The sequence below is a fragment of the Chitinophaga sp. SVR4-12A genome (assembly GCF_056754765.1).
The window spans coordinates 115,344-1,038,089 of sequence record NZ_JBPGWP010000002.1 but is presented as its reverse complement, the minus strand read 5'-3'; the positions used below and the strand labels follow the sequence as shown (position 1 = coordinate 1,038,089).

Genomic DNA, 922,746 nt, shown 5'->3' with positions numbered 1-922,746 from the left:
CCTGTACGGTGTATGTTTTGTTATCTGTTGTTTGCAGGTTGGAGACGGTCGCATTAGTCAGCGTAAAGTCTGTGAGGGCCAGCTGTGTTACTGCTTCATTAAATGTAAGCGTTACGGTGAACGGCGCGTTCAAGCGTGCAGCTGCAGCAGCGCTAAGTGTAACAGACGGACGCGCCGTATGTACGAATACGCCGCTGCTATTGGCTACGTTATTGAGCGTGAGGTTGGCGACGTTGCCTGACAGGTCAGTGAAGCTTTCAACAGCGTTGTTCAGTGACAGCGCTGTGCCCAGCTGGATACCATCCAGGTCCATCTGGCCTGCCTGTACGGTATAGGCAAAAGTAACGCGTTTGGAATTGAAGCCACCGGTGTAGGCAGCCTGCACGGTGGTGCTGCCAATGATCACCGGCAACGTGAGTGAGCTGGGTGAGCGATTATTTCTTACTGTTTCGTTCCAGTTCACAGCAAAGTTCAGCACATCGCCTTGTTTGTAATAACCGTTTGCAGGCACTTCTACGGAAGTGATCACTGGCGGGTTAGGATCATAATAGTAAGAAAGGCGGTTGGAAAATAAGTTCTGATTGCCCGCAGCATCCTGCGCAACACTGGATGGTACTTCTATGGACACCCCTCCTTCTATTACCGGTGAGACCAGGGCGGTATAGGTAATGTTATCTGTAGTTTGCAGGTTGCTCGCCGAAGCGTTCGTCAGCGTGATGTCTGTCAGTGCGAAGCCTGTTACGGCATGGCTGAAGGTAATGGTAGCGGTCCAGGGCTGGTTTACTTCTACCGCTCCGCTGATATTTACCGTAGGACGGTTAGCCAGCACAAACACATTGCTGGTGCTACCTACATTGTTCAGGGTGAGGGTAGCATTGTTACCGGCTGCGTCTCTTAAGGCAAGACCACCAGGAACGAGCGTATTGCCTACTGTGATACCATCCAGATCCACTTCTCCTGCCTGTACTACATAACGGAAGATGATGGAATTAGTGGTGGGGGCACTGTATATCGTAGCCTGTACGGTGGTAGTACCAATGGTGACCGGTAATGTAGCCGTTGAACCAGCGTATACGATCGGCTCACTGAACTGTACGGTAAAGTTCACTGCATCGCCGGCTTTATAGTAGCCGTTGGCAGGCACTGTTACGGAGGTGATCACCGGTGCAAGCGCATCTACGAGTACGGCACTGGTGTTGCCTACCCCGTTTAGCGTCAGTACGGCGTTGTTGGTAGCCGCGTCTTTTATAGTACCGCCGTTGAGAGCAATCGAAGCACCAAGGCCGATACCGTCGTTATCTTGCTGACCGCTCAATACGGTGTAGCTGAAATTCAGGGCAGTGGTGCCGCTGCCGCCGGTATAGGTGGCCTGAACAACTGTAGTGCCAATCTGCACTGGTAATGAAGGGGTACCGGTAACGGTTACACCCTCATTGAAGTTAGCGCTGAAAGTAAGTACATCGCCGCTGTTATAAGTGCCATTCGCAGGTACAGTCACTGAGGTGATAGCCGGTGCTGTGCCGTCGTGCGTATAGGTAATTATATTGGAAGCACTGTTGCCGTTGCCGCCTATATTTAAGGCGCCATTGGCTGGTACGCTAAGCGTTACTGTACCATTGCCGCCCGCTGTTACCAGCACTGTGTAGACGCTGGGGCCTGATTGGTTCAGATTACTTACTGTTGCATTCGTAGCTGTTATATCTGCCAGCGCAAAGTTGGTCACCACTTCGCTGAAGGTGATGGTCATGGTCCAGGGGCTGTTCAGCACCGGCGTACCAGATATGGTTACGGTGGGTATAACGGTGTTTACGAACACATGATCGGTGTTGCCTACACTGTTAAGCGCCAGCGCGGCATCGTTACCCAATCCATCTTTCACAGTACCGCCATTGAGCGCTAAGGTGCTGCCCACGGCGATACCGTCCATATCATTATTACCTGCTACTACTGTGTAGCTGAAGGTGAGCGCATTTGTACCGGAACCGGAAACGTAATTAGCCTGTACCGTTGTAGCACCGATAATTACCGGCACGGAGGGTGTGCCCGTTACCGTTACATTCTCGTTGAAATCTACTGTAAAGGTGAGCACATTACCCGCTTTATAGTAGCCATCGGCCGGTACATTCACAGAGGTGATGGCCGGTGGTACGGCGTCTACCAGGACAGCGCTGGTATTGCCTACACCGTTGAGGGTTAATGTGGCGTTATTAGTCACATCATCCTTTATAGTACCGCCGTTCAGCCCAAGCGCGGCAGCTACAGTGATACCGTCGGCATCATAGTCGCCGTTCTGTATGGCATAGCTGAAGTTCAGCGCGTTTGTACCGGAACCGCCTGTATAAGTAGCCTGTACGGTAGTAGCGCCTATTGTAACCGGGACAGAAGGTGTGCCGGTCACCGTTACGTTCTCACTGAAATTAACGATGAAGTTAATCACATCGCTGTTGGTATAAGTACCATTGGGAGGTACAGCTACCGACGTGATGGTGGGCGCTGTAGCGTCATAAGTATATGTAATCGTGTTGGAAGCGGAATTACCGTTGTTACCGAAGTTCACCGCAGCGTTAGCGGGCACACTAAGTGTTACCGTGCCATCTGCCTGCGGGACCACATCTACCGTATAGGTCTTATTATCCGAAGTACTCAGATTGATGACGTTAGCGTTCGTTTTGCTGATATCAGTCAACGTAAGGCCGGTTACCGCTTCGCTGAAGGCGATGGTCATGGTCCAGCGGCTGTTGAACACTGTTGGAGCTGACAATGTTACCGTTGGTATCACTGTATTCACAAATACACCTGCGGTGGACGCTACACTATTGAGCGCCAGGTTCATGTTATTACCAACGGCATCCTGCAGGGTACCGCCTGCTGCATTGATAGCGCTACCTACGGCGATGCCATCCGCATCGTTATCGCCTGCCACTACGGTATAGGCGAAGCTGAGCGTATTGCTACCGCTGCCGCCGGTAAGGGTGGCTTTGCGGGTAGTAGTGCCAATTGTTACATCGATGGAGGGGGTACCTGTTATCGTTACATTTTCGCTGGTGTGTACCCTAAAGTCGAGCACATCGCCTTCCCTGTAGATGCCGTTCATAGGCACATCCACGGAAGTGACAACAGGAACGACCCCATCTACCAGGATACCGGGGTAGCTGTTGGCTACTCCCAACGCTGCATCGTGGCCAACGGCATCCTTGATGGCGCCGCCGTTCAATGCGATATTAGCGCCCAGGGCAATGCCATCTGCGTCTTCGTCGCCATTTACGATGGTATAGCTGAAGGTCAGCGAGGTGGTAGTGCTACCGGTGAGCGCTGCATTCCGTGTATTGCTGCCGATGATAACAGGCAGTGCAGGCGCACCGGACACTGTAAAGTCATCATTGTAGTTGATGGTAAAAGTGAGCGTCTGGCCGGCTTTATAGGTTCCATCTGTTGGTGGGGTGATGGAAGTGATGGCCGGAGACTTGGTATCGTAGTTAAAGTTAAAGACAGCGGATGCCTGGTTGCCGTTGGTGGCAATATTATGCACCACATCGGCAGGGAGCTGGATAGTGCCAGCGCCCTCGGCGTTGGCAGTTGGCGTGATGAGGCCTGTCCAGCTGATATTATCTGTTGTGCTCAGGGCACTGATCGTGCAGCCGGTAAGGTTGAAATCTGCCAGGGCCAGGGCGTCCGTAGTTTTTTCACTGAAAGTGACGGTGATCAAAAACGGCGCCACAACTGTTGCAGGCTGCGGCGGTGTGATGGTCACGGTTGGATGATTGGTATTGATCCGTATGGCGCTGCCATCGCCTATGCCATTCAGCGTCGCTACCAGGTTGTTGGCCGCAGCATCCCTGATGGAGCTTCCGCCGGGGAAGTTGATCTGGGAGCCTAAGGTAATGCCATCTTCATCATTATCTCCGTCTACTATATTATATATGAAGGTGAGCTGGTTGCCTACGTTGTTCACATAAGTTGCCTGGCGCGTAGTGGAACCGATGATCACATCAAAGGTTGGTGTGCCGGATACCGTTACGGTCTCGCTGGTGGTTACTGTGAAGACAAGCGTAGTGCCGGTATTATAGTAACCGCTGGGGGTTGGGCCGGCACCAGGCATGGCAACGGCAGTAACAGTGGGCGCGCGGCCATCTACCAGGATACCCGGATAATTGGTGGTGGCTACTCCTGTTGGCGCGTCGTTGCCGGCTATATCTTTGATAGTGCCGCCATTCAATGCGATATTGGCGGCCAGGTCGATACCATCCAGGTCTTGTTCACCGGCGGCTACTGTATAGCTGAAGATCAGCGTGCGGGCATCTCCGCCCGCTGCATATGTTGCCTGGCGGGTATTGCCGTTTATTGTTATCGGCAGCGTAGGCGCTCCCGTTACTACTACATCTTCATCATAGCTGACGGTAAAGCTGATGGCCTCCGCTTCCTTGTAATATTTATTGGCAGGCGGGGTGACACTGATCACCGGCGCCCTGGTATCCCAGGAGATATTATAGGGAGCGGAAGGGATGTTCGGGTTGCCGAGGGTGTTATGTACCGCATTGCCCGCCACAGATACTGTTCTGCTGACATTTTGCTGGCCACCCGGCGGCGTAAGCAGGACGGTAAAGGTCCTTGCATCCACCCTTTGCGCATTGCTGACAGTGACGCCTATAACGTTAAGATCTGACACCGTCAACATGTCAGCAATATCCTCATCAAAGGTGATGGTGATGGTAAACGCGCCAGCTACCGGGAAAGTTGCGGTACTGGTGATGGTAGGAACAGGCTGTTTGGTATTTACCAGTACAGCGCTGGTATTACCGATGCTGTTCAAGGTAAGGGTTGCATTGTTGCCCAGTACGTCTTTGAGCGTGCCGCCGTTGAGGGCGATGGCGCTGCCTACTGCAATGCCGTCGTTATCGTTGTCGCCGCCCTGCACGGTATAGCGGAAGATAAGCGCATTTGAACCTGTGCCGGAAACGTACGTTGCCTGTACAGTGTTTGTGCCGATGGTGACAGGGAAAGAAGGCGTGCCGGTCACGGTTACGTTCTCATCGAAGTTCACCGTGAAGTTCAACTGGTTGCCGATGATGTAGGTGCCGTTAGCAGGCGGCGTTACGGAAGTTACCACTGGTCCGACTGCGTCAACTTTCACCTGGGTAGTATTGCCGATACTGTTAAGCGTGAGATTGGCGTTGTTGGTGGCTGCATCTTTTATAGTACCGCCGGACAGTGTGATCACGCTGCCAACAGCGATACCGTCAATATCCAGCTCACCGGCTCCAACCGTGTAACGGAAGAGCAGGTTAGCGGTGCCGCTGCCGGATAAGTAGCCGGCGTGGACCACGGTGCTGCCGATGGTGATGGACAGATAAGGAACACCGCCGGTTTGATCTACCGTAACGGCCTCATTGTATACCACGGTAAAGTTCAGGGCCTGGCCCATTGTGTAAGTGCCGTTTGCTGGCACGGTCACAGAAGATACCACAGGCGCTGTCTGATCGATGAACCAGGTGTAGGACTCGGGAGAAGGATCCCTGTTCCCGGCGGCGTCTACTGCACGAACGTTGATGGTATGTGAACCTGCGGCAAGGCCGGTGAGGGTAATGGGATTGGCCACAGGCGCATAAGTACCGGTAGGTGGATCGAGCGCTAACTCAAAGGTAGCAGCAGGATCATCGGACAAGAACTGGAAGGGTGCAGCGCTGCTATTGGTAGGATCCGTGGGGCCAGAGACAATGCCTGTCTCGGGCGCCGTCATATCCAGTGTGATCTGGTCCTGGAAAGTGGCAACATTGCCGGCCGCATCCCGAAGGCGCATGTACACTGTTTTCAGTCCGTCTCCGTTGGGGAGGGTAAATGCTTTGGTAGTAGCGAATGTCTCATCAGCACTGTAGCTGATGCCGTCATTGGAAAACGCCATTTGTAATCCACCACTGCCGCCTGTTTCGATACCGGTAAGGTTGAGGGTAACGGCTGTGGCAGTGGCATACGGAGCGCCATTGCTGATGGCTATGGTGCCGGTTGGGGCTGTTTTATCAATGAGGATGGTTTGGCCGAGCTGATACGGCATGGCGGTGGCAACAGCGGGAGCAATACCTGTGTTGTTCACCATGTCGAGGCGTAGGACGCCATTACCAGAGCCGGTGTTAACGGTTACTGTACGTGTGTTGCCGGAGCCTGTTACAGCAGTAACACTGGCAGTGGTGATACTGCCGGAGACAACGGTGACGCCAAAGTTCGAAGTGGTTACGCCTGCGGCGGAACCGTCGAAGGTAACGGTGAACTGTACGGACGTAGCATTGCTGGGTGTAGGGGTTACGCGGGTAATGCCTGTGACATTGATCGGAGGAGGAGTAAGCTTTACCATCCTGCCGCCTCCGGCGGCGAAGCCGTCATTCACGTATATGTCTCCTGCATCGCTTATCGCAAGACCCCATGGGTACTGATTCGTTGCGCTGGTAAACGTAGTAGCGGGGGTAGTTGGTATAGCGGCACCAGTTTGACCAGCCGTTGTAGGCGCTGTATACTTTACTACCTGGTAGTTGGTAGTGGCGCCGATAGCCTCCAGTGTATACACATTATTTTGTGCATCTACCGCAACGGAAGTAAAGTTCTTACCGCTTGCTACGATGACTGGTGTATTGTAGTTCGGAGGCGACAGTTTTACGAGCTTACCCCCGCTATTTGCGGGACGGTCGAGGATGTAGATATTATCCAGCCCATCCACCGCAATGCCCCAGGGATAGGTAAATTGTTGTGTGGTAGTGGGATAAGCAAAGCCGTCATACACCTGCGTCCCCGTGAGGTTTTCCGAACCTGCCGGATATCGCATCAGCCTGTAGCTATCATTGGTCTTATCAGCATCTCCATGATTGTAAAACTCCATTGCCAGCAGATTATTGCTGTTATCTACTGCCAGGGCGGTATAATAGGCGCCGCTTCGTATCTGGGTCATGGCATAGGTACCGGCGTCGAACTTCAGGATCTTCCAGCCGCTACCATCTTCTTTCGTGGCAAATACATCTCCGTTATCATTAACGGTAACACCCCAGGAATAATCGGGGGCGGTGGCGTGCAGCTGGTTATAGATCGTAACAACGTTGGACGGATCTCCGTTCACGTATTTAACCAGCTCGAAAACCAAGGGGGTTCCGGTAGCGCGGATTACATAAATATTACCCGCGTTGTCTCTTGCCATGCCGGTGTACTGTTTACCGGTTTCCAGGGTGGAGACAGTATACGACTGCGCATTAACGTGAAAGCCCGCCAGCAGGCAGGTAATCATTAGCAGTAGTATGTTAAGTGTTTTGGTAAAAGTTTGCTTCATATGAAACTATTAAATACAGAGTAAGGGGTTTTGCCAGCCCGAAACACTTTCCTGGTGGATCGCCTCAAGCTCTTTCGCATCGAACCGCATTCCCATACCCTGGTCAAGAATGATTTTATGTATCTTATTGGAGGATGTTGTGATCTTTAAAATATTGGCAGCCGGCATTGCAAAGCCGGAGGACGGGTAAAAATTCTTTTCTCCACGGGGGCCGTTGATGATACCTTCGCGCAACTGCTGTTTTACTGCTCCCCAGTCGTTCCTGAGTGCATGGGGCAGCAGTTCTCTCCACACCAGTCCTGCTTCATATCCCATCAGGGAATAGATATTAGCGGGCTGTTTCGCGATGTTCTCAAATGATTTTACAAACAATTGGTTGGCCTTATTCTCATCTTCCCGCATCCATAGCTGCGCGGAGTATATTTCGAGGTGGACGTTCTTTATATCTTCCAGGATGTCGTCATAGGCCATCGTTTCAAATACCAGCAGCGGTATTTTTTTATGGAAGCCACTCTGTACCCATTTTTCAAGAAAGCGAATACCCATGCTGCCACAGAGGATGACGTGCACATAGGGAGGCGGTTCTTTGGCCAGTTGCGCAAAGAAACTGTCAAGCTCCATCCTGTGAGGATCGTTTGGATCAAAGGGCAATACTGTTAGCTGCAACTCATTGCCGCCCGCAGCAGCAACGCCCTGCTGGAAAGAGTTGTTGAGGTGGTAGCCCGCTTCGTATACCGCGGTGAGGATGTGACCGCCGGCGCCCCATTTACCCTGTGCCCAGCGGCCAAGCGCATACTGGGACTGCCATACCTGCTGGGAGGCATAAAAGATATCGGGGCTGAGATAGGGAAAATAAGGGACATATTCCCCCATATCAAAAAAGAAGGCGGGACGTTTATCGTTCTCTATCAGCGAGACCATGCCTGGTACTGACTTGTAGCTTACCAGACCGGAAAGAATATCAACACGGTTAAAAAACAGCAGCTTACGGGCTGCAGTTTCACAAGCGCTCAGACTTCCCATGTGAGTGTATTCCTGCACAAATTCGATGGTATTCTGCTGCATTGGATCGAGGCCCATGCCCAGCAGCCACCCGGTAAACAGGTGCTGCGAGTAGTAAGGATAGATACCCGAATAGGGTGTCAGGAATCCAATCTTGAGGGAGGTTTTCATTTCTTCTATTGTTCCTTAACTATATTTTAGTTCCTGGAAGGGAAAACGCCTTCCATAGCAATCAGCCAGGTCATGGCCAGGTAGGGGTTCTGGATGCTGAAAGGCTGGGTGCCACCTGATGGATTTATTATCAGATTACCACCAACTTTACCCGGAGCCATTTGTGCAGTATTATCCTGCTTGGCATAAGCGGTGATCGGTTGAGCTGAGGGACCAGTACCCTGGCTGGGCAAGGTAGCAGGCACCATGGTGCTATCTGGCGTAGCGGCAGTACCTGCAGCGCTGCTGGCAGAAGGAATGGAAGTAACCTGGCTCAGATCAGCGCTGTGCGTATGCGCAGGCATGTTGTTGATCGTAAGCGTAGTAGAAACGGTACCTGCCAGCTGACCGAGATTGTAATTTCCTAATCCAGGAGCGTTACCAGTACCTATGGGCGCACGGCCTCTCAGATCAGGTAAAGCAAAAGTAGTTTGGCCGTTACCGCCGTAGGTAGTACCCAGCAAAGAGAATAACGCAGAATTCTGTGCAATGGAAATGATCTGTCCGTAACACATCTGATAGCCTCTGATGGCGAAGTTGCCACCGAACAGTAAAAGGGACGCTAAATAAGGTTCCATGAGCATTTAAATGTTTAGGTGATAACGAGTGGTTTATTGAATCGGTCTTGTGAAAACAGTCTGTAGGAGATAGACACTGTACGGCAGAACATTACATGACAACAGCTGCGGTAACTATAATTAACCGGCGAGGGTAACGGCATCCCAGATACGAGGGTAATACAGGGCACGTTCATAGATACATTATGTGCTTCTCTATTCGTTTAAATTACAACGTTAGTAACTAACGCCAGGTTCTCAAAACAAAAAGGACAAAAGAAAGTAATAAGGTTTTCTCAACAATAGGGCTAAAATCGCGGAGCCACAAATCTATCTTGCGTTCAGTTCAAAGGTAAATGTTAATATCCAAATATCCTAATACATCACCTGGGCCTACAATCATCGAGTAACACATGTAATTTTTTCTTTAAAAAACAGAGTGATTCTACTCTTTTTTGGAAGGCTAAACTGAGTAATTTTACTCTCTTTTTAAAAACATACTATACACTATGAGATCATCCTTTCTTTTGACAACCCTTGCGGTTGTATGTTTTTTCTGTTCCTGTAGCAAAGAAGACAGTCCTGCCACTCCTGAAAAGACGCCCGAAAAAACCTCGATGGAGAAACGGCCTATCGAATTCAGATTACCCGGCTTCAGCCAGGAAGTAGGCGACTTCCGCAAAGCGCCTACAGCCGGCGCACAAAGGGATTCACTGCTGGAAACCCAGATCGACCAGCTGCTTTACTTTGCCTACGACGCGGCCGGCAACGAGGTCAGCGCATTTACGCAAACGTTGTCGAACCCCGGCTTTGGGCTCATTAAAGACTCCCTGGCGCCTGGCGGCTACACGATCGTTATCCTCGCCACAAAGGGATGGAACCCCCTGATGGGCGACAATCCGCATTTACCGCTTGCTGATGCGGGTCTGCGGCTGAACTGGTCAATGGGACTTGCACAGGCGAATAACACTTACTTCACCAAGTTTCCGATCACCATTAACAGCACAGACACAGCGGTAAGCACCAACGTTTCACTTGAGCGTGCAGTAGCTAAACTGGAGGTGAATATCCTGGATATGCCCGGCGCCGGTTCAAATGACCAGGTAGTAGTGGAAGTATCCCCCGAGAGCAGCACCTTCAGCTTTGCCACCGGCGCCTGTGTTATGGCTGATAGCATCGTACGGATAATGTCCCGGACCCCTGAGATCCAAAACCAGTTCAGTGAATTTATCCTCAACACGGAAACCTCCTTCACTGTAACGGTACGCTATATCCATTACTATAGCGGCGAGGTGAATGTAAAAACGATTCCCAACGTACGTTGCTATAAAAACAAACGTACCATACTAACGGGCAACGCATTGGACGGAACACCCAATAATCCGCCTGCAAATGGCAGCGGTTTTAAAGTAAGCGTAAATGATGTGTGGGATTTGAATGATGAAGTGATAGATTTCTAATAGTTGACAGTTGATAGTTGTCAGTTATCAGTGTTTGAATAATGGGCTATCTTCGCACCAAACACTAACAACTGATAACTGATAACTGACAACTTTTTATGGACGGCCAATACAGAAAAGACATTTACCCGGGCCTTGAAGTAGGGATCATCCTGAAAAAAGACCAACGCAGCGGCAAGATTACCTATGGCATTGTAAAAGATATACTCACCTCCGCTGCTTATCACTCAAGAGGCATTAAAGTGAGGCTGGAAGACGGGCAGATAGGCCGGGTGGCGGTGATTGAAGGATAAAAGAAGTGTGTCATTTTAACAATTCTTTTACCGGATAATGTAGTAATTTTATAATTCACCAAAGAAAAGGAGGTATTCATGCTATCTACAGTATATTCATGGAAACCTTCGGTTAGTATCGCCTAACCGGGTTGCTCCATACAAGAAGACTGTGACGCAGACGCGTCGAAAGGCCGCCGGTATACCGGCGGTCTTTTTTTATTCCAATTGCAGGGCACGGCAATATTTCTTTCTATAATCCTGCGGCGTAAGGCCGGTGATCCTTTTAAACACTTTGCGGAAGGTCTTCATATCGTTATAGCCTACATCATACATGAGGTTGGTGATGCTGTGCGCCTCCCGCTCCAGCGCTTTCTTGGCGGATTCTATCTTCACCCGCTGCAGGTATTCCAGCGGTGTATTTTTGGTAGCATGCTTGAAACGGCGGATAAAATTACGCTTGCTCATATTGATCTGCTCGGCCACTTCCTCCACCGACACCACAGAATTGTAGTTTTCTTCGATGTATGCCTGTGCCCGGCGGATCTCCTCATCTTCATGCTGACGCTGACCGTTAAATACGGCGAAATGCGCCTGGCTGATACGATCCATATCAATGGAAAAGGTCTTGCTGAGCCAGATACCTACATCCCGTCCGTAGAATTTCTCCACCAGGTACAGCAGGAGGTTCAGGGAGGAAAATGCTCCGCCGCTGGTATAGATGCCGTCCTGGTCGGTCACTACCATGTCTGGCAGGACTTTAATATCCGGGTAGCGCCGCTGCATGTCGGCAATATTGTTCCAGTGTGAGGTGCAGGCTTTGCCGGACAGCAGCCCTGCTTCCGCCAGTAAATAGCTGCCTACACAAAGGCTGGCTACCTCCGCTCCTCTCCTGCTCATGGCGGAGATGAAACTGATCATGGCCTGCTTATTTTCCAGGGATGTATCCGGCGGACTATAAAACGCCGGAGCGATGACAAGGTGCGTGTCTTTTATCTCTTTCAGGGTACGGTAGCGGAAACCGGGATGCGGCAAGGGGAAGGGCTCAAAACCTTCCTTTTCAACCGCCAGGGTAACGCGGAAGGCAGGAGGCCTGGCAGCAGCCTCCATGTACCGGTTGGCCCCTGCCAGGAGATCGAGCGCACCGGCAACGGCAGACAGGATGGCGTCTTCGTAGACAAGCAATGCTACTTCTTTCATGACTTTATTCAGCGGTTAGTTGTCAGTTGTCAGTTGTCAGTTGTCAGTGATTGAAGCGAATATATCCGCGCTAAAACTGTCAACTGACAACTGTCAACTGACAACAAATATAACTTAAGTACATGGCACAAACACACCCCCATTATGGCGCTTCCACACATCATAAAAGCGGGTTTTCTTACTGAGATTTGTATGGTACCAAAAATATACCCGCTTATGAACACTGTCGTATCTTCCGCCGAATGGCTAGCCGCCCGCAAACAGTTCCTGGAAAAGGAGAAAGAACTGAACCGGCTCCGCGACGAAGTAGCCCGCGAACGCCTCACCCTGCCCTGGGAGCGGGTAGAAAAAAAATATGTTTTTGAAGGGCCTGATGGCAAAGAAACACTGGCAGACCTGTTCGATGGCCGCAGTCAGCTGATCGTATATCATTTCATGCTGGGGCCAGACTGGGAAGAAGGCTGTCCCAGCTGCTCTTTCCTCACCGACCATATAGACGGTACCCTGGTACACTTAGCCAACCGGGATATTACCCTGCTGCTGGTATCCCGGGCGCCCTACGACCAGATCAAAGCTTTTAAGGAGCGCATGGGCTGGCAGGTAAGATGGTACTCCTCCTATGGCAATGATTTTAACTACGATTACCACGTGTCTTTCAGACCGGAGGAGATTGCCAAGGGAGAAGTATACTACAATTACGGCAACATTCCGTTCATGGCGGAAGACCTGCACGGGGCCAGCGCGTTTTATAAAAATGAAAAGGACGACATCTTCCACACCTATTCTACCTACATGCGGGGCTGTGACATCATGGTGAACACTTACAATTTCATGGATATTGCGCCACTGGGCCGTAATGAGGACGACCTGGGCTTTACCATGTCGTGGGTACGACACCATGACCGCTACGACCAAAGCTATATTGTTGATAAAAAAGCCACCTATCAGCCTCCAAAGGTCATGGGGCACGACTGCTGTGGCGGAGGGGCGCACTCATGAAACCGCATTGCTGCTGCGGGCCTGTAAAAACTACAGCGCCTGCAGCCGGTCATCCACCTGCCGCGGAGGGGCCGCAGCAAAGGCCGTCACTGATCAAACGCATCGTCAGCGGTATCCGCTGGATGCTGCCAGGGGCCGTACTGATCCTCATCCCCAAATGCCCCATGTGCCTGGCGGCATATGTGGCCCTGGGTACGGGTATCGGCCTTTCCGTGACCACTGCCCGTTACCTGCGTATAGCGCTGATCGTGCTGTGTGTGGTGTCGCTGGTGTATATGATCATCAAAAAGTTAAGGAAAGGTTTGAGGTTTGAGGTTTGAGGTTTGAAGTTTGAGGTTTGAGGTTCGTTAAAGGTTGGAAGTTAAGGATAAGTATGCCGATACAGCATACTTGTTCGGAACATGCAACTTCCAACGAACCTCAAACCTCAAACTTCAAACTTCAAACCTTAAACAGCTATCTTGATCACTACCTTCTTTACCTGCGCCGGCTGACCGATACGGATATTGGGCATATGAAGGTCTGAAGGGAAGAAAATGGCGAAATAGTTTTGCTCCATACGGGAGAAGAATGCCGGCTTTTCTGAGAAGAGCATATAGTCGGCCTCTTCATCATAGGCTTTGGAGGGGGATTTCTCCAGGAGCAGGTCATGCCCGATCAGCTCTGCACCGCTGACAATATACTGTACATCGATATATTTCCTGTGCGACTCCATCCGTTCGCCGGAAGGGTCTACCGTTTCGTATTCGTTGATGATGGCGATGATTTCCTTGCCGTCGATCTCATACTTTCCTTTCTCCAGGGAGGCAAGGTCAGTGGTCTTCAGGTATTCAAATGCTTTGATGAATTTCGGACCAAGGCCGTAGTACAAATGGGCATTCTCCAGGGTGTCCAGTATCATAACAAATTAAAGTAGTTAGGGCAGAAAGATATAGTATTTAAAAATAAATTACTTTAATATTTCTATGAATTTCCTTAAACTATCCTGGACCATTTTTTGTACTATTAGGTAGTTGCTATACACCGATGCTCAAAATGCCAACTATCTATGCCCAGAATATTGCTTATTGAAGATGACCCGATAGAGCGTTACGTGCTGGCGACCTATCTGAAGCGGTACTGTACAGCTGAAGTCATTACTACCACTGCTGAAGACTGTATCAAATACCTGCCCACCATGCCGATGGTAGATATGGTGATCATGGACTGGTGTATTGTTCCCGGACACAACGGGATACCAGTGATACAGAGTATCCGGAACGTGGATCCGCAGGCGAAGATCGTAGTATATACTTCCTCTCTTGAAAGAAGCGACGAGATCACAGCCCTGCACGCAGGGGCAGACAAATTCCTCAAAAAGACAGGGAACATGGAAGAGCTGCGGTCTTACATACAGATGTGGTTTGGCTATGCACAAACGGCCTGGAAAAAGTAAAACCCGCGGCCAGCGCGGGTCATACTTGTCATTACACATTCTCAGTCACAAAATGCTGTGGTGTATCCGGTCAATAAAAAGTCTCGTTTTAGTCTTTATATAACAGGAGCACTTCATTGTGCTCATGCCCGGGTATTACTTCGAACACCCCGGGAGATGTTTCCTGTACGTCATCTGCCGTGTAGATTTTGCCACATTCTGTTGGCCCCGTTTTGCATCCTGTGATGAGGATCTCTCCATCGTTAGCGCCTGCAAAGATGGTGGGATTACCGCTTTCGTCCAAGTAGTACTGGTAATACATGTCTTCAATAACAGCTGCTTTTACGGTCAGTGTGCCTGCAATGGCGATCACAAAGGCTATCAGGCCTGGTAAGATCTTTTTCATGGGATAAGGTTATTATTATTACAAGTTTTACCTACTCTTTTGCTACAGGTTTTCGGTGTCCCCTGCTGTTGCAACAGTATCTCAAGCCTCAGCAGCGCTGAAGCGGCCTATCTTTTCCTCTTGTGTTGACAACAGTTGTAAGAGGAAGCCTAACAATGCTATGAGCATGAAGATCAGGTTAAATTTCAGCTGGGTAGGCCAGGAAGAGAATCCCAGCAATGCCTGACAGGCACAGGGCGCACTGGCATCAGACCCGAGCAGATAGATGATGTAGCCGGAGAGTATTGCCATCAGGCCCAGTGAAAGCGAGAGGCCAAGCGTACGGGTACGCGCGGATACCAGCAAGGCGGCAGTGGCCATTTCTATGGCGGGGAACAGCCAGGCGATCACGCCCGCAAAAGGTGACAGTAAGGGATAAGCAGACAGCTGCGCTCTAAAGGTGGAATAGTCCAGCCATTTAATCAGGCCTGCATGTACAAAGAGAATGATCAGCATCACGGCAATCACCTGGATCGTTATTTTCTTCATAGATAATAGGAATTTAGTAATTGTTAGAAGATCTCAATTTTAATATTATTTACAACGGTGTTATTGTTCTCTGTATCGTAGAAGGTAAGTACGTAGAGGCCTGCCGGTAAGCCCGGACGTGATATGTGATCGTTGCCGCTCAGCAGCCAGCTGCCCTGTTCGCGGCCCGTCATGTCATACATCACCATTCTCAGCTTGTGCGCGATACCGTAAAGGGTCACGTTAAAGTTGCCATTGCTCGGGTTGGGAAAGGCTTTGATCTCCATGAGCCAGGGCACTTTGCGGACATCCGAATAGGTAATGCTACCGTCACGCCCCAGGATCTTAAGACGATAGTAGGTCCAGTTCCAGTACTCGTTATCATCATTGTAATGATACTGCTGCAGCGTGTTGCTGTTACCGTAGAAGTTATGCGGAGCGATCCGGGCTACGGTATAAAAAGTGTCTTCCGTTTCTCTTCTGCGTTGCAGCTCGAAGCGCAGCAAATTCTTTTCCTTCGTGGTGCGCCAATGTACATCCACCCAGCGCCTGCTTTGACGTTGCGCATCGAAGAAGAGGCTGACGGCAGCGCCGGGATCAGTATGTGCGGTGACAGACAGGTAGGCATTTGTTGCCAGGCCATTGCTGAAGGTGCGGCGGTTCATATAAGCAGCAGGCGATGTTGCCGCGGTAGTTAACGTACCCTTGCCCAGCAGGCGCGAAGGCGGCAGTGTATCCCAGCCCATAAGGGAGAAATGTGATACAAAGCTGCTGTCGCGCAGCACGGCGTAGCCCTCGCCTTCATCCTGGCGGTTGTATTGGAGCCACACGGTCATATCGTTCTTTACGTTGTTCTCCTGCTGAATGTTCCAGGTTTTACGCACATAGTCCACTCCATTCACCTGCCCGGAAATAGCGTTATGATATACGCTGTCAAATACCCGGGCATGAACGTCTACCGGCGTCTGGCCATTGTTTCGCAGGGCCATTGGCGAGTAGCTGTTCTCTGCGGACCCGATGGGAAATACTACCAGGCCGTCTGATGCACTCAGCTGTTCGCGGTACAGGAACCCGCCCCCAGGCTCTGTACCTGTTATCACAAAACTACGCTCAGAATAGCCGGTAATATTTCCCGGGTACCGCTCTCCGATCACAAGATTCCATCCTCTCAACGAAAGATGTCCGGATCCCAAATGCAGTGTATGGCGGATCTTCAGATCACTGAGGTCTTCCAGCTGCAGGCCGTTCTTATTCTCAACGCTCAGGTTAGGGAAGCTGGCGCCAGCTTTGGCGCTGGCGCTGTAGCCTCCGTATATCAATTGTGCCCCCATATTTATTCCTTTTAGCTGCAGGAAGCGGAATTGTCCGCCGCCATGCTGCAGGGATGTATTGTTATAGTCGTTCTCGTCCGGCAGCCGGGCGTCGTTGCCGTTCTGCCATTTCGTACCGTAGAAATTGATCACCGCTCCTTCCAGCGACCCAAAGCGGCCTTCGTTCCTTACATCGGAGAAGATAGCTACCGTATCTGCTTTGTGTACAGCGAGATCTGCACCGGGTGCAAGGTATACTCCTGTCTGCGCCCTGGCGGGCAATGCTGCTGTGAACAGGAAGAACGCGGTATGGAGTATGGCCGTTCTCATTCATCAGAGATTGATAATGGTGATGTCGAGCGTTATTGCGCCGAGCTTCTGCAGGCCTAATGTTCCAGCGCCGGTATTGGTAAAATTTATTGTTATGTTACCTGCAGAACTTACATAAGAGTACGCAATGCCCACCCCCGCGGGTAAAGGCGCCCTCGGATTGATGATCACTGATGCATTAGTTTGCGCGCCTGTTACGGCTACCGTTTTGCTAAGCGGTGTTGTATAACCGATGTTGGTATTATCCGTGAAAGAGATATTGGTCTTAACGATGTTGGTCATCACTGTTCCTGATGCGCCGAGTTTAAAGTTACCGCCTACGTCCAGCTTCGCCTGGGGATTAGTGTTCGCGACGCCTACGTCGCCGGAGGCATCTATTCTCATCACTTCGTTACTGTAGGCGGTGCCGCCATTAAAGAAGATAAGGTTCCGGTTATTGGATGCATTGCCTATCACAAGGTCAGTACCGGTACTGTACAGATAGGCTGCGTTGGTACTTCCAAGGATATCAGCCTGGCTATAGCCGCCGGAGTTGATACCCATATCAATAAAGTTCGAGTTTTCATTCCCGTTGTTAGCGGTGGCTACCACATCGGTACTTGCATTCTGACCGCCATGGTTGTTCTGAATATTGAACTGCAGATAATTATTGACGCCGCCTTTAGCATAGATAAGATTGTAGGAGCTGCTACTTCCTGCATCTATGAGCAGTCTTTCCGGATTGGTGTTATTAAAACTGTTTGTGCCAATGCCCACATTGCCAGCCGTATTGATACGCATCCTTTCTGTGTTATTCGTGATCAGCGGCAGGTCATAGTTACTGGTGGTACCAAGGTTCTGTGTGGTAAGCACGCCATTACCGCCTAATGCCCAGGAGCTGCCTGTTCCGGTTGCCGATAATGAAATCAGGCCGGTGGCGCTGTTGAAGGTGATGCCGGAGCCTGCGCTGAGCAGGCCCCTCACCTTCTGGCTAAAGTTGGCAATATCGGTAGTGTCAATGGTGGTCAGTGTTTTTCTCCAGGCGTTGCCACTGCGGATGCGCAGGCTGTTATCTCCTTTGAAGAAGAGCAGTGTGCCATCGGGCGCAGTGGTCAAGGGAGCCACTGTTGTATCTGTGATCCTGGTGAGTAAGAGTCCCTGTTTAGCGCTTTCCAGTTCCAGCACCGCTGCTTTATTGATCGTGCCGGGGTTGTTGCCCAGTTTCAGCTGCTGTGCAGCGGCGCTGAAAGACAACAGTACCGGAACGGTTATGAGCAGGGCGTAAAGTATGCGTTTCATAGCGGCAGATTGAGCAATGAGACTTAATATCGTGAGCTTATTTTTTGATCACGTACCAGTCAGTGCCATCTGTTTGCAAGGTCACAAAGGTCCAGTCGTTATAGATGATGTAATTGCTATTACCGTCTATGGTGCCGCTGGAAGGGGTAATGGTCAGTTCTTTGTCGATACCGCCGGAACCGATCTTTTTGATCGTATAGATGCGGCCACCGATACCGCTGCCACTGGGCAGGGTGATGGTCAATGCGCCGCCGGAAGCGTCTGCGAGGATGGTATTATCTCCGGCATTAGCCGTATAGTTGGTGGTTACTTTTGTAAGATTGGTAGACATGGAACCTACCAGCTGGAAGGTGGCATTGCCTTTTGTGCCTGCGGCTACGCCGATGGACAGTGAGTCGCGGAAGCCCTTATGCCCGGCAAAGGTCTGGTTCGCTATGCTTACGCCGCCTGGATTGGTTGCATCTGCTGCGTGCAGCGTAAGAGTACCATTATCTACACTGATACCGTTGGCATCCGCAGTATTGGAAAAGGCGGTATGCAGGATCTGGAAGCGGGCGGAAGAATCGAAACGCTGCCAGTCGCGATAAGAAAGCAGTCCCCTGGAGGTGGTGCCGTTACCATTCTGCGTAGGGAAATTGAATTTATGTACCCCCGCGGCTGATGTGATGGCCACATCGGTGGTAGCAGCGCTGTCTATCGCAAAGGTCTGTACGGTATCACGCAATCCATTCAGCGAGTTGATCGCATTGTTAAAAGCAGATGCGGCGATGGTACGTTGCAGCAGTGTTCCGGTAGACGGATCTATTACTACTACCTGTACCTGGTCGCTACCTGCAGGAATTGTGCCCGAAGCTACTTTAATATTACCGTTGGCCATAAAACGCAGCCGTTCTGCATTATCTGTCTTGAAGATCAGCGCCTGCTGGTCTTTGGTGCCGATAAAGTTTTTAGTGGAATCTAAACCGGCATTACCAATGGTGTTCCAGTTACCATTATTGGCCACGCTGTCTACCGACATTCTCTGCCACAGGTTGTTCTTACGGATGAAGAGACTCGCAGAATCGGTTACATAAATGATCATACCGTCGGGTGCTGCATTCAGCGGAGCAGCGGTCAGGTTGGAGCCTGGAATACGCGGCAGCAAAAGACCTTGCCGGGTGCTTTCCAGTTCGAGGATAGAAGATTTATTGATCTGGCTGGGATTGGAGCCCACTTTCAGCTGGGCCGATGCAGCCCCTGATACAAGCAGGAAAGCAATTGCTGCGAGTACACGTAATTTCATGGTGACTGATGTATTAATTGTTTATTTGGAATGGTAATAAGCAGGATATGTTCTTTTTTTAATAAGGCGGTACACAATGAGCCTGCTGCCGCCGTGGCAAACAAGGCTCATTGGACCGGCCCTCAACACAAAGTCATCATCACGGGCCTCACGCTCAAAAATTATGAAAAGAAGCAAAGCAAAAGAGGTATGGGATAGTGGACAGCCCTTCTAAGTTTGGTTACTGGTTATTCGGTTGTTCATCGTTCGTTTTCATAGTATCATAATCACGATGTAAAAGTAGGACCGTCCGGGGCGACAAACTATGATCTTTATAGGGGGGTGGGATGATTATGGTCAGGAAAAAATGATAATGTTTAAAAAAACCATATACCTTTTGTGTTAGGGGTGAGGAAGGGCGGGGGTTTTCGAGGGTTTGAAGTTTGAGGTTTGAGGTTTGAGGTTTGAGGTTTGAGGTTTGAGGTTTGAGGTTCGTTAGAGGTTTGAGGTCTGAGGTTCGTTAGAGGTTGGAGGTCAGGGACAAGGATCCGGTTATAGCTGCTTGTCTCGAACATGCAAGGTCTAACGAAGCTCAGACCTGATCTATGGGCATTTATGTGCCATTAAAACTTGTAGGCAATACTGGTCAGGAAATTAGATGTCTTCTGCGGACGGGCATAAAAGCCATCACTTACCCAATACTTTTCATTGGCGATATTATTCGCTTTTACGCTAAGGCGGAACTTAGTGGTATTATAGAACAGCGTAGCGTCAATAACGGTGTATGCAGGCAGGGTGAACGCGTTGGTGTTATCATAAAATGCGTCTGATACGTACATTACACCGCCGCCTATGCCCAGGCCTTTAACAGCGCCTTCCAGGAGGGTGTAGCTGAGCCAGATATTACCTACGTGCTTAGGTGTACCGGGCGCTCTTTTGCCTACGATTTTGCTGTCTGCCCTGGTATACTCGTTATCGTTATAGCCATATCCGCTTACAAAGTTAAAGCCAGGGAATGGATTAGCTACCACTTCCACTTCTATGCCCTTGCTTTGCTGGGTGCCATCCTGAACGGTGAAGACTTTGCCATCTCTTACTTCGGGACGGGTGCTGTTGGTTACCTGGATGTCGTAATAGCTGACAGTGGCGTTCAGCTTATGCTCCAGCAGACCCAGCTTAAGGCCTCCCTCCCATTGGTTAGCCTGCTGGGGCTTGAACTCAGACACTGTGCCATCCGGCTGGGTTACGTTGGCTACGTTCTTAAAGCCATTCATATAGTTACCGAAGAGGGCCACTTTGTTAAGCACGGGCTGGTATACGATACCGAACTTAGGTGACAAGGCGGTTTGATTATAATTGCCGGTGGTAAGCTGCGTAAGGTTGTTCTTTGTTCCTTTGTTTACAAAGTAGTCCATACGGAGGCTGGCCATCACCAGCAGATTCTCTGTCAGGTTCAGCACATCAGAGAAATAAGCGGCATAGGAATACTGGCGGCTCATGCTTTCGGCAGCGCTTTTCAGCGACATGCTGTCTTCCAGCTGCTGTATACGGATATCCTTTTGTGTACGCAGGATATTTACTGTATCCAGGTTCATGAAAGTGTATTTCAGGTTGCGGTACTGGTCCATGAAATCTACTCCTACCACCAACCTGTTTCGCATATTGCCAATCAAAAAGTCGCCTGTGAAATTCTGCTGCACATGCTTGCGGCCCATTTTGTCGGGCGCATAGGTACCGATGTTACGGGCAACGGTAGTATCAGTGGTCCAGGTGAGATTGAAGTAATATAGATCGTTATATCCGCCGGTGGCCCATGCATAATTGGTGGTGGCCGTCCATTTGTCGGAAAGCTTGTACTCTGCCTGAGCAAAGACGTTGCCAGACTGCTGTTTACCGGAGAAGGAATTATCGATCAGGGAGCGTTTGTAGTCCAGTTTCAGCTGGTCCCAGGAGGTAGCTTTCACACCGGCGCCAATGATCCAGGCGGAGCTGGAAGTACCGCTATAATGCTGGAAGTCGGCATCCAGGCGAAGCGTCAGGCGATCGTTCACTTTATAGGCAAAGGAAGGTGCGATAACAAAGGTGGTACCATGGCCCTGGTCCTGGAAAGTATTCTCTTTCTGGTAAGCGGTATTGATACGGAAGAGCAGGGATTTATCTTCATTTACCGGCGTATTGATATCAGCGGCAATGCGGCTGAGGTCATAACTGCCCTGGGTATACGTCACTTCGCCGCCCAGGTGATCGTAGGGTTTTTTGGTAATATAGTTTACCAGTCCGCCGAAAGACACCATGGTTCCGCCAAACAGGGCCGAAGAAGGGCCTTTGATGGTTTCCACGCGGTCTACCGTAGCCAGGTCTATCGTGGTACGGGTAAAGGTGGCCATCCCGTTGCGCAGGTTGTCGGTGGTATTAAAGCCACGGGAAAAGAAGGCGGGAATGCCGGCAGCTGTTTTAGCAGGTGCGGCGCCGGGTACATTACGGAAAGACTCTTCCAGGGTAACGGCCATTTGTTCTTTGATCAGCTCTTTGTCTACCACGCTGTACACCTGCGGATTCTCCAGGTTCTTTAAAGGCAGGCGGGCCACATTATCGCTCTGTTTGCGGGAGGTAATGGTATATTTATCGCCCACGACCAGGATCTCATTCAGGGCCTGCATGCTTGCTGAAAGGCTAAAATCTGCAATGGCTGTTTCACCGGCCTGCAGGGTCACGGTACGTTCCTGGGGCTCCTGGCCGGTGAAGGTAACGCTCAGTATATACGTACCTGCTTCCAGTCCGCTGAAGGTGAAGTTGCCATTCTTATCTACCCGCGTAGCGGTTTTGCCTTTGATGCGCACGGTGGCATGCTCTGCGGGCTGACCATCGGTGGTGATTACTTTTCCTTTTATGGTACCATCCTGCTGTTGGACATTAATAACGTTCACGGATAAAGGGCTTGCTGCAGCTGCAGTGCGGGGAGCGCTGCACCATCCGAAGAAGAACGCTGCTGTAATGGCAGTATGAAGGGCATGGACAGGCCTTGGTAAAATTGTACTCATTGCGGTTAGTAGTTGCATTTTTTTCGAACTGGCGCGAAGGTACATGCAGAGCGACCGCTTCCGTTTACGAGAAACGGAATAGTTTTTACCATAAACGAAAAAAGTTTGAAGTCTGAAGTTTGAAGTTGGAGGTTTGAGGTTTGAGGTTTGATGTTTGAGGTTGGTTGAATGTGAAAGGTTCAGGACAAGTATGCCGCAACCGCATAATTGTTCTGAACCTCAAACCTTTAACTAACCTCAAACCTCAAACCTCAAACCTCAAACCTCAAACTTCAAACCTCAAACCTCTTTTATCCGCAAAAACTGTTTTGTATATACCTGGTAGATAATCACCAGCCACAATATTGCACAGGGAACGGCCTTTAACGCATACGGCACCACGAAATGATGTTTAAACCAGGGCGTTACCAGGTCCGAATGCGAAAAGGAAGTGCCGATCAGCAAAAAGATGAAAAAGGCGTTCACCCATTTGGTAGGATATTGGAGTACATACCATATACAGGCGGCCGGGAAGGCAATGATGTAAGTAGGCGATTCCGAGCTGGTGGAGAATATTACGGTAAAGATCAGTGTAGTACAAAGCAGGTAGAGCTGGTAGTTGCGGTTCTCCCTGTACTTCAGGAAGAGATATTGCCCCGCAAACAGCAACATGGCAGGTCCCAACACCCAGACATTGCTCAGCTTTTTAAGGTGGAACACCCGCTGGATCACGCCTTGTACGCAGATGTTCTGCAGGAGCACCCCTTTATCGAACTGGTAGTTCTTGGTATTCTTGGCGATCAGGGCTTCGCCCCATTCCTTATAGGCATTCACGATATAGGCAGGCGTAGAAATGATCATAGGCAGGGCAAACAGTACCAGTCCCCAAAGCACCAGACTGCCAATCAGCCTCCAGCGGTTGTTGGAGAAGAAGAAAAATGCCAACCCCACCACGCCGTATAATTTGGTCAGGGTACCTATCACGATAAAGAACGCTGCCCAGAACTCCTTGCCCCGCCGTATCAGCACATAGCTCATAATGACGCAGGCGATAATGGAAGGGTTCAGCTGCCAGTAACTGCTGGCTGCCATCAGCTCATGGCTGGCGAAGATCAGCACCAGGTTCTGCTGTATGCGGTTCAGCGGCAGCTGGCGGATGGCTACGTACAGGAAAGCGGCATTGCACAGCATCCATATAAAAGCGCCCACTACATCGGGCAGCCACGTAAAGGGAGCGATGAGCATACTGAACACCGGTCCGTACATGTTTACGTCCCAATATTCGGGATAGGCTATGTACAGTGGTTGCAAAGCGCGGGTATGCAGGTATACATGCTTGAAAATGATATAGTTATTTATAGCCGGACCAGCGGAACCGCCCAGCTCTTTAAAAGCCACCAGTATAGAAAGGCCAAACCATAATGCGGGCGCAAGCCACTCTTTTTCGCCCAACCAGGCGAGTGTAAAACGTTTTTTCGACGGAAGGCCGATGTTTTGCTCCATAGATCGATTAGAATGAGGGCGGCAAGTTACAATAAAAAGTTATCAGTTGTTAGTTGTTAGTTGTCAGTGGTTGATGCGATATTTATAGGTCTGCCGGTCAACTGACAACTGACAACTCACAACTAACGACTGACGACTAACGACTGACAACTGACGACTGACAACTGACGACTAATTTTGGCGTATCCAGCCCCACAGATTGTCGTTTTTGCACCCTTTTCAAGCCATGGAAGCATTGTAAGTTTGTATTGAATACTTTTTATCACTACAACTAAACACATTACCATGCAAACAACCGCTGTACTGAAATCTTTTGATGATAGTTTCAATATCCTGCTGCAGCTGATAGCTGCTTTCCCGCAGGACCGTATCAACACGGTGCCGTTTGAAGGCAGCTGGACGGGCGCACAGGTGGCCCGCCACCTGCAGAAAGGTTCCCCGGCCGATCTGCTGTATGGCCAGGTGGGCCCTACAACACGCCAGCCGGATGTCTTCGTGGAACCGCTGCGCAAAGCGTTCCTGGATTTCAGCACTAAAATGAAGGGACCGGAGATCCTGGAGCCCGAGGATATGGAATACGATAAAGCGGAGCTGCTCAGCGCACTGGAAAATACCGCGGCCCGCATCCGCAAAGCTATTCAGACCCTGGACCTCACAGCCACCTGCCTGGATTGGGAAATGCCGCAAACCGGCTACCTCACCCGGCTGGAATGGATCTGTTTTTATACCGCTCATACCCAAAGGCATACACGACAATTGCAAAATATCTTTGAGACCGTCATTCGTAAAACCTATGCGTAAGGCAGCAGCATGCTGCGTGCCTTACGCTGAACGCTGAATGCGGGCAAACACCCGCGTTCGGCGTTTACCATTTAACCTTCAGCTTTTAGCAGCTGGCGTTTTGTATAAACGTAAAGCTTTCTCCACAATCTGTACAGCCTGGCGCCCTAATTTCCCCTCCTGGTCCCCTACTCTGGCGGCTGCCCCCCAAAATGACGGATTATTCTGCAAATTCTGCCAAATGGAATGCGGTTTGATCATATCTTGTGCTATAAAGCAGCCTGCTTTAACAAAGCACTGCCTGAAATTGTAATAGTACAGTAAGGGATCGATGCGCATACGTACAGGTAAAATTTGTTAATTTACTCTATGGATAAGCCAGTAATAACGAAGGGAATAGACAATTTCTTCATCGATGTGTATAGTATCTTCCGGTTCATCAGCCGCTTTTTCCGGCAGCTGTTCCATCCGCCGTTCGAGTTCCGGGAGTTTATGCGTCAATGTTACTTTGTGGGGAATAAATCGCTTTCGCTGATCACCCTTACAGGGTTCATCACGGGGTTGGTATTCACCAAACAATCCCGCCCTTCACTGGCCGAATTCGGGGCCACCTCCTGGCTGCCATCGCTGATCTCCATCGCTATCATCCGCGCCCTGGCGCCCCTGGTCACTTCGCTCATCTGCGCAGGGAAAGTAGGTTCGGGTATCGGAGCAGAACTGGCTTCCATGCGGGTAACAGAACAGATAGACGCCATGGAGGTATCAGCCATCAATCCATTCAAATACCTGGTGGTGACCCGTATCATGGCTACCACGGTATGCGTGCCCCTGCTGATGGCCTATACAGGCCTGGTAGGCATGGCAGGCGCCTACCTGGACATTCACCTGAATGAGCAGACCTCGCTGGCCATTTTTACGCAGAATGCCGTTACCAATATCTCGTTCCTCGACCTGGCCTCTTCCCTGCTGAAGGCAACGATGTATGGTTTTACCATCGGCGTGGTGAGCTGCTACCAGGGGTATAATGCCACGCAGGGCACACAGGGCGTGGGCAAGGCTGCGAACGTATCTGTAGTAATATCCATGTTCCTCATCTTTATAGAAGAAGTGGTCATCGTACAACTGATCAATGCAATAAGATGAAAAATTCCAGAAACCAGATTCCAAATTCCAAAAAAGGTAGCAGGATAGACATATGAAGTCATTTACACCGGATATAGACTGGAATGAAACGGTCATTTCGATCAGGGATCTCTATAAATCCTTCGGGGACAACCATGTGCTCCGCGGCGTGAACCTGGACGTGCACAAAGGCGAGAACGTAGTAGTGCTGGGCCGCTCCGGCACCGGTAAATCCGTACTGATCAAGATCATTATACGGCTGCTTGAACAGGATTCCGGGGAGGTAAGCGTCATGGGCCAGGAAGTGGACGACCTGGATGCTGAAGGCCTGCGGGACCTGCGGCTGAAAGTAGGCTTCTGCTTTCAGCACGGCGCCCTCTACGATAGCATGACCATTGGCGAGAACCTCAATTTCCCGCTGGAAAGGAACGAGCCGCATATGAGCCGGGAAGAAAGGAACCGGCGCATAGACATCGTACTGGAAGCCGTTGGGCTGAGCCAAACGAAAGACCAGATGCCTTCCGAGCTATCAGGCGGGCAGCGTAAGCGGATCGGTATTGCCCGCACACTGATCCTCCGCCCCGATATTATGCTGTATGATGAGCCTACTGCCGGGCTGGACCCCATCACCTGCACGGAGATCAATAACCTCATCAACGAGGTACAGCGGCGGTTTAAGACCAGCTCTATCATCATTACCCACGACCTTACCTGTGCCAAAGCCACAGGCGACAATATTGCTGTGATGAAAGAAGGAAAGTTCATTGTTAAGGGCACCTTTGACGAGGTATTCCGCGACAACGATGAACTGATCAGGGAATTCTATGAATATAACTTTACTGAATAGCTATGCAAACAAGAACCAAAACAAGAACCGTTGTAGTAGGCATCTTCATCTTTGTAGGTCTGGTGATCTTCTGCCTGGCCGTATTGGTACTGGGCGGACAGAAAAAAACGTTTATGTCTTCCGTACAGGTGCGCACCATCTTCCAGGACGTAGGCGGCCTGGCCAAGGGGAACAACGTATGGTATTCCGGCGTGAAAGTGGGCTCCATCAAAAAGCTCACCTTCCTGGAACCGCATAAGATAGAAGTGCTGATCAACATAGACAGGAACTACGTGGCCTTTATTCATAAGGATGTAAGGGCTAAAGTCAGCTCAGACGGCCTGATCGGCAATAAGATCATCGCCCTGAGCGGCGGCACTACGCAAACGCCTGTAATCGAGGACGGCGACGAAGTACTGGCTGAAACCAGCATCAGCAGCGATGAACTGATGAATACCCTGCAGGTTAACAACAAAAACCTGGTAGACATCACCGGCAACCTGAAAGAGATCACCAATACCATCGCCGCAGGCAAGGGCAACATTGGAAAACTGCTCAGGGACACCACCGTGTACGACCGCCTGGAACGTACCCTGGCCAGTCTTCAGCAGACCTCCGCCAATGCCCAACGGCTGACCACGAACCTGTCTGCCTATAGCGCCAGGCTGCAAACCAAAGGCGTACTGGCCAATGAGCTGGTGAGCGACACCATGGTTTTCAGCAGGCTACGCAGTACCGTGAGCAGTATGGAACAGGCAGCGCAAAGCGCCAATGAAACGGTGAAGAACCTGCAAAGCGTGAGCACAAATGTTAACCAGCAGCTCAGCAGCCCGCAGTCTGCCGCCGGCGTATTGCTGAACGACCCTGAAACTGCTGTGCACCTGAAGCAAACCATCATTAACCTGGATAGCAGCACCGGCAGGCTGAATCAGAATATGGAAGCGCTGAAGCATAATTTCTTCTTAAGAGGCTATTTCCGCAGGCAGGAAAAAGCGGCAAAGAAAGCAGCAGAACAACAACAGAAAGAACTGGAACGCCAGCAGAAAGAGGCGGAAAAAGCCAGGCAGCAATAAATAATGCTGCCTGTATCTTAATGCCCCTTAAGTGCCGCGGATCATCCGAGAATTGCTTTAGGCTCCAGGTAGGCTTCCAGTCCGTATACACCGTACTCCCTGCCAATACCGGATTGTTTAAATCCACCGAAGGGCGCCTGCGGATCATGGGAGAAACCATTGATACATACCCTGCCCGCATCAATGCGCGCGGCCACCTGCCTGGCCCTTTCGGAGCTGGATGAGCTGATATAAGCTGCCAGCCCGTAGCTGGTATCATTAGCGATCGCAATGGCCTCTTCTTCTGTTTTATAAGGGATAATGGACAGTACCGGTCCGAAGATCTCCTCCTGCGCAATACGCATATCATTCCGCACATTGGTAAAGATGGTGGCTTTTACAAAGTTGCCGTCTTCCAGTCCGTCCGGTTTACCTTCTCCACCGGCCAGCAGGGTAGCGCCTTCTTCCATTCCCAGCCTGATGTAATTTTGCACACGCTCATACTGTTTCCTGCTGACCATCGGCCCTACATTCGTTGCTTCATCGCCGGGATTGCCCACTTTCACCTGCTGTACCGCAGCGGCAGCCAATGCATTCACTTCTTCGAGCCTGTTCTCCGGCACCAGCAAACGTGTAGGCGCAATACAGGCCTGCCCGTTATTCATATAAGCGCCAAAGACGGCCATCGGTATGGTTTTCTGCAGATCAGCATCCTCCAGGATGATGTTGGGTGATTTACCGCCCAGTTCCAGCGTAACACGTTTCATGGTATCTACCGCTGAGCGGGCGATGGTTTTACCTACTACGGTAGAACCGGTGAAGGAGATCTTGGCAATATCCGGGTGCCGGGTGATCTCTGCTCCTACCACATTACCCAGGCCGGTTACGATGTTAAAAACACCTTTAGGCAAACCTGCTTCATGTAAGCATGTTGTAAGCAGCTGTGTTTGTGCAGCGCTCATTTCACTCGGTTTGATCACTGCAGTGCAACCGGCAGCAATAGCAGTGGCCAGCTTACCACAGATAAAACCGTTGCTGGCATTCCAGGGTGTAATGATACCTACTACGCCCACCGGCTCTAATCTTACTTTTGATTGGCCCATGGTTTTCTCAAAATCGAATTGTTTCAGTGTTTCGATCATAGAGGTAAAACCACTAATGGTAAACTGTACGCTCATCCTGCAGAATTGCAGGGTGCCGCCATACTCTTCCACCATCACGTTCACCAGTTCTTTTTCCCGTTTGCTCACTGCCTGCTGCAGGGCCTGCAGGTAGGCGATCCGCTCTTCCCGTGTGGTTTTCGAGAATGTAACAAATGCCTGCTTTGCTGCTGCAATCGCTGCCCGGGTGTCTTCTTCATCAGCCAGGATCACTTCTCCTGTTTTCTGATTGGTGACCGGACTAACCAGCTCAAAGGTTGCTGTTCCATGCGGCTTTACAAAAGCGCCGTTGATATACACCTGATCTATCTTTTTCATTGTTGAATAATTTAGTGATACAAAGGTCTTCACTTTGGCGCTTGCAGGCTTTGTTGAAATGCTCAAAATAGTTTGTTGAAAAGATCATCGTAAAAGCGGACAGCCCTGTATCGAAAGCGGACAGTTATTAAAATAAAAATATATGTAGTTTACTGGACACTACAAACATCTCAGGCTGGCATGCTCTTCGTGCCGCTAGCCCTGTCAACAACGTGCTATGCTTAAAAACTATATAAAGGTTGCCTGGCGTAACCTGCGGAACAGCCGGATCTACTCTATCATCAACATCGTTGGCCTGGCCACTGGAATGGCGGCGGCCCTGATCATCGGATTATGGGTATGGGATGAAGTGTCTTTCAATACTTATCACCGCAACTATAAACAGCTGGCGCGGGTAATGGTGGATGCAACAGCGGAAGGCAGGATCTTTACCGGCAGCACGGTTTCACAGCCCATGGGATATGAGCTGCATAACAAATACGCGGCCGATTTCAAACACGTATCCCTGGTGTCCTGGCGCGCGGCGCATATATTAGCCGTAGGCGAAAGGCAGTTGTCGCAAACAGGCATGTGGGCGGAGGATGCGTTCCCGGAAATGTTTTCATTAAAAATGCTGGAGGGCGACCGGCAGGCTTTGAAAGACCCGCGCTCTGTCCTCCTGTCACAATCAACAGCGAAAGCGCTCTTTGGCGATACCGACCCGCTGAATAAGCTGCTGCGCATTGATAACAGGTTCGATATGAAAGTGGGCGGCGTATACCAGGACCTACCCCATAATACCACCTTCAACGATCTGAAAGTAATATTGCCATGGACCACCTACGTGACTAATACGGAAAGCTGGATAAAAGACGCGCAAACGCAGTGGGAAAACCATATGTGCCAGCTGTATGTGCAGCTGAATGATCATGCCGATGTAAAGAAAGTAAGCGCTAAAATCAAAAGTGTTCCAACGCCACATATCTCCTTCTCAAAAGAAGAGATGCAGCTGCACCCCATGAGCCAATGGCGTTTATATAATGAATTTAAGAACGGCCAGGTGACAGGCGGCGGGATCCGCATGGTTTGGCTTACAGGCATGATCGGCGTGTTCATCTTGCTGCTGGCCTGTATTAATTTCATGAACCTTTCTACTGCGCGGAGCGAAAAGCGCAGCCGGGAAGTAGGGATCCGTAAAGCGATCGGTTCTTTCCGCGGACAACTGATCGGCCAATTCCTCAGCGAATCTATGATCGTAGTACTGGTTGGCCTGGTATTGTCTATCGTACTGGTACAGCTATCGCTGCCTTTCTTCAACGGGCTGATGGATAAGACCATGAGGATCCCCTGGAGCACTCCGCTTTTCTGGCTGTTGATATTAGGTTTTGCCTTCATCACGGGGCTTATCTCCGGCAGTTACCCGGCCTTTTACCTCTCTGCCTTTGAGCCGGTTAAAGTGCTGAAAGGCACTTTCCGTGCAGGACGTTTTGCCAGCCTGCCCCGCAAGGTACTGGTAGTAGCGCAGTTCACGATCTCTGTTGCCCTGATCACCAGCACGCTGATCGTTTACCGGCAGATCCGGCATGCACAACAGCGGCCGGTGGGCTACACCCGCGAAGGGCTGATCACTGTTGATATGAATACGCCGGACATCCAGGGGCACTACGACGCCATCCGCAACGATCTCTTAGCTACCGGCGCGGTAGCGGATATGGCGCAATCCAACAGCGCGCCTACAGAAGTATGGTCTAATAATATTCTTAGCTGGAAAGGCAAAGACCCTGGGCTGGTAGTGAGCCCCGGCACCATTGCTGTATCGCATGACTTTGGCAGTACCCTTGGCTGGAAGATCCTGGAAGGGCGCGATTTTTCGCGCAGCTTCGCTTCAGACACAGGCGCCTTTATCATGAATGAATCGGCTGTGAAGCTCACCGGCTTCAAGCATCCTGTTGGCGAGATGATACGATGGGGCGACCAGGATCATCTGGTGATAGGCGTGGTGAAAGACCTGGTGATGGAATCTCCCTATGAACCGGTGAGGCCTACCATTTTCCATCTCAACCCTAGCTGGGCACGTTTGATGACGGTACGTATAAAGCCTGGTATCCCTATGCGGGAAGGCCTGGCCAAAATAGAACCTGTATTCAAAAAATATAACCCGGGCAGTCCCTTTGTATACAAATTCGTGGATAATGAGTATGCCGCAAAATTCAGTGATGAAGAACGCGTGGGTAACCTGGCTACTATCTTTGCCATCCTGGCTATTTTCATTTCCTGCCTGGGATTATACGGGCTTGCCTCCTTCGTGGCGGAACAACGTACCAAGGAGATCGGCATCCGCAAAGTAATGGGCGCCTCTGTGTTCAACCTCTGGAAGATGCTGTCTAAAGATTTCGTAGGATTAGTGGGGATCTCCTGCGCTATTGCTATTCCGCTGGCCTGGTACCTGTTACACCAGTGGCTGCAGCACTATGAGTACCGTACGCAGTTATCCTGGTGGATCTTTGCAGCGGCTGCTGTCGGGGCGCTGATCATCACTTTGATGACGGTGAGCTACCAGGCTTTCCGGGCAGCGGTGATGGACCCGGTGAAGAGTTTGCGGGCGGAATAGATAAGGCTGTTTGAGGTTTGAGGTTTGAGGTTTGAGGTTTGAGGTTTGAGGTTTGAAGTTTGAGGTTTGAGGTTTGAAGTTTGAAGTTTGAGGTTTGAGGTTCGTTGGAAGTTGCATGTTCAGAACAAGTATGCTGTATTGGTATACTTATCCTGAACATGCAACTTCCAACCTTTAACGAACTTCAAACCTCAAACCTCAAACCTCAAACTTTTTAGAATTCTAATGGCAATACCATTTGTTTGACGATCGGTTCCAGGTTCTGGAGCGATTGCCGTAAGCGTTCTTCCATTTTGCTTTTCTCACTCAGTCCGAAGAGGAACTGGCGGACGGGATTCTTCTGGAGGTAGAAGTCGATGGTTAAGCGGGTCCTGTTTGCATTCACTTTTTCAATAGTAAAATAAGTGGAGTGCTTACGTTTTTCGTCTGTTTCGCTGAAGACGATCTTTTCTTCGGGGTTGTAGGCAAAGCTGCTGATAAACATCATTACCTGCTGCCCGTTGTCCAGCACATGACGGTGACGGCTGCCAATTCCCGGCAGGAAATGTTCTACCTCATCTATCTCTTTGATGCCTATCTGCCACAGGTGCCGGAACTCGAAATGGACTACGGTAAAGGCGAGTGTTTTAATATCCACATCATACTCTTTTGACACGGACACCATCTTTACCTTACTGGACAGTTCCTGCTGCGGGTCTGGTTCTGCAGGCAACTCGTTTTTGAGTTGTGTTAACTGGGTATAGTGAAAAGGGATCGTACCTGTTTCTGTATCTTTAGTGCTGGCATCCCATATCATCCATTTAGGCAGTTCTGCAGGCGGTGTATTCTTATCTTGCAGAAGAGGATCGGTCACCAGCCAGTATTCATGTTGGTCAATATCATTCTTCAGCAGCTGGTGTGCAACGATCACGTCCCTGCCGATCAGCTTACTGAAGTTCTTTACATTATAGGTGGTGAATTCGCCGTAGTGGGTGATGACCTTGAGCGTAAGGTCTATTGCAGATACGCAGGCCCTGCACTGGCAGATCTTGCGGTTATTGTAAGCGTTGATGTGCCGGTGGAATGCGCAGAACATCTGTTCTACCTGTTTGTAGATCGCTTCCAGTTCGAGCGGCTGCCCGAACTTGTAGAAGAGAATGGCGTCCCCTTCGATCTCGGATATTTCCAGGCCTATATTATTGGCATTGATCAGTACTTCCAGCAGCTGCTGGATGATATGCCGGCTGTGCTCGATCTCTATTTCGTTGATAAAACGGGTGAAGCCACTTATATCGGGAATAAAAAGCAGCCCTTTGTTCTCCATCTTTTTTTTGATAAAGATAGGATAAATCGATGAAGTGGGAAGAGCGGCAGGGAGAAGCACAGGTGGATGGCAACATTGCAGAACGGCAGGGAAGCATAGGTGAATGACCGTCATTGCGAGGAGCAGCAGAGCCAAGTGGGAAGGGCGACGAGGCAATCTTTTAGTACAAGCCTCTACATAATCTCCTATGTTCCGGATTGTGTTAAAAGATTGCTTCGTCGCCCCGCGCTCATTCCCTCTACTGCTCCTCGCAATGACGGAGAATGAAGACCTGTCTCTCCCTCGTAGTGTTACGGAATAATCCCGCCCTGTATCAACCCCGTCAAACTCTTTGTCACAATTGTGCCGTTATCATCAAAGGTGACCGTAGCAGTACCATTGATGGCATAGCGGCCCAATACAGACCTCACTACCGTTCCGGAAAAACTTTGCACGGTCAGCACCTGCCCTCCTATCTTGCGCTGAACAGTAATAGCCGTTAAGGGATAGGGAGAAGTAGCGGAGAGGTCTGCCCAGAAAGTATAATAATAAACAGGGTCCGTATCCTGGTAGCCTACGCCTGTTCCCGGGGGAAGGACGATCAGTTTACGGGCAACAATTTTTTCAGCCGGCACCGGCTTAAATGAAAAGAACAGGATCATGGAAAAAGTGAAACAGAGGGATGCTAATAGTTTTTTCATAGCATAGTGGGTTATGGGTTAAAGTTGAGGGTTTATCATTCTAATATACTTATAAATTCTAAACCATAAAATATTCATCACGCTGTACAAGGAATATTTTTTTCCATTCACAACACCATCATACATCGCGCTAAGCCTTTATTTACAATACATTCACAGGAAGGCGCAAAAAATACATCCCTGTAAATCAAGAGCTTCATCAGCAGCCGTTCTTCCGTTTTGCGTAAATCAATTTCCTTTTTCGATCTAACACCCATACAATTTCCGGATAGCTTTGCAGGCATTAAACCGTAAAAGACACACTAATTGCCGGTTGAAGTATCCGCCACTTCTTACCAGCTAAGAGACCTTTATTAAAAACCCTTAACACCCTTTTACACTTCCATGGAAACTCAAACAATAGTTCAGGAAGTTAACCTGAAACAGGAACAGGATATAGGGATCATGCCCCCTATGTCGCCCCCGGTCATTATCATCACGGCAGATGAGAGAGCGGAGATCACCCGCATGGGAAAAGCCCTGAAAGAAAAATACGGGAGCTACGAAAACCCGGAATACATTGCCATGTTGCATTTAAATGCATACAGGCTGTTACCGGAACGTATTGCCAGGCTGCTGATGCAGATGGGTACTGATTTTTCGCCACGCCAGTACGGCGCTATTATCCTGAAAGGCCTGGTAGCAGTAGACCAGACCGCATTAGGCCCTACGCCGCCCAGCTGGCGGGAGATGGATAAAGAACGGATGCTGGAGTACGGATTTATCTCCTCCCTGCTGCATGGCGCCGTACCTTCAAAACCGGTAGAATACTTTGCGCAGCGAAAAGGCGGTGGCCTGCTGCACGCGATCATCCCGGAAAAAGAAATGGCCTATTCACAAACCGGGTCCGGATCAAAAACAGAGCTGTTTGTACACACGGAAGACGCCTTCCTTTTTAATCCCGCAGATTTCCTGAGCTTCCTGTATGTGCGCAATGAAGAGCAGGTGCCCTCCATGTTGTATTCCATCCGTTCGCATGGCCGCCCGGGCGCTGCTTTGCAGCCGCTCTTCGCACCTATTTACAAATGCCCGAAGGACGCCAATTATGCACAGGAAGAAGCTATCGGCGAAGGTACCCTGACTTCCATATTATACGGCAACCCGGAAGCGCCTTTCATCCGTTTTGATGCTGCAGAACAGATCTATAACAAAGACGCCGGACAGAGCGAAGAAGCCATGGAACAGCTGGTGAACTTCTGGCAGGAAGCACGTACGCTGATCTACGATGGCTTTATACCCGAAGCAGGTGACCTGATCTTTGTGAACAATCATCTCTGCGCACACGGGCGCAATGCTTTCACGGCCGGTTTCAGAAATGAGAACGGTAAGATGGTGCCCTGCGAACGCCGCATGATGCTGCGCATGATGAGCAAAGCAAGCCTGCTCCATATCCAGTCAGTTGTTCACCCGAAAAATCCATACCTGGTAATGGAAGAACATTACGGAAAGATCTACCCGCAGGCCCGTTAATAAAAACAATTTTATGGGAAACATGACATTCATGACAACTCCGGTTGGCAGTGGCCCTTTTTTTCTTCGCCCGCTGCAAATGGAGGAAGACATTCCTGTGATCCATAACTGGGTGAACAGGGAATATGCCCGCTACTGGCAGATGCAGGGATCCACGCTGGAGGATGTACGCGCCGCCTATACGAAGATCACACAGGCAAAAGGTTCCAGTGTATTCATGGGCTTTTATAATCACCAGCCTGCATTCCTGCTGGAATGCTACTGGGTGATGAACGATCCGCTGGGCGCGTATTACGACGCCAGGCCAGGCGATTACGGCTTTCATATACTGGTGGCGCCTGCAGATCAGCGCATCCACAATTTCACCTGGAATGTATTTACGACGATCATCGACTTCATGCTATCAGACCAGGCGGTAGAAAGGCTGGTAGTAGAACCGGACGTGCGTAACGACAAGATCCATGTGCTGAACAAACGTGCAGGCTTTGCTTACCAGAAGATCATCGACCTGCCGCAAAAGCAGGCCTACCTGGCTTTCTGTACACGGGAGCAATATGCTGCCGCGAAAACCCTCCAGGGGTTTGAAACCCTTGAAGGGTTTTATACCAAACAGGTGCCTGCACTGGGCACTTTTTCTTTCCGCCCTTTGCAGATAGAAAAAGATATCGCCCTCATCCACAACTGGGTGAACCGCGACTATGCCAAATACTGGCAGATGCAGCATACCACCATTGCGCAGGTAAAAGCGGCCTACACCGCTATTACGCAGGGCAAACATTCGCACGCCTTCATGGGCTTCTATAACGGCAGCCCTGCTTTCTTATGGGAAAGCTACCGGGCCGTGAACGATCCTATCGGCAAATACTATGACGCACAGGAAGGCGATTACGGGCTCCACCTATTGGTAGCGCCGGTAGAAACACCTATCCATCATTTCACTTTGCATATCCTGAAAACGATCATCGATTTCATGCTCACCAATCCTGCGGTGGACAGGCTGATCGTAGAGCCGGATGTGCGCAATGAAAAAATGCATGTGCTCACCAAACGCGTAGGATTTGAATACCTGCAGGAAATACAGCTGCCGCAGAAAACAGCTTACCTGGCTTTCTGCACCCGCGAACAATATGCCGCACACGAATCATCACTTCATTCAAACAAAAGCAACTATGCAAGCAAACCTTATAGCTCCTGAAAAGAACGGTCCGGCCATTGTGGCTGCCAACCGGTATAAAGACATTTTTCATGAAGGCGCCGCGGCAGAATATCATGCCGCCATTACGGGCGCCCGCCAGGTGGTGAGCGCCTTCCTGCAAAACAACCGCCAGCCCTTCAGCGGTATTACACCTAAGGAGTTGAGAGCGCTGTTCGACCAGGTGGCATTTGATACGCCCCTGCCCGATTACGAGAGCCTCTTCCGCGAAGTGGAAACATTATACGTACATCATGCAACGGCTTTTCATCTCCCCCATTATATCGCCCATCTCAACTGCCCCGTAGTGATCCCCGCACTGGCGGCAGAAGTACTGATCGCCGCCATCAACTCCTCCCAGGATACCTGGGACCAAAGCGCAGGCGGCACGCTGATGGAACAAAAGCTGATCAGCTGGACCTGCAACGAGATCGGTTTTAACAGCGATGCAGACGGCGTATTTACTGCCGGCGGCTCACAAAGCAACCTGATGGGCCTCCTGCTGGGCAGAGACTATTACGCACGTGAATACCTGCATCACAATATCCGCAAACATGGCCTGCCGCCAGAGGCCTCCCGCTTCAGGATCTTCGCTTCCGAAATGACCCATTTCAGTATTCAGAATACCGTATCGCTGATGGGCCTGGGAGAACAATCGCTCGTGAAAGTAAAGACAGACAGCGGCTTCCGTATGGACGCTTCGCAACTGGAACAAGCGGTTAAGAAAGAGCTCGAACAGGGCAACCTGCCCATTGCCGTAGTGGCCACCGCAGGCACCACTGATTTCGGCAACATAGATCCACTGGCGGCTATTGCCAGAATAGCTTCCAGGTATAAGCTGTGGTTCCACGTAGACGCCGCGTATGGCTGCGGGCTCCTGCTCTCCGCTAAATACCGTCATCTGCTGAATGGCATTGAAAAAGCCAATTCCGTTACCACGGATTATCATAAGGCATTCTTCCAACCGATCAGCAGCAGCGCCCTGCTGGTAAAGCACCGGCAGTACCTGGACCTCATCACGCATCATGCAGATTACCTGAACCCGCAGGAGAATGATTTTGAAGGACTGAACCAGATCAACAAAACCATCACCCAAAGCACCCGTCGTTTTGATGCGCTGAAATTGTGGTGTACCCTGCGCCTGATGGGTAAGCAACAGCTGGGAGCTTATATCGACACCATCATCGAGACGACGAAGCAAACGGCTGCTATCATTGATAAAGATCCTGATTTTGAGCTGCTGACCCATTCCGATCTCAGTGCGCTGGTATTCCGCTATCTCCCGGCCGGTATTGCAGATAATGCCGCCGCGGATAAACTGAACCAGTATATCAAGAAAGAAATGTTCCAGGAAGGGAAGGCCATTGTAGCCGGCACCCGGGTGAATGAGGCTTTTTATCTGAAGTTCACCTTACTGAACCCGATCACAACGCTGCAGGATATACGCGATATACTGGGTATAATTAAACGGCACGGATCTGCCTTTACCAAATAAAAAGTAAAAAATAAAAAAGAAAAATAATGAAACCTCCTATAAACATTTCCCCGGAACAAGCCGTTGCTCACCTGCAGCCGGCAATATGGCAACAGGTGAACCGGCTGCATCTCTGCAAGATCCTTTGTGAATTTGCCCATGAACTGATCATACATCCGCAGCTGCAACACAGTGAGAACGGATGGGGTTATTACAAACTACCCGCAGACATCCCCGGCATCGAATACCGTTTCCGCGCCAGGATACTGAGCCTGGATCACTGGTATATTGACACTGCATCCATTGAGAAATACGTGAATGGTGAAAGCGTTCCGCCGGAGTCTATTCCCTTCATCATCGAGTTCCGCGAAACCATGGGTATCAGCGAAACCGTGATGCCGGTGTACCTCGAAGAGATCAACAGCACCCTTTGCGGCAGCGCTTACATGCACACCTATAACAAGCTTACTGCCAGGGAGCTGGCCATATCAGACTACCAGGTGATAGAACAAGCCATGATGGCCGGACATCCGTGCTTTGTGGCCAACAACGGCCGTATCGGTTTTGATGCCGGGGATTATCGCCAATATGCCCCTGAAGCAGCCGATCCGTTTGCACTGATCTGGGTGGCGGCACACCGCAGCAGAACAGGCTATGCAGGCGTGACGGATCTCAGTTATGATCAGTTAATCCGGGAAGAGCTGGGCGATGATACCCTGGCATCTTTTAACGGTGTACTAAACCATCTGGGCCTGCAGCCGGCAGACTATTATTTCATCCCCATTCACCCCTGGCAATGGTTCAACAAGCTGGCGCAGCTCTTTGCAGAAGATATTACCGAAAGGAAGCTGGTATACCTGGGCTACGGGGAAGATCAGTACCTGCCGCAGCAATCCATTCGTACTTTCTACAACGTAAGCTCACCGCAAAGGCGCTATACCAAAACGTCCCTGTCTATCCTCAACATGGGCTTCATGCGGGGATTACATGCGAGTTTTGTGCTCACCGCTCCACCTATCAGCGAATGGGTAAATGCCGTAGTAGAAAGCGATATCTACCTGAAGAGGAAAGGTTTTGTGTTGCTGCAGGAAGTGGCGGCTGTTGGTTATACCAATCCACATTACGCAAGCATTATTAAAGATGATAATTCCTCCTACAATGGGATGCTTTCTGCCCTTTGGCGTGAGAGCCCGAAGCACCGGCTGCAGCCCGGGCAACGATTAATGACCATGGCGGCCCTGTTGCATGTAGACAGTTATGGCAATGCCCTCCTGCCTGAGCTGATCAGCGCCTCCGGACTGAGCACCAGCGCCTGGCTGCAGCGTTACCTGGATGTGTATTTAAGCCCGCTGCTGCATTGTTACTACTATCACGACATGCGTTTTATGCCGCATGGCGAGAACCTGATCCTGATCCTGGAAGATCATATCCCCGTGGGCGCTATCATGAAAGACATTGGCGAAGAAATAGCCGTATTGAACAAAGACATTCCCATGCCGGATAACGTGAAGCAGATCTACATGAATGTAGCCGAAGAGCTGCGCATCCTTTCCATCTTCACACAGGCATTCGACTGCTTTTTCCGCTTCCTGCAAAACATCCTGGTAGAACATGCTGATTTCCCCGAAGAACAGTTCTGGCAGCTGGTAGCTCATTGCATCCTGGCTTACCAGCAACAGCACCCGGAACTACAGGATAAATTTGACCGTATCGACCTGTTCGCGCCGGAGATCACCAAAACCTGCCTGAACCGCCTGCAGATCCGCAATAACCGGAAAATGGTGGATCATATGTATAACCCGTTCAAGAGCCAGCAGTTTGCAGGAACATTGAAAAACCCGATGACCGTTTATAAACCAAGACCTGTATTGGTTTGAGGTTTGAAGTTTGAGGTTTGAAGTTTGAGGTTCGTTAAAAGTTGAAGGTTCAGGACGAGTAAACTTAAACAGCATACTTATTCTGAACTTATAACATCCAACCAACCTCAAACTTCAAACCTCAAACCCTCAAACCTCAAACATCAAACTTTAAAACTTTAAAAATGAAGACGACCAATATATTACCGATTGCCCATCTTCAACCGGCAATATGGGAAAAAGTGACCCGCCTGCATATCAGCAAAATAATCGGCGAGTTGTCGCATGAAGGGATCTTACAGCCGGCCCTGGAATCAGTGCAGGATGGATGGGGCCATTACAGCCTCCGTATCCCACTGCTTCAAACGGAGTACCGCTTTAGAGCAAAAGTGATGAGTTTACAGCATTGGGTGGTAGATCCATCATCCATAGAAAAAATAGTAGCCGGCGATACCGCCAGACTGGAAGCCGTGAGCTGTATCATCGAACTGAATGAACAGATCGGCATTGCCCCCGAGGCCCTGCCGGATTATATGGAAGAAGTGGCAGGTACCCTCTATGCCAGCGCGTATATCCATGGCAGTAAGGCATTGTCTGCCGCACAACTCGTGCTGGCGGATTATCAAACTATAGAACGCTCCATGACCGGCCACCCCCGCTTTATTATCAATAATGGCCGCATCGGTTTCGATATGGACGACTATGCGCAATATGCGCCGGAAGCGGCCAATCCGCTTAGCCTGGTATGGCTGGCAGGGCACAAAAGCAGGGCGGAGTTCAGCAGCATCGAAGGGCTGGCCTATCAGCAATTACTGGAACATGAGCTGAGCGCAGCGGATCTTGACAGCTTCAATGAGATCCTTCGTAACAAAGGACTGGAGCCTGCAGATTATTATTTCATGCCTGTACATCCTTGGCAGTGGTATAACAAACTGCTGAACATCCTTGCCCCGGACATTGCCGCCAATCGCCTGGTATGCCTGGGTTACAGCGAGGATAAATACCTGCCGCAGCAATCTATCCGGACTTTCTACAATAGCAGCCAGCCGGAGAAATATTATGTAAAGACCGCCCTGGCTATTCTGAACATGGGCTATGTGCGTATCCTCTCCCCTTACTTCATGCGGACAACGCCAGCGATTAATGCGTGGGTATATTCCGTTGTGGAGCAAGATCCTTACCTGCAGCAGCACGGCTTCTGCGTGCTGCGCGAATTAGCGGCTGTAGGCTATACCAATCAATACTACGAAGCGGCGCTGCAGGTGGATAGCCCGTATAAAAAGATGCTGGCTGCTCTCTGGCGGGAAAGCCCGGTATCTAAATTAAAAGCCGGGCAGCGGCTCAGCACTATGGCGGCATTGTTACATACCGATACCAATGGCGATGCACTGTTGCCAGAGTTGGTGAAAGCATCCGGCCTGTCTACAGTGGCATGGGTAAAGCAATACCTGCGCTGCTATATGAGCCCGCTGCTGCATTGCTTCTATCAATACGATATGGTGTTCATGCCGCATGGGGAGAATATTGTGCTGGTGCTGGAAAATAATGTGCCTGTACGCGCCATCATGAAAGACATCGGGGAAGAAGTAACGCTGATGAACACGAGTATCTCTCTTCCTGAGAACGCCCGCCGTATACAGGTGGAAGTACCCGGGGAGTTCCGCACGCGTCCCATCTTTACGCAGTTGTTTGACGGCATCTTCCGCTTTATTGCTGCTATTCTTTCAGAACAGCATGACCTGCCGGAGCAAGGGTTCTGGCAGCTGGTAGCGGAATGTATCAATGAATACCAGCAGCAGCATCCGGAACTGGCGGAGAAATTTAAACGGTATGATCTTTTTGCTGGTACCATTGCGCCTGATGCATTGAACCGCATGCAGATATTGAACAGCAGGAAATTGCGCGACAGGGCCAATCCTTTTGATGTGCCGGCGATTGGTGTGGTGGAGAATCCTGTTGCGAGGTTCAGGCAGGTGTCTACCGTCATTGAGGAGCCGCAGGACCAGCAGGCTTGATGTGCCGTCATTGCGGGGAGCCCTGGCGCCTCTGACGGGAGTGGCCACAAAACTTTCAAACTTTCTACAATGAAAATAAGCGTTTATATACTAACCATGTTGTGCGCGCTCCACGCTCACGCACAGCTATCCTCCAAAAAAAGCATCGCTGTAGACTACCCCCCAACGGAAAAGGTGAACGTTAGCGATCATTATTTTGATACTGTTATCGCCGATCCTTACCGCTGGCTGGAAAATGATACGGCTGTAAAAGTGAAGCAATGGATCACTGCACAGAACAAAGTGACCAATGCTTACCTTGACCAGGTACCCTTCCGCAGCGCTATCAAAAAACACCTGGAAGATACCTGGAACTATGCCAGGGAAACCGCGCCCATAAAGGTGGGCGACTATTATTGCTTTACCCGCAACAACGGCGTCCAGCCGCAAAACGTATGGTACCTGAAGAAAGGCAGCGATGGCCCGGAAGAGGAACTGCTGGACCCCAACAAACTATCTACCCAGGGCACTGCAGCCGTGAGCATGCTGGGCTTTTCGAAAGACAACCGCTACCTGGCCTATGCCATAGCAGCCAGCGGTTCTGACTGGAACACGATCTACATCATGGATCTGCACACCCGGCAAACACTGCCCGATGCATTGCAATGGGTGAAATTTCCCCGCGCCGCCTGGAGAGGCAACGGCTTTTACTACAGCCGCTATCCTGCACCAGCCAGTGGTACAGCGCTTTCTGCCAACAATACGTTGAACCAGGTGTTCTTTCACCGCATCGGTGAAGACCAGGCAAAAGACAGCCTGGTGTTTGAAGACCGGGAACATCCCAAGCTAAGCGTGGCCGCCTGGGTAACGGAAGATGAACGCTTCCTGCTCATCTCCGCCCTGCCCGGCTCTTTCCTGGGCTTCAAGCTGACCACCTCCACCGGTAATGCATTGTTCTACCAGGATCTTTCCCTTACAGGCAGTAAGATAGCGCCACTGATCAAAGGCTATGACTATCACAATGTCGTAGTGGATCATATCGGCGGAAAGCTGTTGCTGCAAACAGACATGGACGCTCCCAATAATCAGCTGGTACTGGTAGACCCCGCAAAACCAGGTAAACAGCACTGGCAGCGCATCATTCCCGAACAAAACGAATCACTGGAAAACATAGAAACCGGCGGCGGCTACCTCTGGGCCTTTTACCTCAAAGATGCCAGCACCCTGGTAAGACAATATGATTACCAGGGGAAGATCATCCGCGATGTAAAACTGCCAGCCATCGGCACAGCAGCCGGTTTTGCAGGCGGCAAAACAGATAAAGCGCTTTTCTACACCTTCACCAATTTCACTACGCCGGTGAACGTGTACCGCCTGGACATCGCCAGCGGCCAATCAACCCTTTACCGCAAAGCGGATTATAAAGGGCCGACCGATGGCTTTGTAACCAAAGATGTATTTATCACTTCCAAAGACGGCACACCGGTGCATATGTTCGTGGTGCACAAAGCCGGTATTACTTTGAACGGGAATAATCCCGTGTTCATACAGGGACATGGCGGTTTCAAACGCAACCTCACTCCCTTCTTCAACGTGGCGAGGATGCTGTTTTTGGAAGACGGCGGCATCTACGTACAGCCTAACCTGCGCGGTGGCAATGAATACGGAGAAGCCTGGCACAAAGGCGGCATGCGGCAGAACAGGCAGAATGCCTTCAATGATTTCATCGCTGCCACCGAATACATGATCAGGGAAAAGTATACCAATCCTTCCCGCATCGCCGTTACGGGCATCTCTACGGGAGCTATGATGGTGGGCGCCTGCATCAATCAGCGGCCGGAGCTTTTTAGGGTAGCCATTCCCGTTGCCGGACAAATGGATATGCTGCGCTATCAGAAATTCACCATCGGCAGCAGCTGGTCAGAAGAATACGGCACCAGCGACTATGCCGACCAGTTTGCCTACCTCGTGAAATATTCTCCCCTGCACAATATCAAAGCCGGCGTGCATTACCCGGCTACATTGATCCTCACCGGCGATCATGATGATACGGTGGTGCCCGCGCATTCTTACAAGTATGCCGCTACCCTTCAGGAAAAACAGGCGGGAGATCATCCGGTGCTGATCCGTATAGACAGCAACTCAGGTCACGGACCAGGCAAGCCCACCACCAAACTGATCGAAGAAGCGGCGGATGCCTGGAGCTTTATATACCAGCAGCTGGACATGGAATGGCCGCAATAATTATTAACCGTACAAACAATTATCATGCATACCCAACAAGTTTATTCTATTATCGGCATCGGCATCGGGCCTTTTAACCTGGGTCTGGCCGCCCTGCTGGAACCCGTGAAGGAAGTGAAGGCCCTGTTCTTTGACCAGACAGACGCATTTGACTGGCACCCCGGGCTGATGCTGCAGAACACCACCCTGCAGGATCCTTTCATGGGCACCGACCTGGTCACCATGGCAGATCCTACCAGCCGCTTCAGCTTTCTCAATTTTCTGAAAAAGACAGGCAGGTTGTTCCAGTTCTTTATCCGGCACGACTTTTACATGCTGCGCAGGGAATACAATGTGTATTGCAAATGGGTGGCGGAACAGCTGCCTAATTGCCGCTTCTCTCAGCGGGTGACGAAAGTGTCTTACCAGGATGGCCATTACCAGGTTACTGTGTTGCATACACGTAGCGGAGAAACGCATACCTACCAGGCAGAAAGACTGGTCATCGGTACCGGTACGCAGCCGCAGCTTCCTTCCTTCGTTAATAAGGACAAGCTGCCTGGTGTGCTCCACTCCTCCGAATATCTTTCAGCAAAAGAAAGTATTCTGCGGCAGGGATCACTGACCATTGTAGGCTCCGGACAAAGTGCCGCAGAAGTGTTCTACGATCTCCTGCCGGAGGCGCAGCGTGGTTTCCGTCTGCACTGGTTCACGCGTTCAGACCGTTTCTTTCCCATGGAGCATTCCAAGCTGACGCTGGAGATCAGCTCTCCGGATTATGTGAGCTATTTTTACCAGCTGCCTGCAGACAGACGCGCCAGCATACTGCGTACACAGCATTCGCTTTCCAAAGGCATTAATTACAGCCTGATAGACCAGATCTATGATATGCTGTATGAGATGACCGTAGGCGGTAAAAAAGTGCCGGTGCAGCTGCGCGCCAACTGCGAGCTGACGAGCATTGAACCGGCCTTGCAGGACAAACTATATACACTGCAGTTCATGCAGGTGCAGCAGCAGGAGCCTTTTTCTCACCAGGCGTCTTCCATCCTGCTGGCTACCGGTTACCGGTATAATGAGCCGGCTTTCCTGCAGGGTATTAGTGAACGGATCTGCCGTACCCGCAATGGCGCCTTCGATGTACAGCGTAATTATACTATAGATGTGAATCAGCAGGAGATCTTTCTGCAGAATGCAGAAACGCATACGCATGGATTTACCGCGCCCGATCTGAGCCTGGGGGCATATCGTAATTCATGGATCATTAATACGATTACCGGTAAGGAAATCTATCATCCGGAGGAAAGGATTGCTTACCAGGAATTTGGTGTGAAAGAATTACCGTTCTCCGTTGCGAGGTGACGAAGCAAGCGTCTCCCTCCCCGTCATTGCGCGAGGTGAAGCAAGCCTCTTCCTACCAGACGAAGCAAGCGTCTCCCTCCCCGTCATTGCGAGGAGCAGCAAGGATTAGCGCGTGGGGCGACGAAGCAATCTTTTAAGACAATCGCTGCCAAGATTATGTTTGATATTATGTTAAAAGATTGCTTCGGCCTCGCTCCCCACGACGGCTGTGCACACAGCCTCGCAATGACGGGGAGGGGGTGTCTTCCAATCTTCAAACCCATAAACTTTTAAACTTTTCAGTGTGCATTCACTCATCATAAGAACCCGTTCCATCATCCATCTCATCCGCATTGCGATGCTGGGCACGGAAAAGAATTTCACTTCCAGCAGTGTAACCAGGGCAGCTTTCCTGCTATCGCTGCCCGCTATGTTCGAGCTGCTGATAGAGTCTTTATTCGTAGTAGTAGACCTGGTATACGTAAGCCGCCTGGGCGACAACGCCGTTACCATCGCCGGCATGATCGGCTCTGTGATCCTCATCATCTACGCCGTGCCCGTGGGCCTGAACATTGCCGCCAGCGCACTGATCGCCCGCAGGATCGGTGAAAGGGACCTGGAAACAGCGGGCCTTACTGCCGTGCAGTCTATTTACACCGGCGTGGCAATAGCGCTGTTATCCGGTACAGGATGTATCCTTTTCAGTAAAGAGATCCTGCATTCCATCGGTGCATCGGAGCCGCTGATCCGCGAAGGCGATCTTTACTCAAAGATCCGTTTCGGCTGTATCATCTTCCTGATGTTGAGGATCCTGATGAACGGCATCTTCCGCGGCTCCGGCGATGCCGCGATGGCCATGCGTACATTCCTGCTGGCCTTTGTTGTAAATGCAGCAGCAGGCGGTATCCTCATCTTTGGCTGGGGACCTGTACCTGCACTGGGCCTTACAGGCGCTGCTATCGGTAATGGCATCGGTAACCTGGCGGCGGTGACTTACCAGTGCTGGTACCTGAAACAGCAAAAGACGGTGCCGGCAATAGGCCGTAAGCAGTTCATCATGGCGCCATCTATCATGAAAAAGCTGCTGAAGCTGGGCGCCGGGGGCACCCTGCAATACCTCATACCCGCCAGCAGCTGGTTGCTGATGATCACTATCGTTGCACAACTGGGGGAAGCTACGTTAACCGGCTACATTATTGCCGACCGCATTATTGTATGCGCCACCCTGCCCGCATGGGGGATTGCCAATGCCGCCGGTGTGCTGACAGGTCAGAACCTGGGCGCAAAGCAACCGGAAAGAGCGGAACAGTCTGTGTGGAAAGCGGGCCTGTTCAATATGTGCTTCCTGGGACTGATCTCGCTGATCCTGCTGTTGTTCACCGGTCCCATTGTCAGTCAGTTCAGCACTGAAGCGGCGGTAGTGAACAATGCCATCCTGTACCTGCGCTGCATGGCAGTGGCCTTTTTCTTCTTTGGCTATACCATGGTGATCTCCCGCTCGCTGAATGCTGCGGGGCATGTACATGTGGTAACGCTGCTGTATATACTGATGTTCTATATCATACAGCTGCCACTCGCTTATGTATTGGGCATCAAAGCAGGAATGGGATCGAAAGGCATTTTCGGGGCGATACTGCTGTCGGAGATCGTACTGGCAGTGTGCTGTATCCTGGTATTCAAAAAAGGTAAGTGGAAAAGCGTTAAAATTTAACTACGCAGTATAAAAACAAAGAAGGGGCGCCTGCCCCTTCTCCTTATCTCAACAATTTATAGTTCCTGTAATCAAACAAGCGTTTCCCCGTCCACTTTTCTATCCAGTACAATAGCTTCTTGGAGAAGCTCTTGAATTGTTTCTTGCTGATATCATGCTCAAACTCCCAGTTCTTACGCGCAATATGATCCTTCATCACAGCCGGATGCGTACCCTTGAACTTCGCAAGTGAATCGATGCCCGTATAGTCGAACCAGTTGGATGCGAGAATGGCATCGGTCTTCTCCTTATCATGGCCATGATACAGCAGGATGGTATTCTTCCATTTTTCAAAGCCGGCCGTTCTGTTATCCTTGACCCAGCCATAATGGTGGATCCGGGCATTCACCGGTTTTACAAACAGCTTGCGGTTATCTATGCGGAAACCCTGTGCGTCTTTATAAGAATGCAGGCCTTTTACATTACGAACAATGCGGATCTCGTGGTTGTACCAGGTACGGGAATCACCTACATAGTCGTATGTGCCGTAGAAATGGATGTAATTGAACAGGAGGCCTTCCACCCGCTGATCGTCCTTGTATTTTTCCATGGCAGCACGGATGGCAGGATAATCATCCTCATGCACGATCTCATCGGCCTGGATATAAAAGCACCAGGTGGTATCCGGGCTGATATGCTGCATGGCCTTATCGGTCTCGAGGGCCAGCACCCGGCCGCCTTCTTTCATGGAGTCATCCCAGACAGAATCAAAGATCCGGATCTTGGGAGAGTTAATAGACCTGATCAGGTCCGGCGTAGCGTCTTCTGAGTTGCCTACGAGGACGATCACTTCATCACAGAGCGGGAGAATAGAGGAGATGGCTTCCACTACCGGGTAATCCAGCTTGATGGCATTCCGCACAAAGGTAAATCCGGTTACTTTCATATAATGGCGATAAATATTTGCCTGGCAAAAACGCCGTGAAAATAGAAAAAATTCATATATTTTTACAAAGCAAGCTTAAACCTTTATCCTGCATGCAATATGCAAAGATCCCCCCGCCGGACTACCTGAAAGATTATGTCCGGTTTTTCTGGACACTGGAGCATCAGGGAACAGGCGCTGTTCCTCCCAGGACTTTCCGGACCATACCCGACGGGGGCCCTGGATTGATCTTCCAGCAACCGGCAGATGGAGGCTTGCAGTACGAAAATCATGACAAGTTGCCTGATATCTTCTTATACGGGCAGGCGACTAAGCCCCGGATCCTACACTCCTCGGGGAATTTTGGCAGCATTGGTGTATTCTTCTACCCTAACGCGGTGAAATCCATTTTCGGGCTGAATGCGCATGAAATAACGGATGATTGTATTGATGTTGTGGCTTTCAGCAACAAAGCGGGCGCTACGCTCTATGCACAGATCACGGATGCGAAGGGGACTACTGAGCAGATAGAGATCCTGTCTGCTTATCTTTTCTCGCGGATCCTGGCTAATAAAGCGGTTGCCGATGCCGGTATGCAGCATGCGGTGAGTGAGATCGTACAGTCGAGGGGCAGTATATCACTGAAGTTGCTGCAGGATCAGCTTTTTTTAACAGAAAGAAGCTTTGAGCGGAAGTTTAAGCAGTGGGTAGGTATTTCCCCTAAATTGTTTGCCCGAATCTGTAGATTCCAGTCCAGCCTGCACCAGCTGCGGCAGAATGATTTCAGCAAGCTGTCTGATATTGCATATGAGCATGATTATGCGGATCACTCTCACTATATACGCGCATTTAAGGAATTTGCAGGCGCATCTCCGAATCAGTACCAGAAAAAGACGAATGAGGTAGTGGAAAATCTGACGGAAATACTTTGAGGCAATTTCAGGATTGAATGTGTTAAAAGATTGCTTCGTCGCCCCTTACCAAAGGCCCTACAGCTCCTCGCAATGACGGAGGATGAAGACCCTGTTTCGCAATGACGGAGGATGGAGACCCCGGTATCCGCTGCGCGACTTGATGACACGAAGAGGTAGTCCCATTAGTTTGTCGGTTTTATTCTATTTCTCCCCACCCCGCCGATCTAATTTTACCTCTGCAATCAGACACGATCTCATTCCAAAGAACATTGTATGCTTAAACTTTCAAATGTACTGCTGGTGCTTACAGGCACTACTACTGCGCTGATGGCCGGCCTTTTTTTCGCCTGGTCTTATTCTGTTACCATTGGTATTGCCCGCCTGCCGGACAGCGGCTATATCGCCTCCTTTCAGGCCATGAACCGCGCGATCCAGAACGTGGTATTCCTGGGTTGCTTTATGGGCACCCTGCTGCTGTTGCCGCTGGTCACCTATATGCACTATAGCCCGCAGCCCTCCGCTCGTTTCTGGTTCCTGTTAGCTGCCACTGTACTGTATGGCTTCGGCCTATTTGGCGTGACAATGGTCTTTAATGTGCCGATGAACGAAACGCTGGATAAATTTCCCCTGGCAATGGCCAGCGCTGAGCAGATAGCTGCACAACGAGCCTGGTTTGAAAATCGCTGGAACAACCTGAACATGGTTCGGACTGTAGCCAATACACTCGCTATCGCCTGCTTTATTATCGCTTGTTTACTTCCCAATTCCAGTCAACAATGAACAGGATATTCCTGATATGCATGTTACTGTGTAGCATCTCCGTAATCAGCAAAGCCAGCCCGGATGATGACGGCAAGAAAGCGGCATTAACGGTATTGCAGCAAAAATGTAATGTATGCCACCGTTCAGCCAACCCGGGTAAAGTATTTACCATGGATAACATGGAAGGCCTGGCGCCAAAGATCTATAAACAGGTGTTTGTAAAGCGGCGTATGCCGAAAGGAAGGGATATTCAGCTGACAGAAGAAGAATCGCAGGTACTGAAGACCTGGGTAGAGACGAAGCTCCCTGGTCATTAATATTATTTTCCCTGCTTTCTCCTTGTCTTCACCTTGTCTTCTCCTTGTGTTCTCCTTGCAATATCGTTGTGGCAAAGCATTTTGTTAAAATAGTATCACCCAACCGTTGCCGGAATGGATTTTGTGCCAGAAAAGGCGAACACTTAAACCGAACCGTTATGCGATTATCATCTTCCCTTATCGGAGGGCTTGGCGGGGCTATCACCCTCACCTTGCTGCAGGAACTACTGAAGAGAACCGATCCGAATGCACCCCGTTTAGACCTATTGGGTAAACAAGCCGCTTCAAAACTGTTAAAGAAGACCAAACGGCAATTTTCCGAAAAACAGCTGTACAATGCCAGCCTGGCGGGAGATCTGCTTTTTAATACCCTGTATTACAGCCTGAGTGGGATAAAAACGAAGCAGGCAGCTGCCGCAGGTGGTTTGCTGGGTACCGGTATGGGCGTGGCCGCCATTGTGCTGCCTAAACTGATGGACCTGAACGGAGATTTCACCGGCGCCAGTACAAAGCGGAAGTATATGACCATGGGATTGTATATCGCAGGCGGACTTGTGGCTGCCGGACTAGCCTATTTGCTGGATAAAAAGCGGAAAACAAGGCATGCCTTCTCTCACAACGGGCATCATTACCGTGTGGCAGATAAGCCCACACTGGATATTACTGTATAGGCGGGTGAAATAGTCTTAATCGACGATAAAAGGCAATTTTACATTCCGGTAGGCAGGCTTCGCTATCTGCTCTTTTAATTTCCGGAAGGTTTCCAGGGGCCCTTTTGTAACGAAGAGGTTCACCAGCCAGGAAGGCAGCGAGCCGCCGGGATCGGTTTCCAGCGTGTAGTCGATCCGCACCATCCTGTTAGGCAAGGGAGTGATGATCCATTTGCCGGAGGACTTGCTGACCCGCACGATGTTCTTCTTTTCCGGCACCATTCCGTCAATGGTAGGACCGTCTATTGTCACCACCCTGGTACGGGGGTCCTGTTTTGCGGTCAAATGGGCGATGAAGTCGCGGTTGCTGCAGGGCCAGGGCAGCGCTACCTCTGAATAGTAAAATACTTCTGCGGGAGACACCTGTTTAAGTAAGGTACTGGATTTGGTGCTGTACACCCATTCTGCCCCGGTGTTGACATCCAGTACAACATAGACGAGTTGGGATAAAGTGGCGGGCAGTTCGCAACGGACCCTGATGGCTTTCAGCTTTGCATTCAGTATAGAGGGTTTGGTATAGATCTCGATCCCTTCCTTGTTTACTTTCAGCTTCCAGTCTTCCTGTCCTTTGCTTACCAGGCTTGCTAACATTGCCAGGCAAAGGCCGATGATCATTTTTCGCATATACATGATAAAATCCGGTCGGTTAATGATATCCTTTCTTTTGTATCCGTTTTCTCCAGGCTGCAATTTACAGATAATTCCGATGTTGACAGTTTCGGAGTGAGAGGTGACAGTTGTCAGTCGTTAGTCGTTAGTCGCTAGTCGTTAGTTGACAGTTGACAGTTGTCAGTCGTTAGTTGTCAGTCGTTAGTTGTCAGTTGACAGTTGTCAGTTGACAGTCAGTATGATACGTCCGTACTCGCTCCAATCACCGACAACTGACAACTGTCAACTGTCAACTAAAATAAAGACGCTAAAAGCTCCAAAGACCCCTACCAGGACTTACGACTTACGACTAACGACTTACGACTTTTAGTTGGAACAAGCGCGTCCGTTTCTGAACGGGATTGTCCGGATGTGAACAGGAAAACCTGCCCCTGAACAGCGGAACACACGCCCATAGCGGCTTATCCAAATGGCAGCCTTTTTGTGTCCGCAGTGGAACAATGCATCCACTATGCTGAAAAACTATTTCAAGGTGGCCTGGCGCAGCCTGATGAGAAACAAGGCCTATTCCATCATCAATGTTACCGGCCTGGCCGTGGGCATTACCTGCTGCGTGCTCATCTCCCTGTACGTCAAGGATGAACTGTCTTATGACCGTTACCATGCCAAGGCCGATAATATCTACCGCGTGATCCATGCCTACCGTGATGTACAGGCAGATGAAAAGCTGCCTCCTCCTTCCCCGCAGGATTTCCAGGTTTGGGGCAATGCGCCGATAGGCCCGGCGCTGGCGGCAGACTTTCCGCAGATCAGGAGCTTAGTGCAATTCACCAGTCCGACAGATTACCTGCTGGAATACAAAGACAAGCGTTTCGAGATCAGCAATATCCCTTTCATGGACTCTTCCGCCTTTGATGTATTCAGCTGGAAAATGCTGGCAGGCGATCCGCATACGGCATTGAAAGCGCCCTTCACCATTGTGCTCACCAAAAGCGTGGCAAAGAAACTTTTTGGCGACAGCAATCCTGTAGGACAAGCCCTGAGGGTGGATAATGACAAATCATACACCGTTACCGGGGTGATGGAAGATGTGCCTTCCAACTCGCAATTCACCTTCAACGGACTGATCTCCATGAACACCTTCAGGCAGCTCAGAAATGAGGTCTTTGGCTGGTGGGGCTATATTGATTTCTACACTTATTTTGCGCTGGATCCCCGGGCAGATATCAGTACCCTGCAGCGGCGGGCGAACAGCTTTATAAAACGCCACCTGCCAGATTCGAAGGATGGCTCCTACATCATTGCTTTTGAGCGTTTTACCGATGCCTACCTGCACTCTGAGGCGGGACGGCAGCCAGGTGTTACCGGCAGTTTGTCCAATGTATACATCTTTTCGATGATCGCCATCTTCATCCTGTTCATTGCCTGCATCAACTTCATGAACCTGGCCACGGCCCGTTCCATGGAAAGGGCTAAAGAAGTGGGCGTACGCAAGGCGGTAGGCGCTTATCAGCAGGGGCTTATTTCACAATTCCTCACAGAATCTGTAGTGATCTCGCTGGCAGCTACTGTGCTGGCAGCAGGATTGATCCTCATGGCGCTGCCCCCGATGCGTAACATTACGGGCAAACCTTTCCCCTATCAGGACCTGCTTTCCTGGAAAGCCTTACCAGTGCTGATCATTACGCCGCTGGCGGTGGGTATCCTGGCAGGCAGCTATCCCGCATGGGTGCTGGCCAGGTTCAAGCCTGCCCTGGTGCTAAAGGGCAAATTCGATTCATCCCGTAAAGGTGTGATGCTGAGAAAAGGCCTGGTGGTGTTGCAGTTTACGCTCTCTATCGCGCTGATCGCCAGCACGGTGATCGTATTCACCCAGCTGGACCACCTGCGGAAACACAGCCTGGGATTCAGGCAGGACCAGATGCTGGTAATTGATAATGGCGGCGACCAGGAAGTGAATAAGCGGATAGAGACCGTCAAAGCTGCTTTCCTCCGGAATCCGGCAGTGCTGAATGCTTCCGCCTCCAGGGCGGTGCCCGGCGACTTCTTCCCCAATGCCTACACGCAGATCGAATCGCGCAGTGGCGAAATGCTGCATTTTGATCCCGCTTTATATGAGATCGACTTCGACTTTATACCCGCTTATGAGATAAAAATGGCGGCAGGCAGGGCCTATTCCCGCGATTTCCCGGCAGACGCTGAACAATCCCTTTTGATCAATGAAGCCGCAGCAAAGCTCTGGGGCTATAATAACCCATCGGACATCGTAGGCAAGCGCTTTGACCAATGGGGCCGTAAGGGAACCGTGATCGGCGTTGTAAAGGATTTCAATTACCAGTCATTACACCACAAGGTGGAACCCCTGGCATTAAGGATGGCCCCGCCTCAAGTCATCAACAGGATCTCCCTTCGCGTAAAAGCAGAGCACCTGTCGCAAACCATCAAAGAGCTGGAACGCACCTGGCGTGAGCTGGTGCCTTACCGCCCGTTCCAATACAGCTTCATGGACCAGTCTTTCAACCAGCAATACCAGCAGGACCAGCGTTTCGGACAGGTGTTCACCGCCTTTGCATTCCTCACCATTTTCATTGCCTGCCTGGGCCTCTTTGGCCTGGCCACTTATGCTACCGAACAACGCGTCAAAGAGATCGGCATCCGCAAGGTGCTGGGCGCTTCTGTGACCAACATTGTAGGCCTGCTGTCCACCGGCTTTGTAAAGCTGGTGATCTTTGCGTTCCTGATCGCTACGCCGCTGGCCTGGTGGGGCATGGATAAATGGCTGCAGGGCTTTGCCTACCGGGTAAATATACATTGGTGGGTATTTGCGCTGGCAGGTGCGCTGGCAACGATGATCGCGTTGTTCACGGTAAGCTACCAGGCGGTGAGAGCGGCGTTGATGAATCCTATACGGTCGCTGAGATCGGAGTGAAGAAGTCGTAAGTCGTTAGTCGTAAGTCGTTAGTTGTAAGTCGTTAGTGATCGAAGCGACTAATGACTTACGACTTACGACTAACGACTTAGAATTTACGACTTCTTACCGTTCAGCCTGTTACCGCTGGAATGACTTTTGAAGTGCTGTTGGTATATGATCATGACCGCACAACAACATGCCGAAGCGCATGCATTTTACAGGGAAGCATTATTGCTGTTACAGGAGAGCGGGGCCAGGTTTATGTTAGGCGGTGCATTCGCCATGTTCCAATACACCGGTATCTACCGGGATACAAAGGACCTGGATGTTTTTTGCGCACCTGCTGAGTACCCGAAGATCCTGAAATATTTTGCCGCAAAAGGCTATCGCACCGAGTTAACAGATGTACGCTGGCTGGCGAAAGTATTCAAGGGCGAGTATTTTATCGACATCATCTTTTCCTCCGTCAATAGTATTTTCCATGTAGATGAGCAATGGTATACACATTCCGTTGCCGCAGAATTTGTAGGCGTGCAGGTACAGCTGCTTTCGCCGGAAGACCTGGTGCGCTGTAAAATATATGTACAGAACCGCGAGCGCTACGATGGTGCAGATGTTAACCATATCATCTTACGGCACCGCCAGCTGGACTGGAAACGGCTGCTCTCCCTGCTGGAACATCACTGGCATTTACTGCTGGCGCAGATCGTGCTCTTCCAGTTCACTTACCCGGCAGATTACAAAGACATCATTCCCAAATGGCTGTTCGATGAGCTCATCGCAAGAGCCCAGGAGCAATATGAGCTGCCGGATCCCGTAGAGCGGGTTTGCCGTGGCCCGATCATAGACCAGACACAATATCAGACGGATGTAAAGGAGTGGGATTATAAATCTTATACCATTAAAACCGTATAACCGTATGGCAGAAACGAATGGAAAAACACGCATTGCAGCGATCGGGGATATTCACACCCAGGAAACAGACAAAGGAAAGTGGCGGCCTTTCTTTGAAGAGGTATCCCGCAACGCCGATGTACTGGTGATCTGTGGCGACCTGACCGATACCGGCGATGAAACGGAGGCGCAGATACTGGTAGAAGAACTGAAGGCCTGCACCATTCCTATAGTGGCGGTGCTGGGTAATCATGACCATGAGAAAGGACGGCATAAACTGATCCGCCAGGTGATGCTGCAGCACGCCGGGTTGCACATGCTGGATGGTGAAGCGGTGGTGGTGGCCAACACCGGGTTTGCCGGCGTAAAAGGCTTTGGCGGCGGTTTTGACAATCACATGCTGTCTATGTTCGGGGAAGGCGCCATGAAAACCTTTGTACAGGAAACCGTAGATGAAACCCTGCACCTGGACCGTGCCCTTGCGCGGCTGGACCAGGAGCATAAAGAACTGAAAAAGATCGCCGTGATGCACTACGCGCCTATTAAAGCCACTGTTATCGGTGAGTCTGAAGAGATCTTTCCCTTCCTGGGCTCTTCCCGCCTGGCAGAGCCTTTGAGCCGGCGCGGTGTTATCGCCGCCTTTCATGGCCATGCGCATATGGGCACGCTGGAAGGCGAAGCGCCGGGCGGCGTAAAGGTGTTCAATGTATCGAAACCGGTATTGGCGAAGTCCGGTTATAAAACTCCTTATTATCTGCTGGAGGTGTAGGCCAGCGAATAGCTGCAAGCTACAAGCTGCAAGTAGTAGCCTTTGGAGGAAGCTGCCTGCCAAACAGTTTACTGCTTGTGGCTTGCAGCTTAGAGCTTGTAGCTATTAGAACAAACCGCTTGTTCATCAGCTCCCCTGGTTAATGAATCGCAGTATGGATAACGTGGTGAAATACAGCTGCCTTATAAGGCAGGGTTCCGGGAATAGTCTGTCCAGAGCTGGTCTACCGTTTTACCGGTAAGAGTGTTCCAGGTATTGCTGGTGTAGGTTTTGTTGCGCAGCGCAGTGTTGAGATCATCGACGATCGAGCTGCGCACGTGCAGTTCCAGCCATACCAGGAAGCGGGCGGTTACGCGATAGGCGTCGGTGTAGCGCTGTGATGATGAATAGGCAGGCAGCGACCATCCGGCAGGACCGTTATTAACGCCATATTTATAGCGGACATAATCGGCAATGCCTTCGGTGAGCCATCCGGGCGCGCCCCCGGTATAGGCCTGCACGATGTGCATGACTTCGTGGGTCACTACGTCGATGTCTTCCGGGTGGCTGTGGAACCAGGCCGCGCTGAAAGTAACGCTGGTGCCTGTTGTATAGGCGACACCGTTATAGGAAGGATCGATGGTGAAAGATACCGTTTTGGCGGCGCCGGTATAAAAGCGGCTTACCAGTTTCGGGTACACCGTAAAGAAAGTGTTGATCATCCGTTGATAAACGGCATTGTCAAACGTGGCGTCATTGTTAGTGAATCTTACCGTATAGCCGGCGCTGCTGTAGGTAACGGTACCTACGGGCGTGGTGGCGAGGGCCGATACGTCGCCGGCAGCAGCCACAGGCTGTTCATTGACATGGTTTTGCTCAGCAGGCTTTACGAGCGCAGATTTGCTACAGGCAGTAAATAAAAGAAGGCTGAGTACACCGGGTAAAATGGAATGCTTAAGAGGGTGTTTCATTTTGGTCTTGGGTTTACATGGGGAGCGGATATAACAAGCGGTTTTAGGAAATATACTTTACCTTTTTTTATACTCATAGCTCTTAAACAAATAATGACATTACCTCCATATAAGCCTATCGTTATACAGCAGGAAATGTCAATCTTATGTCAGCCGGAAAGCCGCGACTATATCGATTTTGCAACATATACATATAGTAAAAAGCCACACCCTTATACAGGGTGTGGCTTTTATCTTATAGCGGGAAAGGATCTGTTTTAGTATCTGAATTTCTCCCATCCATCAATAGTAGGCCGGGTGCAGGTCATAGGCTGCGCTCCATTCTCACTGGAAATGTATAGGCCGTTATTGCCGCGCAGCGAGAAGGTACCGTCTGTATTGGATACCCAGTCAAATTTCTCCCAATCGCCGATCGTTGCACGGTTGCAGGTGATCGCCTGTACGCCGTTCTCGGAAGAAACGTATTTACCCATGCTCTGCAGGGCTACTTTGCCGCCGCCTGCATCTACCACGGTGAACTGTTCCCACGCCTGAGCGGTAGCACGGTTACAGTTCATGGCCTGTGTGCCGTTCTCGCCGCTCACAAACAGGTTGTTGTTACCACGGATGGTGATCGTAGCGCCGATAGGTGCATTGCCGGGCGTGTTCACGATATTATAAACCCTTACATAATCTACCAGCATGCTGGCAGGCAGGGCGCCATCGTTGATGGTCTGACCGGGCAGGTTGCCGCCTACTGCCAGGTTAAAGATGATAAAGAAGGGGTTATGGAACTCGTTCGTACCATTGATATTGTTGGCGATATTGGCAATATGGTATTCTACGCCGTCCACATACCAGCGGATGGAAGAAGCATCCCATTCTACGGCATAAACATGGTAATCAGTAGGCGTGGTGTTGGTGTTACCGCTATAATATACGTAACCGTTGTTATCCCAGTGGATGGTACCTAATATGGTAGGGCCGGTATTCACGTGCTCCATTATATCTATCTCGCCGCATTTGGGCCAGCCTACGTTCGGGTCGCCGATGTTGGCGCCCAGCATCCAGAAAGCGGGCCAGAGGCCTTGTACGCCGGGTAGTTTCATACGGGCTTCAATACGGCCATAGCGTTGTGTGAACTTACCGCCGGTGTTGATCCTGCCGGAAGTGTAAGGCTGGCCGCCTACAGATTGCTTGCGGGCGGTGATCACCAGGTTGCCGCCGCTAACGCTGACGTTGGCAGTCTGGTAATACTGCTTTTCATTATTAACGCCCAGGTTACCATTCTCATAGTTCCATTTGGAGGTGTTGAGGCTGGTGCCGTCGAATTCGTCGGACCATACCAGTTCATAGGCGGCCTCTGTTTTGGCGGTACGAACATCATTCGATGCAGGAGCATTTGCTGCAGGCGTCTGGGTGTCTTTTTTACAGGATGCAGCAAACAGGCATAGTGACAGCACAATGCCTGCAGGCAATGATAAGGTGTGTTTTTTCATAGAGATATACATTGATGACATGGATAAATTAGCTGCTGATGTTGGCCATTGATGACGTGGAACAGGCTTGGTCAGCCGGGATCAAAGATCAGCATTAAATGTTTCCGGGCACATTTCAGGCATACGTCAATACTACTTCAGCAAAATATAGCTGATTGATTATCAATCGGGGTATTCTACACCAGCACTACTTCAGCCAGGAATAATACCTATTTTTAGCAACGAAACGTTATGAGAGCATGAAAAACCTCCTGGTGTTACTGCTACCCTTATGGATAGCCGTCAACGCGTCAGGCCAGCACATTATCGGCTTGCCCGCTATCGTGAATTACACGAAACAGCAATACCTGGGCGGCGGGCAAACCTGGGATGCGGATAAGGACCGGCATGGCATTCTTTATTTTGCCAACAATGAGGGCCTGCTGACTTTCAACGGCCATTTCTGGAAACTGCTGCCGGTGCCCAACAATACCCGCCTGCGCTCTGTGAGAACAGGCGCGGACGGCCGCATCTATGTAGGCGCGCAAGACGACTTTGGCTACTACCAGCCGGATGCAGACGGGGTGTTACAATACACCTCCCTCAAGCCCCTGATCCCTGCCAGCGAAAAACAATTTGCGGATATATGGGATATTGCCCTGCATGATGGTGCAGTATATTTCCGCACCAATCACAAGGTCTTCCGCTATCATAAAAATACCATCCAGGTATTCCGCGCACCGGTAGAATGGCGCTTACTATGTAATACCCGGCAGCAGCTCTTTGCCCAGGACCGGCGGGATGGCCTGCTGCAATATAAAGGTGGGAAATGGCTGGCCGTTTGTCCCGCCATTGCAGACCAGCAGCTCCTGGTAACGGCTATACTCGATTACCGCCAGGATACCCTGCTGCTTACCACCCTGAAGAACGGGCTCTTTAAACTGCACAATGGGCAATTGTACCCCTACCGCACCGCTGCAGACAGCGTATTCAGGGCCAGCGGCATTTACTGCGCCCGGGCCTACGGCAACGGGCAACTGCTGATCGGCACCGCTTACGGCGGCTGTTATATCATCCGGCCGGGCACCGGCGAAGTGGTGCAACGCTTCACCCTGGACGAAGGGCTGCAGAACAACAACGTGCTCAACATCTTTACAGACCCCGGCGGCAATATCTGGCTCACACTGGATAACGGGATAGATATGATCCGTTATAATACCGCCATCAAACAGATCCTGCCCGATAACAAACATTACCTGACCACCTATACGGCCCGGGTGTTTGACAAGCAGCTCTTCATCGGCACGGCAGACGGTTTATATGCTACCCCGCTGGACGGGCATAGCGATCTCAGTTTCCTGGAAAGCCGTTTCAGTATGGTGAACCAAACCAAAGGGCAGGTATGGAACCTCTCGCAGGTGGGCGATCACCTGCTGCTGGGACATCATGAAGGCGCTTTCGAGATCCGGCAACATACGGCGGTGCCCCTGCTGAAGAACAGCGGCTGCTGGCTGTTCCAGCCATTGTCGTCGCATATACTGGCAGGCTGCTATAACGGCTTGCGGATCATGCAGACCAATGGCAACAGCATCTCCGCCGCTAAACATATCAAAGGCCTGTTTGAATCCCTGCGCTTTCTTACAACGGAACACGATAGCATCGTATGGGCCTCGCATCCGTACAGGGGCGTTTACAGGCTGGTACTACAGCCGGATACCACCCTGCGCTATACCCTGTATACGCATACCAAAGGGCTGCCGTCTGATTATAATAATTTCGTGTTCCGCATCCGCAACCGCATGGTAGTGGCCACGCAGGCGGGCATTTATGAGTACCAGGCTGCGAAGGATACCTTCATTCCCTCCCCCTGGCTCTATCCTATATTGAAAGACGCCAACCTGCAATACCTTTCCGAGGACGCCCGGGGAAATATCTGGTTCGTATCCGATAAGATGCCCGGCGTGATCGACTTTTACAAGCCTACCGCTCAACAACCATATAGTGTGGTGTATTTCCCTGAACTGAAAGGGAAGATCGTAAGCGGCTTTGAGTTCATCTATCCCTATAATGACGAGAATATCTTTGTGGGCGCTGAACGGGGCATGTACCATATTAATTATAAGAACTACCTGCAGCTGAAGGATAAGCCACAGGTGTTGATCAGCCAGGTGAATGCGCAGGGCGGCAGCGACAGCCTGGTATTTGGCGGATATATCCCGGCGGAAAATGCCACAGTCAAACAGATGCCCAATGCCTTCTCCAATTTCCATTTCGAATATGCCTCCCCCGTGTACGGGCACTCCAGCAAGGCCGAGTACAGCTACTACCTTAAAGGTTTTGACAAAGGCTGGAGCGAGTGGACGGTGAAAACGGAGAAAGACTACACTAACCTCCCCTATGGCCATTATACCTTCCAGGTAAAGGCGCGGGATAACCTGGGAAATATTTCTGCCGCGGCCGGCTATACTTTCCGTATCCTGCCCCCCTGGTATCATACACTCCCTGCACGGGTGGGATATGTGGTTTTGCTGGTGATCCTGGCCTGGTACGGTTACCGTCTGCAGCAGAAAAAATTTGCCGCACAGCAGCGAAGGCATCAGCTGGCGCAGGACAGGCTGATACTGCAGCATGAATATGAAAAAGGGCAACGTGAAAAACAGCTGATCCATTTACAGAATGAAAAGCTCGCGGCAGAAGTACAGTTCAAGAACAAAGAGCTGGCCACCGCCACCATGTACCTCTTACAACGCGGCAAGCTGCTGTTCCATATCAAAGAAGAGCTGCTGCTGGCCATTAAAAAAGCAGAGCCCCTGCCCCCGCATATTTTTAAAAGGGTGCTGCGGCTGTTTGAAGAAGCGGAGAACAATGAAGAGGACTGGGAACAATTCTCGCGTCACTTTGATGAGGTGCATAATAATTTCCTTTCCCGGCTGAAGAAACAATACCCCGATCTCAGTCCAACAGACCTGAAGCTTTGCGCTTACCTGCGCATCAATCTTACCACGAAAGAAATAGCGCAGTCTATGGGCATTTCCGTGCGCGGCGTGGAAACCAGCCGTTACCGCTTACGTAAAAAACTGGAAGTGCCCGGAGATATGAACCTGTATGATTTCCTGATCCGGATAAATGTGGTATTTTACATCATAATCCATTTCACCATTTAAAAAACCATCTTTATGAAACGTACAGCTACTGCCCATTGGTCGGGCAATCTCAAAGAAGGAAAAGGAGAGATCTCTACACAGAGCACCGTACTGAACCAGACTCAGTATTCCTTTAACACACGTTTTGCGGATGGTGTGGGCACCAACCCCGAAGAGCTGCTCGGCGCCTCCCATGCAGGATGCTTTACCATGGCTGTAAGCGCAGCGCTTACACAGGCAGGATTTACACCCGGAGACCTGAACACTACTGCCGTAGTGGAACTGGACCCCGCTGCCGGCCCGAAGATCACCGGCATTGCGCTGGAATTAAAAGCAACTGTTATTGATGGCCTGCCCGAAGATAAATTTTTGGAGATCGCCAAAGGTGCGAAGGAGAATTGCCCGATCTCTAAAGCGCTGGCAGCAACGCCGATTACGTTAAATGTGATCTATCAATAAATAGAGTTGTCAGTTGTCAGTTGTCAGTCGTAAGTTGTCAGTTATTAGTCGTAAGTCGTTAGTCGTTAGTCGTTAGTCATAAGTGATTGGAGCGAAGACAATGCACTCGATGGTGATCACTGACAACTGACAACTGACAACTGATCACTGACAACTTACGACTTACGACTTACGACTAACAACTGACGACTTATTTTACGCAAATGTGGTGAGAAACTTCGTGTACTCGTTCAGCAGCTTTTTATCCAAAGTATACTTCACATAACGGCCTTCCTTTTCGGCTATGAGCAGGCCCGCGTCTGTCAGCTGCTTTACGTGATGGGAAATGGACGATTGGGTAAGATCGATCATGTTACAAATATCTGCGCAGGGCATACAACCCTGTTTTTTTACCGCCTGTAGTATTTTTATGCGGTGAGGGTCGCCTATTGCTTTGGAGATTCTTTCAACGCTTTTTAGGTCCATTCGCAAATGTACCGATTTAGGGCTATACCTCCAAGATAAGTAAATTGGCTAATTTAGTGGTATCCATGAGCTGTAAAACTGATGTTGATGATACCATTCAAAGTAGCTATTCAACAGTCCAGGCTGGATGACCTGAAAAAACGGATCATGCATACCCGCTGGCCGGATGTGCATAACAACCATGACTGGCAGACGGGGATGAGCCTTTCCTGGATCAAAACCATTGCCAGCTATTGGGCAGATGATTTTGACTGGCGGGCCATAGAAGCCCGGATCAATACCTACCCGAATTTTATTACCGTCATAGACGGCGTTAACATTCACTACCTGCATATAAAAAGCAATCATCCCCATGCCATTCCACTGCTTATTTCGCATGGCTGGCCCGGCTCCTTCCTGGAAATGCTGGACGTGATCCCCTTACTGACTAACGGCGAGCGGCCAACGTTTGATGTAGTGATCCCTTCCCTGCCCGGATTTGCCTTCTCCGGCGACCCACATATACCCGGCGTGAACGCCCGCTTTATCGGGGCATTATGGGTGAAGCTGATGAAGCAATTGCGCTATGAAAAGTTCATTGCCCAGGGCGGCGATTTCGGCGCCATGATCTCTACCTACATCGCCCTGCAGCACCCGGAAGTGCTGCGCGGCCTTCACCTGAACTATATTCCTTTTAACTACCGGCCCTACCTGGCGCCCGGAGAGACGCTAAGTGCTGCGGAAACAGCGGCACAGGAAAAGACGAAAAAATTCTTTGCAAGGGAAGGCGCCTATGCACAGGTACAAAGCACCAAGCCGCTCACGCTCTCCTACGGACTGAATGACGCACCGGCAGGGCTTTGCGCCTGGATCCTGCAGATCTTTCACAGCTTCTCAGACCAGGAACGGCCTTTGGAACAGCTTTTTGATAAAGACCTGCTGCTGGCCAATGTAACCCTGTACTGGCTTACCGGCACCATTTATTCCTCTATGCGCCTGTACCGTGAAAGCCAGCAATTACCACTCGCATTTGGAAAGGATGACCTGGTACGTGTACCCACGGGCGTTACCCGTTACCCTTTCCCGGACAGTTTCCCCGACCGCCGGTATATAGAAAGAGGCTATAACGTACAATACTGGAAGGAGATGCCGAAAGGTGGCCATTTTGCAGCGATGGAACAGCCGGCATTATTTGCGGAGGACATCAAGGCTTTTGCAGATAGGCTGGGATAAGGCATTAACAAAATTGCCCGCAACGGACATGAGCGCTTCAACTATTGTATGCTTCCATTAATACCCTGGTATCTATCTTCGTCATCTTCAGCATGGCTTCCATCACTTTCTGTGCCCGGACAGGATCTTCGTCCTGCATCAGCTGACCTAATAAGGAAGGGATGATCTGCCAGGAAATGCCGAAGCGGTCTTTCAGCCAGCCGCATCTTTCTTTTGAACCGCCTGCCGATAACCTGTCCCACAGCTCATCTACTTCCTCCTGCGTTTTACAGTCAACAAATAGCGAGATCGCCGGCGTGAAAGCATAATCAGGCCCGCCATTCAGCGCAATGAACTGCTGTCCTTCCAGCTCAAAGGAAGCGGAGATCAGCATTCCTTCCGGACCAGGGCCATTCTTTCCATAACGGCTGATATGGTGCACCTGAGAATGCTTGAAAACGGAAGTGTACAGCATAACGGCTTCTTCTGCATTGTTATTGAACCATAGGAATGGCGTGATCTTTTGCATGGTAAATGTTTAGCTGACAAGATAGCAAATTAGTTGTCAGTTGACAGTTGTCAGTTGACAGTTGTAAGTTGTAAGTTTAAACTATTAACTGACAACTGACAACTTACAACTGTCAACTATTAACGATCTTCGACGGCGACACCCCATACATCTTCTTAAACGCAAAAGAAAAATGCGACAGGTCTTCAAAGCCGAGCTCCAGGTAAATATTGGAGGGGGCGGCGCCCTTTTCACTGATCAGGTAATGGGCTTCCTGCAGGCGGCGGCGTTGCAGCCAGCGGCTGGGGGAGATATGAAAGATCTTTTCAAAGTCGCGCTTGAAAGTGGCCAGACTTCTGCCGGTGAGGTAGGCAAAACGTTTCAGCTCTACGTTAAAGTGAAAGTTTTCATTCATAAATGCTTCCAGGTCTATTTTACCCGGCTCGCTGAAGTCGAACAGCACATCTGCCAATGCAGGATTGGCCTGGAGCAGGATGAGCACCGCTTCTTTCAGCTTCAGGGCCAGCAGGTCTTTATTGGCAGGGTTGGTAAGGCGCTCATACGGCATGAGCGACTGCATATAGCTTTTATAGAGCGGGTCAGATTTCAGGATCATTACGGCCTCCCCATTCTCCTGCCGTTTGGCCGGCTGATAGCCGTATTCGATGGCGAAATTGCGCAGGGTTTCCTGGTCCAGGAAGATAGACACCGTAGCGCATTCGCCACCCGGGGGCGGCTGCTTGAGGAACTTCACGAGGTGGTTCCTTCTGCAGAAACGGAAGTCGCCCTCATTGAATGTATATACTTTATTGCCATCGTTAAGGGTGAGCGTGCCGCTAACCTGGTAGCTGAACACGTGCTCTGGTATGAACTGCTCTCCTTCCCTGCTCCTGGCATAGTAGCAGGAATACATGATCTGTGGTTTGTGCTCTTTCAGAACGGACATATCACCCGGTTTTAGATTCAGGCAAATTTCCGAAATATTTCGCTGCCGAGCTTTGTTAATAAGCTCAAATCTATTTTGTTAAAACGCTCAAGTTGTCAAGGCATAAAATAAATATTTGTCCACCAATTCTGTTGTAATTTCCGGTACTTAAAATCCCGCTTATTCATGAGAAAATTAACCGTATTCATGCACGTCTCCCTGGATGGCTTTACAGCCGGTCCCAACGGAGAAATGGACTGGATCCATGTGGACGAGGAAATATTTGACTATGCCGGTTATCGTACCGACGCATCAGACACTGCGCTGTACGGCCGCGTTACCTACGAGATGATGGACAGCTACTGGCCTACTGCGGGAGATCAGCCGGATGCCAGCAAGCACGACATCCAGCATTCCAACTGGTATAAGAGCGTTGAAAAAGTGGTGCTTTCCAAAAGCCTGCGGGGACAACAGCCGGAGAAAACCCGCATCATCAGCGATAATATCAGCGCAGAAATAAAAGCATTAAAAGCAGCGCCGGGGAAAGAGATCATTGTATTCGGCAGCCCTTCTGCCGTACATACGCTGACCCAGGAAGGCCTGGTAGACGACTTCTGGCTGTTTGTGAACCCGGTCCTCCTGGGAAAAGGCATTCCTTTATTCAAAGACCTGAAAGACCGGGTTGCTTTAAAGCTGGTGGACAACAAAACGTTTACATCAGGCGTAGTTGGACTGCATTATGAAAAGGTTTGAGGGCTTCGGGTTTGAGGTTTGAGGTTTGAGGTTTGAGGTTCGTTTTAAGTTAAAAGTTCAGGACAAGTATGCCGTAGCAGGATACAAATCCCGAACCTTTAACGAACTTCAAACCTCAAACCTCAAACCTCAAACTTATTTTTATAGTCATGTAAGAAATTGATAAAAGTCCGCGGCGCCCGGCCGGTGACCTTTTGTACATCGGCCGTGGTCGTGGCAGCTTCTCCCCTTGCATAGTGTGCATAATCTTCTATCAGCCCGTCTGCCTGCCAGATGGGAAATCCCACACCGATCAGGGCCTGCCGCATTTCTTCCGGCGATACATTGATAAAACGGACGTCGTGCCCCAGCACGGCGGAAAATTGTGCTGCTATTTCAGCATGCGTTAAGGCTTCGCGACCCGTGATGTTATAGATCCTGCCTTCATGTCCCTGCTCCGTCAGTGCGGCAGCTGCTACAGCAGCAATATCGCGGATATCTACCAGGCTGACCCGGGCGTCTCCGACAGCTGCAAAGAACATTCCCCTGGCAGCGATCGTTTCCCTGAAGCCCAACAGGCCCTGCATGAACAGGTTGGGGCGCAGAAAGGTATAGGCCATACCGGATGCCCTGATCCGCCCTTCTACGGCGGCGTGATAACGCAGGAAACGCACCGGCGAATCAACAGCGGCTGCCAGTTGGGAGAGCTTTACGATATGCTGCACTCCTGCCCGCTGAGCTGCCTCCACAAAACCCAGCTGCAAGGCTTCCGCCTGTTCAGAAGAGTTGGTGAGCAGGAAGGCGCGTTTGATCCCTTTGAGCGCAGCGGCCAGGCTTTCCGGCTTGCCAAGATCGCCGCTGACCAGCTCAATTCCCGGTAGTGCGGCTAGTTCGCCAGCGTTCTCTATAGATCTTACCAGGGCCCGGAAGGGCACTCCTTTTGCAGATAGTTGTTTAGCCAATTCAGTACCGGTGTTGCCGGTAGCGCCGGTGATCAGTAATGCTGGTGCTGTTGTTTGTGTCATGATCAGATAATTTTATACCTCAAAATTCCCCTTTCCCTTGTCCCTGGCATTGTAAGAAAACGAAGCGTTCGGTTTTAGCTGAAAAAGGGATATATTGGGGCTTCAAACCTTCGCAAGTACCCACATGAACAGGAGGACCTCTTACAAGCTGCGGCAACTGGGCATCATCATGGTTGTATGGCTCATAATTGGTTTTATTATTCCCTTTTACGACCGCCTGGCGCTGATCACTACGAACGCGGTGACGCCGGTGCCAAGATATTCCATGCTGGAAGCCATCATTATCAATATGGGCGCAGCCTTTACAGGCGCTTTGCTGGGCGGGAGCTTCCTGGTATTTTATGTGAACGTGCGGTTCAGGGACAAATCCTATGGGTACACTATCATGGCCGTGGCCGGGGCGTTTCTGGTGGTGATCGCGATCGTCAATATCCTGCTGCGGCTGTTCAACATCCCTTCTGAATGGACCAGGATTGCCAAGAACTGCCTGGTATGGGGCATTATAGTGACCATCACGCAACTGTTCCTCCAGATCAACAACAAGTTCGGGCAAGGGGTATTCTGGAACATCATCCGCGGAAAGTATAATACGCCCAGGGAAGAAGAACGGATCTTCATGTTCCTGGACCTGAACTCGTCTACCACTATCGCAGAGCAACTGGGAGATAAAAAATATCATGCCTTCCTGAAAGACCTCTTTACCGACATTACCAATCCTATACTGGATAATAACGGAGAGATCTACCAATACGTAGGAGATGAAGTGATTGTGGCCTGGAAGTATGGCGAAGGCATACAGAACAGCAAATGCGTACAATGTTTCTTTGATATCAAATTTCACCTGCAAGAGCTGAATAATAAATACCTGCAGCAATACGGGGTCATCCCATTATTTAAAGCAGGGATCCATTGCGGAAAGGTAGTGGCCGGTGAAGTGGGGATCATCAAAAGAGACATTACCTACTCCGGTGATGTGCTCAACACCACTTCCCGCATACAGGACATGTGCAAGGAATTTAATGAAGAGGTGATCGTTTCCGGCGACCTGGCCGCCTCTCTCCGCCTGGCCGGCAATTTTGCAGCCCAAACCCTGGGCTCTATCAAGCTGAAGGGCAAGCAAAAAGAAATGTTGCTCATCGCGCTTAAATCCATGACTGGAAATAATGGTGACATTTCTTTAACTTAGCGGCACACCATATCACAGTACCATCATCATGAAAAACGGCGCTGCACCTATTCCGGCTAACGAGATGGAAAGACTGATTAGCCTGGCTGAATTCGATATAGATTATGACAGCCTTAACGAACAGTTTAAAAGCCTGACCAAGCTGGCCGCCAAGATCGCAGGTACTGAAATTTCCCTGATCAATCTCATAGACGCCTATACGCTCTGGATCATTTCTGATTTCGGTATCAGCGTGAAGCAGGTGCCCAGGGAAGACACCGTTTGCCAGTACACCATTGCCAATAATGCTCCCCTGGAAATACCTGACCTGGCGGCAGACGAGCGCTTCAAGGATAAACCATATGTAACCGGAGGCGATCGGCTGAAGTATTACTGGGGCACTCCATTACGCACCTTCGAAGGACATAATCTCGGCGCATTATGTGTGCTGGACCGGAAGCAGAAGGCATTGAGCCCTGAGAAAAAGGAAATGCTGGGACTGATAGCGGAGGAGATCGTCAGCCGGCTGGCAACGATCAGCATTATCAATAATCTCAAGAACAGGGTATTTGAGTCTGAAGAAACACAGAAGAAGCTGTCACATGATATACGCGGCCCGGTATCCGGTATTATTACGATGGCGCAACTGATCAGCGAGCAGGGCCAGTCCAATAATATCGACGATGTTTTAAGCTTTATCTCCATGATCCAGAAAAGCGGTCATTCCCTGCTGGAACTGGCAGATGAAATACTGAGCATTGAGCGCCAGCAAAACGGCGGCTCTGGCACGGCTGCCATGAACCTGAGCATTTTCAGGGAACGGCTGCTGAAGCTCTATCTTGTACAGGCCAGCGCCAAAGGCGTTACCCTCTCCGTACGTACCAATACCGCAACAGAGACCATTCCCGTCAATTGCAATAAGCTGCTGCAGATCACCGGCAACCTGGTTTCCAACGCTATCAAATTCACGCCTGCAAAAGGCCGCGTAATGGTAGAGCTGGACCTGAAGAAAGAAGAATACAAAAGATACCTGGAAGTAAAAGTAAGCGATACCGGTGTCGGTCTTTCAGCAGACGCCGTCGATGCCATCACACGGGGAAGCGCCGGCACCACACAAGGGACCGGCGGGGAAAAAGGATTTGGTTTCGGGCTTGCGCTCGTCAAACACCTGGTAGATCAACTGAAAGGTAGCATGACCATTCACTCAGCGCCCGGTGAAGGGACCAGCTTTGTGATCAGCTTACCACAGTAGCCGCCTACCTGATACGCTGTTGTTCCGCATCTGCGCCGCCTACCGTACGGTCGCGCTTCTCGTAAGACTTCCCGAAATTGTAGGTGAAGGTGAGGCCCAACACACGTGTGTCTGCCTTATTACGATAGTTGCCCCGGGCATTGGTCAGGAAATTAATATCGCCGTAGTTAAGGCGGGAATAGAACATATCATTTAAGGCCAGTTTCAGGGAGCCTTTATTGCTCAATATCTTCTTTTCCAGCGCACAGCCCATTGTCCAATAGTCGCCGAGCACAAACTGCTGGGTGATAATATCCGAGCGATACATACCGGTGATCTCTGCGTTCCATCCCTTAGACAGTTTAGCCTGCAGCGTTATATTGGTTACATAGTTCATACCATTTACGCTCAGGGCATTTCCATAAAGATCTCCCTTGAACCAGCAGTATTCTGCGATACCGAACCAATGGATAAAGAACCATTTGAACGGCTGCAGGTCTGCATTTCCGGATAGTGACAGGTAATCGCTTTTACCTACATTGGCCGGACGGCTGTAGAAGCGGTCGCCCTGCACCTCGATGGTCTCTCCTATCTCCCCTTTATAATGGCTGTAGTTAACTTTGGCGGTGAGCATATTGCGGTAAATCCAGGAAAGGTCCAGCGAGTGTGAGATCACCGGCTGAATAAAGGGGTTGCCTACATAATACATGAATTTGTCCAGCGGCGAGATAAAAGGATTAAGATCATTGAATCCCGGGCGCTCTATACGTTTGCTGTAGGCCAAAACATACTGGTGCGTGGCGACGGAATCTGTTTTATAGGAAAAATAAAGCGTGGGGAACAGGTTGGTATAGTTACGCCTGAATGCGGAGTCTTCCTTCATAGCATTGCCTAATTGTTCTCCCCGCATAACGGTGTTCTCTACACGCAGGCCTGCCTGCAGGGAAAACTTGCCCATTTCATTGCGGAAGCTGAGGTAAGCGGCATTGATATTTTCATGGTAGATAAAGTGATTGGTTTTATCATAATCGGGACTGGTAATACCATGAACGGTCACTTCGTAATCCGCTTTGTTATCAGTGGCAATATAGCTTGTTTTCACGCCGGTCTCAAAGCGGGCGCCTGCCGACAAGGGATAGGTATAGTCTGCTTTGGCACTGTAGATGTTAATGCCGGATGGGATCCTTCCATGCAGATCATCCCGGGTTTTCAGGCTGCTATCCGGGTAGTAGCTGGCATTCTTAAAGAGCTGGACAGCTTCCGAGCTGTTGTGGATATAATCCAGGTCTACAGCCAGCTCCCGGCCGGTGGTACCGTATTGGTGGCGGTAGTTAAGGTTCACCCCTCCCCTGTCCAATGCACGTTTATCCTCATTATCGGCAGTCACCAGGGAATCCAGCCGGTGTACAGGATTGTATAAAAAGCTGTTGTTATTCACCAGTCCTGTATTTCTGCGGGAAACGCCGTTCAGCACAATACCGATCGTAGTGTACTTATCCATGTAATAATCTACGCCTATTTTCAGGGAGGGCGAGCGGTCTTTCCGGCGAATCAACGAAAACTGGCTAAAACCGGAACGGAGGCTGCCATCATCATTTAAATAGCTGCGTTCAATCAGCAAGTCGCTGAAGTTGCGGGAGTAGTTGTAGCCTGCGTTCAGAAAGAAGTTGAAGGCGTTGTTACGCACGTTCAGGTTCAGGCTGTTAAAGCTCCTGGGATAAAGGCCCTGATGATAGGAAGTGGAGAGATTACCGTTAAAACCCTGCCGCTTCAGCTTTTTAGTGCGGATGTTGATCACACCGGCATTACCGGCCGCATCGTAACGGGCAGGCGGTATGGGCATCAGTTCAATGCTTTCCAGGGAACCGGAGGGCAGCGACCGGAGATAGGCAGCCAGGTCGTTACCCGATAGATAAGTGGGCTTATCATCAATATAAATGGTTACACCCGATTTACCCAGGAGGCTGATATTACCATCCTGGTCTACCATCACGCCGGGTGATTTCTCCAGCACGTCCAGGGCGCTGGTGCCTGCGTTGGAGATCAGCGCATCCACATTCACAATGGTGCGATCAAGGCGTGTTTCCACCAGGGGTTTACGGCCGGTGACCGTTACGTCTTTCAATTGTTTGATGGCAGCAGGCGCCGTAGTGTCTTTCGGCTTGTTGCTGGAGGCTGGCGCCTGTGCATACGTGCAATAGCTTATCAGCACCATGCCGAAGGCCGGCAGGCAGTTGTTGATCTTCATAAAAGGCGGATTTAGATCCGGGCAAGGCTATGCCTGTTCACCCGGGAGTGATGCTGCTTATTAGCGGTTATTTGAAAAATGTTAGTTGTTCATCATGATAGTGGTACGGTCGTGGGACTTAAAATACTTATAGACATCCGAAGGCTGTTTGATGTATTTCTCTTTGTATTTGCGGAATACATCATCCGGCTGTTTTTTATTGTCCACAATGAATTCCGTTTGGTTCAGCTGGAAAGAGAAATTGTCTTTATTCCTGATAAGCCCATCCCGCTGCATGTCTTTCAGGATCTTTTCCGCTTCGTTGCTCAGTACCGGCCTGGGAGCAGCTACGGGATAAGGTTTGGGGGCTGGCGTAAGGGCAGGTGCAGGAGTGGCGGCCGGAGCAGGCGTCATTGGGGAGACCATGATCAGCCGGCCGTTATTGCTGGCATCTATGGAAGATAAACTCCGTTGCTCCTGCAGGGATTCGGTGCTTTTCTCTGAAGTGATCTGCGCCTGTTGCTGCAGACGTTTATCCTGCACATCAACAGCGCCTCTTACTACATTGTCGAGGATAGACTTAATGACAGGATACTTTGCAGGCAGCTGATCATCCGGCACTTTCTCACCATCTATTTCCAGTCCGGTAACCTTATTGCTATCCAGGGAGATTTTGTATTGTTTTCCGTCTACGGTGGTGGTCATCGTACCGCTCATGATGGCGTTCTCTCTTTTCAATACAGGCACTGAATCCCGCCTGGTCTGCCAGGGCTGATATTGCGGTTGATAAGGCTGATATTGCGGCTGATGCGGCATCCGGTAAATATCTGCCATTGCTTCCAGCCCGGCGGTATAGGGCGCAAGGCGCCGTCTATCCATACCCCTGGTAAACACTTCTCTTCCGTTCACTTTCAATGCTGCCAGCTCGTTGTGCCTGTCATTCCATTGCACCTGGTACACTACATCGTTGCGTTTGAACAGATAGACCCGATAAGGATCACCGGCAAAGGTTACCGCGGTTCCTTCTGTTATGCCCTTAATATCAACATCGTAATAATAGTAGGCCGCATTCAATAATTGTTTGGTATCTACTGGTGCTTCAGCGGGGGGAACATCTTCCGCAGCAGTGGCTGCCGGCTCTTCCGGTGTAGCTTCATCTATCCGTGGCTCTTCGGACGCCGGCTTCTCTACCGGGCTGATCTCCTGCGGGGCGCTTTTCTCTTCCATCTTCAGCAGCTGTTCGATGGCCGGCTTTTCAGGCAGTTTCTTTTCAGGTTGGGAGAATACAAAACCCAGCATACCGGTCAGGCTGAAGCAGAGCAGCAGGAAAGACTTTTCAGCGATGTTCAGGGTTTTGTTGTTGCTGCCCAATATGCGTTTCACGCGATCCAGCAGCTGTTTCTTTCTGCCTGGGAAAGCCATAGCATATTTGGTGCGCGGCGTGAGCTGGTATTCCTGGAAGCTGACCAGGGCCTGGATATAGCCGTTGCGGCTTTGTGTAACGCCAATGGCTATATCATCACAGCAATGTTCCCGTTCTTCCCTTATACGGGCAGATAGCCAGAGCAATGCCGGGTTAAAGAAGAAGATGGTTTCTGCAAAGTGCTGTACTACGTTCACGAGGAAATCGCGGCGGCGGATGTGCGCCAGCTCATGCAGTAAGACCGCCTCTACCTGGTCTGGCGGCAGCTGCGCCATCATGCCTAATGGCATGAGGATAACAGGCTTAAACATTCCCAGCGCCGTAGGCACTTTTACCATGGCCGATTCCAGCAGCTGTACCTTCTTGTTCAACCTTATTCGGAGGCATAGTGCTGAGAGCTGATCCAGGAAGGCGGCAGCAGGAAGAGAGGTTTTATAATGGCGGATGCGTTGTACGTATACCAGTCCACCGAACAGCCATAATGACCGGGCCACAAATACGATGAACCATAACATCACGAGCAGGGGCGCATGCTCGTTGAAATAAGCAACGAAGCGCCGGCTAAAATCAGGTTCCTCGCTGGTAGCGCCTGCTGCCTGGTTGGCTATCATTTCCAACGCGACGGAGGGCGGCGTTGCTACTACCCGGGCTGGCGTCTCCCCTGCTATTGCAGGATGGACTGCGGGCTGGCTCAGCTCATATAAGAAGGTGAGCACCGCGCTGCCTACCAGTACAAAGAACAGCAGCGTAAAAATATTATAGCGCAGGGCTGGTTTGGACTTGCGGGTAAATAATATCAGGATGCCGGCTACGAGGGCCAGTACAAGTCCCTGCCACAGGGAATGGATCAGTGTCCATCCGATGGCGCGGATAATATCATTAGATAAGAGTTGCATAATAATGCAGGTTTATGGGTTATTGCTTATCCGGGTTCATCTTATTGATCAGTGCTTTTATTTCATCCAGCTCGTCTTTCGAAGTCTTCTTGTTGCCCAGCAACTGCATGAGCAAAGTGGCGGCAGAACCGTTGAAGGTAGCGTCCAGGAAGCGGTCCAGCAGCAGTCCTTTCGTGGATCTTTCTTCCAGGAGGGGGCTGTATACGTGCTTCATGCTGCTTTCGTCACGGGCCAGCATGCCCTTGTCTGTCATGATCTGCATGATCTTCAGCGTGGATGTATATTGAACGCTGCGCTTCTCGTCATTCAGGTGGTCATTCACGAAGCGAACCGTGGAGGGGCCGTGTTTCCACAATACCTGCAATATCTCCAGCTCCGAACGGGTGGGCTCCGTTTGCGGACTATTTTTAGGATCGTCTTTCATGGAATTAAAGGTACGAATATATTCGTACGAAACAAGAGGTAGGGTAATTTTTTTTCTAATGGCGGGTAGAAATGTCTCATTTCACCATTCATGACGTCCTTTATGCGGATGATTTTTGGAGGAGCGAAAAGGTAGATTTGTATTGTTCAAAATCCATTATTATGAAAAGTACGGTGGCTGAAAATATAGATGCATACATTGCAGGTTTCCCAAAAGAGGTACAGACAGTATTAGAACAGGTGCGGGCAGCAGTTAAAAGGGCAGCGCCGGAGGCAAGGGAGGCGATTAAGTATGCGATGCCAACCTTTGTGCTGAATGGAAATTTGGTGCACTTTGCGGCGTATAAAAAGCATATCGGTTTTTATCCTGTGCCAACGGGAGATGCGGTATTTGATAAATTATTGGCGCCTTATGAGACATCGGGGAAAGGCACGGTGCAGTTTCCGCTTGATCAGCCTATGCCTGTAGCACTGATAGAGAAAATTGTGCAATACCAGGTGAAGCGGAATAAGGAGAAGGTGAAGAAAAAGAAATGATGCCATTGTAAACAATAGGAACCAGAAGGACGATAAAATAACAGGGGATCACCGCACCTTTTAAGTCACAAACCGTGGAACTGAAGCTGGATGTAACGCATGCCATTAAAGATTCACAGACGCTGATATTTGCCATCGGCATAGAAATGGGCATGCCAGGCCCGATGATAAAACTGAGGAAGTGAAACGCGCCGGTTCGGCGTGTATTCTGGCTATAGGCTAGCCATTATTCCGATCATTTTATATCAACCTGGTAACGATATAGTAACTCTTTTAAGAGTTACTTCATCGTTACTATATCGTTACTATATCGTTACTTTATCCTTGCAGTTACCTAGCCATCATTACCCATTATTAGCGTATAGCCCGGCCATTTTATTGCCTGTAGAAAATATACCCGCCATGGTGTAATGTATTATCGTCTACGAAGTCGCCATCAGCTGTAAAACCACTATCGTCCCAATATTTTATATGCGTTCCCCTTATTTCATACCTGCCGGTATAAGCGCTTTGGCGATTCCCACGTGCTTCATCGTATCTGCCCTCAGGCAGCAATTCCTGCCTGATATATCCATCGCGTGTAACCCACATGCCGATGTATTGCTGATGATCTGTGCTTTTAGTTTGCATTGTTTTAATTTTTTGACAGATCAAAATTAGCACGGGGTTTATAGACAGCGGATGCACATTCCAAACCAAAAATTGCAAATATCAAACACTGTTATCAGGATCGTGCATGATACCACTTCAGCGCCTGCTGCTCCACCTCTTTCACAAACGCATCTTTTGCCTGGTTATATTCCAGGGTATCCTTAAATTCTCCAAAAGACAATTCTTTCTTCAATGCATCATAAGCATCTCTGGTATCCGGATGCGCCCGTAAAAAATCCCTGAAAGCGATATGCCTGTCCCAATGCGGTGTATCCTTAACGAGAATATGAATGTTTGCTTTTGCTTTGAAATCTTTTCCAGTGACCAGCTCCTCTCCTATGTCTACCATAGCAGGCGGCATTTTATGCGGCAAAGGCTCCAGTTTTACAAAGAAGCGCCTGTAAGGCATCATAGGCTCATACTTCCTGAAATAGGTGTAAGCACCTTGCTGCATGGGGACAATTACTTTATCAAGATCTTGCTCACGCTGCAAACCAATGAGTATATCGATAATAGGCTTCGCGCCCAGGCCGGGCACAGATGTGCTGCCAATATGTTCTATAACGGCATTGAGACCTTCTAATATTCCTTCCAGCTTGTTCTTTTCCTCCGCAAAATCTTTTACCCATTTCCCTGTATATGGTGCTATTATAATTTTCATTTCATAAATTTAACACTAACCTATAATCAAGAAAAATGAGAAAGATCATTTTAGACCTCGCTGTAACGCTCGACTCCTTAATTGAAGGTCCTAATGGAGAATATGACTGGTGCATCTTAGATGAAGAGGCCAATTCCAGCCTGGATACGTTCCTGGATGATATCGACACGGTATTTTATGGCCGGGTAAGCTACGACCTTTGGGGTAATTATCAACCGGAAGAAAGCGCACCGGCCTTTATGAAAGATCTCTTCAAGGCCGTTCACAGCAAAGAGAAGTTCGTTTTTTCAAGAACGGAGAATGGAGATGGTAAAGCCACCTTTATCAGCGCAGATGTGGAAAAACATGTTAATGAGATCAAGCAACGCCCCGGTAAGAATATCTGGCTTTACGGCGGTGCGGGCCTGATCAAGACCTTCATGGAGCTCGGACTAATAGACGAATTCCGCCTGGCTGTGCATCCCATCATACTGGGAAAAGGGAAACCCCTGTTCTCAGATATCAGCAACAGGGTGCCATTGAAACTCAAAAGCGCGACACCTTCCAGGTCAGGCGTGATCCTGCTGGTATATGAAAAGGCTTAGCGCTGCACAGGTTTACATTACAGCTATAGTATAACGGGGATAGAATATTAAATACTGTCCTGGCAAAAATATCATTCTGTTCTCAGGCTCTTTACCGGGTTCATTAAAGATGCCCTGATCGCCTGGAAGCTCACCGTCAGCAATGTGATGAGCAGAGTGCCTGCACCTGCAGCCGGGAAGATCCACCAGGGAATAGGCGTACGATACTGGTAGTGCTGCAGCCAGCCGCTCATGGCATACCAGGCCAGCGGGAAAGCGATGGCGAGAGAGATCAGTACCAGCACCACGAAATCAGTAGATAACAGGCGCCATAAACTGAAAAGCGTTGCGCCCAACACCTTGCGTACGCCTATCTCGCGGGTACGCTGCTCTGCCATAAAAGAGGCCATTCCGAACAAACCCAGGCAGCTGATGAAGATCGCCAGTATAGAAAAGACGGCAGTAAGACGGCCAAAGCGCTGCTCGTCCCCAAACTTCCTGGCATATTCCTGGTCTACAAACTGGTAGTCAAACGGGTGGTTAGGATTATTTCTTTTAAGCACGCCGGCTATCCTGTCCAGCGCCGTTTGTACGCCCAGTCCCGGATTTAAGCGCAGCAGCATACGCGTGCCGGGATCCCTGTTCAGGTGGAAGAAAGAAGGGCGTACAGGGTCAAAAGGAGACTCTGCGATCACATCTTCTATTACGCCAATAATCGTATAGCGCTCATCATCCCACATCACTGTCTTACCTACGGGATCTTTCAAACCCATGAATTTTGCAGCGGTTTCATTGATCACAAAAGCGGCGGTATCAGTAGCAAAGTCCCTGGAAAAATCGCGTCCTTCCTTAAACTGCCAGCCCACTGTCCTCCCATAGTCGATAGAGATCCCATCGTTGGGAAAATCAACGGCCATCGACGGATCTTTTCCTTCCCAGTTAAATCCGCTGTTGGTAGACCATACACTTGTAACAGGGCTCCAGCATTCGGCCATATTCAGGATAGCGCCACTCTTCAGCAGCTCATTCCTTACGATGTCAAAATGGTCGTGGAGGTCGCGGGTATACATCGGTAGCATTACCAGGCCGTTACGGTCATATCCTATGGGACGATTACGGCCAAACTGTACCTGTCGGAACACGATCACCGTTGCAATGATCAGGATCACTGATACCGTGAACTGCAATACCACCAATACCCGGCGGGGAATGACAGCTGACCGCCCCACCCGGAAAGTGCCTTTTAACACCTTCACCGGACGGAAGGAGGATAAATAAAATGCAGGATAGCTGCCGGCTATCAAGCCGGTAATAACGCTAAAGCCTATACATATCAGCCAGAATAAAGGATCCGTCCATAAGATGCTGATGCGCTTCTGCGCAATGTCATTGAAGAAGGGTAAAGACAGCTGTACCAGCACCAGGGAAAGCATCAGCGCAATAGTGACCATCAGCATAGATTCGCTGAAGAACTGCCCGATCAGCTGACTGCGCTGCGATCCGATGGCTTTACGGATGCCCACTTCACGGGCACGCTTCTCAGACCTGGCTGTGCTCAGGTTCATGAAGTTGATACAAGCCAGCAGCAGTACAAACACACCGCTCACACCCAAGAGCCAAACATAGCGTATCAGTCCGCCGGTGTTCACACCATTCCTGAACTCTGCAAACAAATGCCAGCGCGACAATGGATACAGGAACAATTGGGGATGCAGGTCGATCTCATCCTGGTGCACATTTTTCATTTTGATGTCCCTGATCTTTTCCGATGCCTTTTCCAGGGAGACATTGTCGGCCAGTTGTACAAAACAGCGGTAGGAGTTGGACCGCCAGGGATTGTCATTCTCGTACAGGCCTTCCGTCCGCGCATACAGCTCCCACGGCATCAGGAAATCCACACCGCCAAAGGAAGAGCTGACAGGCATATCTTTATACACGCCACTCACTACAACGGCTATCTTATTATCTACCAGTAATGTTTTATTCACCGGGTCTTCGTTGCCGAAACAGGCTTTTGCCAGGGAGGCAGACAACAGGATGGAGTGAGGATCGGTCAGGCGGTCAGTACCCTCCAGCATCTTCAGGGTGAACATCTTTGTGAAGCCCTGCTCGCAATAAACGCCATTCCCGCTTAGCCGCTTGTCTTTCTGCAGTAGCACACGCGTTTGATTCCAGGTGCACATGGATACATAGCGAAAATCGCTGCCGTAGTTCTTACGTATTTCTGCGGCCAGTGGAAAAGGCTGATTCGTCCACATGTCTGTATTGCCATTGCTGGTTACGGTTTGCCATACCCCGGCAATGCCTTTGTAATTGGGGAACTGTTTGTCAAACATCCATTCGTCCTGTATCCATAGGCCGATCAGCATGGCGACGGCCATTCCCGCTGCGAGTCCGGTAATATTAATAGCCGAATGCAATTTGTTTTTCAACAGGTTTCGCCACGCGATCCGAATGTAGTTCTTGAGCATGTGCAAAGAGATGAAGGGTAAAACGTTATTGCAGCTGTCCCCAAGAACATACCAAATATTAAGTCACTACAGATCAATGGGTTAATGGGCTTGGTTTGTCCGCTTTTGGACAGTGGATGTCCGGTATTGTTTTACATACTCCGCCACTTCCACCATGGGCGCTATCCAGATGTCCTTTTCATGTTGTTGCAGGAAATGCAGTAACTCGCTGTGCGCCTGCAAAGACACATCCAGCGAATGCCCGCCGCCTACGCCATGAAAAAGGAATACCAGCAGGCGGTGATCTGCCATGGCTTGTTTCACTTCAGCGATCATTTCAGCGCCCGACTGCCCATTAACAGCATAGCAGCCGATATTATAAAGGTCAATATCGCCGATGGCGGGTTTTAAAGGCTGAGTGCCTCTTGCGCCTGCAAAGCGGTCTTTGATTGGAGAGAGGTATAGCGAGTCGTTGATCTTTTCGTCACCGCAGGGATACGCAAAGGTTCTCACCGTTTTTCCGTCGATGGCCTTCAGCAGGGTATTGGTCATATTGATCTCATCGGTGATCCGGCGGAAGGTATAACGTGAGAGGTCATAATCCGGTGTAACAAAATCCCTGCCCGGCAGGTCGCCGGCGCAGGGATGGAAAAATGTATGATTGCCCAGCTCATGTCCTTTCTTTGCAATGGCGCGCCATTCGTTGATACGCGCATCGAGCGCACCGGAGTAGGCAGAGAGGTAAAAGGTAGCTTTCAATCCAAGGGAGTCCAGCACCGGGATAGCATGGTCCAGGTCTACGTCCAGGGCATCGTCATAAGTGAGCACTACGGCGCATTTTTTATGATGCCAGGTGGTATCTGCCTGAGCCGCAGCATTGGTCACAATGAAGCAGCCGGTCAGTATCAGCAACAGTAATGATCTCATGAGTATCCTATTTATAGGCGGTCACCGGTTGAATGCTGCCGTCCTCATTATAATGCAGCTCTGTTACTTTCACATTGCGCAGGTGGGTTTTACCACTCAGCTGTACATCGTGATAGAAGAGGTATGTTTTACCATTTACTTCAACGATGGACTGGTGATTGGTCCAGCCTTCCACGGGGTTCAGGATCACACCCTGGTAGGTGAAGGGCCCATAGGGATTATCGCCGGTGGCATATACGATGAAGTGCGTGTCTCCGGTTGAATAAGAGAAGTAATATTTGCCGTTGTGCTTATGCATCCAGGAAGCTTCAAAGAAGCGTTTGTTATTATCCTTTTCAGTGAACAGGTGTCCATCTTTATCCAGGATCTTAATTTCTTTTACGGGGCCTTCGAAATGCTTCATGTCTTTTGACAGTTTGGCCACGCGTGGCAGGATCGCTTCTTCTCCGGGCTGGCGCAGCTTTCCTGCTGAATCGTATTTATTATTGTTCCAGCGCTGGAGCTGTCCGCCCCAGATGCCGCCGAAGTACATATAAAACGAACCGTCATCATCCCTGAACACGGCCGGATCGATGCTGTAGCTGCCCTTGATGGGCTCTTTTTCTGCCAGGAACGGTCCTTCGGGCTTTTTGCTGGTAGCAACACCGATGCGGAAAACATCCTGCTTATCTTTTACAGGGAAATAGAGGTAGTAGGTATTGTTGGCAAAAGCGGCATCAGGCGCCCATAGCTGGCGGCCTGCCCAGGGAATATCTTTGATATGCAGGGCTACACCATGATCAATGACTTTGCCGCCTACGGAATCCATGGAGAGGATATGATAATCCATCATATTGAAATGATCGCCGTTGTCATTCTCCGGCGTGCCGGTAGCCGTATCATGTGACGGATAGATATAGATCCGGCCATTGAACACATGGGCCGATGGATCCGCGGTATAGATATCAGATACCAGCGGTTGGGAAATGGGTTCCTTTTTAGCCGGTTGCGCCTCCGTGGCAGTACTATCTTTCTGTTCCGTACGGGTGCTTTGCCCGGTATTACAGGCGGAAGAGATGAGCACAGCAGCAGTGGCTGTGGCAATGAGGTGGAATTTTACTTTTTTCATATGGTTGTTCATAACGTTTGCTGTCTTATTGACAACTATTCAAAAGTAAAATTCCAAATCACAAATTCCAAATTACAAAATGAGCTATACGTAGATCTTCGCGCTTTGGAATTTGGGATTTGGGATCTGGAATTTGGAATTTAAAAGGTGTCTTCCAGCACCGGGCTGCCGTCAATCCGTGCTAATTTCACTGCGTTCACAGCGCCGGCGCCCTGAAAACGGTAGCTCACGCCAACAATCCGGTCGGCCGCGCTCTTGAAGGTATAGTTAAAAGCCTCTTTGCCGTTCACCAGGATCCGGAGGTGTTTATTACGCACTTCACAGCGCACTTTTACCCATTGGCTCATATCGCAGCCAAAGGCAGCGAGGTTGGCATGCTGTGCGGAAAAGCCCGTATCTACCGCCATCAGGCCCATATCTCCCACGCAGCCTGGTATGCCCAGGGGCATGATGATCGCGGAGCCTTCGCAGTGGATAAAAATATCAGCACGCTGGCAAACGGCCGTACCTTCCTTATACTCGTTCTTGACTTCTGTTTCAAAAATGAAATTATCATTCTTCAGCCCATGCATGTCTCCGATATTGTAGTAGCGCAGTTCAGGCGGTTGCGGCTGCATAGGAATGTTCTTCTTTTCCAGGAGGGCGGGCGGGATACGCAAGGCTCCCTCGCCGATGAACTCCGTTCTTGAAAAATATACCGGCACCGGTTCCTGTACCACTGTTGCCAGCCAGCCGCCGGAAGGGATGCACAGATCATGCTCTTTCACGATCCTTTTACCTACCACCAGTTTGGCCCTGAAAAAGCCGGGATAATAATAAATGGAAGTATAAGTATGACCTTTGGCCGACACGGGAAAGCGGCGGGTGGGGTCCCAGGACTGCTGGATAAATATTGAATCGTTCTTCGCCGCAGTAGCATCGTAGTTAAAGATCACGGAATTGGGAATGCCGGCAGCCAGCGGCTGACTGCTGAATGAAAAACGGGAGCTGTCTGGCAAGCCGGATACCGGCACACCGTTCTTGCCCGTCCGGTTGTACATCCATCCCGCTATGACCAGTATCACCAATACAGCAGGGGCAATATACCAGCCGATTTTACGGCGTTTAAGCGCCGGGGCGCCATAACCATTTAACTGAACGGAGTGATCTGCAGGCTCCGGAATGGGCTCGGGGGCCATCTCTGTCAGCTGCTGCTGCCTGAAATCCCGCCAGTGCTCATAACCGGCAAATATCGCAAGGGTATTTAATGTAGTGAGAGAGGGAAAATTGTCGTACTTCACTTTTCCCCACACCCTTTTCAGGGTGCTTACGCTGAGGGCCACCTGGGTACGGTCAAATATACGGGAGCTGAGCGTTTCAAAATCCTGGTTCTGCCAGTTGTCACTACTTCCCCAGCCCAGTTTTTCCTCTATCAGCCTGCAGCATTGTTGTAGTAATTCAATATTATTCATTACTGATAATCAATTAATTAAACCCTGAACAATTTTGAACAAACTTGCCTACGAGTTGAATAACTGTGCTTTAAGGTAAGGTAATAACTTTCCTGCCATATCTGCTTCCAAAATAATGCTTTTCATGAATTTAAAATCCATCACCTTCATGCGTTTCAGTTTATTATTGCTTTTATTACTGCCATATGTTGCAGGCGCGCAGGCCCTTATCCCATTCGATTCGCCCCGCTGGAAAGTAAAGGGGAAGGCGCCCTATGAGGAGCTGCACCTGGGAAAACCTGCGCTCCGGCTCCAGGAAGGCGGCCTGCTGCTGGAAGATGCCAACTTTAAGAACGGCATCATTGAATTTGACATAGCCCTGGCGCCGGACCGCTACTTTCCGGCGATAGAGTTCCGGATGCAGGACGAAAACAATTACGAGCAATATTATATACGGCCCCATCAGTCCGGCAACCCGGACGCCATGCAGTATACCCCGGTATATAACGATTTGCCAAGCTGGCAATTATACCACGGGCCCGGTTATAGCAATGCCGCCGTCCTGCCCGTTGACCGCTGGCTGCATATTAAACTGGTGATATCGGGTGACCAGGGGGAAGTATATTTTGACCGGGACACTACACCGGTGCTTTTCATCCGTCACCTGAAAAGGGATGTGGCCAGTGGCATGATCCGGTTGAACAATATGGCTCCGGTACCTGCATGGTATCGCAACTTTGCCTATATCGCGACGGATGCCGTAACAATCAAAAGCAAGGCGACACCTCCACCACCCCTTCCGCCATCAGTACTTACTTCGTGGAGCGTTTCCAGCCCTTTTGATGAAGCGCTGGTGAAAGACAAAGCCGAGCTCTCCACCACGGATACGGCTACACTCAGCTGGAAAGGATTAAAGGCAGATGACCTGGGCATTATTGATTTCTCAATGCTGGCCGGCGCAACACCGAAGAAAAATACCGTCTTTGCCAGGGTGACGATACAGGCAGACAAACCAGGGGTTAAAAAACTGACTTTCGGCTTTTCCGATCGTGCAAAAGTATATCTCAACAACCAGTTATTGTATGCGGGGGAAGACAATTTTCTGTCAAGGGATTACCGCTTCCTGGGTACCATCGGCTATTTCGACGCCGTGTACCTTCACCTGAAGAAAGGCCCTAACGAGCTGTGGATCGCCGTTTCCGAAAATTTCGGCGGCTGGGGCATCAAAGCGAAACTGGAATAGGCTTAGCGATCTTCCAGGTATTGCTGCAGTACCAGGGCCTGGTTATGCGCCTCATCCTTTGCGCCATATACCAGCGTTAGCACTTTCGTACCCTGGTGTGCTTCTATGAATTGTATCACCGCTTCGTTGTGCTTTAATTCTTCGCGGTATCTCTTTTGAAACTCCTTCCATCGTTCGGGATCATGGCCAAACCATTTTCTCAGGGCAGTGGAAGGAGCTATCTCCTTCTGCCACTCATCCACAGCGGCCGCTTCCTTTGTAATGCCCCTGGGCCATACCCGGTCTACCAGCACCCTGTAACCGTCTCCCTTCGCAGGAGCTTCATATACCCGTTTGATCTTTATCGTTCTCATCACTACAAAGCGTTTCCTATGAAGTTAAGGAAATAATAAAAGAGTTTTTAGTCTTCTATTAAATTATTGCTTACTTTTGTTCCCGTTAAAGGAGTTTGCATGTTCTCAAAGACTTGTGAATACGCCATACGGGCAGTGCTGTTCATTGCCCAGCGTTCAAAGAATGGAGATAAGGTTAGCATAAAGGAAATAGCCAGTGGGATCGGCTCACCGGAACATTTCATTGCGAAGATCCTGCAGGAGCTTGGCAAACATGGACTGGTGCAGTCTGTAAAAGGGCCCAATGGGGGCTTTTACGTAGACGCGCCTACTGCAAGATGTTCCATAGCAGATATCGTGAAAGCGGTGGATGGGGACCAGCTCTTCGCAGAATGCGGGCTTGGACTGAAACAATGCTCAGAAACGCATCCCTGCCCTATTCACCACGAATTCAAAAAAATAAGAAAAGACATTTTCAATATGCTGGAAAAAGCCAAACTGGGGACATTCAACGAACAGCTGGAGAAACAGCTGGCATTCCTGAAACGGTAAAAGGTATATTATATTCATCATGAACGAACGAAAGGATATAGCCACACTGGAAGATATACAGTTACTGGTAAACGAATTTTATCAGCAGATAAGGGAAAATACTTTACTAGGCCCCATCTTTAATGGGGTGATCCAGGACCGCTGGCCGCAACACCTGGAAAAGATGTACCGGTTCTGGCAAACCGTACTGCTGGAAGAACATACTTATTTCGGCGGCCCGTTTCCGCCGCATGCAAAACTGCCGCTGGAAAAAGAACATTTCGATACCTGGCTGCAGCTTTGGCATGCCACGGTGGACCGTTACTTCGCAGGGGAAAAAGCGGAAGAAGCAAAATGGCGCAGCGGCAAGATGGCCCTGATGTTCATGTCAAAGATCGATTACATCAGGAGCGGCGGAAAACCTATACTATGAAGACAATAAAAGTTGAACAACCGGTAGCACTTGCCTGCATCTTTAGCTGGGCGGGCTTTATCTGTGCCATCAGTTTCCTGGAAGCCTGGTTGAAGTTCAGGGCGCCGGGCGTGACGCTGCCTGTGGGACTCGGCATTGGACGGCTGGTATTCAATGCGCTGAATAAGATCGAATGGGGCTTTGCGGTGATCGTGTTAGTGAGCGCATACCTGCATAACAGATGGCGGCCGGCTCCTTTCCTCCTGCTAGCGCCGTTAACCATACTGATACTGCAAACAGGCTGGCTGCTGCCGCAACTGGATGCCAGGGCATCTGCTATCATCAGCGGACAACCGCTACCGCCCTCCTATCTGCACTTTTATTTTATAGGGACAGAACTGATCAAAACTTTTTTAATCATTCTCTATGGCATAAAACTCTTTAAACCAGCTTACAGCGCCTGAATTGCCTTACCTTTGGGATGCATCCTCTAAATGCTCATCCCCATGGATATCACCACCTCCATCGCTCCCTGGCTATCGGTCAGAAATAGTGCCGCCGCGGCAGATTTCTACAAAGCCGCCTTCAGTGCAGTTGAGCTCTTTCGCCTGGAAGATCCCGGTGGTAGTGTAGTAGCACGGCTGTCTGTAGATGGTGCTGAATTCTGGCTGAGTGATGAATCGCCGGAGCATGGCAACTATAGTCCTGCTTCATTAGGAGGAGGCACTGTGCGGATGATCCTCACGGTAGCAGACCCGGACGCGCTCTTTCGTCAGGCGCTGACCGCTGGCGCAACAGAGGTGTTTCCCGTAGGCGAACAACATGGTTGGAGATCAGGACGGCTGGCAGATCCTTTTGGTCATCATTGGGAGATCGGCCGTCCTGTGTGACTATACCTGCCCTATATAAATTCCTTTAACTTTCGTTATTCCCCTCCAGAATATCACCAAATTGATTTCTCACTTTTATGATAGTATCCTTATTCCCTTTCCATGCATCAGCATGAACTATCAAATAATCGGCGTCTTTTATTGATAACCCTAACTTCTTAATTAAAACTAAAGCAGATTGCATTTGCGTTGCCCCTGCCTCCTTTATTTTTAATAATGCCATTTCCATGTTACTGGAGTTTCCATTATAGACGGACTCAAAAAGGTCTTCAAACATTGTGTTATCTTCAAACATCGTACATGTTTTATTACTGACTATAGCTTCCCTATATACAATCTTGTATTGTAATGGAATTTGACCATGCCTTGCTGCTTATGCCGTTCAAATATTTCCTCCAGGCGATGGATCATCGGTTGATGTGAAGAATGACCTTCCTGCGGTGCATAAGAGGAAGACAGCAGCCTGCCTTTCAATCCCGAAAAATCAAACATTTGCGCATTGTGGAAAATATGCTCTTTGTAAGTGGAGGGCGAAAAGAAAGACGCCAGCTGTGCCGGGCCGATATTACGATGACCGGTCTCCTTATAATCGGTGGCGTATTGCGCGATCAGCAGTTCGTAGTCCTTTTCAAAGTCGGTATCTGTTCGCCGCTCATTCCACATCAGCGCCACATGGGCGTCTTTACGGCCAATACGGCGAAATTCCACCTTGGCAGCTCCCTGGCTGAACCAGTGAAAAGCCTGTCCGGCTACGATCAGGTCTGCACATGCATCGGGCAGCATGGTACGTTCTGCCGTACCGGCTACGGTGCTGAATTTCGGGAAGCGCTGCCGTAATTGCTCTGCTTTCTCACGCATGGGGGCATTAGGCTCTACGCCTAATACTGTATTGCCATATTCCAGGAAAAGCAGTGAAGAGATCCCGGTGCCTGCGCCAATATCTGCTACTATGCTTTCCCGTGTCAAACCTGCTTCCTGTTCCAGGCAAGGTATAATGGCTTGCGGATAATGCGGCCGGTATTTTACATAGTTTTCTACCCGGTCGCTGAAACGCTCTGTATGCTTCATAATAATTTAAAGTTAACCCGATTTTATTAACCTTCCTTAACATTAAAGCAAGGCTCGTTAACCTGCTTTTCTGGGTGCCCAGGGTACTTTCGTAGCTGTTCATTTATTAAAAGCATTACCATGCCAAAAAGTTACTTATTACTCCTGATCTGTAGCCTTGTTTGCATCCATGCCTATGCGCAAAGGAACGGCTCCATCAAAGGCACCGTGCTGGATACCATCGGCAGGCGCCCGGTAGCTTCCGCCACTATCACCCTGCTGCAAAAAAAGGATTCCTCACTGGTCAGCTTCATGATGACCGATAACAAAGGAGAATTCGAGCTGAGCGGTATTGCCGCCGGAGAATACCGCCTGCTGATCACGCACCTGAATTATCACAGTACCAGCCGTCCGGTAACTATCAGCGGCGCCAACCCGCATGTAACATTACACAACATTATACTCTATGACCTGAGCAGGACCCTGAACGAAGTAGTGGTATCCGGCGAAGCGCCTCCCGTTACCCTCATTGGCGATACGGTACAGTACAACGCAGGCTCCTTCAGAACCATTCCCAATGCCAGCGTGGAACAGCTGCTGAAAAAACTGCCCGGCCTACAGGTAGATAAAGACGGGACCGTAAAAGCGCAGGGACAAAAAGTGAATCGTGTGCTGGTAGACGGTAAGGAATTCTTTGGCACCGATCCCAAAATTGCCACCAAGAACCTTCCTGCCGATGCGATCGACAAAGTACAGGTATACGACCGCATGAGCGATGCCGCCCAGCTTACCGGTTTTGACGACGGCAACAGTGAGAAGACCATCAACCTTAAACTGAAACAGGACAAGCGAAAAGGGCTCTTTGGCAAAGCCAGCGCAGGTGTGGGTACTAAGGACCGGTATGAAGGCCGTTTCAATGTCAATTCCTTTAAAGGCGCCAGGCAGCTGTCTGCTATTGGTATGGCCAACAACACCAATGGCGAAGGTTTCTCTTTTATGGATCTCATGAACTTCAACGGTGAACTGAACCGCATGCGGCAAAGCGGCAGCGGCAATGCCAGCTTTACAATGGATGCAGACGATCCCATGGCCGCCATGATGGGCAACAACAACAGTAATGGCATTAAAACCATCTGGGGCGGAGGTCTGAACTATAGTAACATCATCGGCAATAAGACCGATCTCACCGGCAGCTATTTCTACAACCGTTATAACCCGCAACAGGAAAGCAAAGTACAGCGCCAGTATTTTCTGCCGGATTCGTCCTATTTCTATAACCAGCAATCCAGGAGCGACAATCTCAATAACAGTCACCGGCTGAATATAACGGCCGATATCAATATCGATTCCTTTCATTCCATAAAAGTCACTTCTTCCGCAGGCTACCAGGAAACCCGCAATAAGAGCTTCAATACTTACGAGACACTCTCCGGCGACCACCAGCTTGCCAACCAGGGTTTCAGTGATAACAGCTCCACCGGTCATGGCACTAATTTCCGGAACGACATCCTGTTCAGGAAGAAGTTCCATCGCAAGGGCCGCACCTTTTCACTGGGCCTCCAAACCAGCTTCAACAACAGTGAAAGTGAAGGCAGTCTTTTATCGGTCAATCATTTTTATAACCGGGATCCTTCCCTGCCCGGGTACGATTCTATCAATCAACGGAACAATGTTTCGGGTAGCCTTAACAGCTATAATGTACGCGCCGTTTATACGGAGCCACTGTTCAAACGCTCCCTGCTGGAATTCAGCCTGAGCCGCAGTAATACCACCAGCAGCTCAGAGAAGATCACATACGACTATAACGGAACGAACGGTAAGTTTGACCAGCTCAATCCCGCACTCACCAATGATTTCGAGAACACCTACGGGTATACGAATGCGGGTATACGCCTCCGTACACAGCAAAAGAAATTCAGCCTGGCCGCCGGTCTGAACTGGCAGCGGGCCGGCCTGGAAGGCAAGATCATTGCAGGGTCTAAAGATTCCGTGATCAGTAAGACTTTCTACAACCTCCTGCCTTCGCTGCGGTTCAAATATGACTTTACACGTTACCGTCACCTGAGCATTAACTATGCAGCCATTACCAATCAGCCAAATATCTCACAGCTGCAACCCGTGCCCGATATCAGCGACCCGCTGAATATCAAGGAAGGCAATCCTGATCTGCAACAGGAATTCACGCATGCAGTACAGGTTAACTTTATGTCTGTTGATCCCTTCCGCAACAAAAACCTCTTTGCTTTCTTTAACCTGCAGGAAACACAGAACAAGATCGTGAACTATGATGTAGTGGATTCGCTGGGCATTAAACGCAGCCGGCCTGTAAACGTAGATGGCGTGCTCAATATGAGCGGCACCGTGAGCCTGGGGCTTCCGCTGCGCGCGTTAAATGGAACGGTGAATTTCAGCAGCAATATGGGATACAGCAAAACCAAACAGTTTATTAATATGGCTGCCAATAATATTAATACGCTTTCGCTTGGTCCTTCACTGCGCTTTGACCTGAGCCCTTCAGATAAGCTGGACTTGTCTGTAGGTGGTAATTTTAATTTTTATAAAACTACTTATTCGCTGCAGGCGGCCAATAATACCAGTTATTTTTCTCAACAATATGAAGGAGAAATTAACTGGCAATTACCTGCTCAATTCTTTCTCAGCACTAATCTTACTTATACTATTAACAGTCAGCGTGCAGCAGGATTCAATGCACAGGTGCCGCTTTGGAATGCATCTTTCAGCCGGCAGTTCCTGCATTTTAACAGGGGCGAGTTGAAGTTGAGTGTTTTTGATCTGCTGAATCAGAATGTGGGCATCTCACGTACCAGCAATCAGAATTACCTGGAAGATACAAGGATCACGAACCTGCAGCGGTTCTTTATGCTGACGTTTACGTATAGTTTGAGTAAGAGCGGGTTGGCAGCAGCGGGAGGACCGGAGAAGGGAGGGATGAGGATTATGAGGTAAAAGTTGACAGTTGTCAGTGGTCAGTTGTCAGTAAGCAATGCGGAGATTACATACACTTTAAGCACTGACAACTGACGACTGACAACTGTCAACTAATTACCTACCCCCCAATCCTTATCGTGGCTCCTTTCCTGCCCCTATTACTTTGCATCTCCTTCATCACTTTTTCTCTTTCCTTTACAAACTCCTGCGGTGTTACTTTCTTCCCTTTAGTAGGCTCCTTAATATCTCCCAGATCTACCTGGGGCGATAATTCTACTGCCTGGTAAACCACCTGACCGTTGTTAATATCAATAGCCAGTATCAATCCTGGTAGCTGGCCTTCGTATTCTGGTCCGGCGGGTACAGGAACGGCCAATGTGAACCAGGCAGTGACATTCATAGAGTCCGGTACTTCTTTGTTCTTCAATTCGCCATTTTCCATGGCGATGCTCATACGTTTACCAATGCGCTGGGCAACGGCTTGCTGACAGGGATAGTTTAGTATGGTCCTGGTTTCGTCCGTAAGCTTCCAGTTCAATTTGCGAATGCTGTCTGCCACGATGTAATTCCTGGCGCCGAACTCGCGTTGTTCTACCGTGCGGCCGGCAGCAAAGTTGGCGTAGCTCAGATCATTGTTGCCGTCGATCATCAGGTATACATGCCTGCCGCCGCTGCTTTCGGCAGACATCTCCTCCTGCGTGTCGTCATCTACCGGGCGGCGCAGGGACTGGTCATTGCCGAACAATACTTCCAGCTTGTCTTTACGTGAGCGGGGCATCATCTGCTCCATGTCGCCTGGGCCCATGCGTAACTGTACGGTGCGTTCGTATAATACTCTTCCCTGTTTTTGCTGACCATGGGCGGCTAGCAATGCAAGCGCCATTGATAGTGTTAAAATTGCTTTCTTCATGCTACATGATTTTAAGAAGCTAAAGCTATTATGTTGGTGTTGCAACAGAGGTTAATAAGACTTGCTTTAATGTTAATTAAGGTTAATATTTCGTGGTTGGGGGCGGCGGATGTGCAACATTTGCCGTAGTATTGCCATTACAAACCATCTCAACTTCTTTGCGATACAAATTATCCATACCGGTCACAGGCTTCCTGATCATATTAACCATCCTGGTGATCACAGCTTTTCAGGCATACTGGCTGCGCAAAAATTACCGGGAGGAGAAAAGACTGTTCAGAGCCCGCACCAACATTCTTTTCCGGGAAACGATCTTCCGGCTGCAGGCTGCGAAGCTTAAACTCGATTCCACTTTCCATATCCGCATACAGGAGCGTGAAGGCGTTGTTGGCGCTGCGAACATCATCGCGGAAAGAGTAAGGGACGCATCGCCGGGCGCCCCCGGCGATGCGGGTGCGCCTGGCCCTCCGGGAAAAAGGACCATGGTGGTAGCATTTGATGATGCGCCTCCGATCAGGCGCTCACGGCGGGAAAGCGACTCGCTTAACATCGGCTATCGTGTTACCCAGGTCTCGGCTGGCGCCAAACCGGTCTTTAGCTTTATGGCAGCCATGGATTCCCTGCAGGATTCCACTACGGTAAAAGAGCTCACCGAACGTTACCATAAGGCCCTCGAGGCAAAGGGCATACACCTCGGCTTCAGTATACACGCTTTTCCTGCTGATACTACAAAAGATATATTAGACCGCTTCCCGGAAGACCCGGAAGGCAACACGGTGACAATGGGCTTTACAAAACCAATCAGCTACCAATTGCGCTTTGATGATAACAGGTGGTACCTGCTGAAACGGATCAGTCAGCCGATACTGGTTTCCGCATTCCTGCTGGGTGTCACCACGCTCTCCTTCCTGCTGCTGTACCGCAACCTCATACAACAGCAGAAGCTGGCGCGGCTCAAAAATGATTTCATCAGCAATATGACGCATGAGCTGAAAACGCCCATCGCCACGGTAAGTGTGGCCATAGAAGCCCTCAGAAGCTTTGATGCGCTGGAAGACCTGCAAAGAACAAATGAGTACCTGGATATCTCAGCCAACGAAATGCAGCGGCTCAGCATGCTGGTAGATAAAGTACTGAAGCTTTCCATGTTCGAGAACCGGGAGATCTCCCTGAACAAAGAACAGTTTGACCTGCGCGATCTGGCCAGGGGCGTACTGGTGTCCATGAAACTGCAGTTTGAGAACAAAGGAGCCAGCACCGCGCTGAAAACAACCGGGCATAATTTCATCATCACCGCGGATAAGCTGCACATGACCAGCGTGCTCTATAACCTGCTGGACAATGCCCTGAAGTATAGTATTAAACAGCCCGAGATCCTCATCCATATCATCGATCACAAACAATACCTGGAAATACGTGTAGCCGATAACGGTATCGGCATCGAGAAGGAGTATAAGAACAAGATCTTTGAAAAATTCTTCCGGGTACCCAGCGGCAACCGGCATAATATCAAAGGCTATGGCCTTGGCCTTAGCTATGTTTCTCATATCGTGCAGCGTCATATGGGCTTTATTGAGGTGGAAAGCGAAGTGAATAAAGGCAGCACTTTTTCCGTCAAGCTTCCCTTTGCAGAGGCGCCGGTGATACAATACGACAGGGGCCGCGTCATAAAGTACAAAACCATTGGCTGAGATGAACATCAGGATACTATACGTTGAAGACGAACTATCACTGGGCAAAATCGTGAAAGAGAGCCTGCAGCGGCGCGGCTTTGAAGTGGTCATGGAAAGTGATGGCGATAAGGTACTGCCGCTGTTCAAAGAGGTGAAGCCTGCCGTATGCGTGCTGGATGTAATGCTGCCCAATAAAGACGGTTTCGAAGTAGCCGAAGAGATCCGCGCCATTGACCCGCAGGTACCCATTCTTTTTCTCACTGCCAAAACACAAACAGCCGACCTGGTAAAAGGCTTTACCCTGGGCGGTAATGACTATATCCGCAAGCCTTTCAGCATGGAAGAGCTGATCGTTCGTATTGACAACGTACTGCGCTTCCAGGAAAAAATGCCGACGCCTCCTTCGGATCATATCAAAATAGGCAGGTTTAAGTTCTATACAAGCCGCCAGGTGCTGGCCAACGGTAAGGAAGAAGTAAAGCTGTCGTATAAGGAAAGCGAGCTGTTAAAGCTGCTGTACGAGCACCGTAATGGTATCATTGATCGTAAGAGTATTCTGGACCTGCTTTGGGGACATGATTCTTTCTTTAACAGCCGTAATTTGGATGTGTATATTACCAGGTTACGGGTAAGGTTAAAAGAAGATGAAAACCTGCAGATACTGACGATCAAAGGTATTGGGTATAGGTTTGTGCTCGGGTAGCTTCGTTTCAGTATTATCACCACCTTAGCGCCACTTATCCCTATATATGTCAAAAGCAACATTAGTGTTAGTACTGAGTATCCGACGCTTTAGGTCCCTTGCGATGTCCACATACGAACATCCCCTTGTGTCAAAACCGGACAATTACACCTATTTCCTATCCACATTCCATTGATTATTATCCCTCTACGAACATGGCATCCGCTTTGTACCCGCCCTGCATGCTCAACAACTACCTCAAGACCGCCGTCAGGAACCAGCTCCGGAATAAAAGCCATTCCTTCCTGAATATTTTCGGGCTGACAGTTGGATTCAGCGCCGCTTTGCTGATATTTCTCGTACTCAGCTATGAACAAAGCTTTGATAGCTACCACGCAAAAAAAGACCTCATTTACCGCGTGGTAAGAGAAGGTAAAGAGCAGGGAACAAAATCATACCGCACAGGCGTTCCTTTCCCCGTCAGCAAGGGCTTAAAAACGGACTATCCGCAGCTGCAAAACGTTGCTGCCATCTGTGGCGACTACAATGTACAGGTGATTATCCCAGGTACCAATGAAACACCTGTAAAGAAATTCAAGGAACGGCAGGGCGTCTTCTTTGCCGAGCCATCCTTCTTTGATATGTTTGACTTTCACGTTCTTGAAGGCAATGCAGCCAGCGCCCTGAGCGAGCCCAATACGGCTATGCTCACGAGGACTATGCCACCCGATATTTCGGTAGCCCTGAAAAAGCGGTGGGAAAAAGCATTAAAGCCTATGGTACTGATATAAAGATCGCCGGTATCATCGACAACCCTCCTGCCAATACCGATTTCCCTTTAGGATTGGTGATCTCGTACATCAGCGCGGGCACCAGCTCCGAAATGAGCAACTGGGTGGATATCACTGACAACAACTATTGCTTTGTACAGTTAAGGCCTGGGAACGCTCCCGCTCAATTCAATCACCTGCTATCTGCTTTTGTAGGCAAACACGTGCCGGAAGATCATGCCGGCTACAATCTCATCCTCCAGCCCCTGAAAGAGATCCATTCCGATAACCGCCTGGGTAATTTCACCAACCATACCTTCAGTAAAGACCTGGTGACAGCGCTGGGGCTTATCGGCCTGTTCCTGCTGATCGTTGCCTGTGTTAACTTCATTAACCTGTCTACAGCCAACGCCATTAACCGCGCCCGGGAGGTAGGCGTAAGAAAAGCGCTGGGCAGTAACCGCGGGCAGCTGCTGCTGCAGTTCTTCGGAGAAACCGGTATAGCCTGTCTGATCGCCATGATAGGCGGGATCCTTGTTGCTCTCATCTGCCTGCCGTTCCTGAACAACCTCCTGCAGGCACAGCTTTCACTGAATATTCTTAAAACACCTGCCGTTATTGTCTTCCTGCTGATTTCATTACTAACGGTTACCCTGCTTTCTGGTTTTTACCCGGCGCTGGTACTATCGGGCTTCAATCCCGTCAATGCTCTTAAAGGAAAAGTAGCAGCGGAGCACATAAAAGGAATTAGTCTCCGGAAAAGCCTCGTAGTTCTTCAGTTTGCAATAGCCCAGGTAATCATTACCGGCACGTTGGTAGTAGTCGCCCAAATGAACTATTTCAGCAAAGCCAACATGGGCTTCAGTAAGGAAGCGATACTGACTGCCAGCTTTCCGAACGACAGCGCCAGCCGCTTAAAAGTTGACCTGCTGCGCGAAGAGCTGCTACGCCAGACAGGCGTCAGGGAGGTGAGCTTAAGTATATTTGCACCAGCGGGTGCGGGCGATTGGTCCACAGACCTTCGCTTAGCCAGCAATCACAGTAAAAAAGCCGACCTTATTGTGAACATGAAACCTGCAGACACCGGCTATTTCAGCATATACAAATTACAGCTGGCTGCGGGACGGGTCTACTATCCCTCCGATACCATACGGGAATTCATGGTTAATGAAACGCTGTTGAGAAAACTCGGCCTTGGAACACCGGAGCAGGCTATCGGACAAGAGATCAACGTAATGGGAAGGACCGGCCCTATTGTCGGCGTAGTAAAAGACTTTCATGTAGAATCATTCCGCGATCCCATTGCCCCCGTTGTGCTCACTACCATGAAAAAGGATTATCGGACGGCCAATATCAAAATAGTGGCCGACAGGCAGCAAACAGCCGTGAAAGCGATCGAAGCCGTCTGGAACAAAGTCTTCCCGGACTATGTATTTGAATATGGGTTTATTGATCAGACGGTTGCCAACTATTACAAGCAGGAAAGCCAGCTTTCCCGCCTGTACAAAATAGCTGCTATCATTGCGATCTTTATCTCCTGTCTCGGATTATACGGATTGGTATCGTTCATGGCCATACGCAGAAGAAAAGAGATCGGCATCCGTAAAGTGCTGGGCGCACCGGTAAGCAATATTATCCTGCTGCTTTCCCGGGAATTTACCCTGCTTATCACCATTGCATTCTTCATTGCCGCGCCACTAGCATGGTATGTTATGCAACAATGGCTGCAGCAATACACTTACCGGATAACGATGGGCCCGGGCTTCTTCCTGGCCACACTGCTTGGTTCCATATTGATTGCGTGGCTAACGGTTGGACATTCTGCTATCAAGGCGGCTATTGCGGATCCGGTGAAGAGCTTACGTACAGAATGAGCAGATTGAAATTATTAAGTATAAAAAAAAACAGGATACTATGATCATGGAAGATGATCCTAGTATCCTGTTAATATATCGTTGTCTTACACTACAGGTTTCGTATCCTCGCCTGAATTATTTTCCTCTTCTGCAGCTGCTGCTTCAATAGCAGGAACTCCTTCCGTTGTAGCTGCTACTGCGTCGTTAGTTTCGTATGTTGTTGTGTCCTTCTTGCGGTTAAACAGCTTCTTAAACACACCTGCCAGGGCCGCTAAACCTAACAAGATAAATTTCCACAACACGCCAAGGTACTTCAGAATAATAGCAAAGAAACCAACTTTCGCCAGCACTTTACCTGCCACCAGGCCGCCGATGGTCCAGGCAGCTACGTTATCGATCTTTGGATCGAAATCAAAATAGGTATTGCCGTCGGTGAAGGTTGCCATCGGCAACACCTTGTCGATATTCGCCTTTACCAGGGATAGCTCCTTCATGGTACAAACGGCGTTTAATGAGAGAATACCGTGACGGCCCAGGATACGGATCTCGTAATTGAGGGTGTGTGCGCCTTCCCGGTCGCCAAACTTCAGTTCTTTAGCCCAGTGCAATACCTTCTTTTCCTTGTCGTAAAAGGGCTTCTGCGCCCAGCCCACGATGTGAATGGTAGAATAACCTGCTTTCACCCGCTCTTCATTGGTTTCCTTTTCTTCCTGCTGCATGTTTTTCAGCATTTCACCGTAATCGATCTTCTCCGCATCGTCATCCTTTACGTAGCCGATATCTTCGTATTTCACGATGAACGCATAGCTGCTGTCGGAAAACGGATCATCCTTTTCCGGGAAGATCATTCCCAATGCGTTTTCAGCGGTCGCCGGCGGGTTGCCCCAAACCTTGGTGAGCACGGAGATAGTTTGTTCTTTGTTCAGGAATTTAAACCCTGCAGGTACTTTGATCTCTGCTTTACCCCCCGGTAAATGGATCAGGCCCGTTTCGTAATGTTGGGCGTTTCTAACAGAATCAATATAATCTTCAAAATCTTCGAGGACCTGGGTAGAGTCTTCTATAGGCGTGGCGTTAACAGCCACTGTCGCCAGCAGTAAACCCGCCAGGCAGAGGTATTTCAGCATAAGGTGATAGGGATTTTTGTACGCTACAAAATGCGACAAATATTTTATAAAAAGAAATATGTGTCTAAGATACAACTTATGTGTCAGGCGGTTTGCATTTGGTGTTTTTTTGGACTATCTTATCCCCTTCCTGATGCAAATACCTAAACGAAACTATATAAATTCTACAATGAAACGACTGATTGCTTCGCCTGATAGGATCAAAGCATTGATTGTGATCACCTTACTGGCGCCGGCTGTATTGCTGCCAGGCTGCGGCCAGCCGGAAAAACCGGCTGACAGAAAGATCTACCAGATGGATACCGCGAAAACCGCCCACCTGGCGGATTCCATTGGATCCAAAGTAAAGCCTGAACTGGCGCCGGGATTGTCCCTTCAGCTCTGGGGCATCGACTCACTGGTGATCTCCCCTATCGCGATCGATATCGACGACCAGGGCAGATTGTATTACACCACTACCGACCGGCAAAAGCACTCCGAATTTGATATACGCGGGCACCGCGATTGGGAAATTCCTTCCATCGCCCTGCAAACGGTAGAAGACAGGCGTGCTTTCCTGCATAAGGAGCTCTCTCCCGAGAACAGCAAAAAGAACGGATGGCTGGAAGACCTGAATGGCGACAGCTCACGTGACTGGCGCGATCTCACCATTGAGAAAGAGCACGTATACCGCATGGAAGATATCAACGGCGACGGCGTAGCCGACCTTTCACAACACGTGGTAGAAGACTTTAATGATGAAGTGACCGATGTTGCCGGCGGCGTCCTTGCCGAAGGCGATGATCTCTATGTGTCTGTTGCACCGGATCTCTGGCGGATAAAAGATAAGAACAAGGACGGCATTGCCGACGAAAAGACATCTATCTCCCATGGTTATGGTATCCACGTAGGCTTCAGCGGCCATGGCATGTCAGGTGTTGAAATGGGCCCCGACGGGAGGATCTACTGGCAGATCGGCGACATCGGCTTTAATGGTAAAGGCCCGGATGGCACCAAATGGGAATATCCCAACTGCGGTGTGATCGCCCGCTCTAACCCTGACGGCAGCGACTTTGAAATATTCGCCTCCGGCATTCGCAATACCCACGAGTTTGTATTTGATGAATATGGGAACCTGATCAGCGAAGACAATGATGGCGATCACCCCGGCGAAAAAGAACGCCTGGTATATATTGTGAACGGCTCTGATGCCGGATGGCGCAGCAACTGGCAATACGGCAAATACCGTGACCCGGAGAACAATACCTATAAAGTGTGGATGGATGAAAAGATGTACCTGCCCCGCTTTGAAGGACAGGCAGCTTATATCACGCCCTGTATCAGCAATTTCGTAAGCGGTCCTGCCGGTATGGTATACAACCCCGGAACCGCTTTGGGCGCTGCTTATAAGAACTCCTTCTTCATCGCCGAATTTGTAGGCAATCCCTCCAATTCCGGCATTCACAGTTTTCGTTTACAACCTAAAGGCGCCACCTTTGAGCTGGGTGAACATAAGAAAGTAGTAGGCGGCATTCTCGCCACCGGCCTTGACTTCGGACCAGATGGCGCATTATACGTAGCCGACTGGATCGATGGATGGGATACCCACAACTATGGCCGCATCTGGAAACTGGACGACAGCACCGGCGCATTGGATCCTGTACGTAAGACAACCAAAGCGCTCCTGGCCGCCGATTTCTCCCAACGCAAAGAAGCCGAATTAGGCGAACTGCTGAGCAATCCTGATATGCGTGTAAGGCTGAAAGCGCAGTTTGAACTGGTGAAACGCCAGGGAAAAGGTAACGAAATCTTCCTGCAGGCGCTCAAACAAACAGCTAACCAACTGGCAAGGGTACACGCTATCTGGGGCATCAGCCAGCTGGCCCGCCAGGATAAAAAGTACGCCGCGGCACTGCTACCTGTATTGAAAGATAGCGATCCTGAGATCCGCGCACAGGCGGCCAAATGGCTTGGCGACATTAAGTACGCCGACGCCGGTTCCGCATTGATCCCCGTGTTAAAAGATACCAGCAGCCGCGCCCGTTTCTTTGCGGCAGAAGCCCTGGGAAGAATTAAATACGAGCCGGCCATTCAGCCGATCATCGCCTACCTGGAAGCCAATAATGATGCTGATGCTTACATTCGCCATGCCGGCGCCCTGGCCCTGGCCCGCATCGGCAAAGCCGATCCGCTGGTGGCATTATCTTCCAGCCCATCCCGCGCCTTGAGAATAGCCGCCGTAGTGGCACTCAGAAGAATGGCGCATCCCGGTGTGGCGCAGTTCCTGAATGATAAAGACGAATTTGTGGTAACAGAGGCCGCCCGCGCTATCAATGACGATCTTTCTATTAAAGACGCATTGCCCGCACTGGCCAATATACTTAACAGCACCAGCTTTAAAAACGAAGCTTTGCTCAGGCGCGCCATTAATGCCAATCTTCGTGTAGGCACAGACGCTACCCTGCAAAACCTGCTTCAATATGCACAGAAAGAAAGCGCTCCCGCGGCCATGAGGGCAGAAGCAATTGATGCGCTGAGCGGATGGGCCAAACCTTCTGTGGTAGACCGTGTAGACGGCCGTTACAGGGGCGTGATCGAAAGAGATCCTGCTACGCTTGTGAATAAATCCGGCGAAACGCTGACTGCATTACTGCAAAACAAAACATTGCCTGTAAGGCTCAGCGCTGCCAAAGCAATCAACAAGCTGCAGATCAAACAGGCTGCCGCGCCTTTGCTGGCCGTACTGAAAAGCGACCGCGAGCCGGCCATGCGGGTAGAAGCCCTGAAAGCGCTGGTAGCGCTGCAGGATCCGCTGGGAGAACAGGGCATCAAACTGGCCCTGGCCGATAAAGAAAAAGACGTACGTGTAGCCGGTCTCGACCTGCTGGAGAAAATGAATATCTCCAAAGCAGTAATGGTAAGCCTACTGGCAGACGTGATCAACACACGCTCTGTAGAAGAACAACAGGCGGCGGTACTTACGCTGGGTAAATTGCCCGTAGCAGAAACACAGTCCACCCTGGAAGGCTTGCTGAATAAAATGGCTAACAACCAACTCAGTTCGGGCATCCTCCTGGAACTGGGTGAAGCGATAGACAGCAGCCGTTCCCCACAGCTGATCGCCCGTTATAAAGAGATCAGCGGCAAACTGTCACCGGATGCCTTGCTGGCTTCCTATACCAGCAGCCTGGAAGGCGGTGATCCTCATAAGGGAAGACAGGTATTTTTCCAGAACCAGAATTCGCAGTGTATCCGTTGTCATACGATTGATGATAAAGGCGGTAATGCAGGCCCCAGGCTCAACGGCGTGGCAAACCGCATTTCACGCAAACAGATCCTGGAAGCGCTGATCTCTCCCAGTGCGCGGCTGGCGCCGGGCTTTGGTATGATCACGCTGAAGCTCAAAGACGGCCAGAATCTTACGGGGATCCTGGAAGGTGAAAGTAAAGAAGGGTTGAAGCTAAAGATAGGTACGGAACCTGACAAGGTGATCCCGAATGAGCAGATCGTAGAAAAGAAGTATGCGTCATCAAGCATGCCGGATATGAAGGCAATCCTGTCAAGGAAAGAGATAAGGGATGTGGTAAGCTTTCTGGCGACCTTGAAGGAGAATAATTAATTCAGCCTTAACTTTGTCATAAAATTCAAATAATGGCATCTAAAGTACCTATGAACAGGCAGATCGCATGGTTGTCTGTTATCCCGCACATGCTGATAATCGCGTTGCTGGTCTTTTTTTATGATAAGTTAGATCTTGACGACGGGAACGAAGGTATTTATGCCGGACTGACTTTTTTTGCACTGGCATACTTATCGAAGATGCTGATAGCAAAGGAACACCGGAAGGGCATAAAACTGACAAAGCAGGGAAAATTTGAAGAAGCTATTCCCCGTTTTCAAAGGAGTGCAGACTTTTTTACAAGATATGCATGGATTGACAAATGGAGGTACCTGGTGCTGCTGAGCGCTTCCAGAATGTGTTACAGGGAAATGGCGTTCTGTAACATTGCCTTCTGCCTTACACAGACGGGGAAAGGCAATGAGGCCAAAAAGATGTATGAAGATATACTGAAAAAGTATCCTGAAAATATTATTGCTACGACGGCACTGCGCATGGTGACCAGCATGCAATAAATCACTCAGAAAAATGGAGAGGCTGTCTCAAACGTACAGTAGAGACAGCCTCTTTTTATTACTTCGGCTTATTTAATGCGTACACTCATGAAACTTATCCTCTGCCGGATAGCTAAACGTATTCACCAGCTTCCAGCGCGCCTTATACAAACCCAGTGAAGTATTCTTATATACTACTGCGCCGTTAATATCCAGGATCTGATCTGTTCTCCATGTCTCCCCGCCTGCGCCGGTTGCCCTTGCCATAATGGTGTCATAACCCGCCGGACCAGATGTTACTGATTTTACACCGCTGATGGTCTTCACCAGTGTAAACGTGCCCGTTGTTACGTTGAACTTGTAAATATGCCCTGAATTGGTCAGCCACAGATCTGTTGTGCTGCCATACACCGGGAACAGCTCATGCGCATTGCCCTCCGGCATGGTATACGTGGACTTCAGGGTCAGCTTTGGAGCCGTGCAGCTGTTATTGTAGGTAAATACCTTCAGCTTGTTCAGGCCTGCAGCATACAATTGCTGGCGGGCATGATCCCAGACTACATTGTGCACGTCCTCAAAAGCGATCGGCGCCGTTTGGGCAGATTGATCGTTGATGTAGCTGTCTGTCGTAAAGATCATCAGGTAACCGCCGGTGGTAGAAGCCGTTACGATGTTGCCATTGGGCAGTAGCTCGGCGGAATGTGTGTTACCGCCTGCGTAATCATACCAGATGGCTTTCTTTGAGCTGACATTGATCAGTGCCACCCCGCCACCGGAGGCGGTAGCCAGTACATAAGCGCCATTGTACACCAGCTTGGCATCGCTGAGATTAGAGAACCAGCCTTGTGCACCGGAACGGATCATGGCATAGGAAGCCGTGGCTTTCCATTCCCAGGTAATGGCGTTGCCATTGGCCACATCTACCATGATGATACGGGCGTTCTTCTGGTCGCAGATAATGATCTCCTTCGGCGTGGCTGCGGCAGCGATGTTCGCGTTTACATCAGCAGTCTTTGTGTGGGAAGGATCAGGGTTGGAGGGACGGAGGTTTTCCTGCTTGCAGGCAAGGGCCAGCAGCAGCGATAATGCTACAAATACAGGTTTCATAGAAAGTTTTTTAGAATAAAGGATAAATGGTACAATAAGACTATCTGCCTGACAGCAGCAGCCTTATTGTAATATAATAATAAAACTTTAATATAAATAAAAAACCCGCGGCTGGCGCGGGTTTAATAATATCAACGAGTTACGTCTACTTAGCAGGCGTGATCACTACTTTCCTAAACTCTATCGGTCCGTGATCTCCCTGGAAATAGATCGGGCCGGGCGCGCCTTCATTGCTGTCTAAAGCGCCGCCGGTAATACCGGGTATTTCCTGGTTATTGATCACCGTTTTACCATTCACTACGATGGTAACCATACGGCCTACCAGTGTGATGTCATAAGACTGCCACTGGTCGGGACCGAGGGCATTGATCTCACTGGGTGTCAGGAAACCATAGATACCGCTAAACAATACGTTAGAGGGATGCGTGTCTTTATCGCTGTCCTCTATCTGGCATTCATAACGGCCTCTCAGGTACACGCCGCTGTTGCTGCCCTTCTGATACCTGAATTCTACATGCAGTTTAAAATCATCGAAGGTCTGCTCAGAGATCAGGTTAGCGCCGGAATGAGGGCTGGTCAGTATGCCATCCTTTACTACCCACTGGTTGGTATTGCCGACTGCTTTCCAGCCGGAAAGGTCCTTGCCGTTGAACAGGTTAACAGGCTTACCCCAAACCGGTGCTGCGGTCCTTTTCAGGTAGGGCGCTTTCACACCTTTCCATTTGTATTCCTTTCCTTCGCTGGTCACCATGGTGCCTTCTATGCCGCTGCCTGTCAGCTCTCCCCTGATTACAAAGTCCTGGTCGCCTTTTTCCCATTGTGGCGGAATTGTGAAGTCGAATTTCCCGTTATTGAAATTCACCTTGGCTACCGGGCGTGCGCTGCCGGAGGAAGCCACAAAATATCCTACCAGGGTACGGGTACCTGAGAGTTTCACTTCCAGCCAGGAAGGAACGCTTTTCCCGTTCTCATCAACGGTAATGTCCCAACGGCCGATCAGCTCTTTATAGTCTGCTGCAGGCGCTGTTGCGGCATGCGCAGAACGGCCTGATAACAGTACTGATCCGGCGGAGCCCATCAGTAATAAGGAGCTCATACCAAATACGAGGAATTTTTTCAGCATATGAAGTAATTATAATTGTAAGCAGCAAACAAGATAACATTTATATCCTAGTCCTCCAACCCATTCACATCCGTTGACAGCACCTCGCTCATATAATCAAAGAAGGGCCGCATGCCTTTGAAAGTGAGACCGACCTCCTTTAGGAACTGGCCGTTTACTACCTCCCTATCCGTAAACCTCCTGATCAGCAGAAACTGTTTGTATTTCAAAAGATCGGCCGCCTCATGATCTGCGGCATAGCCTCTGGGCACTTTCTTCAATTGTTCTCCCTCCAGGGAACCGAATAAAGATGTGAACGATTTACTCTTCAATATCTTCCTTAGCGGAGCCGCATCAAACGCAATATCATCCCTGATACGTTTCAGATCCTGCGCCTCCGGCCCCCAGAAGCCACCGCCTACAAAGCTGTTGCCCTGCTCTATCTGGAAATAATATCCTCCCCTCCGCTGTTTGGTAGCGCGTTTAAAGCTACCGCTCCAGTAAGTTTTATAGGGTGTTTTATCACTGGAAAAACGGGTATCCCGGTAAATACGGAACAGGCTTTTCTTACCCGAGGGAGTTTCTATCAGATCATGCGTATTGAGCTGTGTGAGCAGGGCATCTGCAAAGCGTTCCATATGCTCCAGTTCTTCCTGGTATTGTGCCTTGTGATCGTTGAACCAGTCGCGGTTATTGTTTTGTTTTAACGCACTTAAAAAATCAAAGCTGGACTGGTATATCCCAGCTGCTGTTTGCTTAGCCATTGCCTGACGTAATAATGTGAGTGTATAAATTTATTGTCCCTGCAGTGGATGCTCCCGCCTCCACATTTCTGAAAAGTACAAAGCCTTCGTCGCGGATGTATTTGTAGTACTCGTAATCGTTCTCGAACCATAACAACATCTCATAGCTGGGCCTGTACTGCAACATAAAAGTATCCAGCGCCTGCGCCTGCAGGCCGGTGATCCGTTTTACCAGGCCCCTGTTAAAACGGTAGTCAACATATTTATCGCGTTCCTGTGCTTCCAGTCGCCGCCTGAACTGCTCCATTCTTTTTGCCTTCTTCATGCCAAAGAGCAGGTCCAGGTTCACGCCTGCACCCATGCCATTGCTGGTGAGATATTCGCGCTCAAAATCGAAGACCTTGCGGTATTCATTCCGGTTTTCTATAGAATCCAGCTGATGGGTGTGCGGTTTGGAAATGACTTCCACCGTAGGCAATGTCTTGATGTCTACATGGATGCTCATATCGAAAGCGCGGCCGCGGCGGAGCTCCCTCACGGCAAATTTCTGGGTGGACTTACCCTGGTAGGAAAAACTGATAGAATCATCCAGCGGCAACCAGATGTTGTAGCGTCCGAAGGAATCGGTAACGGTGCCGGCGCCGGAATTGGTCTTCACGCTTACTCCTTCCATGCCAAAGCGGGCAGAACGGTCATATACCGTTCCGTACACTTGTACCTGGCCGCTGGCTGCCAGCCGGAACAGGAGTAAAACCATGATGATAACTGTCTTTCGTAACAGAATAGCGCGCCTCATTTCGTCTCAATCTAAGACAGGATAAAAAATTATACAAGCGCAGCAAAAATATTAACAATTCATTATATCTAAACCGCTGCAGCTACATTCTGTGCTCGATCTTGCTCTGCACGGCGGAGAGGTTGTTCACGCACTCCTCGAAGCGGCCGTATACCGCACTGCCATCTACTGCCAGGTCTTTTTTTGTCACGTCGGCGCCGCCCAGGAAAGCGTCCAGGTAAGAGATGTAGCGGGCAGGCTCACCATACAGGGCATTGTAGATCTCATCATTCAGCTTGTCGCCTTCTACGCGCAGCTCTTTGTTGGTGAGGTCCGTCACATCCCGTAAGCGGCCCATGACCGTGCTCATTTTGGTTTTAAGGGATTCCTGGTTAACAGGGTCCTTTTTGCCGGGGGCGATGTTATTCCTGAACAGGCTGTCTGACAGCTTCTTACGGGCTTTCATATAAGTGGTCAGGTCATCTTTGAGCAGGGCAACCCGCGTTTTCAGATCGGGTCCCTTTTCAGGAGTATAATATTTATCAAAATTTGCGTTGAGCTGTTTGAGCCAGTCCAGCAGGTGATTGGAGACATCGGTCACAGCCGGAGTGGATTGCGCGGATACGTTATTGGCGGCGAATAAAAGCAGCAAACAAAACACCAGCCGGGAAAATACCTTACTTGCCATCTTTTTTTCGGGAAAATTTAAGGCATTCACACTGTTAAAAAAAATAAAATATCAGTTATCAACCCCAACCATGGATAAAATGTGCGCTGTCTTCTTAAGGCATTATTACGCCACTATTCATTAGCAAAATGAAAAAGATCCTATTAAAAGTGCTACAGGCAGGCTTTAAGCTTCCTACCTTCATTGAATCCAAATTTGACAAGCGTTTCCTTGTAAAGAACATGCCGATGTCTGACCGGGTCAGTCATAAAAACTGGCAACAGTACCTTTACAACATCGGTAACAAACCCGGTACCAGGATCCTGGAGATCGGCAGCCGGGAGGTAACCGGCTCTTCCGGCGCCAGGGAGGCCTTTTCCCAGGCCGAATACATTGGCTTTGACTTTTACCCCGGGAAAAATGTAGATGTGGTAGGAGATGCGCACAAGCTTTCCTCCTATTTTAAGGGGCAGCAATTCGACATCATCTATTCTTCCGCCTGCTTTGAACATTTCGCCATGCCGTGGGTGGTAGCCACAGAGATCGCCAAACTGCTTAAGGTGGGCGGCGTTGTCTTTGTGGAGACCCATTTTTCCTTTTCCGCTCATGAGAGGCCCTGGAACTTTTTCCAGTTCAGCGATATGGGGATGAAAGCATTGTTCTCCCCTGCGCTTGGCATCGAATGTATTGAAACCGGTATGTCTAATCCTATTGTTGGCCGCTTCTCCTCGCTGGCAGATGAATACCTGCGCCTGAAGCCCGTGTACGGACTGTACTGCCACGTGGAATTCCTGGGCAGGAAGGTAAAAGAGGTAAATGATTTCGATTGGAACGGCGTTGAACTGCCGGAGCTGGTGGGAGATACCACCTATCCGGCGCCATAATTCATTGTGATAAATCAGCCAATTTATTTAACTTCGGTACAGATCTATGCCTCAAGCTAAAATAAATTGGCTGATTTATTTTAAACAGTAACCCCACAAACGTACCACGACATGAAAAAGTTCCCATGGGACTTAGTACTGTTCATTGCCGGTTCATGCGTATTCTTCATTGCGGCATGCCATCAAAAGAACAGGATCCCCACTACTGAAGCGATCAGCGCTATCGATCTGAAGAGAGGAAAGATAATACTTTGCGGGCCGCCTGATAAACGGCTGGGCGAGGTAAGCTTTAAAACATCCTGCTCGGAGAAGGTACAAAAAGACTTTAATCTCGCCGTATCATTGCTGCACTCCTTCGAATACGACGAGGCAGAGAAGGTCTTTGCAAAGATCATCGACGAAGAACCGGGATGCGCCATGGCCTACTGGGGAGTAGCTATGAGCAATTTTCATCCCCTCTGGACGCCTCCCACACAGGATGAACTGGAAAAAGGCGCCAAGGCGATCACCATCGCACAATCTCTTAAAAGCTCCACAAGAGAATCCGCCTATATCAATGCCGTGGCAGCATTCTACAACAACTGGGACATCAGCGATCACGCCACCCGCAGCCAACGTTTTGAAGAGGCCATGGAACGGGTGTATGCTGATTATCCCGATGACCCGGAAGCCGCCATTTTTTATGCCCTGGCGCTGAACGGCGCCGCCAGCCCGGCAGACACCACCTTTCGCAGGCAGCGAAAAGCCGGCGCGCTCTTATCAGCCATCTATCTATACAAACCGGATCACCCCGGCGTAGTGCACTATATCATCCACAGCTACGACTATGCAGCACTCGCAAAGCTGGCGCTGCCCGCAGCAAAGCGCTATGCCTCCATCGCGCCTTCTTCTGCGCACGCCCAGCACATGCCTTCGCATATCTTCACGCGGCTGGGGCTCTGGGATGAGGATATACAATCCAACCTGGTGGCTACCAGCGCTGCCAGGTGCTACGGAGAAAATATGGGCATTAAAGGACATTGGGATGAAGAGCTTCACGGAGTGGATTACCTGGTGTACGCCTATTTGCAAAAGGCGGATAATGTACATGCGAAGGAACAATGCGACTATCTTAAGACGATGACAGACATACATCCGGCCAGTTTCAAAGTAGCTTATTCCCTGGCCGCCGTTCCTGCCCGCTACGTACTGGAGAACCGCCTATGGAAGGAAGCAGCGGCCCTGCAAACACCGGGGCCCGCCAGTTTTCCCTGGAAAGAGCATTCCTGGGCCAAAGCTATTACCTATTACGCCCGCTCCCTGGGGAACATCCATACCGGCCGTTTTGATGCCGCCAGGGAAGAGCTGCGGCAGCTGCAGCTGATCCATGATACGCTGGTAGCGCAGAAAGACGCCTATAAGGCCAGCCAGCTGCAGATCCAGATCAAGTCCTGCCAGGCCTGGCTCTTATTCAAGGAAGGAGCAAAGAATGAGGAAGCGTTGCGGCTGATGCGCGCTGCGGCGGATATCGAAGACCATATCCAGAAGCTGCCCGTTACCCCGGGCGAGATCCTGCCCGCCAGGGAATTGCTGGGAGATCTGTTGCTGCAGATGAACAGGCCGCAGGAGGCACTCACCGCCTACGAGGCAGACCTGAAAGAGCGCCCTAATCGCTTTAACGGGCTTTACGGCGCCGGAACAGCTGCAGAGAGATCTAACAATACCGCAAAAGCAAAACAATACTATGCGCAGCTGGCCAGTATTACTGTCAATTCAGACCGCCCAGAACTGGAAAGCGCGAGGCTGTATTTAAAAAAACAACAGCATCAGCTGGCGAAGAAATAAAGACTACTCCAGCTGTGTTTCTTCATACGGTTCATTCCTTCGCGACAAACGAAACTGGTTGATGAGCCGCACGCAGGTGTTCCAGCACAGTATGGCGTCATCGTTACCGGCGGGGCGTACTGCTTCCGCTTTCTCATAATGCAGCATGGCATCGTAGAACCATTCATAGGCCAGCGATTCATCTGGCGCAGATCTGCATAATATAGCCTTACCTTTCCTTTCACTGATCACTCCTCCATAATATTCCCGCTCATATTCGCCGGGCAGGCGGTCGCACAACCTGTTTGCTTCACTCACGTCGGCCTGCTGGGAGGTATCGAATTGATCCGTGATGGCCAGCAACAGCATCAGTATCGCTTTGCTGTTCTCAGGATCTATTTCCAGTATGTCGCGGCAGATGCTTTCGGTCATCCAGGGCTCTTGCAGCAAACGATAGCGTTCGGCTTTTTCGAGCGCCAGGGGAATGCTTTCCCTGGAAATTGATTTCAGTTGAAACATGGCTCAATGTTTTAAAGATGATGTCTTGGAACGGAGAAACCGGAATATCCTCTTCAAGGGATCATAAAACCTGTCGGCTACACGCTCTTTTAGTGGAATGATGGCGTTGTCTGTAATGGTGATCTCTTCCGGACAAACCGTGCTACAGCATTTGGTGATATTACAGTAACCGATGCCATGCGCTTTTTTGAGGGCTTCGAGGCGGTCTTCCACATCCAGGGGATGCATTTCAAGGGAAGCGCTGTATACCAGCAGGCGGGGGCCGATGAAGACATTGTTCAACTGATGCTCCCGCAGCACATGGCATACATCCTGGCATAGATAGCATTCTATGCATTTGCGAAACTCCTGTACCCGGTCTATATCCACCTGGTCCATCCGCCAGGTGCCGTCTGCCGCATCCGGCCGGCGGGGCCTGAAGGGCTTGATCATTTTCTTTGCGCGATAATTCCAGGATACGTCTGTCACCAGGTCGCGTATCAGCGGGAAGGCTTTCATAGGTTCTATTAGTACTGGCTTATCCAGCGGCAGATCGCTCAGGCGGGTCATGCACATCAGCTTTGGCGTGCCGTTGATCTCTGCGGAACAGGAGCCGCATTTACCAGCCTTGCAGTTCCAGCGTACAGACAGGTCATTGGCCTGCTGCGCCTGTATTTGGTGCACGGCGTCGAGCACTACCATCCCTTCGGCAATATCGATGGTGTATTGCTCAAGCCTGCCGCCATTGGCATCTCCACGCCATATACGGAATGTAGCCTTTTTCATTATTTCATTTCTTCAATGATCTGTTGCAGGTCGGCGCGTATGGGCGGAAGCGGTTCCCGCCTGATCTGCATGGCCCCGTCTGCACCTTTGGTGGCCACCAGGTTATACTTTGCGCCGGTAGTGTCTTTTGCCGGGTAATCTTCCCGGAAATGTGCGCCGATGCTTTCCTTCCTTTCTATGGCCGACCTGGCTACTGCTTCCGACACGGTGAGCAGGTTGCGCAGATCCAGCGCCGTATGCCATCCCCCGTTATACTCTCGGTTGCCGCTTACCTTCACCTCCCGGGCGCGTGCCTGCAGCTTTTTCAGTGCTTCCATCGCCTGTTGCAGCTCATCTTCCCGCCGCACAATCCCTGCCAGGTTTTGCATCATCTCCTGCAGGTCGTACTGCAGCTGGAAGGGGTTCTCTCCGTTCGTTCTATCAAAGGGCGCCAGGGCGGCTTTAGCGGCCGCTTCCACCGCCGCCTCGCTGATACTGCCGTGTGGATGCTCCTTAGCAAATTTCGCGGCGTATTCACCTGCGCGTTTGCCAAATACCAGCAGGTCGGACAGGGAGTTCCCACCCAGCCTGTTGGCGCCGTGCAGACCCGCCGCACATTCGCCTGCGGCAAATAATCCCGGAACCGTGGTAGACATCTGCGTATCTGCATCCACGCGGATGCCGCCCATCACATAATGGGTGGTAGGCCCTACTTCCATGGGCTCTTTCGTAATATCGATATCTGCGAGTTTGATGAATTGATGGTACATGCTGGGCAGCTTCTTCCGGATATGTTCTGCGGCATTGGGCAGCTTGGTGTTGATCCAGGAGATGTCGAGGTAAACGCCATTATGCGGACTGCCTTTCCCTTCCCTGATCTGTCTGACGATGCAGCGGGCCACATGATCCCGGGTAAGCAGTTCGGGTGGCCGCCTGGCCTGGCGGTCGCCTTGTGTATATCTCCATCCTTCTTCTTCATTGTCTGCCGTTTGATTGCGGTACAGCTCCGGGATGTCCTGGAACATAAAGCGCTGCTTTTCGTTGTTCAAAAGGATGCCGCCTTCGCCGCGCACGCCTTCGGTAACAAGGATGCCCTGCACGCTGGGCGGCCATACCATCCCGGTAGGATGGAACTGTACAAACTCCATATCCATCAGTTCTGCGCCTGCATGATAAGCCAGCGAGTGGCCGTCCCCGGTATATTCCCAGCTGTTGCTGGTGATCTTATAAGCACGGCCGATGCCGCCGGTAGCCAGTACAATGGCTTTGGCGCGGAAGATAATGAACCGGCCTTTTTCGCGTTCATAGCCAAAGGCGCCGCTTATTCTTTCACCTTCTTTCAGTAAAGTGATGATGGTATGTTCCATGTGCACTTCCATGCCGCTGTGGATGCCGTGATCCTGCAAGGTGCGGATCATTTCCAACCCGGTGCGGTCGCCCACATGTGCGAGGCGGGGGTATTTATGTCCGCCGAAATTCCTTTGCAGGATGCGGCCGTCTTTTGTTCTGTCAAATAATGCGCCCCAGGCTTCCAGTTCGCGTACCCGGTCTGGCGCTTCTTTGGCGTGCAATTCGGCCATGCGCCAGTTGTTGAGATACTGGCCTCCCCGCATGGTATCGGTGAAATGCACTTTCCAGCTGTCGCGCTCATCTACATTGGCCAGTGCGGCGGCTACGCCTCCTTCTGCCATTACGGTATGTGCTTTACCAAGGAGCGATTTACAGATCAGGCCAACAGAAACGCCGTTGGCGGCTGCTTCTATCGCTGCGCGGAGACCTGCGCCACCGGCGCCGATGATCAGTACATCATAATCATATGTATCGTATGGGGTCATGTGTAAAGTTTGAGGTCTGAGGTTTGAAGTTCGTTGAAGGTTGCAAGTCTAAGGAATTTACAAGCACCTCCAACGCTACACTTCAAACCTCAGATAATTCTAATATCTGTCCAGATGTTCATCGCGCAGAGGCGTACGTATATATCTGAAAATGCAACCCAGAATAAACTCATCCAGGCCCATACCTTATGCCTGCGGTTCAAACAGCTGGCGCATTGGTATAGTCTTCGCCGTACCGGGCGGCCCGAAAGGCGGTCCATAAACCCGCCTACCAGGTGGCGGAGGGAATGACACCCCAGCGCATATCCACCCAATAGCACCACGTTAGTAGCCAGTACAAGGGTGCCTACGCCGATACCGAAGGTCTTTTGGCCGGTATTGCTATCGGTGAACCACATAGCATTCCATACGTCCATGGCAAGGAACACCAGGAAGCATAAAGCGAGATATAAAAAGTAACGGTGTACATTCTGCAGGATGAGGGGAAGAGACTGTTCGCCCCAATAGGTTTTACGCGGCTCGCCTACGGTGCACGCAGGGGGATCGGCCCAGATGGCTTTATAGTATGCCCCACGATAGTAATAACAGGTGAACCGGAACAGGCCTGGCGCCCAGAGGATCAGCAGTGCGGGAGACCATGGTAATAAATGTGGCCACCAGCCCGGCTTTCCGCCAAACCAGCTATGCGGGGAAGCGCCGAATAATTCCGGGGAATAAAGGGGCGATAGATAAGGACCGAACCAGTAGTTTTCTCCCTGGAAGGCTGCCCAGGTAACGTAGATGATAAATGAGATGAAAGCGATAGCAACAAACGTGGGGCTTACCCACCAGGCGTCGCTGCGATGGGTATTACCAAACTTGGGGGGTATGGTCCTTAAGTTAATTTCAGTCATAAAAACTGCATTTAACCGTTAAGGATAGAGCTGTATCGAAGGTAAGGGAAAAAGGGATTAGTAGAACACGTTAGGAAACAAAGAATTTGTAAGGGGTTAAGAATCATGATTTGTGCCGAAGGTTATCGGTTAGAAGCTGCGGCATAGGCAAGGCAGGCAAATATATCGTCACGTTCCAAATCTTTAAATTCTTCCAGGATGTCTTCTATGGTATCACCACCGGAAAGATATTCCAAAATGGAGGCTACTGTATATCGCGTATTTCGAATACAAGGTTTACCGTGATTAATTTGAGAGTTCAAAGTAATACGAGCCAACAGGTTTTCCATATTCATCTGTTTTGGCAAATTTACAGCTTCAAAAATTTTTAGGTATGATTAGATCTCTCATCGATAATTGCCGTTAATAATCATTTAACCTCCACCTTCCCCTCCCCTCTTTGTATATTTATACTAAACATTGCATAAACACCCATGAAAGGCACCTTCATTCTCGGCTTACTGCTGATCAGCGCCACTCTCTTTGCTCAAAAAACAAAGAACATCATCCTCATCTCCATCGACGGCTACCGCTGGCAGGAGGTCTTCCATGGCGCTGATTCCGCCATCCTTTTCAATGGCAAATACCACGTCCAGGATTCCGCTGCTTTCGTCAATAAATACTGGGCAGCCACCCAACAGGAACGCCGTGAAAAGCTGATGCCTTTCTTCTGGAAAACCGTCGCTCAAAAAGGCCAGTTATACGGCAACCGCGATCTCGGTAACAAAGTAAACGTTCGCAATAAATACTGGTTCTCCTATCCTGGCCGCAGTGAAACCCTCTGCGGTTATTACGATCCGGCTGTCAACTCCAACGAATATCCCGATAATCCCAATGAAAACGTGATGGAGTTTATCGACAAACAGCCTGGCTATCAAAAGCAGGTAGTTACCTTCGCTTCCTGGGATGCGTTGTCAAGGATACTGAACCGTAACCGCAACGGCATGCTGGTAAATATCCCCGGAGAAAAGGTTACCGGCGATAAACTCACCAGCGCGCAGGAACTGGCTAATGAGATCCAGAACTTCCTGCCCGAATACTTTGGTAAAGGCGTCCGCTTCGATGTTCACACCTACGCCATGACCAAGGCCTATATCCAGGCCAGCCATCCTAAAGTGATCCATATCGACTTCTCCGATCCGGATGATTTCGCGCATGCCGGCCAATATGACTCCTACCTGGACGCCGGCCACTACCTGGATGCCATGATCGGGAACCTCTGGGAAATGCTCCAAAAAGACCCTTTCTATAAAAACCAGACCACCATCATGGTATACCCGGATCATGGTCGGGGCCTCGGACCACAATGGACAGACCACGGCAGCAATGTGCCCCATGCCAATGAAACCTGGCTGGCGATCATTGGCCCCGGCCTGCCCTCCAACGGCGAAATGAAGGCGGAAAGCGAGATCTACCAGGACCAGTTCGCTCAGACCGCCGCCAAACTGCTGGGATTCCGTTTTACCGCTAACCACCCCGTGGGAGAACCTGTCAGTACAATTGTTAAATAGGGTAAACTAGTTCGTATCTTTACCAGGACCGCAAGGCCGCCGCTAACCGCTTACCACCTGTTTCGTTTGTCCCTTTTACCAGGAAATACGTCTGTAAAATGGTAGTATAATGAGGGTGCTTTGGTCAATTGGCCTGGTTTCTGCCGCCATCACAGCCTTTCAGCCGGCATTGATGCAGCTGCTTTCTATTGTACAAGGGCACCATTTCGCTTACATGGTGATCTCTATAGCCCTGCTGGGCTTCGGAAGCGCCGGAACCGTATTAGCCTTCTTCCGTAAAAAACTGCTGGCAAATTTATCGACCTGGCTATATTGGCTGATGATAGGCGCAGCCATCAGCATGGCCCTGGTAACAACGGCTGCACAAGTGCCGGTCAGCCGCTTTGACGCTTACCTGCTCTTCACAAATGTGAAGCCAGCCGCTCTCCTCCTGCTGACCTACCTGCTGTTCTTTATTCCTTTTTTCCTGGCCGCACTGGCTATCGGCCTCCTGTTCGTTGCTCATGCAGATCAAATCAATAAAATCTATTTTGCCAATCTCATAGGATCAGGCATCGGCGGTATACTGGCCCTGGCAGCGGCAAGCAGATTAAGCCCGCAGCAGCTTACTACGGTCACGGCTATACTACCCGTGCTGGCCGCCTGGATGATCTTACCCCGGCGCTTTATCATAGCGCTGGCAGCACTTGCCATCATTGGCCTGAAATGGATGTATCCTTCCGCCCTGGTCTTATCCCCATATAAAGACCTTAGCAAAACACTTCTCTTACCAGGAACAAAGATCTCGCAGGAAAAGAACAGCCCCTATGGGTTCATTCAAACGCTTAGCTCACCAGGCTTGCGCTACGCACCCGGTGTAAGCGGGAGCGCTACCTCCACCGGTAGCGTACAGCAAGCTGCTTTTGTAAACGGCGACTGGTTCAGTGTGGTTCTCAAACCAGCTACTGCTTTCATCCTCAACTACACGACGTTCGCACTACCTTATGTTATCAACCAACGCAAGCAGGTATTGGTACTGCATGCCGGTGCAGGTGTTGGTGTACAACAGGCCCGCAGCAAAAGCGTGGAGCAGATCACCGCAGTAGAGCCCAATGCCGCCATGCTGGCGATGTTACAAAAGGAATGGGGCGCCGGCATCACTACCCATGCATTGGAACCCCGTACATTCCTTTCAACAGGCAACGAAGAGTATGACCTGATCACACTGCCGATCGTTGGCTCCTTTAACGGATCAGGCGGCCTTTATGCCCTACAGGAGCAGCTTGTGCTTACCCGGGAAGCATTCCTTGAAATGTGGATCAGGCTGCACCACGACGGCGCTATCAGCGTAAGTGCCTGGATAGACGAGCCGCTTCGCAATCCGCTGAAGCTGCTGGCTACCATCTCCGATATGCTCTATGCTGCGGGCATAGAAGACCCTCGGCAACATATCGCCGCTGTCAGCAGCCGAAGCACGATCACTTTTACGGTTACACGTTCATCCTTAGCAGAAAAAGAGATCGCCCGCGTGCGACAGTTCTGTAAAGACATGCAGTTTGATCCTGTCATCCTGCCCGACCTGCAGGCAACAGCATACACGCAGTATAACCAGCCTCAAGACACGCTCTTCTTTCACTACCTCGACCGCATATTATCGCCAGATAGAAACAGCTTCTATGGTGAATACGATTTTAATATCCGGCCAGCTACCGACAACCAGCCTTATTTCTCCCAGTTTGTCAAACTGTCCCGGCTGCCACGCTTAGCCGGCTTTTCGGGCAAACATTCCCTGCCTTCTTCTGAAGGGGGCTATCTGCTGACAGTAGCCGCTTTTGTGCAGGTCAGCGTCCTCTCATGCATGCTCATCATATTGCCGCTTTTCAGAAAAGGATGGAAAAGCGCCAGCCTTCCGGGGATCCTGGTTTATTTCAGCGGAATAGGCATTGGATACATGTTTGTGGAAATAGTACTGGTCCAGCACTGTATACTATACATTGGTAGGCCTGTATATGCCGCTGCTGCCGCGATCACCTCCCTGCTTATCTTCTCCGGGATCGGTAGTTATTTTTCTCCTTATTTTATGCAGATGAAAAAACGGCTGATGGCAGTAATCGGATGCATCGCGGCATTCCTGCTATGTTATGCCGTTGTCTTAACCCCAGTGCTACAAAACACCATGCAACTGGCCTTGCCCTTTAAAGTTTTCATTGTGCTGGTCCTCGTAGCCCCCCTGGCTTTCCTCATGGGCATTCCTTTCCCCGCGGGCTTGTCCTATGTAGCAAAAACAGAAGCGGCTGCAGTACCCTGGGCCTGGGGCGTAAACGGCTGCTTATCTGTAGTCAGCACGGGACTGGCCAGCATCATCGCTGTAGAGCTGGGCTTTAGCTGGGTGATGATGCTGGCCGGCGTTGCCTATGCTTTGGTGATCTTACCGCTGCTGTCCGCATCCGGACAATCATCGTCCAGATCCGGACAAAGGGGCGTAGGCAGAAACCTGCACCGTGGCCATAGATAAGCCTTTGCAGGATGGCAACATTCTTGGGCGTTAGCAAAAAAAAAGCTTCATATGTTAAGCAGCTATTTCAAGATCGCCTGGCGGAATTTATCCAAGCAAAAAATGTATGCTTCTATCAAGATCGGTGGATTTGCTTTGGGTATTGCCGCCTGTTTGCTGATTGCCTTATACATCAGGCAGGAACTTAGCTACGACCGTCAATATCCCCGTGCAGAGCGTATATACAGGGTAGTGATAGACTGGCATATACCAAACGCCAGAACCACTTATCTTCCTCCCCCGCTGGCTGATGCGATGAAAAGAGATTTCCCCGAAGTGGAAGAAGCCGGCCGCTATTTAGACGGCGAGCTCTTTGGTGCAGGAAGCAGCGAGGTAAGGCGTTCCGATAAAGAACAAAATACCTACGAAGAAGGCGTCATCTTTGCCGACCAGGAACTGCTGAACATACTCAAGGTCCCATTTATTTACGGGGATCCTGCACATGCGCTTAGCAAGCCCAATACTATCGTTATCACTAAACGTAAAGCAGATAAATACTTCCCCAACGAAAACCCGGTTGGTAAAACGCTCATTTTAAATGATAATATAGCAAAGCCTTATGAAATAGGCGGCGTGATAGCTGATTTCCCCGAAACCTCCCATCTTCAGTGTGATTTCATGCTCACATTGAAAGGAGTTCAGTTCTGGCCGGGTGAACAAACCTACTGGCTGGCCACTAACTATCACACCTACTTCCTGCTTCGTCCCGGAACGGATGCAGCAAAATTCCAGAAAAAATTATCCACCGTTAAGGACAGGTACCTGCTCAAAAGCGCCCAGGCCACGGGAGATAAGGGGCTCATCGCAATCATCAATAAGGTGAGCCTGGAATTCCAGTCATTAAAAGATATTCACCTGAGATCCCAGGGAATCGAGGATGGACAAAGCCGCAGCGATATCCACACGGTATGGCTTTTTGGAGTGATTGCAGGTTTTATCCTGCTCATTGCCTGTATCAACTTTATCAACCTGTCAACCGCCAGATCTGCCACCAGGGCCAAGGAAGTAGGGCTCAGGAAAACCATCGGCTCTGACCGAAGCAGCTTGATCAAACAATTCCTCAGCGAATCTCTCTTATTCAGCTTACTTTCTTTTGCCCTGGGTATCCTGCTCGCCTGGCTGCTGCTGCCCTATTTCAATACCTTGTCAGGCAAGGCATTGAGCATTCCCTGGACCAGCTGGTGGCTGGCTCCGCTGCTGATGCTCTCCGCCGCAATTATCGGCTTGCTGGCAGGCTTGTACCCTTCCATATATCTTTCTTCCTTTCAACCCATCCATGCGTTGAAAGGAACGATCAGCCGGGGCAGCAGATCCAACATGCGTAGTGTACTCGTGGTATTCCAGTTTACCGTGTCTATCGCGCTGATCGTGGGTACATTCGTCATCTACCGCCAGATGAGATACATTCTCGACAAAAAAGTAGGGTTTGACAAAGAACAGGTATTGCTGATCCAGGGCGCCAATACGGTTGGAGACCGGATGCTTGCCTTTAAGCGCTCGCTGTTGCAGTTGCCGGGGGTGAAAAGTGTGGCTGTCAGCGATTACCTGCCAGTTAGTGGTACCAAAAGGAACGATAACCTTTTCACAGAGGAAGGAAAATCTCAGGAAGCAGAACGCATCTCAGGACAGCTCTGGGAGGTGGACCATGATTACGTTAAGACAATGGGTATGCATATCGTGGCGGGGAGGGACTTTAATATCAACCTGGCTACCGACTCGCAGGCCGTGATCATCAACCAGACCATGGCAAAGCTACTGGGGCCGGGAGACCCGATCGGTAAGCGTATTGCCAATGGAGACCGTACACGGACCATTATCGGTGTGATAGAAGATTTTCATTTCGAATCTTTCAGGGACAATATCAGGCCGCTTTGTATGGCAATAGGGAACAGCCCTTCTATTGTATCAGTTAAAGTGAGTGCTGCTGATATGCGCCAGCTGCTGCAGTCTGTCAGCTCGGTATGGAAAGACTTTGCGCCCCATCAACCTATCCGGTATACTTTCCTCGATCAACGCTTTGCCCGTATGTATACGGATGTAGAGCAAACAGGCAGCATATTCACCAGCTTTGCAGTGCTGGCCATCATTGTGGCTTGCCTGGGTCTTTTAGGGCTTTCTGCTTTCATGGCGGAACAACGCACCAAAGAAATAGGCGTCAGGAAAGTTTTGGGCGCCAGCGTAAGCAGTATCCTGGCCTTGCTGTCAAAAGATTTCCTTCGCCTCGTAGGGATTGCTGTGCTGATCGCCTCCCCCCTGGCCTGGTATATGATGCAGCGGTGGCTGGAGAATTTTGCTTACCACATTAACGTTGAATGGTGGATGTTTATATTAGCTGGCTTTATAGCGACGGGCGTTGCGTTGCTGACAGTATCTTTTCAATCGGTAAAAGCTGCGCTGATGAATCCTGTGCAATCATTGAGATCCGAGTAAATAAGAGGGCGGTACGCTTAGCAGCTAGCCGATGGCTGCAGACAACTCATCATACAGGTCTTGTGTTTCTTTTGAGCGGACCAAGAATTTTGTAAGGGCCCAGCGCTCGTTACGCTCATCGATGATCTGCTTAACGTTGCTAATGATGTCTTCTGAGCTCAATCTCATTCTATAATGTGCCAGTTGCGCTGCTATTTCATGGTATCCTTTCGCGTCTCTTGCTTTTTCTGGCGCCCTGTTTAGAATGGTTTGCAATTGTTCCACTTTCAGGTCGGCCGCAGTTTTCACCGGCGCCTGGGGTTGAGGAGCCTTTGACTTAGGCTTGGCCTTTGGCTTTGGTACCGAAGTTACGGGAGGTTTGGCCGGTGATGGCACCGGAACGCTCACGGGAACAAGGTTTGATTTGGGGACCGAAACCGGAGGTTTAACAGGCGACTGCACCGGAAGGCTTACCGGAACGGCTCCTGATTTGGGAAGGGAGACAGGCGGAGCCACCGACGCTCCCCTGCTGCCAAGGGTTTGATACTCGCTTAAATATTTTGTCCGCTCCAGCACAGCCACTTTGGGAGCGGATGGCCATTTTGCCTGCTCCATGTCTTTCACGTGGTTGTTGCCAACTTTATAGATGGTATTGTCCAGTGATCCAGACGCGTTGTTGATCCGCTCAAGCATTTGCTGACTGCGGGCAATCCGGAGCGGAACGCTCTTAAACTCAACAGCGCTAAACGTTGATTTACTATGCACGTTGCCGATAAATTCGCCTATCAGCTCGAGATCCCTTTTCACTTTTGACACCAGCACACGTCTTTCCAGCTCGTCACCCACTACTGCCGTCAATTTGTTACCTCTTAGTATTGTGCGAAGTTCTTTGAGCACTTCGATCATCGGCCCCACCTTACTTGCCTGGCTTTCCGGCGCCCTACGCAGGTCGTTGATCAATACCGGCAATAAATATTTTAATACCCAGGCGGCATCTTTAGCGCCTGATACATCAGTGCTTTTGCCGGGTTTGAAACTGGATGCCAGGTAAGGACTGATATATTCATTGAGCGCGGTATATCCAAATGCCAGCCGTAACTTAAGTGGATCCGGGGTCGTCTCCTTGCCACTGCCATCATTGAGCGGGATGGAGTCTGCTTCGTAATGCACCGTGATACCTGCCTGTCCCCATGCCCCTTGTTCTGCGTCATCCGGTATCTCACCATGCGTTTCACCTGCAATTGCTACGTTCACTTTTTTGCTATTGAGATCGTCTGCCAGGTGTAATTGAACCACTCCACGGGCAGCGGACAATCCTGTGGTTTTATTGTGATCAGCGATGGCCTGATATGCTTTTAGCTGCTTTACGCGAGGGCTGTTATTGGCGATCTCCTGGTAGGATTGCGCGGTAAGATGATGAGCAGGCAGGGATGCGGATTTTCCCTTGCGTTGGAGGGCAGGGTTTGCATTGACGCGAGGCTGGCGCTTGTCTTCCTGCTTTTTAGCGGCGTGTCTGGGCATTGTATTTTGAGGTGTGATGTACACCTAATATACTATTTTGTCTGCTATTTCGCCGCCATTTTTTTGCACAGCGTTGAAAGCCGGCATGTCTTATAGCAAGCCATTCAAACATCATAACGGTAAAACTGGTAGGAAAACCAGTAATCCGTATAAATTGAATCCACCAGACTTGCGTACTTTGCAGTACAACAATAAACTTTAGCCTATGATGAGCAAAAATACATTGCTGCAACCGGTACTTCTTTTTATGCTCACGTTAAATATGCTCAAAATGAATGCTCAGCAAAATACTATAACACATCAGCCGTTAAACGCCCGTCAGCAAAGTATCGTGGTCATTGCTGCACTGACTGCGACTGGTGACCTGGACAGTTTGAAAAAGCAATTGCATGCAGGCCTCGATGCGGGGCTGGCTGTTAATGAGATCAAAGAAATACTGGTGCAGTTGTATGCGTATTGCGGCTTTCCCAGAAGCCTAAATGCTATCAACAGCTTCAGGGCAGTGCTTGATGAACGAAAAGCCAGCGGTATCCAGGATGCGGCCGGAAAAGAGATCATCGTTTCTGATATAAAAGACAAATATGAACAGGGCAGAAAAGTATTGGAAGAGCTGACCAAAACCCCACAACCGAAACCTGCACCTGGATTTGGAGAATTTGCACCACGCATCGATGCGTTTCTAAAAGAACATTTGTTTGGAGATGTCTTTGCAAGTGATGTACTTGACTACCAGCAAAGGGAACTGACAACTATTGCTGCTTTGTCAGCAATGAGTGGAGTGGCGCCTCAACTGCAATCACACCTCGCAATAGGAAGAAACACTGGTCTTTCAGCAGCCCAGCTGGTACAGGTTGCTGAACTGATCGGTCAACATATCGGGGCTATACAGGCCAATGTACTGAGGAAATTGCTTGAACAAGCGCCTGTACCGGTTATGCAACCGGACATGATGGTGCGTATCGCAGAAATAGAAATTGTACCTGAACAGCTGAAAGCATACAATGCCATCCTGCGGGAAGAAGCGGCTGCATCTGTTGAAAAGGAGCCAGAAGTAATTGCTATTTTCCCGATGTACCAGCGGGAAAGCCCCAACCAGGTAAGAATAGTGGAAATTTATGCCAGCAAAGCAGCTTATCAGTCGCATTTAACTACACCGCATTTCCAGCATTACAAAAGCGCTACACTTGGAATGGTGAAATCATTGAAGCTGGTAGAAATGGAAAGCCTGGACAAAGAAAGTATGATACAGATATTTGAAAAACTGAAATAGTTTTTAGTATTTGCCGCTGATCTCTTTTGATAGCACTGCCAAAATAATTTCAATTTCAATAACTAATGTTGATGGATTACTTGGAATACGCCAAAGCACGGGGCTTGAAAATTCACTCCATCACCGGTGTGATTATTTACCCTGATAGTAATAGCATACCACAAGATATTTTGTTAATACCCTATGATGCAAAGCCGGGCCAAAATCTGGATGAAATTATTAAATGTGCTTTTACTCAGGACAGTGTGACAGCTATATTTAATTATTTTCAAAACGTAAGGTGGACCATGCCGGAGTTAGAAGAGGAACTTAAAGGCTGGTCTTTTAAAAAAGGGCAGAATGCGAGTTCGAAATATTTTGGCTTAGATCTCCGCCTGAGTTATGGAACGATCACCTTTGATCGGACCATGGCCGACATAATTGATGAAGAGGATGAAACTGGTACATTCAAATTATTGTATGCAGATCAGCTTTTCACAATTGGTGTTGTGGAGTATCCAAATTACGTTGGCCCCGCAAAATTGTTTAAAAAAATTAATAAGTAATAACAAAATGGATCGCGCCGCTGCTATTTCCCGCTAACTATGGGCCTTAAGCATTCCCTCAATTCCACCAGCATCTTCCCCGGCTCTTCCCAAGGTATCATGTGCGAAGAATGTTCAAACCACACGCCTTTCTTTACCGGCGCGCTGACCGTCTTTAACCATGCAGCCGTTGGCTCCGAAGGCGTCGTATAATCATGTCTGCCCATAAACATAAACACAGGAATAGGAAATCGCTTCACCGGCTTCATATCCACCTCCAGAAATTCCGGCAATACCCGCCATAAAGTGAACACGTTCCCGTCATCTATTGCCGCCACATCTTTCCGCTCATATGCTGGCGATAGTAATGGTCCATTAAAGAAATACATGGATTCGTTTCTGTAAGCCGTTAAGCCACCATAATACTGCGCCCATTTCCTGGCAGTGATGATTCGCTCACGGGTAATCGGCTGATTACCCGGATAAGGGGCAATCGCCTTTAACTCCGCCAATGCGGTATCATTCTTAAATTTCTCCGCCTGCGACATTGCATACTCAAAGCTCACCTGCTCATTCACCCGGGTATTGATCACCTGCCCAACACCGATATACGCATAGAACAGATCAGGACGTTTTAACGCTGCTTTCATTCCAATGATTGTTCCCCAGCTATGGCCCATCAAAATAAGCTTTGTGGCATGGTAACGCTGCCTGATATAAGCCGCCAGCTCTATCGCATCATCTACATAAGTATCTATCTTAATCGTATTAGCTATTGAATCGGGAGGAGTAGCCAGGAAAGTCCTGCCGGCCCCACGCTGATCGTAGTTCACCACCGTAAAATATTCTTCGATAGGCCGCTGGAACATCCACATTACGGGCGATATGGGAGAAGCCGGACCGCCATGCACAAACAGGATCACCGGGTTGTCTTTACTTTGACCGCGCACATATACCCACTGCTGAATACCTCCGATCTTCACCTGGTAGGTTTCCTGGATGCCATCAGGATTTACGATCTTATCCAGGTCGGCAATGATGCTTCTTCCTTTGGAAAGACCGGCCCTTGTACTGTCGTTTTGTGCAAAAAGTGTAATTGGCGCTATTGCCAGGTAGAGCAGCAGGATGATTTTGTTGAGCATTAGATCAGTGTTTCGGAATGGATCAACGAGAATACGACTTATATGGCACAAATGCAAGTGAGAATGGCAGAAATAGCCCCTGAATATTTCACAAATAGCCACCCCGTTTGATCAGCTTATGGGCTATCTTTGAAACTAAGTTATTAACCACAAAACCTACAGCGTATGAACACCAAAAAGATCTGGGCCAATTTCGGCGTCCAGGATTTAGCACGGACCACTAAATTCTATAAACAACTCGGGTTTAAACAAAACGGGGAGTCGGAGCAATTGACCAGCTTTTTCTTTGGCGAGAAAGACTTTATCATCCATTTCTTCTTGAAAGATGTCCTTGAGCCCGGCATGAAAGGGCAAATAGTTGATACAAAAACAGGGAATGAAATTATTTTCACCCTTTCTGCCGATACGAAGGAAGAGGTGGATAATTGGGAAAAAGAGGTGCAGAAAGCCGGAGGAACAATAGTTTCCAAGCCGGAAGAGTTTGGAAAAGGTTATTATGGGTTCGTGTTTGCTGATCCTGATGGACACAGGTTCAATGTGTTTCAGATGTAGTATCACTATTGCAACATTATTATGTACCTTTTGCTCATAAACCTAAATAATTGGAGGAATGAGCAATTTCATCTCTGATAAACTCTTCAAAAAAACCGGCATCTCCAATCTGCCGGAGATTCTCAGCTCTCAAATCACCAGCGCCGAGCTCTCCTCGCTGCTGCTCGAAGTATACCAGCGTAAATCACAAGACATCAATCCATCCGCTTTGCTCCGGCATCACAAAGAGAATATCTACGTACAGCCGTCAGGCGCAGATATGATAAATTCATTAGAGAAAGAACTAATCGTCCTGCAGTACTTAAAAACGCATGAATACACTCCATTGGAACTCTCCCCCGTTGCCCAATTTGCCAGCTGCTCTGCCGTCGGCACTGTTAGTCAGCACAAGATCATCACCGCCCTTCGCCATTGCGAAGTAGTCGCCGATGCCACAAATGCCCTGGCGCTACACATCGCCGCGCTGAAACAAGACGGCCATACAAACGACTTGTTACGCTTCTGCACCATCCATCGCCACATCAGAACCATGCAGCTGCCTCCCGGCAAAGGCTATACGCCCCATTTCAAAATAGCCTGCATGGTAACCGGCGGCACCGATACCGGCCATTTCTCCTTTGAGCTGAACAACGCAGCAGCGAATCTGCAACACATCTTCCGTATACTGGAACTGGTAGGCGGTATTAGTGACAGCTACTGCGTGATCCGCCCCCGCGGCGGCTATCCTAATGGAGATGAGCTGGTCCACTCCTTAACCAAGCATCTGCAGGCCCTTTTCCCTTCAAAGATCAATGTAGATGAACAGCAACCTGGAAACAATTACTACAAAGGATTTCAATATAAGATCTATATCCGCACATCCGGAGAGCCTATTGAGATAGCAGATGGCGGCATGGTAGATTGGACACAGCAGCTCTTGAATAACAAGAAAGAAAGATGCATGATTGCAGGCATCGGTTTGAGCTTGTTGCTCAAATTAAATGAAGGGCGCCTGCACTAGCATCAACAAGGCCTTCAGACCGCCTGATCTGAAGGCCTCGCCCGGCGTCCTGCCTCCGTGTCAGCCATTATACATGCGCTTCCATATGTTCTTCCTGCGCCGCCCTTTCCCATAATTCCAGGCCTTCTCTCAGGTCGTCCGCATTCATGCACGGAAACATTTCGACCTTGGCATTCAGCTCCAGGAAGAAGGGCTCTGCAATAGAAGGCATCATGGAGGCGTCTTTGAGGTCAAAGACCATAATACAGGTTCTGCAGCCGTCAATAGCAGTAAAATAGCTGGCTTCGGGGTTGAGCTTTTCCATGGTAGCTTTCATGATGTGACGCATGGAGCCGTTCCTGATGGCGTTGTTGGCGGCCGTTACTTCCATTGTTACCTTTAGCAATGTTCTCATTTTTTGAGGTTTTAGGTCCTAAAGGTCAAGCTTTTTACCATCGGGAAATGTTATTGAAATGTTGTTGTTGCAACACTGAAATGCCTAAAACCAACAGGCCCAAAACAAGCCATTACAAGCTTATTTTGGGCCTGATGCCTTCCTGCACCGTTCGTATCAGCAACAAAAACTCCTGCGGGTGCAATAGAAAATGCTCGGAGAAGGATCACAGGGATTCTCTGTCAGCGGGTCGGAGATCCTTTTCCCGCCCACTACGTTTTCCTGCTGTTTGTCTGTCAAACGGGCAATCCTGATCTTGTTCAGCACAAGCTTTTGTGCCTGGATCTTTTTTTTCATAAACCTAGATTTAGAAAACCAGATGAACAGGCTCAGATCAGGCAACCGGGCTGTCCGGGCTTGCTGATCGGCGGCGGGCATTTAAAGCCGAAAGTAGGTGCGTTCTCCCACTTCTGCTGTGTGCCGCCATTGCTGAGCACAGAAATTTTGATCTTGTTCAAACGAAGTTTCTTTGCGGTTTGTTTCTTCATAATGTGCTATTGATTGAAGGGTTGAAAAATGCTACAGTCTATAGGTGAAGGTACTGACAAATTCAGGGCATAACAACCCTGTAAAGCGGGGATTTCTGTTCCAATTTGTCAAGTTTCCTAAACGGGTAAAAGAAAAAGAAGACGGTATTACAAGATATTATAAGTCGATAAAGGCCGATCATCCCTTGATCGCCACCTTATCGCATGACAAAAAATGGATCGCCGCCACATTTACCAAAGAGACGGGAAACCTGTGGATCAACCCGGAACGCAGCTGTCAGCATGCCGATCCGCGATTGGCTGAAAAGCAGTGAAACGAAAACCCCTGGATTGAAGACGTTTATCGTGGAAGCGACGCCGCCGCAATTATTGGACAGGATCAAAAAGGAGATGTGAGGTGCCCGCTTCTATATACAAGCGCTCTATAAAAGCGTCAACATCCTGCATTCTCAGACAAGCGGCCTCTTCTCTCAGTTCATCCCGGCCTTCGGCAGGGAACTCAATGAGATCCAGCGCCATATCGAACAGATTAAGACTATCCAGCAGATAGATGCTTACGCCTGTCATCTGCAGGTTGGAAGTAAGGTCTGCCAGTTCAACGTGTTTGGTGATCAGTTTTTTAGCTAGCTGCTGTTTAGATTTCATATAGGTTGAATTAAAAATGGTGAGTATGTTCGGTAATTGTGTCCCTTATTTTAACCTGACATACCGTTCAATGATCTCGTGATCAACGCCTGCGCCCTCGACTTTTTCTATACCTTTTTGTGTGAGTGTGTCGTTGCTGATGCTTACCGTGAAAGTGAATGTTTTGCCCTCCCAGTTCCTATCGCCATAATAATCAAGGTGCTCTGTATAAGTATTGCCCTCCAGTGTGTAACTGCCGCCTCCTCCATCAAACTGGTTGGAAGAGTCTTTCGGAGCGTCCTCCCTGTGTTTCAAAAAAGCGAAATGGGATCCATTAATGATCTTGATCATGCTCATGCCCTTGGTGTAATCCGTAACGGCAGTATCCCCTTTGGTGATCGTAGCCCCGGAGATCAGGCGCCAGGTACCGCTAAGTGGTAAGGCAGCGGCAGGCGCTTGCTCTTCTGTTTGCTCTTTTGGCGCTTGCGCGCAGGAGAATAATAGACCTAAAACCAGTGTGACAGGTAAAATTGTAGGTTTCATCACCTGAATATAATGCTATTTTGAAAGTTTTTCAACAGCCTGACCGGCTGATCCAGGAAAATTTATTAACATTCATCCCACTATTTCGCTTTAGGCCTTCTCGGCACTACAACACAGCAGTTACCGTTCTTGTCAAGGGGATCAGGAATATATGTTTTATTCACCTTCAGATCCACTTTCTCAGTGTATGCGCCGTCAAAAGTGATCTGTCCGTTTTTGATCTCGTAAAACCTGGAAGGAACATAATACATAGAATCTGCCGCTGGATAAGGCGCGGATGCCTCGCTGCCGCCGAATTCCATAAAGCCATCCTGGTCAAGGTCTTTCACATCTGAAGCGATCGCGGTAAACAATGAATCTGCAATAGAATTATGGATGCTGAATATATAGAACTTGTTCTTCTTCGCACCATCCGTCACCTCCAGGAATAAGAAAACATTCCCTTTGTCTTCGATAATTTTGTTACGCCTGCTTTTATACACCACATTGTCTGTAGCCAGCTGGTAACTGCGCCTGCTGTTTACGATGATAGAGCCGTTATATACCGACACCATATGACCCTGGCTGCTTTTAAAGGCGATATTGTTGGCAGATGATTGCGCCAGTACCGGCGAACTGATGATGATCATTAAAAAGAGGCAGCGTACGAGCCTTAATAACATAGTTTAGTTTTTAAATCAGGGCTTAACTTAAGGATTTTTTTTTATTTTGTATGCATGGAAAAGATCACCCCCAACGACATACGCTATTCCGATCTCGCCAGCAAACGATTTAACAAGCGCTTTTCAGGAAAACCCGAATATATCCTACTGCCCACCTCCACGCAGGAAGTAGTAGCAGCCGTACAGGAAGCGGTAGACACTAAACGCCGCCCGGTAGTACGCAGCGGCGGGCATTGCCTGGAAGGCTTTGTGACAGACCCAACCGTACAGGTACTGATCGACGTATCGTTGATGGCCAACGTCTACTATGACGCTGAAAAAGCAGCCTTTGCAGTAGGGGCCGGCGCTACCGTAGGCGAAACCTATCGCAGACTGTTCCTGGGCTGGGGCGTGGTATTACCCGCCGGGGAGCATCCCGGTATAGGGATGGGCGGACATGTGCTGGGCGGCGCTTTCGGTTTCCTTTGCCGGGAATATGGCCTCGCGGCCGACTATCTCTACGGCGTAGAGCTGGTGACCGTAGATGCATCCGGCAAAGCTCACAGCGTGATCGCTACCCGGGAAGCTAATGATCCTAACCGGGAGCTCTGGTGGGCGCACACCGGTGGCGGTGGCGGCAACTTTGGCATCGTAACCCGCTACTGGCTGCGGTCTCCAGGTACCAATGGAGCTGACCCTTTCACCGCATTGCCCAAAGCGCCGGCAACTATTACCACCTTCCGCATAGCGTGGGACTGGAAAGACTTTGATGAAAGTGCATTCTCCCGCCTGGCACAAAATTTCGGTGCCTGGTGCCAACAGCACAGTGATGCTGATGATCCGCACCGGCAGCTATTCAGCACGCTATTTCTGAATCACCAGAACGTCGGCAAGCTGGAGGTAAAAGGCCTGGCTACGGGAGCAAATGCCGCCCGGCTGATAGATGAGCACCTGGCTGCCATCGCGGAGCCTATCGGTGTGAATTTTACAAAACAGATCGAGGAAACTCCCTGGCTGCGTTTTGCCCTCAATCCTTTTCCCGAATTATTTCAACCCGGTTTCGATAATATCAATGCAAAAGTGAAGGATGCTTTCTTCCGCCAGCCCTTGAATGAAAAGCAGATCACAACCGCCTATAAATATCTAAGTGCGCAGGCGCCGATACGTGGCGGCCTGGGCATGGCCACCTACGGCGGTAAAGTAAATACCATTGCACCGGATGCTACCGCATCTTCACAACGGGATTGTATCATGGACGTTGCCTGCAATACCGGCTGGACCGCCCCCGAAGGCGCCGCACCCAGCCTGGACTGGGTACGTAATTTTTACAAAGATCTCTTCCCCAACTCTGGTGGTGTGCCTGTTCCCAATGAACAGACAGATGGCTGTATGATCAATCACCCGGATACCGACCTCGCCTCTCCCGAATGGAACCAATCAGGTATTCCCTGGTATACCCTTTATTACAAAGAGAACTATCCACGCTTACAAAATGTGAAAGACAAATGGGACCCCTTAAATATTTTCTATCATGCCTTGTCTGTACAGGCCTGATCGCTATGGCAGCAATGGGCGGATACTCACTTCGTATTACCCAAACGTTCTTCCAATGGCAGCCAGACTTTATAAGGAGAAACCGTTCCCCTATTCCCTAACATAAAGAAAGGAATTGCGGTAAATGATTTCCCTGTAACAACATTAATGCCGCCTAGCAATGCCGGCTTAAAGCTTAATTGCAGCGCGGCGTTTTTACTGATGGATATATTATCCAGGTCGGCATTGTCAACACCTTCCAGCCCGTAGATCACCGGTCCGGAGGCAATGGCAGCCTTGCCTTTGATCGTTTGCACAGCGTCATTCGGGAACACCAGCCTGGGCTGCATAGGCAAACTGATCTCTATCTTATCGCCCTTCTTCCAGCGGCGCTTAATCGCTACATACCCCTGCTCCGGCGCCACCGCCATCTGCTTTCCGTTCACCCGGATGGTAACCGGCTGCTTTACCTTTGAATAGTAGAGATCCATATGGTTCTCCTTACTTTGCGCCCATCCGGGAACACGCACCCTGATCGTTAGATCACGTTCTTTCACAGGATCTACCCGGATCTGCGATTCCCCTTTCCAGGGATACTGTGTTACCTGTTTTAATTTTAGCTGTCCATCCTTATACTCGCTGCCAATAAAGAGGTTGACAAAAATGCCAGCACTGTCTTTTGAGTAAATATATTCCGGTAGTGCCGATACCAGCTTCAGGAACATGGGCGGGCAACAGGGACAGCTATGCCAGCTCCAACGCTGATGATCTGTTGCGATCAGCGGGTTCTCATAAAAGTAATGATCGCCTGAGAGCGATACACCTGAAAGGAGGTTATTATAGATCACCCGCTCAAATTCATCCATATACTTCCCATCCCCCAACAGCTGGTTCATTCGCTGGCTGAAAAATGCTGACCCTACTGCTGCGCATGTTTCCAGGTAAGCCGATTCTGGTAAAAAATAGTCAGGCCCAAACTTCTCCTGGTCTGCAATAGCGCCTTCTCCCCCGGTGATGAACATCCGCTTGCCGGTCATATTGTTCCAGTAATGGATGGCGGTGTTGATATAGGCAGGGTTCTTATTCTCCAGCGCCATAGCTGTTACGCCTGTCGCCAGCAGCGTTGCCCTTACAGCATGTCCTTCTATCGTTTGCTGCTGCAGCACAGGCATATGATCCTGGTTATAGGCGCCATCACTTTTACGCGCATGACTGCCATCGGGTTCACCATAATTGCCGCGGTGCTCGATCCAGAATTGGACGATGCTATAGTATTGATCCTCCTGTACCGGAGCGCTCATCTTTTGCTTCAGTGCAGGCTCCTGCTTAAACAACCAGTATAATTTCAGCAAGGCCTCTTCTGGTCCGCCGTGACCCGGCACAATGTTCATTTTAGGCGCCGGCCCCATTTGCGCGCACATATAATTACTGAGTTTCACCGCTACTTCCAGCAAACGTGTTTTACCAGTGGCCTGGTAATAATGTACAGCTGCTTCTACCAGCATACCGGCGTTATATACATCATGTTGCCATTTGTCATCTCCGCCATTAGTGCCCCAGCGTTGACCAGGACGATTTAAGGTGGTGTAGGTATTGATGTATCCATCCGGATCAACGGCTTGTGCAGCAGCTATCCTTTCTATATAACCGTCTATCCGTTGCTCCAATCGCGCATCCGGGTATTGTTTAAGCAGATCAGCCGCACCGCTGATAGTTTCATATACCAGCCCGTCGTACCAGGGTGGGCCATCAAACTGTTTAGTGTTCTTATCTCCCCTGGCTACCCGGTCAAAGTTTAAGAAGGCATCTCTTGTTCTGCCCAGCTTTTGCTTTTCTTCGATGAGATCTTTCCTGTCTGGTTCATATTTGCCTTCAAACTTATCGAAGACATCGTACACCGTTTTAGTGGCCCAGGTCTTGTACTTCGGGGACCAGAAGGGATCCTGTATACGGACATCTTGCGAAAAGGATACCTGGAACAAAAAAAGCATCGCCTGGCACATGACAGCCGGCAACACAAAGGACTTGCGTACACGCATTCTTAAAGACTTTATGTATAAAAAACTTAATGCAAAATTGCAGCTAATAGCTGGCCTCCCCTAGCACTAAATTAACCTGACATTGTACCGGATTGACGAATGTATTATATTACCCATTCAATATGCGCGCATGAAATTGTACAGGGAAAATATTATTCATGATCCCAACATCCTGGTGGTGAAGGAGGAACGCTTCACCGTGAACGAGTTCCCCCTGCATTACCACCCGGAATACGAGCTGATACTGATCCTGAGCGGATCGGGCAAACGCTTTGCAGGAGATAATATTTCGGAGTTTTCTTCGGGGGATCTTTGTCTTTTCGGGCCTAATCTGCCCCATACTTACAGCAACAAACACCTGGCGGGCAAGCGGGATATTCACCAGATCGTGATACAGTTCAGCGAAGATTTCCTGGGTAGGGGCTTTTTTGACAAAGCGCCTTTCAAGCAGATCAGGGCCATGCTGGACCAGTCTGCACGGGGTTGTACCTTTAGCGGCAATACATTAAAAGAAGCTGGGGCTTTGATACAATCACTGCTGCAGCTGGATGAAGCAGCCATGATCATTCAGCTGTTGTCTGTGTTGCATACCTTGTCCAGGTCTGCTGAGTATAGTTTATTGTCCAGCCGGGGCTTCAGCACGCAGCTGGACTATGTAGAATCCGAGCGTATGGGGAAAGTGCTGGATTATATCCTGAAGAATTTCCGGGAAGAGATCACCTTACACCAGATCGCTTCCGTAGCCTGCCTTTCGCCGGAAGCGTTTTGCAGGTACTTTAAGAAATATACCCGCAAAACGTTTTCAGAATTCCTGGCAGAAGTACGCATCGGTCATGCGTGCAAGCTTTTGCAGCAGCATACCATGGGCGTGAACCAGGTAAGTATTGAGTCCGGCTTTAACAACATCTCTTACTTCAACCGCAAATTCAAGTCCATGATGCAAAAGACGCCGGTAGAATACCAGAAGGCCTTTATCAGAACGGATGATGCCGCAGTCCACCATCCACAACTGCAACGGAACCGGTAATATAACGGGCGCGCGGTGATACCAGGAATACGGCCATATTGGCCATATCTTCCGGCTCACCGAAATCTCCCAGGGGAATCTCCTGTGCAGCAAATTGCTTACGTTCTTCGGCATTGAAGAAACGGCGGATGTTCTCTGTATCGATCAATCCCGGCTGCAGGCTATTCACCCGGATACCGTACTGGCCCAGTTGTCCGGCCAGCTGTTTAGACCAGCTTACGATCGCCGCCTTAGCCACTGCTGATACATTCACCGAGCGGAGCTCATAATTGCTGACCAGGTTCAGGATTACGCCCTGCCTGCGTTCCATAAAATGCGGCAGTAAAGCTTGCGTAAGCTGCCGCGGACGATCAAAATCCAGTGCCATGGAGTTTGCCCACGCATCTTCGGGCCCCACTACATCGAGCGGACAACTACGCCCTGCGTTATTAATGAGTATATCTACCTGTCCAAGCTTGTTCAATGCCGCAGTGGCGATCTGCTGCGGCCCTTCAGGCGCCACAAAATCCTGGACAAAGGTAACAGGTTCCGCGCCGCCGGCGGCAATCACTTCTTCTTTTAAACTATTCAGTAATGCTTCATTCCTGGCAGTAGCAAAAACCCGTACGCCTTCATTGGCCAGTTCCTTTACAATAGCGCGGCCAATGCCCTGGCTGGCGCCTGTTACTACAGCAGTTTTTCCTTTTAAGTACAGATCCATAAATCCGGTTTTGAAAATTTCTTTGCAAAACTAGGCAGCGGCCCCTAATTTTATGACAGTACAATTAATTGTGTGGTACATACAAATTTGTAAGTAATGGCGGCCAGGAAGAAAAATTCGACCTATACACGTAACGAACAATGCATCATTGACTGTGATCTCACCTATGCGGTTTACATGCTCGGCGGCAGATGGAAACTGCTCATACTGGATAAGCTGAAGCATAAGAAACTCCGCTTCGGCGAGCTAAAAAAGGAATTCTCCTATATGTCTGACCGGATGCTGACCCTGCAGCTAAAAGCACTGGAGCAGGATGGTCTGGTTAAAAGAACGGTATATGCAGAAGTGCCGCCAAGGGTGGAATATGAGCTGACAGAAACAGCATTGGAGCTGGGGCCTATCTTAACACAATTGAGCGAATGGGGAGGAAAGCATAGGGAAAAAATTTTCCCCCTCCCCTAATGTCATCCTTCCCGGGCATTCTTTTTACATTTGCCGCAAATCTTTCCTATGTACGCAAGAAAAATCCCGGAACTGCTGGACTGCGGCCTGGCTGTAGCGATCAAAGTGATCGGTGGTAAATGGAAGGCCTGGATCATTGATTGTATCCGGCGTGGGATCCAACGCCCCAGCGCCATCCACAAGGAAATGCATGAAGTGAGCCCGCGGATCATCAACCTGCACCTGAAAGAGCTGGAAGATTACGGGATCATCTACAAAGAAGTATATGCCGAAATTCCTGCCCGGGTGGAATACCGGTTCACCGAAGTAGGCGAAAGTGTGTTGCCGGTAGTAGATGTACTGGAAAAATGGGGAACGGAGAACAAGGAATATATCCAGGGCAACCATCCTGAATATAAGGCAGATTCCTGCGCTTATCGCCGGGAAACGGTTTAGAAGAATAACGTACGCTTACCCCTCAACTTCCTTAACCCTCCAAGGGTTTGGAACCCTTGGAGGGTTGGATTAGGTTGGGTTAGGCCGGTTTCGGTTGCGTTGATGGTAACGGCCACTCCGCACTATGCCGTTTGTCTCAGCACTTTGATCACCGCCGCATGTTCCTCCTGGCTGTAGCCCGCATCCATCGTCCGCTTGAACAGGTTAGCCGCAAACTCAGGCAGCTCGCTGTTGATACCAGCCTCCTTTGCCTGCTGTACTAATAATAAAAGATCCTCCCCGGTAGTTTTCACAGTGCTCTCAGGATCGCTGAAACGGCCATACTGGATCACTTCGCCCATATGCTTTAATTCAGCGCTCAGTATCGGTGAGATCTGATCCAGCAGCACGCCCAGGTCTGCCGGTCGCAGGCCTTCTTTTTCAGCTACCAGCGCGCCATGGCAAAAGCCGATCCAGCTACCGGCCAGGTAAGCCAGCACTGCGTGAAAGAGCCCTCCGGAAGCACCCGGCTCAGTACCCAGGTATACTACATTTCCTGCCAGCGCCCGTAGCACCGCTTCCTGCTGCTGATAAATAGCCGCATCGCCGGATACCGAAATAGTAGCAGCATCAGTACCCATCTGCCTGGGCCAGGCCATGATATCGCCATTCAGGCAATACGCGCCTTGCCCCCTTGCCCAGGCTTCCAGGTCACGGGCGTCTTTGGGAGTACCGGTGCTGAGCTGCAACAGCGTACGGCCACGCAAAGCCGCTACTGCGCCATCTGCTCCCAGCACCATACGGGTGGCTTTGTATTCTGATAAACATACTACTATTACCTCGTTGGCCGCTATAGCTTCCCTTACGTTTACAGCTGCGATAGCGCCTGCTTCTACCAATGGCTGTGCCTTTGTCATATTCCTGTTCCATACTGTCACCTTAAATCCTTTCGAAACCAGTGCCCGTGCCAGTGCTGCGCCCATAGCGCCTAAGCCGATCACTGATACGCCCCGACGGTTTGTTGTTGCTGTCATCATCTGTTGTTTTGTTTGTTTGAATAATGAGCGCAAATTAGCCACCATGGAGACAGGCGCCAATACAGGAAAAAAGATTCCCCTGGGGGAAAATTTATTCCGCATGAACGGGTTAACGAGAGAAATAATCCCTGGTTTATTTGAAAAGATTATATTTGTAGATAAGCGGGCTTTTCAATTAAAAGCCCAGCATCCAGGAGTACATGAAACACAAAACACGTTTGTCATAGCCAATAAACCGTCCCTATAATTCAGTGAAGTTCAAGATGCTTTGTAGCATTTACCGAAAATTTCATTTGTAGCTGTAGACCATCGGTTAACCTTTATTATGAAAATCAGGAATCCCAATTCTCGTTTTGACCTTGACATCAAAAGAAAAGACCACGTCCTTGAAGTGGGCAGCGGGCATGATCCGCATCCACGTGCCAATGTAATAGTAGATAAATACCTGGACGATAACACGCACCGCAGCGGCAATATAAAAACGCTGGACAGGCAGCAGTTTGTGCTGGCAGACGGAGAAGCGCTGCCCTTTGCATCGCAGGCTTTCGATTATGTCATCTCTACCCATGTCCTGGAACATGTAGAAGATCCGCATGCCTTTCTACAGGAGCAATTCCGGGTGGCCCCGAAAGGGTATCTTGAAACCCCTTCATTGCTGGGAGAGTACCTTCATCCTAAAAGAACGCACAAGTGGGTGTTGCTCGAAATACAGGACAAACTGGTGCTGGTAGAAAAAGACCGTATATTCCTTCCCGGTAGGCTGGACTTCGGTGCGCTCTTCCAGGAATATTTTCCCAGGAACTCCATCGGCTTTAAAATAATGCAGCGTACGCACCCGAATCTGCACACGATCAGAATAGAATGGGAAGATGAGCTGGAGTACATCATCAACCCGGATGATGCTACCCTTATGCAGTATTTTGAGCAGCCCTGGAATACTGATATGATACAGCATCAATTCCCCGGCCGCTCCCTGGGAGGTGAACTGGCAGCTGCTACACGGGCCTTTGCAGATATATGCGTAAGCGTTTTTAAGTCCAGGATGATGAAGTGAGACCTGCTGTGGCTTAATCCCTGCCTATACACCTTTCTTCACCTGTTCTGCTTCATCCGGCAGGTAATGTTCATGCGGCTGTACCTTTTTTGCAGCGGTTTTAGTCATTCTCATCTGGAAGACATCCACCAGCAATGCAAATGCCATTGAAAAATAAATGTAGCCTTTTGGAATATGCGCGTCTATCCCCTCGCCGATCAATGCAAATCCTATCAGCAGTAAAAAGCTCAAAGCGAGCATTTTAAACGCAGGATGCCTGTTCACAAAACCGCTCACCGGCTCAGCTGCAAATAGCATGATGCCCACACTCACCACCACGGCTATATACATTACCCATAACTGGTCCACCATTCCCACGGCCGTAATAATACTATCAACTGAAAACACCAGGTCAAGGATGAGGATCTGCCCGATAGCGCTGCTAAAGCTGGTTACCTTGATCTCCTTTGATTTATCACCCGGCTCTCCTTCCATTTTATGATAGATCTCTGAGGCGCTCTTGTACAGCAGGAACAGGCCGCCACAGATCAGTATCAGGTCTTTCCCTGAAATGCCTACTGACAGGATGGTAAACAGGTCTCCTTCCAGCTTCAGTACCCAGGAGATGACCGTCAGCAGTAACAGGCGCATCACCATTGCCAGCAAGAGGCCAACCCTTCTGCCTTTCTTTTGCTGATGTACAGGCAGGCGGGATGTAACGATGGAGATAAAGATGATATTATCTATACCCAGCACAACTTCCAGCAGGATCAGCGTTAGTAATGCGATAACTATTTCCATGTACCCCCCGCTTTTGCAATCCACTCTTTTAATAAATCACTGATAGCAGCCTGCGTATTCTCCGTCAGGGCACAAACGATCGTGAGCCGCTGGTCCTCCGGGTCCTCCCAGTGTTCCAGCAACTCCTCTCCCTCAAATGCTTCCTGTACGATCTTCATGACGTCTCCCGTCTTCAGGGATTGCGCTGAAAAAATAGGATTGCCATCCATGAATCTGGTACCGTTACTAAAAGCGGTATTATAATATGGATATTGCCAGTCCTCCGGCTTTTCACCGGCAGCTTTCAGCAGATCTGTAAAATGATCTTTCCAGTATGCTTCTAAGGAGAAATACTCCTTTTCATCTGTCAGGAAATTATCGTACATCTTTATCTTGTTTGAATGGATACTAAATTACGCCTATTAATTCACTACGCCTGCTGCGCCGCCGCCTCCATTAGCGGGCGGGTCCGGCACAAATGCTTTACCGGTTTTAACTTCGATATCTACCCTTTCATGCTTGGTGCCCTGCACCATGAAGGTCCGGCTCACAGGAGCATCTACGCCGCCTGCCTTGCCTGCATCATTGATAAATTTACGTGCTTTGGCAAATGCCTGCGCTCTTAATTTCCGCTCTGCATTTGACAGCTTGCTTTCCAGCTCATCCAGCATGGCCAGGCCTTCCGATACGGTGGGTGGTGTGTCTCTTGCCCATGGCACCGACTCTTCCAGCTTCTGGCCTTGTGCCTGTACCCTTCCCCTGCAGGCCTCGCTTGTTTTCTTCAGCCCGAATACATCCGCCCAGGCATTCGGGTCATGTACATAACTGTACAATTGATGCCCGCCATTCAGCCGGATAGGGTCCTGGCTGATGTAATTTCCTTCCTCCGGGCTATAATACCGGAAACGGTTATAGTACAAGCCCGTTTCGAGGTCCTCATACTGCCCCGGGTAGCGGAAGGGCACCAATGCACGATCTCCCTGCAACTTACGCAGCTTTCCATAGATATCCAATTCACACGCCCATATGTTCTCTCCTGCTTCATCATATACCTCTACAGGCGTGCCCAGGTGATCGGTGATAATAGAATACCGTTCACCACGGATGATCTTGGCCGCAGGCGCAAAGGTACCTTCATCAATTACCCAGGTGGCCAGCGTTTCCGGAGGCACCGGTTCGGGGTGGTTTTGCTGCACATCTCCCAGTTCGTCTATGGTGATGACCGGCCGCTGTTTTTCAGGATAGGTCCATTCATGCAGGAGCACATGCCCGTCCCATATAAAACGCGTCAGCTGGCCGTTATAAGATTTCTCAATCCGCCGCCCCAGCGCATCATAACGGAATACCACTTCTTTCCCATCAGGGCGCAGCACACTTTTGAGCGCACCATTGCCGTACCAGTTATATTCCCATACTGCGCTGCCCCCGGCTGTTATTTTTCTCGCCAGGTTTCCTTCCTCATCATAACTGAAACGGGCCTCCGGTGTTTCCAGCAAGCGGCCACCGGGAGCATATTTACGATCCCTGCCGGATTGCGTTCTGTACAGGTTACCCGCTTTATCGGGCAGGCGGTAATCATACTGTCCATCCTCATATTGTGCCCAGGCCAGGTTGCCAACATCATCATGCCTGAATGTTACCATACCGCCACTGAGCGCATTTGTAAATTGTTTCAGGCGCTGGTTGGCATCCCAGCGGTAGTGGCGGCGCCGGGTAGTTCGGTCACCGCTGTTGACGGTATGGCCGGAGGGCATGCCGGACAGCTCGTAACTCCAGCTGCTTTTAACGCCTCCGGGCAAGCTGCGCGCTATTTCCAGTCCCAGTGAATTACGTTCGATATGCACCGCCCAGGGATCCCCGATTCCCTGGGCCATGGCGGCCAGCCCCGTCACCTTGCCGGCCGCATTTCGCTGCAGGCGTATATCGGCTCCCAGGCTGCTGCTAATGTGGCTACGACGCCCGTCAGCGCCATATCTGCTGCTAACGGTGTGATCGTTCTGCCATTCCTTCACAACACGTCCCATTACATCACGCTGCAATTTGAGGGTGCAATGTTCGTTGACCGCTTCCACCAGCAGGCCGTCACGATCGTAGCTATAGGTTTCCCAGCTGCCATCGCTATGCTCCGCGCGGGTTAAGCTGCCATTGAAATCATATTCGTATTCCGTCCACCGTTTGCCCGGACGCTCTATTTTGATCACCTTACCGGCGGCATCACGCTGGTAATGACGGGAAAGGCCGTCAAAGCCTGTTTCCCGGATAATGTCGCCGCGCCCGTTACGGGTAAAACGGTACATGTCGCCATGCTCGTTCACTACACCCGTCAATTGCTCTTCCTTGTCGTATACAAAGTGTAGCTTAGCGCCGTTCTCTTCCCGCATTTTTATATTTCCCAGCGGCGTATAGTCGAAACGGATATCACGATGGTGATCTCTCAGCTTCACTATTTCCTCGTAGGCGTTATATTGCAACTGCACACGGTTACCATCCGGCAGCAGCACTTCAGTAGCGCGGCCTAGTGCATCGTAACGGAAATACTGTTCCTGCTGTAAAGGATTAACAGCTTTGGTACAATTACCCCAGGCATCGTACTGCCAGGTGGCACGTCCCGCATCCGGGAGGCTGAGTGCCGACAAATTATAGTCGTCATCATATTCCAGTACGCTGCGATGTTCCTGCTCATCTTCGACTTTACTAAGCAGGTTAAGTGCGTTGTAACGGAAGATAGTGATACGGCCGTCTGCCTCCGTAACGGTGTGCAGCTGTCCTTTATGTTGTTCTTTTTTATAGTAGATGTATGTACGGCTGCCGCCTTGCGGACTCGTGCTCAATAACAGCCGGCCATCTGCATCATAGCTGAAGGTATAGGCGCTGCCATCTGCCTGTTCTATACGGGTGCAGTTGCCCCGTTCATCGTAGGAATAACCGGTTACGTTGGCTTCCTCATCGATCTCCCGGTACACTTCAAAGTGATCGGTATATTCCGTAAAACGGGAATTACCCAGCGGGTCTTTGACCTGTGTGATAACATGATCAGGCGTATAATAGTAGGTGGTAGTTTGACCAAGGCTGTTGGTTACCAGGTTGTATCCTTCTTTGGGATGATATTCGATCCATCCTTCTAATATACCGCCGTCGCCCCAGGTATGGACGCAGCGGCCTTCATGATCGTATTCCCAGTAGAATGTTTGTCCGTTACGGTCGGTTTTGGCGGTCATCCGGTGTTGGTGGTACTGCATACTGGTAACCTGTCCTAACGGGTCTGTGATAGCCGACAGATCACCACGCTCATTGTAGGAATAACGCACCAGCAATTGTTCCTGTCCGCGATGCTTTGCTGTCACGCTGGTAATACGGCCCCCGCCGTCATTTTCCATTCGCAGTTGACGGCCAACGCTGTCGGTCAGCTGCACCAGGTGCCCCTTGCTGTTATAGTGAAAGCTGATCATAAAACCGGCTTCATTACGGATGGCATACAGGCGATATTGCTGATGGAGCTTACGAAAATGATACGACCGCCGTTCCAGGTGGTTGAACAGCACGTATTCATCCAGGTCTGTACGGGTTAATGTTAATTTCTCAGAACGATTGTATTCGCTGTTGCCCGGATAAGGCAGATAATCAAATATCACACTGCGGCCATCGCCCAATAATACACCACAGGCATCTTCGGCTGCAAATTCCAGCAGCCGCATGTCAAAGCAAAGATGCGTGCCATGGCCCAATAGGCCGTGATGGTCGCTATCGCTGCTCCAGGAGCGGGTCCATTGCAGGGGGATTGGTCCGGGTAGCTCGAAGTCGGTACCGTCATATACTACAATGCCTTGTACCAGGTCTACCGGCTCAAAACCGAGCTTACAAAGCAGCTGGCTCAGCTTGTCGCTGCCGCCTGCCTTCTCCTGCCGCGCCAGGTTGAAATCGCTGATCTTTCGTTTGGCTTTTTTACCTGCTTTTCCTACCAGCTTCAGGCCTTTGCCCAGGCCTTTCATAAGGGCGCCAAATCCAAATGACATGACAATATTAAGTAAAGCTCCCGCCCAATCCGGTACAAAAGGGCCGCCTACCATCACCGGTTTGCCATAAGACAAAGGAATGGAAAAAGAAGTAGGCAGGTACATGCTGGGCATCGGCTTGAACTTTTTGCCGGGCTCAATGGATAAGGGGATACCAATATCGTTGCAGGTCATCAGCATGTGCCCGGAGGGACTGAAGAGGTTCCCTTCCACCTTCACCGTTTTGCTGCCAAAGAAATTCACGGAGTCGTGACCGATCAGGGGCGCCAACAGGAAAGGGCCGCCCATGGGAATGTGGAAAAGGATGATAAAAATGCCGCTGGTATCGCTTTTACCGCGTGGTACATGATTCACTTTAGTGCTGGCGCCTAAGAAAGGAATATAATCCATGGGATCCACCACCAGGCCGATATACGGGTGTGGCAACGGAATGGGAAAACCGAACAATAATACAAAATGAAGATCCAGTCCGATTACCGGGATGAAATGCTTATTGCTTACGAGCATGATTCAATCTGGGTTACAGTACACAAATACCAGGTGCAGGGAAAATGGACAAGCCGTGGTTAACAAAAATTAACGGCCGCTGTAATATACAACATTTTACATTTTAGCTACCTTCAACTTATGAAACAGTTCATCCTCCCCATACTCCTTTGTTGCTTATCTGCTGCTGCCCAGGCCCAGCAACGCGACCTTCCCCCTGCCATTGACCCCTCCGGGTACTACCTGTTCTACCTGCACGGCGGTGTAGTTACCGTCAAAGGCGATAATGCCATCAATGATCCTGTGCCGCAGTTGGCAGGGCGTTTCTTATCTGTTATTGAATCATCGGATAGTCATGGTACCTGCGCCGCGATCTTCAGGGACCGTAAAGAGATTAAAGATTTTCATGAGATCAAATTAAATACCGGCTTAGATCATGGCTTTCTTTATAAGCCCTATGCTGCCTGGTTGAATCCTGTGTTGCAGTGGTTCCGGATCTATGCCACAACTTATCAAGCCAGGGAAGCAGTGGCGATTAACGGGCACTGAGGCCTGATTCAACCTGCGGTGGAGGCGATACCTGAGTTGATACGATAACACCCGGCATACTTTGTTCCGGTTCCTGCTTATTTTTTATCATTTGTAAAATTTTCCCTCCCCGCAACTCACGAACTTGCAGGCATAAAATCATTTAACCGTGAACTGGATCATTTTAATTATCGCTGGCTTGTTTGAAGTAGCATTTACCTCCAGCCTTGGAAAAGCGAAGACATCGGAAGGTATGGCAATGTATCTTTGGTATGGCGCCTTCCTGTTCTCCTTAGTTGCAAGTATGCTTTTACTGATGAAAGCAACACAGACCCTGCCACTGGGAACCGCCTATGCCGTGTGGACAGGCATAGGCGCAGTAGGGACTGCCCTGATGGGCATCCTCGTATTTAATGAGCCTGCTCATTTCTGGAGACTCTTCTTTATTATAGCATTGATAGCTTCTATCGTGGGACTGAAAGCAGTGTCTACCCATTAGGCATTCCGTTCTTTGCATACTCATCGTGACGGCGCCACCAGACACCTTTCGTCTCGTTGCGCCCTTTGGGAGCGCGGTCCAGCCACTGGTACGCGCCCCAAAGGCTATCCAGTCCGCGCGCATAGGCGGAATAAGCATGATAGACCACGCCGTCTTCGAGTACAAAGGTGCTCATGCCCGGCCTGTCACGATGATATGTAGAGGCATCCGTTCCGCACATAGCAGCAAATTTGTCTTCGGCCTCATGGCCCCCGCCGTCCTGGCCCCGGCGCCATTCAAATCCCTTTTCGTGGCGGTAATTATAATCCACTCCCGCGCGCTGCTGCTCCTCGGTGAACCACACGTTGAAGTCGGCATTGAAATCATTGCCCTGCGAGGATGCCCAGGGAAATGTCCACCCCATCCTTTCTTTATACTCCTGCAGCTTATCCAGCGATGCTCTTGACACTGCCCAAAGCATCACATCATGATTGGCCAGGTGAACGGCAATCCCGTTAAAACCATCCGCGATCATAGAGCAGGAAGGACAACCTGCCGTGTAATCCGGCCCAAACATAAAATGGTACACCAGCAGTTGTGAGCGCCCCCTGAAGAGATCAACCAGGGAGGCTGGTCCCTCATCTGTGTCAAAACGGTAATCTTTATCGATCCGTACCCAGGGCAGCTCCTGCCGCCGTAATGCGAGCTCATCGCTTTGGCGGGTAAGCTCTTTCTCCGCTCCCAGCAGCTCCAACCTCGCGGCAAGCCACTCCTGGCGTGATGCAATCTTGTGATCTGAATGTCTGTTTGCCATGGTTGTAAAATTTAACATTTATACCATGAAACAAAAATAACCCCTAATTTGTAAGTAAGCGGGGGCTAAAATAGACTTTGCAATGGGCCGGTTTAGACGTATAGATTTAAACTATTAAAAGATAGAATCAATTGATTCTGATTATATCTTGAATGTCATAATTTTATTGTTCTGCACCCAGATGCAAGGTAAATATTCACTCAACACTAAACTTATAAAAATGGGAAACGAATCAAAAGACATCAGCAAATGCCCGTTTCACAATGGGAGTATGAAAGCCAATGTTGGCGGTGGCGGTACCAGGAATCGGGACTGGTGGCCTAACCAGCTGAAGCTGAACATCCTGCGTCAGCACTCCTCCAAGTCAAACCCGATGGGTGAAGATTTTAATTACGCCGAAGCATTTAAAAGCCTCGATCTGGAAGCGGTAAAGAAAGACCTGCATGCACTCATGACAGACTCTCAGGACTGGTGGCCGGCAGACTTCGGGCACTACGGCCCTTTATTCATTCGCATGGCCTGGCACAGTGCAGGTACCTACCGCGTGTTCGATGGCCGCGGCGGCGCAGGCTCAGGACAGCAACGCTTTGCTCCGTTGAATAGCTGGCCTGACAACGTAAGCCTCGATAAAGCACGCAGGCTGCTTTGGCCCATTAAACAGAAATACGGCAACAAGATCTCCTGGGCCGACCTGCTCATCCTGACCGGTAATGTTGCACTGGAATCCATGGGCTTTAAAACATTTGGCTTTGCCGGTGGACGTGCCGACGTCTGGGAACCGGATGAAGATGTGTATTGGGGATCAGAAAACACCTGGCTGGGTGGCGACATACGGTATGCCAACGGATCTCATGGTGTAGTAGAGAATCATGGCGTATTGGTATCAGACGATGATCCTGATGGCAAGATACATTCCCGCAACCTGGAAAAACCCCTGGCCGCCGTACAAATGGGCCTGATCTACGTGAATCCCGAAGGACCTGATGGTAATCCCGACCCGATAGCTGCTGCCAAAGATATCCGCGATACGTTTGGCCGCATGGCAATGAACGACGAAGAAACAGTGGCGCTGATAGCAGGTGGCCACAGCTTCGGCAAAACCCATGGCGCCGCGCCTGCCACCCACGTAGGTAAAGAGCCTGAAGGTGCCGATATTGAACACCAGGGCCTGGGCTGGAGCAACAGCTATGGTTCCGGTAAAGGCGCCGACACCATTACCAGCGGCCTGGAAGTGATATGGACCAAAACACCCACCAAATGGAGCAATAATTTCTTTGAGAACCTCTTCGGCTTTGAATGGGAACTGACCAAAAGTCCTGCCGGAGCACACCAGTGGGTAGCTAAAAATGCAGAAGGTTTCATCCCTGATGCATATGACAGTTCAAAGAAGCACCTGCCTACCATGCTGACCACCGATCTTTCCCTGCGGTTCGACCCGGTTTATGAGAAAATATCCAGGCGCTTCCTGGAACATCCTGAAGAATTTGCAGACGCATTCGCCCGTGCCTGGTTTAAATTAACACATCGCGATATGGGGCCCCGCGAGCGCTACCTGGGACCTGATGTTCCCCAGGAAGAGCTGATCTGGCAGGATCCTATCCCGGCTGTTGATCATGAATTGATCAATGAAACTGATATCGCCTCCCTGAAGGAAAAGGTACTGGCTTCCGGCTTGAGCATCTCCGAACTGGTATCCACTGCATGGGCCTCTGCTTCTACTTTCCGTGGTACCGACAAACGCGGCGGCGCCAACGGTGCACGTATCCGCCTTGCACCGCAGAAATACTGGAAAGTAAATAACCCGGCACAGCTGCAGAAAGTACTGGATAAACTGAAAAGCATTCAGAAAGAATTTAATGCTGCGCAATCAGGCGGTAAGAAAATTTCACTGGCAGACCTGATCGTGCTGGCTGGTTGTATAGGCGTTGCAAAAGCAGCGAAAGACGCAGGCCACGACATCATCGTTCCCTTTACTCCCGGCCGCATGGATGCTTCACAGGAACAGACCGATGTGGAGTCAATGGGATACCTGGAACCTATTGCCGATGGTTTCCGCAACTATCGCAAAGCCTTCCCGGTTGCTACAGAAGCATTGCTGATAGATAAGGCACATCTGCTCACGCTTACAGCGCCTGAGTTAACAGTACTGGTAGGCGGTATGCGGGTATTGAACACCAATTATGATGGTTCAGGAGATGGTGTGCTCACCCAACGCCCCGGCCAGCTGACCAACGATTTCTTTATCAACCTGCTCGATATGAACACCGCATGGAAAGCAGTATCCGCAGATAAAGAGCTCTATGAAGGCAGCGACCGCGCCAGCGGTAAAGTAAAATGGACCGCTACCCGTGCAGACCTGGTTTTTGGTTCCAACGCAGAGCTGAGAGCCATTGCCGAAGTGTACGGAAGCGCAGACGGTAACGAGAAGTTTGTAAAAGACTTTGTAGCCGCCTGGAATAAAGTAATGAACCTTGACAGATTTGACTTAGCTTGACCATATATCCAGTAAGTATAGCCAAAAGCAGCCTCCTTCACCGGAGGCTGCTTTATTTTTGTTACTTTTACCACTGTTAACACTCCTTACCTTATGAAATACGTAGCCACCGTCTTTGCCATCGGGATCATTCCCCTGTTTTTTTCATGCAAACCATCAAACGAAAAAAAAGCTGCCATAACAAATAAGGATGACAGCACGAAGGCCTACATGAATGCTGTTCCTGCAGAATACAAAAAAATAGATGGTTATGCCTGGTTTATAGGGAAGTATTAATCCTCTTATTGCGCGTCTTCCTTTCCGTCATTGCGAGAAGCAGTAAAGCCTTTTGTGCGCGGGGCGACGAAGCAATCTTTTAAAACACTCTTCTAATCGTTAAAAGATTGCTTCGGCCTCGCTCCCCGCAAGGGCTGTGCACACAGCCTCGCAATGACGGCGATGAAGACCTGACGATGTAACATCAACGCCATCCCCGCTCGCAATGACGGGAATGGAGATCCCGACGATGCAATACCAATGCCATCCCCGCTCCCGTGGCCGATATCAAAAAATTATCAAACGCCATATCCGCAGCATGCGTCCTTATACCCGCTTTCCCACTTATTATCGGCGACGGATCCGTATAATCGATCACCGGCGTCGCCATATCATTCAGATAGATCTTGATATTAGCCCCATTCAGCACCGCACGGAGCTTATAAAACTGTCCCGCAGTAAGCGCCTGCGACTTATAGGAAAGCGAGGTCCAGTTGTAGTTCTGTTTGCCCAGCACAATACCACCTGCTTCTATACCTGCATAATACCCCTGAAAATAATCAGAGCTGATCGCCGTAGAATTACCAAATTCTGCTGCCGCCGGATTACGTACCCGGAAGATGAGCCCTCCATTCCCCGATGCAGGACATTGCACATCTGCTTCTACCGTATAATCTGTCCAGCCTACATTCCCCATGGCGCGTTTGCCAAAGCCATTAATAGTAGCCTTGCCGGATGAAATAGCATAAGCGCCGTTGTCATAATTCCATAAGGTGGAGAAAGTGCCGGAATCGAAATTATCTGAACCGCCGGGCACTGTTGTAGCGCCTGATTCAAATTTCAATGTAGCAAAATCAAACTCTCCTTCTACTGTCTCTAAACGGATGGTATGATTGCCTGCCGGGAGGTTCAGATTTTTCAATACAGCCGTACGCCAATTCGTCCAGGCCCCCGTAGCAGGAATAGACACGATCCCGGAAACAGCTGCTCCGTCGCAGTATACACGCACTTTACAGGATGTAAAAGTAGTAGCATATCGCAAGCCTAAATGATAAGCGCCCGCTGCCTGCACATTTACATTATACTGGTACCATTCACCGGTCTGGTTCCAGCCGATGTTCTCTCCACCTTCTTCACAATCGCGGATATCTACATTTTCCGCCCGGTATTTGCCACCTGTATTTCCGCTTGTCAGGTCGTGATAGCCAACACCCTCTCCGCCTTCATTATAATGCACCGCGGGGATAGTCCCCGGCACCGGTTTATAAAAGCTGAATACTCCGCTGCCATTTACCTTATTGCTGAAAGCAGTATACCCGAAATCCGCATGATCATGCCAGGTAGTAACACCGATCTTACCGCCTGCTGTGATGTTGGCAGTACGGGTAGATTTCAGCATGCCGTCTACATAGATCCTGAAAGTAGTACCTTCCTTTTCCACCCGTATCACATGCCATTTCTGGTAATCCCAGCCAGCAGGAAGGGGAATGGAATTTACGCCGATCGATGTTCCATTCACTTTGATGTCCGTTTCAAGTGTATTATTAAAACTGCTCAGCAATGCTGAACCAAAAGTATTTTCATCAATATAGGAAAACACTGCGCCAAAGCGGGCATCATCTCCTCCTCGGCCCATTTCCTTCATGTTAAATTCTGCTGTATAGTTGGCAGCGGAAGTAGCAGTAGTGATCTGCCGGTACCATTGCAAAGTGGTTTTATTATCCTGCCACATCAACTCCTGGTTATAGATCCCCCAGTTACCGCCATTGACATTGGTCCAGTTACCGCCAATAGCAGTCCGGTCAAAGCGGTCATAAAATGTAGGCAACGCAGGAGATGGCTGCGTCCAGTTAGTAGGGCCATATACCAGCAGCTTGTTACCATTAAAGCCCATGGGATCGATATTCAGCTTCCGGTTAGGCCCTACAATGCTACTGGGCCCTAAGAGATTATGATAGGCAATGAACCAGGTATCCAGGTCCGGGCCGATCACAGACCCGCTATGGCCCAAACCAAAGAAAGCGCCTTCCGTATTGAGCACAATCGGGTTATTATCACCAGCGGTATAGGCGCCTAAGGGCGCCGTGGCCGTGGCATAGTGCACGCGGTATCCCCTGCTGAAAACATGATTACCAGTATACGTCATGTAATACAATCCATTGCGTTTAAAAAGCGTAGAGCCTTCTGTCCAGCCGTTCAGCGATGTACCACCTAAGGTGGCCCCTGTACCACTGATCGATAGCGGGCCGCTCATGGTAGCGCCCTGTATACCGCTGCCGCCTGCATAGGTAAAATATAGCTGTGCATTATCGTCTATAAATACAGAACCGTCGATTGTGCGGCCCAGGTTGCCCGTTTGCACGGTAAATGGTCCTGTAGGACCGGGAGCTGAGAGGATATAATGCCCATTGCCTGCCGGTGAGGTATACATATAAAATGTACCGTTCCAATAGATCACTTCAGGGGCATAAGCGCCTTTGGATATGGTAACGGTATTGGCTACACAGAGCCCTTCATAGTTCCAGTTGGCCAGGTCCCAGCTGCTCCAGCATTTAACGCCAATTTGATCATCACGGGTACTGCAGTACAGGTAATATTTGCCCCTGAACTTGAGGATGTAAGGGTCTCCAATGCCGTATTCCCCCCACTCCTGCGGAAGGGTGCGCGGATTGGTCACCTGGCTGTAGGTTAACAGGGAGTAAATCAATAAGATAATGATCGTAGAAATGGTTTTCATAACAGTGAAATTTAGTGGCTACGCTAAATTTAACGATTACCGGGCTGGTGTGTTATTCATGGTTGATCAATATTTATTCGTTTCTTTTCAACCGCACCTTAAAATCTCCTTAAAATTAAGATAGAAAAGAGCGCCCTGGCAACGCAGCTGCGCTCCGCTGCGTATTCTCAAGCTACAGAAGTACTACATTTGCGAATGGACAACAGGTCCTCCCCAAAAAAATGATGATTGCAATAGCTTGGGATCATGCTTATTTACTCACCGCTTAACTCTGCAAAATGAAACCAACATCATCGAAAGACCTACGCCGTCTAAAGACAGGCCTGGTATGGCTATGCCTGCTACTTAGCGCGGGTTGCAAAAAAGTTGCACAGCATTTTATTCCCAATGACTACGAGCAGTTTAACCTGGTAGCCGATGTACCGGGTTATGGCGCTGCGCATATTGACTCCAATCTTGTAAATGCCTGGGGTATAGCAGCGGCGCCCAGCGGTCCGATCTGGATCTCTGCCGCCGAAACAGGCCTCAGTACCGTTTATGACGCAACCGGCCTTACCATACGGCCACCGGTGGCTATCCCCACCCCTACCGATTCAGTAGGCGGAGCGCCAACCGGCGTCATATTTAACAACACAACGGATTTTGCCATCCTCAAGGCGAAGGTGGCTACGCCCAGCCGGTTTATTTTTGCTACGGAGAATGGTACGCTGGCTGCCTGGGGAGGCGGCAATACAGCCACCATTGTAGCAGACAGATCTCCATGGGATGCCGTATATAAAGGGCTGGCCCTTGCAAAGGATGGCGGCAACAACTATCTATATGCAACGGATTTCAGAAATGGAAAAGTCGATGTGTTTGACAAAGACTTCAAGTATGTCAGCGGCAAACCTTTCCAGGATCCCGATATTCCAAAGGGATATGCACCGTTCAACATCAGGAATATAAACGGCTATCTCTACGTAACCTATGCGAAACAGCTCCTTCCGGATAAGGAGGATGACGAACCGGGCCCCGGAAATGGATATGTGGATGTTTTCTGGCCCAATGGTATGCTGGTGAAGCGTTTTGCTTCCAGGGGCGCCCTGAACGCTCCATGGGGGATCGTGATGGCTACCCCGGGGTTCTGCGCTACAAAAGATGTGATCCTGATCGGGAATTTCGGAGACGGAAAGATCAATATGTACTCCAGCTCCGGTATGTTCCTCGGTCCCTTAAAGCGGGGATGGCAACCGATTGTTATTGAAGGGTTATGGGGCCTGGAAAATCGCATTCCTATGACGGATCCAACACAGCTTTTTTTTACAGCTGGACCTCATGATGAAGAACATGGCTTGTTTGGATACCTGAAGAATAGTAATTGATGTAACAAAAAGTAAGCAGTCTTTCCCTACGGGGAGGAAGGGGAAAGACTGCTTCTGAAAAAATTGGTTAATAGTCAGCTATCAAGGGCAGCCTGCAGAGTTAACAATATAGTACTCCGCACTTGTGCTGCCATCAGACCAGCGGTAGTAGTAATAACACTTCCATTCATGTGTCGTGCTATTCCACTCGCTCCTGGAATAGATGATCTGTCCTGTTTCGCATACCCCGTTAATCAGCTTCTTATCTACGCCATCACAGCCGCGCATACTTGCCGCAGATGCTGGCTGCTGGATGAGCGACCTGGAGGGCACCACATGCTGCGCCTCGGCTGGCTGCAGACCCGGAACTGTTTTTAAGGAGATAGTCACCGCCTCACTGCTTTCTTTTGGGGCGGATGCTTTAACTGATGTACTTTGGGCCAGCGATACCTGGAGTAAGAGGAGCATGGAAGCCATGCTTAAGAATAGGTGTTTCATACGGGTTATTTTGATTGTGAATAAAAACTTACTGCTTGGGTTTACGCAAATTGGAAACAGTATCATAAGCAATCCCATATACTGACCTGCTACTAACACGATCACCATTGGCATTTATTATGCGCTGGATGGTGTCCTTTGGCGGTACGGGCGCAGTAACCGGTGAAGCAGGGTTCCACCATTCACTGGCAGCAGGCGCCACTAAAACAATGCCCACTGCGAGCGTTGCCAGCAGGCGAAATAAAAATTGCTTCATAAGTAAGGATCATTAGGGCTACTCCCTGCCTGTAACTTAAAAAACCTTTTTTTCATTTCAGCGACCGCAACCGGTATTGTTTATTAACGGTAGCTGTTTGTTTATTAACGGCCACCAAAATAAAAAAGCCGCTCCAAAATTGCTTTTGAAGCGGCCTGTTTTATTGCTGTGTACCTTACTTACACGGACAAATAAACGGATATTCCTTATTATCAATGATCGGCGGTATCCCAAAGAAATCATTCAACACTGATTCAGCAGTACAATACGCACCTTCCACCCAGGCCTGGTCATTAGAATACGCTTCTCCTACAATAAAAATATCCGCATCCGCGCCATCTATCAGCTGCGAAGGCTTACGGATCTTCTGCTGCACATCGCACACATCGTAATGCCCTGCATAAGCATGATAACCTGCATTAAACGGTGGTAATGACCAGTCCATGTATTTTGCCTCCAGCGGTTCCGGCACCATGGAATAATCTGCCTGCGGACCAAAATGCACCTGCGCCAGTTGCTTGCGTAACATCTTTACCATTACTTCCGGTACTTTACGCGGGCCTTCCAAAGGCTGATAGTTCTCTGAGATAGGCCTTTCACGCTGCTTATTGGGGCCGATCTCCAGCTCCTGCCAGAAACTGGCGAACTGCTCATCATCATAGGCTGCCAGCAGCCCGTATACCGGTTTATGGCTCTGGTCCAGCGCATTGTTCCCAAAATATACCACCTGGCGCACAGGCAGGTCCGTTACGCTGGGACCGATCGTATTACGCTCGGCGCTTGTCAGCAGCAGCTCCTCCTGTGGTACGGTCAGGCGTGCCTGGATGCAGATCTCAACAGCCTTGATAAAAGCAGGCGCCGATGCATAAGGCGTTTCCAGGATATTGGCGTCATTGCCCATGGCCGTGATATAAGCCGGCGGAAAACCATTCTTCTGCATTTGTTCCAGCACATCTTTCGTCACCTCATAGCCGCTGACCTGCGCAGGGTATGTAGGCGGATTCTTTGCATTATCTGCCCACCAGGGCTCATGAAAGAACATCCCTACTTTGTAGGAAGGCTGTAATACCGCAGATTCCAGGTACAGCTGCACTTTCCTATGATTCAGCACATCCAGTCCGTTATGGGTCTTATAGCGCGTAGCCTGCGCCACCAGCTCGATGGCATAACGGGGCATAGCCAACCAGGCGGCCGCCGTTGTTCCGCCGCCGGATTCCTTATTGGGATTTTCACGTGTGGCGGTGGTGTAGTGGATCACTTTATCGATCACCAGGATGGAATGTAAACGGGTATCCGGGTGGTAATCAAATTGTACGCCCTTTTCCTTTGCCAGCAGTAAAATCGCGTTAAAGAGAGCATTGAACATGCTGGAATACCCATGCGTAAGTGTACGGTATTCCGTGCCCGGAGTAAACTCATTATTAGCCTGGAAGGCAACGGCAGAGTTCCAGTTGATCACATTGGAAGTATAGCCGTTACCGTCAGAAGTATATTTATACCCTTCTGATCCCAGCTGATCAAACATCAGGTTCCAATAGCCGATATCTTTCAGGTGGTCGCCTTTCTTGAACACAGATGATTCAGGTAACTCAACCTTGATCTTTCCGTTACGATAAAAATCGCACCATTCCAACCTTGTCTGCGGGCCCGTATGAGCCGTTACAGACAGGCTCTCCACGATATTAAAACCGGTGTCCGGCGATACAGCCGCACCATAATTCTGCACATTGTAAGGCGCGGGGTTAGAAGAAGAAATGTCATTCAGGTACATGTTCTTCGTGCGCAGGTAGAACAAGGGATTGGTAGATTCATTGAAAGGCACGGAGAATTTCTTCAGGTCCAGCTTCTCGATAACAGTGGTCACCAAACGATGGCCGCCGCCTTTAGGCGTACCATCCCAATAGGAATAGCGCATACCGCCCAGTTCCAGGTAGGATTTTGTTTTATCGTCCTGGTAATGCCAGGTGCAGATCCGCGCGCCGGCCGCGCGGGTGCCGGGGTTCTCTTTGTTGAATTGATACTTGCCCCAGTCGTACAGTTCCAGCGTATCGCCCTGCTGCAATTGTTTGGCGGAAGCTTTTTCTGTATTGTTCAAGCTGTCGAGTAAACGCCACGCAGTATAAAGCCCTGCAGCGCCGGCTCCGAAGATGGAATACTTCTTTCCCATAGAATAGTGTTTTGAGGGTGATGATGTTAATAAGTGATTTAGCTTTCCGTACCGAGACGGTACATCTGACGGGGAAGGTCCTTTTCAGGGATCACTACTTCCACGAGCGCAGGTTGATTGGTGAGGGCCCATATCTGGGGCAATGCAGCATTCAGCTCGTCAATGGTGGTAACGCGGAAACCTGCTGCGCCAAAAGCCTGGGCAAGGGCCAGGTAATCCCATTTGGGCAGGATATCGAAGGTATCGAATTGATGTTCCGGGCCAGGCTGGAAAGAGGTGATATCTACATACACCTGTTCAATGGCATACACGGCATTGCTCATCACAAAGATCACCGCATTAATATTGTTCCTGGCCAGGGTAGAGAGCGACTGGCATACCATCATGAAGCCGCCATCACCGGCCACCGTCCAGGCACGTTTGCCACTGCCCAGCTGTGCGCCTGATGCAGCCCCGGTTTCATAACCGATGATCTGCCAGGCTGCAGAGGCAAGGAAACTGTTTTGAGCTAAACCATAGGCATTCGTGGCTACATACATAGCGGAGCTGATGCCCAAGGTCATGACAATCTGATCCAGCAGCTTATTCGTTTGCAGGAACTGCATGGAATGTTGGAAGAAACGGTTGTAGGTAATGGTTTGCGGACTGGCATCCCAATAAGGATCTGAATTAGACAGCCAGGGCTCGGGAAACTTAGGCTGCGGAGGCGCCGTTACACTCAGCGGATAGGTGTTCGCCCTTTTGAAGCGCGTTAACAGCGCGTCCATAAAATCCTCCATGGTTACATCCTTGTAGATAAAGTAGCCTGCCCTGATCTGCTCTGTAGTGGCCAGCACCATATTGGCATACTTGTTCTCAACAAACCAGAGGTAATCATCGGTGATGATCGTACCAAGTGTAAGGATACAGTCTGACTGCGCTACGATATTACGCACACTTTCAATGGAAGCCGCATCAGAATAAGTGCCGATAAACTTATCGCCTCCTTCATCCAGCACGGTTTTACCCAGGGAAGTAGTGGTGTACAGGAAACCGCTGGCGTCAATAAGGTCTTGCAGCAGACCGGATAAGCCATGACGCAGGATTTCCACCCCTGCGAAGATCAGCGGGTGCTGTGCCGTGGAGATCTGCGACCAGGCCTGATCTACCGCATTCGCCAGTGCCAGCGGATCACTGGTAAACTTCATCGGCTCCAATACTTTGTCGGGTGGCGGCAAACAAGGTTCGCCCCATACTTCTTTGTAGCATTCAATGAACACCGGTCTTTTGTACGTGATAGCAGCAATCAGCAGCTTATCGATCTTCTCTGCAGCACCGGCAGAAGTACTAAGTGTTTCCGCTGCAACAGTAACCTGCTTATACACTTCCTGGTCGGCGGCGATGTTGCCGGTTGAGTGATGGTACAATACATCGTACATCCTGGTGATCCGACGGGCATCTGCGCCGGGCGTGGCGCTGATCACCACCACGGGGCTGCGCTCCACATAAGCGCCGCCAATGCCATTGAGGGCGATGAAAGTGCTCACCCCATATTGCAGGGACACTGCCCCTAATCCTCTTGTACGCCCATAGGCATCGGCCGCGTAGCCGGCATCCAGCTCATTGATACAGCCGACCGCCGTTACGCCGTCAAAATGTTCCAGGGCCTGGGTAAAGTGCTTTACATAATCGCCGGGGATTTGAAAGACTTCCGTGACATTGAGTTGTTTTAACCGTGTAAGCAAATAGTCTGCAACGGTAAAAGATTGCTTTTGCATTTTTTTCGGTTTATGGAATTGAGGGAATACAGCGGTGTAACCGTTTTAAGATGGAAAACAGGGTATCATTATCCAGGGGATTTGTTGTGGTTGCATTCTACGTTTTCATACGGACTAGCTAGGGTCTTCTGTCTACTGGGATGAAGATAGTGCTTTTTAAACACCTGGAAAAAATAAAAGTGAAGAGGGGCAAGATTTATAAGATTAGTAGGCCAACATTTCCGTTATTAAGCAAAAACGCATTATATTATTATGTTATGATTTATTGCGTATATTTACGAGCTAACAACGATCGCATTAAATCGACATTATCCTAAATACCAATCACTTCTATTTTAGCCAATGAACTTTATAAACCGGATATTTCGTAGCAACATGGTTGACTGTCCAAGATGTTTAGGAAAAGGTAAAGTCACACCTTGGAAGATATTAAGCGGCTTAAAAAGGAATTATTCTGGAAGCCGGGAAAATGCGCATATTGCAATGGAATAGGAAAAGTGCCTCCCGACAGAATCGAAAAAATAAGTGCTGACTTCGAATATCTGACAACTGACTTACCTTCCTGGGAGAGACACAAGGTGATTAACGGGGATAGGCATGCACTGGAAAGAGCAGATGAATACAAAGAAGTAATCCCGGACATCTATGTTAGCAGTACATTGGACACCAGTCAACAAGACAAAAAACATACTAAAAGACGGAATTACAAAGTCAAAAAAAGGACTGTACTGCTTCCCTTTGACCGGGCACAAAGCCTTAGACAGGTGGTGGCTTTATTTTTTTAATCAGTGTAGAGCCAGGCAAAAGAAGAAGTACAACGGTATTGTGTTCAGGATCAAACAACAAGATTTACCTGCTTACTTCGGACACTGGATTGGCGCCACCAACCGGGATACCTTTAAAAAGGAAATCACAACCGTAAAACAGCTTAAAACAGAATTTAGGGAAACAGTCACTTGGCGGCTTGGTGAAATGCTTGCACAACAAGCCAACTTAGATAACGGCATCTATGACTATGACAAACGAATGGAACTGTATTTGAGGCTGGCAGACGAAGAGATTGCCAAATCCCCAAAGGCTTTGACAGACAAATTAAATGACCTTGGTTTCATGACTTTTGCCTTAGAAGATTACCAGGTCGTTTTGACAAACTCAATTCCTGCAAACAGGATCGTAAAACTTATCCCTCAAGGCAACGAGTTTGGACGAGTGCTGCGGCTGAAGAAGAAACACAACACATAACACCGCATAACAAACAGGGTGCCTCTTCTTTTGAGACACCCTGTTTTGTAATTATTCAAAAGGTATTCCCAGGTACTGAAGGTATTTATCCAGTACCGCTTTGTCAAACACCGGTTCCGGTATGCCGGAGCCCTGCATGAACTTATCCACGTTATCACGGTGCCATACATAGGTATCCTGGTAAAGCTCCACAGTAGAAAGGCCTTCATGCATATTATCCCTGAAAAGACTGGTCAGCGGATAAAGCCGGTTACTACTATCATCTTCCCATTGTTTGCGCCAATCTTTATAGGGCAGGGCCTGCAGGTTGAAACCATAGAGCTGTTTCAGGCGTTCAAAGAACTGCTCGAGCGTAAGGTTGGTATCCGGAGAGCAGATCAGGTTGAATTTCTGCCCGATGGCATCCTGCTTTTTGGTGATATGTACAATGGCTTTCACCATGTAATCCACCGTGATCAACCCTTCGCGCAATTCACGAAGGCTGGGATAAGAAGCATACTGCACACAGTTCTTCACAAGGCTGGCCCACCATTGGTAAGGGGCGCTGGCGCCTGATTGGCTGTGGCACATGGCATATCCCAGGCGGAACGTAATAACCGGTACCCCTGCTGCTGCAGCCAGGTCGGCAACTGCTTCCATTACCCACTTACTTCTTACATAGCCGATGTCTTTGCTCACCGCCAGCAGGTTCTGGGCAATGTCATCCGTTTCTTTCATGATGGTTTTGTGTGTAAAGACATGGCCCCAGCTATACACAGAGATGGTAGACAAGAGCGACAGGCATTTGGTTTTGCCGGTGGCGGCAAAGCGAATGATCTCGCGCAGGCCGTCCACATTGGGTTTTTTCATAAAAGAATAGGGCTCGATGAAATTTACCGAGCTGCCGGAATGATAGATCACTTCCACTTTAGCGGCCAGTTCCCCGTAAGGGCCGTCTGCAAGGCCCAGGAAAGGTTGTGCAAAATCGCCGGTGACAGGCACAATGCGGTGCCGGGTGTTTTCCGGTACAACAATATGGTAGGTAGAAAAAGCCTGGTGGATTTTTTCAAGTGCATGGTGCTCATCCCGTGCCCTGACAAGGCAATACACGGTAGCGCTGGTGTTGGCCAACAACTCCTGCAAGAGGTGAATGCCTACGAAACCGGTAGCCCCGGTAAGCAGTACGGCAGACTGACGCTCCAGCACAGCAGCATCAAAGGGTTGATCATATTGTACGCCGGGTAAGAGGTAGGCATCCTGCTGGAGCGACACATAAGGTTCCATATCTTCTTCCGGCATACCTTTTTCGCCGGTTTTGACCCGGTTGTCGATCATGGCTGCCAATGCCTGTAATTCGGGATATTGATACAGGTCGCGCAGGTACATCTTGACCTGGAAGCAGTCTTTAAGCTTTGTAATTACAGTGGCCACCAGGAGCGAGTCGCCGCCGATATCAAAGAAATTATCACTGTGATGAATAAATGGTCTTTCAAGGATCTCAGACCATATTGCTGCAACGATACGTTCTGTTTCATTGAAGGGCTCAACTGGTTCCTGGTAGTCGCGGGCTGTCTGGGCAGCGAGCGCCATCAGCGCGGCCCTGTCTGTTTTACCGTTGGCATTGACGGGCAGATCGCCGGCAACGATAAAGCGGGCAGGTACCATATACCCGGGCAGGTCTTGCCTGAGCTGTTGCCGGGCAAGGGCGATGCCCTGCTGTTCATTGGGATGGTCCTGCACAATGAAGGCCACCAGCTGTTTTTGCTGCCGGTTGTTATCTACCGCTATCACGGCTGCACGTTTTACATGCGGCGCCTGCAGTAAGGCAGCTTCTATTTCTCCCAGCTCCACGCGAAAGCCACGGATCTTTACCTGGTTATCGATACGTCCCAGGAACTGGATATTGCCATCAGGCAGACGGCGGGCCAGATCACCGGTGCGGTAAAGTCGCTGGCCGGGCAGGAAAGGATGCGGCACAAACTTGCTATCGGTGAGCACAGGGTTCTTAAAATAACCTTGCGCGATGCCGACGCCACTGATGCATAACTCGCCAACGGCGCCGGGAGCCAACAGCTGCAGGTTGCGGTCCAGTATAAATGCGCGCGTATTGGCAATGGGCTTGCCGATGGTGGGATAATACTGCCCCTCAACATCCACCACGTGATGATGGGTAGCAAACACGGTATATTCCGTAGGGCCATAATAATCGATCAGCTGATACGGAAGCCCCTTGGTAAGCACAGGCTTCAGTTGCTCACCGCCGGAAAACAGGTACTGGAGCGCCAGTCCGGGTGTCTCGCGGCTGAGGGCGATCAGTTCGGGGATCAGCACAGCCGGGCCGAATGCGTGTGTAAGCTGGTTTTTCCTATAAAATTCCATCAGCAGCCCCGCATGTGTTCTTTCCTCGTTATCGGCGATAAACAGGGTTCCCCCGGATAAAAGAGCCGACCAGCATTCCCATACGGAGATGTCGAACGCAAGGCCCGCTACGAGGGAAAGCCTGCTGCCACTGTTAACTGCATACTTTTCCTTGTGCCAGGCGATTAGGTGCTGAATGGACAGATGAGTGATCATCACTCCTTTGGGCTGCCCGGTAGAGCCTGAAGTGTAGATAATGTACGCCAGATCTGTTGGCGCAGGCATCCTGCCAGGCGCGGTAGTGGGTTGGTCCTGCAGGATAGAAAGCTTATCCAGGTAAACCACCGCCGTGTTGTGCACCTGGAAAAGCCTTGAGCCGAGCGATAACTGGGTGATGATCACCGGTGCTGCCACTTCTTCCAGGATGAAGGCCACTCTCTTGCCCGGATAGATGGCATCTACCGGAATGTAGGCGGCGCCTGTCTTAAGAATGCCCAGTACGGCAATGACCCATTCTGTTGAGCGTTCCAGGTATACAGGCACATAACTGCCGCTTGTTACGCCCTGCGCCAAAAGATAATGCGCCAGCTGGTTGCTCTTTTCATCCAATTCCGCGTACGTGAGGGAATGGTCCTTAAAAGACACCGCTATGTTATGCGGTGTGTCGCCTGCTTGTTTGACAAATGCGGAAACCAGTGTTTCGTGGGAGTTGTAATTTTCCCAGGTTGCATGCTCCAATAATTCGTTTGATTGCTGTTCACTAATGGTTGCAACGGTATCTTCCTGTTGCCCCTGCCAGTAATGATGGGTGATGTGCTCCATAAGATAGGTGTCATTTTGAGAGTTAAAAAAAGGGTTACATAAGAATGTGCCGATTCTTAGACGATGTACAGTTAATAAGTGCCCGACAGTGGAATGTGATGGTTACTCTAAAAAACACACGACCTGGGTACGCATTGAATTTACAACGTGGAGGTCCTTACTATGACTAAATTCCGATCAGCCGGCAAATTAGCTTTGTCTGTTGAAATGTGATCGCAGTGAAAAAAAAAACTTCGTTATTAAAACTGCTGTCCCGGCTTTTATTATATTATATTATTATACGTTATAATTTATTGCGTATATTGCGAATGCTGTTGCACATAACATTCTTATCCACAATTTAAACACCTGCAGATGCGCCTATACCTTCTAACGTTCTTATTCCTATCTACTTCACTCCTTTCATTTGGACAAGACAAGAATTACGAAAAAGGTTTAAAAGCTTTTGACGCTAAAGATTACGTAAAAGCGTTTAACCTCCTGAAACCATTCGCTGACGCAGGCGATTCAATGGCTGAATTTGCAATCGGCTTTTGTTATCTCAGTCCCCAACTAAACCTGAAAAACGAATCTTTAGCTGAACGTTACCTCATTAGTTCTGCTGAAAAGTATAACCCAAAATCGATGGGGCTTCTTTCTATTTACTACTTTCAAAAAGGAATAGAAAATGAAAAATTCAAAATTCAGGCATTGGTTTGGGCGGAAATAGCCGGAGCTTATGATCCTGCTTTCAACGCTACAACTACCAGGTTTCTGATCAGGCAATATCTGAATGAAGCAGAGCTGAATGACGCTAAAAAAATACTCGAGGAAAAAAAATTGAAATTTGATAAAATTAGTATTGAAACATTTCAGGAGCTCAATAAACAGGCTAAACCGGGCAATGAAAATTCTGACAGGGCCAGTATTCCCGAAAATAAGTATAACCTAATGAAAGACCCTTATTCTGATTGGGTTTACAGATGGAAGTTTGAGGGATTTGAATGCGATACAATGTATTATACTGCCCAGGTAGAAATAAGTATAATTGACTCGACGATAAATGCCATTAAACAAACCCTGTCATTTCAAAAATTTAATATAACTAAGGACGAACAAAATCATTTGATAAAAGAACTTGAACTGTTAAAAAGCCATAGATGGAAACCTAATATGTTTCCTTATTCAAGCTGTTTAGAGCAAAATGAGATTCAGGCAACTTTTAACAAGACCGAACATCTTCCAGCAGAAAAAGCGAAGAATATGTGTTCAATAGTTTACACCTTTTCAAAACCTATTTTTATTCGCAGTGGGACAATAGCATTGTATCTGGACCAAAAAAGGTATCGGACTAATTACACTCAACTGGAATTCGGTTTTTATACCCTTGAAAATAACAGATGGGAACAGGTTGCAAGCGCTTACAGATATTATGAAAGTTCAAAAAGATAATAATAATGTATATTAACGGTCGATGAATGTAGCGTATCTTCCGCCCGCTTTGAAAATTGCTGACTATGTTCAGGAAATACTCGTTATTGAAGACTACCGGGTAAGCACCTCCTTTGTGATGCCTCTGTTTGCCAATGGTAAGCCTACATTGCTTTTCCAGACGGCAAAAGGACAGATCGGCAATGCGACCAACAACCTGACGCTCTTCGGGCAAACGGTATTCCCAGCGACGCTCACTATCAGGGACGATTTTACCCTGATCGCCTATTTCTTCAAGCCATATACTCTCAACTCATTATTTGGTGTGTCGGCCCAGGAGCTGACGGACAGCCCGGTTGATCTGAACCTTTTGTCGCCGGCTATCAGGGCCAACCTCCAGGAGCAATTGCTGAACGCAGCCTCTACCAGCGAAATGATCACCCTACTGGATAATTATATCTTCAGCCTCACCACCAAGATCAAAACCGATATACAGATCATCAAATATGCGGTAGAGAAGATCGCCAGCGCACCTGCCAAAAAGAACCTGGTGGAAGTACAGCAGGACCTTCATATGACCAGCCGTACCTTCCAGCGGATGTTTGAGAAGAATATCGGCATTATTCCTACCCAGTACAGGCGGATCAGCCAGTTCGACACCGCTTTCCAGCAGCTGAGAAAGCTGCAGTTCAAAAATCTTACAGATCTTTCACTCAGCAACGGTTATTCGGACCAGAGCCATTTTATCCGTGCTTTTAAGGAATTTACCACCATCACCCCTAAAGAGTACCTCGCCCACCTCAAACCGGCCGCAAAATGAATTTTGTCACTTTTGTTCTATTTTTCCCTCCCACCCCTGAGTAATTTTGAACCATCAAACAAACACAAAAACACATCAATATGGCAAACAACATCTATCCCTGTCTCTGGTTTGACGGTCAGGCCCAGGCAGCAGCAAAGTTCTACTGTTCAATTTTCAGGAACTCAAAGATCAAGGCAGACAACCAAATGGTGGTGGAATTTGAGCTTGATGGCAAAAAGTTTATCGGTCTGAATGCAGGCCCGCAGTTCAAGTTCAATGAAGCAGTTTCTTTTGTAATAGACTGCGAAACCCAGGAAGAAATTGACTACTACTGGGAAAAGCTGACAGCCGATGGCGGCAGCGAAAGCAATTGCGGCTGGCTGAAAGACAAATTCGGCGTATCCTGGCAGGTAGTGCCTACTATTTTACCGAAACTGCTTTCCAACCCTGACAAAGCACAACAGGTAATGGAGGTTTTTATGAAAATGAAGAAGTTCGATATTAAAGCACTGGAGAACGCATAAGGGTCTTCCTCCTCCGTCATTGCGAGGAGCAGCGTAGCCAGGTGGGCGGGGCGACGAAGCAATCTTTTAACGTAATCTCTGCGAAAGATTAACTAAAAGATTGCTTCGGCCCGGCTGCGCACAAAGCCCGACGGTCCTCGCAATGACGCGAATGGTGTTACCTCCTTCGCTCCTTGCAATGAGGGGAATGAAGCCCTCGCAACTTACCTCCTGCTTTGCCCGGGTGGCATCCCAAACTTTTTACTATACGCCTTGCTGAAATGCTGCACAGATCCATACCCGAGCTGTGTGGCGATCTCCTTGATAGGCTCCCCTGTCAGCAGCTTTTCCCTGGCCTGCATCAATTTCACATCATTCAGATAGCCGTATACGGTATTATTGAATACTTCTTTAAACCCGTTCTTCAGCTTAAAGGTGTTCAACCCTACTATCTTAGACAGCTCCGTCAACGACGGCGGCTGCTCCATATGCTGCAGCAGGTAATCACGGGCCTGCCGGATACAATCCTTTTCATACTCCGATTTCAGCACCAGCCGCTGTGGCGCTTGCTGCGCCTGCTCAACCGACTGTGCCTGTAAGGCCAGCAATTCCAGGCACTTGGCCTGCAGAAAAAGCAGCTTCAGTCCGCCCTGTACCTGGCAATTCATAATATCGTTCACGCATGCCTGCATGGCCATCGTAGTGGGCAGGCTGGCGGGCGCCAGATCAGCTGGCCGCCTGGCCGCCACCTGGTCTGCAAAACGGCATAACACCTCACAGCTGTTTTTTGCCAGCTCCAGGAAATGACTGGTAGTGATATGTACTTCGAAGAATTTATACCCCCGTTTCCCCACGTGATTAAAATCAGCGATGCCGTCAAATTCAGGGACATAGCTCATATTCTGATGATGGGGAGTGAAGACATAAGTGCGGCCACTGGCCTCGTTGTGTATGCTGCTGTAACCTGCCAGGGAAAAATGTAGTTCTATGGTGTCTGGCAGGTCAACGCCGCGCATCCGGATCCGCTGTTTCCGCAGCACCAGGTCGCCGTAAACGATCAGGATATCCGGCAATATGATCTGCACCAGCTCCGCATCCCCGAAAGGAAAACTCAGCTTCTCGCGGCGCTCCGTTACCATCGGCTGCATCAGCAGCTCCCTGCTGACATGCTGGCCCAGCTCCATCCAGTGTGCAGCTTCCAGCCCATATTCGTCACAAACGATCATGCCCATAAATAACTTTTTGGCGTTCAGATCCTCTGTTAAAAATAAATCTTATTCATGGAAAAAAGAAAAACCGGCGTTGCGGTTTTTTACAGCAGCGGCTGTCAGGTAAGAAAGAGGGGGTTATATCTCAGGTATTGCCGACTTTAGCGACAACACCTGAGATGCTTATAGCAGATCATCTGCTACCTGGTATAATGGAACCACCAGGCGTCCTCAATGGTGGACGTTACCTGGTCTCCTGTATAGGACTTATAATGATCTTTTCTTGTACTGGCGTATCCGTCGTTGTCGTAAGTGTATTCCTGCGTTACTACCATCTTTCTGTCAGAGGTGTTGCCCCGGCTGACATATTGCAGCACATTGTTGGCAGAGAATGCGAAACCAATATCCTCCGGCTCTGTCAGAAAAATTTCCCCTTGCTTAGCGCCAAAGTTCACTTTGTCGTCATAGGTATAATCAATGAAGCTGCTATCCTTTGTTTCTATGTTATTTACATAGGAAACACGCGTTTCCCTGGCAAGATTTCCCTTGCTGTCCCAGGTGTATAACGTTTTGCTTCTCTGCTGCCCATTCGGGTCCTTTGCATACAAACCAGCCGGGCGGCTATCTGCGTTATAAGCGATACTATCATAACCGCTTACACTGCCTCCGGGGGAAAAATACCAGTTTACCTTCTCCAGCTTACCAGCGTTATTGTAGGCGAGCGCCATCCGCAGTTGCTGCGCACCTGTTTTATCGATGCTGATCAGCTTTGCGATTTTGTTGTTTTCATACACGAATGAATCGGTTCCCGTATAAACGCCTTTCCCATCAAATCTCACCTGCTTTACCAGCTTATAGTCTGCATCGTATACAGATGCCAGGCTATCTAAAGCGGAAACCGTGCTCTGGTGGAGCTTGGGAGTTACCTGGCCATTGGTAGGATCAATAGGATTGTTATTGTTATCATCGTCTTTGCTGCAGGCAGCAAACAATACCACAAGTGCCGTTGCACTTAAGAACAGTTTTCTCATAGGACTCGTTGTAATTCCGGTTTAAATGTTAAGAATGAGTGACGTTATTGGGTTATTATGAATTAAAAGGTTAAACATCCGCATGATTCCGGCGCAAATATATGAAATATTTTTACAATAGATCAGCCCCCGAAACTATTTTATCATTTTACCCTGCTTATCTCCTTAGGAGTGATCACCACCGGTATATTATCCGGCCAGTTAAAAGTATACTTATCATCCGTTACCGTAAGCGTGCCTGTGTAAGCCGTCAGCGGCTGCCCTACCCGGATGGTGACAGCATGCGTACCATTGGCAAACCCTCTTGTATACACGAAGCTGTGCGGCGCAGGATAAGGGCCAGGCGTACAATTGACAGCCGCCATGTTGGGCGTGCCCAGGAAGTCAATACTGACCGCTGTAGACGTGGTATTGTTCTGATACACCAACAAGGGCCAGCAGGAATAGCTTTTTTTGCCGCGGGCATGAAATACCAGCACATCATCTTTAAAGGCCAGCGGTTCCAGCGTAATAATATCATCTGCTGCCAGGCTGGAAGGCGCCTGGAAAACCGGCTGCACATAAGGGCTGTCTATTACCCGTACAGTGTCTGTATATACAGGACCATTGTCCTTTGTTTTGGCGCGAACAGTATACAGGCCTGGCTGCGTAAAGAGGATTTCAGCCCAGGGGCCCTGGGCGAAAACTTTTACCGCATCATTCGGCTCTACCGCCCACTCCCCTGTCCAGTTGGGGTCTGTAAGAACCGCTGTTAAGGCCTGGCCTCTTTTTACCACTGTATCTGAGGCATGTAATGCTTCGTTGTCAAACAGGATGCCGATTAATTCGGAGGGCCGATCGGGCTTTTTTTCTTTTTCTTTTTTACAGGCAGTCGCTATCACCAGCACTGCTGAGATAACAGTAGAAAATATAAGTGTCTTATTCATGCTGATCGCTTTTACCCTTATTAGATGCAAACAGCGGCCAAAAGGTTGGGTAAGGGGGAAATTTATGCCTTTTGTCCACCAAATGGCGTGAAAAGTGGGATTTTCCAACGTACAGATGCCGTAATTTTGTGCCGTGTTAAAATGATGGAAGATGAAGATGAACGTCAATATTCCTATATGGCAACTAAAGGAAAATATCTCCGGGGTTCGTATCGAAAAAATGAACGAAGCCTTTGTTTCCTCGCTCTTCGACGACATTAGCAGGCTGCATCGCAACGACCATTTTATATGTATCATGCTAACGGCAGGCAACGCCGAACTATTAGTTGATTTTAAAAAGGTGCCCGTTAGTCCGGGACGGATTGTTTTTCTCTTCCCCGGACAAATCCAGCGGGCAGTTAAGTTTGATAACCAGGTGGATGGCTGGATATTATTCCTGGATAATAAGCTGGTGGATGAACACGCCAGGCTGATGATAGAAGACTCCCTGTTTAAGGGACCGGTCCTGCCGCTATCGCCGCCGGATGTCCGTTGGTTTACCCAGTACTTTGAACTGCTGCTGCAAACCTATAATGATGAATCCTTGGGTAGCCTCCATAAACCAGCGGTGAATGCATTTGCTGCACCCTGCATCTATAAAATAGCATCCGCGTTCCAGGCAAATATGCAATTTGTATCAGGGCACCAGTCCCAAAGAAGCATCGAGCTTACCAAGGAATTCAAACGGCTGGTCAGGCAGCATTTCCCCGACCTGAGAAAGCCTAGTGAATATGCGGCTAAAATGCGCTATTCCATCAGTTACCTGAATGATACGGTAAAAGCGGTGACCGGTTTTACAGCGTCTTATTTTATCCAGCAGGAAATGCTGCGGGAAAGCCAAAGACTACTCTGTTATTCAGACCTCAGCATAAAGGAGATCTCGGATCGCCTGGGATACGACGACCCCAAATACTTCAACCGGATCTTTACCAAACTGGCGGGTACTCCACCGGGACGGTTCAGAATGAACTTCAAATCACTTAAAGCATAAAATCCTGACAGGACATGAAACTTCATCTAATGGGATGTACCAACATTCCCAAATGGATCCTCTTTTTATTTTTCATAGCATCGGTCTGCCGGCTTAAAGCCCAGACCGCGGATAGCAGTAACCTTCCTCTCAGCCTGGAAGCGGCTATCCGGCAAGCAAAAACGGCTAACAAGGCAGTGGCCGCGCTGAAAACAGAAGAAGATGCCGCCCAGTCAGACCTGGCCGATGCAAGAACCGGAACTTTGCCCCGCGTGTTAAGTACTGCATCCTACCAACGTTATACCAAAATAACCCTCTATGATGGTGTGCTGGGTGATCCGCACCAAATCCCCAAACCACCTGATCCCAATGCAGGCGCTTTGGGATTGGAAGCAGCTTTCAACCTGTATGCAGGCGGCAGGCAACGATCCGTGATCACCGACATGAAACATAAAAGTGAGCTGGCCGCCCTGGATACCCGGGAACAGGCATCCAATATCGCACTGCAGGTGACTTTGCAATACCTCAATATGGTCCGGCTTTATTTCCAAAGCCGTCTCATAAAAGACCAGGTAACAAGAGCCCGTTTACGCGCTAAAAATATCAACGCCTTTTATGCCAATGGCAAAGTAACCAAAAGCGATGTACTGAGGGCGGATGTTTCCCTGTCTAACGTGTTGCTAAGCGAAGCCGCCAATGACAATGACTACCGCATCAGCAACCAGCAATTAAACACGCTGTTAAACCTGGATCCATCCACAAAGATCATCCCGGTAGACACCGCCTCCCTGCTACGGCCCGACAGCCTGGAGCTGGAAAAGCTCTCAGCAGACCTTTCAGGCGCCTATGTGATTTTAAAGCTGCAGAAGAATATTGAATTACAGGAAAACCGCACAAAGCTCAGCAGGTCCTTCCAGCTTCCTTCCGTAACCTTGTTCGGCGGTTATGGCTTCAACTATCCCAATACCCTGGTATTTCCACCCAAACCACAAACCTTTGCTGTAGGCACGGCAGGGCTGCGGCTCACTTATGACATCTCATCCTTATACCAGAATAAGAACAAGGTCAGAGCATCCATGCTGAGAGCAACCAGGCTGAAACAGCAAAAGGACTGGATCAGCGATAATGTGCAGCAGGAAGCCGCCGCATTGACCATCAAATACAATGAAGCCCTGAACCGGATAGCGGTTACTAAAAAATCTATCGGACAGGCGGAAACCAACTATAACATACAAAATACCAAGTATGCCAATCAGCTCACCCTTTTAACCGATCTCCTGGAAGCCGATAACCTGTACCAGGAATCCAGGGTGAATTACATACAGGCTAATATCGCCGCCCTGACCATCTATTACCGTCTACTTTTCGTTACAGGTAAATTGTAAAGGAACATAACATGAAAACGAATAAAAATATAAAAACGGGCTTCATGAACAAGCTTATTAAATGGATCGCAGTATCAGTCATAGCGGCCGGGCTCTTTTATTTTACCTGGTATCTTGTCTACGCAGGTAATTACGAAGATACCAATGACGCACAGGTAGAGGCTTTTATCAATCCTGTTTCTGCCCGGGCCAGTGGCTTTATCAGGAATGTGCTTTTTGAAGAGCACCAGCGGATCAAACAGGGAGACACCCTGGTTATTCTCGACAACAGGGAATATATCCAGAAAGTAAAAGAAGCAGAATCCATGCTGGAAGATGCCAAAGGGCAGCTGGAAATACTATCCGCCGCTATCGCATCGGCCCAAACCTCCACGCTGGTGAATAAAGATCAGATCAATGCCGCCAGGGCGAGGCTCTGGCAACAGGAACAGGATGTGAAGAGATTCAAAAACCTGTTGCAGGATGAAGCAGTGACCTTATCTGATTTCGAACAGGTACAAACAAGGTATGACGTTTCTAAAAACGATTACAACGCTGCCATCAATAGCTTAAAAACCGGCGACAGCAAAGTGCGTGAGCTGCAGGCTAAGTACAATTCACTGTTTGCCTTCCGCAAGCGCGCCGAGGCCTTGCTGGACCTGGCAAAGCTGAACCTCAGCTATACGATCATCACTTCTCCCTACAGTGGCTATACAGGCAGAAAAACCATCCTGGAAGGTCAGCAGGTTCAGGCCGGACAGCCACTGGTATCTGTAGTGAACACTGCTGATAAATGGGTGATCGCCAATTTTAAAGAAACACAGGTATACGGCATGTATGTAGGGCAGCCGGTTAGCATTGAGGCAGATGCGGTCCCTGGTAAAATATTCCAGGGAAAAATTGAGGCGATAGCTGCATCCACCGGTTCAAAATTCTCCTTGTTGCCAGCCGATAACGCAACCGGTAATTTTGTGAAGATCATTCAACGTGTGCCCGTCAAAGTAGTATTTACTGACCCGGATGTGGAAGCGCTCAAAGCGGGTATGAACGTAACAGTGAGGGTAAAAAAAGCAGCTAAATAAACGATATGGCGCAGATGATTTATTTTAACAGGCGGCTAAGCCGGCGTCCAGGTTTGGCCCGGATTGCGCTGGTATTGATATTATTTACAGCAATCGCGCAGTTCGCGTCCTTCGGGCTGATCCAGGCGCATGTTATTTCCTTTTACGGCGCACAGCCGGAAGATATTTCTTTTGCTTTACAGATCACCTATGCAGGTATCATCACGACCCTGCCCGTACAGTTCAGGCTTCTGAGATATTTTAATACGCGGACTTACCTGCTGATAGCATTTTTAACAGGGATCCTGCTGAACATAGGATGCCTCTTCGTGCATGACCTCCTTATATTTTCTGTGCTGCGCTTCCTGGCTGGCGTTATTACCTGTATAGTGGTGGGCTGCATGCTTATTCTTATTTTCTCCACACTGCCTGAAGCAAAAAAGATGCTGGTCGGCACCTCGCTGTTCTTTTCACTGATCCTTACTGCTGGTACGATCGTTGGCCTGGGTGCATCCTGGGTAGTATTAAGAACAGACTGGACGGCGGTGTATTACGGGTTGATTGGTTTACAGCTCCTGGGAATGCTGCTCTGTATGCTGATCTTTAAGCCGGTACCTGACAGGAAGCCTTATCCGCTGTACCAGGTGGATTGGGCTGGTGCGGTGTTATTTATGTTCGCATCATCGGGAGCAGCTTTCGTCATGATATACGGGCCTAAACGCTATTGGATGAATGACCCTGTTATCCTCTATACATCCATTGCGGCTGTTGTGCTGGTAGCGCTTTTTCTCTTCAGGCAGACAACACTGAAGAGGCCCCTGATCCATCTGAGTGTTTTTAAATACAGCAAATTTATCTTCGGGCTCTTGCTGATGTTGCTCTTCTATGGGATGAGGGACAGCATTAACCTGGTCTACGGCTATTCGGCCGGTGTACTTGGCTGGAGCGTTTCAGATATAGCGAATGCCGGGCTGTTTAACGTAGCAGGGGTAATCATCGCTACCTTTATCGCGGTAAAAGTGATCCTGGCAAAAAAGCAAAACCTGCCTGTTTTACTATTAGCAGGATTTGCGGTGATGTTCTTTTATCATGTATGGGTATACCAGCGCCTTACGCCTGATTTGTCGCTCAGGGAGTTGCGTATCCCCATATTTTTGCAGGGCTTGGGCTGCGGATTGTTATTTGTTCCGATTACTGTCTTTTGCCTGGTGCAACTTCCGCCCAGCACAGGAATGACCGGGATCATCATCTGCGCCTATGCCCGTTTCCTGGCCGTGCTCAACTCCATCGCGGGTTTCTATACCTTGCAGTTACATTATAACCAGCAATTCAAAGAAGGTTTCCTGGCTAAGCTGATCCCGGAGAATGAGCTCCTTTTGCAACGAACGGAGGTCTACAAAAATCTGCTGGTGGCAAAGGGAGCCGCCCCTGGCGCAGCGGCAGGTATTTCCAATATGCTGATAGCGAAATCTACCGGTGTTCAAAGCCAGTTACTAACGATCAGGGCTATTTTTCTGTTAGGAGCGGTGTTAATGGCGATTACTTTCCTGGTATTGGTAGTTTTTGCAGGTGTCAATAAAGTAAAGGCAGCGAGGGCCAATACATGAGGTGAGTTTCTACCTGGCAGACAATCAATTATGTATGCTTTTGCATACTTTTGTACGGTTTTTGTATCTTTGATGATACATTTTGATAACATTAACCATACAAAAATTGGTAAATGTCAACTAACAAGCAAACGACTCAACAGCCAGCGTCCACATCGAAAATGTCTGCTTTCGACGAGCAGGAAAAGCTCCTGCGCGATATTTATCGTCCGGATATTGAAAAACTGCACCTTTTTACCCAAATGCTGCGGGTAAATGCATTATTTAAGAAGGCAAAAGTTACCCATAAATAAAAGGAATGGATCTTTTAGATGAAGAACTGATCAGGTTTTGGCGAATCCTAAATGAGAACGGGGTAAGATATATTATGGTTGGTGGATTTGCGACCCGTTTCCATGGTTTCAATAGAAGCACGGATGATCTTGATATTTGGTTAGAAGACACAATGGAAAATAGAAAAAAGCTGAGAGCGGCTTTTTTGCAATTAGGATATGGCGATCTCGCCCCCCTGGAAACAATGCAATTTATACCTGGCTTCTCTACCATTACTATTGGTGGAGGAATAGAATTGGATATTCTCGGCCAAATGAAAGGGCTGGAGCGGCTGTCCTTCGATGAATGTTTAAAAATGGCTTCGGTCGCTACCTTAGAAGACGTTACTATTCCTTTCCTGCATATTAATCATCTCATCGAGAATAAAAAAGTAGTAAATCGGCCTAAAGACCAGATTGACGTTATTGAATTAGAAAAAATTCGCAAAATCAGAGAAGAAAAGAATTAACTCCAACTACATATATTTCAACCGGACAATTACTACTTCCTCCTCAACGGCATACGCAAATATACTTCCATCCTTCCTTTATCCTGCAGACTGTTTTTTATAACAGGATTATTATTAATTCCCGGGGTCGTTGTTGAATTGGAGCTGCTGGGATCATATACCCGAGGCTGCCAGGCCGGTGCAGCGCTTTCATGCATCAGCAGCTGATAACTGATCCCTGTCGTTAATCCAAAGCGCCATTGATAAGCAGCTTCCAGTTCCCAGTAAAAACTATGCTTCCCCGGGGCAGCTGCTTTAGAAAAATGCTGGCTCATCATATTAGCGGATGGCGCTCCGCCCCATTTTTTGACGGAAGAACTATCTCCTGTTGAATGCAGGATATGATGATAACGTATACCTGTACCGAATGAGAATTGATGCAGCGTGTAGCCGATACGGATACCTGCATCGGCGCTCAGCACACTTTTAACGCGGTAAGTGGTCCATATGGTGTCTGTTCTGTTTATGCCACTGCTGCCGTTCACCACAGGCTGCACACCAATGTGGCGGAGCGTTTTATCGTAATTCCCCATGTAGCCGGCCCCTATATAAGGCTCCAGGTAGAAATGTTTTTTGACGGGTAAGCGGTACATGAAAGATATCCGCCCGCCGAGGCCTTCATCATCGGCTGCTATAAATCCAGCCTGGATAGCCCAGCGCGCACTAGCAGCAAGGAAACCCGGCGAAGGCGCCGCAGGTAAATTAAGCCCTGCTGCTTTAGACAAGCTAAGCCCATAGGGCTGCGGCAATGGCAATGTTTGCAGGGATAGTCCATTTGCCTTTGTACTTGCCACATGATCCGGCTCATCTTGTACCGTAAGCCTGCGCTGTTGCGGCGCAGCCGCTTGCTGCAGCACTGGTTGTTGCTGCTGCGCCAGTGCTTCCCGTGCAGTTTCCCGCGAAGGCGGTAACCCTATTCCATCACCAACAACCGCGCCTGCCACCTGTTCCGCGGGTTCCTCATACCGGGTGATCCCGGAGGGCGGCGTTGGCGCTTGCTGAGTAATACCATCGCCGCTATTACCGCGGGCGGTATCGTTTGTTTTACCAGGTGTGGCAGTTGTAAGGGCATTATTGGATGAGGACCGGGTAAGATCTGTTGAATTTTTTGCGCGGTAGAGGTAAGACATCAGCAGCGTCAGGGACAGGATCAGGGCAGCAGCACTAAAGAGCAACCAGCGCTTAGAGCGCAGGCCAAACACGGAGCTTGCGCCGCCGGCTATAATACCGGGGCGTTTTTGATCCTCGTCCAGCATAGCAGACAATCCGGCCCAGCCTTCGTCCTCGTCCCTCGGGTCTAAACCGGGGCCGGGTTGCTGGGCGGCTGATTTCAGCCAGGTGTCGATATTTCCGCGCTTTTCATTCATCTGCTTAAGATTGCATATTTAAAAAGTTCCGTTAGGCAGCATCTGCTGCAACAGCTTTTTACCTTCGGCCACATGCCATTTGGATGTGCCCACGCTGATGCCTGTCATGGCAGCGATCTCTTTATGTGTATATCCTTCTACCAGGAAAAGATTGATGACCATCCGGGTAGCCGGCGGCAAGCGCTGGAGCAGCGCCAGCAGGTCTTTATATTCCAGGGGCTGGTGCCCCTCGTATTTTGTGATGTGTTCCGGCAGTTCCGCCGTGATGACTACCTGCGGGTTGGGCCGTTTGCCCCGGAAATGCTCTGCCACGGCGTTCGTGATAATTTTGCGCAGCCAACCCTCAAAGCTGCCCTGGTAAGCATATTGTGCGATATGCTGAAAAGCTTTCAGGAACCCGTTGTTCAGGATATGTAAAGCCGTATCCCGGTCGCTGGTATAGCGTCGGATCGTGTCCATCATAGTGCCTGCATAGCGCCGGTACAGCTTTTCCTGGGAGGCACGGTCATTCCTCCGGCAGCCTTCCAAGAGGGCCGGAAGCTCGCTTTCATGACTGGGATCATCAGCATGCCCGGGTATGTGCAATGATTCGATTCGCAATAAGTATAACAGATGCAGCTACGGCAGCAAAAGGTTGGGTAAACCTAAAGATTTTTTTCCTATTTTAAATCTTATGCTGACAACAAGGAGTTAGATTGTCAGGATTAAGGCTTATCTTCATAGATTTGCATACAATTTGCGGATTCCTGCCAACTTTTTATAAATCATCCTTTCATGTGAATATGACTAGCTCTAAAACTGTATTGTGCGTTGATGATGATGAAGATGACCGTCATTTTCTTTCAGAAGCAATAAAATACCTGGCTCCGGGATTAAATGTCGTGGAAGCAAAGAATGGCGTAGAAGCCTTAAATTACCTGGAAAGCGCCCGGCAGGAGCTGCCCTGCCTTGTTGTGCTCGATATTAATATGCCGTATATGGACGGAAAGCAGACACTCGAACGGATGAAAGCGGACGAGAATTTATCACGCCTGAATGTGGTGGTCTTTACCTCCAGCGAGAACCCTAACGACCGGCTATTCTTTAAGAATAAAGGGGTCAACATGGTGGTAAAACCATTTGACAGCAGGAATCTGCACCAGATCGTAGAAAGATTTATCAGTAATACGTGTATATAAAACGATTATGAAAAAGGATATTATACAACGCAATAATGTACGGTCTTTCGGACAGGGAACGCAGGCAATGATCTTTGCACACGGTTTTGGCTGCGACCAGCATATGTGGCGGTTTATCACACCGGCCTTTGAACAGGACTACCGCATCATTCTCTTCGACTATGTAGGCGCAGGAAAATCAGATATTGCCAGCTATAACCCGGAAAGATATGCTTCCCTGCAGGGGTATGCGCTGGATATCCTTGAAATATGCGAAGCCCTGCAATTAAGGGATGCAATCTTCGTAGGCCACTCCGTAAGCAGCATGATAGGAATGCTGGCCGCCATCGAGCAGCCGGAATATTTCAGTGACATGATTATGGTAGGCCCCTCACCCTGCTATATAAATGAAGACGGCTATGTGGGCGGCTTTGAGCGCAAAGATATCGAAGGCCTTATAGAGACAATGGAGCGGAACTACATTGGCTGGGCCAATTTTCTGGCGCCGGCCATTATGGGACGTAAAGACAAGCCCGAACTGGGGGAGGAACTCACCGAAAGCTTTTGCAGCACAGACCCGGTGATCGCCAACCAGTTTGCAAAAACCACATTCTTTTCAGATAACAGGAAAGATCTTCCCAAACTGCAGGTGCCCTCCCTGATCCTCCAGTGTTCCGAAGACATTATAGCACCGCTGGAAGTGGGTAATTTTCTGCAGCAGCAGCTTCGCGGCAGTACATTACAGGTGATGAAAGCTACCGGGCATTGTCCGCATATGAGCGAACCCGAAGAAACGATCACTTTAATCAAAAACTACCTGCAGCAAAAACAGTAATGAGCAATTACCTGGATATTGCCCCCTGCGGATATCTTACCTTTAGCAGTGACGGACGCTTACAGGAAGTGAACAATACTGTTTGCTCCCTGCTCAACTATAGCAGGGAAGAGCTGCTGGGCCAGAAGTTCGAAAACATACTCAACCTGCCGGGGCGCATTTTTTACCAGACCCATTTTTTTCCTTTGCTGAAAATACAGGGCCATGCAGAAGAGATCTTCCTTACTTTGCTTACAAAAGAGAAAACAGCGCTGCCGGTATTATTGAATGCACAGAAACAGGAGGAAGCAGCTCAAGACGCTTACGCGTGTGCTTTTATTACGGTACATAACAGGAAAAAGTTTGAAGATGAGCTGGTGGCTGCACGCAAAGAGGCAGAACGTGCTTTGCAGGAAAATGTCGTGCTGCAGGCCATGCAGCTGAAACTACAGCAACACGCGGAAGAGCTGGACGAACAGCTGGCCGCCGTAAGTAAAATGAACGCCTGGCTGCATCAGTTTAACCGGGTGATCACCCATGAGCTGCAGGAGCCGCTTAGAAAAATTTCAGTTTTTGCGGGCATGCTGAAAGACACGCCGCTCCAGGACGCAGATCCCCGTTTCTACGGCAACATGGAAAAACTGTTACGCGCAAATGAGCGCCTCCGCTCGGTTGTTTCAGGCCTGCAACAGTACATGTGGCTACAGGAAGCCAAACCAGTATTCACCATCCTGAGCCCCTGTGAAGCGCTTAGCGCTGCCCTTGAAAAAGTATTAAAGGAATTTGATCCTGCATTAATAGCCCTTTCTGTTGATGCCATGCCCCCTTTGATGGCCGACCGCAAACAACTGGAGCTGCTGTTCTATCACGTCCTGTCAAATAGTGTCAAATTCCGCAAAGAAGGAGAAAAAGCCTTTATTTCCGTCAAAAGCGCCATCATTCAGAAAAACCGTTTTACAATGGTGGCTGATAAGTACCGGTACGGGGATTTCCTGAAAATAGATATCGCAGACAAAGGCAGCGGTTTCGATCCCATGTACAAAGAACAGGTATTTGAGCTCTTTAAACGGCTGCACCTGGCAACAGAAGGCAAAGGCATAGGCCTGGCCTTATGCAGGCAAATTGCAGATAACCATGATGGTTATATTACCATCAATGGCAGGCAGAACGAAGGCGCCACCCTTTCCATCATCTTACCCTTGCAACAGCCTTAGCCTGCCGTTAAAATACAAGCAGAACCCGCGTATTGCACCGGCTCTATATTCCCATAAGGAGTAGGGATGCCCATTTCAATACCAATAGCAAATACCAGGGTATGCGTATCTTTGAGAGCGCCGGGAATATCCAGTTTTAACTCATAGGTCCGCGTTTGAAAAGGCTGGTCTGCTATGTGCCATTCCGTATCCAGGCCAGTATTAGCCCATTCGTCGCCATGAACGTTATAAATGCCGTTTTCATAGGTAATATCAGGCACCAGCCCCAGGGCCATAGAAAAGCGGTATAAAGGCTGCTTCCAGGGAAGGTGCAGGTTAATACCTTTTACAAGGCCCGGAAGCTGTATAAGGGCGCCTTTCGTTTCGCGGTTAAAGGCACAGCCCACCGGACCGGTTACAATATTCAGGAACGGCTGCTTTATATGCAGCCTGAAACCCGCCAGCATGTAACGGTGCTGCGACAGGAAAATATTGCGTTCTCCCTTATCACTATGGGGGTCCAGCAGCTGGATACTTTTAAAAACGGTGGTCAGGTCGGAGCTAAAATTATACCCGGCCAGGTGCCTGACATTCGTCAGCGAGGACCTGACAGCACTAACAGCCTTTCCTACTCCCTCAAATTCCTTCATATTCTCCCGGAGACGCTCAAAATTTTTGGACCTCAATATCTGCCGTTTGGTGGGCCCTCCTTTCTTTCGGATAATAATCTTGTCGGAGCCTTTCATTCTGTAAGCCGAGAATTTTCCAAGGCTGCCGGTAAACTCAAAACCTTCTTCAAGGGTTGCCATAAGATAAATTTTAGGGGAATAACAAGCTGAACCTTATAAAGGTTCAATAAACTCATAACTTTTTTTCCAGGAACCATGCAAGATATAAGGAGGATATTAGCCATCTATAAGAGGGGCTTTTATCTCGCTTATAACTCGCAGACAACTCGCTTATATAGGGCAGATATCCTGCGTCAAAGCTGCAACCCATAAGGCTTTCAGCCGAATTACTACGGGAGAGGCAGTGGATTAGTAAAGATAAATGCAGGTAAATAGCTGACTAACAGCACCTTAAAAAGGTAAACAAACAAATTCCGGGGCGGAACAGACGGTTTTAAAACTACTGGCGCTATGACTTAACGGCAGGCTAGTGTAGCCCGTAAAACGTCATCCTGTGTATATACCACATCAACATGTGTAGCACAGCAAAAGCACACTCTCTCTGATATTTTGTATGGAACGGCCTTTGAGCGAAAATATTAAAAAAATAAAATTATGAAACCAGCCTCAACCATCGCTTTGACTATTGCCGGGCTGTCCTTGTTATGGCTATGGCCTGTCAGCAGCACCGCACAGTCAAAAACCGATAAAGACTTCGTCCTCAAAGCCGCCCAAAGCAACATGGCCGAGATCCAGGCAGGGCAGCTTGCTGCCACCCAGGGCAGCACTGATGTGGTAAAACGCTTCGGCACAATGATGGTCAACGATCATACCATCGCGCTGAACGAATTGGATTCCATTGTACGGACAGCGCTTAGGGACTCACTCCCCAAAGAAATTGACGCCGAGCACAAATTGCTCGCCCAACAGCTGCAAAATATGAAGGGAAAGGAATTTGATGACGCTTATATACAATCCCAGATAAAAGATCACCAAACAGCCATCGCGCTATTCGAAAACGAAGTAGCGCAGGGTGAACATCCTGACCTGAAAGCATATGCGACAAAGACCTTGCCCAGACTGAGAATGCATCTGGACCATGTACAGGCGCTTGCAGCTGCATCAAAACAAACGCATTGAGCAAATTGCTACAGCGCGCCTTTGTAGTACTTAGATTCCAACAGGAATGCTTTTACTGCTGAAAGGTCGGCATAATTCAGGGTAATAATTGCCTTGATCGCCTGTTTTTTATCTTTTGAATGGTGATAGTAGGAACTGCAGATAGCATATCCCATATAATAGCCGAGATCTCCCATCGTGGTTGTCTTGCTGCCATTATACAACCAGTTGGAAAAATCTTCTGTAAACAGCTCCTTTTTGAACGCTTTCTTTAACTGTTTATGGTGCTTTTTGCCATATGTGAGATAAGAATGCGTTAATGGCGCTCCAAGCACCAGTTCAGTGATAAAATCGCAGGAGCCTTCATAGATGCATTGCCCCAGCAATACTTTACCTTCTGCACTTTGCTGCGTATGTACGTACTCGTGAATGGCTACCGGTACAATATTATTTGTTTCTCTTGGCTTAAAAAAGTTTGCCAGTCTTTTGTCCGGGAACTCTGACACATCCGTATACCGGTTGCCCATAGCGATCTCGGTGCCGATCAACGCCGTTGAGTCTATCGCTACACCGGCTGCCTTTGCAGGCGTGATTGTAAAGTAAATGCTGGCCTTCCTCATTTCAGGATAAAGCACTTTGAATGCGGCCACGTACTTTTCGATCTCCGGGACTACGGGAGGCACTTTCAAGGTATTTGACCGGATGGAGCTCCAGAATCTGGGGTATTGCTGAATGCTCAACACCAGCTTTTGCGCGTCAAAATTCCTTAGCTGCATAAAGGATCTGAGACCGGCTGTGCCTTTATCTACATATAAAGACTGCATCAGCTGGACCTGCCGGTTTTTGTCCTGCGTTGTTTGCATACTGTCATATGCGATCCAGAAATTGTCAATATCGGAGGTGAAGACATTGCCTGCGCTTTGGCCGAAAAGGGTAAAGGGACCTGCAAGGCAACAAGCTGCTATGATAAAAAGATGCAGGATATACGTGCGAACGCGTCTCAATTGATAAAGATTTGAACGCTTGTAATTAACGGATTTTTACCCTAACTACAAAGACCATAGTAATCATTATTGTTAACCTGACGCTTACAGGCAAAAAAATTGGAACATACGGCTAAATGGAAAACACATTTCCGCCCAATCTTTACATCATCAACAGCGCCGGCGTGCTAACCTGAATTAAAACGAATAAAACATTCTGTTATGGGAATATCTCTTGAACAGGCTCAATCAGCTATTGAGCAGGCCAAAGCCGAAGCCGGAAAGATTGGGACTCCTGTCAATATTGTCGTGCTGGACACGGCGGGTTATTTAAAATCATTCATCCGCATGGATGATGCCTTTCTTGGCTCTATCGACATTGCCATGCAAAAAGCCAAAACGGCGATGCTTTTCCGGACCAGCTCCGAAGCAGTGGGCGAATTCCTCAAACCCGCAGCGGCAGCCTATGGCCTGGAGAACACGAACGGGGGCCTGGTAGCGTTCCCCGGCGCAATGCCTATCATGCAAGGAACAACAATTATCGGTTACATCGGCGTATCAGGCGGCGCAGTTCCGCAGGATGCAAAAATAGCCAAAGCAGGAAGCGTTATCGGGTAAAACATCCATTTATAAAAATAAAACAATACAATTATGACAGACAAAAAACGAATCCTTATTACAGGAGCCGGCTCTGGTTTTGGAGAAGGAAGCGCTATCGGCCTGGCAAAGCTGGGACATGATGTGATCGCCGGTGTGCAGATCTCCCCGCAGGTAACAGCATTGCGCAAAAAAGTGGCAGAACTTGGGCTCGAAAAAAATCTGCGGGTGGAAAAGCTGGACATTCTCGATCATTACGATGTTGCCAATGCGCTGAAATGGGATATAGATGTTTTCTTCAGCAATGCAGGCATCGGCGAAGCCGGCCCTGTTTTTGAAATCCCGGTAGACCTGGTGAGAAGGAACTTTGAAACCAATGTTTTCGCGCCGCTCGCTATTACCCAACAGTTTGTGGCCAGGTGGATCAAAGAAAAAAGAAAAGGCAAGGTGGTCTTCACTTCTTCCATGGGCGGCTTATTCACCCCGGACGGATATGGCATCTACGTATCCACTAAGCACGCGCTGGAAGCGGTAGCAGAAGCATTATCGTCTGAGCTTAAGAAGTATAATATCCAGGTACAGACCATCAATCCCGGCGCTTATCTTACCGGTTATAATGAAACGATGGCCGATAACCCCTTCCGTTGGCTGGATGACAATGTACACTTTACCAAGAGAGCAGAAATGCGTGCCGTTTTTGATTCCCTGCTGGGAACACCCCAGGGCAGATTAGATCCCGAAGAAATGATCGAAGCCATGATCAGGATCGTGCCTTCAGACAAAGGAAAATTCCGCAACGTTGTGCCCAAATTCGTGGAAGATATGTTGAAAGAGCACCAGCAAAAAGCCTGGGACGTAGAGATCTGATCCCTAAAGGAGCGCCTGCTTATGTTTTTATAGGAGACCGGTTCCCCAAAGTCAGCACAGCTGGTGGAGGGGAATCTTTTAACATCCGTGTCCGGAACACATTCAGGAAAACTGTAATCCCTTTGATTTTTGAAAATTAGGTCGCATATTCACCCTGCAAATCTATATGTAGCGACTTACTTTACTCATCATGGCGAAGAGGGGGTTTTTGTTCTTTGTTTTCATGTTCTATTGGCCACAGGTATACGCTCAGTCTAAGCTTTCCACCACAGTAGCTGCTTATACCGTGCCGCAACAGCGCCTGCTGTTAAAGAACATCGGACGTTTTTTTTATGTGGTCCACCAGGGACAGTGGGACCTTGACAGCAGCATACTATATGCCTGTAAATTATACGGATTGAACAGGATGCTTCCCTATGATGAGATCATTAACGAAGGGCAGCTAAGCCATGAAACCGGCCTGCTCCAGGAACATCGTGTTGGAGAGCTGCTCCGTGGCATCACCACCGCTGATAATGAAAAGAAGATACGCAGCTGGCTGGTTCTGGCGGCTTACTACCTGCATAAGCCAGGCGCCCGTTCTAATGACCTGGATAGCGCTTCCCGGTTTACCGGCGAGGCACGCCGCCTTGCCCTCCGTATGGGTGCTGCAAAATGGTTACGCGAATGCGATGCGCTCTGGGGTGAATATTATTACCAGCAAGGCGATGTTCCGCAAAGTGCCCGTTATTTTCAGTCAGTGCTTAACAGGGTGCCTAAATGGGAGTTTAAAAGAAAAGCGATTGCGCATCATCAGCTGGCACTGCACCTTCCGTATAATGATAGCCTGCGCCTGCGTCATCTTGAAATAGCTTTCTCCGCTTTTACCAATCTGAAGCTGGCTGAACATGCCATTGAATGCCTGTCTGACATTGTTACCTATTATTTCTACTTCGATATCACCAAAGCGGAGGCGAAGATGAAAGAGCTTATTGCATTGGAACGAAGCTCGGGGTACAAGCACGTCATGGATAGCTGGTATGTGCTTTCTTTCCTGCGGATTAAGAAGGGCGATTATATGGGGACCGCTGCATGTGCAGACAGCTGCATGGCGGCAATGGCCGAAACAGGGGATTCTTCCATACTCAGCATGACAAGTCTTCGTATCGCAGATATGTACAACGGGTTTGATGAATATGAAAGGGCCTATGAGTGGTATTTAAAGGGATTGGAAAGGAAAGACAGGGAACCGCAATTATACTGGTATACGAACGTCTATTCTATGAAGCGGACGGTCTTTAAACTTGGAAAAATAAAAGAGTTCATTCCCTTCCTGAAACAAATTTTTGAAAAATACCCGCCGGAGGGCAGAGCCGACAGCGCATATCTTATTGAAAGCCTTGCCTATTGCTTTAATGAGACAAATGAAATTGACAGCGCAAAAAAGTACTTTGACTGGTTCCTGGATCTCGTCCGGCAACTTCCGCCGGAGCACATGCATAGCTATACATTTGGCTGTATCCTCGAAGCAAGCTTGTTTTATATGCGCTTAAAGGATTACCGTTATGCAAGATCTTTAGCCACACTATCAGGGGGGCTGGCACGCACAGACCCGGGTACTCATTATCTTCAAACCTACTACCTGACCTTATACAAGCTGGATTCTGCTGAAGGGCATTTCAAGTCCGCATTTGCGAATTATCAAAAATTCCGGCGTTACGTGGATAGCACGCAAAACCGGTTGCAGCGATTCAAAAACCAGGAGTTGAATGTGCTGCATGCCACCGAACGGAAGGACCAGGATATTAAGCTTCTCAGGCAGGAAAGCCTGTTGCACCAGAGCAACCTGAAACAGGCAAGGCAAACCAGGAATATCATATTGGCAGGCGCAGGCTTCCTGGTTATTACCGTGGTGTTACTATATAGTCTCTACCGTTCGAAGCAGAAAGGCGCCCACCTGATAGAGCAGAAAAATGCGCAGCTGGTACAATTGGTGGATGAAAAAGAATGGTTGCTGAAAGAAGTGCATCACAGGGTAAAAAACAGCCTGCAAACAGTAGTGAGCCTGCTGGAGCTGCAATCCGAATACCTGAGCAACGATGCCCTGGAAGCTATACAGGCAAGCCAGCACCGGATCTATGCGACCTCTCTTCTTCATCAGAAGCTTTACCAGTTCGAGCATTCATCTTCTGTTAATATGCAATCCTATCTTCCGGAGCTCATTTGCAATTTAAAAGATGCATATAACATCGGTTATGAGATAGATTTTGATATAAATATCGCATACCTTGAGCTAGACGTTTCCCAGGCCGTACCGGTAGGGCTTATTGTGAACGAAGCGATCACCAACTCCATCAAATATGCTTTCACCAGCAAAACGGTACAACCGCAGATCAGGGTATCGTTCACTGCAGACGATGACACATGGGCCGAGCTGAGGGTGAGCGATAACGGCACAGGATTTAAACAGCCTGCGGAGACGGAAAGCACAGGGCTTGGCTTAAAGCTGATCCGCGGACTAGGAGAAGATATAGACGGGGTGGTGCGCATCGACGCGGCGAACGGCACCTGTATTCACATCCGTTTCAGACGCCGCACTCCCCTGCTATCAGCGATCAGCCAATTTAATCAGGAAAGCGCATGAAAAAGATACTTATTGTCGAGGATGAATTTATAGAGGCGAAGAACCTGGAAAGGATCCTGTTCAGGGCCGGTTATGAAGTTTGTGGCATTGCCCGTTCCGTGGAGATCGCTGAATCTATGATCCGGAGCGTACGGCCCGATTTTGTGCTGGTAGACATCTACCTGAAAGGAAGCCTTACCGGTATTGACCTGGCCGGGATCCTGAATAAGCAGGGCCTTCCCTTTGTTTACCTGTCGGCCAACTCGAACGCCACCACCCTGGAAGCAGCCAAGGCTACCCGCCCCTATGGCTTCCTGGTAAAGCCTTTCCGGGAAAAAGATGTGCTGATGATGCTGCATATTGCGATCTACCAGCATGAGGACCGGCAGCGGGTACTGGCAGGCAATAAGGAACTGGAAGCAAGCCAGGAAAAACTGAAATGCATTACGGCCGCTGATCCGCTCGCAAAGATCGTTGGTCAAAGCCAGGAGCTCACACAGACCTTTAAGTACCTGCACGTGGTGGCTCCGTCGGATACTACGGTGCTGATCCTGGGCGAGAGCGGAACTGGCAAGGAATTAATGGCGCAGGCCATCCATGCCTTATCACCCAGGAAAGATCATCCTTTTATAAAGGTGAATTGTGCAGCCATGCCTGTTTCACTGATCGAGTCTATCTTATTCGGTCATGAAAAAGGCGCATTCACAGGCGCCGTGGCGCGCCAGACCGGGAAGTTTGAACAGGCGCAAAATGGCACCCTGTTCCTGGACGAGATCGGCGAAATACCTCCCGAGGTACAGGTGAAATTACTAAGAGCCCTGCAGGAAAAAGAGATCGAACGGCTTGGCGGGAAAGAGACGATCAGGGTGAATGTACGGATAGTGGCGGCCACCAACCGGAACCTTGAAAAAGAGATTGCAGAGGGGCGCTTCCGGATGGATCTTTATTACCGCCTGAATGTTTTTCCCCTTCAGCTGTCGCCACTACGCCATCGAAAAATTGATATCATCCCCCTGGCAGAACACTTCGTTGAAAAATGCTGCGCGGATGAAGGCAAAACCCCATTTACCATCCCCACCCATCTTGCCGCCAAACTCACCGCTTATCACTGGCCGGGTAATATACGTGAGCTTGAAAATGTCATCAGGAGGCTGGTGTTATTCTATCCTGAGCTGGAGGATCACCCGATCGATGATCTCCTGTTCCCCGGCGGCGCTTCTCCTGCTGAATTTAATGTAGGCGGGGAAGACAAGATCAGAACATGGCAGCAATACGAAAAGTATTATATCCTCCATGTATTGAAAAAATGCAGGGGCAAGATCAGCGGGGAAGGCGGGGCGGCGAAAGAGCTTGACATTCCTGCTTCCACGCTGGAATCAAAAATGAAACGCCTGGGGATAAAAAAGGAAGATTACCTGCCCGGCAAGTAAGCTGCTTTTCCACGTTGCTTTGAGGGCGGACTGCCGAAATGCGATTTATATAAGCGGGAAAAATGCTGAACGCTTTCAAAGCCGAGGGTATAGCAGATCTCTGTCACGGACATATGGGTACCGGTTAACAGCTCCTGCGCTTTCTCCAGTCTTCTTTGCCGGATCCATTCAGTAGGCAATTGGTTGTAGACAGCCTGAAATTCCCTTCTGAAACTGGACAGGCTTCTGCCGGATAACCTCGCCAGGTCTTTAATGGACAGGTTGTTCAGTATATTTTCTTCTACTATAGCGCTAAGGCCTGTATGAAAATCAGTTGCGTTATCAAGCAGATGCTGAAAAATAGCCGCATCATTCTTTGAGAGCCAGTACAGCAGTTCGAGCGCTTTTATCCTGGCCAGGTTTCCCGCGATATAATCCTCTTCCTGTAAATAGGCATTCAACGATGCAATGTAGCCCAGTAATCTCGCACTTAGATCAGCGCTCAGCGCCGGCGCTCCGTCTCCGGGTCTGATAGCAGCCAGGCGGGCAGTTTGTGAGAACTCTTTCAGCCAGTCTCTTTTAAACGTTATCAGTATGCAGGTCCCCACTTCCCCGCTCAGTTCGAACCCGATCATCATATTCTTTCTGAACGAAGCAAACTGCCGCCTGCCGATGGTAAAGACGGTGCTGCCGTAACGAAAGTTAAACGTTCCTTCATTCACAAAGAGGATAACGCTTTCCTTAAAAATGATCCGGCGACGATCAGGCGGATCATTTTTAAAGAAACGTAAACATTGAATACTTCCGGCTTGTAGTTCTGTAGCAGGAGGCTGTTGATGAATGTCCGGGTAAGAGAGCGTTCGCATACAATTTGATTTTCGAAGACCTTTAGCGGTTTTCAAAGGCTGTACCGAACTCCACCTTGTTTTATATCAACGGGTTAATTAGAACTGTTTTTCTTAAAGTGCTGGTATTTCGGGAATGTCTCCGTTTTGTTCCCGATATTAAGGGATTACGTTCTCTGCCTGCTCTCCCGCTACCGCTGCTGCCGGATGCTCTTTCTTTCCCCTGGTCATTGCCTTGTTGGCGAGTATTAAGCCCAGCAACATGCACACTGCCCCGATCAGGAAATGTATGCCCGGGAAATGGAAGGGCGCTTTATCTGAAGTAAAATAAGCAAAAGTGCTGTTCATCACTACCGGACCAAAAATAGTGGTCAGGCTCATCAGGCTGGTGAGCGCGCCTTGCAATTCTCCCTGTTGATTGGACGGTACATACCCGGATATAACAGATTGTAAGGAAGGTCCGCAGATGCCGCCCAGGCAGTATACCACCAGGATTGCAAACATCATCCAGCCCTGGGTGGCGAAGGCAAATAATACCAGGCCGGCGATGTAGAACGAAAGGCCCAGGTAAGTGCTTTTCTCATTACCCAGTTTAGGATTGATCACTCTTGTTAAGCCAGCCTGCACTCCTGCGATCAAAACGCCTACAACTGTCAGGGAGATGCCGACCATGCCTTCGCTCCAGTTAAAGCGGTAAATGGTGAAAAAATTCCAGTTGCTCTGCACGGATTGGGCACCGAGATAGATGAGGAAAAAACAAAGCGCCAGTCCGCCGATCTCAGGGTGCTTTACCAGGAATTTTAATGAGCCGAAGGGATTGGCCCGTTTCCATTCAAAGGCACGCCGGTTGTCTTTAGGCAGGGACTCCGGTAAAAGAAAATATGCGATCAGGCAGTTGAGCAAACATAGTGCTGCAGCTGCATAGAAAGGCGCTCTTATCCCCCAGCCTGCCAGCGCGCCCCCCAGTGCAGGACCGAGTACGAAACCCATACCAAAAGCGGCGCCTATCAGGCCGAAATTCTTTGCTTTGGAAGTTTCATCAGGGCTTACGTCTGCAATGTAGGAAGATGCAGTAGTAAAGCTGGCGCCCGTGATACCGGCGATGATCCTGCCCACGAACAACCATTCGTAGGAAGGCGCCCATGCCAATATAAAATAGTCGATACCGAAGCCCAATAAAGAGATCAGCAGAATCGGACGGCGGCCATATCTGTCGCTCAGGTTGCCGATCACGGGCGAAAACACGAATTGCATAATGGCAAAGGCTGATAATAAGAAGGCGCCGTAGGTGCTGGCCGCGTTTACCGGGATGCCTTTCAGCTGGGCAACGAGGTCTGCCATCACCGGGATGATAAGACCAAATCCCATGGAGTCGATCAATAAAGTAACAAAAATAAGGGCCAGGGCGGTACGTCTGGACGTCTTCATAGCAGTGATATTAATAGTCAACGAATGTATCACAAAGTAAGTGGTGGCGGATGTCGGCTACAATCATCTATCGGTGAAAGGTCCTGATTTTACCTGTGAACGGCAAGCAGGAACCGGTGAAATTTCCATAAAGTTGTCATGAGGCAGAAGGATCAATGATAGATGGGGAAGATAGGCCCTTTTTTTGAGGAAAAGTTAACGCAAAATAAAATTGCGTTACCATGATCAGCACACTTCAACAACAGGTTTCCGGCCAGGTGCTCAGCAGGGAGGATACCGGGTATGATCAGATACGGCGTGGATGGGATCTGACTATTGACCATTACCCGGCCTATATCCTCATTGCACATAATGCGGCGGATATCGCTGCAGGGATCCGGTTTGCCCGTGCATCCGGTTTAGGCGTAGCCGTGCAATCCACCGGGCACGGAATGTTGTATCCTGCGAATGATGGTTTGCTGATCGTTACCTCGCGCATGAAAGCTGTGCACGTGGATACCAAAGCCCGCACTGCAAGGGTTGAAGCAGGCGTTATCTGGCAGGAAGTGCTGGATGCAGTAACACCGCATAGCCTGGCCCCGTTACTGGGCTCCTCGCCCCATGTGGGCGTGGTGGGCTACATGTTGGGCGGCGGTATCGGCTGGCTGACACGCCTCTACGGATTCGGGTCAGACAGCCTGCGGCGCATCGATATCGTGACAGCGGATGGTGAACTGCGGCGCTGCAGTGCAACGGAGAACAGCGATCTGTTCTGGGCATTGCCTGGTGGAGGCGGCAATTTCGGCGTAGTGACGGCAATGGAGTTTGATCTGTACCTGGTACCCATTGTTTACGGCGGTAGCCTGGTGTACCCGAAAGAAAGCGCAGCGGAAGCATTGCGTTTTTACCGGGAATGGATTAAAACAGTACCCGAAGAGCTGACATCTTCGGTCGCGATCATGAAATTTCCTCCCCTGGAACGGATACCGGAGGTATTTCGCGGGAAGACGCTTGTTATGCTTATGGCTGCCTTTGCGGGCGGCGCTATTGAGGGCGAACGATGGTTGCAGCCCTGGCTCAACTGGCAGGCGCCCATTGCCAATACCTTCCGGGAGATGCCTTTTTCGGAAATCTCCTCTATCACCAATGATCCTGTTGATCCGATGGCGCAATACGGTTCAAGCGATATGTTTGACGCGCTCCCCGACGAGGCCATTGACAGGATCGTTCGCTTTGCAAGCGACGATGCTTCACCGCTTACCATGAACGTGATCAGGCATGCAGGCGGCGCCATGGCGCGGACGCCTGTTAATGGCAGCGCTATTGGCAACCGCAATGCGTTGTTCTACCTGATGATGGGAGGCGCTGTACCGGATGCCGCAGCGTTTGCAAATGTAAAAGACTATGTGCAAGATTACAGGGCGGCACTTCAACCTTATGTGAACGGTGGCGTATGGATGAATTTCATGGGCGGAAATGGCGATGGTGCGCAGGAACGTATTAAAGCGGCGTACGAGCCGGGGGCGTATGAACGCTTGCTTGCGTTGAAAGCGAAGTATGACCCGGATAATCTATTCAGGTATAGTTATCAGTTGAAGCGATAAAGCCGTGGATGGATCGTCCACGGCTTGTCTGCAAATTATATCTGTTCCGTCTTCTTCTTCAATACCTCGTTAAAATTTGCCCGTAGCTTTTGCAGCTTCGGCGTAATCACGACCTGGCAATAAGCCTGATCGGGGTTGTCGCGATAGAAATTCTGATGCGCTGCTTCTGCTTTGTAGAAGGCTGTATATGGCGCTAATTCTGTTACAATGCGCTTTTCCTCATAATAAGCCTGCATTTCGTTAATAACTTCCCTGGCGGTTTGCTGTTGCGCTTCATTATGATACAAAATAATGGAGCGGTATTGCGTGCCTACATCAGCACCCTGGCGGTTGAGCGTTGTTGGGTTATGTGTAACAAAAAAGATGCGCAGCAGGTCGGCATAGGAGATCTTCTTCGGATCAAAGCGAACCTGCACCACTTCTGCATGCCCGGTATCACCTGTGGTAACCTGCTTGTAGGTAGGATCTTTTGTTTTACCACCGGCATAACCGGATACTACTTCAGCAACGCCATCCAGCTCATTGAAAAGGGCTTCTGCACACCAGAAGCAGCCGCTGCCTAAGGTAGCCGTTTCAAGCACGTCTGTTTCTTCTTTTTTCAGAGAAAGAGAGTTAATGCAAAAACGCAGTCCGGAAGGTGGCGGTCCATCCGGGAACACGTGCCCCAGGTGGGCGTCACAAACATTGCACAATACTTCTATTCGCTGCATGCCGAAGCTCTTGTCGGACCGGTACTTCAACACATTCGCCTGTGAGGGCTCAGTAAAAGATGGCCAGCCGCTGAGCGAGTTAAATTTCTGGGTGGAATCAAAAAGCTCCGTTCCACAACAAGCGCATGTATATATACCGGCGGAGTAAATTTCGCAATACTCTCCACTGAAGGGCCGTTCTGTACCGTGCTGACGGGTGACCCGGTATTGCTCCGGGCTAAGCAGCTGCTTCCATTCTTCGTCAGTTTTTTCAACACGTCTGGGGAGCGGGATTATTTTGTGCTAATTGCAACACGTCGTTCCAGTTCATAGCTTTCATTTTGTATTAAAATTAAATTTATCGACTATGGCCGACAAACAAAAACCGGTGAGGCGGTCAAAATCGGGGCCCAAGCCGCCAATTCCAGGCGCCCAGCGGACACCATTAACAAAATGGCAGGTAGCATGATCTGGAGGACTTATCAGGCCGCTTTACTGCGGCTCTTATTATTCGCTAAGCTTTTCTGCATCAGTTTCTGGATGAGCAATTGCAACCTTGACTTGTAGTCTTCCTTTAACCAGTCTGTATAATTCCTGGTTACCTTACCCAGGCATTTACCGTATTGCTTCACCCTCCAGCTGATCTCGTTGTCCAGCGCATCGGTGAGCTGCAGCGCTTCTGCTATAGATCCGCTGTTCTCTATGCACATCGCGGCGTGTTGCCGGATGGCGTCGCGGATAACGGTGATGGACTTTCTGCCCTCTGCCAGGGCCCGCTGGTAGGCTTCCTGGATATCAAATGAGAGCTGCAGGGTGTTGGGGAATTTAGCGCGAAGATCCGGGGAGATGACACGCGCCTCCTGGGCCGCATGGCTGCGCATGGTTTCGTAAAACAGCTCGGGCCTGTCAAAGATCAGCTGCCAGTCTAAAGGGTCTTGCCAGGCGCCGAAGCGCTCCGTGTTATTGCCGAGGTCAATGATCGAGAAGGTCTTTTTCTTCGGCAGACTCCTGGATCCTCTTCCGATCATCTGGTGATAAAGGGTCAGCGAGGTAGTGGCACGATTGAGGATCACTGTTTGTATAGATGGTTCATCAAAACCGGTGGTCAGGATAGAAACGGAGGTCAGGATAGCCCCCTTGGTCCGTTTGAACCATTTCAGGATCTCTGCACGTTCTGCAGCAGAATGATGATGATCCAGGTGCTTTATTGCATAACCGGCGTCTTCGAACATTTTACACACGTTCCGTGAGGTGAAGATACCATTGTTGAAGATGAGCGTCTTCTTACCCTTGCTATGCGTTTCATATGTATGCAATAAAAGGTCCAGCATCGCGGGTGATGAATAGAGCTCATCTGAGGTGCTGATGGTAAAATCACCATGGCTGCCTGTCCTCAGTGAATTGAGCTCCACATCATAGCGCCAGCAAACAGGTTTGGCCAGGTAGCCCTGCTTAACGAGACCGGCTATGCTCTCTCCTACCACCAGCTCGTGGTAGGTTTTATTCATGGGCTGTTCGATACTGGAGCTTAAAGGCGTGGCGGTCACTCCTACCACCAGGGCATCTGGAAATCTTTTTAACAGTTTCCGGAAGGAGTTGTGATGCGCTTCGTCAATGATCAGCAGCCCTATATCTTTGGTATCCATCATGCCCTGCCGGAGGCGGTTACGGAGCGTTTCTACCATTCCCACATAACAGGGATAGTGCTCCCTGGCGTTCAGGCGTTTAACCGTGCTGTTGATCACTTTATTTTTTATGCCGAGTTGCTTCAGGGTAGCGGCTGTCTGGCTGCACAGCTCAGTACGGTGCGTGAGCACCATTACCTTTTGGCTAAACGTTGTTATATACCGTTTCGCGATCTCCGAAAAGATCCGGGTTTTGCCGCCGCCTGTAGGCAGCTGGTAAAGGATCCGGTTGCCTTTGGAGGAACGGTTAATTTTGTCAAATAGGATATTCAGATCGCGTTCCTGGTAAGGATACAGTCCGGCAGATCTTCCCGCGTCAATATCGTGTCCCATAAAATATAATGCTGTTGCTACTTTAGAGGAACTTATCAAACTTGGGGCCAGTTGTATTATTTTTATATTAACTTGCTGGCGTCCACGTGAAGATTCGACCATTAATTAGAATATTTGCCGGCCTATATAAAAACAAGCTAGAGGCATGTCTTCCCAGGAGTCCGCAGAAATAGCATTAGTAGCATCATTAAAGGAGGATGATATAACGGCATTTGATGCCATTTACCAAATGTATTTTCCCGGCGTGTATGCCAATATCCTTCACCTGGTGAGGGAGGAAGCTGCTGCGCAGGATCTTGTGCAGGAAGTGTTCATCTCCCTCTGGGAAAAGCGCAAACAGCTGCAGGCGGGACAGCCTGCTGGCAACTGGCTGTTTGTAGTCAGCTATAACCGCTCGCTCAATTACCTGCGCGACAAGCTGCGCCGCAGGCTGAAAGTGGAACCCATTACCAGCGATGTGGCGGAGCCGGAAGCCGACGAATGGCAGCTGACCTCCATCCAGCTCGATATGCTGGAACGGGCCATTGAGCAATTACCGCCCCAGCGAAAGAAAGTGTTCCTGCTGTGTAAAATGCAGGGAAAAACCTACGCAGAAGCGGCCAACGAATTGCAGATATCTCACTACACTGTTAAGGAACATATCACAAAAGCCAGCCGTTTTATACGCGAATACGTTCGCCTGCAGCCCGAGTGGCAGGCCCTGATCATAACCTTCCCCTTGTTTATCAAGGCATTTGAGCAATAAAGCTCCCTTCAAAAAAAATTCCTCTACACAGCCCCCCTTTTTTGCAGCGATGGTGTATTAAGCGCAAATCGACCTTTTGAACCCATCTGAAGCATATTTACGCGAATTGCTGGCCAAGGCCCACTGGACGGACGAAGAATGCCGCTGGCTGCTTGATTACCTGGAGCACACGCCCGGTACCGAGCTAAAGGCCTACATGCTGGAACGGTTCAGGCAACAGGGCGTTGAAGCCCCTGCTCCCGGGCTGTCTGACTCGATCCTGTCACACATTCATGCACGTATACAACCGCCAGCGCCGCCTGCACGGGTGGTGCCAATGTTCCGCCGCTGGCGGAATATTGCTGTCGCCGTAGTAGTGACAGGCATCGCTGCGGCAGCTGCCCTTTTCCTCTTGCGGCAGGGGCCAACGCAAGCCACAAAAGCGCCGCTGGCCGCCGCCACTGCACACGATATTGCGCCCGGCGGCAATAAAGCCCGCCTGGTATTAGGCAATGGGCAATCGGTATTGCTTGACCAGGCTGCAGACGGGCCACTTACCGCTGGCAGCGGAGAGCAGGTAAAAAAGCAGGATGCTGAGCTGGTATACAGCCAGGGCGGCAGCAGCAGCAATACCCTTATTACGCCCAATGGCGGGCAATACCGGGTACAATTGGCAGATGGCACCAAGGTGTGGCTGAACGCCGCCAGCTCGCTCCAGTATCCCGCCAGCTTCAATGGAGCCGATCGTACGGTAACACTCAGCGGCGAAGCCTATTTTGAAGTAGCCACAGATGCCGCACGCCCTTTCTTTGTAAACGTGGGCGGCATGAGGGTACAGGTACTGGGCACGCATTTTAATATCAATGCCTATAGCGAAGAAAAGCTTTTCACTACCACGCTGGTACAAGGGGCAGTACGTGTAGTATCCGGCAAGCACGGGATCACATTAGCTGCAGGAGAGCAAACCACGATGGAGCAACAGAGCGGCCGCCTGCAACGCGCCGCAGGCGATGTGGAAGACGCCATTGCCTGGAAGAACGGCATCTTCACCTTTAAAAATGATGAGCTGTCTGCCGTGATGCGCGACATTAGCCGCTGGTACGATGTGGAGGTGGTATATGAGGGAGGCCTGGATGAAAACATTCATGTATCCGGCGCCATGCGCAGGCAGGAGTACCTGACGCAATCATTGAAAATATTGGAACTGACGGCAGATGTACATTTTGAGATACAGGGCAGAAAAGTAACTGTTAGCAAAAAATAACACGTTCACATAAGCAATACAGCTCACCTGGCAGGCGCCTACCGGGGCGGCCTACCTATGCATAAAAGTTAATTGATAAAAACGGATCAAATATGAAACGATCATTACGAACGCTGCTGCTGTTGGTGCTGGTGGCGGGGCTTCAGCTCTCCGCAAGCGCCATCAGTCAGCATAAAGGACTGGACGTGGAAGTCAGCAACGCCAGCCTGGAAACCGTATTCCGTATTGTACGCAAACAAAGCGATTATCTCTTCATCTTTAAAGACGAGAACCTCGCCAAAACTGCTTCCGGGATCACCCTGCACCTTAAAGACGCCACTATTGAGCAGGTGATGGACCGCTGCCTGGAAGGCTCTCCCCTCACCTACCGGATCGTAGACAAAACCGTTATCCTGGTTAGAAAAGAGGATGCACCTGGCACCTTACAGGAGCAGGTAGTACAGCTGAGCGGCTCCGTGCGGGATGCAGATAACGGCGACCCGCTGCCCGGTGTAACCGTGAGCGTTAAAGGCGCTACTATTGGCACCACTACCAATGGTAACGGGCAGTTTGTGCTGAACAATGTAAAGCTGCCTGCTACGCTGGTGTTCTCTTACATCGGTTTTTCCACGCAGACTATGGAAGCAGGTCAGCGCAGGGAATTTGATATCCGCCTGAAACGCGAGCGCCGTGATATGCAGCAGGTGGTAGTGATTGGATATGGTACCCAGAAGAAAACAGAACTGACCGGAGCTATCGGCACGTTTCGGCCGGATGACCTGAATGCGCGTCCGGTACTGGGCCCTGACCAGCTGCTGCAGGGCCGTGTGGCAGGTGTGAACGTATCCTCCAGCTCCGGCATGCCTGGTGGCGCAGTACGTGTAAGCGTGCGCGGTATCGGCTCCCTCAGCGCCAGCAACGAGCCGCTGTATGTAGTAGATGGAGTGCCCATCATTCCGCATGATGCAGCCATGACCAATTTCGGTAATAAAATGAATCCGCTTTCAGAGCTCAATCCTGCAGACATTGCCTCTGTGGAAGTATTGAAAGATGCGGCTTCCGCAGCCATCTATGGCTCACGCGCCACCAACGGCGTGATCCTGATCACCACCAAAAGCGGCCGTAAAGGCGGCGGCCAACTCAGCGTGAACGCCTACACAGGCGTATCTGAAGTGCCGAACCTTGGCAAGGTGGAAATGGCCGATTCCAAATTATACCTTGAAGTAGTGAACGAAGCAATAGACAACTACAACAAACAATACGGCTATACGCCGGGCAACAGCAAGTTCATTACGGGTATAGATCATCCCTACCCCGGCCTGCCGGATACAGATTGGATGGACCTGGTATTGCGCAAAGCCTGGACACAGAATATAGATCTGTCGGTATCCGGCGGCAGCGACAAAACCACCTACTATATTTCCGGTGGCTTCCTGAACCAGAAAGGAACGGTGATCTATAACGACCTGCAAAAATATACCGGCCGCATTAACCTCAGCAGCGAGCCTTTAGATTGGCTGCGTGTTGGCGTAAACGTTGGCTTCAGCTATTCAGATAACAACCGCGTGCCGGGTTCCAATCTCGGTTCTACAGTAATGGGCAGGAGCCTTCCGCAACGTCCGTTTGACAGGCCTTACAAGCCCAATGGAGACTATTACGTAGGCGGCACTGCAGACCTGGTGTATCATAATCCTATCCAGATCCTGAAGGAGGAAGTAGCTACCCTGAAAAACTACCGCCTGCTGGGCAATGCGTTTGCAGAGCTGAGGCTTACCAAAGACCTGCGCTTCAAAACGTCCTTTGGTTCAGATATTGGTTATACGCATGACTACATCTACTATAATCAAAAGCATCCCTATGGCACAGGCAACGGCCGCATTGTAGATGAACGCAGGCTGCTCACCAACCTGCTGCTGGAGAATACGCTGAATTACGCCCATACTTTCGGCGATTTGAAGCTGGACCTGCTGGGCGGCCACTCCTTTCAGCGCATGACGGTGTCTGATAATGGTATTGATGGTAACGGGTTCCCGGCGCCTTCTTTTGATGTACTGGCTGCTGCTTCCGTTATCAATAACGCTTCTACCAATTTGTATGGCAATGCCATGGAATCTTATTTCGGCAGGGCCAATCTTGCCTGGAAAAATAAATACCTGCTGGGCATGTCTATCCGTACAGATGGCTCTTCCCGCTTTTCACCGGATAGGCGCTATGGTTACTTCCCATCCGTGTCTGCAGGCTGGCAGGTGTCCCGCGAGTCCTTCTGGAATATGCCTGCTACAGATCTGAAGCTGCGCGCCAGCTATGGCTCTACCGGCAACCAGGAAGGCGTGAGCAATTATGGTTACCAGTCGCTTACCGGTGGCGGTTATAACTACGACGGTAAGAGCGGTATCGCCATCACGGGTTTTGGCAACAACCGCCTCACCTGGGAAAAAGCCAACCAGCTGGATGGAGGATTGGAACTGGGGCTGCTCAGTGGCTCGGTGAATCTTACGGTAGATTATTTCCGTAAGCATACTACGAACCTGCTGTACAATATGCCGATACAAGGCACTTCCGGCTTCACCAGCATTACCAGTAACATCGGCTCTATGCTGAACTATGGTTTGGAAACCTCTGTGAGCACTGATCTTAATTTCGGCGGATTGAACTGGAAGTCTGACTTCAATATCTCCTTTGTTAAAAACCGTATCACCTCCCTGATCGGTAATAACGATGTGCTGTCTATCGGCTCCAACCGCGCTTTACAGGTAGGACAGGATATTGGCAGTATCTGGGTCTATAAGATGACAGGGATCTTCCAGGACGATAAGGACGTGCCGAAGCCGCTGCAGGCCATCGGCGTACGGGCAGGCGATGTTCAGTACGAGGATGTGAATGGCGACGGCAACATCGACGTCAACGACCGTCAGATAGTAGGCAGCTCCAATCCTGCTTTCTACGGCGGCTGGAACAACACATTCCGCTACAGGAATTTCGATCTCTCCATCTTCCTGAATTATATGTACGGGCAGGATGTGTATGCTACTTCCCGCATTACCATAGAACGCCTGGGACAGAATGCGGTGAACTTTGTAAAGAAAGTGGCAGAGAACAGATGGACAGGCCCCGGTACCAGCAACACTGTGCCCCGTGCTATTTACAATAATGCCTACAACCTGTACAATTCCAGCCGCTGGATGGAAGACGGCTCTTTTCTGCGGGTGCGCACGGTATCCCTGGGATATGAGCTTCCCTCCTCCTGGCTGTCAAGAGCGAAGATCAAACGTCTCAGGGTGTACCTGCAGGCGGATAACCTGTGGCTGATCACCAATTATTCCGGGCTGGATCCGGAGGTAAGCTCAGACACGGATCCCCGTTTTATAGGAGAAGACAACCTGGTGCTCCCGCAGCCCCGTTCCTTTAACGCAGGCCTTAACCTGAATTTCTAAACCGATGCAACATATTGTTATGAAACGGATCGTATTACCGGTACTGTTAGCCAGCTTCTGTGCACTTGCTTCCTGCAGTAAAATGCTGGATGTAGACTCACACTCTGCCGTGGCTACCAATACCCTGACGGAGGCCGACGTAGAATCCTTCCTGGTGGGGATCTATAATCGTGTGCAGAATGCGCCCGGTGCAGAGTCTTATATTTCTTTTGACCTGACAGGCGGTAATCTCATTAACGCAGGCGCTACCAGTGACGGTGGATTGAACACTTTCATCACCAACATACTGCGGCCCGAGAACGGCCTGATGTCTGCTGCCTGGAACGGTTATTATTCCGCTCTTTACCAGGTGAACAACCTCCTGCAATCCGCAGAAGGCCTGCCGGACACGCAACGTAACAGGGAGATCTCCGGCACTGCTCATTTCTTCCGCGCTTATCTCTACTACAACCTCGTGACCCGCTGGGGCGGCGTACCGGTGCTGGAAAAGAACAACACCGAAAAAGTGAAACGGAACACAGAACAGGAAGTATGGGCCTTTATTGAACAGGAATTACAATTGGCCATTGACAAGGCTCCCGCCTATGCGGCAGGACAATATTACCTGGTATCTTCTGTAGCCGCCAAAGCGCTGATGGCCCGCGTAAAGCTGGCACAGCACAAAAAAGCGGAAGCGGCTGCGCTCGCGGAGGAAGTGATCGGCAGCGGCTTATTCCAGCTGGACGATTTTGAGAAGATCTTCCGGGCAACCGCCAATACAGAAGAGATCTTTTCTTTCAAGAACCTCACCATTGAGTCTTCCGTGCGTGTCAGCACCCTGTTCTACACATACGCCCACCCGGTAAAGGGCAGTTATGTATACCGCCCCACACAGGAAGTAATGGAGCTGTTCTCTGAAACGGATAAACGCAAGGCCATTTCCATAGATACTTATGAAGGCCTGCGTGTGATCAATAAATATCCCAGCGGGCAGTCGGGCACTGACCCGCTGGTAGTGATCCGCCTGGCTGAAATGTACCTGGTGAGCGCAGAGGCACAGGGCCTGGCAGGCTTACATCGTCTCAATGAGCTGCGGGCCAAAAGAGGACTGGCGGCCGTCAATCCTGCCGGCGAAGCCGCCTACCTGGATGCCGTATTGCTGGAAAGAAGAAAAGAGTTCCTGGGAGAAGGCTATCGCTGGTACGACCTGGTACGCACGGGTAAAACCGCGGAACTGGGCCTTGCGGCAAGGGAAGTGAAGTATCCTATTCCGATGAATGAACTGGCGCTGAACAATCTTCTTGAACAAAACGATGACTATTAAACCATGAAAAAGAACATGAAACTGATTCCCGCACTGGCATTGTTGTTCCTGGCAGCGAGCAGCTGCGAAAAGGATTCACAGGCACAGGTGTCTCCTGTAACGATAAAAAGCCCGCTCACACAAAGGATCGCTGACAGTACCGACCTGGTGGCGCAGGTGTTTTCTGATACCATTTTCCAGGTGAGTGAAGGCATCCGGGAAACAGATGTACACTATCTCAGCCGGGCCGGCTATTCCATGCATATCTTCATCCTGGAAATAGACCTCCATCATCCGCAGCTGAAAGTGGAAGCGGCAATGCCTTATAACGTTGACGGTTATGCTATGCAAACCGTGCCTGACATGGCGCGATACCTGGAGCCTGCCGAAGGCCGCGTATTGGCAGGCATCAATGCAGACTTCTTCAACACTTCTACGGGTGAGCCGCGCGGGATACTGATCCGCAACGGCAAAATACTTAAAACCACCTGGGCAAACGCCCGCAGCGCCACTTTTATGGGAGTACGGAAGAACGGTGAGGTCTTTATCGGTGACCGTAAAGACTTTGCCACTATGAAAGATGATTTTGAGGACGCCCTGGGCGGTGGCCCCATGCTGGTAAAAGACAATGTGCTACTCACCCAAACGGATCTTAGCATTGAGCCCCGTACAGGTGTGGGACTCAACAAAGACGGCAAATTGTATTTCATCGTAGTGGACGGCCGCAGCTTTTATTACTCCAACGGCATCACTATTACAGACCTGGGACGCATGCTGAAAGCCTGCGGCGCCAGTATCGCCATTAACGTGGACGGAGGCGGCTCTTCCACCTTCATGATCAAGCATCCGCAGGCGGAAGTATGGCAGGTGCGCAACCGGCCATCTGATGGCAGCAACAGGGCTGTAGGCAATGCCTGGATGATCCTTTCCAAACCTTAAATCCCTATATTAGCTGACCAGAATGTAAAAAAATGAAAGTCTTGTTATTTCTAAGTGCAGCACTGTCCTTTGTGAAACCTGTTCTTTCACAGGACAGCCTGCGCTACGTAGACGCCGCTACGCTCATGATGAGGGGCAAAGCCAAAATCACGCAGCTACCCTACCGGCGCATTGACAGTAGTGAGACCCATGAAATGCCTGCGGTGGTGCAGGGCCTTGCCAAACGCAGCGCCGGCATTGCGATCCTGTTTGAAACCAATTCGGATGTGATCCGCGCCCGGTGGAAGTTATCGGAAGAAGTGTACATGCCCAATATGACACCTATTGGCCACAGCGGCCTGGACCTCTATTGTTTACAAAATGGCAAATGGCAATTTGTGAGTGTTGCGAGGCCCGCAAAAGGTACTGAGCAGAACCAGGTGATCATACAACATATGGACAGCAGCATGAAGCAGTTTATGCTTTACCTGCCGCTGTATAATAGTGTGGATGAATTGCAGATCGGAGTAGCGGAGCGTGCGCTCCTCCGGCCGCCATCGCAGACCACTATCAGCAAGGATAAACGTATCGTTATATATGGTTCAAGTGTGGTGCAGGGCGCATCGGCCAGCAGGCCTGGCATGGCTTACCCGGCGCAGCTGCAGCGCAAAACAGGCTATAATGTGATCAACCTGGGTTTCAGCGGTAATGCAAAAATGGAAGCCGCGGTGGCCACTTACCTGGCTACTGTACCGGCGGATTGCTATGTATTGGACTGCATTCCCAATCCCTCACCGGATCAGATCAGGGAAAGATCTTATCCCTTTATAAAATACCTGCGGGAACATCAGCCGGCGGTTCCTATCATCCTGGTAGAAACGATCTTCCGGGAGAATGGATATTGGGATCAGGAGCTTGGACAAAGGGTGGCCGCACAGAACCGCGAGATCCGGAAAACGTATGAAAGGCTGTTGAAAGAAGGGTACAAAAATATTTACTACATCCGGTCTGAAGCATTGATCGGTAATGATCATGAAGCGACCGTTGACGGTATTCACCTCAGCGACCTGGGTTTTGACCGTATTGCCACTACGCTGATGCCGGTGATCAGACAGGCTTTAAAAAGCAGCCGTCACACTAAAAGGGTGACGGCTGCTTTGCTTTACATCAGCTCTATCTATAACTTAATGACCGTCTCCGAGTACATTGCTCCGTCGAGGAGGAGCCTGCAGATATAGCTTCCGCTGGGAAAATTACTTCCATCTACTGTTTCATTATACACGCCTGCCTGCATTGCTGCATCTTTCAGGTTGGCGATCTGTTTGCCTTGCATATCATACAGCTGCAAACTTACGCGCCCGGTTTTACGAACCGTATACCGTAACTGCAGCTGTTGTGTGAAGGGATTAGGAAAAGCTTTCAGCACCGTTTGCTGTTCGTTCGTTTTGTTATCCAGGGAAGGAACCGTAGCAGCAAATGTTTGCGGGTTATCTATCCGGGCCGTTGCCGGAGATCCCAGCTCAGAACAATTGTTCCCCAGTAGCTTGATCAGCCAGGCATCCTTGACGCCTTTATTCGGCTCTGTGACATCTCCATCCCCGCCTGCAGAATAGGTCAGGCCGCCGGCATACAGGCCTCCATCCGCTGCAGGCACCAAAGTATACAACTCATCCCACTGGCTGCCGCCGAGGGTCTTGTCCCACATTCTTTTCCCCTGTGTGTCTACTTTCAATACCAGGAAATCACGCTCTCCGCTACCTGCGTCTGTAATATCTCCACTGCCACCGCGTGAATCTGTAACACCGCCCAGCAGAAAACCATCATTAACAGCCAGCATGGTATGCAAATTCTCGTTCGAGAAAGCACCAAGCGTATTATCCCATAATTTGTTACCGCTGGCATCCGTTCTCACCAGCCACAAATCCGGGCCCTGCGATCCTTTGGTAACATCTCCGCCAGCCGGGCCGTTCACCGTGCCTCCCAGCAGGAAGCCTCCATCGCTGGTGCGCAATATACATTGCATCTTTTCTGATCCGCTGCCACCGTAGGTTTTATCCCATACCCTGTCTCCATTGGCCGTTATTCTCCTGAGCCAGAAATCATCCGACCCGTTGTTGCCGTCACCAATAGTGCCGTCATTGGACCCACTGGAGCCGCCAAGGAAAAATCCTCCATCGCCTGCGGGCAGCATACAGGTCAGGTAATCAAAGCCCTCGCCACCTATCATTTTTTGCCATAGCTGGTGCCCGTTTGCATCAATTTTCATAATCCAGGCATCTGCATCGTAAGGAGAAGTCAATCTTTTATTAGCATAGCCCCCGAGCAGGAATCCGCCATCGCTGGCCCGTACTACGCAGGTCACCTTAATATTGTTATAATCTAAAGTGGTGTTATTATTAATGTAATGGGCGCTATCCCACAGCTTATTACCGTTGGAGTCGATCTTCGCTACCCATGCCTGGTAGCTATAGTCGCCCTTGATATGTAACATGCCCGCCAGCAGAAATGTGCTGCTATCGATGGGTATCATGGTGGCGAGCTCCGATTCATAATTAAAGGTTCCGTATGGATTGTTGGTGAAAGTCCTGTTCCATAATATGCCGCCCAGTGCGCCCACCTTTGTTACCCAGGCCCTTCCACCGCCCTGCGGATTGGTGACTGTGCCATCCTGGGACTCGGTAGTACCTGCCAGAAAGTAGCGGCCCTTGCTGATGGGCAGCATTACCTTTATTTCATCTGCTTTAGTACCGCCATATCTTTTGTTCCATTGCTGCCTGATGCCTGGCTGCACGTTTATTGTTACGGGAGTACGTTGCGTAAGGCAGGCGCCTTTAGCTGTTGCGATATAATAAGTAACCGTATCCGTGAGCACAGGCGTGGTGTATTGCGGGCCTGTCTGGAAAGGGCATCCGCCGCTCGGCTCCGTATACCATTGCAGACTGGTACCAGGTGCACTGCCGGGTTGTATCACGGTAGCAGAACCCGAGCAGATCGTCACGGTGCTGCTGGGTAATACAGGAGCTGCGTTCCCGCGATTGGCGTAATGAATATTCACCCTCAGTAAAGGTGTGGACTGGCTGTTGGCCAGGCGCACCTCTACCCGGTCGAAGGTTTTGGAGGGCGCCCATTTTAACAGCACCTGTTCCGCAGTGAGAAAGTCTATGCGGAATGCCGGTGTGGCCACTGCCGCCCTGTCATTGTTATAGGTAGTGCCGTTGTAGGTGGCCAGCTGGATGTTCTTCAGCACATTCACGTCCGTAATAGCGCCCGGAAAAGAAAGGTACAGGTATATACTGTCCCCTGTACTGCTGGCGCCGCTGAAATGCAAGGTTTGCTGAATATAAGCGCCAGAACCAAGGGGCTGCAGGACAAGCGAGGAAGCGGAGATCATATTATCATCTACCGCATAAGCAGGATTGCTGACATCGCAGCCGGTGCAGGCGCTGCTGCCTGTATGGGTCTCAACACGCGCCGCATCACAGGGAAGGGTTTGTGATCTTGCGGGAGTCACTGAACAAATACACAATAATAAAAAGCTAAGCCAGGCCGCTGCCGGGGTGAGATGAGTGGAAGTAAAGATAGGTTGCATATAGATTTTATTGGGAAATAGGATAAATATAAGTGGAAGCGTACAAGATGACCGTTCCTTATAATAGTAGTTTTACGTAGATCTTTTCGTGTTATCTCCCTGGTATAAGGTGATAATTTAACAGCTGCGATGGTACTTAATAAGTACTTGTACGACTTCTTTCTACCTGTACTCCTGTACTTACTACAACCATATCATATGTATTCCCTCACAATCAATCCTATATATGAAAAAACAGTTACTAAAAGCCCTGTTATTCCTGGCGCTGTGCCCATTAAGCGCCAAATCGCAAACGCCACCTGCTACCTGGCAGGAACATTGGTTTGAGCATAACCAATTGCTGACCAAAGTCTATGAAGACAATGACCTGGCGCTTTATTTTGACAGTGATGTCAATACGACCGTTACCTGGCCGCGGCAGTATTTATCGTCGGTATGGCGTTATACGAAGAAAGTGTATGGCAGCTTTGGCACCGATCCGCACATGTATGCCATTTTACACACCAATAAGTACAGCGGCGGGCATCCGTCTACTTATTTTGACGCCAGCCATGACCTGCGTAATGTGATAGATGCAGGTGCGGGCCCCTGGACCGGCGCTACACAAGGTGATTACAATCTCCTTACACACGAGGTAGGCCATCTTGTGGAGCTCGCCAGTAAGAATATGCATGGCTCTCCTGCATTCGGGATCTGGGGTGACAGTAAATGGTGCGAGATCTATATTTACGATGTTTATAAAGGCCTGGGACTGGAAAGCCGTGCTACGAATGCCTATAACGAGTTTATGGGCAAAACGGATAATTTTCCGCGGGCCAATACCGCCTGGTTTAAGAACTGGTTCTACCCCATCTACAGCCAGTATGGCGGAGCGGCAGTATTGAACCGGTATTTCGTACAGCAGGCTTTATATTTCAGAAGATCCGGCACAGATTATCCCGGTATGAACATGGGAGAGTTTGTGCATTTCTGGAGCGGTGCAGCAGGTGTGAACCTTAAAGCGCAGGCTACTATCGCCTTTGGATGGACCAGCGAATATGAAGCACAGTTTGTGAAGGCGCAGCAGGATTTTCCGTTCACTTATACTACGCCTGGTGTAACGGCAGCCAGCCTTTTCCAGGATATTAATTATGGCGGATATGGGGTAACGTTACCTGCAGGAAGTTATACGCTGACACAGCTAAAGGCCTATGGCGCGCGGAATGACGATATCACAGCGATTAGAGTAACGCCCGGGTTTACAGTGACGCTTTACCAGGATGATAATTTTTCTGGTAACAGCATTACGCTGACTGCAGATAATCCACTCTTAAATGCATCCTGGAATGACAGAACATCTTCTGTTGTGATCAGCGCCCTGGCCCCTGCAGCTGCTACAATGACTAAAGCGCCCGCGGATGGATTACGGGCTTATCCGAACCCCGTGGTCGCAGGTGGTACAATGATGGTGAAGATAGATGGTTACAAGGCCAATAGTTCCTTTTGGATCTCACTGGTGGATATGAACAAGCGGGTAGTGCTTCATCAGCGTGCAGACGCTGCAGTAGAAAGCCTGTCTACTGCCAAGCTCGTCCCCGGTACGTATATACTAGTGATCACTAACGGGAACGAACAGCTCCGGAAAAAAATAATCATACAATAAACTAAAACGTAGGGGCGGCTATATCTCATACCAGATACGGCCGCCCTTTCTCTTTTGATTTGTCCTTTCTTCCCTCTTTATTGTCAGTTTGACCCCATTAAGAAAATTTTAACATAATAATGCAGTACTAATAGCTTATCTTGTTGATGATTTTTTGATTGAGCATGTAGTATCAGAACAATAATTTTTACTTTAGGTAGCAAATTCTTCTTATCTCTTAGCTTTCTCTTAAATCGTTATGATCACGTATTCCTCTATCGCCATTCCGGGAATGCAATTTTTTAAACCTACAGCTGCTTGACAGTTTAAATTTATTGGACACAATATGGCATTTATTGAGCATGTGCTTAAAGTTCCCTCCTACGGTTGGAAAAACCAGGAAGGGCAACTGAGCAAACCTACAGCGACACAGTTATTTTCCGAGTTTCTTCGCAGGATCAACATTACGGCGTCCCGTAAAAACTGGCTGCCTTTTTTCTCGTGGGGCTGCACCTTAGGCCTGGCGCCCTTTGCCATCCTGTTTATTGTGATGGAAGTGCAGGATTTTAATGTGTGGTACCTGCTGATGGGATTCGTTTACGGAATGATCCTTATGGGCACGCATGGCACCATCTGGTACCATCGCTATGGCACCCACCAGGCTTATCGCTTCAGCAATAAATTCTGGCGTTTCTTTACTGCTAACCTGGTAATAAAGCTGGTACCGGAAGAATTGTACATTGTATCGCATCATGTGCACCATTCCCTTTCTGATCAACCCGGCGATCCATATAACGCAGAAGCAGGCTTCCTGTACTGCTTTTTGGCTGATGCGAACCATCAACCCATCGCTGAGAACCTGACAGAAAAGGATTATGCCAAAGCCGCAGCGATGCTCCACCATACTGGTATAAAGCCCAACAGCTACCAGCAATATCTTAAATGGGGCTCTATTGCGCATCCTTTAAGGACTGTGGTGGCCACTTTTGCCAACTGGATATTCTGGCTGACTGTATTTTATGCTATCGGAGGCCTTTACCTGACGGCTGCGTTGCTGACCGGTGCATTTATATGGGGCCTTGGCGTAAGAACCTTCAACTACGAAGGCCATGCCAAAGGAGAAGATAAGCAGGTAGCCGGACTGGATTTTAATACAAAGGACAAGTCTATCAACCAGTGGTGGCCCGGCCTGGTAGCCGGCGAATGGCATAATAATCATCACCTTTATCCTGCAAGCGCGCGATCCGGTTTTTTAACGGGCCAGATCGACTTTGCGTGGTACTATATCAGGACGTTGAAGTTAATTGGTGGCATCAGCGCCTGTCGTGATGCAAAGAAACAGTTTATGGAAGATTACCATAAGCCGTACCTGGAAGAGAAGAAAAGGATAAAAGCTGCACAGGTAAAACCGGTCATTTCCTGATCGTCATTGATCATACAATAAGAACATCATTATAGCGCGGCGGCATGGAGATCCCATGCCGCCGCTTTTATTCTACTTTCTTATAGCTATATTTGGTATTTTTATATACATGCGCGTATCCCGCGGGTACCAGTTCCATGTTAAAATTACTGATACATGTTCATTAGAAAGAGAAGATTTAAATCAGCCGTAGCTACTATCAACCAAAAACTAGATGCACTTAACCAGGAATTAGCGGCTATTAATCAAAGAGTTAAACCTTCAGACAGCCCTGCCATCGTTCAGCTTTTCCTGCAAGCCAAAGCCTTAAACCTAATTAATTTCACCAACAGAGAGCAGATCCTGCAGGATATTAAGCTGGCTGAATACAAAGTTTTCTCTCAATGGAAAGATGATGGTATTATCCAGTTCCTGGTAGATTATTTAAACATTCCCAACAAGGTTTTTATTGAATTTGGTGTTGAAGATTATAATGAATCCAACACCCGGTTCCTGCTAATGAATAATAACTGGAAAGGCCTGATACTAGATGGTTCTGCAGCGAACATTGCGGCTATCAAACAACAGGATATTTACTGGAAATACGATCTGACAGCTGTGCATTCATTTGTGACCGCTGAAAATATCAATGATACGATCAGGGCGAATGGTTTTTCGGGGAGATCGGGCTCCTTCATATAGACATAGATGGAAACGATTATTGGACCTGGAAAGCGATCAATTGCGTGGATCCGGTGATCGTTATCATGGAGTATAACAGTGTATTTGGCAAAGAAATGCCCTGGACAACGCCTTACAATGCATCATTCAACCGCACTGCAGCACACTATAGTAACCTGTATTTCGGCGCATCTATCACTTCTTTAACAGACCTGGCAGCAGAAAAGGGATATCAATTCATTGGGTGTAACAGTAATGGTAACAACGCTTATTTTGTAAGAAACGATCACATCGGCGGGTTAAAGGCGCTGTCGGCTGAAGAAGGATATGTGTTATCCAGATTCCGCGAGAGCCGTGATGATAAAGGGAATTTGACATATCTCTCCGGTGAGGACAGGAAGAAGATACTTCACGGGATGGAGATATTTAATACGCGGAGCAATAGTATTGAAAGCATTAGCTGATCATCAGGGCGAAATATTTTTTTTATTTATAAAAAGTTATTTACTTTGGGGCGCGAACTACCCCAAATAGTGGCGTCTACATCAAGAAACGGCTTTATTCGAATCTCCGAAAGCAAATACCAGGGAACCAGCTAAGGGCTTCAATACATTCATCATACTTGTAATCAGGTATTACTTAATTGGGCTTATTGTATTCCGGCAGGACCTATTCTACCGGCTTAACTCTCCTTTTTGACGATCAGGTCTCTTCGTCTTCGGTATCCGATTTTCTCACTATTAAATTATTCGTTATGCAATTGCCAATAAGGAATAATTACAACTTAAAGCCGTTGATCATTGTGATCATTTTCGGCTTGCTGTATGGTTGTAAGAAAAACGATCACTGGCCGCCAAGGGCAAGCGAAGAAAGTGCAGATGTAGTGTACGACTGGTATAAATTTATAGCGAAGATTCAACGGCCTTTAAACCCGCAACCAGTTATCATCCTGAACAACCGGAACTTTGGTTACATAGGAGTGGGCCTGTATGAAACGGTTCGTCCGGGCATTAAAGGGTCTGTAAGCCTGTCCTCCAAACTCTATCAAATGCCCGATATGCCCGAAACGGCGGCTCACCAACATTATTTATGGGGCGCGGCCGCCAATGCAGCCTTGGCTAGCATGTTTAAACAGTTTTTAACCGGCCTGACCGATGCTGATAAAGCCAGTATTGATTCACTGGAAAACGCTAATCGCAAGCGGTTCAGGCTATCTGCTGCTGAGGATGTTCTTTCCCGCTCAGAATCCTTTGGCCGTGCCATTGCTAACGCCATCTACAACTGGTCTACCAGTGATAATTTCAACCTTTCTGACCAAGGATATGTGCCGCCTGTTTTCCCGGGAGCCTGGGTGCGCACTCCTCCCGCTTTTGCCAACCCGGTAGGGCCTTTTCTAAAGGACTCCAGGCCTTTCCTCGAGTATAGCTTAACAGCTGTTGCGCCTGCGCTGCCTGTACCTTATTCGGCAGATCCAAAATCGGATTTCTACCAGGCGGCAAAAGAAGTATATGATGTAGGGAAAAATCTGACCACTGAGCAAAAAACAATGGCGGATTGGTTTAATGATTCCGGTGGCCCAGGAGTAGGCGTTCCGGCGCCCTATCACCTGCTTTCTGTTATAACAGACATACTGGAAAAGCAACATGCAAAACTGGGAAAGGCCGCTGAAGTGTATGCTAAAACAGGTATAGCACAAAAGGACGGTCCTATTATTACATTTAGGTCAAAATATAAGTATAACCTGATCCGGCCGGTTAGCTACATTCAGCAACACATCGATCCAAACTGGCAATCTTATCTCACTAATCCTCCTTACCCGGAGTATACTTCCGGGCTTGTTGGAATATATGGGCCTGTTATACAGGTGTTGATAAGAGTGTTTGGTGACATTCCTATAACAGACAACGCCAATGATTGGAAAGGGGTAGCGCCCCGGCACTATCCTTCTCTTTCCAAATATGTAGAAGAAGCGGCCGTTTCCAGGATCTACGGGGGATTGCATTACCGGTTCACACAGAACGCCAGTCTGGTAATAGGCAAAGCACTAGGCGATAAAATAGCTGATATTGATTTTTCTACTTACAAAGGCGATTATAAATAAGCAAAAGGCCGCTTCCTGCAGGGGAAGCGGCCTTATATCGTACCTGATTATATATCAGGGATTCATTACAAGCATTAAGTCCTCATAATCGTGTGCCGAAGCAAATACAGGAACCGATGCCCAGGCGGCTTTCCCTTTCTCTGCGGTGACCGCATGCATTACCAGTTCCTGCATACGTAATATTACCAGCTGCTCATGCAGTTCACAAGCCTGCCGCAGATCATCGTTGCGGTACCCTTCTGATTGCATATAGCGTTGGTTGGCCTCCTGCAGCGCTTCGTACCCGGTGATAGTGATGCTTTTCTCGGATTCTGCGCTGAAATCTGCCAGCCAGTCGAGATTTTCCCGGCTGTGTGGCGAATCGTAAGCCAGCAAATGAAGGAACCAGCGTTCGTACTGGGTGGTGAAGCTGTTCATTTCCACGTAGATCGCCTTGATGTTTACCTCTTCTTCTTCCGTTGTCACTTCATAAAAGTTGCTGAGCATTTTCCGCAGGGAAGGTTCCAGGTGAAGCAGGTCTTTACCGATGACCTGGTGAAAATCTGTCTGCGGTAGCTGGCTGAGCCTGGTTTCTGTCTCGCGGATGGCTTGTTCAATATGTCCTGCCCGTATCAAATCCAGAATATGTTCCATATGTTTCAACGCTGTTTTGCAAAGAAAACAAAGATAGTTCGATCTTTATTCGTTTTAAAGGCCTATCTTTAATAAATATCGGCTCCTGCCACAGCTTCTTCTGATCTCAGTCTTCGCTTTTCCAGCTGCCATATTTCTCACATTCTAAAATTTTAACTCATGAACATCTTTGTTGGCAATTTAAGCAGCCAGACAACCGGGCAACAGTTATCTGGTCTTTTTTCGCGTTTCGGCAGGATAAGTTCTATTAAAATAATGTTTGACGCCTATACCGGACGTTCAAAAGGTTTTGCGTTTGTGGAAATGCCGGAAACAAGCCATGCTGAGCGTGCTATAAAAACACTTAACAGAAGCAGACTGGACTACCAGTACCTGGTGGTTAACGAAGCAGGGTTCAGGGAGTAAAAGCACTGGTTCCCCTCGCAGCGATACCGGTGGGCCGGATATCTAAAATGAATTAAATCCCCGCAAAGGTTGCGGGTGGCAATATTGCCGTATAAACTGAAATATTACACTATGGGTGATTCTTTTTCAAAAAAAGAACAGAAAAACAGAAAAGCAAAAGCAAAACAAGAAAAAGCAGAGCGTAAGCAAGAGCGGAAAACCAATAATAATAAAGGCAAGGGCCTGGAGGAAATGCTCGCTTACGTAGATGAAAATGGAAATCTCAGCGCTGTGCCTCCCAAAGCGGAAAACAGACATGATATCGCTTTAGAAGACATCAGGATTGATGCAAAACCGAGGCCCGGAGACGTATCGGAACCAACCCTCAACAGCGGATCCGTCTCTTATTTCAACACTTCGAAGGGTTTTGGGTTCATAACAGATGATAAATCAAAAGAAAGAGTATTCTTTCACATTAATCAGCTATCGCAACCCGTAAAAGAAGGTGATAAGGTCACCTTTTCACTGGAAAGGACCCCACGGGGATACAATGCGGTGGATGTAAACCGAAAAGTTTAGATAACACCTGAAATTATGGCGGGCATGCCTTTCTACTCAAAGAAAGGCATACCCGGTATGGCATATTTTTTCATGCCGGCCTCATTGATCTCCACGCCTATGCCTGGCTTGTCGGAGACCGTGATAAAGCTGTCTTTTACCCAATCGCCTTCATAGGTAACGATCTCTTTGAACATGGGATCTGTATGAAAATAAGATTGCCATTCCATGATCATGAAATTGGGCACGGATGCACAAACGTGCGCGCAGGCCATTGCGCCCAGGAAGGAAGCCACCATATGCGGCGCAAAAGGCACGTAGTACAGGTTAGCGAGATTGGCGATGCGTTGCCCCTCTCCCAGCCCACCGCATTTTTGCAGGTCGGGCATAATGATATCAACAGCTCCCATCTCCAACAGTCTGCGGAAACCATAGGCCAGGTAATGGTTCTCACCGGCGCAGATGGGGGTGCTGGTTGATTCCGTGATCAATTTATAGGCTTCTGGGTTTTCGGCCGGTATGGGTTCTTCCAGCCACATCAGGTTCAGCGGCTCCACTCTTTTCGCAATGGCCTGTGCCGTTACGGCGTCATAACGGCCGTGCATATCTGCACAGATGTCGACCGTGGGGCCAACTGCTTCGCGTGCGGCAGCCAGCTGGTCGTACATACGTTGCAGCTCAGCCGGACTGGCCGTCCAGTTATAGCGGTCGTATTTATTAGGGTCATTGGCCTGGTCCAGGTCAAATTTGATCGCGTTAAAGCCCATGCTTTTGGCCTTTTTCGCTGCTTCCGCAAAATCTGCGGGCGTAGGTAGATTGCGCTGATACAAAGCAGTATCGCAGTACACGCGGATCTTATCGCGGAACTTGCCGCCCAGCAGCTGGTATACGGGCAATCCCAGGGCTTTGCCTGCCAGGTCCCAGAGGGCCGCTTCTATGGCCGACAATACGGCCACGTACATACCGGATTGCGCTCCCTGGAAGAAGCCTGATTTCCGGATATCTTCAAACAGGCGATGTACATTCAGCGGACTTTTCCCTTTGATACGTTCCCCAAAATTCTTCACCAGGTAATAGGTGCCGGGAATGGCGTCCACACCTTCGCCGCATCCATGGATATTCTGATTAGTATATATTTTAACGAAAAGGCTGCCTTTGATATAACCGCATTTCACATCGGTGATCTTCAGGTCAGAAGGAGCAGATGCTTTGGGCCTGTGGTCTATCGCCTGTTCATATTGCTGTCCGAAGGCGGAGAAAGCGGCCATTGGCGTCATGGCAGCCATTACAGCAGCCTTGGAGATGAATGATCTGCGAGAGGAGTGGTTTGTCATTGTATGGGTTGTTTTGGGTTTACCATGTTCTTTCTTTCAATAATTCCTGTATCTGGCTTTTGGATACAGGCAGTTCGTTGATATGCTCATTGAGCCATTTAGAGAAATCCCTTTCTATCTCATCGCTCCAGCGGGAGTCGATCTGGCCGGGAGTATATTTCCCTTCACGCAGGCGCTGATGGCCGAACATATCACGCAGGCGCACGATCTCGGAGGTCCTGACCACTTTCTCTGCCAGTTGCGGAGGAATAAAGATCACGCCACCATCACGCCCCAGCACCACATCGCCGGGCAGGACGGTCGCCTTGCCGATGCGGGTAGGCTGATTGATACCAATTAACGTGGTGTTCAATTCACCTTCGGGATTATTGAGGTGATGTGAAGGATGATAGCTGCGGAAAAAAGAGGTAAAAGATCCGATCTCCTTTAATCCTGCAATATCGCGAATAGCGCCGTCGTACACAATGCCGTTACCTGTTTTGGCATAAATGGAATTACCGAGGTTGTCGCCAATGGTAGGCCCATCTTCATAGGCATCGAACTGATCTACCACATACACATCACGCTGCACCAGGAGATCGATGGGCCAGGAGTTTTGCGATTTTACTCTTTTATCGCGTACGCCAAAGCGGTCGATCACCCGGTGGATGTCCGGCCGGCCAGGCATAAAGATAGCCGTGACTGCACGGCCTACCAGCACACTATCAGGGTTAATGGTTTTCCAATCGCCATCAAACTGGTGTTTGTAATGCTCATTGCGTAGCACGGCCCATGCTTCTTCCAGTGTAACGGCTTTCATGCGGTTCAGGATGCTGTCGGGCACCTTGGGGCGACCGTCGGCAAAGCGCTCGCCTTTCCATTCAGGCGTCAGCGCGATGAGCTGTTCGCGGCTGATCTGCTGGCTGTGTACGGAATAGTATGTTAAAAACAACAATACTGTCAGTAGCCAATATTTAACTCTTTGCATCTGCATATATTGAATGGGTTAAGAAAATGCTTTTGTTACGGTGTGCTTATGCTGCAGGTTGCTGATCGTTTCAAATTCATCGGACAGTTTAGTGCTCAGCTTTTCAAATACGCCGAAATAATCCGCATATATGGCGTGGTGCTGTTTGTCCGGTTTATACACATCGGGCAGCTCAACGGTTCTGGCGGCCTGGTCCAGTGTTTCGTAAATACCCATTTCGGTAGCGCTTAGTAGCCAGGCGCCAAAGCTTACGCTATGAAATTTACGCCGCAGGCGTACGGGCTTATTGAACATATCGGCGATCAGCTGGGTACAGAAAGGGATGGTGCCAAAGCTGCCATTTACGGAAAGGCTTTTGATGTTGCGCTGTTCGCTGAGCGTTTTACCGATGCTGTATATTTCGTATAAGATGCCTTCTATGGCAGCGCGCACAAAATGTTTGCGTTCGTGTTTGATGTTCAGCCCAAAATAGGCGCCCCGGGCATTGGCATTCCAGAGCGGCGCGCGTTCGCCCAGCAGGTAAGGCAGGAAGAGGAGCCCATCTGAGCCCACCGGTACCTGTGATGCTTCTTCTATCAGCTGCTGCATGCTCTGTTCTACGTCGAATGGGTTTGTGAAATCGCCGAACTGCCGGGTGAACCATTCAAAAATATTTCCGCCGTTGTTGGTAGGGCCGCCGGATACATAGCATTCCTCTGTCAGTATGTAATTGAAGAAGCGCATTTGTTCATCTTTCAATACAGCGGGGCCCATTACCCGCACGGCGCCGCTGTCTTCAATGGTGATGGTCGCTTTGCCTTCGCCCTTCACGCCGTCGCCTAAAGTAGCGAGGCAGCCGTCGCTTGAACCAATGAGTATTTTCGTATCTGCCCGTAGTCCTAAAGATTGCTGATAGGCTTTTTTCAACTTACCCGCGCTGGCAAATATGGGTGCGAGGCCAGGGAGCTGGGCGGCTGTAATACCGGCATACTGCAGGGCATCGGCTTCCCAGTTAAAGGTATGAATGTTGAGCAGGCCGGTGGCGGAGGCGATGCTGTAATCCATCAGGTACTCGCCTGTCAGCTGCTGAACGATGTAGCTTTTAATAGACAGGAATTTACTGGTTTGCCGGAAGCGCTCTTTATCATGGTTCCGCATCCAGGCAATTTTCAGCATGGGCGACATGGGATGAATAGGCGTACCGGTGGCGGCATACAGGCTTCTGCCCGGCGCGGAGCTTCGCAGTTCCTGCGCTTCTTTTTTGGCCCGGTTGTCTGACCAGGTAATGGCATTGCCCAGGGGGTTGCCGTTCTTATCTACGGCCAGCACACTATGCATGGCGGCGCTGAAGCACACGCTGACCACTTTATATTTTTTAGGATGTATATGTTCATTGAGCAGGTTCTTCATCACGTATAAGGTCGTAATGAATATCTGCTCGGGGTCTTGCTCGGTGCGGTCCGGCTCCGTGTGAAATGAGGGATAATAGCCTTTCATCGAGCCGATCACACGGCCTTCGAGATCGAAGGCAAAGATCCTTACCCCGTTTGTTCCTAACTCAATGGTGACGATGCATTTCATGTTTATAGTCATTATTCATTACGCAAATGATTTTTTCTGAATTCACTCGGCCGATAACCGGTGAGCTTTTTAAAGGTAGTAGCAAAATGCTGCGATGAATAGAACCCGGTATCCAGTGCGATGTCTGTTACACTGATGTCTGGCCGTTTCAATAATTTAATTGCTTCTGAAATACGAATATTGATCAGGTAATTGATAGGCGAAAAGCCCGAATAGCTTTTTACCTTTTCTGTGAACAGCGTAGTGCCCATTCCCACGAGCGCGGCCATTTCTTCCACGGTCCACTGGTGCGAGAGGTCCTGGCGCAGCAATGCTTCCAGGCGCATAAAGGTTTGAGGAAAATCCCGGCCGGATTGCCCTACCTGCTGCGTCATGTGCCGGATCATTTTGATGAGCAGCTCATCTACCTGGTGGTTGACGCGTGTCTGGTAACCGATCTCATGGCCGAGCAATTCGCTGTGGATACATTTGAGGATCTTACCCGCTTCGCTGAACCTGGACAGCACCGGTGAGCTGGTTAACGATAACATCTTGCCGATAGTAGCGCCTTCGCTATCTGATAGACCGCTCCATTTGCCGGGTATGATATAACCGTTGTCCAGCTTCTGCATATCGAGGTGGATCCAGGTAAAGGAACCGATCTCCAGCGTACCGTTATCGCTGCCGAATGGAACGCCGGGCAATATGAGGGCCACATCTCCTGGATAAAAGAAATAGGGTTGATGATTGATGCGCCATTCAAACTTTCCTTCAATGATGTAGTAGATCCTGATGCATGCGGTGACGGTTGTAAGAAATGTATTGAGCAGCATAGCGCCATTCTTCTTCATGCCCAATTCCAGCACGTGCGGAAAGAGCCGCAGTTCTGCTGATTTGCCGTGTTGGAGCACAAATTGGTTCATATGGGTTTATCTATGCTTTTAACAAAGGGCTCCTTTCCGGGAGCGCATATAAAGAAAGGAAATTTATTTATCCGCCGTGTACAAAATCCAACGCCGTGCTATTTTGGAAGTTTTTCAGTGGAATACCGGATAATTTGTCGAAATAACAATAATTCCACGGTATGAAAAAGTATCCCGGCATGCTTTGCATGCTCTTCCTACTTATATCTGCTGCTCATGCGCAAACAATAACAGGGACTGTATCGGATGAACAAGGTACAAAGCTTCCTGGTATCTCCGTGGTGGTAAAGGGCAGCGCCCAGGGAACGACCACCGGCGAGGAGGGCCAGTTCCGCATTAATGCCGCAGGCAATGCTACGCTTGTTTTCAGCTCAATTGGCTTCCAGACCCAGGAGGTGGCCGTTGCAGGCCGCTCCGTGGTAAATGTAACGCTTACAGCCGGGAAACAGGAGCTGGGAGAAGTGGTGGTAACGGCGCTGGGTATAAAAAAGCAGGCCCGTGGATTGGGCTACTCCGTTACTGCCGTTAAACCGGAGGAATTGAGCGTGAACCGCACCAGCAATGTTATGAACGCGCTGCAGGGCAAGGTGGCCGGTTTGAATATTTCCTCCCTGGGCACAGGGCCTGGTGGAACTTCCAAGGTCCGCATCCGTGGACAATCGTCCTTGTCCGGACAAAACAACCCGCTGATCGTTATCAACGGCGTACCGGTTGACAATACCAACTTCAACGACAACACTATCACCGTAAAGGGAGGCGGCGTATTTGCGGACGGTGGCGATGGTTTATCGAGCATCAATCCTGATGACATTGAGAGCATGACCGTATTGAAGGGCGCCCCTGCATCAGCGCTGTATGGCTCCCGCGCGAAGGATGGCGTGATCATGATCACCACCAAAACAAAAGGGACGACCAAGGGCATCGGAGTGAGCTATAACCTGAACTATACCAATGATACGCCGCTGGATTTTACAGATTACCAGAACGAATACGGACAGGGCGAGAATGGTGTTCGTCCAACCGCGCCCAATCCTACTTCGGGAGAATGGTCGTTTGGTGAAAAGTTTGCACCAGGCATGACGCAGATCCTCTTTGATAACCTGAGTGTTCCGTACCAGCCGCAGGGAAGCCGTATCAAGGAATTTTACCGCCATGGCCAGAACGTGTCTAATACCGTAGCTTTTGACGTTAGCAATGACAAAGGCGGCCTGAGATTGTCACTTAATAATACAGATAATAAGGGCATCATGCCTAATAATTCGTTTAACCGAAAGACCATGAACCTGGGCTTCAGCTATAATCTTACGGAGCAATTCCAGGTATCGGGCAACATCAACTATTCGCATGAGGTCAATAAGAACCCACCGAATATTGCTAACCAGGACAATTCCATTCCTACCACTTTGATGGCGCTGTCAACCTCTATGCCACTGAGTGTGTTGGATGCCAACAAGTACAATGCGGCGGGCAATGAAAATCCCTGGTCCAGGTTTACCAACCGGACCAACCCTTACTGGGTGCTGGCAGAACAGTTCCACAACATTAAGCGTGACCGCCTCTTTGGCAACGTCACATTGAAATACAACCTGCTACCCTGGCTGAGTGTACAGGGCAGGTTTGGACAGGATTACTGGTCGCGCGATGAAGATGTCAATAACTTCCCCACGGGCCAGGCTTCCCGGGCAGCAGCGCCTTTCGGCTTTGTGAACGGCGTATACACGCAGGAATCACGCCGCTTCCGGGAAACGAACCTGGATTTCCTGGTGAATGCCAATAAAACCTTTGGCAACCTGGGTGTAAATGTCAATGCAGGAGGCAACCGGATGCGTAAGCGTTCTGACATTAACAATGTAGTGGTGACCGATTTTATCATCAGGGATTTGTATACCGTTCAGAACGGGCGGGCCAAAGACCCGGTGTATACACTGAACGAGCAGGGCGTGAACTCCATATACGGCGCCGCTGAACTGAATTGGAAGCAGACCTTCTACCTGAGTGGTACGGTGCGCAATGACCGGTTCTCTACCCTGTCACCGTCCAACAGAAGCATAGTATATCCTTCTGTTTCCGGCAGCTATGTATTTTCGGAACATCTGCCGCATCTAAGCTGGCTGAATTTCGGCAAGGTGCGGGCGGGCTATGCAGAAGTAGGCAGCGATGGCGATGTGGCGCCTTATTCTGATCAGCTGTTCTATACGGTGAACGCTAATTTCATCACGAATCCCAATGGAACACCGGTGCCCGTGGGCACCAGTAATATCAGCAACAACGCGACAGGCACTACCCTGCCCAACCCTAATCTGAAACCCAGCCGCGTAGCGGAAACAGAAGTAGGCCTGGAACTGAAGATGTTTGACAGCCGTGTAAACCTGGACCTGGCAGCCTACCGGAAGATCACCAGCGACCAGATCGTGCTGGTGCAGATCTCCGATGCATCGGGTTATCTTAATACGCCTATCAACAGTGGAAAAAGCCGCAATAAAGGGTTTGAAGCAATGCTCAACCTGGCGCCTGTAAGGAACCGCAGCTTCAGCTGGGAATTCACCGCCAATACCTCCTACAATATCACAAAAGTGCTGAGCATCATTACCGACAAACCGGGCGAGCGCATTACTACGGGCACGCATGTATTTAACGGAGAGACGCGGCAGGTGGTAGGCCAGGAGATCGGGCAGATAGCCGGTTACGCCTATGCGCGCAATGACAAGGGGCAGCGGATCTTCCAGTCCAACGGTTTGCCACAGCGTACGCCCGATTTCGTGTTGTTTGGCAGCGCCTTGCCGAAATGGGTAGGCGGTTTCCTGAATACTTTCAACTATAAGGGAATTACGCTCAATGTATTCATTGACTATAAGCTTGGCAATAAGATGCTGTCGGGCACCAACTTCAATGCCGTACGGCATGGACTGCACAAGATGACGCTGGAAGGTCGGCAAGGCGGTGTGAAAGGAGAAGGTGTGGATGCAGGCGGTAATCCCAACAATGCCGTAGCGGCTGTGCAAACCTACTGGGAGCATCTTCGCACGCAGCAGATCGTGGAAGCGGTGGTCTACAACGGCGGCTACTGGAAGCTGCGGCAGGTGTCGCTCGGTTATGATTTCACTAAACATATTCCGGCCAGCTGGCCTGTCAAAGGTCTGAAGCTTGACTTTGTAGCCAACAATGTACTGCTCATCAAGAAATGGGTAGATAATATCGATCCTGAAACATTTGGCTTTGGCTCGGATAACCAGGTAGGGCTTGAATCCCCCGGCCTGCCTACCACCCGTAGCCTTGGATTGAACCTGAACGTTAAATTCTAACAACCAGTATCATGAAAAAAATATTCAGCTATAGCTTATTTGTTTTGTTGTTATCGGCTGTTGCCTGTGAAAATGGATTGTCGGATCTTAATGTCAGCAAAACAAATCCCACTGCGCTTGACCCGGCGCTCCTGTTGAACCAGGCGGTGATCAATACCTCCTTCCCGGTAAAATCGCTGGTATTTGATGTGGGCATTGTGCAGCAGATGGTGACGCCGAATGGTGGTGTACTGGCTGGGGCCAATTTCAACCAGGACAGCCGCGATGTAACCACGCAACCTTTGTGGACGGCCTATTATCAAAGCGTGATCAAGAACACGCATGATGCGCTGGTGCGTTCAAAGGATAACCCCGCCAGGAGTAATATGTACAATATGGCGCGCATTTATCAGTCGTATGTATTCATGATATTGACGGATGAATATGGCGACATTCCGTATACTGAAGGCGGCGCCGGCTTTTCAGATAGGATCCTGCTTCCGCAATATGACCGCCAGCAGGATATTTATCCGAAGATCATCCAGGAACTGACAGATGCGGCAGCGGCACTGAACCCTGCAGGCACGATTGAAAACGGGGATGTGTTGTACGCAGGGGATATAGCGAAATGGAAAAAGTTTGCCTATTCTTTGTTGCTGCGCGCTGGTATGCGACTGGGGAAGGTAGATGCAGCCAAAGCGCAAAGTACGGTACAGGCGGCGGTTAACGGCGGTGTGATCACTGTTAATGCAGATAATGCCTATATACGTCACGATGCGAATTTCACGCAGCCTATTGGCAGTACGCTGAACGGCAGTGAAGCGGCCAATTTCTATCTGGCCAAGCCATTTGTAGACCAGCTGAAAAATACGAACGATCCACGTCTTCAATCTATTGCCATCAGATATGTTGGCGCTGCGAGCGGTGCGGACCAGACCGTTGCTGTTGGCAGCACCGATCCTGCAAAGCAAATAGGTATGCCCATTGGAAAAGATAATGGCACCATCGTGGCTGCTGCTACTGCTGATGGCCTGAAGAGCTTTTATGATTACAGCCAGGTGGATCGGCGCAGGATAGTAAAAATAAATTCGCCGGTGTTCCTGGTGACGGCTGCACAGACTAATTTACTGCTGGCGGAAGCGCGCTTCAGGGGATGGATTGCTACCGGTTCGGCTGCACAATATTTTGCGGATGGCATCAATGCGCATATGGACCAGATGGCGGTGTACGATCCTAATTCAGCTGTTCCTGCGGCAGCGCGGGATGCTTATGTAGCTGCGAATCCACTCGTAGCTGGTAAAGAGCTGGAGCAGATCAATACGCAGTACTGGATCGCTTCCTTTTTGAATGGTCCCGAAGCATTCGCTAATTTCAGGAGGAGCGGTTTTCCGGCGCTTACGCCTAATCCTTATGGGCAGCCGAGTAACCCGGATGTGCCGAATGGGACGTTTATCAGGAGACTGACGTATCCAACCTCGGAGCTGAGTGTGAATACGGCAAATGTGAATGCGGCGATTGAACGGCAGGGCGCGGATAAGTTGAGTACGAGGGTGTGGTGGGATAAGTAACAGCAGAAAGAGCCAGGCATTTCCCTTAGCGGAGGAATGCCTGGCTGTTTTCCTGCCTGTTATCTGATCAGCCTTCAAGCGCTTCGGCGTGCAGGTCCAGTTCCACCCAGTCTGCTACAGACACCACCAGGTCGTGGTTGGTGGGCAGCTTCAGCGTTGTTTGTTTGTTAACCGGCTTGTTAACCTTCTGGTCTATTGAAAAGGCTTTTACCTCTACATTTTTCAATGTTCCTTTGTTACCGAGCCTGAACAGGCTGAGATCCGGGCTTACGGTAATGTCGCATTCCTTACCGGGTCCGCTGCTGATGCCACTGATGGATAATGAGCGGGCCTGTTCGCCTACCAGTCTTGAGAATACAAGCGTAAAGCTCTTCTCCACCTGTGGCACAAAGCGTACCTGCGATGCGTCTGCGTTCATGATCAGGGTATCTGTTTGCCCGGGTTGGGTCTGTACGTTTTGAAGCGCCACCGCAGTACCATCGGGCATAATGCTGTTGTAGGAGTATACGCCTTTACCGCTGCCAACGATCTTGCGTGTAAAGGCTTTCCCTTCAGGCAGCAGGTATGCGCCGGGGCCCAGGTAAACCGGATGTGCATCGTCGGTTTCGCTATAGATCTTATTGTTGAAATTGCCGGTCTTTTTTCCGTTTTCATCTGTGATCTGCAGATCCGCGGGGCTCAGCAAAAAATCTATTACGAAGCGGGTAAGCCCTAAAGGCCCGCTGAAAGGAAGATCGTGGTCCGATAAGAGGTAGTCGCCATTGCTGATGTGTCCCAATGTAATGTTATTCGCGCTGCTGAAACGAATGCCTGCACCATCAACATAGTAGTCGAAATGCAGCACCTTATTCACTTTTTTAAACTCCAGCCAGCACTTCTCATTATTGGGATAATTACAATCCCAGCAGTACAATTTCACGCCTTCCAGGCTGTTGGTGGTTGTAGTGCCGTCAGGGCTCAGCTTTGTGCCCGGGTGTTTATAAGGGTATTCGATCTTGTAGGGCATGATACAATGGGTGGACTTGATGCTGTCAATGTATCCGGCATCCCACACGGCGCCTGCAGGAATGAAGAAAAGCAGCGGCGCCTTGTTACGGTCGCAACCTGTGTAGAATACCGTCTCGATCTCCCGCGCAGTGCGTTCAATCCGCGCTAGACCTACCCTGCTCTGATCATGGAAGTGGATAAGGCTTTGACGGCTCAGCAGTCTGCCGTGCACATAGGTGAGCTGGTGATGCACCTGTGCTTTGGTTGTAGTAAAAGCATTAGTATCTCCTTTCCAGAACTTATCGGCCACCAGGCTGCTCATAGCGGTGCAAAAGCCTGTGGCGAGGCCGCCGTTCTTTGTTCCTTTCAGGTACTTTTTATAGAACTCGAAAAAGAGGCCGGTAAACAGCGGATGCCCTAATCCCACAATGGATTCAAAGCGTATCTCTGTCTTGCCGAAAGTTGCCTCATAGGCTTTCATGTCGGGAATGCCATCGTCTGGGTTCTTAAAAGCAAAGTTGTGCACACCGTATTTAAAAGGTATTTCCAGGATGGTTCCCGTTCCTGTATAACAGGTGTTGCTAACCATGCCATCGGGATTACGTACCTGTATGGAGCGTTCGCCGCCTTTGGCGCCGCCACCGCCGGTGCCGGGCATTTTAAAAGTGATCTTGGTGGTTGTGACATTCTCAGCAGCTACTGCCTCGCCATCAACCAGCACGCTGGCTTCTGGCAGAAACGCCTTGCCGGTGAGCGTGTATGATTCACCGTAGGAAATGGTACCGGGCACCTTGTCCAGCTGGGGCTTTACCCTAATGGACCAATGATTGCTTTCTGTGTTATCAGCGGCACGTTTTACACTTACCTGGTAAGTGCCGCCGCCTGTTTTGGCGGGAATGGTCACCGTTATGCTTTCATCTGCGTTTATAACGGGAGTGAGCGCCCCAATACCAGCTATCATCACTTTATCATTTTTTACGAATTTAGTGCCGCTGATGGTGATAGTGCCACCGGGAAATACTGCGGTAGGCTCAATCTCTGTGATGTAAGGGCGGGTAAGCAGTTCATCCCACATTTCTTCCGTAAAGGGCACGATATCAATGCCCGCTTGTTTTCCTGCCTGTACCCCGTTTTTGCCTGTTGCGCCGGGCTGACCTTTTGCGCCGTCTTTCCCATCGATGCCGCTTCTGCATCCATCACGATTACCGCTGCGGCCTGCATCGCCGCCGTTACCGCCTTGGCCTCCATCGCCGCCACTGCCGGGTTGTCCGCCATCATTGGAAATTTTAAGGTTTGCAGCCCAGCCCGTTTTTACCTTGAGCCCTTCCGGTACGCCGATGACGATGTAGCCGCCATCGCCGCCGTTGCCACCGCGTCCTCCATCTCCACCCCGGCCGCCGTCGCCGCCATGGCCACCGCTGCCTGCAAGGTTCTTCCTTCCCACCTTGCATAGTTTTCTTCCGTGCTTGTATGGATCCCCGGGCTTGCCGTCTGCTCCACAGCCACCCTTGCCACCGCGCTGTCCCGTACCGCCTTTGATGCCGTTTTCGCCATCCAGGTCTATGTTGGGGATATTAGAGAGGTCTTTTGTCCATATTTCTATGGAAGGAGCACGCCGTCCATCTGCCCCTTTCCTGCCCATGGCGCCAGACCAGCCGTCTTCACCGTCCAGTCCGTGAATAGTGCCGGGTTTCAGGTGCACACCGCTATATCCTCTGCCGTTAAGGTCCGGATCATCTGCCATTGCGGGTGTTGAACCACCGGGGGCCTTCCAGGTGATGAGCGCATTATCGCCACATGTGATCTTATCGGCAATAATGATCAGCTCATCCACATCAGGATCGATATACAGTGTGGTATTGGTAAGATCCAGCTCTTTGCACATGATCAGCGAAGTGCCTACGGGCAGGAAGCTTTTCCTCATCACCGGCTGCGGTTCTGCAGACAGCATGGTCAGCGATCCTGGTACCAGGGAAACGGTTTTTACCGTGCTGCTGTTGGGCAGGTAACGCTTCAGCTGTTCTTTCTTATGCGTAGGGTTAGTTTCTGTTTTAAAGTCCATCGCTATTTTCTTCCAGTCTGGCGCAGTATTCTTTTTCTTTACCGGCGCGATCCACATCTCCGCCTTCCGGATCTTTTTGGGTGTGTCGAAATGGTAGTCTTCGAGGTCAGTAAGCTTCACGCCCTGGGCTTTCAGCAATTGTTTTATCGGCTCCATTCGCTCGCGTGTGATCTCGAGATCAGGATCTACCCTGACGATGCCTTTGTTCCCGATCTTTGACTGGAACAGCTGCTGCAGCTTTTCAGCGGCTTTCGTTCTCTCGGGGGAAATAATGTTGTCGTTACCCGCCAGCTGTATTCCATTTGCCGGGGGAATAAATTTGACTTCGGTGGTCTTTTCCATAGGATGTTATTTTTGGTGTGATTTAAATGTTGTTAACAATGTTCCTTTGATCAGCATTTTCATCGTATTGGGTTTTGGGGTGAAAATCTAACGCGGCAAAGATGAGGCAAAGCACATAGGGAGGTGTGGAGCATTTAACAGATGAGGCGATTGGGTTAACGGATATTTTTTCTATTGCCAGCCTCTCTGCCGGCGATGTTACCGGGCATTGTTTGTTCACTTTGCATTTTTTATATATATTAGCAGCATAATCAGCTATTTAAATGCAATTTGATCCATCTCCTATATTCATAAAACACTAAATGTTCTATACTATACCTACAAAAGGGGGACTAGGTATCGAACTTTGGGGAACCTATGATGACCTTAACATGCTTTATGGTATCATTGGCAAATTCTCGAATAATGACCGGCTTACACCAGTTCCTGGCTCGAAAAACAGAGATAAGATAATCAGTGGATTTTCCTATGAGCTCCGTCATGCATTGCAGGGCAGCAGGCTTTTACGTGAATCGGCCCTTTTTACCGGAGAAGCCATCCCGCAATTTGGTTGCGAGATCTCGTGGCCGCATATGCTCCTTTCCCTTGCTGTGTTGAGATATAACATGCACTTTATTCCGCCGGAGAAACTGGAGCTGGGCGTCCTCCTGATGCTGGAGCACTGGTTACAGAAATCCATGGAAGAATTTGACCAGCAGGGAGCCATCCTTTTAAAACCATTCCTGGAAGGCGCGATCCATGCAGCCAATCCCTGCCTGTATCAATTCATGAGAAGCATTAATATGGAATACTTTCTGCTGGGTGGCGGAAAAGAATCTTTCAGGAAACTACCTAAATTATTGAAACGAACACAATACCCGGGATCGGCTTATGACAACTATATGGAGTTTTTAAGCAACGAAGCCGCCAGGTTAAAATGTGATGCTTCAGAATTGGAATTTGAAGAAGAGAATTCCCTTTATGAAATAGAGTGGTAGCATAATGTCAGCGCTGGTTCATGATGTTTGTCCGGCTCCAGTCTGATAGTAAAAACATTACCTCCCGCAGAGATTCCCCCTTCTCGCTGAGTGAATACTCCACCCTGGGAGGGATTTCAGGATATGCCTTCCGAATAATGATGCCATCGGCCTCGAGCTCTTTCAGGCATCTTGACAGCACCTTCAGCGCCATGTTGGGCATTATTTTGCTGAATTCTCCAAAGCGCATCGGGCCTTTCAACAACAACCAGATAATAGGCGGTTTCCATTTGCCGCCAATCACATCAATAGTGGCGGTTATTGGACAGTCTTCCGCGCTGTGATATGTTTCCAGATTTTTTTTTATCTCCATCATTCAATACTGTTGACAATTACAACCATTTGGTAATTACTTGACATCCGGGTAACTACTTGACAAAAGTACAGTATTGGAATAAGTTTGCACAATAAATCTTCAACAATGAAAATCATACTTATTGGTGCCACGGGCACTATCGGCAAACATATAGCCGCCGCATTGGAGAAAGACCACCAGGTCATTAAGGCGGGAAGCAAAAGCGGTGATGTACAGGTTAATATCGACGACCCTGGCTCCATCAAAGCGATGTTTGAAAAGACAGGCGCTTTTGATGCCCTGATTTGTGCAGCCGGCCATGGTCATTTCGGGCCCCTGGAAAAAATGACGGATGCGGATTTCCGGGTAAGTATAAACAGTAAATTACTGGGCCAGGTGAACCTTGTTCTGATCGGACAACATTATGTCAACCCGAATGGTTCTTTCACGCTGACTTCCGGAAGCCTGGCAGATGATCCTGTTCCCTTTGGCGCGTCGCTGAGCGCCGTTAACGGAGCAATAGACGGGTTTGTACGTGGCGCCGCTATAGAGCTGAAAAATGGCGTTCGTATAAATGCTGTAGGCCCGGGCGTTGCGGAAGAATCACCTGCCTATTTCCCATTTTTCCCCGGCCACGAACCTGTTTCAATGCGCCGGATCACATTGGCGTATATTAAGAGCGTGCTGGGCGCACATACGGGGAAGACGTACCAGGTAATTGGCTAGGCTGTATACCAATTAACTAAACTGATTTAGGGCTGGTCTTTTAGACCGGCCCTAAAATTTTATGCCCGCTCCTCTTTTAATGTGCTTACCGATAGTTCTGCAGGTGTGATAAGCTGGGCTTTCAAAAAGGCCCTGGAAAGCAATGCGACAACAACGGCAGCCGGAATGCTGATCAACAGCCATGTAATCAGGTCCCGGGCTATGCCCTGAAGGTCTTTAAAGTAAAGCAGGTAGGCGCCCAGTCCGATGCCAATGCCTGCCACTGCGGCTAATAAATAGGTCAGGATGCATTGCCAGATCCATCTCCTGGGAAACTTAACTATCTGCCTGAGCTGAACGGCATTGATAATGCCGATTGACAGGAACATAAATAGTATGTCGAATGGGACATAGAGCGTGTAATAACCCAGCCAGAATACCCAGGGAACGAAAAACAGCAACGGCCAAACACCTGCCTGCTTATTTCTTTTACCAAGCAGCAAAAGCGCTTTATGCTGCGTATAGCCAAGCGCTAAAATAAAGAGCGCAACAGACAGCGTGTGCATGATAAACTGTGGGGTTGTTAACAGCTTATCGTGATCACCTGTAAAACCATGAGCGATCAGGGGATGCACCACCCCAAGCGCAATGGGATAAACGGCCAGGTTGCCGGATACCCACTTTTTCAGACACTTATCTTTAGCTGATTCCATATAGTTTTTTATTGAACACTGCAAAGCACCATCATTTTCCAGGTGAAAAAAGGTATATTTTCCGCCGAAAATGGTATATTTTACGTTATGGGCCTGCAAGGAACGGTTATCCGCAAGATCTTCCAAACTGCCACCTCGCTCGGGGCGGCCTATGATACGCTTTGCCAGCTGTCGGATCTCAGTACTGAAGAGATCAGCAACTCAGAAAATATGGTAGCATGGGAAAAAGCTGCGCTGATATGGGTGCCGCTGCTGAAGCTTACCGGTGATCCCCTGATCGGTTTACATGTGGGCGCCGGGGTTGACAGCTTGCTCAACGGGATGGTTGGTTTCCTGGTGCAAAGTTGTAAGGACCTGGACGAAAGCTTTCACATCTTTCGGCGGTATAGCCGCATGGTCTCCCCTATGGTTGAATACAACTATATATTGCAGGATGTAGCCACTATAGAAATGGAACAGAACAGGTTGTGGGTAATGAAATACCCGGAACCTGCAAGGCATGCCATGGATTTTACGATCGCTGCATTTCTCAATACCTTCTGCGTGTTATCGGGGAAAAAGATCATTCCATTGCGGGTAGAATCGGTGTATGAAAAGCGGGATGTTACAGAATACAGGCGTTTACTTGGCTGTAATGTGCTTTTCAATAAAGAGATCAACAGGATCGTATTAAGGAAAGAAGATGTGTTAAGCCCTATACTGACAAGCGATCGCTCCATGTTTCAGTTGTTCAATTCTATTGTGGCCGAGAAATACGCGATGCTCAGCACCGACAGCATGGCGGAAAATTTGAAGCAGCTGCTATTTCTGCAATTCAAGGGAAGGATCCCTACGATTGAAGAAGCAGCATCTGCCCTGAATACAACACCACGTAATTTACAACGCCGGCTGCTGGAGGAGAAAACCAGCTTTCGTGATATTGCCGGAGAAGTACGAAAAGAGATTGCCTTTCAATTGATGAAAAACCCCGCCATAAAGCTCTCGGAGATCTCAGATATACTTGGTTATTCAGATCTTAGCGCATTCAGAAAGGCGTTTAAATCCTGGACGGATGTAGCGCCAAGGGAGATGCGGAAGCGGCAGTGATGGCCGCTCTGATATCCAATAAACAGGTTCCTCATTACTCATCGTAGATTTGGCTAAGACAAGCAAAGATTCGGGCAAGTCCACCAGTCTAATCATAAGCAACTTTGTAGTGTAAATATTTGATCACAAAAAAGATTAAAATCATGGACACTAAAAAAGTATGGCTCGTAACCGGCGCTTCAAAAGGCCTGGGACTTGCACTGGTACAAACACTTATCGCCCGGGGTTATAAGGTAGCTGCCACCTCCAGGAAACTGGAACAGCTGCAAACAGCATTGGGCAATGTAGACAATTTGCTACCATTGAGCGTTGACATCGTAAACGAAGAAAGCGTGGCTGCCGCCGTTGCAAAAACTATTGAAAAATTCGGCGCTATTGACGTAGTTGTCAACAACGCGGGATACGGCCAGCTGGGCACCCTGGAAGAGCTTACAGACAATGAATCCCGTGAGAACTTTGACGCAAATGTATTTGGCACCCTGAATGTTATCCGGGCGGTGATGCCGCATCTCCGTGGAAGAAGGTCGGGGCATATCATCAATGTTTCATCAATAGCAGGATTCCTGGGCGCATTCCCGGGCTGGGGTATTTACAATGCTACGAAATTTGCTGTTGCCGGGTTAACCGAGGCACTCTCTGCGGAAGTGAAGTCCTTAAACATTCATGCTACTATTGTTTATCCCGGCTATTTCAAAACCAATTTCTTATTACAAGGCTCTCTCCGGCTGGCTGAAACGCAGATAGCTGATTACAAAGAAGCCAGGGAGCTGGAGCATGTTCACCAACATGATATTCCGGGTAACCAGCCAGGCGATCCGGCCAAGGCGGCACTGGCATTTATCCAGTTAGCGGAAAGCGAAAATCCACCTTTGCATTTCTTCATGGGTTCAGATGCAGTGAATTTAGCGGGCAATAAAATCCAGGTATTGCAAAATGAACTGGCCGAAAACCAGGCCTTAAGCAAATCAACCGATTTTTAATTAGCCCGGGGTGACCTACTTTTCGTAAATTTCACAGCAGCATGAAGCGGGGTGCTTCATGCTTCCTGGCGTAGATCGGGTTTTTACTGTCAAACAAACAATTTGAATAGAATGAAAAGCAACCAGGTTCATACTTTCAATACGATCAGTGAGTTTCACAAGATGAGTGGATTACCGAAACCACAGCATCCGCAAATCAGCCTGGTAGATTACGGCCAGGTAGCCTACCAGACAGACGAAAAGGAAATCCGCTGGCTGCAAAAATTTTACTCCGTCGGCTTAAAAAGAGATATCAGCGGGAAATTTAAGTACGGGCAACAGGTGTATGATTTTGACGAAGGGCTGATGTCATTTGTGGCGCCTAATCAATTGGTGCATATCGAGATTACCCCTTATGAGGATGGGAAAAGACCCTCGGGCTGGCTGTTACTGATCCACCCCGATTTTCTATGGAACACATCACTTGCGAAAACGATCAGGCAATACGATTTTTTCGGCTATGCTATTAACGAAGCATTGTTCCTGTCTGAAAAAGAGGAGACCATTATCGTAGACATCCTGAAAAATATCCAACGGGAATATGAATCGAACATTGATAAGTTCAGCCAGGACATTATTATTTCGCAGATCGAGGTGTTGCTGAACTACACGAAGCGCTTCTATGAGCGGCAATTTGTGACCAGGAAAGTTCCTAATCACCAGATCCTGGCGCAGCTGGAGGAAGTACTCGACCGTTTAATGGAAGATGCTTATCTCGTTCAGCATGGTCTGCCCACGGTGCAACAGATTGCCAGTGAGCTGAATCTTTCTCCCAACTATCTGAGCAGCATGCTGACAGTGCTTACCGGTCATAGTACGCAGCAGCATATTCACAACAAGCTGATTGCAAAGGCGAAGGAAAAGCTATCTACCACTGATCTGTCTATCAGCGAGATAGCTTATGAACTCGGTTTTGAACATCCTGCTTCATTTACCAAGTTATTCAAGGCGAAAACGAACCAGTCGCCTAATGCTTTCAGGAGCAGCTTTAATTAAGCAAAAGGATGGCATATCATCCAACAAATGCAGCATTTAAAGATTTAAAAGTATTTCTTTATTTGAGTTCCAATAAGGGCTATTGACTCCATTAACATCTCACCGGGTAAGTCTGCATTGTCCATTTGAAAGGTTACTCTTGTGATACCGCCCAAGGTATTATTAAGATATTGAATCTTTTCAGCTACCTGTTCAGGGCTTCCTACCAACAAAGCGCCATGTAAGCTGACGGACCGCTCAAATTGGGATGTTGTCATGGGCGGCCAGCCGCGTTCCTTACCAAACTTTGTCATGATCCGTGCATAACCGGGATAATATTCCTGGGTAGCTTTTGCTGTGCTGGTGGCGACATATCCTGGTAAATGAACACCTACTTTTAGTTCATCAGCAGAAAATCCTGCTTTTATACCTGCTTCCCTGTACAGATCGATCAGCGGGCGGAACCGATGTGTTTCCCCTCCTATTATCGCTACCATGAGCGGGAGCCCCAGCTTTCCGGCCCTGATAAATGAGCCGGGGGTGCCGCCAACTCCCAGCCATACCGGCAGCTTATGCTGCATAGGCCTGGGATACACCGGCTGGTTCACCATTGCGGGGCGAAACTTACCGGACCAGTTGATATATTCTTCATCGCGCAGCTGCAGCAATAAATTTAATTTTTCCGTAAAAAGGGCATCATAGTCGTTCAGGCTGAAACCAAAAAGCGGGAACGCTTCTGTAGCGGATCCTCTACCGGCAACGATCTCTGCCCTGCCCTTGGAGATCAGGTCAAGCGTAGAAAATTCCTGGAATACCCTGACCGGGTCTGCAGTACTTAAAACGGTAACCGCACTGGTAAGCCGGATGTTTTTTGTCCGGCTGGCGGCGGCAGCCAGGATCAGCGCCGGGGCAGAATCAAGGAACTCCTTCCTGTGGTGTTCTCCAATGCCGAAAACGTCGAGCCCTACCTCGTCTGCCAGTACGATCCTGCTGAGCAGCTGTTCAATGGCGTGATGCGAAGATAAAGCTGTGCCTGAGCCTTCGTTTAAATTTACCGCGGCAAAACTGTCAATACCTATTTCCATTGTGCAAAGATGGAGTTTAATACCGCATATTTTCCGCTGCTTACCAAAAGGTAAGCGGTTTTGCTTATATTAGCCGCTATGGCTCATCTAAAGACGATCTTCCAAGCGGCATGTATGGCCTTAGGCCTCACGGCCGGCATCGAAAGTGCGGCGCAGCAGCCGGCTATATTCCTGGCTGATCCAACGATCTTTGCAGACAAGGGAAAGTACTATCTATATGGCACCAGCAGCAACAAGGGCTTTCTTGTATATGAGTCTGCCGATCTGAAAACGTGGAAACAACCGGAAGATACCACCCTGCAATTCGCGTTGAAACGCGGCGAGGCATTTGGCAGCAGCGGTTTCTGGGCGCCCCAGGTGTTCGCGTATAAAGGCAGCTATTACATGGCTTATACTGCCAATGAACAGATAGCGATCGCCAAAGCATCCAGTCCGGCAGGCCCTTTTAAACAGGATCCATTTGCTAAGCTGAGCGGAACAGGCAAGCAGATCGATCCCTTCGTATTCTTTGATCAGGGAAAAATCTATCTCTATCATGTGAAGCTGCAAAATGGCAACCGCATTTTTGTAACGGAGATGAAACCCGATCTGTCGGATGTGATCCCGGGCACTGAAAAGGAATGTATATCAAGCAGCGAAGGATGGGAGAATACGGCGAAAGCTCAGTGGCCGGTGGCTGAAGGCCCGACTGTGCTAAAGCACAAAAGTACCTATTACCTGGTCTATTCGGCTAACGATTTCAGGAACAAAGATTACGCGGTGGGATATGCTACTTCCCATTCTCCAACAGGGCCATGGAAGAAATATACCGGCAACCCGGTCATCAGCCGGCATACGGTTGGGCATAATGGAACGGGGCATGGTGATGTATTTACGGATAAAAAGGGGCAGCTATATTACGTATTACATACCCATCACTCGGATGATCGTGTATCGCCCCGTGCAACGGCTGTAGTGAAATTGCAATTTAAGCCTGTAAAAGGCGGAGAAGATGTGCTGGAGGCGGATGGCGGATCATTTGAGTTCCTGAAGGTGGACAAGGCTGCAGCATTACCTGGAGGGGAATGAATGCCTTGGTAAGCCTGGATCATGGAATACTTGTTAATATCATTTGAACATTAGCTAAAATATACTTATCGAAACACAGGGACTCTTCATAGTTTCATGACGCTATAGATAGTTAGCCGGATACGGTTATTGATGAAAAATGTAAATATGAAAATGTATAAAGTATTCTTGTGTGCCATCCTGTTTGTTGCAGCTTTAACCGAGGGCCTTCACACTGCCCAGGCACAAAGCGGCGACCAGATACTGGATGGGATCGGTGAAACGGGCATGATTGCACGTTATGTGTTTAACGGCGATGCCAGGGATTGGTCCCGGAATAATTTGCACGCTAAAGTACAGGGCGCCGAGGTCAAATTTGTCAATGACAACCGCTTCGGAAAGGTGTTGTCGCTCCCCGGAGATAACAGTTCATTTCTTACGATCCCGGCAGAAGCGTTAACAGACCTGGAATCGCTCAGTATATCAGGATGGATCTACCTGCGCTCAAAGCAGCCTGGCCAACGTTTTTTTGATTTCGGAAAGGATAGCACCCAACATTTCTCTGCGGCCCCTGTTGGCACCACTGCGCAGGAAGGTTACCAGGCTTTGATAACAGCGGAAAAAGGTAACAAAAAGAACGCGGTTTCCACGGCGATAGCAACGAATAAATGGGTTCATCTTGCTATAGTGATAGATATTCCTTCGAAATCCATGATCACCTATGTGGATAGTAAGCCAGTGGGTGAAGCGAAGGATATTTCACTGGAGCTAACCGATGTATTCGGAGAGCAGGCGGAAGGAAAACAGCTTTATATCGGGAAATCGTTATCGCCCGCAGATCCAAATCTCAATGCATTAATACATGATTTTCGTATCTATCGTATTCCCCTGACTGGCAGACAAGTGGCGGGCATCTATAACAATGCAGGGAAAGGCGGAAACCTCAATGAAGGTTCGGTAAACACGGGGGGCAGGCATGTGGAGGATGATCTACCCCGCTTCTCTCCTACCGAGGCGGAGCTTTATAATGCTTATTTAGTCAAGGTATCCGATGTGGAGGTGGAAACAGCCGTAGGGAATTTGCCACGGTTGCCAAGTTACGTACCGGGAACTTACAAGAGTGAGCTGAAAGGTAAGGGTCCCAAAGTACGTGTGTTGTGGCCTGCTGATACGGATAATAGCGCTGTGCTTAAGCTGGGGCGCTATACCATTACGGGGCGTGTTGCAGGAACGAATTTTCAACCGAAGGCATTTGTTACCGTAAAAGCGTCTGAGAAAGCGGCTACGCCCACTTTAAAGCTGGTGGCCTTTGACCTGGGAAAAGTTACTTTGATAAATGATGCGCATGGCCACGAAACCCAATTCGTTGAAAACCGCGATAAGTTCATCAACACATTGGCTAAAACTGATCCGAACTCGTTTCTTTATATGTTCCGCCATGCTTTTGGTCAGCAACAGCCTGAAGGCGCAAAGCCGCTGGGTGTATGGGACAGCAAAGACACCAAATTAAGGGGGCATGCTACAGGTCACTATCTGACGGCCATTGCACAAGCTTATGCGGGTACAGGATATGACAAGGCGCTGCAGGCGAATTTCGCGGAAAAGATGGAGTACATGGTCAATACGCTCTATGAGCTATCTCAATTATCCGGGAAGGCAAAAGAAGCAGGTGGCGAGCACGTCTCCGATCCCTCAGCGGTGCCGCCTGGTCCGGGGAAATCAACTTACGATTCAGATCTCAGTGATGCGGGCATCCGTAATGATTACTGGAACTGGGGAACAGGATTTATCAGCGCTTATCCGCCGGATCAGTTCATCATGTTAGAGAACGGCGCTAAGTACGGCGGACAAAAGAACCAGATCTGGGCGCCATATTATACGCTGCATAAAATACTGGCCGGTTTAATGGATGTATATGAAGTGAGCGGCAATAAAAAAGCCCTTGCAATAGCTGATGGCATGGGTGATTGGGTATATGCGCGCTTGAGCAAGCTGCCAACGGATACGCTGATAAAGATGTGGAATACCTACATTGCCGGCGAGTTTGGCGGGATGAACGAGGCAATGGCACGCCTGTACAGGCTTACCGGTAAGCCGAATCACCTGAAAACAGCGCAGTTATTTGATAACATCAGGGTGTTCTATGGCGATACGGCACATTCGCATGGACTGGCCAAGAATGTAGATCTTTTCCGTGGGTTGCATGCCAATCAACATATCCCCCAGATAGTTGGGAGTATCGAAATGTACCGTGTCTCTCATAAGCCGGAATATTATAAAGTGGCTGATAATTTCTGGTATAAGATGGTCAATGATTATATGTACAGCATCGGTGGCGTTGCAGGAGCTCGTAATCCCAACAATGCGGAATGTTTTGTTAGTCAGCCGGGAACCTTGTATGAAAACGGCTTCTCTGCCGGAGGACAGAACGAAACCTGCGCCACCTATAACATGCTCAAATTGACCGGCGACCTGTTTTTATTTGACCAGCGGGCAGAGTTAATGGATTATTACGAGCGGGCGCTCTACAATGATATCCTGGCTTCTGTGGCCGAGCATACGCCTGCCAATACTTATCATATACCACTCAGGCCGGGGTCTATCAAGCAATTTGGCAATCCGGATATGACAGGCTTTACCTGTTGCAACGGTACGGCAATAGAAAGCAGTACCAAGCTGCAAAACTCCATTTACTTTAAAAGTAAGGATGACCAGGCGCTTTATGTCAACCTATACGTACCCTCTACGCTGGAATGGACAGAACGCAAGGTAAAGGTAGAGCAGACAACAAATTTCCCCAATGAAGATAATACCCGTCTTACTATTAAGGGCAGTGGAAAATTTGATATTCATGTACGGGTGCCAGGTTGGGCAACCAAAGGATTCTTTGTGAAGATCAATGGTAAGGAACAACAGCTTTCTGCTAAGCCGGGCACTTACCTGAAAATAAGCCGCAGCTGGAAAGACGGTGATGTGATAGAATTGAAAATGCCCTTCCAGTTCCACCTGGAACCGGTGATGGATCAGCAGAACATCGCCAGCCTGTTTTACGGGCCGATATTGCTGGCGGCGCAGGAGCCGGAAGCAAGAAAAGAGTGGCGGAAAGTGACACTGGATGCGGAGGATATTGGCAAATCAATTAAGGGTGATCCTGAGCGCTTGGAATTTACGATTGATGATGTGGTGTTTAAACCGTTTTATGAGACGTATGGAAGGCATTCTGTTTATTTGGATGTTAAGTTAAAATAGCAATTGCGTAAATGATCCTAATACATTTTCCGTTCATTGGGTGTTCCGGGAAGCAGCCCTCAGGTGAGCTTCTATCAGGTTGCTTTTCCCTATGCCCGTTGAACGGAAAATGATCTTCCCTTCCGGATCAATAAGGATCTGCGTTGGAAATGCTTCCACTTTGAACCTGTTTACGATGGAAGCACTGTTTTTGTCTTTGCTGTCCTCAAAGAGATGGGTCCATTGCATTTTGTTCTCCTTAATAAGTTGACGCAGGGTGACAAGGTTCTTCTTTTCATCATAGGCAATATTCACAATGGAAAGGATGCCCCGGTACTTCAGATCCAGGTTCACGAGATCTGGTATTGCGCTTATACAGGGATTACACCAGGACCCCCAGAAATCCAGTAACACGTATTTACCACGCAGCGCATTGAGCGCAAACGGTTGTCCGTCCATGGTCAGACAGGCAATGGGGTAAGCATATTGACCGCGCTCACTCCCCACGATGGATGCCCCTTTTCCTGCGTATTTAAACAACAGCTCGCGGCCCATTGGATCAATAGCGGCGATGATGTATTTGCTATCCTGGATCAGCAGCGTATCTCCAAGGTTGTAAGTCGTGAGCGATGTACTGCGTACACGCTCGCCGATAAAGATCTTTGTATTGAGTGAATCATAAAAAAATGGCGGGTGGTAAGCAGTGACACAAGTGATAGCAAATTCTTTTCCAGCGATCTTCGCTATACCCGTCCTGTATTCGTTTACAAAAGCGACGATGTAATGCTGCTGTTCCTCCGCATTGTTATACCTGAATGCGGTTTGATAGGGCGACATCCGAAGGTTGATCTTGCGGTCATATACTTTTCCTTTGTATGCGAACTGGTAATTTACCTCTTGTCCGGGCACCAGGTCTTCTGCGTTTTTTACATCTGCCCCTTGTGCAGCAGTATCGTAGACCAGCTGCCTGTCATCGCTAAAATCAAGATTATTATTTGCATCTGTTATCAGAAGGCGTTTACCCTTAGCTGTAATGCCGGAAAGGATATGTACTGAATGCTTTATCGGGAGGCGGCTCAGGGACAATGTATCGGTGTGGTACCTGGCGAGCTCCTTTACAATCATTTCCGGCGGCATCTTACCTTGCAGGCGTTTATACAATTCATACATTCCCTGGGGAGCCTGGAGATCCAGCTCCTTGATCATGGTTTGGTTGAGGCCAGTAGGTATTCCTTTAAAGGTTCGGGTGGAATCGAAGTTAAAGCTGTAGGGCCCGTAAATATTCATCGGGTTTAACTTTGGCGCTCCGGGTCCTTTGCCGGTAATCTTTTTTAAAGGGACACGGAGCTCGGGTTGCCGGGCAAGGGCATTCCCCGCAAAGGCGAACTGGAGCAGGAGAATCATGGAACCGGTTAACAACGGGATTATCTTTAGCATTATAACTGATGTTTTACGTCCTGGATCAGCCGGCATGACGGATGGCCTGTTTCATGCCAACTGACGGAAGTTATCAATACGAAAAGATAATACTTATATTAAAATATTCAACTACCCTGGAATAGAAAAGCCCCTTACGGGGCTGATCTCTTTGTTAGCCGCGAACGATTGATGATTCTTTCACAATCTGCCATTTTCCGGAGATGTTCTCCCAGAACACGGTTAAAAACTTTCTATTCGGCTTTCCATCTAATTCCAGGTCGCGGGTGATCACCACCATGCCCGTGTTGCCATCGCATACAGCGTAATGGAATTCCGTCTTAGTGGAAAATGGCGCCGCATTTGCATCTTTGTTTCCCCGGACAAAAGCGACGAGCTGCTCTTTATTCATGGTTACTACCCCATTCTGTTTATCAACATTCACGATGAGGAAATTATCGGCGTACACTTCCTTCACATAGGGTACATCAAAATGCGTGGCATGATAGATCAGCTCACGGGTTAATTCAATTAATTCCTGACTGTTCATTTGCTGGTTTTTAAAGATTAATAATCTTGCCTTGCTAAGATGCGCGTACCCCTGCCCGTCACCCGGGGGGAAGCTACTAACATCTATGCATGTAGGGTGGCAAGGGGTATGCCTGCGGTTAACTTGTTGCGAATCAGCAGTTTGATATGCCGATCCATTTTTACTTTCACTGTATTTCGCTAAATCTCAAGTGCATACACGAAATATGGGGCCTTGCTGCCCAACGGACAGTTGATGCTTAAAAATTAAATTTCCCTTTAAATATGAATTGATTTTCTTATTTTCCTGTACATGTTTATTTACCCAAACCTCCACTACCATGAAAAAAGAAAACAAGAAAAAATTGACCCTGGACAAGATCAAAATTGCTAAACTAAGCAATATCAGACACTCCCTGCAGGCTGCAAACAACCCTACAGAAGGGCCTACCTGTGCTGTTTGCGATCCGATGACGATCACAGAGATAGGTGTTATTTAGTTAAACGGCGTAAGGCCTTGGCGGACGCGGGGCCTTACGCTAACAATGATTTAAAAGAATATGCTAAATAGGTCTTTGCTTGTATTCATTCCGCTTTTGACGTACTTCAATATATTGCTGTTTGCGCAGGAAAGTAAGGGAACAAATGAACCCGGCCGTGATCTGCTTAAAGCATTGCATAAAGCTACCCTTCTACCAAGAGCGATAGCAGATAAAGAAGCATCTTATGCATTTGCACTGAAATTTGTGTTATCGCAGAATGGAAAAATTGATACCATCCTGGCTTCAAAATATACGCCAAAAGAAATGAAAGAACGCCTTACGCTTCCGGCGCAATATGAGGATATAGACTGGGAAGCGATTTTCAATAGAAAGCTGAAAAAAGGCGATGTGCTGATTGTTCCTGTATCCATTTATTGTATAGAAGGGAACAGCACCAATTTACCTGAGTACAACGTAGATGATCTGTTCGATTTTCAGTTTCCGGGTAAAGCGGAAAGGTTTAGCAATTGTTTGCTGATGCAGACTTTTGTTGTCCATTACTGGAAGCCGAGGACGTGAGTCTGGCGAAGAATGCGGGATGGTATTTACAAACGGAAAGCGGGATTTGTAACTATTAATTTGAAATACTAGTTTAGAACAACCGAAATTTACAAATGGAACAAAAAAAATTAACAGCGTGAACAGCTCTTGTTATCGGCTTCATCGGATTGCAAAATGGCAACAGCGGCGATCTGTAGGAAAGATACTACAATGAATTAGTAGCATCACGACATGCATTATTCTTAAAGCCAATTATATTTGGCTTATAAATATGAATACGCAATATGTGTAACCCACTCCTTGGAAAACCTTCATAAACCTATGGCGCGGAGCAATCTGCTGCGTATAATCAATATCTCAAAAAAACATTATAATATTTTATTCCTATGATCTTTTGCCCGCTTTAAACACGTCGATCTATTTATACGATCTTCCTCAACACCGCTGTGACTTCAGCATTGCAAGGCGAGCTGCAATGCCGTCATACTATTATTTAACCATTAAATCACCAATGATGACCTTCCACGAAAAAGAACGGTTGCTCCATTACATGGACCTAATCGGTGAAAGGGCCGCAACCGCTATAGGTTACCCTTTTGCCACAGACTTTAATTACAGCGAGCTATACCCATTGTTAGGATATTCGCTTAACAACCTGGGCGATCCATTTATTGAATCCACTTACGGTGTAAGCTCCCGGATCATTGAAAGAGAGGTGGTCGAATTCTTCGCCGATCTGTTCCGGGCGCCTGCACATGACAGTTGGGGATATGTTACCAATGGAGGCAGCGAGAGCAACCTTTACGGATTGTATGTTGCCAGGGAACTATATCCACAGGCAATGGTTTATTATTCAACGGCCACGCATTACAGTGTGCCGAAAAGCATCCATCTCCTGAATATTCCCTCCATTGTGATCCGCACCAGGCCGAATGGAGAAATGGATTACGATGATCTAAAGTCCTCCATTGAGCTCCATCGCCACCGCCCTGCCATTGTTGTAGCCAATATTGGCACTACCATGACGGAAGCCAAAGATGATGTACCCACTATACGGCGTATGCTCCAAGAAGCCGCCATCAAATCGTGTTATATCCACTGCGATGCGGCCCTGGCAGGAACCTATCTGCCCCTGCTGGAGGATGATCCGAAATTTGATTTTGTACATGGAGCAGACAGCATTGCCTGCAGCGGCCACAAGTTTATAGGCACGCCTATTCCCTGCGGCGTGGTGATCGTAAAGAAAAACTACAAGGAACGCGTTGGCCGCCCTGTATCGTATATAGGATCATTCGATAGTACGATCGCCGGCTCCCGGAATGGCCATAGCCCGCTATTCTTATGGTATGCTATCAAAAAGCTGGGAAAAGAAGGTTTGCTGAAAAGAGCTTCAGAAAGCTTATCGCTGGCAGCGTATACAGAAGAAAAACTGCAGCAGGCCGGTATACCGGCCTGGCGTAACGAAAAAGGGATCACTGTAGTGTTTCCCAAACCAACGGACACGATCTGCCGGAAATGGCAGCTTGCAAGCGAAGCAGGATCTTCACACCTTATCTGCATGCCAGGCATTTCTAAAAAAATGATCGATGATTTTATCGACGACCTGATGAATGCACAATACGAAGAGAATGCTTTCACTTCTTCAGCGCTCATTCATTCATAAGATACAGCAAAGCGCTTTACAGATTCATCCATCAACATAAAAATAAATCCTTATGAACAAAATATTAGAACAAATACCTGCTAAAGCACAGGTTGGCGACCCTGTAAGGATTACATCCCCTGAGCCCTGGACATGGGAAGTGCTGGCAAAAGCTTTTTTGCCTGACCCCACATTAAACTTCTGGCTTGGCGAAAACATGAATGAGCAAATGTTACGGGATTTCTTTGAGGCCGTTGTGAAAGACACGCTTAGCTCCGGCGGAGGAGTGTTTGGTAGCCAGGATCGCAAAGCAGTTGTTGTTTTCACAAGACTTGGATATACGCTGGAAGCCCCCGGTGAATGGAAGCAACGCTGGTACGATGTGCTTGGTCCGGAGGGCGTAAAACGTTACTACTGGCTGTATGAAGCCGGTGAGCTGGAACTTGATGATGACCAGCTCAAAAGAAGCATGCTACCGGATTACGGAGCGGTGTTGCCAGATGCTCAGGGACGTGGGTATATGAGCCATATCCTCAAATGGACGGTCAATTATTACAAAGAACAAGGTTATGATATCCCCTTCATCCTGGCAAGTACCAGGAGGTCGGCGAAGCTGTATTGTCCTTTAGTCGGGTTTCATCTCCACAAAGAAGTTTTTGCGCCGGAATTTGGCGAGGTCCCGGTTGCTGTTTTCCTGAAACGTAATGAAAGATAGCACATAAAAGTGCGGGAATTATGTAACAGCCGGCTGCCGCGGTAATGTATGACGGAAATGCCGGTCTCCATATGGCCGGCATCTCCATCTATAATTCTATAATAGATATCAGATGTTGCAAACTGTCGATAAAACGCATGTTTTTCCTGTTTCCCTGGGAGGAGCGGGCATTGGTTCCTGTAAGGAAAATGTTTTCTTCGGGGGACCTGTATCTGATAAGCAGGCGATAGACACTGTGCTGTTCGCATTGGACAATGAGATTAACCTCGTTGATACGTCGCCATTTTATGGGAATAGCGAGAAAAAGATCGGTATTGCATTAAAAGAATACGGGAAGCGCTCCTCTCTCATCGTTTCAACGAAAGCCGGAACGCATCCTGTTTATAAAGGATATGCGCCAGACAACATACGGCAGAGTATCGATAGCAGTTTAAAAACATTACAGACCGACTACCTTGATATTGTGCATATACATGATCCCTCCAATACTGACCTTAACAATATGCTAAGAAACGGCGGCATAGAAACGTTGCTCCGGTTAAAAGAGGAAAAAGTGATCCGAAACATCGGCCTGGGAGTCCGCGATCATCATCTGCATCTTCAATTCATATCATCCGGTTATGCCGACGTTATTCTACCTTACCTTGATTACAACGTTCTATGTACAACAGCAGAAGCATTATTGAAAGCATCCTATAGTGAACGCGTTGCTGTTATGCTGGGCTCACCTTTGTGCATGGGATTACTTTCAGGGTAAGGATCCATCGCACATCAGTATCCGGCATTACGCCATAGAAAGAGATGTTTCAGTGGAAAAGGCAATGCAGATGTATCAGTGGTGCAATAGTAACGCAGTTAGTTTAATGGCGCTTAATTATCAATTCATTCTTGATCACCCTGCTGTTAGTACAATTGTGATTGGCGCTTCCTCCAAAGAAGAAGTAAGGGATAGTTTATGTGCATATAAACAAAGTATTGCTCCGGCGGTTATGGACTCCTTCCGCAGGCAATTTGGTATTTCATAACAATTCATTATTAATTAACTGATGATCCTTATGAAAAAACAACTGTTAAATTACAAAGATGAACGCATTTTGAGATCACCCGTTGGGTCGATCCCTGTAGAAGTTTACCGCACGATCCTTGATAATGTCCCTTTGGTCTGTGTTGACCTTGCGATCGTTAAAGACAACAAAGTTTTTCTTATTAAACGTAAAAACAAGCCCTGTGAAGGCGTTTACTGGATCCAGGGCGGTAGAATGCTGAAGAATGAAGGGATAGAACAATGCGGACTGAGAAAGGCTGCTTCGGAGTTGAATATTCCTGAAGATAAAATTAGCATAACCAGGTATCTCGGCACATTCTCCACCGAATTTCATGACTCTGAACAGGGCCCTCCTTCTCATACAGTGAATATTACCTTTCAGGCAACTATTGAAGACATTCCGTTAAGTTTTGATAAGGATCATTCAGATGGCCGGTGGTTTGATATTAACGGGTCGATACCAGCTGAACTAAAAAACCAATACAAGCACCATCCATATATTGCCGGGATATTAAAATTAATTGAACCGAAACGCCTCCTGGGAAGCGATAAAATTAAAGTATTAGTAACAGGAGCGAGTGGTTTCATAGGTTCCCATCTGGGCAAGCGGCTCAAGCGGGAAGGGTATTATGTAGTAGCTGCAGACTGGGTTGACCCGGAATTTATGCAGCCGGACGAATTTTGCCATGAATTTCTTAAAACCGACCTGCGTGTGATGAAAAACTGTATGCAGGCCTGCCAGGGCATTGACTGGGTTTTCAATCTTGCTGCCGATATGGGAGGCATGGGATTTATACAGAGCAATCACAGCCGGATCGGGTACAATAATACGATGATAAGCTTAAATGTGCTGGAAGCTGCCAGGCACAACGGCGTGCAGCGATATTTTTATTCTTCAAGTGCCTGTGTTTATCCGCTGCATTCGCAGAACGATGCAGAAAACACTATTGGCCTTAAGGAAAACTACGCCTGGCCCGCTTATCCGCAGGACATTTACGGGCTTGAGAAATTGTATGGCGAAGAGATCGCGATGAAGTATACAGAGGAATTCCCACAAATGCAGGTACGTATCGCAAGATTTCATGGGATCTACGGGGAGTACGGCACCTGGAAAGGCGGAAGAGAAAAGGTGCCTGCTGCCTTTTGTCGTAAAGCTGCCACTTCAGCACTTGCTTTCGAGATATGGGGAGATGGTGAGCAGAAACGCTCGTTCTGTTACATCGACGATTGCGTCGAAGGCATTCTGCGGATCATGGAATCCGATTATAATAAGCCACTCAACCTCGGCTCAGATGAGCTGATATCTATGAATGATCTTGCAAAGCTTGTGATGAAAATCGCAGGCCGGGATCTCCCGCTGAAACATATCAAAGGACCGGAAGGCGTTCGTGGCCGAAACTCTGATAATACACTCATTGAAGAGGTGCTGGGATGGAAGCCCTCTATCCCTTTAGCAGTAGGGATAGAAAAAACATACCGATGGATCAGCAAACAGGTGGAGGCAGAAAAAGGAAACGGTATCGATATACTGACATATAGCGAATCAAAAGTAGTGCTCACCGAAGCGTCGGATATCAATGCTTGAAGAAAAGAACTATACCTGGACCAATTGGGCAGGGAACCAGTCGTGTTTAGCTGAAAATTATTTCGAACCTGCAACGGAAGAACAAATAATTGACATCGTCAATTTTGCAGCGAAGCACCGCAAAATGATCCGCGTAGTTGGTTCAGGGCATTCCTTTTCTCCCATTGCAATCAGTAATGAGATCCTGGTCTCCCTTAAAAACTTCCGGAAATTGCTTTCAGTGGGTGAAAGTTCCGTTCATTGCCAGGCTGGAATGTATCTCCATGAATTGTACCCGGTTCTAAAAGAGAACGGCCTCTCCCTTCCGAATTTCGGGGTTATTAACAAACAAACGGTTGCCGGCGCCCTGGCCACCGGCACGCATGGTAGTGGTTTGAAGCACAAGAGCCTTTCTGCGCAGATCGAGCGCCTCCGCCTGATAACAGCATCAGGGCAGATATTGGAGATAACCAGGGATACCGCATGGAGAATCGGTGAACAGGAGTTACGTCTATGGGATGCCGCCTCCATTTCGCTGGGTGCACTCGGGATCGTTACGGAAGTAACATTCAGATGTGAGCCTTTATTTTACCTCAGATCGGAGGAATCTGTTATTGGGTTTGATGAATTCATTGAGTGTATGGATGACCATGCCAGGCAGTATGAATATTTTAAGGCATGGTGGTTTCCGCATACCGATAAAGTATACCTGTTTAAGGCAGAACGGATAGGAAAAGAGGGCTATGATGAAAAAAAGAAGCTGGAAAAGTACACCAATGAACAAAAAATACGTGATGCTGAAATAGATGCATTAACGGCGCCGATGTTTATAAAAAGCAATGATGATCCTTCCCTGATCCCGGGAGTCAACAGGTACTGTCTTGATCACTTTTTCACGCCACGTATAAGGATAGGGAACAGTTTTGACATACTGGTACATGATGAAACTGTGCCGATGCTTGTTTCAGAATATGGATTACCTGTTTGCGATAACAGCCATAAAAAAGCGTTACTAGCATTCAGGGATATCCTGGAACATTCTGATCAAAAGATCCACTTCCCCGTAGACCTTCGCTATACAGCCGCTGAAAGTTCATGGCTTAGCCCTGCCTATCACCAGGAGACCTTTTATATAGGGATGTGCATACGTGAATACCGGGAAAAAACAGTTCATCCGGCCATGCAACTGTTTTTTGATGTGATGAGGAAATATAATGCCCGACCCAATTGGGGGAAACTTTCAGACCTGTCAGGGAACGCATTAGAAACAGCATTTCCGGCGATCAATGATTTCAGGAAGCTACGGAATAGCCTGGACCCGAATGGCGTATTCCTAAATGAATTTACCGCAAATATTTTCACCGCCTGTTAGAGAAGACGGGATTTCTTTACACAGCTTATGTTGCCTGGATATTATACTTCATTGACCACTTAACCATTTCAGTAATTACCGGTTCCAAATCCTTTCCGCAGTCTGTTAAACTGTACTCCACGTGCGGCGGAACAACAGCTATTGCTTTTCTATTGATGATGCCATCGAGCTCCAGTTCTTTAAGCGTTTGGAACAGCATCTTTTCGGTAATAGCGGGGATAGCCCTCCTTAATTCACCATATCGTTTCGTCCCTAAAAACAGTTGCCTGATCACCAGTGGTTTCCAACGATTGCCCATTTTATTGGTAATAAATGTAACGGGACACTTGGTTGTAACCAACTTCTTATTGAACTGATTGGTAGAGCTATGTTTTACAGTTGCCATGATACATACTATTTGACAGGTACTTTATACGAAGTATGTACAAAGATATTTTTTCTTTTACACTAAAATAAAAGAAAAGAATGTATCACTGAAAAGGTGAGCACAGCAATAATACAGGGTGCCTACTTTTGGTAGGTACTTTTTTAAAGGTATGTACCTGAATAACTTTGCATCTGTTAAAATGAAAGAAACATGAAAATCACAACAGCAGGCTCATTAGGTAATGTAGCCACACCATTGGTAAAAAAACTGGTAAAAGCAGGTCACGAAGTAACGGTTATCACAAGTAATCCGGATAAGAAAAACGCTATAGAGGTATTGGGAGCAGTAGCAGCCGTTGGTTCTATAGCTGACGCCCGCTTCCTGACAGAAAGTTTTAAAGGCGCTGACGCGGTATACACCATGATGCCTCCGGCTATGGGGCCAAAAAATATGATTGAAAATATTTTCCATGCCGGGCAGGCATATGCTGAGGCTATCAGGAACACCGGCGTTAAGCGGGTGGTTTTCCTTAGCAGCGTTGGCGCAGATGCACCTGAAGGAACAGGGCCTATCCGAGGCGTGCACCGGGTAGAGCAGCTATTTCAGCAATTAGCCGGCGTAAATGTCACCATTTTGAGATCAGGCTTTTTCTACGTTAACTTTTTGAGGGACATCCCTATGATTAAAGAGAGGAACATCTTTGGCAATAACTATAGCGGAGACGTTAAGTTGGCACTTACACATCCCGGGGATCTAGCCTACGCTATAGCAGAAGAGCTTCAAAATGAAGGAAAGGGCTTTGAAATTAAGTATGTTGTAAGCGACATCTCGACCGGCAATGAGCTCGCTTCATTGTTTGGCCAGGCGATCGGCAAACCGGAATTGTCCTGGACAGTTGTTCCGGATGAGCAGTTGAGACAAGGAATGACGGCTGGGGGCCTTCCTGAAGAACTGGCAGGACTAATAACAGAATTAGGTCAGGGGGTAAGAGCAGGTATTATTACCAAAGATTTCTTTGATAAAGGTGCAAAAGTTACCGGGACTACAAAACTGGAACAGTTTGTTACCGAATTCAAGAACAGATATCAGCAGGCTTAAAAAAATACTAACTGGATCCGTTAAACACGAATCCAGTTAGCGTTTGACCGTTTGGCAAGCTGTTTAATATTAACTTCTATTTCCTCATTGTGTATTTCAACGAAACATCTCCTAAGTCACTGACACTAACACAATACCATTTTTTGTTATCATTTAACATTACTTCGTAACGGATGCCTGCTCTATTGGTCACCTCAGTAAATCCGTAAATCTGTTTGTTATTATACTTCCTCTTTAATGCTGATGTTATCTTCAGGGGCAGGTTAGATTCAGGACAGTATCTTAAAGACTGTATCAGTCCACCTCTATCGTCAAACCATATACGGCTGGATGTTTCGCCTTGGGTAAAGGATACCATGTGATAGCCATGGTCGTTTGTCCAGGTAACATATTCTGCATCGGGGAACATGCGGGAAAACATATCCAGCAAAGGCTTTCCGGGAGCGGCCATTACCTGAGATAAACAGCCTAAGGCCAGCATCAGCGAGAGAATAAAATGCTTTTTCATCGTTAACAGTTTAGTGTGGATAATTTTGTAATTGATGATACAAAAGTAGAGCAGGGGTAATTCTCAAAATTGTACAAAACCGAACAAAATTTTATTTCCAGCTGATTAAACGATGTATATGCCAGGCGATAGCATCGTAGAATTTGCCCACGATCTCTTTAGCTTTAAAATGGATACAGCACTTGGAATACAAATATAGGGCAAGTGAGGGTAAATTCAAGCGATAAGCAAAAGCGCCTTCATAAGTCAGTTTCATTTACTATCCTGCACACGCGTGTCGACCGCAATCCAATTCAGCTCCCATGTTTTTCCGCCATCGTCTGAAACTGACTGTTCGAAACGGCAGGAATCGGATGTGATCTGTGAGATGACGAAACTTCACCAGTATGGCGCGGCCGTTGAGTGTTTCCTGTGAGTAGAACTCACCCCGGCCATTTTTGAACTCCCCTACCGTTGGCGTGGTCATTACTCCATTTCTCATGTTGGCGAAATTAAGGCTCCACTGATGCGCCTGAGGGTTGTAAAGCCGCAGGCTGATTCCTTTAAAATGACCAGCTGGGCCATCAGCCGTAAGTCTCCACCAGGTTGGCCATTCCGTTAAAGACCTTCCTGACTACTGTTGTGCCCTCAATATTCCACCCAGGTTTGAGTACCGCTACAGAGGTACGCACCATCCTTTTCAGCTTCGTTTTCCAGGTACCAATCTCGAAATCGAAAATCGTGCTGTCCATCCCGTAGCCCGGAGCTATCAAGTGCGGCTGATTTCATTACCGGCGGCTTCGGCAGCGCTATTCCTTCGTACCCAATTAAAAGAACATTCAAGCTGAACAACAAAAAGAACAGGTACTGTCCTTTATATAAACGGTTCACTCCTTTCGTCATGATCTATTTTATAGTTTTGTGTAAGGCTTGGAAGACAACAGAAAGTTGCTCGCTTTTTACATGAAAACAAGCTTTAAATTGAAAAAAGAACAACTCATTAACTTTACAATCAGAAGGTATTTTATGCTGAAATCTTTAAATAATAAACCCATCGACGATCTGAATCTGTCTAACACGACGCGAGTTATGTAACAATGCCAGAACATACGACGGCTGAAAATCGGGCGCCGTATTGGGCTGACAGCGCCAGCAGTGGCTGAGCGGGTCGATAAACTGGAAGAAGCCGGTTATATTAAGAAAGGATTTCACGCCATACTGGATTTTGAAACAACAGAGGACTGAACATCCCAAGCTTTTATCGCCTTTAAATGTCGCCATAAACACCATGATATCAATAAACTGATATCATCTATTCATGAGATTACGGAATGGTATACTGTTACAGGAAATGCAAGTATGTTGTTAAAGGTTATTACACGCTCCCGTGATCAGCTGGCGAAGGTAATTGACCGTCTTGAAGAGTATGGGGAGACGAATACTTCACTCATATTGGAAGCGCAAGCGGGAGATGAATATTTTGAAGAATTATCATTGATGTCAGTTACTTCCCGGGGGTTGTAAAGGATGTATGTGCCGGATGACGGCCAATAAAGCGAACATGTTTAGGACGAACAGCGCCGCCGCACCACCTCCGCAGCACCCGGCTGTTAAATGACAAAGAGCCATTTTCATCGTTTCACCAGCCGTATAAGCCAGATGAGTATGATCGCTCCCACCAGGGCTACAATCAGTGAGCCCAGCAGACCGCTGCCTATATGAATTCCAAGTTGGCCGAAAAGCCAGCCACCAAGCCAGCCCCCTATTACGCCCACAATAATATCCACAATTATTCCAAACCCTTCGCCACGACATCCAGTTTTCCGGCCAGCCAGCCAGCTATGCCGCCGATAATAATAGTCCAAATCATACAGTGATGCTTATATTTAAAATTCAATTTACTATATAATGTTGTTATTACATAAATAAATCATATGATTACCGGTCAATTGCTGTCAGTTTCAACCAGAAAGATTGCTAGATCTATTCGACAAACTTCCTTCGGATTTAACTTAGGTGAAAAAAACGGGAACACATTTCAGCTGAATTTTGAATCAGCAAAATCATTAAGAAAATGAAAAGATCATCAAAAGCTCGCTGGAATGGCGACCTGAATACAGGCCATGGCGAATTAACTACAGATAGCCTTGTATTCAACAAAACCCAATACTCTTCTAACACCCGCTTTGCTGATGGTATTGGTACAAATCCCGAAGAGTTGCTGGCGGCTGCGCATGCAGGTTGTTTCACGATGGCATTAGCCTATGCCCTATCACAACTAGGGCTGAAAAGCAGGAGATATGGAAACTACTGCGGCTGTTGCAGTGGACCTGTCAAAAGGCGGGATTACCGGTATTGAATTAACTTTAACCGCCTCGTCGATCGATGGTTTGTCAGCAGCAGCATTCCTGGAGCATGCTACTGCAGCCAAAAACAAAACTGTCCGGTGTCTAAAGCCTTAGGTGCCGTTGAGATCAGCCTGAAGGTGAATTACCAGGACTTACTTCAGCAGGTCGGCTAGTACCCGGTTCTTAAGGTCAGGAGGCCGTCCCAAGGTTGTTTGGGAGGCCTTTCTGGCGCGTGTTTATTGCTGGCTATCAGCTGGCCAATGGAACCAAATTGCGTAACCATCAGGATCTTTCAGCGTTATAGCCCTCCAGCCGTATCCTGTTATAAAAGGCGCTTTTACGGTGATACCTTTACCGGAAAGGTACCTGTACATGGCATCTGTATCTGAGCACCCAAAGAAAAATGCAGTATCCTGATGTAGTTTGGTACGAGTAATATCAGGTTGCGGTGGCCGATGTTCCTTTTCATAAGCAGTGTTCAACATCAGGTAAACATCATCAAGCCGTAATAACACCCAGTCTACATCATCGCCGTCTCCGGAGCTTTGTGAGACCTGGAATCCGAGTATATCTCTGTAAAATTGCAATGATATGGGCATATCAAACACTTCTATGTATGGGCACATGCCTTTGATGGCAGGCCGGGAAGGGGCGATTGGGTGATCCATAACTGTATTGTTTAAAATTTAAAGTATACGATTTAAAGGGGTCGGGCCTGGCGGCATTGTAGATCAAATTTACTGGAATAAACTCAGTGGTAGGTTACAAAAAAGTAAATGCGCTAATATGTATTATATTTGGGCTATTAGTTAAACCCAGTAATGGCTAATAAGAATTATAACCGGATTAATGTAGATAATGCCTGAAGCTTTAAATGACATCACTACTCCAAGTTTGATCCTGCGATTACTCGGACCAGCAGTTTCCAATGCCTGCCTTAACAATAACCTGGTAACAGCTCAAAGTTTATTACATGCTGTTATTCCCGGGAATTCCTGGACGAACTTAGCAGCCTGGAAAATGACAGCCGCCAGCTGCAGGAAGATCCAGCATATAAGTCATGGGCAACCAGGGCTATCATACTAAAAGCCGAAATGAAAATGATTGGTTTAATACGGTTCCACAGTAGGCCGGATCCTCATGCAGAGAAGCCGTATATGAAAGGAGCAGTAGAACTTGGATATCACATCTTTTCTAGCTATAGAAGAAAAGGATATGCACGTGAAGCAATTTCTGGTATGATTAACTGGGCAATGGAAGAGTTTTGTGCATCCCGTTTCATTGCTTCAATTTCACCGGAAAATTTAGCTTCTTTAACGCTTGTCAGGTCTTTTGGGTTTATTAAAATAGATGAGGTGATGGATGAGGTAGATGGCATGGAGCATGTTTACATGCTGGAACGAATAAAATAGCAAGTAAGATTAGACATTACGATGGAGAGGCGGGTACTGTAATTATTAACAAAAGATTTTTCCTTTTATACAAAGAGAAGATAGTTGATATACCCCGATTGGAAAATAAAGACGCTCTATTTTACATTTTTTCTCTAAATTCATGATATAATCGGAACTATTGATAGTGAATAAACCTATTTAGATAACCATTATTGACTTCATCCTGTATGCATTCCCCGAACTATGTCCTCTTCACCACTGCAGATGCAGCTAATATGCATGGAAACACCCTTCAGCACTTTGAAAGAGACTTGCTCATTAATCTGCTCTTTGAAGACAAACTGCTGTTGCCTGATGCTTACCTTGCCATTTCAAAGCACCTGATTGAACATATAAGAAACAAACCTAGTGGCGGGTCTCTTTTTGAAATGGCTGCCAGAAATGGGCTGGTAGTACCTGCTTATCGAAATGCAGCCACACGGAACCTTGAAGAAGGGTTAAAAGTGTTGGAAGATGCCTACGGTAGTTCAGATAACCTGCATATTTTACAGCTTGAAGATAAATTGACGCTTAAAAGACTATGCACATGTATTGATGACGGCAGCCAGGTTTTACACTGGCCTCCACCAAATAAACTTTCCCTTGGGGAGTCATATAAGAAAATGCTACACGATAAATTGCGCAATGAAAGTAACCTGAAAGCGGCAATGGAGTTTACAGATTATAAAGGCGATCATGCGTACCTCTGAGAACAGACAGAACGCTGGAGAACAACACTACTGGATAGAGCCGAAGAGGCGACAGTAGCAAGGGGACAGCAGGGTATCCAACGTATCGAGATTTTCAGATCGCTGGCAGCGGATCTTAATGTGAAGGATATCTACGAGATTGGTAATGACGCTCGAAAACGTCGTGCTCAGGCATTTATGAGATGGGTCAATCACTGTCACCAGCTTAATATATCCAGGGCATTTGGAGTATCAACATACCTGGTTGATTATGATTTCGACGAGGATTTTGTAGCGGGCGGCTCATTTGTTCAAGGGCCAGACATTGTTTGTGAAGATATGGAACCGCTGAGGATCGGCATCCTCTTGCCAAAGTGGGATCTTCTGACAAAGCATATAGAAGACGATCCTGAACACTTTGTTAGGCTGCGAAAGGGAATTGGTCGTGAATATTTTCAAGGGCTGGAGTGTTGGAGAAAAACCCCTACCTACAAAAACAGAGAAATGGTTGCAGAACTTCTTCAGGAGTATGCCAGACAATTATGCGCTTATTACTTAAAGCGTTCTGAACCGAGCAAGGTCACAACGATTTTGGCAAACAGTTTGGAATCGCTTAGCATGTTTTCCGCCAACACAAGCTTCAAATCATTGGGAAAAATGGCTGCGAAAATAATAACTATAAGCTATAAGATTAACTGGGCGCTTAATCCTAATATCGAGCAGTCAAATATCTGCCTCTATCATCCACAGAACAATACTGTAGCATAGAGATACAGACAGTGGCGCCTGTTACAAGTGACTTTGATAGCCGCCAATTTTTACCCAAGCTTCCTCCTCATCCACTTCCTCACCGGCTCGTCAAACCACTTCAAACTCACATACGCCAAAACAATCCCCCCTATCAATATCAACAACGCATACGGCCAGGCTTCCACAATTGTCACTCCCTTATTATTGCTGATCCATGCTACATAAAAATATACCAGTGGATAATGCACCAGGTAAAGCGGATAAGATATATCCCCTGAAGAATCTACATATCCTGCTTTTCAGTCCGAGTCTGTATCACCCCACTGGCACCCAGGTAAACAATAAGCGGAAAAATAATGATGATACACACTGATTCATAGATCCCATTCATCCAAACATGCTCAGCGCCGCCTATGCGCGGCATATATAAAACAAGCGCAAGCAACAGGCTGCACCATAAAAAGGCATGCTTAATGCGCGTGGGTTTAGCTATCCGTGACAGCAGCAGACCAGCAAAAAAGGGATACATCACCCGGGTCATACCCACGCGTAAATGTTCCGCATTTAATGTCCAACCGCCGCTAACATCCCCGGCTGGACTGGTAATGGCCAAATGAGCGAGCGCTATAGCCGCGATGAACACCAAAATGCCAACGCTGTTTTTGAGAACTTCCTGATGCCGATGGCATATAGGATATTGGCAATGTATTCAAAAAACAATGACCACGCTACGCTATTGAGCGGGTGCATTTCTTCCCAACCCCGTATATCCATTGATAAGGGAACAGGCAGAATAGTATAACCGATAAGCATCACCAGCAGCATTTTCCACAATGGAATAGTATGGATGAGCGGCCAGATAGTTGAATCTGTAAAATAGAACCCGATTGCTCCGAGGGTCATTCCTAACACTACCATCGGTTGAAGCCGTTCGATCCGGCGCTTAAAGAAAGTGCCGATGGTCATTTTATGCCAGCGATCGTCATAAGCATAGCCGATCACAAAGCCGGACAACAGAAAGAAAAAGTCAACGGCCAGGTAGCCGTGGTTGACCAGGATATCCAGGTGCCCGGTACCTAAAGGCTCAGTCAAGTGAAAAGTTACGACGATAATGGCTGCAACCCCGCGTAATCCATCCAATATAGGATAATGCGGTTTCGTGGAAAGACTATTATTATTCATTGGTTTTTAATACTCTCTATCAACCTGTGAAGTCAACAAAATTAAGGATCAGTAAGGGCACCCAGATAAGCAACAGAATTATTATTGGCACTAAAGCTTTCCTCTTCTTATAGACAATGGTCCCTTTTAAAAGTATGTTCCAAACAGGATATGCGAGTAAAATAGCCGCCAAAACCACTGGCAGAAAAAACGTCCAAATTGATAGACCATAGTAACCCATCAATGTCATGTGCCCAACTTCAAAAAGTAAAAGTGCTATAACGAGCCAGATAATGTTTAATAGCTTCCCCGCGCTTATTAAGTTAATTGTCATCAAAATAATCCCACCTATAGGTGTTAAAAAAAGCGAGTAAATTAATACCAGGAACCTGGAATAAAGAGTGGGCATTGCTTCGTCGAGATCGTCAAGATCGTCAAGGTAATCCATAATAAATCACACAAATAAGAATAATTAAATCAATATCGCATTATAGGTTCCAAATATATATAAACGAAATGACTATATCTTAGAAACTTCATTTGGGGTTTAGTTTGGTGAGTTTTTATACAAAACAGAAAAGCCGCTCAAATCTCACGATCTGGGCGGCTTAATTTTCTTTCCGTGATCCCGCTGGTACTCCAACAGTATCTTGAATCCATTCTGCGGCTACTGCCTTTCCCGCAACCGGTTTTTGGCCTTTGCCCTGTTCTCTTTCTTTTGTTCTACGTAGGTTGCGTATTGCGCTTCCGTAAGCACGGTCTTCAAGGCTTTATCGCGCTCGTTGTCCACAGCTTTGAGCTTTTTCAGCTTGGATAGCCGGCTGCCACCGCCATCTTTCAACGCCGCCACTTGCGTAGCAAACTGCTCGTTGGCGGCCAATACCTTGGGATATTGTTCGTCGGTAAGCGACAGCGCTGTTTTCATTTTATCCGTCATTTTTAGCGCCAGGTCGCTTTTCTCTTGTGAGCGCCCGCTGAAAGCGGCAAGCAGGAAAATCATTGTCAAAATAATTTTACAGGTAAATAAATGTTTCCTTTTCATGGTGAGTATGATTTACGGTAATGCATGTTGATGGAAAAAATCCCAGATGAGATCTGTAGCGTTGAAGGCCGTGGAGGGCTCATCGGCGCCTGGCCTGGGCTTATGCCCGCCGGGCCATGAGTGGCCACCGTCTTTGGTAAGGTAGCCTATCACTATTGACCCTTCACGGCAGCCTGTCCACCGGATGGCCGTATACATGTTATTGTCTGTAATTGTTACCGGCGGATGAGCACAGCCGCCAATATTGCCCCATACCTGCAGGGCAGAATCCACGGGGGAAAGTAATATCCTCCCAGACCTATACCGCCCGGATAGGGTACCAGCGTATCCAGGGCTGAATGTATATGTAGCAACGGAACCGGCCGGGAAGGATTGCAGGGCGCCTTTGTGATAAGCGTTCCGCTGACCGACGCTATAGCCGCTACCTTTCCAGCCAGCTCGCAGCCAAGGCGGTAGGTGAGCATAGCGCCGTTGGACATGCCGGCTACATATATCCTTCTGGGGTTTACCCGGTAATGAGCCACCAGGTCATCTATCAGGGCGCTAATGAAGCCCACATCATTGATATTCATTTCCTGCGCATAGCCGCAGCAGTTACCCGCATTCCAGGTTCTGATGCCCAGGGGACCCTTGCTCCGAACACCATCGGGATAGACTACAATAAACCCCGCCTGAGCGGCTTTCGCTGTCCAGCCATAATCTCTTTTGCATTGTTCCGCGCTACCGCCCGTTCCATGCAGGGCGATCACCAGATCAAAGCCGGCGCTGTCGTAATAATGAGGCGGCAGGTCAACGATAAACATTCGCTCCTGCCCGTCTATCGTTAGTTTTCCCCGGACGCTGAAAGGGTGTTCTTCGCCGTCTTTTTCACAGCTCAGGAAAGAGAAGAACATCAATGTGAGCAAAAGTTGAAGTACTAAGCTTTTCATATATACTTATTGATTTTCTTTTTTGACTTTTTTGCGTTGCCTGCGTTGGAACCGTGCCGGTGAAACAACCAAAGAGGCGGATGAACGGGCCTGTTCTGTTAATGGATCATTCGGGCCTGTAAGCAAAGAGTATCCCGTTAAAGGTGGGCACATATACATTGCCTTCGGGGCCGATAGTTGTGCCTACGGTAAACAAGGTCCTGCCGGGCAGATGTTCCCGGTCCAGCTCCCTGCCAGTCAGCACATCCACTACCAGCAGGTCATTAGTGAACCGTTCGCCACCAGCTGCTACGGTGGGATACGCCAGTTTGCCCGCCACCTGAGTGGCTACACCGCGATTCTTCAAACCAGCGTTACGCCAGACCAGCTCAGCATGGTCGCCGGCATCCCGGATGCACATCAGGGCAGCAGCACCACCGCCTGCTGGCATGATATATCCCTCTGGTGAAGTAGACTGGCTGCCACCAGGTTCATAGCCGATGTTGTATTCCCATATCTGAGCGCCGGTCTCCGCCTGTATAGCATAAAGACTTCCTGCATTGGCGTTTACATATACCCGTGAGCCGTCGGCGGAGATGTCGGGACTGGAGGCGCTGCCACCCGGCAGGGTGCTGAGCTCCCAGCATTTTTTTACAGCAGGGCCATTGTCCTCCGTATACTGCATCGCCCATAGGCCAGCCTGCGGCGTGCCGGGTTTCCAGTAGGTAAAGAAAAAACGGCCACTCTGCTGATCAAAAGCGAGGGTGTTGGCACAGGGACAGGCCTCAGTTCCACGCATGCATGCCTGCGGATCAAAGGAGGAATCGGCCAGGGGCTCTCCGGCCAGGTTATATTTATCGATCACCGCTTTGCCAGTATGCCTGTCCAATACGTACAGCAAACCGATATGGGTGATAAAGATCAGCTTCCCGGTTTGTGTGAACTGCGCCGACAGCGGGAAGCCCTTGATCGGAGTTTCCCACAGCAAGCTGCCGGCGTCGTTGAAGGCATGCATGGCCTGGTCATCGGCCAGGTAGATGTTTCCATCCTCATCTAGCAATGCAGAAGAAGCAACAGCATATTGGTTCACCGCATCCGTGCACCAGCGGATTGCTCCGGTTTTGGCGTCCAACGCATACAGATGGCAGCCTTCAGCGCTGGTGGTGACATACACCTTCCCGTCTTTGCTGGTGGTAGGGCCCAGGTTAATAGTGCCTTTGAATTGCCGTTGCCAGGCAAGGGTCAGATTGCCGGCTCCCTGCACCGCTGAGTAGTCGGAGTTACGGCTATCGGCATGTACAGCCGGCCAACCGGGACCATAGACAGGCCCGCCATCCCGGGGTCTTCGCATTCCGCCAGCAACAGTAATGATCCCAAAATGCATGGGATAAATAGTAAAGATCTGTTCGTTTGCATATAACATTTATATCTGCGGACTAAGACTAACGGATAACAATTCTTGATTGTACAATCAACCTGGGCGGCCTTACTACAACGGGCGATACTACTACAACAGGCGGGCGTGCAATAATGACCCGCGCCGCTGGAACGGCTACCCTTACACGGGCCGGAGGAACTGCTACGATCATCCCTGGAGCAGGCCGTTTTACTACTACCCACTGCGCCTTTGCAACAAAAGATCCTGATACCAGGATCAGGGAGATAAATGCTCTTTTCATGATCATTGATTTTCCTTTAAGACGTTCGGGGATGAGAGAAAGCACTCGTTCTCAGGGATGAAACAGGCATTTTCGCTGATGAACCGCCCGGTCATCGAGTGGGAGAAAACGAGCAATGGGCGGTTCATGAGCCGGATTGTCCGTTTCATATGCCTATAGTGTTTCAAACCGGCCTTTTCTATAGTTTTGTGCCATGAAGAGGTTTTATCCGCTTACAGGCGCTATCATTTCAGTGTTCATTGCCCTGCTGGGACAGGTGCTGCGGGCACGCCGCGAAGAAATGCTATCTTCATTGCTTGTCTTACTAAGCTCCTTTATCAATGCTTTCCTAAGCTGGCTATGGATCCAATATATTATTCAACGGGACAGGCCGGCCGGATACGGATGGAAGGCGCTGATAGCAGTAGCGGGGTGCATTGTTGTTTCCATCGCGCTCTTTTACCTGTTACGCGATGTTGCCGAAGTGCGGAACCGTATGGAGACCTTGCAACGGAGTATGAAAGCCGTTCATTTCCTGCTGGTGGTAAGAGGGCTTATATTAGGCGGGTTCTTATATTTCATCGCCTTTCTGTTGCGGATGTCTGCTCTGAGTCAGCAGTCCAGGCTTGAAAATGCGCGGCTGAAGCAGGAAAACCTGCAGGCCCGCCTGAGCCTTTTGCAGGAGCAGATCAGCCCCCATTTCCTCTTCAATTCCCTGGGCACCTTACGGACCATGGTGCAGGAGCCTCCAGCCAGGGAATTTATCCAGCGGCTGTCTGAAGTATACCGTTACCTGCTTGGCAGCCGTATGGCCGACATGGTTGAACTGAAGGCAGAGCTGGATTTTACCCAGGCCTACCTGCATATTCTGCAGGAGCGGTTTGAAGACGCGTTGATCGCAGATATACAGATACCAACTGCGTATTATAACAAAAAGATTCCCCCATCAACTTTGCAGCTGCTCATCGAAAATGCCGTGAAACACAATGTGGCCACCACCGAAACACCGCTCAGGATAGGTATATACGTAGAAGGTATAGACAGGCTGGTGGTCAGCAACTCATTGCAGCGGAAGACTGTGGCGAACGAAAGCGCGGGGACCGGCACTGGGCTGAGCAATATCCGTGAGCGTTACAGGATACTGACCGGGTGCGACATCAGCATAAAAGAAACAGCAGACGAATTCTCAGTAAGCGTATTTTTATCAGACAGCAGATCATGAATATCCTGATCATTGAAGACGAGGCCAAAACGGCCAGAGAGCTGAAGGAAATGGTACAAGGCCTGGGCAGCGGGTTACAGGTAATGGATATCTTGCCTACGGTGAAAACAGCAGTTGAGTGGTTTCGAAGCCATCCACCGCCGGACCTTGTTCTGTCCGACATACAGTTAGCCGACGGACTTTGTTTCGAGATCTTCCGGACGGTAAAGGTGATATGCCCGGTCATTTTCTGCACCGCATTTGACCACTACGCCATTCAGGCCTTTGAGGCTAACGGTATAGACTATCTGCTGAAGCCAGTACACGAAGCCCGGCTGGCCGGCAGCCTGCGTAAATATGAACAGCTGAAGCAGGTATTGGGCGAGAAAAGCACAGCACTTAATGAGCGCCTGGAGGGTCTGCTGGCGCAGTTGCAACCGCGCTATAAAAACAGCTTGCTGGTATTCAGGAACGACAAAATTATCCCCGTCAAGGCAACGGATATTGCCTTTATTTTATTCCGCAGGTGGTACGGTAACCGTATATACCCACGACCACCACTCCTATCTGCTGAAAGAAGTGCTGGATGAGCTGGAACCGCAACTCGATCCCCACCGCTTTTTCAGGGCCAACCGGCAGTTTATCATCAACCGCGATGCCCTGGTGATGGCTGAACACTTCTTTAATAGAAGGCTTGTGCTGAAGCTAAATGTGGAAACGCCCGAACGCATTATTGTAAGTAAGGCCAGGACGCCGGAATTGCTGACCTGGATGGAGCGTTGAGGGAGACCAGTTCATGGAACATAAGAAGATGAGTAATGCTCTTCGAGAATAAAAGCCCCAACCTTTTTATACTCGATTTACGTAAATTAGCTGAAAAGTAAACGAATTATAATACTTAAACAGCCGTATTTCCGGTGTATAATATGCAGGAACAAAAAGGGAAAAATGAGGACTTGCAGCATGGCGGGTTAGGAATAAAGATTCGCTCAAACGACAATCCTTATCTTCCAGCTGATATTCAAAAAGAGCAGCTGCAACCGCGCAGACTATCTTCTTATTTTATTGTATTAATTGAAAGCGGTTCAATCACCTACAATATAGACTCACAAGACTTTACGCTTACTGATGGGCACTTGCTTTTTGCAATGCCCAATCAATTTCTTACACCACCTGGCAAACCAGACAATCTTAAATATTTCAAGCTGTTGTTTGATGAAAATACTTTGGCATTATTGCCACAACAGTATCCCTTTTTGGTCAACCCCTTAAATGCACAAACCATAGTTCTCGACAATGCTGTAAAAGAAAGAGTAATAAAAGTTTTCGGAATTCTAAATCAGATGCTTTACTTAGATAAAGATGAGACCGACACGGAAATAATACTAGCTTATTTGAACACATTGTTATCGGAACTAAATAGTGCTTACTTCAAAAACAGAGAACCCGCCAATATCTTAAACACTAACCTTTCAAAGTTTATCGAATTCAAATTAGTCGTGGAAACGCATCTTACAGAGCAACCCTCTATCAACGCAATTGCTGAAAAATTAGCTTTAACTACAAACAGCCTGTATCGGATTGTAAAAGAATATGCCGGCACATCGCCAAAAGATTATTTTATTAGCCGTTTGATAGCGGAAGCCCAGAGAAAATTGCGCTATTCTAATATTTCCGTCAAAGAATTGGCCTATGAATTAGGTTTTAATGACCCTGATTATTTCTCCAGGCTCTTCAAAAAAAGTACAGGAAAAAGTGCAAGTGAATTTTTGCCCAGGCAAGATTTGTCGGGGAAATAATATGAATTGTCCATTCCCGCCATTTTCCAGCTCCCTACTTTTGCTTCATAAAATTCATACAAGAAATGAAATTTGCATTAGTAACAGGAGCTAACAAAAGCATTGGTTTTGAAGTTGCACAGCAACTGGCCCAAAAAGGAATTTATGTTTACTTGGGCAGTCGTAATATAGAAAATGGTGTTGAAGCCCTTGATAAATTAAAAGCGAAAGGATTAAATAACGTAGAAGCTATTCAGCTGGATATTACTGATGACGAATCAGTAATTAAAGCTCGTAAAGATATAGGTAAAAAAACAAAAGTCCTCGACATACCTATTAATAATGCGGGCATTTATGGAGGTTACCCGCAAACGGCCCTTGACGCAACTATTGACCAGTTTAAAGCGGCGTATGATGTAAATGTTTACGGCGTGGTGCGGGTTACACAGGCATTTATTGACTTATTGAAAAAGTCGTCAGCACCCCGTATTGTAAATGTAAGTTCAAGTCAGGGTTCAATTACGCTACACAGCGATCCAAACTATAAATACTACGACTACAAAGGTGCGGTATATCTTTCTTCAAAATCAGCTTTGAATATGTATACTGTTGTTTTGGCCTACGAACTTAAGAATACCAACTTCAAAGTAAATGCCGTTTGCCCGGGTTTTACAAAAACAGATTTCAATAGACATCGGGGGACCGGCGCTGTTGAGGATGCAGGAAAACGGGTGGTGAAATATGCGCTGATTGACAATGATGGCCCAACAGGAAAATTTTTCAGCGAGGAAAATAATCCGGAAACAGGAGAAATTCCGTGGTAAAGCCATAGATCTCCTTGTTATTATACTTTTTCTTCAATGCAACGAATGCAGGAACCTGGCAAAACTGAAATGGAGGCTTGCTGCAAGATCCTATTATCTTACGCGAAAGCGTTGCCAGCGCATAGCGCAACACGCACGTGACCAACTGCCGGAGCTGGTTGCCTACCAGGTGATGGAAGAAGAAGTGGCCAAGCTGGAATAACTGTTAAACACGACTGAGGCGATGACACCAGCCAGAAATGTAATACTTGGGTCGCGAAAAACGGTTACTGGAACCATTCCGGAGTTGGTAGTCCAGGCAAGGAAGGTGTTGGTTAACTTAATACTATGGCAGAGCACTTACATAAATGTCGTTTCAAGGAAAAAGAGGTTCACAGGCCTTGTCAGTTTGTTTCATAGCCAGATATACCAAAGCGCTTGGCCCATGCTTACCGTGGCCAAGGCCTTTGCCTGATGGAATCTTTGGTGGCATTTATATTGTTTACATAGGCCTTACCCCAATTCTCAAGCGCATCGATGACAGTCTCAAGTGATTTTCCCAGTGCAGTTAATTGATATTCAACCCTGGGCGGTACCTGCGGATATACGATACGCTGTAATATTCCATCATCTTCCATTTCACGCAGCTGACTGGTAAGCGTTTTCTCTGAAATATCTTTTAGTTGATTGACAATGGTACTGTATCGTATGGGCTGCTGATGGCGGATGATATCATATATCCTGGTTTTCCATTTTCCATCGATCGAAGTCAAAGCTAGCTCCACCGCGCAGGTGTCCGGATCTGCCGCCCAAGCCAATCTTGATATCCTGTTATATGCCATTTGTCTTTGTTTTCTGCTAGTACAAACATAGGCTAAAGTGGCTGCAATTTAAAACTGCAACAGTGTTAAAGCTTTGTCACAAATGGAGATGCCGGTATTTTTTTTCATCGCATAAGTTCTTGAAGATCAACAATACAAACCTGGAAGTTCGTGACGAACTTTGATGTAAGTTATTGTTATTGAGTATTTTGTGTTGTTGATTTGCAAAAAAATATATCAAAATGAAAGATATCACATTATTTGATTCCTACCAGTTAGGCTCCAGTCAAATCATTAACCGGGTAGTGATGGCGCCTATGACAGGGACCCGGACATCGGCAGGCTATGTGCCCAATGCGATAATGGCCAAGTACTACGGCCAGCGGGCCAGTGCAGAATTGACCATCAGTGAGGCCAACCGGTCTACGTATTACACCGGCGAGGTGGGATATACCGATTTTGATAATTTCCAACCGGTATGGGATTTAACTTATCAATCTAATGCGAAATGAAAAAATTAACGAACATTCCAGGTGGTATCCGCAGAGTTTTCCCTGTTGGCATGCTGATACTCTTTTCCATTTTTAATACCAACGCCCAACAGATTGCTCCCAACACGATAGACCAGACCGTTTTTCACCGCATGAAGCTTGGTGAATATGAAATTACTGCGCTGACTGATGGGACAGTACCCATTGATCTTCACCAGGTGCTTACTGGGATCACACGGGATAAAATCGATGCACTCACCAGGGCCAGTTTCCAAAAAGCCAGTGTAGAAACCTCGGTAAATGCTTATCTGATCAAAATTGGTGGCAAAAACATCCTGATAGACGCCGGTACTGCCGAACTTTACGGACCAACGCTCGGCCATCTACCCGAAAACCTGCGCAGGATCGGCCTGAGGCCCGGGCAGATCGATGCGGTACTGATCACCCATATCCATAGCGACCATACCGGGGGTCTTGTGCAGGACGGTAAACGTGTATTTCCCAATGCAACAATTTATATCTCCGCGCCCGAACTGAATTACTGGCTGAATGCAGAAAACAAGGCTAAGGCACCTGAGCGACTACTGCATTGGTTTAAGGAAGCAGAGGAAAAAATTAGCCCTTATCTTAAAACAGGTCAGGTTAAACGCTTTGATTATGGGAGCGAACTCTTCCCGGGCCTGACACCCATCGCAGCGCCTGGGCATACTCCCGGACATACTTTCTACTCGCTGCAGAGCGGGACTGAGCGTATCGTTTTTATCGGAGACCTGGTTCATGCAGCAGCCGTGCAGTTTGAGGACCCGTCGGTAACTATAACTTTCGATGTAGACTCCAAGGCCGCAGCCAAAACACGTCTTTTGACCTTTAATGATGCTGCAGCTAAGGGATACTGGCTGGCCGGGGATCACATTTCCTTTCCCGGTATCGGTCACCTGCGCAAAAACGGCAAAGGATTTTTATGGGTGCCCCTCAATTACAGTACCCTGGGCCTGGGCCAGTAAGGCTTCATTCACATTTTTTTTTCGCTTACTTTCTTGAACTAGTTTAAGAAATGCAGGGGCTAAGATGAGCTGACGTGCAAGGACTAGGGCTAAACGCCTCGGAAGGATTGTGAGCGTACGCCTCTGGGCTAGGTGGGGCAACCTCAAGAAGTTGCAGCTGTTGTTTTGTTTCTGGCCATGGATAAATCTTCCTATCTGACCGGACAAAATATCGCCGTTGACGGTGGTTGCTCATTAAAGGTTTGTAAGATGTTGTTTTACCTGCCTGTTTAGACAGAAATTTAAACACCGTTAACGCTGCACTTTTAGGGTGCGGCGTTTTTGGTTTTATGGCGCGGAGGGTTGTGGTAATTTTTACTAGCAGGGTTGGCTACTGTTGCTGATGAAGATAGGCTACCATACCGGGGTGAAACAGTTTCGTGCGGCTCATTTAGCAGATGTTCGCTGCGGGCCGCCATAAAAGCGAGGGCCTAGAGGATGCGGTGATCGGCCATGATCGTGACTTAATGATCACTAATTGGAACGCCGCCGCTTCTCTTAGCCTACCCGCTTCGATTTCCTTTTGCCGCGTAGCCTGTAACGAACTCTATCAAGTCTGCAGAAGTATGCGCAAAGGCGATGAAGTTACCATCGTTCCAGAGTGGACCAACGAGTATGCCCTTCCGGGTGAAAAAGAGGAAAAAGATAAACAGTAGGTTTCTTAGATCGTTAGTAACAAGGTCATACGGAATATGCAGTTAATAAAGTGCCTATTTTCATGCAGTCGTATTGAAGTCAAGTATTTAGATGGAAAGGAAAATCCTAATGCATTCTTTTAAATCATAGTTTATTGCGTAAATTTATGGGTTGCGTAATACAAGAATACTTTAAAATAACGATCAATTCCGGGGACCACCCGGTTGGCAATTGGAAATTTTTTAATAACATCAAAAATCCTTTAGAAAAATAACTTCAATGACTACGATTGAAAAGCAGATAATAGAAACTTGGTTCATCAATCACCGAACAAATTTAATGCTCATCAATTCCCTAACAGAAGAAGCATTAAATTACACTACCTCAAAGCGTGGCGGTGGAACTATCGGACACCAACTTGCCCACATTTACAATGTGAGATTTTGGAAACTTGAGAAATATGATAAATCATTAAATTCTAACCTTACAACAATTACAGAAAAGGACACCAAAACAATTTCAATGCTTAAAGACTGCCACGAAATTTCAGCTGAACTTATTGGTAAAATTTTAGAGGACGGAATCAAGAAAAATCAGAGATAAAAGGGTTTAAACGAGGTGTTGTTCCTTTGCTTGGTTATTTTATTTCCCACGAAGGACATCATAGAGGCAATATGTCCATTGACATTAAAAAATTGCGGACTCAAAATACCTGACGAACTTAAATCCGGAATTTGGGAATGGAACAAAATATAAAACCACAGCGTAGAAAAAGGTTACACAAAAAGCAAGGTGGGCCTGTGTAACTTTTTTTGTTACCATTCAAATTGCTTTGGAGTGGGATCGAGCTCTGTATACCCAAAACAGAAAAGCCGCGTAAATCGTGCGATTTACGCGGCTTTGATACTGTCTGTTTTCTTTGTTGTGATCCCGCTCGGATCACAAATTATTTTATAACCACTTCATTTTAAATGATTTAAAACACAATGTAATTATAAGCACCCTCAAAGGTACCCTTAGCCTTTGTAGCTATTTGTAGTGTTTTAGAAAGAACTATCAGCACAAACATACGCAATTTTTTCTTTGAATTGCTATAGAAAAGCGACCAATACGTGGGTCTATAAATTCGTTTTTTCAGTTAAGTGAATAACAATTTCTTTAACGCTGTAATATTTCTGTCTCTTTAAATACTCAGCCTTTATTGAATCTGATTTGTATATGTACGGACAATACTCATTAGTATATTCCTCAAAGGAGCGGTTAAATTTATATACACTATCTTTTGTCGATTTATCAAAAGTACCATATACGTTCCATAAAAAACCTCTATAGAATACATCTTAAAATATCGGTTTTTCAGATTCATTTTGCTATCACATATAATACGTGCATTGTAATAATCCATATTCGCATGGTTTTGTTCCATACAGTTACAGTATTCAGCTGCAAGTGATTTCGCATCAAAGGAGTTGTCTTTGCATGATATGAGAAAATACGTGATAAGGAATATCGAAGTAATCTTATTCTTACTATATTTCATAAAATTATCCTTTTAAGGTTCTCTCTTTTCATCGCCATTATCAATTAAAGTAGGATCTCCCTTTTGCCCCTCCGGAACAGGTGCATTTTTAACACTATTATAATAATTATAATAGTTTGGTGAAAGAGATAATCCGAATGTTTTAGTTTTTCCGTTATTTTCTTTAAACCAACCTTTGAGAACAGTCATGTCCCGGTTTTGCAAACTTAAGTCTGCCACTAAAGGATGTCTATAACCAAAACGAGTTCCAAAGGCCTTTTCTTCAAATTGCGCCCCTCCCTCAATTCTATAATCAGTATCGGGCTTACCTGTAAGGACTCTCCCATAATGTGCAACCTCATGCATAATTGTACTTGTCACTATAAACATAGCCTCCGATATATCCTCTGTCTTTCCTTTCTTAACCGCAGCTTCCAAATTGGCCAGTTGATCAGATTGTAATGACAGGTTTTCAGGATAATTACGTTCATTGTATTCTCCAGCTCCATTTGCAGGCTCAAAAAACTGACTAAGCAGTGGTATTCTATCAGTTTTTGCCTCTTCCATCGGCCTTGTAGGAGTAATCCAAAGCCCTTTGCCATAAGTAACCATCTCGTCAAATATTTTTCCGCCAGCTTCAGCATCTTTGAACCCGGAATTTTCAATCCGATGCATTTCTTATCTCTGGGTTATCTTTAAGTAACGGCAAATAATATTTTATTATTTTTGCTAAGGTCGGGTAGCGTTTTGCAAAGAGTGGCGATATTTTGAACATACCATTATGATCTACCAACATAAGAGGAGAATTTCCGGCAAATCCATAATGAGTTCTCATCGGGAAAATTTTTAGCTAATGGATCTACAGACAAAAATCGTCCAATTCTAGGATCATATATTCTCGCCCCAAAATCTAAACTATTTCCCTCACCCTTCACCTCATTATCATTTTCCTTTCCGTTGTACCCATACCTATGCTTATCATCACCGCTATAAGTCCTCCCTGGCATCTGTCCGCCAAAGGCAAATGATCCACCGCATTAACTACATCGGCGTTGTAATACTCAATAGCCCCATCCCCATCTCTCATCAATCGCTTTTTTCTTGTCGCTTACTACTGCCATCACATTACCCCGGTGATCTGTCAGCTCATAACGTTTATAGCCCCGCAGATAAACGATAGAATACATAAAGCCAATAGCTCGCGCGTAGGTAATTTCTGGAGGCTTGTCCTGATAAACAGCGGCCAGTAAATGCTCTTGTTTCCTCCGGAGTGGGAACGATCAACCCCATTACTTTACTGCCCACTGCATCTACCTGCTCCTGGATTTCCTGTAAGGTTTGCTCTAACTCCCGTTTATGCTGCCCCCAATATGCCGGTTTATACAGCATGGTATATTCCCTGTTCAGCAAGCGGGCAACTTCCTCTTTACCTGCTATTGCCTGCTGGCTTTGCAGCTCCAACCAGCCCCGGTATAATAAAAATACGTCTTCCCTTTCGTCTAACAGAGCGGCGTATTTATCTGCTTTCAACGGCACACTATCCGCCAGTTGCCCCTGCCGGTCATATACAAACATTTTTCCGGGGCATACTTGCTTAGCACGATCCGGGATGCAGATGAAAATGGGTTAGCATTATAGTAACTAGTGGTATCTCCTTGCCGGATCATCTTACCTGCCATCTGAAAGCGGAGCTGAAAGCTGTCACTGGGGTGCAGCTGCTGGGGTGTCCGGCTATCAAAAAGGGAGAGTTGCAGGCACAGGTCACTCATCATCTTTTCTATAGCCACTTCTTTCTGCAGTGTACTTTGAGTCAGTTGCACCGAGGGATAAGTATAGACGCGATGGTAAATGCTGTCAGTGTCTTTCAAGGCCGCCTGCCCTTTCTGCCGGAACAGAGCGGCAGCAACCCTTACATGAGAAAGCAAGTCAAAGAAATAATCCTTATAATAGTTAAACGGGTTTAGATCACCCGATTTAATCTTACTATAAACAGCATCAGGGAGCCTTACTACATCAAAAGCCTGTCCATGACAGGTGAACCAGGTAAGGGTACGGGTACTGTCTGCAAGCACCGCCATATTCACATATTGGTCCCTGTCGGTTTTCCTGCTAAACATCACCAGGCCAGGACGTTTGGCATCCACCTGTTTTAATAATGGGCTCCACACGCGTGTCCTGCTGGATAGATGGCTGGGCACTGACAGTTAAATTAAAAAGAAGAAAAATCAGGGTAGTAAGATGGGATAACTGTTTCAAAGGGATAGGGTACATATTAACCTTTTCTAAAATAATTGATTATGTGCGAAAGATAATAAATAGCTTGTCAACCAGGAAAGAGGGAATATATTTATCCAGTAAATTGCTACTTTCGTGTTATCAATAGTTTCTTTACTCTAAGAACATAAAAATACCTCAACCAACGAGGGTAGGAAATAGAGTTGCCCGTAGATGGTTATTTTGAAAATACGCTCCAGTAGCAGATTCCCATAAGGTTAAAATTCTCCCGGCGAGTTGCACAAATTATTTCATAACCACTTCATGCTAAATGGTATGAGATGTGCTAATTTAATGGCGGATGAAATGGAAAAGTATCACTTTCAGTTCACCTGAATAAAATAAAATGGATGTATAGAAGTGTACACCGATTTTCATTAAAGCAGTTTAACATATTTATGGCGGCAATTTTCATGAATACTTGCCCCCCTTCCAACTATATATAATACCTACAATATGGGAAGCACCTTAGCCATCCAGCTTGCTGGATAGCCAGTAGAATGGAGTTCATTTCATCAGGCTGGAACTATTGCGAGCGTTCATGTCTTCTTGCAAGCTTGCTACTGACCAAAATTGCTTACTAGCAAGCTTGCCAGCGGGCAAGCAAGCAATATATAGGACAGCCTTTTACCTGCCTTCCCGCTTTATCTAATCCGCCACAGAAGGCGGATTCTCTGTTCCGCTGAACAGAGCAACTGCAGAAAAAGACATCCATTGCAGGATCCTAAAGAAAATCTCAACGTTTTGATAGGAAGTACTATGTTCAGCTTCCATCAAAAGAGTAAAGGATATAACCCTATGCGGAATCGTTACGCTTGCTTTCCTTGAAAGTAAACCAGAAAACCCATTTAAAAACAGTTATTGATATGAAAATTTATAATCAATAATTATGAATAATGGCGAAAAAATCTTTGGAATTTTTATACATTATAATTTATTGCGTATATTTATGAGCAAGCAGACCGTATGAAGCCCCAGCATCCCTAATTCTAACCAAACACTATGCTCGAGAAAATCGTAATTCAGAAATTTGCAACATATGATGACACTGGCTGCACAATAGAACCGCTTAACAAGGTGAATTTCATTTATGGTGCCAATGGAACTGGTAAAACTACTATCTCAAACTATATAAAAGATCCAACGCTATCAACCTATGCATCCTGCAGACTTAATTGGCAAATTAATCCTGTTGATATTTTAGTCTATAACAAAGCATTTAGAGACGAGAATTTCAGTACCGGAAAAATAAATGGCATTTTCACGTTGGGACAAGCCACAAAAGAAGAAATCGAACTAATTGAGGCAAAAACAGTTGAAAGAAGTAACATAGTTGAAGAAGGGAAGCAGAAAAAAGAAGCACTTGACAAGCAAAAAGAAAAGCTTTCCGCTTTAGAAGATAAATTTAAAGAGAACGTATGGACTAAACTTTATAAAAAAAATGAGAAAAATTTTAAAGAGGCATTGAGAGGGTCGATTGGAAGTAAAGAATCTTTCAAAGCAAAAATCTTATCTGAATTTACTTCATCGCCTCAAACCATATTAACTCTTGACGAACTGATTATAAAATCTGCAACTATATTCTCTGAGGCATTGCCAACCACAATTGATACTATTATAGGGCTTGGAGATGAATTGCTAAGTGAAATTGAGAATAATACTATCTGGAATAAAGTGATTATTGGGAAGTCAGATGTTGAAATATCAAAACTGATACACAAACTAAACATTGATGATTGGGTGAATGAAGGAAGAAGTTATATTGAAAACGAAACATGCCCATTTTGTCAACAAAAAACAATTTCAGCGAACTTCACTAAACAACTTGAAAGCTATTTCGATGAAACATATCTGAAAGAGTTGGAAAACATCAAGAATTTAAGGAACTCATATTTTTCCATGTCTGAGAATGCTATTAATCAGTGGGAACAGATTGAGTCAAAACAAAAGAATCTTCCAAACTCAAAATTAAATATAGAATTATTTATCTCTTACTTGAAAACTCTTACTCAGCAGATCAAAGTCAATCAAACTACACTTGATAACAAAATAAAAGAACCAAGTAGAAAGTTTGAATTGGAAAAGACGCAATTGCAAATTGGTTTGATAAATAAATTGATTGATGATGCAAATCGAGAAATTAGAAAGCATAACAATGTAGTAAAAAACTACGAAAAAGAAAAAGAAAATTTAATTAAAGAGGTATGGAAGTATTTAGTTGAAGAGCACCGAACAGAGATTACTGAATTTGTTAATGACCATGACGGATTGATGAAAGGTATTTTAGGGCTTGATGAAAAGGTGAAAAGGAAAAGAGAGGAATTTCAGAAGATTGACCAAGAAATAAAAACTCTTAGTCAAAACATAACAGATATTCAACCTACCGTCGATGAGATAAATAAACTGTTGCATTACTATGGTTTTTTGAATTTTCAAATTGTTAAAGCGATTGATGAAGGTTTCTATCAAATTCAAAGGCAAGACGGAACATTCGCCCATCATACTTTAAGTGAAGGAGAAATAACCTTTATAACCTTTTTGTATTATTTACAACTTGCGAAGGGTGCAATTAATAAAGATAACATTACAAACGATAGAATTCTCATAATCGACGATCCAATCTCAAGTTTAGATAGCAACATCCTTTTCGTTGTTAGTACGCTAGTCAAAAACATCATAAAAAATATTAAAGAAGATAAAGGGAATATTAAGCAATTGATATTACTTACTCATAATGTATATTTTCACAAAGAAGTTTCATTCATCAATGCACGAACAGATAAATCAAACAAAGTACACTATTGGATTCTAAGAAAAAATGGTATTAACTCCGCTATTCAAAGCTATGGAATGCACAACCCAATTCAATCATCATATAGCTTATTGTGGCAAGAATATAAAAATGAATCAATCACTTCAAGCGTGAGCATCCAGAATATAATGCGGCGGATTATAGAGAATTATTTTAAACTTCTCGGAAAGTATGGTGACGATAACCTAATAGATAAATTCGCATCTAAAGAAGAAAAGGAAATTTGCAAGTCACTTCTCAGTTGGATAAATGACGGTTCTCATAGCGTTCATGATGATCTATTTATTGAAGTGCCAATACAGACGATTGAAACGTACAAAAAAGTTTTTAAAGATATTTTTCATAAAACCAATCACATAGCTCATTATAATATGATGATGGGTATTGAGGAATAAAACTCCATAAAACAAAGTACTGCTAAGCGGAGCTAGCCAAATGCGATTGTAATGACGGAAGCAATTCTGCGCCGTAATTTTATCGAGTGATAGCGTTGTAAATCCCGCCTTCGGCAACATTTAAAGTGAGGCAAAATTTGAAATTATTACGAAGACGATAAATACATGATGGACTTTAATTTCGAAAGAGAATATGACAGAAACTTTGTTGGGAGAGGGGCTGAATTAAGATGGCCTGATGAACATCTATTCAGGCGGAACTACTCTATCGCCAAGACAGAAAGATCGGAGTAGATTTGGTAAGAACTTTATATGGCACTCTTTGCGATGCTCAAGCAAATAGTGCAATGCTTGTTACAAGTTCGACATTTACTGCTGGTGCAAGAACATTTCAACAGAAGCATAAATATCAATTGACATTACGTGAATATGCTGATGTGGTAGAATGGATAATGAAATTTGGCAGAACGAAAGTTACTTCCCCTAACATGGGGTTGTGTTAATGGCAGCGAGTTCACAGCTGCAAGTCCACAAATGAAAATCAGAAATCGTTATAGCGTAGCTAGTTTAACACTAAACCAAGATGAACAATGCCCTTAGACTTATCAGACATTTTAGTTGTAGGAGTATCAAGTCGAGCACTATTCGACTTAGAGAAGGAAAATGAGATTTTCGATAAAGAAGGGATTTCTGGCTATCGAAAATATCAACAAGAACACGAGGATGAACCCTTATTACCTGGAACTGCCTTTTATTTAGTTCAAAGTTTGCTTCATTTAAATTCTGATGCGAAAAAACGAATAGTCGAGGTAGTCGTTATGTCGAGAAACAGCCCTGAAACAGGTGTTAGAATCATGAACTCTGTAAGACAACATAAACTTGACATCACTAGAATGGCTTTTAGCGGTGGAGAGCCTTTAGCACCTTACATTGACGCATTTGATATAGATTTATTTCTAAGTAAGGATGTGAAGGATGTTCAAGCTGTAATTGATTCAAAAAGTTGTGCGGCGGCATATATTTACGCACCACCCAAAGAGTTTAAGCCTTTAGACAATCGGGTAAGAATTGCTTTTGATGCTGATGCCGTTCTCTTTTCTGATGAATCAGAACACAGATATAAAACTCAAGGAATTGAAGCATTCCATAAATACGAACAAGAACATGAGGATGAAGCATTGGGAGAAGGACCTTTTGCAAAATTGTTGATTAAACTTTCAAAAATCCAAGAAGAGCTTCCAACAACAATTGAACTTTCACCCTTAAGATTAGCTATCGTGACTGCAAGAAATGCACCGTCACATATGAGAGTGATTAAGACCTTGCGAAAATGGGGGGTATATGTTGATGAAGCATATTTTCTTGGGGGGCTTACAAAGGACAAAGTATTGAAGGCATTCGGCGCTCACATTTTCTTTGATGACCAAGATATACATTTAAAAGATTCATGTCAATTTGTACCTTCTGGACGTGTTCCTTACGCTTTCGATTCGCCATTGTTCAAACAAGATTTGATCAATGTTAAGTTAGAAGTATTAAATAAATCAGAAGATATACAAAAATAGCCCCGCAATAGCAATACGGGCTTTTTACCCTGAAAAGCAGTCTTTACCATTGCAGCGGAAACATAACCATGCTGCGCCGATAGGATGTCGTAATTATTTTTAAGGGCAACCTTAACACGGTCTATGGTAGTATTGCTCTGCCAGGCTTCGCCTGCATTACCGATTGCCCTGCCTGCTTCCTGGTTCCAGTCTTTGGGAGCGATTTTTAAACCTAAAGACACTTCGGCTCTTTTGCCGTCAATGGTAATTCTTACGGTAATAGGAGCTTTACCGTCTTGGGATGTTTTCGATTTCTCCAGTATCAATAAAATGGAGAGTTTTTCATTAACCTTCATTGCACAATAACATTTAGGTGAACAAATATCTAAAACCCTACTCACACAAGCGTTAAGGATTGCTCGGGTACCAAATGTCGTAAAAGAAAAAGGTACCCGAATAGGTACCCTTTCTACTTGTAATTACTTGTGCCTCTTTGTTATGCTGTTTGTGGAAACCGTTGATTTTACTACAGTTTGTAACAAAAAAGCCACTTTTGAAAAGTGGCTTTGTGATCCCGCTGGGACTCGAACCCAGGACCCATACATTAAAAGTGTATTGCTCTACCAACTGAGCTACGGAATCATCGCTTTTATCTCTAAAGCGGGTGCAAAAATAGCCATATTTTTATTTGAAACAAGTTTTTATCAAAAAAAGTTATTCCCATTTCGTTAAACCGGCCACAGCAAAGGATTACAACCACTCCCCGCTTTACGCACACAAAATTACGTGCATAAGAAAATTACTCAAACTCTCCCCCATGGCCTATTTTTGCGCCAAATTAAACCATACACCCATACCCATGCAACAATTCAACAACAAGGTGGCCGTTATCACCGGCGGCTCTTCTGGCATCGGAAAAGCCTTAACCCTTGCCCTCCTGCAGGCCGGCGCTAAAGTCGCCATCTGCGGCAGGAAACAGGAAAGCCTTGAGATGATAAAGCAAACAACAAATACAAATAACCTGTTCACCTACGTTGCCGACGTCAGCCTGGAAACAGACTGCAAAGCCTTTATCCAGGCCGTACAGCAGCAATTTGGTAGAATAGACACCCTGATCAATAACGCCGGCATCTCCATGAGGGCCTTGTTTAAGGATGCGGACGTAAACGTCCTGAAAACCCTCATGGATATTAACTTCTGGGGAACCGTCTACTGCACCAAATACGCCCTCCCCTCCATCCTGGAAACCAAAGGCACCATCGTAGGCATCTCCTCCATCGCCGGCTACCGTGGCCTCCCCGGACGAACCGGCTACTCCGCCTCTAAATTTGCCATGCAGGGATTCCTGGAAGCCCTCCGCACAGAAAACCTGCATACAGGCGTTAACGTGATGTGGATCTGCCCCGGCTTCACGGCCTCGAATATACGTAATACCGCCCTGGACCAAACCGGCCACTCCCAAAAAGAAACACCCCTGGAAGAAAGCAAGCTGATGTCCGCCGAAGCCGTTGCCGATGCCACCCTGAAAGCCATCGCCAAACGCAAACGCACACTGGTGCTCACCGGGCAGGGAAAGCTCACCGTGCTGCTTAGCAAACTGTTGCCCGGGGTACTGGATGGTTTGGTGTACAATCACTTTAAAAAAGAACCGGGATCGCCGTTGAAGTAAGCTACTAGCTGCTGGCTATTAGCTTTAGCCTGCCTGCATTTTCTGTAAGCCTATCGCTAAAAGCTGGCAGCCAAAAGCTAACAGCTAGCTTTTTTTCCCTTTCTTTGCACTTAAATTTCGTTTAGGCCCCACCTGGCATTATTTTGGGAGGTTCGCCCGGTCGGGAGAAGAAGATTATCCGGATTCATTCTACATGTCCATCATTACACTTACATCAGACATTGGTTATCAGGACTACCTGGTTGGCGCCATCAAGGGCCAGCTGTGGCAGGATTGCCCTGGTTGCCATGTGGCGGACATTACCCATCAGATCCATCCCTTTAACCTCCCCCAGGCTACTTATATCTGTAAAAGTGCTTTCACCTGGTTTCCGCCTGGCGCTTTTCATATCGTATTGATTAATCTGTTTGACCGTAAAGCAGATCATGTGCTGCTGGCAGCCTGGAACGGCCAGTATATCGCCTGCGCCGATAATGGTCTTATTACTATGATCACCGGCGGCCAGTCCGCACAGGTGGTAAAGCTTCCCCTGGACACCACTAAGCCCAAGAATACCTTTACCATCATCCAGCGCTTCTCCCAGGCTTTCCAGGCGCTCCAAAAAGGCCAGGCCCTGGAACAAATAGGCGCGCCCGCAGAAAATATAGTCGTGAAGAATAACCTGCAGCCCCTTACCGGTGAAGACTATATCGAAGGACAGATCATCCATATCGACAATTTCGAGAACGTAGTGGTGAACATCACCCGCGAACAGTTTGAGGCCCAACGCGGTCAGCGCAAGTTCAAGATTTACTTCCGGCGCGATGAGGTCATCAACAACCTTTCAGAAACCTATGCCGACGTGCCCGAAGGCCAGAAACTCGCCCTGTTTAACGCCGCCGGATACCTGGAAATAGCCATCAACAAAGGCAACGCCGCCGGCCTCTTCGGCCTGCAAAGCTTCCGCCGCGACCAGCTCACCCAGTCTTCCGGGCATCAGCAACTCTCCTTTTACCAGACCGTAAGGATCATTTTCGAGTAGGCCCCAGCGACAATAAGTAAAAAAGATATTATATAAAAAGTTAAAACAGTTTCACTAAATAGCATAATTTGCTACTTTTTCTATTTTTGTCGGACTTTAAACCCACTGTATGAACTTTAAAAGGACGAATAACATTGTAGGCTGGGTCATTTGTGTAATTGCCTGCACTGTGTATATTATGACAATGGAAGCTACCGGCAGCTTATGGGACTGCGGTGAGTTCATCTCCAGCGCTTACAAAGTGCAGGTGCCCCACCCTCCCGGAGCGCCGCTGTTTGTATTGCTTGGAAGATTGTTCACCATGTTCCTGAAACCTTCTCAGGCCGCCCTGGGCGTCAACCTGATGTCCGCCCTGTCCAGCGGATTCACTATCCTGTTCCTTTTCTGGACGATCACCCACTTTGCCCGCCGCCTCATGGTGCAGCCGGGAGAGGTGATCAGCAGCGAGAAAATGATCGCTATCATGGGCGCCGGTGTGGTAGGCGCGCTGGCCTATACCTTCTCCGACTCGTTCTGGTTCTCTGCAGTGGAAGGCGAAGTATACGCCATGTCATCCTTGTTCACCGCTATCGTATTCTGGGCCATCCTGAAATGGGAGCATGAAGCGGACGAGCCGTATGCCGACCGCTGGATCGTGTTCATCGCCTTTATGATGGGTCTCTCCATCGGCGTGCACCTTCTGAACCTGCTGACCATCCCGGCCATCGTAATGGTATACTACTTCAAACGCTATAAAGTAACACCCTGGGGCACCTTCTGGGCATTTATGGTAGGCTGCGGCATTACCGGCCTGGTACAGAAATTCGTGATCCAGGATACCATCAAGGCATCCGGCTACATGGACGTATTCTTCGTGAATACCCTGGGCATGCCCTTCTTCACCGGCTTCGCCTTCTACTTCATCGCCCTCGTGGCAGTGCTGTGGTGGGGCTACCGCAACCCGAAATTCGGCGTGTACGCGCCGCTGATCCTCATCGCTTCCGTGATCATCATCCCTGCTTTCAATACAGTTGACGGCGGCGGGATCATCTTCCTGAAACTGGTGCTGGCTGTTATCGTGCTGCTCATCCCTTACTTCCTGAAACTGATCGGCGTAAAGCAAAGCGGAGAAGCTACACTGCATTTCAGCCGTCTCACTATTTCCTGCATACTCTTTCTCTTACTGGGTTACTCCACTTATATCACTACAATGGTGCGCTCTACCGCCAACCCTTCTGTAGATATGTATAATGTGGACAATCCTATTTCCCTGGTAGGTTACCTGGGCCGTGAACAATACGGCGACTTCCCGCTGCTGTACGGCCAGGTGTTCACCGCCCGTCCGACAGAATACAAGGAAACCGGTAACATCTACGCCCGTGGTAAAGACAAATACGAGATCGCCGGCAAAAAAGTAGAACCGGTATACGCCGCTGAAGATAAAATGCTGTTTCCCCGCGTATGGGATGCCAGCAACGACCAGGGCCACGCGGATTATTACCGCAGCTACCTGAACCTGCAGCAGGGCGAGAAACCCTCCTTTGGAGATAATATCCGTTTCTTCCTGGGCTACCAGGTGAACTTCATGTATTTCCGTTATTTCCTCTGGAACTTCTCCGGCAAACAGAACGATACCCAGGGCTATGGCAACGTGCGCGACGGTAACTGGATCACCGGGATTTCCTTCATCGATAACCTGATGTATGGAGACCAGTCCACTATGCCCGACAGCCTGAAAGACAACAAAGCCCATAACCGTCTCTTCCTGCTGCCGCTAATACTGGGCCTGATCGGCTTGTTCTATCACTATGGCCGTCACCGCAGGGACTTCCTGGTGGCAGCCCTGCTGTTCTTCTTTACCGGCTTCGCCATCGTGCTGTACCTGAACCAAGCTGGTAACCAACCCCGTGAACGTGACTACGCTTACGTAGGCTCGTTCTATGCTTTCGCGATCTGGATCGGGCTGGGCGTGTTGTCTGTATATGAGTTCTTTAAAAAGAAGATGAAGAACAATACGATCTCTGCTCCGCTCTCTGCCGCGATCTGTATATTGGCAGTACCGGTGCTCATGGGCTTCCAGGAATGGGATGACCATGACCGTTCTACCAAAACAATTGCGCGCGACGTAGCAAAAGATTACCTGGAATCCTGCGCGAAGAACGCCATTCTCTTTACCGTTGGCGATAACGATACTTACCCCCTCTGGTATGCACAGGAAGTAGAAGGTATCCGCCCGGATGTACGCGTGATCAACCTGAGCCTGCTGGGTGTAGACTGGTATATTGACCAGCAACGCCAGAAAGTGAACGAGAGCGATCCCGTGCCGATGTCCTGGAGCCCTGACAAATACCGTGGCGAAAACCGCAACTATATACGCTTCTATGACGCAGGCGTATTTCCACAGGATAAATTCTATAACCTGAAGGAAGTAATGGCCTTCATGGGCTCTGATGATCCGCGCGCTAAACTGAGTACCACTGACGGCAGCCAGGAAAACTACCTGCCCTCTCAGAAGCTGTTCATACCGGTGAATGTAGCCGAAGTAATAAAAAGCGGTGTGATAGATATTAAGGACAGCGCCAAGGTGCTCCCGCAGCTGCCGCTCCAGATCAGCAAAAGCTACCTGCTGAAGAACGATCTGGCGGTATATGATATTATCGCTGCGAACGACTGGAAAAGACCGATCTACTTTACCAGTCCGACAGACCTGGGCCTGAACGATTACCTGCGCATGGACGGTCTGACTTACCGCCTGGTGCCGCTGCGTAAAGAGCCGAATAATGATATGCTGGGCGCTGATTTCAACGTGAACTCCCCCTTCATGTATAACAACCTGATGACCAAATTCGATTTCGGTGGCGCTCAAAAGAACGGCACCTACTTCGATGAGCCCAACAGGAAACTGTTGCAATACCTCAGGAACGCCTATACGCGCCTGGGTACTTCCCTGGCACAGGAAGGTGCAAAAGATTCTGCCCTGACCGTGCTGAATAAGGCGGATAAAGGCCTGCTGGAAAGCACTTTCCCGTATGCAATGACCTCGCCCAACAACATGCACAACTATAGTTCCATGCAGACCGCCTACGCCTATTACCTGGCCGGCGATACTAAAAAGGCGAACGACATCGCATCCAAGATCACCCGCGATTGTCAGCAACAGCTGAACTACTACCGCTCATTACCTGCCGGCAAGCTGACCAGCGACCTGCAGCATGACGGCCAGATGGCAGAACAGTTCATCTCCCTGCTGCAACGCATGAGAAGTGATTTCAGCGATAGCACCAAACGCCAGGAACTGCCGGGTAATATGAATACCGTTTCAGATTCCCAGGCTGGCAAGGCCGACTCAGGAAAATAACAGCTGATTCAATAAATGAAGATTTCTTTAAGACTGGAAGAAGCAGCTATGCTGCTTCTTCCTTTTTTATTAAGGTCTTCATCGCCGTCATTGCGGGAAGCAGAGGGCGGAAAAGCGGGCGGGGCGACGAAGCAATCTTTTAACCGACAAACACAGGATTACCCATTTGTCGTTTAAAAGATTGCTTCGTCGCCCCACGCACAATATGCTCTTCGGCTTCTCGCAATGACGGGACGGAAGACCCGTTTGTTCGGGACGGAAGACCCGCTTGTTCTTACTATTTCAACTTACTCACTACCGTCCTCCAATACTTCGCGCTCTCCTTCACTTCCGGTACGCTATTCTCCCAATGATACTCATACTCTGCAGAGAACAGGCCGCGGAACTTTTGCTTTTTCAGCTCTTTCAGCACGCCTTCCACATTGCTTACACCATTGCCCCATACTACATCGTGCGCTTTGGGAGATTTCTCGTTCAGGTCCTTTACGTGCAGGCTGTGAATGTGTCCTTTCAGTTTCTGGATACATTCAACCGGGTCTAAACCGGAACGTACCCAGTGACCGATATCCGCGCAGGCGCCAAACAGCTTGCTCCTGCCCTCGATGGCTGCCAGTACGCTGTCGGGATGCCAGTAGTGGCTGGGACGGGGATGATCGTGGATCGCTACTTTGATCTGGTATTGATCGCATAATTTGGAGATCAGGTCCCAGTGCTCGTTCTTAGGTTCTGCCGTGATGATCTGGATCCCCATGGCTTTGGCGAAATCAAACACCTGCCTCCATTCGCCTTCGTCTTTCGGAGATACCACCCCGTATGCTACCAGTTTCTTGTGCTTCTTTTTGAACAGTTCCTTCACCTTTGCCTGGGTGGCGGGGTCCATCCTGAAATCAGTAGTGCCCTCGATCCCGCCGCCGATACGCTGGCCGGGATAGCATTCCACGTACTGGATACCGCAGCTGTCCATTTTGTCCAGCGCTTCTGCCAGTGTGAAACGGTTAAAGGTGTACGCCTGTGCGCCCAGCCACCAGCCTAATTCATCCGCATTTGCCTGGGCTTTCGCAGACTCCCATCCTCCCGCCGCAACGCTGAGTGCTCCGGCCAGCAGGAAGGCTTTCATCAGTTTTTTCATCTGTTATCTGTTTTTAGTTATAGTGTTGAAAATCAGGTTTGATCAGACGGGTAAAATAAGGGCTTTTGCGGATTAAAGCAAGTTGACAGTTGTCAGTGGTCAGTTATTAGTGAGCAGCGCGATGATTGAAATCGCTCCCCGCCCTGGCAACCGTCAACAGACAACCGTCAACTGATTTTTTTTGCGTAATTTTAAAAAAGGGTTTACCAACAAACGATACGATAACCCGGAAACCAGACCAGATAATGACAGACAGATAAACTACAAGCTGATGAGAGGACTACAATTTTCCAGGTTTGTGCCTGGTGAGGATGAAAAATCGCCCTTTGAGAAGCTCCTGAACCTTTTCACCCAGTTGCTTACTTACACTAGCGGCGATGTTACGGAGGCCCTGCAATGGCTTACAGAACTGGATAAAGAATATAACCTGACCAATGAAGAGTATGGTATAGGCGATTTTATACAGGACCTGAAAGACAAAGGCTATATCCGTGAGAATGAAGAAAACGGCCAGATAAGTATCACGGCCAAAACGGAACAGGATATCCGTAAAAAAGCCCTGGAAGAGATCTTTGGGAAGCTGAAGCGATCCACGATGGGAGACCACAACATCCGCCAATCCGGCCAGGGCGACGAGCTGAACGCAGATACCCGCGCCTACCAGTTTGGCGATCCGCTGGAACAGATCGATGTGACCGCTTCCCTCCGCAATGCCCAGATCAATCACGGCATCGAATCCTTCAACATCAACCAGGACGACCTGGAGATCAAGGAAACCGATTTCAAAACGCAGACGTCCACCGCACTGATGATCGATATCTCCCACTCCATGATCCTCTATGGCGAGGACCGCATTACCCCCGCCAAAAAAGTGGCCATGGCGCTGAGTGAGCTGATCACCACCCGCTATCCCAAGGACACCCTGGATATTATCGTATTCGGGAACGATGCCTGGCAGATCGAGATCAAAGACCTGCCCTACCTGCAGGTAGGCCCCTTCCACACCAATACGGTGGCAGGCCTGGAACTGGCAATGGACATCCTGCGGCGGCGCCGCAACCCGAACAAGCAGATCTTTATGATCACAGACGGTAAGCCTACCTGCCTGAAGAACGGGAAACAATACTACAAGAACAGCTTCGGACTGGACCGCAAGATCCTGAACCGCACGCTGAACCTTGCAGCACAATGTAAAAAGCTGAAAATACCTATCACCACTTTCATGGTAGCCACTGATCCATGGCTGCAAAAATTTGTAACAGAATTCACGGAAACCAATAACGGAAAAGCCTTTTTCTCCGGCACAGACAAACTGGGACAATTCCTGTTCTATGATTTTGAAAGCGGGAAGAAAAAACTATTATGAGCCGTCCGCCGGCCGGCGGACCAATTGCCAATTTAATATCCAATAAAAGTATGAATACAAACATAAGAACGCTGGGAGAACTTAAGAAGAGCGGTTATAAACCTAAGTCAGTAAAGGAAGAGATCAGGATCAACCTTATTCGTAAACTGCAACAGAAAGAAAATACTTTCCCCGGCATCATCGGTTACGATGATACGGTGATACCCGATACGGAAAGAGCATTACTGTCACGCCACAATATACTGTTCCTGGGTTTGCGCGGACAAGCCAAAACCCGCATGGCCCGCCAGATGATAGACCTCTTAGACGATTACATTCCTATCGTGGAAGGATCTGAAGTGAACGACGATCCTTTCCATCCGCTGTCACGCTATGCGCGCGACCTGGTAGCCGAAATGGGCGACCTTACTCCCATCGACTGGCTGCCACGCGAAGCCCGCTACGGTGAAAAACTGGCCACACCGGATGTATCTGTAGCCGATCTGATCGGGGACATTGACCCGATCAAGGCAGCTAACCTGAAACTGAGCTATGCGGACGAAAGAGTGATCCACTTCGGCATCATTCCCCGCTCCAACCGCGGCATCTTCGTGATCAACGAGCTGCCCGACCTGCAGGCCCGTATACAGGTAGCCCTGTTCAATATTCTCCAGGAAGGCGATATACAGATCCGCGGATTTAAAGTACGGATGCCGCTGGACATCCTCTTTGTGTTCACGGCTAACCCGGAAGATTATACGAATCGCGGCGCCATCGTTACTCCGCTGAAAGACCGTATAGAAAGCCAGATCGTGACCCACTATCCCAAGAACGTGGAGAACTCCCTGCTGATCACCGAACAGGAGGCAGACATTCACCAGGAGCAGAAAGGGAAAGTGCACCTGTCCGACCTCGTAAAACGCCTGATAGAACAGGTGGCCTTCGAAGCGCGCAACAGCGAGTATGTAGACAAGAAAAGCGGTGTTTCGGCCCGTCTGACCATTGCCGCCTACGAGAATGCCGTGAGCGCAGGCGAACGCAGGACCATCATCAATAAAGAGAAAGAGACCCATGTACGTATTGCCGACCTCCAGGGTATCGTGCCCGCCATCACCGGTAAGATTGAGCTGGTATACGAAGGCGAACAGGAAGGCCCGCTGCAGGTAGCTTACAACCTGCTGGACAAAGCCATGCGCACGGTCTTCTCCCAGTACTTCCCCAACCCGGATACTTTTAAGAAACGCAAGCAGGCTGCTTCCGCACAGGAAAATCCTTACCGCGCCGTTATTCAATGGTTCGACAAAGGCAATACCGTCAACCTGCTGCAGGACATCAGCGATAAACAGTACGAAACCTCTCTTCAGAAAGTGGACGGGCTGAAAGACCTGGTGAAATCTAAATTCTCTCACGCCAATAATAAGGAACAGCTGCTGCTGATGGAATTTGTCCTCCATGGACTGGCCGCCTATTCCCTGATCAGTAAAAAGCTGGTGGAGAATGAAACCCGCTTCAGCGACCTGCTGGGCACCATGATGAATTTCAGCATGGGCAACGAGGAGCAGGAAGAGGATACATTTTAAAATAGCCCCTTGCTTTTAGCTGTTAGCCTTTAGCTGTGTTGTGTGGGAGAAATGTCCCGCCTGGCACAGCTAAAAGCCAGCAGCTAATTACTAAAAGCTGTATCTTAACACAACTCACATACTTTACGTTATGAATCATTCCAGAAGAGATTTTATTCGCTCAGCGTCTACCCTGATGGCCGCTGCCGCTGTGCCTTCCGCATTGCATGGCCTGCCCCGCATCGTAGCCCCCAGCGACCGCCTCAACGTGGCCGCCATTGGTATCAACGGCATGGGCTGGGCCGATCTGAGCGCCCTGCTCAAGCTTCCCGAAGTAAATTGCGTAGCCCTCTGCGACGTGGACAAGAACGTGCTGGACAAGCGCGTAGCCGAACTGGCGCAGAAAGGCATCAAGGTAAAAGCCTACGGTGATTACCGTAAATTACTGGAGGACAAGAACATTGACGCCGTAGTGATTGGCACGCCAGATCACTGGCACTGCCTGCAGATGACAGATGCCTGCGCTGCCGGTAAGGATGTATACGTGGAAAAGCCCATCGGCAACTCCATTGCAGAGTGCCGGGCCATGGTAGCTGCCCAGGAACGCCACCAGCGCGTGGTACAGGTAGGCCAATGGCAACGCAGCCAGCAACATTTCAAGGACGCTATCGACTTTGTATATTCCGGCAAACTGGGCCAGGTACGACTGGTAAAGGCCTGGGCCTATATGGGCTGGATGAAATCTATTCCCAAAAAGCCCGACGGCACGCCTCCTCCCGGCGTGGATTATGATACCTGGCTGGGCCCTGCACAGAAAAGGCCTTTCAACCCGAACCGCTTCCATTTTAACTTCCGCTGGTATTGGGATTATGCAGGCGGCCTGATGACAGACTGGGGCGTTCACCTGCTGGATTATGCCTTGCTGGGAATGAAAGCAGAAAACCCGAGGTCTATCATGGCGGCAGGCGGCAAATTTGCCTACCCGGACGATGCAGCCGAAACACCGGATACCCTTACCACCGTATATGAATTTGATGGTTTCAATATCCAGTGGGAGCATGCCATCGGTATAGACGGCGGCCCTTACAGCCGCGATCACGGTATCGCCTTCATCGGCAACAACGGCACCCTGGTGCTGGACCGCGGCGGCTGGGAAGTGATCCCGGAGAAGGAAAACGACAAGCCAAAGATGGAAGCCGTTCCGCGCCAGCAAAGGGTAGACAATGGGCTTGACCTGCACGCGAAGAATTTTGTAGAGGTGATCAAGTCGCGCAAGTTTGCAGATCTTCATACGCCTGTCCAGGCAGGCGCGAACGTGGCTATTCATGCCCAGATGGGTAACATTGCGTTTAAAACCGGTAAGAAGATCTATTGGGATAAGGAAAAGGGTGAGTTCAAGGACGATGAGTCCAATAAATTACTGGCAGCAACCTATCATAACGGCTATAAATTACCTAAATAAAGAAATCCCCTCTCCCGTCATTGCGGGGAGCCCAAGGCTCCGGCGGAAGGGCGCGACGAAGCAATCTTTTAACACAATTTTGCAAAGCTCAATTAAGAGATTATGTTAAGAGATTGCTTCTGCCCAGCTGCGCACAAAGCCCTTGGGGCCTCGCAATGACGGCAATGAAACCCATCAAACTTTCAACATCTCAAACTTGCAACATGACGCGTAGCATAATTTTTGCATTTGCTGCCTGCATATTCGTAACATGCACCAAGGCGCAAAACAATAACGGACAACAAATGAAACCGGAAGAAACAGAAGTATGGGAACCGGTGCCTAAAGTGGTCACACCCGGTACGTCTACCAACACCGCTCCCGGCGACGCTATTGTACTATTTGACGGTACCAACCTGGACCAATGGGAAGCCGAAAAAGGTGGCGCGCCCGGCTGGGAAGTAAAAGACGGGGCGGCTACCGTAGTAAAGGGCGCAGGCGGTATCAAAACCAAACAGACCTTCGAGGATTTCCAGCTGCATATTGAATGGCGCACACCTGCAGAAGTAGTGGGCGAAAGCCAGGGACGCGGCAATAGCGGTATCTTTATGATGGGCCTGTATGAGCTGCAGGTATTGGATAACTATAACAACCGCACCTACTCCAACGGGCAGGCCGGCAGTTTTTATAAACAGCGGATTCCGCTCGTCAATGTTTGTAAGAAACCGGGAGAATGGCAAACCTATGATGTGATCTGGACCGCGCCGCGCTTTAATGCCGATGGCTCACTGAAATCGCCTGCGCGTGCTACCGTATTGCAGAATGGGGTGTTGGTGCAGAATAATGTGGAACTGGATGGCCCTACCCTTTACATCGGGAAACCGGCTTATAAACAACATGGTCCCGGTCCCATTGCCCTGCAGGATCATGGTAACCCGGTTAGCTACCGTAACATCTGGATCAGGACTTTATAAAGAGTCCTCTTCCAGCATCATAGACAAATATACCGCGTTGCTGATAGGATTGTCGTAATAGGCCGCTATAGGCTGAAATCCCAACGCGGTATATAATTCTATCGCCGGCCGCATATGCGCCAGGGTGTCCAGCAACATGCGCTGGTAGCCCAGCTCCCTCCCCGCTTCTATTGCTTTTCCAGCCAGTGCTTTTCCTACTCCGTGCCCCTTATAGGCATCGCGCACGAATAAACGCTTCATTTCGCAGGTACTGTTATCAAAGCGGCGTACCGCTACACAACCTGCAGGATGCCCATCTACTTTAGCCATGAATAATGCTCCCTCAGGTGGAGCGTAATTATCGGGAAGTGCCAGCATTTCTTCTTCAAAACGCTGAAAGCTGAGGTCTACACTTAACCAGTTGGCATATTCCCTGAAAAGTGATTTCACCTGTTCTATCTCCTCGGGGTTACTTTTGTTCGTTATTTGAATGATCTCCAGCATACTTATATTTTTGGGTGTCCCTGTAACGCAAAAAGCCTCCTGAGTTTCAGAAGGCTTTTTTACTATTCGGAGGTATCGAGCGGATTCGAACCGCTGTAAAAGGTTTTGCAGACCTCTGCCTAGCCACTCGGCCACGATACCATTCCTTACATTTTTGATCCTCCTATCCGCCTCAGGCGAATTCGGAACCATCGATTTTTGTAGGACTGCAAAGGTAGGGAATTTTAGATATTTATCAAATAAAATATTTAGTTATTAGTGGTTAGTTGTCAGTTGACAGTTATCAGTGATTGATATGGATTATATTCGCTTTCCAATACTGACAACTAACAACTAACAACTGTCAACTGTCAACTAATTACTGGCAATTATGAGTGAACGTATCGCAGAATCGGAACTGATCCTTAACGGCCGCAGCGCTGTATACCACCTGAACGTAAAGCCGGAGGAGCTGGCTAATACCATCATTACCGTAGGCGATCCTGACCGGGTAGAGCAGGTGAGCAAGCATTTTGACAAGATAGAAGGTATTTACCAGCACCGCGAGTTTGTAACGCATACCGGTTATATCGGGAAGAAACGGCTTTCCGTGGTGTCTACAGGTATCGGTACGGATAATATTGATATTGTGCTGAATGAGCTGGATGCCCTGGTCAATATTGATTTTGCTACCCGTAAGGTAAAGAAAAAGCTTACCCGCCTGCAGATCATCCGCCTGGGTACCTCCGGGGCACTGCAGGCCCATATACCCGTAGACGGTTTTGTGGTGTCTTCCTTCGGGCTGGGACTGGATAACCTCCTGACCTGGTACCAGATGGAGCACACCGAAATGGAACAGGCATTGCTGGCGGCCTTCCGCGAGCAGGTACATCTGCAGCCAGGCGCCTCACGACCTGTGCTGACGGCGGCGGCGCATCATTTATTGTCGCATTTTAAGGAAGGGTTTCATACAGGGATCACCGTTACCTGTCCCGGGTTCTATGCCCCCCAGGGCCGTGTGCTGAGAGGAGCACTCTCCCACCCTGAGCTGCTGGAACAGTTGACGCAGTTTCAGTATGAGCATCACCGTATTACGAATTTTGAGATGGAGACCGCGGGGATCTATGGATTGGGAAGGATATTGGATCACGATTGTCTCTCTATCAGCACGATCGTAGCGAACAGGATCCTGCAGGAGTTTAGTAAGGATGGCGGAGCGGCCGTGCAAAGGATGATTGAAAGGTCTTTGGAAGTGATTGCGGGCCTACCTGAATAGCTAAGCCGAAACCTACAAGCTGCCGACCGTCGCTTGAGGCTGTCAGCTTGCAGCTTGCAGCTTTTATTGTTACCTTTGTATGCTATGAACATTCACTTCTATAAATACCAGGGAACAGGCAATGATTTCGTAATCATGGATAACCGTGATGGCCGTTATAATGCACTTACCAACCAACAGGTACATGACCTGTGCCACCGGCGCTTTGGTATAGGAGCGGATGGACTGATGCTGCTGAACAAACAGGAAGGTTATGATTTCGGCATGAAATATTACAATGCCGATGGCAATGAAGGCAGCATGTGCGGCAACGGCGGCCGCTGCCTGGTAGCCTTTGCTCATAAAATGGGCCTGCAGCAGGAAGCGCTCCGCTTCCTGGCGGTAGATGGCCCCCATGAAGCTTCCATGAACGGTTTAGACTGGGTGAACCTCAAAATGCAAGATGTAGATTGGGTGGAACAAGGCCCCCTTTACTTTTACCTCAATACGGGATCTCCCCACTTTGTAAAATATGTAGATGATGTACAGGCTGTGGACGTATACGCAGAAGGCCGGGCCATTCGTTATAATGACCGGTTCGCAAAAGAAGGCACCAATGTGAACTTTGTGCAAAAGCTGGAAAACGGCATCTTTGTGCGTACCTACGAACGCGGCGTGGAAGACGAGACCTACTCCTGCGGCACTGGTGTAACTGCCGCCGCGCTTACATTTGCAGGGAACGAAGAAAAGACCTACCGCGTTCCCGTACAAACACTGGGCGGCAACCTGGAAGTACGCTTTACCAAAACAGGTGAACGATCGTACCGGGACATATGGCTCTGCGGCCCCGCCTTGAACGTTTACGAAGGCGACGTATTAATTAATAGTTAACAATTAATAATTAATAATCGCAATTCAGCTATTCAGCCTGAAACAGGGCTTCAGTAGAGACGGGAGGCATGCTTTTGCTGTTATTAATTATTCATTCTTGATTATTAATTATTCTACCTTTGCGCCCGGATGATTCAATACTTCATAAATAAGGAAGGCCGTACAATTGAGATCACTGAGCCCGAAAACGGGGCCTGGGTGAATATTGCCCCTCCCCTGAAACAAGCCGAGTTTGAGCAACTTTCAGAAGAGCTGGATATACCGCTGGACTTCCTCACCGACTCCCTGGATATTGATGAGAAATCCCGCTTTGAGCTGGAGGACGATGTAAAGCTGATCGTTATCAAAACACCCACGGAAAACAATTCCATCAACGAGAGCGACGCCTACTACATCACCATCCCCATTGTGATCATCCTTACCCACAACCAGATATTAACCGTCAATTCTTTCGATAACGCCGCCATTAAGAAGTTCCTGAACACCTTTCATAACCGCCATCCTGAAAAGCGGAATATGATGGTGCTCAAGATCTTTGAAAAGGTAGTAATGAATTTCCTGGATTACCTCAAAGAGATCAACCAGCGCCGTAACCAGCTGGAACAAAAGCTCTACGACAGCAACCGTAACGAAGAGCTGCTGTACCTGATGCGGATCCAGAAAAGCCTGGTGTACTTTGTGACTGCCCTGCGCAGCAACGAGCTGGTATTGATGAAACTGGAACGTACCAATTTCCTGGGACTGAATGATGATGAAAAAGAATTCCTGAACGACCTGATTGTAGACACCTCACAGGCACTGGAAATGGCAAACGTGTATACCAACATCCTGAGCAGTACCATGGATGCCTTTGCCAGCATCATTTCCAATAACCTGAACCTGGTGATGAAGCGACTCACCTCCATCACTATCGTGCTCACCTTCCCGGTACTGGTATCCAGCATTTACGGCATGAACGTGGACATTCCTTACCAGCATTCCCCCCATGCCTTTTATATCCCGGTGATCCTCTCGATCGTTATCTCCGTGATCATGAGCTGGTACTTTATGAAAAAGAAATGGTTCTAATATAAAAACTAAGGCATGGCTTGTTTCAACGTAAGAGTGTACGGTATTATGTTCAACGATCAGAAACAGGTGCTCGTCAGCGATGAGTTCATCCGCGGCGGCTACTATACCAAATTCCCCGGCGGCGGCCTGGAATTCGGAGAAGGTACCCTCGAATGCATTATCCGCGAATGGCAGGAAGAGTTGAACCAGCAGGTGGAAGTGGTGGAACATATCTATACCACCGACTTCTTCCAGATCTCCGCCTTTGATAACGTTACCCAGATCATTTCCATTTATTATCTCGTAAAGGCCACCTCTCCCTTTACTGCCCCCATCCTCAGCCAGCCCTTTGATTTTGAGATCCCCGAAGGTATAACCGAAGTTGAAGGCGTACGCTGGATCAGCTGGGACGAATTCTCCTCCGCCAGTGTCACCCTGCCTATCGACAAGGTGGTAGCCGATATGATCAAAGCTAAATACTAGCATTTCTCACTTACACATCGCTTTTTATAACATAGTACTTCCCTGTACTGCTCCTTACATATTAAAAGAAATCATATGATTCCTTTTAATTAATATTCATTATATTTTGATTGTTAAAGACACAAGAAAAGTATAATCCTATTTGCTATCTGACTGTCAACCAGAATCAACCAAAATCTAACCAAAATCCAGACACATGCTAAAAAATTTAATGTTTATTTTATTAGCTGCATTGCTGTGCGGGTACCAATCGTTTGCACAACAAAATGCTGTTTCGGGAAAGTTATTGACGAAAGTGGCGCGCCCGTGATCGGGGCCACCGTTGTAGAAAAAGGAACCAAAACCGGTACCATCACCCAGCCTGACGGCTCTTTCAAAATGACGGTAAAGACAGGCGTCAAACTCGTCGTGTCCGCTATCGGCTTTGTTACACAGGAAATTACTGCAGGCAGCAGTGAGCTAGTGGTACAGCTGCACCTGGACACCAAATCCCTGGGAGAGATCGTGGTGACGGGCGTAGGCGTGGCCACCAGCAAAAAGAAACTGGCCTTTGCAGTGGAATCAGTGACCTCTGACAAACTGCCACAAGCCCCGACCGCCTCCGTAGACCAGGCCCTGGTGGGTAAAATAGCCGGCGCACAGATCTCCAGCACCAGCGGCGTACCCGGTGCACAAACCAACATCCTGCTGCGGGGTATCAATACCATCAACAGCTTGGGCCGCGGCACCACACCAATGATATTGCTGGACGGTATCCAGGTATCCGCTACCAGCCTTAACAGCCTTGACCTGAACGCCGTTGAAAGGATCGAGGTAGTGCAGGGCGCTGCCGCTGCTACCATCTATGGCGCGCAAGGCGCCAACGGCGTAATACAGCTCTTCTCCAAAAAAGGAAAGCCCGGCAAAATGAACGTGGATGTAGCCACCAGCGTTTCCCGCAACGACATCCTGAACGTAGGCGATCTGCGTAAATCCAGGTTCCACAACTTTGCTACGAATGCCGCCGGGGATGTGATCGGCTCTTCGGGCAACCCGCTTAGCTGGGATCCCGACAGGGGCCTTTATGCGGAAAACGTGATCTACAACTCCTTGGACCCAAACGGTAAGGCAGATAAGCCTTATAACAGGAACCTGCAATACTATGATCACTTTAAAATGTTCTTCCGCCCTACCACTACCTACAATGCCTCCGTAGTAGTTTCCGGCGGCAGCGAAAAAATGGATTATGCCCTGGCCGTTTCCAATAATCACCAGGAAAGCATCTTCAAGGACAATGGAGGATTTGACAGGAACAATTTCTCCGCCAACATCGGCGCAGAGCTGTACAAAGGCCTTAAGCTCAGAAGCATCACACAACTGATCTATACCAAGAACACGATCGAGAACCAGAACGTGATCTATGCCATCAACAATGCCCGTCCATTTGCCAATTACGACGAGAAGATGAGCGATGGCAACTACTCCCATTACTATGGCGACGCAGTAGGCGTAAACGCGGAAAACCCGAACTTCTACAGCCAGTATACCGATGCTAGCGGCAATAAAGTAGACCTGATACAAACATTCGACCTGAACTATAAACTGCCCAGGTTCCTGGAACTGGACGCCAAATACGGCATCAACTACCAGCGCAACGATTCTACTTTTACCTATGCTGATCAATCGGCTAACCTGAACGTAATAGACCAGGAATCGTGGTTATCTAACTACAACAACACAGACGACAGGGGCGAAAGAAGCATCTATAATGTATCACAGTTCTTCCAGCATTTTACCAGCTCTGCTACCTTTAATACGGATTTCCAGAAAGACTTCGGCTTCAGCATGCCTATCAAAACATCTACCATGGTGGCTTTTGACTGGCGCTACAACAAGTTCAAACAATACATCACGCATGGCGAAGGCACACCATCCTTCTCGCCGCATACGCTGGCGGATTACAGCACGAGGAATATTGATGTGGACTTTACGGAGAAGTTTGTTACCTACGGTTACCTCTTCAACCAGCGCGTTGAATTTGGGGATATAGCAGGTATCTCCGGCGGTTTCCGTAGTGATTATTCTTCTGCATTCGGGCAAGGTTCAAAACCTTTTACCTTCCCAAGGGGCGATGCGTATGTCAGATTGTCTTCGCTCGATTTCTGGCAGGACGGCAAAATAGGCGGCATCATTCCTGAATTTAAGCTGCGCGCAGCTTACGGCGAAGCCGGTATACAGCCTGGCCCCTTCCAGCGCTATGTGGTATTTCAGTCGCGCAGCCTGGGAGACGGCGCTGTACTGTATCCCAACCCAAGTGAATCAAACCCCTTCCTGAATGTGGAAGTATCCAAAGAAATTGAGGTGGGCACCGATATCTCCTTTTCCTTGTTGAAAGGCGACTGGATAAAGGATGCCGGCTTCTCCGTCACTTACTGGAAACGTAATACCAATAACGCTATTTATGATGTGGATGTAGCGCCGTCCTCCGGCACCGGTACCCAGCCCGATAACGCATTCTCACTGGGCTCCCATGGATGGCAGGCTTCACTGAACATCGGTGTACTGTCTAACAAGAATTTCTCCTGGGATTTCACCACCAATTTCAGCAGGCAAAGTTCAGAGATCACAGAGCTGACAGGCAACCCGGTAGTGATCATCTCATCTGCAGGCAGCACCAACTATGTACTTACACCGGGCATGAAAGTAGGACAGCTTTTCGGCAACAAAGCGCTGCACTCTCTTGACGATGTGGATGCCAATGGCAACCGCTACATCTCAGAAGCAGATAAAGGCAAATATGAAGTGGCCAGCAACGGTTACGTGGTGAACAAAGCCACTAAACAACCCATTTTCTCACCGGAGAAAGTAAGCTTCGGTGATCCGAATCCCAAGTTCAACATGTCTTTCATCAATTTCCTCAGCTTTAAGGATTATCTCACTTTCTCCTTCCAGTGGGACTGGGTGCATGGCAGCCACTTATACAACCAGACAAAAGAATGGATGTACCGCGACGGTATTCACAGCGACTATGAAAAGCCGATCACCATTAACGGCGAATCCGGCGCCTGGACAGCCTTCTACCGTGGTGTATACCAGGCGCAGGGCAACAATGGCACCAAGGATTATTTCTATGAGGACGCTTCTTTTATGCGGCTGCGCAACCTGTCAGTAGGCTTTGACTTTGCCAGATTCTTCAACATAAAAAGTATCCGCAAGGTACAGCTGGTGCTGACAGGCCGCAACCTGGTGACCTTTACAGACTATACCGGTATGGATCCGGAGGTAAGCTCAGGCAGTGTAAACTCGCCCTGGGACCGTGGTACAGACCACAACACCATGCCTAACTTCAAATCCTACCAGGTAGGCCTGAACCTCGGATTCTAATGTCAACACCTAAACGTAAATGATCATGCAAAGACTAAAACTATATATACCGATCGTCGCTTCACTGCTCGTTATTTTCTCCTGCAAAAGCCAGCTGGATATAGAAAACCCGAATAAGCCCACCCCGGAGAGCGCTGCCACCGAAAGCGGCATACTGGCGTTGGGACAGGGCATCTATGTCAGCGGTTTCTATGATCTGAAATACTACGATGCCGTAACCGGGCGCTTCTGGTCGAACGCCATCGGCTATCACGAGCAGATGGGCGATGTGATCGGCATGGAGGCTGCTAACCAGTATATGAACCAACTGGGCTGCCCTGATAAAGTGACCCTTGACAACGGCACCGTGGTGCCTAGTCCCGGCTTTCCGCCCAAACAGCTCTCGCTCATCCGGGCCATCAACAAAAATGCAGAAGCAGGCGCCAATCCCCTGTTCTTCGAATGGGCTTATATGTATCAAATGAACAAGACCGCCAATATACTGCTGGCGATCGCAGACAACGTACCTTTTACCGGCGACGGTGAAACGAAGAAAAAAGTAGTGAAAGCATGGGCTTACTGGTGGAAGGGATATGCCTACTCCAGGATCGGCTCTATGTACTATGCCGGTATCATTAACGATGACCGGGCCGCAGCAAATGATCCCACCACCACAAATGGCAACTATGTATCTAAAGAGACCATGATAGCAGCTGCCAATGCGAAGCTGGATACCGCTGCACAAATACTGGCCGGCCTTACTGCCAATGGTGATTATAACCTGGCCCTGGGTAAGCTGATCCCCTCCTTCTTCCAGGTGGGTAAAGGCGGCGTCTTTACGCCCGATGCCTGGATCCGGAATATCAACACGATGAAGGCCCGCAACCTGCTGGTGAATACAACGGTAGACGCTATGCCGGCTACGCGTTGGGACAGCATCCTTACACTGACGAACAACGGCATCCGGCAGAATGACCTGGTATTTACCGGCCGCTCAGATCAGCTGGGCAACCTCTTTGCAGCGGCAGACGGCAGCGTGCCTGCCAGGGTAGCCAGCACTGCGCCCGGCGGAGGCGGCTATAAAGTAAGTGAAAGACTAATACAGGATTACAAGACGGGCGATCAGCGCCTGGCCAACAACTTTGTTACCGGCACCACCTGGATAGGTAATGCAGACAGGGGCAATTCTTTCAATACCAATCATGCATTGGTAGACAAAGGCAAAGGCCTGGCAGGCGTGATCACTTACAGCAACAAAACCGTTGGGGGCGCAGAAATGTACCTGGCCGGCACCTGGGAAGAAAATGAGCTGATGAAAGCAGAGGCAACGATGTACCAGGCGAATTTTACCCCGGCAAGTATTGTTAGCGCCATGGCTTTAATAGATGCGGTGCGCAACGCACAGGGTGCAGGTTTGCCGCCTACTGTAGCTGCAACAGCGGCTGCTGCGAAAGAAGAGCTGCGCAGGGAAAGAAGAGTAGCGCTGGTGTTCCGGGCCCTTTCTTTTTATGATGCCCGCCGCTGGAAGGTGATCAACCTGGTGTCTCAGGGTGGTGGCAGAACGGGTTGTGTGGTGATAGACAGGAATGGTAATATCAATACCAATGCAACGATAGAATATGGTTTCCTGGATTACTGGGATGTGCCGGATAATGAACTGGCTGGGAATCCGCCGGCGGGGGGTAGTGCAGCGGTGAAGAATCCGAGGACGGAATAACATTAAAGATTTGAAACAATGTTAAAGGCAGACTAAACGAAATGTTATCTTTCTTTTAGTCTGCCTTTTTTATCATGCTGTTTTCTGTGCCACAGTGATCAAATGGAAGGGCGCTCCCTCCCGTTGGTACAGCGTTGTGAAACCAACTGCTTCCAGCATTTGTTTCATTAGCTCCAGGCTGAAAACGTGGTGATGGACCCGCCGGTACAGCGCATTTTTCCGCACCTGGTCAACCAGTTCCTCCCGCGTGCCTTCTTCTCCATCCATCACATCCAGGCGGATGATCTCATCAAAATGCGTGCTGTCATCTTCCCCTACATTGTTCCTGTAATCTTCTTCCAGGTGCTCCAGCGTAGTATAGGGGCGGTTGATATCAAAAGTATGGCGCTTGTCTGGCAGCACCAGTATTAATTGTCCGCCCGGCTTTAACACCCGTTTCCATTCATACAAGGCTTTCATCGGGTTAGCCACATGCTCCAGGCAGTGGCAGGAAAGTACAAAGTCATAGCTGTTGTCCGCAATACCCTGCAGATCTGTAGCTTCACGTATGAACTGGTAACCTGTTTTGTTATAATAATGAAAATTATTGCCTTCCTGTATCTGGCCTTCCCAAACGGTATTGGTGCTGAAATTAACACCGTCTATTTGCCTGGCAAACAGGTACGCGGGAAAATATCCCTTCACTGAAAACAGCGCGCTGGGGCCGCCAATTTCAACACCCTTCTTACCGCGCAGCCGGGCGCTGTAGCTAATCAGCTTTCGCTTGTCCGGTCTTCTCAGGTAAGATCCCCAGGTAGTAATAGCATCACTTAATCGCATATCGCTGTACTATATAGTAATAAAATTATTCGCTTATTCCTGTTCAATTCCCATTGCACCGGCCTTCATCCTCGCCGTAGTTTCCTTGCCAAAATACACTTCTATCCGTTTTTCAACCAGGTAGATCACCGGTGTTAAAACAAGGGCCATGGTGAATTTATAGGTGTAGTTCACTACGCAGACAGCCAGCACCTGTTGCCAGGTCCAGTTGCTGCCCAGTTTGAAGGCGATGAATAATACAATGAAGCTGTCTACGAACTGGGATACGACGGTAGAACCCGTGGCGCGCAGCCAGACCATCTTTTCGCCGGTACGTCTCTTGATACGATGGAATACTGTTACGTCTACGATCTGGCTTACCAGGAAGGCAGTAAGGCTACCGAGAATGATCCACATACCCTGACCGAAAATAACGGAGAAAGCTGTTTGTGAATTTGGAATGCCTTTGTCCGCATTCATACCCAGCCAGAAATCGGCAGGCGGCACGCCAATGGAAAAGTAGAACATGAGGAAGGCGTAAGAGATGAGCGCCACGGCTGTATAAGAGATACGGCGCACCGCTTTGGGGCCGTAATATTCATTCACGATGTCGGTCATAATGAATTCCAGCGGCCATAACAGCACCCCACAGGTGAGGTTAAACGATAACCCGCTTTGCCCGAAAATAGTGAAGGTATGCACCGGCAGGCCCAACAGTTTTTCAAGGGAGAAGATTTTTCCCCCGATACATTCCGCTATCAGCGCGTTGGCTACAAAAAAACAGGAAAAGATGACGAATAGTTTTGTTGGTCTGTCTTTCAGAATGTTAGTGATCATACTAGTATTTGAACAATCAATATTATAAGGTTAAGGATAAGCAGATAACCCGGCAGCTCTGCCCAGCTCACTTTACGGGCCAGCAGCAGAATAATGGCCAGCAGGCTGGTAATGACATTAGCCGGCAACGCCACAATATAGCCCAGCACGATGACATGTTTAACAATCCCGGCAAAACGCTCGCTTTGCTCAGTAATACGGAATAACCACCCCGCTAAATAGCAAAGATTGCATATAAATACAAATTTCAACAAAAATTTAACGAGCTGCATAGGATTAAATTATATATTTAACACCACGTAAAATAATATATTTGTCGTTTACCTATTTTAAAGAATATGAAGAATAACTGGCTCAAGACGCTTTTACCGCATATCATTGCAGTGCTGGCGCTATTGATCATCACCGTACTTTATTGTAAACCTGCATTGGATGGTAAAGTATTAAGTCAGAGTGATGTAATTCAATGGAAAGGCATGGCCAAAGAGTCATTGGACTACAAGGAGAAGCACGGCATTACACCGCTGTGGACGACCAGTATGTTCGGTGGTATGCCTACCTATCAGCTTTCTACTGAAAGTCCCTACAATCCCGGACAGTTCATACCGCAAATATTGACCCTGGGTATGCCAAAGCCCATCGATATGTTTTTCCTGGCAGGTATCTGCTTCTACTTTTTATGCCTGGTATTAAGGGTAAACCCCTGGATCGGTTTTATAGGCGCCGTTGCCTATGCCTATTCCAGTTATATGCCCATTATCGTTGCTACGGGGCATGATACCAAAATGGTGGCGCTGGCTTATTTGCCCGCTGTGATCGCAGGCATTATGCTGGTGATCAGGGGGAGATACCTGTTAGGCGCAGGTGTGACCGCCTTGTTCCTCGGGTATTTTATCCAGGCGAACCACCTGCAGATGACCTATTATTTCTTCCTCATCCTGGGGGTGATCGCGGTGGCATATATTATCCACTGCATACTTCAGAAAGATATCAAACACCTGCTCATCTCTGCGGCCGTACTCCTGGGCGCCATCGCTGTTGGTATGAGCTACAATGCCATGCGCCTGTGGACCACCTACGAATATTCCCATGCCAGTAACCGCGGCGGCAAATCCGAGCTGACGCCTTTGCCCGGCCAGGAACAGAATAAATCCACCGGGGTTACCAGGGATTATGCTTTTGCATGGAGCCAGGGAAAATTTGAGACCTTCACACTGCTGTCGCCCAACATATATGGAGGCGCTTCCGGTGCTAAACTGGGCACTAACTCTGCTACATATAAAGAGCTCACGTCCATTGGCGTACCTGCCGCCAATGCCGAACAAATGGTCAGCCGCTGGCCTTTGTACTGGGGGATCAGCCCGGCACTTCCGGCCCGGTCTACCTGGGTGTGGTAGTCTGTTTTCTCGCTTTACTGGGCATGTTCATTATCAGGTCCTGGCACAAATGGTGGCTGCTGGCCATCAGCGTACTGGGTATCCTGATAGCCTGGGGCAGCAACTTCGAGGCTTTCAACTATTTCCTGTTCGACCATCTGCCGCTTTATAATAAATTCCGGGCCCCCGCACAGGCCCTGGTCATTACTCAGCTGGGCTTCGTGATACTGGCGGTAATGACGCTGCATGAAGTGATCCTCGGACAGATCCCCAAACCGGAGCTGTTAAAGCATCTCAAATGGAGCGGTATTACTATTGGAGGCCTGTTGGTATTGCTGCTGCTGGTTTCCGGCAGCCTTTCCTACACCAACTTTTCAAACGATCCGGCCCGTCCTATGGGCGATAACCAGTTCAGGGCGCAACTGGAACAGATGTCCCAGGGGAACACCCAGGTTGCGGACAACCTGATGCGCGCCCTGCGTGAAGATAGGGCAACACTGTACCGCAATGATGTGCTGCGCTCCCTGGTGCTTGCCGGGCTGGCATTTGGCCTGCTCTGGTTCTTTATAAAGGGTAAGCTTAACGTAAAACTGGTGGCAGGCGGCATGGTGGCGCTGGTCCTGTTTGACCTGCTGCAGGTGGATCGTCGTTATTTGAGCGATGATGAATTCCTGGACGAGACACAGTATAGCAACGTGTTCCAGCCATCCCAGGCAGATCAGCAGATCTTGCAGGATAAGGACCCTTATTACAGGGTATTGAACCTGACCAGCCCTGACGGGCCTTTTAACGACGCGATGACCTCCTACTACCACAAAAATGTGGGTGGTTATTTTGCCGCTAAGCTGCAATTGTACCAGGACCTGATCGAACGCCAGATCAGTAAGAACAACATACAGGTGCTGAACATGCTGAACACCAAATATGTAATACAGCGCGGGCCCGACGGTCAGCCGGTGGCTTCCCGCAACCCGGGCGCCCTTGGCAATGCCTGGTTCGTAAAAGGTATCCAGTGGGTACCCAATGCCGACGCAGAAATGAGCGCGCTTGACCATCTGAACCCGAAAGATACCGTGGTGATCGACCAGCGCTATAAGCCTGCTATAACCGGCCAGCCCGCGTTTGATTCAACAGCCAGCATCCACCTGCTTGCCAACAACCTAAACACGATCTCTTACGAATACAATGCAGCTGCGCCCCAGTTTGCGGTATTCTCTGAAGTATATTATGAAAAAGGCTGGAAGGCTTTTATTGATGGAAAGGAAGCGCCTTATGCGCGTGTGAACTATGTCCTGAGAGGAATGATGGTGCCTGCGGGTAAACATACCATCGAGTTCAGGTTTGAACCGGCTTCCTACTATGTGGGCATCAAATTATCCCTGTACAGTTTCTTCATTATGCTGGCCCTGATCATCATTAGCGTAGTGATCGACCTGCGGCAGCGGAAAAAAGTTGCAGTGGCATGAACCGTATTTTGAGTATCGCGCCTTACCCCTTCCTGCCTGCCAGGAAGGGGGGCGAAATATTCATCGCGAATTTTAACCGCGCACTGGCTCCTTATAATGAGTTGAGCGTTGTATCTGTACAAGCCAACCGCCCGGAAGGCCCGCTGCCTTATACCCTGTGGCCGCTGTTCAGCAATAGCCGTTCACGTTATCTCAATATTTTCTATACATGGCCCCTGGCCAAAGCGATCCGGGAAAAAAACATCGGCTTGCTATATATAGAGCATCCCTATATGGGATGGATGGCCGTGCTGCTGCAAAGCCTTACCGGCCGTCGTTTTGTAGTGCATTCCCACAACATTGAAGGCAACCGTTTCCGTACCATGGGTAAATGGTGGTGGTCAATGCTGGCCGCCTATGAAAAATGGGTGCACCGTAAAGCAGCCCACAGCTTTTTCATCAGCCGGGAGGATGCGGATGCTGCTATCGGGCAGTATGGTTTGCTACCGGAAAAGGTGAGCGTTGCTCCCTATGGCGTTACGCCTGCCCCTCCTGCGGCCAACCACCCGCAGCTACGCGCGGAGATATGCGCACAACACGGCGTCCCGGAGCATAGCACAATTTACTTTTTCAATGGAGCCCTGGATTACCGGCCCAACCAGCAGGCCGTCCACCATATTATACAGGATATTGATCCCCTGCTGCAAAAGACGAACGCTGATCCCTATGTGATCCTGATCAGCGGCAAAGGATTGCCGGAAGCGCTGATCAGCGCTATTTCCCGGACAGATGGCCGTATTCGCTATACCGGCTTTGTACCCCGTATAGAAGACTACCTGGTTGCTGCCGACATATTTATTAACCCGGTAATGGAAGGAGGAGGCGTTAAAACAAAGGTACTGGAAGCGCTGGCCCATCATAAAACAGTAGTGTCTACAGCCAGCGGGGCTACCGGCGTTTACAGGGAAGTTTGCGGGGATAAGCTCAGGGTAGCGAATGATCACGACTGGCAGCAGTTCATAACGCTCATGCTGCAACGAAATAATATCACAGAAAATATTCCAGCCGCTTTTTTCGACTATTATAGCAATGATCGTATTGCGAGGGAAGCAAGCGAAATAATGAATATGCTGATGTATTAACTACATCAGCATATCAAATATCAGATCAGTGTTTTACCGCCACAAACATGGTGCGGCTATGGTACTCGGTATAATCTTCGCGGAAAATGTCACCCGTATAATCAAACTGCTCAAAAACACTATTAAACCCGGCATTGTGCAAAGCTTTGGTCAGCTCTTTCTTTGTAAGCCAGAAAGAACGGTGGTTGTTCCAGGAAGCCCAGAGATAAGACTTTTCTATCTTCTCCCGTTTGGTGCCCGGGGTCCATTCCTTGAACCAGCGTCCCTTATAACCTTCGTTTTCTGTGATGGGTGAAAGCCGGTAGTTCTGCCTGGATGCCAGGAATTTAGCACGTTTCTGTATTGGCGCAATAAAGTAGTTGTTCAGGGGGCCCAGCTTATAACGGTAATCTCTTTCAGGAGCAAAATGGGTGTTCAGCAGGAGTATCTTGTTCGTGCATTTGCTCACCAGCTTCAGGAACTCCACGGGATCGTTCAGATGATAAAGCAGTCCATAGCAAAGCGTGACATCCATTTGTCCGTATTTGGCCATATTCCTTACATCATCCTCCGCAAAATTCAGGTTCTTCAGGCCCAGGTTGTCCTTTATGTAGTTGCATTTGTCGATGTTCTCTTTTCTCGCTTCAATACCCAGGGAATCAAAGCCCATTCTCGCAAATTCTGCTGCATAGCCGCCTTCCAGGCATCCCAGGTCTACTACCCGCAATTTGCTTCTGTCGTTTTCAGTTTCAGGCAGGAAAAGGTCCAGGGTTTTTCTGATAGATGACCAAACAGCGCTGTCGGCAAGTAACATGGTCTCATCTCCCATTGTTTTTTGGCCGTTATTGAGCAAAACATTGTGCGCGGTGAATTTCATATGAACAGTAACTATTTAACGTATGGTTCAAAGATACAATATAAAATCAGAGGACTTTATAAAAATAAGGCCGGTTACGGATAATCAAGGGAGCTAAGGCCCACAGCTTTCCTATGTTGCCCGCCATCCCGCCAAGCCGCCCCCAGTAACGGAAAGGGTTACGGCCTCTGAAAAGGTTTTCAAAAAAGCTGGCAATAAAACTCACGGGTATGGCAAAGGTATAGTTGAGCAAGAGCACGAGGAACCAGCCGGTCCCATATTGCTTGCGTACCCGTAAATGGTTGGAGAGCATCAGCTGAAAGCCCTTGCGCGTGTACAGGTCATAATAGCCCTTGTCATTGGTTTCAAAAGCGGCATTGGCTGTTTCGCCCTGCAGGTGGATCACGTGCAGGTCGCCATAGATCACCAGCGGGCCTTCACGTTTTATGCGGCTGCACCATTCGGTTTCCTCTGCATAGAGAAAGAAGTCTTCGTCCATCAGACCGGCCTTTTCTATAGTAGTGCGCTTCACCATCAGGTAGGCCCCGTTGATCCAGTCCACTTCCTGCTCGGTTTGCGCAGCCTTTACATTGGGCACTTTTGTATTAAGGGCATAGCCAAGCCGGCGAAGCAGTCCACCCCAGTAAGGCAGGGGCAGCAGGTGGTTCAGGCCTCCTTTCATGAAATAGTTGCCGCTGATCTGGGGGCTGCCGTCCGGGTTCAGGAGCTGAACCCCACAGGCGGCGTAGCCAGAGCTACGGAAACGCTGTACACAGGTATCGAGGGCATGGTCCAATACGATGGTATCCGGGTTCAGCAACAGCAGCATATCGCCCTGGGCTATACGCAGACCGGCGTTATTGGCGCGGGCAAAACCAGCGTTATAGTCTATCTGCACCCAGCGTACCTGTGGGTAGGCAGTAGTGACCAGCTGCCGGCTGTTGTCCTGTGAATGGTTGTCCGCCACGATGATCTCATAAGTCAGGGCCTTAGTCTGTTCAATAATAGAACGGATACAGTCCAGGATGAGCGCAGCGCTTTTATAATTGACGATAATAATAGAAAGATCCATCTCCATTACAGCCTTTTACGGAATAAATAACAGCAGGTCATAAGCAGTTTGGAGAGTACTCCTATCCTCAGCAGGCGCAAAGGGAATTTCCGTTGCAAGGCCAGCATCTGCAGCACGGCAGCGGGGATCTCCCCTTCCAGGCCTGACTGCCGCAGGTCGTCTACGCTCCTGATCTCCAGGTTGCGCAGCATGCGCCAGAAAAAATCGTATACATAAATGTTGTTGAGGTGTTTGACTGAAACTTTCCGCAGCAGGTAGAAGTTCTCCGGGATCTCTACTTCCCGCACACGAAAACAATCGCGGGTGATCTGTTCCCCGCTGATGCCTACATTCACCAATATGTCATCCAGGTACACAAATGCAGGGTTAGCGCTTAATACCTGCATATAAAAGTCTACATCCACTACCCAGCGGGTGTTGACATCATAGCGGAATTCCGGCTTGTTGCGATGCATGATCACGCTGGGCGGGCCTATGAAATTGCGTTGAAAGAGGTTGACCGGGGATTGCTGGAGCAGGCCGCGGTAAAAAGCGCTGCAATGCACATCCTCTATCCGGCCCGACTGCAGGTAATGATTGCAGTAGGCGCTATACACAAGATTGCAGTCAGGGTGGCGGTCCAGCGCATCGGCCATTTTTTGCAGGGCCTGCGGATGCGCCAGCCAGTCGTCGTCATGCAGGATCTTGATATACTCGCCGGTTGCCTTGTCATAACATTCATTCCAGTTGGCCGGCATTCCCTTTGCGGGCGTGTTACGGAAATATTGCAAAGGCAGCTGGTCTTTATATTGCTGCACCACCTGGTAAACGCTGTCGTCCGGGCTATCGTCGGTCACGATCACTTCCCAGCTCCTGCATTCCTGTTTAGCCAGGGAGCCCAGGCCCCGCAGCAGGAATTCCGGGTTCTTATATGCCGGTATGCATACTGATATCTTTACAGGGTAATTACTCATTGCTTGCGTTCCAATAATGTCTTTTTAAGCGGATAAAGCAGCATTTTCGCCACATCCGGCCAGAGGGAGGGATGCTTCCAGGCTCCTGTTGCCATTATCCATTCACGTCGTGTTTTCCTGTCTATAGGTTCTTTCATTAAGCGATTCAGCCAGAAGGCGGCCACTTTCTGCTCCGCGCCTGCTACTACCCTTTCACCGGCGGCCAGGGGCGCCAGTGCGGGAAGCGGCACCTGGTTCACGGAACGATGGTAGTGGATGGCATGGTGTATCCAGTCTGCGCCAAAGTTTCCCATAGAATAATGTACGAGGTCTATATCATATATTACGCCAATTGTATAACGCTGGCCCACCCGCAGGCTGATATCCAGGTCGTAGAAATGGAAACCGGGCAGCTTTTCTGCATTGAAGGGATATTCCTGCCAGACGGCTTTGGGCATGCATAACCAAACCCCATCCAGCGAGGTGACCGGTACCACTGATGGTGGCGGTTGCAGCGTTTGGGCCTGCGGGTGCAGATATACCCTTCGCCGGCCCTGTGCATCCTCCTGGAAAATATTGCAGCAGTCGTACTGCGGCTGGCCGGTGGCCCATCCTGAAACAGCGGCGCTCTTATAACGGCTGCCGGCCAGCCCGATCAGGCCAGGCGGCGTTTTGCCTTTGAAATGGTCCAGCGCCTTTTGTCCCCAGCCCTGGGTAAGGAATGTAACATCATCATGCACAAAGCATAAGGTATCAAATACCGCCTGCCCCGCGCCTGCATTGTACCCCGTACAGATGCCCCCTATCTCCCTGGCATTGGTGATGATCACCAGTTCGTGCTCCACGCCGATCGTAGCAGCTACATTTTCCCGGATCTTCTCAATACGGCGTTCGTTGGCAGAACAGATGATAACGGATATCATATTACGGTGCAGAATTATTTTTAAAGGACTAAAAATACGAACTTTCCAATAATGCATGATTTTTGCCATCTTTACGGCCAACTAAGCAAGCAATGGACACGATCAGGAAACAAAGCATACTATCATCCATCATTATATATACCGGTTTTTTGATAGGTGCTATCAACACCTGGTTTTTCACTACAGGCAATCGTTTTACAGAAGCTGAATTTGGTCTCACCCGCGTGATGTTCGATGTTTCGCAGACCTTTTTCGCCCTGGCCAATTTAGGCACCATCTATATCCTGTACCGGTTCTACCCCTACTATCGCGACCTGCTGCCATTTAAGCAGCGCGACCTGTTCGGGAAAATGACGCTGCTGGCATTGGTGGGCTTCGTAGTGGTATGCCTGTTCTCCCTGTTGTTCAAAGACCTGGTGGTAAAGAAATTTGGTACCAATTCTCCCCTGTTGGTGGACTATTTCTACACCATTTATCCTTTTACCCTGGGCCTCTTGCTTTTTATGATGATAGAAAGCCAGGCATGGAACCTTCATGCATCTGTGGCTGCCAACTTCTTCAAAGAGCTGGTACTCCGTCTGCTCACGTCCTTTATTATCATCCTGTTTGTGATACACTGGCTGGATTTTAAAGGGTTCATCCACCTGTTTTCCCTCCTGTACCTTGTTATTTTCCTGGGCCTGCTCATTTATCTTTTACGAACAGGAAAGATCTACTTTACCCTGAAAACAAGCAAGGTTACCAGGCGTATGTACAAAAAGATGATTCCTTACGGCATCTTCGTTTTCGCTGTGTCTTTTTGTACTATACTAGCCAGGAACTTTGATTCATTCATTATCAGCAGTGTGCTGGGACTGAAATTTACAGGGATCTTCAACTTTGCCTCCTATCTTACTTCGGTGATGGAAGGCCCTTACCGTGGGCTGATCGCCGCATCTACCCCGGTGATCTCGCAGGCCTGGAAAGATAAAGACCTGGGGCGGATAGAGCGCATCTACCAGAAATCATCCATTAATATGCTGCTGTTCTCCTCATTTTTTTTCGGGCTGATCTGGCTGAATTTCCATAATGCTTTTAAAATACTTAATATCAACGAGTCTTACCTTCAGGGACAAACCGTGCTGCTGCTGCTCGGTCTTACCAAGATCGTGGAAATGGGCACCGGTGTAAACGCGCAGATCATTGTAACATCCCGTTACTGGAAAATGGATTTGGTCACCCATGTGTTGCTGTTGTTTACCCTGATCCCCCTGAATTACCTGCTGATAAAAAGATACGGGATCAACGGCTCTGCCGGCGCAACCCTGCTGGCATATATTTTCTTTAACCTGGTCCGCTTCGGGTTTATCTGGGTAAAGTTCAAGATGCAGCCGTTCACCTGGAGAACCATTCCCGCCATACTGGCTATTGCCTTATGTTTCTTTGCCGCCCGCTACCTGATAAGGGCATCGTCTCCTTTGCTGGAAGCCATATTGCAGTCAGTCGTGTATGTAACACTGTGCGGAGCGCTGATCATCAGCCTGCGTATTTCAGAAGACGCCAATCGCCTGGCTGTTATGGGAGTGGAAAAGATACGGGGTATATTAAGAAAGTAAGGTATCGAACTGCTGCAGGATCAGTGAACCGTCTGCATGCAGCTGCAGGCTTTTCTGCAAGGCGCGGGCGCCTTTGGCGCGCAGTTCTTCCCGCTGATTATAGAGCGTAAGAATAGCGTCCGCTGCTTGGTCGGCAGACTGGCCGGGTACTATCCAGCCTGCATCTTCTCCAACAAATTCCGGTATGCCGCCAGAGCTTTCAAAACACAGGGCAGGCACCTGCATAAAGCCGGCTTCCAGCACTACCAGCGGGTAAGGATCTTCTCTTGAGGAGAGAAAGAACAGATCGAAAGGCGCCAGGTTATAGTAGTGATGTTCCAGGGGGCCGGTAAACACCAGCTGGCGTTCAATATTCAATGCCTTCAGCTGCGCTTTCAAAGCCGCTTCTGTGCCGGGGCTGTCAAAATTCCCTATCCAGCAGAATTTGATCTTTTTATTTACAGCCGCCACTTTGCCACATACTTCCACAAAAATATCCGTGCCTTTACGGTCTGATGCCTGTCCCATTCCGCCTATCAGCATATCGCTTTCTTCCAGCCCGAAACGTTGTTTGAATGCTTTGACAAACGCCTGTTTGGCAATTTCGTTATTGATCTCAGCCAGGTTCACGGGGAAATAGTAAGAAAGCCGTTGCAGGTTTTCTTCAGGCACGCTGCAAACGCTTCTTAATATTTCTTTCACTTTCAGAGACGGAAATCCGAAACGGCGTGTATACTGCACCGTTTGCGCTACTTCTGCCGGATAGGTCCGGATAACATTCTCCAGCTCATGCACATAGGTAACTACCGGTTTGCCAAAAGGCGCGATGGTTTTCAGTAACGGCCCGTTGATGATCGTGTTGCTGAATACAACATCGCAGGACGGCATCAACATAAAAAGGCGGGCCAGCTGTAAACGGTTCCGCAGGATGTCTGCGATCTTTCTGAAGGGACCGCCTTGCCGGTAACCGGCTGGCTTCAATACGATCATGGGGAAATGCCGCCGGTATTGTTCCTCCAGCGGGCCTCCCCTGCGTATCACCAGCGTGATGCGTACAGCGCGCTGGTGTTTTAACAGCAATAAGAGGTTCAGTAATAATATGGGTGCGCCGCTCAGGGAGGCTTCATGACCGATGAAAAGAATATGCCCTGGCTTTTTCATTAGATTTTCTCTGCAACAACGATATTATTGAGATAGAGTTGCTTGTTCCGTGGAAACAGTTTGCTGAACAGGTTCCCCATGGCATTGGGTATAGCAAAGAAGAAGAGCCTGAAAAGAAATCCCGCTATTGGAATAGGCTTGAACTTGGGATACCAGTTATCAAAGAAATAGAGCGCGCGCAGCTGGAATATCACTTCAATAAAATTACCGCTCTTATCCAGCGTACGGATGCGGAACCCTGCCTTTTCCAGCATATGTTTCAATGCAAAATGGGTATAGCGTGCAAAGTCGTTAGGCATTTCATGCTCTTTCCACACAAAGGGACAGGTGATCAGCAAAGGTGCGCCCGGTTTCAATACGCGGTGCAATTCTTTCAGTACCTCATCGAGATTAAACACGTGCTCAAACACTTCGCTGGTTAGTGCGGAATCAAAATAGTTTGCCTCAACAGGGATGGTCTTTCCATCATAGAAGATATCTATCTGCTCATTCTCATGCGGATGTCCTTCATTCTCAAAATCAACCCCGATGTATTCATCTACTGATATAAATGATTTGTAAGGCTTGGAACCACAACCAAAATCGAGCAGGCGCCCGCGCAGCACGGGTGTATACTGGATCAGTTTTGCAAACAACCCTTTCCTGATGAAATAGTAAGGATGAAACAGAGATGGTTTGAATTCAGCGCCTATCATAGCATTTAATATAGTTGAGTGCGGGCAAATAAAACACTTTTATTGCTAAAAACCTAACCAGCATATCACTTGCAGGTAAATATGGCCACGATATTGCGGCCTGCAATAAAAGGCGAAAACAACTTCAACCCGAGTTTGTAAAGCGGGCGCGGTATAGCAGCAAGTATTTTGCCAAAAGTTGGATGATGCTCCAGCTGATAGTCGCGCTGCACCAGGAACCAATGCTTGCTTTGATTGGGGCTGTGTGATAAAGGCTCTACGATGATGCGGTCCGGCACGATTGCATAGAACTTCTGCAGTTGCAGGAAGGCCTTCCTGTTCCAGAGGCCTGCGTGGTGAGGTGGCAGGTTCAATGTATGCCATTTATCGTGCTTAAAAAGATAGGGATTGTTATTAGGCACGCCGATGATCAGCTTTCCGGCTTTCTTCAGCGCTTTGATACAGGCTTCGAGAAAGCCCTTCACATCGTATATATGTTCCAGTACCTGGAAACAACAAATAACATCATATGCCCCGGGATGCTGTGCGGCGTGATCCGCTATAGTCTCGCTGCGAAGATCAAGCCCTTTTGCGCGGCCGGCGGCAATGGCCTCTATATTCAGCTCAAGGCCGAGGCCGGCAACACCTTTCTGCCGCAGCAGGTCCAGGAAAAAACCATCGCCGGCGCCCACTTCCAGCACTTTCTGCGATGCCGTGATCTGGCCGGCTGCAAAGCGGTGCTCCCATTTTTGGTGGGGATAGTATTCACCACCTTCTATGGCCTGCAGGTCAGCATAAAACTGTCCATCTCCGAATATGTTTTCGGGGCTGTAGAACCGGTACCCTGTGTCGGCACATTCGTATAATTCAACTGCGGGTATATCTTTGAAAAAACGCTCCACGGCAATGCCTTCCTGCTGGTAGAGTGTAATGATACGGTTTGACGGGAAGCGGGCAATCAGTGATACATGCTGCAGGTGAGTTACTGGACTTTTTATACCCATTAACGCTGCATTTATCCCCCGGACAATCTTCTACTATGAAGGTATTAAAATTTGCCTACTCCACCCTGCCGGCGCCTGCATAATACTTTTTCCAGTAGGCTTCGTTGAGGTCGCTGATCATCACACCAGAGCTGGTGGATGCATGTACAAAACGGTCGTTTTCTAAGTAAATGCCCACGTGTGAGATCCGTTTTTTGGAAATACGGAAGAATACCAGGTCGCCCTCACGTAAGTCGCTGCGGGATCGCAATTTCCTTACCTGATCATACATCTGGGCGGAGGTGCCGGAAAAGCTGAGCTGAAAAACGTTGGAGAGCAATGTATTTACAAAACCGGAGCAATCTATACCGTCTTTTGTTTTACCGCCCATGCGGTAAGGCGTGCCGTACCAGTCCTCTATAAAGCCGTACAGGCGGAAATTGCGTACTTCTTCCACGGCAACGTCGAGCAGCTGGGCATATTTGAACTGCCAGGCCTGCGCGTTTTCGAGATTGGCGCTGCTCATGGTAATATTGCGGCTGATGTTTGCATTGGGGCCTGCGCTGTAAGCCGTGCCCGTGTTGCTGCGCTTGAGGGTGATGCCCTCCAGGAACTGTGTCTTGCGGCCGTTATCAGCAGCAACGGGCTTGGTACCAGCCGGTTTTTTCAGTGATGCACAGGAACTTAGTGCAATTACACCTACAACAAGCGTGATCCAATAAAGCCCGATTCTTTGCATAAGCAGCGATTAGTTAGCAGCGGTTAGTTAAAAGTTGCGCGAAGTTACTGAATTATTTATAATATGTTACCAGCTAGCTACTAGCTGTTGGCTCTTAGCTATTAGGCGCTGGTAGCGGTTTTGAAGGCTAAACGCACATTTGTGGAAAAAATATATGCATCTGTAAACTTTAATTGTAGGATTTTTGTGGCAGCAAGAGACAACCACCTGTTAGCCAAAAGCTAACAGCTAAAGGCTAAAAGCTAAAAGCTGAATATAAGATGCAATTCTCCCACTTACACGTACACACGCAATACTCCCTGCTGGATGGAGCGGCAGACATAAAATCACTGTACAAGAAAGCGATGGCCAACAACATGCCGGCGCTCGCTATTACTGACCATGGTAATATGTTCGGGGTGTTCTCATTTGTGGCAGAAGCATATAACAACAAGCTAAACCCGGCAGACCCGAAAGATAAACGCCTGAAAGTTAAGCCGATCGTAGGCTGTGAGTTCTACCTGGTAGAGAACCGCCATAAACGCGCTTTTACACGCGAAGAAAAAGATATCCGCTATCACCAGGTGCTGCTGGCCAAGAACGACCAGGGCTACCGCAACCTGATCAAACTCTGCTCACTGGGTTATATTGAGGGATTGTACGGTAAATATCCCCGTATAGACAAAGAACTAATCCTTCAATACCACCAGGGGCTCATCGCCACTACCTGCTGCCTGGGCGCCTCTGTGCCCAAGACCATCCTGAAAAAGGGTGAAGAGGCCGGAGAGGCGGAATTCAAATGGTGGCTGGACATCTTTGGAGAAGACTTCTACGTAGAGATGCAGCGCCATGGCATACCGGAACAGGAGAAAGTGAACGAGGTGCTGCTGCGTTTTGCCACCAAATACAATGTGAAGATTATCGCCTCCAACGATTCTCACTATGTAGACCAGGAAGACGCGAACGCACACGACATCCTGCTCTGTATCAACACCGGCGAGAAGAAGAGCACTCCTTCCATCAAGGAGTTCACCGATGATGATGTAGCCATCAAGAACAAGCGTTTCGCCTTCTACAACGACCAGTTCTATTTCAAGACGCAGGAAGAGATGACCAGGCTCTTTCATGATCTGCCCCAGGCGATAGACAATACCAACGAAATTGTAGACAAAGTAGAGCTGCTGGACCTGAAAAGGGATATCCTGCTGCCCAACTTCCCCATACCACCGGAGTTCTTTACGCAGGACCAGTACCTGCGGCACATTACTTTTGAAGGCGCCCGCCAGCGCTACGCCGAGATGACGCCCGATATTGAGGAGCGTATCAACTTCGAGCTGCAGGTGATAGAGAACATGGGTTTTGCGGGCTACTTCCTGATCGTATCGGACTTTATCAAGGCCGGGCGGGATCTCGGTGTGTTCATCGGCCCGGGCCGTGGCTCTGCGGCAGGCTCCGCCGTGGCTTACTGCATCGGCATCACCAACATCGATCCCATTAAATACAACCTCCTGTTCGAACGTTTCCTGAACCCGGAACGTAAGAGCATGCCCGATATTGATACGGACTTCGACGATGAAGGCCGTCAGAAAGTGATCGACTACGTAGTACAGAAATATGGCAAGAACCAGGTGGCCCAGATCATTACCTACGGCACCATGGCCGCCAAAATGAGTATCAAGGACGTTGCCCGTGTAATGGACCTTCCCCTGCCCGAAAGCAATGCCCTGGCCAAGCTGGTGCCGGAAAAACCGGGCATCCAGCTGGACCGGATCTTCAACGCGCCGCTGGATGGCGAAAAAGGCCTTTCCGAGAAGGAAGGCCTGGGCGGCGAAGAGCTCGAGAACGTGAAAAAGCTGCGCGAACTGATCAAAGGCGAAGACCTTGCGGGAGAAGTGCTCCGCGAAGCCTGCGTACTGGAAGGTTCCGTGCGTAACACCGGTATACATGCCGCCGGTATCATCATTGCCCCGAAAGACCTTTCTGAACTGATCCCCGTATCTACCGCCAAAGATTCTGACCTGCTGGTGACCCAGTTTGAGGGCAGCATTATCGAGAGCGCCGGGGTAATCAAGATGGACTTCCTGGGCCTGAAGACCCTCACTATTATCAAAGGCGCCCTGGAGCTGATCAAAAAGAACCATGGCGTAGAGATAGACATCGATTATATACCGCTGGACGACGCAAAGACCTATGAACTGTACCAGAAGGCCGAAACCAACGGTACGTTCCAGTTCGAGTCGCCCGGCATGCAGAAATACCTCCGCGAGCTGAAGCCTGACCGTTTTGACGATCTGATCGCGATGAACGCCTTGTACCGCCCCGGACCGCTGGAGTACATTCCTACCTTCATCCGCCGTAAGCACGGGCTGGAGCCGGTAATATACGACCTGGCCGAAATGGAGGAATACCTGAGCGATACCTATGGTATCACGGTATACCAGGAACAGGTGATGCTGCTGAGCCAGAAGCTGGCCGGCTTCTCCAAAGGGGATGCGGACATCCTGCGTAAGGCCATGGGTAAGAAGCAGAAAGCGGTGCTGGACAAAATGAAGTCGCAGTTCATGGAAGGCTGCGTGAAGAACGGCCACGATCCCAAGGTGTGCGACAAGGTATGGACCGACTGGGAAGCATTCGCCTCTTACGCCTTCAACAAATCGCACTCTACCTGTTACGCCTTTGTGGCCTACCAGACCGCTTACCTGAAAGCCCACTACCCTGCCGAGTATATGGCGGCCGTACTGAATAACGCCAGCAATATTGAAAAGATCACCTTCTTCATGGAAGAGTGTAAACGCATGGGCCTCGACGTATTACCGCCCGATGTGAATGAATCTTTCAAGGGCTTTGCCGTGAACAAGCAGGGCCAGATCCGCTTCGGCCTGGCCGGCCTGAAAGGCGTGGGAGAGAACGCTATTGAGAACCTGCTGGAAGAACGGGAACAGAACGGTCCCTATAAGAGCATTTTTGACATGATCAAACGCGTGAACCAACGCGCTGTCAATAAAAAATCACTGGAAGCCCTGGCCATGTCCGGCGCATTTGACTGCTTCCCTGCCCTGCACAGAGCCCAGTACTTCTTTAAACCGGAAAATGATAACCTCACGGGCCTGGACAAGATCATAAAGTTCGGTAACCAGGTATCTGCAGGCGCACAGTCGGTAGGCAGCCTGTTTGGCATGGATGAACTGCCTGATATAGAACCGCCCAAGATCCCCAACTGTGATCCCTGGCCGCTGATCCTGAAGCTGAACAACGAAAGGGAAGTGACCGGTATCTATATCTCCGGGCACCCCCTGGACGACTACCGCTTTGAAAGCAGGTACTACCAAATGAACGCCGTATCTGAGCTGGTAGAATACCAGGCGGAGATCACAGCCCCAGGCGGCGGTGGCAAAGGCAAAGAACGCAATTTCCGCCTGGCGGTATATGTAACCAGCGCCATAGAAAGGATCTCCCGTAATAACCGGCAGTTCGGCATCATGACGATAGAGGACCTGAGTGGCAAATTTGAGTTTGCGCTCTGGAGCGAGGACTATATCCGCTTTGCGCCTTATTTTAAATCCGGGCTCTGCCTGTATGTCAATGGCGGCTTTAAGCCCAAACGCTTTAACGAGGCGGAATACGAGTTCAAGGTGAACGGCATGCACCTGCTGCAGGAAGTAAAGAAGGGCCATACCAAAAAGATCACCCTGGTGACCATGCCCAAGTTCATTACCCGTGAAGTGGTGGATTTCCTGACCGATAATGCCATGAAATACCCGGGAGCCAGCGAGCTGTACCTGCAGCTGATAGACCGGGATAACGATCTGGCTGTCAAGCTCCACACCTTTAACCGGCATGTAGAGATGAATGACGAACTGGCGCAGTTTTTGACAAAACAGCCGGATATCGATACCTACATAGATATAAACAATAAGTAAGCTGACAGAAAAGCACTAATTTGCATCCGGATCGTTATTTGACGATAAGATAACATTGAAACGAACAAAACTCATAACACTTTAAAATATAGATCAAAATGGCTTTAGAATTCACTGATTCCAACTTCCAGACAGAAGTATTAAGCTCCGAGAAATTGAGTGTGATCGATTTCTGGGCTGAATGGTGCGGTCCCTGTCGTGCAATAGGGCCGGTAATTGAGGATCTGTCTAAGGATTATGCCGGAAAAGTAAATATAGGTAAAGTAAACGTGGACCAGAACCCTCAGCTGTCCATCAACTATGGTATCACCAGCATACCTGCCATCCTGTTCATCAAGGGCGGCCAGGTAGTTGACAAACAGGTAGGTGCTGCTCCCAGATCAGTACTGGAAAAAAAGATTCAGTCACACCTGTAATAAAGATTTTAATAACGGACAGTAAAAAGCTCCGGGGATGCAATCCCGGAGCTTTTTTTGTAACTTCCTGTTACTAAAATTGTAACTCCATGCTTGACAGTACCCTCACCCGGCATATTGCTGAAGACGATCTGCAGGACCTGCTGGACCACACCTGCAAAGCCATTCCAAAAGAACAACTGCATCTGCCCGGCCCTGATTTTTTTGAAAAGGTGTTCATGAGCAGCAACCGCTCAGCACAGGTATTGCGCAACCTGGCAGCTATCTTCCACCATGGGCGCCTGGCCGGTACCGGTTATGCTTCCATCCTGCCGGTTGACCAGGATATTGAGCACAGCGCCGGCAGCGCCTTTGGCCCTAATCCCATCTATTTTGACCCGGAGAATATACTGAAACTGGCCCTTGAAGGCGGCTGTAATGCGGTGGCCACCACTTTTGGGCACCTGGCCCTGTTCTCCAGGAAGTATGCGCACCGCATTCCCTTCATCGTGAAGATCAATCATAACGACCTGTTTGCCTATCCCACCAAATATGACCAGATCCTGTTCGGCTCCGTCAAGAATGCCTGGAACCTCGGTGCTGCCGCGGTAGGCGCTACCATTTATTTTGGCAGCCCCGAATCATCCCGGCAGATCACGGAGATCGCGATGGCTTTTGAAGAAGCACACCGGCTGGGGATGGCTACCATACTCTGGTGCTATACCCGCAACCCGGCATTTGTAAAAGACGGAAAAGATTATCATACCGCTGCCGACCTGACCGGCCAGGCAGATCACCTGGGGGCTACCATACAGGCCGACCTGGTAAAGCAAAAACTGCCTACCCTCAATGGCGGTTTTACGGCGATCAGGTTTGGTAAAACACACCCGGCTATGTACGACCAACTGACCACTGATCACCCGATAGATCTTTGCCGTTACCAGGTGCTGAACGGGTATGCCGGACGAATAGGATTGATTAATTCCGGCGGTGAATCAAAAGGAGAAAAAGATTTGACGGAAGCGCTGCGTTCTGCCATCATCAACAAACGCGCAGGCGGCACCGGTTTGATCCTGGGACGAAAAGCCTTTCAACGCCCTTTCAAAGAAGGCGTAGCCTTATTGCAGGCGGTGCAGGATGTATACCTGGATAAAAACATCAGCATCGCTTAGCTGTAAACTATCGTATCAGTGTAAACGTTCCTTTCTGTTCAAGTACCTGCGTCTCTTTTCCGAAGTAGGCATAACGCACTACATATACATAGGTGCCCATGGGCTGCAGCTGGTTTTTGAAGCTGCCGTCCCAGCCGCGGGTAACATCATCTGCCTGAAAGACCAGCTGGCCCCAGCGGTTGTATACCTGCAAGCTATATACGGACACACCTTTTGCCTTTACACGGAACAGGTCATTATTACCGTCAGCATTAGGTGAAAAAGCGGTGGGCACAAAAAGGGAACGGTCATACGAGAGATAGATGGTTACCGTATCTGCCGCTATACAATTCTGGCCGGTAAGGGTATTAACGATATAACGGGTAGGCTCCAGGGGTTGCGCCACAGGTGTTGCACAATTGGCGCAGCTCAGGCCAGTGGCCGGCGTCCAGACATAGTCAGGCGCATTTATGGCCACGAGCTGGATATGTTCTCCGATGTTAATAGTAGTATCGTTGTTCAATATCCTTAAAGGAGGAAGATCGGTATTACTGAGTGTGAGCAGCGTATCAACACTACAGCCGTGCGCATCATCCACACGTAACGTATAGTTACCGGCAGCCAGGTTATTCCAGGATTGTGTGCCGCTTAGGGTATTATTCCAGTAAACATCATAAGGCGCTGTACCTCCGCTTAAGGCAAGTGTTACACTTCCGTTGCCGCGATTACATAATTCGTTCTGCTTTTCTATATCCATCGTGACGCCTTCCGGCGCTGTAAGCCTTACCTGCTGACTGTCTATACATACACTGTTACGCGTATATACCGTGTAATCTCCTGCAGGAAGATTGCTGAAACTATTCACCGGCTGGAAGGGCTGGCCTTTCAACGCATATTCAAAAGGCGGCTGCCCTTGCAACACCTGGATGGAGATCATACCATCTGACAGATCATAACAGCTGGGCGCAGCAGCGCTGGCCGTCATGTCAAGGAACCGGGTTGGATCTGTCTGAACAGTCACCGATTGCGACACTGCACATCCAAGCTGGTCCTCTACCCTGGCTGTATAGGTAGCGGCCGGCAGATTACGGAAAACATTACTGACGGAAGGGCCGGCGGCATCCAGGTAATAACTGTATGGCTGTGCGCCGCCTGATACATTCAGGGTAATGCTACCGGTAGGATTATTACAGTCGATGGTAGTGGCGATGGGCGATAGCTGCATTACCTGGTTCATGTTCACTACAATATCGTCGGAAGCGGTGCATGCGCCATTGCTGACCTGCACGCTGTAGGTGCCGGATTGATTTACCGTGATCTGCTGCGTGGTAGCGCCATTGCTCCACTGGTAGGATCTGAAACCGGCGGGCGCATTCAATACAACGCTTGCACCGTCACAAACTGTGGTATCAGCTCCCAGGTTCACTTTCGGCGAGTCTACCACAACGATGTTCTTACAGAAAGCGCTCTGGGTGGGTAATGATTCATCTGCCAGCAGGTTAATGGTATAAGTACCCGGTTTGCTGTAGGAGAACACCGGTGGTTGCTGCTGTGTAGAAGAGGGCACGCTGGCATCGTTACAGCTGCTGAATACCAGCCTTGCCAGGGTGTTGTTATCCGCATTGGTAATAAATGCATACAGGCTGTTGCCTTCCCTGAAAAGGGTGGAGATGGAGTGCGGGAAGCTCAATGCACCAGCGGGGGTTGACAGCTTAACACCAGACAGGCCGCCAGGCAGCTGGCTGTTAAGCCCGTTCCTGAAATCTATCCTGCTGATGCTGTTATCAAAGTGATTTACTACCACTGCATACATGTTTCCGCAATCATGTAACACCGTAAGGTCTCTTGGCCCGTTCAGTACATTGTCCGGGTTACCCAGGTTGACCGCGGTAGGCGTATTGGCCAGAGAAGGACCGAAGTCCATCCTTGTCAGTGTATTGGAATACTCATTGGGAACGAACACAAACCAGTTGCCGTTATCTTCCTGGGCAAATATCCCCGTGGGGTGATCAAAGTTACCGATATTACCCAGGTTGGTGGCCACAGGCGGATTATTGAACGATGTACCAAAATCAAAACGGACAATGGTGTTGTTGTAAAAGTTGACCGTGAAACCGTACCAGTTATTGTTTTGTTTGGCAATAAAGAGATCAATGGGAAAATCCAGGTTGCCGATATTACCCCAGTTGGTTGGTACGGGCGAAGGGTTGGCCAGGGAAGCGCCAAAATCCAGTTTCATCAATGAACCCGAAGCCGGCGTGTTGCCACCGCAGACCAGGATATGCCAGCCATCCGCATCCTGAACGATCTGCAGGCTTTCGGGATATGATGGCAACGCTCCTCCAAAATTACCCATGTCAGTGGCAACGGGCGTATTCAGCAGGCTATTACCGAAATACAGCTTTACAAGACTTTGTGTATGATTAGTAAAAAAGCCGTAGAAATCATTACCTTCTTTAGCAGTGGCTATGAACACGGGCACGTCCATTGTTCCGCCGGGGTTGCCGAGATTATCCAGCCGCGGCGGATTCAAAATACCACCGGAACAGAAGTTCCAGAACCAGGTGCTGGCCCCTGTAGTGGTATTGGTAATATTGACCGGCGCGCCCACGCAAACCGTATCCGGCGCGGTAAAACCGGCGACAGATACTATGGGCTTCTCCTTTACCAGGATATTCTTACAGAAGGCGCTTTGTGTGGGCAGCCCTTCATCCGTGATCAGGTTGACGGTGTAGGTGCCCGGCGCGTTGTAAGAGAAAGCCGGCGCCTGTTGTTGTGTAGAAGAGGGTATGCTGGAATTGGTACAGCTGTTAAACGCTACCCTGGCCATGGTATTATTGTGCGCATTGACAATGAATGCGTACATGCTGTTATCCACCCGGAACAAGGTAGATATGGAATGCGGGAAATCAAGTCCCTGGGAGCCCAGTGAAGTAGCGGCAACAGTGCTGCTGATATTCCCCTGGAAATCTATTCTCACCAGGTCGTCATTCGTTTCATTCACTACCAGGCCGAAGGACTTGCCACAATCCTGTATCACACAAAGATCGCGGGGCGCCTGCAGCAGGCCGCCGGGATTAGCCAGGTTGGTAACCGCAGGCGTATTAGCCAGGGAGCTACCGAAGTCAAGGCGGTTCAGTGAATTAGCTAAGCGGTTGGTCACAAATACGTGCCAGTTGCCGCTTTCCTGTATTGCGAATATACCGGTAGGATAATCCAGGAAATTGCCGGGATTACCCAGGTTAACGGCGGTGGGGGCGTTCCGGAAATCGGCGCCGAAATCGAAACGGGTAATGGTATTGTTATAGGCATTCACCGTAAAACCGTACCACTGGTTATTCTCTTTGGTAATGAACAGATCGTGCGGGTAGCTCAGGTTGCCCAGGTTACCCCAGTCTACCGCTACCGGCGCCGGATTGGTGAGCGAAGCGCCAAAGTCCACCTTCACGATCTTTGAATCAGGTAAGGGCGAACCCACCACCAGCACATGCCATCCGTCTGCATCTTCCACTACCTGCACACCTTCCGTATTGTAAGGTATCACACCGCCAAAATTCCCCAGGTTGGTAACGGTAGGCGTGTTCAGCAGGCTGCTGCCAAAATAAAGCCGGTACAGGTTAGGACTGGATGTATTGTTGTTGGTAAAGAAGGCATAGTAATCATTCCCCTCCCGGGCTGTCGCAATGAATACCGGGGCATCCATGCCCGTTATATAACCCAGGTTGGTGATGGCGGGCGCTGTATATACGTTACCGGAGCAGAAATTCCAGTAAAAGGTGCTGGCGCCGGGGCTGGTATTGACAAGTGTAACGGGCTCATTGACAAAGACCTCTGACGGACCTGTAAAGCTGGCTTGTGCAAAAACTGGTTGGGTAAAGCGACATAGCAGGGCACAACACAATGCTACCGCAAGGGATAATCTCATTTCTGGTAAGGGTTAATGTCCTCTTGTGATCGAACGAGCGAAGCTAAGCATAGTTTTAAAATTAAACAAATATGATAAATGCTTCATTTTGTGTGATTTTTGTTGTAAAATCTCCTGCGCAGGCAACAATCAATTGTTGAATAGCGTATTTTCCATTTTATTTGCTGCTTATTTGTAATCTATCTAAATATGTCCTTTCACTTATATAACCTGCTGCGCGGGGGAATAGGCATGATCTTCCTGGTGGGCGTTTGTTTCCTGCTCAGCAATAATCGCCGGGTAATTGACTGGAAACTGGTGGGGATGGGCATCTTTGCCCAGGTGATGTTCGCCATGGGGGTGCTGAACACCCGGATAGGCGACCAACCGGTGTTCTGGCTCGCCTTTGGGCTGATCATACTGTATGTGATCGTCAATCGCCTTAAACGCATTAAAGAGAAGCCCCTGCAAGCCGACGCATTGAGTATAGTGCTGGCCGTAGTTTCACTGCTGGTGTTCTTTTTCGGGGTAGTGCGCAGCGGTGAATACCCGCTTACCAGGCTGTCTATCACCCTTAGCCTTTGCGTGATCTGGTTCCTGTTCTGGCTACTGTTCAGACGCGATAAGATAGAGGTCATCAAATGGACGATACTGGCCATTTGTGTGGTGCTCACCATCTCCGTATATGCCAAACTGTGCCCTTCAGATATTTTCCAGGTGATACTGTCGAAGGTATCCGGTTCCTTTGTAGACCTGATCAACCTGAGCCATAAAGGCACTGAATTTATATTCGGCAACCTGGCAGATCCCAGCGGTAACTGGGCATACATCTTTGCAGTACAGGTATTGCCTAATATCATCTTCTTTGCGGCGCTGTCCTCCATCCTGTACTACCTGGGCATACTGCAGAAGATCGTGTACGTATTTGCTTACCTGCTGAACAAGATGAAGATCTCCGGTGCAGAAAGCCTTTCTACCGCCGCCAATATATTCCTGGGCCAGACAGAAGCGCCGCTGATGATCCGCCCTTACCTGGAAGCCATGACCCGTTCCGAGATACTGTGTATCATGATCGGTGGTATGGCCAATACGGCCGGCAGTGTGCTGGCCGCCTATGTGGGCTTCCTGGGAGGCACTGATCCTGCGCAGCAAAACTATTTTGCCCTGCACATGCTCAGCCAGTCTATCATGAGTGCGCCCGCAGCCATCGTGGTGTCTAAGATCCTGTTCCCGCAAACGCATGGAGAGATCGTATCAAAAGAGCTGAAGGTACCCAAGGAAAAACTGGGTGATAACTTCCTGGACGCGCTTTCACTGGGTACTACAGACGGTCTGAAGCTGACCGTGAATGTGGGCGCCATGCTGCTGGTGTTCACCGCCCTGATGTACGTGGCCAATGCCCTGATGGGATGGGTAGGCGATATTACCAACCTGAATCCGCAGATCGCCAGTATTACCGGCGGACGTTATAGCGAACTGTCGCTGCAAATGATCCTGGGTTATGTATTTGCACCTGTGGCCTGGCTGATAGGCGTGGCGCAGCGGGACATCATCGCCATCGGGCAGCTGCTGGGCGAAAAGACCATCCTGAACGAATTCGTCGCATACATCACCCTTGGCAAAATGAAGGCCGCCCATGTGATCCAGGATCCTAAATCCTTACTGATAGCTACCTATGCCCTATGCGGCTTCGCGAACTTTGCATCTATTGGTATACAGATCGGCGGTATCAGCCAGCTGGCGCCTAACCAGCGCAGAAACCTGACGGAGCTGGGCGTAAAAGCGCTGATAGGCGGAACGATCGCGTGTTTGATGTGCGGGTGTATTGCGGGGGCGCTGATGTAACAGCTGTTAGCAATTAGCTGGTAGCCGCTAGTAGCTAACAGCTAGTGGCTAAAAGCTAGTCTTTCATCGATTCATAATACAGGTTTCCCGTTTTACGTTGTATCTTGTATTAAGTAGATAGTAACTTAAAAAAACAGAAACTATTGCGCACGTTTACCCTGGTATTCCTATGCTTAGTGTATCTCTTACCGGTGCAGGCCCAACGTACCTGCGCCACGGAAGAAGCTATCCGTAACAAGATCAAGGAATTCCCCTTATTACAGCTTAAGCGCGATGCCATAGAAAAACAAATGGTGTCCGGCGTTTTGCTCAGCAAACAACAACAGCTTTTCCGTATTACAGCAGGGCCTACTGTGACCATTCCGGTGGTAGTGCATATCGTACTGCCAGATCCCTCTGTTGTGACAGATGACCAGGTATATTCACAGCTGGCGGTGCTCAATGAAGATTATACCGGCGCCAACCCGGACACCAGCGCCGTACCGGCTCCCTGGAAGGCGCTGATCGGCAATTCAGGCATTAATTTCTGCCTGGCGCAGCGTACACCCGACGGAGATCCGTCTACCGGCATTGTACGTGTCAGCAGCACGCATGAGGCCTTCGATGCCAGCTTTAATTCCGCCTATGAAGTAAAATATTCCGCCAGCGGTGGTTCAGATGCCTGGGATGCCAGCCGCTATCTCAATATCTGGGTATGCGACCTTTCCCGTGGCTACCTGGGCGTAGCTACCCCGCCGGATAATACCTTCCCCGATGCAGAACAGGGCGTAGTGATCCTCTACAGCGCCTTCGGCACGGTAGGCAGCGCCGCAGGTGATTTCAAGGGAGGGCGTACATCCACCCATGAAATAGGCCACTATTTCGGATTGCGCCATATCTGGGGAGACGATGACGGTACCGGCAGCACCCCACGTTGCACCAGCGACGACGGTATTGACGATACCCCGCTGCAGGGCGCACGTACCTATAACTGCCCTACCTTTCCGAAAACAGATGCCTGCACCAGCACTTCGCCGGGCATCATGTTCATGAACTACATGGATTATACAGACGATGCGTGTATGCACCTGTTCACTGCCGACCAGGCGATCCGTATGCGCTATGTGCTGGATAATATCCGCGCTTCCTTACTGAGCTCCGACGGCTGCACACCTGTGAACATGAAAGCCAACGACGCCGCCGTGGCCACGATCAACACGCCCCTTGGACAGATCTGCGACGCCGGCTTCACGCCCAACGTAATGCTGAAAAATAAAGGCGCCCAGCCGCTGCGCAGCGCACAGATCACCTACCGTGTAGATGGCGGCGCTGTCCAGACCTATAACTGGACCGGCAACCTGCTAAGCCTGCGGCAGACCAGTATAACATTACCGGCGGGCAATACCGGTCCGGGTACACATATCATCACCGCTTACACCTCGCTGCCCAATGGCGTAGCCGACGAGGCGCCGGAGAACGATACCGCCATGGCGGAATTCCGCTACTTTACACCGGCTACCCTGCCCCTGGTACAGGGATTTGAAAGCTCCGTATTCCCGCCGGAAGGTGGCTGGGATCTCTGGAACCCGGATAGAAGCTTTACCTGGGAACTGAACCGCGACGTTGGCAGCAAGAGCAGCCAGTCTATCGTCATGCGGAACCTGGGATATGCCACCAATGGCGCGATAGATGACCTGTATTCGCCTGTGATCGATGTACAGGGTTACGACTCCGTATTCCTGTTCTTTGACGTAGCGGCGGCCGTACAAAGCGGCCCGGGCTCCTCAGAGCCCTGGGACTCCCTGCAGGTGCTGATCACTACCGACTGCGGGCAAACAATGGACAGCGTATATGGTAAATGGGGCTATAACCTGGTTACCCACGCCATTCCCACTTCCGAAGAATTTGTGCCTACCGCCGCCGAATGGCGCCGGGATTCAGTGAACCTTACCCGCTTTATCCCATCCGGGAAATTCAGGGTAGTGTTCAGGAACATTTCCAACTATGAGAACAATATCTACCTGGATAATATCAACATCATTGCCAGAGCCGATAATCCCTACCTGAAAGACCAGGGCTTTACAGTGACGCCGAACCCCACGCAGGACAAGGTACATGTTACCTTCTATGGCGCCCAGCAAGACCTGGAGGGGGTAGCCTTGTACAATACGCTTGGACAGCGCATCGCCTACCAGACCGGCGATGGCCTTGACAGCAACAACCGCATCACCTTTGATTTGGTAAATGCCCCAATTGGTGTTTACTTTGTGAAATTAATTTACAGGAACAGGGCAAAGACCGTTAAAATAATCAAAGTACAATGAGACGAACCGACCATCCTGCCGTACAAACCTTGCTGCAACAACCCAGCCTGGATACCGATCTTAAACGTATTGGAGAAAAAGTACTGGCGCAACAGCGCCTGACGCCGGAAGAAGGGCTGACCCTGTTTGAAAAGGGAGAAGCCGGCTTTGTAGGCGCACTGGCCAACCAGGTGAGAGAACGACTGCACGGGCATAAAACCTACTTCAACCGCAATTTCCATATAGAACCTACCAATGTCTGCGTTTTCGCCTGTAAGTTCTGTGCTTACTCCCGCCTGTACAAGAACCGGGAAGAAGGCTGGGAACTGAGCATAGACCAGATGCTGGACATTGTAAAACGCTATGACGGCCAACCGGTTACCGAAGTACATATCGTAGGCGGCGTACATCCCAAGATGAACATGGAGTTCTTTATGGAACTGATGCGCAAGATCAGGGCACACCGCCCGGATCTGCATATCAAGGGCTTTACCGCAGTAGAGCTGGATTACATGTTCCGCAAGGCCAAGGTAAGCACCGCAGAAGGCATGCGCCTGATGCACGAAGCCGGACTGCAATCCATGCCCGGCGGCGGCGCCGAGATCTTTGCTCCGGAAATACGCGCACAGATCTGCCATGATAAGGTAGATGCCGACGGATGGCTGGAAATACATAAAACCGCCCACCAGCTGGGCATGGTTACCAACGCTACCATGCTGTACGGCCACATTGAAAACTACAGTCACCGTATCGACCATATGGAACGCCTGCGCCAGCTGCAGGATGAGACCCACGGTTTCAACACCTTCATCCCCCTGAAGTTCCGCAATAAAGACAACGAGATGTCCAACATACCCGAATCTTCTATCGTAGAAGACCTGCGTATGTATGCCATTGCCCGTTTGTACATGGATAATTTCCCGCACCTGAAAGCCTACTGGCCGATGCTGGGAAGAAGCACCGCGCAGCTCACCCTTGCCTTTGGCGTGAATGACCTGGATGGCACCATTGACGACACCACTAAAATATATTCAATGGCCGGCGCTGAAGAGCAGCATCCTTCACTGAGCACCGCAGAACTGGCCATGCTGATCAGGCAGGCGGGCAGAAGACCGGTGGAGAGGGATACAGTGTATAATGAGATAAAAGACTATACGGAAGTTGTTGAATAAAGTTGACAGTTGTCAGTTGTTAGTTGTCAGTGATTGAAGCCATTTAGAACTTCATATTCAGTCACTGACAACTAACAACTGATAACTGATAACTGATAACTATACCGGATACTCCCACTCTCCCCTATACTTCCGCTGCAATAGCTTATTCGCTTCCTCATCGTTTTTAATCAATTCTTTTTCCCCATCCCATTCTATACTACGGCCCAGCTTATACGAAACCATGCCCAGGAGGCTCATATTCGTAGAGCGCTGCCCAATGGCGATATCACACACAGGAAGGCGGCCCTGCTGAACGGATTCTATAAAATCAGCCCAGAGCTCAGGAATATTCTGATCATCGGGTTTGTGCAGCTTGGGCGCTTCATGAAGGATAGCGCTGTTCTTATTGGAAGGGTAAAAAGTCCAGCCGTCCAGCCAGCCCATATGAAAAGTGCCTTCAGTGCCGTAGAAATAGCAGCCTACATTGGTCCTTTCCGCTTCATTGGCGCCGTACAGGCGATGCTCCCAGGTGGCGGTGAAGGACTCAAACTCAAAGACCACGTTCTGTGTATCGGGAGCGTCTGTATTGTCTTTCCTGATAAAGCGGTCAGCAGAAGAGAAGATCTTGCGGGGATACTTTTCTTCTGTCCACCAAAGGATCTGATCCATCCAGTGGATGCCCCAGTCGCCCAGCTGGCCATTGGCATAATCCAGGAACTGCCGGAAGCCTTTGGGATGGATAGCGGGGTTATAGGCCCTTAAAGGAGCAGGGCCGCACCACATGTCCCAGTTCAGCTCGGGCGGAGCGGCTTCGTCGGGCACCAGCTTACCGGCGCCTCCTCCGTAGTGTACAAAAGAGCGCACCATGCCTATTTTCCCCAGCTTACCGGAACGCAGGAATTCAATACCGGACTTATTATGCGGAGAAACCCGGCGGTGCGTACCTACCTGTACAACCCTGTTATAGCGGCGGGCGGCTTTCACCATGGCTTTACCTTCATTGATGGTGTGGCAGATCGGCTTTTCAACATATACATGGGCGCCCTGTTGCATGGCGGCAATGGCAATCAGCGGATGCCAGTGATCGGGTGTCGCAACGATCACGATCTCCGGCTTTTCTTTATGCAGCAGCTCACGGTAGTCCGTATACGTTTTGGGCCGGTCTGATGTGAGGGTATTGATCTCTTTCTGCGCGGCGGCCAGCTGCCGCTGGTCTACGTCACAAAGGGCTACCAGTTTGCAGCCACCGTGCTGCAATGCGGCGCGGAGGATATTGGTGCCCCACCAACCGGAACCGATGAGGGCCAGTTTATAGGCGGCAGTGCGTTTTAAGGACGGAAGCAGCGGAAGCGCGGAATAGGTAAGGCCTGCCTGGGCTGTGGCCTTGAGGAAATCTCTGCGATGCATATGCGTGGAATTTTAAAATAATAAGTTAAAAATAAAAAAGTAAAAAAGTAAATGCAGCGGGTCGCTTTAGGGCTTTTGCCTTTTGCTTTTTTCTTTTTTACTTAACTTCAGGGTCATGAGACCTTTAAAAATGCTGTTTACAAGTTCCAAATGGCTGTTTAACGTCGCCTTTTGCGTATATATAGCGGGCTGCGGCGACCGTTCCGGCAGCAGCTCCAACACCGCTACCACTGGTACAGATACCGCTTCCAGCGCCAGCACCGTTACGGATGCAGGCCCTAAATTCACCAAAGAAGGGGAACTGTATTTCATCAGCAAGGTCAGCAATGACACGATCCGCAAGATAGACGTGGAACTGGCCGAGACAGACGATGAAAGGGCCAAAGGCCTGATGGACCGTAAATCCATGTCGGACGACCAGGGCATGCTGTTCATTTTCCCGACAGCGGAAGAGCAGTCTTTCTGGATGAAGAATACTTATATTTCCCTGGATATTATCTATGTGGGCGAGGACAAGGAAATTGTTTCCGTCCGCAAATATGCTACTCCCCTTTCAGAAGAAAGCCTGCCTTCGTTTAAGAAGGCTATGTATGTGGTAGAGGTGAATGCAGGATTTTGTGATAAGTATAAAGTGGCGTACGGGGATAAGATTGCGTTCACGAAATTATAAACTATTGTTTGAGGTTTGAGGTTTGAGGTTTGAGGTTTGAAGTTTGAAGTTTGAAGTTCGTTAGATGTTAGAGGTTGAGGACAAGTAAGCTTTAACGGCATACCTGCTCTGAACCTGAAACCTTTAACGAACCTCAAACCTCAAACCTCAAACCTCAAACCTCAAACCTCAAACCTCAAACCTATTTCAACTCCTCCACCGTAAACGACTTTTGCCTTCCCTTATACTGCTGCCGCACGTTCTGTACATCCTTCTCCGTTACCTTCTCTGCACGGTTACTCCAGGCATTGCGGATAAAGCTGACCACCTGGGCGATATCGCCATCGGAGAACTCGTCGTTATTACCAATACCAGGCATATCGCCGCTGATCTCAGGCGCTTTATACACTTTACCATTTACAGGTACAGGGCCGCTGAGGCCATATAATACGATAGAAAGCAGCTTGTTCTTATCACCGTTCACCCACTGGGACTGGTTCAGCGGCGGGGCCAGCGACTGGATACCTTCGCCGTCTGCACCATGGCAGGTCTGACAAACGGTTTTGAAGATCATGGCGCCGCGGGGATATGCTTTTACGAGGCCCTCCTTCATTTTAGCATTGCGCTGGTTAACAATATCTTTCAGTACTTTCTTTAAACGGCGGTTGATGATCAGCGTGGTGTCCGGGTTCCATTTGGTCACCTGGTCCAGCAGCTCCTGTTCATGTCCGCTCATATTACCGATGAGGGCATCTGCCACGTACCGGTCGTTCGGATAGGCATGCAGCAGCTGCGTTTGCAGCTGTGCCACCGCGCCGGGATTGATTGGCTTCAGATAAGGCAGCAGCATGGCGATGGAAGGCGCCAGCAATACGCTTTGCTGCAGGGGAGTAATCAGCGCCAGCACCTTGCCGGCCTGCTGCGGAGTGATCACTGCAGGCATTGCAGCCAGCGCCTGTACACGCAGATATGGATTATTGTTGCGCAATACGGTTTCTATATCCGTTAGCTGCAGTTGTCCGAGGCCTTCCAGTGTCCAGAGGGCATGGAGAATGCCCCAGGGACTACCTTCCCGCTTCAGCCTTTCACGCAGCTGCGGTGTTAGTGTAGTATAACGGTTGTCTACGATCAGCTGCTGCGCCCTGTCGCGTATCCAGCCGTTAGGATGATCCAGTAAGGGCAGCAGCGCGGCGGGATCCTGTGGTAACGTTACTGCCTGAACGTTTTTAGCGTTGGCAGGGATCACCCGGTAGATGCGGCCGCAGTTCAGCGGATCAGTAAGATTTCTCGTTTTGATCTCCTTACGCAGGTAAGGTGTGAGGTAAGTTTTATGCTGGATGATGCCGCGGTACATATCAAGGATGTACAAGGCGCCGTCAGGGCCTGTATAAAGGTTCACCGGGCGGAAACGCTCATCTGTGCTGGCCAGGAACTCTTTGCCTTTATAGGCCTGCCGGCCGTGCACAATATAGCCGCTGTCTGTAAGCACATTGCGTTTGATCAGGTTCGCAGAAGGCTCTGCCACAAAGGCGTTGCCTTCAAAGCTCTCTCCGAGCAGACCGCCCCTGTAGATGAGGGGACCGCAGGCCGCGGTGAAATTTACCAGGCGAAGGCTATCGTCCAGCACACCTTTCATATACCCGCGGTTTACGCCGGGTGTGGCGCGGATGGGATATACCCGGTTATCGGGCACAATATGCTCATCGAAACCGGCTACGTTCCGTTGCCGGGGGTTCTCCGCTCCCAGTCCCGGACTGAAATAATCTCCCAGCAGGTTCTCCGAATTGTTGTTATAGAACAGGCGCCCGTAGTTATCCTGGCTGATGCCCCATTGGCCGCGGAAATGGGTATGCCCGATCAGCCACTTATTGCCGGCCTTACGGTAACGCTTATCCGATTTGGCGTTATAGATCCAGTTGTCCATAGCGCGGAACAAACCGTTGGGCTGATGCTCCACGTTACCGCCTTCGGTGTATTTATCGTCTACCAGTGTCTTTTTCCCCGGGACATCGTTATTGTTCTCTATAAACCAGAGCCTGGGCGGCTCCGCTACCAGCACGCCGTTCTCCACCAGGCAAATTGCCCTTGGCAGCACCAGGGAGTCCAGGAATACTTTGCGGCTGTCTACGGTGCCGTCATGGTTGCTATCTTCCAGGATCACGATCTTGCCGTTCTTCATGTCTTCTCCCGCGCCGGTGGTATCAGGCATGTATCCCATCATTTCCACCACCCACATACGGCCTTTGTCGTCAAAGGTCATGGCTACGGGTACAAATACCTGGGGCTCTGCGGCCACCAGTTGCACCTGCATGCCTTCTTCCGTCTGCATATGCTGCAGGGCGGTTTTAGCGTCTAATACAGGGGATTCTTTGTATTTCTCCCGCATGGCGAGAGAATCTCCCTTTTCCTCATTATTTGTAGTGGATTTGTTGGGTTGACAGGATAATATCAATAGGGCGCCTGCCATCAAGCGGTAGATTCCGGACCAGTTTTTCATTCCTTTTGCAACTCTTTTAAATCGATTGCAACTAAAATAATGTACAGCCGGGGAAAATTCAAATATAAAAAGGATGAGAGGCAATAACTAGCTGCTAGCTGCTCGCTACCAGCTACTAGCAATAAGCTACCAGCCACAAGTGTCAAGCCGTAAGCTAAAAGCTCCCAGCTGCAGGTTTGGGTCAAGCTTTTGGGCCAGACACTGCTATGCGGAAGCTTACTACTAGCAGCTAGTAGCTAGTAGCTAGCTGCTCGCTACCAGCTACTAGCAATAAGCTACCAGCCACAAGTGTCAAGCCGTAAGCTAAAAGCTCCCAGCTGCAGGTTTGGGTCAAGCTTTTGGGCCAGACACTGCTATGCGGAAGCTTACTACTAGCAGCTAGTAGCTAGTAGCTAATAGCTAGTAGCTAGCTGCTAAACTTCAGCTCAAAGCTGGTGCCTTCACCGGGGATGCTTTTGAAGCTGATGGTGCCGCCCAGCAGCTCCGTATAGTGCTTAACGATATTCAGTCCGAGACCAGTGCCCTGGATGCTCATGGCATTGCTGGCGCGGAAAAAGTCGCTGAAGATCCTTTGCTGATCTTCATAGGGGATACCAATACCGTAGTCTCTTATTGTGATGGTAACGTTGTTGTCTGATGCAATGGTGCGCAGGTCTACCGGCTGGTTCTCGCCGGAGTATTTGCTGGCGTTGGAAAGAAGGTTCAGCATCACGTGGCGCAGTATTTTCCGGTCCTGTATGATGTCGGTTTCACCGGCGTGCACATATCTCACTTTCTGCCCTCTTTTGAAGGTGCCGGTGATCTCATCCACGAGCTCTTCCACAAAGGCCGGCAGGCTGAATGTTTCGCGGTAGGTTTCGGCTTTGCCCTGCTTCAGCTGGTCGTTAGCCAGGAAGTCGTTCAGCATGCCGGTAAGGCGGTCTACAGACGATTTAATGCGCTGCAGGTGTTTGGCCTTTTTCCCCTCGCTGTCCTCCCCTATTTGCTGTTCCAGCAGGAAGGCGCTGGAGAGGATGGCACTGAGGGGCGTTTTGAGCTCATGGGAGGCCATGGACACTATCTGGCTCTTTTTGACATTTATTCTCTTCTCGCGTTCCAGGGAATCGAGCAATTCCTGGGTACGTTCATTGACCCGCTGCTCCAGTTCGTTGTAAACGTACACATTCTCCATGTTCACCGCGGTAATGTCTGCCAGGGATTGCAGGAGGCTTATTTCCTCTTCTGTAGGAACATGCCTGTGCGCCCAGTAGTTACCGATAGCGGCAATAGGATCCATGCTTCTTACCGGCACCATGACCAGGCTTTTTACGAAGGTAGGACGGTAAGCATCGATGGGTATGCGGCTGTCCTCGTAAATATCTTCTATAATAGCCGGTTTACGGTTCAGCATGGCCCAGCCGCTGATGCAGCTGCTCATGGGAAAGCGCTGTCCTTTCCAGAGCGGGGCGATGGCGTCTTCATCTGCATAATAACACATCCCATTGTCCCGCAATACAAAGGTGGCGCCATCTGCGCCGGTAAGACGGCGGGCAGCGGAGCGAACGATGCGCATAACGGCATCCAGGCTGCGGGCCAGCGATAGTTCCTGTACTGCCCCTACGAGGCATTTCATCGTCTGATTGTCGGAAACCATTGGTAGTACTGACATAATCCTAAGTGTGCTTATCAGTAATATACTAATTTTTTAACACAAAAACCGCTCAGGGCAAGGAATTCCCACAATTATGCCATGAGTCTAAGCGCCTCCTGGCGGACCGATCCGTTTGTAGTAAAGGATGGTAGCAGTCAGGCCGCCGTGTGGTTTAAGGGCATAGTCGGGAATCTCGCCGGCCTTCAGGTATCCCAGCTTCTCATAGAAGCCGGCAGCGCCTTCATCAGCCGCGGTATCCAGGTTGATGAGTGTTTTACCCCGCTCAATGGCAATGCGTTCTGCCTCAAGGGCTAAAGCGCGGGCAATGCCTTTATTCCGGTGCAGGATGCGGGTCATCATCTTGGCGATCTCGGCCCGGTGGGGCTGATTAGGAGGGCAATCCAGCAACAGGGTAACGGTACCCAGCAGGGTTTCGCCTTCCAGCGCACCCAGTACAACGCGTTCTCCGCGGGCGGCAGCGGCCAGGGAGTTTTCCCAGAAGGCAATGGCCTGCTGCGGCGCTAATGGGTGCATAAAACTGACGGAGCCGCCGTTGGCGACGGTTTCAATGAGCAGGTCTGCCAGCGCGGCAACGGTCTGCGGATGCGGGTACAGCGGTTGAATGGTAAAGGTGTGAGTCATAGGAAGGCTAAAATACTAAGTTTTGTTATCCCTTCATCACCTTCACCCCCTCCGCCGCCAGTGCCTTTTGCTGCGCCCGGGAAATCCCCTTATCCGTAAGCAGGTAATGGAACAATGACAGCGGCGCAAATTTAAAGTAACTATCCTTCCCTATCTTAGACGCATCGCAAAGCAGGTACACCGTATCCGCATTGCTGCTCATCGCCGTACTGATACCCGCTTCTTTTTCACTGAAAGCAGTCAACCCGCTTTCTACTGATAAGCCATCTACCCCAATAAACGCCTTTGCCGCATGGTAGCTCTCAATATGCCGGATGGCCTGCCAGCCATGTAAAGCTTTCCGCTCCTGGTCCAGCTCCCCTCCTATTAAATTGATAGTGATATCCGGTATGTGTATCAAAGCCGACAGCACCGGGAGGGAATTGGTAATGACCCGGATGCCAGGGATCTTTTGCAGGTGTGGGCACATACAAAACACCGTGCTGCCGCAATCCAGGAAAATAGTATCCCCGGGCTGAACAAGGGAAGCTGCCAGCTTTCCGATCTGCTGCTTCTGCTCCTGCGCGGCTGCGGCTTTGTCTGTAAAAGCAGGAAACCGCGGGCCTGTCTCCGGCTTCATGGCCCCGCCATGGGTCCTGATCAGTAAGCCTTCCGCCGCCAGGCGCTGCAGATCGCGCCGCATGGTTACGGGCGATATATCCAGCTGGTCCGACAACTGCTGTACGTCCATATCGCCTGCGTCTTCCAGTGCCTTCAATATCTTTTTCTTTCTTTCCGGGTATCCCATAAAATAATAAGTGCTATATTTGATCAAATTAATCAAAAACGATCAAATCTAATCATTTTATATGAACCCTGCTATTAAGATCACAAAAGAAGAGCTGCTGTCTGATAACTGGTACCTCCTGAAAAAGATCAGCTACAATTACCAGCGCCCGGGTGGCCCCATCAAGTTACAGGAGCGCGAAGTATACGACAGGGGCAACGGCGCCGTCATCCTCCTATACCACCCTGAACAGGAAACTGTTATCCTTACCCGGCAGTTCCGGATGCCCACTTATGTGAACGGCAATGCAGACGGTATGCTGATAGAAGCCTGTGCAGGCCTGCTGGACAATGACCGCCCCGAAGCAGCTATCAGAAGAGAAGCGGAAGAGGAAACCGGCTATAAAGTGAGAGATGTGCGCAAAGTGTTTGAAGCCTATATGTCGCCCGGATCAGTAACAGAGATCCTGCACTTCTTTATAGCGGAGTATTCCAAAGAGATGCAGGTAAATCATGGCGGCGGCCTTGAACAGGAGCAGGAAGATATTGAAGTGCTGGAAGTGCCTTTTGAAGATGCGCTGGCAATGGTAGACCACGGGAAGATCCGCGACGCAAAAACCATCATGCTGCTACAGTACATGGAACTGCACGGCATCCTGTAAAAAAGAAGCCCTCCCGGCTTCTGCAGCGGAAGGGCATAGGGCACATAGGGATATATAGGAATACTACTTTGTCATTTGAAAAGGTGCAGCACCAGGTTCAGCTCAAAAGTACCGTTGGTATAACTGCTTAAACCGGAGGTTTGCGAATTATAAGTGAACTGCACGCCTGCTGTCGACTTGTAATTAATACCGGCGCCGGCGCTGAAGCTTTTAGAAGTATGATACATACCGAAAGCGTTCAGGAGATGATCGAGAAAAACGAAATTGGCGCCGGCGTCTATGATATTGTCATATCCTTTTACACCACGAAAACATACTTTAGGCTCAATAGACGTCAGCTGTTCCCCTGTTTCAAATTTATACGCCGCCGCGCTAAAGAACAGGGCACGGTTGATGCCCATATCTTCCGACTTATTATCAACGAAGCTGACCAGGTTAGGCAGGGATGCCTGCAGCGTAAGGCCGTTGCGGGTGAATGCCATACCGAAATCGCTTTCAAAATAGTTATCCCGGCGGTTATAGGCGCCGATAGATGGATCCATGATATCGCCGTTCACGGCTTTTGTATCCAAACGGCTTGCGATGAAAGCAGCAGATAAACCAAAGTGCAGCACGCTGGCGCCTTCAGCGCTTAAAGGCAGGTGATAAGCATAGGTAAAGGCCAGCTTGGTATTGTTCAGCAGGCCGGCTTTATCGTTATAGATATTCATGCCAATGCCTACACGTTTTCCCAGCATATAATCCGCTGTCAGCGCTTTGGCTTCCGGCGCCCCGGAGATAGCCGACCATTGTTTCTGGTAGGCAGCATAGATATGCAGACCGGTATCTATACCTGCCATAGCCGGGTTGGCCATGTACTGATCCAGGAAGTATTGCGCCGCCAGTGGTTCATACAGCGTGGCCGGGTTACCCAGGCTTTGCGCCGCTGCGTGAAAGCTGCTGAACGCAAAAGCGCACAGCAAGGTTATATAACTGATATATCTCTTCATGATCTGCATTTATTTGTCGAGGATGATAGTAATGAAGCCTTTGAACTTCGGTTTATTCTCACCCAGGTCTACGATGTAATAATAAGTGCCTTCTGCCAGGGGCTGCCCGTTCACCTTACCATTCCAGTTATTGGCATAGTGCTGCTGGCGGTAGATGATACGTCCTGCACGGTCAAAGATCTGCACTTCGTTATCCGGGTACATGTCAATATTCTTTACCACCCAGAGATCATTTCTGCCATCGCCGTTAGGCGTAAGGATATTGGTGGCTTCCAGCCTGAAGTCTTCTTTCACCGTGATGGTGATCTCTTTCGTTACGCTGCAGGCTGCGGCGCCGCTGATCGTTACCTGGTAAGTAACGGTGGCCGCCGGCCTTGCGCTTACTTCGGCAGTATGCACGTTGTTCAGGCCTGTGGCCGGGCTCCATGTATAGCTGCTGCCGCCGGAAGCGGTGAGCTTTATAGTTTCTCCTTTGCTGATGGTAGTGTTGCCACTTACCTGTATATCTCCCACCGGCAGCGGGTTCACCGTTACATTCACAGCTGCAGAAGTGATGCCTGCACCGGGAGCGTAGATCGCTTTCACTGTATAGCTGCCGCTTTCATTTACTGTGAGTGACCGGCCTGAAGCACCCGGTACCAGGATACCATCGCGGTACCATTCGTATGCAGGCGCTACGCTCGATTGTAAGGTAAGGGTGTTACCGGCACAGAATGTGGTGCTGCCCTGCGGAGTGATCACCGGTGTGGTCCAGGCGTTCACCTGTATGGTTTGCGTTACCGAAGGCGCTGGTTCGTAGTTGTTATCCCCTGCCTGTGCAGCAGTAATAACAGCGCTGCCTGCAATGCCTACCTGGGCGGTATTGCCATTCAGGCTGATCACCTGGGTATTATTGCTGCTAAGTGTGACCGGCAGCCCGGAACTGGCAGTAGCAGTAAGCGTGAAATCAGGATCGCCCTGGTTCTTGTTCGCCGGCGCCGTGAAAGTGATCTGTTGTGCGGCGCGTGTAATGGTCAGCTGGCCATTTACATAAGTAATATTGTAATTGCTGCTGCTCAGGCCTGCCGGAGTGATAATATAAGCTCCCGCATTTACCGCACCTTGTGAAGTACCGGTGAATGTAAGGCTACCGCTCAGTGAAGCAGCATTGTCGCCATTCACAAAACCAGTATAGCTTACGCCCTTACTACCTGTATAGGCAGTGCCATTGTATGCCCGGCTATCATTCAGCGCGGTAACGGTGAGCGCCGCTTTGGCAACATTGAACGACTGTGTAGCCCGTGCTGCCGGTGAATAATCTGCATTGCCTGCCTGATCAGCGGCGATGGCCACCGTACCTGCACCGGTGATCGTAAGCGTGTTGCCATTAACGGTAGCAGGACCGCTTACTACGCTATAAGTCACCGCTAAACCACTGCTGCTGCTGGCGTTCAGTGTGAAGGCTGCATCGCCATAGGTTTTACCGGTGATAGCAGGGAAGTTAATGGTCTGTGCTGTCAGGCCTATTGTCAAAGTGCCATTGACAGTGCTGAAGATGTAATTGGCTGCGCTTAATGTACCGGCTGTGATATTGATCGGGTAAGTGCCTGTGCCGCTGCCAGTATTGGCAGTGGTGCTGAGTACCGGAGCGCCGCTTATTACACTGCTATTCTCATTATATACAAAACCGGTGATGGTATAGGTCAATGCCGGGTTATTGGCGCCAAAGACCTTCTGTTTATCATCCGCCCGCACGGTCAGTGTAGCCGGCGCTACCTGGAAGGTATTGCTTACGGCAGGGGCGGCGTTATAATTGGCATTGCCCGCTTGTGTGGCGGTTACGTTGATGCTGCCCGCACCGGTAATGGTAAGGGTATTACCATTGATGGTGGCAGGACCGGATGTAACAGTATAGCTAAGCGCTAAGCCACTGCTGCTGACGCCATTGAGCGTAATGGCAGGATCGCCGTAGGTTTTACCCGTGATAGCAGGGAAGCTGATGCTTTGTGACGCCTGGCCGATGGTCAGCGTGCCATTCACAAAGCTGAATGAGTAATTGGCTGCATTCAGGCTGCCTGCTGTAACTGTAATAGGATAAGCACCTGGCGTGCTGTTGGTAGTGGCGCTGGTACTGATATTGGCAGTGCCGCTTAACACGCTGCTATTCTCACTGTTCACAAAACCGCTCACCACATAATCCAGTGCAGGATTCGCCTGCAGGTAGATCCGGTTTTTATCGTTAGCGGTAATGGTCAGTACAGCTTTATTTACGGTAAAGGTTTGTGTAGCCTGCGCCGCTGCTGCGTAGTTCGCGTCGCCTGCCTGATCGGCGGCGATGGTAACTGTACCTGCTCCGGTGATCGTCACTGTGTTACCACTAACAGTGGCAGGACCGCTCAGCACACTGTATGTAAGCGCTAAGCCGCTGTTGCTGCCAGCGTTCAGTGCAAAAGCCGCATCGCCATATGTTTTGGCTGTAATAGCCGGGAAACTGATCGTTTGAGTGGTTTTGCTGATGGTCAGCGTACCGTTCACAACGTTGAAGGTATAATTGGCCGCAGCCAGGTTACCTGTTGCTACCGTGATCGGGTAAACACCCGGAACACTGTTGGTACCGGCAGTGGTACTGATGTTCGCTACGCCGCTGACTACACTGTTATTCTCATTATATACAAAACCTGTGATGGTATAATCCAATACAGGATTAGCCTGCAGATAGGTCTTGGTTTTATCGTTGGCGCTAACGGTAAGTACCGCCTTGCTCACGTTGAATGATTGCGTAGCCTGTGCCGCTGCGGTGTAATTGCCATCTCCTGCCTGATCAGCTGCGATGGTAACGGTACCTGTGCCGGTGATGGTAACCGTGTTGCCATTGATGGTGGCGGGACCGCTTACTACACTGTAAGTAACTGCCAAACCGCTGTTGCTGGTAGCGTTAAGGGCAAAGGCAGCATCGCCATATGTTTTATTTGTGATAGCAGGGAAACTGATCGTTTGAGTGGACCGGTTAACGGTCAGTGTGCCGTTCACAAAGCTGAAAGTATAGTTTGCTGCGCTGAGGCTTCCAATTGCCAGCGTGATCGGATACATACCCGGTGTGCTGTTAACGTCTGCTGTGGTATTAATATCAGCAGCACCGCTTACTACACTGTTATTCTCGCTGTTCACAAAACCGGTAATCATATAATCAAGTGCAGGGTTAGCCTGCAGGTAGCTCTTCATTTTATCGTTAGCGGTAACCGTAAGCACCGCTTTATTTACATTGAATGTTTGAGTAACCTGCGCCGCTGCCAGGTAGTTGGCATCGCCGGCCTGGTTGGCGGCGATCGTTACAGTACCTGCACCCGTGATAGTAAGCGTGTTGGCGGAGATGGTGGCAGGGCCGCTTATTACGCTGTAGCTTACGGTTAAGCCGCTGTTGCTGGTAGCGTTCAGTGTAAAGGCGGCATCGCCATATGTTTTATTTGTGATAGCAGGGAAGCTGATCGTTTGTGTTGACTGGTTTATCGTCAGTGAACCATTCACAAAGCTAAAGGTATAGTTTGCTGTGCTCAGGTTACCCGTTGCTACCGTGATCGGATAAGTACCCGGTGTGCTATTGATGTCTGCCGTTGTGTTGATGGCGGCAACACCGTTCACTACTGTGTTGTCTTCATTATATACAAAACCGGTAATGGTATAGTCCAACGCAGGGTTGGCCTGCAGGTACGTCTTCGCTTTATCATTAGCAGTAACAGTGAGCACCGCCTTATTCACATTGACCGTTTGCGTGGCCTGCGCTGCTGCCAGGTAATTGGCATTACCTGCCTGATCGGCAGCGATAGTTACCATGCCTGTACCCGTGATGGTAACTGTGTTACCGCTGATGGTGGCAGGGCCGCTTAGTACGGTATACGTTACTGCTAAGCCGCTGTTGCTGGTAGCGTTCAGTGCAAAGGCAGCATCGCCATATGTTTTATCTGTTATAGCCGGGAAGCTGATGGTTTGAGTTGATTGGTTCACCGTCAGCGTACCGCTTACAAAGCTGAAGGTATAGTTTGCAGCGCCCAGGTTACCCACTGCTACAGCAATCGGATAAGTACCCGGTGTGCTGTTAATATCAGCCGTTGTGGTAATATCAGCAGCACCACTTACAACACTGTTATTCTCACTGTTCACAAAACCGCTGATGGTGTAATCCAGTGCAGGGTTGGCCTGCAGATAACTCTTCGTTTTATTGTTAGCAGTGACGGTAAGCACTGCTTTGTTTACATTAAATGTCTGCGTTGTCTGGCTGGCCGCTGAATAGTTGCCATCTCCTGCCTGGTCGGCAGCGATCGTAACCGTGCCTGTACCTGTGATAGTCAGGTTGTTACCGCTAAGGGTGGCAGGGCCGCCTACTACACTATAGCTAACCGGCAAACCGCTGCTGCTGGTAGCGCTGACTGCAAAGGCAGCATCGCCGTATGTTTTGTCTGCAATAGCCGGGAAGCTGATGGTCTGCGGCGCCACACTCACCGATAAGGTGCCGTTGACAGGAATAACGGAGTATTTAACAGAGCTCAGGTCGCCGAGATTAGTAACGGTGATCGGGTAATTACCCGGCGAGCTGCTGGCATCTGCGGTGGTGCTGAGCTGCGGTATATCAAATATCGCGCTGGCGTCATCACCGTTCACAAAGGCATCCCAGGTATAGGTCAGTGCGGGGTTGTTCGTGCCATAAGGCCGCCCCTGGTTAGTGATCCTTAAGAAAAGATTGCGCTTGAATACCGTGAATGTATTGGATACAGGCGCTGCTGCCGTGTAATTTACATCTCCGGCCTGTGTGGCGGTGATCGTAACATTGCCACCGCTGGTGATGGTCAGCAGGTTACCGCTAATAGTAGCCGGACCGGATGTCACCGTATAGGTAACAGGCAAGCCGCTGCCGCTGGTAGCACTCAGGGTTAAAGGAGCAACACCGTATGTTTGATCGGCAATAGCCGGGAAGGTGATGGCCTGTGATGCCTGTGTGACGCTGAGTGTAGCCGGCACAAAGCTGAACGAATAATTGGCAGCGCTTAATGAGCCGGTAGCGATGGTGATCGGGTAATTACCTACCGGACTGCTGATATCCGCGGTAGTGCTGATATCTGCTACGCCGCTTAACACACTGTTATTTTCCCCGTTCACAAAACCGCTCACATCATAATCCAGCGCCGGGTTGGCCTGGTTATAGGGCCTCGTCTTATCTTTCGCAGTGAGGGTCAGCACCGCCTGGGCTACGATACATGTTTGCTGCACCTGCGGTGCTGCCGCACGGTTAGCATCGCCAGGCTGGTTGGCCGTCACGGTGATAGCTCCTGCACCGGTAATGGTCAGGATGTTCCCGCTAATGCTGGCCGGACCGGAAACACTGTACACGATAGGCAGCCCTGCATCTGTATTCAGCGTCAGTGTGACCGGTGCATCACCATAAGTAGCATTGGACGGCAGCGTAAAGCTGATGGTTTGCTGCTGCTGGGTAATGGTTAAAGTACCAGTTGCTGCAGAGAACACGTAATTGTTGCTGGATACACCGCTAAGGTTTGCCGTGATCTGGTAGGTGCCTACATCGCTGGTCTGCGTGCCGCCGTAAACAGCGGTTGGTGCGCCGGTGAGCACGCTGGCATCCTCGCTGTATGCAAAGCCGGTGTAAGTAAATGTAGCGGGGGGATTGGGACTGCCATACGGGCGGCTGACATCATCGGGCTTGATAGTCAGGAGCTTTTTACTAACTATTAAAGAACGTGTCAGCGGACCTGCCGGCAGATAAGTATTGGTAGCCGGTGCATTGGCGGTGATCGTTACGGTACCTACACCGGTGGTCTTGATCTTACCGTTCACGATCTGCGCCACGGCGGTGTTACCGGATGTATAAATAATAGTAGCGTCGCCGGTAGTAGTCGCTTTCGGATCAATGTTCTCATCGCCGTAGACCGCAGGCGCTAATGCCGGGAAAGTGAGCGTCTGTGCTATTGCCTGGAACTCATATGCGCCGAGGTCAATAATCGTGTTGCTGATCCGGGTTTGCCCTGCCAGGTCCAATGTGCCTGCCTGCGCTGCGTAACCGGAATTATTGGTTTGCGGATCGCCTTTATTAATACCGTAATTGGCAGTGGTAAGACGCAGATCGCCATTGGCGGGATCTGTATATGCTACCGCAGGCGTCGCCTGGTGGGTGGCTGTGTTAGTATAATACTGATCGTCCAGTATGGAATAATAGAAATTGTTTGTCCCGCCGGAGAAGTAGGTATCTGCCGGGCCACTGGTGGATGTATTTCCTGAAATGATGGTATTATAGGTGGTAAAGGTGCCGCCGGTCACGTACAGGCCTCCTGCCCCATTGACAGCACTATTGCCGCCGGCGGTAACGTTGGTTAGCTTTAAAACGCCACCATCCTGTGCGATAGCGCCCCCGCGGTCATTGCTCCTGTTACCAAAGAAAACACAGTTGCTCAGCGCTACATTTCCGGCGCCGCAGTATAGAGCACCCCCTCTTAAGCTGGCAGCATTTCCATAGAATTTTACATTCGTAATCGTGATGTCGCCAGAGGTACCCATACCACCTCCTGCGGAAGAAACGGCATTGCCGCCGGTAATGGTCACGCCATCCAGCGTCCGTTTGGTACTGGCTCCCACGGGAACCGTTAGCAGCTGGAAGCTGTTATTGCCACGGATGTCGGAAGCGCGTAACACGATACCGTTGGTCAGCACGTCATTGTTGTCTATATCACCGCTGAGTATAACCGGGTTGGCAGGAATATTCCGTGCGGCCAGCGTTGCCTCATTACCGGCAAAACCGCCATACACTGCAACATCCACCGGTATGCTGAATGTAGCAGCCTGGTTTCCGGAGGCCGTTGGCTTATAAGTGCCTTTGGCCACCCAGATCTGCTTAATGCCGCTGTTGGGAATGGCAGCCGCTGTAAGGGCATCGCGCAATTCAGCCAAAGGCAGGGACCAGCTGCTGCCACTGCCCGGTGTGGGAGACTGGTTATTAACGTATACAATCCCGTTAGCGTCGGGCACTATTACGGTAAGATCGCAGGAAGGCGTATTTTTCAGGTTGAAGGAGGATGGGAAGCTGGTTGAAAGCGTATAATCCTTATTCCATTTAGTGGTATCCTGGATCTCGCTGCGCAGTGAGCCAGGTACACCAAAGGTAGTACTGCAATTATATCTTGCATTCACTGCGTTAATGCTGGGAAAATCCAGCACGGCGCTTGTTGCCGGCTTTACGGAAGAAGATGAACTAAAATCGCAGACATCCACGGAGCTCTCCCAGGTTTTCCTGTTTACATTGATACCGCCTATAATGGTCGGTGCAGCCAGGCTGCCGGTAAATGCAAAGAGCTGATCGCCGGCAAGGCCCAGGCTGATCCATGCAGTATAAACGTCATTCTTGCTATTATTGGTGGTATTTACCCCGGTAACCGTCCCTATAGTAGCCGTGCGGGAATATTTACAGGAAATTACCACTTGCTTACCTGCCCTTATCACAGCTGAGCCGGAAGACCATTGTAATACACCGTCTGTTTGTGAGCCGCTGCCCGCGGAACAGGCCAGCGACTGGAAGCCGGAGCCTGTCCAGCCCAGGTCTGTAAAATAAATAGTGGTATTGGCCGGGCAATCACGGAGCAGTACAAACGAAAACGCATCGTTCTGAGTGCTGCCGGTGCTATTATCATCAAAGATATTGATACCGGTAAACACCAGGTCGCCGGCCCCAATGGCCTGCGCCTGTGCATAATGAATAGTACCGGTAAGCAAAAACAATAAGATTACAGTCCTATGTAAAAATAACTTCATAGCTATAGGGACACCTTTGGTATAAGAATAAATATTGCTATCAGGCACAGAGGTAGGTATTGAACCAACCTGTGCCCGGTATTATTGTCTTGTCATTTATTATTTCCTGCCAGATCGGGGCGGTATCTTCCACGCTGCCGGTTACTATCGGCTCAAGTATCTCGTTTGTCTGTACCAGCCATGCAGGGGCGATCATGTGGTGTGTGGCGGCATCCAGGTGCAGGGGCCCGCGGGGGCTACTGAACGTAACATCACTAAGGCCGGCCAGTATATCTCTGGCCCTGAAGCGGTGGCTGGCTGCTGTATTAAAAATATGCTCCAGGATCATCGCTGTATCCCAGCCATGCATAGCGGCCAGGTTGGCTTCACGGCCGCTGAATGAATAGAACTGTGATTTTAGTATGCGGTTGGCATCGTTATCCAGGGAAGATACCCAGGGTACGTAGCCGCTTATACGAAATGGCAATGCAAGCTCACCATATATGGCAGGCAATGTTTCATCCAGCAGCATAGGGCTGGCAAATACCTGTATATCTTTTGCGATAGCCGTTTGCTGTAATTGCTGCAGAAATAAATGCGCCAGCTGGCCATTGTAAAGGGCCAGCAATGACTGTACCTGCGGGTTAGCCTGCAGAAAATCATGAAGGGGAGCAGCGTTGAACTCCTCTGCCTTATACTGGCTCACAAAGTTATAGGCAATGCTGCCGCCCTGGTCTGTATATGATTGTGTAAACGCATGGCAGTGGGCATAGCCACCGTCGTAAAACGACGTACATACGGCTGCGTTATTTTCAAGGCCTGCGGCATATGCGCCGGTAAGGCGGCATTGAATAGTATTATTTAGCGTGTTGGAGAGCACGTTAGGATGCGGCTCCCAAACGTGTTTATATTTAGCGCCGTTATGTACCAGCAACACCAGGCGGTTCAGTTGCCTGGCCAGTTCGGCGATAGGTTGCACATATTCCTGGTCTGCATACATTACCAGCACATCTGCCTGCTGTTCCAGCAGCATTTTCTCTGCCTGGGCCTGCATCTGTTCCGGCTCTGTACCAAATCCTATATTACCCGTGATCAATTCAACCGGCAGCTGGCGGTATTGCAGGAAGGCCTGCAGTCCCTGCTGGAAATTATGCTGCAGCAGCGGCTGAAAAACTGATCTTGGCAAAAGTGCTCCTATCTTCATACTGGCTGGCGCTGGATCATGTTGGTGAAGGGTATTCCCCGAAGAGGCAAATGATGAAATTAACAACCAGGTAGGGCTGCATATTGTCATGCGGCTGTGAGCCGCCTGTGGGCAGCACCTGCATCATCTGGCCTGCAGCCTTGGATTCTACCAGCAGCGTCGCCAGGGTGTCTGTGCCCTTCGTAGTGCTATACACCTGCTGACCGCTTGTGATAGCGGGGTAACTAGCGGTTGTCTGCGTACCCGGGTTTTCGCCGAGCGCAGGGATATATAAGGATCCTGTAACAGGATGCTGGTGCGCAGGAAGATTAGTAGTCGTGATTGTTACAGCTTCTGTTCCTCCCGTTTCAGCCAGTTGATACGTATTTCCGAAAGCGTCTGTACCGGGATGCAAAGGTGTTCTTCCCTGGAGGTCAGGCAAGGCGAAGTTATCGAACCCATCTCCACCATAGGTGGTGCCGATCAAATTGAACAGGATTTCATACTCCGAGATGTTAAGCAGTTGTCCCTTGCAGAACTCCCAGCCTGCGGGTGCAAAATTTCCTGCAAAAATCCTTATTTCACCTGTGAAGGCCATTGTGTGATAGTTTTAATGATGCGGATCAATTATGGGCGCTGCGGAAATACTCCCTGCATGGCGATCAAAAAATTGACCGTTAGTGAGGGCTGCATATTATTTACCGGTAATCCACCGCCGGCAGGGCCTGCCACTAAAGTTCCCTGCATAGGAATGGTACCGGTAGACTGTGTGGCGCTGTATAAGGCCTGGGCAGCCGGAATACCGGGATAATTACCAACCGGGTTATGCGTATTATTGGCTCCGCCTGCAAGAGGCGCCAATGGCCGTTCTTTGATAGTATGCGTATGACTGGGTATTTCGCTGATCAGCAAAGTAACGGTTTCTTCTCCTCCCTGCTCACCCAGGCTCCGCGGGGTCAGTCCCTGCCCCTGTCCTTCGCCAATGGGCACCCTGCCCGAAAGATCCGGAAGGGCAAAAGTGGATTTGCCATCACCGCCATAATTAGTGCCTAATAACGAAAACAGCGCAGTGTTCTGCGAGATCGGTAATAACTGGCCGTCGCACGCCGCATAGCCTTTGGGGCTAAAATTGAAGGGGACCATAATGATCTCCGCAATAAAACGGTCTTCTACTCCCATGCTAAATATGATTATGTCTGTGAAGGAAAAACGCCCTGCAGGGCAATAATAAAATTGATGGCCAAATATGGCTTCATGTTATTAAAAGGTTGCTGCCCCCCTACACTCTCCGTTAACAGCGGCCCGTTTGAATCGTCCAGCATGTTGTTGACATCCACCTGCGCCATTTTATCATCTGCTTCATTACTATACCTTGGGTTGCCTGCCGGCGCTGCGGCCAGGAATGTGCTATCCGTTGAAGTGGTAGTAGCTGTTCCTCCCAATTGCATGGTAATCTTTGCGTCTATGGGGTGAACATGCGTGGGCATGGTAGACAGACTGAGGGTGGTACTGGTGGAACCCGGTGTATTTCCCAGCGTAAAGCCGTTGCCCTGGTGCATTGGGAAACGGCCGCGAAAGTTGGGCAATGCAAAATTTGTTTGCCCGTTACCGCCATAGGTGGTGCCTAACAGGGAGAATAATGCCTGATTCTGGTTGATAGGTAAAAATTGCCCATTACAAAGTGCATAGCCTTTGGGTGAAAAATTGAAGGAGACCATCACGATCTCCGAAAGAAAAGGTGTTGCCATTTAGTTCACTTGGTATTGTCCGGGATAAGCTGACGTACTCTCTCTCTATAATGTCCTCTGTAAAAACCGGGGTAAAAGTATATCATATTTTAGTTAGATACAATATACCTTTCATGTCATAAAAAAATCGGGACTGAGTGCTTATCTTTACCCGGGTTTTCTTCACATCCTTATACTTATGACGCAACAACGCCGCACCTTTCTGCGTAATACGCTGTTATCCACAAGTTTACTGCTGCTGCAAAAGCCGTTACGTACATTGGCGACCGTTAGCCAGGGCGCTGCCTATATACCCGGCAATAATCGTGAACTGATGATCTGGCATACCAGCGACCTGCACGGACAGCTCAGCGAACTGCTGCCGGCCATCGATCAACAGCTGCTGCTCGATGCGGGCGATTTCATTGATCATCACGGCAATGCCAGCACGAATATTGACATGGTGCGCGCCATGAATAAAGCCGGTTACCATGTTGCCAACATCGGCCACAACGAACTGGCCAACGGCCAGGCAGCGCTGGCTGCCTTACTGCCACAGATGCAGTTTGCCCTGGTGAACTGTAACTACTTGTTCTCCAACAGGATGCTGAGCCGTGAAGTATTGCGTTATAAGATTGTGTACATGGGCAAGCTGAAAGTGGGCATTACGGGTGTAGGCCCGGAACTGCCGGCTGGCAGCGGAGTGAAATACCTGCCGCCGGTAGAAAACGCTAACGCGATGGCAGCTACGCTTAAAAAAGAGCATGGCTGCGATGTAGTGATCTGTTTATCACATCTGCCGGATAACGTGCACATGGCTACAGCATCTACACATATTGATCTTGTGATCGGTGCGCATGAACAACAGGAACATCTGTCTTCCATGGTGTTAAGAAACACTGAGGGCTACGAAGTGTACCTGAACCAGACCAGTATGAACGGGAAGATGGCAGGGCATGTAAAAATGCTGTTCAATGAAGAGGGTCAGGGTTGTGGTGTAAGACCGGGTTATGTGATGGCGTGATTAAAAAAAAAAGAAAAAGGTAAAAATAAAAAGTCCCCCGAGGTTCAACCCGGGGGACTTTCTTTATTACTTACGACCCATTATTTACAACTTAATTCAGACTCCGGAAATCCACCGGCACCAGCTTACTCACCCCCGGCTCCTGCATCGTCACCCCATAGATCACATCCACTGCCGCCATTGTTTGCTTATTATGCGTAACAATGATGAACTGGGAATTATCAGAGAACTTGCGGATCATGTTCGTGAACTTGCCTACGTTGGCGTCATCCAGCGGAGCGTCCACCTCATCCAGGATACAGAAAGGCGCCGGCTTGATCAGGTAGATAGCGAACAGCAATGCAGTAGCTGTCAGCGTTTTCTCACCACCTGAGAGCTGTGTGATGGCAGCCGGCCGTTTACCTTTCGGCTTCGCGATGATCTCTATACCGGTTTCCGCCAGGTTCTCCGGATCATTGAGGATCAGGTCGCACTGGTCTTCTTCGGTAAAGAGCGCCTTGAATACGCGGATAAAATTCTCTTTTACCGTATTGAAGGTTTCCAGGAACTTCTGGTTAGCCGTCGTTTCTACCTCCTGGATAGTGGCCATCAGTGATTCCTTCGCCGCTACCAGGTCATTCTTCTGTTCGAGGATGAATTCGTAACGTTTCTTCATTTCCTGGAAAGCCTCGATGGCGGTGGGGTTGATTTCTCCCATATTCTCCAGGCGTTTCTTCAGGCGCTCTGCTGAGCCTTGCAATTCATCTACCGACAGGGTACTGTTGCGGGCATCATCCAGGATCTCATCAAGGTTCACTTTGAACTCTACGCTCAACCTTTCTTTCATGGAGGCCAGCTGCAGCTTCAGCTCATTCACTTTATCCTTGATGGTGTTCAGCGCCTGTTCCAGCTGTTCTTTGGCGCGCTGGCGGGCACGGAGGGCACTTTCCTTTTCCTGCAGGTGGTTTCGGAAATTGTAGTACTCCTGGTCTTTTTCGTTCAGGGCCTTCTCTTCCTCTTCCTTCTGGCGGAACAGGTCTATCAGGCCGTCTTCTGCCGTTCCCAGCTTGTCTTCCGCTGCAGCGATATTCGCTACGGCATCTTCCAGCTGTGATTTATTATTGGTGATCTGCACGTGCAGGTCACTCAGTTGCTTGCGTTTGAAATCCAGCTCCTGCTTCAGGCCCTGCACCTTACTGTGCTGGCGGGTATGCTGCAGGTTCTGGTTATTGTACTGCACGTTGGCCTGGTTAAATTGTTGTTCGGCTTCCTGTGCTGCCCTGTCGGCTGCCACGATACTGTCGTGCAGGGCATGTACCTTTTCGTTCAGGGTTTCCAGTTCGTCCCTTACGCCGGAAATGCTTTCCTGGTTGGTTTCAAGGGACTGCTGCATCTCAGCCAGGCGTTTATCGCCGGATTCAATGAGGTGATGGAAGTTCTCAATGCGGTTCTGCAAACCAAACAGCTGGTTATTGAGCTGATTGATCTTTTCGCGGGCCGCGTTGATATTATTTTCATTGAGCTGGCTGTTATAGCCCAGCACTTCATTGTGTTTGTTCTGGATCTGCTCGCGCAGGCTGGCTACCGTTGTTTCCAGGGCTTTGATCTCTGCTTCGAGCTTTTCGAGGTTCTTGGCGCGACCCAGCTTCTTGCCTTCGAACAGGCCAACGGAACCACCGCTGAAGCTGTACTTGCCGCGGTGCATACGGCCGCTCTTCTCTACTATCAGCACATCTTTATCAGGGAACTGGTCAAAGTCCAGCGCGGTCACATCTTCTGCCACGAATACTTTACCCAGCAGGTAATTGCCCAGGCCTTTGTAACGTTCGTCTATCTCTACCACTTCCAGCGCCGGTATGGTGCCGGGAGGTGAGAACAGCGCACCGCCCTGGTGGTGGAACTGATCCAGGATAAAGAAATTGGCCTTGCCTTTTTTATTGGTGTCCAGGAGGCGGATGGCCTGTACGGCTTCTTCCGCGTTGTTCACCACGTAATAGTTCAGGTAAGGTTCCAGGAGGTTCTCTATACAGGTGCGGTAGTCTTCCTTACAGAAGAAGATATCACTGAGGATGGGCGCCTTGTTGTTCCATTCGTTGTTCTTTTTCAGGAACTTGATACTTTCCGGGTAGCCTTCCAGGCTGTCGACAAGTGATTTTAAGAGGTCGAACTCGTTCTTTTTGGCGTCGAGGGTACGGTTCTCGTCCACCAGTTTATCGCGGAGGCCTTCAATATCGGCTTGTGTTACCAGGATCTTGCCTTTGGTCTCTTCGTGGAAAGCAACCATGTCGTCCAGGTCAGCCTTGCGTTCACCCAGGGTATCCTGGAGGATCTCCTTCTCTTCTTCCAGCTGCTGGATCTGTACCTGGCGGTTTGCCTTTTCTTCCTGCAGCTGCTGAATACTGCGCTGAAGGTTCTGTACAGAGGTATCGGCTACGGCTACCTTCTTTTCCGCTTCAAACTGCTGGCGTTGCCATTGCTGCTGATCGCGGCGGAGGGTTTCAAGCAATTGTTTCTTCTGGTGGAAATGTTCCTTCTTCTCTTCCACCATTTCGTGCAGGGTTTCCAGTTGGTCCTGCATGGAATCGAACACTTCCTGTTCTTCTTCCACCTGCTTTTCGGTAAAGGCGATGGAATCGGTCAGGCCCTGCAGCTGTCCTTCCGCATTGTTGAGGAAATCGCTCAGGTTCTTTTCCCTTTCGCGTAGGTAGGTCAGTTGCTGGGTGGCCAGGTTCTTATCATTCTCCTTGGTACGGATGGTGGCTACCAGTTCGTTAAACGATTTCTGGAGCACATGCAGTTCCCGTTCCTTGGCCACAAAGTGCAGCTTATCTTCTTCCACCGCTGCTTCGTCTGTAGCAATTTCTGCTTCCAGGGCAAATTTGCGGTCAGATTCGGTCTGCTGCTGGTCTGACAGCTCTTTGAAGGTAACATTAAAACCTTCCAGGGCTGCTTTGGCCAGTTCTATACTTATCTCGCGGTATTCCTTCTTTACTTCGTAGTAGCGTTCTGCTTTTTTTGCCTGGCTTTCAAGGGTTTTCAGGTTGTTATTGATCTCGAAGAGAAGGTCTTCGATACGGTTCAGGTCACCCTCGGTGGCATCCAGTTTGGTCTTGGCCTCCTTTTTTCGGGTTTTATAGATGGAGATGCCGGCAGCCTGTTCGAGCATGCGGCGGCGGCTGTTCTCCTTATCCTTAATAATATCGTCTACCATACCCAGTTCGATGATGGCATAGGAGTCGGTACTTACCCCGGTGTCCATGAACAGGTTATGGATATCCTTGAGACGGCAGGCTACGTCGTTAAGACGGTATTCGCTGTCGCCGTTCTTATAGAATTTACGTGTAATAGTAACCGTGGTGAATTCAGTAGGCAGCACATTCCGTGTATTCTCGAAAGTGAGGCTAACTTCAGCCATACCGCTGGCGGAACGGCTTTTGGAGCCATTGAAAACAAGGCCGGCCTGGTTTTCAGAACGCAGGTTGCTGATCTTGTGCTCACCGATCACCCAGCGGATGGAGTCGATGATGTTACTCTTTCCACAGCCATTAGGTCCTATTACCCCCGTGATCCCCTCGTCAAAATTCAGGACGGTTTTGTCTGCGAAACTTTTGAAGCCCTTGATTTCTAGTGTTTTTAAACGCACGGTCGCTCCTGGTTTATTTTTTTAAGCTGTCAAAGATAAATACGATTCGCTGAAAGCCTACTGCTTATTTATCCAAATCGATCAGTAAATTAAAGGCAGTAGCCGGATAAACCCTATTTTTTTATACACAGCTGTGAATAAATTACGAATTATATGTGATTTATTTACTGAATTTCAGATAATTAGGCACATTTATTTCACTTTCTGTTGAAGGCATGAGCCGACACCTTCGGTTTTGTCTTAATATTTAGCGAAACAAGCTTATCTTTAGTTCACTATTTTTACTGTAGTATAGTATTAACAGTTTAAGAGTTATCAGTTATCAGTTGACAGTTGTCAGCCGTCGAATGAACTTTACGATCACTGACAACTGTCAACTGATAACTGTCAACTGTCAACTGACAACTTTAAAATAACCAATGAAAACCCGAAATGCGACAGCCCATCATCAACATCTAAACCATGGACCACGCTGTCCACTAACTAGCATCACCCACTATCATTATGATGAAAAATGGTCTTCTTACCCTGCTGACCGGAATCCTCTCATGCCCCTTTTTTGCCTATGCGCAAAGGTCAGTGAACTCCGGTATTAGCGGTCAGGTGGCAGACAGCGCCAGCCGAAAGCCCCTTGCATATGCCACCATCACTTTATTGAAAATCGCCGGTCAGCAACCCGTTATGAACACGCTTACCGACGAAAAGGGCTATTTTCTCTTGAAGGGAGTACGTCCCGGCGAATACCGGATAGGCATCAGTAATATCGGTTATACTACGAAAGTGACGGATCCGCTGAACGTGGACACCCTTCAACCACTCCAATTGCCCCCGGTCTACCTGGCCCTTTCTTCCCGGCAGCTGCCAGGCGTGAACGTTTCCGCTCAAAAGCCCCTGCTGGAAGTAAAAGACGACAAACTGATATACAACGTGGAGAACGATATCAGCAAAGACGTGCTGACAGCCGCCGAGATCCTGCGAAAAGTGCCGCTGGTGACGGTAGACGTGGACGGCAATATCCAGCTGAAGGGCAGCAATAATTTTAAAATACTGCTCAACGGCAAAAGTACCTCCATGACGGCCAGGAACCCGAAGGACGCGCTCCGGTCTTTCCCCGCCAGCCTGATTAAAAGCATAGAAGTGATCAGCCAGCCCTCCGCCCGCTACGATGCAGAAGGCGCGGCAGGCATCATCAATATAGTGACACGGGAAAAGTACGCCGGCTATAACGGCAGCCTGTTCGCCAATTACAATACCCGTGGCTTTGCCGGGGGCGGCGCCTCCTTCAATGCCAAAGCCGGGAAACTGGGGATAGCCGCCTACCTGGGCAGCAATTACTTCCGGAACAAAGGCCGGCTGAACGCACGGCGGGAAAGCTATGTGCCCGACAGCCATAACACCCTGCTGCAGAACGGCACCAGCGTTTTTGACGGCACCTATTACTTTGGCAACCTGGAACTGAGCTATGACCTGGACAGCACCAGCAGTGTAAGCCTTTACAGCAACCTGGATCTCAGCCATAACACCAATAACTCCCTGCAACAGAACCTGTACCTTGACAGCATGCTGCAGCTATACCAGACGGGCCAGTATGATGCTTATACGAAGTACAAGAGCAATACCTACGATATGGGACTGGATTACCAGAAAAAGTTCAGGCAAACAGGGAGGTCGCTGAGCGTATCAGTGAACCGCAATACGGGCAATAACGGCCAAAACACCGATAACCGTCAAGCAAATGAACCGGGCCCGCATCTCCTCATCCTCAATAATAACGACGAGCATCATACCGAGACCACCTTCCAGGCAGATTACAGTCAGCCGCTGCCGCGGCGGCAATTCCTGGAAACAGGGGCCAAAGCCATCCTCCGTACCATCGAAAGCGATTACCAGCAACAGGTGCACCAGGAAGGCTACGGCGTGAGAACCATCAAGGACCGCACGGATGTTTTTCATTATAAGCAAAATGTGTTCGCATTGTACGCCAACTACCGCTTCAAGGTAAAACAGCGCCTGAACGTACTGGTGGGCGCCCGCCTGGAGCAAACCCATATACACGCAAATTTTATTTCCAGTGATACCCTCTTAAATACTGATTATCTGAATTTTATACCTTCCGCCAGTATTTCGCTTCCGCTGGGCCAGGCACATATTATTGGCCTGTCTTACAGCCGGCGATTGCAGCGTCCCTGGGTATGGAACCTGAATCCCTATGTGGTAGATACGGACCCCAACAACCTGTCTTTCGGCAACCCGGGGCTACGGCCGGAACTGAATCAATCCTTCCAGCTGGGCTATAACGGAAGAATCAAAGGCGCCCGTCTCACCCTCAGTGTAGATCATGTATTTACCAACAACGCTATAGAGCCTTTTACGGCAATAGACGAGGTCACCAGCATTACCGTTACTACCTACGCCAATATCGGCCGGCGGGCCGCCACCGGCTTTAACCTGAGCACCAGCCTGCAGCCGGCCCCGCACTGGGGAGTACTGGTGAACGCCCGCGGCATGTATACCAAACTGGAAGGAGGTAACGGCACCAGCTTCCACAATGACGGCTGGAGCGGCACCACCTACATCAGCACGGACTACGACCTGGGACATGGCCTTAAAACGGAGGCCTCCCTGTCTGTCAATACCAGCAAGCCCATATTGCAGGGCCGTACCCCGGGCTATACTACCCATACCCTTACCCTGCGCAAGGAGCTGTTTCAACGGCGCGCAGTGCTGGGCGTACATATGGATCAGCCTTTCCAGAAAGAGATCGCCTGGAGGAATGAGCTGAAAGACCCGCTGTTTTCCAGGACCAGCACTTTTTACTACCCGGTAAGGGCCCTGCGGGTAAGCCTTAACTGGAAATTCGGACAGCTGAAAGAATCAGTGAGCAGGAAGAAAGGGGTGAATAACAATGATATCAAGCAGAATGATGGGGGGAAGCCATAAATTGAGTTGTCAGTTGTAAGTTGTCAGTCGTCAGTGATCGAAGCGGTTATACATTCGGGGGACCACTGACCACTAACGACTAACGACTGACGACTGACGACTAACAACTGACAACTGACAACTAACCACTAACGACTAACAACTGACGACTAACAACTGACAAAGCCTTACCTTTGCAGCTCCGAAACCATATTGAATGCGCCCCTGGCTTAAAGAAGTAAAAAGTTTTATATTCAGTTACCATTTCTCTAACGGACTTCGTACGACCATTAGTGTGGTAGTGCCTTCGCTGATATGCTTCAGCATGGGTGAGCTGATCGCCGGTATTACCATTTCTACCGGGGCCTTGTGCGCGGCGCTGGCAGACCAGCCCGGCACCGTTATTCATAAGCGGAACGGCGCCTTCATTACCCTGCTGCTTCTTTTTATTACTGCTTTGGGCACCGGCCTCTGCGCCCCCTATCCTTTCCTGATGGTTCCCTGGATCATGGGCTGTTGTTTTATTTACAGCATGCTGCTGGTATATGGTAACCGGGGCGGCAATATCGGCGTGGCCTGCCTGCTGGTGATGATCATCATCCTGGGCGAGCCGCCACAGAGCCCGATGACGACCCTGTATGAAACGGGGCTGGTAATACTGGGGGGATTATGGCATGGCTTGCTGGCATTACTCTTATGGCAGATCCGGCCCTACCTCAATGTACAGCAGGCGCTGGGAGAATGTATCCTGGAAACGGCCCGCTATCTTGAACTGCGCGCCGGCTTCTACGTAAAGGGGGCAGACATTGACGAGATCTATAAATCCGTGCTGGAACAACAGGTGCTGGTGAGCGAAAAACAGGAGGCGGTAAGGGAACTGCTGCTGAAAAGGCGTTCTGCCCAGCAAGGCACCAGCAGCATCAGCAAATCCATGGTACTGATCTTCCTGGACCTGGTAGACCTCCAGGAACATATCATGGCCTCACAGCTCGATTATAAAGCGCTGCAGCAAAGCTTTAAAGACAGCGATATACTGGAAGAAGTCCGCAGCCTGGTGCTCGAATTTGTACAGGAACTCTCTGATATAGGCGTAGCCGTAATGGCCGGACAGCGATCCATGCCCAAGGCCAATATCCGTCATGATATTGAGAAAGTACAGCGCTCCGTGGCAGAGATCCGCAAAAGCCTGCCTACCCTGCGCGAAAGGACCACCCGCCTCTTCCCCCTGAACACCATACTGGCCAACCTGCAGGATATGGCCGAAAGGGTTTATAATTTACACCGCCTCACGCGCCTGGAAAGAGTAAAGGATACGGAAATAGATCCCCGCCTGGAACTATCCCGGTTTACTACCAGCCAACGCTACGACCTGGAAACTTTCCGGAATAACCTCACTTTTCAGTCGCATATCTTTCGCCATGCAGTAAGGGTGAGCCTGGCCACCGTAGCAGGTTATATGCTGGGCGTGGCCCTGCACCTGGACCGGGTTTACTGGATCCTGCTTACCATTGTAGTGATCCTAAAGCCGGGTTTCGGCCTCACCAAATCACGCAGCTATCAGCGCCTGATCGGTACTGTTATCGGGGCCTTTTTTGCGCTGGCCGTGCTGCTGCTGATCAAGAATCCCCCTGTCATCTTTATCATCATGCTGTTCTGCATACTGGGCGCCTATACTTTTATGACCTACCAGTATACGGTAAGCGTGATCTTTACCACCCCCTTCGTGATCTTCCTGCTGCATTTCCTGCACCCGGCAGATCTGAAGTATGCCACAGCGCGGGTGCTGGATACCTTTATAGGCGGCGGATTAGCGTTTATCGCCAATCTCACCCTCTGGCCCAGCTGGGAACATAAGTACCTGTCTAATTATATGCAGAAGATGGTACAATCCAACAAAGCCTATTTTGAACAGGTGATGAAGATGTACACCGGTCTGCAGATGGCGATCGTTGATTATAAACTGGCCAGGAAAGAAAGCTATGTAAACACCGCCAACCTCACGGCCGCTTTCCAGCGTATGCTGAGTGAGCCAAAGAGCAAGCAAAAGAATACTTCCCGGATGTATCATTTTGTGGTGCTGAACCATACGCTCAGCTCACGCATAGCAGCGCTGGCTGCCTACGGGCTGGGGCATGGCGTGAGATTTCCACGGCCGGAGTACCAGCTGATCAGCAGGCACCTGTTACAATACCTGGATCAGATCATCGCACTGACGGCTGAACCGGAAATTGTATTACCGGAATTGCCCGCATCCATAGAAGCATTTGAAACGCTGGATATCCGTCTGGAGAGTTTGATACAGCAAAGACAAACGGAGATCAATGAAGGGAAAGGAGAAACGGCGTTAAGGGATGAAATGCTGGAAACAAAACAGGTGAGAGATGCGCTGCACGGGGTGCTGGGGGTGTTGAGGGATATGAAGAAGGCACTTTTGGTTGTTTGAGGTTTGAGGTTTGAAGTTTGAGGTTTGAGGTTCGTTGAAGGTTTGAAGTTCAGTTCAGGCCGGCCTACCAAATTCAGTAACCTTTAACTTTTAACGAACTTCAAACCTCAAACTTCAAACCTCAAACCTCATAAATAATCTTCATCTCATCCGTCAACGGCTCCATATTCGCGAGTATCCTGTCAAACAATTTCGGTCCTTCATGAATATACCAGGGCATAAAATTTTCCTTACGCTCCTGTAGCGACCCGGCAGGGAAAAGCCTGCTGCGCAGCTGCCTGATCTCATCTGTCTGCCAGGCAAACTTCTTCTTCTCGGCGCGCAGGAATTTATGTTCCAGCTTGCCGATGCTTTTCATGGCGCGGTTGCGTTCTGCAGCAACGGTAGCAACCAGCGTAACATCTATACTGCGGGCCTTTTCTTCCAGCGCATCAAAGAGCTGCTCCATTGCATCATATTCCCGTTTCAGCACCAGGTCTGCATTGGTGTGCTGCAACACATACCGGTTCACCAGCTCATCCACATTACCGAAGAGATCTTTAATGCATAAGCCCAGTTTCTGCAGCCAGCGGCTGGAAACCGCATCCACCAATAAGAACGAGTTGCGCAGCACCAGCATGGGATAAGGTACTTTGAAGTGCTTAAAGAGATCCTGCAGCTCCAGCCAGTAGGCTATTTCTCCGCCGCCGCCAATGAAGGCGATATTGGGCAGGATAGTTTCCTGGAGAAGGCCGCGGAGGATCACATTCGGACTGAAACGCTCCGGGTGCTCCTGCAATTCCTGCTCCAGCGCTGCGGCAGTAAAGGTGACGGAGGTGTTGAGCACCTTCCAGTGATCTTCTTCCTTCACGATACGGTCGCGCGCATTGTCAGAGAGATAGAACAGGTTGATCTCCCGGGGATTGGCCTGTACTTTATAATGCTGGGATAATTTTTCGATGGTGTCGCTCACCAGTTTATGAGAGGTCTGATGCCAGAGCTCTTCCTTCATCACCGGTATATACAGCTGTTTAAACAGCGGCGTATCCGGGATCAGCACCACTACACCATAGCGGCCAAAGAGGGCATTCACCAGGTAAAGCGTAGCCTGCTGAATATCATCGTGTTCGAGATAAGCGGTACGTAAAAGCTGTACCAGTGCCGCTGCATGTTCGCCATAACCCAGACGCTCCTGTACCTGCGTGATCAGGGCCTCCAGCCCTTCGGGGCGCATACGGCCAACGGCTCCTTCCTGGCTGGTGTTCCAGGTAAGCGTCTCACCTTTCAGGTAAATGCTGCCTAATTCGTCCAGGTCATTATCCTCGCTGCCCATGTAGTATACCGGTACAAAATTGTACTGGGGATACTGCTTTTTCCAGTCTTCAGCCATCTTAACGGTTTGCAGCACCTTATAGGCAAAGTACAGGTAACCGGTAAAGATATTAGGCTGGTGGGCGGTGCAGATAGTAAACGTGTCCGGCTGTTCCAGCAGGCTGATATTGCGCTGCAGGGCCGGGTCAGTATCCAGTCCGGCGTATTGCTGCTGCAATGCCTTTACCAGCACGTCCCGTTGCTGGGGATGCGCCTTCTTGGCCCTTATCAGCGCCTCAACGTCTGGCTGCAGGGGAGAATGGGTATAAAAAGAACGGATATGCGGATGTTCTGCCAAAAAATCGAGGACCAGTTGGCTGAAATAGCCGGTTTCTTTGTAGGATATACCATTACATACTGATTGATCCATGCTCCAAGCTTCCTTTAGAAGGCACGAAGTTAGAATAAATTACGAATTAGGAATTAAAATTACGATAAGCGGCCCGCAGGCGGGTGCAGGTAGCTTTCTTATCTTGTGGCAGGTTGGTTCATTGCTGAACCAACCTTTTTATATGAAAGACGCATGAAAATTATTCAGCCCCGTCTGTCTTAGCCCTTTGTATGGCATAGTCCCCTATTTTTCTTCCAACGTCCAGGCCCACTTTGCAATCGCTTTTATTGTAGTGAATGCCTCCCAGGAACCTTGACCTGCCGGCTTCCTCTGCCATTGCATCATAAGCAGCGGCCCTTTCGGGAATAATATGCCCCAGTACCCTTGCTGCAGCGCCACTGAATGTGGAGTGGCCTGATATATAGGAAGGAAAATTCGGTACGCCGGTGAGCGTTTTAATTTTCGGGTTCATCTGGCTGGGACGAGGATTGAAATAATAATACTTGGTATCCCAGCAAACGATGGCCGCATCCATTTCGGCCATGCCCAGCAGCGCCATATTGCGTGCCCAGCGCACCTCACTGTAATGCTGCTTAATAAAGTCTTCAGCAGCAATGGCCATCCAGTGACCGGCTGGCGTATAAGTACCTGCGCCGTCTGCCCAGAAATGTACAAGGCGTATATTCTCCCTGCTGGGGTTCGATGTTTCCTGGTACACCTCCTCGGTTTCCGTCTTCATATCAGGGCCTTTTGAAGCGGGAGGCGGGCCTGGACGTAATGCGATCACTGTCAGTGAATCAAAAAGGAAAGGTTTCACTTTGCCGAATAAGGGCAGCATAGGAGGACGTTTGGGCGTTTCCAGGCTTTGCCAGGGGATCTCTCCCTTTGCAATACAATCGTCTTCCAGCTGTTTCCATAATGCGGGGTTGCCACCGGCCTGCCCGGCCCTGTCGCCTCTTGCCCTTGTCACAAATTTCTGCGCCACTGCCTTGCCTAAGGCTTCGCCGGCTTCCAGGTCGCTGCGAACATTAGCGCCGGCAATAATACGGGCCCTTTTATGCTCTTCTACTTTCTGCTGAATGAAATCCTGGTCGCCAGGGAAAAGCACCTTCAGCATTTCTGCCGCTGCACCGGCTAATGTGGCGTCTTCTGAAGGATAAGAAGGAAGATCAGACTTGGGGATCAGCGCATTCACCGTAGCATCTACTTTATAGGGCGCGGCACGGTTGTATAGCTTTTTATAATACCAGGCGGCTACCAGCGCATCGTATTGTGCAGCTACTACATAAGCGTAAGCTCTTGCCGCGTAAGGAGGATTGGCGAAAGGAAAGTACGGATATGCCAGTGGATTATTCGCATTAGGCGCCGGGTAAGTGCCATCCTCATTTTGATAAGGCGGCAAATTATGCTTGGCCACCAGTTCACGCAGGATCTCATTCCAGCGTAATACAGCGCCGGCGCTCCAGTATTTTACTATTTTTTCTTCCTCGTCAGTGAGATCAGCCTGCCAGGCTTTTATCTCATTGATCTGTGCAATGTAATCAGGTGTGTTGGTAGCGCCCGGGGCGGCCACTGCAAATTCTGACGGAGACGTTAACAGCACCGGCTTCCATGTTCCGGCGTCCAGGTCAATATTGGTGGGAAAAAGCGCGTCAATATTGGCTGTTCTTTCGTTGATATCTTTATTGCAGGCAATAACGGTAATTACTGCTGTAGCAAGTATGGCAAAGGAGTAAAAAATTATCTGCTTCATGTCAGTTAGTTTTGATTGAAGATGGATCAGCAGTTGCTGACTTCCTTGAAAAGTCAAGCACATAAAAAACGGAACCGTAAACAGTGGTAGCCTGTCCCATATTTCTACCGGCTACGGTGGCATTGCCGCCTGCTACGATCGACAGCTGTGGCATGGGAGGAAGCACATATTTAAAATTGGCGCCCACTGTAGTTGCCTCCATCCTGTTGCTGGGAAAAGGCATATTGTTCCGGGTGATATCAAATCCCCCCAGTGTAACCCATCTGTTCACTACTGCTTCTGCTATCCAGCGATAATTTCTGAAACCTGCGCGCAGGTTATAATTGGCGGCATCGGGCATTTCTACCTCATGGGTATTATGCATTTCGGTAGTATAATAAGACTCGCGATCAATTTTAATATTATCACGCAGCACGTAGGTGTAGGAAGCGGTAACAAAAAAACCTTCATACTTATAGTCCGCCATTATTCTTGCCGAAGCGGTTTTACTACGCAGGCCAATTGCGAGCGGCAGGTAATCGGGCGTATAATTACCTAAAGGCACGGATGCGCCTGCGATACCAAAAAGCGATAATCTTCCTTTGCCGATCTGTTGCTGAAAGGGCCGCCATTTCAGGTAAAGGCTGAGATCCTGTATTCCTTCCATACCGGCCAGCGTGCCTGCAGATGCTTTTGTTTTTACCCAGGGCACGCTGAAAAGCACATTCAGCTTTTGCGTGATCCCATAGTTGCCCATTACGGCCAACATCCTGGTGGATACTGTTCCCAGGTTTTCATTGTCCCTTTTCATTGTGCCTTCCCAGTAATTTTTCCAGCTGCTATAGCTGTACATAGGTCCTACACAAAATGCATTCTTAGGCATCATCAGGGCATCAATGTCTGTCTGTGCAGACAATCGGCAGGGCAATATCATGCCAAACAATAGCATGGAAGCCACTGCCAGTTTTGTGGTGATAATTTTCATTGTATAAAAAGATTTTGGTCATTTCATTGCTCATAAAATCTCATAGGCAGGCCAAATTCATAACGTGAACCCTCGCTCTGCGAACGCAGAGAAAGAAAATTAATAGAAGATAAACACCTATGCTTCCGGTGGATGCTCTGGTATAGAGCAGCGTGAGTAGCTATAGAGAAGGGAATGAAATGCGTTATAGCTTGCCAGGGAAATGGCATTGGCAAAGCGGATATCAAAATACTGCTCGCCATCAAAATCGCTTATCGTGTTCTTTTCAAACTTTGAGTTGGGCGTATTTTGTTTTCCAGTGGAATTGGCCGCTTGCGGCAAGCCGTTTACCTGTTTAAAAAGCTCGTCGCGGTTAGAAATGAGCTGTTGCTTTGCATTATCGGGGATACATTTCAGGATCAGCATGCCATCCTGCACTTTACGCTTCACGTATTTATAGTGTATCCCCTCTATGGTAATTTCTCCCTCACAGGGCTCAAAATCAGTCCAGTCATTCTGATAAGGCAGATCAATGGGGAGCTTAAATTCGATCAGGGAAGATTCGTCGTAGTCTTCTTTGTCAAGCCGGGCTTCCAGTTGTATGTTGGCTGCCCGTTGCTGCCACAATAATAGCCACCGGTAACCATACCAGTTGTAGAATAACATTCCCAAAAGTAATATAGCAGCTAGCTTTCTCAATGCTGGTATGAAAGTTAGCTTAATTATTTCATATGCAGGTAAATATATTAAGCACCTGGCCCTGTTATTTATAATGATAATAAATATGTATATAAATATGTGATATAAAAAATTATTCAAACAAAGCTCGTACGCAATTTGTAGAAGAAAGGTTGCTAAACTAATCTGTATTAAATGAAGATCGCTGTATTATCCCCCGTAGCCTGGCGCACGCCTCCCGTACATTACGGTCCCTGGGAACAAATGGCCTCCAACCTGGCAGAAGGCCTGGTAAGCCAGGGCCACCAGGTTACCTTGTTTGCCAGTGCCGATTCCCTGACAGGCGGCACACTGGCCGCTATTTGTCCGAAAGGATATGAAGAAGACAAGGAGCTGGACCCTAAGGTGCAGGAGTGTATGCATATCAGTTACCTGATGGAACGCGCCGGTGAGTTTGACATCATCCATAATCATTTCGACTTTCTGCCCCTCACCTACTCCCGCCTGATCAAGACGCCGATGGTGACCACCATACATGGTTTCTCATCCCCCAAGATCATCCCGGTATATGCACGCTACAATGATATTGGCTATTATGTGTCTATCAGCCTGGCAGATCGAAGTGCGGCGCTGCGGTACACTGCTAATGTATACAATGGCATCCGTACGGAGGACTTCTCATTTGAGTCGCAGCCGGAAGATTACCTGCTGTACTTTGGGCGCATCCATCCTGATAAAGGCACCTTTGACGCGATACAGATAGCGCTGGCCACCGGGCGAAAGCTGTTGATCGCAGGCATTATCCAGGATGAAGCCTATTATAGGGAGAAGGTAAAACCGTTTATAGACGGGAACCAGATCGTATTTGCCGGAGCGGTAGGCGGCGTGGAACGCAGCCGGGTATTAGGGCGGGCCAGCGCCTTACTGCATCCTATTTATTTTAACGAGCCTTTTGGATTAAGTGTAGCAGAAGCGATGTTGTGTGGTACACCGGTGATCGCCTATGGAAGGGGCTCCATGCCGGAAGTGGTAGCGCATGGAAAGACGGGCTACCTGGTGAATAATTTGCAGCAGGCGATTAAGTGTATTAACGACATACCGAAAATAGACAGGCACTATTGTTCCACCTATGCGAAGGAGAAGTTTGCGGTAGAGACGATGGTGGAGGAGTATATTAAAGTGTATGAAAGAGTTGTTAGCTGACAGTTGACAGTTAACAGTTGTCAGTGAAAACGCCAGGTTATAATGGCTTCAATCACTGACAACTGACAACTGTTAACTGACAACCTTAGCTATCCTCCTTAATGCGCTGCAACAGCTTATCCAATGCTACCGTAGCAAAGCCCGAAGCATAATCTGACAAGCCATAGGGAATGATCAGCTCCTGGTTGTGGATCATAGACCCGCAGGAATAGAGCACATTAGGCACATAACCTTCGCGCTCTTCCTTGGTAGGCATGAGCAATGGCTCTTTCAGGCGGCCGATCTCGATCCGCGGATTTTCAAGGTCCAGCAGGCTGGCGCCCAGGCAATAGGTACGCATGGGGCCAACGCCATGGGTGATCAGCAGCCATCCTTCAGAGGTTTCTATGGGCGAGCCGCAATTACCAATCTGTACAAACTCCCAGGGATGCTTAGGTGTTTGCAGTATCTCCGGGTTTTCCCAGATGTTGATCCTGTCGGAGTACATGATGTAGTTATTGATACCGTCTATGCGGGAGATCATCACATACTTGCCGTTGATCATACGGGGAAAGAGGGCCAGGTTCTTGTTCTGGGCGCCTTCGCCGTAGAGCGGTAATATCTTGAAGTTATAAAAATCTTTTGTCTGCATCAGCTTGGGCTGAATGGTAACACCATCATATGCAGTGTAGGTAGCATAATATAAGGTATCGCCATTCGGGTCCGTGAACTTCACGAAGCGGGCGTCTTCAATCCCCTTGCTCTCCGCTTCCGAATAAGGAAAGATCACCCTGTCGGAAATATCCGTATCCAGAGAGAAGTTGATCTCGTAATAAGAATCTGCCAGCCATAGCAATCTTTCCAGCGCCTTTTTAATGAAGTGATCTACCTGGTAGCGCTGCTGCATTTCGCGGATCACATGTTTCAGGGAGATGTATTCGAAAGTCTCTGGCAGGCGGTTCTGTACTTCGGAGAGCACAGGGTCTGGCAGCTTGATGGATACGGCGTTCTGGAAGAAGCTGTTCTTATGATAGGTGGAGTTGCGGATCACTTCTGCTTCTTCCACATAGTTACCGGCCGGTATGAGCGTGATATCATTGTTGCCGTTGATGGTGCCATGCCGGAAAGCGATGGAAGAGATGTGGCCTTCGCCCACGGCGCGGAAGCTGATGATCACGCGCTTTTCTCCTTCTTCCAGGCCGCTCTGGTCTATGTCTTCTATCAGCGAAGGGTTAAAGAAAGCGGCAGATTCAATAGAGTATTCGTTGGTGAAATAGGACCCGATGAGCAGGCGCTTTTTATAATCCACGTCCTCAAAATTGATCTGCTGGGAGGCAAAGAGATGCCTTACACGATCGCAGTGGCGTTCGAATATGCGTGTGATGTTACGATGGCGGCGGGAGAATTCGCGCAGTAAGGGCGTTACGGTGGCCGCTACTTCTGCATCGCTCATCGCTACTACCTGGCTGATAATCGCTTTGGCCCTGGCCTCGCCGTTAAAGAAAAAACGGGCCACCACCCGTTTCATGTCTGGATAGATCTTTGCTGGTTGTCGTTCAATCGATAAACGCATATATATCTCGGTTTGAAGTTTGAATGTCTGAAAGTTTGAAAGTTTAAAACGTTCGCAAACGTGTCAAACTCTCAAACTTACAAACCATCAAACATTTAAATCACGAATCCATCCTCCAATACCATACCTTTTTTTATCACGACGATCCCATCCTTGACGGTATATTTTTCGTGCTCGCCGTCTGGCAGGCGTTCACCGACGTTGATCTTCACGCCATTGCCGATACTACAGTTCTTATCGATAATAGCGTTCCTGATCTCGCAGTTGTCGCCGATGCCCATAGGCGGATGTCCTTTGGACTTGGCTTTTTCAAGATCTTCCAAAGTTTGGTAGAAATCACTCCCCATTATATAGCAGTTAGTAATCACCGAGCCCTTCCCTATACGGGTACGGATGCCCACTACGCATCTTTCCAGCACACTGTCGAGGATGATACACCCGTCTGCAATAATGGCCCTTTTAAGGGTGGCCGAAATTTTAGCCGGTGGCAGCATGCGGGCGCGGGAGAAGATGGTCTTGGTCTCATCAAACAGGTTAAATTTAGGAATGTCATCTGTCAGACCAATGTTGGCTTCCCAGAAAGAGCAGATGTTCCCGATATCTGTCCAATAGCCTTCATACTGGTAGCTGATCACCTTATATTCCGCGTTGATGGCGTATGGGATCAGCTCCTTACCGAAGTCGGTAGAGGCTTCCTGTCCGTTAAGCAGATCGTACAGCACTTTACGGCTGAACAGGTAAATACCCATGCTGGCAAGGTAGATACGGCCTTCTGCTTCCATTTCATGGCTAACGGCAGAAGACCAGGGACCCAGCTGTTCCTGTTTCGGTTTTTCTGTAAAAGAAGTGATGAAGGAATTTTCATCTGTTTTCAGGATGCCGAAATCAGAGGCGTCTTTTGCGCTGACCGGTATGGTAGCGATAGTGACCTCTGCTTCTTTCTCTATGTGGAACTGGAGCATTTCCCGGAAGTCCATCTGGTAGAGCTGGTCGCCGGAAAGGATGAGCACATAATCAAACTCGAAGTTATCAATATGATGGAGACATTGCCTCACTGCATCCGCGGTGCCCTGATACCAGGTAGGGTTATCGGGGGTTTGTTCTGCTGCCAGTATGTCTACAAAAGCTTTACTGAAATGGCTGAAGTGGTAGGTATTTTTTATATGCTTGTTCAACGAAGCCGAGTTGTACTGCGTGAGCACAAATATGCGGTTCATATCTGCATTCAGGCAGTTGGAAATAGGGATATCTACCAGCCGGTATTTACCAGCCAGGGGCACGGCCGGTTTAGAACGACGGCGGGTTAATGGATACAGGCGTGTACCTGCGCCTCCACCCAGTATGAGTGAAATGATTGCATTGGACATATGTTAGATCAATTTTTCATGAGTTAATATTTGTGGCGTGCATAGTATTACGGGACGATCGCAATCGACTGGTAAAGGCTGAGGTAGTGTGCTGCTGCTGTATCCCATGAGTGATCCAGCTGCATGCTGTATTGCCGTATGTGCTGCATGGTTACTTCCTGGTCTTCGTATAAGGCGACTGCCCGGCCTATTGCCCTGCAGGCGTCCCACCCTACAGCATGTATAAAACGTATGCCAAAACCATTTTCATCACCAATATCTGTTACGGTATCTTTTAAACCGCCTACGCTGCGTACAATGGGGATGGTACCGTAGCGGAGGGAATACAGCTGATTAAGGCCGCATGGCTCTACGCGGGAGGGCATCAGGAGAAAATCGCTGGCGGCATATATCCTATGTGAAAGTGCTTCGTTGTATCCTATCTGAACATTAAAGTGTGCGGGGGCATAATGTCGCGTTTGTTGTAGAGACCATTCCACATGAGGGTCCCCGCTACCCAGGAGCATAAAGTTAACACGGCCGGAGAGCTCATAGAGGGAGCGTCCGATAATTTCAGGAAGAAGATCCGCTCCTTTTTCTATCACCAGTCTGCCTATAAAGGAAACAAGCGGCAGCTTGGGGTCGAGCCCAAATTCTTTGCAAAGGGCGGCTTTATTTTCAGCCTTACCGGCAACGTACGTATGTACATCATAGTTAGCCGGCAGCATCGGATCTGTGGCGGGGTCCCATACCTGGGTGTCAATGCCGTTGAGGATGCCCACTGCTTTGCCACGCTCATGACTGAGGAGGCTCTCGAGCCCGTTAGCGGATGTATACAGCTCCTCCATATAGCTCGGCGATACGGTGGTCACCCGCCAGGCGCATTTGATGGCTGCAGCCAGCGGGTTAATGGCCCCGTTCCAGTCCAGCAGACCGGATTTCCAGAGATCGAAGGAAGGGAGCAGGTATTGACGGTCCCAACCAAACTGGCCCTGGTACTGGGCATTGTGGATGGTAATAACGGAAGCGATGTCCCTTAGCCGTCCGTACTTATAACCATAACTCATCAGGAAGGGGATCAGGCCGGTATGGTGATCGTGGCAGTGTATCACATTTGGGTGGTGCTGCCATTCGTTCAGCCAGTCCAGCACGGCTATCTGAAAGCCCAGGAACCTTTCTGTATCGTTGTAGTGACCATATACGCGTTCTTTGTCCAGCAGCCCGGGAATATCCAGCAGGTACAGATCAAAGCCCAATACGTTGCTTTTCTCTTTCCACACGTTAAAGTGGTACCACTGGTGCCCCAGCCACATGCCGGCCTGGTGCACAATATCAAATTCATGCGTTTCAAAGAAGCGGGTCTTATAGGCCGGGATCACTACCTTGGCGATACATCCTGCCTGGAACTGATATTTGGGCAGGGCGCCCACAACATCACCTAATCCTCCTACCTTGGCTACCGGGTAACATTCCGCGCTAACGTGCAATACTTCCATGCTAAACAATTAAATAGATACTTTTAAGTTACCTTAGAAAAACTGAATAAACAAAGAACAATCGAAATTAATTTTTAGTTTGAAGTCACGAACTTTTGAAGTTTGAGGTTTGAAGTTTGAAGTTTGAGGTTCGTTGGAGGTTCAAGGTTCAAGGCAAGCCATCCTGATAAAGACTACTTGCCTTTAACTTTCAACTTTTAACTAACTTCAAACATCAAACTTCAAACTATTAAACCTGATTGTCATGGATTTCGGACGTGTAGACACTCCCCTGCTGGACGAAATAGACTTCAAACTTCCGGCAGAGCCTGTACTTAATAAAAAAGTCCTCAAAGGACCGGCTGCCAAACAGCCAAAGATCTACCTGGGCTGCGCCAAATGGGGCCGTAAAGAATGGATCGGTAAGATCTATCCCCAGGGCACCAAAGAAGCCAATTTCCTGGACGAGTACGTAAAACATTACAACAGCATTGAGCTGAACGCCACCCATTATCAGGTGTATGGACCGGAGACCATCCGTAAATGGGGCGAGAAAGCAAAAGGCCAGGCCGGTTTTAAGTTCTGTCCAAAAGTCTCGCAAGCTATCAGTCACTACAGCCAGCTGACCAATGCCGGGCAGCTGACCACCTCCTTCCTGGAAGGGGTGCTGGCCTTTGAAGAACAGCTTGGCCCTATCTTCCTGCAGGTAAGCGACCGCTTCTCTCCCAGGCGCAAGGACGCGCTTTTTGAGTACCTGGCCACCCTGCCTAAGGACCTCCAGTTCTTCGTGGAAGTAAGGCACCCGGACTGGTTCAGCGATGAAGCAGTGAGGCTGGAACTGCTGCATACCCTGCAAAAGCTGAAGGTAGGTTTCATTATTACCGATACAGCCGGGCGGCGCGACTGCGCACATATGGAGCTGACCGTGCCCAAGGCCTTCATCCGCTTTGTGGGCAACAGCCTGCACCCAACAGACTATACCCGTATAGACGACTGGGTGAACCGGATCCACTACTGGCTGCAACAAGGCCTGAAGGAATTATACTTTTTCATGCATATGCATGATGAGGCCTATTCTCCGGAACTGTCGGTATACCTGGCAGACAAGATCAAAGCAGTATGCGGTGTAGAAGTGATGCGGCCGCAATTTGTAGCAGCAACAGCGCCGGTAAAAAAACCTGCGAAGGTGGCCGCCAAACCGGCAAAGGCGGCCGTGAAAGCGCCTCCGAAAACTGCGGTGAAAGCGCCTGCAAAAGCTGCGGTGAAAGCGCCCGCAAAGGCAGCGGTGAAGCAAACTGCGAAAACAACAGCCGGCAAGCCCGCAAAGAAAGCCGCAAAATAGGCTGTTAATGAATCCTTTATACAAATTTGCTGCTATACTGCTTAAAAACAAACAGTGGTATGACGGCTGATCTTTGACATTTAATAAATCTCATGCTAATTTCGCCCCGGAAAACGGTTAGATCTGATCTTATATGCGTGAAAAGCTCCGGCAACTGGCCCTGGAATTAGAGGGCACCCTTTACGATGACGATACCATGCGCACGTTATACGCCACCGATGCGTCGGCCTACCGCGAAATGCCGCTGGCAGTAGCGATACCGGCTCATGAGGGGGATATCAAACGGCTCATTGCCTTTGCCAGGGAAAACAAAACCTCCCTGATACCACGTACGGCCGGTACTTCGCTGGCCGGACAAGTAGTAGGCAACGGCATCATCGTGGATGTGTCGAGAACCTTTACCCGCATCCTGGAGATCAATAAAGAAGAGCGCTGGGTACGTGTGCAGCCCGGCGTAATCAGGGACGAGCTGAACCTCTTCCTGAAGCCGCACGGCTTTTACTTTGGCCCGGAGACCTCTACTGCCAACCGCGCCATGATAGGCGGCATGGTAGGCAATAACTCCTGCGGCTCCAACTCCGTTGTATATGGCAGCACCCGTGAACACCTGCTGGAAGTAAAGGCCCTGCTCAGCGATGGCAGCGAAGCCGTATTCCACTCCCTGACACCTGACGAGTTCCATGCCCGTTGCGAACGTACGGACGGCAGTATGGAAACACGTGTATATAAACATATCAGAACCCTGCTGGGCAACCATGCCAACCAGGAAGAGATCCGCCGCGAATTTCCTAAAAAGAGCATTGCCCGCCGTAATACCGGTTATGCCGTGGATATGCTGCTGGAAACAGCGCCCTTTACCGCCGGTGCACCTAATTTTAACTTCTGCAGCCTGATCGCCGGTTCTGAAGGTACCCTGGCCTTCCTGACAGAGATCAAGCTCAACATCGTACCGCTGCCGCCCAAAGAAACCGGCCTGCTATGCATCCACTTCAACAGCATTGACGAGTCGCTGCGCGCCAACGTAATCGCCATGCGCTATAAGCCCAGCGCCAGCGAACTGATAGACCATTATATATTAGAGTGTACCAAAGACAATATTGAACAAAACAAGAACCGCTTCTTTGTACAGGGCGATCCCGGCGCTATACTGGTAGTAGAATTCCTGCGCGACAACCGCGAGGATATCAAAACCATTGCCGGACAGCTGCAGCAGGAATTGCAGGCCGCCGGACTGGGATACCACTTCCCCCTCCTCTTTGGCGATGATACCAAAAAGGTATGGACCCTGCGTAAAGCCGGCCTGGGGCTGCTGGCCAACCTGCCCGGCGATGAAAAAGCAGTGCCCGTGATAGAAGATACCGCCGTGGATGTGGAAGATCTGCCAGCCTACATACGCGACTTTAACGAGATCCTGAAGAAATACGATCTGTACTCCGTCCACTACGCCCATGCGGGCAGCGGGGAGATCCATCTCAGGCCGATCATCAACCTGAAAACGGAAGAAGGCAACCGCCTGTTCCGTAAAATAGCCGAAGAAATAGCCACACTGGTAAAGAAATACCAGGGCTCACTGAGCGGCGAGCATGGAGACGGCCGCCTCAGGGGCGAGTTTATCCGCCAGATGATCGGCGAAAAGAACTATGAGCTGCTGCGCCAGGTAAAATATACCTGGGACCCGGAAAACATCTTCAACCCGCACAAGATCGTAGACACGCCGTCTATGAACAGTATGCTGCGCTATGAGCCCGGGCAGCAGGTAGCTCCCATCTCCACCATCTTTCACTTCCCGGACCAGACCATCCTGCAGCACGCAGAACAGTGCAACGGCTCCGGCGACTGCCGTAAGACACATCTGAGCGGCGGCACCATGTGCCCCAGCTACATGGCTACCCGGAATGAAAAGGATACTACCCGCGCCAGGGCTAACATCCTGCGCGAATTCCTCACACATTCCCAGAAGGAGAACCGCTTTGACCATGATGAGATCTATGATGTGCTGGACCTCTGCCTGGCTTGCAAAGGCTGTAAATCAGAGTGCCCTTCCAACGTAGACATGGCCAAACTGAAGATGGAGTTCCTGCAACATTACCATGACGCCAACGGGGTGCCCTTCCGTGTGAAGATGATCACCAATTATGTTGCGTTGAATAAGCTGGCATCCATCGCCCCCGGCATCTATAACTGGCTGGTGGAGAACAAGACCACCGGCAGCCTTATCAAAAAGTTCTCCGGCTTTGCCAACAAGCGTTCTTTACCGGGCCTGTACCGTACCACGCTGAAAAGCTGGTTCCGTAAAAAATGGCCGGCAGAACGTACGCCTTTGGCGGCAGGCGCACCGGTAGTATACCTTTTCTGCGACGAATTCACCAATTACAACGATACTGCTGTAGGCATAAAAGCCGTACAGCTACTGCACCGTTTAGGCTTTGAAGTGAGGATGATAGAGCACCCCGAAAGCGCCAGGGCACTAATGTCTAAAGGCCTGCTCCGCAAAGCGCGCGAGAAAGCAGAACAGAATGTGCGCATCTTCAAAGACATCATTAATGAAAACGTGCCCCTGCTGGGTGTTGAACCTTCAGCGATCCTCAGCTTCCGGGATGAATACCCCGACCTGGTACGGGATGAGCTGCGCAGCGCTGCGAGGGAACTGGCTCAGCACGTGTACCTGGTAGACGAGTTCCTGGCCAATGCGGCCGACCAGGGCAAGATCCGCAAGGAGCAGTTCAGCACAGCAAAACGCCATATCAAGCTGCATGGGCATTGCCAGCAGAAGGCCCTGTCTTCTTCCTTGCACAGCAAGAAAATACTGTCCTTACCGGAGCAGTATACCGTAGAGGTGATCCCCTCCGGTTGCTGTGGCATGGCAGGTTCTTTCGGCTATGAGAAAGAGCACTATGACCTCTCCATGCAGATCGGTGAAATGGTATTGTTCCCGGCGGTGCGCGATGCAGCTGCGGATACGATCATTGCGGCTCCGGGCACCAGCTGTCGTCACCAGGTGAAAGACGGTACCGGTAAAAAGGCGTTGCACCCGGTGGAGATCCTGCATGATGCCCTGCTATAGTTATTTTGCTCATATGGGCATAAATTCCTATCTTAGGAACGATACCCATTTTCCCTCAATACCCTTTAGTATATGAGATCTAACCACATTATCCTGGTAAACGAGCAAGATGAAGCGCTGGCCACGATGGAAAAACTGGAAGCGCATCAAAAAGGGCTTTTACACCGGGCTTTTTCTGTTTTCGTGATCAACAGCCGTGGCGAAATGCTGCTGCACCGGCGGGCCAGCCACAAGTATCATTCCGGCGGGCTCTGGACAAATGCATGCTGCAGCCATCCCGCCCCGGGAGAGGAAGTACAGGATGCCGCCCACCGGCGCCTGCAGGAGGAGATGGGATTTGACTGCCAGCTGCAGAAAATATTTACCTTTACTTATCATGCTACCTTTGATAACGGGCTGATAGAGCATGAATATGATCATGTATTCCTGGGCACCTTTGACGGCGATATAGTGCCGGATATGGAAGAGGTAGCCGAATACGGGTTCTTTTCATTACAGGAGATCAGCCGGCAGATACGGGAAACCCCTGAACGGTTTACCTACTGGTTCAAAATGGCTTACCCCACCGTACTCGAACATTTATAACACTTACACCTGTATAGCTATTTTAGGACTACACAATAGCACTTACACTCCCGGATATAGTAACGATATAGCAACGATATAGTAACGATATAGTAATTCTTTAAAGAGTTACTATATCGTTACGTATTCAATATATAACCGCTATTGTAACTATTCATTTGCCCCTTAGAAATGGCTGCTTCAAGGGGTACCTGGCACGCCCGGGCTGTTCACTACTTGGCTGAGACTTGCTACCTGAGATACTTTTACAGGAGCAAATAATCCCAAACGCTAAAAATCTACACCATGAAAAAGAGTGAAAGCGCCGTAGCCCCTTCCATCGGCACTACGGAAGCCATCCGCCCCTTCGAAGTACATATTCCCGATGCTGACCTTGACGACCTGCATCGCCGCATTGTAGCCACCCGCCTGCCAGATAAGGAAACAGTCAATGATTTCTCGCAGGGGGTGCCGCTGGCCACTATCGAAGCGCTTACCCACTATTGGGCCGCTGACTATGACTGGCGCAAAGTGGAAGCGAAAATGAATGCCTACCCGCAATTTATAACAGAAATTGATGGGTTGGATATTCATTTTATGCATGTGCGTTCCAAACATGAGGATGCCCTACCCCTGATCATTACACATGGATGGCCGGGGTCGGTGATCGAGCAACTGAAGATCATCGATCCGCTGACGGATCCCACGGCACATGGAGGAAGTGCAGCTGACGCATTTCATGTAGTGGTGCCCTCTATGCCCGGTTATGGATTTTCAGGTAAGCCAGATAAAACGGGTTGGGGACCTGAGCGCATCGCGAACGCCTGGATAACATTAATGCAGCGCCTCGGATACGATAAATTTGTGGCGCAGGGCGGCGACTGGGGCGCGATCGTTACTGATATGATGGGCGTACAGGCGCCTGATGGCCTGCTCGGTATTCATACTAACATGGCCGGCGCCATACCGCCAGACATCAACAACATGGCTTTTGCGGGGGAACCAGCGCCGTCTGGCCTTTCCGTTGAAGAAAAAGAAATATATGAACAACTGAGCTCTTTCTATAAAGACGTTTACTACGCCTTCCTGATGGGTACCCGGCCCGAAACCCTGGTTGGATTAGCTGATTCACCGGTGGGCCTTGCCACCTTCATGATTGATCATGACCGCCGCAGCCTGGAACTGATCGCACGTTCATTTGAAGGGAAAAAAGAGGGGCTTACACCCGATGATGTGCTTGACAATGTTACGCTTTTCTGGCTTACCAATACAGGCGTGTCTGCAGCACGTCTTTATTGGGAAAATAAGCTTGCATTTTTCGTTCCTAAAGGTGTGAAGATCCCTGTTGCGGTGAGTGCCTTTCCTGACGATCTTTGCCCCGCGCCGAGAAGCTGGGCGGAGAAAGCTTATCCGAACCTTATTTACTACAACAAACAGGATAAAGGTGGTCACTTTGCTGCATGGGAACAACCCGAGCGCCTGGTGGCAGATATCCGTGCAGGCTTCAGATCATTGCGCTGACCGGATCGTGGCATATTATAAAGATCCTGAAAGGACGTGGTGCCATCATCACGTCCCTTTCAGGCATGATGCGCTACCTGTTCTCCAGCCAGTTTAAAAAGCTGCTGGCCTTTTCGCGGGATACGAGCAGCTTGTTGGTAAAAGCGATCACCGGTACCACCAGCAGCCGGCGGGTAAAATACCGTTCAACTTCTTTTATTGCACTGAAGTTGATCAGGCATTGCCGGTTCAGCCGGAAGAATTGCTGCTTTGGTACAAGATGCTGAATCTGCTCCAGTGAATAATTCACCGGGTACTCTCTTTTGTCGAAAGACACGATAATGGTGGACTCATATTTAACATAGAAAAGGAAAATATTTTCTGTGGGCACTGTTATGTACTTATTGCGTTTGAACACCAAAAAACTTCTCTTGAAAGCATCATCTTTTACCGTAGAGATATGTTCCATTTTGTACGTTTTTAGGGTTAATACTATCCGGCAAAGCACCCGAATTACATGCCATTACGGCAACTAACTCAGAACCATCTGATTAGTGTTTACGTTAAAGGCCATTACCGCGAAATAACGCGGCAGCCCTATATGTTACCCGCGAAATAAAACGGAGCGCGCATCACTTGCAGACTTGAAAATAAAATGTTAACTTTAAATACCACCCTATCTTCGAAAAGTAGGCGCCTTAGTCCAGACAAACGGTTTACGCTTTTCGCAATTGATATTCAGTGATTCATCTGCATTACAAATTGATAAATTACTTTTCGGATTAATACACACCTTCTGTCAACCATGGCTTTCTTTATGATCCATTCATAAACAAAAAAGCATCGTATGCTTAATTGGACGGGAACCTTCGAAGGCATCATCGGCAACAGCCATCTATTGCTGAATGTATTTGATCATATTTCAAAAGTAGCTCCCTATGACACTACCGTGCTCATATCCGGAGAAAGCGGCACCGGGAAGGAAAGGATCGCTGATTGCATCCATCACCTGTCCTCCCGTAAAGGCAAAGTATTGGTGAAAGTCAATTGCGCCACATTGCCCGCCACGCTGATCGAATCTGAATTATTCGGCCATGAAAAAGGCGCCTTTACCGGCGCTATTGCCAAAAGAACCGGCAAGTTTGAGCAGGCCAATGGCGGTACCATCTTCCTGGATGAGATTGGTGAAATGCCGCCAGACCTGCAGGTAAAATTGTTACGTGTGCTTCAGGAAAGGGAAATAGAGCCTGTTGGGGGCAGGTCATCTGTTAAAGTGGATGTTCGTGTGATCGCTGCTACCAACAGGAACCTCGAGAAGGATGTGGGTGATGGCCGTTTCCGGCTTGACCTGTATTACCGGCTGAATGTTTTTCCCATCGTATTACCCTCCTTAAGAGAACGGGTAGAAGATATACCTGCCCTCGCCCATCACTTTATAAATATTTACAGCCGCAGCTCCGGCAAAAGGATCACAGGGTTGTCGGATAAGGTATTGAAAAGCATGATGGCTTACAGCTGGCCTGGCAACATCCGTGAACTGGAGCATTTGATAGAAAGAAGCGTGCTGCTTGCCAAAGGGAGTATTATCGAGGAGATCTCTTTACCATCGTTGCATATGCAGGATATCAGGGTAAAGACCATTCATGAAAATGAGCGGGATTATATTATCAGTGTGCTGAAAAAATGTAATGGCAAAATATGGGGTAGCGGCGGAGCAGCAGAGATGCTGGATGTTCCGCCGTCTACCTTAAAATCGAAGATGAAGCGGCTGGGGATCAGGAAGGAGAATGATTGAACATATTTTTGAAGTACCTTACTGGCTTGTATAATCACAAGTATTTTTATACTTTGAGTACAATTTTATACCCAGTATCTTTTACCTATGAGACAGTTATCCCGTCTGATTGCACTGTTGTGTTACCTTCTTCTTCATTTGAACGGAAAAGCCCAGACTGAGGCATGGCTGAACCAAAGTTTAGATCCCATTTTAAGGCAAGTAGCGGCGAAGCGACCCGGTCTACACATATTCACGCGGAAGAACGACCAGGGCGGATTTGTCAATATGGCTGTCGTAGATGAAGCCACCGGGCTACTGGAGTGGTTTACCTGCCACGGCGCCGCTTTTGATTCAGTACAACTTAACGATCAAGAATGCAAGCGTATCGTTTCGGGGGCTGTTGATCCTTTTGTTTATTACCGGGGTTACTGCTACACGCGCCTTTTCTACTTAGGGCATGCAGAGCTCTTTTACCGGCTCAATGGTAAGGCTGCGTTACAAGACACTTCCTATAATAACCGTGTCATATTCAATTCATCGGCCGTAAAGTCAGCACAGACTACCTTGCAGAAGCTTATGGCAATGGAAGAGCTTATGAAGCGAACAGCCCTGCAACTACAATTATTTGAAAGCAGGTCTCCCCGGCAGTTAACCATTAGCACCAGTGAATTCAATATCCGGAAAAACCTTGGGGGATTAATGATCACCAAGGCTGGAAGTATCGAGTATTATAACCAGAACCTACTCAGCACTGCGGCAAAAATAGTATTGCACAAAGATGCTCCGGATAAATTTTTTGTATATGATGAGGCAGGTGTTTTACTCGATAGCGTACCGTTGAAAGCCGGCAAATATGCTTCTCTTTTGAAAGCAAAAGAGGATGTATTCCTTTTGTATCGCGGGTGGCTCGAAATGCAATGGCAGCAGATAGCCGATAACCAGAGACAATATACCGAATGGTGGAGCAGTCTGGACTCAGGGCTCTACAGGCCTGTATCGTGGAAAAAAGAAAGGCTGCAGTTCGCGCATTTTATGGCAGATCTGCAAAGCCTACAACATGCAATAGACCAGAAGATAAGCGACCTGGGTATGCCGCAAGGGAAATATGTGGATATGCTGCTGGCTGATCTTTACAGAAATAAAGGATTTGAAGTATCATACTTACCCAGCCTCGGATTTGCTTACACCATTAGTTACACACGAGGCGAAAAAGCGTATGAGCTGATAGAGCGCCGCAGCAATGTAATGGCTATTGTCAGTGATAAAAAGAAGGGAGTTGACGACAACACGGATGGGACTGTTGAATACTATAATGCGGATGTGATTAGTGCAACCGACTACTATCCTTTCGGTATGCTAGAGCCGGGAAGGGTATTTAAAGGTGACGATAATTACAGATATGGGTATAACGGGAAAGAGAATGATAACGAAGTTAAAGGAACAGGAAATCAACAGGACTATGGACTGAGGGTATATGACCCAAGGATTGGAAAGTTCTTGAGTGTAGATCCCCTTACTCCTGATTTCCCCTGGTTATCACCCTTCCAATTTGCGGGCAATACCCCAATTTGGGCAATTGACCTTGATGGCGCTGAGCCGTTCATATTTGGGTTCAACACTCCGTTGATGGGTGCAGCAGATCTACTTGAAACCGGGCTGGATGTCGGAACAAAGGCTGGTCCGCTGGAAGGAGCAGGGCCAGCACTATCATCAGTACGAGTAGGGCCGGGTGGAACAATGACCCAGGAACTTCCCTTTAACTGGACATCTTTTGATATGATGCCCATCCAACCTACACCTTATACAACCCGAAATGGGCCTCTCTTAAAAGTTTCTAATCAAAGTTCTGTACCGGCACAACAGGCGCAGCCACAAAAAGATCCTCAACCCAAAGCTAATCCTCAGAGGCAGTTTGATCCGACGAAAAGGCCTTATCAGGATATTGAAGAAAATGAAACGGATACAGATGATGAGTATATTTACAGAGGCGGGCCAAATACTGATGTTAATTTTACGCCGAGGCAAAAAGATACAGAACCCGGCCCTAAACAAGGATGGTCAACGTTTACAGATCCAATAAAAGCTACGCAGGGAGAAGGTGGCAAGGTTCAAAAATTCAGCGTAAAAAAATTAAAGGCGTTAGGATTTGTATTAAAGAAAACCGCTGATGGCCACGTCGGCGTTAATCCGAGGACCCAAAAAGCTTTAAATGAATGGGCCGCGACAAAGGAGCCATTGAAGGAGAATAAGCGAGGGCCACACCTTCTAACTAAAATTTTGAAGAAGGCCTGGGAAGGAGAGTTAAAACTTCCGAAGAAAAAGTAAACCATCTGATTTATGAAGAAGAGCCAATTGCTAGATATATTTCACTCGGAAATGAATACATGTTATATTGAAATTTTGAACGAATTGAAGTTAAGAGGCTTGCAATGTTCAGTGAAACAAGAGACAAAGGCAGTGAAAGATAGAAACATGTACTTCATTGAAATATTTGCTCCCGGACCCACCGAATCACGATGACTACGATGATTACGGTGTCGTGATTGATGTTTCTCTCAAAGATGACTTAGATTATGTGGTATGTGAGATCTTCATATTACGGGCTTATGGCTCGATATATCAAGACCAAACGTTTGAGATCAGATCTGAAGCAGACGTTAACAGCAGCCTGGATCACATAAAATCTCTTCCTCCTGTTGCAATTGAACATTTTGTCCGGGATTATATCAAATCCTGAAAGATTGCTATATCCTAGACGCACTCAACTTCACATCGGCCTTCTCAAAGGCCTTATCATACCGCTTTTTCACTGCGGTAGCTTCGCCTGATTTGCCCTGCGCTTTCAGGCTTTTATACAAACCTATTAGTGCCCAGCCGCTTTCCGGATAAGCCCGGAGGTCTTCCTGGTAATACTTTGCTGCAAGCTCGTGCTGCCCGGCTTGTATCAGTACATCTCCCAGTATTTCGCGCACAGGCTGATGCCAGTCTACCGGCTCGTTGTAGAGTAAGCGGTCTTCCTGCTGCATGGCGGCGGTGAGCATATCAATAGCGGCAGGATAGTTTTTCTGTGCGGCGGCCATCTCGCCTCGTACTATCTTTTCTGCAATTTCCATCACGTTGTAGGAAGAGTTGCGGGCGCCTATCTCTATGCTTTTAAGCGAGGTGTCACTACGAATAGCCGCAATAGCATCCGCTGCTGCCAAAGCTGCTGCCGGCTGACCTTTACGTGCATAAGCCACGCCGCGGCCAAAGTGCCACATGGCAGTCACAAATTTCCAGTCTTTATTGGGCGCAGGCATTTGCAAAAGCGAATCATACATTCCGAAACGCACCATGGCGAAGATGGGAGTAGCATATAATTGTTGTATGATATAGCCAAAGGGGCTTAGCATCATGGAGCGGTCTGACTTGCCCTGCAGATCACGGGCGGCCTGGAGGGCCACTTCACTGCGGCCTTCAAGGGTAGCGCAGGCCCAGAGGAAATGATAGTTATGCGGATGATACATGAGCGCATACAGGCCCTGCGAATGACATTCCGTAAGGTAGGCCAGATCAGCTTTAATAGATGCCTGGTTGGTGAGTGAACCTTCATGGTACTTGCCTGTACGGATATAGATATGCGCAGGCATATGCACCAGGTGGCCTGCATTGGGCATCAGCGTACGCAGGCGATCAGCGCTGGCCATGGCTTTAGCCGGATCAGCAGAGGCTTCCACGGCATGGATATAGAAGTGATTAGCGCCGGGATGGTTGTCCATTGAAGATAAAACACCTTCCAGCAATTGGAGTATCTCGGGCGTCCAGGCCTGGGGCGTACCGTCTTTCAGCCAGTAGTCCCATGGGTGAAGGTCCATGATAGCTTCTGCACTGAGGGAGGCTACATCAGGATCTTCCGGGAATTGCTGGTGCACTTCGCGCATGGCAGCGGCGTAGGCTTCATCCAGCGGACGCCTGTCGGCCGGCGCATTCGCCACATAGCGTTTGGCGATCGCGTTGATGAGGGCCTTTTCTTTGGGCGATGCGTTGTCCATCAAAGACAAGGCCTTGCCCACTGCTTCCACTACCCTGCCTTCGTCTGACGCGTCCATAGGCGCATTGATATTCGGGCCCAGGGTAAGGGCCTGCCCCCAGTAGCTCATTGCACAGGAAGGATCCAGGCGGGCCGCTTCTGCGAAAGCGCGGTAAGCTTCCAGGTGATTGAAACCGTAGTACAGGCGGATGCCCTGGTCAAAGAAGGCCTGGGCCTCGGGTACAGTGGTAGTTATGGCGCAATGATAATCGCCGAGTCCCTCAAGGTGGGGCGCAAAAGGTTTGGTGGAATCGGTCATATCATCCAGGAAACTCCTGTCGGGCACTGCGCAATAGGCGTACACTCTTTCCGGCGCTGCAGTAATTACAGGGGTTCTTGCAGAACGATAATAGCGGATGGCAGATAATAGCATAACAGCTACTAACAGGAAAAGGGGTATTAAAAACAATCGTTTCATGCTGCGAATGTTTTGAGGTTATAATTTGGGGCTTATAAGGATACTGTAAAAAAAGCGATAGTATTAGAACGCGGCGCTACAAAAGTACAATAATTGTCAGGAGGCGGCGGCATATTTTTCAGGGAATGAGTTAAAGCTTCAGGGCATAAAAAATGGGCTGCACTTCTCGGTGCAGCCCATTTTTCATTTTTCACCCGGTTTAGAGACGGATGGTTGCGGGCAAATATTTAGCAATAAGATCTTCGTAATAAGATTTCAGCTCACTTACAACCGGTGGGTTCGGGCTTTTGGAATACAGATCGTAAGGATTGAATTTTTTTACCCATTCAAACATTTCCCTGTCATGATCATTCATCAGGTGCTCATAAGCATGCTCACGGTGCTGGGAATAGAAGGAATGGTAACGGATCATGTACAGTGCCGGCTCAGGCAGATAATCTTTGGTGATATGATAGAGGTATTCATCATGGCCCCATGACATATGCACGTTATCCAGCCCGCAGTTGGGCGAATACACGCCGTATTTGGTGTTATATCTTTCGTCGTTGATATCCGGGTTGTCTTTGAAGAATTCAGGATATACGATCTTGTCGGAGAACTGGCAGCCTACAGGGAAAGTATCCCCTACTACCGCCCATTGAGCTTCGCCGAACAGGCAAAGCACCTTGCCCATATCATGAATGAAACCGGTGAGCACAAACCAGTCGGGATGGCCGTCTGCACGGATAGCTTCTGCTGTTTGCAGCAGGTGCTGCAGCTGGTCAAGATCAATATCAGGATCGGAATCGTCCACCAGGGTATTCAGGAATTCCATGGCGTTCCATACCGGCATTTCCTTACGGTTAAATTGCAGGAACTCTTTCTTCTTCTCCTGTACAAAATCGTATGTCTGGTATTTATGGTTCAGACGGTAAAACTCACGTACGGTATCCCGGCCCGGGTTCTCGTAATTACGGAACTCTTCTTTGGTCTTGGATGCTTGTCCTTCTTCAGGATAACGTTTTAATACATCATCTTCCCATTGTTCAATACTTTGAAGCGGTTGCAATTCTTCATTGGTAAATTGGTTTGCTACCCTCATAAACGTGAATTTTAAGCGTTTTTATTGTCTTTTTATGGACGTCTATCTACCTAAATTTACTGATTTCAATCGATTTCTACTAACTTTTTTGTGCTAAAATCTTGTTACTGTTTAGCGGTTTATCACCAGAAAACAGTGTACAACGCCGTCAGGATACCTACGATAATAACAGACCCTACAATGAATGCAGGGGATGTTTTAAACATGGAGGTATCGATGTGAATGATACGGGGAAGGTATTTGCTTTTATTATCGAGCAGGGTGATAATGATCATGAGCACTACGAGTATGACAAATACGATGGTCATGCGGTCCAGGAAGGGATAGTCCGGGAACTGCCCGTTGGTCCACACCGGGAGGAACTTCAGTATGGTAGACAGCGGGATGGTAAGCAGCGCAGCGGTCAGCGCGGCACTTGACGTGGTGCGTTTCCACAGGAAGCCCAGCAGGAAAATAGCCAGTACGCCAGGAGAAATAAAGCCAACATATTCCTGGATGAACTGGTAAGCCTGATCCAGGGTGGTGAGGGCCGGTGCAACAACGCTGGCGATCACCATGGCTACGATCACCGTATAACGCCCTACCCGCACCAGGTGCTGTTCAGATGCCTCTTTATTGAAAAAGCGTTTGTAGATGTCCAGTGAAAAGATGGTGGAAATACTATTGGCCTTACCGGCGAGAGAAGCTACCACCGCGGCGGTCAGTGCTGCAAAAGCCAGGCCTTTGAGGCCGGGAGGCAGGAGGTTCATGAGCGTTGGATAGGCCTGGTCTGGTTTCACCACACCGGCGGCATTGGTCATCTCATGCGTAAACACCCCATTCTTATACAGCACATAAGCCGTAATGCCGGGCAACACCGCGATCACAGGGATCAGCAGTTTCAGGAAAGCGGCAAAGAGGATCCCGCTGCGGGCAGTTTTGAGATCGGCCCCTAAAGCGCGCTGGATGATGTACTGATTACAGCCCCAGTAGTTCAGGTTATTGATCCACATGCCGCCTATCAATACAGAGAGGCCGGGCAGGTCTTTATAATAGGGATGCGAACTATCGAAGATCATATGGAAATGGGTAGGCGCCTGCTCTTTGATCAGGGAGAGGCCTTTCCATATATTTTTGCCAAAGCCGAAATGTTCGGATACCAGGTTCAGGGCCAGGTAAGTGGTTACCAGTCCGCCGAGGATCAGCACAAACACCTGCACCACATCGGTATAACCGATCACTTTCATACCTCCCAGGGTAACGAAGACGGCGAAAATAGCCAGTCCGGCAACACACCAGCCAAAGCTGATGCCCGAGATAGCGTTGATGGCCAGCGCGCCCAGGTAGATAATGGAAGTAAGGTTCACGAATACGTATACCAACAGCCAGAACACTGCCATGGTAGTACTTACGGCGGCATTATAGCGTTCCAGCAGGAACTGCGGCATGGTATAGATCTTATTCTTCAGGTAAACCGGGATAAAGAACACGGCGACGATGATCAGGGTAGCTGCCGCCATCCATTCATACGTGGAAATAGCGAGGCCCAGGGCAAAGCCGGAACCCGACATACCGATAAAGTGCTCTGCAGAGATATTGGAAGCGATCAGGGAGGCGCCAATGGCCCACCAGGTGAGCGAGCCTTCTGCCAGGAAAAAGTCTTTTGTGCTGGTAACGGCGGAACGTTTACGACGGTAGATGTAATAACCGTAGCCCGATACAAGGATAAAATAGAAAAGAAAAACTAAATAATCCGGGAATTGTAGATGATTCATAACGCTGGAAGATAGATAATAAGGGAGTAAAATAAAAATTAATGTGGAGAGTTGCAATAATTGATTTGTGTTAAAAGATTGCTTCGTCGCCCCAGGCACGGAGGCCGCATAGCTCCTCGCAATGACGCGGACGAGACCGAAGCGATGATTGCAGCACAGAGGGCTTTTCGCAATGACGCGGACGAGACCGAAGCGATGATTGCAGCACAGGGGGCTTACTCCGCCAAATGGTCGGGCTTCTGGCGTTCTTTCCCTTCTGCTTCCAGCCTGGCCAGTTTCTTTTTGCCATAGGCTACGCGGGTGATCAGCACATATAGTACAGGCACAGTAAAAATGGCCAGCAGGGTGGCGGCCAGCATGCCGCCAATAACAGTAAAGCCTATATTAAGACGGGCGGCAGCGCCGGCGCCTTTGGCCAGGCAAAGTGGCAGCACGCCCAGGATGAAGGCGAAGGAAGTCATGAGAATAGGACGGAAACGCAGCTGCACCGCATCGAGGGTGGCCTCTATGAGTGGTACGCCCCTGTCAACGCGCTCTTTACAAAACTCTACGATCAGGATGGCGTTCTTGGCGGCGAGCCCGATGAGCGTGATGAGCCCTACCTGTGAGTATACACTGTTCTGCTGACCGGCCAGGTACAGGGCCACGACAGACCCGAAGAGGGCAATGGGCACTGCCAGCAATACCGCCAGCGGTACCGACCAGCTTTCATACAGGGCTACCAGCAACAGGAACACGAACAATACAGAGAGCAGGAAGATCATGGTGCTTTTGTTACCTGCTTCGATCTCCTGCTTGGAGATGTTGGTCCATTCGTAGCCAAAATTGGCCGGCAGCACCTGGGCTGCCACTTCCTGCAGGGCCTGGAGGGCATCGCCGGAACTGTAGCCGGGATTATTAACGCCATCTATTTGAACGGAGCGGTAGAGATTAAAGTGATTCAGCACCGGTGCGCCGCCGGTTTTGGTGTGGGTAGTGAGCGCGCTGAGGGGCACCATCTCCCCTGCTGCATTCTTCACATAGTACATACCCAGGTTCTCAATAGACTGGCGATACACGGTATCCGCCTGCATTACTACCCTGAATGCGCGGCTGAAACGGGTAAAGTCATTGACGTAAAGGCCTCCCAGGTAGGTTTGCAGGGTGTTAAACACATCGCTGATCGCAACGCCCATCTGCTTGCATTTATCACGATCCACTTCCACATTGTATTCGGGCGTGGCGGAACTGAAGAAAGTATACGCCCGCATGATCTCCGGGCGTTTGTTGACTGCGGCCAGGAACTGGCCCATAACCTGGCTGAATTCCCGTACATCCGTGCCCGTTTTCTGTTCGAGAATGAACGAAAAACCACCGCTGGTACCAAAACCGCGAAGCGTTGGGAAAGGGATCGCCAGGATCTGCGCGCCGGGGATCTGTGAAAGCCGGCCCTGCAGGCGGCCAATCACTGCGTTCATATCGTCCTTCGTTCCTTTATATCGTTCAGACCATGGCTTGAGACTGAGAAAGTAAGTAGCAGAATTAGGTTTGATGGCATTGGCCACGATATTGATCCCGCTTACGCCCATGAAATGGTTGATGGCCTTGTCGTGCAGCAGGATATCGTTGATCTCCCGGCCAATAGCGCGGGTACGGGCAGAAGAAGATGCATCCGGCAGCTCCACTGAAATGATCAGCGTGCCCATGTCTTCCTGGGGAATAAAGGTGGTAGGCACAATGCGGAACAGGAAGAAGGCCACCAGGAAGAGCAGCAGCAGGCCTCCCAGCACAAATGGCGTTCCCTTAATGGCCCTGCGCACCCCATTGGCATAGGCCCTGGTAGTGCGGGTAAAGAAGCGGTTAAAGCGATAGAAGAAATGGTTCAGGAACCCTTTGGATTGCTCCGTTATATGCGACGGCCTTAACAGCATGGTACATAAAGCGGGCGTAAATGTGAGCGCCAGGAAAGCAGACAACAACACAGAGAAGGCAATGGTGAGGGCAAACTGCTGGTACAGGCGGCCGCTTACACCGGGGATAAAAGCCACCGGCACAAATACGGCAGCCAGCACCAATGCAATAGCGATCACCGGCGCCTGCACTTCAGACATCGCTTTGTAGGTAGCCTCCAGGGGCGACATCTTATCAGCGTCTATATGGTGCTGCACCGCTTCTACCACCACAATGGCGTCGTCCACCACGATACCGATAGCCAGCACAAAGCCGAAGAGGGTGAGTGTATTAATGGAAAAGCCCAGGAGCTTGAAGAAGATAAAGGTGCCGATAATGGATACCGGTATCACCAGCACAGGGATCAGCGTGGCCCTCCATTCTTCCAGGAATATAAACACCACCAGTGTTACGAGGATGAGGGCGATGATAAATGTTTCTACCACTTCATCAATAGAGATCTCTACAAAGGAGGTGGTTTCAAAAGGCACGATCCATTCAATGTCGTTAGGGAAAGATCTTGCCAGTTCCCGCATCTTGCGGTTCACGCCCTGCGCCACGTCGAGCGCATTGGCGCCGGGCATCAGGTACAGGGCCAGACCGGTGCCTATCTTCCCATCGGCACGAATGTCGGTAGCGTAGGTAAAAGTGCCCAGCTCTACGCGGGCAACGTCTTTAAGGCGCACCAGCGAACCATCCCTTGGGTTGGCGGCCACTACGATCCCGTTAAATTCTTCTGCGGTAATGAGACGGCCTTTTACTTTCACATTGTATTCGAAAGACTGTTTGTTATAGGCCGGGGGAGCGCCCACAATACCTGCAGGCACCTGCTGGTTCTGTTCAGTGATAGCGGCGGCCACCTGGCGGGTGGTAAGGCCCAGGGCGGCCATCTTATCAGGCTTCAGCCAGATGCGCATGCTGTAATCCTGTGCAAAGGCCTGTACATCGCCGATGCCGGGCACGCGTAAGAGCTCGGGCTTGAGATAGATGTTCAGGTAATTATCCATGAAGCCGCGGTCGTGCGTGTTGTTGGGTGATTTAAGCGCAATCACCATCAGCATGTCGTTGGAGCGTTTTTTGGTGGTCACCCCTACCCTTCTAACGTCATCGGGTATACTGGGTGTGGCCAGGTTCACGCGGTTCTGCACGTCCATAGTGGCAATATCAGGATCTGTGCCGATATTGAAGGTAACGGTAATGCTGCTGGAGCCATCGTTGGCGCTTACAGACTGTATATACATGGCGCCGGGCGTACCGTTGATCTGGTTCTCGATAGGTGTGGTAACGGTTTCCTCCACCGTTTGGGCGTTGGCGCCGATGTAGGTGGCCTGTACAGATACCACGGGCGGAGAGATATCGGGCAACTGGGCAACGGGCAGGGTGAACATACAGATCAACCCCACTATCACAATAATGATAGCTATTACAACGGTAGTGTTCTTGCGTTGTATGAATGTTGTCGAGATCATGTTCTTTTAGTTGTCAGTTGACAGTTGTAAGTTGTAAGTTGTCAGTCGTAAGTTGTCAGTCGTAAGTCGTAAGTGATTAGTTGTTAGTGAATGCAGCAAACAGGTATCCGCGTTAATCACTGACAACTGACAACTAACGACTGACGACTACTTTTACCGTATCTCCGGGGCGGGCTTTCTGCAAGCCTTCCACAACTACCTGTTCGCCGGCTTTCAGGCCTTTGTTGATCACCAGCATGGTATCTGTTTGCGGGCCGGGCACTACCTGCCGCAGTTGCAGCGTATTGCCGGGACCTATGACGTATACATTCTTTTCGGACAAGGTTTCCATAATGGCTTTGGCAGGAATGGCCAGCGCCGTATCCGGTGTTTGGTACTGCAGTATGGCAACGGCAGTCATGCCCGATTTCAGCTGTCCGCCTTTATTTGGAAACTGCAGGCGTACACGTATGGTACCGGTTTGCGGATCAACGATATTGTTGATGGTGAGCATTTGCCCGGGTTCCTCATACGTAGTGCCGTCGTTAAATCCCAGCAGGAATTTGCGGGTAGGATGTTGCTTCGACGTAAATTCCTGGATGCGGCTTTGTGGCACGTCAAAATCTGCATAGATGGGATCTTCGTTCACGATGGTGTTGATGAGGGTTTGACCGGCGTTAACAATATCGCCTACCTTGATCTGCACGATGCCGATCTTACCATTGACCGGGGCGCGTACCACCGCATGGTTTACATCTGTACCGGCTCTCTGCAGGGCGGCTTTTGCAGCAGCCACATTGGCTTCGGATGTTTTGGCGGCGGTGGCGGCCTGCTCTACGGTCTGACGGGAAATAGCATCATGCGTGAGCAGGTTCTGATAACGTTCAAGGTCGCGCTGCTTCTGCGCCAGGTCTGCCTGCGCCTGTAAGAGAGAGGCGTTCATCTGGCTATAGGCGGCTGCATAACGGCTCTTGTCTATCTCGTACAGCGGCTGCCCTTTGCGCACGGTACTTCCATCTTTGGCAAGAATGGCTTCCAGGTAGCCGGTGACGTCGGTATGCAGCTGCACAATGTTATTGCCGATGAGGGTAGCCGGAAAGCTTTCCTGGATGGTATAAGATCCCTGGTTAACGGTAACGGCAACTACCGTGGCTTTCATGTGCGGCATACCGCCTCCGGGGGGTTGCTTTTTAGCGCCGCAGGCAAGCAAACAGCAAGAGAGCCCTATTATCAGAAAACGTTGCATATATCAAGTTTGAACGTCTATTTGATCTTTCCCATCGCCCTGTCCAGGTCCAGTTTGGTGACCAGCGCGTTCAGCAGGGCGCTGATATAATCGCTGCGCGACTGCTGCAATTCACTTTCTGCGGAGATCACATCCAGGCTGGAAGATACGCCCTGGTCATATTTCAGTACAATACGGTCATACACGCCCTGGGTAAGCTGCATATTTGTTTCCTGGGTCTTAAGGAGCGCCAGGTTATTCTGATACTGTGTATAAGCATTCTTAACGTCCAGCTGGATCTGCTGGCCCATGTAATCCAGGTCGTTCAGGGATTTCTGCAGGGTGATCTTTTGTTGGTTCACCTGGTGCAGGCGCTCCGTACCGGTAAAAATGGGCCAGGACAGGCTAAGCCCCAAAGCGGAGGTGCCGTAGCCTTTCTTATACAGGTCGCCAAAAGATTCAGAGAAATAATTGAAACCGTAGTTAATGAAGCCAGAGAGCTCGGGCAGGATCTGCAGCTTCTTACTTTTCAGGCTGAGCCTGTTCAGTTCGATCTGGGTAAGCTGCTGGCTGTATTCCACCCGGTCTTCCACACGATAGCTCAGGGTATCCAGCACCTGTTGCGGCGAGAAATCTGTTACCGTTTGTGAAAGCCGCAGTGAATCCTGCTGGGGAATACCTGCCTGGAACTTCAGCAGTTCGAAGCTGTAGGCCAGCAGGCGCCGCTGGTTTTCTATGGCCGTAACGATGTTATTATATGATACGGTGATACGGTCTACATCCACTCTTTCTCCCACGCCCGCATCGTAACGGGCACGGGTATCCGCCAGGGTCTTTTTCAGCTGGGCTTCATTGGCGGCGGTAAGGCGGATGTTCTCTTCATTGACCAGGACGGTGTAATATGCTTTCATCACTGCTACCCGGGTATCAATAGCGGTACGGCGCAGGTTCTTCTCTGACAGTTCACCGTATACGCGCGATGCTTTCAGGCCCAGGAAATAATCACTGTTAAAGATGGTTTGGTTCACCTGTCCGAACACGTTGGAGGTGTATTTTGTTCCGAACTGTACAGGTATTTTCTGATCGAGGTTACCGTTGACAAAATCAGGAATGAGTGAGGTCTGTAGTTTGAGGTTATCCTGGAAGTTACCGCTGATATCAGCATGAGGTAGCAGCTTGCCTGTGCTTTCCCGGATCTGTTCCCGGGCATACTGTTGATCCAGCCTGGCGTTCACTACATCGCGCTGATGCTGAAGGGCGTACTGCACACAATCCTCCAGACTAAACACGTTGATCTTTCTTGTTGATGAATCTACCTGCGCTTGCGTAGCAAATATCCCCAGCCAGACAGTAGTTGTTAACGTACATAAAATACGACGCATAACTGGTCTACTTTAGCGGACAGAGGGTCATTCCTCAGATAACAACAATATTTGACAAAAAGTTGAAGCGTATTAAATTTAAATAAATAATTTGAGCTTTTCAATACTTCTCTATGCTTGAGGTAGATAAAAGAGATGCACACCTGCTTGAAAAGGCCATTAATGAATGGCAGGCATCCCAACTTATTAACCCGGAACAGGCGCAGCAAATGCGGCAGGGATACCGGGTACGGGCAGCCAATACAGACTGGCAGACGATTACCCTGTACATCTTTATTGCGGCAATTTCCTGTGCGCTGATGGCGTTTGGCTCACTGGTGCTCGATGAAAAGTGGATAGAAGTATTGCGAAAGAAACTATCGCTGACGGATAGCGTAATTGCAGGGCTGTTTGCTGCCCTTACCATCTTCCTCTGCTATCATGGTTACCGCCGGCAGCAAAAGCAGCCTGCCTTTTCGCTAAACCGGGAGATCTACTGGCTGCTGCCCGTTCTCAGTACGGGCGTAACGGTAGTGTACCTTGGCAAAAGCCTGCAATACCTGGATGGTAATTACGGCGCTTTCTGGCTGCTGGCCACTGTTACCTACGGCATACTGGGCATCCTGTTATCATCTCCACTGCTGTGGACTGCCACCCTGCTTTGCCTGATACCCGCTTACGTAAAGCTCAGTTATTATATTACAGGCGACGCCTCCTGGTTCCTGGGGATGAACCTGCCCTGCCGGATGTTTGTGCTGGCTTTGATCATGCTCCTGTTGCACCGGCTCGCGCTCTCTTATAAAAGGTACCAGGCGGTACAGCATATTACCTGGGTGGGCAGCTGGCTGTTGCTGTTACTCTCTGCCTGGCTTATTTCTATTTTTGGCAACAGCGGCACCTGGAGCGAATGGCAGCTGATACGCCAGTACCAGTTGCTGTGGTGGGTAGCCGGCTACACCCTGCTATGCGCCGCTGTGGTATGGCTGGGTATTCGCATGCGCGACAACCTGGTGCGTGATTTTGGCGTGGTGTTCCTGTTACTGGACATGTATACCCGCTATTTTGAATACCTGTGGGACCGTACCCATAAAGGCATCTTCTTCACTATACTGGCGCTATCATTCTGGTGGATAGGGCGAAGAATTGAAAAATGGAAAAAGATCTAGGGCCCTACTGTTATGGTAAATGTTTTTACTACCTCACGGTGCTCGTCTATTGAAGCATTGAAAGCTACGAAGGTAAGTGTATAGGTGCCTGGCTTGCTGTAGATGTAATAATAGCTGTCGATCGTAGCACTGCCCAGGTCCCGGATGGAAATACCTGCATCCCTGGTCACCGTTCTGAGATCAAAGGCCCTTGAGATCAGCCAGTCGTCATTATCGTCCCTGGTACTGTTGGCGATTGTGCCATTGATCCCTACCTGTCCGCTGGTGGGCACGTTCCAGGCTACCGTAGGGTTTTTAAGATCAACCGCTGCCCAGCCTACCTGGCTGGCGGCAACAATGGTGGATACTTTATCCGGCAGCACATGCTTAATATCGAATGTGCGGATAGACCAGCTGGGTTGTTGCAGGGTATCGCTATAGTAGCCCAGATAGCGCAGCGCGATGTACACCGGTCTTTGCGTTTTTGCGAAAGCGCTGAGGTCGATAATACCGGAAGGCGTTCTGTCTGCGCCGGTGGAGAGCAGGGCCTGGCTGGTAATATCCGTCCAGCCGGCTTTCATAATGCCTGCGGAATCATAAGCCCCGTTAAAGTCTGTAGACACCAGCAGCTTCAGCGTATTGGTCTCCCCTTTATTCTGAAGATATGAAGTGAATTGCAGCTGGGGAATGCCATCTGCAATTGTGCGGTCTTTATACTGATAGCTGAGCCCCGGCTCGCCTGAGTAAAAGGTAATATTATCTGCCTGGCCGCTGAAGCTAAAGCGCACGGTATCGCCTACCCTGAATGTGGCGCCGGCAATACTTACGTCGAAGGCGGGAGTGGCGACTTCCAGCTTTCTGCAGCTGAACAGCAGGCAAAAAAGACATATGTAGACAAGCGTTTTCATGTTTTAGTGTTTGAAGTTTGAAGTTTGAGGTTTGAGGTTCAAACCTCAAACTTTACCATCCGGGGTTTTGTACCAATAACCTGTTCACCGCCATATCATGCGCCGGTATGGGCATCAGCAGGTGACGATCTGATAAATTATTAGCCGCGGTGGCAGTGAATTTATGGCTTGCAGGGGCATTGGCAGTGATATCGTCTGCCATGGCTTTCATGGTGGGAATAAAGATCCCCCAGCGAATCAGGTCATATTTGCGGAGCGCTTCGAAGCAAAGCTCCCTGGAGCGCTCATCCTGTATAGCCTGGCGAAGGGCATCTTTACCAGACTGTTGCTCGGGCAGCAGATCGGGCTGGCTGGTAGAAGTATCGCCGCTTAGCAGTTTGCCATAAGCGCGGCGCCTTACCTGGTTGACGGCGTCGATGGCGAGCGGTGTAGGTCCGTTGAGCTCATTCTCTGCTTCGGCCATCATCAGCAGCACATCCGCATAACGCAATACGGCAAAGTTCTGGGGAGTCAGGTTTTTGTTCTTGGGCGTCAGCGTTTCATATTCGCGGCGCCATTTACCGATGTTCAGTTCCCAGAGGTTATTATTCTTCTTGTAGGTATCGTTAGCACCGGTGTAGTTATAATTTGCGCAATTCCAGTCGCGGCGCAGATCGGCCGCTTCGTACATATTATACAGCTTGTTGGTGACATTCACGGAGCCATAGCTGTAACCTATTTCAAGGTTGGCGCATTTCACGCCGATGTTATTGCCGATACGGCCAGATTCGTCAAACACGCCGGTGCCATTGCCGGCGAACTCGATCTCCCAGATACTTTCCTTTACATCATATTTATCCTGGGCATAGTTGATGAAGATCTGTTTGTAGTCGGGGTTCAGCGCATGTTCACCTGATTGTATCACCTTTTTAGCCCAATCCAGGGCCTCCTGGTACCTGGCAACATCATGCAGCGGATACCCGGCCATTGTTAAACATACCCTTGCCAGGACACCCTCTACGGCGGTTTTGCTTACGCGGCCGCTATAGCCCAGGGAAGTGACTGTTTGCGTTTGCAGCAGGCTTTCTGCTTCCTTCATATCTTCCAGGATCTGCGCATATACTTCCTTCAGCGGTGCGCGGGCAATATGCACGTTATCTACAGAAAGAACAGGATCCAGGATGATGGGCACATCGCCAAAGTTGATGGCAAGCAGGAAGTAATAAAATCCGCGCAGGAACAGGGTCTCTCCTTTTACAATACTTCTTTTTGTTTCGTCCATCGCAGGGCGGTTTACGCTGGCCAGCAAAACATTGGCGCGGGAAATGCCTTGCCAGATGGCGCGCCAGAAGCCGGCTACCTGGGCATTACCCGGATCATATACATACATGCGCATACCGGTGGCCGGATTACCGGCCTGGTAACTTTCGTCCGTACTGGAGTTGATGGGCCAGGTCATATAATCGCCATAGATCTGTTCTTTGCCCAGCATATCGTATACGCCCAGCAGGCCGCGGTTCAGCTGCTCTTCTGTAGTATAATAGGTATCTGTAGGCAACACATCCGTGGGCTTGGTTTCGAGGAATTTTTTACAGCCGCTGCCGGTTGTCAGCAAAAGTATGGTCAACAAAAAGTATATGCGTTTCATAGCTATCAAAGTGAAAGGTTCAATCCAAAAACAATTGTTCTTGCCATTGGGTATGCAGCCCAATCGAAGCCGGGCGTTAAAGTGGAATTGCGGGTAGATACTTCGGGATCACGGCCGGAGTATTTGGTCCAGGTATACAGGTTCTGGGCAGTTACATAAAGGCGGAGGCTTTTCATCTTATATCTCCTCATGAACTGTGCAGGTACTGTATATGCGAGGCTGACTGTTTTCAAACGCAGGTAAGAACCATCTTCTATTACGCGGGAAGAGTAATAGCCGGGGCCTTGTCCGTTGGGCCGGTGCAGGGTATTGGAGGGATTGCCAGGCGACCAGTGATTTACATAGCTGGCGTACTGGTTCACACTGGGCGTGCCTTTACCATTCCCTTCAAATACCAGGCGGTTCGCGTTCAGGATGTCGTTACCATAGGACCATTGAAAGAAGACGCTAAGCTCAAAGCCTTTGTAAGAAAAGTTATTTGAGAAGCCGCCTTTGTGGATGGGCAATGATCTCCCGATCACGGTAAAATCTTTTGCATTCACTACCAGGTCTCCGTTGAGGTCTTTATACTTTATATCTCCCGGTTTGATGTTCTGGCGTTCTACACCGTTGGTGGTAATATTGCCTTTGAGGAAGTAACGCCCATCGGCGCCTTTATCAAAGTCTTCATACTGGTATACGCCATCCCATACCGGGCCATAAAACTGTGCGACCGGCTCTCCTATTTTAGCGATGTATAAGGGAAAGCCCCAGCTGGCATCCCAAAGTACAGGCGTGAGGATGGATGCCTGGTTCTCTGATAAGCCCAGCACTTTATTGCTGTTAAAGCTGATGTTGAAGGAGGAGGTCCATTGAAAATTGCGGGATGTCACATTCACGGTATTGAGGGTGAGCTCCAGTCCCTGGTTCCTCATTTTGCCGATGTTCTTATACCCCTCGTCGAAACCGGTAGTATAGGGCAAAATAGCGTTCAGCAGCAGGTCGTTGGTGGTTTTGCGGTAAAGGTCTGCCGTCAGGGAGATCCGGTCTTTATACAGGCCCAGATCGATGCCCAGGTTGAACTGGGTGGTGGTTTCCCATTTCAGGCGCGGGTTACCCAGGGTTTGCAGCTTGACGCCTGCAACGGGGATCCCGTTATTGAATGAATAGGAAACGCTGGTAGGCAATGCCAGCGTAGACAGATAAGGAAAATCGCTCACGCGGTTATTGCCGGTGGCGCCATAGGAGAGCCTGATCTTGGCATCGGAAATAATGGGTAGCCGTCTCATGAACTTCTCTTCCCCGATACGCCAGGCAAAGGCGCCGGAGGGGAACCATCCCCATTTGTAACCGGGCGCAAATTTTGAGGAGCCATCGTTACGGATAGAAGCAGTGAACAGGTAGCGGGAGTTGAAGATGTAATTGATCCTGCCCAGGAAAGAGGCCAGCGTATTTTCAGAACGTTGCGAAAGCACATTCTGGGTAGCGCCTTCATCCAATCCATCGATGCCTAGTGATTCATTAAGGATCTGCGATGCTGTTAACCGGTAGAGCGATGTTTGTGTACCCTGTGCGGTGAAGCCGGCAACAGCCGTTACCTGGTGGCGCCTGTTAAAGATCTTGTTATAGGTAAGCGTGTTCTCATTGAGCCAGTTGCTGAGCAAGCCGTTACTTACGCTGCCATTGGGCCCTTTGATGTTATAGCGCGGGTTGCCGGTGGAGGTAAAGGAATTATAAAAGGATTCAGCTCTTGACCAGTTGTTATTGATACCGCCCGACACCCGCAATGTGAGGTTGGGCATGATGCGGTATTGCAGATAGCCGTTCACAATAAGGTTGTTGCCGATGCGATTGTTGATCTCATTCTTTGCAGACAGCACAGGGTTAATGCGGTAGTCTGCATTGACCAGGCCATCTACGGCGGGGTCATAGAGCTCGTCCAGCAGGCTGCTGCTGTCATTACCGGACACGGGGCGATATGCCAGCGCCTGGAACATGAGGTTTACGGAACCGGCGGTAGCGCCTGAAGAAACGATGATGCCGGAGGATCTTGTGCGGGCATAATTCACGTTAACGCCTATTTTTAATTTGTCGTTCAGGGTTTGATCCAGCACCAGCCTGCCCTGGTAGCGGCTAAAGCCTGAATTGATGATCAGGCCCTGCTGGTTAAAATTATTAAGAGAGAGCGAGTATTGTGTTTTGTCTGTTCCGCCGCGGATGGCGAGGTCGTGGTTCTGCATGGGCGCCAGGCGTAGCAGCTGTTCCTGCATGTCGAGCCCTTTTACATTCCGGTAGTCTTCCAGGGTCTTTCCATCTTTCAGGTAGAGATCCGCTGCATTGGGTGCGGTCAGCAGCTGGTATTGTACAAATTCATAAGCGTTCATCATCCTTGGCCTGTTCATATCCTGCTGCAGGCCTGCGTACCCGTTGTAGGTAACTACGGGATCTCCTTTCTTCCCCTTTTTGGTGGTGATGATGATCACACCGTTTGCTCCGCGGGAACCATAAATAGCGGTAGCAGAAGCATCTTTCAGGATATCGATGGATTCGATATCCGAAGGGCTGATCATGTTATTGTCGGGGTTTTCAATAGGGAAGCCATCAATCACATACAGAGGAGAATTATCCTGTGTAATTGAATTGGCTCCCCGTATTACTATATTGTTGGATGAACCTGGTTGGCCGTCGTTAGCGGATACTTCCACCCCTGCCACGCGGCCGGCAAGGGCATCATCAAAAGATTTCACGGGCGCTTTCGAAAAGTCGGACATGTTTACCTGGCCTACTGATCCTGTCACATCTTTCTTTTGTGCGGTGCCATAGCCGATCACCACTACCTGGTCGAGCCCCGTGATCTGATCTTCCATTACTACGTTAACGGCGGAACGTCCGTTGAGGGCTAATTCCTGGGGTTTAAACCCTATATAGCTGAACACGAGCGTTTGATGAAGGTCTGGCAGCGTGGCAGTAAAAACCCCTGATCTGTCGGTAACACCTTTAGTTGCACCATCTTTTGCGCTGACGCTTACACCTGGCAGCGGTTCGTTCTGCGCATCTGTTACCTTTACCAGCACTTTCTGTTGCAATACGGTGGCGGCGGAAGCCTCGGGGCGTTGTTGCTCCTGTTTCTTAAGCACAATAGCCCCATCGCGGATGGTCCAGTCTACCTTTTTATTTTTCAGCACAACGCCCATCACGGTGGAGAGCTCCGCCTGATCAAAACGGACATTTAATTTCTCCTTATCATCCAGCAGCTGGTTAGCGTAAAAGACTGTTAAACCGGTCTGCTGTTTGATGGCACTGAATATTTCAGCGATGCTGATACTTGCATTGTTCAGGGTTACGCGCGGATTGTTTTGAGCAAAACCGGTGAACGCCCGGGCAATTAACAGGCCAAGCAATATGTGAAGGCGCACACGGCGCCCGTATTGTAAAAGTTTTTCCATAACGCTGACAATCGTTTAGTCGTTTACATGAACTGGGGTGTATTTATCTAAAGACTGGATTGTGGGAGAAATGGGTGAAGGGATGTGAATAATGATACTATTTTAGCAAAAGCGGCTGAAGCATAGTGAAAGCATAGAGAAAGCATGGAGAAAGCATAGAGAGAGCATGAAGAAGACTGTTAAAATAGTATGAGCACCACTGCCTGAAATGATCATTTAAAATGCAACACGCCTTTATTAAAATAGTACTGCACACCCGAGGTGATTTCCAGATTAGTAAGAAAGCTCTCTAAAGGCTTGTTCTTTTCAATGGAGCCGGAAAAGGTTTGCTGCGCGAGCTCAGGATCGTCGAACACTACGTTTACATCAAACCAGCGGGGCAGCATGGCGGTAATCTCTCCCAGGGGGGCGTTATGAAAGTAACGCACGCCCTGCATCCAGGATAGTGCAATGCCTGCATCAAAGGGCTTTGTTTCAAAGCCGGGGCCGGGACGATAGATCGCCTGCTGCCCGGGACTAAGCGTTACTTCGCTGCCGCCGGCTGCCGCAGCTACTTTACCATCTACCAGGGCGAGGGTGGTGATAAGATCGTCATAGGCATTAATGTTAAAGGAAGTACCTAGCACCCGGATATCTGTTTTAGCGGTATGAACGATAAAAGGTTTGCTCACATCTTTCGCCACTTTGAAAAAGGCTTCCCCGGCAAGGTACACTTCCCTTTTGCCGGTGGCGAAGGAGAAGGGGAAACGAAGAGAGGAAGCGGCATTCAGCCATACCTCAGTACCATCTTCCAGCACTATTTTATAGTCCAGGCGGGCAGGTACCGTGAGCGTATTCCAGGCATGCATCACTTCTCCGGTGCTGGCATAGCTCAGCTGCTTTCCTTTTATGTTCAGGGCAGTGGCGCCTACTTTAAGCTGGCGGGCAGCGGTATCTGAAAGGTTAAGGGTAGCGCCGCCTGCCAGTGTTAACTGTACACCGGCAGGGGCGTTTATTGCCAATTGAGGTGTAGCCTCGGGGGCGGTTGTGTGACGGAAATACCACCAGGAGACAAACAGGCATGGCAGACATACTGCTGCTACAGCCATCCATTTTTTAGGAAAAAAAAATGAGCGGTTGCTTCCGGCGCCGGCGCGGAATTTAGCCGCTACCTGCTGCCAGGCCTGTTCATCATCCAGCCTGTTAAAAAACGCCCTTCCCTTGTCCGTTCCCAGCTCGCGCTGCACTTCCTCCCACATTCGCAGGATCTCCAGGTCGTTCCTGATGGCGCTTTCGATCAGCTCGTTATCTGCCTCGCTGATCGTTCCGGCAAACTTTTCAATCAGCAATTCCCGAATATGTTCTTTATTACATTCCATCGTATACAAGACGTTATTTCAGAAAAAATGGGTGAACCTATCTAAAATTCATAAATCCTGCGCGCAGCTCTTTTACCGCCAATTTAAGGTGTGTTTTAACGGAGTTCGTGGTGATATGCATGATCCTGGCGGCCTCCTTGTACTTTTTCTTTTCCAGGTATACGAGGTTAAAGGCCTGCTGCCGTTGCGCAGGCAGCTCATTGATAATGGCATGCATATTCTTCGCTGATTCATTCTCTATAACAACATTCCTGTCTGTTTTATAATCCAGTGTGCTTACGTAGCGGTTGAGCCGTTTATTATTGACCTTCTTCTTTTCCAATGCCATCAGGCATTTGTTCTTAACAGCGGTGTGAAGGTATGACTTCACGGAAGAGCGGATCTGGTGGAACAGCTGTTTATCCCAGATCTCTATAAAGAGAGACTGTACCTGGTCTTCTGCCTCCATTTCATCTTTCAGGATGTAGTAGGCATGAAGATTTAATATTTTATAATACTTCCTGAACAACTGCTCATAGGCGGCAACACTACCTGCCTTCAACTGCTCCAATAGAAAATTATCGTCGTTATTCTTCATGGTTATGACGGGTTACAGGGTATTTTTCATAGGATCTATACTGCTTTACTAAGAGTAACGTTTATAAACCAGTCAGCGCTGTCATATTTTTCGCATACGGCGATATTGGTGGCCGCATCTGCAAGATTAGTAAATATTATTTTACTGCCAACGGGCACGCCTGCATAATTTGTATTCAGCCAGGTTTTGGTGAGCGTAGTGGTATCTACCACTGCATTAATGTAAGTATAGCCCATCTGCGCGGGGGCCAGGGTGCCATCCAGCGCGGCGGTGTTGATATAGGGCACCACCATCATAAATGCCAGGTCAAATCCTTCTGTTGCGGCCGCGCAATAGATCTGTCCCAACATACCATCAGGGCCAAAGGTAGTGTCTACCCCCACTCCTATTACCTGCCAATCTGTACCAACCGTATAGAGCATAACGGCTGCAAAACCACTGCCGCCATCACTTCTTTCGAAGCCGATGGAGATATTCTGTATAGTGGTGAGCGAACGTACTTTAGCGTACAGCTTCCATTTGGCTTTCGGGAAGAACTGGTTGATGAGAAATTTATTACTGCCACTGCCCAGGGGAGAACGTATGGCTTTTTTGCCGCTGGTAGGGAAACGCATATAGCCATTCACTTCCAGCAGGGAGGGATCGTCAAAGCGGGGCGCAGCATTGGTAACGCCCTGGTAGATATTGGAAGTAGCCGGGTAGAACAATACGCCCCTGCCCTGGTAGGGCGTGGTAGGGTTACCGAAGAACAGGTAATCCGGGTAGAAGCCGCCAAAATTGGTGGGCACGGTATTCTTGTGATAATAGCTGATAAACCGGGCACTGTCTGTACCATTTGTAGAGCGGTTGAAGAGGATGGTATTATTTACGCCGCCATCTGTTACGAACACTTCTTTCACGCCGTCTGTAGCGATGGTGATATGGTTGCCGTCGCCGGTCATTCTCAGGGCCTGACCATCATCTATATCTACTTTATCGATCCTGCTGTAATTGGTGGCGAAGGTCATAAAACCGGCGGTGGCAGCGCTGTTGCCGAACTGCATACGGGGACCGGAGAAGATGGTCATGCTCCTGCCGGAGATGTAAACGTATTCCTTTCCTGCCATATAGGCCTGGTCGAAAGGGCCTTCTGTGAACATATCCTGGAAGGAGCAGCTGAAGGGCTCATAGCGGGTGGAAGACACATCAGCCAAAAATGCGGATGGCCACGCGGCTGGTCTGGCATGCCCAGGTGTTGATATGGCCATAGGCCATATTGGGCACACTGAAGGCTACGCGGCGGCAGTTGGCAGTGATCAGGTGATTAGCCGCCCATTCATCGCAGGCGTATTCAATGGTATGGGCGCCCGCCGGTACTACGTAGATCTCCGGTGTGCCTGTAATGGTAAGGTTCGTAATAGCGGCGCCGTTAGGCGTTGCGGCCAGCCGGAAGGTGGTGGGCGTTTGTCCTACTACGTAATAGCGGAAACGGGGCCTTATTTCGGCAATGCTGCCATCGTTGGGGTCAAAGATCAGCGCCACCTGTTTGTTGGCCGCATAGCCATGCTCTACGGCCGTGGTGAATGTGCCGGTAACGGGATCAAATGCGCTGACCACGCGTGGGATCATGATATTATGGGTTTCTGAGGTACCACAGATGATGCCGTAGTCCATATTCCGCATTTCTGTTTTCACGCCGAAGTTCACCTTATAGGCGGCACCGCTAAAAAAGATACCGGTATCGCCGAAGCCGGCGGCGAGCCCGCCGGTGGTACGCTCAATATAGATCTTATCGAACATCAGTCCCACTACCGCGGGGAAGTGAAAAGCGCAGATGCCTATCCTTTCACCGAAGAGCCCTATACGGAGATATTTGGGGCGCGCGTCTACCGGGTTGGTCAGGCGCAGGCGCAGATTACTGATGTAGATCTCTGTGGCCACCACATACCCCGGCTCTCCTACTCCTTTCCAGTAAAATATATCCTCGCCGGCTATATTCTGCATGATCACGCGCGGGCCGTTGCCTTCGATAGTGAATACGCCGGTAATATCTACCCTGCCGGTTACATAAGTCCCGTCTGGTATGAACATCACCCTTCTGAAGGAAGCGCCTTTGATATAGGTGGCACAATTGTTAAATGCGGCGGTGTCGATCGTTACGTTATCTCCTTTGGCTCCGAACCAGCGCACACTTACTTTGTCTGTTGTGATCACCCGGATCCACCTGCCCGTGTTCGTACAGTCATATTGTGCATCCTGTATGGTAACGCCGCCGTCATCAGCGGCAGTGGAAGTTGCGTTCCAGTAAAATTCGCCGCCTCCACTGTCCCCGGGGGCCCAATATCCCAAAACGTAAGTTAATTCGTTGGTACAGGGGCGTTTTTTGTTTGCTCTCAAATCAGCTATGGAGTTAAACTGCATGTTATTAAAATTTAAATATTAATGCCTCTTGTGATCGATCATCATATAAATAATGACTGCTTTTTTTTGAAAAAGGGTGAAGCATTAAAGTATTAAAGTGTGGAATTAAATATAGACGTCCCCGTGAGCCTGCCTGTTGTGTATGATACGCCTGCGGCAGTGTTTCACTGCCTTTCGTTATATTCTGATAAGGGCAAAAAATGTTTGGAACAGGTGTTTACGTTAGTATCAGCTGTTTCATAACATGGAGGTTATTTTGTACTTAAATTTAAGTATTAAACGCATCATGGCAGTGATGTTGAATTCGCTTTTACTGATCAGAAATTAACAAAAAGTCCATGGTCCATGGTCCATAGCCCATAGCGTACTCGGTTGTTTACGGATCTTCCTGATTTTAATGTATATCAGCATAACCGGGCATGCTATGGACCATGGACCATGGACTATAAACTATAACCTACGCAAGCACCTGTGCGCCTTCTACTTTGTAGCGGCCGGTATCCAGTACGCTCCAGTCGTAATTACCGGTGATCCAGGAGCGGAGCACGGCTACATAGCGGGTCAGTTCGCGGTCGGTGATCTCATCGAAGGAAGGCAGCAACTTTTCGAGTGCGGCAAACAGTCTTACTTCATCGTCGTGCATGCGCACGGTTTCGTCAATGGCAGCCTGCATGGAGAGGTTGCGTTCTTTCATGAGTGCCAGCACAAGGTTGTGCACATCGCCTTGTTCGGCTTCTTTCCTGCAGGACATAATATCGTTGGTCCAGCAAACGATATTGTTACAGGCAAGGGCCAGGCGTTGTACCATGGCGTGTTGCAGCACCTGGTCGGGCAGGTCTACCTTTTCACTGATGGAAACGAATTCGAGGTCTACGAACAATGCGCCGGTGTAAGGCCGCATGATCACGTAATCGGCTACAGAGGGCGCACGGCCGGCAGCCCTGTTACCTGCCTCCCAGAGGCATGCTTTGAAATACTCTTCCATGCTGCGTATAAAGCGCTGGCGCCAGGCAAAGCGGCTCAGCGGCAGCAGGCGTTGCCAGATGTCTGCCAGGGCTAACGCAAAGGCGCCTCCTTTTTCGGGCATGGCGATCTCACGGGTAAGGATCTCCGTAAAGTAAGCGGTCACTTCGTGGAGGCTGGAGGCTTGGCGGCCCATCTGTGCTTCGTCGCAAAGGTCGTCGTGGAGGAACAACCAGGAATTGAAGTTGCAAAGGATGCAAAGCTCTTCAAAGCCGGCGTTCGGAAACGTTCTGGCAACCAGCCAGGCGAACTTTGATTTTTTGAAACGGGCGAGTGCTTCTTCTGTTTTCAGCAGTCCGAAGGTTTGGGCCCAGAGGATGTTCTGCTCGTTGGCATTGGCGGCAAAACGGTTTACAAGCGAGGGGAACGGATATTGCATCCGTGGCATTTGGATAGTCTGCATGATTATAAGGGATTTAATGGTTATAAATGGGCCTTTAGCTGTTGGCTATCAGCGGTTGTTTGTTGGCAATAGGCATCTGGCAATAGGGCAATTAACGGCCAGCAGTTAGCGGGCGGTGGGTTTGCGGGAATGCAAACGAGCCACTGCATAACCGTGGTAAGAGGAGTGAACGGATAGTTGAAGTGCAGGAAATGCCGTCACTAATGATCACTGCCGGCATTATGAGAATAAGGCATCGGTTTTTGTTGGCATATGTCGTTTAATGGCAAAAAAAACAGTGATCGTCCACCTCAATAAATAGCAGCCGGGCATGGGGGAGCATGAATAGGGTTCATATGAGCATTATTTACGCGTTGTGTCTTTTGTTGCTGTGTCTTTTTCCTATCATATTATTACGGGGGAAAGCTCAATAGGGTTATTGGCCATTTGCTAATTTGGATGACTTTCCCCCCTCATATGCCTTATAAATTTACAAAACTTTTAGTTGAATTTAGTTGAGCAGCCTACATTTGCATTATGGCAGAAGATCTGAATATCATCAGCGGGAACAAGACTGAAAAGTACGAATCATTGATCCCGCAAATTAAAGGGCTCCTGGAAGGAGAACCCGATGTTATAGCTAACCTGGCGAATGTTTCAGCGGCATTAAAAGAACAATTCGGATGGCTGTGGACGGGCTTTTACCTGGTAAAGGGCCAGGAGCTGGTGCTGGGCCCCTTCCAGGGACCGGTAGCCTGCACCCGTATAAAATACGGGCGCGGTGTATGCGGTACCAGTTGGGAACAGGCGCGCACACTGGTAGTACCGGATGTGGAAAAATTCCCGGGCCATATTGCCTGCAGCAGCCTTTCCAGGTCTGAGATCGTTGTGCCGCTGATCAGGAACGGCGTTGTGGTGGGCGTACTGGATGTAGATAGCGAGCAGCCGGATCATTTCGATGAAACAGACCAGCAGTACCTGGAAGCGATAGTAGCCCTGCTGGAACTGTAAAACTCCCGGCTTACCTTACCAGCATAAAAGCGCCGGTGAGCTCCTGCGTTTCGTTGTTGCGGTCCGTATAGGTACATACGTAGACATAGTGCTGTGCCGGCGCAGCGCTTCCTTTATAAGCGCCATTCCAGCCGGCATTGGGATCATTGGTACGAAACACCAGTGATCCCCAGCGGTTGTAAATACTGAGCTGATAGTTGTGGACATCGTCATACACTTTGGGGCGAAAAACATCATTGGCGCCATCACCGTTAGGGCTGAACGCATTAGGAAGCATTACAAAACAATGCGGATAGGGAGAAGTGATATCGGCAGCTCCCCTGATATAACATTCACTGCTATCTTTCATCTCGTAGTAATAGCTGCCGGGAGACAGTGCTCCCAGTACGCTGTCGGCCTGCCAAAGGCCATTATCCAGGCGATATTCATATGGCGGTGTACCTCCTGACAAACCCAGTATAATCTTACCGTTATTTACGTCCCCGCAGCTGCAGGGCTTAACCGTTACACTGCGGAGCTGCAGCGGTGGAGGTACGTTGGCGCTGCCCTGGGTACTGATCCCCTTGCTGTCTGTTACCTGCAGATCGTATCTGCCGGCGGCCAGGTTTACCAGCGTTGGCGTATTGCCGTTTTCCGGGGACCATTGATAAGTATAGGGTGGATTGCCGCCGGAGACCTTCACCCTGACTGCGCCGGTATTGTCCACACAGGCAGGTGTGATGCTGAATGCCAGCTTCGGATGCTGATAGAGCCAGGGAGCAATATTATCGATGAGCACCGCCACCCCATGGAGACTTTTATTGCAATCCGTGGGATAATAGGCCACAATAGTAAGCCAGGAGTAATCGGCAGCAGGGGTGAACGAAGCATCGTGCCGCCTCCAGCTGGTGTCATAAAAATTACCCGAAGACCACAGCAGCTCCTTCAACTCACCCTCCTGGCTGCCTCCGTAGACAGCGAGATTAGCGTAGCAGGCTTCGTAAGCATAGAGTGGTGGAAAGGCCAGATCAAAATAAATGCTATACTGATAACCGGCCTTCATACTGTGAGCCAGCTGTTGTGATATACCTTCTGTATAATTGGGGCCGCTATGCAGACCAACATAGGTACGGCCGGCTGAAGCAGGTTTTGTAATGTTGTAAATGCCCGGCTGCGTATCCGCAGTTTGTACCGCCTTCCAGCCCGGCGGCGCTTTTCTTTCAACAGGGACGCCTTCCAAAGAAGGATTGGTGATGGGAATGTGTTGGGACAGCACGCGATTACCGGCTCCCTGCAGCAGCATGCAGGTCCACAGCAGGATGATGCGAAAAGATAATATCAACGGTTTGGGTGTATTCCCTGGTCCCATAGGAAATGATTTGCGTCACGGGTATTTTCACAGGATTAAGGGGCTATTGATCTAACATTCAGGTGGCAATCAATGAATAGAATAGGACTACTAATATAAATATATACATAATCTTAATCTAATCAATAACATTTTTGATAAAATACAGGAAAAAGGAATAAAATTTGTATCAATTCTGGCCTCTAAACAGATTACCTAATGTTCTTATTTAAGCGGAAAACCAGGGAAGCACTACATAAAGGTCTTTTGTCCTTTATGGGCACAGACATTCATTCTCATTTGGTACCAGCAGTAGACGACGGCGTACAGGATGTAGAAACTTCGCTGACTTTTATTGAGCAACTCCACGAAATGGGCATCGGGAAGATCGTTACCACCCCACACATCATTATGGACCGCTATCCTAATTCAGTAAATACGCTCACCGGCCCTTACCTGAAAGTACAGGCCGCCCTGCAGGAAAGAGGCATTGACATTCCCTTTTCATTTGCAGCGGAGTATTATATGGATGAGCAATTTGAAGAACTGATCCCCTCTTCTCCGCTGCTTACACTGGACGGCAAAATGGTGCTGGTAGAAATGTCTTTCATGCAAGCGCCGCCCCAGCTGCACCAGTGGCTGTTCAACCTTATTGCACAAGGCTATCAGCCGGTACTGGCGCACCCGGAGCGTTACTCACATTACCATAACAATTATCATCAATATACCCAGCTGAAGGAATGGGGATGCCTGCTGCAAATGAACCTCTTATCTGTCACCGGTTATTACGGCAGACATATTCAGAAAGTAGCTGAAAAGCTTATGGCAGACCGCCTGGTAGACCTGATCGGCACAGACCTTCACCACCACCGGCATATGGCCACCATGCAGGGCATTGCAAAAGATAAGAAGCTGGTGAAAACACTGGAGCAGTATGGTTTCCGTAACAGGGAGCTGATACCCGCATAGATACTTTTAGCTGATATGATGTTGCTGCAGGAACTGAGCGATCAGTGATGCGATCAGCGTACCATCTTCTTCCAGCACAAAGTGCCCGGTATCCAGCAGGTGCAGCGCTGTATGCTGCAGGTCTTCCTGGTAAGCATAGGCCCCGCTTGCAGGAAAGATCTCATCATTTTTACCCCAGGTGATCAATGCGGGCGGCTGGTACTTACGGAAATAAGCCTGCCATTCAGGATACAAAGGGGGGTTAGTGCTGTAGGAATAAAAGAGCGCCAGCTGTATATCCTGGTTACCGGGGCGATCCAGCCCTGCCTGGTCAATGATCCAGTTGTCCGGACTGATGACTTCCGCATCCCTTACACCAGTAACATATTGCCAGCGGGTAGCTTCCGGCGTAAGTAAACCTTTCATGGCGCTGATGTTGGCCGGATCTTTAGGATCTGCCCAATAAGCCTTTATCTGGTCCCAGAAGGGAGATAAGCCCTGCACATAAGCATTCCCATTCTGGATCAGCAGCGCCTGTACCTTTTCAGGATGTTTAACGGCAATACGATAACCCACAGGTGCGCCATAGTCCATTACATACAAACTATATTTCTGCAGGCCTTTTGCGGCGATGAATTGCTCTACTATTGCAGCGAGATTGTCAAAGCTGTATTCAAATTCACTAACAAGGGGCATGGAGCTGTTACCGAAACCCGGGTAGTCAGGCGCCAGCAAATGATACTTGTCTCCCAATGCGGCCATCAGGTTCCTGAACATATGAGAAGAAGTAGGGAACCCGTGTAATAAAAGGATCGTTGGCCTGGCAGGATCACCCGCTTCCCTGTAAAAGATATCGAGCCCGTCTATGCGGATGCTGCGATGTTTGACCTGTGCTGTTACTGCATGAACGGCTGTTTCCATGTTATTTACATTTAATGTACTAACTAGTACAAAATAGATTAAAAAAAATAGCTTCCTCCCACAAATGTATATTATGTACTTAATAGTACAAAATAAATTAAAGAAATTATTTTCAGGGGCTGCTTAGTTTTTTTGATGCACATACTGTTCGTTGATCTTATATACCGCTACCGCCGGGGATAAGTATACCAGCTGGAAGTTAGCAGGAATGCGGGTGCTGTTCTTATTGAGCAGAAAGGAAAACTGTGGTAAACATTTGGCCGCCCAGCGATCGTAGATAAGGTAATCTACTTTCAGATTATTGATGTTAATGGTAGAAGGAAAGCGGGGCGCATGATCTCTTACTTTGTAGCTCATTCCCTGGTAGGTTACGAGCCCGTTCAGATCGCCTTCATAGTAGGGCGGCAGCATAATATACCCCGAGCGCAGGTAATAGGCCCTGGCAGGGTGAATGGTCATTACCACTTTATGTTCCAGGTTACCTTCACGGGCTTTAATGGCCTCGACTATCTGCCTGTTCTCTTCCATACCGGTAACATCGCTCATGTAATTGTTCAGCTTCCAGTTAGTATAGCTTACATCAAGGCCTATCACCACCACTATCGCCGTCAGTATAACAGGCCTGTATTTTCGAAACAGGCTGGCGTCCTGGCCGAGCCGGTAGATGGCGTAGGCGCCGTAGATCACTACCAGTACGATCCAGCTTATAAACACCTCGTCGAAAACAAAAGCCTGTGATACCAGCAGTATGTAACATACCAGCGCGATCAGTACGGGCAGGAAAACGCGATCACGCAACAGCAGTAGCTGCCGGCGATACTGTTTGTAAATGAGCAAGCATATAGCGGCGATGCAAATGACGCCTGTTAACTGGCTTTTCGTCGCAATGAGGAAGAGGCTTTTGACAAGATTCCTGGAAAAGTTAAGCAGGTAGCCTCCCGGCCGCTGCAGCATAATGTCTCCTATTGACTGCACGCCATCTATACCTGACCAATACCACCACCATCTGCTTCCGGTACCGGAAAATACGCCGGCGCCTATATTCATATATTGCCAGGTGGAGAGCGGCGACCCGTTGTCAAGATAATTAACGGCCCACCAGGGACTGGATACCAGTACAAAACCGGCCACGATGATCCCTGCATAGAGAAAAGCACGGCGGGGCCTGTAAAAACAGAAAAGCGTAATTACAAAAGCAGGGATCAGCGAATAACTGGTATAACGGGAAAGCCCTGCCAGTCCGCACACTACGCCCGTGAGAAAATACCGGGCCACATTGTCTTTCTCCAGGCTTTGTAATAACAGAAAGATGGCCAGCACATAGAACAGGGCATCGATCATATGGTTCTCGGCCTTTATGCTTAGCAGCACAAACATAAAGTTAGTGGCAATGAGCAGCTGGGCCAGACAGGCGATCATGTTGTTCTGTGAGAGCTTGTACACAAACCTGTGCGCTATCAACAGCAACAGGGAGGCAGCGACCACGGAAATCAGCCTGGCGGCTTCCGCGCCATCCATCCATCTGCCTAATGCACCGCTCAGCAAGGGGTATAAAGGCGGCCAGAAGTGAGAACCCCATCCGCGGTAACCGTTGCCGCGGTAGATGTCTTCACCTGCGAAGTAATGCATGGCGCCATCGAAATCAGCAAACAGGTAGTGCTGATGTGTAACAATGATCATGCAAATACCATAAAGAACAGGGATCAGCATACCATTGTAGAGTATCTTTTTTATGGTTAAAGGATATGTTACCATAAGGCTTTAATAAGACCGGCTATATAATCTAATTGCTCCGACTGCAGGCTGGAACCACTTGGCAGGCATAGACCCTGTTTAAAGAGACTTTCTGCAACATTATTTACATAGGCCGGAGCGCCCGCAAATACCGGTTGCAGGTGCATCGGCTTCCACAAAGGCCGGGATTCAACGTTGACCTTTTCCAATGCCAACCTGACTGTTTCCCGGTCAATACCACCGCTGGACGCAGGATCTACCAGGATAGTGGTCAGCCAGCGGTTGCTGAAGCAGTCTTCCGGCTCTGTGGAGAACTGCAGCCCCGGCAAAACGGAGAGATGTTTAAGATACCGCTGATAGTTGGCCCGGCGTTGTGAAACACGGCAGTGCAGCACCTGCATCTGTCCGCGGCCGATACCAGCGCAAACATTGCTCATACGATAATTGAAGCCTATATGGCTATGCTCATAATGCGGCGCCGGATCACGGGCCTGCGTGGCCAGGAAACGCGCCTTCGCGATCATCTCTTCCTCCTCTCCTATCAGCGCGCCGCCTCCACTGGTGGTGATGATCTTGTTGCCGTTAAAGCTAAGAATGCCCAGGCGGCCCAATGTGCCGCAGGCTTTTTCTTTATAGACGGAGCCGAGCGCTTCAGCGGCATCTTCTATTACAGGTATGTCATATTCTGCGGCAATCTGCAGGATCTCATCCATCTTTGCGGGCATACCATACAGATGCACCGGGATGATCGCCTTGGGCTTTTTGCCTTTTGAAAGCCTGTCTTTTATGGCCTCTTCCATCAGCAAAGGATCCATGTTCCAGGTATCAGGCTCGCTGTCTACAAATACCGGCGTGGCGCCCTGGTATATGATGGGATTGGCGGATGCAGAGAAGGTCATGCTCTGGCAGATGACCTCATCGCCCGGCTGTACGCCCAGGAGAACCAGCGCCAGGTGCAGGGCTGCTGTACCGGATGATAGCGCCGCCACATGCCCCGCGCCTGTAAAGGCGGCCAGGTCTTCTTCAAACCCGTTTACGTTAGGGCCCAGGGGGGCGATCCAGTTGGAACTGAATGCCTCCTTTACATATTCAAACTCCTGTTCTCCCATATGGGGAGGCGAGAGCCATATTTTTTGGTGCATAAACATATACAATGGTGTTAAGAAGCCAGGGTTCCTTTGCTATATTTAATGATCCTGCCGGGGTTGCCTACGATCACGGCATTATCGGGCACGTCGGTGATCACTACGGTACCGGCGCCAATCGTGGCCCATTTGCCGATGATGATACCCTGTATCACACAAGAGCCTATACCCAGGTGGGTGCCCTCTCCTACCTTCACATTACCTGCCAGCGCTACATTGGGAGAAACATGCACAAAATTGCCCAATTCACAATCGTGGTCTACAGAGCAATTGGTGTTGAGGATAACATGTTCGCCCACACTTACGTCAGCGTTTATGGTCACACCTGCCATTACTACGCTGCCCTCTCCTATCGTACTTCTTTTGGATACGCTGGCAGAGGGATGTACGGCAGTGGCAAAGGGCACATTAAGCCGGAGCGCCACTTTACGGCGATTATCGTTATTACCGATGGAGATGATCACCTGCGCGTTGCCGCTTAGTTTAGCGGCGTCAAATTCACCCAGCGCGGGGTAGTCCAGCAATCCTGTGATAGCAGGGTTATCATCGAAAATGCCCTGGACAGTGTCGCCGTTCTGTTCCAGAATTTCGGCGATCACTTTTCCATGGCCGCTGGCTCCGTACAAATACACTTTATTCATATGCTGTTCATATAATTGAGTTCCCGGTAAATTTTTCCACCGTTGCATGTCCCTGCTGCGTAATGCCTTCCGCCCTGCATACCTTGAGCAGGGTAAGCCATATGATCCGGAGGTCCAGCACAGGGCTGATGTTCTCCACGTACCATACATCATATTCAAACCTTTGCTCCCAGCTGATAGCGTTGCGGCCATTCACCTGTGCCCAGCCGGTAATGCCGGGACGCACGGCATGCCTTCTGCGCTGCACATCGTTGTACAGCGGCAGATATTCCACCAGCAAGGGGCGTGGCCCTATCAGGCTCATATCGCCCTTTACAACGTTGACCAGCTGGGGCAGTTCATCCAGCGAGCTTTTGCGAACCAGACGGCCCAATGGGCTAAGCCGCTGCGCATCGGGCAGGAGCTTACCGGATGGATCCCGTTTATCCGTCATGGTTTTGAACTTCATCAGCACAAACACCTTCCCGTTAAGACCCGGCCGCTGCTGAAAGAAAAAAGGCTTTCCGCCGTTGACGATCCATAACAGCACCGTCAGCGGCAGCCACACCGGCAGCAGCAACACCAGCAGGATGAGTGCAACAAGCCGGTCGGTCAATGGCTTGATGATATCTTTATATCCAGGCATTTTTCTTCTTTCATTACTTTTTGCTCTAAATGTTCGAGGTAACGTGCGGCCAATACCTGCCTGTCAAAATTTGCCCGTGCAAACCGGAAACCGCTTTCTCCTTCCCGTAAAAGGCGTTGCGGATCCTGCAGGTATTCCCGGATGATGCGGCTATATTCTGCAATGTTCTCCGGCTCCACATAAGTACCCGCCCTGGCGGTTTCCACCAGCTCGCGCGATACGCCGTCTATGGCCATGAGGATGGGTTTCCTGCAGGCCATATAATCAAAGGTTTTGTTGGAATACACTGTTTTGAAGGTATCCACTTTCTTCAGCACAGAGGCGCCCATGTCGGATGCCAGGATGTATTTGAACACCTCCTGTTTAGGCACCGGGTCGAGGAAGCGTACATTACGCACGCCCTGTTCTGCCGCGAGCTTTTGCAAACGAGGTTTCTCCATGCCTTGTCCTATCAGCAGGAACAACACCGGGGTATCTTCCAGTTGCCGGCCAGCGTCCAGTATCTGCTCAAGATGGTTTGCCACCCCGTGCGCTCCTACGTAAGTGATCACAAACCTGTTCTCCAATTGATGCTGGCGGCGGAAGGCGGCCGTATCGAAAGAAGACAGCAGGTGATCTGACAATGAAAAATCTGCTGCATTCGGGATCAGTATCAGCTTACTTTCAGGCACCTGCTTACGATCGCGCAGGGAGTTATAAAATGCAGGCGTCAGCACATTGATCAGCGTAGCCTTTTTGTAGATGAATTTTTCAAACCAGTAGGCCAACCTGATGATCAGGCCATTCTTCAACACGCCGGTATCTATGGCAGATTCAGGCCAGAGATCCCGCACTTCAAATACCAGCGGCATGCGTTTAAAGCGTGACAGCAGGTAGCCGGAAAAGCCTACGAACAAAGGCGGAGAGGTTACGATCACCACATCGAATTTCGCGGTGGTTTTAAACAGTCCGGCCCAGAGTGAGGAGAACATAAAAGAGAAATATCCCCAGAGGCGGCCCATGAAATTCCTGTTGTAAGATTCTGAGACATGGCAGCGCCAGACGTTCACCTTTCCCTGCTGCCGCTGCTTAAAGTATCGTCCTTTGTATTCCGGCCGCTTTTCTGCGCCGTTAGCATGGATCATGCCTGCCAGCACGGTCACCTGGTGGCCCGCATCTGTCCAGGAACGGGTGATCTCATTCCAGCGGGAACCGCCCGGATCATCTTCTTCTAAAAAATACTGGTGGATCAAAAGAATATTCATAGCCTTTATATTACACTGATCTCAGTGGTGATCTTATCGCAATCTGTTGTAAAAACGATCTCCGTGCTTGCTTCCATTATCCCGTATAAGGCAGCATGCTTACCGGCCCGCCGCTGCGGCTGCAGCAGCTTACCGCCACGGTCATAACTGCTCCACTTCAAACGTTCAGGCACCGGAGTATGCCAGAGCTGATGCATGAGCAGCCCGGGCGGTTTATTGTGTATGTGATCTTCAACGATCCAGACAGGACGATCTTTCATTTTCCTGACGCGGCGAAAATGCCGGATACCTCTTCCCACATGCCGGAAAGCGGTGATCACGCCTTCCCAGATGTACTCGGTACCTGTTTCGCGGAGGCTGGCGCTTTCGCACTGGGTCCAGTTATACCAGATAAAGCGGGGGCCTTTTTCCATCTGGTCGTGATCCCCCAGCATCACCGTGTTATGAGAGGCAGTGCCCATGAAATATCGCAGGGTTGCTTCATCTGTATTGTATTTATAACTGCCCGCATCCATCAGGACGTTCATGCCTTTGTACCAGATATCGAGATGAAGGTTGTCCGCCTGTGAGGGACGGTCTTTATGATTGCCGCAGCGCAGGAAAGTAAGCCCGTCTTTTTCCCTGCATATGTAGTAACCGCCGGCAGTGAACTGGTAGCAGGACTTAAAGGGCTGCAGCACCGGCGTTAGGCGGTTGCCCGGACGAAGGCCATACCAGTAGACATCTTCGCAGGTTTCCGGCACGGCGGCATCCATATCGAGCAACACGGCCAGGGCCTGGAGCTGCGGACGATAGTCGCGATAGTGGCGCTCGTTAAGACGGAAGAAAAGCGCGCCGTCGTTAGCGCCGTAATTGGGCAGCCAGCCGTTGCTATCGTTCATGGCTGCACGTAAAAAAACAAGTGATTGCCTGCTTTGCTCCAGCACCATACCGCTCCACTGTTCCCCGTTCAGCTGCGCCAAACGTAATGCCCAGGTAAGCAATTGTACCACTACCCGGTGATAGTTCATGGAGAACTGCAGGAAGGAGCCATCTGCATATACCTGGTAGGCTATTTCCTGTTCGAACCAGTATTTGCCGCTGGCCTTCCATTTGGCGGCCCCCGGCAATTGGGGATAGAGCAAACCACCCAGGTACAAAGCCAGGGTTTCGGTGATAGCGTGATTGTTACGGACCGCTATCCTGGAGAAATTGATATTCTCATATACGTGATGCAGCTGCCAGTAAATAGCATACTGGATCTTATCAAACACTTCACTGGTGAGCGCGGCTGCGTTACGATAGTAGAAGAGCGCAAAAGTCCAGTTCAAGACGCGGAGGCTGATCTCCTGGCTGCATTTATAATGGGGGCCACAATTTACCTGGTTGGCGTTGATCCATGACAGGATCTCTGCAAATACCCAGGCGCTGCAATCCTCATTGTAGTGATAATCGTAGCGGATCACATCGTACAGGTAGGCGAAGCGGGCCTTTTCCCATACATACTTGATATCGCCGGCTTCGCGGGAGTAATCGTTGATGGTGGTCCAATGGCGGGCAGCATCATAGATATAACCGGTATCAGGGTTCTGCATCCAGTTATGCTGCTGTCCGAGGTCCAAAAGCGGGCCATTGAAAAAAGGAAAGCGTCCCTGCCTGATCTGCTGGTATCTTTCTTTCAGGGAAGGCAGCGGCACTTTAGGTACGATCATTTCGTCGCGGCTGCGAAAAAAGAAGCGCACCGAAGATGCTTTCCATTGTTCCAGGGAAAGGTATTGCACAAAAGGCGGGGCTTCAGGAAAATTCTTTCTGAGCCTGCCGCTTTTCAGCTGCAGCTCATAAACTGAACGGAAGGCCATGTATCTCCATCCCATATTGCGGGCTACATCCACACTCCTTTTTAAAGTATTCCATTGGTTCATACTACGATCGCAGATTGAGGTTTAAGACTGAAGAGCGCTACCAGTTTATCAGCAATACGTTCTGCTGTATGGCCGTCCCACAGGGGCGGTATGCTGCCCTGCTTCCATTTGCCTGCAAAAAGCAGGTCCATGGCCGGCGCCAGTGCGGCGGGATCTGTTCCCAGGAGCATGTTGGTACCGAGGGTACAGGTTTCCGGCCTTTCAGTACTATTGCGCAGGGTCATGCAGGGCACGCCCATCACGGTAGTTTCTTCGGTAATACCCCCTGAGTCTGTGATCACGGCTTTGGCCCTTTCTACCAGGTAGTTGAACTCGAGATAAGCCAGCGGGGTGGTAAGATACAGCAGGGGATGCGCCAGGGCGATACGTTCCAGCTGTTTGGCCGTGCGGGGATGCACCGGGAAGATCACGGGCAGGCCATGATTATTGCGCATGATCTCGTTGATGAGCAGCGCAAGGTGCGCTTCTTCATCCACGTTAGCAGGGCGGTGCAGGGTCATTACCAGGTATTGCTGCGGCGACAGGCCCGCCTCCTGCCAGATGGGCGGTTGTATAAAACGCTCCCGGTGCCTGAGCAGGGTATCTATCATGGTGTTGCCTACAAAGAAGATCTGATCAGGTGTTTTGCCTTCCCGTTGCAGGTTCTCATTTGCAATATCAGAGGTAGTAAAAAAGTAATCGGTGATCGCGTCTGTCACCATGCGGTTGATCTCTTCCGGCATGGTGATATCGCCGGAGCGGATACCCGCTTCTACGTGCGCTACTTTCACCAGCATCTTTTTAGCTACAATAGAACATGCGAGCGTAGAAGTAACATCGCCTACTACCAGTACCAGCTGGCTGGGATACGCGGCAAGGTCTTTTTCAAAGCGCAGCATGATGTTGGCAGTTTGCTCTGCCTGCGAGCCACTGCCTGATTCCAGGTTGATATCGGGCTGTGGAATGCCCAGCTGCTCAAAAAAGGATTGACTCATGTTGGCGTCATAATGCTGGCCGGTGTGCACCAGGCGATAGCTGATCTCAAAGCCCTGCTGCTGCTTTTGCCGGAGAGCGGCAATAATGGGAGCAATTTTCATAAAATTGGGCCGGGCGCCTGCAACGATGGTAATCTTCAAATTTACTGACATGGCTATCGATTTTTTACCTAAGGATGGATAAAATATTCTTGGCTACTACCTCCGGCGTATAACCAATATGCCGCACACTTTCAATACAGCGCTCGCCAACTGCATCTTTCTTTTCAAAGATCAGCTCACGCCATTTTATGATCTTCCGCCTGAGATCTTCAACATCATATTTGTGGTAATAATCCCCGTTCACTCCTTCCTGCAGGATCTCTATTTCGGGGCCATGGGCGCGCAAGTCGCCATGCGTGATCACGGGCACGCCAAAAGACATGGCATGGATCAAGGTAAGGCCGGCATCCCCGGGTATTACACATAAATGCGAACGCTGGTAATATGCTTTCAGGGCTTCTCCATACAGCGCGCCGGTTAATGTTATCCCTTTGATACCCTGCCGGTCTATCATCTGCTGCAGGCTGTCTTTTTCGGGACCGTCGCCTACTATTGCGCATTCAAAACGCATGCTTTCCTGCAAGCCCTGCAGGGCGGCTATCAGCACGGGCAGCTGTTTCCTTTTGGTGAGCCTGCCGGAAAATATGATACGCAGCACATCAAAATCTTTTTTTATAGCCCCGCTCTTAAAGCCGTAATCTTCGTTGTTCAGGGCATTCCCCACTACCACGATGGGCACCTTTACATTCATATTGATGAGGTCTGATTTACCACGCCCTGAGTAGACCAGGATGCCGTTGCTCCTGTTATAGAAAAACCTTCTGAACAGCTGTCCGAAGCGCCCCTGGTGGCCGGCTACGCCATGGCCCCACCAGTACACCTTTTTTCTCAGGATGTATTTGGCAAATAGAAATGTCCAGATCGTGGAGATGATATGCGGATCAAAACCGAAAAAGATGATGTGTTCCGGCTTTGTTTTTAACAGGGCGGCAATACTGCCTGGCTGAAAGATCATGCGATGATTGAACAGGCGGAGGGTGGCCAGCTTTGTGTAGGAGATAGCGTGCTGGTAACGGCTATCGGGTATAAAATTTTCCAGGGCGGTGTAGGCGGTACCGGTAGAACAGATAATGTGGAAATCTACATTGCTATCATTCCACAAGTGCTCGAAAAGTGTTTTCCGGTAATGCACTAATGATGGGTAAAACAAGCTTACTACACTTTTGGCTTCAGACATATTCGATCGCTTTAATTCTGGTTAGCTAATATCCTGGGCATATGCCAGCTTCCTCCATAAGCTGCTTTGCTGCTATACTTTATACTGTATTCAAATGCATATAAAAGTCCTAAGGAGAACCATATCCAGCTGGAATTATACAGGCATCCGCTGAACATGTTCTGGGTGAAGCTCTGTACATAGATCACGCCCAGCCATGCGTATTGCGGGTTATGCCTGAAGATCCAGCACACCGTCCTGAAACCGCCGATGATCATCATGGTAAAAGGGATCAGGCCGATGATGCCTGTTGAAAGTAACACTTCCACTATAATATTGTGGGGATACATGCGGAATGCTTCCACTTCGAGGAAGTTGCCAAAGACCGGGTTGTCTGCAAACTGCTCCAGCCCGCTCTTCCACATTTCCAGGCGTACGGCGGATTCTGTTTTAGCGGAAATGTCTGCGCCGATGTTAGTAAACCGGTCTACCAGGCTGCTTCCGAACATCTCTCCCAGGTAGATGCCAAGGGCTGCTATTACCAGCACCAGTACTATCATCCGTATACTGGCCACGATATTCCACTTGCAGAGGAATAGCAGCACAAAAGGCAGGAAGAGTGCCAGGATGGATCCCCTGGATGAGCCCAGGTAAAAAGGGATCAGGCAAAAGCCAATGGTTGTCAGCAGCAATAATCTGGAGAAGAACTTCACCTTGTTCTCCATCAGGTAACTGATAGCCACTCCCAAGCCCATTGTTCCGCAGTATGAGAGGATCAGGGGAGATACGTAGGTGATGCCATCTTCCCCCGTTTTGCCAATCCTCCCAACGGTGCCGATCACGCCGCGGAAATATATAAGAGTGAGCACCGCCAGCGCCAGGCAGGATAGCAGCACTGCATTCCTGATCATACTATAATCTTTCACGCTGAGCTTCAGGCTGCCAAGGATCAATACAGGCAGCAGCGCGAAAGCCAGGAAATAGAGCAGGATCTCCGCTACGCCTACATGTGGCGTATGGCCTTTGAATATTTCGATGATGATACGTGCCAGGTAACATGCGGCGAAAAGGATGAAAGGAAACAGCCGTTCATTCCTGAAAATCTTTCCCTGCAGGCAAAGCGCGCCGACAAGGCAGGCTAAAATAAGCAGGCGGATGGGTATGGTAAGCTCTCTTGACAGCGACAGCATACCCATGCCAGATAATACTACCAGGCCCGCAGAATAGCCTGCGAAGTTGAGAAAGTTCGCCAGGAACATTAAATATGCTCTTATCCTGTTCACGTATGCCATAGATCATTTATCTTTTTTAAGAAAAGGCCCCAGGTAATTCACGATAATACTGTCCCGGTCTGAACCGCCGCTGCCGGGCGTTGCAGAAAAGGCCCTTGCCTGATTACGGTCGTTGCCGGGCGTGCCTTGGGCCACTGGCCCGCCTTCCCACCATATCAAACCGTTGATCTTTTTACCCTGGTAATTATACTTGGTGAGAAAGTCGAGGTAACGCTGCATTTTGTCTTTGGAAAGCACTGCCATCCCGAAGCTTTTGTTGCCCGGATGTACCTTGTACCAGAAAAAGGGGATCACCTCTTTGTTCAGGCGCTGGCCGCTGTTTAAGGCCTGGTCGAGGTTCTGCTTCAGGTAATCCATGTTTTTGGGAGCGCCCACCTGTTCGTCTGTATACACGATATAGAACGAGGGGGTGATCACATCGCAGCGGGACAGCAATCCGTCGAGGTTGGCGGCATCCTGTGTTTTTCCGCTGTTGCCAAAGAACCTGAAAGGCAGGCCGTAGATGCCTACCCTTACCTTGGGGCGGAATGTTTTAACGGCATTGATCACCTGCACATATTTAGCCACTGCGGCCTGGAACTTCGGATCGTTCTTATCATTCTTCAGGTCGTTATATGGCTTGGCTTCCCAGTCGATGATGAACAAGCCGCTTGCATCCGCATCCGGGTAGAACTTTGCTGTATAGCGTTTAATGGATTCCTCATCTACTTCCTGGTCTTTATTAGGGTCTATTACCGATTGGGGAAGCAAATGCGCTTCCTTTCCATTATTGCTCAACACATAGTCGCATACATTCTTACTATAGTAAGCAGGAAAGATATAGATATTGAACCCGGCATCACCTGTCTGCCCCGCAGCCATTAGCGGCAGCAGGCAAGACATGACCAACAATACTGACAGATATTTCATAAAATATTTTTAATCCATCACGATAAAGTCTTTCCATTGATCCAACAATCTTTTCTTATCAACAAATTCCAGGAACATCCGCTGGTTCTTCAGCTTCTGTTGCTCGCTGATCGCTGAAACCAATTCTTCAAAACTGTAACGGGGCAGGTCTTCGATCCTGCAGGCCTTTACCTGCATGTATTGCAGCCATTCCATGTTCTTGCCATCCCCGTCGAGGAAAACACTGCCTTTGTACAGAATAGTGCGGTAAATGGCGCCCAGTCCGGCTTGTCCTTTACCTGCTATCAAGGTAACATCTACTGATTTCATGACGCCTTCATATTCATCCTTGCTGAGCAGCTGGGTAATGGGCACAAACTTATCGCCGAACATGGCTATACCTGCTTCCAGTACCCGGCGGATATATTGCTTGTCGTCTGAACCATAGTTCAGGAAACAGATCACGCGGATATTCCTGTCGGCATGGCGGCTCAGTTGCTGTAAGAGCGCAACGTGATTGAGATAAGGCGTGGCGCGATGGCCTACCAGCACGTTCACCTTATCTGCACTAAAATAGGGGGCAATATGATCCAGCTCTTCCAGGTTGTAGTTTGAAACGTAAGGAATGAGATGTGCTTTACCATCCACCCTGAACCTGGCCTTCAGATCGTTCTTGTCAGACGACATGAGGCAGTTGATCTTATTGAAGGAATTGTACAGGCGTTTTTTCATGATGTTCTGCAAAGCCCCTTTTTCTTCTATGCCGCTACCCCAGCATACCCAGGAAAAGCGCCGGGCCTGATAGGTATAAAGGGTAGACAGCAGGTACCATAATTTCAGTACAATGCCATGGATAATGAACTTGCTGTTCCTGTTGTTTAACATCCTGTTCATCCGGGCCAGCAGCGGGCCCCAGCTGTCTTCTATGAGCTCAAATTTATCTGCGCCTATCTCATCGATCAGCTTCTTATACCTTTCATATACATCCGGCGAATAGCTGCACAATACAAAGCGGGTTGGAATACCGAACCGGAGGCCGATGTCGCGGAACTGTGTGATGAAGCCCGGCACCAGGTGGATCTGCCTGGCGTTAAAGATGTGGTATACTAAGCGGTTGTTACTACATTCTGCTGGCATTCCAAACCAAATTAACAGGTGATAAATGAGATACGTTCCTTAATCTGTTCAAACGCGGCCCTTGTATCCTGGTAAAGGCGCTGATTGATGCCCTTCAACTGCTGCCGCAGGGCGTCTTTATTCATTTCCAGCTGCCTTACCAGGGCCGTACATTTATCTACAAAGTGTGCATCGTGCACGCTGACATTGTAATCTGCGAGGCCCAGCTTTTCCATGAGGCCCCTGTGCTTGGGATGATTTTCCAAGGAGATGACCGGCACGTTAAAGCAGATGGGCACTATCTGGCCATGCCCTCTCATAGCCAGTGCGTATTCTGCATACTGGTACCAGGCCACGGCCTTATCGGAATGATCAAAAGCATATTTACCGAAATTCCACACCTGAGTATTATCCAGGCCCTGCGCCACTTCTTCTGAGAGACTGACATCTGCCAGTACATGCGGGGCGAGGATCACTTTATAACGGGGCGTGATGGCACGGACAACCGCCCGGATATTCTCCACGAAACTGTTGTACTCATCGCCTTTACCGAAACGGTATTCGGGTTTATCATTAGCCAGTTGCAGGATGACATAAGGCTCTTTTTCAGGTCGCTCGTAATACGTGTTAAGATGTACAAAGAAACCAGGGTCCGGTATTTCAGGCACATCGATGCCTGTCTGGTCTTTCAGCCTTTCATAGCTGCCATCGTTGCGGATGGAGAAATAGGCGGCATGGGCGAGGGTTTCTTTCAGGTGTTCCACCCCATGAGGAGGGATACCCTGTTCGTCTTTAAAATAGTTGTAGCCAACACCATAAACAATGAAGGGGATCTTGATTTTGCTGATGTTCTCCTTATCTATCAGCCAGAACCAGCCATTGGGCCAGTGGGCGCCGTGAATGATGCCACCGCCGCCGATCACCAGCAGATCATAATTCCTGTTAATGACGTCGATGAAGTACTCGTTAAAGACGGTTCCCTGGAGATTGGTCTCTCCTATCAGGTCTACATCCAGGTATTCGCGCAGCAGGTTCTTGACGCCGATGCCCAGCGCATAGTCACCTATGTTGTAGTTCAGGCAGTATGTGTGTAAGATCCTCATTGTATGGTTTTATTAGTCCAGTAAACATTCGATATTATCCGGCGCAAATACAGGTATGTGCAGGTGCTGATGCACCTGGTACCTTTCTGCGAAAGAATCGTCTATAAAAATGGCCCCTTCCGGTTGTATATAGCGGTATTTGCAATCTTCCCTGGGCAGGTGAATGATCTCATCGAAAATATTAAGCAAGCGGTAACGGGCCAGGGTATCCTCCACTACCCTGTCGTGCTTTGTGATGAGCATGATCTTAATGCCTTTATTGAGGAACTGGTACAGCAAGGCTACCAGCTGCACGTTCACCTGTCCGTTCAGCAGGAGGCAATCATCAAAATCTACATAGGCCTTTGTGATCTCCAGCTGGATCTTGTATTTATTATCCAGGGCGCGGTCCAGCTCTATGGGATAGTTATTATGAAACACGCTCACTTTATGGCCAAAGGCATCGAAAATGCTGAGCAGCGCAAAGTTCACGCCCAGGTTACGATAGAGGGAGGAAGAGCCGGCCAGCCTGCTGGCTATTTCCAACAGTACCAGTTCGCCTGCAGCACTTTCTTTCACCTGGTAGAACCAGGCGCCTCTCAGGGGCAGGTGGTCGTTGATCTGTTGTGCAATGGCGTTAAACTCCTCCAGGCGTTCGTTGACAGGCACTGTATGCACACTGATACCATTGCTGATACGTTCCCGTTTGCGCGGGCGGGAGAAGAGCAGCTTGCCTTCGCTGTCGCTGAAGCAGTCTACCGTGTATTCTTCTCCGGGCAGGTTCTCGAGTATGAGGGCGCCCGGGTATTCGGCGAGGTGCTGGCGGCCCTGTTCTTCCGTGAGGATCAATTTAGCGCCGCGGGAGCCGTAGCCTACCTCGGGCTTTATGAACACCGGGTATTGCTGCACCTGATCCAGGGAAGAAAACAGGTGCGGTACGCGAATGATAGCTGAAAAGTATTCGTAAGTCTTTTTCTTGGACAGGCATATTTCTGTGGTGGCCACCGGAGAGGCGATGACTTTGCAGCCGATCTCCGCCTGCGCCAGCGATAGCCTGGTGATCACGGTATCCATGGAGGGGTAGATCGCATCGATATTGTGCGCAGCCACGATGGCGCGGATAGCCGGTATGAACCGCGGATCATCTACAAAGGGTACGCTGTTCACATAGTTGGGATATACAAACCTGCCATGGTCATCTATGCTGCTGGCGCCGACGAGGTGAATGTGCACGGAATACTGCAGGGAGCGATACAGTTCCAGGCCTATCTCAGAGCCGCAGGGAAAAACCAATATGTTGTATCTTTTATTCATGCGTCAGTTGTTTTGTACCCGCAGGATCAGGCGCATCGTCAGATCGATCTCTTCTTTACTCAGCGTATAGTACATGGGCAGGCAGATCACCCTGCTGGCGATATCTTCTGTTACCGGCATTGATACTTTGCTCACGTATGGCAGGATGTTGGACAATGCAGGATAGAAATACCGACGGGGGAAGACGTTATTATTGTTCAGTGTTTTTATGCATCGCAGCAATAGTTCTTCACTCTCGAATACCAGCGGGTAATAGGCGTAATTATAATCGGTATCTGGTGTGAGCGCCGGTTTTACGGCCTTCAGGTATTGGAGGTAAGTATCGTAATGCGCAGCAGCTTCTTTCCTCTTTCGTAAGATTTCTCCTATGTATTTCAGGTTCACCAATCCCATGGCTGCGTGGAATTCGCAGCTTTTACCATTGATGCCCAGTTCTGCAAATGCTTCTGGACCATTGTGCCCGAAGTTGCGCATAAAGGCCATCTTCTTCAGCAGCTCAGGATCACGGGTGAACACGGCGCCGCCTTCGATGGTATGAAACAGCTTGGTGGCATGAAAGCTGGTGGTGCTGATATCCCCGTATTCAAAAACAGACCGGCCTTTGTAGCGGGTGCCAAAGCCGTGCGCTGCATCGTAGATCACCTTAAGGTTGTGCCGCTGCGCGATGGCTTCGATAGCAGTAATATCACAGGCGTTGCCATACACATGGGTAGCCAGGATGCCAACGGTTTGGGGCGTGATGGCCGCTTCGATGCCTGCAGGATCTATGTTCAGCGTTTTAGGATCGATATCCACGAACACCGGCGTGCATCCTTCCCAGACAATACTGCTGGTAGTGGCTACATAGGAGAAGGGCGTGGTAATGATCTCTCCTTTCAGCTCCAGGGCCCTGATGGCCAGCTGCAAGGCAATTGTGCCATTGGAAAGGAACAAGAGGTGCTTCACTTTGAGATACCGTTTCAGGCTTAGCTCAAGATCATTTACCAGGGGACCATTATTAGTGAGCCATTCACGCTCCCAGATCCCTTTTATGTACTGTTCATATTCTTCCCTTGGCGGAAGAAAAGGCTTTGTAACTAATATCATCTTTTAAAAACTAGTTGTCTGAGATCAATGATTACTGTCATACGTGTCAGATAGCTCATACTCAGATACAGGGAGAAATAGGCCGCTCCTACGGTGAGGATCCGGGCGACATCCCCGGCGTGAAGCGGTTGCAGCAGAAAGCGATCCAATGCCCAGGAGAGTGCACCGGGCAGGATCGCCAGCAGGAAGATAGGCAGCAGCTCGCGGAGCTGATCCTGCAGTGAAAAATCTATCAGGCGGCCGCTGTACCAGGAATTGACCACAAAGGAGAAAACAGAGGCCAACACCTGGAAGTATAGCAGTCCGTAGATGCCGAAGGGGATCACACAGAAAACCCCGATAGTGGTAAATGTTTTTTTGACAATCTCAAGTTTAAAGAACAGGTCACTGCGGCCCTTTACATTCAGGATGTTCAGGTTATAGAAATGCAAAGGGAACAGAATACCGGAAGCGCAGAGGATGCGGAAATAAGGTACGGCGGGCAGCCATTTCTCTGTGAGCAGCATCCTGAAAAGCGGCTCTGCGATGATGACCAGTACGATCATCACCGGAGTTACCCAGAATACTACCTGCTGCATGAGCCTGCGGTATACATTCTTAAGCCGCTTATCATCTTCCTGGATGCTCGCGAACATGGGATAAGTGACCTTATTCAGGGCGGTAGACAGGTTCTGCACCGGGAACATCTGCATGGTTTGCGCGCGGGTATAGTAGCCCAGCTGCGCAGCAGAAAAGTATTTACCGATAATGAGGTTGTACAGGTTCTGGTAGATCGCGTTGAGCAAGCCAGACAGGGTAAGCTTGTACCCGAATTTAAAATGATACTTAAAGCAGCTCCAGTCGAATATAAAGCCGGGCCGCCAGCCGGTAAAGATCCAGTGTTGTACGGTAAACAGGAAAGCCTGTACGAGGTTCATCCATACCAGGCTCCATACGCCGTAGCCCCAGTATGCCAGCAGAATACCGGTAATACCGCCTCCTATCACGGAAGGTATCTGCATGAACATCTGGGCCCTGAAATTCATCTCTTTGGTGAGGCGGGTAGTTTGTACGCCAATAAAAGCGCGGAGCAGGAAAGAGATGGTATATACCCGGATGATGGCCGTGAGGCCGTCCTGCTCATAGAAACGGGCTATCAATGGCGCGGAAGCAAACAATATGGCATAGATTATGAAACTTCCGGCCAGGTTGATAAAGAAAACGGTAGAATAATCCCGCTGACTGGCATCCGGGGTTCTGATCAGGGAAGACGTGAGGCCGCTGTCGATCAGTGAATTACCGATCGAAATAAAGATAGTAAGCATTCCTATCAAGCCAAATTCTGCAGGAAGCAGTATTCTTGCTAAAATGACCTGAACTGCAAAATTTATAAGCTGGACACTAAATTGCTGACTAAAGGTCCAAAATAAGCCGGCTAATGTTTTCTCTTTTAAGTTCATTTTTCCCTATAGCGTTATCGTCTAAAGCCTGGCGTCTACCAAGGATTTCTCCAGGAACGCCTTGGCATCGAATATAATAGCGTCGTGCCCGTTCTTGAGGGCGTGATAATCGATCTTCCTGAACTCATCGTGCGCCACCGCCAGCAGCACGGCATCGTACTGGCGATGCACGCCGTCTACCAGGTTGAGGCCATATTCATCTTTCACTTCGGCCCTGCTGGCGTGCGGGTCGTACACGTCTACCTGCATGCCGAACTCTACGAGCTCGCGGTAGATGTCAATTACTTTGGAATTGCGTATATCGGGGCAGTTCTCCTTGAAGGTGATACCCAGTATGAGAGCTCTGCCGCCTTCCACGCGGCGGCCTTTCTTTACCATCAGCTTGATGATCTTATTGGCCACAAAGACGCCCATCATATCATTCACCCGTCTGCCGCTGAGGATCACCTGGGGATGGTAGCCTACGGCTTCCGCTTTATGCGCGAGATAATAAGGATCTACGCTTATGCAATGGCCGCCTACCAGACCTGGCTTGAACTTAAGGAAGTTCCATTTGGTGCCTGCTGCATCCAGCACATCGTTGGTATCTATGCCGATGCGGTCAAAGATGAGGGCCAGCTCATTCACGAAGGAGATGTTCACATCCCGCTGGGCGTTCTCTATTGCTTTTGCTGCTTCTGCTACTTTGATGCTGGTGGCTTTATGTGTACCAGCTTTGATGATGCTCTGGTAGAGCTGGTCGATATACTCCGCTACTTCCGGTGTGGAGCCGGAGGTGATCTTTTTAATGGTGGTAAGGGTGTTCACTTTATCGCCCGGCACAATGCGTTCGGGAGAATATCCTACGAAGAAGTCGGTATTGAAATGCAGGCCGGAAGCCTTCTCCAGCACAGGCACGCAATCTTCTTCCGTGCAGCCGGGATATACCGTGGATTCGTAGATCACGATGTCGCCCTCTTTCAGAATGCCGCCCAGCATTTCGGAAGCGCGTAACAGGGGGCGCAGGTCGGGCGCGTTAAAGCGGTCAATGGGTGTAGGCACGGTTACGATGAAGACGTTGTAATTGTGCAGCTCTTCGAGGTTGTCTGAAAAGCAGAGGCCAATGCCATTCCCTTCCTGCCGTTTGGCCATGGCTATTTTCATGCCTGCCAGGTCGGCTTCCAGTGTATGGTCGCGGCCACTTCTTAGTTCTGTTACCCGGTTGGTGTTGATATCAAAGCCAAGTGTCTGATACTGTTTACCGAATTCGATCGCCAAGGGAAGGCCGACGTATCCCAGACCGATAACGGCAATTTTCGTTTCCTGGTTCATATGAAAGGGTTGTTATTTAACTGATTTTACCTTTTGAATGTCAGTCTCATTTTCCGGGCTAAACTCCTGTTGGCATGCTCGTTGGCATATCCGTAATTATATCCGTACTGGTAACCATAGCCATAGCCGTATCCACTGCCCGCCTTAACATCATTCACCACCAGGTTCATCCTGGGCAGTTTACCTTGCTGGTACAGCTCTTTTGACAGCTGTAGCTGCTGTTTAAAGGTGTATCCCTGCCGTACGAGGTAGAGCGTTACATCCGCCAGGTAGCCGAGCAGTTGTGCATCGGTTACCAGGCCCACCGGAGCGGTGTCAATCACGATATAGTCAAACTGTTTGCGCAGCTCGGCGAAGAGCTGTTTGGTAGTGTCCAGCAGCAGGAGCTCGGCCGGGTTTGGCGGAACCGGTCCGGAGGGGATGACCCAGCAATTCTCATGAATGCCGGATGGCTGCACCAGCTGCGCGAGGGAAGTCTTACCGATCACGTAGGTACTGAAACCCTGTTTATTATTCAGCTTCAGCTTTTCTGAGATCTTAGGTTTGCGAAGGTCCAGCTCCATCAGCACTACTTTCTTGCCTGATAAAGCCAGTGTGGCCGCCAGGTTCATGGCTACAAAGGATTTGCCTTCACCACTCATGCTGGAGGTAAGCAGGATCACTCTATCCTGCGCACCAGACAGCAGGAACTGCAGGTTAGTGCGCATGGCGCGGAACTGTTCTGCGATGGGCGTAACGGTCTCTTTACCCACCACCACATCGTCATGCTCTTTGGTATGGCCTATCTCGGACAGGATGGGCACGGGGGTACCGGCGGTAATATCCTGCTTCCTTCTTACCCGTGTGTTGAGCAGGTCTTTCAGGTACAGAAAAACGGCGGGGAAGACGATGCCCAGCACGAAGCATACCAGGTAGGTGAGCAGACGTTTAGGCATAGCCGGGAAAGCATCGCTCTTTGCCGGATCAATGATCCTTGCCACGGCCATGTTGGATGATTTTGAGATGGCAGACTCTTCGCGCTTCTTCAGCAGGAAGAGGTACAGTTCCTGTTTGATGGCCTGCTGGCGGGAATAATCAAGGAACACGCGTTCTTTAGCAGGCACCTGTTGGATCTTCTGGTCCAGCTGGCCGGACCTTCCTCTCAATTCTGCGATGCTGGCCTCCAGCCCGCTTTTAAACGAAGCCAGGTTACTTTGCAGGTCGGTACGCAGGTTCCGTAGCTGCAGGTCTATATTCTGTACCATGGGGTTGGAAGGCGTGTTGGAGATCAACAGGCGTTCGCGTTCCACCTGGAAGTTATTGTATTTCTGTACGAGGGCGATGAAGGTAGGGTCTTGCACCACCAGCGTAGATGGCACCATGCGTTTGCTGTTGCTTTCATCATTCATATATTGCTCCAGGGTGTTCACTACGCTGAGCTTCACCTCCTGTTCTGTTAACAGCCTGGAGAAATCCCCGGTGCCGGCGATAAGGAGCTTGGCCTGCTCTGTAAGATCTGCCAGCTGGTTCGCCTGTTTAAACTGCTGTATGTTCTTTTCTACCCCGGTCAGTTCCCTGCTCACCAGGACCAGGCGGTTATCTACAAATGCGATGGTGCTGTCTGCAATGCGGTTCTTTACTTCCACGCTTGTTCTGAGATAAGCGTTGATCAGCTCATTGAGTATGGTCTCCCCTTTTTCGGGAATGGCTGTGGCCAGCTGCAGGTCTATCGTGCTTACCTGTTTGTTGGGGATGTTGACCGTCAGCTTTTGCTGATAGTTGACCACTGCTGCATCTATTGACACCAGTTTAATGATGTATGGTTCCTTTACCAGGGGAAAATAGGTTCTGCGGTCTACCTGGATGACGCCTTCTTCCAGGTGAATAGTATCTCCCCAGTTCCTTTCTGTAAAAGGCATCTTGTCATTACCAAAGCTGAATTTCTGTTCGCTGAGCGGCGTTACCTGGTAGCGTACTTCTTTCAGGCTATCACGGGCGCTGATCCAATGGGCGATGAAAGGCACCCTGCGAAACAGCTCGCCGGTTTTTACGCGGCCTTCCTGCCAGTAGGAGATATTGAGCTGCAGGTTCCTTACTACCGTTTCCATGAGGGAACGTGATTGCAGGATCTCTACTTCGTTATCGACATTGCTTTTATTGGTAAAAAGCTGTAGCTGCTGCAGCACTTCTTCGCCGGGTATGTCACCGCCTTTTTGTTCGTCCTGTACAAGGATCTTGGCATTAACGTTATAGGTAGGGGTAGCATATCTGAGGAACAGCCAGGCAGCGGCTATTGCCATTATGACAAAAAGCGCGAACCAATACCAGTTTGCCATGAAATTATCGACCAGGGTTCTCAGGCTGATAGTTTGTTGTTCCTGTTCCCCCCCGGCCAGCTCACCGTTCATTAATGGGTATTTCCCATTCGTGTTATGCTGCATAGAAAAAGCATTATAATTTAACTCTTGTGGCTATCACGATCATCAGGGACAAGGCGGTGGCAAGAATGGATAACCTTCTTACCTGGGCCATATCCGTGCTGGCTACTTTCGCCCTGTTCGGCTCCACATAAACCACATCTCCCTGGTGTAAATAGAAGTAGGGAGAAGTAAAGATGTTGCTGCTGCTCAGGTTAAAGCGGACGAACTCCTTTTTACCATTGTTATCCCTTATCAGCATTACATTCTGGCGCTTGCCGTAGATGGTGAGGTCTCCGGCAATGCCGATGGCATCGAGCAGGGTTACCTTCTCGCTGGGCATTACGTAGGTAGAGGGCCGGGCTACTTCGCCCAGAACGGTGATCTTGAAGTTGGCGAACCTGACGGTGACGACGGGATCTTTGTAGTATTCAGCGGCTTTGGCCCTGATCTCGTCCCTGATGGCATCTGTTGTTTTGCCGCCGGCCATCACCTTGCCGATGAGTGGCAGGATCACGTAGCCTTCTTTATCGACCAGATAACCAGATACATTAGTGGCGGTAGGATTGCCGGCGGCACCGGAGTTGGCGCCAATGGAGGGCCAGGTGTTGGTGTTTTGCTGGCTTAATAGGGCGGTAGCAGCAGGATCCAGCGTTTGGATGGATACCTGCAGGATATCGTCCGGCTGAATAACCGGTGTGTAATATGCAGACATTTCTACCATCTTTTGCCTTAATGTATCCGGTACATCCTGGAAATAGGTGACATTCTTCGGCGCTGCACAGGATGAAAGCAGCAAAATGAAAATACCCAAACGGAAATTGCTCATATTGTGGTTACATTCTAATTTTGTCCTTATCTAGCTGCTCGAAAGCAGAATTTTTGCTGATAAACTCCGGCACCAGTTTTTTCATGAGCGCAACCGTAGGCGTTATGTAATGCTTATGTGCGGCATTGATCAGTTGTTTGATACTTTCTTCTACTTCTACAAAATCGTATTCACGCACGCTGGCGATCAATATTTTTTCGTGGTAAGTGGGCATTGTATTTTCAGCGGTATTCAGCAGCTCTTCATAGAGCTTTTCACCGGGACGCAGTCCGGTATAGATCACCTGGATATCTCTACCCGGTTCTCTGCCGCTCATGCGGATCATCTTCCTGGCCAGGTCTGCTATCTTCACCGGCCTTCCCATATCGAACACAAAGATCTCTCCGCCCTGTCCCATTGCGCCGGCTTCCAGCACCAGCTGACAAGCTTCGGGGATGGTCATGAAATAGCGGGTGATATCAGGATGTGTTACGGTGAGCGGGCCGCCCTGTTCCAGCTGCTTTTTAAAGCGGGGTATCACAGAGCCGTTAGAGCCCAGCACATTACCGAAGCGGGTGGTAATAAAACGGGTAGGCGGTGTTTCTCCGGCAGCGCCCATTTTCTTGTAACGTTCGTTAATATAATGACTGTAAGATTGTGTGAATATTTCGGCGATCCTTTTAGAAGCGCCCATTACGTTGGTTGGATTGACGGCTTTGTCGGTAGAGATCATTACAAACTTCTCCACTTCAAACTCTACGGAAAGCTCAGCCAGTATCTTCGTGCCCAGTACATTATTCAGCACAGCGATGGAAGGATTCTTTTCCATCATCGGTACGTGCTTATAGGCGGCAGCATGGTATACCACGGCGGGGGCATATACTTCAAAGAGCTGGCGCATACGTTCACGATCACATACGTTGCCGATGAAGGGCACTACGGGAACGTCGGGCAGCTTCTCTGATATTTCGAGCTCCAGCTCGTGCAACGGGGATTCTGCCTTATCGCACAAGATGATGGCGGCGGGATTGTGCAGGACCAGCTGCCTTACCAGCTCGCTGCCGATGGAGCCGGCTGCACCGGTTACCAGTACGGATCTTCCCTGCAGCTCTTCGGTAACTTTTTTGTTCTGTATATGAATGACGGAGCGGTCCAGCAGGTCTTCAATGTTCACATCTTTCAGCTGGTTATTGCTCCAGCCGCTGCTGATCCATTTCTCTACGGGCAGTACTTTCTGCACGCGGATGTTCAGCGCAACGCATTGCTCAACCAGCTCATTCAGCATACCGGCTTCTATCTGTTCATCTGCTATGATGAGCAGGCGGATACGTTCCTGCCGGGCGAGCCTTTGCAGTGAAGCATTATTAAAGGCGTAGACGGGCAAGCCTTCCAGCCGTTTACCGGTGTGAGGCCCCTTGTCTTCCAGGAAGGCCACCACCTTTATATTCACGTTATCATCCTCGCTGATCACTTTACGTAAGGTGAGGCCGGAGTGGCCGGTATTGTAGATGGCTGCCCTGATCTTATTCTCGTTGCTGTAACGCCAGTAGATGCGGAAGAACCATTTGGCCACCAGGCGATAGGACAGCCAGATGAAAATGCTGATGAAGTAATTAATGAAGATAACAGACAGCGGAAAAATGTCACCATCCTGCCGCAACACGTGGGAGCTGTCTATATAATAATATACCACCGCACATGCCAGGCTAAGGCCGGAGATGCGGCCCACGTCGCCCACGCTGGTATAGCGTACTATACCTTTATACGTGCGAAACAGTAATGAAAGCAGCAGGGTAACGCTGAGCACCACCCAAAAACTGGTAACTAACGGATAACGCCTGAACGCTTCGAGGTCAAAATTCAATCGCAACAGCAGCGCGAGATACATTGCAATGCTGGCGCAACCAAGGTCTAACAACAGTATGAGCCATGAGGGGGTTATCCAAGATCGCTTAATCATTGGTGACTTGTAGATAAGGTTAAAACTAGATTTACATCAACGTTTATCCATCACATTTATCAATGCTGCTGCCGTTCTTCAATAGTAATCAATGAAATTGCCCGAATTCTTGTGCTTTGTGCTTTGTATCAGTTTACATTTAGTTCGCTTTTTTTGCTTGCTATTCTGAAGTTATTATCCCGCTAAATGCTTCATACTCCGTGGACTTCAGGGTTACCTTCCTTGTGTTTCTAAATTAAGCAGTAAAATTCAGAGTTCCATTGACCTGCAATCAACACTCATAAATGTTTTAAATTAAAATACTTTTAACTTTTAATATTAATGCAAGGGTCAAACGCACATTCTCGCATCGCATCAAAAGATTATGGCTTTGCGCAAAATTTACGCTAACGCGGAATGGTCAAAAAACGTATTGTCAATTCTTTCTTAATTGTGATGGTTCTTCGGTAGGAATAGTCAAAAGTACTCAGTGCAACGTTGGCTGTTGAACGCTTGCTAAAACTTACTGTCACATGCAATATAGGTGGTAAGCAGTCAAGCGCTTTATTATTGTATAACAAGTTAAGTATTTTTTTGTTTCCAACAATAAATAAAATAAATAACGCTATATATAGCCGATAGCTATATATTACAGCAATCACATCCATTCCGGCAAGCATTACGGGAATGTGAATATGAAAATTAAAAATACTATATTTCAAGTATGAAACCGCTGCATATAGATACCAATAGTAAAGTGCCTGTGTACCTGCAGATCGTGGATTCCATCATGGCTGCGGTACGTGATGGCGACCTGCGAAGGGACGAGCAGATACCTTCTATCAACGAGTTCAGCGAACAATACCTGCTTTCAAGAGGAACAGTGGAGAAGGCGTACAAAGAGCTGCGCGACAAGAAAGTGATCCTGTCTGTAAAAGGTAAGGGATACTTTATTTACCGGACGGATATCAATATGCCCTTGCGGGTGCTGCTGCTGTTCAACAAGATCAGCAACTATAAGAAACAACTGTATAATGCTTTTGTAAAGACCCTGGGAGAAGGGGTATTTGTGGACCTTCATATACACCATAGTAATGTACAGCTGTTTGACAGCCTTATCAGCAATAACCTGGGCGACTATGACCATTATGTGATCATGCCGCATTTCTATGAGCAGCCGGAGAAAGTGCTGCAGATCATCCGGCAGATCCCTGAATCGCAATTGCTGTTGCTGGATAAAGACCTGCCCGGGATCACCGGTAAACATGCCGCGGTATACCAGAACTTTGAAAAGGATATTTACGAAGCGCTCTACGAGGCACTGCCTTCGCTGAAGAAATACAGCAGCCTTGTGTTTGTGAACCCCAGCAGCATAGTGCCTTATCCGCCGGAGATCAGGAAAGGCTTCCAGTACTTCTGCCGCATGCATGATTTTGACTTCTCCGTAACCGAGGGCATCGAAATGAATGCACCGGTTAAAGCGGGGCAAGCCTATATAGTAATAGAAGAAACTGATCTTGTGAACCTGGTGAAGATATGCCGTCAGAATAAGCTGGGCATCGGGAAAGAAGTGGGGATCGTATCTTATAATGAAACACCGCTAAAAGAGATCCTGCTGGATGGCATTACGGTGATCTCTACAGATCACGAGCAGATGGGCATTACCGCAGCAACGATGATCCTGGAGAAAAGTATGGAAAGGGTGAAGAACCCGTTTAAGTTGATATTGAGAAGATCTTTATAAAAAGTTGTTAGTCATTAGTCGTAAGTCGTAAGGAATTGTGTGTTGTTATGGCATGTAGAAGACCTCCTCGAGCGGATGAGTGACCGGTGAGTTGTCGGGATTGGTTTCCATGATATCTGCCATATAGGCCCACCAGCGCCGGACGATAGGGTTAGCGCCCAGGTCCTGCGAGGAGCCTTCGCCGGATTGTTCCTGGACGGCGAAGAGCGTATGGGTGGATTCGTCCAGGAAAATGCTATAGTTGCCAATACCACTGTCCTTTAATAATTGCTGCAGCTCCGGCCAGATAGCAGCATGGCGTTTCCGGTACTCTTCCTTATAGCCGGGTTTAAGGTACATTTTGAAGGCTGTTCTCATATTAAAAAGTTTGAGGTTTGAGGTTTGAGGTTTGAGGTTCGTTAGAGGTTAAAGGTTACCGATAAGAGGCCCGGCCAACAGTTATGAACCTGTAACTTTTAACGAACCTCAAACCTTAAACCTTAAACCTTAAACTACAATTATTATTGTCAGACTTTTGGCCCCGTGTGCACCCAGCACAAGGGATTGTTCGATATCCGCTGTTTTGGACGGACCGGCGATGAATACCCCGAAGCCGGTGAACTGATCACCTATCTTATTATAGGCGTGATGCATGGTAGGCACGATGGTGTCTGCCTGCAGCACGATGGCCAGGTGCTGGGCGATGAAAGGAAGGACCCGGACCTGCAGTTCTGCTTCTGTTAGCCACAGGGCCCCATTCTCGGCCACGCCCAGCTGGGCGCGCACAATGGCCAGGTCTGCTTCCTGCAGCTGGCGGCCGTCGCCCTCTTTCCAGTTGGCAATGGGCAATGGGCAGTGAGCAGCAATAGCAGGATCAGCGGATACGATCAGGGGCATATCGCTGAAGTATTCCTTTATCAAGGCGGGCATATCGGCTTCGCTGCTGATGCTCAATACGCGGCTGCCCATGGATTCGGCTACTGTGCGGAACGCGTCTATGCTTACTGCCCGGGGAGCAGTAAAACTATCCAGGGCGGGTAAAGCGCTGGACGCCGGCTGATTGGCCTTTACAGCGGCCAGGATCTGATCTCTGCTGTTCATCTATCGGTTCTTTTTATACCACGCTGCAAAAGATTCTGCAGGCGGCGCAGGTAATTCTCTTTGTTTGTACCAGGGATTGAAACGGTTGTTGACCAGTCCGGGCATCGTGCGCAATACCCACCTGGCTGCCTTACCGGCAAAGCGATAGAGGCCGGGCCTGGACAATACCGCTGTCATCAGCTTCATACCGGCTGCTTTTGTGGCAGGCGCCTGTCCCTCTGCTGTAATCACCTGTCTCCATTTATATAACTGCTGGTGGATGTCGATCTTCACCGGGCATACATTGGAGCAGGAGCCGCACAAGGTGGAAGCAAAAGGCAGGTCGGCATATTGCTTCATATCCAGGTTGGGGGCCAGTATAGCGCCTATAGGCCCTGCAATGGCGTTATGGTAGCTATGCCCGCCGCTGCGGCGATATACGGGGCAGGTGTTCATACAGGCCCCGCAGCGGATGCATTTCAGTGAATTACGGAAATCTTCGCGGCCCAACTGGCGGCTGCGCCCATTATCCACCAATACTATATGGAGCTGCTGGCCGGGCTTCGGTTTACGGAAATGGCTGCTATAGGTGGTGATGGGCTGCCCGGTAGCGCTGCGGGCCAGCAAACGTAAAAACACACCCAGGTGTTTACGCTGCGGTACCAGCTTTTCGATCCCCATGCAGGCGATGTGCACATCGGCCAGGTGAGCGCCCATGTCGGCATTCCCTTCGTTGGTGCAAACCACCATCTCCCCTGTTTCGGCCACCGCGAAATTGACACCGGTGATAGCAACCCTTGACTGCAGGAACTCGGAACGCAGATGCGCCCGTGCGGCGGCTGTCAGGAACTGCGGATCTGCATTACCGGCGGGTGTGCCCAGGTGCTCATGGAACAGGTCTCCTATCTCCTCTTTCTTCTTGTGTATACAGGGCAGCACGATATGGCTGGGCGGTTCTTTCGCCAGCTGTACAATGCGTTCACCCAGGTCGGTATCGATCACCTCAATGCCATTTTCTGCCAGGTAAGGGTTCAGGTGGCATTCTTCCGTGAGCATGGATTTGCTTTTCACGATCCTTTTCACGCCCTTCTGCTGTAACAGCTGCAGCACGATGCGGTTGTGCTCTTCTGCATTAGCTGCCCAGTGCACGGTGGCGCCATTCTCCACCGCATTGCGTTCAAACTCCAGCAGGTACTGATGGAGATTGCCCAGCACATTATGTTTGATAGCGGAAGCAGTATCGCGCAGCGCTTCCCATTCGGGCAGGCTCCAGGCCATCTTATCGCGTTTCTGTCTTACCCACCAGAGCGTTTCATCGTGCCAGTTTACACGCGGCTCGTTAGCGTTGAATTGTTCCGCCAGGCTGGCGTGATCTTTTATACCGGAAGTATGCATAGTAATTCATGTTGTGAGGTTTGAAGTTTGAGGTTTGAGGTTTGAGGTTTGAGGTTCGTTGGAGGTTCCAGGTTCATAACTGTTAGCCTTGCCTCTAATAAGTAACCTTTAACTTTTAACGAACTTCAAACTTCAAACCTCAAACCTCAAACCTTAAACCTTAAACTTCACTATTTAGTATCTCTGCGATGTGTAATACCTTCACCGGGCTTTTCTGCCTGCGCAGAATGCCTTCCATGTGCATGAGGCAGCTGACGTCGTTGCCGGTGATATATTCGGCGCCGTTATGAATGTGATCTGCCACGCGGTCTTTTCCCATCTTTACAGACACTGCTTCTTCAAATACACAGAAGGTGCCGCCGAAGCCGCAGCATTCGTCTGCGCGGTTCAGGGTCACCAGTTCGAGGCCGTCTACCATTTGCAGCAGCTGCTGTGGTTTGGAGAATGCAGGGCCTACCAGCTCTGTCATTTGTGAAACATGGAGGCCACGCTGACCGTGACAGGATTGATGGATGCCTACTTTGTGCGGGAATTTTGCAGACAGGCGCTCTACTTTCAGGATATCGGTGAGAAATTCGGAGAGCTCGTATATGTGTTCCCGTATGTGGGTGGCAGCCGTCTCATTATCTGCTACATGCAGATGGTCTTTCACATGCAGCACACAGCTGCCCGAGGGCGCCACGATATAGTCGAAATCAGCGAAATTGTTGACGAAAAGGCGGTTGCAGCCGTCTGTAAGGTGCTCAAAACCTGAGTTGGCCATAGGTTGCCCGCAGCAGGTCTGTCCCGGGGGATACGACACTTTGCAGCCCAGCTTTTCCAGTAACTGTAATGTAGCAATGCCTACCTGCGGATAAAACTGATCGATGTAACATGGAATAAATAATCCCACTTTCATAATAAATATGGTTTAAGCCGAAGCGGAAGGAAAGGTATAACGCATGCCGTTGATTGAATTATGTTTTCTTGCCTTTTATTGCCGCTTTTTTGCTTTTTATACCTGTTCAAGATTTTCTGCCTTGTAATACTTTAGCGCTACGAGGTCGCCGGGCAAGGTCCGCTGATTCCAGTGGCGGTGTATGGCCAGTGCCGCGCCGACTGCGGTTGCCTGGGCTACGGAGGCCGCATACACCTCTAAATGAGGGAAGGCCAGCGCCAGGAGATGCATGAACAGCGGGTTTTTGCCGAAACCGCCATCCACAAAAATACGCTTCACCGGCGTATTATCCAGTACCAACCTGGCAGACTTCAGCTGGGCGGCTACCAGGTCGAGCATCAGCTGATGGTAGGCCTTTTCATAAGAAGAGAAGGCGGCCAGGGGACGCGCAGCGAAGTGCGACAGGGAAGGCGCTACGGGTGTTTCCAGTTCGCGGAGCAGCAGCGGGTCAAATTCTACCTGCTTGTAATAATCCGGCGCCACGCCGAAATGTGTTGCCAGGCGGGCGGTTTGCTGCTCGTGCTCCTGCCCGGCGAAGAGGCGGGACGCTTTTACCGGGCGGCCCTGGTATTCCAGGTAGCAGAGGCAATCCTGCTCCAGCTCTGCCTTGGTGAGCGGACTATCATTAAAGGGGTTCAGGGTGATACACCAGGTACCTGTGGAAATCAGCGCAAAAGGTTCTGTAAAAGTGGCCAGGTAAGGTATCAGGGCTGCCGAGCTATCGTGCAATCCCGCTCCTGCGAGGCAGTCAACGCCGTTGATCTGAACGGGCATGACCCCATCAGCAGGGAACAGCGGCGGCAGTTTATCGATAATACCTTCCCTGTGCAGCCACTCATGGTATTGCTTCCTTTGGAAGTCCCATAACATGGTATGGCAGCCGATGCTGGTGATATCTGCTACGGGCTTGCCGCTAACCAGGTAACTGATGTACTGCGGCAGGTGCAGCGCGTAACGGACTGCCTGATAGTGCTCCGGCTGCAGGTATTTTAAGCGATACAGCTGCAGTCCGGAATTCAGGCTGCCCAGCACCGGGGAGGCTGTAATGCCTGGCAGGGAGCCGTCAGGATTATAGTCCCTGAAGAACTGCTGGTGCAGCTCCGACGGATAGGCTTTCAGGTAATTATACAAGGGGCCTGTCACCTGGCCCTTTTCATCGATCAGCACAAAACTGGCCCCGTAAGCGGAGAAATTGACCGCTTTTACCTCGTATTGGGGCATGGCCAGCATTTCCTGCAGGCTTTGCTGCACCCATGCGCTGAGCGCTTTTATGTCTTCGCAGGCGTCGCCGTCCTCATCGGATACTTCCTGGAAACGGCAGCTATCTTCCCATACGATCCGGTAATGTTCGTCTATCAGGAAGGATTTCTTATTGGTTTTGCCGATATCGAGAATGGCGATGACCGGCTGCCTGCTTTGTATATGATCCATACGCTTTTACTGCTTTATGCGCTTTTCACTAAGCTTGCATGCGCTTTTACCTAAGCTTGTATGCGCTTTTACCGTAAGGTACACTAAGGTTTCACTAAGCTCTCCCGGGGAACTTACGAGGAAAACACTAAGGTCTCACCAGGAAAACACTACAGTCCCGTAGCGACTGTCTTCGATCCTCTTTCCTTAATGAGCTGATCCCTTACTTTGAGCTGGCGATACAACTGTACCGGGTAGAGCGCGCCGCCATTCAGCAGGCGGGCCTGGGCTACCAGCGGGCGTACATCTGTACGGTAGGCGTCCTGCAGCAGTTCCTGGGCGGTTACCACGTCGTTAGACTGGCGGGCGGCTGCAAGGGCTTTGGCATCTACCAGCAGGGCCTGCGCGTAGGCGATCATGATGGCTTCTACGGACTGGAGGAGGTCTTCCAGCGGGTCTTTTACGTTGTGGGAGGCGTCTATCATCCAGCCCAGGTCTGTGGCGTGGTTCATGCTGCGGGCGTCCATCCCTTCCACCAGCTCGTTAAAAATGAGGAACAGCTGGTAAGGGTTGATGCTGCCCACGGTGAGGTCATCATCCCCGTACTTGGAATCGTTGAAATGGAAGCCGGCCAGCTTGCCCTCCATGAGGAGCAGGGCCACGATCTGTTCTATATTGGCGTTGGGCAGGTGATGACCCAGGTCTACCAGGGTCTGCGCTTTATCTCCCAGTTTATTGGCCAGCATGAGGGATTGGCCCCAGTCGGCAATAGTAGTAGAGTAAAAATTAGGCTCGCAGCATTTGTACTCGATGTACAGTTTCCAGTCGGCCGGCAGGGCGGCGTAGATCTCCTGCAGGCTTTCGAGGGTGCGCTGGAAAGCTTCGCGGAAATTGAGCTGACCCGGGAAATTAGATCCATCTGACAGCCAGAGGCTCAGCACATTAGAGCCCAGCTCAATCCCATATTTGACCACTTCTATATTATGCGCGATGGCCTGTTTGCGTACCGCCTTATCGGTGTGATGCAGGGAGCCGAACTTATAGCTGTGCTGCTGGCCCGGCTGGTCCTGGAAGGTGTTGGAGTTTACGGCGTCGAAACGGAGGCCATGCTGGGCGGCCAGCGCTTTAACGGCGGGGGCGTTCTCCGGGATATCCCAGGGGATATGCAGGGAGATGGCGCCGCTGGCGCGGTTCAGGGCGTGTAAAAGGCCCACATCCTCTATCTTCTCTTCCAGGCTGCGGGGCTCTCCCCCGCCGGAGAAACGGCCGAAACGGGTGCCTCCGGTACCGAGCGCCCAGCTGGGAATGGCCACCTGGAATTCCTGGAGGCGCTGGAGGACGTATTGGATGTCGGACACTTTTTCTGCGGTGTGGGCGAAGGCCCGGTCGTGGGCTTTCTGATGATCTTCGTTGAAAGAGAGTATATGGTGTTGGGTAAGTTTCATAAGTGGTGGTTTGTTGTATAAAAATAGCGATTAGCTGTTAGCCATTAGCCTTTAGCTAAATGCCAAAAGCTAATAGCTGACAGCTGTTTATTATCTCACGAAAGCGGTAGCCACGCCGCCGTCTACGTTTAATACATTGCCGGTAGATTTGTTGAGCAGGCCGCCAACGAAGACGAAGCAGGCGTTTGCGATGTCTTCGGGGAGGATCACCTCGTTGAGGAGGGTGCGTTTAGCATAATAGGCAGGCAGCTCTTCTACCTTTACGCCGTATGCTTTGGCGCGGCCTTCTGCCCAGGCGCCTTCCCAGATCTTGCTGTCGGCGATCACGGCATCAGGGTTGATGACGTTCACGCGGATGTTGTCTTTGCCCAGTTCTGCTGCATTCAACCTGGAGAGGTGGAGCTGGGCAGCTTTGGCGGAACCGTAGCCCGCGTTGTTAGGACCAGACATCAGGGCGTTCTTGCTCACAATGTTCAATACATCGCCGCCAACATCCTGTTTGCGCATGATGTTCACGCCTTCCTGGGTAACGAGGAACTGGCCTTTTACCAGTACATCATACAGGAGATCCCAGTCTTTTTCCGTGTGCTCTTCGATGGGTTTGGAGATGGAAAGGCCGGCGCAATTCACTACCAGGTCTACCCCGCCGAAGGCCAGGGCAGCGGTTTTGAAGGCGTTACGAATATCTGAGGCGCTGGTAACATCGAGGACGGCGGTGGTGAATACATCTGCGGAATAGCTTTTACCAAAATCTGCTTTCGCATTCTCCAGGCGGCCGGCGTCGTTGTCGTTGATCACTACGCAGGCGCCTTCATCTGCAAACTTTTTAGCGATCGCTTTACCGATACCACCGGCGCTGCCGGTGATGAGCGCAATGCGACCTGAAAGTGGCTTAGGCTTCGGCATACGCTGCAGCTTCGCTTCTTCCAGCAGCCAGTATTCTATATTGAATGCTTCCTGGCGGGGAAGGGAAGTATATTCAGATATTGCTTCCGCGCCTTTCATTACGTTGATGGCGTTGATGTAAAATTCTGCGGCTACGCGCGCGGTCTGTTTATCTTTTGCAAAGGTGAACATACCGATACCGGGATAGAGGATTACCACGGGGTTAGGATCGCGCATGGCCGGTGAATTGGGATGTTTGCAGGTATTGTAGTAGTCTGCATACATGTTGCGGTAGGCTTCGAACTGCGGGGCCAGTTGTTCCTTCAGCTTAGCGAGGTCTGAAAGGTCATCTGCGGGTTGCAGGTTCAGTACCAGCGGACTTATTTTAGTGCGCAGGAAGTGGTCGGGACAGCTGGTGCCCATGGGCGCCAGGCGATCCAGGTCGTTAGAGTTGATGAATTCCAGCACGCGGGGATCGTCAGTAAAATGACCTACCATGCGGGTATGGCCAGAGCAAAGACCTCTTAAAACCGGGGCCAGTTCTGCGGCCTGCTGTGTACGCGCTTCTTTGGCTGCAGGCTGTATACGGGCGCCGCCAAATACGGGCCTTTTCTTACCGAAGTTATCTTCCAGGTAAGCAGCGCAGCGCTCTATTACTTCCAGAGTGTTCACATAACTTTCGTATGCAGTATCTCCCCAGGTGAAGAGACCGTGTGAGCCTAACATAATCCCTTTGATGCCGGGGTTTTCGTTGAGGCAAGCGCGTAGTTTCAGGCCCAGGTCAAAACCGGGGCGCTGCCATTCTACCCAACCGATAGCGCCGTTGAACAGCTCCTGCGTGATGCGTTTGCCATCTTTTGCCGCAGCGATAGCGATCGCTGCATCCGGATGCAGGTGATCGATATGTTTGAAGGGCAGGAAGCCGTGCAGGGGCGTATCGATAGAAGGCGCTTTGGAGCTGAGATCAAAGATGCAGTGGTTGAAGAGCTCTACCATTTCATCTTCATGATCGATGCCACGGTAGATGTTCTCCAGGCTGCGCAAACGCTCTACGTATAGTGCTGCCAGCCCGCTTTTTTTCAGGGTGCCGAGGTCGCCGCCGGAACCTTTTACCCACATTACTTCCGTTTGTTTCCCGGTGAGCGGATCTTTGGCCATTACCTTGCAGGAGGTGTTGCCGCCACCGTAGTTGGTGAGCCGGAGATCGGCGCCCAACAGGTTGGAACGGTAGATCAGCAACGCCACTTCATCGCCTGCCAGCGATGCTGCTTTCGCCTCATCCCATAAATAACTTACATGCCTGAAATTTGTAGATGCTGAAACTGACATATGATTGGTGAATTTTTAAGCTGTTGGCTGTTAGCAATTAGCTTTTAGCTAAATGCCAGAAGCTAATTGCTAATTGCTAATTGCTAGTTTAGTGAATTTCCGTATCCTACCAGTAACACTGAGGCCATAATAGTAAGTATACCAAGCAAGATAGTGCCGAATGTTTTCTTACTCACGCCTTTCCATTCGCGCAGCGTGATACCCCAGAGGCTGGACACCATGATGATGAAAGCCATGTGGAGGATCCAGGAACTGGCGCCGTTGCCCAGCTTACTTTCGCCCATGCCGTAGAAGAAGAATTGCAGGAACCAGGTGGTACCTGCGATTGCGGCAAAGAAATAGTTACTGGCCAGCGGCGTGGATTTATTCGTATAATCGCCAAAAGTTTTATTGCGCGCATTCAGCAGCAGGCACCATAAAAGATTAGTGGTAAGCCCTCCCCATAACAGCACTACAAAGATCACGTTATTCTGGAAGAGCGGATTGCTGCCTTGCTGTATCGCTATTTCCGCCATGGGTTTACCCGCTTCGATACCGAAATTGAAGCAGGCGCTCAGGATACCGGAAATAGTGGCCACGATCAGGCCTTTGCGCAGGTTAAACTCCTGGATGCTTTCTTTTTTCTTTTCCTCAGGCAGCTCATTTTCCTTCATCATACCAGCTTTACCGCAGATAGCGATACCAGCCAGGCAAACCAGTACACCGGCCAATACTAACTGACCACTGGTGCTGTGCAGCATACCTGAAAAAGTAACGGCGCCCGGAGCGGTGTTAGCTACGAGGTCGCGATAAATGGGAGGTATCAGGGAGCCGAATGCGGAGGTATAGCCCAGGGCTACAGACATACCGAGGGACAGGCCGAGGTAGCGCATGGCCAGGCCGAATGTAAGGCCGCCAATGCCCCATAAAACGCCCATGAAATAAGTCCAGAACAGGGTGAGGCCATCCGTGCTGCGGATAATAGAGAGGAAATCGGGCACGGTGATCCAGGCAGCGAGGAAAGGAACGATCAACCAGGAAAAGAAACCGCCTACGATCCAGTAACTTTCCCAGGCCCAGTTCTTTACTTTTTTAAATGGAATGTAGAAGCTGCCGGATGCAAATCCTCCGATGAAGTGGAAAAAGACGCCTAAAATAGCTTGCATAGTGTGGAATTGGTATTTTTTATATCAGCTGAATATTTCAAAAATAACTAAAGAGTAACGGGGAACTGTCCTATACCTACCTAGTTAGCTATTAGCCTTTAGCTCCTGGCTTTTAGCTGAAGTATGTTTGTTAATTCAGTTTTTTTAGCGTCGGGAATACGGGTTTGAGAAGCCAGCCAGGGAAGGATATCCGGGTGGATGCGGGCGCCTGCGTTTACAAGGAGTGTGATGATCCGCAGGTCGTAGGTGTTGGCGGCAGGCCAGCAGTTGACAAGGGCCCAGAGCGCTGCTTCCAGGGCGGAGCCTTCGTAGATGTTCTGTATTTCCAGGGAGGCCTTGCGGCTGATCAATAAAGCTACTGTGTCAGGATGACCGCTGATAATGGCCCAATGCAGTCCGGGCATGCCCTCTACGGGTACGTCTATATTCACACCTTTCTTCAGCAGGAAATCAATCACTTCGTTATGTCCGTATTCGCAGGCCCAGGCAAAGCCGTATTCCAGTTTGGTTTGGGTGATGCCCTGCTTTAAGCTGCCATTGTTATCAAAAGCGCTGCTGACGATGTCAAGCCTTCCGATACCGGCAGCGCCTTCGAGGTCGAGCCGGGCGCCCTGACTGGCCAGGAAAGCGGCCGATTCGTGACGGCCGTTGTGCAGGCAGCTATTGACGATGTAGGCGCCGCGCGCAATGGCTTCCGGCGTATCGATATGAGCACGGGCGGCCAGTAAAGTTTTAAGCAGGGGGATCATGATACCGGCGTTCTCAGGATGTACGCTGGTAGCCGTGAGGCCCAGGGTAGTGCAGCCGCCGCTATACATATCAGCGGTAGCATTCACATCGGCGCCTGCGGCCAGCAGTAATTGCAGTATTGCCAGGGCATTGGAGGGATAGCGCTGACGATAGTTCTCTACCCCGTTGGTGCCGGTGTAATGCAGGAGCGTTGCATGATGCCTGCGGGTAGAGCGCGCATGGATCAAATCGGGATATTTGCGCAGGAGCGATTGCAGCGTATGTGTGTCTCCGTTAATGACTGCTTCTACGGCAGATTCGAAACGAAGCACGGGAGAACCGCCTTTGTGCAGTGCGGCTGTCCATTTTTCCAAAGCCGGCCAGTTCTCAAAGTGATGCCATGCTGCAAGCGCCTGTTGCGCATCGGCCAGCGTGAGCTGTGCGGTCTTTACCTCTGATGGAGAACAGCCATTCAGTCCGGGATGATAATTAAGGAAGAAGGCGATGGCATCTGCCCGGGCGGCGGTATGCGCCTGCAAGAGCTTCTCCGCCTGCAGGCGATGATCCTGCAGGGTAGCAGAAAGCGGTAAAGGCGTAACTTCCATTTGGCGCGCTTTCTTCTAAATTACAAAACCGGGGGGAGTAAATTAGAAAAAGTTGACAGTTGTCAGTTGACAGTTGTCAGTGATTGGATCGGATAATAGTCACTAACAACTGACGACTGACGACTGACGACTGTCAACTGTCAACTCCCTTATGCACCGGGCAGCCTGAATATTTCTGCGAGCAGCTCATAAGAGCGGAGGCGGTCGGCAAAGTTATCGGCAATAGTGGCTACAACGATCTCGTCAACAGCGTAGTCGTTGGCCAGCTGCAGCATCTGTTCCTTTACCTGCTCCGGGGTGCCGGCGATCATACGGTTGCGGTTGGCGAGTACGCGTTCCCATTCTGCTTCGCTGTATTGGTAGTCCTTGATCTCGTCGTAAGAATAGGTGATATCTCCCCCACCCTTTTCCAGGCTTAAGAGGCGGAAATCCATTACTGCCCGGAGCTTGTGGGCTTTCTCTTCCGTGTCTGCACAGAAAACAAAGATGCCGACGCTGGCTTGTGGCTCATCCAGCCAGGGCGAAGGATGGAACTGCTGGCGGTATTTCTGTATGGCAACTGGACCGCCTTTAGGGTAGATGAAATGCGCAAAGGACAGGGCCATGCCGTAATGAGCGGCCAGTAAGCCACTTTCACCGCTAGAGGTAAGGATCCAGAGATCGGGTTTGGTATCTATATGCGGGATGGCTTTTACTTTTTCGTGCACGGACCCGGTATTGGCGTCTTCGGAGAGATAGGCCTGGAGGTCGATCAGCTGTTGCACAAATTCGCGCGGGTCGAAGGTGTTGGAGGGATTCAGGAGGTGCGCGGTAATACGGTCGCCACCAGGCGCACGGCCGATGCCCAGGTCTATCCGGTTAGGATAGAGCGCTTCCAGCAGGCGGAAGTTCTCTGCTACTTTTAAGGTGCTGTGATTGGGCAGCATTACGCCACCGGAACCTACCCGGATGCGTTTGGTTTCGCCGGCCAGGCGGGCAATGAGTATCTCGGGGGCAGAGCCTGCCAATGAGCGGGTATTATGATGTTCTGAAAGCCAGTAACGGGTATATCCCAGGCGGTCTGCCAGCCGGGCTAACTGGATGCTTTCCTGTACGGCTTCAACGGCATTGCTTCCACGACGGATGGGTGATTGGTCTAATACACTCAATTTTAAGTTGTTAGTCATAAGTTCAGTCGTTAGTCGTTAGTTGTTAGTCGTTAGTCGTTAGTCGTTAGTTGTTAGTCGTTAGTTGTTAGTTGTTAGTTGACGGTTGTCAGTTGACGGTTGTCAGTTGACGGTTGTTAGTTGACGGTTGTTGAGTGTAGGTTGCAGGTAAGGATGGATAAAAGTACGAAGGCTTTGGTGAACTGCCAACTGGGGACAACAGGCAATAAATGTAGCTCGTCACCATCTGCCGTTTGTGAGATTTGCTTCGACCGGCTTGCCCGCGGAGCCATATAGGCCTGGCAATGGCTGGGATGGGGATGCAGCTGCTTACTTATTTTCATTACTTCTCCAAACGCCTATAGCCCTGAACGGCGCGGATCTCGGCATAAGTGACACTATCGCCCAGGCGCTGTTTGATGGGACCTGTGGCGGTAAGGCCAAGCTCTGCTACCAGGGGAAGGATGCGGTCTATCTTCTCTTTAGGAACAAAGCGTTCCAGGGGCAGTTCTCCGGCGCCTACACATTGGGCCAGGTGGCTTTCTATCGTGCTGGCAGCCAGCTGCCGGATAGCGGCTATTTCTTCGATGCTTTTGCCGCCGAGGTAAAGCTCCAGGCTGCCACGACGGCTACCACCCGCTTCGGCTTTCTGTTTGACTGGTTTGGCAACAGGCGCCTGGCTACGTTGTTGCGAGTAGTCTGTTAACCCTTCATTGAACTGCTGATCACCGTAACCCGCCTGCCATAGCTGTTGCAGTTTGTTCCAGAGGGACATTTCCAGGGCTTCGAGCTGGGCCTGGTATTTCCGCTGGCGGGTGCTTTTTACTTCGGCGATGTGCCCCTGTAAGGGTTTGATCAGCTCATCGTGAATAGATTGGGTAAAGTAGCCGATGGCTTTTGCCATACGTCCACGTAGCGGGCTGATGTCGTCAGATTCCACCACTTCGTCCAGCAAGGCGCTGAGCTGCTGGCGGAATTTCTGGGCTACCTGTTGCTGCTGTACTGCTTTATCGATCAGCAGACGGCTGAGGGCATAAGCCGCTTCAAGATCCGGTAGCTTCTTGCCTTGCAGGGAAGCGGCATGCTCCTGGAGTATGGCGATGAATTTCTGCCAGTTGAACAGCTGTAGCAGGCTATTGGCCCAGAACACGCGTTTTTCTTTATCCAGCAGGTGCTCCAGCTCATTGGCAGCGTTCTCGCGCGAGGCGAAGGCCGTAACCTGGTTGTCGCTGCGGATGGCGGAGGGATGAATACGGGAATGCAGCACCAGGCCTTCCAGCGAGGTACAACGGCTGAGCGCTACGTACACCTGTCCGGGTGCGAAGGCGCTGCCCGCATCGATGATCGCTTTATCGAAAGTAAGGCCCTGGCTTTTGTGGATGGTAATGGCCCAGGCCAGGCGGATGGGATATTGGGTAAAGCTGCCCAGCTCCTCTTCTTCAATGCGGTTATCTGCTTTGTTATAGGTGTAGCGGATATTACGCCAGGTTTCCTTTTCCAGCTGCAGCTCATCATGACTGCCGGTGAGGGTAACGATGATACGCTCGTCGCGGATCTCTTTCACGGTGGCTATTTTACCATTGTAATAGCGCTTTACCTCTGCCAGGTCGTTCTTGATGAACATGACCTGCGCGCCGGGCTTGAGCTGCAGCACCTGTTCTGTAGGCAGGGCCTTCTCGCTGAAATCTCCTTCAATGCTGCCTTCAAAACGGTGAACGGGGCCTGGCATGGCGGCCAGGCGGGAGGCGTTGATCTCATCGGCCCGACGGTTATGGGTGGTTAGTACGATGTATTGTTCATCTATACCAGTGAAATGAGGTTTATAGCGCTGATCCAGCAAGCCGAATTGTTCTGCCGTCATGGCATTGTTGCGGATGCCGTTCAGCAGATCGATAAAGGAGGCTTCGTTCTGGCGATAGATCTTCTTCAGCTCTACATACAGGGGTGGCGCCTGTTCCAGCACTTTGGCGTCGAAGAAGAAAATGCTGGCGTAATGTTCACGGAGCAGCTGCCATTCCGCATCCGGCACTACAGGCGGCAACTGAAAGAGATCGCCGATAAAGAGCAGCTGTACGCCGCCGAAGGGCAACAGCGGCTGGTTGCGGAAGTGGCGCAGGATAGCGTCTATCGCATCCAGGGAATCGGCGCGCACCATGCTCACCTCATCGATGATCAGCAGCTCCAGTTCCTGCAGCAGCATCTTTTTATCGTGGTTGAAGCGGATGCTGCGGAAGAGCGCATGACGGTCCATGCCCATATCATCCTCTTCACCAAATCCTCTTTTGGTGCCGGGAATAAAAGGCCCGAAAGGCAACTGGAAAAAAGAGTGCATGGTAACACCGCCTGCATTGATGGCTGCAACACCGGTAGGCGCTACCACTACGGTATTCTTGGAAGTTTGTTCTTTGATGTATTTCAGAAAAGTGGTCTTGCCCGTACCTGCTTTACCGGTAAGGAAGATATGGCGGTTGGTCTTCTGGACAAAATCTGCCGCCAGCTGAAACATGGTATTAGTGCCGTCTGGTTGGGGCATAAAGGAAAAAAATAATAAGCAGCGAAGGTAGGGAAAAAGCGGCAAGTTGGTAGCGGAAGGTGGAAGTTGTCTGCTATTGAGGGCAGATTGCCGACAAAACAGCAGGATGATGCGGCTTGTGTTGTTTGATGGTGTTAAAAGATTGCTTCGTCGCGCCCTCCCGCAGGGCCCTGGGCTCCTCGCAATGACGGGAAGGGAGTCCCTGGTGCCGTCTGCGGGGCTCGCAATGACGGAGGAGAGGACGCGACTGAAGCTAGTTACCTGCTACACAATTGAACCCGGCTACTCATTATCCAGTTTCTTCTTTTGCACCTGTTCCAAAAGCTGAAGGCCCAGGAGGCCGCCTATCGGACCGGCAGCGCCATCGTTGCCGCCGATGAGGACATCCGGCATGATGCGTACTTTTTGCGCGCCGATAGATTCCATTACTTTCAGTTGCGTGAAGTTGTCGCCACCCATGGCTTCTACGGCAAGACGATAAGCTTCGGCGCTGGATTTACCGATGGCCAGGATCTTTTCCGCCTCGGCGTTACCGGTAAGGGAGATCTTTTCGGCTTCCGCTTTGGCGGTCCATTCTGTACGTTCTGCTTCGGCTTTTGCGAGGAGGCGTACCTTCTCGGCTTCACCGCCGGCCAGCAGCTTCAGGCGATCTGCTTCTGCGTTGGCCTGTAAGCGTACGCTGTTGGCGTCACCGGTGGCTTTCTTCACAGAGGCGTCTGCGATCCTTTCAGCGATCAATACGCCCTGGTCTGCTTTTACGATCTCTTTCTGCATTTCTGCGATAGCTGTTTCTTTCTCGAGGGCCTGACGGGTTTCCTGCGCCTTCATCTGTGTTTCATAGGTTACTTTCTGCTCTTCCGCCAGCTTACGGTCTGTCAGTGTTTTCATGAGGCTATCGGGCGGCACAATGTCTCCTATCAGTGTATCTACACCGAATACGTTGTACTGTTCCAGGACATGGCCGATATGGCTTCTGGCGGATTCCTGCCTTTCTTTACGGCTCTTCAGGAAGTCGATAGCGTCTGCATCCTGGGCAGAGTTACGGAAGTAGTTACCGATGGTAGGCTCCAGCACCTGTGTTACCAGGTTGCTCATGTTACCGAAGCGGGCAATCACTTTAGGCGCTTCGTTGGTAGGAATGTGAATGATCTGCGCCACGTCGAGGTTAAAGGTAAAACCATCTTTACTCCTCACGGTGATGGTAGAGAGGTTCTTGTCCAGCATGTGCGCCTCACTGCGCGCGGAGGCCCAGTTAAGCACCAGGTTGGTAGTAGGCACCATCTCAATTTTCATGATATAGGGATTAATAGGGTATTTACCAGGTCCTAAAGGATCTGCCCATACACCTTTGCTGCCTCTCGCCACGATGTTGCCATGCTTGAACTCAACGCCGCTGAGATCTACTCCATCCAATCCCACGTAAGAGATGACCACGCCTACATGACCGATGGCGATCTCGGTCATCTTCACCAGCTCCACTCTCGCAAACCAGGGGTTCAGGAAGTAGGAACCGGCCAGCATCACCTGCTCCTGTAAGCCTTTGTAGCCGCCATTCTGCAGGAAGGTGTCTACATCCTGGAACTTGTTGTGCCCGAGGATCACTTTACCGGCGATCTGTCCTTCTTCAATGGCCTTACCTTCGAGTGTGGTAACGATACCTACTGCATTCTCGGGGATGCTCACCATATCAGTGATCTCAATTTCGAAGAGGAAGGTATTGATACGGTAAGAGCCGGGAGTGATAATGGCTGTCTGACGGCCTTTACGGCCGCCATTCTGGAGGAAGGCCTTTGCATCCTGGAATACGTCGCAGGGCACTTTACGGGCCAGGATAGCGCCTGTTTCCAGCTCGCCGCCGTCTTTAGCCAACACGAGGCCGATCTTGCCTGTAGGGATAACGGTAAAGGGCTGGAAAGTGATGGAGTACTGCCAGATCCATTTCCAGAAGTATACACCCGGCGCCAGTGTCTGCGCCTGGAAACCGGCTTCGCCGTTGAGCGCAATGATGCGGCCTTCGGGGAGCTCCTGCTTACCAATGAGCACAAATTTTTTGGTAACGAGACCGATGCGGTCTTCGGGCACGATCACAACGCCAAAGAAGATGCGCAGGATGAACCTGTAAAAAAGCAGGCATAGTAAAGGGATACCGATGAGTAATACCCATCTGAGGACTTCAGTGTTTTGCATAATTGTAGTGTATAAGTGTGAAAACGTTAAGGGATAAATGGTGTCAGACCGCTGTCTATGAAGCATAATGATCCATAGCAGGTAATACTGATAATTATCTTCTCCTGTTGTTTATATTATTTCAGGTGGTGAAGTATTAAAACGGGATGCAACAAACGCTTTTACCAAGTTGACCGAATGACAGTCTGTTTCCATGATGAGGTAAGAATTATAGGCACAAAGTTTATACTTTTTTTTGATCTGCGCAAATAAATCGTAGCGGCGGTAATTTACAATTTGACGGTATAGGGAAAATGTGTAATTTCGGATCAGTTTAGATAAGGAAGCGATACAAAGAAAAGCACAGATACAACAGGGACCTCAACACCAGTAAGCATATATTATACAGCCTTTATTAAGCAATACTGAGCGATGAGCACTGATAAGAACGAAGTTCATCTAATGTGATAAGGTCCTACACTCAAATAACCGCCCCATTATTTATCCTTATGAATGCCTTGAACTATTCATTTCGTAAAACCATGACCGGAACTTTTTCCTCTTTATTCACCAGGGTCAAAAAAGGCCTTACTCCACTTTACAAGCCTTTTATCCTTACAGGAACAAGCGGCTTGCCTGAAGAAGCAGCCAAAAGGGTCATTATCGTAAACGCCATCAGCCTGATCAGCGCTGTTATAGCGTTTGTAACCGGCAATCTCTTTTATCTTTTTGGAGAGCTGTGGAAGGTACAGCTGCCTGCATTGGCGGCCTGCGCGTTATTTTGCGGTGTGATGCTGATGAATAAGGAAAGGCAATACCGGCTGGCCTGCATAGCCGTAACGCTTGTACATTGCGCCAGCGCATTGTATTTCGGTATTTTACTAGGGCCGCAGATCAATGTGTCGCTCATAGTAGTATGCCTCTGCGGCAGCTGCTTCCTGGTATATCCCAAGCCAAGCCAGCAATTCATCAGCGTCAGCGCTACCCTGCTGACCATGCTGTTGCTGGAGCTTAACTACTACTTCCAGGTGTTCCGGCCGCTTACTATGAGCGTACAAACACAGTTCCTGCTGCGATGGACGGCTATCCCCTTCTTCCTGTTATTTGACGTACTGGTAGTGGTGCATTACGCCAAGGAGAACAAAGCTTTGGCGAACCGCCTGAAGACCTTTGTATACCGGAAAATATCCCATGAGATCAGGAACCAGCTGAATGCCATGTCGCTGATCTCGCAGCTGATCAAAAGGGAAATCAAACTGGACGAGAACATGAAGAAGCTGGAGCCCTATATTGACCAGCAGCTCACCGCGCAGCATAATATGCGCAACATCCTCAATAATGTGCTGGATATAGCGCAGATAGAATCAGGAAATGCAGACAAAGCCGATGAAGATACTTTTTCGCTCCGTTCACTGATCAAAAAAATAGTGAACCTGCACAAAGTAAGTGCACGATCCAGGGGGCTCAAGCTGGAATTAAAAATAGCCGACGGCATGCCGGACATTATTGTGACGGATGCATTAAAGCTCACTATGATCGTTACCAATTTACTGGGCAATTCGATCAAATATGCAGACCGGAACACTGTTATTCATATCCAGATCACCAGGAGCGCCGGCATGTTCAGCGTTGCCTTCAGCAATCAATGCCCAGACATTCCCGTGGAACGGCAGGCTATCCTGTTTGAAATGTACACTACCGACAAACGAAGCAAATATACGGAGGGAAGCGGCTTAGGCCTTTATATCACCAGGAACAAAGTAGACAGCCTGGGAGGGCGGCTAAAACTGCACAGCAGGAACGGGCTTACCACTTTTACAGTATCCTTGCCTTTACGGGAAGGCCGTGCTGCTGATATTGAAGAAGAAGTAACAGAAGCAGACATTGACCTGAGCAGCATCCACGTGCTGCTGGCAGATGACAATAGCATGAACAACATGCTGTTCTCTCAATACCTGACCATGTACGGATGCAACGCTATCTGTACTTCCAGCGGAAGGGAAGCATTGCAATACCTGGAAAAAGCCAAACAGCTGCCGGAGCTGATCATAATGGATCACCAGATGCCGGACCTGGATGGAGAGCAAACATTGCTGCTCCTGAAAAAGAATCCCTTGTTCAGGGATATCCCTGTGCTGATCTGTACGGGCGCACATGAACATGAGAAAGCCCTAATTGCTGCAGGCGCTGCCGCCATCCTGCTAAAGCCTATCGACCCGCATCTCTTATTCAAAGAGATCCGCCTGTACCTGCCGCATATTGATGAAGTGAATACAGGATTATCTGACTAGCGCTACTTACTCATCTATCGATCATAAAAACGGAGCCGGATAAAGATCCGGCTCCTTATTTGCTACTCCAGCTAGATCCATTCTTTTTACATCCTGGATCTAAAAATTTAGCCTGAACGTGTATACGTAATGATCGTATAAGGCCACCAATGTTTTGTCAAACACACGGAATGCCCGTAGCTTCTTGTCGCCCAGGCTGGGAAGATAGAAGCTGAAATGATAAGCTCCATCCCTGAGCGAATACACATCAATCACCGACAGCTTGTCGAACTCCGTTTTCTTTTCATTGTTCGCCATCAGTTTTGAATTGACGTAGATCCATTTCCCATCTATACAGCTTAAGCGGTTCACTACTCCTGAGGGAGAAGCGAGGGTGCTTTTGCCTTCAGCTGCCAGGGAGGCTACTTTGATATGGGCATGGCTCACGGTGTCGATTGTACGACCTTTATATTGGATATTCAGGTTAGTGTCAAGGCAAACAAACTGGTTACGGTAATAATACACGTACACCAATTTTGCTGTATTAGGATCGTAATGTAGCGTTCCATCCGTACAGAACACGCCGTCTACCTGTTTTTCGAGCACAGGTATGCGGGGCTGCTGGAAGGCAGTATCCAGTGTACGTTTGGCCAGTACGTTCTGGTGATGTGCACTATCGTACAGGCGGAGAATAAAGGAAGCGGTTGATACCGGTCTTGCATTATAGAATTGCCGGCGCCCTTCCGGCAGCGGGTGCAGAACGGGATCTCCCAGGAAGGCATGCAGGATAGCACCCTGTGTGCCTTCTGTCATATAGATGTGGGGAGAATCTATCATCACTGTTGCAGGTCCTGACAGCGTTGTTCCGGCGGCCGGTTCCAGCCGCATATGCCCTGTATCTGACAATGAATAATTCATTTTGAGCACATAGGTGGCGGCAACGGCATTTCCCAGGTAGATCTGCGTAGGAGAAGCGCCTGCGATGTAGTATGAATTGTATTTGATGTCCAGTATCTTCTCCGGCGTGGCCATATGCGGTGGAATCAGCCGTATAAAGCCGTTAGGCCGGTGATTGATCTTATCTGAAGCCAAGTATAAGATCCATACCGCGGCGATGCTAAGCAGGAAACTGCTTATGATCAGACCTGTTTTGCTCCTGTGCAGCCGGAGTGAGCGAAATGGACGGGTGGACATTTGATCCAGGTTTACAGTTACTGAAAGCGGTAGAAGACTAGTGCATGTCGATTCTTTTAATTCGGTGTCAGTTGCAGATTTTGCGCATTCATTTTATGGTATAGGCGGTTTTTGACATATAGGGTCATGTCACCTTACATGTACGAATAAAACCAGTACAGCTATTTCCCCGACAAGAGAGGGTCATGTCCCCTTTGAATAAATATACAGTAAGGACACTTTTTCGCTTCCGAAGGGGCTATCCGGCAAAAAAAATTTTATTGTAACCGGTTTCCGGCAAAAGAAAAGCCTGACTGCTTACGCAGCCAGGCCCTGATTGTTTTTTGTGTGTTATAATTAAATATGTCTGTTGATGAGATTCTCGAGGTATTCCTGCCGTCCGCTGGTAGCTGCCGGCTCGCCCTGGGCGATCGCATACGCGCGCAGATCTTCCAGTGATAATTTACCTGCTTCAAACTCCTGGCCTTTACCACTGTCGTAAGACGCGTAGCGGTCTTTGCGGATCTTCCTGTAATCAGAAGATTGCAGTACTTTATCTGCCACCACCAGTGCACGGGCAAAGGTGTCTACGCCACCGATGTGTGCATGGAAGAGATCTGCGGGATCAGTAGAGTTCCTGCGGATCTTGGCGTCGAAGTTGATACCGCCGCCTGCGAAACCGCCGGCTTCGAGGATGATCAGCATGTATTCCGTTACTTCGTTGATATTGTTCGGGAACTGGTCGGTATCCCAGCCATTCTGCTGATCACCCCTGTTGGCGTCGATAGAGCCCAACAGGCCTGCGTCTGCAGCTACCTGCAGTTCGTGCTGGAAGGTGTGACCAGCCAGGGTGGCGTGGTTCACTTCCAGGTTCAGCTTGAAATCATTCAGCAGGTCGTACTGACGGAGGAAGCCGATCACGGTAGCCGCATCATAATCATACTGGTGTTTGGTAGGCTCACAGGGTTTAGGCTCGATAAAGAAGGTGCCTTTAAAGCCCTGCTTACGGGCATAATCCCTTGCTGTTTGCAGGAACCTGGCCAGGTGCTCCTGTTCGCGCTTCATATCGGTATTGAGCAGGCTCATATAGCCTTCACGACCGCCCCAGAACACGTAGTTCTCGCCGCCCAGCGCGATGGTAGCGTCCAGCGCTGCCTTCACCTGTGCTGCTGCGTGAGAGAGCACCTGGAAATCAGGGTTGGTAGCAGCGCCATTCATATAACGGCGGTGAGAGAACAGGTTGGCGGTGCCCCATAAGAGCTTCACACCACTGTCGGCCTGTTTAGACTTTGCATAGTCTACCAGCGCCTGTAATCTTTTGTCATTCTCGGCAATGTCATTGCCATAGTCCACTACGTCTACGTCGTGGAAACAGTAGTAAGGCATCCCCAGCTTGGTAATGAACTCAAAAGCTGCGTCCATTTTGTCTTTCGCCCTTTCAACAGGATCAGACTTTTCATCCCAGGGGAAAATGTGGGTAGGCCCGCCAAAAGGATCGGCGCCTGTTCCGCAGAAAGAGTGCCAGTAGGCCACTGCAAAACGCAGGTGCTCTTTCATGGTCTTTCCGGCTACTACTTTGTTCTCGTCATACCAGCGATATGCCAGCGGATTGTCTGTGGAAGGTCCTTCATAACGGATCTCCCCTATACCTTTAAAGAATTCTTTACTGCCAGTGACAATTTTTGCCATAGAAGATTGGTTGTATCAGTTAAAAAACAGCTGCTGGCTTTTAGCATTTAGCTATTAGCTTAGCTGGTAGTTCATTTTAATAGCTAAATGCTAAAAGCCAGCAGCTAAAAGCTACATTTTATGCCAACGTTGGCATAAAAATAAAAGAAAACATGAAAAAACAAAAATGGATCACTAAAATTGTATGTTAAATGTAGTATGAAGAGAACAACGATCCACGATATAGCCAGGGAACTGAACATTACATTTTCTACTGTAGCGCGGGCGCTGCGGGACCATCCGGCCATCAGCGAGGCCACCAAAGCGGCGGTGCGCAAGACGGCCGAAAAGCTGAATTACCATCAGAACAAGCTGGCTTCTTCGCTGCGCTCTGGTAATACGCATATTATTGGTGTGATCGTACCCAGCCTGGACGTGAGCTTCTTCAGCTCTGTGGTGCATGGTATAGAGAAGGTGATGAATGAGAACGGCTACAGTATATTGCTCTACCAGTCCAACGAATTAATGAAGCAGGAAAAGAAAGGTATTGACACTTTCCTGCAGTCGCACGTGGATGGCATTATCTGTTCCGTATCCCTGGAAACGGACCAGTACGGGCATTATGAGGAGATCAAAAAGCGTAATATCCCGCTGATCTTTTTTGACCGTGATGTAGCGGCGCTGGAGACGCCCTCTGTGACCATCGATGATTACAAGGGAGGTTTTATTGCCACAGAGCACCTGATACAGCAGGGCTATGAGCGGATCGTACATATTACCGCCACCAGGGGCCTGCCGCTCTTTAAGGAGCGCCTGAGAGGGTATAAAGATGCGCTGAAGCGGTACCAGATACCGGTACGTAAGGAGCTGATCCTGAAGGGCGAATTCTCCCTGGAATTCGGGCGCTCCTGCATCCGGATGCTGCGGGAAAAGGATATTCCCTTTGACGCGGTGTTTGCGCTGGAAGATTATACTGCTATGGGTGTGATCCAGCAGCTGCAGGAATACAAGGTGAAGGTGCCAAAGGAAACGGGCGTGATCGGCTTTGCCAATGAATCATTTGGCGCGCTGGTAAGCCCGGGCTTGTCTACTATCGATCAGCAGACCGTGAAAATGGGACAGGAAGCAGCGCGCTTATTCCTGAAAATGATCAGGCATAAACAGGAGGAGGAACAGATGCCGGCGGATAAGCTGGTACTGGACCCCGTGCTGATCGTGCGGGGATCATCTGCCAGGAAGCGGTGATGCCGTCAGTTATTCTTGGTGATCGTTAACGATACGCCGTTTGTGCCTGTTACCCTCATCTGTAAAGGCTTAGAGTTTTTCACAAACTGGCCGGAGTATTTTACACCGGCATCTCTGCCGTCATCAAAAGTGAAGTTCACGTCATAATTCTTGAAATGCCCCTTGAAGTTGGCAAAGCTGGTATCGTCTGACTCATTGCCGGTAAAGTCTGATTCATTCACCCCGGTATCTTTCGGTGTAATGACGAACAAACTGTTCCTGGAGCTGGTCCAGTCGTTACCTATGTTGGGAATGAAAATACCTGAAAGTCCTTCTCCCCCGCAGGCAACTGCCAGGAATAGCCATGGTATGAAATACTTTTTCCGGAGAAAAAACGGGCTTGTTTTCATGATAATATGTTTTGAGGTTAATCCGTTACCTTATTGTTGTTGTTTAACAAGGTGATGTATGCTGATATGCGTTCGCCCAATATGGTCAGGCGTCTTCCAATCACTGCGTAGCGTTCGGCGATATCCTTTTCCAGCTGCGCCTGCATGTCCTGTTTCCTTTTCCGGTCTTTCTCATTCACGAACGCGTAGATCCTGTCGATAAAGGAAAAGTTGATGTCGAGTATATATGATTTATGAATTTCGTCCAGGGTGAAATCTATCAGTGAAGAGAACTTCAGGGAGAGCTCCTTGCTGTTCCAGTACGTATAGATGGCCTGTTCGTAAGTGCTTTTATTGGCATTGAGAAATTCGTAGATGCTGGTATAATTATAAATAGCGGTGGAGAGCTGGTCATAAGCGCCGCGGTTATTCAGGGCATTGCCCAATGCGGAGAAAGCATCGTTCAGGTCGCGCGCTTCGTTGAGATAGTGATTCAGGGTTTGGGAGATCAGCGGAAAGAATTCCAGCCGGCCGTTGGCCAGGCGCGCATCGTCGAGCACATTCGCCCTGAAAAGAACGATCAGCGAATCATAGATGCGCCTGTTTTGTTCTTCCAGCTTTTTCATCAGCGCAGCATCTGCTGTGTTTATGCTTTTACTGACAGCGGTGGATATTTTGGCCATGTCGCTGCCGGTGAGGAGTGAACTACTGGGCTGACTGATGAAGATATCTACAAAATCCATGGAATCTTTGGGCAGCACTGCACGCCCGTCTACCGGGTATTTGATGGCGTATGCTTTATTATTTCCTGACTCCACAAACGCATAACTAAGGCGGCCGGGGATGCTGAGATCTATAATTCCCCTGTTATCCGTATAGAGCGATTGCCCATTGATGGAAAAGGAGGCATTCGCCAGCGGGCGGTAATCCTCGTACCTGATCCGGAACTTATAGCGGACCGTCTGGCTGAAGGCGCCCAGGGCGATGATCTGCAATAATAGTATGACGAAAGCGGTACGCATACATTCAATTAGCCACGATGCTTAAAAAATCATTGTCAGATACTGTGCGCAGGCTGTTATAGATCTCCTGCGGCCCTTTGGTAACGATCACGCGGGTTTCTGATCCCGGTTTCAGCGGCAGTACAGCAGAAAAATTACCCAGGCTGTCTGTAGTGAACACACTGTCTACACCCTGGAATATCACGCGGGCGGACGGGATGCCCCTGCGTTCGGGGAGCATGACTTTTCCGCGTACCACTGTGCGGGGCGACGAGCGTTTCAGGCGAACGGTGAGATTGGTGTATTCCTGGGAATCACTGAGGCGGTAGGTGGCGCCGGCGGTATCCAGCTGAAAGCCCTGAATATCTCCGCTGATATCGATCGCTTGTCCCTTGTAATCAGCATTGATCCCGGTGAATGTAGCGGTGCCTCTCTTGCTGATCTCATCTGTGCCAGCGTATTGCCCGATGCGCACATACACCGTTCCCCCGCTCACCGGTACTGCCTCGCCTTTGGGACCGATAAACAGTACGGATAGTGAGAGCGGGCCGCCTGCCTTATTTTCCGGGCGGTACTTATAGGCGATATAGAGGATGATCATGAAGATCAGCGCGGGACCGGCAATGTATAAGGTACGGTTCTGAAAAGTGCCGCTATACCTGGCAACAGAGCGCATGGCGCCAGCCAGAAAAGCGGTGGCGATCAGGGCCAGTATAACTACCAGGAAAAAATAGACCGGCGTGGAAATAGTGATCTGTTTACTGTAGGTAATGATCCCTGCAAATACAAGTATGAACAGGATAAATCCTACCAGGGAAACCAGCAGCCAGCTAGTTGGGGTGACCTTTTTCATGGCTCATGGGGTTACGCGATGGCAAAAGTTACGACTATTTACCTGAAAGATAAAATATGCCCTTATTCCCTGCTCCTGCCCTTTTCCTGCAGCGCATCCAGGCGCGCCGCCATTGTTTTCACTATTTCCGGGTGGCGGGCGGCGAGGTTATTTTTTTCTGCGAGATCTTTTTCCAGGTTATAGAGCTGCGGCAGTTCATTATGGCCCGATGCAATATGCACATTGGCCAGCACAGCCGGTCCTTTTGAAGGGGCGATATATTTCCAGTGGCCGGCAACCAGCGAAAGACTGGCCCCTTGTTCTACCAGGTGCTCCCGTCCTTCTTCGCTTTTTCCCAGTAGCACCGCCAACATGTCAAAACTATCCGGTGCATCTGCTGTTTTCAGTTGCTGCCCGGTTAATGCAGCAAAAGAAGCCAGCAGGTCTACCTGGCTTAGCAGGGCCCCGGATACACGCGGTTTTACCGTACCCGGCCAGCTGAGGAGAAAAGGTACGCGGGTACCGCCTTCAAAAGCGCTGTATTTGCCGCCGCTGAAGGGACCTGCGGGCATATGGCCCTGCTGTTGCTCCACGGCATGGTCCTGGTAGCCGTCGTCCAGCACAGGGCCATTATCACTGCTGAAAATAACGATGGTATTATTGGTCAGCTGCAGGCTGTCCAGCGTAGCCAGGATCCGGCCTACACACCAGTCCAGCTGCAGGATGGCGTCGCCTCTTGGGCCCATGCCGCTTTTACCGGCGAAGCGTGGGTGAGGGTCGCGGGGCACATGGATATCTGCCGTTGCGAAATACAGGAAGAAAGGCTGATCGCGGTGGGCGGCAATGAAGCTTTCTGCTCTTGCCGTCAGCGTATCAGCGATGTCCTGGTCGGTCCACAGGGCGGAGCGACCGCCTGTCATATACCCGATACGGCCAATGCCGTTGATGATCGTATTGTCATGCCCATGGGAGGATGGTACCCTTAACAACTCCGGGTGTTCGCGGCCGGTGGGCCAGTTGCCGGTGGGCTGTTCATAGTTAACCACGATAGGATCCGCGGGGTCCAGGCGCAGTACCCGCCTGTTCTCCACATATACGCAGGGCACCCGGTCGAGGGTAGCCGGGATAATAAATGATTCATCGAAACCCAGTTCGGGAGGCCCCGGCCTGATCTCCCCGTTCCAGTCAGGTCCTTCAGGACCGCCCAGGCCAAGGTGCCATTTACCCACTACGCCCGTGGTGTAACCTGCTTTTTTCAACAAAGAGGGCACGGTAATACGGGCGGTGTCAATGATCAGGGAGGCGTTGCCCGGGGCGATGCCGGTGCCTTTGCGCCGCCAGGCATACTCGCCGGTCAGGAAAGAATAGCGGGAGGGTGTACAGGTGGCTGAGCTGGCATGCGCGTTTGTAAAACGGGCGCCTGTAGCAGCCAGGCGATCTATATGTGGTGTTTTAATCTTTGTAGCCCCATAGCAGCTAACATCGGCATAGCCCACATCATCTGTATAAATGAACACGATATTGGGATGGCTTTGCTGTGCCTTCGCAGTAAGGCTGCATAGCATGGCCAACAAGCTGACCAGTGACAACAGGGGTATTCTCATAGTCCTTAAATATACTAAATCGTAATTATCCTACCTTTGGATATATTTGTAATTTTCCAACCATTGAGCCACCAACCATGACCATTTTAACTTTTACGCTCATCCTCCTGGGCGGCGCTTTCCTGGCAGGGCTGCTGGGATCGCTCACCGGACTTGGAGGGGGCGTAGTGATCATTCCACTTCTTACGCTGGTCTTTCATGTAGACATCCGCTATGCCATCGGTACTGCACTGATCGCGGCTATTGCCACTTCTTCCGGCTCTGCTTCCGCCTATGTAAAGGAAGGTATTACCAATATCCGGCTGGGCATGTTCCTGGAGATCGCCACTACTACAGGGGCGGTAGCCGGCGCATTGCTGGCGGTATATATGCCAACGCATATTGTGGCCATCATCTTTGGGGTTGTGCTGATCGTTTCTGCCCTGCTGTCGGCCCGGCCCAGGCATAATCACCTGGAAACGGAAGACAAAAGCGAGCTGGCACAACGCCTTCGGCTGAACGGCGACTATCCTACCCCACAGGGCGTAGTGGCCTATAAGGTGCGCAGGGTGCCCGGTGGTTACCTGATGATGACCCTGGCCGGTGTACTATCCGGGTTGCTGGGCATTGGTTCAGGCGCTTTAAAAGTGCTGGCCATGGATAACATGATGCGGGTTCCTTTCAAGGTATCCACTACTACCAGCAATTTCATGATAGGCGTTACTGCTGCCGCCAGCGCAGTGGTGTACCTGCAAAGAGGCTACATAGACCCGGGATTGTGCCTGCCCGTGGTACTGGGGGTGCTGGCCGGCGCGCTGGGCGGCACCAAGATACTGGCCAAAGCCAATACCAAATGGCTGCGTGTGATTTTCAGCGTGGTGATCACGCTGCTGGCATTACAAATGATCTATAACGGCGTTACCGGGAAATTCTGACAAATGATGAAACACTGGCTATCAAAGAAATATTGGGCAGATAAAGACGTGGAAATACTGATGGGCACCCTGCTGCGTTTTGGCGTTATCTTTTCAGGCATCATAGTGATCGCGGGGGGTATGATCTACCTGGTGCGGCACGGGCATGAGGCGCCGGCTTACCGGGCTTTTGCGGGGCCTAATGCCCGCTGGGACAACCTGCCTTCTATTGTGCGGGGCGTATGCGAGGGGCATGGTAAAGAGCTGATCCAGCTGGGAGTAGTGATGCTGATCGCCACGCCGATAGCACGTATTCTCTTTTCTGTACTGGCCTTCCTGCTGGAAAAGGATTATTTGTATGTAGGGATCACCCTGATCGTGCTGGGCGTAATTGTGTTCAGTATGTTAGGCGGACTGGGTGGGTGATAAAAAAGGAAAACCGGAACAAGACTATTCCGGCTTTTACCTAAACCTACAACTGTTACACTGTTAGTAACATACCTTAATATCTTTTAGTGCATTGCACTTGGATCTAATTTACCTGTTTGTTTTTTCGTTCTTACCATGAGCACCAGTGGCACAAAGATCAGGAACAGTACGCCGAGGTACAGGAACACATCCATATAGGACAGTACTGTCTGTTGTTTTGTGATGGAGTATTCCAGCGACTGGTACGCTCTTTTCAGCGCCGTTGCTGCATCTGCTCCTTTTGCCATGAAATTGGCCTGCATTGCGTGCAGCCTGCTGGCTACGACAGGATTATTGATGTCCAGGTCACTCACCAGGTCGTTACGATGCAGCTGATTCCTGCGCGATACGAAAGTGGTGATCAGCGCGATCCCGAAAGAACCGCCCAATTGCCGGGCCATCCCGGTGAAGGCGGCCCCCTGTCCTATCTGCACACCTTTCAGGGAAGAGAGCGAGAGGGCAGTGATGGGAATGAAGAGCATTGCCAGTCCGATACCACGTACGATCAGCATCCAGAAGAAAGCGTCCTTGCCGGTGTCCGGGCTGATGATCTTATATCCCCAGAAACTGTAGATGAAAAAGGCTACCATCCCGAGAGAGATCAGCAAGGGTTGTGAAACGCCCTTGCCGAGCATTTGTCCGATGAACGGCATCATGAAGGCCGTCATCAAGGCGGCGGGCAGCATCAGCAAACCAGACTGCGTGGCGGTCCACCCCATTATGCCCTGTGTGTACAAGGGTATAACGAAGGTGGAGCCGTATAAACCAAATCCCATCACAAAAGACAAAATTGTTCCGATCCGCAGGTTTCCGTTCTTCAGTACACGCAGTTCCACGATTGGGTTCTTGTACACCAACTCCCTCCAGACAAAGAAGAAAAAGCCTAGCACTGACACTACCGCTAAAGTTGCGATCGTGGCATCACTGAACCAGTCGTCTTCCTGACCGCGTTCCAGCACATACTGCAATGAGCCTACGGCTGTGGCCAGGAAAATAATACCCCACCAGTCTATCTCATTGGCCGCTTTCTTTTCTGCATATTTGGGACTACGCACAAACTGCAGTGTAAGCAGGGTGGCAATGACACCTATGGGAATGTTGATGTAAAATATATATGGCCAGGAAAAGTTATCTACAATATAGCCGCCCAGCGGTGGACCTAAGGTAGGGCCTATGATCACACCCAGGCCGTAGATGGCCTGGGCCATACCACGCTTTTCTACCGGGTAGCTTTCGGTTATAATGGTCTGGGATGTTACCAGCAGGGCGCCCCCGCCAACCCCTTGTATAAACCTGAATAGTACCAGCTCCCATAACACACTGGCGTTACCGCACAGGAAGGAGGAGACGGTGAATATGATGATGGATACGGCGAAGTAGTTACGGCGGCCAAATTGTTGCGCCAGCCAGCTGGTCATGGGTATGATAATCACGTTACCTATCGCGTAAGCGGTTACTACCCATCCTACTTCACTCATGGTTGCGCCCAGGTTACCCCGCATATCATTCAGCGCCACGTTCACGATCGTGGTATCTACTATTTCGAGCAGTGCGCAGAAGATAGCAGTGATGGTGATGATCACCCTCCGGGCTCCGTATTCCACCAGTGATGCCTGTTGCGTCATAAACAGATCAATATTGTTATTAGTCAAGATTTACATCTACTACCACGTTCAAGCCTGCACGCAGTTGTTTTACCACCGGGTCTTCCGGGTGATCGAATTCTATTTTCACGGGTAAGCGCTGTACCACTTTCACGAAGTTGCCGGAAGCGTTATCAGGAGGCAGCAGTGCAAACCTCGCGCCGGTAGCCGGAGAGAAGGAAGCCACATGAGCATCCAGGTCTTTCCCGGGGAAAGCGTCTACATGGACCTCTACTTTTTGTCCAACCTTCATTTTATCCAGCTGTGTTTCCTTGAAGTTGGCCACTACCCATATGCTGTTGTCGAGCACTATGCTGAACAGAGATTGTCCGGCCTGGAGGAATTGCCCGGGTTGTACATATGTTTTAGATACCCTGCCATCTTCCGGGGCAGTGATCACTGCATAGGAAAGGTTCAGCTTAGCATCTGCCACATCGGCCTCGCGCTCTTTGATCACTGCCTGTGCAGCGCTGATCTGGCGGGCGGTAGCATCACTCTGGGAAGCTACCACAGAGGTTTGTTTAGCGGCATATGCTTTCTGCTCCTGCAATACCTGCAGCTGGCGTTCTGCTGTTTGTTTGGCAGCCAGGGCCTGCTCATATTGCTGTTGGGTAATAGAGTGATCCTTGATCAGGTTAGCATACCTGTCGTAGTCCTGGGAAGCGCGCCAGAGGTTTACCTTGGCAGCTTCTATCTGGGCTTCAACCGTTGCCACATTTGCGTGGGAGGTAACGATATTGGCGCGGGAAGCAGTGGTATTAGCTTCTGCTACGCCTACGTTAGCCTGTGCAGCAGCCAGGGCGGCTTCTGCCTGTTGTACTTTTATCTGCAGGTCGCGGTCGTCCAGCACCACCAGGGTATCGCCTTTCTTCACGAGCTGGTTATCCTTTACCTTTACTTCCTTCACATAACCGCTTACCCGGGGTATTACCGGGCTAACGTTAGCTTCTACCTGGGCATTGTCTGTTTCCTCATGATGCAGGGCGTGTACATATTTGGTGATACCGAAGGTGCCACCGGCTATTACCAGTACGGCCAGTATGATAATGAAACGCAGGTTCTTTTTCTTAGGAGCGCCATTCTCACCCGGTGCAGCGTTGGCTGCTTTATGACTGGCAGATCTTACTTCATTAACTGTTTCCATAAAGACCTTAATTGAATTACTTGTTGGTTTAGTACTTTTTGATGATGATCACTATTTATTGTCACTCAGCACACCTGCGGTTTCCAGTAGTTTATTATAGGAAACCACGGCATCTGCTTTGGCGCTGGTGTAGTTCAGCTTTGCCTGCAGCTGGGCTACGTCGGCTTCCAGCAGGTCAGTGGTAGTGGCCAGGCTGTTCTCGTGTTTATTCTTGGTAATGCGGTAGTTCTCGTCTGCCTGTTCTATTGCCTTTTGATACATTTCTATCTTCTTGGTGCTTACCACGTAGTTTTCGTAGGCCTCGTTCACCTGCACATGAATGTTATCGGCGAGCATTTCTTCGTTGATCTTTACTGCGTTCAGCTCGTTCTTTGCATCGTCTACCTTAGAGCCTGTTTTCCACAGGGAAGACAGGTTATATTTCAATCCCACGCCTACATTCACGGCGTTGGTAACGGTCAGGAAATTCGGGATGTGCGCAGCTACATAACCACCGGTGAGCGCCAGGGAAGGATAATAGTCTCCTTTAGCAGATTTGATACCGGCGAGGGCCGCTTTCTCATGCGCCTGCAGGGAGGCGGCGTCCTTACGTCGTTGCAGCGCGGTCTGTTCCCATTCTGCTACGCTCTTGCCATCAGGAGCCGCTTGTGTAAGGAAGCTGGTATCTACATCATACTGGCTGTCTTCCGGGATACCGAGCATAATGTTCATGTTGATACGGGCCACTTTCAGGTCACTTTCTGCCTGTGTCAAAGCCACTTCTATATTAGACTGCTGCAGCTGGGCCTTCAATAAATCGTTGCGGGCAAGCAGGCCGTTCTTTTCCATATTGGTAAAGTCGGTAGTACGCTGCTGTTGCTGTTTCAGGTTCTCTCTTACCAGGTTCACTGCTACGGCTGCTTTGTACAGGTTGCTGTAGGCAGCTACAGTGTTCTGGATCACTTCTTCCCTATCACGGTCTGCATCCAGTTTTGCAGCCACTGCCAGGTAGCGGGCGGATTCTTTCCCCGCCTGGATCTTAAACCCGGAAAAAAGCGGTACGGATACAGTGGCCATACCATAAGCCACCTGGTTGGCGTCGAATTGAAAACCGCCGCCGCTGCCACCGTTGCTGTCGCCGGACTTCAGGTCCACATTCGGTTTGTTGATCCGCAGGTAGGAGCCGGATACACTGGCTTCCGGCAGTTGTTTTGCGTTGGCGTCCTTTACTGCGTTGGTAGCAGAAATGATCTTTGTCTGGTTTAATTTCAGCTGTTTGCTGTTCTTTAAGCTAAGATCAATAGCCTCATTCAGGGTAAGCTTTCCGCCGGTCTGCGCCCGGCTGGTCAAGCTAAAGGCGAGCAGGAGCCCGAGACTCACCAGGAATGACGATCTGTATATACTTTTAACGTCCATTGGTTAAAACTACTTTAAACATTTTCTTTAAGTGATTACCTACTCTCTCCTGTAGCTGGGTGCGGAACTTTTCATCCGGTATGCTTTCCAGGTTCCAGAGCTTGCGGAGATAGTTTTGTGACAGGACCACGTGGTTGGCGGTACCAACAATGGTGCTTACCATCATCAGCGGGTCCAGGTCGGTCACAAAAACGCCTTTCTTTTGTCCATCTGTGATCAGCTTCTTCACCATTTCGTACATCTGTTTCTTTACATCCGTGATCAGTTCGGTGGGAATCCCTTCCTCTGTTGCCTGGGCCCGGACCATCATCCTGCAGAAATAAGGCCGTTCCGAAATTCTGGCAATAAAAAGGTCTATCAACCTGTTCATTTTCTCCAGTGGGTCGAGATCTTTATTTTTTAACAATTCATCGAGACCTGACTTTACGTCCATAATACGCTTCAGAAAAATGGACTCGATGAGGCGTTCCTTTGAACCGAAATAATAGGATATCATGGCGATGTTCACATCAGCACCCTGCGCTATGTCTCTTACAGAAGCCCCGTGAAACCCATGCATTGCAAACAACCTTTCCGCTGTTTCCAGGATCTGTAATTGTTTCTGATTAAAATCCATTGTCGCTTCCTCCATGATTAGTAAGTTGTAAAGAATTAGTTGTTAGCGCCCGGTCTCTTATCTCACTACTAATTGTTTCCTTTTCCATCCTGTTACTCTTTACCTTTTTCCTGCCTGACTACCTTAATTACCTTTCTGTTTGTCAATCATCCTGCCGGTTCCCGTTTTGCTGTCTTCAATCTTACTGCTGTTTCCTTTTTTCTCTTAATACTTCCGTCCCACTTCCCACTGTTTCACACACTCAAATGCCAACCACGCACTAACAACTAATTAATTAAACGTTCGTTTGAAACACAAAATTAAACGTTTGTTTAGTTTAAACAAATGTTTAATTGAATATTATTTATATTAATATGTAATAAGATGATATACTTATGTAAGTAGGAAACGTGGTGATGGTCAATAAAGCGAGGAAAATATTCTACTGCGCGATTGCCTCCTCTCCTATGGTAACCGTATGGCTCGTTAATTGAGGCAAATTAATTCCAGTTCACCAAACTCATAATATATGGAAACCAGACTAAAGGTCTTTACCTGGCATGTGCACGGCAGTTATCTGTATTATTTATCGCAGGGCAATTACGATATTTACCTGCCTGTTAATGAGGCCCGTACAGCAGGCTACATCGGCCGGGGAACCACCTACCCTTTTGGCAATCATGTGCATGAAATACCTGTAAAAGATATACCGCATACGGCTTTTGACTGCATCCTGTTCCAGAGTGCCGCCAATTACCAAACGGATCAATACGAGATATTTACACCTGAGCAACGGCAATTGCCGAAGATCTACCTGGAGCATGACCCGCCCAGGCAGCATCCAACAGATACGCGCCATATTGTGGATAGCCCGGATACCATCCTGGTACATGTTACCTCCTTCAACAAGCTGATGTGGGATAACAACCGGAGTCCGGCTGTAGTGATCGAGCACGGCGTGATGATACCAGATTATGTTCATTACACCGGGCAGCTGGAAAGGGGGATCGTAGTGGTGAACAACCTGGCTAAGAGAGGCAGGCGCCTGGGACTGGATGTGTTCAGGGAAGCCTCCAGGCAAGTACCGCTTGACCTGGTAGGAATGGGCGCCGATGAACTGGGCGGGCTGGGAGAAGTTACCCATACAGAGCTACCGGAATTTATCTGCCAGTACCGTTTCTTCTTTAACCCCATCCGCTATACCAGTCTCGGACTGGCGGTATGCGAGGCCATGATGATGGGTATCCCCGTGGTGGCGCTGGCTACCACAGAACTGGCCACCATTATCTGCAACGGGCATTCCGGGTTTATGGATACTGACCCGGCAGCGCTGATCAAAAAGATGGAGCTGCTGCTGCGCAAACCCGAACTGGCCGCACGTGTAGGCGCCGAAGGAAGGAAGATAGCGGAGAGGCGCTTTAACATACAACGGTTCACCAAAGAATGGGAAGAACTGTTCCGGACAGCCGTATCGAGCGCAAAGCCGCTCAGCTACATCACCGACCGGGCCTCCGGCATTGAGAATGAGATCTGAAAACATTAAACCACACAATACCCATGCAGAACAAAAAGGTAGTATTAGTAACCGGAGGCAGCCAGGGTCTCGGTAAAGCCATTTGCAACACACTGGCAGAGGATCACATTGTGATCATCGGGGACATACAGGATGCCAAAGCCGTAAAGCTGGCTGAAGATATCCAGGAGAACAACGGAGAAGCCTATCCGCTGCACGTGGATGTAAGCAAGGAAGACAGTGTAAAAGAAGCGCTTGATGAGATCATTGATAAGTACGGCCGCCTGGATGTGCTGATCAATAACGCCGGCGTGGATTTTACCAAACCTATCACCGAGATGAGCGTATCGGAATGGGATGTTGTTATGTCTGTAAACCTGCGCGGGCCTTTCATCACCAGCAAGTACGTTTTGCCACTGATGTCGAAACAGGGAGGCGGTCATATCATCAATATCGTATCCACTGCCTGCTTACGTGCCTGGCCCGAAGCTTCTGCCTATCATGCCAGCAAGTGGGGACTGCGCGGCTTTACCCAGGCGCTGTTTACAGAAGCGCGTCAGCACGGTATCAAGGTAACGGCATTAATTGCAGGGGGCATGAAAACGCCTTTCCTGCTGGATCGTTTCCCGGATATTGACCAGGGGAAATTGCAGGACCCTGAAAATGTTGCAGGCAATATCCGCTTCCTCCTGGAAGGCCCGGCAGATACCGCTGTTCCGGAGATCATGGTAATACCATTACAGGAAACTTCCTGGCCATAAAAAACAGCTGTTGGCTATTAGCACCTGGCTATTAGCTGACCGATTAAGTCCATGCTAAACGCTAATTGCCAAAAGCTAATAGCTTATGAAAAAGATCGCTGTACTGCGGGCCAATGCCCTCGGGGATTTCATATTTGCATTGCCTGCCCTGAGAGCGCTGAAAGAAACTTACCCGGATGATGAGATTGTATACCTGGGCAAAAAAATGCACCAGGCTTTTCTTACAGACCGTCCAGGGCCTGTAGACCGTGTGGTGGTAGTGCCCCCCTACCCTGGTGTGGGCGAAGCGGAACACTACGAGCCCGATCCCGCGCAGGTGGAGACTTTTTTTGAGCAGATGCAACAGGAGCAGTTTGATATCGCCATACAGATGCACGGCGGTGGTGGTTTCTCCAATCCTTTCCTGCAAAAGCTGGGCGCCAGGCTGAATGTAGGGTTACAGGCGCGGGACGCGCCTCCGCTGGACATCAATATTCCATATATCGTTCACTACAGCGAGATCCTGCGTTACCTGGAACTGGTGTCTTACCTGGGCGCTACTACCCGGCATATGGCGCCTGTCATTACGGTAACAGACAAGGATCTGCAGGAGGCACGGGCAGCATTGCCGGAGCAGCATGCCGGGCGCATTGCAGTGATACACCCCGGCGCGACGGACCCGCGACGGCACTGGCCAGCGATCAATTTTGCAAAAGTGGCCGATCACCTGGTGAATGAAGGATACACTGTCTATATCAACGGGCTGAAGGAAGAAAGCTACCTGGCAGACGCGCTGTTGCAGAACATGCAAGAGCGTAGCGGGGCTTACAGTCTTTGCGGAAAGCTTTCTATCTGCGGGCTGACCGGGCTGCTATCCATGGCAGATATTGTTGTGTCCAACGACTCAGGCCCCCTGCACCTGGCTTATGCATTACGCGTTCCGGCCGTGGGGATCTACTGGGTAGGCAACCTGATCACCGGTATGCCTATGACCAGCGCACTGGCGCGCGCGCTGATCTCGTGGACCACTAAATGTCCTTTGTGCGGACTGGAAACAAAAAAAATGAAAACGGACATGGGTGAATGCAGGCACAATGCCTCCTTTGTAGCCGATGTAACCATAGAAGATGTAATACAATCAGTAGAGGAACTGCTCAGCAATATGCAGGAGCTTAAAGCGGTGATATAATGGAGAACATCAACAAAATAGCTATACTGCGCGCACTGCAGCTGGGGGATATGCTCTGCATGATCCCTGCCGTGCGCGCTATCAGAAAAGCATACCCACATGCGGAGATCACGCTGCTTGGCCTGCCCGGAAAAGAAGATTTCGTGCAACGATTCAATCATTATTTCAGCGGCTTCCTTGCATTTCCGGGATGGCCGGGCCTGCCCGAGCAGGAAGCCATTCCGGCCAACATTGCCCGCTTCCTGCTGGATGCACAGCAACAACAATTTGATCTGGTAATACAAATGCAGGGCAGCGGCACACATACCAATGACTGCTGCTTCCTGCTGAACGGCAGGATAACGGCAGGGCTGCGTGCTGCCGGTGTGTGGGCACCGGATGAACAGCTGTTTCCGCTGATGACGGAAAGTGAGCATGAAATATTGCGCCTGCTGAAAATAGTACACGCGCTGGGTATTACCATCGACGGCACAGCATTGGAATTTCCCATCAGCCATGAAGAATATGCGGCGGCAGGGATGATCATGGAGCTTCTACAACTGGAGCCCGGCAAATATATCTGCATACATCCGGGCGCGCGCGATCCCAGGCGACGCTGGCCTGCAGCCAACTTTGCCGCCATGGGTGATGCACTGGCCGCAGCGGGGTATACAATATTGGTAACCGGTTCCGAAGAAGAAAGCGCGCTTACACAAGCAGTTACCGCACAGATGCAATACCCTGCTATTGATCTTGTTGCACATGCAGGACAAACCTCCATCGGCGAAATGGCGGCGCTCATTCATCGTTCGCAGCTGCTGCTAAGCAATGATACCGGCGTATCACATATCGCTGCCGCGTTATCCGTACCCAGCGTTATCATCTTCTCCAATTATTCAGACCCGGGCCGCTGGGCGCCGCTCAATGATCAACTGCATACTGCAGTACCAGCTGCTCAGGCCAACGATTTGGCATATGTACTGGACGCATTGGACAGCAAGATGAAATTAAACGCCGATAATCTCAAACCTCTTCAAAGCGGGCTGTAAAATGCCTTAACAGCGGTGTTTCATATGCGATCTTATATCCTTTGATCTTATCGCGGTTCCTGAATACTTCCAGGATCACTTCTGCGACGTAATCAATATGGCTTTGTGTATACACCCTGCGGGGAATGGCCAGCCGCACCAGCTCCATCTGGGCTGGCACCAGTGATCCGTCTGCCGCATATTTGCCAAACATCACAGATCCTATTTCCACGCCGCGCACGCCGCCTTCAATATAAAGCGCCGCACACAACGCCTGGCCGGGATACTGATGTACCGGGATGTGCGGCAGAAAGGCCTTTGCATCCAGGTAAACTGCATGTCCGCCGGTTGGCTTGATATAAGGCACGTCGGCCGCATCCAGTTTTTCCCCTATATATTCAATGCTGCGGATACGGTATTGCAGATAATCTTCGTGCAGCACTTCTTCCAGTCCGATAGCGATCGCTTCCAGGTCGCGCCCGGCCAGTCCGCCGTAAGTGGGGAACCCTTCTGTTATGATCAACAGGTTGCGGCATTCCATCGCCAGCTGCTCATCGCGGAGGGCCAGGAAGCCGCCGATGTTGGCAAAGGCATCCTTCTTTGCGCTCATGGTGCAGCCGTCTGCATAGGAGAACAGTTCCTGTGCAATGGCCAGGATGGTTTTATCCTCATAACCTTTCTCCCTTTTTTTAATGAAATAACAGTTCTCTGCAAAGCGGCAGGCGTCGATGAATAAGCGTACTCCGTATTGATCGCATACCTGCCTGGCGGCGCGCACATTTTCCATACTTACCGGCTGGCCGCCACCGGAGTTGTTGGTAACGGTAATGATCACCATGGGAATATTTTCGGCGCCTTTTTCCCGGATGAACTGTTCCAGCGCCTGCACGTTGATATTTCCTTTAAAAGGCGCTACCAGTGAAGGCTGCTTGCCTTCATCGCATAAGAGGTCTACCCCTTCTGCACCAGAAAACTCGATATTGGCCCTGGTAGTGTCAAACAGGGTATTGCTCACAAAATATTTTCCCTTACCGCCGGTAATGCTGAACAGGATCTTTTCTGCCGCCCGGCCCTGGTGTGTGGGGATAATAAAGGGCATACCGGTGATATTCCGCACACTGTTCTCAAAGCGGAAAAAGCTTTCACTACCCGCATAGCTTTCATCGCCCCGCATTACCCCGGCCCACTGTTCGCTGCTCATGGCGCTGGTACCGCTGTCTGTTAAAAGGTCAATGATCACATCCCTGGCATGGATGAGAAAAGGATTAAAATGTGCGGCTTCCAGTATGCGCACACGCTCTTCACGCGTAGTAAAGTAAATAGGCTCTACAGATTTTATTTTAAACGGCTCTATGATCGTTTTCATTGCAGGTATCAGTTTAGGGAATATAGCATTGGACACTTCGCCCAAGGGAAGCATCTTTTCTCAAAAATTTATACTGTCAATAAGGAAATGCTGCCTGTAACAGGCATGTGTGCGACCAGACGGTCAGGTAGGACTTTTGATGATATTTTTCCAAAGGTTCATCGAAACAAAAGTAAGTAAAAAGTTTGAGGTTTGAAGTTTGAGGTTTGAGGTTCGTTAGATGTTACAGGTTCAGGGCGGGTTACCGGCCAAAAACATCTGATCTTCAACGAACGTCAAACCTCAAACTTCAAACCTCAAACATCAGTAACGCATACGGGCGGCCATCGGGCTCCCCGCAGGCATCTGATCTTTATCGAGCATGAATACTGCCGCGCCGGTTTCAACTGCCTTTGCAGCCGCAGCGTTTACCATACATTCATCGCCTGGCTGTTCAGACGAGTGCAGCACCAGTTTATTATCCTGTTCGTTAAAATTACCCCATAGCTGGGCATCTTTGCGGATGAACAGCGTATCCACCCGCGAGTAATAACAGGCAGGTATGATATCATCCGGCATAGTGGAGGTCAACCCGTTGCCGCTGTTATTGCCATACTGTTCCAATGCCCGCCGGCGCTCCTCTTCAAAATACGGCTTCATTTTCGCGCGGGCTTTCTCATACAGCGAGTTAACGCTTTCGTATTCAAAATTGCCGGTCAGCACATCATCCACCAGGTGCCTGTAGTGTGTTCTTTTCCTGAAAATGGGGATCATATACTCCACTGCGGCCAGCATCAGCGGGATATGTTTGTTGGAAAGCACTTCTTTCCATAAAGTTTCATCTACTTCATCCATATACATGGAGATATTCGCTTTTTCATCCGGCTTGCCGGAGCCGATGCCGTGATAATTAGCGCCATGTCCTGCACCTGAACTGCCGGTGCGGAACAGCTGCTGGTCATCTTTTTCCTCAAAATGCACCACATCGTCAATACCGCGCGGCATGCCTTCAACGGGCACTTCCTGCATACCAAAAGCGTCTGCTTCATACAAGGTGGCCTTACGTTTACTGATGACAAGCAGATAAAAATGTTCCCTGTTAGTCAGCAATGGCAGCAAGGGGCTAATATAGAATGAGTGATTGGTATAACATTGCCGGTCTACACTATATGGCAACTGTATATACCTGAAATAGTCCTGCGCAATGAAAACACCCAGGCCCTGTTGCTGCCTGCGCCAGAAAGCATCATCCTGCTGCAGGTCAAAACCGGCTTGTAATATGGCTTCCAGCTGATCCCGCGCGATGCCTTTCTGCTGTAACTGCTGCTGCGCCTGTTGTAACAGCTGCTTGAACAGGATAGCATCCTGGCGCTCATTTACCTCTACACCATATTTATGCGTAGGCATATAGAGCGTTACACAATTGTCTGCATGATGAGCGGATAATGCCATAAAATCATCCCTGGATAAACGTTCATTGATTGGTTCGGCCTGCCGTGATTCAGCAGGCTTATACAGGGTGTCGGCGCGTTTTCTCACCATGACGTCAGGCTCCTCTCTTAATGCATTCGCAAGATGTTCTTCTTCCTCTCCTTTTTCGGTGTTCCGGTTAACATGCCGCATATGCACGTTGGGGGCCAGCTCATCTTCGCCAGCGGTGTATTTCTCCGTTATTTCCTCATCTCTTTTCAGCGCTTCCGGATCTATACTTTCACGCAAACCAAGTTTGCTTTCGCGGCCTGAGCCTGAAGGTTTCCCTTTCTTCGGGTGAAATTTTCCTTCCCTATCTTTTCCCATAGTACAATGATTTTACTAAAGTTGGCACAAACACTGTACCATTCGGGCATAGTAAAAAAGACAGATCATTTGTATATTTATTCTATGCTTGAACAATTCCAACAATTTCTCAGTCATCTTCCGCCATTCATAGGAAACCTGGTACTGGCGGCCTGCGCACTGATCACCGGCTTGATCATTAAAGGATTGCTGGCCCTGTTCTTACGCAAATCTCCGCAGGCGCCGCCGGAAGATTATTCTGTCATCAGATCTATTCTAAAACGTATGGGCAGGCCTGTAAATTATTTTTTGCCCATACTGGTGCTGAACATGGTGATACCGCTGATGGAGCTGAGACCGAAACAGCAGCATGTGATCAGCTCGATCGTGGAAGTGTTGCTGATCATTGGATTCGGTTATATACTGATCGGCATCGTGAAGGTATTTGAAGATTACATTGAACATGCATATGACCTGCGCAAGGCTGATAACCTGCGTGAACGCAAGATCAGGACACAACTGTCATTCATCCGCAAAATAGCCATCAGCCTGATTGTGATACTGGTAACATGCGCGGTATTGCTGAGCTTTGACAGCCTGCGGAAGATCGGCACCGGTCTGCTGACCGGTGTAGGCGTTGGCGGTATCATCATAGGTTTTGCGGCGCAGCGCTCGCTGGGCAATTTCCTGGCGGGGCTGCAAATCGCATTTACACAGCCGATCCGCATTGATGATGTACTGGTAGTGGAAGGAGAATGGGGAAGAGTGGAAGAAATAACACTTACCTATGTGGTAGTAGGCATCTGGGACCAGCGTAAGCTGATACTGCCCATCAACTATTTTATTGAGAAACCGTTCCAGAACTGGACCCGTACCGGCTCTGCCATATTGGGCACCGTATTCCTCTATGTGGATTATTCCTGCCCGATAGATGAGATCAGAAAGGAATTTGAAAGGCTGCTGGAAAATCACCCGCTGTGGGACAAAAGAGTAAAAGTGGTGCATGTGACCAATGCCAACGAAAGGACCATGGAAGTACGCTTGCTGATCAGTGCGAGCAGTTCTGGCCGGGCATTTGACCTGCGCTGTGAACTAAGAGAAAAGATGATCGCTTTCATACAGCAAAACTACCCGGGAAGCCTGCCGAAAATAAGAACGGATGCAGAAGATCTGACAAGGATTACGAACCATGCCGCAGCGGGACATCGTTCGTAATCCGCGGTTGAAGCAGCTATAATGATCTATTTGATTGTTTCCTGCACTTCTCCGCAGTTCGGCATTTCATCACCGAAATACGGGTTCCTGATATCCTTTACAGCGGATAACCAGCTTGCGCCCTTGTCGTTATTGGCCATGGGACAATAATCCACATACAGTTCGCCGCTGCTTAAACCGCTGGATTTTACCAGTGTGATCACATCATTGCTTAATAAGGCATACAGTTCGCGCTGTGCTGCCAGGCCGGGCGTCGCTGCTATTTTTTGTGCATTATCTGCAATAGCGTCAGTATTAGCCACATCCTTCGCGCTTTCTGCGATGGCAGCACCAGCCACCTTTGCTTCCGTAGAATCGCCATTGATCAGTGCTGTAGTAAGGTGTACATAATGCTGGTAGATACCGTTCACTTTTTCATCTTTCAGCTTCACGGGTGCAGCAGGCGTTGTTGCAGCATGGTCTTCATGCGCTGCAGCGCTTTCTTTTCCGGCATTGCTGTTACCGCCGCCGCAGGCAGCCAGCAGAATCATTGCCAGTACCGGTATACCGGCTTTCATTGTTTGTGTCAACATAATTGGTAGTTTGATAGTTTATTGAATAGTTTTAAAAACATTAGTGGGTATGTCCTGCCATGGGATTGACGCCTTTCTTCAGCACAAATTCACTGTATAAGAGATAAGCGCCGCTCACCACTACCGTCTCTCCTGCCTGTACGCCTTCTTTGATCTCTACCTGGTCTGCATTCTCGGAGCCGGTCTTTACCATACGCGGCACAAAGCGGTCCCGTCCCTTCCTGATCCATACGTGCGCGCCTTTTTCATCCCGGATCACGGCGCCGGCAGGCAGTGTGATCACATGGGTACGCTCTGCGGCGGGCAGGTAAATATTAGCCTGCATACCAGGCTGCCATAATTGTTTGCTGTTGGAAATGGTGCCTCTTAGCTGGGCCACCTGCGTGCCGGCTTGCAGCGCGGGCGTGATAAAATCTACCTGCATGTCTACCGGTTTATCTTCCCATCCGTTCACTGCCACCTTTACTTTTTTACCGATGCTTAGCTGGTTCAATTCGGCCGGGTATACATCAGCTTCTACCCATAACTGGTCATAATTCTCCAATTGCAGGATTGTGCTGCCTTCGGATACGTACTGCCCCTCTCCTGCCTGCACGGCAGCAACCACACCATTGGCGGCAGCGGTATAAGTAATGTAGGGATCTGCCTTTTTAGTTTGCCTGATCTGGTCCAGCGTATGTGCGGATACGTTATACAGCTGCAGCTTCTGTCGGGCGGCACTTTCTATCTGCTGAAAGCGGGCGTTATCCGGGAAAGCGGCGCTTTGTGCGATCGCCACCAGGTATTCCTGCTGCAGGCTGGCCAGCTGTTCGGAATAGATCTTATACAGCGGCTGTCCCTTGTGTACGGGAACACCTGTTTCCTTTACATACAGCTGTTCTATACGGCCCGGCACGCGGCTGCTGATATATATGGTGCCTTGCGGGTTCACCGCCAGCTTGCCGTTTAATCTTTTGAAGCTAACCAGGTCGCCAGCGCCTGCGGTAATGGTGCTGATATTAGCCAATGCGATCTGATCCTGGTCAAGCATCAGCTCATTACGCTTGCCTGCGGCGCTCACTGATACCAGGTCCATCCCGCATATGGGGCAGGCGCCCGGCCCTTGCTGTACGATCTGCGGGTGCATTGGGCAGGTATAGGTCTGTTCTCCTTTGTGTGCCGTCTTCTTCCCCGTATCGCATGCACTGAGCAATAGTGCCGGGGCCAGTAAGGCCATCGCTATATTCCGGATAAAATGTTTTCTTTCCATGTCGTGATCATTTTATAAAGCTTTCACTGTCTACCAGGTAAGCTGCGTTGGCAGCAACATCCCATGCGGCTGTGCTGTCGGGCACCTGGATATACCCACCTGCTTTCATGCCTGTATGAATAGTAAGAGGCTTGTACACGCGCCCTTCTTTCTTAAATACCACATCGCGGTCGCCCAGCTGTAAAACTGCGGCAGCCGGTAGCCATACACCTGTTGCTGTGTTTACCGGGATGCCGGCTTTCAAGAGCTCACCGGCTTTAAATGGCTGCCCTTGCAGGTATGCCCGCAGCAGCATAAAGTTCTCTCCATTGCGGAAAACAGGTTGTATCAGGCCGATAGTGGCTGCTATACTTTTGCTGCTGTCTGCCAGGCTTTGCAGCGTGAGGGCCTGGCCTTTACTGATCTCTGCTGCAAGAGCAGCTGCTACTGCAAACTCTCCCACCAGCTTATCTGCTTTGTATACGGTAAAGAGATTTTCCCCGGCGCTTACATATTGTCCTTCACGGAGCATGACCGGCGTGCCACTAGCAGGAGCAGCAGACTGTGAAGATGGCGCGGGGGATGCCGCATTCATTCCGCCCATATCGTTGCCAGCTGCAGGAGCAGCCACTATCGTAGTGCTCACTGCAGCTTTAGCTGCCTTGTCAATAATATACCCGCTGGCATTGCTGTAGACGGATACGCTGTAAGCGGGCTGACGGCTGCGCAGTACCTGTTCCAGTTGCTGTGTGGTCATACCCAACAACAAAAGCCGTTGCTTTGCTGCATTGAGCAGCGCAGGATCATCATTGCCTGCGGCGATGAACAACAGTTCTCTTTGTGCTGCAACCAACTCAGGTGAATAGATCTGCATGATCAACTGCCCCTGTTTTACAGGTTGGTAATTGTATTTAATGAACAGTTTTTCTATGCGGCCTGCCACCCTGCTGGCAATGCCTGTTTCGCTACGCGTATCGTACACCGCTACGCCTTGCAGGTTGCGGGTAAGCGGCTGCTCCAGCTTGCCAGGACGTATAGTAGGGATCTGTGCGATCACCTGTTCGTTCACCGGTTTAAGCAAGGGCTTTAGTGAACTGTCCTTATCGTAGGCATATGCAGGCGCTGTATGCCCGTGATGTTCCTGTTGCTCCGCTTTCCTTTGTTGGCAGGCAAACAGCAGCAAGGCCATTAGCGGCAGGAATAATATATTAGCGATACAATTCTTTTTCATATTCCACGATCATTTCGTAATATCTGAGCTTTTCATTCAGCAGGTCCGCCTGCGCCATTGTGAGCGCTTCCCAATCGTTGATGATCACCGCCAGTTCCAGCTTATTCTCCTGGTAGGAAAGGAAGTCTGCATCCAGTGTACGCTGCAGCAAGGGCAGGATCTTTGATTCGGTGGCGCCGATATGTTCCTGCATGGAAAGGATCTCTGTTTCCATACCGTACAGCATGCCCTGCGTTTCCTGCAGCATACCCGCTTTTTCCATTTGCATGGATTGTACGTTCAGCTCCATGGCCTTTACTTCATTCTTATACATTTTAGAGGCCCAGGGCGCAATAGGAATGCTAACCATCCCCATTACGCTATAAGCGTTCGGCATGTTGTCTCCGAGGGGTCTCATATGATCGAAGCGTACCCTGAAATCGGGGCGCTTGCCCAGTTTCATGGAGTTGATGTTGAGCTGCATGGATTCGATGTTCGCATCCATTTTGCGTATGTCCTTCCGGGTAGCCGCCAGCGTGGCAGTATCATACGTGGCAGCAGGCCTGAACACCGGCGTAAATGCTGTATCGATCTCAAAAGCTTCCAGTCCGGGACGGTTCATCAGGCTGTTGAGCCAGGCCCTTGCTTTATCTATTACCCCATGCTGCATGTGGATCATGTTGTAATTTTCAGACACGCGGCTGGTCACTTTGTAAATGCTGCCTAACTGCGACTGGTTATACGGGTACCTCACTTCTGCGATCTTCTTCATCGTTTCCATGATCTCCTGGTTGCGCTGCAGCACGCGGATGCGCTCTTCAGCAATCAGCCAGTTATAGTACAGGCGTTTGGCCTGCGCTTTCAGATCATTCAGGGTGACGTCTCTTCCCACGCGTTCTATCTCAGCCTGCGAAGCGATGTAACGTTTTTTTGCCCGCAGTTTGGAAGTGTTGGGAATGTCCTGTTCTATTTCCAGCATCAGGTTACCTTTATCACGTTCTTCCATTACATCCTGTCCCGGGTAGGGCGTCATAAAAGTTCCCAGGCCCACCATCGGCGCCATCCAAGCGGTAGACGCTTCTGCGCTGTATTTATAGGCATCCGCTTTCAGCGAATATGATCTGAGTTTTACGTTGTTCCGGTCTATGCGCTGCAGGATAGTATCCAGCGATAATACGGGCTGCTGCGCCAGGAGCTGTAAGGGCAGTATGCACAACAACCATATGACTATTTTAATGCTGCGTGGCATAGACTTGCAGTTTACCGTATTTGCGTAATTCATATTCTTTTGTCATTAAGAAGATCAGTGGCGTTACCAGCAGGATATGCGTGGAGGAGGTCAGTACACCGCCGATCATAGGTAATACAATAGGCTTCATCACATCAGTGCCTACGCCGGAGGCCCATAATACCGGCACGAGGCCAAACAGCGATACGCATACTGTCATCAGCTTGGGCCGCAGCCTTTTGGCAGCGCCAGCCACCACAAATTCCAGTAAGTCGGTACGGGTAATGGTTTCAGCAGCATTACCCTTCTGCTTTACCAGCTGTTGCATGGCATCGTTCAGGTAGATCACCATCACAATGCCCGTTTCCACTGCTATCCCGAACAGGGCTATAAAGCCTACTGCTACCGCTACTGAAAGATTCACGCCCCAGAAATAGATGATATAAGCGCCGCCTATCAGCGCAAAGGGCACGGTGATGAGGCTTAAGAAGGCTTCTCTAATGGAATGGAAGGCGAAATAGAGGGAGAAGAAAATGATCACCAGCACTACCGGTGCAATCCACATCAGGGTTTGCTTACCGCGGATGAGGTTCTCGTATTGACCACTCCATTCCAGGAAGTATCCCTGCGGTAAAATATGCTGTTCATCATTGATCTTATTGATCGCTTCCTGTACAGTGCTACCCAGGTCGCGGCCTCTTACGTTAAACATCACGGCGCCGCGCAGGATGGCGTTTTCGGAGCTGATCATCGGCGGGCCATCCTCAAAGCGTACCTCGGCCACTTCGCTCAGCGGGATCTCGCCAAATGCAGGAGAACGCAGGGGGATCCGGCGGATCTGTTCTACGCTGTTGCGGTAGTCCTGCGCCAGGCGTACACTGATGGAAAAGCGCCTGCGCCCTTCTATGGTGTTGCCGATAGGAGCGCCACCCAGGGCGGTTTCTACGGTCTGGTTCACGTCGTCTACGTTCAGTCCGTAACGGGCCAGGGCATCCCTTTTAATATCTATCGCCAAGTATTTGCCGCCGGTTACCGGCTCTACGTACAGGTCCTGTACGCCGGCAGTACCTTCCAGCGCCTTCTTCACTTTCTCTGAAACGGCGGCGATGGTATCCAGGTTTTGCCCGAACACCTTGATGCCTACATCTGTACGCACGCCGGTGGACAGCATATTGATACGGTTGATGATGGGCTGTGTCCAGCCGTTCACCACGCCGGGTATCTGCAGTTTGGCGTCCAGTTCTTTGATGATGTCTTTCTTGGTCATACCGTCCCGCCATGCTGATTTAGGTTTCAGCATGATGATGGTCTCAATCATGCTGATGGGCGCATTATCGGTAGCGGTACTGGCCCTGCCCGCTTTGCCCAGTACCTTGTCTACTTCCGGTACCGCGCGAATGATCTTATCCTGCACCTGCAGGATGCGTTTGATCTCCGCATTGCTTACATCCGGTAGGGTAACGGGCATGAAGAGGATACTTTGTTCATCCAGTGGCGGCATAAACTCAGTCCCCAGGCTTTTCAGCAGAGGGATGGAGATCAGCAGCGCCAGCACGTTAATGGCCAGGGTGGTCTTGCGCCAGCGCAATACCCAGCGGATCACCGGTTCGTATATACGTTCCAGGATGCGGTTCACCGGGTTGGCGTTATCGGGCCTGAACCTGCCTTTCATAAAGAAGGAGATCAGCACCGGCGCCAGGGTGATCACCAGCACGGCGTCTACCAGCATGATGAAGGTCTTGGTAAAAGCCAGCGGGTGGAATAATTTCCCCTCCTGCCCTGTCAGCATGAACACTGGCAGAAAAGAGGTGATGATAATGATAGTGGCAAAGAACACGCCTCTGGACACCTGTTTGCTGGATTGTTCTATCACAGCCAGCCTTTCTTCTTCGCTGATCCAGGACGGTTCTTTACGGAATATTTTTCGAAGCCGGTTCATAGTCTTTAATTTTCCCGTTTATTTTGCTGCCAGGCTGCATAGCGCTCTGCCAGGTGTTTATAGGCGTTCTCGCTCATAATGATACCGTTGTCCACGATCACGCCGATGGCCAGTGCAATGCCGGTTAATGACATGATATTGGAAGAAATACCGAATGCATTCAGCAGGATAAAGCTGGCGGCCAGGGTAATAGGTATCTGAATGATGATGCTAAGCGCGCTTCTCCAGTGGAAGAGGAAGATGATCACCACGATGGATACTACGATCATCTCTTCCACCAGTGTGCGTTTGATGGAATTCACAGATTCCCTGATGAGCGTTCCGCGGTCGTAGACGATATCGAATTGTACACCGGCAGGCAGGCCTTTGGCCACTTCCTTCATCTTTGCCTTTACGCGGTCTATTACAGCGTCTGCGTTTTCGCCATAGCGCATCACAACAATGCCGCCTACCTTTTCACCTTTGCCGTCCTGGTCAAAGATGCCCAGCCTTGTTTCACCGGTCATCTGTACATTGCCGATATCTGCTACCCGGATGGGAATGGAATTCTGGTTCTTAACCGGGATGTTCCTGATCTGTTCAATAGACTGCAGGTAACCGCTGGTTTTGATGATATAGCCAATATCGCTCAGCTCAAATTTGCGGCCGCCGGATTCATTGTTATTAGTGCGTACGGCATTGATCACATCTGCTACACTAAGTTTGTAATAGAGGAGCTTATTAGGATCAAGACTGACCTGGTATTGCTGCTGGGCGCCGCCAAAAGAAGCGATCTCGCTTACGCCGGGTACATTCTGCAGTGCAAATTTCACGTACCAGTCTTGTATAGCCCTTTGTTCTCCCAGGTCGATATCCGGCGCATCCAGCGTGTACCAGAGGATATGTCCGACGCCGGTGCCATCAGGTCCCAGGGTTGGCGATACGCCCTGCGGCAGCTGCCGGGTGATGGTGCTAAGCTTTTCCAGCACGCGTTCCCTTGCCCAGTAGATGTCGGCATCATCATCAAAAATGACGAAGATGAAGCTCATCCCGAACATGGAATTACCGCGCACGTATTTCACTTTGGGAATGCCCTGCAGGTTGGTGACCAGCGGATAGGTAAGCTGGTCTTCTATGAGCTGCGGGCCCCGGCCCATCCATTCTGTGAATACGATCACCTGGTTTTCAGACAGGTCCGGAATGGCGTCGATCGGGTTCTTTTTCACGGCAAAAAATCCCCAGGCAAACAGGGCGGCTGCCAGTACGATCACGATGAAACGGTTACGTAAGGACCATTCAATGATCTTATGTACCATAAAGAGTAATTGTTAGTAATAAAAATGGAAAGAGGAAATGTCCTTTGCAGGATGCAAAGGGAAGCAGGGGTTATCTTATCAGATGCGGAAATTACAGTGCAGGAGGAAAACGGGGACATCGGCCATGCCGGGTGGTGCGGCGGCTACGGGGAATTCAGTAGCCAGGGAAACCGCTTTGATGTCCGGCAAAGCGTATACCGTTAGGGGCGCTGCTATTGAAGGCACCAACAGGAAGGGCTGCACATTTTCAGCTGCCCGCTGGTCTTTCTTGAGTTTCAGTTCTTTATATTCGTCTTCACAGCATTTCTTTTTACTGATGCTGGCGCCCGCCGGGTCTTTCTTCATGCCGCAGGAGTCACAACGGTCCTTCTTATTGCCGCCCAGTTCCCATTTTACCAGTTTGCCCATGCAATAATGCAATTGCACGTTGGCGCCCATGGCGGTACCGAGGTAGATGAAGGTTAATATGACGGCAATGAAGCGTTTCATATGAACAAAAATACTGTTTTTTGTTTGAAGTTTGAAGTTTGAGGTTTGAGGTTGTTAAAGGTTTGAGGTTCAGGAATAGTAAGCTCTGACAGCACACCTCTCCCGAACCTCAAACTTCAACCTTAAACTTCGAATTGTTCTGCCTTATACCCTGCCTTTTGCATGGCGGCAATAATATCAGCTTCAGAAACGACTTTATCACTCACCACTACCAGGGTTTTCTCCGGGCTTTGCAGATCCACTTCCCAGCCATCGCGTCCGGCCACTTCGTTCAGGTAAGGAGTAGCAGTAGCTACACAACCGGAACATTTGATATTTGTTTTAAATTTTAACGTTTTCATACATCCAATCTTTTAAGTTTAGTCAAAGTTAGGACAGCGAGAAGACGGCGGCTTTACACTATAGCGGATAGTTTTTACATAATTAATCATCCACCGCTACCGTCACTTCGTTATCCAGCGGAAAGCTCTGGCATAGCAGGATATATCCCTCCTGCAGCAATTCATCCCGCAGGGCATAATTCGCTTTCATATGCACCTTGCCGCCCAGCAGCTTACCGGCACATCGGCCACAGGTTCCGTTCTTACAGGAATAAAACATCGGAATGCCTTCTTCCAGGGCTGTATCCAGGATACTTTTACCAGGTAATACTTCCAACAGGTTGCTGCGTTCAAAGAAATGCAGCAGCACTTCATTGCTGACATCCGGCAATTGTACTTCCTGTGCTGCAGCTGCAGGGTTGAAATACTCCTTCCGCAGCTGCTGCGCCGGTATTTCCAATGCCTCTGCTACCGACTCTGTTAACGTGATCAAACCTTCCGGACCGCAAACAAACCATTCCACTTCTTGCAGCTTATCCCCTATCATCGAATGGATCAGCTTCTTTAACAACAGCCGGTTCAGGCGCTCATTGATATACAAGCGGCAGTCTGCTTCCTGGCGCCGGTCATGCCTGCTAAAAGCGTAATATACCTGCAGGCGCCCGGGGAATGCGGTTTCCAGCGCCTCCAGTTCCTTAAAAAAGAGGGTATTTTCCTGCACGCGGCAGGCGTATACCATGCTCACCTTTGCGGCAGAACGATGTAACAGGGATTTTGCGATGGAGAACAGCGGGGTAATGCCACTACCTCCTCCTACCAGCAGTATGTGTTCTTTTTCAAAACAAGCTGCATCTGCTGAAAAAATGCCTAAGGCTCCTTCAATTTCCCATGTTGTTATTTCGTGGGCATGGTCTGCGAGGTAATTGCTTACCAGGCCACCTTCCAGCCGTTTTACGGTAATAGCCGGGGCCTCGTCCAGGTAAGGAGACGAGCACAAAGAATAAGCACGCTGTTCTACTTTTCCGTTGATAGTAATATATACATTCACATATTGCCCGGGCAAGTAATCAAAAGCCTGCCCATTGGTGTCAAAATGTATGGTCACTGCATCTGATGCCGGGTATGTTATCTCCCTGGTTTTCCAGGTATATCGTTGAATCATCATGTACGTTTAGAATTTGGACAGCTTCAGCCGCAAACTGTTGCTCACTACCGATACGGAACTGAGCGCCATGGCGGCCCCGGCTATCATTGGGTCTAATAAGAACCCGTTGAACGGATAAAGAATACCCGCGGCAAGCGGGATCCCTACCAGGTTGTAAATAAATGCCCAGAACAGGTTCTGGCGGATGGTGCGCACGGTGCTGCCGGACAGGCGCAATACCTGTGGTATACTGTTCAGATCCGACGTAATGAGCGTGATCTTTGCCACATCCATGGCGATATCCGATCCTTTGCCCATGGCAATGCTAACGTCTGCCTGCGCCAGTGCGTGGCTGTCATTAATGCCATCGCCTACCATGGCCACCACTTTGCCCTGCTGCTGCAGCTCTTTTACAAAGGCTGCTTTATCTGCCGGCATTACGCCAGCTTTATAATGACGGATCCCGGTTTCACGGGCCACTGCGGCGGCTGTCTGCGCATGGTCGCCTGTCAGCATGTAGACATCGATGCCGCGTTGCTGCAGGGTAGCAATGGCCTGTTGTGAAGTGGCTTTGATCTTATCGGCGATGGCAATGATGCCAATCGCTTTGCCATCTGCAGCAAAAGTGATGACCGTCTTTGCAGCTTCCTGCCATGCGGCAGCTTTGGCTGCCATGGTGGTATCGAGCTGGATCCCATTCTCTTCCAGCAGGCGGCTGTTACCAGCCAGGAATTGTCTGCCTTTGTACGCGGCCTTTATGCCACGCCCAGTGAGGTTGTCGATCCTGTCTAAGGTCACCGCTCCTACGCCTTCTTCCTGTAAGACCTGAATTACAGCAGTTGCCAGCGGATGATCCGACTGCAATTCCATCGCCAGCAGTACCGGCTTCAGCTCATCCGAAGTAAAATATACATCGGTGACGGCCGGTTTGCCTTCAGTGATGGTACCGGTCTTATCCAGGATCACGGCATTCACCCGGTGCGCCAGCTCCAGGCTTTCGGCATCCCGGATCAGCATATGATGTTCTGCGCCTTTACCAACGCCTACCATAATGGCGGTGGGTGTTGCCAGTCCCAATGCACAGGGACATGCGATCACCAGCACTGTTACCGCAGCCAGCAGGGCGTGGGTAAACGCATGCTCACCTCCTGCTATCATCCAAACCGCAAAGGTAAGCATTGCAATGCCAATCACCACGGGTACAAAGATGCCGGCGATCTTATCAGCCAGTTTTTGTACCGGTGCTTTGCTGCCCTGCGCTTCCTGTACCATTTTGATGATCTGTGCCAGTACGGTGTCTCCGCCTACTTTCTCCGCCCTGAACTGGAAGCTGCCCTGCTGGTTAATGGCGCCGGCAAATACTTTTGCACCGGCTGTTTTCTGTACCGGTACCGGCTCTCCGCTGATCATGCTCTCATCCACATAAGACGATCCTGCTGTTACTTCGCCATCTACCGGGATCTTTGTCCCGGGCCTTACCAGGATCACATCATTCACTTTTACCTGTCCGATAGGAACTTCCTGCTGATGGCCACCGTGATGCACTACTGTTACGGTTTGCGGCTGCAGGCCCATCAGCTTTTTAATGGCGGAAGAAGTATTGGATTTGGCCCTTTCCTCCAGCAGCTTGCCCAATGAAATAAAGGCAATGATCACTGCGGCGGCCTCGAAATATACGTGTGCATGCAGTTCGCGTTGGTGCCAGTAGGCGGGATATATGGTGTTAAATGCGCTGAACAACCAGGCAATACCTGTGCTCAAGGCTACCAGGGTATCCATGTTTGCCTTGCGGAACCTGGCCTGTTTTGCGGCATTGACAAAGAAAGAGCGGCCAAAATAAAAGACCACCGGGGTGGCCAACACCATCATGATCCAGTTGGCATAAGGGATGTTCATAAAGAACATGCCGATGATCACCACTGGTAATGAGAGCAGGGAGGACCAGATCGTTCTTTTCTTCAGCGCATCATAAGCTTTACGTTGTGCGGTCTCTTTTACTTCCTGCTGGTTTTCGGTATCTATTACCAGGTCGTACCCGATAGCGCGTACGGCGCTTTGTAATGTTTGTGGTGTGGCTATACCCGGATCATAAGTGACCCAGGCGCTCTGGTTAGCGAAGTTCACACCTGCATCCAGCACACCTTCGGTAGATTTCAGCATGGACTCCACGCTTACGGCACAGGCCGCGCAGGTCATTTCCAGCACCGGGAAGGTGGCTTTTTGTGTCTTATCCTTTATAATGATTGTTGCTGTAGTCATGTCTCGTCTATTTCTGCAAATTTACCCGTAGTGCCAGGGTTGGTCCTTACACAATAAAGGGAAAGATGTACATAATTTTATTTGGATGCTTGCTGTCCTAATTGCATCTTCTCTTTGCGCAGTTTGATAAAATAGGAAGGATTGAGGCCGGTCTGCGCCTTGAACTGGCGCGACAAGTGCGCTTCACTGCTGAAGCCGAGGCGGAAGGCGATATCCGCCAGGGTGGCACGGGTATATACCAGCAGCTCTTTTACTTTCTCTACGCGGTAAGCGATCAGGTATTTTTCCAGTGTAGTGCTTTCTGCAGCAGAGAAAGCGCTGCTTAATATTTCATAAGATTTATGCAGTTGTTCTGCGATGTATTTTGAAAAGCGGAAGCCCTCTGGAAAATCGAATTCGCCGGAGTATACAGTGGCGACTAATGCTTTGATCTGCGCTACGAGGAGCTGTTGTTTATCTTCCAGCAGGTTGAATCCCAGGGCCTCCAGCTTCCGGGCGATTAATTGACGGTCTGGGGCCTGGTTGGAAGAAATGGTAACGATTCCCAGGTCAATATGTAATACTTCCAGTCCTGATTCTTCCAGCGTTTCCTTTACAGAGGAGATACAACGCTGGCAGACCATACCCTTGATATGTATCGTGTATTGCGGCATAACGGGCAAAGTTCGGCTGTTTGGGGAGAATAAGTGTTACATAATAAGGGGGAAGATTTACATAATCGTAATATTACGAGTGATATAGGGGGGTGGTGTTTCACCGGGGTTGCACCGGGGTTTCAGTGGGAGAAAATGGCGTTTTATAGGGGAATGAGGGGAGTAAGAGGTAGTAAAGCAGGCTGTTTTGCGTTGGTTGCTTATAAGTTGCAGACATTTCCGCCATTTCCGCCAAAACCGCCATGCTGTTTTTTTTGTTTGGGGTGAGGGTGTAATATTGCAGTATGGGCTGAGGAGTGATGGCGGGCTGGCTTTCTTACTAGCACGTTTACTATATATTCAAGATTCTGGAGGATATTAAATCGTCGACGTCGACCTCTAATGCCTGGGCGAGCTTCACGATGGTTAAAATTGTGACGTTTATTTCGCCTTTTTCCATTTTGCTAATGGTACTATTGTCTACACCGCACAAAGCATATAGCTCACGCAGACTATAACCCTTAGCCATTCTAACTTTTTTTAGGTTTGCTCCAAATTGCTGTAATATCTCGGTATCTGTCTTGTTCATCGTGGGTAAGATGAACGAATTTTATAAAAAATGTGCGGGTTTTTAACCCCTCAATTAATATTTTGTTTACCTTAGCATTATCATCATATAAATTCTCTATATGTTTTATTCATTAACAGTATAAATTTTGTGTAGCCCAGCCATTAAATGCTTCCATCATGCTATTTAATGCGAAAGAAGCTGTGTTTATAATTTATTATCCCATTGTTGTTAAAAATTATTCCATATGTCCAAACCCGTTTTTACTCCTGTATTTGAAGCATTAAATGAAAGGATACAGGAACTTCATGAAAATTTTAAAGATTTTGCAATAAGCGAATGTAGGTGGAATGAGGCCTGGTATAATCTTTATCGGCAGTATCCGGAGATGTGTAGTATAGAGGATCAAATGGTTCTGCTTAAGATAGCGAATGATCTTGCGTATGATTTGGTGGCATTGATAGTTCGATGTAAGCGGTCACTTGGAGAGCAACAGCGCAGTAGTTTTGAGATGTCGTAATTCCTATTGAGAATATTGAGCGATCTTTTTTTAGGACGGGGCACTACTCCAAACTCGGTTGCCTGTATCCGGACAAGCCAAAGCCCTGCAGAGAGGAAAAAGGATTAGAAAGGATCCTTTTTCCCCTTCTCAGGACTTTGGCTTGTCCTTACTACCATAATAGGATTAACCTAATTAGGAAAGAAATTGAATCGGATTAATCTTTTATCTTGCAAACACTTCTATTATTAACCGCTCAGAACTGTCGAGTTTTTTAGGGCGGGTCACATACCTGTCAGCTTACACGGAAGATCTGTCAGCTTGCATCACTTGTGAGTTATCTTACATCGAATATCTTTAATCTGTCACAGTACATCTGTCAGGTTGCATAACTCATGAGTTAACTTACATCGAACATCTCCGATCTGTCACGGTACATCTGTCAGGTTACAGCGCACGTTTGTCATCTTACATTGAAGATCTTCGATCTGCATCAATTTTTTTTATTTTAATTACATTTCGCTGATTGAAGACATTTTCTATATATTTAACTCCTGTTTACATTTATGTGCTTGTTCGCAAGTACTCCAAGCCCCTATCTTTTGTTAATCACTACCTTAACATTCCGATTAATCTTGTTGAACGTTTAAAAATCATACCTATGGATTTCAAAAACCAAAATGCAGCAAAAAAGTATAATCAAATTGGAAGCTCGCATAAAATATTACTGCTATATAAATCAACAATCCAGCTTCTTGAGCGGGACTACTGTATAAGTTTCACTACGGAATAATCCTTATTGTGATTACTTCTACATGAAGATAACAACTCGGCTAAAACTATGCCTCTCCCGGAAATACCATCTATTGTAATGCGAACCTATTGACAATTAACAATCACTGGTAGGATCAGTAGGGTAAATAGCATCAACTTATTCATATAGCTGCATTTTCAGTACTTATTGAACGTGTCGTAACTTTTATTCTTTGCTTTCTCTAACACTTGCTTTTTAGAGTATGCGTTGTATCTGACGAAAAGATATATAAGACCAGCTTGTAGAATAATATTGACGAAATAATTTAGCAGCCAGGTAGATCTTAAAAATAGTGGCAGAATAGATGCCAGTGCGTAAGTGGCCAGGCCTATCAGCATAAAACTAACTGTAGTGAGTAAAGCAAAAGCAACGTTTTGCATGAAGCTTCCGTTTTCCCCAGCAATAAGCATCAACGGTATAGCAATGATTGCGAATGCTATAAACACTCCTGAAGAAGTCAATATAAATACTAAATTATTTCTTTTGGGGGGGATACTGTTTGGCGTGGATGGCGCAGTAGGTTTTTGGCTTGTTTCAGAGCTATTTGCCGCCGTCTTACTGAAGGATGATACGATGCGATCAAACAAAGATTGATGGGACATAACTTCATCGCGCAGGGCGATGGCATATTTTTTGCCCTGGTTGTCCGTCATAGTATCCTTTATAATGGCATTCAGCCTTTCTATTTCGGTAATTTTTCTGCCATTCGTATAGTGATAACTTAACCCTACGTAGTCATTTAAAAATATCACGATAGACCCGGTTACAATAATAAATGCCGTTTTCGCCGGCAATGTCCTACTAGTAGGGATAAAGTATTCAAACAACTTTGTTAAAAACTCCATAGAGATAGTTTTGGCAATTTCGGTGTTTCGGCACTACCACGCATATAGGGTGCGTTGCTGTAGACCTAATGTACTGAAAAATTTGAAAGTAAATCACAACTGAAATGTACTAATCGTAGATTTTTTTTGTTGCTGTAGACCTAATGTACTGAGAAACTTGAAAGTAAACCGCAATACCTTCTTCGCTTTCCGTAATTCCATGTGTGTTGCTGTAAACTAGTGTACTGAAAAATTTGAAAGTAAATCACACAATATCTGCTCTTATTTGAAATGCATAAAAATACAACAACCAATTTAATCATACTTGAAGTGTTCAGCAAGATGAACATTGTAAATCAGCGCTTCAATTTGGTGAGCGTGTTCTAAGGAAAGCGCGCTTGTTATTGCGCACAGCAAGCTTGAGTATTGTTGACACCATTGGGCGGAGGTTAGATGTCAGGCCAACTATGGCAGAAAAAAGACATAATACCTTTAGCCGCGGCTGGGCTTCTTAACATATCGAAAAATTCAAATCCGGTAACACAATCTGGTGCATAACTTCAATGCCATTAACTTCAGATTAACTATCTGTCTTTTTTATTATCATAAATTTACCCACAGGTTAACAATATTTTTATCAAAAAAATATAGGCGTCCGCATAGTGTGGACGCCTATATCTTCATGATACTTTTATCATTCTTAATGCGTCACCGCCTTCCCCAATTCCTCCAAGCTCCTCTCCTTCGTCTCCGGCAATACCTTCACCGCAAATATCAAATGCAATATCATCGCCACACAAAAGAAACTAAACGCTAAGGTCCCGCCATAAGACAATTCCGCCACCATTGGGAACAACCACGTCATCACGGCAGCCCAGAACCAATGTGTGAAACTACCCAGGGCCTGCCCTTTGGCACGCACTGAGTTCGGAAAGATCTCCGACAGGAATACCCATATCACCGCGCCCTGCGAAAAAGCAAAGCTGGCAATAAATCCTACCAGGTACACCAATACCATATACCCGCCGAAGTTCTGCGTATAAAATGCCCATGCCGTTAATCCAAGAAAGACCACCATACCTACAGATCCTGCTATCAGCAAGGTCTTTCTGCCAAATTTATCGATCACAAACATCGCGATGATGGTGAACACCATATTGGTGACCCCTATCAGTACTGCCTGGAACAAGGCGGTATTCTCTTGCCAGTCCTGTCATAGAGAAGATACGAGGCGCATAGTACATAATCGCGTTGATCCCTGAGAACTGGTTGAAAGTAGCTAACAGCACCGCACACATAATCGGGAAAGAAAACTTGCGGGAAAACAGTTTCTCCGAATGCCCGCTGCGTTCTTCTTTTAAAGACTCTGCTATATCTGCCACAATAGCATCCGCATCCGTGTTACCCAGTGCTGCCAGTACCTGGCGGGCCTCCCCTGTATTTCCACGTTTCATCAGCCAACGTGGGCTTTCGGGGATCATAAACAACAGGAAAAAGAATATGATGGAAGGAACCGCCTGCACGCCCAACATCCAGCGCCAGGCATCTGCCGCAACAATGCTGTTAATATAATAGTTGCAAAAATACGCCAGCAGGATCCCGAGCACGATATTAAACTGGAACAGGGCTACCAGCCTTCCCCTGAGCCTTGGCGGCGCTATCTCTGAAATATACATCGGGCCTGCTACGGATGATGCCCCGATACCCAAACCACCTATAAAGCGATAGATCAGGAAGGCCGGCCAGGAATGGGCCAGTCCGCAACCGATAGCAGATACAATATAGAACACTGCTACCAGCAGCAGCACTTTTTTACGACCGTATTTGTCCAGTGGGATACCGCAGGCGATAGAACCTACTATCGTCCCGATCAGCGCGATCGCATTGGTAAATCCATGCCAGAAACCTTCCAGTTGGAAAACTTCCTTGATCGATTGTTCTGCGCCGGAGATCACTGCTGTATCTGCACCGAATAAGAGACCGCCCAATGCAGCTACCAGGCAGCCTGTAAAAAGTTGTTTGTTCATTAGTGGATTAATTGTTTAAGGATGTTCACAGAGTGGATAGTGGAATTCATCGTTTTAAGATACACATTATTTCATCAAATTTTATAATTTGACCACTCAAACTGCCTGTATGAAACTGATCGTGCTTTGCTTGCTGCTATTAGTATCTCCGTTCAAACCGACCAGGGAAGAAAAAGTAATGATCAGCCGGATCAGCTATATCATGCATTTAAAAACTACCCTGGGTCAGCAATACTGGCCCGGATTTAATACTGTAGCCGGCGACGTGCCGCTGGTCTACTTTACAGATTCCGCCTCTTATGTGACCAACCCCACTCCGCGTTTCACGGCCATGATCCGCCCGGCACAGATCTATCAGTCTCCGGATCTCAAGGTTTACAAAACACCGGAACGCATTAACAAAACGCCGTTCCTGATGAGCACCGGTATGGACCTGCTGGATACCACCGTGTTCAACTTCCGGGCGCCTTTTATGTTCTGCAGCAGCCCGGAAACCACTAAGAAAGTGATTACCGACCTGGGCTCAACCGAAGAATGGGCTACCATGGTACTGCATGAATACTTTCACGGGTTCCAGTTCAGGCATGAGCCTATGCTGGACTACTACCTGAGAAATGTCTTCCCTGTTACTGCGGATAGCCTTCACCGTGTTTACAAGGCTAACAGCTGGTTCAAGCGAATGACCGATGAGGAAAATGGCCTGCTGTTACTGGCAGCCAGCAGTACAGACAGCACTACTATGGCCACTTACCTTCAGCTCTTCCGGAATAAAAGAAAGGAAAAACGGGCGCTATGCCGGGAAAAACTCCGCTACGATATCAGCAAATATGAAGGATTCTATGAGAAACTGGAAGGCAGCGCCCGCTATGTGGAATACCAGCTGATGAACAGCTTCCGTACCCTGCCACCTGACAAAGCCCTGCAAAAGAGCGATACCTTTTACACTTCCAATAAACAATTCAGTAATTTCCGGCTGGAGAAGAATACATGGCTATACGAAACTGCCCAATCGGCCAATTATACATACGCCACCGGTTTTAACATGGCCCTGCTGCTCGACAAGCTGAAACGCTCCTATAAAGAACAGCTTTTCACCGATGCCGGCCTTTTCCTGGACGACCTGCTGATACAGCAGCCGTGAAGTTCCCACTTTTCATATTTGCTTACTTACTAATCAGTCAGTATCTTTGTACCTTCGAATGTCAAAGAACATGTCTGACACAAGGGAAAAGATCATAGCGCTGGCCGACCAGCTCATTCGCACAAAAGGTTTTAATGCATTCAGTTATGCAGATATTTCCGCTCCGCTGGACATTAAGAACGCCGCTGTTCATTACCATTTCCCTAATAAGGCCGACCTGGGTATCGCTGTCATCGAAGAGGAAATAGCAAAGCTTAACGACTGCATTCAGCAATGGGAAAAGCTTCCTCCTGACACCCGGCTGAAAAAACTGATGGGTACCTTCCAGCAGCGTAGCAAACAGGGCAGCATCTGCCTGGTAGGTTCTTTAACACCGGATTACGATACTTTTTCGCCGGCCATGCAACAAAAAGTACAGGAAATGTGTAAAAGAATCCTTGACTGGATGGCAGACTGCCTGGAGAACGGAAGGGCCACCAAAAAGTTCAGCTTTGAAGGCGATGCATACGACAGAGCGCTGCTGGTGATGTCTAACCTGATGTCTTCCCTGCTGTATTCCCGTGTACTGGGCGGCAATATTTTTGGGAGGATGAGTAAACAACTTTCTAAAGACCTGAGTTAAAAAAAGCATCTAGCTATTAGCCGCTGGCTTTTAGCTAAATGCCGACAGCTAATAGCTAACAGCTTTAAACAAACATACATCTCATGAAAAGAGCAGTTATCACCGGACTAGGCGCTTTAACACCGATTGGCAACACTACCGCCGCCTTTTGGGACAAGCTGATAAATGGAACAAGCGGCGCAGCGCGCATCACTAAATTCGATCCCAGCCGCTTCAGAACGCAGTTTGCCGGTGAGCTGAAAGGTTTTGATCCACACCAGCTGCTGGACAAAGCCGATATCCGCAAAACAGACCCTTTCACACAATACGCCCTTGCCGCCACCGACGAGGCCATGAAGGACGCCGGCCTGGATATGTCTAAAATAGATCCGTTTGACGCAGGCGTTATCTGGGGCTCCGGACAAGGCGGTATGCAGACTTTCGAAGAACAGGTGGAGGAATATACCCAGGGAGACTTTAATCCCCGTTTCAGCCCTTATTTCGTGCCTAAACTGATCGCCAATATGGCCTCGGGCATGATCTCCATGAAATATGGCATGATGGGCATCAATTATACCACCGTTTCCGCCTGCTCCACCTCCAATACCGCCATCATGGACGCGTTGAACTATATACGCCTGGGAAAGGCAAAGGTGATTGTTACAGGCGGGTCTGAAGCACCCATTACAGAAGCTTCTGTGGGCGGCTTCTGCGCCATGAAGGCCATGTCTACCCGTAACGATGATCCCGCTGCTGCCTCCCGCCCCTTCGACGTGGAAAGGGATGGCTTTGTAATGGGAGAAGGCGCCGGCGCCCTTATACTGGAGGAATATGAACATGCGAAAGCGCGTGGCGCGCACATCTATGCAGAAGTAGCCGGCGCCGCCATGACAGCAGACGCTTATCATATGACCGCTACCCATCCTGAAGGCCTCGGCGCTTACCGTGCCATGCAGCTGGCATTGGAAGATGCAGGATTGAATGCGTCACAGGTGGATTATCTCAACGCCCATGCTACTTCCACTCCTGTAGGAGACCTTAGCGAAATAAAAGCGATCACAAAACTATTTGGCGACCAGCCAGGGCATCTGCATATCAGCGCCACCAAATCCATGACGGGCCACTTACTGGGCGCAGCAGGTGCAATAGAAGCCATTGCGTGTATACTGAGCATCAAAAATGGCATTGTCCCGGCAACCATTAATACCACACAGCTGGACCCGCTTATTCCCGGCGGCCTGCAGATCATACTGCAACAGGCAATAGAGAAGAAAGTGAAAGTAGCGATGAGCAATACTTTCGGTTTCGGCGGACATAACGGCATTGTGGTCTTCAGGGATATTAATTGATTTTTGCTATATTCGTGGGGTTCCTGTAATTCCACGTTTATTTTGCCAGCCGATAAAACATATCTGTACGCATTATGGCAGAAGGTCTGTACCAGCAACGACCAGCAGGCATTTCAAGCCCTGTTCGAACTGCTGTACCTCCGCCTTGTTAATTTCAGTATCGCCTATGTACATAGCCGTGAACCGGCAGAAGAGATCGTGGGAGATGTTTTCCTGAAGCTTTGGATGAACCGCGCCGCCACCGGCGAGATCACCCATGTGGAAACCTACCTCTTTACAGCCGTGCGTCACCAGTCGCTCAACTACCTGCGCAAGTTTTCTACTTATCATGTGATCAGTACTGACCAGACCCAGGAGATCCATATGGTAGATACCGCCAGTCCGGCAGACGCCACGGAATGGAAAGAGCTGCAATTCAAACTGCAGCAGGCGGTTGATGCGCTACCCCCCGAACGTAAACGGATCTTCAAACTGGTGAAAGAAGAAGGCTTTAGCTGCAAACAGGTGGCGGAGATCCTGCAATTGTCTCCCAGGACGGTAGAGACGCAGCTTTTCAAGGCGGTGAAGCAGCTGCGGATCACATTGCAGGGGATATCGCATTGAGACGTAGCATTTTCGTGGAGAATTTTTTCTCTCCCAATACGTAGTTCCTCTCTTTTTTGTGTCTAACCCTATAACAAGCCAATTTTTTCAATGAACGCGGACCAATTCTCCTGGTTATTATCCAAAGAGCTGCAGGGCTCCCTCACTGCGGAAGAACGCGCCGTGATGGAGGCCGCTATAGCCGCCGACCCGGAACTGGCCGCACACAGGCGCCTGCTGCTGGCCTTCTGGCAACAGCAAGAGGACGAGCAGGATCAGAACCGTATTACCCAGCAGGCTTTTTCCCGCCTGGTAGATAATATCAAACAGGCAGACCCTGCGCAGTGGGCAGATCCTGAAACACCGGTGGTACCGCTTCCTGAGTACCAACAGGGCCGGTCCTTCCGATGGCTCAAAATAGCGGCCCTCTTCCTCCTCCTGGCCGGCAGCGTTTACCTGCTTAGCTTATATTTTCGTCAGCAGCCAGGCCTGCCCCCTGCCCCTATGGCCAGTAAGCACAATAATAAAGGCAACCGTTCCCGTATTATGCTGGCCGATGGCAGCGTAATATGGCTGAACGCCGATAGCGAACTGAAATACCCGGAAAACTTTGATAACAGCAAGGAAAGAAAAGTGTTCCTGAGCGGGGAAGCTTTTTTTGAAGTGGCCCCCGATGCAGATAAGCCCTTTTTGATCAGCACCAGCAAGATGACTATTCGTGTACTGGGCACCTCCTTTAATGTGAAATCCTACCCGGATGATCTGAAGCATGAAACTACCCTGGTAACGGGCGCCATAGAAGTGATACTGAAAGACAGACCGGATGCCAAGATCCGCCTGAAACCCAATGAAAAGCTGGTGATCCCGAATACGCCGCCGGATACCATAGCAGGCAACCCGCAACCGGCGCTGATGATCAGCAAGCCTACTTATTTCCCGGACCGTGACAGTGCCATGATAGAAACCGCCTGGACAGAAGACCGGCTGATCTTCAGGAGCGAACGCTTTGAAGACCTGGCCCTCCAGATGGAACGCTGGTATAATGTGGAGATCGAGTTCAAAGACAAAGACCTGGCCAACCTGCGCTTCACCGGTATCTTCAGGAACGAGAAGCTGGAAACAGCGCTCAAAGCCCTTCAATTAACAGAACCTTTTAAATACAAAATCGATAATGGTCATGTGGTAATTTACTGATTAGTTGACAGTTGACAGTTGTCAGTTGTCAGTTACAATTCGAATAAATATCCGCGATAATCACTGACAACTGACAACTGATAACTGACAACTAAATAAAAAACGGGAAATGTGCGACCATTCCCCGTCGATTAGTTTTACAGGAAGCGCCTGAAGGTAAGAGCTCAGCGTTTCCCATTATTCACTAACATTCCTAAAGTTATGAAAAAAAAGCAACTGGTGCATGCTTACCGGGACAGGCGTGCGCTGCTAAGAGCCATCTTTGTTATGAAATTTACTTTCCTCATTATTCTGACGGCCTGTCTTCAACTATCCGCTAAAGTGCACTCGCAAAAAGTATCCCTGCATGTCAGCGATGCCAGTATAAAAAAAGTGCTGGCCATGATAGAGTCTCAAACGCCCTATCACTTTCTCTTCAGCGACCGGCGCCTGAAAGACAGGAACAATGTCAGCGTACAGGTGCAACAGGCAGACGTATTCGCCGTGCTGGACCAGGTGCTGAAACCTGCCAGCCTGGAATACAAACTGCTGGAAGACAACCTGGTAGTGATCACGCCCCGCGGGGAAATTACTGCCGACGTGAAAGTAAATGGCCGCATTACCGGACCGGATCAGCAGCCGCTGGTGGGTGTTACCGTTAAGGTAAAAGGCACCTCCATCGGTAAGCTAACCGATGTTGACGGAAAATTTGAACTGAACGTACCGGATGATGCCGTACTGGAGTGCAGCTACATCGGCTATGAAACACAGGAAATACCCGTGAACGGCCGCAGTTCTATTAACGTTGTTATGCAGCCCAGTGATAAATCACTGAACGAGATCGTGGTGATCGGCTACCAGGCCGTTAAAAAGAAAGACCTTACCGGCGCTGTATCAGTAGTAAGAACAGATGAAGCCCAGCGCGTGACCGCCACCACCATCGGTGAATCCATCCAGGGCCTGGCTACGGGCGTGAATGTACGAAGCGGCGGCCGCCCCGGACAGGAGTCCAAGATAGAGATCCGCGGTGTAGGTACCCTGAATAACAACGATCCGCTCTTCGTAATAGATGGTTTGATCTCCTACGGTAACCGGGATTTTAACCCTGCTGATGTGGAAAGCATCCAGGTGCTGAAAGATGCTTCCGCCGCTGCCATCTACGGCGCCAATGCCGCCAACGGCGTAGTGATCATCACTACCAAAAGAGGCAAGGAAGGCCCTATGCGCGTTAACTTCAACGCGAAATACGGCATCCAGAAAATACCAAAGAAATGGGACCTGACCGATAACCGGGAGTTTGCAGAGCTGAACAAAACAGCCTATATCAACGGCGGCAGACAGCCCATGGCCAGCGTGTCTACGGAGTTCAATCCTGATATCAATACCGACTGGCAGGATGCGGTAATGCGTACAGGTTCTTACCAGGACTATGGACTGGACTTCTCCGGCGGCAGCAAGAATGCCACCTACTTCATCTCCGGCAACTATTTTAAAAATACCGGCACCATCATCGGCACCTCCTTTGATCGTGTGAGCCTGCGCGTGAATACGGAGGGCACCCGCGGCATGTTCCGCATTGGCGAGAACCTTTCACTCACCAATGGACATGAAGACAGGATGGAAGGAAATCCCTTCTACGACATGGTAAGGATGCTGCCCGTAATCCCGCTGTACGACGCCAACAATCCCGGCGGTTACGGCTATGGCAGCGACAAGGCTTATACCTTCGGCACTAACCCTGTTGCCATTAATAACCTGATACAAAGCGATCAGTATAATTTCAGGATCAGGGGAAATGCTTACGCTGAATTACGTCCGGTAGATTGGTTATTCTATAAATTCAACCTGGGCATAGAGACGAGCTTCGATCACTTTAAGTCGTTGCGGAAAGTAGGTTCCTGGACCTATAACCAGCCCGTGGATCCTTCTAACTTATATGAGAACCGGGCGCAATTCCTCTCCATGCTATACGAGCATACGCTGAACTTCAACAAGCAATTCGGTCAGCATAATATAAACGGTGTAGTTGGTATCAGCTATCGTGATGTGAACTATGAACTGACCGGCGCAGGTAAACAGAACATTGCGCAATACCCTGCGGGCCGCTATTTCGACCAGCTCAACGCTGGTACCACCCTTCAGACAATAGATGGTTACAGCAATGAATTTGTGACACTCTCCTACCTGGGACGGCTGAACTATGACTATGCACAGCGCTATTTATTGTCACTCACCTTCCGCAGGGACGGCGATTCCCGTTTTGGTAAAGACAACCGCTGGGGTAATTTCCCTTCTATATCAGGGGCCTGGCGTATCAGCAAGGAAGCATTCTTCAAAGTGCCCTGGATCACTGATCTGAAATTAAGGGCTTCTTATGGCGTGCTGGGTAATACTTCTACCATTCCGAACTATGCACGCATTCCTTCTTTGAACCTCTTCCCCTACGCGGTGTTTGGCGAGTCGCAGAGCATCCAGGCCGGCGCTATTCAGACTTCGCTCGTCAACCAGGATATTAAATGGGAGGAGAAACGCACCTTCAACATAGGCTTTGACGCCTCCATCCTGAATAACTCACTGGATATAACAGGAGAGTATTACCGGGCTACCACAAAAGACATCCTGGTGCAGCTGCCAATAGCCGGCACTACGGGCAACGATGGCGGTAATCCCTTTGCCAATGCCGCCTCCCTGCGCAATTCCGGCGTAGAAGTAAGCATAACTTATCGCAACAACAAGGGCGCATTTAAATACAATGTGAGCGGCAATTTCACCACCATAAAAAACAAGGTGATCGAACTGGGTAACCTGGGCGCCGGCAGAACCTATATTGCTACCGGGCTTACCCGCAGTGAAATAGGCCGTTCGATCGGTGAATGGTATGTATTGAAGTCTAACGGCATTTTCCAGAACCAAAAGGAGATCGACGACTATAAGGTACAACCCTTTGCCAAACCTGGCGATATCCGCTATGTAAATGTAAACGGAGATGAGATCATTGATAATGATGACCGCACCTATGTAGGCAGCCCATGGCCTAAACTGCAGGCCGGCCTTGCATTCAACGCATCCTATAAAGACTTTACCTTTTCGCTGATGCTGTACGGCAATTTCGGCAATAAACTGTTCAACGGCGTGCGCAGCGTAATGGACCGCTTTGACGATAACTCCAACTACCGCAGGGGCATCAAGCCCTGGACAGCGGAAGATCCTAATACAGACTTCCCCCGTATTGCCTACAGCAATGAGCTGGGCATCCAGTTCAATACGCGTGGCGATATTGACCGCTGGATAGAGGACGGTTCTTATGTAAGGCTGCGTAACGTAGAACTGGGATACACCCTGCCTAATACTTTGCTGCGCAGGGTAGGCTTCTCTCATGCACGGATATACGTAAGCGGACAGAACCTGCTTACCTTCACTGGCTATACCGGTCTTGATCCTGATGTAGTAGGCAATCCTGATCCTGCCGCCTCTGTGCTGGAAAGAGGACATGATGCCGGTAACTACCCGGCCAGCAGGATCATCTCATTTGGTATCCAATGCGGATTCTGAACCATTCAAATCAACAGTCATGAACAGATCACTTTTTCATATAAGTCTTTTAATCTGCCTGCTGCTTTCAGCCTGTACCGACAAGCTGGAGGTAGAAAACCCGAACACACCGGCGGTAGACCAGTTCTGGAAAACCGGGCAGGACGCCAAAGCCGGTGTTAATGCCGTTTACGGCAGCTTTTACCGCATCGGCGGTTATGCCCGCTGGATCCATTTTAACTTCGACCTGCGCTCAGATGAAGGCTACAGCGGAAGCCCCTGGCTGGAACTACAGAACTGGCAGAAGTTCCTTGTAGTTAACTACAACTTCGATTGCGGCATCCATGTATGGCTGCATCACTACCAGGGCATCTACCGCGCCAACCAGGTTATCACAAATGTACCTGGTATAGCGATGGATGAAACACAGAAGAAGCAATACGTGGGCGAAGCAAAATTTCTCCGTGCATTGTATTACTTCAACCTAACGAGTCTCTGGGGCAATGTTCCCTTACAGCTTACACCCTCTGAGCCTACTGACTTACCGGAATATTCCACACAGGAGCAGGATTGGGCACAGATAGAAAAGGACCTGACAGAGGCCATTCCTGATCTGCCTGTGCAATACAGTGGCAGTGAAGTTGGCCGCGCCACCAAAGGCGCTGCTTACGCATTGCTGGGTAAGCTGTACATGCAGCAGCATAAATACGATAAGGCGAAAGCCGCATTCGACTGGCTGGTGACGGGCGAAGGCAAAGGTAATTATGGCCTGATGGAAAATTACCAGGATAATTTTACTCATTTGCATGAGAATAATAAAGAGTCTGTATTTGAAGTGCAGTTCTCTGATGCGAACATCGGCGGCCCTGATACAGATGCCCCCAACTCCGCCTCCGGCAACCAGCGCTCACAGTTCTTTGGCCCGCGCGGTGTAGGCTGGAGCGATGGCCAATGCCGCCGCTGGATAGTGGATACTTTAAGGCAGGAAAAGACAATAGATGGTAAACGTGACCCGCGCCTGGCCATCACCTGCCTCTGGGACTCGCTGGATGAAAGAGGACCGGCCTTCACAATGGTGTATGGTAAAACATTTAAAGACCGGTATGGCATTGATAACCGGGAAGTGTGGTTCCATAAGTACCTGGATGATTACTGGAGAGATTTCAGCAACTACTACTCTCCTATCAATTTCCGTGTGATCCGTTATGCCGATGTGCTGCTGATGTATGCAGAATGCCTGAATGAGCTCGGTCAAACTGCTGCGGCCTATCCTTATGTAGACCAGGTAAGAGAACGCGCGCATCTCGCTAAACTATCCGTAGTAAAACCCGGCCTGGGCAAGGAGCAATTCCTGCAGCAGCTCAAACATGAGCGCATCTGCGAGCTGGCCGGAGAAGGCACCCGCTGGAACGATCTCATTCGCTGGGGCGACCTGGGCGATGCTGCAAAAGTGAGCGCCGTAGCCAAAAGAGACCCTGACTTTGAGAATTTCCAGGCCGGTAAACATAACCTGCTGCCCATACCGCAGTCTGAGCTGGATATCAACGTGCACCTGCATCAGAACCCGAACTGGTAAACAAAGGTTGAGGTTTGAAGTTTGAGGTCTGAAGGTCCGGAAAGTATGCTGTAATAGCCTACACATCCAGCACCGCTAAGCTCCAACCAGCTTCAAACCTCAAACTTCAAACATCAAACTTTCAATCATGAAGCTTTCCACCCTACTGTTACTGTTCAGCATTCATGGCTGTTCTTCACCCGATATGCCTGCCGCAGGCCATCCACCAAGGGATACCAGCATTAGCAACCCGGTGCTGGACCAGGATTTTCCTGATCCCACCGTTATCCGCGCGAATGGCAAATACTATGCTTACGCCACGCAAACCCTGTATAATGGTAAAACGATCAATATCCAGGTGGCATCTTCCTCCGATCTGCAGCACTGGATCATACTAGGGGATGCGCTGCCGCAAAAGCCTTCCTGGGCGGCCACCACACAGGATTTCTGGGCGCCCCATGTGCTCTACGACAGCAGCATGAAAAAGTATGTGATGTTCTATTCTGCCGAGTCAGACGAACAGCAGACCAACAAATGCCTGGCCGTGGCCTTTGCTGATAAGCCGGAAGGCCCTTTCATTGATAAAGGCACGCCGCTGCGTAGCGGCACAGGTTTCGGCAATATCGATCCCATGGCCATCACCGACCCGGAGACAGGAAAAAAACTGCTGTACTGGGGTTCTGACGGCCAGCCTATCCGCGTACAGGAGATGGCAGACGACTGGAAAAGCTTTAAGCCCGGATCCCAGCCGCAGCCGGTATTATGGGCGAAACAGGAAGACAAGTACAGTCATTTGATAGAAGGCGCCTGGGTAAGTGTCCATGATGGCAAATATTACCTCTACTATTCCGGTGATAACTGCTGCGGCGATAACCCCAGCTACGCAGTATTGATAGCCAGGGCAGATCATGCCACCGGTCCGTTTGTAAGGCTGGGAGAAACCAACGGCACCAACAGCAGCGCTATACTGGAAAAAGACGACCGCTGGCTGGCCCCGGGCCATAACTCGATCTTTAAAGACGACGAGGGTAATGAATGGATCGCGTATCATGCCATGCACCCGCAGGCAAAAGGCCCGCGCGTAATGTGCATCAGCCGCATCACCTACAAAGACGGCTGGCCGCAGGTATCCAGGTAAAAATTTGGTACGCATATTGCGCTCCCTTCAGTAAGATAATCCACAACATACCGGTTACCTGAAGGACAGGTAAATGATACCGGTAATGATGCATTGCAGCATCAATAAAGACAAAGCTCCACCATTGAGGCGGAGCTTTGTTGTATAGGGCTAAATACTTATGGCTCAGTGGCCCCGTTCAGGATCCAGGAGAGGTTGAACTTGTGAAACTCGATAGAGCGGTTGCTGGTACTGTTGGCATTCACATTCTCATTGATCTCTATCAGCGCGCCGGTCATGTTATCCGCTGTTTTTACGAGGCTGGAGTAGCCGCCCTTTCCATTATCGCAGGTGGCGTCGTCAGACAGCCAGTCATGTATTCTCCTGCTGATGGGCCAGGTAGCGCCTTCATCATAACTGATACGAATCCTCATTTTACATCTTCTTTCTGTGCTGGCGGGGTTCAGGAAATAGATGCGGCTGGGCTCGTCTGTATAGCGCAGTATGGAGCCCTCACATTTGGGATCCAGCAGGGTATTATCAGGCGCCCAGGCAGAGAAGCCGTTCTCAATAGAGCCCCTGGAGATCCAGCGCCTTTTGGCGGTGTTAAACTGGTTGGTACCCGGACGATCGTTGCGTATGAGGGTACCGTTTGGCTGCTCTACAATAGTGGCCTCGCCGGAACCATCTGGAAGCATTTGGTAATGCCAGGTGGCGCCGTGATCGTCGCTATAAATATTCCTCCTGGAGGCGGGGATAATCAGCCTGCCGGGATGCGGACCGTGTTTGGTCTGGATGCCGATGCCAGGCCCCATTGCATCCCAGGCGAAGCCGGGCGGCAGGAGTGTACTGGTCATATCCACAGGGGCAGACCAGGTGTCGCCGTTATTATCGCTGTAGGAAACATACACTTTTCTTTCACCCCAGGAGTCGATCGGTTCATATCCGTCGGTACCTCCCTGGTTGTGCGTGGCATCGTTCCATGACATGAACAGCCATACCCTGCCGGTGGTAGCGTCGGTAACGGCGGTGGGATTTCCCCAGGTGCCTTGTCCTGCTCCTACCACTTCTTCCAGCGCGCCCCAGGTAGCTCCGTTGTCAAATGATCTTTTGTACACGAGATTGATGTTCCCGTAATCTTTGTTACTCGCCATCCGGCCTTCTGCAAAGGCGATGAGCGTACCATTGGTGGTCCGGATAATAGAAGGGATACGGAAGGAATGATAGCCGCCTGTTCCGCCGTCAAAAAGCACCTGGTAATCGTGTACCTGGGCCAGGATGGACACTTCGCCGCTGGCCTTCACCATAGGTGTTTTGTTGGCTGAGGGGTTGATAGGCGCCACCAGGCTGTTCTTACAGGCTGCACTGAACAAAAGTAGCAGGCAGCAAAGGGTGTTGATCTGCATGGGTATGGATTTTAGGTCAAGAAAATACAATGGCTTATTTCCGGTATGGAAACAGCGGGGCTGGACAGATCCGGCGGAGGATCTTTCATAACCGTGAAATACTGGAATGTTATAAGGGGAGAATAAGTACTACGTACAGCTAATATAGGTTTGTTGTTAGTACAGTATATAGGTCAATGGCTGTATTCAAGTGATACTTATTCTCTGCAAGCGCACGGGTGTCTTTTCAAATGTAGGTAAAATAATTCTATTTGTCATACATATTAACATAAATAATTTAGTTGTCGGTTTTCTCTGTTACTTCTATTTCCAATCTAAGAAAACGGACATTCAGATTAATAATATTATCGTATGGCAGCGAAAATTTTCCCTCAGCGATAGGTACTGCAGATGATTGCTTTGTTTCCACTTCTTCATTTCCATCCTTATTTAACTTTAGCTTTCTTTTGACTACACAATTAAGGTAGATCCTGTCCAATTTTTCGCCCTCACATACAAAATCCCGTAGCCATCCTGTGTAAATAATTGTTCCTTCTTTAGTTTCCACAGCCGCATCTACAAATACCAGGTCAAGAAATCGCCTACCATTCTCATAGCAGTTAAAAAAATACCACCAGCGATTATTTAGCCTTAACAGTTCGCTTTGTACATGGTTATGGTCAAATCGTATCACAAAATGCCTTATTAGCCTGCCCAGCATAGTAAAAATAATCAGCAGCGTAAAATTGTATAGTGCAAAATTTTTCAGGCAGTGCCTAATGTCCTTGTTTGCTATTTTATTTTCCAGGTCCTTCAATTCTCCCCCGAAGACTTTCATCAATATATCAAACCGGACTTCCGTTTTTAATAAAAGAACCGCCAGCGCATGAACAAATAATGAAATAATCGCAGACGCAAGTATTCCATCCAGCAATGTAAATTTAGGCTTGGCTTTAGGATAACGGCCGTAGGAGAAACTCAGGTAGAAAACAATGGGAGGCATCAGTAGTATAAAAATAACTACTGCGCTTAATGCAATATTCATTTGTGGTTGGTTTATTACTAATGGATGATAGTTAAACTAACAATGGAACTTACTGGTGCATAAAGATGGTTAACTTACATTGTAGGAGGTTCCTTGGTAGCGTCTTTAATTGTATAGCGGATGCCATTCACTGTAACTTTTATTCCTTCTTTTGAAGAAAATTTATCTCCATGCTCGATCATTGCGCGCATGATCGCTTGTTCAGTGCCATCATTTTTTGCCACGATGGCCAACCACTTTTTTGATGTTCTAACATTCGACATAACACCAATTTATTATCACTCACTAAATTACGTATTCCCCAATATGCCTCCAAAAATTTCTCTCCTTCTCACACTGCAAATCTCACTCTCATGAATACCTGCGGTAATGACTCTCCTTTGGGGGAGCTTTTTAACCCCTGCTAACCCAAAGGTTAGCGCTTACCTTCAGGATACCTGCGACAATATACCAGCTGATATGGATAATTTTGCCTCATCAAATACAAGATCATGAAGGCAATTAAAATTACTTACCGGGTAACCAAATACCGGACCGCGTAGCGGGCTTCTCCGTTCCGGCAGCACTACTACCCGAACTTTTTATTAAACCATCCTTTGAACGGATCAAAATATCCGTAAGGGGACCTCTTTGTTTCAGCTAAATCAAAAAATATGAAAAAGATACTGCACGTAATTTCAAGTCCCAGGGGCAATGCTTCCTACAGCATCCGGCTGGGCAACGCGATCATAGAAAAACTGCAGGCCACCTGGCCGGGCAGCACTGTGAAAGAATATAACCTGGTCAACAAACATTTCCCTCACCTGGAAGAAGCGCATATCACGTCTTTCTTTACTCCGCCGGAAGCCAGAAGCGCTGAAAATTTAGCAGCGCTGCAGCACTCTGACGAGGCGATCAAAGAATTGTTTGACGCGGATATTATTGTGATCGGCGCGCCGATGTATAACTATAGCATTCATTCTTCGCTGAAAGCCTGGCTGGATCATATAGGAAGAGCGGGCGTCACTTTCAGTTATGGCGAGGGCGGACCTAAAGGTTTGGTAACAGGAAAGAAGGTATACATCGCCACCTCATCAGGAGCTGTTTATTCTGAAGGGCCCATGCAGGAAAGGGATTTTGTAGTTCCGTACTTAAAGACCTTTCTCGCCTTTATCGGCATTACAGATGTGACAGTGGTACGCGCAGAAGGAACATCCCTCCCGGGGATAAAGGAAACTGCGCTGGAAAATGCAGTGAATAGTATCGCAGTGTAAAGCAACAACCGTAAGCATACAAGGGCAGGACTGCAGTAATTGTATACTGCAGTCTTGTCTTTCTTCTTCCCAATGTTCATTACTGAACACCCTTTTGTCCCATACCGGACAATCCTCCACGCCCCTCCCCCATAAGCCGTTGAATAACAAAGCACTAAAATCCGGCATCCTATTAGTGCACCCCGTCTCCATAATCTCCTCCATCTATGCTTAGGAACTACTTCAGAACAGCCTGGCGGAACCTGCTCAATAACAAGCGTTACAGCCTGCTGAACATCACCGGCCTTACGGTTGGCCTCGCGGTAGGCCTGCTCATTCTCCTGTGGGTGAATGATGAACTGAGTTACGACCAGTTCCACCGCAAAGCCGGCCAGATCTATCGCATCAATACCAAGATTGGCACAGGCATCAGCAGCGGCGTATACCCGGTTGTACAGGCCCCGATTGCCACACTTGGCCTGAAGGAAGTGCCGGGCATACAGAACGCGGTGAGAATCACGGAAAATTCGGACTACACCGTGTTCAAATACCAGGACAAAACACTGGAAGCAGGACCAATGGTATTTACCGACCCCTCGTTCTTCAGCATGTTTGATTTCCATTTACTGAAAGGCGATGCGCACAATCCTTTTCCCGATGCACAATCGGTGATCATCACCCGTGCCACCGCGAAGAAGTATTTTGGAGAGGAAGACCCCATGGGCAAAACCCTGCTGGCAGATAATAAATATACCTTCACCGTGAGCGGCGTAGTAGAGAACTTTCCGCAAAACACCTTCCTGGAAGCGGATATGCTGTTCTCTACTGAACTGTATAAAAAACGTTATGACGGCACCGGCTTCCGTAAGTCGCTGGATGAGGACTGGGGCAATTACGGATGGAATGTATACCTGCAGGTGCAACCCGGTGTATCACTCAAATCAGTGGAAGACGGTCTTACAAAGATCAACATCCGGCATCAGCCTGATCTCAAACCCCTTGATGTAGGCGCTTACCAGCTCCAAGCCCTTACCGCTACACATTTATATGCGCCGGATGGCAGCTCTACCATTATGCAAACGGTGAAGATCTTTTCCATTGTAGCTGCACTCATTTTGCTGATTGCATGCATCAATTATGTGAACCTCTCCACCGCAAGGGCAGTGCTCCGCTCCAGGGAAGTAAGCATTCGTAAGATCATCGGCGCTGCCAGGCGGCAGCTGATGATCCAGTTCATTATAGAAACCATGCTCTATTTCACCATTGCCCTCTGCCTGGCATTTGGTTTAATGGCATTGTTAATGCCGCTGTACAACAACATTTCGGGGAAACATATCCACCTCAGCCTGGCCGCTTCCCACCTGTGGATGGTAATAGGCGCAACGGTGACACTTACACTGATCGCCTCCAGTTTCTATCCGGCACTGCTCCTCTCCTCCTTTAAACCCCTGATGGCGCTTAAAGGAAAACTGTCCTTCGGCGTTGGCAGCACTGCCCTCCGTAAAGTACTGGTGGTTTGCCAGTTTGCGTTCTCCGCCGCCCTGATCATCGGTACGCTGGTTATTAACCGGCAGCTGAATTTTATCCGGCAGAGAGAACTGGGCTATGACAAGTCTCACGTGTTTACGCTGAACATGCGAAATATGAACAGGCATTATGACGCCGTGAAAGCGGAGCTGCTAAAAGAACCAGCCATCACAGGGATCACTTCTTCCACTAACAATATTATCAATATACCGGGCGCTACGCTGGATATCAACTGGGATGGAAAAGATCCGGATATGAGCTACTTTATCCACGCGGCAGGTATCGACAAAGACTTCTTTCCCTTCTTCCGTTTAAAGATGGCTGCCGGACAAAACTTCACCGGCTCAGCAGCCGATTCGGCCCATTTCATCCTTAATGAAACGGCCGTAAAAGAAGCAGGTATAAAAGATCCCATCGGCAAACGCATCACCTTCAGCGGTACTACCGGCACCATTATAGGCGTGGCAAAAGATTTTCATTTCATGTCGTTACGGATGAAGATCCAGCCCTTTATTTTCTATCATCAGCCGGAGAGCCATCGCCTGCTGGTACGGACCAGCGGCCGTAATGCAGCGCAAGCCATTAAAGCGGTAGAAAAAGTATGGCAGCAATACAACGCGGGCTTCCCCATGCAATATACTTTCCTCGATGAAAGCTATGATAAGCTCTACCGCTCAGAACAACGTACCGGAAAGCTGTTTGACCTGTTCACTATCATCGCCATCTTTATTTCATGCCTGGGGCTTTTCGGATTATCTACTTACGCCGCACACGCCAAAGTAAAAGAGATCGGCATCCGGAAAGTGCTGGGGGCCAGTGTGGTGAATATCACCGCCATGCTTTCAAAAGACTTCCTGGCGCTGGTAATGCTGTCTGTACTGATTGCCGGGCCAGTGGCCTGGTGGGCCATGCATGCCTGGCTGAATGATTTTGCTTACAGGGATACCATTCAATGGTGGTCGATCTTTGCGGTAACTGGCATCAGCACCTTGGGGGTTACCATATTAACGGTAAGCTTCCAGTCTGTTAAAGCAGCACTGGCCAACCCGGTGAAGAGTTTGAAAGCGGAGTAGCCATTTAATCAACAGTATATATCTATGCAACGTGATAGGGGCAGGAACAATTCCTGCCCTTTTACATTCGATGACCTTTATAATCTTCTCCATCTTTGATATAAATTTCACCTCTCCCTCCCTTTGCCCTTTATTTTATCTATTTTGTTTCCAACCCTATTTAACCCGCATACTATGAAACCCTATTGGCGTTAATCCGGCATTTTTCTATTCACGTTTTAAAAATTCTACGTATGAAAACTCGCATCCGCATTTTATGCACATGGCTGCTATTGCTTCCATCGATCCTGCTGCAGGCCGCACCCTGGCAGTCTTCCCAGCAAGTGGAAGTCAGCGGGCAGGTAAAAGACAATAACGGCAACCCGCTACCTGGCGTCACCGTTAGCCTCACAAACGGTGAACGGAAAACAGGTACGCAAACAGATGCCAGCGGCCGCTTCCATATCAGCGCTCCGCCCAACGCTATCCTGCAGTTCTCCTTTGTGGGCTACAAAGCGACCAGTGTTCCGCTGAACGGCCGGCAGCAGATCAGCGTCACCCTCACAGCAACAGCCACCGAACTAACCGATGTAGTGGTAGTAGGCTACGGCACACAAAAAAAGGTGAACCTCACCGGCGCAGTAGTTACTGCGAGCGCTGAAGAGCTGAACAAAAGAGTGGTCACCAATCCTGCTTCACTTTTGCAGGGCAGGCTGCCCGGACTGAACGTGGTAGAAGGCTCCGGCGAGCCGGGCAACGAATCAGTGGCGCTACGCGTAAGAGGCGTAGGAACTTTTAGTGGCGCCGGCAACGATCCCCTGGTGATCATCGATGGAATACCAGGCAACCTGGGCGCCATCAACCCGAATGATATCGCATCCGTTTCCGTATTGAAAGACGCAGCTTCGGCTGCGATCTATGGAGCGCGTGCAGCCAACGGCGTTATACTGGTCACTACCAAAAAAGGCACCAAAGAGGGCCTTCACCTGGAGTACAGCTATAACCTGGGCATTACCTCCGCCACACGACTGCCTTCCCTGATCACTAACTCCGTTGAATACATGGAGCTGTACAACCAGGCATTACAGCACTCCGGCCAGGCGAAGGCTTATCCCGATGAATTTATCAACCTGTACCGCAACGCCACGGATAAAATAAAATATCCTGATGTGAACTGGCTGGATATCATCTTCCGCACCGTGTACACGCATAACCATTACCTGAACGTGAGCGGCGGCAAAAGCGGTACCACCTATAACGTAGGCCTTGGATACATCGATCAGCCGGGCACTATGAAAGGCTTTGCATTCAAAAAGTATACGCTGCAGTTCAACCTCAATTCAGAAGTGAACAAAAGGCTGACCTTCGGCGCAAACGTTAACTTTAACTATGGCGACCGCAGGTTCCCGCGGCAGGGAAGCCAGGACCAGTTCCTCGCCACACTGTCGCAGGCGCCGATGTATGGCCCTATTGTGCCTGATGGCAGCGGACATTATACCTATCGCGGAGACCCATACGTATATCACAACAAGAATCCTGTGGCCATTGCAGATAACGTGCAGGCCACGGACCGTTCCTATTACGTACAAAGCAACCTCTTTGTGAACGTTAAACTTCTGGAAGGCCTCAGCTGGGAAACCAGGGGCGGGTTCAATTTCAGCTTCCAGCAGATCAAAGATTTCCGGCCTGTAGTGCCGCAGTACGACTGGTTCACCGGCGCCTTCGCCACTTACCTTGACGTAGGCGAAAAAGGCCTGCAGGTCACCAACGGCAATACTATCTATCCCGTTGTTTATACGCAGCTGACCTACGACAAACAACTGGGCAGCCATCATATCAAACTGCTGGGTGGCGCACAGGAAGAATACTATAAAGAAGACAGTCTCGCCGGTTATCGCCGCGACTTCCCCGGCGCTACCTTACGAGAGCTGGAAGCCGGTGGAACAGATGGCCAGCGTACCGGCGGCACGGCGTATGAATGGGCCCTGCGTTCTTTTTACGGCCGCATCAATTACGACTACAAAGACAAATATCTCTTCGAAGCCAACATGCGTTACGATGGCTCCTCCCGCTTTGCCAATGATACCCGCTGGGGCTTCTTCCCCTCTTTCTCCGCCGGCTGGCGTATAGCACAGGAATCCTTTCTCAAACAGGCTTCCTGGCTGAACGATCTGAAGCTACGGGCCTCCTGGGGAAAGCTGGGTAACCAGAACATCGGCAATTATCCTTACCAGAATGTGCTGAAGCTGGGCGCCAACTACCCTTTGGATAACAGCGCCGTATACCTGGGCACACAACGCCAGGCCCTGGTAGATCAGAACATCCGCTGGGAAACCACCCGGGTCTTCGACATTGGTGTAGACTTTACTGTGCTGGATAACCGTCTTACATTAAATGCTGACTGGTACGACAAAAAAACCTATGACATCCTGCGCACCGCACAGGTGCCCGGCTGGATAGGCCTGAATGGCCCTGTTATTAACGGCGGCACCATGCATAATACCGGCTGGGAATTCGGCCTGCGCTACCAGGATAAGATAGGTGACCTGGAATACGGCATCGGCGCAAACTTCCAGACCTTCAAAAATGATCTGACCAAATTCGGAGCCCGCGAGATCGGCGGCAACAACATCCGTGAAGAAGGTCATCCCTATAATACCTTCTACCTCTACGATGTGGTGGGCATCTTTCAGTCGCAGGAAGACATACAAAGCTCGCCTACCCAGCCTTTCGACCCTAAACCCGGCGATCTCAAATACCGCGATGTGAATGGCGATAAGGTGATCGACTCCAAAGACCGCACTTACGCTGATGGCGCTTACCCGGATTTCACCTATTCCCTGAACCTGAATGCAGCCTGGAAAAATTTCGACCTCTCTGCATTCTTCTATGGGGTGGAAGGACAGAAATTCTACGTCACCGGCTGGGGCATTGAGCCCTTTGCGCAGTCTACACCACCCACTAAAGAATGGAGAAATGCCTGGACACCGGAAAATACCAGCGCTACCCTGCCGGCCATCTATGTACAGGGATACGGGCCTATATCCAGTATGCCTTCTACCTTCCTGTTAAAGGATGCTTCCTTCGTTCGCCTTAAGAATGTGCAGCTGGGTTATAACCTGCAGGCCCCATGGCTCAAAAGCGCGGGCATTTCTGCACTGCGCGTTTACTTCGCGGGCGACAACCTGTTCACCATCACCAACTATCCGTCTCTCGACCCGGAACGTGGCGATGGCAGCACCCGCTTTGTGAACTATCCGCAGAACAAGATCTATTCCTTTGGCGCAAGAGCTACTTTTTAACCTGAATACTAACAATTATGAACACACGATATCTATATAGCCTCCTCTTACTGCTCATGATGAGCTGTAAAAGCAGCTTCCTCGATAAATACCCGCTGGACCAGCCTGCTGCAGACAATTTCTGGAATACAGAAGATGATCTGAAACTGGCGCTTACAGGTTGCTACGCCTCCCTGTCCATTAACCAGTCGCAAGGCGTTACAGAAGGTTTCGGTGCATTTACCATGTACTGGGATGGCCTTTCAGACAATGCTTATCCCAGGAGCACTTCTTTCAACAACATTGCATTGGGACAACTGGAATCCACTACCGGCGGCATTGTGAACGACTGGTATAATATGAATTACAAGGCCATTGCCTCCTGTAATTACTTCCTGGCCAATGCAGACCGTGTAAAAACAGATGCCGTTACACTGGCACAATACAAAGCAGAAGTACACTTCCTGCGCGCCTATTTCTATTTTCAGCTGACAAATATCTACGGCGGCATCATTGTCAGCCTGCAACCGGAACCCCTGCAATACGCCAAACACCAGCAGAAGAGCAGCCGCGAAGCCGTAATAGACCAGGTACTGAAAGACCTGGACACCGCCATTGCCAGCCTGCCGGATGTAGCTTATGCAGGCCGTGCAGTGAAGGCATCTGCACTGGGCCTCAAAGCACGGGTACTTTTATACAACAGCCGCTTCCCGGAAGCGGCAGCGGCTGCAAAGCAGGTGATAGACGGAAATAAATTCCGCCTGGCAGATGAGTATTACAGCCTCTTTGTAAAACCCGGACAGAACAACAACCCGGAGATCATTTTCTCTGCCCGTTACCTGCTGCCGAATATGTTCAGCACACTGGACTACCAGATGGGATGGGACCAGTGGGAAAGGATCCAGCCGATCAAAAGCCTGGTAGATGCCTATGAATGTACCGACGGCAAAACGATCAGCGAATCACCTTTATACGATACCGCGCATCCATACAATAACCGTGATCCGCGCCTGCGTAAAACAGTGTATGTACCTGGCGATCCCTGGAAGTACAGCGCCAACGGCATCTTTGATCCCAGTAAGGATGGCAATAACCGCACAGGCTTCCTGGTGAAGAAATATCTTGATACTACCAGGGCTCCTACCAATTATTCTACCCGCAGCGACCAGGACTTTGTGCTGCTGCGCTATGCAGATATATTGCTGATGTATGCCGAAGCACAGAATGAAGTGGCGGGTCCCGGCCCTGAAGTATATAACGCCGTCAACACTGTAAGGGCACGTAAAGGCATCCAGATGCCACCCCTGCCTGCAGGGCTCTCACAGGCGGATATGCGCCTGAGGATACGCCGGGAAAGACGCGTGGAATTTGCATTGGAAGGCACCCGCTATTTTGACCTGCTGCGGTGGAAGACAGCTAAAGAAGTAGTGACCGCGATCATTAATCCCGGAGGGCAGCCCAGGAAATTCGAAGACAAGAATTATGTATGGCCGTTTCCGCAATCGGAAGTGGATGTGTATGGGATTGAACAGAATCCCGGGTATTAAAATTAAAGAAGGAGGCTCCCGCCTCCTTCTTTTTCCTTTTATCAACTCAGTGGGTGCGTACTGCATCCGTAAACCTGATCTCTACTATATAGGTCCCTTCCAGCTTCACCACAAACGCAAAGCGGGGGTTCACTGAATAGGCGTTCGGCGTCATATTATCCACCTTCACAAAACTGGATGGTATCCGGTAATACATCAGGTGCCCCCAGTCGGTGGTCCCGTCGTTGTATTTGGTAAGCGGGAAAGGCGCCAGCTCAAAATCTATGATCATGGCCGTGTCTGTCGTAATCACCGGGTGAAAGCGGGCATAGTTCTCAAACACAGGACGGTCTCCCCGCTTGATGATCTCCCCTGCCTTGGGGTTAAAGGGATTTCCATTTTTATCTACCAGTTTCAGGATCACCCTGGCGCCTTCATCTGATATTTTTGTGAGCGTCATTTTAGGATTACGCATCGGCGTTACAACGTTGTTCACGTCAAAAGCGTTAGACACATTGTCCTCTATCGTGAAGATATCATCCAGGTCAGGATCAGCCACCGTGATCTGTCCAAACCCCGCAAAGGTACGGGAACCATTCACATTCTGCGCAGCGATATCAAACACGTACTCACCCAGCGGCAGGTTGACAGATGCTTTATTGAAAACGAACTGCCCGCTGTTCTCATTGAAGTACATGGGCTTCAGCTTCTGTATCTCCCGCTTCTTATTCAGCTGTTCCACAGAAGTGTCTGTATCCACGTTAAAGGACTCCCCGTTTTTGAACACCAGCACCTCATAATCCTCAAAGAACGCTGGTGACGCTGGTTTACCGGAGCTCTTGTCCCGCAGGTTCATCATTTTGAAAGTGACCGGCGGAGTAGATTCATCCGTATTGATGCGGTCTGACTGCTGCAGGGCCAGGCCTCTTTTGCAGTAGATCACATTATCCTTGTAGCGCATCTGGTCGCTGAGGAAGCCCGGCTCTACTTTCTTGCAGGCCGCTATGAAAAGGATGGCGGATAGTATGCACAATAATATATTTCTCATGGGATTATTTTTTTAGTGAACCTCTGTGTTAAAGAATAAACGATGATAGCCGTTCAATACATGCACTACACCGGTAGTGGTAATGATGCCGGATGTCTGGCATACGGCGGGATTATCCTTTTCGCTTTGCGGGATCTGGTCGGGATCAGCTGCCTGGTCATCACGGCTGCCTATCACCAGCGTGTAGTTCACCATATCTACATAAGACACGTAATCGTTATAGGGATAGGTACGCAGCAGGTTGATCATGAACTTTTTATTCGGGATATTACCTAAGAGGCAGTCATACAGCTGTCCTGTACGGTTCATCTGCTCCCGGTTGATCTTTCCCTTCACCATATACATGCGCAGCGAATCTTTCAGCTCCTGTACAGGAATGCTGTCCATGCTGAAGGGGATGTTCTCATCGCCCGTTTGTTCGGCAGCACGCTTCTGGCGGATGTCTACATAGCTGTCTACCCCGTAATTGGTTACGGCAAAGAAGGTGATGTCGCTGTTCACCAGGTCTTTCAGGCCAGCCTTGTCTATCAGGTACACGAGTGAGTCAAATACCTTCTGCGAGCGCAGGTAATCGTAGGTGCTCATGTTCACATGCGGATCGTGCACACCGCCATCGTTCTTATAGTTTTCCTTTTTACAGGAAAAAAGCAATGCTGCACAGCACACCAGGATATATGTTGTTTTCAGAAAATGTTGCATAAAAGAGTGTTTGTTGTAAGTAATGGATGATCAGATCTTGCCTTTCCAGTAGGCGGTTTGCTGCAGGTACTTATTTCCCCTGAACAGCCGGGGATCTACCGGCCAGTAGAAGCCTTCTTTAGCGTATCGCTGGTCAGTCAGCCAGTCTACGATATAAGAATAGGCGCGGGTACGCACCAGGTCGTAGAACAGGTGGCCTTCCAGGTACAGCTCCTTCCCTCTTTCGAGGATGTACGCATACATCAGCTCTTCGGAAGTGGAAGGCATTTCCAGTGCGGCGGTGTTGTTGCGGGTGCGGAAGAAATTGATCACCTGCAGGGCTTTCGCGTTGTCTCCTTTATACAAGGCTATTTCTGCCTGCAACAGCATCATATCGGCCAGGCGGAAGATGATCATGTTATTACTCATGTAGGGGTCCAGCTTGACACCGGGGTTGCGGTAGATCACATTACTGTATTTGCGGCAAAGGGGCCTGGAATCATCGCGGTAATCAAATCCCTTCTGGAAACGGATGTCCATGGTATCATTTACGGCCTGTCCTTTGAGAAAGTGACGGCTGAAATATTCCGGCCTTACCGCCATGCGTGCGTGGTCGCCTTTGTATTTGATGTACTGATCGCCCCGCAGGAACTGCATGCCGATACCTTCTGAGGAACCTTCAAACTGGTCTTCGCTGATATTCAGCTCAAAGATGCCTTCGGTAGAACGGCCAATGAAGGTGTTGTAATAATGCGCAGTATCGGTCAGCCGGTAGCCGCCATTGGCCAGCAAGGCATTGATGGTAGTATCTGCACTGTTGATGTCATTCATATTCACCGCACCGCCGGACGCAGCGTTCAGCGTAGTGCCGCGCCACAGGTACAGATGCGCCAGCAAGGCGTAAACGGATCCTCTGCTGGCCGTAACAGCGATGCCGCCGGTATTGCTGCCATATCCCCAGTCCAGCAGGTTAATGGCATCATGGCAATCTTTTTCTATCTGCTTCATTACTTCTGCTTTCGGACTTCTGGGCAGCTCGGGCGCTTCCAGCGGGTTCTCATAGTATTCGGTTACCAGGGGCACATCTCCCCAGATGCGGGTCATCACGAAATAGGTAAAGGCCCGCAGGAACAGTGCCTGTCCCATTACACGGTTCCTGTAATTCTGCACATCATCCACATCTTTTGCGAGGCTGGCTTCCGGTACTTTAGGCACCTGCTCCAGTATGGTATTGCTCATGGTGATGGCTTTGAAATAGCGGGTCCAGTTGCCGAAGTCGTTCACGTTATAGGTGAACGTGAAATCGCCGTTCTGGATCCCTTCCAGTCCGTCGCCGGTATAGTCGATCACGAAATAGTTCTTGGCGATGGCATCCCCATACATATAATAACTGTTCCTGAATGCGAGGGCGTTCCTTACCAGCGCATAATTGCCTGCGAGGGCACTTTCACAGTCGCGCGTAGTTTGCCAGTATTTTTCCAGGTAGGTGCTGTTCTTGGGTTCCTGCTCCAGCAGCTTGTTACAGGAGAAAGAGCAGAGCGCCAGTATGAGGAGTATAATAGATCTGTTGAGGTATGTACGTTCCATAGTGTTGGGTTTTCAGCATTAAAAATTAACATTAAAGCCCATGGTGAATTTCTTGGGAATAGGATATCCGTTACCGCTATATTCGCCGTAAGGGTTCACTGCTTCTGCATCCGGCAGGTCTTTGGACCGCTGGAACATGGCTACGTTATCCATTACGCCGAATACGCTGAGCCGTTGCAGGCCCCATCTGCGCAGCATTTCCCTGCCCAGGTTATAGGTAAGGCTGATGCTTTTGATGCGCAGGTAGTCCCCTTTCTCCAGGAAGAAAGTTTGTGCGGAAGTATAATAATAGCGGTAAGTACCTACGTCATAGCGGGCATAGGTAGCCTTATCGCCAGGCTTCTGCCAGATATCCAGCTTGGAAAAATCAGGGGTGGAATATTTGATAAAGTTATTGACAGCGTCTCCTGCAGTGGAGTTGCTGAACTGGTCTGACTTATACAGGTTCAGCACATCGCGGCCCAATGTAAAGGCGCAGAAGATGTTCAGCACAAAGTTCTTCCAGCTAAACTCGTTGATAAAGCCGCCGGTTACTTTAGGATTGGGATCACCGATGGGCATCTTATCGGGGTTCAGGCCGTCGTTAAAGATCTCAATGAAATTATCCCCGTCCAGGTCCGCCAGGTAGAAATCGCCGGCCCGGTAAGTGCCGTTGCCGTTACGGTACTTCTCACCGGTGTATTTGTTACCAGGTACATCATCATCCGTAGCAAAAACGCCTAAGGTGCGGTAGAGATAAAAAGCATTAACGGGCTTACCTACCGAGAGGATATGTGATTTATCAAAACGGTCGCCATTCTGGAAGACAATATCCCTGCCACCGTTGGGTAGACTGGTGATCATGTTCTTGTTGTAGGAAATATTCAGGCGCGTAAACCACTTCACCGGTGAATTCGTATGTGCCAGGGGGTTACCAGAGAAAGTGAATTCCACACCGGAATTGCGCACACCCAGGGCATTGGTCAGGGCCTGATCATAGCCGGAGGTAACAGGCAGCGTGATGCTGAACAGCTGCAGGGAGCTTTGTTTATTATACACATCTACGGTCGCAGCAAAAACGCCATCCTTTACTTCCAGGTCAGTGCCCAGGTTCCATTGCAAGGTACGTTCCCAGCTCAGGCCCTTTTGGGCGGCGCCGTCTTTAAAATTAGGGGTGATAGCGGTTACACCGTTATAGGAGGTGGCATTATCGTTCCCGTTAAAGCCGCCGTTATTCACTTTATACAGGTTATACTGCAGGTAGTTGGAGGAGGGCAGATTGCCGGAAGTACCTACGCTGGCCCTCAGCTTTACCAAGGTGAAAGGGCTGCGGTCTTTCAGGAATTTCTCTTCTGATAACAGCCAGGCGGCAGAAGCAGATGGGAAAAAGCCCCACTTGCTGTCTTTACCAAAACGGGAAGAACCATCATATCGCGCGCTGACAGACAAGAGGTATTTTTCATTATAGTCATACGCGAGGCGGGAATAATAAGATAGCAGTCCATAAGCCTGGTAATCAGACGATGTATTGATGTTTGTTTGCCGGAAGCCCTGCACTACCTGTATGGGATCTGAAGAGCCGCCATAACCCAGCGAGCGGGTGTTCTGGTACACATCATATTGTACATCCGATCCCAGGATCATACTCAGGTTATGCTTTCTGAAATTGTTCGTATAGCTCAGATAGTTAGAGGAGAGGATGTTATATCCATTATCGGCAAATGAAAAAGAGAAATTACCGTTGTTGGAGGTCAGCTCATTGGTTTTGTTGTAGTCTCTCCTGCTGGTGCGGTACACATAAGAGTTCTGGGAGTTAAGCCGCAGATGTGGCGACACATTATATCCCAGGTTCAGGTTCAGGGTCAGCTGGTTATCCATGTTCTGATCCAGCTGGTCCTGGTAATTGCCCAGCAGGGCAGCTTTCTTGGCGGGGTCCAGCGCGAATAGGGACGAGGGCATTTGTCCGGCGCCTACTGTTACAGGATCGTTAGGATCGCCGTTGGTGGTCAGGTTGATGGAATTGCCCGGATTACCGTTGCCACGGTGCCGGTCTGTCCGCGAAAAGGCAATGATGGGGTTGATGTCCAGCTTATTGTTCAATGCGCGCGATAGCAGGTTCAAACGCATGGAATACCTTTTAAAGTCGGTACCTATCACCACGCCCTGTTCATCATAATAGCCTGCGCTGAAGCGGTAATTTGAGTTCTCGGTTCCGCCGCTGACGCTCATATCCAGGTTCTTAATAAGGCCGGTACGGTAGAACAGGTCCTGCCAGTCTGTATTACCATTGTAGGCCGGGTTCAGGCTGTCGGTCATCAGGAAAGGCAGCTGCTGTTGCTGGGCATAGGTGAGGCTTTGCCGGATCAATGCCATTTTTTGGCGGCGTTCTGTTACACCCAGTACGGCATCCCTGAGCTCCGGCCGCTGGGTGATACCAAAGTAGCTGGTTACGTTCACGGAGGGCGTGCCGGAACGGCCCTTGCGGGTGGTGATCATAATCACCCCGTTGGCTGCACGCGAACCATAAATGGCGGCGGCAGAGGCGTCCTTCAGTACGTCGATGGTGGCAATGTCCATGGGGTTGATGCCGGCCAGGAAATTGGTACCGGTGCCTACGTCGTTGCTAACGTACTCCTCCTGGGGCTGAGGGATCCCGTCTACCACATAGAGTGGTGAGTTCACTACCCTGAACTCGTTGTAGTCGCGGTTCACCATGGTGTTACCGCGTACGGATACGGTGCCGCGGGCGCCGGGCTCCCCGGTGAAATTCTGCACATTCACACCTGAGAGACGGCCCTGCATCAGCTGATCAAAGCTGGCAGCAGGCAGGTTCTGTATCTCCCTGCCCGACAGGCTGGAAATGGCGGCAGTGGCTTTTTTTCGGGTTACCTGCTGGTAGCCGATGATCACTGTTTCCTGCAGGGCGCTGGCCGATGCCGTCAATACCACGGATACGGCCGTACGGGCGGCGCTCACTTTGAGCTCGGTTTTGCTGAAACCTACATAGGAGATCTCCAGTGTGGCGCCGGGCGCTGCGGCAACAGAGAATTTTCCCTTGGCGTCGGTCGTGACGCCGGTGTTGGTCGATTTTACCCTTACAGATACACCGGGTAAAGGTTGTTTTTCTGCGTCAGTCACTGTTCCTTCAATTCTGACGGTAGGGGTTTGGGCATGCAGGAGCACAAACGGGGATAGAAGGCATAGCAATACCAGGTAGATTTGTTTCATAAATCTGCTAGATTTTGGTTGATAGATAATGGGAAACTAATCAAAGCAGACAGAAATCTTATTACCTTTTTTACCCATCCATTGACAAATATTAACCGGCTGTACAATAAACCCGCGAACGCACTTTTATTAAAAGAAAGTTAAAACTGCCCACCGTTCATACAGTTTTCCTTTGAACCTTAAGGCACGTATTATAATTTTGCGGACCAGCATGGGGACGATAAGATTCAACATATCGTATAAATGGCTGCTGTGCATACTATTGTACAGCTTCCACATTCAGTCTGCTACCGCCAACAAAAAGCTGGCGCAGGCTGATACCGTTCACCATACCATTAACCTGGGCGATTACTCCCATATTTTCGACATCAGCCAGCAGGATGATGAGGGAACGGAAGTGGTTCGCGCCACTAAAAATAAAAAGAAGACCCGCTACTACCTCAACGCCTCTTCGCGGCAATTCAGCGTTGGCCAGCGTATTGTTTATCCTGTAGACAAGCAGGACTATTACATACTTGAAAAAGAAAACAAATCCGGCGTCTATCAATGGCTTGATGCATTTTTACCCGCTTATTATAACTTCCTCTTCCGGTACACTTTGTTTTGATCCCCGGCTCATCACCCTTTTTCTTTCCAGACTTTTATTAATTGTTAACTGTTAATTGACTCAACAATGCAGCGTTATATTTGGGCCATTGCGGGATGGAGTGCTATTGCCATATACGGATGTACCACCAACGGGAATACGAACACCGCTAAAGAAAATGAAAAGCCTTTTCCTGTTACGGAACTGGTTGTAAAAGATACCTTGCTCCAGCATAAATATGTGGCCAGCCTGCAGGCGGTACGGAATGTGGAGATCAGGGCCCGCGTGAACGGGTTCCTGGAAAAGATCTATGTAGATGAAGGGCAGGAAGTGCGAAAAGGACAGCTGCTCTTCTCTATCAACGATGAAGAATACAGAACATTGCTCGCAGAAGCCAATGCTAACCTGAGCAGCGCTATCGCAGAAGCCAAGGCCACTGAAGTAGAGCTCAGGCGCGTTAAAATGCTGGTAGAAAAAAAGGTGATCGCCAAAACGGAGCTGGAGGTGGCGGAAGCCAAGCTGGCGGCCCTGAATGCCCGTGTTGACGAGGCCAGGTCTGCCGCAGCCAAAGCGGCCATGAAACTGAGCTATACAGACGTCCGCTCTCCCTTTGACGGCGTGATTGACCGTATACCGCTGAAAACAGGCAGCCTGATAGAAGACGGCGCCCTGCTTACTACCGTTTCTGATATCCATGAAGTATATGCTTATTTCAATGTATCGGAAACCGAATACCTGGAATACAAGAAATCCAAGAAAGGACCCGATAATAAAACCGTTAACCTGATCCTGGCAGACGGCTCTCCTTACAATCACCCGGGCAAGGTGGAAACCGTGGAAGGTGAATTTGAAACCTCCACCGGCGCCATCGCTTTCCGCGCCCGCTTCCCCAACCCGCAAAAGCTGCTGAAACATGGCGCCAGCGGCAACGTACAGCTGGAAAATTCAGTGGAGGACGCACTCATCATCCCGCAGAAAGCGGTATTTGAGATGCAGGACAAGAACTACGTATTTGTAGTGGACACCGCCAGCAAACGCGTAAGCATGCGCAATTTCACGCCCGGCTCCCGCCTAAGCTATTCTTACATCGTGAAGAACGGGCTTAAACCCGGCGAACGCATCGTATGCGAAGGTGCACAAAGCCTGCGTGACGGTATGCGCATTGAACCTGTTTCTATTCCATTGGATAGCGTGCTGAAAATGTAAGGCGTCCTTCAAAAAAAGATTGCATGTTTGATACTTTTATTAAGCGGCCGGTGCTGTCGCTGGTCATTTCTTTGATCATTACCCTGCTGGGATTACTGGCGCTCTTTACATTGCCGGTTACCCAGTTCCCCGATATCGTACCCCCTTCCGTCACCGTGACGGCCAAATATACCGGCGCTAACGCCGAAGTATGTACCAAGGCAGTGGCCACACCACTGGAAAGGGCCATTAACGGTGTGCCGGGCATGACCTATATGTCCTCTGTATCGACCAATGACGGCATCACCGTCATAACCGTGTTCTTCCAGGTGGGCATTGATCCCGACCAGGCAGCAGTGAACGTACAGAACAGGGTAGCTACCATCATCGACGAGCTCCCTGAAGAAGTAATTAAAGCAGGGGTCACTACTGAAAAAGAGGTGAACAGTATGCTGCTCTATCTCAACATCATGAGTGAAGACCCCGCAATGGACGAACAGTTCATTTATAATTTTGCAGACATCAACGTACTGCAGGAGCTGAAAAGGATCAACGGCGTAGGCCGCGCAGAGATCATGGGCGCCAAGGAATACGCCATGCGTGTATGGCTGAAACCCGACCGTATGCTGGCCTATAACATCTCTTCAGAAGAGGTGATCGCCGCCATCCGCCGGCAGAACATAGAAGCCGCCCCTGGTAAGACCGGGGAGAGCTCTGACAAAGCGCCACAGCTGCTGCAGTATGTGTTGCGCTACACCGGTAAATTCTTTGAGCCGCAACAATATTCCGATATCATCATCCGTACGGAAAGCAATGGCTCCATGCTGCGTCTCAAAGATGTGGCAGAGCTGGAATTCGGCGCGCTGACCTATGGCATGGTGTCGGAAACAGACGGTAAGCCTTCCGCCTCTATCATGCTCAAACAACGGCCCGGCTCCAATGCCAGTGAGGTGATACAGGAAGTGAAAGACCGCATGGAAGACCTGAAGAAGAGCTCTTTCCCGCCGGGTATGACCTACAACTTTAATTATGATGTATCGCGCTTTCTCGACGCATCCATACATGAAGTGCTGCGCACCCTGGTAGAAGCCTTTATACTGGTATTCCTGGTAGTGTTCATTTTCCTGCAGGACTTCCGCTCTACGCTCATTCCTGCGCTGGCGGTGCCTGTAGCCCTGATAGGTACGCTCTGTTTCATGCAGCTGATGGGCTTCTCCATTAACCTGCTTACATTGTTTGCACTCGTGCTGGCGATAGGGATCGTGGTGGATAATGCCATTGTGGTAGTGGAGGCCGTGCACGTGAAGATGAGCGAAGAGCACCTGCCTCCGCTGGAAGCCACCCTGGCCGCCATGAGAGAGATCAGCGGCGCTCTTGTGGCCATTACGCTGGTAATGTCTGCCGTGTTCATACCGGTGGCATTCCTCTCCGGCCCTGTAGGCGTATTCTATAGACAGTTCTCATTAACGCTGGCCATCGCCATTGTGATCTCCGGTATCAACGCGGTAACGCTGACGCCTGCACTCTGCGCTATCATGCTGAAGCATACGCATGGGCAGACATCTAAAGGCTGGCTGGCGCGCTTTTTCCGCCAATTCAACAAAGGATATGACGCTACTGCCAACCGTTACCGCAGCTTCCTGGGCCGCGTGGCAGGCAGGAGGATCATTACCCTGATCTTGTTAATAGTATTCTTCGTGGCCACCTGGGGCGCCAGCGCTATACTGCCTTCCGGCTTTATCCCTTCGGAAGACCAGGGCATGATCTATGTGAATGTGACCACGCCGCCCGGCGCTACCGTAGAACGTACGCAGCTGGTGCTGGAAGAAGTATATGCTGCTGCCAACAAGCTGGATGCGGTAGAATCCGTATCCACACTGGCTGGCTACAGCCTGGTGAACGAAGTGGCAGGCGCCTCTTATGGCATGGGCATGATCAATCTCAAGCCCTGGGAAGAGCGAAAGGAATCTGTGAATGAGCTGATGGCCGTGCTGGCTGAAAAAGTAAAACATATCACCGACGCCAGTATTGAATTTTTCCCGCCGCCTACCGTGCCCGGTTTCGGTAATGCCAGCGGCTTTGAGCTTCGTGTGCTGGATAAAACAGGTAGTGGTAACCTGGAACAAACTGCCAAGGTCACCAACGACTTCATCACTGCGCTGAAGCAAAGGCCGGAGATTGGAAGCGCCTTCACCAGCTTTGATCCGAGCTTCCCACAATATATGATCCATGTGGACCAGGAACGTGCCGCTCAGAAAGGTGTCAGCATAGAACGGGCGATGGAAACACTGCAGACATTACTGGGCAGCTACTATGCGTCTAACTTCATCCGCTTCGGGCAGATGTATAAAGTAATGGTACAGGCTGCGCCGCAGTACAGAACAAAGCCCGAAGATGTGCTGCACCTGTATGTGAAGAATGATAGCGGAGAGATGGTGCCTTTCTCCAACTTCATCCGCCTGGAGCGGGTATATGGACCGGAACAGCTTACCCGCTACAACATGTACACGGCCGCGATGATCAATGGTGATGCGGCGGCTGGATTTAGCAGCGGCGATGCTATCCGAGCTATAGAAGAAGAAGTTGCCAAACTACCCAGGGGATTCAGTTATGAATGGAGTGGTATGACACGTGAGCAGATCTTATCCGGCAACCAGGCCGTCTATATATTCGCGATCTGCCTGGTGTTTGTGTACCTGCTGCTGGCCGCGCAATACGAAAGCTTCCTGCTGCCATTGCCGGTGATCCTGTCCTTACCCGCCGGTATATTCGGCGCCTTCCTCTCGCTGCGTTTACTGGGGCTGGAAAATAACATCTACGCGCAGGTGGCGCTGGTGATGCTGATCGGCTTGCTGGGCAAGAACGCCATCCTCATTGTGGAATTTGCCATACTGCGCAACAAGCAGGGCTTAAACCCGCTGGAAGCCGCTATGGAAGGCGCAGTATCCCGTTTGCGCCCCATCCTCATGACCTCCTTTGCATTCATTGCAGGTTTGATACCCTTGTGTATCGCTTCAGGCGCAGGCGCCATGGGCAACCGCTCCATCGGTACGGCGGCTGCAGGCGGCATGTTGATAGGCACCTTCTTCGGGGTACTGGTGATACCAGGCTTATATGTATTGTTTGCGTCGCTAACGCGCAACACTAAACGGAACTAACATGAACAAGAGATCACTGATATATATTTACCTACCTGCGCTGTACGCCTTGCTGATGTTGGGCTGTCGCCTTCATCAGCCGCTGGCATTGCCGCAACCAAGGCAGCTGCCGGATACCTTTAACCATCACTCCGACACCACGGGTATAGGTAGCATACCCTGGCAGCAGTTTTTTAAAGACCCTTATCTGCAGGATTTGATCGATTCCGCTTTAAGGCACAATTATGAACTTCAAACTGCAGGAGAAAGAGTAAAGATCTCCGGCGCCGTATTAAGGGCAGCAAAGCATGCCTGGTTGCCGGCGGCCAGCATCAGCGCATCTGCAGGTGTTGATAAATATGGGAAGTATACCATGAACGGCGTAGGTAATTTTGACACCAATCTTTCTCCCAACATCAACAAAGACCAGCGCATTCCGGATCCTACGCCGGATCTCTTCCTGGGCCTGCGCAGCAGCTGGGAGATTGATATGTGGGGCAAGCTGAAAGACCGGAAAAAATCAGCCCTGATGCATTTTTTGGCCAGCGCCGAAGGAGAACGCCTGGTTACCACGCTACTGGTGGCCGAAGTAGCCACGCACTATTATGAACTGATTGCGCTGGACAGCGAGCTGGTAGTATTACAGAAGAACATTGACCTGCAGGAATCTGCGCTGTCTACGGTATCTATCCAGATGGAAGCCGGCCGCGCTACCTTATTAGCGCAGCAACAATTCCAGGCGCAATTGCTGGACACCCGCAGCCGCCAGTATACCACCCGTCAGCGACTGCTGCAAGTGGAAACCCAGCTCAATTATCTGCTGGGAAGATTTCCGCAACCCATACCACGAGGTAAACAGCTAATAGTGGATACACTGGCCACAAGCTGGAAACCCGGCGTGCCTTCCCAACTGCTGGTGAACCGGCCAGACATCCGGCAGGCGGAACTGGAACTGGGCGCAGCTAAGGCCGATATTTCCGCCGCCCGTAAAGCTTTCCTTCCCTCGCTAAATATCACGCCTTATGCAGGTTATAATGCATTTAAGGCAGGACTGCTGCTGAACCCTGGTTCGTTTGCCTATGGGGTATTAGGCAGCATTACTGCGCCCCTGTTCAACCAGAAACAGCTGTCCGCACAATACCAGATGACACATGCGGGCGCAAAGATCGCGTGGAACAATTACCAGCAGCAGATCCTGCAGGCTTACCAGGAAGTGGCGGTGGCCCTGGGTAATATCAGCAACCAGCAACAGGTATATAAATTAAAAACCGAAGAAGTGGGTGTGCTGCAAAGCGCAGTGTCTACTGCCAACGATCTTTTCCTGGGCGGATATGCATCCTACCTGGAGATCATCACGGCACAAAAGAGTGTGCTGGAAGCAGAGCTGTCATTAATTCAGGCACGTAGGGAAATGCTGGCGGGCACCGTACAGTTGTACCAGGCACTGGGCGGCGGATGGAAATGATATCATTCCTGTTAGTGATAAATCATATTATTTTCACTTGACTCTCCATGCTTTCTATATGCTTTCTCTATGCTTTCTCCATGCTTTCAGTATGCTTCGGGGCATTTTGCTAAAATAATATCATAACGGGGAGGGTGAACCCTCCAAGGGTTTTGAACCCTTGGAGGGTTTGCCTTAACAACTGCTGTGCATCCCTTAAATCAGCAGTACTATAAAAAGCCCCACGTGTTTACCTGCGAAACTTCACAGCATATTTGCGCAGCTACACTTCGAATATTTCTGCACGATTTCGATTCATCCTTCATCCCTTTCCAAAACTTAATAATTTGTAAACATATCATTCACCCCATTTAAAACCCTTGCTGGACAGACTTTTATCAGGCGAAATGAGAAAAAATATTCTTGTCTGGAATACACTACCACGTTTATGGGATGAATGCACCGGTGCATCGTTTTGGTTTTTTTGTACATTCATAAAGGAAATTATTCAAAACTGCAAGCCTATGAACACTCAATTACACCACACCAGGAATGCGGAGATCTTGAATGCAATTGTTTTAGCAACACCTTTTATACTTATCCTGGTAGCAATGGTTCCTTCGCCAGCTTAAGAAGACCACTAAAATAAGTGATGCCAGGATCTGATAAATACATGCGAAAAGCATGACGAACGTGTGAGCACAATAGATAGGAGCTATTAGCCGATGAACTGTATATCTTTATAACGAAAGCCCTTAACCCGGATGTATCTTTGACTAGGATTGAAAAACCTTTATCCGTCTCATCTTTATCTCAAAGCATCCTCTTACTGTCGTGCTTATGTTCGAAGAAAAAAAAGGTATGCAGTACCAACCCTGTCCGTTAGATAGACCGTATGTATATAGGATATCAGGAACCAACTGATTCAAAATAGCCATAAACGTTTCCGTATAGGCCATTATAAATCCTGCGTTATGCTAATTGAAAAATTAGTTTAACCAGTGTTTTGCCATGTCCGGAGCAAACTTACTACTATGGGAAAGATGAAAATTATTGGAGTTACTCCTTATGAACAACCCGATGTGCGCCTTGTACTAAGCCTGATGAAAGCCAACGCCATCCCTGTACTTCATCTCGGCCGCAATAAACAAAAAGCCATCGATGCGCTGAATGCCCTTACCACACAAAGCAACCAAAGCTTCGGGGTTTGCTTTACAGGCGCCGCCCTTGCAGACATTACCTTACCCGACCAGGTTACACTGGCTATCATGCCCTTTGGCACAAAGATCCCGCTCAAAGATCATGTGCAGGTATTCTACCAGGTGCACACAGCAGGCGAAGCACATAAGGCCCGGGCTACTAAAGCCAGTGGTATCATTATTAAAGGGAATGAAGGCAGTGGACAAGTAAGCGACGAATCTTCCTTCATCCTCTTCCAGCGGGTGATCCGGGAAATAAAAGATATAGAGATCTGGGTACAGGGCGGAGCCGGTATCCACACTACGGCAGCACTGGGCGCTATGGGCGCAGCAGGCGTGGTGCTGGACAGCCAGCTGGTATTGTTCCCTGAATGCAGTGCTCCTGCCGCATTGAAAAATATATGTGAAAAACTGAACGGGAATGAAACAAGGGTATTGGATCATTTTCGTGTGTTGGTAAGGCCCAATTCTCCCGCACTGCCCGACAACCTTACACAAAAGCGGCTCGAAAAATACCTCGACACACCGGACCTGGAAAAAGGTTATCTGCCCCTGGGACAAGACATTGCCATCGGTATAGATCTTGTTCAGCGCTATAAAAAACTAAGCCGTCTTGTATTTGCATTACAGGAAGCTGCACATGGCCACCTGCGCCAGGCGCAGGCGCTCAATGTGCTGAGTCCCGGCAATGCCCTTGCACAGGAGCTGCAGATCCCCTACCCGATCGCACAGGGGCCGATGACCCGCGTAAGCGATGTACCTGCATTTGCCGCAGCAGTGGCAGCGGCAGGTGGTCTTCCCTTTGTGGCGCTCTCTTTGTTAAAAGGAGAACAGGCCAGGCAGCTCATCACACATACCAAATCACTGGCAGGCGATCGGCCCTGGGGCGTTGGTATCCTGGGATTTGCGCCGCCCGAACTGCGTGAAGAACAGATAGCTTATATCAAAGAAGAAAAACCACCGATCGTGCTCATTGCCGGCGGCAGGCCCTCACAGGCAAAAACACTGGAACAGGAAGGCATCAAAACATTTCTGCATGTACCTTCTACCTCCCTGCTGGATATGTTTATTAAAGAAGGCGCCAAAAGGTTTGTGTTTGAAGGAAGAGAATGCGGCGGCCACGTTGGCCCGCTTTCCAGCCTGGTACTATGGGAAAGACAGGTGGAACGACTGCTGCAGGAAGAGCATGCAGACCAGTTCAGCATCTTCTTTGCCGGTGGCATTCACGACCCGCTTTCTGCCGCATTCATTTCTGTAATGGCGGCTCCCCTGGCAGCCAAAGGCGCAAAGATAGGCGTACTGATGGGCACCGCTTATATCTATACACAGGAAGCCGTGAGCAGTGGCGCCATCCTGCAGCAATTCCAGGATCAGGCCCTGCAGCATAAGGATACCATCCTGCTGGAAACGGCTCCTGGCCATGAAACACGCTGTTTGTATACTCCCTTTGCAGACTTCTTCAATACGGAGAAAGAACGCCTGCAAAAAGCCGGCACCGATAAAAAGGAAATATGGGCCCAGCTGGAACAGCTCAATGTTGGCCGACTGCGTATAGCCGCCAAAGGTATGGAGCGCAGAGGCGATGCATTGGTGATGATTAACCATGACGACCAGCTGCGCGCCGGTATGTATATGATCGGCCAGGTGGCTGCCTTAAAAGAGCATGTTATCTCTGTGGCTGAATTACATAAAAGCGTGGCGGAAGATAATTTCAGCCTGATTGCGCAGGCAACGCTGCCCGCGCTGCCCGCGGCTACTGACAAAGCGCTGAACGTAGCCATTGTAGGCATGGCCTGTATCTATCCCGGCGCGAGGAACATAGAAGAATACTGGCGCAATATCATTCTTGGAAAAGATTGTGTAACAGAAGTGCCGGACGAACGCTGGAACAAGTCGCTCTATTATGACCCGGCATCCAGCAATGGTGAAAAGTCTCCTTCCAAATGGGGCGGCTTCATCCCTAAAATAGATTTCGATCCTCTTACTTTCGGCATACCGCCGCAATCGCTGGCCGCCATTGATCCGGCGCAGCTCCTGAGCTTACTGGTGGCTAAACAGGCACTGGATAACGCAGGTTACGGCGGCGCCAATATCAACCGTGAGAACGTGTCTGTGATCATCGGTACAGAAGCAGGTACAGACCTTGCCAACAACTATGGCTTCCGTTCCCTGTTCACACAAATCTTCGGTGAGATCCCGCCCGAACTGAACGATGCGCTGCCTAAGCTGACGGAAGATTCTTTCCCCGGCATACTGGCCAACGTGATAGCAGGCCGGATCACCAACCGGCTGGACCTGGGCGGACGTAACTATACCGTGGATGCTGCCTGCGCTTCCTCCCTCGCAGCGATCGATCTCGCCTGCCAGGAACTGATCCTGGAAAAATCAGATATGGTGATCGCCGGTGCAGCAGACCTGCATAACAGCATCAACGATTACCTGATGTTTGCCAGCACCCATGCCCTCTCCCGCAATGGCAGATGCGCTACTTTCGATGCTAACGCCGACGGGACTACGCTGGGTGAAGGTATTGCCATGATGGTGCTGAAAAGATATGAAGACGCCCAGTGCGACGGTGATACCATCTATGCCGTGATCAAAGGCGTAGGCGGATCCAGCGATGGCAAGAGCCTGGGCCTGACGGCTCCGCGTAAAGCCGGCCAGGCAAAAGCATTGGAACGTGCCTATGAGCAGGCAGGCATCTCTCCTGCCACCCTCGGACTGGTAGAGGCCCATGGCACCGGCACCGTGGTGGGCGACAGAACAGAACTGAGCGCGATTTCCGATATGCTGATACAGTCCGGCGCTACCCATGCACAAACACATTTAGGCTCTGTAAAGACACAGATCGGCCACACCAAATGCGCTGCAGGCCTGGCAGGTTTGATCAAAGCTGCATTGTCTGTATACCATGGTGTAAAACCGCCAACCATCCATCTTAAAACGCCTAACAGCTTCTATAACCCGGCCAGCAGTCCCTTTGCCTTCAATACGCAAACAGGGCTCTGGAACAACGACAAGCGGGTAGCCGGTATCAGCGCCTTCGGCTTTGGCGGCACCAATTTCCATGCAGTGATCGAAAACCATGAAGCAGCGATACCGTCTGCCCCGGTGATCAGCGCATGGCCGGCAGAACTGTTCGTGTTCCGTGGTGACAGCTATGAGGAAGCAAAGCAGCTGCTGAGCACTGTAAAACAGCTGATTGACAGCAATGACAATATCGAGCTGAAAGATATTGCCTGGAGCCTGTATAGACACAACAGTCATCCTATACAATTGTCTATCGTAGCCGATAACATTGAAGACCTGCGCCTGAAACTGGACCTGGCCATCTCCGGCGTTGCGAGCAACGGTGTATACATCACAGCAGCGCTGGACGGCAAGGTAGCATTCCTCTTTCCCGGACAGGGCAGCCAGCGTGTGAACATGGCGCGTGATCTTTTCGTTACCTTCCCCGCCATGCGCAGGCTGTTAAAAGATAAACCGCACTACGAACAACTGTTGTTCCCTGCAGCGGTATTTGATGAAGCAGCGCAGAAACAGCAGAAATCATCTATCAAGGATACCCGCCTGGCACAACCTCTCTTAGGGATTGTAGACCTGGCTATCGCCACCTTCCTGCAATCATTAGGCATAGCGCCCGATATGGCAGCAGGCCACAGTTACGGCGAGCTGCCTGCGCTGTGCTTTGCAGGCGTATTTGAAGAAAACGAGCTGGTGCCCCTGAGCGAAAAGAGAGCCGCCGCCATCCTCGATGCAGTAGGTGCTGATAAAGGCGCCATGCTGGCGGTAAGCTGTAAAGAAGAAGTGCTGAACGGTCTCACAGACGGCGTTGCCGATGTATGGCCGGTGAATCATAATTCTCCGCTGCAATGGGTGGTAGCCGGTACTACACCTGCTATCGCAAAGCTGGCAGAAAAACTGCAGGGCGCTAACATTTACTTCCAGCAACTGGAAGTGGCCTGCGCTTTCCACAGCCCACTGCTTGCGGGAGCACAGGCGCTGTACAGCGCAGCTCTCAGCAATACAGATCTCAGATCAGCTTCCATCCCCGTATGGTCTAATACTACGGCCGCCATTTACCCAGGCAGCGCTGACGCCATCCGCGAAAGACTGGCGGAGCACCTGGTGAAGCCGGTAAGATTTACCGAAGAAATAGAACACATGTACGCCCGGGGTGCACGTGTATTCATTGAAGTAGGTCCGGGCAAAGTATTGAGCAACCTGACCAAAGCCATCATCGGCGATGAGGGGCTGATACTTCATACCGAAGATAAAGGCCAGGCGGGCATCACTCACCTGTTACACACCATTGCCCGTTACATGGCCAGCGGCAGAAGCGTGCACATGGAACAGCTCTTTGATGGCAGGAATGTTCGTCAGCTGGACCTCAACGCTCCTGAGCAATACAAAAAGAGCAGCACCGTATGGCTGGTGAACGGCCATTATGCGGAGCCCAGCACCGGCAAGCTGCCTGCCCATGGCGCACTACCGATCGTTGCACCGCTGCAGCTGAAAGGCGCAGCGCCTGCCAACCCGGTTGTGATCAATAACCAGGGCGGCGCAGAACAGCTGGTAGAAGCTTACCTCAATAGTATCAAACATATTGTGCAGGCACAGCGCGATGTGATCCTCGGATACCTGGGCCATCACCCGCACCCACAAAGCTTTGAAAGCGCTCCCCTGCCTGATCTCACGCCGCGCAAGACCATACCGGTGCACAGTCATGGTAACGGTAACGGCCAGCACTATACGAATGGCGCACACACCGTTGCTGCCCTTGCTACTATTCCCGACACCGCTGTACTGGACGTAAAAGGCATCCTCCTCTCCGTGATCAGCGACAAGACCGGCTATCCGCCTGATATGCTGGGAATGGAAATGGACCTGGAAGCAGACCTTAGCATAGACTCCATCAAACGTATGGAGATCATCGGCGAACTGAAAACAAGACTGGGCGGATTCAAACACGCCACCCACAGTGAGGAGACACTGGTGGAACAACTGGCAGCTATTAAGACATTGAAAGGCCTGGTGGACTGGATAAGCGAAAACACCGCTAACACTGGCAGCGTGACAACGGCGCCCGTAGCTGGAAACCCGTCCTCAAGCTCAGACCTCCAAGCTTCACCCTCAAACGTGAACGGCCGTTCTGCTGCGGAAATACAATCCGTGCTCCTGAGCGTAGTAAGTGAAAAAACAGGCTACCCGGCAGATATGCTGGGCCTGGACCTCGACCTGGAAGCAGACCTGAGCATCGACTCCATTAAACGCATGGAGATCATCGGCGAGCTGAAAACAAGGCTGGGTGGCTTACAATCTTCCAATGGCCAGGGAGAGGAACTGATGGAACAGCTGGCCGCCATTAAAACCCTGCAGGGACTGATCAACTGGCTGGCCGCCACTACCGCCGGCGATTTTGAGCCGGTACAGGAAGCCAGGAAGATCATTGAACAGGGCTTTTCCAACGATAGCCATACAGGGAAAGAAACGCTCTCCCGCATGCGCTTTGAGCTGACGCCTTCTGTGCTTGATCAAACAAAAACCGCGCGCCTGGAAGGAAACGCCTTCGCGATCACAGACGATGGCGGGCCTATCGCCATGGCCATCAAACAACAGCTGGAACAACAGGGCGCGAGCGCTACTATCATACAGGCGAATGATTCGCTGGAGGGTTATCATGGGCTCATCATCCTGGATCTCTTCTCTTCGCAGCAACGCCCGGATATTATCGCGGCTTTCTCCATGGTGAAGAAGCTGGACTTCGGCAAAGTGAAATGGGTATACGCTGTTTCGGATTTTGACAGCCATTCAGGGCACGATACCGGTATGGAGCTGTTACAACACTTCCAGGGTTATTCCGGCTTCTTTAAGAGCCTGGATAAAGAATATGAGCATACGAAATGCCGCACCATCAACATCAACCTCTCCGGCAAAGCGGCGCCTGAAAAAATAGCTGCCATCACACTGGATGAGATACTGCACCCGGATGGTCCTGCAGAGGTATTCTATCACAACGGTAGCCGACAGACCCTGGAACCGGTGCCCTCCCGCCTCATCATCAGCCAAACACCCGATATCCAACTGAACAGGCAATCCGTGATACTGGTACTGGGCGGTGCACAAGGCATTACAGCTGAACTGATGATCCGCTTCTCGAAAGAATATCCCTGCCGTTACATCCTGGTAGGCAGGTCTGCTGACCCCCGGAAACATATGCAGGACCAATATGCGCTCCTGAAAACCAAAGATGAGATCCGACAGTATATCGTAGCAGAGGGCCAGCTGAAAAAGCCGGCAGAAATAGAGAAGAAAACAGCGGAGATCCACAAATACAACCAGATCCTGCAAACTATCCATTCACTGGAGCAGAACGGCGCTACGGTTAGCTATCACTCACTGGACCTGCGCGATGAAAGCGCCCTGCGCGATCTCATCAAAGGCGTATATCGTGAATATGGGCGCATAGATGGCGTAGTGCATGGTGCAGGACTCCTGGAAGATAAGCTCTTCCACCAGAAAACGCCGGAGTCATTTGAGCGTGTGTTCTCTACCAAGGTAACGCCGCTGCGGGTACTGGCAGAGCAGCTGAATACAGCTACGCAGTTCGTGATCCTTTTTTCCAGCGTGGCTTCTGTGTACGGCAACCGCGGACAAACGGATTATGCAGCCGCTAACAGCGTGATGGACCGTTGTGCCCGTGTATTGAAGCAACGCCTGCAAGCCAAGGTGATGGCTATCAACTGGGGGCCCTGGAAAGGCACCGGCATGGTATCGCCCTCCCTTGAAAAAGAATACGAACGCAGGGGCATTGCGCTCATTCCCCTGTCTGATGGCATGGAAACCTTTATTGATGAACTGAAATATGGTAACGAAAGCCAGATAGTCATCATGGCAGGCAATGTTACTTTTTAAGGTTTGAAGTTTGAGGTTTGAGGTTCGTTGGATGTTTGAGGTTCGGAGGCAAGCTCCGGGCCTATCACTTGAATCAGACCTCCAACCTTTAACGAACTTCAAACCTCAAACCTCAAACTTCACAATCCGTGAAAACCCGCTTTTAATGAATTCTGAAGTAGCTATAATCGGCATGTCATGCATCTTCCCGGGAGCCGGCGACCTGGCAGCTTTCTGGAAGAATATTATCAACCGCGTAGACGCCATACAAACCGTGCCGGAAAACCGGATGGACAGCGTGTTCTTTGACGGCGAAACTGCTGTAGACCGCTTCTACTGCCGGCGGGGTGGATTCATAGATGAATTTGCAGCATTCGATCCTATACAGTTCGGCATTCTTCCCCTCGTGGTAGAAAGCACGGAGCCGGAGCAACTGCTGGCCCTAAGCCTGTCCTATAAAGCATTGCAGGATGCCGGGGTATTTGAAAAAGAACTGCCCCTGGATAATACCGGCATCATCATCGGTAAAGGAAACTACCCGGGCCCCGGCGCAGTGCGAGGCATTGAGATCATCCGCACCGGCGAACAGATTGTGCGTGTATTGCAGCACCTGCTGCCTGATCTGAAGAAGGAAGAGCTGGACCGTGTAAAGAAAGAGTTCCAGGTAAAGAAAGGCCGCTTTGGCCCGGATACCGCCATGGGATTGATCCCCAACCTGGTGGCCTCGCTGGTGGCCAACCGTCTCAACCTGGGTGGCACCGCCTATACCGTAGATGCTGCCTGCGCCAGCTCCCTGATAGCCGTAGACCATGCGGTGAAGGAACTGCTCAGCGGGCGCTCGGATATGGTGATTGCCGGCGGCGTACACGCCTCGCAGAACGCACCTTTCTGGAGCATCTTCACACAATTAGGCGCGCTGTCGAGGAATGAACAGATACGCCCCTTTGATCAAAGAGCAGACGGCGTACTGATAGGCGAAGGCTGCGGCTTTGTAGTACTGAAAAGGCTCGATGATGCCATCCGCGATGGTCATCGCATTTATGCCGTGGTAAAAGGCGTAGGCGTATCGAGCGATGGTGCAGGTGTGAGCGTGATGAGCCCTTCCGTAAAAGGACAGGCAAAAGCCATCCGCCAGGCCTGGCAACAGGCAAAGACCGATCTCCGGGAAATAGGCTACCTGGAAGCACATGGCACGGCTACACAATTAGGCGATAAAACAGAGCTGGAAACCCTCCTGCAAGTGTTCGGCAACGATACTGCGCTGCCGAAGGCAGGCATCGGCACCATCAAATCCATGATCGGACATGCCATGCCTGCCGCAGGAATGGCTGGGCTGATCAAGACCGCGCTGGCATTATACCACGGACAACTACCCCCTACCCTGCATTGCGAAGATCCGTTGCCTTTAATGCAACAAACCAGGTTCACGCCTGTACTCGAAGCAAGCTCCTGGGATGCATCCGGGCTGCCACGCCGCGCCGGTGTAAATGCTTTCGGCTTTGGTGGCATCAATGCGCACGTAGTGCTGGAAAGCCTGGACCTGCAGGATGGCCAGCAGAAAAAACAATTTAAAGGCATGGCGCCGGCCGTAAAGCGTGACCCGGTGCTGTTACTGGCCCGTCCTGATAAAGCGGCACTGATCATGGCGCTGGAAGAACAATCGACAACTATCGGCGAAGGCAATTATCGTATAGCCGTATTCGATCCCACACCTGAACGCATTAAAAAAGCGATCAAGATAGTGGGCAAAGACAGTCCCTGGCGCAACAAGCAGGACATCTGGTTCTCCAACGATCCTTTGTTAACACAGGGCGGTAAAGTGGCCTTCCTGTTCCCAGGTCTCGACGGTCTCGTGAACGGCGAAACCGCCAGCGTGGCCCGGTACTTTAATTTGGCAGGCTTGCCGCATATTACGGGCGCTGATGGCGTACTGGCCGCGGCGCAGCAGCAGATGGAGAACAGCGGTATATTAGACGCTGCGCTGAAACAACTGGGCGTTCAACCTGATCTCAACGCCGGGCATAGCCTGGGAGAATGGCTGGCCGGACGCGCAGCCGGTATGGTGGAAGAGCATTCCCTCATGCGCCTGCAGGCCCAGCTGGACCCTACGCTGTTTGAACAAAAGAACGCTACTTTCCTGGTAGCCGGCTGCGGGTATGAAAAACTGAAACCGCTGCTGGATATCACCGAAGATATTTACCTCTCTATTGATAACTGTCCGCAGCAGGTGATCCTCTGCGGTACAAATGAAGCCGTGAGCAGCTTCACTGCTGTACTCCGCGAAGAACAGATCTTTTACCAGGTACTGAACTTCCAGTCGGGCTTCCACTCTCCCTTTGTAAAAGACAAGCTGGACCTGCTGCTGGCAGGAATGGACCTGCTGGAGTTCCGTCCGGCTACGGTACCGGTATGGTCTGCCACCACCTTAAGCACTTATCCATCTGCCATTGAAGACATTCGCCAGCTGAGTGTGGAACATCTTTTACAACCCGTTCGCTTCCGTGAGCTGATAGAAAAACTGTACAGTGAAGGTGTAAGGGTATTCATCCAGGTTGGTGCAGGCGGGTTGATAGGTTTTGTAGACGATACTTTAAAACAACAGACCTACAGCGCAGTCGCTGCCAGCGTGCCTGTGAGGCCGGGCCTCTGCCAGCTGCAAAGAGTGCTGGCTGCGCTGTTTGTAGAAGGAAGAGCAGTGAACAATGCTTTTATGGAAACGGGCCTTGCCCTTAAGACTAAAACTGCCGCCGCGGTAAAGCTGCAACTAGGCTCTCCCATTGTAAAAGAGATCGCCGCATTGAAACAGTTGCCGGTGGCTAAACCGCAGCATAAAGCCGTTTCGGAAACTGCCTCTTCTCCCGTTATGCGGGCCCTGATGGAAAACTTTGAAGAGATCTCACAGATCCAACATTCCCTGCTCGAAGCATTTCAACAGAAAACCGCTTATCGCAATGGCGCTAATGGTAACGGGCATCATACCGCTGTGCAGGCTCCGCCACCAGCTCCGGCTAAACAGCAAGCGGTGATGCATCCTTTAGATATTTCCCTGGATACCCATCCATACCTGATAGATCACTCCCTCATCCGGCAAAGGCCCGGATGGCACTGTGCAGATGATATGGAACCGGTGATCCCCATGACAATGATCCTGGAAGTGTTTGGCGACATTGCCGCTGCAAATGCCCCCGGCATGCTGGTGCAAAAGATCCTGCAGGTGAAAGTGTTCCAGTGGATGAACGTAGCGAAGCCTTTCCGTGAAACGGTACGGGGCGAATGGAAAGCAGCGGACCGCATCTACCTCGATCTTGAAAAATACGCCAATGCGGAAGTACAATTATCCAAACAATATAACACCCCTGACTGTACCGGCGCAGATATTGGCGCTCCGCTGAACATACAGATAACACCGGAACAGGTATATACACAACGCATGTTCCATGGCCCTGCCTACCAGGGTATCAAAGAAGTGAGCGTGATCGCGGAGAAAGGTATCCGCGGCATTATTGAAGGCGGAGCAGGTAAAGGCTCCCTGCTGGATAATGCCGGGCAGCTCTTTGGTTTGTGGTTGCAGCTCACCCTGCCTAAAGACCGTATCGCGTTTCCCGTGAAGATCCAGGAAGTAGAGCTGTACGCTGCGCTGGATGATCAGCAGGGCAGCTTTGAATGTACCTGCCAGCTCACCTCTCTGAATGAAGAATTTGCCTTTGCAGATTTTATCCTGAAACGCGATAACAAGGTATGGGCGATTATAAGAGGCTGGCAGAACCGGCGCCTGGAAATAGATGAGCGCCTGTGGAATGCGCTGATCTCGCCGAGGCATGCATTGTCAACAGAGATCGTGCCCGGCGTATTCATGTTCCATAATGCGTATAGTCGTGTTAACTCCTGGGACTTCATTGTAAAACGGTATTTCAACCAGGAGGAGAAAAAGCATTACAACGAACTGCCACTACACAAAAAGAAGGAATGGATCATCAGCCGCGTGGCGGCCAAAGATGCCGTAAAGGGCGTATTACACCGCTCAGGTGAGCTGCACTACCCGGTAGAATTTGCTATCGCCGCTACGGAGGCCGGGCAGCCCTTCCCTGAAGGGGGCGCCGCTAAGGGTATTCATCTTTCACTGGCGCATAAGCATACCGATGCCGTGGCCATCGCCCGTGCCGACAGGCCCGTAGGAATAGATATAGAAGAGATCCGCGGGCACAATACCGCCTTCAAGGACCTGGTATTTGATCCGGCAGAGCTGGCGCTGATCGGTTCCCGCGACGAAGCTGAATGGCTCACCCGCTTTTGGGTAGCAAAAGAAGCTTACGGAAAATCACTGGGCAAAGGCTTGCAGGGTAACCCGAAAGGGTATACGGTAGAACGCATTAACGGCGATGATCTGCAGATAAAAGGAATTATCATTCACACTATTAAGTATAAAAACTACATAATCGGATGGACCAGTTAACACAACCTACGCAACTGAGCGAAGAAGCGATCCTGCAGGTGCTGAAACAATTTATCACAGCAGTGATCGGGGAAGAATTCGTGGAAGATCTCGATATTACCCCGCAAAGCTCCTTCACCAAAGACCTCGAGATGGACAGCATCGAAATAGTGGCTTTCTCTGAAAAGGTAAAAGCCCATTTCGGAAAGGATATCGACTTTACCGGCTGGCTGTCTAACATGGACCTGGATGAGATCATTAACCTCAACCTGGGAGACATCACCAAATACATCCAGTCATGCCTGTAGTATCACTTCAACATACCGGCATTCATATGCAGGAAATGAATGCAGAAGCGCCGGAAACCATCGTGATGGTGCATGGTATGTTCACCAACCTGTCCATCTACTATTTCAATATTGCGCCTATACTGGCACAACAGTTCCATGTTGTGTTATACGACCTGAAAGGTCACGGTATGAGCGGAAGATCCAGCCATGGGTATGATCTGCAGACCATGAGCAATGAGCTGGTGGAACTGATGGATAACCTGGGACTGGATACCGTTCACCTGGCAGGCTACAGCTACGGCGGACTTATAGCATTAAAGGCAGCCATGCGTTTTCCCGAAAGGATCAACAAGCTGGCGATCATAGAAAGCCCCGACCCGTATGAACAGGAAACCATGAGCATTGTAGACATCTACAGCAAAGAGCTGTTGATGCATTTTATCAATGATCATGCGGGAGATACCGCAGTCAAGCCCGGAAAACGGCAGCTGGAACGCCGTCACCGTATGTATGAACAGCTGCTCAAAGAAAGCAGCATCCGGCAGGACATGCAGCAGGAAAGGCATTTCTTCTCCAATCCGCAGCTGACCGGTATCCCGCATGAAACACTGCTGATCTACGGGAATGCATCAGATTGCATACCTGCGGGGCAGCAGCTGCATGAAAAGATCAAGCACTCGCGGCTGATGCTGGTGGACGGCGATCATAACATCCCTGTGCAGGAACCTTTTCCTATTGCTTTTGCACTCAAAGACTTTTTCGCATCTCAATTATAACCATTAGCCCTATGGCAAAATTTGTATTTGTTGTTCCTCCGCTTACGGGCCATATCAATCCAACTTTAAGTGTGGGGGCTGAGTTGCTGCTGCGTGGGCACGAAGTAGGCTGGATCAGCCTGGAAGCGGCTCTCGGGGAGAAACTGCCGCCGGGCGGACAACTCCTGCTGGTAAGCTATGACGATGACCATGCCGCCACACAGGATGGTCCGCGTTACCTAGACGCTATCCAGCAAAAGAACGTATATGGCGTGGAAAGCATTAAATTCCTCTATGATGATGTGCTGATCCCTCTTAACCGTTATATGTACCCCGGCATCCTGCAATGGCTGGATACTTTTCAACCTGATGTCGTGATCCACGATCATGAATTGTTCGCAGGCGCTATCGCCGCTGCTAAAAAGGGCCTCCCCTGCGCTACCACTGTTACAGCTCCTGCTGCTGTAAGAGCCATGGACGATCTCCCCAAAGTAAAGGAATGGGGTGATCAGAAGATCGTCGCACTACAGCGCGAATTAGGCCTGGATACAGATCGTTCCCTGCAATGTTCAGCTACCATGGCCCTGGTATTCACCTCGCGTGAATTCTTTGGCGATACCGACCTGGAAGACCAATACAAGTTTGTGGGCCCTGTGATACAGCATCGCCCTGCCGTGATCCCCTTTGAATGGGAGAAGTTCTATCATATGGAACATCCGCTGAGGATCCTGGTATCCATCGGTACCACCTTTGATCATAGCTATAAAAAAGAATTCTTCAGCAAAGTATGTGCAGCATTCGGGAACGAGCCTGTTACGGTTGTGGTGGTATCTGATCCGGCGCTTTTCGAGGAATGGCCTGCCAATTTCATGGTGCAGGAGAAAGTGCCGCAGCTGGCATTGCTGCCGCATCTACATGCCGTAGTGTGCCACGGCGGTCATAATACCGTGTGCGAAACCCTGGCCCATGGCCTGCCCCTGGTAGTGATCCCGATTGCTTATGATCAGTCTTTTGTAGCCGGCAGGGTAACTGCATCTGAAAGCGGGCTGCGACTCAATTTCAAGCGCTTTAAAGCAGATCATCTGAAGCAGGCTGTATATGAAGTGCTGCAGGACCCGAAATATGCTGCCGCCGCCCAAAGCATGCAGCAATCTTTTACACAGGCCGGCGGAACTCCCAGGACAGCAGATCTGCTGGAAGAAATGGTGAATAGTCCATTGTCCATAGTCGATGGTCCATGGCCTACCAGGTAAAACGAGCTTTACAACCTGATACATGTATCATTGGTATAAGCTATGGAGCATGGACTATGGACCATCGACTTAACTAAACAACCAATTATGTCTAAATTCTTATTCGTAGTACCGCCTTTCTTTGGGCATATCAGTCCAACCCTCAGCGTTGGCGCCAGCTTAATCGCGCGCGGCCACCAGGTGGCATGGGTAGGTATACAGGAAATTGCCGCGGAACATGTGCCTGCAGGCGGCCGCTTTATTGTGCCTCATGCCGAACTGGAAGAACATTTACCGGAGATCCAACGGATATTGAAAAGACAGGATGATGGGCCCAACATCTCCGGCGCGGAAACACTGAAGCTGGCCCTGGAAGAAACCTATATGCCTTTCTGCCGCTTCATTATGAAAGGTTTAGAACGCATCGTAGACGAGTTCCAGCCGGATGTGATCGTCAACGACTGTATCACTTTTGCGGGCGCGATCTGTGCCTATAACAAAGGCATTCCCTATGTAACCACTACGCCGGTGCCACCGGATGTAGGCGGAGACGCGATGAGCGCTCCCAAAGTGCATGCCTGGTGGGTACGGAACATCCTGGAGCTGCAGCAATCATTCGGCATCTATGACCCTGCCGCGGTAGTGAACTCGGGAGAGCTGAACCTGGTGTTCACCTCACAGGAGTTTGCTGCTATTGCCCAGCCGCCGGCGTATATGAAATTTGTAGGACCGGTAAAGGGCCGTCCCAATAACACGCCTTTTGACTGGGAACGATTGGAAAAAGCAACTGGTCCGAAGGTATATGTATCCCTGGGCACCCTGCTGGTAGATATCCGCAAAGAGTTCTTCAGTAAGCTAATCGAAGCTTTTGCCGACCAGCCACTTACGATAGTGGCCGCCACCAACCCGGACATCTTTGAGCAATGGCCGGATAATTTCATTGTGCAGGGCTATGTGCCGCAATCGCAGGTCATCGCCAAAATGGATGCGGTGATCTGTCACGGTGGTTTCAATACCGTGAACGATACCTTTATGAACGGCTTGCCCATGCTCATCACGCCTATTGCCTATGATCATTTCCATACCGCTTCCCTGATAGAAAAAGCAGGCTGCGGCATCAAGCTGCGTTACAAACGGCTGCGGGTAAACGACCTTAAGACCGCCATGTGGGAAATACTGCGTAACCCACAGTACCGCAGTGCCGCTGAGCATATCAGGAATACTTACATCCAGGCCGGTGGTAATGACAAGGCAGTGGAATACCTGGAAACATTCGCCGCCAAAAAACGCGTGGTAGCATTCTAAAGCAATTACTTATGAAACGAAGATTACTTTTCCTCGAAAGGTTCATTTATGGGGACGGCACGGTTCCCAAGAACATCACCTTTACCGTTAAGATACGCGGCGTGATCACTGAAGACGCCCTGCGCCATGCGCTGTTAAAAGTGCAGGCCAAACACCCTTTACTCGGTGTTTCCGTGCAGGAAGATGCCAAAGGCCAGCCCTGGTTTGTAACACCAACGTCTATACCGGAAATACCATTACGTATTGTAGAACGCAGTTCTGAAGAAGACTGGATGCGGGAGTCTGAAAAGGAATGCGCGCAGCGCTTCGATATGCAGCAAGGCCCTTTGCTGCGGATGGTATGGATCCGCTCCGGCGTTGTGTCTGACCTCATCATGGTCTGCCACCATTGCATCTGCGACGGATCTTCTATTGTTACGCTCTTCCGCGAACTACTGACGCTGGTGGATCAGCCCAACCTGGAGATCGGCCATTATGAATCGTTCAACACGATAGAAGACCTGGTACCCCGCCTGATCCTGGATGATAAGAAGAACAAACGGAAAGGCCGTATTACCGCTGCATTTCTCCGCCTGTTCCTGTTCTTTGTGCCCCGAAAGAAAGACATGCCCTGGGGCAAGGATTACACCGTGCGCTGGAAGATGGATAAAGCATCTACCGCAGCCCTGATCCGGCGTTGCAAGGAACAGCGTACTACCGTGCATGCTGCCTTATGTACCGCCTTTCTCTGGGCCTTCCGCCAGGTAAAAGGAGAAAAGGCCCGCAACCAGGTCTTTTGCCCGGTGAACCTCCGCAGGTATATTACGGAGATCAAGGACGACATGCTTTTCGGTTTTGCTTCCAGCACTACCTTGTCACTGGACAAAGACCCTGCGCTGGATTTTGCTGCACAGGTAAAGAAAGTGAACACAAAGCTGTCTGAAAAACTGGAGAACCTAAAGGTATATGAGGAAATCATGATCAATGAATACTATCACCCGGTAGTGAAGAAGCTCTCACAATACCTGAGCACTGCCAGGGGCAACAATGATCTTACTTTCTCTAATATGGGGCGGCTGGATATCCCTAAACGCTTTGGTTCATTTGAAGTTGAAACCATTCATAATCCTATCCTGATCTTCAAATCGGCTAATCCAAATGGTATTATAGCCAGCACCTTTGATGAGCAAATGAACTTTTCCTTTCTCTCTAATGATGCCTACCTGTCTGAAGAAGATGCGGCCGCTATCCGGGACAAGGCCATGGAGGTATTGCTGGAAGGGAAACGGGTACCGGAGGCGCAGTTAGTATAAGGCATAACAATTGAAATAAGACAACATGCAGAGAAAACTCATTATCGGTGAAAGGATCATGTACGGAGACGGCAATACGCCGCTGAACAGCGCATTTGTAGCCAGGATACGGGGCAACATCCAATTGCATTACCTGCACCAGGCGCTGGCAAAAGTACAGGCTAAACATCCCTTATTGAGGGCCGGCGTAGCGCCCGGCAAAAAAGGCCTGCCACATTTTGTGGGCAGCGACAACACCGCCGCTATACCCGTCCGCATAGTTGAAAGACAACAGGAAGACGACTGGCAGCGCGAGTCTATGACAGAATGGGCTACTCCTTTTGATATGCGTAACGGCCCGCTTTGCCGGATGGTTTGGATACGTTCCGCAGCTGTTTCCGAACTGATGCTGGTATGCCATCACTGTATCTGCGATGGCGCTTCTGTTGCTACCTTACTGCAGGAAGTGCTTGCCGCGCTGGATCAGCCGGAGAGGGAACTGCCGCCTTATTCGTCCTTCAATGCAATAGAAGACCTGATCCCCGGCCCCTACCTGGAAAACAAAAAACTACAGCGCAAAGGCAAAAGATCCGCAATACTGGCCTGGCTCACACTATCGCTTGTACTATGGCGGAAGAAGCAACCTAGTAAAGGAAAAGATTACCTGCTGCACTGGAAACTGGACAGGGAGGAATCTGCCGAATTTGTAAAGCGTTGCAAGGCCGAAGGCACCAGTGTGCATGCTGCCTTGTGTATAGCATTGCTGCGCGCCTTCCAGGAAGTGCAGGGCAGCCGCGCGCGCAATAAGGTAATCACGCCAGTGGATATACGCCGGTTCATAGATGCTATCAAACCTGATATGCTATTTGCCTATGCGCCCACTGTGAACCTTTCGCTTGACCAGGAAGCCCCGGTAACAGCGCGTAGCTTCTGGGTACAGGCCTACCAGCTCAAAGAAGAGCTAAGGGAAAAAATAGAAGAGCTGAATGTTTTCATGCAACTGATGATCGGCGAATACATACACGCTTCGCTGAAACTGCTGATAAAATTATTGAAGGTGACCAATGGCAACCATGATGTAACCTTCTCGAATATGGGACGGCTGAATATACCGGAACGCTACCAGCACTTTGAAGTGGAAACGATCATCAGTCCAACGGTTGCTTTTCCCTGGCGTAACCCCAATACGCTGGTGACTACTACCTTCCGCGGACAAATGGACTTTGTGTTCATGTCTAATGATGCTTTCCTGCCTTATGAAGAGGCGCTGGCCATTAAAGCAGCTGCTATGCAGACGGTCAAAAAAGAATCAGTTGGCAGTGGGCAGTTAGTTGATGGTTGATAGTTAACAGTTGATAGTTGACAGTTGTCAGTTGACAGTTGACAGTTGTCAATGGGCAGTTAGGACTACTACTTTGTTTGCTACTGACTGACAACTGTCAACTGACAACTGACAACTGTCAACTTCCCACAGTCAACTGTTAAATGAGCACTTGTTCTACTATAAAAAAAAATTGAAATAGAAGATATTTTTGAAACATTATAAATAATGTTTATACCTATATGAATATACGAAAATCATATAGGGATAAAAATTTTTTTTTGTAAAAACACCCGCTCTATATTCGGCTCGCATTTTTGAAACCACCATTATTCACCCCCAAACTTGTAACACCATGAAACAAGCAAGCACACCCAAACGGCAGCTGAAGCTGAATTCCGAAGTAATCACCCAGCTGAATTCTACAGGCGGCGGCAGTAGCTCCAAATGTGGCGGCGGTGGTGGATCACTCCTTCTTTGCACGATTGTGTGCAACTCCGTAGTTTGCTCTGTGCTCTGCGGTTGTGGTTGCTAAGCGAGCCGCTGGCAACCGGGAACTCCATTACAACCCGGAATAGCCTACAGTGGCTATTCCGGGCTATTTCCACGTTTCAATATACACATGTACCAACCAGTAAATGCCATCCACCGAAAGCTGGAGGAGATTGCCAACTTGCTGAGTGCACAAACTTCTTCATCCGATATTTCCCTCACGGGCGGAGACGCAGGCAGGGCTTTGTTCCTGCTGTACTACTACAAACTCAGCGGCGATGAGCGATACCTCGACAAGGCTATTGAGCTGATGGATGATCTTCTTGTAAACATTACACAATTTGATTGTGATCCTTCTTTTGCCGGCGGACTGGCAGGCGTTGGATGGCTGCTGCATCATGCGGTAGACAACCACTTCCTGGATGCCGATGTACATCTCCTGTTGGGAAAGATGGATATTGCGCTGTACCAGTGGATGATGAACGAAATGCAGCGGGGCAATTATGACTACCTCTACGGCGCTACAGGTGTGGCTTTATACTTTCTCCGCAAAGCTGCCACAGATGAGCAATACACCAGGTGCCTGGCTAACTTTGTGCGCACGCTGGCAGCACAGGCCATTGCTGAGCAGGAAATGATCAAATGGAAAGCGTTTATACTACATGAAGGCATGTACGGGCCTAACGCCTGTGGAGATACGTACAACCTGGGCCTGTCTCACGGCATTCCCAGCATCATTGCCTTCCTGGTAAAAGCCAGCCGGCAGCCTGCACTGGCGGCACAATGCAATGAGTTGGTAGAAAAGGGCTGTCGCTTTCTGCAACATCATATGCGCCCACCGGAAGCATACGGCAGTTATTTCGGTTACCTGGTCAATAGTGAAGGGGAACAAACACCTGCATCCAGGCTGGCCTGGTGCTACGGCGATCTTGGCATATGCACCACGTTATGGCAGGCCGGTGAAGCGCTGCAGCAGGAAAACATCAAGGCAGCAGCGCTGGAAATAGCGAGGTTCAATGCGCTTAAACGCGACCTTGCCGCCGGCAATGTACAGGACGCGTGCTTCTGTCATGGCACCAGCGGCATTGCGCATATCTACCACAAAATGCATCAGCATACCGGTGATCCGCTATTCAGTGAAGCCGCCGGTTTCTGGTATGAAAAGACACTGGCGATGGCTACGTTCGAAGACGGCCTTGCCGGTTATAAAACATTCGTTGGTACCGACCCTGCCAACGGCGAGTGGCATAATGTGCCCGGCCTGCTGGAAGGTGTGTCCGGTATCGGTTTGTCGCTGATCTCCGCTGTGGCCGGCTTTGAGCCGACCTGGGATGAAGCCTTGTTGTTGTCCTGAAAGTCCACGGTCCATGGTCAATGGTCCATAGACTATAACTTATTTGCCTAACATTGACGCCAACTATTATCATGACGACAAGAGATTTGAATAACAGGATAAGCCATGGACCATCGACTATGGACCATGGACTATCCTACGCCTGTGATTTTTTTGTATTACGCAGCCCCATGCTCCCCTATCAAACGGTGATTGATCTGTACCGTTACGATAACCTGCTGGACCATTACAACTCCGACATGGTACAGGAAGCCTTGTATATCGCGTCTCCGGTGTTGTATAATGCATTCATGAAGTACAAAAGCGGGACCGTGCAGCAGCCAAGGGAAATACGCAAAGTAAGCACCGCATTATGGCAATATCTGGTCAGGATGAGCACACGATGCACTCCCTTCGGCATCTTTTCCGGATGTGCGGTAGGTTCCTTCGGGAGGACGACCCGAATGGAACTGCCTGCCATCCGGGATATCAGGCGGCACATGCGCCTGGATATGGATTATCTCTGCAAACTGGCCGACTTTGTAGCCGGTCATAACAGTATACAAACACAGCTTATCTACTACCCCAATTCCAGCCTGTACAAATACGGACGGCAATGGAGGTATGCCCGTTACAATTACCAGGGCGATGTGCGCATTTATGACCTGGTAAAAGTGGAGATGACGCCCGTACTCAACAAAGTGATCAAAATAGCTGGCCGTGGCTGCTCCTTCAGGGACCTGACAGAAGTGATCACCGCGTATGATGTTACAGCAGCAGAAGCGGCGGCTTACCTGTTGCAGCTCATCGATGCACAGATCCTGAAAAGCGAGCTGGAAGCCAATGTATCCGGCAATGAATTCACGCAGGAGCTGATCTCCAGGCTGCAGCAATACCAGCATACGGAAGCGCTGGTACAAGTGTTGAATTATACGCAGCAGCAAATGCAGTATATCAACCATGCGCCAGGTATCAGTGCTTACCAGCACATCAGGTCCTGCCTTGCTGAACTGCCTGTCAGCATCGACGAAAGCAGGCTATTCCAGGTAGACACGGTAAAGCATACCATTCATAACCAGCTTTCATCCCTTGTTAGCGATGACATTAAAGAAGCGCTTTTCATCCTGGCATGCCTGAATAATGAACAGCACGGGCAAAGTAAACTGGAAACATTCAAACGCGCCTTCGAAGAACGCTATGGAACACAGGCAGTGCCGCTGACAACTGCCCTGGATGTGGAAAACGGTATCGGCTACCAGCATGCGTTGGATGCTGCTGATCGCTATAAAGACGAAAAGCCTGGCAGAAAGGCTGACCTGGAGCAAGAGCCGAAAACCGCCTTTCTCTTCCAAAAATACCGCCAGGCCATTGCCGCCGGCGCCACAGAGATCGTCATCAGCAAGGAAGAAGCAGCACAATTCCCACCTGATCCCAATAGGATGCCGGATGCCATTGATACGGTATTTAACCTGTACAAAGGCGATACACCGGAACAGCCCCTGATCAGGTTTATCGGCGCCTCTCCTGCTGCTGCCAAGCTGCTGGCACGATTCTGTCATGCAGATGAAACGCTGTCGCAGAAAGTAAAGGAACTGGTACAACAGGAAGAAGCGCTGTACCCGGATAAGATATTTGCAGAAGTGCTGCACCTGCCGCAGGCCAAAGTGGGCAACATCCTGTCGCGCCCCCACCTGCGGAAGTATGAGATACCCTACCTGTGCCGCTCTACACTGCCGGCCAGGTACCAGATCCCTTTGCATGACCTTTACCTCCAACTGCAGGAAAACAGGCTGGTGCTCCTGTCAAAACGTTTAGGCAAGGAAGTGGTGCCGCAGCTTACTTCGGCGCATAATTTTGTGCACGATAGCCTGCCGGTATACCACTTTCTTTCCAGCCTGTCTTTACAGGGCAAATGCGCTAACCTGGCCTGGGACTGGGGATTCCTTTCCACGGAACCTTTCCTGCCCAGGGTACGATATAAAAATGTGATACTGAAGCCTGCTACCTGGAATATCAACAGCCGGCAGCTCAACAACCTTCGCCCGGAGCATTTTGCGGGCGTAAAAGCAAACCTAGGGCTACCCGACCACGTATTGCTAGTTGAAGGAGACAATGAGCTGCTGCTGGACCTTTGCACCCCGATGGGCATACAACTACTGCTGGATGCCGCCAAACAGCAAGCTCACATCATACTGTACGAATCGCTGGCTACGCCCGATAACCTGCTGGTAGAAAGCGCCGCGGGTAAAATGACCAACGAGATCATTATTCCCTTTGTGCGACAGGCTACTCATACAACGCCTGCCATAGCGCCCCGTAAGCGTAAACAGCATGCTTCCCGGCAGATAGAACGGTATTTCCCGCCGGGCACGGCCTGGATGTATTACAAGATCTATGTTGGTAAGAACACTGCCGATGAGATCATCCGGGATATCCTCTACCCTTTTGCACAAAGAATGCAACGGCAAAAGGTGATAGACCGGTGGTTCTTTATCCGCTACGAAGACCCGCATCATCATATACGGGTACGCTTTCACCTGCGGGACGACGATAATCCCCTATTGTTATGGGCATTTAAACAGGCCATACTACCGGCCTTTAAACAAGGCCTCATCTACCGCCTGCAGATGGATACCTATGAGCGTGAACTGGAGCGTTACGGAGCGGATACTATTGATCTTACGGAATCTTTATTCCACGTACAATGCAACTGTATCAGCGAGCTCTTATTACAGTTACACCGGCAACGCAATAAGCAATACAGCAACATGGCCGGGATGATGTGGATAGATGGTATGATGAGCGCCTTACACTATAACGCCGCCGAAAAACTGGATTTCTATAAACGCAATTTTGAGGGCTTTACAACAGAGTTCAACTATCATAACAATAAAGACCAACGGGAGCGGATGAATGAAGATTACCGCGCAAATACCACGTTGATCGCGCAATGTTTACAGCATAGTTGTGAAGCAACTGAAAATATATCCTTCATCATTAAGCGTTACTTACCGCATGCTGCCAGGCTTACAGCGATCATACGCAAACAGTTTGAAGACAAGGGCCAGCATTATGATTATGCCCTGCGCAGCCACCTCCACATGTTCATGAACAGCCTGATGCCTGCACAGCAGCGATGGGAAGAGTTCCGGGTATATTTTTACCTGCTGCGGTACTATACATCGCAACTGGCGCGCTTATCTAAGAAGGCGGCTGTTAACATTTCTATTAACGAGTGATTTACTAATAAAAAAATAAGATGTGCGAAATTAGTGTTGACATTAAATGAATTTTCCTATTTTATCAGGGGGCTGGATATCCATCCGGCCTTTATTTTTTTCTTCCCCATTAACATCGGATTAGCTTCTCCCCGTTTTTATGTACCTAATTTTACCCGGGATTTTTTAATATCTTATTTTGAGGAATAAGGGATAGACCCTGCTCGTCTGCGCGGGGTTTTTTATTGCAAACATTCCTCCCCTCCTGGTACCTGTTGCCACAACATAGCCCCCACATGCATTCAAACAGTAATTTGTATCTTGCCGCATGAATTCTTCATCCGCCTTGATAAGAATATTATTCATTATTGTTAGCTTTCTGCTCTGTACATCTACTCTCAGCCACGCACAGCAACTTCTTAAGAAACCGGTTGTTGTCAGCGTAAAACGCCAGCCCGTGCTGGTGGTACTGAATGAACTGAGCCGGCAGGGAAAATTCTACTTTTCCTACACCAGCGATGTAGTGAGAAACGACAGCCTGGTTACCGTTTCTGCCCAACATAAAACTGTTAAACAGGTACTGGACATGCTATTTGGCAACAGCCGCCAGTACCGCGAAATAGGCGACCATATCATTATCCAGCATGTTACGCCTGATCTGTCGCGCACTTATACCGTTAGCGGTTATGTAAGAGACCGCGCTAATGGCACTTCCATTGCCAATGCCACCGTGTATGAAAAACAGCAGTTCATCTCTACCTTAACAAATGACGATGGCTTTTTCCGCCTGCGCTTAAAAAGCACGGAACGATATATCACCGCTATCACCGTCAGTAAAGACCTTTACCGCGATACCACTCTTACCGTGCATCCGGGCATAGACCAGGAGATGCCTACCATTACCATCCGCCCGGCTGAACCGGTCAACCTGGCGCCCGTAGATATCGGCGTGGACAAAACATGGCTGGGCAAGTTCTTCCTCTCCTCCAAACAGCGCATGCAAAGTATCAACCTGAAAGGCTTCTTTGCAGACAAGCCTTTCCAGTATTCCATTGTGCCTGGCCTAGGTACCCATGGCCATATGGATGGACAGGTGATCAATAAATTCTCCTTAAACCTGATAGGCGGATATGCAGCCGGACTGAACGGCTTTGAGCTGGGCAGCGTATTCAATATTGATAAGAAGGAGGCCAAGGGTTTCCAGGCAGCCGGTGTATTCAATATGGTAGGCGGCCAGGTAAAAGGCATGCAGATAGCCGGCGTCCACAATATGGTGCTGGATACTTTAAAGGGATTCCAGGCCGCAGGCGCCTTTAATATTGTAGAAGGGAAGGTAAAAGGTGCACAGCTGGCAGGCGTCTTCAACCTGGCCAGGGACAGTATGCAGGGCCTCCAGGCCGCGGGCGCATTCAACATGGTGCACGGCCCGGTACGGGGCACACAGCTGGCAGGCGCCTTCAATTACACCGATTCCATTCAGCAGGGTTTCCAGGCGGCCGGCGGCGGTAATATCAGCACCGGCGATGTGGAAGGCGTACAAGTGGCCGGTGGCTTTAACTATGCCCGCCACCTGAAGGGCGTACAGATCGGGGTGGTGAATATTGCAGATACCTCTTCCGGTGTGAGCATCGGCCTTATCAATATCATTAAAAAAGGCGGCTATTACAAGCTGGCTGTTTCTGCCAATGAGCTCACCCCGTGGAATATGGCCGTTAAAACAGGTACTCCAAAGTTCTACGGCATCCTGTTGGCCGGCATCAATACCGAACATACCCGGAAGATCCTGACCTTCGGCTACGGCTTTGGGCGCGACTGGCCCCTGTACCAGCGCTTATCCCTTACTACAGAATTTACTTCGCAGAATGTATACCTGGGCGATTGGGAACATCTGTCGCTCTTAATGCGTGTACTGCCCTCCCTGAACTACCGCTTTGGAAAATTCCTGACCGTTTTTGCAGGACCGGCAGTATCCATTTATCAACTGCAGGAGGCCCAGCCTAAAACAGGCTACCGCCAGGAGAAGCCCGGCGCCATCGGATGGCAGGCAGGGATCAGCATCTTTTAATGCCCAAAAGGAAGTATATTACTTATTATTCAACCGTCTATTCACTGCTCATGAGAACACCACTAATCATCGCAGCCTTTGCGCTGCTCTTCCCTGCCTATGTATGGGCACAGGAAGAACCCGTGGACATGGAGATGATGCAAAAGATAAGGACCGAAGCCTTGCAGCATTCCCAGATCCCCATGATCGCCCATTACCTCACAGATGTATCCGGCCCCCGTTTAACCAATTCCCCTGGGTATTTTCGTGCGGCTAACTGGGTCGTACAAACGTTAAAACAGTGGGGACTGCAAAAAGCTACGCTGGAGCCCTGGGGGGAATTCGGCAAGGGATGGAGCAGCACCACTTCCTATATCGCGCTGAAAACACCCTATTATCAGCCACTGATCGCTTACCCGCGGGCATGGACCATCGGCACCAAAGGGCCGGTAACTGCGCCGGTGATCATGCTGGATACTTTGTCTGAAGCAGCTATAGACCAGGCCGGCGATGCCGTCAAAGGCAGCGTTGTGATCATTCGCCCAAAGGATACGGTCCTTGCATCTTCGTTCAAGGCCTATGCTACCCGCTACCCGGACACTACCAACTTCAGTGAGCTGAAGGACAAATTCATGTTTCCCCGCAGCGCGATAGCGCCGTATAAAGAAATGTATAAGAAGATCTATGCAGTGAGAGAGTACCTGGCAGCCAAAGGCGCGGTGGCCCTGCTGAACGCATCTGTAAATGGCAGAGATGGTACACTCTTCGTGGAGGGCAGAATGTATTATGCCAAAGGCTACAATTCGCCCCTACCGGAAGTCACGATCTCTATTGAAGATATGCTGCGCATTGCGCGTCTCGAACGCTCTTCACAACCTGTAACACTGGAGATGAATTTCCAGAGCAAATGGGACTCTACCGACACCCGGGGCTATAACGTGGTAGGCGAAATACCGGGCACTGATAAAAAATTAAAAGAACAGCTGGTCATCATCGGCGGCCACCTGGACTCCTGGCACAGCGGCACCGGCGCTACCGACGATGGTGCAGGCTGTATTGTGATGATGGAAGTGATGCGCATCCTGCAATCATTGGGCGTACAACCCAAACGGACGATCCGCATTGCCTTATGGGGAGGAGAAGAACAGGGATTGTTAGGCTCCTTCGGTTATGTAAAGAAACACTACGGGGATCCCCTGGATATGAAACTTTCGCCGGAACAAAAGAACGTGTCCGCCTACTATAACCTGGATAACGGATCCGGCAAAATCAGGGGCATTTACCTGCAGAATAATGATTCTGCAGGACCTATCTTCCGCAGCTGGCTGCAACCTTTTGCAGACCTGGGCGCTACCGGTATCACCCGTAGCAATACCGGCTCAACCGACCACCTTTCATTTGACGCAGTAGGCATTCCAGGCTTCCAGTTCATACAGGACCCGCTGGAATATGAAACCAGGACGCATCACAGCAATATGGACACTTACGATCACCTGCAGATAGCAGACCTGCAGCAGGCCGCTGCCGTTATCGCCGGCTTTGTGTACAACACTGCCATGCGCAAAGACATGCTGCCGCGCAAGCCATTGACGCAGCCGGAACGTTTTCTGTTTGACCTTGATTTTAAGCTATAGCGTTTAGGCGATACGGTTATTATTGACCTGTCTGGCAGAGGACGGGTCTGTCTGGTAAGTAAGGACAGATCCGTCCTTTAGTATTTCTACCACCCGGTATCCTTTGTAAGCCGTGCCCCAGGTGCCTGCAACGTGGGCATCCCAGAAATAATATTTCCCGTCTTTTTCCCGCATGCCGTCCTCGTCGTGGTCATGGCCGTGGAAAACTGCTTTCAGGTTTTGCTGACGGCTGAACAGCTCCACGATATCCGGCCGGTCTATCCCGTATTTGGTCCATTTCATAGGGGTGATATGCATGAACACAAAAAGGTGTGGATGAGATTTATATTGATCCAGCAATGCTTTGGTGCGGTCCAGGTCAGGACCGGTGTACACGCCCTTTATATCGGCGGTGTTCAGTATAATAAAGCCGGTATCTTTCTTTGTGAAACCATGATCGAAAGGCATACCCCATACCTGCTGCCAATGTGATTCTTCTGTCATATCGTGATTGCCGTGCGAAACATAGTAGGGCACCTTCAGGCGGTCCCAGGCTTTCTTGGCTTCCGGCAGAAAAGCGGGATCGTTATGGAAGATATCGCCGTTCACCATCACGAAATCCAGTCCCCTGTCTTTTGCCTCTGCATTCAGCCAGTTGGTCATTTCTTCATGGCGCTGTGCATAATCGGATTTCGGTTCACCGTAGTGTCCATCGGATGCCAGGGCAAAGCGCAGCTTCACTGCTTTTTTTGAAGGCAATGTAAAATCAGCGGGCATAAAGGCGGGCAGCGCATTGCCCATGCCCAGCAGGATCACGCTCTTAATGCTGTTTTGCAGAAAACGCCTGCGGGAAAGTGTCATACAGAATAGGTTGATGTTATACGAACAGATGCAATATCAGTACTCCTGCCAGGCCCACAACTGAAACGATGGTTTCCATTACCGACCAGGAACGGAAAGTATCTTTCAATGACAAGTTAAAATATTCTTTGAACAACCAGAAACCGGCGTCGTTCACATGCGAAAAGAAGAGGCTGCCGGCGCCGATGGACAATACCATGAGGCTGGGATCTACATGCAGCTGTCCCACCATGGGCGCCAGGATACCGGCGGTGGTCAGGCCTGCTACGGTGGCAGAGCCCAGCGCTACGCGGATCAATGCTGCGATGAGCCAGCCCAGCACCAGGGGCTGGATATGCCAGTCCTGCAACACCGCCGCTATCTGTGTGCTCACGCCGCTGTCTATAAACACCTGCTTCAGGATGCCGGCGCCGCTCACAATGAGGAGCACCATCGCCACATCCTTCACCGCTTCTCCATAGATGTTCATCACCTTTTGCATGGTCATGCCCATACCGGTGCCCAGGCTGAAAGTCGCAATGGTGACGGTGAGCATCATCACTATACCCGGCTCGCCAATAAAGGTGAGGAAGTTCTTTACCGGGCCATCGCCCGGCATCATGTAGAGCAGAATGGTAGTAATGATCAGCATTACCACCGGCAAGAGAGAGGATAAAAAGCTATTGAATGTGCCCGGCAGCTCACTGGTGGGCCTGGGCGGTACATTGAAACTTTCCAGCGGCTTCGCCTCGATCTGCTTCAGTGTTTTCGAAAACACCGGGCCCGCGAGGATCACCGCAGGAATGGCCACTATCACTCCATAGATCAGCGTAAGGCCCATATTGGCATGAAACTGTCCAACCAATGCTGCCGGCGCCGGATGCGGCGGTAAAAAGCCATGCGTTACGGAGAGTGATGCCAGCATGGGTAAACCGATATAAACAGCCGGGAATTTATACTGGTAAGCCACGGAGAAGATCAGGGGAATGATCAGCACAAAGCCTACATTGTAGAACAGGGGAATACCGATGATAAAGCCGGTGAGCATCAACGCCCAGTGAATGTATTTTTCACCGAAGGTTTTCATTAACACCCGCGCAATACGCTGCGCCGCGCCGCTTTCGGCCACCAGCTTACCCAGCATGGCGCCCAGCACGATCACCACTACCAAAGACCCTAAAGTATCACCAATGCCCTTGTAAATTGTTTGCGGAACCTTGTTCAAAGGAATGCCCAGCAGCAAACCGGTGGCGATAGACACTACCAGGAAAGCCAGGAAGGCATTCACCTTTCCCCAGGAGATGAGTAATATCAGGCAAACAATACATAGGAAGATGATCAATAAGGTCATAAAAAATAAATGATTTGAGATTTGAAGTTCGAGGTTTGAGGTTTGAAGTTTGAAGTTTGAAGTTTGTTAAAGGTTAAAAGTTCCGAACAAGTGTGTTTGCCTGGTTAGCATACTCGTCATGAACATCGAACCTCGAACGAACCTCAAACTTCAAACTTCAAACCTCAAACTTCAAACCTCAAACAGTTTTTAATGTGAATCCCTGGTTACTTCAGATCCTGAATTACCGGTGAGGAAATCAAAGTCGGCGCCTTTATCTGCCTGCAGCACATGCTTTACATAGAGGCTCACGTATCCCCTGTCTGTTGGTATTTCCAGTTTCTTCCAGCGTTTCCTGCGCAGTTCAAGTACATCTGATGGCACGTCCAGGTGCAGGCGGCGACCTGCTACGTCCAGCTCGATCATGTCGCCATTCTCTACCAGGGCCAGGTTGCCACCGATGGCAGATTCGGGTGAAACGTGCAGTACCACGGTGCCGTAGGCGGTGCCGCTCATCCTGCCGTCAGAGATCCTCACCATATCGGTAATGCCTTTGTCCAGCAGCTTTTTGGGCAGGGCCATATTGCCTACTTCCGGCATGCCGGGATAGCCAACGGGGCCTACGTTTTTCAGCACCATAACGCAGGTTTCGTCTATATCCAGTGCCGGATCATCTATACGCGCGTGATAATCTTCTATTGTTTCGAATACAACGGCCCTTCCGCGATGCTGCATCAGTGCCGGTGTAGCGGCAGAGGGTTTTATTACGGCGCCGTTCTCCGCCAGGTTGCCTTTCAATACGGCGATACCGGCCTCTTTGATCAGGGGATCGCTGTAGGGGTAGATCACGTCGCGGTTATAACAGCTGCAGGTATCTTCGATATTCTCTGCATGCGTTTTACCGCTTACAGTGATCGTGTCCATATGCAGGTGCTCGCGCATTTCATTAATGATCACCGGCAGACCGCCTGCGTAATAAAAGTCCTCCATCAGGAATTTACCGGAGGGCATCAGGTTGAGCAAGAGGGGCACATGGCTGCCCAGGCGATCAAAATCCTCCAGGTTGAGCTCTACGCCTACCCTGCCTGCAATCGCCGTCAGGTGTATGATAAAATTGGAAGAACCGCCCACTGCAGCATTCACTTTGATAGCGTTTTCAAAAGCCTGGCGGGTGAGTATTTTAGACATTTTCAGGTCTTCTTTCACCATCTCCACGATCCTTCTGCCGGATAAATGGGCCAGCACTTTCTTCCGGGAGTCTACCGCGGGAATGGCTGCTGCACCGGAGAGCGACATACCCAGCGATTCCACCATACAGGCCATGGTAGAGGCGGTGCCCATGGTCATGCAATGGCCCGCGCTGCGGGACATACAGCTTTCAGCAAACAGGTAATCCTTCGGCGTCATCTTCCCTGTTTTCATATCGTCGGCAAATTTCCATACGTGGGTGCCTGAGCCGATCTGTTGTCCCTGGAAGCGGCCATTCAGCATGGGCCCGCCCGGAACAACGATGGTGGGCAGGTCTACGCTGGCCGCGCCCATTAAAGTGGAAGGCGTGGTCTTATCGCAGCCCGTGAGGAGCACCACTCCGTCTACAGGATTGCCCCTGATGGATTCTTCCGCATCCATGCTGGCCAGGTTCCTGAACAGCATGGCGGTGGGCTTCAGCAAAGTTTCGCCCAGTGACATGATCGGAAATTCTACGGGAAAACCGCCTGCTTCGTAAACGCCGCGCTTCACTACTTCTGCAATGTCGCGCAGGTGGGCGTTACAGGGCGTGAGCTCTGACCAGGTATTACAGATACCGATCACCGGGCGGCCGTCAAAAAGATCTTCGGGGAAGCCCTGGTTCTTCATCCAGCTCCTGTAGATGAAACCCATCTTGTCTTTCTTCCCAAACCAGTTAGTGCTTCTGAACGTGGACATGGTATAATTTTTATTTGTATGATTAACACCTTAAAGTGACAACTTACAAAAAATTTATCACAGGTTGTAATACTTCCGGATCATCCGCTCGTAGGACCGCTCCGGCAGGTATTTCTTCAGGATCACGGATAATTTTTCGATCGGCTTGCCCATACGGTAATAGCGTTTTACATACCTGCTGTTGATGATCTTTTCAATAAGGGGAGGGAATATACCGGGGGATGATCCATGATCGATGCTGGCGTCTATCGCTGCATATCCTCTTTCAAAACTGTCTTTATACGGCGAGCCTTCCGGCAGCCTTGTTTTTATACGGTGCGCATTGATCCCGGTATGTACGGCGCCGGGCTGCAGGCAACAGGCCTGTATACCATAGGCGGCCACCTCCAGGCGCAAGGCTTCTGTAAAGCGGTCTACCGCTGCTTTGCTGCCGCTGTAGATGCCCCTGAAAGGCAATCCCATTTCAGATCCGATGGAGCTGATGTTGATGATGAGCCCCTGACCGGCTTTGCGCATGTGCGGCAATACGGCCTGGCAGGTGCGTACAACACCGAATACATTGGTATCAAAGATCTGCTGTACATCGGCCAATGCCAGGTGCTCGGTGACGCCTGCAATACTCAGGCCTGCGTTGTTGATCAGCACATCTATACGGGATTCCTGCTGCAGCACGGTATTTACCGCCTGCTGCACACTGGCTCCGCTGCCAACATCCATTTGCAGGGCGGTAAAAGACTGCGTCCCGGCCTGTATGTTCCGGGACGCACCGTATACTTTGTATCCTTTTCCTGATAAATAATTACCGATGGCAGCGCCTAAGCCTGCAGACGCGCCGGTAATGAGTACTACCTTTGACATGGAAAATCAGCTATTGGCTGTTAGCTATTGGCTGTTAGCAAATGACTGTCAGCTAAAAGCTAACGGCTGGCAACTAACAACCGTTGGTTATAATTATCATAGGTGGCCACCAGGTCTCTGAACAGTTCAGACAGCCGTTCCCACCTGCCTTCTTCTATCAGCTTCTGGGGGAACAGCTGGCTGCCTAGGCCCACTCCGGCGGCGCCTGCCTTCATGAACTCTGTCAGGTTATCCAGGTTGATACCACCTGTAGGCAGCAGTTTCAGGTAATTCATCGGCGCCAGGATCTCTTTTATATACGAGGCGCCCAGTTTAGTAGCGGGGAACACCTTGACCATAGTAGCGCCCAGGTGCCAGGCTTTATATATTTCCGTGGGAGAATAAGCACCCGGGAAGACGGGGATCTGCTGTTGCACGCAGGCCTTAATCACATCTTCCTGCAGGATGGGCGTGACGATGAACTGCGCACCGGCATCCAGCGCCTTGTCCAGGTCTTCTAGGGTGCATACCGTCCCCGCCCCGATATTCAGCTTCCCATCAAAATCCTGTGCCAGGCGGGTAATGGTGGTAAGGGCCTCGTCTGAGTTCATGGTCACTTCCAGGTTAGTGAGCCCGGCATCCGCATAATAGCGGGCCAGTATGGGTACGGTCAGCGGCGGCACATTGCGTAATATGCCTACGATGGGTATCCTGTCGAATAGTTCACGTGAGAATTTACTAGGCATGGTGTTGTACTGTTAGGTGATTGAATATAGAATACTGTCCTCTGATTACGGCTTCTTCGACCCATTGTGCCGGTAAAACGGTGCTGCGTTGCATCAGTCCCAGTACGTCTAACGCTGTTGCATACTGTTTTTCCAGGTGCGCGCCACCGCACAGGTAAATATGCCCGCCGGCTGCTGTTAATGATTGCAGCTCTGCGCCAATGAGCAGGCCACTGAGATAGTCCAGGTTTTCTGTTTTCGTAAGCCGGCCAAACAACTGGTTGGTTCTTACCCCGAAAGCAGTGTGCAGCAGGTTGCCGGTAGCACCGGCGGCAATGCCGTCTTTAAAGCTGCTGTTCAGCGCGGGCTGTGAAGCTGCTTCGGGCGCTGCTACTGCATCCTTTAAAATGCTGTGCCGCCGTAGCAGGTCAAACAGCTCACCGGTCATAAAGGTCTGGAAGTCTTTCACTTCTCCGTTCTTTACCTGTATATGTTTGGAATGGGTGCCGGGAAAAATAAAGGTGCCCTCCGTAGCTGCGTTGGCGTTACCTGCAATACATCCGATCAGCTGGGTCTCTTCTCCCCTCATTACATCGTCTGCGCTGCGTATACCGGAGATCAGGAGCACGTCATGAGGCAGGTAGGCATTGGCAGGCTCCAGGTGGGTCAGCACACCGCGGCCGTCTGTGGCAAAAGGCAGACTGCCATAGGGCAGTTCCATCATACCAATGGAGGAGGAAGCCATGCCTGAGATGATCAGCGGAATACCTCCCGGTAAGCGACCGGCCTGCTGCTCAATGCTTTGGAGAGCGGCTTTGATCTTGTCCAGGTAAAAATGCCAGCGTTGGAGGGGGCCCTGCAGGCCGGCGCTTTGCCAGGCCTGCCAGGTGGCGGCAATACCACTGCCGGCGCGTTCGGCCGCAATGGTGGTCAGCGTAGGGGCTTGTACCAGTCTTAACCGGAAGGAGGAAGTGCCCCAATCGCAGCTCAGGAATTTGTCCATGCCTTTAATTTAGGAATTTTTACTTATTTTTCCGCCGCCAACTCTATATCGCATGTCCCTAAACTTTAAGGCAATCCCCAGCGTTGCTTTTACCTATGTTGTACTTTTTGTGACCCTCTTACTGAGCGTTTCTGCCCGGGCGCAGCTAAAAGCCGATTTTAGCCCCAGTAAGCCAAGCGATTGCGAAAGCCTGATCACTAAATTCAATGATAATTCCACCGGTAATCCTGTTTCCTGGCAATGGAACCTGGGTAACGGCGCCAGCTCTACGCAGCAAAGCCCCAGTGCTTCCTATACAGCGCCGGGCACCTATAAGGTGACGCTGACAGTGAAGGATGCCGCAGGCAACAGCAGCTCCATGGAAAAGAGCGTTACCGTTTGGGACAAGCCAAAGCCTGATTTCACCGCTAGTCCGGCCAAAGGCTGTATACCCTTTGACGTTACTTTTACGGACAAGTCAAACCCGGTGAATGGTACTATCAGCACCTACACCTGGGATTTCGGGGATGGCGCTACCGGTTCGGGCGCCAATCCGGTGCATACTTACAACAATGTTCTGTCGCCAACTGTTACGCTGACCGTCACAAACAGTAACGGCTGCACGGCGTCAAAATCGCTCAGCAATATAGTGGATGCGTCAGCCTCACTGAATGCCAATTTCAATGTATCTGACCAATATCTTTGTAAGGCTCCCGGTGCGGTAACCATTACCAATACCTCCACGGGTCCCGGCAACCTTACCTATAAATGGGATTTTGGCGATGGCAGTACTGCCGCCGGCGCTGCTCCCGCTGCCCATACCTATACCAAAGGAGGCGTTTACCAGGTTAAGCTGACCCTTACCAGTGATAAAGGATGTACTGCTACCAAGACTTCCGCAGATATCAATGTGGCTAACTTTAAATCAGATTTCCAGTTGCCGGCCAGCATTTGTGCAGACGTTTCCAACACGCGGTTCAATGCAACCAACGATCCAAAGGCCAACAGCGTTACCTGGAGCACAGATTTGGGTTACATCTATCCCTATGGTGAATCTGTTTATTTCGATCCTTCCGGCCCGGGGACCGCAAAAGTGACTATGATCGCTAATTACGGCACTTGCCAGGAGACAGTTACCAAGGATTTCGTGGTGAAACCTGTACCACAGGCAAGATTTGTGAGCGACCGGCAATTTGCCTGCGACGTGCCGGTCACCGTAAAGCTGACAGACCAATCAACGGGCGCCACCAGCTGGAGCTGGAGCTTTGGCAACGGGCAATCCTCCACGCAGCAAAACCCTTCCGTCACTTACAACAGCCTGGGGAATTACCTGGTAAACCTCACTGCCAGCAATAGTGTTGGTTGCTCCAGCTCCTGGAGCAGCTATGTAAATGTTCAAAAACCATCTGTTGGTATCTTCACCTCAGGCCCCAGTACCGGCTGTGAAGGACTCACTACCAGTTTTTACGCCGATATTACCGGTGGCGACGTTATTGCCGGCTATGAATGGGACTTTGGCGACGGTAGCCCCGCTTCAGCAGCAGCCACGCCTTCGCATACCTACAACAAGGCAGGTGAATTCCGTGTAACCCTTAACTATACAACAGCCAATGGTTGTAAGGGGACGCAGATGCTCTATTCCGTCCAGGTATATAAAAAGCCGGCTCCTGATTTCTCATCACCGGAAGCACCCCAGGTCTGCGGCAACAACTGGGTACATTTCAACGGCATTACAGATGTGGGCTCCTACTGGAGCTGGGATTTCGGCGATGGCGCTACTGATTATGCCAGTACACAAAGTACGGCGCATAGCTACCGGGAGCCAGGGACCTATACGGTGACATTGACCGTTTCAAATGGCCTTGCCTGTGCTACAACAATCACCAAAACAGCATACATCAAAGCGGTGGAACCTTTTCCGCGCTTTAGCGTGCAGCCTGTCGACTGTGAGCACCGTACAGAGATCGGCTTTGATGAAAACTCGCTGGGCGCCATCAGCAGCTGGAAATGGAACTGGGGAGACGGAAAGGAAGATACCTACACTACAAAAACAAGCCCTGTCAAACATAAATATGACAGAACAGGTATGTACCTGGTAAAGCTGACGGTCACAGATGGGACCTGTACCAGTACAGACTCGGTGAACATTAATGTGTACGCACCATCGCCCATCACGATCAGCACAGACAAAACAAGCCTGTGCAGCAACGAAACACTCAAAGCCAGCATCATTTCTATCGACAAAACACTATATAATTCGTACAACTACTGGTTCTCTTCAGACGGCACCTCCGGCAGCTGGTATTATTACAGTTATGAGAACGCTACGTTTACAAACCTGCGCCCGGGGAAAGACACCATCCGCTTTGTAGGCTATAACCCACTGGGCTGTACGGACAGCAGTAATACGGCAATTGTAGACGTAGATGGACCGATCGCTAAATTCCTTTCCCCGGATGTACTGGAATGCCGGGGCACGGAACTGACCTTTACTGACCAGACCGATGTTACCTATGGAAAGCCTATCAAGAGCTGGTCCTGGGATTTTGGCGACGGCAGTGGCGCCAAAGTGCTTACTGCGCCGCCTTTCAAACACACGTATAACAAATCAGGTTATTTCAATCCTTCGTTGATGGTTACGGATGAAGACGGCTGTACCAGCTCAATTATGGGTAGCTATATACAGGTAAACGGCCCGAACGCTGACTTTATGCCCAGCGCAACACTAATACCGCCGGGTGGTGATGTGTGGTTCTATAACTATACCACGGAAACAGGCGGCTATCCTACCTTCGAATGGGACTTCGGGGATAATACCACTTCTACGGATTACAATCCCTACAAGAACTATCCTGACAAAGGTGTGTACACGGTGAAGCTGCTCGTAAAAGATGATCTTGGCTGTACAGACAGCGCCAAAAAAGAGATCAAGGTATCCAGCGTAAGCGCGGGTTTTACGGTCACTACCTCCTTCGTGAATAACAGCGGCTGTCCGCCCGTGATCGCCCGCTTTACGAATACCTCTGTTAATTACTCCAGTGTTTATTGGGATTTTGGGGATGGCAGCTTTGCCACCATTCCTAATCCTTCGCACACTTACACCTACGCAGGCAGATATAAAGTGAAGCTGAAAGTAGTAGGCGATGCCGATACCGAGGATGAGTATGAACAGGAAGTAGAAGTAAAAGGGCCTTTTGCCGCTATTGCTACCTCCTCCAAGGGTGGCTGTCTTACTAAAGAGATCGAGTTTCAGGTGTCTGCATTAAACGCGGTTAACTTTGCCTGGGATTTTACGGATGGTAATGTGATGGAGACGACAGATTCCACCATCAAACATACTTTCAAAGATCCAGGTATTTACAAACCGCGCCTCATTCTTTCCGACTCGGCCGGTTGTAAAGGCACTGCCTTCCTGGACAGCGCGATCGTTATAGACAAACTGGATATTCAAATGGCCACTGACCCGGTATACGTGTGCGATGCAGGCTGGGTTACTTTCGCGCCGAAGTTCAACAGCTATTCCATTGACGAGCTGCACTATGAAGCGAAGTATAAATGGACCTATGAAGCGGGCGTACCGGCAGAAAATGATACCAGCGCCACTCCCCGTTTTTACCTGGATAAAATACAGGCATATAATTTCACCCTCACCACCACTACCGCTGTCGGCTGTACGCAAACCGTGAGCAAAACGGTGCATGTGTATCCTAAACCGGAGCTCACGATCAATGGGCCTTTGCAGGCCTGCCAGGATGCGCCGGTAAGCTTCAGCGGAACGGCAAACAAAGTGAGTGAGGTCAGCTGGAAATGGGATTTTGGCAATGGCCAGACAGGTAATGTACAAGCGCCTGCAGACCAAACATACAGCAAAACCGGCCCATCCGAAGTAATGCTCACTGTTATCAGCACGGATGGCTGTAGTGATACAGCGCGTCATCCTATCAATATCCTGCCTAAGCCGGTCATTAACGCGGCTGCCACACCGGAAGTAATATGCCTGGGCAACAGTACTACATTGAGCGCAGGCGGCGGTACCATTTACCAATGGTCGCCTGAGCAGGACCTGAGTGATCCGCAGGTGGCCGGTCCGCTGGCATCTCCCAAAGTAAATACCACTTACACCGTAAGCGTAACAGACGCTAACGGCTGTAATAATACAGATGAAGTGAGTATCCATGTAGTGCAGCCGTTCACCATACAGGCCACACCGGATACCGTTATCTGCCTGGGCCATGTGCTGCCTTTACGCGTATGGGGCGCTGATCATTATGTATGGCAGGGGCCTGGCCTGGATAATGCGGGCAGTCAGTTCCCGCACGCCACCATCAAAGAATTGGGCAACTTTACCTACCAGGTAACGGGTTATGACGCCGAGGGATGCTTTACACATGATACCTCCCTGGTGGTAGGCGTCCGCCCCTCGCCCACTGTGAATGCAGGTCCTGACCAGGCCTCCATGGCCGGAGTGCCGCTGACGCTGAGCGGCCGTGGCAGCCCGGATGTTATCAAATGGAGCTGGACGCCGCCGGAGTATTTAGATTGTGCCCAATGTGCCACCACTGCTGCCCTGCCTAACCTCTCCACCAATTATAAAGTGGAAGTAGAGAACAGCTACGGCTGTAAGGCGACGGACGAAGTGCTGGTAAAAGTAACCTGCGACAAAGGCGCCGTGTTCTTCCCTACTGCCTTTACACCTAACAAAGACGGCAGGAATGAATGGTTCTATCCCAAAGGGCGTGGCATCAAAGAAGTGTCGTGGATGCGCATTTTTGACAGGTGGGGCAGCCTGGTATTTGAAAGATCGCATTTCCAGATCAATAATGCCCGGGCAGGCTGGGATGGCACCTGGAAGAACCAGATAGCGCCGATGGGCACTTATGTATATGCACTGGAAACAGTGTGCGAGGATGGTACTACCTTCCTGTTCAGGGGCACTGTTACGGTGATTAAGTAATATTAATTATGTATTTTGGTATATCTACCAAAATCAAAAACCAATGAAGACACATCAGCTTGTACTGTTATTCCTGGTGGCCCCTATGCTCGCAATAGCGCAGGTAAAAGACCTGGACCAGCGTATAGCCGGCGTTAAAGATTCCGTTATTGCCTGGAGAAGGCAGCTGCATCAGCACCCCGAGCTTTCCAACCGGGAATATCATACGGCCGCTTACGTGGCTGCACACCTGAAAAAACTGGGACTGGAAGTGCAGACAGGTGTTGGCAAAACCGGCGTAGTAGCCATTCTGAAAGGCGGCAAGCCCGGCCCGGTAGTTGCCTTGCGCGCTGATATGGACGCCTTGCCGGTATACGAAAGAGCACAGCTTCCTTTTAAATCAATTGATTCTGCTGAATACCTCGGGCAAAAAGTACCGGTAATGCATGCCTGCGGGCACGATAGCCATGTGGCCATCCTGCTGGGCACTGCCGAAGTGCTGAGTGCCAGTAAGAAAGAGGTGCCCGGCACGGTGAAGTTCATCTTCCAGCCAGCAGAGGAAGGTCCTCCCGGCACAGAAGAAGGCGGTGCACCGCTGATGATCAAAGAAGGCGTGATGGATAACCCGAAAGTAGACGCCATCTTCGGCCTGCATATCAATTCCCAGACGCCTATCGGTAAAATAAAGTTCAAGTCAGGCGCGGAAATGGCTTCCAGTGACTGGTTCACCGTCAAAGTAAAAGGCAAACAATCGCATGGTTCACAGCCCTGGAGCGGTATAGACCCGGTGGTAATAGCCACACAGATCATCCAGGGATTCCAGACCATTGTGAGCAGGCAAATGGAATTGACCAAGGCACCTGTGGTGATCACGGTAGGCAAGATCAATGCGGGCGTGCGTCCCAATATCATACCGGAAGAACTGATCATGGAAGGCACCATCCGTACGCTTGACAGCAAGATGCAGCAGCAGGTACATGAGCGCATGAAGACCACTGCGGCGAAAATTGCCGAAGCGTCCGGCGCTACTGCTGAAGTAAGCATTGATACCAAAACGAAAGTAACTTATAACGATCCTGCTTTGGTGAAGCTAATGACGCCTGCTATTGAGGCAGCTGCAGGAAAAGAAAATGTGTCTGAAACTGAATGGACCACCGGTGCAGAAGATTTCTCTTTCTTTGGCGATAAAGCGCCTGCCTTTTTCTTTTTCCTGGGCGGCATGCCGGCAGGACAAGACCCTGCAAAAGCGCCTGCCCATCATACCCCGGATTTCTTTATAGATGATTCAAAGCTGGATGTAGGGGTGAAAGTATTTTGTCAGCTGGTGTTTGATTATGCGAAGCTGAAGAAGGGATGAGGTTAGTGTTATTGCGTATTCTTCATCCCCGTCATTGCGAGGAGCTGTAAGGGCTAAAGCGCGGGGCGACGAAGCAATCTTTTAATACAATATTTGTGAAGATTATATTGGGAATTGTGTTAAAAGATTGCTTCGTCGCGCCACCCTCGTTGCCCCACCGCTTCTCGCAATGACGGGACGGGAGACCGTTATATCGTTTATTTTGCAGCCGCAGCCGGTTCTTTCACCGCCTGTCTTGCCAGCAGTTTCCACTCGCCGCCTTCTTTCAGCCACACCAGCAGCACTTTCAGGTGCACAGTGCCGGTTTTGCCGTTATCATTCGTGTCTGCATCCAGGGTATGACGTACGATGGCAGTATTACCGGCTACGGTAATGGTCTGTTCCGAGAGATTTAATGTAACAAAGTCTGATTTTCCGCTGGCCAGCGCTTCTACAAAAGCGGCTTTATCTTCCAGTTTACCGCCGGAATGGCCGTAACTGAGGCGGCTGTCGGCAATTTTCTCAAGAGCGGCTTTATCTCCGTCTACCATGGCTTTGCGCAAGGTTTCTACAGCCTGGCCAACAGCTTTTTCATCTTTGGATTGTGCGGAGGCAATGTGCATCATGGCACAGCAAACGAGGAATAATAAAGGGCGTTTCATTATTAGATATTTGATTGGCTTAAAAATAAGGAATAATATCAACGTTTCTCCCTTGCCGTTATATACCCATTAAAAATAATCGGCTGCCGGTTATTACTCAGCACCTGCAGCGACCCATAGCCATCTTCCGAGATCATCAGCGACATCTGCCGCACATCGCCTGCATCTTTGGGTTTGATCACAATGTTCCAGCCGCCTTTACGTTTATCACTGATAGTATACTCAAAATCTTTTGACTTAAACTGGATACCTCCTTTGGAAGGGTCCAGGGGCGCAGTATAAGCCCGGCCAAAATAAGGCAGGTAGCTGATGATGGAATCTTTCGCTACCTTCACGTCGTAGTCAGAAGTAAGTTGCCGGGTGCGGCCGCCCATGGGTAACATCGTCTGCGCTTTGAATACATATGAGCGGGCGTCTACCAGTTCCTTTATTTCCGTTTTTTTATCCTGTGCAAGAATGGTGGTGGTGCCGGCGAGGCCAATCACCAGGCATAGCATTCCGTTCAATAACTGCTTCATAACACTGTTCATTTTTAATAAATTTACACCAAGTATCCTATATTATGCGTTTAGCCATCTACTGTATCATCGCCCTGCTGTTCTGCCATACCGCCCAATCACAGCAAACAGACTCCATAAAATATGCCAACGGTTATCTTTACTATCATATATACGGCAACGGCACGCCGGTTATTGTATTAACCGGCGGACCGGGTAATTCCTACCTGCAGCAGGAAGAAGTTGCCATCGAATTGGGCAAAACCTATAAAGCCATCCTCTTCGAGCAACGAGGCACCGGCCGTTCCATCCCCAGCCCCTTCGATTCCACTACCATTAACCTGCAGGCAGCCATTGAAGATGTAGAGCGGCTGCAGGACCACCTCCAGATCAAACAGGCGCTTATTTACGGGCATTCCTGGGGCGCTATGCTGGCCATGTGCTATGCGGCCACGCATCCGGAAAAAGTGAAAGCGCTGGTGTTGGTAGCGCCGGGTTATTACAAGATATCGCAGGAGCTTTTCGCCGTCCATATGGCCAACGTTCGGGCAAGGCTGGGCATGGCCGAGCTGCGGCAAATGGATACTCTGACAGGGAAAGTTAAACCGACCGCAGACGAACTGGCTGCCTACGACCGTCTGAACCGCTATGGCTACATTTACAATAAATACAAGATAGACAGCCTCTTACCAAAGATCAACGCAGCCCCCGCCAATGCGACCATGCGGGAGCTGATGATCAAAGACCTTTTCCGCACCGACTATGACCTTACCAAACGGCCGGCATTAAGCCGCTATAAAGGGCCTATCGAGGTGATCTCTGGCCGCCAGGATGCGCTCGCATTTTACACTTACGAGCTGAAAATCATACACCCTTCCATGCAGCTGCACTGGATCCAGGAATCGGGTCATTTCCCGATGTTTGAACAGCCGAAAGCGTTTTATGATACGCTGTCGCAGGTATTAAAAAAATTGTAACATATTAAGGATTGGAAGTTTGAGGCTTGAGGTTTGAGGTTTGAAGTTCGTTAAAGGTTGCAGGTTCAAGGCGGTTACAAGCCTGGAACTTGTAACGTCCAACTAACCTCAAACTTCAGACCTCAAACCTTTTAGCTTTTATTTAACAGTCCTCGTGCAACTATTAGCCTCCCGGCTGCTCATTATCCACGCGTCTGCCGTAAATTTGTGGAGTAAATATTAACCCGCTGCTCTAATCGTAAATTCTTGCATTATGGACAAGCAACAGCTACGCGACGCGTATAAATTATACTGGCTGGAAAACGGCAAGCCGCCTGTTTCCGTGTATGCCTTCTGTAAGATTGTGAACATACCGGAACAATCTTTTTATGAAAGCTACAGCTCCTTCGAGTCCCTGGAAAAAGATATCTGGCTGGCGATTTTTGAAGACACCATTAACCAGCTGAAAGCAGATGAAACTTACCTGCATTATTCTGCACAGGAGAAATTGCTGGCCTTCTACTTCCTGTGGGTACAAAAGCTGAAGACAGACCGCAGCTACATCCTCATCCAGAAAGAAAAATTCGGTTTCCCGGTATTGCACCAGGGACAGCTGGACAGCTTCCGGAAGGCCTTTTACTCTTATGCGGAAGAACTGATCAAGGAAGGTTACCAAACCAGGGAGATCAAGGAACGTAAATATATTTCTGATCAGTATAAGCACGGCTTCTGGTTGCAGGCGCTCTTTGTGCTCAAATACTGGATCAGTGACACCAGTGATAAATTTGAAATGACTGATGCCGCCATTGAAAAAGCAGTGCATCTCAGTTTTCAGCTGATCAGCGCCAACTCTATAGATGGCCTCCTGGATTTCGGCAAATTCATGTTCACAGGAAAATAATAATAGCTTGGCTATGAAGGAACAATCGAACATCCCTACCGGCAAGGTAGAGAGGGCAGGACGTTTTATTACCACAGGGCTTAAAGTAGGCACCAATTATCTCAAACACTACACCCGCAAGCTGATGGACCCATCCATCAGCAAAGATGAACTGCATGCAGACAATGCTGAAGATATTTACGATACCCTGAGCCAGCTGAAAGGCAGCGCCCTGAAAGTAGCGCAGATGTTAAGCATGGATAAAGGCATGCTGCCCAAAGCATATACAGACATGTTCTCCATGTCGCAATACAGCGCTCCTCCCCTTTCTGGTCCGCTGGTAGTGAACACCTTCCTTAAAACATTGGGTAAATCTCCCACCCAGCTGTACGACCAGTTTGATATGAAGGCAGCTAATGCCGCCTCTATCGGACAGGTGCACAAAGCCTCGAAATGGGGCAAGCAGCTGGCCATCAAAATACAATATCCCGGAGTGGCCAACAGCGTTAAATCAGACCTGCGGATCGTCAAACCTTTTGCCGTTCGCATCGTAGGGATGAATGAGGTGGATATGGATAAATACTTCCAGGAGATAGAAACCAAGCTGCTGGAAGAAACGGATTACAAACTGGAGCTGAACCGCTCCATGGAACTGTCTGCCCTTTGCGCGCATATTCCCAACCTGGTGTTCCCGGGCTATTACCCCGAGCTTTCTTCCGAAAGAGTGATCACCATGGACTGGCTGGAAGGCTTTCACCTGAAAGAGTTCCTGCAACGCAATCCCTCGCAGGAAGCACGTAACGCCATCGGCCAGGCATTGTGGGACTTCTACGATTTCCAGATGCATCAATTGAAAAAAGTACATGCAGACCCGCACCCCGGTAATTTCCTGATGCGGGACGACGGTACCGTAGGCATTTTCGATTTCGGCTGTATCAAAGAGATACCAGCAGACTTTTACCAGAACTACTTTATGCTGGTAGATAAAGAGATCCTGAAAGATGATGCCAAACGCATAGAGATCTATATGAACCTGGAGATGATCCATCCTACGGACACGGAAAAAGAGCTCAGCTTCTATTCGGGCTTGTTCCAGCAGATGATAGACTTGTTGACCCTGCCATTTACACTGGAGCGTTTTAACTTCGGCAACGAAGCCTACTTCCAGGAAATATACGCCTATATGGATTACCTGTATAACCTCAAAGAGATACGGGATTCTAAAGTAGCGAGAGGATCACGCCATTCATTATATGTGAACCGCACGTATTTCGGATTGTATTCCATCCTCAGTGAGCTGAAAGCGGATATATTTACCGGCATGGGCCGTTCACAGGTGCTGATGAGCGCCTCATAAGCAGGATGGCCCAAGCTGGTTAAGTTTTTGCTGCTATGCAGTAGGTAAACCGGCTGTTATGCGGGAAAGAAAAGCTTATATGCAAGACCAGTTCTGGCTTCGTCTCGATAATGCGGCCAAGATCTATCCGGCTGTCCGGACAAGGGAATTGACGTCTGTATTCAGGCTAAGCGTCATCTTAAAGGAAGGTCTGCAGGAAGGACCGTTCAGGAAGGCAGTACAGTCGATTGAAGAACGGTTCCCCTATTACAAAGTGAAGCTGAAAGCCGGTTTCTTCTGGTATTACCTGGCACACCACGAAGCACCCATGACCGTAGAGCCTGATGGAGGCACGCCATGCCGGTCATTCGGTAAAGACGATCTGATGTTCAGGATACTTGCCGGTGAAAATTCCATCAGCGTGGAGTTCTCACATATTCTTACCGATGCCGGCGGCGCATTTGAATTTCTGAAGTCCCTCCTATTCCTCTATTTTTCATATTCCGGAATTCCGGTCCCTGCATCATTAGCCTTCATTCGCCCCGGAGAAACACCTGCTGAAGAAGAATATGAAGATGCCTATAGCCGTTATTTCAGGAAAACGGTATCGCCGCGCGCGACCCTGCAAGCTGCATTCCATTTGCCCTTTCCTTTAAAAAGACCGCCTGGCCTCGAAGTGCTTACAATGGAGCTGCCCGCCGACGATGTATTGAAACGGGCAAAAACATATGGTGTGAGTCTTACGGAATACCTTACTTCGATTTATCTGTTTTCATTGCAGGAAATTTTTGAAGCGCTGCCCCCCTTAAGGAAACGCGTCAGCAATAAGATATTCCGGATAGAAGTGCCGGTTAACCTAAGGAAGATTTATCCCACCATTTCCATGCGAAATTTTTCGCTATATGTACTGCCTGAAATTGACCTGCGCCTGGGTCACTACACCTTTGAGGAGATTGTGAAAACAGTATACCATCTGATGCGGCTGGAAACAGATGAAAAGCTGATCGCTAAAATGCTTTCCCGCAACGTAGGCGGAGAACGGAATCCTTTTGTAAGGCCTATCCCCTTGTTCATTAAGAAATTTATATTTTCCACCTTTTACTCTTTTGGAACAAGCCGTTACAGCGGTGTGGTCACTAATCTGGGAAAGCAGATTTTCCTCCGGAGATTAACCGGCACATTGACCATTTTATATTCATACCGCCACCTCCCAGTAAGACGATAAAAGTGAATTGCGGCGTTATCGGGTTTGATAATAAGCTGCTGCTTAGCTTTGCCAACATTACCACATCGGAGGATGTAGAACAACAATTCCTGAAATTTTTAAATAAGGAAGGAATACCGGTCAGGATCAAAAAATACAGCGACCAAAAAATACGGAAAGCCTTAGGAACAGCGGTTATCCGTATGGAGAAACCTAACCCGCGCAGTGTGAATTTATCCTTTCAGGACCTGATCCGTAAGTTTAAGCGAATATTCCATACCTAAGACTTCCGTTCTTCAGCAAGCAATCTTCTTAAGACCGCCGGATACGTTTTGCCTTTATTGGTGCCCTGTCCCAGTACAAAAGCGCCAAAAGTGATACTATCTCCAAAACAGATGATCTTATTATAAGACTTTCCCTCTTCTTTTAAAAAACAGAATATGCTTTCAGCAATTACATGATACCCCCTGCGCGTTGGATGCACGCCATCTTTCACGCCGGTATTTTTCTCATTCCTGATCAGGCTGGAGCCTTCTCTGCTGGGGGAGTTATATGAACTGAATACGTGGTTGATGTCCAGGTACATGCAATGCTGTTCTATAGCTGTTCGCCAGATAATCCCATTCACTGAGTCAATTTTCTTATTAGGGCAAACGGAATAACTATCCCTTCCATACCTGTCAAACAGGTAGCCGGTATCTGCATAGGGAACCGAGAGCAGCAGCACGTCAGCGCCGTTTTTCCTGATACGGTCCACCAGCAGATTCAATTTATCACTGTACACCGAATAGGACAGCATTTTAGATGGGTTTACCATGTCGTTTGTCCCTATCATTATTATTACAAGGGAAGGCTGATTGCTCAAAACAGCCCTTTCCAGCCTTTTCTGCAAATTGTTAACGTTATTTCCCGGGATACCTTTGTTCAGTACATAATAACCTTTGCCATCACCTGTGTTATCAAATAAAATGAATGACAGGACTGATAATAAGATAAATTTTACGCCGGAAATAATATAAGGCATTGGCTTTAACCCTTCTACTGGGTTAAAACAAATGTAACCTTTATTATTTTAAAGCCGGCATAACAGTCGCTGTTATGGGATCGAACCCTGCAATACCATAGAAATGCAGTCTACCACATCCTGCATTACAGCGTATGTTGTTGTACTGTTCAATTATACGCTCCTTTTCGTAAATTAAAGTATGAAAACAACCGGATTCTTCTGTTTGTGTTTCTGTTTATTCAGCTCGCTGTATGCCCGGCAATCACTTGTGCTGCGTGATGTGACCCTTATTGATATGACCGGCGCACCACCCAGGCCTGGCTGTACAGTAATGATCAGCGGCAACCGGATAACAGCTGTTGGCCCGGCATCTACCGTTAATATTCCTTCACAGGCAACCATCATTAACGCAAAAGGAAAATACCTGGTACCTGGTTTTTGGGATGCGCATGTGCATTTATCAAAGGCCGGCGAACAATCTTTAGCGCTCTTCATCGCCAACGGCGTTACCAGCGTAAGAGATATGGGTGGAGATATTGTGCCGGTATTACAATGGCGCAAAGAAATAGCAGGCGGTAGCCGCATAGGGCCCAGGATCAAAACCGCAGGGCCGATGATGGAAACAGCAAAAAATGTGGAGAGGATGAAAAAGGAAGGTACGGTGGAGCCCGTGTCACGCACGCGTGCTGCAGTTGCCGATGCCGCAGCTGCTGCTCATGTGGTTGATTCTATCACATCACTGGGCGCTGATTTCCTGAAAATACGCACAGTAAAAGATGATACTACTTACCTCGCTATAGCAGCTGCCGCGCGGCAAAAAGGGCTTATACTGACCGGGCATGCAGTAGCTGGTCCGCAGCTGATCCTGCAAGCCGGTCAGCGTAGTGTTGAACATTTTTTTTATCCGCCTCCGGAAAAACGGGACTCTCAACGTATCCGGCTCTTTCGTAAAATGGCAGCCAATGAAGTTTTTATAGTCCCCACCTTAGCCAGCATAGAAAGCCAATTCATTCCTTTAAAGCAGGCAGTTGCTATAATAAATGATAGTACGGGAAGAATTGAGCCACGCAGGCAGTATATATCAGCTTATCTTATTGAAGACTGGAAAGAACAGGTAGCTGAGCGCAAATTATACCCTTTTGACTGGAACAAGCTGGCGCCACTCATCCTGCAGGACCTACAGGACATGCATGCCGCGGGCATGCCTTTCATGGCGGGCACCGACCTGGCTATTGCTTTTGTATATCCCGGCTTCAGCCTGCACGACGAGTTACAGCTTTTGGTGAAAAAGCTTGGCCTCACACCGATGGAGGTTCTTGCTGCAGCTACGACCCAGCCTGCACGCTTCTTTCATATGCAGGATAGCCTGGGCACCATCGAGGCTGGTAAAATAGCGGATATGATATTACTGGATGCCAATCCACTGGAAAATATCAGCAATACACGGAGGATCAATGCCGTTATCCTGAATGGGAAATTTTTCTCTCATGCGCAATTACAACAGCTGTTAAAAGCAAAGCTGTAATAAACAGTGCCCTTATTCGCTCTTCAAACTATCCACAGGGTTGGCCACCGCCGCCCTGATCGACTGAAAGCTGATCGTTGCCAGGGCGATGATCACCACCAGCGCACCTGCTGCCGCAAAGATCCACCAGCTGATGGTGGTCTGATACGCAAAATCCTGCAACCATTTGTTCATGCCCCACCAGGCTACCGGACAAGCCAGCAGTAAGGCGATCACTACAAGTTTCACAAAATCCTTTGAGATCAGGGCTGTCACCTGTGCTACAGAAGCGCCCAGCACCTTACGGATGCTGATCTCTTTACTACGTTGTTCCGCCATATAAGCGGAGAGGGCAAAAAGCCCCAGGCAGGCCACGATAATAGCCAGTACGGCAAAACTGGTAAAGATCCTGCCGGTACGCTGCACATCATCATACATGGCTGTAAAACGCTCATCCAGGAAAGTATAGCGGAAAGGCTGATGTGGGCTGATGTTCTTCCATACGCCGGTGATGGCGGCGATGGTCTTACGCATGTCTGCAGTCTTCAATTTGACGGAAATGATGGTGGGGCTGTTGCCCAACACCATGCAAAGCGGTACAATACGGCTCCGCATGCTTTCGAAGTTGAAGTCTTTTACAACACCAACAATCTCACGCGGGGGCCCACCATTGGTCAAACGCTTCCCTACCACATTCTTCTCCCCGGGGAACAGTTTAGCTGCCATGGTCTGGTTGATAATAGCGGCCTGGGAATCCGTGGGCATATCCTTTGAAAAATTGCGGCCGGCTACGATCTGCATGCCCATGGTCTCGATATAGTCCAGGTCTATGTTCCAGAACTGGCCATCCACTGAGTTCTCCTCTGTTGTTTTGCCCTCTTTCCAGAAAGGATTGCCATTTCGTTTTGTTCCGGACACCGGCAGGTAATCACTGATAGCAACATGCTCCACCTGCGGCAGCTGCAGAAGCTCCTGTTTCAGAACACCTACCTGCTTGCCCAGGGTATTGGCGCCCTGCATCATCAGCACCTGGTCTTTTTCAAACCCCAGCTCCCTGTTAAGGATAAACTGCATTTGACGGTAAATAACAAATGTACCGATGATCAGGATAATAGAAGTAGTGAACTGGAACACCACCAGGGTACTTCTCAGGTTGGAATTTTTAGCGCCCCTGCTTACTTTGCCTTTCAATACCGCAATTGGCTGAAAGGAAGAAAGATAAAATGCAGGATAAAGCCCCGCCACTATACCAATTATAAATGCTGAGATAATAAACAATGGCGCCAGCCACCAGGCTGTCCAGGGCATAGACAAGGATTTGCCGGACAGGGTATTGAAATATGGCAACAGCAACCAGGCCACTACTATAGCGATCGCGAAAGAAAGAAAACTATACAGGAGTGATTCCGACAGGAATTGTTTCACCAGGTCGCTTCTATAGGAGCCGATGGCTTTTTTCAAGCCTACTTCTTTTGCCCGGTTGGCTGACCTTGCAGTAGCCAGATTGATAAAGTTGATACATGCGATCACGAGGATAAACAAAGCGATAGCGCCAAACAGCCACATGAAGATCATCCCGTTTTTTCCACCATCAATTCCACCGGACCTCAGGTGAATATCCTTCACAGGTTGCGAAATGATCTTTAACTGCAAAGATTTCCCCACCTTTTCTACTATCTTATTGCCGGCCCGCTTCAATGCGGGTACATAGTATTTGTAAACGACAACATTTAACAGCTTTGCATTAAAGCGCTCCATATCACTTCCGGGCCGTGGCATTACATAAGTATCATAGTTGCTGGACAGCCATTCCGTTTGCTCAGTGGGCCAAAACTCCACTCCCTTCAGCGTAAGCAGGAAATCATACCGAAAATGGCTGTTATCCGGAAAATTCTCCATCACGCCGCCGATGCGGTATGGCCTTTTAAGGTCGTCGTTCAGGATCAATACCTTCCCCACAGGATCCTCGTTAGGAAAATATTTATCAGCTTTCCTTTTAGATATAACGATTGTATTAGGCTCGTTCAATGCATGTTCCCGGTCTCCATATACCATCGGTATGCTGAACATTTGCAGCAGTTCAGGATCTGCATAGGTAAATCCTTCCTCAAAAGTATTCTCTGCTTTATCTGCCCGCCGCAGCTGGTTACTACCTGCCCCGTTGAACAAGGAGTTTGGCATAACACGGGCCACAAGCTCCATTTCAGGGAACTCGTCTTTTATCGCCTTACCAAACGGTGCAGGCCAGGAGGTACCTTTCTCTGTCACGCCTTCATCTGTCATCTCTCCTACCATCCTGTAAATGCGGCTTGCATTTGGATAGTAACTGTCATAGCTCAGCTCGTGTCTGATATATAAAGCGATCAGTAAACAGGCCGCAATACTCAGTGCAAAGCCACCTATCTTAATAGCTGCATACATTTTCTGTTTGGACAGTTGCCGGAAGGCAATCTTGAGATAATTCTTCAGCATGATATAGATTTGGGTAAGCGTGTTATTTTTTACTCTCCTCGCAAACTATCTACGGGATTGGCCACGGCCGCCCGGATGGATTGGAAACTGATCGTTACCAGGGCGATGATCACCACCAGTATGCCCGCTACTGCAAAGATCCACCAGCTGATGGTGGTTTGATAGGCAAAATCCTGCAGCCATTTGTTCATGCCCCACCAGGCAATGGGTGAGGCCAGCAATACGGCGATCACTACCAGCCTGATAAAGTCTTTTGATATCAGGGCAGTGACCTGTGCCACAGAGGCGCCCAGCACCTTACGAATGCTGATCTCTTTACTACGTTGTTCCGCCATGTAGGCAGACAATGCGAAGAGGCCCAGACAAGCTACGATGATCGCTAACACGGCAAAGCTGGTGAAGATGATACTGGTGCGGCGTACATCATCATACATTGCAGCAAAGCGTTGATCCAGGAAAGTATAACGGAAAGGCTGATGTGGGGCAATGCTCTTCCACACGCTGCTGACAGCAGCAATTGATTTTTGCATGTCCGCTGTTTTCAGCTTGACGGAAACAATGGTAGGACTGTTGCCCAGCACCATAGACACAGGTTTGATGGTATTGCGCATGGTTTCAAAATTGAAATCCTTCACCACGCCTATTACTTCGTATGTAGTGTAACTATTGGAAATCCGCTTCCCTACGACCTCTTTTTCGCCCGGGAAAACCTTGGCTGCCATTGCCTGGTTAATGATAGTGGCCTGCGAATCGGTAGACATGCTCTTTGAAAAATTCCGGCCGGCCACCAGGTGCATTCCCATTGTTTGGATGTAGTCATGATCTACCGTCCAAACCTGGCCTGGCACTTCCAGCTCTTCTTTTTCTTTTCCGGCTTTCGAGAAGCCGTTCCCATTTCGTTTGGTGCCGTCTACCGGTAAAAAGTCGCTCACCGACACCTGCTGCACCTGCGGCAGCTGCAGCAGCTCCTGCTTGAAGGTCTTCACCTGCTGGCCCAGGGCGCCGGCGCCTTCGATCATGAGCACCTGTTCTTTTTCAAAACCCAGCTCTCTGTGCAGGATAAACTGCATCTGGCGGTTAATGACGATGGTGCCAATGATCAGGATAACAGAAGCGGTGAACTGGAAAACCACCAGGGTGCTTCTTAGATTGGAATTTCTGGACCCCATGCTTAACTGCCCTTTCAGTACCGCTATGGGCTGGAAGGAAGAAAGATAGCATGCCGGGTATAAACCCGCCACGATGCCTATTACAAATGCGCTGCCGATGAACAGCGGCGCCAGCCACCAGGCTGTCCATGGAATAGACAAGGGCTTCGCTGATAAGGTACTGAAATAAGGTAACAGCAACCAGGCCATCAGCATGCCGATGGCAAAGGAAAGGAAACTATAGAGCAGTGATTCTGCCAGGAACTGATTTACAAGATCGATGCGGTAAGAGCCGATCGCTTTCTTCAGGCCCACTTCTCTTGCACGGCTGGCCGATCTTGCGGTGGAAAGATTAATAAAATTAATGCAGGCAATGACCAGGATGAAAGCAGCGATAGCACCGAAGAGCCAGATAAAACGGATATCGCCATGCGGCCTGTCTTCATCCACATCATAAGAGTGCAGATGGATGTCTTTTAATGGCTGCGCAAAGAGATTTACTTTGATGGACTTCCCGATCTCATCCACTTCCTTTGCACCTGCCTGCTTTAACACGGGGATCCAGTACTTATGAAGAATAACATCGAGCACCTTCTTATTAAATTGATCAATATTTACGCCGCGCCGCAGGCGCACATAAGTCTCGTAATTACTGGCCAGCCAGGCAGATTGCTCGCCCGGCCACAGCTCAGTACCTTTCTGCGAGATCAGGAAATCATATTTTAAATGGGTATTGGCGGGGAAATCTTCCATCACACCGCCTACCCGGAAAGGTTTGCTAAGATCATCATTGAGGATGAGCACCTTGCCTACCGGGTTCTCATGCGGGAAATATTTATCTGCTTTTCTTTTAGAGATCACAATGGTATTGGGCCCATCCAATGCATGCGCATGATCTCCGTATACCATCGGTATATCAAATATCTCCAGCAGTTCGGGATCTGCAAAAGTGAATCCCTCTTCATAGGTATTTTCCACTTTATCGGCCCGTCTCAGCTGCCTGGGACCTGCTACCAGCTGGCTGGGATTGATGCGTGCTGTCATTTCTACTTCCGGGAACTCATCCCTTAAGGCCTTTGCAAAAGGCGCAGGCCAGGAAAGGTTCTTGGGCTGCGTAACACCGTTATCAGTCCGCTCTCCCACCATCCTGTAAATGCGGTCTGCATCCGGATAGGACCTGTCGTAACTCAGCTCGTACCTGATATATAAAGCGATCAGCAAACAGGCGGCAATACTTAATGCAAAGCCGCCTATCTTGATAGCAGCATACATTTTCTGCCTGGACAGTTGCCGGATGGCAATCTTGAAATAATTCTTCAGCATGAGTCAGATTGAGTTACCGTGTTGATACAAAGGTGATGCCCGGCGATGGCGCATTGAAAATCAGCTATTTAAAATATTATATTGTCCGTTTTTGAGAGTGGCGTGTCCGCTTCCGGACAATAACGCACTTTAACGTTGCCTTAAACTTTGCTGCTTTAATTTAGTTAAACAACCCTCGCATATGAAAAATGCCTGCTGTCTTTTGATGGCACAGAAACGCATTATTACGGCTTTGATACGGCATGGGACAGACAATACGATCGGATATTGCAACTGCCTCCCTATGTGCCTGAGAAAATCACTATGCCATATATGTACCTTAGCAGCGGCCGTTCCAATGAGTTTGACTCCGTATATGTTTTCTCACAACACATCCCTGCACAGGAAAAGTATTTCCTGCGCTTTGCGAATGGTTCGCATGAAGACTTCTCCATTTTGGCGCCTATCGCCAAAAAGCTGCAGCCCTCGACACAAAATGTCCATGTGGGAAATTGATTCTGCGCAGTTCAGCACACGTTATTCTACACTCTCCCCATGAGCGGATCAGTAAAGCTGGTCTTCCCTGTTTCTACGCGGCCTGCAAAGCGTTGTTCAAACTGGCTGTTACCTTTCAGCTTGACACTGTGATCGTACCAGCCAAAGCTGTTGTTAAGATCCAGCAACACTTCTTTGGATGCGCCTGCATCCACCAACAGCGTTCGTGTGCGGGTTTTGTACGAATTATCTGTGATCTGTGCTGATACAGCAGCCTTGCTATTATTAACAAGCTTCATTAACAATTGGCCGGTAGGTTTTTGACCTGCACCATATGGATACACGCAGCTAAGGGCCAGCTGCGGATCTTTGCTGCTGCCTTTGAATTCGCGGAAGAAACCATTGGGGCCATGTACCTGTAAATGATACTGGCTGCCCTCAAAGTTACTCAGCTGCCAGGCATCTTCCAGTTTGTCGCCCGCGGTTACTGCATAAGACCATACGCTCATATCTTCGCCTTTATGCCTGCCAGGGGCATATACCGTAAAGGGCGCGCCTGCGGCCTTTTTGCCAAAGGCTTTGTTAGCAGCGGCAAAGGATATTTCAAACGTATTGCCATCCCTGCTCAGCTGACCATCCACGTATAACTCATAAGGCAGCGCATTGGAAGGACGGATACCTTTCTCCTGGCTGGGCATTAAAGTAGTAGCGGCAGGATTGCGGTTGATCAGTGCTATTTCTTCGGGCGTTAGTTTTTTATAATCATTGGGCACTCCCTTAAACTGAGCTTTATGCACGCTTTCGATAAAAGCATCTTTTTCTACAAAAGCGGGCTGTTTGATCTTTTCGCCGTTGTAGGGCCTGAAAACAGAGCTAAGGTTGCCGCACACTGCACGGCGCCAGGCGCTGATATTAGGCTCCTGCAGCGGCTTGCCTGTTTTATGCTGCAGGAAATCTTCCAGGAACTGCAAAGATGAGGTATGATCAAATACCTGTGAGTTCACCCATCCGCCGCGGCTCCAGGGAGAAGCGATCACGAGGGGCACACGGTAGCCCAGGCCGATAGCGCTTTCGCGCTTATGGTCTTCATCGATCCAGGAGCGTTGCTGCTCCTGCTGCCGGCTTACAAACTCTACGCTGGCATCGATGCCTGCGGATACTTTACCGCTTTCTTTATCACGCGGGTTAGGCGCTACAAAGGGAGGTACGTGATCAAAATAACCATCGTTCTCGTCGTAGGTGAGCACAAAGATCGTCTTCTTCCATACTTCCGGGTTCTGGGTGAGGATGTCCATCACTTCAGACACGTACCAGGCGCCGTACCACGCGGAGCTGGGGTGATCAGAGAAATTCTCCGGGGCTACCAGCCAGGACACCGTGGGCAGGGCGCCATTCTTCACATCTTCCCGGAACTGGTACAGGATATCCCCTTTGGGAATGGTCACTTTCCGGCTGGCGTTACCATCCTGGTATTGCAGGGTGGTGAGCTGTCCGAAACCGGGATCGTTTTTATTTACGCTGAATGCTTTTTCGTGCAGGCTTTTCATTTGCGGTGAAAGCTGTGCATATTTTTCACGGGTATACAGCTGCTGGTCTTTCTTCACACGTTCCAGCTCTTCTTTTTTACGCTGGATTGTTTTCTTCAGCGTATCTGCTTTGTCTGCCGTTGCTGCTTCCAGCTGTTTCTCCAGCGCGGCTATTTCAGCAGGTAGTTTAGCGGCGGCCTTATCCAGGTAGTTCAGGTATCTTTCAGACAGCTTTACGTGGTATTGTGTAAAATATTCGATCGGGTTATCGCCGAAGTTGGCCAGCCAGCTGTCTTCTTCGCCGGTGAAGCCGCCTTCCACGCTCAGGTCATTCTGGTAGATCTTCCAGGAAACGCCTCCTTCTTCCAGTCGTTCCGGGTAAGTTTTCCAGCTTACCATGTTGTTGTAATCTGCTTCTTCATTCCATACCAGTGCGGGCGAGCTTTCATGCTGCTTAGCGCGGATGGTGCCCGTCCAGAAATACAGGCGGTTAGGCGTGGTGCCGGTCAGCGAAGAGCAGAAGTGCTGATCGCATACGGTGAAGGCGTCTGCCAGGGCGTAATAGAAGGGAATGTCCTGGCGGGTATAGTAGCCCATGGTCAGGGGCATTTTGGAGTATTCGTGATGGCCGGACTGTTTTACATCCAGCCATTTATCGTATTTGCCGTTGTTGCGGGCATCTACCTGGTTGCTCCAGGAGTGCGGGAGTGAGCCCATCCAGGTCACCCGGGTATCTTTTATATCAAGCCGGAAGGGAGCATAGGTTTCGCCGGCTGCATTTGTTTGCAGCCATACGCTGTTCTTATTGGGCAGGCGGATGGCCCGCGGGTCATTAAAGCCGCGTACGCCCTGTAAAGCGCCATAGCAATGGTCAAAAGAGCGATTCTCCTGCATGAGGAACACGATATGTTCCGCATCCAGGTAGGTGGTGCCAGGGGCAGGATCTATAGCCAGTGCGCGCTGAACGGAAGCCGGTAATGTTGCGAAGCCTGCAGCGCCGGATAACAGGGCTGCTTTTTTGAGAAATTCCCTTCTTGAATCCATGATTGTATACAAATGTTTACAAGCGTAAAAATATTCAAGGTTTGCTAATAACCCAGAACAACTAAATATATTAATACAATGGCAATATAAGCCTGCTTGCAGCACCCCGGAGATCCGCTCACGACGTTGCGCTGTCATCTGGCGACGCTGTTCTCTTGTCTTACAATAGCTGGGAGGAATCTTACTCCTGCACTTTAGGTTCTGTCATGCTAAACCAGTTACCTACGCCATCAGAAATGATGCATTCAATGCCATAGAACTGTTCGCGCGGCGGACATTTAAACTCTACGCCCTTTGCTTTCAGCTCTTCATAGGTGGCTTTGCAATTGGGAGTATATAATACGCCGGCGCCCAGCAGGCCTTTTTCCAGGAGTACGCGCACGGCTTTTTGCGCTTCGAAGTCTAAGCCGGTAATGGGCATGAGGATGATCTCGAGGTCGGGTTGGTCAGGCGGGTTAACGGTTAACCAGCGATAGGCTTCATTGTCTGCGTCCTTACCTGCCTTCACGCCGTCTTCGCAGTTGTCATCCGTCATTACCACGTCGGTATGCACTTTAAAACCGAGTTTGTTAACATAAAAATCGTAAGCCTTGTCTTGGTCCAGCACAAATAAAGAAGTGTGCGACATTTTAGTGATCATAACGGGACATTTGGTTAATATCCAAATTTAACAAACGTACCCGTATTTTTTGTAAATTAAACGTTTGAGGTTTGAAGTTTGAGGTTCATTAATGTTACAGGTTCAGGACAAGTTACCGGTTTGGAACATTTAACCTCCAACGAACCTCAAACTTCAAACCTCAAACTTCAAACCTTGAAGAGTTATGAACAGGAGGACTTTTCTTGCCAATACAGCGCTGAAAGCCATCGGTACCGCTTTACCTTTTACATTAACTGCACGCAGCCGGATGAAGGAAGATACGATTATCATCAACGCCGGTGTTCCCGGCAACAATACACAAGACCTGCTGGAACGGCTGGATAAAGACTGTCTGGCGCATAAGCCCGAATTGACCATCCTGATGGCAGGCACCAACGACGGGCTGAACCATGCGAAATACCTTCCTGCGGGCGTTTATAAAGAGAATCTGCAGCAGCTGGTACAACGTATCAGCGACAGTGGCAGTAAAGTGCTGTTAATGACCCTGCTGCCTTTTTACAGTCCTTACCTCCTTACCCGCCATCCCGCCGCCTTCTTTGCCACGGAAAGCCCGGAAGAACGGAGAATAGCGCTCAATAATATCATCAGGGAGATGGCCGGCACGATGCAAACAAACCTGCTGGATATGGGGAACCTGTTTGAGAAGATTGGCAATATCGGCACGGAAGCCAGCTGCCTGCTGTTGAATGAGTCCAACAGTCCCAGGAAGGACGGCGTACACCCTACTCCCGATGGCTACCGGGTGATAGGCCTGGCCGTTTACGATTATATCATGTACAATCAGCTGCCTGCCGGCCGCATTGTATGCTTTGGCGACAGTATCACCTGGGGAGACGGCAGCCTTGACAACGCCAGTTACCCGGCTTATTTAAAAAGGCTGATCCAGGGGTGAGAAAGGATTTACCAATGGGCGCTGACGGGCGGCATGCCTGCCCTGCAACCATTTGTTCAGTTTATAGCAAAGAAAAGACGTTCCGGCGCCCACCACGGCTCCTGCAAATACGTCGCTGGGATAGTGGCGCCCCAGGTACATCCTGGAATAGCCCACCGCTCCGGCATACGCAAAAGAGGGCACTATCACATACCATTTCGGGTACTGAAGGCTCAGCATCGTGGCGGTGGAAAAGGCCATGGAAGTATGCCCAGAGGGGAATGAATAGGTATCATCATACACATTGGTATGAATATCAGGGTATTTGGAGATAGGGCCTTTCGCGGCGGATGGTATTCTTTCCCGCAAAGGTGATCAGTTGTGTAACTCCCTGGCCTGCAAGGCTTACCCAACCATTGCGGATCGTTTGTTTATCGCCGGTACTGTAGCCCACGGCCAATTGGGCAAGGGGTACACCTGCCGCAACGAAATAGACGCTTTTACTAAAGCCATTCATGGCCTTATACGTCATCTCTGTTTTGTCAGAATTGTAATTAACAGACCTTAGCCATTTAATGTCAAGGCTTTGTGCCTGCGCGCCATTACCTCCAAATAAGAACAGCTGTAGTACTATTGTAACAGCACAGATTTTCGCAACCAGTTGATCTTTCATTGTACAGTTTAAAAACAAGCAAATTTAGGTAGGGATTCTGAAGCATTTCTGTAGGCCCCTGCACCTGATAACGCCTGCTGGCCTATCTTTGTTATACCTGAAATGTTAAAATCTTCCTAATGGCGAAGCAACCCAAAACACTCCCCAACGAGAACGATGTACAGGCCTTCCTGGACACTGTACCGGACGAAAAGAAACGCCGCGATTGTTTTACTGTGCTGCAGCTGATGCAGGAGGTGACCGGTTATCCCCCGAAGATGTGGGGCCCCGGCATTGTGGGCTTTGGCAGCTATCACTATAAGTATGAAAGCGGCCATGAAGGAGATGCTCCCCTGTCCGCCTTTTCTCCCCGCAAGGAGGCAATCACTTTTTACGTAATGCTTGAGGCCGGCAATAATCAGGACCTTCTGCAAAAGCTGGGAAAACACAAAACGGGCAAAGGGTGCCTCTATATTAAAAAATTGGAGGATGTGGATACCACGGTGTTAAAACAACTGGTAATTGCGTCAACACGCTTCCTGAAGTCAAAGTACTCCACTGAATAATATCATGCGCTGGAACGTAGCGGATTCATCCTATGCGAAGGTAAGAGCGCCGGCCATTAGCATCTTTCATCTAATATTTTCTGTAACGCGGGGGAAATACCTGATTTTGAAAGATATTTTACAACATTCAGCTGCTCGCAATCTATAAAAATTCGGTAAATTTAATCCACTAGTCTTTCCTTAGAACCATCTAAATCCAAACCGATGAGACCAAAAATACTATTGATCATCGATGACGATCCCGACGACCGGGAGTTCTTTTGCGAGGCGCTGAAAGAGGTTGATAGGTCCGCTGTTTGCTATACCTGTAAAAACGGACTCGAAGCGCTTAACATACTAGACACAGATCGGTATCCTATACCTGACTTCATTTTCCTGGACCTGAACATGCCTATGCTAAGCGGCAAGCAATGCCTTAGAGAGTTGAAGAAGATAAGAAAGCTCGACCAAACCCACATTATTATTTACACCACTTCAAAACTTACAGATGATTGTTCGGAAACCATTCAAATGGGCGCCATGCATTTTCTGACCAAGCCAACTACCTACGGTGACCTATGCGAAGCCCTTTCAAATGTGTTGTCTAAAAACTGGACTTTTGTAAAATAACCATGCTTAACCGGATGTGAGCAATTATAGGAAACTACAACCTTATCTTTACCGAAAACAACCCCGCAGCTAATTCCTGTTTGTAATTCATTACCATCGTAACAGCGTTATTGCACCAATGCACTAACCTGTTGCAAATATGCCACGCTACGTTGTTCTGTAGCTGTATGAAGCTGAACGTCTGCAGGGATGAGCTGCATCCGCAATTCCCTGTAGATACGAACACAATGCAGTAAAGCTTCTGAAATAGCGGCAGGATCGTAGTCGGCTACTGTAGCAATCAGGTCGTCCATGTCTGCAGGAGGCAGTTCTTTTTCCAGCTTGCGCAAGGCCTTGGGACGAAGCCCGTTCTTTACCTGCATGAGCGGCGCCAGCACCCTGGCACGCAGGAAACCTATGCCGTCCAGGGCTTCAAAGTACTCTCCCCTGCCCAGCTTAGTAGCAATGTAGTGCAACCATGTCCAGAAACGATCTTCCAGCCACTGATAGTCCGGGTAAGGCCAGACAGCAGTGGTAGTAATAATAACATTGGCCAGGGCTCCTTCCCTGTCCAGCAGGATATCCGGGTCTTCAATACGGTCATGGAACTCGGGCAAGGTCAGGAACTTAATGTCTACATGCAAAAGAGGATCATCATATAAACAGATCAACAAACGGGGCTCTCCTACATGCTCTCCTGTAAAGGCGTTCAACAATTTTCCCAACTGGCCCGCATAAGCTTCCATAGCAGGTTTGTTGCTTACCTGCTCTTTCGTAACCAGTACAAGATCCAGGTCAGAATAAGGGTCTATCTCATTGGTAATCCAGGAACCGGCTACTGCGAGGCCGATCACACCGGGGTCATTCTTTAATAGCTCCGCTGCTCTTTTTGCAAATTGCTGCTGTATCATAATAATACCTGCTGAAGAATTTTTTATACTTTCCTACTAGTTTAGTAGACTTTTTGAAAAGTAACATTATCTTTGTATCCGGATTTGGCGCCCACCAGGCCAGATGCTCAACAATTACTATTGTTATGGGAGCAACATCAACCATCAATTCTTCATTATCACTATTATCCAGGCCGGCCGCCCACCCGGGCCACTACTGCGTTATCCTGTTAAAGGAATGCTGTTGTTGTTAGGGCTGGTTTCCTCTTTCCTGTTTGACTATTGCGTGGACAATGATCGCTATTCCAGATACAGGATATTTTTAATTTAAAACCAACATTTATATACAAAAAGGTTTCGCCGAAAGAACCCGGTAAAAAGATTTTACCGGGAAGGGATGAGATCAGTCCAGTAACGCCAATCACTTACTGATCATCATCGCTGATTTACATTAACGATAAAACATCATTAACATGAATCTGTTCCAAAGGTATAAAAAATATACCTGCCGCTACCGTATTTCCTTTTCCCTCCTGTTTTTCCTGCTGCTTACCGGGCCTGCATTATGGGCACAGAACAACAATGTGCTGCTCACCGGGCGCGTCTACGATGAAAGAACAAAGGACCCCTTGCCTGCCGCCGTGGTGCGCATCAAGGGCACTACACACAGCGTGGTAACAGATAACAACGGCGCGTTTAAATTTGTGACCGGACAACGTGTGCCTGTGACTTATATTATCAGTTATGTAGGTTACAAAACGGCAGAGATCAACGTTGACAGTTACGGTAACCTGGACATTCCCCTACAGGAAGCTAATACCCAGCTAAATGATGTGGTGGTGGTAGGCTATGGTACCCAAAAAAAGAGTGACCTCACCGGATCTGTGGCTTCTCTGCCCAAAGCTGTGCTGGCGCTGCCTGCCGTTTCTTTTGACAACCTGCTGCAGGGCGCTGTATCCGGTATCGCTGTTACACAAAGCTCCGGCCAGCCGGGCAGTACTGCTACCATCCGCGTACGCGGCGGCAATTCCATCTCTTTTGGCAACGAGCCTTTATATGTGATAGATGGTTTCATCGTATATAACAATAATGATTACACGAATACCGGCGCATCCAACGGCGCCAGTGTGAACGCCCTGTCTACCATCAACCCCAGCGACATTGAATCTGTGGAGATCCTGAAAGATGCCTCCGCCACTGCCATCTACGGCTCGCGTGGCGCCAACGGCGTGGTGCTGATCACCACCCGCAGGGGTAAAAGAGGCAGCAGTGATGTGCACTATAGCACCTATGTAGGACGGCAGCAGGTGTCTAAAAAGCTCGATCTGCTCAATGCCTCGCAATGGGCCTCGCTGGTGAATGATATCAATGTAAGCGATGGAAAAACGAAAACCTTTACAGATGCACAGATCGCCGCGCTAGGCGAAGGCGCTGACTGGCAAAATGCCGGCCTCCGTGACGCCACGATACAGCACCATGAGCTGTCTGTCTCCGGCGGAGATGATAAGAACCGTTACCTGGTCTCCGGTAACTATTTCAACCAGCAGGGCACCCTGCTCAATACCGGTTTCAAACGCTACTCCGGCCGTGTTAACTACGAAAGGATCGTGAATGAACGATTCAAGGTGAACACCAATATCTTCGGCAGCCAGGCATCGGCAGATAAATTGTTCGGTCCTCCTTATAACAGCATCAATTTTTCCGGCGCTTATCCCAGCCTGATCCTATCTTCCCCCGTGGCGAAGATCTGGAACGAGGACGGCAGCTACAACATCAGCAGCCCCTATACCACTACGCCCACCAATCCCCTGCAGGATATTACCGCCACTACCAACCGCAGTAACATCACGCGCGTGCTGGGTAACATCTCCGCCGAATACAGGCTGCTGAAAGAGCTGGTGGTAAAAGTAACAGCGGGTGCAGACCTGCTGAACACCAAGCAGAATTATTATGCGCCTTCCAACACGGCTGCACCGGCGGGCAGCTCTAACGGCTACTCTGCCGGCGGATATGCCTCCGTTGGCAGCGGAACGGCAGTGACCTGGCTGAACGAGAACACGCTTACCTGGGATCATTCCTTTGAAGACAAGCACTTCGTGAATGTACTGGCAGGCTATACCACGCAGTTTGCAAAAGACGAATCTGCAGTGGCCAGTGCACAGAAGTTCCCGAACGATCTTACGGAATATGATAACCTGAGCTATGCCGCCACCGCTTTGCTACCGATATCAAACGCCCATCAGTCTACCTTGAATTCTTACCTGGCCAGGGTGAATTACTCTTATAAACACAAGTACAACGTGACCATTTCAGAGCGGGCTGACGGCTCTTCTAAACTGGGCGCAAACCATCGCTGGGGCTTCTTCCCGGCTATCGGACTGTCGTGGAATGTCAGCCAGGAAGATTTCTTCAAACCACTGAGCCGCAATATCAGCAACCTCAAAGTAAGGCTGAGCGCAGGCCGTACCGGTAACTCGGAAGTGCCGCCTTACAGCTCACTGGCGGCGCTGGCGCCCACCAACTATTATTTCAACGGCGCACTGGTAACGGGCATCGCCCCGCTGCAGATCACCAACCCTGAACTGAAATGGGAAACCACTACCCAGTACAATGCCGGTGTTGACCTGGGCCTTTTTAATGATCGTGTAAATCTGATCTTTGATGTATACTACAAAAAGACCAGCGACCTGCTGCTTAACGTACCCTTCCCTCTATATACCGGTTATGCCAGCTCCCTGCAGAATGTGGGCAGCGTAGAGAACAAGGGAATAGAGCTGAGCCTGAACACGAATAATATCAAAACAGAGAATTTCAGCTGGCGCTCTACCCTGGTATTTGCCGCCAACCGGAACAAAGTGCTGAACCTGGGAGGCGCCGGCAGCTTCTTCCCCCTGGCGCCTACAGGCCAGGTATCACCGGTGATCGTGCAGGTGGGATTGCCCGTGAGCACTTTCTGGGGCTATAGCACCCAGGGCCTGCTCAGCGCCACAGATGTATCGAAAGGCGCCCCGCTGCTGGCAGGCGTGTCGCAACGGGAAGGCGACCGCAAGTATGTTGACTGGAACGGCGATGGTGTGGTGACCACCACCGATAAGCACAACCTGGGCAGCGCACAGCCGAAGTTCACTTTCGGTTTTTCCAACACGCTGAACTACCAGCATTTTGACCTGTCTTTCTTCTTCCAGGGTTCCTATGGCAACAAGATCTTCAACCTGCTGCAGCAAAAGCTGGAGATCCCTACCCTTTCGCTGAATGCATCGGCTACCCTGCTGGACAGATGGAGCCCGGGCAACCCGAACGGCACTTTCCCAAAAGCCACCAATGCACCGGTAGCGCAGGTAACAGACAAATACATTGAAGATGGTTCCTATGCCAAGCTGAAAAACATCACCCTGGGTTATACGCTTTCACAAGGCATCGTTTCCAGGATCCATGCCAAACAGCTACGCGTATACGTTTCTGCACAGAACCTCTTAACCATTACCAGCTACAGCGGCTACGACCCGGAAGTGAATTTCTATGACAGCGACAATACCAAACAGGGGATCGACTACGGCATCTATCCGCCTTCCAAAACTTTCCTGGCCGGTTTGAACGTCACCTTCTAATTCAATAAAAAAAAGAACAATGCAAAGATTATATATACTGTTATTGCTTGCAGGCAGCTTATCTGTATCCTGCAATAAACTGTCGGAAAACCCGGATTCCATTATCACCGGTCCCCAGTTCTATAAAACAGAATCGGATGCCAGGGCTGCTGTAGCGGCGGCATACAGCACGCTGAACAGCGATCCTGCCGCTGATTTCCCGATCTATGGCAGGAACCTGAACCTGCTAACCGGCAATGGCAGCGACGACCAGGTGTTCAGTCCTTCCAATACCAACCCCGATGTGCGGGCCCTGGGCACCGCCACCTATGTGGCCACCAACGACCGCGTAAAGAAAAGCTGGCAACAGCACTATTACGGCATCAGCAGGGCCAATGTAGCGATTGACAATATTCCTGGCATCCCCATCGATACCGCACTGCGCTCGCAGCTGGTAAGGGAGGCAAAATTTATACGGGCGCTGTTGTACTTTAACCTGGTACGCTTTCATGGTGATGTGCCTTTAATACTGCATGATCCCACTACCGTGGACGTAAACAAACTGCTGGTGCCCCGCACCTCCAGAGACAGTGTGTACCAGCAGATCATTGCAGATCTTACAGATGCTACCAGGCTGCCCAAAACCTTTACCGGCGCGGATAAAGGCAGGGCTACCAGCGGTGCGGCACACGGGCTGCTGGCCAAGGTGTACGTTACCCGCCGCCAGTGGGCTGCTGCCCTTGCCGAATTACAGCGGGTGATCAATGGCGGTTACGGCTATGATCTCTTCGACAATTACCAGGACGCTTTCCAGAAAGCTACCAAGAATGGCAAGGAGCATCTCTTCTCCGTACAGTTTGAGACCAACCTGGGCGCGAAGAACAGTACGCAGTTTGTCAGCTCCGGCGCCTTTAACTCTTTCAATGTGGCCGTATACCCAGGCGATCTCCCTTCAGACAGCCTTTACCAATTGTTTGATGAGTATGACACCCGCCGTTCCGTTACCTTCTTTACCCAACTGTATAATGCGGCCACCGGCAAGATAGTAGACTTCGGCGCACCGCGCTTTGCCAAGTTCATCGACTACAGCCTCTCGCCGCTCACCAACCAGGCCCAGAGCGGCATCAATTACCCGGTGCTCCGCTACGCAGACATCCTGTTGTTGTATGCTGAAACGCTGAATGAAATAAACGGCGGTCCTACCGCTGATGCTTATACGGCAATCAACCTCGTACGCAGCAGGGCCCATGTAGCTGATCTGGCCGGCAGCCTTAACCAGTCGCAATTCAGGGAAGCGGTGTTCCTGGAAAGAAGGAAGGAGTTCATACAGGAAGGTAACCGCTGGTTTGACCTGGCCCGGAGGGGTGGCACGTACCTGTATGATGCACTGAAAAAACTCCCGGCCAAAACCGGGGCAGCGGTGAAGGATACCTTGTATCCCATTCCGCAAAGCGAGAGAGACCTGAATCCATTGCTCACACAAAATCCCGGCTGGTAAGCCCATCGACAATAACACTCATTAAAAGCTAACAATTATGAAACAAACAAGTAAAAGGGCGCTCTACTCTCTTGCCCTTGCTGCTGTTGCCGGTCAGGCTGCCGCGCAAAGCAGTCCGCCGCCCGGGTTCCAGGGCGTGATCGGCAAAACCTACGCCGAATCAAAGGAATACTGGACACCACTGCCTAAAGCGCCCGCAGGCGCACCCAACGTGGTATGGATCCTGCTGGACGATGTGGGCTTTGGCGCTGCCAGCGCATTTGGCGGCCTGATCCCCACTCCTACCTTTGACAGCCTGGCCAACAACGGTTTGCGGTATACGAATTTCCATACCAATGCCATCTGCGCCCCTACCCGCGCTTCGCTGCTCACGGGCCGTAACCAGCATACCGCGCATATGGGCGGCTTTGCGCACACTTTCCTTTCTGCCGGCTTCCCGGGCTGGGATGGCCGCATTCCATCTGAAAAAGGCACCATCGCAGAGATCCTGCGCGACAATGGCTATAATACTTTCGCCCTCGGCAAATGGGGCGTAACGCCGGACGCAGATTCTACCGACGCGGGCCCCTTTGATCGCTGGCCCAGCGGTAAAGGCTTTGATCATTTCTATGGCTTCCTCGGATCACAAACAGATCAATACCTGCCTGCGCTCGTAGAAGACAATGCGCACGTACAACCCGACGGCAGGCACCTGAACGAACAGATAACCGACAAAGCGATCGGCTACATTGCCAGGCAGAAAAAGGCGGCGCCGGATAAACCTTTCTTCCTGTACTATGCTCCCGGCGCCACCCATGCGCCGCACCAGCTGCCTGCAGCATGGCGGGACATCTACAAAGGCAAGTTTGATGAAGGCTGGGATGTATACCGCGAAAAGGTGATCGCCGCACAGAAAAAACTGGGCGTAATACCGGCTAATGCACAACTGCCTGCACGCAATCCAAATATCAAAGCATGGGCTTCATTGCCGGCTGATGAAAAAAGGCTGTATGCCCGTTTCATGGAAGTTTATGCGGCGTATCTCACTTATACAGACCATGAGATCGGCCGGATCATTAATTACCTGAAAGAGATCAACCAGCTGGAGAACACCCTGGTGTTTGTGATCGTTGGCGACAACGGCGCCAGCAAGGAAGGTACGTATGAAGGCGTGGTGAACCGCGTGCGTTATGGTCCTGCTATTACAGAAGAGCAGGCATTAAAAAATGCACTGGCGGATTATGATAAGATCGGCACACCGGAAGGATTACAGACTAACTATCCTTTAGGTTGGGCAGAAGCGGCCAATACGCCTTTTAAATACTATAAACAGGATGCTAACGCGGAAGGCGGTACGCACAACCCGCTCATCGCGTTCTATCCTAAAGGCATTAAGGACAAAGGCGGCATCCGTAACCAGTATGGGCATGTCATAGACCTGCTGCCTACTACGCTTGATATTGTTGGCATTCAACAACCGGAAGCCATTCGTGGCATCCGCCAGGATAGCGTGCAGGGTATTTCCCTCGCTTATTCGCTGACAGATGCCACGGCGGCTTCCCGTCACCTGGTACAGTATTATTACATCTTTGGCTCGCGCGCTATTTATAAGGATGGATGGAAAGCAGGCGTAGCGCATCACCCGGATTATATTGATATCAATAACCCGGCAACCGGTGCAGCGCCGGTGAAGAAAGGCTTTGACAATGAGGTATGGGAGCTGTATAACCTGAAAGAGGATTTTAATGAAAGGAATAACCTGGCGGCAAAAAACCCGGAGAAGCTGAAAGAGCTGCAAGCGCTGTTTGAGAGCGAAGCGAAGAAGAATAATATTTATCCGCTAATAGATTGGGAGGATGTGTTTAACAGGAGGAGGCTGACGGCGGTGAAATAGTCATCAGTCGTTAGTCATCAGTCGTTAGTGATTGAAGCGGGGTCTTATTCGCTGCATTTACTAACGACTAACGACTGATGACTAACGACTTTTACCCCACTATCAACTTATCCACTGAAAACTTCCCTCCTCCTGTTACCAGCATCGCTATACACATCCCTATCACCAGGAGATGGTATTCAAAACCTTCGCTCCCCGCGGGGGCTTGTGCGAACCAGTTCATAAAGAATCCTGTTTTGTAGTGTACCGCTACGATCATACCGATGAAGAGCCCCAGCATGCCAAGGGCGGCTATCCTGGTGGCAAATCCGGTTAGCAGCAGCAGGGTACAGCCGCATTCTACAAGGATCACCATGGCGGCGGTAAAGGTGGAGAGGCCGGCTACCTGGGTCAGGTAATGCATTTCACCGGACAGTCCCGGGCCGTTGAACCATCCGAATAATTTCTGGGCGGCATGGGGAAAGATAACGAGGCCAAGTGTCAATCGCAGGATCATGCCTGTCCAGTTGTTCTCTGTAGTTAAAATTTGTTGCATCATTGCTTTGTACTTTCGTTTTGACAGTACAAAGTTGAGGGGTGATGGGAGTATAAACTTGTGATGTTTGGTAAAAAAAAGTTGTGATAAAGGTCACAAAAAGTTTGAGGTTTGGGGTCTGAAGTCTGAGGTTCGTTAAAAGTTGAAGGTTCGGGACAAGTGTGCCTTAACAGCACAGCTGTTCTAAACTTTAAACATCCAACGAACGTCAGACCTCAGACCTCAGACCTTTTTACTCTTCAACCTGCTCAGCGTCTCCCTCGTAATCCCCAGGTAAGACGCCACATGCTGTTGCGATACCCTTTGCTCCACATGCGCATACCTCACTAAAAACTCCGCATACCGTTCTGCAGAAGATTTCTGCATGAACAGCACTCTGCGCTGCAGGGCCACAAAAGCATTCAGAATGATGATCCGGAAATATCTTTCCAGCGCAGGGATCTCCAAAAACAGCTGTTCCAGCTTTACGCGTTCTATCTGTAATACTTCTGTATCTTCCAGCGCTTCAATATTGTACGCCGTCGGCGTGTTGGTGAGCATACTATACCAATCCGTGATCCACCAATCTTCAAAGCCGAACTGCATGACGTTCTCGCGGCCTTCTTCATCCACTTCATACTGGCGCAGGCCGCCTTTGATCACGAAATGATCATAACGGCAAAAATCACCTTCCTGCAGCAGGTACTGCCGCCGGCGTAATTTTCTGAGCTGCAGCGCAGTGCAGAATTTTTCCTGCGCTGATGGATCTAATGTAACGTGCCGGCCGATGTGGGCCAGTATCAATTCATACATGGGTCAAAAGTACTCAAATACCTGCAATCAGTGATACCGTTTGTAGGCCTGTTTCTGCCATCCGTTAGACACGGACTGCCATTTACTCGGTTATAGACGGCAGCCAGCACAGGATCCCGTATTTTAACACGAAATGTTTGTGTTTCACCCCAAATTTCCCACTATGAAACATGCATGCATCGCCTTGTTACTGGCAGCCTGCTCCATTGTATTCAGCAGCTGTTATACTTACAGGGTGGCCACCCATGCCCAGTCGGGCACCGGCGTCAGGAAAGTGACTGCCCACAGCTATTTTTGGGGCCTTGCACAACAGAAAGATATTCCTACCCCTAACTGTGATTCGCTGGGCATTTACGGCATGTCTGAAGTACGGGTAAGGAACAATTTCGGTTACACCCTGATCACCATCATTACGCTGGGTATCTACAGCCCCATACGGCTGGAATACAAATGCGGCAAACCTTGTCCAAAAACCGCTGAGCTATGAGCATGAAGATCTTCAAAACGAATGATCACACCTGGGAAAACCAGCATGAAACATTCGTATACAATATCGAGAACCGCTATGAACTGGCTAACGGCGACGGCGGCGCCATCGAAAGCTATAATGCGGCCACCGCAGGTTTTCAGCAACTGATTCAGGATGCGGTGACCAGGAGCAGCCACCTGCGCGGGCTGGGAGCCGGCTGGTCGTGGACGCCCATCGCCGCCACCCCGGGCATTATGCTGGAAACAAAATCGCTGAACACGGTCTTCACCATTACAGCTGCCAGTGTGAACCCGGCCTATAAAGGCGATCCTTCCAAACTATTCATGGCCCAATGCGGCACAGGTGTATGGGAGCTGCACAATTTTATGAAACAACGCAGGCTCTCCCTCAAAACATCAGGGGCCAGCAATGGGCAGACCATTGCCGGGGTGATCTCCACCGGCGCGCATGGTTCTGCTTTTGATGTAGGCTCCGTACAGGATTATGTGACCGGCCTCCATCTCATTGTGGGCGACAAGCGTCACATCTGGCTGGAACGCGCCTCCTACCCCGTTGTATCAGACCGTTTCACAAGCCTGATCGGCGCAGAACTGGTAAGGGACGACACCCTGTTTAATGCGGCCCTGGTAAGCTTTGGCAGCTTCGGCATCATTCATGGCGTAATGATAGAAACGGAGGAGATCTTTCTGCTGGAAGCCTATATGCAGCAAAAGACCTTTGACAATACGCTGCGCGACATTATGTGCACGCTCGATTTTTCGAAAGCTACGCTGCCCTGCGGCAATGAGCGCCCCTATCATTTCCAGGTGATCATCAATCCCTATGACAAGAAGAATCTTGCGTACGTGACCATCATGTACAAAAGGCCCTACCGTACTGATTATACAGCGCCGGTGCGCAACTCGGCCGGTATCGGTCCTGGCGATGATGCGCCCTGCTTTATAGGGAAGCTGACAGATGCCATCCCCAAGCTGGTGCCTACACTGGTGAACAAACTGCTGGCCGGCTCGCTCACGCTTTTTGATAAACAGTTCGGTACTCTGGGCGAGATCTTTGACAACACTACGCTGCACGGAAAGCTGTTAAGCGCCGCCATCGGCATCCCGATAGAGCAGGTAGGCACGATGATAGATCTGCTGATGAATATCAACAAATCAAAAGGTCCCTTTTCCGGCCTCTTTGCCTTCCGCTTTGTGAAACAATCACAAGCACTGCTGGCCTTTACCCGCTTTCCTTATACCTGCGTGGTAGAGCTGGACGGCGCTTTCTCTGCCACCACCCATGCTTTCTACAGCGAAGTATGGAAAGAGCTGGACCGCCTGAACATTCCCTACGCTTTCCATTGGGGCAAAGTAAATGAGCTGACACCTGCCCGTTTGAGAAAGATGTACGGCGATCACCTTGATCAATGGAAGGCGTCCCGCAAACAATTAATGGACCCGCAGGCGCTCACTGTATTCACGAACCCCATCATACAGCAATGGGGTTTATAAACTGCTGCAGCGTCCGATAACTTTACGAAGGGGGCGTCTTAACTTTATAGACAACAAATGCCGCTGATATGTCAAGCACCATTGCCGCAGCCCTTGTTACCATCCTGCGGAAAGCAGGCGTACGCCGTGTTCATGGCATTGTAGGCGACTCGCTGAATGCCGTCACGGAAGAGATCCGCAAGAGTGGAGATATAGAATGGATCCACTACCGGCACGAAGAGGCCGCCGCTTTTGCCGCCAGTGCAGAAGCACAGCTTACCGGGAAGCTGGCTGTATGCGCGGGCAGCTGTGGTCCTGGCAACCTGCACCTGATCAACGGTCTTTATGATGCCCACCGCAGCATGGCCCCGGTACTGGCTATTGCAGCACATATCCCCAGCAGTGAGATAGGCACTGGTTATTTCCAGGAAACACATCCCGAGCTGATCTTCCGGGAGTGCAGCCATTACTGTGAGATCATTTCTTCCGGCCGCCAGATGCCCCGGGTATTACAGATCGCTATGCAATATGCAGTAGGGATGCGGGGTGTTTCCGTGATCGGCCTCTCCGGCGATGTGGCGGAAGAAAAAATTGAATGGCCGGAACTGGAACATGAGCTGGCTCCTATCCGCGCCAGCATTCGCCCCTGCGATACAGAACTAAAAGAGCTTGCCTCGCTCATCAACCAATCCACCCGTGTAACTCTGCTGTGTGGCAGCGGCTGTGCAGGCGCACATGCCGCGATCCTGCAGCTGGCCGATAAGATCAATGCGCCTGTTGTACATTCATTAAGAGGCAAGGAGCACGTAGAACACGATAACCCTTTTGATGTGGGCATGACCGGCCTGATAGGCCACTCCTCCGGTTATCATGCCATGAAGGACAGCGACCTGTTGTTGATGCTGGGAACTGATTTTCCTTACAAGGACTGGTACCCCGAAGATGTAAAGATCGTGCAGGTAGATATACGGCCGGAAAGGCTGGGCAGGAGATGCAGATTACACCAGGGCCTCGCAGGAGATGTAAAGGAAACGGTCATGGCGCTGCTTCCTTTGCTGGAAAAGAAAACTGACCGCGGGCATCTTACCAAAAGCCTGAACAGGTATGCCACCAGCAAAGAACGCCTGGAAGCGCACGCCAAAGGCAAGCAGGGCGTGCAACCCATCCACCCGGAATATCTGACTAAACTGGTAAGCGACACTGCTGTTGATAATGCCATCTACACGGCGGATGTAGGGGCTCCTACCGTATGGGCAGCCCGCTACCTGAAGATGCGGCGCGAACAAAGGCTGATCGGCTCTTTCAATCACGGCTCTATGGCCGCCGCTATGCCGATGGCTATTGGCGCGCAGCTGGCCTTCCCGGGGAGGCAGGTGATCGCATTATGCGGCGACGGCGGCTTTGGTATGTTGATGGGCGAGGTACTCACCATCCTGCAATACCATCTTCCGGTAAAACTGGTGTTGTATAACAACAGCTCCCTGGGCTTTGTAGCGATGGAAATGAAAGTGGCGGGGCTGCAGCCTTTCGGCACCGACCTTAAAAACCCCAATTTTGCCAAGATGGCTACTGCCATGGGTATGCCAGGCATCAGGGTAGAGCACCCGGAAGAGATCCAGCCAGCGCTTTCGAAAGCATTCTCCCACCCCGGGCCAGCATTGATAGATGTAGTGGTGAACCCTTCCGAGCTAACGCTGCCCCCTACCATCAATTTCAAGGAAGCAAAAGGCTTCAGCCTCTATATGCTTAAACAGGTGCTCGCGGGCGAAGGCGCAGAAGTATGGCAAACGCTGAGCACCAATTTTTTGAACAAATAGGCTTTACTTTTCATAAGCCTCCAGCTGTCCCAACAGCAAAGCCTTGTAGTGCGTAAAACGCACGGCGCTTAAGGTTTGGGCTACTTTACCGGCTAATTCGTACAGGGCGCTCAGCTCATCGTTCTGGAAAGCTTCGTCTTTGAAATAGGTATAACGGGTATCTATAAACTCCTGTATACGTTTGTGCAGATCGCCTGGTGTTTCCGCAGTGATCACCTGCTCGTTGATCAATCCCTGCAGGGCTCTTTTCAATTCCCACTCTTCATTGTTACGCAGGTTGGTGACGGTGTCCTGCACCTGTTCCAGCGTAAGGCCACCCTGGTAGAAAAGGTTCAGCGTGCGGTTTACTTTATTCATGATCTGCAGGTAAGCGTCATAGCGGGCGCTGGTTGCCTGGAATTGGCTGTAATAGTTCATCACGGCTTCCTGCTGACCCTTGGCCTGCTGGTAAAAGAAGGCGAAAGCCTGTTTATCCGCCAGTTCCTGCCGTTCTTTTAATTGTATGATCTCTGTGCTCAGCTGGTTGATAATGTGATCGCAATCGCTGCGGGTATATTTCTGTCCATCGAAATCAAAACTGCTGACGTCTATCTGTTTGTCGCGAATGGCCTGTGCAAGCTCTTTGTCTCTTTCGTTGCCAGAGATGCCTGCCTGCAGTTGCCTGTTCTCTTCATTGAATAAGGCGTCGAAGCTATCGGGTGCAGGCAGCTTTACTACTTCTGCGAGGTCCCAGCTCACGATGTTGATGTACCTGCCGTTATAGAACCCCTTGTACGCCATGGGCAGCTGGTAGGTTTCCTGTTGGGTGGCGTGCCAGGTATCAAATTCCTGCGCATCGTAGTGATGGACGTCGGCTTCCAGCTTCACGGAGCGGTACAGGTTGGCAGTCAGTTTTTCCTGCAGGGCTTCTATATTATCGAAAATAGTCCATGCGCTGGTAGCGTCCGGAAGCGCATCCATCGCGGCCTGGTCCAGGTTCAGCTTTCTTTCTTCGAGCGTAGGGTGACTGGCCCATTGGTCGCGGTAGTTGATACGTGACCGTGAGAAGGAGCGGATGAACTGGTAGGATATTTCCGGTAAGCCTTCTTTTAAGGGCAGCTCGTAATCATCCGCCATGGCGCGAAAAACTGTGAGCTGGTTGCGGAAGATGTTCCTGGCCACTTTCTTTTCCTTCAGCCAGTCATTAGCTGTGTTGATGGCAGAGGAATAACAACCACCCGCCACTTCTACCCTGCTGAGGGCTGTTACCAGGTTATTACCGCCTGCCACACTGGCCGCAATGGTATCTGCATGAAACTCCATTTCACGGCTGAGGGCCATGTAGCTTTTGTTGATCAGCTTATACATTCCTTTCAGGATCCATTGGATGCCCTGCGCGATCTTTACGGTGATACCGGCAAATAAGGCGAGATAGCTGTGGATGTCTGCCCATGCTTCAATAAAGGCCGCATAACCGCGGTTATCGTATAGCATGTTATAGATAATACGGTTGGTATTATAGGTGAAGCTGCCCAGCTTCATGCTGCGCTGGCTGAAATGGCCGAACTCGTGGGCCATCACGGCTTTAAACTCACTGATGTTGATGCTGTTGACCAGCCCCAGGCCTATTTCCAGGTTCTTAGGCACGGGCAGGAACATACTCCAGAAGCTGGAATGATAGAATACGCAGGCGTTCACATCCGGCGAGAGGAAGATCTTTTTAGGAAAGGGCGTATTGGTGTCTGTTGTGAGACGGCGGATAAAAGCAAACAGCCTAGGCTGTTCTGCTTCCGTTATTTCGATTCTACCCGGATTGTCGTCCTTTGATACGGCGAAGACGAATTTCACCAGGAAATACAATACGGAGATGCCTACGGCTATCAACCCGCCACCCAGGATCAGGGTGATGAGCTTAGGAAGATGTACCACGATCCAGATACCTGCATAACAGCAGGCGATGGCCAGGCCCACTGCCACTACAAGCAGCGCAATGTAGGTAAGCAGGAAAAGCAGGATAGCAATAATCACCTTGGTCACCTGCTTTTTGAATTCCGGTGAAGGCATTATTTTCTCTGCATAAACACGTTCGGGCGGTAGCGGGTATAAATAGTCGCTCATGGCGGGTACAATGGGTATTTAATATTAGTCCACAACATAATAAAAAAAATTGTTATTTTTCCTACAGGGCTACACGTTTTTTCACGGCTTCCACATCCACACCGGCGATGATCATCTTATCTTCCGCTTGTTTTTCAATCAATGCTTTTAACCGGGTGAGCGTGGCATCAAACTGCACATGCTTATCCATCATATAAGACATATCAAATTCTATTTCCTCCCTTTTTCTTCGAATTCATACCACAGCTGATGGATCTCCTCTCCCACAGGCTATCGAGGTGACGGCGCAGATTTTCGATAGCGGCCCTTTCACGCTGTTCTTTTTCGATTTTGATGGCCGGGTTGCTATGCCGCAGTTTAAATTTAAGCCGCTCTGCCAGCTTCAGTACCTGCAGGATAAAATTTAGTTGTGTGGTTAAATCCATTGTAAAGGGTATTTGAAGATGTTGGTAAAATTTGTAGCTTCCCTTATACAAAGATAGCGGACATCAACCCTTTACTGTAACATCAAAATCAATCCCCTATGATCAAACGTTTACCTTGTATTCTGTTATGGCTCTTCCTATGCCTTACGCTCAAAGCCCAGCAATCACCGAAACGCGAGCTGCGCGGCGCCTGGATCGCTACCTACGCGAACATCGACTGGCCCAATCGTACGCAAACGCCCGAACAACAAAGGGCGGCCTTTATCAGCATTGTAGAACATCACAAAACCACCGGTCTGAATGCGTTGTTCATACAGGTGCGCAGCCAGTGCGATGCCATGTATCCCAGCGACATAGATCCCTGGAGCGCCGATCTTACCGGTACGCAAGGCGTGGGCCCTGATCCCGCCTGGGACCCTATGCAGTTTATGATCGCAGAGTGTCATAAAAGAGGCATCGAGTTCCATGCATGGATCAATCCTTACCGGGCAGTGGCCAACGCTAATAACCTGCCCAATTTTGCCGCCAGCCATGTGGCCAAACAGCATCCTGAATGGCTGTTAAGCCAGGGCACATTGCGGGTGCTGGATCCCGGGCTGCCGGCCGTAAGGGATTACATCAACAGCGTGATCAACGATATTGTGCGCCGCTATGATGTGGATGGCATTCACTTTGACGATTACTTTTACCCGCCTGCGGCTCCTGCGGGCACTGCGCCTTTTAACGACTCTGCTTCTTTTGCGGCAGACCCGCGTGGGTTCAGCAACCGGGCAGACTGGCGCCGCGATAATGTGAACCTGCTGATCAAAAGAGTGTATGACAGCATCAGGACCATCAAACCCTGGGTGAAGTTCGGCGTATCACCTTCGGGCATTTACCGTAACAGCACGAACCCGGATATAGGCTCTCCTACCAGCGGGCTCGAACACTATACCACCTTATACGCCGATACGCGCAGATGGCTGCAGGAAGGCTGGGTGGATTATATTATGCCACAGGTGTATTGGTACATCGGTCAGCCCGGCGCTAATTACGGTCTGATCATTCCCTGGTGGAATAAGCAAGCCAGCGGCAGGCATATTTACATCGGAATGGCAGGTTATAAAGTAAATGATCCTGCACAGGGTGTGAACTGGGCGAATCCTTCGCAGATCCCGAACGAAATAAGGATGAACCGGGATACCGCGTACGCTAATATCTACGGTCAATCCATTTATAATACGAGCAGCCTGCGTAGTACTACAAAACTGGGTTTTCGTGATTCTTTGCGGCTCTTCTTTTATCAACGTCCCGCATTACTGCCCGCCATGCCCTGGCGAGACAGCATTCCGCCGGAGGCGCCTTATCGTCTTAAAGCCAGGCAATACGGCGCCGATTCAGTGGTGCTGGATTGGAGGCAGCAGTATACTTCCAATGAATTGCAAAAGGCCAGCCAGTTTGTGGTGTACCGTTCTACCAGCCGTGTGACAGATCTTAACCTTGTGGAAAATATACTGGCTATTACCAATACTGATGCTAAGGCATTCACAGATACAACTGTAATACCGGGCACTAAATACTACTACCGTGTTACTGCGCTGGACAGGTTTCATAATGAAAGCCGGCCCTCTAAACGGGAGAAAGTACGCGTACAAGGGGAACATGCACCCATTGCGCATCCGTGGTTTGAAAAACATGATAAGGCAGACAAGCGTTTAAGCATAAAGGTGAGGCCTAATCCCAGTGCGGATCAGTTCATACTGTTAGTTCAAAGCAAGATAGAACAACCACTGCGGATCAGCGTTACAGATAATAACGGAAGAATTGTAGAAACGCGGGATAATGTGATGCCGAATAGTACGATCATGATTGGCAATGAATACCCGACAGGTATTTATTATGTGGTAGTGATACAGGGAAATGTTAAGCAAACCGTGAAGCTGGTAAAGATCCGTTATTAAATCTACAAAATGATGAAGGCCGTCCTGCTACCGGGTGGGGCGGCCTTTGTGTATTATTAGTTCAATATTGCCGGCAGCCGCTGCTTTCAGTTGTTTTTCTATATCCTCTTTCCCTTCAGTCATGGTTCTTTTGCCATCCGATCTCTGTTCGATTAAATGGCCCTTATGAAAGTAATATCTTCCCTGGAAGGTGGGCGTTGTCTTTGTATAATCGAGGCCGTCCTCTTTTTGAATAAAGGATTCAAATCTTTCGTAAACAAAAATGAGCGCTTTATGCCCGAAGTAGTACTCTCTTATTCTGTTTCCAAAAGAGATACCAATCCATTCCACCATTTTTACGATGGTATCTTTTCTTAGGTAAGCGGTTAAAGAACATCCTCCATCCGTTGTATATTCTAAAAAGTCTTCTCCTTCAAGTGTAATGCTCTTAAATGTTGTATCTGCATTGATTGCCTGGAATTGTTTTCGGATACAGGTAATGACCTCCTGTTTAGCCTGTCCGTAACAGGCTTGACTTCCAGCTAAGGCCATAAGGACAAGGAATAGGGAGCTATAGCGATTCATAGTCCAAGTAAGATACGAGTAAAATGTGAGAAGATTCACTGAGGCCATGGTGCATTGAAAATCACCTTTTCCGGTGATTTTTTCGATGCGCCATTCTGCTATCTTTGAAGGATTAACAATTTTTACCCCCAAAATCATCATTATGAAAAAGAAAACAACCCAAAAGCTCCAGCTCAACAAGATCAAGATCTCTAATCTCAGCAAATCCGGACAGCAACCCTCAAAAAAGGAAGCAAAATCTATCCCCAGTGGCTGCTGGATGTGTCCATCCGAGATCACTTGTCCCCAGACTGACCTTTGTGTACTGTAACGGACGAACTTTGTTTCAATGCAAAAGAGGCTGTTCTTTCGAGCAGTCTCTTTTATATTTAAAGATGGATGAAACAATTATTTCGCAGGCAGGAAGCCGGCTGCTGTAGCAGCTGCCGCCAGTCTTGCTTTTTCTTTTGAGATCCTTCTGCCACGGAAGAAAAGATACAGGTTGAAGAAGAGCATCACACCTAAGTAGATGCAGAAGCCGCCTATTTTATAGCTGAGCGTTTCCAGCATATCCTGGCCACTGGTAATGGCGTGCATTACTTCCATGATCAGGAAAGCGAAGCCCAGGTTTAACAGGTAAAAGCCTGTTTCAAACAGCTTATTGGTAGCCCCTGCGATGTCCTCTTTGCCGTGGAAGATATCCAGCATAAACACACGACCGTTTTTGAACAAGGTATGCGCTACATACCACGTAAGCAGGATCACAAGCGGGAGGTACACCAGGTAGGTAGTAAATGTGTAGGACGTTTTCATATCATTATATTTTAAGCATGAATGGAATGATTGTTTCTTTTACTGAAGAAATGAATGAGGGCCATGTTGCAGAAATGGATCACAGCCAGGGTGATGAGGATCTTGCCCGTCATTGTGCTGAGGCCTGATAGCAAGTCCTCCCAGTTCTGTACCGGTTTCCATACCTTAAACATGAGCGTTGCGTAACCCAGGTTCAACAGGTAATACCCCACCAGCAAGGCCTTGTTAATAAAGTCTGTGAGCTGCGTGTCCTGGTGCAGTAAATTCAGTATGAACAGGCGGCCATTCCTGTAAAAGATCAGGCCAACACGCACGGTTATAAAAAAAGTGATCAGAAGGTATAGTATGTGCGCAAGTGTATTCACGGCTGATGTATTTAGGTGATTGCCATCCCTGCACTTTCTGATAACAAAGATATCGAATCATATCATATTTTCAAAACTTTCTGAAAGTTTATTAAGATAGATTAAGCATATCCCGGGCTTACAAACAAAAATGCCGGGTAACGAATACGTTACCCGGCAAATAAATTATAAGCGGTAATAAGTTTTACAGGTCTTTTGCCAGCGCTGTTTTTTTACACTCTGCCCATTTCTTTCCCAGCTGGAATGCCAGGGTGGAGAAAAAAGGCGCGAAAACAACATCGGTAGTATAGTGCACATGCTGCACCAGCAGTAAGATGGCTACTGCCAGGGTGCTGAAGCCGGCCAGGTACTTATCCACCTTCTTTTCTATACAGAGATAGATCAGGAAAAGCAGGGAAGTATGACCGGAGTAGAAGAGATCTTTACTAATGCTCTGGCCGCCGTAAAAAACGCCTGTCAGCGGATCGGTGAGCTCGATCATGTTAAGCGGGGGCGCCAGCGGCACCAGGTAAATGGTAAGGCAGCGGGTAGAGGTGATCAGCACGTATGCGATCAGGAAACGTAGGAACAGTTGCGGTTTGGCGATCACCCTCGCGGTGAACAGGAAAATCATCCCCCAGATCAAGATCATGATGGGGATAGAAACGTCCTTAGCCGGGATGGCGGCTAATACCCAATCGTTTAAAACAGTGCCGTTGCGGTTTTCGATGTATTGGAAGAAGCTGGGCAGCATCAGGAAAATCAATACCAGTATTGCCATCCCCACTATCAGCTTCAACTTAAAACCGGCGTTTTCCCAGGAAAGCTGCCAGTTTTTCTTTAATGTGTGCACACTCATCAGTGTCAGTATCTAACTTATAGAGCGTAATTTTAATATAAATAAGTCATATAAACAAATTGTTAACTCTATTTATTTCGGTGGGCATTTCCGCAATAAAAGTATATATGAATTATGCATAAAAATCGATCAGGGCGCCGAAATAGGTTTCCTGCCAGCCCTGCACGATATCCTGGTAGGCTTCGTCGGGGATGTTGGTATGTTTGAGCTCTGCGGAGGTGCCTTTTTTATCGGGATGCAGGATGATGGTAACAATGGAAGGGTCTTCCTGTTCACCGAAATACCATTCCTGTACGATCTTCCTGCCTTCCTCAAATTCGAGGTTCTGGCCCACGATGCTGCCTTCCCATAAAGAGAATTCATCACCAGGCGTGGTAGACATCTCCGCCGGTTCGCCAGACCATAACTGGATGGTGGCAGGATTGGTTAATGCCGCATATACCTCTTCCGGGGGCGCCGGGATAATAAAGTGTTTCTTATAATCCTTCATAATGCGGCAAAGGTATTTAAACTTAACGGCATTATAGGATCTGCAGATGCGGTCGTATCTGAACGCTTACCACATCGCAGCGGGCGGGCTGGGAAACAGTATACAGCACGCAGGCGGCAATGTCTTCTGCTTTGAGCATTTCCATTTTTTCTTCCTTTTCGGGTTGCTTATCCGGCGGGACATTGTCGGCCTGCATATCGGTGCCTACGGCCCCCGGCTCTATCAGCGTTACTTTAATGCCCAGGGGGTTCACTTCCTTACGCAAGGATGCTGAAAAACCCTGTATTCCGGCTTTGGTAGCCACATACACCGAGCTGTCCTTTTCTCTCACGTCTGCGCTCATGGAACCGATGTTTACAATATGACCGCCGCCGGCTTCCTTCATGCGCTGCACGGCTTCGTGTGCGCAGGCCATATAGCCAAGCAGGTTGGTGTTTACGATGTATTGCCAGTCGTCATAACTACCTTCCATTACTCCATTATAAGCCAGTGCTGCGTTGTTGACCAGTATGTCCAATCCGCCCAGCTGGCGATCTACCGCTGCAAATACCTGTTCAATGCCCTCTTTACTGGAGCTGTCTGCTATCAGGCCATGGATTTCTGCGTCCTCGTTTTCCTGCCTGCAGGATTGGAGGGTATCGTCCAGCTCCTGTTCATGCCGGCCGAATATCAGGACCCTTGCGCCGCAAGCAGCCAGCAGCAAGGCAGTGGCGCGGCCAATACCGGTAGTGCCTCCTGTAATGAGCACTGCTTTTCCGCTCACGTCCTCCGGAAGATAAGCCGGATTTTCAGCGGTTCTGTAGGATGCTTTCATGTCTGTTATTTTAACTCGTTAATAATCGCTTGCTTTTCCGCGTCTGATGGTTTGGTAGCTTCTTTTCCCTTCCTTTGGCGCTTTGCCTGCTCCTGTCGGTGAAGGGCAATTTGCTGGCCGCCGCTGACTATAAACTCCATATACCCGTCAGGGTGCTGTCTGCCTGTTATTGCTCCGCGTTCACCGGTAACTGTAACAGCGGGTAAGGGCTTGTCTTTCCAGGGCAGCAGTACCATCCGGCAGCAGCCCATGTTGTTTCCGCCTACCGTGAAAGTAACGGCGCCGTCTTTCGCAATAGAAAAATCCTTTACAGGATAATCTATGAACATCATAAAATGCTCTGGTACCGCGTGGTAATGACGGGGAACAACGGTAAATGCGAGGCCTGCGCCGTACACCTCCTGGCCTACCTCTCCCGGCTTCTTCCAACCATCATAGAAATCTTCCAGCGGTATCCACAGGTTGGGATCCAATTCCCCGGTCTTGGTTTTTTCAGCAAGGATCTTCTTTGGCAACATAGGTGGATAATAATACACCGCCTTGTGAAGCATATTCCGTATAAACTCTGTTAGCAGTAAAGTGGCTGCCGGCAGGATCTCCGTTCCTTCTGCATGATGAAGGTAATCATGGAAAGCGGCGAATCCTTCCTGCTCTTCATATACGGCTGTATAAGGCGCATCATTCAGGGGGAAGAGCGCAAAAAAGCTAGGGTAATCTTTGCCATAGCCATAATTGCAATCCCAGAGCCAAACATTCTTAAAAATGTTGGCGAGGCACAGATAACTGAGATTCAGGTACAGCTTGTTTTTTGTTGCCTTCCATAAACGCAGCATCGCGCCTGCTGAAAATGCCGTATTGTTAGCCTGGTAAAACAGGGTAAAACCGGTTCCCTGCAGCGCCCTGGCTGCTTTCTTGGCTTCCTCCAGGTAGCGTTTATCTTCCGTAAGTTCCCAGGCCTGCAGCATAACAAGCGCATACAAGCCGGGTACATCTTTCTCCCCTCCTGCTCCCGGCTTTGTCTCTTCTTTTATTACTTCCAGTGTATCCAGGTTGTAGAAAACCGGCCACTGGTACTTAAAGTGATGTGCAACTTTGATGACATATTCCATGGAATCGAGGAAAAGCTTTTTTGCCGTTTTATCTCCTGCCAGCGCCATTCTTGACAGGTTGAGCAGTGGATGATGCAGGTACCAGGCATCCATTACCCGCGGCTTTTTATGCTCTTCTTCCCGTGTCAGTTTACCTTCTGCAGCAGGCAGCCAGCGTACTACACAATTAATCCGTTCATCATAAAATGCAGGCAACCCCTGGTTTATATATTTGATCATTGGTATGTCCTCCCTGCTCCAGCTTGCATATTCCATCATTGGCAGCAATACTGCCAGCTGCACCATGCTCTCGGGGGAGTCTCATAATCGCATACATACGCATTCAGATACGGTTTGCCCTGCACCTGGGTCCAGCATCCCGGACTATATTGCAGATCATTGAGCGTTTTCTCCACTGTCTGCAGCCAGGCATGATACTTCGTGGACGGCAGCGGGAAATGCACGTATATCCCGGCCAGCAGCTCCAGGAACTGCCTGGCCATCTCAAATTCATCAGCAGGAACGGTAGCGTCTGTCAACAGGAACGCGTCGGAGATGATGTATTCTTTGCCCTCCTCCAAAGCTTTGTCTTTGGACGCCGGCAATGCAAAGCCCAGCTCCGGCCAGGATCCGCCTACTGAATCTGCTACTGAAGTATTTGTTTGCTGGCAATAGTCACCGAGGGCAGTCAGGTTTTGCTGGTACAGGAAAGCGCCCGTGCGCGGCTTTTTAATACCGGCGTATAATAGCCCCGAACGTGGCCCCAGCTGATGCGTGTACACTTCACCGTCCGGCATTGCAGTAGCGCCGTCTTTACCAAGCATCAGCAGATCGCGCGGCCAGAAGGGTATTACCAATGGTTCGCCGGGCTTTAAAGTGGTGATACAACGAATCAAAGGCTTGTCCGCCGCCGGGAATTGCAGCTTTACTACAAAAGTCCCGATAATTGATTTCAGAAAAAATGTTGCGCCGTTTTCCTCTTCTTCCATGCGCTCCAGCTGCAGGATTCCTTCCGGCACAAAGGCAGTCCGTAAAGCAGCCCGGCAGTCATTGTTCCAGCACACCACCACCCAAAGGGCATTGCCTTTATTGTATACGCTGTACCTGAAGTCTCCTGTTTCCCTGTCATAGACCGGCGATAAGCCATCTGCAGATAATGCTTCCCTGGCGGCGGCCAGCCAGGGAGATATTCCTGTTTTGCTCTTCATAGTGTTTTATATAAGTACAACATCCATATGCCCAGCAGTATTATCTCAATGATTGCGTCTATAAGATAAATGGGGCGTATTACTTTTTTACTAACGTATATGATGTCCACCATCATCAAAGCAAATGCAGTGCCCATGCCGGCGATCAGGGTGGATACGTTTATTTCCCTGTGAACCGCTGCTATGAATAACAATAAAGCTATTACACTTACCATCGCTCCCACTGCCTTCACGAGCCATACATCTGTTTTAGGGCCTGTAATCTTTTCAAAGCTTGGATAGTGCAACAAGGGCCAGATGCCGGTAAGGGCGAAATAAATACCCTGTGCCCACAGTAACAGTATTATCAGGTTACCTGTTTGCATATAGATACAGATACTCTAATAAAAACAGTGCCAGCGAAGATAATCATCTACCTGCTATACAAAATGCACACTGCACGTGCATAATGAGTAGAGATATCTCTACACAGGCGCTACATATTTGCCGCAACCGTTGCTGTACGTCACTCTGGCAGTCTTGCATGGACCGCTTTTTGATCATCACCTGTATTATTTATTGCCCACCAAAAAATCATTTTATATGTTCTATCACGTGAAAGAATTACAATTTAATGCGCGGGTTTCCAAACCCGACCCTGCATTTGCTTCGTTGTTGCTGGAACAATTCGGCGGTGCAAATGGTGAACTGGCTGCTGCGATGCGTTATTTCACGCAGGCATTTGGCGCACGGCATCCATTCCCTGACAAATATGACCTGCTGATGGATATAGCCACTGAAGAATTTAGTCACCTGGAGATTGTGGGCGCCACCATCCAGATGTTATTACAAGGGATCAACGGCGACCTGAAGAATGCAGCAGAAAATTCTGAGATCATGCAGCTGCTGAATGGTAAAGCTTCAAAAGAAACTTTTATTCACCAGGCGATGATCGCTCCCCAGATCCTGACCTCTACCGGAGGGGGCCCCGCTATTACCAACAGCCAGGGCGTTCCCTGGACTGCTGCCTACATCAATGGCGATTGTAACGGCGATCTGACCGTAGACCTGCGCTCGGATATTGCCGCAGAGTCACGGGCTAAGATCACTTATGAATACCTGTTGCAGTTCACCGATGACCCTGATGTAAAGGAAACGCTGAACTTCCTGATGACGCGTGAAGTAGCGCATTTCCAGATGTTCCAGGCCGCATTGGACAGCATCATGCCGAACTTCCCTCCTGGTGTGCTGCAAAGCGATCCGCGCTACAGCAACCTATACTTCAACATGTCTAACGGTTCTGCCATCCGTGGCCCATGGAATGAAGGAGAAAGCAGCATGTTTGGTGAAACATGGCAGTACATTGAAGATCCTGTTAAGCATGTACTCGAAACAAACGGGTTGATAAACCAGCAACCGCAGGGTACTGAAAGAACGCTGGAAGGCGTGGCAGAGCTGGATCAGCAGCTGAGTGAAGAAAGAAGCAATGAAATCAATATGGCCGTGCCGATCGGCGAGCAACACTGGAGCATGTCTGCCGCAGAGCACGCAGAAGATTCAAAAAGAACACATGCAAGAAGCAGCAGAAAAACAAAAGGTAAGTAAAAAGCAACCCGCGCAACAGCAAAGCGGGCAACTGGAAGTAGTTTACTACACAGACCCGCTTTGCTGCTGGAGCTGGGCTTTTGAGCCTGCCTGGCAACAGTTGCTCCAGGAGTACCACGGCCGTATTTCATGGAGATACTGTATGGGTGGATTATTGTCTGAGTGGCGCGCCTATCATGACACCATGAATGCGGTGAGCAAGCCGGTGCAGATGGGGCCCTTGTGGATGCAGGCCAGCCAGGTATCAGGACAGCCCATGAATGACCGCATCTGGTTCCTTGATCCGCCCGCGTCTTCCTACCCCGCCTGTCTGGCGGTGATATGCGCGGGCATGCAATCTGAACAGGCCGCGCACTTATACCTGTATGCGTTGAGATGCGCCATTATGAAAGATGGGAAGAATATTGCCAGGAAAGCAGTACTGCTCGAAACTGCTAAGGCATTAAGCGGCGAACAGCCGGGCGTATTGGATCTGCAGCGGTTTGAAGCAGACCTGGAAAGTGAACAGGCCGTGAACCTTTTAAAGCAGGACCTGCAGGAAGTGAGCTATCGTAATATTAACCGTCTTCCTTCGCTGATAGTAAAGCAGGGAGAGCGTCGTGTAGTGATCACGGGTTACCGTCCTTATGATGCTTTGCTGCAGGTGATCACACAAATGTAACTGCGCAACCACCTAAAAGTTCAAAGGTTTGAAAGTCGCTGCCGTCGCAAGCGTACCTTCAAACCTTTAAATTTTCAAACCTTCAAATTTACACAACGTTATTGCAAGCTTTCCTGTTAGTAGCTAACTGCTTTGGCAGCATTGATCTGCCCGTTACCGAAGTAGGTATCCCTGCCGGGTGCACCGAGGTCTGTAGAGCTTCTTCTTAAGATCAGCTCTACCAGCAGCGGGTTAGCCAGGCGTTTGTATTTACTATAGATCAAAGCAGCGGTGGCGCTGGCGTGCGGCGCAGCCATACTGGTACCTACGGACCATACATAGAAGAATGATCCCGAGAATTCGTCCCACCCACCGATGTTGAATACAAAGTCAAATACGTACTCGGGTCGGACAATGCCGCCTACGTTTACGATCGTCGTGTTGAGCGGAATACTATAGTTGCCACCCGGAGCGCCGTAGGAAACAAAGTTCCTGCCATGGTTGCTGAAGGTGTAGGAAGGCACATACAGGGAAGTGTCCTGGTTGAGGCCCCAGCCCAGCGGGCCATTGGAAGCAATACATAATACGCCGAGACAGGCGGCTGGATAAGTGATGAAGCGTTTTTCATGATCATAGTCGTATGCGTCGTTACCAGCGGCGGCAATCACCGTTACGCCATTGATGGTGGCCCAAAGCGTAGCCCTGTTCAGTGCGAGCACGAGGTCTCTCACATCACGATCATACTCTACGGTATAATCGTCGGACGGATCGTTGGGAGTACCGTTATCGTCTATAAAGGTTCTACGGGGCAGCTCTCCGCCAAGGCTCATGTTAATTACATTGGCCCTGTGGCTTACTGCATAGAAGATGCCATCAATGATACCGCTCCAGGGACCGGTACCTGCATCTGACAATACTTTCACCAGTAACAGCTTGGTTTGAGGGGCAACGCCTACCACGCCAAACTGATCGTCCAGCGCGGCAATAGTGCCGGCAACGTGGGTGCCGTGGCTGAAACCTTCCTCGCCGTGATACTGTACTTCTTCGCCTTCAATAAAGCTATGTGAGCCGATGATGTTGGGAGAGATCTCAGGATCATTGAGCAGGAAACCACCGTCTAATACGGCCACCGTAGCGCCATTACCCTTATAGCCTTTAGCCCAGGCCTCTGGCGCTTTTACCGAACGCAGGTTCCATTGCAGGAAAGAGAGCGGGTTACCGGGGATAGGAATATTCTTTACTGTCTTGGGCTTGCCCGGGTTAGCAGCCGCACCTGCTTTATAATATTCACCAGACTTGTAGATTTTTTCGGGCAGGCGCCAGTTCATTACAAGGTCTATTGCCACGGACTGAACACCTTCGATCTTCCTGGCCTTTTCAGGAAATGAGGGGTCTGGGGTTTGCACGCTTATCAGGCCTAGCTGCTGATTCGCGTTCTTTATTGAAAACTTTTTTGCGCCGATCGCTTTCAGGCCTTCTTCGATGCCTGACAGCTGAACGCCTTCTTTTGCAATGACGATGAAACCGCGGTCTTGTTGTTTGGTGTCTTTGTTTAGTGACCCGTTAATTACGTTCAGGTCTTTCTTACAAGAGGCTGCGAAGATCAGCAACATAACGGGTAAGAGGGGCAATAGTGGATTTTTTCTCATAAAGACTCTTTTTAATGATTAATTAAGAAGATCGAAAACTGGGAAATTAACAGAATGCTTGCTATACGTTGATTGATAAATTTTCTGACAGATACCTATAGGGTGATTGAATGTACTTAATTTATTTGAAATAAGCAAAGGAATCGCAGGGGTTCATAAAAAAGTTAATACGCGCATGCCAGGAGCAGCGCGTATTACAGCCGGTCAACAATTTGTTTATGCCATTTGTGCAAGGCCCTGTCCCATGGACCAGTTCTCTGCCGCTACTTCTGTGAGTACGATGAACACATCGTTCACAGAGACAGGTGTGCGTGCTGCGATCCGCTCTGCGATAGCGCGATAGAGCGCTTTCTTCATTTCAACTGTACGTCCGTACCTGGCGGTGATCTCGATATACAACATATTACTTGAATGAGGGACGTTCAGGTAAGTCTGCGGATATAGCAGGTCTGCTGCGCGTATCTCATGTATCACCTGGAAGTAATCATCCGGCGGAATGTTGAAGTGTTCCATCAGGCTTTCATGTATGGCCAGGGAGATATCTTTCTTTGTACTATCATTCAGGTGCTGTGCGAGATTGATCTTTACGAAGGGCATATTTTTATTGTTTAGTCTGCGCAAAATTATTTCAATTCAATACATTTGCGATATTGAAACATCTCATCTCATACTTTAATAAAATTAAACTATGACGGGTGACCTGATGGACCTGGACCTGCTTCGCACTTTTGTACTGGCAGTGGATATGGATAGCTTTGCGAAGGCGGCAGACCGGGTAGCACGCTCGCAATCCGCAGTAAGCCTGCAGATGCAAAGGCTGGAAGAAATGACGGGCCGGCCTTTATTCCTTAAACAGGGCCGTGGATGGCAGCTGACCCCTACCGGCGAACTGTTACTGGGTTATGCACGGCAGTTACTGGAGGTTAACGACCGGGCAGTACAAGCCTTGCATGACACTCGGCTGGAAGGTCAGGTGAGCCTTGGGTTACCTGCAGACTTTGCCGAAAGCGAGCTGCCGGTGATACTGGCGCGCTTTGCCGCCGTGTACCCGGATGTACAGATTACGATCATAATAGACCGGCAGGCCGTGCTGCAACAACAATGGCAAAGCGGCAAGCTCGATGTGATCGTGAGCATGGGCCTACAGCTGCCGCCGGAGGCTATTCCCATCGGGAAGCTGCCGCTGCGCTGGATAGGAGGACATGCACCGCTTGTACATCAGCAACAGCCCCTTCCCCTCCTCATGTTTGAAGCGCCCTGTATTGTACGACAGGCAGGCCTGGATGCCCTGGAACAGGTGCAGCGTCCCTGGCGGGTTGTGCTGACCAGCCCGAGTCTCGCGGGCCTCTGGGCCGCCGCGCAGGCAGGATTGGGCATTACGCTGCGCACGGAAATAGGCGTACCCGCCGGCTGCAGGATATTGCCCGCCAGTGCGGGGCTACCCGCCCTGCCGGTGTTCCACCTGTTCCTGCTGCAGCGGAAGCAAGCCCCCTCTCCTGCCCTTACACGCCTCACAGATATTTTGGTGAGCACGATAAAAGAACAGATCAATAATCTCCGGAAAAAATAAAAAAACGGTTTCTTTGCAATTGACATGTCACTATCCATTACATCATTAAATTCAGGGAGCAACGGCAATTGTTATTACATCGGAAATGACAGGGAAGCGGTGCTGATTGATGCAGGGATCTCCTGCAGGGAGACGGAGAAACGAATGAGGCGCCTGGGACTGTCCATGCTCCGGGTAAAAGCCATCTTTGTTTCCCACGAGCATACGGATCATATTAAAGGGATCCCGGTCATTGCGAAAAAATATAAACTACCGGTATATATTACGGATGCTACCCTGCGCAGCGGCGGTTTGCCGCTGCATGCAGAACAGGTCGTGTCTTTCAGCGCTTATGAGCCGGTACAGATCGGGCATTTGAGCGTAACGGCTTTTCCCAAACATCATGACGCTTCGGAACCGCATAGCTTTATTGTCGGCAACGGACAGGTGAATATTGGTGTATTCACGGATATCGGCATCCCCTGTGAGCATGTGATCCAGCATTTCCAGCTGTGTCATGCTGCTTTCCTCGAGTCGAATTATGATGAACAGCTGCTGGAGAATGGCCGGTATCCCTGGTATCTGAAAAACCGGATCCGGGGTGGTAAAGGGCATTTATCCAACCGCCAGGCGCTGGAGCTGTTTAAAGCTTACCGTCCGCCGTTTATGAGCCATTTGCTGCTGTCGCATTTGTCTGCGGAGAATAATCACCCGGATCTTGTGCACGCGCTTTTTACGGAGCATGCTTGTGGTGTGGAAGTGGTAATAGCGGGCCGGACGGCGGAAACGGCGGTGTATGTGATAGGTGGCAGTGTTGTAACGCCACTGACTTTGTTTTAATTTTTTCAATATTATTTGGAAGAAAAAAATTATTTGCTATCTTTGCACTCCCGAAAACGAAAAACGGGAATGATTCCGTAGCTCAGTTGGTAGAGCAATACACTTTTAATGTATGGGTCCTGGGTTCGAGTCCCAGCGGGATCACGGAAAAAGATTAAGCCTTCAAATCATTAGATTTGAAGGCTTTTTTGTGTTATCGGAATATTTGATCTTAGTTGAAATCTTATCAGCGTTTGGAGGTAATAAAATGCCTGCTTACGCTTATCTATCTCTATTCAGTTTCATAAAAACAGCCGCCTCATTATATCCTTCCAATAGCACCTCCTTGTGTGCCTGGAAACCTAAATACCGTGCATACAAGGTTGCGTTTCTTCTTGTACTAGCCAGGCAATACGGCACTTCGTAACCTAAATTTTCATAATGCTTAATCGTCCATCTGGCAAGATGTATGGCATAACCGCTTCCACGCGCCTCAGGTAAGGCTGCCAGGTAATCGGGAAGCATACTTATTTTACGCTTAGCCGGATCAAGTTCCACATCCCCCATCTCATAAAGCCAATAATAACGCTTCACTCCTTCCGGGTCCAGTACATTATACCACCTTTTTTTCCATTCTCCCGGTTCTTCAAGCCCGTACCCGTGCCTCGTCCAAACCAAAACAATCTTGCGATCGGGGCTACTGTATAATGCACCACCTGAACTGAACGTATCCCTGACAACTGCTTCAAAAAAATCCTGCAACACGGCTTCAGTTGTTTTTTCACCGATCCAAAAGTTCAGAACAGGATCGTATAGAAAAGCTTTTGCGAGTACATCCCATTGCCAGGGTTCAGGCGTCTCCGCCTGAATAGGATCTGCAAACACTGGACTAGGGGTTAATTGTTCTAAGGTTTTGTTCATGAGAATAGGTTTTTATAATGTATCATAATGGTAAGAGGATAATAATGGTTATTTCAAAATTTTGAACCTGCGGAGGCATATTCAGGATTCAAATATCGTTCTCTTTACAAAAATTGCACGTCACGATATTACTAATTCGAAGTAGTATAATTACTACAGCTGTTATCAATGCCGGAAAATTAGCGGCTGGGCCAACACTAGCCGTTATGATAGAGGACATAACACGGGGATCACAACAAGAAGATTTAACACTATTAAAGCCGCGTAAATCAAATGACTTACGCGGCCTTCCTGTTTTAAGGGCGACAAAACTAAATCACTCGAAACTACTGATTGCTTCACTTACATCGTAGCCCGGATATCTCCATAAATCTCAGGATATTTATTAAACATCATAGACACAAACCCGCATTGTGGTATTATTTTCAAATTGTTTTCACGTGCATGATCGACTACCGCATTTATTAACTTTCTTCCGTATCCTTTTCTGCGTTGCGTAAGGCTAACACCTGTATGTCCTGCGTTTAATATACCTGGAGTAATGTTGACCATCATTCTTCCCACTTCCTGGCCATCCAGGATCAGTGAGAAAAAGGAGATTCCCCTTTCACCTTCATGTATTTCGATCTTTTCCATGCTATATTTACTATCCCTTGAAATATTGCTCTTTCACGATTTGGCCATTTTCCCATATTGAGCGAATGATCTCGTGCCAATATATATTGCTCCCGTCTTTCATTTCAAAACTGAAAATGTATTCAGAAAAAGAAGCGTTGTCATATGATACAGATCGGTGAAGCGTAATTTCGTTCACATTTTGAATGGCGCCGACAAATTCATTTAATTTCTTCAGCGTTGCTGGTTTTCCTTCTGTTACAGTGCCGTCAAAGTCGATAGTTTTGACATGGGGTGCGAAATACTTTTCCGCGGCCGCAATGATTTGGCCACCTGTTATCATTTCATTCTTTGCGTATGATAGCTCTTCAAGATGCTCTTTCATTTTCTATTTTTTGATGTGAATAATACTTGTCTAAAATATTTGAGTAGATCCTTATTACAATGGTGGGTAGTTACCTGTGCCTGCAGGTACCGCAGCATCATCGGACAGATAGGTGTCTATCACGATCTCACCTTGTAACAATTTAGCAACCGGGCAGTTTTTCGCTACCCAGAGCAGCCTTTCCTTTTGCTCATCCGTCACCGGCTGGCCAAACGAAACTGTTCTGAAGATCGAGGTCTTGAAAGGTTCAAGCTCCTGCAGCATGTTTACTGAACAATGTATGTCCGTAATATCCCATCCTTTTCTTTTGATATACATACGCAAAGTGGTCAAGGTACATCCGATCAATCCCGACAGTACAGTTGTAAACGGATCGGGTCCGATGTCCTTACCACCGTTAAACGACGGTTCATCCAACACCATCAGGCCAGCCCTCCAGTTGATGATGACCTCCTGGCGGCCTTTTACCAGGTCCCCGGTAATATCTTTTGGGAAGAGACGCAAGGTTTGTTTTTTACGGATCATGATATTCGGTTTCAAAATGGTTTATTAATCATTTCTACATTTACTTTGGGCCAATCGATCGGTACATTGGTGATTGCATATAATAGGTTCAGTGTCCAGATATTACCAACAGCGAGTACCACATCCACCAGGTGCCCCTGGTCATACCCTGCTTCATAAAAGTCCTCGAGAATGTCGCCTACTATTTTTCCGTTGGTAAGCGTAATGTTATGCGCCATTGCAGCTAAGGCTCTTAGCTTCCTGTCAAAACGAATATTATTCGCGCGTATGTCCAGGATCTCATCATTCGTGAAACCGATACGGCCGGCTATGACAGTGTGAAAACTCAGGCAATATGGGCATTGGTTCACCTGGCTAACTACCAGGTTCACTGTTTCACGCTCACAAACGCTTAGCGAACTTTTTTGCGTTAAGTATTTAAAATAGTTCTCAAGACCATTCTCGCTGCTTGCAAAAGCGGCAAAGATGTTGGGAACTATCCCGAACAGGTCCCTTAGTTCCCCAAAAATCCTTTTGTTCTTGTCTGAGATATCTTGCTCAGTAGACACTACAAACTGATTCATAAAATATGCTATTGATTAAACAGGTATGATTGTTTGTCCTTTTCACAAAAGTTGAAAATGGCCGGGGCATTTAAAGTGACATATATCACAGAATAAAATCGTTCTTATATCTATAGCATTAATTTTTCTGGTCTTTGTGACATATATCAAATAAAAAAAGAAAACTCCGTGCGTCCTTTGCAAACGATCTTTCTATGTCACTTTAAATAACGTTAAAAACTAAACAGATGAAATCAGAAACTCAACAGATGTCCGGCTCCTTTCCGCTTCCTACTACGCCGGAAGACATCATTCCCTCGCTGGTTAAACGATTTCATTCCGGTGACGTTCGCAACCAAATGGCCATGTACGCCCCGGATGCCGTGTTCATTGCCACCGATGGGCGAACGATCACTGATCACGCGGAGATCGCTGCAATCATCGAACGCGATATCAAGCTTGGTCTGCCGCTGGTAACCAATGTGCGCCATGTGTTCGTTGCCGGCGATACCGCACAGATTGTCGTGGATTGGTCGATTGATGGCAAGGGCCCTGACGGCAAAGACGTGCACCTTGGAGGGTCGGCATGTGATATTGCGCGCCGTGGTGCGGATGGGTTCTGGCGGTACATCATCGACAATAATCAAGGGACAGCGGTGCGACGGCCAGTCTGACGTATGCAGGTCTGCTGGACCCCTCAGTATTTTGAAATTGGCCTATCAAATCGGCCAGATCGGGCGCTAATTTTACAGCAGATTAATAAGTCCATTAGATACTTAATATTTAAATTATGTTGAAAACAACAGTGTTATGAAAGCAATAGTAGTGACAGACCAGGCTGCGGGAAATGCCGGGATGCGGCTTGTGGAGCGGCCCGCGCCCGAAGTAGCGATAAATGATGTGATCGTTGAGGTGCATGCATCGGCAATAACAGGAGATGAGCTGTCATGGCCCTCGACGTGGATCGATCGCGCCGGTAGAGATAGAACACCATCGATCCCAGGCCATGAGCTGGCTGGCATTGTCACCGCTCTTGGCTATGGAACGACGGGCCTGTCCATAGGACAACGCGTGTTCGGCCTTACGGACTGGTACCGCGACGGCACGCTGGCAGAGTACGTAGCCGTCGAGGCACGTAACCTTGCACCGCTGCCGGCCGATGTTGACTTCACAGATGGCGCGGCCCTCGTAATGCCTGGTCTGACTGCCTGGCAGGGGCTATTCGATCATGGCCGCCTCCGTGCGGGACAAACAGTTCTTGTACACGGTGCGGCTGGCGTGGTAGGCTCAATGGCAAGTCAACTCGCACGTGCGGCCGGTGCTTACATTATCGGCACAGGGCGCGCGCATGGTCGCCAGGCGGCGCTCGATTTCGGTGCACACGAGTACCTCGACCTTGAAAACGAAACGTTGCAGGATGTCGCCGGAGTCGATCTGGTTTTTGATGTCTTCGGCGGCGATATTGCCAATCAGTCCGCGGGACTGATCAGGCCCGGAGGAACGATAGTGTCGATCGCAGGCCCGATCGAAGCCATGCCAGCCAACGGATCGGCCATTGACTTTGTTGTGGTTGCGGATCCAAACCAATTGAATGAGATCGTACAGCGGCTGCGCGAAGGACGTCTGCGGACACACATCGGCAATATATCTTCTCTCAACGACGCGGTTGCGACCTTCAATTCGACCAAGCGGGTCAGCGGAAAGACGGTCATCCGCGTTCGCCCTTAAAAATCTGGACTTCGATGGAGTATGTACACTCAGTTTGGGATGCACATACTCCATTTTTTCTGCCTTCCCCAATGGCAACAGCTCATGAATAAGGAATTAAAAATAGAACTGGTAAATCCTCAAACCAATGTATTGGCGTTTCGGTTGATACAGTTTACCGATGACGAGTATTTTAAAAGTTTAAAAAGCTTTAACTGTTATAAAATAATCCTGATCAGGAAAGGAAAAGGCCGGTTAACCTTTGATGCTGCCAGGTATGATTTCTCAGAAAATTGCTTAATCAGATTTCCAATTTACCAACCTTTTCAAATCGAGGCAGATGGTCCACTTGATGGAATATTACTTCGGTTCCATCCGGATTTTTTTTGGAATCATAAGTATGATATGGAATTGACAAGCAAGCAGGTACTGTTTAAGAATATCGGTGAGACTCCTTTAATAAAAATCAGTAAAGAGGAGATGGATCAGCTCCTATACCCACTGGACCACCTTCTTTTAGAACTAAATAGGGACAGCTTAGGCCGTTATGATATTGCGATTTCCTGGGTGAAGATATTTATGATCTATGCCTCCCGGATAAAGATGGAAAGAGGCGTAATTCACCCGGAGAAACTCTCAGCAGCTCATTACGCTGTCCGGGAGCTGGTTAACGCAGTGGAACAGCACTTTCAGCACAAACACCGGCCGGCCGACTATGCAAAATTGCTGAACGTTTCTCTCAAAACGCTGAATCGCACCGCTAAGCAACATCTGGGAAAGACCGTTGGCGACATGATCTCAGAGCGCATCATAACGCAAGCTAAGCATGAATTATATTTAAGTGACAAGCCCATAAAACAAATTGCCTTTGATCTTGGATTTCAGGATGTGGCTTATTTCAGCCGGTTTTTTAAAGCGCAAACCACTATGTCTCCTGAGTTGTATCGTAAATCATTGAGCGTAGAGAGCAATCGTTAGAGATCGGCCATACTACTGCGTATCCTGGCCAGTGTTTCCCTTGTTATGCCAAGATAAGAAGCGATCATAGACATTGGAAGGCGATGATGTAATTGCGGAAAACAGCGGATAAATTGCCGGTATCTTTCTTCTGCCTGCTGACTGAGCATCATATATATCCTATCCCGGTTTGTCCTATATTCATCAATGATAATTTTAGTGTTTAATATATTTAGGTTGGGTATTTCTTTCAAAAGTGTTTTAAAGTGATCTGACGAAAGCTGCATAATAGTACTATCCTCCAAGGCATCGATAAATTCATTTGAAGGTGCGCCGGTTACAAGGCTTACACGATCGCTTGCCCAGTGATTGGCCGGCGAAAGGCTGAAGATATGTTCGTTGCCTTTGTTGTCGATCCTATACGACCGCAGACATCCGCTGCATACGAATGTATGAAACCTGCACACACTTCCTTCACGTAATAAGTATTGCTTCTTTTTAAGCTGGTTGGGCATTGCCAACGATTTAATAATGGCAATCTCTTTATCGGAAAATAAGCGATGGTTTCTAATATAATTCTCAAAGCATTCAAATATTCTCTCGGACATTAATTGCAAATAGCTGAATAGCTCAAGTAAAATTAACTGATATGGCAAGTGCAGAAAATGGACAAAAGGGACATTCTGTTGTAAAATCCATATCGGGCAGATGACAGATTGTATTGCAATAAACTGGAAAAAGCGAACCCTGATGAAAGATGATAGCGCATATAAAGACATTGTCCGGTGGTGGACAAAAAATGTCCATTTGCGGACAGTCACAAATTTGTTATGGAGCATAAACAGGCCGTTTCCAGATAGAAACGGCCTGTTTAACGAGTTGGCACCAGGTTTGTACGACAAAATAGAAACTAATAATGCGAGCTTATGCGCCGGACATATTTGGGTGAATTTGAAGAAGTCGTTTTATTGATGGTCGCTATTCTGGACGGAGAGGGCTACGGTGTTACGATCAGCGAGGCACTGGAAGCGCATACGGGACGTATAGTTACGTTCGGCACGGTGCATAACACGCTGATTCGTCTGGAAGAGAAGGGGTTTGTGAGCTCCGAACTGGGCGGAGCCACGGCCGAACGCGGAGGGCGACGTAAGCGGCTGTTTCGGATTACGGCGTTAGGAAGCAAGGCACTTCAGGAAATTCAGCAGCTCCGCCAGCACCTCTGGCAGTTGTTACCGCCTAACATACTTCGACTTGGTGGCATATGAAATCGTCTGTCCAACCTCCCCGCTGGGCCCAATGGCTGCTCACCCGACTGCATCCTGACAATACGTTGGAGGAGGTAGAAGGTGATTTAAATGAGCTATATACGTATTGGTATAAACGTTCGGGCAAAACCCAGGCCACGCTGCGTTACATTCTGAACGTAGTGTCGGTGCTGCCTCCGTTTGTGCGCAGAAGAAAAACGAATAGACAATATTATCAACAACCGGAGCGCCGGACCACTTCTAACCTAACATCCATCATGATTCGGAATTATCTGAAAATCGCGTATCGAAACCTGAAACGGCAAAAAGTTTCAACCAGCATCAATATAGTTGGTTTAGCCATCGGATTGGCTACCTGCATACTGATCACGCTTTATGTGCGGGATGAATTATCCTATGATCGCTATAATGAGAAAGCAGATCGGATTTTCCGGGTGGGATTCAAGCTGCGGTTGAACGGTGAGGACGTTAGTGGCCCCATAACGGGCCCGAATGTTGCCCGGGACTTACAACGGAAATTTCCGGAAGTATTAAAAACAACGCGCATCGTGAAGGGGGCTGAGTTTGTCAGCTACGGAACAAGCTCATTTAAAGAAGATAATCTGCTGTTTGCCGACTCAACTTTTTTTGATGTATTCACCATTTCCTTCGTTAAAGGGGATCCGAAGCGGGCGCTGACCGAACCAAATACCATGGTATTAACCGAGGAAACTGCCCGGAAATACTTTGGCAACCAGGACCCGGTCGGGAAAGTCTTATTATTTGGCAGTGAAAAGACGCCCTATCAGATTACGGGCGTGGTGAGAAATGTACCGGCGAACGCTCATTTTCGGTTCAATGTGCTGGCTTCGTTACCCGGTTATGATGAGCAGCATATCGGATGGGCATATAACATGAACTTTTACACCTACGTGGTGCTGCCCGAGAAATACGATTACAAACAGCTGGAGGTTAAAATTTCGCGGCTCGCTGAAAAAGAGGTTGGCGATGAATTACAACAATTTCTGCAACTCAGCCCGAAACAGTTCCGTGAGAAGGGTGACGATTTCGGTATCTTTCTCCAGCCACTCACCGATATTCATTTGCGTTCTCCCTTCGGTGGGACGGAGTTAAGCCCGGGGGGAAATATTCTATACATATACGTACTTACCGCCATTGCTGCCTTTATGTTGCTGATAGCCTGTGTGAACTTTATGAACCTGTCGACGGCCACGGCAGCCCGGCGTTCGCGTGAGGTAGGCGTACGTAAAGTGCTGGGATCTGTAAAAGGTCAATTGCAGCAACAATTTCTGATTGAATCGGTTTTGCTTGCGATTGCAGCATTGCTCGTTGGATTACTGGTTGTGGGCTTTGCTTTGCCCTTCTTTAATCAGCTGACAGGCAAGACCCTTACGCTGCGATTATTGACCAACGGATTTGTAATCGCCGGTTTAGTGGCTGGTACTGTGTTAGTGGGGTTGTTGGCAGGCAGTTATCCGGCCTTTTACCTGTCTTCATTTAAGCCAGTTTTGGTGTTGAAAGGGCGGATTACCACCGGACGCAACAGCTTTAACCTGCGAAGTGGCCTGGTGGTGTTTCAATTTTTTATCACCATTTCGATGATTATTGCCACTGTTACCGCAGACCGGCAACTACGTTACATGCAAACGCAGAAAATCGGCTTTAACCGCGAACAGGTGCTGGTTATTCATGATACGCAGATGCTTCACAATAACGAAGCCGTATTTCGGGATAAGATCATCCAATCTCCGCAAGTCATCATGGGGAGTATTTCAGGACAAGTACCCGTTGGAAATTCAGCCATCGATAACACCCCCGTAATGTCCAGAGAGAACCCTTCTAAAAGTGTAATGAGCCGATTCTACAAAGTTGATGATGAATATATTCCTACATTGGGAATGCGTTTGGTGCAGGGGCGTAATTTTTCAAAAAGCTTCCCTGCCGATTCCTTTGCTGTTATCCTGAATGAAACGGCTGTACGGGCCTTAGGCTGGCAGCAGCACCCGATCGGAAGAGAGCTGATCGGCCACGTTGATGATAATGGTGTAAAAACATATTATCGGGTCATTGGTGTTGTAAGCGACTTTCATTTCGAATCCCTGCGGCAGAAAATCGGGCCTTTAGTCATGTTTTTGGGCGGAAATTCAGGTAACATCCTGGTCAAAACCCGTACTGATAAAGTTCCGCAGTTGCTCGCTTCACTGAAGCGGCAGTGGGAGTCTTTTTCACCTGCAGCCCCTTTCTCCTATTCGTTTTTAAATGATCGATTTGAGCACGTTTATCTCGATGAGCAAAAAATAGAACAGGTATTGACGCTCTTTTCAAGCCTGACTATCTTCATTGCCTGTTTAGGGTTGTTTGGATTGACTACCTACACCGCCGAACAGCGTACAAAAGAGATTGGCGTACGGAAAGTGCTGGGCGCATCCGTCAGCAGTGTCGTGGCCTTGCTCTCCAAAGACTTCCTCAAACTTATTCTGTTAGCGCTGGTGCTGGCTTCCCCTATTGCGGGGTGGTGTATGAATCAATGGCTGAAAGGATTTGCCTATAAGGTTACAATTGACTGGTGGATTTTTGCGCTGGCAGGATTGCTGGCGGTCGGTATTGCCTTGCTGACGGTGAGTTTTCAGAGTATCAAAGCCGCGCTAACGAATCCGATAAAAAGCTTACGTAGTGAATAGCGCACAACACCGGACATGACAGTTTCATATTTCAGTAACCTTATTTCAATTCTCTCCGGAGCTAGTCTTTGGGAGTGACTATCAAATTCGCAAAATGTGCATCAGTGCCATAGCCGATCCAAAGCCCGATCGCTCCCTCCTGATCCGGACCATGCTTCAGGTCGTTGACGATTAACGTAGGTTGGGTAGCCCCGTGTACGTACAACCGCGCTTTATCGCCCTGCACCTCGATCCGGACCTTCGTCCATTCGCCGGCTACTAAGTCCACGTATGACTCATATTTCTCCGGCGTTTCTTTCCGCGACCGATACCAGGGATAGTCTGGATATGAATAGTACTGCACTGAGTGATTGCGACGAACCTGGTCTTCGGCCCGACCATTGGTGGGACGTAGATAGATACACTCGAATCTGGATGTATCGTCTGCAATGCGGAAGGCGATGCCCACAAAACCGCGGGCTAATTCCCCTGCCTGCGGCAGCGGTTTAGCTGCCAGCTCCAGCTCAATGGCGCCGTTATGAAAACGCAGATTCCTGATCCTGGCATGGGCTACTTCCGCGCCATTTGCGCTCATACCAGTATCGACTACCCGTAGACTCGATTTGCCAAGGTATTGCTCCACTGACACCTGGGCTTTAACGGGCAGTATGCCATCCAAGGTATTGAGGGGAATCTTTTGCTGACCAGATTGAGCCATCGCTGCACTTCCCGCAATAATGGTGAAGGCAACAACAAAAATGAAGTTTCTTCTCATGGATTTGCAGTTTACTGTTATTTATTCTGATCTCAGGCTCTTCACCGGATTCACCCAAGCCGCTTTGAAACTTTGGAAGCTTACTGTCAGCAGTGCAATAAACGTAGTGGCCAATCCCGCCAGCGCAAACATCCACAATTCCATGTCGATCTTATAGGCAAAATTCTGAAGCCGGTATTTCATAACATACCAGGCGAGCGGACAGGCAATCACGACAGCGATCAATACCAATTTCAGGAATTCACCCAGCAGCAGCCGCACTATACCACTGACAGAAGCACCCAGCACTTTCCTGACCCCGATTTCTTTGGTTCGCCTTTCGGTTGTAAAACTGGCCAATGCAAATGTGGAAATTTCCAGCGATGGATGGTTTGTGTTAGCGGGTGATTATTTCTTTTCGGTCCAGATATAGCCCCGCGTAGTGGGATATTCCATATCTTTATTTGGACGCCGCTCTATGGCATCAATTACATTAAAACCCGTTTCATAGAGTAAAGCCACTATCTCGTCTGTCTTAAAGAAAATCAAATCAACATCCACTTCTTTGTCATGAGCTTTGTCAAAATGCACGATCTCCTCTCCTACGTGAAAAGAGAATAAAAAGTCTCCTCCCGGTTTCAACACCCTGTTGATTTCCCCGAAACACTTCCTGACCTGGTCAATATTAAAATGCACGATTGCGTAGAATGCCAGTGCGCTTCCAAGATGTGCTGCCGGATAAGCGATGTTGAGCAAGTCACCTGTTTCGAATTTAATCTCAGGGGAAAGTTTCCGGGCCACCTTCACCATCGCAGGCGACAGATCAATACCAACGATGTTTTTCAGGCCGTTGTTATACAGAAAATTTGTTGTTTGCCCGGGGCCGCAGCCAAAGTCGGCACACAGTCCCTTGTCTTTATTGGAAGATGCAAATTCCTTCAATAATAAGCGGTCGATATGTTTTTTGTTGAGCTCATCCCAACGTTCCACCGCATAGTCGTCGGCTACCTGGTTATAACAGTGTAATACTTTCTCCTGTGAATTCATATGATGGGTTCAATTAGATGCCATTACTTTGCACCGTTCTTCGGTTCATACGCTCCATACACTGCATCGCGGAAGCGCTTATGTAGCTTTACTTTGTCGAAGGGCATCAGCTGTGTGAACAATACCGCTGTAAGGTCATTGGCAGGGTCTACCCAGAATAAGGTGCTGGCGGCGCCATCCCAAAAGAATTCGCCCACTGCCCCATTGTTCTCGTCTTTAGTGGTGGGCGCCTGTGTACGTACGGCAAAGTCGATTCCAAAACCTACGCGACCTTTACCGGGCAGCCAGCTGCGCTTTGAAATGGTATCCGGCAGCTGATTGGTAGCCATCAGCTCCACTGTTTCCGGCTTTAGTATACGCACATTGCCTAAACGGCCTTTGTTCACCAGCATTTGTGCAAACTTCATGTAATCATCGAGGGTGGAGGTCAGGCCCCAGCCACCGGGTTTTAAAGCATGCACTTTAGTATGCATAAAATTGGCGCGTTCATCAGGTACGCGGGTAAGTGTGCCATCGTCGCTGCGGTTGTATAATGCTGCCAGCCGTTTCTGATCGCTTTCGGGCACCGTAAAACCGGTATTGGTCATTTTCAGCGGATCGAAAATGGTTTCCTTCAGATACTGATCGAATGGTTTGCCGGACAGCTTTTCTACCAGGTAAGCCTGTACGTCTACCGAAACGCCATAAGCCCATTCATCACCAGGATGAAACTGCAGGGGTAAGCCGGCGATCCTTTTCGCCATTTCAGGAAGAGTGTTTTCGGGATTCATTGGCTGCGCCTTTTGTATGGCGGCAGCCAAAGCAGGATTGTCGTCTGTAGCAAAGCCCGCGGTATGACGGGTAATATCACGAATTGTAATGGGGCGTTTGGCAGGTTCCAATATGAAATTGCCGCTGGCATCCACACCCTTGTATACTTTCATATCTGCAAATTCAGGCGCATATTTCGACAAGGGATCATCGAGTTGAAAAGCGCCCTTTTCATACAATGTCATCAGCGCCACACCGGTGATTGGTTTAGTCATGGAGTAAATTCGCACAATGGTATTGCGGTCCATCGGCACATGGCCTTCACGATCGGCAAGGCCATAGGCATGATAATACACTTCCTTTCCCTTTTCAAAGATCAGGGCGGATAGCCCAACAGTTTTGTTGGAATCGATGAAGCTTTTTAAGGTAGCATCTATACGCGATTTAACGCTGGCATTGATGACAGCGGCGGGCGCATTTTTTTGTTGCAAAAGCTGGTACGCACTCAATACAAAGAGCGCCGGTAGTAACAAGACAAGAATGGCTTTTTTCATGGGGGGAACGGTTTAGTCTTTCAAAACGGATGTTTGAATGTAATGATTTTTGGGGAAATGTCGGGATCATTCGTCAAAATTAAAAAGCAGTTGCTCTTAGACAATTTTCACAGCCTTTGACGCATGTTGTTTCCGGAATGTCGTCAGGGCCATATTCCTCTGCTTTTTAAAATACTTATTCAAATGGCTTTCATCCGTAAAGCCGAACTCCACTGCTATTTCGTTCACACGCATATCACTGAACTTCAGGCGGTGCTCAATCAGCCGCAATTTATACTGCGTAATAAAATGCTGTAAGGTCTCTCCCGAACGCCGCTGGAAGTACTGTCCGATATAGCCGGCAGAAACACCGAAAGCCTTCCCAATGGCTGCAGCCTTCAATTTGGCAGGATCAAAGATATGATCCTCGATGTAATGAATAATATCCAGCAATTTTTTATCCGTGTTTTCCGACGCCAGTGGCCCCGCTTTTTCAATATTGCGGGCCGCAATAACGATCAACGCGTTCACGAAATGCTTTATGATATCCTCCTGGTAAAGGTCGGGATGTTCCAGCGAATGCAACAGCGAAGTAGCAATAGATTGTACCAGTACATTATCGGCAGGCGTTTTCATGATGCACCCGGTAAAATGACGGGCATAGTACAGGATGCATTCCATCTGGTTCATCTTTCCCCATTCGAAAGATCTGACATAACTGCTGCTGAAACGTACCATCAGAAATTCGGTAGCTTGTTCCAGCTCAAAATGATGTATATCGTCAGGAGTCAGCAGTATCACGCTTCCCGGTTTGAATGCCGTGCGATGCGATTCAAGTCCCAGGTAGCCCTGACCGCTCACTACAATACAGATCTGGAAGAAATTATTCTGAAAATCCACTGTACATACTGCTTCCATTTTCTGGCGGACCACCTCCAGCGGTGTATGCATCGTTAACCTTACCATATTGTAAAAGTACCCCTTTTTATAAAATTTGTACCGACCTTTTGTCAGATACCGGTATAATTTAGCGATCTCATTTGAAAACCCATGCGATATCAAACTCAAGGACAATTGACGAACTGGCGTGCATTGATAGCTATTTGCCTGGCGGCACTGATGTTCGGACTGGAGATCACCAGTGTGCCGGTTATTCTACCTACGCTTGAAAAAGCCCTGGGCAGTAATTTCAGCCAGCTGCAGTGGATCATGAACGCCTATACGATCGCCTGTACCATGGTGCTGATGGGCACGGGCACACTGGCCGACCGTTTCGGGCGTAAACGGGTGTTTATCACTAACGTTATTGGTTTTGGTATCACTTCCATCATTTGTGGTATTGCCGGCACCACGGAACTGCTGATAGCAAGCCGTTTTTTCCAGGGCATGACCGGCGGGGCCATGTTCATTTGTACCATCGCCCTGCTTTCTCACCAGTTTCCGGATGGGCCGCAGCGGAGTAAAGCGTTTGCAGCCTGGGGCATTATAGCGGGCATTGGTCTGGGCTTTGGGCCGATCATCGGCAGCATCATCAGCGAAACGATCAACTGGAGATGGGTGTTTCTCATACACGGAGCGTTAGCGCTGGGAACGATCGTGCTTGCTATACCATCGATAGCGGAATCAAGAGATCCCAATGCGGCCCAGCTGGATCTGACAGGAATCCTGCTCCTGTCTGCAGCCGTGTTCGCACTCACCTATTATATCACACAGGGGCCGGAAAACGGCTTCACCAGCAGCTTTTCCCTGCTTGTTCTCCTGGCCGCCGTGGTGCTGATCATCCTTTTTATATGGGCGGAGCTCCGCCAGTCATATCCCATGATCGATTTTAAGGTGTTCCGGGTACGACGGTTCAGCGGCGCAATCATGGGGTGCATCGGAATGAACTTCTCCTTCTGGCCTTTAATGGTTTTTCTTCCATTGTATTTCCAGGCAGTGCTGCGTTATGATACGCTGACCACCGGTATGTGTTTGTTGGCCTATACGCTCCCTACCCTGCTATTTCCACCTGTGGGCGAGCGCCTCATGCTGCGATACGGCGCCGGACGTGTTATTCCCTTCGGCTTGTTGTTGATCGGAGCTGGTTTCTTTACCATGTATGCAGGCGGCAAAACGGGTTGGATGGTCCTTTTACTAGGTTGTGTACTGGCTGGCAGCGGCCTGGGTATGGTCAATACGCCCGTCACCAACACCGCTACTGCTGCGGTGCCGCGCGACCGTGCCGGAATGGCATCAGGTATTGACGTTAGCAGCCGGCTGATCACCCTGGCCATCAACATTGCGCTGATGGGATTTCTGCTGGTACAGGGCACTTTTTCTTACCTGATGGATGCGCTCCCCGTGGCGGGTCCGGACAAGCTCTTTGCACTTTCCAAACAGCTCGTAGCCGGCAGCCTGACAGTTGAACAGATCCTGAACATAGAAACATTAATGGGCGTACGGCAACAAAACATTTTCGGCAAAGCGTTAGAACAGGGCTTCGGCAGGGTGTTTTTATACGGAGGTGCGGGCGTGTCGGTGTTGGCGCTGATCAGTTTCCTGATCTTTCATCCGCTGAAGAAAGCGGATTAGTTAAATATGCGATTTTCCTGCCTGATTTTAACTTAAGTGAAAAATGCGCAGCACAAAACTGCAGAACTTTGGCATCACAAAACACTTAAATTTAAAATCATGACATCAAACGCAGCTGCTAACGCAGCAATAGATGTTCAGGCACTTGACACTGCCAGATCATTACGCAGGCTTTATTTCATTCGTGCAGGATTTTCTGTAAGCTGGGTGATCCTTCTCAGCATTTTCACGAAAACATCCGTGGGCGTTACCAGTATTTTGCTCATCATCTACCCGGTATGGGATGTGATCGGGACCTTTTGGGATATCCGGGCTAATCAAAACAGCCCATCCAAAACACCGCAATACATCAACGCTGCCATCAGTATGGTAACTACCGTAGCCGTTGGCCTGGCCTTACAAAAAGGTGTGCCGGCAACATTAATGGTTTTCGGCGCCTGGGCCATCCTGACCGGCTTCATTCAACTGCTTTTGGGCTTACAACGCAGAAGGCTATTAGGCGGCCAGTGGCCGATGATCCTCAGTGGCGGGCAGTCGGTTATCGCAGGCGTGTCCTTTATCATGCTGGCGCATGCGCCTACAATGGGCATCACTAACCTGGCCGGCTATGCTGCCTTTGGTGCATTTTATTACCTGCTTTCTGCTTTCCGTTTGTCAAAAACGGTTAAGCGGCTTAGCGCTTGATACGTTTCCTGATCCGGCTGAGCGAAGGATTTGTAATGCCTAAAAAAGATGCGATATGGTATGCGGGAATACGGTCTACTATATTCGGATGCTCTTCCAGCAATCTCAGGTAACGCTCTTCATGCGAAAAGAACATGAATTCTTCTGTGCGGCTTTGCGCATAAGCAAAGAACAATTCGGCCAGCAAACGGCCGAATTTCGCCCAGTTAGGATTGGCCTCATACAGGGCGTTGAGATCCCTATATGAAATGAAGACGATTTCCGAGTCCTCCATCGCTTCTATAAAGTACCAGCAGGGACTTTGCGATATGAAGCTTCTGAAAGAAACGACGAATTGATTTTCCGAAAAAAAGAAAAGGTTTTTATCTTCCTCCGTCTTTGGATCATGATAATAGATCCGGAAAATCCCCTTCACTACCAGGCCAAGGTCATTGCAAACCATCCGCTGCATGTTAAAGAAATCACCTTTGCTGATTTTCCTTGCTTTCCAGAATGGCTGACCTTCGGCAATATCTTCATCCGCCAATGCCGCAAAGTTTTTCAGGTGCCGGGATATGATCTCGTTCTTATCAGTCATTTGATCGACGTATTAATAGATACAAAAATAGCAGACAAAACACTGTAAATTTCGGTAATCATTCCCGGGCTGTTTTTAACTTAAGTTAAAATCCAGCGGAAACTCGCTACCTTTCCATATGCTGCACCAAGAATTTGAGGCTCCTGAAGCGCTGCGGGATACTATAAAATGCTTTTGGTACAACCGGGGAGACTTCGGCGCACAAGATGCCGGTTTCCAGGTACTACCTGATGGCTATGCGGAAATTATTTTTCATTTCGGCAGCGGCTGTAGCGTTGTTCTTAATGGCAGCCTGCAGCCATTGCCCTCACCGTTTATGGTGGGGCTGCTCAATCAGCCCGTTGTTTTTCACACAAAAGACCGTTTAGAGATCATCGGCATCAGATGCTTTCCCTGGACCGTGTTCGATCTGCTCGGACTACCACCCGGTAAAGGCAGCGTGCATGTATTTGAGCACCCTATAGCCGGGCTTCAGCCCCTCCTGAGTAAGTGTATCCATACCGGTAAAATAGAGGAAGCCATCGCTGAAGTAAGGCAGTATTTTCTGCAAACACGATCACAGATCGCTGTTGACAGTATGCTATTCAAAGCGGGCGTTGCTATGAGCAAAGCCAGGGGAACCCTGCCGGTAAGCGAAGTAGCAACGGCAGCTCATGCGACTGTCCGTACATTGGAAAGGAACTTCAAACAATCTTCCGGCCATACCGTTAAAGATGTATCCAGCCTGATGCGCTTTGAGCAGGTACGCAACCAACTGGGCCTTTACCCCGAATCCAATATTGCAGGCTTAGCCCATGAGCTGGGCTACACGGATCAATCCCACCTAAGCAGGGAGTTCAAGCGCTACAGCGGCACTACCCCTGCCGCATTTGCCCGGAAAGCGAGGAAAGCAAAACAGGCGCTCAACAACGATTTTGTCGCGTTTGTACAAGCCTGATGCAGGAGCATTCCTGAATTTTGTGTTTCAATCATGCTATATGAATGCAACACAAGATCATCCTATTTACGATGTGATCATTTCAGGGGCCGGCCCTGTAGGTTTATTCCTTGCCTGTGAACTGGCCCTGGCTGGATGCTCCGTTCTCATACTGGAGAAGGCAGCAGATCCGCACTCGCCTTTAAAACAGCTTCCTTTCGGCATGCGGGGACTTTCTGCGCCGACTATTGAAGCGCTGTACCGTCGTGGCCTGCTCGATGAACTGACGCTACACAAACGCGTTAAAAACCCTCACAGCCATCCTAATGAGCAAGCGCCCTCAGCCCGTCGCCAGGTGGGGCACTTCGCCGGCATTCCATTTTATTCGGATAATATTGATACCTCGCGGTGGAAGTACCGCCTCCCGGGCTCCACCGACACCGTTCTACTATCTGAAATAGGCGAGCTGGAAATGGTGCTGAGCCGCCGCGCGGCAAACCTGGGCGTAACCATCAGGCGTGGGCTACCGCTTACTGGCTTTGATCAGACGGCAGCGGTGGTGAGCGTTCAGTCAGGCGACCAGTCTTTTACAGCTAAATGGCTGGTGGGCTGTGATGGCGCCCGCAGCGTTGTCCGCAAGGCGGGTGGTTTTGAATTCGCAGGTACGGAGCCCACATTTACGGGCTACTCTGCCAAAGTTGACATTGCCGACCCCGGGCAGCTCAAACCAGGCCGGAACGTGACGGCAACAGGCATGTATCTCCAATCGCAGCCGGATTACCTGATCATCCAGGATTTTGACGATGGTGCCTTTCACCAGGCAGAGCAACCTGTCACGCTTGAACACATGCAGGGGCTCATACGCCGCATCTCTGATACAGACGTTAGCATCACGGCCCTGCATGTTGCCACCACGTGGACTGACCGGGCGAGGCAGGCCACTACCTACCGCAAGGGACGAGTACTTTTAGCCGGCGATGCTGCTCACATTCATTCACCTTTGGGAGGCCAGGGCCTTAACCTCGGACTGGGCGATGCCATGAACCTGGGCTGGAAGCTTGCCGCCACCATCCAAAAGAAGGCGCCGGAAACTTTGCTGGACACTTATCATACTGAGCGGCACCCTATTGGTGCGCAAGTGCTTGACTGGTCACGTGCCCAGGTGGCCATCATGCAGCCAGACCCACATGCCCGCGCGCTGCATGCCATCATCCGTGACCTTATTGATACGCGTGATGGCGCCACCTATATTGCCGGACGGGTATGGGGTATTCAAACCCACTACGATCTTGGCGATGATCATCCGCTGCTGGGCCACAGTGTTCCCAACTTCGAGCTCGAAGACGGTAGCAGCATCGGTGACCTGATGCACGATGGCCAGGGGATCCTGCTTGATTTTGAGGGGAATGCTTCGCTGAAAGCTTTGGCGGATGAATATAGCGACCGGATGAAGTATGTTCCGGGGCGGGCGAAAGAACAATTAGGCTTAAACGCCGTACTGATACGCCCTGATGGCGTGATCGCCTGGCTTGCTGATAAAGCCCCGGATCAAGGCAAACTACAGCAAGCTGCCACCCGCTGGTTTGGCTCCGCGAATATCAGTGAGAAAGCTCGCGATTTTACGATATAGCGTGAGGAAGTCCTTTACAGAGAACAGGACAATGTCGCGCAGACCATGTTGTCTTAAATGCTTCGAAACCTTTTACTACGGCTCTTTTCAAGGGAATAAGCCGGTACCCTACCCTGCCCTTACAGCGCTTCCTTTTGTCCGGGCATACATTTTGGCCATACCTGGTATCCTGACCAGGTACATATTAGGCCTTAAGCGGCTATAATTATTAAACTCATTATTATGAAAAAGTTTGCACTCAGTTTTACAGTGTTACTCACGGCATTTGCATTCAGTACGAAAGCCCAGCACCAGGATCATGCTGGCAAGGAAGTAACCGTTTATCCTCCTAAAGTACTTTTCACAAAAGAGCTCCCCGCCAACCTTCAGAAAGAAGAAGCCCAGGTAGTACTGGTAAGATATGCACCAGGTGAAGTATCTAAAGCGCACAGACATCCAAGGGCAACTATTGGCTATGTATTGGAAGGCGAGATAGAATCTACTTTTGAAGGAGAGAAACACGTTTACAAGGCAGGAGATGTTTTCTGGGAAGAACCAGGCGGCCTGCATAACCAGACAAGAAATCTGAGCAAAACCAAGGAAGCTAAATTTGTGGTTTTCTTTGTGGGCGCTACGGGAAGCCCGGTTCTCATTCCGGAAACCGCTAAAAAGTAACATCATACAGGCAAGGCAGTCATTTGTAGTAGCAGCAATGCCTTGCCTGTATTTAAATCCATGATGGAAACCTTTCCTGATCAGGCATCCGGGATCTCCGGCTCTACCAGCTTTGCCAGCTTCTCCAGCGATTCCTGCCAGCCTAAATAACACATTTCGACAGGTATAACGGAAGGAATTCCTTCCTGTGTAATTTTTATTTCTGTACCTGCAATAGTCTTTCGCAGCGAGATGGTGGTGGTCATTTCTCCGGGCAGGTTGGGATTATCGAATTTATCCGTGTATTTCACCAGCTCATTAGGCTTGAGCTCCAGGTATGTTCCACCGAATGAATGGCTGTTACCGGTTGAAAAGTTCTGGAACGACATCTTATGAGTGCCGCCTACTTTTACATCCATTTCATGAACGGTGCAAAGGAACCCATAAGGAGGTAACCAGGAAGCGATCGCGGTGGCTTCCGTAAATGCCCTATATACTTTTTCCGGCGTTGTCTTAAGCATTCTGTGTAACGAAACAGTGTTGTTTGACATGAGATATATTTTTTGTGTACAGCAAAGATGCTAAGAAGATCGAATTTTGACAGAGGGCACATAAGACATTTAAAGGGTTATTTGCGACGTAGGCTTCCTCTTCATGATAACTTCAATTAATGTGGAGATCGTCTGTCAGCTCCTTAATGTTTTCCGCTACAAATTCCAGGTCATTTTTAAACTGATGGCCACCTTTTTCTATTACATGAACGCTTGCCTGTGGCAGCTTCCTGGCATACAAAGAGAGATGTTCAAACGGGGCCTCTTCATCATCCATGCTATGATACAGGAAGATAGGAATATGCTCCGGCAGCTTGCCGGGAAAATCGTGGTGTAATTTAAGGCCCTTTACCCAGTCTTCATCACCACTCCACCAGGGTGTTGCCAGCAGAAAAATCCCGCTTATCTTTTTCGTGATCGTTGTTTCCGACAGGTACTTCAACAGCAGTGAGGCGCCTAAGGAGTGAGCAACCAAAATAGGGTTTCCCTGCATATTATTAATTGCTTCGCCGATCTGGCGGGGCCATCCAAAATCTGAAACGCTTTCATCACTTTGCAGTTGCGGATAGCTTACTTCATAGCCGTTTCCGAGTGCAGCCGTTAATGAGGCTACCAGCTTTGCATCTGCTTCATAACCATTATCGCCTCCGCCTTGTATAAATAATACCTGCTTTTTCATAACAAAACCGTACAATAAACTAAATTTATTGCCGAAACAAATATCGTCATTTCCGTTATGAGTACAATATCTACTATGGCTGTCCCCCTGATCCTTATGCTGGAACACGATCCCGATGATCGTTCCATCACCAGTAAAGTGTTTGAGGAACAGCAGTACAAAGCGCGTCTTGAATTTGTTGGCGACAGCGAAACCCTGTTCTCCTACCTGGCGCACTGCAGTGAAACCGGCTCAGATTACCCGGCCCTGCTATTAATGAACCTGTATGCTACTCCCCGTGACGCCCGGCAAATATTGAAACAGCTGAAAGCCCATCCTGACTACATGCATATACCGGTGGTGATACTATCAGAGGCAGAAGACACTAAAATTGCCCGGGAATGCTACGCCCTGGGCGCCAGCTCGATTATTCAAAAGCCGGGCCCGCTAAATGAGATCACGAAAAAGATTGACAGATTTTTTAGGTACTGGTTCGAAACAGTGGTGTTATCATAGGCGATCAACATTATCTTTTCAGCTGCTTTGAATCACCACCGGTCCCAGCAAACCGGAAGGGATCAGCGGCATATCACTTTTAAACGCAATATTCGTGTGTGTAAGCCGCTCTTTCGGCGGCAATGCTGCATCACCGATCAGGCGGTTAGGCCAAAGGTTCACCACTTCTATTTCCAGCAGATTACTGCCAGGCTTTACAGCGGCTGATATATCAAGCCGCCAGGGCGCCGTCCACACAATACCCAGTGATCGCCCGTTCAGCCATACTTCTGCGATATGCTTGACCGTGCCCAGGTGCAGAAAAAGCTTTCTACCAGGCCTTACTACAGTATCCACATTAAATTGTTTGATATACTTTGCAGTGCCTGCATAGTATCTGATGCCCGGCTCGGGCCTTTGGGTCCAATCCTGTAAGGTAGCGAATACTACCTCAGCCGGCCCGCCCCAGGCGGGGTCAAACTTCACGGTCCAGGGGCCTTCCAGCTGCAGGATGTTTGCATACTGCGGATACCGGGTCGCTTCCTTATGGGCAGCAAGGTTACGGATGGCCGACTGCTCGGGGAATATTACGAAGAAGGACTGAAAGGGCTCGAATTCCATCGGTACAATAACCCTCTCTCCAGCGATAGAAAATATTGCTTTCCTGGTTGCGGTGGTGACGGGGTCCCATATTTCAGGTTGCCGGCCATTAACCCGGAACCTGGCATTCACTTCCGCTCTGTGGTTATTACGATTAGCCAGAAAATATATTTCCATTCCTGCTGCGGAGCGGTGAATGAAATCAATATCTGCACCGTTGCCATCGTGGTCAAAATCAGGCGCAATGCCGTCTTCCTGCAGGATCTCCCGCAGCGGTTTGTTCCAGTAAACCCTTCCCTTGCCAAAATGATGCTGCAGCACCTGTTCTCCATCGCAATTTCCCCATACCTCTGCTGCAATGCTTTTTACTTGTTCATCACAGGCTGGGTAGTTTTTCAATCCTGGATCCTGCAGCGGTTTAGGCCCGGCTACTGTAGCCCCTGCTTCCACCAGGTCCCTGATCCTGCGGATGATCTCTGCGGGCATACGGATGGTATCCGGCAATACGAGTATACGATAATGCATTCCATCGGGTAATACCAGGAGCCCGTTCTTTACAGCTACTCTTTCCATCAACACCTCTGCATTGCACACATCATAGTCATATCCCTTTCCCAGAGAGGGGTCTGTATGTTTAGGCGCGACAATATTAGGCGCCCAGTCTCCATTGTAATACAGCACATCTGCTACAAATCTTCCCTTTTGAAGGAGATACTGGCAGCGGCCAATATAGTCCAGAAAAGGGCCGCACTTGCTCCACCAGGTAACATTGGGATTAAAGTGAGTACCGGCCCCGTACTCATAACCGGGCTTACCATCTTCGGGACGTGTAGCCGTAGAAGTATGGATGACGAGGCGGTTGATGCCTTCACAAAAGGCGCGGTCAGTAGCTTGTTTCAAAGAGCCCGGATAATCCGTCCAGTGGCGGAAGGAGGTAAAAGCTTCTGCTGAAGCAGTTTTCTTTCCATAGATATGGGCGGCAGATGCCGTCATTTTAGTTACTTTGTTCTGCCCATCTTCCAGGCGGGAAACGCCGTAAGACAAATGCTCATCCAGACCACCTTCTTCATCGTGTTTCAGGCCAAGCCAGAATTCACCCATGGGCATATCGCTGCGGCCCAGATTTTTCAGTCCATCCATACACATGGTGCCGGAACGGCTGGGACCTGCAGCTTCATTCTGTACCAGCAGGCCATGCTGGTGACATAATTCAGCAAAGCGTTTGTAATGACCGTCTGCCATACAGTCCGCCACCGTCTTACGGTAGTCATGCAGAAAACGGTCAGACACCTCCGCGCTGGTGATAATATACCCTGCGAGCACCGGTAAGAAGGGTTGTGCGTCATAACCACGATATTTCCGGAACCGGCTAAGGATCTCTTCCGTCCAGTTAGGAAAACCATCCTCGAAGCTGTCGTCACAAAAATACTTCAGTGTATTTTGTTCCTGCGGGCCGGCATCCTGCAGCAACACTTTGCCAAGATGTTCAAACTGCAGATCAACGCCCTCGCTGCTAAGCCATCCAACAGAAAGGCCGTCTGCTTCAGGGGGAGCAATCATCAGCCGTGACCCGGTCATCCGGTGGCCGGTGCGTACAATTGTCCATTCGCCCGGCGGCACTTCCCAATCAAGCTGACCGTCCGGCGTCATCTTCGTTGTAAGGTCTATTATATCCGTAAAAGCGATGGGCGCGTCCTCCCCGTTATTTTGCCAGGGTGTTAGCACTGGCTGCATCAGGTCTTTAACGCGGATAAAGTTGCTGGCATCCTTGCGGTTGGTCTTTGCAGGGAAGAGCTTTGCCCGTTCTCCTGTCAGCTTTGCGCCTGGCCTGTTTCCGCCCGGGAAAGCAACAACGGCTGTATCCCGGTAATCAAGCTTTTCCAGGGGCAGGTCTATGTATTCCTTATAACCGGGTGGATTGAACACGTGGTCATATCCTGCGCGGTTACCTGGGAGTGGCAGGGCGCCGGAAAACTTTCGTGGCCCTGTTACCGTTATCTCCGATTGCAGCATCCAACGACCGGCGTAGCGTGGTGGGATCCAGGGCCCACCCATTGCCCAGCCGGCGCACAGGTTAACGCCTACTTCAATATTCAGTCGCTTTGCCTCCTTAATAGCATGCCGGTAGAGCTCACGCCATTCTTCCGAAAGAAACTTCGCGCCAGACGGCATTGCAGCTCCGCCAAGACCGCTGGCTGAATTTACCAGCAACACGCCGCCCAGGCCTTTTGCCCGGAATTCTTCCAGGTCACGGGTAATGCCCTCCCTGTTAACCAGGCCGTTGAACCACCACCAGTAGCAGCGGGGCTTTACAGGATCAGGGGGATGTATGAAAAGCTTCCTGGTATCGTCGTAAGGAATATTCGCAAATGCATTGCCGCTGCGCAGGAATGCCAACAGGCCGCCTGCACGTACCAGGCTTAATGAGGTAAGGGAGCCGAACTTTATAAATTTCCTCCGGTGTATCTTCATAAACGTGGTTTACCTTTTAAATAGGTGTCCTAAAATAAAATATTATTAAATAAAATTGAAGACACTTTTTAAGATAAGTTTAATTTTCTATAACGAAAATAAACCACGTATAAATCATTTGCCCTGGTACTTAAAAAACACCAGGGCAAATGATTGTATTAATTTACCACCAGGCCCGCGCTCAGGTTTAAAATTGTTCCTGTTAGAGATTTTCCTTCGTCTGATGCGGCAAACACTGCGGCTACCGCTAAATCATGGATAGAAGTCAGCCGCTTCGTGTGCGTTCTGCTTTCCATACCAGCATGAAATTGCTTGTAATCAATACCATGAGCTTTGGCATGCAGGCCATACACCTCGTCAATCAATGGCGTATCCGGCATGGCAGAAGTTAGAATACATACAGAACGAACCCCGTACGGGCCGCATTCAGCGGAGATCGTCCGGCTTAACGCTTCTATTGCAGACCAGGTAGCAGGCATGCCTCCCATAAAAGGCACGCTGATACGGCTCGGACTAGGGGTATTCATTAATATGACGCCCTGTCTTTGTTGTATCATTCTCTTTGCAGCGGCTTTGGCTGTGATAAAATGCGACTGCGAATAATAGGTAATCGGGCGGAGATAATTTTCGAGTGAAAGCTCGGTAAAAGCAGTACCCTGATGACCTGTTTGTGGCAAGCCGATCGCATTGAATGAAATATCAATTTTGCCTGCTTTATCTACTACCTCGCCCAGATGTTTCTCCACCTGTGCTTCATCAAGGGCGTCTACTATTTTTGCTTCAACTATGCCCCCATCTGCTAAAATTTCTTTCGCTATAGCGTCAAGCTTTGATGACGATCTACCTGCTACATACACCTGGGCGCCTTCTTTTGCGAATTCTTTTGCCACCGTGCTCCCTACTCCCCCATCTCCATAAATAACTGCCACCTTGTTCTTTAATCTGTCCATTTCCTGTTTTGCTTAATCATTTAAAAAAAGAGGCAAAAGACGCTTCGCTTAAAATTTCCTTCGCCATCGCTTCAAGTTTAGTATAAGTAGTCCTGTATAAAAAGACAGCCATACTGACCCGCTTCACCCCGCAATCAGCCAATGCGGATATGGAGGCCGCTTTGGCAAAGCCCACCACATTTACCGGCAGTGTTGTTGACGAGACAATTTGCCGGATCACTTCAGTATCCTGCACACCAGTTACAAATAGGCCATCGGCGCCCGCTTGCTGGTAGCGTTGAGCTCTACTTATCGTGGTTTCCAGTGGCGATGGCAATTTTTGCAAAAAGACATCCGTTCGTGCATTGATAAATAGCTGCTGGTTGGTTTTAAGCAGGTAATTTTTGATGCTGTACAATTTCTTTAAATAAATGTCTTCTCCCTGTGCATCTTCCAGGTTTATACCCACTACCCCACTGTCAACGAGCTGCTGGATATGTTCATTCAGCACATCCGGATTATCGGTATACCCTCTTTCAAAATCTACTGATAATGGTATGGATATGCTGGATCTGATACGCTTAACGATATACAACAGCTCAGCGAAGGGTATGTGCTCCCCGTCTTTGTACCCAAGCGAATCAGCAATAGCGCCACTGGAGGTAGCTACCGCTTCAAAACCGCTGCTTTCTGCTATCTGCGCGCTTTTGGCGTTCCATACGTTGGCAAGTAACAAGGGTGTAGATCGGTGGTGGAGCTGCCGGAAATTTTCATAATCGGTCATTGTTACTTAGATTAGATTAAATTAACTACGCGATGTATTCAACTTATCAATTGCTGCGCTCTTAACAAATCAGCATTTATTCCATCCTCTCCTTTAGGTGTCGGCTGGCCCTGACCTGTAGAAATGAAAGCATACAGGCTTCCTCTTATGTAAGTGCTCCAGGCTACATTACACACTTCATAGCACTCATATTCGGGAACGAGGCCTTTGTGAGTGAATTTTACTTTCGTTTTGCCCCCTTCATTTGAAATATCGAAAACGAGGCGGGTGTTTATCCATTCAGTTTTATCTTTTGAAAAAACACTGAAATGATTATCCAGTACTTGATAAACAAGCCGTTGGTCCGGAACAAGTTCAATAAGCTGAAGCTTACACAAATGAATGTCTTTATACTTATATAAAAAGACCTCATGGAGCTTGTCTGTGCTGCCTTCTATATCTTCCGACCACCAGGCCCGGAAGTTGCTAATCGCTTTGAACACTTCCGGTGGCGTTTGATCAACTAAAATGGTTGTTGTGAAATCTTGGTTTTGCATATGTTTATTCCTTTGTTGGTCTACAAAACTAAAGTCTATAGTTGTAGCCAAGAGGGTGTGCGCTAGACTTTTGAGCGTGTTGATTTGGACAAATGACGAAAGGCTACACAAGGTAGCCTTTCGTATACAAGCTTATAACAGATTTCTACCAGGGGCTGATCCCCGTTTCAGGAGCATTGTCATCACTAAAGAACTGCCCTGTTGGTCCGTCGGGGCCTAAGACGGCAGCTTTCACTACCCTGGCGGCGGCATCCTGCACGGTGCCTGGCCCGCTGTGCCCGTTAAAATCCGTGGCAGTATAGCCGGGATCAACAACGTTTACCTTGAAGGAGGTGTTGCGCAGGTCATAGGCCAGCACGGTGGTATAAGCGTTAAGAGCAGCTTTAGACGAAACATAAGCAGCAGGCTTAACTACATAATATTTCCACGCAGGATCATTTTGCAGGGTGAGCGAGCCCAGCCCGGAAGTTACGTTAACGATCCTTGGCTGCGACGATTGGCGGAGCAGGTCTATAAATGCCTGTGTTACGGCTATAACGCCAAAGAAATTGGTTTCAAATACCTGTTTAAACGTACTGTTGTCTGTTTCCAATGGCGACTGCTGCATACCGCCCAGGATGCCGGCATTATTGATCAGCACGTCCAGCGCCTGGGTCTTGCGCCCAAGGGCCTCACGGGCGGCTTTAACGGATGCCAGATCGTCAACATTGATCTCTATAGGCGCTACATTGTTAAAGCCCTCTGATTGCAGCTGGCTGACCGCCTGCTGCCCATTTTGTATGTTCCGGCAGCCCAGGTATACATAATAACCCTGCTGTAATAATTGCCTGGCTGTTTCGAAGCCGATGCTCCTGTTTGCTCCTGTAATAAGTACTGTTTTCATATCCGATTATTTAACAGTACAAAGCTACTTGGCATCATAGGCCCGGCTGGAACACATTCAATGGTATTAATGGTACATTTTACGGATACTGGCCCGGTATTCGGCTGGGGTTATACCGGTTTCACGTTTAAAGAAGCGATTGAAATAGGAGGCCTCCGCAAAACCGAGATCAAAGGCAATTTCTTTTAACGGATGATGGGTATGGAAGAGCAGGCGCCGCGCTTCCAGGATGATGCGGTCATGAATATGCTTAATGGCCGGCTTGCCGCTTTTGGCTTTCACTACTTCGCTTAAATGGCCGGGAGAAATATGGAGCAGCGAAGCATAGTCACCCACTTCCCTCAGTTCGCGGAAACGCTCATTGACCTTCTCCTGGAAATGCTTCAGCAGCAACTTATCTGCTGAAGTATCCTCATTCTTAAATTGGGCTGTATACAGGCGGCTCAAATACGTAAGCAACACTGTCAGGTAAGCGGTCAGCATGCGCTGCTGCCATTCGCCCGGGTGTTGATACTCCGCATTGACCTTTGCCAGGATATCCTCTACAAAGCTGACATCAGCGGCAGTAAGCAGCAATTCATGGCGATTCAAAGGATTTTGAATAAGCGGCAGCTTGCTCAATGAGGCATTTTCCTGGAACGCCAGGAATTCCGGTGTAAAGGCAATACCGGTACTCCATAGCTGTTCAAACTCTTCTTTTACGATAATGTGATTGGGCCCGGTAAAGTAGATCGTGTTGTCCTGCAATATGTATGGGGTCATATCTATCCACTGACGGGTACGTGCCCGCCTGACGAAAACGACCAGGTAGTGGTCTTTCCGGTGAGGCACCAGCAGGTCTGCATGTTCAGGCAGATTACCTTTAAAATTATACACTCTCAAGTACGGATTGGCGGTTACCTCGTCGGGTATCAGGCGGTAAACCGGTACTTGTTTATTGTGATCGAGTATAAGCATTGTGCGGAACAATCATGCAAAGTTACAAGCAATTTTCTTTATTTTAGATACCACCTTTAAACGACAACAAATGAGCAACAGCGTACAATACATCAACCCTGAGGGGCTTTTCAAAAACCCGGCATTCACGCAAGTGGTAACTACACAAGGTAAAGGAAAGACCATTTATGTTGGCGGACAAGACGCCGTAAATGCCCGGGGAGAAATAGTTGGCAAAGGCGATATTGGCGAACAGACAGAACAGGTGATGAAGAACCTGCAAACCGCCCTTGCAGCTTGTGGAGCAACCTTTGACAACCTTGTAAAGTTATCCATCTACATTGTCCAGGGGCAGGATCTATCCCGCGGGTTTCAGGCGTCTCAAAAGTATGTAGGCAATCTGAAGAACCCTCCCGCCATTTCCGGCTTCTTTGTTGCGGCCCTTGCAAATCCTGCTTATTTAATAGAAATAGAAGCGATCGCATTTGTTCCGGAAGAATAGCGTGCTCAGGGAAACGCTATTGCATATGACAACAGCTGATCCTTCAGCAGCACATACAATACCCCGGCATCGGCATAATATGATAATACCTTTCGCTTGTCTACCGGAACGTAAAAGCTCCCGGCGTAGCTTCCATTTTCTATACGATAAGCATCCAGCACCGGGTGCTGTCTGAATGCATCTTCATCTTCGTTATCTGCCCGCAGGTCAGATTCGATGAAGAGCAGCTGGTCATCAGCAAAGGCGCGCTTATTTACTTTTGTACGGGGCGCGGAAGCATAGAGCTTCTTCACTTCTCCGGCGCCTCTGCTTGTAACCCGGATACCACTGCTAAAAACGGTATCAATCGTATGCTGCCTGTAGCGTAGACCTACATTACTATCCATACAGTAAATACCATTCTCAAAATAAGGTATATAAAACAGGCGGTCCCTTTTTGTATTACTGCATAAGATCCCATCACTGGAAAAACCTGCATCTGCCTTTTCAGACAAAAGATCAGACTGCTGCCGCACACCATTTCGGATATTGATACACATGAATACAGGTTTAAAAGTGCCTTGCACAAACGCCCGAATCACCGCTGTAGAATCTGACAACTGCAGTGACTTCAGGAAGGGCCCCTCCGATAGCTGCACGGTATCGAATGCTCCTGAACGCCAACCTTTCGAAAACAATTTAGCACTGTTATATTCGTGGATATAGATATGATCTTCATCTGCAAAAAAACTCAGGGGAGGTTTGAGTTGCCTGTTCACATTCAAGTCTACCGTATCCATGATACGCAGCTGGTTGTCTAATCTGTATACCTGCCGGTGTGAAGCTTCGGATAAATAAAGATGTTCTTTCCAGCCGAATAAGCGTTCAGCAGCAAGTGGCAATTGATATGATAGCTGCTGCCGGACCTTTATCCCGGGCCATTGCCTGTTAAAACCATTCTTTCGGTCGCCAGGCACACCCGATACCGCTACCAGCACAAGCAAACAAGCCAGTGCAGCGATTACCGTGCAACTGATCAGCAATAATGTTCGTCTCATAATTGTGTATTGATATAAAACCGGGCAGCACCTCACTGCCCGGCCTCTTTGCGTTGTATTGCCATTACAGATCTGTCAGGAACACTTCTGAAACGTAGGTCTTCCCGCCGGACTGAAATGTAGTTGCGCAACAGAAATATGCATTACCACTACAGTTACCAGCGCTATTAGGATCTGCAACACTTTTTACTGAGTTGCCAAATGACAGGATGAGGTTACCGCCATAGGTAGCTGTGCGGTCTGAGGGCAGCCCCGGAATAACAACCGTGCGGTAGCAGGTCTCCTCTGTCTTTTTTATAATAGTGCCCGCATTAGTAGAAACGGTAAGCCCGATAGCGGCGAGGGCTACCAGTGCTGCAAAACTGAATTTGATCTTTTTCATGTGTGTGCTTTTATGATTTAAAAATAATAACAGCCACAAGCGGCTGCCTCCGCTGATCCAGGAGCGGAGGAACCTGTTTTATTGATCAATAAAAGACTTAAGACAATGAAATAATCCGCCTGCTCAGCCGGGCCTGGCGGTCTTGCAGTATGATGGCGATCGCTGTGAGCAGGGTTAGCACAAAATTGACTACCAGGTGTTGTTCCCAGCTTAGCAGCTCAATGATCCCTCCGCAACTGCAGGGTAGATCATGAGCATCATGCAGCATGATATATACATAGCCGGTGAACAGGGTCATTAAAAATAAGGATGCGTATAAGCCTGTCAGGCGTGATCGTTTAAAGGTCAGCAATGCAGCAATCAGCAGCTCCGTTACCGGGATCATTGCTATTGCCAGTGAGGGCATATGTTGCAGGAAGGGAGAACGGCCTACTTCAAAACTGAATTTATCATAGTGGATCAGCTTATTGAGGCCTGTATAAATCCAAAGTAATAGCAATACGGCGGTGATTGCTTCAATGGTTAAATTGAAAGCTCGGGTTTTCATATAAAAATATTCAACGTAGAATAAAAATAGCTGGGCGCTTAAGTGTTTTGATGACGTGTTACTTCTTTCAATACTTACTTGATAAAAATAGTAAAAGCGGATGAGAATTACAATACTTTTTTAGGAGTGGAATAAACCCTATTCATCCAATTAAATGTTACTATCTTTAGTAGGCCATTTTCCTTCAAATTACTACAACAACATTATGGGAAATCATACGATCACGCTGGCGCCTATGTTATATCTCAAAGACCTGGCTGCCGCGATTGAGTTTTACAGAAATGCATTTGATGCCGTTGAAGCGTGGCACGTCAGTAATCCGGACGGTAGTATACACGTAGCAGAGATGACCATCGGCACTGCTTTGTTCCGTATGCATGAAGAAACCGGCAAGGAAAATAATTTCAGCCCGGATACTGTCAGCGGCACTACCGTTGTCTTAGGTTTATTGGTTCCTGATCCGGATGCTGTTGCGGCAAAAGCGGAAGCTGCTGGTGGCACTATATTAAGCCCGGTAAAGGATTATGAATACGGTTATCGCCAGGGCATGGTAAAAGACCCGTTCGGGCATCACTGGCAAATTGAAAAGACACCTGCAGGGCCGCCATTGGGAGCAATATAAAAAGGGAATAAGTTTTATTCCGCTTTTAAACTTTTGACAGGATTGGCAATGGCCGTTTTTATTGCCTGAGAGCTTACGGTGATCAAAGCTATCAATAAAGCAGTGAGGCCTGCCAAAACAAATACCCACCATTTTATCGTTGTTCTATATGCATAGCCTTGCAGCCAATTATACATAAACCACCAAGCCAGGGGAAAAGCGATGAAGCAGGATACAATGACCAATTGCAGGAACTCAGTTGCCAGCAAGCCAGCCGCCCTTATAACAGAAGCGCCCAGCACCCTGCGTATGCCGATTTCTTTAGTCCGGCGATCTGCGGTGTAGGCAGCCAGGCCAAATAAGCCGAGGCAGGAAATAAAAATAGTTAATATCGAAAACACACCCGACAGCCTGCCGATCAATTTTTCCATTGAAAATAAGGCATCGAAATCCTTATCCGCAAATCTATACTCAAACGGAATACCCGGGTTCACTGATGTCATCACAGCTGCTGTTTGGGCCAGGGCCTGCGACAGATTCACATTAGATTTAAAACGCAGCGCCATTACTGTTGGCGAGTACCTGCCACAAATTAAAACAAGCGGGGCGCCTTTACCGTATACATCATTATAGATAAAATCCTTCACTACACCCACAATGGTGAGCTTGTATTCGCCAGTGGTGATGACGCTACCGGCTTTCCCTTCTTTACCCATTAGGCTTGCCATGCTTTCGTTAATCACCACACTATTGCTGTCCGCATTTCCGGGGTAAAAATCTCTGCCGGAAATGATCTTCATGTGCATGGTTGAAATATACTCCGGGCTCACCACATTTGAATAAACGGATGGTTTGCTGTCCGCGGCCTTTCCCTGCCAGCTAAACCCGCTACTATAACTATATACATGCAAGGCATCATGCAAACTTGTCGCTGCATTCTTTATATAACCTGTTGCAATAAGCTTGTCTCTTATGAGGCTGAAATGATCTTTCATGTTTCCCTGCAAGTCCATATAGATCAAATTGTTCTTACTATAGCCCAGGTCTCTTTCCCTCACATATTGTACCTGCAGATAAACAATGATCGTCGATATGATCAGTATGACGGATGCACTGAACTGAACTATCACGAGCCCTTTGCGTATAAAGCTCACTCCACCGGGGCTCTTTAGTCTTATTCCTTTCAATACCTTTACCGGGTTAAATGAGGATAGATAAAACGCCGGATAGCTGCCGGCGATCAAGCCTGCTACCATCCCAATAGCTAACAGGCAAACAATATGAAGCGGACTCAATAAATTGACGGACAATTGTTTTTGAACAAGCTCATTGTAAAATGGCATCAGTACAAACAGCAGTACAACCGCCAGCATCACGGCAATAAATGATATGAACAGCGACTCGCTGATAAACTTCCCTATCAATCCGCTTTTACCTGCTCCAATTACTTTAAGTACGCCTATTTCTTTAGCACGTTGCTCAGATCTTGCAGTGGCCAGGTTCATAAAATTGATACATGCAATCAATAATATGATAACCGCAATTGTGAAAAAGATCCTTACATATTTTATGTTACCTCCTTCCGGCACGCCATTTACAAATTTGCTACGCAGATGCCAGTCGTTCATACTGAACAAAAAACATTGGCTTGTTGAACCGCTTACCTTAGTGCTTAAGTAATTAAGCAGCTTTTCATTTATCACCGCCGGGCTGGCTTTGGGCGACAGCTCAATGATAGTTTCCGTAAGGTTATTGCCCCATGGCTTTAACCAGGGGTTTGCCTTCTCCCATGTTTCGTATGGCGAAAGCCATTGAAACTTGTAACTGCAATTGGCAGGCAGGTCGCGGAAAACGCCTGTAACCGTATAAGCTCCATCTACGCTATAGGCCGCTTTGGCGTCCATTGTCAATGTTTTACCAAGCGGGTTGGTATCGCCAAAGATCTTTTTGGACATGGTTTCGCTGATCACCACAGAGCGTTCGTCATTCAGCGCTGTAACCGCGTTGCCATAAATAAAGCGCAATGAATACATAGAAAGAATGGAAGGATCGGCATACATTCCCATTTCCTTGATGGAGTTATCACCCAGTACAACCAGTTCTTCCATGGGCCAGCTAAGGCGGCCACTATTAACAATACCAGGTATTTCAGCCTTCAAGGCTGCGGCCAGCGGGCCGGGTGTAGAGCCGCTGGTAGAGATCCCTGCATCACTTTTTTGATTTTGCATAACATGATACAGGTAATTATGTTTGTCGAAATTGCTGTTGAAGGTAACTTCATCTTCCACCCAGAGCAATATCAGCGAGGCGCAGGTAATGCCGATAGTCAGTCCAAATATGTTTAACAAGCTATACGTCCTGCTCTTCCACAGGGTACGTAATACGATCTTAAAGTAGTTCTTTAACATATTTTAGCTATTGATGAACGGATGTAGAAGGCGCTCAATGGCCATGCCAATTGCAAAAACGGCTATGAACGAGGGATCCCGGAAAAAGGGCACTGAAAAGTGTGCGAAAATGAACGGTTCTCTGTTCACCGGTGAACAGCCATAAAAAAAGGTTACACAGTCCCTCACCGGTCTTGTGTAACCTTTTTCTATGCAAATACAAATTATGCCCGGCTACCTGCCTGTTCAATCCTTGTTAACTGCGCCAGGGTATATGCCCCGATCGCCATAACCAGGTCGCGGACAGCTACATCAAAGTAATTTCCACCGACTATTAACTGCAATGCGATGCAGATCAGCCAGGCCATCACAATATAGGCCCCGATCAGTGGCCTTACAAGCACAATAATGCCTGCTACGATCTCAATAATGCCTACTATTTTCATAAAGACGAGGGGATCAAAGGGGATCATTCCCTTATTATTGCCCAGGTAGTCTACCCAATTGGTGAGCAGATTGGTAAATTTGTCTAAACCGGCCACTATGGGCACAATACCGAATGTCAGCCTTAATGTGTTCTGGATCTGTTTGATGCTCGACATGATAAATCTTTTTGTTACATACATTAGAGCAATTTTATGGTAAATGGTTACAAATGTGCCGGCTCTTTTATTTTTCTCGATTTTTAGCGGAATTTGTAACCTTTGAGGAACTATTTCATCTAATTAACATGACTGATGAGGAACTTATCACGAGGATCCTGGCCGGCGAAAAACGCTTATTTGAACTGCTTATCCGCAAATATAACCAGCGTTTGTACCGCATAGGCATGTCCATACTGGAAAATGAAGCGGAGGCGGAAGATGCCATGCAGATAGCCTATATCAATGCCTATGAGCATTTGTCAGGCTTTGAGCAACGATCCAGCTTTGGCACCTGGCTGACCAGGATCATGCTGAACCAGTGCTATGAGCAGAAACGGAAGAGCAAGCAGGTGCTTGTCAATTTTGAACCTGATAATTTTGTAACTATGAATACAGCGGTAAATGAACTGGCTAATAAGGAACTGAGTGGCGTTCTGCAGCAGGCTGTTGCAAAATTGCCGGAAAAGTACCGTCTTGTTTTCGTCTTGCGGGAAATGGAGGATCTGTCTGTCCGTGAAACTTCCGCGGCCTTAAATATCGAGGAGTCCAACGTTAAAGTGCGCCTGAACAGGGCCAAGACCATGCTGCGCGAGCACCTGAACACTTACATGAAAGATTACGTTTACAGCTTCCATCTTACGAAGTGTGACCGGATCGTAAATAATGTGATGAATCGCCTGGGAATAGCTCCGTGAATTTAATGATTGCTATTTTAACTCTGCCCTGATCCTGCTTAAACTCACCTGCGTCATGCCAAGGTAAGATGCGATATGGCCCAGCTGCACTCTTTGCAATAATTCAGGGTCGGTAGCGATCAGTTCCTTGTAGCGTTCCATGGCGGTTCTGCATTGCCTGAAAATAAGCCGTTCTTCTACTCTTATCAGTTCCTGCTCGGCAAATTTCCGTCCCCAGTTGGCGATGTGAATATCTTCTTCGAAGAGCCTGCGCAGGTTGCCGGTTTGCATTTCGTAGAGCTCACAAGGCTCGAGCAGCTGGATATTTTCATATCCTTTTTTATCGTGCACGTAACTGTTCATGGAAATAACGGTGTCGCCTTCCTTGCCGAACCAGAAAGTTACCTCGCTATCCGCTGTCTCCGCATAGGCACGTACCATGCCTTTTCGAATGAAATAAATGTTTGAGCTGACCTTATTCACTTTGAACAGGAGGTGGCCGCGGTCATAGGTTGTTTCGGAAATATGGGCTTTCAGCAGGTCTTTCGATGGCTGCGGCAGCACGTATACATTGTCTAATATAGCATCAATGTCCATGAGCTGTTTGTTTATCTGGCTCCGCCGGGCAGCCGCTGAGGCGTTGTGGTAGGCCCTTCCACGATGAGTGTCCCGTCTTCCAGGATCTTCATGCGGTCGATAAATACGACGCGCTGATCTCCTGTGGCTGAAGTGCGGGCATGATATACGCAGAACATCTCTTTGCCGTCTGGTGAATAAGTAATGCTGTTGTGCCCTGTACCGGTCACTACCCCGCCCTTCTCCACATTCTTTTGCAGTACGGGATTATTGGCTGCCTTGGTAAATGGCCCCAGCGGACTTTTTGAAGTAGCGTAGCCCACCGCATAGTTCCTGCCGCCGAAGTAGTTAGCGGAGTACATGATGTAGTAAGTATTCCCTTTTTTGAAGGCAACAGAACCTTCTGTCCAGCGGCGGTTCACCTCTTTAGAGGTCACTGAGCGGCTTTCCCATTCTGCCTGCTTATCACCCATTTTAACCGGCGGACGCAATAAAAGTACCGGCTCACCGATCGTACCACTGAAATCCGGTTTTAGTTCAACACCGTATACCCAACTTTCTTCAATGGACTGAAACCATCCTTTCTTTTTTGCCCAGTCGGCAATTTCGCTTTCCACTGCATGTTTGTAACAACAGCGGGAGTAATAAAGGTAGGCTTTACCATCTTCTGTAAACAATACATTGGCATCAATGATGGGGTAGCCGGGATCGAAAACAGGTTTGTTGCTGATATCGGTAAAGGGCCCGGTGGGTTTATCTGCAACAGCCACTCCTACACGGAAATTCTCCAGGTCTTTATTGGGATTTTCTTTCCATTGCGCACTATAGAACATATAGAATTTACCATTGTGCTGGTACACTTCAGGCGCCCAATAGGCCCCGTTCCATGCGGCAGTAGAATCACTCCAGCCATTCTCATTACTGGCGTAGTACACCTGGCCCTCGCTTTTCCAATGTACAAGATCAGTTGAGGAATAGGCGGCAAAGCCATTCCTGGCGCCACCGGTTCCGTACATATAATATTTGTCGCCTTTTACATGCAGTACATATGGATCACCAAATTCAACCGCTAATGGGTTCTGATAGGTGTCGCCGGCAGGCCGGGCAGCCTGGGCCATCAGCTCCGTAGCATTGGCCGCCAGTAGCAGCAGGGAACATCCAAGCAAAGTATTTACTATCCGCTTCATTACTAATATTTTAAAAACACGAGCGCTTTGACGGATAAATTTATAATAAATTTTGGAGGATGCTATGAAATTGGCAGTTATAATCTTACCGCTGCAATCAGGCTGGCCAGTACTGTCAAGCCGATCAACAGGTAATAGACCTTCCGGGAATATGGTTTATCTGCATACATGCCATTGATCACCACAATAGCGAGGAAGATGGCCATCTTAGGCACTATTTTAAAATAGTTGACATGCGGATACCTGAATAGTACAAGCCCTATCCCGGTCAGGAAGATAATAATTCCGAGTACCAGGCCTGTTTTGTCGCGAGGCCCCTCGCCTCTCCGGGGCCATAGCATCGCGAGCGTAAAAAGGTAGCCCAGGAAAGCACTGAAATGAATGAGCAACATGGTGTTAAATACCAGCATAATCTTGATTTTGAAACAAAACTAAGATCGCTCGTCTGCCCATTCATTCACCTGGGTTAATAAATGTAAAGGCGGCTTAATGTGAGGACAAGGCCGCCGGTGTCACCATCCGGATCTGTAAACGCTCGCACCAGCCCTGGAAATCACGGTGGATCTGCTGCAGGATCTGTTTCTGCTCCGGCGTCAGCTCCAGTGCATGTGCACGGCTAATGGTACGGATGGGAATACCGCGCAGCTGAAGGAAATATTTCGCGCTCAGCGGATAAGCAACATGAATGAGCGGATCTACCCTTTGCAATTCAGATTGGATCCAGCGTACATCTTCCTGGCGGCTTTCATCATTCACATGGTTACAGAGCCATACCAGGATCTCAGGGTAGAAATTCCCGGAAATGGAAGACATGCCCGCCGCGCCCATCTGCATGGAAGCTACTGCGTTGGGCGTATGCGCATCATAGAATTCCAGCCGGCTCCCCGTAGTAACGGCGAGCTTGGCCCGTACCTGTTCCACATTGCAGGAGGTATCCTTGTGGTAGATCAGCCGGTTGGTGGCCAGCAGCGTTTTCAATATCTCCGGTGTGATGATCCGTTTATAGGGCGCCGGACATTCATAGAGCCCCAAAGGGATGTCGCCCGTCAGGGAGAACAGCTCATCAAAACGCTGCAACAGGGTGCTGTCCGGCTCGTCTATATTGGCAAAATGCCCTGTGATCATGATCACGGAATTTACCCCGGTATCGTAGATCTTTTGCGTGAACAAGGCTTTATCTTTTATGGTAAGGCCGAAGGAACCGGTTGCTACCACCGGTACACGACCATTTACATAGCGTACTACATGCCGGGTAAGCTCCAGGCGTTCGTCTTCACTGATGCTGTACATTTCGGAAGACAAACAATTGGCAAAAAAACCTTTTACACCGGCGTCGAGGTAAAAATCTATCAGTTGTTCCGTCATCTCGGGATCGATCTGCGCTTTCAGGTTAAAAGGGGTGATCATCACCGGTACAAATTTCTTTTCCATAAGAAACGATTTTTATAATCAGGAAGTTTTAAGCCGTTGCACACGCGTGAGCAGCATACCTGCCAGGAATATTGTCAAAGTGCCTACTACTATCACCATATTCGCATGCAGATGGCTGCGTAAATGCTCCCACTCCGGCGGCAGGTACTTTGATAAAGACATCCAGACAATGATCAGGATGCCGATGATGGTGGCTGTTACTGCTGCTGCATTTTTGATCTCAGATACCATGCCCAGGAGGAACAATCCAAGCATGCCTCCGGCGAAGATGCCGGACAGCTCCCACCATATATCCAGGATGCTGCCAACACCTATCATGGAGATACCTACGCCTATGGCCAGAATACCTACCAGTGTGGAGGCAACATACAACACTCTCATTTCTCGCCCAGGGGTAACGCCTGGATTGATATAACGCTGGTAAATGTCTTTCAGGAAAACGGTAGCCGTACTATTCATACCGCTGCTGACCGTGCTCATAGCGGCCGATAGAATAGCGGCAACAGTCAGTCCCATCAACCCGGACGGCACTTTGTTCACCATAAACCAGGGCAAAACCTTATCACCATAATCGGACGGCTGCAGTGATGACATTGGCACATGGCGCTCTGCCGCTGCCTGCTGCTTCACTGCCAGCAATACCTCGGGGTGTTGCTGTGCATAAGCGTACAATGAAGTGCCAATGAAAAAGAACACCAGGCTCACGGGTACATACCAGTATACGCACAACCAGATACTGCGGGAAGCTTCCTTCTCCGATCTGGCGGTATGGTAACGCTGTACGTAGTTCTGGTCCATGCCGAAATTATTCAGGTTAATAAAGAACCCGTACAACAATACCACCCAGAAAGTGGAATGGCTAAAATCACTGAGGCTGAAGCTGCCCGGAGAAAATTTTCCGTCGGCTATACCAATGCGGAAAATATCTCCCACGCCCTTATTCATCCCGGTAATCACCAGGCAGAGGATCATCACGGCTCCTGCAGTTTTCACGATGCCCTGCAACACCTCGGTCCAGATCACTGCTTCCATGCCACCCAATACAGTGTATACAATGATGCAGATCCCCGTCACCCAGATAATGGTACGCATTTCCAGCCCGGTGAGCGCCTGCAAGGCCAGCGCCGCCCCAAAGAAGATGGAGCCCATCCGCGCCAGCTGCATCAGGATAAAGCACACCGTAGCATATGTTCTGGCCCAGGGGCCAAAGCGATGCTCCAGGTGTGTATAGGCGCTTACCGCCCCGCTCCTGCGGTAAAACGGCACAAAATATTTTGCTGCAATAAATGCTGCCAGCGGCATAGACAAGCTGAAAACAAAGGCATTCCAGTTGCTGCCGAAAGCCTTTCCCGGCACTCCCAGGAAAGTATTACTGCTTAGAAAAGTAGCATATAAAGAAAGCCCCAATGCCCAGCCGGGAATGGTTCCGGATGCGGTAGTGAACTGCGCCGCGCTTTTATTCTTCCGCGAAAACCGTACCCCGATGAGGATCATTCCCAACAAATAGATGGCTATTACAGCCAGATCAATTAAAGGCAATTGCTGCATATCAGTGCTTACATTTTCATACGTGGTCTGTTGCGAAGGTTGCCAATTTTTACGGATGAAACAATGTTTTCAATTATTAAAAGAATGGCTTAAATTACTGTGCGATGAATCAACTGTCTGTCAGCGCTCCCATCACCAGGATCTTACCGGACCACCTGAAACGAAAGCTGGAAAAGCATCCGCTTGGAAGAAACCTTTTCATAACGGCGATAGGGCTCTACCCGGAGCATGTCGCAAAAGAGATCAGCGAGCCGCAGGGTGCGCCGGTATATACCCTGATATATGTGGCGCAGGGAAAGGGATGGCTGGAAACAGGCAGAAAAAAAAGCAAAGTGCACCCCAGTCAGTACCTGGTGATCCGGAAGAACACTCGCTTCCGCTGCTTCCCTGACCCGGCAGCGCCCTGGCGTATTTACACCGTACAGTTTTCCGGCAAGCTGGCGGATGAGATCTTCAGCTACCTGGGCAATGGCAGCAAACCGCGTAGCACACCGCCGCTGGTGGGCCGTAATGCGCAGTTTGACGACATTTTGCATCATCTTGACCTGATGAATAATATTGAAAACCTGCTGTACGCCAATTTCCGCTTCTATAGCTTCCTGGGTACTTTCCGGCTCACTGTTTTCAATTACATGAAAAAAGGGACTGATAATATTATAGAGCAATGCATTCAGCTGATGAAACAAAAGCTGGATCAGCAGCTAACCCTGGCGGATCTGTCGGAACAAATGCACTTATCCGCGTCTTACCTGTCTGCCTTGTTCAAGGAGAAAACCCGGTACTCTCCTATCCAGCTGTTTACCTCTCTGCGCATGCAGAAAGCCAGCCAGCTGCTGAAGGAGACGAAGCTTACCGTAAAAGAGATTGCTGTCGAAATGGGCTACCCGGATCCTTATACTTTCTCCAGGTCTTTTAAGCTGGTGATGGGCGTATCACCGAAAAAATTCAGGGATAAATTGTAATGCCTTAATGGTTAAAAGGTAATGACCACCTTTCCAAATGCCTGGCCCGACTTAAACCTGTGAAAAGCATCCTGTACTTTTTCCAGGGGATAAACGCTGTCTATAACAGGCTTCATGTTATTCTTTTCTATGGCTTTCACAAGATTGCTCAATTCCTCGGCATTGCCTACTGAATAAGCCTGCAGGCGAATATAGTTCGTAATCAGCGGGATCAGGTCTATGGTCAGTTTAGTACCTGTCATCAGGCCGATCAGGCCAACAAAGCCATGCTGTTTTACCGAGAGAATGCTTTGTTCGATGGTATCTGTGCCGGCCACATCCAGGGTCACGTCAACGCCTATCCCACCGTTCAGGCGCTTTACTTCACTGCTCCATTCCGGGAAGTCTTTATAATTGATCACTTCATCTGCTCCAAGGTCTTTCAGCTTTTGCTCCTTCTCTTTGCTGCCGGTGGTGGCGATCACTTTCAGCCCGAACATTTTGGCTATTTGTAAAGCGAAGAGAGACACGCCGCCGCTGCCCTGTACCAGGATAGTTTGTCCGGCGCGGATATTAGCCTGTTCCACCAGGCATGTCCAGACCGTTAGTCCCGCAATAGATAAGGGCGCAGCTGCTGTATCCGAAAGATTGTTAGGAGTACTTACCAGTGTATTCTCCGGTTGTACGGTATATTCTGCCAGCAATCCGGGCGCTGAAAAGCTTGTTCTTAGCTGATCATGATAGGGGGTATTCTTCCCTGCCTCCCAGCGGGAAATAAAGGGAATGATAACGCGGTCGCCTTTCTTCCAGCGGGTCACTTTGCTGCCAACGCTTTCTATTATGCCTACTCCTTCTGAAACCGGGATATGCGGAAGCTGGATGCCGAACGGGATCCTGTTCTCCACTATAATCAGGTCGTGAAACTCCAATGCTACGGCCGTGGTCTTTACCAGTACTTCATTTTCACCAATTGTGGGCGTGGGGATCTCTCTGAGCTGCAGGTGCGCTATGCCGAACTGCTCGAGTTGAATTGCTTTCATAAGGCGACATTTATGTAGCAAATGTAAGGCCCGGGCGTCGTTCAGGAAGGGGTTAAATGGACTTTGTGGGAGGCCGGTTTGGACAAAATCCAATATTTTTTATATCTTATTCCGTCAATGGCGAACTGACGCGCTGTATTCTGTACAATTAAACAGTTAAACGTACAACCACGTGATGAAATTACTCTTGTTATCCGTAGCTGCTGTATTCATTAGTTTTATATCCACCGCACAGGTAAAGGCAGACCTGAAGGCATTTAAGCCTGGTAAAGGAACGGTTGTCTCCCAGCGCGGACAATTACTCGAGATAAGCTGGCCGGGCGGCAATTCCCTCACCGGGAAGATCGTATTTGATTTGGAACCCAGCCGTCCGCTGTTTAAAGCAATTACCCTTGGCAACAAACAGGTCAGCGCCAATATAGATCCTGCATTTATATTGACAACAGGTAAAAGGGACCTGCTCTCACAAAACGGCTGGAACATCTTTTTTGATAAAGTACCTACCAAGCCTCACCAATCATACCCATTCAGCATAAAAAGAAATACTGCCTCCGTAAGAACGGAAGGCAGCCGCACCATTGTTAGTATCGGGCCATTAGCTGCAGAGAGCTTTACTGGTACGCTCGAAGTTACTTTGTATAATGGCAGTCCTTTGTTTAATATAGCCGCTGTGGTAAGCACCCCAGCGGATGCAAAAGCGATTGTGTTTGATGCAGGGCTGGTAAGCAGCTCACCTGACTGGAAACAGATCTCATGGATGAATACGGGTGACAGCCTGATGCAATCGCAGGTAGCCATAAGCGATACTGCCCGTAACCTGGCCGTGAAATACCGCACTATTGCCGCCAGCGGCAAAGAAGGTACGCTGGCCTTGTTTCCTCCTCCGCACCAGTATTTCTATCCACTGGATGAAGCCTTTAACCTGCGCTTTAGCTGGTATGGCAGTGATTACCGCCATCTGATGAACGGCTATGGCATCGGTATCAGGCAGGAGCTGGAGGGCGATAAACGTTTTGTGCCCTGGTTTAATGCGCCGCCGGGAACAAAGCAACGCCTCAATTTCTTTTGCCTGCTCAATACAGAAAGTGAAGCCGCAGCTTTTACAGCTGTAAAACGGTTCACCCATAACGACCGCTACGTGCAATTGCCAGGGTTTAAAACCATGTCCAGCCATTTCCATAACGAATTTATCATGAGTGTGGAGATGGCCGGAAAACCGGTACCAGAGCACCCGGAGTTCGTGAAAGTGTTCAAACAGCTGGGATTGGACATTGTTCACCTGGCGGAATTCCATTACACCGCTGATCCTAAAGGGCCTGACGAGAAAAGGCTGCCGCAGCTGAAGGCGCTTTTTGAATTATGTGAAAAGCAGTCGGACAAAGATTTTCTGCTGCTACCCGGCGAAGAGCCGAATGAGTTTTTTGGTGGTCACTGGCTGGAACTGTTTCCCCGCCCGGTATATTGGGTGATGTCCCGTAAGCCTGGCGAGCCTTATGTAGAAGAAAAAGAAGGCTACGGTAAAGTGTACCATGTCGGCAACAAACAGGAAATGCTGCAGCTGCTGAAAGATGAACAGGGCCTTGCCTGGACAGCGCATCCCCGTACAAAAGGATCTGTGAACACACCAGATACTTATAACCATGAGGCATTCTTTTTGGCTGACCGGTTTATGGGCGCTGCCTGGAAAGCCATGCCCGCAGACCTTTCCCAACCGCGACTGGGTAAAAGGGTGTTAGACCTGCTGGATGACATGAATAACTGGGGTACTAAAAAGACGGTGATCTGCGAAGCAGATCTGTTCACAGTTACACAGCATAATGAGATGTATGCGCATATGAATGTAAACTATCTTATGCTGGATAAACTACCAGACTATAAAGACAGCTGGAGCCCGATCCTCAATGCCATGCAGCATGGTAAATTCTTTGGCACTACAGGAGAAGTGCTGATGCCTTCTTTAAAGATCAACGGGCATATTTCTGGTGATAGCTTCCAGCTGCCTGCCAATGGTGTGGCTGAAATAGCTCTTACATTGAACTGGACCTTCCCAATGAATTTCGTGGAGATCATTTCAGGGGATGGGGCGAAGGTATACCGGGAAAAGATCGACCTGAGCCAGACACAGGCCTTTGGAGAAAAGACCTTTACCTTCAAGAGTAAACTGGCAGGGCGGAAATGGGTACGTGTAGAAGCCTGGGATATAGCGGCAAACGGCGCCTTTAGCCAGACTTTTTATATTACTGAATAAAAGAAGCCGCGTAGTTCACGCCAACTACGCGGCTTTTTGTTTTAGGGCAGCACTTATTCATCGTCATGCCCGCTGGCCTTCTCTTTTGACAGAACATAGAAAGCCCCCTTGGTTATCACCTGGGCATCCGGCGCCAATTCTTCCAACACCGTTACCTGTACATAGCCCAGCTCCGCAACGCCGGTAATCACCTCTACTTTTCTGAAGTTGAAATGCTTTCCCTCTTCCTGGCGCACACTATCTACCGCAAAAATATAATCCTTACCTTCAGAACGGACCACCGCATCTGCTGGTACTGCTGCAGTTAGCTGGTTGCCAATATCGATCAGCGCGGTTACATACATACCGGGGATCAGGTGGAAACCAGCCGCATCCCGGATAACGGCGTGCACGATGATACCTTTACTATCGTCTTCAAATGATTTATTTACACCGTAGATCTCGCCCTGGATCTGCCGGTTATTCTGATTGGTCAGGGTAAAATGCACTTTCTGCCCGGTCTTTACCTTGAACAGATCCTTTTCATACACTACCAGGTCGCAATGGATCTGCGAATTATCAATGATCTCCATTAAAGGCTTGCTGGTTTCTGCATAGGTGCCGGTGTTCACGGCAATATGCCCCACAGTACCGCTGATAGGTGCAGGAACTGCTACCTGGGTGGCGATATTACCGTTCAGCGCCCCTGCCGGACTAATTCCTAACTGCTGCAGCTGCTTTTCCAAAGTGAGGATCTTTGCCTGCTCTGCATTGTAATTAGCCTGTACCTGCTGCAGGTTTTTCCCTGTTCCCGCATTGGCTTCCATTAATTCCTGCTGGCGTTTGAGCTCGTCGCGGGTAAAGGCGAAGGCGTTTTTGGTGGTCAGGTATTCCTGCTGCATTTTGACGAAATCCGGGTTCTCAATGACCACCAGCACCTGGCCTTTATGAACAGACTGCCCTTCCAATACATTGATCTTACGGACAATCCCGCCCATGAGCACATTCACCTCTGCTTTGTTCTGGGGAGGCACTGCCAGCTGTCCGCTGGCTTTTATTACCGCATTCAGGTTCTTCTGCTCTATCTTACCGATCTCTATGCCTACCGCTTTCAGCTGGGCTTCACTTAGTTCCAGTTCGCCGCCATGTGGGTCTTCTTTCTCCGCTGTCTTCTCTACGGCTTGCTCTGCTTGCTTTTCGTTACTGCTGCCACAGGATACCAGCCATAATGCTGTGAGTATTGAAAGGATATATTGTTTGGTCTTCATTGCAAAAATTTTAAACGGATTACTGTTGATCGCCTTGCAGGTATTGTAATCTGATGACGGCATTGTTTTGCTGGTTAAGGGCAGCCAGGTAGTTCAACTTTGTCTGGATGGCCAGGGAAAGGTTCTGAATAAACTCTACATAGCCGATCTCCCCTTTACTGAAAGCAAACTGCGCTACCCTGATCTGTTCATCTGCCAAACGCAGGCCTGATGAACGGTAATAGTCTACGGATTGTTTGTATTTCAGGTACTCGCGGTACTGCTGCCGCCATTGAATGTCCAGCTGCTGGCGGGTAGCATCCAGCCTGGATTGGGCTACTGCTATTCCTATCTTTTCGGCGTTGACCTTTGCCTTATAGGAACCCATGAATAATGGCAAGCCAAGGCCTAGCTGGAAGCCGGCAATACGGGTTCCGGGAAAATACTTACGGTCAATATTGGCTGGGTTAAAACCACCAATGATCAGCTGATGGTTGTACCCCAGCGTTATCTCCGGTAACATCCGGGCCTTTTCCAGCTTAACCTTGGAATCTGCCAGACGGATAGACTGATCATAATAATCCAGCAAGGGATGCTGGCCGGTTGCCGCAGTATCGGCGGTAGCGAGGAACGGGATGGGATGCAGGCTGTCTTCCGCAATGGAAACCATTCCTTCGGCGTTGATCAGTTGCTGTAAGGACAGCTCATAGATATTCAGTTCTGCCTGTGCTTCTTTCCCCATCAACCGGATCTCCTGGTATTTATTCTGTGCGGTGAGGCGTTCGAGGTTGGAGGTTTCGCCGGTTCGCTGTCTTACTTCCGCTTTCCGGGAAAAGTCCAGGTAGATGCTGTCCAGGTACTGCAGCACTTTGATCTTCGCCGCTCCGTAAACGTAATTGTACCAGGCTGTTTTTACATCGCGGATCACTTCGGTCTCTGTGAGCTTCTTTGTTTTTTCGGCCAGTAATGTTTGTTGGCGGAAAACACTCTTTTGGTTCTTATACAAACCCGGTAATGCAAAGCTCTGTGTGATGCCCAGCGCATTGTCAATGTTGCCGCCGCTGGTGGGATCCTGCGTTAGCATCAGGTTGGTCTTCCCCGGATCGAAAGAGGACCTGCTCATGGCTTTACTTTGTTCTACTTCCAGTGAGGCGGTTTTCAGGTTCAGGTTATGTTGCAGGGCCATGTTGATACAGTCCTGTAACGACAATGGCCTGGTTTGCGCCTGCGCCTGTTTACCTGTTAAGAGACTGAAAGCGGCTACAATGAGCAGTACAGTAGCTACCGGTGAAACTTTCCGCTTTCCATTCCCATTCTTAGCAGAAAAAAGCATATAAAGGCAGGGCAGCACAAAAAGTGTGAGCAGTGTTGCGGTGATTAGTCCTCCTATCACTACCGTGGCCAGGGGCCTTTGCACTTCAGCACCTGCGCTGTTGGATAAGGCCATTGGTAAAAAGCCCAATGAAGCTACTGCTGCGGTCATAATAACCGGGCGGAGCCGCACCCGGGTACCTTCCAGCACCCGTTGGTTAACATCTGTAATGCCTTCCTGCTTCAGCTGGTTGAAGTACCCGATCAGTACAATACCGTTCAATACCGCCACACCAAATAAAGCGATAAAGCCCACACCGGCAGATATACTGAAAGGCATTCCCCTGATCAGCAGCGCGAAGATGCCGCCAATAGCAGACAAGGGAACCGCTGTAAAAATTAACAACATATATTTCAGTGAACGGAAGGTGACGTACAATAAGAAAAGGATCAGCAACAAAGCCAAAGGCACTGCAATGGACAAACGCTGTTTGGCTTCGCGGAGGTTCTGAAACTGGCCACCGTAGGTGGTATAATATCCTGCCGGGAGCTTCAGCTTTTCATTTAAAACCTGGTGTATTTCATTGACAGTGCTTTCCACATCGCGTCCGCGTACGTTGAATCCTACGTAAATACGCCGCTTTGCATCTTCCCTCGAAACCTGTGCGGGCGCATCTTTGAATTCAACAGATGCTACCTGGTTCAATGGCACCCTGTTGCCTGAAGGCAAGGGAATAAAAAGGTTTTCGATGTTGATGATATGCTCCCGCAGATCTCTTCGCAACCTTACCACCATATCAAAGCGCTTCTCGCCTTCAAACACTACGCCGGCTACGTTCCCGGCAAAGGCGGTTTTCAGTATGGTATTTACATCGCTGACCGATAAGCCATACTGCGCCAATTTATCCCGGTTATATTCTACTGCTATCTGCGGGAGCCCATTCACTTTCTCCACAAATGGCTCGCTTACGCCTTTTACGGGCGCGATCAGGGCAGCAGCTTTCTTTGCCTGTTCCGTTAATACATCCAGGTCGTCGCCATAGATCTTTACGGCAACATCCTGCCGGATGCCTGTCATCAGCTCATTGAAGCGCATTTGCATAGGCTGTGTGATCTCTATATTGAGGCCAGGCAGGATCTTCAATGCATCTTCCATCTTTTCCATCATCTCTTCTCTTGTATTTGCGGAGGTCCATTTTTCTTTGGGCAGCATGGCTACCATCATATCGCCTCTTTCCAAAGGCATGGGATCCGTAGGGATCTCTGCGCTGCCAATGCGGGTAACCACCTGCTTTACTTCCGGGAATTTCTCTTTGAGGATTTTCTCCGCCTTTCCGAAGGTGGCTACTACCTGGGATAAGGAGGCGCCCTGCATCATGGATATTTCTACGGTAAGATCGCCTTCTTCCAGGGTAGGGATAAACTCGCCGCCCATCCGGCTGAAGATCACAAGGCTTAGTATAAAGAGGCCTACAGCGATCACCACAGTACTGATCTTCCATCGTAATGCCATTTTTAACAGCGGCTCGTAAACGCGGTGGCAGCCGTCCATGATCCGGTCGGAGATGTTCCTTTTGTGCACTGTGTTGCGGCTTAGTACCAGTGCGCTCATCATCGGCACATAGGTAAGCGATAATATAAAAGCACCCAGTATAGCAAATACCACGGTTTGCGCCATCGGCCGGAACATCTTACCTTCTATACCCACTAATGAAAACAGGGGCAGATAAACGATCAGGATAATGATCTCACCAAAAGCGGCGCTGTTCCTGATCTTAGCGGCGGCCGTGTATACTTCTTCATCCATTTGCTTTTTGCTGAGTATAGGCGTTGCGGCCAGGAGACCGCTGCCTGTTATCCTGTGCACAATAGCTTCAACGATGATCACGGCGCCGTCTACAATCAGTCCGAAGTCGATTGCGCCCAGGCTCATCAGGTTGCCTGATACGCCGAAAGTGCTCATTAGTCCGAATGCAAACAGCATGGAGAGGGGAATAACAGAAGCCACCAGTAAACCGGCGCGGAAATTACCCAACAGTAAAACCAGGATAAAGACGACGATCAATGCGCCTTCCACCAGGTTGCGCTTTACGGTGCCAATGGCCCTGTCCACCAGTTCTGTTCTGTCTATGAATGGTTCGATCACTACACCTTCGGGGAGGCTGTGCTGGATCTGCTTCATACGTTCCTTTACGTTAGCGATCACCTTATTGAAGTTCTCGCCTTTCAGCATGAGGGTTACACCGGCTACTACTTCTCCTTCGCCATTGCGGGTAACGGCTCCGTAGCGGGTGGCGCTGCCAAACTGCACATCGGCAATGTCACGGATCAGCACCGGGATACCGTTCACGTTCTTTATAACGATCTTTTCAATATCGCTGAGAGATTTCACCTGGCCAAGACCGCGTATGAAGTAAACGTTACTGCGCTGTTCAATATAGCTGCCACCGGTATTCTCGTTGTTCTTTTCCAATGCGGCATAGATCTCCGGGATGGTGATATTCTGCGCATTCAGCTTTTCGTTGTCCAGCGCTATTTCATACTGTTTTACATAGCCTCCCCAGCCGCTGACTTCTGCAAGGCCTTCTGTACCTGCCAGCTGGGTACGGATGATCCAGTCCTGCATGGTACGCAGGTCCATTGCCGAGTACTTCTTTTCATAGCCTTTTTTGGTGTGCAGCACATACTGGTAGATCTCTCCCAGCCCGGTGCTAACAGGCGCCAGGGAAGGTTCTCCCAGGTCTTTAGGGATGAGCCGTTCCGCTTCCTTTAAGTGCTCACCTACCTGCTGGCGGGCCCAATACACATCCACATGATCCCTGAACACGATGGTGATCACGGAAATGCCGGAACGGGAGATAGAACGTCTTTCTATTACATCCGGGATGTTGGCCATGGCCAGTTCGAGCGGGGCGGTGATATACTGTTCCACTTCCTGGGCGCCCAGGGAAGGCGCCTGGGTAATGATCTGTACCTGATTATTGGTAATATCGGGCACAGCGTCGATAGGCAGCTGATTCATTGAATATACGCCCCAGATGACCAGCCCTAAGGTCAATGCGCCAATGATCAGCTTATTCCTTATAGAAAACCTGATAATCTTATCAAACATAATGATGTCATGCTTTAAAGCGCCTGCAGCCATACCGCATGCAGGCATAGGGTATCATGCTCCGGTGCTTACACCGGGCATTGTTTTGGATTAATAAAGAAAGGGAATAAACTAGCTCAAGCGGGGCGGTTGCCAGATGGGAAGGGATACTTCAATTAAAGCGGCGATGTAATAGGCATCATGATCGACACCTTGCTGAGGAAGAAAGGTATCTATTTCTATAAAGGGCTGATGAAACGAAAACCCGGCGCAGCAGCTGCAGATACAAAAGGGGGAACAGCTATCATCATGATCCTGTCCCGGGTCTGTAGCCTGGGAGACCGACTGTTGTGTGTTGGATGGAAATGCGTTGGCATCGGCACAGGGCATACATCCCAGGACCAATACCAGTAAACTTAATATAAAGGCCGTTAAACGCACGGCGTAAAGATAAAGCCTATTTCCTTTTCGGGGAAAACAAAAAACACAATCCCGTTGCAAAACATTATATCGTTTTTAACAGGCTGATATTCTTAACCTTACGAGGATGGCACAACCTTTGCATATTTGGGTTGTTATCATATTAAGTCAATGATTTTTCATATAAAATGTGGAATGCATGAAAACACTTATTCTGTCATCAGCGTCACTGGTGATGATTACCTTAGCTACGGGTTGTGTGAGCAATAAGAAATTTGCCCAGCTACAATCCAGTTATAATGATCTGCAGAATCAGAACAGGGAACTGGACGGACGGTACCAGAGCACCCAGCGGGAGCTCACAGGCGCTAAAACAAGGGTAGAAAGCCTGGAAGAACAGATCCAGGCCCAGCGTACGGGATTGGCCGCTTTGCAGGCAGCATTGGATAAGTGCCTTAATTCCACCAGCCAGGGGAATGTTAACATCTCCAAGCTGGTGGACGAGATCAATGCTTCCAACAGGTATATTCAGCACCTGGTGAATACGAAGAACAAGAGCGACTCGCTTAACATGGTACTGACCAATAACCTGACCCGTTCCCTGAGCAGGGAAGAGATGCGGGATGTGGATGTGCAGGTGTTAAAAGGCGTGGTGTATATTTCACTTTCCGACAAGATGCTGTATAAATCCGGCAGCTATGAGATCTCTCCCACTGCGAATGAGACACTGGCCAAGGTGGCAAAGATCATCACAGACTATAAAGATTACGATGTGCTGATCGAAGGTAACACGGATAATGTGCCTATTTCCCAGAAAAACATCCGCAACAACTGGGACCTGAGCGCCCTGAGGGCATCTTCTGTTGTGCAGGCCCTGCAGAACGACCATGGCGTAGATCCTAAACGGTTAACCGCCGGCGGCCGTGGCGAATACAACCCTGTTGCCAGCAATGCCACTGAAGATGGTAAAGCCAAAAACAGGCGTACCCAGATCATTGTTACGCCGAAGCTGGACCAGTTCATGGATCTGATAGAGAAGGCGCCGGATAGCGATTCTACCGGGGTTAAGTAATAAGCATGTCATAGGTATAAAGCGGCTGTCTCAACAAAAGAGGCAGCCGCTTTTTATTTAACTTCATAGTATGGAACAATCCTACTGGCTTACACGTTTTATGCTACTTCGCATGCTGGGAGCCATCTACGCCATCGCCTTCCTGGCGGCCATTCAACAGGTGGTTCCGCTGATCGGCGAACATGGCTTACTGCCGGTAGATCTGTTTCTGCAACGTGTGGTGGAGCATTTCGGCTCAAGAGGCGGAGCTTTCAGGCAGCTACCTTCTCTCTTCTGGTTCACGCATACGGATGCAGCATTGCTGACCGTTGCATGGATGGGCTTCCTGCTTTCCTGTGTGGTGCTGTCGGGATTTGCCAATGCTATTATATTGGCGGTGCTCTGGCTCCTGTATATGTCGCTGGTGCATGTGGGGCAGGAATGGTATGGATACGGATGGGAGATCCAGCTGCTGGAAACGGGGTTCCTGGCCATCTTTCTCTGCCCCTTGCTGGATCTGCGCCCTTTCCCCAAAAGACCGGCGCCGCTGGCGATCATTATCCTCTTCCGCTGGTTGGCTTTCCGTATTATGCTGGGCGCGGGATTGATCAAGATACGCGGGGATGAAGTATGGCGGAACGGCACTGCACTGTACTATCACTTCGAAACACAACCTATACCTGGTCCGCTGAGCCGCCTGTTCCATTTTATGCCACGTGCTGTATTGAAGACAGGAGTATGGTTTAATCATCTGGCCGAACTGGTGGCGCCCTGGTTCCTGTTCTGGCCGCGCATTGGCCGTTATATTGCGGCGGTGATAGTCATTCTCTTCCAGTTTGTCCTTATCCTCAGCGGCAATCTTTCCTTTCTTAACTGGCTGACCATACTGCCAGTGCTGGCTTGTTTTGATGATAGTTGTTGGTCAAAGCTGCTTCCAAAAAAGCTGGTGCGGATGGCGGAAAAAGCAGCAGCGCGTGCGGAGCCTTCGGTCATTATGCAGGTGACTACCTGGTCTGTTACCGTGATCATAGCACTGCTCAGCATACAGCCCGTTTACAATATGATTTCCCCACAACAACGGATGAATGCATCCTTTGATCCGCTGGACCTGGTGAATACTTACGGCGCCTTCGGTTCAGTGGGAACGGAGCGTTATAATGTAGTATTTGAAGGAACGATGGATGAACATCCCGACGATAGCGCTCACTGGATAGCCTATCCGTATAAAGGCCTGCCTGTTGCGCTTGATAAACGACCGCCGCAGATCGCTCCCTACCAGCCGCGTTTAGACTGGCAGATGTGGTTTGCATCGATGTCTACTCCTGACAAATATCCATGGACCTTACACCTTACCTGGAAACTGCTGCATAATGATCCGGCGATGCTGAAACTGTTTGCAGGCAATCCTTTCCCGGGTAAACCACCACGGTATATAAGGGCCATACTGTATAATTACCGCTTTGCAAAGCCTGGCAACCCCAAAGGCCTTTGGTGGACACGTACCCGTATCGGTACCTATTGGCTTCCTCCCCTATCGGTAGATGATCCAAGGCTGATAGGATCCCTGAAGCAACAAGGCTGGCTTCCCTAGAAATGAATGCTGAGCGGGCGGCCGGTATAAGTAAGCTGTTGAATAATTCCTTCAGGCAGCAGCTGCACTTTGAATACACGCTTTTCAGCATTGCTTTTGCCAAGCGGCGCGATAGTCAGTTTTTTAGCAGCATCGTCCCAGCTAAAGCGGGTAAGCGTAGCTTTACCTTTCAGGTAATCTTCGCTGATACCATCATCTTCATAGAGCGTATATTGGCCGTTGGCGCCACGATAGACTTTTATAATAGTGGGATCCTTCACTACCTGCGCCGTGTACTGTCGTACCGGGTCCACAGGAATAATAGCGCCTGCGCGCACATAAACAGGCATGATGGAAAGATCTACTTTGCGGCTGATAGTCCTGGCGCCGGTTTCCTTTGTATTTGTCCACCAGTCGTACCACTCACCTTCCGGGAGATATACGTTACGCGTGGTAGCAAGCGGCTCATACACGGGCGCTATCAGCAGATCGCGGCCCCAGAGGTATTGATTGCCCATCCGCGCAGCGGTTGTATCTGCGGGATAGTGCAGCCACATGGCCCGCATGAAGGGCATACCGGTATTACGTGCTTCCCAGGCCAGCGTGTAAATGTAGGGTAGCAAACTATAGCGCAGTTCGTCGTATTGTTTCACTACCGGTTCAATGGCGGGATTATTCAGCTCAGATGGCAGCGGGTTGTTCTTGTCTTCCAGCGGCCCCATGGAAGAGAGGCCCCAGCCCCAGGGAAGCCTGGTCCACCAGGTTCTTCCATGCGAGCGGAAAGAAGGACAGAAAGCACCGAACTGGAACCAGCGGGCGTACATTTCGCCGGTGAGCTCTTCGCTTGGATAAAAGCCGCCTATATCTGATCCCCAATAGGGAGAAAGACTTAAGGAGGAATTAATGGCGACAGCGATCTGCGCTTCCAGTGTTTTCCAGGATGATTGCGTATCGCCGGACCAGATCCAGCCGCCCCAGCGGGCGATGCCCAGGAAACCGTTGCGGTGCAGGCTCCAGGGACGTGTATTGACGCGTGTAACAAGCGGTCCCTGGTAATAGAGCTGATGACGTTTCATACGCTCAAAGAGGTTGAACCAGTCGCCTTCATCGGGCCAGAAGCCGTCTACACCAGCGTTCATCAGGCCAACATGCTGTTGCCAGTAGTTACTGATGTGGGAGGCGTCCGCTGTTTCGCCAGGGGCGGATGGGATATTGCCCTGAAGGGTAGGCAGGCGGTCGCGATCCCAGGGTACGATGTGCACGACTACTTTCACATGGCGCCGGTGCATATCTGATATAACGGCAGCGGGTGCACGTTTAAACACTTCCGGGTTGAAATCGAAGGAAGGCTGTTTGGTATTCCAGCCGCGGGGGGCAAAACCCGTACCCAGGTAGATCACCGCATCCAGGGGGATCTGTTTGCTGCGGAAGGTATCGATGATCCCGACCAGCTGTGTCTCGTCTTCCAGGGTACGATGTGATTGCATGTATCCCAGGGCCCATTTAGGCGGCATCACCGCGGGGCCGCTGATAGTCGCAACGTCCTTCATCATCCAGGCGGGATCATGTGCATCAAAAATGAAGCAATCGAACAAGCCGGGCACGATCGCTGTTGCTGGCGGCAATCCTTTACCCTGGTTGAGATGCTGGTTGCCCTGGTTCTGTACATCGCCCTGCTGGCCGGTAGATTGCCAGGGGATGAAAAGGCCGTGATCGGCCTGCTGCAGATCTACCAAAACCCAGGGACTGGCCACAAACAAGCCCCATCCACCGGCACCCACCAATAAAGGCACCGGGTTGCGGGAGCCGTAGGCATCGCCCTGCCAGCGGGGTTGCATATGATGGAGTCGGCCCCTACGGTCAAATTCAACGGGTAGTTGGCGCCAGTTCACATCTTTCCCTGGTTTAGGCCCGCCTTCTCCCATGCCCAGGACGGGATGCTCATCCAGCTTAAACTGTACCTGCCCGTCTTCTCTGAAAACCAGTTCTTGTATAAGCTTGCCTTTTGCATCTGTTATTGTAACAGTAAGGGGTGATGGCTGGATACCGACCACGAGGTTTCCAACCCGTTTTTTGACAGGGCCATGCAGCTCTTTCAAGCTAATGACCGGCGCCTTAGCTGGCTGTTCTGCCAGTGCAGGTGTAAAAGCGAGAGCTGCGGTAACTGGTTTTAATGTAACGCGGATGCTATGTGCACCGGCGGGACAAACTGTAAGCTCGGCAGGTTTACCGGCACTGCGGAGCTGCTGAGCATACGCACCGCCGGCGGCGAATATTGCTGTCAATGTCAGGCATACGTGGAATAGACGCATCTTATGAGGATATTTATTTTCCTAAAGTACAATTTAAGTGTGGCAGGCGTTTTGCATATATTGATCAGATATGGCAGGATTTAGCTGTCCCTAAATGTCTTTTTAAGTACCTTTAGACTTGTCAAATCTTTTAGGCTCCTGGTATTATGCCAGCTAAGATTCAGGCATTGTGTAATCATGAGAAATATTGTTATAATATTATATGAAAATAGAGAAACTGAATATTGTACGCTTTGCGCCTGGAGGACAGGATGGATTTTATGACACGGTCAAAGCAAGGATAAGGGCCTATTTTGAGCATAATAACATTTCCATCTATGCTAACGCACATATGTGGGTTAAAACAGCCGCAATGCTGTTGCTTTACTTTGCGCCCTACGTTATTATGGTAACGCGCCTGGGAGCCTGGAACAATTGGTTCTTTCTCAGCCTGTGGCTCATAATGGGATTTGGAATGAGCGGTATAGGAACAAGCATCATGCATGATGCCAGCCACGGTTCTTACGCTGCTAATGGCAGGATCAATAAATTGCTCAGCTATATCCTGGAGATAATCGGTGGTTATACTGCTAATTGGAAAATACAGCACAATATCCTGCACCATACTTACACAAATATATCGGGACTGGATGAAGATATTGACACCATGGGACTGGTCCGTTTATCTCCCAACCAGCCTTTGAAATGGTACCACCGCTATCAGCATCTGTATGCGTGGTTCTTCTACATGATCATGACCTTGTACTGGATGACGGCAAAAGACTTTGTACAGGCGATACGTTATAAAAAGCTGGGCTTACTGACCAAGGCGCACTGCTCCCTGAAACAAGCCCTGTGGCAGATCGCTCTTTACAAAGCGTTTTACTACGGTTATATCATTGTTCTCCCATTACTTTTTTCCGGAATGCCCTGGTATTACATTGTTGCCGGGTTTTTAGTAATGCATTGTACCGCCGGCTTAGTGCTATCGTGCATCTTTCAGCCTGCCCATATCATGGAAACCTCCGGTTTTGCCATGCCACTTGAGATTGAAGAGAAAAAACGGATGGAGAATTCATGGGCGATACATGAGATAAAGAACACGACCAATTTTGCTCCACATAACCGCCTTCTTTCATGGTTTGCAGGCGGGTTAAATTTCCAGATAGAGCACCACCTGTTCACGAATATCTGTCATATCCATTATAGAAAGCTGGCGCCCATTGTAAGAACCACAGCCCGCGAGTTTGGACTACCCTATCATGAGCAACGCACGTTCCGCACGGCATTGTGGGCGCATGCAGGCATGCTGAAAAAATTAGGCCGGCGATCGGCGCAACGCATGTAATGAAAGCGAACCGGGTAACTCTAAATATAAGATGTAATTAAACCTATGCGCACTTCAACTATCATTACAGGTACAGGCAGTTTTATTCCGCCTGTTGTTAAGTATAACCGCGAATTTTTCCACAACGACTTTTATACGGGCAGCGGCGACCCGATACCCGACATGCCTGCCGATATCATTGAAAAATTTGAGAAGATCACCGGCATATCACAACGGCGGTACGCCTCCGAGGATATGAATACTTCAGACCTGGCTTACCTGGCTGCAAAAAATGCGATTGAAGATGCAGCCATTGATCCTGAAACACTGGATTACATCATTGTAGCACACAATTTTGGTAATGTTTCCAAACATACGATACAAAGCGACGCTGTTCCCTCACTCGCATCGCAGGTAAAAAATGCGCTCGGTATCAAAAATCCTGCGTGTGTTCCTTATGACCTGTTGTTCGGCTGCCCCGGATGGCTACAGGGGCTGATACAGGCAGACCTGTTCTTCAAGGCTGCTGCGGCCAGGCGTTGCCTGGTCATAGGTGCAGAAACCTTAAGCCGGGTAATTGATGTGCATGACCGTGACAGCATGATATTTAGTGACGGAGCCGGGGCCTGTATTGCAGAAGCAAGGGAAACTAACATTTCCCAGGGAATACTGGGCACCAGTGTACAATCTTATTCGCTGGACGAGCTGCAATACATTAACATGGGCCGGTCTTACTACCCCGGGTCGGACACGCGTGTCCGCTATATCAAGATGCAGGGCCGGAAAGTATATGAATTTGCGCTGAAATATGTGCCTATGGCTATCAGCGGCTGCCTGAAGCATTCAGGCGTACGTATTGAAGATGTGCGCAAAATATTTATTCACCAGGCCAATGAAAAAATGGATGAGGCCATTATTAAGGCCTTGTATGCCTTATATGATATGCCTTGCCCGGAAAATATTATGCCGATGAACATACATGAACTCGGCAATAGCTCTGTAGCAACTGTTCCCACCCTGTTCGACATGGTGCGAAAAGGAGTCATTCCGGGACATCACCTGGCAGCCGGAGATATTATAGTATTTGCTTCGGTAGGTGCGGGCATGAATATCAATGCGGTGTGCTACAGAATGTGAATGCGGATGATGCTGTAATCTGCCTGTGCTAATCCCAAACTTGTGAGACTAACAGCGGCAACATCGGTAGTATGGTATCTTGTCAAAAACCTGCGTAACTGTGCACTTTACCTCAATTATTAACAGCATCCCTTAGTAGTGATAAAGCCGCTGAATCACTCCAGGGCTTTATCGATCAATAGTTAAGAAGGAGAAAACTCACTTGTACTTACTTCATCTCAATAACTGTATCCAAAGAATGTACTATACCATTGGAACCAATATTATCTGTTCTCTGTAAAGTGGCGCCATTGACAGCCACTTTGCCGTTAACAACTTTTACCGTCAGTTCCCTGCCATTTGCAGTCACCAGTTTTTGTTTATCCTTAAGATCTCTAAAATTTACAAGCGATTCCACTATATGGTGGTTTAACAGCTCTGCCAGCTTCTCCCTGTTCTCTGTTTTCAGCAGTCCTTCCAGACGTCCGGCTTGTAATTTACCAAAGGCCAGATCACTAGGTGCGAAAATGGTAAAGGGGCCTTTTCCTGCCAGTACTTTATCCAATTCTGCGCTTTTAATGCTTCTCGACATAGTGGCTAAATTAATGTCGGCCACAACAACTTCCACAACATTTGACATGATGCTTGTATTAACTGCAGATAAAATCACCCGCAGTCCATGAAGGTAGACTTATTAACCGGATAAAAATAATTTATTAATTATCAACGTGCTGTGCTATTGACAAGCAATTGGACGATGGCAATAAACGGCAGGCAGGTGTGAAATAAATGTTGCGCAGCCGTCAATGTAAATCACCGTTATTTACTGTTCAGCTTTTGCTCGTAAGCCTTCGTTAGCTCGTCCATTGCAGCATCATATCCTGCACGGTCCATAAAAGCTTCAGGGTTGCAGGCATCACCTGGTTTATGTTTTTTATGCAGCCCGAACTGGCTGGCGTGAGCAGCCAGCCACAAATCGAATTGTAGTCCTTTCATGGCATTCAGCGTATACGCGTAATCTTTACCTACCTCCGGGTAACCAGGCATGCCTGCCAGGTTTGTTTCGCTCAATATAGAAGGCAGGTTTGCGATCAGCACACGGTAGCTACGTTGTTCATCCTTCACATCCAGCAAAAAGCTGCAGGAGCCTTTGGTATGGCCGGGATGATGGAGCATGACGATAGCCGTGCCACCCAGTTCTATCGTATCCTGGTCGTGCAGCAGGCGCTCTGCCTTTACCGGAAGATACATAGGGCCTCTGCCGCCCATTACATAGTCTGAATTACCTCCGTCTGCCAGCGCTACGGCATCCTTTTCATTGACCATCATCTGAGCGCCGGTAGCTTTCTTGATGGCAGCCATCGCGGCTACGTGATCAAAATGGGCCTGGTTGGTCAGCAGTATTTTAATATCCTGAAACTTAAAGCCGAGGGTTTTGACATGTGCGCGGATAAGCGGCTCAGAATCATCCAGGCCTGTGTTAATGAGAATATGTCCCTGCGGAGTGGCAACCAGGTAAGCCGCCAGCTCATAGGTGCCAACATAGTACAGGTTACCAGCGATGCGGAAAGGCGGGAAATCGCGCGACCATTCCTTATCCAGGTTTGAAAGTTTTATCACTTTCTGGGCATGGGCCGGGCGGCTGATGCTGATAAGGATAGCAGCCGCTAATGCTACGGGTAACAGTCTTTTACTTGATATCATATTATTTGGATGTGAAGACTGCGAAGTTAGCATTTAAGCCGTTTCTTTTCTATTTCCCCTTTCAGATCTTCTTTCTCCTGGCGCTAAGGTATTTTCGTACCGGTACATCATAGAATACCATGACGAGATAAGCCAGCCCGATAAGCGCCAGCACTGAACCGCCTACGATCCAGAACAGCTCTGTGGCGCCTGGTTTATGCAAATTGTAGTAGCTGCCAAAGATCCAGATAAACCCGTAGTGGGTCATATAGAGCGGGTATGAGATATTGCCGGAGAACTTACAGATCCCCTTTGCACGGTCGTTCAATTGTGCACCTGCACCGAGCGCCACCAGTATAGGAAAATATACCACCACTGCCACTAATTCGAGCACCCAGGTCGGCTGGATCCAGGGCATCAGCAATGCGGCCAGCAGTAAGATGGTAAGGCCCAGGAATCCCAGTTTATTCTTTATCCTGAAATTGTAGCGATAAACGAGCATACCTGCCATAAAGGAAAAAGAGACCCTTGCAGGGCCGTCCCAGAAAGTGGATGAGCCCCAGCCTCCCATCAGGTTGCCGGTGGTATAGCCTGCATAGCCCAGCCATACGGCCGCTATGATGGCCAACACGAGCAGTATGCGCCTGGGCAGCTTACACAGGACCACTGCGTATACGATATTGGCGATATACTCCCAGAACAGCGACCAGGCAGGCGCGTTAAAGAGGAACAGGTTATTGAACCGCTCCTTCATGAAAGGGTAAGGGATCAGCAGCAGGGAGGTGATAAATATCACGGCTACCTGGCCAAACCCATAGCCGGCGGGCGGTGCGGCAAAGGGATCAAAGAGATAGGTGAGCAAACCGAGTACGGCCCCGAATACCACCAGGGGATGCAGGCGGATCAGCCTTGATTTGAAGAACTCTTTGATGCCCATGTTCCCGATGCGGTCATCATAGGCGTAGGCGATCACAAATCCGCTCAGGCAGAAGAAGAAGTCCACTGCCAGGAAGCCGTGACCGGCGAAGTTCTTGCTATAGTCAGTATATACAAATTCCAGGAAATGGAAGATGACCACCACAACGGCGGCGACGCCTCTCAGGCCATCCAGTAATTCAAAATGCTGCCTGGTTTTCAGTAAGTCCGAGGCTTTCTTTGGTGTTGCTAATGTTCCGGTTACCATACGTTCATATAGGTGAATCGCGGGAAAATAGTCATCCTGGCTTACATATGCAAGCAAAAAAGCGCTAATGGCAATATGGAAGGGCCGAATGGTAGCAGGAATCCTTAACTTCATTCTATGGAACTCTTCCCCATTCCACTCCGCTACCGGGCAAAAGGTTCCTCTTCTACCATCCAGTTCTTCCCTGAGGCCCAGGGCCGGCGCTTTATATGGCAGGATAAGAGCGGTACGTATCGCGTACTGCAGCGGGACGCGGTATACTTCCTCGAACTGCGCATTGATGATGCGAGAGAAGAAACCTGCCAGCTGACCATCCTTCATACAGACGGGAATATCATCAGCCATTTTATCCTGAGCGACAAACAGGGCCGGGACACCGAATTTCACAGGATTGACTTTAACAGCTGATTGCTTAGTTTTGATCTATGAGAAAAAAGGAGACCGTTGAAGCGTTCTATCATGAACGGGGAATGCTACCCGAAACCGCCAGCCTGGTAAATGTGTTTGAAAATGAATATTACTGCAACGAAGCGCATATCTACAACAGAAGGGACTTTTATAAAATATCCCTGCTGCAGGGCAAGAGCAGGTTGAGCTGGCATCATCAGGATATTCCCATCAATCGTCCTGCACTGGTCTTCTTCAACCCGCTGACACCCTTTGCCTGGGAGCCTGTTTCAGCAACACAACCGGGCTTCTTCTGCCTGTTCAGGAAAGAGTTCCTGCATGGGAATGACCGGAATGAAAGCATACAAAATTCGCCGCTTTTTAAGATTGGCAGCAATCCTGTGTTCTTCCTGAAAGGGCCACAGGTAAAATACATCAGTAATATCTTTCGTAAGATGCTCGCGGAAATTGAGTCTGATTACGTGTATAAATATGATCTGCTGCGTAGCTATCTCCATCTTATCATTCATGAGGCGCTGAAGATGGAGCCTGCCCTCAATGATATTAAACCCCACAATGCATCCGGACGCATCACCTCACTTTTTATTGAACTGCTGGAAAGGCAGTTCCCTATTGACGCGCCGGACCGTTCGCTGAAACTGAAAAAGGCGGGCGACTATGCAAAGGCGCTGTCCATTCACGTTAACCATTTAAACCATGCGGTGCGGCAGATCACCGGCAAACCAACTTCGGCGCACATATCCGACAGGATATTATCGGAAGCAAAGGCCCTGTTGAAGCATACCGACTGGACCGCTGCGGAGATCGGCTACAGCCTGGGCTTTGAACATCCCAATTATTTCTACAACTTCTTCAGGAAGAAAACCGGGCATCCTCCCAACCAAACAAGATCCAGGCTTCTTTGATTTTTATATTTTTTGCTTTGATTGTATGTGAGCGGCCGGTAGCCGGTCCGCTAATTTAGCGCTCTAAATGATACAATATGATCAAAGTAAACGGATATGCGGCCCAGGCGCCCGGGCATACACTGTCGCCATTCAACTATGAGCTTCCGGAGATCGGTAAAGAACAGGTGGATATCAAAGTATCCTATTGCGGCATTTGCCATTCGGACCTGAGCATGCTCCATAATGACTGGGGCAATACCCAATATCCCTTTGTGCCAGGGCATGAAATTGTGGGCGAAGTGATCAGCACGGGCAGCGAAGTAAAAGGCGTTAAGGTAGGCGATAAGGTAGGCCTTAGCTGGTTCTCTGCATCCTGTATGCATTGCCGGGAGTGTATGGAAGGGAACCACCAGCTTTGCGCCAGCGTGGAGCAGGTGCAGGTGGGGCGGCACGGTGGCTTTGCCGATATTGTGCGGGGGCACTGGTCATGGATCATCCCGCTGCCGGATGCTATTGATATGGCAAAAGCGGGCCCGCTGCTTTGCGCCGGGATGACCGTTTTCAACGCCATTATCGAAGAGGGTGTAAAACCTACGGATAAAGTGGGCGTGATCGGCATTGGCGGCCTTGGTCACCTGGCAATTAAGTTCCTCAAACACTGGGGCTGTGAGGTAACGGCTTTCAGCTCTAATCCTTCGAAGTATGACGAGATCAGGAAGATGGGAGCAAGCAAAGTAGTGGACTCCACGAATGCAGCTGCATTACAGGGACAGCTTAATTTCATTTTAAGCACGGTGAATGTGCCCCTGGATTGGGATACTTATTTAAGCTGTCTTGCGCCGAAAGGGAAATTTCATATCGTGGGCATCGTACCTGAGCCTATATCCATTCCGTCTTTCAGCCTGATCAATGGGGGAAAGTCTGTAGCAGGCAGTCCCGGAGGCGGTCCGGCGCTGATCAGGACCATGCTGGATTTCTGTGTAAGGCACAATATTTATCCGACGGTGGAAGAATTTCCAATGGAGCAGGTGAACGAAGCTATCAGGCATTTGCAGGAGGGGAAGGCCCGGTACAGGATCGTACTAAAGCATCATAGCTGAAATTGCTGCACCGAACCTGCATATTTACAATGGGATAATTCCTGGAGAAAGCGCTAATTTATCGGTGGACTAACATCGATAACATGACACCCGCATGCTGGAGATGGGCGGTACTGTGATCGACTCCTCTCCGATGTATGGAAGAGCAGAAGAAGTGGCGGGCGCACTGAGCGCCGCCGGGTTGTAAGATGGATGAATTCTTCTAACCTTCCACTTTTTGCACACTTAGATTTTTTTCCTACATTATCCTAAAAAATTCGAATGCCTGTCAACAAAAGAGTTGGGGTAAGCGTGCTTGCGCCGTCAGGACTACACTACCAGAAAGAATTTATTAAATACCTATATAGCCTATTACTATTACTGCTGCTGTCTGTACCGGGATACACCCATCCCGATAATGACAGCCTGCTGGAACAACTCAACAAAACCATTGAGGAAGCGCCGGTATATGATGCAGAACGGATCAGGCAGATCAATGCATGGCGGCATGCCCTGCAGGATGCAAAGCATGCTTCACCGAAGGAACAATTTGAGATATGCAGCGAGCTCTTTGAGCAGTTCAAGGTATATAAATATGATTCCGCTTTTGCCTATGCCCGTAAAATGCAGGCCCTGGCGCTGGCACTGAAAGATCCTCAGCTGATCAACTACGCTGGTGTAAAGCTGGTGTTCGTGATGCTCTCCTCCGGTATGTTCAAGGAAACAGGCGATTACCTGGGCCAGGTGAATGTGGCTATGCTGCCGGACAGCATGCGGGCGGAATACTATCGCCTGAAGGGCCGCTTTTATTACGACATGGCGGATTACAGTAACGACGCCTATTTTAGTCCTGCATACATCCGCCTGGGAAACGCCTGTACCGACAGTGCCCTGCAATTGTACCGGCCTCACTCCTATGAGTACGATTATAATCTGGGCACCCGGTATTTTAAGGCAGGCCATATGGACAGCGCCCGGTATTACTATGCCCTTACCGTTGGCCATAAAGACCTGGGCTGGCATCAAAAGGCTATCGCCATCTCTTCCCTCGGTAATATCTACATACGCCGCGGACAAACTGACAGTGCCATCACCCTAATGGCCAGGGCCGCCATGGCAGATATTAAATCAAGCACCAAGGAAACAACGGCCATGTTCATACTGGCGGAGCTGCTTTTTAAAAAACGGGATGTAAAACACGCTTCCCGGTATGTGGAATACGCCCTGGCCGATGCCACTTTTTACGGCGCCAGGCTCCGGAAGATGCAGCTAAGCACCATCCTTCCCATTATCGAAGGAGAAAAAGTGAACACAGTGGAGGCCCAGAAAAAGCTGCTTTTCGTATATGCAGCAATCGTTACCCTGCTGCTGCTCACCCTGGTATGGCTGGCGGTGATTATCCTGCGGCAGTATAAGAAACTCAAAACCGCCCAGCAGGCCATTACCGAGGCACATGCCAGCCAGCAGGCCATCAATGAGCTGCTGATGGAGGCCAATAAGATCAAGGAGGAATATATCGGCTACTGTTTCCAGTTAAATTCCTCCTATATCGATAAAATGACGAAATTTAAGAAGTCGGTTGAACAGAAACTGGCAGATAATAAATACGGGGAGGTGAAATTCCTGGTGAATAATATCGACCTTCGGGAGGAACGGGAAGAGCTGTTCCGGAACTTTGACCGGATCTTCCTGAAAATATTCCCTCAATTTGTGCCGGTATTCAACTCCTTTTTCAGGGAAGAGGACCAGATCAGGCTGAGAGACCATGAATTACTAAACACCGACCTCCGTATCTTTGCATTAATTCGTATCGGTATCAACGATAACGTGAAAATTGCCCAAATCTTAGGATACTCTGTAAACACCATTTATACATATAAAACCAAAATAAAGAACAAGGCGGTGATCCCGAAAGAGGAATTTGAGGAACGCCTGGGCAACATAAAAGCCCATTGAACGGATGATAATGCAGCTGAAAACCGAGGGAAACCATCTGTATATAAAAATAATTTAATGTAAATGCAGTAGATTGGAAACCAAGCAATTACCGGTTACAACAACACCTGTTTGGGCAATATTTTCTATATATTGACCATATAAATTGTTAACATCTTCAAACCTCTTTTAATTTGAACCCTTGCAACATTTAATAACCAAGATCGAATCAGAAAAAGTATCCGTTATGAAAGCATTCCACAACAATCCATGGTCTATAGTTGATAGTCCATGGTATTTCAGACATTAATCCAGGCATCAATATTCCACAAACAAATAAAATTCCATCTTATGAACAGAGTTCTATTTCGCAGGGTGCGTTTGTTATGTTCGTTATTACTGCTGATGGCAGGCATAGCGACCGCACAGACGCAACAGGTTACCGGGAAGGTAACAGACGAAAAAGGCGACCCCATTCCCGGCGCCACTATCCAGGTAAAAGGCACCAGCACCGGTACGGCTACCGGTCCGGACGGCAGCTTCAGGCTGAATGCTCCCCCCAATGGCACGCTGGTGGTTTCTTATGTAGGTTATGCCAACCAGGAAGTAAGCATCGGCGGTAAAACCACCGTAAATATTTCACTTCTAACCAGCAGTACCCAACTGACAGATGTGGTGGTGGTAGGTTATGGTACAGTTCGTAAAAAGGACCTCACCGGCGCCGTTGCTTCCATCCAGGCGAAGGACTTTAACAAAGGTACCTTTACTGCGCCTGACCAGCTGATCCAGGGTAAAGTAGCCGGTGTTCAGATCGTGTCCAACAGCGGGCAACCCGGCGCCGCCACTACCGTTAGGATCAGGGGTAATGCCGCATTGACAGGCACCGGACAGCCGCTGTACGTGGTGGACGGGGTACCGCTGGACGGCCGTTCTGCAAGGCCAGGCCTGAATGTCCCGGAACTGGGCAATATACCCGGCGGCAACGCGCTGAACTTTATCAATCCTTTTGACATTGCTTCTGTAGATGTATTGAAAGATGCGTCTGCTACTGCCATTTACGGTTCAAGGGCTGCTTATGGCGTGGTGCTTATTACCACCAAGAGAGGCCAGTCTGGTGAGCCTAAACTGGACATAGGCGCTTCCGTTGGTATCAGCAAGATCATGCGGAGAATAAATGTACTGGACGGTGATGAGTACCGCCAGGCACTTGAAAAATGGGATGCTCCGCGCACCAATGACAAAGGCAGTAATGTGAACGCGCTGGATGAAATACTGCGTACTGCTGTTACCCAGAACTATAATGCCGGTGTAAGCGGTGGCAGTGAAAATGCCAAATACCGCTTTTCAGTAGGTATGCTGGATCAGCAGGGTATTGTCAAGAAGTCAGACTTTAAGAAATACTCCGTAGGCCTGAACTCAAGCTTCAAATTCCTTCGCAGCAAAAGGCTGGGTGTTGATTTCAACGTGATTGCCAACCAGTACCTGGAGAACATCCCTCCCATCACCAATGATGCGGGCTTTGGTAACAGCCTGATTGGTCAGGCGCTGCAATGGAATCCCACCGAGGCCTTGTACAACGCCGACGGCACGCCGAATATTAAACAGGGCAGCAGCGCCGTAAACCCGGTTGCTATGCAGCAGGTGTACCACGACAGATCAAAAGTGACCACTATACTGGGTAGCGTATCTCCTTACTTCAAGATCACCGACGACCTGGAGTATCGTATGCAATACAGTATCAACTATAGCATGGGTAACCGCAGAACAGCGGTGGATGGTAATATCAACTTCAACACCTTTGGTATCAATGCCAATCCGCCCTCTGGTCTTGGTTGGGCCAATATAGGGCAAAGCGAGCTGACCACGCAGCAGATCACGCATACGCTGACCTATAACAAGGAGATCAACCAGGACCTGCACCTGAATGCCCTGGTAGGTTATGAGTATATGAAATTCAACAACAAAGGCGCCTATATGAACGGCCTCGGTCCTGCACAGCCGGGCGGCTTCGGAAACTACGGGCTGGATCTGACCAACTATATCCAGTTCTCCAATGCAGCCGGCCGTAATATTACTTCCTTTGCAGATCCTATTTCTGAACTGCAGTCTTATTTTGGCAGGGTAACGCTGAACTACAAGGACAGGTACATGATCACCGGTACCCTCAGGGTGGATGGTTCTACTAAATTCGGTAAGAACAACCGTTACGGTTCTTTCCCCTCCTTTGCAGCTGCCTGGAATATCAGCAATGAAGACTTTTTCACAAAAGGCTTTGTCAACAACCTGAAGCTGAGAGGTGGCTGGGGCCGTACCGGTAACCAGGAATTCCCTTCCGGTGCTTCCCAGTCAAGGAACTCTTTCCTGCCTAACGGTGAGCTGAGAAAGGTGAGCAATGACAATGACGACCTGAAATGGCAGTCTGACGCACAGTATAACATCGGCCTGGACTTTACCGTGCTGAATAACAGGATCTCCGGTTCTGTGGACTATTTCCATAAAACCACTTCCGATCTGCTGTATCCTACCGCCGCTATTCAACCGGCTGCTGCCCAGGCAGTGGTAACCTGGAAGAACCTGGACGGTAAGATCATCAACAAAGGGGTGGAAGCAGCCATTAATGCTACGGTTGTACAGCAAAAGAACTTCCAGTGGGACCTGGGCGCCAATGTTACTTTCCTGTCAAACAACGTAACAGGAATGGCAGCGCCCATCTACACCGGCCAGCTGAATGGCCAGGGCGTATCCGGCACGCTGGTAGAGATCATCTATAACGATATGCCGATTAACGGGTTCTACACCAGGACCTACGGCGGTATGGATAAAGATGGACAATCCATCTATCCCAACGGCGACAGCCTGAGCTACCAGGGAACACCCAACCCGAAGACCCTGCTGGGTATCACCACATCAGTAGCGTATAAGAAGTTTACGCTGACCGCCAACATGAACGGTGCATTTGGTCACAAGATCTATAACAACACCTTTAATAACGTAGTGAATGTAAGCAACCTGAGAGCAGCGCGGAATATTGCGGAAGAGTTCTATAACGCGCCGATCCTGGAATCATTATCCAACCGTGTTACTTCCTCTTCCCGTTTCCTGGAGAGTGGTAACTATGTGAAGCTGGCCAATGCTACACTGTCTTATGCCATCGGTGATGTGGGCGGTGTGGTAAAAGGACTGAACGTATACTTCACGGGCCAGAACCTGTTTGTGATCACCAAGTTCAAAGGGTTTGATCCTGAGGTGAACGTAGATAAGAGCAGCGGCGCGCCCGGCGCGGATTCAAAGACAGGTATGTCTACCAGCGGCGGTGTTCCGTCTGCAGGTATCGAATACCAGCCTTATCCGTCTGCCCGCACGTTTACCCTGGGTCTTAACTTTTCTCTCTAATCAAAAAAACTTGCTTATATGAATTACTTAAAGATATTTTTTATCATCTCTGGTATCCTGGTATGGACCAGCTGTACCAAACTGGATGAAGAACTCCAGGGTGAGCTGAGGGACGACCAGATAGGCAGCAGCGGCGGTTCTGCCGAAGCACTGCTGAAAGGCGCCTATAACTCCATGCGGTCACCTTATCAAAGCAATGACCAGGTGTTTGCCCTTTCTGAAATGAGCACCGACGAGCTGATCGCTCCTACCAGAGGCGGCGACTGGGACGATAACGGCGTATGGCGCGTGATCCATTCTCATCAGTGGGATGGAGATAACATCCATATACGCGATGCATTCAACAACCTTGGTGGTGTAATCTATACTGCGACCAACATGCTGCAGTTCAGCCCTTCTGCACAGCAGGCTGCTGAAGCCCGTTTCCTGAGAGCTTTTGCTATGTTCAGTGTGCTGGATCTCTTTGACCAGGTGCCTTACCGCGATCCGGGAGAAAAGGTAACAGAACCTTCCAGGGTTCGCTCCGGTATGGAAGCGCTGGATTATATTATAAAGGAAGTGAATGAAGTGATGGGCGCACTGCCTGATGTAGCTGCCTCCCATAATAATATCACCAAGGCAAATAAAGATGCCGCCAGAGTGCTGCTGATGAAATGCTACCTGAACAAGGGCGTGATCGCCAACAGGGCTGCACCTACGTTTGACAATGCTGATCTTGCGAAGGTAGTGACACTGGCCGATGAGATCATCACCAGCGGCAGGTATACTTTCAGCGACAATTACTTTGACAACTTCTCTCCCCGCAACGGATCACTGTCTAAAGAAAACATCTTTACCGCAGAGAACCAGGGCGGTGTAGATGCAGGCGGCCTGAATGCTATCTGGCATACCGTGATGCATTACAACCAGAATCCTCCGGGCTGGAACGGATGGACCACTTTATCCGACTTCTTCAACAAGTTTGAAGCTGCTGACCTGAGAAGGGGCGCTGCCTATCCCACCGGTACCGGCGGACCTCCCAACCCCGGCAAGCGTATCAACGTGGGCTTCCTGATCGGTCAGCAGTATAATCTTACCAATGATGCACCGCTGCAAGACAGGACCGGCGCTCCGCTGGTATTCACACCTGAGGTGAGTAGCATTGAAACCGGCGCCAACCTGGAAGTGACCGGTATCAGGGTAGTGAAATACTGTCCGGATTATGTAAATGATGGTAATGGCAAAGTAGACAACGATTTTGTTTACTACCGTTATCCTGATGTGCTGCTGATGAAAGCTGAAGCCCAGCTGCGTATGGGCAATGCAGGCGGTGCACTGTTGCTGGTGAACCAGGTGCGTGCCGCACGCGGCGCCTCCCTGATGGCTGCGGTGAGCCTGGATCAGCTGCTGGATGAAAGAGGACGTGAATTTTACTGGGAATCTTCCAGGAGGCAGGACCTGATCCGCTTTGGGAAGTTCCTGCAACCCTGGCACGAAAAGCCTGCGGATGATCCGAAGAATTTGCTGTTCCCGATACCGAACCAACAGTTGGCGGTGAACCCGAATCTGAAGAAGAATCCGGGATATTAAAAGTTTGAGGTTTGAAGTTTGACGTTTGAGGTTCGTTGGAAGTTTGAAGTTTAGAACATCTATGCCTTTAAAGCATACTTATCCGGAACCTTTAACTTTTAACGAACGTCAAACCTCAAACCAATTAGATAATTCCACATTCGGTTCGCACGGGGGGTAATGTCCATTGGGACAATAAAGGAAGTGCGTATAGAACCGAAGTGGAATTTTGATGCGGCCGTCGCCCGGCCGGAGGCAGTGATGGACTGCCTCCCCCGGGGGCGGCTTTTTAGTTTTAATTATTTGTGAATCCTGGGATCAACCACTTCACGGGTGTTGGACATGATAAAATTATAGATCTCCTTTTTGTCTCTTTTGGTTACCCCATCGAACGCAGGTATATGCGTTGTATCGTGGGCCACAGGAAAATATCATTGCTATCGCTATTAATACGAAGATTGACCTCATGATCGGAATAATGGTCTCATAGTATAGGGTGCATAATTGGGCTATAAAATATAAGAAAGCAAACAATGGACGGTACTACACTGTAAGATATAGGATTTCATTTATCGTTATCACTGTTAAACCATTCTTTACCCTTGTCCAACCTGACTAAAAAATCAGTAAATGAACTTCCAATTTCAATATGACATTGCTTGTCAAGATCGATGAGCGGAGAAAGCACTACTCTGTACGAGCCGTTCTCTGTAAATTCGATCGCAATAAATTCGCTGCTTCCATTCCCTCCTATTCCAATCGTTTTTGGCAGGTTAGCAGGAATACTGCAATCATTATTTAATCTAATTACCTCTTCTGCATCTGATAAATACAGGTACTCGGGACCTATATCGCCTTCAAACCCTGAAAATTTGTGAAGGTATTCTTTATAATCCTCCGGAAGCGGAAAACCCGCCAATTCCTCAATGCGGGCTATTACAACGCCGGGATTGTCATCCCTCCGCGGGCAATCGTATTTTAAAAGGATTTGTTCGTATTGTTTCATCTGTTATTTGCATCTTATACTGAAATATACAGATAACAGATCAAACTTAAAAAGGCCACCTCAGCATCTTTGCTGAGGCGGCCTTGTTCATCATCCTTATTCATCTTTATTCAACCACCACTTTCTTCCGGGCATTACCTACGGAAATGATATACATTCCCTTAGGCCAGCCGGAAACATCGATCTGCGCCTGGTTGGCGTTGCGGCTTACCCTGGCCTGGTATACTTCCTGACCGGAGATATTGAACACCCTTAACACAGACGGAGCTGCCAGTCCCTTGAACTGTACGTTCAGGATATTGCTGGCGGGGTTGGGAGCAACACCGATGCTGAACTGCGTGTCGTGCGTGGCAGGACTAACAAAACCAGCGATGCTTTGTCTTGCATTAGCGGCAGCGCCCGAAGTATACACTTCAAATTCCCAGATGGAATAACCGTACTCCGTAGCCCTTGTTACACCCTGCATTCTTACATAGCGGGCGCTCACAGCCGGGAAGCTCAGGTCATCAGTACCACCGTCTCCGGCAGTAACGGTTTGTACGACGCTCCAGTTCTGGTTATCCAGGGATGTTTCGATGCGGTAGGCGGTGCCGTAGGCAACTTCCCATTTCAGTACTACCCTGGATACATTCTGTGCAGTGCCCAGGTCTATGCTGATCCACTCATTGTTGGTATAAGCAGATAACCAGCGGGTAGTAGTGCTGTTTCCGTCGAATGCTTTGGCTGCTTCAAAACCGGCTTCTTCTACGGAAGAAGCGCTGGCGATACCGCCGATGGCTTTATTACCGGCGGATTGTCCGAAGCTGAGCCAGTTCAGGTTAAACTCAGCGGCATCTATTACGATGCGCAGTATTTTGTTACCGGTAGTGAGGGCAGGTGTGTTTACACTCACGGTGGTCCATGTTTGCCAGCCGCCGGTGTTAGGCACTGCAATCGGACCGGAGATATTCTGACCGTCCAGCTCCACGTGGAAAGCACCAGTACCAGTGGTAGCTACGCGGGCCTGCAGGGTATAGCTGCCAGCCTGAGCTACGTTTACACTGTATTCCACCCACTCTCCTGCCTGTACATAACCCATGTCGTAACCGCCTTCGGTGCAGCTTTCCAGGTCAACCGCTTCGGTGGTGCGGAACTGGCCGCCCCTGTTGGTAGCCGTGAGATCGTGGAAGGCAACGCCTTCGCCGCCGTTGTCATAATTCTCGGCTTCTATCTTGCCGGGGATCGCCCATCTTGTGCCACCATAAGGTGTTTGTGCAACAGGGGCGTTACCGTATACTTCTACCTCGAAGATAGAGTAGCCGTACTGGGTAGCTCTTGCGGTACCGAGGATCCTTACGTAACGGCCGTTAGCGGTAAGATTAGTATGGTCGTTTACGGTAGTAGCGTTAGCGGAAACTATTTTCACCGTATCCCACTTAGCGCCATCCTTAGATACCTGCAGCTGGTAAGCGGTTGCATAAGCAGCTTCCCAGGTGATCTTTACGCGGTTGATGTCGTAGTTGGCGCCCAGGTCAACAGATACCCACTGCGGATCAGTGAAGGCAGAAGACCAGCGGGTGCTGTAGTTACCGTCTGTGATGTTGGAAGCTACAACGCTCACCGGCGCGTTTGCCTCCACAGAAGAAGCGGTAACCGGTTTGCCGGAAGCCAGGTTCTGCGGAACCGGTGTGCCGCCTTTACAAATAGACCCGAGGGTGTTGTAGATAGCGTTGATATCGCCGTATTCAGAAGCGATGTCCCATATCATGATACCACCACCGGTAGTTTTAGCCATGTTAGCTTTGCGGATATGCTCAGCGGTGTTGTTATCAGCGCTGTAGAAGGGAACACCCAGCATTCTTTTTTCCTGCGGAACACCACGGGAAGTCCAGTATGCCATTGCGCTGCTGGCCAGGTTATCATCGCCATAGCACATGATATTCACCAGGTCTAACATGGTAACGTTGTCATAGTTGTTACCATTGTTGTTGGCGCTTTCAGATACGGCAGCCGTGAACAGTTTACCCATGCTGTGCAAACGATTGCCTAAAGGGACAGCAATAGCGTTCCACCTGCTTTTTTGCGTAGGATATTCCCAGTCCAGGTCGATACCATCCAGGTTATACTGTGTAACGAAATTGGCACAGGCATTTACAAAATTGTTGATGGCTGTGGGATTGGTGGAGATGGCCTCGAAGGGAGTACCGGAGGGAGAAGAATCGAGCCAGCCCCCGATTGACAGCAGTATTTTCACATTAGCGGCGTGGCCCCTGTTTACCAGATCAGTGAGCGCTGAACCGTTGGGAACACCGCCCATGTTACCATCATTACCGGGAATGTTGAAAGCATAGCAAATATGGGTATACTTGCTGTAGTCGATCTTTGAAGGGCTATTGATGTAATAGCTGCTGTTGCCTGCTACCCAGGAAGGATAATAGCCTACGATATTGTAACAGGGTAATTGCGCGAAGGTATTATTGCCCCATAGCACGACAAGGGCCAATACCAATAGTAGTTTAATTTTCTGCATGAGATGACGTGATTTAGTTTTTCAAATGATTATTATTGAGGATGATGAACGTACTACAGGCGGATATGGTTTCTTAGTGGTTAGTGGTTAGTCGTTAGTCGTTAGTCGTTAGTCGTTAGTCATTAGTCGTAAGTTGTCAGTGGTCAGTTGTCAGTGATTGAGGCGGATAATGAGTGGTGCAACTGACGACTGACGACTAATGACTGACGACTAATGACTGACGACTGACGACTTTCTGCTCGATGTAAAATTATATTTATTCGATATATATCACAATACGATATGTATCCTACCCATATGGTGTTGTCAAAATGCCCCCTTCAAAGTCACATTCTGCCAGCATGTGACGTATACCATACCGGTATCTTTGTATCACATAAAACGAAAAACATCATGAGAAAGATCATCGTTACAACCTTTATGACACTGGACGGAGTATTACAAGCACCAGGCGGGCCCACAGAAGATCCTACGCAAGGTTTTCAATGGGGAGGCTGGAGCGCCAATTACGGAGATGACAAAACCTATGAAGTGATAGGCGGGATCATGTCAGCCCCCTTTGATCTGCTGCTGGGCAGGCGCACCTATGAGATCTTCGCTGCTTACTGGCCTTACCAGGAAGGTCATCCTATTGCAGAGAAATTTACCAGCGTACAGAAGTTTGTGGTTTCGGAACATCAACCGCAGCTGGATTGGGCAAATTCTTCGCTGATCAGCGGTGATGTGGTAGCAGGGATCCGTGAGCTTAAACAACAGGATGGGCCGGACCTGATGGTTTGGGGCAGCGGCAGGCTGATACAAACGCTGCTGGCTAATAACCTGATCGACAAGCTGAACTTATGGACATATCCGGTAACTGTAGGAGAAGGTAAACGCCTGTTTGACGGCGGCTCCGGACCGGGAAACTGGAAATTACTGACCACGAAGGTATCCGGTACAGGGGTGATCATGGCAGAATATGAGCCTGCAGGAGAACTGGTAACAGGAACAGTGGGTGGTGAAACAACCCCTTCTGAAGCGGAGCTGGCCAGAAGAAAGCGGTGGGCAGCTGAAGAGTAGTGAACTGGATCATAAACGACGCTTTTCCTTTATGGCAGGGAGATAAGTGACCGCTATTCCCACAGCAAGTAACACCATGCTTACTACCCAAAGCTGGTATCCCGGTTCAAAGGAAGTTATCTTTGTTCTTGCGCCGCTTTCACTGGATAAAATATCTGGCAGCAGAGAAAAGCATGCAGCTATTATAAAAGCGGCCGCTGCGAAAAAAAGAGCACGCTTATTTCCTTTTACATGGAGATAGATAGCAAGGAAGTAGGCAGGGTTGGCAAGCCAGAACAGGCTTTCCCATCCGCCACCCAGAAATCCCATCCAGCCAAAGAATAATAAGAAAGGTGTGTTTGCCCATGCATCGTAATCTTTTCTGGCAATATAAAAAGCGGGCTGTGTGAGGGACAATAGAAATATAACCAGGCTTAGCGCAATCACTGCTTTTTCAAAAGCGGTCAGCAGTTTTACATTCTTCAGGATATTGGATTTCATAGGTTTCACATCTTGATTTACGAGCGGAACCCCAGTGGGGTCAGGGATGTATGTTTTTTAAAGAAATTTGAGAAATGCGCGAGATCATCATATCCTAATGCCCAGGATATTTCTGATATATTCCAGTCTGTCTGCTTCAGCAGGATCTTCGCTTCCTGTATAATGCGTTTGCTGATGATCTCTGTAGTGGTCTGGCCAGTGCCTTCTTTCAGCACTTTGTTGAGATGGTTCACGTGCACCGCGAGGCGGTCTGCATAATCCTTGGCGCTGCGAAGGGTGAGCCTTTGCTGCGTGGATTCTATCGGGAACTGCCGTTCCAGCAATTCCATGAAGAGGGAAGAGATCCTGTCGGCAGCGTTCTGGGTGGTCCTGAGCGCGGTCATAGGCTGGAGCTTTTGTCCGTAGTGGATCAGCTCCATCACCAGGTTACGGAGCAGGTCGTACTTATAGATATAATCGCTGGCCAGCTCCCTGAACATTTTCCGGAAGATGTATTCCAGCTCAGTTACCTGCTCAGCGGCAACTTCAAATATGGGCACTTCTCCGGGCCGGAAGATGGGCAATTCATCCACCAGGATACCGGATTTGTTTTTAGAGAGGAAGTCGGCCGTGAAAATGCAGAACATCCCTTGCTGGTTACCATCGTAGGGAACGTAGTGGTAAGGTATCTTGGGCGTGGCGAACAGGAGGGCGTTCTCCCGGATCTCGATCACCTTATCTGCATATTCTGCCCTGTTCCTTCCCCTTATCAGGCTTACTTTGTAGAAAGCTCTCCGGTTATAAGGCATGATCCGGTTGCCGGTGGCTTTATCAAACAGTTTCTCCGTTTCGAACACGTTGAAGTGACCGATCTCTCGGGTGATGCCTTCCGGCATCTTGTCCGAGAGCTTCTTATAGAAATCGTCTATGGAGGTAGGCCTGATCATTTGCGAGATTCAAATGTAAGGAAAAAGTCGTAAGTCGTAAGGGGGTGGAGAAAAAGTTGTCAGTTGTCAGTTGTCAGTCGTCAGTCGTTAGTCATTAGTCGTAAGGGATTGGAGCGGAATAAAATCTGCATTGTTAACAGACTTACAACTAACAACCTACGACTGACAACTGACAACTGACAACTTACAACTGACGACTGACGACTGACGACTGACGACTATCAACTCAAAGCCTCATCCCGCCGGATACTTCTATTCGCTGGGCGTTGATCCAGCGGGCGTCTTCTGTACAGAGGAAGGCTACTACCCCACCGATATCTTCGGCTACGCCTACACGGCCCAGGGCGGTGAAGGCGGCCACCTGTTTGTTCAGCTCCTCGTTGTCTCTTACACGGCCGCCGTTAAAGTCTGTTGCGATGGCGCCGGGGGCTACCACATTCGCTTTTATTTTCCTGGCGCCCAGTTCTGCGGCCAGGTAGCGGGTAAATACCTCTACTGCGCCTTTGAGGGAGCCATAGGCGGCAGCACCGGGGAAGGCCACACGTGCCAGTCCGGAGGAGATATTGATAATACCGCCGCCGTCGTTCAGCAGGGGCAGGGATTTTTGCGTCAGGAAATATACCCCTTTGAAATGCACGTTCATCAATTCGTCGAACAAGGCTTCGCTGGTTTCGGCGATCAGGGCGTGGCCACCCATTCCGGCGTTGTTGATGAGGAAATCAAAACGGTCTGCCTGGAAGGTTTGCTGCAGTACCTGCTTAAGCTGTTCCAGGAAGCTGTCAAAGCTTTTAACATCCCCTACGCTGAGCTGCAGGGCAGCTGCTTTTTGTCCGGATTGCTGAATCCGGGCCACTACTTCCTGTGCGTCTTCTTTACGGGATTGATAGGTAAGGATCACGTTGATGCCTTTTTCTGCGAGGCGGAGAGCCATATCGCGACCTAAGCCGCGGCTGCCGCCGGTTACCAGTGCTATTTTATTCCTGTTTTCCATTTGCTGATGTTTTTGATAGCACAAAGTTCGGGCGGGATGGGGTCTGGTTGTTTGAAAATATCAATCGGTTATTTGCGAAATTCAAATAAGGGTGGGAAGGATGCGGTGAAAGGAGCAGTAAGGACTGACTAAGCGACGACCAGGCAGCGACTAAGCGCTCACTAAGCAATGACTAAGGACGGACTAAGCTATAATGAGAAAGGGACTCAGCACTTTCCCGAGGTAGGCGTATAGTAAGGGGCTTGTAAAAGAGAAGTGAAACTCAATGCTTTGTGGAGCTGAGGTGGACTTGATCGGGAGTTCAGGGCGAAGTGAGCAGGAAGGGTAGAAATGGGTGTTGGGAGATGGGAAATTGGGAAATTGGAAGCTCATTGAAGGGCATTTTAGCGTTGAAGGGTGTAAGGGCTTGGAGGTTTAAAAGAAACTGGTGGGGATGGAGGGCCTTTTTAAGGCTAAAATGGGAGATTTTGGGAGTATTGGACATAGGTTCTCCAGAGCGGGGGCTCGGGGCAGGGAAAGGGCGGTAAAATGGTTTTTAGAAGGACTTAGGTCTATTCCCGTTGATTGACCCCAGGGCGATTGCTTTGTCCCGACTCTATACGGGGCTCCCCGCTTCCCGGGTTTGCCGCGAGAAGCTTCGCAATAACAGGGGAAGTTGTAGCGGAGCCTTTAGGAAGGCGTTTATGTAATGCCTTCTTTGTAAGCGTTTTTGCTGCGGGTATATTGACATGGATGATATCCGCGGCTGTGTAACGGCGGTCGTAGGAGAAGGAAGTGTTGCCATTACAGATGGTGTAGCTGCGGTATTGCAGTGCTACCACGAGGGCGCCTTCCCCATCAACGGGAACGTTCAATGCCATGCCATTAAAAAGCTCGTCGGGTTCGAGCTGGATGATGGCGGTGGAGACATCGGTGCTCAGCACACGATGTGCTGCGAAGTCGATACGGGTGGCGATGAGGCGCAGCTCTATATGTGTAGCTTTTCCTTGTGGGAGCAGCTCCTGTGCAGGGATGTGTAAGGTACCGTTAGCGGTGAACACCGGCGGCAGCGTGAACAGCTTTTCCAGGCCTGTATGCCTGTTAAAGTGGAAGCCCTGCAGGTTGGGAATATTCACGCTTCCTGCCTGGATAAACAGCTTATTCAGGCGGTTGATAAGGGTAGCGTCAGGGCGCATATTGAGATACGGGCGCAGTGCACGGCGCAATAGCTTTCCTTTACGGCTGGCAATGCCGAAGCTGCGGGCAGCGCGTTTAGTGGCGGCTGTCTGTCTTACTTTGTCCGGCGCGCTACGGAGGAAATATTTGCCATTTCTACGGTAGCCGATGACGTTATCCAATTGGCCGGTGAACTTGAATAACCCAGTTTGTAAGGCCATGATCTTTCTTTTTAATTGAAAATACGGGAAAGATTTCAATGCAGCATCAAGGGTTCAAATTTGTTGATCCAGATCAACTTTTTTGGGGTTTTTGCCTATGTGCATAGGCGTTAACAATAAATAACAGTTACAACATCAGTCTGGCACAGTTTTATCATTTACTATAGCAGAACCAGAAGCTAAACAACCTGCAGGCGCTTAACTTCCATTATTTCATCACAACTTTCAAAACCTAGCGAGCATGAAAAATTTCAAGTATCTGGTGATCGTAGCCGTATTGGTATCGATGTTAGCGAGCTGCATGGTAGAACGCGGTGGACCGGGGTATTACAGGGGTGGATATCATCACCATCATCATCACGGAGGATATAGGTACCATAGATAGGACCGGTTTAATGACAAATCAACGGGCCCCCGGATACTTCCGGGGGCATTTTGAAAATACTTAGTGAGTAGAACTTACCGCACAAACCCCAACTGCTTCATCATCGTCAGTTCATCTGTTACCCGCCAGTGCTCTACCACTTTACCGTTTCGGATCTTCTCCATATTGATCTGGTTAACCGTTATCTTCTTTCCCGTAGGTGGCAGATCAAACAAACTATCCTGTTGTGTGCCGGTCATGATCACTCTTGCGACGGCCATACTATCGTTCACAATGATCTCTTTTATTTCGTAGTGCAGGTCAGGAAAGCCTTTCCGGATGGCGGCAACGATTGGTTTTAACCCGCCTGGGCCAGGAGGAGGATTTGGAACGCTGGGGGTGTGATTGATGTATTGTGGGTCCAGCAGCTCGTCCAGCACTTCGAGCCTGCCCCGGTTCCAGACCTCTTCGTAATAGCGTTGGATAATGCGCCGGTGCTGTTCAGCAGAAGGTGTGGAGTGCGCGCCGGAGCAGGCGATAAAAAATATGAATGGTGAAAGGAGGAATAAATACCGCATGGGTGAATATTTAAAGGAGCGAAGTTCCTGTATAGGCAGGGATCTTCCTTTGATATAGATCACCAGTTTTTTGTGATGCAGATCACAAATAATTCCTATCTTTGCGCATCATGAAACTCTAACCTACATACACAACAGCATTCGCTGACCAGGTCATCCGTCACTACGGCGATGGTCCTATCCACCAATTTCATCACTCATTTTACTGATCGCAGCCGTCTGCATATTTATTCACTTAAAATTACTGACATGAAACTTACATTCTGCCAAAGGACCATTGCATGTATCCCTTCCGGCTACAGGAAGGCTATTCTTCACTATCGTCAGACATCATTATATGCTTATCAACGCAGATCAGATCAAATACCAGATACCCAACCGGGAACCACTTTTCAGTAATGTAAATTTCACCCTGCAGCGGGGCGACAAAGCCGCTATTGTGGGTAACAACGGCGCAGGAAAAACTACGCTGCTGAAGATCATCGCCGGACAGGAAAAAGCTACCGGCGGCCATTTAACCGTAACAGGCAGCCTGTATTATATTCCGCAGCATTACGGCCATTTTAATCATCTCAGCGTAGCGGCAGCTCTAGGCGTAGCGCCGCTGATAGAGGCCCTGGAAGCGATTGAGCAGGGAGATCTCAGCCAGCATTATTATGACCTGCTGGAACACAACTGGGATATTATCGCCCGTTGCGAGGAAGCTTTTGCCAAATGGGGACTGTCTGGCATCACCTTACAACAGCCCCTGCAAGCCTTAAGCGGCGGCATGAAAACACGGCTGTTCCTTTGCGGTATCGATATCTTTCAGCCCGATATTGTACTGCTGGATGAGCCTACGAATCACCTGGACGTGGCTGCAAGAGCGCAGATCTATAGCTGGATGGAAAACAGCAGCAGTACCGTACTGCTCATCAGTCACGACCGCCAGCTGCTGCGTTTATGCGACCCTATCTGGGAGCTGACCGCCGAGGGCATCAAAGCCTACGGCGGCAATTATGATCTTTACGCTGAACAAAAAGCCAGCGCTACCGCTGCAGCGGAACACCGGCTGGCGCATCATGAAAAGGAGCTTAAAGAAGCGAGGCAGAAACAACAGCAGGCGCTGGAACGCAAGCAGCATGCCGATGCGCAGGCTCGCAGGAATGCCCGTACTTCAGGCGCACCAAAAGGCTGGCTGAACGAACGAAGGAAGAACGCAGAGTACAGTACCGCCAAACTCAGGCATGTGCACAGCGATAAGGTGAACGAGCTCCGCTCCGACCTGCAGGAGGCCGCCGCCATGGTACAAATGCAGCGCATTATGAAGGGGTATTTCGGCCTGCCCGAACTGCCCGCCGGTAAAGTGCTGATACAGGCTACGGAGCTTAACTACAGCCATGGAAACGACGATAAGTGGTTGTGGCCACAGCCTTTGACATTCACCATCCGCAGCGGCCAGCGACTATCTATCGCAGGCGCTAACGGCAGCGGTAAAACGACGCTGTTAAAATTGCTCAGGCAGGAACTGGAACCGGGGGAAGGAAGTATACAATCCGCCCGCTGCACTTCCCTCCTGCTTGACCAGGACTATACATTGATAGACCGCGGAAAAACCGTACTGGAACAGGCCCTGTCGTTCAATGAAACGAAGCTGGAACCTGCAGCGGTGCATACCTTGCTGGCTAATTTCCTGTTTGGTCCTGACAGCTGGGATAAGCCCTGTGCTGTGCTCAGCGGCGGGGAAACATTAAGGCTGGCGCTGTGCTGCATGGTATTGCAGCATAAAACGCCGGATATTATCTACCTCGACGAGCCTACGAATAACCTGGACCTGGCCAATATTAACATGCTGGGGAAGATCTTTTCGGAGTACAGGGGCACACTGGTGGTTATTTCGCATGACACCGGTTTCCTGGAAGATGCAGGCGTAAGTGAGGAATTAAGATTAGGGGTATAAAAACGAACAGGGCGATGTTTTATAAACATCGCCCTGCTTTATTAAGATAAGGCAATTTCCCTTCTTCTCACCGCTTCTTCTCTGAAAGCAAAATACACCGTAATGATAGACAGGATGATCAATACAAGATAACTTAAACCGAGGTTCATTCCATCCTTTGCGGGCAGCACTTTCACCATGAGATAACTCAGTGCAGACACGATAGCGAATGTGAAGCCCCCGGTAAGACCGCTGGCCACGCCTGCGTTCCTGGGGAACTGCATCATACAGAAGGTCATGTAATTATTGAAGGTAAAGCCAGCGCCTATATGAATGAGGAAGGCAAATATCACCAGGATATACAGGTTATCGGTGGCACGGCCGGAAGCCAGCATCAGCAGGGCAATTACCAGCTGCAGGCCGGTATTGATGGCCAGCTTCGCAAAGAAAGATCTTTTGATCATCGCTTTGCTGATAAAGCCGCCTATCATCCAGGCAAAACCTAAGATCAGGGCACAATAGCCTGCGGTAACAACGCTAAAGCCCAGATGATGCTCCACGATAAAGGCGCCGGTCATGTTGTACACCATTACCATTGAATAGGCCAGGCCCAGCAGGCTGATACCCAGCACAAAAGAGCGGGTGGTCAGCATGTTGCCGTAAACGTTCACCACATGTTTAAGCTGGAAGGAAGCCCGCTGCTGCAGCGTTTCTTCATTGAAGATGATCTCCAGCAGGGCGAATACCAGGGCCACCCCGGCCAGTGCGTAGAAGTTGGCCTGCCAGCCGAATAGGGTCTGCAGCCAGCCGCCAACAAAAGGCGCTACGATGGGACCGGTTGACCAGATAATGGAAAAGAGACTGAGATAATGCTTGAGCTTATCGCCGGAAAAGACATCCACGAAATAAACACGTTTACCAGCCATCACAGCTCCTACGGTAATACCCTGCACTACACGCATCAGGTACATCACGGTGATGGAATGAGTGGTGGCAATGGCGAGGCTGGCCAGCGCAAAGATGAGCAGGGCAGCGATGCCTATCCTGTAACGGCCGAAACTATCCAGTATGCTGCCTATAAAAAGCTGGCTGATACCGTAGCTGACCAGGAACAGGGTGATAGTGAATTGTATCTGTAGGCTGCTGATATGCAGATCCGCTGCCATGGCGGGCAGCGAAGGCACATAGATATCCGTTGCGAAGCCGGATAAGGGCAGTAGTGCAAGAGAGAGCAATGTAGCAATAGGACGAAACCTCTCCTTTCTTCTAATATAACTTTCAGTCATAGTGGTCATAATCCATTTAATTAATGACTGCAAAGTTAGCGTGGCAACCTCCTTCTTCGTTTATACTATCCAAACAGAAGATTATAAAATTCAAACAAGGGTAGTATTCCGGGCTTCCATAGGGGTGACCCCTGTATGCTTCTTGAAAAAGATATTGAAGTAGGCGGGGTACTCAAAACCCAGTCCGTACGCGATTTGTGCGATATTCCAGTCGGAATGCCGCAGCAGGGCCATGGCTTCCTGGATGATCCTGGCAGAGATGTGCTCGGTGGTGGTTTTACCGGTCACTTCCTTGAGGGCACGGTTGAGGTGGTTCACGTGCACGGAGAGTTTTTCGGCAAAGTCGTTGGCTGTTTTCAGCCGCAGCTCGGTTTCGGTGGTATCGATGGGAAACTGTCTTTCCAGCAGGTCGAGGAACTGGTGGGTGATGCGGGCGGAGGCGTTAATGGTATGCTCTCCCCTGCCCGCCGGCTGCATCTTCATGGCCTGGTGGATGAGCAGGTGGAGGTAATTGCGCAGCAGATCGAATTTGTAGGCGTAGCTGGACTCCATTTCCGTCATCATTTCCCGGAAAATATAGGTGATGTATTCTTGCCGTTTTTCGTCTACAAAGAAGGCCGGCACGCCGGTGTTGCTGAACAGGGGCGAGTCCTGCAGGGTTTCTGTCCGCTCAGAGGGATGCAGGAAAGCTTCGGTAAAGAGGCAATACCAGCCCTTCTGATCGGAGGAGACCGTCTCAAAGGAGTACGGGATCCGGGGATTGGAGAAGAGCAGGAAGGGTTTATCCAGCTCCAGCCATTGGTCTGCATAATGGAGCTTGCCGGTTCCAAGGACCAGGGATACCTTGTAAAAGTCCCTTCGGCCGTAAAAAGTGCTCTTGCAGGCTTCCCGGGGGTATACGTTGAAGTGCCCGGAGCCGGCGTTGTTCAGAGAGAGACGCCCGGCATCTGATTTACCGATGCGGTCATAGAACTGCTGGATGGTTTCTGTCGGATGCATGGGGCAAAGTTATAAAATTCAATTAATTTATCCTGATGACGGGTATCCATTGCCACCAAATACCCATTATGCATCAAATCCTAACTGCTCTTTTACAGCTGGCAGCAAACGGATATCCCCCCTGGCCTCCAATTCCGGCAGTCCCTGACGGCTCGAGGCTTTATCCGCAAATGGATTTATAAATTCATTAAATAACTCTTCCAGCTTTTTTCTGCGTATGTCATCATCCATTGGTACTTCAAGGCTAAACACATCATTATATTTCCGGGGCTGCCTCCTGAAAATATCTCCGATGTCTTTCTTTACCAGGTCTTTACTTCGAACGTAGCTTTTACCAAATACCCCTTGTACGTAGACCTTAATATTCAGATCGTAGTAGTTGCCAAAATTTGATTTCTGTAAGTCGAGCACGATAATGGTTTCAATACTTTCCTTAAACCATCCGTTAAATGCGCTGTGAAAACCATTGGCTTTAGCGATTTCGCTAAATACGATTTTAAACTCCTTATTGTCCATGATCGACAGGTTTAAAACTGTTACGTGTATAAAACTATGAATTTCGCTGCTATAAGAAAAAAGGCCGCCAACGCTATGGCACTGGCGGCTTATTCAATGGATCGATATAAGAAGACGATCATTGAAGTTCGAAAATGACTGATTTCTCATACATTTGACAGTACTATTACTCATGCACCATGAAAAGAACTGAATGGTTCAAAAGAACATTCCCGGTAATTGAAGACAATGGCCTTTTGCCTACCATCATAGAACGCCTGAGCGGCAGCCCGGCACGGGTAGAAGAGATCATCGGCCGCCTGGACCCCGATCTGCTGCCATTGAAGCCGGATGGCAAATGGAGCATTAAAGAAGAGATAGGACATCTTGGAGACATGGAACCTTTGTGGTCCGGCAGGATAGATGACCTGCTGAATGGCGCAGCTGAACTGCGCGTAGCAGATCTGACTAACCAGGCTACGCATAACGCCGATCATAACTCCGCTAAAACAGTTACGCTGCTGCAACGGTTCAGGGAACAGCGGCAGGCCTTTGTAGACAAGCTGTCGCCACTGACGGATGAGCAGCTGGAAAAATCCGCATTGCATCCAAGATTAAAGACACCTATGCGGATCGTTGATCTGGCCTATTTTGTAGCAGAGCATGATGATCATCACCTGGCAAGGGTAAGGGAGCTTATTCAGTCCGCAAGCTCTTAACCGGGTTCGTTAAGGCGACCCTTAGCGCCTGGAAACTCACCGTGATCAACGTTATTACTAACGTACTGCAGGCAGCTCTTCGGCAATATCGCCCCGTTCACGTACAACCATTTTAGTGACGGCATTGCCGCTCTTTACGAATTCAAAGGTGAGATCACGCTCTTTGGAAAAGAAAAGGCCTTCTTTTTCTGCGTATAGGGGAAACGGTTGGCCATGGGAATGCAATGTAAGCAGGCCGTTGTCTACAGACACATTGACCTCGCCGCTTTGCGGGCCTTTATATTTGCCGGTGTAAGTGTTTAAGACATCCGGCGTTAAGGCGACTTCTTTCCGCTGGTTGATATAAGGCGCCGGACCATGATCATAGCTGAGCACACGCTCCATCTTCCATTCGCCATTCTTCAACAGCCATAGGTGCGTGAATTTAGCCAGTCCTTCGGCATACTCCTTCTTTCCCTGTTCAGTGATATAAAAGATGTGCTCACCACTGAGGATGGCGCCGTAGATTACATTATCCTTTCTAAGGGGAAATACTTTAACACTGCCTTTCACTGCCTCTCTGCGCAAACGAAGATTACGGGTGCAGAGATTCTTGTTAAAGCCGGCTAACAGGTCAGGCAGTCCGAGGGTAATGCCTCCTTTGTCGTGATAGAACTCAATATCATCCGCGAAATACCTGGCAAAGGCGCTGGTATCGCAGGTGTTGTAAGCCTGCCAGAAAAGGCTGTCCCGGTGTAAGATGGTAGCAGATAACTGCTGATCGTTATCCTGTGCAGACAACGCGCCAACGGACAGGGAAAGCAACAGCATTACCATAAAGCTGCTACGTATAAAAGCTGTACTCATGACAAGCTATATACTATATCAGTGCCAGCTTATTAATTGACTGGTTTATATGTAATTATATTTGGAGTATTGTGCGGTTTCGGAACAAGGAATGTCCGGAAACGGACAGCTCACGGCGTTGTTTCGAAATATTCATAACGGCACCTGTTACGCCTTTCGGGAAAGTATTCCTGTACAGTAGAAGCGGAGGGCAGTCCATTCCCGTTATACCCGATGTACCTGTTCACATAAAAAAATACGGAATGGGTCCAGTTGTTCCGTGACAAACGGGGGGTGGCACCAACGGTGAAGGGAAGATTGAACAGATCACCCTGTGACAGGTTCATGCTCCGTTCAATAAGCGGGCCGTTATCGTATTCGTCATACAGCACATAGGGAGTGGTAGGAAACTCCCGCGAAAGGGAATGGTTCAGGTTTCCGTTGGTATAGACATAGCGGGTAGTGTCTTTCCCTCCCTTAACATCTAAGGAAGCTACCACCACGGTATCTCCGCGATAGGCATACTCCATGACAAAGCCCGAGGGTGAGACATCTTGCCGTGAAGGAAGGGTGTCATTGCCGTTATAAGTAAAAGATCTTGTTGTGACAGTACCGTCTAAAAGGGAGAAGGTTCGCATTTGCTTCACACGCAGCTTCCCGTCGTACGACAGGGTATCTACTGTCCATAACTGCAGGTGGAGAGTATCATCGCCGCCACTCTCATAAACACGGCGGATAAACGGCTTATAATACTGGTTGTACTCAATTTCCCAGAGCATCTTGCTGAAATGGGCGGGAGGATCGCCGGGCAATGGATTTGCACCGTAAGATTCCGAGATCTGTACTACTTTATTGATCAACCATTGCGGCCTGGGTACGGGGGGCTGTTCGGGGTGCTTGATACATCCTGCCAGCAGGACGAGGCATAGCATCAGAGGGGTATAGCTTTTCATGGGGGTAGCATTTTTGTAATTAACAAGTTATCTTTAAAGAAGGACATCCGCCATTACTTTAACCAGTACTTTATGCCAGATCAGCCTGCTTCGAATACAAAAACTGGTATAGTATTTACGCATGGGTAATACACACTCACCTAAAGGCCGGTCACATGAAAAAGTTTCTTACCATGATCATTGTCTGCCTTTCCTGGCAAACAGCACACGCACAACATGAGCATCATATGCAAATGCAGCGGGATACATCGAAGCAGATGGATATGGAGATGGACATACCTATGAGTCACTCTTAGTCCCCTCACCTGCCTATGAACTTCTAAAACAGCTGTTATAAGATCGTCCTGGTTTTACATGGAATTATAAGCAGACTATGGAACATTCCCACACACATCACCAGCAGCTGAAAGAGATGAACATCAAATCTTTCCTGCTGACAGGAGATAATGAAAAAGTAGCGGAAGCAGTAGCAAGGAAGCTGAATATGGATGCTTACCTGGCCAATGTGCTGCCGGAGGAATAGCCATCCCCCTGGCTGCGGGAATACTATACCCATCCTTTATGTTAAGCCCCGCGATGGGCGCTATCCTGATGAGCGTGAGCACCATCGTGGTGGCGATCAATGCGAAACTGCTGCGGATGAAATAGCGTCCCTTTGCCCACAAAGTCCCAAAACACCTCTTCTTTGTCTTTTTTGCACACCATGTCTTCTTAGGGAGAGTTCTATGTTTGCATTAACAAAAGACATCACAAAAATGAGAACAAAAAACCCTGCCAGGTTCCTGATCCTGGCCCTGTACTTCACCATTCTTTCAGCAATGAGCACACAGGCGCAGCTGACCTCCCAGATGCCCACGCTAAAATCCTCCGGGTATGCGCCTGTAAACGGCCTTAAACTCTACTATGAAATCCATGGAGACGGACAGCCTATTGTGCTGCTGCATGGCGCCTATATGACTATCGACCTTAACTGGAGAGAAATAATCCCGGAACTGGCGAAATCGCACAAAGTGATCGCACTGGAAATGCAGGGACATGGCAGAACCGCGGATATTGACCGGCCTGTTACCTTTAAAGCATTGGCCGATGATGTAGCCGGCCTGTTAAAATACCTGAAAATAGACAGCGCAGATGTACTGGGCTACAGCCTGGGTGGCACGGTGGCGTTTTCATTTGCCATTCAGCATCCGGAGATGTTGAGAAGGCTCGTGCTGATCTCTACTGTTTATAAGTCTGCCGGATGGCAGCCGGAACTACAGGCAGCCTTCAAAACCTTTAAACCCGAGCTCTTTGAAAATACGCCGCTGAAAGCAGCCTACGAAGCCGTAGCGCCTGATCCCGGCCACTGGAAGCAGTTCCTGGCCAAATACATGGAGTATGGCAGGCAGGATTATAACCTGGGCGAAGATAATGTCAAAGCTATTAAAGCCCCAGCCCTGGTGATCATGGGTGATAACGACGGAGTGGACCTGCATTTCAAAGCGGATCTGTACAAACTGTTAGGCGGCGGTGTCATTGGCGACTTTGCCGGGCTTCCGAAATCACAGCTGGCTATTCTGCCAGGCACCACGCATGTGAGCCTGATGATGGAGACCCCGAAGCTCCTGGCTATCATTCAGCCTTTCCTGATCAAGAAATAAAATTCAAGTTCCAAATTCCAAATCCCAAATTCCAAAACGCGGAGATAGTCGCGGCAATCATTTGGAATTTGGAATTTGGAATTTAAGATTTTACTTCCCTACTTTATCATTGGGTTCAAAATCAGCATACCACTGTCCAAGCGTAGTGAGGTTGCCGTTGGCATCGATCAATGCAGATGGCCATAACCTGCTGCTGGTGGGGTTACCTGAAAACCAGGAATAGCGTTCTACAAAGGGGAGCGCTTCCAGCTTGGGCAACAGCCTTTGCATAAAGCCTAATACCTGGGCGGGTGTGTAATCGTTCTGGTCAACGGTCGTGGCGTCGTTGTCAACGGTGGCAAACTCGGTGATCCAGATAGGCAGGTGATATTTGTTGTATAAATCCTGTAAGACACCAACAAAATGCACATCATCCAGTCCAACATACATATGTACACAGATAAAGTCTACCCGGCGGCCCTGCGCAGCGGCCTTGGTCATAAAATCAGTGAACCATTGCTGGGTAGGCCAGGCCACGGCGGGACTGCCTAAAGGAAGGCCGATACTTTCCAGCTGCGGCCATAAGGCCAGGGCATCATCTACGGACATGTTGGACTGATCGGGCAGGTCGGGCTCATTAAAGCCCAGGATGTATTTTACCTTGCCTTCCTGCTTACGCTGTTTCACATAAGCAATATTGTCGGCCGTTACGTTGCCTTTACCCCAGAACATGGTGGCAAATTCGCAGTTGGAAGGCGCTTTTTCAAAGGGCAAGGTAGTGCCCCAGGTGTAAAACCAGTGGCTTTTCAGTTTGGTGATGTTGCCATACCAGGTGCCATTGGTGGTGTTGGTGCTGAAATCGGCTCCTTTTTTACCAACGATGATAGTGTCCTTACCGTTGTTATCTCCGGGACCGGGATCATTCTTCTTACTGCAGGAAATAAATGCTAATACGCTGAAAAGCAGGGCAATGTTAAGTTTTTGCATAGGATGGTTCAATAAGGGATATGCAGGTTTGTTGATGACGTTTAAACGGCCATAAATGTATAATAATTGTTCCGATTTATACAATTTCGGTAAGCGCCCCTGCCCTTTCTTTGCATAAAAAACACAGCATCATGTCTTCTAATTTTGAACAGTTCAAAGCATTACATCAGCAGCAGGAGCCCTTGCTCCTGGGAAATGTATGGGATGTACAGAGCGCCATCATACTGGAAAAACTGGGCATTAAAGCGATCGGCACTTCCAGCGCCGCTGCAGCGGCCACTCTTGGCTATAACGACGGGGAAGAGATGCCGTTTGAAGAATACCTTTTCCTGATCAAAAGGATCAAAGCGGCTGTTGCTATTCCTTTATCAGTTGACCTGGAAGCGGGGTACGGTGATACAGCAGCAGCGATCGTAGACAATATTCAGCGCCTTCATGAACTGGGCGTAGCCGGGATCAATATTGAAGATTCCATTGTAGATGAGCAAGGCCGCCATATGCTAGCTGCTGACAGCTTTGTGCAAAAAATGAAAGCCATTACTGAACGTTTGCGCCAGCTGGGGATCGATATCTTTATCAACCTGCGCAGCGATGCATTTTTGCTGGGGCTTCCCGATGCAGGTAAGGAAGCCGTTCAGCGGATCAAAGCCTATGAGCACAGCGGCGTGCACAGCATCTTCCTGCCCTGTATCACAGCTGTGGATGATATCAAAGCAGCGGTAGCAGCTACGGAGCTGCCTGTGAGCGTGATGTGCATGCCTGGTTTGCCGGATTTTAAAACACTGCAATCCCTGGGCGTGAAAAGGATCAGCATGGGCAATTTCGTGCACAGCGTGCTTTATAAAAAGATGGAAGAGATGAGCCAGGGCATTATCAGTGAAGGCAGCTTTGCGGGTTTATTCAAGTAGTATTTCCTTCCGCCATTTAACCATGATCAGAAAGAGGGCGCCAATAGGCGTCCTCTTTTATTAAATTTCATTATCTTCCCTTATAGAAACCCAGAGTGAAATTCCAGAACCCAAAAACCAAATTCCAAAACCCAAAATCAGAAAGCTATGAAAAGATCCCTTCTCCTCAGTGTTTTATGCGCCTTTATCTGCCTGTTTTATGTTAGCAACAGTATCGCTGCTGAAAAGCCTTCGCCTAAGAAGGGCGCCGACTACAGCTGCAATTACTATGACGCTTCCAGCGGCAAGTACTACTGCGTGGAAACCAGCGCAGCATGTACTGTAGCGCATGCCTATGTGAAGGAGTCTGGCAGCTCGGCTTCACCTACCTTGATTGTGCTGAGCTATACCGGGACCAACGCCAACAACTGCCAGATGTTTGAAGGCAGCCTGTCGCTTCCTACCGGCAACATTATTATAGTGAATGTAGTGAGCTGCGGTTGCGGATCGTCTTTAACAACGTATGTACGTTTTAACAGGGACTTCTAGTTATCCATTAATTCCTGGAAACTGTTGATGAACTGTGCGGCATGATATCCGTCCATCAGTGCGTGATGCACATGGACGGATACCGGCATGATCATCCTGCATCCTGTTTCTTTGATCTTACCAAAAGAGATCTTGGGGCAGCTGTCGTTAAATGAAAAGCAGCGTGCATGGGAAAGGCCTGTAAAGCTCACCCATGGCAGGGAAGAAAAATGGATGACGTTCTCGCCGGAGGTGGCGGGGTCCAGTCCGGGACTGTTCCTCACCCTCTCTATCTCTTTGCGGGCGGCCGCTTCAAACTCCTTATAATCTTCGTAGTAGTCCATATAGGAGAAGCCGAACGTATTATCCGGGCGGCTGATGGTGGGCGATGCATTGATCTTGTCGTACTCCCATACTTCACCATCGATGATACGGTAACGGAACGGCGTGGTCTGGTTGGCCGCGGTAAGCGATTTATGCAGGTAGTACAGGAAAAAGGAAGTGTCTTTATTCCTGGCCCGCCGGTAGGCGATGGTGCAGTCTATATCTACACAAATGCCGAAGAAAGGTTCTTCAAAACGGCTGAAGAATGCGAAGTGGTCCTTACGGGACCAGCTGTTCATGTCAAGTAGCTGTTTCATGTCAGTAAATGAGGCAGGATGTCTGAAATAGCTTCAAACTGGAAGAACTGCGGATGCTCGATGGTATGATCGATGCGTTCATGTTCCCAGGTGATGTGGTAGGGAATATGTACGGCATGACCTTCCAATGCCAACACGGGCAATACATCTGACTTCAGCGAGTTGCCGATCATCAGGAACTCGCCGGGACTGCAGTCCAGGTGCTTCAGCAGCTTCTGATAATCTTTCTCCTTTTTGTCGCTCATGATCTCAATGTGATGGAAGTAATGCTCCAATCCTGATTTCTTCAGCTTACGTTCCTGGTCCAGCAGATCTCCTTTGGTGGCCACTACCAGCCTGTATTTACCGTAAAGGGACTGCAGTACGGTCTCTACCCCATCCAGCAGTTCAATGGGCTTGTTCAGCAGCTCCTGTCCGTACTGGATCACTTTAAACAAGATCTCCGGGGGAGCGGTGTTCTCTGTTACCCGCAGCACGGTCTCGATCATACTGAGGATAACGGATTTGATGCCGTAGCCATACAGGGCCAGGTTGGCCATCTCTGTTTTATACAATTCCTGTGATGCGCTGTGGCGTGGGAGATAGTCTTCCAGCAGGCTGCAGAATTGTTCTTCCGCCTCACGGAAGTAGGGCTCGTTCACCCATAGCGTATCATCTGCATCGAAGCAGATTACCTTAATGTTATCAAACATCCTTATTTTTATCTTTTAAGTGATGTGAAATTAAGTACACGTCCTGAATAAAAACGGGACATTTGTCCCAATCCGTCATATGCTTCGAACTAATCCGGTTTTCCTGTCTTATATAGAACGCCTGGCCTCCGGGGAGCGGGGCGAGGGTATCGTCCTCCAATCATTTGAACCGGGCACCAGGTTTATCAAACAGGGGGAAAACATCCGCTACGTATATATTATCAGCGACGGTATCACCAAGGCTTACCGTACGGAAGAAAACGGCAAGGATATCATCTTTGAGTTCCTGGGTAAGGGCGAGATCACCGGGGAGCTGGAAGCCATCCGCAAGACCAGCTGTCTATGTAATGTGGAAACCATCACTCCCGTGACGGCCTATACCATTCCCCGGGAACTGTTCCTGCAGCTGCTGCGCAATGATGCAGAGCTGAACGGGATGCTGCTGGAGGAGCTGGCCACCCGGATAGACCAGACCTGTATACGGGCCTCCTACCAGCAGGTATACCCCGTTGAATATGGCCTGCTGCGGCTCCTGATGCTGCAGGAAGAGCAGCAGGTGTTCTTCTCCAAAAAGGATATGGCGGATTACCTGGCCATCACCATCCGGAGCTTTAACCGTACCATCAGGCAGCTGCGCGAAAAGAATGTGCTGAGCACAGAAGGGCTGCACCTGGACCTGAGCCGGAAAGAGCTGGACGATCTGCTGAAGCGTTTCGAGGAATAGCTTCGATATTCTTCCCTTTTTCGTCGGCACTCTTCCCCGGGAAATATACGTGGCCCCTTTTGTGGCGCTGCTTTCCCCTAGTTTTGGGCTATAACAATCATGGTCATATGAAAGCAGCTACAGAAAGAAAGATCATCCGCTGGATGCATATTATTCTCAGCATTCCGATTCTTGGTTATATTTATGGGCCGGTTTCCACGATACCTGTTGCAGCTGCCCTGGTAAGATTTGTAATGTTGCCCACCGTAGTATTGAGCGGCTTATGGCTCTGGAAGGGGCACCTGATCAGGAAAAAATTCAAACAACCACGATATGAGCGAAGCATCCAGAAGAGCCAGCATGCCTAAGGGCACCAACGCAGTACTTGACAGAAGGACCGTCTATCATTCCAATAGCAATTTGCTGGACATTGTAAAACCCGGGGATTCCGTACTGGATGTAGGCTGCGGCTCAGGAAGCATTACCGCAGGGATTGCGGAGCTGAGCGGGCCGGGCGGACAGATTACCGGGATTGATACCAGCCATGACCTCATTGCCCAGGCCCAGGCAAATTACGCCCACATAGATAACATCCGTTTTGAAGTAGCGGATATCAATACCTATCAGCCAGAGAAGCCATTTAATGTGATCACATCTGCCCGTGTATTACAGTGGGTAGATAACCCTGCACAACTTATTTCGAAGATGAAACAGCTGCTGGCCCCTGGCGGTTGTCTGACCATACTGGATTACAATCATGAAAAGATCCGGTGGGAACCAGGCATCCCGCAAAGCATGCAGCAGTTCTATAAAGCTTTTCTGCAGTGGAGAGCGGATGCGGGCATGGATAACCAGATCGCCGATCACCTGGAGGCCATCTTCCGGCAAGCGAGCCTGTCTGACATCACCATCACAGACCATTCAGAAACGGCATTAAAAGGCAGCCCGGAGTTTGAAGCAGACCTCGACATATGGGCCAAGGTAGCGGAAACAAGGGGGATGCAGCTGTTGAGGGATAATTACATTACAGATGCATTAAGGCTGGCGGCTATCGCTGAGTACCGGGATTGGGTGCGTACGGAAGCCGGATCTATGACCCTGTACCTGAAAGCTGTGAGCGGGCGCTTATTGCGGTAAGATGATATTGATCTGCCCGGGCAGGATCTTTGCTTTCACGCTATACACTTTTCCTTTATACTCCCCGTCTATCTGGAAGTGCACTCTTCTGGCCGTGGTAATATTCACTTCCCTGGCCCGGAAGCATTGGATCTTCTCCGGGTCGAAACGCTGCTTTTTAAATAACATTTTCAGCAGCTCAGAAATGGCCAGCTTCTTTACGATCACCACTTCAAAATATCCGTCGCTGATGGTTCCCAGGGGGTTGATAACCGCCCCGGTACCGTACTTACTGGCATTGGCCAATACCACCATAAAAGCGGTTTCAAGGACCTCTTCTTTCTCTGTGCGGATCAATACCTGCACCTGTTCTCTCCTGGATAAGGTCTTGAACAATACGCGGGCATATCCCAGCTTGCCCCGCAGCGGGGTTTCCTCGAAGTATTTGATGAGCCGTGCATTGAGGCCAATATCACTGAGGTGCAGACAAACATCCCTGTCGTTGATACCGATGAGGTCACAGCGGTGTACCTTTCCATTTACCACCACATCCAGTGCATCTGCAGGAGTGGCGGGAATATCCAGCTCTTTGGCCATTCCATTGGCAGACCCGGCAGGAATAATACCCATGGCCATGGAAGTATGCATCACCAGCTTTGATACCAGGGATACGGTGCCATCCCCTCCTACTGCTATTACCCGGTGGGGTTGTATACTTTTGATATATTGTTCCAATTCATCCGCACCATGTTTACCTTCCAATATGAAATAGTAAACAATATGTGGAAGCTGCGAGAAATAATTCCCGATGACCTCCTGCCAGTTTACATCACCTTTCCTGCCCGAGGCCGGATTAATGACAAATAACAGCTTCACATTTGTGTTGTCTCCCATTTCAATTATGGTATATTAGTTGGATAGATAAGCTCTAAAAAGCATGCCTGACAGGACTAAAACATCTTTTATCCTGAAAATAAAGCGTAAAGTGCTGGAGTGGCTGAAGCTGCGGAATACACCGGTGGTAAGAGCCTATAATGGCTATGGCAATGCGGAACACTGTATATTATTTGGTCATGCCTTATTGCTCAGCCCACTGCCACGTAAAAGGTTTCACCGGAATGCATTTATCAATATACTGGCCCTGCTGCGCCTGTTTATGGTAAGGCCTTTCCCGGCTGCTATTGTGAAGATGGAATGGGACGGGATGGAGTACTATTATACCACGGAAACAGACGGGTTTTTCCGCTTTGAATGGACCCCGGGAAGATCATTATCTCCCGGCTGGCATATTGTCCGTATTGAGCTGCTGGACCCTTTGACGAAAGAAGTACTGAACTTTACCGAAGGCAGCGTGTTCATACCTTTCAGCAACCAGTTCGCATTTGTGTCGGATATTGATGATACTTTCCTGATCTCACATTCATCTAATGTCAGGAAGCGGCTGTATGTGATACTGACCAAGAATGCGGACAGCCGCAAACCATTTGACGGTGTAGTGCATCATTACCAGCTGCTGGCTGCCGCACATGCGCCGGAAAATACCAGGAATCCCTTCTTCTATGTTTCCAGCAGTGAATGGAATTTATATAACTATATCAGGCGCTTCTGTAAGAACCACGAGATGCCGGACGGCATTTACCTTTTAGGACAGATCAAGCGATTGAAGGAAGTGTTTAAAACAGGACAGAACAAGCATGCCACCAAGTTCATGCGTATTGCGCGTTTACTGGAAGCTTACCCGAAGCAGGTATTTGTGCTGCTGGGGGATGATACCCAGGAAGATCCGAATATCTACGCTTCACTGGTGGCGCACTTTAAAGACAGGATCTTTTGTGTATATATCCGGCAAATAGAAAAGAAGAATGAACGGGCCACGCGCCTGAAGATACAGGAGATAGAACGCGCCGGTATCCATTGCTGTTACTTTGCGCACAGCAGGGAAGCGGTGGCCCATTCCAAAGCTATCGGCTTGCTGGCGTAAACACTTTCACTACCCCATCATCTTCACTGCTTACGATCAGCAGGCTCTTTTTGGTAGGACTATCTTTAGCAGATACGAACAGCACGCCTTCGGGCGCATCACCGGTTTTGAGCAATTGCAGGAAAACAGGAGCGCCGGGATTGGAAACATCATATACGGCTACGGCGTCAGACCTTTCCATACCAACAAAGGCGATGTTCTTTTTACCTATAAGGCCAAGGGCAATGCCTTCGGGCTCTACACCTTTATCGTCGCTGCGGTTATCATCATATAAACCGGCGTCTTTGCATTTTACTTCCAGCTCGTTCCTGCTATCATAGATCTGTGCGCCGGTGTTACCGTTCCATACGCTGAAAGAGCGGGCGCCGAAAGAATAGAGCGTTTCGTAGAGCCCGTCGCCGTTAGCATCGCCCAGGGTTTTGGTGATGTTGAGGCGGCCCAGCTGTGCATCCTGCTTTAAGGTAGCAGCATCGGTGAAAACAGCGGGATCAAGGGCGATGTTCTTAATACGGTCAGCTTCTTTAAAAGCATCGTATTCGCGTACATCACCTTCGTTCACGGTGAACAGGAAGGGAGTGGAACCCTGTTGCAGCACGGCAATAGCATCCGGCTGGTAGATGCCTTTTACAGGTGCTTTCTTAAAGGTGATGCCACCATCCTTATCGGAAAGGTCTACTGCGTTGGCGTCATCATTATAGTTCTTAAAGCCCAGGGGGAAGATGTTGGTAGCTGTTTTGGAGCTAAGGTCGATCTTAGCGATCGCATTATTCTCCTGTAAGGTGACCCAGGCGGTTTTGGAATCGGGTGAAATGGTAATGTACTCCGGTTCCATATCCTGCGCGAAAGAAGCCCTGGGGCCGAATACCCGTAAGCCTTTCTGCTGCAGGTCGGCCTGCTGGCCGGCGAAGCTGCTGAAATCTATATTGGTAACGGCGTAATTGTCTTTTACGCTGATCACCGAAACAGAACCTACGGGATCATTGGCATAGTCGACGCTGGGCTCACCCTCGTTGGCGGTAAGGATATAGTTCCCGTCAGGACTGTAGGTGATCATATCCGGCAGGGCGCCCACTGTCACTGTTTTCACTACTGAATAGTCGCTGGTGTTGTAGATGGTTACCTTGCCGGGCTCCTGTTTGTTGAGCGCTTCGATGGCAGCCGCCAGTTGCTTATCGTGTACAGACAGGCTGTTCACTGCGCCGCCGCTGAGGGGGATGGAAGAGATCTTGCTCATCTTTGCAGGATCGGCCATGTCTATTACGTCAATGGTGTTAATGGCGTCGCCATTGTTTACAACGAAGAGCCGTTTGGTGAATGGATCATAGGCGCTGATCTCAGCGGCGGTTGCTTCGCCGATGTCCAGGGAACCGATCTCCGAGAAAGTGGAAGGGTCTTCATCTTTGCCGGGATTATGATCATCGTCTTTGGAGCAGGACGCAAGCATGGTAAGTGCCACCAGGGGCAACATCAGTTTGAATTTCATACGATTGTTCGCATTAGGTTTTAAGTGGCGTAAGGATAGGATTAGCGTATGAACAGGGAGTTAAGGAAGGATTAAATTATAGTTAAGGATACGGGGTTTCGCGGATTGCGATGGAGTGGTCTTCAGTCCCGTCATTGCATATTACCTTGCCTCGCCGGGTTCCCATTCCCGTCATTGCGAAGAACAGTAAAGCGCTGTGTGTGGGGCGACGAAGCAATGACGGGGATGGGGTAGACGGCGATGAGGACCCGACGATGCAAGGCAATACGCAATAGGAGGAGGTTGACGGCGATGGAGTAAACTAGCTTTTAATAGTAAACGCCTTAGCAGGATTCTCTACGGTGAGTTTTCGTATCTCCATGGCCGTAAAACCGTGTTTGGGCAGCAGGTGCACAAAAGTTCCCAGCAGGTAATTGTAATCGCGGAAGGTACCGCCGCCTTTTTGTCCTACGTTGTACCAGCCTGCATCATGAGAGAGCAGCACCTGGTCTAAAAAGCCGGCATTTTTCAGGCGGGTAAGGCGGTTGATGTAGTCTTCTGCCACATCCTTATTTAATCCATCGAAGGAGATCCAGGCCCCTGCGGCGGCCAGCTTTTCGTGGATCTCGGGGTTGGTTTCATTCTGTGCATGGATCCAGATGTAGGAGCGTAAAGGTACGCCCATGCTTTTCAGTATTTCTGTTTCTTCTACAGCGGCTACCCCATCGCCGGTGTGTATGCAGATGGGCAGTCCGCTTTGTTTCCAGGTAAGGCCTGCAGCTTCCACCAGTTTACGCTGTAAGGGCGTTAAAGGGCCTTTGTCTACCCCGCTTTTAATGAAGCCCGGTTTAATGCCGGTATTGCCGATGCCGTTCTTCCACTCCCCTATCCAGCGTGCCGCCAGCTGGGCGGCTGTTTCCCGCTGCGCGTAGGCAGGCAGGTATTTATGAGCGCCCGCGCCGTACAGGCCGGTGTTGGTAACGATCTTCATGCGTGATGCGACGGAAAGCTTTTGCAGCAGGCGTACGTTACGGCCCAGGAAATCCGGCGTGCATTCCATCATACAACGGCAGCCTGTTTGCCGCAGCGAAGTGAGATAAGGCAAGATCACCTTGTATACTTCTGCTTCGTTGTACCGTTTGGGTGTGATCTTAGCGGCGCCGATAAAATCTACCAGCACATGCTCATGCGGTAGGATGGGGCCCAGGTCGGCCGGGCTCACCGGACCGGTAACCGTCATGATAATGCCTTCCTCTTTTGAGGCTGCTTTTAACCAGGCAGCAGTACAAAGCATGGCCGGCGCCATAGAAAGGAAATGCCTGCGGGAAATAGTATGGACCATGGCTATAGATTTTGAAGCTGTTTCCTGAAGGCGGAAGGGCTGATACCCCGGTGGCTTTTAAAGAATTTATTCAGGTGACTGATATCTGTAAAGCCCAGCGTATGGCTGATCTCCTTCAGGGAAAGCGAGCTGAAATTCAAATGGTTCTCCACCAGGTGGAGCTTGTATTCATTAATATAATCGCGCAGCGGCACTCCTGTCTGTTCCTTGAAAAAAGCTCCCAGGTAATTCCTGGAATAACCGAAAGTGGCAGCGAGGTGCTCTAAGTGCACCTGCTCCGGTGAATAAATATGATGATGAATATAGTTGATGATTGCCGTAATTTTTTCAGAATGTTTTTTATTACCGGGCAGGACCGGTGTGGCGATGTTGCGGTAAATAACGGAGAGCAGCGCCTGTATGAGGAAGAAGATCGTTTCATTGGTCTCATCGCCGGTGGTTTTCCATTCTTCCACGATGAAGTTAACAATACGGCAGGCACGCTCCGCTTCCTCTTCCGTGGCCAGCAGGGGATGATTGTTGCTGCGCAGGCGGGTCAGCAATTGATCCATATTCAGGTTCCAGCGGGTATGCAGCTCCGTTTGCCCGATACCGTTCAGGTATACTTCTGAGAATTTCAGGAAAGTGAACAGGGTTTCCTCCTGCACCTCAAAATGATGAAAATCGCTGGGCCCAAGCAGGAACATGCTCTTCTCCTTATAAGGATAGTGGATGCCTGAAAGGCAATGCGCCCCTTTACCCCTGTGCACAAAGATGATCTCAAAATGATTGTGGTTGTGAACAGGATGCTGCCACTCGCGGGTAGCAAAATGCGAGATCTTTAAAAACTCATGTTGGATATACCGCTTCATTCCCCGAATAATACCAATTATCCTTGTAAATATACAAACATTCAGCAGGGGGATGCCGGTAGCTTTGTTCTATCAAAATCACCGCAATGGAAACAAGTACAAAAGACAAGAAAGTGGCCCTGGTAGTGGGTGCACAGGGCGTAATAGGAAGAAATCTCATCGATCACCTGCAGACACTGGAAGGCTGGGAGATCATCGGCCTTTCCCGCAGGGGCGGCGTTTCAGGCGGCAAGGTACAACAGCTGGCCGCAGACCTGCTGGACCCTGAGAGCCTGCGGCAAATCTCTCCTGCATTCAAGGAAGTGACACATATTTTTTATGCCGCTTACCAGGACCGACCCAGCTGGGCCGAACTGGTGCCTCCCAACCTGGCTATGCTGGTGAACGTAACGGAGGTCGTAGAAGCGGTAGCTGTTAACCTGCAGCACATCAGCCTGATGCAGGGATATAAAGTGTATGGCGCCCACCTGGGGCCCTTTAAAACGCCTGCAAGGGAATCAGACGCCGGTCATATGCCGCCCGAGTTCAATGTAGACCAGCAGGAGTTCCTGGAAGAGCGCCAGCAGGGCAAGCAATGGACCTGGTCTGCCATACGCCCTTCTGTGGTAGGCGGCTTTGCCCTTGGTAATCCCATGAACCTGGCGATGGTGATCGCCGTATATGCGTCTATCTCCAAAGAGCTGAAACTGCCGCTGCGCTTTCCCGGGAAGCCCGGGGCTTATGACAAGCTGCTGGAAATGACCGATGCCGGGCTGCTGGCCAAGGCAACGGTGTGGGCCGCCACTGATCCGCGCAGCGCCAACCAGGCGTATAATATCAATAACGGCGATCTGTTCCGCTGGAATGAGCTTTGGCCTAAAATAGCCGCCTATTTTGAGCTGGAAGTGGCGCCGCCCCTGCCTATGTCGCTGAACACGGTAATGGCAGACAAAGAGCCCCTGTGGAACAGCATGATGGCTAAATACGGCCTGCAGCACAGCTATGGGGAAGTGTCTTCCTGGGGTTTTGGCGACTTTGTATTTTCCTGGGATTATGACATGTTCGCGGATGGCTCCAAGGCCCGCAGGGCCGGTTTCCATGAATACGTGGAGACGGAGAGTATGTTCATGGGCATTTTTGACGACTTCAGGAAGCGTGGGGTGATACCAAGGTAAGGATACGGCGAAACCTTATACGGAAAGCATCATAGCACATGGCGATCACCAGTATTGCGGCGGGTATATAAAAAGCATGGCAGGCCATTCTTAAGAATGCATAGGCGCCGGCTATCCCACCCGTCAGAAAGGAAGCGATGATCACCAGCCGCAGGGTGATCTTCTTTTTGATCCCCTGCCTGTGCTGGGAGCCTGCTGATAAGGCAGCATACAGCTCGATGCCAAGGTCTGTGAACATACCGGTTAGATGTGTGGTGCGTACAACAGACCCGGAGATCACCGACACCAGGGCGTTCTGCATCCCCATGGCAAAGAGCAGACCACCTGCAAAATATTCTGTGCGGGCAATTGAATGGTCGAATGTATACCCAAAAGCGCCAGCCTGCAGCAAGATCAGTACTTCGATGCTCATGGGCAGTGTATACGCATATGTTTTATTCCGCCCGGCCTTAGCGATCAGGAAGCTGGTAAAGAAAGCGCCCGCCAGGAAAAGCAATAACCACAATATTACCATACGTGCTGCCCGCCATTGGCCGATGGCCAGCTGCTGGGCTAAAAGGGCGGCATGGCCGGTCACGTTGGTGGTAAGCACTGCAAACGCCAGGAAACCTGCCCCGTTTACCATGCCGGCAGTCAGGCACAACAGCACTGCCAGCTGCAGATTATGGCGATACGTTCTTCTTTGGCCCCGGTGACGTAGCATAGCTCCTTTAAGGTTTGATCCACATTTTTAAAAGGAAATCTGTCGATGCGTCTACCAGCTGAAAACCAGGCGGTATCTCATCTTCCAGGCTGTGGAAGGTGACCAGCCGGGTGCCGCCTGGTTTATTGAGCAGGGCCTTGTACAGGTAACGGCAGTAGTAGTGATACAGGCTGGTGGAATAATCGATCTTACGATCGATCCGGTCGTTGTCATCCAGGTTTTCGTAAAAGGCGTTATAAAAATAGAAGTGGTCGTACTCATCCAGCTTCAGCTGTGTGAAATTGCCGTACAGGAATGTGGCATTCATGGTCTGGGTGGCTTCTTTTGCTGCGCTGGCATAATTACAGAGATCCTGGCGCTGTTCAATGCCGTAAAATGATACTTCAGGATAGAAATGCGCACCAATCAGGCAAAATTTACCGACTCCGCTGCCGATATCCAGGATCTTCTTTCCCGGCTCCTCCGCCAGGAAGGCTGCCGCCTTCTTAGCCACTCCCATAGGTGTCCAGTGCCGTCTTGACAGCCGCTGGATCTGCTCAGGGTACAGCCAGTCGAAGGCACTGTCAGAAGTATAGCAGCCTGGTGTTGATATTTTCATGCTACAAAGCTACCTTTGATTATCATAGAACGCGCTGCAATTTTTCAATTAAAAAACTGCAGAAAATCAATTTCCCAAAGGCCACTATTAGCATTTGCAATATGAGCATAGCCGGCATCTTTCCGATAGATAAATGGAATTTTAAGTCGCAGTCCATTCTGACGACCCTTCCCGCAGAAGATTACCATCGCCTTTGCGCCCACATGAGCATCCAGCAATACGATAAGGGAACCGTACTTTTCCGTGAAGGGACCATGCCCTCAGGCATATTTTTCATTAAAAAGGGAAAAGTAAAAAAATACCTGGCCGACCGGGACGGGAAGGAACAGATCATTTACGTAGCCAATTCAGGAGAACTGATTGGCTACCACGCCATACTGGACGAAGGACGCTATCCGGACTCCGCCGCCACCCTGGAGGCCAGCGAGGTGGCCTTCATACCCAAAGAGGATTTCCTGGAAACACTGGCGCAATCACCCGTGCTTTCACAACGGCTGCTTAAAATGCTGAGCCATGAGTTCACCGTTCTGTCCAATAGTATTTCTGTATTTGCACACAGGTCTGTAAAAGAAAGGCTGGCCATCGCCCTCATCGTGCTGCGGGAAAAATTCAAAGAGGGCGCCTCGCCGGGAGGCCCGGTAGTACTGGAGATCTCCCGGAGTGACCTGGGCAGTATGACAGGTACGGGCAAGGAAAATGTAGTACGCTTCCTGAAAGAGTTCAAAGAGGAAGGTATACTGGATACGAAAGGCAGAAAAATATTCATTTATGATGTAGGGAAGCTGATCAGCCTTTCAGGTATGAGCCATGTAAAGTAACGCAGCTTATCAATTATTTGCTGCTATTCGTGTATCAGCCCAGCCATATAGCAGAAAATTTGCTTATTTTAAGCAAGATACTGGTCGTATGGAGAGAACCACCCAAAACTGGCTGTTTAAGTATAAGCTTTATCATATCCCTTTCTGGTGCCTTTACCATTACCTGTGGTGGACGGTAGCCCTGGGCAATCCCCTGAAGGCGGCAGATTCCATATTGTTCTCCGTAGGGGCTGTCAAATACGGCTTTTATGTTGTTTTCCAGGCCATCACCGTTTATTTCAACCTGTATTTCCTGATGCCCCGTTACCTGGAAAAGAACCGGTTCACGCTGTATATCATCACCCTGCTGATCACCATCCTCTGCGGCGCTTTGCTGATCGTTCCGGGATACTATGCGGTTGCCCTGCTGTCTCATGGTACCGTGCAGGAAGTCTACGGTAAGGATGCCTGCTTCTTCGGCTTCTTTGGTAATGCGCTCCCTTCTACCGTGGCCAGCATGACCCTGGCCATGAGCATCAAATTGAGCAAGAATTGGATCCAGACCAAAAGAAGACAGCAGCTTTTGGAAAAAGAGAAACTGGAAACAGAGCTGCAATTCCTGAAGTACCAGTTCAACCCGCACTTCCTGTTCAATACCATCAACTCTATATTTTTCCTCATTCATAAGAACCCTGATATGGCTTCGGCCTCACTGGCCAAGTTCTCAGAACTGCTGCGCTACCAGCTGTATGAATGCAATGATATCCAGATCCCTTTAAGCAAAGAGATCGCTTACCTGGAAAATTTTATTGAACTGGAAAAGCTGCGGCGCAACGATGACATTGAAGTGGATTTCCAGGCAGCGCTGCAATACAACAGTCACCTGGGCATTGCGCCGTTTATACTCATGACCTTTGTGGAGAATGCCTTTAAGCACGTATCTACCGACAGCGACCGGACCAACCGGATCAAGATCTCACTGGAACTGAATGAACAGCTGCTGCATTTCGAGATCATCAACAGCACAGCGGCTGCCGCACATAAAGATGTGGTGAGCTATGGAGGGATAGGCCTGCCTAATGTACAACGCAGGCTGGACCTGATCTATCCCGGACAATACCAGCTGGATATACAACATGATCATCACCGCTTTGCCGTTACACTGCAGCTGCAGCTGTCTGAACTCGTGATGGCGCCGCCCGCGGCAGCGCTGGCCTGATTTAAAGCTTATACCATGTTAAACTGTGTAATTATAGACGATGAGCCATTAGCCAGGGAAGGAATGGCGAACTATGTAAAGGAGATCGATTTCCTGCAGCTCAGCGGCACCTGCGTGAACCCGGTAGAGCTGGTGCAGCTGCTGGACAGGCAGCCGGTAGACCTGATCTTCCTGGACATCCAGATGCCTAAAATGGACGGCATCGAATACCTGAAGATCACGCCCAAACCGCCCATGGTGATCATCACCACGGCATTCCCCAGCTATGCGCTGGAAAGCTTCCAGCTGAATGTACTGGATTACCTGCTGAAGCCTATTACCTTTGATCGCTTCTTTAAAGCAGCCAACAAAGCGAAAGACTATCACCAGCTGATCACCAAAGCAGCAAACGATAAAACGGCTGCAGGCTACTTCTTTATCAAATGCGGGAACAAATACGAGAAGATCTATTTTTCCGACATCCTCTATATACAAGGCCAGCAGAACTATGTAACCATCTACACGCATAAAAGCAAGTACATGACGCTGCTGAACCTGAAGGACCTGGAGGAAAACCTGGACAGCCGCTCCTTCATCCGCGTGCACAAATCCTACATCGTAGCCATCGATAAGATAGATAGTATTGAAGGCAACGAAATCTTCATACAATCTTACCGTATCCCTATCAGCCGGAATTACCGGGAGCATGTGCTGCAGCAGGTAGTGAGCAGTAAGTTATGGGACCGTACCTAAAAAGTAAAAGCGTTACCCGCAGGCAACGCTTCTATAACAATTGTAAGTCTAAAATAAAGCCTAGAGAAATTTCAAAACCTCTGCGCCAATCGCCTCAGTACCCAGGATCTTATCTGCAGGGGTAGACTGATCTGCAATATCCCTGGTGCGGAAACCAGCCTTCAGCACTTTATCTACCGCATTGATCACCGCTTCTGATTCAGCTTTCATGCCAAAAGAAATATCCAGCAGCAGCGCAGCAGAAAGAATAGAAGCCAGCGGGTTGGCTACTCCTTTACCGGTGATATCGTGTGCAGAACCATGGATAGGTTCGTACACGCCTGTACCATCGCCGATGGAAGCGGAGGCCAGCATACCCATAGAACCGGCTATCTGGGAAGCTTCATCGGTGAGGATATCGCCGAAGAGATTAGCTGTTACCACCACGTCAAAACGGCGCGGGTCTTTGATCAGCAGCATGGCGGTAGCGTCTACAAACTGGTGCTCTACTTCAACATCCGGGTATTCCAGCGCTACTTTCTGCACTACTTCCCTCCACAGCCTGGATGTTTCTATTACGTTTGCTTTGTCTACAGAGCAGAGCTTTTTCCTGCGCGTTCTGGCGGCTTCGAATGCTTTGCGGGCAATGCGCTCAACTTCAAAGCGGCTGTATTCTGCAATATCAAAAGCAGTATCGCCATCGTTCTTCCTGCCTTTTTCGCCGAAGTAGATATCGCCGGTCAGTTCACGGAAGAAGAGGATGTCTGCGCCTTTCAGAATTTCCGGCTTGATGCTGGAAGCGCCCAGCAGCTCATCAAACAGCTTGATGGGACGCAGGTTGGCATACAGGCCCAGTTCTTTGCGCATTTTCAGCAGGCCTTGTTCCGGCCTTACTTTGGCGCTTGGGTCATTATCATATTTGGGATGGCCTACCGCGCCAAAGAGTACGGCGTCTGATTTGCGCATCTTCTCCAATGATTCGTCGGGCAAAGGGTTGCCGGTTGCTTCAATGGCCACGTGCCCGATCAGCGCTTCATCATACGTGAAGGTATGACCGAATTTAGCGGCTATCTTATCCAATACCTGCTTGCCCACTGCAGTCACTTCCTGCCCTATTCCATCGCCTGGAACAATTAAAATGTGTTTGCTTGCCATGCTGTTGTTTGTTGAAATAAAAAAAATGTATGCACTTGCCCCTGTTATATCAGGTTCAGCATTTTTTGCGTTGCCTTGATGGCGGATACCGTCTGATCGCTATCGAGCCCCCTGGTTTTGAACTCCCGGTTATTATAGCTCCAGGTAATCACTGTTTCACACAGGGCGTCGCTCTTACCGCCGGGAGGGATCCGCACAGCGTAGTCTGTAAGCCCGGGCAGGTCCTGCTTCCGTTTCTTGTACACTTTCTTCAGCGCATTCATGAAAGCGTCGTATTGTCCGTCGCCCTGGGAATGCTCTTCAAACACCTCTCCGTTTACGGAGATGCGCAGTGTTACGGAAGGCTTCAGGTTCTTTGAATGAGTGAGCACATAGTTTTCTATGCGCACCTTTTCAGAGATGGTATTACTGTCCAGTATATCAGAGATGATATAGGGCAGATCGGCCTGTGTAACCACTTCTTTGCGGTCGCCCAGCTCGATGATGCGCTGGGTCACCTTTTTCAGGTCGGTATCTGAGAGTTGGATGCCCAGCTGCTGCAGGTTGTTTTCTATATTGGCTTTGCCGCTGGTTTTACCCAGGGCATATTTGCGCTGACGCCCGAAGCGTTCGGGCATCAGGTCACTGAAGTAAAGCTTGTTCTTTTTGTCGCCATCTGCATGGATGCCGGCTGTTTGCGTGAACACATTCTCGCCCACCACCGGTTTGTTCACCGGTATGCGGAAGCCGGAGAAAGTTTCCACCAGTTTGCTTACGCTGTATAAAGACGCTTCTGCCACAGCGGTCTTCACCTCGGGCATGAAATCGTTCAATACAGCTATGGCGCTGGCCAGGGGCGCGTTACCGGCCCTTTCTCCCATCCCGTTGATGGTAAGATGGATGCCATGCGCACCGGCTTTTACGCCTTCCAGCACGTTGGCGGTGCCCAGGTCGTAATCGTTGTGCGCATGAAAATCAAAGTGTGTTTTAGGATAGCGTGCTACGATAGCAGAGATATACTCATATGCTTCTGATGGCACCAGTACGCCTAAAGTGTCTGGCAGCATCACCCTTTTTACGGGCTGCTGCTGTAAGAAATCGAGGAACTGGAAAACATAGTCCCGGGAATGGCGCATACCATTGCTCCAGTCTTCCAGGTAGATATTACATTCCAGTCCCTTTTTCTTTGCCAGCGCCAGCACGGCGGCAACGTCCCCGAAATGCTGTTCCGGCTTTTTCTTCAGCTGGTGAGTAAGGTGATTGAGAGAACCTTTGGTGAGCAGGTTCATTACCTTGGCGCCCGCCTGCTGCATCCATTGTACAGAAACATCCCCGTCCACAAATGTCAGCACCTCTACCCTGTTCAGGAGCCCATTGGCCTTTGCCCATTTGGTAATGGCCTTTACTGCAGCTAATTCACCATCGGAAACGCGGGCAGAAGCCACTTCAATGCGGTCTACCTTTACTTCGGTCAACAACAGCTGGGCAATGGTCAATTTTTCGGAAGGTGAGAAAGACACGCCATTGGTCTGCTCACCGTCGCGAAGGGTGGTATCCATTATCTCTACATATCTCTGTGCCACGGACATAATACTTCGGGGGGTGTTATTAATAGATGCTCTTTGCAGCGAATGCCTGGATATCTGATTTCATCGCCTGCAGATAGTCGATATCATCATAACCGTTCATCAGGTTATGTTTTTTGTAGCCGTTGATCTCAAAGGATTCGCTTTCTCCTGTAGCCAGGATGGTAATGCGCTGCGCTTCGAGGTTCACTTCCAGTTCTGCCTTGGGATCTGCTTCTATAGCGGTGAAGATCTTGTCGAGGAACTCGGCGCTGATCTGTACGGGCAGGATGCCGATGTTCAGGGAGTTGTTCTTGAAGATGTCTGCAAAGAAGCTGGACACCACGCAACGGAAACCGTAGTCGTAGATGGCCCAGGCCGCGTGCTCACGGCTGCTGCCGCTGCCGAAGTTCTTACCGCCTACCAGGATCTTGCCGGAGTAGATGGGATTGTTCAGCACGAAGTCTTTTTTAGGGCTGCCATCTGACTCGTAACGCCAGTCGCGGAACAGGTTATCGCCAAATCCTTTACGTTCGGTTGCTTTCAAAAAACGGGCAGGAATGATCTGGTCGGTATCCACGTTCTCGATAGGCATAGGTACCGCAGTGCTCCTCAGTATAGTGAATTTATCGTAAGCCATTTTTGTATAGTATCGTTTATAATTTTAAAAAGTGAATTACTCCGCCATCAGCGCCCTGGGGTCAGTTACCACCCCTGTTACGGCGGCTGCAGCAGCTACCAGCGGGCTGGCCAGCAAAGTTCTTGCGCCGGGCCCCTGTCTGCCTTCAAAGTTGCGGTTGCTGGTGCTCACGGCATATTTACCGGCAGGGATCTTATCGTCATTCATGGCCAGGCAGGCAGAACATCCGGGCTGGCGCAGCTGGAAGCCGGCTTCGGTGAGGATGTCCAGGATGCCTTCATCCCTGATCTGCTGTTCTACGATATGTGATCCGGGAACGATCCATGCTGTTACGTGATCCGCTTTTTTACGGCCTTTTACGATGGAGGCAAAGGCACGGAAATCTTCGATGCGGCCGTTGGTACAGCTGCCGATAAATACGTAATCCACTTTTTTACCCAGCATCTCGTCCTGCTCATGGAAGCCCATGTAATTGAGCGACTTTTCATAGCTGGCCTTGCTGCCGCCAGCTTCTGCAGCAACAGGGATATGTTTAGTAATGCCCATACCCATGCCCGGGTTGGTACCGTAGGTGATCATGGGCTCAATATCGGCGGCGTTGTATTCGTATTCCATATCAAATACAGCGCCTTCTTCTGTTTTCAATGTTTTCCAGTAAGCCAGTGCTTTGTCCCAGGCTTCGCCTTTGGGTGCTTTCTCCCTGCCTTTGATATAAGCAAAGGTGGTTTCGTCAGGGGCGATCATACCGCCGCGGGCGCCCATCTCGATGCTCATGTTACAAACGGTCATACGGCCTTCCATGCTCATGTTCTCGAATACTTCACCTGCAAACTCGATAAAGTAACCGGTAGCGCCTGCTGCGGTCAGCTTTGAGATGATGTAAAGCACCACGTCTTTGGGCAGCACGCCCTTACCCAGTTTGCCGTTCACCTTGATACGCATTTTCTTCGGCTTAGGCTGCATGATACATTGAGAGGAAAGCACCATTTCCACTTCAGAAGTGCCTATACCGAATGCGATAGCGCCAAAAGCGCCGTGGGTGGAGGTGTGAGAGTCGCCGCAAACGATGGTCATCCCCGGCAGGGTGATCCCGTTCTCGGGGCCTACCACGTGCACGATACCGTTCTTGGGATTACCCAGGCCCCAGTGGGAGATGCCATATTTGGCAGAATTGGTTTCCAGCGCTTTCAGCTGGTTGGCAGAAAGCGGATCCTGCACGGGCAGGTGCTGGTTTATAGTCGGTGTATTATGATCTGCTGTAGCAAATGTTTTTTCGGAGAACATCACTTTCAGTCCCCGGTTCTCCAGTCCCAGGAATGCCACCGGGCTGGTCACTTCATGAATAAAATGCCTGTCGATAAAGAACACATCAGGACCGTCTTCTATCTTCCTGACCACGTGGGAATCCCATACTTTGTCAAATAATGTAGCGGGTGCTTTACTCATTTTTCATAATTTAAAAGGTAACAGCAAAATTCTTAAAATATATCCACAATTTTTGATCTTTTTTCACAAATCCTCTAAATAGGGACAGTTGTCAGTTGTACGTCGTCAGTTGTCAGGTGAAAGGTAAGACCTAAGCCTAACTACCTGATAACTTACAACTTACAACTGACAACTTACAACTGACAACTTACAACTATAGCCGGTGACTAAACATCAAAGCCAGCAGCGCGCCAGTGAGCGTGTTCAGGAAATTTACCCCATCATTGCCGATATAATGCTTTCGCTCCAGCGAAGCCCCCAGCAAGGAATCTGCCAGGTTGCCCAGGATCCCGGCCAGGGTGATAAAAAGGACGGCTGTTCCAACACCAGCAATGGCCGCGTGGATCAGCGCTATCAGCAAAGCGCCTGCAGCGCCCAGCAATGTTCCTTCCAGGCTAACAACGCCATCCAGTCCGCGGGGCTCCTTCTTAAAAGTGAGGATGTTGTAGGTATTACGGCCGTATACCATGCCCAGTTCAGAAGACAAGGTGTCGGCAGTGGCAGCTGCCAGGCTGGCGGCCAGCATCATGGTATAGGTAGCTGTAGCGGCCGGGTTAATTAATGCCAGCAGGGACAGCAGCGCAGCCATACCGCCATTGGCCAGTACCTGTCCGGCGTTTCGTGCTTCGGGATGCACCCCTTCCGGCTGCAGTCTTGCTTTCAACTCTTTACGATGGGAGGTGGCCAGCGTACCCAGGATAAAAAAGGCTGCCAGCAATATGATACCGGCGTGACCGGTACCCGCAAATACCAGGAGGCCGGTGAATACAGCAGTGATCCCGCCGCCGAGGGTCAGTTTCCGCGCCCGAACGCTGACTACAGCTACGATGACCAACAGCGTCAATATTATTAAATAAGATCCAAGCAATATGCTCATTTCACGTTCTTTTTATATACCATTTCCATTGTGCCGCTTGCGATGGTGACTTCCTGTTTTTCGCGGTTAAACACGATCCTGGCAAAGTCGCCTTTTAACATAAATACATCTTTACTTACCGGGAGCAATTCCCTGGGAACAGCCGTTTTATCCCTGGCCCAAAGCAGCTTACCATCTTTGCTGCTAACGATCACCGGCCTGGCCAGGGTATTTGTATATACGCCGCTGTAGGCATCCAGCAGCTCCTGCGGCGGGCGGATAGTGGCATCCGGCTTTAATTCTTTTTTAGGGATCTCCTTAATATATTCCTTCATGAATGCCTTCACCCTGTCATGTGGCAAGGCGTATGCTGTGTTTCCATAGATGCCTTCCATGGTTTGTGCAGCCGTCATGGCGTTGATGATCGCCTCTTCCGTGCTTTGAATGGTAGCCTCGAACAAGGGGTCTATCCATTCATTGGGTAATTGCTGTACCGTACTTACACTATCTGCGACATAGGCTTTTTCATTAGCCGTAGAAAACGCCAGGAAGATATCGCCGGAGGTATTATGGCCCTTCCCTCCTGTGAGCCCAATGCCAATAGGCACGCGCTGGGCTATACGTTTTAACTGGTGTGGCAGCAAAGGTGCATCCGTTGCGATCACCACAATGATAGAGCCCGTGCCAGGCGTGTAATTATCCGGTCCGCCGTAAAAGCGGTAAGGTAAAGTATCCCTTAGTAATTTGCCTACCGGCACGCCTGTAATGGTCAGGTCTTTTTTAGCACCGAAGTTGGACTGTACCAGGGCGCCGACGGTATACTTTTTCCCGGCAATGTTCACTATTCTTGAAGCGGTGCCTGTGCCGCCTTTAAAGCCCAGGCACATCATGCCGGTGCCGCCGCCTACATTGCCCTCTGCAATGGGGCCGCTTTTAGCGCTGTCCAACGCGGCAAATACATGTTCCTCCTTTACGTGGAAGCCCAGTATATCATTCAGCATACCGTCGTAGGTTTCTGCCACTACGGGCAGTCCCCACCACAGCTCATTCTCTTTAAACCATTTGCGGGTGGCCACCCATTTCAGCACCGCATCCCTGGTAAGGCCCACACTATTGGTATTGGTGATCATCACCGGCGTTTCCAGGAAACCGGATTCTTCCAGCCAGGTGGTGCCGGTCATCTCGCCATTACCATTCAGCGTATACCAGGCTGCATATACAGGATTATGGCGGTTACCTCTCGGCAGTATAGCGGTAACGCCTGTACGTACTGCCCTGGCGCCGTCGCCTTTTACGATAGTGCTGTAGCCTACTTCTACGCCGGCTACGTCTGTAATGGCATTATAAGCACCGGGCTGCCCTTCGAAAGGGATGCCCAGGTCGCGCGCCCTTTCTTTTTGCTGGGAACGTACAGGGCCAACAATGATCAGCAGGAGCATCACAAGATAATATTTCATATGGATGAGGCATTAATTCCATTAAATCTATTAATTTAACGCCAAGATACAACACATCTTAACGCTAGATGAACGCACACTCGCCAGGCTCTTTTCACAAGCAAATTACTGCCGCCGGTATTCTGATTGCTATCGGCATCGTATTCGGAGACATCGGTACCTCTCCCCTATACACCTTGAATGCTGTTTTTCATGGCAGGGTCATTACGGAAGATGTAGCCCTGGGTTCCCTGTCTGCTATCTTCTGGACACTCTTTTTCCAGACCACCCTTAAATATGTGATCATCACGCTGCAGGCTGATAATAAGGGAGAGGGCGGTATCCTTTCTCTATACGCGCTGATACGCCGGTACTGGGGCCGCTGGCTGCTGTTCCCTGCCATGGCAGGCGCAGCTTTCCTTATGGCGGATGGGATCATTACACCGCCTATATCCGTGGCCTCTGCCATAGAAGGCCTGCAAAAGGTGAACCCGCATATTGAGACCGTTCCTATTATTATCGCGATCCTGATCGGGTTATTCGTTTTCCAGCAGTTTGGTACAGACAAGATCGGTAAGATCTTTGGTCCGGTGATGCTGATATGGTTCACTTTCATCGGCGTACTGGGGCTCATGGCCATGAGCCATTATCCCGGTGTGCTGAAAGCGCTGAACCCGAAATATGCTTACATCATGCTCAGCGATTCACCATCGCATTTCTGGCTGCTGGGCAGCATCTTCCTTTGTACTACGGGTGCAGAAGCGCTGTACAGCGATATGGGCCATTGCGGCAGAAATAACATCCGGATAAGCTGGATCTATGTAAAGCTGACGCTGATCCTGAGCTATGCGGGCCAGACCGCCTGGCTGTTGCAGCACACCGGTGAGCAGCTGGGTAATGTAAGTCCCTTTTATCATATTGTGCCGGATGCTATTTACATGCCTTCTCTTATCATCGCCACACTGGCTACCATTATTGCCAGCCAGGCGCTGATCAGCGGCTGCTTTACTTTGATCAATGAAGCCATCCGCCTGGACATCTGGCCGCGTCACCGGGTATTATTTCCAGGCAATATGAAAGGGCAGATCTATATCCCTTTTATCAACTGGTTGCTGATGGCGGGTTGTGTGGGCATGGTGCTGCATTTCCGCGAATCTACCCGCATGGAAGCCGCCTTTGGACTGAGCGTAACCCTAACCATGCTGATGAGCACCATCCTGATCAACTTTTACCTGCACGCCAAAAGAGTGCATTGGGCCTGGGTGGTCTTGGTAACCGGCCTGTTCCTGGTAATCGAGCTGTCTTTCCTGGCGGCCAACCTGCAGAAAGTAAAAGAAGGGGGCTGGATCACGCTGATCATAGGCGCTGCATTGTTCGGGATCATGTTTATTTGGTATAAGGGAAGAAAGATCAAAAAAGGACTGGTAAAACTGGTGCCGGTAAGTAATTATATCCCTTTATTGAAGCAGCTGAGCGCAGACGAAAAGATCTCTAAATACGCTACCAACCTGGTGTACCTCACTGGCCTGGGTAGCACCCGGAACATAGAAAAAACAGCGATCGATTCTATCCTGTCCAGGTCTCCCAAACGGGCAGACGTCTACTGGTTTGTACATGTAAACGTACTGGATGAGCCTTATGCGCTCAGCTATCATGTAGACACCATCGTAAAAAATGATGTTTACTTTGTTACGTTTAACCTGGGCTTCCGCATAGAACCGCGTATCGATTATTATTTCAGGCTGGTGGTGAAGGAGCTGGTAAAGACGGGTGAAGTGGACGTGTCTGAAAGATATGAGCAATGTTACCAGGAAAGCACCATCGGCGATCTGCGCTTCCTGGTGATGGATTCCTTCCTTTCTTTTGAGAATGAAATGTCTTTCTGGAATAATATCGTGATGAAGAGTTATTTCACGCTTAAGCTATTAAGCGTGAAGGAGTCTGTGAACTTTGGGCTAGACCCCAGCAATGTCACTATCGAGAAATACCCGATAGTGGTAATGCCGGTAGAACATCCGCCAATGGTACGGCAGCTATAATGTGTCCATCATCAGTTTAAGGCGGAACAGGCGGCTCTGGCCTTTGTCATTATCTGCCACCAGGTGGAGGAGTAGCTCATTGGGCTGTGTTGTTTCTATACAAATGCCTTCGATCTTCTCACCTTTAAAAGCAGTATCAACTTGCGGCAGGTTGATCAAAGCATCCAGGGCTAAACCGGTTTGTTTTATCTTTTGGCTGATGTTATTCACCCAGGCAATGTAGCTGTCGCCGATAGCTCCATCGTCGTAGGCGTTAGCGGTAGCCTCGCTGCTGAGCGTAAACAGTAAAGTATCGGATAATGGCTCGTAACACAATTCTGAAACGCCCAGGAAACCGTTCATATCCGCTGTCAACACTAGTGGCAGTACGGAAAGCGGAACATCACTTTGCCGGAGCCAGTAATCTTTCCCGGTAATAATGAGATGATTCTCAGGATAGGTATTATTCCCACGGTTGGCCAGTATCAGCTGCTCTCCTGCGAGCGTTGCTCCTTCAATATTTACTTCTTTGATGCCGGCGCTTCTCAGGCGTTCTGTAAATACAGCGGTATCAAATCTTGAAAGATGGCCATCGGACCGCTGCAAAGGGACCAGCATCACCTGTTCCCTTTCTTTGCGGGAAGCAGACCCGATGGCCAGCAAATGCGCTTGCCGCTGTATATCCATTATTACAGCTGTCTCAAAATCAGTTTTCTGTGCCTTGGGGATCCGCTTTTCCGGGTGCTCAAAAAGCGGGATATCGCCTGCTTCCCGGTAATCCCGGTCAAGCACGGCGATGTTGCGGGCATCATCTCCTACCAGGTAAAACTTCCCGTCATAATAACTGATAGCAGACCCGGAAGGATAGCCGGGCAGCAACACGGAATTGAGCAATATAATACGAGGCTTTGCCTGCTGCATTCTTCAGGCGTCTATGGCATCATACACGATCACTTTCTCCCACAGGTGGCTGTAGTTCTTGATGAACTCCAGGTGAATGGGGTGCGACTGATAAGTGGCCTGTCCGGCAAGATCTTCGAAGAACATCAGCTCAGACACACCCCAGCTGTTATCTACCACATCCCTTTTCTCAGTGCTTGCTACTATGCCTACACGCAATTCTTTTACGGTAGGTATCCTGGAGAGTGTTTTTACGCCTTCTACCAGTTTGTTACGATCTTCTACCGAACCGGGATTCTTCAGCCAGAAAAACACATGGTGTATCACCGGATATTTATTGCCTTTCACCGGCAGCGGCATTGCTGCAGCAGCAGTGCCGGCGGCAAGGGCGGCAGCAGTGCCCAGGAATCTACGTCTGTTGGATTTTTGCATAATTGTTAATAGTTACGCATAAAAATATTAATTTTTAGGGGATGAAGGATATTAAATTCAGCTCCCGGGAGATCACCGTGGCCATCTTCGCAGCCATCACCAGCTTTGCCGCCTATACCAGCATCTTTGCTTTCCGCAAGGCTTTTAATGTAGCACCCTATGCGGGCTATACTGTACTGGGTATGGATTACAAGGTAGTACTGGTGGTGACCCAGGTATTTGGTTATATGCTGAGTAAGTTCTACGGCATCCGCTTTATTTCAGAGATGAAACGCATGGGCCGCGGACAACTCATCCTGCTCCTGGTAGGCATTGCCTGGATGGCATGGCTGTTGTTTGCCCTGCTGCCTGCGCCGTATAATTTCTGGTGCCTGCTGCTGAACGGCTTTCCTTTGGGCATGCTCTGGGGCGTACTGTTCTCTTATGTAGAAGGCAGAAGGACCACAGACCTGATCAGCGCAGCATTGGCAGTAAGCTTCATCTTTGCCTCGGGACTGGCAAAATCCACTGCGCAATGGGTGATGAACGGCTGGCAGGTCAGCGAATACTGGATGCCCTTTGTGGTAGGCTGTATCTTTATACCACCACTTTTGCTCTTTGTATATCTCCTGGAAAAAATCCCTCCACCCAATGCAGCAGATAAAGCGCAACGCATGGAGCGATTGCCTATGTCGCGCGAACAACGCCGGGCGCTGCTGGCCGGCTTCCTGCCCGGCATTTTATCATTGGTAGTGATCTATGTATTGGTCACCATTCTCCGCGAAGTGCGCGACAGCTTCATGGCAGATATGTGGCGGGAATCCGGTGAGGTGTTCAACGCCGGTGTATTTGCCAGCACAGAAACCATCATCACGGTGATCATCCTAATATTGATCGCTGCCATGATGCTCTTGCGCAATAATTTCCGCGCCTTTATGCTGGCGCAGGTGATCATGCTGCTGGGCTTTGTTATTTCCCTTGTGATTACTTTACTGTACATGCAGCAGCTGACATCCCTATATAGCTGGATGTTGCTGGTAGGTCTGGGGCTGTACATGGTATACATTCCTTTTAACAGCATCCTGTTTGACCGCTTTATCGCAGCTTTCCGCTTTGCGGGCAATGTGGGTTTCCTGATCTACCTGGCAGACTCCTTTGGTTACCTGGGCAGTGTGGGGGTATTGCTGATCAAAACCATATTGAAAGTGGAAGCCAATTGGCTGCAGTTTTACCAGCAGCTGGTGCTGGTGAGCGGCATCGTAGGACTAACAGGTACTATTATTTCACTGTTGTATTTCAGGCGGAAATATGCGCTTTCCGGAATGCCGTCGGGCTCAGCCCCTTCTGTTTCCTGAAGAATTTATTAAGATGGCTCTCATCCGTAAAACCCAGCTCCTGGACAATCTCACCCATGCGCATATCGCTGTGCAAGAGGCGGTGCTCGACCATCTTTAAGCGATAGTTGTTGATATACTGCTGCATGGTCTCGTTGGTATGCCGCTTAAAATAGCGTCCCAAATAAGATTCAGACACGCCGAAACGCCGGCTGATCTCCTCCGTACGGATTTTCTCCGGGTCATAGATATTGTTCTGGATGTACTGCAATATATCCATCGCTTTTTCTTCTGTGCCCGCCTCCACTTTCTCGGGCAGGTATTTCGCAATGTTACGGGCCACTACCACGATCAGCGTATTTACCAGGTGCTGCACCAGCTCTTTATTATACAGGTCCCGCTGCGCATACTCCCGCGCAATGGCTTCAATGATGGGCCTTGCAAGGGTTTTGTCCAGCTGGTTTTTCAGTATACAGCCCGGCTGGTGATTGGCATGCTGCAAGATGAACTCCAGGCGCTGAATATTATCCGTATGAATACTTTTAGAGCGGATATAGATGTTGTTAAAGCGCAGGAAAAAGAAGGATGTGGTGCTTTCTATCTCAAAAGAATGGCAGTCATCTGGCGTGATCAGGAACATATGGTCCGCGTGATACCTGAATTTATTCTTGTTAATACATTGCATGCCCGTGCCTGACAATATATACACCAGCTCAAAGAAACTGTGCTTGTGCTCCTGCTGGGGACATTCATCCAGTGTTTTAAACACGAGGGAAAAAGGCTCATGTAGATTTTCTTGCCGCATGCCCCAAATATACCAATAAAACGAAAAGTTGTACCAGTAATAAAGGACATTCCCGGTATAATTTTACCATACAAACATTACAGCAACATGAAAGCGATCACTATCAGCCAGTTTGGCGAACCGGAAGTATTACAACAGGTAAGCCTGCCTGTCCCGGAAATAAAAGACGATGAAGTATTGGTACAGGTAAAAGCCATCAGCATCAACCCAGTTGATATTAAGACCCGCCTGGGCAAAGGCATGGCCGGCCGTTTGAAAGATATTGCACCACTGATCCTGGGCTGGGATATTTCAGGAGTAGTAACAGCTATTGGAGCGGCAGTGAGCGCCTTTAAACCGGGCGATGAAGTATTCGGGATGGTCAATTTCCCCGGGCATGGTAAAGCCTATGCGGAGTATGTGGCAGCACCGGCCTCCCACCTTGCCCTTAAACCTGTGAATATCTCTCATGAGGAAGCTGCCGCTGCTACCCTGGCTGCGCTTACGGCCTGGCAGGCGTTGGTAAAGCATGCGAATATTCAGGCAGGCAGTAAAGTACTGATCCATGCAGCAGCGGGTGGTGTAGGCCACTTTGCAGTACAGATCGCAAAATGGCTGGGCGCCCATGTAACGGGAACTTCCTCCGCCGCCAACCGCGACTTTGTACTCAGCATGGGTGCCGATGAACACATCGATTACAAAGCACAGGCTTTTGAAAAGGTAGCATCCGGTATGGACTTCGTGCTGGACGCCATCGGTGGGGATATGATAGACCGCTCGCTGGAAGTGATCAAACCCGGCGGCACACTGATCAGCATTCCCAGCGGGCTGAATGAAGCGGTAACAGAAAAGGCGAAAGCCAAAGGCATTAATGGCTATTTTATACTGGTAGCATCTGATGGAACAGATATGCAGCGGCTGGCAGAACTACTGGCAGATAGCCGCCTGAAAGCGCATGTTTCCAAAGTATTTGCTTTTGAGGAGATGGCCGCTGCCCATGCGCAGATAGCTTCCGGCAGAACGGTAGGCAAAATAGCCATAAGGGTATAAACAAGAGAGCCGTCCGTCCGCCGGCTGGCGGAAGGGCGGCTCCATTTGTTTTATCAGATTACAATTTGACAAACTTCTTCCTGATCAGCTTCTCTCCATCATAGAATTCCACCACATAGGTGCCTGCCGCTAAGCTGCTTACATCCAGGGTGCCTGTTGCAGAGCGCAGCTGGGTGGTCTGCGAAGTACTGATGTTGGTGACCTTGTAGATACCGTTGTTCTTCGGGTTACCCACTTTCAGCGTATTGTTCGCCGGGTTGGGATACAATTTCACAATGCTTGTTGTGGCGTGAGCAGCGTTCACGCCGGTGCTGAACTCCATCCAGTTCAGGTTCCAGTCGGAAGCGCCTGCATATACGCGCAGTGTTTGTTCGCCTGCAGCCAGTGTAACCGTAGCCGTGAGCGTGATCCATGACTGCCATCCGCCGGTTGCGGGAACAATCTCAGATGCCAGTATATTCTCACCGGAACGCAGCTGTATTTGTCCGCCGCCAGGATTGCTGGCTACCCTGAAGGCAACTGTATAAGTACCTGCAGCAGTCACATTCACATGATAGTCCATCCAGTCGCCGGTATTCACCCAGCCTACATTTTGTCCGCCGCCGGTATCGCCCGTACCTTCCGTTCCGATGCCTGACATCGCATCATAATCTTCTGCTTCGATACGGCCGGGAATTGTTTTCAGGGCCGGTATAGCGTTTACTACGATGGGCACAGCAGCAGAGGTGGTGACCAGTCCCTGGTTATCGGTGGCTTTGGCGGTCAGTGAGTAGTTACCTACGCCAACGCCGATCCAGGTGTATTCATAAGGGCTGGTAGTATCTTCTCCCAGTCTGGTAGCGCCCTGGAAGAACTCCACTTTGCGGATGGGGCCATCAGCATCTGTTGCGTTGGCCTTGATCACGATATCTGCATTATCAAAGAATGCGGCATTATTGGCGGGCGATGTAATGTTCACCTGTGGGGCGCTGCCGCCACTGCCCGCTATAGCGAAGGTTAAATAGTTGATATTAAGATCTGCCGCATCCATGACGATGCGCAGTGTTTTCATCCCTGTGGTCAGGGCAGGTGTATTTACTGCAACGGTTTGCCATCCCTGGAAGCCGCCTGTAACGGGAACGGCTATGGTACCGGAAATGTTCTGTCCGTCCAGTTCAATATGGAAGGTCTTGTTTGCATACGGTGTAGCCACCCTGGCCTGTATGGTATAGACACCGGCCTGTGTTACGTTCACGGTATATTCCAGCCATTCGCCGGTGGCCACGTAGCCAATGTTATACCCGCCTTCTGAACAACCTTCTATATCCACGCCATCTGTAGTACGGTACTGGTTGCCCTGGTTGTTGGCAGAAGCGTCGTGATAGGCAATGCCTTCGCCGCCCGTATCAAAATCTTCTGCTTCCACTTTACCGGGCAGGTTGATGGGCAGACCGGAGAAAGGATTCTGCAGTGAACCGCTGATCTCGTAATTAGCCTTGTAAGTGGTATTCACGGCAGGTACGCGCAGGGATTGTTCTGCACCGCCGCCATGCTCCCATGAAGTGAAGGCATAAGCGTTGTTGCCCAGCACCTGCGGACTGATAGCCTGCAGCGTGAAGGCCGCATTCACCACCATTGTTTTAGAGAAAGGCGCTGTTCCCTGTGCGCCCATTACGAGTTTCAGTCCGGCTACGCTGGCGTCTGCGGTGAGCACCACCTTATTAGGCTGGATGTCTACAGAGTCTACACCGGTACGGCCTTGCGAGTCGGTAACGAACAGCATGATGCGGAACCAGATATTGGGAGATGATTCACCGCCGTTGTCTGCAATAAAGCTACCGGACTTAATGCCTGCAGGTATTACGGGTCCCGGGTGCCAGTGCTCACTGGTGGGATTGTCTTTATGGAAGAAGCGGATCTCCCAGCGGAAAGCAGATGCTGGCAGTGTGCCGTCTTCCAGGTCAGTAGCTTCGCCGGAGAAATCTACCTTGTCCAATACGTTCCAGGTAAGTGTTCCGGAAGGCGTTAGAATGTGCGGTACCGGCCTTGCATTAAAGGGCAGGATGGTGAGCGTAGCAGCATTGCTGGTAATGTTGCCAATAGGATTGGTTACCACACAACGATAATTGCCTGCATCCGCAGCGCTGGTTTGTGCGATCTGGTAAGTGGCAGCGGTAGCATTGGGAATATCCACCCCGTTCTTCTGCCACTGGTAGCTGAGTGGTATTGCGCCCGAAGCAGCTACCGTGAAAGACGCCGGATCTCCGGCCACCACACTGGCGCTTACCGGGTGATTTACGATGGCAGGCGCCTGGTTGTTATCATATTCTATGCGCCAGAGGCTACCGTTGGTACCATACTGGAAATAGTAAATGTTGCCGTCAATGCCTACGCTGGTGCCCAGTATGCGGCCAAATTGACTGGCGGAGAACTCCTGGTAGCCAGCTCCGGGATTGGTGGCGTCTACGCTCCTGTACCAATCGGCGCACCAGTCAGAGAAATAAAAGCGGTTGCGGTACTGTTGCGGATAATTAGTAGCAGGAGGATTGAAGAAAACGCCGGAAGTAATGGCGCAGCCCCAGTTAGGATGCGGATAACTGAAAGCAGCCTGGATGGTGTTGGCAGCCTGGTCCGGTCCGGAACGGCCGTTCTGATCCCAGCCATAGTTATAATTTTTGGCAGGATCGGGATTGGTAACGTCATTGATCTCTTCATAGTTACCTCCTACATCTACCACGAATATTTTTTGTGATATAGGATCCAGGCTCATTCTCCAGGGATTGCGCATTCCCATGGCCCACATGCTGCGCTTTTGACGGGAAGCGCCGGCTTCATTATAATAAGGATTGCCGGGCGCCGGCTGACCATCTTCCGTTAAGCGCAGGATCTTACCGCGGTAGGTATCCGGCTTGGGAGATTCGCCGGAAGAGTTACTCTCCCCGATCGCAATATAGAGCAGGTTACCCTTGAACAATAATGCACCGCCGTTATGGAAGCCGTTGATGATCGGGTCAAACTCCATTACCCGGGTGCTCGAAGTCACCTGGTTGGCGGTGTTGATCACGATCATATCCAGGTAGTGGCGTGTCATCTCAGGGTTGGTGTAGAAAATGTAACACTTGCCGTTGCTGGCAAAGTCGGGGTGCAGGGTAATGCCCAGCAAGCCCTGTTCGGAACCGGTGGTAGTGGTAACGGTATGTACCGTGGTTACCGTGCCGTTCTGGAACGCTTTCACCGCGCCCGAACGTTCGGCCATAAAGATCCTTCCGTCCGGCGCATGGGCCATAGCAGTAGCTTCATTGATAACATTACCGGTGAGCTTGTGCAAAACAAAGCCTGCCGGCAATTGAGCCTGCACTTTTGCAGCCCCTGCCAATAACAGCATGCAGGCACACAAAAGCTTGTAAAAGCTGAGTAGGTTTTTCTTCATGTAAAAATGGTTTTCTGGTTTTAGTTCTGTTGGCTATTTGTTGATAATGAGTGGAAGTTTAAATACTGTATAGGAGTTTAAAAACGGTTTAAGGGATGATGACGATCTTATCAAGTGCAAAATTATAATATATGGCTGACAGTTAGTGAAATTTTTTTGGGGAGGAATTTATTTAAGATGATGATATGAGCAATACCCTATGTGTTAAGATATTATGATCATAATGTGATCGCAGCATGATGTAATTGTTAAGACGGATGAGTGGTATTTGATACCTGCTGTCCTTGTATACTTTTGCTGCCGGTTATTTAAAATAAAGTGAGCAATACGTAAAAACTAACGGGGACCATTCAGGCTACAACAAGCATTTCTTAATAATTAAATTACATGAAGCAAATGTACATTTTCAGATCAAAGCCATTTTGCAGCTTTGCGCCTGGAGCAATACTCTCATTGCTACTGGTTATGCTGCTGAGCGTAACGGCGTTTGCGCAAACCTCTGGCGGTATCCTTATTAAAGGGATTGTTACCGACGAGAACAACGCTCCCCTGCCCGGCGTAACAGTAGCCCTGAAAGGCACTGCCAAAGGCACCACCACCAATGCCAACGGGGCTTACTCCCTGATGGTGAACAGCCGCGAAGACGTGCTGGTGTTCTCGTTAATGGGCACACAATCCAAAGAGGTCAAATTAGAGGGTAAAGACGTGATCAACGTTACCCTCGTTAATGATACCAAACAGCTGAAAGACGTAGTCGTGATCGGTTACGGTACTGCCAGCAAAAAAGATGTAACAGGTTCCATCACCACCATCAAATCTGAAGAGTTCAACCAGGGTGTGCTTACCACACCTGCAGAATTGTTACAAGGTAAAGTGCCCGGTTTGAACGTTACCAAAAGCGGCGACCCGAATGCAGCTCCTGCTGTAGTATTAAGGGGACCTTCCACCATCCGTACTTCCGGCGGCGCTATGGAGCCTTTCTATGTAATTGACGGTGTGCCCGGCGCGTCTATCGACCTGCTGGCCCCGGCTGATATTGAAAGCATGGACGTGCTGAAAGACGCTTCTGCTACCGCCATCTACGGCGCGCGTGCAGCCAACGGCGTTATCATGGTGACCACCAAGCGCGCTAAAGCTGGCCAGACCCGCCTGACCTACAACGCTTACGTGTCTATGGAAGAAGTGTCTAAAAGATATAACATGCTTAGTGGCAATGAGCTGCGCGACTACCTGAAAAAGAACGGGCAAACACTCAACCCGGTGGATGACGATGGTTCAAATACCAACTGGCAGGACCTGATCTTAAGAAAAGGTTACTCCCACAACCACAATATCTCCTTCGGCGGCGCCACCGCTACCACCGATTATGGCGGCAGCGTGAACTACCTGAATAACCAGGGCGTAATGAGGAATACAGACCTCACCCGCACCGTGGTAAGAGGGTATATCAACCAGCGTTATTTTAATAACCGCCTGCGTTTGAGCCTGGCTGTGACCAACAGCTCCACCAAAGGCAATAACATTGCACAGGACCAGGTGTTACCGGGTATGATCTTCTACCTGCCCACTGTAAGCCCTTACAATGCAGATGGCAGCTATAAGGAAAACCTGACCCGTACCGGTTCGGGCCCCTATAACCCCCTGGCCCTGCTGAACAGCGCCACCACCAGGACTGATAACAACAAAACGCTGATCAACGGTATCATCCAGGTAGAGATCCTTAAAGGCTTGAAGTATACGCTGTCTGGTGCTACCCAACGTGATCAGAACAACATCAATACCTACTTAACGCACACCTTTGCACCGGTGCTTACTGCAAACGGAAGGGCCACCCGCACTTCTTACCTGAATACGAACACGATCCTGGAATCGTATTTTAATTACGACAGGGATTTCGGTGCACACAGCGTAAAACTGCTGGCCGGTTATACTTACCAGCAGGATAAGACCAATGACGGTTTCGGCGTCACCACGCAGAACTTCTCTAACGATGCGCTGACCTATAATAACCTGTACCTTTCCAACCCGACCAATATCTCGCAGATCGTTTTCGATAACAACCCGATCTCTACCCTGCGCCTGATATCTTACTATGGTCGCGTACAATATGCTTATGCAGACAAATACCTTTTCCAGGCTTCCCTCCGTAATGACGGTTCTTCCGCTTTCGGTAAGAATAACCGCTGGGGATATTTCCCTGCTGTTTCTGCAGGCTGGAATATCAGCAATGAAAACTTCATGAAGGACATCCGTCTCATCAGCCAGCTGAAATTAAGGGCAGGTTATGGTGTATCCGGTAACAGCGCCGGTTTCAACGCCTTTACTGCGCTGTCTATATATGGAACGCCTGCGGGCAATACCAAGTTCCAGTACAATGGCAACGTTACCAACGCCATTAACCTGGTGCGCAATGAAAATCCTGATCTGAAATGGGAAAGCACTGCCACTGCCAACATCGGCCTGGACTTCGGTATCCTGAATGACCGCATCAACGGTTCTGTGGACTACTATATCAAGAAAACATCTGACCTGATCTATGATCAGTACCCGGTATCTACTACACAGTATATCATTCCCACCTATACTGCCAATGTGGGCCGTATCAAGAACTCCGGTATTGAGCTGATCATCAATGCGGTACCGGTAAAGACAAGCAACTTTACCTGGAGAACATCCGTGAACCTGGCGCATAATAAGAACAGGGTAGAGAAATTGTCCAACGATCAATTCACGATCAACTACATAGAAACTGCGCAGCTGGGCGGTAAAGGCCAGTCTGGCATCTACAGCCAGATCGTGCAGAACGGTTTCGCCCTGGGTACTTTCAAGCTCTGGCATTACGTGGGTAAAGACAGCGCCGGTATCAGTACTTATCAAAAGGCAGATGGCACGGTGACCAACCAGCAGCCACTGACCACCGATGCGCGCATCAGTGGCGATGCACAGCCTTCCCTGATCTACGGCTGGACCAACTCTCTCTACTTCAAAGGCTTTGACTTTAATTTCCTGATCCGTGGCGTTACGGGTAACAAGATCCTGAATTCTACGCTGGCCGCACTGAACAACCCTACTGATTCCAAGCTGCAAAACATACCCCGCTTTACACTGGAAGAATCTTTCAAAGACAGGAATGCTTACCTGCGTTCTGACCGTTTCCTGGAAAGCGGCTCCTACCTGCGCATGGATAACATCACCCTGGGCTATACTTTCAAACCGCATACCCAGGCCATCAAGAGCCTCCGCTTCTATGTGTCTGCCAACAACCTCTTCGTGATCACCAGCTACCGTGGTATAGATCCTGAAGTGAACATCGGCGGCCTCACACCGGGTATCGACAACAACAACCTCTATCCTAAAACACGCACTTATATGGCCGGTCTGTCCGCTTCATTTTAATTGCTGAAAAGACAAACAAGAAACAAATGAAAAAGAGATCAATAATAGCAACAATACTTGCAGCGGTAGTGAGCTTGAGCGCCTGCCGCAAATTGGATGTGGATGTGGAGTCGCAGTATGTGGACGGCACCTTCCCCCTCACCCAGGCGGATTACACCGCGCTGCTTGGCAGCATGTACGCCAACCTGGCCTCCAGCTACGCCATCGCCTATTGGCGTATGCAGGAACTATCTACCGATGAAGCCATCATCCCTGCGAGGGACGGTAACTTCGACGACGGCGGACAATACCGTCAGCTCCACTACCACAGCTGGACCTTCGATCATCCGAACGTGACCGGCGTATGGCAGTGGGGATTTGGCGGCATCAACAACTGCGGCCGTTTGATCAATGTTACACAGCAATTCTTCAAGAACGACGAAGCCTCCAAACAGGCTTACACGGCAGAAATCAGGGCTGTACGCGCCTTATATTATTTCTTCATGATGGATACCTATGGCAATGTTCCGATCATCTCTTCCTACCCCGTGACAGCGCTGCCGGAAACCAAGCCGAGAGCTGAAGTGTTCAAGTTCATTGAAGCGGAGCTAAAGGATGTGGTACAGCAATTGCCATCTAAATCTGCCAATGGCGCTGACAACATACTGCGTTACGGCCGGCCTACCAAAGAAATGGTATTTGCGCTGCTGGCTAAAATGTACCTTAACTCCACTATCTATACCGGTGTTGACCGCAAACAGGATGTAGTGGCGATGGCAGACAGCATCCAGAAGAATCCCAACTACTTCCTGGACGGCAGGTATCGCGACATCTTCCTGCCTAATAACGGCCCGCAGATCAACGAGACTATCTTCGCCATTCCTTACGACCAGCAGATCCCGGGTAACCAGTTCACCCGCTTCGGTTTCTACTATTACCTGGCAACCGCATACGGTATGAACGTAGGTTTGAGTATCGCCATGAGCACTACGCCCGAGTTCTATGACCGCTTTTACCTGGCCGGCGACGACAGGAATAAGACCTGGCTGGTAGGCAAACAGTTTGCTCCCGATGGTAACGGCGGTTTCACTAACACCCCGGTATACTATCCCAACAGTACTACCCAGATTGAGATCTTCAAACCGCTGATCCTGAAGCCGGGTAAACCGATGGACCTTGGCAATGATCAATTTGCCCAGGCCTCCGGCGTACGCTCGATTAAATACTATCCCGATGTGCTTATTACGCAGGCTACCCGTTTGAATGGGAACGATGTGCCGGTGTTCCGCCTGGCAGATATCTATCTCATGAAAGCCGAAGCGCTCTTACGCGGCGCCACTCCCTCCGTGGTGAACGGCATGCTGCAAACGCCGGATTACCTGGTGAACCTGGTGCGTACCCGCGCTCATGCCCCGCAGCTAACAGGCATTGTGCTGGATAGCATCCCGAACGAACGCGCCCGCGAACTCTCCTGGGAAGGCTGGCGCCGTAATGACCTGATCCGTTTCGGGCTGTTTGAAAAAGAATATCCGCTGCCTAACGATAATCTCGGCATGAACAAGGATATCACCAGGAGGCTGTATCCTATTCCTATCACGGAGATCAGGCTGAATACCAAGCTGAAACAAAATGACGGTTACGGTCAATAATATCCGGATATAATGTTGTAATTTATCACCAGCACAGCCGTCTGCCAGCTGGCGGACGGCTGTGCTAAATTTATAAATGATCACTGATATGAAAACCTTGATATGCCTTGCTTTGATTGTAGGGTTGCCGGTACTGCACAATAACGATCTCTCTGAGGATCTGCCCATTAATAAGATCCAGGTGATCGGCTCGCACAACAGCTACAAGAAAGCCATTGACCCGGCCCTGTTTAAAATGTTCGCCCACCGCGATTCCGTATCTGCGAGCAAGCTGGATTATGAGCATATTCCATTAACAGCGCAGCTGGACATGGGCCTGCTGAACCTGGAGATAGATGTGTATGCGGATGAGAAAGGCGGTAAATACGCCCATCCTAAAGGCCTGGAATGGGCGAAGGGACAGGCGCCCTACGATACCGAAGGTGAGATGAACGAGCCGGGCTTCAAAATACTGCATGTACCTGACCTGGACTTCCGCAGCGATGCCCTCACCTTCAAACGCTGCCTGCAGACACTGCGTCAGTGGTCTGAAAAACATCCTGACCACTACCCTGTTTTCATTACCCTGGAGCCCAAAGACGGCGAAATGAAAAATACAGAGCTGACAGCACCCGAGCCCTTCACAGAAAAGGTATTCGATGAGCTGGATAAAGCACTGGAAGACAACCTGGGACGTGCACACCTGCTTACCCCTGATATGGTAAGAGGTAAATACGCTACGCTGGAAGAAGCGGTACTACATAACAACTGGCCTACGCTGAAAGCCGCCAAAGGTAAATTCGTTTTTATCCTGGATGGCAAGAAAGATAAACAGGCGCTTTATGCTGCCGGACATCCTTCACTGAAAGGGCGCATACTGTTCACGAACGTAGAACCCGGCACACCCGAAGCCGCTATCATGATCAAAAACAATCCCCGGATGCCTGAAATAAAAAGCCTGGTAGAGAAGGGATACATCATCCGTACCCGTGCAGATGCAGATACCAAAGAGGCCCGTGCGAACGATCACTCCAGCTTCATTGCTGCCTGCAATTCAGGGGCGCAGATCATCACTACGGATTACTACCGGAAAAGTACGCATTTCACGTCTGACTATGTAGTGAGCTTTGATGGAGGAAATAAATACTGCAGGCTGAATCCTGTGCTGAACCACAGCACGGCTGCAGCTGGTTCGAAATAAGATGGAGAAGCCGGTATGCCAGCGCAACCGGCTTCTCCCTGTTTTCAGGCACATTAATTGCGGCGCCAAGCTGATGATAAAAAGACTTGCTATACTGCTGCTGCTATTTGCCTGTTCCGAAGTGACCTTTGCTCAATTCAGCGACTCTACGCATTATTATATAAAATACGCCTCAACCGGCTCCATTAACCGTACCAATGACGGTAATTCCTGGCTGCTGAACAACCTGGCAGGCTTCAAGATCAGCAAGAAAAAGATCAGCCTCAACGCGGGGGCCAGCTATGTATATGGTAAACAAGACAGCAAGCTCACGAACGACGATGTATCAGCTGCGCTGGATTTTAACTGGTACGGGATCAGCCGGCACTTCTATTACTGGGGCCTGGCCAATTATGACAGAAGCTTTTCCCTGAAGATCAACAAACGCTTCCAGGGTGGCGCGGGCGTGGCCTACGATATTATACAAAAGCCCAATGCCACTTTAAACCTCAGCGAAGGTATGCTGTTCGAGAACAGCGATCTGATCCTGAAAGACACTATACCAGATGTCTATCATACTTTCAGGAACTCCTTTCGTGTATTGTATAAATGGGTGATCAAAGATATTATTGTGCTGGAAGGCGCACATTTTTACCAGCAGTCACTGGCTCATGGCAGTGACTTTATCTTAAAAAGCAGCAACAGCCTGTCGCTGAAACTGCGCTCCTGGCTGCTGCTCACAGCTGCGCTCACCTATAATAAGGTAAACCGTACGGACAGGGAAAACCTGCTGATCAATTACGGGGTAACGATAGAGAAGTATTTTTAACCAATGCTATTCAACATCTCTCTTGCCTGGTTGAGCTCATAGTCAACAATATCCGCCTGGTCTTCGTCCACTTCTGCGCCCGTTGTTATTTCCAGGTTCTTCTTCGCTTCCGTTAAATTCCCGGCGTTAAAATAATACTCGCCTAAAACACAACTGGAGCGTACCAAATTAACAGGATCATTTTCCTGCCTGCTTTCCTCCAGTATGTTGTTTAATAAAGCGACCGCTTCTTCGTCGCGGCCAGCGTCCAGCAGACGCAAAGCTTTTGTAAATTCTAATTTCCGGTTCATATGAATTACTTACAATAGTGTCCTGCAAAACTTCTGGATGACTTGGGAATATTATGATTCTTCATCATCGTCTTGATCTGCTGCTGAAGATCCTTTAAGGTAAAGTTCGGATTATTGGTGGCCCATTGTTTAAACTGCCTGTTCCATCCATTCTCATGCACATTGGTATGCAGCTCATTCGGTATGATGGCTATCTGCCTGTGCACATAATCTACGCCCTTATTGTTTGTCAACGCATCCAGCCTGTTCATAAATGAGTTATTCTTGAACATCTCCTGCGGCACCAGGTGGTGCTCCCTCATAGAGCCGGGCCCATAACGTTCCAGCCACTGTTTGGTATTCCTGTTCATTCCGCCCGCTGTCTGGCCTCCCAGCAGCGGCATCAGGCCGGCTACATCTGTCCAGATCAGGGGATCTTTAGGATAGCCGTAGATACGCGAGCCGCCTTCCGGCTGTATCGGGTCCTGGCTGAGGTAGATCCCCTCATCCGGGCTGTAATAGCGGAAACGGTTATAGTATAACCCTGTTTCCACATCCTCGTACTGCCCGGGATACCTGAACGGAACAAAGGTTCTTTCCCCGGCTAACTTACGCACCTTCCCATAAATATCCAATTCGCATGCCCATACTTTTTCTCCTGTCTCATCGTAGGCTTCGCAGGGTATCCCCAGGTAATCGCTGATAATGGAATACTGCCTGCCATTGACCATCCTGGCAACGGGCGCATATGCACCTTCTTCAAAGATCCAGGTGGTCAGTGTGTCAACAGGTACGGGCTCCGGATGGCTTTGCTGTATGTCGCCCTGTTCATCAATGGTAATTACAGGCCGTTGTGTAAGCGGGTAAGACCACTCATGCAAGGGCACATTGCCATCCCATACAAAGCGCGTAAGCAGGCCGTTGTATTGCTTCTCTATGCGGCGGCCCAGTGGGTCATAACGGAACTCAACCAGCTTTCCATCCGGCCGGAGCACACTTTTAAGCATGCCGCTGGCATACCATTCATACTCCCATACCGTCCCTCCTACGGGTGCGGCTGTTATAATCTTCTTTTTCAGGTTACCTTCCTCATCATATATAAAACGTGCTTCAGGCGTCTCCATAAGCTTACCGCCCGGCCCGTATTTACGGTCGTTGCCCGCTTGTGCCTTATACAGGTTACCCGCTTTATCCGGGAGGCGGTATTCATAGGCGCCGTTGTCATACTGCGCCCAGGCCAGGTTACCAAAATCATCATGCCCGAACCGGGTAACACCATTGCCGATAGCATCTGTGAGCTGCCTGAGGCGTTGGTTGGCGTCCCAGCGATAGTGTCTGCGACGGCTGTTCCCTTCACTATTGCTTACGATATGGCTTTCCGGCATACCGGACCTATCGTAGGTCCAGCTGCTTTTTACACCACCCGGCAGGCTGCGTTCTATTTCCAATCCCAGTAAGTTGCGTTCTATCTGCGCTATCCAGGGATTGCTCATTGCTGCCATACCTGCCTGGATACCGGTAATATCGCCGGCAGCGTTGCGTTGCAATTTTATATCTGCACCAAGGCTGCTTTTGATATAACTGCGATGACCATCAGGACCAAACCTGCTGACAACTGCATATCCATCCTGCCATTCCTGTACCACACGGCCCATCGCGTCGCGTTGTAATTTAATAGTGCAGTGCTCATTGATGGCTTCTATCAGCAGGCCATTACGGTCATAGCTGTAGGTTTCCCAGCTGCCGTCGCTATGCTCTGCGCGTGTAAGGCTGCCATTATAATCATATTCGTACTCCGTATGGCGTCCACCAGGGCGTTCTACGCTGATCACCTTACCGGTTGCGTCGCGCTGGTATCGCCGCACAAGGCCGTCAAAACCGGTTTCCTCAATAATGTCGCCACGTTTGTTACGGGTAAAACGAAACGTAGCGCCGTGCTCATTCACCAAACCGGTAAGCTGTTCTTCCTTATCGTAAATAAAATGCACTTTTGCCCCGTTCTCTTCGCGCATCTTCAGGCTGCCCATCGGAGTATAGTCAAAACGTACATGGTGATGTTTGTCCTTTAGCTGCACCACTTCTTCATATGCGTTGTATTGCAGAACAATATGGTTGCCATCCGGCATAAACACCTCCGTGGCCCGGCCTAATGCATCATAATAGAAAAGCTGTTCCTGCTGCAGCGGATTCCTGGCCCTGGTACAACGGCCCCAGGCATCATACTGCCAGCTTGCGCGGCCGCCATCCGGCTGTGTTAGCGCAGACACGTTGTAGTCAGCATCATACTCCAGTATGGTACGGTTTTCGCGCTCATCTTCCACTTTACTGAGCAGGTTATGTTCATTGTATCGGAAAATGGTGATACGCCCATCTGCTTCCGTAATGGTATGCAGCAAGCCTTTATGCCTTTCACCTTTATAGTAGATATAAGTACGGCTTCCACCCTGGGCATCTGTAGTTAATATCAGCCTGTCTTCTGCATCATATGTAAAAGTGCGGGCACTGCCGTCCGGCATCTCTATACGTGTACGATTCCCTCTTTCATCATAGGTATAACCTGTTACATTAGCTTCTTCATCAATTTCACGATACACCTCAAAGTGCTCCGTATATTCGGTGAAAATAGAGTTACCCAATGGGTCTTTTATCTGTGTGATGACAAAGTCAGGCGTATAATAATAAGTGGTCGTGTGTCCCTGGGAGTTAGTTACCAGGTTATAACCTTCTTTGGGATGATACCCGATATGTCCTTCCAGTATGCCACCCTCTCCCCAGGTATGGATACAACGGCTCTTGTTGTCATACTCCCAGTAAAAGGTCTGTCCGTTGCGGTCCGTTTTTTCCACCAGCAGGTGCTTACGGTATTGCATGCGTGTGCTTTGCTGCAATGCATCAGTGATGGCTGTCAGATCACCATCTTCATTATAGGCATATTGCACAAACACCTGCTCCTGCCCGCGATGACGGCCGGTTACGCTGGTAATACGGCCTTCTGCATCATTTGCTACCTGCAAATGCCTTCCCACGCTATCTATTACCTGCACCAGGTGCCCTTTGCCGTTATAATGGAAGCTGATCATAAAACCAGCCTCGTTGCGGATGGCATACAGGCGATATTCAGTGTCTGTTGGATGTAGCTTATGAAAATGATAAGACAGTCTTTCCCTGTGATCAAACAACCGGTATTCATCCAGGTCTGTACGGGTAAGCGTGAGGTGCTCATGGCGGTTATAATCGCTGTTGCCCACGTAAGGCAAGTGCCCGAACAATGCGCTGCGCCCATCGCCCAGCAATACAGCGGTGGTATCTTCATCCGCAAATTCCATTACGCGCATATCATAGCTCATATGTGTGCCATGTCCCAGCACGCCGCGATGGGGGCTATCGCTGTTCCAGGAGCGTTCCCATTTCAGTGCGATAGGCCCCGGCAGTTCAAAATCAACACCATCATAGATCACGATGCCCTGCACCAGGTCTACCGGTTCAAAACCCTTTTTACACAGGGCCCGGCTCAGTTTATTACTGCCGATCTTTCCCTTCAGCGCATGGTTAAATTTGGTGAGCCCTTTTTTACCAAGCTTACCCAGGCCTTTCATCATAGCGCCAAAACCGAAAGACATCACCAGGTTCAGTAAAGCCCCTGCCCAATCAGGAACGTAGGGGCCTCCTACCATTACCGGCCGTCCAAAAGACAGTGGTATAGAGAACGAAGTAGGCAGGTACATGCTGGGAATGGGCTTGAATTTCTTACCTGGCTGCAGTGAAAGGGGAATACCAATATCGTTACAGGTCATCAGCATATGACCGGAGGGGCTCATCAGGTTACCTTCTACCTTCACCGTTTTACTGCCGAAGAAGTTCACGGAATCATGCCCGATCATAGGCGCCAGCAAAAAGGGCCCGCCCATGGGAATATGGAATAAGATGATAATGATACCAGATGTATCGCTCTTGCCGCGGGGTACGTGGTTCACTTTAGTGGTAGCGCCCAGGAAGGGGATATAGTCCATAGGATCGAGTACAAACCCGATATACGGGTGGGGCAGCGGAATGGGAAAACCTAACAATATTACAATATGTATATCCAGTCCGATTACCGGGGTAAAATGCTTGTTACTAACCAGCATACATGGCATCTTTTGGTGAATACAAGGGATTCAGGGCAGGTGTTCGGGATAGTTTTAGGACATGGTATTTGGAGGCGGGTTCCAAACGTTGACACAATATAATAATTTCGTTTGAAGTTTCAGGTCTGAAGTTTGAGGTTTGTTAAAATGTTAAAGGTTCAGGATTAGCATGCCTTTTCAGCACACTTATCCTGAACCTCTAACTTCGAACGAACGTCCAACTTCAAACCTCAGACCTTAAACAGGTCACTTGTCCGCTGCAGGCACTAATCTTGCCTTCAGATCCGGGTCTTTCATATCTTTATCCAGGGGAAACATAGGCCTTTCGATCCGTTTGTATGGCAGGCGCTCCAGGTTCTGATCTACACCGCCCGGTGTAAGCGCCAGCAGCCAGTCTGCCCGCATGTTGTACAGTTCCGGTTCCAGGTAGCCGATCTTCACCACTACAATATCTGATTTACGCGGGTTAAGCCCCAGGCGGGTAAAATCAGCTTCTTTATGGTAGGGTTTACGTTTCTGGGTAACGATCACGTGCACACTGCCTACCCGTACCACTACTTCCACTACGGCATCACGATCGCCATGCACGATGGACTCCACCGTTCCCTTTAGCCGTACCGGCGGTGCATAACGTGCATCTACCTTTGCACCTGCGAGGCCGTCCACCTCTTTGCCTACGCCTGCGGCGATGGCTTTTTCTACGAGATCAGGACCGGGAATAGAAGCATAGATCAGGGAAGGGCCGTTGGCTGATTTGAATTCGGGGCGGGCCAGGATCTGCGTGAGTGTCCAGGTGACATCGCCTGCGCCACCGGCGGTAGGATTATCGCCCGAATCACTGATGAAGAAGGGATGCTTGGTGCTGGCCAGCGCCTTATCCAGGCATTCTTTCAGATCGCCGGTGGGGGCTACAAAAGAGTAGTCCTTCCTGGCGTCCCAGAAACTGCGGGCCAGCCGCTCGGCGGTGCTTGTCACTACTGCTTTGTCATCGCCGGTCACCATTACTACGGCATGATTACGGGGCTCATCCGCCCATGCATAACCTACCCAGATGGCAGCGTCTATCACCCCTGGTTGTACGGAAGCCGGAGCAACCGCTTTATAAACGGTTTTAGCGGGCTCTATGCGGGTGCTGGTCTTCTCACCCGGCAGCAGCACAGGGATCGGTATCCAGGCTTTATAAGCTGGTTTGCCTTTGCCGCTTTTAATACGGTCTATGAGATTTTGTACGGCACGACGCTTGGTTTCCATAGCGTCTTCGTGCGGCGCCATCCGGTAGCAGGTGATCAGGTCTGTATGCTGCGCCAAACGCCAGGATACGTTCCCGTGCAGGTCCATAGAAGTAGAGATCAGCGTTTTGTTGCCTATCACCTTACGGATCCTGGTGATCAGGTCTCCCTCCGGGTCATCCAGCCCTACCACGCTCATGGCCCCGTGAATATCAAAGAAAAGACCCTCAAAGGGCCCGTTCTTTTTAAGCGAGTCCAATATTTTGCCCACCAGCGATTCATAAGCTTCGCGGGTCACTGCTCCACCGGGCAGGGACTTGCCTACCAAAGCAGGTACCCATACCGCCTGCTTACGCAGCGGCGAGTCAACAGCAAAGAAGGGATAGGAAGTGTATACCTGCTCGCCGTATTTTGCATGAAAAGCCTCTTCCTGTGTTAATGCGGGAGAGAAAGTGCTGGATTCTATACCTAAACCGGCAATGGCTATACGGGGCATTTGTTGCTGCGCTACAGCTGCAACGGAGCTTAGGATCAGACAAGCTGCGCTCAATAAAACGAACAAACGGTTCATAATACAAAGATTTTGGTTTCCTGCTGTTAGTGTAGTCACAATATAGCAGTATTACCAGGGAATTGCAATGTATTATTGATGAGCGTGGCCTAACCTGTTCCGCAAAATAATATCATAAAGCGCTACGAGGCTGATCACAGTAGCAAAATAGCACCATACTGAGATAAGGTATTCCAGGTAAAAGAACCTGGCCACCACATACGCCAGCAGCAGCAACAGGCCCGTCAGTCTCATTCTCGGGTCAGAAGAGACCAACGGTGCTATTACTGCAGCGAAAAGATAAGGTATGCCGCCATACCATTGATGCAAAAAAGGAAAATCAAGCACGTATTGGATATGATGATGCGCGATGGAAGCACCGGCGTTGTAACAAACAAGCCCGTACATAAATACGGCAGCAGTGATTACTCCTGTTCCAAAGCACACAGCCAGTATCTTTCTCCGTGCGGGATCCGTTTCGATCACCAGCGTACATAAAGGTATAAACAGCGGCCATACTACCTGTGCCGTTATAAGGAACAGGTATAGCAACAGCTGCTGCCATTGGGCGTAAGCCTGATCTTGTAAGGAAAGCCACAGCAGCCCTTCAATGAACTGCTGCAGGGAAAAAAGCAGGGGAATAGTGCATAATAAATGTTGCTGCATTGTTCGTGCCTGGCTTATTGCAGCATAGCCGATCGCTAACAGGATGACTCCTGCTCCGAGACTGGCTTCCATTGAAAAGCACATATATCCCTTTAATACGTACGTTGCCGGGCTTCTGCAACAGAGATACTTCTGCCTTCTACATTCTTGCCATCTAATTCTCTTATGGCCTTGTCGGCCTCCGTCTGCTGTGGCATCACAACAAATCCGAAGCCGCGGGAAACGCCGGTGTACCTGTCCGTTATTACTTTAACAGAGGCTACCTGTCCATAAGTAGAAAATAGCTTCATCAGATCCTGATCAGTCACCTGCGACATCAGATTAGAAACGTACAAATTCATATATTATAGTTTTAAGATAAAAATCACTTTTTGTAGGCATGCAGCGGAGCCGGTATTCTTATAATGTGCAGCCACTTCATCACAAGTATGGCAGGATACACCGGGTCAAACTCGTACCATTTTACACCAAAATTGATGGAAGAGGGATGCTTATGATGATTATTATGGTAAGATTCACCCAGCATCAGCACATCAGGACATATCAGGTTCTCAGACGTATTTTTCAATTTGAAATTGATGTACCCGTATTTATGTGCAAACCAGTTGATGATAGCGCCATGTACCGCCCCCATCGCAATGGTGAAGGGCAGCAACAGGAACAGCCAGGGTGAGGAAGCTATACCAATATAAATGCAGATATATACAGCCACCCACAGCAAACGGCTCCACCTTGAGCCTGCCCATTTATCAAAGCCCTTCCACTCCGGGAGATTCTTTAAAAACCGTTCTTCCACCTCCATTTTTCCGTCAACAATCTCCAGGTAGATACGGCGCGTGCGCCACATCATTGCAAAAACGTTCGGTGAAAAACTGGGTGAATGAGGATCTTTTTCTGTATCTGTATAAGCATGATGCATCCGATGCATAATACCGTAAGCCTTAGGGCTCATATAGGAAGCGCCCTGGGTAATGTAGGCAAAGAGGTAAAATATCTTTTCCCAAAAGGGGCTCATCGTGAAAGCCTTGTGAGACGCATACCTGTGCTGAAAAAAAGTTTGCGAGAACAAAGCCAGATACCAATGTAATATAAAGAAGAGCAATACGAGCATGATGAACTACTATTGAATTTACCGGTGAATGCATGTAGTGTGATTCAAAACGCAGGAAATTCAATAATAAAACTGCTGAATAAATAAGGTGAGGAATGCAGGAGAGCAGTATTTTAGGAAAGAATTTAGTGTATTTCCACTACTATCTAAAGGTACTAACAATAATGTTAAATAAATCACAATCGGACAGATTAATTAAATCTTTTGCCATTCATGTAATTAAAGCCTACCTTTAAGCGCAACATTCACAATGGTTACCTGCCTTTGCTTTTTCTGATCCGGAGCATACTACGCTTTCATTTTCAGTATTTGCGCTTCAGCTGCCATATTTTACTAATCTTTAAACATCCAGTTATGAACATTTATGTAGGAAATCTTCCGGCCACAGCAACAGAAGTAGACGTAAGGAATCTTTTCAGAGAATTTGGAAGGATAGCTTCAGTAAAGATCCTGACAGATATGGAAACGGGGCAGTCCAAAGGATTTGGCTTTGTTGAAATGGATGATCATGCAGACGGTAACCGCGCGATAAAAAAACTAAATGAAATGAATTTCATGGACCAGGTGATCCAGGTAAGTGAAGCGATACCACAGCCTGGAAAGAAATAAAAAAGTGGTTAGTTGACAGTTGTCAGTAAATGCGGCGGATATCATTCTCATTAACTGACAACTAACAACTGACAACTGTTATTGATTAAACTGCTTTGCAAACTCCGCTGCAAAAGTCTCCAGCTTCCTGCTGCCAGAAGGCCTGCCCCCAACAGCTGTATAATGCTCCCACACCTTTCCGCCACGCACAGCAGCCCCTACTTCTACAAACAATTTAGCGATGCTTTCCGGCATTCCTCCCTGCATGATCCCTTGTAAAGCCTGTTCATCACTGAATTCTACCCAGGGCAGTTCCGGCTTACCTATTGCATTTCCCAGCATGGCCGCTACCTCTCCGCTGCTGCGCTCATCACTCACTACGTAACGTACATCCTTTCCTGTAAACCCGTTCTGAATTTCTTCTGCAGCAGCTGCTGCGAGGTCTTCGGGGTGTACGAGCACCAATCTTGTCTGCGCAGGATAATTAGATCCGAGTATACCCATGTGTCGGATCATGTCTATGTTGTTATAAAAATTGATGTAGAAGAAAGGCGCGCGCAGGTATTTGATAGATACTCCTTCCAGTCCGTTGAGTATTGCTTCCACTTTCCGTGCGCCGGCAATCGGCCCCGGACCGGGAACAAGATGCGCGCCCATGCTGCTGAGGTGCACAACACGTTGTATACCGGAGCGGCGGATAGCTGCTGCATAGCTTTCACCTACGCTGGTGAAGTATTGTAACAGATCAGGCACTGTAAAATCTGGCGGCACCATGGTGTATACTACCTCTGCACCGCTAAAGGCCGCTGTCAGAAAATCCGTATCAGTAATGGAGCCGATGGCGGGAATAGCACCGAGTGCTTCAATGGTAGCTTTTTTGTCTGCACTGCTGCTGATAACTGTTACCTGGTGGCCTGCAGCAATCAGTTGTATTGCCAGCGGCTTGCTGATGTTTCCTAATGATCCTGTTAATGTGATCTTCATGCTTTCAGTTTTTATTTAATGAAAGCAAAGGTATCCGGGTACATACTTTTGGACAAGTACTTACCCCGGAGTAGGTGTCACATTACATGGCTGTCAGGGCCTGTCGCGTTGCTGCTTTCCTACATCGAGGGTCTTCTTCCATTCCTGCTGACGTTCTTCCGTTTCCTCGTCGTGTGGCGGGTGCTCTTCCAGTCCGGTATCGCCATCTTCCTCTACTGAAGGAAAATTAACCTGCTTATCTTCGTTCGCTTCCGCGGGAATATCGGGATGTTGCTCCTTCTCTTCGGACAGCTGTTTATTTGGCTTATCCATGATCCTTCTTTTTAAATATTATCACATCGGTACCCCACCATTCGGATGCAATATCTGCCCGGTGACAAAGACAGATTCCCTTGACGCCAGGAACAGATAACAACCTGCTATTTCAAAAGGCTGTGCAGCACGGCCCATGGGTACATCCTTGCCGAATTTAGACACCTGCTCTTCATTAAAGGAAGATACGATCAGCGGTGTCCATACGGGCCCCGGCGCTACCCCATTTACACGGATACCCTTTGTCACCAATGACTGTGAAAGGCTGCGTGTAAAAGCTACGATAGCGCCTTTGGTAGAGGAATAGTCCAACAGCAGCTCATTGCCCTTAAAGGCGGTGACCGACGTTGTATTGATAATGCTGGCCCCTTCCTTCAGGTGTGGTACTACATGTTTGGTCAGGTAAAAGTAGGAGTAGATATTCGTAGCGAATGTTTTTTCCAGCTGTTCCGCACTGATCCCTTCTATGGTCTCTACAGGGTACTGCACCGCTGCATTGTTTACAAGTATATCTATGTGACCGAATTGTTTCAACGCCTTTTCTACAATACCGGCGCAATTAGCCTCTTTGGAGACGTCTGCTTTGATCAGTAAAGGGGTACCGCCGTATTTTTTTATGGATTCAGCTGTTTCTTCTGCATCTTCCTGCTGATCCAGGTAAACGATCGCAACATTAGCACCCTCCTTGGCAAAGCTGACTGCCACCGCACGGCCGATGCCGCTGTCGCCACCCGTGATAATGGCTACTTTATTTGCGAGGCGGTTGCAACCCGGGATATCGTCATCATAGATGGGCCGGGGCTCCATTTCACGTTCTTTGCCAGGCTGATGATCCTGGTGCTGGGGAGGAAATGATTCAGGCATTCCAGCCTTCAAAGCATCTTTAGCCATAATAACATTGTTTTCCTGTAATAAATGATGTTACCATGGAATGATGCCCAAAAAACGTGCATTTATGTTATAGGGAAGAATATCTGCTACTGCTGAGTAGCAAGGGTAACAATATTGTTGGAAGATTTACCCACATCAGTCAAGATCCTTCAGCATCCACACCGTAGTGGCATAGTGGCCTGAATTACCCAGCTGTTCCGGAATATCATAGAAACCAGCTTTTTTATACATACCTACTGCTGTAGCCAGCTGCGGAAAAGACTCCAGGTATAATTGACGGTAACCTAATGCTTTGGCGGCTTCAAAACTGCGTTCCATTAAAGTGCGGCCAAGGCCTTTGCCGCGTGAAGCAGGCGACAGGTAGAATTTCACCAGCTCCGCACAGTCTTCCGGCAGTCCCTGGGTGGGATAAACACCACACCCGCCTAGTACTTCTCCGTCCTGTTCCGCTACAAAATAAGCGCAACGGTCCTGCGTGAATACTTCATACAGGTGATCCGTCTGTTCATCGCTGTATACTGTACCCACCAGCGGCGCGTCGAATTCAATAAATATATCCCTGATGATCTTTGCTAAGGGGGCATTATCCTCCGGTCTGATAGGTCTTATCTTAATGGACATAATCTGTATCGGTTAATGCAGTTAAGATACGCAGTTATGACCTGGAAACAAAAGGCGCTGCTCCACCTTCGATCATCATAGCGGCTTCTGGCATAATATTTTATGTATACTGTATGGAGATACCCACTAAAACGGCTGTTTACCTCAATGAGAAAATTCCTGCTGATAGCATTTTTGGCCATCCCTTTCTGGGCAGAAGCCCAGGAGACAGACACAATTCCCAGGCGTAGGAGGTTCTACGAAATTGAAGAAGATTCCGTGCCTAAAACAGACATCATCCAGGTATTCAAAAAGACCTTCCACATAAAGTCCGGAAATTTCCCCAAAAAAGGCAGAGGAGGGGTATATTATTCCCTGTTACCTGCCCCATCCAGCGTACCAGGCGGCGGTACAGCCCTGGTCACCAGCACCAATGCGGCCTTTTATCTTGGCCCGCGCAGAATGACCAATATTTCTAACGTCAGCTTTTCGCCTTCTTTCTCGTTTAACGGGCGCTTTTCATTTTCCTTTCACTCCAACCTGTGGCTGGAAGGTAATAAGCGCAATATCACAGGGGATATGCGCTTTATAGTGAACCCGCAATACACCTGGGGGCTGGGCAACGGTGTGCCCGAAGATCAGAAACAGCTGCTGGGGAACAATTACTTCCGCTTCTACCAGACCTTTATGCGAAAAATAGACCGTACCTGGCTGGCAGGCCTGGGCTACCACCTGGACTGGCATACGGCTATCCGTGTAAAGGACAATGACTCCGTACACCTGCCCGCGTTTGTAAAATACCAGTACGGCACCACGCCGGGACAACAGACTGTTTCATCCGGCATTTCTTTTAACCTCTTGAAAGATAACCGGAACAACTCCATCAACCCGCAACAAGGCCATTACGCCAATGCCGTACTTCGTCTTAACCCCACTTTTCTGGGCAGTAACAACAACTGGTCTTCCCTCTATTTAGATTACCGCAGGTATTTCCACTACGGTCCGGCATGGAGCCAGAACGTAGTTGCACTCTGGGGCTATTACTGGACGGTGCTGGGCAATAAAACGCCTTATCTTGACCTTCCCAGCATTGGCTGGGACCCCAACAACCGCAGCGGCCGCGGGATAGAACAGAACCGCTACCGGGGCAAAGCGCTCATTAACCTGGAAGCAGAATACCGGCGCGATATCCTTCCCAATGGCCTGCTGGGATTTGTGGTCTTCGCCAACATGAATACCGTTACGCAGCCAGATAAATACTGGTTCACCAACTTCCACCCGGCCGCCGGAGCAGGTCTTCGCATTAAATTTAACAAACGCTCCAATACGAACATCGCCCTGGATTTCGGCATGAGTAAACACGACCGGATCTTTTACATAGACCTGGGCGAAGCCTTCTAAAAGAGACCTGCCCTGTCACCAAAGCGCTATGGCCTGCCATTGGCAACAGCTATCTAAGACCCAACCGGATAAGCTGCAGCAATTCAATCTTCCTGGCAATCACTGACAACTTTTTATTATCTTACCACTACCACTAAATTTCCACATATGAACACGTCAAGAAGAGACTTTCTGAAAACGAGCGCCCTTGCGCTGGCAGGTACTGCCATGCTGCCCGGCGGCAGCATACTGGCGGCAGCCAGGGTCAAAGACATCCTGGGCGTACAACTGTACTCTGTCCGCGATGATATGAAAAAAGACCCCGCCGGCACCCTCAAACAGGTAGCCAGCATGGGATACAAGTACGTAGAACATGCCAATTACGTAAACCGTAAATTCTATGGGTGGACAGCGCAGGAGTTTAAGAAAAGGCTGGACGACCTGGGTCTGCTCATGCCCAGCGGCCATACGGTAATGCGCCCGCAGCATTGGGACAAAGCCAAAAACGACTTTACCGACGAATGGAAATACACCGTAGAAGACGCCGCCATCGTAGGTCAGAAATATGTGATCAGCCCCTGGCTGGATGAAGAGCTTCGCAAAACCTACGACGATTTCATTGCCTACATGGACGTGTTCAATAAAAGCGGAGAGCTCTGTAAAAAATCAGGCATGAAGTTCGGTTATCACAACCACGATTTTGAATTCAGCGTGCAACTGAACGGCAAAAAGCTCTTCGACCTGATCCTCCAGAACACCGATCCTGCCCTGGTAGCCCAGCAGCTGGACATCGGCAACATGTACCACGCAGGCGGCATCGCCATGGATATCATCAAACAATATCCCAAACGTTTTGAGCTGATGCATGTGAAAGACGAGATCAAATCCGCCAAAGGCGGCGAGATGGGCGGACAGTACGAAAGCACCGTACTGGGCAAAGGCGTGATACCCGTAAAAGAGGTGATTGACCTTGGTAAAAAAGCAGGCGGCACCTCGTACTTCATCATCGAACAGGAATCTTACCAGGGCAAAACGCCGCTGGAGTCTATAAAAGAAGACTTTAACATCATGAAAAAATGGGGCTACTAAGCCCCATTTTTCTTTTAGTATTCTCCCACTGCAAAGGCAGGCTCATTGAAGATATTAGTCAGCCTCGACCGCCAGGCGACCAACTCCAGTTTCCGCTGTTCCTCCCCTATCCGTGCAGGGCCATACACCACCTGCGGCTGCAGCACTGTAAAACCGGTGAACTGCAGGATACCGCGATGTAAAGGCCGCAGCATACCGCTAAGATCTCCGTTAAAACCACCTTTCACATAAGATTCGGGCACGCCGCCCGTGGTCAGTGAAAGCATGGCCTTCTTACCTTTAAAGATCCCGTTTTCATAGTATCGCCCGTTGCCATAAGTGCGGCCCATGGCAAAAACACGGTCCACCCATCCTTTCAGGATAGCGGGAATACCAAACCACCACATTGGGAACTGCCAGATCATCAGGTCGCACCACTCCACTTTCTGCTGCTCTATGTCGATATGGGGCGCAAAACCGTTTTGTTCTGTTGCATACACTTCTTCCAGCTGCTGTTTAAAAAAATCACGGTTTTGTACTGTTGTAAAATTATACCGGTCAGACACCGGGTTAAACTGTATACCGTAAAGGTCGGTAGTTTGTACTGCATGCCCGGCAGCCTCCAGCGCATCTATTGCAGTCCGGAACATTGCTCCGTTCATGCTCTGCGGTTCCGGGTGTGCATATACGATCAATACATTCATAGCTCCATATTTTAAGTTAAGCGCCACAAAATTATTGATGCATGCTTAACTTTGCAGAGGTACAGCCCATTGTTCGATACGCACAAAACTGTTAGTAATGACTAAAATAAAGGCTTCCTCCACCAATCAGCATAACCGGAAAGCGCTCAATGATTTCTGCGGTGTAATGTATGCCATAGATATACTGGGAGGGCGCTGGAAGCTGATGATCCTCTATAAGCTGGAGAAAAAGACCATGCGTTTCCTGGAGCTGAAGAAAAAGCTGCCCGAGATTTCAGACCGGATGCTTACCCTCCACCTCCGCGAACTGGAAAGAGATGGTATGGTACGCAGGACAGTATTTGCAGAAGTACCGCCCCGCGTAGAATACAGTCTGACGGAAAGCGCCATGGAACTCATCCCGGTGTGGCAGCAACTGGAAAAATGGGGTTTGCGCCACAGGGATCTCAGGACTGCCGGTTATGCCGGTAGCTGATCACGGTGAGCAGCGTTCCCAGCAACACGATCAACGCGCCTATCCAGGGAGTAGCCGCTAGTCCCAGGGATGGATGATCTACCGTAATACCACCTACATATGAACCGATCGCCACACCCAGGTTAAACGCGGATATATTTAAGGCCGATGCCACATCCTCCGTTCCTGGCAGATAACGCTCTGCCAGCTGTACAATGTAGAGCTGCAGGCCCGGCACGGTTACAAAAGACAATCCACCCAGCAGGAACAAGGTGATCACCGCCGGCGCTTTATACCAGGCAGAAAAGGTGAATAAAAACAGCACCAGCGCCTGCAAAGCGAACATGCGGACCAGCGCCTTCGCCGGGTTGGTATTGGATAACCTTCCTCCTATCATATTACCCAGGGCGATCGCTACGCCATATACCAGCAGCAGCACACTGACAGAAGCAGCAGAAAAGCCGCTGATCTGCTCCAGCAAAGTGGCCAGATACGTAAAGGCCACAAAAGTTCCTCCGTAGCCAAATGCCGTAATAGCCAGCACCAGCAGGATCTGTGGATGTTTGATCACCTGCAGCTGGTCGCGCAGGCGCAGCGCCTTCCCGCTCCGGATATTAGCGGGCACTAAAGACACCACGGCCATCAGCCCGACAAGCCCCAGCAAGGCCACGCCCACGAATGTGGCGCGCCAGCCAAAATGCTGCCCTATCCAGGTACCCAGCGGTACGCCTGCAATGATAGCGATGGTAAGCCCTGCAAACATCAGCGCAATTGCCGTAGCCTTCTTATCAGGCGCCACCAGCGTGGCCGCTATAGTAGCGCCCACGCCAAAGAACACTGCGTGTGCAAAACCACTGATAAAACGGGCAAGCAGTAAGAAAACAAAATCAGGCGCCAGGGCCGCGGCAATATGCCCAACGATGAATAATCCCATCAGACCAGCCAGCAAAGGCTTTCGTGGAATCCTTCCCGTAAGCGCCGTTAATATAGGCCCGCCAATAGCCACTCCTAATGCATAAATGCTTACCAGCCAACCGGAGGCCGAAATACTTACCTGCAGGCTATCTGCGATGGTTGGCAATATACCTACTGCCACAAACTCTGTGGTGCCGATCGCGAATGCGCTGATGGTAAGCGCCCATAAGGCAGCAGGCAAACCTTTCCTGGTACGCGCCTGCGCACGAGGTACACTTGTTATCACTTCCATATTTGTATGATTTCAATGCAAAATTACCCCTGCCTTATCTATTATTGAAATAAGTTAAATTATATCTTTGCATAATTAAAATGATAGACTATGCTGATGAACATGGAGTGGTTCCGCACCTTTAAAACCATTTATGAAACAGGCTCATTAACTGCTACCGCACAAACGCTGTATGTTTCACAGCCCGGGGTTAGCCTGCATCTCAACTCCCTGGAAGCTTATGTAGGATATAAATTGTTTGACAGGTCGGCCCGCCGCATGGTGCCTACAGAACGAGCCAAGGTATTGTATAACTACATCATTGAAGCAGTGAATAAACTGGAAGCCGCTGAACAGCATTTTCACAAAAGCGCTGATGCCAATAAAGCAACCATCAGTATAGGTATGTGCCTTGAAACATTCCAGTTCACGCTGGAACAGCACATCGCCTCCCTCCCGTTTAATGTCAACATTAAATTCGGCGAATACCCGGAGATGCAGCAGGAACTCGACAATGGCTCGCTGGATCTGATCGTAACGCCTCAGCAGGGATCGCAGATGAACCTGGAGTACAAGCCCTTCTCCAAAGAAAGGATCGTGCTGGTGAGCGGCAGCCAGGAAGACAGTAGCCCGTTTACCAGCCTTATTAAAAAAGGGAATACAACTGCGGCGGAAGAATGGCTCAAACAACAGATCTGGTACAGTACCGCTGCCGATATGGAACATATGCGCAGGTTCTGGGTCCAGAACTTTCATCACCATCCGGACTTCCGGCCTAACTATACAGTGCCCAATAAATGCTCTATCGTGCGTTGCCTCAGCCAGGGAAAAGGTTACTCTATTATACCCGACTTTCTATGCCGTAACGAGCTCAAAACCGGTAAGCTAAAACTGGTTTGGAAGGGCAGCCCTGTTATTGAGAATACCCTTTATTTTGGTAAACGTAAGAAGACGATGTTCGCTAAAGAGATCAGTATGATAGAAGGCTTTTTTAAGGCAGAAGCAGTGGTATAAAACAGGTGTAAGGGACTGCAAAATTACCCGCAATAAACGAAAAGGATGCGGGCATAATGCGCCAATCTGTAGGGGGGCATTGCGACACTTATTGTGCCTACATTTGCCGTATGTTGAGCATCTCCATACTAGCCCTCGAAAACGCAACAGCTGCATCTGTTGCAGATGCCTGTTATGTATTTACCAAAGTAAATGAGTTCCTGGAACAATCCGGCCGCCGCCCTGCATTTCATGTGCAGCTGCTTGGACAGGCAACACCGGTACACCTCAACGGCGGATTGTTCTCCCTTCATCCCGACCTGCTGCTAAGCAAGGCGCATAAAACAGACCTGGTGATCATTCCCGCCCTCTCCGGTGATGTGATCACGGCAGCCTTTCAGCATGAAGCATACATTCCCTGGATCGTTCGCCAGTATCACACCGGCGCAGCAGTAGCCGCACTGGACACCGGCGCTTTCCTCCTGGCGCACACCGGCCTGCTGAACGGCAAACCCTGTACTACCCACTGGAGCTACGCACAGCTTTTCCGCAACAGCTTTCCTGCCGTTAAACTGCTGGATGAAAAGATCATGACCGCCCACCAGGGCCTCTACTCCAGCGCCGGTAATAACGCCTACTGGAACCTGCTGCTCTTCCTGGTAGAAAAACATACAGACCGCAACATGGCCGTGCTGGCAGCGAAATATTTCCTTACAGACCTGGCACGTAACAGCCAGCTGCCCTATCACATGTTTAACGGGCTGAAAGAGCATACAGACGAAACGGTTAAAAAAGCACAACACTATATAGAACGCCACTACCATGAAAAAGTAACGGTAGACCAGCTGGCCGACAAATTCCGCCTCAGCAGGCGCACACTGGAAAGAAGATTCCGTAAAGCAATCTATCATACCGTCGTGGAGTATATACAGCGCGTGAAGATAGAGGCGGCCAAAAAGCAGCTGGAGAACGGCCGCAAAAGCATTGCGGAGATCATGCATGATGTAGGTTATACCGACATACAGGCTTTCCGCGATGTGTTCAGGAAAATGACAGCTATGACGCCCCTGGCCTACCGCGATCATTACATGAAAGGTGATGGCATACTATAGCAAGAAACAGGTTTTCCAGCCGCTATGCTGTCAATAGCTTTGTAGCAGTATTAAAACACTGTCTTATGCTACACAGAAGTGAACCTGCCATCCTGTACTTTGGTACACCTGTAGTGCTGATCAGCACCCTGAATGAAGATCATTCTTTTAACCTCGCCCCCATGTCTTCCATCTTCTGGCTGGGATGGAGGTGCATGCTTGGTTTGGCCGCTCCCTCCAAAACCACGCAGAACATTATACGAAACGGTGAATGTGTGCTCAACCTGCCTTCCGTACAGCTGGCAGGCGCCGTGAACCGGCTGGCACGTACTACCGGCAGTGATCCTGTTCCTGAAGGAAAACAGCAAAAAGGCTATCGTCACGAAAAGGAAAAATTCAGGCTGGCTGGTTTGACGCCGCTCCCGTCTGAAACCATTGCCGCGCCCCGCGTGCTGGAATGCCCGGTTCAGATGGAAGCCAAAGTAGCCGCTGTTCACGGCATTGCAGCCGATGAACCACAGCAACGCGGCAGGATCGTAACCATTGAAATGCGTATACAGCGGGTATACCTGGATGACAGCATCCTGATGGATGGCCATCCCAATAGAGTAGACCCGGATAAATGGCGGCCACTTATTATGAGCTTCCAGCAGTTTTATGGATTGGGAGAACAGGTGCATCCATCTACGCTCGCGGAGATCCCGGAAAGATTGTATTATAGCAAAGACATTGATCGCGCAAGAGCATTAATGTAAGGGGCACGCCCCCTTACAAGCCTCTCACCATGTCCTTCATCCCATCCTTTCCCTCATTCAATACATCCGCCTTCACCGCATTCACACAAGCCCACTGAAACAAGGCATCATCCTTCTTACGCTTTGCGATCTGCGCGATCCTGTAATACGTATACGCCAGCAGATCACCGGAACGGGTAGTACATTGCAGGGCCTTCTGAAAATACACCAGCGCAGCATCCTCTTCTCCCTTCACCGCTTTCAACCTGGCCACCGCGTATAATAAAGAAAACTCCACACCATAGGGATCTTCGGGAAAACCCTCCGCCAGGTAAGACAGCGCCAGCTTTTCCGCCTCATCCGGCTTTTGGGCAATGCGCAGCTGCAATACCCGCTGCAGCTTGCTCATGGCCCTTGCCCTGGGGGCCAGCTCCTCATCCCAGTGGATCACTTTAAAATACGGATCTATTTTAACACCGCTCACCTGAGCGCTTACGGGCAGCTTTAGCTGCTGCACGCGCTCTGTAACGTTTATGCGCTGCAGTGATTGATCTCCATTAGCGTAAGTGATCAGCACTTCCAGCGGCAAACGGTACAGGCTGTCTGTTTGTGTAAGCGTGAGCAGCAGCTCCTGCCCCTGCTGCTGCCAGGCAGTTTCCCAGGCAGGCGCGCCTGCGCGGTTGAACCATTGGTCATAGAACCACTGCAGGCTGCCGCCATCGGCGGTTTCCAGCTCCTGTAGGAACTGGTCCCAACTCAGGCCAGAATGGCTATACTTATCTCCTATTGTTTGCAAGGCGCGGTGAAAAGTGTCCTTCCCAATGGTATTGGCCAGGAGCTCCAGCACCATGAAGCCTTTGCTATCCCCGATCGTATGCCCGTTCTCCGCTGTCAGCGCGTTTAAGGGTGCATCAATACCTGCTGCTGCGTTCTTCAGGTACCCAAACCCGGATTGATCGGGTATGTAGCCCGGGTAGCCCGTCTTGCGGTAGAGGATGGCGCGGCTGCTGTCAAAGGCCTCCACCACCTGCAGAGAACCATATTGCGCCAATCCTTCCGAGAGCATTTGCGCGCCTTCATCGCCCCGGCCCAGCACTTTGTTACCCCACCACTGGTGAGACATTTCATGGCCAAATAAGGCGTAATTAAAGCGTTTCAGCGCATTGGCAGGCATCAGTATACCGCCCATCAGGCTGGCGCCGCCGATACCGGTCTTCTCCGATACTGCATCGGGGAATTCTATGATAGAAAAGTTAGGAATACTGAGAGATCCGAAGAGGGTAAGCAGGTGATCCAGCACCTGCGAAGCTTTGGCGCTGATTGCTGCCGCATCTGTTTCTTTGCTGAGCGTAAAGCAATAAAAAGGAATTCTCCCTTTCACTTCCTGCCGGTGGTAAGGCGCGATATACAAGGAAAAGATGTCCGGCATCGTATACCGGAACGTATACGTCTTACCGTTAGCACCGGTTTCCAGCTTGCTGGCGGCCATTACAGGCATATAAGGCGCTGGCGCCGTAACGCGGATACTTCCCTTTGCCCGGGTATACTTTAGCGAGCCATCCTCTGCACGCGATGCGATCTGCGGATACCATGCGGAGCCGTAACCACCGGCCATACAGAAAGTACTGTCTATGTAATACTGGAATGCACGCGCGCTGCCCCTTTCATAAGCATAGCTAAATTCCAGCCGGCTGCCAGGCTGCAAGGGCTTTACAAACTTTATATGGTAAAGGATATCGCCTACCCCGTTAACAGTGGTATCCCTGCGCGCAATGCGCACACCGGGCGTACGTACCTGTATAGATGGCGGGGCTGTACATTTGCTGAGCATCACTACCACAGAATCTGTAACAGCTGCCGTAACAAGAAAAGATAACGTTCCCTGCACGCTGAATTTCTGCGCAGGAAGATCGGCATTTACCTGCAGGTCATAATTCAACTGATCTTGTGCGCGTAAACATAAAGGGCATAGTAAAATGATACACCAGGTGAAAACAATGGCGGTGGCCGGGCGGACAGGCTTCATACTTTTTTGATACAAAGGAACAGCGGCGCAGGCGATAAAAATTGTACGCCATTAACTTTTCAGGGAGCTTCTGAACTTGTGCGGGGATACCTGGTAACAGGCCCTGAAACACCGGATAAAATGAGCGGCATCTGTAAAGCCGGTACTATAGGCAATGGAAGAGATGGATTCATCACTGCGGAACAACAGTTCCAGCGCTCTTTTCAGGCGCATCTTCAGATGATATTCCCCCGGAGTAAGCCCCAGCCTTTCCTTAAAGGCGCGGGCCAGGTAAACAGGATGTACGTGCACCCTGGCCGCCAGTTCCGCAATGGGGTGAAGCGCTTCCAGCTCCGTTTCCAGGATGACCTTTACCTTGGGCAGCCATAACAGGCGCTGCGGCAACTGGCGATCTGTTTGCGCGCCCAGCCAGGTAAAAAGATACTCTTCCGATAATGCGCCGCCCAGGTCGTTCACAAAACAATACAGCAAGCGGTAGAGGTATTCAAAAGCCCCGGCAGGATAGATATTGGCTGCTGCAGGGATCACGATCTTTCCTAGTTGTCCGTACAGCGCCTCGGGCTTGAATTCTATATTCAGACAACTGCCCCCGCTGCCGGGAAAATGGTTGGCGTGGCGATAACCCGCCGGGCGGAAGATCACCTCTCCCGGGGCCATATCCTGTTCACGGCGGCCGGTCATTTCCCGGTACTGCCCGTTGATCAGCAGGCTGAGGTAAGCGTTCTCATGATAATGCTCACGGATCTCCGTAAAAGGATCATAACGGGTAATGTTCAGTTTGAACCCCGCATTTTCGTCCTGTTTACGTTCCACCCCAAAGTAATTACCTGATGACAGAATAATGGCCATATTTTGCAAATTACGCATTCATAGGCATATATATCGTAAAAAACAGACATGCAGAGGGGGTAAATGCGACTCCTATAAGGGTTGCTTGTGACAGCGGACACCCCTACCTTTACTATATGATACACATCTCCATCATCGTTCCCAAAGGGGCCATACTGGGTAGCATAGAAGGGCCCCGGCAGGTGTTCACAGAGGTGAACCAAATGCTTACACGCATCGGCCGCGAGCCCCTGTTCGATGTACAGCTCACCGCCCTCACCAAAGCGGTACCGGTATACGAAGGCATGTATACCATCAATGCAGACACGCTGACCAGCGAAACGCCCAAAACAGACCTGGTGGTGATCCCCGCCATGCAGGGGGATATGGAAAAGAACATCCGCGACAACGAAGACTTTATTCCCTGGATCGTGCAGCAGTACAAGAACGGCGCGGAAGTGGCCAGCCTTTGCGTAGGCGCCTTCCTCCTGGCCGCTACCGGGCTGATAAAAGGCAGAAAATGCGCTACCCACTGGATGGCGGCCAATGATTTCAGGCGCATGTACCCCGATGTGAACCTGGTAGAAGATAAGATCATTACAGACGAATATGGCATCTACTCCAGCGGCGGCGCCTTTTCCTACCTGAACCTGATCCTGTATCTGATTGAGAAGTTTGCGGGAAGGGAAGTAGCAGTCTTTTGCTCAAAGGCTTTCCAGATAGATATTCAGCGCGACAGCCAGTCGCCCTTTATCATGTTTGCCGGACAGAAAGATCACGAAGATGAAGTGGTGAAAAAAGCGCAGGAGTTTATAGAAGCGAATTTCGAAGAGCGCATCACGGTAGATCAGCTGGCCAGTATGCTGGCCGTAAGCCGCAGGAACCTGGAGCGCCGCTTTAAGAAAGCCACCTCCAATACCCTGGTGGAATATATACAGCGGGTAAAGATAGAAGCAGCTAAATCACGCCTGGAATCTTCCCGCGAAAACGTGAACGAAGTAATGTACAAAGTAGGCTATACAGACCCGAAGGCATTCCGCATCACTTTCAAACGGATCACCAGCCTCTCGCCGGTGCAATATCGTAACCGGTATAACCGCGAGCTTAGCAGCAATCAAATGAGACGCGAAGCCATCTAGGCCCCTCAACCTATACAGCCGTAGTTGATCTGTTCTGTTTCTGATAAGGGAACATAAGATTCGCCGGATAATAATATTAATGCTTCAATCTCCAGCAGATCAGCGATAAGGCGCGGTTCCATGTAATAGCAGTTTTTGGTGTTTCGGTGAAAATCCCCCGGCAAAAGCCAGGGGATGTGTTGTTGGTTTATAGCAAGCATTAGAACAAAAAAATCAATTCCAGATGCGCTGGTCTTTGAACCGCGCTGCATCCTGCTTCCATTGTTTCAGGATGTCGATCGTATCCTTCTGCAGGTCCCTGAGCATGATGAGCGTGTACAGGATGTCACGCAGGTTAGCCTGCTCTTCCATAGTCAGCACCAGCTGCTGATAATCGGGCCGCTGCTGATGACAGCCTTCCAGGAAAGTATAGATGATATCGGTGCTGCGCAGGAATTCCTGCACAACCAGCTTAAGCTGCAGGATATTATCCACACTGATCGGCTCATAGGTCTCTGGCTGATCATCTTCCGGCTCAGTTGCCAGTTGCGCAGCAATATGCTGCTGCACGTCGTGCTGGTACACCGCCAGGATCCGGTGATAAGTTTCCATCGTTTCCAGGAGCTGCTTGTAAACAGCGGGCTTCTTTTTAATGGAGTGGAAACGTTCTTCAAAACGGTAGCCGGCAGTTTGCAATTTGAACAGCAGCTCTCCTGCCACAGGAATATCATTTTGCTGCAGCTTCATTAATAACACGCGCGCATGTACGCCGCTGTTGTCATACTGGCAGGTATAGCGGTCCAGCAGCTCACGGGTATCATCATCAGTAACATAACTCTTATAGATAAAGCCGCCGTGTTGTTCCAGCGCCTTGAAGGGAAAGAAGTCGAAACCTTCGCAGAATCTTTTCTGTAATTCAGGATATGAGAAGGAAGGGTACATAGTATGCGTGTTTTGTGATACAAATATCCGCCAGAAGTGAGGGGTGAAACAATGATGTGCATCAAGGGATGTTGTGATACAAGTCAGGGGGTTGGCTAATCTTGCTCATAAGTGGGACAAAAAAAAACATCCGGCACGCCCCGTGGATTTTTGGAGACCACTGATCGGGGCGCCGGATGAAAGGCTCTGTGTTGTCAGTCCTTAAGCTACTTTCTGATAAGCCGCTACCTCTACGAGGCGGGCAATATTCAGCCGGTTTACTTTATTGTAATCCGCCAGCTGCACTTTATCTTTCTCACTGCCTTTTGACAACCATGCGCCAATCTTCAACAGCAGTTTGTCTTTCAGTGATAATTTATTGAACTCCAGCTTACCGGGGAAAAAGAAACATTCTACCCTGCTCCTGAGCTCCTCCGGTACGTTATTTCTTACATATTCCTGTAACCTGTTCACGTCGTCCAGCGGTGTGCCGGATACAACGAAAAGGTATAATTTCTTGGTTGATAAAAAGGTAAGGTTGTCTTTGATCCATTTCTTCATCTGTAGTTTACCCATGTAAACACTGGCTCCCATGATCACATAATCAGCATCTGCCAGTTGTTCTACGGTTTCAGACCCGGCCTGCGCAATAGGCAGCTCGAGCGCTGTTCCCAGCCATATTGCGTATTGGCGGGTGGCGCCGTATTTTCCTTTGTAGATGATCATGCCTTTCATAGAGATACATTTTATACCTCAAAATTACCGGTCCGGCAGTGCCTGGTAAATGACCCCGCTCAAATTGCGACATGATTCTCGTCAGTTCTACCTTAAATAGCCTGGCTGAATAAGCGGGATTGAGGCGCCTTTCGCCACAGGCGCGCATCAAAAGCCATGCAGATATTACGGATAAAGGGCTGGCCCTCCTCCGTTACCTGGATCTTGCCGGGCAACAAGGCCACCAGGCCATCCTTTTCCAATTCCCGCAAGCGGCCCATGCCCTCCATCACAGCGCTGCAATGGGCATCTGCGCGGTTCAGGGAGGTTTCCAAACGGCACATCAGGGACTGGATATGGTTGCGCAGGCGCATATCCTCCGCCGTCAGCACATGCCCTTTTACTACCGGCAGCAGGCCCTTGTTCAGGCGCTCCTGCCAGCTGGGAATGTGCTTCTCGTTCTGCGCATAGGCATTCCAGCTGTCACTGATGGCGCTGGCGCCCAGGCCTACCAGCAGGGAAGTACGGGCCACTGTATAGCCCATAAAATTGCGGTGCAGCTTTCCTTCCCGGCTGGCCTTATGCAACTCACAGCCCTCCAGGGCAAAGTGATCCATGCCGATCTCTGTATAGCCCTCACCAATGAAAAGGGTTTTTCCCAGCTCGTACAGGGCGCGTTTTTCTTCATCTTTAGGAAGGTCGGCCTCCGAAAACCGCCGCTGTCCCACCCCTTTCACCCAGGGCACATGGGCATAGCTGTAAAAGGAGATGGTGCCGGGCCGCAATGGCATTAGCTGCCGGATCGTGTTCTGGATACCGGCCGCCGTTTGCAGGGGTAAACCATAGATCAGGTCAACATTAACGGAGTCATAACCCGTACGGCGGGCGGCCTCCACTACTTCCGCCACATGCTCATAAGGCTGAATACGGTTGATGATCTGCTGCACCCGCTCGTCAAGATCCTGCACCCCCAGGCTGATACGCCGGAAACCCATCGCATACAGTGTTTCCAGGTGCCGGAGAGTGGTATTGCCGGGATGCGCTTCGAAACTGAGCGATGCGCCTGGCAGCAGATCTGCACTTTCGTAGATGCCGCTCAGCAGCTGCTGCAGGTTCTCCGGACTGAAAAATGCCGGTGTACCGCCCCCGAGGTGGATCTCCCGGATGCGTGGCCGTTCAGTGAACAACCGGAGATATAGCCGCCACTCCTTCAGCAGCGATTGTATATAAGGCTCTTCCACAGCATGATTCACCGTAATGTATTTATTGCAGCCGCAATAAGTACAAAGGCTTTCACAGAAAGGCAGGTGAATATAGAGGCTGATGCCATCAAGTGCATTGGCAAAAGTAAAAGCAGCCGGCACCAGGCGCTCCCATCGCTGTGGGTCAAAACCGCTTTCCTCCCAGTAAGGTACGGTTGGATAGCTGGTGTAGCGTGGCGCAGGCACATTGTATTTACGGATCAATTGCATGGTAAATAATTTAATAGTGACAACGTTCCATCACCCGGGGGCTATAAGGGCTCATGGCGGGGCTTACATAAGGAATGCCCAGGCTCATGCCGCGGATGATCAACAGTAAGCCCATGAGGGCGATCACCAGGGGGATCAGCCGTTTCACCCGGTTCCTGGCCTGCAGGGTGATCAGCTGGCGGCTGGCTGTAACAGCCGCCATGGCAGGTACCGTACCGGCCCCGAAGACTGCCATAAACAAGGCTCCCTGGTAGATGTGCAGCGTGGCCACCGCCCCCGCTATGCCCAGGTATACCAGGCCACAGGGTAATAAGCCGTTTAAAAAACCGATCGCATACAGGGTAGAGAAACGTTGCCGCTGCAGGAGCATGCCCAGCCATCTCCTGGTACCCGCAGTCAGTTTCCCGAAATGGGCCTCCATTCCAGGACGCCTGCCCGGCAGATACCTCAGCACCGCCATTAGCAACAGCAAGGCGCCCAGTACAATCGACAGCCATTGTTGCAGCCCACCCAGGTAAAATTGCCGCCCCAGCCATCCGAATAACAGGCCCAGCAAAGCGTAGGTAGTAATGCGCCCGGCATTATACAGGAGTATACCACCCAGGCGACTGGCGCCCTGCAGATGTTGCACCGGTAATGCCAGGGCGATCGGCCCGCACATGCCTATACAGTGAAAGCTGCCCAGGAAACCCAGCGAAAAGGCGGATAATATCAGCGGCCACACGATCAATTAACAATTAAAAGTGAATAATTAATAATTACTGGATGTACAGGTATGCTTCCTGGAAATAAGGCTTGCCATCCATCTCCCACTGCAGCTTTACCTGGTAGCGCCCTGTTTTAAAGCGATGGCTGTCTACCAGCAGCTTGCCCTCCTCATTCAATCGCAATGGAACGCTCATATCCTTTCCCGCGTCCGCAGGGCGGTAAAAAAGCACTTTGCCCTCCAGGGAATGGCCCTTCAATTCCGCCGGAAAAGATAGCTCTACCAGGGGCCCTGCCTGCCTTACCGCCACAGGAGCCGATAAGCGGGCGCTATTCTCCCGTCCGTTAATCACCTGCTGGTATTTTAATTCCGCGCCGTAATAATCTGGCGTAACCATATCGATCCGGGTACGCATGCTCTTAATGACCAGCGTCAGCATCCCGGCCGCAAAGAGCGTAAATACGATAATGACACTATAACCCCAGTTCATATAAAATCAGTTTGAAAGTGTGATAGGCCCGAGAAAAGTGGTCTTTAGCTCTCCTACCTTCTCATAACCCGTATAAAGGATAACATGTATGGCGCTCTTGCGCTTTGCAATGGCTGCCCGTGGTAATACTATAAAAAAAGTGCCTTCGCCCTGCCCGCCAGCCTTCAATACTATCGGGCTTTTGCCTATAACCTGTACCCGCCCCTTTGTTTCTTCCAGCAGCAGTTGTAGTTGTAAATTGTCTGCCGTTTTATTGACCAGCTTAATGCGGTACAGGTTGGAGATGCTGTCTGTTCCTCTTTCCTGGTACAGCATGCCAGCCGTGCGGATAATAGTGCCGCTCACCGGGTGCCTGCTAAGCAGCAGAAAGGTAATGCCGCCCAGGATCATCAGCAGGGCCATGGTATAAGCTTTCAGGCGCGGCGTAAAACGCAGCGGTTGCCTGGCGGCAATACCATTCTCCGACGCATAGCGGATCAGCCCTTCCGGTTTGCCTGTTTTAAGCATCATAAAATTGCAGGCGTCAATACAGGCGGTACAGTTCACGCATTCCAGCTGCGTGCCGTTACGGATGTCTATCCCGGTAGGACATACCTTTACGCACTGCATACAATCAATGCAATCGCCCTTAGCTGCTGTTCCTGTCTTATTGAATTTTCCGCGTGGCTCTCCCCTTTCATAGTCATAAGCTACTATTACTGAGTTCCGGTCCATCAGCACGCCCTGCAAACGGCCGTAAGGACAAACCACCATGCATACCTGCTCCCTGAAAAAGGCAAATACACCATAGAACACGGCTGAAAAGACGAGTATCGTGGTAAACCCACCTGCATGTGCCGATAATGGTTCGCTCACAATACGGCCCAGCGCCTTAATACCAATGATGTAGGCCAGGAAGGTATTGGCGATGAGAAAAGAAAGCAGGAAAAAAAGTATATGCTTAACCGTTTTACGGAAGATCTTCTTCGCCGTCCAGGGACTGCTGTTCAGCATCCGCTGTGCAGCGGCGGTGCCTTCTACCCAGTACTCGATGCGACGGAAAAGCATCTCCATAAAAATGGTCTGCGGGCATGCCCAGCCGCAGAAAAGACGGCCAAAAGCCATTGTAAAAAGCGCTATAAAAACGATGAAGGCCAGCATGCAGAGGCCGAAAAGGAAGAAGTCCTGCGGCCAGAAAATGGCGCCAAACAATATAAATTTTCCCTCTACCACATTCAACATAAACAAGGGCCTGCCATTCACATGCATGAACGGCAGGCTAAAAAACACCATGAAATAAAAGTTGCTCAGGATGGTCCGGTACCTGTACAATTTCCCTTTCGGCTGTTGTGCGTAGATCCACTGACGTTTCCCTTGCTTATCAACTGTGGCTAAACTATCCCTGAACGTTTCCATGTGCAGACAAGATTATTTTTCCAGTTCGCCCTGCGCTTCCTTGGCTCCCGGAGGATTGGTGCCATGCAGGGTTTTAATGAAGCTGGCCAATTGAGCAATCTGTTTTGGAGAGAAATCGTCTTTCCACGATTTCATGCCTTTTTCAGGCACTCCGTATTTGATGGTGCTGAACACCTGGTTAACCTGGCCGCCATGCAACCAGTAATCATCGGTAAGGTTAGGCCCTACCATTCCCTGTCCGGCAGCGCCATGGCAGGCGGTACAGTTGGCAGTAAAAAGCTTTTGACCACCGGCAATATCATCTGCTGCGGTCAGCAGCTTCACTGTTTTCTCGTCAATATTATTGGCGGCATGTGCCAGGTAAGCCTGCTGCGCTTCCGCTGCTTTGGCTTCTGCAATGGCCAGCTCTTCCAGCTGTAAAGGCGCGCTACGGGAGACATGATAGACCCACACATACACCACGCCGAACAGGATGCTGCAATAGAAGCTGTAGCGCCACCAGGGCGGTGTAGGATTATTCAGCTCACGGATGCCGTCAAAGTCGTGCCCCAGGTCTTGCTCCTGTTCAGAAGCCGCATCAACGCTGCGGGTCCTGTTCAGTCTTTCCCACCAGCTCACAACCGGTTGTCCGGGTACGGGCACTGCTTTGGGAGCATGTTTACGCTGGATACCTACCAGGTAGCGCAGCATCCATAAAAGCGCAAAGATCACCAGCAGCTCCAGGGCAATAACAGATACCAGCAGGTAATAGGATACAGGTGGTAAGCCGCCTGCCAGCAGCAGGATCGCTTTATCTGCCCCGTTCTTTCTTATACGTTCACGGTAAATATCCATGGCGCCGCTGACTGCATTGGCCAGTACCGCAATTGCGATCAGTAATGCTATAATGATCACCAGTAATAACTGGGCTAAAGGATTGTCGAGTGTAGAGGATGATACTTGCATGCTAATAGGTTTATAGGTCCTCATTTTCCAAAGGGATGCGGCTCTTGCGCACCATGGTTTCCTTTTCTGCTCTCAGCGCCCACCAGGCGGCAGCGGCGAAAAAGGCGGTGAACAATACCAGCGGCACCAGCGGGTAAATGGCTACGCCATCTATGCTTTGCAGATAATTAATGAATTTCATACGCTTTGTTTTTTTTAGTGTTGTCTTTCCTGTACGATCAATGGTTTTGCAGGCGCGCCTTTGATATCTTTTCCTACCCTTTGCAGGTAGGCGATGAGCGCCACGATCTCACGGTCAGGTAATGTTTCCAGCTTATCGCGCTTCAGCGAAGCAACGATCGCGTTTGCCTGCTGCTCCATATCTTTATTGGCCTGCAGCTCATAACTAGGCGGATAGGGAACGCCTACTTTACGCATGGCATTGATCATTGCCGGCGTCTTTCCTTTATCGATACGATCCTCCAGCAGCCAGGGATAGGAGGGCATGATAGAGCCAGGCGACATGGAAGCGGGATCCAGCATGTGATTATAGTGCCAGCTGTCGGGGTACTTGCCGCCTATACGGGCCAGATCGGGGCCGGTACGTTTGGAGCCCCACTGGAACGGGTGATCATACACAAACTCTCCTGCTTTGGAATATTCGCCGTAACGGGCCACTTCATCGCGGAAAGGTCTTACCATCTGCGAATGACAGGTGTAACAGCCCTCGCGGATATAGATATCTCGGCCATGCAGTTCGAGCGGCGTATAAGGTTTTACACTGCTGATAGTAGGAATATTGCTGCGCACCAGGAAGGTGGGGATCATTTCAAAGATACCGCCTATGCCTACTGCTATCAGGCTGAGCACCACCATTTGTACCGGCCTTCTTTCAATCCAGTTATGCCAGTGGCCTTTATTGGATACGGGTATCACCTTAGGCAGTGGCGCGGCCTCCGCCGCTTCATTGGCTACAAAGCTGCCGCTGCGTACCGTCTTCACCAGGTTCACGATCATCAGGATCATGCCGCATACATATAAGGCGCCGCCCAGTCCACGCAGGGCATACATCGGCACAATAGTGGTCACGGTTTCAAGGAACTGGTATTTCAGCTGCCCTTCTTCCGTAAATTCCTTCCACATCATGCTTTGGGTAAAGGCCGCCCAGTACATCGGCACCACGTAAAAAATGATGCCCATAGTGCCCAGCCAGAAATGCGCATTGGCCCATTTGCGTGAAAACAGCTGCGTGGCGAACAGGCGCGGGATCAGCCAGTACAGGATACCAAAGGTGAGGAAGCCATTCCATCCCAGGGCGCCCACATGCACGTGCGCAATGGTCCAGTCTGTGAAGTGGCTAACAGCGTTTACATTCTTCAGCGAAAGCATCGGTCCTTCAAAAGTGGCCATCCCGTAACAGGTAAGCGCTACCACAAAGAATTTAAGAATGGCGTCTTCCCTGACCTTGTCCCATGCGCCACGCAACGTTAAGAGGCCGTTCAGCATACCGCCCCAGGAGGGAGCGATCAGCATGATGGAGAACACGGTGCCCAGCGACTGCGCCCATTCAGGCAATGAAGTATATAACAGGTGGTGCGGCCCTGCCCAGATATAAATAAAGATCAAAGCCCAGAAGTGGATGATAGACCAGCGGTAGGAATATACAGGGCGATTGGCTGCCTTGGGAACGAAGTAGTACATCAGTCCCAGGTAAGGCGTGGTCAGGAAGAATGCCACCGCATTATGACCATACCACCATTGCACCAACGCATCCTGTACACCGGCATACCAGCTGTAGCTTTTAAACAGCGATACCGGCATTTCAAATGAGTTGACAATATGCAGCATGGCTACCGCTACCCAGGTGCCGATATAGAACCAGATGGCTACATACAGGTGCGCCTCGCGCCGCCGCAGGATGGTGCCCAGCATATTGGCGCCGAATATTACCCATACTACGGTGATGGCTATATCAAAAGGCCATTCCAGTTCGGCATATTCTTTACCGGTGGTATACCCGAGGAACAGGGTAAGGGCGCCGCCTGCAATAATGGCCTGCCAGCCCCAGAAATGCAGTTTGCTCAGCACATCGCTGAACATACGCGCCTTGCAAAGGCGTTGCAGGGAATAATAGACGCCCATAAAGATGCCATTCCCTACAAATGCAAATATTACAGCATTGGTATGTACAGGCCTTAAGCGCCCAAAAGTAGTGGCTGCATAGCCAAGGTTCATTTGCGGGATGGCAAGCGACAAGGCTGCCCATAAGCCTGCCAGCATGCCTATCAGGCCCCAGAACATGGTGGCATAGGCAAACCATTTTACAGTGCGGTTGTCATAAGAAAACTTTTCCAGAGACATAGATGATAAATTATGATTGCTTGAGTGTGGTGTCAGGGTGATCGTTATCAGCAGGAGCATCATCAAACAGGATGCGGTGTGCTGGTGAATAGTGGTCTTCAAATTGCCCGCTTCTTACAGACCATATAAAGGCTGCCAGAAAAGTAAGTCCTACAGTAAGACTGGCCCCGAGCAACAGCATAATAACACTCATTCTTATTCGATTTACTTTACAAATGTATCTTTCTCCCTATAGGGTGAACATGATCATTCTCAACCGGGGAGCTGATCTTTGTCATCCATGATATGAGATGCCTTTCGCTGTAATCGCTTTCCTGCCGCAGCGCTCATTCCCCAGGTGATCAGTATGATGCTTACGGAGCTGCAAGGCATCAATATAGCGGCAACCAGTGGTGATAATGTTCCCTGTACGGCAAAGTATAAGCCACTGATATTATATACAAGAGAGATGATAAAGCTGGTGAGGATAATGTGCTTTCCGCTGCGGCACAACTGTATAAGATCGGGCAGCAAAGGCAGTTGCCTTGCCTCCAGGATGCCGTCGCTGGCAGGTGTAAAATTGTTGCTGTTCTCTGTAACGGAGATACCGGTATGGCTTTGTAATAATGCACCGGCATCATTCAGCCCGTCGCCGATCATCAATACCCTCCGGCCCTGCTGCTGCAGCTGCAGGATGTAATCCAGCTTGTCCTGCGGCATCTGTTCAAAACGCAGGGTGGCGCCTGGTCCCATCAGTTCACGAAAAGCAGCTGCTTCGCGGTCATTGTCTCCAGACAACAGGCTGATCCCAAAGCGATCCCGGAGCCGGTGAAACAGCTGTTGTATACCATTACGGTAGCTGTTTCGCACACTGAAACGGCCATACACCCGGCCATTCATGTTCAGGTATACTGCACTGCCTTCATTGGTATCATTACCGGCTGCCCCGGCAAAATCAGCATTGCCCAGGCGGATGACGTTATTATGTACCTGCCCGCTGATCCCCATGCCTGGCTCACTTACAAAATCCTGCACCGGCGCGGTGGCTGTTCCGCAATAAGCATATACCATTTTACTCAGCGGGTGCGAAGATTGTGCTGCCAGCGCTGCTATCGCGCTCCGCTGGGCTGCGCTGAGCGCTTTTCCATAGAAGCTTACTTCCGCGCTGTTCCGGGAACTGAGCGTGCCTGTTTTATCAAATACAATATGATCTGTTTCAGCCAAGCGCTCTATCGCCTCCGCATTGCGGAGGTACAGCCGCTGCCTGCTCAGTATGCGCAGGATAAAGCTATTAGTGAAAGAAGCCGCCAGCAGCAGTCCACAGGGGCATGCCACTATCAGTATGGCGGTAACGGCTGGCCATATACGCGCAGGATCATGTAGTGCCCACCAGGCAGCCGTTATTGCAGCAAGGCTTAATACCAGCCAGGCAAAGTAACGGCCCAGCAGGTGTATGAAAGACGGCGCTTTTGTTTTTGTTTCTTTCAGCTCACGGCGGTTCCACAGGCTGGTGAGATAGCTTTGCGCCACTTCTTTTACAGTCAGCAGGGTGATGTTGCCTGCCAGCTGATAACCACCGGCATAAATGATCTCTCCTACAGAACGGCGCACCGGGGTAGACTCTCCCGTTACAAAGCTGTAATCGATCAGGGCCTCTCCTTTTACCAGTATACCATCCGCCGGGATCAGCTCCTGGTGATGGATCAGCAGGGTCTGACCGGTTTTAATATCCGGCAATGCCACGGGTATTTCTTTTTCTTCGTCTATTACGGTAACGGCTATTGGGAAATAAGCGGTATAGTCGCGGTCAAATGACAGTCCCTGGTAAGTTTTTTCCTGTAGGATCCTGCCCGCCAGCATAAGGAATACAATACCCGTCATCGAATCAAAGTAGCCTGCGCCTGTCCCCATTAATACATCTGTAACGCTGCGCACAAAAGTGACCAGGATAGCCAGCGCGATAGGCACATCTATATTCAGGAAGCCATGTTTGATACCGCTCCAGCCGGAACGGAAGAACACCTGTGCACTGTAAAAGAATACCGGTAGCGACAAGGCCAGGTTCAGCCAGCGGAAAAGGCCCGTATCCATGCCGTCCGGCCCGGAGAAATATTCCGGGAAGCTTAACAACATGATATTGCCAAAACAAAAACCAGCCACTCCCAACTGGTAGATCAGCCGGCGGCTGATGCCTGTTTTATTGCCCTGCAGATCCTGCAGGCTGATATAAGGTTCATAGCCGATGCTGGTGAGCAGCTCGGCCACTCCGCGCAGCGACAGCTGTTCATGCAGGAACACCACCTGTGCTTCCTTACGGCCAAAGTTCACGGTGACCCGCTGTATACCAGCGTTCAGGCGGTGCAGGTTTTCCAATAGCCAGAGGCAGGAGCTGCAATGTATGTTGGGAATATAAAAGGTGATATGGGTGTGTGTACTATCGCGGAACTGTATCAGCTGCTCTGTTATCTGATCATCTTCCAGGAACGCGAATTTATCTTTACGAACGGCTATACGCTGCGGAGTGCCCGGTTGTTCGTTCAGCCGGTAATAGTCGCATAGCTGGTGCCCGTTCAGCAGTTCAAAAACCAGTTTACAGCCTTCGCAGCAAAATGTTTTTTCTTCTTGTACAATGGCGGTGTTGTTACATGCTTCGCCACAATGATAGCAGGCGGTTCCTACGGCTGTCATGGTTATCGTATATACTGCAAAAGTAGCAGCGCGACTGCCGGGCCCGAATGACATTTATCAAAGACGCAGTTGATATTTATCATCCTGAAAAATGATGGATGTCATATAAAAAAAACCGGCCGGTTTGAAAGAAACTAGCGGCCGGTCAGCAGTGTACAAATTGAAGATGTAGATAAGATAATTTGGCTAGCCCGCAGTCATGGCATAGGTATGGCCATTCACCGCTACCGCCAGCTCATTCTTGCAGGCTAATTTCTTTCTCCAGCAATGCAGGTTATAAAAAGTTGTTTCAGCAATATTTTGCAGGGCTTCGCGTGTAGCAAAAGCCTGGTGCGGCGTGATCAGCACATTGGGCATGCGCAGCAGGCGGCATAACAGTTTATCCTCCATTTTGCGGCCACGCAGGTCATTAAAGAAAACGCCCTTTTCGTGCTCATATACGTCCATTCCGAAATAGCCTATGTGGTTATTCTCCAGCGCATCTGCCACATCAGCCGTTTTAACTACGGCTCCTCTTGACACATTGATCAGCATAACGCCTTTTTTCATCCAGCTGATCACTTCCTTATTGATCATATGTTTGCTCTCCTCATTCAAGCCTGTATGTACAGTAATAATATCCGATTCATGGCAAAGCGTGGCCAGGTCAGTATACTGTACCCCAAAGCGGGTAGCAAGGTCTTTGTTCTTTTTTATATCGTATGCCAGTAAACGGCATCCAAAACCATGCAGGATCGCTGCAACGGCCTCTCCTGTTCTGCCGGTGCCGATAATACCGGCTGTTTTGCGGTGCATGTCAAAACCTACCAGGTTATGCAGGGTAAAATTATACTGCTGCACCTGTTTGGTGGCCTGCACCGTTCTCCGGTTCAGGGCCATCATCAGGCTTACCGCATGTTCCGCAATGGCGAAAGGAGAATAAGCTGGTACATTGGCTACTTTAATATTCAGTTGCGCGGCAGCGTGCAAATCCACATTATCATAGCCGGCGGCACGGACGGCCAGGTACCTTACCCCCTGCTGGGCCAGTATATTGAGCACAGGCGCCGACGCATCATCGGCGGTAAAGATGCAGACTGCCTCACAATCCTTGGCCAGCGCACCTGTATCCAGGTTCAGGGGCTCATTGATCATTACCAGGTCGTGTTCCTTAATATTGGCTTCTTCGAGGTAGGGGCGCTCAAAGTCTTTCATACTGTAGAAAAGTACTCTCATAGCGGATGTGGTTTAGGTGTTGCCGGTCCCGTAGTATTAGTACAGGTAGTGGTTCGTACGAACGGTGGCCGCATTTAGCTGGGCCAGGCTCCAGTTGATGGTACAGGCGGTCTTCAGCCACAGGTCGCCCCTTCTCGGAGTTACCTGAGCATTGAGGCCCATTGTTTCTTTAAGGTCAGACACCAGTTCAGCGGCTGTCCGTTTTTGACTGATATCCAGCCAGCCACAAGTGCCTGCATCCCTTATATCGTCTATCGGGGTATCCGGGGAAATTTTCCTCACTGCCGCGGCAGCTTGTCCGCCTTCCGGGGCCTGCGTGTAAAATTCAAGTTTCAGATAGGGGTATACCGCCTGAAATGCACGTTGTATGCTGGCGATGATGGCATTGTCACTGATATAGATCTGCATTTTTAAATAAATTATGGTTACGGATGCAAAGTAACACCAGTCCTGCTCCCCGGCCAATGAGATCGATCAGTCCTTCACATGATAATCATCATGCGGCTAATTTTTGGCCCCCGCTTTGATACAAATCCATAAAATACTTAACTTTCAGTTTGTTGCAGCCTGTTACCGATATACAAAATAACTGTTAAATGTATTCTTCCATCAACGAGCTCGACGATCAGTTTCAGCTATCCATGTTTTCGGCCCTGATGGAAAAGGGAGGCGGCCTGCTGGGCGTGAGGGAGAAAGAGAGTGGCAGATTGCTCTATATGAACGAAGCAGGCATGAGGATGCTGGGCAGCACGGACCCTGCCGTGGTTGAAGCACTACTGCAAAAAAACAAGCTGGGGTATTGCGACTGGACCCTGGAGAGCGGCGTCAACAGTAACAGTCCCGGCAGAGAAGAACGTGAGTGGGTGAACAACGCCGGTCAGAAACAATGGGGCGTTTACGAAAGGATCTTATTTAAACACTCCGGGAAGGAATATTGCTTCTTCCGCCTGGGAGACCTTACCTCGGATAGTTATTTCCAGCAAAAGATAGAAAAAGAGTTACAGCGCTTTGGCGCCCTCTTCGATTATGCCAGCATCGGCATACTGGTGGCCAATAAGCGGGGGAGATCGTCATGATCAATGATTTTGCGCTGGATCAGTTCGGCTACCGGCGCGAAGAATTGCTGGAAGGCCCCGTAGAACAATTGCTCCCGGTGAACCTGCGCGACAGGCATATCGAATATCGCGAAGGCTTTACCGGCCAGCCGCAGAGCAGGCCCATGGGCATCGGCCTCGACCTGTTTGGGGTTAAAAAAGACGGCACGGAATTCCCCGTGGAGATTAGCCTCAGCCATTACCAGAATGAAGAAGGCACCTTTGTGATCGCCTATATCAACAATATCACTGCCAGGAAGCAGGCAGAGGCCAATAATGAGCGCCTCAATGACGAGCTGGAACGAATGGTGGAAGAACGTACCCTGCAGCTCAGGAAAGCCCTGGAACTGCTGGAAGTATCCACGGCAGAGCTCACAACAGCCCTGGGCAAAGAAAAAGAGCTGAGCGAGCTGAAATCCCGCTTCGTATCCCTGGCCTCGCACGAGTTCCGTACCCCTCTCAGCACTATCCTCTCCTCCGCCTTCCTGGTCAAGCAATATGCCGGGGAAGAGGAGCAGGGAAAACGGAATAAGCATATCCAGCGTATCGTTTCCTCCGTCAACCTACTGACTGATATACTGAACGACTTCCTCTCCGTAGGCCGGATAGAGGAAGGAAAAATCCAGGTACGGAACATTAATTTTGATGTGAATGAGCTGTTCCAGAATGTGATCCAGGAGATGCAGGGCATTATTAAAGAGGGACAGGAGGTGGATTACCTCCATATCGGCGGCACGGAAGTAACGCTGGACCCCGCCCTGCTGAAGCATATTGTCATGAACCTCCTGGGCAATGCCATTAAATTCTCCGGTAAAGACGCCACCATCCTCTTACGCACCTACCGTAAAGAGGACGAATTCAAGCTGGTGGTGGCCGATAAAGGCATCGGCATGTCGCAGGAAGACCAGCAACACCTGTTTGAGCGGTTTTTCCGGGGCACCAACGTGAGTAATATTCAGGGCACCGGGTTGGGCCTCCACATCGTAAGTAAATATAGTGAGCTGATGAACGGCAGCATATCATGTGAGAGTGAACTGGGCAAAGGCACCACTTTTACCTTAACATTTCCTATCAATAACAAAACTTCCCTTACACACGCATGAAAACGATCCTGCTAATTGAAGACAATGACGATATCCGGGAAAATACAGCAGAAATCCTCGATCTGGCCGGATACAAGGTCCTGACCGCAGAAAACGGCAAAACCGGGGTGGAACTCGCCATGGAACACAAGCCCGACCTGGTGATCTGTGATATCATGATGCCCGTACTGGACGGTTACGGCGTATTGCACATGCTGCAGCGCAACGACGAGATGAGAGATACTCCTTTCATCTTCCTGACCGCCAAAACAGAAAGAAGCGATTTCCGTAAAGGCATGGAAATGGGAGCAGACGATTACATTACCAAGCCTTTCAGCGGCACCGACCTGCTGCATGCCATTGAAAGCCGCCTTAAAAAGGCCTCCCTGAGAAAACAGGATTTTCCTGCCAACCTGCAGGGCCTCAACAAACTGATGGAAGCTGCCACCGGGGGAAAAGGCACCCTTAAAGCATTGTCTGAAGGACGCAACATCGACAGGTACAAAAAGAAACAGGCCATCTATGTCGAAGGCAATCATCCCACCAGCCTGTTCTACATCCAGAAGGGAAAAGTAAAGATCTTCAAAAAGAATGACGACGGTAAGGAACTGGTGGTAGACCTGTACAACACCGGTGATTTCCTGGGCTATGTAGCCCTGCTGGAAGGCGGCACCTATAAGGAAACAGCCGAAGCCATGGAAGAAAGCGAGATCGCGGTGATCCCCCGGGAAGACTTCGAAGAGCTGCTGAACAACCAGCAGGAAGTAGCCGTACAGTTTATCCGCATGCTGGCCAGGAATGTTACCGTGAAAGAGCAGCAGTTATTGGGACTGGCCTACAACTCTCTTCGCAAAAAGGTAGCCGAAGCGCTGGTGAACCTTTATAATAAGTATAACGAACGCAGGGAAACCCACTTCGCAATAGATATCAGCCGCGATAACCTGGCCACCATAGCTGGTACCGCCACTGAATCGCTGATCCGTACACTGGGCGATTTCAGGGAAGAAAAACTGATCGATATCAAGGAAGGGACGATTGTTATTCTCAATGAAAAAAAGCTATCCAGCATGCTGTATTAGGCAGGCTGCCCGAAATGATCATTCAGATAGCCTTTAAATTCTACACTGAGTTTTTCGAAATTCTCTTTTATGATGATGATCTTCACTTCGAGCTTGCGCTGAACGTCTATTACCTTTTTATATTCGCCGTTCATGTGGAAATGCTCCTGTTGCAGGTGGTAAAGCTGTTCCCTTACCTCGTGCTTCAGGAGGCCCAGCTGTTCGTCCATTTTCAGGAAGCGGTTCTGGAAGTACTCCAGTTCTTCCAGCTTGCTTCTAACGAAATCACTATTTAAAATATCAGCCAGCCTGGTTTTGAAATGAATATTTTCATCTTCCAGGAGGGCCAGTTCTTTTCTCCAGCCTTCATTCTCATATATCAGCTCGCCTTTTTCACCGTTGTTCATTGCTAATTTCATAGTTTGTAGCACCAAGTTATACCTCCGTTTTTCAATAGAGTATGACAACGGTCAGTCAGAACACTGACCGTTGTCAGCATGTCAAAATTCACTGTTCTATTAGCCCCGATCCCCATACTTGCACGGTTCTTGTCTGCGCGGGACTTATCTCTACCACAAAAGTACCAGCCCCCGGCCGCTTAAAACAGGACCGCGGTTAGGAAAAGACCTGATTGTAATCACCCTCCTTCTTCGTAATTTCAAATCAGAAATAGTTTGAAATGGGAGTTTCCAAGACCGCATTATTCACAAAACAGCAGAACGAAATAGCCCTTATGGCGAAGGCGCTGGCCCACCCGGCACGTATTGCCATTCTCCAATACCTGGTAAAAGTGAACCGCTGCGTATGCGGAGATGTCGTAGAGCAGCTGGGCCTGGCGCAGGCTACCACCTCCCAGCATCTGAAGGAGCTGAAAAAGGCAGGCCTGATAACCGGCACCATAGATGGCGCCAATGTCTGTTATTGCATAGATCCCAACGCCTGGAAACAATTCCGCCAGGTGTTTGCCGGGTTCTTTAAGGACGATATAAACCTGGACCGCAACTGTTGCTGACCCTGCGGGCTTAAAAATCCCTTTTTTACGTAGTATCGCCGATCATATTTCTGCTTACTTTTAAGAGAATGCCATTCACATTTAACCTAAATTTTCTCAGATGAAAAAAACAACAGAAAAGAAATTGAGCCTTGGCAAGATCAAAATTGCCAGTTTGACCAAACCCAAACAGGACGGTTTTATCAAAACCATTGACACACTGTGCCAGGGCAATACTACTCCGATATCTGTTTGTCCCTGCATCAGTACCGGTCCTGGTGGGTGCTCCGACCCCTGCTGAGGCTGAAATTATAGGATAAAAAAGGGCGTATCAATGCATGATACGCCCTTTTTTTATGGTTTTCGCGGCATTTCCAGAGGTCGATTCAGCTGAAATCCGCTATGGTATTTGCTTATCATAGGGATATCTGCCCTATATCTCCGTGTTATATGGGAGTTATAAGCGAGATATAAGCCCCTTTTATAAGTAGCAGATATCCTGGCGGTATCTTGTTAAAAAATAGCAGGTAATATTGGAAGCTCCCAGCTATATGGCACAAAAAAGCCTGTCCGCCAGGTGACGGACAGGCTTTTTAACCTTATCTTAAATGCCTTTGGCTTATTCTTCGGGTTGCAGCAGCATCTTAAATTTCACGGCCGGATCATCCTTATGCTGGGTGTCAAAGATACGGAGCTGGTAATAGTTGCCATGTGCCCAGTCTTGTACGCTGTTGTCATAATAGGGACTGCCCGGGTTACCGCTTTGGCCTCCGGGGTAGATACCATATGCCTCCGTGGTAGGCCCTAATTGCACGATCATACGCCAGGAGGGACCATGGTTAGCCTTGGTGGCGTTCACAACGTGGGTGCCGCCACCGGTGTACAGGTGCATCTGGCTGAAGGCGGGCAGGGCGCGGGTAAGGTGACGTATATCCGTACCGCGGAAACGGCCCCATTCCAGGCGTTGCTGCTTATCCAGTTTTTGGGCAGAATCTGCCACCTCGGCAAAGGTCTCCCGAACCAGGTCGGTAAGGGTTTCTTTTCTTGCGGTATGAATATCATCTACAAAATGCATGGAAGAATCACGGATCAGCCATAAGAGAGAGGCATTGTCGGTGGGGTAATCCATTACCAGGCTGTCTTCGCGGTTCATCAGCTCATCGTCCCAGATCCGTTTTTTCAGCCCTTCCCATAACATATAGAAGATGGTAGCACCTTTACTGTTCGGGGCATTCTCCAGGTTCCATTCCTGCAGGACCTGGTAATAAGGCTGCTGTGCGGCTGTCAGGGATTGCTGGGGCAGATGTGCATTCAGCAAAGGCTTGGCCGCCCGGGCAAAGAGATTGGCATTGTCGTTCTGCAGCTGCATCATATCCTGAATGGTGATCTGGTTCATGGCAGACAGACGCTCATTGATACGCTTACCACGGTACAGATCATAATAACCAAAGTAATAATATGGATAGCTGCTGTCTGTAGGCTGCTGGTTGGCGGAGCTTACAAATCCCCTTTCCGGGTTCCTGATATGCGGGTTCTCTGCCTGCGGAATATAGCCCTGCCAGGCAAAGGTACTGTTGCTGCCGGGGAGGATATACTTGCCCTGGTTTTTCCAGCGCAGGGGGAACTGTCCGTTATGCCAGAGCGCTATATCGCCTGTTTTGGAAGCAAATACAAAGTTCTGTGCTGGGCAGGTATAATGCTGCAGGGCCTCCAGGTAGTCTTCATAAGTGCGGGCCTTGTCCAGCTTCAGGAAAGTGAGTATTTCGTTGGAATGATCGTGGGCTTTCCAGCGCAGGGCCAGGAAAGGTTGTCCGGGCACATCGTCATGGAAGGTATTGTCATACATTACAGGGCCCCATACGGTATAAGCCACGGTGTCGTAATAAGGCTCCTGCCCTTTTACCTTTATGATTTCCACCCGCTGCGAGGCATTCCGGTATTCGCCTTTGAACAGGTACTGGCTGCGGCCATTCCTGAACTTTACGGCGTAGTAGTCCTTTACATCTTCAGAACCATTGGTAACGCCCCAGGCGATATGGTCGTTAAAGCCGATAATAACCCCAGGAGCGCCGGGCAGGCTGGCGCCGTATACATTCATATTGGGTGTGTGCAGCTGCACTTCGTACCAGAGGGAAGGCAGGCTCAGGCCCAGGTGCGGATCGTTACAAAGGATAGGCGCCCCGCTGCGGGTCTTGCTGCCGCCTACGGCCCAGTTATTACTGCCATTGTCGGGATCGGGCTTATCTTCCCGGAAGTCCAGCATGGCGGCTATTTCTTTAAGCGAGCTGTCGGCCGGCAGCACGGCATTTTTCACCGGTTTATCAAAGGCGGTGCCTTTGGGGATCACCGGGTCAATGCTGTCGTTACGGTCCGGGTACATGTTATCAAAATCGGCCTGTGTGAAGATATGCCGTGCATTCGTATACTCAAGATCGTTAGCGCCGCCGGTGAGGTCGTAAGACATGTATTTTAACAGGGCGCCGCTCTTCAGGGCAGACCATGGCTCTGGACGATAGTTGAGCAGTTTGTATTCCACAGGTAAGTCGCTATATGACAAACTGCTGATGTAGGTGTTCACACCGGCGCTATAGGCTTCTATGGCTACTTTAGTGGTGCTGTCACGCAACATTTCGGCAGCAGCTACTTCCGCGGCATAGCCCATGCCCATGCGGCGTTGCCTGCGGTCATACTCCAGGAGCTTAGGGCCGAGGATCTCCGACAAACGGCCCTGGGCGGCCAGTGTCTGCAGCTCCATCTGCCAGAGCCGGTCGCGGGCATGCAGATAGCCCTGTACAAAAAAGGCGTCCGCTTCTCTTTCTGCGAACACGTGAGGCACCATGCGGTCGTCTAACCATACTTCCACTTTGCCTTTCAGTCCGGGTAAGGATAGTTCGTCATTAAAATCTTTTCCGATAGGTTCTGCGTTCTGCCAGAATCCTTCCTGGGGGCTCAGGAATTTGCCCAGCGGCGGGGTAGCTCCCCACTGGCGGTTCAATACGCTGATCAGGATGAGGGTAATGGCGGCCGAGATAAGAAAGGGAATGAATTTCATAAGAATATGCTAATGTGATGAAGTTAGGGGAAAAAAATGAGAAAAGTCGTTAGTCGCTAGTCATTAGTCGTTAGTATTGGGCCAATATCCTCCTAATCACTAACGACTAATGACTAGCGACTAGCAACTAATAACTGTGTACACTGATCCACTTCATCAAATGTGTTGAAGCTATGCAGCACGATACGCAGCCGCTCTTGTCCTTTAGGCACGGTGGGATGCAGGATAGGTCTTACATCCAGGCCAGCCTCCTGCAGTGTGGCGGCCTGGCGGCGGGTAAATTCGTTGCCTGGGGTCAGTACAATCTGTATCGGCGTTTCGCTGGGTAATACCTGCAGCGAGGAAGTGCGCTGGCGAAAACGGGCGATCAACGCTGCCAGGTGCTCACGGGCCTCCTTCATATAGGGGAAGAGGTTATAGCTGGCCATGACCGCTGCAATGGCGGTTGGGGGTAAGGCAGTGGTATAGATAAAGGAACGGGAAAAGTTGATGAGATAACTGCGGAGCACATCTGATCCCAGCACGATGGCGCCGTGGCAGCCCAGGGCTTTACCAAAGGTATGCACACGGGCAAAGCACGCATCTGCCAGGCCCAGGACCTGTATTAAACCTTCTCCGCTTTCACCTACTACGCCGGTGGCATGCGCTTCGTCAACAATAAGATGCGCGCCGGCTTTTTGACAGGCCTCGGCGATGGCTTTGAGCGGCGACATGTCGCCATCCATGGAATAAACAGATTCTACGGCAACGAATATATTACCGCTGGCGCGGCGCAGCTTCTTTTCGAGGTCGCCTACATCATTGTGTATAAAAGAAAAGGATTGGGCGCGGCTTAGCCGGATGCCATCGCGGATGGAGGCATGGATCAGCTGATCGTAGATGACGGTATCCTCCTTCTGCGGCACACAGGAAAACAATCCTACATTGGCGTCATAACCGGAGTTGTAGATCAGCCCTGCAGGCGCTGCATGAAACGCTGCCAGGTTGCTTTCCGCTTCTTCTACCCAGGCGTAATTGCCTGCCAGCAGGCGGGATCCTGTACTGCCATGCATATAGGGCCTTTCCATCAGCAGGGCGTGCACCGCCTCCTGCATGGCGCCGCTGCGCGCCAGTCCCAGGTAATCATTGGAGCAAAGGTCCACCATATGCGGCGGAGGCAGCTTCAGCTCCCTGAAGGCATGTTGTGCCCTGCGCTGTTCCAGTTGCGATAGCAGAAAGTCATCGTTCATTCGCCAAAGCTAAGGAATGTAATGTAAATCCTAACAGCGGCTATCCTAACGGATGATATTGGCGCAATACGATAAAGGATAAAAAATATAACTTGCGGCCTTAAGACCTTATATAATTATGTCCAAAGTTTCCATCCTTGGCTTGCAGCTGCCAACGGACCCTCGCTGGGTTGACCTCGCCTCCATCTCCTTGGAGGCGGTATTGACCGATCATGCTTTTTGTGAACAGAAAGCTGCTACCGCCTGCATTTCCCTGATACAACGTTACCCGGAGAAGGACCGGCTGGTACAGGACCTCGCTCCTATCGTTACAGAAGAATGGGGCCATTTCCGGCAAGTATTGGCAGAGATGAAGAAGAGAGGCTATTCACTGGGCAAACAACGGAAAGACGCTTACGTGAACGAACTGATGCAGCACCAGGTAAAGGGCGGTACTGCGGAAGACCAGCTGCTGGACAAGCTGCTGATCTGTGCATTGATAGAAGCACGCAGCTGCGAACGTTTCCGTTTGCTAAGCGAAGGACTGGAAGATGATTACCTGCGGGAATTCTACCGCAAGTTCATGATATCAGAAGCTGGGCATTACCGCCTGTTCATTGACCTGGCCAGAGAATATATGCCAGAAGACAAGGTTACACAACGCTGGCAGTACTGGCTGAAGACAGAAGCCGATATTTTGAAAGAGATGGAAGTAAGGGGCGATAGAATGCATTAATTAGCTACTAGCTACTAGCTGCTAGCAGCTAATAGCTAGTAGCTAAAAATTGAAGCCGATATTTACGTAACCCCGCAGGCGACCGTCCTGGTCGCAGTACATGAGAGAAGCTTCGATGGGCCCGAGGCGGGAATTGTAGCCTGCAGTCATGGAATACCCGCTCAGGTATTTGTATTTGGCACTCACATCGTTGATGAAGTCATAAACGGCTACGCCTGCTCTTGGTACTAAGAAGATATTACGCACTATTTCGCGCTGGTATGCCAGCTGTACGATGGCCGCGCTGGAAGTAATTACCTCGCCCTCATAGATACCGGGGAAGGTAAGCTGGTGATGTGTTACATTATTAAGGCCCCCCAGCAGGTATCCATTTACAATAGGCTGATCATAGTTATAGTTTACCCCTCCGGCAGCGCCGAACTGCAAGGCATCTTCTCCTCCCAGGGGGAAGTAGTATTTAAACTGCAGCGTGGCATGCTGGTAATTATTAAAGCTCAGTTTCAGGCTGTCGAGGTGGATCTCCTGTCCGTTGCTATAGGCGCGGAAGCCGTGGTTCTGGTTGTACACATAGCCGGCTTCCAGCTGCAGGTCTGTACCACTACGGGGATAGATCTTACGGTCCAGCGAGTTGATCCCGAAGTTAAGGAAAGAATTCAGCTGATTGGTATTGCCCCTGATCTCTTCTTTAGAATCGAAAGTAGGCCGGTAATTAAAATACTCCCAACGGGTGCCTACACCCACGCTCATGATCCGGCTCAGGGCATATTGCATATGTATTTCTGTATTGGCATAGTTGGTACGATATTGCTGCGAGCGGCGAAAATCCTCATAGAGGTTCAATCCATTATTCTCGTAATACAGGCCCATACCAAAACCGAAATCTCTTTTCCTTCCCAGGTATTTAAAATACTCTGCGCGCAAACGGGGATTCTCACTGATACCGGCGGTAACAAAGGAACGGGAGTTGGGAACGATGAAGTTGCGCTGGGTGATGTTTACTATAGCGCTGGCATTGGTATAGGTGTTATAATTCAAAGCCACTTTTACATAGGTGAGCGGATTCTCTTCCACCTGCACATCCATGCGGCTTTTAGCCGGACCATCGGGCAACAGGTCATAAGTGATCTCTTTATAGAAACGGGTGCCGAATACATTGCGCAACGCATCGCCTAACTGCCCGGGGTTGTAGCAGCCATCAGGCTTGAGGTTCATCCTTCCCAAAAAGAATTTCTCATCAGAATGCACCAGGCCTTTCACATGCACGGAGGTAAGCTCCACATCCGGTACAAAAGGCAGCCGGTCTTTCACAAAAGGAGTGCCGGGGTACAAGGCGTTCAGTGAATCTGCCAGGTGCTTGAAAACAGGATACATTTCACGGCCTTTGATCTTGCCCAGCGCTATAATAGAATCCACGCTGCCAAAGCTGGCGGCTGAGTAATTCTCCAGGTCATGATGAATATAGATGTCACATTGTTTGCGGGCGTCCTTAAAATCAATCGCATCCTTATAAAAGCCCAGCTGATAGAGAATATCAAAAGCGGTTACCAGCTTATCGGCTTTGCGGAGACCTCCTGCAACATTGGAGCCGATCACGATATCAGCGCCCATCTCCTTTGCCGTGATCACGGGGAAATTGCGTACCACGCCACCATCCACCAGTTTCCGGTCGCCTATCTTAACGGCGGTGAAAATGGAAGGAATGGCCATACTGGCCCTGAGACTGGATACAATATGGCCGGTATCCAGCGTTACGATGTCGCCGGTGGCTACATCTGTAGCAATACATTTAAAAGGGATGTTCAGCTTCGTGAAATCCCTTACATCCTTGGCTGGCCAGCAGAGACGGGCCAGTTCCAGCCAGAGCTGCTCCCCGGTGATCACACCGGATCCTAATTTTGGCTTGCCATATTCAAAAGGGATTTCAATAATGTATTTATTGTATTCGCTCTTTTCTTCGTAGGAGATGTCTGTAAGCGCAGGCTGATTGGCAAAGAGGTTATCCCAATTCAGCTTATGGGCCAGTATTTCGATAGTATCGCCGGAATAGCCCATCGCATACAGGGCGCCTACAATACTGCCCATACTGGTGCCCGTAATGTAGTCTACTTTTAGCCCTGCGCTGTCCAATGCCTGCAGGATGCCGATGTGGGCCAGTCCCTTAGCCCCTCCGCCGCTGAGTGTCAACCCTATTTTGGGCCTTTCCTTGCCTGTTTGCGCCTGCAAACCGGCCGGGTGTATACAAATTCCAAACAATAACGCTAGTATTATGCTATAAAACCTCATATGATACTGTCCACTAAGCTCAACGGATATGTCTAAAGTTAACGGATTCATCCGACAGTAAAACGAGGGCCAGCCCCATTTCCCCTATAAAAGATTAAAAAATACTAATATTTTTTCTATCTTCTCCCCTCTTTTATAAAAGCTACGGATGAAAAACACGAAAAACCAGAATATCTGGCAGGTAATCCTTGCGTCGTCTGCCGGCACATTGATCGAGTGGTACGACTTTTACATTTTCGGCAGCCTGTCGGCCATTATCTCTGAGAAATTCTTTCCGCCCAGTAACCCTGACCTGGCCTATATCGCTACGCTGGCCACCTTTGCCGTAGGTTTTGTGGTGCGTCCGTTCGGGGCGATCATCTTCGGGCGGCTGGGAGACATTGCCGGGCGTAAATACACTTTTCTACTGACACTGCTGATCATGGGCGGGTCTACCTTTGCCATTGGCCTGATACCTGATTATCAACGTATAGGCATACTCGCGCCTATCATCGTGCTCTTATTGCGGCTGTTACAAGGCCTGGCCCTTGGCGGCGAATACGGAGGTGCAGCCACTTATGTGGCAGAGCACTCTCCGGCACATCAACGCGGCTATTACACCAGCTTTATACAAACTACGGCCACCCTTGGACTATTTGTTTCACTGGCGGTGATCCTGATTACCCGTAATGTAATGGCGCCGGAAGACTTTAATAGCTGGGGCTGGAGAATTCCGTTCTGGTTATCGGTGTTCCTGGTGATCATGTCTTACTATATCCGGATCCGCCTGCAGGAATCTCCCCTGTTTGCGCAGCTGAAAGCAGAAGGTAAGACTTCCCGTAACCCGATCAAAGAAAGCTTCGGCAAGAAAGAGAACCTGCGGCTGGTGCTGCTGGCTTTGTTCGGCGCCACTATGGGACAAGGGGTGGTATGGTACACGGGGCAGTTCTATGCGCTTTCCTTTCTACAAAAGACCATGGAGCTGGAATTTGTACAATCCAATATCGTGATCGCCATTGCGCTGGTGCTGGGCACCCCCTTCTTTATTTATTTCGGTAAGCTGTCTGACAAGATAGGGCGAAAGAAGATCATGATGAGCGGCTTACTGCTGGCAGCACTCGCCTACTACCCTATTTACAGGGCGATGGACAATACCGTGAAACTGGAGCACAAACAGGAGCTGCCGGGCCAATACCGCATAGAGAGCAAGCTTACGCCTAACAAGGATGGATCCAGCACGGAAAGGCTCTCCCGTATACGCGTATACGATGATGGAACACAGGTAAAAGAAATTACGGCTACCACCGGCGCCAAAACGGAAGTTAAACGGGAAGTAACGGTGAGCACTACCAATATGGCCTGGCTGGTGTTCCTGGTATTTATACAGGTATTGTTCGTTACGATGGTGTACGCCCCTATTGCCGCCTTCCTGGTGGAGCTATTCCCGACAAGGATCCGTTATACTTCTATGTCGCTACCCTATCACCTGGGCAATGGCGTATTTGGAGGCCTGTTGCCTACCATTTCAACATTACTGGTAACACAAACACACAATCACCTGGCAGGGCTTATTTACCCCATAGGCATTGCTGTGGTATGTTTCTTCATAGGTGTTTTCTTTATCAAGGATCCGCAGGCGGAGGGGGTATTAATAGTTAATAATTAACAATTAATAATTAGTGCACTAGTTACCGAAGTAATTGGCCAGTTCCCGGAGGGGCAGATAGGGATGCTCCTGCTGCAGGGCGGCTACTTTACGGGCGTATGTGCGGAGAAATTGCTGATGCTGGGGGCTTTCGGGATTAAAAGGTTTATGCTGACGGGCCCTGTTCAGGTCCTGGATGTGCTTCAGCAGTTGCTGACTGCCGGGGTGAATACAGCTGTTCACAAAATGTTCCCATACATAATTCACGGCGGTTTCGTTGGGATGTACCAGGTCGTCTTTATAGAAACGGTAATCGCGGAGGTCGTCTATTACCAGCTCGTAGGCAGGGAAATAGAAGAGGCGGTCAAATTTATTGACCAGCTGATGGACTACCTGTAGAAGAATGGCCTTGCTGAGGTTGTTCTCTACTACCCCATCGCGGGCATAACGTACCGGGCTAACGGTGAAGAGTATATTGATATCCCGGTTACGGAAAAAGAGCCGGTGCATCATATTATCGAGGGCGGTGATGATCTCATCTACTGTCAGCAGTTTTTTATAGAAAGCCGACATGGGTACTTTATGGCAATTGGCTACCAGCTGCCCGGTTTCCTTTAATACATAAGCATGTGCAGAGCCCAGGGTGATCACCAGCCAGCGGGCTTTACTCAGATAAGCCGCAGCCTCCTGCTGTGCAGCGTTGATATGGTCTAATACCGCTGCAGGCGTAAGGGCAGAAAAACGGCTGTGATGGTCCCAGCTGTGCCAGAGATCATCGTGCATAAAAAGGTCTGCTTCCGTATACTTTTTATGATCCAGGTAACTGTGCACCGCTTTGGTAATGCTGACAGGATTATAGAGAATGCCATGCGGGTTAAGCAGGGCGGGGAATAAATGCTGCTGCAGCTTTTCTCCCATTTCCTCTGCAAAACAGGAACCCATCAGCAGTATCTGATCCCGGTATTCGAAAGCAGGTTCAAGCGGTGCAACAGGAAAAGTGAGACGGAAGTGCATGGTAATTGGCTTTTAGCGGCTGGCGCTTAGCAGTTAGTAGATAAATATTCTCTCGGCGAGGCGTTGAGCCTCCTGCAAAGCAGATTGGTTTAGTTTTAATTCCTCGTTATGTTGTTGGCAGAACCATAAGAGGTTCTCCGTGGCAAGGTTGCCCACCAGGTCGTCTTTTGCCATAGGGCAGCCTCCTATCCCTTTGATCGTGCTGTCGAAACGGCGGCATCCCTCATTGTAGGCGGCTATCACCTTTTCTTCCCAGTTATGCGGTGCAGAATGAAAATGTGCACCGAATTCTACCCCGGGATAGGCTGGTATCAGCTCTTTGAACAGGTGGGTGATAGTGGCTGGTTCTGCCACACCTACGGTGTCTGCCAGTGAGATGATGGAGATGTCCATCCCTGCCAGCTCGCTGACCCATTGTGCAGCGATGCCTGCATCATAGGGATCGTCGTAGGGATTGCCGAAGCCCATGGAGATGTACACGACCAGCTGTTTACTGTTCTTGATGCAGAGCTCCTGCAGGGTTTGCACCAGCTCCAGCGATTCTGCGATGGTTTTATTGGTATTCCTCAGCTGGAAGGTTTCTGAAATAGAGAAGGGATATCCCAGGTAAGTGATCTCATCGAACATCACTGCTTCTTCTGCTCCGCGCTGGTTGGCCACTATCGCCAGCAGACGGCTGCCATTAACGGGGAGCTGCAGTTTTGTCAATACGGCTGCCGTATCGGCCATCTGGGGAATGGCTTTAGGCGATACGAAGCTGCCAAAGTCGATTGTATCAAAACCAACCTGCAACAAGGTGTTCAGATAATTTACCTTATCGGCCGTGGAGATGGGATGCGTCCATCCCTGCATGGCATCGCGGGGACATTCGATCAGTTTCATATATCCAGGTTTGAGGTTTGAAGTTTGAGGTTTGAGGTTAGTTTGCGGTTTGAGGTTCATGACGAGCTGCCATTGTGAAAGTTGCATGTCATGAACATCAAACCTCAAACCTTAAACTTTAAACATTTTCTCTTTGTTTCATTGCTTCATACAGGATGATGCCGGCGGCAACGGAAACATTAAAAGATTCGAAATTGTTGCTCATGGGGATACGGAAAAGGGTATCCGCTGCTTTTAACAGGGCGGGATACACGCCTTTATCTTCTGAGCCCATGATCACTGCCACTGGTTCTTTCAGGTCACAGTCATAGAGTTTTTCCGTTGCTTCCATTTCGCTGGCCATTACCTTGATACCGTTGAGGTGCAGTGTGTCAATGGCCTTCAGGAGGCTGTTGACCCTGCAAACGGAGATCTTTTCCAATGCGCCGGCAGAAGATTTAATGGCTTCCTCGTTGAGGGAGGCGATGCCCTTATCCGGGATAATGATGGCCTGGGCGCCGCAGCAAACAGCGCTGCGAGCGATGGCGCCTATATTACGTACATCTGTAATACCGTCCAGTATCAGGAACAGGGGGGTGAGGCCCTGATCTATTGTATGGGAGATTACGTCCTGCAGATCGAGGTAGGCAACCTGGCCTGTAATAGCGATACATCCCTGGTGATTGGCCTGGGTAAGGCTGTTCAGCTTTTCTACCGGCACCAGGTTGATGGGAATGTTGTACTGGGCAGCCAGCTGTTTGATCTGGGGGATGATGTCGCCGGTGGCATTGCGCAGCATAAAGATGCGTTCAATCGTTTTGCCTGCCTGTATCGCCTCCATCACCGGCTGCCGTCCTATTACCATGGAAGAGGCTTTGGGCCTGGGCGCAGCTTGTTTGCGGGGCGCGCCTCCACGGTATGAAGTGTTTTTGCGTTGATCCATTGGCTGCAAGTTACGAAGTTCTTACAACTCCCCTTCCAGCATCATCAGCTTTATCTTCTGGATGGCGGCAATAGACAGCGAATCGGTGATCTGGTGTGTTTTTACCATCTGGTAGGCCTGTTCAAAGGGAATGCGCTGTGTGGTAAGCTCTTCTGTCTCTTCCGGCTGGGCGGTGCGTTGCTCCAGGCCGCGGGCCAGGTAAACGATACCTTTTTCGTCGGAAACGGAATTAGAGAGGTGCATGTAAACGATCGGCTCCCATTGGGAAGCTACCAGTCCGGTTTCTTCCAGCAGTTCCCTTTGGGCGGAGAAAAGCGGATCATCTTCCATTGGACCACCGCCTTCCGGAATCTCCCAGGAAAACTGTTCCAGGGGGAAACGGTACTGACCCACGAGGTAGATATGCTGTTCTTCATCGAGGGCCACGACCCCGATGGCCAGGTTCTTGAAATGTACAACGCCGTAAATGCCCGGACCACCGGCAGGGTTCAATACCTGGTGCTCGGTGAGCCGTATCCAGTTATTGTCATACCGGACTTCGCTGGAGAGTATCTTCCATGGATTGTTGTGTATCGTTTCCATGGGCATAAAGATATCAAACGCCCAGATAATAGTAGTAGGAACTTGTGTCCTTTTCAAAGCCCAGCTTTTCGTACAGGGCCTGTGCGTTGATGTTGCTGGTATAGGTTTGCAGCATGATCCATTTGGCGGAGGTAGACCTGGCGAGATCTTGTGCGGCGGCTATTAATGCCCTGCCAACACCGCGGTTGCGGTAATCTTCAGCAACATACAGATCGTTCAGTACCCAGGCGCGTTTCATGCCTACGGAGGTAAAGAAAGGATAGAGCTGTGTGAATCCAACAGGGCGGCCTTCATCCAGGGCCAGGTAGATCACGCTTTCGCGGTTGCGCAGGCGCTCGGCAATGAAGTGTTCGGCGCCGGCCAGATCAGAGGATTGTTCATAGTAGATGCGGTAGGCATCAAAGAGCGCCGCTACGGCGGCAGCATCGGCAAGGGTAGCTTCTTTTACAGTCATGGTATAAATTTAGCGTATCTGGTCAATGTTGTGTTAAAATAAAGATGCCCTATCCGGTAAAAACCGGGTGGGCATCTGTTCTATACTTCTATCTAAATCGTTCAGTTAAAAGGTCACCTGCAGCTGGCGCAGGTGATGTTTGAAGTGATCCAGGTAATCTGTTACCAGGTACTCCAGTGTTACAGGCTCATTGTTCCCTATTCTGCAGGTTTGTTGTAAGGCCTCAGCCGGGATGAGTTGCATTATACGGGCCAGGTTACCATTGATGGTAGCCCATACCAGGATCAGCGTTTCCCAGTCGGCATCCTGGTAGCCCTGGGCTTCCACCCAGAAGTTCTGCGCATAGCCGGGCAATTCTACAGGCCCTTGCTGTGCACGAACGAAGCGCTGATGATTGTTCAAAGCAGAATCTATCAAATGGCCTATAATTTCTTTTTTGCTCCATTTACCGGGAGCGGGCCTTTCTGCGGCTTCCGCCGGGGTGTACTGCTGCAATTGCGGTATCACCACCGCGATCACCTGTTCCAGCCCTTTTGCAGTTTCCTGTGCGGCGGTATTCTCAGCTAAGCTCATACGTTTCTTTGTTTTTATTCACTGCTGTATTTACCATGTATACGCCGGTGAGCGTAACAAGACAAGACATGGCGGTGGTCCAGTTCAATTGTTCGTCCAATATCAACCAACCCAGCAGCACGGCCACTATCGGGTTGATGTATGCGTATACAGACGCCAGTGAAGGCGGCAGATTATTGAGCGTATAAACATAGGCGGAGTATCCTAATATGGAGCCGAAGAAGATCAGGTAGAGCAGGCTGCCCCAGGCTTCGGCAGTGAACTGCGCCTGGAAGAAATCGCCCGTTATCATGGTGATGCACAGCATGATGATACCGCTGAACAACATCTCGAAACCGGCGCCATAGAGATAGTTCACTTCCAGCGCCCATTTGGCGGTGAGCACTGAGCCCATGGACCAGGATAAACAGCTGATCAGCACCAGCAGGATCCCGAAGCGGAAATCGGGATTGGTCAGGTCGCCCAGGTAGTCTGAAAAAATGCCCATCACCCCTATGAAACCGATCACCATCCCAGCTATGAGCAAGGGGGAGACGCGGTTCTTCTGCTGTACCAGGAAGAAGCTGAAGATGGTCATCCAGATAGGCACGGTTGCTGCGATGATGGCTCCTAACCCGGAAGGAATGTATTTGAGCGCCCAGGTAAGCATCCCATTGGCGCCTACCAGCATCATGGTGCCGATAATAAAGAGGCGTGATAAGATCTCTTTCCCTGGTAGCTTATAGCCTTTCAGTAAAAAGAAGCCCACCAGCAGCACGCCGGCTACTGATTGCCTTACCCCGGAGAGCATCAGGCCGTGCATATGCCGCACGCCTATACGGGAAGCGAGGTAAGTGGTGCCCCAGAAAATACTTACAATGACCAGTGCCATGTAAGCTTTTGTTGTATGATTGGATTGTGGCATCATGTTAAGCTTTTAGCTGCTAGCTGTTGGCAGCTAGCTTTGGATTGGTAACGGCCATGGCTATTTCTTGCATTTCCTGCCAGGTCTTTCTTACATCTTCTTCTGTTGTGCGCCAGTTTACGAGGGCAGCGCGGATGGCCGGCGTATCCTTGTAAACAGTAGGCGTCATGAATGCCAGTCCGCGGCTTGCGAGCGCATCCAGGAAACGGGCGGTAGCATCTGCCAGCTCTTCCTGCGGAAGGTTGAGCGTAAAGCATGCCACGCAAAGATTCACGGGCGCCAGGAGCATAAAATGCGGACTATCATCGATCAATGCTCCCAGCAGTTTTGCCTGCCGTACATTATCTTCCACTATATCTTTATAACCCTGTCTGCCATACGCCAGCAGCGAATACCAGGCTGGCAATGCGCGTAAGCGGCGGGAGTTTTCAGGAACGTGATGAATGAAGTTGAAATCTTTGGCAGGATCACCGAGATAGGCGGCGCCTACATTCTTGAAAGTTTCTGCCTGCAGATCCGGATGCCTGCAAAAGATCATGGCCGAATCATAAGGAACGTTCATCCATTTGTGGGCGTCGATGGTGATGCTGTCTGCCTCTTCCCATCCTTTCAGCAAATGCCTGTATTTAGGGCTGCAGGCGGCAAATCCTCCGAAGGCGGCATCTACGTGTAACCAGAAATTATAACGCTGCTTCAGAGCTGCCAATGCAGCAATATCATCAAAATCAGTAGTATTAACGGTACCTGCGCTGGCCACATAAATGACCGGCTGTCCTTTATGTTCTTCCAGCCAGGATTCCAGTGCTGCAATGTTCACTGATTCGCGCAGGGGCAGCGCCGGGATCTTCACCAGTGCATCCCTGCCGATGCCCAACATGGAGAGGCATTTGGGCACGCTTGAATGAGGTACGCAGGAAAGCACGCGTACATCATGCAAGACGCCCAGGCCTTGCTGGCTGATATCTTTTCCCTGCTGCCGGCCCAGCCATTGGCGGGCCACTGCGAGACCGGTAAAATTTGACATGGTAGCGCCGCTGACAAAGCTGCCGGCGAAAGTATCCGGTAAGCCAAACAGTTGACGTAAAAGCTGCACGGCTTCTATTTCAATATTGAAAGCTGCACCGCCTTTGTCCGCCGCGTTCATGTCTATTGCGGATGCGAGCCAGTCGCCTGCCAATGCAGCCGGCGTCACCCCTCCGGTAACAAAGCCCCAGTAGCGGGGACCTGCGCCAGCTGCCAGGTAAGGGCCATACTGTTCTCTGAACCTGTTCAGGGTAGCGATAGCACCGGCGCCATCTTCGGGCAGCAAGGCCTCTGCCTGTTCGGGCATCGCGATGCTGGCGGGCAGCTCATCCACACGGGACAACAGGTCGGCACTGAATCGTTGTGCTGCTGTGAGCAGCTCATCCAGTTGTGTAAGGTCTTGTTCCAGGCGGGCATTCATCTTTCCAACGTTTAGATTATATCGGTAGAGAGAGCAAAATTCACATAAAAAAACAATCTAAAACAGATGCAGTTTTATAAAAATTGACCAGATCAGATTTGGGACAGTCATTAGTCGTCAGTCGTTAGTCGTTAGTTATTAGAAGGTAAGCTTATCTTGATAGCCGCCAGACTAACGACTAATGACTAACAACTAACGACTTTTAGAACAATTGTTGTGTTCCATACTTGTATTTCCATTCATGTTCCAGTAACCACTTCTTACGCCAGATGCCGCCACCAAAGCCGGTGAGCGAACCATTGCTGCCGATCACACGATGGCAAGGCACTACGATGGGTAAGTGATTGCTGCCATTAGCGCTGCCAACGGCGCGGATGCTTTTTGGATTATTGATCTGTTTGGCCAGCTGCATATAAGAAATAGTGGTGCCATAGGGAATGGTCAACAATTGTTGCCACACAGATTGCTGAAAATCGGTGCCGGTCTGTTGCATAGCAAAGCTGAAGCCCTGACGGCTGCCGGCGAAATAGGCTTCCAGTTCTGACAGGCACTGAAGAAATATATCGGGCAACTGATCTGTATTTTCGATCACAGGTGGTTCGAACAGGATATTACTGATGTACTGATCATTGCCTGCAATGCCCAGGGGCCCAATAGGCGACTGAAAGATGTGATGACAAGTATCCATAGTATATTAACTTAAGCTTCTCCATAAATAAAACGTGGCGTAAGCCGCGTGTTGTTTCCAATGTTCTGTATATGTTTTCACTGCTGCCAGCGAGGGTTTGGCTGATAGCTGCATCTGTTTGCGCAGGGCGTTGTGGAGACCCGCATCTTCCAGGGGCAGGGCTTCGGGGAAGCGGCGGTACTTCATGAGCACGTAATTGGCCGACCAGTTGCCGATGCCTTTCCATTGCAGCAGGTATTGCCTGGCGGCTTCATATTCCATTTCCTGGAGGTGCGCATCGCTCAGGCGGCCGTCGGCCATCGCAGCAGCGATCTGGATGATGTATTGCGCCTTGCTGCGCGAGAACTGCATACTGGTAAGGTCTTCCAGCTGAAGACCGGAGATAACGGCAGGATGTGGATATAGATAATGATCTTCTCCGTTAATCACTTCATGATAGCCGAAACGTTCTATCAAGCGGCGGCGCAAGGTGTAGGCAAAAGGTAAACTGATCTGCTGCCCGGTGATGGTCCAGGTGATGGATTCGAACAGATCAGGAATTCCGATGAGACGCAGGCCTTTGTAACGTTCTACCAGGGGCGCCAGTATTTCATCCTGCGCAGCAAACTGGTAGAAAGGCTGCAGGTCGGCATCCAGGTGGAGCCAGTGTGTGAGGAAGCTTTGAATAGCCGGTTCATTGACGGTGATGCCCCAGGTATTGGTGACGTTTACTTCCAATGCTTTTTTACTGGCAGCTTCGCGGACATTCAACAGTAAAGGCGCGCCATCCTGGATGATCATGCGCTGCAGGGAGCCCTCCTTTACAAAGTGCAGGCATTCGCGGTCTGAACGGCCCAGGAATACGAGACATTCGGCAAAGGAAAACTGATCAGGATATTTAATGGGTACGGTGATCATGGTTTGCATCGTTTACAGGCTCTGAACCCGTGTTTCAGGGCTTCATCGCGGGTGGCATAAAAAATAACGTTGTCGGGGCGCGGGTTAGCGGAACAGGACGGTTTGCAAAAGATGCCGGTGGTCTTTACGGCGTTGAAGAAGAGGCCGTCGAAATCTTTGTCTTTGCTGAGCATGGCCTGCAGCATAACAGGATGTGTTAAGGGCGTACCTTTTTTATAGCTGGTACGTTCCAGGAAGACGCCGTGATCGTTATTAAGCGAGCGTCGGTTGCCCACCAGGTAAGGCTGCAGCCAGTCTTTCAGCTGATAGAAGGCGGTTTTGTTCAGGTAGCCATAGCGTTCACGGCCCGCCTGGTAAATACGGATCCAGCCGCAGTCTTCCAGCACGTTGATATGCTTGGATACTGCCTGGCGGGTAATATCGTGAAAGTGCTCATTGATCTGGTTCACGTTCAGTGGCTGTTGCAACAACAGTTCCAGGATCTGCCGGCGCACCGGATCAGCGAGACCTTTAAAGAGTTCATCCATTTGCGCAACTAATTAGTTGCTGAAATTAGTGCAACTTTTTTGTTGCACAAAATAATATTTAGAGTGGATAAGTTGAGAGGGAGGAAGATGACATGAATTACCGTCATTGCGAGGAGCACTGAAGGCTTAGAGCGTGGGGCGACGAAGCAATCTCACAAACGATAAACGGTAATGATTACATTTATTGCTTAGCATTTGCCGTTTGTGAGATTGCTTCGGCCAGGCTCCCCGCATGGGCCCTGGGGAGCCGCAATGACCGGGAGGAATAACCACACGATGATTACGGAAAATTACTTACGTTCTACAGGCAGCTTCCGAGTGGATACCACCATGCGGTTCCAGCCATTGATTGTAACAATCAGCATCAGCAGCTCTACCATTTCCTTATCAGAGAAATGACGGGCGGCTTCGTTATACACATCATCGGGAACATTGGTGGCGGCTACCAGCGTAACGGCTTCTGTAAGCGCCAGCGCTGCGCGTTCCTTATCGCTGAAAAAGGGCGCTTCCCGCCATCCGGCTACGGTATACAGGCGCTGTTCTGTTTCCCCGATCTCACGGGCATGGAAGCAATGCATATCGAGGCAGAAGGCACAGCCATTGATCTGGGAAGCGCGGACTTCCACCAGGTATACTAACTTTTTGTCCAGGCTGCAGTTGTTAACGTAGGCCTGCACTGCGCTCATAGCCTTGTATGCAGCAGGGTCTACTTCGGTCCATTGGATCCTTGTTTTCATATTGCTGATGATTTGTTTAACAGTACAAAGTAAGTGCAATCCAATACTCCAAAACAGATACAGAATTTATTATTTTTGACCATAACAGTTAGTGTTATGAAAGAAGATGATTTTCTGTACCTGCAGCTGGCCAACAAGCTGGAACAACTCATCATCAAAGGCGTATATGGCGTAGGTGAACGGCTGCCGTCTGTACGGGAGTTGCACCAGGAGCACGGTGTGAGCATCAGCACTGCGTTGCAGGTGTATGCTCATCTTGAAAAGAAAGGATGGATCGCGGCCCGCGAACGCTCCGGTTATTATGTACAGCTGACCCCACAGCAGCGGTTGAAACTGCCCGCTCCAAGCAGTCCGGGCACTGCCGCCACGCTTGTAAAGATCAACGACCAGGTGCGCAGGATCCGGGAAGCTAGACATTCCAGGAAAACCATCCCCCTGGATGCGCCCACACCTGCTACGGAACTGCTGCCACATGCCAAACTGCACAAAGCATTGCTGCAGACAGTACGCGCTCATCAACCTGCAGACCTGCAATATAGCGACCTGAGAGGCTATGAGCCACTGCGGCGGCATATCGCACGCCGCTGTCTTACCTGGAAAGGGACCGTCACCGCCAGTGATGTGATCATTACCAACGGCTCTATGGAAGCCATGAGCTTCTTTCTGCGGGCAGTGGCCAAGCCTGGCGATACCATCGCCATTGAGTCGCCTACTTTCTTCGGGTTATTAATGAGCATTGAGAGCCTGGGCATGAAAGCGCTGGAGATCGCTACAGACCCCGTTACAGGCATCAACCTGGAAAAGCTGGAAGACGCTTTCCGTAAAAAGCGGGTGGCGGCCTGTTTGCTGATCAGCAATTATAACAACCCCCTGGGCAGCTGTATGCCTTCGGCCAATAAGCAGGCGCTGGCTGAGCTGCTACGCAAGTACCAGGTACCGCTATTGGAGGATGATTCTTTCGGGGAGCTGCATCATGGGCCGGAGAGGCCTGCTACCGTTAAAACGTATGACAAGGATGGATGGGTGTTGTATTGTTCTTCCTTTTCTAAAAGCCTTTCAGCAGGATTGCGCATAGGCTGGGCTATTCCGGGCAGCCGGTTTGATTACCAGGTGGAACAGCTGAAATACACCACCACTTTCCACACCAGCCTGCTGCCGCAACTGACGATACACCATTACCTGGAGCACCAGCGGCTGGACCTTCACCTGAAACAGCTACGCAATGCACTGGCCATACAGACACTGCAAATGGCCAGGGCCATACAACAATATTTTCCGGAAGACACTGCGCTGACGCAGCCGGAAGGGGGACTAAACCTGTGGGTAGTATTGAACAAAAAAATAGACACCTGGGAACTCTATCAGCAGGCGCTTGAGCACCAGATCGCTGTGATGCCAGGATCCTTATTTTCCAGTCAGCAGAAGTACCGGAACTGCCTGCGGGTGAGCTCCGGGATCCCCTGGAGTGAAGACATGGAATGGGCCGTGCAGACCACAGGCCGGCTGGTGAAGAAGATGTTGAGATAGTCCCTGCTACATCTTCGCTTTGTGCACCAGCTTAAAGATAGTAAACAGGTGATGCGCTTCGTGCAGCAGGAAGAATTCTGTCCATTCCCGGATATTCAGCCTGCCATAGCTGCGATGAACACCGATACGCTGCAGCTGCTCATCGTTAAGGCCCTCCAGCAATTGAATGATCTGCTGGCGATCTGCTTCCAGCTCTTTTAAGAGCGTTCCCGGTGATTGCCTGCGCCAGTAGAGGAAGAGGGGATCATCGTCCCCGATATAGCGGTCAAAGAAGGGATCCTGCCTATCCAGAATGCGGTGCAGGCGGCTCAGGAACTGGGGCTGATAGCTGACCAGGTGGGCCATGTTCTCGTGCACAGACCATTTGCCCGGCTCCAGTTCGCCCATCAGCTGCTCTTCAGCAAGGGGCTTGATGATCTGGGCCAGGGCAAGGTGCTGGTGCAACAATCGTTCAGATAAAGATGTATAGAACATATTGGCGGAAGGAGTTTAATGGCTGCAAAATAAGTTGTTTTTCGTTAGGCAAAACAGATACAGTTTTAGTAATTTTGACCAGATCAGATTATTTGCCATGTTAAAGACCGCCGAGCATTTATACCTGCAAATAGCAGACCGTATTGAGCAGCTGATAGAAAAAGAAGTGCTGAAGATCGGAGACAAACTGCCCTCCGTACGCTCTATCAGCAAAGAGCAGGGCGTAAGCCTGAGCACGGCTTTCCAGGCCTATTATCACCTGGAGGCGAAGGGGCTCATAGAGCCCAGACCTAAATCAGGCTACTATGTACGCTTCAGTCCGCGCAAGCTGCGTGATATTCCTAAAACCTGTGAGCCGGTAAAGAAGGCATCGGAAGTAACAGTCAATGAAATGATCTCCCGGGTGTTCCATAACAATACCGCTGATAATCTCCTGAAGTTCTCCCTGGCAGTGGCTGCCGACAGTATGCTGCCTGCCGCCAAGATATCCAAATCCATGGTGCAGGCCATCCGCAAGGCGCCGGATGGCGGCATCGGCTATGAATCCACGCAGGGGAATGTGAACCTGAGAAGGCAGATAGCGCGTATGAGCATCCAATGGGGCGGCGTTATCAGCGAAGATGATGTGGTGACCACCAGCGGTTGCACAGACGCCCTTACACTCAGCCTCTGTGCCGTAACGCAGCCCGGCGATACCATTGCACTGGAAAGCCCGGCCTATTATGGTTCCCTTCAGCTGGCCGCCAGTCTTGGACTGAAAGTGTTGGAAGTGCCTACCAACCCGGTTACCGGCGTTGACCTGGATTACCTGGACAAGGCCATTCCCCGCTTCAATATCAAGGCCTGCCTGTTTGTAACCAATTTCAACAACCCGCTGGGCTCCTGCATGCCCGATACCCATAAACGTGAACTGGTACGGATCCTGGAGAAGTATAATATCCCGCTGATAGAAGATGATATCTACGGTGATATTTATTTTGGCAGAGAGCGGCCCAGCCTCTGCAAAACCTTTGATGAAAGCGGCATTGTGCTTACCTGTAATTCTTTTTCCAAAGCGCTGGCCCCGGGCTACCGTGTAGGGTGGACCTTACCCGGCAAATACAAAGAAAAAGTGTTACGCTTAAAACGGAATCATTCCATTGCCTGCCCTTCCCTACCCCATGCCGCTATCGCGCATTTCCTGGAGAATGACCGTTATGAGCATCACCTGCGCGGCATGCGTAAACAACTGCATACGCAGAGCCTTCGCTATTTACAGGCCATTGCGGATTATTTCCCGGAAGATACCCTGGTAACAAGGCCTACCGGCGGCTTTGTATTGTGGCTGGCGCTGAACGACAGCATCAACACGTATGAGCTTTATGAACTGGCGCTGAAACAAAGGATCACGTTTGCACCGGGACGTATGTTCTCTTTGCAGGACCGTTACCGTAACTGTTTACGTATCAGTTTTGGCAATCCATGGAGCAAACAGGTGGAAGAAGGGATCAAGACATTGGGAAGGCTGATCAGGAAGTTAGGTTAATGCAAAGGCTGGAACAGGAATATTCCGGCCGGCTTATCCTACAACTGTACACTATAAAGCGGTTAATTATGTTGTTTTACGGTAGTTCCAGATGGCAATTCCATTCATCACTGCAGCATAGCCCAGCATGATCAGCAGATAGGTCTGTATGTTAGCCCATCCGCTGCCTTTGAGCAGCACCATACGTATCACTTTCACAAACCATGCAATGGGATTGAACCAGGTAAACACCTGCGCCCATTCAGGCATGCTCTCCACAGGTGTGAACAGCCCACTCATCAGTATGAAGATGAGCACAAAGAACCAGGCAATGAACATAGCCTGCTGCTGTGTATCTGTAAAAGTTGAAATGAGCAGGCCCATGCCCAGCATTACCCAAAGGTATACCGCGGCAAAGAGGAAGACGAGCCATATGCTTCCGGCCATGGGAATATTGAACACCAGCTTACCTATCAGCAGTCCGAAAGCCAGCTCAAATAAGGCGATGATCCAAAAAGGGATCAGCTTACCCAGGATGAAATGATGTTTCCGTATGGGTGTTACGTTCAGCTGTTCTATGGTACCAATCTCTTTCTCCTTCACGATATTCATCCCCGAGAGGAAAGAGCCGATCATGGTGACCAGCACTACCAGGATGCCGGGCACCATATAGATCTTGTAATCCAGGCGGGTATTGAACCAGTTGGAATAGGTGACTTCGATGACAGGAGGAGCGTTACGTTCATCCAGCGCCAGCCATTCTGTACGTATATTCTTGTTGAAATCCCTGATGATGCTGCCAGCATAGGCATTGGCCAGTCCCGCTTTGGTGCCGTTGATCGCGTTTACCAATAGCTGCAGGGGTGCTTTATCCTCCTTTACCAGCTTACGCTCAAAGTGCCGGGGAATTACCACAACAATATCTGCTTTGTCCAGCTGCAGGTCTTCGTACGCCTCCTTAATGTTGAAGGTGTGTCGCTGCAATTTGAAATAGCCACTGGCGGTAAGCTTATGCACCAGGCGCTGCGACCAGGGAGAATGGTCGTAATCCACTACATCAATCGCCAGGTTCTTCACTTCGTAGTTGGCTGCGTAAGACAATACCAGCAGCTGTACGATGGGAATGATGAAGATGATCTTTACCATGGCCTTGTTCCGGAAGATCTGCAGGAACTCTTTCTGCAATATGAACTTGATGGTACGCATCAGCTTAAACGGATTTTAAAGTTACGTATGCTCATTATCACAAAGAACAGGGTCATACCGCAGAGCACCAGGGTTTGCGGCCATACATAGTGCAGGCCGGAACCTTTCAGCATAATATCTTTGAGGATGATGATGAACCATTTGGCAGGCATGATATTGGACAGCCATTGTAATGGCAGCGGCATGCTTTCTATCGGGAATATAAAACCAGACAGTAATGTAGTGGGCATCAGCAATCCCATCATGGAGGCCATCATGGCGGTTTGCTGCTTATCTGTAACGGATGAGATCAGGATACCCAGGGACAGCGATGTTAATACAAACAGCACACATTCTGCCAGCAACAGTACCAGGCTTCCCTTGATAGGCATACCGAATATGAATACCCCCATCGTTAGTATCACCAGCGCATTAATGAAAGACAGCACGATATAAGGCACTACTTTCCCCAGGATGATCAATGGAGGAGGCAAGGGTGATACCAGCAGTATTTCCATGGTGCCCAGCTCTTTTTCGCGGGCAATGGTGATGGAGGTCATCATGGCGGATACCAGCAGCAGGATGAGCGTCATCACGCCCGGCACAAAGAGGAATACGCTTTTCAAGGCTGGGTTGTATTGCATGGTCACGGTGGTATTGATCGTTAACGGCAATTCCATTTCACCGTTCAGCTCCTGTTGGAAATTGCCGATGATGGCAGTGGCGTAATTGATCAGCGTAGTGGCGGTATTGGGATCACCTGCATCTGCCAGGAGCTGTACCCGCGCTTTATTATGATGATGGAATGATTGGCTGAATTCAGGTTCTATGATAACAGCCATCTTGATACGCCCTTCGCGGAAGGCGTCTGTAATAGCAGATTGGTCCCGCAGGTTACGGTCAATACGAAAATAGCCGCCGGCTGCCAGCTTTTGTACGAGGCGAATGCTATAGTAATCTTTTGACTGATCAAGCACCGCTATATCTGCATTCTTTATTTCGTTGGTGATGGCAAAGCCGAAAAGAATGATCTGCACGATGGGCATACCGAAGAGTATCAGCAGGGTGCGCTTGTCGCGGAAAATGTGGTAGAATTCTTTTCTGGCAAATACTATAAACTGACGCATGATGGTTGAGCTTTTAGCAGTTAGCATTTAGCTTTTGGCCTTTTCTCTGGCTAGTTTCAGGAATACATCGTCCATAGATTCCGCTTCAAACTGTTCCCTGAGACGACGGGGCGTGTCCAGTGCGCGGATACGGCCATCCACCATGATGGATACCCGGTCGCAGTATTCTGCTTCATCCATGTAGTGGGTGGTAACGAATACGGTAACGCCACGGCTGGCCGCTTCGTAGATCAGGTCCCAGAACTGTCGCCTGGTAACAGGGTCTACTCCACCGGTGGGCTCATCCAGGAATACGATGGAAGGATCGTGCAGGATGGCGATGGAGAAAGACAGTTTCTGCTTCCAGCCGAGGGGCAGCGCGCTTACCAGCTGATCTGCCTCTGCTTCCATTTGCAGTTGCTGCAGCAGCTGGCTTGTTTTCTCTTTGATTGCTTTATCACTTAACCCGTAGATACCCCCATAAAAACGGATATTCTCTTTCACCTTCAGATCTTCATACAGGGAGAATTTCTGGCTCATATAACCGATGTTCTGCTTGATCTTTTCCGACTGCGTGTATACATCATAACCGGCTACTTTCGCTGTTCCGCTGCTTGGGCGCAGCAGTCCGCAGAGCATACGCATGGCCGTGGTCTTACCGGCTCCGTTAGCGCCGAGAAAGCCAAAGATCTCGCCTTTCTTCACTTCAAATGTGATGGCGTTGGTGGCGATGAAGCTGCCGAATTTTTTAGTGAGCCCGTTGGTAATGATCGGATCCATGTGTTAATCAGTTTGTATGTCAGGCGGTTTGTATGCTTTCAGTATTCATCAGTTCCATGAAGCAATCTTCTATGCCCGCCTGTATGGAAAACATGGTGAACTGTTCGTGGTGTTTGGGGGCGAGATATGCCTGCAGCTCATCTACCCCGGCGGTTCCGTTCTTCAGGGTAAGATGCAGGTACTCGCCAAAGGCGTAACAGCTGTCTGTACCCGGGAAGGCGCGCAGGTCTTGTATGAGCCGGTACATATTCTTTGCCCTTAGTGCCCACATCGGTTTGCTGAACTGTTCAATGATATGCTGCGGCGTATCGATGTTGAGCAGCTGTCCGTTCTGTATCAGGGCGACGCGATCGCAAAGCATGGCTTCATCCATATAAGGAGTGGATACCAGGATGGCGATGCCTTTCTGTTTGAGGCGCTGCAGCATGTCCCAGAACTCCTTACGGGATACGGGATCCACACCGGTGGTAGGCTCGTCGAGAAAAAGCACGGCAGGCTTGTGCACCAGTGCGCAACAGAGGGCCAGCTTCTGTTTCATACCACCGGAGAGCTTGCCCGCGGGACGTTTTTTGAAGGGCGCTATCTGTACGTATATTTCCTCTATCAGGTCATAGTTGGCTTCAACGGTGGTGTTGAAGATGGTAGCAAAGAAGTTGAGGTTCTCTTCCACGGTAAGATCCTGGTAGAGCGAGAAGCGGCCCGGCATGTAGCCTACTATCCTGCGGATGGCCTTATAGTCTTTCACTACATTCAGTCCGTTGACAGTAGCCTGTCCTTTATCCGCCAGCAGTAAAGTGGTGAGGATGCGGAACAGCGTTGATTTACCGGCGCCATCGGGGCCGATAAGGCCAAACAATTCTCCTTCATTAACGGTGAAGGATATATTACGCAGGGCCTTTATCGCACCGAAGTTTTTATGAATATCCTGTACAACAATGGGTGTTTCCATCTGTTATTGTTTTGCCAGTTTCAGTTCTGCGGGCATGCCTATCTTAAGGCTGCCATCGTTCTTCACTCTTACTTTTACTGCATATACCAGGTTGGTACGTTCTTCTTTGGTCTGGATCACTTTGGGTGTGAACTCTGCTTCAGAAGACACCCAGGTGATGGTGCCCGGCCATTCGCGGTACTTATCATCCGGCAGGTCTGTCAGTACGGTTACCCGTTGTCCTACCTTTACCTGCCCCAGTTGTTCTTCGCCGATGTAGGCCCGCAGATCCAGCGCAGACAGATCCGCTATTTTATACAAGGCTTTACCGTAGTTCACCACTTCTCCCTTTTCCACGTATTTGATCAATACTGTACCGTTCACCGGGTTGGTAACGCGCGACTGCCGTAGCTGGTCATTCACCTGTAATACCTGCTCTTCCAGTGGACGTGTTTCGCTGCTGTAGCCGCTGACCTGTGTGTTCAGGGTTGATGCCAGGGAACGGTATTGTTTTTCGAGGATGCTGATCTGGTAATTAATGTCATCCAGCTGTTTGGGCGTAGCGGCATTGGCCTTTACCAGGTTCTCGTAGCGTTGCTGTTCACGTTTCTGCACGGCGATCTGCTCACGGATCACTTCCAGCTGGGGATCTTTCTCCGGGATCTTGCTCAACACCGCTTTGATGTTGGCTTTCAGCTGTGATTTCTTCAGGTGGAGCTGGGTAGAATCTATCCATCCCACAATGGTATCTGCAGGTAAGGTCATGCCTTCCTCCACCATAAATGAAAGCAGTTTACCGGTGCCCTCTGCCGATACAACGGTTTCCACTGCCTCGAAGTTGCCGTAGGCATCTGCATGATCATCATTAGAGCGGCAGGCCGGCAGCATGGCTGCCAATATGATGGCTATGAATGCGGTGCGCATAGTAGTGCTGTTTTTTTGTATGGGTAGCATGTGTTAATAACCTTGAATGAGTTGATAATTGATACGGGCGAGGGCCAGCTGCACCTGGTGGGTGCTTTGGTCTATTCGGGCCTGCATAACGGCGTTAAGATCGGTGATGTAATCGTGCACGGTGATCACCCCGTTATCGAGCTGCACGGCGCTGGCCTCTTTGACGCTGGTACGCAGGTCCAGGATGTCGTCGTCCTTTTCCAGGGTTTGCAGCAGGCGATTGATATCGGTACGTTGCTGCGCCAGCTGGGTACGGGTATTGAGCGTAAAGGCCTCAGACTGGTGATCTATATTCTTTTGCTGCAGGCGCAGGATATCCTGTTCTTTACGATGATAGCGCCAGTTCCAGAGGGTCCAATTGAGGCGGATGCCTGTCATGTAGAAGGTAGCGAAATCGTTATTGAGCATATTAAGGCCGGGTCTTCCATAGCCGCCCTGTACAAAGGCGCTTACACGGGGCATGGGACGGGTGGCGGTGAGCCTGGCCTGGTGGTCTAAGGCGGCGGATTGCAGGCGATATAATTGCAGTTCGGGCCTAAGCAGGGTATCTGTTTCAGGAGCGGCTGTTATGGAGGGGACAGCCAGCTTAACCGGTCCAGGCGCCTGGTAGCCGCTGAGCAACTGCAATACAGCCAGGTTGCCCTCGCGGGAGGCGGCGGCAGACAGCTCCTGTTGTTCGGTGCGCAGCAGTTCGGCTTTGAGTATGTTCACGCTGGACGGCAGTACGGTACCGTGCTGGACACCGGCGGAGAGGCGGTCTATCCGCTGGCGGATATCGGCCTGGTTAAGGCGGGCGGCCTTGATGTACTCTTCTGCCAGCAGCGCGTTAAAATAAGTTTGGGTGACCTGCTGTTTTACTTTGTACAGCTCTACTTCTACGCGCTGTTGTTCTGTTTGCTGCTGTACGGCCTGCAATTCACGTTGTTCACGGGTGGCGCCGCCATCATAGAGCAACTGTTTTACATCGATGGTAGCCCTGTACTGGTCTTTCGCAAATTCGGGGATACTTACCCCGGGAACTTTAAAGGGGATCTCTGTTACGGCGCTCTGGTAAGTGGCCTGCCCGTTGAGCTCTGCCTGGGGAAGGTAAGCGCTGTTGGTATTCTTTACCTGGAGGCGCAGGATACTATCGAGCACCGGCTTTTGTCTTAACAGCGGGTAATTGTCGCGCGCCAGCTGCTGTACCTGTTCGAGGGTCAGCAGGGTACTGTCCTGTGCGTACAATTGTCCGGAACATAAGAGCAAAACCCACACTAAACGCTTCATATTTAACTGATTTATTTAACTAATTGGTTAATACGAGTGCAAAAAAATTATGGTTCAATAGCCTTTAAGATAAAGTCGGCTACCAGTTGCTTACGTTCTTCTATCAGCATGCGGAACTGTACATCGTCCATTCCTATCACACCTTTCAGAAGGGGCCGGGCGGCAAAGGGGAATACACAGAGCGATAATACGTTGATCATTAACTGTATTGGGCTGATCTTTTTAATGACGCCCTGTTCTCCTGCCTGGGCCACTTCCATGAGGAAGAGCTGTAGATTGGGGAAGTTTGGTTTGGATTTGAACTTCCGGATCAGCAGCTCCGGATCCTGTTGTAACTCGTTCAGGATGAAGAGTGGAAGGTGGGGATTTTCGGAGAGCGCTTCGATATAGCCGCGAACGATGCTGCGGATTTTGTCTGACAGGGGCATGTTGGTATTGATGATCAGGGACAAGCGGGAAATGACCTTATCGAAGGCTTCGTCGAACACCATATCAAATAACTTTTCCTTGCTGCGGTAGTAGTAGTGTAAAAGTGCTTTGTTGATACCGGCTTCGTCGGCTATATCCTGCATGCGGGCACCTGCCAATCCTTTTTGTAAAAAAATCTTCTTAGCGGCTGCGATAATCTGTTCTTCCGTATTCTTTTCCTGCGACATAAACTATAAAGTTTAACCATTTGGTTAACGCAAAGGTAGGGAAAGAATTGAAACTGCGAAATAAATTTTGGGAGGGTGGGTGAATGAAGGGGGTGAGATGAGGGTGAAGGACGGATGAGATGCTTATTAGGCGGTTATTATATGCTCAGTAAGCACTTATCAGGCACTTACTAAGCACTAACCAAACTTCCACTAAGCTGGTACTAAATTAACACTAGGAGCATTCGACATGTAAACGGCCATGAAAACGCATGTAGAAGCGGAGGTGAGGTGGACTTGAGGTGGACTTGATGCGGGTTTAAATTGTATTAGTTGGGGGCCTGCGGTTATGTCTTATCCTGGGTCTTATACTGAGAAACTTTACAGGTGAGGTGGTTAATACGGAAATAGCTTTACAGGTGCCTGCGGGTGTCTTATCCTGCAAGGCAGCGTGGCGACAAATGGTCTTCAGCCGCCGTCATTGCGAGGAACAGCGGGGAAATGAGGGTGGGGTGACGAAGCAATCTTTTAACGTAATATTTGCAAGATTGTGTACGAGATTGTGAAAAGATTGCTTCGTCGCGGCCCGCGCACAAAAAGTTTACGGCTTCTCGCAATGACGGCGCTGAAGACCCGTGTGCTGCAATGACGGCGCTGAGGACCCGTGTGCTACGCAGTGACGGCGCAGAAGACCCGTGCGCTTATGCAATGACGAGGCTGAATACCATGTACTTATGCAGTGACGAGGCTGAATACCATGTACTTATGCAGTGACGGCGCTGAAGTCCCGTGCACTACGCATCACGGCGCTGCAGCCTGGTGCACTTACAGATTTACCAATGGGTGTACCGCTACACCTCCGTCGATATTGACCTCAGCGCCGCTAATGAAGCGGGCATTGTCTGAAGCGAGGAAGCTAACCAGTTTGGCCACTTCTTCCGAATCGCCAATACGCTGCAAGGGAATGGAAGCTTTAAAGCTGTCATATATGGCGTCCACTTCGGCGCTAGTACGGCCGTCTTTGGAGAGAATAGACGTTCTGATAGGACCGGGATTTACTGCATTTACCCGGATATGGCGGGGCGCCAGTTCGCGGGAAAGGGTACGGGCCAGCGAGTTCAAAGCTGCTTTGCTGGCGTTGTAAACAGCCATACCGGGCAAACCGCCATAAGCGACTACAGAAGACAGGAAGATAAGGGCGCCGCCATCCTTCAGTACGGGCAATAGTTTCTGGGCAGTAAAGAAGGCGCCTTTGAAATTGATGTCCATCACCTCATCGAAATGGGACTCGCTTACATCAGCGAAAGGGGCGCCAGGGGCGATACCGGCGTTCACGAACAGGATGTCTATCGAGCCATATTTCTCCTTTACGTGCTTCGCCAGGGCATCAGCATCCTGGAGCCTGCCCTGATCGGCCACAAAGCCTTCTACGCCGTTGCCGAGGGCAGCGACTGCCTCTTTCACAGCTGCTTCTTTACGGCCGGTAATGATCACTTTAGCGCCCTTGGCGAGGAATTCTTCTGCAGTGGCGTAGCCTATACCACTGTTAGCACCGGTTATTACAGCTACTTTGTTTTGTAATTGACTCATTTTGCTTACAATTTAGTCTGATTATATATTGATGTATTTAATTTCTTCGATACGTTAGCGCAAAAAAAAGGTCAGCCTAACTGCTGGAAGAACACGGAAAGATGCCTCATCATGTCCTTATTTACACTGAGCTGAACCTGCCTGCCGCACTTATCATATGACAGCACGCCTGCATCTACCAGGATCTTTACATGGTGGGAAATGGCCGGTTGCGACAGGCCGGTGAGCCGCTCAAAATCTCCGCAGGCAGCATTACTGTTCCTGGCCACTTCCCGGAGGATGGTCAGGCGGTGCCTGTCTGATAATGCATTGGCTGCTTTTTCTATCCTGAGATCCATGATGCAAATATAGGAAATAAATCAACAAATCGAAATACTTCGATGTATACAATAAAATATATCATCCGGAAAATAGCTTAATATTGAGCTGCATGAGAAAAAAAGTGGGCCAACAAACAAGGGCTTAAATACTGTGAACGGGTGGTGGCCGTTACATTTTGGGGTTATACAACACATATGCAGAGATGATCAGTGCCACATTTACAGAGACAAAATTATCGTAAGCTGGTATAAAGCACAAGCGGAGTAACACGCGAAAAGATCAGGTATTTATACCTGTTTTTTTCCGCAGTTATACGAAAGAGGCTGTGCGACAATTCGGCTATTTTGCGGCTCAGTTCACCAAAAAACCTCAATAAAATGAAAAACAACCTCATTGCTTATGTTATTGCTGCATTGACGGTACCATTATTATTCAGCCAATGTGTTACACATCCTGACTCCAAAGGCGAAATCCGGCTTGAGCCTGATAGCGCCCGTAAACATATTATCCCGATCGATACAGCGATCAAAATGAACAAAAGCTATTTAGCGGCCCGCATGCGGCTGGCAGAAGCCGTACGTAAAGGCGGAGATTCCCTGGAGAACATCCTGGACATTCCATATGATGAATCTTTTAACCGGGATATTTTCGCGCTGTTGCTTAACCAGAAAGGAGCAGCAGGCATCAGGATCTACCTGGGCAAGGAGGAAGGCACTAATAAAGGGAAACTGATCATGGTGCCGATAGACAAGAACGGAAGAAATATTATCGGAAAATTCCTATACAAAGGCGACCCGGTGCTGGATGACCAGGGCAAGGCTGTCAGCGTACCTGGCGTTTCCAGCGCAAGAGCGGCTGTAACAGCAGCCGATGGTGCAGAAAAAGGTGGCCACTGCTCTCCTCCCTGCCCGCTTTCTTACTAATTTATCTTTATCCTCTTACCAATGACTTATCTGACCGGGTTTCTTTTGGCTTTAACGGTACTCTTTCCACTGATAGTGGGGATCGTGCGTTTCAGCAAGATCGACGAAAAGCTACCATCCCTTTTTACTATTATTGCTGATGGCCTTCACTTCGGAGGTCATCAGCTTCATCTGTAAGATCGCGCTTAAGTCCACCCCTGAGATCACTATCAATCTCTATTCATTGATCGAGTGTATGATCCTGCTTTTCCAGTTCCATGTGTGGGGCTTTCTGAAGGCAAAGCGGGCCTTATTCTATAGCCTGGCAGCTTTCTTTGGCCTGATATGGGTAGCGGAAAATATTATTCTTGACAACATTGTTCAGTTCACGCTTTTTTTCAATGCCAGCTATTCCTTTGTGCTGGTGTTGCTCAGTATAAACCAGATTAACCAGATCATTATACAGGGCACTCAGCATCTTTTCAAAAATGCAAGGTTCATCCTTTGCCTGGGGTTCATTATCTACTTCCTTTACGAGCTCATATATGATGCGGCATATTTTGTCAGCTATGATAACGATGTGGCGGCGGCGGGCAAGATCATAAATATGTTCAACTATATGAATGCTTTTGTAAATTTGATATACGGTGTTGCCGTTCTTTTAATACCGAAAAAGAAGAACGATCTTTATTACAACAGGTATTTTGAATAATGGGCGATAAGCTTTTTTATACCACCTTCTTCATTTCACTGCTGATTGCGATCATCATCATTTATTTCGTTGTGTCCATCATCCTTTACCATCGCCGTTATATCAAACTGCAGAGAGACCGGATAACGGCGGAGATCACCATCCTTGAAAATGAGCGCAAACGCATCGCCACAGACCTGCACGACAGCGCGGGCCCCCTCCTCTCTACCGTTAAGCTGATTCTGAACAGTATAGACGCACAAAGTGAACATGACAAAAATATCATCGAAAAATCCAGCCGTTATATTGACGAAACCATTACCAACCTGCGCCAAATCTCCCATAACCTGCTACCCAACGCCCTGGAGCGCAAGGGCCTGGTAGAAGCTACCCGTGAATTTCTCCAGCAGATCAGCGAAAAACAACCGCTTGCTATTGACCTGCGCACCAGGGGCGACATACATATAGCGCCGGAGAAGGCCATTCACATTTTTCGTATCATCCAGGAAATTGTGCAGAATACCCTTAAGCATGCCAAAGCCCAACAGCTGCAGATATCCCTCAGCCAGGACGAGGGCGTGCTGTTGCTGCTGATCCGGGAAGACGGCGCCGGATTTGATGTAAGAAAAGCAAAAACCAACTCTACCGGCCTGGGCATGAAAAGCCTGGAGATCAGGACAGACATTATGCATGGATCGCTGGCTATTGAGTCTACACCGGGCCACGGCACCCACTATCTCATAAAAATACCGGCCTGAAAAACCGATAATTTGTATATTTACCACAGAAGAGGCACTATTACCCCGATATCCTTATTGCTTGCGATGTGCGAAGGCCTTTGAGCGTTACTACTGTTACTACTTTACCACGGAACACAATGGATCAACAAATCAGATTAGTGATAGCAGATGATCATGAGATCTTTAGAGACGGGCTGGCGTTAATGCTTTCCAAACAAAAAGACATCAAGCTGGTAGGACAGGCATCGGATGGCAGGGAACTGCTGGAGCTGCTGGAAACCACCCCCGCCGATATTGTCATGACCGATTTGAAAATGCCCCGGATGGACGGTGTTACCGCTACCCGGATCATGCTGCAGCAATATCCTGATCTGAAGATCATCGCCCTTTCCATGTTTGATGAAGAAGACCTGATCGTAGAAATGCTGGAAGCAGGCGCCAAAGGTTACCTGCTCAAAAATGCAGATAAAACGGAAATACTGGAAGCCATTGCCCAGGTGAACGACGATCATATTTTTTACTGCCGCCAAACCTCCGCCAAGCTGGCCGCCATGATCGTAAAGAGCCGGTTCGACCCGAGACGTGAAAAAGAAAAGATCAGCTTTACCGACCGTGAAAAAGAGATCATCAAGCTGATATGCCAGCAATACACCGCGCAGCAGATCGGAGAAAAGATATTCCTTAGCAAACGTACGGTGGAAGGGCACCGTACCCGCATCCTCGAAAAAATGAATGTGAAGAATACCGCCGGTGTAGTAGTATTTGCGTTAAAGCATAATCTTATCAGGGAAGAAGACTTGTTATAGTGTACTGAAGGGCATGCGCATGCTGTCAAAATTTCAAGAACATGGGCACTCCTGACATTTTTTTCTGTCAAAATTTACATAAAACCCCCGCTGGTGGCCCTGGCACAGGGCTTGATCGGTGATTTTTTGTAATTGAGTAACAAAATTATTAACAATAAAAAGGAGGTAATTATGTCACTCGCCAGAAGAACCACCGATCAATTCCCAACGCTGTCAGGCTTTTTTGACGACCTGTTTGGCAGGGACGCCTTCAACTGGGGTACCAACAATTTCTCTTCTACCAACACGACCATCCCCGCAGTAAACATTAAGGAAACAAATGAGCATTTTGAAGTGGAAGTAGCTGCTCCCGGTATGAAAAAAGAAGATTTTAAAGTGCAGCTGGATGGCAACACGCTGACCATCTCCTCTGAAACCCAGCAGGAGATAACGGAGGGAGGCAACGATGAAAAATACAGCCGCCGCGAATTCAGCTATCAGTCATTCCAACGCGTGTTTATATTACCAAAGGATGTGGTGGATGAAGACAAGATAGCAGCAAGATATGAAAATGGTATCCTGAAGCTGGAGATCCCTAAACGGGAAGAAGCCAGGAAAAAAGGACCCCGGCTTATTAACATCGCATAAGCACTACATACAATAACAAAGGGCCATGCCTGTACGTATACTGATACGGAACAGGTGTGGCCCGCCTATTTTAAATATTTTTTTTGCAACATTGTTACATTTTAAATAAGTTGTAGCTATATTTGTGCTATGCGTAATAATTCTTCATTGCTGCTTCATAAACTGCCAGCCATTGCCTTAATGGCTGTGCTGTTCTTTGTGCAGGGGGTGAAGTTATTGCATCGTCATGATTACGCGCCATCCGGAAAGACTGAGAACACTACCGGACATCAACTTAGCACCGCGCATTATTGCGCCATCTGCGATTATCATCTGACAAAAGATGCGGAGCTACCGTTTGTTACAGCTGCGCTACCGCTACTACCCTGTCGCTATATTGCTTATACCTTCCGCCCTTCGCCCGCTTACCCCGGCATGATATACGTACATGCCAATAAAGGGCCCCCCGCTATGATGCTATAAGCATGCTTTCTCCTTATCCATTCTATTGAAACTGTATTCACGTAAGTTATGTTGCAAGCTATTGCGCTGACCCGGCAATTCGGGCAGCATACTGCGCTGCACGCGCTTAACCTGGTGGTTGGCAAAGGCGAGATATTTTGCCTGCTGGGACCAAATGGCGCCGGTAAGACCACCACTATTAATTGCTTCCTGGGATTCTTAGCACCCAGCAGCGGCACTGCATTGGTAAACGGAATTGATGTAGCGCAACACCGGCAGGAAGCCCGGCGGCATATAGCCTATATTCCCGAGACCGTTATGCTGTATCCTTACCTGAGCGGGCTGGAAAACCTGCAGTTCTTTCATGCGCTGAGCGGAAGGGAATTCCCAAAGGAGCATTACATACAGCTTTTGCTGGATAGTGGTTTGCAGGAAGATGCCATTCAGCGGCGGGTTCAAACTTATTCCAAAGGCATGCGGCAAAAAGTAAGCATTGCTATTGCGATGGCAAAGAACGCCGCTGCGCTCTTGCTGGATGAGCCCACTTCTGGCCTGGACCCAAGGGCCAGTCATGAATTCTCTTCTTTGCTACGCCGGTTCAGCAATGACGGAGGCGCTGTGCTGATGGCCACACACGATCTATATCATGCCAGGGCGATCGCCACCCGGATCGGTATTATGAAAGAAGGCAGGCTGTTGACGGTCATGGAAGCCGCCGCCATAGACCACTACACACTGGAAAGCATTTATATGGAACACATGACCGCAGCACTATAATAACATGCTTAAAATATTAGTCCTGAAAGAATGGCGGATGGCGCTTCGCAGCCGGACGCTGGCCGCTACTCTATTCCCTTTGCTGTTATTGCTGGGCATTGCCTTTACGGGCAGCAGCATACAACAATCGGGATTACAGCGGGAACGTAATGCCGCCAACGCACATTTCCGCGTGCAATGGGAGCAGCTGCAAGCCGGCGACCCGCATAGCGCAGCACATTTCGGCACCTATATCTTCAAACCGCTTAGCACGCTGAGCAGCTTTGATAAAGGGCTTGATGATATCAGCGGGTATACCATGCGTGTAGAAGCGCATATACAGCATAGTATGGCCACTCCTCCCCTGCGCCCGGCAGATGCTTATCTACGGTTTGGCAACCTTACTATGGCGAGTGTACTACAGCTCTTTTTTCCGCTGTTCATCCTATTCTATTGCTATAACAGCTATACACAGGAACAAGCTTCCGGTACATTAAGCCTGCTATTGTTACAGGGCGCGGGGAAAGCTGCTATACTGCGCGGGAAAGCGGCGCTGCACCTGTTGGTTATAAATGGCATACTGCTGAGCGGACTGTTGTTATACCTGCCGCCATTGCTTTTGATGAACGGTCATACCCTTGCTGGTATTGACCTGTTCCGGATCATATTGCTTACGATCTGTTATGCATGCTATGGCAGCATATTCGTTCTGCTGGGAATGGCAGTATCTGCGCGGGCAAAGAACGGGCGGCAATCATTACTTATACTGGTAAGTATATGGTTGTTGTGGAATGTGATGGCGCCCAGGCTTACGGCAGCCATTGGAAAAAGCCTGTATCCACTTCCCTCCCAGCATGCCTTACAGGAAAAAATAGAAAGGGCGATCCGCATGGGCATCAATGGAGATGATCCAAGGGAAGAACGTATGGAAAAACTGCAGGAGCAGGTGTTGAAGCAATACCAGGTTAGGGATGTGAGCCAATTGCCGGTAAACTTTGACGCGATCCGCATGCAGGCCAGTGAAGATTATGCACAGATGGTATATGACAAATATGCCGCGGAAACTGACAGCATCATAAGGCTGCAGAACAATATTAGCCGCTATGCAGCATTAGCAGACCCTTACCTGTCTATGCGCAGCATTTCAATGGCATTCTGCGGTACGGACTATGCGCATCACCAATATTTTGATTCGGGCGCACGGCGGTATCGCAATGATTTCATCCGGCGATTGAACATGCAGCTTGCGTATAAGGGTAAGGCTGACCAGCATTTCTACAAAGCGATGCCACAGTTTGATCATACCCCTCCGGACATAGTCACCGTATTACGTGGCCAGGTGTGGCCGCTGTTATCACTGTTGTTGTGGTTACCGCTAAGTGTTTTACTGTTAAAGAGATCTGCCAGCTATGAAGCTTTCCTATAACATACTGCCCGTTGTTAAACTAGTGTTGCAGGTGGAAATCCGCCAGCTGCTACGAAGCGCCGTATTACCGGTATTGATGAGCATTTTCTTGGTGGCCGCCGCCATTGCCTTACTATATGGCCGGAGTGTATCGATATCACAAAGAGCAACGCTTGACAGTCTGCAGGCGGACTACCAGCTACAGTATGTGAAGCTGAACGAACAATTGAAAGCGGATACCAGCACGCCGAAAGGCAAAACGGACCATATGGTCGCTACCAATCCGGCGGTAGTTGATTTTCGTTTGCATCGTAGTGTGTATCATCAACCTGGCATTTTCTCGCTGTTGTCTATTGGGATGAGTGATATCGCCAGGTATTATTATCCGATTAGTGTTAAAGGCGGTTACGTGCCCGCGGAAGAGAAAGTAACTAACCCGGAACAGCTACTCTCAGGAAATTTTGATATGGCCTTCCTGTTCATTTACCTGCTACCGTTGATAGCCATTTGTCTCAGCTATAACCTGCTGTCACAGGAAAAGGAACAGGGCACGCTGCCTCTGCTGCTGGTACAACATGGCAGTCTTACGCGGATACTGCTCATAAGGCTGCTGGTACGTTATCTCATCTTAGTAGCGGGCATCATCGTGATCAGTGTATCGGGAATGCTGGTTGCCCCTGCCGGAGATCATCTTTCATGGCGGGAATTAGCGGCCTGGCTGGGAGTATGCAGCGCTTATATAGCTTTCTGGATGTCGCTGATCTGGTTTATCCTTTCATGGAATGCAGCTGCAGCAGTGAACCTTATCTCCATGCTGGCAGCCTGGTTGCTCTTACTGATAGTGATCCCGGCGGGATGCCGGTTTATGACGAACCAGGCTTATACGGATCAAACAGTTGGTAATGCTTCTCAACAAAGGGAAATAGAATGGGAAACCTGGGAACTGCCCAAAAAACAATTACTGGACAGCTTTTATACCATATACCCGCAATACCGTAACCGGCAGGCTTATGACACAGGAGCCGCCAGCAGCAGGCGCGCTATGGCGTACTATGAGCTGGTGGCCCGGCGGATGCAGCGGGTTATTGATGTACAGGCGGCGGCCAGGCAGGAGAACGTGCAGGCGGTAAAGGCTTCTTACTACTACAATCCGGCTGTTTATGCACAGACCTTATTGAACAGCATTGCACGCACTGATGTAGGAGACTATGACCGGTTCCGTGAGCAGGCAAATGTGTTTCGCAGTAAATGGAAACATTTCTTTTACGGGCTACATTTCAATGATCAGCTGTTTACAGCGGCCACCTACCAGGCACTCCCTGACTATCTCCCTGAATATGACCGGGAGGGGCCCGCAAGGTGGCGCAAAGGGATTGCCTACCTGCTGCTGCTGTGCGCCGGATGGCTGGCAGCGGGAATGATCGTTTTAAAATTTAAAAGTCTGAAATAAACGGTTTCATACCATGAAGAGAACTTTACCTATACTGGTTTATTTATGCGGCGCAACAGTTTACGGTTACGCACAACACAAGGGTGACAGCCTTCGTAAGGAACGGCTACGGGAAATTGAGGTGCTGGAAAAGAAAAGAACATTGAAGGCAGATAGTATGTCGCCGGTGCTGCGCCTGGAAGGACGATTACTGGAAACACCACAGCACATTGCGGGGGTTACCGGCGACCTGATACGCGAGCAGGGCGGTTTGGTGATGAAGGATATTGCCCGCAATGCCAGCGGGGTGAAATTCGGCTATAACAGTTCTGTTTTTGACGCATCTACTGTGGTACTGATGCGCGGGTTCAGTGCAGCCACCTATCTGAATGGTATGCCGCAACGCAGTGACTTCAGTACACTGTCGGAGGACGCAGCGATCATTGAGCGGGTGGATTTCATAAAAGGCCCGGCAGGGTTCCTGATATCATCCGGAGAGCCGGGAGGTAGTATGAACATAACCACCAAAACACCCAGGCAACAAAGGATACGGCAGCTGGAAATTGCAGGAGGCAGTTATGGCCTGTTAAGGGCATCTGCAGACATAGGGAGCATGGTGCAGGCAAAGGGCTTTTCTTACCGGATGAATGCTGCATACCAGCAGCAGAACAGTTTCATGGATTTTATCAAGACGAAGAAATATGTGGTGGCGCCGGTAATACAGTACAATTTTAATCCAGGTACCTATGTACTGGCCGAGTATGATCTGATCCGCACGACAGCCGACGGCGGCAGCAGTGTAACCAAAGTTGGTACAGCTGCTGATGTGCTGAAAGACAGGGTTGGCAACAATTATGCAGGTGACCCGGGACTGCCGCAGTCGTATACACAGTCGGAAAATTTCCGGCTTCTTGTCTCGCATCGCCTGAATGAGCGCTGGCGGCTCTCGATACAGTCAAAATATACTGTTACGCCTGCTGAGACCTGGTATCTCTTGTCGGATAATTATTCGCCGGTGAATTTTGACAGCACGAACATTACCAGGCGAATGCCTGTGTTCAATAGCATTACGGGCAAAGTGGCCGCGGCGCAAGTGTATGTAAATGGACAGCTGAACAGTGGAAACCATATTGAACACCGGATAGCAGGGGGAATTGATTACAACTATAGTAAGGACAATTATTCGAATGCATATGGGCAGCACAGTTTTGTTTTTGACAGAAACAACCCGCAGTACGGGCTGCCTACCGACAGCGTTCGTATGCTGGGTAAGCCCTCCCTCCTGCTGCGGGAGAATGGCTGGTGGTCTGCATTTGCATACAGTACTACCCGGTTATACAATAACTGGCTGTTAAACTTCGGGGGGCGGTTCACCTTGAACACGCCGGTTACGACGGATGCAAAACGGCCGCTGAAAGATGAGACGGCATTTTCGCCGCGCCTGGGCATTACCCGCTTATTCGGAGCGTATACAGCTGTCTATGCATTGTATGATCAGTCATTTATTCCCCAGCCAGGGGCGGATTTTGAAGGCAATGATTTTAAACCGTTGCGGGGCAACAGCTTTGAAGTGGGCGCAAAAAGGGAATGGTTTCAGCGGAGGCTGATTACCAGCTTGTCTGCTTACCGGATCGTCAAGAATAATTTGCTGGTCACTGATCTGCAGCACAGGGGATATAGAAGGCAGATAGGACAGGCGACGAGTACAGGCGTGGATGCAGATGTGTTGGGAAGGATATCTGATCGCTTGTCTGTTTCGGCCAATTATGCTTATACACACGCGGTTACCAGCAAGGATTCCAATAAAGATAATGAGGGTGCAAAGCTGGCTTACATACCGGAGCAGACCATTAACAGCTGGATCCAGTATAGCATTCCCTTGCAGGCGTCGTCGAGGTTGAGTATCAGTGCGGGACAAGCTACGGTGACGAGGACAGCTACGTATACCCGAGATGTGTACCTGAAAGGATATACAAAGTTTGATGCGGGTATGGCGTATGATGCGGGGAGGTGGTATGTGCGGGTGGTGGCTGATAATATTACCAACAAGCGGTATTTCTCCAGCGGGGATATACTGGTGGGATCTATTTATCCCGGAGTGAAGAGCTATTACTATGTGGAGGGAGCGCCCCTGTCGGTGAAGACTTTTGTGGGCTTGAGGTTGTGATGATCACTATCGAAGATTTAAAAATAGGATTGCAATCGGGGATAATGCCGAAACCCCAGAATAAGTAGGCGTTCAAACTCTAAAAACTCTATTTTATGAAAGAGAACCAAGCAAACCAGCTCAGACTGAGCATCGATGATCTGAAAATTGACAGCTTTGTTACCAGCATTGACAGTGAAATGAATATGCGCCTGGCCGGCGGCCTGGCAGGTCAAAGCCATCCTACGCATACGCTGGCTACAGATGACGAAGGTCACCTGTGCACTACTATCATTTGTGCGTAAGTCCACATACTGTTCGTCGTTAGGGGCTGTTCCCGTTATGGGAGCAGCCCCTTTTCATAAACTGAGGACCCTGGTTAAGCGCCTGTGATAAGCCCCTGCCGTAACATAGACCTGACCTGGTCAATAACCGTCCTGATCATCTGCTGTTGCGTTTCCCTATCGGTCTCATTAAAATGGTTGTCCATTATCTGCCGTATGATCTCCTTCAATGTTCTTCCCGGGGCAAACATATTCAGTAATATAGCTGTCAGCCTTCCAATGGAAAAAGTAGCAACGCCATATTCGTGGCAGCAGGAAAGTGTATTAGCCGCCGTGCTGCAAAGCCGGAATTCATTGGCAGGCACAAGTATACTTTTCATTAATTCAGTGTCAGACGCATGCAGCAGTGTATTGGCTGATACCTGCAATAGCTCTTTGTATTGTGTATAGTACAGCAGGCCTTTGTGGTGTTTCCATAGCGTGGTAATGCCATGTTCAAATGCGTAGCAATCCTGTGCATTGAGGCGTTGTGTGGGCGGCAGTGCAGCTATTTTAGCCAGCAGCAGTGTTTCAAATGCCTGTATGCTGTCAATGGCTGCCAGATCTTTCATATCCAGGTGCAAAAGAGAAATGGCGGTTTTATAATAAGCGGAGAACAGCTGCCTCTTCACTTCGCCTGGCTGGTAGAGGGAAGTCAGGTGAGAGGAAAGCGGGATGGCGGGATGAGTAATGTCATTCTTGTTACCGGGAAACAATGCGCTTAGCAGCAGACAGCCGACACCTGCCATACCGGAGAACAGCCCTGGATCGTTGTTGTTGTCAGGTACAAAGCTATTATAAGTGCCATATCGTTGATAATAACGAACTGCGGCCAACGCCGTTTGTTGTACAGGTAAGTGTAGTGCCGGTTGCTGCAATAAATCGGCAGCCTTCAACAGGAAAGCAGCTATACCTCCGTAACCACTGCATAGAGTGAAGTCGCCGCGCTTTAGTTCCTGCAGGTCTTGCAGACAACGTTGGATAATGAGCTGAATGTGCTCGGCATAACTATCCTCACCTGTGAGCTGCCATGCACACAAACGGGCCAGGCCGATGCCGGCGGCGCCATGCGCCCAGCTGTTGATGTTACTGGCATATTTCCGGAAAACGGATGGTCCCCAGTTCAGTAGAGCGTCCTCGCTTATGCGGGTACTGGTAAGACGCAGATCCAGCCAATTATTGCTAGGCTCATCATAGTACAACATTTCATAGCTCAGCGCCTGTTTAGCCAGGTAATACAGACCCTCATCGTTAAAATATTGCGCAGCCTGCAGTAAGGCATAAGCGATGCCGGATGCACCATGGGAAAAGCCTGTCAGGCAGTCAAAAGAGCGTTTGATATGCCCCCATCGTAAGCCTTGCGGTGCAATACGGGCATGGTGGATCATCTTATCTGTAAGCTGCCGTATCAATACTGGCAGGGAGTCATGTTGTGTATGCGCATGCAGGTACGTGAGTACGAAAATATTACCGGCGTGGCCACTGATAAGATCGTCCTGCACAACCTTTTCCAGGATGCCGTGTTCGTAATGCTGCAGCAGTTTCATTGCGTGCGACAGGTAGCTTTCTTTACTGGTGGCCTCATACATTTTAATGCACAGATATAACAGACCCGTGGCGCCGGTGTACAAGGTGTAATATTGCTGCTGTAATACAGCGGGATGCTGCAGCAAGGCATCTGTTGCAGATTCACAGGCTTCCAGGTAAGCCGGGATTTGATAGCATTTATACAGGTGCAGGTAGAATATGATCACACCGGCAGTACCGTTAAACAGATCAATGCTGGCGCCATTCTCCAGCCTGGCACGAACGGCATCCTGGCTAATGGTATGCAAAAGGCTGCCGGCAATGCGGAATAGCTCTGCCTCAACGGTCTGCTTTTCTTCAGGCGCCCATGTGTGCATAAATATGCTCCATGCATTTTAAGGTAAAGAACATGATGTAAGCTTCGTCAAGATTAGACACTCCCAGGCGGTTGTGGCTCATATGCATAAAGCTGCCGATGATACCACAATACCTGGCTGCATCGAAACCCAGCTTACGATATTGAGCGGCTATCTCGCGGTTCTGATAAATGAAGGTTTGCAGGCCGGGTGCTGTTTTTTGCTGTTCCATGCTTTCCCATAACTGAGCGGTAGCGGTCGTTAGCGTTGCTGCATGCGTTTCAAAACGCGATTGCATGAGCGCGGTGTAATGCCGCTCCTGTTCCTGCGCATCTTTAGCAGGGTCAAAGAGCCGGCGCATCCATGCTTTTATAAAACTCCGGCAGCAATACAGCGTAAATGCCTGTTCTTCCTGCAAGGCAAACAACAGCGCCATGTTAAGGCGGATGGCATGCAGAAGGGCCACGGAATCATCCCAGGAAGATGTATTGCGAAGATGCTGCAATACGTATGAAGAAGAGGCTACAAACTGCCGTTCTGCCCATGGCAGGCTTTGTACATTGCCATACCGTTGCAGCTCCGGCTGGTAGGGAATGAACTGCAATGCATCATGGCGGTGCAAGGCCGGGTAGTATGCAAAGAAGCTACGGCATTGATCTGCCAGCAGTATTTTCAGTTTGCCAAGGTCATCTATGCTAACCTGCATACGCAAACGAATATGCGGACCATTCTCCCAGTAACGGACAAAAAAGGCGCTGTAGCCTGTACGCTCGAGTAAAGGCGATACCAGGTTATTTAACAAGAGGTGCGGATGGCCATTGTAAAAGATATGAGCGGACAACCAGGTGTTTTCCATAGATCAGCGTTTATACCAGTGCAACATATATTCAGTTACCGTGGCGTCAGGTTTCTGCAGGTGAGCGGCATGCGGTAACATTTCTTCCAGGTAACAATATGATCCTGCGCGGGAAAGTAGTTTTTTGAAGAGCGTCACCAACAGCGGTTGTGTGAAGCAAATGTATTGTGGCTTGTAATCATCCCGCTGCAACTTACCAGGGTTATCTGGTGTAGCGGGGATGTAAGGCGACCTGAGGAAAAGGAAAACATGCTCAGGCAGCTGATGTAGTTCACGCCAGGTGTGGAGGCGGACAAAGTAAGCCGCATCTGTTTCGTTGTTTCCCTGTACCGGGATGACTGCAGTGCTAAGCAGCCAGCCTTGCCTGCGCAGTATTACTGTTCCTTCAAACACGATACGTGGTTTCAGCTGTATATCCTGTTCCGGTGTGAAGGTTTGTGCGTGGCGTTGATCTACTGCAGCGATCAGCTGACGCAGGGGAAGGCGGTGATCTGCATTAAAATGCGCCAGCAGCTGATAGCCATGGGAGCGGTTGTAAAAAGACTCCAGGCAAAGATCATAAGCATATATTTCAGGTCCGCTGCTATGATGCAATGCCAGCAAGTCTGTCTCCGGGTTGTACCGCACCTGAATGTCGCGGAGCGGTATCTGCCCCTGAGACGGATAGTTGTTGTTACCACCGGGCATGCTTATTTCATAAGGAAGCAGCGGTGGATGAATATTGGCATTGAAGGTAGAGCCGTCGTTCAATTCCATGAGCATCTTCGCAGGGTGCAGGGCGGTGTTCCATTCCAGGAAGGCCCTGGTCACTTCCGCGTCAAAAAGATGCAGAAAGCGTCCTGCTACTTTTCCCATGCCCGGTAAAGGAGCATTGATCACACCATGCAGCAGCGGTACTCCATCCTGCAGCTCGTTGTAGAATTGCACGAACAGGCCCCGGGCAGCGGCGGAGGTGACAGGTAATGATCCTTGTAGATACATATTAACCCGTGTTGGATCTATGGTTAGTTGCAGTGCAGCAGGAATGTTTATTATCTTCGATGAACGGTTACCTTGCTCCTGTTGATCAGCTAAAGCAGGCTTTTTTTCATGCAGGAAGTACGCGTGATAGAAACCGGTGAAGCTTTCCTGGTGTTTTGACCCGTAGTGCTGCAGAAAGAAGTCCCGCATGCGTATCCGCTCTTCCCGTAAGACATCCAGGGGCTCCAGCAGGGTTAATAAGCAGTCGGCTTTTTCAACGAAGGAGCTGAGGGCTGCGGCGGGCAAGCGTTCATGTGTTGCTGTGCTGGCATCTTCATAAAAAATATCCTGTGGCTCAAAATCCCGGTGGGCAAAGCGGTTCACTTCAAAGTCAGCTGGACCTGTATCTGTAACGGAAACAAGGACTGGCAGACCGGCTTCCTGCTGCAAACCCTTAAAGCATTGGTTCAACATGGCAGCAGTTCCCTGCAACAAGGCTTGTCGTGCACGGGACGCAGCGCCTGCATAGGCAGCTTTCTGTGCGGCCAGTGTTTGCAGTAAATTATACAGTGATGCAATGGCGGTGTGATGTATATGCGGTTGTAGGAAATCAGCAAGGGCTGTATCCCAGGCGGGATCTACTCCGGAGCAACCTATACCCAATTCCAGGAAACCGCTGCCTGCCAGTTTAAGCACAAAGGCTTTAATGCTCTGACGGTCTGTATCGGGGATCTGTTTTGCCAGGATATCCAGCAGTGAAGCGATGGTAAATGGCCCTTGTTCCTTCTGCAGGAAACTGTATAACCAAAGAGGCAGATTACGCGCCGGCGATCGTTGGAATGCTTCCACATTAAAATAATTGATGAGGAAGTGCAGCTGCTCTTCATGGATAGCAGCGGTCACATTTAACCGTACTTCCAGGATCTCATTCAGAACAGGATGATGGACTATCAGCGCGCGGATATAAGTGAACAATGCATTATTGAGCCGGATGCTACTGTGGATCTGTTGGTGAACGGATGGCTGGCGGAAATATTCTTGTTCCTCACCGGGGGTGGCAACACCTGTATAGGTAAAGGTGCTGAAGGGCGATGTTTTGGCAGCCATACGGCTGAGATAACGGAGCAGGCTATACTCATTCTTCAGTTCGCGGTTACGGAAGGCAACCGGATCGGCATCAGCAAAGCTATCCAGCTGCGTATAGAGCACCGGGCTTGATAAAAGGATCCCCTTACGCAGGAGCTCCTGCTGTGTGCAGGCCTGCAACTGTTGCCGGTGTTGGATGACCCGGGCATTGAAAGTATCTTCCCACTCCTGCAGCAGCTGCTGCTTCTGCCCGGATATATTGCGGTAGGCTTCCAAAGCGGCAGTCAATTGATCGCCGGCAACTATTGCAGCACGTGCCGGGACCTTACCGTTAAAGATGTCACGTTTCAACTGCAGCAGGCGTTGCCGTTCCTTGTTATTTGTTTGCTGGCTGATAGCAGTAAAGAGGAGGTCACAAAGCGCATTTTTTTGCTGCAGGATATCAGCCTGCAGCTGCTCTCCCGCCTTTACATACGTGTTGATGCCGGTCAGTTGCCAACCGGCCAGGGTACTGAATGGCAGGGAGGCGTAACGCGCCAGTATGTATGGAAATATTTTTGGTGTCATATCATTTTCCCAGCTCCAGCTGGTTCTTTATGAGTTGATAATATGCGCCTTTGCCAGCGGTGAGCACATCATGTGTACCGCTTTCCACGATGGCGCCTTTATCCATGACCAGTATCTGGTCGGCATGCCTGACGGTGCTAAGGCGGTGGGCAACCACTACCACGGTCTTACCTGCAAAGAATCCCTGCAGGTTATTGATGATATCGCGTTCATTATGTGCATCCAGGGAATTAGTGGCTTCGTCCAGCAACACCAGCGAAGGATTGCGGTAGATCAGGCGGGCAATGAGCAGGCGCTGGATCTGACCTTCGCTGAGACCGTAACCGTCTTTGCCGATATACGTTTCGTAGCCGAAAGGCATAGCGGCAAAGAAGTCGTGTATATTAGCCATTTTGCAGGCTTCCTGCAGCCGGGCCTCGTCGCGGTGAGCAGTACCGGTACAGATATTATTGGCGATGGTATCACGGAATACGTATCCATCCTGCATAACGGCGCCGCAGTAACGGCGCCATGCTTTTGCAGGGAGCTGCTGCAGGCCGGTATCTCCAACGAAGATTTCTCCCTGCACCGGCTGATAGAATTTCAGCAGGAGCTTCAGCAGGGTTGTTTTACCGCTGCCGCTCATGCCCACGATGGCTGTTACTTTTCCAGCGGGGATCTGCAGGCTGATGTTGTTCAGTACAAAAGGAGCATGTTTATGTCCGTACTGGAAAGAGACCTGCTGCAAACGTATATCCTTCCCGGTTACCAGGGCGGGCGGTATGTAGGGCGCATGCGGAGGATCTTCATCCGGCTCATTGTGCACTTCGGCCATACGGCGCAGGCTAAAGCGGGTGTGCTGGGCAATACGGATAAACTCTGTGAGCTGTGTGACAGGTGCGTTGAGTTGCCCGCAGATATAGGTGACCGCCAACATCGCACCGAGGGTGAGGTGGCCCTTCACCACCAGTATGGCGGAGAGGCAGCTGATCAGCACGTTCCTGGTCTCATTAATGAACATAGCTACTCCCTGGATGAACTGATCCAGTTTAAGGTTTTCAAGTTTTACGTTGCAGGATTGTTCCTGCAGCTTCTCCCAATGAGCAGCCCGGGCGGCTTCGCTACCGGTAAGCTTTATTTCCTGGATGGCAGAGAATATTTCCAGCAGGGAGTCTTGGTTGGCGGCGAGGATCCTGAATCTTTTCTGATCAAGGCGACTGCGTTTTTCTGCAAAGGCGCCTGCCCAGATGATGCCGGCGGCAGCTAACACCGTAAAGAGCAGAAAGATCTGCCAGTTATAATAAAGCAGCACCCCGCCAAGCACCAACAAGGTGACCACGGCCATCACAAATGAAACGAGGGAGGAAGTAAGAAAGTCCTCCATGCGCTGGTTATCTGTCACCCGCTGCATATTATCACCTGCCTGGCGGTTATCGAAAAATGAAAAATGCAGGCGCATCAGCTTATGCAAAAAGTCCTTCAGCATCGCTATGCCCGTACGAGCGCCTATTTTCAGCAGCAGGCGGGCACGTATAAAATCCATGACCATACGACCCAGGAACAGCATCAGCTGTGCGCCGCAGATCAGTAGTAACAGGGAGATCTGCTGTTGCCGGATACCCTTATCTACTATGGCCTGTGTAAGTAAAGGCGTGAGCAATGAAAAAAGACTGACCAGCAGCAGCGTACTCACCACGGGCAAAAGGCTTTTACGATGCGCTTTCAGGTAGGGCAGCAGGGAATGTAGTGAGGCCCCTTGCTCTGTAACAGCGGGCGCCTCCAGGAAAGCCGGGCCTGGTTCCAGGAACAGCGCGCGGCCAAAGCCCGATTCCAGCTGCCAGGCCGCCATAAATTCGGGTATGCTATAGCGGCTTCGCCTGCCCAATGCCGGATCTGCGATCCAGACTTCCTTTTCCGTTACCCGGTATAGTACTACAAAATGCTGTTTATCCCAGTGCAGGATACAGGGCAAAGGAGCCTTTTTAGCCAGCACCCTGAAAGACAATTCTGCAGACAGGGTTTTAAAGCCCAGTTGTTCTGCCGCCGCTATCAGGGCAGCAAAGGTGACACCCTGCGGGGATATCTTACAGGCATTGCGCAGGAACTGCAATGGGTAAACGCGTCCGTGGTATGCGGCGATCATCTTCAGGCAGGTGGGCCCGCAATCCATGGCATCGGATTGTTTATAAAAAGGGAAGGACTGGCGGATAGTATAGTTTTGAAACATCGTTGCAAATCTAATAATAAATATAATATGCAACACAGTTTCAAAAAACTATCTATAATTCACTTAAATTCGATTACTAACGCTTAATGATCATGCGAAAAGCGCTTCTGCTATTCCTTACGTTATGGATCTGTGCGCCCATGCTCAGGGCGCAAACTACCAAGCCCCCTGATCAGCTGTATGGCCCCCTTTTTAAGACAGTTCAGCTCTCAGGCGTTTTCCCTGACAACAAGACCTTTGTAGATTGCGTGCCAGTAACGAGCCCGGACAGCATCATGATGCGGTATGATGCCGCACGGCAGCAGCCTGCTTTTAACCTGGCCGAATTTATAAAGACCAGTTTCCTGCCACCTGATTCGGGTATCCGTGCGGCGGCCGTTAATGGCCAGGAAAGGTCTGTTACGGCACATATACAGCACCTGTGGAATGTGCTGCTCAGGGACCCAAATATGGAACGGCCTTACAGCTCACTGCTGCCCCTTCCCCACCCTTATATCGTACCGGGAGGCCGCTTCAGGGAGATCTATTACTGGGACAGTTATTTTACCATGTTAGGACTGGAAGAGAGCGGCCGTATATTGATTATAGAAAACATGGTGAGGAACTTTGCGTATCTCATTTCGCGTTACGGGCATATTCCGAACGGGAACCGTACGTATTTCCTCAGCCGTTCACAGCCGCCCTTTTTCTCTTTAATGCTGGATATCCTGGCGAAGCACAAAGGAGACAGCATTTACATCAGCTACCTGCCGGAACTTGAAAAGGAGTATGACTATTATATGGATCGCTCTGCGCCCACCAAACACATAGTAAAAATGCCGGACGGCAGCATATTGAACCGGTACTATGACCAGGATGATATTCCCCGTCAGGAGGCTTATAAAGAAGATATGGCGGTAGCGGCCAAATTGCCCCCGCCTGCCAAGGGGATCTTCCGCGAATTACGTTCCGCTGCAGAAAGCGGATGGGATTTCAGCAGCCGCTGGTTCAGGAACGGCAAGGACCTGCATACCATACGCGTTACGGCGCAGGTACCGGTAGATCTGAACTGCCTGCTCTATCACCTGGAAAAGACCATGGCCAAAGCGCAGCAGCTGGCCGGCAACCCGCAAAAGGCGCAGCAGTATACCCAGCTGGCGGCCAAAAGAAAGCGCAGCATAGCGCGTTACTGCTGGTCTGACAAAGCAGGGTGGTACGTGGATTATGACCTGCTCACGCGCCAGCCTTCCACATCGCTTACACTGGCAGGCATGTATCCATTCTTCCTGTATGTGGCGGATAAAAGCAAGCTTGCTGCTGTACAGCAAAAGATCAATACACAGTTCCTGAAAGCCGGTGGTGTGGTCACCACATTAAAGAATACCGGCGAGCAGTGGGATTATCCTAATGGATGGGCGCCGCTGCAGTGGGTAACGATCGCCGGATTGAATAACTATGGTGCGAAAGCGCTGGCGAAAAAGATCGCAGAAAGATGGGTACGGCTGAATGTGCAGGTATACCAGCACACCGGCAAACTGATGGAGAAGTACAATGTAACGGACCTTAGCCTGACAGCCGGCGGAGGCGAGTATCCTACCCAGGATGGTTTTGGATGGACAAATGGTGTATTGCTGCGGCTGATGTCCCAGTACCAGATCAGTGAGTAAGCGCCCTTCAAAGCTCGCTGTATTTCCGCACGGCATTGGCCACTGTTCTGAGGGCAGACAGCAATTCCGGCGCATCCCATACAGCGCCAAAGGCAATGCGTACGTAATCCTGGCGCTGCGTAGTGGAGAAATCTTCACTGCTCATGAGATCGATATTCCAGGAGCGCATTTCATTGATAAATGTGGGGGCATCCAGTGAATCAGGCAGTTTCAGCCAGGTATGGTAACTGCCGCGAAAAGTCTGATAGTCTAAGCCCTGGAAGATCTGTATTATTTTTTCGTGTAACTGAACCGCAATTGCTCTCTTTTCTGCTATTACTCCCTGCAGCAGATCATCTTTCATGAGGTAGGCCGTAAAATTGCCAAACAATGCGGAGCTGCCGCTGGTGGTGTAACGGATCACATTCTCCACTCCTTTCAGCAGTCCCTGCGGATAAACAATATAGGCGATCCTTACAAAGGGATTGAATGTTTTTGAAAAGCTGCAAACGTACAAGGTCCGGTCTGGCATCAGCTGCAGGAAAGTAGGCGGCGGCGACGGATGCAGAAAGCGGTAGGCATCATCCTCGATAATATAAACATCCTTGAATTTCCTCACTACGGTGGCAATATCTCTTCTGCGCTGCAGGGACATAACGCTGCAGGTAGGATTGTGTATGGTAGGCTGCAGGTAAATGAGCCGGGTATTATGTGAACGGAGATATTCTTCCAGTGCCTCCGGTACCATTCCCTGCTCGTCGCAGGTGATGGTATGCATATCATAGCCCAGCTCTCCGGCGCTGGCTTTAAAAGATGTATAGGTAAATTCCTCGATAGCAGCGGTTTGTTCCGTATCCCGGAACCAGGTAAGGATGCAGTGCAGGGCGCTGTTGCCGCTGCAGGTGCTGATCACTTCTGAGCGGTAGCGCAGGGTATCAGCCGGTAGCTGCAGCCACTGGCCCAGCAACTGTACAACGGGATTCTCAGGCCAGAATGAACCGGGAGACAACATTCCGTATTTTTCATGCTCAGGCAGTCCTCTTATATATTGCTCAAAAATATCGGCTTCCGCTTTCACGGAGGGGTAATTGAATCTCAGGTTAAGCATAAAATAAAATTACCATAAAAAAAGCAATTATTATTCCTCCATTGACCAGGGAGTTATCAATAATAATCCTAAAATTGTGAAAAATCCATTCCATTAATCCATGACTATGCGACATTTTATATTCTTCCTGGCAATGGCTGCAGCCAGCTTTGCAGGATGTAAAAAGGATAACTATGAGGCGCCTGCCTCTACACTGAAAGGCCAGGTAAGCTACCAGAAGCAGCCTATCGGTCTGCGTTCCAATGGTGTGCAGCTGGAATTGTGGCAGCCGGGTTTTGAACTGAGCACCAAAATACCCATGTACCTGGCGCAGGACGGCACCTTCTCCGCGTCTGTTTTTGATGGTAAATATAAGCTGGTGCTGTTGAGAGGAAACGGCCCCTGGGTGAATAACAGCGATACCATAGACGTTAACGTAAACGGTGCTACGGAAATAGATGTGCCGGTCACTCCTTATTTTATGATCAACGGTGCTTCCTTTACACAGAACGGCACCACGCTTAGCGCTACCTTCACCCTCCAGCAGGTAAATAACAGCCTGCCGCTGGATGCCGTAACGCTGTACGCGGGCGCTACTACTATCGTAGACCAGGTGAACAGCGTGGCCTCCACCTCCAAACCGGCATCAGAGATAACGGATATTACAGCGCCTATTACGCTGAGTGTGACTGTTCCGCCATCTCTCATAGCGAAAGGCTATCTCTATGCGCGGGTAGGCGCCAAGACAGCCGGTGTGGCGGAGTTGATCTATACCGTACCCCAAAAATTAGCAACGAAATAATCATCTGTAAGCAGGGCCGGGCAGTAGAGCCTGGCTCTCTTTTTTAAAGCGTTTATTGTACTATGAGCAACAATGACAGTCACCATTTGGATGCCCGCGGCATTGCCAGCCAGTTAAGTCGCCCACAAGGTGAAGAGGGCATTAAAGTAGCCGGTAATATGCACGTGAATAACGGCGGCATGATACAGCGCACCATTGACCTGCTGGATTGCCAGGACCAGGATACCGTACTGGAAATAGGTCCCGGCAACGGCGGCTATGTACCCTACTTACTTTCCCGCGCGGCTGGCCTACGGTACTATGGCGTGGATATCTCGGAAACGATGGTGCAGGCGGCACAGGAAATGAACACCCAACTGGTGGCGGAAGGCATTGCTCATTTCACCCTGGTTAACGGGCTCGAGCTGCCGTATGCAGACCAGTTCTTTGATAAAGTGTATACCGTGAACACCCTTTATTTCTGGGAAGACCCACAGGTGCAATTGCGGGAAATATACCGGGTGCTTAAGGCAGGTGGCCGCTTAAGCATCGGCATTCGCAGCCGCGCGTTTATGGAGCAGCTTCCTTTCACACAATACGGGTTCAGGTTATACGATGCCCCTGCCGCGATTGCCCAGCTGGAACAGGCCGGATTCCGGATCGCTGAAACAGCAGAGGAGAAAGAAGAAAGCATGAGCATTATGGGCATGGTGCTGGAAAAAGAACGGATCATTATCGTAGCAGCAAAAGAGTGACTACCGTTTCAGCAACCTGTTATTCACGATCTTTTCCATTACGGCTTCTTTCATGCTCCTGGAAATGGGCACCTGGAATTTACCCAGTTCTATCACGTTCCCTTCAATACCCGTTATTTTAGCTGCATTTACCACGAAGGATTTATGTGTCTGGATAAAAGCCGGGTCGGTGATGCCTTCAATCACTGATTTGAGGGTAATATGGGTGATGTAGCGGGTTTGAGCAGTATAGATGCTGACATAGTTCTCCAGCGATTCTATGTAGATGATATCCTTCCAGTTCACTTTTACCAGCTTGTCGTTCGTTTTGACAAAAAGGTAGTCCGCCACCGGCTGCTGTACTGTTTTAAACAGCTCATAGGCCCTGTTCACAGCTTTCAGAAAACGCTCAAAAGAGATGGGCTTCAGCAGGTAATCAACCGCTTCCAGCTCAAAGCCCTTCAGTGCATATTGCTCATATGCGGTGGTGAAGATCACCTTGGGCGGATGCGGCAGGCTTTGCAAAAGTTCCAGTCCGTTGATATAAGGCATTTCAATGTCCAGGAAGAGAAGCTGTACTTCTTTTTCACGAAGCAGGTTATTTAATGCAACAGCATCTTCACAAACGCCTACCAGCTCCAGGAAATCTACCTTTTCCACGTAGCCTTTGATCCCTTTACGGGCTACCGGTTCATCATCGGTTATTACGCACTTAATCTTCATAGTTTATTATTTGATCAGATCTGGATGGACAGGTCAGCGGCAAAGCTATCTTCCTCATCCCTGATGTTCAACGTATGCCTGCCGGGATACAGCAAAGCTAATCTTCTTTTCAGGTTTTCCAGGCCAATGCCCCCTGCCTTTCTTTTAGGTACAAAGACCGGCTTGGCATTACTTACCTCAAACTGCAGGCTGCCATTGTTCAATGTAGCTGCTATGCGGATCCAGTACTCGCCGCCGGCATACTTGAATGCGTTCTCTACCAGGGGCAGTAAGAGCAGCGGGTATACCTGCTGGCCGTTCAATGCTTCATCAAAATGAACGCTGAGCGAGAGGTGATCATTCATACGGATGCGCTGCAGGTTGATGAAGGATTGCAGGTATTGCAGCTCCTGCCTTATGCTAACGGTTTGCTGCTGATCGTACAGCTGGTAACGCAACAGTTCTGATAGCTCTTCTATGGTTTGCTTGGCCCGGCTCACGTCTTCATCCATCTGAAAGTACACCGTATTAAGGGCGTTGAACAGGAAATGAGGATGGTATTGGGCTTTGAGGAACCGCAGTTCAGTCTGCAGCTGATCGTTGCTGATCTTCTCTATCTGCAGCTGCTGTTCATAGCTTTTTCTCAGAAAGGCGTTGCCGCGGATGAGCGCATAATACAGCAGGCTGTATAATGCAGGGATCATATAAATGTTCACTACATCAAACCACTGAGCGCCGTCGTCTGTAAAGGCTGCAATCGGAATAATAGTGAGTGTGCAGATCAACTCTGTGCAAAGCGTTACACCGGCAAACTCCTTCATGACCTCCCGTGTGCGCATGGGCGGATGATAGCGCTGCAGGTTCCGTTTGAGCATCCAGTGCATGGCGGCCACCATGATATAGCCTACAATTACCGATCCCCCGATCTCAATTGCATTTACTTTCCACGGGCGCATCCAGAAACGGCTGCCGATGATCACATCCGTCACCAGGCGGATACTGATATAGACACACAGCCCATAGCATGCAGGAAAGATATATTTCCACCAGTTTTTAAACATAATGATCAAGTTTAACAAAGATCGCAAATCTTTTATGCTCCGGCCAGTTCTAATCCGGGTTTCAGACTGTTAACAGGTATACCTGCAGCTTCCTTGACAGGAGACTTTTTAGGGCTGCTTTTCATCCCGAAGAGAAAACGGGTGATAGCAAAGGGACGGATAAAAAGGTGATAGATCCCCATGGAGATGGCGAGGGTAGTAAGCACAAGGAAGACATATTTCATACCAATGGTTTCGTTTGTCTTCACCACATAGTAGGCTATAATGACCATCACGGTCTGATGCAGGATATAGAAGGGGTATATAGCCTGGTTCAGATAATCCATATAAGCGGGCCTTTTATGGAGGTATTTTTTACCGTATCCCACCAGGGCAAACACCCAAAACCAGGCGTTCAATGCACGACGTGCAACGAAGAAGGGGGTTATCCAGCTGGTCTCCCAATCGGGCAGGTATACTTCGAGATCAAACTTGCTCCAGCGCAGGGCCGTTATGATTAGGGTACATAAAAATGCCATAGAAAGGGAAAAGCGGCGGTTACGCTCCAGGCTGTCCATCAGCGCGGGCTGCAGGATACAGATAAAACCAGCCAGCAGGAACAGCGCCCAGTAAAGCAGGAAGCAATAGTCGCCCACTACCCGTTGATCCTGCGGAAAGCGAAGCACGGTTAATGAGAACCATATGACGGATGGCAGCACCAGGAGGTAAATACGTTTGCCTGCTGCAAAGAAAGCCAGCCTGTTCACAAAGTTCTTTGCCCGGGGAGATACGGCCCAGGCGAAGAAGGGCGCCAGCACAATATCATAAATAAACAGGTAGGCAACGAACCACAGGTGATGCCAGCTAAAATTGCCTGCAGGGTAAAGACGGAAATTGAAGACGCTGGGATAAAAATCCAGGAAGCTGCCTTTATAACCCTGGGTTAAGCGTTCCATATACACCTGCGGCGGTACGACCACCAGCATGCCCACCAGTAAGGGAATGAACAGGCGGCGGAAACGGAGCCCTATGAAGCCGCCGGCGCTGCGCTTGCTGGCCATAAACCAGGATACAGTGCCCGAAATAAAGAATAAGAGATGCATCCTGAAGCCGCTGAGCCAGAAGGCGAATTCAGATAAGAGCGTGCTGCTGGTGGCATTATTGATATGCCAGTCATAATATTCGGCGAAAGGAGAAGTGGCATGGAATAAGAGCACGCCTACAATGGCGATGATCCGCAGCCAGTCCAGGTAGGTTTGTCTTGTAGTGTTTTGCATATCGTTATTTTTAGCAAACCTACCGTTTGCCGCTTCTCTACATCCTTTTGTATTGACCACCTGCAGTTTTAGGGTGACATAATGCATTCCCCCTCTCAAATCCGGAAAAAAGAGTATATTGAAATGGATAAACCCTTTAATTCCAGACCCAAAAATCCATTAAGATGAAAAAAGCCTTTATTCTGTTGGCATTTGTCAGCGTAGCCGTATTGAGCTGGGTTCCACCTGCACATTCTATTGCCTGCGCCGGCCCTCAACCTATCAAGAACGGAAAATGTAAATCAGAAGTGTACGATGGCCAGCGTTATTATTACTGCGGCTCCGTACTGGAAGGAGAAGTAGCTAATTGTACGATCTATGTACAGTAAGCGTACTGCCCGGGGGACTACCATTATCGTAGCCCCCCTCCTGTTCTCTGTAGTATTCACCTGTATTATTGGCTGTAGCGGAAAAAAAGTAAGACCTGTCAGTTCCTGTACGGAAGACCGCGGCGCGGTGATCCCGCTGAAGATGTCCATCGGCAATATACTCCGGCTTTTCCTGGATAGCTCACTGGTGATTGGTGTACAAACACCGGTTGATTATGTTGAGCGCAGCCATACGCTCGTAGTATTTGACAGCTATAACAAACGCCTGCTGGAATACCCGGTGTCTGATAGCACGGCGCCCGTGTTACCCAGGTCTGCGCAAGCTGTGCATATTGATCAGAAGATCACGTTTATGCATTACCTGAACAGCGACAGCGTGCTGTTATATGCTTATGGCGCTTTTAAGCTTTACTGCTATAGCATGAGGCGGGACAGCGTGTACAGCGAATGGTCTTTTATCAGGAAAGGCCTGCAACCCAGCCATGCCTTCAACCCTGCATTTCCCAATGCCGGCAATGCTGCACCTCTCATCTTCAGGGGAAATGAGCTAATAGGCACCGGGTACCTGATCGGCGAGCACGAAAACGATGTGCCAGCCGGCAGAACTATCTGTTCCATTGTGCACCTGCCGGATGGAAAGGTTGACTATAAAGTACCTTATCCAAAGATATATTACAGCGGCAACTGGGGAGGCGTACATATGCGCAGCCCATATGCAGCTTATAATGCAGCGGAAGCTAAGCTGCTGCTCAGCCTTCCGGCAGATCATTACCTGCAGGTGATAGACAGCGCCTGGCAGATCCATGCTGTATACGCCGGTACCCGGGAGCAGCAATGCATCACTGCTACAACGCTGCCCAAAGGGAATAAAAAAATGGAAGACCCGGATGAAGCCCTCCGCTATTTTACTGCTACTCCTTCTTACAGGAATATTATATACGATCAATATCATCAGCGGTATTACCGCTTACTGCAACTGCCGCCTGCGCCGGAAGAACTGGATGCAGCGCAGATTGGTGAGAAACATGCAAAGATCATCGCTTTTGATAACAACTATCAATACCTGGGCGAAGCGCCGTTGCCCAAGGGACTGGTGCTGGATAATTTCTTCCTCACCAGCGATGGATTATACTTCCTGAATGCTGCTAATCATGACCAGAACATTGCACAATATGGACAGATTAAAATGGTATTGTAAATTATTACTGTTGTCATCGCTGTTTGCCTGTAAACAGCCACATGGAGAATTGTTACAGGCTTTACGGACGGTAGATGGCCACCTGTTGCCAACAGGGTATTATGTGATCATCCCTAACCAGGGTTGCGAGGGATGTATCAGTACGGCGGAAGATTTTGTGAAACGGCATTATACATCCGGACAGGATGTGAAGTATATTTTTACCAGGGCGCAGTCCCTGAAGCTGTTAAGGATCAAATTAGGGAATGAGGTAATGAGCAGCAGTAAGGTATTGGTGGATAGTGGAAATGTGATCAGGTACCCGGAGAAGGAGAAGGATATTTACCCGATGATCGTAACGATGAAGGGTGGAGAGATAAAGGGGGTTAAGTACCAGAGCCCGGAAGAGGATGGATTGGGGGTGGTGTTGGAGGGGAAGTAATGTACCGCCACTATCTTGCCCTTGTTGATGCCCGGCTACTCTTTTCCTCTAATATCATTGTCTCTGCCTTTAATTCTTTCGCTTTATTAAAAAGCCTGATCTGCGTCAAGCTGATTTTCTCTTCAGCATTCCACAGATCGTAGTTGCGTTGTAAATTCATCCAGAGCTCTGGGGTAGTACCAAAGGCTCTTGCTAAACGCAAAGCCATCTCCGCACTGATGCCCTGATGCTCATTGAGCAGCATAGACAAGGTTTTGCGGGTAATGCCAAGGTTATCCGCTGCTTCTCCTATAGTAAGATTCAGCGGCTCCATGTACATATTCTTTAGAATTTTGCCCGGATGGCTGGGCGGCATGCCTCTTTTTAACATAGCGTCTTTTTTTAATGATAATCCAGGTAATCTACTAGATAAGCTTTCCCCTCTTCAAACTGGAAAATTATCCGCCAATTGGCTTTAACGGTTACTGACCAGTATTTATCTAAATCTCCTTTCAATCGATGCAAATTTGAGCCTGGAAAGTTCATATCACTTACTTTCTCGGCGGCGTCAATCAAAGACAGGATATTTCTGATCTTTTCGACCTGATCGGCTGGTAATTTAGAAGCATCGTTTTTTGTCCAGAGCCTCTTCAGGCCCTTATGATAGATACTTACGATCATACAAATATAACGTATAACGTAACAGGTAACAAATTTTTTTATCATTCACTTGTAGTCGGACGTCTTGTAGAGGAGAATAAGCAGGAAACTTTGCTGTCAGCAGGTTAACATCTACTAATAACTTGTTTCACAAACGCTGCAAATGTAAGGGTAAAACCACATCAAAACCCAAAACAAAAACGGCAGTTAAAAAATAACTGCCGTCGTTAACAAATGATTATCAAAATATCTTTCAGCCTTGATACGGCCCGCCCGGTTCTCCCCATCCCCACTTAGGCATCGGCTCCTGCTCATTCACCGGGTTCACTGCTGCAGTTGAATTGATCACTGCTATGCGGCTGCCCCATTCCAGGTAGCCAACCAATGCAGAGCGGAATTCAGGATCATCTGCAAGGCCTACTTCATCAGCCGTTTCCAGTAATAAAGCCATCCACCGTTTACGCTTAGGCTCGTCCAGCATTTTGCCGAGGTGGTGGGCTACCATGGTAGCATGACTGCCGCTATCGCCTTCGGTATATAACTTAGGACCTCCGAAAACTTCTGCAATGAAATGTGCCACGTGTTTGCTATGATCTGCAGACATATGCTGAAAAACCGGGAACAGGAGATCATCTTTCAATACTTTGGCATAGAATACAGACGTCAGTTGTTCCAATGCTTCCTGGCCGCCGGCCCATTCGTACAGGCTGGGTACTACTTTTCCTTTTTCCATGTGATGGCTGTGTGGTTATAGTGTTTCATTTCATCAATATTAGCGAAAAAAGGTCGTACTAACTGGAAGAAACCACTGTCGCACCTGCACCGTTTCGAAAAGAAAAGCTTCAGTGAAATAAGGGATAACCTGCCGGGCATTTCTGAAAAAATGCTGACACAACAGATCAGGCAACTGGAACAGGATGGTTTGATCGTAAAGACCGTGTTGTCAATGAAACCTTACAGGGTGGAGTATGCGTTAACGCCTTTGGGCAAATCATTCTCCCCCTTATATGAGTTCCTCAGCGAATGGGGTATTCATTATCTCAAAGACCAGGGCATTGATTACCTGAAAGATCAGTCCCTGTATAAATAGCGCCTGCCAGGGGAATCTTTTCTGCATACTGTGGCCCTGCCTACACAATAGCCATGAGCTATAAATTAAGATAGACCTTTCCGTTATCCTCTGAGATAGGATAAATGGTGATCCCTGTTTTTGCAGGACCAGCTTTTACCTGCCCGCCGGATGTATCAAAATGCGATCCATGCCAGGGGCATTGAACAGTGCCGCATATCAGGGCGCCGCCGGCCAGTGATCCGCCTTTGTGCGTACAACGGTCGTCAAAGGCTACATAACCCTTTTCTGTTCTGCCGATCACAATGCGTTTATCATCCACATGCACAAGCTTCATCTGGTTTGTTTTCAGCTCATCAGCAGTGGCTACCTGCACCCGTTGCTGATGGCCATCTATATGCATCTCTTTCCATTTACCAGCTCCTGCATAGCGGATATCCACTCCTATCTGGTTACGGTATACCAGGGTACCGCCCATCCATCCTGCAAAGCCTAATATCACGATGCCGGCTATTTCCATTAACAGTATCGGAAAAGACGGCAGAACCCGGTCTTCTTTCAGCAGCCAGGCAACGAAGAAGAGCACTACGTTCAGCACGTTCAGTATACCATGTTGTGTAGCCCGTTTCTTACCTGAGCTTTTGGGCGGCACGGTATAGAAGTAATCGATAATACCAGGCACGGCAGCCAGCAATGCGCTTACAACGCCGGCTATCTGCAGACAGTAGGCAGCAAAGGCAAAATCAGTACGGTTATTTGCCAGGGCCAGGATGTCAAAGATGAGTGTTCCGATAAAGAATGCGATGGGAAAAGTAACAAGAATGGGGTGTATGGGGTGTCCCTTTATTTGCGCGGTGCTTTTCATAATGATTCATGTTTGCTCCGGGGGATATATATCAAAAACTTTACCTGATTGTTCTTATTTTTACCCAAACGGCATTGAACTAATGAACGATTCCCGGAAGACACTTGTCATCCTTACGCCCGGCTTTGCAGAAAATGAAGCAGATACCACCTGTCTGCCCGCCCTGCAAATGCTGGTCAAGTCGCTCAACGAGGTATCCCCTGCTTTAAACGTTATTGTGCTGGCATTCAACTACCCTTTCTTTACTGCCACTTACCAATGGCATAATAATACGGTGATCTGTATGGGTAAAAAGAAGCTCAGAAGAAAGCTGAAATTATTATGGTCATGGATAATAGTGTGGCGGCAGCTACGGGCGCTCACTAAAACAAATGATATAATTGGCCTCCTGAGTTGCTTTTGCGGGCAAACCGCATTGGTGGGAAAATACTTCGGCAGTTTTTACAAGTTAAAACATTTCACCTGGATAATGGGGCAGGATGCACGAGCGATCAATAAACTGGTACGGCTTATCCGGCCGGCTCCCGGATCCCTGGTAACTATGTCAGATTTCCAGGTAAGGGAATTTTACAGGAGCCACCACATTAAACCGGCGCATGTTATACCGAATGGTGTCATTCCCCTTAGCTTTCCCCCGGTGTCGGGCCCTGTGGATATTGACATAATAGGCGTAGGCAACCTTATCCCCTTAAAGCAGTATGACGTCTTCATTGAGGTGATCAGCGCAGTGAAACAGCATATTCCAGGCGTTAAAGCTATTCATTGCGGGAAAGGAGTGGAAGCAGAAAATATCAATGCAATGGTGGAGCGGCTTGGATTGCAGGACAATGTACGCCTCTACGGCGAAGTACCTCACCAGGAAGTTCTGCAATTAATGCAGCGAAGCCGCATACTGCTGCATACCTCTTCTTACGAAGGCTTTGGTGGCGTGATGATAGAAGCATTGTATGCAGGCGCCCGGGTGATCAGCTTCTGCAGACCTATGGACGCCGATATCCCGAACTGGCATATTGTACCAGATAAAGCAGCCATGATCCAAAAAACACTGGAATTGCTGCAACAAGCTCCCCAGGAACGCGTACAGGTATTACCCTACGATATGCGCGACAGCGCCAGCGCCTTCCTGCGGTTATTTGGCTACAACGAGGCAAGCCTGGCAGACCATCGCTAACGTCCTTGTTATACAGAAGCGATTACCTTTTCCATCTCCTTCGCAATAGCCTCAAAAGACAGCCGGGAACGGAACTGTTCCAATGTTTTCCGGCGCTCCTCTTCCTTATCCATACTGAGCGTTCTAACAAGCGCAGCCAGTAAGGCTGCCACATCCCCCGGAGGGTACAGCAGCCCACATTGACCATTAGCTGTCATCATCCGGAAAGGCGGAATATCCGTCAGTACGGGAATACAACCGCAAGACATAGCCTCCACTACTGCTACCCCGCTGCCTTCATAATGAGATGCTGCAATCACAAAATCCGCGCTGTTGAACCATGGCTGCAGCTCCCGGTGCGCCACCCGGCCCACGAGAATAACGGCCTGCCGGTATGCCGGATCAGCATCCAGCAGAGCTTCGATGGCTGGCAGCAGTTCTCCGGCCTGGTAAACCATATACAGACGGGCTCCCGGGTGATGCGGGAGGAACCGGAGAAATGCTTTTACTGCGGTAACCGGATCTTTTCTTTCGCTCAATTGCGCCACCCAAAGAAATACCGTTTCGCCGGACACCTTTGTCTTTGCCCTTGCCTGCGCCTTGTTCTCCGGATAAAAAATGGAGGAAGCTTCCATAACCTCCCGTATTTTGGCCGGGTATCTTATATTGCCGGCCCTCACCCATTCCATCCCCATTTCACGCGCGGTAAACATATAGGCATCCGTGCAGTGGCTGGCGATCCACTGTATCCATTTACGGATACCTTTTCCGGGCTTTTCAGCGTGATGCTGTACGATGATCTTTACTTTCCGGCCCAGTTTCAGGCGGAGCAGAATAGTTTGAATGGCGAAATGGAGGCCATGCACGATCACTGCATCCGGCTGCAGCTGCCGCATATAGTGATGTTGTTCAAAAGGGAAAAAACGGGCCAGCTTATGTTTATACACGAAGCGCTTAAAATGGTACTCGACACCGTTGAAATGACAGATTCCTTCATAGCTGATCTGCTCTATGCTGAGCACTTCGTTATCCGCGCTCAGTTTTTCCAATATTTCTTTATACCCTTCTATCCGATGTAGCCACGCATCCGGCTGATGAAATTCAGGGATGGTGACATATGTGCCGAAAAGGATCCTCATGCGCTAAAAAATGTCTATATCTGCAAAAGTAAATTTAATCTTTTCCAGGGGCAGCGCTGCTCCAAAGTCCTGGAACAGGACAGGATATGACGGAAGCGCTTTATACCGGGCGCTCCATAAACGATGCAGGCGGGTATCCGGGCTGACATGAAAAGTGAGCCGCCGGACGCCCAGACGACGACAAATCCTCATCAGCTGATGCATAACGCTGTCAAAGTTGTTATCATCTACCTGCTCCATATCTCCAATGAGCAATACAGGGCCCAGCTTTACCCAGATCTTTGCCTGTCCGATCTGCAACACCTGCGTAGCATGATATTTTTTATAAGCCAGGTAGGAAGCGCTGCGCTCTACGCCAGCCGCATCGCCGCTCAGCACTGTGTTGCATACACCTGCCAGCGGCAAGGAGTAGCGGGCAATAACAGCCCGCTGATAACGCTGGTACCATGCTTTCATAAAAGGCCACCTGAGGGAGAGCGCTGCCAGTGGCAAGGCAGCTACCCGCACCTCAAAAAAGGACATTGTTTCCGTTTCCTTCCAGCCCATACGGATAGCCCCGGGATAGGAATGCTGGTTGGGAAACCCGAAGACAAGCTGCAGGCCCGATTCCTTACACAAAGCGAAAGTAAGACGGGACAGTTCTGCAAACATACCTTTATACCGGTGGCCGGGATGCGTCATGGTATCAGCAGATTGTGCAGCCGTTATCCGGCGGCCTGCATAATCGATGAAACAGGGAATCACCCCATAATAAGCCACCGGCTCATGCTGAAGGCTATAGGCGATATAGCCTATACAGGTAATGCCTGTATAGGCAGTATTGTATTTTTCTTTATAGAAACCAGGACGCACTTTACGCCCGTAAACTGCTTCATAGAGCTGCTCCAGGTCAGCCAGGTTGTCACTATTCAACCTTGTGATGGTATACTCCTTCCCGGTGTCCTGATCACGTGTATTTTCCATTGACGATCGCATGTAACTGGTTATGCACTGAAATGAAGGGGTTCATGGTAAGGCGTTCCCGCATGGAAGGATCTGCATGATCGGCAGGAGAAAGAAAGTCAAGGGCCAGCAGCTGCTCAAAGCCCGCGCTTTTCGCCGCTGCAATTACCGCCGGAGAATAGCTGCCGTAGGGAAAAGCAATGGCCTTTACCAGGCGACCCGTGAGTTGTTCCAGGTATTGCTTAGACTGTATCATTTCGGTAGCAGCATCTGCGATGGGAATCTTTGCCAGATCGTTATGATAATACCCATGACAACCAATGGTAACAAAGGGAGATGTTGCCAGCGCTTTTACCTGCTCAGGCGTCATCTGCAGCCAGTAATCTGATGAAATGCCGTTCTCACGGAAAGGCACAAACGTATACAGCTGGTGCAGCAGCGCTGCTTTATCATCAAAGCCGCCGGCCTGCAACAGTGACAACAGGCTATCGCCATCTGCTGCCATGTATCTTCCATGCCGGTTCTTATGGAACTGCCGGCCCTTAAAGTCAAGGGTGGCTGGTCCATACTTTTGCAGCATGCTCATAAAATCGTTCCACAGAATATCATAACCGGCGTCCCTTATCGCGGTAATAAAAAAGGCAGCCGGCGCCTGGTATTTTTCCAGCAGGGGCAGCACATAATGGAAGTTATTGGCAAATCCGTCATCAAAGGTGATACAGATATTGAAGCGATCGTCCCGGAACTTTTGCTGGTAGTAGTCCTCCAGCGACATCAGGTTGAAGTACTGTTGAAAGTATTGAAGATGCGTTTCAAATGTTTGCTGCAGCAGGAAGATAGTGTTGAACCTGGTATGTTCCTGCAAACAAATGCCATGATAAACAAGCATCCGTGCTCCGCGGGCGTTCCTGTAAAAATATTTGCTGCGGCCGGATAAAGCGCTCAGATCCACCCGGCAATAGTTATATTTGCGGTATACGGCCGACAATATTTTACCGGAAACAGACATTGCGAGCAAGATATCCGCAATAATAAGACAAATCCCAAAGACAGGCAACCATTTTGAATGGCGGTCCGTAATATTCCAAATAATTTAGTTCCAGATGAACAGCGTACTTTTCTCGCATTCTTATTTTATGCGCTTTGATCCCAAGCAATGGGAAGCGGGCCAACCTTATCCGCCGCTAGGCACCTTGTATGCAGCGGCTTTCCTGCGGGAGCATGACTATGAAGTTGCGCTGTTTGACACCATGTTCGCCAAGGCCCCGGAGGAGGTATTACCCAGCCTGGATGCCCATCAACCCAACTTTTTCGTGATCTATGACGACGGGTTCAATTACCTGACCAAAATGTGCCTGACCAATATGCGGGAGGCGGCATTTAGGATGAGCAAACTGGCGAAGGAAAGGGGCTGCACCGTGATCGTTTCTTCTTCAGACTCAACAGACCATTACGAACAATACCTGCAGGAGGGCGCTGATTTCATTATTATGGGCGAGGCAGAACAAACACTGCTGGAACTGGTAAATGCCCTGCGCAAGGGCCAGGACTTTAACGGGATCGCGGGACTGGCATTTAAACAAAACAGCAACCTGGTGAGAACACCGGCCCGCCCCGTCATGAAAGATCTTGACAGCCTGCCCCTGCCCGCCTGGGACCTGGTAGATATTGGGCCTTACCGGCAATCCTGGATGAGCCATATGGGCTACTTCTCCCTGAACATGAGCACTACCAGGGGTTGCCCCTTCAAGTGCAACTGGTGCGCCAAACCGATCTATGGTAACCGCTATAATGCGCGCTCTCCCCAGCATGTTGTAAGGGAATTAAAGCTATTGAAAGAGAAATTCAACTTCGACCATATCTGGTTCAGCGACGACATCTTCGGATTAAAGCCGGGATGGGTGTATGAATTTGCAGACCTGGTGGAAAAAGAACAGCTGTCCTTTAAATTCAAGATCCAGGCCAGGGCCGATCTGCTGCTGCAGGACAATTACATCAAGGCCCTTGCCAGGGCCGGCTGTGATGATATATGGATGGGCGCTGAAAGCGGCTCCCAAAAGATACTGGATGCGATGGACAAAGGAACCACCATCGACCAGATCTATAAAGCTACGAGGTTATTAAAGGAGCATCATATCAAACCATCTTTCTTCATACAGTTTGGCTACCTCGGGGAAACAAAAGAGGATATCAAAAAAACGATCCGTATGATCAATGAGCTGTTGCCGCACGGCATTGGTATCTCTGTGTCGTATCCACTACCAGGCACTGTTTTCTACGAAAAAGTAAAAGCAGACCTGAAGGAAAAGACCAACTGGACGGATTCGAATGAAATGATGCTGATGTTCAAGAATACTTACCAGCCGGCTTTCTATAAGCAGCTGTACTACTATGTGCACAAAAGCTATCGCAAACACCTGGCGCTGGACCAGGTAAAAAAGATCCTGCAGCACCCGCGTACCATCAGCAAAGAAACGGTAAAGCGCGCTGTTTCTGCGATTTACCTGATCCCTGCTGCATTTATCGCGAAACTTAAACTGGATATCATTGGAAAGAACTGACCAGCATACTATTAATGAGCAACAGGCGGCTTCGGCATTTAGTAAACAATCTGCCGTGTTTGATGATATCTATACGGGCAATACGATCATTCAATACAAAAGGTCCCGTGTAAGGGCGCATGTGAACCGTTTTCTCTCTCCCGGCAGCCATATACTGGAACTGAATGCCGGCACCGGTGAAGACAGCATTTACTTTGCACAGGCCGGGCATAGGGTACATGCCACTGACCTGGCAGATGGCATGCTGGAGGCATTAACAGCCAAAGTAAAAGCCCATCAGCTGGAAAAACAGGTTAGCATTGAGAAATGTTCTTTCACGGCACTCCATACTTTACAACAGAAAGGCCCCTATGACCTGATCTTTTCAAATTTTGCAGGACTGAATTGTACCGGGCAGTTAAGGCAGGTGCTGGTTTCCATGTGGCCCTTGCTGAAGCCCAAAGGCCAGATAACGCTGGTATTGCTGCCCCCCTTCTGTCTCTGGGAAACCATACTGGCCCTGCGGGGACAATTCAAACTTGCTTTCAGGAGATCCAACAGCAAAAAAGGCGTAACTGCTTATGTAGAAGGGATCCCCTTTACCTGCTGGTATTACAAGTCCTCCTTTGTTACCGAAGTGCTGCAACAGGATTATGAAGTACTGGGACTGGAAGGCTTATGTACCATTGCGCCTCCCTCCTACCTGGAACAGCTTCCTGCCAGGTATCCGAAGACATACCGTTTCTTAACTGCGCTGGAAGACAGGTGGAAAGGGAAATGGCCCTGGCGGCATATCGGGGACTACTACATTATTTCGCTTCGAAAAAGATAGGCTTTCAATCTTGTATGACCGCATACTGCTTTTTCACATCGGCTACCTTTTGCTCAAACCTGTTCAGGATATTTTGTTGAAAATGCTGGGGCATCGGCTTGCAGAGATGCTTTTCGATCACCACAGCGCCCAGCTGAAAGCCGGTTGCGGTGATTTTCTTCCTGGACATGAGCGTTGTCCACCGCCGCGAAAAGAACTTCATCAGCGCATCATCCAGGCGGTCGCCCAGCCGGTTGTTCAACACCCACTCCGTCAGTTTCTTTAATGGCGATGATATTTCCTTTGCAGGCAATTTTCTGAATGCAGCATTCGGTACAAAGTCATGGGCCCATTGGTTGGCTTTAAAGAATTGCTGAAAGCTGCGCTTACCACAGGCAGGCAACAATGTAATGACCTCTGTGGCGGTAAAGATGTTTCTTTCTTCTATTTCGAGCGCCCGTTCATCTATGTAATAGTTCAGGCAGCAATAGTACCGTAACCTCAGCCAGGAGAAGGTCTTCACAAAAATATGCTGGAGGGTACGGGCAATCCAAAGCCGGTTGGCGGCCGTGATGATAAAGAAATCATAATCCGATCCTTCGTGGGCAATATTCTTGGACAAAGACCCTGAAATACCTATTCCCCTGATATAAGGAAACCAGGCCAGCACACGTGCAATACGCATGGCCAGCTTCAGGCGCTTTACCGCCAGCATATTTGCGTTCAGTCGTCGCTGTTCCAGCTGGGAATCATTCCTAAGGGCATAGAATTCTCCTATCTGCCAGATCAGTTGTTTATCTAACAGCTGCGCTAATGCTGGTTCCAGCTCCTCTTCCCTGATGGGCTGATCGAGGAACTGATGGATCTCTTCCGTGGTTACCGGATGACTGAACATATCAAAGTAGGCTATTACTTTAAGTATGCTCTCTCTAAGTTGTGCCATAAGATACAAAGCTGTGGTTCTCATGGATACGAGTCAAAAGGCGACGAGGTTGTCTGAATTAAAACAAATAGTTCGGAGAAAATGTTTTACACATACAAAAAAGGGATGCCGGCCGGCATCCAGACAGCTTAGGGGCGGATATGCGAATATGCAGCTCAGGCCACCGGTTCCAGCTTATCCCTCAGCTCTTTGACCGTCATATTATACAGGGTGCTGGTGCGGTTATTCACCCGTTGTACCAGGTGTACGTGGGCGATAAACTCCTGTACGATCTGGATCTTATCGCTTGGCGTTACCACCAGCAGCTGAAGGTGCAGCTGTTTACAGAGCTCCATCAGATAGGTGGCTTTTTCCTCGTCCTGGTTGCTGAAGCTTTCGTCTACGGCGATGAAGCGCAGGCTGCGGCTGTTCTTGCCTTCGCGGGTGATGCCGAACTGGTAGGCGATGGCGCTGCAAAGGATGGTATAGGTGAGCTGGGCCTTTTCGCCGCCAGAGAGCTGTCCCATCTGGCGGTAGGTTTTCTTCAGCTCGTTATTGTTGCGGTACCTTTCGTCTGCCCAGAACTCGAACCAGTTGCGTACATCCAGCACTTTGTTGCGGTAGGTTTCGTTCCTGTCCATTTCATCAATCAGGGGGCGTACCTGGTTAGTAAAGTGCTTTGATTTCGCTTCAAAGCTCTCCTGCTGCCAGTTGGCCGCCTGTGGCAGGGCTTCCAGGAGGCGCTGGCGGAACTCCCGGATATCTGTCCCCGCAGGCATGCTGCGTTTACCCAACTGTATATAGGTGTCGGGCATACGGTTAAAGTTAATACCGGCCAGGGAATCGTTCAGGCGTTTCACACTGCTGTCGATATCCCGCTCCCACTTGTCCAGCGTTTCTTTCAGTCCCGCTATCTTATGGGTGATGGTTACGTTCATGAAGTTCTCGAAGTCCAGCTTGAACCTGGGCAGGTTATCGCGGGTAAGCTTTTCCAGCCATTCCATGTATTCGGTGATATAGCGCGGATCCTCGGGCAGGTGCTGTACTTCAGCGGGCCAGTCGGGGAAGCGGGTAGCCAGCTCGTGACCCGGGTTCTTGATGCGGGACACCTGAACGGCGATCTTCTTTTCCTCCTTATTCAGGCTGTCCTGCAGGGTTTCGCGCTGTGTTTCGGCTTCCTGTTTGAAGCGGCTGTAGATCTCTTCCAGGTTATCCAGCTGTACCGTGGAGAGCTTTTCTGCGTGCTGCTGCTGGAATTTCAGCAGGGCGTCCTTGTCTTCTTCCGTGAAGTTTTCCAGCAGGGGCAGCAGGGCTTCTGCTTCCCGCTGCCAGCTTTCCAGGCGGTCTTTCTGGCGGGTCTCTTCGCGGAGCAGGTCTTCCCGGCTGGCTTCCATGGCCGCTTTGCGGTGCTGGATATCAGAGAGCTGGTTTTTCAGCACGTTCAATGCTTCGTTGCCCTGGCGCAGCTCTCCTGCCTGTGCCTGGAGTTTCTGTATGGCTTTGGCAATAGCGGCGGCATGCAGCTCTTCAAAGCCTTTATGCTCTTTGATCCTGGTATTGGCGTAGTATTGTTCGTCCAGCCGCTTGGCCTTAGCGGCACAGCGGGCAGTGGTCTCCCCTGCTTTCGTGATCATGTCTACCAGGGCAGCCCGCTTTTGCAGCAGGGCATCCCGTTTCCTTTCATTGTTCCAGCCCAGTACATAGCGGCTGGGATCATTACGGCCGGGACGGTCGTCCTTTTCATGCCGGTGACCGTTCTTCACCAGGCCGTTGATGGTGATGGCCTTTTCGTACTTTGCCAGCTGCCGCTCATCTTCCAGGCAGGTATAGTTGAAAAGGCGGATCACTTCCTGCTCCACCCATTTGCTTAAGGGATGCTCAGGATGGAACTGCAGCTTCTCCGGCACGGTATCTTTCTCTGCATATTGCAGGATAGCCGTGTCCGTTACATGCTCGTATACCAGGCGGGTGCCCAGGGACTGGGAGTTCACGTATTTGGTAACGCGTTTGTAATGCTTATCTGGTACCAGCAGGCGAAGCGCGAAGGGTCGCAGCAGCTTTTCCAGTGCGGGCTGCCATTCTATTTCCTCCTGCTTTACAGCGATCAGCTCACCGGCAAAGGGTAATTGGGAAATATCGAGACTAAGGGCTTCGCAGAGCTGTTTGCGCACCTGTACCAGGTGATAGTCGATATTGTTACGCTGCAGCTGCAGGCTGTTCAACTGTTGTTCCAGTGCATCGCGATGGGCGGTAGCGGTTTTCTTCTGGTTGCGGGCCTCAAAATCATCTTCATCATTCAGGCGCTTTTCGTTGTTGAGGGCGTGCAGCTTGCGTTCGTTCTCCTTTTTGATCTGCTGGTAGCTTTGTTCGTCTGTAGGCGTGGTGGCAGAGAGTTTCAGCTGGGTGCACCAGGCAGAGAACTCAGACAGTGCTGCCTGCGCCTGTTGCTGTTTTGCTTCCTTTTCCTGGATCTGTGCTTCCAGGTCTTTCAGGCGTTGTCCTGCTTTATTATGCTGGATCTGGTAGTTGGTGTTCTGTTCTTCTTCGTTGAGCTGTTCCAGTTCGGTACGGGCCGACTGCAATTGCTCCTGCAGCGCTTTCAGCTGCCAGTTGCTTTCCCTGATAGCTGTTTGCAGCAGGGCATTGCGGATGTAGTTCTTCCAGAGCAGGGCCGTTTGCAGGGTTTGTTTATGCTGCTCCAGCGATGTTTCCAGCGATTTAAAACGCTCATAATGCTCCTGCAGTGGCTGCAGCATGCGGATCTGTTCTTCTGCCTTTTCAATATTGCGCTGGGCATCCAGTAAAGTAGAGAGCTGCTTTTTCAGATCCTGGAACTCATCTTCCATATTGCGCGGCTCCAGCATGTGCTGACGGATGAACTCATCCAGGTTGCCCAGCACCTTGATACCAACGGTCTGGTTAAAAAGCTGAAGCGCCTGCATGCTTTGCATGCCCAGTACTTCCACCATTCGCTGTGCGTAGCGGCTGGCGGCGTCAAACCATTCTACCTGTTTGCGGGCGCCTTTATTGTAGCGCTGGTCTATCTGGCGTTTCCAGTTGCCTCCCAGGTCAAAGGGCTTGAAATCTTCTTCTATGGTCATGGCCTTATGGGCAATGCCGAAGTACTTTTTCATATCCCCGTTCTGGAAATGGCGTACCTGGAAAAGGCTCACCTGCTGACCGGCTTCATTGGCGAAATGGGCCAGCAGAATGCTGTAAGCAGTGTCTTTATCTTCACGCAGATATTCTGTCTTTGAAGTACCTGTTTGTTCGTTATTGATGGCGCCAAAGCCGCCGAGCACGTAGCTGTCTTCTGTACGGTCGCCTTTCTTCTCGCTGCCGCTGCTCTGGTTATAGAAGCGGTAACGTTTTTCGGGCACGATGAGGGTGAGCAGGGCATCTACAAAAGTAGTTTTGCCGCTGCCGTTGGCGCCGGTGAGCAGGCTGGTTTCTCCCATGGGCCGGATGGCGTAGATCTTTTCGTCGAAAGTGCCCCAGTTTAACACCTCCATGTATTGGAGGCGGAAGCCGCTTTTTTCGCTATCGGTGCTGAAGACGTTTAGTTGCATGTTCTAATTTTTCATGTTTGAGGTTTGAGGTCTGAGGTTTGAGGTTCGTTAAAGGTTGAAGGTACAAGACAAGTGCCTTTGCTAAGGCAAGTATTCGTGGACTTCAAACCTGGAACGAACCTCAGACCTCAAACTTCAGACTTCAAACTTTGTAATTGCCTGTAAAAATCATCCAGCACTTCCGTGCTGATGCGTGCTTTAATGATCTTGCAGATCCGGAAGCGCTGTTCGTCTGGTATTTCGTGTGGCTCTTCGCGGTAGAGGAAGCCAAATTCTTCTGCCTTGTCGATCAGGCGGTCTATCTCTTTCAGGAATTTTACGCGGCTGGCATTTTCTTTAAAGAAGAGCGAGGCGTATTCCTTTATTTCGCGGCGTTTGCGGATCAGCTCACGGGTAGTGGCTTCGCCTGTTTCAAATTCGGCCATCATCTCACGGAGCAGTACCAGCATGATGCTTTCCTCGTAGGTAAGGGTACGGCGCTGGATCCAGCTGATCCCTGCATCTTCTTCTTCGGGCAGCGCATGTTTGACGAATGCGTAGCCGTCTTCTTCATCCAGCACCAGTGTAAGGCCCAATGGCAGCAGGAAGGCCTGCAGCTCATTCTTATGCTTGAGCAACTTTTCCCAGCTGCTTTTCTCCAGGTATTCTACCGGGCCTTTGAGTAACTTTATCAGTACTGCCGTAAAGGGCAGCAGTCTGGCAGGTGTTGTCATCTTGCTCAGGAATTAAATAGTAAATATGGCACTTCCACGAATTTGGTCTGATCGCTGTTGATGGGGATCAGTTCTGTGGCAGTGCTCACTACACTCACTTTATTAGGAAACTCGCGGAGAAAGCGGAAATATCCTACCACTTCGGCCAGGCCGTGCTCCGGCGGGTTCATTTCCAGGATCTCGCGGAGGGAAGCCACTTTCTGCTTATGCAGGGCATGTTCCACTTTGTCCCATAGTCTCTTTTTATCGATGAAGGGCGCGGTGAGCGCACGGCTCAGGCGTTCAGGATCGGCGATCTGTTCTGCTGCAGCGATGGGCTGTAATACAGTAGCAGGCGCTTTCTTGGGCGCCATCTGCAGTTTACGGTCCATGATCATCTTTATCTCCACGCCTTCTTCAATGGTGATGCCGCAGGGAACGTCGGGGCGGTCCATCAGGTCGAAAGCCATTTCTTTAATGGCGCTGATCTGGCGGCGCAGGCGGCGGTGACGGGCAATTTCTTTTTCAGAGATAATGCGGCTCAGCTTTTCCGCCATTTTATCGTTGGCGTCGTATACGGTGCGGCCCTGCTGGAGCAGCATGGATTTCACGTCTTGAATGAAAGCTTCGTCGGCAGTGATGTCGCGTTCCTGTACCAGTTCCAGCAGCTGGCTGGTGAGCTCTTTCCATTCTTCCTGTCCGGCGCGGGAAATGAGGAAGTCCCAGAAAGCATAGAAGCTCTTTCCCTGGCTGCTGTTACGCAGCGCATCATATGCTTCGAAGGCATAGCCTACGATAGCGCCTTTATGCTGTTCTGTACGTGTATGATGCTCTACGATAGAACGATGGATCTGTTTGAAATTATCTTCCACTTCACGAAAATCACCTATCAGCTCGTAACAGAGGCGGGTAAAGAGCTCCAGCCTTTCCTGCACCTGCGCGTTGTTGTAGCTGTCTGGTGCGAAGCCCAGCTCTATGGCTTTGATCTCCTTATCAATTTCAGCACGTTTGTCTTTCAGCATCTGCAACCTTTTGCGCACATCGTCTTCGGTATGTTCTACGATATCGCGCAGGGAGTTGAAGAGCAGTTTGAAACGGCTCTCCGTACCCACGTGCTGGCGGTTCTGCAGGCCGGTGAGCCATTGGAACACGCGCTCCGTATTAGCGCTGAGCTGGTATTGTACAGCGCCTTCTGCATCGGTGAAATCCTGCAGGATCCTTTTCTGTACCCAGTTGAGGATGTATTTACGGCTGCGGGCTTCTTCGTTCTCGCCAAAGGTGATATTGGCCTCTTCCAGGTTCTCGGTACCTTCTGTGTGGCTAGAAAGGGTTTCGGCTACCAGCTGGATGAGCGCTCTTTCTTCTACCAGGAAGCGGTTGTCTTCCTTGAACACTTTGTATAGCAGGGGCAGCACCCAGCGGGCGTTCTGCAACCTGACCATCTGGAATGCAGGATGCGTGTTCAAGGTGTATGCAATATCTTCACTGCGCATCTACTTGTAAAATTCCAAGTACCAAATACCAAATCCCAAAATTGAACAGGTTTGCTGCCCGTTCAATTAAGTATCGTTTTGGCGGTTAAAAAATATTGTTTAGCAATTGCCGCGTTGCAGCGGATGTGCGGTTATGTGAATATGTAGATGTATCAATGGAATCATGGCCAGGTGGATGGCACCGGTTCTTTTCAACAAAGCTTGACTTGTCATACCGGCAAATATAAACGAAAGATGGCGATCGGAAAAGAATTGGCGGGCAGAGTTATTAACATTTGTGGATATTTCGAAGGGTAAGAAAGTCAAGGGGTTAGAGGGGAAAAGAGAGGACAGTTGACAGTTGATAGTTGTCAGTGGACAGGGCGGGGAGCTGAAGGAGGGGTAAAGAGAGGAGGCGCTGATGAGGGGACGACTAAAGGCTGACGAGGAGAAGACAGGGATATCACTAAAGCGGGGACTAAGATGGTTCCCGGGGGTAAGCGGCTTGTAGGAGTATAGTGTGCCTATAGTATAACACAAGGGTTATTGGACGTAAGGTGGACTTGATCAGGAGTTCAGGAGGGCCTGAGGCGAGGGGGTATTTGGGCCTGCGCGTCGTTATGTTGATGTGAGCGGGTACTTTGCGAGGAGCCGTAAAGCCTTGTGTGAGGCGCGACGAAGCAATCTTTTAATACAACCTCCGCGAAGATTAACTAAAAGATTGCTTCGGCCCGGCTCTCCACAGGCCCCCGGGCCTTGTAATGACGGAGATGGAAGACCTGTTTGTTCTAATCCCGCCTGCTACCGGGAAAAATTTTCCGTATTCAGGCTGTCTGCATCAAAATAGTAAGTGGCATCTTCATCGTAGAGCAGAAAAACGAACCCGCGTTGGGACGATACTTTTCCATATCGTTACTGCAATTTAAGTAGATAATTTGTTATATTTAGCACTGAGAGTCACAAGCGTTACACTGTCCATGGCCGAAAAAACTGATCGCCTACATATCCTATGGCCGCCATCCTATGGTGCCATTTTTGCGGCAACAGCTACCTGTACCTTGCAAACTATCCACCGTTATGCCTTTTGCGAATAACGATATAGCACCGATCACCAGGCTGGCTGCTACTGCATGCAGGAAAGCCGCTGCCATCCTCTATTTCCGGGATGAACAGGGACGATGGCGTACGGCCGACGGCCAGGCCTGCAATGCCCTTGAACAGCTGCTCTGCCATGCAGTAGTACAACACCGTCCTTTCTTTGAAACGGCGGATATACTGGAGGAACCTGCGCTCAGGAAAAGCGCGGGCGGCAGTCCGCAGTTCCGGTCTTTTGCAGGCGCCCTGCTGGAAGATGAACAGGATGCGCCCGCTGGCATACTGGCCGTTACGGACAATGACCCCGGTGCGCTCAGCGAGGAACAGCGGGAATTATTTTCCGCAGTAGCCGACACAGCTGCCGTGGTAGTAAGACAGCTCCTACGGGAACGTTTATTAAGAGCCAGCGAACAAAAGTACCGCGCCTTCTTCCAGCATGCAGAAGCATTAATGTGCCTGCACGACCTGAAAGGGAAGCTCCTGGCCGTGAACCCGGCCAGCGCTGCAGACCTGGGCTATCCGCTGGAAGCAGTAAAAAACAAAACACTGTTTGACATTGTACCTCCGCAATACCATCCGGGCCTCTATCAATACCTGGAACAGATCCAAAAAGATATCCGCGTAAAGGGAATCATGCATACACGACACCGTGATGGGACCACCCGTATATGGCTATTCAACAATGTGCTGATGAAAAATGATAACGGGGAGGAATATGTGATCGGCAATGCCCTCGATATTACGGAAATGCACAAACTGGAACGAAACCTGAAGCGCACCAAGGAAGCGCTGGAGCAGACCAATTCAGTGGCCCGCATCGGTTTCTGGGAAATAGATATGGAGAAACGAAAATTATTCGGATCTTCTATCGCCCGGCAGATCCAGGAAGCGCCGGATAATTTTGAGCCTGATCTGCCTACCATCCTCACCTTTTACAAAGAGGGAGAAAGCAGGCAGCAAATAGCGGCGGCCGTTAATGAAGCCATCCAGCTGGGCACCGGCTGGGACCTCGAACTGCAACTCATCACCAACACCGGGCGTGAAATATGGATCCGGTCCATCGGGCATTCAGAATTTGTGAACGGCCGCTGTAAACGTATATACGGCACCATACAGGATATTGACGACCGGATGAAGATCTTCATCGAAATGCAGCAGTCCAGGATGCAGCTCGCCTCCTTTGTAGCCCACGTGCCTGCTGCAGTAGCCATGCTGGACGATACACTGCATTTTATCACCTGCAGCCGCCAGTTCATAGCAGATTACCGGCTGGAGGGACAGGAACTGAAAGGAAAGCCCCTGTATGAAGTGTTCTCCGACCTGCGGGAAGACTGGAAGGAGATCCATCAGCGCGCGCTCCGGGGCGCCATTGAGCGAAGAGAGGAAGAAAGCTGGCGGCCCTCCTGGTCTGAGCAGGACCAGTACCTGCGCTGGGAGATCCGCCCCTGGTACCAGTATGATGGCGCCATTGGCGGCATCATGATCTTTACCGAAGATATTACGGAGGAACGCCTGCGCCGCGAAGAGTTCAAAGTAGCCAAACAGCAGGCAGAACAGGCCAGCAAGGCCAAATCAGAGTTCCTGGCCAATATGAGCCATGAGATCAGGACGCCCCTGAACGGCATCATCGGGTTTACCGACCTGCTGCTGAAAACAACGCTCAGTGAAAACCAGTACCAGTACCTCAGCATTGTGAATGAATCGGCCAATGCCCTGCTGAACATCATCAACGATATCCTGGATTTCTCAAAGATAGAAGCAGAGAAACTGGAGCTGGACATTGGCAAATACGACCTGCTGGAGATGGGCAGCCAGGTAAGCGATATGATCAAATACCAGCTGCAGCGAAAGGATATAGAAATGCTGCTCAACCTTTCGCCTGATCTGCCCCGCTATATCTGGACAGATGCCGTAAGGCTGAAACAGGTATTGGTGAACCTGCTCACAAATGCCGTTAAGTTCACAGAAAAAGGAGAGATAGAACTAAAGATCACCGCCGTTAATCCCTACAACGAAGGCTATATCACACTACGTTTCGAAGTAAGGGACACGGGCATCGGTATTGCGCCGGAGCACCAGCGCAAGATCTTTGAAGCATTCTCCCAGGCAGATCTTTCTATTACCAAGAAGTATGGAGGCACCGGCCTTGGGCTCAATATTTCCAATAAGCTGCTGGGACTGATGAACAGCCGTTTACAGCTGCAGAGCATACCCGGGCAGGGATCTGTCTTTACTTTTGAGCTACCGGTAAAAGCAGAGTATGAAGAACGCATCCAATGGGAAGGCGCCGAGCGTATTCGAAAAGTGCTGATCGTAGATGATAATGAGCACAATCGTATTATCATCAGCCAGATGCTCTTACTGCAGCATATCGCTTCAGACCAGGCCAGGAACGGTTTTGAAGCCCTGGAGCTGCTGTCTGTCCACACTGATCATGATGTATTGATCATAGATTACCATATGCCGCATATGGATGGGCTGGAAACCATCAGGAAGATACGGGAACAGTTTGAGGAGCCGAATGCTTCAAAACCCATTATACTGCTGCACAGCTCTGCAGATGATGATACAGTGATCAGGGCCTGCGAAAAATACAATGTTTCGCAGCGCCTGATCAAACCGATCAAGATGCAGGACCTCTACAATGCGTTGTCCGGCATCTACAGAAAAAAAGAACAGCACACTACTGCTGCAGCAGCAAAAAGCATAGCGCTGCAGGACAGGCCTTTGAAGATCCTGATCGCAGAAGATAATGCCGTGAATATGATGCTGGCCAGAACCATCATTAAAAGGGCTGCGCCCGGCGCCGTAATCACGGAGGCAGAGAACGGCAATGCCGTGGTGGCGTTATCGTTAGAGAGCAAGCCCGACCTGGTATTCATGGATGTGCAGATGCCCGGGCTTAACGGTTACGAAGCTACGCAGCAGATCAGGGAAGCCTACGGCGCCAGCATTCCGATCATCGCCCTTACCGCCGGCAATGTAAAAGGAGAAAAAGAAAAATGCCTGGCGGCAGGCATGGATGACTTTCTGCCTAAACCCTTTGTAGAAGAAGATATGATCACCATACTGGAAAAATGGAGCTACTTTGTTGATGCCGGTGAAAGTGGGCTGAACGGAACAACCCTTAACAAAGACAAAGAGCATTTCAATAAAGATGTATTAGTTTATTATCTTGGTGGAGACGTGGATGAAGCGCTGATGAAACATGTGATCAGCACCGGGCTGGAAGAACTGAACAAACTGGAAGAGCGGATCAGCAATGCGGGGATGGAGGATGAACGGGAGCTGTTCCACATCGGTCACAAGCTGTACGGGCTTGGTATCACCATCGGCCTCACCAGGCTGGCGGAACTTGGACAGCAGCTGGAGAAGGGCGCCGGAATGCAAGCCGCCGAACGCGAGCGTTTAGTAAAAGAAATATTGCGAGAATTGCCATACTGTAAAAAGCTGATGCAAAATTCTATCTGAGGCCTTATGAAAATTCCTGCGCTACATCAATGGATCCCTGCTTTTAACCGCTTCCTGCTGTATTCAGCCCTGCTGCTGGTGCTGATACTTTTCTTAAGACTGGTGGATATGGCGGGACTGCAGTTCACCGGGAAACTACAGGAAATGTCCTGGCCGATAATCTACCAGGCATTGCGGACGGATGTATTTACGTTTGTAAGCATTGTACGCTGGGTGGTGGTCCCCTATCTCCTGCTATACATGTTCATCAGCAACAGGCTGGCCAATGGTCTCTATCTCTTCCTGATCGGCGTATACGCCATTACCAGTATTGCGCTCATCATCTACTTTCAGCAAACATCTGTACTGCTGGGTGCAGATATATACGGCTATACCGCTGACGATATCAAGCTAACCATCGGCGCGGCAGCCGGATCTTTCAGGCCCGCCTTCTTTGCATTGTTACTGGCATTACTGGCTACCATCACCATCCTGATCATCTTAATTGCGCGCCGGCACATCAAAGGCGACCGGCGTGGCTTCTGGTTTGTGCTGCTCTGTTTGTTCTTCTTTAAAGTGCCGGTGTCCCAGGAGCTGACGGCCAACCACCTGGGTACGGAATACACCGGTAATGCCGCATTGAACAAAACAGGTTATTTCCTTACCCGGTCAGGACAGCATTTCTTCCCCGAACGCCGCAGCCTGGATATGGCGGACCTGGCCATTCCTGTGGGTTACAAATACGTAGGCGGAGATGCTTATCCCTTTTTACGCGAAGCGAATACACCCAATGTACTGGGTTCTTTTCTGCGGCTAGACAGCGCGCGGAAACCTAACATTGTAATCATATTGGTAGAAGGGCTTGGCAGGGCATTCTCCGGCAAAGGCGCTTACCTGGGCAGCTTTACGCCCTTCATTGATTCGCTGGCGCAGCACAGCCTGTACTGGGAAAATGGACTGAGCGGCGGAGGCAGAACATTTGCCGTGCTGCCTACCGTATTAGGTTCACTGCCCTTTGCCAGGAGCGGCTATAATGAGCAGGGAAGTGATATGCCGCCTGCGCTGACATTGATCAACATCAGCCGTCATAACGGGTACCGTGCCCGCTTCCTGTATTCAGGCAATGCCGGCTTTGATAAGATGGACCTGTTCCTGCAAAAACAAGGTGTGGACAGTATCATTCATGAACCTAATTTCGGTAACGGGTATGAAAAGCTGCCCTCCCAGGCCGGGTTCACCTGGGGATATTCTGACAGGGCCTTGTTCCGCAAATACCTGGAAAGCACACCAGCTGATACTACCCAGCCCAGGCTGGATGTACTGCTGACGGTATCCACCCACTCCCCTTTCATTGTGCCCGGACAGGATCATTATCAACAGCTGGCCACTGACCGTATGCGGCAACAGGGTGCAGATACCAGCAGGATGAGCGCTTTCATGCAGTACCGCGACGTATACACTTCTGTGATGTATATGGATGATTGTCTGCGCGGCTTCCTGAAGGCCTTTGCACAAAGGCCGGACTACCAGCATACCATTTTCCTGATCACAGGAGATCACCGTCTGCCGGAGATACCGATGCGCTCTAAAATAGACCGCTATCATTCGCCCATCATCATATATTCTCCCTTGCTGACGCGCAGCGCCACTTTCCGTGCTATATCTTCCCATTTCGATATCAGTCCGAGCCTGCTGGCCTACCTGCGGGAATACCCGGGCTTCTCCGCTCCGCAGCAGGTGACCTGGATTGGCAGCGGCCTGGATACGGCGCGCGATTTCCGCAACCTGCATCATTATCCTTTGATGCAAACGAAAAACGACCTGGTGGATTATGTAGATGGCACCTGGATGGTGAACAGCGGCAACCTGTTCAGGATCCTGCCCAATATGGACCTGGAACCGGCGCAGAACGATACAATGCAAAAGCGTTTAATGTCCGGCTTTAACTATTTCCTGGATAAAAACGATAAGATGGTACAGCGGAAGCAGCTGATACCAGATTCACTCTATAAAGCCTATACGAAGTAAAGGATCAGAACCTGCGTTGCAGGATGATGCCGATATTGACCTGGTTGCCATAGGTCTTTGCCCGGAACTCTTCATAATACCAGGTGGCCATGGCGCCTATGATGTTCTGCCGCCCAACCGTACGCTGATAACCCAGGTTCAATTTGTAGGACGTAAGATTGGTGTTGATGGAATAGTTGATGTTATTGCGCTGATCGTCCGGAGAGATACCGGTACCGAGGCCGAGCGTGATAAAATCATCTGCTCCTGCTGTGTAGTAGCGGGTGGTGAAGGTAAAGGAACGGGACAGATCACCTTCTCCCGGTGTAAGATAAGTACGCAGGTTGAACCAGAAATTGCTGTAGTATTTACCCACGGAAGCGGTGTATACCCAAACGGCATCATCAAAGTAGAGGTAGCGAAAACCCAGTTCTGCCTCAAAGGCAGCAGGCAGGTTGGCGTACAGGGAAAAGCCGGCCCGGTATTTAGGAAAGATGTCACTGCCTGAATAACCGGCATTCACATAAGAATAGAAAGTAGGAGAAATGCGGGGATAGGCTTCTATCTCTCCCTGTAATCCGTCTTCCCCGAATTTATGGCCGTAGTTAAGCCGGCCGATCACCGTTCCCAGTTTTGTTTGCCGTGAATAGCCGATACTGGCCAGGTGCCAGGGCTGATCAAAACGTTTATCAAAATAAGTATAGTCGTAGCTGAGGTCTATCTTGTTCTTGCGCACCTGGTCTTTGATACTGTTCAGCAGGGCCCGTCCGGGTCCGTTGGAAGCATTAACAGCCAGCAGCTGGGTGGCGGTCTGCGCTGCTTCCTGCAATTCCTTTTTGGCTACCAGCACGCGGGCTTTGCGCAACAGCAGCTCTTCAGAGCGGGGATAATGCTGCAGTCCCTGGTTGACATAAATCAACGCTGTATCGGGCCGGTCGTTCCAGTATTCCAGGTCGGTGATGGCCACATAGGCGTCCTCGTAATCAGGATGGGCATTCAGTACGTAATGGAACTCTGCACGGGCGCTATCGGGATGATCATTCCAGGTATACACCCGGCCCAGGAACACGCGGATATCGCTATAGTCGGGACTTTTTGCCAGTGCCTGGCGGCTTAGCTGAATAGCCAGTGGATAGTTTTTATCGTCAAAGGCCGCTTTGCGGGCGTCCTGGAAGAGCTGGTCGGACGAACGCTGGTCTTGTGCGTTGGCCCGCAGCAATGTGCAACAGATCAGCAGATAGAAAAGCCATCCTCTTTTTGACAAACGGGGAATCTCGATCATAGTAACAAGGTGCATTCGTAGTTAAAGTTACTGATATTCCGTGCATTATTTGGCACAGAGTATAAGCTTTTTAGTATATTTACTTAGAGTTATATTAGTAATATTTCCGCAGAAGACCGAATATATCACAATCCACAATTGTATGAAAATCTTACTTGCCGAGGATGACAACCTTATCCGCAAAACAATTGAAATCAGACTGGTAAAGGATGGCCATGATATCGTATCCTGTGCTGAGGGCACGACGGCGCTGGAGAACCTTAAAAGCAATCCGCCTGATATGGTGATCACTGATATTATGCTGCCAAGCGCATCCGGGCTGGAGATCGTCAGTGCGGTGAAGGAAGTGGCCGATAAACCGATCAAGGTAATTGTATTATCCGCCATGGGACAGGAGGATATCGTAGAAGAAGCCTTCAAGCTGGGGGCAGATGACTACATGACCAAACCATTCAGCCTCACTGAGCTGTCAATCAGGGTAAAGAAACTGTCAGGCAGATAATCGCCACCAAATACATTTTCCTTGACCAGGCCGGATACATTAGACCCAGCACTGCTTTACTTTTACACTGCCCTTTTTATAGTCATCATCCTGCTGATACTATTGAGGACAAGCATCCTCCTGCGCAAACGCAGAAAGAAATACCAGATAGAGCAACAGGTACAATCCGTTTTTGACGAGTGGCTGAGCCACCTGCTAACGGAAGACTTTCCCCATGACGATACTTTTGTTACGCCGGAATGGCTGGCGCCGGGGCCTAAGAACAGGATTGCCCGGCAATATGCCATCAACCAGCTGATCAACACCAAGAAGAACCTGATCGGCCTGGCAGGCAGGAATATTGTGTGGCTATACGAAAAGATGGGATTGAAGGCAGACTCCATGGCTAAATTCCGCAGCCCGATATGGCATGTGAAAGCCGGGGGCATTTACGAGCTGTACATGATGGACCAGGAGGATATGCAGGCTGCGATCGCGAAGCATACCAACCACCGCAACGCCTATGTGAGGATGGAAGCACAGACGGCTGTATTGGCCTTTGCAGGTTTTGACGGCCTGAATTTCCTGGATACGCTGACCAGGCCCATGAACGACTGGCAGCAGCTTAAGCTCATAGAACAACTAACGCCCCTGGACCCTGGCAACCTGGAGCACCTGCATATCTGGCTGAACGCCGGCAACCCGGATGTAGTGCTGTTTGCCCTGAAACTGGCGGGCCTGTATCAACAGATGCAGGTGTTGGATGATGTGATCCTGCTGCTGAAAGACCACCGCGAAAAGCTGCGGGAACAGGCCATCAAGACCCTGGTACGGGTGGGCGATGAAAGCTCTGCCTCCATATTAATCCAACGCTATGCAGTGGAAACGCCCGGCAACCGAACCACCATCCTGAAAAGCCTTGAGTCCATGGCAACAGATAAAGAACTGCCTTTCCTCACCACACTGCTGGAACAGGGCGATCCCGGCATACAGCTGCAGGCGGCCAGGATCATGATGAAATGCTGCAGCAACGGCGCTGCGCTGGTACAGCAAAGATCCGTTGCAGCGGGAGATATTTTTCAGCAGCTTTACCTTCACATTAAAAGCGAAATGGCACGATGAGCACAGGAGAAAAAATAGCGTTCGTTTTAACGGCAGGCATCTTCCTGTACTCTGTTGTGCTGGTTGCCTTCTATATTTTCATCGGCATCAATTCCATTGCGGCGGTGAGAAAGTACCTGCACAAAAATGACTTTACCGATTACCGGCTGCTGGCGTCTTCTTCCTATGCGCCTTCTGTAAGCATACTGGCCCCCGCGTATAACGAAGGGCCTAATATTGTTGATAATGTAAGGTCGCTGCTCTCGCTTTACTATAACAAACTGGAACTTGTAGTGATCAATGACGGCAGTAAAGACGATAGCCTGCAGCGGCTGATAGATGCTTACGGACTGGAGAAAGTGGATTTCTTTGTGAACAGCCGCATTCCCACCAAAACGGTACGGGGAGTATATAAAACAAAACATCCTGCCTATAATAAACTTGTGGTGGTTGATAAGGAGAATGGCGGTAAGGCGGATGCGCTGAATGTGGGGATCAACATTTCCAGCAATGATTATATTATCTGTATAGATGCAGATTGTATCCTGGAGCAGGATGCGATCCTGAAAATGGTGAAACCATTCCTGGAAGAAAAGGATGGTAAAAAGGTGATCGCTTCCGGAGGAGTGATCCGCATTGCCAATTCCTGTGAGGTGAAAGACGGGCGCCTGGCACGTGTTTTCCTGCCGCAGAATTACTGGGCCCGGATGCAGGCGCTGGAATACATACGGGCATTCCTGCTGGGGCGTATGGCCTGGGCACAAATGAATGGCCTGCTGCTGATATCAGGCGCCTTTGGCGCATTTGACAAGGAGATCGCTATCCGCTGCGGCGGATATAACACACATACCGTGGGTGAAGATATGGAGCTGGTAGCCCGTATGCGCCGATACATGCATGAACAGAACGAGCCTTATGTAGTGACCTACATACCCGATCCGCTCTGCTGGACGGAAGCGCCTGAGACCACCAAAATACTGGGCCGTCAGCGGAACCGCTGGATGCGGGGCACTATTGAAACGCTGCGCTTTCATCGAAAGATGTTCCTGAACCCGCGTTATGATCTGCTGGGCGTGCTGAGCTATCCCTACTGGTTCTTTTTTGAAATGCTGGCGCCGGTAGTAGAATTTGTGGGCATGATCGCGTTCCTGGTAATGGCCTGGCTGGGACTGATCAACTGGCATATGTTCTTTGCTTTCCTGCTGTTTATCATTTTTTTCGGATACCTTAACTCCATCTTCGCCATTTATATCGAAGCATTTACGTATAACCAGTACCGGAGGAGAAAGGAAATGTGGAAGCTGATGCTGGCGGCACTTTCTGAGCCGTTCATCTTCCATCCCTTTGTGGTGTGGTCTGCTATCAGGGGGTATTATGATTATTTTATGAAAAAGAAGGCCTGGGGAGAAATGACGAGAAAGGGTTTTGGAACGGCGCAGGGGAAGGTGTGAGGGTGGTTTATGGAAATAGTATAAAACCTGCATCTTATAGTTACATTGATTTATCCCTATACCGTGAAATATCGCTGATTGTCGCAAACCACCCTTAGAAAAGTCGCTTCTACCCTCCTTCTGAGCGGCTGTTTAAAAATACCTTTGGTGCATCATGCTCACATAAACTTTGTGTTATGGCACGTTCCAATCATCATGCACCCGCAACAGGCTTGCTGAACAAACAATTTACCGCAACACTGCAGAAGAGCCCGAATAAGGGCGGATGGACCTACCTGGTATGGCCGGAATCTGTGGCATTCTTTGGCACCAGGGGACTGGTAAAGGTAAGCGGCACCATTGACGGACATCCCTTCCGCAGCTCTTTTATGGCCGTGGGAGATGGTACACATAAGCTGCCGGTGAAGGTGGAGCTCCGGGAAGTACTGGGCAAGGAAGCGGGGGATCCGGTGACGGTGAAGCTGGAAGAGCGGTTGGAAGCATAAACCTCCTGGTGTTTGAGGACCATCTCATCATGCCGACTGTTAGCATCAGATTTTAACATTCAATAAAGTTTACATATATTTGCGCGCTACAGTTGTAAAACCTAGCCTTAATAGTCTTCTATAAACTTTTTATGAGATTGGTCCCTACTGCCCCCCGATCCCTTTGGATAATGCTCCTGATGGGAATGCTTGTTGCTGCATGCAAAAAGAAAGACCCTGCGCCAGCGCCAGCATCACCTCTTCCCTCTTTTGATAAAGCCATTACTGCTTTCGGATTCAAGCAGGCGGTGAACAGTGCCTTTATCTATGATGATATTGAGGGGACTGTTGAAGGTACCGATACTATAAAGGTCACCGTCCCGGCAGAAACCGATATCAGGAGTATGGTACCAAGCATCGTCTTCAAGGGGAAATCTGTTACTCCTGCCAGTGGGATTGCCCAAAACTTTTCGTCACCGGTAACATATACCGTCACAGCCGAAGATGGTACGCAAAAAAAATATGTTGTCAGCACTGTCTACAGGACAACCGTACTCATTTCCAGTGCTACCGGCTACCTATATGCACTGGATGGCCTTACTGGTCAATTGATCTGGCAGTCTGAAAATCCTGATTTTCCTGCTTCCTCTACACCGACTGTCGTTAATGGAATCGTGTATGTATCTGCCTATAATGGCATTTGCGCCCTTGATGCCAGGAACGGCGTCCAGAAATGGAAATTCAATATACCTAAGCACCCCACCAATGCTGATTCGCCCGGCTTAATGGTGGTTGATAATACGGTTTACATGGGATCCTGGGAGGGGTATATATATGCCTTGAACGCCAGCGACGGCACACTATTGTGGAAAGCATCCAACACGACAGGGGGAAGTTTCACTGCCAATATTACCGTAGATGGTGGGACCATTTATGCAGGATGCCTGGATTCTTCTCTATATGCATTTGATATAACCAACGGCGCTATTAAATGGAAGTTTAATTGTTTGCTGCCTGTTTATCAGAATCCCCTGGTAGTGAATGGCACCGTATATGTTGGCAGCCAGGGCCCTCATTTTTTTGCTATTGACGCAAGCAGTGGAACATTGAAGTGGGAACACCCGTATAACCTTCCATTCTCAAGCCCTACCTACTATGAAGGAAGGGTGTACTTCGGCGGAGGCCGGGCCGTAGTAGGGTTGAACGCGGCTACCGGCAAGGATGAATGGTTTGATTGGTTACTTACCGAAGACAAATCCACTCCCATTATCCAGGATGGCATATTGTATGCCGCCGGCGAAGATGGTAATGTGTATGCCAGGAAGATCAATACCAATATCATACTGTGGAAAACACCCACCACTTTTTATATCTATTCCGGCGTTGTACTGGCTGAAGGGATGTTATATTTCGGCAATACCTACGGAATTATATATGCCGTTGATGTTGCCGCCGGAAACATTATATGGAAATATGCGACAGGGGGCCAGGTGCTAGGCAGTGCCTGCGTGATAGATAGCAAAGGTGTGAAACACTATTCATCGAATTCCGGGCATCAAAATTAGCATTCGGCGCTTACTGCTGGATGCCCGGTGCTTTCTTAACATGAAAGGAGGCACTGCTACCTCCTTTCCGTTTATTTCTTCACCTCCCCTGTACTATCCGGCCGGGATTTCGGTTCCTCATTCCCATGGTGACAGGTAAAGCAGGTCACCTTCAGGGGTTCATCTCCGTCCTCCTTAAAATATTTCTTGTTGATACGGGCAGTCATCCGCATCATGTCGCGGGCAATGCCTTTGTGCTTGTTATCGTCGCTGGCGAAATCCAGCTTCTTGGGGTCATCTTTCCGGGGATCATGGCAAAAGCTGCATTTTACCCCTAAGGCATTCTTGAACCCCCGCATGACATTATCGAGTTCTTCATGACTAATGTTCTTAGGCAGCACTTTCAGGTTCTTGGCTTTCTCCTCCTGGTCGCGCTGTGGCAGGGAAAGAGAGCACAAAGCCACTGAAATGAGCAATCCCGACATTACAATAAGGCTTCCTTTTATCTTCATAGACCTTGGTTTTAATCACCTTAACTTATCGTTTTTTCCGGAATTCTAATAATATGATTTGATGGGTGGGAGAAATTTTTTTTGGGGTCCCGGGAAAAAAAATTTTTTAAATTAAATTCCTTTTATACTTTTGCGCCCGGAGAGATGGCAGAGCGGTCGATTGCGGCGGTCTTGAAAACCGTTGACTGTTAAAGGTCCGGGGATTCGAATCCCTCTCTCTCCGCAAAATGCGAAAAATCGAACCCTTTTTGCATTTTCAATTTTAAGTAGATGTAGATTAATTGTTTATCATTTACATAAAGGTTCGAGGGAAATAAATTCTTAAAAAAGCCTGGCTAAAATATTAGTCAGGTTTTTTGTTTAAAAACAGCTTTAATTAAAATAAAATCAATGTGTTATATTGATCAATGGCTCAACTTTCCCTTTTAAAGAATATATTTATTTAATCATTATTTGGCAAATAGTGAGAGGGAATACAACCCCTTAACTTATTGAAATCAATGTTTTCTGCGTATATCGTTTAGAGTTAATGAAGTCTTTCAGTACTTAAAACGGCTAAATTCACCATAAAATCAACTATTTCCTGGGCCCTATCTCCGGAGATTTCATTGTTCCTTCGCAACTCGTATTCCATTACTTTTGACCCTATTTCTCTATTGAATTTTGCATCTGTACTTTGACTATAGCGGGCAGCTTTACTCCTGATTTTACGATCGGTTATTTTTAAATTATAAATACTTTGAATTGCAAAATTTAAAACATCATTGAAGAACGGCTTCTCCGTTAAAACCGGCTTATCATTTAAAACCAAGGCTATTAATTTTCTTTTTACATCATAATCCGATGTCGACAGCAAAAGATCCAATTGGGATAATTGTAGTACGACCTTATTCAAATTCTTTTTATTCCTCCTGGTGAGCATGGCAGCATGTTGTAACTGCAGTCCCATTATATTGACCCTTTGCTCACAATCCGCTTTTATTATCTGGAAATCATCATTTGCCATTTCTCCTTTCAATAGAAGTTCTTTGGCCTTTATGATTCTTTCGATCAACCTATCAATGATCTGGGTAATTGCTTTTTGGCTTATCGTTTGTTCTGTAAAAAGTTCTTTGCGGGTTTGCCTCAGGATATCTCTATAAAGATCTTGATATCCCTTATCAGCAATTAGTTTTCCCAACTCTGTATAGAATAGTTGATTGATTTTATCAGCGCGGATGCCGAAACGGCAGGGAGCATTACAATGATAATAGTAGTACCGGTCATGCATTCCCTTTGAGCCACTTCCTGTTAATCTTTTTCCGCAATTGGGGCAATAAACAAATCTACGCAAAAGTAATTTGTCATTGGGGTGACTAATAACTATCAGTTTCCTTTTCCTTTCATCCAATATGTGCTGCACTTTATGGAATAACAGTTCAGGTACAATCGCTTCATGCAGCCCTTTTACTAGGCAGACTTTTTCTCCGCCAAAAGCAGGAACTATAACTTTACCACAATAAACAGGATTGCGTATAATGCGCCAGAAATGAGATATACTGCATTTTAATCCAGCGGCAGTTAATTGCTCATAAATGGATTGAATACTACTTTGGCTGTCTGACAGTATAAGCTCGAAGGCCTGTCTTATAAAAGATGCTTCGGGCCCTTTGGGGGCAAGGTACATACGTCCTTGAGCAGATGATTGTCGAGTATAGCCTAAAGGAGGATGAGCTGTCCAATGCCCCTCTTGCCTGGCTTTATGAAATGCCCTGCTTTACATTTAATGACCTTCTGTCATTTTCTACTTCTGCGGAAGCAATATAAACGGCAAGTAAGATTTTGTTTTCAGGAACGGTAAGATCCAATGGCTGGTCTATTGCCTGCGGCTCAATTCCAAGGTTTCCCAGTACCCTGATCATGTAATAAGCATCTGCTACATTCCTGCTGAACCGATCCCATTTTGTAAAGAGGATGAGATCAGGACGTTGATTCTTATGCCGGTTTAAATCCACCATAAGTTTTGACCAGGTAGGTCTGTTGAAGGTTTTGGCTGAATAATCCTCTTCAATCGTTTTGAGTGCCTGTATATTGTTGGCGATACAGAATTGACACAATTTTTCTTCCTGTACAGGCAAAGAATAACCTTTTATTGCCTGTTCATCGGTGCTTACTCGAATATATAAATAGGCTGTTAGCATGGTATGTAATATATATAAGACGCTTCATTAGGTATATTTCCATAAGAATAAGGCACACAAAGTCAGAAAAAGACAACTCCATCGTATTTCCACTGTATATGGCTTATGGATGACGCTTAAACTTCATCGTCGCCAGCTTGTGAAATTGGTGTCTTGATTTTATGAAATAAATGATATAATATTGTCAAAAACAGACAAGTCAAAAACCGGAAATTATGCGATTCGGGGAGAAACTAAAATTATTAAGAGAGCAAAACGGTTTATTTCAAAGAGAGATTGCTGCTGAGCTTAATATAGATACTCCTATGTATAGCAAAATTGAAGGCGGAACAAGAAAGGCCAAACGACAACAAGTATTGCATCTCGTTAAATTCTTTGGATTAAGAGAAGAAGAATTGATGTCAATCTGGTTGGCTGACCAAATTATTAACCTATTGAAAGAGGAAAAATATGGTCAAAAAGGCCTTTTAATTGCCGGTAAAGATTTGTATCCCGGAATAAAGTTGAGAAATAACCAAAATAACCGTTGAGCAACGAAAAACAAACCAGAAAGCAGATTATTGATACCCGCTTAAAAGAAGCGGGCTGGAATGTTATGGACCGTACCCAAGTTGCCGAAGAGTTTTTCGTTTCTACAAATGCTAATGAACTCCATGAACCAGAAACTCCTTATGGTGTACAGTTCTGCGACTATGTACTATTAGGCAAAGATGGTAAACCCCTAGCAGTTGTTGAAGCTAAAAAGACAACTGTGGATGCGGGTATTGGACGGGAACAGGCCAAACAGTATTGTTTTTATATCCAACAGCAACATAATAGCGAACTACCTTTTTGTTTCTATACCAACGGACACGACATTTATTTTTGGGATTTAGAAAATTATCCTCCTCAAAAGGTATTCGGATTTCCTTCCAGGGAAGATTTAGAACGCCATGCTTATATCCGCAAAGCTAGGAAAAACCTAGCCGGCGAATTGATTAATACTAAAATTGCTGGTCGTGATTATCAGATTGCTGCTATCCGTTCGGTAATGGAAGCGGTAGAAAAACGGAAAAAGAAATTTTTGTTGGTGATGGCTACCGGCACGGGTAAAACAAGAATCTGTATTGCTCTTGTTGATGCCCTGATGCGAGCAGGATGGGCAGAAAGAACTTTGTTCCTTGTAGACCGTATCGCCTTACGTGACCAAACCTTGGATGCCTTTAAAGAGCATTTGCCTAATGAGCCCCGTTGGCCTCACCAGGGAGAAACAAAGATTGCCACCGATAGACGTATTTATGTGTCTACCTACCCTACTATGTTGAATATTATCCGTAGCGATAGTAACTCGCTTTCTCCACATTTTTTTGATTTGATCGTAGTTGACGAAAGCCATCGCAGTATTTATAATACCTACCAGGAAATACTTGATTATTTTAACGCCATAACCCTGGGCCTTACAGCAACACCTACCGATGTAATTGACCATAACACCTTCCAGTTGTTTGAATGCGACGATGGTCTGCCAACCTATGCCTATTCGTACGATGAAGCTGTCAATCATATACCGCCTTATCTATGCAACTTTCAGGTAATGAAAATTAAAACGAAGTTTCAGGAAGAAGGCATTAATAAAAGGACCATCTCGCTGGAAGATCAAAAGCACCTTATACTGGAAGGTAAAGATATGGAGGAGATCAACTATGAAGGTACTGAGTTGGAAAAGACGGTGATTAACCAAGGCACCAATGCCTTGATTGTACGGGAATTTATGGAAGAGTGCATCAAAGACGCCAATGGTGTGCTTCCTGGAAAGACCATTTTCTTCTGTATGACCAAAGCTCATGCCCGGCGCATGGAACAAATATTTGATGCCTTGTATCCCGAATATAGAGGTGAGTTGGCCAAAGTACTGGTAGGTGATGACCCCCGGGTATATGGAAAAGGCGGACTGTTGGACCAATTTACCAACCGGGATATGCCCCGCATTGCTATTAGTGTAGATATGTTGGATACAGGTGTTGATGTACGGGAAATAACCAACCTGGTTTTTGCCAAACCGGTATATTCCTATACCAAATTCTGGCAAATGATTGGTCGCGGCACCCGTTTGCTCGAACAGGATAAAATCAAACCTTGGTGTTCCGAAAAAGAGGAATTCTTGATATTGGATTGCTGGGATAATTTTGACTACTTCAAGCTCAATCCGCAAGGTAAATCGCTAAAACCACAAATACCATTACCCGTCCGTTTGTTTTGGCGTACGGTTAGATAAAATAGAGAAGGCTTTGGAACTTGATAAAACGGGAATAGCAGAAAAGGAAATAGATAAACTTAAAGTACAGCTTGCCAGCCTGCCAGTTAACTCTATAGTGATACTGGATGCCCGGCAGCAATTGCTGCAACTGGTAGAAGATAGTTTCTGGAAGCATCTGTCTGCGGATAAGATAGATTTTTTAAGAACTGAGATCAAGCCTTTGTTCAGAACAGTATCCGATGCCGACTATAAGGCTATGCGATTTGAGAAAGACATTGTAGAAGTTTCGCTGGCACAGCTCATGCAGGATAAGGAAAAATTTGAAGCGTTGAAAGAAAGTATCATTGAAGAGATTAGCGAGCTGCCTTTGTCAGTAAACACTGTTGCAAAGGAAGAGGCATTGATTCGTCAGGCGCAAACAAATCATTTCTGGGCTACGATCAGTGAACAAAAGCTAGACGAGTTGATCGAAAGGCTGTCGCCATTAATGCTTTTCAGGGAATCTTCGATAGTTCCGTTGGGGCCAGTTAAGTTTAACTTGAGAGATGAATTGCATGCGAAAGAATATGTAGAGTTTGGACCACAGCACGAATCCTTGAGCATTGCGCGCTATCGTGAACTGGTGGAGCAAAAGATCAATGAATTAGTAGCCGCAAGCCCGCTACTGCAAAAAATACAACAAGGGAATTCCATCAGCCCATTGGAGGCTGAGCAATTGGCAAAGTTTTTACACAACGAACACCCGCATATCACACTCAATTTGTTGCGAAAGGTGTATAATCATCATAAAGCGCAACTGTTACAGTTTATCAGACATATTTTCGGTATCGAAATGCTCGAATCTTTACCGGATACCGTATCCCGTTCATTCGATCAGTTTATTGCAGCACATACTTACTTAAACACGCGCCAGCTGGAGTTTATAAACCTGCTGCGCAGTTTCCTGATCGAAAAGGGGGACGTAGCAAAAAGGGATCTGATAGCCGCTCCTTTTACAGGTATTCATCCCGATGGTATTAGAGGTGTATTTTCCAATAAAGAGATTGATGAAATTATTTTATTTATACAACAATTAGCAGCGTAATATGCTTACAGTATCATTAAAAAATAAAGTGGCAGCTCTCTGGGATAAATTCTGGAGTGGTGGTATATCCAACCCGCTAAACGCTATTGAGCAGATTACTTACTTGCTGTTTATGAAGCAATTGGACGAAACTGACAAACGCAAGCTGAGCAATGCCGATTTTTTGGGTGAAAAATATACTTCCATCTTCTCCGGGGAATACTACCCGCCGGGCATAGATGATAAGGACCCTAAAAATGCAGTAGATAAGGAAACCCTACGCTGGAGCTACTGGACCAAAATGCCCGGTGAAGAAATGCTATTACAGGTGCAAAGCCGGGTATTCCCTTTTATCAAACAACTGGAAGATGGTAATTCTTTTTTCACCAAACATATGGCCAATGCCGCTTTCCTAATCCCTAGCGGCCGTATGCTTACCGAAGCCACTAAAACGATTGATGACATTTATACCGAGCTGGAAAAAGAAAATCGCTTTATTGATGCGCAAGGTGATTTTTACGAATATCTATTGGAGTCGTTGAGACAAGCAGGAAGAAATGGTCAGTTCCGCACTCCTCCGCATGTAATAGAATTGATAGTGGAATTGGTGCAGCCGCAGCTGGGCAACCGTATCGCGGATCCAGCCAGCGGAACAGCTGGCTTCCTGCTGGGAGCTTACAAATACCTGATCACCCAATATACCAGCGATAAATATAAACAACCCGATGATAATGGTTTCATTCGTGGTACGCTGGCTGATAAGCTGGTGGATGATAAGGCTAAGCAAATACTTAACGAAGCCACATTTTTTGGCTTTGATATCGACCCCACCATGATTCGCATTGGGCTGATGAACCTGATGATGCACGGCATTACCAAACCTCAGATAGATTATAAAGACACCCTGAGCAAAAACTACAATGAAGATAACGCCTATGATATTGTAATGGCTAACCCGCCCTTTACCGGTAGTATTGATAAAGGCGATTTGAATGAAACCTTTAGTGTGGCAACCACCAAATCAGAGCTGTTGTTTGTAGAGCGTATTTATAAAATGCTGCGCATGGGTGGCACAGCTGGCGTGGTAGTGCCACAAGGTGTATTATTTGGCAGTGGCAAAGCCTTTAAGGAAATCCGTAAAATACTTCTAAATAAATGTGAACTAAAGGCAGTGATCAGTATGCCGAGTGGGGTTTTCAAACCTTATGCAGGGGTAGCTACTGCAATACTGATTTTTACCAAGGGTGGTGAAACCAAAAACGTTTGGTTTTACGAAATGCAAAGCGATGGCTGGAGCCTGGATGATAAACGTAACCCTCTATTAAGGTCGGACGGTAGCCGGAATTATGGCGATCTGCATTTGATTATTGAAGCTTATAAAAAGCGCAATCCGAAAAAAGAAAGCGACCGTACACAACGACATTTTTTTGTGCCCAAGAAAGAAATTGAGGCGAACGATTATGATTTGAGTTTGAGTAAATACAAGGAAGAAGTGCATGAGGAGATAAAATACGAGGAACCTGGAAAACTCTTAGATCGTATAATAAATAGTGAGCGATTGATTACTAAAGCTATTCACGAATTGAAAGAAATTCTTTAATGAAAATTCCAGTAAAAAACTTAATTGCAGATACCATCTCTGGTGAATGGGGAGAGGACGCTACAGGCGTTAATGACGTTAAGGTTATAAGAACGGCTAATTTTACGAACGAAGGGAAAATTAATTTCAGTAATATAGTTGTTAGGAGTGTTGACCCTTTAAAGGTTCAAAGAAAGAAACTAATTAAAGGAGATATAATTATTGAAAAATCAGGAGGTAGTCCTACACAGCCGGTTGGTCGGGTGGTTTTTTTAATATTGATAGCGATGAAGAGTTTCTCTGTAATAATTTCACCGCGATCTTAAGGCCTGACAAGCAAAAAGTTTATCCCAAATTTTTGTTTTATCAACTTCTTATTGCTCATCAACGTGGTTACACCTTAAGGTATCAGAATAAGACGACAGGAATAATTAATCTGAAATTAGAGAAATACCTGAATGAGTCCATTGAAGTCCCCTCCCATTCTGATCAAATAAAAATTGCCACAGTATTAAGCAAAGCCGAGGCACTTATCAGACAACGCAAAGAAAGCATTGATTTGTTGGATGAGTTGTTGAAAAGCACGTTTTTGAAAATGTTTGGTGATCCGGTTAAGAATGAAAAAAAATGGGCCCAATCGACACTTAAGGATGTTTGTATCAAAATTCAAGACGGCACACATTTTTCACCGACAATAACCGAGAAGGGGATTCCGTATATTACGGCAAAACATGTAAGGGAAAATGTTATTGATTTCTGGTCAAATCCATGGTTTATTTCTGAAGAAAACCATAGAGAAATATATAAAAGATGCGATCCTAGAAAAGGAGATGTTATATATATTAAAGATGGAGCGACGACTGGCTGCGCAGCAATAAACAACTATGATTTTGAATTTAGTATGTTGTCTAGTATTGCACTGCTAAGAACAAACAACAATATTGTTACATCAGAATATTTATGTTATTGGCTTAACAATCAATATGTCAAAAAGGGAATTTTGTCTCAAATGGCCGGTGGTGCAATAAAAAGGCTAACTCTTACTAAAATTAATAAACTAAATATTATAACCCCTCCTCTCAACCTCCAAAAACAATTCGCAGCCATTGTAGAAAAAACTGAAGTGATCAAAACTCAATTCCAAAAAAGTTTAAGCGATTTGGAAGAACTTTATGCTGCCTTAAGCCAGCGCGCATTTAAAGGGGAGTTGAACCTAAGTAGTTTAGTAGTGTTAGAGGAAGAAGAATATTTTGTTTCTACTAATGACAGAATTGAGGAATGGCAATTTAATCAACCGAAAGTGCTAAATGTTTATAAGAAAGAAAAAAACAAAAAACATGAGGAAAAGGAACGTCTATTAAACTGGGAGTCATTAGCCAAACATATCAAAACACGGTACAACAACCTGCATTTCAATTTTGAGATGCTGCTAAACTTTATTCAGAGAGAAAAGCTTACCGACATTGTACCTTATTATGCCTCGGAAGAACTAAAAGCCAATCCACGACTTAACGATGCAGAGGATCTAAAGTCTTTTATACAATCGGCCGTGCAGAATGTGGAGATGGATGAAAAACAGCAACGGCAAACCAACCCTTTTCTTCGCTTAACCCAATCCTTTTACAATGCAGAAGAGGAGAACTTTTCCCTATCGCTGCACAAGGATGATTTTAAGCTGATAAAAGACAAAACAACCCGCCAGCGCTCGGGTATATATTTCAGCGTCGTCACCGAAGCATGAAACTGATTAGCGTAAAAATATTAGGAGACAATTTTAGGAGTCTTGCAGCCAATAAGCTGTATGCGTTCAATCATACCCTCCGCCCCGGCACGACTTTCTACCAAAGTATTCGCCGGCCTTAATGGCAGCGGCAAGTCTAATTTCCTGGAGTTGTTTTCCGAGATATTTTATTTCCTGGAAGTTTGTCGGCTGGATACAGTTCCTTTACCAGAAAAGGCAAGTAAAAGTTTTGGATTTGAAATAGAGTATCTATTACCTTTCAGTAAGTCCTCATTATTTAGCTTAATTTCTGATGAACTGAATGAAGCCTATATCGATTATATAAAGAATAATTACCAGCTAGCAAATGTATCCCAGGAAGTATTCGAATTACTTTATCTTCCAGATCTTGAAGCACAAGTTGAAGGGCACTTTAATGATCTATATGAAACCTTTGTCGAATCGGGCTATTTACATGTCAGGGTTGAGAAATCATTAGGTACCCAACCACAATTTAGCGTCAGAGCCATTAGAGGTATCGGTATAAACGGATACCGCACAATTCTGGTGAACACTCATTTACTTCTGCCGTCTAAAATTATAGCATACACATCTGGACAGAATGAATTGCTGAGCAATCCATATTACAAGCTAAAATACCATTACTTCAAAACCTATGAGGATAAAAAATTGGCGGATCAGCCGCTGGTCGATAACCACCGTTTATTTTTCCTTGATTACAATACCAACTTCTCCATTTTTGTGGCCAATATATTGCTAGCAGAGGAAAAGAAGGCCAATATGCTTAAAGAGGTGTTGCAGATAAACGACCTGCAGGCCTTCCGCATTACCTTAAACACCGATCAGTTGTATAAAAGAGTAATTCCGGTAAATGAAGAATTAGCCAATAATCTGGAACGTTTAAAGCTGTGCGCCACTACCTGGATACAGAAAAAAGTAGGCGAACATAACTTGCTCATCCTTGACTTTTTTATCAATGGAGAAGTAAAGAAGGCTTTTTCCTTTCATTTTACCAGTGCCTTTACACTATTTAAACTGTTTTACGAACTGGAGATCTTCAATTTATATCTGGTAGAAAAGAAGACTCGCGACCTGATGCTGCAAGTGCATAAGTCCTACAATTTCTCTGATGAAATGTCCAAACCGGAACCTTCAAGGCTGGTGTTTCGCATTGAGCAGATATGGATCAGCAAGCAAATTGAAGCTACCAAACCGCCCCGTAATATTTATTACAAAGCCTTATCAGACGGCGAACACCAATTCAATGAAATTGTTGGCATCGTATTGATGATGGAGCAGGAAGGCTGCCTGTTTTTAATAGACGAGCCAGACACGCATTTTAACCCTAAATGGCGAGCCAAGCTGATCAAGATGCTTAATTATATGGCTGCTACCACCTTTGACAGTAGTGGTAACATTGAAAGAGTACGCAAACAAGAAATTATACTAACGACACACAGTCCTTTTGTCATTTCCGATTCAGTAACTGAAGATGTGTACCGTTTTACCAAAAAGGAGGGGCTAATCGAATTTGAAAACCCTGCCATCAAAACTTATGGAACTTCCATCACTATCCTGCTCGACGAAATATTTGAAAAAGAAGAAACCATTTCGGAAATGGCTAAAAAAGAGCTACTGCATATGGTAGATAATATTACAACACTTGACGATTTGAGAAAAGTGGTGGACCGCCTGAATATTGAATTTGGCGACTCTGTAGAGAAGTTTGACCTATTCAGTAGGTTAAGGACGATTCAAGAAGAAATGGAAAAGAAAGAAAAATAGTATGCTATATTTTTATAAACAAATTGACCATCCCATCAACAACATGCATGCTTATATGCATCATTTCTTTACACAATTATTTGCAGAAGCCAACTCGACCTATAACCATGCAGGCTTGATACATCCGGATTTTCAAACCATCATCGACAATCATGCGACGCTTGACGAGAAACTCGAAGCTGTATTTACAACATATATGGGACTGACTAATGTAGAGAAAACACAGATACAGCAGGCGTATACCATCAATAATAACATCGAACAAGTATGTAACAATATTGCAAGACCGGTAAAATTCTTAGAAATTACCTGTTGTAATGCAAGTCCCTTTAAAAGCACTATATGGATCAAAAGGAATTTTGTACCAAATATTGACAGCCAAAGACAGCTATGATGCTGTAAAAAACAGATGTGGTTCGTTAAAAGGACATTTTGAAAAATTTCGCGAGCAAAATCAGATATCGGTTTGCCCTTTTTGTGGGATGGAAAATTTATTGACAGATTATGATGATGCAAAAAACGAATATGATCACTACCTATCAAAAGGCGATTACCCTTTTTGCAGCATCAATTTTAATAACCTAACACCAGTTTGTGACTATTGCAATAAAGCCGGCAACAAAGGGCAAAAAGATATTCCTTTCCAACCTGGCACCCAACCACAAATTCAGGATGAAATCTATTTCCCATATAGTTCCGCTTATCCCGATCACGTCATCGAGCTAAAGATCAATTCTACTATTACAAATTTAAAAGACGTAGACAATTGGACTCTGACTATTAGATTGCACCCCAGCAAGCAATATTCGAAAGAAAGACCGATGGCTGGAAATTTATAATATTGAGAGCAGGTACAAGGCTAAAATTGCAGGAGATAGTTACCAATGGAAGGACCGCATAGTGAGCAAGCATGCTTTACGTTGTAAGAAAAACAAAATACCCTTTGCCGATTTCAAGGTTGATATTTTGGACGATTTTGTAGCTCCTTTAAAATGGAACAATGGTATCCTAATGAAGTGTTTTGATGAATTTATTATAAATGATCCAAATTGCGAGGCAAATTTAAACGGTACAATATTTTAAAATCTATTCAGTAAATAGCGGCATGGATTTAAGAATAATCAAATACTTTTTACTAACTAGTCGCTTGCGGAAGAGTCTGTAGGATGGGAAGAAATTTTTTTTCACGTGAATCAATAGTGATAGATTTAAAGAAACTGATAATTGAATTTTCATGAGGATTAAATGAAATCTGTTGAAATGAGTATAGGTGGCTATAAATTGAAGCACTTGAAGGGGTTTATTCCTATTACGGTTTAATAGTTTTAGAATTTTAAGCAGGTATAATACTATTTTCCGAGTCCATTACGCATACTCCTTTTAACTTTTGGATTTCAGCTGTTGAGAGGTGGATTGAGAATTAAGCGAATTGTTATCATATCCATTGATTTTATTATTTACTTGATTTTCAATTGCTTTATCTAATTCTAAGCTTCCAATAAACGTCAAAAGAGGCACAAGGGGTTCGACTGCAGCCCCTCTCAGCCCGCAAGCTTTAAAGGGACAGACGCAAGTCTGTTCCTTTTTATGCACACAGGTGAATATTCCAAAGATTTACAACTACATTTACCTTGCAAAACAATTAATGTTTGTTGCCTAAAAAATACTTGTATTTAACAGTCATTTGTCATGTAAACCCTTTTTCAACTTCAATAATCCATAAACATTTCTTATTTATTTATCTATGAAAAAAGCTTATTTGCAGCGCTATCACTGAGCGTATTGCTTTTTGCATGCTCAAAGGAAAAAACAACCCAGGACAAGCCCGCTCCATCAGGAAAGAAAGTCCCTATTAATGTTAGTATTACTGACTTTATAAAGAAGGTAGAACAGCTACCCAGTCCGTAGGTAGAACAAGTAACATGTCTGCAAAGGACTCTGTACTCAGCACCGAGATTTCCGATATTTATTTCTTTTCATATGATAAAGATGGAAAAATTCTCAATTTAATACATCAAAGATCTACAGATGCTAATTTTGGGTACATTATGGATTCATTACCAATAGGAGAGAATACAATAGCCATGTTTGCATCCAGCGATTCTCTCAATACGGCATCCAATGGGATCAAACCTTAATATGGACCCTTTGACTTTCAAAATAATATCAGCATTTCCAGACATCTTTTACAAAAAAATAAAAATTAATATAAGTCCTGATAGCACCAATAACTTTGATTTGTCTTTGGAACGTATTATGGCTCTTTTGGAAGTAAACATAACAGATGCCCCTGCCAATTCAAATATTAAAGTAAGCATGAATTCTGAACATACATACTTTGATCCATTTAGTGGCACGGGTTATACTGGAATCCCTATGCCAATGAATATTCCACAAAGAGATCAGCATGTATTTAATTCACTTATTATAAATACAAGCGATCCAAATCTGTAGTTATCAGTTATCCTGACAAAACAACAAATGCTGTCTTAACAAAGAGAATTAGCAATATCAAACTTGAAAAAAACACGAAAACAATATTAACTGGTGTCCTGTACCCAACGATACCGCCAGTGAATAATGTTAATGGTGGTTTCAGCGTTGTTAGCATTAATGATGTCTGGAACCCTGATCAAACAATTGATTTTTAACAGCAACCAGGAAACGGTTGCAGACAGTATATCTCGCAAGCTAAAAGCTCTGATAACTTTTGTTGCCGCTGCAAAAACTGTTTTAAAAACTTTTCATCAAAGGTGATGACTATTTTCAAATTCGCTATCATCTTTAAACCTACTGAATCTCATTAAGTGATTTTTCCGGGCGATAAAGTGATCGCCCGGAATCATTTTGTATTCTTTATTTCCGTCATAGGCCTTCATTGAGCCTTTTAAAAGGAACATAAAAAGTGTTCCCAGAATAAATTGCTCAGTCGACATTTCCGGGCCTAAGTAACAGGAATGTATTCTACCCAATTCCACATCAGTGATTTTACTTATTTCCATCCAGTGTCCACACTCGCCAAAATGGCCTCCTCTTTACTGCGTGGGTGCCGGCCTAAAATATTTTTCGCCTTTTTGTTGGATACTTCAACATAAAACTCCGTTCCGGGTCGGGCTTAGGTCAGCAATTTTTGCAGCTACTGCAGGCCGTTCCTTTTGATGAGCTGCGCTATATCATAAAAACTTACAGCCCCGTAGGATGTTGCCAGGAAGCGTTGCCCGCTGGCCTCAGAATGCACCATTGCCTTAATATGGATATCTGCTACGTCTCGTACATCAACGACACTAAAGGCAAGATCCGGGCTTTGCGTTATGCTACCGTCAGTAATTCCCTTTACTGCAAGCTGGTAAGCGGCCGGATAGATCTCCCCCAGGAGATGTAAGTACCACCCGCTTTACCCCTGCATTTTTAGCGGCCTTAAGCAGCCTTAAGGAGCCATCACGCGCTGGAATAATGAGTTCGTTTTCATCCTCGGGCTCAACAAGCGGAAAAGGAGAGGCGACATGCAATACATAATCACAATTTTTCACAGCATCCTCCCAGCCTGCATCAGCTGTCAGGTCGGCTTCAAAAAAGGACAGGTTTTCTACATTTGTGATACCTCCCTCCTTTAAGGCCTTTAGTATTTCATCCTTTCTGTTCAGGGAACGTAAAGTGGTATTTACCTTGTACCTTTCTCCCTACCATTTAAGAATATGTTCGTTTCACCTGCGGTCCTTTGATCCGATACTGCCAAAGTATAAAACATTCGGAGCGTCTGAGCGTGCAGTAGCAATATCCGGCCTCCCATCTTCATTAAAATCGCCAATGGCAAAACCATACACGGTACCTTTTGCGTCACCAAAAGTAACCCGTATAAAGCTGCGGCCGGTACCGTCATTAAAAAAGACTGTTGACGGAGCTGCTATATGGCCCACAATAATATCAGCCTTTCCGTCTTTATTCAGATCAGCAACTGCCAATGCATAAGGTCGGATCTTCGCATCAGCCAAAGACATGCCTGCAGAAAAGGTGTGGTCTTTCTGTCCGAAATAGAGATCCACTCCTTTGTTCTCATCTATCGTTACAATGTCCGGTATATTATCTGCATTAAAATCTGCCACTGCTGCTATACGAATGGTAGCATCGGCGGGCCCGAATGGAATACGATGGCTATCAGCATAAACATGATCTGAACTGCCCAGGTATACGTAACTCTGGCCACTGTCACGACAGGGTGCAACAAGATCAACAAAACCATCCTTATTAAGATCAGCCGGAGTTATTGTCGTGGTGGGATAAGGCGCAAACGGGATGCAATCAGCATTAAATTGTCCTTTCCCGTTGTTTAAGCAAATATAATTGGAGGTCTTTCCTACATCTCCCCTATTCGCTAAAATGAGATCTGGCCGTCCATCAGCGTTGATATCAGCGATGGATAAGTTGCGTGTCAGACCATTCGGGAAGGCCGAATTCGGACGCGATGGTGAAATTGCCTTTCCCATCATTAAAATAGATCAATTTCTTGTCCGGATCATCGTTGCTGACGGCAACGTCCAGGGCGCCATCTCCGTTAAAATCAGCCAAAGCCCCGGTGTATGAGCGATCTGCTATTTTTCCGAGGTTATAAGCCTTTTTTATTCCGCCAGCGCCGTCACCAAGTAGTACCCGGTCAACAATGGGCCAATGTCTTCCTTTTACCAGGAGGATGTCAAGATGGCCATCTCCGTCTACATCACCTGCACTTACATTTGCTGTTGTATCGGGTGTTGTTTCCAGCAGTAAACTATGATCAAAGTTGGGAAGATCACTAATGGATCTTTTCTGCGTTTCTGTCTGCAATAGATCTGCTATCCCAAATGCAATTCCATACGCATCCGCATTATCAGCATTCGTTAAAATAATGATGGCTGTTTTATCCTGGATATAACGAAAATAAACAGACTTAAAACCAGGCAATGAACCTGCGTGATGTACCAATTGTTTCCCGTTCACTTTATTTACCATCCAGCCATACCCATAATATATCGCTTCATTGTCCATGGTAAGCGCGGTTTTGATGGTATCACCCCACATTTGCTCCCAGCTTTTTGATGTAAGCAATTTGTTGTGCTGCATGACCATTTCCCATTTCAACAGATCAGTTATATCTGATAGAAAAGCGCCGCTGGGCCGCAGCGCAACATAGTTGGGGGCATTTAGTATGGAACCGTCAGCGTTCCTTATATAGCCGGCCGCCCTGTTCGGAACGATGGCTTCCAGAGAGGTAGTGCTGGTGCTACGCAAGTCACATTCATCAAATACATACTTTTTCATGTATGCAGGAAAAGATAAGTGGGAAGTGATCCTGATGATATCCGCTAATACAAAATAACCAAAATTACTGTACTCGAACTTTGAACCAGTTGGAAAAGCCAGGCTATCAGTAAATGCGGTTTTGATATAAACACTATCAGCCTGGTCTTTCATCCCATCAAATCCGGGCGGCTCTGATGGTAAGCCAGATGTATGGTTCAATAAATGACGGATAGTGATCGCATTCCATTTTGCAGGCGCGCCTTTTATAAATTTTGTTACCGGGTCAGATAGCTTCAATTTACCATCCTGCACCAATTTCATAATAGCAACTGCTATAAATTGCTTGCTGATCGAGCCTATCTTATAAACGGTTTTTTCTGATGCAGGAACATTCAATTCAATATTTGCCAGTCCATAACCTCTAGCCTTCGCTATTCTACCATTTTTTATAATGCCTATTGATAGCCCGGTAATCCCCTGCTGCTTCATTTGCCTGGTGATGAAGGCATCAATACTGTCTTGTTGTGCAGTGGTGGTGACTGGTAAAAAAAAGAGGGTCAGGAATAAAAATAAAATAGACGGCCTCATAATCTGGTGTTTTATCGAGACCGTCTAATATAGTCATAAATTACCTTATAATGACACGACTGCCTGCTTTCCCTTATATACAATACTTTTATCAAATGCCGGTGCGTTCCCGCTTCGGCTTGCCTTCTTGTCATTAACAAGCACAATATTGAATTTCCGGTTGTTCAACATTCCCGGAAAACCACCCTTTCTGTCGCCAATAATCAGCTTATGTGAATGATCATCCCAGTGAAAAGCGATCTCCGTATATAATCCCTTTTCATAATTATAGCTATCCCCTTCGTCCTCATACAAAGTAAAATCAGCATCTGCACCAGGATACACGCGGATCTCCAGTCCGTCCCATTTCTTTTCTGCTGCGTATTGTACTTTAGGCCCCCATGGAAGAATGGAACCAGCCTTTACATACAGTGGTAAAATATCCCTGGGCGTTTTCTTAATGATGGTTTGGCCACCGTCTATCTTTTCTCCCGTCCAAAAGTCAATCCATGCTGTTCCTTTGGGGAGGTATACCGATTGCTGAACAGCCTCTTTTTTCGGTTACAGGAGATACCAGTATGGAAGGGCCAAACATGTATTCGCTCCCGATATTATATACCGCTTTATCGTTTACAAAATCCATGAATAATGCCCGCATGAACGATCCGCTGTGATGAGTAACACTCCAGGCAGTGGAATAGAGGTAAGGCAACAGGCTATATCGCAGGTTGATATATTTTTCCTGCACATCGAATGCCCAATCGCCACGGTCGCCAAACTGGTAGATCTCGCGGGGAATATCTGTTCCATGTGAACGCATCATCGGCGTAAAAACAGCAAACTGCAGCCAACGTGTATACAGGTCCTGGAATTCCGGGTTCCTGGCGCCGCCTCCTTTTACGAAAGCACCGGCAAAAAAGCCGCCGATATCCGCATTCCAGTATGGGATACCGCTGAGAGAGAAGTTGAGTGCAGCCGGCACCTGTTTCCGGAAGCTTTCCCAGCTGGATACCACATCCCCGCTCCAGGTATTGGCAGCATAGCGCTGCTGGCCTGCGAAAGCAGACCTGGTGAGTATAGACACCCGCTTTTTACCGGTTTCCCCGCGTTGATGGTCATATACTCCGCCAACATGCTGCAGCGGAAATGCATTTCGCACACTTCTGAATGAACCAAGGTTAGTATGGAGATCAAAATCCCTTTCTTTCAGGTTTACATGATCCGGTTCGGATGAATCGAGCCACCATGCGTCTGTACCCAGGGCAAAAATACCTTCGCTAAGGTACCTCCAGTAAATATCCCTGGCTGCAGGATTATACACATCATAAGGTACGGTACCACTACGAGGTGGCCATGTTTCAAAGTGCAGCAGCATCTTTTTCTCTTCCAGTTCTTTGTATTGCCGTGTTAAGGGACCAAAGCCCGGCCATGCCACGATAAAAAGATGTGCATTCATCAGGTGAACACTATCCACCATTTGCTGCGGCGCAGGATAGGTGGAAGGATCAAAACTCATGGCGTTCCAGTTACTATCCCTGCCCCAATACTGCCAGTCCTGCACAATACCATCCAAAGGCACTCCCAGGCTGCGGTACTTCCTTACAACGTCCACCAGTTCGTACTGTGTTTTGTATCGCTCTCTTGACTGGTTAAAGCCGAATACCCATAATGGCATCATCGGCGACTGGCCGGTAAGCGTACGCATCCGGTCGATGACGCCTGCTGCATTACCTCCATCCAGGAAATAATAATCTGCCGCCTCCCCTACCTCACTGTCAAATGCAGTTTCCTGTAAATTGTCCGTAAAAGTAGTGGGCGCATAATTATCCCAAAAAAGGCCATAGCCTTTTACAGACTGAAAGAAAGGAATACACACTTTCATATTGTCCTGGCGGAGAAAAACCTTCTGAAAGCGCTGGCTCATGCTGCCATTCTGCTGCTGACCAAGACCATAGATCACCTCCTCTTTATCCAGCATAAAGGCCTGCCTTACATCAAAGGTGGCGCTTCCGGCATCTTTGACCGGGGTAAACTGGGTACCATAGTCCTTTTCATTTAACAGTATATTCCCATTCCTGTTGGCAAATGAGATCCTGCCCGTACGGAGATCGAGATTTACTGCTACCGCATCACTTTTGACAGTCACCGCCGCATCCCGCTGATCAATGATGAGTTGAACATCAGCCGGCACTTTAACAACGGAAAGACTTTCTTTTTTATAGACTGTCCCCTTCGGCGATTTTATAACCCGGATGATATCCGGGCTATAAAATCTTATTTCAATATCGATGTCGTTTACTGTTGTTTTGATGCCCAGGCCTGTTTGCTGAACCGATTGGCCTGCCGCTATATTTGCCATCAATACAAAAAGCGGCCAAAGTATCTTCTTCATCTCCGTATTACTTTTATTAAGCTTAGTAGCCCTTATTCTGAACCAGGTTGCCGTTCTTTGCAATTTCCGTTCTTGGTATGGGATAAAGCGCGCGGTAGTCTCCATTGGGAGAATGAGATAACCAGGATTTTTTCGTGAATGCGCCAAAGCGGATCATATCTGTTCTGCGGCGTGCTTCCTGGCAAAATTCCCAGCCCAGTTCATCCAGGAAACGGCCGAACTTGATATCAGCCCCACCTTCGGAAGTGGAGGCAAGATGGTTCCTGAGCCCGTAGTCATAACCGCTGCCTTTCAGCAGATCTGCTCCCGTCACAACAGCTTTCGCGGGGTTATTCCTGAAATTACGCTCCCGTACCTCGCTTACGATCAGCGCTGCGCCATTAGCGTCGCCGTTCCTCAACAGTGATTCTGCTTTCATCATTAGAATATCCGCATAGCGGAACAGTGGCCAGTCGTTGCTCAGGCGGTTGGTAGCGCCCATTGCAATTTCAAATTTGCCAAGCCGGAAGCCATCTACTTCGTCTGATATGTCTACGCCGGGAACATAATTACGATACGACAATGGCTTGCCCGTAAAGGCGCCCATCGTGCCGTAAATAGTATCACCAGAGGCAGTGAACTGCTGCCCTTTGATATAATTGTCCTGGTAGCGGCTGTCAAGCGTATCAAACGTACTGATGAACTGCGGCACTGCGCATACGCCTCCCCAGGGTGAAAACTGCAGGTTGTAGGTGGCCTGGTTTTCCGGTTCAAGCGTTTGCATATGCACATCAAAGGAATTCCATTCATTTACATATTTGGAGTCAAAAGGAAGGGCGAAAATGATCTCTTTGGAATTCTCATTGTTGGTGACAAATACACTCTTTTGATTAGGCTCCAGTATAAACAAGCCGGAATTAATGATGGTATCACAGATAGCTTTACACTTATCCCACTCCGCCGTGCCGGTGTACACTTCGGCATTGAGATACATTTTTGCCAGCAACGCAAGGCCCGCCCATTTGTTAAACTTCCCATAGGTCACTTTACTATTCTCCTTGCTTACCAGGGGTATGTTAGTAATAAGGTCATTCACAATAAAATCATATACCTGCTTTCTTGTGCTTTGGGTGGGCAGATAGCCTTCGGGCACATCAAACCTGTCTACAATCGGCACATTGCCATAGCAGTCGATCAGCACCCAGTAATAAGAGGCCCTGAGCAGCTTCATCTCGGCGATCAGTGCACTGGTATCTTTGGGATCAACGGGAATTGCGCCGGACCTGGTCTGGTAAATGATCCGGTTACAATTAGTGATGCCCTGGTAGGCCCTCGTCCAGATGTTGATCACTATATCATCGTCTGTTGTCCATTTATGCTCGTGGATCCTGCGGTAAACGCCTCCATCTACCCATCCGTTGGGGCGTGCGGGTGTCAGCATCTCATCAGCAGATACTTCCTGCGCCCGGTAAAGTGTGTTCCACTGCAACAGCAGTCCGCGCCAATCCACATAAGCGGCTCCGGCCAGCGCTGCGAGGTCTGAACTGGTGGGCGTGAACTCGCTTGCGATGATCTGGTTATAGGAAGTGTCTTTCAGCTTGGTACAGCCTGAAAACGCCACTGCCAGCATAGTGGCCAGGCAGGCTATTACAAAGACCGTATTTTTTATCTTTTTCATATTGCGGAATATTACTGGTTAGAATGTTACGTTAAGGCCCAAAGTGAATGTGCGGGTAGTGGGATATTTATAAGGGCTGTCCATACCTGGATCAAGACCGGCTGTAGGTGTTTGTGCAACGCCTGATTGGGCAACCGATGTGCCGTTGCGAAGGCTCACCTCAGGATCAATGCCCTTGTACCCCGTGATAATAAAGGTATTGAGCGATGAGGCATATACCCTTAAGGATTGTATATGTTTTATCCCTGTTTCATTCAGGGTATAGCCAATCGTAATATTATCCACCTTCCAGTAATCTCCGTTCTCAATATAATAGCTGTTGAATTCCACCGGCGATTTCAGCTGTGTTTTCCCATACACAGGCTCATAGGCCGTTTTAAGCAGGTTGTATTGCGCCTGTGTAGGATTTTCCAGCATCATGCGCTGCAGGTTGGCTACCTGGAATTTAAATGCGCCACGTTGTGAAATGTTCAGGTCCCATTTCTTATACCGGAAACTGTTGATCCAACCGGCATAATATTTCGGCAAACCGTTGCCGATCACTTTTTTGTCGCCAAAGGAATGGGTAAAGTCGGAGTATTTCACCGGCTTTCCATCGGCGCCTTCATATACCCACTGACCGTAGTTAGCGGCATCACTGGGATCATTGCCGATGTCCACTACTTTGAATCCATAGAAATCGCCTACGGGACCGCCTACTTTAAGCAGGTGGGAAAATGTCTGTATCGGCGGGAAGATGGCGCCCACCTGCAAATAGTTCGTAGACGTTTTATAGATATCGTTGGAGAGGCTTACGAGCTTGTTGGTATTGGTAGAGAAATTAACGCTGGTGTTCCATTCAAAGTTCTTTGCTTTAACGGGAACAAAGTTCAGCATCACTTCTATACCTTTGTTTTCCATTACGCCAACATTGGCAAGCGTCTGGTTAAAAAGATTCGGGGGGCTGGGCACATCGTAGAGGAACAGCAGGTTATGGATCTGGCGGTTGTAATAATCCACCGTACCGCTTACACGGCTATTGAACATGCTGAAGTCAAGCCCGATATTGGTTTCACGTTTTTCCTCCCATTTCAGGTCAGGGTTTTCGTTTTGTGTTGGCGTGAGCGTTTGTATCCACTCCCCATTGGAGTAAACAAAGCCCCTGTAACCAATAACGCCAACGCCACGGAACAGGTCTGTAGGCTGAGAACCTGTAACGCCATAACCTACCCGCAGCTTCAGATCGTTAAAGATGTGCTGATCCTTCATGAAGGGCTCCCTGCTGATACGCCATCCTGCTGAAACGGCAGGAAAGACGCCCCAGGGGTCCCTGGTTCCCCACAACTGGCTGGCCTCTTCTCTGCGCACACTGGCCATTAAAAGATACTTCTGATCAAAGTTATAGGTAAGCCTTCCGAAGAACCCGATCAGGTTCGTTTCGCTCTTAAAGCTGTTGATAAGCCCCTGGTAATCGCCGCTGCTGATGGCACGGCCAAGGCCGATGTTATCCCAGCCAAACCGGTCTGTAGGAAAATTCCAGTTTTCTGTTGAGTTATTGTTGAATTCATTTTCCTGGTAGCTATAGCCTCCCAGCAGGGTGAAATTGTGCCGGTTAACGGATCTTGTATATTCCGCTGTCAGCTCCATCAGCCTGTCGGTAGAGGCGCTTCCGTTGATCCTGGCATATCCGTTCCTGCCATCGCGGAGTGTGCTTACGTGCTGTTTAGTTTCCATATAGCCTGCCTCATCCTGCACCTTCGCATATGAAAATACTGCGTTGAGCTTAAGCCCTTTCAGGGGTGTATACGTCAGGCTTCCCTTATATCTTGAATTCAGCTCTTTGGTGCGCCCATCGCTTTCCATCAGGTCTGATACCGGGTTCTCATAATCGAACTTGGTCAGCTCCTGGAACCAGGTGCCATCGGGATTTTTAACGGGCGCAGTAGGGTTCTGCCAGGTGGACTGCCGGTAGATATTGCTGTTAAAACCGTTATACCGGCGTGAAGAGCTGAAGATATTCAGGTTTATGCGCAGCTTATCGTCAAACATATAATGATTGAAATCTGCCCTGCCGGAAAACAGCTGATTGTAAGACTTTTTAAACATGCCTTCCGTATTGTTGTAAGTAAGGCTGACGAGGTAGTTAGTACTGCTGTTGCCTCCCCTGAAAGTGAGGTTGTGCGATTGGATCACCGGCTTGCGGGTGATCTGTTTTAACCAGTCCGTATTCTCTTTATAATCCGGCATTTCGAGGTGACGCTGACCGGCTGCCAGCTGCGCCCTGAAATCGGCGGCAGTTGACAGGTTCAATTTGCGGGCAATTGTCTGGGTGCCTACATAGGTGTTATATTCTACCGCCGTACGCTTATTGCCGCCAGCGCGCTTGGTGGTAATAATGATCACGCCGTTGGTGCCTCTTGTTCCATAAATAGCCGCGGCAGAGCCGTCTTTCAGTACATCCATCGATTCAATATCCTGCGGGGGCACCGTTCTCAGGTCGCCCGGGATCCCATCGATGAGCACCAGGGGGTTCTGATTGGCTCCCATCAGCGAGGTTTGTCCCCTCAGCAAGATCTGGGTAGAACCAGTAGGGTCGCCATTCGGAGAAATAACAGACAAACCAGCTACCTTGCCCTGGATCAGCTGGCCTGCATCGGTCACCGACCCTTTAACGAAATTCTCGGATTTTACGGAGGCAATAGAACTGGTCAGATCGCCTTTTCGCTGGGTACCATAGCCGATCACCACCACATCCGTCAGGTTGGCATCAGCCTGTACCAATGTAACCCTGATCTCTGATACGCGCTGAACTGTAATCTCTTTTTTTGCATAACCGATATAAGAGAATTCCAGTGTAACAGGCAATTGCTGAACGGTAATGGTAAATGTTCCGTCCTCTCCTGAGCTGGTATTATTGGCCGCCTGCTTTTCCCGGATGGTGGCCCCCGGGAGCGGCGTTCCCTCCTGTGTTAATACCTTGCCGCTAAGCACAACAGGCGGCGCCACTTCATTGGTGATATTGCGCTGCGGCTTTTCTCTTACAGCGATCATCTTATCTACAATTGCGTAAGTGACCGGCTGGTCCTTAAAGCATAATTCAAGTGTTTGCTCCAGCGATGCGTTGTTAACCTGGATGCTTACATTCCTGGTATTCCTAAGCATATCGGTAGTATAAACAAAGCTGTAGCCGGTTTGCCGGCTGATCTCCTTAAACACGGCACTGAGCGGAGCGTTTCGCACGCTGATATTTAATTGCTGGGAAAAGCCGCTGGCAGTAGCAGCCAGTGAATAGAGCAGAATAAATGCAGTAATCAATTTTCTGATCAAAATAGTTTTGACAATACTCTGCTGCGCCGGTTGCAGCAACCGGCTGGAAACAAATAATTGCATAGATTTTGGTTTGAATCAGTTTTTACATAACGTTTCGGTCGGGGTACATTAAGGCATTACCTTTATGGTTCTGCCTTCAACGGAGAAATGGATCTTACCCGTCATTTCCAGTGCTTTGAGCACATTTGAAAGCTTTGCACTTCTTGACGGCTGTGCGTTAAAACGCTCATTTGTTTTATACAGGTAAACGACATCTACGTCATACCATCTTGAAAGCTGGCGCATTACGGCTCCTATATCGGCGTCTTCAAACAGGAAATAGCCATTCATCCAGGCGAGGTCCTCCCCTGTATTTACATTTGAAACAACCCGTATATTCCCTTCTTTTGTCAATTGTGATTGCTGTCCCGGGCTAAGCATAACACTGTCTTTTCCATTCACCACCCTAACCGCTCCTTCGAGCAGCGTAGTTTTGGCAAGCGGTTCATCCTGGTAGGCCATGATATTAAAATGAGTGCCTAACACCTTTATTGCAGCGCTACCTGCCTTTACGATAAATGGCTTTTTATGTCCGTTCTTCATCTTTACGGAAGCCACTTCAAAATAGCCCTCTCCTACCATCTCTACCCTTCTTTCGTCGCCATTAAAAGCTGTCGGAAATTTCAGGGAAGAAGACGCATTGAGCCATACTTTTGTACCATCGGGCAATTCCAGCTGATACTGGCTGCCGCGGGGCGTTACAATAGTATTGTACATCAGCATGCTGCCGGCATTACCTGCACTTTTATAGTTGAGCTTTGCACCCTGCTTAACGATCCGTGTATTTCCCTGCTGCGCCAGTGTTCCATTATGCGCATCGTCCAGTGTTACAGTAGAGCCATCTGCAAGCGTAAGCACCGCCTTATTGTTTGCCGGCCCGATGGCGGCAGCCATTTCTACACCCGGTGCAGCAAGCGGAGCTGAGGTCTTCCGCGGAATCGCATAATAAAGGACCCCGGCAGCCGCGCAGATCAGAACAGCCGCGGCAGCCGCTGCTATCCATTTTCGTGACCTTATTCCCAGCACCGGAGCAGGCCTGATCTTTTGCAGTATTTCTTTTCTAAGCCTGATGGATTGTTCTTCACTCATGGCCGACGAAGTCACCTCCAGCGATGACCCGAAATCGTCCCTCATTTGCGCCAGCAGAACGCGGTCAGCATCGCTGCTGCGGAGCCAGTCCATCACCTCCTCGAGCTGTTCAGGTGTGCATCTGTTCTCCAGGTACAGCTTTAGCAACGTTCTTTTATAGTCCTCATCAGGGCGCATAGTGAAGGAAGATTTAGGATACTTCCATTATATAATATCCGTTTTTGCAACGAGAGGGTGGTTCCGGATAAAATTTTTTTTTAGATTAAATGCACCAGGGCGGCGAGCAGGATAAATAAACTTTCTATACGGTAGTATTGAAAGATAAATTCTTTGATAAATTTTGTACCCAATACCATGTGTTCCTTTACGGTATTACGAGAGATATGTAATTCCGAAGCTACTTCGTCATAACTTCTTCCCTCCAGGCGACAAAGCCTGAAAATTCTTTTCCGCTGTGCGGGAAGCCTTTCCACTGCATTCTCAAAGATGCGCTGGTATTCGTTCCAGCGGGCCTTCGCCTCTGGTTCTTCCGCTGATTGCGAGATCTGTGCGGCCAGCAAAAGAAGGTGCTCATCCTCTGCAGCCATCTTCTTAAATTCTTTGTATACCCTGTTGCGGGCAATTTTATACAGGTATGCCTGGAAAGAACTTTCCGGGATGATCTGTTTGCGGACCTCCCATACCTTTATAAAAACTTCCTGGAGAATATCCTCCGACAATTGTGGCAGCTTAAGGTACTTCAGGATAAAAGCGTAGAGCGACCGGTAGTATTTGCTGTATAGCAAATCAAAGGCCCTTACATCATCTTTATGAAGCCGAATAACAAGTGCCCTATCATCATACATGTTCACTGTTGACCGAATATAAAGGGATAAGAAAAAGGCATCATAACGCTAACTTTATATAGTCCCAACTATCGTTTCATGACCCGTGGAATAATTGTCATATAAACAAATATAATAAAAATACGGTCAATTGTACCTTTTTACAAAATAATTGTCTTTTTAACACCTTTGGTGGGCGCACAAAAGAAAAACGCCGCACAAAAGTGCGGCGTCTCATTCAAAGCCAATGTGCTCTTTATCTTTTACCAATCTAGCGAATAAGTTCCTTTCTATTGAATCAGCTTATAATCAATCAATGTGCTGATAGCTTATTTCCAGCCGCCGCCCAGTGAGCGGTACAGCTCAACAGAAGCGCTCAGCTGCTGGCGCACGATATCTGCGCGGGAGAGCTGTGCCTGCAGGGCATTGCTCTGGGCAGTGATCACTTCCAGGTAATTAGCCAGACCGCTGCCAAAAAGCAGGCGGGCCTGTCCTACCGCGGTACCCAGGGTCTGTACCTGGTCGGTAGCTATCTGGCGTTGTGTCTGCAGCTTATCCAGCTTCACCAGGGCATTAGACACCTCGCCGATGGCCGTTAAAGCCTGCTGACGGAAACGGAACTCTGCCTGGTCGCGCTGGATCCTCGCTACTTCCAGCTGGGTTTTCAGCTGACGGCGCTGGAACACCGGCTGGGTAATGCCTCCCAGCACGCTACCGGTCAGTGAGTTGATATCAAACCACTTGGCGGCTTTATAGGAGTTCAGTCCGCCGGAAGCGGTCAGGGTCAAAGCAGGATACATACTGGCCTGCGCTACCCCTACCAGGGCGTTGGCAGATACCAGCTGCGCTTCTGCAGATCTTACATCCGGACGCTTGCTGATCAGGTCTGCAGGTACACCGGCAGACAGCTGATCCCACATACGCACCTCTTCCAGCTTACCGCTGCGGGGCAGTGTAGCCGGTAACTGACCAGCCAGGATCCTGAGGGCATTCTCCTGGATGGCGATGCCTTGCTCCAGCTGGGGCACCAGCAGGGCAGCGGTCTGCTGCTGGGAGATAGCCTGCTGAACAGCCAGTTCTGTTACCTCCCCGGCTGTTTTCTGCAAACGCATCATCTGTACGATGGAATCGCTGAGGGATACATTGTATTTGGCAATCTCCAGCTGCTCATCCAGCATGAGCAGGTTATAATAGCTGTTTGCCACATCAGCTACCAGCTGTGTTTGTACGGCGCGGGCGCCTTCAAAGCTGTTCAGGTAATCGGCCAGGGCCGCTTCCTTCTGGCGTTTGATCTTACCCCACACGTCTATTTCCCAGGAAAGGTTGGCTATCAGGTTATAATCTTCGATGTGATCAGTTTTCAGGAAGCTGCTAAGGCTGATTCCGTTCAAACTGTTCTTGGAAGGATAGCTGGTGCTGGCTTTGGCCTGGATATCCAGGGTAGGCAGCCAGCCCATTTTGGCCTGCTTAACGTATGCCTGCGCACTTTCGATATTCTTCAATGCGATCTGCAGGTCGTAATTGCCTTTAAGGGTAGTATCGATCAACGACACCAATACGGGGTCTTTGAAAAACTGCCTCCATTCCACACCTGCAATACTACTGTCTGAAGGGACCTGGCCTGTGCTGTTGAATTGTCCCGGCAGGGCCAGGGCGGGCCGTTCATAATTACGACCCACCCGGCAGGCTGCCAGCACTACAACTATCAGAAAAATTATTGGTATGAAAAGTCTCTTTTGCATGTACAACATGAATTTTGTTTACTTATACAGTTTCTTCTTCCATCTCTTCCTCGTAGACCCTCAAGCCTGCACGGCCGGTTATTCTTTCCTGTACGTATTGGAAAACAACGTACAGCACAGGAATAATGAACACACCCAGTATTACACCCGTCAACATACCACCGATGGCGCTGTAGCCTATGGAGTGGTTACCAACGGCAGATCCTTTCTTCACAAATACCAGGGGAATCAGACCTACGATAAAGGCGAATGAAGTCATCAGGATCGGGCGAAGCCTTGCTCTTGATCCCGCCAGGGCCGATTCAAGCAGGCCCATACCGTTCCTTCGCCGTTGTACGGCAAACTCCACGATCAGGATCGCGTTCTTCGCCAACAAGCCTATCAACATGATCATACCAATCTGCACATAGATGTTGTTGTCCAAACCCGCAAAACCGATGAAGGTAAATACACCGAGAATACCTGTTGGAATGGTGAGGATAACGGCCAGCGGCAGTACATAACTTTCGTACTGCGCTGCCAGCAGGAAGTATACGAATATGATACTCAGCATGAAGATGTAGATCTGCTGGTCACCTGCCTTGATCTCTTCGCGGGTGGCGCCTGTCCACTCATATCCGTAACCGTTGGGCAGCGCCTGCTTCGCGGTTTCTTCGATGGCCCTGATGGCGTCACCTGTACTGTAACCCGGTTTGGGTGTACCGTTGATGGTAACTGCATTATACAGGTTGTTACGTGTTACCGTTTCAGGACCGTATACGCGTTTCAGTGAGACCATTGTTTTTACAGGCACCATCTCATTCTGGGCATTCTTCACATAAATACCATCCAGTGAATGGATATCGTTACGATAGGGCACATCTGCCTGTGCTACTACGCGATAGTATTTACCAAAGCGGTTGAAATCCGAAACATAGCTGCTACCGTAGTAGATCTGCAGGGTCTGCAGCAGCTCAGTGATAGATACGCCTAACTGTTTAGCTTTAAAATTATCCACTTCCACCCTGTATTGCGGGTTACCTGCGGAGAAGGTGGTAAAGGCGGCGCCGATCTCTTTTCGCTGCATCAGTGCCCCGATAAAGCCCCATGCATTCTGGCCCAGCTGGTCCAGCGGACGGCCCAGCCTGTCCTGCAGCATGAACTCAAAACCACTCACGTTACCAAAACCCTGTACGGTGGGGAAGGTGAAGAAGAAAGCGCTTGCGTCTTTCAGCTGGCTTGCCGGACCGTACATCATGCCGGTGATCTGGTCAATATTGTTTACCTGACCTCTTTCACCGATGTCTTTCAGGCGTATAAAACCTGCAGCATAAGGAGAGGCGGCGGCATTACTGATGAAGTTAAAACCATCTACCGTCCATGTGTGCCGTACAGCGGGGTTCTGGCGAAGCATACCGTCCAGCGTTTCTGTAGACTTATGCGTTCTGTCCAGTGAGCTACCCGGAGGCGTGTTCAGCGCATACAATACGAAGCTCTGGTCTTCCGTCGGAATAAATCCTGTAGGCGCTCTGCGGGCCAATATAAAGGCAGCGATGGTTATAATTACCAGCATGCCGATAGACAGCCATTTATGGCGGATCAGGAAGCCAAGGCTTTTGATATACCGATGCGTCATAGACTGGAAACCGGCGTTGAAGGCGTTAAAGAAACGGCTTCCAAAACCTGTTTTCCTGCCATGCTCGTGGCCGTTGTCGTCGCCATGCTCGGCCTTTAAGAACAGCGCACACAAAGCGGGGCTCAGTGTCAGGGCGTTGATCGCCGAGATCATGATCGCAATGGCCAGCGTAAAGGCGAACTGCCGGTAGAATACACCTGCAGGGCCCTGCATGAAACCAACCGGGATGAACACAGCCATCATCACCAGGGTGATAGACACGATCGCACCGGATATTTCATCCATTGATTTCAAAGTAGCTTTTCTTGCAGGCCATCGCGTTTGCTCCATTTTGGCATGCACGGCCTCCACCACCACGATCGCATCATCCACCACAATACCGATCGCCAACACCAGGGCGAAGAGGGTAAGCAGGTTGATACTGAAACCAAACAGCTGCAGGAAGAAGAATGTGCCTACAATCGCCACGGGTACGGCTATGGCCGGGATCAGGGTAGAACGGAAATCCTGCAGGAATATGAACACCACAAGGAACACCAGTATAAAGGCGATCACTAGCGTTTCACGCACCTGGTGGATAGAAGCATCCAGGAAGTCCTTGGCGTTGTACATCACCTCCGTCTTCACACCCTTGGGAAGAGAGGCGCTGAACGGCACCAGCAGCTTTTCTATCTGGTCAATGATCTCGCTGGCGTTAGAGCCGGCGGTTTGAATGATAGCAAAACCTGCAGCCGGTTTTCCATCCAGCAGGTTGTTCGCTCCATAGTTCAGTGAGCCGAATTCAATACGCGCCAGGTCTTTCAGGCGCAGCATAGAACCATCACTGTTTGCCTTCACCACTATATTCTCATAGTCCTCATTCAGGTTCAGTTTACCTTTATATTTCAATACGAATTCAAAGGTTTCCTTGCTGCTTTCGCCCAAACGGCCGGGGGCCGCTTCAATGTTCTGATCCCTGATCGCGTTCAGTACATCCTGCGGAGAAAGGTTATTCGCAGCCAGACGGTCAGGTTTTAACCATACACGCATAGAGTAGTCCTTCGCGCCGAAGATCTGCGCCTGTGCTACACCGGGTACACGTTGTATCTGGGGGATCAGGTTGATCTTGATATAGTTTTGCAGAAATTTCTCATCGTATTCCTTCGGATTTTCACTATACAAACCCATGAACATGATGAAACCGTTCTGTACTTTCTGCGTGCTCAGACCAGCTGTTATCACTTCGGTAGGTAACTGGCTGGTGGCTTTAGATACCCTGTTCTGTACGTTTACAGCAGCGATATCAGGATCGGTTCCCTGTTTGAAATAAACAGTCAGCACCATACTACCATCGTTACTGGAGTTGGAGGTCATGTAGGTCATGTTCTCCACCCCGTTCACCGCTTCTTCGATCGGGTTCGCCACAGAGCGGGCCACTACCTCGGCGTTCGCACCGGGGTAGGAAGCCGTCACTGTTACGCTGGGCGGCGCAATATCCGGGAATAAGGTAACCGGTAAGGCGAAATAGGAGATAATGCCCAATAGTAACAGGATGATGGACACTACCGTAGAAAGTACCGGCCTTAATATAAATCTTCTTAACATGATAAGTTCACTTTTTAGATTGTAAGTAAAATCGACTTTCGCATGTTATACTTTATAACAAAGTATAGCCTGCCACTTACAACGGTTTTGACTTGAACAGACTATCGGCTGATACCGGCTGAGGCGTAATTACAGCGCCGTCTCTTAAGCTGCCGGTTCCGGACAGTACGATCTTCTCGCCTGCTTTCAGGCCATCGCTGACAAAGTAATAGTTAGCTGTTTTTCCCGCAACGCTGATAGGCCTGCTGGCTACTTTATTGCTATCGCCTACTGTGTATACGAACACTTTGTCCTGTATTTCAAATGTAGCGTCCTGCGGTACTGTGATGGCGGCAGGAACGTGCTGTGCCAGTCTTACTTTACCGGTGTTGCCGGTACGCAGTATGCCGTCTGCATTAGGGAAAGTAGCACGGAAGCTGATAGCGCCGGTTGTTTTATTGAACTGGCCTTCTACGGTTTCGATCTTTCCTTTCTGGCCAAATGGCGTATTGTCTGCCAGGATCAGCTCAACCGGGGGCGCTTGTTTCAGTTTCTCCTGCAGCGTATTACCAGCGAAGTTGTTTTTAAAAGCAATGAAATCAGGCTCACTCATAGAGAAGTAAGCATATATTTCGCGTACATCAGACAGCAGTGTGAGGGGCTGCGCATCGTTATTGGTTACCAGGGCGCCTATTTTGTAAGGAATCCTGCCAATGTAACCGCTTACGGGTGCAGTCACCAGGGTATAGCCTACGTTGATGCGGGCGCTGCCTGCTGATGCTTTTGCCTGGGCAACGGCAGCTTTTGCAGCTTCCAGGTTGGCTTTGGCTGTTTTCATCTGCACGTCAGATACTACGTTGGCGGCCACCAGTGGCGCCAGGCGATCCACTTCTACCTGTGCGCGTTCCATGTTGGCCTGCGCAGCCAGCTGGTTGGAGCTTGCACTGTTCAGTTGCTCTGCATACAAGCGGGCATCTATTTTAAATAAAGGCTGTCCTGCTTTTACATAAGCGCCTTCATCTACAAATATTTTTTCCAGGTAGCCGGTTACCTGCGGACGCACTTCTACATTCACCTTTCCTTCCAGCGAAGCAGGAAATTCCAGGTAGGTAGTGGCTGGCGCTGATGTAACTGACATAACAGGCAGCTGCGGTACTTGCGGCGGAGGTCCGCCTGCCTGCTTAGATGCACAGCTATATAGAACGACAGCCAGCATCAGGATGCCGGAGATGTAGCCGAGTAGCTTAATTTTGATCATTTTTTTCAATAATAGTTCCATGGTGTTATAGTGTTATATAATTTATAGACGAATGAGCACCTTTTTATAGGACACAATTATCCCTTTTTACTTTGCAGCAATTAAAAAGGCTTAAGTTTCAGTGACAGTTATCGGGTGGTAGTTTTAACAGAAATAGCCAAGAGTATCGTAAATCCGACATGGCCCGTTAATCCCGTCTGGTGAACTTTATACGGATAAAGGATTGTGTCTGTTACCAGGAAACGGGTATGTGTTTATTAATTCTTCATATAATTATAAATCTTATGCAAAAGTAATAAAGACTGATTGCATTGTTCCTTAACAAATTGCGGTATTAATTGTACTTTTCACGGATACTGCGCTGAAACATGGCAGGTGTGTGCCCGGTATGTTTCTTGAAAAAGCGGTTAAAATAGGCGTCATCCTCGAAGTGCAATTGATAGGCAATCTCCTTTACAGACAGCTCTCCCCAGAACAGCAGCCGCTTGGCTTCCATGATCCTTTTCTCATCGATCACCTGTTTGGCTGTCTTCCCTACGGCAGATTTGATGGTATCGTTCAGATGCCCGGGCGTAACGTGCATCATGTCTGCATAATGGGCCACCTGTGTCTTATCCCGGAAGTGCTGGTCTGACAGTTCATTGAACTGGCGCACCATCCGGTTCTGGGCCGTATCCACCAGCTGCATATAAGCCACATTGTGTTGCGGCAGGCGCGCGCAGGACATGATCAAAGCGTTGAGCAGGTTACGGATAATGCTTTCGCGCAGCGGCCGCACATTACCATGTTCTTTCAGTATCAGCCCCGCAAAATTCATCAGCTCCTGCATCTGGGCTGCCTTTACCGGTATTGCTCTTTTATAGAACACGCAGGCCCAGCAGGTAAGCATTCCCTGTGACTCTGCCAGCAGGAACTCCTTATCGAAATGAATAAACACAGATTCATAAGGCGTTTGCTGTTCTTCATGCTGATGCACCTGGTCGGGCGCAAGCAGCACCACTGCGGGCGCCGTGATAGTATATTTTTCGAAGTCTATATACTGCGTGAACTGGCCAGACAACAACAAGGTGATGGTAAATCCTGTATGACGATGGGGATGCATACTTGCTCCCATCGAATTCGCATTCCGCCCAATGGTAAAACCTTCTATCGCATCTGCATCCTTCTTCGCGAATTCACTGATGTTGTATACGGGTATTAACACATTGTTCTTCATCTCATACGGTTTTTGTGGTTTGTAATGCAGGTGGATCTTTTAAAGGCGGCCTCACCAACGATTTCGATTCGATTCGGATAACAAGTACAGAATACACTCACATAGTACCGCAAATCTAAACCATCCTTCCAGCATTTTTTAGAAATTATTTACTAGATAAGTATTTAGCTAGCTAAGCATATCAGGTCAGGTTTTTCAACACCTGCATCATCAACCGCTTTAACAGTACCCTTTCTTCGGTGGACATATTGGCTACTGTTTCTTTTTCCAGTTCTTCCCACATTTTTTCAGTGATGCTTTCAACCGCCTTCTTCCCCTTTTCGGTTAGGAATACCCTGACGGAGCGCTGATCCGCCATACACCGTTCCTTTTTCACGAAGCCGTTCTTTTCCAGCCGCTCTACGGTCCGGGTGACCGTCACAGCAGACACGCACATACCACAGGTCAGTTCGTTGAGGGTAATGCCCTCCTGCTGATGGATCTGTTGCAGCAACAGCTCCTGGCCGGCGTGCAGATCGAGCGTTGCCAACAGCTCATTCGCCCTGTTGCGGTGGGCTTTGCTGATCCGGGAGATCAGGTAGCTCACCGTTTCGGACACCGGTATCTTATTCATCCGTGCGTTTTTATCTTTTATTATATCCGGATGGACACAATTGACCCCATCCCCACAATCCGGGGATAAAAGTAGAAACAATTAGCTAGCTAAACAAGTTTTTTTTGGAAAATTCCTTAGTTGGCCGTTTCCTTAGGCCTTTCTTTCACTACTACAAGGTCAGCTAATTTGACGTTCATAGGCAGGTTACCTATTTTAACAATGGCTCTTTTATCACGTATCTCCAGGAGCTTACCTACCTGGTTATTACTAAGGATCTTTACCTGGTCGCCTACTTTGGCCTCGCCGCCCACTTCCTGGAACTTATCGTTCACCTTCTTCTCCAGCTTCTCGTTGATCTGCTTTTCGCGTTTGCGGAAAAGCAGGGCTTCGGCCTGTTTCATCACCTTCTGCTTATCATCGGTACGTTTCCATTCGATCAGGATCTGCTTCATTTTGCGCTCCATATCCTTCAGATACTGCAGCTCGTCTTCCCGGATCTTATTCTGCAGCTTCAGCAGCTGGTACTGCTGTTGCTTGCGCTCCTTGTCGGTTAAGATCTCGTATTCCTTTTTCAGGCGTTCGTTCTCCTTAATAAGCTTCTGCACCTCTTTCTCTTTCTGCTCGATCTTCTGCATGTCCTGCTCTGCTTTGTTCAGCAGCTTATCCAGGCGGAAATGGCCTTCGTCTACCAGCTTGCGGGCACGGTTGATCAATGCCGGATCCAGTCCGATACGCTGCGCAATGGAGAAGGTGTAAGAGCTACCGGGTTTACCCACCATGAGCTTGTACATCGGCAGCAGGTTCTCTTCGTCAAAACCCATAGCGCCGTTGATGATGCCCTTTACCTTGTTGGCCATTACCTTGAGGTTGAGGTAATGGGTGGTAACAATACCAAAGGCATGTTTCCTGGCCAGCTCCTCCATGATCACCTCTGCAAAGGCGCCGCCCAGGTTGGGATCGGAACCGCTCCCCAGTTCGTCTATAAAGAACAGGGTTTTGCCGTTGGCCGTTTCCATGAAGTATTTCATATTCTTCAGGTGGGAACTGTAGGTGCTCAGCTCAAACTCGAGCGACTGCGTATCGCCGATATGGATCATCAGCTGGCGGAAAATGCCCAGCTGTGACGTAGGATGTACCGGTACCAGCAGTCCCGCCTGCAGCATCAATTGTATAAGGCCGGCTGTTTTCAGGGTAACGGTCTTACCCCCGGCATTAGGGCCGGAGATCACCAGGATGTGATGATCTTTATTTAAGGTCAGGTTGACCGGTATAGTGGGCTTGTTGTTCCTGCGGTTATACAGGAGCAGCAGCGGATGGTAAGCATCTACCAGGTGCAGCTGGGAATGCGGCGTGATCATGGGATAGTTGCCATCCATATCCAGCGCAAGGCGCGCCTTGGCCCGGATGAAATCATACAATCCCAGTATATCATGATAGCCGCCCAGCAAAGGTGCAAACTGGCTCAGATCTGAGGTGAGCGTTTTCAGGATGCGGTACACTTCCTTCTGCTCCTCCCTTTCAAGAGAGAACACCTCGTTATTGATCTCAATGGTTTCTTCCGGCTCGATGAAGGCGGTTTTGCGGGTATCTGACTCGCCATGCAGGATGCCTTTCACCATGCGTTTATGCTCGGCAAAAATGGCCACTACGCGGCGGGTGTTCAGGAAAGCTTCTTCTATATCCGCCAGGTAGCCCTGCTTATTGAGCTTCTGGAGAATGCGGTCAAATACGCGGCGCAGCTCTGTGCGTTTGCGGAACAGCTGCATACGGATCTTGGCCAGCTCGGGGGTGGCGTTATCACGTACCTGCCCAGATTCATCCAGCACCTCGTCTATCAGTACCGTAATCTTTTTTTCGTAGTGGGTGTGGGCGATCACTTCGTGAAGGCCGGCATATTGTACGCGGCGGTCGCTGTCGAAGAAGCGGAAAATAGCGTGCGTGCTTTCTGCCAGGCGGCGGACCTGCATGAACTGATCTTCTTTCAGGACCGCGCCCTGTATGCTGAGAAGACGCAGCTCACTCTTCAAGTTCAGTACTGCGTCGTTAGGAAAATGTTCTTGTAATAAAACCAGCTGTTTGTACTCATGCGCCTGTTGCAAAGCGGTACGAACGTAATCAATATGGGTATGCAGGCGGAGCTCTTCTGCCATCTGCTTGCCCAGCTCCGTTTTGCAATGCTCCTGTAATAATGCCTGAATCTTGTCAAACTCCAGCTGCACTAAGGCCGAATCGGGAAAATATTTCATGCGTTGTTATATCGTCAAACGTAAAAGAATGTTAAAGTTACTTAACTTGTCAATCCAAAGCATCTCTATTATCGTAATTTGCATATACGGCAATAAACGATCATATGTTAAAATATTCATTATTAAGTTGTTTGATGGCTGTGGCCGTCAGCGCCTGTGCCCAGAACAACCACTCAAACACGGACAAAGTACCCGATGATATGGAAGTGACGAACAACAACCTGCAAAAGGCCACTTTTGGTGGCGGCTGCTTCTGGTGTACGGAAGCACAGTTCCAGTACCTGGACGGTGTGGTGAAAGTAGAATCCGGCTACTCCGGCGGCGCTGTAGCCAACCCTTCTTATGAAGCCGTTTGCACGGGCACTACCGGTCACGCAGAAGTGATACAGGTAACCTACGATACCACAAAGATAACTTACGACGAGCTGCTGGAGGCATTCTGGCAAAGCCATGATCCCACCCAGCTGAACCGCCAGGGTAATGATATCGGTACACAGTACCGCTCTGTTATCTTCTATCATAATGAAGATCAGCACAAAAAGGCGGAGTACTACAAGCAGAAACTGCAGGAATCCGGTGCATTCGACAAACCAATTGTGACGGAGATCTCTCCCTTAAAGAACTTCTATGTGGCGGAGAACTATCACCAGGACTATTATAACCAGAACGGTTCGCAGTCTTACTGCTACTATGTGATACGGCCGAAGCTGGAAAAGTTCAAGAAAGTGTTTAAAGCAAAGCTAAAGCACGAATAAAAAACGTTTGAGGTTTGAAGTTTGAGGTTTGAAGTTCGTGGGAGGTTAGAGGTCCAGATCAAGTGGCCGGTTGAAGGGCAACTTATCCTGAACATCAAACTTCAAACTTCAAACCTCAAACTTCAAACCTTAAACTTCAAACCCTATACGTTTTTTCCCTTTATCTTTTGCCGGTGCGCCTTTCCCCAGCGGATCATCTCCAGGATGATATGGCCGAATGACTTACAGTACTCCGTAGACCTGTATTCCACCTTCATCGGCGAATCTTCATCTTCCACCCTTTGTACCAGCCCGTTCAGTTCCATCTGCTTCAATTCCCTGGACAACATGCGGGTAGTAATGCCCGGGATGCTGCGCTCAATATCGCGGAACCGCGTAGCTCCATTACAGATAGCATTGATAATCGGCAGTTTCCACTTCCCTCCTATTACATAGATCGTGTCCTGTAAAGCCTGCACCTCTTCTGCCTGGTTCCTCGGGTTAGAGAGGATAGAATGCGCACTTTTCATGTTGGTATCATCCGTTATACTGGTTACAAAGTTATACCAAATCAGGCATACCTTCGCTACCGGAAAAAAATAAACAGACCATGAAACAGACAGTATTCATTACAGGCACCAGCTCAGGCTTAGGAAAAACCGCCGCTAAATATTTTGCAGCACTGGGATGGAATGTGGCAGCCACCATGCGTACCCCGGAAAAAGAAACAGAGCTGACCCAATATGATAACATCCGCCTCTTCAAACTCGACGTGACCGACCTGCAGCAGGTGCAGGATGCCAGCAGCCAGGCCATCGCAGCCTTCGGGAAGATAGACGTGGTGATCAACAATGCAGGCATGGGTACCTACGGGCCACTGGAACTGGCCAAAGAAGCAGATATCGACTGGCAGTTTGCCGTAAACGCACGTGGGCCTATTAACGTTATCCGCGCATTTTTGCCGCATTTCAGGGCCAATGGCGGTGGTATGTTCATCAATGTCAGCTCTTTTATGGGGATCACAACGGCAGTACCACAGGGATCGCTGTATAACATGTCAAAATTTGCACTGGAAGGCCTGACAGAAGGCCTGTACTATGAGCTGAAGCCCTTAAACATAGCGCTCCGGCTGATTGAGCCCGGCGGCTCCAGCGGTAACAATTTTCAACAGAATATGCGCTTTAGCGAGCAGCAGGATATCACCGCCTATGATGAACAGATCGCAAAACTCAAACACCTTTTTGCGAATGCCGACCAGCACATAACGGAAACTACCGAAGATATTGCGCAGGTCTTGGCAGACCTGGCCACCGGGAAAAGCAACCGCTTCCGCACCGTCATTGGTCCGGCAGGCAATCACCTGATGGCTATGCGGAACTCCATGCCGATAGAGGAATACCTGGAAAAGGCAGGCGCTCTCTTTGCCTAAGCTGCCAGCTAAACAACTGTACCGGAAACGCACAATACTGTACCGGAAGCGGACATTCAGCAAAATCCAAGTACCTGATAATGAGCCTGAAATAAAATGGCATACTTATTTGACAGGATCAGTACTTTTAGTCTACCGCTATGCTGAAGAACTATTTCAAAGTTGCCCTGCGCAACCTGTGGAAGCACAAATTATTTACATTGATCAATGTAGTAGGCCTGGGTATGGCCATGGCCTTCTGCCTGTTGATCCTGATACAGGTGCAGAGCAGCTTTGAAAAAGACCGTTTTCACCCCTACCCTGACCGTACCTACCGTATTATCGCTGACGTTACCAATAAGGATGATAAAACCTTTGCCCTGGCCACTGTTGCCCTGCCCCTGGCAGAAAAGCTGCGGAACAGCGAAAGCGGCATTGAACGGGTAGCGCGCGTGATAAGGGACTTTAACGGAACATTGAGCAACAGCAAAAAATCATTACCGGTTAGCGGTTTATATGTAGATCCCGACTACTTCAGCATATTTGGGTTCCCGCTGGAAAAAGGGCGGCCCGCCCTTGCACCCTATACCGTGGTGCTCACGCATGAAACAGCAGAACGATATTTCGGCGCAGAAGATCCGGTAGGCAAAACATTAACCCAACGGGAATTAGGCACCTTTACGATTAGCGGCGTGTTTGCTCCATTGAAAGGCAAAAAGACCCACCTGGAATCTGACCTGGTGGTGTCTATGTCTACTTATCCGCTGCTGCACCCCGGGGTTGCCCAGGACGACTGGCTGAACTACAGCGCAGGCACCTATGTGCTGCTGAGTGAGCATACCCGGCCTGAGGCGCTGGACAGGGCGCTGGCCAATGCTGCCAGGGCCAGCAGGCCATACGCTGACCAGAAGGCAGTTAAAGCGTATGCGTTCCGTAAACAACTGGTAAGCCGGATCTCTCCTTCATTTGAGACCATCTACAATAACCCTTATGTAGAGCCTTTTTTCAAAGTACTGGTCAATATCATTATGGCGATAGTGATCGTGTCACTGGCAGGGTTCAACTATGTTAACCTCACGCTTACGCACTCGCTGGGCAGGGCCCGTGAAGTGGGGGTAAGAAAAGTGACTGGCGCAAGGCGCGGGCAACTGGTGATGCAGTTCCTGCTCGAGACGGCGATCATTTCATTGCTGGCATTGGGCGTGGGTTACCTGGGGCTCTTATGCATGCAAACGTTCATCCATGCGGGCTGGCTTACATGGGAAGTACAGCACACCCGGCTGTTGTGGGTATTCTTTGTCGTATTTGCCCTGCTGACCGGTTTAGTAGCAGGCATACTGCCGGCCCGTATCCTGTCTGCCTATAAGCCCATACAAATACTCAGGGGCACGCTGATGCCCGCCAGCTTTGGCAAAATAGGGATCCGGAAAACACTGATCGTGATCCAGTTCGTGGTGTCGCTGGTGTTCATGATCTTCACGGCCACCATGTACAGCCAGTTCAGGTATATGGCAACCGATAATGAAAACTATAACCGCAAAAATATCCTGAACATTGAACTGGCCCCCAATAGTAACTACCGGTTACTGGTAAACGAAATGGCGCGTGAAGCAGGTGTGCAACGCATAGGCATGGCCTCTGCCGCACTCAATCAGGCCGCCGCCAGGATCAAGATCAGCAGCTACGAACAACAGAAAGCAGGGATCGGTTTGCATGATGCGTTCAGATATTCAACAGATGCAAACTTTATCGACAACATGCAGCTGCACTTTGTTGCAGGCGGCAATCTTCCGCCGCTGAGCAGGGATAGCGGCAAAGGCCAATTCGCCGTGATCAACGAGAAAGCCGTGCAAGCACTTGGACTGGGTAATGCGAAGGCCGCCATCGGCAAAACTATTTTAGTGGACAGCAGTGAAATGCTGGTAACAGGAGTAGTAAAGAATTTTAGCTTTATGCAGTACGAATTGCCGGTATCTCCGCTGGTGCTGGACTACGAGCCCCAGGCCTTCCGTCTGCTTTCTTTACAGGTGCAGCCAGGCGTACAGCAAGAAGCCCTGAGCAATGCGCTGGAGCGGATCTGGAAGCGTTTTTACCCTTACGAGCCTTTTAAATATGCCTGGTATGAACAACAGCTCTACGAAAATTACCTCGCAAATGAAGACCTGAAATTATTCTGCACGCTGGTAGCTGTTGTATTTGTGATCGCTGCACTGGGCCTGCTGGGTGTAGTAACTTACAACACCGAAAAACGTACAAAGGAAGTAGGCGTGCGGAAAGTAATGGGCGCCAGCGTGGCGCAGGTCATGGGCCTTTTGTCGTGGAGCTTCTTAAAGCTGATCCTCATCGCAGCTGCCATTGCCATGCCGCTGGGCGCTTTCCTGGGCTCACTGTTCCTGAATATCTTCACGTATCATCCCAGCCTGGGCGCCTGGATCTTCCTGCTGAGCGCCGGCAGCCTGTTCATCACAGGGGTGCTTACCGTCGGCATTCAGACGTACCGCGCTGCCATGGCCAATCCTGCAAAAATACTGCGGGCAGAATAGGGAGCAGCAGATATGCAGCGCGATACAGTTCTCAAAAAAACATCACGCGTTACAACACCTTAAAAATCACCCGCTAAAATCAAGATAAGAACGGGAAAATGCCTATATTATAGCGCGAAACAAGCTGTTACCACCACGTTAAAACTGATCTACTATGCTTGAGCAGTCAACAACCACTGAGAGCATCAACAGCGCTATTGAGGAAAAGACCGTCGAGATCTGTCTACGTAAAGGCCTATTGCATGGCATCAGGTATTATTGGGATCAAAAGCATCAGCAAACCGGCATCAGGTACTCCCTGCGCCTTGCAAAGGCAAATGTGGAAGCATTACTGGCTTCCAGGGGACTGATAGACGCCGTCAGGAAACCACGCACCCAGGGCTGGGTGATCATCGCCATTATACTGTTAAGTATAGCGGTAGCCATTTATCTTTATACGAGGAACCACTAGCGCGGTGCCTTACAACACCGTATCCTATCCGATCTTTACAGAGGTCATGGTCAGCGACCCCATCACCACTTTATCATTGAAGAAAAGCGGCTGATCATTCTTTTCCTGTAACGCCAGCGTATACAGCAGCGGATAATAATGGTCCGGTGTTGGAACGGCCAGCTTAGCCGATTTACCTAGCTTTTCATAATCGATCAATGCAGGGTGATTACCATCGCTGATATGCTTTTTAAAGAGCGTGTTCATCTCGATAGACCAGTCGTATCCGTATTCCGGCTGATCTGCCTTGTCCCACGCCACCATCCTGAGATTATGCACCATGTTACCGCTGCCGATGATCAGCACGCCTTTTCTGCGAAGGGCAGCCAGTTCCTTCGCCAGCTCGTAATGATATTGCGGCGGCTGATGATAGTCTATGCTCAGCTGGAGCACGGGTATATTGGCATTGGGATACATGTGGCGGATGATGGTCCAGGCGCCATGATCCAGGCCCCAATCGTGATCCAGGCCAACGTTTGTTGAAGTGATCAGTTGCTGTGTGGCCTTTGCCAGTTCCGGGGAGCCGGGCGCCGGGTACTGTACATCGTACAATGCCTTGGGAAACCCACCGAAATCATGGATGGTCTTGGGCTGCTCCATCGCTGTAATATGGGTGCCACGGGTCAGCCAGTGGGCAGATACCACCAGTACGGCGGCGGGGGTCGGGATCTCCCTGCCCATCTGCGCCCAGCGGCGGCTGAATTCGTTATCCTCAATGCCATTCATGGGAGAACCATGGCCGATGAATAATACCGGCATCTTGTGGCCCTGTTCGTTCAGCCCCTCGGTAAAATTCCTGAACGATTGTAATGATATCATAGCTGTTACTCCTGTAAGATTTTTTATGAAGTCTTTCCGGTTCAATGCTGTACCTTTAAGTTACTTTTCGTAACTCAAAATTAAATAGTAACCGGCTAATCCCCAAGAGGGCACACCATCACAACCAAGGCACATGGCAGTAACTAAAACTGATAATCAATATCTTGACATAGAGGAGCGGGTCAATAAAATCTTCTCTCCTGATCGTGGGTCTATGCAGTTTTGCCCCGTGAAGGATATATTGGGGCACTTTGCAGACAAATGGTCAATATTTACGATCCTCGCATTAGGCAAGCGGGAGAAGCTACGCTTCAATGAACTGAAGGAAATGGTGGAAGGCATATCTCAACGGATGCTCACCGTCACCTTACGCTCGCTGGAAGAGAACGGGCTGGTGGAAAGAAAGATGTACCAGGAGATCCCGCCCCGGGTAGAGTATTGGTTAACGCCCCTGGGCAGAAGTTTGCTGGAAAAGATATTAGAACTGGCTACCTGGTCCAGTATGAACATGGATGCGATAGTAGCCGCCAGGAAACAATTTGCGAAAAAGAAATGAGTTATTAGTCGTTAGTCGTAAGTCATTAGTCGTTAGTTGTCAGTTGTCAGTTGTCAGTCGTAAGTCATTAGTCATTAGTCGTTAGTCGTAAGTCATTAGTCGTTAGTAGATGGCAATGGGTGTTAAAGAGTAACCACTAACGACTGACAACTGACAACTGACAACTAACGACTAACGACTGACAACTGACAACTAACGACTAACAACTAACCACAGCCTCCCCCATGCTGCTGATTCCGGAAGCAACTGCATGGGAGAGGCTTTGTTATCCCTCCTAATTGTCTTTAGCGGCAAAATCAAGATATTTCTGAACGATACCGGCGATCTGCTGCAGATTAAAAGGCTTGAGCATGTATTCGCTCGCGCCTGCCTCCAGCAGGGGGGCATTGCCTGAAAGATCTTTATCTCCTGTCATGGCAATAAGCGGCGTGTCTTTCAGTAAGGCGCGCAGGGACTGCATTGTTTCAACACCATTCTGATCGGGCAGGTGCACATCCATAAACACCAGGTCAGGTTTTAACAGCCTGGCCAGGCGCAGCGCCTCTGCCGCATGTGTCACTACCGCGATCTGCCGCAGGCCTACTTCATGGAGGTAGTTACAGATCAGGCGCTGGCTCAGCGGGTTGTCTTCCACTACCAGTACTTTACGCCCGCTGTGGATAACGGGGATATGTTCAGGCCGTTTCAGCACCAGTGGCTGCGCCGGCTGTTCATTGCCCGCTTTCATGGGTAAGCGCAGCCATACCATGAACTGGTCTTTGATACACGCTGCCTTGATCGTTCCTCCCAGCATATCCACATATTTGCGCGTGATGGTCAGCCCCAGGCCTGTGTTGCTTTCAGGATGGCCCAGGGTATAAAAGGGCTCGAAGATATTTTGCAGCTGTTCATTGCTGATGGCCGGAGCCTTATTAATAAAGACCATGGTCCATTCATGGCTGCCTTCAAAGCAGTCTATACGGATACGGTTACCCGAGGGACTAAACTTAATCGCATTGTGCAGCAGGTTGCAAACGATCTGCCGTAGCAGCATGATATCCATCTCTATAAAGGCGGGAAAGCTTTGCGCCATATTGCACTGGATCCTCAGCTGCTTTTCAGCCGCCTGATAGTGGTAGGCGCCGATCACTTTCTCCAGCCACGGCCTGATATGCAGCGCTTCCCAATGCGGTTGCCAGGCGCCTTCCGGTTTAGTCAGCTGTAAACCGGCGTCCAGGAAATGTATCATATTACGGGAGGCTTCGCGGATGTTGCGCGCCAGGCGAATGGCCCGCTCCGGTAGCTGAGTCCCCTCCGTCCATTTAGAAAGCAGGGCGCTGTTGCCTGCAATAACGTGGATGCCATTACGTAGTTCATGAAAGGCTTCACGCAGGCACGCCTTTTGTTCAAGACAAGTCTTTTCAATAGCTTCGTGCCGGCGGTTCAGCTCGAGTTGTTCCTGTTCAAGGGTGCGGATAGTTTGCAATAGCAGGTTCCTGCTGCCCAGTTGCCTGAGAAGTTTTAGCATACGATATGGGTTGGTTTAAAAAGTGAATAATGGGATCAATTCATTCGTAAATAGTACTCCAGTTTTTCGTTGTTCGTTTCAATTAAAAGATACGTGGGTAACATGTTACAATCCGGTTATTATACTTTGAAAGCCGCTTTCAATTTGATTTAGCAAATGTAAGTAGCTGTTTTATAAAAAAAGTTGATCTAAATCAACAAATTTGCATTTTGACCATTTTTTTTGAGAATTTTGTACTTTACCACGATGCAACCGAATACTTTTCTGCTGTACGGCGCTTATGGATATACAGGCGAGCTGATTGCCCGCTATGCAACACAATATGGCCTGCAGCCCATCCTGGCCGGCAGGCGGGAAGCAGCTTTAGCGCCGCTGGCTGCCAAACTGAACCTTCCCTATAAAGTAATCGACCTCAATGATGCTCCCGGCCTGGAAGCCGCCCTGCGGGAAGTAAAGATCGTAGTGCATGCAGCAGGGCCTTATGATTTTACGGCCAGACAGATGGTAGACGCATGTTTGCGTACCGGCACCCATTATATTGACCTCAATGGCGACCCGGATATCTTCGAGCAATTGCATAAACGGGACGAGGCAGCAAAAGCAGCCAATATCATGCTGCTGCCTGGCGCCGGTTTTGATGTGGTGCCTACGGACTGCCTTGCACAATTCCTTAAAAAAGCCCTGCCAGACGCGCTGGAACTGAAGCTGGCATTTGCGATACTGGGCAGTGGCCTCTCCCACGGCACTGCTGTAAACTCTATACAAAAAATGGGATTGCCCAGCATGGTGCGGGTAAAGGGCAAGCTGGTACCGGAGCCTTTGGGTAAGCGCGGCATGCAGGTAGACTTTGGCGTAAAAAAGCTGTTTGTGATGAGCCTTCCCTGGGGCGATGTGGCAACGGCCTGGTACAGTACGGGCATTCCTAACATACAATCCTATACGCATGTACCGGTAGCCGCCTGGCAGCTGCTGAAGGCCCAGAACATGTTCAACTGGCTATTGCGTAAACCTGCAGTCCGCAACTTCGTGAAACGGCAGATAGACCGGCGTGCGCCCGGCCCTGATGACAATACCCGTAACCAGGCGGTGAGCCTTATCTGGGGACAGGTAACCAATGCCAAAGGACAGCAGGTGACAGCCCGCATGCGTACCCCCGAAGCCTATGATGTTACGGCTTATACGGTGCTGCTGATCACGCAAAAAGTATTGGCGGGCAATTTTAAGACCGGGTACCACACCCCTTCCACCGCATATGGAGAAAACCTGATAATGGAGATCCCCGGCGTGCACCGGGAGCTGGTGTAAGGCCGCATTATTGCACTTACATCCCCGGATAAAGTAACGATATAGTAACGATATAGTAACGATATAGTATCTCTTATAAGAGTTACTATATCGATATATGACCGGTATATAATTGACATGAAATATATCCATGCTTTTGCTATCTTCACTACCTACCCTTTTGATACAAAGCAACCGGTCTAAGCATCATCCATTTTAAAACCACGTAAAACAGTAACACATGACACTTATTTCCCGCAGAGACGTCTTAAAGACGCTGGCCCTTGGCGGCGGCGCTATTATGCTTTCTCCTGGTTCCCTCTTATCTGCTGCCCGGCCACGGAAAGATCGCCTGGGAGTTGCCCTGGTAGGGCTGGGTTATTACAGTACCGATTTGCTGGCCCCTGCCCTGCAGCAAACCAAACACTGTTACCTGGCCGGGATCGTGACCGGCACGCCCTCCAAAGCAGAGGCCTGGAAAAAGAAGTACAACATCCCTGACAAAAATATCTATAATTACCAGAACTTCGACCAGATCGCCAACAACCCGGACATTGACGTAGTATATGTAGTACTGCCGCCCTCTATGCATAAAGAATACAGCGTACGGGCAGCCAATGCAGGCAAGCACGTATGGTGCGAAAAACCAATGGCCATGACCGCCCGGGAATGCCAGGAAATGATAGATGCCTGCCGCAAGAACAAAAGATCGCTCGCCATAGGCTACAGGCTGCATCATGAGCCGAATACGCAGGAATACCGCCGAATTGTCAGCAAGCATTTGCTGGGCAAGGTAAAGCAGGTAGACTGCGCCGCCGGGTACCGCGATAACCGTACTAACCACTGGAAGCAGCAAAAGGCCATGGGTGGCGGCGTGCTCTATGATATGGGCGTATACGCCATACAAGGTGCAAGACTGGGCAGCGGCATGGAGCCGGTAGCCATCGTATCTGCCAAGACCTCTACCACCCGGCCCGAGATCTACAAGAATGGATTGGATGAAACCACGGTGGCCACCCTTGAATTTCCCGGAGGCGTGCTGGCCAATATCAAAACCAGCTTTGGAGAGAACGTTAATTTCATGGACATTACCTGTGAAAAAGGCGTGATCAAACTGGCCCCCTACTCTGCCTATAACGGCGTAAAAGGAAGCAGTCCGCTGGGCGAGATCAACCACCCCTACGAAGTACCTTTCCAGCAGGCCAAGCAGATGGACGACAATTCCCTGTCCATTATGGAAGGCAAGCCCATGCTGGTGCCTGGCGAGGAAGGACTGAGAGACATCCGCATTGTAGAGGCGATCTATAAATGCGCGGCCAGCGGACAACGGGTAAACCTATAAATGCTTTTTCCGGAAATATAAATAAAGGGGAATTCCCAGCGCGGTGATCAGCAGTCCCAACAGGGAGTTGATCACCGCTGTTTTTCCGGCTGCATACAGGCTGATATCATTCCAGATGGTGCTGATCACATAAAAGGCTGCAAAGGCAATAAACAGCAAGGGCACTGCCGGATAGCCCCATGTTTTATACGGCCGTGGATGATCCGGCAGCTTACGCCGCAAGACAAGGAGGCCCACAGCGCCCAGCAGGTAAGCCACCCAGGCCACAAAGGTGAACATATCCGCCAGCATGTCGAAAGAGCCGCTAAAGATAAGAATGGAAGACCAGATGCCGTGCAGCCAGAGGGCATTACCGGGCGTCTGAAAACGCGGATGCGCTTTGCCCGTCCAGCGAAAGAAAAGGCCATCATTGCCCATGGCATAGGTAACCCTTGATATGGCCATGGTATTGCCGTTCACCGCGCCAAAAGTACAGATCACGATCAAAGCGGCCACAATGGCGCTGCCCGTACCGCCCAGGGCTACTGCAATGGCATCTGCGGCCACCAGCTGAGCGCCCGCCATGGCATCTATCGGCAGGGCATAGAGATAAGCCTGGTTGACCAGGAGGTATACGGCAATACAAATGAAAAGTCCGGTAACCAGACTGCGTGGAATAGTGCGCTGCGGCGACCTGATCTCCCCGGCGATAAAGGTCACATTGATCCATCCGTCGTAGGCCATGAATGCCCCTGTAAGGGCAGTAATGATCCCTCCCAGCAGGCTCCACCCTTCTTTGGCATTGGCGCCGGGCGTAATGAAATGCGCAGCGTTACCCTGGCCCGAGTAAAAGATACCGATGACCAGTATAGCGATCACCGCCACCTTAACAAAAGTAGACAGCACCTGTAAAGTGCTGCTGGCCTTTAAGCTCAGGTAATTGAGAAAGGTAAGGCCCAGCACCAGCAGGATAGCAAGGGCTTTTACACCCAGCTGCTGCAGGGGATAAAGATTGCCCAGGTAAGGAATGTGTATTACCCAGGACTGTTCTGCGGCCGCAGGCAGGCGTGGCAGGTGCAGAAAATAATCCGCATACTGGGCGCAAACGAAAGAGATCGCTGAAACAGAGGCCGAGTTAATCACCGCAAAGGCTGCCCAGCCATACAGGAAGGCCACAAAATCGCCGAACATAAAACGGAAGTACACATAGATCCCGCCTGTCTCCGGCAGCATGGCCCCTATCTCTGCAAAGATCAAAGCGCCGAAGAGGGAGAAGAGCCCGGCAATGACCCATACAAGGGCCAGCCATATGGGCCAGCCCACCTGTAAGGCCATGGTGGCCGGCTTCATAAAGATACCGGAGCCGATAATGCTGCCTATAACCACGCAGGTAGCGGCACGAAAACCGATGGTATGGCGTAGCGTTGGGGTGGCAGGCATTGTTAATGTGTTGCTTCCATGAACGATGATATGATGCGGTGAAAATGATGCGTGCCCTGTTCTCTTGTTACGGAATATCGTCCGTGTTGGTAAAAGCGGGAACGTACGCCCTGCTGTACGGCTTCTACTACGGCTTCATCTTCCAGCTCTACCGTGTCAAGATCAGCGCCGGCGCCTTTGTGCAACAGGTGATCTTTCCAGACGTAGGTAAGGAAAGACACTTTGCATTGGTGGATAGATACCGGCTTGACAATGTTGATGCTTAAACCCCAGGGGTAGAAATTAAACATCATGTTGGGGAAAACGAAGAAATAATAGGCCGCTACTTTCCTGCCATCATCCGGCGAGGAAGGCGGCGGATCAAAGCAGTCCTCTTCGTCTTTAGCGATACCAAGCTGCAGGTTGGAATACTTAAAAAGCTCCGTAGTGTAATTACCGAAATCTATCACGGCATTGAGGCCCGCATGTACGAAGGGAATATGAAAGCCTTCGAGGTAGTTTTCACAGTAGAGCGCCCAGTGGGCGTTGACGTGATAGTCGCGCGAAAGATCCGGACGAAAGCGGAACTCATCCAGGGGCAGCCATCCTACACGATCAATCATATCCTGCAGGTACGGCGTGTAGCTGGAACCGGGGGCCGGCGATGCGAAAAGCAGCGGGCCCCATTGAAAGAGGGGCAGTGATACCAGGTTGTCATCCCCGGAGGGAAAGTCTTTTACTTCCTTAAACTCGGGCATGGAATGAAAACCGCCATCCAGGCCGAACATACGCCCATGGTAACGGCAGCGCAGGTGGTTCAGCGTGCAGGGCTCGTGCACTACAATGGTGCCGCGGTGCGTGCATACGTTACTGAGACAGCGGATGCGCTGATCTTTATCTTTAGTAAGCAGCAGCGGCTCATCGAGATAGTTTTCCAGGAGGGTGAAAGGATGGCACTGACCTGGCGCCTCTACCTGGGCAGCATCCCCGATCAACTGCCACGAGGGAACGAAGATCTTTTCCTTTGCCGATTCGTATATAGCCGGGTCTGTGTAGAAAGCGGTGTGAAGGGTTTTGGCACGGCTGATATCCGGATCGACAGAGAAACGTGGCATAAAGAGCGCTTTTACTGAAGATAAGGATTATCTGTGGATCTTCCTTTCTTAAGCCCATAAGGGAAGACGTGATTTCATAATAAGAGGAAGATCTGGTATAAGGAATGCTTTAAGATACCAAATCTTCCTGATGTTTTACATGTATATCACATCACGTACTTCTACATTGCCGCCCCTTGTCAGGATAGGGCATTGGCGGGCTATTTCGGAAGCTTCGTCCAGCGACTCAGCGGCTACGATGATAAAACCGCACACGCATTCCTTGCTTTCCGTATAGGGGCCGTCTATTACCACACTGTTCGGTTTGATCTGCCGGCCCTTAGAGCTGAGGCGGTTGCCTTTGTGCGTAAGCTGTTTCTTTTCAGCCAGGCCATCGAGCCATACTTCCCATTTCCTTTCAATTACGCCCATTTCTTCGGGTGTGGGCATTCCCTTAGCGGGATCGTGTCTGAAGATCAGCATGAAATCCTTCATAAATAAGTAGTTTTTAGGCGTTAAAAACCTAATGACGGGTAAGTGTTCATCAGTAGGACAAATCAAGCATAAAATTTTTAAAATTTAACCGCTATACGGATAATTTAAAACCAGGGTGATTAGGAAAAAAGGAAGGCAAGGGCCATATTTGGGATAGATCCTGCTTATCCCTCCAGCCTTAAAGATACGTTTTCCATCATGTAAGGGTTTATTTTCATAAGGGTTACTTTTGATCAAATAACAAATAGGAGTACGTTTACGAGGCGACCGTTATTGAGCGGTCGCTATCCTTATTTGGCTCCCGCGACTTAAAACTGGCACGCAATTTTGTTGTGTTTGTATAAACAGCATGATTGTGGCTGGCACTACACAAAATATCAGCGCAGGCATTCTCCGTAAGGCTCCCAAGAGCCCGTTTCCAGATACTTTTATTCCCATGCTGGCCACCCTGGCCGATAAACCTTTTGACCATGCCGGATGGCTGTACGAGATCAAATGGGACGGCTACCGGGCCCTGGCATTCATGAACAAGCGCTCCACGGAATTAAGATCCAGGAATAACAAATCTTTCAATGAGCAATTCTACCCGGTATACGATGCGGTAAAGGCATGGAAGCTGCAGGCGGTGCTGGACGGGGAGATTGCGGTGATCAATGCTTCCGGGCAATCCGACTTCAGCCAGCTGCAGCAATGGCGGAGCGAGGCGGATGGCAGCCTGGTCTATTATGTGTTTGACATCCTCTGGCTGAACGGCCACGACCTCAGCGGGCTGCCCTTATCAACACGCCGGGCCATCCTGGAAGAGCAGATGCGTACCGTACCGGGAGACATTATACGCCTCAGCGAGAGCTTTGATGCCACAGGCACGGAATTCTTCGATATCGCCAAACAAATGGGACTGGAAGGCATTATTGCCAAGCGGGCCGATAGCCTGTATTATCCCGGCGAGCGCAGCAGGGACTGGCTCAAGATCAAGACCAGCAACCGCCAGGAAGTAGTGATAGGCGGCTATACGAAGAACGAAGGCTCCAGTAAACCTTTCAGCTCGCTGCTGGTAGGCGTTTTCGACAAGGGCAAACTGCAGTATACCGGCAAGATCGGCACCGGTTTTAATACTCAGCTGCAAAAACAGCTGCTGCAAAAGTTCAAGGCACTGGAAGTGAAGAAATCGCCATTTACCATTGTGCCGGATGTTAACAAGCCTTCACGGTTCAGGCCCAATCCGCCCAAGGCGGAGGCTATATGGGTAAAGCCGCAGCTGGTATGCGAAGTGAGCTATCGCGAGATGACCAGCGATGGCGTGATGCGGCATCCTTCTTTTGAAGGCATGCGGGAAGATAAAGGCGCAAAAGAAGTGACGCATGAAAAAAAGGTGCCGGTGAAAGAGGTAATCGGCGGCGGACAGCTGGCTACCGGTAAAAAGATATTAAAGCCGGAAAAACCATCATCCCGTAAAACCTTTTTGAATCCTTCTGAGGAAACGCAGGTAAGAGAGATCGGCGGCCATGCACTGAAATTCACGAACCTGAGCAAGGTGTTCTGGCCAAAGGAAAAGATCAGCAAACGGGATATGCTGAACTACTATTACCAGGTGGCGCCGTATATGCTGCCCTATATGAAAGACCGGCCACAATCGCTGAATCGTCATCCCAACGGCATTAACGGGAAGAGCTTTTACCAGAAGGATGTGACAGGCAAGGTGCCGGACTGGATCGAGCTTTTTCCCTATCACAGCGATGCGGATAACAGGGATAAAAACTTCCTGGTATGCAGCAATGAAGCCAGTCTGCTCTACATCGCCTCCCTGGGAGCTATCGAAATGAATCCCTGGAGCAGCCGGATACAACAACCGGATAACCCCGACTGGTGCATGATAGACCTGGACCCCGATAAAAATACTTTTGAACAGGTGATACAGGCTGCGCAGGTCACCAAACAGGTACTGGATGCTGCCGATGTACCTTCCTGCTGTAAAACATCAGGATCTACCGGACTCCATATCTACATTCCGCTGGGCGCAAAATATACGTATGAACAGTCAAAAGAATTTGCCCGCCTGATCGTGAAGCTGGTGCATAAAGAGCTCCCCGGCTTTACCACCATCGAGCGCAAGACCGCTAACCGGCAAAGAAAGATGTACCTCGACTTTTTACAGAACCGGCCGCAGGCAACGATCGCAGCCCCCTACTCTCTCCGTCCGAAACCTGGCGCTACCGTATCGATGCCGTTGCATTGGGAGGAGGTAAAGAAAGGCCTGCAAATGAAAGATTTCCACCTTAAAAATGCGATAGCGCGCATTACCCGGGAAGGCGATCTTTTTAAGCCTGTATTGGGTAAAGGCATCAACATGCAAAAGGCATTAAAAAAGCTGGAAAGCTTCTATTTTTAAATTTCTCTCCGCATATTTGTATACGCCTTAACCCAATTTAACGACCGGTAAATAATCTAACTGTGGCATAGCCAACCAAAAGTTTTAATCATGATCCAATTGCAAAAACGCATACCGGCGCTAACGCTGGGTATTGCGATAGCCTGTTCAGCCGTATTTCCCTCCTGCAGTAAAGTTGAATCTCAAGCCGATGATCATCTGCTTCTTTTACAGGAAGATTTTAATAATGCCGATCATGCGGTATGGAATACGGGTGATAAGGGCAATGTTGTTACTTCCATTAAAGACGGATGGTTTGTGCTGAGTTATACATCTCCGGAAATGGGCACCTATAGTATGTGGTCTGACAACAAACTTTTTCCCGCTGATCATAAGACGGGGAGTGTAGAGATCCTCTTCCGCCATACTGCCGGGCATGCGTATGATAAGGCAGGACTGGTGTTCTGGGTGATGAATGATGAGAACTATGTAGTTTTTACAATAGGCGAAAAAGAGTACAGGATCTTCCAGGTGGTGAGCGGACAAGCAACGAACCTGGTGAACTGGACAACATCAGCGGCGATCAAAGGGAAGCTGAATGAGGACAATAAATTGAAAGTGAAATTGACGGAGGAGAAGCTGTTGTTTTATATTAACGATCTGAAGGTAATTGAAATCATGAAAGGAGCCGCGGCAACGCTGGATAGGATAGGGTTCCAGATGAGTAAGGCCTCAACGGAAGTGAAGAATAGTACGTTTATGGTGGATTATGTGAAGGTGATGAAGGAGTAGCGCATTATTTTACCTTCAGCGTTTGTGCAATCTTTTTGATCTGTGCAACCAGCTCGGGATGTTTATCGAACACGTTGCCCACAAGCACTACAGCTGCTTTATTGTTGCCTGTAACCACCTGGTAGGTAGTAACCGTTTTACCTTCAAAGCTCCCAACAAATGTTAGTTCATGCGCGTATCTGCCGTTAATGGTAATAGCGCGTTCATTATGGTTCAGGATCTTTATTTTGCTGGTTTTATAACGGTCTAACATTTTTAGCGCATGTTCTTTTAAAGCAGCGCCATCTTTCATTGGGGGCAAGGTCTGTACCAGTATCTGGTTTTGATAGGGATTGTTGGGATCGCTCTTCCCGCCTACTGTGTAGAAATACATTTGAGACATCGTTCCTGCGTATTGAAAGCTGGTGTTGGAAACATCCAGTGAGTAGTCGGCCAACGGGCTTGCATCCGGCATTTTGTTTTCATCTACATACAGGGATAAAAGCGCTTTCAGGATCTCGTCCCGGGAGGTTTCATCATTGGCAGGCAGCTGGCCGGTGGCCATTACAGCGAAATCTTTGTTACCGAAGGTCAGTATGAGCTGTTCAATACTCGAGGCGGGAGAACCGGCATAATAGAGTAACGCGTTATAGCTCCCGAATTTGAATTCCTTCCTGTAATACATGGGAGGAAGTTTACCACTCCTGATCGCATCATCGTATTCTTTTATGATATCGGTTTTCCGGACATCAAAATTTACAGACTGGCTTTCGAACACCTGGAAATAGGTGTTCTTATTTTTCTGAAATCTTGCTGATTGCTGCTGCAGCTGGTAGCCTCTGGGCTTAACAACGGATACCCTTGTGCCGGGGATTTGTACATGCGTACTTTGCTTAACCACCTGTACACGGTTGGGGATATACAGTTCTTTTTTTGTTTGTGCGGGACAGCAAACAAATGCAAAACAATATCCGATGAGCAGTGTAAGGTATTTCATAGCCGGCAAAGTTAGGTATTCGGGCCACCATCACGGGCATAAAAAATCCGTTTTGTATTAAAAGTTATCCCTCCGGTATAAAAGATTTTAACGGAAGGCGCCCCACTTTTGTATCAGCAAGATACTTGATATCCATGAACAATGATATTCTATTCGAAAGGGTTTGCTGCGGAAGAGTTTTGAAAGACGCAAGCTTTCATGTAGAGGGAAATAGTGTGGTGGCCCTGGCGGGCGATGCGGACTATTGTAAGGCAGTGATGGAGCTGATAGCAGGTAAACGCGAACCGGAAGGCGGGTATATACGTATAGGCGGTAAGGATCCTTGTTTATACGATGGCCTGGTGTATGCTGTGGAGGGTTTTCAGGAAGGAACTATTTATCAGCATATTGCAGGTCGCCAGACCGGGATAACGGAAATGAAAGTGCTGGAGGCCGCAGCAGCGGCGATGGTACTGGATTTTGCCTGGGAGATGCGGGATGGAATGAATCTCCCTTGCGAAGGGCTGACAGCCGGGCAAAGGCTGTGTGTTGGGATCGCCAGGGCGATGCTGGAAGAAGCCCCGGTGGTGCTGGTAGAGGGAATGAGTGAGGAGGATGGTGTATGGGAGGCGCTAAGAGAGCTGGCAAAAGTCAAGATCGTTGTAGTAGCCGGAAATGGTGTGCAGGTAAAAGACCTGTCAGATGTTATAGTGGTAAAGTACTAACCGCAATAGTAAGAAACTAAATTTATTAGCATTTTCTTATCTTTGCACTATGACACTGTTTGACGAGACGGCCTTGTTTGACGAGGGAAAGAAGCGGTTTACGGATTTCCATCTTCCGGATGCGGATCTGCGCTTATGGGAGCAGTTTTTCAGTAAAGCAGCAGCTGATAAGTACTATAAAACCTTGAAAGACAATACTCCCTGGCAGCAGCGGGTGCGGAAAATGTATGACCGTGTGTTGCCGGATCCCCGGCTGACCGCTTTTTATGGCGGACAGACGGGCCTTCCCTGGACGCCCACCTTACTTGAAATAAAAGAGCAGGTGGAAGCGGAGTGCGGTATTGTTTTCGACCGTGTGCTGCTCAATTATTACCGGGATGGAAATGATTCTGTGTCCTGGCACAGTGACACGCTTCCCTCGGATGGCAGACATCATGAAATAGGCTCAGTAAGTTTTGGTGAAACGCGTGTTTTCAAAGTGCGGCATAAGACAGATAAACACGGCCCCCGGCTGGATATCCCGCTCACGCATGGAAGTTTTCTTTTGATGGGGGCCAGCATGCAGGATCATTACGAACATCATATCCCTAAAACAACCCGGGAGGCCGCCGGAAGGATCAATTTAACGTTCCGGATATCCGACCTGTCAAAGCCTGTTTATCTCACGAAAATAAGTTAGAGCGGCTTACAGGCGTACCCGCAGCAGCTCCTCTCCCAGCTCATGCAGCCCTTTTAAAATACGCTGCTTCTGTTTATCGGAGGCAAAGGTAAGGCCTGACTTATACTGTCTTAACAGGGATGGATTGAAGCCAATGCGTTTGGCGAGATTGGTGACATCGAGCATACCGAAATGCTCGAAGAGGCTGACCATATCGTATTTGTAGATGAAGTCAAGGTGACCATTGTTGAGCCAGGGCTCAGGACTGGTTTTATGGCTGGCATGCACTTCCAGCACAGCATGAACGGCATCATGGAGATCTTTCTTAGCCTGCTGCACGTTGACACCATAGCCGGTAATACCGGGGAGCGCCTCAGAATAGGCGCTAAAGCCGGTGGAAGATGCTTCAATGATAACAGTTACTTTTTTGTTCTTCATGCATAATAAATATAACATTAATGTTATCATTAACCAAAAGTAATTATAACAGGGGTGTTATTTTTCAATAGGGCTATGAAGGTAAAATATTGAGGATTAGCAAAGGTTAATTTGTGGTTAATGACAATGTTACAGCTGTATTAAGAGGGTAGCCGGCCTATAATGCTTTTTTCAGCTGATTGGGAGAGATCCCATATTTCTTTTTAAAGGCGTAGGAAAAATGGGACAGGTCTTCAAAGCCTACCTCAAGGTAGACGTTTGAAGGTGACTGTCCCTTTTTTCTATGAGAAAATAAGCTTCTTCCAGCCTTTTATCCAGCAGCCAGCGCCCGGGCGAGGTATTGAAGACCTTCTGAAAATCGCGTTTGAATGAAGTGAGGCTGCGACCGGTGAGATAGCTAAACCGCTGCATGCTGACGTTGAACCGGAAGTGGCGGTTCATGAAGGCTTCAAGATCGATCTTGCCGGGATCACTGAAATCGAATAGCACGTTTTTAAGCCAGGGATCGGTTTTGAGGAGGATGAGCAGCATCTCCTTTCGTTTTAAAAGCAGCAACTGCTCATATGCCTCGCCGCTGAGGCTGAGATAAGGCTTTAAGGAAGCAATGAATGCAGCGAAAGAAGGATCGGGAGTGAGCCTGGTGACAACGTTCTTGTTCAGCACTGTGTCGGCACTAATGCCGTATTCTTTGCTAAAGCTCTTCAGAAAGTCCTGGTCAAAGAAAAAGTGCACTGTTTTGAACGCGTCGTTCTCCGCTGCGCTTTTGGTGTATTTGATCAAATGGTTCCTGGTGATAAAGCAGTAGTCGCCCGGCTGCATACTATACACCTGCTGACCGTCATAGGCGGTCAGGTTGCCGGATACCATGTAAAAGAAGAGATGGTCCGGAACAAACTGTTCGCTGGAAATATCAGCTGTATAGTGGCAGGAAGCGGGGCTCCCGAATGTGTCTGTCATATCTGCTTAGTGCATGAATTGCAAATATCCGCTTTTTATAGCGTCCAGGTATTGCTGGTCGGGCAGGGTGAGGCGGGCCTGGATACGTTGGAGGAAGTCGTCATTACCAACAACGTAGCGCAGCGTGTCTGTACCGTCGGTAGCCGCTTCATAGATAACGTCAGCTACTTCTTCAGCGGTTTTCAGCTGCATGCCTCTCATGGAGTCGAACAGTTTGCCGGCGGCAGTAACAAAATCGTCATAGTCTGCTATCGGCTTGCCGGCGGCAGCTCTTTCCCCGCTTACCTTCATGAAGTTGGTGGTGGTGCCACCAGGTTCTACGATCTTCACGCTGATATTAAGCGCAGACAGCTCGAATGAAAGCGCCTCTGAGAAGCCTTCCAGCGCGAACTTTGAAGCACAGTAAAGAGAGATCATGGGCAAGGTGAAACGACCGGCGCCAGAGCTGATATTGATAATTGAACCCGCTTTCCTTTCGCGGAAATGCGGCAGGATGGCCCGGATGGTATCCATTACCCCGATAACGTTGACTTCAAACTGGGCGAGGGTTTGTTCCCGCGGAGTGGATTCGAAGATGCCGAATTCACCGTATCCCGCATTGTTGACCAGGACGTCGATGGTCCCGAATTTTGCGATGCCGGCTTGTATGGCGGAGGCGATGGTTTCCGGCTGCTGCACGTCGAGTTGCGTAACAAAGATGTTACTGTGATTGGTGAGATCCTGTTCTTTAGCCGGCTGGCGCATGGTGGCAATCACGTTCCAGCCTTTTTCGGAGAAGAGCTGTGCGGTGGCTTTGCCAATACCGGAAGAGGCTCCGGTGATAAGAATCGTTTTACTCATTGTATCGTTTTTAGTGATACAAAGGTCGGGTGGAGATGGGGATGGAAGCTTTGTTGACGAGACCAGATTTTGTTTGTTGGAAAGATCAGGCGGGCAGCCGGGCTATTGACATACAACCATTTACAAATATTCTGGCAAAATTTAACGGGGCGATATAATTTTGCCCGCTGATTTATGGAAAAGATGTTGAAAAAGCGCTTCCGGAAAGCGCGGTATATTCTGTACAAAGAGACGATGATAGATGCACGGGAGCATATCTGGACCTTTATCGGCTCGTTTGTAGGCATTGGATTGATCGGGTTTCTCAATAGCAAATATTTTACGGCCTATGATAACCTTTTCCTGATCGGATCTTTCGGGGCATCTTCTGTATTGATCTATGGGATTATTAACAGTCCGCTGGCGCAGCCCAGGAACCTGATCGGCGGACACGTGATCTGTGCGCTGGTGGGGGTTACCTGTCACAAACTGGTGCCTGACCTGTTGTGGCTGAGCGCCGCGCTGTCTGTAGCCTGGGCGATCGTGCTGATGCAGGTAACGAAGACCTTGCACCCGCCAGGCGGGGCAACGGCGCTGATCGCGAATATCGGATCGCCGAAGATACAGGCGCTGGGATATTTTTATGTAATAAGCCCGGTGTTGACGGGGGTGTTGATATTGTTCCTGGTGGCCCTGGTGTTTAATAATGTGACGCCGCACAGGAAGTACCCGAGGAACAGGGAGTGGTATAAGGTGTGGCAGAGGAGTTATGGGAGGAGGAAATGATTGGCCAATCAAGTAACTTTGGGTATATAACTTACTACAATGGACACAAGAGCAACTATCCCGCCGGGCGCCAGTTTTTATCCCATGATCATGGAGCTTTATGAGAAAAAGCAACTGGCAGCCATTCTTTATGAGGACAATGGGGTTACACGGGCTAACGGATTGATTGAAAGCGTGTTTGAACGCGATGGACAGCGATGGTTCAGACTGGAAGATCAGACAGAGATCAGGTTAGATAAGCTATATGCAGTGAACGGCCTGTTTTCTTCCGATTATTCAGAATGCTGAGGCTGAAAAAGATGAGCGAAATAAGTAGCACACCGCAACAGTGTGCTACCGGGATGTCTCATTATCTTCTATTCAGATCCGTTATCAACAAGGGGTTTGTTACCTTCAACTCCTCTATCAGCTGTTGCACATTTTCAGTGGTTGGCTGCTGAAGGATCCTTTCTACTTCTGCGCTGGTGATCCCTACCAGCTGGCCAAAAGGATGAAACGGTATAGCGGATGCATTGGATGAATTTTGAGACGCAAAATAGTGAATCCTAATAGTTAGAAAAACTATGCTGCAATATACACGCTCCGCTGCACCTTATTAAACGGTAGGGATCGTACCTCCATCGATCACGTATTCTGTACCGGTCAGGTAGCCGGCTCGCGGTGAAACCAGAAAACCTACCAGCTCCGCTACTTCTTCCGGTTGGGCAGGCCGGCCATAGGGAATGCCGCCTAAGGCATTCATTACGCTTTGTTTGGCCTGTTCTATCGTAATGTTTGAGCTTTCAGCAATGCGCGCCATCATTCTTTCTGCGGAGACGGTCATTATCCAGCCCGGGGAAACGGTCAGCACCCGTATTCCTTTGGGCGCCACTTCGTTGGAAAGGCTTTTGCTGTAATTGATCAACCCGGCTTTTGCGGCTGCATAGGGTAAGGTAGAATCGTATAAGGGCAGCCGGCCCTGGATGGAAGCTATGTGAACAATTACGCCGCTTCCATGTTCGATCATTTGCGGTAAAAATCCCCTGTCCAGTCTTACAGGCG

Annotated in this window: 783 protein-coding genes and 4 tRNA genes (2 of these 787 running past the window's edge); 354 read left to right on the top strand and 433 right to left on the bottom strand. The window is 49.3% G+C overall.

Annotated features, from left to right (window positions below; translation table 11 throughout):
* The 3 genes in view from ACR9Y8_RS30620 to ACR9Y8_RS30610 are tightly spaced (at most 26 nt apart) and all read right to left on the bottom strand, a layout consistent with a single transcriptional unit that may run on beyond the window.
* Nucleotides 1-7,306, bottom strand: the 5' portion of a protein-coding gene (locus ACR9Y8_RS30620) for an Ig-like domain-containing protein (protein WP_481217111.1). 1,229 nt of this gene lie to the left of the window's left edge; the window shows 7,306 of its 8,535 coding nt (coding positions 1-7,306); it begins with the start codon at nucleotides 7,304-7,306; its stop codon lies beyond the left edge, outside the window.
* Nucleotides 7,307-7,315: 9 nt separating this feature from the next.
* Entirely contained in the window at nucleotides 7,316-8,479 is a 1,164-nt protein-coding gene (locus tag ACR9Y8_RS30615) for an ABC transporter substrate-binding protein (RefSeq protein ID WP_481217110.1), read from the bottom strand.
* Nucleotides 8,480-8,505: 26 nt separating this feature from the next.
* Nucleotides 8,506-9,096 (bottom strand): phage tail protein, encoded by a 591-nt coding sequence (locus tag ACR9Y8_RS30610; protein WP_481217109.1) that lies wholly within the window; start codon nucleotides 9,094-9,096, stop codon nucleotides 8,506-8,508.
* A gap of 488 nt (nucleotides 9,097-9,584) precedes the next feature.
* Here ACR9Y8_RS30610 and ACR9Y8_RS30605 point away from each other — a divergent pair, with 488 nt between their 5' ends.
* A complete protein-coding gene (locus tag ACR9Y8_RS30605; RefSeq protein ID WP_481217108.1) occupies nucleotides 9,585-10,535 on the top strand; it encodes a FimB/Mfa2 family fimbrial subunit in 951 nt (316 codons plus the stop codon).
* Between the two features lie 98 nt (nucleotides 10,536-10,633).
* Nucleotides 10,634-10,828 carry a YwbE family protein gene (locus ACR9Y8_RS30600; protein ID WP_298739665.1) on the top strand — a complete coding sequence of 65 codons (195 nt, stop codon included), beginning with the start codon at nucleotides 10,634-10,636 and terminating at the stop codon, nucleotides 10,826-10,828.
* Nucleotides 10,829-11,026: 198 nt separating this feature from the next.
* Here the strand turns inward: ACR9Y8_RS30600 and ACR9Y8_RS30595 are convergent, their stop codons facing one another.
* Complete coding sequence (locus ACR9Y8_RS30595; RefSeq protein ID WP_481217107.1) at nucleotides 11,027-12,007, bottom strand: GlxA family transcriptional regulator; 981 nt, start codon at nucleotides 12,005-12,007, stop codon at nucleotides 11,027-11,029.
* A 216-nt stretch (nucleotides 12,008-12,223) separates the two neighbouring features.
* Here ACR9Y8_RS30595 and ACR9Y8_RS30590 point away from each other — a divergent pair, with 216 nt between their 5' ends.
* Entirely contained in the window at nucleotides 12,224-13,006 is a 783-nt protein-coding gene (locus ACR9Y8_RS30590) for a DUF899 domain-containing protein (protein WP_481217106.1), read from the top strand.
* Nucleotides 13,003-13,326, top strand: coding sequence for a hypothetical protein (locus ACR9Y8_RS30585; RefSeq protein WP_481217105.1), 324 nt, complete (start codon nucleotides 13,003-13,005; stop codon nucleotides 13,324-13,326). Before ACR9Y8_RS30590 ends, ACR9Y8_RS30585 begins: the two co-directional genes overlap by 4 nt.
* Nucleotides 13,327-13,454: 128 nt before the next feature.
* Here ACR9Y8_RS30585 and ACR9Y8_RS30580 read toward each other — a convergent pair whose 3' ends face one another.
* A complete protein-coding gene (locus ACR9Y8_RS30580) occupies nucleotides 13,455-13,907 on the bottom strand; it encodes a NanQ anomerase/TabA/YiaL family protein (protein ID WP_481217104.1) in 453 nt (150 codons plus the stop codon).
* A gap of 147 nt (nucleotides 13,908-14,054) precedes the next feature.
* On the opposite strand from ACR9Y8_RS30580, the gene ACR9Y8_RS30575 reads away from it, so the two are divergent.
* A complete protein-coding gene (locus ACR9Y8_RS30575) occupies nucleotides 14,055-14,441 on the top strand; it encodes a response regulator (protein WP_481217103.1) in 387 nt (128 codons plus the stop codon).
* An 88-nt stretch (nucleotides 14,442-14,529) separates the two neighbouring features.
* Here the strand turns inward: ACR9Y8_RS30575 and ACR9Y8_RS30570 are convergent, their stop codons facing one another.
* From ACR9Y8_RS30570 to ACR9Y8_RS30540, 7 genes are all read right to left on the bottom strand, one after another.
* On the bottom strand, nucleotides 14,530-14,826 hold the full coding sequence (locus tag ACR9Y8_RS30570; RefSeq protein WP_481217102.1) for a hypothetical protein: 297 nt from the start codon (nucleotides 14,824-14,826) through the stop codon (nucleotides 14,530-14,532).
* A gap of 81 nt (nucleotides 14,827-14,907) precedes the next feature.
* Nucleotides 14,908-15,354, bottom strand: a complete 447-nt coding sequence (locus ACR9Y8_RS30565) for a MauE/DoxX family redox-associated membrane protein (RefSeq protein ID WP_481217101.1) — start codon at nucleotides 15,352-15,354, stop codon at nucleotides 14,908-14,910.
* Nucleotides 15,355-15,377: 23 nt separating this feature from the next.
* Nucleotides 15,378-16,973 (bottom strand): T9SS type A sorting domain-containing protein, encoded by a 1,596-nt coding sequence (locus tag ACR9Y8_RS30560; protein WP_481217100.1) that lies wholly within the window; start codon nucleotides 16,971-16,973, stop codon nucleotides 15,378-15,380.
* Between the two features lie 3 nt (nucleotides 16,974-16,976).
* Nucleotides 16,977-18,251 carry a hypothetical protein gene (locus tag ACR9Y8_RS30555; protein ID WP_481217099.1) on the bottom strand — a complete coding sequence of 425 codons (1,275 nt, stop codon included), beginning with the start codon at nucleotides 18,249-18,251 and terminating at the stop codon, nucleotides 16,977-16,979.
* Nucleotides 18,252-18,288: 37 nt separating this feature from the next.
* The gene (locus ACR9Y8_RS30550) at nucleotides 18,289-19,533 is read right to left on the bottom strand and encodes a hypothetical protein (RefSeq protein ID WP_481217098.1); all 1,245 of its coding nucleotides are present in this window, start codon (nucleotides 19,531-19,533) and stop codon (nucleotides 18,289-18,291) included.
* A gap of 602 nt (nucleotides 19,534-20,135) precedes the next feature.
* Entirely contained in the window at nucleotides 20,136-22,553 is a 2,418-nt protein-coding gene (locus ACR9Y8_RS30545; RefSeq protein WP_481217097.1) for a TonB-dependent siderophore receptor, read from the bottom strand.
* A 279-nt stretch (nucleotides 22,554-22,832) separates the two neighbouring features.
* On the bottom strand, nucleotides 22,833-24,035 hold the full coding sequence (locus ACR9Y8_RS30540; protein ID WP_481217096.1) for a glycosyltransferase family 87 protein: 1,203 nt from the start codon (nucleotides 24,033-24,035) through the stop codon (nucleotides 22,833-22,835).
* 285 nt (nucleotides 24,036-24,320) lie between these two features.
* On the opposite strand from ACR9Y8_RS30540, the gene ACR9Y8_RS30535 reads away from it, so the two are divergent.
* Nucleotides 24,321-24,836: a DinB family protein gene (locus tag ACR9Y8_RS30535; RefSeq protein WP_481217095.1), complete on the top strand. Its 516-nt coding sequence runs from the start codon at nucleotides 24,321-24,323 to the stop codon at nucleotides 24,834-24,836.
* Between the two features lie 78 nt (nucleotides 24,837-24,914).
* Here the strand turns inward: ACR9Y8_RS30535 and ACR9Y8_RS30530 are convergent, their stop codons facing one another.
* Nucleotides 24,915-25,154: a hypothetical protein gene (locus ACR9Y8_RS30530; protein WP_481217094.1), complete on the bottom strand. Its 240-nt coding sequence runs from the start codon at nucleotides 25,152-25,154 to the stop codon at nucleotides 24,915-24,917.
* Between the two features lie 30 nt (nucleotides 25,155-25,184).
* Between ACR9Y8_RS30530 and ACR9Y8_RS30525 the strand changes: the two genes are divergently transcribed.
* The 3 genes from ACR9Y8_RS30525 to ACR9Y8_RS30515 are packed head-to-tail and all read left to right on the top strand — an operon-like array spanning nucleotide 25,185 to nucleotide 27,836.
* On the top strand, nucleotides 25,185-25,958 hold the full coding sequence (locus tag ACR9Y8_RS30525; protein WP_481217093.1) for an MlaE family ABC transporter permease: 774 nt from the start codon (nucleotides 25,185-25,187) through the stop codon (nucleotides 25,956-25,958).
* A gap of 52 nt (nucleotides 25,959-26,010) precedes the next feature.
* Entirely contained in the window at nucleotides 26,011-26,784 is a 774-nt protein-coding gene (locus tag ACR9Y8_RS30520; RefSeq protein WP_481217092.1) for an ABC transporter ATP-binding protein, read from the top strand.
* Between the two features lie 2 nt (nucleotides 26,785-26,786).
* Complete coding sequence (locus ACR9Y8_RS30515; protein ID WP_481217091.1) at nucleotides 26,787-27,836, top strand: MlaD family protein; 1,050 nt, start codon at nucleotides 26,787-26,789, stop codon at nucleotides 27,834-27,836.
* A gap of 41 nt (nucleotides 27,837-27,877) precedes the next feature.
* Here the strand turns inward: ACR9Y8_RS30515 and ACR9Y8_RS30510 are convergent, their stop codons facing one another.
* The gene (locus tag ACR9Y8_RS30510; protein WP_481217090.1) at nucleotides 27,878-29,293 is read right to left on the bottom strand and encodes an aldehyde dehydrogenase family protein; all 1,416 of its coding nucleotides are present in this window, start codon (nucleotides 29,291-29,293) and stop codon (nucleotides 27,878-27,880) included.
* Between the two features lie 217 nt (nucleotides 29,294-29,510).
* Between ACR9Y8_RS30510 and ACR9Y8_RS30505 the strand changes: the two genes are divergently transcribed.
* Nucleotides 29,511-31,883 (top strand): ABC transporter permease, encoded by a 2,373-nt coding sequence (locus ACR9Y8_RS30505; protein ID WP_481217089.1) that lies wholly within the window; start codon nucleotides 29,511-29,513, stop codon nucleotides 31,881-31,883.
* Nucleotides 31,884-32,097: 214 nt separating this feature from the next.
* On the opposite strand, the gene ACR9Y8_RS30500 is transcribed toward ACR9Y8_RS30505, so the two are convergent.
* Together ACR9Y8_RS30500 and ACR9Y8_RS30495 are read right to left on the bottom strand one after the other, a co-directional pair.
* Entirely contained in the window at nucleotides 32,098-33,186 is a 1,089-nt protein-coding gene (locus ACR9Y8_RS30500) for a DUF2652 domain-containing protein (protein WP_481217088.1), read from the bottom strand.
* Nucleotides 33,187-33,476: 290 nt separating this feature from the next.
* Entirely contained in the window at nucleotides 33,477-33,866 is a 390-nt protein-coding gene (locus ACR9Y8_RS30495) for a hypothetical protein (protein ID WP_481217087.1), read from the bottom strand.
* A 384-nt stretch (nucleotides 33,867-34,250) separates the two neighbouring features.
* Between ACR9Y8_RS30495 and ACR9Y8_RS30490 the strand changes: the two genes are divergently transcribed.
* From ACR9Y8_RS30490 to ACR9Y8_RS30455, 8 genes are all read left to right on the top strand, one after another.
* Nucleotides 34,251-35,375, top strand: a complete 1,125-nt coding sequence (locus ACR9Y8_RS30490) for a Fe(II)-2OG oxygenase family protein (RefSeq protein WP_481217086.1) — start codon at nucleotides 34,251-34,253, stop codon at nucleotides 35,373-35,375.
* A 13-nt stretch (nucleotides 35,376-35,388) separates the two neighbouring features.
* Nucleotides 35,389-36,570, top strand: a complete 1,182-nt coding sequence (locus ACR9Y8_RS30485; RefSeq protein ID WP_481217085.1) for a GNAT family N-acetyltransferase — start codon at nucleotides 35,389-35,391, stop codon at nucleotides 36,568-36,570.
* Nucleotides 36,545-38,062 carry a pyridoxal phosphate-dependent decarboxylase family protein gene (locus ACR9Y8_RS30480; RefSeq protein WP_481217084.1) on the top strand — a complete coding sequence of 506 codons (1,518 nt, stop codon included), beginning with the start codon at nucleotides 36,545-36,547 and terminating at the stop codon, nucleotides 38,060-38,062. The genes ACR9Y8_RS30485 and ACR9Y8_RS30480 overlap by 26 nt, the downstream gene beginning before the upstream one ends.
* A 26-nt stretch (nucleotides 38,063-38,088) precedes the next feature.
* Nucleotides 38,089-39,918: an IucA/IucC family protein gene (locus tag ACR9Y8_RS30475; RefSeq protein WP_481217083.1), complete on the top strand. Its 1,830-nt coding sequence runs from the start codon at nucleotides 38,089-38,091 to the stop codon at nucleotides 39,916-39,918.
* Between the two features lie 164 nt (nucleotides 39,919-40,082).
* Nucleotides 40,083-41,912 (top strand): IucA/IucC family protein, encoded by a 1,830-nt coding sequence (locus ACR9Y8_RS30470; protein ID WP_481217082.1) that lies wholly within the window; start codon nucleotides 40,083-40,085, stop codon nucleotides 41,910-41,912.
* A 69-nt stretch (nucleotides 41,913-41,981) separates the two neighbouring features.
* Entirely contained in the window at nucleotides 41,982-44,135 is a 2,154-nt protein-coding gene (locus ACR9Y8_RS30465) for a prolyl oligopeptidase family serine peptidase (RefSeq protein WP_481217081.1), read from the top strand.
* A gap of 24 nt (nucleotides 44,136-44,159) precedes the next feature.
* The gene (locus tag ACR9Y8_RS30460) at nucleotides 44,160-45,476 is read left to right on the top strand and encodes a lysine N(6)-hydroxylase/L-ornithine N(5)-oxygenase family protein (RefSeq protein ID WP_481217080.1); all 1,317 of its coding nucleotides are present in this window, start codon (nucleotides 44,160-44,162) and stop codon (nucleotides 45,474-45,476) included.
* A gap of 283 nt (nucleotides 45,477-45,759) precedes the next feature.
* Nucleotides 45,760-47,166: an MATE family efflux transporter gene (locus ACR9Y8_RS30455; RefSeq protein WP_481217079.1), complete on the top strand. Its 1,407-nt coding sequence runs from the start codon at nucleotides 45,760-45,762 to the stop codon at nucleotides 47,164-47,166.
* Between the two features lie 43 nt (nucleotides 47,167-47,209).
* Here the strand turns inward: ACR9Y8_RS30455 and ACR9Y8_RS30450 are convergent, their stop codons facing one another.
* The gene (locus ACR9Y8_RS30450; RefSeq protein ID WP_481217078.1) at nucleotides 47,210-48,091 is read right to left on the bottom strand and encodes a glycosyltransferase family protein; all 882 of its coding nucleotides are present in this window, start codon (nucleotides 48,089-48,091) and stop codon (nucleotides 47,210-47,212) included.
* 92 nt (nucleotides 48,092-48,183) lie between these two features.
* On the opposite strand from ACR9Y8_RS30450, the gene ACR9Y8_RS30445 reads away from it, so the two are divergent.
* From ACR9Y8_RS30445 to ACR9Y8_RS30430, 4 genes are all read left to right on the top strand, one after another.
* Complete coding sequence (locus tag ACR9Y8_RS30445; protein ID WP_481217077.1) at nucleotides 48,184-49,002, top strand: DUF6597 domain-containing transcriptional factor; 819 nt, start codon at nucleotides 48,184-48,186, stop codon at nucleotides 49,000-49,002.
* 255 nt (nucleotides 49,003-49,257) lie between these two features.
* On the top strand, nucleotides 49,258-49,764 hold the full coding sequence (locus ACR9Y8_RS30440) for an anthrone oxygenase family protein (RefSeq protein WP_481217076.1): 507 nt from the start codon (nucleotides 49,258-49,260) through the stop codon (nucleotides 49,762-49,764).
* A complete protein-coding gene (locus tag ACR9Y8_RS30435; RefSeq protein ID WP_481217075.1) occupies nucleotides 49,761-50,063 on the top strand; it encodes a hypothetical protein in 303 nt (100 codons plus the stop codon). Before ACR9Y8_RS30440 ends, ACR9Y8_RS30435 begins: the two co-directional genes overlap by 4 nt.
* A 158-nt stretch (nucleotides 50,064-50,221) precedes the next feature.
* Nucleotides 50,222-50,734 (top strand): hypothetical protein, encoded by a 513-nt coding sequence (locus tag ACR9Y8_RS30430; RefSeq protein WP_481217074.1) that lies wholly within the window; start codon nucleotides 50,222-50,224, stop codon nucleotides 50,732-50,734.
* Between the two features lie 15 nt (nucleotides 50,735-50,749).
* Here ACR9Y8_RS30430 and ACR9Y8_RS30425 read toward each other — a convergent pair whose 3' ends face one another.
* On the bottom strand, nucleotides 50,750-51,403 hold the full coding sequence (locus ACR9Y8_RS30425; RefSeq protein WP_481217073.1) for an START domain-containing protein: 654 nt from the start codon (nucleotides 51,401-51,403) through the stop codon (nucleotides 50,750-50,752).
* Between the two features lie 490 nt (nucleotides 51,404-51,893).
* Between ACR9Y8_RS30425 and ACR9Y8_RS30420 the strand changes: the two genes are divergently transcribed.
* The 3 genes from ACR9Y8_RS30420 (at nucleotide 51,894) to ACR9Y8_RS30410 (ending at nucleotide 55,956) form a co-directional block, all read left to right on the top strand.
* The gene (locus ACR9Y8_RS30420; protein WP_481217072.1) at nucleotides 51,894-54,311 is read left to right on the top strand and encodes an ABC transporter permease; all 2,418 of its coding nucleotides are present in this window, start codon (nucleotides 51,894-51,896) and stop codon (nucleotides 54,309-54,311) included.
* A gap of 162 nt (nucleotides 54,312-54,473) precedes the next feature.
* A complete protein-coding gene (locus ACR9Y8_RS30415; protein ID WP_481217071.1) occupies nucleotides 54,474-55,208 on the top strand; it encodes a nucleotidyltransferase in 735 nt (244 codons plus the stop codon).
* Nucleotides 55,209-55,212: 4 nt separating this feature from the next.
* Nucleotides 55,213-55,956, top strand: coding sequence for a metallophosphoesterase family protein (locus tag ACR9Y8_RS30410; RefSeq protein WP_481217070.1), 744 nt, complete (start codon nucleotides 55,213-55,215; stop codon nucleotides 55,954-55,956).
* A gap of 182 nt (nucleotides 55,957-56,138) precedes the next feature.
* Here ACR9Y8_RS30410 and ACR9Y8_RS30405 read toward each other — a convergent pair whose 3' ends face one another.
* Together ACR9Y8_RS30405 and ACR9Y8_RS30400 are read right to left on the bottom strand one after the other, a co-directional pair.
* Entirely contained in the window at nucleotides 56,139-56,906 is a 768-nt protein-coding gene (locus tag ACR9Y8_RS30405; protein ID WP_481217069.1) for a basic secretory protein-like protein, read from the bottom strand.
* A gap of 257 nt (nucleotides 56,907-57,163) precedes the next feature.
* Nucleotides 57,164-58,384 (bottom strand): family 16 glycosylhydrolase, encoded by a 1,221-nt coding sequence (locus tag ACR9Y8_RS30400; protein WP_481217068.1) that lies wholly within the window; start codon nucleotides 58,382-58,384, stop codon nucleotides 57,164-57,166.
* A 239-nt stretch (nucleotides 58,385-58,623) separates the two neighbouring features.
* On the opposite strand from ACR9Y8_RS30400, the gene ACR9Y8_RS30395 reads away from it, so the two are divergent.
* Nucleotides 58,624-61,527: a ligand-binding sensor domain-containing protein gene (locus ACR9Y8_RS30395; RefSeq protein WP_481217067.1), complete on the top strand. Its 2,904-nt coding sequence runs from the start codon at nucleotides 58,624-58,626 to the stop codon at nucleotides 61,525-61,527.
* A 12-nt stretch (nucleotides 61,528-61,539) separates the two neighbouring features.
* Complete coding sequence (locus tag ACR9Y8_RS30390; RefSeq protein ID WP_481217066.1) at nucleotides 61,540-61,965, top strand: OsmC family protein; 426 nt, start codon at nucleotides 61,540-61,542, stop codon at nucleotides 61,963-61,965.
* 195 nt (nucleotides 61,966-62,160) lie between these two features.
* On the opposite strand, the gene ACR9Y8_RS30385 is transcribed toward ACR9Y8_RS30390, so the two are convergent.
* Entirely contained in the window at nucleotides 62,161-62,430 is a 270-nt protein-coding gene (locus ACR9Y8_RS30385) for an ArsR/SmtB family transcription factor (protein ID WP_481217065.1), read from the bottom strand.
* Nucleotides 62,431-62,517: 87 nt separating this feature from the next.
* On the opposite strand from ACR9Y8_RS30385, the gene ACR9Y8_RS30380 reads away from it, so the two are divergent.
* Nucleotides 62,518-63,642 carry an epoxide hydrolase family protein gene (locus tag ACR9Y8_RS30380; RefSeq protein WP_481217064.1) on the top strand — a complete coding sequence of 375 codons (1,125 nt, stop codon included), beginning with the start codon at nucleotides 62,518-62,520 and terminating at the stop codon, nucleotides 63,640-63,642.
* Between the two features lie 37 nt (nucleotides 63,643-63,679).
* On the opposite strand, the gene ACR9Y8_RS30375 is transcribed toward ACR9Y8_RS30380, so the two are convergent.
* On the bottom strand, nucleotides 63,680-64,150 hold the full coding sequence (locus tag ACR9Y8_RS30375; RefSeq protein ID WP_481217063.1) for a VOC family protein: 471 nt from the start codon (nucleotides 64,148-64,150) through the stop codon (nucleotides 63,680-63,682).
* A 112-nt stretch (nucleotides 64,151-64,262) separates the two neighbouring features.
* A complete protein-coding gene (locus tag ACR9Y8_RS30370; protein ID WP_481217062.1) occupies nucleotides 64,263-65,075 on the bottom strand; it encodes an AraC family transcriptional regulator in 813 nt (270 codons plus the stop codon).
* Nucleotides 65,076-65,240: 165 nt separating this feature from the next.
* Between ACR9Y8_RS30370 and ACR9Y8_RS30365 the strand changes: the two genes are divergently transcribed.
* Entirely contained in the window at nucleotides 65,241-65,807 is a 567-nt protein-coding gene (locus ACR9Y8_RS30365; RefSeq protein WP_481217061.1) for a dihydrofolate reductase family protein, read from the top strand.
* 122 nt (nucleotides 65,808-65,929) lie between these two features.
* Here the strand turns inward: ACR9Y8_RS30365 and ACR9Y8_RS30360 are convergent, their stop codons facing one another.
* Nucleotides 65,930-66,811, bottom strand: a complete 882-nt coding sequence (locus tag ACR9Y8_RS30360; RefSeq protein WP_481217060.1) for an SDR family oxidoreductase — start codon at nucleotides 66,809-66,811, stop codon at nucleotides 65,930-65,932.
* Between the two features lie 124 nt (nucleotides 66,812-66,935).
* Here ACR9Y8_RS30360 and ACR9Y8_RS30355 point away from each other — a divergent pair, with 124 nt between their 5' ends.
* Both ACR9Y8_RS30355 and ACR9Y8_RS30350 read left to right on the top strand, forming a co-directional pair.
* The gene (locus ACR9Y8_RS30355; protein WP_481217059.1) at nucleotides 66,936-67,997 is read left to right on the top strand and encodes an adenylate/guanylate cyclase domain-containing protein; all 1,062 of its coding nucleotides are present in this window, start codon (nucleotides 66,936-66,938) and stop codon (nucleotides 67,995-67,997) included.
* Nucleotides 67,998-68,025: 28 nt separating this feature from the next.
* Nucleotides 68,026-69,228, top strand: coding sequence for a GAF domain-containing sensor histidine kinase (locus ACR9Y8_RS30350; RefSeq protein ID WP_481217058.1), 1,203 nt, complete (start codon nucleotides 68,026-68,028; stop codon nucleotides 69,226-69,228).
* Nucleotides 69,229-69,232: 4 nt separating this feature from the next.
* On the opposite strand, the gene ACR9Y8_RS30345 is transcribed toward ACR9Y8_RS30350, so the two are convergent.
* From ACR9Y8_RS30345 to ACR9Y8_RS30335, 3 genes are all read right to left on the bottom strand, one after another.
* Nucleotides 69,233-71,455, bottom strand: coding sequence for an outer membrane beta-barrel protein (locus tag ACR9Y8_RS30345; RefSeq protein WP_481217057.1), 2,223 nt, complete (start codon nucleotides 71,453-71,455; stop codon nucleotides 69,233-69,235).
* A gap of 81 nt (nucleotides 71,456-71,536) precedes the next feature.
* Nucleotides 71,537-73,753 (bottom strand): M56 family metallopeptidase, encoded by a 2,217-nt coding sequence (locus tag ACR9Y8_RS30340; protein WP_481217056.1) that lies wholly within the window; start codon nucleotides 73,751-73,753, stop codon nucleotides 71,537-71,539.
* A 19-nt stretch (nucleotides 73,754-73,772) separates the two neighbouring features.
* Complete coding sequence (locus tag ACR9Y8_RS30335; protein WP_481217055.1) at nucleotides 73,773-74,177, bottom strand: BlaI/MecI/CopY family transcriptional regulator; 405 nt, start codon at nucleotides 74,175-74,177, stop codon at nucleotides 73,773-73,775.
* A 161-nt stretch (nucleotides 74,178-74,338) separates the two neighbouring features.
* Between ACR9Y8_RS30335 and ACR9Y8_RS30330 the strand changes: the two genes are divergently transcribed.
* Nucleotides 74,339-74,713, top strand: a complete 375-nt coding sequence (locus ACR9Y8_RS30330) for an iron chaperone (RefSeq protein ID WP_481217054.1) — start codon at nucleotides 74,339-74,341, stop codon at nucleotides 74,711-74,713.
* Between the two features lie 375 nt (nucleotides 74,714-75,088).
* Here the strand turns inward: ACR9Y8_RS30330 and ACR9Y8_RS30325 are convergent, their stop codons facing one another.
* Both ACR9Y8_RS30325 and ACR9Y8_RS30320 read right to left on the bottom strand, forming a co-directional pair.
* On the bottom strand, nucleotides 75,089-75,343 hold the full coding sequence (locus tag ACR9Y8_RS30325) for an Atu4866 domain-containing protein (RefSeq protein ID WP_481217053.1): 255 nt from the start codon (nucleotides 75,341-75,343) through the stop codon (nucleotides 75,089-75,091).
* Nucleotides 75,344-75,437: 94 nt separating this feature from the next.
* Complete coding sequence (locus ACR9Y8_RS30320; RefSeq protein ID WP_481217052.1) at nucleotides 75,438-76,025, bottom strand: GrpB family protein; 588 nt, start codon at nucleotides 76,023-76,025, stop codon at nucleotides 75,438-75,440.
* A 35-nt stretch (nucleotides 76,026-76,060) separates the two neighbouring features.
* Between ACR9Y8_RS30320 and ACR9Y8_RS30315 the strand changes: the two genes are divergently transcribed.
* On the top strand, nucleotides 76,061-76,609 hold the full coding sequence (locus tag ACR9Y8_RS30315; RefSeq protein WP_481217051.1) for a dihydrofolate reductase family protein: 549 nt from the start codon (nucleotides 76,061-76,063) through the stop codon (nucleotides 76,607-76,609).
* 71 nt (nucleotides 76,610-76,680) lie between these two features.
* On the opposite strand, the gene ACR9Y8_RS30310 is transcribed toward ACR9Y8_RS30315, so the two are convergent.
* The 4 genes from ACR9Y8_RS30310 to ACR9Y8_RS30295 form a co-directional block, all read right to left on the bottom strand.
* A complete protein-coding gene (locus ACR9Y8_RS30310) occupies nucleotides 76,681-79,020 on the bottom strand; it encodes an ABC transporter permease (protein ID WP_481217050.1) in 2,340 nt (779 codons plus the stop codon).
* A gap of 120 nt (nucleotides 79,021-79,140) precedes the next feature.
* Entirely contained in the window at nucleotides 79,141-79,965 is an 825-nt protein-coding gene (locus ACR9Y8_RS30305; protein WP_481217049.1) for a polysaccharide deacetylase family protein, read from the bottom strand.
* Between the two features lie 7 nt (nucleotides 79,966-79,972).
* Nucleotides 79,973-81,073, bottom strand: a complete 1,101-nt coding sequence (locus ACR9Y8_RS30300; protein ID WP_481217048.1) for a glycoside hydrolase family 43 protein — start codon at nucleotides 81,071-81,073, stop codon at nucleotides 79,973-79,975.
* A 140-nt stretch (nucleotides 81,074-81,213) separates the two neighbouring features.
* Nucleotides 81,214-82,524: a hypothetical protein gene (locus ACR9Y8_RS30295; protein WP_481217047.1), complete on the bottom strand. Its 1,311-nt coding sequence runs from the start codon at nucleotides 82,522-82,524 to the stop codon at nucleotides 81,214-81,216.
* 124 nt (nucleotides 82,525-82,648) lie between these two features.
* Here ACR9Y8_RS30295 and ACR9Y8_RS30290 point away from each other — a divergent pair, with 124 nt between their 5' ends.
* Entirely contained in the window at nucleotides 82,649-83,746 is a 1,098-nt protein-coding gene (locus ACR9Y8_RS30290) for a LamG domain-containing protein (protein ID WP_481217046.1), read from the top strand.
* 2 nt (nucleotides 83,747-83,748) lie between these two features.
* Here the strand turns inward: ACR9Y8_RS30290 and ACR9Y8_RS30285 are convergent, their stop codons facing one another.
* The gene (locus ACR9Y8_RS30285; protein WP_481217045.1) at nucleotides 83,749-84,099 is read right to left on the bottom strand and encodes a DUF488 domain-containing protein; all 351 of its coding nucleotides are present in this window, start codon (nucleotides 84,097-84,099) and stop codon (nucleotides 83,749-83,751) included.
* A gap of 99 nt (nucleotides 84,100-84,198) precedes the next feature.
* Here ACR9Y8_RS30285 and ACR9Y8_RS30280 point away from each other — a divergent pair, with 99 nt between their 5' ends.
* The 4 genes from ACR9Y8_RS30280 to ACR9Y8_RS30265 are packed head-to-tail and all read left to right on the top strand — an operon-like array spanning nucleotide 84,199 to nucleotide 85,911.
* Nucleotides 84,199-84,630 carry an RrF2 family transcriptional regulator gene (locus ACR9Y8_RS30280; protein ID WP_481217044.1) on the top strand — a complete coding sequence of 144 codons (432 nt, stop codon included), beginning with the start codon at nucleotides 84,199-84,201 and terminating at the stop codon, nucleotides 84,628-84,630.
* Nucleotides 84,631-84,649: 19 nt separating this feature from the next.
* Nucleotides 84,650-85,042 (top strand): group III truncated hemoglobin, encoded by a 393-nt coding sequence (locus tag ACR9Y8_RS30275; RefSeq protein ID WP_481217043.1) that lies wholly within the window; start codon nucleotides 84,650-84,652, stop codon nucleotides 85,040-85,042.
* The gene (locus tag ACR9Y8_RS30270) at nucleotides 85,039-85,485 is read left to right on the top strand and encodes a hypothetical protein (RefSeq protein WP_481217042.1); all 447 of its coding nucleotides are present in this window, start codon (nucleotides 85,039-85,041) and stop codon (nucleotides 85,483-85,485) included. The genes ACR9Y8_RS30275 and ACR9Y8_RS30270 overlap by 4 nt, the downstream gene beginning before the upstream one ends.
* Before the next feature lie 42 nt (nucleotides 85,486-85,527).
* Nucleotides 85,528-85,911: a VOC family protein gene (locus ACR9Y8_RS30265; protein ID WP_481217041.1), complete on the top strand. Its 384-nt coding sequence runs from the start codon at nucleotides 85,528-85,530 to the stop codon at nucleotides 85,909-85,911.
* A 25-nt stretch (nucleotides 85,912-85,936) separates the two neighbouring features.
* On the opposite strand, the gene ACR9Y8_RS30260 is transcribed toward ACR9Y8_RS30265, so the two are convergent.
* Together ACR9Y8_RS30260 and ACR9Y8_RS30255 are read right to left on the bottom strand one after the other, a co-directional pair.
* The gene (locus tag ACR9Y8_RS30260) at nucleotides 85,937-86,206 is read right to left on the bottom strand and encodes a hypothetical protein (RefSeq protein ID WP_481217040.1); all 270 of its coding nucleotides are present in this window, start codon (nucleotides 86,204-86,206) and stop codon (nucleotides 85,937-85,939) included.
* Nucleotides 86,207-86,226: 20 nt separating this feature from the next.
* Complete coding sequence (locus ACR9Y8_RS30255; protein ID WP_481217039.1) at nucleotides 86,227-86,979, bottom strand: class I SAM-dependent methyltransferase; 753 nt, start codon at nucleotides 86,977-86,979, stop codon at nucleotides 86,227-86,229.
* A gap of 120 nt (nucleotides 86,980-87,099) precedes the next feature.
* Here ACR9Y8_RS30255 and ACR9Y8_RS30250 point away from each other — a divergent pair, with 120 nt between their 5' ends.
* Nucleotides 87,100-89,925 carry an outer membrane beta-barrel protein gene (locus ACR9Y8_RS30250; RefSeq protein WP_481217038.1) on the top strand — a complete coding sequence of 942 codons (2,826 nt, stop codon included), beginning with the start codon at nucleotides 87,100-87,102 and terminating at the stop codon, nucleotides 89,923-89,925.
* 100 nt (nucleotides 89,926-90,025) lie between these two features.
* Here the strand turns inward: ACR9Y8_RS30250 and ACR9Y8_RS30245 are convergent, their stop codons facing one another.
* Nucleotides 90,026-90,817, bottom strand: a complete 792-nt coding sequence (locus ACR9Y8_RS30245) for a GLPGLI family protein (protein ID WP_481217037.1) — start codon at nucleotides 90,815-90,817, stop codon at nucleotides 90,026-90,028.
* A gap of 158 nt (nucleotides 90,818-90,975) precedes the next feature.
* Here ACR9Y8_RS30245 and ACR9Y8_RS30240 point away from each other — a divergent pair, with 158 nt between their 5' ends.
* The 4 genes from ACR9Y8_RS30240 to ACR9Y8_RS30225 all read left to right on the top strand — a co-directional run bounded on the left by ACR9Y8_RS30240 (nucleotide 90,976) and on the right by ACR9Y8_RS30225 (nucleotide 95,816).
* Entirely contained in the window at nucleotides 90,976-92,508 is a 1,533-nt protein-coding gene (locus ACR9Y8_RS30240; RefSeq protein WP_481217036.1) for a sensor histidine kinase, read from the top strand.
* A gap of 1 nt (nucleotide 92,509) precedes the next feature.
* On the top strand, nucleotides 92,510-93,193 hold the full coding sequence (locus ACR9Y8_RS30235; protein WP_481217035.1) for a response regulator transcription factor: 684 nt from the start codon (nucleotides 92,510-92,512) through the stop codon (nucleotides 93,191-93,193).
* Between the two features lie 194 nt (nucleotides 93,194-93,387).
* Complete coding sequence (locus tag ACR9Y8_RS30230) at nucleotides 93,388-93,963, top strand: ABC transporter permease (RefSeq protein ID WP_481217034.1); 576 nt, start codon at nucleotides 93,388-93,390, stop codon at nucleotides 93,961-93,963.
* A complete protein-coding gene (locus ACR9Y8_RS30225; RefSeq protein ID WP_481217033.1) occupies nucleotides 93,927-95,816 on the top strand; it encodes an FtsX-like permease family protein in 1,890 nt (629 codons plus the stop codon). The genes ACR9Y8_RS30230 and ACR9Y8_RS30225 overlap by 37 nt, the downstream gene beginning before the upstream one ends.
* Before the next feature lie 86 nt (nucleotides 95,817-95,902).
* On the opposite strand, the gene ACR9Y8_RS30220 is transcribed toward ACR9Y8_RS30225, so the two are convergent.
* Nucleotides 95,903-96,925, bottom strand: a complete 1,023-nt coding sequence (locus tag ACR9Y8_RS30220; protein WP_481217032.1) for a DUF2167 domain-containing protein — start codon at nucleotides 96,923-96,925, stop codon at nucleotides 95,903-95,905.
* Between the two features lie 169 nt (nucleotides 96,926-97,094).
* Between ACR9Y8_RS30220 and ACR9Y8_RS30215 the strand changes: the two genes are divergently transcribed.
* Nucleotides 97,095-100,523, top strand: coding sequence for a HEAT repeat domain-containing protein (locus ACR9Y8_RS30215; RefSeq protein ID WP_481217031.1), 3,429 nt, complete (start codon nucleotides 97,095-97,097; stop codon nucleotides 100,521-100,523).
* A gap of 32 nt (nucleotides 100,524-100,555) precedes the next feature.
* Nucleotides 100,556-101,038, top strand: coding sequence for a tetratricopeptide repeat protein (locus ACR9Y8_RS30210; protein WP_481217030.1), 483 nt, complete (start codon nucleotides 100,556-100,558; stop codon nucleotides 101,036-101,038).
* A gap of 72 nt (nucleotides 101,039-101,110) precedes the next feature.
* Here ACR9Y8_RS30210 and ACR9Y8_RS30205 read toward each other — a convergent pair whose 3' ends face one another.
* From ACR9Y8_RS30205 to ACR9Y8_RS30185, 5 genes are all read right to left on the bottom strand, one after another.
* Nucleotides 101,111-102,124: a DUF6528 family protein gene (locus ACR9Y8_RS30205; protein WP_481217029.1), complete on the bottom strand. Its 1,014-nt coding sequence runs from the start codon at nucleotides 102,122-102,124 to the stop codon at nucleotides 101,111-101,113.
* A gap of 145 nt (nucleotides 102,125-102,269) precedes the next feature.
* Nucleotides 102,270-103,247 (bottom strand): 3-keto-disaccharide hydrolase, encoded by a 978-nt coding sequence (locus ACR9Y8_RS30200; protein WP_481217028.1) that lies wholly within the window; start codon nucleotides 103,245-103,247, stop codon nucleotides 102,270-102,272.
* A gap of 47 nt (nucleotides 103,248-103,294) precedes the next feature.
* Nucleotides 103,295-103,990, bottom strand: coding sequence for a DUF2461 domain-containing protein (locus ACR9Y8_RS30195; protein WP_481217027.1), 696 nt, complete (start codon nucleotides 103,988-103,990; stop codon nucleotides 103,295-103,297).
* On the bottom strand, nucleotides 103,983-104,726 hold the full coding sequence (locus tag ACR9Y8_RS30190) for a peptidase associated/transthyretin-like domain-containing protein (RefSeq protein ID WP_481217026.1): 744 nt from the start codon (nucleotides 104,724-104,726) through the stop codon (nucleotides 103,983-103,985). Before ACR9Y8_RS30190 ends, ACR9Y8_RS30195 begins: the two co-directional genes overlap by 8 nt.
* A 121-nt stretch (nucleotides 104,727-104,847) precedes the next feature.
* Nucleotides 104,848-105,432, bottom strand: a complete 585-nt coding sequence (locus ACR9Y8_RS30185; protein ID WP_481217025.1) for a hypothetical protein — start codon at nucleotides 105,430-105,432, stop codon at nucleotides 104,848-104,850.
* 128 nt (nucleotides 105,433-105,560) lie between these two features.
* Between ACR9Y8_RS30185 and ACR9Y8_RS30180 the strand changes: the two genes are divergently transcribed.
* Nucleotides 105,561-106,295 carry a class I SAM-dependent methyltransferase gene (locus ACR9Y8_RS30180; RefSeq protein ID WP_481217024.1) on the top strand — a complete coding sequence of 245 codons (735 nt, stop codon included), beginning with the start codon at nucleotides 105,561-105,563 and terminating at the stop codon, nucleotides 106,293-106,295.
* A 111-nt stretch (nucleotides 106,296-106,406) separates the two neighbouring features.
* Nucleotides 106,407-108,119, top strand: coding sequence for a tetratricopeptide repeat protein (locus tag ACR9Y8_RS30175; RefSeq protein ID WP_481217023.1), 1,713 nt, complete (start codon nucleotides 106,407-106,409; stop codon nucleotides 108,117-108,119).
* A 3-nt stretch (nucleotides 108,120-108,122) separates the two neighbouring features.
* On the opposite strand, the gene ACR9Y8_RS30170 is transcribed toward ACR9Y8_RS30175, so the two are convergent.
* The 5 genes from ACR9Y8_RS30170 to ACR9Y8_RS30150 form a co-directional block, all read right to left on the bottom strand.
* Nucleotides 108,123-108,617 (bottom strand): hypothetical protein, encoded by a 495-nt coding sequence (locus ACR9Y8_RS30170; RefSeq protein ID WP_481217022.1) that lies wholly within the window; start codon nucleotides 108,615-108,617, stop codon nucleotides 108,123-108,125.
* Between the two features lie 3 nt (nucleotides 108,618-108,620).
* A complete protein-coding gene (locus ACR9Y8_RS30165; protein WP_481217021.1) occupies nucleotides 108,621-109,382 on the bottom strand; it encodes a succinate dehydrogenase/fumarate reductase iron-sulfur subunit in 762 nt (253 codons plus the stop codon).
* Nucleotides 109,382-111,196, bottom strand: coding sequence for a fumarate reductase/succinate dehydrogenase flavoprotein subunit (locus ACR9Y8_RS30160; RefSeq protein ID WP_481217020.1), 1,815 nt, complete (start codon nucleotides 111,194-111,196; stop codon nucleotides 109,382-109,384). Before ACR9Y8_RS30160 ends, ACR9Y8_RS30165 begins: the two co-directional genes overlap by 1 nt.
* A gap of 89 nt (nucleotides 111,197-111,285) precedes the next feature.
* Nucleotides 111,286-112,089, bottom strand: a complete 804-nt coding sequence (locus ACR9Y8_RS30155) for a hypothetical protein (RefSeq protein ID WP_481217019.1) — start codon at nucleotides 112,087-112,089, stop codon at nucleotides 111,286-111,288.
* Between the two features lie 122 nt (nucleotides 112,090-112,211).
* Nucleotides 112,212-112,418, bottom strand: a complete 207-nt coding sequence (locus ACR9Y8_RS30150) for a DUF433 domain-containing protein (protein WP_481217018.1) — start codon at nucleotides 112,416-112,418, stop codon at nucleotides 112,212-112,214.
* Nucleotides 112,419-112,562: 144 nt separating this feature from the next.
* Between ACR9Y8_RS30150 and ACR9Y8_RS30145 the strand changes: the two genes are divergently transcribed.
* The 3 genes from ACR9Y8_RS30145 (at nucleotide 112,563) to ACR9Y8_RS30135 (ending at nucleotide 118,602) form a co-directional block, all read left to right on the top strand.
* Nucleotides 112,563-113,639: a sulfatase-like hydrolase/transferase gene (locus ACR9Y8_RS30145; RefSeq protein ID WP_481217017.1), complete on the top strand. Its 1,077-nt coding sequence runs from the start codon at nucleotides 112,563-112,565 to the stop codon at nucleotides 113,637-113,639.
* Between the two features lie 109 nt (nucleotides 113,640-113,748).
* Complete coding sequence (locus ACR9Y8_RS30140; RefSeq protein ID WP_481217016.1) at nucleotides 113,749-116,133, top strand: spermidine synthase family protein; 2,385 nt, start codon at nucleotides 113,749-113,751, stop codon at nucleotides 116,131-116,133.
* Between the two features lie 51 nt (nucleotides 116,134-116,184).
* Complete coding sequence (locus tag ACR9Y8_RS30135; RefSeq protein WP_481217015.1) at nucleotides 116,185-118,602, top strand: ABC transporter permease; 2,418 nt, start codon at nucleotides 116,185-116,187, stop codon at nucleotides 118,600-118,602.
* Nucleotides 118,603-118,626: 24 nt separating this feature from the next.
* Here the strand turns inward: ACR9Y8_RS30135 and ACR9Y8_RS30130 are convergent, their stop codons facing one another.
* Nucleotides 118,627-120,102 (bottom strand): hypothetical protein, encoded by a 1,476-nt coding sequence (locus tag ACR9Y8_RS30130; protein WP_481217014.1) that lies wholly within the window; start codon nucleotides 120,100-120,102, stop codon nucleotides 118,627-118,629.
* Nucleotides 120,103-120,307: 205 nt separating this feature from the next.
* Between ACR9Y8_RS30130 and ACR9Y8_RS30125 the strand changes: the two genes are divergently transcribed.
* Both ACR9Y8_RS30125 and ACR9Y8_RS30120 read left to right on the top strand, forming a co-directional pair.
* Nucleotides 120,308-121,372: a carboxymuconolactone decarboxylase family protein gene (locus ACR9Y8_RS30125; protein ID WP_481217013.1), complete on the top strand. Its 1,065-nt coding sequence runs from the start codon at nucleotides 120,308-120,310 to the stop codon at nucleotides 121,370-121,372.
* A gap of 71 nt (nucleotides 121,373-121,443) precedes the next feature.
* The gene (locus ACR9Y8_RS30120; protein WP_481217012.1) at nucleotides 121,444-121,917 is read left to right on the top strand and encodes a hypothetical protein; all 474 of its coding nucleotides are present in this window, start codon (nucleotides 121,444-121,446) and stop codon (nucleotides 121,915-121,917) included.
* Nucleotides 121,918-121,940: 23 nt separating this feature from the next.
* On the opposite strand, the gene ACR9Y8_RS30115 is transcribed toward ACR9Y8_RS30120, so the two are convergent.
* Entirely contained in the window at nucleotides 121,941-123,038 is a 1,098-nt protein-coding gene (locus ACR9Y8_RS30115; RefSeq protein WP_481217011.1) for an alpha/beta fold hydrolase, read from the bottom strand.
* A gap of 165 nt (nucleotides 123,039-123,203) precedes the next feature.
* On the opposite strand from ACR9Y8_RS30115, the gene ACR9Y8_RS30110 reads away from it, so the two are divergent.
* Together ACR9Y8_RS30110 and ACR9Y8_RS30105 are read left to right on the top strand one after the other, a co-directional pair.
* Nucleotides 123,204-123,590 carry a VOC family protein gene (locus ACR9Y8_RS30110; RefSeq protein ID WP_481217010.1) on the top strand — a complete coding sequence of 129 codons (387 nt, stop codon included), beginning with the start codon at nucleotides 123,204-123,206 and terminating at the stop codon, nucleotides 123,588-123,590.
* A gap of 58 nt (nucleotides 123,591-123,648) precedes the next feature.
* Nucleotides 123,649-124,590, top strand: coding sequence for a hypothetical protein (locus ACR9Y8_RS30105; protein ID WP_481217009.1), 942 nt, complete (start codon nucleotides 123,649-123,651; stop codon nucleotides 124,588-124,590).
* 67 nt (nucleotides 124,591-124,657) lie between these two features.
* On the opposite strand, the gene ACR9Y8_RS30100 is transcribed toward ACR9Y8_RS30105, so the two are convergent.
* The 3 genes from ACR9Y8_RS30100 to ACR9Y8_RS30090 form a co-directional block, all read right to left on the bottom strand.
* The gene (locus ACR9Y8_RS30100; protein ID WP_481217008.1) at nucleotides 124,658-124,984 is read right to left on the bottom strand and encodes a hypothetical protein; all 327 of its coding nucleotides are present in this window, start codon (nucleotides 124,982-124,984) and stop codon (nucleotides 124,658-124,660) included.
* A gap of 156 nt (nucleotides 124,985-125,140) precedes the next feature.
* Complete coding sequence (locus tag ACR9Y8_RS30095; RefSeq protein WP_481217007.1) at nucleotides 125,141-125,320, bottom strand: class I lanthipeptide; 180 nt, start codon at nucleotides 125,318-125,320, stop codon at nucleotides 125,141-125,143.
* 32 nt (nucleotides 125,321-125,352) lie between these two features.
* Entirely contained in the window at nucleotides 125,353-125,511 is a 159-nt protein-coding gene (locus ACR9Y8_RS30090; RefSeq protein WP_481217006.1) for a hypothetical protein, read from the bottom strand.
* A 44-nt stretch (nucleotides 125,512-125,555) separates the two neighbouring features.
* Here ACR9Y8_RS30090 and ACR9Y8_RS30085 point away from each other — a divergent pair, with 44 nt between their 5' ends.
* On the top strand, nucleotides 125,556-125,825 hold the full coding sequence (locus ACR9Y8_RS30085; protein ID WP_481217005.1) for a hypothetical protein: 270 nt from the start codon (nucleotides 125,556-125,558) through the stop codon (nucleotides 125,823-125,825).
* A gap of 52 nt (nucleotides 125,826-125,877) precedes the next feature.
* On the opposite strand, the gene ACR9Y8_RS30080 is transcribed toward ACR9Y8_RS30085, so the two are convergent.
* The 3 genes from ACR9Y8_RS30080 to ACR9Y8_RS30070 form a co-directional block, all read right to left on the bottom strand.
* Nucleotides 125,878-126,156, bottom strand: a complete 279-nt coding sequence (locus ACR9Y8_RS30080) for a hypothetical protein (protein ID WP_029465164.1) — start codon at nucleotides 126,154-126,156, stop codon at nucleotides 125,878-125,880.
* Nucleotides 126,157-126,201: 45 nt separating this feature from the next.
* On the bottom strand, nucleotides 126,202-126,678 hold the full coding sequence (locus tag ACR9Y8_RS30075; RefSeq protein ID WP_481217004.1) for a hypothetical protein: 477 nt from the start codon (nucleotides 126,676-126,678) through the stop codon (nucleotides 126,202-126,204).
* 80 nt (nucleotides 126,679-126,758) lie between these two features.
* Nucleotides 126,759-127,340, bottom strand: coding sequence for a hypothetical protein (locus ACR9Y8_RS30070; RefSeq protein WP_481217003.1), 582 nt, complete (start codon nucleotides 127,338-127,340; stop codon nucleotides 126,759-126,761).
* A gap of 54 nt (nucleotides 127,341-127,394) precedes the next feature.
* Between ACR9Y8_RS30070 and ACR9Y8_RS30065 the strand changes: the two genes are divergently transcribed.
* The gene (locus tag ACR9Y8_RS30065; RefSeq protein ID WP_481217002.1) at nucleotides 127,395-128,873 is read left to right on the top strand and encodes an FAD-binding oxidoreductase; all 1,479 of its coding nucleotides are present in this window, start codon (nucleotides 127,395-127,397) and stop codon (nucleotides 128,871-128,873) included.
* 26 nt (nucleotides 128,874-128,899) lie between these two features.
* Here ACR9Y8_RS30065 and ACR9Y8_RS30060 read toward each other — a convergent pair whose 3' ends face one another.
* On the bottom strand, nucleotides 128,900-130,891 hold the full coding sequence (locus tag ACR9Y8_RS30060) for a glycoside hydrolase family 127 protein (RefSeq protein ID WP_481217001.1): 1,992 nt from the start codon (nucleotides 130,889-130,891) through the stop codon (nucleotides 128,900-128,902).
* A 130-nt stretch (nucleotides 130,892-131,021) separates the two neighbouring features.
* Here ACR9Y8_RS30060 and ACR9Y8_RS30055 point away from each other — a divergent pair, with 130 nt between their 5' ends.
* Nucleotides 131,022-131,918 (top strand): helix-turn-helix domain-containing protein, encoded by an 897-nt coding sequence (locus tag ACR9Y8_RS30055; protein WP_481217000.1) that lies wholly within the window; start codon nucleotides 131,022-131,024, stop codon nucleotides 131,916-131,918.
* Here the strand turns inward: ACR9Y8_RS30055 and ACR9Y8_RS30050 are convergent.
* Complete coding sequence (locus ACR9Y8_RS30050) at nucleotides 131,866-132,618, bottom strand: SDR family NAD(P)-dependent oxidoreductase (protein WP_481216999.1); 753 nt, start codon at nucleotides 132,616-132,618, stop codon at nucleotides 131,866-131,868. The two genes, ACR9Y8_RS30055 and ACR9Y8_RS30050, sit on opposite strands and share 53 nt — an antisense overlap.
* Before the next feature lie 96 nt (nucleotides 132,619-132,714).
* Between ACR9Y8_RS30050 and ACR9Y8_RS30045 the strand changes: the two genes are divergently transcribed.
* Together ACR9Y8_RS30045 and ACR9Y8_RS30040 are read left to right on the top strand one after the other, a co-directional pair.
* The gene (locus tag ACR9Y8_RS30045; RefSeq protein ID WP_481216998.1) at nucleotides 132,715-133,080 is read left to right on the top strand and encodes a winged helix-turn-helix transcriptional regulator; all 366 of its coding nucleotides are present in this window, start codon (nucleotides 132,715-132,717) and stop codon (nucleotides 133,078-133,080) included.
* Between the two features lie 48 nt (nucleotides 133,081-133,128).
* On the top strand, nucleotides 133,129-133,515 hold the full coding sequence (locus ACR9Y8_RS30040) for a winged helix-turn-helix transcriptional regulator (RefSeq protein WP_481216997.1): 387 nt from the start codon (nucleotides 133,129-133,131) through the stop codon (nucleotides 133,513-133,515).
* Between the two features lie 122 nt (nucleotides 133,516-133,637).
* On the opposite strand, the gene ACR9Y8_RS30035 is transcribed toward ACR9Y8_RS30040, so the two are convergent.
* Nucleotides 133,638-134,576: an NAD(P)-dependent oxidoreductase gene (locus ACR9Y8_RS30035; protein ID WP_481217228.1), complete on the bottom strand. Its 939-nt coding sequence runs from the start codon at nucleotides 134,574-134,576 to the stop codon at nucleotides 133,638-133,640.
* Here ACR9Y8_RS30035 and ACR9Y8_RS30030 point away from each other — a divergent pair.
* Complete coding sequence (locus ACR9Y8_RS30030; protein WP_481217231.1) at nucleotides 134,575-134,778, top strand: hypothetical protein; 204 nt, start codon at nucleotides 134,575-134,577, stop codon at nucleotides 134,776-134,778. The genes ACR9Y8_RS30035 and ACR9Y8_RS30030 overlap by 2 nt on opposite strands.
* A 78-nt stretch (nucleotides 134,779-134,856) precedes the next feature.
* A complete protein-coding gene (locus ACR9Y8_RS30025) occupies nucleotides 134,857-135,585 on the top strand; it encodes a class I SAM-dependent methyltransferase (protein WP_481216996.1) in 729 nt (242 codons plus the stop codon).
* Between the two features lie 24 nt (nucleotides 135,586-135,609).
* On the opposite strand, the gene ACR9Y8_RS30020 is transcribed toward ACR9Y8_RS30025, so the two are convergent.
* Genes ACR9Y8_RS30020 through ACR9Y8_RS30010 form a run of 3 tightly spaced genes read right to left on the bottom strand, consistent with a single transcriptional unit; the run spans nucleotide 135,610 to nucleotide 140,864 of the window.
* Nucleotides 135,610-136,365 (bottom strand): TerC family protein, encoded by a 756-nt coding sequence (locus ACR9Y8_RS30020; protein ID WP_481216995.1) that lies wholly within the window; start codon nucleotides 136,363-136,365, stop codon nucleotides 135,610-135,612.
* Nucleotides 136,356-136,730 (bottom strand): hypothetical protein, encoded by a 375-nt coding sequence (locus ACR9Y8_RS30015; protein ID WP_481216994.1) that lies wholly within the window; start codon nucleotides 136,728-136,730, stop codon nucleotides 136,356-136,358. Before ACR9Y8_RS30015 ends, ACR9Y8_RS30020 begins: the two co-directional genes overlap by 10 nt.
* A gap of 36 nt (nucleotides 136,731-136,766) precedes the next feature.
* Nucleotides 136,767-140,864, bottom strand: a complete 4,098-nt coding sequence (locus ACR9Y8_RS30010) for an RHS repeat-associated core domain-containing protein (protein ID WP_481216993.1) — start codon at nucleotides 140,862-140,864, stop codon at nucleotides 136,767-136,769.
* 120 nt (nucleotides 140,865-140,984) lie between these two features.
* On the opposite strand from ACR9Y8_RS30010, the gene ACR9Y8_RS30005 reads away from it, so the two are divergent.
* On the top strand, nucleotides 140,985-141,392 hold the full coding sequence (locus tag ACR9Y8_RS30005; RefSeq protein WP_481216992.1) for a hypothetical protein: 408 nt from the start codon (nucleotides 140,985-140,987) through the stop codon (nucleotides 141,390-141,392).
* A 148-nt stretch (nucleotides 141,393-141,540) separates the two neighbouring features.
* A complete protein-coding gene (locus tag ACR9Y8_RS30000) occupies nucleotides 141,541-141,870 on the top strand; it encodes a DMT family transporter (RefSeq protein WP_481216991.1) in 330 nt (109 codons plus the stop codon).
* Here ACR9Y8_RS30000 and ACR9Y8_RS29995 read toward each other — a convergent pair.
* Entirely contained in the window at nucleotides 141,860-142,663 is an 804-nt protein-coding gene (locus ACR9Y8_RS29995) for a DUF899 domain-containing protein (protein ID WP_481216990.1), read from the bottom strand. The two genes, ACR9Y8_RS30000 and ACR9Y8_RS29995, sit on opposite strands and share 11 nt — an antisense overlap.
* A 220-nt stretch (nucleotides 142,664-142,883) precedes the next feature.
* Here ACR9Y8_RS29995 and katG point away from each other — a divergent pair, with 220 nt between their 5' ends.
* Nucleotides 142,884-145,157 carry a catalase/peroxidase HPI gene (gene katG, locus ACR9Y8_RS29990; RefSeq protein WP_481216989.1) on the top strand — a complete coding sequence of 758 codons (2,274 nt, stop codon included), beginning with the start codon at nucleotides 142,884-142,886 and terminating at the stop codon, nucleotides 145,155-145,157.
* Nucleotides 145,158-145,250: 93 nt separating this feature from the next.
* Complete coding sequence (locus tag ACR9Y8_RS29985; RefSeq protein WP_481216988.1) at nucleotides 145,251-145,433, top strand: hypothetical protein; 183 nt, start codon at nucleotides 145,251-145,253, stop codon at nucleotides 145,431-145,433.
* Nucleotides 145,434-145,617: 184 nt separating this feature from the next.
* Here ACR9Y8_RS29985 and ACR9Y8_RS29980 read toward each other — a convergent pair whose 3' ends face one another.
* On the bottom strand, nucleotides 145,618-148,149 hold the full coding sequence (locus ACR9Y8_RS29980) for a family 43 glycosylhydrolase (protein ID WP_481216987.1): 2,532 nt from the start codon (nucleotides 148,147-148,149) through the stop codon (nucleotides 145,618-145,620).
* A 278-nt stretch (nucleotides 148,150-148,427) separates the two neighbouring features.
* Between ACR9Y8_RS29980 and ACR9Y8_RS29975 the strand changes: the two genes are divergently transcribed.
* Entirely contained in the window at nucleotides 148,428-149,510 is a 1,083-nt protein-coding gene (locus tag ACR9Y8_RS29975) for a TIGR03118 family protein (RefSeq protein WP_481216986.1), read from the top strand.
* A gap of 81 nt (nucleotides 149,511-149,591) precedes the next feature.
* Here the strand turns inward: ACR9Y8_RS29975 and ACR9Y8_RS29970 are convergent, their stop codons facing one another.
* The 4 genes from ACR9Y8_RS29970 to ACR9Y8_RS29955 all read right to left on the bottom strand — a co-directional run bounded on the left by ACR9Y8_RS29970 (nucleotide 149,592) and on the right by ACR9Y8_RS29955 (nucleotide 154,167).
* Nucleotides 149,592-149,987: a hypothetical protein gene (locus tag ACR9Y8_RS29970; RefSeq protein WP_481216985.1), complete on the bottom strand. Its 396-nt coding sequence runs from the start codon at nucleotides 149,985-149,987 to the stop codon at nucleotides 149,592-149,594.
* A 28-nt stretch (nucleotides 149,988-150,015) separates the two neighbouring features.
* Entirely contained in the window at nucleotides 150,016-150,243 is a 228-nt protein-coding gene (locus ACR9Y8_RS29965) for a hypothetical protein (protein WP_481216984.1), read from the bottom strand.
* A gap of 175 nt (nucleotides 150,244-150,418) precedes the next feature.
* On the bottom strand, nucleotides 150,419-152,410 hold the full coding sequence (locus ACR9Y8_RS29960) for a flavin monoamine oxidase family protein (RefSeq protein WP_481216983.1): 1,992 nt from the start codon (nucleotides 152,408-152,410) through the stop codon (nucleotides 150,419-150,421).
* A 38-nt stretch (nucleotides 152,411-152,448) separates the two neighbouring features.
* Nucleotides 152,449-154,167 (bottom strand): alpha-keto acid decarboxylase family protein, encoded by a 1,719-nt coding sequence (locus ACR9Y8_RS29955; RefSeq protein WP_481216982.1) that lies wholly within the window; start codon nucleotides 154,165-154,167, stop codon nucleotides 152,449-152,451.
* A 645-nt stretch (nucleotides 154,168-154,812) separates the two neighbouring features.
* Here ACR9Y8_RS29955 and ACR9Y8_RS29950 point away from each other — a divergent pair.
* Nucleotides 154,813-155,409, top strand: a complete 597-nt coding sequence (locus ACR9Y8_RS29950; RefSeq protein WP_481216981.1) for a hypothetical protein — start codon at nucleotides 154,813-154,815, stop codon at nucleotides 155,407-155,409.
* A 51-nt stretch (nucleotides 155,410-155,460) separates the two neighbouring features.
* On the opposite strand, the gene ACR9Y8_RS29945 is transcribed toward ACR9Y8_RS29950, so the two are convergent.
* Nucleotides 155,461-158,568 (bottom strand): non-ribosomal peptide synthetase family protein, encoded by a 3,108-nt coding sequence (locus ACR9Y8_RS29945; RefSeq protein WP_481216980.1) that lies wholly within the window; start codon nucleotides 158,566-158,568, stop codon nucleotides 155,461-155,463.
* 354 nt (nucleotides 158,569-158,922) lie between these two features.
* On the opposite strand from ACR9Y8_RS29945, the gene ACR9Y8_RS29940 reads away from it, so the two are divergent.
* The 3 genes from ACR9Y8_RS29940 (at nucleotide 158,923) to ACR9Y8_RS29930 (ending at nucleotide 161,304) form a co-directional block, all read left to right on the top strand.
* The gene (locus tag ACR9Y8_RS29940; RefSeq protein ID WP_481216979.1) at nucleotides 158,923-159,999 is read left to right on the top strand and encodes an SEL1-like repeat protein; all 1,077 of its coding nucleotides are present in this window, start codon (nucleotides 158,923-158,925) and stop codon (nucleotides 159,997-159,999) included.
* Nucleotides 160,000-160,021: 22 nt separating this feature from the next.
* The gene (locus ACR9Y8_RS29935; protein WP_481216978.1) at nucleotides 160,022-160,798 is read left to right on the top strand and encodes a helix-turn-helix domain-containing protein; all 777 of its coding nucleotides are present in this window, start codon (nucleotides 160,022-160,024) and stop codon (nucleotides 160,796-160,798) included.
* An 80-nt stretch (nucleotides 160,799-160,878) separates the two neighbouring features.
* The gene (locus ACR9Y8_RS29930; protein WP_481216977.1) at nucleotides 160,879-161,304 is read left to right on the top strand and encodes a VOC family protein; all 426 of its coding nucleotides are present in this window, start codon (nucleotides 160,879-160,881) and stop codon (nucleotides 161,302-161,304) included.
* 203 nt (nucleotides 161,305-161,507) lie between these two features.
* On the opposite strand, the gene ACR9Y8_RS29925 is transcribed toward ACR9Y8_RS29930, so the two are convergent.
* From ACR9Y8_RS29925 to ACR9Y8_RS29915, 3 genes are all read right to left on the bottom strand, one after another.
* Entirely contained in the window at nucleotides 161,508-162,515 is a 1,008-nt protein-coding gene (locus tag ACR9Y8_RS29925; protein WP_481216976.1) for a helix-turn-helix domain-containing protein, read from the bottom strand.
* Nucleotides 162,516-162,691: 176 nt separating this feature from the next.
* Nucleotides 162,692-163,522 carry a hypothetical protein gene (locus ACR9Y8_RS29920; protein ID WP_481216975.1) on the bottom strand — a complete coding sequence of 277 codons (831 nt, stop codon included), beginning with the start codon at nucleotides 163,520-163,522 and terminating at the stop codon, nucleotides 162,692-162,694.
* A 143-nt stretch (nucleotides 163,523-163,665) separates the two neighbouring features.
* Nucleotides 163,666-164,448: a hypothetical protein gene (locus ACR9Y8_RS29915; RefSeq protein ID WP_481216974.1), complete on the bottom strand. Its 783-nt coding sequence runs from the start codon at nucleotides 164,446-164,448 to the stop codon at nucleotides 163,666-163,668.
* Nucleotides 164,449-164,599: 151 nt separating this feature from the next.
* On the opposite strand from ACR9Y8_RS29915, the gene ACR9Y8_RS29910 reads away from it, so the two are divergent.
* The 6 genes from ACR9Y8_RS29910 (at nucleotide 164,600) to ACR9Y8_RS29885 (ending at nucleotide 170,270) form a co-directional block, all read left to right on the top strand.
* The gene (locus ACR9Y8_RS29910; RefSeq protein WP_481216973.1) at nucleotides 164,600-165,478 is read left to right on the top strand and encodes a helix-turn-helix domain-containing protein; all 879 of its coding nucleotides are present in this window, start codon (nucleotides 164,600-164,602) and stop codon (nucleotides 165,476-165,478) included.
* A gap of 14 nt (nucleotides 165,479-165,492) precedes the next feature.
* On the top strand, nucleotides 165,493-166,842 hold the full coding sequence (locus tag ACR9Y8_RS29905; RefSeq protein WP_481216972.1) for a TolC family protein: 1,350 nt from the start codon (nucleotides 165,493-165,495) through the stop codon (nucleotides 166,840-166,842).
* 44 nt (nucleotides 166,843-166,886) lie between these two features.
* Nucleotides 166,887-167,903 (top strand): HlyD family secretion protein, encoded by a 1,017-nt coding sequence (locus tag ACR9Y8_RS29900; protein ID WP_481216971.1) that lies wholly within the window; start codon nucleotides 166,887-166,889, stop codon nucleotides 167,901-167,903.
* 5 nt (nucleotides 167,904-167,908) lie between these two features.
* Nucleotides 167,909-169,489, top strand: coding sequence for an MFS transporter (locus ACR9Y8_RS29895; protein ID WP_481216970.1), 1,581 nt, complete (start codon nucleotides 167,909-167,911; stop codon nucleotides 169,487-169,489).
* Nucleotides 169,490-169,602: 113 nt separating this feature from the next.
* On the top strand, nucleotides 169,603-169,782 hold the full coding sequence (locus tag ACR9Y8_RS29890) for a hypothetical protein (RefSeq protein ID WP_481216969.1): 180 nt from the start codon (nucleotides 169,603-169,605) through the stop codon (nucleotides 169,780-169,782).
* Nucleotides 169,783-169,787: 5 nt separating this feature from the next.
* Nucleotides 169,788-170,270 carry a hypothetical protein gene (locus ACR9Y8_RS29885; protein ID WP_481216968.1) on the top strand — a complete coding sequence of 161 codons (483 nt, stop codon included), beginning with the start codon at nucleotides 169,788-169,790 and terminating at the stop codon, nucleotides 170,268-170,270.
* 32 nt (nucleotides 170,271-170,302) lie between these two features.
* Here ACR9Y8_RS29885 and ACR9Y8_RS29880 read toward each other — a convergent pair whose 3' ends face one another.
* Nucleotides 170,303-171,676 carry a hypothetical protein gene (locus ACR9Y8_RS29880; protein WP_481216967.1) on the bottom strand — a complete coding sequence of 458 codons (1,374 nt, stop codon included), beginning with the start codon at nucleotides 171,674-171,676 and terminating at the stop codon, nucleotides 170,303-170,305.
* Nucleotides 171,677-171,694: 18 nt separating this feature from the next.
* Nucleotides 171,695-172,276, bottom strand: a complete 582-nt coding sequence (locus tag ACR9Y8_RS29875; RefSeq protein ID WP_481216966.1) for an RNA polymerase sigma factor — start codon at nucleotides 172,274-172,276, stop codon at nucleotides 171,695-171,697.
* 182 nt (nucleotides 172,277-172,458) lie between these two features.
* On the opposite strand from ACR9Y8_RS29875, the gene ACR9Y8_RS29870 reads away from it, so the two are divergent.
* Genes ACR9Y8_RS29870 through ACR9Y8_RS29860 form a run of 3 tightly spaced genes read left to right on the top strand, consistent with a single transcriptional unit; the run spans nucleotide 172,459 to nucleotide 174,861 of the window.
* A complete protein-coding gene (locus ACR9Y8_RS29870; protein WP_481216965.1) occupies nucleotides 172,459-172,854 on the top strand; it encodes a response regulator in 396 nt (131 codons plus the stop codon).
* Between the two features lie 7 nt (nucleotides 172,855-172,861).
* Nucleotides 172,862-173,668 carry an alpha/beta fold hydrolase gene (locus ACR9Y8_RS29865; RefSeq protein WP_481216964.1) on the top strand — a complete coding sequence of 269 codons (807 nt, stop codon included), beginning with the start codon at nucleotides 172,862-172,864 and terminating at the stop codon, nucleotides 173,666-173,668.
* Nucleotides 173,668-174,861 carry an ATP-binding protein gene (locus tag ACR9Y8_RS29860; RefSeq protein WP_481216963.1) on the top strand — a complete coding sequence of 398 codons (1,194 nt, stop codon included), beginning with the start codon at nucleotides 173,668-173,670 and terminating at the stop codon, nucleotides 174,859-174,861. The genes ACR9Y8_RS29865 and ACR9Y8_RS29860 overlap by 1 nt, the downstream gene beginning before the upstream one ends.
* Here ACR9Y8_RS29860 and ACR9Y8_RS29855 read toward each other — a convergent pair.
* Nucleotides 174,858-175,649 carry a hypothetical protein gene (locus ACR9Y8_RS29855; RefSeq protein WP_481216962.1) on the bottom strand — a complete coding sequence of 264 codons (792 nt, stop codon included), beginning with the start codon at nucleotides 175,647-175,649 and terminating at the stop codon, nucleotides 174,858-174,860. The genes ACR9Y8_RS29860 and ACR9Y8_RS29855 overlap by 4 nt on opposite strands.
* A 474-nt stretch (nucleotides 175,650-176,123) precedes the next feature.
* Between ACR9Y8_RS29855 and ACR9Y8_RS29850 the strand changes: the two genes are divergently transcribed.
* Nucleotides 176,124-176,648 carry a DUF4142 domain-containing protein gene (locus tag ACR9Y8_RS29850; protein WP_481216961.1) on the top strand — a complete coding sequence of 175 codons (525 nt, stop codon included), beginning with the start codon at nucleotides 176,124-176,126 and terminating at the stop codon, nucleotides 176,646-176,648.
* Between the two features lie 8 nt (nucleotides 176,649-176,656).
* Here the strand turns inward: ACR9Y8_RS29850 and ACR9Y8_RS29845 are convergent, their stop codons facing one another.
* Nucleotides 176,657-177,631 carry a gliding motility protein GldB-related protein gene (locus ACR9Y8_RS29845; protein WP_481216960.1) on the bottom strand — a complete coding sequence of 325 codons (975 nt, stop codon included), beginning with the start codon at nucleotides 177,629-177,631 and terminating at the stop codon, nucleotides 176,657-176,659.
* Between the two features lie 201 nt (nucleotides 177,632-177,832).
* Here ACR9Y8_RS29845 and ACR9Y8_RS29840 point away from each other — a divergent pair, with 201 nt between their 5' ends.
* From ACR9Y8_RS29840 to ACR9Y8_RS29825, 4 genes are all read left to right on the top strand, one after another.
* Nucleotides 177,833-178,228: a GlcG/HbpS family heme-binding protein gene (locus ACR9Y8_RS29840; protein WP_481216959.1), complete on the top strand. Its 396-nt coding sequence runs from the start codon at nucleotides 177,833-177,835 to the stop codon at nucleotides 178,226-178,228.
* 33 nt (nucleotides 178,229-178,261) lie between these two features.
* Nucleotides 178,262-179,074 carry an SDR family oxidoreductase gene (locus tag ACR9Y8_RS29835; RefSeq protein WP_481216958.1) on the top strand — a complete coding sequence of 271 codons (813 nt, stop codon included), beginning with the start codon at nucleotides 178,262-178,264 and terminating at the stop codon, nucleotides 179,072-179,074.
* A 190-nt stretch (nucleotides 179,075-179,264) separates the two neighbouring features.
* Nucleotides 179,265-181,697: a histidine kinase dimerization/phosphoacceptor domain -containing protein gene (locus tag ACR9Y8_RS29830; RefSeq protein ID WP_481216957.1), complete on the top strand. Its 2,433-nt coding sequence runs from the start codon at nucleotides 179,265-179,267 to the stop codon at nucleotides 181,695-181,697.
* Complete coding sequence (locus ACR9Y8_RS29825) at nucleotides 181,694-183,106, top strand: sigma-54-dependent transcriptional regulator (protein WP_481216956.1); 1,413 nt, start codon at nucleotides 181,694-181,696, stop codon at nucleotides 183,104-183,106. Before ACR9Y8_RS29830 ends, ACR9Y8_RS29825 begins: the two co-directional genes overlap by 4 nt.
* Here ACR9Y8_RS29825 and ACR9Y8_RS29820 read toward each other — a convergent pair.
* Nucleotides 183,088-183,951 (bottom strand): AraC family transcriptional regulator, encoded by an 864-nt coding sequence (locus tag ACR9Y8_RS29820; protein WP_481216955.1) that lies wholly within the window; start codon nucleotides 183,949-183,951, stop codon nucleotides 183,088-183,090. The genes ACR9Y8_RS29825 and ACR9Y8_RS29820 overlap by 19 nt on opposite strands.
* Nucleotides 183,952-184,089: 138 nt before the next feature.
* Complete coding sequence (locus ACR9Y8_RS29815; protein WP_481216954.1) at nucleotides 184,090-185,358, bottom strand: TCR/Tet family MFS transporter; 1,269 nt, start codon at nucleotides 185,356-185,358, stop codon at nucleotides 184,090-184,092.
* Between the two features lie 221 nt (nucleotides 185,359-185,579).
* On the opposite strand from ACR9Y8_RS29815, the gene ACR9Y8_RS29810 reads away from it, so the two are divergent.
* A complete protein-coding gene (locus ACR9Y8_RS29810) occupies nucleotides 185,580-186,941 on the top strand; it encodes an FAD-binding oxidoreductase (protein WP_481216953.1) in 1,362 nt (453 codons plus the stop codon).
* Nucleotides 186,942-186,976: 35 nt separating this feature from the next.
* On the opposite strand, the gene ACR9Y8_RS29805 is transcribed toward ACR9Y8_RS29810, so the two are convergent.
* Nucleotides 186,977-187,924: a bifunctional methionine sulfoxide reductase B/A protein gene (locus ACR9Y8_RS29805; RefSeq protein WP_481217227.1), complete on the bottom strand. Its 948-nt coding sequence runs from the start codon at nucleotides 187,922-187,924 to the stop codon at nucleotides 186,977-186,979.
* 188 nt (nucleotides 187,925-188,112) lie between these two features.
* Entirely contained in the window at nucleotides 188,113-189,648 is a 1,536-nt protein-coding gene (locus ACR9Y8_RS29800) for a DEAD/DEAH box helicase (protein ID WP_481216952.1), read from the bottom strand.
* A 145-nt stretch (nucleotides 189,649-189,793) separates the two neighbouring features.
* On the opposite strand from ACR9Y8_RS29800, the gene ACR9Y8_RS29795 reads away from it, so the two are divergent.
* From ACR9Y8_RS29795 to ACR9Y8_RS29770, 6 genes are all read left to right on the top strand, one after another.
* Nucleotides 189,794-190,393 (top strand): RNA polymerase sigma-70 factor, encoded by a 600-nt coding sequence (locus ACR9Y8_RS29795; protein ID WP_481216951.1) that lies wholly within the window; start codon nucleotides 189,794-189,796, stop codon nucleotides 190,391-190,393.
* Between the two features lie 76 nt (nucleotides 190,394-190,469).
* Nucleotides 190,470-191,636, top strand: coding sequence for a FecR family protein (locus ACR9Y8_RS29790; protein WP_481216950.1), 1,167 nt, complete (start codon nucleotides 190,470-190,472; stop codon nucleotides 191,634-191,636).
* Nucleotides 191,637-191,728: 92 nt separating this feature from the next.
* Nucleotides 191,729-195,049 carry a TonB-dependent receptor gene (locus tag ACR9Y8_RS29785; protein WP_481216949.1) on the top strand — a complete coding sequence of 1,107 codons (3,321 nt, stop codon included), beginning with the start codon at nucleotides 191,729-191,731 and terminating at the stop codon, nucleotides 195,047-195,049.
* A gap of 19 nt (nucleotides 195,050-195,068) precedes the next feature.
* Nucleotides 195,069-196,352 (top strand): RagB/SusD family nutrient uptake outer membrane protein, encoded by a 1,284-nt coding sequence (locus tag ACR9Y8_RS29780; protein WP_481216948.1) that lies wholly within the window; start codon nucleotides 195,069-195,071, stop codon nucleotides 196,350-196,352.
* 15 nt (nucleotides 196,353-196,367) lie between these two features.
* Nucleotides 196,368-197,270, top strand: coding sequence for a phosphodiester glycosidase family protein (locus tag ACR9Y8_RS29775; RefSeq protein ID WP_481216947.1), 903 nt, complete (start codon nucleotides 196,368-196,370; stop codon nucleotides 197,268-197,270).
* A gap of 32 nt (nucleotides 197,271-197,302) precedes the next feature.
* The gene (locus ACR9Y8_RS29770; RefSeq protein ID WP_481216946.1) at nucleotides 197,303-198,487 is read left to right on the top strand and encodes an SGNH/GDSL hydrolase family protein; all 1,185 of its coding nucleotides are present in this window, start codon (nucleotides 197,303-197,305) and stop codon (nucleotides 198,485-198,487) included.
* Here ACR9Y8_RS29770 and ACR9Y8_RS29765 read toward each other — a convergent pair.
* Nucleotides 198,427-200,838: an Ig-like domain-containing protein gene (locus ACR9Y8_RS29765; RefSeq protein WP_481216945.1), complete on the bottom strand. Its 2,412-nt coding sequence runs from the start codon at nucleotides 200,836-200,838 to the stop codon at nucleotides 198,427-198,429. The genes ACR9Y8_RS29770 and ACR9Y8_RS29765 overlap by 61 nt on opposite strands.
* Before the next feature lie 226 nt (nucleotides 200,839-201,064).
* On the opposite strand from ACR9Y8_RS29765, the gene ACR9Y8_RS29760 reads away from it, so the two are divergent.
* From ACR9Y8_RS29760 to ACR9Y8_RS29740, 5 genes are all read left to right on the top strand, one after another.
* Nucleotides 201,065-202,480 (top strand): T9SS type A sorting domain-containing protein, encoded by a 1,416-nt coding sequence (locus ACR9Y8_RS29760; protein ID WP_481216944.1) that lies wholly within the window; start codon nucleotides 201,065-201,067, stop codon nucleotides 202,478-202,480.
* A gap of 325 nt (nucleotides 202,481-202,805) precedes the next feature.
* On the top strand, nucleotides 202,806-203,882 hold the full coding sequence (locus tag ACR9Y8_RS29755; protein ID WP_481216943.1) for a fatty acid desaturase: 1,077 nt from the start codon (nucleotides 202,806-202,808) through the stop codon (nucleotides 203,880-203,882).
* Between the two features lie 156 nt (nucleotides 203,883-204,038).
* A complete protein-coding gene (locus ACR9Y8_RS29750; protein ID WP_481216942.1) occupies nucleotides 204,039-204,563 on the top strand; it encodes a hypothetical protein in 525 nt (174 codons plus the stop codon).
* Nucleotides 204,564-204,607: 44 nt separating this feature from the next.
* On the top strand, nucleotides 204,608-205,006 hold the full coding sequence (locus ACR9Y8_RS29745) for a hypothetical protein (RefSeq protein ID WP_481216941.1): 399 nt from the start codon (nucleotides 204,608-204,610) through the stop codon (nucleotides 205,004-205,006).
* Between the two features lie 290 nt (nucleotides 205,007-205,296).
* Nucleotides 205,297-206,643 (top strand): vanadium-dependent haloperoxidase, encoded by a 1,347-nt coding sequence (locus ACR9Y8_RS29740; protein WP_481216940.1) that lies wholly within the window; start codon nucleotides 205,297-205,299, stop codon nucleotides 206,641-206,643.
* A 54-nt stretch (nucleotides 206,644-206,697) separates the two neighbouring features.
* Here the strand turns inward: ACR9Y8_RS29740 and ACR9Y8_RS29735 are convergent, their stop codons facing one another.
* Nucleotides 206,698-207,276: a hypothetical protein gene (locus tag ACR9Y8_RS29735; RefSeq protein WP_481216939.1), complete on the bottom strand. Its 579-nt coding sequence runs from the start codon at nucleotides 207,274-207,276 to the stop codon at nucleotides 206,698-206,700.
* 159 nt (nucleotides 207,277-207,435) lie between these two features.
* Here ACR9Y8_RS29735 and ACR9Y8_RS29730 point away from each other — a divergent pair, with 159 nt between their 5' ends.
* Nucleotides 207,436-207,681, top strand: a complete 246-nt coding sequence (locus ACR9Y8_RS29730; RefSeq protein WP_481216938.1) for an RNA recognition motif domain-containing protein — start codon at nucleotides 207,436-207,438, stop codon at nucleotides 207,679-207,681.
* Nucleotides 207,682-207,792: 111 nt separating this feature from the next.
* Nucleotides 207,793-208,239: a cold-shock protein gene (locus tag ACR9Y8_RS29725; RefSeq protein WP_481216937.1), complete on the top strand. Its 447-nt coding sequence runs from the start codon at nucleotides 207,793-207,795 to the stop codon at nucleotides 208,237-208,239.
* A 32-nt stretch (nucleotides 208,240-208,271) separates the two neighbouring features.
* Here the strand turns inward: ACR9Y8_RS29725 and ACR9Y8_RS29720 are convergent, their stop codons facing one another.
* From ACR9Y8_RS29720 to ACR9Y8_RS29705, 4 genes are read right to left on the bottom strand one after another with little or no spacing between them, the layout of a single operon-like run.
* Nucleotides 208,272-209,552, bottom strand: a complete 1,281-nt coding sequence (locus ACR9Y8_RS29720) for a mandelate racemase/muconate lactonizing enzyme family protein (RefSeq protein WP_481216936.1) — start codon at nucleotides 209,550-209,552, stop codon at nucleotides 208,272-208,274.
* A gap of 19 nt (nucleotides 209,553-209,571) precedes the next feature.
* Nucleotides 209,572-210,519, bottom strand: coding sequence for an RraA family protein (locus ACR9Y8_RS29715; RefSeq protein WP_481216935.1), 948 nt, complete (start codon nucleotides 210,517-210,519; stop codon nucleotides 209,572-209,574).
* A gap of 18 nt (nucleotides 210,520-210,537) precedes the next feature.
* Nucleotides 210,538-212,079 carry a gluconokinase gene (locus ACR9Y8_RS29710; protein WP_481216934.1) on the bottom strand — a complete coding sequence of 514 codons (1,542 nt, stop codon included), beginning with the start codon at nucleotides 212,077-212,079 and terminating at the stop codon, nucleotides 210,538-210,540.
* 11 nt (nucleotides 212,080-212,090) lie between these two features.
* Complete coding sequence (locus tag ACR9Y8_RS29705; protein WP_481216933.1) at nucleotides 212,091-212,981, bottom strand: helix-turn-helix transcriptional regulator; 891 nt, start codon at nucleotides 212,979-212,981, stop codon at nucleotides 212,091-212,093.
* A gap of 161 nt (nucleotides 212,982-213,142) precedes the next feature.
* Between ACR9Y8_RS29705 and ACR9Y8_RS29700 the strand changes: the two genes are divergently transcribed.
* Entirely contained in the window at nucleotides 213,143-216,283 is a 3,141-nt protein-coding gene (locus ACR9Y8_RS29700; protein ID WP_481216932.1) for a SusC/RagA family TonB-linked outer membrane protein, read from the top strand.
* Between the two features lie 11 nt (nucleotides 216,284-216,294).
* Nucleotides 216,295-217,830 carry a SusD/RagB family nutrient-binding outer membrane lipoprotein gene (locus ACR9Y8_RS29695; protein WP_481216931.1) on the top strand — a complete coding sequence of 512 codons (1,536 nt, stop codon included), beginning with the start codon at nucleotides 216,295-216,297 and terminating at the stop codon, nucleotides 217,828-217,830.
* A 67-nt stretch (nucleotides 217,831-217,897) separates the two neighbouring features.
* Here ACR9Y8_RS29695 and ACR9Y8_RS29690 read toward each other — a convergent pair whose 3' ends face one another.
* A complete protein-coding gene (locus ACR9Y8_RS29690) occupies nucleotides 217,898-221,221 on the bottom strand; it encodes an IPT/TIG domain-containing protein (protein WP_481216930.1) in 3,324 nt (1,107 codons plus the stop codon).
* Between the two features lie 302 nt (nucleotides 221,222-221,523).
* Here ACR9Y8_RS29690 and ACR9Y8_RS29685 point away from each other — a divergent pair, with 302 nt between their 5' ends.
* Nucleotides 221,524-222,198, top strand: coding sequence for a DUF6904 family protein (locus ACR9Y8_RS29685; protein WP_481216929.1), 675 nt, complete (start codon nucleotides 221,524-221,526; stop codon nucleotides 222,196-222,198).
* 7 nt (nucleotides 222,199-222,205) lie between these two features.
* Here the strand turns inward: ACR9Y8_RS29685 and ACR9Y8_RS29680 are convergent, their stop codons facing one another.
* Nucleotides 222,206-222,553 (bottom strand): winged helix-turn-helix transcriptional regulator, encoded by a 348-nt coding sequence (locus ACR9Y8_RS29680; protein WP_481216928.1) that lies wholly within the window; start codon nucleotides 222,551-222,553, stop codon nucleotides 222,206-222,208.
* Nucleotides 222,554-222,658: 105 nt separating this feature from the next.
* Here ACR9Y8_RS29680 and ACR9Y8_RS29675 point away from each other — a divergent pair, with 105 nt between their 5' ends.
* A complete protein-coding gene (locus ACR9Y8_RS29675; protein WP_481216927.1) occupies nucleotides 222,659-223,258 on the top strand; it encodes a short chain dehydrogenase in 600 nt (199 codons plus the stop codon).
* A 59-nt stretch (nucleotides 223,259-223,317) separates the two neighbouring features.
* Here ACR9Y8_RS29675 and ACR9Y8_RS29670 read toward each other — a convergent pair whose 3' ends face one another.
* Nucleotides 223,318-223,950 (bottom strand): hypothetical protein, encoded by a 633-nt coding sequence (locus ACR9Y8_RS29670; RefSeq protein ID WP_481216926.1) that lies wholly within the window; start codon nucleotides 223,948-223,950, stop codon nucleotides 223,318-223,320.
* Nucleotides 223,951-224,037: 87 nt separating this feature from the next.
* On the opposite strand from ACR9Y8_RS29670, the gene ACR9Y8_RS29665 reads away from it, so the two are divergent.
* The 3 genes from ACR9Y8_RS29665 to ACR9Y8_RS29655 all read left to right on the top strand — a co-directional run bounded on the left by ACR9Y8_RS29665 (nucleotide 224,038) and on the right by ACR9Y8_RS29655 (nucleotide 227,051).
* A complete protein-coding gene (locus ACR9Y8_RS29665) occupies nucleotides 224,038-225,036 on the top strand; it encodes an AraC family transcriptional regulator (protein ID WP_481216925.1) in 999 nt (332 codons plus the stop codon).
* A 143-nt stretch (nucleotides 225,037-225,179) separates the two neighbouring features.
* On the top strand, nucleotides 225,180-226,016 hold the full coding sequence (locus ACR9Y8_RS29660; RefSeq protein WP_481216924.1) for an SDR family NAD(P)-dependent oxidoreductase: 837 nt from the start codon (nucleotides 225,180-225,182) through the stop codon (nucleotides 226,014-226,016).
* A gap of 111 nt (nucleotides 226,017-226,127) precedes the next feature.
* Nucleotides 226,128-227,051 (top strand): helix-turn-helix domain-containing protein, encoded by a 924-nt coding sequence (locus ACR9Y8_RS29655; RefSeq protein WP_481216923.1) that lies wholly within the window; start codon nucleotides 226,128-226,130, stop codon nucleotides 227,049-227,051.
* A 44-nt stretch (nucleotides 227,052-227,095) separates the two neighbouring features.
* On the opposite strand, the gene ACR9Y8_RS29650 is transcribed toward ACR9Y8_RS29655, so the two are convergent.
* A complete protein-coding gene (locus ACR9Y8_RS29650; RefSeq protein ID WP_481216922.1) occupies nucleotides 227,096-228,115 on the bottom strand; it encodes an LLM class flavin-dependent oxidoreductase in 1,020 nt (339 codons plus the stop codon).
* A 78-nt stretch (nucleotides 228,116-228,193) separates the two neighbouring features.
* Here ACR9Y8_RS29650 and ACR9Y8_RS29645 point away from each other — a divergent pair, with 78 nt between their 5' ends.
* Nucleotides 228,194-229,183: a glycoside hydrolase family 43 protein gene (locus tag ACR9Y8_RS29645; protein ID WP_481216921.1), complete on the top strand. Its 990-nt coding sequence runs from the start codon at nucleotides 228,194-228,196 to the stop codon at nucleotides 229,181-229,183.
* Between the two features lie 153 nt (nucleotides 229,184-229,336).
* Nucleotides 229,337-232,411, top strand: coding sequence for a beta-L-arabinofuranosidase domain-containing protein (locus ACR9Y8_RS29640; RefSeq protein WP_481216920.1), 3,075 nt, complete (start codon nucleotides 229,337-229,339; stop codon nucleotides 232,409-232,411).
* Between the two features lie 33 nt (nucleotides 232,412-232,444).
* Here the strand turns inward: ACR9Y8_RS29640 and ACR9Y8_RS29635 are convergent, their stop codons facing one another.
* Together ACR9Y8_RS29635 and ACR9Y8_RS29630 are read right to left on the bottom strand one after the other, a co-directional pair.
* Nucleotides 232,445-233,827 (bottom strand): TlpA family protein disulfide reductase, encoded by a 1,383-nt coding sequence (locus tag ACR9Y8_RS29635; protein WP_481216919.1) that lies wholly within the window; start codon nucleotides 233,825-233,827, stop codon nucleotides 232,445-232,447.
* A 154-nt stretch (nucleotides 233,828-233,981) separates the two neighbouring features.
* Complete coding sequence (locus ACR9Y8_RS29630) at nucleotides 233,982-234,356, bottom strand: hypothetical protein (protein WP_481216918.1); 375 nt, start codon at nucleotides 234,354-234,356, stop codon at nucleotides 233,982-233,984.
* Nucleotides 234,357-234,675: 319 nt separating this feature from the next.
* On the opposite strand from ACR9Y8_RS29630, the gene ACR9Y8_RS29625 reads away from it, so the two are divergent.
* The 8 genes from ACR9Y8_RS29625 to ACR9Y8_RS29590 all read left to right on the top strand — a co-directional run bounded on the left by ACR9Y8_RS29625 (nucleotide 234,676) and on the right by ACR9Y8_RS29590 (nucleotide 241,715).
* Nucleotides 234,676-234,834, top strand: a complete 159-nt coding sequence (locus ACR9Y8_RS29625; RefSeq protein WP_481216917.1) for a hypothetical protein — start codon at nucleotides 234,676-234,678, stop codon at nucleotides 234,832-234,834.
* A 75-nt stretch (nucleotides 234,835-234,909) separates the two neighbouring features.
* On the top strand, nucleotides 234,910-235,395 hold the full coding sequence (locus ACR9Y8_RS29620) for a hypothetical protein (protein ID WP_481216916.1): 486 nt from the start codon (nucleotides 234,910-234,912) through the stop codon (nucleotides 235,393-235,395).
* A 493-nt stretch (nucleotides 235,396-235,888) separates the two neighbouring features.
* Nucleotides 235,889-237,040: a histidine decarboxylase gene (locus tag ACR9Y8_RS29615; protein WP_481216915.1), complete on the top strand. Its 1,152-nt coding sequence runs from the start codon at nucleotides 235,889-235,891 to the stop codon at nucleotides 237,038-237,040.
* Nucleotides 237,041-237,092: 52 nt separating this feature from the next.
* Entirely contained in the window at nucleotides 237,093-237,734 is a 642-nt protein-coding gene (locus ACR9Y8_RS29610; protein WP_481216914.1) for a GNAT family N-acetyltransferase, read from the top strand.
* A gap of 112 nt (nucleotides 237,735-237,846) precedes the next feature.
* On the top strand, nucleotides 237,847-238,491 hold the full coding sequence (locus ACR9Y8_RS29605) for an aldo/keto reductase (RefSeq protein ID WP_481216913.1): 645 nt from the start codon (nucleotides 237,847-237,849) through the stop codon (nucleotides 238,489-238,491).
* 64 nt (nucleotides 238,492-238,555) lie between these two features.
* Nucleotides 238,556-238,759 carry an aldo/keto reductase gene (locus ACR9Y8_RS29600; RefSeq protein WP_481217226.1) on the top strand — a complete coding sequence of 68 codons (204 nt, stop codon included), beginning with the start codon at nucleotides 238,556-238,558 and terminating at the stop codon, nucleotides 238,757-238,759.
* Between the two features lie 30 nt (nucleotides 238,760-238,789).
* A complete protein-coding gene (locus ACR9Y8_RS29595; protein ID WP_481216912.1) occupies nucleotides 238,790-240,364 on the top strand; it encodes an NAD-dependent epimerase/dehydratase family protein in 1,575 nt (524 codons plus the stop codon).
* Nucleotides 240,357-241,715 carry a D-arabinono-1,4-lactone oxidase gene (locus ACR9Y8_RS29590; RefSeq protein ID WP_481216911.1) on the top strand — a complete coding sequence of 453 codons (1,359 nt, stop codon included), beginning with the start codon at nucleotides 240,357-240,359 and terminating at the stop codon, nucleotides 241,713-241,715. Before ACR9Y8_RS29595 ends, ACR9Y8_RS29590 begins: the two co-directional genes overlap by 8 nt.
* A gap of 25 nt (nucleotides 241,716-241,740) precedes the next feature.
* On the opposite strand, the gene ACR9Y8_RS29585 is transcribed toward ACR9Y8_RS29590, so the two are convergent.
* Nucleotides 241,741-242,100, bottom strand: coding sequence for a winged helix-turn-helix transcriptional regulator (locus tag ACR9Y8_RS29585; RefSeq protein ID WP_481216910.1), 360 nt, complete (start codon nucleotides 242,098-242,100; stop codon nucleotides 241,741-241,743).
* Nucleotides 242,101-242,292: 192 nt separating this feature from the next.
* Here ACR9Y8_RS29585 and ACR9Y8_RS29580 point away from each other — a divergent pair, with 192 nt between their 5' ends.
* Nucleotides 242,293-243,180 carry an NmrA family NAD(P)-binding protein gene (locus ACR9Y8_RS29580; RefSeq protein WP_481216909.1) on the top strand — a complete coding sequence of 296 codons (888 nt, stop codon included), beginning with the start codon at nucleotides 242,293-242,295 and terminating at the stop codon, nucleotides 243,178-243,180.
* Nucleotides 243,181-243,256: 76 nt separating this feature from the next.
* On the opposite strand, the gene ACR9Y8_RS29575 is transcribed toward ACR9Y8_RS29580, so the two are convergent.
* Both ACR9Y8_RS29575 and ACR9Y8_RS29570 read right to left on the bottom strand, forming a co-directional pair.
* Entirely contained in the window at nucleotides 243,257-243,688 is a 432-nt protein-coding gene (locus ACR9Y8_RS29575) for a hypothetical protein (RefSeq protein ID WP_481216908.1), read from the bottom strand.
* Between the two features lie 563 nt (nucleotides 243,689-244,251).
* The gene (locus ACR9Y8_RS29570; protein WP_481216907.1) at nucleotides 244,252-244,419 is read right to left on the bottom strand and encodes a hypothetical protein; all 168 of its coding nucleotides are present in this window, start codon (nucleotides 244,417-244,419) and stop codon (nucleotides 244,252-244,254) included.
* Nucleotides 244,420-244,774: 355 nt separating this feature from the next.
* On the opposite strand from ACR9Y8_RS29570, the gene ACR9Y8_RS29565 reads away from it, so the two are divergent.
* Both ACR9Y8_RS29565 and ACR9Y8_RS29560 read left to right on the top strand, forming a co-directional pair.
* On the top strand, nucleotides 244,775-244,912 hold the full coding sequence (locus ACR9Y8_RS29565) for a winged helix-turn-helix transcriptional regulator (RefSeq protein WP_481217225.1): 138 nt from the start codon (nucleotides 244,775-244,777) through the stop codon (nucleotides 244,910-244,912).
* A 15-nt stretch (nucleotides 244,913-244,927) separates the two neighbouring features.
* Nucleotides 244,928-245,191: an Lrp/AsnC ligand binding domain-containing protein gene (locus tag ACR9Y8_RS29560; protein ID WP_481217224.1), complete on the top strand. Its 264-nt coding sequence runs from the start codon at nucleotides 244,928-244,930 to the stop codon at nucleotides 245,189-245,191.
* Nucleotides 245,192-245,298: 107 nt separating this feature from the next.
* On the opposite strand, the gene ACR9Y8_RS29555 is transcribed toward ACR9Y8_RS29560, so the two are convergent.
* A complete protein-coding gene (locus ACR9Y8_RS29555; RefSeq protein WP_481217223.1) occupies nucleotides 245,299-245,442 on the bottom strand; it encodes a GlsB/YeaQ/YmgE family stress response membrane protein in 144 nt (47 codons plus the stop codon).
* A gap of 299 nt (nucleotides 245,443-245,741) precedes the next feature.
* Between ACR9Y8_RS29555 and ACR9Y8_RS29550 the strand changes: the two genes are divergently transcribed.
* Entirely contained in the window at nucleotides 245,742-246,026 is a 285-nt protein-coding gene (locus ACR9Y8_RS29550) for an OsmC family peroxiredoxin (RefSeq protein WP_481216906.1), read from the top strand.
* Nucleotides 246,027-246,251: 225 nt separating this feature from the next.
* On the opposite strand, the gene ACR9Y8_RS29545 is transcribed toward ACR9Y8_RS29550, so the two are convergent.
* Entirely contained in the window at nucleotides 246,252-246,683 is a 432-nt protein-coding gene (locus tag ACR9Y8_RS29545) for a VOC family protein (RefSeq protein ID WP_481216905.1), read from the bottom strand.
* Nucleotides 246,684-246,983: 300 nt separating this feature from the next.
* Between ACR9Y8_RS29545 and ACR9Y8_RS29540 the strand changes: the two genes are divergently transcribed.
* From ACR9Y8_RS29540 to ACR9Y8_RS29530, 3 genes are all read left to right on the top strand, one after another.
* The gene (locus ACR9Y8_RS29540) at nucleotides 246,984-247,427 is read left to right on the top strand and encodes a GNAT family N-acetyltransferase (RefSeq protein WP_481217222.1); all 444 of its coding nucleotides are present in this window, start codon (nucleotides 246,984-246,986) and stop codon (nucleotides 247,425-247,427) included.
* A gap of 209 nt (nucleotides 247,428-247,636) precedes the next feature.
* Nucleotides 247,637-248,158, top strand: coding sequence for a hypothetical protein (locus tag ACR9Y8_RS29535; RefSeq protein ID WP_481216904.1), 522 nt, complete (start codon nucleotides 247,637-247,639; stop codon nucleotides 248,156-248,158).
* A gap of 120 nt (nucleotides 248,159-248,278) precedes the next feature.
* Nucleotides 248,279-248,905, top strand: a complete 627-nt coding sequence (locus ACR9Y8_RS29530) for a hypothetical protein (RefSeq protein ID WP_481216903.1) — start codon at nucleotides 248,279-248,281, stop codon at nucleotides 248,903-248,905.
* Between the two features lie 265 nt (nucleotides 248,906-249,170).
* Here the strand turns inward: ACR9Y8_RS29530 and ACR9Y8_RS29525 are convergent, their stop codons facing one another.
* The 8 genes from ACR9Y8_RS29525 to ACR9Y8_RS29490 all read right to left on the bottom strand — a co-directional run bounded on the left by ACR9Y8_RS29525 (nucleotide 249,171) and on the right by ACR9Y8_RS29490 (nucleotide 253,677).
* On the bottom strand, nucleotides 249,171-249,533 hold the full coding sequence (locus ACR9Y8_RS29525; protein ID WP_481216902.1) for a hypothetical protein: 363 nt from the start codon (nucleotides 249,531-249,533) through the stop codon (nucleotides 249,171-249,173).
* A complete protein-coding gene (locus ACR9Y8_RS29520; RefSeq protein ID WP_481216901.1) occupies nucleotides 249,512-249,979 on the bottom strand; it encodes an acyltransferase family protein in 468 nt (155 codons plus the stop codon). The genes ACR9Y8_RS29525 and ACR9Y8_RS29520 overlap by 22 nt, the downstream gene beginning before the upstream one ends.
* 109 nt (nucleotides 249,980-250,088) lie before the next feature.
* Nucleotides 250,089-250,496 (bottom strand): hypothetical protein, encoded by a 408-nt coding sequence (locus ACR9Y8_RS29515; protein ID WP_481216900.1) that lies wholly within the window; start codon nucleotides 250,494-250,496, stop codon nucleotides 250,089-250,091.
* A 219-nt stretch (nucleotides 250,497-250,715) separates the two neighbouring features.
* Entirely contained in the window at nucleotides 250,716-251,048 is a 333-nt protein-coding gene (locus ACR9Y8_RS29510) for a hypothetical protein (RefSeq protein WP_481216899.1), read from the bottom strand.
* Nucleotides 251,049-251,102: 54 nt separating this feature from the next.
* Nucleotides 251,103-251,288, bottom strand: a complete 186-nt coding sequence (locus ACR9Y8_RS29505) for a hypothetical protein (protein WP_481216898.1) — start codon at nucleotides 251,286-251,288, stop codon at nucleotides 251,103-251,105.
* 17 nt (nucleotides 251,289-251,305) lie between these two features.
* Nucleotides 251,306-252,019: a CE1 family esterase gene (locus tag ACR9Y8_RS29500; RefSeq protein ID WP_481216897.1), complete on the bottom strand. Its 714-nt coding sequence runs from the start codon at nucleotides 252,017-252,019 to the stop codon at nucleotides 251,306-251,308.
* 106 nt (nucleotides 252,020-252,125) lie between these two features.
* Nucleotides 252,126-253,349 (bottom strand): outer membrane protein assembly factor BamB family protein, encoded by a 1,224-nt coding sequence (locus tag ACR9Y8_RS29495; RefSeq protein WP_481216896.1) that lies wholly within the window; start codon nucleotides 253,347-253,349, stop codon nucleotides 252,126-252,128.
* A 91-nt stretch (nucleotides 253,350-253,440) separates the two neighbouring features.
* Nucleotides 253,441-253,677 carry a hypothetical protein gene (locus tag ACR9Y8_RS29490; protein ID WP_481216895.1) on the bottom strand — a complete coding sequence of 79 codons (237 nt, stop codon included), beginning with the start codon at nucleotides 253,675-253,677 and terminating at the stop codon, nucleotides 253,441-253,443.
* A 193-nt stretch (nucleotides 253,678-253,870) separates the two neighbouring features.
* Here ACR9Y8_RS29490 and ACR9Y8_RS29485 point away from each other — a divergent pair, with 193 nt between their 5' ends.
* The 5 genes from ACR9Y8_RS29485 (at nucleotide 253,871) to ACR9Y8_RS29465 (ending at nucleotide 257,459) form a co-directional block, all read left to right on the top strand.
* Nucleotides 253,871-254,878, top strand: a complete 1,008-nt coding sequence (locus ACR9Y8_RS29485) for a sensor histidine kinase (RefSeq protein ID WP_481216894.1) — start codon at nucleotides 253,871-253,873, stop codon at nucleotides 254,876-254,878.
* On the top strand, nucleotides 254,875-255,447 hold the full coding sequence (locus ACR9Y8_RS29480; RefSeq protein WP_481216893.1) for a LytR/AlgR family response regulator transcription factor: 573 nt from the start codon (nucleotides 254,875-254,877) through the stop codon (nucleotides 255,445-255,447). The genes ACR9Y8_RS29485 and ACR9Y8_RS29480 overlap by 4 nt, the downstream gene beginning before the upstream one ends.
* A complete protein-coding gene (locus ACR9Y8_RS29475) occupies nucleotides 255,362-255,640 on the top strand; it encodes a LytR/AlgR family response regulator transcription factor (protein ID WP_481216892.1) in 279 nt (92 codons plus the stop codon). The genes ACR9Y8_RS29480 and ACR9Y8_RS29475 overlap by 86 nt, the downstream gene beginning before the upstream one ends.
* A gap of 143 nt (nucleotides 255,641-255,783) precedes the next feature.
* Complete coding sequence (locus ACR9Y8_RS29470; protein ID WP_481216891.1) at nucleotides 255,784-256,656, top strand: AraC family transcriptional regulator; 873 nt, start codon at nucleotides 255,784-255,786, stop codon at nucleotides 256,654-256,656.
* Between the two features lie 65 nt (nucleotides 256,657-256,721).
* Entirely contained in the window at nucleotides 256,722-257,459 is a 738-nt protein-coding gene (locus tag ACR9Y8_RS29465; RefSeq protein ID WP_481216890.1) for an SDR family oxidoreductase, read from the top strand.
* 428 nt (nucleotides 257,460-257,887) lie between these two features.
* Here the strand turns inward: ACR9Y8_RS29465 and ACR9Y8_RS29460 are convergent, their stop codons facing one another.
* Nucleotides 257,888-258,280 (bottom strand): winged helix-turn-helix transcriptional regulator, encoded by a 393-nt coding sequence (locus ACR9Y8_RS29460; protein WP_481216889.1) that lies wholly within the window; start codon nucleotides 258,278-258,280, stop codon nucleotides 257,888-257,890.
* A gap of 221 nt (nucleotides 258,281-258,501) precedes the next feature.
* Between ACR9Y8_RS29460 and ACR9Y8_RS29455 the strand changes: the two genes are divergently transcribed.
* The 4 genes from ACR9Y8_RS29455 (at nucleotide 258,502) to ACR9Y8_RS29440 (ending at nucleotide 261,032) form a co-directional block, all read left to right on the top strand.
* On the top strand, nucleotides 258,502-258,771 hold the full coding sequence (locus tag ACR9Y8_RS29455; protein WP_481216888.1) for an oxidoreductase: 270 nt from the start codon (nucleotides 258,502-258,504) through the stop codon (nucleotides 258,769-258,771).
* Nucleotides 258,768-259,754, top strand: coding sequence for an MBL fold metallo-hydrolase (locus ACR9Y8_RS29450; protein WP_481216887.1), 987 nt, complete (start codon nucleotides 258,768-258,770; stop codon nucleotides 259,752-259,754). The genes ACR9Y8_RS29455 and ACR9Y8_RS29450 overlap by 4 nt, the downstream gene beginning before the upstream one ends.
* 132 nt (nucleotides 259,755-259,886) lie before the next feature.
* Nucleotides 259,887-260,027: an SDR family oxidoreductase gene (locus ACR9Y8_RS29445; protein ID WP_481216886.1), complete on the top strand. Its 141-nt coding sequence runs from the start codon at nucleotides 259,887-259,889 to the stop codon at nucleotides 260,025-260,027.
* A gap of 681 nt (nucleotides 260,028-260,708) precedes the next feature.
* Nucleotides 260,709-261,032, top strand: a complete 324-nt coding sequence (locus tag ACR9Y8_RS29440) for a hypothetical protein (RefSeq protein ID WP_481216885.1) — start codon at nucleotides 260,709-260,711, stop codon at nucleotides 261,030-261,032.
* A gap of 949 nt (nucleotides 261,033-261,981) precedes the next feature.
* On the opposite strand, the gene ACR9Y8_RS29435 is transcribed toward ACR9Y8_RS29440, so the two are convergent.
* From ACR9Y8_RS29435 to ACR9Y8_RS29420, 4 genes are all read right to left on the bottom strand, one after another.
* Nucleotides 261,982-262,623 (bottom strand): hypothetical protein, encoded by a 642-nt coding sequence (locus ACR9Y8_RS29435; protein WP_481216884.1) that lies wholly within the window; start codon nucleotides 262,621-262,623, stop codon nucleotides 261,982-261,984.
* 104 nt (nucleotides 262,624-262,727) lie between these two features.
* On the bottom strand, nucleotides 262,728-262,955 hold the full coding sequence (locus tag ACR9Y8_RS29430) for an RHS repeat-associated core domain-containing protein (RefSeq protein ID WP_481216883.1): 228 nt from the start codon (nucleotides 262,953-262,955) through the stop codon (nucleotides 262,728-262,730).
* 148 nt (nucleotides 262,956-263,103) lie between these two features.
* Complete coding sequence (locus ACR9Y8_RS29425; RefSeq protein WP_481216882.1) at nucleotides 263,104-263,523, bottom strand: hypothetical protein; 420 nt, start codon at nucleotides 263,521-263,523, stop codon at nucleotides 263,104-263,106.
* Nucleotides 263,475-264,146 carry a hypothetical protein gene (locus ACR9Y8_RS29420; RefSeq protein ID WP_481216881.1) on the bottom strand — a complete coding sequence of 224 codons (672 nt, stop codon included), beginning with the start codon at nucleotides 264,144-264,146 and terminating at the stop codon, nucleotides 263,475-263,477. The genes ACR9Y8_RS29425 and ACR9Y8_RS29420 overlap by 49 nt, the downstream gene beginning before the upstream one ends.
* Nucleotides 264,147-265,224: 1,078 nt before the next feature.
* Between ACR9Y8_RS29420 and ACR9Y8_RS29415 the strand changes: the two genes are divergently transcribed.
* The 3 genes from ACR9Y8_RS29415 to ACR9Y8_RS29405 all read left to right on the top strand — a co-directional run bounded on the left by ACR9Y8_RS29415 (nucleotide 265,225) and on the right by ACR9Y8_RS29405 (nucleotide 268,994).
* The gene (locus tag ACR9Y8_RS29415; protein WP_481216880.1) at nucleotides 265,225-267,429 is read left to right on the top strand and encodes an AAA family ATPase; all 2,205 of its coding nucleotides are present in this window, start codon (nucleotides 265,225-265,227) and stop codon (nucleotides 267,427-267,429) included.
* A gap of 248 nt (nucleotides 267,430-267,677) precedes the next feature.
* Entirely contained in the window at nucleotides 267,678-267,932 is a 255-nt protein-coding gene (locus ACR9Y8_RS29410; protein ID WP_481217221.1) for a restriction endonuclease, read from the top strand.
* An 87-nt stretch (nucleotides 267,933-268,019) separates the two neighbouring features.
* On the top strand, nucleotides 268,020-268,994 hold the full coding sequence (locus ACR9Y8_RS29405; protein ID WP_481216879.1) for a 5'-nucleotidase: 975 nt from the start codon (nucleotides 268,020-268,022) through the stop codon (nucleotides 268,992-268,994).
* Here ACR9Y8_RS29405 and ACR9Y8_RS29400 read toward each other — a convergent pair.
* Nucleotides 268,907-269,329 (bottom strand): Arm DNA-binding domain-containing protein, encoded by a 423-nt coding sequence (locus tag ACR9Y8_RS29400; protein WP_481216878.1) that lies wholly within the window; start codon nucleotides 269,327-269,329, stop codon nucleotides 268,907-268,909. The genes ACR9Y8_RS29405 and ACR9Y8_RS29400 overlap by 88 nt on opposite strands.
* A gap of 213 nt (nucleotides 269,330-269,542) precedes the next feature.
* Nucleotides 269,543-269,615, bottom strand: a tRNA-Lys gene (locus tag ACR9Y8_RS29395).
* A 217-nt stretch (nucleotides 269,616-269,832) separates the two neighbouring features.
* Between ACR9Y8_RS29395 and ACR9Y8_RS29390 the strand changes: the two genes are divergently transcribed.
* The 3 genes from ACR9Y8_RS29390 to ACR9Y8_RS29380 all read left to right on the top strand — a co-directional run bounded on the left by ACR9Y8_RS29390 (nucleotide 269,833) and on the right by ACR9Y8_RS29380 (nucleotide 275,000).
* Nucleotides 269,833-270,642 (top strand): SDR family oxidoreductase, encoded by an 810-nt coding sequence (locus ACR9Y8_RS29390; RefSeq protein ID WP_481216877.1) that lies wholly within the window; start codon nucleotides 269,833-269,835, stop codon nucleotides 270,640-270,642.
* 193 nt (nucleotides 270,643-270,835) lie between these two features.
* A complete protein-coding gene (locus ACR9Y8_RS29385) occupies nucleotides 270,836-271,663 on the top strand; it encodes an SAM hydrolase/SAM-dependent halogenase family protein (protein WP_481216876.1) in 828 nt (275 codons plus the stop codon).
* A 109-nt stretch (nucleotides 271,664-271,772) separates the two neighbouring features.
* The gene (locus ACR9Y8_RS29380; protein ID WP_481216875.1) at nucleotides 271,773-275,000 is read left to right on the top strand and encodes a glycosyltransferase family 117 protein; all 3,228 of its coding nucleotides are present in this window, start codon (nucleotides 271,773-271,775) and stop codon (nucleotides 274,998-275,000) included.
* 277 nt (nucleotides 275,001-275,277) lie between these two features.
* On the opposite strand, the gene ACR9Y8_RS29375 is transcribed toward ACR9Y8_RS29380, so the two are convergent.
* On the bottom strand, nucleotides 275,278-276,129 hold the full coding sequence (locus ACR9Y8_RS29375) for a sugar phosphate isomerase/epimerase family protein (protein ID WP_481216874.1): 852 nt from the start codon (nucleotides 276,127-276,129) through the stop codon (nucleotides 275,278-275,280).
* A 271-nt stretch (nucleotides 276,130-276,400) separates the two neighbouring features.
* Here ACR9Y8_RS29375 and ACR9Y8_RS29370 point away from each other — a divergent pair, with 271 nt between their 5' ends.
* The 4 genes from ACR9Y8_RS29370 to ACR9Y8_RS29355 all read left to right on the top strand — a co-directional run bounded on the left by ACR9Y8_RS29370 (nucleotide 276,401) and on the right by ACR9Y8_RS29355 (nucleotide 281,448).
* Nucleotides 276,401-277,495, top strand: coding sequence for a VWA domain-containing protein (locus ACR9Y8_RS29370; protein ID WP_029464457.1), 1,095 nt, complete (start codon nucleotides 276,401-276,403; stop codon nucleotides 277,493-277,495).
* Nucleotides 277,496-277,545: 50 nt separating this feature from the next.
* Nucleotides 277,546-279,054: a magnesium chelatase gene (locus tag ACR9Y8_RS29365; RefSeq protein WP_481216873.1), complete on the top strand. Its 1,509-nt coding sequence runs from the start codon at nucleotides 277,546-277,548 to the stop codon at nucleotides 279,052-279,054.
* Between the two features lie 130 nt (nucleotides 279,055-279,184).
* Entirely contained in the window at nucleotides 279,185-280,495 is a 1,311-nt protein-coding gene (locus ACR9Y8_RS29360; RefSeq protein WP_481216872.1) for a Gfo/Idh/MocA family protein, read from the top strand.
* Nucleotides 280,496-280,698: 203 nt separating this feature from the next.
* Nucleotides 280,699-281,448: a 3-keto-disaccharide hydrolase gene (locus ACR9Y8_RS29355; protein ID WP_481216871.1), complete on the top strand. Its 750-nt coding sequence runs from the start codon at nucleotides 280,699-280,701 to the stop codon at nucleotides 281,446-281,448.
* On the opposite strand, the gene ACR9Y8_RS29350 is transcribed toward ACR9Y8_RS29355, so the two are convergent.
* Together ACR9Y8_RS29350 and ACR9Y8_RS29345 are read right to left on the bottom strand one after the other, a co-directional pair.
* Entirely contained in the window at nucleotides 281,443-281,931 is a 489-nt protein-coding gene (locus tag ACR9Y8_RS29350) for a GNAT family N-acetyltransferase (RefSeq protein ID WP_481216870.1), read from the bottom strand. The two genes, ACR9Y8_RS29355 and ACR9Y8_RS29350, sit on opposite strands and share 6 nt — an antisense overlap.
* Nucleotides 281,932-282,001: 70 nt before the next feature.
* Nucleotides 282,002-282,072: transfer RNA gene (locus ACR9Y8_RS29345), tRNA-Cys, on the bottom strand.
* 229 nt (nucleotides 282,073-282,301) lie between these two features.
* Here ACR9Y8_RS29345 and ACR9Y8_RS29340 point away from each other — a divergent pair.
* The 6 genes from ACR9Y8_RS29340 (at nucleotide 282,302) to ACR9Y8_RS29315 (ending at nucleotide 290,648) form a co-directional block, all read left to right on the top strand.
* Complete coding sequence (locus ACR9Y8_RS29340; protein WP_481216869.1) at nucleotides 282,302-283,186, top strand: nucleoside phosphorylase; 885 nt, start codon at nucleotides 282,302-282,304, stop codon at nucleotides 283,184-283,186.
* 84 nt (nucleotides 283,187-283,270) lie between these two features.
* On the top strand, nucleotides 283,271-284,056 hold the full coding sequence (dapF, locus tag ACR9Y8_RS29335) for a diaminopimelate epimerase (RefSeq protein ID WP_481216868.1): 786 nt from the start codon (nucleotides 283,271-283,273) through the stop codon (nucleotides 284,054-284,056).
* Between the two features lie 129 nt (nucleotides 284,057-284,185).
* Nucleotides 284,186-285,124, top strand: coding sequence for a magnesium transporter CorA family protein (locus ACR9Y8_RS29330; protein WP_481216867.1), 939 nt, complete (start codon nucleotides 284,186-284,188; stop codon nucleotides 285,122-285,124).
* Nucleotides 285,125-285,139: 15 nt separating this feature from the next.
* Nucleotides 285,140-285,589, top strand: coding sequence for an NUDIX hydrolase (locus tag ACR9Y8_RS29325; protein ID WP_481216866.1), 450 nt, complete (start codon nucleotides 285,140-285,142; stop codon nucleotides 285,587-285,589).
* 237 nt (nucleotides 285,590-285,826) lie between these two features.
* On the top strand, nucleotides 285,827-288,952 hold the full coding sequence (locus ACR9Y8_RS29320) for a SusC/RagA family TonB-linked outer membrane protein (RefSeq protein ID WP_481216865.1): 3,126 nt from the start codon (nucleotides 285,827-285,829) through the stop codon (nucleotides 288,950-288,952).
* 25 nt (nucleotides 288,953-288,977) lie between these two features.
* Nucleotides 288,978-290,648, top strand: a complete 1,671-nt coding sequence (locus ACR9Y8_RS29315) for a RagB/SusD family nutrient uptake outer membrane protein (RefSeq protein ID WP_481216864.1) — start codon at nucleotides 288,978-288,980, stop codon at nucleotides 290,646-290,648.
* 72 nt (nucleotides 290,649-290,720) lie between these two features.
* On the opposite strand, the gene ACR9Y8_RS29310 is transcribed toward ACR9Y8_RS29315, so the two are convergent.
* Genes ACR9Y8_RS29310 through ACR9Y8_RS29300 form a run of 3 tightly spaced genes read right to left on the bottom strand, consistent with a single transcriptional unit; the run spans nucleotide 290,721 to nucleotide 292,555 of the window.
* Entirely contained in the window at nucleotides 290,721-291,467 is a 747-nt protein-coding gene (locus tag ACR9Y8_RS29310; protein WP_481216863.1) for a class I SAM-dependent methyltransferase, read from the bottom strand.
* 33 nt (nucleotides 291,468-291,500) lie between these two features.
* On the bottom strand, nucleotides 291,501-292,283 hold the full coding sequence (locus tag ACR9Y8_RS29305) for a queuosine precursor transporter (protein ID WP_481216862.1): 783 nt from the start codon (nucleotides 292,281-292,283) through the stop codon (nucleotides 291,501-291,503).
* Nucleotides 292,280-292,555 (bottom strand): hypothetical protein, encoded by a 276-nt coding sequence (locus tag ACR9Y8_RS29300; RefSeq protein WP_481216861.1) that lies wholly within the window; start codon nucleotides 292,553-292,555, stop codon nucleotides 292,280-292,282. Before ACR9Y8_RS29300 ends, ACR9Y8_RS29305 begins: the two co-directional genes overlap by 4 nt.
* Before the next feature lie 66 nt (nucleotides 292,556-292,621).
* Here ACR9Y8_RS29300 and ACR9Y8_RS29295 point away from each other — a divergent pair, with 66 nt between their 5' ends.
* From ACR9Y8_RS29295 to ACR9Y8_RS29285, 3 genes are read left to right on the top strand one after another with little or no spacing between them, the layout of a single operon-like run.
* Entirely contained in the window at nucleotides 292,622-293,680 is a 1,059-nt protein-coding gene (locus tag ACR9Y8_RS29295) for a hypothetical protein (RefSeq protein ID WP_481216860.1), read from the top strand.
* A 23-nt stretch (nucleotides 293,681-293,703) separates the two neighbouring features.
* Nucleotides 293,704-295,125, top strand: a complete 1,422-nt coding sequence (locus ACR9Y8_RS29290; RefSeq protein ID WP_481216859.1) for a YfhO family protein — start codon at nucleotides 293,704-293,706, stop codon at nucleotides 295,123-295,125.
* A complete protein-coding gene (locus ACR9Y8_RS29285) occupies nucleotides 295,122-296,246 on the top strand; it encodes a glycosyltransferase family 4 protein (protein ID WP_481216858.1) in 1,125 nt (374 codons plus the stop codon). Before ACR9Y8_RS29290 ends, ACR9Y8_RS29285 begins: the two co-directional genes overlap by 4 nt.
* 25 nt (nucleotides 296,247-296,271) lie before the next feature.
* On the opposite strand, the gene ACR9Y8_RS29280 is transcribed toward ACR9Y8_RS29285, so the two are convergent.
* Genes ACR9Y8_RS29280 through ACR9Y8_RS29265 form a run of 4 tightly spaced genes read right to left on the bottom strand, consistent with a single transcriptional unit; the run spans nucleotide 296,272 to nucleotide 300,008 of the window.
* Nucleotides 296,272-297,102, bottom strand: coding sequence for a class I SAM-dependent methyltransferase (locus ACR9Y8_RS29280; protein ID WP_481216857.1), 831 nt, complete (start codon nucleotides 297,100-297,102; stop codon nucleotides 296,272-296,274).
* 46 nt (nucleotides 297,103-297,148) lie between these two features.
* The gene (locus ACR9Y8_RS29275) at nucleotides 297,149-298,159 is read right to left on the bottom strand and encodes a glycosyltransferase family 2 protein (protein WP_481216856.1); all 1,011 of its coding nucleotides are present in this window, start codon (nucleotides 298,157-298,159) and stop codon (nucleotides 297,149-297,151) included.
* Entirely contained in the window at nucleotides 298,159-299,106 is a 948-nt protein-coding gene (locus tag ACR9Y8_RS29270) for a glycosyltransferase family 2 protein (protein WP_481216855.1), read from the bottom strand. The genes ACR9Y8_RS29275 and ACR9Y8_RS29270 overlap by 1 nt, the downstream gene beginning before the upstream one ends.
* Nucleotides 299,103-300,008, bottom strand: coding sequence for a glycosyltransferase (locus ACR9Y8_RS29265; protein ID WP_481216854.1), 906 nt, complete (start codon nucleotides 300,006-300,008; stop codon nucleotides 299,103-299,105). Before ACR9Y8_RS29265 ends, ACR9Y8_RS29270 begins: the two co-directional genes overlap by 4 nt.
* A gap of 92 nt (nucleotides 300,009-300,100) precedes the next feature.
* Between ACR9Y8_RS29265 and ACR9Y8_RS29260 the strand changes: the two genes are divergently transcribed.
* Nucleotides 300,101-301,603, top strand: a complete 1,503-nt coding sequence (locus ACR9Y8_RS29260; protein ID WP_481216853.1) for an oligosaccharide flippase family protein — start codon at nucleotides 300,101-300,103, stop codon at nucleotides 301,601-301,603.
* Here the strand turns inward: ACR9Y8_RS29260 and ACR9Y8_RS29255 are convergent.
* From ACR9Y8_RS29255 to ACR9Y8_RS29240, 4 genes are all read right to left on the bottom strand, one after another.
* A complete protein-coding gene (locus ACR9Y8_RS29255; protein ID WP_481216852.1) occupies nucleotides 301,592-302,743 on the bottom strand; it encodes a glycosyltransferase family 4 protein in 1,152 nt (383 codons plus the stop codon). The two genes, ACR9Y8_RS29260 and ACR9Y8_RS29255, sit on opposite strands and share 12 nt — an antisense overlap.
* Entirely contained in the window at nucleotides 302,743-303,438 is a 696-nt protein-coding gene (locus tag ACR9Y8_RS29250) for a class I SAM-dependent methyltransferase (protein ID WP_481216851.1), read from the bottom strand. Before ACR9Y8_RS29250 ends, ACR9Y8_RS29255 begins: the two co-directional genes overlap by 1 nt.
* Nucleotides 303,439-303,503: 65 nt before the next feature.
* Complete coding sequence (locus ACR9Y8_RS29245; protein ID WP_481216850.1) at nucleotides 303,504-304,421, bottom strand: class I SAM-dependent methyltransferase; 918 nt, start codon at nucleotides 304,419-304,421, stop codon at nucleotides 303,504-303,506.
* A gap of 55 nt (nucleotides 304,422-304,476) precedes the next feature.
* Nucleotides 304,477-305,139 carry a C40 family peptidase gene (locus tag ACR9Y8_RS29240; protein ID WP_481216849.1) on the bottom strand — a complete coding sequence of 221 codons (663 nt, stop codon included), beginning with the start codon at nucleotides 305,137-305,139 and terminating at the stop codon, nucleotides 304,477-304,479.
* Nucleotides 305,140-305,399: 260 nt separating this feature from the next.
* Here ACR9Y8_RS29240 and dnaE point away from each other — a divergent pair, with 260 nt between their 5' ends.
* From dnaE to ACR9Y8_RS29225, 3 genes are all read left to right on the top strand, one after another.
* Entirely contained in the window at nucleotides 305,400-309,038 is a 3,639-nt protein-coding gene (gene dnaE, locus ACR9Y8_RS29235; protein ID WP_481216848.1) for a DNA polymerase III subunit alpha, read from the top strand.
* 98 nt (nucleotides 309,039-309,136) lie between these two features.
* On the top strand, nucleotides 309,137-309,454 hold the full coding sequence (trxA, locus tag ACR9Y8_RS29230) for a thioredoxin (protein WP_029464568.1): 318 nt from the start codon (nucleotides 309,137-309,139) through the stop codon (nucleotides 309,452-309,454).
* Nucleotides 309,455-309,543: 89 nt separating this feature from the next.
* Nucleotides 309,544-310,605 (top strand): class I fructose-bisphosphate aldolase, encoded by a 1,062-nt coding sequence (locus ACR9Y8_RS29225; RefSeq protein WP_481216847.1) that lies wholly within the window; start codon nucleotides 309,544-309,546, stop codon nucleotides 310,603-310,605.
* Nucleotides 310,606-310,612: 7 nt separating this feature from the next.
* On the opposite strand, the gene ACR9Y8_RS29220 is transcribed toward ACR9Y8_RS29225, so the two are convergent.
* Complete coding sequence (locus ACR9Y8_RS29220; protein WP_481216846.1) at nucleotides 310,613-314,509, bottom strand: T9SS type B sorting domain-containing protein; 3,897 nt, start codon at nucleotides 314,507-314,509, stop codon at nucleotides 310,613-310,615.
* A gap of 189 nt (nucleotides 314,510-314,698) precedes the next feature.
* Here ACR9Y8_RS29220 and ACR9Y8_RS29215 point away from each other — a divergent pair, with 189 nt between their 5' ends.
* The 3 genes from ACR9Y8_RS29215 (at nucleotide 314,699) to mqnE (ending at nucleotide 319,787) form a co-directional block, all read left to right on the top strand.
* Complete coding sequence (locus tag ACR9Y8_RS29215; protein WP_481216845.1) at nucleotides 314,699-316,333, top strand: NupC/NupG family nucleoside CNT transporter; 1,635 nt, start codon at nucleotides 314,699-314,701, stop codon at nucleotides 316,331-316,333.
* 143 nt (nucleotides 316,334-316,476) lie between these two features.
* Nucleotides 316,477-318,636, top strand: coding sequence for a M43 family zinc metalloprotease (locus tag ACR9Y8_RS29210; protein WP_481216844.1), 2,160 nt, complete (start codon nucleotides 316,477-316,479; stop codon nucleotides 318,634-318,636).
* Nucleotides 318,633-319,787 carry an aminofutalosine synthase MqnE gene (gene mqnE / locus ACR9Y8_RS29205; RefSeq protein WP_481216843.1) on the top strand — a complete coding sequence of 385 codons (1,155 nt, stop codon included), beginning with the start codon at nucleotides 318,633-318,635 and terminating at the stop codon, nucleotides 319,785-319,787. Before ACR9Y8_RS29210 ends, mqnE begins: the two co-directional genes overlap by 4 nt.
* A gap of 99 nt (nucleotides 319,788-319,886) precedes the next feature.
* Here the strand turns inward: mqnE and ACR9Y8_RS29200 are convergent, their stop codons facing one another.
* Entirely contained in the window at nucleotides 319,887-321,176 is a 1,290-nt protein-coding gene (locus tag ACR9Y8_RS29200) for a Gfo/Idh/MocA family protein (protein WP_481216842.1), read from the bottom strand.
* Between the two features lie 115 nt (nucleotides 321,177-321,291).
* Between ACR9Y8_RS29200 and ACR9Y8_RS29195 the strand changes: the two genes are divergently transcribed.
* The gene (locus ACR9Y8_RS29195) at nucleotides 321,292-321,846 is read left to right on the top strand and encodes a DUF192 domain-containing protein (RefSeq protein WP_481216841.1); all 555 of its coding nucleotides are present in this window, start codon (nucleotides 321,292-321,294) and stop codon (nucleotides 321,844-321,846) included.
* A gap of 181 nt (nucleotides 321,847-322,027) precedes the next feature.
* Here the strand turns inward: ACR9Y8_RS29195 and ACR9Y8_RS29190 are convergent, their stop codons facing one another.
* The 4 genes from ACR9Y8_RS29190 to ACR9Y8_RS29175 all read right to left on the bottom strand — a co-directional run bounded on the left by ACR9Y8_RS29190 (nucleotide 322,028) and on the right by ACR9Y8_RS29175 (nucleotide 327,381).
* Nucleotides 322,028-324,322, bottom strand: coding sequence for a DUF7133 domain-containing protein (locus tag ACR9Y8_RS29190; protein ID WP_481216840.1), 2,295 nt, complete (start codon nucleotides 324,320-324,322; stop codon nucleotides 322,028-322,030).
* 406 nt (nucleotides 324,323-324,728) lie between these two features.
* Nucleotides 324,729-325,970 carry a GAF domain-containing sensor histidine kinase gene (locus ACR9Y8_RS29185; RefSeq protein ID WP_481216839.1) on the bottom strand — a complete coding sequence of 414 codons (1,242 nt, stop codon included), beginning with the start codon at nucleotides 325,968-325,970 and terminating at the stop codon, nucleotides 324,729-324,731.
* Nucleotides 325,971-326,057: 87 nt separating this feature from the next.
* On the bottom strand, nucleotides 326,058-326,594 hold the full coding sequence (locus tag ACR9Y8_RS29180) for a GNAT family N-acetyltransferase (protein ID WP_481216838.1): 537 nt from the start codon (nucleotides 326,592-326,594) through the stop codon (nucleotides 326,058-326,060).
* A gap of 25 nt (nucleotides 326,595-326,619) precedes the next feature.
* Nucleotides 326,620-327,381, bottom strand: a complete 762-nt coding sequence (locus ACR9Y8_RS29175) for a DeoR/GlpR family DNA-binding transcription regulator (protein WP_481216837.1) — start codon at nucleotides 327,379-327,381, stop codon at nucleotides 326,620-326,622.
* A gap of 61 nt (nucleotides 327,382-327,442) precedes the next feature.
* On the opposite strand from ACR9Y8_RS29175, the gene nudK reads away from it, so the two are divergent.
* On the top strand, nucleotides 327,443-328,021 hold the full coding sequence (gene nudK, locus ACR9Y8_RS29170; RefSeq protein ID WP_481216836.1) for a GDP-mannose pyrophosphatase NudK: 579 nt from the start codon (nucleotides 327,443-327,445) through the stop codon (nucleotides 328,019-328,021).
* A gap of 71 nt (nucleotides 328,022-328,092) precedes the next feature.
* On the opposite strand, the gene ACR9Y8_RS29165 is transcribed toward nudK, so the two are convergent.
* The 6 genes from ACR9Y8_RS29165 to ACR9Y8_RS29140 all read right to left on the bottom strand — a co-directional run bounded on the left by ACR9Y8_RS29165 (nucleotide 328,093) and on the right by ACR9Y8_RS29140 (nucleotide 339,708).
* The gene (locus ACR9Y8_RS29165; RefSeq protein WP_481216835.1) at nucleotides 328,093-329,010 is read right to left on the bottom strand and encodes a PorP/SprF family type IX secretion system membrane protein; all 918 of its coding nucleotides are present in this window, start codon (nucleotides 329,008-329,010) and stop codon (nucleotides 328,093-328,095) included.
* Between the two features lie 9 nt (nucleotides 329,011-329,019).
* Nucleotides 329,020-336,759, bottom strand: coding sequence for an MBG domain-containing protein (locus ACR9Y8_RS29160; RefSeq protein WP_481216834.1), 7,740 nt, complete (start codon nucleotides 336,757-336,759; stop codon nucleotides 329,020-329,022).
* Nucleotides 336,760-336,838: 79 nt separating this feature from the next.
* Nucleotides 336,839-337,963 (bottom strand): ABC transporter substrate-binding protein, encoded by a 1,125-nt coding sequence (locus ACR9Y8_RS29155; protein WP_481216833.1) that lies wholly within the window; start codon nucleotides 337,961-337,963, stop codon nucleotides 336,839-336,841.
* A 34-nt stretch (nucleotides 337,964-337,997) separates the two neighbouring features.
* The gene (locus ACR9Y8_RS29150; RefSeq protein ID WP_481216832.1) at nucleotides 337,998-338,558 is read right to left on the bottom strand and encodes a phage tail protein; all 561 of its coding nucleotides are present in this window, start codon (nucleotides 338,556-338,558) and stop codon (nucleotides 337,998-338,000) included.
* A 29-nt stretch (nucleotides 338,559-338,587) separates the two neighbouring features.
* Nucleotides 338,588-339,139, bottom strand: a complete 552-nt coding sequence (locus ACR9Y8_RS29145; protein ID WP_481216831.1) for a phage tail protein — start codon at nucleotides 339,137-339,139, stop codon at nucleotides 338,588-338,590.
* A gap of 11 nt (nucleotides 339,140-339,150) precedes the next feature.
* On the bottom strand, nucleotides 339,151-339,708 hold the full coding sequence (locus tag ACR9Y8_RS29140; protein ID WP_481216830.1) for a phage tail protein: 558 nt from the start codon (nucleotides 339,706-339,708) through the stop codon (nucleotides 339,151-339,153).
* 178 nt (nucleotides 339,709-339,886) lie between these two features.
* On the opposite strand from ACR9Y8_RS29140, the gene ACR9Y8_RS29135 reads away from it, so the two are divergent.
* The gene (locus ACR9Y8_RS29135) at nucleotides 339,887-340,711 is read left to right on the top strand and encodes a metallophosphoesterase (protein WP_481216829.1); all 825 of its coding nucleotides are present in this window, start codon (nucleotides 339,887-339,889) and stop codon (nucleotides 340,709-340,711) included.
* 91 nt (nucleotides 340,712-340,802) lie between these two features.
* Here the strand turns inward: ACR9Y8_RS29135 and smc are convergent, their stop codons facing one another.
* Complete coding sequence (gene smc / locus ACR9Y8_RS29130) at nucleotides 340,803-344,333, bottom strand: chromosome segregation protein SMC (RefSeq protein ID WP_481216828.1); 3,531 nt, start codon at nucleotides 344,331-344,333, stop codon at nucleotides 340,803-340,805.
* A gap of 504 nt (nucleotides 344,334-344,837) precedes the next feature.
* Here smc and ACR9Y8_RS29125 point away from each other — a divergent pair.
* Together ACR9Y8_RS29125 and ACR9Y8_RS29120 are read left to right on the top strand one after the other, a co-directional pair.
* The gene (locus ACR9Y8_RS29125; protein ID WP_481216827.1) at nucleotides 344,838-347,273 is read left to right on the top strand and encodes a TonB-dependent receptor domain-containing protein; all 2,436 of its coding nucleotides are present in this window, start codon (nucleotides 344,838-344,840) and stop codon (nucleotides 347,271-347,273) included.
* A gap of 196 nt (nucleotides 347,274-347,469) precedes the next feature.
* Nucleotides 347,470-349,695, top strand: a complete 2,226-nt coding sequence (locus ACR9Y8_RS29120; RefSeq protein ID WP_481216826.1) for an FUSC family protein — start codon at nucleotides 347,470-347,472, stop codon at nucleotides 349,693-349,695.
* A 121-nt stretch (nucleotides 349,696-349,816) separates the two neighbouring features.
* Here ACR9Y8_RS29120 and bshC read toward each other — a convergent pair whose 3' ends face one another.
* From bshC to ACR9Y8_RS29100, 4 genes are all read right to left on the bottom strand, one after another.
* On the bottom strand, nucleotides 349,817-351,415 hold the full coding sequence (gene bshC, locus ACR9Y8_RS29115) for a bacillithiol biosynthesis cysteine-adding enzyme BshC (RefSeq protein WP_481216825.1): 1,599 nt from the start codon (nucleotides 351,413-351,415) through the stop codon (nucleotides 349,817-349,819).
* 160 nt (nucleotides 351,416-351,575) lie between these two features.
* Nucleotides 351,576-353,129, bottom strand: a complete 1,554-nt coding sequence (locus ACR9Y8_RS29110) for a vanadium-dependent haloperoxidase (protein WP_481216824.1) — start codon at nucleotides 353,127-353,129, stop codon at nucleotides 351,576-351,578.
* A gap of 1 nt (nucleotide 353,130) precedes the next feature.
* The gene (locus ACR9Y8_RS29105) at nucleotides 353,131-354,093 is read right to left on the bottom strand and encodes a transporter (RefSeq protein WP_481216823.1); all 963 of its coding nucleotides are present in this window, start codon (nucleotides 354,091-354,093) and stop codon (nucleotides 353,131-353,133) included.
* 117 nt (nucleotides 354,094-354,210) lie between these two features.
* Nucleotides 354,211-354,738, bottom strand: a complete 528-nt coding sequence (locus tag ACR9Y8_RS29100) for a hypothetical protein (protein ID WP_481216822.1) — start codon at nucleotides 354,736-354,738, stop codon at nucleotides 354,211-354,213.
* Nucleotides 354,739-354,945: 207 nt separating this feature from the next.
* Between ACR9Y8_RS29100 and ACR9Y8_RS29095 the strand changes: the two genes are divergently transcribed.
* A complete protein-coding gene (locus ACR9Y8_RS29095) occupies nucleotides 354,946-355,953 on the top strand; it encodes a glycosyltransferase family 4 protein (RefSeq protein WP_481216821.1) in 1,008 nt (335 codons plus the stop codon).
* 85 nt (nucleotides 355,954-356,038) lie between these two features.
* Here the strand turns inward: ACR9Y8_RS29095 and ACR9Y8_RS29090 are convergent, their stop codons facing one another.
* The 3 genes from ACR9Y8_RS29090 to ACR9Y8_RS29080 all read right to left on the bottom strand — a co-directional run bounded on the left by ACR9Y8_RS29090 (nucleotide 356,039) and on the right by ACR9Y8_RS29080 (nucleotide 360,347).
* Nucleotides 356,039-357,505 carry a glycoside hydrolase family 130 protein gene (locus tag ACR9Y8_RS29090; RefSeq protein WP_481216820.1) on the bottom strand — a complete coding sequence of 489 codons (1,467 nt, stop codon included), beginning with the start codon at nucleotides 357,503-357,505 and terminating at the stop codon, nucleotides 356,039-356,041.
* Nucleotides 357,506-357,600: 95 nt separating this feature from the next.
* Nucleotides 357,601-358,872, bottom strand: a complete 1,272-nt coding sequence (locus ACR9Y8_RS29085) for a glucose-1-phosphate adenylyltransferase (RefSeq protein ID WP_481216819.1) — start codon at nucleotides 358,870-358,872, stop codon at nucleotides 357,601-357,603.
* 47 nt (nucleotides 358,873-358,919) lie between these two features.
* On the bottom strand, nucleotides 358,920-360,347 hold the full coding sequence (locus ACR9Y8_RS29080) for a glycogen synthase (RefSeq protein ID WP_481216818.1): 1,428 nt from the start codon (nucleotides 360,345-360,347) through the stop codon (nucleotides 358,920-358,922).
* Between the two features lie 244 nt (nucleotides 360,348-360,591).
* Between ACR9Y8_RS29080 and ACR9Y8_RS29075 the strand changes: the two genes are divergently transcribed.
* The 4 genes from ACR9Y8_RS29075 (at nucleotide 360,592) to ACR9Y8_RS29060 (ending at nucleotide 366,817) form a co-directional block, all read left to right on the top strand.
* On the top strand, nucleotides 360,592-361,668 hold the full coding sequence (locus tag ACR9Y8_RS29075; RefSeq protein ID WP_481216817.1) for a DUF72 domain-containing protein: 1,077 nt from the start codon (nucleotides 360,592-360,594) through the stop codon (nucleotides 361,666-361,668).
* A 133-nt stretch (nucleotides 361,669-361,801) separates the two neighbouring features.
* Nucleotides 361,802-364,732 (top strand): FAD-binding and (Fe-S)-binding domain-containing protein, encoded by a 2,931-nt coding sequence (locus tag ACR9Y8_RS29070; RefSeq protein ID WP_481216816.1) that lies wholly within the window; start codon nucleotides 361,802-361,804, stop codon nucleotides 364,730-364,732.
* 72 nt (nucleotides 364,733-364,804) lie between these two features.
* Nucleotides 364,805-365,317: an isopentenyl-diphosphate Delta-isomerase gene (gene idi, locus ACR9Y8_RS29065; RefSeq protein WP_481216815.1), complete on the top strand. Its 513-nt coding sequence runs from the start codon at nucleotides 364,805-364,807 to the stop codon at nucleotides 365,315-365,317.
* 285 nt (nucleotides 365,318-365,602) lie between these two features.
* The gene (locus tag ACR9Y8_RS29060; RefSeq protein ID WP_481216814.1) at nucleotides 365,603-366,817 is read left to right on the top strand and encodes an epoxide hydrolase family protein; all 1,215 of its coding nucleotides are present in this window, start codon (nucleotides 365,603-365,605) and stop codon (nucleotides 366,815-366,817) included.
* 73 nt (nucleotides 366,818-366,890) lie between these two features.
* On the opposite strand, the gene ACR9Y8_RS29055 is transcribed toward ACR9Y8_RS29060, so the two are convergent.
* A complete protein-coding gene (locus ACR9Y8_RS29055; RefSeq protein WP_481216813.1) occupies nucleotides 366,891-367,265 on the bottom strand; it encodes a LytR/AlgR family response regulator transcription factor in 375 nt (124 codons plus the stop codon).
* 378 nt (nucleotides 367,266-367,643) lie between these two features.
* Between ACR9Y8_RS29055 and ACR9Y8_RS29050 the strand changes: the two genes are divergently transcribed.
* Nucleotides 367,644-368,591, top strand: a complete 948-nt coding sequence (locus ACR9Y8_RS29050) for a sigma-54 interaction domain-containing protein (protein ID WP_481216812.1) — start codon at nucleotides 367,644-367,646, stop codon at nucleotides 368,589-368,591.
* 87 nt (nucleotides 368,592-368,678) lie between these two features.
* Nucleotides 368,679-370,898, top strand: coding sequence for an RHS repeat domain-containing protein (locus ACR9Y8_RS29045; protein ID WP_481216811.1), 2,220 nt, complete (start codon nucleotides 368,679-368,681; stop codon nucleotides 370,896-370,898).
* Nucleotides 370,899-371,317: 419 nt separating this feature from the next.
* Here ACR9Y8_RS29045 and ACR9Y8_RS29040 read toward each other — a convergent pair whose 3' ends face one another.
* The 6 genes from ACR9Y8_RS29040 to ACR9Y8_RS29015 all read right to left on the bottom strand — a co-directional run bounded on the left by ACR9Y8_RS29040 (nucleotide 371,318) and on the right by ACR9Y8_RS29015 (nucleotide 381,879).
* Nucleotides 371,318-373,060, bottom strand: coding sequence for a tetratricopeptide repeat protein (locus ACR9Y8_RS29040; protein WP_481216810.1), 1,743 nt, complete (start codon nucleotides 373,058-373,060; stop codon nucleotides 371,318-371,320).
* Between the two features lie 199 nt (nucleotides 373,061-373,259).
* A complete protein-coding gene (locus ACR9Y8_RS29035) occupies nucleotides 373,260-374,141 on the bottom strand; it encodes an inositol oxygenase family protein (RefSeq protein WP_481216809.1) in 882 nt (293 codons plus the stop codon).
* Nucleotides 374,142-374,263: 122 nt separating this feature from the next.
* Nucleotides 374,264-375,895, bottom strand: coding sequence for a sodium/sugar symporter (locus tag ACR9Y8_RS29030; protein ID WP_481216808.1), 1,632 nt, complete (start codon nucleotides 375,893-375,895; stop codon nucleotides 374,264-374,266).
* 215 nt (nucleotides 375,896-376,110) lie between these two features.
* Complete coding sequence (locus ACR9Y8_RS29025; protein ID WP_481216807.1) at nucleotides 376,111-379,293, bottom strand: efflux RND transporter permease subunit; 3,183 nt, start codon at nucleotides 379,291-379,293, stop codon at nucleotides 376,111-376,113.
* A 133-nt stretch (nucleotides 379,294-379,426) separates the two neighbouring features.
* Nucleotides 379,427-380,518 (bottom strand): efflux RND transporter periplasmic adaptor subunit, encoded by a 1,092-nt coding sequence (locus ACR9Y8_RS29020; protein WP_481216806.1) that lies wholly within the window; start codon nucleotides 380,516-380,518, stop codon nucleotides 379,427-379,429.
* Nucleotides 380,519-380,535: 17 nt separating this feature from the next.
* The gene (locus ACR9Y8_RS29015; protein WP_481216805.1) at nucleotides 380,536-381,879 is read right to left on the bottom strand and encodes a TolC family protein; all 1,344 of its coding nucleotides are present in this window, start codon (nucleotides 381,877-381,879) and stop codon (nucleotides 380,536-380,538) included.
* A 113-nt stretch (nucleotides 381,880-381,992) separates the two neighbouring features.
* On the opposite strand from ACR9Y8_RS29015, the gene ACR9Y8_RS29010 reads away from it, so the two are divergent.
* On the top strand, nucleotides 381,993-383,024 hold the full coding sequence (locus ACR9Y8_RS29010; RefSeq protein ID WP_481216804.1) for a hypothetical protein: 1,032 nt from the start codon (nucleotides 381,993-381,995) through the stop codon (nucleotides 383,022-383,024).
* On the opposite strand, the gene ACR9Y8_RS29005 is transcribed toward ACR9Y8_RS29010, so the two are convergent.
* The 8 genes from ACR9Y8_RS29005 to ACR9Y8_RS28970 all read right to left on the bottom strand — a co-directional run bounded on the left by ACR9Y8_RS29005 (nucleotide 383,021) and on the right by ACR9Y8_RS28970 (nucleotide 394,724).
* Nucleotides 383,021-383,911, bottom strand: coding sequence for a DUF5017 domain-containing protein (locus ACR9Y8_RS29005; protein ID WP_481216803.1), 891 nt, complete (start codon nucleotides 383,909-383,911; stop codon nucleotides 383,021-383,023). The genes ACR9Y8_RS29010 and ACR9Y8_RS29005 overlap by 4 nt on opposite strands.
* Before the next feature lie 52 nt (nucleotides 383,912-383,963).
* Nucleotides 383,964-385,538, bottom strand: coding sequence for a RagB/SusD family nutrient uptake outer membrane protein (locus ACR9Y8_RS29000; protein WP_481216802.1), 1,575 nt, complete (start codon nucleotides 385,536-385,538; stop codon nucleotides 383,964-383,966).
* 5 nt (nucleotides 385,539-385,543) lie between these two features.
* The gene (locus tag ACR9Y8_RS28995) at nucleotides 385,544-388,963 is read right to left on the bottom strand and encodes a SusC/RagA family TonB-linked outer membrane protein (RefSeq protein ID WP_481216801.1); all 3,420 of its coding nucleotides are present in this window, start codon (nucleotides 388,961-388,963) and stop codon (nucleotides 385,544-385,546) included.
* 212 nt (nucleotides 388,964-389,175) lie between these two features.
* On the bottom strand, nucleotides 389,176-390,321 hold the full coding sequence (locus ACR9Y8_RS28990) for a FecR family protein (RefSeq protein WP_481216800.1): 1,146 nt from the start codon (nucleotides 390,319-390,321) through the stop codon (nucleotides 389,176-389,178).
* A 37-nt stretch (nucleotides 390,322-390,358) separates the two neighbouring features.
* Nucleotides 390,359-390,898, bottom strand: coding sequence for an RNA polymerase sigma factor (locus ACR9Y8_RS28985; RefSeq protein WP_481216799.1), 540 nt, complete (start codon nucleotides 390,896-390,898; stop codon nucleotides 390,359-390,361).
* Between the two features lie 35 nt (nucleotides 390,899-390,933).
* A complete protein-coding gene (locus ACR9Y8_RS28980; RefSeq protein WP_481216798.1) occupies nucleotides 390,934-392,145 on the bottom strand; it encodes a hypothetical protein in 1,212 nt (403 codons plus the stop codon).
* On the bottom strand, nucleotides 392,084-393,226 hold the full coding sequence (locus tag ACR9Y8_RS28975; protein WP_481216797.1) for a hypothetical protein: 1,143 nt from the start codon (nucleotides 393,224-393,226) through the stop codon (nucleotides 392,084-392,086). The genes ACR9Y8_RS28980 and ACR9Y8_RS28975 overlap by 62 nt, the downstream gene beginning before the upstream one ends.
* A gap of 529 nt (nucleotides 393,227-393,755) precedes the next feature.
* Nucleotides 393,756-394,724: a terpene synthase family protein gene (locus ACR9Y8_RS28970; RefSeq protein WP_481216796.1), complete on the bottom strand. Its 969-nt coding sequence runs from the start codon at nucleotides 394,722-394,724 to the stop codon at nucleotides 393,756-393,758.
* A gap of 516 nt (nucleotides 394,725-395,240) precedes the next feature.
* Between ACR9Y8_RS28970 and ACR9Y8_RS28965 the strand changes: the two genes are divergently transcribed.
* Entirely contained in the window at nucleotides 395,241-395,714 is a 474-nt protein-coding gene (locus ACR9Y8_RS28965) for a GAF domain-containing protein (RefSeq protein WP_481216795.1), read from the top strand.
* Between the two features lie 10 nt (nucleotides 395,715-395,724).
* Here ACR9Y8_RS28965 and ACR9Y8_RS28960 read toward each other — a convergent pair whose 3' ends face one another.
* Complete coding sequence (locus ACR9Y8_RS28960) at nucleotides 395,725-397,062, bottom strand: T9SS type B sorting domain-containing protein (protein ID WP_481216794.1); 1,338 nt, start codon at nucleotides 397,060-397,062, stop codon at nucleotides 395,725-395,727.
* A 198-nt stretch (nucleotides 397,063-397,260) separates the two neighbouring features.
* On the opposite strand from ACR9Y8_RS28960, the gene ACR9Y8_RS28955 reads away from it, so the two are divergent.
* The gene (locus ACR9Y8_RS28955; protein ID WP_481216793.1) at nucleotides 397,261-398,010 is read left to right on the top strand and encodes a tyrosine-protein phosphatase; all 750 of its coding nucleotides are present in this window, start codon (nucleotides 397,261-397,263) and stop codon (nucleotides 398,008-398,010) included.
* Nucleotides 398,011-398,016: 6 nt separating this feature from the next.
* Here the strand turns inward: ACR9Y8_RS28955 and ACR9Y8_RS28950 are convergent, their stop codons facing one another.
* From ACR9Y8_RS28950 to ACR9Y8_RS28855, 20 genes are all read right to left on the bottom strand, one after another.
* Nucleotides 398,017-398,910, bottom strand: a complete 894-nt coding sequence (locus tag ACR9Y8_RS28950) for an alpha/beta fold hydrolase (RefSeq protein WP_481216792.1) — start codon at nucleotides 398,908-398,910, stop codon at nucleotides 398,017-398,019.
* 123 nt (nucleotides 398,911-399,033) lie between these two features.
* A complete protein-coding gene (locus ACR9Y8_RS28945) occupies nucleotides 399,034-400,665 on the bottom strand; it encodes an ArnT family glycosyltransferase (RefSeq protein WP_481216791.1) in 1,632 nt (543 codons plus the stop codon).
* The gene (locus tag ACR9Y8_RS28940; protein ID WP_481216790.1) at nucleotides 400,659-401,786 is read right to left on the bottom strand and encodes a DegT/DnrJ/EryC1/StrS family aminotransferase; all 1,128 of its coding nucleotides are present in this window, start codon (nucleotides 401,784-401,786) and stop codon (nucleotides 400,659-400,661) included. Before ACR9Y8_RS28940 ends, ACR9Y8_RS28945 begins: the two co-directional genes overlap by 7 nt.
* A 17-nt stretch (nucleotides 401,787-401,803) precedes the next feature.
* Nucleotides 401,804-402,430: an acetyltransferase gene (locus ACR9Y8_RS28935; RefSeq protein ID WP_481216789.1), complete on the bottom strand. Its 627-nt coding sequence runs from the start codon at nucleotides 402,428-402,430 to the stop codon at nucleotides 401,804-401,806.
* A gap of 7 nt (nucleotides 402,431-402,437) precedes the next feature.
* Nucleotides 402,438-403,055, bottom strand: a complete 618-nt coding sequence (locus ACR9Y8_RS28930; RefSeq protein WP_481216788.1) for a sugar transferase — start codon at nucleotides 403,053-403,055, stop codon at nucleotides 402,438-402,440.
* Entirely contained in the window at nucleotides 403,022-404,299 is a 1,278-nt protein-coding gene (locus ACR9Y8_RS28925; protein ID WP_481216787.1) for a glycosyltransferase family 4 protein, read from the bottom strand. Before ACR9Y8_RS28925 ends, ACR9Y8_RS28930 begins: the two co-directional genes overlap by 34 nt.
* A 5-nt stretch (nucleotides 404,300-404,304) precedes the next feature.
* On the bottom strand, nucleotides 404,305-406,200 hold the full coding sequence (locus tag ACR9Y8_RS28920; RefSeq protein WP_481216786.1) for an alginate lyase family protein: 1,896 nt from the start codon (nucleotides 406,198-406,200) through the stop codon (nucleotides 404,305-404,307).
* Entirely contained in the window at nucleotides 406,197-407,327 is a 1,131-nt protein-coding gene (gene wecB, locus ACR9Y8_RS28915; RefSeq protein WP_481216785.1) for a non-hydrolyzing UDP-N-acetylglucosamine 2-epimerase, read from the bottom strand. The genes ACR9Y8_RS28920 and wecB overlap by 4 nt, the downstream gene beginning before the upstream one ends.
* Nucleotides 407,328-407,340: 13 nt before the next feature.
* Complete coding sequence (locus ACR9Y8_RS28910) at nucleotides 407,341-408,453, bottom strand: glycosyltransferase family 4 protein (RefSeq protein ID WP_481216784.1); 1,113 nt, start codon at nucleotides 408,451-408,453, stop codon at nucleotides 407,341-407,343.
* 11 nt (nucleotides 408,454-408,464) lie between these two features.
* Nucleotides 408,465-409,724, bottom strand: coding sequence for an O-antigen ligase family protein (locus ACR9Y8_RS28905; RefSeq protein WP_481216783.1), 1,260 nt, complete (start codon nucleotides 409,722-409,724; stop codon nucleotides 408,465-408,467).
* 3 nt (nucleotides 409,725-409,727) lie between these two features.
* Nucleotides 409,728-410,633 carry a hypothetical protein gene (locus tag ACR9Y8_RS28900; RefSeq protein ID WP_481216782.1) on the bottom strand — a complete coding sequence of 302 codons (906 nt, stop codon included), beginning with the start codon at nucleotides 410,631-410,633 and terminating at the stop codon, nucleotides 409,728-409,730.
* Between the two features lie 9 nt (nucleotides 410,634-410,642).
* Nucleotides 410,643-411,749, bottom strand: a complete 1,107-nt coding sequence (locus tag ACR9Y8_RS28895; RefSeq protein WP_481216781.1) for a TDP-N-acetylfucosamine:lipid II N-acetylfucosaminyltransferase family protein — start codon at nucleotides 411,747-411,749, stop codon at nucleotides 410,643-410,645.
* Between the two features lie 11 nt (nucleotides 411,750-411,760).
* Nucleotides 411,761-412,831, bottom strand: a complete 1,071-nt coding sequence (locus ACR9Y8_RS28890; protein ID WP_481216780.1) for a polysaccharide pyruvyl transferase family protein — start codon at nucleotides 412,829-412,831, stop codon at nucleotides 411,761-411,763.
* A 12-nt stretch (nucleotides 412,832-412,843) separates the two neighbouring features.
* The gene (locus ACR9Y8_RS28885; RefSeq protein WP_481216779.1) at nucleotides 412,844-414,124 is read right to left on the bottom strand and encodes an ATP-grasp domain-containing protein; all 1,281 of its coding nucleotides are present in this window, start codon (nucleotides 414,122-414,124) and stop codon (nucleotides 412,844-412,846) included.
* 3 nt (nucleotides 414,125-414,127) lie between these two features.
* Nucleotides 414,128-415,210, bottom strand: coding sequence for a DegT/DnrJ/EryC1/StrS family aminotransferase (locus ACR9Y8_RS28880; RefSeq protein WP_481216778.1), 1,083 nt, complete (start codon nucleotides 415,208-415,210; stop codon nucleotides 414,128-414,130).
* A complete protein-coding gene (locus ACR9Y8_RS28875; RefSeq protein ID WP_481216777.1) occupies nucleotides 415,207-416,649 on the bottom strand; it encodes a lipopolysaccharide biosynthesis protein in 1,443 nt (480 codons plus the stop codon). Before ACR9Y8_RS28875 ends, ACR9Y8_RS28880 begins: the two co-directional genes overlap by 4 nt.
* Nucleotides 416,650-416,670: 21 nt before the next feature.
* A complete protein-coding gene (locus ACR9Y8_RS28870; protein ID WP_481216776.1) occupies nucleotides 416,671-417,960 on the bottom strand; it encodes a nucleotide sugar dehydrogenase in 1,290 nt (429 codons plus the stop codon).
* Between the two features lie 26 nt (nucleotides 417,961-417,986).
* On the bottom strand, nucleotides 417,987-420,380 hold the full coding sequence (locus ACR9Y8_RS28865) for a GumC family protein (RefSeq protein ID WP_481216775.1): 2,394 nt from the start codon (nucleotides 420,378-420,380) through the stop codon (nucleotides 417,987-417,989).
* Between the two features lie 10 nt (nucleotides 420,381-420,390).
* A complete protein-coding gene (locus ACR9Y8_RS28860; RefSeq protein WP_481216774.1) occupies nucleotides 420,391-421,185 on the bottom strand; it encodes a polysaccharide biosynthesis/export family protein in 795 nt (264 codons plus the stop codon).
* A 7-nt stretch (nucleotides 421,186-421,192) separates the two neighbouring features.
* Nucleotides 421,193-423,124, bottom strand: coding sequence for a polysaccharide biosynthesis protein (locus ACR9Y8_RS28855; RefSeq protein WP_481216773.1), 1,932 nt, complete (start codon nucleotides 423,122-423,124; stop codon nucleotides 421,193-421,195).
* Between the two features lie 703 nt (nucleotides 423,125-423,827).
* Between ACR9Y8_RS28855 and ACR9Y8_RS28850 the strand changes: the two genes are divergently transcribed.
* Entirely contained in the window at nucleotides 423,828-424,847 is a 1,020-nt protein-coding gene (locus tag ACR9Y8_RS28850) for a GntR family transcriptional regulator (protein WP_481216772.1), read from the top strand.
* Between the two features lie 45 nt (nucleotides 424,848-424,892).
* Here the strand turns inward: ACR9Y8_RS28850 and rhaM are convergent, their stop codons facing one another.
* The 12 genes from rhaM to ACR9Y8_RS28790 form a co-directional block, all read right to left on the bottom strand.
* Nucleotides 424,893-425,204 (bottom strand): L-rhamnose mutarotase, encoded by a 312-nt coding sequence (gene rhaM, locus ACR9Y8_RS28845; RefSeq protein WP_481216771.1) that lies wholly within the window; start codon nucleotides 425,202-425,204, stop codon nucleotides 424,893-424,895.
* A gap of 129 nt (nucleotides 425,205-425,333) precedes the next feature.
* Nucleotides 425,334-425,927 (bottom strand): LutC/YkgG family protein, encoded by a 594-nt coding sequence (locus ACR9Y8_RS28840; protein ID WP_481216770.1) that lies wholly within the window; start codon nucleotides 425,925-425,927, stop codon nucleotides 425,334-425,336.
* The gene (locus ACR9Y8_RS28835) at nucleotides 425,928-427,301 is read right to left on the bottom strand and encodes a lactate utilization protein B (protein ID WP_481216769.1); all 1,374 of its coding nucleotides are present in this window, start codon (nucleotides 427,299-427,301) and stop codon (nucleotides 425,928-425,930) included.
* A gap of 160 nt (nucleotides 427,302-427,461) precedes the next feature.
* Nucleotides 427,462-428,199: a (Fe-S)-binding protein gene (locus ACR9Y8_RS28830; protein ID WP_481216768.1), complete on the bottom strand. Its 738-nt coding sequence runs from the start codon at nucleotides 428,197-428,199 to the stop codon at nucleotides 427,462-427,464.
* Between the two features lie 96 nt (nucleotides 428,200-428,295).
* On the bottom strand, nucleotides 428,296-429,669 hold the full coding sequence (locus ACR9Y8_RS28825; RefSeq protein ID WP_481216767.1) for an FGGY-family carbohydrate kinase: 1,374 nt from the start codon (nucleotides 429,667-429,669) through the stop codon (nucleotides 428,296-428,298).
* Nucleotides 429,670-429,818: 149 nt separating this feature from the next.
* Nucleotides 429,819-431,093, bottom strand: a complete 1,275-nt coding sequence (locus ACR9Y8_RS28820) for a sugar isomerase (protein WP_481216766.1) — start codon at nucleotides 431,091-431,093, stop codon at nucleotides 429,819-429,821.
* Between the two features lie 90 nt (nucleotides 431,094-431,183).
* Entirely contained in the window at nucleotides 431,184-433,307 is a 2,124-nt protein-coding gene (locus ACR9Y8_RS28815) for a bifunctional aldolase/short-chain dehydrogenase (protein ID WP_481216765.1), read from the bottom strand.
* Between the two features lie 83 nt (nucleotides 433,308-433,390).
* Entirely contained in the window at nucleotides 433,391-434,452 is a 1,062-nt protein-coding gene (gene rhaT, locus ACR9Y8_RS28810; protein ID WP_481216764.1) for an L-rhamnose/proton symporter RhaT, read from the bottom strand.
* Between the two features lie 98 nt (nucleotides 434,453-434,550).
* The gene (locus tag ACR9Y8_RS28805; protein ID WP_481216763.1) at nucleotides 434,551-435,786 is read right to left on the bottom strand and encodes an ankyrin repeat domain-containing protein; all 1,236 of its coding nucleotides are present in this window, start codon (nucleotides 435,784-435,786) and stop codon (nucleotides 434,551-434,553) included.
* A gap of 149 nt (nucleotides 435,787-435,935) precedes the next feature.
* A complete protein-coding gene (locus ACR9Y8_RS28800; RefSeq protein WP_481216762.1) occupies nucleotides 435,936-436,952 on the bottom strand; it encodes an LLM class flavin-dependent oxidoreductase in 1,017 nt (338 codons plus the stop codon).
* Between the two features lie 322 nt (nucleotides 436,953-437,274).
* On the bottom strand, nucleotides 437,275-439,464 hold the full coding sequence (locus ACR9Y8_RS28795) for a helix-turn-helix domain-containing protein (RefSeq protein WP_481216761.1): 2,190 nt from the start codon (nucleotides 439,462-439,464) through the stop codon (nucleotides 437,275-437,277).
* A gap of 282 nt (nucleotides 439,465-439,746) precedes the next feature.
* Nucleotides 439,747-441,651, bottom strand: a complete 1,905-nt coding sequence (locus ACR9Y8_RS28790; RefSeq protein ID WP_481216760.1) for an SPFH domain-containing protein — start codon at nucleotides 441,649-441,651, stop codon at nucleotides 439,747-439,749.
* 521 nt (nucleotides 441,652-442,172) lie between these two features.
* On the opposite strand from ACR9Y8_RS28790, the gene ACR9Y8_RS28785 reads away from it, so the two are divergent.
* The gene (locus tag ACR9Y8_RS28785; protein WP_481216759.1) at nucleotides 442,173-443,921 is read left to right on the top strand and encodes an ATP-binding response regulator; all 1,749 of its coding nucleotides are present in this window, start codon (nucleotides 442,173-442,175) and stop codon (nucleotides 443,919-443,921) included.
* A 99-nt stretch (nucleotides 443,922-444,020) separates the two neighbouring features.
* Here the strand turns inward: ACR9Y8_RS28785 and ACR9Y8_RS28780 are convergent, their stop codons facing one another.
* Nucleotides 444,021-445,094 (bottom strand): hypothetical protein, encoded by a 1,074-nt coding sequence (locus ACR9Y8_RS28780; protein ID WP_481216758.1) that lies wholly within the window; start codon nucleotides 445,092-445,094, stop codon nucleotides 444,021-444,023.
* 336 nt (nucleotides 445,095-445,430) lie between these two features.
* Complete coding sequence (gene xylA, locus ACR9Y8_RS28775; protein WP_481216757.1) at nucleotides 445,431-446,762, bottom strand: xylose isomerase; 1,332 nt, start codon at nucleotides 446,760-446,762, stop codon at nucleotides 445,431-445,433.
* Between the two features lie 198 nt (nucleotides 446,763-446,960).
* On the opposite strand from xylA, the gene ACR9Y8_RS28770 reads away from it, so the two are divergent.
* Nucleotides 446,961-447,986, top strand: coding sequence for a LacI family DNA-binding transcriptional regulator (locus ACR9Y8_RS28770; RefSeq protein WP_481216756.1), 1,026 nt, complete (start codon nucleotides 446,961-446,963; stop codon nucleotides 447,984-447,986).
* Nucleotides 447,987-447,991: 5 nt separating this feature from the next.
* On the opposite strand, the gene ACR9Y8_RS28765 is transcribed toward ACR9Y8_RS28770, so the two are convergent.
* The 4 genes from ACR9Y8_RS28765 to ACR9Y8_RS28750 all read right to left on the bottom strand — a co-directional run bounded on the left by ACR9Y8_RS28765 (nucleotide 447,992) and on the right by ACR9Y8_RS28750 (nucleotide 451,791).
* The gene (locus ACR9Y8_RS28765) at nucleotides 447,992-448,375 is read right to left on the bottom strand and encodes a hypothetical protein (RefSeq protein WP_481216755.1); all 384 of its coding nucleotides are present in this window, start codon (nucleotides 448,373-448,375) and stop codon (nucleotides 447,992-447,994) included.
* Nucleotides 448,376-448,392: 17 nt separating this feature from the next.
* The gene (locus tag ACR9Y8_RS28760; RefSeq protein ID WP_481216754.1) at nucleotides 448,393-449,376 is read right to left on the bottom strand and encodes a hypothetical protein; all 984 of its coding nucleotides are present in this window, start codon (nucleotides 449,374-449,376) and stop codon (nucleotides 448,393-448,395) included.
* 4 nt (nucleotides 449,377-449,380) lie between these two features.
* Nucleotides 449,381-450,208 carry a hypothetical protein gene (locus ACR9Y8_RS28755; protein ID WP_481216753.1) on the bottom strand — a complete coding sequence of 276 codons (828 nt, stop codon included), beginning with the start codon at nucleotides 450,206-450,208 and terminating at the stop codon, nucleotides 449,381-449,383.
* Between the two features lie 62 nt (nucleotides 450,209-450,270).
* Nucleotides 450,271-451,791 carry a sulfatase family protein gene (locus ACR9Y8_RS28750; RefSeq protein ID WP_481216752.1) on the bottom strand — a complete coding sequence of 507 codons (1,521 nt, stop codon included), beginning with the start codon at nucleotides 451,789-451,791 and terminating at the stop codon, nucleotides 450,271-450,273.
* A 77-nt stretch (nucleotides 451,792-451,868) separates the two neighbouring features.
* Between ACR9Y8_RS28750 and ACR9Y8_RS28745 the strand changes: the two genes are divergently transcribed.
* Together ACR9Y8_RS28745 and ACR9Y8_RS28740 are read left to right on the top strand one after the other, a co-directional pair.
* The gene (locus tag ACR9Y8_RS28745; RefSeq protein WP_481216751.1) at nucleotides 451,869-452,705 is read left to right on the top strand and encodes a sulfite exporter TauE/SafE family protein; all 837 of its coding nucleotides are present in this window, start codon (nucleotides 451,869-451,871) and stop codon (nucleotides 452,703-452,705) included.
* A gap of 3 nt (nucleotides 452,706-452,708) precedes the next feature.
* On the top strand, nucleotides 452,709-453,110 hold the full coding sequence (locus ACR9Y8_RS28740) for a DUF1634 domain-containing protein (RefSeq protein WP_481216750.1): 402 nt from the start codon (nucleotides 452,709-452,711) through the stop codon (nucleotides 453,108-453,110).
* 86 nt (nucleotides 453,111-453,196) lie between these two features.
* Here ACR9Y8_RS28740 and ACR9Y8_RS28735 read toward each other — a convergent pair whose 3' ends face one another.
* Genes ACR9Y8_RS28735 through ACR9Y8_RS28720 form a run of 4 tightly spaced genes read right to left on the bottom strand, consistent with a single transcriptional unit; the run spans nucleotide 453,197 to nucleotide 457,965 of the window.
* On the bottom strand, nucleotides 453,197-454,777 hold the full coding sequence (locus ACR9Y8_RS28735; RefSeq protein ID WP_481216749.1) for a DHA2 family efflux MFS transporter permease subunit: 1,581 nt from the start codon (nucleotides 454,775-454,777) through the stop codon (nucleotides 453,197-453,199).
* 19 nt (nucleotides 454,778-454,796) lie between these two features.
* Nucleotides 454,797-455,939 carry an HlyD family secretion protein gene (locus tag ACR9Y8_RS28730; RefSeq protein ID WP_481216748.1) on the bottom strand — a complete coding sequence of 381 codons (1,143 nt, stop codon included), beginning with the start codon at nucleotides 455,937-455,939 and terminating at the stop codon, nucleotides 454,797-454,799.
* 51 nt (nucleotides 455,940-455,990) lie between these two features.
* Nucleotides 455,991-457,334 (bottom strand): TolC family protein, encoded by a 1,344-nt coding sequence (locus ACR9Y8_RS28725; protein ID WP_481216747.1) that lies wholly within the window; start codon nucleotides 457,332-457,334, stop codon nucleotides 455,991-455,993.
* On the bottom strand, nucleotides 457,324-457,965 hold the full coding sequence (locus ACR9Y8_RS28720; protein WP_481216746.1) for a TetR/AcrR family transcriptional regulator: 642 nt from the start codon (nucleotides 457,963-457,965) through the stop codon (nucleotides 457,324-457,326). Before ACR9Y8_RS28720 ends, ACR9Y8_RS28725 begins: the two co-directional genes overlap by 11 nt.
* Nucleotides 457,966-458,458: 493 nt before the next feature.
* On the opposite strand from ACR9Y8_RS28720, the gene ACR9Y8_RS28715 reads away from it, so the two are divergent.
* The 4 genes from ACR9Y8_RS28715 to ACR9Y8_RS28700 all read left to right on the top strand — a co-directional run bounded on the left by ACR9Y8_RS28715 (nucleotide 458,459) and on the right by ACR9Y8_RS28700 (nucleotide 462,399).
* The gene (locus ACR9Y8_RS28715; RefSeq protein WP_481216745.1) at nucleotides 458,459-459,463 is read left to right on the top strand and encodes a glycosyltransferase family 4 protein; all 1,005 of its coding nucleotides are present in this window, start codon (nucleotides 458,459-458,461) and stop codon (nucleotides 459,461-459,463) included.
* Nucleotides 459,464-459,486: 23 nt separating this feature from the next.
* Complete coding sequence (locus ACR9Y8_RS28710) at nucleotides 459,487-460,203, top strand: SDR family oxidoreductase (RefSeq protein WP_481216744.1); 717 nt, start codon at nucleotides 459,487-459,489, stop codon at nucleotides 460,201-460,203.
* Between the two features lie 85 nt (nucleotides 460,204-460,288).
* Nucleotides 460,289-461,371, top strand: coding sequence for a glycosyltransferase family 9 protein (locus ACR9Y8_RS28705; RefSeq protein ID WP_481216743.1), 1,083 nt, complete (start codon nucleotides 460,289-460,291; stop codon nucleotides 461,369-461,371).
* Nucleotides 461,371-462,399 carry a glycosyltransferase family 9 protein gene (locus ACR9Y8_RS28700; RefSeq protein WP_481216742.1) on the top strand — a complete coding sequence of 343 codons (1,029 nt, stop codon included), beginning with the start codon at nucleotides 461,371-461,373 and terminating at the stop codon, nucleotides 462,397-462,399. The genes ACR9Y8_RS28705 and ACR9Y8_RS28700 overlap by 1 nt, the downstream gene beginning before the upstream one ends.
* On the opposite strand, the gene ACR9Y8_RS28695 is transcribed toward ACR9Y8_RS28700, so the two are convergent.
* Nucleotides 462,374-463,744 carry a tryptophanase gene (locus ACR9Y8_RS28695; protein ID WP_481216741.1) on the bottom strand — a complete coding sequence of 457 codons (1,371 nt, stop codon included), beginning with the start codon at nucleotides 463,742-463,744 and terminating at the stop codon, nucleotides 462,374-462,376. The genes ACR9Y8_RS28700 and ACR9Y8_RS28695 overlap by 26 nt on opposite strands.
* A gap of 303 nt (nucleotides 463,745-464,047) precedes the next feature.
* Nucleotides 464,048-465,520: a baeRF7 domain-containing protein gene (locus ACR9Y8_RS28690; RefSeq protein ID WP_481216740.1), complete on the bottom strand. Its 1,473-nt coding sequence runs from the start codon at nucleotides 465,518-465,520 to the stop codon at nucleotides 464,048-464,050.
* A gap of 84 nt (nucleotides 465,521-465,604) precedes the next feature.
* On the opposite strand from ACR9Y8_RS28690, the gene ACR9Y8_RS28685 reads away from it, so the two are divergent.
* Nucleotides 465,605-466,714, top strand: coding sequence for a mechanosensitive ion channel family protein (locus ACR9Y8_RS28685; protein ID WP_481216739.1), 1,110 nt, complete (start codon nucleotides 465,605-465,607; stop codon nucleotides 466,712-466,714).
* A 26-nt stretch (nucleotides 466,715-466,740) separates the two neighbouring features.
* On the opposite strand, the gene ACR9Y8_RS28680 is transcribed toward ACR9Y8_RS28685, so the two are convergent.
* The 15 genes from ACR9Y8_RS28680 to ACR9Y8_RS28610 form a co-directional block, all read right to left on the bottom strand.
* A complete protein-coding gene (locus ACR9Y8_RS28680; protein ID WP_481216738.1) occupies nucleotides 466,741-467,286 on the bottom strand; it encodes a DUF3347 domain-containing protein in 546 nt (181 codons plus the stop codon).
* Nucleotides 467,287-467,326: 40 nt separating this feature from the next.
* Nucleotides 467,327-468,535, bottom strand: a complete 1,209-nt coding sequence (locus ACR9Y8_RS28675; RefSeq protein ID WP_481216737.1) for an efflux RND transporter periplasmic adaptor subunit — start codon at nucleotides 468,533-468,535, stop codon at nucleotides 467,327-467,329.
* 7 nt (nucleotides 468,536-468,542) lie between these two features.
* Entirely contained in the window at nucleotides 468,543-469,745 is a 1,203-nt protein-coding gene (locus tag ACR9Y8_RS28670) for a hypothetical protein (RefSeq protein WP_481216736.1), read from the bottom strand.
* Nucleotides 469,723-470,973: a TolC family protein gene (locus ACR9Y8_RS28665; protein WP_481216735.1), complete on the bottom strand. Its 1,251-nt coding sequence runs from the start codon at nucleotides 470,971-470,973 to the stop codon at nucleotides 469,723-469,725. The genes ACR9Y8_RS28670 and ACR9Y8_RS28665 overlap by 23 nt, the downstream gene beginning before the upstream one ends.
* Nucleotides 470,957-472,891: an efflux RND transporter permease subunit gene (locus tag ACR9Y8_RS28660; RefSeq protein ID WP_481216734.1), complete on the bottom strand. Its 1,935-nt coding sequence runs from the start codon at nucleotides 472,889-472,891 to the stop codon at nucleotides 470,957-470,959. The genes ACR9Y8_RS28665 and ACR9Y8_RS28660 overlap by 17 nt, the downstream gene beginning before the upstream one ends.
* Nucleotides 472,892-472,896: 5 nt before the next feature.
* A complete protein-coding gene (locus ACR9Y8_RS28655; protein ID WP_481216733.1) occupies nucleotides 472,897-474,186 on the bottom strand; it encodes an efflux RND transporter permease subunit in 1,290 nt (429 codons plus the stop codon).
* Between the two features lie 78 nt (nucleotides 474,187-474,264).
* Nucleotides 474,265-474,675 carry an HYC_CC_PP family protein gene (locus tag ACR9Y8_RS28650; RefSeq protein WP_481216732.1) on the bottom strand — a complete coding sequence of 137 codons (411 nt, stop codon included), beginning with the start codon at nucleotides 474,673-474,675 and terminating at the stop codon, nucleotides 474,265-474,267.
* 122 nt (nucleotides 474,676-474,797) lie between these two features.
* Nucleotides 474,798-475,016: a heavy-metal-associated domain-containing protein gene (locus ACR9Y8_RS28645; protein WP_481216731.1), complete on the bottom strand. Its 219-nt coding sequence runs from the start codon at nucleotides 475,014-475,016 to the stop codon at nucleotides 474,798-474,800.
* Between the two features lie 82 nt (nucleotides 475,017-475,098).
* A complete protein-coding gene (locus ACR9Y8_RS28640) occupies nucleotides 475,099-476,160 on the bottom strand; it encodes a 2Fe-2S iron-sulfur cluster-binding protein (RefSeq protein ID WP_481216730.1) in 1,062 nt (353 codons plus the stop codon).
* 6 nt (nucleotides 476,161-476,166) lie between these two features.
* A complete protein-coding gene (locus ACR9Y8_RS28635) occupies nucleotides 476,167-478,398 on the bottom strand; it encodes a heavy metal translocating P-type ATPase (RefSeq protein ID WP_481216729.1) in 2,232 nt (743 codons plus the stop codon).
* A 77-nt stretch (nucleotides 478,399-478,475) separates the two neighbouring features.
* On the bottom strand, nucleotides 478,476-479,051 hold the full coding sequence (locus tag ACR9Y8_RS28630; RefSeq protein WP_481216728.1) for an AraC family transcriptional regulator: 576 nt from the start codon (nucleotides 479,049-479,051) through the stop codon (nucleotides 478,476-478,478).
* A 331-nt stretch (nucleotides 479,052-479,382) separates the two neighbouring features.
* On the bottom strand, nucleotides 479,383-479,619 hold the full coding sequence (locus ACR9Y8_RS28625) for a helix-turn-helix domain-containing protein (RefSeq protein ID WP_481216727.1): 237 nt from the start codon (nucleotides 479,617-479,619) through the stop codon (nucleotides 479,383-479,385).
* 1,429 nt (nucleotides 479,620-481,048) lie between these two features.
* On the bottom strand, nucleotides 481,049-481,756 hold the full coding sequence (locus ACR9Y8_RS28620) for a hypothetical protein (protein ID WP_481216726.1): 708 nt from the start codon (nucleotides 481,754-481,756) through the stop codon (nucleotides 481,049-481,051).
* Nucleotides 481,757-482,435: 679 nt separating this feature from the next.
* The gene (locus tag ACR9Y8_RS28615; RefSeq protein WP_481216725.1) at nucleotides 482,436-482,924 is read right to left on the bottom strand and encodes an MFS transporter; all 489 of its coding nucleotides are present in this window, start codon (nucleotides 482,922-482,924) and stop codon (nucleotides 482,436-482,438) included.
* Nucleotides 482,854-483,762: an MFS transporter gene (locus tag ACR9Y8_RS28610; RefSeq protein ID WP_481216724.1), complete on the bottom strand. Its 909-nt coding sequence runs from the start codon at nucleotides 483,760-483,762 to the stop codon at nucleotides 482,854-482,856. The genes ACR9Y8_RS28615 and ACR9Y8_RS28610 overlap by 71 nt, the downstream gene beginning before the upstream one ends.
* A gap of 109 nt (nucleotides 483,763-483,871) precedes the next feature.
* Between ACR9Y8_RS28610 and ACR9Y8_RS28605 the strand changes: the two genes are divergently transcribed.
* From ACR9Y8_RS28605 to ACR9Y8_RS28570, 8 genes are all read left to right on the top strand, one after another.
* Complete coding sequence (locus ACR9Y8_RS28605; RefSeq protein WP_481216723.1) at nucleotides 483,872-484,903, top strand: hypothetical protein; 1,032 nt, start codon at nucleotides 483,872-483,874, stop codon at nucleotides 484,901-484,903.
* A 70-nt stretch (nucleotides 484,904-484,973) separates the two neighbouring features.
* On the top strand, nucleotides 484,974-485,525 hold the full coding sequence (locus ACR9Y8_RS28600) for a TetR/AcrR family transcriptional regulator (RefSeq protein ID WP_481216722.1): 552 nt from the start codon (nucleotides 484,974-484,976) through the stop codon (nucleotides 485,523-485,525).
* An 83-nt stretch (nucleotides 485,526-485,608) separates the two neighbouring features.
* Nucleotides 485,609-486,853 (top strand): beta-ketoacyl-ACP synthase II, encoded by a 1,245-nt coding sequence (fabF, locus tag ACR9Y8_RS28595; RefSeq protein WP_481216721.1) that lies wholly within the window; start codon nucleotides 485,609-485,611, stop codon nucleotides 486,851-486,853.
* A 42-nt stretch (nucleotides 486,854-486,895) separates the two neighbouring features.
* Nucleotides 486,896-487,456, top strand: coding sequence for an RNA polymerase sigma-70 factor (locus tag ACR9Y8_RS28590; RefSeq protein ID WP_481216720.1), 561 nt, complete (start codon nucleotides 486,896-486,898; stop codon nucleotides 487,454-487,456).
* A gap of 90 nt (nucleotides 487,457-487,546) precedes the next feature.
* The gene (locus tag ACR9Y8_RS28585; protein WP_481216719.1) at nucleotides 487,547-488,629 is read left to right on the top strand and encodes a FecR domain-containing protein; all 1,083 of its coding nucleotides are present in this window, start codon (nucleotides 487,547-487,549) and stop codon (nucleotides 488,627-488,629) included.
* 201 nt (nucleotides 488,630-488,830) lie between these two features.
* Nucleotides 488,831-492,160: a TonB-dependent receptor gene (locus tag ACR9Y8_RS28580; RefSeq protein WP_481216718.1), complete on the top strand. Its 3,330-nt coding sequence runs from the start codon at nucleotides 488,831-488,833 to the stop codon at nucleotides 492,158-492,160.
* 19 nt (nucleotides 492,161-492,179) lie between these two features.
* Entirely contained in the window at nucleotides 492,180-493,715 is a 1,536-nt protein-coding gene (locus ACR9Y8_RS28575; protein ID WP_481216717.1) for a RagB/SusD family nutrient uptake outer membrane protein, read from the top strand.
* A gap of 127 nt (nucleotides 493,716-493,842) precedes the next feature.
* A complete protein-coding gene (locus ACR9Y8_RS28570) occupies nucleotides 493,843-494,832 on the top strand; it encodes a glycoside hydrolase family 43 protein (RefSeq protein WP_481216716.1) in 990 nt (329 codons plus the stop codon).
* Nucleotides 494,833-494,990: 158 nt separating this feature from the next.
* Here the strand turns inward: ACR9Y8_RS28570 and ACR9Y8_RS28565 are convergent, their stop codons facing one another.
* The 3 genes from ACR9Y8_RS28565 to ACR9Y8_RS28555 all read right to left on the bottom strand — a co-directional run bounded on the left by ACR9Y8_RS28565 (nucleotide 494,991) and on the right by ACR9Y8_RS28555 (nucleotide 497,504).
* The gene (locus ACR9Y8_RS28565; protein WP_481216715.1) at nucleotides 494,991-496,217 is read right to left on the bottom strand and encodes a sialidase family protein; all 1,227 of its coding nucleotides are present in this window, start codon (nucleotides 496,215-496,217) and stop codon (nucleotides 494,991-494,993) included.
* A gap of 277 nt (nucleotides 496,218-496,494) precedes the next feature.
* A complete protein-coding gene (locus ACR9Y8_RS28560; RefSeq protein ID WP_481216714.1) occupies nucleotides 496,495-497,241 on the bottom strand; it encodes a hypothetical protein in 747 nt (248 codons plus the stop codon).
* A gap of 74 nt (nucleotides 497,242-497,315) precedes the next feature.
* On the bottom strand, nucleotides 497,316-497,504 hold the full coding sequence (locus ACR9Y8_RS28555) for a hypothetical protein (RefSeq protein WP_481216713.1): 189 nt from the start codon (nucleotides 497,502-497,504) through the stop codon (nucleotides 497,316-497,318).
* A 390-nt stretch (nucleotides 497,505-497,894) separates the two neighbouring features.
* Between ACR9Y8_RS28555 and ACR9Y8_RS28550 the strand changes: the two genes are divergently transcribed.
* The 4 genes from ACR9Y8_RS28550 to ACR9Y8_RS28535 all read left to right on the top strand — a co-directional run bounded on the left by ACR9Y8_RS28550 (nucleotide 497,895) and on the right by ACR9Y8_RS28535 (nucleotide 505,880).
* Nucleotides 497,895-498,494 (top strand): FMN-dependent NADH-azoreductase, encoded by a 600-nt coding sequence (locus ACR9Y8_RS28550; protein WP_481216712.1) that lies wholly within the window; start codon nucleotides 497,895-497,897, stop codon nucleotides 498,492-498,494.
* A gap of 206 nt (nucleotides 498,495-498,700) precedes the next feature.
* Nucleotides 498,701-501,073: an ABC transporter permease gene (locus ACR9Y8_RS28545; RefSeq protein WP_481216711.1), complete on the top strand. Its 2,373-nt coding sequence runs from the start codon at nucleotides 498,701-498,703 to the stop codon at nucleotides 501,071-501,073.
* A 233-nt stretch (nucleotides 501,074-501,306) separates the two neighbouring features.
* On the top strand, nucleotides 501,307-504,354 hold the full coding sequence (locus ACR9Y8_RS28540; RefSeq protein ID WP_481216710.1) for a SusC/RagA family TonB-linked outer membrane protein: 3,048 nt from the start codon (nucleotides 501,307-501,309) through the stop codon (nucleotides 504,352-504,354).
* A 17-nt stretch (nucleotides 504,355-504,371) separates the two neighbouring features.
* A complete protein-coding gene (locus ACR9Y8_RS28535; protein WP_481216709.1) occupies nucleotides 504,372-505,880 on the top strand; it encodes a RagB/SusD family nutrient uptake outer membrane protein in 1,509 nt (502 codons plus the stop codon).
* A gap of 46 nt (nucleotides 505,881-505,926) precedes the next feature.
* On the opposite strand, the gene ACR9Y8_RS28530 is transcribed toward ACR9Y8_RS28535, so the two are convergent.
* From ACR9Y8_RS28530 to ACR9Y8_RS28515, 4 genes are read right to left on the bottom strand one after another with little or no spacing between them, the layout of a single operon-like run.
* On the bottom strand, nucleotides 505,927-506,907 hold the full coding sequence (locus ACR9Y8_RS28530; protein WP_481216708.1) for a DUF5007 domain-containing protein: 981 nt from the start codon (nucleotides 506,905-506,907) through the stop codon (nucleotides 505,927-505,929).
* A gap of 12 nt (nucleotides 506,908-506,919) precedes the next feature.
* Nucleotides 506,920-507,606 carry a hypothetical protein gene (locus ACR9Y8_RS28525; protein ID WP_481216707.1) on the bottom strand — a complete coding sequence of 229 codons (687 nt, stop codon included), beginning with the start codon at nucleotides 507,604-507,606 and terminating at the stop codon, nucleotides 506,920-506,922.
* Nucleotides 507,607-507,636: 30 nt separating this feature from the next.
* Complete coding sequence (locus tag ACR9Y8_RS28520; RefSeq protein ID WP_481216706.1) at nucleotides 507,637-509,172, bottom strand: RagB/SusD family nutrient uptake outer membrane protein; 1,536 nt, start codon at nucleotides 509,170-509,172, stop codon at nucleotides 507,637-507,639.
* 18 nt (nucleotides 509,173-509,190) lie between these two features.
* The gene (locus ACR9Y8_RS28515; protein WP_481216705.1) at nucleotides 509,191-512,379 is read right to left on the bottom strand and encodes a SusC/RagA family TonB-linked outer membrane protein; all 3,189 of its coding nucleotides are present in this window, start codon (nucleotides 512,377-512,379) and stop codon (nucleotides 509,191-509,193) included.
* 211 nt (nucleotides 512,380-512,590) lie between these two features.
* Between ACR9Y8_RS28515 and ACR9Y8_RS28510 the strand changes: the two genes are divergently transcribed.
* From ACR9Y8_RS28510 to ACR9Y8_RS28430, 17 genes are all read left to right on the top strand, one after another.
* Nucleotides 512,591-512,986 (top strand): hypothetical protein, encoded by a 396-nt coding sequence (locus ACR9Y8_RS28510; RefSeq protein WP_481216704.1) that lies wholly within the window; start codon nucleotides 512,591-512,593, stop codon nucleotides 512,984-512,986.
* Between the two features lie 66 nt (nucleotides 512,987-513,052).
* Nucleotides 513,053-514,171, top strand: coding sequence for an efflux RND transporter periplasmic adaptor subunit (locus ACR9Y8_RS28505; RefSeq protein WP_481216703.1), 1,119 nt, complete (start codon nucleotides 513,053-513,055; stop codon nucleotides 514,169-514,171).
* Nucleotides 514,172-514,194: 23 nt separating this feature from the next.
* Nucleotides 514,195-517,308 carry an efflux RND transporter permease subunit gene (locus tag ACR9Y8_RS28500; RefSeq protein WP_481216702.1) on the top strand — a complete coding sequence of 1,038 codons (3,114 nt, stop codon included), beginning with the start codon at nucleotides 514,195-514,197 and terminating at the stop codon, nucleotides 517,306-517,308.
* A 1-nt stretch (nucleotide 517,309) separates the two neighbouring features.
* A complete protein-coding gene (locus ACR9Y8_RS28495; protein ID WP_481216701.1) occupies nucleotides 517,310-518,752 on the top strand; it encodes a TolC family protein in 1,443 nt (480 codons plus the stop codon).
* Between the two features lie 1,013 nt (nucleotides 518,753-519,765).
* The gene (locus tag ACR9Y8_RS28490) at nucleotides 519,766-526,845 is read left to right on the top strand and encodes an SDR family NAD(P)-dependent oxidoreductase (protein WP_481216700.1); all 7,080 of its coding nucleotides are present in this window, start codon (nucleotides 519,766-519,768) and stop codon (nucleotides 526,843-526,845) included.
* A gap of 145 nt (nucleotides 526,846-526,990) precedes the next feature.
* Nucleotides 526,991-531,277: a type I polyketide synthase gene (locus ACR9Y8_RS28485; protein WP_481216699.1), complete on the top strand. Its 4,287-nt coding sequence runs from the start codon at nucleotides 526,991-526,993 to the stop codon at nucleotides 531,275-531,277.
* Nucleotides 531,265-531,564, top strand: a complete 300-nt coding sequence (locus tag ACR9Y8_RS28480) for an acyl carrier protein (RefSeq protein ID WP_481216698.1) — start codon at nucleotides 531,265-531,267, stop codon at nucleotides 531,562-531,564. The genes ACR9Y8_RS28485 and ACR9Y8_RS28480 overlap by 13 nt, the downstream gene beginning before the upstream one ends.
* Entirely contained in the window at nucleotides 531,555-532,322 is a 768-nt protein-coding gene (locus ACR9Y8_RS28475) for an alpha/beta fold hydrolase (protein ID WP_481216697.1), read from the top strand. The genes ACR9Y8_RS28480 and ACR9Y8_RS28475 overlap by 10 nt, the downstream gene beginning before the upstream one ends.
* An 11-nt stretch (nucleotides 532,323-532,333) precedes the next feature.
* Nucleotides 532,334-533,554: a glycosyltransferase gene (locus ACR9Y8_RS28470; protein ID WP_481216696.1), complete on the top strand. Its 1,221-nt coding sequence runs from the start codon at nucleotides 532,334-532,336 to the stop codon at nucleotides 533,552-533,554.
* Between the two features lie 87 nt (nucleotides 533,555-533,641).
* Entirely contained in the window at nucleotides 533,642-534,838 is a 1,197-nt protein-coding gene (locus ACR9Y8_RS28465) for a glycosyltransferase (RefSeq protein WP_481216695.1), read from the top strand.
* Between the two features lie 11 nt (nucleotides 534,839-534,849).
* Nucleotides 534,850-536,130, top strand: coding sequence for a condensation domain-containing protein (locus ACR9Y8_RS28460; RefSeq protein WP_481216694.1), 1,281 nt, complete (start codon nucleotides 534,850-534,852; stop codon nucleotides 536,128-536,130).
* Between the two features lie 25 nt (nucleotides 536,131-536,155).
* Nucleotides 536,156-537,451 (top strand): condensation domain-containing protein, encoded by a 1,296-nt coding sequence (locus ACR9Y8_RS28455; RefSeq protein WP_481216693.1) that lies wholly within the window; start codon nucleotides 536,156-536,158, stop codon nucleotides 537,449-537,451.
* Nucleotides 537,452-537,785: 334 nt separating this feature from the next.
* Nucleotides 537,786-537,965, top strand: coding sequence for a hypothetical protein (locus ACR9Y8_RS28450; RefSeq protein WP_481216692.1), 180 nt, complete (start codon nucleotides 537,786-537,788; stop codon nucleotides 537,963-537,965).
* An 87-nt stretch (nucleotides 537,966-538,052) separates the two neighbouring features.
* Nucleotides 538,053-539,276 carry a lanthionine synthetase C family protein gene (locus tag ACR9Y8_RS28445; protein ID WP_481216691.1) on the top strand — a complete coding sequence of 408 codons (1,224 nt, stop codon included), beginning with the start codon at nucleotides 538,053-538,055 and terminating at the stop codon, nucleotides 539,274-539,276.
* A 170-nt stretch (nucleotides 539,277-539,446) separates the two neighbouring features.
* Nucleotides 539,447-542,494 (top strand): lantibiotic dehydratase, encoded by a 3,048-nt coding sequence (locus ACR9Y8_RS28440; RefSeq protein WP_481216690.1) that lies wholly within the window; start codon nucleotides 539,447-539,449, stop codon nucleotides 542,492-542,494.
* Nucleotides 542,495-542,801: 307 nt separating this feature from the next.
* Nucleotides 542,802-544,538 carry a hypothetical protein gene (locus ACR9Y8_RS28435; protein WP_481216689.1) on the top strand — a complete coding sequence of 579 codons (1,737 nt, stop codon included), beginning with the start codon at nucleotides 542,802-542,804 and terminating at the stop codon, nucleotides 544,536-544,538.
* A 50-nt stretch (nucleotides 544,539-544,588) separates the two neighbouring features.
* On the top strand, nucleotides 544,589-546,151 hold the full coding sequence (locus ACR9Y8_RS28430) for a M20/M25/M40 family metallo-hydrolase (protein WP_481216688.1): 1,563 nt from the start codon (nucleotides 544,589-544,591) through the stop codon (nucleotides 546,149-546,151).
* A gap of 3 nt (nucleotides 546,152-546,154) precedes the next feature.
* Here ACR9Y8_RS28430 and ACR9Y8_RS28425 read toward each other — a convergent pair whose 3' ends face one another.
* From ACR9Y8_RS28425 to ACR9Y8_RS28400, 6 genes are all read right to left on the bottom strand, one after another.
* Nucleotides 546,155-546,991 carry a metallophosphoesterase family protein gene (locus ACR9Y8_RS28425; RefSeq protein ID WP_481216687.1) on the bottom strand — a complete coding sequence of 279 codons (837 nt, stop codon included), beginning with the start codon at nucleotides 546,989-546,991 and terminating at the stop codon, nucleotides 546,155-546,157.
* 16 nt (nucleotides 546,992-547,007) lie between these two features.
* Nucleotides 547,008-548,321, bottom strand: a complete 1,314-nt coding sequence (locus tag ACR9Y8_RS28420) for a gluconate:H+ symporter (RefSeq protein WP_481216686.1) — start codon at nucleotides 548,319-548,321, stop codon at nucleotides 547,008-547,010.
* A 189-nt stretch (nucleotides 548,322-548,510) separates the two neighbouring features.
* On the bottom strand, nucleotides 548,511-550,226 hold the full coding sequence (locus tag ACR9Y8_RS28415; protein WP_481216685.1) for an IlvD/Edd family dehydratase: 1,716 nt from the start codon (nucleotides 550,224-550,226) through the stop codon (nucleotides 548,511-548,513).
* A gap of 57 nt (nucleotides 550,227-550,283) precedes the next feature.
* Nucleotides 550,284-551,084 (bottom strand): SDR family oxidoreductase, encoded by an 801-nt coding sequence (locus tag ACR9Y8_RS28410; protein ID WP_481216684.1) that lies wholly within the window; start codon nucleotides 551,082-551,084, stop codon nucleotides 550,284-550,286.
* Nucleotides 551,085-551,143: 59 nt separating this feature from the next.
* Complete coding sequence (locus tag ACR9Y8_RS28405; protein WP_481216683.1) at nucleotides 551,144-551,809, bottom strand: bifunctional 4-hydroxy-2-oxoglutarate aldolase/2-dehydro-3-deoxy-phosphogluconate aldolase; 666 nt, start codon at nucleotides 551,807-551,809, stop codon at nucleotides 551,144-551,146.
* Nucleotides 551,802-552,791, bottom strand: coding sequence for a 2-dehydro-3-deoxygalactonokinase (locus ACR9Y8_RS28400; RefSeq protein ID WP_481216682.1), 990 nt, complete (start codon nucleotides 552,789-552,791; stop codon nucleotides 551,802-551,804). Before ACR9Y8_RS28400 ends, ACR9Y8_RS28405 begins: the two co-directional genes overlap by 8 nt.
* Nucleotides 552,792-552,843: 52 nt before the next feature.
* On the opposite strand from ACR9Y8_RS28400, the gene ACR9Y8_RS28395 reads away from it, so the two are divergent.
* Together ACR9Y8_RS28395 and ACR9Y8_RS28390 are read left to right on the top strand one after the other, a co-directional pair.
* Nucleotides 552,844-557,724 (top strand): PKD domain-containing protein, encoded by a 4,881-nt coding sequence (locus tag ACR9Y8_RS28395; RefSeq protein WP_481216681.1) that lies wholly within the window; start codon nucleotides 552,844-552,846, stop codon nucleotides 557,722-557,724.
* A 43-nt stretch (nucleotides 557,725-557,767) separates the two neighbouring features.
* Nucleotides 557,768-559,060, top strand: coding sequence for an amidohydrolase (locus tag ACR9Y8_RS28390; protein ID WP_481216680.1), 1,293 nt, complete (start codon nucleotides 557,768-557,770; stop codon nucleotides 559,058-559,060).
* Nucleotides 559,061-559,257: 197 nt separating this feature from the next.
* Here ACR9Y8_RS28390 and ACR9Y8_RS28385 read toward each other — a convergent pair whose 3' ends face one another.
* Complete coding sequence (locus ACR9Y8_RS28385) at nucleotides 559,258-559,701, bottom strand: nuclear transport factor 2 family protein (RefSeq protein WP_481216679.1); 444 nt, start codon at nucleotides 559,699-559,701, stop codon at nucleotides 559,258-559,260.
* Between the two features lie 38 nt (nucleotides 559,702-559,739).
* Nucleotides 559,740-560,219, bottom strand: a complete 480-nt coding sequence (locus ACR9Y8_RS28380) for a DUF4251 domain-containing protein (protein WP_481216678.1) — start codon at nucleotides 560,217-560,219, stop codon at nucleotides 559,740-559,742.
* Nucleotides 560,220-560,263: 44 nt separating this feature from the next.
* On the opposite strand from ACR9Y8_RS28380, the gene ACR9Y8_RS28375 reads away from it, so the two are divergent.
* The 4 genes from ACR9Y8_RS28375 to ACR9Y8_RS28360 all read left to right on the top strand — a co-directional run bounded on the left by ACR9Y8_RS28375 (nucleotide 560,264) and on the right by ACR9Y8_RS28360 (nucleotide 564,595).
* Entirely contained in the window at nucleotides 560,264-561,175 is a 912-nt protein-coding gene (locus ACR9Y8_RS28375) for an alpha/beta fold hydrolase (RefSeq protein WP_481216677.1), read from the top strand.
* 253 nt (nucleotides 561,176-561,428) lie between these two features.
* On the top strand, nucleotides 561,429-562,055 hold the full coding sequence (locus tag ACR9Y8_RS28370) for a TetR family transcriptional regulator C-terminal domain-containing protein (RefSeq protein ID WP_481216676.1): 627 nt from the start codon (nucleotides 561,429-561,431) through the stop codon (nucleotides 562,053-562,055).
* A gap of 13 nt (nucleotides 562,056-562,068) precedes the next feature.
* Nucleotides 562,069-563,391 (top strand): ABC1 kinase family protein, encoded by a 1,323-nt coding sequence (locus ACR9Y8_RS28365; RefSeq protein ID WP_481216675.1) that lies wholly within the window; start codon nucleotides 562,069-562,071, stop codon nucleotides 563,389-563,391.
* 58 nt (nucleotides 563,392-563,449) lie between these two features.
* Entirely contained in the window at nucleotides 563,450-564,595 is a 1,146-nt protein-coding gene (locus ACR9Y8_RS28360) for a hypothetical protein (protein ID WP_481216674.1), read from the top strand.
* 259 nt (nucleotides 564,596-564,854) lie between these two features.
* On the opposite strand, the gene ACR9Y8_RS28355 is transcribed toward ACR9Y8_RS28360, so the two are convergent.
* The gene (locus ACR9Y8_RS28355) at nucleotides 564,855-565,598 is read right to left on the bottom strand and encodes an SGNH/GDSL hydrolase family protein (protein WP_481216673.1); all 744 of its coding nucleotides are present in this window, start codon (nucleotides 565,596-565,598) and stop codon (nucleotides 564,855-564,857) included.
* A gap of 181 nt (nucleotides 565,599-565,779) precedes the next feature.
* Between ACR9Y8_RS28355 and ACR9Y8_RS28350 the strand changes: the two genes are divergently transcribed.
* On the top strand, nucleotides 565,780-567,105 hold the full coding sequence (locus ACR9Y8_RS28350) for an amidohydrolase family protein (RefSeq protein WP_481216672.1): 1,326 nt from the start codon (nucleotides 565,780-565,782) through the stop codon (nucleotides 567,103-567,105).
* A 12-nt stretch (nucleotides 567,106-567,117) separates the two neighbouring features.
* On the opposite strand, the gene ACR9Y8_RS28345 is transcribed toward ACR9Y8_RS28350, so the two are convergent.
* Both ACR9Y8_RS28345 and ACR9Y8_RS28340 read right to left on the bottom strand, forming a co-directional pair.
* A complete protein-coding gene (locus ACR9Y8_RS28345; RefSeq protein ID WP_481216671.1) occupies nucleotides 567,118-569,556 on the bottom strand; it encodes an ABC transporter permease in 2,439 nt (812 codons plus the stop codon).
* Between the two features lie 29 nt (nucleotides 569,557-569,585).
* Nucleotides 569,586-572,027 carry an ABC transporter permease gene (locus tag ACR9Y8_RS28340; RefSeq protein WP_481216670.1) on the bottom strand — a complete coding sequence of 814 codons (2,442 nt, stop codon included), beginning with the start codon at nucleotides 572,025-572,027 and terminating at the stop codon, nucleotides 569,586-569,588.
* Nucleotides 572,028-572,339: 312 nt separating this feature from the next.
* Between ACR9Y8_RS28340 and ACR9Y8_RS28335 the strand changes: the two genes are divergently transcribed.
* Complete coding sequence (locus ACR9Y8_RS28335) at nucleotides 572,340-572,522, top strand: hypothetical protein (protein ID WP_481216669.1); 183 nt, start codon at nucleotides 572,340-572,342, stop codon at nucleotides 572,520-572,522.
* Between the two features lie 26 nt (nucleotides 572,523-572,548).
* Here ACR9Y8_RS28335 and ACR9Y8_RS28330 read toward each other — a convergent pair whose 3' ends face one another.
* A complete protein-coding gene (locus ACR9Y8_RS28330; protein WP_481216668.1) occupies nucleotides 572,549-575,071 on the bottom strand; it encodes a phosphocholine-specific phospholipase C in 2,523 nt (840 codons plus the stop codon).
* Nucleotides 575,072-575,252: 181 nt separating this feature from the next.
* Nucleotides 575,253-575,711 (bottom strand): VOC family protein, encoded by a 459-nt coding sequence (locus ACR9Y8_RS28325; RefSeq protein ID WP_481216667.1) that lies wholly within the window; start codon nucleotides 575,709-575,711, stop codon nucleotides 575,253-575,255.
* Between the two features lie 184 nt (nucleotides 575,712-575,895).
* On the opposite strand from ACR9Y8_RS28325, the gene ACR9Y8_RS28320 reads away from it, so the two are divergent.
* A complete protein-coding gene (locus tag ACR9Y8_RS28320; RefSeq protein ID WP_481216666.1) occupies nucleotides 575,896-576,624 on the top strand; it encodes an SGNH/GDSL hydrolase family protein in 729 nt (242 codons plus the stop codon).
* On the opposite strand, the gene ACR9Y8_RS28315 is transcribed toward ACR9Y8_RS28320, so the two are convergent.
* Together ACR9Y8_RS28315 and ACR9Y8_RS28310 are read right to left on the bottom strand one after the other, a co-directional pair.
* On the bottom strand, nucleotides 576,601-576,972 hold the full coding sequence (locus tag ACR9Y8_RS28315) for a phosphatase PAP2 family protein (protein ID WP_481216665.1): 372 nt from the start codon (nucleotides 576,970-576,972) through the stop codon (nucleotides 576,601-576,603). The genes ACR9Y8_RS28320 and ACR9Y8_RS28315 overlap by 24 nt on opposite strands.
* Entirely contained in the window at nucleotides 576,920-577,276 is a 357-nt protein-coding gene (locus ACR9Y8_RS28310) for a hypothetical protein (protein ID WP_481216664.1), read from the bottom strand. The genes ACR9Y8_RS28315 and ACR9Y8_RS28310 overlap by 53 nt, the downstream gene beginning before the upstream one ends.
* A gap of 119 nt (nucleotides 577,277-577,395) precedes the next feature.
* On the opposite strand from ACR9Y8_RS28310, the gene ACR9Y8_RS28305 reads away from it, so the two are divergent.
* Nucleotides 577,396-577,821, top strand: coding sequence for a DUF1801 domain-containing protein (locus ACR9Y8_RS28305; protein WP_481216663.1), 426 nt, complete (start codon nucleotides 577,396-577,398; stop codon nucleotides 577,819-577,821).
* A 204-nt stretch (nucleotides 577,822-578,025) separates the two neighbouring features.
* Nucleotides 578,026-578,430: a response regulator gene (locus tag ACR9Y8_RS28300; RefSeq protein ID WP_481216662.1), complete on the top strand. Its 405-nt coding sequence runs from the start codon at nucleotides 578,026-578,028 to the stop codon at nucleotides 578,428-578,430.
* 107 nt (nucleotides 578,431-578,537) lie between these two features.
* Here ACR9Y8_RS28300 and ACR9Y8_RS28295 read toward each other — a convergent pair whose 3' ends face one another.
* Nucleotides 578,538-579,320, bottom strand: a complete 783-nt coding sequence (locus ACR9Y8_RS28295) for an aminoglycoside 6-adenylyltransferase (protein ID WP_481216661.1) — start codon at nucleotides 579,318-579,320, stop codon at nucleotides 578,538-578,540.
* A 452-nt stretch (nucleotides 579,321-579,772) separates the two neighbouring features.
* Here ACR9Y8_RS28295 and ACR9Y8_RS28290 point away from each other — a divergent pair, with 452 nt between their 5' ends.
* Genes ACR9Y8_RS28290 through ACR9Y8_RS28280 form a run of 3 tightly spaced genes read left to right on the top strand, consistent with a single transcriptional unit; the run spans nucleotide 579,773 to nucleotide 586,257 of the window.
* A complete protein-coding gene (locus ACR9Y8_RS28290; protein WP_481216660.1) occupies nucleotides 579,773-582,907 on the top strand; it encodes a SusC/RagA family TonB-linked outer membrane protein in 3,135 nt (1,044 codons plus the stop codon).
* 19 nt (nucleotides 582,908-582,926) lie between these two features.
* The gene (locus tag ACR9Y8_RS28285; RefSeq protein WP_481216659.1) at nucleotides 582,927-584,384 is read left to right on the top strand and encodes a RagB/SusD family nutrient uptake outer membrane protein; all 1,458 of its coding nucleotides are present in this window, start codon (nucleotides 582,927-582,929) and stop codon (nucleotides 584,382-584,384) included.
* Nucleotides 584,385-584,421: 37 nt separating this feature from the next.
* The gene (locus ACR9Y8_RS28280) at nucleotides 584,422-586,257 is read left to right on the top strand and encodes an arylsulfatase (protein ID WP_481216658.1); all 1,836 of its coding nucleotides are present in this window, start codon (nucleotides 584,422-584,424) and stop codon (nucleotides 586,255-586,257) included.
* A 91-nt stretch (nucleotides 586,258-586,348) separates the two neighbouring features.
* Here the strand turns inward: ACR9Y8_RS28280 and ACR9Y8_RS28275 are convergent, their stop codons facing one another.
* Both ACR9Y8_RS28275 and ACR9Y8_RS28270 read right to left on the bottom strand, forming a co-directional pair.
* Entirely contained in the window at nucleotides 586,349-586,795 is a 447-nt protein-coding gene (locus ACR9Y8_RS28275) for a DoxX family protein (RefSeq protein ID WP_481216657.1), read from the bottom strand.
* A gap of 219 nt (nucleotides 586,796-587,014) precedes the next feature.
* Nucleotides 587,015-587,584 carry a Crp/Fnr family transcriptional regulator gene (locus ACR9Y8_RS28270; RefSeq protein ID WP_481216656.1) on the bottom strand — a complete coding sequence of 190 codons (570 nt, stop codon included), beginning with the start codon at nucleotides 587,582-587,584 and terminating at the stop codon, nucleotides 587,015-587,017.
* Between the two features lie 163 nt (nucleotides 587,585-587,747).
* Here ACR9Y8_RS28270 and ACR9Y8_RS28265 point away from each other — a divergent pair, with 163 nt between their 5' ends.
* The 3 genes from ACR9Y8_RS28265 to poxB all read left to right on the top strand — a co-directional run bounded on the left by ACR9Y8_RS28265 (nucleotide 587,748) and on the right by poxB (nucleotide 591,363).
* Nucleotides 587,748-588,071, top strand: a complete 324-nt coding sequence (locus tag ACR9Y8_RS28265; protein ID WP_481216655.1) for a Bor/Iss family lipoprotein — start codon at nucleotides 587,748-587,750, stop codon at nucleotides 588,069-588,071.
* A complete protein-coding gene (locus tag ACR9Y8_RS28260) occupies nucleotides 588,068-589,567 on the top strand; it encodes an FAD-binding protein (RefSeq protein ID WP_481216654.1) in 1,500 nt (499 codons plus the stop codon). The genes ACR9Y8_RS28265 and ACR9Y8_RS28260 overlap by 4 nt, the downstream gene beginning before the upstream one ends.
* A 68-nt stretch (nucleotides 589,568-589,635) precedes the next feature.
* On the top strand, nucleotides 589,636-591,363 hold the full coding sequence (gene poxB / locus ACR9Y8_RS28255; protein WP_481216653.1) for a ubiquinone-dependent pyruvate dehydrogenase: 1,728 nt from the start codon (nucleotides 589,636-589,638) through the stop codon (nucleotides 591,361-591,363).
* A gap of 3 nt (nucleotides 591,364-591,366) precedes the next feature.
* Here the strand turns inward: poxB and ACR9Y8_RS28250 are convergent, their stop codons facing one another.
* The 3 genes from ACR9Y8_RS28250 to ACR9Y8_RS28240 all read right to left on the bottom strand — a co-directional run bounded on the left by ACR9Y8_RS28250 (nucleotide 591,367) and on the right by ACR9Y8_RS28240 (nucleotide 593,885).
* Nucleotides 591,367-593,460, bottom strand: coding sequence for a M48 family metalloprotease (locus tag ACR9Y8_RS28250; RefSeq protein WP_481216652.1), 2,094 nt, complete (start codon nucleotides 593,458-593,460; stop codon nucleotides 591,367-591,369).
* Nucleotides 593,461-593,521: 61 nt separating this feature from the next.
* Nucleotides 593,522-593,662, bottom strand: a complete 141-nt coding sequence (locus tag ACR9Y8_RS28245; RefSeq protein WP_481216651.1) for a hypothetical protein — start codon at nucleotides 593,660-593,662, stop codon at nucleotides 593,522-593,524.
* Nucleotide 593,663: 1 nt separating this feature from the next.
* The gene (locus ACR9Y8_RS28240; protein WP_481216650.1) at nucleotides 593,664-593,885 is read right to left on the bottom strand and encodes a hypothetical protein; all 222 of its coding nucleotides are present in this window, start codon (nucleotides 593,883-593,885) and stop codon (nucleotides 593,664-593,666) included.
* Between the two features lie 98 nt (nucleotides 593,886-593,983).
* Here ACR9Y8_RS28240 and ACR9Y8_RS28235 point away from each other — a divergent pair, with 98 nt between their 5' ends.
* The gene (locus tag ACR9Y8_RS28235; protein ID WP_481216649.1) at nucleotides 593,984-595,825 is read left to right on the top strand and encodes a family 10 glycosylhydrolase; all 1,842 of its coding nucleotides are present in this window, start codon (nucleotides 593,984-593,986) and stop codon (nucleotides 595,823-595,825) included.
* A 27-nt stretch (nucleotides 595,826-595,852) separates the two neighbouring features.
* On the opposite strand, the gene ACR9Y8_RS28230 is transcribed toward ACR9Y8_RS28235, so the two are convergent.
* Entirely contained in the window at nucleotides 595,853-596,530 is a 678-nt protein-coding gene (locus ACR9Y8_RS28230; protein WP_481216648.1) for a hypothetical protein, read from the bottom strand.
* 1 nt (nucleotide 596,531) lies between these two features.
* Between ACR9Y8_RS28230 and ACR9Y8_RS28225 the strand changes: the two genes are divergently transcribed.
* Nucleotides 596,532-596,699, top strand: a complete 168-nt coding sequence (locus ACR9Y8_RS28225; RefSeq protein ID WP_481216647.1) for a hypothetical protein — start codon at nucleotides 596,532-596,534, stop codon at nucleotides 596,697-596,699.
* 77 nt (nucleotides 596,700-596,776) lie between these two features.
* Here the strand turns inward: ACR9Y8_RS28225 and ACR9Y8_RS28220 are convergent, their stop codons facing one another.
* The 8 genes from ACR9Y8_RS28220 to ACR9Y8_RS28185 form a co-directional block, all read right to left on the bottom strand.
* A complete protein-coding gene (locus tag ACR9Y8_RS28220; RefSeq protein WP_481216646.1) occupies nucleotides 596,777-597,181 on the bottom strand; it encodes a hypothetical protein in 405 nt (134 codons plus the stop codon).
* A gap of 11 nt (nucleotides 597,182-597,192) precedes the next feature.
* Nucleotides 597,193-597,546, bottom strand: a complete 354-nt coding sequence (locus ACR9Y8_RS28215; protein ID WP_481216645.1) for a hypothetical protein — start codon at nucleotides 597,544-597,546, stop codon at nucleotides 597,193-597,195.
* 184 nt (nucleotides 597,547-597,730) lie between these two features.
* A complete protein-coding gene (locus tag ACR9Y8_RS28210; RefSeq protein WP_481216644.1) occupies nucleotides 597,731-598,384 on the bottom strand; it encodes a phosphatase PAP2-related protein in 654 nt (217 codons plus the stop codon).
* A gap of 112 nt (nucleotides 598,385-598,496) precedes the next feature.
* Nucleotides 598,497-598,874: an SRPBCC domain-containing protein gene (locus tag ACR9Y8_RS28205; protein WP_481216643.1), complete on the bottom strand. Its 378-nt coding sequence runs from the start codon at nucleotides 598,872-598,874 to the stop codon at nucleotides 598,497-598,499.
* Between the two features lie 31 nt (nucleotides 598,875-598,905).
* On the bottom strand, nucleotides 598,906-599,688 hold the full coding sequence (locus ACR9Y8_RS28200) for an SDR family oxidoreductase (RefSeq protein WP_481216642.1): 783 nt from the start codon (nucleotides 599,686-599,688) through the stop codon (nucleotides 598,906-598,908).
* Between the two features lie 5 nt (nucleotides 599,689-599,693).
* Nucleotides 599,694-601,082: a hypothetical protein gene (locus tag ACR9Y8_RS28195; RefSeq protein WP_481216641.1), complete on the bottom strand. Its 1,389-nt coding sequence runs from the start codon at nucleotides 601,080-601,082 to the stop codon at nucleotides 599,694-599,696.
* Nucleotides 601,052-601,984 (bottom strand): hypothetical protein, encoded by a 933-nt coding sequence (locus ACR9Y8_RS28190; RefSeq protein WP_481216640.1) that lies wholly within the window; start codon nucleotides 601,982-601,984, stop codon nucleotides 601,052-601,054. Before ACR9Y8_RS28190 ends, ACR9Y8_RS28195 begins: the two co-directional genes overlap by 31 nt.
* Nucleotides 601,981-602,349, bottom strand: coding sequence for a hypothetical protein (locus tag ACR9Y8_RS28185; protein WP_481216639.1), 369 nt, complete (start codon nucleotides 602,347-602,349; stop codon nucleotides 601,981-601,983). The genes ACR9Y8_RS28190 and ACR9Y8_RS28185 overlap by 4 nt, the downstream gene beginning before the upstream one ends.
* A gap of 217 nt (nucleotides 602,350-602,566) precedes the next feature.
* Between ACR9Y8_RS28185 and ACR9Y8_RS28180 the strand changes: the two genes are divergently transcribed.
* Together ACR9Y8_RS28180 and ACR9Y8_RS28175 are read left to right on the top strand one after the other, a co-directional pair.
* The gene (locus tag ACR9Y8_RS28180; protein WP_481216638.1) at nucleotides 602,567-603,568 is read left to right on the top strand and encodes a manganese catalase family protein; all 1,002 of its coding nucleotides are present in this window, start codon (nucleotides 602,567-602,569) and stop codon (nucleotides 603,566-603,568) included.
* Nucleotides 603,534-604,229, top strand: coding sequence for a DsbA family protein (locus ACR9Y8_RS28175; protein ID WP_481216637.1), 696 nt, complete (start codon nucleotides 603,534-603,536; stop codon nucleotides 604,227-604,229). The genes ACR9Y8_RS28180 and ACR9Y8_RS28175 overlap by 35 nt, the downstream gene beginning before the upstream one ends.
* A 116-nt stretch (nucleotides 604,230-604,345) precedes the next feature.
* On the opposite strand, the gene ACR9Y8_RS28170 is transcribed toward ACR9Y8_RS28175, so the two are convergent.
* Together ACR9Y8_RS28170 and ACR9Y8_RS28165 are read right to left on the bottom strand one after the other, a co-directional pair.
* Nucleotides 604,346-605,857 (bottom strand): S8 family peptidase, encoded by a 1,512-nt coding sequence (locus tag ACR9Y8_RS28170; protein ID WP_481216636.1) that lies wholly within the window; start codon nucleotides 605,855-605,857, stop codon nucleotides 604,346-604,348.
* A 216-nt stretch (nucleotides 605,858-606,073) separates the two neighbouring features.
* The gene (locus ACR9Y8_RS28165; RefSeq protein WP_481216635.1) at nucleotides 606,074-606,454 is read right to left on the bottom strand and encodes a tautomerase family protein; all 381 of its coding nucleotides are present in this window, start codon (nucleotides 606,452-606,454) and stop codon (nucleotides 606,074-606,076) included.
* A 91-nt stretch (nucleotides 606,455-606,545) separates the two neighbouring features.
* Between ACR9Y8_RS28165 and ACR9Y8_RS28160 the strand changes: the two genes are divergently transcribed.
* The 3 genes from ACR9Y8_RS28160 to ACR9Y8_RS28150 all read left to right on the top strand — a co-directional run bounded on the left by ACR9Y8_RS28160 (nucleotide 606,546) and on the right by ACR9Y8_RS28150 (nucleotide 608,390).
* Nucleotides 606,546-607,427, top strand: coding sequence for a LysR substrate-binding domain-containing protein (locus tag ACR9Y8_RS28160; RefSeq protein ID WP_481216634.1), 882 nt, complete (start codon nucleotides 606,546-606,548; stop codon nucleotides 607,425-607,427).
* Between the two features lie 24 nt (nucleotides 607,428-607,451).
* The gene (locus tag ACR9Y8_RS28155) at nucleotides 607,452-608,246 is read left to right on the top strand and encodes an MBL fold metallo-hydrolase (RefSeq protein ID WP_481216633.1); all 795 of its coding nucleotides are present in this window, start codon (nucleotides 607,452-607,454) and stop codon (nucleotides 608,244-608,246) included.
* Nucleotides 608,247-608,317: 71 nt separating this feature from the next.
* Nucleotides 608,318-608,390, top strand: a tRNA-Lys gene (locus ACR9Y8_RS28150).
* A 117-nt stretch (nucleotides 608,391-608,507) separates the two neighbouring features.
* Here the strand turns inward: ACR9Y8_RS28150 and ACR9Y8_RS28145 are convergent.
* The 5 genes from ACR9Y8_RS28145 to ACR9Y8_RS28125 form a co-directional block, all read right to left on the bottom strand.
* Complete coding sequence (locus ACR9Y8_RS28145) at nucleotides 608,508-609,146, bottom strand: hypothetical protein (RefSeq protein ID WP_481216632.1); 639 nt, start codon at nucleotides 609,144-609,146, stop codon at nucleotides 608,508-608,510.
* Between the two features lie 342 nt (nucleotides 609,147-609,488).
* Entirely contained in the window at nucleotides 609,489-609,782 is a 294-nt protein-coding gene (locus ACR9Y8_RS28140) for a GNAT family N-acetyltransferase (RefSeq protein WP_481216631.1), read from the bottom strand.
* Between the two features lie 10 nt (nucleotides 609,783-609,792).
* Nucleotides 609,793-610,146 (bottom strand): hypothetical protein, encoded by a 354-nt coding sequence (locus ACR9Y8_RS28135; protein WP_481216630.1) that lies wholly within the window; start codon nucleotides 610,144-610,146, stop codon nucleotides 609,793-609,795.
* Between the two features lie 54 nt (nucleotides 610,147-610,200).
* A complete protein-coding gene (locus ACR9Y8_RS28130) occupies nucleotides 610,201-610,671 on the bottom strand; it encodes an OsmC family protein (RefSeq protein WP_481216629.1) in 471 nt (156 codons plus the stop codon).
* Nucleotides 610,672-610,682: 11 nt separating this feature from the next.
* Entirely contained in the window at nucleotides 610,683-611,234 is a 552-nt protein-coding gene (locus ACR9Y8_RS28125; protein ID WP_481216628.1) for a carboxymuconolactone decarboxylase family protein, read from the bottom strand.
* 227 nt (nucleotides 611,235-611,461) lie between these two features.
* On the opposite strand from ACR9Y8_RS28125, the gene ACR9Y8_RS28120 reads away from it, so the two are divergent.
* From ACR9Y8_RS28120 to ACR9Y8_RS28110, 3 genes are all read left to right on the top strand, one after another.
* Nucleotides 611,462-611,887: a YybH family protein gene (locus tag ACR9Y8_RS28120; protein WP_481216627.1), complete on the top strand. Its 426-nt coding sequence runs from the start codon at nucleotides 611,462-611,464 to the stop codon at nucleotides 611,885-611,887.
* 136 nt (nucleotides 611,888-612,023) lie between these two features.
* Complete coding sequence (locus ACR9Y8_RS28115) at nucleotides 612,024-612,941, top strand: NADP-dependent oxidoreductase (RefSeq protein ID WP_481216626.1); 918 nt, start codon at nucleotides 612,024-612,026, stop codon at nucleotides 612,939-612,941.
* Nucleotides 612,942-613,025: 84 nt separating this feature from the next.
* Nucleotides 613,026-613,898 carry a helix-turn-helix domain-containing protein gene (locus ACR9Y8_RS28110; protein WP_481216625.1) on the top strand — a complete coding sequence of 291 codons (873 nt, stop codon included), beginning with the start codon at nucleotides 613,026-613,028 and terminating at the stop codon, nucleotides 613,896-613,898.
* On the opposite strand, the gene ACR9Y8_RS28105 is transcribed toward ACR9Y8_RS28110, so the two are convergent.
* On the bottom strand, nucleotides 613,895-614,716 hold the full coding sequence (locus ACR9Y8_RS28105; RefSeq protein WP_481216624.1) for a Crp/Fnr family transcriptional regulator: 822 nt from the start codon (nucleotides 614,714-614,716) through the stop codon (nucleotides 613,895-613,897). The two genes, ACR9Y8_RS28110 and ACR9Y8_RS28105, sit on opposite strands and share 4 nt — an antisense overlap.
* 87 nt (nucleotides 614,717-614,803) lie before the next feature.
* Between ACR9Y8_RS28105 and ACR9Y8_RS28100 the strand changes: the two genes are divergently transcribed.
* Nucleotides 614,804-615,142, top strand: a complete 339-nt coding sequence (locus ACR9Y8_RS28100) for a PadR family transcriptional regulator (protein ID WP_481216623.1) — start codon at nucleotides 614,804-614,806, stop codon at nucleotides 615,140-615,142.
* A complete protein-coding gene (locus ACR9Y8_RS28095) occupies nucleotides 615,139-617,823 on the top strand; it encodes an ABC transporter permease (RefSeq protein ID WP_481216622.1) in 2,685 nt (894 codons plus the stop codon). Before ACR9Y8_RS28100 ends, ACR9Y8_RS28095 begins: the two co-directional genes overlap by 4 nt.
* 61 nt (nucleotides 617,824-617,884) lie before the next feature.
* On the opposite strand, the gene ACR9Y8_RS28090 is transcribed toward ACR9Y8_RS28095, so the two are convergent.
* The 5 genes from ACR9Y8_RS28090 to ACR9Y8_RS28070 all read right to left on the bottom strand — a co-directional run bounded on the left by ACR9Y8_RS28090 (nucleotide 617,885) and on the right by ACR9Y8_RS28070 (nucleotide 621,852).
* Complete coding sequence (locus tag ACR9Y8_RS28090) at nucleotides 617,885-618,577, bottom strand: hypothetical protein (RefSeq protein WP_481216621.1); 693 nt, start codon at nucleotides 618,575-618,577, stop codon at nucleotides 617,885-617,887.
* Nucleotides 618,578-618,598: 21 nt separating this feature from the next.
* Nucleotides 618,599-618,916: an ABC transporter permease gene (locus tag ACR9Y8_RS28085; RefSeq protein ID WP_481216620.1), complete on the bottom strand. Its 318-nt coding sequence runs from the start codon at nucleotides 618,914-618,916 to the stop codon at nucleotides 618,599-618,601.
* Nucleotides 618,917-618,964: 48 nt separating this feature from the next.
* Nucleotides 618,965-619,603 (bottom strand): class I SAM-dependent methyltransferase, encoded by a 639-nt coding sequence (locus ACR9Y8_RS28080; protein ID WP_481216619.1) that lies wholly within the window; start codon nucleotides 619,601-619,603, stop codon nucleotides 618,965-618,967.
* 23 nt (nucleotides 619,604-619,626) lie between these two features.
* Nucleotides 619,627-620,907, bottom strand: coding sequence for a serine hydrolase domain-containing protein (locus ACR9Y8_RS28075; protein ID WP_481216618.1), 1,281 nt, complete (start codon nucleotides 620,905-620,907; stop codon nucleotides 619,627-619,629).
* A gap of 96 nt (nucleotides 620,908-621,003) precedes the next feature.
* Complete coding sequence (locus tag ACR9Y8_RS28070) at nucleotides 621,004-621,852, bottom strand: AraC family transcriptional regulator (RefSeq protein ID WP_481216617.1); 849 nt, start codon at nucleotides 621,850-621,852, stop codon at nucleotides 621,004-621,006.
* Nucleotides 621,853-621,936: 84 nt separating this feature from the next.
* On the opposite strand from ACR9Y8_RS28070, the gene ACR9Y8_RS28065 reads away from it, so the two are divergent.
* Both ACR9Y8_RS28065 and ACR9Y8_RS28060 read left to right on the top strand, forming a co-directional pair.
* Entirely contained in the window at nucleotides 621,937-623,457 is a 1,521-nt protein-coding gene (locus ACR9Y8_RS28065; protein ID WP_481216616.1) for an MFS transporter, read from the top strand.
* Between the two features lie 99 nt (nucleotides 623,458-623,556).
* The gene (locus ACR9Y8_RS28060; RefSeq protein ID WP_481216615.1) at nucleotides 623,557-624,141 is read left to right on the top strand and encodes a DUF308 domain-containing protein; all 585 of its coding nucleotides are present in this window, start codon (nucleotides 623,557-623,559) and stop codon (nucleotides 624,139-624,141) included.
* Here ACR9Y8_RS28060 and ACR9Y8_RS28055 read toward each other — a convergent pair.
* Nucleotides 624,131-624,718, bottom strand: coding sequence for a Crp/Fnr family transcriptional regulator (locus tag ACR9Y8_RS28055; protein ID WP_481216614.1), 588 nt, complete (start codon nucleotides 624,716-624,718; stop codon nucleotides 624,131-624,133). The two genes, ACR9Y8_RS28060 and ACR9Y8_RS28055, sit on opposite strands and share 11 nt — an antisense overlap.
* 118 nt (nucleotides 624,719-624,836) lie before the next feature.
* Between ACR9Y8_RS28055 and ACR9Y8_RS28050 the strand changes: the two genes are divergently transcribed.
* From ACR9Y8_RS28050 to ACR9Y8_RS28040, 3 genes are all read left to right on the top strand, one after another.
* Nucleotides 624,837-625,655: a helix-turn-helix domain-containing protein gene (locus ACR9Y8_RS28050; protein WP_481216613.1), complete on the top strand. Its 819-nt coding sequence runs from the start codon at nucleotides 624,837-624,839 to the stop codon at nucleotides 625,653-625,655.
* A gap of 40 nt (nucleotides 625,656-625,695) precedes the next feature.
* Entirely contained in the window at nucleotides 625,696-627,264 is a 1,569-nt protein-coding gene (locus tag ACR9Y8_RS28045; protein ID WP_481216612.1) for an FAD-dependent monooxygenase, read from the top strand.
* A gap of 222 nt (nucleotides 627,265-627,486) precedes the next feature.
* Nucleotides 627,487-627,918, top strand: coding sequence for a cupin domain-containing protein (locus tag ACR9Y8_RS28040; protein WP_481216611.1), 432 nt, complete (start codon nucleotides 627,487-627,489; stop codon nucleotides 627,916-627,918).
* 80 nt (nucleotides 627,919-627,998) lie between these two features.
* On the opposite strand, the gene ACR9Y8_RS28035 is transcribed toward ACR9Y8_RS28040, so the two are convergent.
* Together ACR9Y8_RS28035 and ACR9Y8_RS28030 are read right to left on the bottom strand one after the other, a co-directional pair.
* The gene (locus tag ACR9Y8_RS28035; RefSeq protein ID WP_481216610.1) at nucleotides 627,999-628,448 is read right to left on the bottom strand and encodes an SRPBCC family protein; all 450 of its coding nucleotides are present in this window, start codon (nucleotides 628,446-628,448) and stop codon (nucleotides 627,999-628,001) included.
* A 112-nt stretch (nucleotides 628,449-628,560) separates the two neighbouring features.
* On the bottom strand, nucleotides 628,561-629,127 hold the full coding sequence (locus ACR9Y8_RS28030) for an alpha/beta hydrolase (protein ID WP_481216609.1): 567 nt from the start codon (nucleotides 629,125-629,127) through the stop codon (nucleotides 628,561-628,563).
* A 57-nt stretch (nucleotides 629,128-629,184) separates the two neighbouring features.
* Between ACR9Y8_RS28030 and ACR9Y8_RS28025 the strand changes: the two genes are divergently transcribed.
* Complete coding sequence (locus tag ACR9Y8_RS28025; protein WP_481216608.1) at nucleotides 629,185-629,622, top strand: response regulator; 438 nt, start codon at nucleotides 629,185-629,187, stop codon at nucleotides 629,620-629,622.
* An 18-nt stretch (nucleotides 629,623-629,640) separates the two neighbouring features.
* On the opposite strand, the gene ACR9Y8_RS28020 is transcribed toward ACR9Y8_RS28025, so the two are convergent.
* The 6 genes from ACR9Y8_RS28020 to ACR9Y8_RS27995 all read right to left on the bottom strand — a co-directional run bounded on the left by ACR9Y8_RS28020 (nucleotide 629,641) and on the right by ACR9Y8_RS27995 (nucleotide 636,762).
* Nucleotides 629,641-632,673: a glycosyl hydrolase gene (locus tag ACR9Y8_RS28020; protein WP_481216607.1), complete on the bottom strand. Its 3,033-nt coding sequence runs from the start codon at nucleotides 632,671-632,673 to the stop codon at nucleotides 629,641-629,643.
* A 158-nt stretch (nucleotides 632,674-632,831) separates the two neighbouring features.
* Nucleotides 632,832-633,623, bottom strand: coding sequence for an SDR family NAD(P)-dependent oxidoreductase (locus ACR9Y8_RS28015; RefSeq protein ID WP_481216606.1), 792 nt, complete (start codon nucleotides 633,621-633,623; stop codon nucleotides 632,832-632,834).
* A gap of 16 nt (nucleotides 633,624-633,639) precedes the next feature.
* The gene (locus ACR9Y8_RS28010) at nucleotides 633,640-634,386 is read right to left on the bottom strand and encodes an isocitrate lyase/PEP mutase family protein (RefSeq protein WP_481216605.1); all 747 of its coding nucleotides are present in this window, start codon (nucleotides 634,384-634,386) and stop codon (nucleotides 633,640-633,642) included.
* 38 nt (nucleotides 634,387-634,424) lie between these two features.
* Nucleotides 634,425-634,922 carry an SRPBCC family protein gene (locus ACR9Y8_RS28005; RefSeq protein WP_481216604.1) on the bottom strand — a complete coding sequence of 166 codons (498 nt, stop codon included), beginning with the start codon at nucleotides 634,920-634,922 and terminating at the stop codon, nucleotides 634,425-634,427.
* Nucleotides 634,923-635,067: 145 nt separating this feature from the next.
* Nucleotides 635,068-635,805 carry an SDR family oxidoreductase gene (locus tag ACR9Y8_RS28000; protein WP_481216603.1) on the bottom strand — a complete coding sequence of 246 codons (738 nt, stop codon included), beginning with the start codon at nucleotides 635,803-635,805 and terminating at the stop codon, nucleotides 635,068-635,070.
* Between the two features lie 66 nt (nucleotides 635,806-635,871).
* Nucleotides 635,872-636,762 carry an AraC family transcriptional regulator gene (locus ACR9Y8_RS27995; protein WP_481216602.1) on the bottom strand — a complete coding sequence of 297 codons (891 nt, stop codon included), beginning with the start codon at nucleotides 636,760-636,762 and terminating at the stop codon, nucleotides 635,872-635,874.
* A gap of 70 nt (nucleotides 636,763-636,832) precedes the next feature.
* On the opposite strand from ACR9Y8_RS27995, the gene ACR9Y8_RS27990 reads away from it, so the two are divergent.
* Nucleotides 636,833-637,243 (top strand): RidA family protein, encoded by a 411-nt coding sequence (locus ACR9Y8_RS27990; RefSeq protein WP_481216601.1) that lies wholly within the window; start codon nucleotides 636,833-636,835, stop codon nucleotides 637,241-637,243.
* A 5-nt stretch (nucleotides 637,244-637,248) separates the two neighbouring features.
* On the opposite strand, the gene ACR9Y8_RS27985 is transcribed toward ACR9Y8_RS27990, so the two are convergent.
* From ACR9Y8_RS27985 to ACR9Y8_RS27975, 3 genes are all read right to left on the bottom strand, one after another.
* Nucleotides 637,249-638,280, bottom strand: coding sequence for a hypothetical protein (locus ACR9Y8_RS27985; protein ID WP_481216600.1), 1,032 nt, complete (start codon nucleotides 638,278-638,280; stop codon nucleotides 637,249-637,251).
* A gap of 64 nt (nucleotides 638,281-638,344) precedes the next feature.
* On the bottom strand, nucleotides 638,345-638,662 hold the full coding sequence (locus ACR9Y8_RS27980) for a hypothetical protein (protein WP_481216599.1): 318 nt from the start codon (nucleotides 638,660-638,662) through the stop codon (nucleotides 638,345-638,347).
* Nucleotides 638,663-638,759: 97 nt separating this feature from the next.
* Nucleotides 638,760-639,209 (bottom strand): MauE/DoxX family redox-associated membrane protein, encoded by a 450-nt coding sequence (locus ACR9Y8_RS27975; RefSeq protein WP_481216598.1) that lies wholly within the window; start codon nucleotides 639,207-639,209, stop codon nucleotides 638,760-638,762.
* Nucleotides 639,210-639,414: 205 nt separating this feature from the next.
* Between ACR9Y8_RS27975 and ACR9Y8_RS27970 the strand changes: the two genes are divergently transcribed.
* On the top strand, nucleotides 639,415-639,831 hold the full coding sequence (locus tag ACR9Y8_RS27970) for a VOC family protein (protein WP_481216597.1): 417 nt from the start codon (nucleotides 639,415-639,417) through the stop codon (nucleotides 639,829-639,831).
* 14 nt (nucleotides 639,832-639,845) lie between these two features.
* On the opposite strand, the gene ACR9Y8_RS27965 is transcribed toward ACR9Y8_RS27970, so the two are convergent.
* Nucleotides 639,846-642,218, bottom strand: coding sequence for an ABC transporter permease (locus tag ACR9Y8_RS27965; protein ID WP_481216596.1), 2,373 nt, complete (start codon nucleotides 642,216-642,218; stop codon nucleotides 639,846-639,848).
* A gap of 203 nt (nucleotides 642,219-642,421) precedes the next feature.
* A complete protein-coding gene (locus ACR9Y8_RS27960; protein WP_481216595.1) occupies nucleotides 642,422-642,799 on the bottom strand; it encodes a hypothetical protein in 378 nt (125 codons plus the stop codon).
* A gap of 128 nt (nucleotides 642,800-642,927) precedes the next feature.
* Between ACR9Y8_RS27960 and ACR9Y8_RS27955 the strand changes: the two genes are divergently transcribed.
* On the top strand, nucleotides 642,928-643,536 hold the full coding sequence (locus ACR9Y8_RS27955; RefSeq protein ID WP_481216594.1) for a sigma-70 family RNA polymerase sigma factor: 609 nt from the start codon (nucleotides 642,928-642,930) through the stop codon (nucleotides 643,534-643,536).
* A 12-nt stretch (nucleotides 643,537-643,548) separates the two neighbouring features.
* Here the strand turns inward: ACR9Y8_RS27955 and ACR9Y8_RS27950 are convergent, their stop codons facing one another.
* The 5 genes from ACR9Y8_RS27950 to ACR9Y8_RS27930 form a co-directional block, all read right to left on the bottom strand.
* A complete protein-coding gene (locus tag ACR9Y8_RS27950; RefSeq protein WP_481216593.1) occupies nucleotides 643,549-644,112 on the bottom strand; it encodes a Crp/Fnr family transcriptional regulator in 564 nt (187 codons plus the stop codon).
* 11 nt (nucleotides 644,113-644,123) lie between these two features.
* On the bottom strand, nucleotides 644,124-645,278 hold the full coding sequence (locus ACR9Y8_RS27945) for a glycoside hydrolase family 43 protein (protein WP_481216592.1): 1,155 nt from the start codon (nucleotides 645,276-645,278) through the stop codon (nucleotides 644,124-644,126).
* Nucleotides 645,279-645,355: 77 nt separating this feature from the next.
* On the bottom strand, nucleotides 645,356-645,688 hold the full coding sequence (locus ACR9Y8_RS27940; protein ID WP_481216591.1) for a hypothetical protein: 333 nt from the start codon (nucleotides 645,686-645,688) through the stop codon (nucleotides 645,356-645,358).
* Between the two features lie 76 nt (nucleotides 645,689-645,764).
* Nucleotides 645,765-646,709, bottom strand: coding sequence for a dihydrodipicolinate synthase family protein (locus ACR9Y8_RS27935; RefSeq protein WP_481216590.1), 945 nt, complete (start codon nucleotides 646,707-646,709; stop codon nucleotides 645,765-645,767).
* Nucleotides 646,710-646,727: 18 nt separating this feature from the next.
* Nucleotides 646,728-648,257, bottom strand: a complete 1,530-nt coding sequence (locus ACR9Y8_RS27930) for a sodium:solute symporter family protein (RefSeq protein ID WP_481216589.1) — start codon at nucleotides 648,255-648,257, stop codon at nucleotides 646,728-646,730.
* Nucleotides 648,258-648,361: 104 nt separating this feature from the next.
* Between ACR9Y8_RS27930 and ACR9Y8_RS27925 the strand changes: the two genes are divergently transcribed.
* Nucleotides 648,362-649,219, top strand: a complete 858-nt coding sequence (locus ACR9Y8_RS27925) for an AraC family transcriptional regulator (RefSeq protein ID WP_481216588.1) — start codon at nucleotides 648,362-648,364, stop codon at nucleotides 649,217-649,219.
* 11 nt (nucleotides 649,220-649,230) lie between these two features.
* On the opposite strand, the gene ACR9Y8_RS27920 is transcribed toward ACR9Y8_RS27925, so the two are convergent.
* Nucleotides 649,231-650,238, bottom strand: coding sequence for a zinc-dependent alcohol dehydrogenase family protein (locus ACR9Y8_RS27920; protein WP_481216587.1), 1,008 nt, complete (start codon nucleotides 650,236-650,238; stop codon nucleotides 649,231-649,233).
* A gap of 175 nt (nucleotides 650,239-650,413) precedes the next feature.
* On the opposite strand from ACR9Y8_RS27920, the gene ACR9Y8_RS27915 reads away from it, so the two are divergent.
* A complete protein-coding gene (locus ACR9Y8_RS27915) occupies nucleotides 650,414-652,486 on the top strand; it encodes a CehA/McbA family metallohydrolase domain-containing protein (RefSeq protein WP_481216586.1) in 2,073 nt (690 codons plus the stop codon).
* A 53-nt stretch (nucleotides 652,487-652,539) separates the two neighbouring features.
* Here the strand turns inward: ACR9Y8_RS27915 and ACR9Y8_RS27910 are convergent, their stop codons facing one another.
* The 3 genes from ACR9Y8_RS27910 to ACR9Y8_RS27900 all read right to left on the bottom strand — a co-directional run bounded on the left by ACR9Y8_RS27910 (nucleotide 652,540) and on the right by ACR9Y8_RS27900 (nucleotide 658,504).
* Nucleotides 652,540-653,733: an efflux RND transporter periplasmic adaptor subunit gene (locus ACR9Y8_RS27910; protein WP_481216585.1), complete on the bottom strand. Its 1,194-nt coding sequence runs from the start codon at nucleotides 653,731-653,733 to the stop codon at nucleotides 652,540-652,542.
* 19 nt (nucleotides 653,734-653,752) lie between these two features.
* Entirely contained in the window at nucleotides 653,753-658,135 is a 4,383-nt protein-coding gene (locus tag ACR9Y8_RS27905; protein ID WP_481216584.1) for a CusA/CzcA family heavy metal efflux RND transporter, read from the bottom strand.
* 111 nt (nucleotides 658,136-658,246) lie between these two features.
* Nucleotides 658,247-658,504 (bottom strand): hypothetical protein, encoded by a 258-nt coding sequence (locus ACR9Y8_RS27900; protein WP_481217220.1) that lies wholly within the window; start codon nucleotides 658,502-658,504, stop codon nucleotides 658,247-658,249.
* A gap of 229 nt (nucleotides 658,505-658,733) precedes the next feature.
* Here ACR9Y8_RS27900 and ACR9Y8_RS27895 point away from each other — a divergent pair, with 229 nt between their 5' ends.
* Together ACR9Y8_RS27895 and ACR9Y8_RS27890 are read left to right on the top strand one after the other, a co-directional pair.
* A complete protein-coding gene (locus ACR9Y8_RS27895) occupies nucleotides 658,734-659,606 on the top strand; it encodes an OmpA family protein (RefSeq protein ID WP_481216583.1) in 873 nt (290 codons plus the stop codon).
* A 70-nt stretch (nucleotides 659,607-659,676) separates the two neighbouring features.
* Nucleotides 659,677-661,176: a lipase maturation factor family protein gene (locus ACR9Y8_RS27890; RefSeq protein WP_481216582.1), complete on the top strand. Its 1,500-nt coding sequence runs from the start codon at nucleotides 659,677-659,679 to the stop codon at nucleotides 661,174-661,176.
* Here the strand turns inward: ACR9Y8_RS27890 and ACR9Y8_RS27885 are convergent.
* The gene (locus ACR9Y8_RS27885) at nucleotides 661,173-663,467 is read right to left on the bottom strand and encodes a glycoside hydrolase family 31 protein (protein WP_481216581.1); all 2,295 of its coding nucleotides are present in this window, start codon (nucleotides 663,465-663,467) and stop codon (nucleotides 661,173-661,175) included. The genes ACR9Y8_RS27890 and ACR9Y8_RS27885 overlap by 4 nt on opposite strands.
* Nucleotides 663,468-663,669: 202 nt before the next feature.
* Here ACR9Y8_RS27885 and ACR9Y8_RS27880 point away from each other — a divergent pair, with 202 nt between their 5' ends.
* Nucleotides 663,670-664,794 carry a fatty acid desaturase family protein gene (locus ACR9Y8_RS27880; protein ID WP_481216580.1) on the top strand — a complete coding sequence of 375 codons (1,125 nt, stop codon included), beginning with the start codon at nucleotides 663,670-663,672 and terminating at the stop codon, nucleotides 664,792-664,794.
* A 45-nt stretch (nucleotides 664,795-664,839) separates the two neighbouring features.
* Nucleotides 664,840-665,910, top strand: coding sequence for a 3-oxoacyl-ACP synthase III family protein (locus ACR9Y8_RS27875; RefSeq protein WP_481216579.1), 1,071 nt, complete (start codon nucleotides 664,840-664,842; stop codon nucleotides 665,908-665,910).
* A gap of 208 nt (nucleotides 665,911-666,118) precedes the next feature.
* Here the strand turns inward: ACR9Y8_RS27875 and ACR9Y8_RS27870 are convergent, their stop codons facing one another.
* From ACR9Y8_RS27870 to ACR9Y8_RS27860, 3 genes are all read right to left on the bottom strand, one after another.
* Nucleotides 666,119-666,529 (bottom strand): fasciclin domain-containing protein, encoded by a 411-nt coding sequence (locus tag ACR9Y8_RS27870; RefSeq protein ID WP_481216578.1) that lies wholly within the window; start codon nucleotides 666,527-666,529, stop codon nucleotides 666,119-666,121.
* 179 nt (nucleotides 666,530-666,708) lie between these two features.
* Entirely contained in the window at nucleotides 666,709-667,593 is an 885-nt protein-coding gene (gene bla, locus ACR9Y8_RS27865; RefSeq protein WP_481216577.1) for a subclass B3 metallo-beta-lactamase, read from the bottom strand.
* A gap of 61 nt (nucleotides 667,594-667,654) precedes the next feature.
* Nucleotides 667,655-668,869, bottom strand: a complete 1,215-nt coding sequence (locus ACR9Y8_RS27860; protein WP_481216576.1) for an acyltransferase family protein — start codon at nucleotides 668,867-668,869, stop codon at nucleotides 667,655-667,657.
* Between the two features lie 3 nt (nucleotides 668,870-668,872).
* On the opposite strand from ACR9Y8_RS27860, the gene ACR9Y8_RS27855 reads away from it, so the two are divergent.
* The 6 genes from ACR9Y8_RS27855 to ACR9Y8_RS27830 all read left to right on the top strand — a co-directional run bounded on the left by ACR9Y8_RS27855 (nucleotide 668,873) and on the right by ACR9Y8_RS27830 (nucleotide 678,026).
* Nucleotides 668,873-669,163: a hypothetical protein gene (locus ACR9Y8_RS27855; RefSeq protein ID WP_481216575.1), complete on the top strand. Its 291-nt coding sequence runs from the start codon at nucleotides 668,873-668,875 to the stop codon at nucleotides 669,161-669,163.
* Nucleotides 669,164-669,180: 17 nt separating this feature from the next.
* Nucleotides 669,181-670,068, top strand: a complete 888-nt coding sequence (locus tag ACR9Y8_RS27850; protein WP_481216574.1) for a helix-turn-helix domain-containing protein — start codon at nucleotides 669,181-669,183, stop codon at nucleotides 670,066-670,068.
* Between the two features lie 77 nt (nucleotides 670,069-670,145).
* Nucleotides 670,146-671,150, top strand: a complete 1,005-nt coding sequence (gene ahr / locus ACR9Y8_RS27845) for an NADPH-dependent aldehyde reductase Ahr (protein ID WP_481216573.1) — start codon at nucleotides 670,146-670,148, stop codon at nucleotides 671,148-671,150.
* Between the two features lie 261 nt (nucleotides 671,151-671,411).
* Nucleotides 671,412-673,085 (top strand): DUF6377 domain-containing protein, encoded by a 1,674-nt coding sequence (locus ACR9Y8_RS27840; protein ID WP_481216572.1) that lies wholly within the window; start codon nucleotides 671,412-671,414, stop codon nucleotides 673,083-673,085.
* A gap of 330 nt (nucleotides 673,086-673,415) precedes the next feature.
* Nucleotides 673,416-676,457, top strand: coding sequence for a SusC/RagA family TonB-linked outer membrane protein (locus tag ACR9Y8_RS27835; RefSeq protein WP_481216571.1), 3,042 nt, complete (start codon nucleotides 673,416-673,418; stop codon nucleotides 676,455-676,457).
* Between the two features lie 18 nt (nucleotides 676,458-676,475).
* A complete protein-coding gene (locus tag ACR9Y8_RS27830) occupies nucleotides 676,476-678,026 on the top strand; it encodes a RagB/SusD family nutrient uptake outer membrane protein (RefSeq protein ID WP_481216570.1) in 1,551 nt (516 codons plus the stop codon).
* Nucleotides 678,027-678,570: 544 nt separating this feature from the next.
* Here ACR9Y8_RS27830 and ACR9Y8_RS27825 read toward each other — a convergent pair.
* Both ACR9Y8_RS27825 and ACR9Y8_RS27820 read right to left on the bottom strand, forming a co-directional pair.
* Complete coding sequence (locus ACR9Y8_RS27825; protein WP_481216569.1) at nucleotides 678,571-679,011, bottom strand: SMI1/KNR4 family protein; 441 nt, start codon at nucleotides 679,009-679,011, stop codon at nucleotides 678,571-678,573.
* A gap of 106 nt (nucleotides 679,012-679,117) precedes the next feature.
* Entirely contained in the window at nucleotides 679,118-681,520 is a 2,403-nt protein-coding gene (locus tag ACR9Y8_RS27820; protein WP_481216568.1) for a discoidin domain-containing protein, read from the bottom strand.
* A 393-nt stretch (nucleotides 681,521-681,913) separates the two neighbouring features.
* On the opposite strand from ACR9Y8_RS27820, the gene ACR9Y8_RS27815 reads away from it, so the two are divergent.
* A complete protein-coding gene (locus ACR9Y8_RS27815) occupies nucleotides 681,914-682,579 on the top strand; it encodes a dihydrofolate reductase family protein (RefSeq protein ID WP_481216567.1) in 666 nt (221 codons plus the stop codon).
* A 9-nt stretch (nucleotides 682,580-682,588) separates the two neighbouring features.
* Here ACR9Y8_RS27815 and ACR9Y8_RS27810 read toward each other — a convergent pair whose 3' ends face one another.
* From ACR9Y8_RS27810 to ACR9Y8_RS27795, 4 genes are all read right to left on the bottom strand, one after another.
* Nucleotides 682,589-683,059: a hypothetical protein gene (locus tag ACR9Y8_RS27810; RefSeq protein WP_481216566.1), complete on the bottom strand. Its 471-nt coding sequence runs from the start codon at nucleotides 683,057-683,059 to the stop codon at nucleotides 682,589-682,591.
* 17 nt (nucleotides 683,060-683,076) lie between these two features.
* A complete protein-coding gene (locus ACR9Y8_RS27805; protein WP_481216565.1) occupies nucleotides 683,077-683,985 on the bottom strand; it encodes a helix-turn-helix domain-containing protein in 909 nt (302 codons plus the stop codon).
* A 226-nt stretch (nucleotides 683,986-684,211) separates the two neighbouring features.
* Nucleotides 684,212-684,976 (bottom strand): SDR family NAD(P)-dependent oxidoreductase, encoded by a 765-nt coding sequence (locus tag ACR9Y8_RS27800; RefSeq protein ID WP_481216564.1) that lies wholly within the window; start codon nucleotides 684,974-684,976, stop codon nucleotides 684,212-684,214.
* A gap of 551 nt (nucleotides 684,977-685,527) precedes the next feature.
* A complete protein-coding gene (locus ACR9Y8_RS27795; protein WP_481216563.1) occupies nucleotides 685,528-686,352 on the bottom strand; it encodes a hypothetical protein in 825 nt (274 codons plus the stop codon).
* Between the two features lie 241 nt (nucleotides 686,353-686,593).
* Between ACR9Y8_RS27795 and ACR9Y8_RS27790 the strand changes: the two genes are divergently transcribed.
* Nucleotides 686,594-686,737 (top strand): hypothetical protein, encoded by a 144-nt coding sequence (locus ACR9Y8_RS27790; RefSeq protein ID WP_481216562.1) that lies wholly within the window; start codon nucleotides 686,594-686,596, stop codon nucleotides 686,735-686,737.
* A gap of 74 nt (nucleotides 686,738-686,811) precedes the next feature.
* Here ACR9Y8_RS27790 and ACR9Y8_RS27785 read toward each other — a convergent pair whose 3' ends face one another.
* Nucleotides 686,812-687,294 (bottom strand): ester cyclase, encoded by a 483-nt coding sequence (locus ACR9Y8_RS27785; protein WP_481216561.1) that lies wholly within the window; start codon nucleotides 687,292-687,294, stop codon nucleotides 686,812-686,814.
* 337 nt (nucleotides 687,295-687,631) lie between these two features.
* Between ACR9Y8_RS27785 and ACR9Y8_RS27780 the strand changes: the two genes are divergently transcribed.
* Nucleotides 687,632-689,233, top strand: a complete 1,602-nt coding sequence (locus ACR9Y8_RS27780; protein ID WP_481216560.1) for an ABC-F family ATP-binding cassette domain-containing protein — start codon at nucleotides 687,632-687,634, stop codon at nucleotides 689,231-689,233.
* A 41-nt stretch (nucleotides 689,234-689,274) separates the two neighbouring features.
* On the opposite strand, the gene ACR9Y8_RS27775 is transcribed toward ACR9Y8_RS27780, so the two are convergent.
* From ACR9Y8_RS27775 to ACR9Y8_RS27765, 3 genes are all read right to left on the bottom strand, one after another.
* The gene (locus ACR9Y8_RS27775) at nucleotides 689,275-690,507 is read right to left on the bottom strand and encodes an MFS transporter (RefSeq protein WP_481216559.1); all 1,233 of its coding nucleotides are present in this window, start codon (nucleotides 690,505-690,507) and stop codon (nucleotides 689,275-689,277) included.
* A gap of 81 nt (nucleotides 690,508-690,588) precedes the next feature.
* Nucleotides 690,589-691,497, bottom strand: coding sequence for a helix-turn-helix domain-containing protein (locus ACR9Y8_RS27770; RefSeq protein WP_481216558.1), 909 nt, complete (start codon nucleotides 691,495-691,497; stop codon nucleotides 690,589-690,591).
* A 66-nt stretch (nucleotides 691,498-691,563) separates the two neighbouring features.
* Nucleotides 691,564-692,013, bottom strand: coding sequence for a DUF4304 domain-containing protein (locus ACR9Y8_RS27765; protein WP_481216557.1), 450 nt, complete (start codon nucleotides 692,011-692,013; stop codon nucleotides 691,564-691,566).
* Between the two features lie 179 nt (nucleotides 692,014-692,192).
* On the opposite strand from ACR9Y8_RS27765, the gene ACR9Y8_RS27760 reads away from it, so the two are divergent.
* On the top strand, nucleotides 692,193-692,711 hold the full coding sequence (locus tag ACR9Y8_RS27760; RefSeq protein WP_481216556.1) for a DinB family protein: 519 nt from the start codon (nucleotides 692,193-692,195) through the stop codon (nucleotides 692,709-692,711).
* A gap of 57 nt (nucleotides 692,712-692,768) precedes the next feature.
* Here the strand turns inward: ACR9Y8_RS27760 and ACR9Y8_RS27755 are convergent, their stop codons facing one another.
* Nucleotides 692,769-693,557 carry a nuclear transport factor 2 family protein gene (locus tag ACR9Y8_RS27755; protein ID WP_481216555.1) on the bottom strand — a complete coding sequence of 263 codons (789 nt, stop codon included), beginning with the start codon at nucleotides 693,555-693,557 and terminating at the stop codon, nucleotides 692,769-692,771.
* A 110-nt stretch (nucleotides 693,558-693,667) separates the two neighbouring features.
* The gene (locus ACR9Y8_RS27750; RefSeq protein WP_481216554.1) at nucleotides 693,668-694,489 is read right to left on the bottom strand and encodes a hypothetical protein; all 822 of its coding nucleotides are present in this window, start codon (nucleotides 694,487-694,489) and stop codon (nucleotides 693,668-693,670) included.
* 155 nt (nucleotides 694,490-694,644) lie between these two features.
* On the opposite strand from ACR9Y8_RS27750, the gene ACR9Y8_RS27745 reads away from it, so the two are divergent.
* The 3 genes from ACR9Y8_RS27745 (at nucleotide 694,645) to ACR9Y8_RS27735 (ending at nucleotide 696,129) form a co-directional block, all read left to right on the top strand.
* Nucleotides 694,645-694,785, top strand: a complete 141-nt coding sequence (locus ACR9Y8_RS27745) for a hypothetical protein (protein ID WP_481216553.1) — start codon at nucleotides 694,645-694,647, stop codon at nucleotides 694,783-694,785.
* A 77-nt stretch (nucleotides 694,786-694,862) separates the two neighbouring features.
* Nucleotides 694,863-695,012 carry a hypothetical protein gene (locus tag ACR9Y8_RS27740; RefSeq protein WP_481216552.1) on the top strand — a complete coding sequence of 50 codons (150 nt, stop codon included), beginning with the start codon at nucleotides 694,863-694,865 and terminating at the stop codon, nucleotides 695,010-695,012.
* Between the two features lie 232 nt (nucleotides 695,013-695,244).
* On the top strand, nucleotides 695,245-696,129 hold the full coding sequence (locus ACR9Y8_RS27735; protein ID WP_481216551.1) for an alpha/beta fold hydrolase: 885 nt from the start codon (nucleotides 695,245-695,247) through the stop codon (nucleotides 696,127-696,129).
* 90 nt (nucleotides 696,130-696,219) lie between these two features.
* Here the strand turns inward: ACR9Y8_RS27735 and ACR9Y8_RS27730 are convergent, their stop codons facing one another.
* Nucleotides 696,220-697,095, bottom strand: coding sequence for a glycosyl hydrolase (locus ACR9Y8_RS27730; RefSeq protein ID WP_481216550.1), 876 nt, complete (start codon nucleotides 697,093-697,095; stop codon nucleotides 696,220-696,222).
* A gap of 131 nt (nucleotides 697,096-697,226) precedes the next feature.
* On the opposite strand from ACR9Y8_RS27730, the gene ACR9Y8_RS27725 reads away from it, so the two are divergent.
* Entirely contained in the window at nucleotides 697,227-698,003 is a 777-nt protein-coding gene (locus ACR9Y8_RS27725) for an isocitrate lyase/PEP mutase family protein (RefSeq protein ID WP_481216549.1), read from the top strand.
* Between the two features lie 147 nt (nucleotides 698,004-698,150).
* On the top strand, nucleotides 698,151-698,531 hold the full coding sequence (locus tag ACR9Y8_RS27720) for a hypothetical protein (RefSeq protein ID WP_481216548.1): 381 nt from the start codon (nucleotides 698,151-698,153) through the stop codon (nucleotides 698,529-698,531).
* On the opposite strand, the gene ACR9Y8_RS27715 is transcribed toward ACR9Y8_RS27720, so the two are convergent.
* Together ACR9Y8_RS27715 and ACR9Y8_RS27710 are read right to left on the bottom strand one after the other, a co-directional pair.
* Nucleotides 698,528-699,151, bottom strand: a complete 624-nt coding sequence (locus ACR9Y8_RS27715; RefSeq protein ID WP_481216547.1) for a CatA-like O-acetyltransferase — start codon at nucleotides 699,149-699,151, stop codon at nucleotides 698,528-698,530. The genes ACR9Y8_RS27720 and ACR9Y8_RS27715 overlap by 4 nt on opposite strands.
* Nucleotides 699,148-699,843 carry an HAD family hydrolase gene (locus tag ACR9Y8_RS27710; RefSeq protein WP_481216546.1) on the bottom strand — a complete coding sequence of 232 codons (696 nt, stop codon included), beginning with the start codon at nucleotides 699,841-699,843 and terminating at the stop codon, nucleotides 699,148-699,150. The genes ACR9Y8_RS27715 and ACR9Y8_RS27710 overlap by 4 nt, the downstream gene beginning before the upstream one ends.
* Nucleotides 699,844-699,922: 79 nt before the next feature.
* On the opposite strand from ACR9Y8_RS27710, the gene ACR9Y8_RS27705 reads away from it, so the two are divergent.
* The 3 genes from ACR9Y8_RS27705 to ACR9Y8_RS27695 all read left to right on the top strand — a co-directional run bounded on the left by ACR9Y8_RS27705 (nucleotide 699,923) and on the right by ACR9Y8_RS27695 (nucleotide 701,683).
* Nucleotides 699,923-700,567 (top strand): Crp/Fnr family transcriptional regulator, encoded by a 645-nt coding sequence (locus tag ACR9Y8_RS27705; RefSeq protein ID WP_481216545.1) that lies wholly within the window; start codon nucleotides 699,923-699,925, stop codon nucleotides 700,565-700,567.
* A gap of 107 nt (nucleotides 700,568-700,674) precedes the next feature.
* Complete coding sequence (locus ACR9Y8_RS27700) at nucleotides 700,675-700,914, top strand: hypothetical protein (RefSeq protein ID WP_481216544.1); 240 nt, start codon at nucleotides 700,675-700,677, stop codon at nucleotides 700,912-700,914.
* Nucleotides 700,880-701,683, top strand: a complete 804-nt coding sequence (locus ACR9Y8_RS27695; RefSeq protein ID WP_481216543.1) for a class I SAM-dependent methyltransferase — start codon at nucleotides 700,880-700,882, stop codon at nucleotides 701,681-701,683. The genes ACR9Y8_RS27700 and ACR9Y8_RS27695 overlap by 35 nt, the downstream gene beginning before the upstream one ends.
* On the opposite strand, the gene ACR9Y8_RS27690 is transcribed toward ACR9Y8_RS27695, so the two are convergent.
* Entirely contained in the window at nucleotides 701,672-702,556 is an 885-nt protein-coding gene (locus tag ACR9Y8_RS27690) for a diacylglycerol/lipid kinase family protein (protein ID WP_481216542.1), read from the bottom strand. The genes ACR9Y8_RS27695 and ACR9Y8_RS27690 overlap by 12 nt on opposite strands.
* 43 nt (nucleotides 702,557-702,599) lie before the next feature.
* Between ACR9Y8_RS27690 and ACR9Y8_RS27685 the strand changes: the two genes are divergently transcribed.
* A complete protein-coding gene (locus ACR9Y8_RS27685; RefSeq protein WP_481216541.1) occupies nucleotides 702,600-703,643 on the top strand; it encodes an App1 family protein in 1,044 nt (347 codons plus the stop codon).
* Here the strand turns inward: ACR9Y8_RS27685 and ACR9Y8_RS27680 are convergent.
* The 3 genes from ACR9Y8_RS27680 to ACR9Y8_RS27670 all read right to left on the bottom strand — a co-directional run bounded on the left by ACR9Y8_RS27680 (nucleotide 703,624) and on the right by ACR9Y8_RS27670 (nucleotide 707,298).
* Nucleotides 703,624-705,126 (bottom strand): choice-of-anchor I family protein, encoded by a 1,503-nt coding sequence (locus ACR9Y8_RS27680; RefSeq protein ID WP_481216540.1) that lies wholly within the window; start codon nucleotides 705,124-705,126, stop codon nucleotides 703,624-703,626. The genes ACR9Y8_RS27685 and ACR9Y8_RS27680 overlap by 20 nt on opposite strands.
* 301 nt (nucleotides 705,127-705,427) lie before the next feature.
* Nucleotides 705,428-706,447, bottom strand: a complete 1,020-nt coding sequence (locus tag ACR9Y8_RS27675; RefSeq protein WP_481216539.1) for a phosphotriesterase family protein — start codon at nucleotides 706,445-706,447, stop codon at nucleotides 705,428-705,430.
* Nucleotides 706,448-706,449: 2 nt separating this feature from the next.
* Nucleotides 706,450-707,298, bottom strand: a complete 849-nt coding sequence (locus ACR9Y8_RS27670; protein ID WP_481216538.1) for a helix-turn-helix domain-containing protein — start codon at nucleotides 707,296-707,298, stop codon at nucleotides 706,450-706,452.
* Between the two features lie 86 nt (nucleotides 707,299-707,384).
* On the opposite strand from ACR9Y8_RS27670, the gene ACR9Y8_RS27665 reads away from it, so the two are divergent.
* Complete coding sequence (locus ACR9Y8_RS27665) at nucleotides 707,385-708,452, top strand: SDR family oxidoreductase (protein WP_481216537.1); 1,068 nt, start codon at nucleotides 707,385-707,387, stop codon at nucleotides 708,450-708,452.
* Here the strand turns inward: ACR9Y8_RS27665 and ACR9Y8_RS27660 are convergent.
* Both ACR9Y8_RS27660 and ACR9Y8_RS27655 read right to left on the bottom strand, forming a co-directional pair.
* Nucleotides 708,424-709,155 (bottom strand): YoaK family protein, encoded by a 732-nt coding sequence (locus tag ACR9Y8_RS27660; protein WP_481216536.1) that lies wholly within the window; start codon nucleotides 709,153-709,155, stop codon nucleotides 708,424-708,426. The genes ACR9Y8_RS27665 and ACR9Y8_RS27660 overlap by 29 nt on opposite strands.
* Nucleotides 709,156-709,162: 7 nt before the next feature.
* Nucleotides 709,163-709,753 carry a methyltransferase domain-containing protein gene (locus ACR9Y8_RS27655; protein ID WP_481216535.1) on the bottom strand — a complete coding sequence of 197 codons (591 nt, stop codon included), beginning with the start codon at nucleotides 709,751-709,753 and terminating at the stop codon, nucleotides 709,163-709,165.
* 101 nt (nucleotides 709,754-709,854) lie between these two features.
* On the opposite strand from ACR9Y8_RS27655, the gene ACR9Y8_RS27650 reads away from it, so the two are divergent.
* From ACR9Y8_RS27650 to ACR9Y8_RS27640, 3 genes are all read left to right on the top strand, one after another.
* On the top strand, nucleotides 709,855-710,571 hold the full coding sequence (locus ACR9Y8_RS27650) for a Crp/Fnr family transcriptional regulator (protein WP_481216534.1): 717 nt from the start codon (nucleotides 709,855-709,857) through the stop codon (nucleotides 710,569-710,571).
* A gap of 88 nt (nucleotides 710,572-710,659) precedes the next feature.
* Nucleotides 710,660-711,769 (top strand): sensor histidine kinase, encoded by a 1,110-nt coding sequence (locus ACR9Y8_RS27645; protein WP_481216533.1) that lies wholly within the window; start codon nucleotides 710,660-710,662, stop codon nucleotides 711,767-711,769.
* 15 nt (nucleotides 711,770-711,784) lie between these two features.
* A complete protein-coding gene (locus ACR9Y8_RS27640; protein WP_481216532.1) occupies nucleotides 711,785-712,501 on the top strand; it encodes a LytR/AlgR family response regulator transcription factor in 717 nt (238 codons plus the stop codon).
* 60 nt (nucleotides 712,502-712,561) lie between these two features.
* Here ACR9Y8_RS27640 and leuB read toward each other — a convergent pair whose 3' ends face one another.
* From leuB to ACR9Y8_RS27610, 6 genes are all read right to left on the bottom strand, one after another.
* Entirely contained in the window at nucleotides 712,562-713,635 is a 1,074-nt protein-coding gene (leuB, locus tag ACR9Y8_RS27635; protein WP_481216531.1) for a 3-isopropylmalate dehydrogenase, read from the bottom strand.
* A 44-nt stretch (nucleotides 713,636-713,679) separates the two neighbouring features.
* Nucleotides 713,680-715,203, bottom strand: a complete 1,524-nt coding sequence (locus ACR9Y8_RS27630) for an alpha-isopropylmalate synthase regulatory domain-containing protein (protein ID WP_481216530.1) — start codon at nucleotides 715,201-715,203, stop codon at nucleotides 713,680-713,682.
* A gap of 19 nt (nucleotides 715,204-715,222) precedes the next feature.
* Nucleotides 715,223-715,819, bottom strand: coding sequence for a 3-isopropylmalate dehydratase small subunit (gene leuD, locus ACR9Y8_RS27625; protein ID WP_481216529.1), 597 nt, complete (start codon nucleotides 715,817-715,819; stop codon nucleotides 715,223-715,225).
* Between the two features lie 36 nt (nucleotides 715,820-715,855).
* Complete coding sequence (gene leuC, locus ACR9Y8_RS27620; RefSeq protein ID WP_481216528.1) at nucleotides 715,856-717,265, bottom strand: 3-isopropylmalate dehydratase large subunit; 1,410 nt, start codon at nucleotides 717,263-717,265, stop codon at nucleotides 715,856-715,858.
* Between the two features lie 193 nt (nucleotides 717,266-717,458).
* Nucleotides 717,459-718,181, bottom strand: coding sequence for a DUF92 domain-containing protein (locus ACR9Y8_RS27615; protein ID WP_481216527.1), 723 nt, complete (start codon nucleotides 718,179-718,181; stop codon nucleotides 717,459-717,461).
* Nucleotides 718,178-719,617, bottom strand: coding sequence for a DmpA family aminopeptidase (locus ACR9Y8_RS27610; RefSeq protein ID WP_481216526.1), 1,440 nt, complete (start codon nucleotides 719,615-719,617; stop codon nucleotides 718,178-718,180). The genes ACR9Y8_RS27615 and ACR9Y8_RS27610 overlap by 4 nt, the downstream gene beginning before the upstream one ends.
* A gap of 68 nt (nucleotides 719,618-719,685) precedes the next feature.
* On the opposite strand from ACR9Y8_RS27610, the gene ACR9Y8_RS27605 reads away from it, so the two are divergent.
* Nucleotides 719,686-721,635, top strand: a complete 1,950-nt coding sequence (locus ACR9Y8_RS27605; RefSeq protein ID WP_481216525.1) for a KUP/HAK/KT family potassium transporter — start codon at nucleotides 719,686-719,688, stop codon at nucleotides 721,633-721,635.
* On the opposite strand, the gene ACR9Y8_RS27600 is transcribed toward ACR9Y8_RS27605, so the two are convergent.
* Entirely contained in the window at nucleotides 721,630-722,535 is a 906-nt protein-coding gene (locus ACR9Y8_RS27600; protein WP_481216524.1) for a DUF6929 family protein, read from the bottom strand. The genes ACR9Y8_RS27605 and ACR9Y8_RS27600 overlap by 6 nt on opposite strands.
* A 3-nt stretch (nucleotides 722,536-722,538) precedes the next feature.
* Nucleotides 722,539-722,946, bottom strand: coding sequence for a Dabb family protein (locus ACR9Y8_RS27595; RefSeq protein ID WP_481216523.1), 408 nt, complete (start codon nucleotides 722,944-722,946; stop codon nucleotides 722,539-722,541).
* Nucleotides 722,947-722,987: 41 nt separating this feature from the next.
* On the opposite strand from ACR9Y8_RS27595, the gene ACR9Y8_RS27590 reads away from it, so the two are divergent.
* On the top strand, nucleotides 722,988-724,280 hold the full coding sequence (locus tag ACR9Y8_RS27590) for a DUF5690 family protein (protein WP_481216522.1): 1,293 nt from the start codon (nucleotides 722,988-722,990) through the stop codon (nucleotides 724,278-724,280).
* Here the strand turns inward: ACR9Y8_RS27590 and ACR9Y8_RS27585 are convergent.
* The gene (locus ACR9Y8_RS27585) at nucleotides 724,222-725,064 is read right to left on the bottom strand and encodes an AraC family transcriptional regulator (protein WP_481216521.1); all 843 of its coding nucleotides are present in this window, start codon (nucleotides 725,062-725,064) and stop codon (nucleotides 724,222-724,224) included. The genes ACR9Y8_RS27590 and ACR9Y8_RS27585 overlap by 59 nt on opposite strands.
* 87 nt (nucleotides 725,065-725,151) lie before the next feature.
* On the opposite strand from ACR9Y8_RS27585, the gene ACR9Y8_RS27580 reads away from it, so the two are divergent.
* Complete coding sequence (locus tag ACR9Y8_RS27580) at nucleotides 725,152-726,093, top strand: NADP-dependent oxidoreductase (protein ID WP_481216520.1); 942 nt, start codon at nucleotides 725,152-725,154, stop codon at nucleotides 726,091-726,093.
* 58 nt (nucleotides 726,094-726,151) lie between these two features.
* Here ACR9Y8_RS27580 and ACR9Y8_RS27575 read toward each other — a convergent pair whose 3' ends face one another.
* Nucleotides 726,152-729,502, bottom strand: a complete 3,351-nt coding sequence (locus tag ACR9Y8_RS27575; protein WP_481216519.1) for a carbohydrate-binding protein — start codon at nucleotides 729,500-729,502, stop codon at nucleotides 726,152-726,154.
* Between the two features lie 387 nt (nucleotides 729,503-729,889).
* Between ACR9Y8_RS27575 and ACR9Y8_RS27570 the strand changes: the two genes are divergently transcribed.
* The 4 genes from ACR9Y8_RS27570 to ACR9Y8_RS27555 all read left to right on the top strand — a co-directional run bounded on the left by ACR9Y8_RS27570 (nucleotide 729,890) and on the right by ACR9Y8_RS27555 (nucleotide 736,514).
* The gene (locus ACR9Y8_RS27570) at nucleotides 729,890-732,898 is read left to right on the top strand and encodes a SusC/RagA family TonB-linked outer membrane protein (RefSeq protein ID WP_481216518.1); all 3,009 of its coding nucleotides are present in this window, start codon (nucleotides 729,890-729,892) and stop codon (nucleotides 732,896-732,898) included.
* A 26-nt stretch (nucleotides 732,899-732,924) separates the two neighbouring features.
* On the top strand, nucleotides 732,925-734,526 hold the full coding sequence (locus tag ACR9Y8_RS27565) for a RagB/SusD family nutrient uptake outer membrane protein (RefSeq protein WP_481216517.1): 1,602 nt from the start codon (nucleotides 732,925-732,927) through the stop codon (nucleotides 734,524-734,526).
* 88 nt (nucleotides 734,527-734,614) lie between these two features.
* Complete coding sequence (locus ACR9Y8_RS27560; protein WP_481216516.1) at nucleotides 734,615-735,706, top strand: phosphatidylinositol-specific phospholipase C1-like protein; 1,092 nt, start codon at nucleotides 734,615-734,617, stop codon at nucleotides 735,704-735,706.
* A gap of 73 nt (nucleotides 735,707-735,779) precedes the next feature.
* Nucleotides 735,780-736,514: a DUF481 domain-containing protein gene (locus tag ACR9Y8_RS27555; RefSeq protein WP_481216515.1), complete on the top strand. Its 735-nt coding sequence runs from the start codon at nucleotides 735,780-735,782 to the stop codon at nucleotides 736,512-736,514.
* Here the strand turns inward: ACR9Y8_RS27555 and ACR9Y8_RS27550 are convergent.
* The 6 genes from ACR9Y8_RS27550 to ACR9Y8_RS27525 all read right to left on the bottom strand — a co-directional run bounded on the left by ACR9Y8_RS27550 (nucleotide 736,511) and on the right by ACR9Y8_RS27525 (nucleotide 744,466).
* Nucleotides 736,511-736,804 (bottom strand): hypothetical protein, encoded by a 294-nt coding sequence (locus tag ACR9Y8_RS27550; RefSeq protein WP_481216514.1) that lies wholly within the window; start codon nucleotides 736,802-736,804, stop codon nucleotides 736,511-736,513. The genes ACR9Y8_RS27555 and ACR9Y8_RS27550 overlap by 4 nt on opposite strands.
* A gap of 5 nt (nucleotides 736,805-736,809) precedes the next feature.
* Complete coding sequence (locus ACR9Y8_RS27545; RefSeq protein WP_481216513.1) at nucleotides 736,810-740,910, bottom strand: RHS repeat-associated core domain-containing protein; 4,101 nt, start codon at nucleotides 740,908-740,910, stop codon at nucleotides 736,810-736,812.
* 246 nt (nucleotides 740,911-741,156) lie between these two features.
* On the bottom strand, nucleotides 741,157-742,710 hold the full coding sequence (locus tag ACR9Y8_RS27540; RefSeq protein ID WP_481216512.1) for a M81 family metallopeptidase: 1,554 nt from the start codon (nucleotides 742,708-742,710) through the stop codon (nucleotides 741,157-741,159).
* Nucleotides 742,711-742,782: 72 nt separating this feature from the next.
* Complete coding sequence (locus tag ACR9Y8_RS27535) at nucleotides 742,783-743,427, bottom strand: DUF6629 family protein (RefSeq protein WP_481216511.1); 645 nt, start codon at nucleotides 743,425-743,427, stop codon at nucleotides 742,783-742,785.
* Nucleotides 743,428-743,447: 20 nt separating this feature from the next.
* Complete coding sequence (locus ACR9Y8_RS27530; protein WP_481216510.1) at nucleotides 743,448-743,696, bottom strand: RNA recognition motif domain-containing protein; 249 nt, start codon at nucleotides 743,694-743,696, stop codon at nucleotides 743,448-743,450.
* 23 nt (nucleotides 743,697-743,719) lie between these two features.
* Nucleotides 743,720-744,466 carry an acyl-CoA desaturase gene (locus ACR9Y8_RS27525; RefSeq protein ID WP_481216509.1) on the bottom strand — a complete coding sequence of 249 codons (747 nt, stop codon included), beginning with the start codon at nucleotides 744,464-744,466 and terminating at the stop codon, nucleotides 743,720-743,722.
* 354 nt (nucleotides 744,467-744,820) lie between these two features.
* Between ACR9Y8_RS27525 and ACR9Y8_RS27520 the strand changes: the two genes are divergently transcribed.
* Entirely contained in the window at nucleotides 744,821-745,075 is a 255-nt protein-coding gene (locus ACR9Y8_RS27520) for an RNA recognition motif domain-containing protein (RefSeq protein ID WP_481216508.1), read from the top strand.
* A gap of 78 nt (nucleotides 745,076-745,153) precedes the next feature.
* Here the strand turns inward: ACR9Y8_RS27520 and ACR9Y8_RS27515 are convergent, their stop codons facing one another.
* The 4 genes from ACR9Y8_RS27515 to ACR9Y8_RS27500 all read right to left on the bottom strand — a co-directional run bounded on the left by ACR9Y8_RS27515 (nucleotide 745,154) and on the right by ACR9Y8_RS27500 (nucleotide 747,862).
* Nucleotides 745,154-746,038, bottom strand: a complete 885-nt coding sequence (locus tag ACR9Y8_RS27515; RefSeq protein ID WP_481216507.1) for an NAD(P)H-binding protein — start codon at nucleotides 746,036-746,038, stop codon at nucleotides 745,154-745,156.
* Between the two features lie 93 nt (nucleotides 746,039-746,131).
* Nucleotides 746,132-746,350 (bottom strand): hypothetical protein, encoded by a 219-nt coding sequence (locus ACR9Y8_RS27510; RefSeq protein WP_481216506.1) that lies wholly within the window; start codon nucleotides 746,348-746,350, stop codon nucleotides 746,132-746,134.
* A gap of 21 nt (nucleotides 746,351-746,371) precedes the next feature.
* Entirely contained in the window at nucleotides 746,372-747,241 is an 870-nt protein-coding gene (locus ACR9Y8_RS27505; RefSeq protein ID WP_481216505.1) for an SDR family oxidoreductase, read from the bottom strand.
* Between the two features lie 135 nt (nucleotides 747,242-747,376).
* The gene (locus ACR9Y8_RS27500) at nucleotides 747,377-747,862 is read right to left on the bottom strand and encodes an N-acetyltransferase family protein (RefSeq protein ID WP_481216504.1); all 486 of its coding nucleotides are present in this window, start codon (nucleotides 747,860-747,862) and stop codon (nucleotides 747,377-747,379) included.
* A gap of 147 nt (nucleotides 747,863-748,009) precedes the next feature.
* Here ACR9Y8_RS27500 and ACR9Y8_RS27495 point away from each other — a divergent pair, with 147 nt between their 5' ends.
* On the top strand, nucleotides 748,010-749,242 hold the full coding sequence (locus tag ACR9Y8_RS27495) for a BamA/TamA family outer membrane protein (RefSeq protein WP_481216503.1): 1,233 nt from the start codon (nucleotides 748,010-748,012) through the stop codon (nucleotides 749,240-749,242).
* A 147-nt stretch (nucleotides 749,243-749,389) separates the two neighbouring features.
* Entirely contained in the window at nucleotides 749,390-750,310 is a 921-nt protein-coding gene (locus ACR9Y8_RS27490) for a TIM barrel protein (protein ID WP_481216502.1), read from the top strand.
* 14 nt (nucleotides 750,311-750,324) lie between these two features.
* Here the strand turns inward: ACR9Y8_RS27490 and ACR9Y8_RS27485 are convergent, their stop codons facing one another.
* A complete protein-coding gene (locus ACR9Y8_RS27485) occupies nucleotides 750,325-750,993 on the bottom strand; it encodes an NAD(P)H-dependent oxidoreductase (protein WP_481216501.1) in 669 nt (222 codons plus the stop codon).
* Nucleotides 750,994-751,090: 97 nt separating this feature from the next.
* Here ACR9Y8_RS27485 and ACR9Y8_RS27480 point away from each other — a divergent pair, with 97 nt between their 5' ends.
* Nucleotides 751,091-751,468, top strand: a complete 378-nt coding sequence (locus tag ACR9Y8_RS27480) for a winged helix-turn-helix transcriptional regulator (RefSeq protein WP_481216500.1) — start codon at nucleotides 751,091-751,093, stop codon at nucleotides 751,466-751,468.
* Here the strand turns inward: ACR9Y8_RS27480 and ACR9Y8_RS27475 are convergent.
* Complete coding sequence (locus ACR9Y8_RS27475; protein ID WP_481216499.1) at nucleotides 751,440-752,654, bottom strand: MFS transporter; 1,215 nt, start codon at nucleotides 752,652-752,654, stop codon at nucleotides 751,440-751,442. The two genes, ACR9Y8_RS27480 and ACR9Y8_RS27475, sit on opposite strands and share 29 nt — an antisense overlap.
* 90 nt (nucleotides 752,655-752,744) lie before the next feature.
* Between ACR9Y8_RS27475 and ACR9Y8_RS27470 the strand changes: the two genes are divergently transcribed.
* The 3 genes from ACR9Y8_RS27470 (at nucleotide 752,745) to ACR9Y8_RS27460 (ending at nucleotide 755,472) form a co-directional block, all read left to right on the top strand.
* Nucleotides 752,745-753,647, top strand: coding sequence for a LysR family transcriptional regulator (locus ACR9Y8_RS27470; RefSeq protein ID WP_481216498.1), 903 nt, complete (start codon nucleotides 752,745-752,747; stop codon nucleotides 753,645-753,647).
* A 110-nt stretch (nucleotides 753,648-753,757) separates the two neighbouring features.
* On the top strand, nucleotides 753,758-754,738 hold the full coding sequence (locus tag ACR9Y8_RS27465) for a GlxA family transcriptional regulator (RefSeq protein ID WP_481216497.1): 981 nt from the start codon (nucleotides 753,758-753,760) through the stop codon (nucleotides 754,736-754,738).
* A 65-nt stretch (nucleotides 754,739-754,803) separates the two neighbouring features.
* Complete coding sequence (locus tag ACR9Y8_RS27460) at nucleotides 754,804-755,472, top strand: flavin reductase family protein (protein ID WP_481216496.1); 669 nt, start codon at nucleotides 754,804-754,806, stop codon at nucleotides 755,470-755,472.
* A gap of 13 nt (nucleotides 755,473-755,485) precedes the next feature.
* Here ACR9Y8_RS27460 and ACR9Y8_RS27455 read toward each other — a convergent pair whose 3' ends face one another.
* Nucleotides 755,486-757,477: a M1 family aminopeptidase gene (locus ACR9Y8_RS27455; RefSeq protein WP_481216495.1), complete on the bottom strand. Its 1,992-nt coding sequence runs from the start codon at nucleotides 757,475-757,477 to the stop codon at nucleotides 755,486-755,488.
* Nucleotides 757,478-757,528: 51 nt separating this feature from the next.
* Nucleotides 757,529-758,326: a helix-turn-helix domain-containing protein gene (locus tag ACR9Y8_RS27450; RefSeq protein ID WP_481216494.1), complete on the bottom strand. Its 798-nt coding sequence runs from the start codon at nucleotides 758,324-758,326 to the stop codon at nucleotides 757,529-757,531.
* A 116-nt stretch (nucleotides 758,327-758,442) separates the two neighbouring features.
* On the opposite strand from ACR9Y8_RS27450, the gene ACR9Y8_RS27445 reads away from it, so the two are divergent.
* Complete coding sequence (locus ACR9Y8_RS27445) at nucleotides 758,443-759,444, top strand: GlxA family transcriptional regulator (protein WP_481216493.1); 1,002 nt, start codon at nucleotides 758,443-758,445, stop codon at nucleotides 759,442-759,444.
* A gap of 213 nt (nucleotides 759,445-759,657) precedes the next feature.
* Here the strand turns inward: ACR9Y8_RS27445 and ACR9Y8_RS27440 are convergent, their stop codons facing one another.
* The 13 genes from ACR9Y8_RS27440 to ACR9Y8_RS27380 form a co-directional block, all read right to left on the bottom strand.
* A complete protein-coding gene (locus ACR9Y8_RS27440; protein ID WP_481216492.1) occupies nucleotides 759,658-760,365 on the bottom strand; it encodes a hypothetical protein in 708 nt (235 codons plus the stop codon).
* 201 nt (nucleotides 760,366-760,566) lie between these two features.
* Complete coding sequence (locus ACR9Y8_RS27435; protein WP_481216491.1) at nucleotides 760,567-761,079, bottom strand: flavodoxin domain-containing protein; 513 nt, start codon at nucleotides 761,077-761,079, stop codon at nucleotides 760,567-760,569.
* 92 nt (nucleotides 761,080-761,171) lie between these two features.
* Nucleotides 761,172-762,530 (bottom strand): oxygen-independent coproporphyrinogen III oxidase, encoded by a 1,359-nt coding sequence (gene hemN, locus ACR9Y8_RS27430; protein ID WP_481216490.1) that lies wholly within the window; start codon nucleotides 762,528-762,530, stop codon nucleotides 761,172-761,174.
* 10 nt (nucleotides 762,531-762,540) lie between these two features.
* Complete coding sequence (locus ACR9Y8_RS27425; RefSeq protein ID WP_481216489.1) at nucleotides 762,541-763,254, bottom strand: sulfite exporter TauE/SafE family protein; 714 nt, start codon at nucleotides 763,252-763,254, stop codon at nucleotides 762,541-762,543.
* Nucleotides 763,255-763,288: 34 nt separating this feature from the next.
* Entirely contained in the window at nucleotides 763,289-763,726 is a 438-nt protein-coding gene (locus ACR9Y8_RS27420; RefSeq protein WP_481216488.1) for a FixH family protein, read from the bottom strand.
* 6 nt (nucleotides 763,727-763,732) lie between these two features.
* Nucleotides 763,733-765,121, bottom strand: coding sequence for a cytochrome c oxidase accessory protein CcoG (gene ccoG, locus ACR9Y8_RS27415; RefSeq protein ID WP_481216487.1), 1,389 nt, complete (start codon nucleotides 765,119-765,121; stop codon nucleotides 763,733-763,735).
* Between the two features lie 12 nt (nucleotides 765,122-765,133).
* Nucleotides 765,134-766,066, bottom strand: a complete 933-nt coding sequence (locus ACR9Y8_RS27410) for a cbb3-type cytochrome c oxidase N-terminal domain-containing protein (protein ID WP_481216486.1) — start codon at nucleotides 766,064-766,066, stop codon at nucleotides 765,134-765,136.
* A gap of 10 nt (nucleotides 766,067-766,076) precedes the next feature.
* On the bottom strand, nucleotides 766,077-766,247 hold the full coding sequence (locus ACR9Y8_RS27405; RefSeq protein ID WP_481216485.1) for a CcoQ/FixQ family Cbb3-type cytochrome c oxidase assembly chaperone: 171 nt from the start codon (nucleotides 766,245-766,247) through the stop codon (nucleotides 766,077-766,079).
* Nucleotides 766,248-766,261: 14 nt separating this feature from the next.
* On the bottom strand, nucleotides 766,262-768,406 hold the full coding sequence (gene ccoN / locus ACR9Y8_RS27400) for a cytochrome-c oxidase, cbb3-type subunit I (RefSeq protein ID WP_481216484.1): 2,145 nt from the start codon (nucleotides 768,404-768,406) through the stop codon (nucleotides 766,262-766,264).
* A 10-nt stretch (nucleotides 768,407-768,416) separates the two neighbouring features.
* The gene (ccoS, locus tag ACR9Y8_RS27395) at nucleotides 768,417-768,599 is read right to left on the bottom strand and encodes a cbb3-type cytochrome oxidase assembly protein CcoS (RefSeq protein ID WP_481216483.1); all 183 of its coding nucleotides are present in this window, start codon (nucleotides 768,597-768,599) and stop codon (nucleotides 768,417-768,419) included.
* A 59-nt stretch (nucleotides 768,600-768,658) separates the two neighbouring features.
* The gene (locus tag ACR9Y8_RS27390; protein ID WP_481216482.1) at nucleotides 768,659-771,073 is read right to left on the bottom strand and encodes a heavy metal translocating P-type ATPase; all 2,415 of its coding nucleotides are present in this window, start codon (nucleotides 771,071-771,073) and stop codon (nucleotides 768,659-768,661) included.
* Nucleotides 771,074-771,259: 186 nt separating this feature from the next.
* Entirely contained in the window at nucleotides 771,260-772,288 is a 1,029-nt protein-coding gene (locus ACR9Y8_RS27385) for a 2-hydroxyacid dehydrogenase (RefSeq protein WP_481216481.1), read from the bottom strand.
* A gap of 36 nt (nucleotides 772,289-772,324) precedes the next feature.
* Nucleotides 772,325-772,696, bottom strand: coding sequence for a hypothetical protein (locus tag ACR9Y8_RS27380; RefSeq protein ID WP_481216480.1), 372 nt, complete (start codon nucleotides 772,694-772,696; stop codon nucleotides 772,325-772,327).
* A 188-nt stretch (nucleotides 772,697-772,884) separates the two neighbouring features.
* On the opposite strand from ACR9Y8_RS27380, the gene ACR9Y8_RS27375 reads away from it, so the two are divergent.
* Genes ACR9Y8_RS27375 through ACR9Y8_RS27365 form a run of 3 tightly spaced genes read left to right on the top strand, consistent with a single transcriptional unit; the run spans nucleotide 772,885 to nucleotide 775,543 of the window.
* A complete protein-coding gene (locus tag ACR9Y8_RS27375; RefSeq protein ID WP_481216479.1) occupies nucleotides 772,885-773,364 on the top strand; it encodes a hypothetical protein in 480 nt (159 codons plus the stop codon).
* Nucleotides 773,361-774,485 (top strand): PAS domain-containing sensor histidine kinase, encoded by a 1,125-nt coding sequence (locus ACR9Y8_RS27370; protein WP_481216478.1) that lies wholly within the window; start codon nucleotides 773,361-773,363, stop codon nucleotides 774,483-774,485. Before ACR9Y8_RS27375 ends, ACR9Y8_RS27370 begins: the two co-directional genes overlap by 4 nt.
* Nucleotides 774,482-775,543: a response regulator gene (locus ACR9Y8_RS27365; RefSeq protein WP_481216477.1), complete on the top strand. Its 1,062-nt coding sequence runs from the start codon at nucleotides 774,482-774,484 to the stop codon at nucleotides 775,541-775,543. The genes ACR9Y8_RS27370 and ACR9Y8_RS27365 overlap by 4 nt, the downstream gene beginning before the upstream one ends.
* Here ACR9Y8_RS27365 and ACR9Y8_RS27360 read toward each other — a convergent pair.
* On the bottom strand, nucleotides 775,540-775,941 hold the full coding sequence (locus ACR9Y8_RS27360; protein ID WP_481216476.1) for a hypothetical protein: 402 nt from the start codon (nucleotides 775,939-775,941) through the stop codon (nucleotides 775,540-775,542). The genes ACR9Y8_RS27365 and ACR9Y8_RS27360 overlap by 4 nt on opposite strands.
* 260 nt (nucleotides 775,942-776,201) lie before the next feature.
* Between ACR9Y8_RS27360 and ACR9Y8_RS27355 the strand changes: the two genes are divergently transcribed.
* Together ACR9Y8_RS27355 and ACR9Y8_RS27350 are read left to right on the top strand one after the other, a co-directional pair.
* Nucleotides 776,202-776,534, top strand: coding sequence for an ArsR/SmtB family transcription factor (locus tag ACR9Y8_RS27355; RefSeq protein ID WP_481216475.1), 333 nt, complete (start codon nucleotides 776,202-776,204; stop codon nucleotides 776,532-776,534).
* Nucleotides 776,535-776,634: 100 nt separating this feature from the next.
* The gene (locus ACR9Y8_RS27350; protein ID WP_481216474.1) at nucleotides 776,635-776,814 is read left to right on the top strand and encodes a hypothetical protein; all 180 of its coding nucleotides are present in this window, start codon (nucleotides 776,635-776,637) and stop codon (nucleotides 776,812-776,814) included.
* A 318-nt stretch (nucleotides 776,815-777,132) separates the two neighbouring features.
* On the opposite strand, the gene ACR9Y8_RS27345 is transcribed toward ACR9Y8_RS27350, so the two are convergent.
* Both ACR9Y8_RS27345 and ACR9Y8_RS27340 read right to left on the bottom strand, forming a co-directional pair.
* Nucleotides 777,133-779,565, bottom strand: a complete 2,433-nt coding sequence (locus ACR9Y8_RS27345) for a penicillin acylase family protein (RefSeq protein WP_481216473.1) — start codon at nucleotides 779,563-779,565, stop codon at nucleotides 777,133-777,135.
* Nucleotides 779,566-779,678: 113 nt separating this feature from the next.
* On the bottom strand, nucleotides 779,679-780,794 hold the full coding sequence (locus ACR9Y8_RS27340; protein ID WP_481216472.1) for an aminotransferase class I/II-fold pyridoxal phosphate-dependent enzyme: 1,116 nt from the start codon (nucleotides 780,792-780,794) through the stop codon (nucleotides 779,679-779,681).
* Nucleotides 780,795-780,912: 118 nt separating this feature from the next.
* Here ACR9Y8_RS27340 and ACR9Y8_RS27335 point away from each other — a divergent pair, with 118 nt between their 5' ends.
* Entirely contained in the window at nucleotides 780,913-781,509 is a 597-nt protein-coding gene (locus tag ACR9Y8_RS27335) for a MiaE family protein (RefSeq protein ID WP_481216471.1), read from the top strand.
* Between the two features lie 42 nt (nucleotides 781,510-781,551).
* Here ACR9Y8_RS27335 and ACR9Y8_RS27330 read toward each other — a convergent pair whose 3' ends face one another.
* On the bottom strand, nucleotides 781,552-783,762 hold the full coding sequence (locus ACR9Y8_RS27330; RefSeq protein ID WP_481216470.1) for a patatin-like phospholipase family protein: 2,211 nt from the start codon (nucleotides 783,760-783,762) through the stop codon (nucleotides 781,552-781,554).
* Between the two features lie 178 nt (nucleotides 783,763-783,940).
* Between ACR9Y8_RS27330 and ACR9Y8_RS27325 the strand changes: the two genes are divergently transcribed.
* A complete protein-coding gene (locus ACR9Y8_RS27325; RefSeq protein ID WP_481216469.1) occupies nucleotides 783,941-785,437 on the top strand; it encodes an MFS transporter in 1,497 nt (498 codons plus the stop codon).
* A gap of 18 nt (nucleotides 785,438-785,455) precedes the next feature.
* On the opposite strand, the gene ACR9Y8_RS27320 is transcribed toward ACR9Y8_RS27325, so the two are convergent.
* The 12 genes from ACR9Y8_RS27320 to ACR9Y8_RS27265 form a co-directional block, all read right to left on the bottom strand.
* Nucleotides 785,456-786,430 (bottom strand): GSCFA domain-containing protein, encoded by a 975-nt coding sequence (locus tag ACR9Y8_RS27320; RefSeq protein WP_481216468.1) that lies wholly within the window; start codon nucleotides 786,428-786,430, stop codon nucleotides 785,456-785,458.
* Between the two features lie 33 nt (nucleotides 786,431-786,463).
* Entirely contained in the window at nucleotides 786,464-787,312 is an 849-nt protein-coding gene (locus ACR9Y8_RS27315; protein WP_481216467.1) for a hydroxymethylglutaryl-CoA lyase, read from the bottom strand.
* Nucleotides 787,313-787,430: 118 nt separating this feature from the next.
* Complete coding sequence (gene rlmB / locus ACR9Y8_RS27310) at nucleotides 787,431-788,234, bottom strand: 23S rRNA (guanosine(2251)-2'-O)-methyltransferase RlmB (RefSeq protein ID WP_481216466.1); 804 nt, start codon at nucleotides 788,232-788,234, stop codon at nucleotides 787,431-787,433.
* A gap of 21 nt (nucleotides 788,235-788,255) precedes the next feature.
* Nucleotides 788,256-788,816 carry an NUDIX domain-containing protein gene (locus ACR9Y8_RS27305; RefSeq protein ID WP_481216465.1) on the bottom strand — a complete coding sequence of 187 codons (561 nt, stop codon included), beginning with the start codon at nucleotides 788,814-788,816 and terminating at the stop codon, nucleotides 788,256-788,258.
* A gap of 13 nt (nucleotides 788,817-788,829) precedes the next feature.
* Complete coding sequence (locus tag ACR9Y8_RS27300) at nucleotides 788,830-789,270, bottom strand: GNAT family N-acetyltransferase (protein ID WP_481216464.1); 441 nt, start codon at nucleotides 789,268-789,270, stop codon at nucleotides 788,830-788,832.
* Between the two features lie 105 nt (nucleotides 789,271-789,375).
* Nucleotides 789,376-789,843, bottom strand: a complete 468-nt coding sequence (locus tag ACR9Y8_RS27295) for a DinB family protein (RefSeq protein WP_481216463.1) — start codon at nucleotides 789,841-789,843, stop codon at nucleotides 789,376-789,378.
* Nucleotides 789,830-790,750, bottom strand: coding sequence for an EamA family transporter (locus tag ACR9Y8_RS27290; protein WP_481216462.1), 921 nt, complete (start codon nucleotides 790,748-790,750; stop codon nucleotides 789,830-789,832). The genes ACR9Y8_RS27295 and ACR9Y8_RS27290 overlap by 14 nt, the downstream gene beginning before the upstream one ends.
* Before the next feature lie 16 nt (nucleotides 790,751-790,766).
* Nucleotides 790,767-792,191 (bottom strand): pyridoxal phosphate-dependent decarboxylase family protein, encoded by a 1,425-nt coding sequence (locus ACR9Y8_RS27285; RefSeq protein ID WP_481216461.1) that lies wholly within the window; start codon nucleotides 792,189-792,191, stop codon nucleotides 790,767-790,769.
* A gap of 202 nt (nucleotides 792,192-792,393) precedes the next feature.
* Complete coding sequence (locus ACR9Y8_RS27280) at nucleotides 792,394-792,879, bottom strand: methylated-DNA--[protein]-cysteine S-methyltransferase (protein WP_481216460.1); 486 nt, start codon at nucleotides 792,877-792,879, stop codon at nucleotides 792,394-792,396.
* Between the two features lie 6 nt (nucleotides 792,880-792,885).
* Nucleotides 792,886-793,776: a DNA-3-methyladenine glycosylase family protein gene (locus tag ACR9Y8_RS27275; RefSeq protein WP_481216459.1), complete on the bottom strand. Its 891-nt coding sequence runs from the start codon at nucleotides 793,774-793,776 to the stop codon at nucleotides 792,886-792,888.
* On the bottom strand, nucleotides 793,773-794,303 hold the full coding sequence (locus ACR9Y8_RS27270; RefSeq protein WP_481216458.1) for an ArsR/SmtB family transcription factor: 531 nt from the start codon (nucleotides 794,301-794,303) through the stop codon (nucleotides 793,773-793,775). The genes ACR9Y8_RS27275 and ACR9Y8_RS27270 overlap by 4 nt, the downstream gene beginning before the upstream one ends.
* A 290-nt stretch (nucleotides 794,304-794,593) precedes the next feature.
* Complete coding sequence (locus tag ACR9Y8_RS27265; RefSeq protein ID WP_481216457.1) at nucleotides 794,594-795,040, bottom strand: carboxymuconolactone decarboxylase family protein; 447 nt, start codon at nucleotides 795,038-795,040, stop codon at nucleotides 794,594-794,596.
* A gap of 96 nt (nucleotides 795,041-795,136) precedes the next feature.
* On the opposite strand from ACR9Y8_RS27265, the gene ACR9Y8_RS27260 reads away from it, so the two are divergent.
* Nucleotides 795,137-796,567, top strand: a complete 1,431-nt coding sequence (locus tag ACR9Y8_RS27260) for an aminotransferase-like domain-containing protein (RefSeq protein ID WP_481216456.1) — start codon at nucleotides 795,137-795,139, stop codon at nucleotides 796,565-796,567.
* A 6-nt stretch (nucleotides 796,568-796,573) separates the two neighbouring features.
* Here ACR9Y8_RS27260 and ACR9Y8_RS27255 read toward each other — a convergent pair whose 3' ends face one another.
* Complete coding sequence (locus ACR9Y8_RS27255) at nucleotides 796,574-797,041, bottom strand: DinB family protein (protein WP_481216455.1); 468 nt, start codon at nucleotides 797,039-797,041, stop codon at nucleotides 796,574-796,576.
* 97 nt (nucleotides 797,042-797,138) lie between these two features.
* Between ACR9Y8_RS27255 and ACR9Y8_RS27250 the strand changes: the two genes are divergently transcribed.
* The gene (locus ACR9Y8_RS27250) at nucleotides 797,139-798,566 is read left to right on the top strand and encodes an aminotransferase-like domain-containing protein (RefSeq protein ID WP_481216454.1); all 1,428 of its coding nucleotides are present in this window, start codon (nucleotides 797,139-797,141) and stop codon (nucleotides 798,564-798,566) included.
* Nucleotides 798,567-798,632: 66 nt separating this feature from the next.
* On the opposite strand, the gene ACR9Y8_RS27245 is transcribed toward ACR9Y8_RS27250, so the two are convergent.
* From ACR9Y8_RS27245 to ACR9Y8_RS27205, 9 genes are all read right to left on the bottom strand, one after another.
* Nucleotides 798,633-799,751, bottom strand: coding sequence for an ABC transporter permease (locus ACR9Y8_RS27245; protein WP_481216453.1), 1,119 nt, complete (start codon nucleotides 799,749-799,751; stop codon nucleotides 798,633-798,635).
* On the bottom strand, nucleotides 799,751-800,857 hold the full coding sequence (locus ACR9Y8_RS27240) for an ABC transporter permease (RefSeq protein ID WP_481216452.1): 1,107 nt from the start codon (nucleotides 800,855-800,857) through the stop codon (nucleotides 799,751-799,753). Before ACR9Y8_RS27240 ends, ACR9Y8_RS27245 begins: the two co-directional genes overlap by 1 nt.
* A 27-nt stretch (nucleotides 800,858-800,884) precedes the next feature.
* Nucleotides 800,885-801,616: an ABC transporter ATP-binding protein gene (locus tag ACR9Y8_RS27235; RefSeq protein WP_481216451.1), complete on the bottom strand. Its 732-nt coding sequence runs from the start codon at nucleotides 801,614-801,616 to the stop codon at nucleotides 800,885-800,887.
* A 19-nt stretch (nucleotides 801,617-801,635) separates the two neighbouring features.
* Nucleotides 801,636-802,565 carry an ABC transporter ATP-binding protein gene (locus ACR9Y8_RS27230; RefSeq protein ID WP_481216450.1) on the bottom strand — a complete coding sequence of 310 codons (930 nt, stop codon included), beginning with the start codon at nucleotides 802,563-802,565 and terminating at the stop codon, nucleotides 801,636-801,638.
* A 3-nt stretch (nucleotides 802,566-802,568) separates the two neighbouring features.
* Complete coding sequence (locus ACR9Y8_RS27225) at nucleotides 802,569-803,468, bottom strand: HlyD family secretion protein (protein ID WP_481216449.1); 900 nt, start codon at nucleotides 803,466-803,468, stop codon at nucleotides 802,569-802,571.
* A gap of 33 nt (nucleotides 803,469-803,501) precedes the next feature.
* Complete coding sequence (locus tag ACR9Y8_RS27220) at nucleotides 803,502-804,764, bottom strand: TolC family protein (protein ID WP_481216448.1); 1,263 nt, start codon at nucleotides 804,762-804,764, stop codon at nucleotides 803,502-803,504.
* 47 nt (nucleotides 804,765-804,811) lie between these two features.
* On the bottom strand, nucleotides 804,812-805,420 hold the full coding sequence (locus tag ACR9Y8_RS27215) for a TetR/AcrR family transcriptional regulator (protein WP_481216447.1): 609 nt from the start codon (nucleotides 805,418-805,420) through the stop codon (nucleotides 804,812-804,814).
* A gap of 804 nt (nucleotides 805,421-806,224) precedes the next feature.
* The gene (locus tag ACR9Y8_RS27210) at nucleotides 806,225-806,989 is read right to left on the bottom strand and encodes a glucose 1-dehydrogenase (RefSeq protein ID WP_481216446.1); all 765 of its coding nucleotides are present in this window, start codon (nucleotides 806,987-806,989) and stop codon (nucleotides 806,225-806,227) included.
* A gap of 71 nt (nucleotides 806,990-807,060) precedes the next feature.
* A complete protein-coding gene (locus ACR9Y8_RS27205; RefSeq protein ID WP_481216445.1) occupies nucleotides 807,061-807,327 on the bottom strand; it encodes an ArsR/SmtB family transcription factor in 267 nt (88 codons plus the stop codon).
* 360 nt (nucleotides 807,328-807,687) lie between these two features.
* On the opposite strand from ACR9Y8_RS27205, the gene ACR9Y8_RS27200 reads away from it, so the two are divergent.
* From ACR9Y8_RS27200 to ACR9Y8_RS27150, 11 genes are all read left to right on the top strand, one after another.
* Nucleotides 807,688-808,233: a hypothetical protein gene (locus ACR9Y8_RS27200; RefSeq protein WP_481216444.1), complete on the top strand. Its 546-nt coding sequence runs from the start codon at nucleotides 807,688-807,690 to the stop codon at nucleotides 808,231-808,233.
* A 139-nt stretch (nucleotides 808,234-808,372) separates the two neighbouring features.
* Nucleotides 808,373-808,924, top strand: a complete 552-nt coding sequence (locus ACR9Y8_RS27195; RefSeq protein WP_481216443.1) for a hypothetical protein — start codon at nucleotides 808,373-808,375, stop codon at nucleotides 808,922-808,924.
* Nucleotides 808,924-809,661, top strand: coding sequence for a sensor histidine kinase (locus ACR9Y8_RS27190; protein ID WP_481216442.1), 738 nt, complete (start codon nucleotides 808,924-808,926; stop codon nucleotides 809,659-809,661). Before ACR9Y8_RS27195 ends, ACR9Y8_RS27190 begins: the two co-directional genes overlap by 1 nt.
* Nucleotides 809,662-809,780: 119 nt before the next feature.
* Nucleotides 809,781-810,449, top strand: coding sequence for a response regulator (locus tag ACR9Y8_RS27185; RefSeq protein WP_481216441.1), 669 nt, complete (start codon nucleotides 809,781-809,783; stop codon nucleotides 810,447-810,449).
* Nucleotides 810,450-810,620: 171 nt separating this feature from the next.
* The gene (locus ACR9Y8_RS27180; RefSeq protein ID WP_481216440.1) at nucleotides 810,621-811,076 is read left to right on the top strand and encodes an Hsp20/alpha crystallin family protein; all 456 of its coding nucleotides are present in this window, start codon (nucleotides 810,621-810,623) and stop codon (nucleotides 811,074-811,076) included.
* Nucleotides 811,077-811,205: 129 nt separating this feature from the next.
* Entirely contained in the window at nucleotides 811,206-811,538 is a 333-nt protein-coding gene (locus tag ACR9Y8_RS27175; RefSeq protein WP_481216439.1) for a hypothetical protein, read from the top strand.
* Between the two features lie 48 nt (nucleotides 811,539-811,586).
* Entirely contained in the window at nucleotides 811,587-812,294 is a 708-nt protein-coding gene (locus ACR9Y8_RS27170) for an ABC transporter ATP-binding protein (RefSeq protein WP_481216438.1), read from the top strand.
* 4 nt (nucleotides 812,295-812,298) lie between these two features.
* The gene (locus tag ACR9Y8_RS27165; protein ID WP_481216437.1) at nucleotides 812,299-813,699 is read left to right on the top strand and encodes an ABC transporter permease; all 1,401 of its coding nucleotides are present in this window, start codon (nucleotides 812,299-812,301) and stop codon (nucleotides 813,697-813,699) included.
* Entirely contained in the window at nucleotides 813,683-815,128 is a 1,446-nt protein-coding gene (locus tag ACR9Y8_RS27160) for a DUF3526 domain-containing protein (RefSeq protein ID WP_481216436.1), read from the top strand. The genes ACR9Y8_RS27165 and ACR9Y8_RS27160 overlap by 17 nt, the downstream gene beginning before the upstream one ends.
* Nucleotides 815,129-815,141: 13 nt before the next feature.
* Nucleotides 815,142-817,274, top strand: coding sequence for a TonB-dependent siderophore receptor (locus tag ACR9Y8_RS27155; protein WP_481216435.1), 2,133 nt, complete (start codon nucleotides 815,142-815,144; stop codon nucleotides 817,272-817,274).
* Between the two features lie 95 nt (nucleotides 817,275-817,369).
* Nucleotides 817,370-817,558: a pinensin family lanthipeptide gene (locus tag ACR9Y8_RS27150; RefSeq protein ID WP_298738502.1), complete on the top strand. Its 189-nt coding sequence runs from the start codon at nucleotides 817,370-817,372 to the stop codon at nucleotides 817,556-817,558.
* 74 nt (nucleotides 817,559-817,632) lie between these two features.
* Here the strand turns inward: ACR9Y8_RS27150 and ACR9Y8_RS27145 are convergent, their stop codons facing one another.
* The 4 genes from ACR9Y8_RS27145 to ACR9Y8_RS27130 are packed head-to-tail and all read right to left on the bottom strand — an operon-like array spanning nucleotide 817,633 to nucleotide 825,134.
* Nucleotides 817,633-819,480 (bottom strand): lanthionine synthetase LanC family protein, encoded by a 1,848-nt coding sequence (locus tag ACR9Y8_RS27145; RefSeq protein ID WP_481216434.1) that lies wholly within the window; start codon nucleotides 819,478-819,480, stop codon nucleotides 817,633-817,635.
* Nucleotides 819,461-820,315, bottom strand: a complete 855-nt coding sequence (locus ACR9Y8_RS27140; RefSeq protein ID WP_481216433.1) for a thiopeptide-type bacteriocin biosynthesis protein — start codon at nucleotides 820,313-820,315, stop codon at nucleotides 819,461-819,463. The genes ACR9Y8_RS27145 and ACR9Y8_RS27140 overlap by 20 nt, the downstream gene beginning before the upstream one ends.
* 3 nt (nucleotides 820,316-820,318) lie before the next feature.
* Complete coding sequence (locus tag ACR9Y8_RS27135) at nucleotides 820,319-822,928, bottom strand: lantibiotic dehydratase (RefSeq protein ID WP_481216432.1); 2,610 nt, start codon at nucleotides 822,926-822,928, stop codon at nucleotides 820,319-820,321.
* A gap of 1 nt (nucleotide 822,929) precedes the next feature.
* Nucleotides 822,930-825,134, bottom strand: a complete 2,205-nt coding sequence (locus ACR9Y8_RS27130) for a peptidase domain-containing ABC transporter (protein ID WP_481216431.1) — start codon at nucleotides 825,132-825,134, stop codon at nucleotides 822,930-822,932.
* A gap of 92 nt (nucleotides 825,135-825,226) precedes the next feature.
* Here ACR9Y8_RS27130 and treA point away from each other — a divergent pair, with 92 nt between their 5' ends.
* A complete protein-coding gene (gene treA / locus ACR9Y8_RS27125; RefSeq protein WP_481216430.1) occupies nucleotides 825,227-826,780 on the top strand; it encodes an alpha,alpha-trehalase TreA in 1,554 nt (517 codons plus the stop codon).
* Nucleotides 826,781-826,787: 7 nt separating this feature from the next.
* Here the strand turns inward: treA and ACR9Y8_RS27120 are convergent, their stop codons facing one another.
* The gene (locus ACR9Y8_RS27120) at nucleotides 826,788-827,867 is read right to left on the bottom strand and encodes an aminotransferase-like domain-containing protein (RefSeq protein ID WP_481216429.1); all 1,080 of its coding nucleotides are present in this window, start codon (nucleotides 827,865-827,867) and stop codon (nucleotides 826,788-826,790) included.
* Nucleotides 827,868-827,973: 106 nt separating this feature from the next.
* On the opposite strand from ACR9Y8_RS27120, the gene ACR9Y8_RS27115 reads away from it, so the two are divergent.
* The gene (locus ACR9Y8_RS27115) at nucleotides 827,974-828,648 is read left to right on the top strand and encodes a DUF3823 domain-containing protein (protein WP_481216428.1); all 675 of its coding nucleotides are present in this window, start codon (nucleotides 827,974-827,976) and stop codon (nucleotides 828,646-828,648) included.
* 62 nt (nucleotides 828,649-828,710) lie between these two features.
* A complete protein-coding gene (locus tag ACR9Y8_RS27110; RefSeq protein ID WP_481216427.1) occupies nucleotides 828,711-829,382 on the top strand; it encodes a class I SAM-dependent methyltransferase in 672 nt (223 codons plus the stop codon).
* Here the strand turns inward: ACR9Y8_RS27110 and ACR9Y8_RS27105 are convergent, their stop codons facing one another.
* The 3 genes from ACR9Y8_RS27105 to ACR9Y8_RS27095 are packed head-to-tail and all read right to left on the bottom strand — an operon-like array spanning nucleotide 829,383 to nucleotide 832,380.
* On the bottom strand, nucleotides 829,383-830,084 hold the full coding sequence (locus ACR9Y8_RS27105) for a LytR/AlgR family response regulator transcription factor (protein WP_481216426.1): 702 nt from the start codon (nucleotides 830,082-830,084) through the stop codon (nucleotides 829,383-829,385). It lies immediately after the preceding gene.
* 14 nt (nucleotides 830,085-830,098) lie between these two features.
* On the bottom strand, nucleotides 830,099-831,124 hold the full coding sequence (locus ACR9Y8_RS27100) for a sensor histidine kinase (protein ID WP_481216425.1): 1,026 nt from the start codon (nucleotides 831,122-831,124) through the stop codon (nucleotides 830,099-830,101).
* Nucleotides 831,125-831,156: 32 nt separating this feature from the next.
* On the bottom strand, nucleotides 831,157-832,380 hold the full coding sequence (locus ACR9Y8_RS27095; protein WP_481216424.1) for an acyltransferase family protein: 1,224 nt from the start codon (nucleotides 832,378-832,380) through the stop codon (nucleotides 831,157-831,159).
* A gap of 164 nt (nucleotides 832,381-832,544) precedes the next feature.
* On the opposite strand from ACR9Y8_RS27095, the gene ACR9Y8_RS27090 reads away from it, so the two are divergent.
* From ACR9Y8_RS27090 to ACR9Y8_RS27080, 3 genes are read left to right on the top strand one after another with little or no spacing between them, the layout of a single operon-like run.
* Entirely contained in the window at nucleotides 832,545-832,748 is a 204-nt protein-coding gene (locus ACR9Y8_RS27090; protein ID WP_481216423.1) for a hypothetical protein, read from the top strand.
* Nucleotides 832,738-833,946 (top strand): DUF4221 family protein, encoded by a 1,209-nt coding sequence (locus ACR9Y8_RS27085; protein WP_481216422.1) that lies wholly within the window; start codon nucleotides 832,738-832,740, stop codon nucleotides 833,944-833,946. The genes ACR9Y8_RS27090 and ACR9Y8_RS27085 overlap by 11 nt, the downstream gene beginning before the upstream one ends.
* The gene (locus tag ACR9Y8_RS27080) at nucleotides 833,921-834,367 is read left to right on the top strand and encodes a hypothetical protein (protein WP_481216421.1); all 447 of its coding nucleotides are present in this window, start codon (nucleotides 833,921-833,923) and stop codon (nucleotides 834,365-834,367) included. Before ACR9Y8_RS27085 ends, ACR9Y8_RS27080 begins: the two co-directional genes overlap by 26 nt.
* Nucleotides 834,368-834,377: 10 nt before the next feature.
* Here ACR9Y8_RS27080 and ACR9Y8_RS27075 read toward each other — a convergent pair whose 3' ends face one another.
* The 3 genes from ACR9Y8_RS27075 to ACR9Y8_RS27065 form a co-directional block, all read right to left on the bottom strand.
* A complete protein-coding gene (locus ACR9Y8_RS27075) occupies nucleotides 834,378-834,737 on the bottom strand; it encodes a HigA family addiction module antitoxin (protein ID WP_481216420.1) in 360 nt (119 codons plus the stop codon).
* Between the two features lie 11 nt (nucleotides 834,738-834,748).
* The gene (locus ACR9Y8_RS27070) at nucleotides 834,749-835,027 is read right to left on the bottom strand and encodes a type II toxin-antitoxin system RelE/ParE family toxin (RefSeq protein ID WP_481216419.1); all 279 of its coding nucleotides are present in this window, start codon (nucleotides 835,025-835,027) and stop codon (nucleotides 834,749-834,751) included.
* A 232-nt stretch (nucleotides 835,028-835,259) separates the two neighbouring features.
* On the bottom strand, nucleotides 835,260-835,739 hold the full coding sequence (locus tag ACR9Y8_RS27065) for a group II truncated hemoglobin (protein ID WP_481216418.1): 480 nt from the start codon (nucleotides 835,737-835,739) through the stop codon (nucleotides 835,260-835,262).
* A gap of 27 nt (nucleotides 835,740-835,766) precedes the next feature.
* Here ACR9Y8_RS27065 and ACR9Y8_RS27060 point away from each other — a divergent pair, with 27 nt between their 5' ends.
* Nucleotides 835,767-836,096, top strand: coding sequence for a winged helix-turn-helix transcriptional regulator (locus tag ACR9Y8_RS27060; RefSeq protein WP_481217219.1), 330 nt, complete (start codon nucleotides 835,767-835,769; stop codon nucleotides 836,094-836,096).
* 58 nt (nucleotides 836,097-836,154) lie between these two features.
* On the opposite strand, the gene ACR9Y8_RS27055 is transcribed toward ACR9Y8_RS27060, so the two are convergent.
* Nucleotides 836,155-836,940 carry a Rieske (2Fe-2S) protein gene (locus tag ACR9Y8_RS27055; RefSeq protein WP_481216417.1) on the bottom strand — a complete coding sequence of 262 codons (786 nt, stop codon included), beginning with the start codon at nucleotides 836,938-836,940 and terminating at the stop codon, nucleotides 836,155-836,157.
* Nucleotides 836,941-837,022: 82 nt separating this feature from the next.
* Here ACR9Y8_RS27055 and ACR9Y8_RS27050 point away from each other — a divergent pair, with 82 nt between their 5' ends.
* Nucleotides 837,023-838,111, top strand: coding sequence for a glycosyltransferase family 4 protein (locus ACR9Y8_RS27050; protein WP_481216416.1), 1,089 nt, complete (start codon nucleotides 837,023-837,025; stop codon nucleotides 838,109-838,111).
* 8 nt (nucleotides 838,112-838,119) lie between these two features.
* Here ACR9Y8_RS27050 and ACR9Y8_RS27045 read toward each other — a convergent pair whose 3' ends face one another.
* From ACR9Y8_RS27045 to ACR9Y8_RS27035, 3 genes are read right to left on the bottom strand one after another with little or no spacing between them, the layout of a single operon-like run.
* Nucleotides 838,120-839,229, bottom strand: coding sequence for a glycosyltransferase family 4 protein (locus ACR9Y8_RS27045; RefSeq protein ID WP_481216415.1), 1,110 nt, complete (start codon nucleotides 839,227-839,229; stop codon nucleotides 838,120-838,122).
* Nucleotides 839,230-839,232: 3 nt separating this feature from the next.
* Nucleotides 839,233-840,192, bottom strand: a complete 960-nt coding sequence (locus ACR9Y8_RS27040) for a GNAT family N-acetyltransferase (RefSeq protein WP_481216414.1) — start codon at nucleotides 840,190-840,192, stop codon at nucleotides 839,233-839,235.
* Entirely contained in the window at nucleotides 840,176-841,180 is a 1,005-nt protein-coding gene (locus tag ACR9Y8_RS27035) for a polysaccharide deacetylase family protein (protein WP_481216413.1), read from the bottom strand. Before ACR9Y8_RS27035 ends, ACR9Y8_RS27040 begins: the two co-directional genes overlap by 17 nt.
* A 94-nt stretch (nucleotides 841,181-841,274) precedes the next feature.
* On the opposite strand from ACR9Y8_RS27035, the gene ACR9Y8_RS27030 reads away from it, so the two are divergent.
* Both ACR9Y8_RS27030 and ACR9Y8_RS27025 read left to right on the top strand, forming a co-directional pair.
* The gene (locus ACR9Y8_RS27030) at nucleotides 841,275-842,732 is read left to right on the top strand and encodes a B12-binding domain-containing radical SAM protein (protein WP_481216412.1); all 1,458 of its coding nucleotides are present in this window, start codon (nucleotides 841,275-841,277) and stop codon (nucleotides 842,730-842,732) included.
* On the top strand, nucleotides 842,719-843,543 hold the full coding sequence (locus ACR9Y8_RS27025; RefSeq protein ID WP_481216411.1) for a class I SAM-dependent methyltransferase: 825 nt from the start codon (nucleotides 842,719-842,721) through the stop codon (nucleotides 843,541-843,543). Before ACR9Y8_RS27030 ends, ACR9Y8_RS27025 begins: the two co-directional genes overlap by 14 nt.
* A gap of 4 nt (nucleotides 843,544-843,547) precedes the next feature.
* Here ACR9Y8_RS27025 and ACR9Y8_RS27020 read toward each other — a convergent pair whose 3' ends face one another.
* The 4 genes from ACR9Y8_RS27020 to ACR9Y8_RS27005 all read right to left on the bottom strand — a co-directional run bounded on the left by ACR9Y8_RS27020 (nucleotide 843,548) and on the right by ACR9Y8_RS27005 (nucleotide 850,198).
* Nucleotides 843,548-844,465, bottom strand: a complete 918-nt coding sequence (locus ACR9Y8_RS27020) for a hypothetical protein (RefSeq protein WP_481216410.1) — start codon at nucleotides 844,463-844,465, stop codon at nucleotides 843,548-843,550.
* Nucleotides 844,466-844,620: 155 nt separating this feature from the next.
* The gene (locus tag ACR9Y8_RS27015; protein WP_481216409.1) at nucleotides 844,621-848,013 is read right to left on the bottom strand and encodes an ATP-binding protein; all 3,393 of its coding nucleotides are present in this window, start codon (nucleotides 848,011-848,013) and stop codon (nucleotides 844,621-844,623) included.
* A 128-nt stretch (nucleotides 848,014-848,141) separates the two neighbouring features.
* Nucleotides 848,142-848,726, bottom strand: coding sequence for a DUF4194 domain-containing protein (locus ACR9Y8_RS27010; protein WP_481216408.1), 585 nt, complete (start codon nucleotides 848,724-848,726; stop codon nucleotides 848,142-848,144).
* 5 nt (nucleotides 848,727-848,731) lie between these two features.
* Nucleotides 848,732-850,198, bottom strand: coding sequence for a DUF3375 domain-containing protein (locus ACR9Y8_RS27005; protein ID WP_481216407.1), 1,467 nt, complete (start codon nucleotides 850,196-850,198; stop codon nucleotides 848,732-848,734).
* A 1,056-nt stretch (nucleotides 850,199-851,254) separates the two neighbouring features.
* Here ACR9Y8_RS27005 and ACR9Y8_RS27000 point away from each other — a divergent pair.
* Entirely contained in the window at nucleotides 851,255-854,743 is a 3,489-nt protein-coding gene (locus tag ACR9Y8_RS27000; protein WP_481216406.1) for a response regulator, read from the top strand.
* A 6-nt stretch (nucleotides 854,744-854,749) separates the two neighbouring features.
* Nucleotides 854,750-856,750 carry an LTA synthase family protein gene (locus ACR9Y8_RS26995; RefSeq protein WP_481216405.1) on the top strand — a complete coding sequence of 667 codons (2,001 nt, stop codon included), beginning with the start codon at nucleotides 854,750-854,752 and terminating at the stop codon, nucleotides 856,748-856,750.
* A 4-nt stretch (nucleotides 856,751-856,754) separates the two neighbouring features.
* On the opposite strand, the gene ACR9Y8_RS26990 is transcribed toward ACR9Y8_RS26995, so the two are convergent.
* Nucleotides 856,755-858,026, bottom strand: coding sequence for a YaiO family outer membrane beta-barrel protein (locus ACR9Y8_RS26990; RefSeq protein ID WP_481216404.1), 1,272 nt, complete (start codon nucleotides 858,024-858,026; stop codon nucleotides 856,755-856,757).
* A 127-nt stretch (nucleotides 858,027-858,153) separates the two neighbouring features.
* Between ACR9Y8_RS26990 and ACR9Y8_RS26985 the strand changes: the two genes are divergently transcribed.
* From ACR9Y8_RS26985 to ACR9Y8_RS26965, 5 genes are all read left to right on the top strand, one after another.
* Nucleotides 858,154-858,513: a response regulator transcription factor gene (locus tag ACR9Y8_RS26985; protein ID WP_481216403.1), complete on the top strand. Its 360-nt coding sequence runs from the start codon at nucleotides 858,154-858,156 to the stop codon at nucleotides 858,511-858,513.
* A gap of 102 nt (nucleotides 858,514-858,615) precedes the next feature.
* Nucleotides 858,616-859,614, top strand: a complete 999-nt coding sequence (locus ACR9Y8_RS26980) for a HEAT repeat domain-containing protein (protein WP_481216402.1) — start codon at nucleotides 858,616-858,618, stop codon at nucleotides 859,612-859,614.
* Nucleotides 859,611-861,044, top strand: a complete 1,434-nt coding sequence (locus ACR9Y8_RS26975) for a glycosyltransferase family 2 protein (protein ID WP_481216401.1) — start codon at nucleotides 859,611-859,613, stop codon at nucleotides 861,042-861,044. Before ACR9Y8_RS26980 ends, ACR9Y8_RS26975 begins: the two co-directional genes overlap by 4 nt.
* A 176-nt stretch (nucleotides 861,045-861,220) precedes the next feature.
* Complete coding sequence (locus ACR9Y8_RS26970; protein WP_481216400.1) at nucleotides 861,221-861,529, top strand: DUF1905 domain-containing protein; 309 nt, start codon at nucleotides 861,221-861,223, stop codon at nucleotides 861,527-861,529.
* A 185-nt stretch (nucleotides 861,530-861,714) separates the two neighbouring features.
* The gene (locus ACR9Y8_RS26965) at nucleotides 861,715-863,073 is read left to right on the top strand and encodes an outer membrane protein assembly factor BamB family protein (protein ID WP_481216399.1); all 1,359 of its coding nucleotides are present in this window, start codon (nucleotides 861,715-861,717) and stop codon (nucleotides 863,071-863,073) included.
* Nucleotides 863,074-863,144: 71 nt separating this feature from the next.
* Here the strand turns inward: ACR9Y8_RS26965 and ACR9Y8_RS26960 are convergent, their stop codons facing one another.
* A complete protein-coding gene (locus ACR9Y8_RS26960) occupies nucleotides 863,145-863,564 on the bottom strand; it encodes a c-type cytochrome (protein ID WP_481216398.1) in 420 nt (139 codons plus the stop codon).
* Between the two features lie 138 nt (nucleotides 863,565-863,702).
* Between ACR9Y8_RS26960 and ACR9Y8_RS26955 the strand changes: the two genes are divergently transcribed.
* Nucleotides 863,703-863,787, top strand: a tRNA-Ser gene (locus tag ACR9Y8_RS26955).
* 303 nt (nucleotides 863,788-864,090) lie between these two features.
* Here ACR9Y8_RS26955 and ACR9Y8_RS26950 read toward each other — a convergent pair.
* Both ACR9Y8_RS26950 and ACR9Y8_RS26945 read right to left on the bottom strand, forming a co-directional pair.
* A complete protein-coding gene (locus ACR9Y8_RS26950) occupies nucleotides 864,091-865,230 on the bottom strand; it encodes a recombinase family protein (protein WP_481216397.1) in 1,140 nt (379 codons plus the stop codon).
* A gap of 73 nt (nucleotides 865,231-865,303) precedes the next feature.
* The gene (locus ACR9Y8_RS26945) at nucleotides 865,304-865,744 is read right to left on the bottom strand and encodes a recombinase family protein (RefSeq protein ID WP_481216396.1); all 441 of its coding nucleotides are present in this window, start codon (nucleotides 865,742-865,744) and stop codon (nucleotides 865,304-865,306) included.
* Between the two features lie 215 nt (nucleotides 865,745-865,959).
* On the opposite strand from ACR9Y8_RS26945, the gene ACR9Y8_RS26940 reads away from it, so the two are divergent.
* The 10 genes from ACR9Y8_RS26940 to ACR9Y8_RS26895 all read left to right on the top strand — a co-directional run bounded on the left by ACR9Y8_RS26940 (nucleotide 865,960) and on the right by ACR9Y8_RS26895 (nucleotide 877,530).
* Nucleotides 865,960-866,274 (top strand): helix-turn-helix domain-containing protein, encoded by a 315-nt coding sequence (locus ACR9Y8_RS26940; RefSeq protein ID WP_481216395.1) that lies wholly within the window; start codon nucleotides 865,960-865,962, stop codon nucleotides 866,272-866,274.
* Complete coding sequence (locus tag ACR9Y8_RS26935) at nucleotides 866,271-867,998, top strand: type I restriction endonuclease subunit R (protein WP_481216394.1); 1,728 nt, start codon at nucleotides 866,271-866,273, stop codon at nucleotides 867,996-867,998. Before ACR9Y8_RS26940 ends, ACR9Y8_RS26935 begins: the two co-directional genes overlap by 4 nt.
* Before the next feature lie 13 nt (nucleotides 867,999-868,011).
* Nucleotides 868,012-869,064, top strand: coding sequence for a type I restriction-modification enzyme R subunit C-terminal domain-containing protein (locus ACR9Y8_RS26930; RefSeq protein ID WP_481216393.1), 1,053 nt, complete (start codon nucleotides 868,012-868,014; stop codon nucleotides 869,062-869,064).
* A gap of 1 nt (nucleotide 869,065) precedes the next feature.
* The gene (locus ACR9Y8_RS26925) at nucleotides 869,066-870,643 is read left to right on the top strand and encodes a type I restriction-modification system subunit M (RefSeq protein ID WP_481216392.1); all 1,578 of its coding nucleotides are present in this window, start codon (nucleotides 869,066-869,068) and stop codon (nucleotides 870,641-870,643) included.
* Nucleotides 870,643-870,948 (top strand): hypothetical protein, encoded by a 306-nt coding sequence (locus ACR9Y8_RS26920; RefSeq protein ID WP_481216391.1) that lies wholly within the window; start codon nucleotides 870,643-870,645, stop codon nucleotides 870,946-870,948. The genes ACR9Y8_RS26925 and ACR9Y8_RS26920 overlap by 1 nt, the downstream gene beginning before the upstream one ends.
* Complete coding sequence (locus tag ACR9Y8_RS26915; RefSeq protein ID WP_481217218.1) at nucleotides 870,900-872,363, top strand: restriction endonuclease subunit S; 1,464 nt, start codon at nucleotides 870,900-870,902, stop codon at nucleotides 872,361-872,363. Before ACR9Y8_RS26920 ends, ACR9Y8_RS26915 begins: the two co-directional genes overlap by 49 nt.
* A 60-nt stretch (nucleotides 872,364-872,423) precedes the next feature.
* Entirely contained in the window at nucleotides 872,424-874,148 is a 1,725-nt protein-coding gene (locus ACR9Y8_RS26910; RefSeq protein WP_481216390.1) for a restriction system-associated AAA family ATPase, read from the top strand.
* Between the two features lie 317 nt (nucleotides 874,149-874,465).
* Complete coding sequence (locus ACR9Y8_RS26905) at nucleotides 874,466-874,987, top strand: hypothetical protein (protein ID WP_481216389.1); 522 nt, start codon at nucleotides 874,466-874,468, stop codon at nucleotides 874,985-874,987.
* Between the two features lie 1,282 nt (nucleotides 874,988-876,269).
* Nucleotides 876,270-876,602: a hypothetical protein gene (locus tag ACR9Y8_RS26900; protein WP_481216388.1), complete on the top strand. Its 333-nt coding sequence runs from the start codon at nucleotides 876,270-876,272 to the stop codon at nucleotides 876,600-876,602.
* Nucleotides 876,603-877,278: 676 nt separating this feature from the next.
* Nucleotides 877,279-877,530, top strand: coding sequence for a hypothetical protein (locus ACR9Y8_RS26895; protein ID WP_481216387.1), 252 nt, complete (start codon nucleotides 877,279-877,281; stop codon nucleotides 877,528-877,530).
* Here ACR9Y8_RS26895 and ACR9Y8_RS26890 read toward each other — a convergent pair.
* The 15 genes from ACR9Y8_RS26890 to ACR9Y8_RS26820 form a co-directional block, all read right to left on the bottom strand.
* Entirely contained in the window at nucleotides 877,469-877,708 is a 240-nt protein-coding gene (locus ACR9Y8_RS26890; RefSeq protein ID WP_481217217.1) for a hypothetical protein, read from the bottom strand. The genes ACR9Y8_RS26895 and ACR9Y8_RS26890 overlap by 62 nt on opposite strands.
* 144 nt (nucleotides 877,709-877,852) lie before the next feature.
* A complete protein-coding gene (locus ACR9Y8_RS26885; protein WP_481216386.1) occupies nucleotides 877,853-878,635 on the bottom strand; it encodes an FG-GAP repeat domain-containing protein in 783 nt (260 codons plus the stop codon).
* Complete coding sequence (locus ACR9Y8_RS26880; RefSeq protein ID WP_481216385.1) at nucleotides 878,556-880,013, bottom strand: serine hydrolase; 1,458 nt, start codon at nucleotides 880,011-880,013, stop codon at nucleotides 878,556-878,558. Before ACR9Y8_RS26880 ends, ACR9Y8_RS26885 begins: the two co-directional genes overlap by 80 nt.
* 45 nt (nucleotides 880,014-880,058) lie before the next feature.
* Nucleotides 880,059-880,499, bottom strand: coding sequence for a DUF5110 domain-containing protein (locus ACR9Y8_RS26875; protein ID WP_481217216.1), 441 nt, complete (start codon nucleotides 880,497-880,499; stop codon nucleotides 880,059-880,061).
* Nucleotides 880,495-882,384: a TIM-barrel domain-containing protein gene (locus ACR9Y8_RS26870; RefSeq protein WP_481216384.1), complete on the bottom strand. Its 1,890-nt coding sequence runs from the start codon at nucleotides 882,382-882,384 to the stop codon at nucleotides 880,495-880,497. Before ACR9Y8_RS26870 ends, ACR9Y8_RS26875 begins: the two co-directional genes overlap by 5 nt.
* A gap of 22 nt (nucleotides 882,385-882,406) precedes the next feature.
* On the bottom strand, nucleotides 882,407-884,041 hold the full coding sequence (locus ACR9Y8_RS26865) for a RagB/SusD family nutrient uptake outer membrane protein (protein WP_481216383.1): 1,635 nt from the start codon (nucleotides 884,039-884,041) through the stop codon (nucleotides 882,407-882,409).
* Between the two features lie 18 nt (nucleotides 884,042-884,059).
* Complete coding sequence (locus tag ACR9Y8_RS26860; RefSeq protein ID WP_481216382.1) at nucleotides 884,060-887,410, bottom strand: SusC/RagA family TonB-linked outer membrane protein; 3,351 nt, start codon at nucleotides 887,408-887,410, stop codon at nucleotides 884,060-884,062.
* A 48-nt stretch (nucleotides 887,411-887,458) separates the two neighbouring features.
* Entirely contained in the window at nucleotides 887,459-888,655 is a 1,197-nt protein-coding gene (locus tag ACR9Y8_RS26855) for a FecR family protein (protein ID WP_481216381.1), read from the bottom strand.
* An 80-nt stretch (nucleotides 888,656-888,735) separates the two neighbouring features.
* Nucleotides 888,736-889,263 carry an RNA polymerase sigma-70 factor gene (locus ACR9Y8_RS26850; protein WP_481216380.1) on the bottom strand — a complete coding sequence of 176 codons (528 nt, stop codon included), beginning with the start codon at nucleotides 889,261-889,263 and terminating at the stop codon, nucleotides 888,736-888,738.
* A gap of 368 nt (nucleotides 889,264-889,631) precedes the next feature.
* Nucleotides 889,632-891,044, bottom strand: a complete 1,413-nt coding sequence (locus ACR9Y8_RS26845; RefSeq protein WP_481216379.1) for an efflux transporter outer membrane subunit — start codon at nucleotides 891,042-891,044, stop codon at nucleotides 889,632-889,634.
* Nucleotides 891,045-891,066: 22 nt separating this feature from the next.
* Nucleotides 891,067-894,243 (bottom strand): efflux RND transporter permease subunit, encoded by a 3,177-nt coding sequence (locus tag ACR9Y8_RS26840; protein ID WP_481216378.1) that lies wholly within the window; start codon nucleotides 894,241-894,243, stop codon nucleotides 891,067-891,069.
* Between the two features lie 76 nt (nucleotides 894,244-894,319).
* Complete coding sequence (locus ACR9Y8_RS26835) at nucleotides 894,320-895,501, bottom strand: efflux RND transporter periplasmic adaptor subunit (protein ID WP_481216377.1); 1,182 nt, start codon at nucleotides 895,499-895,501, stop codon at nucleotides 894,320-894,322.
* Between the two features lie 313 nt (nucleotides 895,502-895,814).
* Nucleotides 895,815-896,696 carry a helix-turn-helix domain-containing protein gene (locus tag ACR9Y8_RS26830; protein WP_481216376.1) on the bottom strand — a complete coding sequence of 294 codons (882 nt, stop codon included), beginning with the start codon at nucleotides 896,694-896,696 and terminating at the stop codon, nucleotides 895,815-895,817.
* A 181-nt stretch (nucleotides 896,697-896,877) separates the two neighbouring features.
* Complete coding sequence (locus ACR9Y8_RS26825) at nucleotides 896,878-897,309, bottom strand: MarR family winged helix-turn-helix transcriptional regulator (RefSeq protein ID WP_481216375.1); 432 nt, start codon at nucleotides 897,307-897,309, stop codon at nucleotides 896,878-896,880.
* A 116-nt stretch (nucleotides 897,310-897,425) separates the two neighbouring features.
* Nucleotides 897,426-899,537 carry an endonuclease MutS2 gene (locus tag ACR9Y8_RS26820; protein ID WP_481216374.1) on the bottom strand — a complete coding sequence of 704 codons (2,112 nt, stop codon included), beginning with the start codon at nucleotides 899,535-899,537 and terminating at the stop codon, nucleotides 897,426-897,428.
* Between the two features lie 134 nt (nucleotides 899,538-899,671).
* Here ACR9Y8_RS26820 and msrA point away from each other — a divergent pair, with 134 nt between their 5' ends.
* Nucleotides 899,672-900,292 carry a peptide-methionine (S)-S-oxide reductase MsrA gene (gene msrA, locus ACR9Y8_RS26815; RefSeq protein WP_481216373.1) on the top strand — a complete coding sequence of 207 codons (621 nt, stop codon included), beginning with the start codon at nucleotides 899,672-899,674 and terminating at the stop codon, nucleotides 900,290-900,292.
* A gap of 143 nt (nucleotides 900,293-900,435) precedes the next feature.
* Here msrA and ACR9Y8_RS26810 read toward each other — a convergent pair whose 3' ends face one another.
* Nucleotides 900,436-900,801 carry a winged helix-turn-helix transcriptional regulator gene (locus ACR9Y8_RS26810; RefSeq protein ID WP_481216372.1) on the bottom strand — a complete coding sequence of 122 codons (366 nt, stop codon included), beginning with the start codon at nucleotides 900,799-900,801 and terminating at the stop codon, nucleotides 900,436-900,438.
* A gap of 80 nt (nucleotides 900,802-900,881) precedes the next feature.
* On the opposite strand from ACR9Y8_RS26810, the gene ACR9Y8_RS26805 reads away from it, so the two are divergent.
* The 3 genes from ACR9Y8_RS26805 to ACR9Y8_RS26795 all read left to right on the top strand — a co-directional run bounded on the left by ACR9Y8_RS26805 (nucleotide 900,882) and on the right by ACR9Y8_RS26795 (nucleotide 904,673).
* Entirely contained in the window at nucleotides 900,882-901,700 is an 819-nt protein-coding gene (locus tag ACR9Y8_RS26805) for an SDR family oxidoreductase (RefSeq protein WP_481216371.1), read from the top strand.
* A gap of 140 nt (nucleotides 901,701-901,840) precedes the next feature.
* Nucleotides 901,841-904,222 (top strand): ABC transporter permease, encoded by a 2,382-nt coding sequence (locus ACR9Y8_RS26800; RefSeq protein WP_481216370.1) that lies wholly within the window; start codon nucleotides 901,841-901,843, stop codon nucleotides 904,220-904,222.
* Between the two features lie 154 nt (nucleotides 904,223-904,376).
* Nucleotides 904,377-904,673 carry a hypothetical protein gene (locus tag ACR9Y8_RS26795; protein ID WP_481216369.1) on the top strand — a complete coding sequence of 99 codons (297 nt, stop codon included), beginning with the start codon at nucleotides 904,377-904,379 and terminating at the stop codon, nucleotides 904,671-904,673.
* A 24-nt stretch (nucleotides 904,674-904,697) separates the two neighbouring features.
* Here ACR9Y8_RS26795 and ygiD read toward each other — a convergent pair whose 3' ends face one another.
* Nucleotides 904,698-905,531 (bottom strand): 4,5-DOPA-extradiol-dioxygenase, encoded by an 834-nt coding sequence (gene ygiD, locus ACR9Y8_RS26790; protein ID WP_481216368.1) that lies wholly within the window; start codon nucleotides 905,529-905,531, stop codon nucleotides 904,698-904,700.
* A gap of 133 nt (nucleotides 905,532-905,664) precedes the next feature.
* Here ygiD and ACR9Y8_RS26785 point away from each other — a divergent pair, with 133 nt between their 5' ends.
* On the top strand, nucleotides 905,665-906,087 hold the full coding sequence (locus ACR9Y8_RS26785) for a winged helix-turn-helix transcriptional regulator (protein ID WP_481216367.1): 423 nt from the start codon (nucleotides 905,665-905,667) through the stop codon (nucleotides 906,085-906,087).
* A 274-nt stretch (nucleotides 906,088-906,361) separates the two neighbouring features.
* On the opposite strand, the gene ACR9Y8_RS26780 is transcribed toward ACR9Y8_RS26785, so the two are convergent.
* Nucleotides 906,362-907,594: a hybrid sensor histidine kinase/response regulator gene (locus tag ACR9Y8_RS26780; protein ID WP_481216366.1), complete on the bottom strand. Its 1,233-nt coding sequence runs from the start codon at nucleotides 907,592-907,594 to the stop codon at nucleotides 906,362-906,364.
* Nucleotides 907,595-907,840: 246 nt separating this feature from the next.
* Between ACR9Y8_RS26780 and ACR9Y8_RS26775 the strand changes: the two genes are divergently transcribed.
* The gene (locus ACR9Y8_RS26775; RefSeq protein ID WP_481216365.1) at nucleotides 907,841-908,899 is read left to right on the top strand and encodes a saccharopine dehydrogenase family protein; all 1,059 of its coding nucleotides are present in this window, start codon (nucleotides 907,841-907,843) and stop codon (nucleotides 908,897-908,899) included.
* A 220-nt stretch (nucleotides 908,900-909,119) separates the two neighbouring features.
* A complete protein-coding gene (locus ACR9Y8_RS26770; RefSeq protein WP_481216364.1) occupies nucleotides 909,120-910,220 on the top strand; it encodes a Gfo/Idh/MocA family protein in 1,101 nt (366 codons plus the stop codon).
* On the opposite strand, the gene ACR9Y8_RS26765 is transcribed toward ACR9Y8_RS26770, so the two are convergent.
* The 3 genes from ACR9Y8_RS26765 to ACR9Y8_RS26755 all read right to left on the bottom strand — a co-directional run bounded on the left by ACR9Y8_RS26765 (nucleotide 910,215) and on the right by ACR9Y8_RS26755 (nucleotide 913,207).
* Nucleotides 910,215-911,639 (bottom strand): APC family permease, encoded by a 1,425-nt coding sequence (locus tag ACR9Y8_RS26765; protein ID WP_481216363.1) that lies wholly within the window; start codon nucleotides 911,637-911,639, stop codon nucleotides 910,215-910,217. The genes ACR9Y8_RS26770 and ACR9Y8_RS26765 overlap by 6 nt on opposite strands.
* A 2-nt stretch (nucleotides 911,640-911,641) precedes the next feature.
* A complete protein-coding gene (locus tag ACR9Y8_RS26760) occupies nucleotides 911,642-912,733 on the bottom strand; it encodes an aromatic ring-hydroxylating oxygenase subunit alpha (RefSeq protein ID WP_481216362.1) in 1,092 nt (363 codons plus the stop codon).
* Between the two features lie 135 nt (nucleotides 912,734-912,868).
* Nucleotides 912,869-913,207 (bottom strand): YciI family protein, encoded by a 339-nt coding sequence (locus tag ACR9Y8_RS26755; RefSeq protein ID WP_481216361.1) that lies wholly within the window; start codon nucleotides 913,205-913,207, stop codon nucleotides 912,869-912,871.
* Between the two features lie 355 nt (nucleotides 913,208-913,562).
* Between ACR9Y8_RS26755 and ligD the strand changes: the two genes are divergently transcribed.
* Nucleotides 913,563-915,596 (top strand): DNA ligase D, encoded by a 2,034-nt coding sequence (ligD, locus tag ACR9Y8_RS26750; protein WP_481216360.1) that lies wholly within the window; start codon nucleotides 913,563-913,565, stop codon nucleotides 915,594-915,596.
* Between the two features lie 90 nt (nucleotides 915,597-915,686).
* Nucleotides 915,687-916,367 carry an L-type lectin family protein gene (locus ACR9Y8_RS26745; protein ID WP_481216359.1) on the top strand — a complete coding sequence of 227 codons (681 nt, stop codon included), beginning with the start codon at nucleotides 915,687-915,689 and terminating at the stop codon, nucleotides 916,365-916,367.
* Nucleotides 916,368-916,371: 4 nt separating this feature from the next.
* Here ACR9Y8_RS26745 and ACR9Y8_RS26740 read toward each other — a convergent pair whose 3' ends face one another.
* The gene (locus tag ACR9Y8_RS26740) at nucleotides 916,372-917,343 is read right to left on the bottom strand and encodes a hypothetical protein (protein WP_481216358.1); all 972 of its coding nucleotides are present in this window, start codon (nucleotides 917,341-917,343) and stop codon (nucleotides 916,372-916,374) included.
* Nucleotides 917,344-917,477: 134 nt separating this feature from the next.
* On the opposite strand from ACR9Y8_RS26740, the gene ACR9Y8_RS26735 reads away from it, so the two are divergent.
* Both ACR9Y8_RS26735 and ACR9Y8_RS26730 read left to right on the top strand, forming a co-directional pair.
* Nucleotides 917,478-918,047 carry a hypothetical protein gene (locus ACR9Y8_RS26735; RefSeq protein WP_481216357.1) on the top strand — a complete coding sequence of 190 codons (570 nt, stop codon included), beginning with the start codon at nucleotides 917,478-917,480 and terminating at the stop codon, nucleotides 918,045-918,047.
* A 49-nt stretch (nucleotides 918,048-918,096) separates the two neighbouring features.
* Nucleotides 918,097-918,726 carry an alpha-ketoglutarate-dependent dioxygenase AlkB family protein gene (locus tag ACR9Y8_RS26730; protein WP_481216356.1) on the top strand — a complete coding sequence of 210 codons (630 nt, stop codon included), beginning with the start codon at nucleotides 918,097-918,099 and terminating at the stop codon, nucleotides 918,724-918,726.
* A 6-nt stretch (nucleotides 918,727-918,732) separates the two neighbouring features.
* Here the strand turns inward: ACR9Y8_RS26730 and ACR9Y8_RS26725 are convergent, their stop codons facing one another.
* The 4 genes from ACR9Y8_RS26725 to ACR9Y8_RS26710 form a co-directional block, all read right to left on the bottom strand.
* Nucleotides 918,733-919,143: a hypothetical protein gene (locus ACR9Y8_RS26725; protein ID WP_481216355.1), complete on the bottom strand. Its 411-nt coding sequence runs from the start codon at nucleotides 919,141-919,143 to the stop codon at nucleotides 918,733-918,735.
* A 157-nt stretch (nucleotides 919,144-919,300) separates the two neighbouring features.
* Nucleotides 919,301-919,372, bottom strand: coding sequence for a hypothetical protein (locus ACR9Y8_RS26720; protein WP_481217215.1), 72 nt, complete (start codon nucleotides 919,370-919,372; stop codon nucleotides 919,301-919,303).
* Between the two features lie 11 nt (nucleotides 919,373-919,383).
* A complete protein-coding gene (locus tag ACR9Y8_RS26715; RefSeq protein ID WP_481216354.1) occupies nucleotides 919,384-920,100 on the bottom strand; it encodes an AraC family ligand binding domain-containing protein in 717 nt (238 codons plus the stop codon).
* A 6-nt stretch (nucleotides 920,101-920,106) separates the two neighbouring features.
* Nucleotides 920,107-920,940, bottom strand: a complete 834-nt coding sequence (locus ACR9Y8_RS26710; RefSeq protein ID WP_481216353.1) for an SDR family oxidoreductase — start codon at nucleotides 920,938-920,940, stop codon at nucleotides 920,107-920,109.
* A 174-nt stretch (nucleotides 920,941-921,114) separates the two neighbouring features.
* Here ACR9Y8_RS26710 and ACR9Y8_RS26705 point away from each other — a divergent pair, with 174 nt between their 5' ends.
* On the top strand, nucleotides 921,115-921,705 hold the full coding sequence (locus tag ACR9Y8_RS26705) for an HPP family protein (RefSeq protein ID WP_481216352.1): 591 nt from the start codon (nucleotides 921,115-921,117) through the stop codon (nucleotides 921,703-921,705).
* A gap of 39 nt (nucleotides 921,706-921,744) precedes the next feature.
* Nucleotides 921,745-921,993, top strand: coding sequence for a hypothetical protein (locus tag ACR9Y8_RS26700; RefSeq protein ID WP_481216351.1), 249 nt, complete (start codon nucleotides 921,745-921,747; stop codon nucleotides 921,991-921,993).
* Nucleotides 921,994-922,054: 61 nt separating this feature from the next.
* Here ACR9Y8_RS26700 and ACR9Y8_RS26695 read toward each other — a convergent pair whose 3' ends face one another.
* Nucleotides 922,055-922,183, bottom strand: a complete 129-nt coding sequence (locus ACR9Y8_RS26695; RefSeq protein WP_481217214.1) for a hypothetical protein — start codon at nucleotides 922,181-922,183, stop codon at nucleotides 922,055-922,057.
* A 117-nt stretch (nucleotides 922,184-922,300) separates the two neighbouring features.
* Nucleotides 922,301-922,746, bottom strand: partial view of an SDR family oxidoreductase gene (locus ACR9Y8_RS26690; protein WP_481216350.1) — the 3' portion only. 349 nt of this gene lie beyond the right edge of the window; the window shows 446 of its 795 coding nt (coding positions 350-795); its start codon lies beyond the right edge, outside the window — the gene reads right to left on this strand; the stop codon is at nucleotides 922,301-922,303.

What these genes read in the sequence shown, in the direction of transcription:
- ACR9Y8_RS30615 (WP_481217110.1), bottom strand. Translation starts at nt 8,479, where the DNA reads ATGAAAACCTCCCTCAAGATTGGATTCCTGACACCCTATTCGGGTATC.
- ACR9Y8_RS30610 (WP_481217109.1), bottom strand. Translation starts at nt 9,096, where the DNA reads ATGGAACCTTATTTAGCGTCCCTTTTACTGTTCGGTGGCAACTTCGCC.
- ACR9Y8_RS30605 (WP_481217108.1), top strand. Translation starts at nt 9,585, where the DNA reads ATGAGATCATCCTTTCTTTTGACAACCCTTGCGGTTGTATGTTTTTTC.
- ACR9Y8_RS30600 (WP_298739665.1), top strand. Translation starts at nt 10,634, where the DNA reads ATGGACGGCCAATACAGAAAAGACATTTACCCGGGCCTTGAAGTAGGG.
- ACR9Y8_RS30595 (WP_481217107.1), bottom strand. Translation starts at nt 12,007, where the DNA reads ATGAAAGAAGTAGCATTGCTTGTCTACGAAGACGCCATCCTGTCTGCC.
- ACR9Y8_RS30590 (WP_481217106.1), top strand. Translation starts at nt 12,224, where the DNA reads ATGAACACTGTCGTATCTTCCGCCGAATGGCTAGCCGCCCGCAAACAG.
- ACR9Y8_RS30585 (WP_481217105.1), top strand. Translation starts at nt 13,003, where the DNA reads ATGAAACCGCATTGCTGCTGCGGGCCTGTAAAAACTACAGCGCCTGCA.
- ACR9Y8_RS30580 (WP_481217104.1), bottom strand. Translation starts at nt 13,907, where the DNA reads ATGATACTGGACACCCTGGAGAATGCCCATTTGTACTACGGCCTTGGT.
- ACR9Y8_RS30575 (WP_481217103.1), top strand. Translation starts at nt 14,055, where the DNA reads ATGCCCAGAATATTGCTTATTGAAGATGACCCGATAGAGCGTTACGTG.
- ACR9Y8_RS30570 (WP_481217102.1), bottom strand. Translation starts at nt 14,826, where the DNA reads ATGAAAAAGATCTTACCAGGCCTGATAGCCTTTGTGATCGCCATTGCA.
- ACR9Y8_RS30565 (WP_481217101.1), bottom strand. Translation starts at nt 15,354, where the DNA reads ATGAAGAAAATAACGATCCAGGTGATTGCCGTGATGCTGATCATTCTC.
- ACR9Y8_RS30560 (WP_481217100.1), bottom strand. Translation starts at nt 16,973, where the DNA reads ATGAGAACGGCCATACTCCATACCGCGTTCTTCCTGTTCACAGCAGCA.
- ACR9Y8_RS30555 (WP_481217099.1), bottom strand. Translation starts at nt 18,251, where the DNA reads ATGAAACGCATACTTTACGCCCTGCTCATAACCGTTCCGGTACTGTTG.
- ACR9Y8_RS30550 (WP_481217098.1), bottom strand. Translation starts at nt 19,533, where the DNA reads ATGAAATTACGTGTACTCGCAGCAATTGCTTTCCTGCTTGTATCAGGG.
- ACR9Y8_RS30545 (WP_481217097.1), bottom strand. Translation starts at nt 22,553, where the DNA reads ATGAGTACAATTTTACCAAGGCCTGTCCATGCCCTTCATACTGCCATT.
- ACR9Y8_RS30540 (WP_481217096.1), bottom strand. Translation starts at nt 24,035, where the DNA reads ATGGAGCAAAACATCGGCCTTCCGTCGAAAAAACGTTTTACACTCGCC.
- ACR9Y8_RS30535 (WP_481217095.1), top strand. Translation starts at nt 24,321, where the DNA reads ATGCAAACAACCGCTGTACTGAAATCTTTTGATGATAGTTTCAATATC.
- ACR9Y8_RS30530 (WP_481217094.1), bottom strand. Translation starts at nt 25,154, where the DNA reads ATGCGCATCGATCCCTTACTGTACTATTACAATTTCAGGCAGTGCTTT.
- ACR9Y8_RS30525 (WP_481217093.1), top strand. Translation starts at nt 25,185, where the DNA reads ATGGATAAGCCAGTAATAACGAAGGGAATAGACAATTTCTTCATCGAT.
- ACR9Y8_RS30520 (WP_481217092.1), top strand. Translation starts at nt 26,011, where the DNA reads ATGAAGTCATTTACACCGGATATAGACTGGAATGAAACGGTCATTTCG.
- ACR9Y8_RS30515 (WP_481217091.1), top strand. Translation starts at nt 26,787, where the DNA reads ATGCAAACAAGAACCAAAACAAGAACCGTTGTAGTAGGCATCTTCATC.
- ACR9Y8_RS30510 (WP_481217090.1), bottom strand. Translation starts at nt 29,293, where the DNA reads ATGAAAAAGATAGATCAGGTGTATATCAACGGCGCTTTTGTAAAGCCG.
- ACR9Y8_RS30505 (WP_481217089.1), top strand. Translation starts at nt 29,511, where the DNA reads ATGCTTAAAAACTATATAAAGGTTGCCTGGCGTAACCTGCGGAACAGC.
- ACR9Y8_RS30500 (WP_481217088.1), bottom strand. Translation starts at nt 33,186, where the DNA reads ATGGAGAACAAAGGGCTGCTTTTTATTCCCGATATAAGTGGCTTCACC.
- ACR9Y8_RS30495 (WP_481217087.1), bottom strand. Translation starts at nt 33,866, where the DNA reads ATGAAAAAACTATTAGCATCCCTCTGTTTCACTTTTTCCATGATCCTG.
- ACR9Y8_RS30490 (WP_481217086.1), top strand. Translation starts at nt 34,251, where the DNA reads ATGGAAACTCAAACAATAGTTCAGGAAGTTAACCTGAAACAGGAACAG.
- ACR9Y8_RS30485 (WP_481217085.1), top strand. Translation starts at nt 35,389, where the DNA reads ATGGGAAACATGACATTCATGACAACTCCGGTTGGCAGTGGCCCTTTT.
- ACR9Y8_RS30480 (WP_481217084.1), top strand. Translation starts at nt 36,545, where the DNA reads ATGCAAGCAAACCTTATAGCTCCTGAAAAGAACGGTCCGGCCATTGTG.
- ACR9Y8_RS30475 (WP_481217083.1), top strand. Translation starts at nt 38,089, where the DNA reads ATGAAACCTCCTATAAACATTTCCCCGGAACAAGCCGTTGCTCACCTG.
- ACR9Y8_RS30470 (WP_481217082.1), top strand. Translation starts at nt 40,083, where the DNA reads ATGAAGACGACCAATATATTACCGATTGCCCATCTTCAACCGGCAATA.
- ACR9Y8_RS30465 (WP_481217081.1), top strand. Translation starts at nt 41,982, where the DNA reads ATGAAAATAAGCGTTTATATACTAACCATGTTGTGCGCGCTCCACGCT.
- ACR9Y8_RS30460 (WP_481217080.1), top strand. Translation starts at nt 44,160, where the DNA reads ATGCATACCCAACAAGTTTATTCTATTATCGGCATCGGCATCGGGCCT.
- ACR9Y8_RS30450 (WP_481217078.1), bottom strand. Translation starts at nt 48,091, where the DNA reads ATGAAAGTAACCGGATTTACCTTTGTGCGGAATGCCATCAAGCTGGAT.
- ACR9Y8_RS30445 (WP_481217077.1), top strand. Translation starts at nt 48,184, where the DNA reads ATGCAATATGCAAAGATCCCCCCGCCGGACTACCTGAAAGATTATGTC.
- ACR9Y8_RS30440 (WP_481217076.1), top strand. Translation starts at nt 49,258, where the DNA reads ATGCTTAAACTTTCAAATGTACTGCTGGTGCTTACAGGCACTACTACT.
- ACR9Y8_RS30435 (WP_481217075.1), top strand. Translation starts at nt 49,761, where the DNA reads ATGAACAGGATATTCCTGATATGCATGTTACTGTGTAGCATCTCCGTA.
- ACR9Y8_RS30430 (WP_481217074.1), top strand. Translation starts at nt 50,222, where the DNA reads ATGCGATTATCATCTTCCCTTATCGGAGGGCTTGGCGGGGCTATCACC.
- ACR9Y8_RS30425 (WP_481217073.1), bottom strand. Translation starts at nt 51,403, where the DNA reads ATGTATATGCGAAAAATGATCATCGGCCTTTGCCTGGCAATGTTAGCA.
- ACR9Y8_RS30420 (WP_481217072.1), top strand. Translation starts at nt 51,894, where the DNA reads ATGCTGAAAAACTATTTCAAGGTGGCCTGGCGCAGCCTGATGAGAAAC.
- ACR9Y8_RS30415 (WP_481217071.1), top strand. Translation starts at nt 54,474, where the DNA reads ATGACCGCACAACAACATGCCGAAGCGCATGCATTTTACAGGGAAGCA.
- ACR9Y8_RS30410 (WP_481217070.1), top strand. Translation starts at nt 55,213, where the DNA reads ATGGCAGAAACGAATGGAAAAACACGCATTGCAGCGATCGGGGATATT.
- ACR9Y8_RS30405 (WP_481217069.1), bottom strand. Translation starts at nt 56,906, where the DNA reads ATGAAACACCCTCTTAAGCATTCCATTTTACCCGGTGTACTCAGCCTT.
- ACR9Y8_RS30400 (WP_481217068.1), bottom strand. Translation starts at nt 58,384, where the DNA reads ATGAAAAAACACACCTTATCATTGCCTGCAGGCATTGTGCTGTCACTA.
- ACR9Y8_RS30395 (WP_481217067.1), top strand. Translation starts at nt 58,624, where the DNA reads ATGAAAAACCTCCTGGTGTTACTGCTACCCTTATGGATAGCCGTCAAC.
- ACR9Y8_RS30390 (WP_481217066.1), top strand. Translation starts at nt 61,540, where the DNA reads ATGAAACGTACAGCTACTGCCCATTGGTCGGGCAATCTCAAAGAAGGA.
- ACR9Y8_RS30385 (WP_481217065.1), bottom strand. Translation starts at nt 62,430, where the DNA reads ATGGACCTAAAAAGCGTTGAAAGAATCTCCAAAGCAATAGGCGACCCT.
- ACR9Y8_RS30380 (WP_481217064.1), top strand. Translation starts at nt 62,518, where the DNA reads ATGATACCATTCAAAGTAGCTATTCAACAGTCCAGGCTGGATGACCTG.
- ACR9Y8_RS30375 (WP_481217063.1), bottom strand. Translation starts at nt 64,150, where the DNA reads ATGCAAAAGATCACGCCATTCCTATGGTTCAATAACAATGCAGAAGAA.
- ACR9Y8_RS30370 (WP_481217062.1), bottom strand. Translation starts at nt 65,075, where the DNA reads ATGTCCGTTCTGAAAGAGCACAAACCACAGATCATGTATTCCTGCTAC.
- ACR9Y8_RS30365 (WP_481217061.1), top strand. Translation starts at nt 65,241, where the DNA reads ATGAGAAAATTAACCGTATTCATGCACGTCTCCCTGGATGGCTTTACA.
- ACR9Y8_RS30360 (WP_481217060.1), bottom strand. Translation starts at nt 66,811, where the DNA reads ATGACACAAACAACAGCACCAGCATTACTGATCACCGGCGCTACCGGC.
- ACR9Y8_RS30355 (WP_481217059.1), top strand. Translation starts at nt 66,936, where the DNA reads ATGAACAGGAGGACCTCTTACAAGCTGCGGCAACTGGGCATCATCATG.
- ACR9Y8_RS30350 (WP_481217058.1), top strand. Translation starts at nt 68,026, where the DNA reads ATGAAAAACGGCGCTGCACCTATTCCGGCTAACGAGATGGAAAGACTG.
- ACR9Y8_RS30345 (WP_481217057.1), bottom strand. Translation starts at nt 71,455, where the DNA reads ATGAAGATCAACAACTGCCTGCCGGCCTTCGGCATGGTGCTGATAAGC.
- ACR9Y8_RS30340 (WP_481217056.1), bottom strand. Translation starts at nt 73,753, where the DNA reads ATGCAACTCTTATCTAATGATATTATCCGCGCCATCGGATGGACACTG.
- ACR9Y8_RS30335 (WP_481217055.1), bottom strand. Translation starts at nt 74,177, where the DNA reads ATGAAAGACGATCCTAAAAATAGTCCGCAAACGGAGCCCACCCGTTCG.
- ACR9Y8_RS30330 (WP_481217054.1), top strand. Translation starts at nt 74,339, where the DNA reads ATGAAAAGTACGGTGGCTGAAAATATAGATGCATACATTGCAGGTTTC.
- ACR9Y8_RS30325 (WP_481217053.1), bottom strand. Translation starts at nt 75,343, where the DNA reads ATGCAAACTAAAAGCACAGATCATCAGCAATACATCGGCATGTGGGTT.
- ACR9Y8_RS30320 (WP_481217052.1), bottom strand. Translation starts at nt 76,025, where the DNA reads ATGAAAATTATAATAGCACCATATACAGGGAAATGGGTAAAAGATTTT.
- ACR9Y8_RS30315 (WP_481217051.1), top strand. Translation starts at nt 76,061, where the DNA reads ATGAGAAAGATCATTTTAGACCTCGCTGTAACGCTCGACTCCTTAATT.
- ACR9Y8_RS30305 (WP_481217049.1), bottom strand. Translation starts at nt 79,965, where the DNA reads ATGAGATCATTACTGTTGCTGATACTGACCGGCTGCTTCATTGTGACC.
- ACR9Y8_RS30300 (WP_481217048.1), bottom strand. Translation starts at nt 81,073, where the DNA reads ATGAAAAAAGTAAAATTCCACCTCATTGCCACAGCCACTGCTGCTGTG.
- ACR9Y8_RS30295 (WP_481217047.1), bottom strand. Translation starts at nt 82,524, where the DNA reads ATGAATAATATTGAATTACTACAACAATGCTGCAGGCTGATAGAGGAA.
- ACR9Y8_RS30290 (WP_481217046.1), top strand. Translation starts at nt 82,649, where the DNA reads ATGAATTTAAAATCCATCACCTTCATGCGTTTCAGTTTATTATTGCTT.
- ACR9Y8_RS30285 (WP_481217045.1), bottom strand. Translation starts at nt 84,099, where the DNA reads ATGAGAACGATAAAGATCAAACGGGTATATGAAGCTCCTGCGAAGGGA.
- ACR9Y8_RS30280 (WP_481217044.1), top strand. Translation starts at nt 84,199, where the DNA reads ATGTTCTCAAAGACTTGTGAATACGCCATACGGGCAGTGCTGTTCATT.
- ACR9Y8_RS30275 (WP_481217043.1), top strand. Translation starts at nt 84,650, where the DNA reads ATGAACGAACGAAAGGATATAGCCACACTGGAAGATATACAGTTACTG.
- ACR9Y8_RS30270 (WP_481217042.1), top strand. Translation starts at nt 85,039, where the DNA reads ATGAAGACAATAAAAGTTGAACAACCGGTAGCACTTGCCTGCATCTTT.
- ACR9Y8_RS30265 (WP_481217041.1), top strand. Translation starts at nt 85,528, where the DNA reads ATGGATATCACCACCTCCATCGCTCCCTGGCTATCGGTCAGAAATAGT.
- ACR9Y8_RS30260 (WP_481217040.1), bottom strand. Translation starts at nt 86,206, where the DNA reads ATGTTTGAAGATAACACAATGTTTGAAGACCTTTTTGAGTCCGTCTAT.
- ACR9Y8_RS30255 (WP_481217039.1), bottom strand. Translation starts at nt 86,979, where the DNA reads ATGAAGCATACAGAGCGTTTCAGCGACCGGGTAGAAAACTATGTAAAA.
- ACR9Y8_RS30250 (WP_481217038.1), top strand. Translation starts at nt 87,100, where the DNA reads ATGCCAAAAAGTTACTTATTACTCCTGATCTGTAGCCTTGTTTGCATC.
- ACR9Y8_RS30245 (WP_481217037.1), bottom strand. Translation starts at nt 90,817, where the DNA reads ATGAAGAAAGCAATTTTAACACTATCAATGGCGCTTGCATTGCTAGCC.
- ACR9Y8_RS30235 (WP_481217035.1), top strand. Translation starts at nt 92,510, where the DNA reads ATGAACATCAGGATACTATACGTTGAAGACGAACTATCACTGGGCAAA.
- ACR9Y8_RS30230 (WP_481217034.1), top strand. Translation starts at nt 93,388, where the DNA reads ATGGCATCCGCTTTGTACCCGCCCTGCATGCTCAACAACTACCTCAAG.
- ACR9Y8_RS30220 (WP_481217032.1), bottom strand. Translation starts at nt 96,925, where the DNA reads ATGCTGAAATACCTCTGCCTGGCGGGTTTACTGCTGGCGACAGTGGCT.
- ACR9Y8_RS30215 (WP_481217031.1), top strand. Translation starts at nt 97,095, where the DNA reads ATGAAACGACTGATTGCTTCGCCTGATAGGATCAAAGCATTGATTGTG.
- ACR9Y8_RS30210 (WP_481217030.1), top strand. Translation starts at nt 100,556, where the DNA reads ATGGCATCTAAAGTACCTATGAACAGGCAGATCGCATGGTTGTCTGTT.
- ACR9Y8_RS30205 (WP_481217029.1), bottom strand. Translation starts at nt 102,124, where the DNA reads ATGAAACCTGTATTTGTAGCATTATCGCTGCTGCTGGCCCTTGCCTGC.
- ACR9Y8_RS30200 (WP_481217028.1), bottom strand. Translation starts at nt 103,247, where the DNA reads ATGCTGAAAAAATTCCTCGTATTTGGTATGAGCTCCTTATTACTGATG.
- ACR9Y8_RS30195 (WP_481217027.1), bottom strand. Translation starts at nt 103,990, where the DNA reads ATGGCTAAGCAAACAGCAGCTGGGATATACCAGTCCAGCTTTGATTTT.
- ACR9Y8_RS30190 (WP_481217026.1), bottom strand. Translation starts at nt 104,726, where the DNA reads ATGGTTTTACTCCTGTTCCGGCTGGCAGCCAGCGGCCAGGTACAAGTG.
- ACR9Y8_RS30185 (WP_481217025.1), bottom strand. Translation starts at nt 105,432, where the DNA reads ATGGCAAGTAAGGTATTTTCCCGGCTGGTGTTTTGTTTGCTGCTTTTA.
- ACR9Y8_RS30180 (WP_481217024.1), top strand. Translation starts at nt 105,561, where the DNA reads ATGAAAAAGATCCTATTAAAAGTGCTACAGGCAGGCTTTAAGCTTCCT.
- ACR9Y8_RS30175 (WP_481217023.1), top strand. Translation starts at nt 106,407, where the DNA reads ATGAAAAAGTTCCCATGGGACTTAGTACTGTTCATTGCCGGTTCATGC.
- ACR9Y8_RS30170 (WP_481217022.1), bottom strand. Translation starts at nt 108,617, where the DNA reads ATGTTTCAACTGAAATCAATTTCCAGGGAAAGCATTCCCCTGGCGCTC.
- ACR9Y8_RS30165 (WP_481217021.1), bottom strand. Translation starts at nt 109,382, where the DNA reads ATGAAAAAGGCTACATTCCGTATATGGCGTGGAGATGCCAATGGCGGC.
- ACR9Y8_RS30160 (WP_481217020.1), bottom strand. Translation starts at nt 111,196, where the DNA reads ATGACCCCATACGATACATATGATTATGATGTACTGATCATCGGCGCC.
- ACR9Y8_RS30155 (WP_481217019.1), bottom strand. Translation starts at nt 112,089, where the DNA reads ATGACTGAAATTAACTTAAGGACCATACCCCCCAAGTTTGGTAATACC.
- ACR9Y8_RS30150 (WP_481217018.1), bottom strand. Translation starts at nt 112,418, where the DNA reads ATGGAAAACCTGTTGGCTCGTATTACTTTGAACTCTCAAATTAATCAC.
- ACR9Y8_RS30145 (WP_481217017.1), top strand. Translation starts at nt 112,563, where the DNA reads ATGAAAGGCACCTTCATTCTCGGCTTACTGCTGATCAGCGCCACTCTC.
- ACR9Y8_RS30140 (WP_481217016.1), top strand. Translation starts at nt 113,749, where the DNA reads ATGAGGGTGCTTTGGTCAATTGGCCTGGTTTCTGCCGCCATCACAGCC.
- ACR9Y8_RS30135 (WP_481217015.1), top strand. Translation starts at nt 116,185, where the DNA reads ATGTTAAGCAGCTATTTCAAGATCGCCTGGCGGAATTTATCCAAGCAA.
- ACR9Y8_RS30130 (WP_481217014.1), bottom strand. Translation starts at nt 120,102, where the DNA reads ATGCCCAGACACGCCGCTAAAAAGCAGGAAGACAAGCGCCAGCCTCGC.
- ACR9Y8_RS30125 (WP_481217013.1), top strand. Translation starts at nt 120,308, where the DNA reads ATGATGAGCAAAAATACATTGCTGCAACCGGTACTTCTTTTTATGCTC.
- ACR9Y8_RS30120 (WP_481217012.1), top strand. Translation starts at nt 121,444, where the DNA reads ATGGATTACTTGGAATACGCCAAAGCACGGGGCTTGAAAATTCACTCC.
- ACR9Y8_RS30115 (WP_481217011.1), bottom strand. Translation starts at nt 123,038, where the DNA reads ATGCTCAACAAAATCATCCTGCTGCTCTACCTGGCAATAGCGCCAATT.
- ACR9Y8_RS30110 (WP_481217010.1), top strand. Translation starts at nt 123,204, where the DNA reads ATGAACACCAAAAAGATCTGGGCCAATTTCGGCGTCCAGGATTTAGCA.
- ACR9Y8_RS30105 (WP_481217009.1), top strand. Translation starts at nt 123,649, where the DNA reads ATGAGCAATTTCATCTCTGATAAACTCTTCAAAAAAACCGGCATCTCC.
- ACR9Y8_RS30100 (WP_481217008.1), bottom strand. Translation starts at nt 124,984, where the DNA reads ATGAGAACATTGCTAAAGGTAACAATGGAAGTAACGGCCGCCAACAAC.
- ACR9Y8_RS30095 (WP_481217007.1), bottom strand. Translation starts at nt 125,320, where the DNA reads ATGAAAAAAAAGATCCAGGCACAAAAGCTTGTGCTGAACAAGATCAGG.
- ACR9Y8_RS30090 (WP_481217006.1), bottom strand. Translation starts at nt 125,511, where the DNA reads ATGAAGAAACAAACCGCAAAGAAACTTCGTTTGAACAAGATCAAAATT.
- ACR9Y8_RS30080 (WP_029465164.1), bottom strand. Translation starts at nt 126,156, where the DNA reads ATGAAATCTAAACAGCAGCTAGCTAAAAAACTGATCACCAAACACGTT.
- ACR9Y8_RS30075 (WP_481217004.1), bottom strand. Translation starts at nt 126,678, where the DNA reads ATGAAACCTACAATTTTACCTGTCACACTGGTTTTAGGTCTATTATTC.
- ACR9Y8_RS30070 (WP_481217003.1), bottom strand. Translation starts at nt 127,340, where the DNA reads ATGTTATTAAGGCTCGTACGCTGCCTCTTTTTAATGATCATCATCAGT.
- ACR9Y8_RS30065 (WP_481217002.1), top strand. Translation starts at nt 127,395, where the DNA reads ATGGAAAAGATCACCCCCAACGACATACGCTATTCCGATCTCGCCAGC.
- ACR9Y8_RS30060 (WP_481217001.1), bottom strand. Translation starts at nt 130,891, where the DNA reads ATGCGTGTACGCAAGTCCTTTGTGTTGCCGGCTGTCATGTGCCAGGCG.
- ACR9Y8_RS30055 (WP_481217000.1), top strand. Translation starts at nt 131,022, where the DNA reads ATGAAATTGTACAGGGAAAATATTATTCATGATCCCAACATCCTGGTG.
- ACR9Y8_RS30050 (WP_481216999.1), bottom strand. Translation starts at nt 132,618, where the DNA reads ATGGATCTGTACTTAAAAGGAAAAACTGCTGTAGTAACAGGCGCCAGC.
- ACR9Y8_RS30045 (WP_481216998.1), top strand. Translation starts at nt 132,715, where the DNA reads ATGGCGGCCAGGAAGAAAAATTCGACCTATACACGTAACGAACAATGC.
- ACR9Y8_RS30040 (WP_481216997.1), top strand. Translation starts at nt 133,129, where the DNA reads ATGTACGCAAGAAAAATCCCGGAACTGCTGGACTGCGGCCTGGCTGTA.
- ACR9Y8_RS30030 (WP_481217231.1), top strand. Translation starts at nt 134,575, where the DNA reads ATGGAGACAGGCGCCAATACAGGAAAAAAGATTCCCCTGGGGGAAAAT.
- ACR9Y8_RS30035 (WP_481217228.1), bottom strand. Translation starts at nt 134,576, where the DNA reads ATGGTGGCTAATTTGCGCTCATTATTCAAACAAACAAAACAACAGATG.
- ACR9Y8_RS30025 (WP_481216996.1), top strand. Translation starts at nt 134,857, where the DNA reads ATGAAAATCAGGAATCCCAATTCTCGTTTTGACCTTGACATCAAAAGA.
- ACR9Y8_RS30020 (WP_481216995.1), bottom strand. Translation starts at nt 136,365, where the DNA reads ATGGAAATAGTTATCGCATTACTAACGCTGATCCTGCTGGAAGTTGTG.
- ACR9Y8_RS30015 (WP_481216994.1), bottom strand. Translation starts at nt 136,730, where the DNA reads ATGTACGATAATTTCCTGACAGATGAAAAGGAGTATTTCTCCTTAGAA.
- ACR9Y8_RS30010 (WP_481216993.1), bottom strand. Translation starts at nt 140,864, where the DNA reads ATGCTCGTAAGCAATAAGCATTTCATCCCGGTAATCGGACTGGATCTT.
- ACR9Y8_RS30005 (WP_481216992.1), top strand. Translation starts at nt 140,985, where the DNA reads ATGAAACAGTTCATCCTCCCCATACTCCTTTGTTGCTTATCTGCTGCT.
- ACR9Y8_RS29995 (WP_481216990.1), bottom strand. Translation starts at nt 142,663, where the DNA reads ATGGCAAACAGACATTCAGATCACAAGATTGCATCACGCCAGGAGTGG.
- katG (WP_481216989.1), top strand. Translation starts at nt 142,884, where the DNA reads ATGGGAAACGAATCAAAAGACATCAGCAAATGCCCGTTTCACAATGGG.
- ACR9Y8_RS29985 (WP_481216988.1), top strand. Translation starts at nt 145,251, where the DNA reads ATGAAATACGTAGCCACCGTCTTTGCCATCGGGATCATTCCCCTGTTT.
- ACR9Y8_RS29980 (WP_481216987.1), bottom strand. Translation starts at nt 148,149, where the DNA reads ATGAAAACCATTTCTACGATCATTATCTTATTGATTTACTCCCTGTTA.
- ACR9Y8_RS29975 (WP_481216986.1), top strand. Translation starts at nt 148,428, where the DNA reads ATGAAACCAACATCATCGAAAGACCTACGCCGTCTAAAGACAGGCCTG.
- ACR9Y8_RS29970 (WP_481216985.1), bottom strand. Translation starts at nt 149,987, where the DNA reads ATGAAACACCTATTCTTAAGCATGGCTTCCATGCTCCTCTTACTCCAG.
- ACR9Y8_RS29965 (WP_481216984.1), bottom strand. Translation starts at nt 150,243, where the DNA reads ATGAAGCAATTTTTATTTCGCCTGCTGGCAACGCTCGCAGTGGGCATT.
- ACR9Y8_RS29960 (WP_481216983.1), bottom strand. Translation starts at nt 152,410, where the DNA reads ATGGGAAAGAAGTATTCCATCTTCGGAGCCGGCGCTGCAGGGCTTTAT.
- ACR9Y8_RS29955 (WP_481216982.1), bottom strand. Translation starts at nt 154,167, where the DNA reads ATGCAAAAGCAATCTTTTACCGTTGCAGACTATTTGCTTACACGGTTA.
- ACR9Y8_RS29950 (WP_481216981.1), top strand. Translation starts at nt 154,813, where the DNA reads ATGTTAGCAGTACATTGGACACCAGTCAACAAGACAAAAAACATACTA.
- ACR9Y8_RS29945 (WP_481216980.1), bottom strand. Translation starts at nt 158,568, where the DNA reads ATGGAGCACATCACCCATCATTACTGGCAGGGGCAACAGGAAGATACC.
- ACR9Y8_RS29940 (WP_481216979.1), top strand. Translation starts at nt 158,923, where the DNA reads ATGCGCCTATACCTTCTAACGTTCTTATTCCTATCTACTTCACTCCTT.
- ACR9Y8_RS29935 (WP_481216978.1), top strand. Translation starts at nt 160,022, where the DNA reads ATGAATGTAGCGTATCTTCCGCCCGCTTTGAAAATTGCTGACTATGTT.
- ACR9Y8_RS29930 (WP_481216977.1), top strand. Translation starts at nt 160,879, where the DNA reads ATGGCAAACAACATCTATCCCTGTCTCTGGTTTGACGGTCAGGCCCAG.
- ACR9Y8_RS29925 (WP_481216976.1), bottom strand. Translation starts at nt 162,515, where the DNA reads ATGGGCATGATCGTTTGTGACGAATATGGGCTGGAAGCTGCACACTGG.
- ACR9Y8_RS29920 (WP_481216975.1), bottom strand. Translation starts at nt 163,522, where the DNA reads ATGAGAAAACTGTTCTTAAGTGCAACGGCACTTGTGGTATTGTTTGCT.
- ACR9Y8_RS29915 (WP_481216974.1), bottom strand. Translation starts at nt 164,448, where the DNA reads ATGAATAAGACACTTATATTTTCTACTGTTATCTCAGCAGTGCTGGTG.
- ACR9Y8_RS29910 (WP_481216973.1), top strand. Translation starts at nt 164,600, where the DNA reads ATGAAGATGAACGTCAATATTCCTATATGGCAACTAAAGGAAAATATC.
- ACR9Y8_RS29905 (WP_481216972.1), top strand. Translation starts at nt 165,493, where the DNA reads ATGAAACTTCATCTAATGGGATGTACCAACATTCCCAAATGGATCCTC.
- ACR9Y8_RS29900 (WP_481216971.1), top strand. Translation starts at nt 166,887, where the DNA reads ATGAACAAGCTTATTAAATGGATCGCAGTATCAGTCATAGCGGCCGGG.
- ACR9Y8_RS29895 (WP_481216970.1), top strand. Translation starts at nt 167,909, where the DNA reads ATGGCGCAGATGATTTATTTTAACAGGCGGCTAAGCCGGCGTCCAGGT.
- ACR9Y8_RS29890 (WP_481216969.1), top strand. Translation starts at nt 169,603, where the DNA reads ATGTCAACTAACAAGCAAACGACTCAACAGCCAGCGTCCACATCGAAA.
- ACR9Y8_RS29885 (WP_481216968.1), top strand. Translation starts at nt 169,788, where the DNA reads ATGGATCTTTTAGATGAAGAACTGATCAGGTTTTGGCGAATCCTAAAT.
- ACR9Y8_RS29880 (WP_481216967.1), bottom strand. Translation starts at nt 171,676, where the DNA reads ATGAATGAAAAGCGCGGAAATATCGACACCTGGCTGAAATCAGCCGCC.
- ACR9Y8_RS29870 (WP_481216965.1), top strand. Translation starts at nt 172,459, where the DNA reads ATGACTAGCTCTAAAACTGTATTGTGCGTTGATGATGATGAAGATGAC.
- ACR9Y8_RS29865 (WP_481216964.1), top strand. Translation starts at nt 172,862, where the DNA reads ATGAAAAAGGATATTATACAACGCAATAATGTACGGTCTTTCGGACAG.
- ACR9Y8_RS29860 (WP_481216963.1), top strand. Translation starts at nt 173,668, where the DNA reads ATGAGCAATTACCTGGATATTGCCCCCTGCGGATATCTTACCTTTAGC.
- ACR9Y8_RS29855 (WP_481216962.1), bottom strand. Translation starts at nt 175,649, where the DNA reads ATGGCAACCCTTGAAGAAGGTTTTGAGTTTACCGGCAGCCTTGGAAAA.
- ACR9Y8_RS29850 (WP_481216961.1), top strand. Translation starts at nt 176,124, where the DNA reads ATGAAACCAGCCTCAACCATCGCTTTGACTATTGCCGGGCTGTCCTTG.
- ACR9Y8_RS29840 (WP_481216959.1), top strand. Translation starts at nt 177,833, where the DNA reads ATGGGAATATCTCTTGAACAGGCTCAATCAGCTATTGAGCAGGCCAAA.
- ACR9Y8_RS29835 (WP_481216958.1), top strand. Translation starts at nt 178,262, where the DNA reads ATGACAGACAAAAAACGAATCCTTATTACAGGAGCCGGCTCTGGTTTT.
- ACR9Y8_RS29830 (WP_481216957.1), top strand. Translation starts at nt 179,265, where the DNA reads ATGGCGAAGAGGGGGTTTTTGTTCTTTGTTTTCATGTTCTATTGGCCA.
- ACR9Y8_RS29825 (WP_481216956.1), top strand. Translation starts at nt 181,694, where the DNA reads ATGAAAAAGATACTTATTGTCGAGGATGAATTTATAGAGGCGAAGAAC.
- ACR9Y8_RS29820 (WP_481216955.1), bottom strand. Translation starts at nt 183,951, where the DNA reads ATGCGAACGCTCTCTTACCCGGACATTCATCAACAGCCTCCTGCTACA.
- ACR9Y8_RS29815 (WP_481216954.1), bottom strand. Translation starts at nt 185,358, where the DNA reads ATGAAGACGTCCAGACGTACCGCCCTGGCCCTTATTTTTGTTACTTTA.
- ACR9Y8_RS29810 (WP_481216953.1), top strand. Translation starts at nt 185,580, where the DNA reads ATGATCAGCACACTTCAACAACAGGTTTCCGGCCAGGTGCTCAGCAGG.
- ACR9Y8_RS29800 (WP_481216952.1), bottom strand. Translation starts at nt 189,648, where the DNA reads ATGGGACACGATATTGACGCGGGAAGATCTGCCGGACTGTATCCTTAC.
- ACR9Y8_RS29795 (WP_481216951.1), top strand. Translation starts at nt 189,794, where the DNA reads ATGTCTTCCCAGGAGTCCGCAGAAATAGCATTAGTAGCATCATTAAAG.
- ACR9Y8_RS29785 (WP_481216949.1), top strand. Translation starts at nt 191,729, where the DNA reads ATGAAACGATCATTACGAACGCTGCTGCTGTTGGTGCTGGTGGCGGGG.
- ACR9Y8_RS29780 (WP_481216948.1), top strand. Translation starts at nt 195,069, where the DNA reads ATGAAACGGATCGTATTACCGGTACTGTTAGCCAGCTTCTGTGCACTT.
- ACR9Y8_RS29775 (WP_481216947.1), top strand. Translation starts at nt 196,368, where the DNA reads ATGAAACTGATTCCCGCACTGGCATTGTTGTTCCTGGCAGCGAGCAGC.
- ACR9Y8_RS29770 (WP_481216946.1), top strand. Translation starts at nt 197,303, where the DNA reads ATGAAAGTCTTGTTATTTCTAAGTGCAGCACTGTCCTTTGTGAAACCT.
- ACR9Y8_RS29765 (WP_481216945.1), bottom strand. Translation starts at nt 200,838, where the DNA reads ATGCAACCTATCTTTACTTCCACTCATCTCACCCCGGCAGCGGCCTGG.
- ACR9Y8_RS29760 (WP_481216944.1), top strand. Translation starts at nt 201,065, where the DNA reads ATGAAAAAACAGTTACTAAAAGCCCTGTTATTCCTGGCGCTGTGCCCA.
- ACR9Y8_RS29755 (WP_481216943.1), top strand. Translation starts at nt 202,806, where the DNA reads ATGGCATTTATTGAGCATGTGCTTAAAGTTCCCTCCTACGGTTGGAAA.
- ACR9Y8_RS29750 (WP_481216942.1), top strand. Translation starts at nt 204,039, where the DNA reads ATGTTCATTAGAAAGAGAAGATTTAAATCAGCCGTAGCTACTATCAAC.
- ACR9Y8_RS29740 (WP_481216940.1), top strand. Translation starts at nt 205,297, where the DNA reads ATGCAATTGCCAATAAGGAATAATTACAACTTAAAGCCGTTGATCATT.
- ACR9Y8_RS29735 (WP_481216939.1), bottom strand. Translation starts at nt 207,276, where the DNA reads ATGGAACATATTCTGGATTTGATACGGGCAGGACATATTGAACAAGCC.
- ACR9Y8_RS29730 (WP_481216938.1), top strand. Translation starts at nt 207,436, where the DNA reads ATGAACATCTTTGTTGGCAATTTAAGCAGCCAGACAACCGGGCAACAG.
- ACR9Y8_RS29725 (WP_481216937.1), top strand. Translation starts at nt 207,793, where the DNA reads ATGGGTGATTCTTTTTCAAAAAAAGAACAGAAAAACAGAAAAGCAAAA.
- ACR9Y8_RS29720 (WP_481216936.1), bottom strand. Translation starts at nt 209,552, where the DNA reads ATGACAAACCACTCCTCTCGCAGATCATTCATCTCCAAGGCTGCTGTA.
- ACR9Y8_RS29715 (WP_481216935.1), bottom strand. Translation starts at nt 210,519, where the DNA reads ATGCAAAGAGTTAAATATTGGCTACTGACAGTATTGTTGTTTTTAACA.
- ACR9Y8_RS29710 (WP_481216934.1), bottom strand. Translation starts at nt 212,079, where the DNA reads ATGAAATGCATCGTCACCATTGAGTTAGGAACAAACGGGGTAAGGATC.
- ACR9Y8_RS29705 (WP_481216933.1), bottom strand. Translation starts at nt 212,981, where the DNA reads ATGAACCAATTTGTGCTCCAACACGGCAAATCAGCAGAACTGCGGCTC.
- ACR9Y8_RS29700 (WP_481216932.1), top strand. Translation starts at nt 213,143, where the DNA reads ATGAAAAAGTATCCCGGCATGCTTTGCATGCTCTTCCTACTTATATCT.
- ACR9Y8_RS29695 (WP_481216931.1), top strand. Translation starts at nt 216,295, where the DNA reads ATGAAAAAAATATTCAGCTATAGCTTATTTGTTTTGTTGTTATCGGCT.
- ACR9Y8_RS29690 (WP_481216930.1), bottom strand. Translation starts at nt 221,221, where the DNA reads ATGGAAAAGACCACCGAAGTCAAATTTATTCCCCCGGCAAATGGAATA.
- ACR9Y8_RS29685 (WP_481216929.1), top strand. Translation starts at nt 221,524, where the DNA reads ATGTTCTATACTATACCTACAAAAGGGGGACTAGGTATCGAACTTTGG.
- ACR9Y8_RS29680 (WP_481216928.1), bottom strand. Translation starts at nt 222,553, where the DNA reads ATGATGGAGATAAAAAAAAATCTGGAAACATATCACAGCGCGGAAGAC.
- ACR9Y8_RS29675 (WP_481216927.1), top strand. Translation starts at nt 222,659, where the DNA reads ATGAAAATCATACTTATTGGTGCCACGGGCACTATCGGCAAACATATA.
- ACR9Y8_RS29670 (WP_481216926.1), bottom strand. Translation starts at nt 223,950, where the DNA reads ATGGAATCAGCTAAAGATAAGTGTCTGAAAAAGTGGGTATCCGGCAAC.
- ACR9Y8_RS29665 (WP_481216925.1), top strand. Translation starts at nt 224,038, where the DNA reads ATGGGCCTGCAAGGAACGGTTATCCGCAAGATCTTCCAAACTGCCACC.
- ACR9Y8_RS29660 (WP_481216924.1), top strand. Translation starts at nt 225,180, where the DNA reads ATGGACACTAAAAAAGTATGGCTCGTAACCGGCGCTTCAAAAGGCCTG.
- ACR9Y8_RS29655 (WP_481216923.1), top strand. Translation starts at nt 226,128, where the DNA reads ATGAAAAGCAACCAGGTTCATACTTTCAATACGATCAGTGAGTTTCAC.
- ACR9Y8_RS29650 (WP_481216922.1), bottom strand. Translation starts at nt 228,115, where the DNA reads ATGGAAATAGGTATTGACAGTTTTGCCGCGGTAAATTTAAACGAAGGC.
- ACR9Y8_RS29645 (WP_481216921.1), top strand. Translation starts at nt 228,194, where the DNA reads ATGGCTCATCTAAAGACGATCTTCCAAGCGGCATGTATGGCCTTAGGC.
- ACR9Y8_RS29640 (WP_481216920.1), top strand. Translation starts at nt 229,337, where the DNA reads ATGTATAAAGTATTCTTGTGTGCCATCCTGTTTGTTGCAGCTTTAACC.
- ACR9Y8_RS29635 (WP_481216919.1), bottom strand. Translation starts at nt 233,827, where the DNA reads ATGCTAAAGATAATCCCGTTGTTAACCGGTTCCATGATTCTCCTGCTC.
- ACR9Y8_RS29630 (WP_481216918.1), bottom strand. Translation starts at nt 234,356, where the DNA reads ATGAACAGTCAGGAATTAATTGAATTAACCCGTGAGCTGATCTATCAT.
- ACR9Y8_RS29625 (WP_481216917.1), top strand. Translation starts at nt 234,676, where the DNA reads ATGAAAAAAGAAAACAAGAAAAAATTGACCCTGGACAAGATCAAAATT.
- ACR9Y8_RS29615 (WP_481216915.1), top strand. Translation starts at nt 235,889, where the DNA reads ATGATGACCTTCCACGAAAAAGAACGGTTGCTCCATTACATGGACCTA.
- ACR9Y8_RS29610 (WP_481216914.1), top strand. Translation starts at nt 237,093, where the DNA reads ATGAACAAAATATTAGAACAAATACCTGCTAAAGCACAGGTTGGCGAC.
- ACR9Y8_RS29605 (WP_481216913.1), top strand. Translation starts at nt 237,847, where the DNA reads ATGTTGCAAACTGTCGATAAAACGCATGTTTTTCCTGTTTCCCTGGGA.
- ACR9Y8_RS29600 (WP_481217226.1), top strand. Translation starts at nt 238,556, where the DNA reads ATGCAGATGTATCAGTGGTGCAATAGTAACGCAGTTAGTTTAATGGCG.
- ACR9Y8_RS29595 (WP_481216912.1), top strand. Translation starts at nt 238,790, where the DNA reads ATGAAAAAACAACTGTTAAATTACAAAGATGAACGCATTTTGAGATCA.
- ACR9Y8_RS29590 (WP_481216911.1), top strand. Translation starts at nt 240,357, where the DNA reads ATGCTTGAAGAAAAGAACTATACCTGGACCAATTGGGCAGGGAACCAG.
- ACR9Y8_RS29585 (WP_481216910.1), bottom strand. Translation starts at nt 242,100, where the DNA reads ATGGCAACTGTAAAACATAGCTCTACCAATCAGTTCAATAAGAAGTTG.
- ACR9Y8_RS29580 (WP_481216909.1), top strand. Translation starts at nt 242,293, where the DNA reads ATGAAAATCACAACAGCAGGCTCATTAGGTAATGTAGCCACACCATTG.
- ACR9Y8_RS29575 (WP_481216908.1), bottom strand. Translation starts at nt 243,688, where the DNA reads ATGAAAAAGCATTTTATTCTCTCGCTGATGCTGGCCTTAGGCTGTTTA.
- ACR9Y8_RS29570 (WP_481216907.1), bottom strand. Translation starts at nt 244,419, where the DNA reads ATGGACAGCACGATTTTCGATTTCGAGATTGGTACCTGGAAAACGAAG.
- ACR9Y8_RS29550 (WP_481216906.1), top strand. Translation starts at nt 245,742, where the DNA reads ATGAAAAGATCATCAAAAGCTCGCTGGAATGGCGACCTGAATACAGGC.
- ACR9Y8_RS29545 (WP_481216905.1), bottom strand. Translation starts at nt 246,683, where the DNA reads ATGGATCACCCAATCGCCCCTTCCCGGCCTGCCATCAAAGGCATGTGC.
- ACR9Y8_RS29535 (WP_481216904.1), top strand. Translation starts at nt 247,637, where the DNA reads ATGCATTCCCCGAACTATGTCCTCTTCACCACTGCAGATGCAGCTAAT.
- ACR9Y8_RS29515 (WP_481216900.1), bottom strand. Translation starts at nt 250,496, where the DNA reads ATGGATTACCTTGACGATCTTGACGATCTCGACGAAGCAATGCCCACT.
- ACR9Y8_RS29510 (WP_481216899.1), bottom strand. Translation starts at nt 251,048, where the DNA reads ATGATTTTCCTGCTTGCCGCTTTCAGCGGGCGCTCACAAGAGAAAAGC.
- ACR9Y8_RS29505 (WP_481216898.1), bottom strand. Translation starts at nt 251,288, where the DNA reads ATGTATACGGCCATCCGGTGGACAGGCTGCCGTGAAGGGTCAATAGTG.
- ACR9Y8_RS29500 (WP_481216897.1), bottom strand. Translation starts at nt 252,019, where the DNA reads ATGAAAAGCTTAGTACTTCAACTTTTGCTCACATTGATGTTCTTCTCT.
- ACR9Y8_RS29495 (WP_481216896.1), bottom strand. Translation starts at nt 253,349, where the DNA reads ATGCGAAGACCCCGGGATGGCGGGCCTGTCTATGGTCCCGGTTGGCCG.
- ACR9Y8_RS29490 (WP_481216895.1), bottom strand. Translation starts at nt 253,677, where the DNA reads ATGAAAAGAGCATTTATCTCCCTGATCCTGGTATCAGGATCTTTTGTT.
- ACR9Y8_RS29485 (WP_481216894.1), top strand. Translation starts at nt 253,871, where the DNA reads ATGAAGAGGTTTTATCCGCTTACAGGCGCTATCATTTCAGTGTTCATT.
- ACR9Y8_RS29480 (WP_481216893.1), top strand. Translation starts at nt 254,875, where the DNA reads ATGAATATCCTGATCATTGAAGACGAGGCCAAAACGGCCAGAGAGCTG.
- ACR9Y8_RS29470 (WP_481216891.1), top strand. Translation starts at nt 255,784, where the DNA reads ATGCAGGAACAAAAAGGGAAAAATGAGGACTTGCAGCATGGCGGGTTA.
- ACR9Y8_RS29465 (WP_481216890.1), top strand. Translation starts at nt 256,722, where the DNA reads ATGAAATTTGCATTAGTAACAGGAGCTAACAAAAGCATTGGTTTTGAA.
- ACR9Y8_RS29460 (WP_481216889.1), bottom strand. Translation starts at nt 258,280, where the DNA reads ATGGCATATAACAGGATATCAAGATTGGCTTGGGCGGCAGATCCGGAC.
- ACR9Y8_RS29455 (WP_481216888.1), top strand. Translation starts at nt 258,502, where the DNA reads ATGAAAGATATCACATTATTTGATTCCTACCAGTTAGGCTCCAGTCAA.
- ACR9Y8_RS29450 (WP_481216887.1), top strand. Translation starts at nt 258,768, where the DNA reads ATGAAAAAATTAACGAACATTCCAGGTGGTATCCGCAGAGTTTTCCCT.
- ACR9Y8_RS29440 (WP_481216885.1), top strand. Translation starts at nt 260,709, where the DNA reads ATGACTACGATTGAAAAGCAGATAATAGAAACTTGGTTCATCAATCAC.
- ACR9Y8_RS29435 (WP_481216884.1), bottom strand. Translation starts at nt 262,623, where the DNA reads ATGCATCGGATTGAAAATTCCGGGTTCAAAGATGCTGAAGCTGGCGGA.
- ACR9Y8_RS29430 (WP_481216883.1), bottom strand. Translation starts at nt 262,955, where the DNA reads ATGCCAGGGAGGACTTATAGCGGTGATGATAAGCATAGGTATGGGTAC.
- ACR9Y8_RS29425 (WP_481216882.1), bottom strand. Translation starts at nt 263,523, where the DNA reads ATGTTTGTATATGACCGGCAGGGGCAACTGGCGGATAGTGTGCCGTTG.
- ACR9Y8_RS29415 (WP_481216880.1), top strand. Translation starts at nt 265,225, where the DNA reads ATGCTCGAGAAAATCGTAATTCAGAAATTTGCAACATATGATGACACT.
- ACR9Y8_RS29405 (WP_481216879.1), top strand. Translation starts at nt 268,020, where the DNA reads ATGCCCTTAGACTTATCAGACATTTTAGTTGTAGGAGTATCAAGTCGA.
- ACR9Y8_RS29400 (WP_481216878.1), bottom strand. Translation starts at nt 269,329, where the DNA reads ATGAAGGTTAATGAAAAACTCTCCATTTTATTGATACTGGAGAAATCG.
- ACR9Y8_RS29390 (WP_481216877.1), top strand. Translation starts at nt 269,833, where the DNA reads ATGCAACAATTCAACAACAAGGTGGCCGTTATCACCGGCGGCTCTTCT.
- ACR9Y8_RS29385 (WP_481216876.1), top strand. Translation starts at nt 270,836, where the DNA reads ATGTCCATCATTACACTTACATCAGACATTGGTTATCAGGACTACCTG.
- ACR9Y8_RS29380 (WP_481216875.1), top strand. Translation starts at nt 271,773, where the DNA reads ATGAACTTTAAAAGGACGAATAACATTGTAGGCTGGGTCATTTGTGTA.
- ACR9Y8_RS29375 (WP_481216874.1), bottom strand. Translation starts at nt 276,129, where the DNA reads ATGAAAAAACTGATGAAAGCCTTCCTGCTGGCCGGAGCACTCAGCGTT.
- ACR9Y8_RS29370 (WP_029464457.1), top strand. Translation starts at nt 276,401, where the DNA reads ATGAGAGGACTACAATTTTCCAGGTTTGTGCCTGGTGAGGATGAAAAA.
- ACR9Y8_RS29365 (WP_481216873.1), top strand. Translation starts at nt 277,546, where the DNA reads ATGAATACAAACATAAGAACGCTGGGAGAACTTAAGAAGAGCGGTTAT.
- ACR9Y8_RS29360 (WP_481216872.1), top strand. Translation starts at nt 279,185, where the DNA reads ATGAATCATTCCAGAAGAGATTTTATTCGCTCAGCGTCTACCCTGATG.
- ACR9Y8_RS29355 (WP_481216871.1), top strand. Translation starts at nt 280,699, where the DNA reads ATGACGCGTAGCATAATTTTTGCATTTGCTGCCTGCATATTCGTAACA.
- ACR9Y8_RS29350 (WP_481216870.1), bottom strand. Translation starts at nt 281,931, where the DNA reads ATGCTGGAGATCATTCAAATAACGAACAAAAGTAACCCCGAGGAGATA.
- ACR9Y8_RS29340 (WP_481216869.1), top strand. Translation starts at nt 282,302, where the DNA reads ATGAGTGAACGTATCGCAGAATCGGAACTGATCCTTAACGGCCGCAGC.
- dapF (WP_481216868.1), top strand. Translation starts at nt 283,271, where the DNA reads ATGAACATTCACTTCTATAAATACCAGGGAACAGGCAATGATTTCGTA.
- ACR9Y8_RS29330 (WP_481216867.1), top strand. Translation starts at nt 284,186, where the DNA reads ATGATTCAATACTTCATAAATAAGGAAGGCCGTACAATTGAGATCACT.
- ACR9Y8_RS29325 (WP_481216866.1), top strand. Translation starts at nt 285,140, where the DNA reads ATGGCTTGTTTCAACGTAAGAGTGTACGGTATTATGTTCAACGATCAG.
- ACR9Y8_RS29315 (WP_481216864.1), top strand. Translation starts at nt 288,978, where the DNA reads ATGCAAAGACTAAAACTATATATACCGATCGTCGCTTCACTGCTCGTT.
- ACR9Y8_RS29310 (WP_481216863.1), bottom strand. Translation starts at nt 291,467, where the DNA reads ATGCGATTAAGTGATGCTATTACTACCTGGGGATCTTACCTGAGAAGA.
- ACR9Y8_RS29305 (WP_481216862.1), bottom strand. Translation starts at nt 292,283, where the DNA reads ATGATCACTAACATTCTGAAAGACAGACCAACAAAACTATTCGTCATC.
- ACR9Y8_RS29300 (WP_481216861.1), bottom strand. Translation starts at nt 292,555, where the DNA reads ATGCAGCTCGTTAAATTTTTGTTGAAATTTGTATTTATATGCAATCTT.
- ACR9Y8_RS29295 (WP_481216860.1), top strand. Translation starts at nt 292,622, where the DNA reads ATGAAGAATAACTGGCTCAAGACGCTTTTACCGCATATCATTGCAGTG.
- ACR9Y8_RS29290 (WP_481216859.1), top strand. Translation starts at nt 293,704, where the DNA reads ATGTTCATTATCAGGTCCTGGCACAAATGGTGGCTGCTGGCCATCAGC.
- ACR9Y8_RS29285 (WP_481216858.1), top strand. Translation starts at nt 295,122, where the DNA reads ATGAACCGTATTTTGAGTATCGCGCCTTACCCCTTCCTGCCTGCCAGG.
- ACR9Y8_RS29280 (WP_481216857.1), bottom strand. Translation starts at nt 297,102, where the DNA reads ATGAAATTCACCGCGCACAATGTTTTGCTCAATAACGGCCAAAAAACA.
- ACR9Y8_RS29275 (WP_481216856.1), bottom strand. Translation starts at nt 298,159, where the DNA reads ATGGAGATGGATCTTTCTATTATTATCGTCAATTATAAAAGCGCTGCG.
- ACR9Y8_RS29270 (WP_481216855.1), bottom strand. Translation starts at nt 299,106, where the DNA reads ATGAGTAATTACCCTGTAAAGATATCAGTATGCATACCGGCATATAAG.
- ACR9Y8_RS29265 (WP_481216854.1), bottom strand. Translation starts at nt 300,008, where the DNA reads ATGATATCCGTTATCATCTGTTCTGCCAACGAACGCCGTATTGAGAAG.
- ACR9Y8_RS29260 (WP_481216853.1), top strand. Translation starts at nt 300,101, where the DNA reads ATGGACACGATCAGGAAACAAAGCATACTATCATCCATCATTATATAT.
- ACR9Y8_RS29255 (WP_481216852.1), bottom strand. Translation starts at nt 302,743, where the DNA reads ATGAAAAAGCCAGGGCATATTCTTTTCATCGGTCATGAAGCCTCCCTG.
- ACR9Y8_RS29250 (WP_481216851.1), bottom strand. Translation starts at nt 303,438, where the DNA reads ATGATAGGCGCTGAATTCAAACCATCTCTGTTTCATCCTTACTATTTC.
- ACR9Y8_RS29245 (WP_481216850.1), bottom strand. Translation starts at nt 304,421, where the DNA reads ATGGGTATAAAAAGTCCAGTAACTCACCTGCAGCATGTATCACTGATT.
- ACR9Y8_RS29240 (WP_481216849.1), bottom strand. Translation starts at nt 305,139, where the DNA reads ATGCAAAGAATCGGGCTTTATTGGATCACGCTTGTTGTAGGTGTAATT.
- dnaE (WP_481216848.1), top strand. Translation starts at nt 305,400, where the DNA reads ATGCAATTCTCCCACTTACACGTACACACGCAATACTCCCTGCTGGAT.
- trxA (WP_029464568.1), top strand. Translation starts at nt 309,137, where the DNA reads ATGGCTTTAGAATTCACTGATTCCAACTTCCAGACAGAAGTATTAAGC.
- ACR9Y8_RS29225 (WP_481216847.1), top strand. Translation starts at nt 309,544, where the DNA reads ATGCTTGACAGTACCCTCACCCGGCATATTGCTGAAGACGATCTGCAG.
- ACR9Y8_RS29220 (WP_481216846.1), bottom strand. Translation starts at nt 314,509, where the DNA reads ATGAGATTATCCCTTGCGGTAGCATTGTGTTGTGCCCTGCTATGTCGC.
- ACR9Y8_RS29215 (WP_481216845.1), top strand. Translation starts at nt 314,699, where the DNA reads ATGTCCTTTCACTTATATAACCTGCTGCGCGGGGGAATAGGCATGATC.
- mqnE (WP_481216843.1), top strand. Translation starts at nt 318,633, where the DNA reads ATGAGACGAACCGACCATCCTGCCGTACAAACCTTGCTGCAACAACCC.
- ACR9Y8_RS29200 (WP_481216842.1), bottom strand. Translation starts at nt 321,176, where the DNA reads ATGCATCGCAGAGATTTCCTCAAGGCCACAGCCCAGGCAGGCCTTACC.
- ACR9Y8_RS29195 (WP_481216841.1), top strand. Translation starts at nt 321,292, where the DNA reads ATGAGACCTTTAAAAATGCTGTTTACAAGTTCCAAATGGCTGTTTAAC.
- ACR9Y8_RS29190 (WP_481216840.1), bottom strand. Translation starts at nt 324,322, where the DNA reads ATGAAAAACTGGTCCGGAATCTACCGCTTGATGGCAGGCGCCCTATTG.
- ACR9Y8_RS29185 (WP_481216839.1), bottom strand. Translation starts at nt 325,970, where the DNA reads ATGTCAGTACTACCAATGGTTTCCGACAATCAGACGATGAAATGCCTC.
- ACR9Y8_RS29180 (WP_481216838.1), bottom strand. Translation starts at nt 326,594, where the DNA reads ATGACTCACACCTTTACCATTCAACCGCTGTACCCGCATCCGCAGACC.
- ACR9Y8_RS29175 (WP_481216837.1), bottom strand. Translation starts at nt 327,381, where the DNA reads ATGGGATACCCGGAAAGAAAGAAAAAGATATTGAAGGCACTGGAAGAC.
- nudK (WP_481216836.1), top strand. Translation starts at nt 327,443, where the DNA reads ATGAACCCTGCTATTAAGATCACAAAAGAAGAGCTGCTGTCTGATAAC.
- ACR9Y8_RS29165 (WP_481216835.1), bottom strand. Translation starts at nt 329,010, where the DNA reads ATGAAGAGATATATCAGTTATATAACCTTGCTGTGCGCTTTTGCGTTC.
- ACR9Y8_RS29150 (WP_481216832.1), bottom strand. Translation starts at nt 338,558, where the DNA reads ATGGCCTTCACAGGTGAAATAAGGATTTTTGCAGGAAATTTTGCACCC.
- ACR9Y8_RS29145 (WP_481216831.1), bottom strand. Translation starts at nt 339,139, where the DNA reads ATGGGAGTAGAAGACCGTTTTATTGCGGAGATCATTATGGTCCCCTTC.
- ACR9Y8_RS29140 (WP_481216830.1), bottom strand. Translation starts at nt 339,708, where the DNA reads ATGGCAACACCTTTTCTTTCGGAGATCGTGATGGTCTCCTTCAATTTT.
- ACR9Y8_RS29135 (WP_481216829.1), top strand. Translation starts at nt 339,887, where the DNA reads ATGACGCAACAACGCCGCACCTTTCTGCGTAATACGCTGTTATCCACA.
- ACR9Y8_RS29125 (WP_481216827.1), top strand. Translation starts at nt 344,838, where the DNA reads ATGATGAAAAATGGTCTTCTTACCCTGCTGACCGGAATCCTCTCATGC.
- ACR9Y8_RS29120 (WP_481216826.1), top strand. Translation starts at nt 347,470, where the DNA reads ATGCGCCCCTGGCTTAAAGAAGTAAAAAGTTTTATATTCAGTTACCAT.
- bshC (WP_481216825.1), bottom strand. Translation starts at nt 351,415, where the DNA reads ATGGATCAATCAGTATGTAATGGTATATCCTACAAAGAAACCGGCTAT.
- ACR9Y8_RS29110 (WP_481216824.1), bottom strand. Translation starts at nt 353,129, where the DNA reads ATGAAGCAGATAATTTTTTACTCCTTTGCCATACTTGCTACAGCAGTA.
- ACR9Y8_RS29105 (WP_481216823.1), bottom strand. Translation starts at nt 354,093, where the DNA reads ATGAAAATTATCACCACAAAACTGGCAGTGGCTTCCATGCTATTGTTT.
- ACR9Y8_RS29100 (WP_481216822.1), bottom strand. Translation starts at nt 354,738, where the DNA reads ATGTTATTCTACAACTGGTATGGTTACCGGTGGCTATTATTGTGGCAG.
- ACR9Y8_RS29095 (WP_481216821.1), top strand. Translation starts at nt 354,946, where the DNA reads ATGAAGATCGCTGTATTATCCCCCGTAGCCTGGCGCACGCCTCCCGTA.
- ACR9Y8_RS29090 (WP_481216820.1), bottom strand. Translation starts at nt 357,505, where the DNA reads ATGCGTTTATCGATTGAACGACAACCAGCAAAGATCTATCCAGACATG.
- ACR9Y8_RS29085 (WP_481216819.1), bottom strand. Translation starts at nt 358,872, where the DNA reads ATGTCCAATGCAATCATTTCACTCATACTGGGTGGAGGCGCAGGTACA.
- ACR9Y8_RS29080 (WP_481216818.1), bottom strand. Translation starts at nt 360,347, where the DNA reads ATGGAAGTATTGCACGTTAGCGCGGAATGTTACCCGGTAGCCAAGGTA.
- ACR9Y8_RS29075 (WP_481216817.1), top strand. Translation starts at nt 360,592, where the DNA reads ATGGATTTCGGACGTGTAGACACTCCCCTGCTGGACGAAATAGACTTC.
- ACR9Y8_RS29070 (WP_481216816.1), top strand. Translation starts at nt 361,802, where the DNA reads ATGCGTGAAAAGCTCCGGCAACTGGCCCTGGAATTAGAGGGCACCCTT.
- idi (WP_481216815.1), top strand. Translation starts at nt 364,805, where the DNA reads ATGAGATCTAACCACATTATCCTGGTAAACGAGCAAGATGAAGCGCTG.
- ACR9Y8_RS29060 (WP_481216814.1), top strand. Translation starts at nt 365,603, where the DNA reads ATGAAAAAGAGTGAAAGCGCCGTAGCCCCTTCCATCGGCACTACGGAA.
- ACR9Y8_RS29055 (WP_481216813.1), bottom strand. Translation starts at nt 367,265, where the DNA reads ATGGAACATATCTCTACGGTAAAAGATGATGCTTTCAAGAGAAGTTTT.
- ACR9Y8_RS29050 (WP_481216812.1), top strand. Translation starts at nt 367,644, where the DNA reads ATGCTTAATTGGACGGGAACCTTCGAAGGCATCATCGGCAACAGCCAT.
- ACR9Y8_RS29045 (WP_481216811.1), top strand. Translation starts at nt 368,679, where the DNA reads ATGAGACAGTTATCCCGTCTGATTGCACTGTTGTGTTACCTTCTTCTT.
- ACR9Y8_RS29040 (WP_481216810.1), bottom strand. Translation starts at nt 373,060, where the DNA reads ATGAAACGATTGTTTTTAATACCCCTTTTCCTGTTAGTAGCTGTTATG.
- ACR9Y8_RS29035 (WP_481216809.1), bottom strand. Translation starts at nt 374,141, where the DNA reads ATGAGGGTAGCAAACCAATTTACCAATGAAGAATTGCAACCGCTTCAA.
- ACR9Y8_RS29030 (WP_481216808.1), bottom strand. Translation starts at nt 375,895, where the DNA reads ATGAATCATCTACAATTCCCGGATTATTTAGTTTTTCTTTTCTATTTT.
- ACR9Y8_RS29025 (WP_481216807.1), bottom strand. Translation starts at nt 379,293, where the DNA reads ATGATCTCGACAACATTCATACAACGCAAGAACACTACCGTTGTAATA.
- ACR9Y8_RS29020 (WP_481216806.1), bottom strand. Translation starts at nt 380,518, where the DNA reads ATGCAACGTTTTCTGATAATAGGGCTCTCTTGCTGTTTGCTTGCCTGC.
- ACR9Y8_RS29015 (WP_481216805.1), bottom strand. Translation starts at nt 381,879, where the DNA reads ATGCGTCGTATTTTATGTACGTTAACAACTACTGTCTGGCTGGGGATA.
- ACR9Y8_RS29010 (WP_481216804.1), top strand. Translation starts at nt 381,993, where the DNA reads ATGCTTGAGGTAGATAAAAGAGATGCACACCTGCTTGAAAAGGCCATT.
- ACR9Y8_RS29005 (WP_481216803.1), bottom strand. Translation starts at nt 383,911, where the DNA reads ATGAAAACGCTTGTCTACATATGTCTTTTTTGCCTGCTGTTCAGCTGC.
- ACR9Y8_RS29000 (WP_481216802.1), bottom strand. Translation starts at nt 385,538, where the DNA reads ATGAAACGCATATACTTTTTGTTGACCATACTTTTGCTGACAACCGGC.
- ACR9Y8_RS28995 (WP_481216801.1), bottom strand. Translation starts at nt 388,963, where the DNA reads ATGGAAAAACTTTTACAATACGGGCGCCGTGTGCGCCTTCACATATTG.
- ACR9Y8_RS28990 (WP_481216800.1), bottom strand. Translation starts at nt 390,321, where the DNA reads ATGGAATGTAATAAAGAACATATTCGGGAATTGCTGATTGAAAAGTTT.
- ACR9Y8_RS28985 (WP_481216799.1), bottom strand. Translation starts at nt 390,898, where the DNA reads ATGAAGAATAACGACGATAATTTTCTATTGGAGCAGTTGAAGGCAGGT.
- ACR9Y8_RS28980 (WP_481216798.1), bottom strand. Translation starts at nt 392,145, where the DNA reads ATGGCCATATCAACACCTGGGCATGCCAGACCAGCCGCGTGGCCATCC.
- ACR9Y8_RS28970 (WP_481216796.1), bottom strand. Translation starts at nt 394,724, where the DNA reads ATGCAGACTATCCAAATGCCACGGATGCAATATCCGTTCCCCTCGCTT.
- ACR9Y8_RS28965 (WP_481216795.1), top strand. Translation starts at nt 395,241, where the DNA reads ATGGCAGAAGATCTGAATATCATCAGCGGGAACAAGACTGAAAAGTAC.
- ACR9Y8_RS28960 (WP_481216794.1), bottom strand. Translation starts at nt 397,062, where the DNA reads ATGGGACCAGGGAATACACCCAAACCGTTGATATTATCTTTTCGCATC.
- ACR9Y8_RS28955 (WP_481216793.1), top strand. Translation starts at nt 397,261, where the DNA reads ATGTTCTTATTTAAGCGGAAAACCAGGGAAGCACTACATAAAGGTCTT.
- ACR9Y8_RS28950 (WP_481216792.1), bottom strand. Translation starts at nt 398,910, where the DNA reads ATGGAAACAGCCGTTCATGCAGTAACAGCACAGGTCAAACATCGCAGC.
- ACR9Y8_RS28945 (WP_481216791.1), bottom strand. Translation starts at nt 400,665, where the DNA reads ATGGTAACATATCCTTTAACCATAAAAAAGATACTCTACAATGGTATG.
- ACR9Y8_RS28940 (WP_481216790.1), bottom strand. Translation starts at nt 401,786, where the DNA reads ATGCACCAAAAAATATGGCTCTCGCCTCCCCATATGGGAGAACAGGAG.
- ACR9Y8_RS28935 (WP_481216789.1), bottom strand. Translation starts at nt 402,430, where the DNA reads ATGAATAAAGTGTATTTGTACGGAGCCAGCGGCCATGGAAAAGTGATC.
- ACR9Y8_RS28930 (WP_481216788.1), bottom strand. Translation starts at nt 403,055, where the DNA reads ATGCCTGGATATAAAGATATCATCAAGCCATTGACCGACCGGCTTGTT.
- ACR9Y8_RS28925 (WP_481216787.1), bottom strand. Translation starts at nt 404,299, where the DNA reads ATGAATATTCTTTTGATCCACCAGTATTTTTTAGAAGAAGATGATCCG.
- ACR9Y8_RS28920 (WP_481216786.1), bottom strand. Translation starts at nt 406,200, where the DNA reads ATGAACCAATGGAATACTTTAAAAAGGAGTGTGGATGTAGCCCGCAAT.
- wecB (WP_481216785.1), bottom strand. Translation starts at nt 407,327, where the DNA reads ATGTCAGTAAATTTGAAGATTACCATCGTTGCAGGCGCCCGGCCCAAT.
- ACR9Y8_RS28910 (WP_481216784.1), bottom strand. Translation starts at nt 408,453, where the DNA reads ATGTCTGAAGCCAAAAGTGTAGTAAGCTTGTTTTACCCATCATTAGTG.
- ACR9Y8_RS28905 (WP_481216783.1), bottom strand. Translation starts at nt 409,724, where the DNA reads ATGGCATACGTGAACAGGATAAGAGCATATTTAATGTTCCTGGCGAAC.
- ACR9Y8_RS28900 (WP_481216782.1), bottom strand. Translation starts at nt 410,633, where the DNA reads ATGAAATATCTGTCAGTATTGTTGGTCATGTCTTGCCTGCTGCCGCTA.
- ACR9Y8_RS28895 (WP_481216781.1), bottom strand. Translation starts at nt 411,749, where the DNA reads ATGCCAGCAGAATGTAGTAACAACCGCTTAGTATACCACATCTTTAAC.
- ACR9Y8_RS28890 (WP_481216780.1), bottom strand. Translation starts at nt 412,831, where the DNA reads ATGAGGATCTTACACACATACTGCCTGAACTACAACATAGGTGACTAT.
- ACR9Y8_RS28885 (WP_481216779.1), bottom strand. Translation starts at nt 414,124, where the DNA reads ATGAATAAAAGATACAACATATTGGTTTTTCCCTGCGGCTCTGAGATA.
- ACR9Y8_RS28880 (WP_481216778.1), bottom strand. Translation starts at nt 415,210, where the DNA reads ATGATATTAGTTACAAAGCCTTTTCTTCCGCCAAGGGAAGAATATGAA.
- ACR9Y8_RS28875 (WP_481216777.1), bottom strand. Translation starts at nt 416,649, where the DNA reads ATGAACTTAAAAGAGAAAACATTAGCCGGCTTATTTTGGACCTTTAGT.
- ACR9Y8_RS28870 (WP_481216776.1), bottom strand. Translation starts at nt 417,960, where the DNA reads ATGAACCAGGAAACGAAAATTGCCGTTATCGGTCTGGGATACGTCGGC.
- ACR9Y8_RS28865 (WP_481216775.1), bottom strand. Translation starts at nt 420,380, where the DNA reads ATGCAGCATAACACGAATGGGAAATACCCATTAATGAACGGTGAGCTG.
- ACR9Y8_RS28860 (WP_481216774.1), bottom strand. Translation starts at nt 421,185, where the DNA reads ATGAGCAATTTCCGTTTGGGTATTTTCATTTTGCTGCTTTCATCCTGT.
- ACR9Y8_RS28855 (WP_481216773.1), bottom strand. Translation starts at nt 423,124, where the DNA reads ATGATTAAGCGATCTTGGATAACCCCCTCATGGCTCATACTGTTGTTA.
- ACR9Y8_RS28850 (WP_481216772.1), top strand. Translation starts at nt 423,828, where the DNA reads ATGAAACCGCTGCATATAGATACCAATAGTAAAGTGCCTGTGTACCTG.
- rhaM (WP_481216771.1), bottom strand. Translation starts at nt 425,204, where the DNA reads ATGAGAACAGCCTTCAAAATGTACCTTAAACCCGGCTATAAGGAAGAG.
- ACR9Y8_RS28840 (WP_481216770.1), bottom strand. Translation starts at nt 425,927, where the DNA reads ATGAACAGCAGAGATCAGATCCTGGCCGCTGTAAAGGCCAATCAGCCG.
- ACR9Y8_RS28835 (WP_481216769.1), bottom strand. Translation starts at nt 427,301, where the DNA reads ATGCATACTTCCGGTATAAAAGATCACGCCAGCCTGGCGGAACAATTC.
- ACR9Y8_RS28830 (WP_481216768.1), bottom strand. Translation starts at nt 428,199, where the DNA reads ATGAAAGTGGGATTATTTATTCCATGTTACATCGATCAGTTTTATCCG.
- ACR9Y8_RS28825 (WP_481216767.1), bottom strand. Translation starts at nt 429,669, where the DNA reads ATGGATCATATACAAAGCAGGCAGCCGGTCATCGCCATTCTCGATATC.
- ACR9Y8_RS28820 (WP_481216766.1), bottom strand. Translation starts at nt 431,093, where the DNA reads ATGAAACTTACCCAACACCATATACTCTCTTTCAACGAAGATCATCAG.
- ACR9Y8_RS28815 (WP_481216765.1), bottom strand. Translation starts at nt 433,307, where the DNA reads ATGTCAGTTTCAGCATCTACAAATTTCAGGCATGTAAGTTATTTATGG.
- rhaT (WP_481216764.1), bottom strand. Translation starts at nt 434,452, where the DNA reads ATGCAAGCTATTTTAGGCGTCTTTTTCCACTTCATCGGAGGATTTGCA.
- ACR9Y8_RS28805 (WP_481216763.1), bottom strand. Translation starts at nt 435,786, where the DNA reads ATGGAAGTTACGCCTTTACCGCTTTCTGCTACCCTGCAGGATCATCGC.
- ACR9Y8_RS28800 (WP_481216762.1), bottom strand. Translation starts at nt 436,952, where the DNA reads ATGACTAACAACTTAAAATTGAGTGTATTAGACCAATCACCCATCCGT.
- ACR9Y8_RS28795 (WP_481216761.1), bottom strand. Translation starts at nt 439,464, where the DNA reads ATGCCCCAACCAGACGGCACTAATACCATGTTTCAGCTGGCGGCAGAT.
- ACR9Y8_RS28790 (WP_481216760.1), bottom strand. Translation starts at nt 441,651, where the DNA reads ATGCAAAACACTGAAGTCCTCAGATGGGTATTACTCATCGGTATCCCT.
- ACR9Y8_RS28785 (WP_481216759.1), top strand. Translation starts at nt 442,173, where the DNA reads ATGACCGGAACTTTTTCCTCTTTATTCACCAGGGTCAAAAAAGGCCTT.
- ACR9Y8_RS28780 (WP_481216758.1), bottom strand. Translation starts at nt 445,094, where the DNA reads ATGTCCACCCGTCCATTTCGCTCACTCCGGCTGCACAGGAGCAAAACA.
- xylA (WP_481216757.1), bottom strand. Translation starts at nt 446,762, where the DNA reads ATGGCAAAAATTGTCACTGGCAGTAAAGAATTCTTTAAAGGTATAGGG.
- ACR9Y8_RS28770 (WP_481216756.1), top strand. Translation starts at nt 446,961, where the DNA reads ATGAAGAGAACAACGATCCACGATATAGCCAGGGAACTGAACATTACA.
- ACR9Y8_RS28765 (WP_481216755.1), bottom strand. Translation starts at nt 448,375, where the DNA reads ATGAAAACAAGCCCGTTTTTTCTCCGGAAAAAGTATTTCATACCATGG.
- ACR9Y8_RS28760 (WP_481216754.1), bottom strand. Translation starts at nt 449,376, where the DNA reads ATGCGTACCGCTTTCGTCATACTATTATTGCAGATCATCGCCCTGGGC.
- ACR9Y8_RS28755 (WP_481216753.1), bottom strand. Translation starts at nt 450,208, where the DNA reads ATGAAAAAGGTCACCCCAACTAGCTGGCTGCTGGTTTCCCTGGTAGGA.
- ACR9Y8_RS28750 (WP_481216752.1), bottom strand. Translation starts at nt 451,791, where the DNA reads ATGAGAATACCCCTGTTGTCACTGGTCAGCTTGTTGGCCATGCTATGC.
- ACR9Y8_RS28745 (WP_481216751.1), top strand. Translation starts at nt 451,869, where the DNA reads ATGACCATTTTAACTTTTACGCTCATCCTCCTGGGCGGCGCTTTCCTG.
- ACR9Y8_RS28740 (WP_481216750.1), top strand. Translation starts at nt 452,709, where the DNA reads ATGATGAAACACTGGCTATCAAAGAAATATTGGGCAGATAAAGACGTG.
- ACR9Y8_RS28735 (WP_481216749.1), bottom strand. Translation starts at nt 454,777, where the DNA reads ATGACGCAACAGGCATCACTGGTGGAATACGGAGCCCGGAGGGTGATC.
- ACR9Y8_RS28730 (WP_481216748.1), bottom strand. Translation starts at nt 455,939, where the DNA reads ATGGAAACAGTTAATGAAGTAAGATCTGCCAGTCATAAAGCAGCCAAC.
- ACR9Y8_RS28725 (WP_481216747.1), bottom strand. Translation starts at nt 457,334, where the DNA reads ATGGACGTTAAAAGTATATACAGATCGTCATTCCTGGTGAGTCTCGGG.
- ACR9Y8_RS28720 (WP_481216746.1), bottom strand. Translation starts at nt 457,965, where the DNA reads ATGGAGGAAGCGACAATGGATTTTAATCAGAAACAATTACAGATCCTG.
- ACR9Y8_RS28715 (WP_481216745.1), top strand. Translation starts at nt 458,459, where the DNA reads ATGGAAACCAGACTAAAGGTCTTTACCTGGCATGTGCACGGCAGTTAT.
- ACR9Y8_RS28710 (WP_481216744.1), top strand. Translation starts at nt 459,487, where the DNA reads ATGCAGAACAAAAAGGTAGTATTAGTAACCGGAGGCAGCCAGGGTCTC.
- ACR9Y8_RS28705 (WP_481216743.1), top strand. Translation starts at nt 460,289, where the DNA reads ATGAAAAAGATCGCTGTACTGCGGGCCAATGCCCTCGGGGATTTCATA.
- ACR9Y8_RS28700 (WP_481216742.1), top strand. Translation starts at nt 461,371, where the DNA reads ATGGAGAACATCAACAAAATAGCTATACTGCGCGCACTGCAGCTGGGG.
- ACR9Y8_RS28695 (WP_481216741.1), bottom strand. Translation starts at nt 463,744, where the DNA reads ATGAAAACGATCATAGAGCCGTTTAAAATAAAATCTGTAGAGCCTATT.
- ACR9Y8_RS28690 (WP_481216740.1), bottom strand. Translation starts at nt 465,520, where the DNA reads ATGGGAAAAGATAGGGAAGGAAAATTTCACCCGAAGAAAGGGAAACCT.
- ACR9Y8_RS28685 (WP_481216739.1), top strand. Translation starts at nt 465,605, where the DNA reads ATGCTTGAACAATTCCAACAATTTCTCAGTCATCTTCCGCCATTCATA.
- ACR9Y8_RS28680 (WP_481216738.1), bottom strand. Translation starts at nt 467,286, where the DNA reads ATGTTGACACAAACAATGAAAGCCGGTATACCGGTACTGGCAATGATT.
- ACR9Y8_RS28675 (WP_481216737.1), bottom strand. Translation starts at nt 468,535, where the DNA reads ATGGAAAGAAAACATTTTATCCGGAATATAGCGATGGCCTTACTGGCC.
- ACR9Y8_RS28670 (WP_481216736.1), bottom strand. Translation starts at nt 469,745, where the DNA reads ATGAAAAAGAATTGTATCGCTAATATATTATTCCTGCCGCTAATGGCC.
- ACR9Y8_RS28665 (WP_481216735.1), bottom strand. Translation starts at nt 470,973, where the DNA reads ATGCCACGCAGCATTAAAATAGTCATATGGTTGTTGTGCATACTGCCC.
- ACR9Y8_RS28660 (WP_481216734.1), bottom strand. Translation starts at nt 472,891, where the DNA reads ATGAACCGGCTTCGAAAAATATTCCGTAAAGAACCGTCCTGGATCAGC.
- ACR9Y8_RS28655 (WP_481216733.1), bottom strand. Translation starts at nt 474,186, where the DNA reads ATGGTACATAAGATCATTGAATGGTCCTTACGTAACCGTTTCATCGTG.
- ACR9Y8_RS28650 (WP_481216732.1), bottom strand. Translation starts at nt 474,675, where the DNA reads ATGAAACGCTTCATTGCCGTCATATTAACCTTCATCTACCTCGGTACC.
- ACR9Y8_RS28645 (WP_481216731.1), bottom strand. Translation starts at nt 475,016, where the DNA reads ATGAAAACGTTAAAATTTAAAACAAATATCAAATGTTCCGGTTGTGTA.
- ACR9Y8_RS28640 (WP_481216730.1), bottom strand. Translation starts at nt 476,160, where the DNA reads ATGATGATTCAACGATATACCTGGAAAACCAGGGAGATAACATACCCG.
- ACR9Y8_RS28635 (WP_481216729.1), bottom strand. Translation starts at nt 478,398, where the DNA reads ATGACTACAGCAACAATCATTATAAAGGATAAGACACAAAAAGCCACC.
- ACR9Y8_RS28630 (WP_481216728.1), bottom strand. Translation starts at nt 479,051, where the DNA reads ATGCCGCAATACACGATACATATCAAGGGTATGGTCTGCCAGCGTTGT.
- ACR9Y8_RS28625 (WP_481216727.1), bottom strand. Translation starts at nt 479,619, where the DNA reads ATGAACAAGACAGATACCGAGATATTACAGCAATTTGGAGCAAACCTA.
- ACR9Y8_RS28620 (WP_481216726.1), bottom strand. Translation starts at nt 481,756, where the DNA reads ATGGAGTTTTTAACAAAGTTGTTTGAATACTTTATCCCTACTAGTAGG.
- ACR9Y8_RS28610 (WP_481216724.1), bottom strand. Translation starts at nt 483,762, where the DNA reads ATGAACAAACAACTTTTTACAGGCTGCCTGGTAGCTGCATTGGGCGGT.
- ACR9Y8_RS28605 (WP_481216723.1), top strand. Translation starts at nt 483,872, where the DNA reads ATGAAACTGATCGTGCTTTGCTTGCTGCTATTAGTATCTCCGTTCAAA.
- ACR9Y8_RS28600 (WP_481216722.1), top strand. Translation starts at nt 484,974, where the DNA reads ATGTCTGACACAAGGGAAAAGATCATAGCGCTGGCCGACCAGCTCATT.
- fabF (WP_481216721.1), top strand. Translation starts at nt 485,609, where the DNA reads ATGAAAAGAGCAGTTATCACCGGACTAGGCGCTTTAACACCGATTGGC.
- ACR9Y8_RS28585 (WP_481216719.1), top strand. Translation starts at nt 487,547, where the DNA reads ATGAACGCGGACCAATTCTCCTGGTTATTATCCAAAGAGCTGCAGGGC.
- ACR9Y8_RS28580 (WP_481216718.1), top strand. Translation starts at nt 488,831, where the DNA reads ATGAAAAAAAAGCAACTGGTGCATGCTTACCGGGACAGGCGTGCGCTG.
- ACR9Y8_RS28575 (WP_481216717.1), top strand. Translation starts at nt 492,180, where the DNA reads ATGAACAGATCACTTTTTCATATAAGTCTTTTAATCTGCCTGCTGCTT.
- ACR9Y8_RS28570 (WP_481216716.1), top strand. Translation starts at nt 493,843, where the DNA reads ATGAAGCTTTCCACCCTACTGTTACTGTTCAGCATTCATGGCTGTTCT.
- ACR9Y8_RS28565 (WP_481216715.1), bottom strand. Translation starts at nt 496,217, where the DNA reads ATGCAGATCAACACCCTTTGCTGCCTGCTACTTTTGTTCAGTGCAGCC.
- ACR9Y8_RS28560 (WP_481216714.1), bottom strand. Translation starts at nt 497,241, where the DNA reads ATGAATATTGCATTAAGCGCAGTAGTTATTTTTATACTACTGATGCCT.
- ACR9Y8_RS28555 (WP_481216713.1), bottom strand. Translation starts at nt 497,504, where the DNA reads ATGTCGAATGTTAGAACATCAAAAAAGTGGTTGGCCATCGTGGCAAAA.
- ACR9Y8_RS28550 (WP_481216712.1), top strand. Translation starts at nt 497,895, where the DNA reads ATGAAAAAGATACTGCACGTAATTTCAAGTCCCAGGGGCAATGCTTCC.
- ACR9Y8_RS28545 (WP_481216711.1), top strand. Translation starts at nt 498,701, where the DNA reads ATGCTTAGGAACTACTTCAGAACAGCCTGGCGGAACCTGCTCAATAAC.
- ACR9Y8_RS28540 (WP_481216710.1), top strand. Translation starts at nt 501,307, where the DNA reads ATGAAAACTCGCATCCGCATTTTATGCACATGGCTGCTATTGCTTCCA.
- ACR9Y8_RS28535 (WP_481216709.1), top strand. Translation starts at nt 504,372, where the DNA reads ATGAACACACGATATCTATATAGCCTCCTCTTACTGCTCATGATGAGC.
- ACR9Y8_RS28530 (WP_481216708.1), bottom strand. Translation starts at nt 506,907, where the DNA reads ATGAGAAATATATTATTGTGCATACTATCCGCCATCCTTTTCATAGCG.
- ACR9Y8_RS28525 (WP_481216707.1), bottom strand. Translation starts at nt 507,606, where the DNA reads ATGCAACATTTTCTGAAAACAACATATATCCTGGTGTGCTGTGCAGCA.
- ACR9Y8_RS28520 (WP_481216706.1), bottom strand. Translation starts at nt 509,172, where the DNA reads ATGGAACGTACATACCTCAACAGATCTATTATACTCCTCATACTGGCG.
- ACR9Y8_RS28515 (WP_481216705.1), bottom strand. Translation starts at nt 512,379, where the DNA reads ATGAAACAAATCTACCTGGTATTGCTATGCCTTCTATCCCCGTTTGTG.
- ACR9Y8_RS28510 (WP_481216704.1), top strand. Translation starts at nt 512,591, where the DNA reads ATGGGGACGATAAGATTCAACATATCGTATAAATGGCTGCTGTGCATA.
- ACR9Y8_RS28505 (WP_481216703.1), top strand. Translation starts at nt 513,053, where the DNA reads ATGCAGCGTTATATTTGGGCCATTGCGGGATGGAGTGCTATTGCCATA.
- ACR9Y8_RS28500 (WP_481216702.1), top strand. Translation starts at nt 514,195, where the DNA reads ATGTTTGATACTTTTATTAAGCGGCCGGTGCTGTCGCTGGTCATTTCT.
- ACR9Y8_RS28495 (WP_481216701.1), top strand. Translation starts at nt 517,310, where the DNA reads ATGAACAAGAGATCACTGATATATATTTACCTACCTGCGCTGTACGCC.
- ACR9Y8_RS28490 (WP_481216700.1), top strand. Translation starts at nt 519,766, where the DNA reads ATGGGAAAGATGAAAATTATTGGAGTTACTCCTTATGAACAACCCGAT.
- ACR9Y8_RS28485 (WP_481216699.1), top strand. Translation starts at nt 526,991, where the DNA reads ATGAATTCTGAAGTAGCTATAATCGGCATGTCATGCATCTTCCCGGGA.
- ACR9Y8_RS28480 (WP_481216698.1), top strand. Translation starts at nt 531,265, where the DNA reads ATGGACCAGTTAACACAACCTACGCAACTGAGCGAAGAAGCGATCCTG.
- ACR9Y8_RS28475 (WP_481216697.1), top strand. Translation starts at nt 531,555, where the DNA reads ATGCCTGTAGTATCACTTCAACATACCGGCATTCATATGCAGGAAATG.
- ACR9Y8_RS28470 (WP_481216696.1), top strand. Translation starts at nt 532,334, where the DNA reads ATGGCAAAATTTGTATTTGTTGTTCCTCCGCTTACGGGCCATATCAAT.
- ACR9Y8_RS28465 (WP_481216695.1), top strand. Translation starts at nt 533,642, where the DNA reads ATGTCTAAATTCTTATTCGTAGTACCGCCTTTCTTTGGGCATATCAGT.
- ACR9Y8_RS28460 (WP_481216694.1), top strand. Translation starts at nt 534,850, where the DNA reads ATGAAACGAAGATTACTTTTCCTCGAAAGGTTCATTTATGGGGACGGC.
- ACR9Y8_RS28455 (WP_481216693.1), top strand. Translation starts at nt 536,156, where the DNA reads ATGCAGAGAAAACTCATTATCGGTGAAAGGATCATGTACGGAGACGGC.
- ACR9Y8_RS28450 (WP_481216692.1), top strand. Translation starts at nt 537,786, where the DNA reads ATGAAACAAGCAAGCACACCCAAACGGCAGCTGAAGCTGAATTCCGAA.
- ACR9Y8_RS28445 (WP_481216691.1), top strand. Translation starts at nt 538,053, where the DNA reads ATGTACCAACCAGTAAATGCCATCCACCGAAAGCTGGAGGAGATTGCC.
- ACR9Y8_RS28440 (WP_481216690.1), top strand. Translation starts at nt 539,447, where the DNA reads ATGCTCCCCTATCAAACGGTGATTGATCTGTACCGTTACGATAACCTG.
- ACR9Y8_RS28435 (WP_481216689.1), top strand. Translation starts at nt 542,802, where the DNA reads ATGAATTCTTCATCCGCCTTGATAAGAATATTATTCATTATTGTTAGC.
- ACR9Y8_RS28430 (WP_481216688.1), top strand. Translation starts at nt 544,589, where the DNA reads ATGAGAACACCACTAATCATCGCAGCCTTTGCGCTGCTCTTCCCTGCC.
- ACR9Y8_RS28425 (WP_481216687.1), bottom strand. Translation starts at nt 546,991, where the DNA reads ATGACACTTTCCCGCAGGCGTTTTCTGCAAAACAGCATTAAGAGCGTG.
- ACR9Y8_RS28420 (WP_481216686.1), bottom strand. Translation starts at nt 548,321, where the DNA reads ATGACCTTATTGATCATCTTCCTATGTATTGTTTGCCTGATATTACTC.
- ACR9Y8_RS28415 (WP_481216685.1), bottom strand. Translation starts at nt 550,226, where the DNA reads ATGTCCACGTTCAGAAGCACTAACTGGTTTGGGAAGAAAGACAAGATG.
- ACR9Y8_RS28410 (WP_481216684.1), bottom strand. Translation starts at nt 551,084, where the DNA reads ATGTCAAAGGTAGTACTCATTACCGGCGCGTCTGCAGGCTTAGGCGCT.
- ACR9Y8_RS28405 (WP_481216683.1), bottom strand. Translation starts at nt 551,809, where the DNA reads ATGCCTAGTAAATTCTCACGTGAACTATTCGACAGGATACCCATCGTA.
- ACR9Y8_RS28400 (WP_481216682.1), bottom strand. Translation starts at nt 552,791, where the DNA reads ATGGACAAATTCCTGAGCTGCGATTGGGGCACTTCCTCCTTCCGGTTA.
- ACR9Y8_RS28395 (WP_481216681.1), top strand. Translation starts at nt 552,844, where the DNA reads ATGTCCCTAAACTTTAAGGCAATCCCCAGCGTTGCTTTTACCTATGTT.
- ACR9Y8_RS28390 (WP_481216680.1), top strand. Translation starts at nt 557,768, where the DNA reads ATGAAGACACATCAGCTTGTACTGTTATTCCTGGTGGCCCCTATGCTC.
- ACR9Y8_RS28385 (WP_481216679.1), bottom strand. Translation starts at nt 559,701, where the DNA reads ATGAAACGCCCTTTATTATTCCTCGTTTGCTGTGCCATGATGCACATT.
- ACR9Y8_RS28380 (WP_481216678.1), bottom strand. Translation starts at nt 560,219, where the DNA reads ATGAAGCAGTTATTGAACGGAATGCTATGCCTGGTGATTGGCCTCGCC.
- ACR9Y8_RS28375 (WP_481216677.1), top strand. Translation starts at nt 560,264, where the DNA reads ATGCGTTTAGCCATCTACTGTATCATCGCCCTGCTGTTCTGCCATACC.
- ACR9Y8_RS28370 (WP_481216676.1), top strand. Translation starts at nt 561,429, where the DNA reads ATGGACAAGCAACAGCTACGCGACGCGTATAAATTATACTGGCTGGAA.
- ACR9Y8_RS28365 (WP_481216675.1), top strand. Translation starts at nt 562,069, where the DNA reads ATGAAGGAACAATCGAACATCCCTACCGGCAAGGTAGAGAGGGCAGGA.
- ACR9Y8_RS28360 (WP_481216674.1), top strand. Translation starts at nt 563,450, where the DNA reads ATGCGGGAAAGAAAAGCTTATATGCAAGACCAGTTCTGGCTTCGTCTC.
- ACR9Y8_RS28355 (WP_481216673.1), bottom strand. Translation starts at nt 565,598, where the DNA reads ATGCCTTATATTATTTCCGGCGTAAAATTTATCTTATTATCAGTCCTG.
- ACR9Y8_RS28350 (WP_481216672.1), top strand. Translation starts at nt 565,780, where the DNA reads ATGAAAACAACCGGATTCTTCTGTTTGTGTTTCTGTTTATTCAGCTCG.
- ACR9Y8_RS28345 (WP_481216671.1), bottom strand. Translation starts at nt 569,556, where the DNA reads ATGCTGAAGAATTATCTCAAGATTGCCTTCCGGCAACTGTCCAAACAG.
- ACR9Y8_RS28340 (WP_481216670.1), bottom strand. Translation starts at nt 572,027, where the DNA reads ATGCTGAAGAATTATTTCAAGATTGCCATCCGGCAACTGTCCAGGCAG.
- ACR9Y8_RS28335 (WP_481216669.1), top strand. Translation starts at nt 572,340, where the DNA reads ATGTACCTTAGCAGCGGCCGTTCCAATGAGTTTGACTCCGTATATGTT.
- ACR9Y8_RS28330 (WP_481216668.1), bottom strand. Translation starts at nt 575,071, where the DNA reads ATGGATTCAAGAAGGGAATTTCTCAAAAAAGCAGCCCTGTTATCCGGC.
- ACR9Y8_RS28325 (WP_481216667.1), bottom strand. Translation starts at nt 575,711, where the DNA reads ATGATCACTAAAATGTCGCACACTTCTTTATTTGTGCTGGACCAAGAC.
- ACR9Y8_RS28320 (WP_481216666.1), top strand. Translation starts at nt 575,896, where the DNA reads ATGAACAGGAGGACTTTTCTTGCCAATACAGCGCTGAAAGCCATCGGT.
- ACR9Y8_RS28310 (WP_481216664.1), bottom strand. Translation starts at nt 577,276, where the DNA reads ATGAAAGATCAACTGGTTGCGAAAATCTGTGCTGTTACAATAGTACTA.
- ACR9Y8_RS28305 (WP_481216663.1), top strand. Translation starts at nt 577,396, where the DNA reads ATGGCGAAGCAACCCAAAACACTCCCCAACGAGAACGATGTACAGGCC.
- ACR9Y8_RS28300 (WP_481216662.1), top strand. Translation starts at nt 578,026, where the DNA reads ATGAGACCAAAAATACTATTGATCATCGATGACGATCCCGACGACCGG.
- ACR9Y8_RS28295 (WP_481216661.1), bottom strand. Translation starts at nt 579,320, where the DNA reads ATGATACAGCAGCAATTTGCAAAAAGAGCAGCGGAGCTATTAAAGAAT.
- ACR9Y8_RS28290 (WP_481216660.1), top strand. Translation starts at nt 579,773, where the DNA reads ATGAATCTGTTCCAAAGGTATAAAAAATATACCTGCCGCTACCGTATT.
- ACR9Y8_RS28285 (WP_481216659.1), top strand. Translation starts at nt 582,927, where the DNA reads ATGCAAAGATTATATATACTGTTATTGCTTGCAGGCAGCTTATCTGTA.
- ACR9Y8_RS28280 (WP_481216658.1), top strand. Translation starts at nt 584,422, where the DNA reads ATGAAACAAACAAGTAAAAGGGCGCTCTACTCTCTTGCCCTTGCTGCT.
- ACR9Y8_RS28275 (WP_481216657.1), bottom strand. Translation starts at nt 586,795, where the DNA reads ATGATGCAACAAATTTTAACTACAGAGAACAACTGGACAGGCATGATC.
- ACR9Y8_RS28270 (WP_481216656.1), bottom strand. Translation starts at nt 587,584, where the DNA reads ATGTATGAATTGATACTGGCCCACATCGGCCGGCACGTTACATTAGAT.
- ACR9Y8_RS28265 (WP_481216655.1), top strand. Translation starts at nt 587,748, where the DNA reads ATGAAACATGCATGCATCGCCTTGTTACTGGCAGCCTGCTCCATTGTA.
- ACR9Y8_RS28260 (WP_481216654.1), top strand. Translation starts at nt 588,068, where the DNA reads ATGAGCATGAAGATCTTCAAAACGAATGATCACACCTGGGAAAACCAG.
- poxB (WP_481216653.1), top strand. Translation starts at nt 589,636, where the DNA reads ATGTCAAGCACCATTGCCGCAGCCCTTGTTACCATCCTGCGGAAAGCA.
- ACR9Y8_RS28250 (WP_481216652.1), bottom strand. Translation starts at nt 593,460, where the DNA reads ATGAGCGACTATTTATACCCGCTACCGCCCGAACGTGTTTATGCAGAG.
- ACR9Y8_RS28245 (WP_481216651.1), bottom strand. Translation starts at nt 593,662, where the DNA reads ATGTCTTATATGATGGATAAGCATGTGCAGTTTGATGCCACGCTCACC.
- ACR9Y8_RS28240 (WP_481216650.1), bottom strand. Translation starts at nt 593,885, where the DNA reads ATGGATTTAACCACACAACTAAATTTTATCCTGCAGGTACTGAAGCTG.
- ACR9Y8_RS28235 (WP_481216649.1), top strand. Translation starts at nt 593,984, where the DNA reads ATGATCAAACGTTTACCTTGTATTCTGTTATGGCTCTTCCTATGCCTT.
- ACR9Y8_RS28230 (WP_481216648.1), bottom strand. Translation starts at nt 596,530, where the DNA reads ATGATGATTTTGGGGGTAAAAATTGTTAATCCTTCAAAGATAGCAGAA.
- ACR9Y8_RS28225 (WP_481216647.1), top strand. Translation starts at nt 596,532, where the DNA reads ATGAAAAAGAAAACAACCCAAAAGCTCCAGCTCAACAAGATCAAGATC.
- ACR9Y8_RS28220 (WP_481216646.1), bottom strand. Translation starts at nt 597,181, where the DNA reads ATGAAAACGTCCTACACATTTACTACCTACCTGGTGTACCTCCCGCTT.
- ACR9Y8_RS28210 (WP_481216644.1), bottom strand. Translation starts at nt 598,384, where the DNA reads ATGAGTGTGCACACATTAAAGAAAAACTGGCAGCTTTCCTGGGAAAAC.
- ACR9Y8_RS28205 (WP_481216643.1), bottom strand. Translation starts at nt 598,874, where the DNA reads ATGAAGGATTATAAGAAACACTTTATTATCCCGGCGCCCCCGGAAGAG.
- ACR9Y8_RS28200 (WP_481216642.1), bottom strand. Translation starts at nt 599,688, where the DNA reads ATGAAAGCATCCTACAGAACCGCTGAAAATCCGGCTTATCTTCCGGAG.
- ACR9Y8_RS28195 (WP_481216641.1), bottom strand. Translation starts at nt 601,082, where the DNA reads ATGGTGCAGCTGGCAGTATTGCTGCCAATGATGGAATATGCAAGCTGG.
- ACR9Y8_RS28190 (WP_481216640.1), bottom strand. Translation starts at nt 601,984, where the DNA reads ATGAAGAGCAAAACAGGAATATCTCCCTGGCTGGCCGCCGCCAGGGAA.
- ACR9Y8_RS28185 (WP_481216639.1), bottom strand. Translation starts at nt 602,349, where the DNA reads ATGCAAACAGGTAACCTGATAATACTGTTACTGTGGGCACAGGGTATT.
- ACR9Y8_RS28180 (WP_481216638.1), top strand. Translation starts at nt 602,567, where the DNA reads ATGTTCTATCACGTGAAAGAATTACAATTTAATGCGCGGGTTTCCAAA.
- ACR9Y8_RS28175 (WP_481216637.1), top strand. Translation starts at nt 603,534, where the DNA reads ATGCAAGAAGCAGCAGAAAAACAAAAGGTAAGTAAAAAGCAACCCGCG.
- ACR9Y8_RS28170 (WP_481216636.1), bottom strand. Translation starts at nt 605,857, where the DNA reads ATGAGAAAAAATCCACTATTGCCCCTCTTACCCGTTATGTTGCTGATC.
- ACR9Y8_RS28165 (WP_481216635.1), bottom strand. Translation starts at nt 606,454, where the DNA reads ATGCCCTTCGTAAAGATCAATCTCGCACAGCACCTGAATGATAGTACA.
- ACR9Y8_RS28160 (WP_481216634.1), top strand. Translation starts at nt 606,546, where the DNA reads ATGACGGGTGACCTGATGGACCTGGACCTGCTTCGCACTTTTGTACTG.
- ACR9Y8_RS28155 (WP_481216633.1), top strand. Translation starts at nt 607,452, where the DNA reads ATGTCACTATCCATTACATCATTAAATTCAGGGAGCAACGGCAATTGT.
- ACR9Y8_RS28145 (WP_481216632.1), bottom strand. Translation starts at nt 609,146, where the DNA reads ATGAACAAAACCTTAGAACAATTAACCCCTAGTCCAGTGTTTGCAGAT.
- ACR9Y8_RS28140 (WP_481216631.1), bottom strand. Translation starts at nt 609,782, where the DNA reads ATGGAAAAGATCGAAATACATGAAGGTGAAAGGGGAATCTCCTTTTTC.
- ACR9Y8_RS28135 (WP_481216630.1), bottom strand. Translation starts at nt 610,146, where the DNA reads ATGAAAGAGCATCTTGAAGAGCTATCATACGCAAAGAATGAAATGATA.
- ACR9Y8_RS28130 (WP_481216629.1), bottom strand. Translation starts at nt 610,671, where the DNA reads ATGATCCGTAAAAAACAAACCTTGCGTCTCTTCCCAAAAGATATTACC.
- ACR9Y8_RS28125 (WP_481216628.1), bottom strand. Translation starts at nt 611,234, where the DNA reads ATGAATCAGTTTGTAGTGTCTACTGAGCAAGATATCTCAGACAAGAAC.
- ACR9Y8_RS28120 (WP_481216627.1), top strand. Translation starts at nt 611,462, where the DNA reads ATGAAATCAGAAACTCAACAGATGTCCGGCTCCTTTCCGCTTCCTACT.
- ACR9Y8_RS28115 (WP_481216626.1), top strand. Translation starts at nt 612,024, where the DNA reads ATGAAAGCAATAGTAGTGACAGACCAGGCTGCGGGAAATGCCGGGATG.
- ACR9Y8_RS28110 (WP_481216625.1), top strand. Translation starts at nt 613,026, where the DNA reads ATGAATAAGGAATTAAAAATAGAACTGGTAAATCCTCAAACCAATGTA.
- ACR9Y8_RS28105 (WP_481216624.1), bottom strand. Translation starts at nt 614,716, where the DNA reads ATGCTCCATAACAAATTTGTGACTGTCCGCAAATGGACATTTTTTGTC.
- ACR9Y8_RS28100 (WP_481216623.1), top strand. Translation starts at nt 614,804, where the DNA reads ATGCGCCGGACATATTTGGGTGAATTTGAAGAAGTCGTTTTATTGATG.
- ACR9Y8_RS28095 (WP_481216622.1), top strand. Translation starts at nt 615,139, where the DNA reads ATGAAATCGTCTGTCCAACCTCCCCGCTGGGCCCAATGGCTGCTCACC.
- ACR9Y8_RS28090 (WP_481216621.1), bottom strand. Translation starts at nt 618,577, where the DNA reads ATGAGAAGAAACTTCATTTTTGTTGTTGCCTTCACCATTATTGCGGGA.
- ACR9Y8_RS28080 (WP_481216619.1), bottom strand. Translation starts at nt 619,603, where the DNA reads ATGAATTCACAGGAGAAAGTATTACACTGTTATAACCAGGTAGCCGAC.
- ACR9Y8_RS28075 (WP_481216618.1), bottom strand. Translation starts at nt 620,907, where the DNA reads ATGAAAAAAGCCATTCTTGTCTTGTTACTACCGGCGCTCTTTGTATTG.
- ACR9Y8_RS28070 (WP_481216617.1), bottom strand. Translation starts at nt 621,852, where the DNA reads ATGGTAAGGTTAACGATGCATACACCGCTGGAGGTGGTCCGCCAGAAA.
- ACR9Y8_RS28065 (WP_481216616.1), top strand. Translation starts at nt 621,937, where the DNA reads ATGCGATATCAAACTCAAGGACAATTGACGAACTGGCGTGCATTGATA.
- ACR9Y8_RS28060 (WP_481216615.1), top strand. Translation starts at nt 623,557, where the DNA reads ATGACATCAAACGCAGCTGCTAACGCAGCAATAGATGTTCAGGCACTT.
- ACR9Y8_RS28055 (WP_481216614.1), bottom strand. Translation starts at nt 624,718, where the DNA reads ATGACTGATAAGAACGAGATCATATCCCGGCACCTGAAAAACTTTGCG.
- ACR9Y8_RS28050 (WP_481216613.1), top strand. Translation starts at nt 624,837, where the DNA reads ATGCTGCACCAAGAATTTGAGGCTCCTGAAGCGCTGCGGGATACTATA.
- ACR9Y8_RS28045 (WP_481216612.1), top strand. Translation starts at nt 625,696, where the DNA reads ATGAATGCAACACAAGATCATCCTATTTACGATGTGATCATTTCAGGG.
- ACR9Y8_RS28040 (WP_481216611.1), top strand. Translation starts at nt 627,487, where the DNA reads ATGAAAAAGTTTGCACTCAGTTTTACAGTGTTACTCACGGCATTTGCA.
- ACR9Y8_RS28035 (WP_481216610.1), bottom strand. Translation starts at nt 628,448, where the DNA reads ATGTCAAACAACACTGTTTCGTTACACAGAATGCTTAAGACAACGCCG.
- ACR9Y8_RS28030 (WP_481216609.1), bottom strand. Translation starts at nt 629,127, where the DNA reads ATGAAAAAGCAGGTATTATTTATACAAGGCGGAGGCGATAATGGTTAT.
- ACR9Y8_RS28025 (WP_481216608.1), top strand. Translation starts at nt 629,185, where the DNA reads ATGAGTACAATATCTACTATGGCTGTCCCCCTGATCCTTATGCTGGAA.
- ACR9Y8_RS28020 (WP_481216607.1), bottom strand. Translation starts at nt 632,673, where the DNA reads ATGAAGATACACCGGAGGAAATTTATAAAGTTCGGCTCCCTTACCTCA.
- ACR9Y8_RS28015 (WP_481216606.1), bottom strand. Translation starts at nt 633,623, where the DNA reads ATGGACAGATTAAAGAACAAGGTGGCAGTTATTTATGGAGATGGGGGA.
- ACR9Y8_RS28010 (WP_481216605.1), bottom strand. Translation starts at nt 634,386, where the DNA reads ATGACCGATTATGAAAATTTCCGGCAGCTCCACCACCGATCTACACCC.
- ACR9Y8_RS28005 (WP_481216604.1), bottom strand. Translation starts at nt 634,922, where the DNA reads ATGCAAAACCAAGATTTCACAACAACCATTTTAGTTGATCAAACGCCA.
- ACR9Y8_RS28000 (WP_481216603.1), bottom strand. Translation starts at nt 635,805, where the DNA reads ATGAAAACAGTACTTATTACAGGAGCAAACAGGAGCATCGGCTTCGAA.
- ACR9Y8_RS27995 (WP_481216602.1), bottom strand. Translation starts at nt 636,762, where the DNA reads ATGCTTATACTCGATCACAATAAACAAGTACCGGTTTACCGCCTGATA.
- ACR9Y8_RS27990 (WP_481216601.1), top strand. Translation starts at nt 636,833, where the DNA reads ATGAGCAACAGCGTACAATACATCAACCCTGAGGGGCTTTTCAAAAAC.
- ACR9Y8_RS27985 (WP_481216600.1), bottom strand. Translation starts at nt 638,280, where the DNA reads ATGAGACGAACATTATTGCTGATCAGTTGCACGGTAATCGCTGCACTG.
- ACR9Y8_RS27980 (WP_481216599.1), bottom strand. Translation starts at nt 638,662, where the DNA reads ATGAAAAAGATCAAATTCAGTTTTGCAGCACTGGTAGCCCTCGCCGCT.
- ACR9Y8_RS27975 (WP_481216598.1), bottom strand. Translation starts at nt 639,209, where the DNA reads ATGAAAACCCGAGCTTTCAATTTAACCATTGAAGCAATCACCGCCGTA.
- ACR9Y8_RS27970 (WP_481216597.1), top strand. Translation starts at nt 639,415, where the DNA reads ATGGGAAATCATACGATCACGCTGGCGCCTATGTTATATCTCAAAGAC.
- ACR9Y8_RS27965 (WP_481216596.1), bottom strand. Translation starts at nt 642,218, where the DNA reads ATGTTAAAGAACTACTTTAAGATCGTATTACGTACCCTGTGGAAGAGC.
- ACR9Y8_RS27960 (WP_481216595.1), bottom strand. Translation starts at nt 642,799, where the DNA reads ATGTCGAGCATCAAACAGATCCAGAACACATTAAGGCTGACATTCGGT.
- ACR9Y8_RS27955 (WP_481216594.1), top strand. Translation starts at nt 642,928, where the DNA reads ATGACTGATGAGGAACTTATCACGAGGATCCTGGCCGGCGAAAAACGC.
- ACR9Y8_RS27950 (WP_481216593.1), bottom strand. Translation starts at nt 644,112, where the DNA reads ATGGACATTGATGCTATATTAGACAATGTATACGTGCTGCCGCAGCCA.
- ACR9Y8_RS27945 (WP_481216592.1), bottom strand. Translation starts at nt 645,278, where the DNA reads ATGAAGCGGATAGTAAATACTTTGCTTGGATGTTCCCTGCTGCTACTG.
- ACR9Y8_RS27940 (WP_481216591.1), bottom strand. Translation starts at nt 645,688, where the DNA reads ATGCTGGTATTTAACACCATGTTGCTCATTCATTTCAGTGCTTTCCTG.
- ACR9Y8_RS27935 (WP_481216590.1), bottom strand. Translation starts at nt 646,709, where the DNA reads ATGGAAAAGAAATTTGTACCGGTGATGATCACCCCTTTTAACCTGAAA.
- ACR9Y8_RS27930 (WP_481216589.1), bottom strand. Translation starts at nt 648,257, where the DNA reads ATGCAGCAATTGCCTTTAATTGATCTGGCTGTAATAGCCATCTATTTG.
- ACR9Y8_RS27925 (WP_481216588.1), top strand. Translation starts at nt 648,362, where the DNA reads ATGAATCAACTGTCTGTCAGCGCTCCCATCACCAGGATCTTACCGGAC.
- ACR9Y8_RS27920 (WP_481216587.1), bottom strand. Translation starts at nt 650,238, where the DNA reads ATGAAAGCAATTCAACTCGAGCAGTTCGGCATAGCGCACCTGCAGCTC.
- ACR9Y8_RS27915 (WP_481216586.1), top strand. Translation starts at nt 650,414, where the DNA reads ATGAAATTACTCTTGTTATCCGTAGCTGCTGTATTCATTAGTTTTATA.
- ACR9Y8_RS27910 (WP_481216585.1), bottom strand. Translation starts at nt 653,733, where the DNA reads ATGAAGACCAAACAATATATCCTTTCAATACTCACAGCATTATGGCTG.
- ACR9Y8_RS27905 (WP_481216584.1), bottom strand. Translation starts at nt 658,135, where the DNA reads ATGTTTGATAAGATTATCAGGTTTTCTATAAGGAATAAGCTGATCATT.
- ACR9Y8_RS27900 (WP_481217220.1), bottom strand. Translation starts at nt 658,504, where the DNA reads ATGCCCTGTGCCGATGCCAACGCATTTCCATCCAACACACAACAGTCG.
- ACR9Y8_RS27895 (WP_481216583.1), top strand. Translation starts at nt 658,734, where the DNA reads ATGAAAACACTTATTCTGTCATCAGCGTCACTGGTGATGATTACCTTA.
- ACR9Y8_RS27890 (WP_481216582.1), top strand. Translation starts at nt 659,677, where the DNA reads ATGGAACAATCCTACTGGCTTACACGTTTTATGCTACTTCGCATGCTG.
- ACR9Y8_RS27885 (WP_481216581.1), bottom strand. Translation starts at nt 663,467, where the DNA reads ATGCGTCTATTCCACGTATGCCTGACATTGACAGCAATATTCGCCGCC.
- ACR9Y8_RS27880 (WP_481216580.1), top strand. Translation starts at nt 663,670, where the DNA reads ATGAAAATAGAGAAACTGAATATTGTACGCTTTGCGCCTGGAGGACAG.
- ACR9Y8_RS27875 (WP_481216579.1), top strand. Translation starts at nt 664,840, where the DNA reads ATGCGCACTTCAACTATCATTACAGGTACAGGCAGTTTTATTCCGCCT.
- ACR9Y8_RS27870 (WP_481216578.1), bottom strand. Translation starts at nt 666,529, where the DNA reads ATGTCAAATGTTGTGGAAGTTGTTGTGGCCGACATTAATTTAGCCACT.
- bla (WP_481216577.1), bottom strand. Translation starts at nt 667,593, where the DNA reads ATGATATCAAGTAAAAGACTGTTACCCGTAGCATTAGCGGCTGCTATC.
- ACR9Y8_RS27860 (WP_481216576.1), bottom strand. Translation starts at nt 668,869, where the DNA reads ATGAAGTTAAGGATTCCTGCTACCATTCGGCCCTTCCATATTGCCATT.
- ACR9Y8_RS27855 (WP_481216575.1), top strand. Translation starts at nt 668,873, where the DNA reads ATGGAACTCTTCCCCATTCCACTCCGCTACCGGGCAAAAGGTTCCTCT.
- ACR9Y8_RS27850 (WP_481216574.1), top strand. Translation starts at nt 669,181, where the DNA reads ATGAGAAAAAAGGAGACCGTTGAAGCGTTCTATCATGAACGGGGAATG.
- ahr (WP_481216573.1), top strand. Translation starts at nt 670,146, where the DNA reads ATGATCAAAGTAAACGGATATGCGGCCCAGGCGCCCGGGCATACACTG.
- ACR9Y8_RS27840 (WP_481216572.1), top strand. Translation starts at nt 671,412, where the DNA reads ATGCCTGTCAACAAAAGAGTTGGGGTAAGCGTGCTTGCGCCGTCAGGA.
- ACR9Y8_RS27835 (WP_481216571.1), top strand. Translation starts at nt 673,416, where the DNA reads ATGAACAGAGTTCTATTTCGCAGGGTGCGTTTGTTATGTTCGTTATTA.
- ACR9Y8_RS27830 (WP_481216570.1), top strand. Translation starts at nt 676,476, where the DNA reads ATGAATTACTTAAAGATATTTTTTATCATCTCTGGTATCCTGGTATGG.
- ACR9Y8_RS27825 (WP_481216569.1), bottom strand. Translation starts at nt 679,011, where the DNA reads ATGAAACAATACGAACAAATCCTTTTAAAATACGATTGCCCGCGGAGG.
- ACR9Y8_RS27820 (WP_481216568.1), bottom strand. Translation starts at nt 681,520, where the DNA reads ATGCAGAAAATTAAACTACTATTGGTATTGGCCCTTGTCGTGCTATGG.
- ACR9Y8_RS27815 (WP_481216567.1), top strand. Translation starts at nt 681,914, where the DNA reads ATGAGAAAGATCATCGTTACAACCTTTATGACACTGGACGGAGTATTA.
- ACR9Y8_RS27810 (WP_481216566.1), bottom strand. Translation starts at nt 683,059, where the DNA reads ATGAAATCCAATATCCTGAAGAATGTAAAACTGCTGACCGCTTTTGAA.
- ACR9Y8_RS27805 (WP_481216565.1), bottom strand. Translation starts at nt 683,985, where the DNA reads ATGATCAGGCCTACCTCCATAGACGATTTCTATAAGAAGCTCTCGGAC.
- ACR9Y8_RS27800 (WP_481216564.1), bottom strand. Translation starts at nt 684,976, where the DNA reads ATGGAAAACAGGAATAAAATAGCACTGGTAACCGGCGGCAGCCGCGGC.
- ACR9Y8_RS27795 (WP_481216563.1), bottom strand. Translation starts at nt 686,352, where the DNA reads ATGGCCTTACAAACTGGGTTATTCAAGTTCACCGGCCAATTGGATAAC.
- ACR9Y8_RS27790 (WP_481216562.1), top strand. Translation starts at nt 686,594, where the DNA reads ATGAAAAATTTCAAGTATCTGGTGATCGTAGCCGTATTGGTATCGATG.
- ACR9Y8_RS27785 (WP_481216561.1), bottom strand. Translation starts at nt 687,294, where the DNA reads ATGCGGTATTTATTCCTCCTTTCACCATTCATATTTTTTATCGCCTGC.
- ACR9Y8_RS27780 (WP_481216560.1), top strand. Translation starts at nt 687,632, where the DNA reads ATGCTTATCAACGCAGATCAGATCAAATACCAGATACCCAACCGGGAA.
- ACR9Y8_RS27775 (WP_481216559.1), bottom strand. Translation starts at nt 690,507, where the DNA reads ATGACCACTATGACTGAAAGTTATATTAGAAGAAAGGAGAGGTTTCGT.
- ACR9Y8_RS27770 (WP_481216558.1), bottom strand. Translation starts at nt 691,497, where the DNA reads ATGCATCCGACAGAAACCATCCAGCAGTTCTATGACCGCATCGGTAAA.
- ACR9Y8_RS27765 (WP_481216557.1), bottom strand. Translation starts at nt 692,013, where the DNA reads ATGGACAATAAGGAGTTTAAAATCGTATTTAGCGAAATCGCTAAAGCC.
- ACR9Y8_RS27760 (WP_481216556.1), top strand. Translation starts at nt 692,193, where the DNA reads ATGAAAAGAACTGAATGGTTCAAAAGAACATTCCCGGTAATTGAAGAC.
- ACR9Y8_RS27755 (WP_481216555.1), bottom strand. Translation starts at nt 693,557, where the DNA reads ATGAGTACAGCTTTTATACGTAGCAGCTTTATGGTAATGCTGTTGCTT.
- ACR9Y8_RS27750 (WP_481216554.1), bottom strand. Translation starts at nt 694,489, where the DNA reads ATGAAAAGCTATACCCCTCTGATGCTATGCCTCGTCCTGCTGGCAGGA.
- ACR9Y8_RS27745 (WP_481216553.1), top strand. Translation starts at nt 694,645, where the DNA reads ATGAAAAAGTTTCTTACCATGATCATTGTCTGCCTTTCCTGGCAAACA.
- ACR9Y8_RS27740 (WP_481216552.1), top strand. Translation starts at nt 694,863, where the DNA reads ATGGAACATTCCCACACACATCACCAGCAGCTGAAAGAGATGAACATC.
- ACR9Y8_RS27735 (WP_481216551.1), top strand. Translation starts at nt 695,245, where the DNA reads ATGAGAACAAAAAACCCTGCCAGGTTCCTGATCCTGGCCCTGTACTTC.
- ACR9Y8_RS27730 (WP_481216550.1), bottom strand. Translation starts at nt 697,095, where the DNA reads ATGCAAAAACTTAACATTGCCCTGCTTTTCAGCGTATTAGCATTTATT.
- ACR9Y8_RS27725 (WP_481216549.1), top strand. Translation starts at nt 697,227, where the DNA reads ATGTCTTCTAATTTTGAACAGTTCAAAGCATTACATCAGCAGCAGGAG.
- ACR9Y8_RS27720 (WP_481216548.1), top strand. Translation starts at nt 698,151, where the DNA reads ATGAAAAGATCCCTTCTCCTCAGTGTTTTATGCGCCTTTATCTGCCTG.
- ACR9Y8_RS27715 (WP_481216547.1), bottom strand. Translation starts at nt 699,151, where the DNA reads ATGAAACAGCTACTTGACATGAACAGCTGGTCCCGTAAGGACCACTTC.
- ACR9Y8_RS27710 (WP_481216546.1), bottom strand. Translation starts at nt 699,843, where the DNA reads ATGTTTGATAACATTAAGGTAATCTGCTTCGATGCAGATGATACGCTA.
- ACR9Y8_RS27705 (WP_481216545.1), top strand. Translation starts at nt 699,923, where the DNA reads ATGCTTCGAACTAATCCGGTTTTCCTGTCTTATATAGAACGCCTGGCC.
- ACR9Y8_RS27700 (WP_481216544.1), top strand. Translation starts at nt 700,675, where the DNA reads ATGAAAGCAGCTACAGAAAGAAAGATCATCCGCTGGATGCATATTATT.
- ACR9Y8_RS27695 (WP_481216543.1), top strand. Translation starts at nt 700,880, where the DNA reads ATGAGCGAAGCATCCAGAAGAGCCAGCATGCCTAAGGGCACCAACGCA.
- ACR9Y8_RS27690 (WP_481216542.1), bottom strand. Translation starts at nt 702,556, where the DNA reads ATGGGAGACAACACAAATGTGAAGCTGTTATTTGTCATTAATCCGGCC.
- ACR9Y8_RS27685 (WP_481216541.1), top strand. Translation starts at nt 702,600, where the DNA reads ATGCCTGACAGGACTAAAACATCTTTTATCCTGAAAATAAAGCGTAAA.
- ACR9Y8_RS27680 (WP_481216540.1), bottom strand. Translation starts at nt 705,126, where the DNA reads ATGAAATTCAAACTGATGTTGCCCCTGGTGGCACTTACCATGCTTGCG.
- ACR9Y8_RS27675 (WP_481216539.1), bottom strand. Translation starts at nt 706,447, where the DNA reads ATGGTCCATACTATTTCCCGCAGGCATTTCCTTTCTATGGCGCCGGCC.
- ACR9Y8_RS27670 (WP_481216538.1), bottom strand. Translation starts at nt 707,298, where the DNA reads ATGAAGCGGTATATCCAACATGAGTTTTTAAAGATCTCGCATTTTGCT.
- ACR9Y8_RS27665 (WP_481216537.1), top strand. Translation starts at nt 707,385, where the DNA reads ATGGAAACAAGTACAAAAGACAAGAAAGTGGCCCTGGTAGTGGGTGCA.
- ACR9Y8_RS27660 (WP_481216536.1), bottom strand. Translation starts at nt 709,155, where the DNA reads ATGCTACGTCACCGGGGCCAAAGAAGAACGTATCGCCATAATCTGCAG.
- ACR9Y8_RS27655 (WP_481216535.1), bottom strand. Translation starts at nt 709,753, where the DNA reads ATGAAAATATCAACACCAGGCTGCTATACTTCTGACAGTGCCTTCGAC.
- ACR9Y8_RS27650 (WP_481216534.1), top strand. Translation starts at nt 709,855, where the DNA reads ATGAGCATAGCCGGCATCTTTCCGATAGATAAATGGAATTTTAAGTCG.
- ACR9Y8_RS27645 (WP_481216533.1), top strand. Translation starts at nt 710,660, where the DNA reads ATGGAGAGAACCACCCAAAACTGGCTGTTTAAGTATAAGCTTTATCAT.
- ACR9Y8_RS27640 (WP_481216532.1), top strand. Translation starts at nt 711,785, where the DNA reads ATGTTAAACTGTGTAATTATAGACGATGAGCCATTAGCCAGGGAAGGA.
- leuB (WP_481216531.1), bottom strand. Translation starts at nt 713,635, where the DNA reads ATGGCAAGCAAACACATTTTAATTGTTCCAGGCGATGGAATAGGGCAG.
- ACR9Y8_RS27630 (WP_481216530.1), bottom strand. Translation starts at nt 715,203, where the DNA reads ATGTCCGTGGCACAGAGATATGTAGAGATAATGGATACCACCCTTCGC.
- leuD (WP_481216529.1), bottom strand. Translation starts at nt 715,819, where the DNA reads ATGGCTTACGATAAATTCACTATACTGAGGAGCACTGCGGTACCTATG.
- leuC (WP_481216528.1), bottom strand. Translation starts at nt 717,265, where the DNA reads ATGAGTAAAGCACCCGCTACATTATTTGACAAAGTATGGGATTCCCAC.
- ACR9Y8_RS27615 (WP_481216527.1), bottom strand. Translation starts at nt 718,181, where the DNA reads ATGAGCATATTGCTTGGATCTTATTTAATAATATTGACGCTGTTGGTC.
- ACR9Y8_RS27610 (WP_481216526.1), bottom strand. Translation starts at nt 719,617, where the DNA reads ATGAAATATTATCTTGTGATGCTCCTGCTGATCATTGTTGGCCCTGTA.
- ACR9Y8_RS27605 (WP_481216525.1), top strand. Translation starts at nt 719,686, where the DNA reads ATGAACGCACACTCGCCAGGCTCTTTTCACAAGCAAATTACTGCCGCC.
- ACR9Y8_RS27600 (WP_481216524.1), bottom strand. Translation starts at nt 722,535, where the DNA reads ATGCAGCAGGCAAAGCCTCGTATTATATTGCTCAATTCCGTGTTGCTG.
- ACR9Y8_RS27595 (WP_481216523.1), bottom strand. Translation starts at nt 722,946, where the DNA reads ATGCAAAAATCCAACAGACGTAGATTCCTGGGCACTGCTGCCGCCCTT.
- ACR9Y8_RS27590 (WP_481216522.1), top strand. Translation starts at nt 722,988, where the DNA reads ATGAAGGATATTAAATTCAGCTCCCGGGAGATCACCGTGGCCATCTTC.
- ACR9Y8_RS27585 (WP_481216521.1), bottom strand. Translation starts at nt 725,064, where the DNA reads ATGCGGCAAGAAAATCTACATGAGCCTTTTTCCCTCGTGTTTAAAACA.
- ACR9Y8_RS27580 (WP_481216520.1), top strand. Translation starts at nt 725,152, where the DNA reads ATGAAAGCGATCACTATCAGCCAGTTTGGCGAACCGGAAGTATTACAA.
- ACR9Y8_RS27575 (WP_481216519.1), bottom strand. Translation starts at nt 729,502, where the DNA reads ATGAAGAAAAACCTACTCAGCTTTTACAAGCTTTTGTGTGCCTGCATG.
- ACR9Y8_RS27570 (WP_481216518.1), top strand. Translation starts at nt 729,890, where the DNA reads ATGAAGCAAATGTACATTTTCAGATCAAAGCCATTTTGCAGCTTTGCG.
- ACR9Y8_RS27565 (WP_481216517.1), top strand. Translation starts at nt 732,925, where the DNA reads ATGAAAAAGAGATCAATAATAGCAACAATACTTGCAGCGGTAGTGAGC.
- ACR9Y8_RS27560 (WP_481216516.1), top strand. Translation starts at nt 734,615, where the DNA reads ATGAAAACCTTGATATGCCTTGCTTTGATTGTAGGGTTGCCGGTACTG.
- ACR9Y8_RS27555 (WP_481216515.1), top strand. Translation starts at nt 735,780, where the DNA reads ATGATAAAAAGACTTGCTATACTGCTGCTGCTATTTGCCTGTTCCGAA.
- ACR9Y8_RS27550 (WP_481216514.1), bottom strand. Translation starts at nt 736,804, where the DNA reads ATGAACCGGAAATTAGAATTTACAAAAGCTTTGCGTCTGCTGGACGCT.
- ACR9Y8_RS27545 (WP_481216513.1), bottom strand. Translation starts at nt 740,910, where the DNA reads ATGCTGGTTAGTAACAAGCATTTTACCCCGGTAATCGGACTGGATATA.
- ACR9Y8_RS27540 (WP_481216512.1), bottom strand. Translation starts at nt 742,710, where the DNA reads ATGAACCGTTTGTTCGTTTTATTGAGCGCAGCTTGTCTGATCCTAAGC.
- ACR9Y8_RS27535 (WP_481216511.1), bottom strand. Translation starts at nt 743,427, where the DNA reads ATGGAAGCCAGTCTCGGAGCAGGAGTCATCCTGTTAGCGATCGGCTAT.
- ACR9Y8_RS27530 (WP_481216510.1), bottom strand. Translation starts at nt 743,696, where the DNA reads ATGAATTTGTACGTTTCTAATCTGATGTCGCAGGTGACTGATCAGGAT.
- ACR9Y8_RS27525 (WP_481216509.1), bottom strand. Translation starts at nt 744,466, where the DNA reads ATGCTCGTATTGCTCTTCTTTATATTACATTGGTATCTGGCTTTGTTC.
- ACR9Y8_RS27520 (WP_481216508.1), top strand. Translation starts at nt 744,821, where the DNA reads ATGAACATTTATGTAGGAAATCTTCCGGCCACAGCAACAGAAGTAGAC.
- ACR9Y8_RS27515 (WP_481216507.1), bottom strand. Translation starts at nt 746,038, where the DNA reads ATGAAGATCACATTAACAGGATCATTAGGAAACATCAGCAAGCCGCTG.
- ACR9Y8_RS27510 (WP_481216506.1), bottom strand. Translation starts at nt 746,350, where the DNA reads ATGGATAAGCCAAATAAACAGCTGTCCGAAGAGAAGGAGCAACATCCC.
- ACR9Y8_RS27505 (WP_481216505.1), bottom strand. Translation starts at nt 747,241, where the DNA reads ATGGCTAAAGATGCTTTGAAGGCTGGAATGCCTGAATCATTTCCTCCC.
- ACR9Y8_RS27500 (WP_481216504.1), bottom strand. Translation starts at nt 747,862, where the DNA reads ATGTCCATTAAGATAAGACCTATCAGACCGGAGGATAATGCCCCCTTA.
- ACR9Y8_RS27495 (WP_481216503.1), top strand. Translation starts at nt 748,010, where the DNA reads ATGAGAAAATTCCTGCTGATAGCATTTTTGGCCATCCCTTTCTGGGCA.
- ACR9Y8_RS27490 (WP_481216502.1), top strand. Translation starts at nt 749,390, where the DNA reads ATGAACACGTCAAGAAGAGACTTTCTGAAAACGAGCGCCCTTGCGCTG.
- ACR9Y8_RS27485 (WP_481216501.1), bottom strand. Translation starts at nt 750,993, where the DNA reads ATGAATGTATTGATCGTATATGCACACCCGGAACCGCAGAGCATGAAC.
- ACR9Y8_RS27480 (WP_481216500.1), top strand. Translation starts at nt 751,091, where the DNA reads ATGACTAAAATAAAGGCTTCCTCCACCAATCAGCATAACCGGAAAGCG.
- ACR9Y8_RS27475 (WP_481216499.1), bottom strand. Translation starts at nt 752,654, where the DNA reads ATGGAAGTGATAACAAGTGTACCTCGTGCGCAGGCGCGTACCAGGAAA.
- ACR9Y8_RS27470 (WP_481216498.1), top strand. Translation starts at nt 752,745, where the DNA reads ATGCTGATGAACATGGAGTGGTTCCGCACCTTTAAAACCATTTATGAA.
- ACR9Y8_RS27465 (WP_481216497.1), top strand. Translation starts at nt 753,758, where the DNA reads ATGTTGAGCATCTCCATACTAGCCCTCGAAAACGCAACAGCTGCATCT.
- ACR9Y8_RS27460 (WP_481216496.1), top strand. Translation starts at nt 754,804, where the DNA reads ATGCTACACAGAAGTGAACCTGCCATCCTGTACTTTGGTACACCTGTA.
- ACR9Y8_RS27455 (WP_481216495.1), bottom strand. Translation starts at nt 757,477, where the DNA reads ATGAAGCCTGTCCGCCCGGCCACCGCCATTGTTTTCACCTGGTGTATC.
- ACR9Y8_RS27450 (WP_481216494.1), bottom strand. Translation starts at nt 758,326, where the DNA reads ATGGCCATTATTCTGTCATCAGGTAATTACTTTGGGGTGGAACGTAAA.
- ACR9Y8_RS27445 (WP_481216493.1), top strand. Translation starts at nt 758,443, where the DNA reads ATGATACACATCTCCATCATCGTTCCCAAAGGGGCCATACTGGGTAGC.
- ACR9Y8_RS27440 (WP_481216492.1), bottom strand. Translation starts at nt 760,365, where the DNA reads ATGTACCCTTCCTTCTCATATCCTGAATTACAGAAAAGATTCTGCGAA.
- ACR9Y8_RS27435 (WP_481216491.1), bottom strand. Translation starts at nt 761,079, where the DNA reads ATGAAAGGCATGATCATCTACAAAGGAAAATACGGCGCCACCCGCCAA.
- hemN (WP_481216490.1), bottom strand. Translation starts at nt 762,530, where the DNA reads ATGCAATTGATCCGTAAATACAATGTGCCTGCGCCACGCTACACCAGC.
- ACR9Y8_RS27420 (WP_481216488.1), bottom strand. Translation starts at nt 763,726, where the DNA reads ATGAACTGGGGTTATAGTGTCATTATCGTATTTACGCTCTTTGCGGCC.
- ccoG (WP_481216487.1), bottom strand. Translation starts at nt 765,121, where the DNA reads ATGGAAACGTTCAGGGATAGTTTAGCCACAGTTGATAAGCAAGGGAAA.
- ACR9Y8_RS27410 (WP_481216486.1), bottom strand. Translation starts at nt 766,066, where the DNA reads ATGCAAGTATCATCCTCTACACTCGACAATCCTTTAGCCCAGTTATTA.
- ACR9Y8_RS27405 (WP_481216485.1), bottom strand. Translation starts at nt 766,247, where the DNA reads ATGAAATTCATTAATTATCTGCAAAGCATAGATGGCGTAGCCATTTAC.
- ccoN (WP_481216484.1), bottom strand. Translation starts at nt 768,406, where the DNA reads ATGTCTCTGGAAAAGTTTTCTTATGACAACCGCACTGTAAAATGGTTT.
- ccoS (WP_481216483.1), bottom strand. Translation starts at nt 768,599, where the DNA reads ATGAGTGTTATTATGCTGTTGCTCGGGGCCAGTCTTACTGTAGGACTT.
- ACR9Y8_RS27390 (WP_481216482.1), bottom strand. Translation starts at nt 771,073, where the DNA reads ATGACAGCCGTAGGAACCGCCTGCTATCATTGTGGCGAAGCATGTAAC.
- ACR9Y8_RS27385 (WP_481216481.1), bottom strand. Translation starts at nt 772,288, where the DNA reads ATGAGAGTACTTTTCTACAGTATGAAAGACTTTGAGCGCCCCTACCTC.
- ACR9Y8_RS27380 (WP_481216480.1), bottom strand. Translation starts at nt 772,696, where the DNA reads ATGCAGATCTATATCAGTGACAATGCCATCATCGCCAGCATACAACGT.
- ACR9Y8_RS27375 (WP_481216479.1), top strand. Translation starts at nt 772,885, where the DNA reads ATGTATTCTTCCATCAACGAGCTCGACGATCAGTTTCAGCTATCCATG.
- ACR9Y8_RS27370 (WP_481216478.1), top strand. Translation starts at nt 773,361, where the DNA reads ATGATCAATGATTTTGCGCTGGATCAGTTCGGCTACCGGCGCGAAGAA.
- ACR9Y8_RS27365 (WP_481216477.1), top strand. Translation starts at nt 774,482, where the DNA reads ATGAAAACGATCCTGCTAATTGAAGACAATGACGATATCCGGGAAAAT.
- ACR9Y8_RS27360 (WP_481216476.1), bottom strand. Translation starts at nt 775,941, where the DNA reads ATGAAATTAGCAATGAACAACGGTGAAAAAGGCGAGCTGATATATGAG.
- ACR9Y8_RS27355 (WP_481216475.1), top strand. Translation starts at nt 776,202, where the DNA reads ATGGGAGTTTCCAAGACCGCATTATTCACAAAACAGCAGAACGAAATA.
- ACR9Y8_RS27350 (WP_481216474.1), top strand. Translation starts at nt 776,635, where the DNA reads ATGAAAAAAACAACAGAAAAGAAATTGAGCCTTGGCAAGATCAAAATT.
- ACR9Y8_RS27345 (WP_481216473.1), bottom strand. Translation starts at nt 779,565, where the DNA reads ATGAAATTCATTCCCTTTCTTATCTCGGCCGCCATTACCCTCATCCTG.
- ACR9Y8_RS27340 (WP_481216472.1), bottom strand. Translation starts at nt 780,794, where the DNA reads ATGAACGATGACTTTCTGCTATCGCAACTGGAACAGCGCAGGGCACAA.
- ACR9Y8_RS27335 (WP_481216471.1), top strand. Translation starts at nt 780,913, where the DNA reads ATGTCCAAAGTTTCCATCCTTGGCTTGCAGCTGCCAACGGACCCTCGC.
- ACR9Y8_RS27325 (WP_481216469.1), top strand. Translation starts at nt 783,941, where the DNA reads ATGAAAAACACGAAAAACCAGAATATCTGGCAGGTAATCCTTGCGTCG.
- ACR9Y8_RS27320 (WP_481216468.1), bottom strand. Translation starts at nt 786,430, where the DNA reads ATGCACTTCCGTCTCACTTTTCCTGTTGCACCGCTTGAACCTGCTTTC.
- ACR9Y8_RS27315 (WP_481216467.1), bottom strand. Translation starts at nt 787,312, where the DNA reads ATGAAACTGATCGAATGTCCCCGCGATGCCATGCAGGGATGGACGCAT.
- rlmB (WP_481216466.1), bottom strand. Translation starts at nt 788,234, where the DNA reads ATGGATCAACGCAAAAACACTTCATACCGTGGAGGCGCGCCCCGCAAA.
- ACR9Y8_RS27305 (WP_481216465.1), bottom strand. Translation starts at nt 788,816, where the DNA reads ATGGAAACGATACACAACAATCCATGGAAGATACTCTCCAGCGAAGTC.
- ACR9Y8_RS27300 (WP_481216464.1), bottom strand. Translation starts at nt 789,270, where the DNA reads ATGACTGTAAAAGAAGCTACCCTTGCCGATGCTGCCGCCGTAGCGGCG.
- ACR9Y8_RS27295 (WP_481216463.1), bottom strand. Translation starts at nt 789,843, where the DNA reads ATGAGCTTAGCTGAGAATACCGCCGCACAGGAAACTGCAAAAGGGCTG.
- ACR9Y8_RS27290 (WP_481216462.1), bottom strand. Translation starts at nt 790,750, where the DNA reads ATGATGCCACAATCCAATCATACAACAAAAGCTTACATGGCACTGGTC.
- ACR9Y8_RS27285 (WP_481216461.1), bottom strand. Translation starts at nt 792,191, where the DNA reads ATGAATGCCCGCCTGGAACAAGACCTTACACAACTGGATGAGCTGCTC.
- ACR9Y8_RS27280 (WP_481216460.1), bottom strand. Translation starts at nt 792,879, where the DNA reads ATGGATACTTGTCATCACATCTTTCAGTCGCCTATTGGGCCCCTGGGC.
- ACR9Y8_RS27275 (WP_481216459.1), bottom strand. Translation starts at nt 793,776, where the DNA reads ATGATCACCGTACCCATTAAATATCCTGATCAGTTTTCCTTTGCCGAA.
- ACR9Y8_RS27270 (WP_481216458.1), bottom strand. Translation starts at nt 794,303, where the DNA reads ATGGATGAACTCTTTAAAGGTCTCGCTGATCCGGTGCGCCGGCAGATC.
- ACR9Y8_RS27265 (WP_481216457.1), bottom strand. Translation starts at nt 795,040, where the DNA reads ATGAAAACAAGGATCCAATGGACCGAAGTAGACCCTGCTGCATACAAG.
- ACR9Y8_RS27260 (WP_481216456.1), top strand. Translation starts at nt 795,137, where the DNA reads ATGAAAGAAGATGATTTTCTGTACCTGCAGCTGGCCAACAAGCTGGAA.
- ACR9Y8_RS27255 (WP_481216455.1), bottom strand. Translation starts at nt 797,041, where the DNA reads ATGTTCTATACATCTTTATCTGAACGATTGTTGCACCAGCACCTTGCC.
- ACR9Y8_RS27250 (WP_481216454.1), top strand. Translation starts at nt 797,139, where the DNA reads ATGTTAAAGACCGCCGAGCATTTATACCTGCAAATAGCAGACCGTATT.
- ACR9Y8_RS27245 (WP_481216453.1), bottom strand. Translation starts at nt 799,751, where the DNA reads ATGCGTACCATCAAGTTCATATTGCAGAAAGAGTTCCTGCAGATCTTC.
- ACR9Y8_RS27240 (WP_481216452.1), bottom strand. Translation starts at nt 800,857, where the DNA reads ATGCGTCAGTTTATAGTATTTGCCAGAAAAGAATTCTACCACATTTTC.
- ACR9Y8_RS27235 (WP_481216451.1), bottom strand. Translation starts at nt 801,616, where the DNA reads ATGGATCCGATCATTACCAACGGGCTCACTAAAAAATTCGGCAGCTTC.
- ACR9Y8_RS27230 (WP_481216450.1), bottom strand. Translation starts at nt 802,565, where the DNA reads ATGGAAACACCCATTGTTGTACAGGATATTCATAAAAACTTCGGTGCG.
- ACR9Y8_RS27225 (WP_481216449.1), bottom strand. Translation starts at nt 803,468, where the DNA reads ATGCGCACCGCATTCATAGCCATCATATTGGCAGCCATGCTGCCGGCC.
- ACR9Y8_RS27220 (WP_481216448.1), bottom strand. Translation starts at nt 804,764, where the DNA reads ATGAAGCGTTTAGTGTGGGTTTTGCTCTTATGTTCCGGACAATTGTAC.
- ACR9Y8_RS27215 (WP_481216447.1), bottom strand. Translation starts at nt 805,420, where the DNA reads ATGTCGCAGGAAAAGAATACGGAAGAACAGATTATCGCAGCCGCTAAG.
- ACR9Y8_RS27210 (WP_481216446.1), bottom strand. Translation starts at nt 806,989, where the DNA reads ATGAGTCAATTACAAAACAAAGTAGCTGTAATAACCGGTGCTAACAGT.
- ACR9Y8_RS27205 (WP_481216445.1), bottom strand. Translation starts at nt 807,327, where the DNA reads ATGGATCTCAGGATAGAAAAAGCAGCCAATGCATTATCAGACAGGCAC.
- ACR9Y8_RS27200 (WP_481216444.1), top strand. Translation starts at nt 807,688, where the DNA reads ATGAAAAACAACCTCATTGCTTATGTTATTGCTGCATTGACGGTACCA.
- ACR9Y8_RS27195 (WP_481216443.1), top strand. Translation starts at nt 808,373, where the DNA reads ATGGCCTTCACTTCGGAGGTCATCAGCTTCATCTGTAAGATCGCGCTT.
- ACR9Y8_RS27190 (WP_481216442.1), top strand. Translation starts at nt 808,924, where the DNA reads ATGGGCGATAAGCTTTTTTATACCACCTTCTTCATTTCACTGCTGATT.
- ACR9Y8_RS27185 (WP_481216441.1), top strand. Translation starts at nt 809,781, where the DNA reads ATGGATCAACAAATCAGATTAGTGATAGCAGATGATCATGAGATCTTT.
- ACR9Y8_RS27180 (WP_481216440.1), top strand. Translation starts at nt 810,621, where the DNA reads ATGTCACTCGCCAGAAGAACCACCGATCAATTCCCAACGCTGTCAGGC.
- ACR9Y8_RS27175 (WP_481216439.1), top strand. Translation starts at nt 811,206, where the DNA reads ATGCGTAATAATTCTTCATTGCTGCTTCATAAACTGCCAGCCATTGCC.
- ACR9Y8_RS27170 (WP_481216438.1), top strand. Translation starts at nt 811,587, where the DNA reads ATGTTGCAAGCTATTGCGCTGACCCGGCAATTCGGGCAGCATACTGCG.
- ACR9Y8_RS27165 (WP_481216437.1), top strand. Translation starts at nt 812,299, where the DNA reads ATGCTTAAAATATTAGTCCTGAAAGAATGGCGGATGGCGCTTCGCAGC.
- ACR9Y8_RS27160 (WP_481216436.1), top strand. Translation starts at nt 813,683, where the DNA reads ATGAAGCTTTCCTATAACATACTGCCCGTTGTTAAACTAGTGTTGCAG.
- ACR9Y8_RS27155 (WP_481216435.1), top strand. Translation starts at nt 815,142, where the DNA reads ATGAAGAGAACTTTACCTATACTGGTTTATTTATGCGGCGCAACAGTT.
- ACR9Y8_RS27150 (WP_298738502.1), top strand. Translation starts at nt 817,370, where the DNA reads ATGAAAGAGAACCAAGCAAACCAGCTCAGACTGAGCATCGATGATCTG.
- ACR9Y8_RS27145 (WP_481216434.1), bottom strand. Translation starts at nt 819,480, where the DNA reads ATGCACACATGGGCGCCTGAAGAAAAGCAGACCGTTGAGGCAGAGCTA.
- ACR9Y8_RS27140 (WP_481216433.1), bottom strand. Translation starts at nt 820,315, where the DNA reads ATGGAAAACACCTGGTTGTCCGCTCATATCTTTTACAATGGCCATCCG.
- ACR9Y8_RS27135 (WP_481216432.1), bottom strand. Translation starts at nt 822,928, where the DNA reads ATGACACCAAAAATATTTCCATACATACTGGCGCGTTACGCCTCCCTG.
- ACR9Y8_RS27130 (WP_481216431.1), bottom strand. Translation starts at nt 825,134, where the DNA reads ATGTTTCAAAACTATACTATCCGCCAGTCCTTCCCTTTTTATAAACAA.
- treA (WP_481216430.1), top strand. Translation starts at nt 825,227, where the DNA reads ATGCGAAAAGCGCTTCTGCTATTCCTTACGTTATGGATCTGTGCGCCC.
- ACR9Y8_RS27120 (WP_481216429.1), bottom strand. Translation starts at nt 827,867, where the DNA reads ATGCTTAACCTGAGATTCAATTACCCCTCCGTGAAAGCGGAAGCCGAT.
- ACR9Y8_RS27115 (WP_481216428.1), top strand. Translation starts at nt 827,974, where the DNA reads ATGCGACATTTTATATTCTTCCTGGCAATGGCTGCAGCCAGCTTTGCA.
- ACR9Y8_RS27110 (WP_481216427.1), top strand. Translation starts at nt 828,711, where the DNA reads ATGAGCAACAATGACAGTCACCATTTGGATGCCCGCGGCATTGCCAGC.
- ACR9Y8_RS27105 (WP_481216426.1), bottom strand. Translation starts at nt 830,084, where the DNA reads ATGAAGATTAAGTGCGTAATAACCGATGATGAACCGGTAGCCCGTAAA.
- ACR9Y8_RS27100 (WP_481216425.1), bottom strand. Translation starts at nt 831,124, where the DNA reads ATGTTTAAAAACTGGTGGAAATATATCTTTCCTGCATGCTATGGGCTG.
- ACR9Y8_RS27095 (WP_481216424.1), bottom strand. Translation starts at nt 832,380, where the DNA reads ATGCAAAACACTACAAGACAAACCTACCTGGACTGGCTGCGGATCATC.
- ACR9Y8_RS27090 (WP_481216423.1), top strand. Translation starts at nt 832,545, where the DNA reads ATGAAAAAAGCCTTTATTCTGTTGGCATTTGTCAGCGTAGCCGTATTG.
- ACR9Y8_RS27085 (WP_481216422.1), top strand. Translation starts at nt 832,738, where the DNA reads ATGTACAGTAAGCGTACTGCCCGGGGGACTACCATTATCGTAGCCCCC.
- ACR9Y8_RS27080 (WP_481216421.1), top strand. Translation starts at nt 833,921, where the DNA reads ATGGACAGATTAAAATGGTATTGTAAATTATTACTGTTGTCATCGCTG.
- ACR9Y8_RS27075 (WP_481216420.1), bottom strand. Translation starts at nt 834,737, where the DNA reads ATGTTAAAAAGAGGCATGCCGCCCAGCCATCCGGGCAAAATTCTAAAG.
- ACR9Y8_RS27070 (WP_481216419.1), bottom strand. Translation starts at nt 835,027, where the DNA reads ATGATCGTAAGTATCTATCATAAGGGCCTGAAGAGGCTCTGGACAAAA.
- ACR9Y8_RS27065 (WP_481216418.1), bottom strand. Translation starts at nt 835,739, where the DNA reads ATGGAAAAAGGAAAAGTAGTACCCAGCCTGTACGAATGGGCCGGCGGC.
- ACR9Y8_RS27055 (WP_481216417.1), bottom strand. Translation starts at nt 836,940, where the DNA reads ATGAAAAGCACCGCGCAAATAAAGGGACACCCCATACACCCCATTCTT.
- ACR9Y8_RS27050 (WP_481216416.1), top strand. Translation starts at nt 837,023, where the DNA reads ATGAACGATTCCCGGAAGACACTTGTCATCCTTACGCCCGGCTTTGCA.
- ACR9Y8_RS27045 (WP_481216415.1), bottom strand. Translation starts at nt 839,229, where the DNA reads ATGAGGATCCTTTTCGGCACATATGTCACCATCCCTGAATTTCATCAG.
- ACR9Y8_RS27040 (WP_481216414.1), bottom strand. Translation starts at nt 840,192, where the DNA reads ATGGAAAATACACGTGATCAGGACACCGGGAAGGAGTATACCATCACA.
- ACR9Y8_RS27035 (WP_481216413.1), bottom strand. Translation starts at nt 841,180, where the DNA reads ATGTCTGTTTCCGGTAAAATATTGTCGGCCGTATACCGCAAATATAAC.
- ACR9Y8_RS27030 (WP_481216412.1), top strand. Translation starts at nt 841,275, where the DNA reads ATGAACAGCGTACTTTTCTCGCATTCTTATTTTATGCGCTTTGATCCC.
- ACR9Y8_RS27020 (WP_481216410.1), bottom strand. Translation starts at nt 844,465, where the DNA reads ATGGCACAACTTAGAGAGAGCATACTTAAAGTAATAGCCTACTTTGAT.
- ACR9Y8_RS27015 (WP_481216409.1), bottom strand. Translation starts at nt 848,013, where the DNA reads ATGCAACTAAACGTCTTCAGCACCGATAGCGAAAAAAGCGGCTTCCGC.
- ACR9Y8_RS27010 (WP_481216408.1), bottom strand. Translation starts at nt 848,726, where the DNA reads ATGACAACACCTGCCAGACTGCTGCCCTTTACGGCAGTACTGATAAAG.
- ACR9Y8_RS27005 (WP_481216407.1), bottom strand. Translation starts at nt 850,198, where the DNA reads ATGCGCAGTGAAGATATTGCATACACCTTGAACACGCATCCTGCATTC.
- ACR9Y8_RS27000 (WP_481216406.1), top strand. Translation starts at nt 851,255, where the DNA reads ATGCCTTTTGCGAATAACGATATAGCACCGATCACCAGGCTGGCTGCT.
- ACR9Y8_RS26995 (WP_481216405.1), top strand. Translation starts at nt 854,750, where the DNA reads ATGAAAATTCCTGCGCTACATCAATGGATCCCTGCTTTTAACCGCTTC.
- ACR9Y8_RS26990 (WP_481216404.1), bottom strand. Translation starts at nt 858,026, where the DNA reads ATGCACCTTGTTACTATGATCGAGATTCCCCGTTTGTCAAAAAGAGGA.
- ACR9Y8_RS26985 (WP_481216403.1), top strand. Translation starts at nt 858,154, where the DNA reads ATGAAAATCTTACTTGCCGAGGATGACAACCTTATCCGCAAAACAATT.
- ACR9Y8_RS26975 (WP_481216401.1), top strand. Translation starts at nt 859,611, where the DNA reads ATGAGCACAGGAGAAAAAATAGCGTTCGTTTTAACGGCAGGCATCTTC.
- ACR9Y8_RS26970 (WP_481216400.1), top strand. Translation starts at nt 861,221, where the DNA reads ATGGCACGTTCCAATCATCATGCACCCGCAACAGGCTTGCTGAACAAA.
- ACR9Y8_RS26965 (WP_481216399.1), top strand. Translation starts at nt 861,715, where the DNA reads ATGCTTGTTGCTGCATGCAAAAAGAAAGACCCTGCGCCAGCGCCAGCA.
- ACR9Y8_RS26960 (WP_481216398.1), bottom strand. Translation starts at nt 863,564, where the DNA reads ATGAAGATAAAAGGAAGCCTTATTGTAATGTCGGGATTGCTCATTTCA.
- ACR9Y8_RS26950 (WP_481216397.1), bottom strand. Translation starts at nt 865,230, where the DNA reads ATGTACCTTGCCCCCAAAGGGCCCGAAGCATCTTTTATAAGACAGGCC.
- ACR9Y8_RS26945 (WP_481216396.1), bottom strand. Translation starts at nt 865,744, where the DNA reads ATGCTAACAGCCTATTTATATATTCGAGTAAGCACCGATGAACAGGCA.
- ACR9Y8_RS26940 (WP_481216395.1), top strand. Translation starts at nt 865,960, where the DNA reads ATGCGATTCGGGGAGAAACTAAAATTATTAAGAGAGCAAAACGGTTTA.
- ACR9Y8_RS26925 (WP_481216392.1), top strand. Translation starts at nt 869,066, where the DNA reads ATGCTTACAGTATCATTAAAAAATAAAGTGGCAGCTCTCTGGGATAAA.
- ACR9Y8_RS26920 (WP_481216391.1), top strand. Translation starts at nt 870,643, where the DNA reads ATGAAAATTCCAGTAAAAAACTTAATTGCAGATACCATCTCTGGTGAA.
- ACR9Y8_RS26910 (WP_481216390.1), top strand. Translation starts at nt 872,424, where the DNA reads ATGCGTTCAATCATACCCTCCGCCCCGGCACGACTTTCTACCAAAGTA.
- ACR9Y8_RS26905 (WP_481216389.1), top strand. Translation starts at nt 874,466, where the DNA reads ATGCAAGTCCCTTTAAAAGCACTATATGGATCAAAAGGAATTTTGTAC.
- ACR9Y8_RS26900 (WP_481216388.1), top strand. Translation starts at nt 876,270, where the DNA reads ATGGGATCAAACCTTAATATGGACCCTTTGACTTTCAAAATAATATCA.
- ACR9Y8_RS26885 (WP_481216386.1), bottom strand. Translation starts at nt 878,635, where the DNA reads ATGATGGGAAAGGCAATTTCACCATCGCGTCCGAATTCGGCCTTCCCG.
- ACR9Y8_RS26880 (WP_481216385.1), bottom strand. Translation starts at nt 880,013, where the DNA reads ATGAGGCCGTCTATTTTATTTTTATTCCTGACCCTCTTTTTTTTACCA.
- ACR9Y8_RS26870 (WP_481216384.1), bottom strand. Translation starts at nt 882,384, where the DNA reads ATGAAGAAGATACTTTGGCCGCTTTTTGTATTGATGGCAAATATAGCG.
- ACR9Y8_RS26865 (WP_481216383.1), bottom strand. Translation starts at nt 884,041, where the DNA reads ATGAAAAAGATAAAAAATACGGTCTTTGTAATAGCCTGCCTGGCCACT.
- ACR9Y8_RS26860 (WP_481216382.1), bottom strand. Translation starts at nt 887,410, where the DNA reads ATGCAATTATTTGTTTCCAGCCGGTTGCTGCAACCGGCGCAGCAGAGT.
- ACR9Y8_RS26855 (WP_481216381.1), bottom strand. Translation starts at nt 888,655, where the DNA reads ATGCGCCCTGATGAGGACTATAAAAGAACGTTGCTAAAGCTGTACCTG.
- ACR9Y8_RS26845 (WP_481216379.1), bottom strand. Translation starts at nt 891,044, where the DNA reads ATGCAAAAGAGACTTTTCATACCAATAATTTTTCTGATAGTTGTAGTG.
- ACR9Y8_RS26840 (WP_481216378.1), bottom strand. Translation starts at nt 894,243, where the DNA reads ATGTTAAGAAGATTTATATTAAGGCCGGTACTTTCTACGGTAGTGTCC.
- ACR9Y8_RS26835 (WP_481216377.1), bottom strand. Translation starts at nt 895,501, where the DNA reads ATGGAACTATTATTGAAAAAAATGATCAAAATTAAGCTACTCGGCTAC.
- ACR9Y8_RS26830 (WP_481216376.1), bottom strand. Translation starts at nt 896,696, where the DNA reads ATGAAGAACAATGTGTTAATACCCGTATACAACATCAGTGAATTCGCG.
- ACR9Y8_RS26825 (WP_481216375.1), bottom strand. Translation starts at nt 897,309, where the DNA reads ATGAATAAGATACCGGTGTCCGAAACGGTGAGCTACCTGATCTCCCGG.
- ACR9Y8_RS26820 (WP_481216374.1), bottom strand. Translation starts at nt 899,537, where the DNA reads ATGAAATATTTTCCCGATTCGGCCTTAGTGCAGCTGGAGTTTGACAAG.
- msrA (WP_481216373.1), top strand. Translation starts at nt 899,672, where the DNA reads ATGGCTGTGGCCGTCAGCGCCTGTGCCCAGAACAACCACTCAAACACG.
- ACR9Y8_RS26810 (WP_481216372.1), bottom strand. Translation starts at nt 900,801, where the DNA reads ATGAAAAGTGCGCATTCTATCCTCTCTAACCCGAGGAACCAGGCAGAA.
- ACR9Y8_RS26805 (WP_481216371.1), top strand. Translation starts at nt 900,882, where the DNA reads ATGAAACAGACAGTATTCATTACAGGCACCAGCTCAGGCTTAGGAAAA.
- ACR9Y8_RS26800 (WP_481216370.1), top strand. Translation starts at nt 901,841, where the DNA reads ATGCTGAAGAACTATTTCAAAGTTGCCCTGCGCAACCTGTGGAAGCAC.
- ACR9Y8_RS26795 (WP_481216369.1), top strand. Translation starts at nt 904,377, where the DNA reads ATGCTTGAGCAGTCAACAACCACTGAGAGCATCAACAGCGCTATTGAG.
- ygiD (WP_481216368.1), bottom strand. Translation starts at nt 905,531, where the DNA reads ATGATATCATTACAATCGTTCAGGAATTTTACCGAGGGGCTGAACGAA.
- ACR9Y8_RS26785 (WP_481216367.1), top strand. Translation starts at nt 905,665, where the DNA reads ATGGCAGTAACTAAAACTGATAATCAATATCTTGACATAGAGGAGCGG.
- ACR9Y8_RS26780 (WP_481216366.1), bottom strand. Translation starts at nt 907,594, where the DNA reads ATGCTAAAACTTCTCAGGCAACTGGGCAGCAGGAACCTGCTATTGCAA.
- ACR9Y8_RS26775 (WP_481216365.1), top strand. Translation starts at nt 907,841, where the DNA reads ATGCAACCGAATACTTTTCTGCTGTACGGCGCTTATGGATATACAGGC.
- ACR9Y8_RS26770 (WP_481216364.1), top strand. Translation starts at nt 909,120, where the DNA reads ATGACACTTATTTCCCGCAGAGACGTCTTAAAGACGCTGGCCCTTGGC.
- ACR9Y8_RS26765 (WP_481216363.1), bottom strand. Translation starts at nt 911,639, where the DNA reads ATGCCTGCCACCCCAACGCTACGCCATACCATCGGTTTTCGTGCCGCT.
- ACR9Y8_RS26760 (WP_481216362.1), bottom strand. Translation starts at nt 912,733, where the DNA reads ATGCCACGTTTCTCTGTCGATCCGGATATCAGCCGTGCCAAAACCCTT.
- ACR9Y8_RS26755 (WP_481216361.1), bottom strand. Translation starts at nt 913,207, where the DNA reads ATGAAGGATTTCATGCTGATCTTCAGACACGATCCCGCTAAGGGAATG.
- ACR9Y8_RS26745 (WP_481216359.1), top strand. Translation starts at nt 915,687, where the DNA reads ATGATCCAATTGCAAAAACGCATACCGGCGCTAACGCTGGGTATTGCG.
- ACR9Y8_RS26740 (WP_481216358.1), bottom strand. Translation starts at nt 917,343, where the DNA reads ATGAAATACCTTACACTGCTCATCGGATATTGTTTTGCATTTGTTTGC.
- ACR9Y8_RS26735 (WP_481216357.1), top strand. Translation starts at nt 917,478, where the DNA reads ATGAACAATGATATTCTATTCGAAAGGGTTTGCTGCGGAAGAGTTTTG.
- ACR9Y8_RS26730 (WP_481216356.1), top strand. Translation starts at nt 918,097, where the DNA reads ATGACACTGTTTGACGAGACGGCCTTGTTTGACGAGGGAAAGAAGCGG.
- ACR9Y8_RS26725 (WP_481216355.1), bottom strand. Translation starts at nt 919,143, where the DNA reads ATGAAGAACAAAAAAGTAACTGTTATCATTGAAGCATCTTCCACCGGC.
- ACR9Y8_RS26715 (WP_481216354.1), bottom strand. Translation starts at nt 920,100, where the DNA reads ATGACAGACACATTCGGGAGCCCCGCTTCCTGCCACTATACAGCTGAT.
- ACR9Y8_RS26710 (WP_481216353.1), bottom strand. Translation starts at nt 920,940, where the DNA reads ATGAGTAAAACGATTCTTATCACCGGAGCCTCTTCCGGTATTGGCAAA.
- ACR9Y8_RS26705 (WP_481216352.1), top strand. Translation starts at nt 921,115, where the DNA reads ATGGAAAAGATGTTGAAAAAGCGCTTCCGGAAAGCGCGGTATATTCTG.
- ACR9Y8_RS26700 (WP_481216351.1), top strand. Translation starts at nt 921,745, where the DNA reads ATGGACACAAGAGCAACTATCCCGCCGGGCGCCAGTTTTTATCCCATG.